Below are 811,510 nucleotides of genomic sequence, written 5' to 3'. Positions count from 1 at the left end.
GCCGAACTCAGCAGTGAAACCGATCAGCGCCGATGGTAGTGTGGGGCCTCCCCATGCGAGAGTAGGTCATCGTCAGGCACCTATTCCGAGAAAACCCCGAGCTCAACGAGCTCGGGGTTTTTTCATGCGCGCTCGCTTGATGATCGAGCCGGCTCGCCCGGCCGCCTGATCTGGCCCCCAACGCAAAACGCCCCCGTCTCGATTGAGGCGGGGGCGTTTTTATTGGCAGGAAGGGCTGTGGTGTCAACTTGGCGCTAGCGGCACAGGCTCTCCAGGGCCTCGATGAGGCTGTCCATCTCGTCATCGGTGCCGATGGAGATGCGCAGGTGATCACGCAGCGCGTCGGTGTTGAAGTGGCGCACCAGCACGCCGCGCTCGCGCAGGCCCACGAAGAGCTGGGCGGCGTCGAAGTCGGGGTGGCTGACCAGCAGGAAGTTGGTCTGCGAGGGCAGTACCCGAAAGCCCAGGGTCTCGAGGCGTACCCGGGTCCGCTCGCGGGTGGTGATCACCGCCTCGCGGCAGGCATCGAAATGCTCGTGATCGCCAAGCGAGGCGATGCCCAGCGCGCTGGCCAGGCTGTCGACGGGGTAGGAGTTGAAGGAGTCCTTGACCCGCTCCAGGCCCTCGATCAGCTCCCGAGAGCCCACGGCATAGCCCAGGCGCAGGCCGGCGAGGCTGCGCGACTTGGAGAAGGTGCCGGTGACCAGCAGGTTGGGAAAGCGCTCGACCAGGGGAGCCGCGCTCTCGCCGCCGAAATCCACGTACGCCTCATCGACCAGCACCACCGACTCGGTGATCCGCTCGAGCAGCCCGGCCACGGCGTCCCGCCCGTGGCCATGGCCGGTGGGTGCGTTGGGATTGGCGAAGATCACGCCGCCGGCCTCCTCGGGGAAGGCGTCGAGGTCGACGCGCCACTGGTCATCCAGCGGGTGGGCGCGGCGCTCGACCCCGTAGAGTCGGCAGTAGACCGGATAGAAGCTGTAGGAGATGGTCGGCATCGACAGCGGCCGCGCCTGGCGGAAGAAGGCCTGGAAGGCCAGGGCCAGCACCTCGTCGGAGCCGTTGCCGACGAAGACCTGGGCGGTGTCCACCCCGAGCTCTTCGGCCAGAGCCTCACGCAGGGCGAAGGAGGTCGGGTCCGGATAGCGACGCAGGTGGTCGGCGGAGAAATCGCGCAGGACCGCCTCGACGGCGGGGGCCGGCGGATAGGGGTTCTCGTTGGTGTTCAGCTTGATCAGCCGCTCGCGGGGCTGCTCTCCCGGCACATAGGGAGTCAGCTCGCGAACCTCAGGGCTCCAGAACTTGCTCATGATCACTCGCTCGAGGGGTGGGGACTGAACTCATGGTGACCCGAGCGACCCGACCGCGCAAGCCGTGCCCATGCTAGTCTCGGGGCTCGCCTTCTATCATTCGCCGCCTACGGATTCCTGCAATGACCGCCCAGATCATCGCCACGCTGTTGCCCGTCTTCCTGATCGCGGGCTGCGGTACCCTCTACGGCCGCTTTCGCACGCCGGACATCCGTGGCCTGAATACCCTCAACATGGAGCTCTTCGTGCCCCTGCTGGTGTTCGCCGTCCTGGCCGACCGCCAGGCACCGCTGGCCGACTATGCCAAGCTGGCCCTGGCGGCGACCGTGGTGGTACTGGGCTCGGGGCTGGTGCTCTGGCCGGTGGCGAGGTGGCTGAAGCTCGAGGTGAAGACGTTCCTGCCGCCGATGATGTTCAACAACTCCGGCAACATGGGCATTCCGCTGCTGGTGCTGGCCTTCGGCGAGCAGGCCCTGCCGGCGGCGGTGGTGCTGTTCATCGTCGAGATGCTGCTGCACTTCTCGGTGGGGCTCTACATGCTCAGCCCGCACACCCCGCTGTGGCGGCTGCTGCGCATGCCCATCGTGCTGGCGAGCCTGGCCGGCCTCGCCGTCAACCTGGGCGGCGTGCCGCTGCCGGGCTGGGGGCTGGAGGCGATGCACATGCTGGGAGGCGTCTCGATCCCGCTGATGCTCTTCGCCCTGGGGGTGCGCATGCTGGACATCGACTTCGGCGACTGGCGGACGGGCCTGCTCGGGGCCGTGCTCTGCCCGCTCTCGGGGCTGGTGCTCGCCGTGCCGCTGATCGTCTGGCTCAAGCTGTCGGGGCTGCAGGCGGCGGCCCTGTGGGTGTTCGCGGCCCTGCCACCGGCGGTATTGAATTACCTGGTGGCCGAGCAGTATCGCCAGGAGCCCCACAAGGTGGCCTCCCTGGTGCTGATCGGCAATCTGGGCAGCCTGGTGGTCATGCCCGTGGTGCTGATACTGGTGTTTACCCATGTCTATCCGCCGGGTTGAGGCACGCGGCGCCGGGCGAGGCTGTCCGCTGAGCACACGAGAGGTTATGCTGTGATGCAGGTTGCCGTGCCTCACGGCGTCATGCCCATTGGTTAGGAGGACATATATGCAAATCAGGACCTTGCTGGTCGGCTCTGCCCTGGCCGCGCTGTTGGCCGGCTGTGCGACCGGCCCCACCGATCAGGCGGCCACCGAGACGGAAGCGACCACGGTGACCTATCAGGGCACCCTGCCGTGCCGCAACTGCGAGGGCATCGACCTCAACGTGACCCTGAACGGCGAGCCCCAGGGGATGGCCGCGGAGCGGACCTTCGACCTGGAGGCCTCCTATCGGGCCCACCCGCAGAATCCGCCGGACGAGAACTACGCCGGTAACTGGGAGGTCCTCCAGGGGACGGAGCAGGACCCCTCCGCCACCGTCTACGAGCTGGTGCCCAACGGTGAGGGACAGACCTACTACTTCCTGCGCGTCGATCCCCAGACGCTGGAGCTGATCGATCCCAACCTGCGCCGTTTCCAGAACAGCGAGATGCTGCAGCTCAAGCGTCTCTGATCCAGGCAACGAGCATCACCGGGGCGGCCTCAGGGCCGCCCCGTGTCGTTGCGGACTCGCCATCCGCGCGGGGCGCCGCAGCCGGCGGTCCGCGACTGCTAGAATGGCCCGACGAATATCCGGGGTGACGTCGAGAGGCCCCGTCAGCGAGCGAGAGAGTGCCCCATGGCCAAAGTGAAGAGCGCCTTCGTCTGCACCGAGTGCGGTGCCGAATACCGCAAGTGGCAGGGGCAGTGCACCAGCTGTCAGGAGTGGAACACCCTGAGTGAGGTGCGCCTGGCGCCCGCGCGTCCCGGGGCCGCGGCGGGCGGCGCGGCAAGCGGCGGCCCCGGGCACGGCGGCTACGCCGGCAGCCTCTCCCGCGAGGTGGTCGACCTGGGCAGCGTCGATCTGAGCGAGGTGCCGAGGCTCTCCTCGACCTTCGAGGAGTTCGACCGGGTGCTGGGCGGCGGGCTGGTGCCCGGTTCCGCGGTGCTGCTCGGCGGCCACCCCGGCGCGGGCAAGTCGACCCTGCTGCTGCAGACCGCCTGCAAGCTTGCCCAGGAGCGCTCCTCGATCTACGTCACCGGCGAGGAGTCGCTCTCCCAGGTGGCGATGCGCGCCCATCGACTGCAGCTGCCCACCCAGGGGCTGAAGATGCTCGCCGAGACCAGCGTCGAGACGATCCTCGCCGTGGCCGAGCGCGAGCGTCCCGAGGTGCTGATCATCGACTCCATCCAGACCATGCACCTGGAGGACATCGCCTCGGCGCCGGGGGGCGTGGCCCAGGTGCGCGAGTCCGCCGCCGCACTGACCCGCTTCGCCAAGCAGTCCAATACCGTGCTGCTGCTGGTCGGCCACGTCACCAAGGACGGCAGCCTGGCCGGTCCCAAGGTGCTCGAGCACATGATCGACGCCTCGCTGCTGCTCGAGGGCGGCGCCGACTCGCGCTTTCGTACCCTGCGCGGCCAGAAGAACCGCTTCGGCGCGGTCAACGAGCTGGGCGTGTTCGCCATGCTCGAGCACGGCATGAAAGAGGTGAAGAACCCCAGCGCCATCTTCCTCTCGCGCAACGAGGAGCAGAGCGCCGGGAGCCTGGTGATGGTGGTCTGGGAGGGCACCCGGCCGATTCTCGTCGAGGTGCAGGCGCTGCTCGACGAGTCGGCGCTGGGCAATCCGCGCCGCGTCGCCGTGGGGCTCGACCAGAATCGCCTGGCCATGCTGCTGGCGGTACTGCACCGTCACGGCGGGCTCTTCACTGGCGACCAGGACGTCTTCCTCAACGTGGTCGGCGGGGTCAAGGTGCTGGAGACCAGTGCCGACCTGGCGGTGCTGGTCGCGGTGGTCTCCAGCCTGCAGAACCGGCCGCTGCCCCGCGAGCTGGTGGTATTCGGCGAGGTGGGCCTCTCCGGCGAGATCCGCCCGGTACCCAGCGGCCAGGAGCGCATCGTCGAGGCGGCCAAGCACGGCTTCACCCGCGCCATCGTGCCGCGGGGCAACGCCCCCAAGCGCAGCCCCGAGGGCATGGAGGTGGTCGCCGTCGACAAGCTCGCCGAGGCCCTCGACGCCCTCTAGGCCCGATACACTTGAGGTAGAATGCGATGACACACGCCAAGGAGAACGAGATGAGCGCCATCCGCCTGACCCAGTACAGCCACGGCGCCGGCTGCGGGTGCAAGATCGCCCCCGACGTGCTCGACGGGATCCTCGCCAAGGCCGGCCCGGGAGCCAGCCACTCACGGCTGATCGTCGGCAACCAGGGCCGCGAGGATGCGGCCGTCTACGACCTGGGCGACGGGCGCGGCATGATCGCCACCACCGACTTCTTCATGCCCATCGTCGACGACCCCTTCGACTTCGGCCGCATCGCCGCCACCAATGCCATCAGCGACGTCTACGCCATGGGCGGCAAGCCGGTGATGGCGCTGGGCATCCTCGGCTGGCCGCTGGACAAGCTCGGCGCCGAGGTCGCCGGCGACGTGGTGGGCGGTGCCCAGGCGGTGTGTCGCGAGCTGGGGCTGGCGCTGGCCGGCGGGCACTCCATCGAGTCCCCCGAGCCGATCTTCGGCCTGTCGGTCAACGGGCTGGTCGATCTCGAGCACCTCAAGCTCAATAAGGGCGCCCAGCCCGGCGACCTGCTGTTCCTCACCAAGCCGCTGGGGGTGGGCCTGCTCACCACCGCCGAGAAGCGCGGCCTGCTGCAGGCCGGCCACCAGGAGCTGGCCCGCTCGACCATGCTCAGGTCCAACGCCATCGGGATGGCGCTGGCCAAGGTCAAGGGCGTGCACGCCATGACCGATGTCACCGGCTTCGGCCTGGCCGGCCATCTCGCCGAGGTCTGCACGGCCAGCGGCGTCGCCGCCCGGGTCGACTTCCGGCGCCTGCCGCGGCTCGCCGAGGCCGAGGCCTATCGCCGCCAGGGCGCGGTGCCCGGCGGCACCCGGCGCAATCGCGATGCGCTGGGCGCGAGCCTGCCCGCCATGGACGAGGCGCACTGGCAGTGGCTCTGCGACCCGCAGACCTCCGGCGGCCTGCTGCTCTCGGTGCACCCCTCCTGGGAGGATGACGTGCAGCGCATCGGCCGTGACCACGGCATCGAGCTCACGCCCTTCGGCGAGGTGGTCAAGGCCAGCGGGCCGGCGCGGATCGAGGTGCGCGGATGAGCCTGCCGCTGGTCGAGCCGGAGCTCGAGCTCCTCGGGCAAGGGCGCGTACTGATCGACGTGCGGGCGCCCGTGGAGTTCGCCCAGGGCGCGCTGCCCGGCGCCGTCAACCTGCCGCTGATGGACGACGAGGAGCGCCACCTCGTCGGCATCGAGTACAAGGAGCGCGGCCAGGACGCGGCCATCGCCCTGGGCGAGCGGCTGGTGCGTGGCGGCCTCAAGGCGGCGCGCGTCGCCGCCTGGCGGCGGCTCGTCGAGGCTCATCCCGACGCCATCATCTACTGCTTCCGTGGCGGATTGCGCTCGCGTACCGCCCAGCAGTGGCTGGCCGACGCCGGCATCACGCGTCCGCGCATCCGCGGGGGCTGGAAGGCGATGCGCCAGGCGCTCTGCGCACGCATCGACGCCGCCGCCGAGCAGCCGCAGCTGGTGGTGGGCGGGCTCACCGGCTGCGCCAAGACGTCGCTCATCCTGGCGCTGGAGGAGGGCCTGGACCTCGAGGGGTGCGCCCGCCACAAGGGCTCGGCCTTCGGCCGCCACCCGCTGCCGGCCCCCAGCCAGATCGACTTCGAGCACGCCATGGGCCTGCGCCTGCTGGACCTCCCCGGGCCGCTGGTGCTGGAGGACGAGTCGCGGCGCATCGGCACGGCCAACATCCCGCTGACCTTCTGGGAGGGGATGGTCCAGGCGCCGCGCATCCGCATCGAGATGCCGCTGGACTGGCGCCTGGAGCAGATCCGCAAGGACTACATCGACGATCTCTGGGAGGTCCATCGCCGGCAGTTCGGCGACTGGCTGGGCTGGGCGCTGATGCGCAAACAGCTCGCCGCGGCCCTGGGGCGGTTGAGAAAGCGCCTGGGCCAGGCGCGCCTGGCACGCCTTCAGCGCCTCCAGGCGCTGGCCTTCCGCGAGCACGAGCGCGGCAACACCAGCGCCCACGAGGCCTGGCTGGCGCCGCTGCTCACCGAGTACTACGACCCGCTCTACCGCCACCAGCTGGAGAAGCATCCCGAGCGCCACTTCCTCCACGTGGGCGATTGGGAGAGCTGCCTGGCGTTCGCCCGGGAATGGACGGCCGAAGCGCGCAAGGCAGGCCGGCGGGCGCACGAGCCGGCCTGAGCCTCAGGCGGCGGCGTGTCGCAGCCACTGGGACAGCAGCCGGTCGAGCAGCGGGGCGAGCCGGTCGAAGCGCCTCGGGTCGTCGAGCATCGCCCCGCGCTCCTGGGCGTGTGGGCTCGTCTCGCTGCCCTCGGGCGGCGCCTGGTGATCGAGCAGGGCGGTGACGCTCTCCGCGGTCGCCTCCAGGTGGCAGAGCAGGGCCACCACCCGGCCGTCGTCCCAGGTGAAGCCCTGCAGCGGGCTCGCCGTGCTGCGGCCCAGTGCCAGGGCGTAGTCGGGCAGGGCGAAGACCTCGCGGTGCCACATGAAGGCCTCGAAGGTCTCGGGCAGGTCGACGGGGCTGAGCGGGGCGAGGGTCACCCGGTGCCACCCGGTCTCGGCCACCGTTCCCCGGTCCACGATCGCTCCCAGCGCCTCGGCGATCCGCCGGGCGCCGTAGCCGATCCCCAGCAGCGGCTTGCGGCCGTCCAGCGCCTGGGCGATGAGCTTGCGCTCCGCCTTGAGCCAGGGGCGCTCCCCCTCGTCGGCGAGGCCCTCGGGGCCGTCGAGCACGATCAGGGCATCGCCGTCGGCGAGCCGCGGTGGCAGCTCGCCCGCGTCGAGATGGAAGACGGTGAAGCTGTGCCCCATGCTGGTCAGCCAGTCGGCGATCCGGGCCGGTCCCTGGTGGGGGCTGTGCTGGAGGAGATGGACATGCATGCGAGCCTCACCATATTAGCAATGCGCGGAAGATAGACGGAGCGTCAGGGTACATGAAGCCCGAGCTGAGAGAACAGATCCTGACCATCCTGGCCGAGGTCCCCGCGGGTCGTGTGACGACCTACGGGCGCATCGCCGCGATGACCGATGGGGGCACGCCGCGCCTGGTGGCCCGTGCGCTGCGCGAGCTGCCCGCCGGCCACGACCTGCCCTGGTTCCGGGTGATCACCGCGTCGCGCAAGCTTGCCGATCACGGCGGTGCCGACGAGCAGCGTCGACGCCTGGTGGCCGAAGGCGTGCTGTTCGACGCGCGGGGCAGGGTCTCGCCAGAGCGCATGTGGCCTTGAACTGCGATATGCCAGCTGATTCGGCGACAGGCCCCGAAGTGTCGGACCAGCGGGGAGGCGCCGTGAACCCCTCCCTGGGCGCTACCGACGCCATCCTTGGCGTAGGACCTCCCCTCTGGCCTGTCCCCGACGCGCCGTCCCATTCATTCAATACTCGGACAACGTAACCTCAAGGAGACTCCATGAGCGGCTTCTTTCAGCGCCTCCAGCAGCTCGATCCGCGTCGCCAGCAGGCCTTCATGGCGGCGCTGTGCGAGCGGCTGCTGCCCAACTACGGCCTCTATGCCGCCACCACCGGCCAGGGCGATCCCCACGGCCTGCGGGTGATCCTGGATCTCGTCTGGGAGCAGCTGGCGGTGAAGGAGGCGCGCATCGACTTCGACCGCCAGGCCGAGAAGCTCGCCGAGCTGGAGCCTCCCGCCGAGGACGACAGCTTCGGCGCCCGGCGGGCGCTGGAGACGGTGGTCGCGCTCTCGGCGATCCTCGACACCCTGCGCGGCGAGGCCTCGGAGGCGGTACTCGAGGTCAGTCGCGCCTCGCGCAGCGGGGTGCGCGCCTTCATCGAGCTCACCGAGGGCGAGGAGGATGGCGAGCGTCTCGCCGCGCTGCTGCGCGGCCATCCGCTGATGGCGGACGAGAACGACTTCCAGGATGCGGTGCTCGAGGCCGTGGAGGCCGGGCCGCTGGATCGCGAGGCGCTCAAGGCGCTGCGCCGCCTGGGCCGCAACGACGGCGTCAGCAACCTGGGGCTCTCCGTCGAGGAGTAGCCAGCCGCCCGCACGCCAACCAGAACGACAAAGGGCCCGCCGATTGGCGGGCCCTTTGTCGTCTCGAATCGACCAGAAGCGAGAGATGATGAGCTTATCCGGCGTCAAGCCTTCGCGAGGGCGCTGTGAACCCCTCCTTGGGCGCTACTTTTGACGTCCCTGGTCAAAAGACCCTCGCGCCGCCTTGCCCCCGGCGCTCATCTTGAGCGACCGCTACAGCCGCATCTCGATCCCTCGCTCGGCCATATAGCGCTTGGCCTCGGGGATGGTGTACTCGCCGAAGTGGAAGATGCTGGCCGCCAGCACCGCGTCGGCGCCGCCTTCGATGACACCATCCACCAGGTGATCGAGGTTGCCCACACCACCGGAGGCGATCACCGGTACGCTCACGGCATCGGCGATGGCGCGGGTCACGCCCAGGTCGAAGCCGACCTTGGTGCCGTCGCGGTCCATGCTGGTCAGCAGCAGCTCACCGGCTCCGTATTCCACCATCTTCCTGGCCCACTCCACGGCGTCCAGGCCGGTGGGGCGGCGCCCGCCGTGGGTGAAGATCTCCCAGCGCTCGGGCTCGCCCTCGGCGGAGACCTTCTTGGCGTCGATGGCCACCACGATGCACTGGCTGCCGAAACGCTCGGCGGCCTCGTGCACGAAGTCCGGGTTGGTCACCGCTGCGGTGTTGATCGAGACCTTGTCGGCGCCGGCGTTGAGCATGGTGCGGATGTCGTCGCAGCTGCGGATGCCGCCACCCACCGTGAGCGGGATGAACACCTCGCCGGCGATGCGCTCGACCATCTCCACCGTGGTGTCGCGGTCCTCGTGGCTGGCCGTGATGTCGAGGAAGGTGATCTCGTCGGCGCCCTGCTGGTTGTAGCGCTGGGCGATCTCCACCGGGTCACCGGCGTCGCGGATGCCGATGAAGTTGACGCCCTTGACCACGCGGCCGGCGTCGACGTCCAGGCACGGGATGATGCGCTTGGCGAGTCCCATGATCAGCTCCCCTTGTGGCTGAGTGCGTCGCACAGCCTCTGGGCCTCGGCCACGTCGAGGCTGCCCTCGTAGATGGCCCGGCCGGTGATGGCGCCGAGGATGCCGTCGTCGGCGACCTTGGCCAGCGCGCGCAGATCCTCGAGGTCGGTGACCCCGCCCGAGGCGATCACCGGCAGGCCGCCCTCGCGGGCGAGCTCGGCGGTGGCCTCGACGTTGACGCCCTGCATCATGCCGTCGCGGGCGATGTCGGTATAGACGATCGAGGAGACGCCGTCGTCGGCGAAGCGCTTGGCGAGCTCGGTGGCCTTGACCGTGGAGACCTCGGCCCAGCCGTCGGTGGCGACGAAGCCGTCCCGGGCGTCCAGGCCGACGATCACGTGGCCGGGAAAGGCGCGGCACATCTCGCCGACGAAGGCCGGTTCCTTGACCGCCTTGGTGCCGATGATCACGTAGGAGACCCCGGCCTCGAGGTAGTGCTCGATGGTCGCGGCGGAGCGGATGCCGCCGCCGATCTGGATCGGCAGGTCCGGGTAGGCGCGGGCGATGGCGGTGACCGCCTCGCCGTTGACCGGCTCGCCCTCGAAGGCGCCGTTGAGGTCGACCAGGTGCAGGCGACGGGCGCCGGCCTCGACCCAGCGGGCGGCCATGGCCACCGGGTCATCGCCGTAGGTGGTGGCGTCGTCCATGCGCCCCTGCTTGAGGCGTACGCACTGGCCGTCCTTGAGGTCGATGGCGGGAATTACCAGCATGTCGGGTCTCCATTCGGCGCGCTCTCGGGCGCCCTTGTTGTCATGAGTACAGCGGTCATGAGTGCGGCGATCATGGGCGCGTCGTCGCCGCCCGGGGCATCGCGGCGCCGCTCAGGGCGTCCACTGCACGAAGTTTTCCAGCAGCTGGAGGCCGGCCCGGGAGCTCTTCTCCGGGTGGAACTGCACGGCGAAGGTGGCGTCGCGGCCGATGGCCACGTGGGCACTCACCCGGCCGTAGTCGGTGGTGCCGAACACCGTGGCATCGTCGGCGGCCTCGACGTAGTAGCTGTGCACGAAATAGAAGTGCTCGTCCTGGTCGATGCCCGCCCACAGGGGGTGATCGTGGTGCTGGTGCACCAGGTTCCAGCCCATGTGCGGCACCTTCAGGCGGTTATCGCGGTCATCGCGCATGTCGGCGGGAAACTTCTTCACCTCGCCGCGCAGGAAGCCCAGGCAGCCGATGCCGCCGTTCTCCTCGCTGTGGTCGAGTAGCATCTGCTGGCCGACGCAGATGCCCAGCAGCGGCTTGTCCTGGGAGGCGAGCAGCTCCTCGACCAGGCCGCGCAGCTCGGTCTTCTCGAGCTCGCCCATGCAGTCGCGGATGGCGCCCTGGCCGGGCAGTACCAGGCGGGTGGCGCCGCGGATGCGGCGGGCATCCCGCGTCACGACCACGTTCTCGTGAGTGACGTGCTCCAGTGCCTTGGCGACGGAATGCAGGTTACCCATTCCGTAGTCGATGACGGCAATGGTCATGGGGCGCTCCTCGTGTGATCGTGCGGCGGCCTCAGAGGCTGCCCTTGGTGGACGGCATCTGACCCGCCATGCGCGGGTCCTGCTCCACGGCCATGCGCAGCGCACGGCCGAAGGCCTTGAAGATGGTTTCCGCCTGATGGTGGGCGTTGAAGCCCTTCAGGTTGTCGATGTGCAGCGTCACCCGGGCATGGTTGACGAAGCCCTGGAAGAACTCCCAGAACAGCTGGGTGTCCAGACGACCGATGCTGGCGCGGGTGAATTCCACGTCCATGCTGAGTCCCGGGCGGCCGGAGAAGTCTACCACCACGCGCGACAGCGCCTCGTCCAGGGGCACGTAGGCGTGGCCGTAACGGTAGATGCCGCGCTTGTCGCCGATCGCCTGGTCGAAGGCCTGGCCCAGGGTGATGCCCAGGTCCTCGACGGTGTGGTGATCATCGATATGCAGGTCGCCCACCGCCTCGATGTCCAGGTCGATCAGGCCGTGGCGGGCCACCTGGTCGAGCATGTGATCGAGGAAGGGCACGCCGGTCTCGCAGGCCAGGCGCCCCTCGCCGTCGAGGTTGATGGTCACCGTGATCTGGGTTTCCCGGGTGTTCCGGGTGACCGTGGCGATACGCTCGGACATGTCGGATCTCCAGCGCCTGGGCGCGTGTCGAGAGGGGCCGATGAGGCTCACCGGCCGGCAATACGAAGGGGCGTCGGGTGCTGTGCCTGACGCCGAGAGCCTGCCATTATAGTGAATCGCTCACCCCATCCGCTACAATGCGGCCCATGACAGTGGTGGCACGCCTGCCGCCCCGGCCTCAAGGAGATCCACGCATGCCGGTGACCCTTCAACAGGTCGACCAGGACGCCTGGGAAGCGGATGCCCAGATACGTCTCGACCTCGTACGCATCTTCACGGACGCGCCCCCCGAGCGCCTCCCTCTCCCCGTGGACGACTTCATCCGTGAGCACCTGGCCGGCGGCCACCTGTTCAGCTGCGCCCGCTTCAACGACCGGCTGCTGGGCGCCGTGGCGGTGAAGCTCGACCAGAACGCCTGGTGGCTGTCGAACCTCTGCGTGCGCAAGACCACGCGCCGCCGCGGCGTCGGCTCGCGCCTGCTGGCGCTGGTCAGCGAGGCCGCCTATGCCGAGGGGCGTCGCCTCTATGCCGCCTCCTCCCAGCTGCCCGTGGCCGATCAGCTGCTGCTCTCGCGGCTCGGCTATCGGCTGACCCAGGACGGCGACTACTTCGAGCTCAATCTCCTGCCACAGCGAGGTCATCAATGAAGCGCCTGTTGCGCACCCTGCTCGCCGCGATCGGTGTCCTCGGCCTGGTGATGGTCGGCGCCGTGGTGTACGTGACGACCTTCTTCGACCCCAACGATCTCAAGCCGCGCCTGATCGAGGTCGTGCGCGAGCACAGCGGGCTCGAGCTGACCCTGGACGGCCCGCTCTCCTGGTCCTTCTATCCCCGGCTGGGCGTCGGCGTGCAGCAGGCCGAGGCCCGCCTGCCCGATCAGACCGACGACTCGGCGCCCTTCGCCGCGCTATCCCACGCCGAGGTCAGCCTCGCCTTCACGCCGCTGCTGCGCGGAGAGATCGCCATCGACGGCCTGACCCTCGACGACCTCTACCTCGACCTCGAGCGCGACGAGCAGGGCAAGGGCAACTGGGAGGTGCTGAGCGAGCGGCTGGGCGAGCGTGGCGAACAGGCCGAGGCCGCCCTGGCGCCGGCCAGCGCCGGCCCCTCACCGAACGGGAGCAATGGCCTCTCGGTGGCCCTCAACATCGCCAGCGTGCAGGTGCGCCGCGGTGAGGTGCACTTCCGCGATGCCCTGGCGGATCGCGAGCTGCGTCTCGAGGAGCTCGAGGTCAGCGGCAGCAACGTCAATCCCGGCAGCGCCTTTCCGCTCACCTCGTCCTTCCGCCTGCGGCTTCATGAGGGCCTCGACTGGCGGGAGACGTCGAGCGAGCCGCGACTGCTCAGCGATGTCTCCCTCGACACCCAGGTCGATCTGGGGCTGGCCGAGGGGCGCCACGTGCTGGAGGGCCTGACCCTCAAGACGGTCAACCGACTCGCCGGGCTGGAGAACGAGCAGAAGCTCAACCTGCAGGGCGAGCGGCTGGTGGTGAACGCCGGCGAGGGCAGCCTGCAACTGGACGCGGGCACCCTCGACGCCAGCCTCAACCACCCGCGCCTGGGCGAGAAGCCCCTGCCCCTCTCGCTCGCCTTCTCCCTGGACGCCGACCTCGACGAGCAAAGTGCCCGCCTGCGCGACATGGCGCTGACCGGCCCCGACGCCCTGAAGCTCAACGGCAACCTCAACCTCAGCGACCTCGGCGAGGCGCCGGCCTATACCGGCCAGCTGCGGCTGACGCCGCTGTCGCTTCGCCCCTGGCTGACGCGCTTCGAGGCGATGCCGACCATGGCCGATGGCCAGGCGCTCACCGAGGTGGCGCTGACCAGCCCGGTCAGCGGCGACCTCTCGCGCTTCGAACTCGCCGGCCTGACCCTGGTGCTGGACGACGCGACCTTCACCGGCCGCCTGGCGGGGCGCTTCGACGGCAGCCTGCTCGCCGCCGACCTGCAGGGGGATCGCCTGGCTCTGGATGGCTACCTGCCGCCGCCAGGCGTCGCTGACGATGCCGCCTCGCGCTGGCGCCTGCCGGGCATTCGCCGCGCCCACGCCGAGGAGGCGGGCGGGCTGGTCCCCGCCGAGTGGCTCTCCGAGCTCGAGCTCGACGCGCATCTCGCGCTGGGGCAGCTGCGCCTCGCGGGGCTCGACTTCCAAGACGTCGACCTGACCCTTGAGGGGCGCGACGGGCGCCATCGTCTGGTCGACTTCACCTCCGGCTTCTACGAGGGCAACCTCTCCGCCGACGGCGCGATCGACCTGCGCGAGGAACCGATCCGCTGGCAGCTGGCCCCGAGGGCCGAGCGGGTGCGCCTCGAATCGCTGCTCGAGGCGCGCGGCGAGGAGCCCTCTCCGCTGAGCGGGCGCTTCAGTGGCGAGGGCGAGCTGACCAGTCGCGGCAACTCTCCGATGGAGCTCAGGCGCCACCTGAGCGGCCGTCTCGAGGCACGCATCGACGAGGGCGCCTTCAAGGAGCTCAATGTCGGCGAGGAGCTGTGCACCACGGCCGCCACCCTGCAGGGCAAGACGCTCGATCGCGAGTGGGCCGAGGAGACGCGCTTCGAGCGGGTCAGTGCCCACCTGACGCTGGATGAGGGCGAGGTGAAGAGCGACGACCTGCTGGTCACGCTGCCCGGCATGCGGGTGGACGGCCAAGGCCGCATCGATCTCGTCAGCGAACAGTTCGACCTGCGGGCCGCGGTGCGCCTGGTGGAGGCCGACGATGCGCCCTGCGAGGTCAATCCCCGGCTGGCGCGGGTGCCCCTGCCGGTGCGCTGCGACGGCACCCTCGGAGGCGAGAGCGCGGAGTGGTGCCGCTTCGACCGCGAGGCTTTCCAGGGCACCCTCGCCGGGCTGGTGCGCGACGAGGCCACCCGGCGAGCCGGTGAAAAGGTCGAGGAGCGCCTCGACGGTGCCGTCGAGAAGATCGACGAGCGCCTGGGCGAGCAGGCCGGCCGGGAACTTCGCGACGCCCTGGAAGGTCTCTTCAATTGAGCAACATGCATGACCAGTCCCTGCGCCGACTTCCCCAGTCGGCGCTTTTTTTCGTGCCGTGAAATTTTCGTGTCGAGATAGCCCCATGACGGAGATGCCGCCCGCCATCCTGCCCCCCGAACGCTTCCAGCAGCGCCTGCTCGAGTGGTTCGACGAGCACGGTCGCCACGACCTGCCCTGGCAGCATGATCGCAGCCCCTACCGGGTGTGGGTCTCGGAGATCATGCTGCAGCAGACCCAGGTCACCACGGTGATCCCCTACTTCGAACGCTTCATGGCGCGCTTTCCCGACGTGGCCTCCCTGGCGGCGGCCGAACAGGACGAGGTGCTGCACCTGTGGACCGGGCTTGGCTACTACGCCCGGGGCCGCAACCTGCACAAGGCCGCGCGGGTCGTCGTCGAGGAGCACGGCGGGGCGTTTCCCGTGGAGAGCCTCGAGGCGATGGCGGCGCTGCCCGGCATCGGTCGCTCCACGGCCGGGGCGATCATCGCCCAGAGCACCGGGCGGCGGGCGGTGATCCTCGACGGCAACGTCAAGCGGGTACTGACGCGCCTGCACGCCGTGGAGGGCTGGCCAGGCCGGCCGGCGGTGGAGCGCCGCCTCTGGGCGCTGGCCGAGCACTACACCCCCGAGGCGCGGGTGGTCGACTTCACCCAGGCGATGATGGATCTCGGGGCGACCCTCTGCCGTCGCGGACAGCCGGCCTGCGAGCGCTGTCCCTTCGAGGCGGCCTGCGTGGCCCATGCCCGCGGCGAGGAGAAGCGCTTCCCCGAGTCGAAGCCGAAGAAGGCCGTGCCGACCCGCACCACCATCATGCTGCTGCTGCAGGATCGCGAGGGGCGCGTGCTGCTCGAGCAGCGCCCCGCCAGCGGCCTGTGGGGCGGGCTCTGGAGCCTGCCCCAGTTCGACGATCGCGAGGCGCTGATGGCGTGGCTGGACGTCCACGCGCCGGGCAGCGAGCTCGACGCCGCCTGGACGCCCTTCACCCACGTCTTCAGCCACTTCCGCCTCGAGATCACCCCGCAACCGGCGCGCCTCGCCCGGCTGGATTCGGTGGGCGAGGCGAGGCGCTGGTACGATCCCGCCGCACCCGCCAGCATCGGCCTGGCGGCGCCGGTCAAGGCGCTGCTGGCCTCGCTTGCGCCCTTTGCACTGACCACCACCGCCGGGCGATGAGCCCGCACGAGGAGAGACCCCGATGAGCCAGACCGTGTTCTGCCGCAAGTATCAGAAGGAGATGGAGGCCCTGCCGTTCCCGCCGCTGCCGGGCAAGAAGGGCCAGGAGATCCAGGCCAGCGTCTCCAAGCAGGCTTGGGAGGAGTGGCAGGCGCTGCAGACCCGCCTGATCAACGAGAAGCACCTGAACATGCTCGACGCCGCTTCCCGGGAATACCTGATGGAGCAGATGGAGCGCTTCCTCGACAACCAGGAAACCGACCAGGCCGAGGGCTATGTGCCCCGTGGCGACTAGCCGCTTCGGGCACCGGTGAACCCTCGCCATCTTTTTGAAACGGAAAGGGTTGACGCAAACGGCCCGCTGGGGTTTAATACGCACCGTTGGCGAGGGGCCAGATAGCTCAGTTGGTAGAGCAGGGGATTGAAAATCCCCGTGTCGGCGGTTCGATTCCGTCTCTGGCCACCACAATGCTGGGGTATAGCCAAGCGGTAAGGCACCGGTTTTTGGTATCGGCATGCGCAGGTTCGAATCCTGCTACCCCAGCCACGTCAACCCTGTTTCCGATTCTGTGACTCGAGTCGGTTCCCGCGCCGGCATAGCTCAGTTGGTAGAGCAACTGACTTGTAATCAGTAGGTCCCGGGTTCGACTCCTGGTGCCGGCACCATCGAAGCATCGGGAAGAATGAGTCGCAGCATATAAGAAGGCCGCCCATCGAGGCGGCTTTTTTGTGCGTGTCCCTTTTGTGTCCGCACCGCTCCCTTCCTGCCTGTCTCCGGCCAAAAAAGAGCCCGCCAGTAGGCGAGCTAATCATGCAGTTGGTCCACCAGATCCAGGGCTCACGACTCGATTCGTGATGGGTCTACCGTAGCCTCGAATTCTTTCAGCCGTGTGACGGCGGGGGCCCGGCGTCTCGCTCACGACGCCCGGGCTCGCTCGGCCGTGGTGGCGCTGGACCGCGAGGCCGGCTTCGGTAGACTGAAATGCCGGTCGCCCAACCGCGACGCTACCCACGTGAAGGAGAAGACCCGACATGCGCTTCGTGCCCCGTTTCACCGATGGCCGGCCGTTCGCCGAGCCGCTCGGCAAGATCGTCTGCGTCGGCCGCAACTACGCCGAGCACGCCCGGGAGCTGGATAACCCTGTGCCCAGCGAGCCGCTGCTATTTATCAAGCCGGCAACCGCCGCCGTGGCGCTGGAGCAGCCGATCGCGGCGCCCTTCGCGCGAGGCGAGGTGCACTACGAGACGGAGCTGGCGCTGCTGATCGGCGAGGAGCTCTCAAACGCCACGGCGGAGCAGGCCGAGCGGGGCGTGGCCGGCATCGGGCTGGCGCTGGACCTGACCCTGCGCGACGTGCAGGCGCGCCTGAAGGCGAAGGGGCATCCCTGGGAGGTCGCCAAGGCCTTCGACGGCGCCTGCCCGCTCTCGGCCTTCCTGCCGCTTACCGAGGTGCCGGACTGGGCGGCGCTCGCCTTCACCCTCGAGGTCGACGGCGAACGTCGCCAGCACGGCCGGGGCTCGGACATGCTCTTCCCGGTGCCGGCGCTGCTGGCGGAGATGAGCCGCCACTTCACCCTGCAGCCCGGCGACGTGGTGCTCACCGGCACCCCGGCCGGCGTCGGCCCGCTGCCCCGCGGCGCCACGCTCGCCTTCACCCTCACCGGCGGCCTGGAGGTCACCACCCGCGTGACGGCGTGAGCGCGCCCGACGTCACCACCAACGACAACGCCCCGCGGCCTCGGCCGCGGGGCGTTGTCGTTTCCAGGCGATCGGCGCCGCGCCTCGCTACTCCAGGTAGGTGTAGCCCTCGAGCCCGTCGGAGAGGTCGTCGAGGAAGGCCTGCTGCTGGGCGGTGTCGAGGCCGCTGCGGGCGAGCTGCTCGGCGAGGTGCTCGCGCAGGGCGGAGACGTCGAAGTTGACGTAGCCCAGCACGTCGGCCACTCGGTCGCCCTGCTGGACCTGGCTGATCGACCAGTCGCCCTCGGCGGTCAGGGCGGCGTCCGCGGAGTCGGTGTCGCCGAACAGGTTGTGCAGGTCGCCGAGGATCTCCTGGTAGGCGCCCACCAGGAAGAAGCCCAGCAGCTTCTCCTCGCCCTCGCGCCACTCGGGCAGCGGCAGGGTGGTCTCGACCCCCTGGCCGTCGACGTAGCCGTCGATGCGCCCGTCGGAGTCGCAGGTGATGTCCTGGATCACGCCGCGCCGCTCGGGGCCGCGGTGCAGGCCCTCCAACGGCAGCACCGGGAAGATCTGCTGGATGCCCCAGACGTCGGGCACCGACTGGAACAGCGAGAAGTTGACGAACAGCTTGTCGGCGAGCTTCTCGGCCAGTTCGTCGCTGATCTCGCGGTGGGCCCGGTTGCGGTTGTCGAGCAGGCCGCGCAGCCGCGCGCAGGCGGCGAAGTAGACGCTCTCGCCCTCGGCGCGGGCGTCGATGTCGTTCATGCCGATCACGAAGCGCTCGTGGAGCTCGCCCATGGCGTGCACCAGGTCGTGCCAGGCCTCCACCAGGCCGCGGGGTTCGGCGCGCTCGTGGAGCAGGTCGTGGACCCGCCACAGCTCGTCGACCTGGGGGTCGTCCTTCACTCGGCGCTCGGGCGAGAGGTGGCTGACCCGCTCCTCGCCGATCACGTTGGAGATCAGCACCGCGTGGTGGGCGGTCAGGGCGCGCCCGGACTCGCTGATGATGTGCGGCTGGGGCAGCTCCTGCTCGGCGCAGGCCTGGGCGAAGGCCGCCACCACGTTGCGGGCGTACTCGAGCATCGAGTAGTTGGCCGAGCAGAAGCTCCGTGAGCGGGTGCCCTCGTAGTCGATGCCCAGGCCCCCGCCGACGTCCACGGTGTCCACCGGGGCGCCCAGCGCCACCAGGCTCTGGTAGAAGCGGGCGCACTCGCGCAGGCCGCGCTGGATGTCGCGGATGTTGGCGATCTGCGAGCCGAGGTGGAAGTGCACCAGCTGCAGGCTCTCCAGGGCCTCGGCCTCGCGCAGCTGCTCCACCACGGAGAGGATCTGGCTGGCGGTGAGGCCGAACTTGGACTTCTCGCCGCCGGTGTCCTGCCAGCGGCCGCGGCCCACCGAGGAGAGCCGGGCGCGCAGGCCGATGCGCGGGGTGACGCCGAGGCGGCGCGCCTCCTCGAGGATCAGCGGCAGCTCCGAGAGCTTCTCCACCACCAGGTAGACGCGATGGCCGATCTTCTCGCCCATCAGCGCCAGGCGGATGTACTCGCGATCCTTGTAGCCGTTGCAGACGATCAGCGAGGAGCCGTCGGCCGAGAGCGCGAGCACCGCCAGCAGCTCCGGCTTGCTGCCGGCTTCGAGGCCCACGCGGCCGCGGCCGCGCTCATAGGTGCCGAGGATCGACTCGACCACCCGGCGCTGCTGGTTGACCTTGATCGGGTAGACGGCGGTATAGCCGCCCGCGAAGGCCTCCTCCTGCATGGCGGTGTCGAAGGCGGCGCAGAGCTGCTCGACCCGGTCGTGCAGGATGTCGGTGAAGCGCACCAGCACCGGCAGGCGCAGGCCGGCCTCGCGCAGCTTGTGGACCAGCGGCTGCAGGGGCAGGGCGGGGCCGTCGTCGTCACTGCCCAGCGGACGCACCAGGGCCTGGCCGTCGTCGTTGACGTCGAAGTAGCCGCTGCCCCACTGGTCGATGTTCCAGGTGCGTCGCGCCTGCTGGGCCGGTCCGGCCTTGCTCTTGGACTGACTCATGCGTCTCCTTCCGGTAGCGGCAGGGCACCGTGGGCCAGGCGCGCCTTGAGCACGGTGCGGAACTGGTCGGGATCGTGGGGCGTGAGATCGTGGGCCGGCGGATCGACGTAGACCACCAGCAGCCGGGAGAGCCAGTAGCGCAGGGCGGTCAGGCGCAGCATCATCGGCCAGGCATCGCGCTCGGGGGCGCTGAGCGGCCGGCGCGTCTGGTAGGCGCTGATCAGGGCGTCGTGGCGCGCCGCATCCAGGCGGCCGTCGGGCCCGGTGGCCCAGTCGTTGATGACGATGGCCAGGTCGAACAGCAGGTCGCCGGTGCAGCCGTTGTAGAAGTCGATCAGCCCGCCGAGGCGATCGCCGTCGAACAGGGTGTTGTCGCGAAACAGGTCGCCGTGCAGCGCGCCCTGGGGCAGGTCCGGCGCGTCGCCGAAGAAGCCCTGGTAGGTCTCGACCTCGTCCTTCATCAGCGCCTGATCCTCAGGCGACAGATAGACCAGCACCTTGTGGTGCATGGGCAGCAGCCAGTGCAGGTCCCGCGGGTTGGGGCGGTGGCCGGGGAAGTGTCGGGAGACCGCGTGCATGCGCCCCAGGGCGTCGCCCAGCTCGTGGCACTGGGCGAGGTTCGGCGCCTTGGGATGCTTGCCGGGCAGCCGGGGAAACAGCAGCGCCGGCTTGCCGGCCAGGGTGTGCAGGGCCACGCCGTCGCGATCGTGGAGGGGGCCCGGGACCGGCAGGCGGTGCTCGTCCAGGTAGTCGAGCAGGTCGACGAAGAACGGCAGCTCCTCGTGCTCGCCCTGCTCGAACAGGGTCAGCACCAGCTCGCGGCGATCGGTGGTGACGAAGAAGGTGCTGTTCTCGGTGCCGGCGGGCACGCCCTCGACGGAGACCAGCGAGCCGGCGTCGAAGCGGCTGAGGAACTCGGCGACCTGAGGGTCGGTAAGCGGTGTGAATACGGCCATGTGTCTCTCGCCCGGGAAATGCCAAGCCGCCTATTGTAGCGACTTGGCCCTTCGATGCACGCGCCCCGGCCGCGGCGTCGACGATGGCAAGAGCCGAATCCGGCGGCGGGGCGGCCGGCGGATCAGAAGGTCTTCAGCACCCACTGGGGCACGGCGATGCGATCGCCCTCGCGGCGCTCGAAGTCACCGTCCCCGTCGTGGTCGACCAGATAGTAGGAGGGGCCGGCGAAGGGGCGGATCTCGATGGCGTAGAGCTCGCCGTTGACCCGGTACTCGCGGATGGTGCGATCCTCTTCCTCGCGGATGGTGATGTCCGGCTCGAGGTTGCCGGACGACTGGGCAAGCGCGCCGGCGCTGACCGAGAGGGCCAGGACCAGGACCAAGCCGAGCCCCAGGGCGGGCGCGTCGCTGCGCAGGATCTTCTTCATGATGGCCTCCAGTGCCGCAGGGACGGGACGGCCTGCACGATGAACCCTCCTCGGCCGCCCCGGTGGTATCTCCAGTGTAAGGGCTCGTGGCCGTCCGGCCTACCACCCGCGGCAAAACGCGGCGGCAATGCGTATCATGGATGACCAGCAACTCATCACGCCACGCCTCAATGGATGCCGATACATGGCCGACACGCCCATCGTTCTCGTCGACGGTTCTTCCTATCTCTACCGCGCCTTTCACGCCCTGCCGCCGCTGACCACCTCCGAGGGACAGCCCACCGGGGCGATCAAGGGGGTGCTCAACATGCTCAAGCGGCTGATCAAGGACTATCCCGACAGCCCCATGGCGGTGGTCTTCGATGCCCCCGGCAAGACCTTCCGCGACACGCTGTTCGAGGAGTACAAGGCCCATCGCCCGCCGATGCCCGACGACCTGCGCTCCCAGGTGAAGCCGCTGCACGACTGCGTGCGCGCGCTGGGCCTGCCGCTGTTGTGCATCGAGGGCGTGGAGGCCGACGACGTCATCGGCACCCTGGCCCGCCAGGCCACCGAGGCCGGCCGCGACGCGGTGATCTCCACCGGCGACAAGGACATGGCACAGCTGGTCAATGCCCATATCACGCTGGTCAACACCATGAAGGACGAGACCCTGGACGTCGAAGGCGTCAAGGAGAAGTTCGGCCTGCCCCCGGAGCTGATCATCGACTTCCTGGCGCTGATGGGCGACAAGGTCGACAACATCCCCGGCGTGCCGGGCGTCGGCGAGAAGACCGCGCTGGGGCTGCTGCAGGGCATGCAGGGCGGGCTCGAGACCCTCTATGCGGATCCCGAGAAGATCAAGACGCTGGGCTTTCGCGGCGCCAAGACGCTGCCCAAGAAGCTCGAGGAGCATCGCGATCAGGCCTTCCTCTCCTACCAGCTGGCGACCATCAAGACCGACTGCGAGCTGCCGGTGGGCCTCGACGACCTGGACATCGCCCATCCCGACCGCGAGGCGCTGGTCGAGCTCTATCGCCGCCTGGAGTTCCAGGCCTGGCTCTCCGAGCTCCTCGAGGGCAAGCACGAGGGCGTCGACGATGTCGCCGGCGGCACGCCGGCGCCGGCCGGGGACGATGACGGCGGTGCGGCGGGCGAGGGCGCCGGGCGCGAGGATCACGTCATCCTCGAGCAGGCCGAGCTCGACGCCTGGCTCGAGCGCCTGGCGGCCAGCGAGGCCTTCTGCTTCGACCTGGAGACCACCAGCCTCAACTACATGGAGGCCCAGGTGGTCGGCGTGGGGCTCGCCCTCGAGCCGGGCGAGGCGGCCTACATCCCGCTGGCGCACGACTACCTCGATGCCCCGGCGCAGCTCGACCGCGACGCCGTGCTCGAGGCCCTGCGCCCGCTCTGGGAAGACGATCGCCGCGCCAAGATCGGCCAGAACCTCAAGTACGACATCTCGGTGCTGGCCAATCACGGCATCACCGTGGCCGGGTCGCTGGAGGACACCATGCTGGCCTCCTACGTGCTCGACTCCACGGCCACCCGCCACGACATGGACTCGCTGGCGCTGAAGTACCTGGGCGAGAAGACGATCTCCTTCGAGGAGATCGCCGGCAAGGGGGCCAAGCAGCTCACCTTCAACCAGATCGCCCTGGAGCAGGCCGTCCCCTACGCCTGCGAGGACGTCGACATCACGCTGCGCCTGCATCGACTGCTGCGGCCCCGGGTCGAGGCCGAGGGGCGCCTGGCCGAGGTCCTCGACACCCTCGAGCGGCCGCTGATCCCGGTGCTCTCGCGCATGGAGCGCACCGGCGTGGCGCTCGATCCCGAGCGGCTGCGCGCCCAGAGCCAGGAGCTCGAGACCCGCATCCGCGAACTGGAGGGCCGCGCCCATGAGCTCGCCGGCCGCGAGTTCAACCTCGGCTCGCCCAAGCAGCTCGGCCAGATCCTGTTCGAGGAGCAGAAGATCCCGGTGATCAAGAAGACGCCCAAGGGGGCGCCTTCCACCGCCGAGGCGGTGCTCGAGGAGCTGGCGCTGGACTACCCGCTGCCCAAGGTGATCATCGAGCACCGCGGGCTCGCCAAGCTGAAGTCCACCTACACCGACAAGCTGCCGCGGCTGGTCAACAAGGCCACCGGGCGCCTGCACACCAGCTACCACCAGGCGGTCACGGCCACCGGCCGGCTCTCCTCGTCGGATCCCAACCTGCAGAACATCCCCATCCGCACCGAGGAGGGGCGGCGCATTCGCCAGGCCTTCGTGGCCCGTCCCGGCTATCGCATCGTCGCCGCCGACTACTCGCAGATCGAGCTGCGCATCATGGCGCACCTCTCCGGCGACAAGGGGCTGCTCGAGGCCTTCGCCGAGGGCCGCGACATCCACGCCGCCACCGCCGCCGAGGTGTTCGGCGTGACGCTCGACAAGGTCACCGGCGACCAGCGCCGCAGCGCCAAGGCGATCAACTTCGGGCTGATCTATGGCATGAGCGCCTGGGGGCTCGGCCGCCAGCTCAACATCGAGCAGAGCCAGGCCAAGACCTACATCGACCGCTACTTCGACCGCTACCCCGGCGTGGCCCGCTACATGGAGCGCATTCGCGCCCAGGCCGCCGAGGACGGCTTCGTCGAGACGGTGTTCGGCCGGCGCCTCTACCTGCCGGAGATCCACTCCCAGAACCGTGCGCGCCGCCAGGGCGCCGAGCGCACCGCCATCAACGCGCCCATGCAGGGCACCGCGGCGGACATCATCAAGCGCGCCATGATCGACGTGGACGCCTGGCTCGCCGACGAGGCCTTCGATGCGGTGATGGTGATGCAGGTCCACGACGAGCTGGTCTTCGAGGTGGCCGAGGCGCAGGTCGACGCCTTCATCGCCGAGGTGAAGGCGCGCATGCAGGGCGCCGCCGAGCTCGACGTGGCGTTGACCGTCGAGGCCGAGAGCGGCATCAACTGGGACGAGGCGCACTGAGCTCGGTCTGGCCGAGCCCGGGCCTGCCGAATCGGCGCGCGCCGCGCCGCTGAGATGGCGCGGCCGCGGAGTGCTATGGTGCCTATATCCGGGTCGGCACGGCCCGAGTCCATCAAGGAGACGAGGATGCGAAGGACGATGAGGACATGGCTGGCGGGCGCGGGGGTGATCCTGCTCTCGGGATGCGCGAGCCAGGCGACGCCGACCGCGGCGGAGCTGTTCGACTGCCAGGCCCTGAACCGCGCGGTGGCGAGCGCCGATGCCGGCTTCGACGCGATCAAGGGCCGCCTGGAGACCACCCGCGTGACGCGCACCTGGCAGACCGATACTCAGGCCTTCCACGACGCCTGCGTGATCACCTCGGCCCGGCGGCCCGATCATTACCTGTGCTTCGGCCCCCTGGCGAGCGACGACCCGCGCGGCGCCCTGGTCAAGGGCGGCGAGGCGATCGCCCAGTGCCTCGGCGAGGGCTGGCAGTCGCAGCGCACCTCGGCCGATCGCATCGCGTTCACTCGCGAGGGCCAGGCCCCGGTGGTGACCCTGGAGACCTTCCTCAACGACCGCGGTCGGCGCATGGGCACGCTCGGTGTCTTCCAGAACGCCGCGGATGCCGCGCCGCGGCCCGGCGACACCTGAGCGCGCGTTTTCCCGGCGCAACAGAAAGGCCCGCGGCGCTGCCGCGGGCCTTTCGTCTTTCCGTGCTCGTCATGCCGCTGTCATGGCGGCGTGACGATGAGGCTTAGCGCCAGCCGGCGCGGTCGAAGATACGCACCGCTTCCGGGTTGTTCTCGCCCAGCACGCTGACGTTCAGGTCGTCCTTCTTGAAGTCGCCCCAGGAGGCGATGACGCCGTCGATCTCCACGCTCTCGACGGCGGGGAACTCGTAGTTGCCGGACGCGAACAGGGCCTGGGCCTCGTCGGAGGCGAGGAACTCGAGGAAGCGTACGGCGTTCTCCTCGTTGGGCGCGCCCTTCACCATGCCGGCGCCGCCCACGTTGATGTGCGCGCCGCGATCGTCCTGGTTGGGGAAGACGATCTGGACCTTCTCGGCGACCTCGCGGTCGGCCTCGTTGTCGGAGTTGGCCAGACGCACGTAGTAGTAGTGGTTGGCCACGGCGATGTTGCACTCGCCGCTGGCGACGCCGCGGATCTGGTCGGTGTCGCCGCCCTCGGGATCGCGCGCGAAGTTCTCGACCACGCCCTCGGCCCACGCCTCGGCCTCTTCCTCACCGTGATGGGCGATCATCGAGGCCAGCAGCGACTGGTTGTAGATGTTGTTGGAGGAGCGGATGCAGACCTCGCCCGCGAAGGCCGGGTCGGCCAGGTCCTCGTAGCGGCTGATGGCCTCGGCATCCACCTCGGTGGGGTCGATGAAGAGCGCCCGCACGCGCTGGCTGAAGCCGAACCACTTGCCCTCGGGATGGCGCATGTGGGCCGGCAGGCGCTCGTTGAGCACCTCGGAGTCGACGCTGGCGAAGACGTCCTCCTGCTCGCCGCGCCACAGGCGGCCGGCGTCCACGGTGATCAGCACGTCGGCCGGGCCCGCCTCGCCCTCGAGCTTGAGGCGCTGGATCAGCTGGTCGGAGTCGCCCTCGAGGATGTTGACCTCGATGCCAGTCTCTTCGGTGAAGGCCGCGTAGAGCGCCGCGTCGGAATCATAGTGGCGGGCCGAATAGACGTTGAGCTCCTCGGCGGCGGAGGCCTGGGAGGCCATGGCGGTGCCGGCGACCAGGGCGGCGAGGGGCAGGGCGGTACGACGATGCAGCGACATGGAAAATCCTCGTGGATAGCGGTGGTTTGAAATGATAATGCTTAGCATTAAACTTTCGCTATTGAAGCCCCTTGCGTATTCGCCGTCAAGTCCGTTGCGCGATGGATCTGATCCAGATCAGGTGGCGGCAGGCCTTCCCGGCGGCAAAGCTGGAATGCGAGCGATAGTACAACGCATTCGGGAGGCTTTCGCGTTACCATGTTGTCCAGACACTCTCAACCGGCAGTCGAGACCTCATGACCAGCCAATCGACCCTCACGCCAGACGCGCCGGCCAGCACCGCCCCGGTGCTCGCCATGCACCAGATCCGCCACGCCTACCAGCAGCACCTGGCCGTCGAGAACGTCTCCCTCGACGTCAAGCCCGGGGAGATCGTCTGCCTGCTGGGGCCCTCGGGCTGTGGAAAGTCCACCCTGCTGCGGATCGCCGCCGGACTCGAGCGGGTGCAGCAGGGGCGCGTGGCGCTGGGCGGCGAATCGATGGGCGAGGGGCGCAGTCACGTGCCGCCGGAGAAGCGCAACGTCGGCCTGGCCTTCCAGGACTCGGCGCTGTTCCCGCATCTATCGGTGCTCGACAACGTGGCCTTCGGCCTCGAGTCACTGCCCGCCCAGCAGCGCCGGCGGCGGGCCTACGAGCTGCTCGAGCTGCTCGGCATGGAGCGCTATGCGCGGGTCTTCCCGCACATGCTTTCGGGGGGCCAGCAGCAGCGCATCGCCCTGGCCCGGGCCCTGGCGCCCGCGCCGCAGCTGATGCTGCTCGACGAGCCCTTCTCGAGCCTCGATGCCCGCCTGCGCGACCGCATCCGCGACGATACGCTGCACGTGCTGAAGAAGGTGGGCACCGGCGTGCTGCTGGTCACCCACGACCCCGAAGAGGCCATGTTCATGGCCGATCGCATCGTGCTGATGCGTGAGGGGAGGGTGGTGCAGGCCGGCACTCCGCTGGAGCTCTACTGCACCCCGGCCGATCCCTTCGTGGTCACCTTCTTCGGCGAGGTCAACGAGCTCGAGGGGCGGGTGCAGGACGGCCAGGTGGCGACCCCGGTGGGCGAGGTCTCGGCGGGCGGGCTGCCCGAGGGCAGCCTGGTGAAGGTGATGATCCGGCCCGAGGCGCTCAGGGTCGTGCCGCTCAACGAGCCGCCCGAGTATCACCACAGCCACATCATCATGGCCAAGCTGCTGGGCCGCACCAGCCTGCTGCACATCTGTGCCCACACCCCCGACGGCGAGGAGTCCCACCTGCACGCCCGGGCCCCGGGAGTCTTCCTGCCCCGGGAGGGCCAGCCGATCCTGATCGGCCTGGACGACTCCCAGGTGTTCGTCTTCCCCCTCGAGGAGGCCTCAGCTGCCGGGGCGGGAGCGGCGCATGGCGACGCTGAGCAGGATCACCGGGATGATGCCTACTGCCACGATGGCCAGTGACGAGGTCGAGGCCTCGGCCAGGCGCTCGTCGGCGGCCAGGCTGTGGGCGCGGATGGCCAGGGTGTCGAAGTTGAAGGGGCGCAGGATCACCGTGGCCGGCAGCTCCTTCATCACGTCGACGAAGACCAGGATGCCGGCGGCGATCAGGCTGCCGCGCATGATCGGCGTATGCACCTTGCGCAGGGTGCCGCCCGCCGTCTGACCCAGGGTCCGCGAGGCCGCGTCCATGCTCGGCGTCACCTTGCCGAGGCTCGCCTCGATGGCGTTGAAGGAGACCGCCAGGAAGCGCACCAGGTAGGCGTAGATCAGGATGAACGCCGAGCCGCTGAGCAGCAGCCCCACCACGATGCCGAACTGCCCCTTCATGAAGTCGTTGATCTGGTGATCCAGCCACACGAAGGGGATCAGGATGCCCACCGCCACCACCGAGCCCGGCACCGCATAGCCCATGGCGGCCACTCGCGTGGCCACTCGGGTGATGCGGCCGGGATTGAGCCGTGCCCCGTAGCTCAGCAGCAGCGCCAGGCTCACGGCCACGATTGAGGCGATCGCCGCCAGCAGCAGGCTGTTGCCGGCGAACTCCAGGAAGGCGGCGCCGAACAGCGCGTCGCCGCCCTGAATCGACAGGTAGCCCAGCAGGCCGCTGGGGATCAGGAAACCGAGCAGCACCGGGGTGAGGCAGGCCAGGGTCGCGGCCCAGGCCCGCCCCCCGTGGAGCGCGAACTCGGGCATCTGCTGGTAGCGGCCGGTGGTGTGGAAGTAGCGCCGCTTGCCCCGGGACCAGCGCTCGAGCAGCACCAGGGCGATCACGAAGGCCAGCAGGCAGGCGGCGAGCTGGGCCGCGGCCACCTGCTCGCCCATGCCGAACCAGGTGCGATAGATGCCGGTGGTGAAGGTGTCGACGCCGAAGTACTGCACCGCCCCGAACTCGTTGAGGGTCTCCATCAGCGCCAGGGACACCCCGCCGACGATCGCCGGGCGCGCCAGCGGCAGGGCCACGCTTGAGAACAGCCGCCAGGGCCCGCGGCCCAGGGTGCGCCCCACGTCCAGCACGCACACCGACTGCTCCAGGAAGGCCGCCCGCGCCAGCATGTAGACGTAGGGGTAGAGCACCAGGGTGATCAGTGTCGCGGCGCCCCACAGCGAACGGATGTCCGGGAAGAAGTAGTCGCCCGCCGACCAGCCGAAGGTCTCGCGCAGCCAGGTCTGGATGGGGCCGGCGTACTGCAGGAAGTCGGTATAGGCGTAGGCGATCACGTAGGTCGGCACCGCCAGCGGCAGCAGCAGCCCCCACTCGAAGAGCCGGCGCCCCGGAAAGCGGCACATCACCACCAGCCAGGCGGTGCCGGTGCCGATGACGAAGGTGCCGAGCCCCACGGTCACCACCAGGAAGAGGGTGTTGCCCAGGTAGCGGGGCAGCACGGTGCTGCCCAGGTGCTGCCAGATGCCGTCGGTGGGCATGAACAGGTGCGTCAGCACCACGATGACCGGCAACGCCACGATCAGGGCGATGCCGATGGTCAGGGCGTTCCAGAGATTGAGGGGCAGCGACAGGCGGGAAGGCGTGCGGGCGCGGGAACTGGCCGGACTGGTCAACGGAGTCTCCTTCCGTGCCGGGATGGCTACAGGGATGCGAGAAACTTGCGGCTGAGAATTGTATCAGTCGGCCGGGGCGACTGCAGCCACGGTCGCCGTGAACGCGGTCGCCGTGAATACGGTCGCCGTGACCTCCGTCAAGCAAGACGCCCGCCGCTCGAGGAGCGGCGGGCGTCGAGGGTCGAGCTCGGCAGGCTCAGTAGCCGATCAGCAGCGACGGCAGACCGGTGACCAGGACCGGGAAGAAGGCCATCAGCAGGCAGGCCAGCACGATCAGCGCGACGAAGGGGATGACCGCCTTGTAGAGGTCGAGGGTCTCGACCCCGGGCGGCGCCACCCCCTTGAGGTAGAAGAGCGCGTAGCCGAAGGGCGGCGTGAGGAAGGAGGTCTGCAGCACCACCGCGACCATCACCACGAACCACAGCACGTCGATGCCCATGCTCTCGACGATCGGCAGCATGATCGGGAAGCTCAGCAGCACGATGCCGGTCCAGTCCAGGAACATGCCCAGGATGAAGACCAGGAAGAGCATCAGGATCAACGCCCCGGTGGTGCCGCCGGGCATCGCCATCACCACCTCGTGGATCACCTCCATGCCGCCGCCGATGGAGAACACCCCGGTGAAGGCGGTGGCCCCCACCAGCACCAGCATCACCATGGTGGTGGTCTTGCTGGCCTCGATCAGGGTGTGGTAGCAGGTGGAGGCCTTGCGATCGCCGAAGATCAGGAACAGCAGGAAGGCGATGAAGACGCCGATGGCCGAGGCCTCGGTGGCGGTGGCGATGCCGGTGAACAGCGAGCCCAGCACGCCGAGGATCAGCGCCATCGGGGGCAGCACGTACTTGCCCAGCATCTTCAAGAGCTCGCCGGTGGAGACCTCGGCGCGCTCCTCGGCGGGCACCAGGGGGCCATATTCCGGCTTGAGGTGGCAGATCACCAGCACGTAGAGGGCGTACATCGCGCCGAGCAGCAGGCCCGGCACCAGGGCGCCGGCGAACAGCGCGCCCACCGAGACCGGCGAGTAGCTGGCCATCAGGATCAGCATGATGCTGGGCGGGATCAGGATGCCCAGGCAGCCGCTGGCCATGATCACGCCGGTGCTGAGCTGCTTGTTGTAGCCGTAGTTCAGCATCGGCACCAGCGCGATCATGCCCATCACCGCGATGGAGGCGCCGACGATGCCGGTGGTGGCGGCCAGCAGCACCGAGACCACGACGACCGTCAGGGCCAGGCCGCCGCGCAGGTTGGCCAGCAGCAGGCGCATCGATTCGAACATCTTCTCGGTGACGCCGGAGTCGTTGAGGAAACGCGCCATCAGGATGAACAGCGGGATGGCCACCAGGACGTAGTTGTCCATGGCGTTGCCGTAGATGTTGTTGATCAGGATGCCCAGCGTATTGGCGCCGGGCCCGAACCAGGCGCCGAGCACGGCGACGCCGCCGAGCACGAAGGCCAGCGGATGACCCATGAACAGGCCGACCAGCAGGCCGCCGAACATGAACAGGGTAAGCATCTCGGCGCTCATGCGGGGGTCTCCTTGCCCAGCGCCTGCACGGCGCGGATGACGATGGCGATGGCCTGCAGCAGCAGCAGCCCGGCGGCGACCACGATCACGCCCTTCACCGGGTAGACCGGGATGGCCATCATGCCGTAGGTGGTCTCGCCGCGACTGAAGGAGCGTTCGAAGAATGCCCAGCCGAAGGTCAGCAGCATCCAGATGAAGGGAACGAAGAAGATCAGGTAGCCGAGGAGCTCGAGCGCCGCCTGCTTGCGGCGAGAGAGCAGCCGCTTGAGCACGTCGACCTCGACATGGGCGTGATGGCGCAGCCCGTAGGCGGCCATCAGCATGAAATGGGCGCCGAACAGCATCTTCGTCACGTCGAAGGCCCAGTCGCTGGGGCGTCCGATGAAGAAGCGCATGGCGATGTCATAGATCACGATCAGCGTGATCACGGCGAGCAGCGGAGCGATCAGGCGTCCGAATCCCTCGTTGAGGGCGTCGATGGCCCTGGCAATGGCATTCATGGTGGGAGCTCTCGGAATCGGGCGAATCGTGCGTGAGGGGAGCGACGGAACCGTCGGCGTCGAGCCGGCCCCGTCGGGGGCCGGCCCTGGCCGGTTACTGGTTCATGCAGGCCTCGATCTCCTCGAGGGACGGCAGCTCATCGGTGACGCGGCTCATGTTGTAGGGCACCGAGATATCGCGCCAGTTGGAGTAGTGCTGCAGGTAGCTGATCATGGAGTGGTAGACCTTGGCGTGCATCGGGTCCTCGCAGGCCCCCTGCACGATCACCTCGTTGGTGATGCGCTGGATCTCGGCGAGATCCTCCTCGGAGAGCTGATTGATCTCGGTGCCGTCCTCGATGAACTTCACCGTGCCCTCGGTGGATTCGCGCTCGGACCAGGCCAGCGACCAGGCCATGGTCGCCTGGGCGGCGATCTTCAGCTTCTCCTGGGTCTCCTCGGAGAGGGCGTCCCAGGCGTCCTGGTTGATCATCACGCCGAACACGCTGGCGGACTGGTGCCAGCCCGGCACGGACCAGTAGTCGGCGACCTCGGAGAAGCCGGCCTTGTAGTCCACCCCCGGGGTCGAGAACTCGGCGCCGTCGACCACGCCGCGCTCGATGGCCTGGTAGATCTCGCCGCCGGCCAGGGTGACCTGGGAGCCGCCGAGCTGCTCGAGCACCCGGCCCTGATCGCGACCGGAGAGGCGCAGGCGCTTGCCCTCCAGGTCGGCGATGCTCTCGATGGGCGTGCCGCCGCGGAAGCCCGACTCGTTGTTGGTGATGCCGTAGGGCAGGTAGACCATGTTGTAGTCGCCGTAGACCTCCTGGTAGAGCTCGAAGCCGCCCCACTGGTTGATCCAGTTCAGGTAGTCCACGCCGTTGAACAGGCTGGTGGTGGTGGCCAGCGGCGAGAAGGCCGGGCTCAGGCCGGCCCAGTAGCCGGGCCAGTCGCCGGCGGCCTGGATGGCGCCGGTCTGGGTGGCGTCGAACACCTCGGTGCCGGGCATCAGGGTGCCGCCGGCGCGGAAGTTGATGGTCAGCTCGTCGCCGGCCAGGGTGTTGACCAGCTCCGCCCAGTGGCGGTCGATCTGGATCAGGTCCAGGTTGTCCGGCCAGGTGGTGGTCATGGTCCAGGTTTCCTGGGCCTGGGCGGTCGTGCTCAGGGCGGCGAGGGCGACGCCGGCCGCGATCCCGGTGAGGGTGAAGGTGCGCAGTGCTGTCATTTTTTGTCCCTTTTGTTGGTTCGAGCTGCGATGCCGGGAGGCACCGCCTTGGCCAAGCCGGTCCACCAGCCACGCTGCCGTCGCTTGGACGGCGACGCGGCGCTCGCCTCAAGCTAGCACGTCATCCATGTAGGGTTCGATCGCGCCGATGCGAGGATGACGGGGCTCGATGGCGGCGATATCGCTCGCGATCGGCGGCTTGGGTGCACGCGTCGGCAGCGAGATATGGCATGATAATCAATGAGTTGCCTTTTGTTTACGTTAACGTAAACGTATGACTCGGGAGATCATGCAGCGTTGAACGTTGCACTTATATAAGACCAAAGTGTTAATGGGGGTGCCGGTAACGGCGCTTCAGGAAGGGCAGCGGCGACAGGAGGCGGCGCCATGAGCGACAGAGGGCAAGACGGCGGGGACAGAGGCGACCGCGAGGCGAGGGCGGTGAGTGCCCTGCTGGCGCAGGCGCGACGCCTCGCCCGGCGCCGCTGGCGCGGCCTGGTGTGGCTGACCGGCGAGGCCGAGGCCTGTCGGCGCGAGGCGCAGAGCCTGTGGCAGGCAGGAGAGGAGCAGGGAGCGTGGCGGGCGCCCCTGTGGATCGCCGCCGAGCGCCCCGAGGGCCTGGCGGCATCGGCCTGGCTGCCGTCGGCCAAGGCCCGCACGCGGCTGGGCGGCGAGCAGGACCTGGTGGTGATCGATGCCGTCTCGGCCGGGAGCGGCTTCGATCCCGAGGCCTTCGGGGCGCTGGCCGGCACGCTCACCGCCGGCGGCCTGTTGGTGCTGATGACCCCGCCCGACTGGGGGCGGCGCCCCGACGCCGACTACGCCCGCCTGGCCGAGCACCCCTGGCGGGCGGAGCAGCTCACCGCCCGCTACCTGGCCCGCCTCGCCCGCCTGCTGGCCGATGATGCACGGGTGATCCGCTGGACGGCAGGGGCGGCGCCGAGGCTGCCGGACGTCCCCGAGGCCACGACCGGGGCGAAGGGCGAAGCGCCGGGAGAGCCCCCGTCGCTGTCGGCCGGCGACGAGGCCTGCCTGACCGAGGACCAGGCCGAGGCGGTAGCCCGGCTGACCCGGCTGCGTCGCCGTCGCCCCCTGGTGCTGACCGCCGATCGTGGCCGCGGGAAGACGGCGGCGCTCGGCATCGCCTGTGCGCGGTTGCTGGCGCAAGGCACGGGGGCTGGGGCAGGAACCACCGAGATCCTGGTCACCGCGCCGCGCCCGGCGGCGGTGGCCGGGCTCTTCGAGCGCCTGGCCGCGCTCTGCCCCGAGGGGCAGCGGCACGGCCAGGCCTTCGAGGCGCCCGGGGGGCGGGTGCGCTTCCTGGCCCCCGATGAGCTGGCCCGCCTGGCCGAGCAGGGCGAGGTCGGTGGCCCCGGTCGACTGCTGCTGGTGGACGAGGCGGCGGCGATTCCCGCTCCTTTGCTGGGGCGCTGGCTCGAGGCCTTCCCGCGCATCGCCTTCGCCACCACGGTGCACGGCTACGAGGGCTCGGGGCGCGGCTTCGCGCTGCGCTTTCGCGAGCGGCTCGAGCGCCAGGCGCCCGACTTCCGCGAGTGTCACCTGGCCGAGCCGATCCGCTGGGCCGCCGGCGATCCCCTGGAGGCGCTCACCGCCCACCTGCTGCTGCTGGACGCCGAGCCGGACACGGCACCGACCGGCGACGGCGCACCCATCGCCCGGCGCCTGGACCGCGACGTCCTGGCCCATGATGAGCCGCGGCTGCGGGCGGTGTTCGGCCTGCTGGTGCAGGCTCACTATCGCACCACCCCCGCCGACCTGCGCCGGCTGCTGGACGGGCCGGGGGTGACCATCACCGCCCTCGAGGCGGGCTCGGCCCTCGAGGGCGTGGCGGTATGCGGCGACGAGGGCGGCTTCCCGGCCGTGCTCGCCGAGAGGGTGGCGCGGGGCGAGCGGCGCCCGCGCGGACACCTGCTGGCCCAGTCGCTGGCCGCCCATGCCGGCGAGCGCGAGGCGCTGACCGCGCGCCTGCGACGGGTGCTGCGCATCGCCGTGCCCGCCGGCCGTCGCCGCCTGGGCGGCGGCCGGCACCTGCTCGATGACGAGCTCGCGCGGGCCCGCGAGGAGGGCATCGATCTGCTGGGCGCGAGCTTTGGCGCCGAGCCCGGGCTCCAGGCGTTCTGGCAGTCGGCGGGCTTTCGTGCCGTGCGCCTGGGGCTGACCCGCGAGACCGCCACCGGCGAGCATGCGCTGATGGTGGTGCGACCCACCAGCGCGGCCGGCGAGGCGCTGGCCGCGCGGCTCCAGGCGCGCCTCCACCGCCAGCTGCCGGGCCTGCTGGCCTTCGAACTGGCCGAGCTCGAGCCCGCGGTGGCCCTCGCCCTGCTCGCCGAGGGGCCGGCACCCGCCCTCGAGGCCGCGGACCGGCGCGACCTGGATGATGTGGCCTTCGGCCATCGCGAGCCGGCCCTCACGCGCCCGGCGATCCAGGCGCTGGTGAGGCACCGCGCCCGGGCTGGTATGCGCGAAGAGGCCCGAGGCGCCGAGCCCGACGAGGCGCTGGCGCCGCTCGCGGCCTGGGCCTTCCAGGGCCGCGATGCGAGCTGGCTGGCGCAGCGGCTGGGCGTCGCGGGCAAGAAGGGCGTCCAGGCCTGGCTGCGTGAGGCCGTGGCGCGCCTTCACGATCGCGACGGCGGACTTTCCCCCGATGTGGCCGGGCGGTAGAGTGCCCGCATTCACCGTCGGACAGATGCCCCATGAACGCACATCTCGAGCAGCTCTCCCCCCGGCCCCTGTGGCGCCACTTTCGCACCCTGTGCAACACGCCGCGCCCCTCCGGCCACGAGGCCGCCTTGGTCGCGCTCCTCGAGCGCTGGGCCGACGGCCTGGGCCTGGCCCACGACCGTGACGCCTTCGGTAACCTGCGCATCCGCAAGCCCGCCACCCCCGGCCACGAGCAGGCGCCCGGCGTGATCCTGCAGGGGCATCTGGACATGGTGGCCCAGGCCAACGCCGACCATGCCCATGACTTCACCCGCGATCCTATCGAGACCCGAGTGGGGGACGATGGCTGGCTGCACGCCCGCCACACCACCCTCGGCGCCGATAACGGCCTCGGCGTGGCCGCGGCGCTGGCGATCCTCGAGGACGACGCCCTGGTCCACGGCCCGCTGGAGGCGCTCTTCACCCTGGAGGAGGAGTCCTCCATGGGCGGCGCCCTGAACCTGGCCGAGGAGTGGCTCGAGGGGTGTCTGTTGCTCAACCTGGACTCCGAGGATCGCGGCCAGGTCTATATCGGCTGTGCCGGCGGGGCCGACGTCCTCGTCGACGCCCAGCTGCCCACCGCACCGCCGTCGCCCGGCGAGGCGCCGCTCTCGCTCTCGCTCACCGGGCTCTCGGGCGGCCACTCCGGCATCGATATCCACAAGGGGCGCGGCAACGCCAACCGGCTGCTGGTCAGGGCGCTGCGCGCCCTTGAGCCTCTCGGGGCGCGGCTGGTCGACTATCATGGCGGCACCCTGCGCAACGCCCTGCCGCGGGAGGCCTTCGCCACCCTGCTGCTGCCGGAGGAGGAGCACGCCGATGCCCGGGCGCGGGTGGCGGCGCTTGCCGCCGAGCTGCGCGCGGAGCTCGCCGGGGTCGACGAGGGGCTCTCGCTCTCCCTGACGCCCACGGCGGCGCCGGCAGACGAGGCCCTGACGGCCGAGGCCAGCCGACTGCTGGTGCGCGCCCTGCACGTGGCGCCCTGCGGCGTCGAGCGGATGAGCGTCGAGCTGCCCGGGGTGGTGGAGACCTCCAACAACCTCGGGGTGGTCAGCCTGTCGGCCGGGCGCTTCCACCTCTGTGCCCTGGTGCGCTCACTGCGCGACAGCGCCACGGCGGATATCGCCGATCGGTTCCGCGCGCTGTTCGAGCTGATCGGCGCCCGCACCCGGGTCGAGAACGCCTACCCGGGCTGGACACCCGATCCGGCGAGCCCGCTGCTGGCGCGCTTCCGCCGCCTTCACCAGGAGCGGCTGGGCCAGGATCCCGAGGTCAAGGTGATCCACGCCGGCCTGGAGTGCGGCATCCTCGGCGGCAAGTACCCACGGCTCGACATGATCTCTTTTGGCCCGCTGATCCGCGGCGCCCACTCCCCGGACGAGCGGGTGGAGCTCTCCTCGGTGGAGGAATTCTGGACGCTGCTGCGTGCCCTGGTGGAGGAGCTGGCCACCCTGGGGGCGGAAGACGCCGACCACGCCGCTCACGGGGCGGGGCGGTGATGAACGCCTGGTGGCAGGCGGCCGGACCGGCCGACTGGGTCGCGGTGGCGCTGGCGGGGCTGCTGGCGGTGACCGCCGCGCTGGCCCTGGGCTGGCGGCGCCGCCTGTCGGCCGCCGAGGCGGCCCTCGCCGACCGCGAGCGGTTGACCCAGGAGCGTGAGGCCGGCGTGCGGCGCCTCGAGCAGGAGCTGGCCCAGAGCGATGCCCAGCTGGATGCCAGCCGCGAGCGTCTGGCGGCCCTCGAGGCCGAGCTCACCGGCACTCGCGACCGGCTCGCGGAGCAGCGCGAGCGGGCCACCCGCCTGGAGACCGAGCGCGAGCAGATGGCGCTGCGTCATCGCGAGCAGCTGGCTCTGCTCGAGGAGGCCCGCGAGCGGCTCAAGGAGGAGTTTCGTCAGCTGGCCGGGCGCATCTTCGAGGAGCGCCAGCAGGCCTTCACGGCCCAGAGTCGCGACGGCCTCGAGGCGACGCTCAAGCCCTTCCGCGAGCAGGTCGACCAGTTCCGCCGCCGGGTCGAGGAGCTCCACGGCCAGCAGAGCCGCGACAGCGGCTCCCTCAAGGCCCAGCTCGAGCAGCTCGCCGGGCTCAATGCCCGTCTCGGCGAGGAGGCCGCGGGACTCGCCCGGGCGCTCAAGGGCGACCAGAAGGCCCAGGGGAACTGGGGCGAGCTGATGCTCGAGACCGTGCTCGAGCGCAGCGGCCTGCGCCGCGACATCGAGTACCGCCGCGAGGTCTCGCTGCAGGGCGAGCAGGGGCGCCAGCGTCCCGACGCGGTGATCTACCTGCCCGACGACCGTCACCTGATCGTCGATGCCAAGGTATCGCTGGTCGCCTGGACCCGGGTGGTCAACGCCGAGCAGGAGGCCGAGCGCGAGGCGGCCATGAAGGCGCACCTGCAGTCGCTGCGCAGCCACGTGGCGGGCCTCGCGGCCAAGGACTACCCGGCCCTGCCGGGACTCCACTCGCCGGACTTCGTGTTCCTCTTCGTGCCGGTGGAGCCGGCCTTCGCCGCGGCCTTCGAGCGCGACCCCTCGCTCTTCCAGGAGGCCTTCGACCGCCAGGTGGTAGTGGTCACGCCGACCACCCTGCTGGCGAGCCTGCGCACCGTGGCGGGCCTGTGGAGCCTGGAGCGCCAGAACGAGAACGCGCGCCTGATCGGCGAGCGGGCCGAGAAGCTGCTGGCCAAGTTCTCCGGCTTCGTCGAGAGCCTGGAGGAGGTGGGGCGCCACCTGGAGCGGGCGAGCGACAGCCAGCGTCGGGCCATGGGGCGACTCTCCAGCGGCCAGGGCAGCCTGGTGGCCCAGGCCACCGAGCTCGAGCGCCTGGGCGTGCGCATGAGAAAGCCGCTGCCCGCGGCGCTGGTACGCGCCGCCGCCGGTGACCCTGGCGGAGAGGGTGAGGCAGGCGAGGACGAGGCGTCAGGCGGGGAAGGCGAGCCGGGTGACGACGTGGCGTCGACGCATAACCGCGCCTGAGCCCCGCCTGAGCCCCGCCTGAGCCCCCTACGCGACCGCCAGACGCCAAGACGCCGCCCGAGGGCGGCGTCTTGCATCCATCATGCCGGATGGACTCGCGGTGTCGGGCAGGGGCCGCTTAGCCGAGGTAGGCGCCCAGCATCCACACGGTCTTCTCCTGCTCGCGGATGTAGTCGCCGGCCTGGGCGGCGGTGCCCTCGTCATCGGCGTCGGAGGCCAGCGAGAGCAGCTCGCGCTGCAGCTCGATCAGCGTCTGGTACCCCTGGAGCACGCCGCGCACGCAAGCTTCTCCGTCGTGGACGTTCTTGTCCTCCTGGATCCGGGAGATCTTCACGTAGTCGCTGTAGGCATGGACCGGGGTGTGACCCAGGGTCAGGATGCGTTCGGCGACCTCGTCGACCTTGACCAGCAGATCGGTGTAGAACTCCTCGAACTTCTCGTGGAGCTGGAAGAACTGCCGCCCCTTCACGTTCCAGTGATAGCCGCGCACGTTCATGTAGAAGATCTGGTAGTTCGCGAGCAGCTCGTTGAGCTTCTCGGCGAGCTGGCTGGCGCTGGATTCGTGCAGGCCGATGGTGTTGGTCTCGCTCATGCAATGCCTCCTTGATCGCTTGACGGCTAGGGTACGGTGGTCCGGTGGTCGCGAGTAAGTCGATTCTCTGCATGGCCACCATAGCCGATGTCGATGACCTGCGGGCGGCGGCGGCGAGATTCAAGGCCGGGCGTATCGTCGCCGCGGCGTCCGGCCTAGACTGAAGGCCACCGTTTCAGGAGACGATTCCATGCGCAGATGGCTGCTGTGGCTGCTGCCGGGCGTGCTGGCCGGGTGTCAGATGACGCCGACGACCCTGCCGGTGGCCGAGCCCGCCCCTTCCGCCGAGTGCCGCTGGCCCGCAGGGCCCGGCGATGACCTGCCCCGGGTGATCACCGCCCTTGAGGCGGAGGGCTTCGTGGTGCGCCACACCGATGCGTCGCTGGGGCTGGTCAGCGCCGATCGGGCCCGCACCACCATCTATCACGACAACGGCATCGAACGCCTGCCGCGCATCGGCGGCTTCGTGAGCGGGGGCAGCGGAGGCCACGTGGGCACGGGCGTGGTGCTCGGCGTCGGCGGAGGGTTCGGGCCGGGCATCGACGAGGCGACCCGCGCGGAGCGGGTCTCGGTGGTGGTCGATGAGCGTCGGCTTCGCGTGACCCGCGACATTCGCCTGATCGACTGGCGGGGCGACCTGCGCGAATCGCGCAGCGCCAGCGACGCCGACTTCTGCCGCGACCTGCGCCGTGCCATCCAGGCCGTTCCGGCCGGGGGGGCGTCATGACCCGTGCACTGCTCATCCTGCTGCTGACGGCGTGGCTCGCCGGCTGTGCCTCGCCGGCGACTGTCGCGCCGCGCGAGCTGCGCCTGGCGGCAGCGCCCGAGACGACCCTGCGCGCGGCGATACAGCTGCTGATGGAACGGGGCTACGTGATTCGCCATGCCGACGACGACCTGGGGCGACTGGACGCCGTGCTGGCCCGCATGCCGGGCTATGGCGTCTCGCTGCGCCTCTCGCCGGGCGAAGAGGGCGGCAGCCGGGTCGAGGCCATCGCCACCCGGGGCGGCCGGGCGCTGCCGCCGGGCCTGCTGGATCCGTTTCTCACCGACCTCCAGGCGCGGCTGGGGCTGCTCCCCTGAAGACGGCGCCCCCCGCGTCCCGGTCGCCTCAGTTCTGATCGCCAGCGTCCAGGTCCAGCCGTTCCAGCTCGGCCAGGATGCGGGCGCGCATGTCGGCCAGGGCGTCCGGGTCGTAGGGCTCGGCCCGGCCATGGCCCCAGACCGGCGCCGGCCAGGCGGCATCCTCGCGGCGACGCACCACCGCATGCACGTGCAGCTGGGCGACCACGTTGCCGAGGCTGGCGATATTGAGCTTGTCACCCTCGAGGGCCTCGAGCAGGGCCCGGCCGACCGCCGTGGCCTCCCGCCACAACTGCCGCTGGGCCCGGTCGTCGAGTTCGAACACCTCGCTGACCTCGTGGCGGCGCGGCACCAGCACCAGCCAGGGGAAGCGCGCGTCGTCCATCAGCCGCAGCTGGCACAGCGGCAGCTCGGTGATCGGGTAGGTATCCGCCACCAGGCGGGCATCGGGCTCGAAATCCGGCATCGCTCTTCTCCTTTCGCTGGGCCATCCCTCTCGCGCCCATGATGGCACAGCGGGGCTGTGCGGTCAGATTCCCCCGGACGCGCCGGGCCGGTATGCTGGGCGGCCTTCGACTCGCTACGCACGGACGCCATCATGACGCTGCTCGAGGCCCTCGCCCTGCTGACCATCGGCACCCTGGCCGGTTTCATCAACGTGCTCGCCGCCGGGGGCTCGATGCTCACCCTGCCGCTGCTGATGTTCCTGGGGCTGCCGCCCCAGGCGGCCAACGGCACCAATCGGGTCTCCGTGGCCCTGCAGAGCGTCTCGGCGGTGGCCAGCTTCCTGCGCGCGGGCGCCTCGCACCTGGGGCTCTCCCTGCGGCTGTCGGTGCCGGCGGTCGCCGGCTCGCTGGTCGGCGCCTGGTTGGCCCTGCAGACCGACGATGCCCTGTTCGAGGCGATCCTGATCGCGGTGATGGCGGGCTCGGCGGTGCTGATGCTGCTGCCCCAGCCGCGGGTGGAGACCCGCCCGCTCACCGCCGAGCGCCTCACGCCCGCGGTCTATCTGGCGATGTTCGCCATCGGCCTCTATGGAGGCTTCATCCAGATCGGCGTGGGGATCCTCTTCATCGTGGTGCTCTATCGCATGCTGAAGATCGACCTGGCCCAGGTGAACGTCTTCAAGGTGCTGATCGTGCTGGTCTATACCCTGCCGGCCCTGGCGATCTTCCTGATCAACGACCAGGTGCGCTGGAGCTACGGCCTAGTGCTGGCGGCGGGCAGCATGCTGGGCGCCTGGCTGGCGGTGAAGGTCAACATGAGCCCGCGCGGGGCCCTCATCGTCAAGTGGCTGACCCTTGCGGTCATCTTGGCGATCATCCTGCGGCTGCTGCTGGGGTAGCCCCCTCGGTGACGACGGCGGTCGCGTGCTAGATTGAAGGAGCATCACTCCCTCACCGCACATCGAGAAGCTCGAGGAGGCAAGCATGAAACGGACACTCGCACTGGTACTCGTCGCGCTGTTCACCGCGTCGCTGCTCGGCGGCTGCAACACCATCCGTGGCGCCGGCCAGGACATCGAGGAGGGCGGCGAGGCCATCCAGAAATCCAGCTACTGAGTCAGCGTATGGGGCCGCTACCCGCCAGAACGGCGACTGACCGTTCCGGTGGGGCCCGCCATCATGGACGAGGAGAAAGCATGTCACCCAAGGCACTCGCGCCGATCGCCGCCGCCCTGCTGCTGGCCGGCTGCGCCGGCGGATCGAACCCGCCAGCCCCGGCGCCCGCGCCGCCTCCGCCCAGCGTGACCGCCGGTAATACCTGCGATGTCGCAGCCTTGCAGGGCCGGGTCGGGCAGCGCTTCAGCGCCACGCTCGGCGAGACGCTGCAGGCCGAGAGCGGCGCGACCACCCTGCGGGTGCTGCACCCCGGCACGGCCGCCACCCTCGACTATCGCCAGGACCGCCTCAACGTGCGGCTGGACGAGCGCGACATCATCACCGCCATCGACTGCGGCTGAGCGCCGCCGCCGGCAGGCCTTCGAGGCCTTTCCGGCTAGAGTTCGCCGTGCTCCTCCTGGGTGCGGCGCTCCTCCTCCTCGGCCTGCTTGCGCAGCTTCTTGCGCAGGGCCGCCTTCTCGAAGCGCAGTTTCTGCAGACGGGTCTCCAGCCGTAGCGGCGGCACCCGCGCCGGCTTGCCGTGGTCGTCCACGGCGACCATGGTCAGGTAGCAGCTGTTGGTGTGGCGGATCATCTTGTGGCGGATGTCCTCGGCCACCACCTTGATGCCGATCTCCATGGAGGAGCTGCCCACGTGGTTGACGCAGGCCAGGAAGGTGACCAGCTCGCCGACGTGGATCGGCTGCTTGAACAGCACCTGATCGACGGACAGCGTCACCACGTAGTGGCCGGCGTAGCGGCTGGCGCAGGCGTAGGCCACCTCGTCGAGCTTCTTCAAGATGGCCCCGCCGTGCACCTTGCCGCTGAAGTTGGCCATGTCCGGGGTCATCAGCACGGTCATCGAGAGCTCGTGCTGGCCGGGGAGGGTTTGATCGTCCATCGCAGGGTTTCCGTCAAGGTTTCATGAAGCATAACGCCTCGCCCCCCGGAAGGGGGAGCGAGGCGTCGTCGTGGCGCGTTCGGCTCGGTTCAGAACCAGGTCAGGCCGACGGCGATGATGATACCGGTGATCAGCAGCTGGATCAGGCAGAAGCCCATGATGTCCTTGGCCTTGAGGCCGGCGATCCCGAGCACCGGCAGGGCCCAGAAGGGCTGCAGCAGGTTGGTCCAGGCGTCGCCCCAGGCCACGGCCATGGCCACCCGGGGGATGTCCACGCCAAGGGCCTGGGCGGCCGGCAGCATCACCGGGGCCTGCACGGCCCACTGGCCGCCGCCGGAAGGCACGAAGATGTTGACGATGCCGGCGCTGATGAAGGACCAGAAGGGCAGGGTCGCCTCGGTGGCGAAGGAGATCAGCGCGCCGGACAGCGTCTCGGCGAGCCCGGACTGCACCATGATCGCCATGATCCCGGCGTAGAAGGGGAACTGGATGACGATCCCGGCGCCGCCCTTGATCGCCTCGTGCAGGCTGTTCAGCAGGCTCTGGGGCGTGCGGTGGAGCACGATGGCCAGGAACAGGAACAGGAAGTTCACTACGTTCAGGTTGAGGCCGCCGCCTTGTAGGACGAAGTGGTCGAACAGGAACAGCAGGCCGGGGATGCCGACCAGCCAGGCGAGCGTGGTGCTGTTCTCGAGGCGCTCCGCCGGGCGCGTGATGCGCGGCCGCTTCGTCTCGGTCTCACCCAGCAGCGCGGGGTCGATGTAGACGCTGTCCTTCTCGTCCGGAAGCATCATCCGGTTGACCAGCGGCACCGCCACGAACAGGCAGAGCACGATGGCGATGTTGAACAGCGAGAAGATGGTCTCGCCGGTGCCGATCACGCCGATCTGCTCGACGGCGAAGTGCCCCTCGGTGGCGACCACCAGCGGCACGGAGCCGGCCAGCCCGCCGTGCCAGACGACGAAGCCGGAGTAGGCACTGGCCACCAGCAGCCGATAGTCGACGCGGATCTGGCGAGCCAGCTCCTTGGCGAACAGCGCGCCGACCACCAGGCCGAAGCCCCAGTTGATCCAGCTGGCGGCCAGCGAGACCAGGGTCACCAGCAGGATGGCGGCGCCGGCGTTGTTGGCCAGGCCGGCGAGCTTCTGCAGCAGGCGGCTGACGGGGGGGGAGCTGGCCAGCATGAAGCCGGTGACCAGCACCAGCAGCATCTGCATCGAGAAGGTCAGCAGGTTCCAGAAGCCATCGCCCCAGAAACGCAGTACCGCCAGTGGCGTCTGGCGCTCCACGGCGATGGCCGCGGCGGCGGCGATGACCGTCAGCAGCAGCACGAAGATGTAGGGGTCGGGCAAGTACCTCTCGACCAGCTTGACGGCCGGCCGTGATAGAGCCTTGAGCATGAGAGTTCCCTTGTTCTGTTGTCTTGTGTGGCGTACCCGACAGAAAGTAGCGCAGTCTCAGAGGCTTGTGCTACCCGGGGCGGGGCACGTCGTCAACGCGGGCGGCCGTCGCGTCATGGCGCCAGCGGGTGCGGCGATGGTGCCGGTAGTAGGCCGCGAGCACCCCCGAGCGCACCGTGGCGAAGGCCAGGAAGGCGAGCCATAGCCCGTGGTTGCCCAGTCCCTGGGTGAGCCACCAGAGCGGCAGGTAGACGGCGAGGCCGGCGAAGATGCTGTTGCGCATCTCGCGGATCGCGGTCGCCCCGATGAAGACGCCGTCCAGCAGGTAGCTCCACACCGCGACCAGCGGCATGACGACCATCCAGGGCAGGTAGGCCCCGGCCGTCTCCCGCACCTCCGGCAGGCCGGTGAGCAGCGCGATCAGCCCCTCGCCGCCCAGGGCGAAGGCCAGGGCGGCCGCGCCGGCGGTGAGCAGCGAGAAGCGCGCGGCGCTCTTGACCACCTCGCCGAACTCGTCGAAGCGTCGGCGCCCCACGGCGCGCCCGGCCAGCGCCTCGGCGGCATGGGCGAAGCCGTCCAGGGCGTAGCTGGTCAGCATGATGAACTGCAGCAGCACGGCGTTGGCGGCCAGCACGGTGTCGCCCTGGGCGGCGCCGCGGGAGGTGAAGAAGGCCATGGCGAAGAGCAGGCCCAGGGTGCGTACGAAGAGGTTGGCGTTGACCCGGAAGAGTTCGCCGTAGGCGCTCAGGCGCAGGATCTGGCTGCGCAGGAAGCGCCCCGAGAGCCACTGGAGCTGGCGCGAGACCAGCCACAGGCCGAAGGCCAGCGCTGTGTAGTCGGCGATCACCGTGGCCCAGGCCACGCCGTCGCTGGTCATGCCCAGCCCCACCACGAACAGCAGGTCCAGCGCGATGTTGACGCCGTTGGTCAGCACCAGGATCGCCAGGGTGACCCGTGAATTCTGCTGGCCGAGGAACCAGCCGAGGATGGCGTAGTTGGCCAGTACCGCCGGCGCCGAGAGCAGGCGGATGCGGGCGTACTCCGCGGCGAGCTCGGTGGCCGCCGCGCTGCCGTCGAGCAGCCACAGCCCCAGCGCCACCAGCGGGTCGCCGGCGAGTATCAGCGCGAGGCCGATCACCAGCGCGAGCAGCAGCGACTGGCCGAGCAGGTTGCGCACTTCGCCGTCCGCCTCGCGCCCCACCGCCTGGGAGGTGAGGCCGGTGGTACCCATGCGCAGGAAGCCGAAGCCCCAGTAGAGGAAGCTGAAGAGCGTGGCGCCGAGGGTCACCCCGGCGAGATAGCGCGAGTCGGGCAGGTGGCCGACCACCGCGGTATCCACCAGCCCGAGCAGCGGCACGGTGATGTTGGAGAGGATGATCGGCCAGGCCAGCGCCCAGATACGCTGAGGAGCGGGCGGGGTGGTGGTAGAGGAAGAGGTCACGATGGCTCCGGTCGAGACGCGAAGGCGGCAGGATGGGCGGAGTGGCGCGAAGGTGCAACCGCTTGATCGCCCTGAAATCCAGCTACGCTTGAACGAGATGGCGAGGGCGTCAACGCGCCCCGAGTGGAACGCGTGCGAAAGGGAGCGACACGATGAAGCGAATGAACGGTATGGGGATGGGGCTTGTGCTGGTGCTGGCCATGTCGGTGGCGGGGCAGCCGGCCATGGCCGTCGGCAACGACGAGAGGATCGAGCCGAGCGGCGGGGCGATGATCCTCGATGCGGTCGTCGCCCGTCCGCTGCTGGCGGCCGCGACGCTGGGCGGCACGGCGATCTTCCTGATGTCGCTGCCGTTTTCGGCCCTGGGCGGCAACGTCGATACGGCCGCCGAGACCCTGATCAAGACCCCCGCCGAGGCGACCTTCCGGCGCTGCCTGGGCTGCAGCGTGAGCCGGCGCGCCGACGAGCGCTAGGGCAGGGTGGACTGGCGGGGCGCACCGGCGGTCGGGCGGCCCCGCCGGTGCGTCAGGCAGCGGTGATGCGGTGGTACTTCTCCATCAGCTCGTCGCGGTTCTCCGGGCGTTCCGGGTCGAGCGGGATGCAGTCCACCGGGCAGACCTGCTGGCACTGCGGCTCATCGTAGTGGCCGACGCACTCGGTGCAGAGGTTCGGGTCGATGATGTAGATCTCTTCCCCCGGCGAGATGGCGCCGTTGGGGCATTCGGGTTCGCAGACGTCGCAGTTGATGCACTCGTCGGTGATCATCAGGGCCATGGGGTACCTCACGGAAGTCGCTGGCCGGCAAGCGAGCTCGGGGATAATCCCGAGCGTCAGAGTCAGGTATTGTAATGGCTGTTCAGCGTCTCGGCGACCCTGGGGTGCACGTGCTTCGAGACGTCGCCGCCGAGGCGGGCGATCTCGCGGACCAGCGTGGAGGAGATGTAGGAGTTCTCGACCTCCGGCGTCAGGAAGACCGTCTCGAGCTCCGGCATCTGGGCACGGTTCATGTTGGCCAGCTGCAGCTCGTACTCGAAGTCGGAGACCGCGCGCAGGCCGCGCAGCAGCACGCGGGCCTGCTGCTGCTTCATGAACTCGGTCATCAGCCCCGAGAAGCCGACCACCTCGACGTTGCCGAGCGCGGCGACGACCTCCCGGGCGAGAGCGATGCGGGTGTCGAGGTCCAGCGCCGGCCCCTTGCCGGGGCTGGTGGCGATGGCCACCACCACCTTGTCGAACAGGCGCGAGGCGCGCTCGATCAGGTCGAAGTGGCCGTTGGTGATGGGGTCGAAGGTCCCCGGGTAGACGGCGGTAGTCATGAGTCGCCCTCGTCCTCCAGGCGTCCGAAGGGGTTGTCGACGGCCAGCGAGACCGGCTGGGCATAGCCGGGGATGTGGATCCGGTCACGGCCGACCTCGAGCTCCGGGCCCTCCAGCACGCCCTCGCCGAAGCGATAGCGGGCCTGGAAGTGGCCACGGTCGGCGCTCTGGTGATAGGCCGCGGCGACCTCGCGGGTGGCCTCGCGGCGTGCCCGCCAGTCGCTCATCGCGGCCTCGCCGTGGCGCTTGGTCAGCAGCCGCTCGGTGACCGCGGGAGAGAGCACCACGCCGGTGGCGTTGTTGCCGCCGAAGCCCTTGGCGTTGATGAAGGCGGCGTCCGCGGTGAAGGGCAGCGGATCGCGAAACAGGCGCAGGTGCTCGGCATGGACGTCGTCGGCCACGGCGTCGAGGGTGAAGATGCCGGGCAGCAGGCCGTGGGCGAAGCTGCCCAGGGCGCTGGTCAGCTGGTCGCCGGCGGCGCTGCCCTGGGAGTGACCGACGAAGGCCTTCACCGCCACCACCGGCCAGTCGGTGATGCCGTGGGCGCGGGCCACCCGGTCGAAGACGTGGGACTCGGTGGTGCGGTTCTTGGGCGTGCTGGTGCCGTGGGCATGCAGGAAGGTGCGCTCGCGAAGCGCGGTCTCGCCGAGCATGTCGCGCACCAGCGCGGCCGACTTGGCCAGCGAGATGTAGTTGCCGATGCCCGGCGCCGAGATCGAGCGCTTCCAGCCGTCGGCATTGACGAACACCGCCGGCACGCTGCCGAGGATGTCGGCGCCGGTCTCCAGCGCCAGGGCGTCGTCCATCAGCATCACGAACTGGCTGGACTCCCCCATGGTGAAGCCGCAGTTGCGGGCGAAGGGGCGGCAGGCGCGCTGATAGTCCGCATCGGTCAGCAGCTCGAGGGCGTCGAGGGCCTTGAGGCCGTCGTCGTCGGCGAGCGCCCCCATGCTGCGAAAGCCCTCGATGATCTCGGGGGTGATCGGGGCGTCGGCGGTGCCGACCATCACGACCCGACGGCGGCCGGCGCGGATGTCGTCCACGCCCAGGCGCAGGTTGTAGAGGAAGCTGGCGCAGGCGCCCAGCGCCGCCCCGGTGCCGCCCACGCTGCCGAGCACATAGGCGTTGAGGAAGTCGGCGGGCATCTGGCCGTAGCCCAGCGGCATCTGCTTGGAGGTGGCGCGCTTGCCGGAGCTGAAGCTCTTGAGCAGGCCGCCCCAGCCCTCGTCGTCGAGCTGGCCGATGGAGTTGCCGGCATAGACGGCAATCTGGTCGGGGTCCAGGCGGTCGCGCAGGTTGTCCCACTCCAGGCCGCTGTCGCCCAGGCAGTCGCTGGCGGCGAAGATCGTCATCGCCAGGCCGCGGGGGTGGTGCACGCTGCGATAGAGACGGCTCGGTTCGAACCCGGTCGGCAGCTGGCCGGCGGCGCGCACCTGGGCCTGGCGCGTCTCGGGCAGCATCACGTCCATGCTGCCGGCGGGCACGGTGACTTCCAGGTTCTGGCGGTCGAGCTCGCGCACCTGCCAGGTAGCTGGCAGGTCGTCAGGCAGCTGGCGGCGGCGGATGCGGAAGGTCAGCGGCGCGTCGAGGGCGAGGCTCGCCTTGCGGTTGGCCGGCAGGCCCTCCTCGTTGAAGCGCCCATCCTCGATGCGCCGGATCAGGGTATGGTCGAGCACCTGCTGGCGGGTCTGCTCGACGATCCCGGCGGCATCCAGGGCATGGCCCTGGGCGTCATGCCAGGCGCCATCGGCCTGGCCGTCGGCCAGGCGCATCATGGCCGCGAGGCCGAGCAGGGTGCGGGCCTGAACGTCGTCGGGCAGGGCATCGAGCACGGTACGGCGAAATGCCTGGTGGCCCGAGGTTCGGCCGGCGGGATTCACGCCGCCCATGCCGACGATCACCGGTAAGTGTGGCAAGCCGGATTCCTCGTTGTGCGGTTGATGTCGTGGCTGCAATCTTAGACCGTCGATCATAGCACCCGGCCCGCGTTGGCGTCATGCCGGGGCCCCGGCACCCGGCGCGGCGGTTCATGGATCTATCACACGCGGCTGGTAGAATACGTCGCCCCTTTCCCGCCCCCGAGCCCGCTGCCATGACTGCCCGTTCGCGATCCATCGAAAGCCCCCAGGCCGGCCCCCATGAGGACCTCTCCCGCCGCGTGGCCCGCGCCCTGGCGCATCCCCTGCGCAAGCCGTTCGCCACGCACACCCGCGAGGCCTTCGCCGCGGCGCAGGCGTGGCTCGGCGAGCGCGGCGAGGCGCCGCTGATCCTCGATGCGGGCTGCGGGGTGGGGCTCTCGACCCGACGGCTGGCCGCGCGTTTCCCCGACTGCTCGGTGATCGGCGTGGATCGCAGCGCCGATCGCCTCTCCCGGGATCACGGCCGGCTGCCGGACAACGCCCTGCTGGTGCGCGCCGACCTGGTGGATTTCTGGCGCCTGGCCCTGGACGCCGGCTGGCGCCCTCAGCGTCACTTCCTGCTCTACCCCAACCCCTACCCCAAGGCCGCGCACCTCAAGATGCGCTGGCAGGGGCACCCGGTGCTGCCGGCAGTCCTGGCGCTGGGCGGTCGGCTGGAGCTGCGTTCCAACTGGCGCACCTACGTCGAGGAGTTCGCCCTGGCGGTGACCCAGGCCACCGGGGTGACGGCCGCGGCCGAGCCCTTCACGCCGGCATCCGAGTGCCTGACGCCCTTCGAGCAGAAGTACCATGCCAGCGGCCAGGCGCTGTGGCGGCTGGTGGTCGAGCTGCCCCATGCTCCGGAGCTCGTGCCCCCCGGCTGAGGGGCGTCAGCGCCCCCGGCGATCGCGGAAGCGCTCGCCGAGGGTGTGGCGCAGCCAGCGGGCGATGGGGCCATCGGCGCCGTCGCGCCGCGAGACCGTCTCCACCTCGATCACCGGCGCCATGCCGAGCCCTTCGCCCGTGAGCTCCACCAGGTCGTCGCGAAAGGGCGGGTAGCGGGCGATGTGGCGCGGCACCAGCGCCCAGCCGAGCCCCCGGGTGGCCAGCTCGGCCATGGAGTAGAAGCTGTTGAGTCGCCAGAACTGCGTCGCGACCGGTGCCTGGCTGTCGCGCTCGCCGCGGGAGGCGATCAGCAGCTGGCGATGGGCGGCGAGGTCGCCGACGGTCGGCGCCGGGAGCGCGGCCAGCGGATGGTGGCGGGCCACCACCAGCGCCTGCTGCAGATGCGCGATGCGGATGCCCTCCAGTATCGGGCCCTGGCCCTGCTGGCGCAGCAGGATGCCGAGATCGGCGGTGCGATCCTCCACCCAGCCGGCGATGTCGCCCTGGGCGCCGTAGAGCAGGGTCAGCTGCAGGGCAGGGTAGTGGCGCGCCAGCGCCTCCAGGGTCTCGTCCACCGGCGGCATCTCCACCAGGGCCTCGTCGATGGCCAGCACCAACCGGGCCTCCTCGCCCTGGGCGATCGCTTGGGCGCGGGCGTCCAGCCGCTGGCACTGGCGGATCACCGCCCGGGCCTCGTGGAGCAGCGCCTCGCCGGCGCGGGTCAGGCGGGGCAGTCGGGCGCTGCGGTCGAACAGCGGACAGTCGAGGTCGGCCTCGAGGTGGGCGATGGCGGTGCTGATCGCGGACTGGGCGCGACCCAGGTGGCGCGCGGCCGAGGAGAAGGAGCCCCGCTCGGCGCAGGTGATGAGGATCTCCAGCTGATCGAGGCTCCAGCGCATGGTCGTGACCTATCTGTTTTTCTGATGGTTTCCAACTCGCATCCATCGTCATCATGGCTAGAATGCGGACCATCGTCGAGGCCACGCGCCTCGGCCGTTCACGGGTGAGGAGGTGCATGATGCGTTCCTGGAAAGAGCGCGTGACCCACATGGTGCTGTTCGAGGCGCTTGGCCTGGCCATCGTGATTCCGCTGAGCAGCGTGCTCAGCGGCCACGATACCGGGGCCATCGGCGTCATGGCGGTGGGGCTCGCCAGCGCCGCGATGCTCTGGAACCTGGTATGGAATAGGCTGTTCGATATCTGGGTGCCGACCCGGCGGCGCAGCCTGGCCCAGCGCATCGCCCAGGCGCTGGGCTTCGAGCTGGGCCTGCTGATCGCCACCCTGCCGGTGGTGGCCTGGTGGCTCGAGATCGGCCTGGTCGAGGCCTTCTGGCTGGACCTCGGCTTCATGCTGTTCTTCCTGGTCTACGCCCTGGTCTTCAACACCGCCTTCGATCGCGTGATGCGCCGCCGGCTGGCGCGCCAGGAGGCCGCATGACCTATCTCTATCTGGCGCTCGCCATCATCGCCGAGGTGGTCGCCACCAGCGCGCTGAAGTCCTCGGCGGGCTTCACGCGCCTGTGGCCCAGCGTGCTGGTGCTGGTCGGCTACGGGCTCGCCTTCTACCTGCTGGCCCTGGTGCTGAAATTCCTGCCGGTGGGCATCGCCTACGCCTTCTGGGCGGGGCTCGGCATCGTGCTGGTGACCCTGGTGGGCATCCTGGTCTACGGCGAGAAGCCGGACCTGCCGGCGCTGCTGGGCCTGGCGATGATCGTGGGCGGCGTGGTGGTGATTCAGGTGTTCTCTTCGGTCGCGTCCCATTAAGCTTGGGCCCCTGGTCATGCCTGGAGGTCCCATGTTTCGTCGACCACTTTTCTGCACGCTGCTGGCGCTGCTGCCCCTGCTCGCCGAGGCGCACGTCGCCGAGTCGCAGGGTTTCGAACGCCTGAGTGAGCTTACCGACAAGGGCTTTCTGATCGGCGCCGAGGCGCGGCTGCTCGGCGATGGCGAGCGCCTGGGAGCCATCGAGCCCGAGCGTCAGCTCTCACCGGCCTCGGTCTCCAAGGTCTACGTGGCGGCGGCGGCGCTGGAGCGCTTCGGCCCCCAGCACCGCTTCACCAGCCGGCTGGTGAGCACGGTCGAGCCCGATGCCGAGGGCGTGCTGGCGGGCGATCTGGTCTTCGACGGCGGCGGCGATCCCGCCCTGACCAGCGAGGACCTGTGGCGCCTGGTGCAGCGCCTGCATCAGGCCGGCGTGCGGCGTGTCGAGGGTCGGCTGGTGATCAGCCAGTGGCGCTACGGGCCGGTCGAGTGCCTGACCACCGATCGCTGCGAGGCGCGGGAACGGGTCGACAACGCCTACAGCGCGCTGCTCTCCTCGGCCGGGGTCAACTTCGGCAGCTGGTGTGTCTCCGTGGCGCCCGCCGCCACGGCCGGCCAGTCGGCGCGCATCGACAGCTGCGACAGCCAGGCGCCGATCGTCGAGATCGACAACCACGTCGAGACCAAACCGGACGACAGCGGCACCGAACTCAACGCCGAGCGGGTACAGCGCGACGGCGAGGACATCATGGTGCTGCGCGGGCAGATCTCCACCAATGCCCGGCCGCGCCAAGTCTACCGGGCGAGCTCCGATCCGGCGTGGCAGACCGCACACACCCTGCGAGCGATGCTCGAGCAGGCCGGCATCACGCTCGGCGACGGCGTCGCGGTGGCGGCTACCGAGCCGCCGGCCTCGGCCCGTCGGCTGGCCGCGGTGGACGGTGAGCCGCTGCAGGAGCTGCTGCTGCGCACCCTCAACTACTCCAACAACTTCATGGCCGATGTGCTGACCCTGAGCCTGGTCGAGACGCCGCGGGCCAGCCTTGCGCAGGGCGGGGCGGCGCTGGAGGCCTTCGTGGCCGGTATCCCCGATCACGGCCCCGTCACCCTGCGCAGCGGCAGCGGCCTGACCCCCGAGAACCGCACCTCGGCGGCCGGGGTGACGGCCCTGCTGGATTACATGTACCACCGCCCGTCGCTGTTCCCGAGCTTCGTCGCCGCCCTGCAGTCGCCGGGCAACGGCGTGATGCGCTTCCACCGGCGCGGCTCGGCCACCTTCCAGCATCACGTCATGCTCAAGACCGGCACCCTCAACCAGCCGGTGGCGGTGCGCGCCGTGGGCGGCTACTTCCGCACCCGCTCCGGGCAGTGGGGGGTGTTCAGCGCCCTGGTCAACGGCACCGCGACCACGCCGTGGCTCGGCTGGCGCCAGGTACTCGACCCGCTGGCCGCCGACCTGGAAGAGATGATCGATGCCCACTGAGCCCACCGGAGCGACCGACATGAAGCCTGGCTACACCGGCTGGCGCCACCTGATTCACTCGACCCGCTACTCGCTCAAGGGGCTCCGCGCGGCCTTTCTCCACGAGGCGGCGTTTCGCCAGGAGGTCGTGGCCTGCCTGCTGCTGCTCCCGCTGGCGGTGTGGATCGGCGAGGGGCCGGTGGAGTGGATCCTGCTGGCCGGCAGCTGCCTGCTGGTGCTGATCGTCGAGCTGCTCAACAGCGCCGTGGAGTGCGCGGTGGATCGTATCGGCCCCGAGCGTCACGAGCTCGCCGGCCGGGCCAAGGACATCGGCTCGGCGGCGGTGATGCTGGCGCTCGCCCTCGCTGGGCTGACCTGGGGCCTTTTGGCCTGGCAGAAATTCCTCGCCTGAGGCGCCCGGCCGGGTTATGGGGCGGGGCCGGCTTCGCTTATGCTGAAGGCATTCGAGAACCGGATGCGAGACGCCCATGGCCCTGCCCGACGACTTCCTGCCGCTGGATGACATTCCCGAGCCGCTGAAGGCTCCCCTGGCGCACACCCGAGACCGGCTGGCGAGCTCGCTGGAGCAGGCCGAGAACCTGGCCGAGATGACCGGGGGCGACTCGCCGCTGGAAGACTGGCTGTCGCTGTCGGACGAGCGCCGCCGGCAACTCGCCCGGGTGCTCGCCATCTCCTCGTTCGTCGCCGAGACCCTGGTGCGCGATCCCGAGTGGCTGCTGCACCTGGATGCCAGCGGCGAGCTCGACGAGCCTCCCACGGCGGAGGCGCTGCGCCAGTGGCTCGACGAACGGCTCGAGGCCGCCGAGGACGAGGCGGCCCTGCACGCCGCCATCCGCCGCTTTCGCCGCGCGCGCATGCTGGGCATCGTCTGGCGCGACCTGACCCGCCCGCCTGGCCTCGACATGTGGGGCACCGCGGCCACCGTATCGCGGCTCGCCGAGACCTGCCTGGAGGGCGCGCTTGGCTGGCTGGAGCTGCATTTCGCGCCGCGCTGGGGGAGGCCCGCCCCACGCCGCGACGGCAGCGAGCAGCGCCTGGTGGTGCTGGGCATGGGCAAGCTCGGCGCTGGCGAGCTCAACCTCTCCTCCGACATCGACCTGATCTTCGCCTTCCCCGAGAAGGGCGAGACCGAGGGCGGACGCAAGTCCCTGGAACACCAGGAGTACTTCACCAAGCTCGGCCAGAAGCTGATCGCCGCCCTCGATGCCGTGACCGCCGACGGCTTCGCCTTCCGGGTCGACATGCGCCTGCGCCCGCTGGGCGACGGCGGGCCGCTGGTGGGCGGCTTCGCTTCGCTTGCCGGCTACTACCAGGACCAGGGCCGCGAGTGGGAGCGCTACGCGATGCTCAAGGCGCGCCCGGTGGCCGGCGACCTGGAGGCCGGCGCCGAGCTGCTGGCGAGCCTGCGCCCCTTCGTCTATCGCAAGTACCTCGACTTCGGCGCCATCGAATCGCTGCGCGAGCTCAAGGCGATGATCAACCGCGAGGTGCGCCGCCGCAGCATGCAGGGCAACATCAAGCTCGGCCCCGGCGGCATCCGCGAGGTGGAGTTCGTGGTCCAGGCCTTCCAGCTGATCCGCGGCGGGCGCGACACCGAGCTGCAGGTCACTTCGCTCAAGACCGCCCTGGCGCGCCTGCCCGAGCTCGGCCTGCTGCCCCGCGAGGTGGTCGATGAGCTCACCCCGGACTACGTCTTCCTGCGCGACCTGGAGCATGGGCTGCAGGCCCTGGAGGATCGCCAGACCCAGACCCTGCCCGACGGCGACATCGACCGCGAGCGGGTGGCCCTGGCGCTGGACATGGAGGACTGGCCGGCGGTGATGGCGCGGCTCGACGAGGTGCGCGAGCGGGTGCGGCGGCACTTCGACGCCGTCATCGCCGAGCCCGAGGAGGAGGTCGAGGAGGCCGCTGAGCCCGAGGACACCGACGTGGCGAGCCTCGAGGAGTGGCGCGCGCTGTGGCGCGGCGAGCTGGAGGACGACGAGGCCCGCTCGCTGCTCGAGGAGGCCGGGCTGGCCGAGCCCGAGGTCGCCGTGCGCCGGCTGCGCACGCTGCGCCACGCCCGCCCGGTGAAGGCCATGCAGCGCATCGGCTTCGAGCGGCTCGATGCCCTGATGCCGCTTCTGCTCGACGCCGTGGCCGTCAGCGAGACGCCGGACCTCGCCCTGGAGCGGGTGCTGCCGCTGATCGAGGCGGTGCTGCGCCGCACCGCCTACCTGGCGCTGCTGCGCGAGAACCCGGAGGCCCTGGGGCACCTGATGAAGCTGTGCAGCGCCAGCCCCTGGATAGCCACCCAGCTCGCGCGCCACCCCATCCTGCTCGACGAGCTGCTGACCCCGGAGACCCTCTACACCCCCGCCGACAAGGCGCGCCTGGCCGACGAGCTGCGCCAGGCCCTGGGGCGGATCCCCGAGGATGACGAGGAGGCCCAGCTCGAGGCGCTGCGGGTCTTCAAGCACGCCCAGGTGCTGCACGTGGCGGCCTCCGACATCGCCGGCACCCGCCACCTGATGAAGGTCAGCGACTACCTCACCTACATCGCCGAAGTGGTGCTGGAGGCGGTGCTGGCCATGGCCTGGCAGCACATGACCCGCAAGCACGGCTTTCCGGAGCGTCGAGGCGAAGGGCGCTGCGGCAGCGCGCCGGAGTTCCTGGTCGTCGGCTACGGCAAGCTCGGCGGCATCGAGCTCGGTTACGGCTCCGATCTGGACCTGGTGTTCCTCCACGACGGCGCCACCCAGGGCAGCACCGACGGCGCGCGGCCCATCGACAACGCCGTCTTCTTCACCCGGCTGGGTCAGCGCATCATCCACCTGCTCACCGCCGTGACCCCGGCGGGCAGCCTCTATGAGGTCGACATGCGCCTGCGGCCCTCGGGCAACTCGGGCCTTCTGGTCTCGACGCTGGACGCCTTCGCCGACTACCAGCGCGAGCAGGCCTGGACCTGGGAGCACCAGGCGCTGGTGCGGGCCCGGGTGGTGGCCGGCGACCGGACGCTGGCCGAGCGCTTCGATGCGCTGCGTGGCGAGATCCTCGGCCGCGAGCGCGACCTCGCGGCGCTGCGCGAGGAGGTGGTGAAGATGCGCCACAAGATGCGCGACCACCTCGGCAGCAAGGGCCAGGGCGATGACTTCGACCTCAAGCACGATGCCGGCGGCATGGTGGATATCGAGTTCCTCTGCCAGTTCGCGGTGCTCTCCATGGGCCACGAGACTCCCGATCTGCTGGCCTACAGCGACAACATGCGCATCCTCGAGACCCTCGAGGCAACCGAGCGGCTGCCCGCCGACGAGTGCCGGCGCCTGCGCGAGGCCTACCTGGCCTGTCGCACCGCCGCCCATCGCGCGGCGCTGACCGGCGAGCCCGCGCGCGGGCGCAACGCCGATTTCCGGGAACATCGCGACGCCGTCATCACGCTCTGGCGGCGCCTGCTCGAGCCGGCGTCCTGATCGATACCCGAAGACCGATTTCACTCTCAAGCCGACATCACCCTCAAGGAAGGCGACGACATGCACAAGGTACTGGTCCTGCACGGCCCCAACCTCAACCTGCTCGGCACTCGGCAGCCTGAGGTATACGGCCACGAGACCCTGGAGGACATCGACAACGCCCTCTATGAGCAGGCGGCGCTGGGGGGCTGGGAGATCGCCTGCCGGCAGAGCAACCACGAGGGCGCGCTGATCGATCTCATCCAGGCCGCGCGCCTGGACGGCACCGCGGCGATCATCATCAACCCCGCCGCCTACACTCACACCTCGGTGGCGATCCTCGACGCCCTGAACGCCTTCGACGGTCGGGTGATCGAGGTGCACCTCTCCAACGTGCACAAGCGCGAGGCCTTCCGCCATCACTCCTACGTTTCGCTGCGCGCCGACGGGGTGATCGCGGGGCTCGGCAGTCAGGGCTATCGCGCCGCCCTGGACGCGGTGATGGCGGGGTAGGCGCGATGCGGCGAACGAGCAGACGCTTTGGCCTCGCCGCCCTGGTGACCCTGCTGGCGCTGGCCGGCTGCGGCGAGACGCCGACCGGTCGATCACAGCTGGCGCTGGTGCCGGAGGGGCTGATGGCCGAGATGGGCGACGACGCCTTCGCCGCGATGCGCCGGACGCGCCCCATCGCCCGCGACCCTGCCGCCAATCGGCTCGTGCAGTGCGTGACGCGTGAGGTGGTCGCGGCGGCCGCGACCCGCTATCCCGAGGCGGGCATGCCCGAGGCCTGGGAGGTGGTGGTGTTCGATGATCCCAGCCCCAACGCCTTCGCCCTGCCGGGCGGGCGCATCGGCGTGCATGCCGGGCTCTTGCGGGTCGCCGAGACCCCCGACCAGCTGGCCGCGGTGATCGGCCACGAGGTCGCTCACGTCCTGGCCGACCACGGTAACGAGCGCTTCACCCAGCAGCTCGGCATCAAGGCCGTTCTGCTGGTGGTGGGGCTCGTCGGCGAGGGGGAGCTGGCCGGGGAGGGGCTTCGGCAGGCGCTGGGGATCGGGGCGCGCCTCGGCATCGCCCTGCCGTTCAGTCGTGCCCATGAGGAGGAGGCCGACCAGATGGGGCTCGCCCTCATGGCGACGGCCGGCTTCGATCCGCGCCACAGCGTCGCCCTGTGGCGCAACATGGCCGAGGCGGGCGGCGGCCAGCCGCCGGAGTTCCTCTCCACGCACCCGGCCCACGGATCCCGCATCGAGGCCCTGGAGCGCGACATGAGTGATGCCATGGCGTCCTTCCGCAACGCCTCCAGGGCACGCTGCGCCGGCTAGTCGGCGCCGCATGCCGCGATCCTAGTCGCGGGGGCGATCCGCGCGCTCGTCCTCTCTGACCTCGTAATCGCCCTCGAGCACCTGCTGCTCGTGGGTGTGGCTACCGCCGCGACGGCTCTCGCGATAGTAGGTCTCGCGGTAGTGAACGCCGCCGCCCACGTCCTCCGCCTGGTCGGCGCGCATCTGCTCCATGCGCTTCTTCATGCGGTGGCGCAGGAAGGGCATCATCGCCCAGCCGACGAGCAGGAAGAACAGTCCCAGCACCATGGCGACGATCATCATGGCGCCGAACAGCAGCCAGGTGAAGAGCAGTTTCAGGCCGCCCAGGGGGCCGCCCGGGCGAGTCTGACGGGCACGTTCCTGCCACTGCTGGGCGGCGCGCCAGGCGGCGTTGTGGCGGGGGTCACGAGAATCGGGCATGCAGGGCTCCGAGGTATGAGAGTCGTGTCGGCGACGCCGGCACGGCATGGATGGCTGCCCTTTGGAGGCCGGGGCGGGGCATTCGTTCCCGGGGTTCACCCCCGGCGTCGGGCCGAAGCAGCCACTCGAGCGGGGCGGCAGGCCGGGTCATGCGCGCCATGCCTCGGCGACCAGCTCGTAGCTGCGCAGGCGATTCTCGGCGGCGTAGACGTCGGTGTGCAGCATCAGTTCGTCGGCGCCGGTCTCTGCCAGGACGCGTTCCAGGCCCTCGCGCACCGTCTCGGGGCCGCCGATCACCGCGGCCCCCAGGAACTGCTCCACCTGGGCCTGCTCCCTGGGTGACCAATCGAGCGTCTCGACGGGCGGCAGGGCGCGGGTGGGCGCGCCGCGAATCAGTCCCAGGAACTTGCGGCGTGCCGTGGAGGCGAGGTACTCGGCATGCAGGTCGTTGTCGGCGGCGATCACCGGCAGGCCGACCATGGCGTGGGGCCGGTCCAGCACCGCCGAGGGCCGGAAGTTGTCGCGATAGACCCTGAGCGCCTCCAGCAGCCGGGCCGGGGCGAACTGGGCGGCGAAGGCGAAGGGGAGCCCCTCGCGGGCCGCCAGCCGGGCGCTGAAGTCGCTGGAGCCGAGCAGCCAGCGCGGCACGCGAGTGCCCTGGCCGGGCACGGCGCGCACGCGCTGGCCCGGCCGCGCCTCGTCGAGGAAGCCCTCGAGTTCGGCCAGCCGCTGGGGGAAGTCGTCGACCCCCGCGTGGGGATCGCGACGCAGCGCGGCCATGGTGGGACCGTCGGAGCCCGGCGCGCGCCCCAGTCCCAGGTCGATGCGGCCGGGATAGAGGGTCTCCAGGGTGCCGAACTGTTCGGCGATGACCAGCGGCGGATGGTTGGGCAGCATGATGCCGCCGCTGCCTACCCGGATGCGCTCGGTGGCGCCGGCGACATGGCCGATCAGCACCGCGGTGGCCGCGCTGGCGATGCCCTCGATGCCGTGGTGTTCGGCGAGCCAGTAGCGGGTGTAGCCGAGCCCCTCGACGTGCTGGGCCAGCGCCACGCTCTCGCGGAAGGTGTCGGCGATGGCGCCGCCCTCGCGGATCGGGGCCAGGTCGAGCACGGAGAGGGGAGTCTCGTTGAGGCGGGGCATAGGGGCTCCAGTCGTTAGCTTGCTCAACGTTATATGGGGACGATCGCCGCGCGACACAATGGCGGCAGCCGCTGGCTTCGCCTCGAGGCTCCCCTTAAGCTCAAGGGACCGGAAGCACAAGGAAGCTTGCTCATGTCGCCCAGGTCCTCGGGCTCCCCGTCACGCCGGCGCGGAGCCACTCCGCATCGCCGTTCGCGCCGCATCGACTGGGCGGTGTTCGATCGCTGGCTGGATCGCCTGGTCATCCTGGCCGTGTTCACCGCCCTGGTGGTGGGGGGCTCGGCGCTGATCATCAGCCTGATACTCTGAGCGCGAGCGCCGGCCATGGAGGCGACGCGACGGGAGAGAGCGGCATGCGCGGACGGACCCTGATCCTGCTGCTGGGGATGGTCGCTGTTGGCGTCGGCATCGCCTTCGACAAGGGCGCGTTGACGCTTCCCGCCGGCTGGAACCCCTGGGGGCCGCTGTCCGTGTCGGACCCGCCGACGCCGGTGACCCGCTGGAAGCTCGGCCGTCTTCAGGGCGATCCCGAGGCGTGCCGGGCGGTGCTGGAGCGCAGCGCCGAGCCGGCGCTGGCCTTCACGCCGCTGGCCGATCATGAGCCGGTGGCGGGCTGCCCGCTCGAGAACGTGGTGCGGCTCGAGCGCTCGGGCGTGACGTTCAGCTCGAGCTTCGTGGCCACCTGCCCACTGACGGTGGCCTGGCTACGCTACGAGCGCCATCGCCTGCAGCCCGCCGCCCGCGCGCTGTTCGGCGAGCCCGTCGCCGCGGTGGAGCACTATGGCAGCTTCGCCTGCCGTAACGTCTACGGCCGCGAGGACGCGCGCCGCAGCCAGCATGCCACGGCGGAGGCGCTGGACGTGGCCGCCTATCGGCTCGCCAACGGCCGGCGCATCGCGCTGCCCGGCGACTGGGGCGACGACGATGTCGAGGGCGAATTTCTGAAACGGGCCCAGCAGGGCGCCTGTGATGTCTTCGGCACCGTGCTGGGTCCGGACTACAACGCCGCCCACGCCGATCACTTCCATCTCGGCATGCGCGGCTATGGGGTCTGCCGCTGAACGCGTTCAGCGTGCGACGTTGATGACGTCCTCGTCGATGGCCGTCGCCCCGCTTGCGCGGGATGACGCCGTCGCTGTCGAGGGTCGGTCCATCCCACGACCAGCACGCCATGAGCCGCCGGAAGGGCCCACACGCCTCGTCGCCAGCGAGGCGTGTGGGCTCGCTTCAGGGGCGGGGCTGCTGCTGGGTGATGCAGTGGATGTTGCCGCCCCCGAGCAGGATCTCACGGGCCGGCACGCCGACCACCCGGCGGCTGGGGAAGAGGTCCTGGATGATGACCCTGGCCTCGTCGTCACGGGCCGGGTCGAGCAGCGGCATCACCACCACCTCGTTGCCGATGTAGAAGTTGACGTAGGAGCCAGCCATCCGGTCGCCGGGGCGCCGCGGGTGCGAATGGCGCAGGCGGTCGATGCCGTTGGCCTCGTCCTCGGCGATGTAGAGCGGTCCCGGCTGGGGCAGCCGGTGCACCTTGAGCGTCCGCCCCCGGGCATCCACCGACGCCTCCAGCAGCGCCTGCGCCTCCCGGGAGATGGCGTGCTGGAGGTCGTCCGGGTCATCGCACCAGGTCAGGGCGACCTCGCCGGGGGCGACGAAACAGCACAGGTTGTCGACGTGGCCGTCGGTCTCGTCCCGGTAGCAGCCGCGCGGGAGCCACAGGATGGTCTCCACCCCCAGGGTATCGCGCAGCAATCGCTCCATCTGGGCCTTGGTCAGATCCGGGTTGCGGTTGGCGTTGAGCAGGCACTCCTCCGTAGCGATCAGCGTGCCTTCTCCGTCCACGTGGATGGCGCCACCCTCGAGCATCACCGGTACCGTGAAGCGCGCCACCCCGAGCATCTCGGCGATCTTGGTGCGGATGCGCCGGTCCTTGTCCCAGGGGAAGTAGAGGCCGCCGTCGAGGCCTCCCCAGGCGTTGAACTCCCAGTCCACCATGGCCAGTCGTCCGTCCGGGTGCGTCAGGAAGGTGGGCCCCACGTCGCGCATCCAGGCATCGTTGCTGGAGAGTTCCACCACCCGCACGTGGTCGGGCAGCTGGAAGCGGGCGTTCTCGTACTGGTCGTCGTTGACGCCGATGAACACCGTCTCGCTCTCGGCGATGGCCGTGGCCACCTCGACGAAGGCCTGCTGGGCGGGCTTGGCGCCGTAGCGCCAGGTGTCGGGACGCTGGGGCCACAGCATCCAGCAGGCGTCGTGGGGGGCGAACTCGGCCGGCATGGAGAAGCCCTGGGCGGCCGGGGTCCCGTGGGGGGCGCCCGCCGGGGCGCCGGGGTGATCGTGTGTCGTCATGTCAATTCTCACAGGTGGCCGACCGTCAGGAATACAACAGTGGCGATGGCGGCGGCAATCAGCACGTAGGGCAGCTGGGTCAGGGCGTGTGCCATGGGGGTGCAGCCGCTGCCCTGGGCGGAGAGCACCGTGGAGTCGCCATAGAAGCAGGCGTGACTGCCGAAGGCGCTGGCCGAGATCAGCGAGCCCACCACCAGCGGCATGTTGGCGTCGACGCTTGCGGCCAGCGGCAGCACGATGGGCATGGCCACGGCGAAGAGTCCCCAGAAGGAGCCGGTGGCGAAGGCCAGGAAGGCCATGGTCACGAAGACCACGGCCGGCAGCATGCCGGGCGTCATCAGCGGTTGCACCGTGGCGATGACGAAGTCGGTCAGGCCGAGCACATCATTGACTTCCTTGAGGGTGAAACCGGCCACCAGGGTGCCGAGTGGCATGATCATGGCCTTGAAGCCGTCCAGGGCGGTATCGAAGGTGTCATGGAAGCTCAGCAGCCGCTGGGCGCCGATCAGTACCAGCATCACCGCCAGTGCCACGATCACGCCGCGCAGGATGTCGATGTCGAAGTACCAGGTGAAGAAGATCAGGGTGACGATGGGCAGCAGGAAGTTGAGCAGGTGCGGACGGGGCTGGTTGTCGTCGATCTCCAAGGTGGTGTCTTCCACGCCATCCGGAATGATCTGGCCACCTGCGGCCCTCGCCTCGGCGGCCTTCATCGGGCCGATATCGGGTATCCAGCCCAGCGCCACCAGTGGCACGATGGCGGCGGCGATCCAGGCATAGAACATGTAGGGAATGGCTTCGATATAGAGGGCCATGCCGTTGCCGCTGACATCGTTCTCCTCCAGCAGGCCGGCGAAGAACACCGCCCAGGTGGAGAAGGGCACCAGGATGCAGATCGGTGCCGCCGTGGAGTCGACGATGTAGGCGAGCTTCTCCCGGGAGATGTTGAAGCGGTCGGTGATCTTCTTCATCGAGGCGCTGATGGTCAGGGCATTCAGGTAGTCGTCGACGAAGATGATCAGACCCAGCAGCCAGGTGGTCAGCAGGCTCTGTTGCTTGGTGTGGATGCGTTTGGCCATGGTGTCACCGAAGCTGAGCACGCCGCCGGTCTTGACCAGCAGGGCGATCAGGCTGCCGAACAGCCCGCAGACCAGGATGATCCAGGTGACGGTGTCGTTGCCGAGCACGCCCAGCAGGATGTCCGAGCCCTGGGTGACCACGGTGGTCGGGTCGACCATCAACAGGCCGACCAGGGTGCCGGCCAGCAGCGATTCGATGGTGCGTCGGGTGATGATGGCCATGCCCAGCACCACTGCGGTTGGGAGCAGGCTGTAGAGGCCATAGTCGTCGCCGTCGACAAGAGCGAAGCTGCTGAGGCTTGCCATCAGCACGACAGCGAGAAATATCAGGCCACCCTTGGTGGCGCTGCCGAATCCTTGTGGGTGGGCCTTCGAGCTCGAAGGAGAGTGTGACATGGTCATTAACCTTTGTTGTTGAATTGTTGTGGTTGCTCATTGCGCCGTGGCTCGACCCGCCGGGAAATGCCGAGTGATACAGGCGGCATTTCCCGGCGGGTTAGCGTTAACCGTCTACAGGTAACCGTCCTTGCGTAGCGATGCCGTGGTGGCGGTGAAGGCCTCGTCGAGGATGGCGACCACCCGGTCGACGGTCTCGCGGGTCCAGATCAGCGGTGGCGAGACGATGTTCAGATGCCCCACCGGACGAATGATCAAGCCTCTCTTCTGGGCCTCGGCGGCCACCCGGTCGCCGACCCTTGCCTCCACCGGCAGCAGCGCCTTGGTGTCCTTGTCGGCCACGTTCTCCAGGCACATCATGAAGTGGCTACCGCGCACGTCACCGACGGTTTCATGGCGGGACAGGGTCTTGAGCTGTTGCTCCAGATAGGGGCCCACCTCGCGGACGTTCTCGCAGATGCCCTCGCGCTCGATGATCTCGATGTTCTTGAGCGCCGCCGCGCAGCTCACCGGATGACCGGAGTAGGTGAAGCCGGTGCTCAACACGCCGCCCTTGCGCTGGGGCGTGCCCAGCACCTCGTAGATCGCGTCGGAGATCAGGGTGGCGCCCAGCGGCGCATAGCCCGACGACAGCCCCTTGGCGCAGTTGATGATGTCCGGCTGGGTGTCGAACACCGCCTCGGAGGCGAAGACGTGCCCCAGGCGGCCGAAGGCGGTGACCACCTCGTCGGCGATGAGCAGGATATCGTGGGCCCGACATACCGCCTGCATGCGCTTGTGGTAGCCCTCGGGGGCCACCAGCACGCCGCCGGCGCCCATGATCGGCTCGGCGATGAAGGCGGCAATATTGTCGGCGCCGATCTCGGCGATGGTGTCCTCGAACTCCTCGACCAGGTGATCGCAGTACTCGGCCTCGCTCATGCCCTCGGGGCGGCGATAGCAGTTGGCCTCGCTGAGGTGGGTGACCAGGTGGTCGAGGGTGTCGAACTCCCAGTTGTTGCTCTCGATGCCGGTCAGGCTGGCGGCCAGGTAGGTGGTGCCGTGATAGGCGTTATTGCGCGAGAGGATGCGCTTCTTGTTCGGCTTGCCCAGTCGATTGAAGTAGTAGTGCACCAGGCGGATGGTGGCGTCGTTGGCCGTCGAACCGCCGCAGGTGTAGAAGACGTGATTGAGGTGCGCGGGCGCCAGCTCGGCGAGCTTGGCGGCGAGCTCCGCGGCCGGTGCGTTGGAGAGGTTGTTGAAGGTCGAGAAGTAGGCCATGCGGGTGGCCTGGTCGGCCATGGCCTGGCCGATCTCGGCGCGACCGTGACCGACGTTCACGCACCACAGGCCGGCGATGCCGTCGATGAAACGGTTGCCCTTGGCGTCCTGGACGTAGATGCCGTCGCTGTCGGTGATCAGGTCACAGCCTTCCTCGTGGAAGACGCTGAAGTCGGTGAAGGGGTGAATGAAGTGATCCCTGTCCTTCTGCCAGAGGGCCCTGGCATCGAGGGCGGGCGTCTTGGCGGCGGGGCGGGTGATGGTGGTCGTTGTGGTCATGGCAATCCCTCCTGTCGAGTGGAGGTCAGCCTAGCCAGGCCCGATAGGCCGGCGACATATCCTGATTGGGGTATATCGGTGGCTCGCGCCGCCCTCGTAAGGTGATCTCACGGCACGAGCTGGCCCGCTCAACAGGGGCCACCGTTGGGATCGTTGCCCGGGGCTGATCCGTGGACGGGGCTGCGAGGAGGCGCTGTGAACCCTTCCATGGGCGCTACTTTTGCCATCCATGGCAAAAGACCTCCTCTTCGCCCCGTCCCCGGCGCCCCGGCATCTACAGCGGTGATGGCCCTGCCCGAATAACGGCCAACAACTAACGAACAACGACCAACGAGGCGCACCATGACGACTTCCATCGACGGCCAGCGGCTGTGGGACACGCTGATGGCCATGGCCGAGATCGGCCCCACCGACAACGGCGGCAGCTGCCGCCTGGCCCTGACCCCCGAGGACGCCGCCGGCCGACGCCTGCTGCTCGACTGGTGCGAGACGATCGGTTGCACCTGGCGCGTCGACCGGGTCGGCAACCTCTTCATCCGCCGGGAGGGGCGGCGTGAGGATCTCGATCCGGTGGCCACCGGCAGCCATCTCGACACCCAGCCCAAGGGCGGCCGCTTCGACGGCATCCTCGGCGTGCTGGCCGGGCTCGAGGTGTTTCGCACCCTCAACGATCGGGGGCTCGTCACCGAGCGCCCCCTCGAGCTGGTGGTGTGGACCAACGAGGAGGGTAGCCGCTTCGCCCCGGCGATGGTCGCCTCGGGCACCTATGCCGGCGCGTTCGCGGTCGAAGAGACCCTGAGCCGCCGCGATGCCGATGGGGTGACGCTCGGCGAGGCCCTCTCGGCCTGCGGCTTCGTCGGCGACCTGCCGGTGGGCGAGCCGCGGTTGGACAGCTACCTGGAGCTGCATATCGAGCAGGGGCCGGTCCTCGAGGAAGAGGGTGAGGCCATCGGCGTGGTCACCGGCGTCCAGGGCATGCGCTGGTTCGATGTCAGCTTCGTCGGCCAGTCGGCCCATGCCGGCCCCACCCCGATGCGGCTGCGCCACGATGCCCTGGCCGCGGCGGCGCGCCTGGTCGATCGCCTCCAGGCCCACGCCCTGGCCGACGCCAGCGGCGACACCCGCGTCACCTGCGGCTCTCTGGAGATTGAGGCGGCCTCGCGCAACGTGATTCCCGGCGAGGTGCGTCTCACCGTCGACCTGCGCCACGTGGCGGAGGCCGAGCTGGATGCCCTCCAGGCGCGCTACGAGCACGAGCTGGCCGCCGCTGGCGAGGCCTTCGGGGTGGCGGTCTCCCAAGAGCGGATCTGGGTCTCGCCGGTGGTGGCGTTCGCCCCCGACTGCATCGCGGCCGTGGAGGCCGCTACCCGGGCCCAGGGCGTTCGCTATCGGCGCATGATGAGCGGCGCCGGCCATGACGCCGTCTATGTCTCCCGGGTGGCGCCCACCGCGATGATCTTCGTCCCCTGCCGCGACGGCATCAGCCACAACGAGGCCGAATACGCCACCCCCGAGCACTGCAGCCTGGGCGCCCAGGTGCTCTGCGACGCCCTGCTCACCCGCGCCGACCGTCCGGCCTGATCACGGAGCCCCCCGATGACCGAACACCGCCGCATTCCCCAGACCCGCGACGACTGGCAGGCGCTGGCCGCCGAGCTGACCGCCGCGCCAGGCCTCGAGACCCGCGCCTTCATCGACGACGCCTTCGTCGAGGCCGCCGACGGCGCGACCCTGACCACCGTGAACCCGGCCACCGGCGCGGCGCTCGCCGAGGTGGCGAGCTGCGACGCCGCCGATGCCGAGGTCGCCGTGGCGGCCGCCCGGGCCGCCGTCGATGGCGGCGCCTGGTCGCGCCTCGCCCCGGGCAGGCGCAAGGCCGTGCTGCTCAAGCTGGCCGACCTGATGGCGGCGCACAAGCACGAGCTGGCGCTGCTCGACACCCTGGACATGGGCAAGCCGGTCTCGAGCGCGCTGGGCGACCTGGCCGGCGCCATCGGCTGCCTGCGCTACCAGGCCGAGTGCATCGACAAGCTCTACGGCGAGGTCGCGCCCACCGGTGACAACGCCCTGGGCCTGGTGCTGCGCGAGCCGCTGGGCGTGGTGGCCTGCATCGTGCCCTGGAACTTCCCGCTGATGATGACCGCCTGGAAGATCGCCCCGGCGCTGGCCGCCGGCAACAGCGTCATCTTGAAGCCCTCGGAGAAGTCGCCGCTCTCGGCGCTGCGCCTGGCGAGCCTGGCCCGGGAGGCCGGCCTGCCGCGGGGCATCTTCCAGGTGCTGCCGGGCTTCGGCCACAGCGTGGGCAAGGCGCTGGCGCTCTCCATGGAGGTCGACTGCCTGGCCTTCACCGGCTCCACCGGGGTCGGCAAGCAGCTGATGCAGTACGCCGGCCAGTCGAACCTCAAGAAGGTGTTCCTGGAGTGCGGCGGCAAGAGCCCGAACCTGGTCTTCGCCGACTGCAAGGACCTGGATCGGGTGGCCCAGCACGCCGCCGCGGCGATCTTCCACAACCAGGGCGAGGTGTGCATCGCCGGCTCCCGGCTGCTGGTCGAGAACGCGATCCGCGAGGCCTTCGTGGAGAAGGTGCTGGCCGCCGCCGAGGCCATGCAGCCCGGCGACCCACTGGACCCGGCGAGCTTCATGGGCGCCATGGTCGATCGCGCCCAGTACGAGCGGGTGCTCGACTACATCCGCCGCGGCGTCGAGGAGGGCGCCCAGCTGAGAACGGGCGGCGCCGCTCTCGAAGGTCCCGGGCTCTTCATCCCGCCGACGGTGTTCGACGGCGTCACCGAGACCATGGCCATCGGCCGCGAGGAGATCTTCGGCCCGGTGCTCGCGGTGTTCGGCTTCGACAGCGAGGAGGAGGCGATACGGCTCGCCAACGACAGCGACTACGGCCTGGCCGCGGGGCTGTGGAGCCAGGACATCGATCGCATCATGCGCGTCACCCGCCGGCTGCGCTCGGGGCAGGTGTTCGTCAACAACTGGGCAGACATGGACCAGACGGTGCCCTTCGGCGGGGTCAAGCAGTCGGGCAACGGCCGCGACAAGTCCCACCATTCGCTGGAGGAGTACTCCGACCTGAAGAGCGTGTGGATGACGCTCGCGACCTGAAGCGCAGACGCGTATCGGGCAGCGGGCTCGCCGGCCGCGGTTCGCCGTGGCCGGCTTTCCTGTATCTCAGCCGCCCTGCTGGCGGGAGACCAGCGCCACGTGGTCGAGGAACAGCCGGAACAGCTGCGACTGGCTCGAGACCTCGAGGCGCTGGTAGATGTGCTTGCGGTGTACCTTGACGGTGCCGTCGCTGATGTCGAGCTCCCGGGCCGCCGACTTGGTGGAGTGGCCCGCCAGCAGCAGCCTGACGATATCGCGCTCCCGGGCGGTGAGGGCCTCCTGGCCGAAGCTGTCGAAGGCGGCCTCCACCGGCTCGTGCTCTGCCAGTCGCGCCTGGAAGCGCTGGCCCTGCCACTTCCAGTACTCCCCGAGCAGCACCTCCAGGACCGGGGCGACATGGCGCAGCGCCTGCAGGCCGCGGCGCGTCAGGCGGGGCGCATCCTCACGAAAGCCCAGTGACACCACCATCACCACGTCGGCATCGACTCGGGCGAACAGGCCGACCTCGTCGGTCAGGCCCAGGGCGCGATAGTAGTGGTGGTAGTAGTCGCTTGACTCGAAGCGGTCCGGGGCCAGCTCGCGCAGGCGATGGATGCCGCTCGCCAGGCCGTCGTGAACGGCCTTGAAGAAGGGGTCGAGCAGGTAGGCCTCGCTGAGGTAGCGCTCGATGCCCTGCTCGCGACGCCCTGGCGGGTAGTTGTCGTGGATCAGCAGCGGCCGATGCTGTGCCTTATAGGTATTGATCAGGATGGTGTCGAAGCCGACCAGCTCGTGGAGGGTCTTCTCGAGCAGGGCGGGGAAGCCGACGCCGCCGGCCGCCAGGATCAGCTGGGCGAGACGCTGGTGCCAGGCCTGGCTGTCGGCGGTGGCGAGGGTGTCGGTGGAGAGCACGGCGGGGCGTTCCTGACGGCGTGGTGGGTTCCTTGGCCGATCGAGCATAGCATGGCGAGGGGCGCGGTCCGGCGGCGGGGGTAGCGGGATCGACGTACTGGCCTCATCATGGCGCCAGTCACTATCGTCATGATATCGCCACTATCATCCATCGCGATCGATCGCAGGGAGGTCACGTCGACGCCATGCTGGGATTCCTCCAGGGCTTTTCCTACGGCCTGTTCCTGACCTGCCTGCCCTGGCTGCTGGTGGGCCTGATCAATCCGCGCCTGGCCGTGCCGATCGAGCCGCCCGGCCGGCTGCAGGTGATCCTGCGCTACTGCCTGGTGGTGCCCTTCATCAGCCTGCTGCTATGGCTGACCTCGCTGTGGGGCGGCTTCGGGCCGACCCTCGCGGGCTGGCTGGCGGGGCTGGTGGCGATTCCCGTGGCCCTGCCGCTGGAGCGGCGCCTGCGCCGCTTCCTGGAGCGGCGGCGGGTGCGACGCTTCCGGGAGCGCCTCGCCGCCGAGGCCGCCCGGCGCCGGGCCGAGGAGGAGCGCGAGGCCCACGAGGCGGGGCTCTTAGTGCTCGATCCCGCCCGGCCCCCGGCCGAGGCCGACGACCTGGTGCTGGCACTGTGCCGGGCCAAACAGGCGCTGCTCGACGTGCACCGCCCCGACCTGGCCGTCCAGGCCGATCGCCTCTACAGCCGCTATCGCCACCTGCTGGGCGTGCTCGAGGGGCGCTTCGATCGCGGCGAGCTGGCCTTCGCCCGGGCCCAGGAGCTGGTCTCCCAGGTCGGCCTCGGCGCGGTGGATACGCTGCACTCCATGGCCTCCCAGGCCAGCGGCGTGGTCAACGTGGACGGCGACTACGTGCGCCGGCGCCTCAGTCGCGAGGGGCACCGGCTCGGCACCCAGGAGCGCGAGGCCCTGCGGCGGCGCCTCGAGCTGCTCGAGGAGACCGAGCGACGGCTGCGCGAGCTGGCCGCGCGCAACGAGGCGGCGCTGACCGTGCTCGACGATACCGCCGTCTCCCTGGCGCGCATCGAGACCGGTCGCCCCCAGGCCTCGGTCACCGCCGAGCGGGCGCTGGCGGAGCTGAGCCGCTTCGTCTCTCGCGCCGAGCGCTACGGGCGCAGCGGCTCGTGACGCCGCCAGGTCCCCGGGCCCGCGACACCGCCTGATCCCACCCCCGACCGTTTCCCTGGAGAGGTGACCATGACCCAGCAATCCCCAGATGGCTCCCGCCTGGCGCTGCCGCCGGTGGAGGAGATCGCCCGCGACCTGGACGGCGGGGAAGCCTCCGCTCGCGCCGATGACGACGCGACCCTGGAAGCCCAGGCCGATGCCTTCGTCGAGACGCTGCTGGACGGCGGCGACGCCGAGGCCCAGGCGCGCCAGCGCCGCGCCGTCGACGAGCTGGGCCTGGAGCTTCAGCAGCAGGCCGCCCACCAGAGCGCCATGCTGCAGACTCCGCTGCGCCAGCTGGCCCACCACGGCGACGAGGGCGGCCCGGTGGCCAAGGCGCTGGTCGACCTGCGCGGGCGCATGCAGTCGCTGGACCCCGCCCGGCACAACCTCGCCTCGGGTCCCCTGGATCGGGTGATGGCGCTGATCCCGGGGGCCGGCAGCCGGCTGCAGCGCTATTTTCGCAAGTTCGAGACGGCCCAGCAGGCGCTGGACGCGATCATCGCCGACCTGGAGGGCGGGCGCGACATGCTGCGTCGCGACAACCTGACCCTCGACGATGACCAGCAGGCGCTGCGCGAGACCCTCGCCAAGCTCACGCGCCAGATCGCCCTGGGGCGGCGCATCGACGACCGCCTGCAGGTCGCCATCGACCGCCGCGAGGAGCAGGACCCGCAGCGACGCTTCCTCGAGGAGGAGCTGCTCTTCCCGCTGCGCCAGCGCATCGTCGACCTGCAGCAGCAGCTGGCGGTCAGCCAGCAGGGTGTGCTGGCCCTCGAGGTGATCATCCGCAACAACCGTGAGCTGATGCGCGGCGTCGACCGCGCCATCAACGTCACCGTCTCGGCGCTGACCGTGGCGGTGACCGTGGCCCTGGCGCTGGCCAACCAGCGCCTGGTGCTCGACCGCGTCGAGTCGCTCAACGCCACCACCTCGGAGATGATCGGCGGCACCGCTCGGGCGCTGCGACAGCAGGGCGTGGATATCCAGCAGCGGGCCTCGTCGGCGATGCTCGACATGCAGGCCCTGGAGGAGGCCTTCGGCGAGGTGATCGGGGCCATCGACGACCTCTCGCGCTATCGCCAGGAGGCCCTGCCGCGCCTGGACGACCAGATCGACCGGCTGGCGACCCTGGCCGGCCAGGGCGGCGAGGCCATCGATCGCCTGGGCCGCGGCCGCGACGCCGATCAGGACGAGGGCTCGCGCTCCCCCTGACGCCGGCCGAGCGCCTCGACAGGCGCCTCCCGTTGTCCGTGCTCTGGACTATGCTGCTCGAAGCGGCCCCGTCGGGCACGCAGCGAGAGGGTCGGAGAGATGGCGGGTGCAAAGAATATCTTCGTGGTGGGGCTCAACGACTTCAATCGCCAGCGGCTCGAGACGCTGCGCGGCGCCGAGCACTGGCGCTTCCATGGCATCATCGCGCCCGAGGCGGTCTACGACACCGAGGAGTTCGACATCGCCGCCATGCTGGCCGAGGCGACGGCCCAGCTCGAGGCCTTCGAGGGCACCATCGATGCCATCGTCGGCTACATGGACTTCCCCGTCTCGACCATGCTGCCGATCCTCTGCGAGCGCTTCGGCACTCCCTCGACGACCCTCGCGAGCCTGCTCAAGTGCGAGCACAAGTACTGGAGCCGCCGGGCGCAGAAGGAGGTCATCCCCGACTTCATCCCGGGCTTCACGGCCTTCGATCCCTTCGACGACGAGGCGCTGGTCCGGATCGGCGAGGCGGGGCTCTACTTCCCCTTCTTCGTCAAGCCGATCAAGTCCTCGGGATCGCGGCTGGGCTTTCGCATCGATACCCCGGAGGATTTCTACCATGCCATCGAGAAGCTGCGCGAGGACATCGGCCTGATCGCCGATCCCTTCAACACGGTGCTGGAGCAGGCGCGGCTGCCCGACGAGATCGCCGCGGTGGACGGCCACTTCTGCATGGCCGAGGAGATCATCGGCGGCTGGCAGTGCACCGTGGAGGGATACGTCTTCGCGGGGGAGGTGGTCAGCTACGGGATTGTCGACTCGCTGCGCTACCCCCAGGTGCTGAGCTTCTTCCACTACCGCTATCCCTCGGGGCTGCCCGAGCCGATCCAGGCCAAGATGCGCGAGCTGACCGAGACGGTGATGACCCATATCGGCTACGACAACGCCGCCTTCAACGTCGAGTACTTCTGGGACGAGGTGCAGGACCGCATCTGGCTGCTCGAGATCAACACGCGCATCTCCCAGTCCCACTGCGACCTGTTCGAGAAGGTCGACGGCATCAGCAACCAGCAGGTCACCCTCGACCTGGGGCTGGGGCAGCGGCCCGACATGCCGCATCGTCAGGGCGACTATGCCATCGCCGCCAAGTTCTTCTATCGGGTGTTCTTCGTCGATGCGGTGGTGACCCGGGGGCCCACCGAAGACGAGATCGCCGCCCTCGAGGCGGACTTCCCCGGCGCGATGATCGATATCCAGGTGGCGGAGGGGCAGTGGCTCTCCTCGCTGCCCGAGCAGGACAGCTACAGCTTCGCCCTGGCTCTCGTGTGGATGGGCGCCGAGTCGGCGGAGCAGTTGCTCGAGCGCTACGACCAGCTGGCGACGCGCCTGGCCTTCGAGTTCGATCAGATCCAGGGCTGAACCCCGGCCCGAGAAAGCCCCACGGGACAAGGAGAGCAGGATCATGCGCATCGTCAACGACTTTCCGCGCCGGGTCATGGAGGAGGAGACCTGGATCCCGCTGCCCGACGGCAGTCGCCTGGCGGCGAGGATCTGGCGACCGGTGGACGCCGAGGACCATCCGGTGCCGGCGATACTGGAGTACCTGCCCTACCGCAAGCGCGACCTCACCGCCGAGCGCGACGTGCAGAGCCACCCCTACTGGGCGGGCCATGGCTACGCCGGGGTGCGGGTCGACATCCGCGGCACCGGCGAGTCCGACGGCGTGCTCACCGACGAGTACCTGCCCAGTGAGCTGGACGACGGCCTGGTGATCCTCGAATGGCTCCAGGCCCAGCCCTGGTGCACCGGTGACGTCGGCATGATCGGCATCTCCTGGGGGGGCTTCAACGGCCTGCAGATCGCGGCCCTGCGCCCGCACCAGCTCAAGGCGGTGATCACGATCTGCTTCACCGACGACCGCTATGCCGACGACATCCACCACATGGGCGGCTGCCTGCTGGGCGACAACCTCTCCTGGGCATCGACCATGTTCGACGGCAACGCCTGCCCGCCCGACCCGGACCTGGTGGGCGAGCGCTGGCGCGACATGTGGCTCGAGCGCCTGGACGGCAGCGGCATGTGGCTCGCCCAGTGGCTCGAGCACCAGCGGCGTGATGAGTACTGGAAGCACGGCTCGGTGTGCGAGGACTACACGGCGATCCAGTGCCCGGTCTATGCCGTCAGCGGCTGGGCCGACGGCTACTGCAACGCCGTCTTCCGCCTGCTGGCGGGGCTCGACGTGCCGCGCAAGGGGCTGGTCGGTCCCTGGGCCCACAAGTACCCGCATCTCGGCGTGCCGGGACCGGCCATCGGCTTCCTGCAGGAGTCGCTGCGCTGGTGGGACCAGTGGCTGAAGGGCGAGGACACCGGGATCATGGACGAGCCCATGCTGCGGGTCTGGATGCAGGAGTCGATGCCGCCGTCGGCGCGCTACGACGAGCGCCCCGGACGCTGGGTCGCCGAGCCCGACTGGCCGTCGCCGAACATCACCCCCGAGGCCTTCCGGCTCACTCCGGGCCACGACCTGTTGCCCGAGGACGAATCGCGAGACGACTCGCCCGAGACCACCCTGGACGTCCGCTCGCCGCTCTCGGTGGGGCTCTATGCGGGCAAGTGGTGCTCCTACAACGCCCCCCCGGACCTGCCCCACGACCAGCGCGAGGAGGATGGCGGCTGCCTGATCTTCCAGACGCCGCGTCTCGAGGCGGAGCTGGAGATCTGCGGCTCGCCGCTGGTTGAGCTCGAGCTCAGCGCCGATAAGCCGGTGGCCATGGTGGCGCTGCGCCTCTCCGATATCGGCGAAGACGACAAGGCCACCCGCGTCTCCTACGGCCTGCTCAACCTCACCCATCGCGACAGCAACGAGCATCCCGAGCCGCTGGTGCCGGGCCAGCGCTATCGGGTGTCCATCCCGCTCAAGCACATCGCTCAGCAGTTCCCGGCGGGCCACGCCATTCGCCTGTCGCTCTCCACCAGCTACTGGCCGCTCGCCTGGCCGGCGCCTGAGCCGGTGCGGATCACCCTCTGGCCCGGCGCCAGTCGGCTGGTGCTGCCGCGCCGCGAGCCACGCCCCGCGGAGGAGACGGCGCTGCCCGCCTTCGCCGAGCCCGAGGGCGCGCCGGCGCTTCCCAAGACGCTGATCCAGCCCAGCCAGGAGAGCTGGCGGGTGATCCGCGACCTGGCCCAGGACCGCACCACCCTGGAGGTGGTCCACGACGAGGGGCGCTACCGGATCGACGACATCGACCTGGAGATCGCCGCCCGGGTCACCGAGCGCTACGCCTACGCCTTCGGCAGCTACGACAGCGTCAGCGGCTGGACCGAGTGGCAGCGCAGCTTCCGACGCGGCGACTGGGAGGTCCGCACCCTGACCCGGACCCTGCTGACCTCTGATGCCGACAACTTCCGTATCCGCGCCACCCTCGACGCCTGGGAGGGCGAGACCCGCATCTTTGCCCGGACCTGGGACGAGACGATCCCCCGGGACCTCGTCTAGGGCAGGGGAGGCTGCTATCGTGACGGCCTGATTCCTACCGGGACCCGCCGATGAGCCTCACCCCCGCCGCCGTGGCCGCGACGCCGCGTGCCTCGCGCAAGGAGATCCTGGGCTGGGCGATGTTCGACTTCGCCGGCCAGGCCTACACCCTGCTGATCATCACCGTGGTGTTCGGCGAACTCTTCACCACGGTGATCGTCGGCGATCGCGGTGACGGCTATCGCCTGGCCAACTTCCTGTGGAGCCTGGCGCTGGCCATGAGCTACCTGCTGGTGGTGCTCACCGGCCCCCTGTGCGGGGCGGTGATGGACTACCAGGCGGAAAAGAAGCGCTTCCTGTTCGTCAGCTACCTGGCCACCGTGGCCGCCTCGGCGATGCTCTACTTCGTGGTGCCGGGGGCGGTGCTGCTGGGCGTGGTGCTGATCGTGATCGCCAACTACGCCTTCTCCATGGGCGAGTCGTTCATCGCCGCCTTCCTGCCCGACCTCGGCCCGCCGGAGGACCTGGGCAAGATCTCCGGCTTCGGCTGGGCGCTGGGCTACGTCGGGGGGCTGCTGGCCGCGGGTTTCTCGCTGTTCATGCTGGGCGAGGCCACGGCCGAGAACTTCGAGCGCGTCCGCTGGGTGGGGCCCTTCGCCGCGGGCTTCTTCCTGATCGCCGCGGTGCCCACCTTCCTGTGGGTCCGCGAGCGCGGTACCCCCCAGCCGCCGGGCAAGACCTACCGCGAGATCGCCGTGGCCCGGGTTGCGACGACCCTGCACGAGCTGAAACGCTTCCGCGACCTCGGCATCTTCCTGGTCTCGCTGCTCTTCTCCATGGCCGGCGTCTACATCGTCATCGCCTTCGCCTTCATCTATGGCGCCCAGGTGATCGGCTGGGACGAGGCGATCCGCAACCTGATGTTCATCATCGTGCAGATCACCGCCGCGGTGGGGGCGCTCGGCTTCGGGTTCATCCAGGATCGCATCGGCACGCGTATCACCTATCTCTTCACCCTGGGGCTCTGGGTGGCGGCGATACTGGCCATCTGGGCGACGCCGGAAGTCACCGCCTTCCTGAACGCTCACTTCGGCCTTGCCTGGGAGGCGCAGCACCTCTTCCTGGTGGTGGGCTGCCTGGCGGGGCTCTCCCTGGGCTCCAGCCAGTCGGCCAGCCGCGCCCTGGTGGGACTCTTCTCGCCGCAGCGCAAGGCCGCCGAGTTCTTCGGCTTCTGGGGGCTGGCCAACAAGCTCGCCGGGGTGATCGGCATCATCGGGCTGGGCCTGCTGCAGTCGCTGGTGGGGCTCAAGGCCTCGATCCTGCTCTGCGCGGCGCTGTTCATCGTCGCCATCCTGGTCTGCCTGTTCGTGAATCAGGCCCGCGGCCAGCAGGCGGCCCGCGACTGGGAGGCCCGCAACGGCCGCTAGAATGAGGGGTGAGCTCGCGTGACAGGGGGGCGGTTGCCACCATGGCATGATGGCGCACAGGGTCATCGTCAGGAGGAGCGCACATGAGTGACGAGCGAGCCACACGCCGCACCGGGCTCGGCATGATGCTGCTGTTCTGGGTGCTCTTCCTGGCGGGGGGCGCCTGGTGGTTCCAGGGCTACCTCGACGCGCAGCGCAACCCCAACGCCCACCTCGCCGAGGTCTCGGTGGTCAACGGCGAGCCGGTGGTGCTGGAGCGCAATCGCGCCGGTCATTTCGTGGCCACCGGACGCATCAACGGCGAGCCGGTGGAGTTCCTGCTCGATACCGGCGCCACCTACGTGGCGGTGCCGGAGGCGCTGGCCGAGCGGCTGGAGCTCGAACGCACCGGTAGCGCCTGGTTCAACACCGCCAACGGGCGCGTGCGTGGCGACCTGGCCACCCTCGAGACGGTGAGCCTGGGGGGCTACGTGGCCCACGACGTGCGCGGCTCGGTCAGCCCCGGGCTCGGCGGCGAAGCGGCGCTGCTCGGCATGAGCTTCCTGGGACGCTTCGACATCGAGATCCGCGGCGAGAAGATGGTGCTGCGCTCGGCCACGCGCTGAGGATGGGCGCCGAGGCTGGCAGGCGGCCGTCGAGACGCTATGCTGGGGGCCCATTCCCAGCCTGGAGGCCGTGTCATGGCCGTGATCCTGCAGATCCACTTCCCCTTCCCCGGCCCCTTCGGCGAGGCGATGGTCGAGGCCCTGACGCCGCTCGCCCAAGGCATCAACGACGAGCCCGGCCTGCGCTGGAAGGTCTGGACCGAGTCGCCGGAGCGCCACCTCGCCGGGGGCGTCTACCTGTTCGATGATGCCGAAAGCGCGGAGGCCTACCTCGACAAGCACAGCGCGCGGCTCGCCGACATGGGTGTCGAGGGCATCCAGGCCCAGATCCTCGAGGTTAACGAGGGCCTCTCCGCGATCAACCACGGTCCACTCGGCGGCTGAGCGACCGATCCCGCCTAGATCAGGAGACCCCCCTATGTCATGGACGACCACCCTCGGCCTGCGCTGGCCGATCCTCCAGGCCCCGATGGCGGGCGCCCAGGACAGCGCCCTGGCCATCGCCGTCTCCCGGGCCGGCGGCCTCGGGGCGCTGCCCGGCGCCATGCTCTCCCCCGAGGGCCTGGCGGCGGAGCTCGAGGCCATCCGGGCGGCGGGGGCGGGGCCGATCAACGTCAACGCCTTCTGCCATACCGAGCCCGCCCCGGACCCCGAGCGCCAGGCGCGCTGGCACGCGGCGCTGGCCCCCTGGTATGACGAGTTCGGCCTCGACCCCGAGGCGCTGCCGGAGGGCGCCGGGCGGCGCCCCTTCGATCATGTGGCCTGCGATGCCCTCGAGCCCTATCGCCCGGAGGTGGTCAGCTTCCATTTCGGGCTGCCGGCGCCCGACCTGCTGGCGCGGGTCAAGGCCTGGGGCGCGACGGTGCTCTCGTCCGCCACCACGGTGGCGGAAGCGCGCTGGCTCGAGGAAAGGGGCGCGGATGCGGTGATCGCCCAGGGGCTCGAGGCCGGCGGCCATCGGGGCCACTTCCTGAGCGATGACCTGTCGCGCCAGATGGGCACCCTGGCGCTGCTGCCCCAGGTCCGGCAGGCCGTGAACGTGCCGGTGATCGCCGCCGGCGGCATCGCCGATGCCCAGGGCGTGGCGGCGGCGCTGGCCCTGGGGGCCGACGCCGTCCAGGTCGGCACCGCCTTCCTCTGCTGCCCGGAATCCCGCGCCTCGGCCATCCATCGTGAGGCGCTGATGAGCGAGGCGGGGCGCCACACGGCGCTGACCAACCTCTACAGCGGCCGTCCGGCCCGGGGCATCGTCACCCGGCTGATGCGCGAGCTGGGGCCGATCAGCGAGGCGGTACCGGCCTTCCCGCTGGCCGCTGCGGCCATCGCCCCGCTGCGCGCCGCCGCCGAGGCGCGGGGGCTGGGTGACGCCTCGCCGCTGTGGGCCGGGCAGAACGCCAGCCGCTGCCGCGTGGTGCCGGCGGCCGAGGTGGTGCGCGAGCTGGCCCGGGGCGTAGCGCGCTGACGCCGCCCGATGGGCCCTGATACCATGGATGCATGAACAGTATCCCTGCCGCCTCGGCGGTCACCGCCTCCCTGGACGACCCGCGCTACTACCTGGCGAACTTCCGCTTCGTGCTGGACTGGGTGGTCGAGCGCCACGGCGACCTCTTGAGCGACGCCGAGCACGCGCTGGTGTCGCGCATCGCCTCCCTGCCCGAGGCCGCCCAGGCTCTGCTGGTGCGCATGGTGATGCGCAAGGGGGAGCACTTTCGCACCGCGCGCCTCGACTATCCCGAGATCGGTGACACCGAGGCCGCCCTTGCCCCGCTGGTCGAGGCTGGCCTCGTCGAGGCCGACCCGACGCTCGACCTCGAGACCCTCTTCCAGCAGCTGCGCCTGCCCGAGCTGCGCCGCGCCCTGGCCGCCGAGATCGCCTCGGCGGGGTTGCCCGCCACCACCGGCAAGGCCGCGCTCCATGAGGCGCTGGCGCCGCGGCTCACTGCGCCCCGCCGGCTCGCCGACTGGTGGCCCGAGGCGCCGGATCGCCTCGTGCGCCTCACCGTAATGGCGCTCTGCGATCGGCTGCGGCTGATGTTCTTCGGCAACCTGCGCCAGGACTGGTCGGCGTTCGTGCTCGCCGAGCTCGGCCTGCGCCACTACGAGCGGGTGGCGATCACCGCCGACTCCCGCGCCTTCGGCTGCCGCGACGAGCTCGACACCTACCTTGCGCTGCACCGGCTGCGCGAGCGCCTGGCGGCCGGCGAGCCGGTCGAGGCGCTGCATGCCGAGCTGCCCGCGCCGCTCTCCGGCAACGCCTGGCTGGCCTCGCGGCATCGACGGCTCTGCGTAGCGCTGGGGCGCCAGGCGGAGCGCGAGGGGCAGGGGGCGCTGGCCCTTGAACTCTATGGCCTGGCCGGCTGGCCGGAGAGGGCGCCAGAAACGGCGCCGGCATCAGGGCATAAAACAGGGCTGGATACTGCGCCGGCCGGCAGCGTCGAGGCGCGCATCCGCCACCTGCGCCTCCAGGAGCGTCGGGGCGAGCACGCCGCAGCCCTGGCGCTGGCCGAGCCCCTGGCCCAAGTGCCGGGCAGCGAGGAGGAGGCCCAGGCGCTGGCGCGGCTCGTGCCGCGGCTACGCCGTCGGCTGGGGCTCGCCCCGCCGACGCCCCGGCGGGAGCCCGCCCACGAGCGCTGGTCGCTGACCCTGCCGCCCGGCCCGGTGGAGGCGGCGGTGCGCGATCACCTCCATGCGGAAGCGGCCCCGGTGCACTACGTGGAGAATGCCCTGCTCACCGGGCTCTTCGGCCTGCTCTGCTGGGAGGCGCTCTTCGCGCCGCTGCCCGGCGCCTTCTTCCATCCCTTCCATGAGGGCCCAGCGGATCTCTACCGCGAGGACTTCGTGGCCCGCCGCCGGGCGCATTTCGACGCCTGCCTGGCCCAGCTCGACGACGGCACCCATCGCGAGGTGATCCTTTCCACCTGGCGCGAGAAGCAGGGACTGGCCTCGCCCTTCGTGCACTGGGGGGCGCTGGACGAGGTGCTGCTCGAACGGGCCCTGGCCTGCCTGCCGCCGGAAGACCTGCGCGCCTGCTTCGAGCGCCTGTTGGGCGACCTGAAGGCCAACCGGGCCGGCCTGCCGGACCTGATCCAGTTTCGCCCCGAGGCCCCGGCGGGCGAGCCGCGTTACCGGCTGATCGAGGTGAAGGGCCCGGGCGATCGGCTGCAGGACAACCAGCGGCGCTGGCTCGCCTTCTTCCACGCCCAGGGCATGCCCGCGGTGGTCTGCCACGTCGCCTGGCAACAGGACGCGGAGGCGCTCGAGGATGGGTGAGGCCGCGCCTCGGCGGGTGGCGGTGCGCGCGCTGTGCGACTTTACCGCCCGGGAGGGCGATCTCGATCACCGCTTCACGCCGGCCCCGAGCGCCCGGGAGGGCATGGCCGGCCACGCCATGGTGGCGAGCCGGCGCGGCGAGGGCTTTGAAGTCGAGCTGCCGCTTGCCGGCACCGTCGAAGGGCTGACGGTGAGCGGGCGCGCCGACGGCTATGATCCCGCGGCCAACCGCCTGGAGGAGATCAAGACCCACCGCGGGCGGCTCGATCGCATGGCCGACAACCAGCGCGCCCTGCACTGGGCCCAGGCCTCGGTCTACGGCGCGCTGCTCTGCGCCGAGCGCGGTCTCGCCTCGCTGACCCTGGCGCTGGTCTACCTGGACGTCGCCAGCGGCCGCGAGACCGTGCTGACCCGGGAGGCGAGCGCCGCGGAACTCGATGCCTTCCTCGCGACCCAGTGCCGGCGCTTCCTCGCCTGGGCCGAGCAGGAAGCAGAACACCGCGCCCGCCGCGACGCGGCCCTGGAGGCGCTCGCCTTTCCCCATCCGGACTTTCGCCCCGGCCAGCGCGACCTGGCGGAGAGCGCCTACAAGGCCGCGAGCACCGGGCGCTGCCTGCTCGCCCAGGCGCCCACCGGCATCGGCAAGACGCTGGGCACCCTCTTCCCACTGCTCAAGGCGATGCCGCGCCAGGGGCTCGACCGCCTGGCCTTCCTGACCATGAAGACCCCGGGGCGTCGGCTGGCGCTGGACGCCCTGGCCGCGCTGGGCACCGACGCTCCGAGAGACGACGCGCCCCGGCCGCTGCGGGTGCTGGAGCTCACCGCCCGGGAGAAGGCCTGCGAATACCCCGGCCGGGCCTGCCACGGCGAGGCCTGTCCGCTGGCGGCGGGCTTCTACGACCGGCTGCCGGCGGCGCGGCGCGCCGGCGTGACGCGCGGCTGGCTGGATCGCGAAGCGCTGCGCGCAGTGGCCGGCGAGCACGGCGTCTGCCCCTACTACCTGGGCCAGGAGCTGGCACGCTGGTGCGACGTCATCGTCGGCGACGTCAACCACTGGTTCGACGCCAACGCCCTGCTGCATGGCCTGGCCCGGGCCGACGGCTGGCGCACGGGGCTGCTGGTCGACGAGGCCCACAACCTGGTGGAGCGGGCCCGGGGCATGTACAGCGCCGAGCTCGACCAGCGCCGCCTGTCACGGCTGCGTCGCGAGGCGCCCGGGGCGCTGAAGAGCCCGCTGGGCCGGCTGAGCCGCCAGTGGCAGGCGCTGGTCAAGGAGGCGGGGCTGGAGGAGGCCGGCGAGCCGGGCCGGCCGGCCTATCGGGTGCTCGCCGGGCTGCCCGACGGCATGGTCGCGGCCCTTTCGGGCGTGGCCAGTGCCATCACCGAGCACCTCGGCGAGCACCCCGAGCAGGCCTCCCTGGCGCTCCAGGAGCTGCTCTTCGAGGCGCTGGCCTTCACCCGGCTGGCCGAGTCCTTCGGCGAGCACTCGCTGTGCGACCTCGCTCGCCACGGGCGGGGGCGGGCCGTGCTGGGGCTGCGCAACCTGGTGCCGGCGGACTTCCTCGCCCCGCGCTTCGCCGCCGCCCATGCGGCCGTGCTCTTCTCGGCGACCCTGAGCCCGGCCCCCTACCATCGCGACCTGCTGGGCCTGCCCCAGGCCACCGTCTGGCGCGAGGTGGCCTCGCCCTTCGCCGCCGAGCAGCTCGAGGTGCGCATCCGCGCCGATATCTCCACCCGGCTGCGCGACCGGGAGGCCTCTCTCGCGCCCCTCGTCGCCGAGCTGGCCGGCCAGTTCCGTCGCCGGCCGGGCCACTACCTGGCCTTCTTCAGCAGCTTCGCTTACCTGGAGGCGAGCCTGGCTCGTTTTCGAGAGGCGCATCCCGAGATCCCCGTGCGCGCCCAGACCCGCGGCATGCGGGAGGAGGCGCGGGACGCCTTCCTGGCCGGCTTCGCGCCGGGCGGGGCGAGCATCGGCTTCGCGGTGCTGGGCGGCGCCTTCGCCGAGGGGATCGACCTGCCCGGCGACCGGCTGGTCGGCGCCTTCATCGCCACCCTGGGGTTGCCGCCCGCCGACGCCTTCAACGAGGCGCTCAAGGCGCGGCTGGCCGCGCGCTTCGGGCGCGGCGACGACTACGCCTATCGCATCCCCGGGCTGATCAAGGTGGTGCAGGCGGCAGGCAGGGTGATCCGCGGGCCCGACGACCGCGGCACGGTGGTGCTGATGGACGACCGCTTCGCCCGGCGCGAGGTGCGAGAGCGTCTGCCGGCCTGGTGGGGGCCACCCGTCACGGTTCGCGACGGGGCGTCTCTCCCAGCGAGGTGGTGACGTCCTCGTCGGCCTCGTAGAGGGCCTCGAGCTCCCGGGCCGCCTCCTGGACCGTCTGGATCTGCTTCTTCTCGTTGCCGAACACCTCCAGCTGGCGCCGCAGGGTCTGCTCGTCGTGGGGCCGGAAGGTGTCGATGGTGTGCTGGGCCTGGTCGCGGGGAATCCCCAGGCCAATCAGCACGTCGCGGGTCAGCTCCAGGCTCGCCGGCAGCAGTTCGCGGACCAGGTCGTTCACGCCGGCCCGCATCAGCAGGTGGGCGTGGTAGCGGTTGCGGGCCCGGGCGTAGAGGCGCAGGTGGGGGAAGCGTTGCCGTACGCTCGCGACGATGCGCATCGAGGCCTCGGGGTCGCCCACCGCCACCACCAGCACCCTTGCCTGGTCGGCGCCAGCGGCCTCGAGGAGGTCGATGCGGGAGGCGTCGCCGAAATAGACCTTGTTGCCATAGCGGCGGACGAAGGCCACCTGATCGGCGTTGATGTCGAGCACCGTGTAGGGAATCTTCAGGCCTTGCAGGGCACGGCCCATGATCTGGCCGAAGCGCCCGAAGCCGGCGAGGATGATCTGCGGCGACTCGTCCGGCAGGGTGTCGAAGTCGGGTCGCGGCTTTCGCGGCTTGAAGAGCGGGCGCACCAGGCGGGCGTGGGCCAGGAACATCACCGGGGTGGCGGCCATCGACAGCGACACCACCAGCACCAGCTGGTCGACCAGCGAGGCGGGCAGCAGCGCCGCGGCGGCGGCGGCGGTGAGCAGCACGAAGCCGAACTCACCGCCCTGGGAGAGCAGCACGCCGAGGTTGAGAGCCTCGCGCCAGCCGGTGCCGAACGCCTTGGCCGCCACCACCACGCTCAGGGCCTTGGCCACCAGCAGGGCCCCGGTGAGGCCGAGGATCAGCCCGGGGTGCTCGGCCAGCAGGCCGATCTGGGCGGTCATGCCCACGGCCATGAAGAACAGGCCCAGCAGCAGGCCGCGGAAGGGTTCGATGTCCGCCTCGATGCCGTGGCGGTACTCCGAGTCGGCCAGCAGCACCCCGGCGATGAAGGCGCCCAGCGCCATGGAGAGGCCGGCGAGCTCCATCAACAGGGCGGCGCCGATCACCACCAGTAGTGCGGTACCGGCGAACACCTCGCGGCTGCGGGTGCCGGCGGCGAAGCGGAACAGCGGGCGCAGCAGCAGCCGGCCGCCGACGATCAGGCCGGCGAAGGCGCCGATGGCCACCAGGACCTCCTGGAGCAGCGGCGCGAGCCCCGCCGCCAGCAGGTCCTCGACGGCCAGCATGGGGATGAGGGCCAGCACCGGGATCGCGGCCAGGTCCTGGAAGAGCAGCAGGGCGAAGGCATTGCGGCCGTGGCGGCTCTGCATCTCGTGGCGCTCGCCCAGCAGCTGCAGCACCAGGGGCGTGGAGCAGAGCCCCAGGCTGAAGCCCGTCACCGCCGCGGCCACCGGCGACAGGCCCAGCGACCAGCCGCAGGCCGTGAGCAGCAGGCTGGTCACGCCGACCTGCAGGCTGCCGAAGCCGAAGACCGCCTTGTGCATCAGCTTGAGGCGCGAGGGCTTGAGCTCCAGGCCGATCACGAACAGCAGGAAGATGATGCCCACCTGGGAGAACTGCAGGACGGCCTCGGCATCGGCCACCAGGCCAAGAGCCGAGGGGCCGATGGCCACCCCCGCGGCCAGGTAGCCCAGCACCTCGCCGAGCCCCAGGCGCTTGAAGACCGGCACGATCAGCACCGCCGCGGCGAGAAAGATCAGGGCGTTGAGCAGCAGGTCGGTGGCCAAGGGCGGCTCCTTGCGAACGGGGTGGGCGACCCCCATGTTACTCGATGGGTTCGCCGCGGCGTCAGGCGGGCGCCACGCCCGACGGGGCCGGTGCCCTTCGTCATCACCCCCAGTCGACATCGACGGCCCGCCATTGACCGACAGGAGAGACTGCCATGCGACTCAACGCCGACTTCGACCGCCGGGCGGTGATCACCCCCGACGACTACCGCTGGGTGGGCTCGCCCATGCCCGGCGTGGAGCGGATGATGCTCGATCGCGTCGGCGACGAGGTGGCCCGCGCCACCTCTCTGGTGCGCTATGCGCCGAACAGCACCTTCCCGACCCACGAGCACGGCGGGGGCGAGGAGATCCTGGTGCTGGAGGGCGAGTTCGCCGACGAGCATGGCCGCTACCCGGCGGGTTACTACCTGCGCAATCCCATCGGCACCGCTCACGCGCCCCGGGTGGGCGAGCAGGGCGCGCTGATCTTCGTCAAGCTGCACCAGTTCTCGCCGGACGACACCGCGCAGAAGGCGATCGACACCCGGGCCGGCGACTGGCGACCGGGCCTGGTCGAGGGGCTCTCGGTGCTGCCGCTACATGATGTCGAGGGCGAGCACGTGGCACTGGTGCGCTGGGCGCCGAACACCCGTTTCCAGCCCCATGCCCACTGGGGCGGCGAGGAGATCCTGGTGCTCGAGGGCACCTTCCACGACGAGCACGGCGCCTATCCCGCCGGTAGCTGGCTGAGAAGCCCCCATCGCAGCCAGCACACCCCCTTCACCGGCGACGACGGTGCGCTGATCTACGTCAAGGTGGGTCACCTGCTGCCCGACTGAGGCTTACGCGGGCTGACACCTCGTTACCGCTCGCGCCTGTGCACCGCCCCTTGGACTGTGCTACCCATATAGGTGATTCTCACGAGTTGGCCCTTCGCCGAAGGGCCACGGACAAGGAGACGTCATCATATGGGTATCGAAGTCGGCGGCTTGCTGGGCCTCATCTGGCTGATCATCGTGATCTGGGCCATCGTCAAGGTGGCCAAGAGTGCGGCCGGGGGGCTCGCCAAGCTGCTCTGGATCCTGGTGCTGCTGTTCTTTCCGCTGATCGGGTTGATCGTCTGGCTGCTGTTCGGCCCCAAGGGGTAGCGACGCCTCTTGTCGAATTAGCTTCGCACCAGCCGTGTATCGATGCGGGCCGCCTTCGGGCGGCCCGCCTTCATGTGGGCTGGCCCTCACGACGGAAGAGCGGCCGCGACGGCGTCGGCGCCAGGCTCACGCCTCCGGCAGCGTATCCCGGGGCTCGCCCCGGTCGCACTTCACGCACCCAAGCGCCAGGCCGAGCCGCGAGCGACGGCCCGCCTCGGTGAGCACCCAGGGGCGCTCGACCCAGGGCGGCTGATGGCGGACGTGCTGGTGATGGCCGCAGGCGAGTTCCGCCACCCAGTGGCCCTCCTCGTCGCGGTGGTAGCCGACGATCGGCTGTTGCAAGGCGCTCTCCGTATCGGGGCAGGGGGTGCGGTGTGTCGCGGCGCGTGCGTGGGCGAGAGACGGCGCGGTGAGCGAGAGAGACCGCTCGGCGGTCGAGACATCGCTCAGTGATCGAGATACAGGTAATGCTGCCAGCTCAGCATGCGCAGCAGTACCCGACGCATGATCGCTACGTGGTGGAAGTGGTCGGAGTAGATGGCCACCTGGGCGCTCACCCCCAGGGGCAGCGGCGGCAGCCCCTGGTCGGGCACCAGCTCCAGGGTGACCAGGGCGCGACTTTGCATGTTGGTGAAGGCCTCGGTACCGATCAGCTGGCCGTTGGCAGCAAGCTGCGACTCGGCGATCGCCGGCAGCACTTCCTTGACCGTGGCGGCGTAGACTTGGCCGGGCAGCGAGTCGAAGACCAGCTCCGCCTCGAAGCCAGGCTCGATACGCAATAGCGCCTGCTGGCGAACGGCGGCGGTGAAGACGCCCTGCTGATCGTGGAGGAAGACGCCCAGCGGTCGCAGGGGCAGGGGGACGGCCATCATCCCCGGGCGCACGGCGAGCTGGGTGAGATAGCCGTCGGTGGGCGCGCGTATCACCGTGTTCTCTAGATCGAGCTGGGCCTCGCGCAGCTCGGCCTGCTTGGCCACCACCAGCGGGTCGATCCCGCTGGCGTCGGTCTGCTCCTGGGCGCGAGCCCGCTCCAGGGCCGCTCGGGCCTGCTCGACGATGGCCTGGGCACTGGCCAGCTGCTGGCGAGCGACGTCGATGTCCTGGCGGCTGAAGGCTGAGGCCGCGCTCTGGTAGCGGTCGAGGGGCTCGTTGGGTTCGGCGTTGACGGCGATCACCCGCGCGCGGACCTCGGAGACGATAGGCGTGACTACATAGGCCTGTCGCACCTGGCGGGTGAAGGGGTGGTTGTAGTTCATCAGCAGAATCAGGGTGCCGACCAACACGATGCCGCCGAGCACTGCAGTGGGCAGGGTCCACTTGTTGACCGGGATGCGAAAGAGCTTGAAGACGGCCACGCAGAGGGCGGCATAGGTGAGAATGATCAGCAGGTCCATGCTCGAAGGGTTTCCTTGCTAATGGGATGTCACGGTGATCAGGCGTCCGTACGCGGCGGTCTGGTCTCCAGGGCCTGCAGCCGATGCTGAAGCTCCTCGAGCTGTTGCTGCAGGCGCTCGATATCGTGGCGTTCGTGGGCCTGCTCTTCCTTGAGCGCCTGGAAGCCCCAGCCGCGCTCCGGGCGATAGAGGGTGGCCCAGATCCACAGGAAGGGCCAGATCACGTGCAGCGTGAACAGGCTCACCCAGCCGGCGACATGGATGGCGTCCTGATGGGGATGCTCGCGCTGCTTGGCGATCAGGTAGGGGATGTCGTGAATGGCAATGATCCCGTAGAACAGCACCAGGGCCACGAAGACGAGCAGGCCGAGCGCGAAATAGGAAAGCATGAGGACTCCCTGGCATCACGAAAGCGAGCCGCCGAGGCCCCAGGCCGCGCGGCGTTTTCTCGAGTCTAGCAGCCCCTCGGAGAACCGGCCTCTCAGGGGCTGGCGTGCGGCGTTGGCGGCCGGCGATAGCGCGTAAGGTGCGAGGTTATCACCGACTCGATGTCGGCCAGGATCGCCTCGTCGAAGGCGTTGAGGCCGAGGCGGCGCAGCAGCGGTTCGCGGCCGATCAGGAAGAAGACGATCTGGCCGATCAGGGTGTGGGTTTCCAGTATCACCCGTCGATCGTCGACAGAGCGGTCGGTGAGCCGCGCGATCAGGCCGCCGAGCGTTTCCTGGACCAGGCCGAAGGCCTCGGCCTGGAGAATCTCGAAGGCCTCGCCCGGCTGCACCTGCTCGCGCATCACCAGCAGCAGCCACTGGCGGCACTCCTCGTCCTCGGTGAAGGTGCGCACCATCCGCCGGGCGAGGGTGCGCAGCGCTTTCAGGGCGGCGTCGCGACCCTCGGCGGGCGCCGGCGTGGCCGCCGCACCAAGGAAGAGCCGCGCCCTCAGCTGCTCGGCGATATGGCGCGCCGCGGCGAGATAGAGGCCGCGCTTGTTGCCGAAGTGGTAGGCGATGGAGCCGATGTTGGCCCCCGCGGCCTCGGCCAGGGCGCGGGTGGTGGTGGCCTCGAAGCCGTGCTCGCCGAACAGCCGGATGCCGGCCTGGATCAGCCGGTCGCGGGTGTCGGAGGACGCGGGACGGAGTGTCATGGCGTCATGCCTCCCCGGCCGGTGCGCGGGTGTCGATGCCGAAGAAGACGGTGTAGAGCACCGGCACCACCCCCAGGCTCATCACGGTGCCGATGCCCAGGCCGAAGGCCATGGCCGCGGCCATGCCGTAGAACAGCGGGTCTCGGCCCAGGATCAGCGGCAGGAAGCCGAGGATGGTGGTGATCGCCGACATCAGGATCGGCCGCAGGCGCCGGGCCGAGGCCTTGATCACGGCATCGCGCCCTGAGAGCTCGGGGTCGGCGCGCTCGATGTCGATGCGGTCGATCAGCACGATGGCGTTGTTGATGATGATGCCGGCCAGGCTGTAGATGCCGAGCAGCACCATGAAGCCGAAGTCGGCGCGGGTGGCCAGCAGGCCCAGCGCCACGCCGACGATCACCAGCGGGATGGTGGCGATGATCACCAGCGGACGCTTGAAGGAGTTGAACTGCCCCACCAGCAGGATGAAGATCAGCCCGATGCACAGCGGCAGGTTGGCCTGCAGGGCGGCCTGGCCCTCCCGGGACTCCGCCACCACGCCGTCGAACTCGATCCAGTGTCCCGGGGCCAGCGTGGCCTCCAGGTCGCGCAGCGCCGGTTCCACCCGCGGCACCATGTCCTCGGCGGTGTAGTGGCGGTTGCGCCCCTCGACGGTGATGGTGCGCACCAGGTTCTCGCGGTCGATGCGGTAGTAGCCGCTCTCGAGGCGCACCTCGGCTACCTGGTTCAGGGGCACACCCGCCCCGGGGGTGCCCAACGGATAGACGATCAGCGACTTCAGGCGCTCGACGCTCCCGCGCTGGGCGTCGGCGTAGCGCATCATCACCGGGATGATGTCGTCGCCCTCACGGTAGTGGCTCAGGTGGTAGCCGTCGATGGCGCCGGTGAGCGAGCGGGCGATGTCCTCGGAGGTGATGCCGGCGCTGCGCGCCCGCGCCTGGTCGACCTCGATGGCAAGCGACGGAATCCGCGCCTCCCAGCTCTGGCGCACGTCCCGGGCGCCGTCCAGGTCGCGCAGGATCGCTTCGATCCGCTCGGCGGTGGCGAACAGCACCTCCCGATCCGGTCCCTTGACCTGCACCTGCAGCAGGGTGCTGTCGGAGGGGCCGAGGAACATCCGCGTGACCTGGGGCGAGAGATCCGGGTGGCGGGTGGCGAGGAAGTGGCGGGTCGCCTGGATCACCGCCTCGACCCGCTCGCGGTCGGCGACGTTGAGCACCATGAAGCCCTTGTTGGGCGCCGGGTCCAGCGGCGTCAGCGAGAGCACGAAACGGGGACCGCCGAAGCCGGCATAGGCGGCCACGCCGGTGACGTCCTCGGCGAGTGCCGGGGCGTCGAGCAGCTCGTCGCTCAGCGCCTGGACACGCTGGCCGGTCAGGGTCTCGGCGATGTCCGAGGGGAAGTCGATGGTCACCAGCACCTGGTTGCGGTCCGAGTCGGGGAAGAACTTCTTGGGCACCAGCTGCATCATCGCCACCCCGGCGATCAGGGTCAGCGCCATGGCGGCCAGGAACAGCCCGCGATGGTGGAGCAGTGCGGTGAGCCCGCGGCCATAGTGCCGGGAGACCCAGCCGAAGGCGCGGTCGGCGAGTCGGGGAGTGTCGTGGGTCCCGTGCGTGCCCGGCGGCTCCCCCGATGGCGCCTTCAGGAAGCGGTAGCAGAGCGCCGGGGTAACGGTCAGCGACAGGAACCAGGAGGCGAGCAGGGTGATGGCGATGACGATCGAGATCGAGCGGGTGTACTCGCCGGAGGCGTGCTCGGCGAGCATCAGCGGCAGGAACACCAGGATGGTGGTCAGGCTCGAGGAGAGCAGCGGCAGGGCGAGCTCCGCGCCGGTCTCGCGGATCGCCGCGTCGCGGTCGCTGCCGGCCTCCAGTCGGGTCTTGAAATCCTCGGCGACGACGATGGCGTTGTCGACCAGCAGGCCCAGGGCGATCACCAGGGTGGCGAGGCTCGCGCGCTGCAGGGTGATCTCCGCGAGGCCCATCACGGCCAGCGTCACCAGCATCACCGCGGGGATGATCGATCCGACGATCAGCCCGGTGCGCAGGCCCAGGAAGAGGATCACCACCCCCAGCACGATGGCCAGCGTCTGCATGACGCTGGCGGTCACCCCGTAGACGGCGTTGGCCACCTGCTCGGGCTGGAAGGTCATGATGTCGAGGCGGTAGCCGGCCGGCAGGGTGGGGCGGATCTCGTCCAGGCGCGCCCGGACGGCGCGGCCGACGTCCAGCACGCTCTCGCCCTCCTGCATCGAGACGGCGAAGACGATCGCCGGCCGGCCGTTGAAGTAGGCGGGACGGTCCGGCGGATCCTCGACCCCGCGGCGGATCTCGCCGAGGTCGCGCAGGCGCAGGGTGCCGCCATCGGGCAGGCGCAGCTCGGTGTCGCCCAGCGCCTCGAGGCTCGCGAACTCGCCGCTGACCTCCAGCGCCAGGCGCTGCTCGCCGGCCTCGAGGATGCCGCCGGGCGGGAAGATGTTGCGGCGCTGGATCTGGCCGGCCAGCTCGGTCGGTGAGAGGCCGAGCTCGGCGAGGCGCGCCTCGGCGATGTCGATGAAGATGCGCTGCGCCTGCACGCCCAGCAGCTCGACCCGCTTGATGCCGGCGACGCCGTAGAGCCGGGTGCGGATGTGCTCGGCGATCTCCTGCTGCTCGGCCTGGGGGAAGTCGGCGGCGGTGAGCGCCGCGGTGACCACGGCCACGTCGCCGAAGTCATCGTTGAGCACCGGGTCCTGGGTGCCGGCCGGCAGGTACGGGCGCGCCGCCTCGACCTTCTGGCGCACCTCGTCCCAGATCTGCTCCAGGTCGAAGTAGCGGTCCTGGATCTCCACGTGGAGGATCGAGCGGCCGCGCATCGAGGTCGAGCTGATCCGTTCCACCTCGCCGATGGCGCGGATGCTCTCCTCCAGGGGCTTGGTGATGTTCTCCTCCACCTGGGCGGCCGGCAGGCCGGGGAAGGCGGTGGTCACCACCGCCTCGCGCACGGTGATCTCGGGATCCTCCCGGGCCGGCAGGGTGGCGTAGCTGTAGAGGCCGAAGAGCATGGCCACCAGGGTGGCCAGGTAGAAGACCGGACGGCGCTTGAGGGCGAGTTCGCTCAGGTTCATGGCGGCCTCAGTGGTAGCGCTCGGGGCCGTGGCCGAGCAGGCTCACGGTCTGGCCGGGGCGCACGAACTCCACGCCGCGCGCCACGATACGCTCCCCCGGGGCCAGCGCGCCGCGCACCGAGGCCCGGCCCTCGCCCATGCTCACCACCTCCACCGGGACGCGCTCGAGGGCCAGCTCCTCGGTGATGCGCAGCACGTGGGCGCGGCGCCGGTCGTCGCCATCGTCATCGCCCTCGCGGCTGTGATCGAACACCAGGGCGGTCATCGGCACCGGCAGCAGCGGCGCGCCGTCGCTTGCGGTCTCGCGCGCATCCAGCGACAGCTCGACCCGGGCGGTCATGCCCGAGCGCAGGCCGGGGGGCGGCGCGTCGACGCCGAGGATCACCGGATAGTCGTTGGAGGAGCGGGGTTGGGTGCCCAGGTGGCGCAGGGTGGCCGCGCTCTCGGCGTCGCCCAGGGCGGGCAGAATGACGCGGTGGGTCGAGCCCGGCGCCAGGGCGTCGACCAGCGTCTCGGGCACGCTGGTCTCGACCTCGAAGCCCTCCCGGTCGGAGATCACCTCGAGCACCGGCTGGCTGGCCGCGACCCGCTCGGCGGGCTCGGCCCGGCGCCGGCTCACCGAGCCGTCGAAGGGGGCCGCGAGACGGGTCAGCGTCAGGTCGCGTTCGGCGAGCGCGAGGGTGGCCCGGGCAGAGGCCAGGTGGGACTCGGCGGTGCCCAGGGCGGCCCGGGCGGCATCCAGGCGCGTCTCGCTCACGTAGTTCTGCTCGGCGAGGCGGGCGTGGCGGCGGTAGTCCTGGCGCTTCTCGCGCAGGACCGCCTCGGCCTCCTGCCGCTCGGCGCGGCGCTGGTCGGCCACCAGGCGATAGCGGGCGTCGTCGAGTTCGGCCAGCACGTCGCCGGCGGCGAAGCGCTCGCCGACGTCGACCCGGAGCCGGCGCAGCTCGCCGGGGATCTCGAAGCTCAGGGACGTGCGTTCGGCGGCCTTTATCCGGCCCGAGAGGCGGGTGATGGCGGCGCCGTTGCCCGCCTGGATGACGTGGCTGTCGACCACCGTCGGCGGCGGATCGGCGGGCGCGCCCGCCTCCGGCGAGCAGCCGGCGACCAGCCACGAGAGGCCGGCCAGCAGGAGCCAGAGGGCCGGAAGACGACGGCGGAGCGGCATGGGAGCAATCCTCGACGGCGAGAGACGGGCGTCGGGTGCGCCCGAGGCCAGACCGGCAGTGTATTAATCAGCTGATTAAACCACAAGGCGTCACCCGCCTCGGCTGGCCAGGGCCGCCGGCGTCGGCTGGCCGCCGAAGGTCTTCACCAGGGTGTCGAGCACGTAGCGGACCCGCCGTGACGGTGTACGCCCCGAGGGATAGACCACCTGCAGGGCCCCCGGCGCGCTCTCGTATTCGCGCAGCAGCGGTACCAGTCGCCCGGCGGCGAGATCATCGGCGATGTCCCACTCCGACTTGCGGGCGATGCCCAGGCCGCGCACGGCCCAGTCCCTCACCAGGCCGCCGTCGTTGGCGATGCGCCGCCCCCGGACGGCCAGGTGGCGGGTCCTGCCGTCGATCACGAAGGGCCAGCTGGCCTCGATGGCGTCGCCGAATCGCATGCACAGGCAGTCATGGTGGCGAAGTGCCTCGGGGTGCCCGGGGACGCCATGACGTGCCAGGTAGTCCGGCGCGGCGCACAGGATCCGCGCGTTGTCGGCCAGCCGGCGAGCCTTCAGGGAACTGTCGGTGAGGGTGCCGAGGCGGACCGCCAGGTCGATGCCCTGGGCGGCCAGGTCGACATAACCGTCGCTCAGGGTCAGCTCGACGCTGATCTCCGGGTGCGCGTCCATCACCTCGTCGAGCAGCCGCGAGAGCCGCTGGCGTCCCAGGTCCAGCGGCGCGCTCAGACGGATCGGGCCGGCCAGGCGTTCGACCCCCAGGCGGATCCGCGTCTCCAGCTCCTCGGCCTCGGCCAGCAGCCGGCGTCCGCCCTCCACCAGGTCGCGACCCTCCTCGGTGAGGCTGATCGCGCGGGTGGTGCGGTGGAGCAGGCGGGCGCCGAAGTGTCGCTCCAGGGCGGCCAGGCGCTCCGAGACGGTGGCCGGGGAGAGCCCCAGTTCGCGACCGGCGGCCGCCAGGCCGCCGCACTCGACGATGCGCAGGAAGACCTGCAGGTGTTCCAGCATCATTATTCGGATTTTCCAAATAGTGTTTTTGGGGAAGGATAGATTATCCGGAAAGCCTGGGGGTGTAAAAAGGCGGTCGGGTCGGCCGGAAAGCCGGTCGACGAATCCCCCGACTGCCAGGAGACCGCGATGACGGACCTCTTCACTCCCTTCGACCTCGGTACGCTGCGGCTGCCCAGCCGCCTGGTGATGGCGCCCATGACCCGGGCCAGGAGCCGCCAGCCGGGCAACGTGCCCACGGCCCTGATGGCCGAGTATTACGCCCAGCGGGCCAGCGCAGGCCTGATGATCAGCGAGGCGACCCAGATATCGCCCCAGGGACAGGGATACTCCTTCACCCCGGGCATCCACAGCGCGGAACAGGTCGCCGGCTGGCGCCGGGTGACCGATGCCGTGCATGCCCAGGGCGGGCGCATCGTCCTGCAGCTCTGGCACGTGGGGCGCATGAGCCACGAGAGCTTCCATGCCGATGGCCGGCCGGTGGCGCCCTCGGCGCTGGCACCGGACGCCAGCGTCTGGGTGGCCGACCCGGAAACCGGGGAGGGGGGCATGCGGCCCTGCCCGGTGCCGCGGGCGCTGGCCAGCGAGGAGATACCGGGCCTGGTTGACGACTATCGGCGGGCCGCCGCCAACGCCCGCGAGGCCGGCTTCGATGGCGTCGAGATTCACGCCGCCAACGGCTACCTGATCGATCAGTTCCTGCGTCGCTCGGCCAACCGGCGCCACGACCGCTATGGGGGCAGCCGCGACAATCGCCTGCGCTTTCTGCTCGAGACCGTCGAGGCCGTGGCCGGCGAGATAGGGGCCGAGCGGACCGGCGTGCGGCTCTCGCCCTTCATCACCCAGCGCAACATGCACGACGACGAGGTCATTCCGACGATCCTGGCGGCCGCCGAGGCCTTCCAGCGGCAGGGGCTGGCCTATCTGCACATGGCGGAAGCCGACTGGGAGGACGCCCCCGAGATTCCCGACGACTTCCGGGTCGCCCTGCGTCGCGTCTACTCGGGCGCCATCATGGTGGCCGGCAAGTATGACCAGGCCCGGGCCGAGGCGTTGCTGCGCACGGGGCTGGTGGACCTGGTGGCCTTCGGGCGCCCCTTCATCGCCAATCCCGACCTGCCGCGCCGCCTGGCGACCCGGCGCCCCTTGAGCCCCTTCGACTCGGCGACCCTGTTCGGGGGCGGTGCCGAGGGCTACATCGACTATCCCGAAGCGTCGACCGGTGCCTGAACGCCCCGCTTGCCTCATGCGCCCCGCTCCCGCCGATCGCCCTTACCCCAGGAGTCTTCCATGAAAGCCGTTGCCCTGACCGAGTACCTGCCCATCGAACATCCCCACGCCCTGCAGGACATGGAGCTGGAACGCCCCGTGCCCCGAGGCCATGACCTGCTGGTGGAGGTCCACGCCGTGGCCGTCAATCCCGTGGACGCCAAGGTCCGCGCCCCCAAGGAGCGCGTCGAGCCCCATCCCCGGGTACTGGGCTGGGACGCCAGCGGGGTGGTGGTCGCCGTCGGCGAGGACGTCAGCCTGTTCCGGCCGGGGGACGAGGTCTACTACGCCGGCGACATCACGCGCCCCGGCAGCAATCAGCAGTACCAGCGAGTCGACGAGCGCATCGTCGGGCGCAAGCCGGCCCGGCTCGACCATGCCGAGGCCGCGGCCTTGCCGTTGACCGCCATCACCGCCCATGAGGCGCTGTTCGACCGCCTCGGCATCGATCCCGACGGCGCCGATGCCGGGCGCAGCATCCTGATGATCGGCGCCGGTGGCGGCGTCGGCTCCATCGCCATCCAGCTGGCCCGGCGGGCCGGCCTGACGGTCATCGCCACGGCATCGCGGACCGAAACCATCGACTGGGTACTGTCGCTGGGTGCCCAGCACAGCGTCGACCATCACGGCGACCTGGAGGATCAGGTCCAGGGCCTGGGCTTCTCGAACGTCGATCACGTGGCCATCTTCAACGACATGCGCCACTGGGCGGCGGCGGTCGCCCTGGTGCGTCCCCAGGGCAGCATCGTCGCCATCGACGACACCGACCTGCCGATGCCCATGGCGGGCCTCAAGACCAAGGCCGCCAGCCTGCACTGGGAGTTCATGTTCGCCCGGCCGATGCACCAGACCCCGGACATGATCGAGCAGCATCGGCTGCTGAACCGGGTGGCCGACGAGATCGACGCGGGACGGCTGCGCACCACCCTTGCCCGGACCCTGTCGCCGATCAATGCCGATAACCTGCGCCGTGCTCATCGATGGATCGAGAGCGGCCAAGGGCGGGGCAAGCTCGTCGTCGCGGGCTGGGAGGGCAACGCCTGAGCTCTGAAAGAGCCGATTCATCGGGGACTGCCGCGTTGCCCTTGGGCGATAAATAAACGAAGCGCGTCGACCCTCTTCCTTCCGTCACCGGGCCGTGTCCCGGTGACTCAGGAGATGTCAGCCAAGTATCGACAATGTGTGATGACATCCGGCCGCTGCGCCCATGAGCCGGGCTGCCGTCGAAGTGGAAAGCTCGCGTACCCTTCATGGAAACCCTGTTTTTCGTTATGAGGGCTATGGGAAAATAGCACCAATGTTCTTCTGTGCCGGGAGTCGGAGATGTCGCTACGCCGCTGGTTTGCATTGCTCCTCGCCCTTCTCGCCGTCGCCGGCCTGTTGGTGGTCGCCGCCGGGATCTATCGTTTCAACTTCACCCAGGACGACCTCTATTACCGCACGCCTTCAGGGGAGGTCGTGTCGCTGGAAGAGTGGGAGACGCGCCAGGCGGCCGGGGACGATGTCATGCGACGGTTGTTCTCGATCGCGGATGGGGGGCCCCTGGCCCTGAGGTTGCCGGAGCTGGATCAGGCCGTGCCCCTGACCCGCTTCGAGCCGGAGGGGGAGTTCACCCGCGCGGTGGGCGAGTACAGCCTGGGCCCGGAGCGGGGGCGCATCGTGATGGACGTCACGAAGATGCGTGCCCTCTCTCTGGAACGCGGCGGTCGGCGCTATCTGGCGGTGCCGTTCAGCGTCTCCAACCAGGGCTCCGGGGTCTTTCATTACCTGGCCCTGCTGGAGCACGACGCCGACCGCCAGCGGGTGAGACATGTCGACAGCGTGCTGCTCGGCGACCGGGTGGTCATCGAGTCCCTTGTGCCCGCCCCCGACGGACGGCGCCTCGTGGTGAGTGTCGTCTCGCGATTCCCGGGCGCCGGCGATGCCGGGACGCCCGATACCCGAGAGATCGCCGTCGAGACCGGCCCGGTGCGCTTCGCCGTTCCCTCCTCATGACGAGGTTCCTTCGAGAGCGTCTCGCCGGCCTCAGCGCTCCGAGGAAGCCGCCCAGATGTTGACGCCGCCCTCCACCGCATGGCGGTCGATCTCGGCGAGCTCCTCGTCGGTGAAGGCCGGACCGCTGAGGGCGCCCACGCTGTCGATGACCTGCTCGGGCCGGCTGGCGCCGATCAGCGCCGAGGTCACCCGGCCGCCGCGCAGCGTCCAGGCGATGGCCATCTGGGCGAGGGTCTGGCCGCGGCGCCGGGCGATCTCGTTCAGCGCCCGCACCCGCGCGAGGTTCTCCGGCGAGAGGTGGTTATCGTTGAGCGCCTTGCCCCGCACCCGCCGGCTGTCCTCGGGGATGCCGTCCAGGTACTTGTCGGTCAGCAGGCCCTGGGCCAGCGGTGAGAAGACGATCGAGCCCATGCCCAGGTCGTCGAGGGTGTCGAGCAGACCGTCGTCCTCGATCCAGCGGTTGACCAGCGAGTAGCTGGGCTGGTGGATCAGGCAGGGGGTGCCCAGCGAGCGCAGGATCTCCACCGCCTCGCGGGTGCGCTGGGCGTTGTAGGAGGAGATGCCGGCATACAGCGCCTTGCCCTGGCGCACCGCCTGGTCCAGGGCGCCCATGGTCTCCTCGAGCGGGGTCTCGGGGTCGAAGCGGTGGGAGTAGAAGATATCGACGAAGTCGATCCCCAGCCGCTCCAGGCTGCGATCCAGGCTCGAGAGCAGGTATTTGCGGCTGCCCCACTCGCCATAGGGCCCCGGGTGCATGCGGTAGCCGGCCTTGGTGGAGATCACCAGCTCGTCGCGGTAGCCGGCGAAGTCGCTCGCGAGGATGCGCCCGAACAGCGTCTCGGCGCTGCCGGGGGGCGGGCCGTAGTTGTTGGCCAGATCGAAGTGGGTGATGCCGTGATCGAAGGCGGTGCGGCAGATCGCCCGGGCGTTGTCGACGCTTCTGGTCTCGCCGAAGTTCTGCCACAGCCCCAGCGACAGGGCCGGCAGCTTCAGGCCGCTGCGTCCGCAGCGGTGGTAGGGCATGCGCTCGTAGCGATCGTCCGCGGGGGAGTAGGGCATGGGGATCTCCTGGTGATTGCTGCGCCCGCTCGGGGGGAGCGGGCGTCATGCCGGGCAGGCGGCGAGGTGCGTGCGGTCGCGTCCGGCGCGCTTGGCGGCATAGAGGGCGGCGTCGGCACGCCGGAAGAGGCCGGGGTAGGGCTCCCCCGGCTGGTGCTCGCCGATGCCGCCGCTGACGGTCACGCCGAGCGTCTGCCCGTCGTCGAGAGACACTCGCCCCTGGCGCACGTGGGTCCGTATGCGCTCGACGATCTCCCGGGCCGCCCGCTGACTGGCGCCGGGCATCACGATGACGAACTCCTCGCCGCCGGTACGGGCCACGAGATCGCCCTCGCGCAGGCACTGGGCCATGCGCTCGCCGAGCCAGCGCAGCACGCGGTCGCCGACATCGTGGCCGTGGGTGTCGTTGATCACCTTGAAGTGGTCGATGTCCAGCACCGCCAGGGAGAAGGGCGGTTCACCGGCGTTGCGCGCCTGCATCAGCCCCTCGATCCGATGTTCCAGGGCGGAGCGGTTGGGCAGGCCGGTGAGGTGGTCGCGCATGGCCCGGTCGGCCAGGTGGTCGCGCTCGCGACGCACCCGATCGAACTCCACCTCGTGGGTGATCACGCGCTCCGCGGCGTTGGCGATCAGCCGCAGCAGCTCCTCCTCGATCTCGCTGAAGGGGCGCCCGCGCGGAGCGGCGCTGGAGAAGTTGAGGGTGCCCCAGACCCGGCCGTTCACGCACAGCGGGATGCCGATGTAGCTCTCCAGGCCGAAGGCCTGGTAGCAGGGGTGGCCGCTGATGCGCGGATCCTCGCCCGCCCGCACGGTGTGGAAGACGTCCGCCTCGTCGAGCATCAGCCGGCAGTAGGTGTCGCCCAGCGGAAAGGTGGTGCCCGGTGCGATCTCGGGGCCCCGGGAGGCGGCCCACCAGACGGTGTAGCGCTCGTCCTCGATGCGGCTGATCAGGCCGATCTCCAGGGAGAGGTAGGCGAGGGCGTCGTCCAGCAGCTGCTCGACGATCTCCCGGGTGCCGATATCGGTGCGGTTGATGCCGGTGTGCACGTCACGCAGCAGCTGGATCATCGTCCCGTACTCGGAGATGTCCTGGATGATGGCGTAGAACCCCGCGACCTCGCCGTCGATATAGTCGGGTACGTAGTGGACCTTGAAGTAGTGGGTGCGGCCATCGGCTAGCGTCAGCCGGTCCTCGTAGCTCACCTCCTCGCCGGCCAGGGCGCGGCGAAACCGCGGCGCCACCTTGGCGTAGGAGGCCTCGTCGAGCACCGACGACACCGGCCGGCCGTAGAGGGCCTCGCGGCTGAGGCCGATGAAGTCCAGGTAGGCCTGGTTGTTGAGGCGAAAGCGGCCGTCCGGGTCGACGTAGGCGACCATCATCGGCAGGCGGTCGACGAGGCGCTGGATCACGCCGTCGCCCTCCGAGGCCTCGGACGTCAGCCGCAGGGCGACGCTGCCGTCGGAGAGCGCGTAGACGCTGCAGGCGTCGGTCTCCACGGCCCGGGTCTGGCCGGTCTCGGACGCCAGGGTGCTGAACTGCTCGATCAGCGTGGCGGCCAGGCGCACGCGTGGATCGGTCAGCTCGTGAAGGGGGCGATCGATGAGCTCCTCCCGGGGCGCGTCGAGCAGCGTGTCGGTGTCGCCGATGGCATCCAGGATTCGTCCGTCGCGGTCGACCTGCAGGTGGACGGTGCGCGCAAGCGTCAGGACCTCCTCGCGCCATGAGGGTGAAATCATGTAGTGAATCGCCTCTCGCTCATGTGATTCTGACGATTCACGCTGCCGCAAGCCGGGGAGGATGTCCACGAAAAAGCGCCGCCGGGGGAGCCGATGGACGAGCGATCCTGCACCAGCTCCAGCAGGATGCCGACTTCGGCGCGGGCGTGCGGCCCGCGCCGAAGGCGGTGTGGGGGGAAGGCTCCAGCGGGGTCAGTGCGAGTGCCGAGCGGTACCGGTCGGCCGGCGGGTGAAGCGCACCGGCGGGTTGTGCCGGTCCTCCCCGGTGGCCCGCTCCGGTGCCGGGCGCACCTGCCAGCCCCGACGAGTCGCCCAGGCCTTGAGCTCCCGGTAGTCGAGCAGGGGATGTTGTCGGGTGGAGGGGGTGGGGGCGGGAAAGGCGTTGGCGAGGTGGGGGTAGCGGGCCAGGGCATCGGCGTCGCCGTGAGCGCTCAGGGCGCGATCCAGGGCGGTCTGCCACGCCCTGGCGTCGTGACGTGCGGTGGAGTGAGTGACCTGCATGGGGTGTACCTCCATTGATGTGCCAGTTTCCGGGCCATGAAAAACGCCCTGCCCGGCGTGGCCGGACAGGGCGTCATCATCTGGGGTGGCGGCAGGCCGTTGGACGCGTCGCGTCGTGCGGGTCGCGATGGGCATCTCCATCATGACGAGGCCTCCCTCCAGCATGCCGGGGCGAAATGCCCCGGCCGTCTATGGGATCGATCTACGGCTCAATCCCAGCTCAGCGCGCCGCCCACCTGGTACTCGGTGACGCGGGTCTCGAAGAAGTTCTTCTCCTTGCGCAGGTCGATGATCTCGCTCATCCACGGGAAGGGGTTCTTGGCGCCCGGGAACTGCTCCTTCAAGCCGATCTGGGCCAGGCGACGGTTGCAGATGAAGTGGAGGTACTCCTCCATGATCGCCGCGTTCATGCCCAGCACGCCGCGGGGCATGGTGTCACGCGCGTAGGCGATCTCGAGCTCGGTGCCCTCGAGGATCATCTGGGTCACCTCGTCCTGGAACTCGGGCGTCCACAGGTGCGGGTTCTCGATCTTGATCTGGTTGATCATGTCCACGCCGAAGTTCAGGTGCATGGACTCGTCGCGCAGGATGTACTGGAACTGCTCGGCGACGCCGGTCATCTTGTTGCGGCGACCCATGGAGAGGATCTGGCTGAAGCCGCAGTAGAAGAAGATGCCTTCGGTCACGCAGTAGAAGGCGATCAGGTTGCGCAAGAGCTCCTGGTCGGTCTCCGGGGTGCCGGTGGTGAAGTCCGGGCGGGAGAGCGACTGGGTGTGCTTGAGGCTCCAGGCCGACTTGGCGGCGACGGAGGGCACCTCGCGGTACATGTTGAAGACTTCGCCTTCGTCCATGCCCAGCGACTCCACGCAGTATTGGTAGGCGTGGGTGTGGATCGCCTCCTCGAAGGCCTGGCGCAGCAGGTACTGGCGGCACTCGGGGTTGGTGATCAGGCGGTAGAGGGCCAGCACCAGGTTGTTGGCAACCAGCGAATCCGCGGTGGAGAAGTAGCCCAGGCTGCGCTCGACGATGCGCCGCTCGTCCGCGGTGAGGCCTTCGGCGCTCTTCCACAGGGCGATGTCGGCGTTCATGTTCACTTCCTGGGGCATCCAGTGGTTGGCGCTGCCGTCCAGGTACTTCTGCCAGGCCCACTCGTACTTGAAGGGCACCAGCTGGTTGAGGTCGGCGCGCGCGTTGATCATCTGCTTGTCATCGACCTCGATGCGCGCCGCGCCCATCTCGAGCTCCTCGAGGCCGGCGGCCACGTCGAGCTCTTCCAGCGAGCGCTTGGCGCGGGCCATGCGGTCCTCGTCGGCCACCTGGTAGGCGCCGGCGCTCTCTGCCACCGCGTCCGGTGCGGGCGCGGGCTCGGGCGCCGCCGCCGGGGCGGGCTGGGCCGCGGCCGGCTGCTCGGCGACCGCGCTATTGTCGTCAATCGTGTCTTCGTGAAATTCGTCCCAGTTCAGCATGTCGTGTTCCTCGATGTGTCGTGGGGCCGGAAGGCCTCGGGAGCCTTCCGGGCTTGTCAGGGGGGATCGGCGTGGGCGCCGCGGCGTTACTGGCAGGCCTCGCAGCCCAGCTCGTCGAGGTCGCCCGCGGAGGGCGCCCGGGAGCCGCTGCCGCTCTTGCCGGACAGGAAGTCCTCGACGCCGCGCGCCTCGGGCTTGGCCTCGGGGCTCGGCGCCGGTGCCGGGGCGGCATCCGGGGCGGCGTTGCTGACCGCGTTGAGGGTGCCGCGCTCCACGGTGGACTTCTCCACCGAGGTGGCGCCCAGGGCGCGCAGGTAGTAGGTGGTCTTCAGGCCGCGGTACCAGGCCATCCGGTAGGTCACGTCGAGCTTCTTGCCCGAGACGCCCTGGATGTAGAGGTTCAGCGACTGCGCCTGGTCGATCCACTTCTGGCGACGCGAGGCGGCCTCAACCAGCCACTTGGGCTCTACCTCGAAGGCGGTGGCGTAGCGGGCCTTGAGATCGGCCGGCACGCGGTCGATCGGCTGCACGCTGCCGTCGTAGTACTTGAGGTCGTTGATCATCACCTCGTCCCACAGGCCGCGCGCCTTGAGGTCGTTGACCATGTAGGAGTTGACCACCGTGAACTCGCCGGACAGGTTCGATTTCACGAACAGGTTCTGGTAGGTCGGCTCGATCGACTGCGACACGCCGCAGATGTTGGAGATGGTCGCGGTCGGGGCGATGGCCATGACGTTGGAGTTGCGCATGCCCTGCTCGGCCAGCTTCTCGCGGATGCGCCCCCAGTCCTGGGTCTGGGAGGTATCGACCTCGATGTACTGCTCGCCACGCTCCTGCTTCAGTTTCTCGATGGAGTCGATGGGCAGCACGCCCTGGCTCCACAGCGAGCCCTCATAGCTCTGGTACTGGCCGCGCTCGGCGGCGAGGTCGGAGGAGGCCTCGATGGCGTGGTAGCTGACCAGCTCCATGGAACGGTCGGCGAAGGCGACGGCGTCCTCGGAGGCATAGGCGATGCCGTGGGCGTAGAGGGCGTCCTGGAAGCCCATGATGCCGAGCCCCACCGGGCGGTGCTTGAGGTTCGAGTTCTTCGCCTGGGGCACCGCGTAGTAGTTGATGTCGATGACGTTATCGAGCATCCGCACCGCGGTGCGCACGGTCTTTTTGAGCTTGTCGCCGTCGAGTTCGCCGTCGGTCATGTGCTGGGCGAGGTTGACCGAGCCCAGGTTGCACACCGCGATCTCGTCGACCGAGGTGTTCAGGGTGATCTCGGTGCACAGGTTGGAGCTGTGCACCACGCCGGCGTGCTGCTGGGGGCTACGCAGGTTGCACGGATCCTTGAAGGTGATCCAGGGGTGGCCCGTCTCGAACAGCATCGAGAGCATCTTGCGCCACAGGTCCTTGGCCTTGACCCGCTTGAAGAGCTTGAGCTGACCGTTGCGGGTCATCTCCTCGTACTGCTGGTAGCGCTGCTCGAAGGCGGCGCCGTACAGGTCGTGAAGGTCCGGGCAGGTGGCCGGCGAGAACAGCGTCCACTCCTCGTCGTCGAAGACGCGCTTCATGAACAGGTCCGGCACCCAGTTGGCGGTGTTCATGTCGTGGGTGCGGCGGCGGTCGTCGCCGGTGTTCTTGCGCAGCTCCAGGAACTCCTCGACGTCGAGGTGCCAGGACTCGAGGTAGGCGCAGACGGCGCCCTTGCGCTTGCCACCCTGGTTGACGGCCACGGCGGTGTCGTTGACCACCTTGAGGAAGGGCACGACGCCCTGGGACTTGCCGTTGGTGCCCTTGATGTAGGAGCCCAGGGCGCGCACCGGCGTCCAGTCATTGCCGAGGCCGCCGGCCCACTTGGAGAGCATGGCGTTGTCGCGGATCGCGCTGTAGATGCCGTCCAGGTGGTCGGGCACGGTGGTCAGGTAGCAGCTGGAGAGCTGGCTGCGCTGGGTGCCGGCGTTGAACAGGGTCGGCGTGGAGGCCATGTAGTCGAAGCTGGAGAGCAGCTCGTAGAACTCGATGGCCCGCGCCTCGCGGTCGTCCTCGTTGAGCGCCAGGCCCATGGCGACGCGCATGAACATCACCTGGGGCAGCTCGTAGCGCACGTCATCGCGGTGGATGAAGTAGCGGTCGTAGAGGGTCTGCAGGCCCAGGTAGGTGAAGGCGTTGTCGCGGGTGTGGTCGAGCGCCGCGGCCAGGCGCTCGAGGTCGAACTCGGCCAGCGCCTCGTCGAGCTGCTCGAACTCGATGCCCTTCTCGATGTAGGCCTTGAAGGCCGGCGCGTAGAGCTCGGCCATGTCGCTGTAGGTGGCCTCCTCGGCCACCCCCAGGAAGGAGAGCGCCTCGCGACGGATGTTGTCCTGCAGCAGGCGGGCGGTGACGTAGGTGTAGCTCGGGTCCTTCTCGACCAGGGTGCGCGCGGTCATGGTCAGCGCCTGGGAGACGCCGTCGGCGCTCACGCCGTCGTAGAGGTTGCGCACCGAGTCGTCGACGATCTTCTGCGGCTCGGTGTTGGGCAGGTCCGAGCAGGCCTCGAAGACCAGGGTCTCGATGCGGCCGAGATCCAGCGGACGGGTGCTGCCGTCGGGCAGGGTCACGTTGAGGCTCGGGTGGGGCTTCTGGATAGCGTCACCGGCGGCGGCGCGGGCCCGGGCGTGCTCCTCCCGGTAGAGCACGTAGGCGCGGGCGACCTTCTGCTCACCGCCGCGCATCAGCGCCAGCTCGACCTGGTCCTGGATGTCCTCGATGTGCAGGGTGCCGCCGTCGGGCATGCGGCGCACGAAGGCGTGCTCGATCGCCTCGGTGGACTGGCGGACGAAGTCGCGGACCCGGGAGGAGGCCGCGGCGTTGTCGCCCTCCACGGCGATGAAGGCCTTGCTCATGGCCACGGCGATCTTGTCGGCATCGAAGGGCATGACGTCGCCGTTGCGCTTGATGACGCGCAGGGCCTTGGGTGCGGTGACGGAAACGGACGACTCGTCCGGTGTGACATTGGTATCCATGGCGCCGGGTCCCTGACTCGGTGAAACGTGTGGTGAAGGCCGCCGCTCGGGCGACGGTTGACAGCTGTGGGTGTGGTTGCTAGTGGCACATGATGTAGTGTTCGTGCCGGATCGAGGCACAAGATAGTGTGCTTTCTCGGCTTCATCAAGTGGATAACCTGTGGATGGGCTGTGACCTTCCGTGGGGTAGAATCGGGCGTCTCGCCAGGCCCCGTGGTTGGGCCTGGCGACGCCCCCTGTCTCCGTATGGCGACGGGAAGGCGAGACCCCGGTTTTCGGGTATCCTTCTAGGCAAAGGCGTCGGCTCCGCTCCCGGGAGCCCGCTCCGCTCACCTGCTCGCCAGGATGGAACAGAGGATGGACGACAGCTTGCAAGCCCAGGAACTGGATCACGTGCTGATCATCGAGGATGACGAGCGATTGGCCGGGCTGACCCGCGACTACCTGGAGGCCAACGGCTTTCAGGTCACGGTCGAGGCCGACGGCGCCCGCGGCGTCGAGCGGATCCTCTCCCTGCAGCCGGATCTGGTGATCCTCGACCTGATGCTGCCCGGCGAGGACGGCCTGTCGATCTGCCGCCGGGTGCGCGGTGACTTCTCCGGCCCGATCATGATGCTGACCGCCCGCACCGACGACATGGATCAGGTGCTGGGGCTCGAGATGGGCGCCGACGACTACGTGCCCAAGCCGGTGCAGCCGCGGGTACTGCTGGCGCGCATGCGCGCCCTGCTGCGTCGTGCCGAGCCGGGGGCCGCCGGCGAGGAGACGCGCCTGACCTTCAGTGACCTGGTGATCGACAACGCGACCCGCGAGGCGTGGCTCGACGGCGAGCGCATCGACCTGACCAGCGCCGAGTTCGATCTCCTGTGGCTGCTGGCCAGCAATGCCGGCCGGGTACTGACGCGCGAGGAGATCTTCGATCGCCTGCGCGGCATCCGCTACGACGGCCAGGATCGCTCCATCGACGTGCGCGTCTCGCGCATTCGCCCCAAGATCGGCGACGATCCCAACCAGCCGCACCGCATCAAGACGGTGCGCAGCAAGGGCTACCTCTTCGTCAGGGATGGCTGACCCATGCGTCGGATGCTGGCCGACAGCACCTTCCTGCGCGTCTATGTGCTGCTGGCCCTGGCGCTGCTGCTGACCTTCGGCCTGGCCCTGCTGGGCCTCGCCCTGGTCGATCAGGTGCGCCGCGAGCACTATCGCGAGCAGCTCGTCGAGCCGCCCATGCGCGTGCTGACCCGCTGGGTCGAGTCGGTGGCCGAGGCCGAGCGTGAGGCGTGGCTGCTGGAGCGCTCCGAACAGCTCGACATGACCCTGCGGGTGGTGCCGGTCGAGGCGCGCTCGTTGAACTACTTCTCGCGCACGCGCCTGCGGGAGGGGCGCGTGCTGGTGCTGCCCCGCGAGGATCAAGGCTGGCGGCTCTGGCACCTGCTCGCCGATCGGCAACAGCTGCTCGAGGTGGACGTGGCGACCATCAGCGAGCAGCAGCTGCGCGGACTCACCGAACTCTTCGCCGAGTGGCTCGCTCGCGTGCCCGCCGATGAGCGCCAGGCCCAGCTCGAGAGCATGGCCGGCGACGCCGTGCCCCTCGAGCTTCTCGTCACGGCCCCCGAGGGGCTGGATACCCGTCAGCTGGTGCGCCTGGCGGATGGCGAGGTGGTCATTCGCCTGATCCCGGGACGCCTCTCCATGGCGATGTATCGCCTGCTGCCGAGCGACGGCCCCCGGGCAAGCTGGCTGTCCATCGGCCCGGTGAAGGCCTTCGAGCCGCTGCCCCTCCCCCTGCAGCTGACGCTGCTGATGCTGCTGCTCAGCGTGCTGGCGGCGATCATCTACCTGATCGTGCGCGGCGTCGAGGCCCGCATGGCGCGCCTCGAACTCGCCGCCACCCGCATCGCCGGCGGCCGCCTCGACACCCGGGTCAAGGTCGAGAGCGGCGACTTCCTGGGGCGGCTCGGCATGGCCTTCAACGGCATGGCGGCCCAGGTGCAGTCGCTGCTGCGTGCCCAGCAGGACATGATCCGCGCCGTCTCCCACGAGCTGCGCACCCCGGTGGCGCGCATCCGCTTCGCGGTGCAGATGGTCGAGGACATGACCGATGACCCGGCGATCCGCCGCCAGCTCGAGGGCGTCGACGGCGACATCGCCGAGCTCGACGAGCTGATCGACGAGATCCTCACCTACGCCCGGCTGGGCAGCGAGACCGCCAACGGCGGCGAGCTCGAGACCTCGCTGGTCGACTGTCGCGCCATGGCACTGCGGGTCATCGAGGCCCTGCGTCCGCTGCATGGCGATATCCGCATCGAGCTGGTCGAGGGGCCGGAGGTGGAGATCCAGGCCGAGGCCCGCTACCTGCAGCGCGCCCTGCAGAACCTGGTGGCCAACGCCTGCCGCCATGCCCGCAGCCGGGTGGTGATCCGCCTGCAGGGCGAGCCGCGGCTGGTGCGCCTGGACGTGGAGGACGACGGCCCCGGCATCCCCGCCGCGTCGCGCTCCGAGGTCTTCAAGCCCTTCGCGCGCCTCGACGACAGCCGCACGCGGCGCTCCGGCGGCTACGGCCTCGGGCTCTCCATCGTGCAGAAGGTCATGGCCTGGCACGGCGGCAGCGTGGTGCTGGATGCCAGCGCCATGCTGGGCGGCGCCCGCTTCACCCTGCTGCTGCCGCGCCGCGTCCCTACGCCGGCCTGATTCCCTCCAGCACCGCGAAGGAGGTCTCCCGGGCGGTGCGCAGGAAGTCCTCCATCCAGGGCGCGCCGCGAGTCTCCTCGCGGATCGCCGCGAACAGCGTGCACCACACCCCCTTCTCGCCCAGTGCCACCGCCTTGACGTAGTCGCGCTCCAGGTACTCGGTCAGCGCCCAGTTGGGCAGCGCGCAGACGCCGCGGCCGCTGGCGACCAGCTGCATCATCATGATCGTCAGTTCGGCGGTGCGCACCTCCTTGGGGCGCACGCCGGCGGGGTCGAGGAACTGGGTGAAGACGTCCAGCCGCGAGTGCTCCACCGGGTAGGTGATCAGCGTCTCCTCGCCGAGCTCCTCGGGGGTGACGAAGGGCTTGCCCGCCAGCGGGTGCTGGCGCGCCACCGCCAACAGGCCCTCGTAGCGGAACAGCGGCTCGTAGTGCACCCCCGGCAGCGGCTGGGGGTCGGCGGTGATCACCAGGTCGAGCTGTTCGCGGGCCAGCGCCGGCAGCGGGTCGAAGTGGTGGCCACCGGGGATGTCGATCTCCACCTCCGGCCAGTGATCGCGGAAGTGGTCGACGGTGGGCATCAGCCACTGGAAGCAGCTGTGGCACTCGATGGCCATGTGCAGCCGGCCCTGCTCGTTGCCGGCCAGCCGAGCCAGGTCGCGCTCGGCCATGCGCACCAGCGGCAGCACCTGCTCGGCCAGGGTCAGCAGCCGCAGGCCGGCGCGGGTGAACTCCACCGGCCGGGTCTTGCGCAGGAACAGCGGGCTGCCCAGGCGCTCCTCCAGGTCCTTGATCTGGTGGGAGAGGGCCGACTGGGTCAGGTGCACGCGTTCGGCCGCCTCCACCAGTGAGCCGGCATCGCGCAGGGCGACCAGGGTGCGCAGATGGCGAAGTTCGAGCATGGGGTGAGCCTGATTCATTTTGAAGATTAGAAAGTTTAGTTTGATTCACTTCCCATGGCCAGCGAGACTCTCCCGCATCATTCATGAACAAAGGATGTCATCATGACGATGGCTCATGTTACCGGCTACCCGCGCATCGGCGCGGACCGCGAACTGAAGCGCGCCACCGAGGCCTACTGGCAGGGCACCCTCGACCGCGAGGCCCTGGAGGCCACCGGGCGCGAGCTGCGCCTGGCGAACTGGGCGGCCCAGCGCGAGGCCGGCCTCGACCTGGTGACCGTGGGCGACTTCGCCTTCTATGACCAGGTGCTCGACGTCTCGGTGATGGTCGGGGCGGTGCCGGCGCGTTTCGCCGCCGAGGACGAGGTGGTGCGCGGCGAGGTGGACCTCGACACCGCCTTTCGCATGGCCCGGGGGCGCGCCCCGAGCGGCGCGCCGGCCGCGGCCTGCGAGATGACCAAGTACTTCGATACCAACTACCACTACCTGGTGCCGGAGCTGCATCCCGGCCAGCGCTTCCGGCTCTCCAGCACGCGGCTGTTCGATCAGGTGGAGGAGGCCAGGGCCGCCGGCCATGCGGTCAAGGTGGCGCTGACCGGCCCGTTGACCTGGCTGTGGCTCGGCAAGGGGCGTGGCGACATGCCCGCGGACTTCGATCGCCTGGCGCTGCTCGACGGCCTGCTCGATGTCTATGCCGAGATCCTGGAGCGGCTGGGCGGGCAGGGCGTCGAGTGGGTGCAGCTCGACGAGTCGGCGCTGGTGCAGGATCTGCCGCTCGCCTGGCGGCAGGCCTACGAGCGCGCCTATCACCGCCTGCAGGGCGCCCCGGTCAAGCTGCTGCTGGCCAGCGCCTTCGGCGGCCTCGGCGACAACCTCTCCCTGGCGGTGAGTCTGCCGGTGGCCGGCCTGCACATCGACGCGGTGCGCGCGCCGGACGAGCTGGACACGGTGCTCGACCGCCTGCTGCCCCACAAGGTGCTCTCGGTGGGGGCGATCGACGGGCGTAACGTCTGGCGCGCCGATCTGGCCCTGTGGCGCGAGCGCCTGGCCGTGGCGCGCATGCGCCTGGGCGAGCGGCTGTGGATCGCGACCAGCTGCTCGCTGCTGCACGTGCCGGTGGACCTCGAGGCGGAGACCGATCTTTCGCTCGAGCTGAAAAGCTGGCTGGCCTTCGCCCGCCAGAAGCTGGATGAGGTCGCCACCCTGGCGCGCCTGCTCGACGGCCGCGCCGACGCCGCCGACCGCGATCGCGTGGAGGCCGCCAGCCGCGCCCTGCAGGCCCGCCGCGAGGCCGAGCGGCTGCATCGTCCCGCGGTGGCCGAGCGGCTGGCCGGCGTCAGCGACGACGACGCCCGGCGCCGGCGGCCCTTCGCCGAGCGCGCCGTGGCCCAGCAGCGTCATCTCGCCCTGCCGTTGTTCCCCACCACCACCATCGGCTCCTTCCCCCAGACCGGCGAGATCCGCGCCGCGCGGCGTGCCTTCAAGGCCGGCGACCTCTCCCGCGAGGCCTACGAGGCGCAGATGCGCGAGGAGATCGCCGGCGCCGTGGCGCGCCAGGAGGCGCTGGGCATCGACATGCCGGTGCACGGCGAGCCGGAGCGCAACGACATGGTCGAGTACTTCGGCGAGCGGCTCGACGGTTTCGCCTTCACCCGCTTCGGCTGGGTGCAGAGCTACGGCACGCGCTGCGTCAAGCCACCGATCCTGTTCGGCGACGTGGTGCGCCCGGCGGCCATGACGGTGCGCTGGAGCGAGTACGCCCAGTCGCTCACCGAGCGGCCGATGAAGGGCATGCTCACCGGGCCCGTCACCGTACTGCAGTGGTCCTTCGTGCGCGACGACCAGCCCCGCGAGACCACCTGCCGGCAGATCGCCCTGGCGCTGCGCGACGAGGTGCTCGACCTCGAGGCGGCGGGCATCCGCGCCATCCAGATCGACGAGCCGGCGCTGCGCGAGGGACTGCCGCTGCGCCAGGCCGAGTGGCAGGGCTACCTCGACTGGGCCGTGGAATGTTTCCGGCTGGCCTCGGCGGGGGTGCGCGACGAGACGCAGATCCATACCCACATGTGTTACGCGGAGTTCAATGACATCATCGCCGCCATCGCGGCCCTGGATGCCGACGTCATCACCATCGAGACCTCGCGCTCAGACATGGAGCTGCTCGACGCCTTCCAGGACTTCGCCTATCCCAATGCCATCGGGCCCGGCGTCTATGACATCCACTCGCCGAACATTCCCGAGGTGGACTGGATGGTGGCGTTGATGGAGCAGGCCGCCGAGCGCATCCCGGTCGAGCGGCTCTGGGTGAACCCGGACTGCGGCCTCAAGACCCGCGGCTGGGCCGAGGTGGAACCGGCGCTCGCCAACATGGTGGAGGCGGCGCGGGTACTGCGTCAGCGCCACGGCTGATGCATCTCTTGCCGGGCGGCGCCAAGCCGCCCGGCGGCTGGTATCCTGGCGGTAACGCAAGCGCACGCCACGTAAGCGAACGTCAAGGAATCGTCTGCCAAGGAGCCCTGCCATGTCCCGTCATGCCCCCCTTCGTCTTGCCCTGCCGCTGCTGCTGGCCCTGGGGCTGTCCGGCTGCGTTACCTACGTGAGCGCGCCGGCGCCCGAGGCCACGTCGTCCGCCCCGGAGGCGGCCGATCCCGCGCAGGACGCGGCCTCGGCCAAGGCCAAGGCGCCGCTGCTGCCCTCGATGCTGTTTCCCGGCGAGGCCGACGAGCTGGTCGGCTGGCGCTGCACGCCGGCCCAGGACCTGGTCACCGCCGCCACCGAGGAGGAGCTGCGGCTGTGGTCGGCCCAGGGAGGCACGCGTCTCGCCCCCGCCGTGGTGGCCAGCGGCGCCCGCTACCAGCAGGGTGACCTGAGCTTATGGAACAAGGGGCGGGAGGCGCTGGTCGAGAGCCAGCGCGGCCGGCTCGATTGCCGGGTCGACGTCACCCGGGATGCCCTGACCCGCGCGGAGCACCCCGGGGTGATGTTCCGCGGCCAGGGCAACGAGCCGGGCTGGCACGTGGCGCTCGCCAACGACGTTCCCGAGCTGACCATGACGCTGGACTATGGCCGCCGGGAGGTGACCCTGCCCTACCGGGTGACGACCCTGGACAACGACGCCGGGCGGGTGATCCTGGCCAGCGGCCAGGCGGCGCGGCCCTTCAGCCTGCGCATCGAGGCGAAGGCCTGCTTCGATGACATGAGCGGCCAGCCCTGGCCGGCCCGGGTGACGCTTTCCCTCAACGACAGGGTCTATCGAGGCTGCGGTCAGGGCATCGCGCCCTGAGGCGGCGCGGGCGTTTCTTTCGTTTTTATCGAAAGTATCCGGCGGTTATTTGCGCTTTTCGTTGCATTTAGTGCACGTAGAATGGCGTTCATTATCCGCTGATGTCTCAAGGAGACCGCCATGACCACCCGCGCCCTCATCCTCACCTCGTCGATCCTCGGCGAGAACGGCCAGTCCATCGCCCTGGCCGAGCACTTCCGCAGCCAGGCCGCCGAGCACGACGGCCTCGAGATCAGCACCCGCGACCTGGTGGCCGACGATCTTCCGCACCTGACCCAGCCGGAGCTTGCCAGCTGGCAGGTGCCGGCCGACGAGCGCTCCGACGAGCAGCGTGCGCTGGCGTCACGCTCCGACGACCTGATCGCCGAGCTCCTCGAGCACGACGTCGTGGTGCTGGCGGTGCCGATGTACAACCTGGGCGTGCCCAGCCAGCTCAAGGCGTGGTTCGACCGCGTGCTGCGGGCCGGCGAGACCTTCCGCTACACCGAGAATGGCCCCCAGGGCCTGGTCGAGGGCAAGCGCGCGGTGATCCTGGCGGCCCGCGGCGGCCAGTATGCCGGCACCGAGATGGACAGCCAGACGCCGCACCTCAAGAGCATGCTCGGGCTGATCGGCATCGCCGAGGTGGATGTGGTCTACGCCGAGGGACTCGCTATGGGCGAGGCCCATCGCGAGGCGGCGCTCGAGGAGGCGAAACAGGCCATCGAGGGCCTGGTGAAGCGCCTCTGATCGCCGCGACGCGGCGCTGATCACAAACCCGCGAACGGGGTGGCAGTGGCCACCCCGTTCGCGTGTCGAGCCTCAGCAGGGGCCGGTGGGGGCGATGAGCCAGCGTCGGGAGACGAAGTCGCTGGTGCAGAGCCGCGGCTCCGGGCTCAAGAGGCGCGCGCCGAGCCGAGTCAGCGCCTCGCGGCGGTCCCGCCCGGGGGAGGCGAGCTGCTCGGAGAGCGCCACCGGCCGCCAGTCGCTGCCCTCACGGGTCGCCAGGGTGAAGGCGAAGGGGTGAAAGCCCGGGAAGCCGAGGCGCAGGTCGGTGGCCACCAGGGTGTCGCGGCCGCCGCGTTCGCGCACCTCATAGCGCAGGAAGAGCCCGGCGAACCAGTCGAGCCGCCGGCCGCGCCGGCTATCGAGCGCCTCGGCCTCCAGCTCGGCGCCCCGGATGTAGGTCTCAAGCAAAGGGGCGCTGTCGCCGTCGAACACGCCCACCAGGGCCTCGTGGTAGCGCGGGCCGTCGACCACGGTGATGCGCCACAGCAGGATGTTGAAGGGCGTGGGCTGGACCAGCCGCGGGGCCTCCTCCAGGCCCCGCTCGGCCAGCACCGGTTCGATGCGCGCCTCGACCAGCTGCCGGGCACCCATGGAAAGCACCAGATAGGCACAGGCGAGGGCGAGTCCCCAGGTCGCGGGGCGCGCCACGCGGCCGCTGATCAGCGCCACGGCGATCCCGCCCAGCAGCGGCAGGGTGTAGAGCGGGTCGATGATGAAGACATGGGGCCAGGCCGCGGGCCGCACGTCCAGCGGCCACCAGAGTTGGGTGCCGTAGGTGGTCAGGGCATCGAGCAGCGGGTGGGTCAGCAGGATGAGCCCGAAGAAGGCGCCCCAGCGGGCCGGCGAGATCTCCCGGGTGCGCGAGAGGCGCGCCGACAGCAGCGCCAGGACGGCGGCGAGCCCCGCCAGCACGAACAGCGAGTGGGAGAAGCCGCGATGCCGGGTCACGTTGGCCACGGCGTCGCCGTAGTCGATGATCACGTCCAGGTCGGGCAGGGTGCCCAGCACCGCACCGATCAGCACCGCCTTGCGGCCCAGCCGCCGGCCGAGCACCGCGCCGCCGATCGCCGCGCCCAGCGCGGCCTGGGTCATCGAATCCATCGAGAAGGCTCCTTCGTCGGCGACGGGTCATGGCTGTGACGGCGCGACGGGGCGCCGGTTCCCCGCGTAGGAGTCAGTCGGGCTGCGCTCACTCGGGCTGGGCCCAGGCGGGGCGAGCCTCGAGGATGCGTGCCTGCACCGGGCAATCGTCGCGGTGGGCGCCGGGCAGGTAGCCGCTGCTCATCAGGAACTCGCCGACGATCTCCGGCCCGGTGAAGCGGAAGGTGCGCTTGAACAGGTGCACCCAGTCGCCGTGTTCCAGCGGATGCTGGTGATCCAGCCACGCCTTGAAGCTGCCGTGCTCGGCGCACAGCGCCTGGATCACCCCGGCGTTGTGGATCGCCGCATCGACCTTCAGGCGGTTGCGGATGATCCCGGCATCCGCCAGCAGCCGGGCCCGCTCGGCCTCGTCGTAGGCGGCGACTCGATCGACGTCGAAGCCCTCGAAGGCCGCCTGGAAGGCCGCGCGCTTCTTCAGCACGGTGAGCCAGGAGAGCCCCGCCTGGTTGATCTCCAGCACCAGGCGCTCGAAGAGGGTGGCGTCGTCGTCCACCGGGAAGCCGTATTCGTGGTCGTGGTAGGGGCCGTGGAACGGATGGCCGGGGGCCAGGTCGCAGTAGTGGCTCATGCTGTCGCTCCGGGGTGGCAGAAGAGCCGGGAGATACCCGACAATCGTCGTTACCTTATCGCGAAGAGTGCCCATCATGACATCACTGCAACGCCTGACCCTCGCCGGTGCCCTGCTGGCCGCCGCCGCCAGTCCCGCCTGGGCCGAGGCGCCCCTGGTGGAGATGCACAAGGACCCCAACTGCGGCTGCTGCACGGCCTGGGCCGAGCACATGGAGGAAGCGGGATTCGAGGTGCGACAGCACGAGACTCGCGACATGCGCGGGGTGAAGATCGAGCACGGCGTGACGCCGGGGCTCGCCTCCTGTCACACGGCGGTGGTCGACGGCTACGTGATCGAGGGCCACGTGCCGGCGTCGGACGTTCGCCGCCTGCTGGACGAGCGCCCCGACCTGGCGGGCCTGGCCGTGCCGGGGATGCCCCACGGCTCCCCCGGCATGGAGACCGGGCGCCACGACGACTATGCCGTGCTGGGCTGGCGCCATGACGACCGCACGCCCGCGGTCTTTTCCGAATATACCCACGACTGAAGCGACAGGAGTCCCCCATGCAGTACCTGCACACCATGGTTCGCGTCAGCGACCTCGACGCGTCGCTGCACTTCTACTGCGACCTACTGGGCCTCAAGGAGGTGCGCCGCAAGGAGAACGAGAAGGGGCGCTTCACCCTGGTCTTCTTGGCCGCGCCCCAGGACGAGGCGCGCTCGGCCGAGCTCCAGGCGCCCGAGGTCGAGCTGACCTGGAACTGGGACCCGGAGGAGTACACCGGCGGGCGCAACTTCGGCCACCTGGCCTATCGGGTGGACGACATCTACGCCCTCTGCGAGCACCTCCAGGCGAACGGCGTGACCATCAACCGTCCGCCCCGGGACGGCCACATGGCCTTCGTCAAAAGCCCCGACGGCATCTCGGTGGAGCTGCTGCAGGCCGGCGATGCGCAGCCGCCCCGGGAGCCCTGGGCCTCGATGGAGAACACCGGCAGCTGGTAGGTATCGTGGCGGCCGGACGCGCGACTCAGTCCGGCCGCCAGGCCATGCGCCCGCTGCCCAGGAAGACCAGCGCCAGGGCCGAGAGGAAGAACATGCCCTGTAGTTCCAGCTGCCAGCCGCCGTTGTCGTTGAGCATGAACACCTCGCCGGTGTGCACCAGCAGGAAGGCCACCAGCATGTTGCCGGCCATCAGCAGCCCGGCGAGGCGGCTCTGCCAGCCCACTATGGCCATGATCGGCGCGAGCACCTCGCCGATCAGCACCCCGTAGGCCAGGAAGGAGGGCAGGCCGTAGCCCTGGAGCATCCCCCCGATCCAGTCGAGGCTGCCCGGATTGAGCAGCTTGGCCACGCCGTGGAAGAGCATCAGGCCGCCCACAGCGAGGCGCAGGATCAGCTTGCCGAAGGCGTCGTTGTGAAGTGCTTTGAGCATGAGGGGCGTCCTTGTCGGTGGCGATAGTCTCAGCATTGTCCGGAAGGCCGGTTTGGGGCAAGCTTGGCCCGGGCCACCGTCCTGCGCCTCAAGGAAGATACCATGATGATCAAAACGTTACGCAATACCGCCCTGCTGGCCGCCGGCGCCCTGCTGCTCGCTGCCTGCAGCGGCGGGCCGGCGCCCCGCGTCGTCGACGAGCCCTCGGCCCGCCTCGAGGGGCCGGTGGTCGACCAGCGCTGGAACCTGCTGCTGGTGGGCACCAGCGAGCGCCTCGACATGCCCACGCGCCCCTACTTCGTGATCGACGGCGAGGGACGCGTGAGCGGCAGCGACGGCTGCAACCAGCTGACCGGACAGGCGGCGCTGGGCGATAACCAGCGGATCGCCTTCACCGAGCTTGCCACCACGCGGCGCGCCTGCCCCCGGGCCGAGGATGCCGCCCGGGTGACCGGCATGCTGGAGAACGCCTACCGCTACCTGATCGACCACGACCGGCTGGTGTTCTTCGGTCCCGACCAGCGGGTGCTGGGGGGCTTCCGGCGCGTCGACTGATCTCCTGGCGCGCCCGGCGCCTGCCACGGACCGGGCGCCTCGTTATATTAGCCAAATGTCAGATTGTGGCTCGGGTCGGGCCTCCCTAGAGTGGGCGAGCTTTTTTCGCCCCCTCCATGCCCTGTCCCACAAGTGAGCCCATGACCGACTCCCACGACGACTACCGACAGCGCCGCAAGCCACGCTCGGCCTTCGCCTCCCGGGCGGAGTACCTGGAGCACGAGCTGCAGAGCATGGCGCCCCGTCGCTGGCGCCCCAACCTGCCCGGCCGGGACTACCGCTTCGAACTCGAGGACTGGGTGCCGGCCATGGCGGCCACCATCGGCAAGATCGTGATGGTCGCCGCCATCGTCGCCGCCTTTGCCGGGCAGCTGGGTCTCTCCGACGACTTCGTCATCGAGAACGTCCGCTACGAGATGCTGATCGCCGCGGTGCTGTTCGTGGTGCTGGTCTCGGGCTTCCTCAATCCGACCAGCAACCTGGCCGGTACCCACGGCCCGCTGATTCCGCTGGTACCGCTGATCGTCGCCTCGGGCGGCCATCCCATGGCGCTGGGGCTGATGATCGGTGGGCTGGGTTTCCTGCTGGGTATCAGCAAGGGCGGCAGCCTGCTGGCCCGGCTGACCGGCAACGGGGTCTGCGGCGGCCTGCTGCTCTACCTTGGCTTCATCGGCATCAGCGGCCAGATCGAGAGCCTGTTCGCCTGGGCCGAGGGCTTCGACATGGCCTACCTGGCGTTCGTGGTGATCATCGCCACGATCCTCATGTACGCCTACCTGGAGCACATCCAGATGCGCTGGCTGGCGATCCCGCTGGGCGCCCTGCTGGCCGGCGTGCTGTCGTTTGCGATGGGCGCGCCCTTCGAGTTCACCACCGAGCCGGGCATCCCCACCCTCAATCCACTTTACTGGTGGGGCGACGACACCGGCTGGCAGCTGGGGCTGCCGTCTTTCCAGCACTTTGTCGCCGTGGCGCCCTTCGCGGTGCTGGCGGTGGCCATGTGGTCGCCGGACTTCGTCGGCCATCGGGTCTTCCAGCAGCTCAACTACCCGCCGAAGACCGACCGGGTGGTGATGAACATGGACGACACCATGGTCACCGCCTCGGCCCGCCAGGTGGCCGGCAGCCTGCTGGGCGGCGGTAACATCAGCTCCTCCTGGGGTACCTACATCGTGCCGGCGGCGATCGCCCGGCGCCCGATCCCTGCCGGGGCGGTGCTGACCGGCCTGCTGTGCGTCGTGGCCGCCCTCTGGGGCTACCCGATGGACCTGGCGGTGTGGCAGCCGGTGCTCAGCGTGGCGCTGATGGTCGGCGTCTACGTGCCGCTGCTGGAGGCGGGCATGCAGATGACCCGCAAGGGCAAGACCACCCAGTCCGCGGCGGTGGTGATCTTCTCCTCGGCGCTGGTCAATCCGGTGTTCGGCTGGTCGCTGACGGTGCTGCTCGACAATCTCGGGCTGATCGGCTGCAAGGAGCGTGGCCGCGAACTCGGCCACATGGGGCGCTGGATCATCCCCGGCGTGGTGTTCGTGGTTCTCTGCACGGTGATGGCGGGCATCGGGATGTTCCCAGGCGTGCCGGCGCTGTGGGCGAGCTTCCGCGGGCTCTAGGCCCTCGCGACACGCAGCAAAAAGAGGCCGGGCGCCAAGCGCCCGGCCTCTTTGCCGTCTGGGGTCGCGATCCGTGAGATCACGACCCGCTGGGTCAGAGCGCTTCGATCTTCTCGCGCTGTTCGACCAGCAGCCGGCGCGCGGCCTCGAAGTCGGCCAGCTTGGCGCGCTCCTTCTCGACCACCGCGGCAGGGGCCTTGGCGACGAAGCTCTCGTTGCCGAGCTTCTTCTCGATGCCGCCGATCAGCTTCTCCTGCTTGTCGATCTCCTTGGCCAGGCGCGCGAGCTCGGCGTCCTTGTCGATCAGGTCGGCCATGGGCACCAGCACCTCCATCTCGCCGACCAGCTGGGTCGCCGAGAGCGGCGCCTGCTCGGGGTCGTCGAGCCACTCGACGCGCTCGAGCTTGGCCAGTTTGGAGAGGAACAGGCGGTTGGCTGCCAGGCGCTCGGCGTCCTCCGGCCCGCCCTTGGTGAGCAGCGCCTCCAGCGGCTTGCCCGGGGCGATGTTCATCTCGGCGCGGATGTTGCGTACCGCCACGATCACGCCCTTGAGCCACTCGATGTCGCGGGTCGCGCGCTCATCGACCAGGGCCTCGTCGGCCAGCGGCCAGGGCTGGTTCATGATCGAGCCGCCCTCGTCGGTCGCGAGGGTGCCGGCGAGCGGCGCGACGCGCTGCCAGATCTCCTCGGAGATGAAGGGCATCATCGGGTGGGCCAGGCGCAGGATCGTCTCGAGTACCCGCACCAGGGTCCGGCGGGTGCCGCGCTTGGCGGCCTCACTAGCGCCCTCGTCCCAGAGCACCGGCTTGGAGAGCTCCAGGTACCAGTCGCAGTACTCGTTCCACACGAAGTCATAGAGCGCCTGGGAGGCGTGGTCGAAGCGGAACTCCTCCATCGCCTTGGTCACCTGGGCCTGGGTCTGCTGCAGGCGCGAGACGATCCAGCGGTCGGCCAGCGACAGCTCGACCTCGCCGTCATCCAGGCCGGTGTCCTGGCCCTCGGCGTTCATCAGCACGTAGCGCGAGGCGTTCCACAGCTTGTTGCAGAAGTTGCGATAGCCGTCCAGGCGGCCCATGTCGAACTTGATGTCGCGCCCGGTGGTGGCCTGGGAGAGAAAGGTGTAGCGCAGGGCGTCGGTGCCGTGGGGCTCGATGCCCTCGGGGAACTCGGCGCGGGTCGCCTTGGCGATCGCCTTGGCCTTCTGCGGCTGCATCATGTTGCCGGTGCGCTTCTCGACCAGGGTCTCCAGCGAGATACCGTCGATCAGGTCGATGGGATCGAGCACGTTGCCCTTGGACTTGGACATCTTCTGGCCCTGGCCGTCGCGGACCAGGCCGTGCACGTACACCTGCTTGAAGGGCACCTCGCCGGTGAACTTGAGCGTCATCATGATCATCCGGGCGACCCAGAAGAAGATGATGTCGAAGCCGGTGACCAGCACGCTCGAGGGGTGGAAGGTGGCCAGTTCCGGCGTCTGTTCGGGCCAGCCCAGGGTGCCGAAGGTCCAGAGCCCGGAGCTGAACCAGGTATCGAGCACGTCCTCGTCCTGGGTCAGTTCGAGGTCGGCGGGCAGGCCGTGCTTCTCGCGGGCCTCGGCCTCGCTTCTCGCCACGTAGACGTTGCCCTCGGTGTCGTACCAGGCGGGGATGCGGTGGCCCCACCACAGCTGGCGCGAGATGCACCAGTCCTGGAGGTCGCGCATCCAGGCGAAGTACATGTTCTCGTAGTTCTTGGGCACGAACTCGATGTCGCCGTTCTCCACCGCGGCGATGGCGGGCCTGGCGAGCTCCTCCACGGCGACGAACCACTGATCGGTGAGCAGCGGCTCGATGACATCGCCTGAGCGGTCCCCGTAGGGCAGGGTGTTGCTGACCGTCTCCACCTGCTCGAGCAGGCCGGCGGCGTCCATGTCGGCGACGATGCGCTCGCGGGCCTCGAAGCGGCCGAGGCCGGCGTAGGCGGCGGGCAGGCTCGGGTCGATCTCCGCAAGCGGCCGTCCCTGGAGGTCGAACGCCTCGGCGGTCTCGCGCACCGCGGCGTCCTGGGTGAAGACGTTGATCAGCGGAAGGCCCTGACGCTTGCCGACCTCGTAGTCGTTGAAGTCGTGGGCCGGGGTGATCTTCACGCAGCCCGAGCCCTTCTCCATGTCGGCGTGCTCGTCGGCCACCACCGGGATGCGCCGGCCCACCAGCGGCAGCTCGACGAACTTGCCGACCAGCGAGGCGTAGCGCGGATCCTCCGGGTTGACCGCCACGGCGCTGTCGCCGAGCAGGGTCTCGGGGCGGGTGGTGGCGACCACCAGGTAGCCCTTGCCGTCGTCGGTAGTGACGCCGTCGGCGAGCGGATAGCGGAAGTGCCAGAAGCTGCCCTGCTGGTCCTTGTTCTCGACCTCGAGATCCGAGATCGCGGTGTGCAGGGTCGGGTCCCAGTTGACCAGCCGCTTGCCGCGGTAGATGAGGTTCTCTTCATGCAGGCGCACGAAGACCTCCTGCACGGCCTTGTAGAAGCCGTCATCCATGGTGAAGCGCTCGCGGCTCCAGTCGACGCTGGCCCCCATGCGGCGCAGCTGGCGGGTGATCTCGCCGCCGGACTCGTGCTTCCACTCCCAGATCTTGTCGGTGAAGGCCTCGCGCCCGAGATCGTGGCGGCTCTTGCCCTCTTCCGCGGCGACCTTGCGCTCCACCAGCATCTGGGTGGCGATGCCGGCGTGGTCGGTGCCGACCTGCCACAGGGTGTTGCGCCCCTGCATCCGCCGCCAGCGGGTCAGGGTGTCCATGATGGTGTCCTGGAAGGCGTGGCCCATGTGCAGGCTGCCGGTGACGTTGGGCGGCGGGATCATGATGGAGAAGGGCTCGCCCTCGCCGGAGGGGGCGAAGCGGTTGTCGGCCTCCCAGCGCTCGTACCAGCGGGTTTCGATCTGCTCGGGTTGGTAGGTCTTGTCCATGGGGGCTTCCGGGTATTCAGGGTGGCGTCGAGGCACGGCAGGCCGCGTCATGGCGGCGCCGCAGGGCGCGAAAAATGGGCTCGATTATAGCCTGCCCGGCGGGCCGGCGTCATGGGCGAGGGCGGATCAGCCCTGGCCGCGCAGCTGGTGCGGGGTGACCGGGTAGCCGCGCTTCTTGTAGGTCTGCCAGCACTCGCGCTTGGCGATCAGCACGTCCTGATGCTGGTTGATGATCTCGGCGACCCGCTCGAAGCGCGAGAACCACTCGGGAATGCCCGGGTGCAGGTTGAGCAGCGCCTGGGCGCCCGGCTCCGGCGGGCCCTCCCAGCCGATGGTCACCGGCACCGTCGGCTCCTGGTCGCTGCCGAGCAGGGCGTGGGGCAGATAGGCGTCGGGGCGGAAGGTCCAGAGCCGCTCGTCGAGCTCGCGGGCCATGGCCTCGTCCTCGGCGTGCAGGTGCAGCCGGTAGCCCTTGCGGTAGATCGTCTCGGCCAGCCGGCAGGCGAAGCCGAAGCGGGCCTCCAGGGTGGTATCGGGCAGGATGTAGAAGTCGATGCGGGTCATGGGATCTCGAAGGGGACTGGTGCTCGCTTGCCCGTGCCGGGAAAGTGTCCTCAGCCTCAGGGTGCCGGACTCGCCGGCGGCAGGACCCCGCGAGGGCGCTGTGAACCCATCCCTGGGCGCTACCTTTGCCATCCATGGCAAAGGACTCTCGCTATGTCCTGCCCCCGGCGGTCAGCGCACGGTTGTCGGGGCTCAGGCGAGTCGGGTCAGCCAGCCGCGGGTGTCTTCGCTGCGGCCGTACTGCAGGTCGAGCAGGCGGGTGCGCAGGCGCTTGGCCACCTCGTTGTCGCCCTCGGCGGCGAGCCGGATGCTGCCCTCCTCGGTGACCAGCTCGCCCACCGGGGTGATCACCGCGGCGGTGCCGCAGGCGAAGACCTCGGTGATCTCGCCGGAGGCCGCGCCCTCGCGCCACTCGTCGATGCTGATCGGGCGTTCCTCCGGGGTCAGCCCCTCGTCGCCGGCCAGGGTCAGCACCGAGTCGCGGGTCACGCCCTCGAGGATGGTGTCGGTGAGGCGCGGGGTGACGATGCGGCCATCCTTGAACACGAAGAACAGGTTCATGCCGCCGAGCTCCTCGATCCACTTGTTCTCGGCGGCGTCGAGGAAGGCGACCTGGCTGCAGTCGTGGGCCGCGGCCTCCTTCTGGGCGGCCAGCGAGGCGGCGTAGTTGCCGCCACACTTGGCGAAGCCGGTGCCGCCCGCAGCGGCGCGCTTGTAGTGCGAGGAGAGCCAGATCGAGACCGGCTTCACGCCGCCCTGGAAGTAGGCCGCCGCCGGCGAGGCGATGACGTAGTAGTCGACCTCATGGGAGGGGCGAACGCCGAGGAAGGTCTCGCTGGCGATCATGAAGGGCCGCAGGTAGAGGCTCGACTCGTCGCTCTCGTCGGCCGGGGTGGGCACCCACGCCTGGTCACTGGCCAGCAGCGCCTTCAGCGAATCGATGAAGTCCTCGTCGGAGAGCTCCGGCAGTGCCAGGCGACGCGCGCTGCGACGGAAGCGCTCGGCGTTCTTCTCGGGGCGGAAGGTCCAGACCGAACCGTCGGCATGGCGGTAGGCCTTCACCCCCTCGAAGATCTCCTGGCCGTAGTGCAGCACGGCGGCGGCGGGGTCCAGGGTCAGCGGGCCGTAGGGACGCACCTCGTGGCCATGCCAGCCGCCGTCGAGGGTCCAGCGCACGTGGGCCATGTGATCGGTGAAGTAGCGACCGAAGCCGGGGTTGGTGAGGATCTGCTCACGGATCTGCGGCGCGGTCGGCTGGGTCGTGGCGAGTACGGAAAAACGTTCGATGGACACGGCAAGGGGTCTCCACTTGTGGCGGGGCGCCGTCGGGCGCCCTCGGCACGAAAAAAGGAACCGGGCCGGCGAGGGCCCGGTGCATGAGAGTCGTCACCCCACATGAAAAGGTCACCGCGGGGAAAAGGCAACCCTGCCGCGGGCGAATCAGTCGTCGGCGACCTCGACTTCGCTGTCGGTCTCGCGGTCCAGCAGGTACTGGGTCAGTAGACCCACCGGGCGTCCGCTGGCGCCCTTCTGCTTGCCCGAGGTCCAGGCGGTGCCGGCGATGTCCAGGTGCGCCCAGGGGAACTTGTCGGCGAAGCGCGAGAGGAAGCAGGCGGCGGTGATGGTGCCGGCCGGACGGCCGCCGATGTTCGCCAGGTCGGCGAAGTTGGAGGAGAGCTGCTCCTGGTACTCGTCCCACAGCGGCAGGTGCCAGGCGCGGTCCCAGGCGGTCTCGCCGGCATCCAGGATATCCAGCGCCAGGTCGTCGTCGTTGGAGAGCAGGCCGGTGGCGTGATGGCCCAGGGCGATGATGGCGGCCCCGGTCAGGGTGGCGATGTCGACGACGCTGGCCGGCTCGAAGCGCTCGGCGTAGGTCAGGGCGTCGCACAGCACCAGGCGACCCTCGGCATCGGTGTTGAGCACCTCCACGGAGAGGCCCTTGAGGGTCTGGATGATGTCGCCGGGCTTGGTGGCGCGGCCGTCGGGCATGTTCTCGGCGGCGGCCACGATGGCCACCAGGTTGATCCTGGGCTTGATGGCGAGCACCGAGGTGACGGTGCCGAACACGCTGGCGGCGCCGCACATGTCGAACTTCATCTCGTCCATGGCCTCGCCGGGCTTGAGCGAGATGCCGCCGGTATCGAAGGTGATGCCCTTGCCGACCAGTACGTGAGGCGCCTCGTCGGCCTCCTCGGCACCCTGGTACTTCATCACGATCAGTCGCGAGGGCTCGGCGCTGCCGCGACCCACGGAGAGCAGGCTGTGGGCGCCGAGCTCCTCCAGCGCCGCCTCGTCGAGGATCTCGGCGGTCAGCGCGCCGTCGGATTCGGCGGCCAGCTGCTCGGCGCGCTCGGCCAGGAAGCTCGGTGTGCAGACGTTGCCGGGCAGGTTGCCCAGCGTGCGGGTGGTCGCCACGCCCTGGCCGATGGCGTCGCCCACGCGCGCGCCCTGGCGGGCCGCGTCGGCGTCGCCCTGCTCGCTGATCAGCAGGGTGACCTTCTCCAGGCGCGGCGCAGGCGCCTTCTCAGCCTTGAAGTCGTCGAAGCGGTAGATGGCGCGATGGGCGGCCTCGGCCACCATGCGGGCCTTCCAGTCGCAGCCCCGGTCGGCTACCGGGACGTCGGTGAAGGCCACCGCGACATCCTCGGCGGGCAGCGGCGCGATCGCGGTGAAGGCGGCGTCCACGGCCTTGCGGAAGGCGCCTTCCTGGCACTTGGCGCGCTCGCCCAGCCCCACCAGCATCAGTCGGTCCGTGTTGAGCCCCGGCGCGAAGGGCACCATCAGGACGTTGCCCAGCGTGGCCTCGAAATCGCCGCGATCGATCAGCTGGCCGATCAGCCGCTCGCTGGCGTTGTCGAGCTTGGCGGCGGCGGGCAGCAGCTCACCGTCCTTGAATACCGGGACCACGAGACAGGCCGTCTCGACCTTGGCGGGGTTGGCCGTCTGAACGGGGAATTCCATGGAGTCTCCACAAGACAAGCTTTGGGGTTACAAGCGAAGGGTGATTCTGGATAATGCCGGCACGTTGCCGAGTCATCCCAGTGTACCCAAGGCAAGGCGTCATTGCATGGAAGATGGCGGGCACCGGGGGGTGTCCAGCCGGGAGACAACGTTGATCATATTTCGTTACCTGACCCGTGAAATCCTGCTGACCATGTCCGCCGTGGCCGGCATCCTGTTGCTGGTGATCATGGGCAGTCGTTTCATCCGCTACTTCTCCAACGCGGCGGAAGGGGAGATCCCGGTGAGCATCCTCGGCACCCTGATGCTCTTTCACTTGCCGGGCTTTCTCGAGCTGATCCTGCCGCTGGCCTTCTTCCTGGGGATCCTGCTGGCCTACGGGCAGCTCTACCTTAACAGCGAGATCACCGTGCTGGTGGCCTGTGGCACGAGCCCCCATCGCCTGCTGCAGGTCAGCCTGGTGCCGGCGACCCTGGTGGCGCTGCTGGCCGGTCTCTGCAGCCTGTGGCTGACCCCGGCCGGGGCGCTGCACAACGAGGTGCTTCTCGAGGAGCAGCGCAGCCGGCTCGACTTCACGGCGCTGGCGCCGGGACGCTTCCAGGACTTCGGCGGCGGGCGCACGGCCTATACCGAGGGCTTCAACGACGACGGCACGCGGATGCAGGAGGTCTTCATCAGCGAGCGCCAGTCGCGCAGCGACACGACCCCGGAAAGCGTGGTGACCCGGGCGCGGAGCGGCTACCAGACCGTCGATGACGAGACCGGCAGCCGCTTTCTGGTGCTGGAAGAGGGCGAGCGCTACAGCGTCGACCCCGGCCGCGCCGAGGCCGAGCGCCTCGAGTTCGGCACCTACGCCGTGCGCCTCTCCGGGGCCGCCCAGGGCGCGGAACTCGACGCCCCCGAGTACGCCACCACCGCCGCGCTGTTCAGCGCCGAGGCCCTGCCGGCCCGGGCCCAGCTGCAGTGGCGCCTCGGCCTGCCGCTGATGGTCTTCATCCTGACCCTGCTGGCCATGCCGCTCTCGCGGGTCAACCCGCGCCAGGGACGCTTCTCCAAGCTGCTGCCGGCGATCTTTCTCTACGTGGCCTACCTCAGCCTGCTGCTGGCGGCGATGGACGCCATCGGTCGCGGCAGCTGGCCGGTGGTGATCGGCATGTGGCCGATCCACGGCGGCTTCCTGGCCATCGGCCTGGCCATGATGGCCAGGGCCCAGCACAAGGGAATGAGCGGATGATCACCGACCGTCTCGATCGCTATATCGCCCGCAACGTGCTGGGCGCCATCCTCGTCGTGCAGGTCGTGCTGCTGGGGCTGGACCTGGTGATCACCTACATCAACGACCTCGGCGACGTCGAGGGCGACTACGGCGCCTTCGAGGTGCTGCTCTATCTGCTGATGCGCCTGCCCTGGCGTTTCTATCAATATGCGCCGGTGGGGGTGCTGATCGGCGCGCTGATCGGCCTGGGCAGCATGGCCTCGAGCAACGAGCTCACCGTGATGCGCGCCGCCGGCCGCTCCCTGGTGCGCATCCTCTGGGGAGTGATGAAGCCGATCATCCTGGTGATCCTGGTGGTGCTGACCATCGCCGAGTTCGTCAGCCCCCGCACCGAACAGTTCGCCAGCGCCTGGCGCCTCGAGCAGATGCAGGGCGAAGGGGCGCTGCTCACCGAGCGGGGCGGCTGGCAGCGTGAGGGGGACGACGTCTATCGCTTCGGCGCCATCCGCGCCGACGACACCGTGCTCGACCTGACCCGCTATCGCTTCGCGGGCCACCGGCTCACCGAGGCGCTGAGCGCGCGCCAGGCGGTCTGGCAGGATGATCACTGGCAGCTCAGGCAGGTCGCCGTGACCCGCTTCGACGGGGGGCGAACCGAGGTTCAACACCACGACACCCTGCCCTGGGAGACCGCCATGACCCCCGCGCAGCTCGACCGGCTGCTGCGCGACGTCGAGACCCAGGCCCCCAGCGAGCTGTGGACCTATGCCCGTTACCTGCGCGAGCAGGGACAGCAGGCGACCCAGCCGCTGCTCTATTTCTGGCAGAAGATGCTGATGCCGCTGACCATGGCCTCGCTGGTGCTGGTGGCGGCCTCCTTCGTGTTCGGCCCCCTGCGGACCGTGGCGGCCGGCACTCGGGTCTTCTACGGCGTGGTCACCGGCCTCATCTTCAAGTACCTCCAGGACCTGCTGGGGCCCGCATCGACGGTGTTCGGCTTCTCGCCGGCCTGGGCGGTGCTGGCGCCGATCCTGCTGTGTGCCGGGCTGGGCCTGTACCTATTGCGCCGTACCGGCTGAGACGAGGATCCCATGCAGCGACGTTTCGATCGACTCGACGAAGTCTGGCCGGCCGGCCTCGGCCGGCGGCTGGGCGCCATGCTCTACGACGGCCTGCTGGTGCTGGCGATCTGGATCGTCATCGCCGCGCTTCACCTGGCGGTGGTGCGGCTGGTGCTCGGGGTGCCGGCCGAGCAGGTCGGCGTGGGGCCCGTCCAGGTGCTCTCGCTGCGCCTGCTGATGGCGCTCGGCGCCTTCGTGTTCTTCGCTTTCTTCTGGACCCGGGGCGGCATGACGCTGGGCATGCAGGCCTGGCGGCTCAGGGTGCAGACCCTCGATGGCGCCTCGATCACCGCCTTCCAGGCGCTGCAGCGCTTCCTGGTGGCGACCATCTCGCTGGCCGCCTTCGGCCTCGGCTATCTATGGATCCTCTTCGACGGCGAGCGGCGCAGCTGGCCGGACATCGTCTCCAATACCCGGGTGGTGGTGCTGCCCAAGCGTCGCTGAGTCGCGCCGGCGGCGGGAGAGAAAACCTGATATCGATCAGATTTTCACCACTCGGCGCTTGCGGTTACCCATGCGAATCATTTACATTCACCTCATGACCAGCGTGAGGTGATGACATGTACGTGTGTCTCTGCAAGAACGTGACCGACCATCGTATCCGCGGCGCCGTCGAGGAGGGGGCGCGCAGCTGGCGCGAGGTCCAGCAGCAGACGGGCTGCGCGACCCAGTGTGGCAAGTGTGCCGGCACGGGCAAGGACATCACCCGCGAGGCCATCAAGGCCGAGATGAATGCCGCCGCCGAGGGGCTCGCCTACGCCGTGTGACGGCAATCGTTATCGTTCGCCTTGAGTTTTCCAACTCTATGATTTGATTGAGTTATCTCTGACGATGTCTACACTGGGGTGCCATGAGCTGGCCAGGCCGACGCGCCCATGCCAAGCTGGAATCGTGTACTGACAACCGTGATCGAGGTAATGAGATGAAAGGCGACAGCAAGGTCATCGAGCACCTGAATACCGCGCTTGGCAACGAGCTGGTGGCGATCAATCAGTACTTCCTGCATGCGAAGATGTACAAGGACTGGGGCCTGAAGGCGCTGGCCAAATGGGAGTACGACGAGTCCATCGAGGAGATGAACCACGCCGACAAGCTGATAGAGCGTATCCTGTTCCTCGAGGGCATCCCCAACCTGCAGGATCTGGGCAAGCTCAACATCGGCGAGAACGTTCGCGAGATGCTCGAGTGCGACCTCAAGATCGAGCACGAGGGCCGCCAGGACTACATCGACGCGATCACCTACTGCGAGCAGGTAAAGGACTACGTCAGCCGCGATCTCTTCCGTGACATCCTCGCCGACGAAGAGGATCACATCGATCACATCGAGACCGAGCTTGGCCTGATCGACAAGGTCGGGATCGAGAACTACCTGATGAAGCAGATGCAGGAAGCCGGCGACGAGTAACGCCCCACTCGATCACAGGATCGTTTATCCGAATACCAAGCGCCCCGTGGCCAGCCGGCCACGGGGCGCTTCGTCGTCTGAGGGCCTGGCTTACGGGAAGGCTTTCTCCAGGGCGAAGCGCGGCACCGGCTCGCCCTGCACCTCGACGGTCTCGAGGAACATGTCCAGCGGTCGCGTCCAGAGCCCGTAGTCGCCGTACAGCGCGCGGTAGACCACCAGCGGCTCCTCGGTCTCGCTGTGCCGGGCGACGCCGAGCACCTCGTAGAGCGGACCCTTGTAGTGGCGGTAGATGCCGCGGGGGGCCTTGTTGTCCATGGCAGCGGTTCCTCTGCTGAAGATGGGGATCGTGAGCGTCAGGGGGCGGCGGCCTGTTTCGCCAGCCGCGCCAGCACCCGGGAAGCGGCGGTGAAGCCGAAGCTGCCGGTGACGAAGGTGGCCGCGCCGAAGCCCGAGGCGCAGTCGAGCCGGGTCGCCTCGCCGTCGCCGGGCTTCTGCAGGCAGACCTCGCCGTCGCTGCTCGGGTAGACGAGCTGCTCGTCGGAGTAGACGCACTCCACCGAGAAGCGCCGCTTGGGGTTGCGCGAGAAGCCGAAGTCGCGGCGCAGGCGGGCGCGCACCTTGGCCAGCAGCGGGTCGTGCTCGGTACGGGTCAGGTCGGCCACGCGGATGCGGGTGGGGTCGGTCTGGCCGCCGGCGGCACCGGTCACCACGATCGGCAGCTTGCGGCGCTTGCACCAGGCGATCAGCGCCGCCTTGGCGACCACGCTGTCGATGGCGTCCACCAGCTGGTCGGCATCCTTCGGGATGCGCTGGGCGAGGTTCGCGGGGGTGACGAAGGCGGCGTCGGCGACCACCTCGATGCCCGGCTGGATGGCGCGGCAGCGCTCGGCCAGCACCTCCACCTTGGGGCGGCCGATGGTGCCGTCCAGGGCGTGCAGCTGGCGATTGACGTTGGAGACGCAGACGTCGTCCAGGTCGATCAGCGTCAGCTTGCCGATCCCGGAGCGCGCCAGCGCCTCCACCGTCCAGCTGCCCACGCCGCCCACGCCCACCACCACCACGTGGGCGGTGCGGAAGCGCTCGGCGGCGCGCCGGCCGTAGAGCCGGCGAATGCCGCCGAAGCGGGCCTCGACGTCGTCGGGCGCGGAGGAGGGCGGGGGGAGCGGGGCGGTATCGGTCATGGCATCACGCTTGAGAGGGAGAGCGGGTCGGCGTCGGCAGGTGGCCCGTCCAGCCGAAGCGTTCGAAGAGGGCCGTCATGGTGGCGTCCAGCGGGCAGTGGAGATCGAGGCGCTCACCGCTCACCGGATGATCGAGGGCCAGGCCCACCGCGGCCAGCAGCAGGCGGGGGCAGGCCAGCTGCTCGGCGAAGAAGCGGTTGTGGTTGCCCTTGCCGTGCTTGGCGTCGCCGATGATCGGGTAGCCGCGCCGCGAGAGATGCCGGCGGATCTGGTGGCGACGGCCGGTGAGGGGGCGCGCCTCCATCAGCGAGTAGCGGCTCTGGGGGTAGCGATCCACGCGCACCGGCAGCTCCACGCTGTCGAGCCGGCGGACGTCGGTCGTCGCCTCCATGGCGGGCATCTCCGCCTTGGGGCGGCGGCCATCCTCCTCGCGCAGCGGGTAGTCCAGGCGCTCCTGCGCCGGACCGATGCCGCGCACCACCGCCAGGTAGCGCTTGGTCACCCGGCGCTCGGTGAAGGCCGCCTGGAGCGACGCCGCGATCTCGGGATCCAGGGCGAAGACGATCACCCCGGAGGTGGGGCGATCCAGGCGGTGCACCGGATAGACCCGCCGCCCCAGCTGGTTGCGCAGGCGTTGCAGCAGGAACTCGCGCTCGCCGCGGGCAAGCGCGCTGCGATGCACCAGCAGGCCGGCCGGCTTGTGCACGGCGACCAGGTGGTCATCCTGATGGAGAAGGCTGAGCGGTGGCGTCATCGGAGCATCGGGGCCGGGACAAGGGGGCGCCATTGTCGCCCCCCGGCGCCGCGCTGTCATCCCGGCCGTGCCGGCTCACGGCGCGCACTCGGGTCTCCCGCCCGTTCCGGGCTCAGGGGCCGCCCGGGCGAGGATCCCGCCTAGAGGTGGGCCAGCACCGTCTCGGCGCTGCTCGCCTCGACGCCCTTGGCGTCGATGCCGAGATACTCCACCACGCCGTCGTTGGCGATCAGGGCGAAGCGCTTGCAGCGAAGGCCCATGCCGCCGCTGGAGGCGTCCAGCTCCATGCCCAAGGCACGGGTGAACTCGGCGTTGCCGTCGGCCAGCATGGTCATGGCCTGGGCGTTCTGATCCTTCTGCCAGGCATCCATCACGAAGGCATCGTTCACCGCCAGGCAGGCGATGGCGTCTACGCCCTTGGCGGAGAGCTTGTCGGCATTGACCACGAAGCCCGGCATGTGGGTGTTGGAGCAGCCCGGCGTGAAGGCGCCGGGCACGGCGAAGAGCACCACCCGCCGGCCGGCGAAGAAGTCGCCGGTGGAGAGGTCTTCGGGGCCGTCGGGGCCGTTGGTCTTGAGGGTGATGTCGGGAATCTTGTCGCCCTTGGCAATCGTCATGGGGTGCTTCCTTGTCGTTAAGAACGGTCGTGAAGGTCGCGCGCGCGTCGCGCGCCGCGCGCCGCGGGTCTGCTCCGACAGTGTGGGGGGCCGGCCGGTGGTTCGCCAAGGGGAAGGCCCCCTTTCGTCATGCGCCCCTGCCTTGGGCACCCGGCAGTGCGAGCGGCACGTCCCGTCATCCGGGGCAGGCACCACCATGGTCGGCTCGCCTCGGGCGGCCCGATTCGTCATGCTGGAGGCGATCGCCGCCCGGAGTTCGACCATGTCGCATTCGCCCGCCTATCGCCTTGCCGCCACGGTGCTGCACGGCTTCGACGAATATCGCTCGCGCTTCAAGCAGATCACCGACGATGCCAGTCGGCGCTTTCGCGACGCGGCCTGGCGCGAGGCGCAGCAGGCCTCCGCGGAGCGCATCGATCTCTACGACGAGAAGGTCCAGGACACCCTGGTGCGCCTCAAGCGCACCCTCGACGACGAACAGTTGACCAACTGCGAGTGCTGGCAGGAGGCGCGCGGGCACTATGCCTCGCTGATCGATCAGCGGCTCGACTACGAGCTCGCCGAGACCTACTTCAACTCGATGTTCTGCTCGCTGTTCCACCATCGCCACATCCGCAACGACTGGATGTTCGTCTACAGCTCCCGGGAGCGGGCGGCGCACCACTCCGGCCTCGAACTGTGTCGCGTGCGGCGGGTGGGCGGCGACTGGGCGGCGGGCCTTCGCTGGGCGCTCGGCGAGGCGCGCTTCGAGACGCCCTTCGTCGACCTCTCCCGCGACGTCGAGCTCGGCAGCGAGGTGCTGCGGCGGCTGCTGCCGGCGGCCATCCTCGAGGACCCCGAGGCCGAGATCGAGCTGATCAAGAGCGTTTTTTATCGCAACAAGGGCGCCTACCTGGTCGGGCGGGTGCTGGGCGGCGGCGAGCAGGTGCCGCTGGTGCTGCCGGTGCTCCACCGCGAGGGCGTGGGGCTGCACCTGGATACGCTGCTGATCGAGCCCGAGGAGGTCTCGATCATCTTCTCCTTCACCCGCGCCTACTTCCAGGTCAAGGTGGTGGTGCCCAGCGAGTTCGTGCACTACCTCCAGGAGCTGATGCCCGACAAGCCCCAAGGCGAGCTGTATGCCGCCATCGGCTTCTACAAGCACGGCAAGACCGAGTTCTTCCGCGCCCTGAACCGCCAGGTGGCCCGGCGGGAGGATCAGTTCGTCATCGCCCCGGGAGTGCGGGGCATGGTCATGGCGGTGTTCGTGCTGCCCTCCTTTCGCACCGTGTTCAAGATCATCAAGGACCGTTTCGATCCGAGCAAGGAGATGACCGCCGAGAACGTCCGCGACAAGTATCGCCTGGTCAAGCGCCACGACCGGGTGGGACGCATGGCCGATACCCAGGAGTTCTCCAACTTCATCGCCCGCCAGGACCATTTCGATCCCGAGTGCCTGGCGCACCTGCTGGAGGTGGCCCCCTCCACGGTCTACCTGCGCGGCGACAAGGTGATCATCAAGCACTGCTATACCGAGCGCATGATGACCCCGCTCAACCTCTACCTGGAGGCCTGCGACGAGGCGGAGACCCGCGCGGTGCTCAAGGATTACGGCAACGCCATCAAGCAGATGGCCGCCGCCAACATCTTTCCCGGCGACATGCTGCTGAAGAACTTCGGGGTGACCCGCCACGGGCGCGTGATCTTCTACGACTACGATGAGATCAGCTACCTCACCGAGTGCCACTTCCGGCACATTCCCGAGCCTCTCTACCCCGAGCAGGAGCTGGCCGACGAGCCTTGGTACTCGGTGGGGCCCAATGATATTTTCCCCGAGGAGTTCGGCCCCTTCCTGTTCGCCGACGTGCGCCGGCGCAAGCTCTTCTACCAGCTGCACCCGGAGCTGTTCGACGCCGACTACTGGAAGGGGCTGCAGCAGGCGATCCTCGACGGCCGCGTGATCGACGTCTATCCCTATCGCAACAAGCGGCGCTTCGCCGGCGACGACGGCAACGGCCTGGTCTACTAGCCGGATCACCTGGCCAGCTCCAGGCCGGGTCGAGGCACGCTATGCTGAAGGCAACCGAGCCTGCCTCGCCACGCTATCAACTCCAAGGAGAGCGCCCATGCTGGACCTGATTTCCCACCCTGCGGAGCATGTCGTGGCGATGAAGGCGAGTGGCGTCGTCAAGGCCCAGGAGTTGCAGCACGCCATCGATGCTATCGAGGCTGCCAAGCGGGCCCATCCCCGGGTCAGCCTGGTGGTCGAGATCGACGGCCTTCGCTGGATGACCCTGACCGCCCTGCTGAAGGATGTCGGCTACGGCCTGACCCAGCTCGGCGACCTCGAGCACTACCACCGGGCCGCCGTCGTCACCGACCAGGAGTGGGTCAAGCACCTCGCCCATCTGGAGGAACGGCTGTTCAAGGCCGTGGAGATCCGCACCTTCTCCCAGCGCGAGCACGCCGAGGCCATGACCTGGGCCGCTGAACTGCCCAAGGGGGACCACGAGGACCCCGAGGAAGATGGCTATCACGGCGCCTGATCGTGCCTGACCTCCTGCCGAGCGCATGTCGCCTGAGTGATGGAGCCGCCGCCGGGGCACTGCCTGGTCGCACCGGGGGCCGGAGTGGTAGCGTCAGAAAGCGATTACGTTTGGAAAGCGGGTAGCTGGCGCCCGCACGGCGAGAGGTGGTGAATGGTCGAACAGCGACGCCCGCACCTGGTGGTGTTCACCGGGGCGGGGATCAGTGCCGAGAGCGGCATCCAGACCTTTCGCGCCAGCGATGGCCTGTGGGCCGACCATCCGATCGAGGAGGTCGCCACCCCCGAAGGCTGGCGGCGCGACCCCGCGCGGGTACTGCGCTTCTACGACCAGCGCCGCGACCAGGTGCGCCGGGCCCGCCCCAACGCCGCCCACAAGGCGCTGGCGAGCCTCGAGAAGCAGGGCTTCGCGGTCAGCATCATCACCCAGAACATCGACGACCTGCACGAGCGCGCCGGCTCGCGCCGAGTGCTGCACCTGCACGGCGAGATCCTCAAGGCGCGCTCCACGGTGGATGCGCGCATGCACTATCCGCTGCCCCGCGGTGGGATTCGCCTCGGCGACCTCTGCGACAAGGGCAGCCAGCTGCGCCCCGACGTGGTGTGGTTCGGCGAGAGCGTGCCGCACTTCATGGAGGCCTGCGAGACCGTGGCCCGGGCCGATCTGCTGCTGGTGGTGGGCACCTCGCTCGCGGTGATGCCGGCCGCGGCGCTGCTCGAGCACACGCCCCTGGATGTGCCCTGTGTGCTGGTCGACCCCGAGGCACGTGCCCTGGCGCCACCGGGCACGGCCGGAATCGAGCAGCCGGCCGGCAAGGGCGTGCCGGCTCTGGTGCGCCACTGGAAGCGTGAGCGGCGCCTGTGGCTGCCGGAGACCCTGCTGGGCGAGGCATGAGGCGGGCGGCATGCTAGAATGCCGCCCCCTTCGCCGTCGGGATCAGGCCAGCATGCAGGACGACACCCTCCAGGACACCGTCATCGAGCGCGACCCCGCCACCGGTCTCTCTTGTGACCCCGAGGCCGGTCTGTCCAGTGACCCCGAAGCCGGTCTCTCCAGTGACCCCGCTACCGGTCATCCGCGGCCGCCGCGGCGCGAGTTCAAGGCGCGCGGGAGCTTCGTGACGCGCTGCGAGGGCTGCAACCTGCCGGCGCTCAACTGCCTGTGTCCCTATCGGGTCGGCGCCCGGAGCGAGGCGAAGGTATGGCTGCTGACCCATCCGCTGGAGCACCACAAGCCCACCAACACCGGCCGGCTGATCGGCGACGTGCTGAGCGATACCGAGGTCTTCACCTGGTATCGCACGGCACCGGATGCGCGGCTGCTGGCGCTGCTCGACGACGAGCGCTTCGATCCCTTCGTGATCTTCCCCGACGACCAGCCCGACTATGCCGACCGCGTGGTGGGCATGGAGCGCGTCGCGGCCGGCAAGCGCACGGGTCGGGTGCCGGTCTTCATCATCCTCGACGGCACCTGGCGCCAGGCACGACGCATCTTCCGCAAGAGCCCCTACCTCGCGCGGCTGCCGGTGCTGCCGCTGGCCACCGAGCGGTTGACACGCTATCGGCTGCGCAAGCCGGCCTCGGCCGCCCACCTGTGCACCGCTGAGGTGGCCATCGAGCTACTGCGCCAGGCCGGCGACCGCGAGGCCGCAGAGGTGCTCGACGACACCTTCGACGCCTTCAACGACAGCTACGCCGCCAGCCGGCGCCACCACAAGCTCGAGGCGCCCACGCCGGCGATGCGGCGGCTGCTGGAGCGAGCCGGCCGCTAGGCGGGCCTCCCGCGCGCTGGTCCGGCGCCGGCCTCACTCCTGATGCTTGCTGAGGATCCAGTCGACCAGCTGTTTGGCCTCCTCCTCGCTCACCTCGGGGCGCTCCCCGGGCTCCGGCATGGTCGCCGACCCCCAGTGCTTCTCGCCACCCGTCATCACGACCTCGACCAGGTAGTCGTGCATCTCGCCATCCGCGTACTTGGCGGCGATGCTGTTGAAGCCCGGCGCCCGCGGGGTGTCGTCGTCCCGGGCGTGGCAGCTCAGGCACTGTTTCTCCTCGGCCAGCGCCATCGTATCGGCATGCATGTCCGCCGCCGCGGAGGCGGCGCCCAGCAGCAGGCCGCCAAGCGTCATGAATAGCACGGTCGTCTTCATCGTCTCGCCCCCCTGGATCGATCCTGATGCACCCGGGAGGGTGCATCGCGCAAGGCGACCTCGGAGCCGAGGGGCTTCGTGGCCGCTGCCTTGAACATAGGTCAGGGAGCCGGAGGGCGGTTTCTGCTTTTTCTCATGCACGGGCGGCCGACGCTCATGCCGGCTTGAGGTCTATGGCATGCGGGACCGCCGCCTCTCTCCTGCAGCCCGCCGCCGCGCCTTTCATACGGGCCCGCCGCCGCCCGATGGGGCGACGACGAGGGCGGGCGGTTCGGGCGGGGCGCAGAAGCGGATCAGCCGCCGAACAGCTTGCCGGCGATGCGAAAGCCGGCGATCCAGGTCCCGGCAGCGGAGCCGAGCGTGGCGGTGAGGAATACCAGCAGGGTGCGCGAGACCCGGTTGCGCCACCAGCCCTTGAGCTCGGTGACGTCGTGACGCAGGGTCGAGAAGTCCCGGACCTTGGGCTTGCGCAGCCACAGCTCGACGCCCGCGGCCACGAAGCCGGCGCCGATGGTGGGGTTGAGCGAGGTGAGCGGGGCGGCGACGAAGGTGGCCGCGACCGTGAGAGGATGCGCCAGGGCGACCAGGGTGGCGGCGCCGGAGAGCACGCCGTTGATCAGGAACCACTCCACGACCAGCTGCCAGCCGAGCTCGGTGTTGCGCGAGAAGCCGATGGCGAAGCCGGTCAGCACCAGCGCGGTGATCGCCCAGGGCAGCGCCTTCCACACCTTCGACGGCGGCGGCGTGGCCTCCAGGGCCTCGCGCTCCGGACGCGGCGCCTCGGGCAGCGGCTGCTCCAGCCGTTCGGCCATGCCCTTCATGTGGCCGGCGCCGATCACCACCAGCACGCGACGATAACGGCCGGGGGCGGCGTCTTCCGCCAGGCGTAGCACCATGTAGCGGTCGCGCTCGCTGATCAGCGGCTCGTAGAGCGAGGCCGATTCGGCGGCGAACTCGCTGAAGGTGGACTCCAGGACGTCGCCCTCCTTGAGCCGCTCGATCTCCTCGGCGGAGACCTGCTGGCGCGAGAGCACGCTGCCGAGCAGCCCCGAGAACAGCGAGAAGCGCTGCCACCAGGGCACGTTGTGGTAGATGCGCTTGAGGGTGATGCCCACGTCGCGATCGATCAGCAGCAGCGGCAGGTCGGCGTCGCGGCTCTCTTCGAGGGCGGCGCGCATCTCCGCGCCCGGCTCGATCCCCGACTGCTCGGCGACGCGCTGCTGGAAGGCGCCCAGCGCCAGGCTGGCGGCGACCATGCCGGCCTTGCCCTGGCGAAAGATCTGGAACAGGTCCTGCTCGCCCAGGGCATCGGGGTTGGTCAGGCTGTGGTGGCGCGAGTCGCACAGCTCGATGGCCACGGCATCGAACTCGCCGGAGCGGATCAGCGCGCGCACGTCCGCGGCGCTCTCGGCGGAGACGTGGGCGGTGCCCAGCAGGGTGTAGCGGGTCTCGCCCACCACGAGCTCCTGGCGCGGGCCGCTGGTGGTCGCGTCCTGCGGGGGAGTGATCACGGAGTCCTGGGAGTCGGTCATGGACGCTCGGGCTGTGGGAGTGGAGGCTCGATTATCCACGAAGCGCCGGGGCAGGCCAAACCCGCCGTGCTGCTTGCATGAGGTTTGCGACAAGCTCTTTCGCATTCCACGTCTGCAACATTGGGAAATGCTGATTTATGCCGCGAGCGATGAGAGGCTGGTCGCTGCCGGAGCGCAGCCACCGGAGTGTAGCTCGCTACATGAGGATGGCGAGCACCGCCGGCGGCCAGGATATCGAGCGCAGCAATAAATCAGGGCTTTCCCTACTTGCGCCAGAAAGCCGGGGTGAAGAGCACCAGCACGGTGAAGATCTCCAAGCGGCCGAGCAGCATCGCCACCACCAGGATCCACTTGGCCAGGCTCGGCAGGTCGCCGTAATGCGCGCTGGCCTCGCCCAGCGCCGGGCCGAGGTTGTTGAGCGCCGAGCCCACGGTGGACCAGGCGGTGACCTGGTCGACGCCGGTGGCCATCACGCCCACCAGCATCAGGAAGAACAGCATCACGTAGGCGGAGAAGAAGCCCCACACCGCCTGGGCGATGCCGTCGGGCACGCTGACCTTGCCGATCTTCACCGTGATCACCGCATTGGGGTGGATCAGGCGCATCACCTCGCGCATGCCCTGCTTGAGGATCAGGATGATGCGGATCACCTTCATGCCGCCGCCGGTGGAGCCGGAGCAGCCGCCGACGAAGGCCGCGACGAACAGCAGGAAGGGCAGGGCGCCCGGCCAGGTGGAGAAGTCCGCGACCGCGAAGCCGGCCGTGGTGGCCACCGAGACCACCTCGAACACCGCATGGCGAAGCCCCTGGGCGGTCGAGTAGATGTCGGTCAGCCACAGCGAGACCGCGGTGATCACCGTCAGGCCGCTCAGGAAGAGCATCAAGAAACGCGCCTCGGGATCCTGGAAGTAGTGGGTCAGGCTGCGCTGGCGCCAGGCCAGGAAATGCAGGCTGTAGCTGAAGGCCGAGATCAGCAGGAAGCCGGTGCAGATCATCTCGATGGCGGCGCTGTCGAAGTAGCCGATGCTGGCGTCGTAGGTCGAGAAGCCGCCGATCGCCACGGTGGAGAAGCTGTGCCCCAGGGCGTCGAACCAGTCCATGCCGGCGGCCATGTAGGCGAGCATGCAGGCGATGGTCAGGGAGGCGTAGATGTACCACAGCGCCTTGGCGGTCTCGGTGATGCGCGGGGTGAGCTTGGAGTCCTTGAGCGGCCCCGGGATCTCGGAGCGGTAGAGCGCCATGCCGCCGACCCCCAGGGTCGGCAGGATGGCCACGGCCAGCACCACGATCCCCATGCCGCCCAGCCACTGCAGCTGCTGGCGATAGTAGAGCAGCGCCTTGGGCAGGAACTCGATGCCGGTGATCACCGTGGCACCGGTGGTGGTCAGCCCCGAGAAGGACTCGAACACCGCATCGGTGGGCGACAGGGCCGTGTCGCCGGTGAGCATCAGCGGCAGCGAGCCGAACAGCCCCAGCACGCTCCAGAACAGCGCCGCGATCAAGAAGCCGTCGCGGGTGCGCAGTTCCTTGAGGGCACGGCGGTTGGGCAGGTACATCATCGCCCCGGTGGCCACGGTGATGCCGATGGCCACCGCGAAGGCCTCCCACATGCCGTCCTGGTACAGCAGCGAGATCAGGATGGGCGGCACCATGGTCAGGCTGAACATCATCAGCAGCAGGCCCAGGATGCGCAGGATCATGCGCAGGCTCATCGGGCGGCTCTCCTCGGGTCGCCAGGGGGTATGAGACAGGCCATCAGAAGAACGTCAGCCCGACCTGGAAGAGCCGCTCGACGTCGCGCAGCCGGCGCTTGTCGATCACGAACAGGATGACGTGGTCGCCGGACTCGACCACCACGTCGTCATGGGCGATCAGGACTTCCTTGCCGCGCACCACGGCGCCGATGGTGGTGCCCTGGGGCAGATCGATCTCGCCGATGGCGCGGCCCACCACCTTCGATGACTGGGTGTCGCCGTGGGCGATGGCCTCGATGGCCTCGGCGGCGCCGCGACGCAGCGAGTGGACGTTGACGATGTCGCCGCGGCGCACGTGGGTCAGCAGGCTGCCGATGGTCGCCTGCTGGGGGGAGATGGCGATGTCGATCTCGCCGCCCTGCACCAGGTCCACGTAGGCGGCGTTGTTGATCAGCGTCAGCACCTTCTTGGCGCCCATGCGCTTGGCCAGCATCGACGACATGATGTTGACCTCGTCGTCGTTGGTCAGGGCGCAGAAGATGTCGCAGTCCTCGATGTTCTCCTCCTCGAGCAGCCGCTTGGCGGTGGCGCTGCCGTGCAGCACCACGGTGCGGTCGAGGCGCTCGGAGAGCTGGGTGCAGCGATTGAGGTCGTGCTCGATGATCTTGACCTGGTGGCTGTGCTCCAGGTGTTCGGCGAGGCGTTCGCCGATGTTGCCGCCGCCGGCGATCATCACCCGGCGGAAGTCGCGGTCGAGGCGGCGCAGCTCGCTCATCACCGCACGGATGTCGCGGCGGGCGGCGATGAAGAAGACTTCGTCGTCGGCCTCGATCACGGTGTCGCCGCGGGGGATGATCGGCCGGTTGCGGCGGTAGATGGCCGCCACCCGGGTATCGACGCTGGGCATGTGGCGGCGCAGGAAGCCGAGCTCCTGGCCGACCAGCGGGCCGCCGTAGAAGGCCTTGACCGCCACCAGCTGCACCAGGCCGCTGGCGAACTCCAGCACCTGCAGGGCGCCGGGATGCTCGATCAGGCGGCGGATATGGTCGGTGACCACCTGCTCGGGACTGATCAGCACGTCGATCGGCACCGCGTCGTGGGCGAACAGCCCCTTGCGGGTGAGGTAGGCGGTGGCGCGCACCCGGGCGATCTTGGTCGGAGTGCGAAACAGCGTGTGCGCCACCTGACAGGCGATCATGTTGACCTCGTCGGAGTTGGTCACCGCGATCAGCATGTCGGCGTCCTCGCCACCGGCCTGGCGCAGCACCATCGGGTAGGAGCCGGCGCCGGAGACGGTGCGGATATCGAGGCGCGTGTGCAGTTCACGCAGGCGCTCGCCGTCGGTGTCCACCACCGTGATGTCGTTCTCTTCCCGGGCCAGGTGTTCGGCCAGGGTGCCGCCGACCTGGCCGGCGCCCAGAATGATGATCTTCATCGATGTGCTATCCGCTCTGGTCAGACCCGGGGGATCGAAAGCGGCGCACCGTGTGCGCCGCAGCATACCGAGGCAAGCCTAAATCAGCCGTCGGCAGAAGAACAGGTCGCGCCCCGCTTCAATCCAGGGTGAAACCGACCTTGATGGTGACCTGCCAGTGGACGACCCGCGCATGCTCGATGTGCCCGCGGGTCTCCATGACCTCGAACCAGCGCATGCCGTGCAGGCTCTCCGAGGCCTTGGTCAGGGCGTTCTGGATGGCGCTTTCGATGTCCTTCTCCGAGGACCCCGTCAGCTCGATATGCTTGTAGATATGATGGCTCATGCGGCCTCCTGTCTGGCGTATCGGGCGCCCCGCCGGTCAGCCGGGACGCTTCCCCAGTCTGGCATAGAAGAAGCCGTCATGGCTGTCGGGCTCGGGCAGCAGCTGGCGGCCGGCGCCCGAGGCGCGGCCCCAGCCCAGGTCGCTCGGCATGGTGACCTCGGCGTCGGGGGTGCGCGCCAGGAAGGCGTCGATCTGCTCGGCGTTCTCCGCCGGCAGCACCGAGCAGGTGGCGTAGAGCAGGGTGCCGCCCGGGGCCAGCAGCGGCCAGAGGTTGTCGAGCAGGCGGGCCTGCAGCTCGGCCAGCTTGGTGATGTCCGAGGGGCGACGCAGCCGCTTGATGTCCGGGTGGCGGCGGATCACGCCGCTGCCGGAGCAGGGCGCGTCGAGCAGGATGGCGTCGAAGGGCGTGCCGTCCCACCAGTCGCGCGCGGTGGCATCGCCCGCCGCCAGGGTCGCCTCGAGGCCCAGCCGGGAGAGGGTGTCCTCGACCCGGGCCAGGCGCACGTCGTCGCTGTCGATGGCCTGCAGGTCGAGGTCGTAGAGCTCCAGCAGGTGGGCGGTCTTGCCGCCCGGGGCGCAGCAGGCATCCAGCACCCGGGCGCCGGGGCGCGGGGCGAGCGACGGGCCGAGCAGTACGGCGGCCAGCTGGGCCGCCTCGTCCTGGACGCTGACGTGGCCCTCGGCGAAGCCGGGCAGCGTCTCGACGTCGCGCGGCGTCTCGAGGATCAGGCCATCCGGGGCATGCAGGCAGAGGCGCGCCTGGATGCCGGCGCCGTCGAGGCGGTCCAGGTACATCTCCCGATCGCCGTGGCGACGGTTGACCCGCAGCGTCATGGGGCCGGCCAGGTTGTTGGCCTCGCAGATCGCCTGCCAGTCGTTCGGCCAGGCCTGGCGCAGGGTCTTGAGCCACCACTTGGGGTGCAGCAGGGCCACGGCCGGGTCGCGGTCCACCTCGGCCTGGAGCTCGGCGCTCTCGCGCTGCAGGCGTCGCAGGCAGCCGTTCAGCACCCGGGTGGCCCACTCCTTGCCGAGCAGGCGCGCGGCGCCGGCGGTCTCGCCCACGGCGGCATGCACCGGGATGCGCAGGTAGAGCTGCTGGTAGATGCCGAGCAGCAGCAGCGCCTGGACATCGGCGTCACGGGCCTTGAACGGCTTGGCCAGCAGCGTGTTGGCCAGCGCCTCGAGCCTCGGCAGGGTGCGGCAGGTGCCGTAGCAGAGTGCCTTGAACAGGGCGCGGTCCCGGGCGACCACCTGGTGGTCGTCGAGGCCGGTGAGCGAGCCCTTGCTGGTGATCACCGGGGCGAGGGCGCGGGCGGCGGCGGCGCGGACGGCCAGGCCGTTGTCGCGGCGGCTCTCCCGGCCGTGGGGGGCGTGCGTCTGCTGGCTCATGCCGGGCTCTCCTCGTCGTGGTGGCCCAGTCGGGTGCCGGGGGGGAATCGCTCGGCGCGGGCCTTGAGCAGCTCGCGCACCGCCATGGCCTTGCCACCGGGGAGCTGGGCGCGGCTCACCGCCAGCACCTGATCGCCATCCTCGCCGCAGGCGATGCGCAGTTCGTCGGCCGAGGGCGCGAGCAGGGTGCCGGGGCGGGCCGGAGTGGCGTCCGGCGCCGGGGGCTCGCCGTGGGCCATCAGCAGGCGCAGGCGGTCGTCGTCCAGCGCGCACCAGGCCACCGGCCAGGGATTGAAGGCGCGGATCCGTGCGGCCAGCTCCTCGGCCGGGCGGCAAAAGTCGAGCTCCGCCTCGGCCTTGGAGAGCTTGGCGGCGTAGGTGACGCCCTCCTCGGGCTGGGGCGTGGCGGCGAGTCCCTCGCCGGCCAGCGCCTCCAGGGCCTCGACCAGTGCCTCGCCGCCGAGGCTCGCCAGGGTGTCGTGGAGCTCGCCGCCGGTGGTGGTGGCGGTGATCGGCGTGCGCTTGATCAGCAGCATGTCGCCGGTATCCAGGCCGGCGTCCATCTGCATGATGGTCACGCCGCTCTCGTCATCGCCGGCCTCGATGGCCCGCTGGATGGGCGCGGCCCCGCGCCAGCGGGGCAGCAGCGAGGCGTGCACGTTGAGACAGCCCTGCGGGGGGATGTCGAGCACGGCCTGGGGCAGGATGAGGCCGTAGGCCACCACCACCACGATGTCGGCCTCGAGGGCCGCCAGTTCGGCCTGCGCCTCGGGAGCCTTGAGGGTCGCGGGCTGATGGACCGGCAGGTCGTGATGCAGCGCCAGCGCCTTGACCGGGCTCGGGGTCAGCTTGCGGCCGCGGCCCGCGGGACGGTCAGGCTGGGTATAGACGGCGACGACGTCATGACGGCTCGCCAGCAGCGCCGACAGGCTCTCGGCGGCGAAGTCGGGGGTGCCGGCGAAGATGACGCGCAGGGGTCGGGACATGTTGAGGGCCTTGCCAGTGGGCGATGGTCCTCATGATAACGGAGGCGACCGGAAACGACGAAGGCCGACGTGCAAACGTCGGCCTTCGAGGGCGTCTGGACAGTGCCGGGCGGCCCCGGGGTCAGGCGGGTTGCAGCTGCTTGTGGCGCTTCTGCATCTTCTTCATCACCCGGTCGCGCTTGAGCGGCGAGAGGTAGTCGACGAAGAGCACCCCCTCCAGGTGATCGTACTCGTGCTGGATGCAGTGGGCGAGCAGCCCCTCGGCCTCGAGCTCGTAGGGCTGGCCGTCACGGTCCAGGGCCTTCAGGTGCACCTTCAGGGCGCGCGGGACCTCGGCGTAGTACTCGGGGATCGACAGGCACCCCTCCTGCATCGGGTCGCGCTCGTCGCCGATGGGCGTGTACTCGGGGTTGATGAGCACCAGCGGGCTCGAGCGGTCGTCGCTGACGTCCATGACGATGACCCGGCGGTGGACGTCCACCTGGGTCGCGGCGAGTCCGATGCCGCTGGCGTCGTACATGGTCTCGAGCATGTCGTCGACCAGGCGGCGCACCTCGTCGTCGACCGTCTCGACCGGCGTGGCCACGGTGCGCAGCCGCTCGTCGGGAAATTCGAGGATGGGTAATTTGGCCATGGCGTTGGAATCACCGTTATGCTGTCATTTACAAGATGACACTATTCTAGAAGGGCGCGATCAGCGGCGACACCGTCGAACGTGCATCACATCGAAAGCCTATGACTATAACACGTCGCCATCGTTCCATGGGCGACAGGCGTGGGGCCAGCAACCCGGGGAGAGCAGGGATGAAACAGACAGGATGCGCAGTGCGCTGGTGTCGGCGCCTGAAGGTGGGGTTCGGCGTCGTGCTGGTGGGCGGAATGCTCGGGCTGCCCCTGGTCCAGGCGCAGGGGCTCTCCTGGGACGACGGCCTGAGGGGCGATGCCCCGGATCGCTACACCGTGGTGAAGGGCGACACCCTGTGGGACATCTCCGGTCGCTTCCTGCGCCACCCCTGGCAGTGGCCCGAGGTCTGGCAGGTCAACCCGCAGATCGAGAACCCCCACCTGATCTATCCCGGCGACATCGTCTACCTCTATGACTGCAACGGCCGGCCCTGCCTCGGCCTGGAGCGCGGCCAGGGCGTGGTGCGGCTGTCGCCGAAGGTGCGCACCTCGTCGCACCGCGAGGCCATCGAGCCGATCCCGCTGGACGCCGTGCGCCACTTCCTGCGCGATCATCGCGTGATCGAGGACCCGGAGGCGCTGGACGAGCTGGCCTACGTGGTCGCCGGGGACGACGGCCGGCTGGTCAGCGGCCGCGGCGATCGCCTCTACGCCCGCGGTCGCGTCGAGGGCGGCGGGCGCGTCGGCCTCTACCGGGTCGGCGAGCAGTACGTCGACAGCGCCACCGGCGAGTCGCTGGGCCTCGAGCTCGAGAGCGTCGGCGAGGCGCGCCGGCTGCGCCAGGAGGACGACATCGTGGTGATGGAGGTGACCGCCTCCCGCCAGGAGGTCCGCGACGACGACATCGCGCTGCCCCTCGAGGATCGCCGCCTGGTGACCGAGTTCTTCCCCCGGGCGCCGGACCACGAGATCGATGGCCGTATCCTGGCGGTGCCGGGCGGCGTGCGCTTCATCGGGCCGCTGCAGGTGGTGGCACTCGATCGCGGTCGCCGCGACGGCCTGGAAACCGGGCACGTGCTGAGGGTCGAGCGGCAGGGCGAGCTGGTCGATGACCCGCGCACCGGCGAGCCGCTGCGCCTGCCCGGCGAGGATGCCGGCCTGGTGATGGTCTTCCGGCCCTACGAGAAGATGAGCTATGGGCTGGTGATGGAGGCCAACCGCACGCTCTCGGTGGGCGATCGCATCCACAGCCCCGAGCGCCGGCTGGACACGGCGCGGCGCTAGGGGCGGCGGCCGCGTTGCGGCCCTGACGCACCGTGCAGGCTCACGAGATGCAGTCGCGCGAGTGGCGCGCCCTGGCCCGGCTGCCCGGCATCGGGTCGCGGCGGCTCGGCGAGCTGCTGGCGGCGCGTCCCGACTGGCCGGCGGGCGTGCTGGCCGCGCTGCCGCGGGAGGCCGCCACGGCCCTGCGGCTGTGGCTCGATCATCCCGCGCGCAGTCCCCTCACCGCCGAACTCGACGCCGACGAGGCCTGGCTCGCCGCCGGGCCCGCCCGGCACCTGCTCCATCCGGGCCACCCTCGCTGGCCGAGACTGCTCGACCAGATCGCCGATCCGCCGCCGGTGCTCTGGGCGATGGGCGATCTCGCCGCGCTCACGCCGCCGCGACTCGCCGTGGTCGGCTCGCGGCGTTCCACCCGCGAGGGGCTCACCAACGCCGCCGGCTTCGCCAGGGAACTCGCCGGACGCGGCTGGTGCGTGGTCAGCGGCATGGCACTGGGCATCGATGCCGCCGCCCAGCAGGCCGCCCTGGAGGCCGGCGGCACCAGCATCGCGGTGCTCGGCTGCGGCGTCGACGTGGTCTACCCGCCGCGTCATCACCGCCTGCATCGGCGGCTGCAGGAGACCGGCGGGCTGCTGCTCTCCGAGCATCCCCCCGGTACCCGGGCGCGGGCCGGCTTCTTCCCGCGGCGCAATCGCATCGTCACCGGGCTCTCGCTCGGGGTGCTGGTGGTCGAGGCCGCCGAGAAGAGCGGCTCGCTGGTCAGCGCCCGCCTGGCCCTGGAGCAGAACCGCGAGGTCTTCGCCCTGCCCGGCTCCATCCACAACCCCATGGCGCGGGGCTGCCTGCAGCTGATCCGCGACGGCGCCGTGCTGGTGCGCCAGGTCGATGACATCCTCGCCGAGCTGACTCATTGGGCCATGGAGAATGCCATCGAGGGTGCCACGGGGAATGCCATGGAGGGCGCCGCCGACCCCGCCGCATCGTCCGACCCGCTCGAATCCGGGGAGGACTCGCTGCTGCGCTGGCTGAGCGATACCCCTACCCCCGTGGATGCTCTGGTCTCGCTGACCGGCCGCGGCGTCGCCGACTGCCAGCGCGGCCTGCTGGAACTCGAGCTCGAGGGCGTCGCGACCCAGGCCGCGGGCGGCTGGGTGCGCCTGCCGACCCGCTCGGGAGCGTGATAGCATACGCCTTCCCGGATGCCGCCTCGCGGCATCGAACGCCGAGCCGAGGAGACCGATGAACGACGCCAGCGCGCTTGCCGATGCCGTCGCCGCCCTGAAGGCCGGCGGCGTGATCGCCTACCCCACCGAGGCCGTCTGGGGCCTTGGCTGTGATCCCGACGACGCGGCGGCGCTTGAGCGCCTGCTGCGCCTCAAGGCGCGCGAACCGGCCAAGGGCGTGATCCTGGTGGCCGCGAGCATCGCGCAGTTCGCCCCTTGGCTCGAGGGACTGGCGGCGGCGCAGCGCGCGACGCTTGCGGCGAGCTGGCCGGGGCCCACGACCTGGCTGGTGCCCGACAACGGCCGGGCCCACGCCCTGGTGCGCGGCGACCATGATCGCGTGGCGCTGCGCGTCAGCGACCATCCGGGGGTCATCGCCCTGTGCGAGGCCGTCGGCGGCCCGGTGGTCTCGACCTCGGCCAACCGCGCCGGTGAGGCGCCGGCGATGAGCGCCGACGAGATCCGCCGTGTCTTCGGCGACGAGCTCGATGCCGTCCTCGAGGGTGCGCTCGGCGGTCTCGAGCGTCCCAGCACCATCCGCGACCTGGTGACCGGCCGGGTCCTGCGTTCCTGAACCATCCCCGATTTACCCCCTGGAGGCACCGTTGGCCCACGCCCATCTCGATGACGTCAAGACCTACCTGCTCGACCTGCAGGATCGCCTCTGCACGGCCCTGGCCGCCGAGGATGGCGGCAGCTTCCGCGAGGATAGCTGGCAGCGCGAGGAGGGCGGCGGCGGCCGCTCCCGGGTGATCGAGCAGGGCCGACTCTTCGAGAAGGGCGGCGTCAACTTTTCCCACGTGTTCGGCACGCGCCTGCCGCCCTCGGCCACCGCGGCGCGCCCGGAGCTCGTCGGGCGCAGCTTCCACGCGGTAGGGGTCTCCTGGGTGCTGCACCCGGAGAACCCCCACGTGCCGACCAGCCACGGCAACGTGCGCTTCTTCATCGCCGAGAAGGAGGGCGAGGCGCCGGTGTGGTGGTTCGGCGGCGGCTACGACCTGACCCCCTACTACCCGGTGTTCGAGGACGTGGTGCACTGGCACCGCGTGGCTCGCGACGCCTGTGCGCCCTTCGGCGAGGCGGTCTATCCGCGCTACAAGGCGTGGTGCGACGACTACTTCACCCTGAAGCATCGCGACGAGACGCGCGGGGTCGGCGGGCTCTTCTTCGACGACCTCAACGAGGAGGGCTTCGAGGCGAGCTTCGCCTTTCAGCGCGCCGTCGGCGACAGCTTCCTCGACGCCTACCTGCCCATCGTTCGGCGGCGTCGCGACACGCCCTTCGGCGAGCGCGAGCGCGACTTCCAGCTCTATCGCCGCGGCCGCTACGTGGAGTTCAACCTGGTGTGGGACCGCGGCACGCTGTTCGGCCTGCAGAGCGGCGGTCGCACCGAGTCGATCCTGATGTCGATGCCGCCGCTGGCGCGCTGGATCTACGACTGGCGCCCGGAGCCGGACAGTCCCGAGGCGGCGCTCGACGATTATCTACAGCCCCGTGACTGGCTGGGCGAGGCCGCCCGCGAGGAGACCCCATGATCGATCGCTACTGCGTCTTCGGCCACCCGGTCGGCCATTCGAAGTCGCCGGCCATCCACCAGGCCTTCGCCGAGCAGACCGGCGAGCGCCTGGCGTACACCGCCATCGAGGCGCCCCTGGACGACTTCGCCGGCGCCTGGCGCGCCTTTGTCGCCGAGGGCGGGCGCGGGGCCAACGTCACCGTGCCCTTCAAGGAGGAGGCCTTCACGCTCTGCGACACCCTGAGCGAGCGCGCCCGACGCGCGGGCGCGGTCAACACCCTGATCCTCGGCGGCAATGGGCTGACGTATGGTGACACCACCGACGGCGTCGGCCTGGTGCGCGACCTCAAGCGTCACGGGGTGCGTCTCGCCGGGGCGCGGATCCTGGTGCTGGGCGCCGGCGGCGCGGTGCGCGGGGTGCTGGAGCCGCTGCTGGCCGAGGCGCCGGCAAGCGTGCGGATCGCCAACCGCACCGCGGTCAAGGCCGCGGCCCTGGCGGAGGACTTCGGCGACCTGGGGCCGATCGTCGGCGGCGGCTTTGACGCGGTGGAAGGTCCCTTCGATCTGGTGATCAACGGCACCAGTGCGAGCCTCGGCGGCGACCTGCCGCCGCTGCCCGATGCCGTCTTCGCCGCCGGGGCGACGGCTCACGACATGATGTATGGCGCCGCGCCCACGGTATTCCTGCGCTGGGCCAGCGAGCGCGGGGCGCGCCCCGTCGACGGCCTGGGCATGCTGGTGGAGCAGGCCGCCGAGTCGTTCTTCCAGTGGCGCGGCAAGCGCCCCGACACCGCTCCGGTGCTCGAGGCGCTGCGCCGGGCGCTCTGAGCGCCGGGCGGCGCCCTTGGCGGCGTTTCACGTAGAGCCCTCAGCGGCTTTTATGAAGCGCCCTCAGCGCTTCTTGACGTACAGCCCCACCATGCACATCGCCATGCCGGCCACCGAGAGCAGCATGCCGCCATTGACCAGCCAGGGATGGCGGTCGACCCAGGGTACGAAGGGCTGGGCGGTCTCGCGGCAGACGCCAGCGCGGTAGTCCCAGTGCCCCTCCTGGAGCAGCAGGCAGTCCCGAACGTCCCCCAGTTCGAGGAAGTAGACGCCCATCAACACCAGGATGGGCAGTATCAGCAACAGCAGTCCGATCTTCAGCATGGGGGTCGCGCGTTCCTTCAGGGTCGTGGGCAGTTGGGGGTGCGGCCGGCCTGGCGGGCCTGCTCGTAGCGTGACATGGCCTCGCCCAGGCCCGCTTCCAGGCCGCCGATGCGCTGGCCGTGGCTCGGGTGGGTGGAGAGCCAGGTCGGCGGGCTGGCGCCGCCGGCCTGGCTCATGTTGTTCCACAGCGCGACGCTCTCCCGCGGGTCGAAGCCGGCATCGGCCATCAGCGTCAGGCCTAGGGTATCGGCCTCGCTTTCATGACGCCGCGAGAAGGGCAGCAGGATGCCGTACTGGGCGCCCATGCCCAGCGCCGCCATCATGGTCTCGCCGCCGGCGCCCTGCAGGCCGGCTGCCGACGAGATCGCCGACAGGCCGATCTGGGTGGCGGTCTCGGTGGAGGCGCGCTCGTTGGCGTGGCGGGCCAGCACGTGGGCGATCTCGTGGCCGATGACCGTGGCCAGCTGGTCCTGGTTGCGGGCCACGTCGAGCAGGCCGGTATTGATGCCCACGTAGCCGCCGGGCAGCGCGAAGGCGTTGGCCTGCTCGGAGGCGAAGACCTTGACCTGCCAGTTCTGGTTGCGCTCCCGCTCGGGCAAGGCGCGGACCACGGCCTCGGTGACGCACTGCACGTAGCGCAGTGGGGCGCCGCCCACCGTCGGCAGCTCCTGCTGGTACTGGGCGAAGGCCTGGGCGCCCATCTGATCGAGCTGCTCGTCGGAGAGCAGCGTGAGCTGCGAGCGGCCGGTGGGCGAGGTGGTGCAGGCGGCGAGGCTGACGCTCAGGGCGCCAACGGCAAGCAAATGGGTCCAGCGCATGATGGGCTCCTGTGGTGTCCAGCTCACTGTGACGCTGGACGAGGCGTCGAAGTTCGCCACAAGATACCCCGACCATCGGTCAGGTCAACCGGAACGGAACACACCGCGCCTTGCACAGAGGGAGGAACCATCATGGACGCCGAGCTCTCGCGTCGCCTGCTCACGCTGCTCGACCACCTAGAGCCCTGGCTGCCACCGCCGCCCCAGGAGGTCGACTGGGCGCGTGACGTCGCCGCGCTCTGGCAGCGCCATGCCCTCGGCGGCCGGCTGCTGCCGGTGCCGCCACGGGACGCCCTGGGGCTCGACGACCTGCTGGGCATCGAGCGCCAGAAGCTCGCGCTGGTCGACAACACCCGCGCCTTCCTGCAGGGGTTGCCGGCCAACCACGCCCTGCTGTGGGGCTCGCGGGGCAGCGGCAAGTCGTCGCTGATCCGCGCCCTGCTGAACGGCCTTGCCGACGAGGGGCTGCGCCTGGTGCAGGTCGATCGTCACGACCTCGCGGCGCTGCCGACCTTGGTGGAGCAGTTGCGCCGCGAGCCCCAGCGCTTCGTGGTCTACTGCGACGACCTCTCCTTCGAGGGTCACGACGACGCCTACAAGGCGCTGAAGAGCGTGCTCGACGGCGCCCTGACCGGGCCGCCGCCCAACGTGCTGCTCTATGCCACCTCCAACCGTCGCCACCTGCTGCCGGAGTCGATGGGCGACAACGACGCCTCGCGCCTGGTGGGCGACGAGCTGCATCACGGCGATGCCGTCGAGGAGAAGATCTCGCTCTCCGACCGCTTCGGGCTGTGGCTGGGCTTTCACCCCTTCAATCAGGATGTCTACCTGGAGGCCTGCTGTCACTGGGTCACCCAGCTGGGCGGCCGCGAGGACTGGAACGCCGACGCCCGGGCCGAGGCGATCCGCTTCGCCACCCTGCGTGGCGGGCGCAGTGGCCGGGGCGCCTGGCAGTTCGCCACCCAGTGGGTGGGGCGCCGGCGTCTGCACGGGGCGTAGCACTGCCGCAAGGGAGCTGTGCCGCAGACAGGACTCCGAGGGGGCGCTGTGAACCCCTCCCTGGGCGCTACCGACGCCATCCCTGGCGTAGGACCCCCTCTGCGACCTGTCTCCGGCGCTCCACTCCGGCGTCGATGAAGGATTAGCCCTGGGGTATCAGGCTGCCGTCCTCGCCCACGCCGAGGCGGACGGTGGGGGTGAGCAGCCCGGCGGGCAGGGTCATGCCGAGCCCGCTCAGATCCCCGGGGGTGATGGAAAGCTCGCTGCCGGCGGGCAGCTCGCCCTGGCGCGCCAGCTGTTGGGCCAGCTCCACCATCGGGGCCAGGCGCTCGCGGTCGCCGCCCAGCAGGTCGAAGGCCACCGGAAGGCGCAGCTTGGCATCATCGTCCGAGGTGAGGGTGACCTGCTCCTCGTAGTCGCCGCTCACCGGCTCCACGCCGGGCATGTCCAGGCTCCAGCGGAAGCCGGACATCTCCACCGGCGGCATGCCGACCGGCAGGCCCAGGCCCATGGCCAGGGTCGCCTGCACCGGCAGGCTGCCGGCGCCGAGGCCGGAGGCGATCAGCGAGGTCAGGTCGCTGGTATCGAGGCGCGCATCCACGGCGAGCGGGCCGATGCGCACCTCCTCAACGCCCAGCGAGGTCACCGCCAGGCGGAAGGCGAACAGGCCGGTCTGAGGGAGCGCCAGGCAGCCGCCGAGCAGGGCGGCCAGGCAGAGCGGGGCGAGCAGGCGCCAGCGGCGCACGAGGGGGCGAAAACGCATCGGGGGTCCTCCGGAAGAGCGGTGCTGCAGTGCAGCGCGGAGGCGTATTTCAGGGCCAGCGGCGCGCCGCGTCAAGGCATCGGCGCCCCTCTCTGCGCGTCTCGGAAGCGGACCTGTCGGCCCCAACCGACACCGCCCGGCCCGTCGGCGATGACGGACCGGGCGGCGGCAGGATCGGAGAACGGCGCCAGGGCTCAGCGGCGGCTCTTGCGTGCCTCCTTGGTGCGGCCCAGCTCACGCTTCTTGGCCTTCTCCCGGTCGCTGGCCCCCGCCATGTTGTCGTAGGGGTTGTCACCGGAGCGGAACTCGAAACGCATCGGCGTGCCGCGCACCTTGAGCACCTTGCGGAAGGTGTTGGTCAGGTAGCGCTTGTAGGCCTCGGGCAGCGAGCTCGTCTGGTTGCCGTGGACCACGATGATCGGCGGGTTGCTGCCGCCCTGGTGGGCCATGCGCAGCTTGATGCGCCGGCCGTGGACCATGGGCGGCTGGTGCTGCTCCACCGCGTCCTGCAGGATCGAGGTCAGGCGGTTGGTCGACCAGTGGCAGTTGGCCGAGGCGAAGGCACGCTCGATGGAGGGGTAGAGGTCGCCCACCCCGGTGCCGTGCAGCGCCGAGATGAAGTGCAGGTCGGCATAGTCGGCGAAGCCCAGGCGGCGCTTGATCTCGGCGCGCATCTTCTCCTTGGCCTCGCTCTCCAGGCCGTCCCACTTGTTGACCGCGAGCACCAGGGCACGGCCGCTGGTCAGCACGTAGTCGAGCAGGTGCAGGTCCTGCTCGACCAGCCCCGTGCGGGCATCCAGCACCATGATGGCGACATGGCACTCCTTGATCGCCTCCAGGGTCTTGATGATCGAGAACTTCTCGTAGCTCTCTCGCACGCTCCTGCGGCGCCGCACCCCGGCGGTATCCACCAGCACGTAGGGCTTGCCGCGGCGCTCGAAGGGGATCTCGATGGCGTCGCGGGTGGTGCCGGCCTCGTCGAAGACCACCACCCGCTCCTCGCCGAGCAGGCGGTTGACCAGGGTCGACTTGCCCACGTTGGGGCGACCGATGACGCCGATGCGGATGCCCTTGGTGCCGGTGTCGGCGGGGATGCTCTCGTCGCGGGCCGGGAAGGGCGTGAGCACCTCCTCGATCAGCGTGGTGACGTTGCGTCCGTGGGCGGCGGCGATGGCGTGGGGGTCGCCCAGCCCCAGCTGCCAGAAGTCGGCCATGGCGCTGTGCTCTTCCAGGCCGTCGACCTTGTTGACCACCAGCCAGGTCTTCTTCTGGTTGACCCGCAGGTGGTTGGCGATGGCCTCGTCGGCGACGTTCAACCCGGCCCGGGCGTCGACCAGGAACAGCACGATGTCGGCCTCGTCGATGGCGGCCAGCGACTGCTCGGCCATGGCCGCGTCGATGCCCTCCTCGTCGCCGCTGATGCCACCGGTGTCGATCACCGTGTAGGCCTTGTCGCCGAGCATGCCGTTGCCGTACTTGCGGTCACGGGTCAGGCCCGGGAAGTCGGCCACCAGGGCGTCCCGCGAGCGGGTCAGGCGGTTGAAGAGGGTCGATTTGCCGACGTTGGGACGGCCGACCAGGGCGATCACCGGGGTCATGGGCGAAGCTCCAGGGCGTCCAGGGTGCCGTCGTCGGCCAGCGCGTAGACGCGGCGACGATCGGTGAGCGGGCGCACGCTGAGGCCCGAACCGTCGATGCGGGTGCGGCCGACGATCTCGCCCTCACGTGCATCGAGCAGGTGCAGGTAGCCCTCGCCGTCGCCGACCACCAGGTGGTCGGTGGCGAAGGCCGGGGCGGTCAGCGAGCGCCCCTCGAGGGCCTCGTTGCGCCACAGCTCGTCGCCGGTGCCGGCGTCCACGGCGATGACGTGGCTGGCCTCGTCGACCACGAACAGGAAGTCGCCCACGAGGATCGGGGTCAGGTAGCTGGAGAGCTCCCGGGCCCAGAGCACCTCGCCGGAAGTGGCCTGCAGCGCGGCCAGGCGGCCGTTGTAGCTGGTGACGAACAGGCGGCCATCCTGGGTCAGGACCGGCTGACCGGCGAGGTCGACCAGGCGGTCGATCTCGCTTTGCCCCTGGGGCACGGCGATGCGGCGATCCCACAGCGGCTGGCCGCTGCGGTTGTCCAGGGTCACCAGGCGGCCGTTGGCGAAGCCGGCGAAGGTCACCTGATCGATCACCGTGGGCGTGCCGGTGCCGCGCAGGCTCAGCGAGGCGCGCGGGCCGCTGTAGACCCAGCGCTCGTCGCCGCTCTCGCGATCCAGCGCCGTGACGCGTCCGTCGACGGCCTGCACCACGAGCAGTTCGCGGCTGGCCTGGGGCGCGGCGAGCACCTCGCTGGTGACCCGGGCGCGCCACTGGATGCGGCCGTCGGCCTGGTCGAGGGAGAGCACCTCGCCGTTGCGGGTGGCCAGGAAGAGGCTGTCGGCCACCGCGGTCAGGCCGCTGGAGACCGCGCTATCGAGCACGACCTCCCAGCGGGTCTCGCCGGTGTTGGCGTCCAGGGCCTCGATCAGCCCGCGACCGTCGGCGGCGAACAGGGTGTCGCCGTCCTGGGCGGGCGCCACGGGGTAGCCGGCATCGCCGAGCCCCTTGCCGACGCGCTCGCTCCACAGGGTGTCCAGCTCGGTGGTGGCCGCGATGTCGGTGAGCTCGCGCGGGGCGTACTCGGGCTCGGGGGTCCCGGCGCAGCCGGCCAGCACGGCCAGGGCCGCGCCGGCGGCGATCAGCAGGGTGGGTCTCATAGGATGGCCTCCTCGGTGCCGAGGTCATCCAGCTTGAGCTGGACGCCGTAGAGCGGTTGATTGTGCTGCTCGGCGAGGGAGAGGGCCTCCTGCCAGGCCTGACGCGCCTGGTCGACGCGTCCCAGGGCATGCTGGGCATCGCCGACGACCTCGGCGCGCTGCGCCGCCAGGGCCTCGGGCACGCCCTCCAGGGTGGTCAGGGCGGTCTCGGCCTCGCCCTCGACGAGCTGCAGGCGGGCCAGGCGCAGGCGCGCGAGGCCCTCGAGATAGCCGCGCTCGCTCTCCTCGATCACCGCCTCCAGGGCGGCGCGGGCGCGCGACCGGTCGTCCGCCTCGACGGCCAGGCGGGCGTCGAGCAGGCGGGCCAGGTCGGCGTAGAGGGTCGTGCCGTGCTCGTCGGTGATCTCGGTCACCAGCTCCTCGGCGCGACGCCGGGCGTCGTCGCCCAGCTCGTCCTGGCCGGTGAGCTCGACCAGCTGCTGGTAGCGCAGCGAGGCGGCCTCGCCCTGGCCGGCCTGGTAGTCCTGCCAGGCGTTCCAGCCGAACACGCCGGCCGCCGCGATGGCGGCGCCGGCGATCAGCGAGGTGCCGTTCTCCTTCCACCAGCGCTTGATGGCCTCAAGCTGTTCTTCCTCGGTTCTCAGCTCCGCCACGGGCGGTCTCCTTTGATGCGGGTGTCCGTCAGGCGAGCGTTTCGCCGTTCAGCAGGGATGTCAGGGTGTCGACGAGTTCGGCCCGGGGCAGGCGCTGCTGTTCGCGCTCCTCGCGAAGGAACTTCAGGGTCACGCTGCCCTCGGCCAGCTCGTCCTCGCCGAGCAGCAGGGCCAGGCGGGCGCCGCTCTTGTCGGCCTTCTTCATGCGGCTCTTGAAGCTGCCGCCGCCGCAGTGCAGCTGGGCGCGCAGCTCGGGCAGCGCCTCGCGCAGGCGCTCGCCGAGCAGCAGGGCCGGGCCGGTGGCGGCCTCGTCCATGGGCAGCAGGTAGACGTCCAGCGCGCCGCGGGCCTCGGCGGGCACGAGCTCGAGGGTCTCGAGCAGCAGGATCAGCCGCTCGATGCCCATGGCGAAGCCCACCGCCGGGGTCGGCTTGCCGCCGAGCTGCTCGACCAGGCCGTCGTAGCGGCCGCCGGCACAGACCGTGCCCTGGCTGCCCAGCGCGGTGGTGGTCCACTCGAAGACGGTGCGGCCGTAGTAGTCCAGGCCGCGTACCAGCCGCGGGTTGATCACGTAGGCGATGCCGGCGGCGTCGAGCATCGCGCAGAGTCGCTCGAAGTGCTCGCGGGATGCCTCGTCGAGGTGATCCATCAGCTTGGGCGCGCCCTCGATCACCTCGGCCATCGCCGGGTTCTTGGAATCGAGGATGCGCATCGGGTTGCTGCCCAGGCGACGCTGCGAGTCCTCGTCCAGCGCCTCGGCGTGCTGCTCGAAGTAGGCCACCAGCAGGTCGCGATAGGCGGCGCGGGCCTCGGAAGAGCCCAGCGAGTTGAGCTCCAGGGTGACGTGCTGGTCGAGGCCGAGCTGCTGCCACAGGCGCGCCGAGAGCAGGATCACCTCGGCGTCGATGTCCGGCCCCTCGAGGCCGAAGGTCTCCACGCCGATCTGGTGGAACTGGCGATAGCGGCCCTTCTGGGGACGCTCGTGGCGGAACATCGGCCCCTGGTACCACAGCCGCTGGGTCTGGTTGTGCAGCAGGCCATGCTCCATGGCGGCACGCACGCAGCTCGCCGTGCCCTCGGGGCGCAGCGTCAGGCTGTCGCCGTTGCGGTCGTTGAAGGTGTACATCTCCTTCTCGACGATGTCGGTGACCTCGCCGATGGAGCGCTTGAACAGCGCGGTCTGCTCGACGACCGGGGTGCGGATCTCGTCATAGCCGTAGCGGCCCATCAGCGCGCGCACCTGGCCCTCGAAGTACTGCCAGAGCGGGGACTGCTCGGGCAGCAGGTCGTTCATGCCACGAATGGCCTGGATCTTCTTCTGATTCGTGTCGGACTTGCTCACTGCTTGCTCCTTGTGGGGGCGCCGGCTCAGGCGTCCCGGGCGATCACGTCCTGCTCGGCCTGCTGCTTCTCGCGAACCTTGTCGCGGATCAGCCGCTCCAGGTCATCGACCAGGTGGTCGTTGCGCAGCTTGCTGGCCGGCTTGCCGTCGAGGTAGACGAGGTTGGCCGGGGAGCCGCCGGTCAGGCCGACGTCGGTCTCCTTGGCTTCACCGGGGCCGTTGACCACGCAGCCGATCACCGAGACGTCCAGCGGCGTCATGACGTCCTCGAGGCGCTCCTCGAGGGCGTTCATGGTGCCGATGACGTCGAAGTTCTGGCGCGAGCAGCTGGGGCAGGCGATGAAGTTGATGCCCTTGGCCCGCAGCTTGAGGCTCTTGAGCATGTCGAAGCCGACCTTGATCTCCTCGACCGGATCGGCGGCCAGCGACACGCGAATGGTGTCGCCGATGCCGTCCATCAGCAGCATGCCCAGGCCAATCGAGGACTTGACGGTGCCCGAGCGCAGCCCGCCCGCCTCGGTGATGCCGAGGTGCAGCGGCTGCTCGATGCGGGTGGCGAGGTCGCGATAGGCGGCCACGGCCATGAAGACGTCGGAGGCCTTGACGCTGACCTTGAAGTCCGGGAAATCCAGGCGGTCGAGGTGGTCGATGTGGCGCATCGCCGACTCGACCAGCGCCGCGGGGGTCGGCTCGCCGTACTTCTTCTGCAGGTCCTTCTCCAGGGAGCCGGCGTTGACGCCGATGCGGATCGGGATGCCGTTGTCACGCGCGGCGGACACTACCGCCTGGACGCGCTCCTCGCGGCCGATGTTGCCGGGGTTGATGCGCAGGCAGTCGACGCCGAGCTCGGCGACGCGCAGGGCGATCTTGTAGTCGAAGTGGATGTCGGCGACCAGCGGCACCTCGACCTCGCGCTTGATGCGCCCGAAGGCCTCGGCGGCGTCCATGTCGGGCACGCTGACGCGCACGATGTCGGCGCCGGCGGCCTCCAGCTGGCGGATCTGGGCCACGGTGGCCGCCACGTCCAGGGTGTCGGTGTTGGTCATGCTCTGGACGGAGATGGGAGCGTCGCCCCCGACCGGCACCTTGCCGACGTGGATCTGGCGCGACTTGCGACGAACGATGGGGGATTGTGCGTGCATGATGACGGAATCATTCTCCCAGGGTGAAGCGGGCGACGTTGTTGGCGCCGGCTCGGGCCGTGAGGTCGACGGTCTCGCCGCCCCAGCTCAGTTCGACGCCGGTGGCGTTGCCCACGGTCAGGCGAAACGGCGGCGTGCCCTCGACCCGGGCCGAGGTGCCGGGCTGCTGGAGGCCGACGAAGATACGCTGGTTGTCGGCATCGAAGATCTCGGTCCAGGACTGCTCGTTGAAGGTCAGCTCCAGCACGGTGTTATCGACGGCCTCGCTCGAGGAGGCGACATCGCTTGCCGGGGCATCGCCGTCGCCGGTGGCCTGCCCCGCGCCCTCGTCGGCGGGTGCGTCGCCGTCGGTAGCGGTCGACTCGGCGGGCGCCTGGGTCGCGTCGCCGGCCGGGGCAGAGGCCTGCGCCGGGGCGTCGTCGGAGGCGGTCTCATCGACCAGGCCGAGGTCGCTCTCCTGCTCGGGCAGCGGCGGCAAGTCGTCGGCCTCGGCGGCGGGGTCCTCGGTGATGGTGGTGCTGCCGTCGAGGCTGTCCACCGCCACCGGCCCGCTGTCGCCGGGGGTGGGCGGCTGGCTGCCGCCGCGGCTCTGCCACCACATCAGCGTCAGGCCGATCATGCCGGCGATCACCAGCAGGGTGACCAGGCGGAAGAGCCAGGCGCCGAGCCGCGAGGGCGGCCGGTTGATCTGCACGGGGGTGACCCGCTGCTCGGCGTCCGCGCTGCCGAAGTGCGCCTTGTAGGCGTCGAGCACCTGGCGGTCGTCGATGCCCAGCAGCTGGGCGTAGCTGCGCAGGTAGCCGCGGCGATAGGCGGGAACGGGCACTTCCTCGTAGTGGTCGTTCTCCAGCCCCTGGATCACCGCCGGGCGCAGGTTGAGGGCGTCGGCCACCTCGTCGCGATCGAGGCCCTGGGACTCGCGCTCGCGACGCAGCAGTTCGCCGGGCGAGGCCAGGCGGGGCGTGGTCTCGGCGGCGGCGTCGTTATGAATGTCGCTCATGTCTGAGCATCCTTCGTCAGAAAACGGTGGTCAGGGCCCGGCACGGGTGCCCTCCAGCTGATCGGCATAGAAGTCGGCGGTCGCCGCATCGCCGCGGCGGCGGGCCACGTCGCGGGCCAGTCGCAGGGCCTCGACCCGGGGGCCGGCCAGGCGCATGTAGCGCTCCAGCTGACGTTCGGCGCGCTCGAGGTTGCCCTCGGCGGCCTCGAGTTCGGCCAGCAGCAGGTAGCTGCGCGCGGCGCGCGGATCGATGGCCTGGGCGCGGGCGAGGCTCTGACGCGCGGCGGTGACGTCGCCCATCTCGAGGCGGCACTGGCCGAGGTTGGCGAACAGCTGGCCGCGATTGGCGTACTGGGTGTCCTCGGAGGCGCGTTCGAGCTGCTCGCAGGCCTCATTGATGCGGCCCCGATCATACAGGAAGGCGGCGTAGTTGTTGCGGGTGCGGGTCAACGTCGGGTCGGCCTCGATGGCGCGGCGGAACATCTCGCCGGCCAGGGCGCCCTCGCCCTGGCGCTGGTGGACCATGGCCATGGCCTGCAGCGCCTCGGCATCGTCGGGATCGATCTCCAGGGCGCGGTCCAGGGCGTTCATGGCGCGGGGCAGGTTGTCGCGCTCCAGGTAGGCCACGCCGAGGCGGGTATAGGCCTCGGCGGCGTCGCCGCCGTCGTTCGCGGGCGAGTTGGCCTGGGTGGCGCAGCCGGACAGCCATAGCGTGCCCAGCAGCATGAGGGCGGCGGGTAACTGCCGAAGGCCGGTCATGCACGGGCAAGGGGTCATGGCATCCTCTCCAGATAGACACGCAACCGAGGGCCGCGGGAGGCGTTCGACACGCGGCCGATGGTGAAAAAAAGCCCGTCCATCAAAGCGCCGAGACCGGTTGAAGTCAAGGCGCCCCCGCTCAGTCGGCGTCGATCTGGATCGACTGGATGTAGCGTGCGTGGCGCTTGGTGCGATCCTTGACGCGACCCACCAGCTGGCCGCAGGCGGCATCGATATCGTCGCCGCGGGTGGAGCGGATCATCGCCGTGTAGCCCAACTCATAGAGCCACTGCTGGAAGCGCATCACCTGGTTGCGCGACGGCTTCTCGTAGCCCGAGTGCGGGAAGGGATTGAACGGGATCAGGTTGATCTTGCACGGCAGCTCCTCAAGCAGGGCGGCGAGCTGCTCGGCATGCACCTGCTGATCGTTGACGTCCTTGATCACCGTGTACTCGATGGTCACCTGGCGCGTGTCGTGGCACTTGGCCAGATACCGATGGCAGGCGTCCAGCAAGCTGCGGATGTTGTACTTGCGGTTGAGCGGCACCAGCTCGTTGCGCAGCTCGTCGTTGGCGGCGTGCAGCGAGACGGCGAGGCTCACGTCGAGCTCGTCGCCGAGCTTGTCGAGCATCGGCACCACCCCGGAGGTGGAGAGCGTGACGCGGCGCTTGGAGAGGCCGTAACCGTCGTCGTCGAGCATCAGCTTCATCGCCGGCACGACGTTGTCGTAATTCAGCAGCGGCTCGCCCATGCCCATCATCACCACGTTGGTGACGGGGCGGTTGGCGGTGTCGCGGCGCGGCCCCACGCTGCGCTGGGCGACCCACACCTGGCCGATGATCTCGGCGGCGGTGAGGTTGCGCTGGAAGCCCTGCTTGCCGGTGGAGCAGAAACTGCAGTCCAGCGAGCAGCCGACCTGGGAAGAGACGCACAGGGTGCGGCGCTTGCCGTTGTCGGCGGGGATCAGCACCGTCTCCACGTAGCTGCCGTCTTCCACTTCGAGCACCCACTTGCGGGTGCCGTCGCTCGACGAGCCCTCGTAGACCACGCCCGGGCCGCGAATCTCGGCGACCTCGGCCAGGCGAGTCCGCAGCGCCTTGGAGAGGTTGGTCATGGCCGCGAAGTCGTCGCAGCCCTCGATGTGGATCCACTTCAACATCTGGGCGGCACGAAACTTCTTCTCGCCGATGGAGAGGAAGAAGTCTTCCATCTCCTCGCGCGTCATGCCGAGCAGATTGGTGAGTCGGGGAGCAGTGGTGGCGGTCATGGTGGTCAGCGCTTCGGTGGGGCAGGGCGGGGGTGAGCACACCCCCGCGGGAGAGGCGGGATCAGCGTGCGCAGATCTCGTCGGCCTCGAAGAAGTAGGCGATCTCGCGCTCGGCGGATTCCGGGGAGTCGGAACCGTGCACGGCGTTGGCGTCGATGGTCTCGGCGAAGTCGGCGCGGATGGTACCGGCGGCCGCTTCCTTCGGGTTGGTGGCACCCATCAGGTCGCGGTTCTTGGCGATGGCGTCCTCACCCTCGAGCACCTGCACGATCACCGGGCCGGAGGTCATGAAGCCGACCAGATCCTTGAAGAAGGGGCGCTCCTTGTGCTCGGCGTAGAAGCCGCCGGCCTTCTCTTCGGAGAGCTGCATCATCTTGGCGGCCACGATCTTCAGGCCGCCCTTCTCGAAACGGCTCTCGATCTCGCCGATCACGTTCTTGGCAACGGCGTCGGGCTTGATGATGGACAGGGTGCGCTGGTTAGCCATGGGGCATGTCTCCGGTTGGGTGCTGGCTAGCCGCGGATGGGGCTAGCGTAGGATGGAAGCTGTGGTCGTCTGCGACGCGACATCGGCGTCTTGCGACGAGGGATAGCGCCGCGCCGTCCGCGGCTCCGCTGTCGGGAGCGTGGGACGGCGCGGCGAATCGGATAAAGCGGCCGGCGATCCGGCGGTTCGGCGCGGTTCGCCGACGGGGCGGGGATTATAACGCCCCGAGTCGACGTTGAACAATCGTTCAGATCCCGACGCCGATCACACGCTGAAGCTCTCGCCGCAGCCGCACTCGTCCTTGACGTTGGGGTTGTTGAAGCGGAAGAAGCGGTTGAGCCCCTCGGTGACGTAGTCGACCTCGCTGCCGTCGAGCATCTCCAGCGCCTCGGGGGCGACGAAGACGGTCACGCCGTGCTCCTCGAAGCTCACGTCGTCGTTGGCGGCCTCGTCGGCGAAGTCGAGCACGTAGCTGTAGCCGGAGCAGCCGCTGGGCTTGACCGAGACCCGCAGGCCCAGGCCGTGGCCGCGCTCGTCGAGCACCCGGTGGATCTGCTCGGCGGCGGACGTGGTGATCGAAAGGTGCGCCATGGTCTCTCTCCTGGTCGGGATAGGGTCAGACCGCCCGGCGACGAAGGCCCGTGAGGGCATGTCGCAGGGCGTCCAGAGTGCGGTCGATGTCGGCCTCGGTGGTGAAGCGGCCGAAGCTGAAGCGCAGCGAGGCCAGCGCCAGCGGCCGCGGCACACCGATACCCTTCAGTACATAGGATGGCTCGACGCTGGCCGAGTTGCAGGCCGAGCCGGTCGAGAGCGCGATGTCGCGCAGCGTCATCAGCAGCGACTCGCCGTCCACGCCCTCGAAGGCCAGGTTGAGAATGTTGGGGACCGAGGCCTCGATGGCGGTGTTGCGGTGGATGCCATCGAGGTCGCCGAGGCCGGCCAGCAGGCGGTCGCGCAGTGCAGTAATCCGGGCCTGGTCGGCTTCGCCCTCGGCGGCGGCCAGGGCGAAGGCCTCGCCCATGCCGGCGATCTGGTGGGTCGGCAGGGTGCCCGAGCGCATGCCGCGTTCGTGGCCGCCGCCGTGGATCAGTGCCTCGAGGCGCAGGTCCGGGTCGCGCTTCACGTAGAGCGCGCCGATGCCCTTGGGGCCATAGGCCTTGTGCCCGGAGAGCGACATCAGATCGATGCCGAGGCGCGCCACGTCCAGCGGGAGTCGCCCCACCGCCTGGGCGGCGTCGACGTGGAACCGCGCGCCGCCGGCGTGGGCCACCTCGGCCAGGGCGGCCAGGTCGTGGATGACGCCGAGCTCGTTGTTCACCGCCATCAGCGAGACCAGCACGGTGTCCTCGCGCATCGCCTCGCCGAGCTGTTCCGGCGTGATGCGACCGTCGCGGCCCGGGGCGAGCCAGGTCACCTCGAAGCCCTCGTCCTCCAGCGCCTTGGCGGTATCGACCACCGCCTTGTGCTCGATGGTCGAGGTCACCAGGTGGCGGCCCCGGGCACGGTTGGCGCGCATGAAGCCGGTCAGCGCCAGGTTGTCGGCCTCGGTGGCGCCGCTGGTCCAGACGATCTCGCGGGGATCGGCGCCGATCAGGTCGGCGACCTGGCGGCGTGCGCTCTCCACCGCCTGCTCCGCCTGCCAGCCCAGCATGTGGCTGCGCGAGGCGGGGTTGGCGAAGATGCCGTCCATGGTGAGGTAGCGGCTCATGACCTCCGCGACCCGCGGATCGACCGGGGTGGTGGCGGCATAATCGAGGTAGACGTGTGCGCTCATGGGCTCGCAGTCGATTCCGGGGTTGGGTGACAGGGGCGGCGGCTCAGAGGGTCGAGGCCAGGATGCCGTCGTCGCGGCCGCCGCGCTGGCGGCTGGCGATCTCGAGGATCTCCTCGCGTCCGGCCAGCTGTCCCAGGGTGACCTTCTCGAGGAAGTCGTGGATATGCTCGGACAGCTCACACCACAGGTGGTGGGTCAGGCAGGTGTCGCCCTGCTGACAGTCCGAGAGGCCGCCGCAGCGGGTGGAATCCACCGATTCGTTCACGGCCTGGATGACCCGGGCCACGGTGATCTCCTCCGGCGCCATGGCCAGCAGGTAGCCGCCGCCCGGACCGCGCACGCTGCCGACCAGCCCGGCGCGACGCAGCCGCGCGAACAGCTGCTCCAGGTAGGAGAGCGAGATCTCCTGGCGCCTGGAGATGTCGGCGAGGCTGATGGGGCCGGACTCGGCGTTCATGGCGAGGTCGAGCATGGCGGTGACGGCGTAGCGTCCCTTGGTGGTCAGGCGCATGAGGAACTCACCTCGGCACCGACGCGCGGGTCGGCAGTCAATGTACGTGATCGGCCATTATGATAAAGGCCGAGTATCATGGTCAACCATTGCGCCGACGAGGGGGCGTCTCCGGCTCCTGCGTCTGCTGGTCCGGCTCCTGAGTTGTGCGTGGGCCCGGCGCGGCGTCCGATCCCTGGATCGGCGGGCAGCCGTCGTCGAGAATGTCGGCGAAGTCCTCGTCGCGCAGCTCCGGCAGGCGACCGTCGCGGTAGCTGGCGTCGACCTTGCGCAGGGTGGTGCACATGCGCTCGATGCGCTCGTCCACGGCGTGCATGTGGTCGAGCATCGCCTGGATCGAGCGGGCCACCGGGTCGGGCATGTCCTGGCTCACCCCGTAGGCGTCGAAGCCGAACTTGCGACGCATCGCCTCGCGGCGCTCGGGGTCCACCGCGATCGCCTCGGGGTCGTCGGGCTCGCTGCGCTGGACCACCTTGCCCGGGATCCCGACCACGGTGGCGCCGGCCGGCACCTCCTTGGTGACCACGGCATTGGAGCCGATCTTGGCACCGGTGCCGACGCTGAAGGGGCCGAGGATCTTGGCCCCGGCGCCGACGATCACGCCATCCTCCAGGGTCGGGTGGCGCTTGCCCTTGTTCCAGCTGGTGCCGCCCAGGGTCACGCCCTGGTAGAGGGTGACGTCGTCGCCCACCTCGGCGGTCTCGCCGATCACCACGCCCATCCCGTGGTCGATGAAGAAGCGCCGGCCGATCGTCGCGCCGGGATGGATCTCGATGCCGGTCAGCAGGCGCGCCAGCTGTGACAGGGTGCGCGCCAGCCACTTGAGGTTCTTGCACCACAGCCAGTGACTCAGCCGATGCGCCAGCAAGGCGTGCAGCCCCGGGTAGTTGGTCAGCACTTCCAGGAAGTTACGGGCCGCCGGGTCGCGGGCGAATACGCTGTTGATGTCCTCGCGCAGACGTTGAAGCATGCAGCGGTCCTTGAGTGGCGTGGCGAACGGGGAGAGGCTTTCATAGTGGGGGCGCGCCGCGCCGGCTTCAAGCCGCGCGGCTCATTGCCCCCGGGCGTCGTCGCCCGGCGGGCGCTCGGCCTGCTGCTCGGTGGCGGTGAGGATGCCGCGCAGGATGTTGAGCTCCATGCGCTCGGGGCGTGCCCGCAGGGTGAAGCGGCGCAGCCGGGCCATCAGCTGGCGCGGCATGGCTGGGTCGTGGAAGCCGATGCCGATCAGGGTGCGCTCGAGGTGCTCGAAGTAGCGTTCGAGCTCCTCGTGGCTGGCCAGCGGCTGGGCCGTTGCCGCCTCGGTCGGCTCGCCCGCCTCCTGCTGGCCGAGCCAGGCCTGGCGACACTCGTAGGCCAGTACCTGCACCGCGGCGGCCAGGTTCAGGGAGCTGAAGTCGGGGTTGGTGGGGATGTGCACGTGGGCATGACAGCGCTGCAGCTCGGCGTTGGTGAGCCCGCTGTCCTCGCGTCCGAAGACCAGCGCCACCCGGGCCGCCGGGTCGGCGAGTTCCGTCGGCAGCCGCTCGCCCAGCGCCCGGGGGGTGATCATCGGCCAGGGCAGGGTGCGCGAGCGGGCGCTGGCGCCGACCACCAGGGTGCAATCGCCCACCGCCTGCTCGAGGGTCTCGACCGTGCGCGCGCCGTGGACGATATGGTCGGCCCCGGAGGCCCGCGAGACGGTGTCGGCGGTGAGCGGCTCGCAGCGCGGCGCCACCAGGGCCAGCTCGGCCAGCCCCATGTTGTGCATGGCGCGGGCGGTGCCGCCGATGTTGCCGGGGTGGCTGGTGCCGATCAGGACGATGCGGATGCGCTCGAGCATGGTGGGGGCCTGTGGATCCTGGAGAAACGGGAAGCGGCGATTCTAGCATGGCGGCCGGTCGCCACGAATGGCGCATCCGATGCGCTTCTGCTAGGATTCGCGCCGTTCCGTTCTTTAACACCACCGACTCCCCAAGGCCCGATCATGCATCCGATGGTCCAATTCGCCCTGCGTGCCGCACGCAGTGCCGGCGAACAATTCCTGCGCATCCGCGAGCGAATCGAGAACTCCCACCAGGAGCCCAGCCTCGACCGCCTGCTCGAGGACGCCGCCCGCAACGCCGAGACGCTGATCGTTCGTCAGCTCGCCCGCGGCTACCCCCAGCACGGCGTCCAGGGGCGCTTCACGCCCCATCGCCCCGGCGAGGGCGAGGGCGCCGACACCCTGTGGAAGATCGAACCCTTCCACGGCTACTCCGATCTCACCGTCGCCGCCCCCGGCTTCGCCATGTCGGTGGTGTGTCTCGTCAAGGGCCGCCCGGAGCATGCGGTGGTGATCTGCCCCTTCAGCGACGACGAATACCTGGTCAGCCGCGGTCGCGGTGCCCAGCTCAACGGCAAGCGCATCCGCGTGACCAAGCGCACCGCCGTGAGCGGTACCCGCGTCGCCATGGGCCTGCCCGAGACCTGGCTGCGCCCGCGCCTGCTGCCCTCCTACCTGACCCTGGTCCAGCAGCTCGGTCCGCAGATCGAGCAGCAGCGCGCCTCCGGCAGCGGCCTGCTCGACATGGCCGACCTGGCCGCCGGGCGCGCGGATGCCGCCTTCGTGCTGGGCCTCGAGGAGCAGGACCTGCACGTCGGCTCGCTGCTGCTCAAGGAGAGCGGCGCGCTGATGGGCACCCCCGACGGGCAGCCCAGCGTCGAGGTCGAAGGGCGCCTGATGGCCGCCGGCCCACGCCTCTACAAGGCCCTGGTGCAGCAGCTCAAGCCGCACTTCTGATCCCGGCCGGCCAGTCCCGGAACACGAGGTTGCAGGCACAGCGCCTGCCCAAAGAGAACGCCCCCGCAGCCTTGGCTGCGGGGGCGTTCTCGTTTCCGGGGGAGGGGGCCGCCCTCAGGGCAGCTCCTCGGCCTCCGGGTCCTCCTTCTTGGCGGGGATCAGGTCCTCGCGCGCGAGCTTCAGCGGCAGCAGCAGGGCCGCGGAGACGTAGATGGAGGAGAAGGTGCCGACCACCACGCCGAGGATCAGCGCCACCGCGAAGTAGTGGATCATGTCGCCGCCGAGGATCACCAGCGCCAGCAGCACCAGCAGGGTGGTGCCGGAGGTCGCCAGGGTGCGCGACAGGGTCTGGTTGATGGACTCGTTGAAGATCGTCGGCATGTCATCGATCCGCGACTTGCGGATGTTCTCGCGGATGCGGTCGTAGACCACGATGGTGTCGTTGAGCGAGTAGCCGATCACCGCCAGCACCGCCGCCAGCACCGTGAGGTCGAACTCGAAGCCGAACAGCGCGAAGGCGCCGACCACGATGATCACGTCGTGCAGCAGGGCCAGCAGGGCGCCCACGGCGAACTTGTACTGGAAGCGCGCCGCGACGTAGAGCATCACGATGCCCAGCGCCACCAGCATGCCCATGCCGCTCTGGTCGCGCAGCTGGTCGCCCACCTGGGCGCCGACGAACTCGGCGCGCACCAGCGAGACGTCATGGCCGGCGTCCTGCAGGAGGGTGACGACCTGGTCGCCGACGCCGGCCTCGAAGGCCTGCTGCAGGCGGATCAGCACCTCGGTGGAGGCGCCGAAGGTCTGCACCGAGACGTCCTGGAAGCCGGTGGCCTCCAATGTCTGGCGCACCGTCTCCAGCGCCGGGGCGGTGGCGAAGCGCACCTCGACCAGGGTGCCGCCGGTGAAGTCGAGGCCCAGGTTGAGGCCCAGCGCCAGCATCGCGACCACCGAGGCCAGCAGCATCGCCACCGAGACCCCGAAGGCGATCCGGCGCTTGCCCATGAAGTCGAACTGTCGTTGTGTCAGGGATTTCATAGGCACCTCTTAAATCCAGAGCTTCTTGATGGGCTTGCCGCCGTAGCACAGGTTGACCATCGCGCGGGTCACCATCAGGGCGGTGAACAGCGAGGTCAGGATGCCCAGCGAGAGCGTCACGGCGAAGCCCTTGACCGGCCCGGTGCCGATCGAGAACAGGATCAGCGCCACCAGCAGGGTGGTGATGTTGGCATCGACGATCGAGGTGAAGGCGCGCTGGTAGCCGGCGTGGATCGCCTGCTGCACCGAGAGCCCCGTGCGCAGCTCCTCGCGGATGCGCTCGAAGATCAGCACGTTGGCGTCCACCGCCATGCCCAGCGTCAGCACGATGCCGGCGATGCCGGGCAGCGTCAGGGTGGCCCCGAGCAGCGACATGGCGGCCACCAGCAGGGTCAGGTTGAGCGCCAGGGCGACGTTGGCGAACACCCCGAAGACCTTGTAGCGCGCCAGCATGAACAGCACCACCAGCAGCAGGCCGATCTGCACCGAGAGCACGCCGCGCTCGATGTTCTCGGCGCCGAGGCTCGGCCCGATGGTGCGCTCCTGGGCGAAATAGATCGGCGCGGCCAGCGAACCGGAACGCAGCAGCAGGGCGAGCTCCGCCGCCTCGGTGGGCGAGTCGAGCCCGGTGATGCGGAAGCTGTTGCCCAGCGCGCTCTGGATGGTGGCCAGGCTGATGATGCCGCGCTCGGTGTAGGGGATGCGCTCGACCACCTCCTCGCCGTCGACCATGCGGGTGGTCTCGCGGGTCTTGTGCTCGATGAACAGCACCGCCATGTTACGGCCGATGTTGGTGCGGGTGGCGCGGTTCATCAGCGTGCCGCCGGTGCCGTCGAGGTCGATGTTGACCTGCGGGCGGCCGTTCTCGTCGAAGCTGTGGTTGGCGTTGGAGACGCTGTCGCCGGTGATGATCACGTCGCGCATCAGGTCGGCGCGGCGCCCCTCGCCGTTGCGGAAGTCGAAGGACTCGGTCTCGTTCTCCGGGGTATCCGGACGCGCCTCGAGGCGAAACTCGAGGTTGGCGGTGGCGCCGACGATGCGCTTGGCGGCCACGGTATCCTGCACGCCCGGCAGCTCCACCACGATGCGATCCGGCCCCTGGCGCTGCACCAGCGGCTCGGCCACGCCCAGCTCGTTCACCCGGTTGCGCAGGGTGGTGAGGTTCTGGTTGATGGCGTAGTCCTGGAGCTCGTCGACGGCCTGGTCGTTCATGGTCATCACCAGCCGTGCGCCGCGATCGTCGCCCTCGCTCTGGAAGGTGAACTCGGGGAATTCCCGGCTGATCAGGCGGCGGGCCTCGTCACGATCCTCCGCGTTGGCGAAGGCCATGGAGACGGTGCGGCCGTCGATCTGGGTGTCGCGGTAGCGGATCCGCTCCTCGCGCAGCTGCTCGCGCATGGCGCTGGCGTTGACCTCGAGGCGCTGCTCCAGGGCGGCGTCCATGTCGACTTCCAGCAGGAAGTGCACGCCGCCGCGCAGGTCCAGGCCCAGGGTCATGGGCGAGGCGGAGAGCGACTGCAGCCATTCGGGGGTCGATTCGGCCAGGTTCAAGGCGACCACGTAGTCGCTGCCGAGCATCTCGGCGATGCGGTCGCGGGCCTTGATCTGGTCGTCGGCGTTGTCGAGGCGGATCAGCACGCGGTTGGCGTCGCGCTCGGCCTCGGTGATCTCGATGCCGGCCTCGTCGAGGTCGTCGCGGATGCGCTCGAGCTGGCGCTCATCGATGGTGGCGTCGCCCCGCTCGCTGCTGATCTGGACTGCCGGATCCTCGGGGAAGAGGTTGGGGAGGGAGTAGACCAGGCCGGCGAGGAGGACGATGAGTATCAGCAGATACTTCCACAGGGGGTAACGGTTGAGCATGGGGCCCTGTCCTCAGGTTGCGGACGTTGGAGGCTGACAAGGCGGACCAGGCGGGCAATGAAGGAGGGAGCCGGTCGCGCGGCTCCTGCCGCACCGGCCGCAGGGCGGCCCCCGCCGCGGCCGAGGAGGGCCGGCGACGGGGGCGAAGGGCGCCCGGGTCAGATGGACTTGATGGTGCCCTTGGGCAGGACGGCGGCCACGGCATTCTTCTGCACGTTGACCTCGGTGCCGTCGGCGATTTCCATGCTCAGGAACTCGCTGTCGTCGCTCACCTTGGTGATGCGGCCCAGCATGCCGCCGCCGATGACGATCTCGTCACCCTTGGCGAGGTTGCCGATCAGCTGCTTGTGCTGCTTGGCGCGCTTGGCCTGCGGGCGCCACAGCAGGAAGTAGAAGATGGCCACGAAGCCGACCAGCATGACGATCTGGGCGATGCCGCCACCGGCCGCGCCGGCATCCTGGGCCATGGCCGGTGAAATGAAGAAGTCCAGCATGTATGACGATCTCCTGGGTGATGAACAGAGGCATGGATGGCCGGCCCGGCGGGCCGGCCATGGGTCAATTCGGTGCGGGAGGAACCGGCAGGCCGCGCTGCTTATAGAAGCCTTCCACGAAGTTCGCCAATGTACCCGCTTCGATGGCACCGCGCAAACCGGCCATCAGGCGCTGATAGTGGCGCAGGTTGTGGATGGTATTGAGCATCGAACCGAGCATCTCGCCGCAGCGATCGAGGTGGTGAAGGTAGCTGCGCGAGAAGTGCTGACAGGTGTAGCAGTCGCAGCCTTCTTCCAGCGGTCCGGTGTCGTGGCGGTGCTTGGCGTTGCGGATCTTGACCGTGCCCTCGGCGGTGAAAAGGTGGCCGTTGCGCGCGTTGCGGGTGGGCATCACGCAGTCGAACATGTCGACGCCGCGGCGCACACCCTCCACCAGGTCCTCGGGCTTGCCGACGCCCATCAGGTAGCGCGGGGTGTCCTCGGGCATCCAGGTCGGCAGGTAGTCGAGCACCTTGATCATCTCCTCCTTGGGCTCGCCCACCGAGAGGCCGCCGATGGCCAGGCCGTCGAAGCCGATCTCCAGGAGGCCCTTGAGCGAGGCCTCGCGAAGCTCGGGGTACATGCCACCCTGGATGATGCCGAACAGTGCCGAGGGCGAGTCGCCGTGGGCCTCGCGGGAGCGCTTGGCCCAGCGCAGCGAGCGCTGCATGGAGAGCTCGGCCTCCTTCTCGGTGGCCGGGTAGGGCGTGCACTCGTCGAAGATCATCACCACGTCGGAGCCCAGCGAGCGCTGCACGGCCATCGACTCCTCGGGGCCCATGAACACCTTGGCGCCGTCCACCGGCGAGCGGAAGTGCACGCCCTGCTCGGTGATCTTGCGCATGGCGCCCAGCGAGAAGACCTGGAAGCCGCCGGAGTCGGTGAGGATGGGCTTGTCCCACTGGGCGAAGTCATGCAGGTCGCCGTGGGCCTCGATCACCTCGGTACCGGGGCGCAGCCAGAGGTGGAAGGTGTTGCCGAGGATGATCTCGGCGCCGATCTCCTTGACCGACTCGGGCGTCATGCCCTTGACGGTGCCGTAGGTGCCCACCGGCATGAAGGCCGGGGTCTCCACGGTGCCCCGGGGGAAGGTCAGGCGGCCGCGCCGGGCCCGACCGTCGCTGGCCAGGCGCTCGAAGGACATGAAGCTTTCTTTACGCATGGGGAGTCTCGTTGCGCATCGGGGAGGCCCCGCGCCGGCGGCGCCTCGGGGTCCGGATGTCGTGGCTGTCGGGGGAGAGCGGGCGGCTCAGCGCGCGCGCTCCAGGAACATGGCGTCGCCGTAGCTGAAGAAGGCGTAGCCCTCGGCCACCGCCTCCCGGTAGGCCGCCATCGTCGTATCAAAGCCGGCGAAGGACGACACCAGCATCAGCAGGGTCGACTCCGGCAGGTGGAAGTTGGTCACCAGGGCATCGACCACCCGCCATTCATAGCCCGGGTAGATGAAGATGTCGGTCTCGCCGCGGTAGGGGGCGATCTCGCCCCCTTGTTGACGATCAGCGCCGCTCTTCAGGCAGGCCGATTCGAGGCAGCGCACGCTGGTGGTGCCCACCGCGATCACCCGGCGACCCGCGGCGCGGGCGCGACGCACCTGCTCGCAGGCGGTCTCGTCCACCTCGATCCACTCGCTGTGCATGTGGTGCTCGCGGATGTCGTCGGCGCGCACTGGCTGGAAGGTGCCGGCGCCGACGTGCAGGGTGACGTAGGCGCTCTCCACGCCCTTCTCGGCCAGGGCCGCCAGCAGCGGCTCGTCGAAGTGCAGCCCGGCGGTGGGCGCGGCCACCGCGCCGTCGCGCCGCGCGTAGACGGTCTGGTAGCGCTCGCGGTCGGCCAGCTCGTCCTCGCGGGTGATGTAGGGCGGCAGCGGCATGTGGCCGTGGGCCTCGAGCAGCGCGATCAGCGGCGTCTCGCCCAGGAAACGCAGCTCGAACAGGGCGTCCTGGCGGCCCTCCACCACGGCGCGGATGTCGCCCTCGAAGAGGATCTCGGTGCCCGGCTTCGGCGACTTGCTCGAGCGCAGGTGCGCGAGGCCGCGATGGGCGTCCAGCGGGCGCTCGAGCAGCATCTCCACCTTGCCGCCGCTGGCCTTGTGGCCGTGCAGGCGGGCGGGAATCACCCGGGTGTCGTTGAACACCAGCAGGTCGCCGGGCTCGAGCAGCTCGATCAGGTCGGGGAAGCGGCGGTGCGCAAGCTGGCCGCTCGCGCCATCGACGCACAGCAGGCGGCAGTCGCTGCGCTGTTCGGAGGGGTAGCGCGCGATCAGCGCCTCGGGGAGCTCGTAGTGGAAGTCGGCACGCTGCATGAGACGTTTCGGTCCGGAAGAGGGGCGTCGTGGGCGGCTCGCGGTGAGCCGCGCAAAGCCCGCTAGGATACCGTCTCGACGCGGCGAAGTCAGCCGGCCGATTGACCTGCCCCGGCGCCCACGTATAATGCCCCTCGCGTTGCCGGCGTGGCGGAATTGGTAGACGCAGCGGATTCAAAATCCGCCGGGGGCAACCTCTTGTCGGTTCGAGTCCGACCGCCGGTACCAGCACCACCACGCCCTCAGCGGCGCCTCCCCAGCATCACCCTCATCTCGATACTTCGATTCCCGCGCCTTCCCTCAAGCGCGGCGTCTTCGCGTGCCCGCTCAGTCGACGCTGGTATCGCGAAAGCCGGCGTTGATCAGGCAGTAGAGCCCGTAGCCGAAGAGCCCGAGGGCCACCGCGCCGAGCAGCCAGGGGCCGAAGGGCTGGGCGGCGAGCACGGTCAGGGCGCCGCCGAGGCCCTGGGCCTGGCTGGGGTCGGTTCGCCAGGCGGCGATGCAGAGGAACAGGCCGATGATCAGGAAGACCACCCCGCGCGCCGAGAGCCCCCAGCGGGTGATGCCCTCGAAGAGGCGGCGCTGGCCGGAGCTCATCTGTCGGTGATGCCAGTTGTCGAGGTAGGTGCGGGCGAAAGCGCGCCATAACTGGCGCAGGCCGATCCCCAGGAACACCAGGCCGACGGCGAAGACCAGGATGACGCCTCCCTGGTGGCTCATCAGCAGGGCGGTACGGTCCTGCGTCTCGGCCTCGCCCGACGACATCGCCGCATTGCGCAGCAGGTCGAGGCAGTAGACCCCGAGACTGGCGTGGATGAGGCTGCTGATCGTGAAGCCCAGGCGCGTGACGAGCCCCTTGGGTCCGCGGCCGACCTCCTCGGTATCCAGCAGTGCCTGCAGCAGCCGCCAGAGGGCGTAGGCGAAGAGCCCGGCCCCGAGCAGCCCCAGCATGGTGTCGCCGAAGGGCTGATGCACCAGCTGGTTGAGGGCCTCCTTGGTACCGGCATGGCCCCCGCCCAGGCCGGTCGCGGCCAGCACGGCCAAGCCCCCGACCAGCAGGTAGACGATGCCCTTGGCGACATAGCCGACGCGCGCCGCGAGGGCGAGGCCCTGCTTGAGGCGTCTCTTCGGATAAGGGGGTGGGGCTGCCATGGGAGCTCCGAGGCGCCGAGGGCGCCGTTGGGAAGGGGGATCAGGCCAGGCCGACGATGACCAGGGCCAGGGTGCCGAAGGTCAGCAAGTAGCCTAGCAGGGCCATCAGGCCGTCGTGGGCGAGCAGCGCCAGGGCGAACAGCGTCAGGGCGAGCCCGGCGCCGTTGGCGGTGAAGGGCACCACCTCCATGGGCGGCATGGCCAGGGCGATCAGCAGGCTGGTCAGGGCCACGGCGATGTGCGCCGGGGGGCGGGTGAGCAGCGTCAGGCGCGGCTTGAGCAGGCGGTCGATCCAGTGCGCCGGTCGCTGCATCCAGCGCACCACCGCGACGAAGCGCGCCCGGGAGACCCGGCGGCGCAGCAGCCAGCCCGGCAGCCAGATGTGCTCCCGGCCGGCCAGCAGCTGCACGCCGGCGAGCACCACCAGCATCGCCATCAGGGTGGGCACGCCGGGAATGTCGCCGATCAGCGGCGCCAGGGTGACGAGTCCCGCCACCAGCAGGAAGGGGGCGAAGGAGCGCCGCCCGAGGCTATCGAGGATCGCCTCGAGGCTGACGCTGTCGGCATGGCGCCCGGCCCGCTGGACCCGCGCCAGCAGCCGGCTCAGGTCGCCCGGGGCGCTCTGCGACTCGGGGTCGGTGGCCTCACCGGCCATGGCGCTTGCGCGTCCACAGCAGCAGGGCACCGAGCAGCAGGAGCGCGGGGCCGACGAAACCGACCGGGCTCTGGGTCTGCCAGCCGATGAGGGGCAGCAGGGCGCCGAGTATCAGCAGGGCGATGGCCAGGGTGCGAACCGACATGGTGGGCTCTCCGTACGGGTGTCCGGCCAGTGTAACTGCCTGATCGCCCGGGCTGCAGCTTCCCGATGACCGGCTCGTGGAGGGACTGTCGCCGCCTGACGGGATGGCGTAGAGTAACCGATTCACAGTCCTTCGCCCTTTCGTCGGTGGAGGGCTGTTTTCGTTGGCAACCCCGCAAGCGTGCACTCAACGTTGACGGTGTCCTGGAGGCCTTATGACGACGCGTCCCCCCCTTATCATCAACCGGCTCGATGCCGAGCGGCTGCAGCGACTCATCGACGATGCCGACGACGACACCCTGGCGGTGGCCGAGGCCCTCGAGGAGGAGCTGGCGCGTGGCGAGGTCGTCGACCCGGAGCAGGTCCCCGAGGACGTGGTCAGCATGTGCAGCCAGGTGCAGTTCACCGACCTGGAGCGTGACCGCCAGATCATCCGTACCCTGGTCTATCCCCATGCGCTGGGCACCACCGAGGACGGCATCTCGGTGATGGCGCCGGTGGGCGCGGCGCTGCTGGGTCTGCGCATCGGCGATACCATCGCCTGGCCGCTGCCGGGGGGGCGCGAGTCGCGGCTGCGCATCGATGCCATCCTCTGGCAGCCCGAGCGGGAAGGCCAGTTTCACCGGTAGGCGCCTGTCATGCCTCTCCCGCCGCTGTTCAAGTCCGGTCGATCACTCGGGCCGGCGACCTCACCTTGCAGAGCATCACGGCGTTGTGTATCGGGGTTCCGGAGGCCTCGAGGCGATCGCCATGGCCTCGTCCAGGCTGGTGGCCACCGCATCCCAGGGCAGCGTCGAGCCGGCGTGGTGGCAGTGGTAGAGTGCGTCGCCATCGATCTCGACACGATGGATGTCGTTGCCTTGAGCGTCCTGCCACCAGTCGGCATGGACGTGCTGCCAGCTGGATGCGAGTGGGGTGGCAATGGCGATTGTCATGGCGGCGGTCTCTCTTCGAGTATCTTGTAGGGGCGCTGGCTCAGGATGCTTGTCAGTATGTGCAGGTGAGAGTCTTGCCGGCCGTGCCAGCGGGAGCGGGAATCGAGTCTGGGGTTACACGATTCCCTAGTCTCTCAGGCTAGTATAAAAACAGTGTTTGTAAACACTGTTCCCTAACTATTGACGCTAGTGTTCTGCGGCTCGGTGATCAGCGAGAATAGCCGTGAATCACAGCAATGCCCGAGATTCAGGAGGCGGTACATGCCCTTTTCGTTATGGCTCTCGCTGGCTGCGGTCTGCGCCATGGGTGCCATGTCGCCCGGCCCGAGCCTGGCGATGGTGCTGCGCCACACCCTGGGCGGCGGGCGGATGCCGGGCGTCTCGGCGGCGCTCGCCCATGCCCTGGGGGTGGGCCTCTATGCCCTGTTGACGGTCTGGGGGCTGGGCGCGGTGATCGTGCGCCTGCCGGCGCTGTTCCAGGTGATCACCTGGGCGGGGGCCGCCTACCTGGCGTGGCTCGGCATCAAGGCCCTGATGGCCGGCCGGGCGGGGGCCCTGAACGCCACGGGCAGCGCCACCAGTCGCCGCCAGGCCGCCCGCGAGGGCATGCTGGTGGCCCTGGCCAACCCCAAGCTGATCCTCTTCTTCGTCGCGCTGCTCAGCCAGTTCGTCACGCCGGAGATGAGCCTGGCCGCCAAGGCGCTCGTGGTCGGCACGGCGATGGTCATCGATGCCGGCTGGTACGTGCTGGTGGCGGTGGGCCTGTCGCACTCGCGGGTGCTGCCGTGGCTGCAGGCGCGAGCCCACTGGCTCAATCGCCTCACCGGCCTGCTGCTGCTGGCGCTGGCAGCGCGGGTGGTGGCGGGGCCGCTCGGCTGAAGCCGTCGACCGATCCCGTCGACTGATAGTTTCGAGTGAACCACTTGGCTAATTCTCTCGACGGAATCCCAACGTTGATTGGCATGATGCACCTTGAACCGGTGAGTCAGGCGTTTTGCTGATAGGCTGAAAGCGAGTCTACTGGCTGGAATCATCCTGGATGAACGATCTGACAATGCAGGCCTCGCGGCTGGCCGTGGTGCTCGAGGAGGACCCCGATGCCGCCGCCACGCTCTCCTTGCAGCTGCGTACTCTGGGAATGGAATCTCGCTACTGCCGTCAGGGCCAGCACCTGATCGGCGAAGTCGTCGCGCGCCGCCCCCATCTGGTCATCATGGCCCTGGAGTTCGGCCAGCACGATGGCTTCGCCATGCTGCGCCGGCTCGCCGAGAGCGGCTACCGCGGCCGGGTGCTGCTGCTCAGCGGGGTCGAGCGCAAGATCGTGCGTATCGCCGAGCGGCTGGGGCAGGCCCTGGGGCTGACGATGCTGCCCTCGCTGGACAAGCCGATGCGGCTCTCCGACCTGCGCCGGCGGCTCGAGTCCCAGGCCGCGGACGGGGAGCCCGATGCGCTCCATCCGTGTCGCCTCGAGGAGCTGGATCGGGCCTTCGCCCGCCAGGAGATCACCCTCCACTATCAGCCCCAGTTCGAGCTCACCACCGGTCGCCTGAGCGGCGTCGAGGCGCTGGTGCGCTGGGCCCATCCCGACGCGGGCCTGCTGGTGCCCGGCCGCTTCCTGCCGTTGCTGACCCCCGACCAGAACCGCCACCTGACGCGCCGCGTGCTGCAACTGGCCCTCGAGGATGCCCATCGCTGGCGTCGGTCGGGGCTCTCCCTGTCGCTATCGGTCAACGTCACCGCCGACGACCTGATGTGCCCGGAGCTGCTGTCGCTGGTCAGCGAGGGGCGCCGCTCCCTGGGGGATGCGCCGGTGGTGCTGGAGATCACCGAGACGGCGGCCATGGAGGACGAGCTGCTCGGCGGCGAGGTCGCGGCCCGGCTGCACCTGAGCGGCCTGGAGGTCTCGGTGGATGACTTCGGGGTGGGCTTCTCGTCATTGGCGCGGCTGCAGCTGCTGCCGATCAGCGAGCTCAAGGTCGACCGCAGCTTCGTCAGTCGCCTGCTCGAGGACCCTCAGGACGCCGCCATCGTCGAGGCGGTGGCGCTGCTCGGTCGCCGGCTGGGCATCCGGGTGGTGGCCGAGGGGATCGAGGACCTCGCCTGCCTGCCGACCCTGGAGCGCTTCGGCTGCACCCACGTTCAGGGCTTCGGCCTGGGGCGGCCGATGCCGGCCGCCGAGATCCTGGCGCTGGCCGGCGCTCAGTCGCCGATTCGTGCCAGCAGCGCCGCCAGCGGGGCGTCGCCTGGCAGCACGCCGTAGGCCGGGCCGGCCTCGCCGCCCAGCCGCGAGCGACAGAAGGTCTCGGCCACCGCCGGCGGGCCGTGGCACAGCAGCAGCGCCCCCTGCAGGCACTGGGCGAGGCGCTGGGCCAGCCAGCGGGCGCGGGGCTCCAGCCTCTCCGGCGCCGCGCCAAGCTCGACTTCCAGCTGGGCCCAGGCACGGTCGAGATCGGCCTGGCGGCCGCGCGCTGCGACTATCTCCTCCCGCACCGCCTCAAGTGACGCCGGATGACGCGCCAGCACCCGCAGCAGGTCCAGGCAGATCACGTTCCCCGAGCCCTCCCAGATCGAATTGACCGGCGCCTCGCGGTAGAGCCGGGCGAGCGGCGTCTCCTCGACGTAGCCGATGCCGCCCAGGCACTCCATGGCCTCGGCCATGAAGGCGGGGGTGCGCTTGTTGTGCCAGTACTTGGCCAGGGTGGGCAGCAGCCGCGCCAGGGCGGCCTCGCTCGCCTCGCCGCGGGCCGCACCGTCGAAGGCCCGGGCGGCGCGCAGCGAGAGCGCCAGACCGGCCTCCACCTCCATGGCCATGTCGGCCAGCAGCACCCGCATCAGCGGCTGGTCGGCCAGGGCGCGGCCGAAGGCGTGACGCTCGCTCACGTGCCGCCAGGCCTCGACCAGGGCCTGGCGCATCATGCCCACCGGGGCGGTGGCGGCATCGAGCCGGGTCTGCTGGACCATCGCCAGAATGGTGGCGATGCCGCGTCCGGGTTCGCCGATCGCCTCGGCCCAGGCGCCGCGGTACTCGATCTCCGCCGAGGCGTTGGCGTGGTTGCCGCACTTCTCCTTGAGGCGCTGCAGCTCGATGGCGTTGCGCCCGCCCTCGGGGGTGAAGCGCGGCACCAGAAAGCACGACAGACCCTCGTCGGTCTGGGCCAGCGTCAGGAAGGCATCGGACATCGGGGCGCTGCAGAACCACTTGTGGCCGGTCAGCCGCCAGCCGTCACTCCCCGAGGGGGAGTCGGGCTCGGCTCGTGTGGCCGCGAGGGGGTCGGCTCGCGTTGAGTTGCTCCGCACATCGCTGCCGCCCTGCTTCTCGGTCATCGCCATGCCGACGGTAAGCCCGCTCTTCTCGGTGGCCGGCCGCGCGCGCGGGTCGTAGTCCCAGGCCAGCAGGCCCGGGGCCCAGCGAGCCTCGACGGCGGGCGACTGGCGCAGCGCCGGCAGGGCGGCGTGGGTCATGGTGATCGGGCAGCAGAACCCGGGCTCGGCCTGGGTCAGCAGGTAGAGGGCGGCGACGTGAGCCTGATGGCCGCCGCGCCCCTCCTCCTGCCAGGCCACGGCGTGCCAGCCGTGGTCGATGGCGAGATGCATCAGGGCGTGATAGGCCGGGTGATAGCGCACCTCGTCGAGCCGCCGGCCATGGCGGTCGAACAGGCGCAGCTCCGGCGGGTGGCGGTTGGCGGCCTCGCCCAGCGCCTGGACCTCCTCGCTGCCGGCCTCGCGCCCCAGGGGCGCCAGGCGCCTGGCCACCCACGCCGGCGCCTCCCGGGCCAGCGCCTCGCCGAGCGGGGTGTCCTCGGTGAGCAGGTCGCGGGCGCCCGGCGGGGCGGGCTGGTTGGTCACCCGATGGGTCGCGAGGCGGGTGCGGGCGGCGGCGTCGGACATGGTCGAGCTCCGCGTGTGGGGGCTCACCTGAGCATGGTCGGCGCCCCGCGGGCGGTCAACGGCCGGCGTGACGCTTCGGCCGCGACTGGTTAGGCTGAAGGCAATTTCACTGGAGTCCCCCATGACCGTCCAACCCTCCGAGGCCGATGCGCCGCCTGAGCCCATCATCGCCGATGAGCAGATCCAGCTGGTGGATACCCGCAATCGTCCCTGCGGCAGCGCGCCGCGGGCCGCCATGCGGCGCTTTCGTTTCTGGCACCGGGCCACCTACATCGTGGTGCGCAATGCCCGCGGCGAGCTCTGTGTGCAGCGTCGCACCCTGACCAAGGAGGTCTTCCCGGGCGGCCTGGACCTGGCCGCCGGCGGGGTGGTGGGGGCCGGCGAGGCGGTGCACGTGGCGGCGCGCCGCGAGCTTTCCGAGGAACTCGGCATCCGCGGCGTGCCGCTACGCCACGCCCTGGAGTTCGTGCATGCCGAGCGCGGCAACCACATCTTCGGCAGCGTCTTCCTGGTTGATCACGACGGGCCGCTGACCCTGCAGGCCGAGGAGGTGGCCGACGCCTTCTGGCTGGCGCCCGACGAGGCCCTGGCCCTGGAGGGCATCACCCCGGACACCCGCCAGGCGGTCGAGGCGCTGCGCGCCGCCGGTGAGTTAGCACTCAAGCCCAAGGCCAGGCCATGAACCGACCCGCACAGCTCGATGACCTGGATGCCCTGCTCGCCGCCCTAGAGGGGGTGGTGCTCGGCAAGCCTCGGGAGGTGCGCCTGGCCCTCTGCTGCCTGCTGGCCCGTGGCCACCTGCTGATCGAGGACCTGCCGGGCCTGGGCAAGACCACGCTGGCCCAGGCGCTGGCGCGGGTCACCGGGCTCGACATGCAGCGCCTGCAGTTCACCAGCGACCTGCTGCCCGCCGACGTGCTCGGCGTCTCGGTCTTCGACCCGCGCGAGGGCAGCTTCCGCTTCCACCCGGGACCGATCTTCCACGGCCTGGTGCTCGCCGACGAGATCAACCGCGCCACCCCCAAGGCCCAGAGCGCGCTGCTCGAGGCCATGGAGGAGGGGCGGGTGAGCGTGGAGGGCGAGACCCGCGCGCTGCCGGATCCCTTCTTCGTCATCGCGACCCAGAACCCCCAGGAGCAGGCCGGCACCTTCGCCCTGCCGGAGTCTCAGCTCGACCGCTTCTTGATGCGCCTGTCGCTGGGCTACCCGGACCCGCGCGCCGAGCGCGAGATCCTGCGCGGCCAGGCCGGGCGGGCCCGGCTCGCCTCGCTGCCGGTGCTGCTCGACGGCGAGCGGCTGCGCGCCTGGCAGGCGCGGCTCGACCGCATCCACGTGGCTGACGCGCTGCTCGACTACGTGCAGGCGCTGGCCGCGGCCAGCCGGGAGCATCCGGAGCTCGCCTGGGGGCTCTCCACCCGGGGCGTGCTGGCCCTCCTGCAGGCGGCGCGGGGCTGGGCGCTGCTCGAGGGGCGCGACCACGTGCTGCCCGATGATATCCAGGCGGTGTGGGGCCCGGTGACGGGACACCGCCTCAGCAACGGGCCGCGCGAGGAGGGCGAGGCCCTGGCGCGCCACCTGCTGACCCGCGTGTCGGTGATGGGGTGAGCGTGGCGGCCGGGGTGGCGCCTCATGCGCCCCGCCGCGAGCGGCTGCGTCGCTGGTGGCGGGGGCGCCTGGCCACCCCGCTCGACGCGCCGCTGCCCCAGCGGCGGCTGTTCCTGATTCCCACCCGCTTCGGCCTGGGCTGGGCGACCCTCGTGGTCGTGCTGCTGCTGTTCGGCATCAACTACCAGAACAACCTGGCCTACGTGCTGGCCTTCTGGCTGTTCGGCATCGGGGTGGTGGCGCTGCTGCGCGGCTGGCTCAACCTGCTGGGCGTCACGCCCGCGCTGCGCCTGCCCCGGGAGGCCTTCGCCGGCGGCGAGGCACGCCTTCGCGTGGTGCTGCGGGCCCGCCGCCCGCGCACGGCCCTTGAGCTGCACTGCGATGGCGCCGACGCCTGGCTGGACATCGACGAGCGCGTCGGCGAGGCCGAGCTGGCCCTGCCCACGCCCCGCCGCGGCCGCCTGGCGCTACCCTGGCTGCGCATCGAGACCCGCTGGCCGCTGGGCCTGGTGCGCGTGGTGGCCTGGGTGAGCCACGACGCCGAGCTGCTGGTCTGGCCCCGCCCGCTCGAGGAGGAGGCGCCGACGGCGCGCCAGGGCGGCGCGGACGAGGACGCCGGCGACTTCGCCGGGCTGCGCCGCTTCCAGCCCGGCGACAGCCCTGGCCAGGTGGCCTGGAAGCAGTGGAGCCGCAGCGGGGTGCTCGCCACCAAGCAGTTCAGCGCACCGCCCCGCCGCGAGCGCTGGCTCGACTATGACGCCTGCCGCGGCGATCCCGAGCGGCGACTGTCGCTGCTCTGCGCCCGGGTGCTCGCCCACCATCGCGCCGGGGAGCGCTACGGGCTGCGCCTGCCAGGCCTGACCCTGGCCCAGGGCGAGGGCGATGGCCAGCGCCGCCGGGCGCTGGATGCCCTGGCGCGCTTCGGTCCGGCGGGGGAGGGTGCGCGGTGAGCGCGTCTCGCTCGGCCCTGAGTGAGCACCGGGCGCGGCTCGCCGAGGAGCGGCGCCTGGACGGCGGCCTGCTGCGCGAGCTCTTCATCGGCCAGTGCCTGGTGCTGGCGCTGCACCTGGCCTGGATGCCCGCCTGGCTGGTGGCGCTGGCCCTGGCGGTGGGCGGCTATCGGTGGCTGCAGTGGCGTCGCGGCTGGCCTCGCGTCGGCGTGCTGACGAGGATCGCCGCCGTGGGGGGGCTGGTGCTGGCGCTGCGCGCCGAGTACGGCACCCTGGGCAGCATGGACGGCCTGATCGGCCTGCTGCTCGGCGTCTACCTGCTCAAGCTGCTCGAGACCCAGGATCGCCGCGATGCCCGGGTCGTGGTGATGATCGGCCTGATCGCCACGGCCGTCGCCTTCCTCCACGATCAGGGCATCCCCATGGCCGCCGCGGCGCTGCTGGCGTTCGCCTGGCTGCTGCAGTCGCTGGTGCGGCTCGCCGGTAGCCGCGACCGTCGCCAGGCGTGGCGCGAGGCGGCCTGGCTGCTGGCGCTCTCGGCGCCGCTGATGGCGCTGCTGTTCGTCACCTTCCCGCGCCTGGGGCCGCTGTGGAGTATGCCGCGGCTGGACCGGGCCTCCACCGGGCTCTCCGACCAGATCGCCCCGGGCGACATCGCCGAGCTTTCGCGCAGCGCCGGGCGTGCCTTCCGGGCGCGCTTCGAGGGCCCCGAGCCCGCACCGGAAGAGCGCTACTGGCGGGTCTACACGCTGTCGCACTTCGACGGTATCCGCTGGTCGCGGGCCTCGCCCGAACAGCTGGCCGCGACCCTGGAGCGCCCCGTCGAGGCCTTCGTCGGCGTGGGTGCGCGCTCCCCCTGGCAGGCGCCGGCGAGGGCGCGCTTTCGCGCCGAGCTGCTGCTGGAGCCCGACAGCCGCCCCTGGCGGCCCTCCCTGGGCGCGCCGCTCGCCACCGGCGAGCCCCAGCGCTACCTGGCCGACGGCACCCTGGAGGGACTCGCCGCACTGAGTTCGCGCGGCCTGCTGCGCCTCGACAGCAGCGGCGCGGCGCCGGCCTATCCCGATCCCGCCGGGTCGCGCTGGCACCGCCTGCTGCCGGTGGAGTCCAACCCGCGCACCCGGGCGCTGGTCGGGCGACTCTGGCGCGCGAGCGGCGGCGACCCGGACGCCTATCTCGTGGCGATGATGGCGCGCTTCGGTGAGGCGCCCTATCGCTACACGCTCTCGCCGCCGCGGCTCGCCGGCGAGGATCGTGTCGACGACTTCCTGTTCGACAGCCGGGCCGGCTACTGCAGCCACTACGCCTCGGCGGCCGCGGTGATGGCGCGCATGGCGGGCATTCCGGCGCGGGTGGTGGCGGGCTTCCTGGGCGGCGAGCGCCATCCCGACGGCTACTACACGGTGCGCGACTACGATGCCCACGCCTGGGTGGAGGTCTGGCGGCAGGGCGGCTGGCAGCGCCTGGATCCCACGGCGGTGATCGCCCCGGAGCGCATCGAGCAGGGGCCCCAGGCGATCGAGGAGGGGGCCGAGGCCTTCATGGCCGATGCCCGCTTCTCGGCGCTGCGCCTGCGCGAGGTGGGCTGGGCGAATCGCCTGCGCCTGGGCTGGGAGCGGCTGGAGTATCGCTGGCAGCTCGGCGTGATCGGCTTTCAGCGCGAGTCGCGCCGCTCGCTGCTGGCGCGCCTCGCGGATGGCTGGCGGGCGGCCTGGGCGCGTCTCGAGGCCTGGTTGCCGGGACACGGCCTGCTTGCCACGACCCTGGGTCTCGCGGCCGTGCTGCTGATGGCGGCGGGCGTGGCGCTGCTGGCGTGTCTGGGCGTTCGTCGGTGGCGGCTCCAGCGGGACGAGCGGCGCCTGGTCGGCGCCCTGCAGGCCTGGCTGGCCGGCCGCGGGCTGGCGGCGCTGCCCGGGGAGTCGCCCGCCGCCCACCTGAGGCGCATCGCGCCCCTCGCCGGGCCGGCGGGCCGGGCCCTTGCCGACTGCGCCCATGATCTCGAGCGGCTCGCCTATGCGCCGCTCGAGGCGCCCGAGCGGGCAGTGCGTCGGCGGCGGCTGGCGCGGCGGGTGGCCGAGGTGCGCCGCCGCCTGCCGAAGCCGCGGCGAGGCGGGAGCGGGGCTGGCGCCCGGGAAACCGGCGTGTCATCGTAGGGATACCGAGAGCGAGCCTGATCCATGACCATTCATGACCACGAATGCCGCACCCAGAGCGGCCAGCCCTTCAACCTCCGCGCCCTGCGGGGTCAGGTGCTGTTGATCGTCAACGTGGCCAGCCAGTGCGGCTTCACGCCTCAGCTGCGCGACCTCGAGCATCTCTACGTTCGCTATCGCGACCGCGGCTTTACCGTGCTGGGCTTTCCCTGCAACCAGTTCGCTCGCCAGTCGCCGGAATCGGCGCTGGATTTCAGCCGCTTCGCCGAGCACGAGTTCGGCGTCTCCTTCCCGCTGATGGAGAAGGTGCGGGTCAACGGCAGCGACGCCCATCCGCTCTTCGTTGACCTCAAGCGCCAGGCCCCGGGGGTGCTGGGCACCGGCATGATCAAGTGGAACTTCACCAAGTTCCTGGTCGGCCGCGACGGCCGGGTGATCCGGCGCTTCTCTCCTCGCGACGGCGAGGCGGAGCTGCGCGAGGCGCTCGAGAAGGCCCTGGACGAGTCCTGAACGCGGGCGTTAGCAGCGCCAGGATCAGGGGGTCTCGCCGCGCTCGACCATCAGCCGCCCGATCAGCTCGTTCCAGCGATGGCGGGTCATCATGGTGGTCAGTCCCGAGAACAGCGCCCAGCTCTTGCGCCGCCAGCCCTTGAGCCGCAGGTTGTGGGAGACCAGCTGCTGCATCAGCTTGTAGTCATCGAAGGAGCGCCACTCGCCGGCCACCGACAGCTGGTGGCGGGCCATCACCGGGGCGAGCTCCAGGCGGAAGATCCACTCCAGGTCGCGCAGGCTCAGCTCGTGGCGCTCGATCTCGGCGATCATGCGCGCGTAGTCGGTCTCGCGGGGCTCGCGCTCCAGCCACAGCGGGGCCAGCGCGAGCCACAGCTCGCCGCGCTCATCGACCAGGGTCTGCGCATCCATCCACTCTCTCCTGCAGGGTTTGCCGCTCGGGCGTCGCTTGGCATCCTGCACCAGCCGGGCAGTGGCCTCAAGGGCGGACAGCCGGCGCCCTTGCCGCTAGAATGTGGCCCACTCCGGCACGGCTCATGCGTTCGTGCCACTCATTCGAGGCCGACGGCCATGCCCGGCCGTCGTGTCCGCCAGCAAAAACGAGGTCTGTCGTGATCATCAAGCCCAAGGTTCGCGGTTTCATCTGCACCACCACCCATCCCGTCGGCTGCGAGCAGAACGTGCTCGAGCAGATCGAGGCGACCCGCGCCCGCGGCCTGGACAAGGCCAACGGCCCGAAGAAGGTGCTGGTGATCGGTGCCTCCAGCGGCTATGGCCTGGCGGCGCGGGTCACCGCCGCCTTCGGCTACGGCGCCGACACCCTGGGCGTGTTCTTCGAGAAGCCGGGCACCGAGAAGAAGCCCGGCACCGCCGGCTGGTACAACAGCGCCGCCTTCGACAAGTTCGCCAAGCAGGAAGGGCTCTACAGCAAGTCGATCAACGGCGATGCCTTCAGCCATGAGGCGCGCGAGAAGGCCATCGAGCTGATCCAGCAGGACATGGGCCAGGTCGACCTGGTGGTCTACTCGCTGGCCTCGCCGGTGCGCAAGCTGCCCGATAGCGGCGAGCTCAAGCGCTCCAGCCTCAAGCCGATCGGCGAGACCTACCGCGCCACCGCCATCGACACCAACAAGGACGCCATCATCGAGGCCGAGGTCGAGCCCGCCACCGAGCAGGAGATCGAAGACACCAAGGCGGTGATGGGCGGCGAGGACTGGGAGCTGTGGATCGAGGCCCTGGATCGCGCCGGCGTGCTGGCCCCGGGCGCGCGCAGCGTGGCCTTCAGCTACATCGGCACCGAGATCACCTGGCCGATCTACTGGCACGGCGCCCTGGGCAAGGCCAAGGAGGACCTGGATCGCGCCGCCAGCGAGATCGACCAGCGCCTCTCCGCTAGCGGCGGTGGCGCTAACGTCGCGGTGCTCAAGTCGGTGGTCACCCAGGCCAGCGCCGCCATCCCGGTCATGCCGCTCTACATCGCCATGGTCTACCGGGTGATGAAGGAGCAGGGCCTGCACGAGGGCACCATCGACCAGCTCAATCGCCTGTTCGGCGAGCGTCTCTATGGCGGTAGCGCCGAGACCGACGAGGCCGGCCGCCTGCGCCTGGACGACTGGGAGCTGCGCGACGACGTCCAGCAGGCCTGCAAGGACCTGTGGCCCCAGGTGACCACCGAGAACCTCTTCGAGATCACCGACTACGCCGGCTACAAGCGCGACTTCCTGAAGCTGTTCGGCTTCGAGCGCGACGACGTGGATTACGATGCCGAGGTGAACCCGGTAGCGGACTTCGATGTCGTGAACCTGTAGGGCCCCGCGTTTTCGACCGGTGTGCAGACGCGGGATCGGTTCTCCAGCGAAGGAGGCGTGCCATGGATACCCGCGACAGCAAGACGCCGGAAGAGGAACTGCAGCACCTCAAGGAAGTGAGCCAGCCCGAGGACTACGACCAGCCGGAGCCGGATGTGGAGCAGTCCGAGGCCAAGAGCCCGCCCGGCGGTCTGCACCGCGTGCTGCCCATCGTCATCGTGGTGATCGGGCTCGCGGTGGCGGCCATGCTGCTGCTGAGTGGCAAAGGCCCCTAGGGCGTGTCGTCGCCCCGCTCGTGCGGCGGGGCTGTGGATCCCGCCCGGCCTTGGGTAAGATAGGGAGCTTTTCCCGTGCCTGCCGGCGCCGACCCAAGGCCAGATCCGCATGCTCGACTCCGTTTCTTCCCCCCGCCCGACGTCGCTCACGCGCCACGTCGGCGTGGTGGTGCTGCCCGGCTTCTCCCTGCTGGCCGAGGCCTGCGCCACCGAGCCGCTGTTCGTGGCCAATCGGCTGGAAGGGCGGTCGCTCTATCGGCTCACTACCTTCGCGACCGCGTCAGGCCCCGTGGTGAGCGCCTCACAGCAGGCGTTGATGCCCCAGGCCGGCATCGGCGAGGTGGATGACCCGCTCGACCTGCTGCTGGTATGCGCCCCCGGGCCGCTCGCCGGTCGCATCCCCCAGGCCCTGGTCGACTGGCTGCGCCGGCTCGCCGGTGCCGGCGTGCTGCTGGGCGGCATCGGCGGCGGCACCGAGGTGCTGGCCCGGGCCGGGGTGCTCGACGGCTACCGGGCCACGCTGCCCTGGCAGCGTTTCGACGCCGTCGCCGACGACTTCCCCCAGGTGCGCCTCTCGCGCCAGCTGTTCGAGATCGACCGCGATCGCCTGACCTGTGGCGGCGGCACCGCCGCCATGGACATGATGATGACCCTGGTGGGCAGCCAGCACGGTCCCCGGCTCGCCGAGCGCATCTCCGAGCACTTCGTGCTGGAGCGCATCCGCATGGGCGACGAGCCCCAGCAGATGCCGCTGCGTTCGCGGCTCGGCCATGCGCCCGAGAGCCTCTCCGAGGCGGTCGCGCTGATGGAGGCCAACATCGAGGAGCCGCTGACGACCCACGAGCTGGCCGAGCACCTGGGCATCTCGCGGCGCCAGCTGGAGCGGCTCTTCAAGAAGTACCTTCAGGCGGTGCCCAGCCGCTACTACCTGGACCTGCGCCTGCAGCGGGCGCGTCGGCTGCTGCGCGAGAGCGACCACCCCGCCGGCGAGATCGCCCTGCTGACCGGCTTCTCCTCGGCGGCGCACTTCTCCACCGCCTACCGCAACCACTTCGGCATGACGCCCCGGGAGGAACGCCTGGCCTGAGTCCGCCAGGGCGCGCGGTCGCGTCTGGTACTCCCTGGCGGGCCTGCGCGCCCGGCGGACCGTCCCGATCAGGCGGGGCGCGCCAGCAGGGCGCGGAACAGCCCGCCCATCATCACCGGCGCGTCCTGCTCGATCGTGAAGCCGGCGCCTTCCAGCAGCGGCCGGGCCTGACGGGTGATGTCGGTGGCGATGGCCGAGGTGAGGGCGTTGAGGCCGCGGCGCGGCAGGCTCGCCGGGCGCGCGTCGGCCTGGAACTTGTCCATCACGCAGAGCTGGCCGTCCGCCTTCAGCACCCGGCGGGCCTCGGCCAGGCCCCGCGCCGGGTCGGGCATCACCGCCAGGATCAGGTGCATCACCACCACGTCGAAGTGAGCGTCGGGATAGTCGAGCCGCTCGGCATCCATCACCTCGGCCTGGACGTCGCGACCGAGCCCCTCGGCGCGGCGCGCCAGGCGCCGCACCATGGCCGGCGACAGGTCGCCGGCATGCAGCTCGATGTCGCGGGGCAGCCAGGGCAGGTCGAGCCCGGTGCCGGCACCGACCAGCAGCACCCGCATGCCGGGGCGCCAGGTCACCTGCTCCACGGCCCGACGGCGCGCCTCGCGAAAGGCCCGCTCGGCCACCAGGTCGTAGACGGGGGCGTAGAGTCCATAGCGGACCCGGTTCCAGGCCGTGGTGTTGAACATGAGGGACTCCTGGTGGATGGGTTGCTTCAGCCTACCCCATCCTTTTACACAACTCCCCGTCCCATTGCTGAAAGCCTCCCGTGCCGGCGCTCCCTATACTCGAGGTATTCCACGATCCCTCATTCCGAGTATGGAGAGCGACATGAGCCAGACCCCGACCCGCGCCGATTTCGACCAGTACATGGTGCCCAACTACGCCCCCCAGAAGGCGATCCCGGTGCGTGGCGAGGGGAGCCGCCTGTGGGACCAGGAGGGCAAGGAGTACATCGACTTCGCCGGCGGCATCGCCGTCAACGCCCTCGGTCACTGCCACCCGGTGCTGGTCGAGGCCCTCACCGAGCAGGCCAACAAGCTCTGGCACCTGGCCAACGTCTACACCAACGAGCCGGCCCTGAAGCTCGCCCAGGCTCTGGTCGAGCGCACCTTCGCCGACAAGGTGTTCCTCTGCTCCTCCGGCGGCGAGGCCAACGAGGCGGCGCTGAAGCTGGCGCGCCGCTGGGCCTACAATGAGCACGGCGAGCACAAGGACAAGATCATCTCCTTCCGCCAGTCGTTCCATGGCCGCACCTTCTTCACCGTCAGCGTCGGCGGCCAGCCCAAGTACTCCCAGGGCTTCGGGCCGATCCCCGGCGGCATCCTGCACGCCGAGTTCAACGACCTCGAGGCGGTGCGCGAGCTGATGGGCGATGACACCTGCGCGGTGATGGTCGAGCCGATGCAGGGCGAGGGCGGCATCCTGCCGGCCTCCCAGGAATTCCTCGAGGGGCTGCGCGCGCTGTGCGACGAGCACCAGGCGCTGCTGATCTTCGATGAGGTGCAGACCGGCGTCGGCCGCAGCGGCTCGCTCTACGCCTACATGGAATACGGCGTGACCCCGGACATCCTGACCAGCGCCAAGTCGCTGGGCGGCGGCTTCCCGGTGGGCGCCATGCTGACCACCGACGCCATCGCCCCGGCCATGGCCATCGGCACCCACGGCTCCACCTACGGCGGCAACGCCCTGGCCTCCGCCGTGGCGCTGGCCGCCGTCGAGTACATCGACACCCCCGAGGTGCTCGAGGGCGTCAAGCACCGCCATGACCTCTTCCGCGAGCACCTCGAGGCGATCAATCGCCAGTACGGCGTGTTCAAGGAGATCCGCGGCATGGGCATGCTGATGGGCGCCCAGATGTCCGACGAGTACGAGGGGCGGGCCAAGGAGATCCTGCCGCTGGCCATCGAGGAGGGCCTGATGGCGCTGATCGCCGGGCCCAACGTGCTGCGCATGGCGCCGTCGCTGGTGATTCCCGAGGAGGACATCCGCGAGGGCATGGCACGTCTGGAGCGGGCGGTGGCGCGTCTGGTGGCGGGACAGTGAGCCGCGGCTCCCCGATGCGCGACGACTCATCCCCCTACGGAGATCCTGCCATGCTGGTCATTCGTCCCGTTCGCCCGGCGGACCTGCCGTCCCTGGAGCGGCTGGCCGGCAGCGCCACGCCGCGCCTGACCAACCTGCCGGCCCATCGTGATCGCCTCGAGGAGCGCATCGCGCGCTCCCAACGCGCCTTCGCCGGCGACATCGAGGCGCCCGGCGACGAGCACTACATCTTCGTGCTCGAGGACCTGGAGCGCGGCGAGGTGGCCGGGACCGCCACCATCCGCGCCCAGGCCGGCGCCCGCGAGGCCTACTACACCTATCGCCAGGAGACGCTGATCCACGCCTCCCAGCAGCTCGACGTGCGTCGCGAGGTGCCGACCCTGGCGCTCTCCCACGAGGTCTCCGAGGCGACCCTGCTCTGCGCGCTGTCGCTGGATGCCCGCTACAAGGGCACCAGCGCCGAGAGCCTGCTGCGCCGCGCGCGGCTGATGTTCATCAGCCAGTACCCCGAGCGCTTCGCCGACCTGCTCGCCATGGCCTTCCCGGGCTACCTGGACGATCAGGGCGAGTCGCCGTTCTGGAACAGCGTGGGCCGCCACTTCTTCGTGCGCGACTACCAGGAGATCAACTACTTCGCCGGGGTGCGCTCGAAGAGCTTCGTCGCCGAGGTGATGCCGCAGTTCCCGCTCTACCTGGCGCTGCTCACGCCCCAGGCCCGGGCCGCCATCGGTCGCGAGCATCCCGACCACGAGTCGGCGATGAACGAGATGCTGGCCGAGGGCTTCCTGCGCAGCCGCCACGTCGACATCTTCGATGCCGGCCCGGTGATCAAGGGCGAACGCGAGCGTCTGGCGAGCTTTCGCCGCGCCGCCTGGCACCCGGTGCGTATCCGCCCGGCCCATGCCCTGCCCGACGCCGAGCCGGCCATGATCGCCAACCAGCGGCTGGCGGACTTCCGCTGCGTGGTGGCGCGCTATGCGCTGTCGCCCACCGGGCAGCTGATGCTCTCGCCCGAGCATGCCGAGCTGCTGGGCGTGGAGGAGGGCCGCGCCGTGCTGGCCGCCCCGCTGGCGCTGCCGGACGCGGACGAATCGGGCTACGACGAGGGAGAGCTGTAATGCGCATGAGACCGATCGTCGAAACCGACATCGACGAACTCCAGGCCCTGGCCCGGGAGACCGGGGTGGGCTTCACCTCGCTGCCCGACAACCGCGAGTTCCTGGCCGCCCGGATCGCCTCGACGGTGAGCGCCTTCGAGGAGCGTACCCCGGTCGACCAGCGGCTCTACTTCTTCGTGCTGGAGGACGAGGAGACCGGCCGGCTGGCCGGCTGCTGCGCCATCGAGGGCCAGGTGGGGCGCGAGACGCCGTTCTACCACTATCGCCTGGGCACCCTGGCGCACTCCTCGGTGCAGCTCGACCTGCACCGCACCATCGATACCCTCTTCCTGAGCTCCGACCACACCGGCGACGCCGAGGTGGCCTCGCTGTTCCTGAGGCCCGAGTACCGCGGCGGCGATCCCCGTCATCAGCGCAACGGCGCGCTGCTGTCGATGATGCGCTGGCTGTTCATGGCCGAGTTCCGCGACCGCTTCCCCGAGAAGGTGCTGGCGGAGATGCGCGGCGTCTTCGACGAGCGCGGCCGCAGTCCCTTCTGGGAGTGCCTGGGCAGCAACTTCTTCCCGCTCGACTTCGACGAGGCGGACAAGCTCACCGGGCTCGGTCAAAAGAGCTTCATCGGCGAGCTGATGCCCAAGTTCCCGATCTATACCCCGTTCCTCTCCGAGGAGGCGCGGGCCTGCATCGGCCAGGTCCACGAACACACCCGTCCGGCGCTGGCCATGCTCAAGAAGCAGGGGCTGCGCTGGGAGGGCTACATCGACATCTTCGACGGTGGCCCCACCGTCGAGGCCTACATCGACGACGTGCGTGGCGTGCGGCTGTCGCGGCGCTGCCGGGTGGAGGTGAAGGCCGGCGCGCTCGAGACGACACCGCGTCCGCGCTGGCTGGCGGCCACCACCGGCATGGCCGGCTTCCGCGCCGCCTGGCTGGGCCGAGGCCCGGACGAGCAGGGCGTGGTGACCCTCGACGAGGCCGAGGCGCGCCGGCTGGAGGTCGCCTCCGGCGACACCCTGCGCATACTGGATACCGAGGAGGAGGCGTGATGAAGGCAATGGAACAGCTGTTGATCGGCGGCACCTGGCAGGCGGGACGAGGCGAGGCCTTCGCCAAGCGCGACCCGGTCTCCGATGAGCGTCTCTGGGAAGGCCAGGCGGCCGACGAGGCCCAGGTGGACGCCGCCGTGACCGCCGCTCGCGAGGCCTTCCCGGCCTGGGCCCGCACCCCCTTCGCCGAGCGGCAGGCGCTGGTGGAGCGCTTCCGCGAGGTGCTCGAGCGCCACCGCGAGACTCTCGCCGCGACCATCGCCCACGAGACCGGCAAGCCCCTCTGGGAGGCGCGTACCGAGATCGGCGCGATGATCGGCAAGGTGGCGATCTCCCTGCGCGCCTACCAGGAGCGCACCGGCGAGCGCAGCCGCGACCTGGGCGACGCCACCGCCGTGCTGCGTCATCGGCCCCACGGGGTGATGGCGGTGTTCGGCCCCTACAACTTCCCCGGCCATCTGCCCAACGGCCACATGGTCCCGGCGCTGCTGGCCGGCAACAGCGTGGTCTTCAAGCCCAGCGAGCAGACGCCGCTGACCGCCGACCTCACCCTGCAGTGCTGGCAGGAGGCGGGGCTGCCCGACGGGGTGATCAACCTCGTCCAGGGCGCGGCCGCCACGGGCCAGGCGCTCTCCGCGCACCCCGGCATCGACGGTCTGCTGTTCACCGGCAGCGCCCGGGTGGGCGGCCTGCTGCATCGCCAGTTCGCCGACCAGTTCGACAAGATCCTGGCCCTGGAGCTCGGCGGCAACAATCCGCTGGTGGTCAAGGACGTGCCCGACCAGGAGGCCGCCGTGCTGACCATCCTGCAGTCGGCCTTCCTCTCCGGCGGCCAGCGCTGCACCTGCGCCCGGCGGCTGATCGTGCCTGAGGGCCAGGTGGGCGATCACCTGCTGGACGCCCTCAGTGACGCCATCTCGCGGCTGCGGGTGGCCGGCCAGTTCAGCGAGCCGGCCCCCTTCTACGCGGGCCTGGCCAACGTGGCGGCGGCCGACGGCCTGCTCGCGGCCCAGGACGACCTGGAGGCACGCGGCGGCACGGTGCTCTCGCGCATGGAGCGCCTGGAGCCCGGCACCAGCCTGCTCAGCCCCGCGCTGATCGACGTCACCGGCCTCGAGGTACCCGACGAGGAGCACTTCGGCCCGCTGCTCAAGGTCTACCGCTACCGCAGCTGGGACGACGCCCTGGCACTGGCCAACGATACCCGCTACGGCCTCTCGGCCGGGCTGATCGGGGGCGAGCGCGGCGACTGGGACGACTTCCTGCTGCGCATCCGCGCCGGCATCGTCAACTGGAACCGCCAGACCACCGGCGCCTCCGGCGACGCGCCCTTCGGCGGCGTGGGCGCGAGTGGCAACCACCGCCCCAGCGCCTACTACGCGGCCGACTACTGCGCCTACCCGGTGGCCTCCATGGAGAGCGAGGCGCTGGCCCTGCCCGACACGCTGCCGCCGGGGGTGACACTATGAGCGAAGAAAGGAACGATAACGGGCAACAGCCGATCGCGGACGTGCGCGAGGTCAACTTCGATGGCCTGGTCGGCCCGACCCACAACTACTCCGGCCTGGCGCTGGGCAACCTGGCCTCCATGACCCACCAGGGCCTGGTGGCCAACCCGAAGGAGGCCGCCCTGCAGGGCCTCGGGAAGATGAAGGCGCTGATGGACGCCGGCTACGCCCAGGGCGTGCTGCCGCCCCAGCAGCGCCCCGACCTGGGGGCGCTGCGCCGCCTGGGGTTCCAGGGCAGCGATGCCCAGGTGCTGGCCCGGGCGGCCGGCGAGGCTCCACAGCTGCTGCGGGCGGTCTGCTCGGCCTCGAGCATGTGGACCGCCAACGCCGCGACCGTGACGCCCTCGGCCGACGCCCCGGACGGCCGGGTGCACTTCACGCCGGCCAACCTGCAGTCGAGCTTCCATCGCTACCTGGAGCCGGACACCACCGGCCGGGTGCTGGCCTCGATCTTCCGCGACGCGCGCCACTTCGCCCATCACCCGGCGCTGCCGGGCACGCCGGCCTTCTCCGACGAGGGCGCGGCCAACCACACCCGGCTGTGTGGCGAGTACGGCGAGGCCGGCGTGCACCTGTTCGTCTACGGCCGGGCGGCCTTCGGCTGGGGCGCGGAGGAGGGCGTGGCACCGCGGCGCTATCCGGCGCGCCAGACCCTGGAGGCGAGCCAGGCGATCGCCCGCCAGCACGGCCTGTCGGAGTCCCAGGTGGTGTTCGCCCAGCAGCATCCCGAGGCGATCGACGCCGGCGTCTTCCACAACGACGTGATCGCGGTGGGCAACGGCCCGGTGCTGCTCTATCACGAGCGCGCCTTCCTCGATGAACAGGGCACCCTGGACGCGCTGCGCGCGAAGATGCCCACGCCGCTGATCCCGGTGCGGGTGCCGGAGGAGGCGGTGAGCCTCGAGGACGCCGTGGCCTCCTATCTGTTCAACTCGCAGCTGCTCACCAACCCCGACGGCACCATGACGCTGGTGGTGCCCGGCGAGTGCCAGGAGCGCGAGAGCGTCTGGCGCGCCATTCAGGATCACCTGCTGGCCGGCCACAACCCGATCGGCGAGGTGGTGGTCAAGGACGTCAAGCAGAGCATGCGCAACGGCGGCGGGCCCGCCTGCCTGCGCCTGCGGGTCGTGCTCTCGGCCGCCGAACGGGCCGCGCTCGCAGGAAGGGTGCTGCTGGACGACGGCCTGCATGGTGATCTCACCGCCTGGGTCGAGCGCCACTACCGGGATCGCCTGGCCCCGGAGGACCTGGCCGACCCACAGCTCGCCGACGAGACCCTCACCGCCCTGGACGAGCTGACGCGGCTGCTCTCGCTCGGTGCCGTCTATCCCTTCCAGCGGGGCTGAGGCCATTGCGGGAAGCCGTCGAGAGGGCCCGCCCCGGGACGGGGCGGGCCCTCTGCTGTAGCATCCGTCTGCACATCAGGGAGGCGGATCCGCAGAGGGCTGGATGAGCAGTGACGGCATGACCAGTGACGGCATGATCAGGGACGAGACGGTGTGGCCGGCGGCGTCGCCGCAGGCGGCCTATCGGCAGGCGATCGCGCGGGCCGGTTTCGTCGACGACGCGGCCCAGGGCCAGGCGGTGGCGCACCTCGAGGCCTGCTTCCACGCCTTGCACGAGGGGCCGGGTGGCGTGCCGGGGGTCTACCTCTGGGGGCCGGTCGGGCGCGGCAAGACCTGGCTGATGGATCTCTTCCAGCGCCACCTCGACGTGCCCTCGCGGCGCCAGCACTTTCACCACTTCATGCGCTGGGTGCATCACCGTCTCTTCCTGCTCTCCGGCACCGCCGATCCGCTGACGGCGCTGGCCCGGGAGCTGGCCGCCGAGGTGCGGGTACTATGCCTCGACGAGCTGTTCGTCAGCGATATCGCCGACGCGATGATCCTTGGTGGGCTCTTCGGCGCGATGTTCGACCAGGGGGTCACGCTGGTCTGCACCTCGAACCAGGCCCCGCAGCAGCTCTACGCCGAGGGCTTCAACCGCGAGCGTTTTCTCCCCGCCATCGCTGCCATCGAGCGGCACAGCCGGGTGGTCGCGCTCGACGGCGGACAGGACCATCGCCTGCACCCCGGCCGGGCCCACCCCCGCTACTGGGTCTCACGTCCCGGGCAGCCGAGCGCCCTGCCCGACGTCTTCGAGCGGCTGCGTGGGGAGCGGCCCGTGAGCCATGCCCCCATCGAATTGGGGCACCGACCCATTGCCGTGGTCCGGCGCAGCGAGCGGGTGCTCTGGTGTCGCTATGGCGATCTGTGCGAGGCGCCGCTGGCGGCGCTGGACTTCATCGCCCTCGGCGACCGCTTCGATCACGTGCTGCTCGGCGAGGTCCCCCGGCTGAGCCGTCACGCGCCGGCAGAGCCCATCGCCCGGGGCACCGAGGACGGTGCGGCACGGATCGCGGCGGGCGATCGCGACTTCCCCGAGCTCTCCCGCCACGACGACGGCGTGCGGCGCTTCATTGCCCTAGTCGACGAGTGCTATGACCGTCGCATCCCGCTCTATCTGGAGGCCGAGGTGGCGATGGACGCGCTCTATCCCCACGGCTACCTGGCCTTCCCGTTTCGGCGCGTGCTCAGCCGCCTTCGCGAGATGCAGCTGGAGCGCTTCGGGTGCTACCTGCCGTGAACGGCTGGCGATGAGCCCAAACCGCGCCGGGGATGCGCTATGCTGCGGGCCTGGGGGCACGGGAGAGATGATGTGACAGGGTTGGTCTACTGGCTGGACATGGCGGGGGTGATCGTCTTCGCCCTCTCGGGGGTGGTGCTGGCGTGCCGCTCGCGGATGGATCCCTTCGGCATGCTGGTGCTGGCGGCGGTGACAGGGATCGGTGGCGGCACCCTGCGCGACCTGGTGCTCGGCGTGCGACCGGTGTTCTGGGTCACCGATCCGACCTACCTCTGGGTGATCCTCGCCACCGTGGGCCTGTCGGTCCTCGGCTTTCACTATATCCACCGGCTCTCGCGAGGCTTCCTGCCGGTGGCCGATGCCTTCGGCCTGGCCCTGTTCACCGTGATCGGTGCCCACAAGGCCCTGTTGCTCGACACGCCTGGCGTGGTGGCGGTGCTCATGGGCATGCTCACCGGGGTGGCCGGCGGGATGACGCGCGACGTGCTGGCCAGCCGAGTGCCCATGGTGTTGCGCCGCGAGATCTATGCCATCGCCTCCATCGCCGGTGGCGTGGCCTTCGTCGGCCTCGAGGCCTTGTCCGCCCCGTTAGGCATCTCCATCGCCACCGGGCTTGGCGTCACCCTGGGCCTGCGCCTCTCGGCCATCTACTGGCAGCTCTCCCTGCCGGTGTTCGCCTGGGTGGTGGTGCAGCCGCCCCAGGCCCCGGAGGTCCAGCCGCCAGAGAGCCATGACGGGGAGATAGCGCCGCCGACTACCCCGCCGACACAGCGGCGCGCCAAGGCGCGGGTGAGGATGATCACGCCTGGCCGTGCCCGGCGGGGAGGCAAGTCGAAATGAGACTGGCCCTGCCCGGTTTGAAAGCGAGAATGCAGCCGAGAGCACGACCAGGGCCGCACGCGAGCCGTTTGCCCCTGCGGCTCACGAGCTGGCTGCTGGTGGCGCTGCTGGCGCTGAGTGGCTGTGCGCTCCCGTCACGCGACGCGACGCTCGCCGACGAAGCGGTGGCGCGGTCTATCCAGGGGCGCTATGAGCAGGCGCTGCCCGATCTTCCCTCGAGCAAGCAGCGCCACTATGCACAGCGGCTCTATCGCATGACCGGTGATGATCGCTACCTGCCCCTCAATCGCGCCTATGGCCGGCGTCTGGTGAGCGCGCTGCGCGAGGAGATCGACGGCCTGGCCGATCCCGGCCATGTAGCTCGGCGCGGCCGCGAGGCGGTGGCCGTCTACCCGGTCGCCAGCGAGAAGCAGCGTCGTCGTAAGCGCATGCTCGCCGAGTGGGAAGAGATCGCCTACGCGAAGGGGCTGGCCTTCAAGTTGACCCAGGCCCGCTATCATGGCCTTCTGAACGACGACGTGCTTCCCGGCCACCGGCGGGCGCTGGACTACCTGGCGAGCGTCGATTTCCGTGCCTTCCTGCTCGATCCAGATGTGATGGCGGTCTATGCCGCCCAGGTCGCCAACCTGGTGTATTACCTCGAGGATCTGGGGGTGATCGATCTGCGATGCGAGGTCACCACGGCCTTTCGCCGCCAGTATCCACCGGCCCGAGATGCGCGGCTCTCGACGGCCGAATACCGCAACAAGATCTACGGCATGACGCACTTCGTGATCGCCGCCAGCGACTATTACCAGCAACCCGTGGACGCCGAGGAGTTCGACTGGGTGCTGGACGAGTTCGCCGCCGGACTGGATCGCATCCTCCTCGACACCAAGGAGGACATCTACGCGGAGGTGGGCATCAGCTTCCTGCTGGCCGGGCAGGAGGAGCATCCGGCCGTGAGACGCCTGCGCAATGCCCTTCTCGACGCCTACGATCCAGTGGCGCGGATGGTGCCGTCAGAGCGGGGAGGCACCGACCTGGCCCGCGGCGAGCACCGTAACGTGCTGGCCATCATGCTGCTGGACTGGCCAACAGACTTACATGGTGGACCTATGCTTCATGGTATAAGTCATGCGGAAGTCTTTCGTTGATTCTTTTCTTTTTTATTTGTTGTTGTAGATCTTTTTTTATCCTTTGGTAAAGTGGGTTTGTTTTCTCAGGAAGGTTTTCTTCTGCTTTCTTTTGGTCAATGTAGTGAGCCGCTCTTAGTCCGCAGTGATCAATGGTTTCTCCCGCTTTATGAAAATGAAGCCCTGATGCCTTTAGTAGTCTATTGAGTTTTGGCTCTATCATCGCAAAGACATGCCTTCGCTGGGAAGCTCCAACGATGGCGGTAGCAGCAAGAAATAAGCATAAGCCGATGAGTGCTGGTTGTTGCTTTTCATTCACTGAGTCTATCTTGCTAATGTCTTCGTCTTTAATTCCAGTTGGTGGTTTCTCTCTTTTTCTGAAGGATGGGTGGACAGCGAGACGCGAAACCTCACAGATAGTGTTTTTAGGAAACATGTCAGGGTGAAATCCTGAACCCATCAAGCTATTGCCGCAATACTCCTCGAAAGGTAGGAGTTTTTCTGAGTTTTCATTTTTATCATCAATAATGACAACCCTGAGACAGCCAGCGTCTATACCAGTGCTCTTGTGTTGAAGTAGGCATAGGATGGAATCATTGTCATATGAATCCTTTTCCAGTGGCTTGTTTGTTTTATCCCCGATGTCGTAATGAAGCTCCTCGTGGAAAACCGCATGCCTGAGAGAAAAGGCGCGCTGCTTTTCCTCTGGGGTGTGTGCAATTATTAATCTGAATCTATCAAAGAAGTAATCCGGGTCTATGCCCGGGTGAGAGGTTTTTTCCCTGTTTTTATTTTGCGTTTCGGTTCTGGGGTTTTCCACTAGCCACCTCCTTTTAGCTTGCGTCGCGGGGTGCCTCGTCCACGAATTTTATGTGACTCTATAAGAGTCTCTTTTAGAGCTTTTGGTCTTCCTAAGTGAAAGCCTTGTCCGTAAGTTATTCCATAGTCCTGAAGAATCGGTACGAGGTCTTCTTGATCAACGAATTCCGCAATAGCCTGTTTGCCGAAGCCTTTTGCTATATCGGCGATGGCCTGGACGATCACTCGGCTCTCCGGGCTGATCAGCAGGCTGCGAATGAAGGAACCGTCGATCTTGATGTAGTCCACCGGCAGCTGCCCCAGGTAGTGGAAGCTGCTGAACCCTACCCCGAAGTCGTCCAGGGCGGTTCGACAGCCGAGGTCGCGCAGTGCCTGGAGCACGCCGCGCGCCGTGGAGAAATCGGTCACGGCGGCGGTCTCGGTGACCTCGAGGATGAGGTGGTGGGGATCGGCTCCACTGGCGGCCAGTTCTTCGGCCAGGTACTGCTTCAGGCCTTCATCATGCAGGGACTGGCCGGACAGGTTGACCGCCAGGCAGATGCCGCGATCCTGGACTTGACTGAGCATTCGTAGGCTGTGGCGCAGGACCCAACGATCGACCTGCACGATCTGGCCGCTGCGCTCCGCTACCGGGATGAACGCGGCGGGGGAGACCAGGCTGCCGTCGGCATCGCGCATGCGTAGCAGCACCTCGTAGTGCTTCACGTCACGATCCTCCAGCCGCATTATGGGCTGCACCATCAGCTCGAAGCCGTCCTCTGCCAGGGCACTGCGCACGCGCTCGACCCAGTAGACACGCTCCTGCAGCTCGTCCTTGGCATTCTCGGATCTCGAGAGCAGGTGCCAGTGCTGGATGCCGCTCTCCTTGGCCTTGTACATGGCCACGTCGGCGCTGGCCATCATGTCGGCCGGTGTCGTGCCGTGAGAGGGGAACAGGGCTATGCCGATGCTCGCGGTGACCCTGTGGCGTCGTCCAGCGGCGGTGAAACCTAGGCTCTCTAGCAGCTGATCGATGTGCTGGGCAACCTGAATGGCCTGGTCAGCATCGGCATGTTCCAGCAGCAGTGAGAATTCGTCGCCTCCCAGGCGGGCAGTGACCCCGCGGTGGCCCAGGTTCAGCAACAGGGTCTCGGCCACCTCGCGCAGCAGTCGGTCGCCGACATGGTGACCGCTCAGCTCGTTGACCTCCTTGAACTGGTCCAGGTCCAGCAACAGCACGGCCCCGTGCGAGTCACGCCAGAGTGCCTGCTGCAAGGCGTCCTGGAAGTAGCGTCGGTTATAGAGTTCGGTCAGGGGATCGCGTTCGGCCAGCCAGGTCAGACGAGCCTCGGCGGCCTTGCGTTCGGTGATGTCGAGCCCCACCGAGATCCTTGACTTGCTGTCGTCGCCTCCCGAAGGCAACGGGGCGTGATACCAGGCGATGGTGTGGAGGCGCTGGTCCGGGGTATGTAACGTCCGTTCTTCCTGCTGCGGGATGCCGAAGGTGCTGACCGGCGAAGGGAGGCCTGCCTCGAATACATCGACGAAATGGCGACCCAGCAGGGAGGGGTCATCGAGGTCCAGCATCGCGCGAGTGTAGTCGTTGACCAGGCTGATTCGTCCACTGTTGTCCTGGGCGATGATGAAGACTCGAGCGGTATCCAGCAGGCTGTTGACGAAGTCCCGTTCCTTGGCCAGTTCGTTGACGCGCTCCGCCAGCTGGTCACCGCGCTCCTGTACTTCCTCTTCAAGCATCTCGAGCTGGCGAGAGAGTGACAGGGTCGTGTTTTCCAGTACGTCGATCTCATCTGGCAGTCGATGACAAGTTGCAGGAATCGCGGCTCTGACATCGTCGAATCCGCCGCTGGCAAGCGTCGGCAGCACGCCGGCGATCCGGCGCAGGCGAGCCATGGGGCGCAGCAGGATCAGCAGCAGCAACAGCTCAGCGGCCAGCCAGCCGACCAGGCCAACCCCCATCAGGGTCTGCGTGTCCTCGTTGATGGCCTGTATCTGGGACGAGATATCGGAGATCAGCAGGAAATAGCCGTTGCCGCGACCGTCCGAATCTTCATCCATGCGAACCGCGCTGAGCTCGATGTGTTGCCCCCGATCCTGTAACTGAACAGGGCTTTGCAGCAAAGCGCTGATGGAACTGAGATGCGAGGCTTGCTGCAGCAGGGGGAGGCTCTCCTCTTGGCGCGTCAGTGCCAGCAGGTAGCCGTTCCAGGGTTCTAGCTTGCGCTCCTCGAGCAGGCTCTGGCTCTCCAACGGACCGGTGACCAGTAGGGCAACTTCGGCGTTGGACACCTCCCTGGCTTGACGGGTTACATCGGCTAGCGAGCGGGTAAGCACGACCAGTCCGACGCTTTCGCCATCCACCAGCACCGGGACGGCGGCCACCTGCTGACAGTTCGTCGTACAGCGTAATGTCATGATGGGTGTCTCGGTGTTCATGACCCGCTGCACCCAGGAATGAATCGGCAGATTGCCCTCAGACTGGCCCGAGCCCCAGCGTCCAATGGTCCGCCCTTCAGTATCCGCAACCAGTATCTCGTCGATGCCGGCCTCGAGTTGCAGGGTCGGCCATTGGGAGGCCAGCGCCTTCTCGACTTCGTCCGCGTTGCCGGCCTTGAGAGGAGGTCCGAGGCGCGGTGAGGCCGCAGCCAGCCCCGCTAACTGGCGAAGGTTTTCCGCCGAGCGTTGAAGTGCCAGGCGGATCTCGCGCTGCTGGCGCTCATGATGCTCGTGACGGCTATCCTGGAACTGGCGCGTCAGGTTTTTGTGACCCAGCCAGGTGAACAACACCACGAGCCCGACCAGCAACAGGCTGTTCAGGGCGATGACGCGCCATGTCAGGCTGAGTCGATGACGGGGCCGAAGGGACGAGGGAAGGGTCATCTCTACGGGTTCCAAGTTTGAGGCATGGTGTCGTCAGAAACGCAGCGAGAGCTGGAACAGCAGCATGTTCCAATACCGCTCTGTTTCTGAGGGATCAGGGTTATCCTGAAGCGGCAACCAGCCGGTACCATCAATATGATGATATTCAGCCGCGAGAAGGACGCGTGGATTTAAGTTCCACTGCAAACCCATTGTGAGGTCTTTGGCAAATCGCGAGTGAGCGGGGCCGAGTCCTTGGCTCTCGTATTCACTACCTGATCGGTCGTCTTTGTCGCTGATCAAGCTGTCGTAACGAAGCAGCCACTGCCAATTTTCATGAAAGCGATTCGTATATTGGATGTACCAGCTTTCGCCCGTAATGTCTGACTCGCGTATTGCGTCGGAGCCTGTTATGGCGAGATTGCGAATGGCGTATTCACTAGTGAGTGCCCAGCTTCCCATGTCGTATTGCAGGGACAGTATCCAAGGCTGGAAGTTGATTTCACCACTGCTGGGCCCTAGGTTGATGTCAAGGTTGACATCGGCGGTGCTTATGGCCGCAGTGAAGCGGCCGTTGTTGTGTTCGTAAATCAGTTGTGCAATCGATGATGTGTCACCGTTTACTTCAGAGTCGATATTTGGCGGGAAAAGCTGAGTGGCCAAGTCTCGGGTTGTTGGTGTGCCCATGCCACCTTTGAAACGCACTATTCCGCTTTCAAAGCGCTCTTCGGCATACAGGCTCGCTCCATCTGCCGAAAGGCCTAATGAGCGAGTGCGATCAAAGTAAATGGACTGTGGCAGCAGAATGCTGGGTCGAGTAAAGGCCACGTCACGAGTCTGGTTGTAGAAGCCGAAAGGGTTCTTGAACCGCCCTAACTGGATGCCGAAGGTGCGCTGCTGATTCGAGAGCATCTGGTAATCGATGATGCCATAATCCAGAACTGGGCGAGCATCGCTGCCATCGCCTCCGGCGCGTCGACTCAGTGCCTGGGCGGCCAGTAGTATGTCTTCATGGGGCCTGAGCGATACGTTGGCACCGATCTCCGTGAACTCGAAGCTACCCTCGTCTTCGCTGCTGGGGCCGAAGAAGTTGTTGTCGTCGGTGATGATCAGCGCCTGGCTCATGAAACCGTGCATCTGGAGGGTGTCCAGCACGCGCTCTTCGCTTCGGGCCTCTGCCGAAAAGACAAGAGCCAACGCGGCGATGGTGGCGGTTACGGAGCACGCATCACTCCATTGAAATGACTTGGACACGATCATCCAGGTACTCCCTTTCAAGATATCCCAGGGCGCCGGGCGTGGTGGCGATGTGCTCGCGCATCTCACGCTGGTTACGTACCCGATTAGGGGCCTGCCCGGTTCCCGAGAACACCATGCGGTCCCACGCCAGCTGCAGCTGGTGCGGATAGACGGCCAGCTGCTCCTTGGCAAAGCGCGCATGCACGGGGTGGTTGTTGTCTAGCACGAAGACCCGCACGGCCTGACCGTCCGGCCAGGTACGCTGACGCATGGCGAAGATGGCGCGGGTGGTGTCGCGCGTCAGTTGTTGGGTCGTCACGTCCGGATGAGCCACGACCGCCAGAGACACTTCCTGGGCACTGGTCATGGTGCTGGCCAGCAGCATCACGGCGCTCAGCGCGAGAGCGGTCAGGCGTACCATGGTGAGCGCCTCCCTGCTCTGCGCCCATCAGCGGCCATCGCTGCCGCATCGGGGGAGTGGATCAGGACGTAAGCCGGCATCGGGGGGGGTGTTCCCGTTGTCTCATTAACGACAGGCTCATGCGCCATTCAGGCGCAGCCCACACGTTGTGTGTGTATGAGTCGATGACGCCGTCTCCCTGCAGATCATGAGGTCTGTATGTTTTTTATCCTAGCGCGTATCAGCAGTGAGGCCCGATCGGCACTAGAAAGGCCACCCTGCCATGCCGGCACTGGTCATTCTTATACGCTACATCACTTTAACGAGATTTACAGGCAGGAGTATCAACGTCTAATGAAAATTCCGGCGGCTCGCAGGCCGCCGGAAAGCAAGGGCAGGGCAGTAGCGCTCAACGGGCGGTCACAGCACGTTGAAGCTTTCCGCGTTGAGCCACAGGTGGGCCATGACGCTGGCGATGTAGCCCAGCGCGATCACCGGCGTCCAGCGCAGGTGGCCCATGAAGGTGTAGTTGCCGCGGGCCTGACCCATCAGGGCGACGCCGGCCGCCGAGCCGATCGACAGCAGGCTGCCGCCGACGCCGGCCGTGAGGGTGATCAGCAGCCACTGGCCATGGGACATGTCGGGCTCCATGGTCAGCACGGCGAACATCACCGGGATGTTGTCGACCACCGCCGAGAGCACGCCCAGGGTGACGTTGGCTCCGGTGGCGTTCCAGCCGGTGTAGAGGGCATCCGAGAGCATGCCGAGGTAGCCCATGAAGCCCAGGCCGCCGACGCACATGACGACCCCGTAGAAGAACAGCAGGGTGTCCCACTCGGCCCGCGCCACGCGGTTGAAGACGTCGAATGGCACCACGCTGCCCAGGCTCTCGAGCTTCTTCCAGTCGCCACGCTGGCTGTAGCGGGTGCGCTTGCGCTCCAGGGAGCGGGGCAGGGTGCGGCGCAGGAAGTACCCGAAGAACTGGAGGTAGCCAAGGCCCGTCATCATGCCCAGTACCGGCGGCAGGTGCAGCAGGGTGTGGCAGGCCACCGCGGTAGCCACGGTGAGCAGGAACAGGGCGATGATGCGCCGCGCACCGCGCTTGAGCCAGACGTCCTCTTCCAGGCTGTCGGGTTTGCGGTTCTGGATGAAGCAGCTCATCACCACGGCCGGAATCAGGAAGTTGATCAGCGAGGGAATCAGCAGCTCGAAGAACTCGTAGAACTCGACGAGACCGGCCTGCCAGACCATCAGGGTAGTGATGTCGCCGAAGGGGCTGAAGGCGCCGCCGGCATTGGCGGCCACCACGATATTGATGCAGGCCAGGTTGATGAAGCGCTTGTCGCCCTCAGCCACCTTGGTGACCACGGCGCACATCAGCAGGGCGGTGGTCAGGTTGTCGGCAATCGGCGAGATGACGAAGGCCAGCACGCCGGTGATCCAGAACAGCGAGCGGTAGCTGAAGCCCTTGCGGACCATCCATGAGCGCAGGGCGTCGAAGGCGCGGCGCTCTTCCAGGGCGTTGATGTAGGTCATCGCCACTAGCAGGAACAGCATCAGCTCGGTGAACTCGAGCAGGGTCATGCGAAAGGCGTGTTCGGACTCGGCGGGCATGCCCGCCTTGACGTAGACCCAGCCGATCAGCGCCCAGATGATGCCGGCGGCGACCAGCACCGGCTTCGACTTGCGCATGTGGATCTTCTCTTCGGCCATGACCAGGGCGTAGGCCAGCACGAAGATGGCAACGGCGAGCAGGCCGACGAAGGAGCTGGTCAGGTCGAGTTCGCCTGTCACGGCGAACACCGGTCCGCTGACAAGAGAGGCGAGGAGGGCAAGCATCAGCATGCCCGGCCAGCGGGCGAATTGCCGCGGCCAGTGGGGGGTACGACAGGTGTTCAGCATGGCTGCAATCATCCTGAGGCAGAAGGTGGCGGGAAGGGTGTAAAAGTGAATCGATATTATCACAGCGTGCTGCAGCGCAGTGTGCTCCTTCTTTATTACCCTGTGCATCTTTGGTATGAGTCAAGGACCCGCTGGAAGGCACAGATTTACCCTGGCTGCGGGCCGCGCAGGCCGTCATTTTGTGGCATCATCTGCCCTTTCCGGCCGCTGCCGGAGACCATGGATTGCCAATGACTCGGGGCAGGCTCACGACACATGTTTCTTGACGACTTCCACACGCGCACGGATGGCTGGATCCGGATCTCCGCCGAGCAGGCCAGCCGCTTCGCCAAGCGCGTCGCCGGCGATTTCAATCCCATCCACAACGTCGATGCCCGACGTTTCTGCGTGCCCGGCGACCTGCTGTTTGCGCTGGTGCTGTCGCGCTATGGGCTCTCCCAGACCATGAGCTTTCGCTTCCTGAGCATGGTCGGCGATGGCGTGCCGCTGTGCTTCCACGAAGACGACGACGGCCTGATCCGCGTCTGCGACGAGCAGGGGAAGGGCTACCTGGAGGTAACCCGTAGTGGCGAGACGACCCATGACGAGGCCGTGGTCGAGGCCTTCACCCGCTGCTACGTGGCCTTCTCGGGCAAGAACTTCCCCCACTACCTCAAGCCGTTGATGGAAGAGCAGGGGGTCATGTTCAACCCGCGTCGCCCGCTGGTGATCTATGACAGCATGGGCTTCTCGCTGGAGCGGCTGAACGGTCGCCTGCCCGGCCTCGAGCTCCTCGACTCCTCGCTGTCTGTGGCGGGCAAGCGTGGCGATGCGTTGCTGGAATTCCGCATCACCGCCGGGGGCGAGGAGGTCGGCAGCGGCTCCAAGAAGCTGGTGGTCAGCGGCCTGTGCGACTATGACGCCGCCGCCATGGAGGAGGTCGTCGCCGAGTTCTACCGCCTCAAGGCCGCCGACGAGCGCCTGGCCTGATTCGCCGGACTCCCTTCGCCATTGACGTCGGGGACGGCCGAGCCACGCCCCATGACGCCTTTCGCGCGTCGGCGCAGCTCCTTCAAGGTCGTTCGTCGCCGGCATGGTCGCGTCAGAGGAGGACGCCACGATGATGCGAGCGCTGTTGCTGGAAGCCGATGGTCAGGTGACGAGAGGCGGGGAGGAACTGATCGCTCGCTGGCGCGAGAATCCCCAGAGCCGCATCTGGGTCGACGTGCAGGGCGAATCCCGGGAGCGAGCACGTGAGCTGCTCGAGGACTTCGGCTGTCATCCGTTGGCCATCGACGATGCCGAGCGTGAGCGACATCCGCCCAAGGTCGAGGAGTTCGAGACGCACACCCTGATCCTCTATCGCGGCATCTCCTCCTTCGACGCCGAGCTCAACTTCCAGCCCCAGCAGGTCGCCTTCTTCCTCGGCGAGCGCTACCTGATCAGCCTGCACCCCGGCAAGGCACTGAGCATCGATCGCCTGATGGCCCACGAGGGCGAGGTGCTGCTGCGTCGCTCGCCGGAGCACGTGGCGCTGAGGGTCATGTACGTCTCCGCGGGCTTCTACCTCGACAGCCTGCTCCAGTTCGAGAATGCCCTCAGCGATCTGGAGGATGCGCTGCTCGACGACGGCAGCGACGCCCTGATGCGCCGGGTCATCGCCTATCGTTCGCGGCTGGTGAAGATGCGCCGGGTGTTCAATTACCACGTTGGCATCACCCAGGAGCTGACCGCCTACGACTACTCGCACCTGCCCCGCGATAACGAAGACACCCTGCATGCCATCAATGACGTCCATGAGCGGTTCGAGCGCCTGCATAGCCTGACGCAGATGTACTACGACATCTGCGGTGATCTGGTCGACGGCTATATCTCGCTCTCCTCGCACCAGCTCAACATCACCATGCGGGTGCTCACGGTGATCACCGCCATCTTCGTGCCGCTGACCTTCCTCGCCGGCATCTACGGCATGAACTTCGCCAACATGCCGGAGCTCGCCTATCGCTTTGGCTATTTCGTGGTGCTGGGCGTGATGCTGGCCATCGGCCTCGCCCTGCTGTGGATGTTTCGGCGCAAGAAATGGCTGTGAGGCCAGGCCATCGGTCGGCACGTTGATGCATCGCGCTTGGCCTGGCTCCCGCCAGGCTCTAGTCTCGGGGACTCTTTTCTCTCCAGGCTTCGACATGCACCCACAACGCGCACGCTTGCACAACGAGCTCCATGCCCGGCCCTCGATCTATTTCGATGAGCCGGCCCACCTCCACCACTACGCCTTTCTTGACGAGGGCGAGATCGCCGCAGACATCCTCGACCGGATCGCCGAAGTCACCGGTCGGACGCCCGACCGCGAAGCGGCGCAGGAGATCATCGATCTCGGCGACCAGATCCTCAAGTGGGAGCGCCACACCGAGTTCTTCACCCTGACCCTGCTGGTGCCGAGGCCCGTCGGCCAGAGCGAGCCCTGGCCGGCACCGCCCGCGCCGCTGGCGAGGATCGTCGCCGCGCATCACAAGGCCCTGATCAATGCCAGCCTGATCCTCGCCGAGTCCGAGGCGAGCTGGCAGGGCGATGCCGAACACTATGGCTTTCGCGACCCCGCCGGCTCCAGCGTCGGCGGCGGCGATGCCACCGTGTGGAGCGATTTTCGGCTCACCGCGTCGGGCCTCAATCGCCTGCTGCTGGTCAACCGGGGGCTCAACGCCTTCCGCCTGGGACGCATGGCACGACGGCTGCTGGAGATCGAGACCTACCGCATGATGGCCTCGCTGGCGCTGCCGGTGGCCAAGGAGCTGAGCCTCGAGCTGCGCGACTATGAGCTCGAGCTCGGCGAGCTGTCGGAGCGTAATACCCACGGCAAGGAGGAGAGTCCGCGCCCGCTGCTGGCGGCCATCTCCGCGCTCTCGGCGCGGCTCGAACGCAGCGGAGCACGTACGCGGCAGCGCTTCAGCGCCACCGAGGCCTACGCACGGATCGTCTTCACCCGCATCGAGGAGCTGCGCGAGGAGCACCTTGGCGACCGCCCCCGCTTGGGCACCTTCATGCTGCGCCGCTTCCGGCCGACGGTGCACTACTGCGCCGCCATCAACCAGCGCCAGGAGAGCCTGGCGGAGAGCGTGGCGCGGCTCAACGACCTGCTGCGGACCCGCGCTCAGGTGGAGATCGAGGAGCAGAACTCCGAGATCCTCCATAGCCTCAACGAGCGCACCAGCAGTCAGCTGAAGATCCAGAAGGCGGTCGAGGGGCTCTCGATCATCGTCATGAGCTACTACCTCATCAGCCTGGGCAAGCTGGGGCTGGAGGGTCTCGATGCCCTGGGCATGGCCATCGAGCCGAGCGTCGCCGCCGCGGTGCTGGGGCCCCTGGGGCTCGGGATCATCGGCGTGCTGGCCTGGCGTATCCAGCGCGTTAAGAACCACTGACGGCCGCCTGCAGGGGGGGGCGGAGGGCACTATGCTGATCAGTGGGCGGGCCGTCGGCCCCGTGGCTTGTGCCCTCGGCACGAGCCCACCAGCGGCTCGTCACGAGCCCATCGCTCGTCTACTGACTGACAGGTCGCCAAGCGCCTGCGGGTGGCTAATCGATAGACGGCTTGTCGAACGATAAAGAGGTGCATCATGACCACGCCCATCGTCAACGACGTCCTCACTCCCCGGGGGCTGCTGCTCGGCCTGTTCCTCATTGCCCCGCTGACTCTGGCCAGTGAAGGGTACGACCTGACCTTCCAGGGCGATGCCAGCTTCGCCGGCGCCCATGGCGGACAGTCCGTGCAGGCGGCCCTGGTCGATGCCGATTCCGGTGAGGTGCTCGAGACGGCCTCCGGCACGGTCTCCGCCGATGATGATCCGACCTTCTCCTTCGATTTCCCCGGCGCCCTGAGCGACGGTGGCCGCTACGAGGTGCACTACTGGATCGACTCCAACTTCGGCGGTGGCAGCGAAGGCAGCTGCGATCCCATGGGAACCGATCACCAGTGGAGCGTGGCGCTGGAGGCGTCCGGCGAGGCCATCAACCACGTGGAGAGCCACGATCCCGGCGCTCAGTCGGAGGTCTGCGCCACCTTCGAGTGACACCATTCCCGCCGGGCCCTCGCGGCTCGAGGGCAGGGAGATGACCATGCGACTGCGTGATGCCACCCGGGCCGATGCCCGGGACCTGGCCTACCTGATCAACCTGGCGGGGGAGGGGCTGCCCGAGTTCCTGTGGGGGCAGATGGCCGAGGGCGGTGCCTCGCCCCTGGAGGTCGGCGCACAGCGCGCCGGCCGCGAGGAGGGCGGTTTCAGCTACCGTCATGCTCGGGTGTGTATCGAGCGCGGGCGAATCGTCGGGATGATCATCGCCTACCGGCTGCCCGACCCCTACGACCTGGAGGACCTGGACGAGGCCCCCGCCCCCGTCCAGCCTCTGTTGCGTCTCGAGGCCCAGGTGCCGGGCAGCTGGTACATCAACGGCATCGCGACGGTGCCGGCGGCGCGCCGCAAGGGCGTCGGCCGGCTGCTGATGGCCCAGGCCGAGGCCTCGGCGATCGGCGCCGGCTGTCACGAGCTGAGCCTGATCGTGGCCGAGGAGAACCACACGGCCTGCGCGATCTATCATCGGCTGGGCTTTCGGGAGATCGCTTCCCTGCCGCTGGTGTCCTGGCCTGGCTGCTCGCACGGTGGTCGTTGGCTGCTGATGACCCGTGATCTGGAGGCTCGCTAGCGTCACTGCCGATCTACCGAGCGAGGTGGGCGCCACCCTGGCCCGCAGGGAGAGCAGCGCCAGGGCCAGCAGGCCTGCGGAGTTGGATGCTGACTGACGAGTATGAAACCACTACGACCGGGGCTGCCCAGACGCCCATTGCCGCGCGGTAGGTGAGGTGCCATGGCTGCAAAGCTGCTTCTCTGGACCATCCGGGTGCTGGCGCTGCTGATGGTGATGGTAAGCATACTGCCGATGATCCCCAGCGGTCAGTGGTGGGTTCGGATATGGGAGTTTCCACGGCTCCAGTTGACCTGGGCATTGATCCTGCCCCTGGTGCTGCTGGTCGTGCACGGGCTTTGGAAGCGGTGGAGGATAGAGCATGCGGTATGGATGGCGCTGATCCTCGCGGTAGGGGGGTGGCAGCTGTCGCATATCCTGCCGTTCACGTCCCTCTGGTCGACCGAGGTCCCTACCGCCGAGGTGCCGCCCGGCGAAGCCCAGGCGACCCTCAAGGTGCTGAGCGCGAACGTCGACTACACCAATGACCGCTATGACGAGGTGCTGTCGATGGTTCGGCGTGAGGATCCCGATCTGCTCTTGTTGATCGAGGTCGATCACGCATGGGCGGAGGCCCTGACGTCACTGGATCAGCACTACCCGTCTCGCATCGGGGAAGTGCGCAGCGAAGGGCTGGGCATGGTGCTCTGGTCGCGATTCCCGTTCCAGGAACAGGAGGTCAAGCACCTGGTGTCCGAGCGACGGCCATCGGTCTTCGTCACCCTGGATGCTCCGGGCACAGGGCCGGTACGGTACGTTGGCACTCACCCCGTCCCGCCGGGCCTGAGGGACCGGGTCGCCAGTAACGACGAGACGGACGAGCGGCGGGACAGTCGAGTCCGCGACGCGGAGCTGATCCTGGTGGCTCGCCGCGTTCAGCAGGACGCGGATAATCGTTGGATCGTCACCGGGGACTTCAATGACGTCGCCTGGTCTGATGGCACCCGGCTCTTCGCCGATCTGAGCGACCTCAAGGACCCCCGCCGAGGTCGACGGCTGCTGAGCTCCTACCACGCGGAGCGGCCGTTGTGGCGTTACCCGATTGACCACCTGTTCGTTTCCGACGGATTCCACCTGGTCGACCTCGAGCGGGTAAGAGTACCCGGCTCCGACCATTTCGCCGTCACGGCGACGCTAGCCATGGCCCAGAAGGACCGTGCGAAGCCGAAGGCCTCGGCGGAGGAGCAGCAGAAGGCCGAAGAAATGGTGGAAGAGGGGGCCGAAGACGCCGCGGAGCACGGCGTGAGTTCGACGCCGTCGGGATAAGCGGAGCTTGATGCCAAAGCGTCAAGGATGGAGCCCCTTGCCCCGGTAGAGTGAGACGGAACCCGAATGGTGCGGCTAAGACGCCACCTGCTCTCGCCGCTGCATCCAGCGCATGGCAAGCCAGCAGAGCGCCGCCCAGGCCGCGCCCGCCGTCCAGCCGGCCAGAACATCGGTCGGCCAATGGACCCCGAGATAGACCCTGCTGATGCCCACCAGCAGCGTGAGCAGCAGCGCCACTCCCAGGATGTATGCCTTGAGCTTCAACTCTGGCTGCACGCGGATCAGCAGTGCGGCAAGGGTGAGGTAGGTCACGGCGGACATCATCGCATGGCCGCTGGGGAAGCTGGCGGTATAGACGATGGAGTCATGAGGCACCAGATCGGGACGGGGTCGATCGAAGCCCGCTTTCATTATCGTGCTGAGCAGTATGCCGCCGGGCACCGCGACCGCGGCCAGGAGCGCTGCGCGGTAGCGTCGCGCGAGTAGCAGGTAACCCAGCGCGACCAGCACGACCAGCACCAATACGCCGACACCGCCGAGCGCGGTAAAGTCCCGCCCGAGCTCCTCGACCCACCCCGGGCCAAGCGGGTCGGTATGGTCGACGGGGTTGCGCAGGGAGAGCAGCAGGGTCTCATCGAGGCTCTGGGTGTCGCCCTCGGAGACGTCATCGGCCAGTTCGATGAACCCCCAGATCCCGCCGGAGAGCACCAGGATGCACAGCAGGGCCCCTAACTCATAGCGGGCGAGGCGAGCCAGCAGGGAGAGGCCTCGACGTCCCACGCGTTCGGTCTTTGCGATGTGCTTCATGGCAACTCCACTGCACGGGAAAGGCCCCTTGCCTGCGTGACGCTCTGCCACGGACTCGATCTCTTCGGTACCCGTCGGCAGGGCCATACATCCCACGATGCAGGACCGGCCTGACAGGGCTCAGGATGGACGCTCGGCACCGAACGGTCGAGGGGAAACGGCTCTCGTGCACTTGGCGTGCCAGCCGACTCGGCGTCTCCCCCCGTCCGGGGTGCGCAGCGGGTCGAGCAGCCCGCTCAGCCCGTTGTGATCGATCTCGTGCATCAGGTGCAGCAGACGGCCGATCTGGCCGTCGGGAAAGCCCTCGCGGGCGAACCAGTTGAGGTAGGGGCCGGGCAGGTCGGCGATCAGCCAGCCCGCGTGCTTGCCGAAGGGCATGCGCAGGGTGACCAGTTTCTCGAGGTCTTCGGGGTTCACGAGACGGGCTCCATCGGGCAAAGGGGCGAGCCTATCACGCTGGCCTCGTCCCAGGTGGGCGGGGACAGCCGCGATGCTCAACGCGCGGGGAAGGTGGCAGCTTCCAGGCGCTGCCACACCGCCTCTCGCTCCTGCTCGCTCATGCCGCCCCAGCGGGCGATCTCGTCGAGGGTGCGGCCGCATCCCCGGCAGCGATCGGTGTGCTCGTCGATTCGACACACCTTGGTGCAGGGCGAGGTCGGACGCGAGGCGGTGGTCCCCTGCACCCGGTTGCGCCCCTCATGCTTGGCGCCGTAGAGGGCGCGGTCGGCCCGCTCCAGCAGCGCATCGGCTTGCTCGTCGTTCTCGAGCTGTGCGATGCCGGCCGAGAGCGTCAGGTGTATTCGCGCGTCGGTGATCGGCGTCGTGGCGAGCCGCTCGCGCAGCCGCTCCACGGCCTGGCTGGACTCGTGCTGCCTCACGCCCGGCAGCAGGAGCAGGAACTCCTCGCCGCCGAGACGGATGACGTGGTCATGCCGGCGCATCGTCTCCTTCATCAGTTCGGCTGACTCGCTCAGCACCTGGTCGCCGACCGCGTGACCATGCTGGTCGTTGATGCGCTTGAAGTGATCCAGGTCGCAGCTCGCTACGCACAGCGGCGCGTCATAGCGGCGGCTGCGCTGGATCTCTTCCTCGAGTAGGCCCAGTCCGGCACGGCGGTTGAGCAGGCCGGTCAGTTCGTCATGGTGGGCCAGATACTCCAGGCGTTGCTCCATGGCCTTGCGCTCGGAGATGTCGACCATGAAGGTGACCTTCTTCGTCTCGCCGTGGCCGTCCTGGATGCACGCGGCCTTGGCGAGGATACTCCTTGGCTGGCCCTCCTTGCCCAGTACCTCGCACTCTTGGGTGTCCTCCATGTCGTCATCGCCGGCGATGAAGCGTTCATGAAGGGCGTTCATCTGCGCTCGATCGGCCTTGGGCACCACCAGGGTGAAGTGCTGGCCGAGCAGCTCCTCCTCGCGATAGCCGTAGAAGTCGCAGCAGGCGGGGTTGACCATCTCGAAATACCCCCCGGCATCGGTGATGCAGATGCCTATCGGGGCGGCACGGAGCACCGTCTCCGTGGTGTCGAACGGCGCGCTGTGCAGCATCATGAAACGTCCCCTTCGTCCCTGCCGGACAACGCCTGCACCCCGTGACCGCAGTGTCCGTTCCGTCGTGCGCAAAGCCCCATGGGTCACCTCCTTGTGATCGTTGGCCTTGGCGATTCGCCGTGATGACGGGCCGACATGGTAATCGTACATGCTAGCTCTATGTTTGTATCGTTCTTGTACAGGTGTTTTGGCGGTCGTCGAGCCGCGGCCTGCACGAGCGAACACGCCTCGAAAGATAGTAAGCTGGCTAGCTAAGCTCACCCATCGCCGGTTCCGTTCGTGCCGGCCCCAGGCTCACCGCTTCACCCTGCCCACTTCTCAGGAGACGCCATGAATCCCACCATCGAACTGCTCAAGTCCCACCGCTCGATCCGCAAGTTCACCGATCAACCGGTCTCCCGTGAGCTGCTCAAGGAGCTGATTCGCGCTGGCCAGGCCGCAGCCACCTCCAGCCATGTCCAGGCCTACAGCGTCATCCATGTGACCAATCCCACCAACCGCGAGACGATCGCCGAGCTGGCCGGCGGCCAGGCCTACGTGGCGACCTGCGGCGCCTTCCTGGTGTTCTGCGCCGACATGAAGCGTCCCACCGAGGCCGCCGAGCGCACCGATGCCCGCGTGGTACGCGGCATGACCGAGCAGCTGCTGGTGGCGAGCGTGGACACCGCGCTGATGGCCCAGAACGTCGCGGTTGCCGCCGAATCGGAGGGGCTCGGCATCTGCTACATCGGCGGCATTCGCAACAACCCGCAGCAGGTCAGTGATCTGCTCGGCCTGCCGGATCACGTTTTCCCGGTGTTCGGCATGTGCCTGGGCTACCCCGCCCACCAACCGGACGTGAAGCCGCGCCTGCCGGTGGAGGCGATCCTCAAACAGGACACCTACACCGACGACCGCGAGCAGGTGGCGGCCTTCGACGAGACCATGCACGCCTACTACCAGTCGCGGAAAGGCGGCACGAAGCAGAGCGACTGGTCGCATAACCTCACCCCGCTGTTCGACACCAAGCTGCGCCCCCACATGCGCGAATTCCTGGTCGAGCGCGGCTTCGAGATGAAGTGAGCGGGATGACGGCGAAGTCAAAGAAAGGCGAGCCAAAGAGAGGCTAGCCGCAGCAAAGAAAGACGAGCCACAGAAAGACGAGCGGCGGCCCTTGGGCCGCCGCTCGCGCCTGCTCCTCGTGGAGGATCGACATTCCGGCTTAGCCGCCCACGCGCGACTCCAGAGCCGCGAGGGTGGATCGGATGCGCGCCGCATTGGTGCCCACGTCGCTGGTGCCGAGGCGCGAGGCGGAGCGCATGTCCACCCGCACGCCGTCGTCGGTCTCGCTCAGGCGGATCACCACGTCGTCCTTGAAGCCGAACCAGAAGGTCGTGTCGGTGGCCTCGAGCCCATCGTCTCGCACCGCGGCGATCTCCCAGCCGGCCTCCCGGGCCACGGCCTCGGCGGCCGCTTGCGCCTCCGAGAGCGACGCTTCGAGCGTCAGCGGGCCGAGCGCCGGGTAGCCTTCTCGCTGCTGTTTCGCGGTCGTCTCGCCGGGATAGGCCACGGCGTTGGGCGCGGCCTGGCGCGCCTCGGCCAGGGCCTCGAAGGCGGGCGGATCCTCGAGGTCGGTGGTGATGTCGTGGATGGGCGGTACCGTGCGCGCCTGCTGCAGCTGCTGCCAGGGCACCGCGACCAGCGCCAGGCCGGCCAGGATCACCAGCGCGGCCAGAAGCGCCGGCAGGCCGCGGCGGGTGAAAGCGGCGATCAGCAGGCCCACCGCGCCCAGTCCGGCCGCGCCCAGGGCGACGAGGGCCCCGTAGCGCAGCAGGCCGAAGGCCTCGCCCAGCGAGAGCATCTCCAGGCGATAGGCCGGCCCGGCTCCTGCCATGGAGAGGGCCGCCAGGGCGGCCAGGATGCCCCCAGCGATGGCCACCTTGAAGGCCACTCCCTGGCCCTTGCGGGTGCGGTATGACGTCATCTCGATCCTCGTCTGGCGTCAGGAAGTAGGCTCGGGATTGAGGCAGTTGTCGTAGAGGGTCACGGTCGCCGGCCAATCCGAGAAGAGGCCCATGATGCCCACATCCTTGGCCAGCACGTCCAGCACCAGCAGCTTGTCGCCCTCGTTGTCGATCACCGCATCGATGCTGCGGTGGTACCACTCCCCGTCCTCGGTGAGCGGGCCGGAGCGCTCGAAGCTCCAGGCGATCAGCTCAAGCCCCGCCGCCTTGGCACGCTCGGCATAGGCCGAGGGCACGATGCGGTCCTCGTTCTCGCCGGCTTCGGGGCGCGCCTCGAGCAGCATCCACATCGGCGGCGCCAGGATCTTCACGCCCTGCTCGGCGAGCTCCTCCATGCTCGGCGACCAGCTCGCCGGATCGCGGTGGTCGAAGGTCTCGACGTCGTAACGGTCGTCGAGGTAGACCGCCTGGTCGGCGAACTCGGGGGCGTTGTCGATCCAGTAGCGCACGTCGTCCAGGTTGAACGACTGCGGGAAGACGTCCTCGGCTGCCACCCCGGCGCCCCGGTACTCGTCGAGCAGCTTCTGGGCGTAGTCGGCCTGGCTCATGCCATCGAAGGGCATCGCCACGCTTGGTGCCTTGAGCTCCGGCGTCATGCGCACGCCGAGCGACTGGAACAGCGCGATGCTCTCGGCGTGGGTCATCAGGGTGCCGCCGGTGGCGTAGAGGTCGGTGCGCCAGTCGGGCGTGCCATCGAGATAGCCCGCCAGCGTGTCGGCCTCGGTGTTCACGCCGTCCATGCGGCCCTCGAGGCGCTTGAACTCGGCCAGGGTGATGTCGCTGGTGCAGCACTGGACCGCCTCGGCGTTGGTCAGCGCGCCGGTCTCGGAATCGAAGGCCGGCGGCACGCTGCACTGATCGGCCAGCTCGGTTTCGAGGATGTTGGTCGTGGAGTGCAGGTCGCACTGGGAGTGGCGGCAGACCAGCGCCTTGTCCTCGGTGAAGGTGACGTCGCATTCCACGATGCCGGCGCCCATCTGGGCCGCCGCGAGGTAGGATTCCCTGGTGTGTTCGGGGAACTGCATGGCCGCGCCGCGATGGCCGATCGAGAAGTCCCGGCGCTGCCACTGCTCGGTGCCGGCGGCGCAGCGCATCAGGGTCTCCTTGAGCTGGTGCTCGCGCTGGGTGCCCTCGTCCATGTCCTGAATCAGGAACAGCGGGCGCGGGCCCAGGGTAATGTTCTGGGCCGCCTCGATGGCGCCGACCTTGGCCGGGCTGGTGGCCAGCGCGGCGGTCGCCGTCAGGCCGGCGACGATGCCCAGGGCAAGCACTGCGACGAACCTCGACCTTTTGCTGCTCCGTGTCATGGGGTAAGTCCCTTTCATGATGCGCCTCGCGTGTCGTGTGGGAGGGGGGGACTCGCTCAGCGTAGCAGAGCCTCCATGAGCCGCTGATGACAGCGCGTCGACGCCCCGGTTACGCTGCCGCTTCTGCCATTTTCCTCCTTCTCCTTCTCCTTTTCCTTCTTCCGCCACCGACCAGTGAGTCGACGCCCATGCCTTCGACGACAGTATCCTCGACGATGTACGACCCCGATTTGCCTCCGCGCCTGCGTGCCCTGCTCGAGCGCCTGCCCGATGGGCAGCTGCCGATCACCTACCAGCAGGCCGCCGAGTCGCTGGGCCTGTCGCCGCCGCGGACCATCCAGCGCGTCGCCCTGGCCCTCGAGGCGCTGATGCGCGAGGACGTGGCTGCCGGCCGTCCGATGATCGCCGCCTTGGTGGTCAGCCGCCGCGGCGAGCTGCCCCGGGCGGGTTTCTTCGAACGGGCCGTCGAGCTCGGCCGCCTGCCCGTCGACCCGGCCCAACATGCCGAGGCCTATCGCCGGGAGCTCAGGCAGGTGCTGGCGGCGCGATCAGGATGAAGCGAAGAGGGTGAGACTGGCTCACGGGGCGCTCCGGTTCGGCCGAGCAGTGTCCAAGGCAGTTCACTCGTTGGCGGATCTCCCGCTACCTGAACGTGAGGTACGGTTCGGTAGCCGGCCGGTTGCCTAGAGAGGTGCGTGCTGGATCACACACGATCCCCGTGATGTGACCAAGCGCCGAATCAAGCGCTGTCCGGTTTAGTTTCTGGGGTCAGTCATCAGGTTGGTAAGATTGGGTTGAGCAGACTTGATCTCTCGGGTCGTGATGTACGTCATGTAGCGATCGATCCCTAAATCCGCAGAAAGCAGTTCTTCCATCACGCCCTGGAAAGCGGGAAGACTGAGCGTCACGACCTTCAAGATGTAATCCATTCCTCCACCCGTCGCTGTGCATTCGACGATCTCATCGATTTGATTGATGTGATGCTCAAAACGGTGAAAGTCCGCTGACCGATGCCCCTTGAGCGATACCGTAACGACGACCCTGATGACATCTGTGAGCTTGTCGAGCGCGATGTCCGCATGGTAGCCGCGTATCAGGCCGGCTTCCCTTAATCGGTTGAAACGAATCCAGCATGGTGTCGGGGAGAGATTGACAAGCTCGGAAAGTCTGATCTTGCTGAGATGGCCGTGATGTTGCACTGCGCAAAGAATGCGGATGTCTGCAGCATCGATGGCGATTCTTCTCATTTTCTCTCATCCTCCATGGCGATCCCCAACGTAGAGCTGGTTCAGGAGTAAGGCGAAGGTGGGTTCCGATGCTGGATACGGCGCCTTGAGATCGAGATCAATCTAAAGGGAAGGTTGAGCTGGAGGAAAAGTGCGGCACGCCAGGATAGATAAGTAATTCATTTACAGTAGTTTTCAAGACTCCCGCACACAAGGGAAGTTGTCCCGTTCGAGCACTATCATATTAGACGTGACCAGCAGCTGAATCAATGTGAACGATATCATCCCCGATGCATGAGGTCAGTGCCTTGTGGTGCTGGTAAGGCGCTGATTTAAATGCTGATATGGCAAGAGCTTTCGGGCCAGGAGGAGTGGTTGGCACCTTGCGGATCGCGTGAATCGGCGAGGTGCTCATCAAACGCGCCGCTCATGGCGAATGGCTCTCTGGAATCGCGCTGTGCATGGAACTTGCCGGTTTCCAGAGAGGATGCCATCCACTATTTGTCTTTCAGGACTTGTTCATGAATATGCCGGAACCGTGTTGGAATGAATCATGGTTTCAGCCGCATAGACCCGACGCTTTTCCCGGGCGTCGATCAAGACATCCCTTAACAGCTCTTCGGCACTGGGGTGATAGACCGGCATCATCAGTACCTGCTCAGCCGTCATGCTGTGTGTGATGGCCAGGGCAAGCAGGTGCGCCAGGTGTTCGGCCTGGTAACCAAGCAGCTCGGCGCCTAGAATGACGCCGGTTCGCGCGTCCAGGTAGACTTGAATACGTCCTTCGACCTTGTTCCAGACCACATGACGTGGGCTGGCAAACGGCAGCTCTCCAATGACGATTTCCAGGCCTTGAAGCTCCCGAAAACTCTGTCCGATGATGGCGATCTGAGGGTCGGTGAAGAACACCATTAATGGCGGTCTACGATCTACTGGCACCGGGTCCGGGTAGTTCAAGGCGTTATCGGCGGCGATACGCCCCTCATCAAAGGCTTCGTGCCACACCGGCAGGTATTCGGACGCATCGCCGGCAATGAAAATGGGGGAGTCGGAGCAGAGCATCGTCTGAGGATCGAAGGCCACCTTGCCCGCTTCGGTGAACTCCGCTCCTGTATGCTCCATGCCCAACTGGTCGACATTGGAGATCCTCCCGGTGGCGACCAGTACCTTCTCGAACACCTTGGTGACCCGCTGGCCGTTCGCCTGTTCAAAGTCGATCCAGGCTCCTTCGGCATCTTCCCAAGTGCCTACCACCTGGCCGCTGGGATAGATATCCAGTTCGGAGCTGAGGATATCGAGTGCTTCCTGCTGCATGTCCGGGTGGGTGAGGGCATTGATCTTTCCGGAGCGGCCGTAGATGGTCGTGTCGACACCCAGTCGATGTAGTGCCTGCCCCAGCTCCAGGGCGATGACCCCCATACCGATCACGGCGATCGAACGGGGCAGGTCCTCCAGTTCGAAGACCGTATCACTGGTGAGAACGCGGGCCATGACTGGCTCGAATACCTCGCTGACCGCAGGCCGGGAGCCGCAGGCGAGGATGAACTTTTCCGCCTTGACCTCGACGGATTCGCCCACCCTGAGGAGGCCTGGGGCGATGAACCGGGCGCGCCCCTCGAGCTTGTGGTGGGGCGGGATCTTGCCGACGTAGCGGAGATTGTTGGCGACAAAGCGCTGATCGCGCTCTCGGCGCAACCGCTCGAGAACTTTGCGTCCATCCACGTGCCCCTCGGAGGTAACGCCAAAAAACTCGCTGGTGGTCAAGTGATGCGCGTAATCGGAAGCGGTGATCAGCAACTTGCTGGGCATGCAGCCGACCCGTGCGCATGTGGTCCCATAGGGACCGTCCTGGATCATCAACACGCTGTCAGTCTTCCGACTGATCTTCGAGTAGGCGCCAAGTCCAGAGGTGCCGGCACCGATGATCGCGTATTCAACATTAATGGTTTTCATCGTGGATTCGCTCATGGGGCGCCTCATGTTTCAGGTGCTTGGTTTTTCAAGGCGTGCCGTGATGGGTGACGTCGTCGCGCTTGGCTGTGGTCGCTGTCCAGGTCGTTAGCGCCTGTCGAGCTAGGTGTAAAAGTTTTCATTGTTTGCAGTGTGATGGCCTGGAGGCCATTTACCAGTTGCAAGCTACTCGTGGGGCGATCCAGCGGTAAAGCGATAGTTTCTAAGTGTTTGGCTTATTTTTCGTAATCCATGGGGTGTGGGTCGTCGGCCCAGGTATGCCCCTGATGGAGCTGGACGGTGCATCGAGGCGACCGTTATGGCGGCTCACGAGACTTTGCGTTAGCCAGGCTAATCTAGCTGCTTAGAAATCGTCGCTTTCCCGGTGTTTCCGGAATCACTTACTCTGCGGATACTCTGAGGCGGGAAGCCTTTCCATGTCGGCCGACCAGTCCGCCAGCCATTGGCGAAGGCCGTCCAGTCGGACATCTGGAGCGAAACGACAAAAATGGGGCGGGGGGAGGAGGCATGTTGTGCTGTCTCAGTACATCTATCAGCTTCGACGAAGACAGGGTTTCGGAGAAATGATGTTCAGCATTGATGCTGGCGCCAATATCAATGGTCTATGCCGTCACTCGATCACCGCCGAGGTGACGATAAATAAAAGTTAATCAGCCATCTCTGGCGGGAGTCGTTTATGAATAACGGTCAGTCTTCAGAAAGTGTGGTTCTCAGGGAAGATAAGGCAGGCGCTGTCTATCTCACGTTGAACCGTCCGGATAAGTTCAACACGCTCTCCGAAGAAGTGCTTGCCTCACTGCAGCAAGAGCTGGATGCGATCGCCGCCGATCCCGCTGTCCGCTGTGTGGTGATCAAAGGCTCGGGGCGTGGATTTTGCGCTGGCCATGACCTGCGTGAAATGCGCTCACACCCCGACCACTCCTACTACCAGGAACTGTTTCGCAACTGCAGCCGGGTGATGAAGAGTGTTGTCGGGCTGCCGGTGCCGGTGATCGCCCAGGTCCATGGCATGGCCGTGGCGGCGGGGTGCCAGTTGGCGGCCAGCTGCGATCTGGTGATCGCCGCCCAGTCGGCCAGCTTCGGGGTGTCCGGCATCAACGTGGGCCTGTTCTGCTCGACCCCCGCCGTGGCGCTGTCACGCAGCATTTCCCCCAAGCGGGCGTTCGACATGCTGGTGACCGGCGAATTTATCGATGCGGATACGGCCTTGGAGTGGGGGCTGGTGAGTACCGTCGTCGCGGATGCCGACCTCGATGCCGCCGTGGCCAACAAGGTGGAAACGATCCTGAGCAAGAGCCCGGCGGCCGTGCGCTTTGGAAAGGCCATGTTCCATCCCCAGCGTCAGATGGCCTTGGCCGACGCCTATGACTTTGCCGGCAACGTGATGGCCGACAACATGATGAGCCCTGACGCAAGCGAGGGAATCGATGCCTTTCTTGCCAAGCGCAAACCCGTCTGGGAGCAACCCGGCCGCTAGCGCCATAGCCGTCGTCTCGGTCAGGTCCGCGACTCCTGTGGCGGCATGGCCATGGATAGGGGGCTGACAACTGAACCGTCAATGTCCTGGTAAGGCCGTCGCGCCGATTGAAAGGCTGGATGACGTACCCTTCCCTAAAAAAACAACAGGGGTAAGACCATGAGTGAAGCCTGCCATTACAATGATACGCTCGAGAAAACGGCGGCGAACTACGTCGCGCTGTCACCCTTGAGTTTCATCCGACGGGCAGCCGCCGTCTATCCGGACAGGACGGCGCTGATCTACAACGAGACGCGGTACAGCTGGCAGCAGACCTATGCGCGCTGTTGTCGACTCGCTTCCCTGTTGAGGCAGTTCGACATCGGCAGAGGCGATACGGTGGCCGTCATGCTCCCGAATGTCCCCGCCATGTACGAAGCCCACTTCGGCGTGCCCATGGTGGGCGCCGTGTTGAATGCCATCAACATCCGCCTGGATCCGGAGGCGGTGGCCTTTATTCTCGAGCACAGCCGCTCGCGCCTGCTGCTGGTCGACCCCGAGTACGTCGACGTGGTCGAAAAGGCCCTGGCCCGGCTGGAAGGGCCGGCGCCCATGGTGATCAACGTGCCCGATCCGAGCCAGGGCGTGGAGCGCGCCATCGGTGAGCTCGAGTACGAGACGCTGCTGGCCGATCAGCCCGTGTGGGAGGAGTGGCAGTTGCCCGCCGACGAGTGGGACGCGATCGCACTGGGGTACACCTCAGGCACGACCGGCAACCCCAAGGGAGTGGTCACCCACCATCGCGGCGCCTACCTGAACGCGACCAGCAACGTGCTGGCCTGGAGCCTTCCCTCCTCCGTGGTCTACCTCTGGACCCTGCCGATGTTTCACTGCAACGGCTGGTGCTTCCCGTGGACGCTGGCGGCCATCGGCGGTACCAACGTCTGCCTGCGGCGCGTGGACCCCGAGCTGATCCTCAAGCTGATCGGGCAGCACGGGGTGAGCCATTTCTGTGGTGCCCCCATCGTTCACGCCATGATCGCCGATGCGGCCGATGCCGCGCAGGCGTTGGTCGAGCACAGGGTCTGCGGGCTGATCGCCGGGGCGGCGCCGCCGGCGTCCGTGTTCAAGCGGATGGAAAAGATCGGCATCGAACTCACTCACGTCTACGGGCTGACGGAGACCTATGGCCCGGCCTCGATTTGCGTCAAACAGGAGGGCTGGGATCAGCTTCCCCTGGAGGAGCGGGTTAGGCTCAATGGACGCCAGGGCGTGACGTATCCCCTGCAGGAAAGCATCGCGGTACTCGACTCGGTCACGATGGAGCCCGTCCCCGCCGACGGCCAGACGGTCGGCGAGATCATGTTCCGTGGCAATATCGTCATGAAGGGCTATCTGCGCAACGAAACCGCGACCCGTGAAGCCTTTGCCGGCGGCTGGTTTCACTCCGGTGACCTGGCGGTGATGGAACCGGACGGCTATGTCAAGATCCGCGATCGGCTGAAGGATGTGATCATCTCGGGCGGGGAGAACATCTCCTCACTGGAGGTCGAAGAAATCATTCAGCGCCACGCCGATGTCGAATACGTGGCGGTCGTGGCGATGGCGGATGCCAAGTGGGGCGAAGTGCCCGCCGCCTTCGTCCAGCTGCGCCCTGGCAGCGAGCTGAGCGAAGCCGAGTTGATCAGTTTCTGCCGGGAGAATATCAGCCGCTTCAAGGTGCCCAAGAAGGTCATCTTTGGCCCGCTGCCCACCTCCTCGACGGGGAAAATCCAGAAGTTCCAGCTGCGCCAGCAGCTCGAGGCCGGCCCGGCAGCCTGAGTGGTTCAGGAACGATGCGTTGAACAGTCGATCGCCCGGCCCAGCGCCGGTGCGATCCCGCCAGGTAGGCAAATGCCCACCGAGAACAGCGAGCCCGCCATGACCGTCGAGACCCTCACTCCCCAGCGCCGTTTCCGTGGCAAACCTCGTGGCCGGGACCTGTCCCCCGTTGCCCTGGCCGCGCTGCGTCAGTTGCTAGGTGACGAGCGCAGCGACCCGGACCGCCAGCGCCGAGACCTGCTGATCGAGCACCTGCACGCCATCCAGGATGCCCATGGTCATCTGTCGTTGGTGAACCTTCGGGCCCTGGCCGCCTACATGAACGTGCCGATGGCGGCGGTCTACGAGACGGCGACCTTCTATGCCCACTTCGATGTGGTGCACGATGACCAGGCGCTACCCCCGGAGGTGACGGTGAGGGTCTGCGACTCGCTCTCCTGCCAGCTGGCCGGTGCCGCGACGCTCAGGGCGGAACTGGAAGCCGGTGTCGATCCTCGGGCGGTGCGAGTGGTCAGGGCGCCCTGCATGGGCCGCTGCGATACCGCACCGGTCGTGGAAGTGGGGCATCACCATGTGCTGTACGCCACCCGCGAGGGGGTCGAATCGGTGGTCGATACGGGCCACTTTCACCCCGAGGCGATTCAATGGCAACGCCTCGATGATTATCGGAAGCAGGGCGGTTATCGCCTGCTGGCCGACTGCCACGAGGGGCGTGTGACGGTCGAGGCAGTGATGGCAGAGCTCGAGCGTGCCAACCTGCGCGGCCTGGGCGGTGCCGGCTTTCCCACCTTCAAGAAATGGACCTTCGTGCGCCAGGAGCCGGGGCCGCGCTATTGCGCCATCAACGCCGACGAGGGCGAGCCCGGCACCTTCAAGGATCGTCATTATCTGGAGCGCGCACCGCATCGCTTCCTCGAGGGCGCCCTGGTCAGTGCCTGGGCGGTGGAGGCCTGCGCGCTCTATATCTACCTGCGTGACGAATACCCCGGCCTGTATCGGGTGCTCGGCGAGGCGGTCGGCGAGCTCGAGCTGGCCGGCCTCGCGCCGCCGGGCTATATCGTGCTGCGCCGCGGCGCCGGGGCCTACATCTGTGGCGAGGAGTCGGCGATGATCGAGTCCCTGGAGGGCAAGCCAGGCAAGCCGCGCCATCGCCCGCCCTTCGTCGCCCAGCAGGGGCTCTTCGGCCGCCCGACCCTGGTCAACAACGTCGAGACCGTCTACTGGATCCCGCTGATCCACGAGAAGGGTGCCGACTGGTTTGCCGGCCACGGCCGCCATGGGCGGAGCGGTCTGAGAAGCTTCTCCCTCTCGGGGCGGGTCAAGCGCCCCGGCGTGCACCTGGCACCGGCGGGCATCACCCTGAACGAGCTGGTCGAGGAGTACGGCGGCGGCATGACCGACGGCCACCGCCTGGCCGGCTACCTGCCCGGCGGCGCTTCAGGCGGCATCCTGCCGGCCTCCAAGGCGGATATTCCCCTCGACTTCGATACCCTGCAGGCCGAGGGCTGTTTCATCGGCTCGGCCGCGGTCATCGTGATCTCCGACCAGGACGACTTGCGCGCGGTGGCCAGCAATCTGCTGGCCTTCTTCGCCGATGAATCCTGCGGTCAGTGCACGCCCTGCCGGGTCGGCACCGAGAAGATGCTGAGCCTGGTCGAGCGCCCCGAATGGGATGTCGAACAGCTCCAGCGACTCTCGCAGGTGATGATGGACGCCTCGATCTGCGGCCTCGGCCAGGCGGCGCCCAACCCGGTACTGGGGCTGCTCAAGGACTTTCGCGACGAGCTCGCCGGCCAGCACGTGATCGTCAGGGGGTAGGGGAGATGAGCATGACAGAACCGAGCGTGAACGAGCGCTTCACCCTGACCCTGGATGGCACCGAGGTCGACGCCCATCCCGGTGAGACCCTCTGGCAGGTGGCCAAGCGCGCCGGCGAGACCATTCCGCACCTGTGCTTCACGGACGTCCCCGGTTACCGGGCCGACGGCAACTGTCGCGCCTGCATGGTGGAAGTGGAAGGCGAACGTGTGCTGGCGGCGAGCTGCCTGCGCGAGGCGGCGCCCGGCATGGTGGTCAGGAGTGCCACCTCCGAGCGGGCACGCGTGTCCCGGGAAGGGGTGATGGAGCTGCTGGTCGCCGACCAGCCCGAGCGTGAGGCCGGCCCCGACCGCTCCAGCCACTTCTGGGCGATGGCCGATCGGCTGGCCATCGACGCCGGCGCAGTGCGTGAGCGGCTGCCGGCGCGGGCCGAGCGAGAGGCGCCCACGGTCCACCATGTCGCCGAGCGGGCGGAGTCCCTGCCCCATGCCGGAGGCCACGACACCTCCCACTCTGCCATGAACGTCAATCTCGATGCCTGCATCGAGTGCAACCTCTGCGTGCGTGCCTGTCGCGAGGTGCAGGGCAATGACGTCATCGGCCTGGCCCACCGCGGCGCGGCCTCGAAGGTCGTCTTCGACTTCGACGACCCCATGGGCGAGAGCACCTGCGTGGCCTGCGGCGAGTGCGTCCAGGCCTGCCCGACCGGGGCGCTGATGCCGGCGACCCTGATCGACGCCGCGGGGCGCGGCGACTCGAAGGCCGCCGATCGCACCGTCGACTCGGTCTGCCCCTATTGCGGCGTGGGCTGCCAGCTCACCTATCACATCCAGGAAGGCCCCGTTGCCCCCGAGGGGCGCCGGGGACAGGGCGAAGGGGAGGTCCGAGGACCAGGGATGGCCGAGGTAGCTTCCAGGGAGGGACTCGACGCGCCTCCCCGCAGCGCTGTCGCCGGGTCAGCCCCGGGTGAAGGCCGTATTCTCTTCGTCGAGGGACGTGATGGTCCTTCCAACCAGAACCGCCTGTGCGTCAAGGGCCGCTTCGGCTTCGACTATCCCCGCCACCCCTCACGGCTGACCACCCCGCTGATCCGCCGTCCCGGCGTGCCCAAGGGGCTCGATCCCGCCTTCGACCCGGCACGACCGCTGACCCACTTCGTGGAAGCGAGCTGGGAGGAGGCGCTGGATGTCGCCGCCCGAGGGCTGGTGGACCTGAAGGCGGCGCATGGCCCGGATGCCCTGGCCGGCTTCGGCAGCGCCAAGTGCTCCAACGAGGAGGCCTGGCTGTTCCAGAAGCTGGTGCGTACCGGCTTCGGCTCCAACCACGTCGACCACTGCACCCGGCTCTGTCATGCGAGCTCAGTGGCGGCGCTGATGGAGTGCATCGGCTCGGGAGCCGTGACGGCCTCCTTCATGCAGGCCCTCGAGGCCGATGTGGTGATCCTCACCGGGTGCAATCCGACCATCAATCATCCGGTGGCGGCCACCTACTTCAAGCAGGCGGCCAGAAACGGCACCAGGCTGATCATCCTCGATCCCCGCGGTCAGGCACTGGATGCCTATGCCCACCGCAGCGTGCGCTTCACCCCGGGCGGCGACGTCTCGCTCTATAACGCCATGCTCAACGTGATCGTCAGCGAAGGCCTGTACGACGAGGCCTACATCGCCGCGCACACCGAGGGCTTCGCGGCCCTCAAGGCGAGCGTCGCGGAGATGACCCCCGAGGCGATGAGCGCGCTGTGCGGCGTGGCGCCGGAGACGATCCGCGAGATCGCCCGGCTCTATGCCACCGCCGACAAGGCGATGATCTTCTGGGGCATGGGCATCTCCCAGCACGTGCACGGCACCGACAACGCCCGCTGCCTGATCTCGCTGGCGCTGGCCTGCGGCCAGACCGGCCGCCCCGGCACCGGCCTGCACCCGTTGCGCGGCCAGAACAACGTCCAGGGCGCCTCGGATGCCGGCCTGATTCCCATGGTGCTGCCGGACTACCAGCCGGTGGGAGACGCCCAGTTGCGAGCCGCCTTCGAGGAGCTGTGGAACACGACGCTCGAGGAACGCCCCGGGCTCACCGTGGTGGAGATCATGGACGCGATTCATGCCGGCCAGATCAAGGGCATGTACATCCAGGGCGAGAACCCGGCGATGTCCGACCCCGACCTCCACCATGCCCGCGGGGCGCTGGCCAGGCTCGAGCATTTGGTGGTGCAGGACCTGTTCGTCACCGAGACCGCCCAGTTCGCCGACGTCATCCTGCCAGCCTCCGCCTGGTCGGAGAAGGACGGCACGGTGACCAACACCAATCGCCAGGTGCAGCTTGGCCGCGCCGCCGTGGGTCTGCCTGGCGATGCCAGGCCCGACTGGTGGATCCTCCAGGAGATCGCCCGGCGCTTCGGATTGGGCTGGGACTACGGCCACCCCCGCGAGGTGTTCGCCGAGATGAAGCGGGGCATGGCGTCACTGGACAACATCACCTGGGAGCGACTCGAGCGTGAGCACTCGGTGACCTACCCCTGCCCGGCAGAGGATGCCCCCGGGGCCGACGTGGTCTTCTCCGAGCGCTTCCCTCGGACGGGTGGCAAGGCGACGTTCGCCCCCACCCTGCCGCTGCCGCCGGATGAGCCCGTGGATGCTGCCTTCCCCACGGTGCTGATCACTGGGCGGCAGCTCGAGCACTGGCATACCGGTTCCATGACCCGACGCAGCCAGGTACTCGACGCCCTGGAGCCCGAAGCGGTGGCCAGCGTATCGCCGAGTGAGCTGCTGCGACTGGGGCTGCATCCCGGGGACGCGCTGACCATCACCACCCGGCGCGGGGCGATCACGCTCAAGGCGCGGGTCGATCCGCTGATGAGGGAGGGCATGGTGTTCGTGCCGTTCTGCTACGTGGAGGCCGCGGCCAACCTGCTGACCAACCCGGCGCTGGACCCCGACGGCAAGATTCCCGAGTTCAAGTATGCGGCCTGTCGACTGGGACCCGCCACGACGGCTCTGGCAGAGTGATGACATCGCCTCTCAACGAAAAAGGACAAGGTCATGTACAGGATGCGTCGCTGGGTGGTTCGCCACTCCCGAGCCTTCGAGACGATCTACCGGTGCTTCGAGCCGTTGCTGGTCAGGCTCGATCCCGTGTGGAGGCGATTGGGGCACGAGCGCATCGAGACGCCGGTGAAGGTCGTGGAAAAGGCCGTCAAGGGAGCGCTGTTCGACTGCCAGATGTGCGGTCAGTGCATTCTCTCCGACACCGGCATGTCCTGTCCCATGAACTGCCCCAAGTCACTGCGCAACGGGCCCTGCGGCGGGGTGCGTGCCAACGGGCACTGCGAGGTGAAGCCCGACATGATGTGCGTCTGGGTCGATGCCTGGGAAGGAAGTCGTCGCATGAAGGATGGCGATCGCATCCACGCTGTCCAGTTGCCGGTCGACCATCGCCTCAAGGGAACGTCAGCCTGGCTGCGCCAGGTTCGCCAGAAGAACGGTAGTGCCTCTTCCACCGCCAAGAGCGAGACAACAAGATGAAATTCGATGACGAGCCCGTACCGGGCTACTCCCTGCCGATCCTGCCCGGCCATGTTTCTCCCGGGCGGCTGGAGCGGGTGCTGCGGGCGGGCAAGTTCGCCATTACCAGCGAGATCGACCCGCCGGACTCTGCCGATCCGGCTGAGGTGCTCAAGCGGGCGGCCATCTTCGATGGCTACGTCGATGCCATCAACGCCACGGATGGCTCCGGCGCCAACTGCCACATGTCCAGCGTCGGCGTCTGCTCGCTGCTGACCCGGGTCGGCTATGCCACCATCCTGCAGATCTCGTGCCGTGACCGAAACCGCATCGCCATCCAGGGCGAGATCCTCGGTGGGGCGGCCATGGGCGCCTGCAACCTGCTGTGTCTGACCGGTGACGGCGTGCAGGCCGGTGACCATCCCCAGGCCAAGCCGGTGTTCGACCTCGACTCCATGTCGCTGCTCGAGCTCGCCCGAACGATGCGCGACGAGCAGCGCTTCCAGAGCGGTCGGCGCATCGAGACGCCGCCGCGGATCTTCCTCGGTGCCGCCGAGAACCCCTTCGTGCCGCCGCTGGACTGGCGTCCCCATCGCCTGGCCAAGAAGGTGGCGGCCGGGGCTCAGTTCATCCAGACCCAGTACTGCTTCGATATCGAGCGGCTGCGCGAATTCATGCTCAAGGTGAACGACCTCGGTCTGCTGGAAGGCCCCGACCGCGTCTTCATCCTGCCCGGGATCGGGCCGCTGGCCTCGGCACGCAGCGCGCGCTGGATCCGCGACAACGTGCCCGGCGTGCACATCCCCGACGCGGTGATCGCGCGTCTCGAGGGGGCCCAGAACCAGAAGGAGGAGGGCAAGCAGCTGTGCATGGACCTGCTTAACGAGATCCGCGAGATTCCCGGCGTCAGCGGTGCCCACATCATGGCCTACCGCCAGGAACACACCGTGGCCGAGATCATCGAGGCCACCGGCGTGCTCGAGGGCCGCGTGCCCTGGTACCCGGGACGCGACAATCCGAAAGAGCTCAACCCCGAATCCTCCGAGGCGCTGCCGAGCTAGGGGGGGCAGCGCGGGCTGGTCAAGGAAACGCTGGCGACCTGCCAGCGTTTTCGTTTCGGCGGGTACTGATCGCTGACGCTTTCCCCCCTTCCACCCGGCACATACGCCGGTCGGCGATAGCCAGGGGGAGATGCTCCCGGGCCGGCCTGCCCCGGGGTGCCCGATCCGCCCGAGCGCTTCACCACAGCTGGCGCCACGTCGGGGAGGGCACTTCAGCAGAGCCAGCAGAGCAAGCAGAGCGGAAACGACGACGCCCCCATCCGGGGGCGTCGTCGTCGGGCGGAAGGCCTCGTGTCAGGCCGCGCTCGCGAGCCTCAGGGCGCGATGCTCCTCGCACAGGCCCTTGACCATGCCATAGCACGCCACCAGCAAGACGAAGGTGAAGGGCAGGGCGGTAACGATCACCGCCGTCGCCAGCGCATTCAAGCCGCCACCCAACAGCAGGGCGATGGCGATGGCACCTTCGATGAGGGCCCAGAAGACACGCTGTGGCTTGGGCGCATCGATCTTGCCGCCGGCCGTGATGGAGTCGATCACCAGCGAGCCGGAGTCGGAGGACGTGACGAAGAACACGATCACCAGCACGATGCCGATGAAGGAGGTGATCTGGGATAGAGGCAACTGGCTGAACACCTCGAACATCTGCAGTTCAAGGGCCGCGTCCATGGCGCCCTGGTAGTTGTCGGTGATCACCTGGTCGATGGCTGTGCCACCCAAGGCGCTCATCCACAGCACCGTGATAATCGACGGCACCAGCAGCACGGCGATCAGGAATTCACGGACAGTGCGGCCTCGGCTGACCCGGGCGATGAACATGCTGACAAACGGTGCCCAGGAGACCCACCAGGCCCAGTAAAAGGTAGTCCAGCCCTGGCTGAAGTTGGCGTCCTCACGGCCGAAGGGCATGGAAAGCGCCGGCAGGTTGACCAGGTAGTTGCCCAGGTTCTCGAAGAAGCCGGTGGCGATCAGCAGGGTCGGGCCCACGGCGATCACGAAGGCCAGCAGCAGGAAGGCCAACACCATATTGAGCTGGGAGAGTCGCTGCACCCCCTTCTCGACGCCGGCGACGACCGATATCAACGCTACCAGGGAGATGCCGATGATCAGCACCACCATGGTGACATTGGTGTTGGGGATGCCGAACAGGAACTCCAAGCCCGCGGCGGCCTGAGTGGCGCCGAGGCCGAGCGACGTGGCCAGGCCGAAGAGGGTGGCGAATACTGCCAGAATGTCGATAGCGTGGCCTGGCCAGCCCCAGATGCGCTCCCCAAGGACCGGGTAGAAAACCGAGCGCATGGTCAGCGGCAGGCCCTTGTTAAAAGCGAACAGCGCCAGGGCCAGGGCCACCACGGCATAGACTCCCCAGGCATGCAGGCCCCAGTGGAAGATAGAGGCGGACAGACTCAGCGAGGCGGCGGCGGCCGGGTCACCCGCAGCGGCGCCCAGTGGTGCCCAGTCGGTGCGCACCCCGTTTTCCACGCTGATGCCGCCCATGGCGCTGCCGTAGTGGGTCAGCGGCTCGGAGATCCCGTAGAACATCAGGCCGATGCCCATGCCCGCGGCGAACAGCATGGAAAACCAGCCGATATAACTGAATTCCGGCTTGGCATGGGCACCGCCTAACCTGACCCGACCCATGGGCGTGAAGATCAGCACGAACGCGAGCAGCAAGAAGATGTTAGCCGCCAGCAAAAAGAACCAGGACAGGTTCACGGTCAGTAAGGTGAAGCCGGCATTGAAGATCGGTTCCACGTAGTCCTGCAGCGCCAGCGTGATGATCACGAAAGCCAGGACTGTCAGCGAGGAGATGGAGAAGACCTTGCCATGTATGTCGACGCTGATACCGAACTTGGTGGTCGCGAAGTTGTCTTGTCCTATTACGTGAGCGGTTTTGATGAGGTTCGCCGGCCCATCTGGTGCCTGGATGCCCCGGGAGCCGCCGGCTTCCGGTTGCTGGCTACTGTCTTCGTTGGGATTATTATTCACTTTATATTTCCCTTTCAGTTTGTCGGTAGTTGAGCGGGCGTGCGTGCGTTAGTTAGCACCGGTGGGCCTGACCAGAAAGATCGAGGCCTTGGTGCGGGTCGCCACCTTCTTGATGAGAGCGACGGCAGGTCTAACGGTCAGGCCAACTGATGTCTTGCTGCACGTGTCGTGTTCAACAGGAGGCAGGCGATCGTCATAGGGCCCACGCCACCGGGCACCGGTGTAATGGCGCCGGCGACCTTAGCGACCGATTCGAACGCCACATCACCTACGAGCTTTCTCTTGCCATCGACGTCCCTGGCATTGATACCGACATCAATAACCGTGGCACCGGGCTTGACCCAGTCCGCATTGATGAACTCTGGCTTGCCGATGGCGGCGACCAGAATATCAGCCTGGCGGCACAGTGATTCGATGTGTTGCGTGCGTGAATGCACGATCGTGACAGTACAGTTGGCCTGCAAGAGCAGTGCCGCCATCGGTTTGCCCACGATATTGGAACGTCCGACCACCACCGCATGCTTGCCGCTAAGATCCGGATGGACCTGACGCAGCATGATCATGCAACCCTGTGGCGTGCAGGGGACTAGCGATGGACGCCCTGACGCCAGTGCCCCGACATTGAGTGGATGAAACCCATCGACATCTTTCGCCGGATGGATGGACGATATCACCTCATCCTCGTTGAGGTGCGAGGGTAGTGGCAGCTGTACCAGAATGCCGTGTACCTCAGGATCATTGTTCAGCGAATCGATCAGTTCATTGAGGTCACGCTGGGTGGTTTCGGCATCGAGGCGGTGCTCGATAGAGCCCATCCCCGCCTCCTTCGCCCGCATCACCTTGTTTCTCACATACACCTGGCTGGCGGGGTCCTCTCCCACCAGCACGACAGCCAGAGTCGGCTTGATGCCATGCTCGGCCCGGATTGACTCGACTTCAGAGGCCACTTCTTGCAGCACCTGAGCCGAAATCTGCTTTCCGTCTATTAAATGAGCCATGATGACCTCTGTTGCTATTTGAAGATAATGGTCTTGTTGCCCGAAATTAACACACGGCTTTCTACATGCAGTTTAACGGCGGATGCCAGTGCCTTCGTTTCGGTATCCCGGCCAAGGGAAACCAGCTCATCGGGGTAGTAGGCGTGACTGACCGGCAAGACGGACTGCTCGATGATCGGGCCTTCGTCAAGATCGCCGGTCACGTAGTGCGCCGTGGCGCCGATCAGCTTGACACCACGCTCATATGCCTGGTGATAAGGCTTGGCCCCTTTGAAGCCGGGCAGGAAGGAGTGATGGATATTGATGGCCCGGCCGTGCAGATGCTTACAGAGATCATCAGACAGGATCTGCATATAACGAGCCAGCACCACCAGGTCGGTTCCGGTCTCGTTGATGATGTCGAGCAGCTCGGCTTCCTTCTCCGCCTTGGTTTCTGGCGTCACCGGCAGATAAATGAAGCGAAAGCCTTCGCGTTCGACGATCGATTGAAGATCCTGGTGGTTGGATACGATCGCGGTAATGTCGATGTTCAGCTCGCCCTTGTTATACCGGTAAAGAAGATCGACCAGGCAGTGGTCGAACTTGGATACCATGATCAGGACTCTTGTCGGGGTGCTGACTTCATGCATGGTCCACTTGATGCCATGCTTTTCGGCCAGGACATTGAAGCCGCTGCGTATGTCTTCGAAGGTATGCTTGGATTCCGTGGTGATGTTGAACAAGGTTCTTAAGAAGAACTGATCGGTGATCTTGTCATCGAATTGGGAGAGCTCAGCAATATAGCCGCCACGCTCTGTCAGGTAGGATGCGATTCCAGCCACGATGCCAGATGCAGTCTTGCAGTTGACGGTGAGCACATACTGGTTGGAGTAGTCCACGATTTTTCTCATGCCAGAAAGCCTTTTATGTGTTGATGCTTGTTTGTTGACTCGCCAGATGACAGGTTTCAATCTTTCATCTTGTTCGATGTTGTAGAGTGGACGGCCTGGCGGATTACCCACCATGGCGATCTCGATCCACGGAATTGAAGCTTACTTATGTTCTTGTTTTAGCTCCGTCGCGGCCCGTGCCACACGCAGCCAGGACGAGCTTCCCTTCAGGCTGTGATCCACCGGCAGTTGCACCGCATGGATCTGTCCGCCGCCTTTCATTTTCTGACTACCATCCCAGGCTTCGACCCAGACACAACGCATCTCGGGTTGAACTTCACAATTTCCATTCTGGCGTACACCACCACAAGGGCCATTGCGCAGAGACTTGGGGCAGTTCATGGGACAAGACATCCCGGTGGAGCTGAGGATGCACTGACCACACATCTTGCAATCAAACAGCAGCCCCTTGCTGAACTTTTCCACCATGCCTACCGGCTTTTCTGCGCGCTGGTAACCAATCGACTTCCAAATAGGCTGCAACTTGACGATCACCGGTTCGAACGTTCGATAGATGCGCTCGAAGATTCTCGCGTGCCGCACGGCCCAATGACGAATGGGGTACATATGCCTCTCCTTTCACGGCACCACCACTGTGGCGACAGTTATTGATCCCTGATCCGTGAGTTGCTTTTAAACTTTTCAGCATCAACAATAAAAACTTATTCTTGCCCGGGTGGTGCGTTTGTATTCGGGCAGTATGTTGATGAAGTTTGTCTGGACCTCTCACGGATGCAGGTGCGTTTCAATACAATCGTTATCCCTGGGTCGCCACGATACTTTCTGGCAGTGATCGAGAAATGATCCTTACTTCAAGAAGCAATGGCTTTTTGCTTTTTGGGGTCGAAGAATGGCTTTTCGACAACAATGGCCTGCACGGAGCCGGATTCGGTAGGGATTTCTAGTGTGGTGCCAATTTCTGAAAGTTCAGTAGCCACCATGGCCAGGGCAATGTTCTGCTCAAGACGCGGCGAGTAGACCGCAGACGTCACCTTTCCGACGGTCTTGCCATCTTTTGTCAGCGGCCAGAACCTGGTGTTCGGCTTCTTGAGGGGGGCCATGTCAATACGCAGGCCGACTTCCTTGCGGCTCACGCCATTTTCACGAATGCGCTTTAATGCGGCTTTACCGATAAAGTCAGCATCCATGTCCAGGTTTACCAGACGGTCCATTCCAATTTCGTAAGGGTTGGTGTTGATGTCCGCATCAGCGTGATAGGAGAGCATCCCACCTTCAATGCGGCGAATCGTAGAGGTGTGACCAGGCTTTAGCCCGAAGGGCTCACCTGCCGCCATGATCTTTTCCCAGAGTTCATCCCCTCGCGTGCCATCTTGCAGATAAAGTTCATAGCCAAGCTCGCTCGACCAACCGGTACGCGAGACAATCAGCGGAATGCCGTCAAGTTCAAGCTCGCGCAACCAGTAGTAGCGAAGATCCATGATGCTCTCGCCGAAGAGCTTCTTCATCACTTCGCCAGATTTCGGGCCCTGGAGTTGCAACGGGGAAACATCGGGTTCGCCAATGCTGACATCCATCCCGGCATGAACCGCAACGCCTTGCGCCCACAGCAGGATGTCGGTATCAGCCAGCGAGATCCAGAAATGATTTTCTGCCAGCCGCAACAGGATCGGGTCGTTGAGAATGCCACCGTCCTGGTTGGTGATCAGGATGTACTTGCACTGTCCGACCGCCATTTCCGACAAGTCACGCGGGGTCAGGCTCTGCATGAACTTTGCGGCATCCGGCCCCGTGATTTCGACCTGACGTTCGGCGGCGACATCGCAAAGGATCGCATCATTCACGAGATTCCAGAAGTTCTGTACGGGATCGCCGAAGTCACGTGGGATATACATGTGGTTGTATACCGAAAACCCTTTCGCGCCCCACCGGACGGTGGCGTCAAAGTAGGGAGACTTTCGGATCTGGGTCCCGAATCCAAACTCATCATCTTTTTCAATGTTGATGGGGGCATTGGTTGTCATTCTTATGTACCTTTGAATAGGAAGTTGAACAGGGTGCTTTAACTCACTGACTCGGCACGCTCAATATAGACGCGCATGGCATCACAAAGCGGCCTAAAGCATCGGTTGCAGCAGACGAAACGGACCAACTTTTCACCGGAGACGGACCTTTTGGTTCTTCGCCCCTCCGCAGAGGGAGTGTGACCCCGTATCCGGCCCGCAGAGTGGAGCAGCACGCGTCTTGGCAGCGAGCCGTGCGGAGCGTGTCGATCAGCCGCTGCCGGGGGAATGCCGGTCGCTTTGAGCCTTCGAGGCAGCTCCTCTTCGGCCGGCCAACAACTCCCCGAGCAGGAGAGCCCGGAGATTTTCGCTGCTGAAGCAGTCAGAACCAGGCTTTTCGCCTGACTGGGTAGGTGATGAGGGGGTGGGGCAGCCGTTTGGTCGCGGTCTGGTGTTTATAACGGCAGTGTTTATAGTGACCGTTACGCGCGTCACTCGGAAGTGCCAGTGGCCCACCGCCAACTTGCGAGCACTGTTCATGTTACGACTCCCGTCCCTGATCTCACTGTCCTATTTCGAGGTCGCCGCGCGAACCAAGAGCTTCGCTGCGGCTGCCAAGGAACTCAACGTCACTCCGGCGGCGATCAGCCACCAGATCAAGGCACTCGAGGAGTATCTCGGGGTGCCGCTCTTCGTCCGCCATCACCGGCGCGTCAGCCTGACCCCGGCCGCGCGTGCGGCCCTGCCGGAACTGCATGAGGGATTTCAGACCCTGAGTAGCGCGGTAGACAAGATTCGCTCCTACGGCGAAGAGCGCCTGATCGTCACCGTATGCTCCGAACCCCTATTCGCGACGAAGTGGATCGTACCGCGGTTGCACCGCTTCTACGCCATTTGCCCGGAGGCTGAAGTGCGCTTGCAGGCCAGCCTGCACACGGTGGACCGAGCCCGTGATAGCGTCTTCGGGGTGAGCGAGCTCAAGCGCTCCGGGATCGACGTCTCCGTTCGCCTCGGCTATGGAAACTACGCGGAGATCACGCCGCAACGGCTGATGGGACTAGAACTGGTGCCCATGTGCGCCCCCGATTTGGCCACCACCGTGACCGACATCGACACCCTTCGCCAACAGCCGTTGCTGTGTGACAGCACCCTGACCCGCTTCGACGAGCCCTGCGGTTGGAAAGAGTGGTTCAAGCAACAGGCTTGTGAGGTCGGAGTCTTCCGGGAACTGCGCTTCGGGAACGGCCTGCTGGCCCAGGAGGCCGCCGTAGCCGGCCAGGGCATTCTGCTTGGCAGTCGGGACCTCCACCAGGCGGAGCTGAATGCCGGCAAGCTGAAGGTGGTGTGTGATAGGCCACTGAACTGTGAACAGGCGTACTACGTGGTGAGTACGGGCACAGGCCAAGAGCGATCGATCGCCGCACAGTTTCGTGAATGGTTGCTGGATGAGGCGAACAAGCCGGCGTGAGTGCCATCGCGACGTGCTCTTCTCGACGTTAGCCACAGGCCCCAGTTGAGGCTTCCAGGCACCGGAAGTATCGATATGGTTCACAGAAAAGTGCCCCGGCCATGGGCCGGGGCAAAGATCGAGTGTTGAAGCGTCGTCTTGTCGGTAGTGCCGCAATGAGGGGGAAAGCGAGTCGCGATCCCCTTTCCAGCCTTAGAAGGTGTACTGGGCGCTGACCTGCAGGCGGTTGGCATCGCCGTCGTCGCCGTTGTACTCGTCTACCTTGGCGTGCTGGTACTCCACGCCGTACATGATCCGCTCCGAGGCCTGATAGCGCAGGTTGGCATGCACGCTCATGGTGCTGTCCCGGAAGCCCGCGTCCTGAGCGGCCACCTCGTCATCGGCGTCGCCGCTGCTGTAGCCCACGGCGAGCAGACCATTGAGCTTGCCGGAGAGCGGCACGTCGACGAAGCCCATGGCGTCCATCTGGGCGACGGTCTCGATGTTGCCGTTGGCGTCGACATAGCCGTTCTGGAAGGGCGATGCCGAGTTGAAGAGGTAGCGGTTGGCGCCTTCGGTGTAGCCGAGGTTGCCACCGACCCTGGCGCTGCCGAGCTGGGTAGAGGCCGCGAGCATGACGCCATAGCCGGTCTCGGAGTCGTCGCTGATGCCGTCGTCGGTCTCGAGCTGGGTGACGACGCCCGACAGGGAGTAGGACAGTGGGCCGGCACTGCCCTTGTACTTGGCCGTCAGGTCGGGCAGCGGATCGTTGTCATCGGTGGTGCCGGCAATCGAGGATTCCGGGTTCTCCAGGGCCACGGAGAAACCGCCGGTGGTGTAACGCAGCTGCGCCTGGCGGTTGAAGATGTAGCCGGCCGGTCCATTGAAGTCCAGAGTCGGCGGCAGGGCGACCAGCGGCATGAAGTTCGACCAGGTCTGGCCGGCCAGGATGCCGTTCCAGGAGCCATAGGCGTGACGCAGGCGCAGCTGGGTGGAGTTGCTGACGGTCTCGGTGAAGCCGGAGTCGGGGTTGCCGGAGAAGAAGTCGGCTTCGACGCGGGTCTTGAGCTCGCTGCCCTGGACCTCGCTGGAGGTATTCAGCCAGAAGCGGGTCTGGCGGGCATGAAAGCGGGTGCTGCCTTCGACTTCATCGTCTTCGTCGGCGCCGGTATTCACCGCGCCGACGTTCATGGCATCGCCGAGGTCTTCGTTGACGTTGTAGATCATGTCCAGCTTGGTGTAACCACCCAGCGAGACGGTGACGCCTTCGATCGGCGTCAAATCGACGGCGTGGGAGGCACTGGCCACGGCCAGGGCCAGGACGCCGGTGGTGGAGAGAGCGAACCGCTTGATCTGATTGTACTGGGTCACTTGGGATTCCTTGTTTGCTTGGTCCGTTCCCTGCGGGTGCGGACCGGATGTTGTTATTGTTTCGCTGACGCGCGACTGATTGACGCTTACGTCAACGTAAGAATCTAGAGAAGCCGACATAGTATGACAATCCTAATGTCTGCATTTGCGACAAAAGGTGGAGTCGCCGGCTGGAACCCAGGCATTGGCACGGTGTCCTCGAGCGCGGGCCGACCGGCCAGCGATCCTTCTCGCCACGCTTAACCCGCTGATCTGCCTTCTGACCCCCCCCCCGCTCGATGTCTCCCTCGAGGGTATTTGCGTGGCCGAGCCGCCGCGGGCCTACAACCAAAGTATAGGGTGTGCCATTATCATTAATTGATAACCGTTTTTTGGAATGCCGGTTTTTTTGCGTATCGTTTATCAAAATATGAGGTGAGAGCCATGGGTCCTTCCGATCGAATGCTGGCGCTGCTGTGCTGTCTGGCCAACCAGGGCACGCCGATGACGGTGAAGTCGCTGGCCGAACTGACCAGCCAGCCGGTCTCGACCGCCTATCGGCACCTTCGCCAGCTGTTGGCCTGGGGCATGGTCAGCGAGCGCGAGGGCGGGACCTACGCGCCGGGCCCCCAGGCGGTGCGCCTGCAGCAGGGCTTCGAGCAGCGCAACGACCTGCTGCAGTGGGCGCGGCCGGTGCTCACGGAGCTGACCGACATCACCCAGGAGAGCTCGGCGCTGCTGATGGCGGTGCGCGATCACGCCCTCTGCGTGGAGATGATCGACAGCCCCCAGCCGCTGCGCTGCTGCTATCACCGCGGCCAGGTGCAGCCGCTGCTCAGGGGCGCCAGCGCCCGGGCGCTGCTTGCCTTCATGAGCGACGAGGAGCGTGAGATGGCCCTGACGCTGCGCACCGAGGCCGAGCGCGACGAGGCCCTGGCCGGGCTCGAGACGATCCGCGCCGAGGGCGTCGCGGTCAGCCTGGGCGAGATCGATCAGGGGGTCTGGGGGGCGAGCGCCCCGGTCTTCAGCGCCCGAGGCCGTCTCAAGGCGGTGATCAGCGTCATGGCGCCGGAGTCCCGCACCCGGCAGCGAACCGCGTGGCTCGCCGAACAGACCCGCAACAGTGCACAGCGATTGGGAGAACTCCTGGAGTGATGGAACAGAGTGGAAACGAGGCGAGCCTCGCGCCGTGGCAGGGCCGCGTCGACAGCGAAGAGAGCGGCAACTCGCGGCGCTGGCACCAGGTCGTGAGGCCCGTGACCGAGGCCGAGCGCCCCGGGCGGGCGCTGGTCGGCTTCTGTTCCGACACTGGCGTGGCGCGCAACAAGGGCCGCGTGGGCGCCAGCGAAGGCCCCCTGGCGCTGCGTCGCCAGCTCGCCAACCTCGCCTACCACCTCGAGGCGCCGCTCTATGACGCCGGCGACGTGGTCTGCCAGGGCGATGCCCTGGAAGCGGCCCAGCAGGCCTTCGCCGAGCGGGTGACCGGCCTGCTCGACCAGGGCCATCGGGTGATCGGCCTGGGCGGCGGCCACGAGATCGCCTTCGCCAGCTTCTCGGGGCTCTTCGAGCACGCCCGCCGGCAGGCGCGCCCGCCGCGTATCGGCATCCTCAACCTGGACGCGCACCTCGACCTGCGCCAGGCCGAGCGGGCCAGCTCTGGCACCCCGTTTCGCCAGTGCGCCGAGCTCTGCGAGCGCGAGGGCATCGAGTTCCGCTACACCTGCCTGGGCGTCAGCCAGACCGGCAATACCGAAGCGCTGTTCCAGCGTGCCGAGGCGCTGGGTGTCGAGTGGGTGCTGGACGACGCCTGCCGCTCCATCGCGAGCCCCGAGGTCAAGGGCGCGCTGGACCGCCTGCTGGCCCGGGTCGACATGGTCTACCTGACGATCTGCCTGGACACCCTGCCCGGCTGGATCGCCCCCGGCGTCAGCGCCCCCGCGGCCCGGGGCATCGAACTCGCCTTCGTCGAGGACGTCATCGACTACCTGGCGGCACGCACCGAGCTTCCGATGGTCGACGTGGCCGAACTCAATCCGCGCCTGGACACCGAGTCGCGCACCGCCCGCGTCGCGGCGCGCCTGGTGGAGCGGCTCGCCCGCTGATGGCTCTTTCCTGATCCAAACCGCTGCACTGCGGCAACAACCAACCGGACCGCCACCTGGCGGCAGTAAGAACGGAGCATCGCCATGCACTTCTCCCTGGATGCCGTGACCACCACGGCACTGGCCCTGCTATTGCTCGCGCTCGGGGCCGGCCTCAAGCGCCGGCTCAAGTGGCTGGAACATTTCTGCGTCCCCACACCGGTGGTTGGCGGCTTCGGCTTCGCCCTGCTGGCCTGGCTGCTGCGCGACCTGGGACTCGTGACCTTCGAGCTCGACACCGCGATGCAGAGCCCGCTGATGATCGCCTTCTTCACCACCGTGGGCCTCGGCGGCAGCCTGGCGCTGCTCAAGAAGGGCGGCAAGGCGCTCGGCGTCTACCTGGTGGCCTGCTGGCTGCTTGCGCTGATGCAGAACGGCGTGGGCATCGGTATGGCGAGCCTCTTGGGCCTCGACCCGCTGATCGGCCTGATGGCCGGCGCTACCTCGCTGGAGGGCGGCTTCGGCGCCGCGGCGGCCTTCGGCCCCGAGGCGGAAGCGCTGGGCGTGCAGGGCGCCACCACCGCGGCCATCGCCTCGGCCACCTTCGGCATGATCATCGGCGGCGTGATCGGCGCGCCCATCGCCCGCTGGATCATCGATCGTCGCCAGATCCCGGTGGTCGCCGAGGACGTGCATGACCTCGAGAAGCTCACCGCCGAGGAGCGCCCGACCGTGGCGAGCATCGACGGCCGGGTGCTGCTGCGGGTGCTGGCGATCGTCGTGCCGATCATGGTGCTTGGCCTGTGGTTCAAGGCGAGCCTGGCGACCCATCTCGGCATCATCCTGCCGAGCTACGTGGGCGCCATGTTCGTGGCCATCCTGCTGCGCAACCTCAACGACCGCTTCGAGTGGGTCAGCATGCCCGACAACGCGCTCTCAAGCGTCGGCGACGTGGCGCTGGGCGTCTTCCTGACCATGGCCATGATGAACCTCAAGATCTGGCAGCTGCAGGAGATGGGCGGCTCACTACTGTTGATCCTGCTGGTGCAGACGCTGGCGATCGTGGTGCTCGGCGTGTTCGTGCTGTTCCGCCTGCTCGGCCGCAACTACGACGCCGCCGTGCTCACCGCGGGCTTCATCGGTCATGGCCTCGGTGCCACGCCGAACGCCGTGGCCAACATGAGCGCCGTGTGCGAGCACTACCGCGTGGTCTCCCACAAGGCCTTCATCATCGTGCCGCTGTGTGGTGCCGTGCTGATCGACATCGTCGCCATTCCGGCCATCACCTGGTGCCTCAACGCCTTCGCCTGAGTGATGCCTGGGTAGATGCCTCGGTCACATCCGAGGCATCGCGACGGAGGCTTCTCGACGCCAGCCTGGTCCTGCCAGGCTGGCGTCTTGCCTTGCTCGGCACCGCATCGGCCTGCGAATTCGCTCTGCCGTGAAGCGGGTTTTTCGCGCCTTTTACGCGTTTTTTCGCTCCCGTCGTCGACAGGCTCGCCGCGCCGATTATGCTTTTGATAGGGCTCTCTTTCCGGCGTGTCGCCCCCAGCCGACCTTGCCATGCCGGCGACTGAGGCAGGGCATTAGCCCGGCACCGAGTGGCGTCATGATCGTGCTTTAAAGGGGCGACAATGTAGGGCGCAACGAGGCTGAGAGAGGCCCTGACCGGGAGATAAAGGGGCTGATCTATCTAGGGCACTGGGGACTATCGAGGGAGCTGACCCGTCGATAACCGAGTGGAGGATGAGGCCATGAACGCAGCAGAACATCTTAACGCCTACGCCGAAGGCTGGACCCACGGCGATGCCGACATGATCCTGAAGGCCACCGCGAAGGATTTCACCTTCGATGACCCAAACGTCGGCGTCGTGACCAGAGAGGCGCTGTCGGACTATCTCGTCGGTCTCAAGGAGACCATCGCCTCGCAGCACGAGGGGCGAGTGCCGGAACCCATGCTATCGCTGACCGAGCTGCTCACCCGCGAGGAAGAAGGTCGGCTCACCGCGTCATGCTGGTGGACCGTGCCGGGCACGGCCATCGAAGGCGCCGGGCTGATCAAGGTGGACGCCGACGGCGTGCACTCCGAGGTGATCACCTATCACGCCAAGCCCGGCGGTTGAGGGGCACGCCGCACCGGGGCAAACGACGCGCCCGGCTCGGATCGAGTGATCCAAGCCGGGCGTCATTGGTTGGGATCCGGGTCGATGACCGATTGCCGATTACTTGAAGCGCGAACGCGCCTTCTCGATGGCGTCGCTCAGCGATTCCCAGGCGCGCTCCGCGCCGGCGCGAATGTCGTCCCAGGCCTCGTCGCCGGAGTGGCGCAGCTCCTCGAGCTTCTTGCGCATCTCCTCGCGGCGGGCCTCGAGCCGGTCGATCTCTTCCTCCCGGTCGATGCGCGCATCGGCATCGGCGCTCCGGGCGCGGGCCTTCAGCTTCTCCACTTCGGCCTGCAGTTCGTCCAGCTTGGCGCGCAGCTTCTGCTCGTAGGCGTCTCGATTGCTCATCAGGTGCTCCTTCCGATGTGAGGGCGGGTCCCCCCTGAGGATAGCCCGCTGTCGGGGTGTCACCCCATGAACTGCGAGCGACGTCGTGGCATATCAAGGGCCCCGGTGGCTTTCCTCTTGGCCGCGCGCCCGCCCGGGACTGACGATGTTACGCTGCCGATAGACGAGACACCGCCACAGGGAGCGCGCATGAACGATACGTCAGAGCCCCGCATCACGCTGCACCCTCACGCCCGCCGGGTACGGGTCGTCATCGACGATACCCTGCTGGCCGATACCACCCGCGCCATCGAGCTGCGCGAAACCGGCTACCCGCCGCGCCAGTACCTGCCCCGGGACGACGTGCGCATGGACCTGCTGACGCCCACCGAAACCATGACCCACTGCCCGTTCAAGGGTGACGCCAGCTACTTCTCCTTAGGCGAGCACGAGGACGTGGCCTGGAGCTACGAGAACCCGCTCGCGAGCATTCGGGAGATCGAGGGCAGGGTGGTGTTCTACCGGGGCGTCTATGTCGATGAGTGATCAGCCGCCCGTGGATCGGCCCATGGCCGATGAACTGGTCGCGATGATGGCCGACGACCAGTATTTGTTGCAGCGGCTCTTCGAGGCCGGCGAGCTGCCCTCGGCGTCGTACCATCCCCGCATGAAGGCCCTGCACGAGCGCAACGCCGCACGCCTGAAGGCGATCATTGGTCGCCACGGCTGGCCCGGCCGCTCGCTCGTCGGTGAGGAGGCGGCCAAGGCGGCCTGGCTCATCGCCCAGCATGCCGTCTCGGATCTTCCTTTCATGACCGAGTGCATCGGCCATCTGGAAGCCGCCGTCGCCCGGGGAGAGGCCCCGGGGTGGCAGCTGGCCTTCCTGCAGGACCGGGTGCGCACGCTTTCCAGCGAGCCGCAGGTCTACGGCACCCAGTTCGACGTCGATGACGGCGGCTGGCCGACGCCGTTTCCCGTCGAGGCGCCCGAGACGGTCAATGCGCGACGGGCCGCCCTGGGCATGAACTTCCTTGAGGAGCGCCTCGCGCAGATGATCGAGCGGGAGCGCCGTCGCCGCGCGCCTCGCGACCAGGCCCCTCAGGCCTCATCGGACCCCGACGAGAAGCGGTAGCCGAGCAGGCGCATGGCATTCAGCGTCACCAGCAAAGTGACGCCGGTGGCCGCCATCATCCCGCTCGCCGACACTACCCGCGCCATCGAACTGCGCGAACCGGCTACCCGCCGCGCCAGTACCTGCCCCGGGACGACGTGCGCATGGAGCTGCTGACGCCCACCGAGACCATGACCCACAGCCCGTTCAAGGGCGATGCCGGCTACTTCTCCTTCGGCGAGCACAATGATGTAGCTGGAGTTATGAGCAGTCATTGGAAGGCATGGAGCAGATTGAAAGAAATCTGGCTTTTTATGTTGTTGGTTGACTTTTATGAGAGGTTTTGATTAATTTTAGTTTTTGGTTGCCTTGAGTTTTTGTTATGAGCTTCTTTCTTAGTGTTTTTTTTGCTGTTTCTGCTGCATGCTTTGCAGCATGGTTTCAAAATAGATCTTGGAAGAAAAGGGAAGATGTAAGGTTCGAGGAGAGAGAGCGGGATTCTGCTCTAAAAATAGTCTCTGAGTTCTCAGAGCTTTCTTCGAAAAGGCTTTATAGGCAAAAAAGATATTTGTGGGCAGTTTCTGGGGGGGATGAGGATGTTGAGTGTAAGGACAAGGCTGAGTATAGGAAAGTCCTTCTTGAATGGAATGATCGATTGAGAAGCATACTTGTTAGCTTGGGGTATTCTTTTGGTGATGATGAGGTTGCTTATGTTGAGAGAACGATTCAAGCAAAGTTTGTGGATGCTAATAGATTGATTAATCTACTGTATGAGGGTGGTGGGGAAGTTTCAAAAACTGAGATTGATAGGCGGTTAGATGTTTTAGGGGCCGATCTGGTTGCTTTCAACAAAAAGCTGCTTAGGAGGGTTAGGGAAGATAATTTCTCCTCCCTTCCATTGAAAACAAAGGTTTGTTTTTCTAACAGAAAAAATCTTTCCTTTTCCTATTTGTTTTTTAGGCTTTTTGGTCTTTGATAAGGCTTTCTGAGTATGCTTTTCGTAACAGTACTCTACGGCTCCAATGTGGCGCGTGCTTAGCCTGCTGGGCGATAAATTCATCAACGTCATCTATTGGAAAATAATGGTTTGCATGAGAGTTTTTGATAACTTTTTTCGGTAGCGGGTAAACAAGAAGGCTAGCTATTAATGCCGATTGTGAGTTGTTGCATGATGCTGCGTCAACGTTGAAAAGCAGCTTTGCTGCAACGTCGCAATTGTTAAGATTGTATCCGAAGTATGCAGATCCTAAGTATGCCCTTAGGATGTCGTTCTTAGTGGATCTTTTTGAAAGAAGCCAAGATAAAATTATCTCATGTGACTTTCTTTCAAGTGTCCTTTCTCGCCTGTTTAGTACGGTTCTAACGTACTGCTGCTCTATTGTGCTCACTCCTCCTAGTCTTTTCCTTTTTAAAAATTGCTTTCCTATCCTAAGTAAGGATATGTAATCGATACCGTTGTGTTTATAAAACTTCCTGTCCTCAAGAGCTAAAACATGTCTTTCGAAATTTGTTGTTTCATCTGCCAGCTCTAGGCTGGTTGAGAATTTTTTTGATTTCATGTCATGTATGATGATGTCTAAGGCTAGATTGAAGTGTATCAGCCATCCCTTAAGATCTAATTTCGATGCTGGTCGTCCATTGAGGTCAATGGTTATGGTTTTTTTTGGATGTATCACTTTCTGGCCTTATATTTTTTTCTATTTTCCATGGTTTAATTTTGCATTATTGTTTTAGCATCTTTTAATCCAGTCATGCAATTAACATTCGGATTCTCGTTTTCATCGCCTCTAGCTGTTGGGCTTGCCCAGTCTCAATCAGGGTCAACGTGCCACGGGCGCGGTCGAGGTTGGCGTAGACCATCTTCCTCGCCAAAATCAGACCTTGATCAGTTCTGCATCGGCACGCCATCTGCCCACCGGAAGCCGATGCCGCCGCCCTTCCAGACGCCTTCGCCGAGCGGGTTAGGTCCCTGGATATCGACGTGCTGCGGCAGGCCGAAGCCGGGGGCGAGGTCCTGCACGCCGCGCACGGTGCTGCGGTGCATGATGCGCAGGCCCTGCTCCTCGGCGGGCAGGTGCGCCTCGGGGGCGGCGCGATGGGCCACGGCGAGGTTGTCGATGAAGACGCAGTCGTTCTCCTGGTACTCGAAGGCGGTGGCGTAGCCGTTGTCGAGCCCCGCATTCAACAGGTCGTTGTACTCGTGGCAGAGCCGCGTCAGCTCGTCCTCGTGCAGCAGCCGAAAGGCCTCCTCGTCGGGGAGCTTCTCGATCACCGCACCCGTCATGCCGAGGTGCAGCCACACGCACTCTCGCCCGGTGATGGGGTGCGCGTGCACCACCGGGTGCACCACGCCCGAGGCGGAGTTCACCGAGGCGAGACGGCGACAATACTCCTTGCGATCCTCGGGCAGGGCGTCGAAGGCCGCGCCCTGATGGGCGAAGTAGGTGCCGCCGCCTTTCTCGGCCGGGCGGATGATGTGGTAGCCCGAGTGCGAGAAGGTGTCCGCATTGAAGCTGCCGTCGTTGTGCCACTGCGGCCCCACGTCCTGGATGCCGTGGCGTCCGTCGTTCGAGAGGCGAAAGATATGCGGGTTGCCACCAGGGGTGGCCGGGTGCACGCCATGGGTGCTGTGCAGCTCGCGGCCGCCCCACCAGCAGCTCGCCCGCAGGAAGTCATCGGCGGCCAGCGGCGTGTCGTTCTTGAAGACGAGAAAGCCGCGACTCGCCATCTCCTGCTCCAGGGCGTCGCGCACCTCGGGCGGCGGCGCCTCCTCGGCGGAGAGGTCGATGCCCCGCACCTCGGCGCCCAGCGGCTCGAGCGGCGTGATGGTGGCGCCGAAGGCCTCGATGGCGGCGACGCGGGCGGGATCCAGGGGCGGAATCGTCGGGGAGCGGTGGGTCATGCGGGCCTCCCAGGGGCTGTGGCGATGGCATAGGCGATGCCAACGGAGGAGGGCGCCACCGGCCTCTAATGGGAGAGGGCAGCGCCGTCATCCGAGCACAGGATGAGTGTGCGGATCATGCTGACAGACACCCTACGGTATGCCAAACGCGCCCGGCGTGGGCCGGGCACGCGGCCGTCACGACGCGGTTGCGGCGGGCCGGGCCTCCGCCGGCGCGGGCCCCGGCGAGAAGCGATAGCCGAGCAGGCGCATGGCGTTGAGCGTCACCAGCACCGTGGCGCCGGTATCCGCCATCACCGCGATCCACATGCCGGTGATGCCGAGCGCCGTGGTGACCAGGAACACCGCCTTAAGGCCCAGCGCCAGGGCGACGTTGGTCTTGATGTTGCGCAGCGTGGCCCGGGAGAGGTCGATCAGCTCGGCGATGCCGCTCACGCGATCCTTGAGCAGCGCCGCATCCGCCGTCTCCAGCGCCACGTCGGTGCCGCCGCCCATGGCGATGCCCACCTCGGCGGTCGCCAGCGCCGGGGCGTCGTTGATGCCGTCGCCCACCTTGCCGATCGGCCCCTCGCCGGCGGCCTGCCACGCCCGCACGCGCTGGGCCTTCTCCTCGGGCATCAGCTCGCCGTGGGCCTCGATGCCCAGCTGCTCGCCGATGGCGGTGGCGGTGCGGGCGTTGTCGCCGCTGAGCATCACCGCCCGCACGCCGAGGCGCTCAAGCGCCGCCAGGCCGTGGCGGGCATCCTCGCGCGGCTCGTCGCGCACGGCGATCAGCCCCAGCGCCCGCTCGTCCTCGACCAGCACCGCCAGGCTCTTGCCGGCCTGCTCCAGATCGGCGATCCGCGCCTTGAGCTCGTCGGACAGAGTGACCCGTTCCGCCAAGTGGCGCGGGGTGATCAGCGACAGCGCTCGCTCTTCGACAAGCCCGGAGACCCCGCGACCGGCCTGGGCGCGGCTCTCGCTCGCCCGAGGCACCGCCAGCCCCTGCCGTTCGGCGTGGGCCAGGATGGCCACGGCGATGGGGTGGCTGGCTTCGCGCTCCAGGGCGGCGGCGAGGCGCAGGATCTCGCCCTCGTCGTGCCCGTCGGCCAGGGCCTCCACGTCGGTGACCTTGGGCGCGCCCGCGGTGAGCGTGCCGGTCTTGTCCAGTGCCACCAGCTTGAGCTTGCCGAGCTGCTCCAGCACCGCCCCGCCCTTGATCAGCAGGCCGCGCCGGGCGCCGGCCGAGAGCCCGGCGGCGATCGCCGCCGGGGTCGAGATCACCAGGGCGCAGGGGCAGGCGATCAGCAGCAGCGCCAGGGCGCGGTAGATTGCTTCCGACCACGCCATGCCCGCGACCAGCGGCGGCGCCACGGCCATCAGCAGGGCGAGCCCGATCACCGTCGGCATGTAGTAGCGCGCGAAGCGGTCGATGAAGCGGGCGACCGGCGCCTTGGCGGCCTGGGCCTCCTCGACCAGGCGGATGACCCGGGCGATGGTGTTGTCCTCGGCGCGCCGCGTCACCTCCACCTCCAGGGCGGCCTCCAGGTTCACGGTGCCGGCGAAGACGTCGTCGCCGGGCTCCCGCGCACGGGGCACCGACTCGCCGTTGATCGGCGACTCGTCCAGCTCGGACGCCCCGGCGAGGATGCGCCCGTCGCAGGGCACCCGGTCGCCGGGGCGGATCAGCACTCGCTGGCCTGGCGCGAGGGTGGCGGCCGGCACCTCGCGGGTGTCGTCGCCGTCCAGCAGTCGCGCCGTCGAGGGCGTGAGGTCCGCCAGCGCCGAGATGCTGCGCCGCGCTCGGGACGCGGCCACGCCCTCCAGCAGCTCGCCCACGGCGAACAGGAAGACCACCACCGCGGCCTCGGCGGCAGCATCGATGGCCAGCGCCCCCAGGGCGGCGACGCTCATCAGCATCTCGATGGTGAAGGGATTGCGCTGCTTCAGCGCGCCCCAGGCGCCCTGCACGATGGGCACCAGCCCCACCGCGGTGGCGGCGACGAAGGGCCACTGGCCGAGCGCCGGCCAGGCCAGGTGCAGCGCGAAGGCCAGGACGAGCAGGCCGCCGGTGACCAGCACCAGCCGCCCCTTGGCGGTGCGCCACCAGGGCGCCGGGGCGTCCGGCGCGGCCGCCTCCTCCTCGCTGACCAGGCGGTAACCGAGCTCATGAATCGTGCGCTCGATGGCGGCGCGGGAGGGCGCGGTGTGCTCGGGATGATGCAGCTTGACCGAGCCGGTGACCGAGCTGGCCGAGACCTCCGCGATGCCCTCCAGGCGACCCAGCGCCGACTCGACCTTGCGCTCGCAGCCGCCGCAGTCCATGCCCTCGACGCGCAGCGTCAGGGTCGCGGCGGTGGACGTGGATGCCGATGTGGCCATGGCGGGGCTCCTGTCGGTGGGGTAATGTCTGAAGCATAAACCCTGTAGCAACTACAGGTTCAAGTGACGGTCTGAGGTGGAAGCCCCCCATAAACAGGACCGAGTAAAAAAAGCCTACCCCTGCAGCAAGGAGCCCCCATGACGGAGACGCCCACCCTCGGCATCGGCGCGCTGGCCCGGCGGGCCGGCTGCCAGCCGGAAACCGTGCGCTACTACGAACAGATCGGGCTGTTGCACGCAGCCACGCGCACCGAGGGCGGCCAGCGCCGCTACGGCGAGGAGGCCGTGCGGCGGCTGACCTTCATCCGCCACGCCCGGGACTTCGGCTTCTCGGTGGAGGCGGTGCGCGAGCTGCTGGCGATGTCGGACCGCCCCGACATGTGCTGCGACGAGGTCGACGCCCTCGCCAAGCACCACCTGGAGGAGGTGGAGTCGCGGCTGCAGCGGCTCGCCGCGCTGCGCGACGAGCTCAAGCGGATGATCGGCCAGTGTGCCGGCGGCAAGGTGGAGAGCTGCCGGATCATCGAGGTGCTCAGCGACCACCGGCTGTGCGACAGCGATACCGCCCACGGCGGCGCCCACGACCTCGGAGAGCCGCCCGCCGCCCGGCGCAGCTGAGGGCGCCTGTTGATCTATTGGTAGCGGTGCTGCCAGCCCTTCACCGCGATCTGCTCCTTGAGCAGCTCCAGCATGTCCACCAGCACCTGCTCGGTGATCTGTTCGGTCTCGGGGTCGGTGCGCAGCCAGGCATCGAAGCCGCTCTCGGCCAGGTGCTCCACCAGGGCGGAGAACTCCCTCGACTTGAGGCCCGCCAGGGCCTCGTCGACCAGGCGGCAGGCGAGGTCGGAGAGCGAGGCCTCGAGCCCCCGGGTCAGCTGGCCGCCCAGCGGCAGGCGCGAGAGCCGGCGGACTTCCGGGCTCTCGGCCAGGGTGCGGCCGACCAGCCCGCGCACGTAGCGCAGGGTGTCGGCGCGGTTGTGGTCGTAGGCGTCGCCCGCCATGGCCTCCAGCCGCTGGCTGATCTCGCGGATCAGGGCCTGCTTGCGGGGCCGTACCACCCGCTCCATCAGCGGGGCGGAGAGGCCCTCGCTTGAGCGGATCTCCTGCTGCACGTTGTCGAGCATGCGGATGGCGATGCGGTCGGTGAGCTCCTCCAGCAGGATGTCGTAGTACTTGGCGACCACGCTGAAGAGGTACCAGCGGCGCACGTCGATCAGCCCCATGCGCTGCAGGCGGTGCAGCAGTGAGATGACGCGCAGGATGCGCAGCAGCCGAAAGCCACCCAGCGGGATGCAGCCGAGCACGTCGTACCAGTGCACGAAGGGATAGAAGAACCAGCGGTGGTAGTGGCGCTCGGCGATGGCCACGGCCCAGCCCAGCAGCACGTCGAGCAGGAAGATCGACACGAACGCCAGGTCGATGGCGAGGAAGTTGGCATGGATGTGCCGCTCGTAGGCGGCGTAGAGGCCGGGCGCCACGGCCTCGAAGGCGGCGTTGAGCGGCGGCAGCAGGTAGAGGCTGTCGAACAGCAGCAGGGCCAGGTTCGCGATCACCAGCACGATGATGAGCAGGTCCCACACCAGGTGGATGCGCTCCAGGGCGGGAGAGGTCGTTCGGGTGGCGGGCATGATGGCTCCTCGAACGGTGGACGGTATGTCCTTTCCCCACTCAGCCTAGAGCGTCGAGGCGTTGGTGGCATGACAAGCGCGCTCAGCCTCCTCGCCGCGACGTGGCGGCGTGCCTTGTCAGGGCAGCTGGCATCCTGCGCGAAGCGGCCGGGTTTCAAGGCCCGGCCGCAGGATGTCATGCCTTGTGGTGGCGGCAGGTCACCCCCGGGTTGAACGGCTTGAGGTTGCCGTTGGGGTTGGCGCGAAACCACAGGTGCTGATCGTAGTGGGCCTCGAAGTGGTGGGCCTCCTCGGTGGGCGTGGCCGGGTCATCGACCATATGGTCCCAGCTGCGCCCGGCCAGGACCGGCGGCCCACCGTTGCCCGCGGTTTCCCAGGCCTTACGGAACACCAGGTTCTCGACCCCGACCAGTGCCAGGGAGCCGTCTTCCTGGGGTTCATAGAGCAGGATGGCGGGGTTCATGAAGTCGGTATGGGTGCCGGTGCCGTCGACCCGCGGCGCGGTGACCGTGAGGCCGAGCAGGTCGGGCCGCAAGTAGTGGATGCCCATGGCACCCAGTCCGGCGGGCAAGCCATGGGCCTTCGCCGTCACGCACTCCCCGGAGGGATCCGGCACGTAGCCCTCCGCCAGGGCCGCGTTAACGTCCTCGAAGCGCAGCGTGGCCGCACGCACCGATTCGATCAGTGCTGTTGCCTCGTCGCTTTGGATCGCGTCCTGATCCGGCAGCGAGTGTGCTGCTATCAATGGCGCCGCCGTCAGCCCCGCCACGATCATCCCACCCCACAGGATGGCACGCATGTGATTCTCCTCCCGGCGTTGCCGGGCCAGCCGCATCGGGCAGGGGCCCGCGAGCGTTACCAACCGAGCTCCCATGCGGCCAAGATGAGGTGGCTCGAAACGCGTCGACCAACCTCATCATTATAGTGGAGCCGGCCCCTTGGCGTGCCCTTCGCGGTGCCGCGAAGCGAGGTGGAAGATGTCATACGGGTGCCTGTTGCGAGGGGCATCAGCCTAGGCTGAATCGGACCAGGCAGCGGACCCTTGGGCCTCCCGTCAGCGCTTCACCAGCCCTTGGCCGAGCATTGCATCGAGATGATCGACGGCGGCGGCCAGCTTCTCGTCGATGACGTGCAGGTACTCCGTCCAGTCGTCGATATGGTTCAGCTCCGCCTTGCCGTCGGAGATGCCGCGCAGCACCACCAGCGGCACCGCGAAGCGGGTGCAGGCACGCAGGCCGGCGTAGCTCTCCATGTCCACCATGTCCGCGGCGATGGCGTCATAGGCTGCGCCCGAGACGATATCGGCGCCGGTCGAGAGCGTCGCCTCGCGAATCCCGGGAATGCGCAGCGGCAGGGGCAGGGTGGCCGGCAGGTCGAGGAAGGGCGTGACGCCCGTCGCGAAGCCGAGCGGCGTGGCGTCCATGTCGCGGTAGGCCACCGAGGTCGCCTGGTAGACCTCAGTCTGCTCCAGCGCCCGGCTGCCCGCCGAACCCAGCGACACCACCAGGTCCGGCAGCCGCCCGCACGCCTCGAGCCTCGCCAGCGCCGCGGTGAGCTCCACCGCCGCCTCGACCGGCCCCACGCCGGTCATGAAGGGCGTGAAACGCTGCCTCAATTGCGGGCCGTACTCAGGCTCGGCCGCCATCACGAAGAGGATCGACTGGCCGCCCAACTTCGTCAGCGGCGCCGGTGCGCGTGGTGTCTGGTTCATTTCTATGGTCTTCGGCAGCTTGTGATCGCCACCATCATGGCGGGCATGGGCGCAGGCGCCAAGCTCGCGGAGCCCGATGGAGCCGAGCGCGGCGTGGTCAGGCGAGGTCGGACCTAGACCAATTGACCTAAGAAAAATTGTCCTCAAGCGCTGACAATCTGCCTTTATCGCCCTAAGCTGATGAATCAGCCAATAGCAATGGAACTGCCTATGGCCGATCACACTTCCGAATCCTGCATTCCCCGGCACCCGCATTCCCGGCGGGCGTGTATCCTTGCTGGTGACACCTTGATCGCCGATACCCGCAACGCCATCGAATTGCGCGAGCGTGGTTATTCATCGAGAAAATGTCTCACTCAAGCGGATATGAAATTTTCGAAACTCTCGGTGTTAGCCACTGAGGCCTATTATGCCTTCAAGACCAAAATGCCCCTGCTTATTTTTCTTTATTGTCGAGAACTGTCTACTAGTAAGCGTTGATAATTACGTCAACCTGGAAGGAGTAGTAGAAGAGTTTGGCCAATTTTATAGTAATACTTGAATGAAAGAGGAGTGTGACCTGAGGTGTGAAGTGGCTGCATGTGAGAGAGAGTGAGCTGCAAGTGCAGTGGTAGAAAGATGTTTTACATTGTCGGCTTGGCATGGGTGCCTAGATTGTTAACTAAAGTTAGAGTGGTTTTGCTTATGAAAGAAGAAATATCAAGTCTCTTGGAGAGAGAAGAGTCACCGGTCTTGGAATTTAAAAGGCAGTGGTATTGGGACGATGACACTCCCAGAGAAGATATGGCAGACAAGTGGGGTGAGTTGACCAAAGATTTAATATCTTTAGCTAATGGATATATAAACAATGTTGGGGCTTGTCGTTATTTGATTTTTGGTTTTTCAGAAACCGAGAAAAAGACATACAATGTTGATTTGAGCAGTATAAAGCAGTTAAGAAACTTGTCTAAGTTCAAAAAAGATCTCGTGGAGAGGATGGAGAAGTATACTAGGCCATCATTTTTGGATTTTGAAATTGAAAGTGTTTTTGTTGGCGGTGACTCTTTGCTGGTTTTTGAAATCCCTTGCCCTATTCACCTAATAGAGCTGAGGCGTGAGCTAAAGACGAAGACTCGCCCCCTTGATGAAGGTGCTGTTTTAGTTAGAAAAGGGCAAAGATCAGATGAGGTTAGAACAGCTACTCCCGATGAAATTGAAAAACTCAAGCTAGAGTTTTCTAGTTATGGAGAATCTTCTCTATACAAGAAAATGAATGAAAGTTATGAGCCGCCAGCATCTGAAAAAACAATCGAAAAGACAGTTCAATTGTTTATGGATAAAAATTCCAGTTTCTCTCTGGCAGAAAACTATCCAGTTAAAGAGAAAAACTGGAAAGAAAGTGTTGTCTTTGAAGTTTATCGTTTGGAAGACGGGTTTTCTGGGATGAGAGAATTTATTTATGTTCATGACTACTCTAATCAAGGGAGGACACTGGTTGAAATAAAAAGAAGAAGGTTGGTGTGTGATCTAAGTGCTTCAATTATTTTGATAGACCGACCAAAGTTGAAAGATGTAGAGCGTCGAAAGGCCAATATTAAAAGAGTATTTGGTTCCAATTATGTGTTCTTCATAGACGAGTTTGGCTATGAGCACCTATATAAAGACTGCATTCTTCCATACGAGAAGTTTAACCTTCCAGTGTATGTTGATGGTTTGTATGATGAAAAAGACTCTATCGACTTGCCTGCAATTGAAAAGTTGAAAGAGTGGTTTGGTTCCGAGAATGAACCTCTGTTTGTCGTGAGTGGGCATGGTGGCATAGGGAAAACAACTTTAGCAAAGCAATTTTTGGATTTTGTTAATGATGAGAATGGTGATTCTGGGATACTGTTTATAGATTCAAAAGAGATAATTAACGAGCTGTCTAGAAGTTTTAGTATTGAGAATAAAGTTTCAGACGTTTTTGATTTCTATAAGGCGTTAGTGGATGTCGATGAGATAGAGGGTGCAAAATTTGATAAAGAGCTTCTAAAGCTCTCGATAGATAATGGTAGTTTGATTGTTGTGCTCGATGGTATAGATGAGGTCATTGCAAAGTTAGGTGATAAGTTTGACGTTGAAAAGTTCATAACATCCATATTTGATGAATATAATTCCGGTCTGCACAAGACTAAGGTTTTGATCACTTGCCGCGACCATTTTTGGAATGAAGTTGGAAAAAAGGTGCTGTTGCCAGAGATTGTGCTAAAAGCATTTAATAGGAATTTGGCAAATGATTTTTTTGAGCAAAAGCTGAAAGGTGATAAGAAGAAACTGTCTAAAGCGATGGACATGGCTGAGCACCTTGCTATAGAAAGCGATAGCTATGAGACGGCAGAAGATAAAAAGACTTACATCCCATTCCTCTTAGATATGATTGGGTACTTGATCAATTCACAGGGCGCTGAAGCGAGTCTTAGAGAAACTTTTGAAAGTCGGTACCTCATCCCTGATAATCATACAGATCAGTTAGTGGCTCAAGTTTGTCGGCGAGAAATAGTTAAGTTGGATGGGCTGTCTATTGATCAACAAGTTGGTTTGTTTATTAGAATGGCTTCACGGAAGCAAAACGGGATCAGCCTTTATGACATAAAAAGTGAGCTACAAGAAATAGTTTCAGGTTCGGATTTTGATGACTCGCTAATAGAAAAAGTAAAGGGGCATCCTTTGGTTCAGTGCGAAAATAATATGATTTATTTTCGCTATGATGTCTTTGATACTTACTTTAAATCGCTTTTGGTTTATTACTTCTTTAAGCAGCAAGAGGTGAGCTCAATAACTGGTGAGTTGGCTAGAATTGTCAGTGGTTATCTTAAGTACGACACTAGCTTCACAGCTTCTGTGGCAGAAAAGTTGGTGTTAGATGATGAGCTTGTGATTTTCTGTATAGATGCGATAGAGTCAATAAATAGCATTCGTGGCGTTAATCGTGAAATGTTTGTTTCTGCCATCGTTTCGCTGCTATTAACACTTTTGCAGAAAGGTAGTGAAAAGCAATCAAATATTCAGTCTAGAACGGAGTTGCTAGAAAAGCTATTTGGAGAAAATGAAAGTTTAGTGGGCGTTTGCTTGGTGGATATCTTCGGGGATACGGCTTCTAAGCCAACGTTTGATCTCAGAGGTAGAGTTTTAAAAAAATGTGTTTTTAATAATTACGAATATTTCTGGGAGTGCAGTTTTGATGAGAATACAATATTTCATGCTTCCTTGTTTAAAGATATAGATCCGAGATCTGGGGTGAATTATAAGATTCCGGAAAATCTTTTCTCTAGCAGTTGTGATGTTACCTTGATACAGCACCTTCTCACTGAAAAGCAAGAGGAGTTTGAAAGTGCAAGAGATGTGGTGAAGGCAGACTTGGAAAGGGTTTTTAAGCTTTTTTATCAGAGAGGTAATTTTTACCCGAGGAAGCAAGAGGAGGTCAGGAAAAAGCTTTCAGCAGTTAAGCTTTTGCAAAAGCTTTTGGATAAAGGAGTGGTGAGGAACTATAAGGATCCAAAAAAGCCTAAAATGAAGCAATACAGAATCAGTGAGGAGTACAAGTCTGTGGTGGATTATATAGAGCAAGGTAGTCCATCAAGTGAGTTTCAGAGTTTGATTGAGGAGTTGACGTAAGCGTGGGGAAGATTCAGTGAAGCTTCTTCGATTTTGAAGGCGTGCGGCAGGCTAGATTTTAGCTGCGGGCAGCCTCCTAAGATATTGGTGTTAATAAGAAGCATTTTTTATTTCAGCTCCCCAGTCCACTCACCCGCATCACTCGTCTCTGCGCTGCGTCCATCAGGTGGCCGCGGCCGGTTTCCACCAGCGTCAGCCAGTGGCGTGCGCGGTTGATGCCGGTGTAGACCAGCTCCTAGGTTAGGATGGGGTTCGGCGCGTCGGGCAGCACCAGGGTGGCGTGGGTGAACTCCGAGGCCTGTCATTGTGTGAGGCAGGCGAGGGTGCTCCCCGAGGTGGGGTCTAAGCTATCAGGGCGTCTTCATGACTGGCAGAGCCGCCAATGAACAGTAATTGCTACAGGATCAGGGTAATGAGTCGCGAAGAGGTGGATCTCGCGATCGAATGGGCCGCGAAGGAAGGCTGGAACCCGGGGCTCCACGATGCCGACTGCTATTTTGCCGCCGACCCAAAGGGTTTCCTCATCGGCCTGCTGGGCGACGAGCCCATCGCCACCATCTCGGTGATCAAATACGACGACGCCTTCGGGTTTCTCGGCTTCTATATCGTCAAGCCGGAATACCGGGGACAAGGCTATGGGCTTCAACTATGGAAGGCCGGGATTGACTATCTTCACGGCCTCAATATCGGGCTCGATGGTGTCGTCGACCAGCAGGAAAACTACCGGAAGTCCGGTTTCACGCTGGCCTATCGAAACATCCGCTACGAGGGAAGGGGGGGCGGCAAGGCTCCCCAGCAGGCGGGGATCGTCGATCTATCGACACTGTCTTTCGAGACCCTTGCCGCCTATGACCGGCCCTTTTTCCCTGCCGACAGGGCAGCATTCACCCGCGCCTGGATCAGCCAGCCCGATGGTCATGCGCTTGGCGTGATGCAGGATGACAGGCTGGCTGGCTATGGGGTCATCCGGCCATGCCGCAACGGGTACAAGGTCGGCCCGCTGTTGGCGGACAGCCCGGCATTGGCCGAGTCGCTTCTGCTCGCCTTGAAGGCCCACACGACGCCATCGGACCCGGTTTTCCTCGATGTGCCAGCCATCAACCCGGCGGCGGTGGCATTGGCCGAGCAGCATGGCATGAGGGTGTCGTTCGAAACCGCCCGAATGTACCGGGGGGAGAGGCCCGACCTGCCGTTGGCTCGCCTCTTTGGTGTGGCGTCTTTTGAAATCGGATGAGCGCCTTGGCGCGGCTCGCCACCTTCCTTGAGTAAGAAGGACTTTCAGTCCCCCAAGCCACTCACTCGCATCACTCTTCTCTGCGCCGCGTCCATCAACTGGCCGCGGCCGGTTTCCACCAGCGTCAGCCAGTGGCGGGCGCGGGTGATGCCGGTGTAGACCAGCTCCCGGGTGAGGATGGGGTTCGGCGCGTCGGGCAGCACCAGGGCGGCGTGGGTGAACTCCGAGCCCTGGGACTTGTGCACCGTCATCGCGAACACCGTCTCCACCGCCTGCAGGCGCGAGGGCAGCACCCACTTGATGCGATCGGTGCCGTCGCCGGCGGGGAAGGCCACCCGCAGCAGCCGCCGGCTGCCGTCGCCAAGAGCATTGTTCGGGCGCTGTGAAGAGAGTGCAGAGCCTGGGCGCGGCATGTCCAGGGTGATGCCGATATCGCCGTTCATCAGCCCCAGGCCGTAGTCGTTCTTCGTCACCAGCACCGGGCGGCCGGGGTACCAGCGCTGGCGGCCGTCCTGGCTGTCGATCAGCCTTTCCCGTTCCAGCGCCTGGCGCACCCGCTCGTTCAGGCCCTCCACGCCCCAGGGGCCGCGGCGCAGCGCGCACAGCAGCTGGAAGTGGCCGTGGGCCGCCAGCACCTCTCTTGCCCAGTCATCGAAGGCCTCCTGATCCGCCTCGTCGGCCGGGCGCTGCTCGGCCATCACGCTGAGGAAGTGGCGATAGCCCACCGGCGGCGCGTCGGCCGTTTTGGCACTGGGAAAGCGCTCGGGGCAGCCGGTCACGGCCAGGCGGGCCAGGCCGCGCTCGTCGTCGGCGGATAGCTTGTGGTGCGAGAGGTCCGCGAAGCCTGCGGTGAGCGCCGTGGTAATGGCGCGGCGCTTGGCGGCGGGCTCGGCCTCCAGGTTGATCGCCGCGGCCAGCTGGCCGATGCCGCTGTCGGCGGTGAAGCGGTGGCTGACGCGCAGCATGGCGATGGCCTGGTCGAGGGGCTGGCCGTCGGCGTCCAGCGTCTCCGCGGGCAGCGGCTGACCGGTGGCCTCACCCAGCCACTCGGCGGTGGCCGGGGTGTAGTGGCCGCCCTCGGCCCGGGCGCACAGGTCGCCGAGCACCGAGCCCGCCTCCACCGAGGCGAGCTGGTCCTTGTCGCCGAGCAGCACCAGCCGCGCCCGGGGCGGCAGCGCCTCGAGCATCGCGGCCATCATGCCCACGTCCACCATCGAGGCCTCGTCCACCACCAGCACGTCCAGCGGCAGCGGGTTGTGGCGGTCGTGGCGAAAGCGGCGGGTCTCGGGCCGCGAGCCGAGCAGCCGGTGCAGCGTCGAGACCTCCTTGGGGATCACCCCGCGCAGCCGCTCGGGATCGTCGGCCAGGCCGTCGAGATCGAGCTTCGCCACCTGGCCGGCGATGGATTCGTTGAGCCGGGCGGCGGCCTTGCCGGTGGGGGCGGCGAGGCGGATGCGCAGGGCGTGCTCTCCTTCACTCTCGCCTTCCCCCTGGCCTCCACCAAGAGCCAGCGCCTGGAGCAGGGCGAGCAGGCGCACCACGGTGGTGGTCTTGCCGGTGCCGGGGCCGCCGGTGATCACCGCGAAGCGCGAGCGGCCGGCCAGGGCGCAGGCGGCCTTCTGCCAGTCGATGGCCGCGGTCCGGGGGGCGCCATTCTGAGCTGCGGTCGCCTTCGGTTTGGGAAAAAGCGCGTCGAGGATCGGGCGCAGGCGGGCCGCGTCCGGGGTCTCGTCGTCGCGCTTGGTATCGCCGAGCCGCTCATTGATCCGGCTGTGGATATCCTGCTCGTGCTGCCAGTAGCGGCGCAGGTAGAGCCGGGGGCGGGCGGCGGTGCCGGCGAGCACCAGCGGGGTGCTGCCGGGCCCATCGGCGACGAGCTCGGGCTGGGCCAGCGCCGCGCGCCAGGTGTCGAGATCGAGCGCGGCCATCACCCGGCTGGGCAGCGGCGGCGGGTCCTCCAGGCTGTCGCCCTCCGGCGGCAGCGAGAGCGCGAGGTCCGGGGTGGCGAGCGTCTGGGCCAGGTCCAGGCAGACGTGGCCGCGGCCGAGCTGGTGGCTGGCCAGGGCGGCCGCCAGCAGCAGCAGGGGTGAGGCCTCACTTACCCCGTTTACCGCCTCTGCCTCGCGATGCAGGAAGGCGGCGAAGGCGCGGTCCAGCGAGCGCAGCCAGCCGCGCGCTACCCAGCGATCGAGCAGCGCGAACAGCGCCGCGTGATCGGCCAGCGCCCGTTCGGGGGCGAAGTCCTGGGTATCCGGGGTCATGGGCTGGCCTCCTCGGCGGCGCGGAACAGGGCATCGAGCTCGCGGATCAACTCGCTCGGCGGGCGTTCGGCGTGCACGCCGCGGGAGGGCGCGCGGGTGCCGCGCAGGAAGACGTAGAGGGCCCCGCCCAGGTGGCGCTCGATGTCGTAGTCCGGCAGCCGGGCCTCGAGCAGCCGGTGCAGGGCCAGCAGGTAGAGGCAGTACTGCACGTCGTAGCGCTTCTCGAGCACGGCCTCACCCATCGCCGCCTCGGTGTAGGCGGCATCGTCCGCGCCCAGGTGGTTGGACTTCCAGTCGAGCACGTAGAAGCGCCCCTCATGCTCCACCACCAGGTCGATGAAGCCCTTGAGCATGCCGTTGAGGGTATCGGGCTCGAGTGCCGGCCGCGGCCGCCCGCCGAGTGTGTGAGCGCTTACAAGGGCGTCCAGCCGGCGGGTGTTCACCTTGTGGGCGGCGAACCAGAACTCCAGCTCCACGCGATAGCCTTCCAGGGCGTCGAGGCGCAGCGGCGCGGCCTCGCCATCGCCCGTATCCGGTACCGGCAGCGGCGTGGTCAGCAGCTCCGGCAGCCACTGTTCGAGGGCGGCGATCTGGCCCTCCCAGCCGCGGCGGTTGGCGCGCCGGGCCAGGGTATCGGCGCGCAGGTCGGCATCGCCGGCCACCCGGGCGAAGCCCTCCTCGCCGGCCCACTCCAGCAGGCCGTGCAGGAAGGTGCCCGCCGAGGGGCCGCGGGGGAAGCGGTGAAGCGAGCCCTCGCTCACCGTGGCGGCCGCCGCGTCGAAGGGCTCGTCGATCACCTCCATCGCCGTGGCTTCATCGGCGGTGGTGGGCTCGGGCTGGACGGCGGATTCGGCTTCCTCCTCCGGGGTGGCGCCGGTGCGCAGCGCCGAGTAGCTGGCGATCCACCAGTGCTCGCGGATCGTCCGGCTGGGCTCGCGGGCATGGCCGAGCGGCGTGTCGTCGCTGGCGAGTTCGACCGGCGTGGCCTCGGCCTCGGGGGCGTCGATCACCGCCACCCGACCTCTCTCCTGCCCCTCCGCGTCTGCCAGCGCCTCGAGGGCCGGGCGCAGGGTCTCGGGCGAAAGTTCCTCGCCGCCCTTGAGCAGGTGGCCGACGGCGCTGCGCTCCATCGAATCCAGCGGCGCCAGGCCGAGCCAGGTGGCGTGGCGGGCGCGGGTCAGGGCGACGTAGAGCTTGCGCAGGTCTTCCCCCAGGCGCTCGCGGTCGGCGCGGGCGAGGATGGCCTCGTCGGCGGACAGCGTCAGGCGAAGGTGGCCGTCGTCGTCGTGCCAGCGCAGCGACAGGTCGCCCTGCTTCACCGGGCGGAAGGCGGCGATAAAGGGCAGGAACACCAGCGGGTACTCCAGGCCCTTGGACTTGTGGATGGTCACCACCTGCACCAGGTCGGCGTCGCTCTCCAGGCGCAGCCGGTGGGTGTCGGACTGCGCCTGGGGATGCGCGCGGGACTCGGCGAGAAAGCGCAGCAGGGCGTGCTCGCCGTCGATCTCGGCGCTGGCCTCCTGCAGCAGCTCGCCGAGGTGCAGGAGGTCGGTGAGCCGTCGCTCGCCCTCGGGCACGGCCAAGAGCCGCCCGGGCACCGCGAAGTCGGCCAGCAGCCGGTGCAGCATGGGCAGCACGCCGCGGCGCTGCCACTGGCGGTGGTAGTCGCGGAACTGCATCACCCGCGCCTCCCAGGCCAGCTCGTCCTGCTGGGGGCCGCCGTTCAGGGCGTCGAGTTCGGAAAGCGAGAGCCCCAGGCTCGGCGTGGCGAGCGCGGCGCGCAGGCAGCGCTCGTCGTCCGGCGCGGCGCAGGCGGCGAGCCACCCCTCCAGCTCGGCGGCGGCCTCGGTCTCGAACACGCCCTCCTTGTCGGAGAGGTAGACGCTGCGGATGCCGCGGGCGAGCAGGGCGGCTCTAATGGCGCGGGCCTCGCCGGCGTTGTTGACCAGCACGGCGAGATCCGACGGCGCCAGGGGGCGCAGTTCGCCATCCTTGGTAAAGCCCGTCTGCCCGGCCTGACCCTCGCGCAGGAGTGCGGCCATCTCGGTGGCGCAGCGTCCGGCGAGCTCAGCCAGGTAGGCGCCCTTGGCGAGCGTCTCGTCGGCGGCCAGGTGCCAGAGGGTCAGCGCCGGCTGGGCGGCGCCGTGGCGGGTGAGGGCGTCCTTGCGGCCGTTGGCGTCGACGGGGGCAAACGGCACCGGATTGTCGTCCCCGCGGCGGAACAGGAAGGCGCCGGACTCGCTCCGTTCGGCGTGTTCGAACACGCGGTTGACCGCCTCGACCATGGGTTCGGCGGAGCGGAAGTTGGTGCCGAGCGTGACGTGGCGGCCGGCCGTATCGCGCCGGGCCTGGAGGTAGGTGTGGATATCGGCGCCGCGGAAGGCGTAGATCGCCTGCTTGGGGTCGCCGATCAGCATTACCGCGCTGTCGTCGCGGTTCTTTTCCAGCTCGTAGACCCGGTCGAAGAGCCGGTACTGCACCGGGTCGGTGTCCTGGAACTCGTCGACCAGCGCCACCGGGAACTGCTCGCGGATGCGTGCGGCGAGCGTCTCGCCGGCCTCGCCCGCGAAGGCGGCGTCGAGCCGGTGCAGCAGGTCGTCGGGACCGAGCTCGGCGCGGCGGCGCTGCACGGTCTCGCGGCGTGAGGCCATCCAGTGCACGGCGTGGGCCAGCAGGTCGGCGAACGGGTCGGGCAGCGCGGCGAGCCGCTCCGGCAACTCTTCCAGCGCCTCCAACGCCGGCAGGTTCGGCACGGGGTCTTCCTTCCAGATCTCGGCGAGGCCCTCGGGCGTCAGGCGCTTCCAGGCGGCGGGGGTGAGATCGGGGCTCGCGAGCTCGGCGTCATGGGCCCAGTCGCGCAGGGCGGCGAGCCAGTTGGCGCGGCTTTTGGCGTTGAGCTTCTGGCCGTTGAACGCCTTGCGCAGGGCGGCGGCCTCGAGCAATGCCTCCAACTCGTCGAGCCAGGCCGGCCAGGGCGCCTTGAGCTCCGCGAGCGCCGCGGCGCGCTGCTCGCGGTAGTTCGCCAGTGCCTCGGCGGGCGGCGGGGCCACGGGCAGGGCGGCGGCGTGGGTGCGCAGTCGGGCGGCGGTGTCGTTCAAGGCGTCCGGCGTGGTCCAGTAGCGGGCGACGATCGCCAGCGCCTCGGGGGCGAGGTCGTAGTAGAAGCTGCGCCAGTAGTCCCGGGCGATCTCCAGATCCATCTCCGACTGGTCCAGCGACATCTCCAGGGCAAACAGGCTGCCGCTGTCGAAGGCGTGCTCGCGCAGCATACGGTGGCACCAGGAGTGGATGGTGGAGACCGCGGCCTCGTCCATCCATTCGGCGGCCAGCCGCAGGCGGCGGGCGCAGGTCGGCCAGCTCTCGCGGGGGTAGCTGTCGCGAAGGGCGAGCAGCGGGTCGGCTCTGGGCGTCTTGTCTTCGGGCGCTGAGTTATCCACTGGTGGTTCGTCGAAGAGGTCCCCAGTCATGGACGGGGCTTTCCTTGGGGCAGACCTTTGCGGAGGCGCTGTGAACCCATCCCTGGGCGCTACCGATGCCGTCCCTGGCATAGGACCTCCGCTACGGTCTGCCCCAGGCGCCCCTTCGAGGCTATCGCCGGGTTCTGTACCCGATTGAAACGCCTCGGCGGCCTCCACCAGCCGGGCGCGGATACGGTCGCGCAGCTCCTGGGTGGCGGCGTTGGTGAAGGTGACTACCAGGATCTCCGGCGGCGTCAGCGGCCGTGGGAAGCTGGCCGCGTCCTCCTTGTTCCGGGGGCCGAGCACCAGGCGCAGGTAGAGCAGGGCGATGGTGAAGGTCTTGCCGGTGCCGGCGCTGGCCTCGATCAGCCGGCTCCCGGTGAGCGGCAGCGCCACCGGGTCGAGGCGCGGCGTCTCGGCTGCGTGCAGGTTTTCCGTCATCGTCATGCCTTGCCTCCCTGGCCCTTGCCGCCTGCCTTTTTATCGCCGCCGCCCTTGGCCTTCACCGCGTCGTGAAGGGGCGCGTAGAGCGCGTTCGTGAGCTCGGTGAAGCGCCGCCCGGCGGCCTCATGGCGAACGAGGCTCTCGAGATCGCGCCACTGGCGGGCGAGGTAGGGATCGCGGTCGCGCTCGCCGGCGGTGTAGTCGTCGCCCTCGAAGACGCGCGCGGCGGCCTTCCAGGCCTTGAGGTCGGCCTCTTCCGCCTTCTCGTCGCTGCCGAAGACCCGGGCCAGGGCGTTCGCGTCGCCGCCCTTCTCGTGCCAGGCGAAGGCGGTGTCCGGGGCCAGCGGCAGCGGGGCGGTCATGCCGGCGCGCCAGGCGCGGGCGATGGCCTCCAGGTGCTTGCGTGCGTCGGCCGCGTCCAGCGGCGCCAGGGTGCCGCCGCCGGCGCGGGAGAGCAGCACCGTGGTCATGGGGCCGAGGGCGAGCTGGCCGGCGAGATGGCCGACCCAGGGGGCGAGCCAGTGCTTCCAGTTATATTTGCCCTTGTTGACCAGGCTGCTGGTCATCAGCACCAGCCGGCAGCGCTCGCCTTCGGCGTTCTCGCGCAGGCCGTCCAGCCAGTCTTCGATCTGCAGCGGGCCGTCTGGGGTGGCGAGCTCGAGCGACACGGAAGCCGGCGTCTCCCAGGCGTGGGGCCAGGCCTGGAGCTTCTCGGCATAGGCCTCGAAGAGGTCGTCCAGGGGCTCGACGAGATGCGCGCGCATCAGCTCGGCGAAGCCGCCCATGGCGAGGCGCCCCTCACGCTCCAGGCGCGCCAGGGTGTCGTGGACGGCGGGGGTGGGCGATGCGCCCTCGTCCACGGCGCGGCGCCCGGCCTCGATCAGCGCCTGCTGGAGCTGCCAGTGGTCGAGGCCGTCCAGGGCGAAGGGCTCGTGGTCGGGGCTCTCCAGCGCCTCGCGCTCGAGGTAGACGCCGAGCCGCGTGGTGAAGAATGCCTTCACCGGGTCCTTGAGGAAGCCGCTGAGCCGCGCCAGCGTCAGCGCCGTGTCGAGCTCGATGGGCGGCAGCTCGCCGTCTTTTACGGCGTCCGGCACGGCCTGGTGTACCGCCCGCCACTCCCGGGCGTAGGTAAACAATCGCTCGTCTTCCGCAAAGCTCTCTACCGCGCCCGACCCCGTGCGGTTTTCTACCGTGCCCGACCCCGCACGGAAGTATTTCCGACTGAACGGCTGCAGCGGATGTTCGGTGGTCAGGGCATCGAGCAACGCCTGGTCGTCGTCTTCGTCTCCTTCCAGGCGCCATCCGGCGGCGAGGTGATCGCGCAGCTGGCCGAGCAGCACCGAGGGCGGGCGCGGCTCGTTGTCGTGGATGCTGCGGCCGACCCAGCTGATCATCAGGCTGTCGCGGGCCGAGAGCATCGCCTCCAGGAACAGGTAGCGGTCGTCCTCGCGGCGCGAGCGGTCGCCGGGGCGGTAGTCGTGGCCCATCAGGTCGATGTCCAGCGGGCGCTGCACCCGGGGGTACTCGCCGTCGTTCATGCCCAAGAGGCAGACGTGACGGAAGGGGATGGCGCGCATCGGCATCAGGGTGGCGACGTTCACCGCGCCGGCCAGGAAGCGCTGGGAGAGGTTGGCCTCGTCGAGCTGGCCGAGCCAGTGCTCGCGCACCACCGAGAGCGGCAGCGCCTCCGTGAGAGCGGCGTCCTCGCTGGTCTCCTGCCACTCCTCCAGCAGCTCCTCCAGGCGGCTCAGGGTGGCGAGGTCGGCCTCGTCCTCGGCGGCGAAGCACGCGGCCATGAGGGCGCGCAGCCGCCGACACCAGGTCGGCACGTCGGCGGGCTCCGAGAGCGCGCGCCACTGGGCCTCGAGCACGTCGAGCAGGTCCATCAGCGGGCCGGCCAGGGCCGCCTCCAGGCCGCCGATATCGCCATAGGGCTCGATGTCGTGCCAGGGGCCGTCGGCGGTGTCGCCGACGGCGTAGCCCAGCAGCAGCCGGCGCAGGCCGAAGGCCCAGGTGTTGGCGGTGAGCCCGCCGGGCAGGTCGAGCCGGGCGCGTTGCTCGGCATCGAGCCCCCAGCGGATGCCGGCGCCCTCGATCCAGCGCCGCAGCACCGGCAGCGCCTCGGCATCGAGGCCGAAGCGCCCCCGCAGGGCCGGGACCTCCAGCAGGTCCAAGAGGTCGCTCACCGTGAGCCGTGACTCCGGCAGATGCAGCAGCGCCTCCAGCGCCACCAGCAGCGGCTGGCGGTGGCGGCTGGTCTGGTCGGAGAGCGTGAAGGGGATGTGGCGCGGGTCGTCCGGCGCCAGGCGGCCGAACACCGCCTGCACGGCGGCCGCGTAGGTGTCGATGTCCGGCACCATCACCAGCACGTCCCGCGGGCGCAGCGTGGGGTCGGCGTCGAAGGCGGCCAGCAGCTGGTCGTGGAGGATCTCCACCTCGCGCAGGGGGCTGTGGGCGACGTGGAAGCGCAGGCTGCGATCGTGTGCCGGGTCGACGGCCGGCCAGGCCTCGCGGGTCTCCTGGGGCGGGCGCAGCTCGAGGATGTCGTCCTGCAATTGTTGCAGCAGCCCCGGGACCTCGGCCTGCTCGAGAGGCGAATCGAAGAGGTCGATACGCATCGCCTCGGCGTCGAACAGCGCCCGGTAGGCGTCCTGGTCGTCGAACTCGTCGAGCAAGCGCAGGTAGTCGCGGCCCTGCTTGCCCCAGGCGGCGAGCAGCGGCTGGGCGTGGAGGTGCAGCTGGGTGTCGTCGAGCTCGAGCGGCATGCCGGGGCGATGGCGCTGGCGCCGGCGGGCGGCCCGCAGCAGATCCTTGTGCTCGATGATGTCAGCCCAGTAGTGGCGGCAGGGGTTGTGCACGCAGAGCAGCACCTGGGTGACCCGGGACACCGCGGCCAGCGCCTCCAGCGTCTGGCGGGGCAGCGAGGAGATGCCGAACACCACCACCCGGCGCGGCAGCCCTGGAGGCCTCGTTTCGGGGGTGAGCTCGCGGCACGCCTCGAGGAAGCGGGTATGCACCCAGGCGCGGCTGGTGGCCAGTCCTTCTTCGCCGATGTCGTCGCGCAGCCGCCGCCACAGCGCCGGCTGCCAGCGCTGGTCCTCGGCGAGCGGCCGTGCCTGGCCACGGGCGTCGATCAGCTCGTCGCGGCCCTCGGCCCAGGCGGCCAGCCAGTCGGCGCGGTAGACCTGGTACTGGTCGAACAGATCCGCCAGGCGCTCGGCCAATTGGTGGCGCTTGCGGCGGTCCTCGTCGTCGGCCAAAAAGCGCGCCAGGGGCGCGAAGATGGCGTCATCCGTGAGCTCCGGCAGCAGGCGCATCAGCCGCCAGACGAGGCGCGGCTTGTCGAGCGGCGAGGCCGGCGGCACGGCGTCGGGGCCGTCCTGCTGGGTGAGCACCGCGCGGTAGGCCTGCCACAGGTAGCGTGCCGGCAGGGTGACGTCCATCGCCGCGGCGATGCCGGCGCCCTGGGGCGGGTCGGCGGCCAGGGCCAGCTTCAGCCACTGGCTGATGCCGTTGCTCTGCACCAGGATCACCTCGTCCTCCAGTGGCCCCAGCGGGTGGTTTCGCAGCCACTCGACCGCCAGGTCGCGCAGCGCCTCCAGGCGGTTGCCGTGGATCACCATGAAGCCGGGGGCGAGCTCGGTTCCCTGGGAGAGACTGAGGGGCATGGCGAATCCTTCGCGGTGGGCGGGCAGGCTGTCATGGTGCCGCAAAACCCCGCCCGTAGAAACGTGGCCGGTGCTGGCCGACCCGCTCGATCGGCGTCACCATGGGGCTGAATCGCATGAGAGGGAGCCTGGGCATGGAGACCGAGCGTTTCGACCTCGACGCCCCGATCGGGGTGATCGCCGATACCCACGGCACCCTGCGCGACGAGGCGCTGGCGCTGCTCGAGGGCTGCGGCGTGATCCTGCACCTCGGCGACGTGGGCAGCCGGGCGCAGGACGAAGCGATTCTCGAGCGGCTCGCCGAGCTGGCGCCGGTGCACGCCGTGCGCGGCAACGTCGACACCGCGGCCTGGGCCGAGCGGCTGCCCTGGAAGCTGGACCTCACGGTCAACGGCTGGCGCCTGCACCTGGTGCATGACATCGCCGATTTCGATGCCGCCACGCCCTGCGACGCCGTGCTCCACGGCCACTCCCACAAGGCGCGCCACGAGTGGCGCGACGGCCGGTTGCTGTTCAATCCCGGCGGCGCCGGTCGGCGCCGCTTCTCGCTGCCGCTGACCCTGGGCCAGCTGTGGGCCGACGAGAGGGCCCTGCGCGGCGCCATCCTGCATCTGCCGCTCTGAGACGGCATGACAGGCGGTATGCCAACGGCAATCGTTGGTGGAGCGGGGCAACGCGCCGCGGGGGACTTGTCGCTGGCGGCGCCGCCTGCTTGACTGGCGGGGGCCGCGGGATCGCGGTCCTCGTCTGCCATCAGGAGCCCCTGCATGTCGCCACCCCTGACGCGCCACAACCGTCCCCGCCAGGTCCTCGACGCCATCCAGGCGGCCAACGCCGGCCTGGACGAGGGCGATCGCCACGCCAAGTACGCCAAGCTGGCCGAGTCGCCCTATCGCTTCTTTCGCGGGACCAACCATCTCTACTGGCGGGACGTCTGGCATGACTGGCGCTTCGCGCTGTTCGGCGGCCTGCCGGAGACCCAGACCTGGCTGCAGGGCGATGCCCATGCCTACAACTTCGGCGCCTACGGTCATCACGACGACGCCGTGCGCTACGGCATGGACGATTTCGACGACGCCATGGTCGGCGACTATCAGTATGACCTCTGGCGCCTGGCCATCAGCCTGGTGCTGGATGCCCGGGAGAATACCGACCTGTCCGGCAAGGCGATTCGCAAGGCGCTCAAGGCACTGGTCACCAGCTATCACGACGAGCTGGCCGGCCACGTCGAGGGCGAGGTGCCCGGTGCGGTAACCCTGGCCACCGCCAGGGGGCCGCTCGAGCCCTTCATGAAGAAGGTCGGCAGGAAGAAGAGCCGGGCGAAGATGCTCGCCAAGTGGACCGTCATGGCCGACGACGGCCGGCGCTTCGCCGAGCGCCCCGACAAGCTGGCGGCCCTGCCGGCGCATTTGGCCAGCCAGCTGCGCAAGGCCATCGAGGAGGAGTATCGCCAGACCCTGGGCGGTGTCCGGCACGAGGTCGAGGAGGACCACTTCCGCGTCAAGGACATGGCCCGGCGGCTCGATGCCGGCACGGGCTCGCTGGGCCTCGAGCGCTTCTACGTGCTGATCGAGGGCGGGCAGGACCACGAGCACGACGACGTCATCCTCGACGTCAAGCAGCAGACGCCTCCGGAGGGCTGGGGGCTGATGGACGGCGCCGAGAAGCGTGCCTGGCGCCGCGCCTTTCCCCACGAAGGGGTACGCCACGCGGCGGCCTTCAAGGCCATCGCCGAGCACCCCGACCCCTACCTGGGCTGGCTGCATCTGGGCGACACGGTGTTCTCGGTGCGCGAGCGCTCGCCCTACAAGGAGGACTTCCCGACCCACAAACTCGACGGCGCCAAGCCTTACCGCCAGCTGGTCAAGCAGTGGGGGCGCATCCTCGCCCGGGAACACCTGCGCGGCTCCCATGCCCTGAACCATGACGATCCCGGGCGCTTCGCCCGTGCCGTCGGTAGCTGCGTCGAGGGGCGGCTCGAGCGCTGCGTGGACATGGTGACCACCCTGGCGGTCAGCTATGCCGACACCGTGCGCCAGGACTATCGCACCTTCCTGGCATGGCACGACGAGCCTCCCTCATGAGCGGTCGGTGGCACCCGCCGTGGCCAGTGAGTGCCATGACTTGCCGCGGCGCCATCCTGCACCTGCCGTTGTAATCCGCCTTCGGCGTCACATCCCCGGCGCCTTTACCTAGACTGAGGACAACGTCGGCCGCACCGGGGAGTGGATGCCATGGGCGCGATCATCGACCGCGACGCCTTCGCGGCGTCGGACTACCAGCGCTTCGGCAAGCGCCTGCGGGACAGCGTCGGTGTGCTGCGCGAGCTGCTCGCCCAGCCGGGCTTCGGGGCGGGGCCACCCAGCATCGGCGCCGAGCTGGAGGCCTACATCGTCGACGACCGGGGCCGGGTCGCGCTGCTCAACCAGACCCTGGTCGACGCCCTGCAAGACCCCCAGCTGCAGCTGGAGCTCAACCGCTTCAACATCGAGTACAACCTGGCGCCGCTGCCGCTCTCGGGCGGCCCGCTGCATGCCCTGGAACGCCAACTGTTGCAGGCCTTGGCCCGGCTCGAGGCGGCCGCGATGCCTCATCGCGCCCACGTGGTGCCGATCGGCATTCTCCCCACCCTGCGCAGGACGGACCTGGGGGAGCATGCCATGAGCGACCTGCCGCGCTATCGCGCCCTGGAGCAGGGTCTCAAGCGGCTGCGCGGCGAGCCCTTCGATGTCGAGATCCGTGGCGAGGACAACGTGCGGGTCAGCAGCGACCATGTGGTCCTGGAGGGGGCCAACACCTCCTTCCAGCTCCACCTGCGGGTTCCCCCCGAACGCTTCGCCGCGACCTTCAACACCGCCCAGATCGTCACCCCGCTGGTGCTGGCGCTGTCCGCCAATTCACCGCTCTTCCTGCAGCGCCGACTGTGGGACGAGACCCGTGTCGCCCTGTTCAAGCAGGCGGTGGACTGCCGGATGCGCGGCGCCGATCGCTGGCAGCAGCCGGCGCGGGTGACCTTCGGCCAGGGCTGGGTGCGCGAGGGCGCCTTCGAGCTGTTCGCCGAGGCGGTGGCCCTCTACCCGCCGATCCTGCCGCTCACGTCAGAACACCGCCCCGAGGACCCGCCGCCCGGCACCACGGCGCCAGGGCTTTCCGAGTTGCGTCTGCACATGGGCACCATCTGGCCCTGGAACCGGGCGGTCTACGACCCCGCCGACGGCGGCCATCTGCGGGTGGAGATGCGCGCCCTGCCGTCGGGGCCGACCGCCGTGGACATGGTGGCCAACGTGGCGCTGCTGCTGGGGCTGGTGGCCGCCCTGCGCGACGACATCACCGAGTGGCTGAGCGCCATGCCGTTCCGCTATGCCGACTACAACTTCTATCGCGCCGCCCAGTCGGGGCTGGACGCCCGGCTGATGTGGCCGCATCGCAAGCACCACCGCCTGGAGGAGACGCCGGTGGTGACGCTGCTCGAGCGGCTGCTGCCCGAGGTCCCGCGGGGGCTGCGTGCCCTGGGCGTGGCGGATGCCGACAGCCATCGCTACCTCGGGGTGATCGCCGAGCGCCTCCAGGCGCGGACCAGCCCTGCCCGCTGGCAGCGTCGGATGCTGGCGCAGCTCGAAGGGCAGGGCCTGTCCCGCGGCAAGGCCTGTCATCGACTGCTCGACGCCTACCGTGCGGCGGCGGCCACCAACCGGCCGGTGGCGCGCTGGCCGCAGGAGGAATGACTAATGGAGGGACTGTCGCTGCCGGTCATCACCGACCCACCGGACGACCATCGCGAGGTCGAGGCCTGGCTCCAGACCCTCGGCGGGCCCGTCTGGCTCATGCTCGAGGGGGAGGATGACCGGCGCTGCCGGGTGGTCACCACCTTGCTGCACGGTAACGAACCCTCCGGCACCCTGGCGCTGCACCGCTGGCTGGTGGAACGCCCGCGGCCCCGTACCCGGCTGGCGGTGTTGCTGGCCAACGTCCGGGGGGCGCTGTCGCATCCCGCCTTTACCCATCGCCATACCCCGGACGACCGGGACCTCAATCGCTGTTTCCGGCCCCCCTTCGAGGGGCCGGGCGGGGAGCTCGCCCGGGCCATCATCCAGGACCTGGAGGCCTGGGCGCCGGAATGCGTCATCGACCTCCACAACACCTCCGGCAACGGGCCCGCTTTCGCGGTGACCACCCGTCGCCACCCTGTCGTCGAGGCCCTGGCCGGTCGTTTCTGCGAGCAGTTGATCGTCACCGACCTGCGGCTGGGAAGCCTCATGGAGTTGCCGCTCCTGAGGCCGCGACTGGCGGACTGTCCCGTGTTCACCCTCGAGTGCGGCGGCGCCCTGCAACCCGCCGCCCGTGACGTGGCCGACGGCCTGTATCGACTGCTCGCCGAGTGTCCGGACCTGACGGCCCTGCCTTTCGCCGCGGGGCTCGAGGTGCTGGTGCATCCGTTGCGGGTGGAGCTGCGACCCGGCGCCAGCGTCGCCTACGACCGCGCAGCCCGCCCCGGCGTGGACGTGACGCTTTGGGCGCGGATCGACGAGCACAACCGGGGCGTGACCTCTCCGGCCGCCCCGCTCGGCTGGCTGGGACACCAGGGCCTTGCCTGCCTGCAGGCACGGGACGGGGATGGCCGGGAGCATGTCGGGGAGCTGTTCTGCGTGCGGGAGGGACGGCTCCATGCTCGCCGCCCGCTGCGCCTGTTCATGGCCACCACCAACAGCGAGATCGCCCGCAGCGATTGCCTCTTCTATGCGGTCCCCCTGGGGTAGGCGAGGCAGCCTCCGCAGGCCCTTGGCCTTCGCTCAGCCCAGCGCGAAGGGCACCTCGCCGGCCTCGTGGGCCAGCAGCCACTGCTTGCGGCCGATGCCGCCGGCGTAGCCGGTCAAGCGGCCGTCACTGCCGATCACCCGATGGCAGGGCACCACGATGGCCAGCGGATTGCGGCCGTTGGCGGCGCCCACGGCGCGTTGGCCGCCGCGGCAGTGCAGCTGTTCGGCGATCTCGGCGTAGCAGCGGGTCTCGCCGAAGGGGATATCGGCCAGGGCCTGCCAGACCCGCTGCTGGAAGTCGGTGCCCTGGGGCGCCAGGGGCAGGTCGAAGTCGTGGCGGGCGCCGGCGAAGTACTCGTCGAGCTGGGCGCGGGCCTGCTCGGTGGCGGCGCTGGGACGGGCCGGCTCCTCGGCCTCCATCACGAAGGCGATCTCGGTGAGGCCGTCGTTGCTGGCGCGCAGGCGGATCAGGCCGAGGGCGTCGGATTCCGGTGGACGATAGTAGTCCAGGGCGTGGTCCGTCATCGTCTTGGCTCCCTGTTGGGGCGACCTGGGTCGCGGGGCATGCCCTATCAGTCTAGCCGCTTCGCCGCGTCGAATTGAACGAAAAAGGGCCCCACGGCGGCCGTCGCCACGGCGGCCGTCGCAACGGTGCGTGACAGGTCGGGACGGCGCCTGGGAAGGGGCTCGGCGATGGCCGGCCGAGCGGTTACCATCGAGTGACCTTCCATCAGCGACCGGAGAGAAGTCCATGAGCGACTACCTGCTGGACGAGCACGGCCTGAGCCCCGGCAAGATCTACCGTCTCTTCTCGGGCAGCATCTGCCCGCGGCCCATCGCCTGGGTCTCGACCCGGGATGCCCAGGGCAACGACAACCTGGCGCCGTTCTCCTTCTTCAACGTGGTGAGTGTCAATCCTCCGGTGCTGGGCTTCTCGCCGCTGCTCGACGGCGACGGCAACGCCAAGGACACCATCCGCAACCTGGACGAGGTGGCGGAGTGCGTGGTGCACATCAGCGGCGAGGGACTGGTCGAGGAAATGAACGCCACCAGTGCTAGCCTCGGGCCCCATGAGGACGAATTCTCCCATGCGAGGCTCGAGAAGCACCCGATGCCGGGGCTGTCGGTGTCTCGGGTGGCGGGCGCGCCGGTGGCCTTCGGCTGCCGCCTGCGCGAGATCATCCGCTTCGGCGACCAGCCCCTGGCCGGCAACCTGGTGCTCGCCGAGGTGGTGTCGATCCACGTCGACGACGCCATCTGGGATGGGCGCCACGTCGACCGCGAGAGCCTGAAACCCATCGGGCGCATGGCCGGTAGCGACTACGCCCGCACCACCGACCTCTTCGTGGTGGAGCGCCCGGCCTAGGGCGGCGCCATGAGCCAGCAGGAGGGCGGGGATTGAGTCCCCGCCCGGAAACGTGACGGCGGGTCAGCCGGCCTCGGCGAGGTCGGTGACCGCGATCTTCATGGGCGTGGCCCCACGGGGAGGCCTAGCTGGTCGGCCAGGTCGTGGAAGTCATCGGCCACCCGGTCGAAGCAGGGATCGACGGACAGGTCCGGCTTGGCCTCGGGGCCATGCTCCAGGGGGCGCTTCACGAAGGCGGTACGGAAGCCCTCGCGGTGGGCCGCCTGCAGGTCGTCCTGGTGGGCGGCGACCAGCATGATGTGCTCGGGCGGCAGGTCGAGCAAGCGCGAGACCATGCGGTAGGCCTCGGGGTCGCGCTTGTAGTGGCCTGCGAGCTCGGCGGAGAGCACGCAGTCCCAGGGCAGGCCTGCGCGTTTCGCCATGTTCACCAGCAGCGAGACGTTGCCGTTGGAGAGGGTGGTGAGCAGGTAGCCCCGGCGCAGCCGGGTCAGGCCGGTCACGCTGTCCGGCCAGGGATCGAGGCGGTGCCAGACGCGGTTGAAGTGCGCCCGGTCGGCCTCGTCCAGGGCCCCGGCGATGCCGAAGCGCACCAGCAGCTCGTCCAGGGTCATGCGGTGCAGGTCATCGAGGCGGGTCCAGGGCAGCTCGCCGTGGCGCACTCGATCCATGGCCGGGGCGTAGCCGGCCCGCCAGGCATCGGCGAAGGCGGCCCAATCCACCTCGAGGCCCCGAGCGGCGCCCAGCGCCTCGCCCTCTCGGATCACACTGCTGCGCCAGTCGACCACGGTGCCGAAGACATCGAAGGCCAGGGCGCGGACCTCGGCCAGGTCGGAAGGGGGATGGGGCATCGGGGATCTTCCTGTGGTGAACGGAGGGACGAACCGGTATCGAGGAGGGTCCCGGGCCGGCGCCGCCGGCCCGGGACCGTGTCCCTCAGTCTCGTCGACCGACGGCGGCCTCGACCAGCTCCAGGCGATCCTGCCCCCAGAACGGCTCGTCGTCGACCAGGTACCAGGGCGCCCCGAAGCAGCCGTCGGCCAGGGCCGCCTGGCCGGCCTGCTCGAGGCGCTGCCGCCCGGCATCGCTCTGCGCGTCGTCGAGCAGCACCCGACCCTCCAGTCCGCAGGCATCGGCGATCTCGCGCAGCGTCTCGAGGTCGGCGATGTCGCGCTCCTCCACCCAGCAGGCCCGCATCAGGGCGAGGGACAGTGCGGCGATGTCGTGGCCCCGGGCCTTGGCCGCCAGCGCCAGCCGGGCCGACGGGCGATCATCGGTTGGGAAGTGCGCCGGCTCCACGTTGAGCGGGATGCCGAGCCGCTGCGGCCAGCGCCTGAGCTCCACCAGGCGGTAGGCCTGGCGCTCGGGCGCGCGCTTGGCAAGCGGTAGGCCTCCGGTCTTGGGGAAGATCGCGCCCATGCTCACGGGCACGGGGTCGATGATGGCGCCATGGCGGGCGGCGATGTCGCCGAGGCGCTCATGGCCGAGGTAGCTCCATGGCGAGACATGGGTGTAGTAGTAGCGGATCGTCTTCGTCATGGGGGCTCTCAGTGGTAGGTGTCCCGGTACTGCTCGCGCAGCTGGTTCTTCTGCACCTTGCCCATGGTGTTGCGCGGCAGGCTGTCGGCGAAGAAGACCCGCTTGGGCTGCTTGTACTTGGCCAGCTGCCCCTGCAGGAAGTCGAGCACCTGCTGCTCGCTCAGCGTCGCCCCCGGCTGCGGGACCACCACGGCCGTCACGCCCTCGCCGAAGTCCGGGTGCGGCAGGCCGATCACCGCGGACTCGTCGACGCCCTCGAGCTCGTCGATCACCTGCTCGACCTCCTTGGGGTAGACGTTGTAGCCCCCCGAGATCACCAGGTCCTTGTCGCGGCCGACGATGTGGAGATAGCCGTGCTCGTCGACCATCGCCAGGTCGCCGGTGATGAAGAAGCCATCCTCCAGCAACTCCTCGCGAGTCTTCTCGGGCATGCGCCAGTAGCCGACGAAGACGTTGGGCCCGCGGATCTGCAAGATGCCGATCTCGCCCTCGGGCACCGGCTCGCCGGTCTCGCGGTCGGTGATGCGGTACTCCACGCCGGACAGCGGCATGCCCACGGTGCCGGCGCGACGCGCGCCGTCGTAGGGGTTGGAGAGGTTCATGTTGGTCTCGGTCATGCCGTAGCGCTCGAGGATGGCATGGCCGGTCTTCGCCTCGAAGTCCTGGTGGGTCTCGGCCGTCAGCGGGGCCGAGCCGGAGACGAACAGGCGCATGTTGGCGGTCACCTCCGGGGACAGGCGCGGGTCCTGAACGAGCCGGGTAAAGAAGGTCGGCACGCCCATCAGCACCGTGCCGCGGGGCATCTCCTCGAAGATCACGTCGGCATCGAACTTCGGCAGGAAGAGCATGCTGGAGCCGGCCATCAGGGTGACGTTGCAGGCCACGAAGAGCCCATGGGTGTGGAAGATCGGCAGGGCATGGATCAGCCGGTCCTGCTCGTTGAAGTGCCAGGCCTCGACCAGGGTGGCGGCGTTGGAGCCCAGGTTGCGATGGGTGAGCATGGCCCCCTTGGAGCGTCCGGTGGTGCCCGAGGTGTAGAGGATCGCCGCCAGGTCGTTGGCGTCGCGCTCGACGATGTCATCGCAGGGCGTGGCGCGCTCGGCCTGCTCCATCAGGCTGCCGTCGCCCTGGGTGCCGAGGGTCGCCACCTGCGGGCAGCCCGTGTCGGCGGCGATGCCGCGGGCCGCGTCGAGATTCTCCGGGCGGCAGACGAACAGCGCCGGTTCGGCATCGGCCAGGAAGTAGTGGATCTCGTCGCCCGTGTAGCCGGTGTTGAGCGGCAGGTAGACCCCGCCGATCCGCAGGGTGGCCAGGTAGAGCAGGATCGTCTCGGGGCTCTTGTCGACCTGCACGGCGACCCGGTCGCCCGGCGTCACGCCAAGCGCCGTCAGGGCGCCGGCCAGGCGCTCGGTGGCGGCGAGGGCCTCGGCATGACGGTAGCCCGTGCCCTGGCGGGTGGTGATGAAGTCGGCGTCGCCGCGCTCGCGCATGCGTCGGGCGAAGGTGTGAAAGAGGTTCTGGTTCATCTGGCGGGTTCTCCCTTGAGCAGCTTGCGGGCACGGCGGTTCAGGTCACGCACGGCCGAGGAGTGGGCGATCGTGCCGCTGGTGGTGTATTGCTCGTGGTTGCGTTCGATGTCGTCGAGGACGTAGAGGTAGTTGACCATCAGGCCGGCAGACTGCTGCATGCCCTTCTGCGAGACGTCGCCCAGCCAGTTGAGGCGATGCAGCTCGGCGCCGTTGCCGAGGTGGAAGCGGGCCACCGGGTTGAGCGGCAGTCCCTTGGCGTTCTTCTCCTCGAGCAGGTAGCGCGCGGCGAGTGGCCGGATCAGGTCACGAAGCTGCTCCGAGCGCGCCTTGTCCTGGGGCCATTCCGGGTCGTCGAGGGATTCGAGCAGGGCCCGCGACTCGGCGTCCAGGGCGCCCGCCTTGTCGTCATCGGCCGTGAGATAGGTCGCCTCCAGCCACGCCCGGAAGCCGGGCACCGGCGACAGCGTCACGAAGTGCTTCAGGTCGGGCAGCTCCTGCTTCAGCTCCTGGACGACCTGCTTGATCAGGAAGTTGCCGAAGGAGATGCCGCGCAGGCCGGTCTGGCAGTTGCTGATGCCGAAGAAGGCGGCGGTGTCGGCGGCCTCCGGGTCCTCGATGTCGTAGGTCTCGGGGTCGAGGATCGCCTGGATCTGGTCCGGCAATCCCTTGTGCAGCGCCACCTCCACGAAGATCAGCGGCTCGTCGCCGATGGCCGGATGGAAGAAGGCGAAGCAGCGACGGTCGCGATCATCCAGCCGACGGCGCAGGTCATTCCAGTCATGGATCTCGTGGACCGCCTCGTAGCGGATGAGCTTCTCGAGGATCGCCGCGGGGGTGTTCCAGTCCATGCGCTTGAGCACCAGGAAGCCGCGGTTGAACCAGGAGCCGAAGAGGTGCGCGAAGTCGGCATCCAGCGCGCGCAGCTCCGGGGTCTCGCGCAGCAGGCCGAGCAGGTCCTCGCGCATGTGCACCAGCTCATGGGTGCCGTCGCTGGTCAGGTTGAGCCGACGCAGCAGTTCCTGGCGGCTGGGTTCGCAGGTGTCGAAGAGCACCTGAAGGTCGCGGTTGTCACGGCTCTCGCGATAGGCGGCGTAGGCTTCGTCGACCGCCGCCGGGTCGGCGGAGAACTCCGCGGTCAGGCACTCGAAGAAGCGCTGCTTCTCGGCGGGGTCGAGCCCGGCATAGATGTCCAGGGCGCGGCTCGCCAAGGCGATGCTGGAGGCCTCGCCGTCGCTGTTCAGCAGGGCCCGGCAGGCTTTGAGCAGGTCAGTGTGGACGAAGTGGTGGCGGCCCTTCCTTCGATGCCGAAGCAAGGAGTCACGCCGGGTGATGCTGCTGAAGAGCTCCTGCAGGAAGCTGATGTTCATGTCGTCTTGCTCCGTGTCGAGCGCCCGTCAGTTCATGATCAGGTCGGGCAGCCAGGTGGCGATGCCGGGGAAGAAGCACAGCAGGACGATGCCGAGCACCATGCACAGCGCATAGGGCAGGCTGCCCAGCAGGATGTCTTTCAGGGCGATGTCCGGCGCGATCCCCTTGATGATGAACAGGTTCAGGCCCACCGGCGGCGTGATCAGGCCGATCTCCAGGTTGATGGTCAGCACCACCGCGAACCAGTAGGGGTCGAAGTTGGCCGCCAGGATGATCGGCAGCAGGATCGGGGCGGTCATCACGATCACCGCCACCGGAGGCAGGAAGAAGCCGGCCACCAGCAGGAAGAGGTTGATGATGCCCATCAGCACCCAGCGGTTGACCTCGAGGTCGGCGATGGCACCGGCCACGGTCTGGGTGATGAACAGCGAGGAGAGCGCGTAGGCGAAGATTTCCGCACAGGCGATGATCAGCATGATCATCACGCTCTCGCGCAGGGCGTCGCGGAAGACCACCTTGAGCGGCTTCACCTGCCACATGCGGTAGACCACGATGGCCAGCGCCAGGCACAGGAAGGCGCCGGCGCCCGCCGCCTCGGAGGGGGTAGCGACGCCGCCGTAGAGGGCGAAGAGGATGCCGGTGACCACCACCAGGAAGGGCAGCACCCGCACCAGGGCCTTCAGGTTGCCCTCGACGTTCTCCTTGATCTGGTTCGCCGCCGCGGCCACCGGGTTCGGGGTGTCGTAGCCGCCGGCCAGCTTGCAGGCGATCAGCGTCCAGGCCATGAACAGCAGGGCCAGCATCAGCCCCGGCACGGCGCCGGCGATGAACAGTCGGCCGATGGAGGTCTCGGTGGAGATGCCATAGACGATCATGGTGACCGAGGGCGGGATGAGGATGCCCAGGGTGCCGCCCGCGGCGATGCAGCCGGCGGCCACGCCGTCGGGATAGCCGCGCTTGCGCATCTCGGGGATGCCGAGCTTGCCGATCGCCGCACTGGTGGCGGGCGAGGAGCCCGAGAGGGCGGCGAAGATCGAGCAGGCGCCGATGTTGGAGATGGCCAGCCCGCCGGGCACCTTGCCGAGCCACAGGTCCAGCGAGCGATAGAGGTCGCGGCCGGTCGGCGAGGAGGCCACGGCGGCGCCCATCAGGATGAACATGGGGATGGCGACGAAGCCGAAGGAGGCGAGGCTGCCGAAGAAGGTCTCGCCGAAGTAGGTCAGCTCGCTCATGCCCTGATTGAGGATGAGCGCGGCCAGGGAGACGCCGCCCAGGGCGAAGGCGATCGGGGTGCCGATGGCCATCAGCCCGAACAGCGCCACGACGATGAGGATTCCGCTGGTTACCGGGTCCATTCAGGTGTCTCCGCGTAGGATTTCTGCGACGTATTGCAGGGACAGCAGGCTGATGCCGACGGCCATGGGCAGCAGGGCCGGCCAGAGGGGCGGGTTCCACACCGTTCCGGTGGTCCAGCCGCCGTGCAGGGCCTCCAGCACATAGAGCCAGGCGGCATAGGCCAGGGCGATACAGAACGCCAGGCCCACCAGCGAGGCGACGAGGTTCATCAGTCGCCGGGCCAGGCCGCCCAGGGCGTCGGGCAGCACCGTCACGGCCACGTGACCCCCGGTCAGCAGCACATAGGGGGCGCCGAGCAGCATGGCCCCGGTGATGGAGAAGACGGCGAACTCGGTCTGCCAGATGGTGCTCTGGCCCAGCATGTAGCGCACGAAGATCATGTGGCAGACGACCAGCACGCCCCCCAGCAGCAGGGCGCCGGCGAGGATGGCGGTGGCGCACGAGAGGCCGTCCATCAGGCGTATGTAGAGGCCGATCACACCCCGCCTGGGCGCGATCGCGTGGGGTTGTGTGTCCATCAAGCGTGTCCCGGTATCGAGGAGGGAAGGGCCGCCCCAGCCGGGGCGGCCATGTCAGGAAGGGCCGGTTGACGCATCCGGCCCGCGGGCCCGCTCACTCGACGGCCAGGGCCGCGTCGATCAGTGCCTGCCCGTTGGGCACGTTCTCGGCGAAGTTCTTGTAGGAACTCTCCTTGGCGATGTCCAGCCAGGCCTGGTAGTCCTCCGGCGACATCTGCACCACCTCGACGCCGTTCTCCTCGAACACGTCGGCCATCTTCTGGTCCAGCGCCGCGGCCTCCTCGGCGAAGTAGGCCTCGGCCTTCTCGCCGGCTTCGGTCAGGGCCTGCTGCTGCGCCTCGCTGAGGCCTTCCCAGCTCTGCTCGGAGATCAGGATGGGCTCATACATGAACCACAGGGCGTTCTCGCCCGGCGCGGTCAGGCAACTGACCTGCTCATAGATGCGGTAGGAGACGAAGGAGCCGGAGGAGGTGTTGGCCCCGTCGAGCACGCCGGTCTGCATCGCGGTGTAGATCTCCGAGGAGGGCATTGAGGTGACCGAGGCACCGGCGGTGGCCAGCATCTCATCGAAGGCCGGCCCGGCGGCGCGCATGGTCTGGCCCTCGACGGTCTCCGGCGAGGTGATGCAGCGGATGTCGGAAGCGAAGCCGCCGGCCAGCCAGGCATCGGCCAGCACGCGGGCACCGGCCTCGTTGATGACCTCCTTGATCATGCCCATGAACTCGGAGTCATTGAGGCGCTGGGCGCGCTCGTGGTTGCGCACCAGCCCGGGCATCAGGGTGGCCGAGAATTCCGGGTGGCGACCGCTGGCGTAGTCGAGCGGCAGGGAGGTCATGTCGAGGCGGCCTCGCACCAGGGCGCCCCACTGCTCCTTGGCCTTGAACAGCGACTGGCCGGGATAGACCTGGATCTTCAGGTCGACGTCGGCGGCCTCGACCTCATCGGCCATCATCTGGACCATCTCGTCACGCACGTCACCCTGGCCACCCGGAAACTGGTGGGAGGCGCGCAGCACGGTCTCGGCGCTGGCAGAGGAAGCGAAGGCGAGGGTCAGCGCGGCGGCCGCCACGGGGGTGAACTTGGCATTCATGGTTGGCATCTCCTGGGACTCTTCTTGTTGTGAGTTGTTATGAAGCGCTCGTCGTGAGACGTCGCCGTAGAAGCTCTGGTCCTGAAGCAATCTTGTTATGAAACATCCATCAGCTAAGCTGATGTATACTTCAATAGCCTTGATGTCATATTACTGTCAATTTTCAGGGCTTAGACAAAAGTGGGGCAGGGAGCCCGATGGCCATCGTCGAGGCGTCAGATCGGTAGGGGAGAGAGTCCGTGAACAGCAAGCGATCCAATGCCCAGCGACTCCGGGACGCGCTGGAAGATGACATCATCAACGGGCGACGCACGCCCGGCGAGCGCCTCGATGCCGAGGCCCTGTGTCGGGAGTTCGATGTGTCGCGGACCCCGGTGCGGGAGGCCATCCAGCAGCTGGTGGCGAGCGGCCTGGTGACGGTGGTGCCGAAGAAGGGCACCTTCGTGTCCAAGGTGGGTCTGGATCAGTTGATCGAGATGTTCGAGGTGATGGCCGAGCTCGAGGGCATGTGTGGACGCCTCGCCGCCCGGCGCATCTCCGAGGATGAGCTCGTCGCCCTGCGCGAGGCGATGGAGCGCTGCGAGGCGGCGGCGAAGGTCGGCGACACCGACGAGTACTACTACGAGAACGAGGGCTTCCACCACGCCATCTATGCGGCCAGCCACAATGGCTTCCTGGCCGATGAGGCCCGTCAGCTCAAGCAGCGCCTGAAACCCTATCGTCGCCTGCAGTTGCAGGTCCGCCAGCGCATGGGGCGATCCCTGGCCGAGCACCGAGAGATCCTCGACGCCATCGAGGGCGGCGATGCCGGGTCGGCGGAGCGACTGATGCGCGATCACGTGCTGATCCAGGGAGAGCGCTTCAGCGACTTCGTCGCCAGTGTGCGTCGCTTCGAGGCCTGCCCGGAAGACACCGCCTGAGCCGCCCGCCCGGGCGGACGTCTCAGGGCGTGTCGGGCGGGCCAGTCCCCGTCAGGTGAGCGCCAGCGGGACATTGCCCGCCTCGAAGGCGAGCCGCCACTGCTGGCAGCCGGCGGGGCCCTTCGCGTGACGGGTCACACCAGTTCGCGGTGCTCGCGCCTGGCGTCACGCCGGTCGCGCAGCACGGCGCGGCAGATCAGCACCAGCACGCCCAGGGTCAGGGCGGGCCAGACAAGCACGTAGAAGCCGTAGAGCAGGGTCATGGTCATTCTCCTCATGGCGGCGCCGGTGGCCGGCGCCGCGGTGGATGGTCGTCTGGCTCAGCGCTGGCCGGCCAGGGTGGCGGAGGCCGGCACGGGGCCCGAGGCGACGCGCGGGGCCGCGGCCGGCGCCTCGTCGTAGTTGCCGACCCGCTCGCCGATGGTGGCGAAGTCGAAGCGCTCCTGGCGGCTCGCCAGGCTCATCACCACGCAGACCAGGGTGCTGGTGCCGTAGGCGGTCAGCGAGGCCAGCAGCACGGTGTACTCACGCAGGAAGCCGGTGGCGAAGACCAGCATCGCCGCGAGTGCCAGGCCGCCGGCGAGAAAGCCCATCGCACTGCCGAGGAAGCCGAAGGCCATCAGGCCGATGATCACGCCACCGCCGATGCTCGCCAGGAGCTCGAAGAGCAGGCCGGTGGCGCCATCGAGCGGCAGCCACTCGAAGCGCGCCAGGCAGAACATCACCATGGCCACCAGCACCGAGGTGGTGAAGGCGGCGTTGGTGATGCGGTCCCAGAAGCAGCTGGCGATCACCGGGAAGACGATGGCGCCCCACAGCGCGCCGACGAACACCAGCATCACCAGGATATCCAGCGAGAAGCTGGCGAAGACGATGCCCACCGCGGTGGCGATGATCATGGTCAGGCGGCCCACCAGCAGCATGCGCTGGGGGTCGGCCTTGCCCCGGGCGAGGTTCTTGCCGTAGACGTCGGCCATCATGATCGCCGACAGCGCCGAGAGGTCGGAATCGGCGGTGGAGGAGAGCGAGCCGATCACCAGGATGAAGAACAGCGCGATGAACACCGGCGGCAGGTAGCCCGAGACCATCTGCGGGATCAGGTTGTTCATGTCGCCGTTCAGGGGCTCGATGCCGAGCGTCAGGGCCATCAGCCCGATCATGCCGAGGCCGATGACGATGGCGCCGTAGCCTACCGTGGCGGTGAGGAAGGTCGGCTTGATGTGCTCCTCGTTCACCGCGAACAGGCGCTGGGAGATGGTCTGGTTGCCGATGGCGTAGGCCAGCACGGCGACGAAGAAGGGCGCGCCCTGATGGAGGATGGCATCCATCGAGAAGAAGTCGGCCTGCTCGACGGTCAGGTTGTCGAGGCCGGCCACCAGCTCGCTGGGGCCGCCCATGGCGAAGAACACCGCGGGAATGATCACCACGGCGATGGCCATCAGCGCCACCAGCTGGGCGAAGTCGGTCATCACCGAGGCGCGAAAGCCCGACCACAGGGTGTAGAGCAGCACGCCGACGCCGGCGATGATCACCCCGGACTGGAAGGAGAGCGGCGAGAGCACCGAGACCAGGGCACCGGCGGCGGTGAAGTTGACCATCAGGCTGATCACGCTGCCGAGCACGTTGGAGAGCGCCAGGATCAGCTGGCTGGAGCTGCCGTGGCGGGCGTGGATCAGCTCGCCCAGGGTATGGGCGTTGGGGGCGAGCTTGCGAAAGCGCCGGCCGAACGGATAGATGAAGAGGATCATCAGCGCCCCCCAGAGCCCGTAGTGGATGGGGCCCGAGACGCCGTAGGTGTAGCCGGAGGTGGCGGCGGCGTAGAAGGAGGCGGCCCAGATCCAGGTGGCGGTCATGCTGGCCGCGCCGATGCCGAAGCCGATGCGGTGGTTGGAGACCATGAAGGCGTCGGCGTCCTCCTTCTTCTTGCGGATGCCGAGCGTGAGCAGATAGGTGCCGCCATAGAAGGCGAGCATCAGCAGGAGGACGGTCAGGGTCGAGAATTGATGGAGCGATGCGCTGTTCAAAAGCAGTCCCTCGGTGAGTGGAAAGGGCGCGTCATGGGCGGCCGCGCAGGGGCGGCTGCCCGACGCGAGGGTCGGTCAGGGAAGGGGGTGATCGCGCACGCGGCGTCGGTATCGGGCCTGGGGCCGATAGGGGCTAGATCAGCGCTGATGGGAAGCGCGATGCGATCCGCTCGACGAGACCAACGCGGCTGGTCGGCACGACGGTGCAGAAGCGCACGGGCCGTCGGTGGCGGCGTGGCGTTACCCGGGGAAGGAGCGGGCTGGCGGCGGGCGGCGCGGCATGCAGCGGCCCTGTTCGGCGTAGTGGGGCGACATGGATTCCTTCTCTATCGATGACGTCGGCGACGGACAGTCGAAAGTGCCGGTGATCCAGTCTGCGGTGAAGCGAGACCAGTCGGTCACGGGGGTGACCGCCTCGGAGCGTTGTCGATATTTACGTCCGAGGCGCCATTACCCTACTGGCCCAAAGGCAAGATGTCCAATCGTCGGTGAGATGGCGGTGAAATGCCTTCAGCGTCTCGAAAAATGAGGAATCGCCAGTTCTCGGCCCTCCCGGCACTCAGCGCGTCGAGGCCGTATAGCTGCCCCACAGCACCAGCCCGGCGGCCAGCGGCAGTCGCCAGTCCGGCGAGGTCACGCCGGCGATCACCAGGAAGAGGGTGGCCAGCACCGGCACGGCGTGGGCCAGGTTGCCCAGCCGATGCGCCTGCGGGTCGCCGAGGGCGCGGTTCCAGGCGAGCATGGCGATGCCGTAGGGGCCCAGTCCCAGGGCGGCGGTGGCCAGCAGCTCCCGCGACGAGGGCAGCTCGCTCACCCCTTCCAGCGCCAGGCTGGCGATGCCGGTCATGACGCTGGCGATCAGCAGCAGGTGCGGCATGCGCTCGCCGAAGCGGAAGCTCGGCACCTGGCTCGCCAGCGAGAAGAGGGCCCAGCAGAGCGCCGTGCCGAAGGCCAGCAGGTAGCCGCCCCAGGCGCCGGACACGCCGCTGCTCAGGGCCTGGGGCACCACCAGCAGGGCGGCGCCCGAGAAGGCCAGCAGCGCGCCACCGAGGGTGGCCAGCGGCAGGCGCCGCAGCACCAGCCAGCGGCTCGCCAGCAGGAAGATGACCGGCCAGGTGTAGGTGATCAGCGCGGCCTCGGCGGGCGGCGCCAGGGAGAAGGCGGCGAAGCAGGCGCCCACGGCCCCGGCCATCAGCAGCGCGCCGAGGAGGTTGATCGCCACGCCCTGGAGCCGCGACGGCAGTGCCGCGCGCCGCCGCCGGCTGCGCGCCATGGGCAGGGTGCCCAGCGCGCCGGCCAGCAGCGCCATGGCCGAGAGGCGCAGCGGCGGGAGGTCGCCGGCGGCAATCATCAGCAGCGGCACCAGCGCCCAGAGGATGATGGCCAGGCCGGCGGCGCCGGCACCAGGCCAGGGAAAACGGGAAACGCCTAACGTATGGCCCAGCATGATCGCTACCTCCTTGCCCAGTGAGTGACGAGGGCATGCTATCCGGTCCATACTCATCACAAAATCGATCCTTATTGATGTGATCCATCAAGGTTGGTGATGTATATGCGCGCCCCGACCCTCGACCTCGGCCTGTTGCGAACCCTGGTGGCGGTGGCCGATACCGGCAGCGTGACCGCCGCCGCGAGACGCCTGGCCTACACCCAATCCACCGTCAGCATGCAGCTGCAGCGCCTGGAGAGCGCGCTGGACGTGACCCTGCACGAGCGCGAGGGACGCCGTCTGCGCTTCACCGCCGAGGGCGAGCGGCTGCTCGGCCATGCCAGGAAACTGCTGCTGCTCAACGACGAGGCGCTCGCCGACATGCGCACGCGCCGGGTCACCGGCGATCTCAACCTGGGCATCCCCGAGGACTACGCCAGCCTGCTCACCTCGGTGTTCTCCTGGTTTCACCAGCTCTACCCCGAAGTGCGCCTGCAGGTGACCTGCGGCACCAGCGCCCACCTGATGGAGCAGGTGCGGGCCGACGAGCTGGATCTGGCACTGGTGACCCGCCAGCGCCGCTCGCCGGGCGGCGAGTTCATCCGCCGCGAGCCGCTCGCCTGGGCGGTGGGCCTGCAGTACCAGCCCTCGCTGACCGACCCCCTGCCGCTGGGGCTCTACTCCCAGGGCGCCGACCTGTTCCGTGACGTGGCCGAGCAATCGCTGGCCGCCGCCGGCCGCGACTGGCGAGTGGCCTACACCAGCCAGTCGATGGTCGGCCTGGGCCCGGTGGTGCAGGCGGGGCTCGCCATCGTGGTGGTGACCCGCAGCATGCTGACGCCCCAGCTGCGCGCCCTGGACGAGTCGAGCGGCCTGCCGGCGCTGCCGGCCGTGGAGCTGGCGCTGCACCGCGCCGCCCGGCGCCCCACCGAGCCCGCCCGGCGCCTGGCCGAGCTGATCCGCGAGGAGCTCTCCCTGGGAGAGGGGTGAGTCAGGTGGTGGGTCGATAAGCGCAATTCCGAGCGATATACTCGGGTATTCATCATCCCGCTGTCGCGCCGCAGCCGCCGATCGGAGTCGCCATGTTTCCCGAGTTCACCCTGCGCTACGCCCGCCTGCCGGACCGCTTCTTCCTGCGCTTCGATCCCGTGCCGGTGAAGGCGCCGCGGCTGTTGGCCTTCAACCGGCCGCTGGCCGAGGAGCTCGGCTTCGATCTCGAGGCCTTCGATGAGCAGAGGGCCGCCGAGGCGCTGGCCGGCAATGTCGTGCCGCCAGGTGCCGAGCCGCTGGCCCAGGCCTATGCCGGCCACCAGTTCGGCCACTTCAACCCTCGCCTGGGCGACGGCCGCGCCGTGCTGCTGGGCGAGGTGACCGACCGCGCCGGGCGACTGCGTGATCTCCAGCTCAAGGGGGCGGGCTGCACGCCCTTCTCCCGCGGGGCCGACGGGCGCGCACCGCTCGGCCCGGTGCTGCGCGAGCACCTGGTCAGCGAGGCGATGCACGTGCTGGGCATTCCCACCACCCGCGCGCTGGCCGCGGTGAGCACCGGCGAGCGGGTCTTTCGCCGGGTGCCCGAGCCCGGCGCCGTGCTGACCCGGGTGGCCTCGAGCCACCTGCGCGTGGGTACCTTCCAGTACTTCGCCGCGCGTGGCGACGAGGAGGCCATTCGCCTGCTCGCGGATCTCGCCATCGAGCGGCACTATCCCGACCTCGCCGCGCTGCCCCCGGAGACGCGCTACCTCTCGCTGGTGGAGGCCGTGCAGGCACGCCAGGCCCGGCTGGTCGCCGGCTGGATGGGGCTCGGGTTCATCCACGGCGTGATGAATACCGACAATACCTCGATCGCCGGCGAGACCATCGACTACGGCCCCTGCGCCTTCATGGAGGCCTATGATCCCGAGCAGGTGTTCAGCTCCATCGACGAGGGCGGCCGCTACGCCTATCGCAACCAGCCGTGGATCGCCCAGTGGAACCTGGCGCGCTTCGCCGAGACCCTGATCCCGCTGATCGATGATGACGCCGACCGCGCCGTGGAGCGCGCCACCGCGGTGATCCAGGCCTACCCGGCGCAGTACGAGGCCGAGTGGTTGGCGGTGATGCGCAAGAAATTGGGACTGGCAGGCGAGGAGGAGGGGGACCGCGAGCTTGCCGAGGCCTTCCTCGAGGCCCTGAAGGCCGGCCGCGCCGACTTCACCCTGGCCTTCCGCGCCCTGAGCGAGGCGGTGGAGGAGGACGCCCCCGGGCTGCTCGAGCGGTTCGAGCACCGCGAGGCCCTTGGCGAATGGCTGCCGCGCTGGCGTGCGCGGCTGGCCCGGGAAGAGGCGTCACCGGCGACGATCGCCGCCCGGCTGCGCGCGACCAACCCGCTCTATATTCCCCGCAACCAGCGGGTGGAAGAGGCGCTGACCGCGGCCGCCGAGGGCGACCTGGCGCCCTTCGAGACACTGCGCGAGGTGCTGGCGACCCCCTTCGAGGCCCAGCCCGGCCGCGAGGCCTATGCCCGGCCGTCGCCGGCCGGCGAGGCCGTGTTCCGCACCTTCTGCGGGACCTGACGGCCACGCCTCGACGAGACGACGGCCGACCGGGTAGGCCGGTCGGCCGTCGTGGGTGAGCGGCGGCGGTCTCACATGACGCGGCGTCACTCGGGCTGAGACACCATGATGGGTTCGCCGGTCGGTCCGATCTGGAAGACCGTGAACTTGGCGCCCTCGGCGCTGGCACTGCGCCCGACCATCGGCTGGTCGGGTTGCTCGTAGAAGACTTCGCCTGCCGAGATGGTGCGTGGCTCCTCTCCCTCGACCGCGACCTCCAGCGTGCCCTCGGTCACGTAGACGAACAGGTGTCCCGGGTGGACGTGGCGATCGGTGACCCAGTCGCCGTCAACCTCGAAGTTGACGACGTTGACCTCCATGCCGTCGACGCCCTGGAGCTCGGTCTTGATCAGCGAGGTCGACTCTCCGGCCGCCAGCCCCGGAGCGCCCAGCGCCACGACGAGGGTCGCGGCGGCACAGGCGGTGGAGAACTGCAGGTTCATGATGGCCTCCCTCCGTCCTTGCGACGGTAGGGTGAGGTGGATGGGCGGAATGCATCCAGGCCATGAAGCGAGGCGGGCCGGCACGGGAGGACGGGAGGTCCGTCCGGCCATGTCGTGGACCCATCCCGGGCCCGGCCTGCATTTCGGGGCGACAGCCGTCTGTCGCCCTTCTTTGGCTTAGACCGGTGGAGGGGCGTGGTCAAGGCCCTTCGACCGGCGGCGAGTGCGTTCATGAAGGCGCCCCGGAAGAGGACCGCGACCGCGCTCATGAACCCGCCCACAAGAAAGCCGCGCCGCCCGGAGGGGCTGGCGCGGCTTGAGCTTCTCGGGCCTCGATGTAGCCGGGCCGGGGCCGCCCGAGTGAGCGGCGACCCCAGGCGAGGCCTCAGTCGAGGTCGAAGCGGTCGGCGTGCATCACCTTAGTCCAGGCGGCGACGAAGTCCATCACGAACTTCGCCTCGTTGTCGTCCTGGGCGTAGAGCTCGGCGTAGGCGCGGAGGATGGAGTTGGAGCCGAACACCAGGTCGACGCGGGTCGCGGTGAACTTGGTGTTGCCGCTCTGGCGATCGACGATGGCGTATTCGTTCTTGCCGGTGGGCTCCCAGCGGTTGCCCATGTCGGTCAGGTTGACGAAGAAGTCGTTGGTCAGCTGGCCGACGCGGTCGGTGAACACGCCGTGGGCGGTGTCGCCGTGGTTGGTGCCGAGCACCCGCATGCCGCCCAGCAGCACGGTCATCTCCGGCGCGGTCAGGCCCATCAGCTGGGCACGGTCCAGCAGCATCTCCTCAGGCTTGACCACGTACTCCTTCTTCTGCCAGTTGCGGAAGGCATCGGCCAACGGCTCCAGGGGCTCGAAGGATTCGGCGTCGGTCATCGCCTCGCTGGCGTCGCCGCGTCCCTTGGCGAAGGGCACGTGGATGTCGTGGCCGGCCGCCTCCGCTGCCATCTCGACGCCAAGGTTACCGCCCAGCACGATGACGTCGGCGATGCTGGCGCCGGTATCGGCGGAGATCTGCTCGTAGACCTTCAGCACCTTGGCCAGGCGCTCCGGCTCGTTGCCTTCCCAGTGCTTCTGGGGGGCCAGGCGGATGCGCGCCCCGTTGGCGCCGCCGCGCATGTCGGAGCCGCGGAAGGTGCGGGCGCTATCCCAGGCGGTGCAGATTAGCTCGTTCAGGGAGAGGCCGGCCTCGGCGATCTTCTCCTTGACGACCTCCTCGATGTAGTTGGTCTCGCCCTGGGGCACCGGGTCCTGCCAGATCAGGTCCTCGGCCGGCACGTCCGGGCCGATGTAGCGGGACTTCGGCCCCATGTCGCGGTGCGTCAGCTTGAACCAGGCGCGGGCGAAGGCATCCTTGAAGTACTCGGGATCGGCCATGAACTTCTCGCAGATCGCCCGGTACGTGGGATCCATCTTCATCGCCATGTCGGCGTCGGTCATCATCGGGTTATGGCGCTTGGAGGGGTCGGTCGCATCGACCGGCTTGTCCTCCTCCTTGATGTCGACGGGCTCCCACTGGTTGGCGCCGGCGGGGCTCTTCTTGAGCTCCCACTCGTAGCCGAACAGCATGTCGAAGTAGCCCATGTCGAACTGGGTCGGGTTGGTGGTCCAGGCGCCCTCGAGGCCCGAGGTGATGGCGTTGGCGGCCTTGCCGCCCATGTTCGGGTTCATCCAGCCGAAGCCCTGGTTCTCGACGTCGGCGCCTTCCGGCTCGGCGCCTAGCGCCTCGGCATCGCCGTTGCCGTGGGTCTTGCCCACGGTGTGGCCACCGGCGGTCAGGGCGGCGGTCTCCTCGTCGTTCATCGCCATGCGCGCGAAGGTGACGCGCACCTGCTCGGCGGTCTTCAGCGGGTCCGGGTTACCGTTCACCCCTTCCGGGTTCACGTAGATCAGGCCCATCTGCACGGCGGCCAGCGGGTTCTCCATGGTGTCCGGCTGGTCGACGTCGTCATAGCGGCTGTCGGACGGCGCCAGCCACTCCTTCTCGGCCCCCCAGTAGATGTCCTTCTCGGGATGCCAGATGTCCTCGCGGCCGTAGGAGAAGCCGAAGGTCTTGAAGCCCATGGATTCGTAGGCCACGTTGCCGGCCAGGATGAACAGGTCGGCCCAGCTGACCTGGTTGCCGTACTTCTTCTTGATCGGCCACAGCAGGCGGCGTGCCTTGTCCAGGTTGCCATTGTCGGGCCAGCTGTTGAGCGGAGCGAAGCGCTGGTTGCCGGTGCCGCCGCCGCCGCGGCCGTCGGCCAGGCGATAGGTGCCCGCCGCGTGCCAGGCCATGCGGATCATCAGGCCGCCGTAGTGTCCCCAGTCGGACGGCCACCACTCCTGGCTGTCGGTCATCAGCGCATGCATGTCCTTCTCGAGGGCGGCGTAGTCGAGGCTCTTGACCGCTTCGCGGTAGTCGAAGTCCTCGCCCATCGGGTTGGTCTTGCGATCGTGCTGGTGGAGGATGTCCAGGTTCAGCGATTCCGGCCACCAGGCGGTGACGTCCGCATTCTCCTGGGTGTTGGAACCGTGCATCACCGGGCACTTGCCTGCTTGTTGATCACCCATGTCGCTCTCCGATCGTTGCTGCATTGATGGATCCGTCTGGTAGTCATAGACGACGCTTGCCACTCAGGACAATGTCTTATGTCTGTCTGACCGCGTCATGACGAAGGCGGCCGACGACGTCGCTACCTTTCCTCACACCCTACGCCGCGGCGATTCATCGGCCCAAGTGCCTTTTCCGACCATCCCGATAGTTATTTCATATCGGCAATCGTGCATGCAGGGGCGCTGGCTATTGGGAGGCGGCCGGGGAGGGCAACACCAGCTCTCGACTCTCGCCCATCAGGAAGGCGCGGTTGGCCTCCAGGGCCTCGCGCAGGAAGTCCCACAGCAGGCGGACCCGGGCCAGCCGGCGCTGCTCCTGGCGGGCGGTGATCCAGAAGTGGCGTACGATCTCCACGTCGTCATCCAGCACGTTCGAAAGGGCATCCGAGGTGCTCGCCATGAAGCAGGGCAGCACGGCGAGCCCGGCGCCCTGCAGGCAGGCGGCGTGCTGGGTGGTCACGCTGGTGCTGCGCAGGGCGAAGTGCGGGCCGGGATGGCCGACCACCGCCGGGTCGAGCAGCGGCTCGAGGTAGCTGAGCTGCTCGCTGAAGATCAGGTCGTCGACGTAGCCGATCAGCCGGTGATCGCCCAGCGCGGAGAGTCGCGCCGGGGTGCCGTGGCGGGTGAGGTAGCCCTGGCTGCCGTAGAGGCGCAGCCGGTAGTCGCAGAGCCGCGAGATGACGAGCCCCGGGCTCACCGGGCGCTCCACGGTGATGGCGAGGTCGGCCTCGTGGCGGCTCAGGTTGACCACCCGGGGCAGGGCGAGCAGGTCGAGGGTCACGCCGGGGTGGCGCTCGCAGAAGGCCGAGAGCAGCGGGGCGATCACCCAGGTACCGAAGCCCTCGGTCACGCCCAGGCGGATCTGGCCGCTGATCTGGTGGTTCTTGTCGGTGAGGCTCTCGCCCGCCTCGAAGGCGTGGCGCGCCATCTCCTCGGCGTGGGCGAGCAGCTGCTGGCCGGCCTCGGTGAGGTGGTAGCCGTGGGTGCTACGCTCGAAGAGCTGGGTGTTGAGTGCCTGCTCGAAACGCCTCGTGCGCCGCGACAGGGTGGAGTGATCCAGCCCCAGGCGCCGGGCGGCGTCGGTGAGCCGCTCGCTGCGGGCCACCTCGAGGAAGATCTGGATATCCTGCCAGTCCAGCATGGGGCCGTCTCCTGCCGTCTTGGTTGTGCATGGATGCACAAGCAATGTGCCTGAGTGCGCGTTGTCAGGCCATCCGACCTCTGTATAGACTCGAGAAACTCAGGCTTCGTGCCAGCATGCACACAGTGTCGAATACCATCGTATAGATACTTCCAACACGATCTCCCACAATCACAACACGCCAGGAGCACGATCATGTCCGTTCGCGAAACGCCGATGTACATCGACGGCCAGCCCGTCCAGTCCCAGAGCCAGGAGTGGCGCGACGTGGTCAATCCGGCCACCCAGGAAGTGGTCGCCCGGGTGCCGTTCTGCACCGCCGAGGAGGTCGAGCAGGCCGTGGCCAGCGCCAAGGAGGCCTTCAAGACCTGGCGCAAGGTGCCGCTCGGCAAGCGCATGCGCATCATGCTCAAGCTCCAGGCGCTGATTCGCGAGAACACCGATGAGCTGGCCGCGCTGATCAGCGAGGAGCACGGCAAGACCCTGCCCGACGCGGTCGGCGAGGTGGGTCGCGGCCTGGAGGTGGTGGAGCACGCCTGCTCGATCACCTCCCTGCAGCTCGGCGAACTGGCCGAGAACGCCGCCAACGAGGTGGACGTCTACAGCCTCAACCAGCCGCTGGGCGTGGGCGCCGGCATCACCGCCTTCAACTTCCCGATCATGCTGCCCTGCTTCATGTTCCCGCTGGCCATCGCCACCGGCAACACCTTCGTGCTCAAACCCTCCGAGCAGGACCCGACCTCCACCATGCGCCTGGTCGAGCTGGCCCACGAGGCGGGCGTACCGGCCGGCGTGCTCAACGTGGTGCACGGCGGCCCGGACGTGGCCAACCAGATCGCCGACCACGCCGACATCAAGGCGCTCTCCTTCATCGGCTCCACCCATGTCGGTTCGCTGCTCTACGATCGCGCCGCCGCCGCCGGCAAGCGCATGCAGGCGATGATGGGGGCCAAGAACCACTGCGTGGTGATGCCGGACGCCAACCGCAGCCAGGCCATCAACAACCTGCTGGGGTCCGCCTTCGGCGCCGCCGGGCAGCGCTGCATGGCCAACTCCGTGGTGGTGCTGGTGGGCGAGGCCCGCGAGTGGCTGGACGACATCGTCGAGGGCGCCCGCAACATGAAGGTCGGCCCCGGCACCCAGCAGGACGCCGACCTCGGCCCGCTGGTGTCGCCCCAGGCCAAGGAGCGCGTGGAGCGCCTGATCGCCACCGGCGAGCAGGAAGGCGCCAAGCTGCTGGTCGACGGCCGCGGCTGCCAGGTCGAGGGCTACCCGAACGGCAATTTCGTCGGCCCGACCCTGTTCAGCGACGTGACCCCGGAGATGACCATCTACCGCGAGGAGATCTTCGGGCCGGTGCTCTGCGTGCTCAGCGTCGACACCCTCGACGAGGCGATCGCGTTCATCAACGCCAACCCCAACGGCAACGGCACCTCGATCTTCACCAACTCCGGCTGGGTGGCGCGTCGCTTCGAGACCGACATCGACGTCGGCCAGGTGGGTATCAACGTGCCGATCCCGGTGCCGGTCGCCTACTTCAGCTTCACCGGTTCGCGCGGCTCCAAGCTCGGTGACCTGGGCCCCAACGGCAAGCAGGCGATCAACTTCTGGACCCAGACCAAGACCGTCACCGCGCGCTGGTTCGAGCCGGAGAACGTCTCCAGCGGCATCAACAGCACCATCTCGCTGGGCTGATCACCCCTCCCCAGTGGTCATCGGCGGCCCCGTCTCGAGAGAGGCGGGGCCGCCGTCGTTGTGGCCCGGCATCTTCCCTGGAGCACTTCGTCATCGGCGCCGACGTGACGGCCATGCCCGGTGAAGCGGCCTACCGAAACGCTGCTATGTTGGTTAATTACCGGTTTCGTCTCCGACCGCCGAGAACGTTCAGACAGGGCTCATGGAGCGCGCCGACACCTCTTCGCGTGGGCCACACCATGGGCGCGAGCCGGAAGAGGTAACGCCTCGGGGGAAGGCGCTGACGGGGCCCCCCTGACCCTGTTCAAGGAGACCTCCATGCGCTCGACGATGCTCCTCTCGACCTCGCTGGCCGCGCTGCTGTCCCTGGCGGCTATCCCCGCGACCGCCCAGGTCACGACGGACGCCGGCACCATCGACCCCGAACGCACCGCGCGATTCTTCGACCAGCCGGGCTACTCGCCCTATGCCGGTCGTCAGTATCCGCTGCGCCCGCTGTGGGGCGAGCAGCACCTGCACACGTCCTGGTCGCCCGATGCCATCGCCGCGGGCACGCGGGTCGGCCCCGATGAGGCGTTGCAGTACGCCAAGGGCGCCGAGATCACCTCGAGCACCGGCCAGCCGGTGCGGTTGTCCCGCCCCTATGACTGGATGGTCGTGGCCGATCATTCCGATGCGCTCGGCGTCATGGCGAGCGTGCTCGAAGGGGATCCGGCGCTGATGGCCGACCCTACGCTCAAGGCATGGCACCAGGGCATGAATGCCGGCGGCGAGGCCGCCAGCGCGGTGGTCATCGAGATGATCACGCTGCAGGGGGAGGGCACCCTGCCCGGGCCCGTCACCGACCCGGAGGTCCAGTTCGACATGTGGCGCAAGATGACCGAGATCGTCGAGGGCCATGACGAGCCCGGCACCTTCTCGGCCCTGATCGGCTATGAGTGGACCTCGAACTACGGCGGCGGCAACAACCTGCACCGCAACGTCATCTACCGCGATGGCAAGGCGCTCGCCGACCGGGTCCGGCCGCTGACCACCTTCGACACCGAGATTCCCCACGAGCTCTGGGACTGGATGGCGATGTACGAGGAGGAGACCGGCGGCCGGCTGCTGGCGATCCCGCACAACGGCAACCTGTCGAATGGACTGATGTTCGCCACCGAGACGCCGGACGGCGAGCCCATCGATGCCGACTGGGCAGCGTCCCGCCAGCGCTGGGAGCCGCTCTACGAGGTCACGCAGAGCAAGGGCACGTCCGAGCAGCACCCGAGCCTGGCGCCGGCGGACGAGTTCGCCGACTTCGAGATCTGGGACAAGGGCAATCTCAACGTGAAGCCCAAGGAGCCCGGCATGATCGCCTACGAGTATGCCCGCGAGGCCCTCAAGCGGGGTCTCGCCCTCGAGGAGGAGTTCGGCACCAACCCGTTCAAGTTTGGGCTGGTCGGCAGCACCGATGACCACACCGGCATCTCCTCGGCCGAGGAGAACAACTTCTTCGGCAAGTTCCCGGCCAGCGAGCCCGGGGCGGAACGCTCGACGGCCAACGCCTTCGACTTCGACTTCGAGGGGCGCACCATCAAGGACTGGCAGCTCGGCGCCTCGGGGCTGACCGCCGTCTGGGCGGCGGAGAACACCCGCGCCGCGATCTGGGACGCCATGAAGCGCAAGGAGGTCTACGGCACCACGGGCTCCCGCATCGGCGTGCGCTTCTTCGGCGGCTGGGGCTTCGAGGCCGAGGACGCCCAGGGGCGCAGCCCCGCGGCGGTCGGCTACGGCAAGGGCGTGCCGATGGGCGGCGACCTGCCCCCGGCAGCCGATGGCGCCGAGGCGCCGAGCTTTCTCGTCGCGGCCCTCAAGGATCCGCTCTCGGGGAACCTCGACCGCATCCAGATCGTCAAGGGCTGGCTGGACGCCGAGGGCGAGACGCAGGAACAGGTCCACGACGTCGTCTGGGCCGGTGATCGCGCGCCGGGCGAGGACGGCAAGCTGCCCGCGATCGGCAGCACGGTCGACGTCGACAACGCCACCTGGACCAATACGCTCGGCGCCTCCGAACTGATCACCGTGTGGCAGGACCCCGACTTCGATCCGGCGCAGAAGGCCTTCTACTACGCCCGGGTCATCGAGATCCCGACGCCGCGTTGGACCGCCTACGACGCCGCCTACTTCGAGGAGGCCGACTTCGCCGACGAGGTGCCGATGACGGTGACCGAGCGGGCCTACACCTCGCCGATCTGGTACACGCCCCAGGGCATAAAGGAGTAACGATGAGCATGAGCAACGGAATCCAGTCAGGAATCGGCGGCTGGGTCGTCGGCGTTTGCGCCCTGTTGCTGGCGGGGTGCAGCGCCCAGATGGAGACCGGGGAGGAGGCGATGCAGAGGCCGGACAACGCCCTGATGCAGGTCATCACCGGCGAGGTGTGGTACCGGGAGCGCATCGCGCTGCCGCCGGGCGCCGAGGTCGTCGTGACGCTCGAGGACCAGTCTCGCGCGGACGCCCCCGCCACCGTCATCACCGATTACACCCATGTCGTCGACGATGGCCAGCCACCGTATTCGTTCCGGCTGGTCTATGATCCCTCGGTCATCGAGGAGCGCATGAGATACGGACTGCGGGCCCGGATCGAGAAGGACGGCGAGTTGCTGTTTACCAGCACGGAACATATCGATCCCTTTGCCGGCGCGCCCGGTGAACCCGTGCGCATCATGGTATCGCGGCAATGACCGGTGTTCTGCAAACGCCAGACTCGCCCGGCGTGGGCGATCACGCCGGGGGATGACGATGCGGGACGAAGACGTGTGCATGGCCCGGATCGGGTCATGCATATGACGAGCAGCGAGGTTCCAGCAGGGGGCACGCACATGGTGATACCAAAGGGAGTGGCGGTCGCCGCCGTCTTGGCGTGGACCGCCACGGGGACGGCCATGGCACAGCAGGACGATCTGGGCACGGCGGCCAATGACCCCACGGCCTCGGTCACGGCCTTCCAGCTGCAGGATTTCTACACCTATCGCTACCACAACCTCTCCGATGAGGAGGGCAACCGCCTGCAGTTTCGTGCCGCGATCCCGTTCACCGCGGGGGGCATGAACCACATCTTCCGGGTGACGCTGCCCTACGTGACCGATGCCCCCGGCGGATCGAGTGGCTGGTCCGACATCACGCTGTTCAACCTGGCCACCTTCGACAGGTCATGGGGGCGATTCGGCGCGGGTGCCGTGGCGTTGCTGCCGACCGGCGAAGACGGCCTGAGTGCCGAGAAGTGGGGGCTCGGACCCGCGGTGGGCTTCGTGGCCGGCCAGCCCTGGGGGATCTGGGGGCTGTTCAACCAGAACATGTTCACGGTGGACGGGGATGACGACTACCGCGACGTGAACATCTCGATCATCCAGCCGATCGTGAACTATAACCTAGGAGACGGCTGGTCGGCGGGTGCCTCCGACATGTCGGTGACCTATGACTGGGAGCGTGATAAATGGGTCAGTCTCCCCCTGGGTGTGGCCCTCAACAAGCTCGTCACCCTCGGCGGCCTGCCGGTGCAGTTCACGACCAGCTACGAGCACAATTTCTTCGATGAGGGCGTCAGCCCATCGGACACCGTCAATCTCACCGCCAAGCTGCTGCTGCCGAGGTAGTCAACGGCCGAAAGGGCGGAGTGAGCTATGCTCGGCGACAGGCCGACGTCTCACGAGTGCCCAGCGGCGGGTAACCAGCGGAAGGAATCGGCCCGTGGGGCTCGACCACGGTTGCCAGATACGATCCATTAAGGAAAGGCCCCATGACCCTCCCCAAGATGCTCCTGTCTCCGCTCGTTCACTTCTTCCTGCTCGGCGCCTTGATCTTCGGCGGGTACGCGCTCCTCGAGGAGGACACCGCCGCGCCCGCTCCGCCCCCCGATGCGATCACCCTGACCCCGGAGCGGGCCGCGCGTCTGGCCGAGCAGTTCGCGGCCACCTGGAACCGGCCGCCGACCCCGCAGGAACTGGAGGGACTGATGCGCTCCTGGGTGCTGGAGGAGGCCCACGTGCGCGAAGCCCTGGCGCTCGGTCTCGATCGGGGCGATGCGGTGATCCGGCAGCGATTGAACCTGAAGATGCGCTTCCTGGCGGAATCCGGGGCCGCCGCGCTGGAGCCGGACGACGCCACGCTGCAGGCCTACCTCGACGACCATCCGGACGACTTCCTGAGGCCGGCGCGCCTGGCCTTCGAACAGGTCCAGCTGCCGCCGGGGCAGGCCGACGAGGCGCGCGCGATCCGGGCCGCCCTGGAACGCGAGGCGGCCCCCGCGACGCTCGGCGCGGCGAGTCTAATGCCGGCAATGGTGCCGATGACGGCGGCTCCCGCGGTCGATCGCGTGTTCGGCACCGGGTTTCATGCCGCCCTGGCAGATGTGCCCCTGGGGCGCTGGCACGGCCCGATCGACAGTGCCTACGGCCAGCATCTGGTCCGGGTGACCGACCGCGCCGAGGCCGTGTTGCCGCCCCTGGCCGATATCCGGGATCGCGTCGAGGCCGAATGGCGGGCAGCGCAGACGAAGGCCATGCGCGAGCGCTTCGCCGAGGCACTGCTCGAGCGCTACTCCGTCACCACCCCCGACGCGGCAGAGGTGCTGGGACAATGAGAAGGATCCTGATGGCGCTTCTGGTGCTCCTGGCGACGTCGCTGCCTGCCACGGTCTCCGCCCATGCCCTCGACCCGGGCTATCTGAACCTTGCATCCCTCGATCAGGACCGCTGGCGGGTGACCTGGCGAGTGCCGAACGTGAGCGGCCGCCCGATGCCCCTCGAGGTGCGACTCCCGGGCGACTGTTCCCACGCATCGCCTCCGCCATTGGCCTTCGACGGACGTGCCTGGACGACCGGCTGGTTGGCCACCTGTCCTGAGGGGTTGGCGGGCGGCGTGATCGAGATTGGGGGACTGGATCGAACGCGCACCGACGTGCTGGTCCGTTACGAGCTGGCGCCGGGAGAGACGCAGGTCCAGCGCCTGACCGCGTCCGAGACTGCCTTCATCGTGCCCGCCCAGGCCGGGCGATTGGAGATCCTCGGCAGCTATATCGGCCTCGGGGTGACCCATATTCTCGAGGGCATCGATCACCTGCTGTTCGTCTTCGTGCTGCTGCTGCTGATTCGCGATCGGGCGCGCTTGCTGTGGGCGATCACGGCCTTCACCGCCGCTCACAGCATCACCCTGGTCGCCGCCACGCTCGGCTGGCTGAGCCTGCCATCCCCCCCGGTCGAGGCGCTGATCGCGCTGTCCATCGTGTTTCTGGCCTATGAGCTGACCCTGCCGCCCGAGGCGCGCGACCCGCTGGCCCAGCGCTTTCCCTGGATCGTGGCCTTCGCCTTCGGCCTCATCCACGGGCTCGGCTTCGCCGGGGCGCTGCGCGACATCGGCCTGCCGGAAGGCGATATTCCGCTGGCGCTCTTCGCCTTCAACGTCGGGGTCGAGATGGGGCAGATCCTGTTCATCGCCGTCATCCTGGTGATTGGCGCCGCGGTGCGACGCCTCTATCCGGCCATCCGGCAACAGTCGGCATGGCTGACGCGCGGCTCGAGCTACGCCATCGGCAGCCTGGCCGCGTTCTGGGTCATCGAGCGCATTGCCTCCTTCTAATCGGCCACCAAAGGCGAGTGGACACTCTGTTGACGTTGACGTTAACTGGCATGGAAGAACAACAATCACCGTGCCAGGAGTCAACATGTCAGACCCGATCAGCCGTTTCCCCATTCCCGAATCAATCCACGACCTGCCCGACGACATCCGTGACGCCATGCTGGCGGTGCAGGAGAAGGCCGGCTTCGTGCCCAACGTCTTTTTGATGCTGGCGCACCGGCCGGCCGAGTTCCGAGCCTTCTTCGCCTACCACGACGCCCTGATGGAGCGGGAGTCCGACACGCTGACCAAGGCCGAGAAGGAGATGATCGTGGTGGCCACCAGCGCCCGCAACCGCTGCCTCTACTGCGTGGTGGCCCACGGCGCCCTGGTGCGGATCTACGGCAAGGACCCGCTGCTCGCCGACCAGGTGGCCATCAATCACCGCACCGCGCCGATCAGCGAGCGCCACCGCGTGATGCTCGACTTCGCGCTCTACTGTGGCCTGGAAGTGGGGGAGCTCACTGACGAGTGGGAGGCGCGCCTGAAAACCGCCGGCTTCACCCACGACGACATCTGGGACATCGGCGCCATCACCGCCTTCTTCGGGCTTTCCAATCGCTTGGTCACCCTGACGGGCACGCCGCCCAACGAGGAGTTCTACCTGATGGGGCGGGTGCCGAGGGGGAAGTGAGCGACGTGGTCTCCGTGAAAGCCCTGGCATAGGCTGGCGGTATCCAGAGTGCGGAGGTTGCATGGCAGCGGAACGAAAGGCATGGACGGATCATGAGCGTTTGCTGGCGCTATCGCTCTACTGTCGGCTGACGTTTGGACAGCTTCACAGCGGACGCCCCGAAGTCGTTGGGCTGGCCGAACGCCTGGAGCGCTCGGCCAGTTCCGTGGCCATGAAGCTCACCAATTACGCGAGTCTCGATCCCGAAGTCTTGGCGCTGGGCAAGAAGGGGCTCCCCGGTGCTTCGCAGAAGGATCGGTTGCTGTGGCAGCGCTTCATCGCCGAGCCGCATGCCGTTTCGCACGAATGCGAGCAGGCCTGGGCGGGGCTCGTCGAAGCGGCCGATGCAGCCGAGAGTGCGTCCTCTGAGACAAGTGACGACACTTTTGGGTGGGACGTGATGAGTCTGCAGAAACGTCGGGTGGGGCAGGCGCTATTCCGCAAGGCCGTGATGATTCGTTACGACACTCGCTGCGTCATCACGGGGCTTCGTCATGAAGATTTGCTGATCGCCAGCCATATCGTCCCCTGGCATGCGCTTCCCGACTCACGTTTGGATCCTGCCAACGGCCTGTGTCTAAATGCCTTGCATGATCGCGCCTTTGACAAGGGATTGTTGGCCATCGATGGGCAGGATCGCATCCGCATCGCCCCGGAGCTGGGCGATGCCGACGCTAGTGGGCGGCTCCAGCATCAGCTGTGCGACCTCGATGGCCGGCCGTTGAACCCTCCGGGATCGGCGTTTCCCAACCGTGATTATCTCGCCTGGCACTACCGCGAGTGCTTCCGGCGTTAAACGCCGTGCCCCGCCTCCAATAGCTGCATCACCGGCGACAGCTGGCTCTCATGCAGCAGCAGCACGCTGTCGCTACCTTCGTCTTCGCGAGGCACCACCACGGCGAACTCGCCCTCTTCGAGGTGGAACTCGTGGATTTCGCGGGGCCCCTCGGGCGTCTGGCAGAGGATCGAGCGGTAGGCGTCGTCTTCGCTGTAGGTCAGGCGGTGGTAGACCTTGAAGAAGGTGTAGAGGGTCAGGCCTAGGGGGAAGGCGGGCCAGCGCGCGGGGATGCTGCGGGTCTCCTCGTCGAGCGCCTGGTCTTCCTCGGCGGCGGCGATGGCTCGGGCCAGGGGCTCGGCGAGCAGCCCGCTGCCGTCGCACGGCAGCGGCTGTCCGAGCTCGAAGGCCCGGCGATAGTCGTCGGCCACTCGGCGCAGTGCCGCTAAAGAGTCCAGACGATGGTCGCTGTGCCTCAGGTCGGCGGGCTCGAAGCTGCCGTTTTGCCAGCCGTGGAGGACGCGCAGCACCAGACGGCCTTCGCGCATCGGCGAAAGGATCAGCGACTCGCAGGCCACCCGCAGGTGCAGCAGGCGCTCGGTGGCGGCGTTGTCGAAGGCGCTGTAGGGATCGACGAAGATCCCATGCAGGCGTCCGGGGGCGTGTTCCTTGGCTTCGGTGTAGGGCATCTCGGGGCTCCGGCACGGGGCTACATGGCGGGGCGACGCAGTGATGCCCCTCGATCCCGTCTCTATCGGCCAATTCGGCGCCGGCTTGAGGTGCGCTCCCAGGATCCAGTCGCTGTCGCCGAGGGCGCCCCGCCGTCGCACGCATTGCCGGAGAGGGCGCGTCCGTCCGATGCGTTTGCCACTTCGGGGGTGGGCGCCCACCCTGAGAGGGTCGATCCGCGTTGTCGAGGAACCGCCCCATGCCCGTCTGGTCACCGGTGCGCCTAGGAGGGCTCGTCCTGTGCGGGCTGCTGGCGGGCTGCGCCACCGGGGCCGACTGGCAATCGGAGGTTGCCGACCGCGATCCGCGGGACGCCCGCTGCCAGGCGCGGCTGAGCGCCTACGATGCGGCAGTGGCTGAGGCCGGGGTGGCCGATGCCGGTGCGGCGCGGGTCGCGGGCTTTCCCTACCTGCGTGTCGACCGCCTGCTGGCGAGCTTCGATGATGAGCTCGACAGCCCCGCGGCCTTCGCCGACTGGGTGACCCGGATGCGCGAGTTGGACGGCGAGGCCCGTGCCATCGAGGCGGCCAACCTGCCGGTATCCGAACGGGACGCGCTCCCGACGCCTTCCGGCGTCGACCCGGCCGCGGCCGTCAATGCCTGCGCCACGCGCCTGATGCAGCGTGAGCTGCTGGCCGAGCAGGGCACGGGACCGGCCCGCGAGCAGCTGCGCTCGGCGGTCGATCCCCCCGATCACTACCTGAGCTGGCGCCGGGCGCTGGGACTCTATCCCCTGACGCGCCTCGGCCTGGCGGTCGGTTACAACCGCTGGAAGGCGGGCTACCTGGACACCTTCGAGGCACCGTTCGCGACGATGCCGGCCGAGGCGCCCCTGGTCCGCTATGTGCCGCCCGGCAGGCCTCGGGAGGCCGCCGTCGCCGCACGGTGGTGGCGCGAGGCGCCTCGCAGCCCGCTCGGCTTCGTTGAGCTCGAGCGCGAGGAGCTGCTGCGCCTGGCGGCCCACCACGCCCCGGTGTTTCTCGTCGAGACCCGGGGGCACGACGACCGGTTCGGCGCGCCCTACTGGTTTGCCGGCCCCGAGGGCCCCCTGCCGTTGGTGGACACCAGCCGCCCCGTGGCCGATGTGCGGTTGAGCCACACCCGCTTCGAGGGCGAGCTGTTGGCCCAGCTGGTCTATACCCTGTGGTTCCCGGCACGTACCCGGCAGGGCGCGCTGGACCTGCTCGGCGGCCGCCTCGACGGCCTGGTGTGGCGCGTCACCCTCGACGAGGATGGGCGGCCGCTGATCCACGACAGCATCCATCCCTGTGGCTGCTACCACCTCTTCTTTCCCGTGCCGCCCCTCGAGCGCGTCGCGGTGGCCGCGGACGCTGACCTGCGCGAGGCGCCGCTGACGCCCCTCTCGGCCCCCCGCCTGGCGGCGGGAGAGCGGGTCGCGGTGCGCGTCGCCGCCGTCAGCCACTACGTGGAGCACCTCGGCGTGGCCGACTCGCGTCGCGAGGTGGCCGAAACGCGCCGCTACGCCCTCGAGGCGGTGTCGACGCCACCCGACTTCGGCCGACGCTCCCTGGCGCTGCCCGGTGGCGGACGGCTCAGCCTCTATGGTCCCGAGGGTCTGGTGTCGCATACTGGGCGCCTCGAGCGCTTCCTGCTGTGGCCATCGGGCATCCTGAGCCCTGGTGCCATGCGCCAGTGGGGAACCCATGCCACCGTTTTCGTTGGCCGACGCCATTTCGATGACCCCCGGCTGTTCGAGGCGGCCTTCGAACGGCCGGCCTCGTCCTTCGCCGCGACGAGCGACGTTGCCGCATCCGACGACCATTCCCGGGGCCAACCCCCGACACTGCAAGAGGAACCCCGACCATGAGTGACACACCGGACGATCCCCGCCGCCGCCATTCCGCCCCGGTCGTGGATGGCGTCGGCAAGTCCGCCAGCCGCGCCATGCTCAGGGCGGTGGGCTTTCGTGATGAGGACTTCGCCAAGCCCCAGGTGGGCATCGCCTCGACCTGGAGCAACCTCACCCCCTGCAACAGCCACATCGACGAGCTGGCTCGCCGGGCCAGCGACGGCGCCGATGCGGCCGGCGGCAAGGGCGTGATCTTCAACACCATCACCATCTCCGACGGCATCGCCAACGGCACCGAGGGCATGAAGTACTCGCTGGTGTCCCGGGAGGTGATCGCCGACTCCATCGAGACGGTGGCCGGCTGCGAGGGCTTCGACGGCCTGGTGGCCATCGGCGGCTGCGACAAGAACATGCCGGGCTGCCTGATGGGGCTGGCGCGACTCGATCGCCCCAGCGTCTTCGTCTACGGCGGCACCATCCTGCCGGGCGAGGGCCACACCGACATCGTCTCGGTGTTCGAGGCCATGGGCGCCCACTCCCGCGGCGACATGGACCTGATCGAGGTGAAGCAGATCGAGGAGACGGCGATTCCCGGCCCCGGCTCCTGCGGCGGCATGTACACCGCCAACACCATGGCCTCGGCCATCGAGGCGCTGGGCATGAGCCTGCCGGGCAGCTCGGCGCAGAATGCCGTCTCCCAGGCGAAGCGCGACGACTGCCATGCCGCCGGCGAGGCGGTGCTCGCGCTGCTCGAGCGCGACATCAAGCCCTCCGACATCATGACGCGCCAGGCCTTCGAGAACGCCATCACCGTGGTGATCGCCCTGGGCGGCTCCACCAATGCGGTGCTGCACCTGATCGGCATGGCCAGCACCATCGGCGTCGAGCTCTCCCTCGAGGACTTCACCACCATGGGCAAGCGCGTGCCGGTGGTCGCCGACCTGCGCCCCAGCGGCCACTACATGATGAGCGAGCTGGTGGCGATCGGCGGCATCCAGCCGCTGATGAAGACCCTGCTCGAGGCCGGCCTCTTGCACGGCGACTGCCTGACCGTCACCGGCCAGACGCTTGCCGAGAACCTGGCCGACGTCGCGCCGTACCCCGATGACCAGAAGATCATCGCCCCGCTGGATCGGCCGGTGAAGGCCGAGAGCCACCTGCGCATCCTCTTCGGCAACCTGGCCCCGGAAGGGGCGGTGGCCAAGATCACCGGCAAGGAGGGCACGCGCTTCTCCGGCACCGCCCGGGTGTTCGGCTCCGAGGAGGAGGCCCAGGCGCGCATCAACGATGGCACCGTGGTGGCCGGCGACGTGGTGGTGATCCGCTACGAGGGGCCCAAGGGCGGCCCCGGCATGCGCGAGATGCTCACGCCCACCTCGGCGATCATGGGGCGCGGGCTCGGCAGCGAGGTGGCGCTGATCACCGACGGGCGTTTCTCCGGCGGCAGCCACGGCTTCGTGGTGGGGCACGTGACCCCCGAGGCCTTTGACGGCGGCCCCCTGGCGCTGGTCGAGGACGGCGATGTGATCACCATCGATGCCGAGGCCGATACCATCGACGTCGCACTCTCCGACGAGGAGCTGATGCGTCGCCGCGCCGCCTGGTGCCAGCCTGAACCGCGCTACGGCCGCGGCGTGCTGGCCAAGTACGCCCGCACGGTGAGCTCGGCCTCCACCGGGGCGGTGACCGACCTGCCGGAGTGATCTTCCCCGACCTCCGCTGCCTCCCCACCCGCGGCCTGCGACCTTTGGCCGCGGGGTCCCTCCAGGCACCGCGCGGCCCCGGCAGCGTCGCGCGGTGCTCTCCCGTCCAGTGCTCTCCCGTCGTCGGTTGACCCGCGTTACCGCCGGGCACCGGGTCCGGCGGCATGAACTATCCTTCGTCAAGGCAGGCTCGCGTAGCGTAGCGACGGTGCCTGCCCAGGTCGTCGAGGGCCTGGCATGGCCTCGAACGTGCGGTTGATGACACGAAAGTGATGACCGGGAGACGCGCTATGACCCAGGACGACCAGCCACCCCCCGACGCGGAACGTGACCTCGCCTCGCGATTCCCCACCGCCTATACCATCCTCTTCGGCCTGATCATCGTCATCGCCGCGCTGACCTGGATCATCCCGGCCGGACAGTACGACCGGGTCATGAACGAGGAGGTCGGCCGCGAGGTGGCCGTGCCCGGCACCTACCAGACGGTGGAGTCCAACCCGCAGGGATTCGTCGAGGTCATGCTGGCGCCTACCGCCGGCTTCTACGACCCGGACAGCTATGCCGCCAACGCCATCGATGTGGCGCTGTTCATCCTGTTCCTAGGCGGGTTCCTGGGGGTGATGAACGCCACCGGGGCCATCGACACCGGCATACGAAGCGCCATGCGCCACCTGGAAGGCCATGAGATCTGGATGATCCCGATCCTGATGACGCTGTTTGCCCTGGGGGGAACGACCTATGGCATGGCGGAGGAGACCCTCGCCTTCTACGCCATCCTGATCCCGGTGATCCTGGCGGCCGGCTACGACGCCGTCACCGGCGTGGCCATCATCCTGATCGGCGCCGGTATCGGGGTGCTCGGCTCCACCATCAACCCGTTCGCCACCGTCATCGCGGCCAACGCGGCCGACATCCCGTTCACCGATGGCATCGTGCTGCGGTTCATCCTGCTGATCGGCGGCCTGCTGATCTGCATCGCCTACGTCATGCGCTATGCCGCCCGCGTCAAGGCCGAGCCCTCGCGTTCCGTGGTGGCCAAGCAGTGGGACGCCCACCGGCGCGTGTTCCTGAAAGGGCAGGAGGGCGACGACATCGAGAACGCCACCCTCAACACCACCCAGATCATCGCGCTGACGATCTTCGGCCTGACCTTCGCGGTCATGATCTGGGGCGTCTCCTCCCAGGGCTGGTGGATGGCGCGCATGGGGGCCCTGTTCTTCGGCGCCGCTATCCTGATCGGCCTCGTCGCCCGGCTGGGCGAAAAAAAGTTGACCAGCAGCTTCGTCGACGGGGCCCGGGAGCTGCTGGGCGTGGCCCTGGTCGTCGGGCTGGCGCGTGGCATCGTGGTGATCATGGAGCAGGGCATGATCGCCGACACCATCCTGCACAGTGCCGAGGCGTCGCTCGGCGGGCTGCCGGAACTCGCCTTCATCAACCTGATGTTCTGGATCGAGGTGGGCATGAGCTTCTTCGTGCCCTCGTCGTCCGGGCTCGCGGTGCTGTCCATGCCGATCCTCGCCCCGCTGGCGGACTTCGCGAACGTCGGGCGGGACCTGGTGGTGACCGCCTACCAGTCCGCCAATGGCCTGGTGAACCTGATCAATCCCACCTTCGCGGTGGTGATCGGCGGTCTGACCATCGGGCGCGTCTCCTACGACCGCTGGCTGGTCTTCATCTGGCCGCTGCTGCTGATACTGACTGTGTTCATCAGCCTGGTCATCAGTGTCGGGGCCTTTCTGTGATGAAGCGTTTTGAAGAACGGCCGTGACGCCCGACGGAAAGGAGTGTTGCCATGTCTGATTCTGCCCATGACGTGCCACCCGAACTCGGCGTGCATTCCGAGACCGGCACCCTGCGCCAGGTGATCGTCTGTCGCCCGGGCCTGGCCCATCGGCGGCTGACCCCTTCCAACTGTGATGCGCTGCTCTTCGACGACGTCTTCTGGGTCAAGCAGGCCCAGAAGGATCATGACGTCTTCGCCGGCGTGATGCGGGGCAGGGGGGTGGAGGTCCTCGACGTCAACGAGCTGCTGGCCGATACCCTCGATATCCCCGATGCCCGCGCCTGGATACTGGACCACCGCATCACCTGGAACCACATCGGGGTGGGCATGGTGTCGGACCTGCGCGCCTGGATGGATGAACTGCCGAGCAGGACCCTGGCCGAGTTCCTGATCGGCGGCCTGGAAGTGGGCGACCTGCCCTTCGACCCGGTGGGGCTCTTCGGCAACCATCTCGGCCACTTCGGCTTCGTGCTGCCGCCCCTGCCCAACTTCCTGTTCACCCGCGACAACAGCGCCTGGATCCACGGTGGCGTCACCCTCAACCCGATGTTCTGGAGCGCACGCAGGCCGGAGACCCTGCTGATGGCCGCCATCTATGCCTTCCATCCGGCCTTCGCGGGCCGGGTGAAGGTGCACTGGGGGGACCCCCTGGCGGACTACGGCCTCGCCACCCTCGAGGGCGGGGATGTCATGCCGGTGGGGCACGGCACGGTGCTGGTGGGCATGGGCGAGCGCTCCTCGCCCCAGGCCATCGGCCAGCTGGCGAAGGCGCTGTTCGAGGAGGGCAGCGTGCACCGGGTAATCGCCTGCCAGCTGCCCAAGACCCGGTCGGCCATGCACCTGGACACGGTCTTCACCTTCTGTGGGGGCAACGTGGTGACCGCCTTCAAGGAGGTCGCGGATGCGGTGGTCTGCTACGACCTGCGTCCCGGCGAGGGGGGCAAGACGCTGGCCTTCCGTCAGGACCCGCGCCACCTCTTCGACCTGGTCGCGGAAACCCTCGGTTACCCGACGCTCGAGGTGGTGCCCACCGGCGGCGACACCCCGGAGGAACGCGAGCGCGAGCAGTGGAACGACGGCAACAACGTGCTGGCGCTGAGCCCCGGTGTCGTCGTGGGCTATGACCGCAACGATGACACCAATGGGGCACTGGAGGCGGCGGGCATCGAGGTGCTGGCCATTCCCGGTGCCGAGCTGGGCCGGGGGCGCGGCGGCGGGCGCTGCATGAGCTGCCCCACCCGCCGTGATCCGATCTGACAAGGAAGGAGGCGCACCATGGCATTCAATCTCAAGAACCGGCACTTCCTGACGCTGCGTGAGTTCACCCCGCAGGAGATCGGCTTCCTGCTGAAGCTGTCCGCGGACCTGAAGGCCGCCAAGTACGCCGGCACCGAGGTGCCGACCCTCGAGGGCAAGGACATCGCGCTGATCTTCGAGAAGGACTCCACCCGCACCCGGGTCGGCTTCGAGGTGGCGGCCTACGACCAGGGCGCCCGCGTCACCTACCTCGGCCCCACCGGCAACCACCTCGGCCACAAGGAGTCGGTGAAGGACACCGCCCGGGTCCTGGGCCGGGTCTACGATGCCATCGAGTACCGCGGCTTCGGGCAGGCCATCGTGGAGGAGTTGGCCGCCCATGCCGGGGTGCCGGTCTACAACGGCCTGACCAACGAGTTTCACCCCACCCAGATCCTCGCGGACCTGCTGACCATGCAGGAGCACGTGGAGAAGCCGCTGCGCGAGGTGTCCTTCGTGTTCGTCGGCGATGCCGCCAACAACATGGGCGACAGCCTGCTGATCGGCGGGGCCAAGATGGGCATGGACGTGCGGCTCTATGCGCCCAGGGCCTGCTGGACATCGCAGGCCGTGCAGGAGGAGGCCAGGGCGCTCGCGGCAGAGACCGGGGCCAGGATCATGATCACCGACAACCTCGACGAGGCCGTGGCCGGGGTCGATGTCGTTTACACCGATGTCTGGGTCTCCATGGGCGAGCCCAAGGAGAAGTGGGCCGAGCGCATCAAGCTGCTGATGCCCTACCAGGTGAACGCCGACCTGATGGCCAGGACCGGCAATCCCCGGGTACGCTTCATGCACTGCCTGCCGGCGTTTCACAACACCGAGACCACGGTGGGCAAGGAGATGCAGGAGACCTTCGGGCTCGATGCCATGGAGGTGACCGAGGAGGTGTTCGAGAGCCCCGCCTCCATCGTCTTCGACCAGGCCGAGAACCGGCTCCATACCATCAAGGCGGTGCTCGTCGCGACCCTGGGAGGCTGACATGCTGGTGGTGGCGGCACTGGGCGGCAACGCCCTCCTCAAGCGCGGCGAGCCCCTGACGGCCGCGGCGCAACGCGGTAACGTGCAGGTGGCGGTCCGCGCGCTGGCCGACATCGTGCGCGCTGGGCACCAACTGGTGATCACCCATGGCAACGGCCCCCAGGTGGGCCTGTTGGCGCTGCAGGGCGCGGCCTATCGGCCGGACGAGGCCTATCCGCTGGACGTGCTGGGGGCCGAGACCGAGGGCATGATCGGCTACATGATCGAACAGGAGCTGGAGAACGCGCTCGACCACGATCGCCCGGTGGCCACCCTGCTGACCCAGGTGGTGGTGGATCCCGAGGACCCGGCCTTCGGCCATCCCACCAAGTTCGTCGGGCCGGTCTACGAGCGGGACGAGGCCGAGCGTCGCGCGTCGGCGGCCGGCTGGCACATCGCCCGCGACGGCGACAGGTGGCGTCGGGTGGTGCCCTCGCCGACGCCGCTGGAGATCCCGGACCTGCGGGTATTGCAGCTGCTGCTCGCCCAGGGGGTGGTGGTGGTCTGCACCGGGGGCGGCGGGATACCGGTCCTGCGCCGGGAGGATGGCAGCATGATCGGCGTGGAGGCGGTGATCGACAAGGATGCCGCCAGCGCGCTGCTGGCGCGCCAGCTGGGCGCCGACGCCCTGCTGCTGCTGACCGATGTGGAGGCGGTGTACCGGGATTACGGCACGGATACCGCGACCCCGGTTCATGCCCTGACGGTGGCCGAGGCCCGGGAGATGGCCCTGCCGGCCGGTTCCATGGGGCCCAAGCTGGTGGCCGCCTGTGAGTTTGCCGAGAATGGGGGCATCAGCGGCATTGGCCGGCTGGTCGATGCCCTCGCCATACTGGAGGGAACGGCGGGCACGCGGGTGTCGGCCGACGCATAGGATGCGCTGATGACGCAGCATGAAGCACAGCTCCCACCCGAGGACGATACCGGTTCCATCGTCGCCATTCGCGGTGGCGTCGTGGATGTCAGGTTTGCCGGGCGGGTCCCCGGCATTCGCGAACTGCTCTACGCCGGCAAGATCGGCCTGGAGGTGGCCGGCCTGGAGGACAATGGGGTGGTGCGCTGCATGGCGCTGGGGCCGGTCAGGGGGCTGGGGCTCGGCATGCCGGTGCGGGCCACCGGCGCGCCGATCACCGTGCCGGTCGGCGACGCCGTCCTGGGGCGCATGCTCAACGTGTTCGGCGTGCCGATCGACCGAAAGGCCGCCCCGGTGAGCGCGGACCGGCGGTCCATCCACCAGCCATCGCCGCGGCTCGAGGATCGGGTCGTGCGCAGCAGGATCCTGGAGACAGGCATCAAGGCCATCGACCTGCTGTCGCCCATCGAGCGGGGCGGCAAGACCGGCCTGTTCGGTGGCGCTGGGGTGGGCAAGACCGTGCTGATCACCGAGCTGATAAACAATACGGTGCAGCAGCACAAGGGCGTGAGCCTCTTCTGCGGCATCGGCGAGCGCTCCCGCGAGGCGGAAGAGCTCTACCGCGAGATGGGCGAGGCCGGTGTGCGCGACAATACCGTGATGCTGTTCGGCCAGATGAACGAGGTGCCCGGGGTGCGCTTCCTGGTCGGCAAGACCGCCCTGACCATGGCCGAGTACTTCCGCGACGAGCAGCAGCGGGACGTGCTGCTGCTGATCGACAACATCTTCCGCTTCGTGCAGGCGGGCTCCGAGGTCTCGGGGCTGATGGGCCGCATGCCCTCGCGGGTGGGCTACCAGCCGACGCTTGCCACCGAACTGGCGGAGCTGGAGGAGCGCATCACCTCCACCCGCAAGGCCGCCATCACCTCGGTCCAGGCCGTCTACGTGCCGGCCGACGACTTCACCGATCCCGCGGCCGCCCATATTTTCTCCCACCTGTCGGGCTCGGTGGTGCTGTCGCGCAAGCGGGCCAGCGAGGGCCTCTACCCGGCCATCGATCCCCTGGCCTCCTCCTCGGTCATGCTCACCCCGTCGGTGGTGGGGCAGCGTCACTACGACATCGCACGCAAGGTGCGCCGCACCCTCGCCGAGTACGAGGAGCTTCGGGACATCATCGCCATGCTGGGCATCGAGGAGCTCTCGGCCGCCGACCGGGCCACCGTCGCCCGTGCCCGCCGCCTGGAGCGCTTCCTGACCCAGCCCTTCTTCACCACGGGCTCGTTCACCGGGACCGAGGGCAAGCGCGTGTCCATCGACGATACCCTCGAGGGGTGCGACACCCTCCTGAACCAGACCCGTTTCGAGCATGACGAGGGCGACTACTACATGATCGGGGCCCTCTCCGACCTGGAGGTGGAGGCATGAGCCTGTCAGCCGAGATGCAGGTGACCCTGCGGCTGCCGACCCGGACCCTGTTCGAGGGACCGGCGACTCGGCTGTTTGCGGAGGCGGAAAACGGGGCCTTCGGGATGCTGCCGAACCATATCGACTTCGTCACCGCGCTGGTGCCCTCCGTGCTGATCCTGACCCTGGCGGATGGCGAGGAACGGATCTTCGGCATCGACGAGGGGATCCTGGTGAAGAAGGGGCATGGCGTGGATATCGCCATCCGGCGGGGCGTCCTGGGCACTGACCTGGCCTCGCTGAGGGAGACCGTGCAGGAGAGCTTCATCGAGATGGATGAAGACGAGCGGGTGGCCCGCTCCGCCCTGTCTCGCCTGGAGGCGGGCATCGTGCGGCGGTTTGCCGACCTGCAGCGGCCCAAGACGCCATGACCTCGAAGCGTAAGTCTCCGGTGGAGGACATCGGCCGTCGCGCCCGGCGCCGGGAGAAGGCGCGGGACGACCCGGGCGCGAGCCCGCTGCGCGGGCTCGGGGTCTTCGGCATGATCGGGTGGTCGGTCGCGGTGCCCACTGTGGGCGGCGCCTTTCTCGGGCTGTGGTTCGATCGTCACATGCCGCAGGCGTTCAATTGGACCATTGCATTGATCCTGGGGGGCGTGGCGCTGGGCAGCTTCATTGCCTGGGCCTGGGTCAGCAAGGAAGCCAACGACAACGGGAGCGAGCATGATGACGATTGACTGGCCTGCCGTGATCACCGGCGTCGGCGCCGGTATCGCCGTCAGTATCCTGTACTTCCTGGGCCTGGCCCTGAGTGTCCGGCTGGCGCTGCGACGATCCCGGCCCGTCGCCGTCCTGCTGCCCAGTGCCGTGGTGCGGATCGCGCTGCTGCTGGCGGTCGGCTGGTGGGTGACCGAGGAGGGCACGCGGGGAGGCGCCTTCGTCGGCTATGCGCTCGCGTTCTTCCTGGTGCGCTTCATCGCCACCCTGATGGCCCGCACGCCCGGAGCGAAGGAGGCAGGATGCAACTGACACCCGACCAGACGACCGTCTTCACCCTCTGGGGCCTCGGGATCAACGAGACCGTGGTCAACACCTGGGTCGTCATGGCCCTGCTGACCATCGCCTCGATGCTGGTGACCCGGAAGCTGCGGCCGGACGTGCCGCCTAATCGCTGGCGAACGACCCTGGAGGTGATCGTCACCGGGATCCAGCGGCAGGTGGAGGACATCTCGCCGCAGTCCTCGAGCCACGTCCTCTACTTCTCGGGCACGCTGTTCCTGTTCATCGCGCTGTCCAACCTGCTGCTGGTCGTGCCGGGCTTCACGCCGCCCACGGCGTCGCTGTCGACCACGGCGGCCCTGGCCCTGTCGGTGCTGATCGCCGTCCCGCTGTTCGGCATCACCCGCCAGGGCATCGGCGGCTACCTGAAGACCTACATCCAGCCCTCCATCGTCATGCTGCCCTTCAACATCATCAGCCAGTTCTCCCGGGGGATCTCGCTGGCCATCCGCCTCTACGGCAACGTGATGAGCGGTGCGGTCATTGCCGGCATCCTGCTCGGCGTGGCGCCGTTCTTCTTTCCCGTGGTGATGGACGTGTTGGGCCTGCTGACCGGCCTGATCCAGGCCTACATCTTCGCCATCCTGGCGACCGTCTATATCTCGTCGGCCACGGCCATCGTGAAGAAGCCCGACCACGATCTCGACCGCGAACGCGACCATAAGGAGCAAGATCGATGACTGATGCAGCCCTGATTGCGGCCATTTCCATCTTCACCGCGGGACTGACGGTGTCGTTCGGCGCCCTCGGCCCGGCGCTGGGGGAGGGGCGGGCCGCATCCGCCGCCCTGACCGCCATCGCCCAGCAGCCGGACTCGGCCTCCACCCTGTCACGCACCCTGTTCGTGAGCCTGGCGATGATCGAGTCCACGGCGATCTACTGTTTCGTGGTGGCGATGATCGTGCTGTTTGCCAATCCGTTCATGGACACCTTCCTGCAAGCCACCCCACCGGCGGCGGGCTGAACCATGTCGATTGACTGGGTTACGGTCATCGCCCAGATCGCCAACTTCCTGGTGCTGGTCTGGCTGCTGAAGCGCTTCCTCTACAAGCCGATCCTGAAGGGCATCGATTCCCGCGAGGCCGAGATTGCCGAACGGATGGGGGAGGCTAAGCGCGCCCAGGAGAAGGCCGCCGCCGCCGAGGCGGACTTCGTGGCACAGCAGCAGAAGCTGCAGGCCGACCAGGACGCCCTGGCCCAGCGGGTTCGCGAGCAGGCGAAGCAGCAGCGGGATGCCCTGCTGGCCGAGGCCCACGAGACCATGGAGCAGGAGCGCCAGGACACCCTGGCGCACCTGGCCCGCGAACGGGAACGCTTCACGTCGGAGCTCTACAAGGCGAGTGCGGAAACGCTCTACCAGCTGGCCGGCCGCGCCCTTCACGACCTGGCCGACGAGCGCCTGGAGGAACATATCGCCCTGCACGTGATCGGCAAGCTGGAGCCGTTGTCGGAGGAGCTTGCCTCGGCGGCCGAGCATGCCGAGGAAGCGGTGGCCACCACCCATGCCCCGCTGCCGGAGGAGGCGAGCCACGAGGTCGAGGCCGCCCTGGCGGCCCGGTTGCCCGGCCTTCCCCTGCGCTTTGCCACCGATGAGGGCCAGTCCCCCGGCCTGGTCCTGCGCATCGGCAGCCTCCAGCTCGCCTGGACGGTCGACAGCTACACCGACGAGCTGGTCGAGCTGCTGGAAGAGCGCCTGGCCAGCGGCGAGTCGGGCAGGGTGAACGCTCATGGCGGATGAGTCGCATCGTCCCGACGTGCAGGACTTCATCGACGTCCTGCTGGACAGCCCCGCCCCCTCGCCGGTGCTGGCGGAGGTGGGCACGGTCGCCACGGTGGGCGACGGCATCGCCGTGGTCTCGGGCCTCGGGCGGGCCCTGTCGGATGAGCTGCTGGTCTTCGCCTCGGGGGTTCGCGGGGTGGTGCTGGACCTCGAGCCGGACCGGCTGGGGGTCGTGCTGCTGGGCCCTTCGGAGCGGGTGCGCGCCGGTGAGGATGTCTGGCGCACCCATAAGGTGATCAGTGTCCCCGTGGGGCCGGGCCTGGTCGGCCGGGTGGTCGACGCCACCGGCCAGCCCCGGGACGGCAAGGGCAGGGTGACCGCCGTGGCCGAACGGCCGGTGGAGGCCCGGGCGCCGGACATCCTCAGCCGCGGGGCCGTCACGCGTCCCCTGGCGACCGGCCTCAAGGCGGTCGATGCCGCGGTGCCGGTCGGCCTGGGGCAGCGGGAGCTGATCATCGGCGACCGTCAGACCGGCAAGACCTCCATCGCCCTGGATACCATCCTCAACCAGGCCCGCTCGGAGGTCCTGAGCATCTATTGCGCCATCGGCCAGCGCGGGGACGCGGTGGCCAGGGTCATCGAGGCGCTCCGGGAAAGCGGGCAGCTGGCCAACACCATCGTGGTCGTCGCCGGCGACGAGGACGCGCCGGGCCTGGCCTATATCGTGCCCTATGCGGCGATGACGATGGCGGAATACTTCGCCGACCAGGCCCGGGACGTGCTGGTCGTCTTCGATGACCTCACCCACCACGCCCGCTCCTATCGGGAGCTCTCGCTGCTGCTGAGGCGTCCGCCGGGGCGCGAGGCGTTCCCCGGGGACATCTTCTACGTGCATGCCAGGCTGCTCGAGCGGGCCGGTCAGTTCACCGAGGAGGCCGGGGGCGGTTCCATCACCGCCCTGCCCGTGGTGGAGACCCAGGCGGAAAACCTCTCGGCCTATATCCCGACCAACCTCATCTCGATCACCGACGGCCAGATCTACCTGTCGCCGCGGCTGGTGCGCAAGAACCAGTTCCCGGCGGTGGACCTCGGGGTGTCGGTGTCGCGGGTGGGCGGCAAGGCCCAGCATCGCGCGTTCCGGGATGTCGCCGGCAACCTGCGCGTCACCCTCTCCCAGTTCGAGGAGCTGGAGGACTTCGCCCGCTTCGGCACCCGGCTGGATGACGCCACCCGGGCTCGCCTGACCCGGGGCGCGGCGGTCCGGGCGGCACTGCGCCAGCCCGAGCGGGATCCGGTACCGGCCGTGGAGCAGCTGCTGGTCCTGCTGGCGGCGATGGAGGGCCTGTTCGATGGGCTCTCGGAGACCGAGGTGGTGGCCGCCATGGAGACCATCCGGGCATCGGTGGGCGACGCCCTGACGGGCGTCGCCACGCGCATCGCTCGCAACGAGCCCCTGAATGATGCGGACCGCGCCGACATCCTCACGGTGGCGCGGACCGCCCTCGGGAAGCCGGAGGACGACCGTGACGCAGACGCTTGAAGCCCTGTCCCGCCGCTTTGATACGCTGACCAGCATCCGCGGGATCGTGCACACCATGAAGACGATCTCGGCCATCAATGCCGTGCCCTTTGATCGTGCCGCCCGCTCCATCGAGGCCTATCACCGCACGGTGCGCAGCGGACTCCAGGCCTTCGTCGCCCGAACCGGCCCCATCGCCCTGCCGGCCGTGGAGCCGGCCGAGAGCATCGTGGTGGTGTTCGGCTCCGACCATGGCCTGTGCGGCAACTACAACGAGCTGCTCGCCGAGAAGGTGCAGGCGGAGCTCGGGCCGGCGACGGCCGGACGCGTCGCCCTGCGGGTGCTGTGCGTCGGCGCCCAAATGAATGACGCCCTGGCGGGGCAGGGTCTCAGCCCCGAGGACGTGCTGCTGCCGCCGGCCTCGGCGGATGGCATCGGGCGCCTGGCGGGCGGCATCGTCACCCGGCTGGACGAGATCGGCGGCGGCGAGCCTCTCCATCGGAAGGTCACGCTGGCCTTCACCCAGCGCGCCGGGCGCGGGCAGCACGAGCCGGTGCTGATGCCGCTGCTGCCCCTCGGGCCGGCGCTCCTCTCGGAACTCACCGACCGGCCGTGGCAATCCCGCTCCCTGCCCGACTACTCGATGCCCAGCGCCGAGTTGTTTGCCGCTCTGCTGCGCAGCCATCTCTTCGCCAGCGTCTTCCGGGCATCGGCGGAGGCCATGGTCACCGAGAATGCCGCGCGGCTGGCCCTGATGCAGCAGGCCGAACAGTCCGTGGATGACCGCCTGGACGAGGTGAAGGGCCAGCTGCGAACGGTGCGCCAGGACGAGATCACCACCGAGCTGCTGGACGTCATCATCGGCTTCGAGGCGCTGCGCCACTCTCCACGAAACTCTCCTCACAAGACGTCCCTCAACTCACCTCGCAACACCCCCCACCGGACCTGAGGGTCCGAGCCCGGGGACGGCGTCAAGGCGCCGCGGCGCTCAACGGGCGCAGGTGCGAAAGCCGGCCAGCACGTCGTGGCGATCCGGGGTGAAGAAGTTGCGGTAGGCGTTGTGGATCAGCCGCGAGCGGGTGGCCCAGGCGCCGCCGCGCAGCACGTAGCGCCCCTCCTGGAACCAGGGGGCCGAGTAGTCGCGGTAGAGCTCGGGCGCGAAGCCCGGGAAGGGGGCGAAGGGAGAGGCCGTCCACTCCCAGACGTTGCCCAGTAGCTGGCGACAGCCGAAGGCGCTGTCGCCCGCGGGCAGCGCCGCCACGTCCAGCGGGCCGAGCCGCCAGCCGTCCAGGTTGGCGAGGCCGGCATCCGGGGTCGCGCCGCCCCAGGGGAAGCGTCGCTTGCCGGGTGCGAGAGCGCGCCCGTCGGCCGACGGCTCACGGCTGGCGGCCACCTCCCACTCCGCCTCGCTCGGCAGGCGTCGCCCGGCCCAGCGGCACCAGGCCTTGGCCTCGTGCCAGCTGACGTGCACCACCGGCTGGTGGGGAGGCAGCGGCTGCCAGCGGTCGAAGTGGCGTGCCTCCCAACGGCCGTCGGCGCCCCGGCGCCAGTAGGTCGGGGCCTCGAGCGCCTGGGCCTCGCGCCACCGCCATCCGGCCTCGCTCCACAGCTCGCGCCGCTCGTAGCCGCCGTCGTCGACGAAGGCGGCGAACTCGGCGTTGGTGACCGGGGCCCGCGCGATCGAGAAGGGTGCCACCTCGACCTCCATGGGCGGCTTCTCGTTGTCGAACCGGAAGGGCAGGGGCTCATCGGAGCCCAGCCGGTGGCGCCCGCCGGGAATGGTGACGTCGCCCGGCAGGGCGCCGCTTCCGGCCTCTTCCGCGGCCTGGCTCGGCGGCGGCGTACCGAGTGCCGGGGCGGGATCGCCCAGCGTCTGGCGGGTGTAGAGGAAGGCCTCGCCGTGCATGTCCTCGTGCAGGGTGGTGAGCTGGTAGACGTAGCTCTGGGCGGCGCTGGCCTCGCCTTCGGGCAGGCGCGCGAGCATCGCCTCCTGCACCCGGGAGAGGTAGTCCAGGGTCTCGTCGCGGGAGGGCAGCGGTAGCGCCCAACGCTCGTCATGGGCGATGCTGCCGGAGTCGAAGAGCCGCTCGGCGCCGGCGAGCCGGTAGTCGGGCAGCCCAAAGAGGCCGCGGAGCGCGAAGTGGTCGTGGAAGAAGCCCAGGTGGCCGAGCTCCCACAGCGGCGGGTTGACGATCGAAAGCCGCGGGCCGAGCTCGCGGATCTCGAGGGTGTCGTGCATCAGCGCCAGGCTTCGCGAGCGGGCATCGATGAGCATCCCCGCCAGCGCATCAGCGGTGCGAGGGGGCGTGGGCGGGGTGGCGATCATCGGGACCTCCTCGACGGCCGGGGAAGGGTGGAGCGCGATATGGGAGACGATGAATAGTGTTGAAGGTAGCCCTGATCACCCCGGCGGGTCGAGGCTCCCACGCCGGTAACCGCGCCACGGCGACCCGCTGGGCCGGCCGGCTGGGCGAGCTGGGCTGCCGCGTGCGGATCGCCGGCTCCGAGGATGCCCTTGGGGAATGGCGCGTCGACGGCCAGGCCCCAGATCTCGTGATGGCGCTGCACGCCTGGCGCAGCCACGGGGCCATCCTCGCCTGCCGCCAGGCCTTCCCGGCGGCCGCCCTGGCCGTGGTGCTGACCGGCACCGACGTCTATCGCTTCCAGCACAGCCACCCCGAGGCGTTTCGGGAGAGCGTCGCGGCGGCGGATGTCCTGGTCGGCCTGCATGACGCCCTGGACGAGGATCTGCCCGGGTCCGTGCTGCCGCGCCTGCACATCGTCCACCAGTCGGCGCTGCCCCTGCCACCGGGTGCCCCGCGGCCGAGCCGGCGGTATCTGAACGTGCTGGTGGCGGGCCACCTGCGCGAGGAGAAGGATCCGCTGCGCGCGGCGCTCGCGGTGCGCGCGCTGCCGTCGGGCTCGCGGCTGCGGGTCATCCAGCTGGGCGGCGCCGTCGAGACGACCTGGGCCCAGGCCGCCTTCGAGGAGATGGCGGTCAATCCGCGCTATCGCTGGCTCGGCGACCTGCCGCGCTGGCGGGTGCGCCGCTGGATGGCGCGCGCCCGGCTGATGGTGATCAGCTCGCGCATGGAGGGCGGGGCCAACGTGGTCAGCGAGGCCTGCGTGGCGGGGCTGCCGGTGCTGGCCTCCGATATCCCGGGCAACCGCGGCCTGCTGGGCGGCGACTATGGTGGCTATTTCCCGGTCGCCGATACCGCCGCGCTTCGTGAGCTGCTGCGTCGCGCCGAGGCGGAGCCGGCCTTCGTCGAGGCGCTGCGCCGCCAGGTGACGGCACGTGCCGCGCTGTTCACCCCCGAGGCCGAGCGCGAGGCGTTGGCCAGGGTGATCACCGCCTGCGGCCTGACGCCCTGACGCCTGGAGGTGCGCGACGTCACGATCGCCCGTCAGGCGCGCCCTCGGGGCCGGCCAGCGAGACGCGCTCGTCCCGCGTCGTCGCCTTGACGGGGGCGCTGATGCACACCAGGCAGGCCAGGATCAGCACGATGCCGCTCCAGCCCATCGCGGGCAGGCGTTCGCCGACGATGACCACGGCCAGTCCCGCCGCCACCACCGGTTCGAAGAGCGTGATCGTCGTGGCGGTGCTGGCGGGAATGCGTGCCAGGCCGTGCCCGAAGCAGAGATAGCCCAGGAACATCGGCACCAGGGCCATGTACAGTCCTACCGCCGTATTACCCCATGAGGCCAGCAGTGGTGCACCGGTCATGAACAGCACCGGCATCAGCAGCAGGCCGCCGATCCCGAAGGTGGCGCCCATGGCGGCTCGGGGCGCACAGCCGCCTTGCATCAGGCGACGCGCCGTCCACGAATAGAGGGCATAGCTGAGACCGGCGAGCAGGGCCAGCAGCACGCCCGGGATGACAGCCGAGCCGATCCCGGTCGGCCCATCACCGCTCCCCTCGGCCAGGCACAGCAGCAGCATGCCGGCAAGCCCGAGCCCGGCCCCCATCATCCAGCGCCCGGTGAGTCGCAGCCCATCCAGGCGAGCTTCGATCAGCGCCGAGAGCAGCGGCGCCGAGCCGATGGAGACCACCGTGCCGATGGTGACGCCGGCCAGGCGCATGGAGGCATAGAACGCCAGCGGGTAGATCGCCACGGCGACGGCGCCCGGCAGCAGGTATCGCCACCGCGCTCGCAGCAGGCCGGCATGGCGGCGGATCCGTCGGGCAGAGAGGGCGGCCTGCATCAGTCCACCGCCGCCCATGGCCACGGCACCGATCGCCACGGCGCTGACGTCGGGAGCGAAGGTCGCCGCGGTGCCGGTGGTCCCCCAGAGCGTGGCGGCAACGAGGACCGTCGTGATGCCCAGCAGACGCTCCCGGGCCGCCGGGGTCATGTCGCCTCCGGCATGGCGGTCGTGAGCGTGATGGGCGCGAGCGCCTCGCCGGCGGGGGTGATGCGACCGATGATGGCGGCGTGGGCGTAGCCCAGGGCGTGCAGGGCCGCGAGGCAGGCCTCGGCGCGCTCGGGGGGTACGCCGGCGAGCAGGCCCCCGGCGGTCTGGGGGTCGAAGAGCAGCGGGTAGCGCGGATGCTCGACCCAGGCCGCCTGGTCGCGGATGGCCCGGCGCAGGCGCACGTTGGCGGGCTGCAGGGAGCTCAGGATGCCGGCGGCGACGGTCTCCTCGGCGCCCGCGAGCAAGGGCAGGGCGGCGAGGTCGAGCTCGGCATCCACCCCCGAGGGGCGGGTCATCTCCACCAGGTGGCCGAGCAGGCCGAAGCCGGTGAGATCGGTGCAGGCGGTGGCGCCGTGTTCATGCAGGCAGGCCGCCCCCACGCGGTTGGACTGGACCATGCTGGCGAGCGCCGCATCGATCCAGCGCCCCCGGGCGGCGAGCCGCGCGTGGGCGGCGAACAGCGTGCCGGTGCCGATTGGCTTGGTGAGGATCAGCACCTGGCCGGGGCGCAGGCCGCCCTTGGTCATCAGGGCTGTGCTGTCGCTGTCGATCAGGCCGTTGACGGCGAAGCCCAGGGCCAGCTCGCTGCCCTCGCCGGTGTGCCCGCCCACCAGGGCGCAGTCGGCGTCGTTGAGCACCTCCACCGCGCCGCTCATCATCTGGAAGACGGTGTCCTCGACCTTGGCCTCGAGCCCTTGGGGCACCGTGGCCACGGCGGTGGCGGTCTGCGCCTCGGCGCCCATGGCGAAGATATCGCCCAGCGCGTGGTTGGCGGCGATCTTGCCGAACACGTAGGGGTCGTCGATGAAGGCGCGGAAGAAATCCACGGTGTGCACCATGTCCTTGCCCGGCGGCACCCGCACCACGGCGGCGTCGTCCGGGGCGTGCAGGCCGACCAGTACCTCCTCGCGCGCCACCGGCTCGAGCGTCGAGAGCGCCCGGGAGAGGGTGGTGGCCCCCACCTTGGCCCCGCAGCCGCCGCAGCGCATGGCGAGCGCCGAGATCGCCTGGGCGCTCTCGTCCTCGTCCAGCGCCACTCGGCTGCGTGCCGGGGCCTTCATGGCGTCCTGGGTCATCGGCGGCAGGTCGTTGAAGCGAGCCATGAAGCGCCGGTCGATCCAGTCCTTCCAGCGCCAGGCCCAGTCGCCGGCCAGATAGAGCCCGCCCCGGGAGGCGACGGCGTGGCGGTCGCCGGTGCTGATCAGCGCCAGCCAGTCGCGCTGCGGGCGATAGGGTGAGAGCGGTCGGCCGGTCACGGCGGCGCGCAGGTTGTCGGCCAGCGGACGGCCCTGGCGCACGGCGAAGACCCCGGCCTTCTCGCGAGGATGGTCGACCTGGTGGGCGATGTCGCCGGCGGCGAAGATCCGCGGGTCCGCGAGCGACTGCAGGGTCTCGCCGACCTTGATGAAGCCGTCGTCGTCCAGCTCGAGCCGGGTGTCCTGGAGCCAGTCGGCGCCGCCGGCATTGGTCACCCAGACGATCTCGTCGGCGTCGTGCCAGCGGCCGTCATCCGCCTGGAGCCGGTCCTTGTCGACGGCGACCACCTCGGTGCCGGCATGCACCGCGACGCCCCGGCGGCGCAGCGTGGCCTCGAAGTGCCGGCGCACCCGGGCGTTGTGGGTCGGCAGGATCCGCTCGCCGCGGGTGAAGAGGGCGAAGTGAAGCTCCGCCGGGTCGCGTCCCCGGGCGGCCAGCTCGCGGCCCAGCCGGTACTGCATGGCCAGCAGCAGCTCGACCCCGCCGGCGCCGCCGCCGACCACTGCCACCCGGGTGGAGCCGGGGTGCGCCTCGATGCGCGCGAGCAGCGTCAGCCAGCGGTCGTTGAAGCGGTGGATCGGCTTGACCGGCACGGCGTGGGCGTCGGCGCCCTGGACCGTTCCCACCCGGGGCGTCGAGCCGATGTTGATCGACAGCCAGTCGTAGGGCACCGGGGGACGCGAACGGCAGAGCACCCGGCGCGCGTCGTGATCGATGCCGACGGCCTCGTCGGCGAAGAAGCGCGCCCCGGCGTACTCGGCCAGCCGGCGCAGGTCGATGTGTACGTCGTCGTAGCCGTAGTGCCCGGCGACGTAGCCCGGCAGCATGCCCGAGTAGGGGGTGTGGGTGTCGCGGCAGATCAGGGTGAGCCGCACGCCCGGTTCGGGACGCATGGCGAAGCGCTTCAGCACGCCGACGTGGGTGTGGCCGCCGCCGACCAGCACGATATCGCGTAACGCCTGTAACCCCGCGGGCTGCTGCGGTTGCTGCATGAGGGGGCTCGCTCTAGATTGGTGAGAGGGTGGCGCGAGGGATCCAGGGCTCGCGCCGCGCCCAGTCTAGCCGGATTTCGGCGCGGGAATCTCCCCGGCGTCGCCACCCGCCGCTTGCGAGGGACTCGATGACCATCGCCGTGCATGTCCACGATCAGCATGTCGGGGGGGCGCAGGACACCTTTCGCGACGACGTCATCCATGGCCTCGCCGCCGCGCCGAAGGCGCTCTCGCCCAAGCACTTCTACGATGCGCGCGGCTCGCGCCTCTTCGAGGCCATCTGCGCGCAGCCCGAGTACTACCTGACCCGCACCGAGGAGGGCATCCTCGCCGCGGCCGTTGACGAGATCGCGGCGCTGGTGGGGCCCGATACCCTGCTGGTCGAGCTCGGCAGCGGCGCCAGCCGCAAGGTGCGGCGACTGCTCGAGGCGCTGCGCCCCAGCCGCTATCTGGGCGTCGACATCTCCCGGGACTTCCTGCTGCAGAGCACGCGCCGCCTGGCCGCCGACTACCCCTGGCTCGAGGTGCACGCCGCCTGGGGCGACTACTCGGCCGGGGTGCGGATGCCGCCGAGCCTCGCCGGGCGCCGGGCGATGGCCTTCTTCCCGGGCTCGAGCATCGGCAACTTCACGCCCGCCGAGGCCGAGGCCTTCCTCTCCCGCCTGCGCCGGGCGCTGCCGCCGGGCAGCGGAGTGCTGATCGGCGTCGACCTGGTCAAGGCGCGCGACCGGCTGGAGGCGGCCTACAACGACGCCGCCGGCATCACCGCGGCCTTCAACCTCAACCTGCTCGAACGCATGCGCCACGAGCTGGGCGCCGAGGTCGAACTCGCGGCCTTCGCCCACCGCGCCGTCTTCAACGAGGCGGCCTCGTGCATCGAGATGCACCTGGTCAGCCGGCGGCGCCAGGCCATCGTGGTCGACGGGCGCCGCTTCGCCTTCGCGGCGGGCGAGACGCTGCATACCGAGAACTCCTGCAAGTACCGCCTGGAGGACTTCCAGGCGCTGGCCGCGCGGGCCGGCTACCGGTCCGGCGCCGTCTGGCTCGATGATCAGGCACTGTTCAGCGTGCACTATCTGGTCGATCACTGACGCGGGCGCGTCGATCACCGACGTCGGATCACCGTTATCGTCACCGCACAAAAAACGCCCCGCCGGACAGGCGGGGCGTTGGCGTCGAGCGAGCCGGCGGCTCAGCCCTCGACGCGGGTGACCCGGATCGGCAGCCCCTGGCGCACGGCGGCGCCGCTGATCGGCTCGAGCCAGGTGCCGGCCACCCGGCGGGTCGGGTCGGCGAAGCCCAGGTCGTTGATGTTGATGCCGGCGCGCAGCCACTCGAGGTCGGGCTGGGACTCGCCGTCGATCACGTGGGGCGTGGCGCCGAGATCGCGGTGGCCGTAGCCGTGCTCGATGGCCAGCGCCCCCGGCGCGACCCCCTCGCCGACCAGCGCCAGGGCGGTCACGCTGCCCCCGGGGCTCTCGATGCGGATCACGTCGCCGTGGGCGATGCCGAAGCGCTTGGCATCCTCACGGTGCAGCATCACCGGGTTGTACGGCTTGATCATGCGCAGCCGTTCGAGGCCGATGGCGTAGGAGTTCATCAGGTTCGACTTGAACGAGAACGCCAGCAGCGGCCACTCCTCTTCGGTGAACACCTCGCGCATGGCTCGCCCGTCGGCCAGGGAGGGCAGGCCGTGACAGGGCACGCCGCGGTTGGGCACGCCGGTCTGGGTGTTGATGCTGGTACCGACCCGCTCGTTGTAGACGCACAGGGTGCGCGTCCAGGCGCTGGTGAGGTTCTCGCCCTTGAAGTGATCCGAGAAGTCCTCGAAGCGCCCGCCGCGGGCGTAGAGGTAGGCCACCGGGCCGCGCTCATCGGAGGGCAGGGTGCGCTCGAGCTTCGGCATCAGCGGCGCCAGGCCGGCGTGGTCGATGTCGCCCTGCTCGGCGGCCGGCAGCGGCTCGCCCTGGAAGGCGACGTTGGCCGCGGCGCGCAGGAAGAAGTCCTCGGCGCGGTTCAGCGGGTGCAGGGTGCCGTCGGCGGCGGGGATCGCCCCCTCGCCGAAGCCGGGCAGGCCCAGGCGCTTGGCCACGGCGATGAAGAAGCTCTCCATGGAGACCGGCTCGCCCTCCGCGGTCTTCTCCTGGCGCGGCTCCACCACTGGCCAGCAGGCGGTGGTCATCTTGCCCAAGGTGCCGCGCCAGGCGCCGGTGAAGCCCCACACCTCGTACATCACCGAGTCCGGCACGATGTAGTCGGCGTAGCGGTTGGTCTCGTTGATGAAACCGTCGACCGCCACGTAGAGCCCCAGGCGCTTGGGGTCCTTGAGCTTGTCGGCGATCAGCCCCTCGAGGCCGGCCTGGCCGTAGATGGGGTTGGCCATGCAGCCGATCACCGCCTTGATGGGGTAGGGGTAGCCGTCCAGCGCCGAGGGCAGGTGCTCGGTGAGGGTGGGCGGCGCCAGGGAGCGCCACGGCGCCCGGGCCGGGTAGGGGGCCTCGCCGGCGGCGACCTTGCGCCGGTATTCGGAGGACTTCTCGTAGGGGAAGCGCGAACGGGAGAGGAAGAGGCCCTGCGGACCGCGCTTGCCGGGGAAGTTGGCCAGATCGTAGCGGGGACCGGTGCCCACGCCGTTGAACTGGCCGCCGCCCGGGGCACTGCCGCCCTTGCGGTTGTGGTTGCCGGCCAGCAGGTTGAGCATCTGCACGGCGAAGGCGGCGTAGAAGCCGTTGCCGGACATCATGCCGCCGTGGCAGTTGACCACCGCGCGGCGGCCGTGGCGGGCGTAGCGCCGGGCCAGCTCGACGATGGTCGCCTCGGGGATGCCACAGTGCGCGGCGTAGTCGGCGAGGCTGTGCTCCTGGGCCGCCTCGCGTAGCAGGGTCAGGCTGCTCTTGACGCGAACGCGCTCGCCGCTGCCGTCCTGGGCGGCGCCGAGCTCCACCTCGCGATCGACGAAGAGCTCGGCGGCCATCACCGACTCGCCGTCGACCAGCTCGCCGTCGGCGATCACCAGCGGTGCGTCGTCCTCGGCCCCCGCCTCGGCGCGGCCCAGGTCGCTGGCGCGCAGGAAGCGGCCGCGGCGCGGGTGGCCGGCGCTGTCGATCACCAGGTGGGTGGCGTTGGAGTGGGTGGCCTCCCCGGCGGCGTCGGCGGCGGCCTGGCCGGGTAGCGCGAGGAAGTCGGCGGCGTAGCCCTCGTGGTCGAGCAGCCAGCGGATCAGCGCCATGGCGAAGGCGCTGTCGGTGCCCGGGCGGATCGGCACCCAGCGGTTATGGTCGGCGGCATGGGAGGCCGAGGCGTTGAGTGCCGGGTCGACCACCACGTACTCCAGGGTGCCGGCGGCGCGGGCCTGGGCGATCAGCCGGCCCTGGCGCTTGAAGGGGTTGCCGGCCTGGCTGGGCGCGCAGCCGATGTACATGATGAAGCGCGCGTTCTGGATGTCCGGTTTGACGTGGGCGAACTTCTTCATGTCGTTCATCACGGCGCCGGAGCCCATGCGGAAGGCGAGCCCGCAGTAGGAGCCGTGATGGCCGTAGTTGCGGGTGCCGAAGGCGTTGAAGGCGAAGCGCTTGAGGATCGCGGAGCGGCCGTAGTCGGTGGCCTCCATCACCATCAGCTGGTTGGCCTTGGGGCCGTACTCGGGGTTCGCCGGGTCGATCGGGGTCTGGACATCGTGGATGGCGCGCAGGCCGTCGACGTGGCCCTCTCCGAACAGGTCGCCGCCCTCGCAGATCTCCTCGATCACCTGCTCGAAGGGCACCTTCTGCCACTCCCGGCTGCCGCGCTCGCCGACCCGCTTCAGGCAGTGGGTGACCCGGAAGGGGCTGTCGATCTGGCTCATCATGGCGTTGCCGCGGGCGCAGGCGGTGGAGCGGTTCTGCTGGCCCTGATCGCCGTAGGCGCTGAGGCCGCGCAGGGCATCGACCACCGGGGTGCGCATCGGCAGGTGCTCGTCGGCGGAGAGCGGATGATAGGGGTTGCCGGCGACGCGCAGCACCCGGTCGCTTGCGTTGTCGACGCGCACCCGCACGCCGCACTTGGTGGTGCAGCCGTAACAGACGGTGAAGGCCAGGCGCTGGTCGGGGTTCAGGGTCAGCTCGCCGCTGGCCGGGTCGACGGTGTATTCCGGCACCAGGGAGTTGCCGTGGATGCGGTGCTCGGGCGTCTCGCCGGCGCTGCCGGTGAGGCCCTTGCCCATCTTCAGCAGCGGGTCGGCGTAGCCGGCGGCGAAGGTGGCGGCGCCGCCGGCGGCGACGGCGCCCTTGATGAAGCGGCGGCGTGACGGGTCTGCGGACGACTTAGCCATGATGGGGCGCTCCTTCGGGGGCATGGTCGGGAGAGGAGTCGAGAGAGGAGTCGCGGTCGTGCTCGCGGGAGGCATCGGCGGCGCTGCCTCCCCGGCGCGCCTGGCGCCACGGCACGCAGAGGTCGATCACCAGCAGGGCGGCGAGCCACAGGCCGAAGGTGCCGACGATGCCGAGCACGCCGGAGGAGCCGGCGGGGATGCCGTAGTGGTGGAAGCCGGCGCTGTGGCGGGCCACGGTCTGCACGTCCATCAGCACCACCCAGCGGAACATCCAGCCGACGTGCAGGGCGACCAGGCCCAGCAGCCAGGCCCAGGCGAAGAGCGCCGGGCGACGCGCGGCGGGGCGGCTGAGCAGGAAGAGCACGGCGCCGAACAGCGCCACGCCGGTGAGGCCGCCCCACAGGGCGGTGCTGCGCCACTCGGCGCTGCCGCGCACCGACTCCAGGGCCGCGGCCACCGAGCCGACGTGGGCGTTGATGCCGTCGAGGAACCAGCTGCCGGCGATCAGGCCCGCCGCCAGGCAGGCGCCCAGCATCACCCGGAGCATCTGGCCGACGACGCTGGCGTCGCGCAGGCCGCTCGCGCGGTTGAGCACCAGGATCAGTCCCGCCGCACCGATGACGCCGGTGGCCACGAACATCGGCGGCAGCCAGACGGTGTGCCACAGCGGGCGGGCCTTGACGATGGCCACCTCGGCGCCGGTGTAGAGCATGATGCCGGTGGAGAGCGCCAGGGTAGCGAGCCCCACCAGCACCACCAGGGCGCGCGGGGTCGGCGCCTCGCCGAGCGACGCCCAGCGGGCGACGAAGCCCTTGAGCCCGGGCGCCTGACGATTCGCCTGCAGTGCCGGCCGCCAGGCGAGCCAGGCGAGCACGATCACCCCCACCACGTAGAGCGGCAGGATCAGGCTGCCCACCGACATCCAGGAGTGGCCGTTGGCGTAGGCGTAGAAGTGCCAGAAGCGCAGCGGCTGGTGGAGGTCGGCGAGCAGCGCCACCGGGGCCACCAGGGTGGTGGTCAGGCAGGCCAGCAGCGCCAGGCGCGCGGTGGGCTGCCAGCGCGACTTGCCGAACACCAGGGCCGGGGCGGCCAGCCACAGGCTGGCGTAGGAGAGGGCGATCATGAAGAAGTACTGCACCGCCCAGGGGTACCAGGCGATGTCGTAGCGCGGGGCGAGCAGCTCAATGGCCGAATTCATAGCCCATCTCCTTGCCGTGGGGGTCGAGGACGTCCAGGGCCACCGGCTCGGCCTCGGGACGCGTGACGAAGCGTTCGTCCATGCCGAGATAGAAGACCTGGGGGAGGGTGTTCTTCTCGGGCTGCAGCACCATCAGCGCATCGTGATGTTCATCGATCATGCGGCTGATCTGGCTGTCCGGGTCGCGCATGTCGCCGATGATCCGCGCGCCGCCCACGCAGCTCTCCACGCAGGCCGGCAGCAGCCCGGCCTCCAGGCGGTGGGCGCAGAAGGTGCACTTGTCGGCGGTCTGGGTGCGCTCGTTGATGAAGCGGGCGTCGTAGGGACAGGCGTTGACGCAGTAGGCGCAGCCCACGCAGCGGTCGCTGTCCACCACCACGATGCCGTCCTGGCGCTGATAGGTGGCCTCCACCGGGCAGACCGGCACGCAGGCCGGGTTCTCGCAGTGGTTGCAGAGCCTGGGCAGCATGAAGGTGGCGACCTCGCCGGTCTCCTGGTGCGCCACCTCGTACTGGGAAACGGTGGTGCGGAAGCTGCCCAGCGGGGCGGCGTTCTCGATGTGGCACGACACCGTGCAGGCCTGGCAGCCGATGCACTGGCGCAGGTCGATGAGCATGCCGTAGCGCTTGCGGGGGTCGCCTTCGCGACGGGGCGGCTGCTGGTTAATGCCGGCGCGGGCGACGCTCGAGAGCGGCACCATCGCGGCGCCCGCGCTGAGGCGGGCCAGCTGGCCGAGAAGGGAGCGGCGAATGGGGTCCATGGCGCCTCCGGTGGCCTGGATGGGGCGGGATCTTCCGCACGCTGGCGGAAGGAGCTTTCCGGAAGGCTACCCGTGACCGGGGAGGCGCCACTTGACGCCGATCAAGTATTAATTAGCAGGCTCTTAATGTTGGCGTAATGTTGGTGCAACCTGCTGAAATAAAAAACTTAAAGGGCGAAGTCACGACAAGAAAAAAACGCCCCGCCGGTGGGCGGAGCGTTCGCTGTTCGGTGCCGGGGCGGTCGCCCGTGGCGGTCATCGATCAGGGCGGCGTGGGTGTCCCGCTCGTGTCGATGCTGTGATAGACCAGGCGCAGCTCATCGATGGAGAGATGCTCCAGCTTCCCCGAGAGGAGGTCGCTGATCTTCTGCATCGGCAGGCCGGCGCGGCGCGCGATCTCGCGGCTGCCCAGGTCAGATACGGCGATCAGCCGTGTGATGATGCGCATGAGGCGCGTACGTTTTTCCAGATCCCTGACGTCGAGGCCAGGGTTAGTTCGCGGAGGGTCGGTGGGTTCCGCGGGGGCGGGGTGACGTGCCGTGCTCATGATGCTCCAGTTGGCAATTGCGACAAGCACACTATGGCGGCTGAAGAACGTTTTTGCCAGTGTCCATTGGGGGAATTTTCAGGGAAAAATCGTCGCGGCGGCGGGAGGCGGCACGGGGGCGCCTCGTGTGGAATATCGAACACCCCTGGCAAGCAGGACACTCGGCCCCCCGCGCGGCATCTCATGCTTCGTGTTGTTTTTATATGTCTGTTTTAAATAAATTTATAAGGCTTTGGTTCGTTCCGTTGCCGAGGGATGGGGCCACCGGTCGCGACGAATGTCTACGCTGTCGGCGTTTCATTTCTCTTGAACGTTTTTCTATCGTTTACTACTTTGTAGACGTTTTGAGGAAAAATCTTAAATCACCATAACGACAAACGACGACGAGGCTGACATGAACAACGAGACGTCGCATGAGACGCATCTGAAGCGAGTGCTGGCGCGCAAGGACGTGCTGGCTCTGGCCTTCGGTGCGATGATCGGCTGGGGCTGGATCGTGCTGACCGGCAGCTGGATCCAGTCGGCCGGCAGCCTGGGCGCGATCACCGCCTTCCTGATCGGCGGGCTGATCATCGTGCTGGTCGGGCTGACCTACGCGGAGCTCGCCTCGGCGATGCCCCAGGTCGGCGGCGAGCACGTCTACAGCTACCGCGCCATGGGCCACTTCGCCTCCTTCCTCTGCACCTGGGCGATCACCCTGGGCTACGTGAGCGTGGTCGCCTTCGAGGCCGTGGCGCTGCCCACCGTGGTGGAACACCTCTTCCCGGATTACGCGGTGGGTCAGCTCTGGACCATCGCCGGCTGGGACGTGAAGGCGACCTGGGTCGCCGTCGGCGTGGCCGGCTCGCTTGCCATGATGGCGATCAACTACATCGGCGTGCGCACCGCCGCCCTGGTGCAGAAGGTCGTGACCCTGCTGATCCTGGCGGTGGGCGTGATGTTCATCACCGGGGCCCTCTTCCAGGGCAGCACCGAGACCATGCAGCCGCTGTTCAGCGTCGAAGAGGGCGTGATGGGTGGCATCATGATGGTGATCATCATGGTGCCCTTCATGTTCGTCGGCTTCGACGTGATCCCCCAGGCCGCCGAGGAGATCGACTTGCCGTTCAAGGAGATCGGCCGCGTGCTGATGATCTCGGTGATCCTGGCGGTGTTCTGGTACTCCTTCATCATCCTGGGCACCGCGCTGATGCTCGATCCCGAGGCGCTGGGCGCGAGCTCGCTGGCGGTGCCGGATGCCATGCAGGCCGCCTTCCAGGCGCCCTGGGCCGGCAACCTGATGATCCTGGCCGGCATCGCCGGCATCATCACCAGCTGGAACGCCTTCTACATCGGCGGCTCGCGGGCCATCTATGCCCTCGCTCACTCCGGCATGCTGCCGGCCTTCCTGGCCAAGCTGCACCCCAAGTATCGCACCCCGACCAACGCCATCCTGCTGATGGGCCTGCTCTCCTCCCTCGCGCCCTTCTTCGGCCGGCAGGCGCTGGTGTGGCTGGTGGTCGCCGGGGGCCTGGGCATCGTCATCGCCTACCTGTTCGTGGCGCTCTCCTTCGTGGCCCTGCGTCGCAACGAGCCCGACATGGCACGGCCGTTCCGGGTCCGCCGCGGCAAGACCGTGGGGGCGCTGTCGGTGATCCTCTCGGTGGCACTGATCGGCATGTACCTGCCGGGCAGCCCCTCGGCGCTCTCCACCATCGAGTGGGTCATCTTCGCCGGCTGGATGCTGATTGGCCTGTCCCTCTATGCCTGGTCGCGTAACCGCTATGGCGTCGCCTACAGCGACACCATGATGAAGCGCGAGCTGGCCGGCGCGGACCCCTATCCCGGTCGCTGATACCGGCCCTGTAGGCGGCCGTCCCGGGAGCCCCGGGGCGGCCATCGACGACAGAGCGAAAGGATGGCCGAAGGCTGTCCTTTATTTTTGACAAAATAAAAAAATGTAGATATTTTTTGTTTGTGTCCACGTAACGCCATGGAGCCCCTGACATGACCGTACTGACCCAGCTGCCCGAGACCGCCATGCCCCTGCCCGCCGATCTTCACGGCTTCACCCTCACGCCCTCTACCCATTCGCCGCGCCTGCTGCAGCTGATCGTCAGCCGCGCGGTGGTCGAGGCCTTCCTCGAGGCCGTCGCCGAGTGGCCGGTGCAGGCGCTCGAGTACAAGTCCATGCTGCGCTTCCGCGTGGCGAAGATCCTCGACGACCTGTGCGACAACACCCTGCAGCCGGTGCTGATCAACACCCTGGTGGACCGCGCCACCGGCGGCCTGCAGGTCACCCCGGAGGGGCTCGACGACGTCGCGCAGGCCGAGGAGATGGTCAAGTTCGCCACCGCCGTGGCGCACCTGATGGGGCGCTCCAACTTCGATGCCATGAGCGGCCAGTACTACGCGCGCTTCGTGGTGAAGAACGTCGACGAGTCCGACAGCTACCTGCGCCAGCCGCACCGGGTGATGGAGCTGCACAACGACGGCACCTTCGTCGAGCAGGACACCGACTATGTGCTGATGATGAAGATCGACGAGCAGCACATGCAGGGCGGCAACTCCCTGCTGCTGCACCTGGACGACTGGGAGGGGCTGGAGCACTTCTACCACCATCCGCTGGCACGCCGGGCGATGCGCTGGACCGCGCCGCCCAGCAAGAACGTCGCCCGGGATGTCTACCATGCGGTCTTCGACGTGGACGCCGAGGGCCTGCCGATCATGTCCTACATCGACCAGTTCGTGCAGCCCAAGGACTTCGAGGAAGGCAACTGGCTGACCGACCTCTCGGACTCGCTCGAGAACAGCCCGGCGATCCTCTCGGTGCCCAACCCGGTGGGCAGCTTCCTGCTGATCAACAACCACTTCTGGCTGCATGGCCGGGATCGTTTCACGCCGCACCCGGACCTGCGCCGCGAGCTGATGCGCCAGCGTGGCTACTTCACCCACGCCAAGACCCTGCGCGACCCGCGCCAGGTCTGAGGCGCATCGCCGCGATCGACGCGTTACCCTGACGAGGCCACGCCGGCATGACGGCGTGGTCGTCGCATTATTAGAAGAACGAGGACGGCATGTACGATTTCATCATCATCGGCGGCGGCATCCTGGGGATGTCCACCGCCATGCAGCTCCAGCAGGCCTGGCCCGATCGCCGCATGCTGTTGGTGGAGAAGGAGCGCGAGGCGGCGTGCCACCAGACCGGCCACAACAGCGGTGTCATCCACGCCGGGGTCTACTACACCCCGGGCAGCCTCAAGGCGCGCTTCTGCCTGGAGGGCAACCGCGCCACCAAGGCCTTCTGCGAGGCCCACGACATCGCCTACGACACCTGCGGCAAGCTGCTGGTGGCCACCAACGAGCAGGAGAACCAGCGCATGGAGGCGCTGTGGGAGCGCACCGCGGCCAACGGCCTGGAGCGCGAGTGGCTCTCCCGTGAGGCCCTCGGCGAGCGCGAGCCGAACATCACCGGCATCGGCGGCATCTTCGTGCCCTCCAGCGGCATCGTCGACTACGCCGAGGTCACCCGGGCGATGGCCGCCGAGTTCGAGCGCCTGGGCGGCGAGATCCGCTACGGCGCCGAGGTCACCGCCCTGGAGGAGCGCCGCCAGGAGGTGGTGGTCACCACCGGCGCGGGCGAGTTCACCGGGCGCTACCTGGTGTCGTGCTCCGGCCTGATGGCCGACCGCGTGGTGCGCCTGCTCGGCCGCGACCCCGGCTTCAGCATCTGCCCGTTCCGCGGCGAGTACTACCTGCTGCCCGCCGAGCACAACGCCATCGTCAACCACCTGATCTACCCCATCCCCGACCCGTCCATGCCGTTTCTGGGCGTGCACCTGACGCGGATGATCGACGGCAGCGTGACCGTGGGGCCCAACGCCGTGCTGGCGCTGGCTCGCGAGGGCTATCGCAAGCGCGACGTCTCGCTTGTCGACATGGCGCGGATGTTCAGCGACCCGGGCATTCTCAGGGTGCTGGGCAAGAACCTGCGGCCGGGGCTGGCCGAGATGAAGAACTCGCTGCACAAGCGCGGCTACCTGGAACTGGTGCGCAAGTACTGTCCGAGCCTGACCCTCGAGGACCTCACCCCCTATCCGGCCGGGGTGCGCGCCCAGGCGGTGACCCGCGACGGCAAGCTCGTCGACGACTTCCTGTTCGTCAACACGCGGCGCACCGTCAACGTTGGCAACGCCCCGTCTCCGGCGGCCACCTCGGCGCTGCCCATCGGCGCGCACATCGTCGGCAAGGTGAAGGAGCTGGTCGAGGCGTGATCCGTCATCGACCTAAGGGGGATTGCCGAAAATATCAGAGAACGTAGAAATAGTGGCATGGTGACACACGCTCGCCCCATGCTAGCGTTGCCGGAGGCGTCGCGACCCGGCGCCGACACAACTCACAACAACCTGGTTCCAGGACCGGAGGAATGCCATGCGAATCCTGAAGTACGCCGCCGCCGCGACACTGCTGGCCACGGCCCCGCTGGCCGCCGCCCAGCAGCTCTCCATCGCCACCGGCGGGACCGGCGGCACCTACTACCCCTACGGGGGCGGTCTCGCCGAACTGATCGGCAACCACATCGAGGGGGCCGAGGCCGTCGCCGAGGTGACCGGGGCCTCGGTGGAGAACATGGGGCTGGTGTGGCGCGGCGACTCCGACCTGGCCCTGGCGCTGGCCGACACCGTCTATCAGGCCTATAACGGCACCGGCGACTTCGAGGGCCGCCAGCTCGAGAACATCCGCGCGCTGGCCTCGATCTACCCCAATGCCGTGCAGATCGTCACCCTGGCCGATTCCGGGATCGAGTCGCTCTCCGACCTCGAGGGCAAGACGGTCTCCGTGGGCGCGCCGGGCAGCGGCACCGAGGTCAATGCCGAGGCCCTGCTCGAGGCCAACGGCATCACCTATGACGACATCGACGCGCGCCGCCTGAACTTCAACGAGACCGCCGATGCCATCCGCGACGGCGACATCGACGCCGGCTTCTGGAGCGTGGGTCCGCCCACCAGCTCGATCATGAACCTGGCCACCACCCGCGACATCCGCCTGGTCGGGCTGACCGACGAGGAGATCGCCAAGGCCAAGGAAGCCGAGCCCGTGTTCGCCGCCTACACCCTCAAGACCGGCCTCTACGAGGGCATGGAAGAGCCGGTGCAGAGCATCGGCATCCCCAACGTGCTCGCCGTGAGCAGCGAGATGGACGAGGAGCTGGCCTATCAGATCACCAAGGTGCTCTTCGAGTACACCGACGAGCTGATTGCCATCCATCCGGCGGCCAACGACACCACCGTGGAGTTCAGCGTGGAGTCCACGCCGATCGGCTTCCATCCGGGCGCGCTGCGCTACTACGAGGAAGTGGGTGCCGAAATCAGCGACCATCAGCGTCCCTGACGTTCGATGCACGCATCACGCCTGATCGCGGGGCGGGCCTGGCTGCCCGCCCTGCTGCTGTGTGTGTGCCTGGCCGCCGGCGCCCCGGCGGCCGGCGCCCCGGCGGCCGGCGCTCCGGCGGCCGGCACTCCGGTGGCCGGCACTCCGGCGACCGCGGGCGATACGCCCCTGACCGAGCCCAGGCTGGAGGTGCGAGACGCCGACGGCGAGCCCCTGGTCAGCCTGCTCATGCCCGAAGGCGAGGGCTGGTGCCTGGAGTGGAACCACTCGGTCGAGGGCTTCGCGGTGCTCGACTGCTACCGTCATCGCGACGGGCGCATGGTGCTGACCCGCAGCCACCTGCCCGACTTCGCCGCGGGGCTCGACCATATCCCCGGGCGCGGCCGTCAGGTCTCGGACGGCGAGGGCGGCTACTGGATCGAGGCGATCGACGAGCCCGTGCCGGGCAACGCCTATCGGCTGCGGGTCGGAGCGATGCGCGTCGATCATCGCCTGGTGGTCGACGGCGTGCGCACGAGCCTCAGCCGCCTGGCGGCCAACGAACGGGTGACGATCCGGCTGGCGCTGCCGGCCGCCACCCCCGACTGAACCACAACCCTGCGGACACTCCCGCGAGAGGATCACGATGAGCGATTCGGGCACCTCCCCCGTCATCCCCGGCAGCCAGGCGAACCATTCGCGCCAGGTGCTGTGGCTGATCACCCTGGTGGCAGTGGGGCTGTCGCTGTTCCAGCTCTACTCCGCCGGCATCCAGCCGCTGGGGCTCTTCTACCAGCGCAGCATCCACCTGATGCTGATCATGATGCTGGCCTTCCTGATGTTTCCCCTGCTGGGGCCGAAGCATGATCGCGGGCTCGCCAGCGGGCTGGTCGATGCGGTCTTTCTCGGCGGGGCGCTGATCACCGGCGGCTACCTGGTGCTCTACCTCGACGACATCATCAATCGCGCCGGCTTCTGGAGCCAGACCGACATCGTGGTCGGCTGCATCGCCACCGTCACGGTGCTGGAAGCGGCGCGCCGGGCGGTGGGGCTCGGCATGACGATCATCGGCGTGATCGCCATCCTCTATGCCTTCGCCGGTCCGCGCGGCGAGCTGCCCTGGCTCGGCCAGTTCCTGCCGGGCATCCTCGAACACCGCGGCTACAACCTGGACCGCCTGGTCGGCCAGCTCTACCTGGGGCAGGAGGGCATCTTCGGCCTGCCGATGGGCGTGGCGGCCACCTACATCTTCATCTTCGTGCTGTTCGGCGCCTTCCTCGAGATCACCGGCGCCGGCAAGTTCTTCATCGACCTGGCCTATGCCGCCACCGGCCGCCAGCGCGGCGGGCCGGCCAAGGCGGCGGTGATCGCCTCCGCCGGCATGGGCTCGATCTCCGGCAGCGCCATCGCCAACGTGGTGACCACCGGCGCCTTCACCATTCCGCTGATGAAGCGCCTGGGCTACAAGCCTCACCAGGCCGGCGGCATCGAGGCGGCGGCCTCCACCGGCGGGCAGATCATGCCGCCGCTGATGGGCGCCGGGGCCTTCCTGATCGCCGAGTACACCCGGATGCCCTACCTGGATGTCGTCAAGGTGAGCATCCTGCCGGCGATCATGTACTTCGGCACGGTCTACCTCTTCGTGCACATCATTGCGCTGAAGCAGGGCATGCAGGGCATGGCGCGCAGCGAGTTGCCGCAGATGCGCGACGTGATGGGGGCCGGCTGGCACTTCCTGCTGCCGCTGGCGGTGCTGGTGTGGCTGCTGGTGATGAACATGTCGCCGATGCGGGTGGGCTACTACGCCATCCTCACCATGCTGGCGGTGGCGGTGGCGCGCTTCGCGGTGTGGTTCCTGTTCATCGCCCCGCGGGAGGGCGACCGCGTGACCGCCGCCACCCTCAAGGAGGCGGTGATGCGCGGGCTGCTCAAGCTGGTCGGCGGCCTCGAACTGGGCGCCCGCAACGCCGTGGCGGTCTCCATGGCGTGCGCCGTGGCCGGGATCATCGTCGGCGTGGTGGGGCTGACGGGCCTGGGCCTGAAGTTCTCCTCGATGATGATGGCCTTCTCCGGCGGCAACCTGCTGCTGGCGCTGGTCATGGTGCTGCTGGCGAGCCTGGTGCTGGGCATGGGCCTGCCGGTCACCGCCAGCTACATCGTGCTGATCGTGCTGGTGGGCCCGGCGCTGACCGCCGAGTTCGGCGTGCCGCTGCTGATCGCCCACCTGGTGGTGTTCTGGTACTCCCAGGACTCCAACGTGACGCCGCCGATCGCCCTGGCCGGCTTCGCCGGGGCGGCGATCGCCGGGGCCAAGCCCATGGACACCGGCTTCCAGGCGTGGAAGTTCGCCAAGGGGCTCTACTTGATCCCGCTGTTCATGGTCTACAACCCGGAGATCATCATGGGGGGACCGTTGCCGCTGCTGGTGTGGACCGCCTTCACCGGCCTGCTGGCGCTGGGGGCCTTCGCCGCGGCCCTGGAGGGGTACCTGTTCACGCGCATGGGCTGGCCCGCGCGCGCCCTGCTGCTGCCGGGGATCGTCGCGGTCTTCTATCCGAGCCTGGCGGTGGAGGTCGCCGGGGCGGCGCTCATGGTGCTTGTGCTGGTCGGCAACTGGCTGGCCAGCCGGCGCTCGAGCGTGCCGGCCTGACGCAAGAAGCCCCGCCCGAGGCGACTCGGGCGGGGCCTTGAGCGTAAAGCGCTGCGATCAGTAGGTGGTGTCGCCGTCGACGGCTTCCTCGGTCTCGTTCATCGCCTCATCGGCCGCCTCTTCGGTGGCTTCCGCGGCGTCCTCGGCCTCATCCATCGCCTCGTTGGCGGCATCCTCGGTGGCCTCACCGGTGGCCTCCATGGCGTCCCCGGCCTCGTCCATCGCCTCGTCGGTTGCCGCTTCGGTGGTGTCCATGGCTTCTTCGGTCGCGCTAGCGGCCTCGTCGGCGGCGGCGTCCACGGTGTCAGCCGTTTCCTCGGCGGCCTGCTCGGCCTCCGCGGCGGCATCGTCCATGGCTTCGCCCGTCTCCTCGGCGGCCTCGTCCAGGGCCTCGCTCGTTTCGTCGGCGGACTCCTGCATCTCCTGCTCGATCTGTGCCTCGGTCTCGGCGGCCTCTTCGGCGGCGGTGTCGCTGCCGTCATCGCAGCCGGCGAGCATCAGGGTACCGGCCAGGGCCGCGATCAGGATCAGTGGCTGTTTCATGGGTCTCTCCGTCGTTGGGTGAATCCGCTGGAACGTGGTCCTTTCGCTCCTCACACATTGACCCTAGCAGCCAATCTGGCACTCAGGGTGAAAGTGTTGTCGCGCTGCGGCGACGACCGCGCCTCGGGTGAGGAAGCGACCGCCGTGCTCTGCTAGAATAGCTGCCTTCCATTACTGACCGCGCTGCGTGGTGCCTGCCCCGTGGCCCTTTCGTCGTTCGTTTTTGCCAGGAGTCGCAGATGTCGTCATCGAAGCAGTCGCCGAGGGTCGGCGTGATCATGGGGTCGAAGTCGGACTGGCCCGTCATGGAGCATGCCGTGGCGATGCTCGAGCGCCTGGGCGTGCCCTGCGAGACTCGGGTGGTCTCCGCCCACCGCACGCCGGACCTGCTCTTCGACTACGCCAAGTCCGCCGCCGAACGCGGCCTCTCGGTGATCATCGCCGGCGCGGGCGGCGCCGCCCATCTGCCCGGCATGGTGGCCTCCCAGACGGCGCTGCCGGTGTTCGGCGTGCCGGTAGAGTCCAAGGCCCTGAAGGGGCTGGATTCGCTGCTCTCCATCGTGCAGATGCCCGGTGGCGTCGCCGTGGGCACCCTGGCCATCGGCAAGGCCGGCGCGACCAATGCCGGGCTGCTGGCCGCCCAGGTGGTCGGCCTGCAGGATGAGGAGGTGCGCCGCGCCGTGGAGGCCTTCCGCGCCGAGCAGACCGAGACCGTGCTCGACAACCCCGACCCGCGCCCCGCGGCCGAGTGAGAGGAGAGACCCCATGAACATCGGCGTACTGGGAGCCGGCCAGCTGGGACGCATGCTCGCCCTGGCGGGCTATCCGCTGGCCAACCGCTTCACCTTCCTCGACACCACCGGCCACCCGAGCGCCGGTATCGGTGACGTCATGATCGACACCGACCAGAAGCACCTGGCGAGCTTCCTCGAGCAGGTCGACCTGGTCACCTACGAGTTCGAGCACCTGCCGGTGTCGCTGGTTCAGGCCATCGAGGAGCACAAGCCGGTGTATCCCTCCAGCGAGGCGATCCGCATCTGCCAGAACCGCGCCGAGGAGAAGGCGCTGTTCGACCGCCTGGCGATCCCCACGCCGGCCTACCGCCTGGTGGAGAGCGCCGAGGCGCTCGAGGCGGCGGCCCGGGAGCTGGGCACGCCGGTGGTCGCCAAGTCGGTCACCGAGGGCTACGACGGCAAGGGCCAGGCGGTGTTGAAGGACCCGGCCGACGCGGCCGAGGCGTGGCGCTCGATCAACCACCCGCGGCTGATCGTCGAGGCCTTCGTCGACTTCGTGCGCGAGGTGTCGATCATCGCCGTGCGCGGCCGCGACGGCGAGGTGGTCTTCTACCCGATGGCCGAGAACCAGCACGTGGACGGCATCCTGCGCTATTCGATCGCGCCGATGCCGGACCTCGACGACAGCGTTCAGCAGATCGCCGACGGCTACATCCGCGCGCTGCTCGACGAGCTCGACTACGTGGGCGTGCTGACCCTGGAACTCTTCCAGACCCGCGACGGCGCGCTGCTGGCCAACGAGATGGCGCCCCGGGTGCACAACTCCGGCCACTGGACCATGGACGGCGCGGTGACGAGCCAGTTCGAGAACCACCTGCGCGCCATCCAGGGGCTGCCGCTGGGCGACACCGCGGCACGCATGCCCACCTGCATGGTCAACGTGATCGGCCGCGAAGGGGAGGCGGCCGAGCTCCTCGCCCTGCCGGAGGCCCACCTGCACCGCTACGACAAGGCCGAGCGTCCCGGCCGCAAGCTGGCCCACGTCAACCTGCTGGCACCGACCCATGAGGCGCTGCTCGAGCGGGTGCGCGCCTGCGCGGCCCTGCTGCCGGACGCGCCCGCACCTCGCTTCAGCTTCGAATAGGCGGGGCGGTCCCGTCGGCCACGAGAAGGCCCCGCGCATGCGGGGCCTTCTGCCGTCAGGCGTCAGGCTCCGGCCTGTGGCATGGTAGGCGTATCCGGCCGTCGATGAAGGCCAGCGGAACCGGCGCTCGACACAGGGGCACCACAGGGAGGACGAATCGGTGACGGAGACCGCAGTTCATGCACAGGCCTGGCTGCCGGTGGCGCTGTCGCCCAGCGCGACGGCGCTGATGCTGCTGGGGGTGATCCTCTCCTCCAGCATCTTCGCCGATGCCGTGGCGCGGCGCACTCGGCTGCCGCGCATCTCGCTGCTGGTGATGGTCGGCGTGGGCGTGGCCGTCGTCCAGCAGTGGGTCCTCGGGGCGCCGGAGCCGCGTCCCCTGGATGGCCTCGGTGAGCCGCTGATCCAGGTGGCGCTGGTGATGGTGGCCTTCCTGCTCGGCGGCGAGCTCACGCGCTCGCGGTTGAAGAGCATCGGCCCGCTGCTGCTGATCCTGTCGCTGTCGGTGATCGGGGTGGGCGCCCTGGCCGTCGGCCTCGGCCTGCTGGCGCTGGGCTTCCCGCTGGTGGTGGCGGTGTCGCTGGCGGCGATCTCGGTGGCCACCGACCCGGCCGCCGTCCAGGAGACGGTACACGCCAGCGGCGACAGCCGGCTGCGCGCGCGGCTGCTGCTGGGGATCGTGGCCATCGACGACGGCTGGGGCATCGTGGTCTTCGGCCTGGCCATGGCGGGGCTGGGCTGGATGCTCTCCGGCGCCGGCGGCGGCGAGCGAGCCCTGCTGGAGGCCGGCTGGGAGCTGGGCGGCGCTCTGCTGCTGGGTGCCGCGGTGGGGCTGCCCGCCGCCTGGCTGACCGGCCGGCTGCGGCCCGGCGAGCCGACCCAGGTCGAGGCCCTGGCGCTGATCCTGCTGCTGGCCGGGCTCTCGCAGTGGCTCGGGGTCTCATCGCTGCTGGCGGCGATGATCACCGGGGCGCTGGTCGCCAACCTCTCCACCCATCACACGCGCTCCTTCAACGAGATCGAGCACATCGAGTGGCCCTTCCTGGTGTTCTTCTTCGTGCTGTCCGGGGCCAGCGTCGATCTCTACCACCTGGACGACGCCCTCGGCCTGACCCTGGCCTATATCCTGCTGCGCCTGCTGGGACGCTACCTGGGCGGCAGGCTGGGGGTACGCCTGGCCCGCGAGCGCCAGGCCGAGCTGCCGCGCAATATCGGCCTGGCCCTGACGCCCCAGGCCGGGGTGGCGATGGGCATGGCGCTGCTAGCCGCCGAGCAGTTCCCCGCCTACGGCCCCCTGCTGCTCTCCGCGGTGGTGGGCTCGACGGTGGTCTTCGAGATCCTCGGGCCCGTGCTGGTCCGGCGAGTGCTCACATGACGGATACGCCAACGGCCGACACGAGGGTCGGCCGTTTCGGGTGTCGACCGCCCAGGTCCGCGGCCGAGTCGCTCAGCCCATCAGCAGGCGGCTGGCCAGGAAGCCGCCGGTGAGCAGCATCACGAACAGCGTCAGGGCCAGGATGAAGGGGCGCAGGCCGAGGCTGCGCAGCTTCTCCAGGCGCGTCTCGTAGCCCAGCGCCGCCATGGCCATGGTCAGCGCCACCTGGCCGGCCAGCACCAGGCCGTCGTGCAGCGGAGCGGGCAGCCGAACCAGGCTGTTGAAGACCACCATGGCCATGAAGCCGAAGGCGAACCAGGGGATCACCAGGCCGCCGCCGGCCGCCTGCGCCCCATCCCCCTCGCGGCGGCGCATCCACCACTGGCCGACGATCAGCAGGAAGGGCACCAGCAGCATCACCCGTACCAGCTTGACGATCACCGCGTTGGCCAGCGCCTCGGGACCCACCGCCTCGCCGGCGGCCACCACCTGGGCGACCTCGTGAACGGTCGCGCCGATATAGATGCCGTAGAGGCCCTCGTCCATGCCCAGCAGCGGATAGAGCAGCGGGTAGAGCAGCATCGCCAGCGAGCCGAACAGCACCACCGTGGCCACCGCCATGGAGGTGGCCGCCGGACGTGAGCGGATGGTCGACTCGGTGGCCAGCACCGCGGCCGCGCCGCAGATGGCGCTGCCGGCGCTGGTCAGCAGGGTGGTCTCGCGGTCCATGCCCAGCACCCGGGTGCCGATGAGATAGCCGACGATCAGCACGCTCGAGATGACCAGCACGTCGAGCAGCAGCACCCGGGGGCCCAGCGCGGCGACCTGCTGCAGGGTCAGCGAGAGGCCGAACAGCACGATGCCGCCGCGCAGCAGCCAGCGGGTGGCGAACTTGAGCCCCGAGGCGGTATGGCGCAGGCGGCCGGCCAGCGGGGTGTTGCCGACCACGATGCCCAGCAGCAGCGCCACCACCAGGGGGCTGATGCCGGCACCGGCCAGCGGGGGGAGTTGCGCCAGCCCGAAGCCGGCGGCGGTCAGGGCGATGCAGACCACCAGGCCTTGCCACATGATGATGTCCTCTCCGGGGATGTTCGGGACTATCCTAGGCGCGGCTCAGCTCGTATGGTTATCAGTTAATAACGAACTGGCTATTCGGAAAAACCGATATGACACCCACGGTGAGTTTTCGACAGCTGCAGGTCTTCGCCGCGGTGGCACGCCTCGGCACGGTGAGCGCGGCCGCCGCCGAGCTCAGCCTCTCCCAGTCGGCGACCAGCCAGGCGCTCTCGGACCTCGAGCGACACCTGGGGATCGCGCTCTTCGAACGGCTGGGGCGCCGCCTGCACCTCAACGACCTGGGCCGCCGGCTGCTGCCCCGGGCCGAGGAGCTGCTGGACGGCGTCGCCGGCTTCGTGGCCGAGGCCACCGAGCCCGAGGGGCGTCTGCAGGGGGTGCTCAGCGTGTCGGCCAGCGCCACCGTGGGCACCTACCTGCTGCCGGCCCTGGCCGGCCGCTTCAGCGAGGCGCACCCGGCGGCGGACCTGCGGCTCAGGCTGCGTAACACCTTCGAGGTGATCACCGACGTGCTGCGCCTGGAGGCGGACCTGGGGCTGATCGAGGGGGAGTGTCGCGAGCCGGCACTGGCCAGCGAGGCCTGGTGCGAGGATCGCATGGTGGTGGTGGCCGCGCCGGGCCACGGGCTGGCCCGGCGCGGGCGGCTCGACGAGGCGGCGCTGGCCGAGGCCGACTGGATCCTGCGCGAGACCGGCTCGGGCACCCGCAGCGTCTTCGAGCAGGCCATGCGCGCCCGTGGCGCGCCGCCCAAGGTGCGCATGGAGCTCGGCCAGCACGAAGCGATCAAGCAGGCGGTGCGGGCCGGCCTGGGGCTCGGCTGCCTGTCGCGGCTGAGCGTGGCCGGCGAGCTCGAGCGCGGCGAGCTGATCGCGCTGGACACGCCGCTGCGGCTGCGCCGTACCTTCTCCCTGGTCTGGCACCCGCAGCGCTATCGCAGCCCGCTATGGCAGGCCTTCAAGGTGTTCCTGGTCGAGGCGCGCCACTCAGCCCAGCCCGCCGGCGAGCCATAGCCACAGGGCGATGGCGGCGAAGTGCCCGGGATACCAGCCGAGCCACAGCCGTCGCGGCATGCCAAGCGGCACCCTCGGGATCAGGCGATGGGCGCCGGCGGCCAGCAGCAGGATCGCCAGGCAGGTGGCGACGGTGAAGGACTTGGCCATGTCGGAGCTGTTCATCAGGCCGGCCACCGCCAGCACCGGCAGGGCCATGGCGGTGGCGACGAGGCGCTCGGCGAGTGCCTCGCCGCCCTCGTGCAGGGCCCGCATGGCGATCATGTAGAGCGGGATCATCAGCAGGCCCAGGTGGCTATACTCGACCCAGAGGCCGGCCGTGGCCCAGGCGGCGACGGCGAGGCCGGCCTCGGCGATCAGCCGTGGAGGACCGAGCGTGCCGCGCTCGAGGCGCCCCCCCAGGGCCTGCAGCCAGGCGCCGCCGGTCAGGCCGAGGGAGAGCGTGAAGCAGATGTTGAGGATCAGGCCATCCGCCGAGCGGGGCATCAGCATATAGGGCAGCTGGGCCACCAGGCCGATCACCAGGATGCGCCGGGCATAGCGCAGCGGGTTACGGGTGTTGAAGAGCCCGTGCCAGGCCACCATGGCGGCGAACAGGGGAAAGGCGATGCGGCCGATGGAGGAATCGGCCCAGCCCAGCCCCCAGCTGTCCGGCACCGCGTAGCGTGCCAGGTGATCCACCGTCATGGTGATCAGGGCCAGCCACTGGCCCCAGCCGGTCCAGGTCGACGAAGGACGATGCGTGGCGGCGGCGGCCCGGGATGCGGCACTTGCCTGTTGAGTCATCGGAACCTCGCGCAATGGATGTGAACCGCATGGACTCGGGGCGCGCGAGGGAGTTCCGGGTCGCGATTCGGCGACGGGCGCGGGGCGGAAGCGTCGCCAAAGACGCACGGTGTAGGAGGAAGGCAGGAGATGGTGATCGGACTGCTGCAGTGCGACGACGTGGCGCCTGAACTGCGCGCGGCCCACGGCAACTATCCCGAGATGTTCGCGGCGCTGTTCCATCGCGTCGACCCGACCCTCGAGTTTCGCGTCTGGCGCTGCCTCGATGGCGAGATCCCCGAGGATGTCGAGGCGGTGGACGCCTGGCTGACCACGGGTTCGAAGTTCGGGGTCAACGACGCGCTGCCCTGGATCGCCGCGCTGGAGGCCTTCGTGCGCGACCTGTGGACGGCGGGCAAGCCGCTGGTCGGCATCTGCTTCGGCCACCAGCTGATGGCGAAGGCCCTGGGCGGCGAGGTGGTGAAGAGCGACCGGGGCTGGGGCGTGGGCCTCTCGTTCAACCGGGTGACCGAGCGCGCTGACTGGATGGTGCCCTGGCAGCCCGGTCTCGACCTGCTGGTCAGCCATCAGGATCAGGTGGCGCGACTGCCCTCGGGGGCGCGGGTCCTCGGCGGCAGTGACTTCTGCCCCTGCTACCTGATGCAGCTGGGCGAGCACTTTCTCGGCGTGCAGGGCCACCCCGAGTTCACCAAGGCCTACTCCCGGGACCTGATGGCCCTGCGTGGCGAGCTGATCGGCCCCCATCGGGTGCGCCAGGGTGAGGCGTCACTCTCGGCCGCGGTGGACGATACGCTGATGGTGCGCTGGATCCTGGCCTTCGTACGCCGGGCGATCGCGCTGCGGCGGTGACGCCAGGGCAAGGTCCTGGTGACCCCTAACGCACGACCGGGGCCCTGAGGGCCCCGGTCGCTTGCTGACGATCGATCCTGGCGAGTCTTTCTAGAGCGCGGGCGCCGAGCCTTTGCGATCGGCACCGGCCGGATCACTCCTCGCCGAAGTAGGTCGCGTGGATCTCGTCGTAGGTGCCGTTGGACTTGAGCGTGGCCAGCGCCTCGTTGAAGGCGGCGGCCAGTTCCTTGTCACGCTGGCGGAAGGCGATGCCGAAGCCCTCGCCGAAGTACTCCTTGGGCTCGGTGATTTTCTCGCCGACCACCTTGTAGTCGCCGGCGCCGCTCTCGAGCAGGGTGGACTTGCCGATCGGGAAGTCGAGGAAGGCGGCGTCGAGGCGGCCGGAGTCCATGTCCAGCACCATGTCGTCGGCGGTGGCGTAGCGGTTCACGTCGGCCACGTCGCCGTACATGTCGGTGACGTAGTTGTCCTGCAGGGTGCCGCGCTGCACGCCGAGGGTCAGGCCCTCGAGGGTGTCGTCGGACGGGGTGCCGATCTCGACGTCGCCGGGGGCGAACCAGGCCGAGGGCGGCGTGATGTAGGGATCGGAGAACAGCACCTGCTCGCGACGCTGCTCGTTGATGGTCATGGAGGACATGATGGCGTCGTACTTGCGCGCCTGCAGGCCGGGGATGATGCCGTCCCAGCCCTGCACGACCCACTCGCACTGGATGCCGATCTCGGCACACAGGGCGTTGCCCAGGTCGATGTCGAAGCCGGTCAGCTCGCCCTCGGGGGTGCGGAATTCCATGGGCTCGTAGGGCACGTCGACGCCGATGCGGATGTCGCGGACCTCGGCGCTGGCACTGCCGGCGACCAGGGTGGCGCCGATGACGCCGAGACTCAGGATCTTCTGGAACTTCATGGGTGTTTCCCCTTGTTGTTGATGGTTTCACCTTGTGGGTGATGACCCGCCCACGATAGCCGATGCCAGGGCGGGTCGGAAGGGCCGGTTCGAACGGTAGTTCCCAACGCTTGTTTTACGTTGTCTCAGCCGCTCGACGGCTTGAGGTGCGCCAGCAGGCGCTTCTCCAGATAGCGGAACAGGTAGAGGATCGCGAAGGTGAGGCAGAGGTAGATCGCGGCCACGAACAGGAAGGCATCGAAGGGCGCGTAGAAGCGCGCATAGACGAAGCGTGCCGCGCCGGTGAGGTCCATGATGGTGACCACGCTGGCGATGGCGCTGGCGTGGAGCATGAAGATCACCTCGTTGCCGTAGGCCGGCAGGGCCCGACGGAAGGCGCTGGGCAGCACGATGCGCCGGATCATCAGCCCCTTGGACATGCCGTAGGCTCGCGCCGCCTCGATCTCGCCGCGGTCAGTGGACTTGATGGCGCCGCGGAAGATCTCGGTGGTGTAGGCCGCGGTGTTGAGCGTGAAGGCGATCAGCGCCGGCACGAAGGGCTCCTCGAGGATCACCCACAGCCAGGTCTCCTGGATGCCCTCGACGAAGACCACGCCGTAGTAGATCAGGTAGAGCTGCACCAGCAGCGGCGTGCCGCGGAACACGTAGCAGTAGAGGAAGATCGGCAGGCTCACCCAGCGATGCTTCGAGCCGCGGCCGATGGCCAGCGGCACCGCGAGCACCAGGCCGATGATCAGCGACAGGAACACCAGCTGCACGGTGGTGACCAGGCCCTCGCCGTAGTAGCCGAGGGTCTGCAGGGTGAAGATGCTGTTGTCGGCCAGCCGGGCCTCCAGCCAGGTTATCAGGGCGTCCATCAGTCTGCCTCCCGGTAGCCGACGTTATAGCGTTTCTGCAGCCGCGCGAAGCCCCACTCGGAGACGCTGGCGATCAACAGGTAGATGGCGGCCACGATGATCATGAAGGTGAACGGCTCGCGGGTCGCCTTGGAGGCCTCGGCGGCCACGCGGACCATGTCCGAGAGGCCGATCACCGAGACCAGGGCGGTGGTCTTGAGCAGCACCATCCAGTTGTTGGAGAGCCCGGGGATCGCATGGCGCATCATCTGCGGGAAGCGGATGCGCCGGAACACCAGCCACTGGGTCATGCCGTAGGCGCGCCCCGCCTCTATCTGGCCGCTGTTGACCGCCAGGAAGGCGCCTCGGAAGGTCTCGCCCATGTAGGCGCCGAAGATCAGGCCGATGGTGATCACCCCCGCCACGAACTCGTTGACGTTGATGAAGATGTCGATCCCGAAGTGGTTGTAGAGGGCATCGGTGATCTGGTTGATGCCGATCTGGCCGCCGAAGAACAGCAGCATCATCAGCACCAGGTCCGGCACGCCGCGGATGATGGTGGTGTAGAGGGTGCCGATGCGGTGGGCCACCCAGCTGCGCGACATCTTGGCGCTGGCGGTGAGAAGCCCCAGCACGATGGCCAGCGCCAGGGAGAGCACCCCCAGCTGAATGGTGATCATGGCGCCCTCGAAGAGGCGCGGGCCGTAGCCATGCAGGTCGATCATGTCTCTCTCCTTGTCCCGGGCCGGCCCATCAGTGCTTGGGGGCCAGGAACTGCTTGAGGCGCTCGGAACGGGGATTGCCGAGCACCTCGTCGGGCGGCCCGGCCTCCTCGACCTGCCCCTGGTGCAGGTAGATCACCTGGGTGGAGACGTCGCGGGCGAAGGCCATCTCGTGGGTCACCACGATCATGGTGCGCCCCTCCTTGGCGAGGTCGCGCATCACCTTGAGGACATCGCCCACGAGCTCCGGGTCCAGCGCCGAGGTGGGCTCGTCGAACAGCATCACCTCCGGGTCCATGGCGAGTGCCCGGGCGATGGCGCCGCGCTGCTGCTGGCCGCCGGACATCTGGGCCGGATAGTAGTTGGCGCGCTCGGCCAGGCCGACCCGCTCGAGCAGATCGCGGGCGTGGGCGATCGCCTCCTGCTTGGGCTTGCCGAGCACGTGGACCGGGGCTTCGATGATGTTCTCGAGCAGCGTCATGTGGGCCCAGAGGTTGAAGCCCTGGAAGACCATGGAGAGCTTGGCGCGCATGCGCACCACCTGCTTCCAGTCGGCCGGCTCGCGGCCGTGCTTGGTCTCCTTGAAGCGGATCTGTTCGCCGTGGACGATCAGGTCGCCCTCGTTGGGCTGCTCGAGCAGGTTCATGCAGCGCAGGAAGGTACTCTTGCCGGAGCCGGAGGCTCCGATCAGGGTGATCACATCGCCCTTGTGGGCCTTCAGGGAGAGGCCCTTGAGGACTTCGGTATCGCCGAAGCGCTTGGTGATATTGCGCACTTCCAGCGGAATCGGGGTATCGGCCATGAAACGGGCTCCAGATCGTGGGTGGTCCGCCGCATCGAGGGTCGGCCGGCGCGGGGCTGCGATCAACGCAGGTCTAAGACCAGCATACTTCCGTGATCGACGTAGGTCCTTGATCGACGCAGGCCCGTGATCAACGGCTCGGCGATCAAAAAGGTGGCGATTCTAACAGGCCGGAGCCATTCCGGCAGGGGGCCATGACGTTTCGGTGGGCCGAGCGTGCTCCGGGGCGTTCTGGGCATGGGTCATGGGGTGTCTCCTGGCTGTTGTTATTGTCCGTGATGAGAGGCGGGCATGGCCCCGAGCGGGGCCGTGCCCTCAGGCCGGTGGCGGGCTCGGGACCACCAGCAGCGCCGCCCGGGCGCCGATCTCGACCCTGGCATTGGGGAAGACCACCGACAGCGGCGTCGCGCCGACGTCGAAGGCGCCGGCGCTGGCATCCTCGGCGAGCCGGGTGCCCGGCGGGAATTCCGTGAAGTTCGGCGTGTCGTCGGGGAAGCAGAGCCGGAAGTCCGTGTCGTAGCGCAGCAGCTCGTGCTCGGCACGGAAGAAGCGCATCTCGGCCGGGTCGGCGCACTCGGGCGTACGGCCCTCGACCAGCGCCTCGAGCAGCCGGCCCATGGGGGCCAGGGGCGCGAGGTCGTTGGCACCGAAGGGCAGGGCGCGCCCCAGCTCCAGGGTGAAGGCCGCCGCGCCGTGGTAGTGCTTCGAATAGTGCGAGAAGGTCCAGCTGTGCCGGTGCTGGTGGAGCACCGCCTGGATGTCGGCACCGGCCAGCCAGCGCCACTGCGTCGGTGGCGTCGGCGTCTCGCCGAAGGGCTCGACCACGAAGCGCGGGAAGCGACTGTCGCGAATCGCCGTGTGCAGGTCGTAGTGCAGCGGGGCAAGCGAGGCATGACGGCCATAGAAGGCGTCCACCTCGGCCATCAGCGTCCGGGCCCGGTCGGGCTCGTCACCCGCCTCGTCGAGGTCGCGCCGGAACAGCCGGTTGAGGTTGGTCGTGACGAAGCGCTCGCCGCGCCGGATCGCCTCGGGGTGGCCGAGCATCACCAGCAGCGGCGCGCCAAGCCGCAGCAGGCCCGCCTCGAGCCGCGCGAGGAGCGCGCCCACGAGCTCGATGGGGGCGGTCTCGTTGCCGTGGATGCCCACCGAGAGCACGCCCGCTCGGGCCTCGGCGGCGCAGGCATCCGGCGAGAGCTCGACGACGCCGGGGGCGAGCAGCCGGTAACGCCCGCCGGGCAGTCGCCCCTCGCGCGTCGTGGGCTCGCGCCCCTCCAGCGCCTGGTCCAGCCACTCAGAGAGCATGTTCGCGGCGCACGTCGGTGGATTCGAAGATCCGGTCGGCGCTGGCGGCGACGAAGCCCTGGTAGAGGCGGCCCTCGGCGTCGGCATAGCGGCGGGCGAACTCGTAGTAGCAGGTGGGGATCTCCTCGACCCGGCCGCCGGCGAAGGTGAAGGGCATGCGATCGGCCAGCGTCGAGGCCTGTTCCAGCAGCACCTCCGGCGAGCCCTTGATGCGCCCGCCGGAGGTGTTGATGGCAAGCCCCAGGGACTCGACCTTCTCCAGCAGCGACGCCAGGGTGGGGGTGTGGCGCAGCTGGTTGACGCTGATGGTGAAGTGGTTGGCGCGCAGCCCGATGATCGACAGCCAGGCGGCGTACTCGCTCTCCTCGGCCAGGGTGTTGTAGGCCTCCCAGCTCGGCGCCTCCCAGAGACGGCCGGCCCACATCACCTCGGGCGAGGCGATCCGGGCAGGGGCGATCTGGGCCACCAGGTCATCGATGATCGCCTGGGCGGGGGCGGAGAGCTCGTCGCACTTCAGCTCCGAGAGGAAGACCCGCGGCTGGTCGTCGCGGGGCGGCAGGTAGCCCCAGGCGCGCAGCTTCTTGGCCTCGAAGTCGTAGGGCTCCAGGCGCGTGTAGCCCAGCGCCAGCAGGTGGGGCTCCAGGTCGGCCAGGCGGATCGGGCCGCGATCGAAGGTGCGAAAGGCCACGTGGTCGTTGACGATGGTCTCGCCGTCGGCGACCAGGGCATCGTGGATGCGGCTCGCCTGGGGCGTCATGGCGGTATAGTCGTCCCAGAGGCGGGCGAAGAACTGCTCGAGGCTCATCTCGGAGGGCATGCTGGCACCTGTTGTTGGCGTGATGGTGGTTGGCGACACCTTCCCGTCACTGCCCGGTGGACTCAAGGCCCTGCGTCGGTCGGATGAAAGTGGCGGGGCCCAGAGTGAAACTTCCCTCAGCGCCAGGCGGCGCAGGCCTCGCCCTGTTCCACCTCGATCAGCCCCTCCACCGGGAAGTCGAGCGCCCGCGCGCGCTCGACCAGCGAGCGGTAGGTGGCCGGCTCCATGTCCGGCGTGCGCGAGAGGATCCACAGGTAATCGCGGTCGGGGCCGGCCACCAGGGCCCAGTCGTACGCCTCGTCCAGCGCGAGCACGTTGTAGCCGGCATAGAAGGGGCCGAAGAAGCTCACCTTCAGCCGCCCCTGCCCCGGCTCGCCGATCGGGTAGGCCTTGCCCTCGGCGACGCTCTCCTCCCCGGCGGCGAGGTCCACGCCGCGATTGATCACCCGCACGCCGCCCTCCTCGCGCCGCCTGTAGTCGGCGGTGACGCAGTCCAGCCCCTCCTCGAAGGAGTGGTCCAGGCGGGCGATCTCGTACCACTGGCCGAGGTAGCGGTCGAGCTCGAAGCCGGTGACGGCGCGGGTGCCCTCGGGCAGGCCGGTGCAGCCGGCGAGGCCGAGCCCCAGCAGGGCCGTGGTGAGCAGCGGTCGGGACATCGCGGGTGACTCCTTGTCGAGAAACAGGCTGAAGACGGTCGAGAAACGCAGGCCACGGCCGACGGCTGTGACCTTTGCACGATGGGGGACCGGGCCCGCGGCGGATAGACTGGTGGCGCCCCTCGTTTCTCATCACGCCGTCAGGATGCCGTCAGGACACCGCCATGACCGACCCCGTGGATCGCTTCGCCGCCCGCCCCCTCGTTGCCCATTATGATGCGCCCCACGCCGCCGGCGGGCAAAGCCTGCCGGCCCGGCTGCGCGACGCCTTTCGCGCGGCGGGGTGCGACCCGGACCGGCTGACCCTCGACGAGATCGCCGGCATCGACCAGCTGCACCTGGGTGGGCGACAGGCCAGCCGGTCGCTGGCGGCCCTGGGCGAGCTGGCGCCCGGCCGGAGGGTGCTCGACGTGGGCTGCGGCACCGGCGGGGCGAGCCGCCTGCTGGCCGCGGAGTTCGGCTGTGAGGTGACGGGGCTCGACCTCACCCCCGCCTTCGTCGAGGTGGCCGCCTGGCTGAGCCGTGCCACCGGGCTCGATGAGCGCACGCGCTTCCTGTGCGCCGATGCCGCGCGGGTGCCGCTGCCGGATGCCGGCATGGATCTCGTCTGGTGCCAGCATGCGCTGATGAACATGCCCGACGCGGCGGCGGTGCTGGCGGAGTGGCGGCGCCTGCTGGTGCCGGGCGGGCGGGTGCTGCTTCACGAGCTGGTGGCCGGCGACAACGCCGAGCCTCTGGCGCTGCCTGTACCCTGGGCACGCGACGCCGCGACCAGCCACCTGCGCTCCCGCGAGGCCCTCGAAGCCCTGCTCTCTGCGGGCGGCTTCATCCCCGAGACGGTGCATGACGTCACCGAAACGGCGCTCGACTGGCGGCGCAAGCACAGCCGCCGGGAGGCCGGCGCGCCGCCACGCGAGACGCCTGCCCTGCCGGGGCCGTCGCTGATCTTCGGCGAGGCCTTCGTCGAGATGGGGCGCAACCTGCGCGACAACCTGGCCGCGGACCGCGTCAGGATCATCGAAGGGGTCTTCCGGTAGTTCCGTCCCCCGCCTTGCTCTCAGGCATCCCGCCGCTGTCTCGCCATTTCCCGCCGATAGGCCTCGGCAAGCTCGGCCTTCTGGTCTTCCTCCAGCCCTCTGCCGGCGAGCTGAAAGACTTCGTGCTCCTCCTCATCGAGATGATGAATCACCAGGTCACTCAGCTTCCGGGCATGGGTCAGCCACGCAGGCGAGGCAAGATCGATGGCATCCAGGGCCTCGATCTGCTCGTCGATCTCATGGTGCTCCGCCACGCTGTGGCGTGCCTTTTCCTGGGTCAGGTCGATCTCCATCATCGGGATATAGAGGGCGCGCTCCTCGGCCGCCGCATGGTGCCGAAGTTCGCCGCGCAGCCGGCGGTAGAGTCGCTCCCGCTCATTGCTGTCCCCGGATGTCTGCATGAGCTGTTCCAGCAGATCGCGCTGGACGCCGTGGTCCTCGCGCAAGGCTTCGAAGATCGTCATGGTAGAACTCCTTGATCTCGGGTTGTCAGGCCGTGGCCAGGCGGATGCCGAATGGGCGTGAGGCATCGTAGTCCCGCACCAGCATAGGCCAGGACCTGTGTCAGGAATATTCGGGCAGAGATCGATGGCACCGCGTGGGCGGACGACGCCGGCTGCTCCGGGGCCAGGTCATCCTGCCGCCCGGGGCGCGCCGGCCGGGAGGGCGGTAGCCACCACGCTGGCCACCGTCCGGGCGGCGGCCAGCGTGGTTCGGGAGAGGGCGATCAGCCGGCGATGCGCGCGGCGATGGCACAGCCGAGGGTCTCGGTGGTGCCGTGGCCGCCCACGTCGGGGGTGAGCACGCCGGCATCCCCCTCGGCGAGCACCGCCTCGAAGGCATCGACGATGGCCGCGCCGGCCTCCTGGTGGCCGAGGTGCTCGAGCATCATGGCGGCCGACCAGATCTGGCCGATGGGGTTGGCGATGCCCTGCCCGGCGATGTCCGGGGCGCTGCCGTGCACCGGCTCGAAGAGGCTCGGGAAGCGGCCATCCGGGTTGATGTTGGCCGAGGGCGCCACGCCGATGGTGCCGGTGCAGGCCGGGCCGAGGTCGGAGAGGATGTCGCCGAACAGGTTGCTGGCCACCACCACGTCGAACCAGTCGGGGTGCATCACGAAGTTGGCCGTCAGGATGTCGATGTGGAACTGATCCACCGTGACGTCGGGATAGTGCGCGCCCATCGCCTTCACGCGTTCGTCCCACCACGGCATGGTGATGGCGATGCCGTTGGACTTGGTGGCCGAGGTGAGCTTCTTCCGTGGCCGGGACTGGGCCAGCTCATAGGCATACTTCAGCACCCGGTCGACCCCGGTGCGGGTCATCACCGTCTCCTGGATCACCACCTCGCGCTCGGTGCCCTCGAACATCTTGCCGCCGACGCTGGAGTACTCGCCCTCGGTGTTCTCGCGCACCACATAGAAGTCGATGTCGCCGGGGGCGCGGCCCGCCAACGGGCTCTTCACCCCCGGCAGCAGCTTGCAGGGGCGCAGGTTGACGTACTGGTCGAAGCGGCGACGGAACTGCAGCAACGAGCCCCACAGCGAGACGTGATCGGGCACCGTGTCGGGCCAGCCCACGGCACCGTAGAAGATGGCATCGAAGTCCTCGAGCCGCTCGAACCAGTCGTCGGGCAGCATCTGGCCGTGCTCGAGGTAGTAGTCGCAGCTGGCGAAGTCGAAGGGCTCGAGGGCGAGGTCGAGGTGATAGCGCTCGGCGGCGGCCTCGAGGGCGCGCAGCCCCTCGGGCATCACCTCCTTGCCGATGCCGTCGCCGGGAATGACCGCGATGCGGTGGGTCATGTGTCGTCTCCTGGGGTCGTGGGCCGTGCCTGCCAGTCTATTCCTCCACAAGGGAAAGATAATCGCGGTATGCTTCAACGTATTGTTGAATACAAGTGGAGAGTGGCATGTCCCCCCTCGACGACCTGGCCTTCTTCCGGCGACTGGCCCATGCCGGCAGCCTCACGGCCACGGCCCGGGAGCTTGGGCTCTCGCTGTCGGCGGTGAGCAAGCGCCTGAAGCAGCTGGAGGCGCGACTGGGCGTGGAGCTCGCCAGCCGCACCACCCGCCGCCTGGCGCTGACCGCCGAAGGCGAGCGCTACCTCGCCCGCGGGGGGATGATCCTCGAGGAGCTGCGGGAGCTCGAGGAGTCCCTGGGCGAGCATCGCGCCGAGCTCACCGGCCCGCTGCGGGTCAACGCCACCTTCGGCTTCGGCCGCCGTCACGTGGCGCCGCTGCTCTCGGCCTTCTGCCGCGACCATCCCGGCATCGAGGCGACGCTGGAGCTCTCCGGCTTCCCGCTGAGCCTCGGCGACCAGGCCTTCGACATCGGCATCCGGGTGGGCGAGCCGCCGGACTCCCGCCTGGTGGCCCGCCGGATCCTGGCCAACCGGCGGGTGCTCTGCGCCGCGCCGTCCCTCGTGGCGACCCTGCCGCCCCTGGACTCGCCGGCCGACCTGGCGACACGGCCCTGCCTGCTGCTGCGCGAGAACGACAGCGACTTCGCCGTCTGGCGCTTCCAGCGGCGCGACGATCTCGCGGTGGAGCAGGCGGTGAAGGTCGGAGGGGCGCTGGCCAGCAACGATGGGGAGGTGGTGATGCGACTCGCCCTGGACGGTCACGGTATCGCCCTGCGCTCCTGGTGGGACGTGCACGAGCACCTGCAGCGGGGAGACCTGGTCGAGCTGCTGCCCGACTGGCAGGGGGTGCGCGCCGACTTCCATGCGGTCTATCGGCACCGGCGCCATGTGCCGGCCCGCCTCCGCGCCTTCGTCGCCTATCTTGAACAGGAGATGGCCAGTCGCGTGCCTGGCCTTCAGAATGTCGCCACGGTCAGTCGAGGAGCCAAGTCCCCGTGAATGTGCTGATGTTCACCAACACCTACCTGCCCATCGTCGGCGGGGTCAGCGAGTCGGTCCAGCGGCTCAAGCGCCAGCTGCAGGCCGCCGGCCACCGGGTGCTGGTGGTGGCGCCGCGCCTGGAGGGGCAGCCGGCCGAGGAGGACGACGTGGTACGGGTGGTGGCCATGCAGCACTTCAACGGCAGCGACTTCTCGCTGCCGGTGCCGATTCCCGGCCAGCTCCACGAGGCGATCGAGGCCTTCGAGCCCGACATCGTTCACGCCCACCACCCCTTCCTGCTCGGCGATACCGCCGCCCGGGCGGCCGAGACCTACGGCCTGCCGCTGATCTTCACCCATCACACCCTCTACGAGCACTACACCCACTACGTGCCCGGCGACTCGCCGCGCATGCAGCGCTTCGCCGTGGCGCTCGCCACCCAGTACACCTGGCTGTGCGACGAGGTGATCGCCCCCAGCGAGAGCATCCGCGACCTGCTGCGCCGGCGCGAGGCCAACCCCGCCATCAGCGTGGTGCCGAGCGGCGTGGACACCGCACGCTTCGCCCTGGGCGATGGCCGCGCCTGGCGCTCGCGCCTCGGCATTCCCGACGAGGCCTACGTGATGGGGCACCTGGGGCGGCTGGCCCGGGAGAAGAACCTGGTGTTTCTGGCCGAGGCGCTGGCCGAGGCGCTGGTGGCGCGGCCCGAGGCGCATGCCCTGGTGGTGGGCGAGGGCGAGGCGCGCCACGACATCGAGGTGGTGATGGTGGCACATGGCGTGGCGGACCGGCTGCACTTCACCGGCCGCCTCCAGGGCCAGGCGCTGATCGACGCCTACCACGCCATGGACGTCTTCGCCTTCGCCTCCCACAGCGAGACCCAGGGCATGGTGGTGGCCGAGGCCATGGCGGCCGGCTTGCCGGTGGTGGCCCTCGACGCCCCCGGGGTGCGCGAGGTGGTGGTCGAGGGCCGCAACGGCCGGCTGATCGCCGGTGACGACCTCGTCGCCATGGCCGAGGCGCTGGCGGCGCTGGCCGCGCCCGAGACGCGCTCGCCCCTGGCCGAGGCGGCGCTGGCGACGGCCGCCGACTACGACGAGGCGCGCTGCGCCGCACGCTGCCTGGCCGTCTATCGCCAGGCCATCGCCCGGGGTGGGCCCTTCACCCACGCCGACGAGGGAGGCTGGGAGCGGATTCGCCATCGGCTGGGCGCCGAGTGGCAGATACTGCGCCATCGCGGCCGTCTGCTGCGCCACCTGGTGCAGGAGGAATGGGAGCAGGAGCGTCCCGCCTGGTGGCCCGGCCACCGCGAGGAGGACGAGACCGAGGCGCCCCGGGAGTAGCGCGCCTCAGCGGGCGCGGCGGCGCCGGTCCGACCAGCGCTTCAGCCCGACCAGCAGGGCCACCCCCACCAGCAGGCCGCCGGCCGCCCAGTACAGCTCTCCGCGGCTCTCGGCGGTGGCCAGCTGCCCCAGCTGGCTGCCCAGCAGGGTGACGCCGGCGAGCCCCGGGGCGATGCCCAGCAGCGAGCCGATCATGTAGTCGCGAAAGCGCAGGCGGAAGGCGCCGGCCATCATGTTGGTCAGGGTGAAGGGCGCCAGCGGCAGCAGGTTGACCAGCGTCATGGTGCGGATGCCGCGCCCCGAGAGGTAGCGCGAGAGGCCCTTGAGGCGCCGGCCGCCGTGGCGCATCAGCGCCTCGCGGCCCAGCCGGCGCCCGACCCACCAGGTCAGCATCGAGGCGGCCAGGGTGCCGGCCAGGGCGTAGGCGAAGCCCCACCAGGGCCCGAACATCAGGCCGGTCAGCGCCACCAGCAGGCTGAGCGGGAACATCACCAGCGAGGCGCCGGCGTAGATCGCCATCACCACCGCGACCGCCCAGGGGGCGTCCCGCCAGGCCACCGCCCCCTTCACCAGCGTCATCAGGGTCTCCACCGTCAGCAGGTCGCGCATGGCGAGCCACTGCCAGAGCAGCCCCAGGGCCAGGAGGGCGGCCAGCAGGCCGGTGACGAGGACGAGACGGTGGCTCATGTCGCGCGGTTCCATGGGGGCAAGGGCCCCCAAGCATACGGCAGCGTGGGCGAGCGCCAAAGCGGGCCTCGCCATCGCCGCCCGCCTCCCGACGAATCGTCAGCCTCGGCGGGCCAGCACTCGCAGGCGGGACTCGCACATGTCGAGATCGAGGTAGGTGCCCTGCAGGTGGCGCCGGCCGGTGCTCGGGTCGAAGGCGTTGCGACCGTGCATGACCCGGCGATTGTCGAAGGCGACCATCTCGCCTGGGGCGAGGGAGAACTCGAGCCGGTTCCGGGGATCCTGCGCCAGCGCCCAGAACGCGCGATAGGCCTCGTACCAGTCGTCGATCTCCTCGAGGGGCAGGCGCAGGGTGTCGCGAATCCAGTTGTTGAGCCGGACCTCGATGACCCGGCCCTGCTCGTCGAGGGAGAGCAGCGGCGCGGTCCACACCAGGTCGTGCTCCTCGTCCTGGAAGCGGAAGTCGATCTCGGTCTCGCTGAGCCGGCGGAACGCCTCCGGGTCCTGGTGACGCAGGGCCTCGGCCGCGGCGAAGCCGTCGAAGAAGGTCGACTCGCCGCCCTCGGCGTCGTTCTCCAGGCAATAGAGCAGCTGGATATCCGGCGGATGGCGCCAGTTGGGCAGGTCGGTGTGCAGCGCCAGGCCGATGGCGGTATAGGCGGCATTATTGGGGTTGGGCTTGGATTTCACGTCGAAGCGGGCACCGAAGTTGGTGGCGCGCAGCGGTCCGATGCGCCCCGCCAGGCGGCTGACCTCCTCGTCGGCCAGCGGGCCATTCTCGAGCAGCACCAGGCCATCCCGTAGCAGGGCGGTGAGCCAGGCTTTCTCGCCTTCGGCGCCGGCCACGAAGTCGGCGTGGGCGACGCGGGTCGGGCGGTAGTCCTGCGCCCAGGGACGGCGAGCCGGCACGGCATCTTCCCGGGGCTGGCCCGGGCGTCGCTGATGCAGCCAGACGGCGTCGAAAGCGCTGACGTGGCCGTCGGCCCAGATCAGGATCAGGTGGCCGTCCTCGAGCCGCGTGGCCGGTGCCTGCTGGGGCACCTCGAGGGCCATGTAGAGGCGTTCCCGGGTCAACGGGTGGCGGCACTCGGCGCAGGCGCAGTGGTCGCGCAGCCAGGTCAGCGGAAACCGGGCCCGGTCGCCGTTGCCCCAGCGCAGGGCCAGCTGTCGTCCGGCATCCGTGGCCTCGATGAGCGCAGGCCCTGCGGTGTGCGGGGCAAGTTCGCCCATAGGCAGCTCGGTGCGAGCGTCGGCGATCGGCGTATCGGTCATGGTCGGCTCCTCCCTTAAGTTGGCGCTCATGGTGGAGCCTGGCCGGGGGGCCGACAAACGATTAATCTGGCCCCTATGACCCCATTCAGCTTATGCGTAGGTTATCCATGAGTCGCCTTCCTCCCCTGCTGTGGCTGCAGGCCTTCGAAACGGCGGCGCGTACCCTGAGCTTCACCGCCGCCGGCCAGGAGCTGGGCGTGACCCAGGCGGCGATCAGCCAGCGCGTGCGCCTGCTCGAGGATCGCCTGGGCCAGAAGCTCTTCGTGCGTCATCCGCGAAGCCTCGGCCTGACTCCGGCGGGACAGGCCTGGCTGCCATGCCTGCAGGATGCCTTCACGCGCCTGGCCGAGGGCACCGACGAGGTCTTCGGCGGCGGGGAGGCCCCGGTGACGCTGCGCACCACGCCGGTGGTGCAGCAGAACTGGCTGGCGCCGCGGCTGTGCGCCTTTCGCCGCGCGCATCCCGAGGTGGCGCTGAGGCTCGTCAGTGCGATCTGGCCGGACGATTTCGGCCCCGAGGGCGCGGACCTCGAGATTCGCTACGGCCTCGGCGACTGGCCGGAGGTGGAGGCGGTCTCGCTGGGGGATGAGGCCATGCTGCCGGTCTGCTCGCCCTCACTGGCCCAGTCGATCCGCGCGCCGGCGGACCTGGCCAGCCATACCCTGCTGCACGCCGTGGGGTTCGCGGCGGGCTGGCCGAGCTGGCTGGAACGGTTCGGCCCGGCGGGCCTGGAGTCGCACTGTGCGGCGCTGACCTGCGACAGCCAGGTGATGACCCTCGCCCTGGCCGCCGAGGGCGCCGGGGTGGCGCTGACGCACCGGCGCCTCGCCGAGGAGCGCGATGACCTGGTGGCGCCGCTGTCGCTGCCGCTGCCCACCGCGGAGTGCTTCTGGCTGGTCAGGCCGATGCGGGGCGAGGCACGCGCCGACGCCGGACGGCTGTGGGAGTGGCTGGTGGCAAGCCTCGCCGACGAGGCCGACTAGGGTCGGCTCAGCTGTCGTGGGGCCCGGCGAGGGTCGTCGGGGCGATATAGAGCGGGGCGGCCTCACGGTCCCCCCGGCAGGCGTCGAAGGCGCTGCCCGGGACCAGCCACCAGGCCTCGCTGTTCTGCACGCCGAGATCCCGGACCAGGCTCAGGTCGGCGCAGCCGATCTGGTCATCGCGATGCTGGGGCACCAGCATCCAGCGCTCGCCGGGTGCCTCCTGCAGCCAGGCGAAGGCGCGACGGAACTGGTCATCGTCCGGCGTGTGGTAGCCGAAATGGATCATCGGCTGGCGGGCCTGGAGCACGAACTCCTCGTCGAAGTCTGGCATGGCCAGCCAGGCCTTCGGGCCGGTCTGGGCCACGATCTCGGCCATCAGGTCGCGGGGAGAGCGCGCCGGGTCCATCAGCTGATACCCCCAGGTCGACCAGCTCAGCCAGAACACCGCGAGCCAGCCGGCCAGGGCCGGCAGGCCACGCCGCGGCCCACCCCAGGCCAGCAGTCCGAAGGCGACGAGACCGAGCAGGCTCCACCAGGTCCAGGGCGTCACTCCATGATGCTCGGCCAATTGAGTCAGGGCCGGCAGCCCCAGGGCGCCGAGCACGCCGGCGGCGAGGAACACGACGCCGAACAGGGCCAGCACGCCGGAGCCCAGCCAGTGAAGCCGCGGGCGGCTCAGCAGGCCCGCCAGCATCGGCGCCGAGGCCAGCACCAGCAGCGGCAGGGTCGGCAGCAGGTAGACGCCGCGCTTGCCGGGGGAGAACGAGAAGAAGACGATCACCAGCACCAGGCCGCCGAGCGGCAGCAGGACCCGCGCATCGAGGCGCCGGGCGCGATGCCACCAGGCGGGCAACAGCCAGGGCAGCGCCAGCACCAGGGGCAGCCAGGCCCAGGGGATCACCTCGAGGAGGTAGTAGTACCAGGGCTTCACATGGTGCCAGGCGTCGGCGTAGCGCTCGCCGGTCTGCTTGAAGAGGATGTTGTCGCGGTAGGCCGCCAGGGCGGGGTCGTCGGAGAAGGTGGTGTAGAGGGCCATGGGCACCACCCAGAGGGCGACGACGCCGAGGATCACCGCGATGCCGAGCCCCAGGTCGCGCCAGGCCAGGGGCACCGCCTGCCGCCGCCAGGCCAGCAGGGCCCAGAGGGGCAGCATCAGCAGCGGCAGGAAGCCCACCCCCTTGGTGAGGATGCCGAGTCCCATGCCGGCGCAGCCGATGAACCACCAGCGACGGGCGGGCCCCAGCAGCGCATGGCGCAGCATGCCGTAGGCGCCCAGCATGATGAAGACGGTGACCAGCATGTCGATCTGGGCGGTGCGCGCCTGCAGCCCGAACTGGACGCTCGACAGCAGGGCCAGCCCGGCGAGCAGTGCCACCCGGCGGCCGTGGAGGCGATCGGTCAGGTCCATCACCAGCGCCAGGGTACCTAGGGCGCCGATCAGTGACGGCAGCAGGAAGCCCAGGCGGACCGAGCCGGTCAGATGGATCGAGGCGGCCATGGCCCACATGAAGATCGGCGGCTTGTCGGGGTAGGGTTCCCCGGCCCGGTGGGGGATCCAGAACTGACCCGTCTTCAGCATCTCCAGGGCGTTCAAGGCGAAGCGCGGCTCGTCGGCGGGCCAGGGGTCGCGAAGGCCCAGCCCCACGCCCAGGAACAGTGCGGCCAGCGCCAGCAGCCAGAGCCAGTGCAGCGCGGGCAGGCGGTGGAGACAGGCGGGACGATCCATGCCAACGATCCGGTCGATGTGGTGGGAGATCACTGGCGGGCCCGGCTCTGCTGGACCTCGCGGCGGATCAGCATCAGGTTGCGGCCGTAGATGAACAACCCCGCCCCCTGGCCGGCGATGAACACCGGGTCACGTCGGTAGAGGGCGTAGGTCAGCAGGGTGACACCCCCGGCCAGGCTGAAGAACCAGAAGGCACGGGGCACGATGCTGCGCCGTGCGCGTTCGCTGGCCAACCACTGGACCAGGAAGCGGGCGGAGAACAGCACCTGACCCAGAAAGCCGACACCCAGCCAGAGCCACTCGGCCTTCATGCCTCGCTCCTCGTTGGCTCGGTGTGCTCGATGAATTCGGTTGGCTTGGCGCGCCTCGCCGGCGAATGGGCGTACAGGGCGACGGGAAGCCGTGATCGACGGCGCAGCCAGATCACTCCCATCATGTCGACGATACCCGCCCACAGCCGGTTGTTGAGGCCGTAGTGTGAGCGGCCGCGACGTCGCGGGCGGTGATTGACCGACAGCGAGACGCAGCGACCGCCCTGGGCCTGGATCAGCGCCGGCAGGAAGCGGTGCATGTGATCGAAGTAGGGCAGGCGCAGGAAGGCCTCGCGGTGGATGACCTTCAGCCCGCAGCCGGTATCCGGCGTCTGGTCCCCCAGCAGTCGGGCGCGCACGCCGTTGGCGATCCGCGAGGAGAGGCGCTTGAGCCAGTCGTCATGGCGGCGAGTGCGGTGGCCGGCCACCAGCCTGACGTCGCCCCGACGGGCCCGCTCGATCAGGCGCGGGAGATCCGCGGGGTCGTTCTGGCCATCGCCGTCCAGGGTGGCCAGCCATTCGCCTCGCGCCTCGTATCCGGCCTGCCACACCGAGGTGCTCTGGCCGGCACTCTGGGCGTGGCGCAGGGGGCGAAGCCTGGCATTTTCTGCCGCCCGTCCCTCGAGCGTCGCCCAGGTGTCGTCCCGGGAGCCGTCGTCCACCACCAGCACCTCGTGGTCGATGGCGGCCAGGGCGGCGTCGATTTCATTCAGCAGATCGGGGAGGTTGCCCGCTTCATCACGGGCGGGAACGATCACGGATACGAGCGGGGAGGTCACGGCGGTTTCTTCTCCACTGACAGGGCTTGCCGGTTCAGCACTCTGTCACCCCAGTCTTACCACAGGCTTATGGGAGCGGAGGGGAGCCTGCGTCGCGCATGCGGCCCCGGGGGAAGTGGTGAGAAAGTCGCCTGGGGGCTCCAAGGGGAGTACGCGGTCGCCAGGGGCGGGGCGCTAGCCCGCCAGATAGCCCCTGAAGGCCGCCAGCGTGGCGTCGATGGCGGCATCATCCAGGTCGCGGTGCACCACCAGGCGCGTGTCATACAGCACCTCGATCAGGATCTCGCGCTCGGCCAGCCAGGCACGCAGCGGGGCGATGTGCGGCTCCGACACCCGCAGGAACACCATGTTGGTGGCCTGGGAGATCACCTCGATGTGCGGCAGCGTCCGCAGGCCCTTGGCCAGCTGCTCGGCGCGGCGATGGTCGTGGGCGAGATCCGCTACCTGGTGGTCCAGCGCGTGGTGACAGGCGGCGGCGATGATGCCGGACTGGCGCATGCCGCCCCCCAGCATCTTGCGCCAGCGGCGCGCCGTGTCGATCAGCGCCTGCGAGCCCACCAGGGCAGAGCCCATCGGCGCGCCCAGCCCCTTGGAGAAGCATAGGGAGACCGTATCGAAGGGCGCACAGAGCGTGGCCAGCGAGGTGTCGGTGGCCACCGCGGCGTTGAACAGCCGGGCGCCGTCCAGGTGGGTCGCCAGGCCGTGCTCCCGGGCCAGGTCGGTGGCCTGGAGGAGGTAGTCGGCGTCGATCACGCGTCCGCCGAGGGTGTTCTCCAGCGCCAGCAGCCGGGTGCGGGCGAAGTGGAAATCATCGGGCTTGATGGCGGCACGAATGCGCTCCAGCGGCAGCGAGCCATCGGCGGCGTGCTCCACCGGCTGTGGCTGGATACCGCCCAGTACCGCCGCGCCGCCGCCCTCGTACTTGTAGGTGTGGGCCTGTTGGCCGGCGATGTACTCGTCGCCACGCTGGCAGTGGGCGAGCAGGGCCGTCAGGTTGCTCTGGGTGCCGCTGGGGAAGAGCAGGGCGGCGGCCTTGCCGGCGCGCTCGGCCACGGCGGCCTCGAAGCGGGCCACGCTGGGGTCGTCGCCCCAGACGTCGTCGCCCACCGGGGCGGCGTGCATGGCGTCGCGCATGGCGGCGCTGGGTCGGGTGACGGTATCGCTGCGCAGGTCGATCATGAGGGCTTCCTGGCGGTCATGGGCGTTGGGATCGGTGGTGCTCGGCCTCGGGATGCCTGTCCTGCGGGCTGGCGCGGGCCTACCAGGGACGGAGGGAGCCGGCGTCCGCCGGGAGGCGCGCCAGCGGGTCCTGGTGGAAATAGCGCGACAGCAGGCCGTAGAGCGCCGGATAGGCCCGGTGGAGGCGGTCGGGATCGCTGAAGAAGTGTTCGCAACAGACCGCGAAGCACTCGCCGGGGTGGCTGGCGGCGTAGTCGTCGATGGGCGTCGCCTCGCCCCGGGCCAGGCGCGCCTGGAGATCCTCCCAGACCCCCATGAAGATGCGGTACCACTCCCGCGGGTCGATCTCCCGGGGCAGCGGGGGGAAGCCGTCGACGTCCAGGGAGTTGCCGAGGTCGAGCTTGTGGGCCAGCTCGTGGATCAGCACGTTGAAGCCGTCGAGCCCGCCGCTCGCCATGAGGTCAGGCCAGGCGACCACCACCGGGCCCTGCAGGGAGGTCTCGCCGGCGCGCTCGTCGTCGTATTCGTGGACCACGCCGAACTCGTCCATCTCCTCCACCCGCCGCTGGAAGGCGTCGGGCAGGATCAGGATCTCGTGGACGTTGGCGAAGGCATCAAGGTGCTCGCTCTCGCACCAGCCCAGCGTCAGCAGGCAGGCCTGGCCCGCCAGGGCGAGCCGGGCCGGGGCGTCGAAGGTGACCGTCTCGGCGAGCTCCGGGTGCAGGCTCAACCGCTTGGCATGCACGAATGCCCAGGCCCGCTGGCCGAGCCGTTCGGCCTCGTCGTCGGGCAGGGCGGCGAGCAGCGCCACTCGGTCCCGGGCCTCGGCCCACTCGGCGTCGGGGAAGGGGTGGCGCTGCTCGAAGCGCCGCCCTCCCAGGCGCAGCAGCCGGCCGAGCATGGCGTCAGCTCTCCTCCAGGTTGGCGCCGGACTTCCAGGACCAGTCGCGCCAGCGCAGGTCGAACAGGTCCTTGCGCCGGTCCTTGAGGTTCGTCACCGAGCCCTCGGCGCGCACCACGGTGAGCCGGGTCAGGTCGAGGTCCGAGAACATGATCATCTCGGTGTTGGGCGTGGTCTCGGAGAGCACGGCGTCGTGGGGGAAGGCGAAGTCCGAGGGCGAGAAGACCGACGACTGGGCGTACTGGATCTCCATGTTCTCGATGGAGGGCACGTTGCCGACGCTGCCGCACAGCACCACGTAGCACTCGTTCTCGATGGCCCGGGCCTGGGCGCAGTGGCGCACCCGCAGGTAGCCGTTCTTGGTGTCGGTCCAGAAGGGCACGAAGAGGATGTCCATGTCCTGGTCGGCGAGCAGGCGCGAGAGCTCGGGGAACTCGACGTCGTAGCAGATCAGGATGCCCACGCGGCCGGCATCGGTGTCGAAGACCTTGAGCTCGTCGCCGCCCTCGATCACCCAGTCGCGGCGCTCCTGGGGGGTGATGTGCAGCTTGGACTGGGCCTCGAGGCTACCGTCGCGATGGAAGAGGTAGCAGACGTTGAAGAGCCGGCCATCCTCTCGCTCCTCGATCATCGAGCCGGCCACGATGTTGATGTTGCAGGAGACCGCCATGCGCGAGAGCTCGGTCTTGAACTGCTCGGTGAAGCCGGCCAGGAAGCGGATGGCGGCCATCTGGTCCTGCTGGGCGGCGCGGTCCTGCAGGCCCATCAGCGGGGCGTTGAAGAGCTCGGGGAAGACGGCGAAGTCGCTCTGGTAGTCGGAGAGCGCGTCGACGAAGTACTCGACCTGCTGCAGCACCGACTCCACCGAGGAGAACTCGCGCATCTGCCACTGCACGGCGCCGACCCGCACCTGGGTCGGACGATTCTCCAGTACCCGCTCGGCCGGCTCGAAGAGGATGTTGTTCCACTCCAGCAGCGTCGCGAAGCCCTGGGACTTCTCGTCCTCCGGCAGGTACTTGCGCAGCAGGCGCTTGACCTGGAAGTCGTTGGCCAGCTGGAAGGAGAGGATGGGGTCATGGATCTCCTTGCGGGCCACCTTGTCGAGGTACTCGGCCGGGGAGAGCTCGTGGGCGTGCTGGTGGTAGTGGGGGATGCGCCCGCCGGCCAGTATCGAGCGCAGGTTCATGGAGCGACACAGCTCCTTGCGCGCCTCGTACAGCCGCCGACCCAGGCGGTAGCCGCGATAGTCCGGGTGGATCAGCACGTCGAGGCCGTACATGGCGTCGCCATCCGGATCGTTGAGGATGGTCTCGCGCTTGCCGATCAGGTCGTCGTAGCGGTGCGGGTTGGAGAAGGTGTCGTAGTCGACCAGCACGGTCAGGGCCACGCCGACGATGGTCTCGTCGTCCTCGATGAGGATCTGGCCGTCGGGGAACTCCGCGATCAGCTTGTCGATGGTCGCCTCGGGCCAGGCGCCGCCGATGTCGTGATAGACCCGGTCCATCAGGGCCTTGAGCTGCGGGTAGTCGTCCGGGGTCAGGTTGCGCAGGTTGAGATGCAGGTCGTCGAGGGACATGTGTGCCGGGGCTCCCGCCTAGGAAATGGTTGCAGTCTACCATGGGGTCGAGCGGCGCATGATGCAACGCCGCGGCGGCTCGCGTCCCGCCAGGAGGGGCGTGGTTGCCCCGGTTCGCCGGCGTGCTTCGACGCAACGAAGGAGCCGCTCTCGAGGCTTCACGGTTGGCGTGTGCTACTCCTGTAGCACGTAGTGACCGGGGGCATCGGCCAGCGGCGGATAGTCGGAGGAGCCCATCGACGGCGGCGGCTGTCGGACGCTGGAGCGTGCGGCCAGCCAGTCCTGCCAGGCGGGCCACCAGGAGCCCGCGGTCTCCGGCGTGCGGGCGAGCCAGGTCTCCGGGTCGATATAGGCCTCGCCCTCTGCGGCAGTGGCCATGCGGTAGTGGCGGTGGCTATCGGTGGGCGGGCAGACGATGCCCACGTTGTGGCCGCCACTGGTCAGCAGGAAGGTGAGCTCGGGTGTGTCGGCGAGCAGGTGGATCTTGTAGGTCGAGCGCCAGGGCGCGACGTGGTCCCACTCGGTGCCCACCGCGAAGATCGGCAACCGGATATCGCTGACCGCCACCGGTCGACCCCCGACGGTGAAGCGCCCCTCGGCGAGGTCGTTGTCGAGGAACAACCGGCGCAGGTACTCGCTGTGCATGCGGTACGGCATGCGGGTGGCGTCGGCGTTCCAAGCCATCAGGTCGTTCAAGGGGCGATGCTCGCCCAGCAGGTACTCGCTGATCAGCCGCGACCAGATTAGGTCGTTGGAGCGCAGCAGCTGGAAGGCCCCGGCCATCTGCTTGGTGTCGAGCACTCCCTGGGCCCACATGGTGTCCTCGAGGAAGGAGAGCTGCTTGTCGTCGATGAACAGCATCAGTTCGCCGGCCTCGCGGAAGTCGGTCTGGGCGGCCAGCAGCGTCATCGACGCCAGGCGTTGGTCGCCATCGCGTGCCATGGTGGCGCCGGCGATGGCCAGCAGGGTGCCGCCGAGGCAGTAGCCGACGCCGTGCACCGGCGATCCGGGGCAGATCGAGCCGATGACCGCGAGGCTTTCCATGATGCCCAGGCGCCGATAGTCGTCGAGCCCGATCTCCCGATCCTCCCCGGTGGGGTTGCGCCAGGAGATCATGAACACCGTGTGGCCCTGGCCGACCAGGTAGCGCACCAGCGAGTTGTCCGGCGAGAGATCGAGGATGTAGTACTTCATGATCCAGGCCGGCACGATCAGCACTGGCTCGGCGTAGACCTCGTCGGTAGCGGGGGCGTACTGGATCAGCTCGATCAGGTGGTTGCGGTAGACCACCCGGCCGGGCGTCACGGCGACTGCCTCGCCGGGCTTGAACTGCTCCGCCCCGGCCGGCTTATCGCCCCGCAGCTGGCGCTGCCAGTCATCGAGGAATTGCTCCGCCCCCTTCCTCAGGTTGGCGCCCCCGGTCGCCAGCGTCTTGTCCAGCACCCGGGGGTTGGTGAGCAGGAAGTTGGCGGGAGAGATGGTGTCGAGCAGCTGGCGCGCGCCGAACTCCAGCGCCTGTTCGTGATGCGGCGACAGGCCGGCGAGCCCTGTGGTGGCGTTGCACCACCACTGCTGCTGTAGCAGGAACGACTGGTAGATCAGGTTGTAGGGAAAGCGGCGCCAGGCCGGATCGCGGAAGCGTCGATCCTGGGGCAGCGGCTCGATGCAGGGGGTGGCCTCGGGATCGAGCGCTGAATGGCTGGCCCAGGCCGCGAGGCGCAGCTGCTTCTTCACCGCCTTGTGGACCAGCACCGCCTGCTTGCCGGGCGACACGGCCACGCTGGTCAGCCAGTCGACGTAGCTGAGGATCATCGCCGCCGGGGAGAGGCCGAATGTCAGCCTTGACAGCGACGCCCGCATGAGTCGATCGGCGCTCTCGGCCAGGCCGGTCTCCTCGAGGCTCGGGCCCGAATGGCCTCTGTTGCCTTGGTGGCCGGGTTCGGTCATTGCGATTACCTCAGGCGGGCAGGGGATCTCGGTCGATGCCCTTCAGTGTAGCCAGCACATCGCAAAGGACAGCGACACGGCTCGCGATCAGCAGGTGGACGGCACGTTTGCCCTTGCGATTCCTCGGGATTGCCGCTTGGCTCAATGAGGGCAACACATCCCGTGCTATCCACAAGGAGGCGGCACATGAACAAGGTACTGGCCATCCTGGCCCTATGCCTGCTGGCGACGACGGCCATCGCCGAGGAATCATCTGGATCCTCCGGGGGCCAGGGTGCCTCGAACGAGGCCACCGAGCGGATGGAGGAGCATCTCGAGTCGTCCGAGTCGGAATCGCAGGGCTCCGAGGAAGCCCCGGGGGGCGGGGCCGAGCCGACGGAGAACTGGTTCGGTTGTCCTCCCGGTCAGGAGGGGGAGCAGGAGGAAGAGTGCGAAAAGTCGCGCAATGAGGCCGGTGAGGTGGAAGGGGCGTCCTGAGTGGCGTCTCAGCGAAGCTGACTGTCCTTGCTGCCCCGCCGGTTGTGTCCAGCGGCGGGGCCCCGACGCTTGTCGAGTTCGGCCTGGCAATCGATGCAGAGGCGTACCCCGGGGACGGCCTGCCGTCGTGCTTCGGGAATCGGCTCGTCGCACTCGTGACAGAAGCGGGCGCTCTCGCCTTGAGGCAGCGCCCGTCTGGCGCGCTCGAGCTCGTCGCGCACGCTGTCGTCGATCTGCTGCTGGACATCGCCGTCTTTCGACCAGCCTCCGGCCATGAGCTCCTCCCCTACGCCGTCGATCCGCGCGGACACGGTGTCAGTCTGGACCACGCCCGGGGGGAGTTCCATGCCCTGTCGGTCCAGGGCGGCCGCATCAAGAAGGCCCCGCCATGGCGGGGCCTCGAGAAGGGCGGGGCGGGCGACGGTCAGCCGAGGGCAGCGACCGCGGCCTTGGCCACCTGCACGTCCTGGGGCGGGGTGACGCCGGAGATGCCGACGCTGCCGGCCACCTGGCCCTCGACTATCACCGGCACGCCGCCGGCCAGCAGCGCCTGCATCGGCGCGGTGACGAAGGCGGTACGGCCGTTGTTGATCATGTCCTCGAAGACCTGGGTCTCCTTGCGGCCGATGGCGGCGTTGCGCGCCTTCTCGGTGGCCACGTCGGCGCTGAAGGGCGGCGCGCCGTCGAGGCGACGCAGGCCGAGCAGGTGGCCGCCGTCGTCGGCCACGGCGATGGTCACGGCCCAGCCGTTGGCCTCGGCTTCCTTCTGGCCGGCGTCGAGCAGGGCGTTGACGTCGTCCAGGGTCAGCACGGGTTTGGTTTTCATCGGAGGAACTCCTTGGGTTGATGGAAAGCGACTACGAGTTGCAGGTGTCTCGGGGCTGCTTCGGCGGCAAGCCAGCGGGGAGGCGCTATGAATACATCCTTGTACGCTACCGACGCCATCCCTGGCGTAGGACCTCCCCGTCTGCTTGCCACCGACGCCCCTCGTTATGAATGTGAGGCGAGCATCATGCCAGTGCCTCGTCGACGATCTCGATCCAGTGGCGCACCGGCGTACGGTTGGCGCCGGCCAGGTGGGTCTGGCAGCCGATGTTGGCCGTGACGATCACCTCTGGATTGCCGGCCTCCAGCGCATCGAGCTTGTTGTCGCGCAGCTCGGTGGCGAGCGCCGGCTGGGTGACCGAGTAGGTGCCGGCCGAGCCGCAGCAGAGGTGGGCGTCCTGGACCGGGGTGAGGGTGAAGCCGAGCCCGCGTAGCACCTGCTCCACGGCGCCGTTGAGCTTCTGGGCGTGCTGCAGGGTGCAGGGGCAGTGGAAGGCGAGCCGCCGGCCCTCCTTCACCTCCAGGCTCGCGAGGTCCTCGTCGCGCAGCACCTCCACGAGGTCCTTGGCCAGGGCGCTGATGCGGGTCGCCTTCTCGGCGTAGTCGGGGTCGTCGGCGAGCACCTCGGCGTACTCCTTGACCATCGCCCCGCAGCCGCTGGCCGTCTGGACGATGGCCTCGCAGCCCGCCTCCACGTGGGGCCACCAGGCGTCGATGTTGGCGCGCATGCGCGCTCGCCCGGCTTCCTGGGCGTTGAGGTGGTAGTCGATGGCGCCGCAGCAGCCGGCCTCCGGCGCCGGCGTCAGGCCGATGCCGAGGCGGTCGAGCACCCGGGCGGTGGCGGCGTTGGTATTGGGCGAGAGCCCGGGCTGCACGCAGCCCTCGAGGATCAGCATCTGTCGCGCGTGGCGGTTGCCCTCGGGGCGCACGCCGGCATCCACCGGGGCTGGCGGCATCTTGTCGGCGAGCGTGCCGGGCACCAGCGGTCGGAAGGTCTGGCCCAGCTTGAGCAGCGCCTTGAAGCGCGCGGGCTCGACCAGCGCCTTGCGCAGCCCGAGACGCAGGGCGCGTTCGGCGGGCCGGCGCGGCACCCGCCGCTCGATCTCGGCGCGGCCGATGTCGAGCAGCTTGTGATACTCCACCCCGGAGGGGCAGGTGGTCTCGCAGTTGCGGCAGGTGAGGCAGCGGTCGAGGTGCAGCCGCGTCTCCTCGGTGACCCGATGGTCGTCGTCGCGGCTCTCGAGCATCTCCTTCATCAGGTAGATGCGCCCGCGGGGGCCGTCGCGCTCGTCGCCCAGCAGCTGATAGGTGGGGCAGGTGGCATTGCAGAAGCCGCAGTGCACGCAGCTGCGCAGGACCCGGTCGGCCTCGCGGATGTGCGGCTTCTGGAGGTCTTCCTCGGTAAAGTGCGTCTGCATCTCGGGCGTTCCCTTCAGGTCTCAGAGTGCCGCGTAGAGTCGGCCAGGATTGAAGATGCCCTTCGGGTCCAGCTGGGCCTTCAGGGCGCGGTGGTACTTCTCCACCACGGGTTCCAGCGGCATGAAGGGGTCGGCCTGGCCAGCTCCCTCGCGGTTGCCCAGGCAGGTCGCGTGGCCGCCGGCGCGGGCGCAGGCCTCGCGCAGGGTGTCCGCGTCGAGGTCGCTGCGCAGCCAGCGCTGGGTGCCGCCCCAGTCGTAGAGCAGGTCCGCCTCCTCGACGCCGGGCAGGTCCAGCGACGGGGTGTTGTGGGGCAGCGAGAGGCGCCACAGGGGGCGCGCGTCCTCGCGGGAGAAGAAGCCCAGGCGCTGCTCGCGCAGCGCTTCCCAGAAGTCGTCGTCCAGGTCGTCGCCGCCCAGCCGCTCGCGGGTGGCGGCCACCGAGCTCGGCCCACCCTCCAGGCGCAGGTGCAGGGCACCCTCGAGCCAGGCGGCGGCGGTGAGGGGCAGCGGCGAGCGGCCCCACTCGGCGAGCCTCGCCATGGCCTCGGCCCGGGGCATCTCCAGGCGCAGGCTGTGGCGGGCGCCGGGGCGCGGCAGCACCTTGAGCGACACCTCGGTGACCAGTCCCAGGGTGCCCTGGGCGCCGACCATCAGCCGCGACAGGTCGTAGCCGGCGACGTTCTTCATCACCTCGCCGCCGAAGCGCTGCTGCTGCCCGTCCTGGGTGATCAGGCGGATGCCCAGCACGAAGTCGCGCACGCTGCCGGCCCAGGGGCGGCGTGGGCCAGAGAGGCCGGTGGCGACCATGCCGCCCACGGTGGCGTTTGCGCCAAAGTGGGGCGGCTCGCAGCCGAGCATCTGGCCCTGCTTGGCCAGGGCGGCCTCGAGCTCGGCCAGGGGCGTGCCGGCGCGCACCGAGACGATCAGCTCTACCGGGTCGTAGGAGGTGATGCCGCGGTGCTCACGGGTCGAGAGCGTCTCGCCCTCGACGGGGCGACCGTAGAAGGCCTTGGTGTCACCGCCGACGATGCGCAGCGGGGTGCCCGCCTCGGCGGCCCGGCGCACGCGCTCGCCGAGCGCCTCGCTGATGTCCTGGTCGGTCGATGTGGAACGTGTCTCGGCCATGGAAATTCCTCAGAATCGGGGCAGCTCGGGGTGCGGGAGCTCGTTGTTGTGGACGTGCATGGCGCCGAACTCGGCGCAGCGGGCGAGCGTCGGGATGTTCTTGCCCGGGTTGAGCAGGCGGTCGGGGTCGAAGGCCGCCTTCACCGCATGGAAGACGCTCAGCTCGTTCGGCGCGAACTGGGCGCACATCTGGTTGATCTTCTCGCGGCCCACCCCGTGCTCGCCGGTGATCGAACCGCCCGCCTCGACGCACAGCTCGAGGATCTTGCCGCCGAAGGCCTCGGCCTGCTCCAGCTCGCCTTCGCGGTTGGCATCGAAGAGGATCAGCGGGTGCATGTTGCCGTCGCCGGCGTGGAAGACGTTGGCGACGCGCAGGCCATACGCCTCGGAGAGCTCGGCGATGCCCTTGAGCACCCGCGGCAGCTCCCGGCGGGGGATGGTGCCGTCCATGCAGTAGTAGTCCGGCGACATGCGCCCCACCGCCGGGAAGGCATTCTTGCGCCCGGCCCAGAACAGTGCGCGCTCGGCCTCGTCGCGGGCCTGCTGGATATCGGTGGCGCCGGCCTTCTCGAGCACCGCGCGCACGGTGGCGCAGTCGTCGTCGACGTCGGCCTCCACGCCGTCGAGCTCGCAGAGCAGGATGGCCTCGGCCTCGACGGGGTAGCCGGCCTTGACGAAATCCTCGGCGGCGCGGATGGCGAGCTTGTCCATCATCTCGAGCCCGCCGGGGATGATGCCCGCCGCGATGATGTCGCCGACCGCCTGGCCGGCCTTCTCGACGTCGTCGAAGCTTGCCATCAGCACCTTGGCGGTCTCGGGCTTGGGCAGCAGCTTGACGGTGATCTCGGTGACCACGCCGAGCATGCCCTCGGAGCCGGTGAACAGCGCCAGCAGGTCGAGGCCCGCGGCGTCCAGCGCCTCGCTGCCGAGCGTCATGCGCTCGCCCTCGATGGTGATCACCTCCACCTTCATGACGTTGTGCACGGTCAGCCCGTACTTCAGGCAGTGCACGCCGCCGGCGTTCTCGGCGACGTTGCCGCCGATAGAGCAGGCGATCTGCGACGAGGGGTCGGGGGCGTAGTAGAGCCCATAGGGCGCCGCCGCCTCGGAGATGGCCAGGTTGCGCACGCCGGGCTGGAGGCGGGCGATGCGGGCATCCGGGTCGACGTCGAGGATGCGATTGAAGCGCGACATCACCAGCAGCACGCCCTGCTCCAGCGGCAGCGCGCCGCCTGAGAGGCCGGTGCCGGCGCCGCGGGTCACCACCGGCACGCCGAGTGCTCGGCAGCGCTTCATCAGCGTCTCGACCTGCTCGAGGGTCTCGGGCAGCGCCACCAGCATCGGCAGCACGCGATAGGCCGAGAGGCCGTCGCACTCGAAGGGGCGCAGGTCCTCCTCGCGGTGCAGCAGCGTGAGACCCGGCGCCGAGCGCTCAAGGTCGGCCAGGACCTCGGCCTTGTCGGTGGGGACCAGCTCGCCGTCGAGCCGTTCGTCGTAGAGGATGTTCATGGGGCTTCCTCGCTAGCGTGCCCATTGCCCACCCGGGCCGGGCACATGACCTGTGTCGCACCAATCTGTGCCTTAATGGGGGGCGTGTCCAGTCTCTGGTTCGCTGGTCAGACCAGTCGTTGGTAGTATTGTGGAAAGTTTTTCCACAATACACCCTTGAGGCTTGCCCTGGCATCCCCGGAGAGCACGATCATGCCCCGTTACCATGAAGAGCTGCGGATCACCTCGCGCACGCCCGACGCCATCGCGGCCCGGCTCGAGGAGCTGATCCTCGACGGCGTGTTTCGCCCGGGCCAGCTGCTGCCCTCGGAGCGGCGGCTCAGCGAGCGCCTGCAGGTGTCGCGTGCTTCCCTGCGCGAGGCGTTACGAACGCTGCGCAGCAAGGGCGTCATCGATACCCGCCAGGGGCGGGGCTCGGTGGTCGCCCCGCTGGTGGCGACGCCGCTGGATTCCCCGCTGATGCACCTCTTTCGCGACCACCCGCGGACCCTGTTCGACCTGCTGGAGGTGCGGGCGCTGCTCGAGGGCGAGTCGGCGAGCCTGGCGGCCAGTCGCGGCACGGCCTCGGACCGGGTGCTGATCACCCGCCGCTACCGGGAGATGGTCGACTACGTGGAGAGCGCCGAGACGATCGAGGCCGAGCGCCTGGCGCGCTTCGATCACGGCTTCCACCTGGCCATCTGCCAGGCCTCCCACAACCCGGTGCTGGTCCACACCCTGCAGAGCCTGACGGACCTGCTGCTGAGCTCGGTGTTCGCCTCGGTGAAGAACCTCTATCACCGTCCCCGCTGTCGCGAGATGATCAACCGCCAGCACGCGCGGCTCTATCACGCGGTGATCGAGGGCAAGCCCGAGCTCGCCCGGCGCGCCGCCCTGGAGCACCTCTCGAGCATCGGCGAGCAGCTGGGCGAGATCGAGGCGGAGGAGCAGCGCCTGGAGCGCTCGGCCATGCGCCTGGAAGGGTGGGAGTAGCGACGCCAAGCCAAGCGCACGACGCGCTCACGAAAACGCACCGCCCCCACGGCCAGGCCGTGGGGGCGGTGCGTCGTTGTGGGCTCGCCTGGCCTCGGGCCAGGCTCACTTCAGGTCAGGGCCGATCAGCCCAGGCCCAGCAGCGGGTCGCCGATGCCCAGCACGTAGAAGGCCACCAGGCCGAGCGCGCCGGCGGCCAGGATGTAGTAGAGCGTCGGCAGGATGGTCTTGCGGATAGTCTCGCCCTCGCGGCCCAGCAGGCCCACGGTGGCGGAGGCCGCGACCACGTTGTGGATGGCGATCATGTTGCCTGCCGCGGCGCCCACGGCCTGCAGGGCGACCATCATGGTGGTGGAGACGCCGAGCTGCTGGGCGACGTTGAACTGGAAGTCGGAGAGCATCAGGTTCGAGACGGTGTTCGAGCCGGCGATGAAGGCCCCCAGGGCGCCCACGGCCGGCGCGAAGAGCGGGTAGATGCCGCCCACCCCGTCGGCGACGAGCTGCGCCATGGCCACCGGCATGGAGACCAGGTCGGCGGCGTTGACGCCCGAGTTGATCAGGATCCGCACCATGGGGATGGTGAAGATCAGCACGAAGCCCGCGCCCAGCAGGGTACGACTGGACTCGCTGAAGGCCGCCTTGAGCTCGCCCAGGCGCATGCGGTGCAGCACGGCGGTGACCAGCACCACCGCCAGCAGGATGCCGCCGGGCAGGTAGAGCGGCTGGATGCTGCCGGAGACGCCGGCCTCGCCCAGGATGTCGCTCCAGCCGAAGGCGAACGAGGTCAGGGCACTCTTGAGCGGCTCGATGGTGCGCGAGGCCACCAGGAAGACGGCCAGCAGCACGTAGGGCACCCAGCCCATGACGGTGGTGATCGGCGTCTTGCCCACCACGTCCTCGGTCTTGATCACCAGCTTGCCGATCCACTGGTCCGGCCAGGCGGAGGAGGGCGGGAAGTCCCAGGTGTCCTTGGGCAGCAGGAAGCCGCGACGGGCCGCCGGCACGACGATGGCGAGGCCGACCATGGCGCCGATCATCGACGGGAATTCCGGCCCCAGCAGCACGCCGGCCAGGGCGTAGGGCACCACGAAGGAAATGCCGGCGAAGAGCGCGAAGGGCGTGATGGAGAGCCCCTCCTTCCAGGAGCGGTTGGCGCCGAAGAAGCGCACCATGATCACCACCATGATCAGCGGCATCAGCACGCCGACGATGGCATGGATCACCGCGACCTCGCCGGCGATCAGGTGGTAGTACGCAAGCCAGCTCTGGCCGCCGGCGTCCAGGGCCTCGGTGATGCCGGCGCGGTCCAGGCCACCGGTGACCCCGACCACGATCGGCGTGCCCACCGCGCCGAAGGAGACCGGCGTGGACTGGATCATCATGCCCACCACCACGGCGGCCAGCGCTGGGAAGCCGAGCGCCACCATCAGCGGCGCGGCCACGGCGGCAGGAGTGCCGAAGCCCGAGGCGCCCTCGATGAAGCAGCCGAAGAGCCAGGCGACGATGATTGCCTGCACGCGGCGGTCCGGGCTGATGCCCGAGAAGCCGTTGCGGATGGCGGTGATGCCCCCGGAGTGCTTGAGGGTGTTGAGCAGCAGGATGGCTCCGAAGATGATCCACAGGATCGCCACGGTCAGCATCAGGCCCTGCAGGGTCGAGGCCAGGACTCGGGTAAAGCTCATCTGCCAGGCGAGCAGGCCGATGAGCGCGGTGACCACGAAGACGATCGGCATGGCGACCCGAGCGGCCATGCGCAGGCCGATCAGCAGCACCCCGGCCAGCACCAGGGGCACGAAGGCGAGCAGCGCGAGTATGGTTTCGTTCATGAAGGAGTTCCTTTCGCGTGGGAACGGTGGAGCGTTGGCGTTGCCCGCTCAGGGCATGGTGAGCGGGCGACCTTAAGCGCAAGCTGCGGCCCTGACTACTGCTGGAACATTGGTCTGACCAAAGTGGTGAGTCCCGATTGCTTCGTCGGCGGAGCGTTAAATAGCCATTCATTCAATGGCTTGTAAGCATCATTCGGCCCTTTTCCACCTCGGCAGGAGCGGGTGGTGATTAGACTAATGGGCAAGCCGCTGTCGCCGGATTACCGGGCGAGCGCGGCGTTGGCGGCGGCCGGCAAAGGCTGGCACTATCGAGGGCCCTGAACCCGACACGAGGAGGCGGCATGACACGGGTGCTCTATGATCTCTGTGGCATCGACGAGGGGCTGCGTTTCTCGCCCTTCTGCTGGCGAGTGCGCTACGCCCTGGCCCACAAGGGCCTCGAGGTGCAGACGCGCCCCTGGCGCTTCAACGACACCGAGGCCCTGGCCTTCGCCGATCACGACCGGGTGCCGGTGCTGGTCGACGGCGAGGAGGTGATCACCGACAGCTACGAGATCCTGCGCTACCTGGATCGCGCCTATCCCGAGGCGCCGCTGCTCGGCGAGGGACTGGCCCAGGCGCGGGGACGCTTCTTCAAGCACTACGCCGAGCGGGTGATGGCCCCGGCCATGCTGCGCACCATCATCATGGACCTGCTCAACGCCATTCATCCCGACGACCGAGCCTACTTCCGCGAGACCCGCGAGAAGCGCTTCGGTCGCACCCTCGAGGAGTTCCACTCCCCGGCCAAGGGGCTCGCCCAGCTGGATGCCGCCCTGGAGCCGCTGCGCGCCCAGCTCGGTGACGGTGACTTCCTCGACGGCGACGCCCCGGCCGGCGCCGACTACCTGGTCTTCGGCAACTTCATGTGGGCGCGCTGCGTCTCCAGTGCCGACCTGGTCTCCAACGCCGATCCGGTGCACGGCTGGCTCGAGCGCATGCTCGACCAGCACGACGGCCTGGGGCGCCGGGCCCTGCGCGTCACCGACATCGAAGGCGCCTATCGCTGAGCAGGCTTGTCGCGCCACGGATGTCTCTCGCCACGCCCGGCCTCGGCCGGGCGTTGTCGTTGGGGGCCTCTCGGCGTGGCGGCATCCTCCATCGGAGAGATGTTGCGCTGCACAAAACAGGCTGCTATGTTGCAATGCAGCACGGGGACACATCCCCCCGCTGTCCACTACCGATGGAGGTGTTACATGAGCAAGGCAACCACACAGCAAGCGACCGAACAGCTCGAGTCCACGTTCGTGGCACCCGCCCGCCGTCTCGGCGCCCTCAACCTCGACTACACCGAGAAGCTGGTCGCCGCCCAGTTCGACGCCGTGCGAGCGCTGACCGACCTGGGCCTCTCCCAGGCCCGCGGCTGGCTCGACGTGCGTGACGCCGAGGGCCTGAAGAAGGCCGTGGACGCCCAGCAGAAGGCCAGCCAGGACATGGGCGAGCGCCTGCGTGGCGACGCCGAGAAGATCATGAGCCTGAGCCAGGAGTACGTTCGCGAGAGCCAGAAGCTCGCCGAGGACGGCATCAAGGCCGCCACCCCGGCCACCAAGTAAGGCTCGGCCGGGCCCGCCGGATGCCTCGGTAAAGACCGGGCGAGCGGGAGCCACGCCAACGCAAACGGGCGCCACCTTCGGGTGGCGCCCGTTTGCGTGACGGGGCCGCGCTTGGCGCCTGCCGTTGCGGGGCCTCGCCCGCCCCGTCGAGGCTCAGCCGCGCTCGCGTCCCAGCAGGGCGATCACCTCCTCGTCCTCTACCTGGCCGAAGTCGGCGAAGAACTGCCCCACGGCCTGGAAGTGGGGGGAGGCCTCCAGGCAGACCACCTCGTCGGCCAGCGACTCGAGTCGTGCCACGGTATCGGGCGGCGCCGCCCCCAGGGCGGCGATCAGCCGTCGCGGGCCCCGGGCCCGCAGGGCGGTGAGGGCCGCCGCCATGGTCGCACCCGTGGCGCTGCCGTCGTCCACCACCACCACGATGCGTCCCTGGGGATCGATGGCCGAGCGCACCGGGGTATAGCGCCGGCGGCGCTCCTCGATCAGGGCGCGCTGGTGTTCCACCTCTCGATTCACCGCATCCTCGCGGTAGTAGGCGGCGGCGGGCTCCAGGGCCACGCGGCCGTTTTCGTCGACCGCGCCAATCGCATACTCGGGGTTGCCCGGCGCGCCCACCTTGCGCACCAGCACCACGTCCAGCTCGCCGTTCAAGGCATCGGCCATCCGTCGTCCCATGGGCACCGCGCCGCGGGGGATGGCCAGGATCAGCGGGTTCTCGGTCTTGAGGTGGGCGAGGCGGTCGATGAGGTGCTCGGCCGCTTCGCGGCGATCACGAAACATGGCGGGCTCCCGGCTGGCAGGTGTCCTCTCAGTGTAGGTCCTCGCCGCCGCTTCTTGCCGGGTGTCTCGTCCCGCCGGTCGGCTGCCTGGCGGGCTCCGGGCGACCACCTGACCGGGAAGTGTGTCCCGTTTATGTATTTATCGGAAATTATTTCCAGTATACAAAATTGTTAGGTAGTGTTGGACATGTTGTCCGTCGGATGGCGACACCCCATGGGTGCCGCGTCGCTACGGAATGGTCTCGGTATAACACCAACAACCGGAGATGCTCGTCATGTTCCAACGCTCCTCCCAGCCGCTGGTCGCGGGCGCGGCCCTGTGCCTCGCCCTCGCCTCCGTCTCGGCCCAGGCCGCCACCTGGAGCGATACCGCCATCGGCTATCGCTACGGCACCCAGTTCCAGGAACCCGGCAATGACGAGGACGTGGCCAAGCACGTCCTGCAGTTCACCCACGCGAGCGGCTACTCGCTGGGCCAGAACTTCTTCAACCTCGAGCTGCTGCAGTCCGACAGCGCCGACCCCGCCCGCAACAGCGAGGAGGGCGCCACCGAGGCCTATCTGGTCTATCGCCACCAGCTGCACGCCGGCAAGGTGTTCGACGCGCCGCTGGCCTTCGGGCCGGTGAAGGACGTGGCGCTGAGCGGCGGCTTCGATCTCAATACCAAGAACACCGCCTTCGCCCCGCGCAAGCGCCAGCTGCTGCTGGGGCCAACCCTGAAGTTCGACGTGCCCCGCGGTTTCCTCGACCTGAGCCTCTTCACCTCCTACGAGTGGAACCACTGCGGCCTCGATTTCCCGGGCTCCTGCACGTCACCGGGCAACGAGACCGATATCAGCTTCGATCCCTACTACCAGCTCAACCTGGCCTGGGGCCTGCCGTTCGAGGCGGGGGAACTGCCGATGAAGTTTCAGGGCTTCTTCAACCTCAACGGCGCGAAGGGCGAGGACTACGTCGGTGACGAGACCGCGACCGAGCAGCTGATGCGCACCTCGCTGATGCTCGATGCGGGGCAGCTGGCCGGCATGGGGGAGAACACCCTGTGGGTCGGCGCCGGCTACGAGTACTGGCGCAACAAGTTCGGCAATCAGGACAAGCCGGGCGTGGATACCGATGCCCTGATGCTCCAGCTGGAGTGGCACCTCTAACCGGGGTGGGTGAGGTCGCCGGCCTCACACCCCGCTGCTGGTGGCAAATGTATACGTTTGCTGGTGCCCGTTGTGTACGACTTTGTATCTAGTTGCATTTCAAATCGTATGACAATGTGGCAGCTTGACTGGCATACAACAATTGCCGCTCCCTCCCCTCATAACAACAGCTGTGGTCCAAGCATGCCAACCAATCCCAGGAACACCTCGATCTTCGATTTCCACGGCAGGCCACCTCTCGGGAAGGCCCTGCCGCTCTCCCTGCAGCACGTGCTGGCGATGATCGCCGGCGTCATCACCCCGCCGATCATCATCGCCGGCGTGGTCGGCGCCACCCCGGGTGAGAAGCTGCTGCTGATCCAGATCGCCGTGCTGGCCTCGGGGATCTGCACCCTGTTCCACCTCTATGGCGTCTGGAAGTTCGGCGCCCGCCTGCCGGCCATCTTCGGCGTGGGCTTCGCCTACGTGCCGACCCTGATCGCGGTGGGCGGCCAGTTCGGCATCGAGGGCATCCTCGGCGCCCAGCTGGTGGGCGGCATCACCATGATGGTGGTGGGCTACTTCATCCAGTACATCCGCCATCTCTTTCCGCCGGTCGTCGCGGGCACCGTGGTGCTGGTCATCGGCCTGTCGCTCTACGACATCTCGATTCGCTACATGGCCGGCAGCGGCAACGTCAACGCGCCGAACTTCGGCGAGCCGCTCAACTGGATGGTGGGGATCGTCACGCTGCTGACGGTGCTGGCGGCCTCCCAGTTCGGGCGCGGCGTGGTCAAGCTCTCGGCGATCATCGTCGGCATCGTGGTCGGCTACCTGCTGTCGCTGTCGCTCGGCATGGTCAGCTTCGAGGCCGTGGCCAACGCCCGCTGGATCGCCGTGCCGGAGGTGATGCCCTTCGAGATGGAGTTCCACACCGCCGCCATCGTCTCCATGGTGGTGATCTGCGTGATCAACTCGGTGCAGACCATCGGCGATCTCTCGGCCACCAGCGTGGCGGGCATGAACCGCGAGCTGAAGACCAAGGAGCTGACCGGTGGCCTGCTGGGCAATGGCCTGACCACCGCGGCGAGCGCCTTCTTCGGCGCTCTGCCGACCTCCACCTTCAGCCAGAACGTCGGCATCGTGGCCATGACCAAGGTGATCAGCCGCTCGGTGCTGGCCATCGCCGGCGTGTTCATGCTCGCGGCCGGCCTCAGCCCCAAGTTCGGCGCCATCATGACCACCATCCCCTACCCGGTGCTGGGCGGGGCCACCATCACGGTGTTCGGCATGATCACCATGACCGGCATCCAGCTGCTGATCAAAGACGAGCTCTCCGCCCGCAACATGACCATCGTCGGGCTGGCGCTGGCGCTGAGCCTGGGCATCTCCTCGGTGCCGTCGGCCATCGAGCAGTTCCCGGCGATGCTGCAGAACGTGATCGGCGGCGCGCCCATCGTGGTGGCGGCGATCACCGCCTTCGTGCTCAACATCGTGCTGCCGAAGAAGTCGCTGTCGGATGAGGCGCGGGAGCGTGAGGAGATCGCCAAGGCGGATGCCGAGGCGGCCGACGCCAACGCCGAAGCGTCGGATGGTGGCGATGACCCGGGCCGTGCCGCCCGGGTGGCGAGCGCCACCAAGTAGCACGACCGGTAAGCAGGCGAGCGCGGATGCCCGGCTGATGAGCGGCCGGCCATCCGCGTCGGCGTGTCCGAGGGAATGATGGCGCCGCGCCCCCGGCACATCACGGCGGGGCATAAAAAAACGAGCCGCCGGCAGGCCGGCGGCTCGTCGATGCGGGGGCGGTCTCGGCGTGTGCCCAAACGCCGACCGCCTGGGCTCAGCCCAGGCGGGCCTGCAGGCGGAAGCGGGCGATGCGGTTGATCTGCTCGACCGCGGTGCGGCGCTCCTCGGCCGGGTCGTTCTCCAGGCGCGTCTCGAAGGCGGCCAGGATGTCATGACGGTCGTTGCCCTTGACGGCCATCACGAAGGGGAAGCCGAACTTCTTTTTGTAGGCGGCGTTGAGGCGCTCGAACCGCGCCATCTCCTCGGGGGTGCACTGGTCCAGGCCGGCGCCGGCCTGCTCGCGGGTGGAGTCATCGGTGAGCTCCCCGGCGATGGCCGCCTTGCCGGCCAGGTCCGGGTGCGCGCGGATCACCTCGAGCTGACGCTCGGGGCTGGCGCCGGCGAGCACCCGACCCATGGCCTCGGCCAGGCCCTCGGGCGTGTCCTGTTCGCTGCCCAGGCCCTGCTGCCAGGCCAGCTCGGCGACCCAGGGGGAGTGCTCGTAGATCTCGCCGTACTGCTCGACGAAGCGCGCCTGATCGAGCTCGCTGGGGCGAGGGGAAAGGGTGTTGTCGCTCATGCCGTGACCTCCATTGCGGGTGGTGATGCGTGTCTCGCAAGACAGATTTAGACTGTATACAAAAAATGCTTTGAAATGTACTCCCTTTCGAGCTAAAAATGTGTGTATAGACATCCGGGAGGACGCTCCGGCCGTCGCCATACACTTGCCCGCCGGTCACCCGCGCCACGGGAGCCGGCTACCGCGTAGAGGAGAGACTCATGGGACGCTTGACCACACATGTGCTGGATACGGCGCAGGGCCGCCCGGGGCAGGGCATTCGCATCGAGGTCTATCGCCTCGAGGGCGAGAGCCGCAGCCGGATCGGTGAGGTCGTGACCAACGATGACGGCCGCTGCGACGCGCCGATCCTGGAGGGCGAGGCCTTCACCGCGGGCGAGTACGAGCTGGTCTTCCATGCCGGCGAGTACCTCGATCGCCAGGGCCTGGCCGGCGACACCCCGCGCTTTCTCGACGTGATCCCGCTGCGCTTCGGCGTCGCCGACGCCTCGCAGCACTATCACGTGCCGCTGCTGGTATCGCCCTACAGCTACTCCACCTATCGCGGCAGCTGATCCCCTCGGCGCCGCTGGCCCGGGTCCCCCTGCCCGGGCGATGACTAACAACGCACAAGACGAGAGCTGACTCATGCAAGCGTATCTACTGGACTTTGCCAACCTCCTGCTGCGGTGGTTGCACGTGATCGCCGCCGTGGCCTGGATCGGTGAGTCCATCTACTTCGTGATGCTGGATAACGGCCTGCGTCCGCCCAAGGCCGACGAGGACAAGAAGAAGGGCGTGTTCGGCGAGATGTGGGCCGTGCACGGCGGTGGCTTCTACCACAACCAGAAGTACGCCAGCGCCCCGGCGAAGCTGCCCGCGGACCTGCACTGGTCGTTCTGGAAGGCCTACACCACCTGGCTCTCCGGCTTCGGCCTCTTCGTGCTGCTCTACATGACCAATCCCGGCTTCTACCTGGTCAACCCGGGCAGCGACTGGGCCTGGGCCGCCGAGATGACCGGCTGGCAGGCCAATGCCGTGGCGCTGCTCTTCCTGCTGTCGGGCTGGGTGATCTACAACGAGCTGTGCAAGCGCATCAGCCCCAACATGGAACGCGACGGTATCCTGAGCCTGGCCGTGGCGGTGATGATGGTGGTGGTCGCCTACCTGAGCACCCAGATCTTCGCCGGCCGCGCCGCCTTCCTGCTCACCGGTGCGGTGATGGCGACGGCCATGTCGGCCAACGTCTTCTTCTGGATCATTCCGGGTCAGCGCCGCATGGTGAAGGCGATGAAAGCCGGCGAGACCCCGAACCCCATCGACGGCAAGCGCGGCAAGCAGCGTTCGGTTCACAACACCTACTTCACGCTGCCGGTGGTGCTGCTGATGCTCAGCAACCACTACTCCTTCACCTACACCCATGAGCTCTCCTGGGTGATCATGGCGCTGTTCATCTTCGCCGGCGCGCTGATTCGCCAGTTCTTCGTGCTGATGCACGCGGGCTCCATCCAGCCGGCCTACCCGGCCGCGGGTGTGGCGCTGATCCTGGTGGCGATCTGGGTCGGTGCGCCGAGCGGCAACGACGGCGTGGCCACCGCCTCTACCGGAGCGCCCGCGGTCAGCGGCGAGGAGCGGGTGCTCGCCGCCTCGGGCTCGCTCGGCGAGGTGCATGCGATCATCGAGCAGCGCTGCGTGAGCTGCCACGCCCAGTCGCCCGAGCATGCCGGCTTCGCGGCGGCGCCGGCGGGGGTGATCCTCGAGACCGAGGATCAGCTGCTGCGCCAGATCGACCAGGTCAAGCAGGTGGTGGCGAGCGGCTACATGCCGCTGGGCAACATCACCCAGATGACCGACGAGGAGCGCGCGGCGGTGGCCGACTGGACCCCGTAAGTCGAGGTCCTGGCCCTGCGTCGCCGTCAGCCGCCCGCCTTTTTGGCGGGCGGCTGTCGTGTTGGGGGCCGAAAAGCGTATACAATGATCGACAAATCGGGTTTTCCACGGAGGCGTAGCGTCCATGAACCAGCGTCAGTTCGTTGCCGGGGGCAAGTCCAGCGACGGCGGCGGTCGCCCCGGCAAGAACGGCGACGGCCCCAAGCGTCACGAGGCGATCTACCAGTCGATCAGCGATGCGATCATCGAGCACCGCCTCAAGCCCGGGGCGCGCCTGCGCGAGGATGCCCTGGCCGAGGTGTTCGGCGTCAGCCGCACCGGGATCCGCAAGATCCTGCAGCGCCTGGCCCTTGAGCAGCTGGTGACCCTGACGCCGCGCCGCGGGGCCAGCGTGACGCGGCCCACCGCCGACGAGGCCAAGGACGTCTTCGATGCGCGGCTGATGGTCGAGTGCGGCCTGATGCCCGAGATCGCCCGGCGCATCACCGCCGAGGACCTGGCCGCGCTGCGCGACATGGCACAGCGCGAACGCCAGGCCCTGAAATCCGGCGAGCAGAGCACGGCGATCCGGCTCTCGGCGGATTTCCACACGCGCCTGGCGAGCATCTCCGGCAACGCCACCCTGGCCGACTTCGTCGAGCGGCTCTGCTCGCGCTCCTCGCTGATCCTCGCGGTCTACGGCAACGCCGGCCACTTGGGCTGCGAGTCCCACGACCACGACGACCTGATCGGCTACCTGGAGGCCGGCAACGGCGAGCGGGCCGAGGCCTTCATGGGCCGCCACCTGAAGGCGATCGAGGCCTCGCTGTCGATCCACGTCGAGGAGGACGAGGCGCCTGACCTGTTCGAGATCTTCTCCGGCTAGTGCCGCCCCCGCCGCGCGAACGACGACGCGCCCCGTGCCATCGGCACGGGGCGCGTCGCGTTTGGGGGGCGCTACAGGGAGGTGCGGCGCACCGGGAAGGCGCCGGGGAAGATCTCGTGTGCCGGCGGGTGGAGGTGGGTGCGCTCCGGGTAGGAGGCGCGCAGGCGATCGAACTGGCGCTGGGCCTGGTCGGCCAGGCGAGGCAGATCGAGGCCGCGGATCCGGCGGTCCTGCATGACCGTGCGGCCGTTGACGATGACCCGCGTGAAGTCCCGCCCGGAGCCGCTCATGATCATGGTCTGGATGGGGTCGATGAGCTGGCCGAGGTGGAAGCCGCCGAGGTCGAAGACCGTGATGTCGGCCCTGGCGCCCGGCGCGAGCCGGCCCAGATCGGGGCGGTTCAGCGCCTTCGCCCCGGCCAGGGTGGCGGCGGTGTAGTAGTCGGCCGCCGAGCAGGCCGACTCGTCGCCCTCCACCAGCCGGGTGGCCATGATGCCGGTGTGCAGGTTGGTGATGACGTCGGGGGGGAAGGTGTCCGTGCCCAGGCCGACGTTGATGCCGCGGCGCCGCATCCTGGCAAACGAATCCATGAAGTGGCCCATGCGCGCGCTCACCAGCGGGCACTGCACCAGGGTGGCCTGTGACGCCGCCAGGGCGTCGAGGTCCCGCTCGACGCTCGCCGGCGTCGGCCGGTGGCCGCCGAGGCGGATGCCGTGGGGCAGCAGGGCGCGGCGGTCCAGGAAGCCGAGTTCGTCCAGCACGCCGATCGAGGAGCGGCCGAAGCGCGCCTGCATCGTCTCGACCTCCAGCGGCGACTGGCAGCAGTGCAGGCGCACGGGACAGTCCAGCGAGCGGGCGGCCTCGGCCGTGCGCTCTAAAAGCTCCCGGGTGCAGCACTCGATGCGGTCGGGGGCCAGCATGCCGCGCACCAGGCCGTCGGCGTAGCCCTCGTAGTCCTTGACGAAGGCGATGGCGGCCTCGAGGCCGTGCCTGCCCCGCGCCTCGTCCCAGTGGATGTCGAAGCGCCCGTCGGGATGGACCACCGAGGCGCCGGTGCGGTAGGCCGGCCCCAGGTAGAGGCGGATGCCGAGCTCGGCGCCGATCGCCGCGGCGCGGGCGAACTCGGTGTAGGTCTCGTCCCACTCCCGGTAGAGCAGCGAGGTGATGGGCAGCGCCGTGGTCACGCCGTTGAGCAGCAGCTGGGCGAAGGCGTACTCCTTCTTGGCGTCCTCCTCCTCCGCGGTGTAGGCCTCCCGCGGGCCGCGCTCGACGTAGCTGCTGGCCCAGACCCGGCCGTGGCGCCAGCCCGGCGCGTTGTCGAAGCCGAGCACCGTGGAGTCGAGGTCCGCCAGGGCGTCCAGGTCGATGAAGCCGGGGCCGATTAGGGCGTTGCCGGCGTCGATGCGCTCGTCTACCGGCCCGTCGTAGCCGAAGCCGACGTGCACGATGGTGTCGCCCTCATAGACGACCTCCCCGCCGGGGAGGATGACATGCCCCTCGCCGTCGTAGCCGACGACGTAGCGGCCGGTGATCAGTGTCCTCGTCATCGAGGCCTCCTGTGGGGTATCGGTCATTCTCGGACCAGGCAGTCGCCGTCGGCGGCCACCAGCCGGCCGCCCTTGATCACGGCGATGCGCGGGGCGCGGTTCATCATCGCCTCGACGCGGGTCTCGCCTTCCACCACGACGAGGTCGGCCCGGCAGCCCGGTGTGACCCCGTAGGCCTCGGCCTCCATGACCGTCGCCCCGCCGTGGGTGACGATGCCGAGGGTGTCCTCGAGATCCTCGTCGCGTCGGAAGCCGCTGCGAAAGCCGACCAGCATGGCGCGCTCCAGCATGTCGGCGTTGCCGTAGGGCCCCCAGGAGTCGCGGATGCCGTCGGAGCCGCAGCACAGCGTGACGCCGGCATCGAGCAGGCGGCGAACGGGCGGGAATTCGATGTGGCCCGGGCCGTGGGTCATGATGGCGATGCGGTTGTCGAGCAGCAGACCGGTGAGCTGCTCGAGGTAGGCGTCGTCGACCATGCCCAGGCAGAAGGCGTGGCTCACCGTCACCCGCCCCTGCATCCCCAGCGCCGCGGTGCGCTCGGCGATCAGCTCCAGGGCGAAGGCGCCCAGCATGCCGGGTTCGTGCAGGTGGATGTCCACGCCGCGGCCCTGCTGCTCGGCGAGGGCGAAGATGCGGTCGAGATGCCCGACGGGGTCGCGGTCCATGCTCGAGGGATCGATGCCGCCTACCAGGTCGGCGCCGACGCGCAGCGCCTCGGCCATCAGCTCCCGGGTGCCGGGGCGCACCAGCAGCCCGCTCTGGGGAAAGGCGACGATCTGCAGGGTCAGGGCGTCGCGGAAGCGCTCCCGGGTCGCCAGCACCCCCTCGAGGTGGGCCAGGCCGACGTCGGTATCGATGTCGACGTGGGTGCGGATATGGGTGGTGCCCATGGCGATGGCCTGGCGCACCTGGTTGGCCGACTGCTCGGCCGGCGAGTAGCCGAGCCGGTGGCGGACCTCGCGCTCGTTGGCGATGCGCTCGGCGATGGTGGGACCGGCGCTGTGGCGGTGCCACGGCTGGCCCCAGTGGGTCTTGTCGAGGTGGGTGTGGGCATCCACCAGGCCGGGGAGCAGGAGGCCGCCCCGGCCGTCCACGACGCGCGCCTCGGGCGCCTCGAGGGCGGGGCCGACGCGGCTGATGTGGCCGTCACGGATCAGCACGTCCTGGGCCTCGCCCTCGAGGGGGCGGACGTTGCGCAGTAGCAGGGTGGTCGACATGTACGTCTCCTTGTCGTGTCGAGGGCTAGTCGATGTCGTGGCTCATGACGGGGGTGGCGCAGGCCGCGGCGGCGCCGTGCTCGGCCACGCTCACCTGGGCGGTGCGCCACTGCTCCAGGCTCGGCCGGGGCAGCTCGAACTGCGTCTCGGCGTAGAGGTAGGCGTCGGCGTGCAGGCGCGCCAGGGGATGGTAGGCCTCGGGGCGGACCCGCAGCGTGGCCGGGTCGATGTACTCGTCCTGCACATGCATGTGCAGCACCTCGCCGACGATCACCGAGCGGTTGGGGTACTCCAGCGACTCGGTCTTGCGACACTCCAGGGCCACCGGCGCCTCGAGGATGCGCCCGGCGCGCAGGTGACGGCTGGGCGCCAGGGTCAGCCCCGCGGCCGAGACCTCGTCCTCCTCGGGGGCGAAGTCCAGGGAGGTGGTGATCATGTGCGGTGCGATCCGCTCGTTGACCAGGTTCACCACGAACTCCCCGCTGTCGTGGATGTTGCGGGTGGTGTCCTTGAAGCGCCCGTCCGGGCGGTGCTGGATGCCCAGGATCAGGATCGGCGGCTCGTCGCCGAACACGTTGAAGAAGCTCATCGGCCCGGCGTTGGACACCCCCTCGGCATCGACGGTGGTGACGAGGGCGATGGGGCGCGGCACGATGAAGCTGACCAGCAGCTTGTAGCGCTCCTGCTTGTTCAGTTGGCTGAAATCGAAGTCCATAATCTCTTCCTTCTGGAGTCTCTCGAGCAGGGCTCAGTCGGTGGCGATGAGTCGCCCTTCCTCGACGGCATGGCAGGCGACGAAGCCGCGCTCGACGTTGTGGATCGGCAGGGGCACCTCCTGCTGGCAGCGCGGTGTGGCGTGCGGGCAGCGCGGATGGAAGGCGCAGCCGCTGGGCGGATCCAGCGGGCTCGGGACCTCGCCGCCCACCGGGGTGCGTGCCCGGCCGGTCATCTCCAGGTCGGGGATGGAGTCGAGCAGCATGCGGGTGTAGGGGTGCTGGGGCCGGCGGAACAGCTCGTGCTTCTCGCCGACCTCGACGAGCCGCCCCAGGTACATGACGCCCACCCGGTCGGAGATGTGGTAGACCACCGAGAGGTCGTGGCTGATGAACAGGTAGGTGAGCTCGTGCTGCTGCTGCAGCTCCTTCATCAGGTTGAGGATCTGCGCCTGCACCGAGACGTCCAGGGCCGAGGTCGGCTCGTCGCAGACGATGAACTCGGGATTGCTGGCCAGCGCCCGGGCGATGGAGATGCGCTGGCGCTGGCCGCCCGAGAACTCGTGGGGGTACTTCTCGCTGTCCTGGGCGTTGAGGCCGACCCCCTCGAGCAGCTCCCTGACCCGCCGGTTGATCGCGGCCTTGTCGTCGAGCAGGCCGAAGGTGCGGACCGGCTCGGCGATGATCTCGCCCACCCGCCAGCGCGGATTGAGGCTGGCATAGGGGTCCTGGAAGATCATCTGCAGCCGGTGGCGCACGGCGTCCATGTCCCGCCGGCTGTGGCGGGCGATGTCCTGGCCCTCGAACTCGATGCTGCCCTCGGTGGTGCCGTTGAGTCCCACGACCAGCTTGGCGATGGTCGACTTCCCGCAACCGGACTCGCCGACCAGGCTGAAGGTCTCGCCGCGATAGATCTCGAAGTCGACGCCGTCCACGGCCTTGACGATCTGCCGGCCCTTGCGCTCCAGCAGGCGGTTGAGCAGCGGCGGCGAGACGTCGAAGTGGCGCTTCAGGTTTGTGATGCGAAACACCGGCTCGACCGCGGCGGCGCGGTCTCGTGCGCCCGGTGCGGATGACGACGTGGCGGCCTCGCGCCGGGTCGGTGTCATGGTTTCGGTCATGTTCATGGTCCCTGCCTCCTCAGTCTTGGTGCTCGACGAGCGTGTCGGCGGTGGCGCGCGCGGGCGAGGCCTGGGCGGCGCCCTCCTCGACGAGCCAGCAGGCGGCCGTACCCTCGCCGGCCGCCATCAGGTCCGGGCGTTCGACGCGGCAACGCGAGACGGCGTGCGGACAGCGCGGGTTGAAGGCGCAGCCCGGGGGGATCGCCGTCAGCCGCGGCATGGAGCCCTCGATCTGCTCCAGGCGCTCCACGTCGTGGAGCACGGTGGGAATGGAGTTCATCAGCCCCTGGGTGTAGGGGTGCTTGGCGGATTTCACGACCTCGGCGACGGGACCGACCTCGACCAGGCGGCCGGCGTACATGACCGCCACGCGGTCGGCGGCCTCGGCGATCACCCCCATGTCGTGGGTCACCAGCATCACGGCGGTGCCATGCTCGCGACACAGGCGCTTGAGCATGGTGATGATCTGCGCCTGCACCGAGACATCCAGGGCGGTGGTCGGCTCGTCGGCGATCACGAGCTTGGGGTCGGCGCACAGCGCCAGGGCGATGACCACGCGCTGGCGCATGCCCCCCGAGAACTGGTGCGGGTACTGGTCGATGCGCGTCTCCGGCGCCGGCAGGCCGACCTCGGCGAGCAGCTCGATGGCGCGCTTTCGCGCCTGGGCCTTGCTCATCGGCAGGTGGGTGCGGATGGTCTCGATGAGCTGGCGGCCGACCGTGTAGAGCGGGTTCAGGCTGGTCAGCGGGTCCTGGAAGATGGCGCCGATGCGCCGGCCGCGCAGGCGGCGCATCTCGTCCTGGGAGAGGGTGTCGATGCGCTGGCCCTCGAGGCGGATCTCACCGCCCGAGATGCGCCCGGGGCGCTCCAGCAGGCCGGTGATCGCGGTGCCGGTGAGCGACTTGCCGGCGCCGGACTCACCGACCACGCCGAGGATCTCGCCCGGGGCGATCTGCAGCGAGACGCCGTCGATCGCCTTCAGGGCGCCGTGGCGAGTGTCGAACTCGATGTGCAGATCCTTCACGTCGAGCACGGGGGAGGTGTTGTTGTGGTCTGTCATGATCGCCTCGCTCAGCGCAGTTTGGGGTTGAGGGCGTCGCGGAGCCAGTCGCCCAGCAGGTTCACCGACAGCACCAGCAGCACCAGCACGGCGGAGGGGAAGATCACGACCCACCAGACCCCGGAGAACAGGAACTCGTTGCCGATGCGGATCAGTGTGCCGAGCGAGGGTTCGGTGGGCGGCATGCCCACGCCCAGGAAGGAGAGGGCGGCCTCGATCAGGATGGCGATCGCCAGGTTCACCGTGGCCACCACCAGGATCGGGCCGATCACGTTGGGCAGGATGTGCTTGGCCATGATCGCGCGGGAGCGCAGGCCGATGACCCGGGCGGCCAGCACGTATTCGCGGTTCTTCTCGACCAGGGTGGAGCCGCGCACGGTGCGCGCGTACTGCACCCAGGTGGTCAGGCCGATGGCGAGTATCAGCACGAAGATCACCGCGTCGTGCTGCATCTCCGGGGGCAGCACGCCGCGGGCCACGCCGTTGATCAGCAGCGCCACGAGGATCGGCGGGAAGCTGATCATGACGTCGGCGATGCGCATGATCAGTGCATCGACGGTGCCGCCCACGTAGGCGGCCAGCAGGCCCAGGCAGACTCCCAGGGTCATGGCGAAGGCCACGCTCGCCAGGCCCACCAGGATCGAGATGCGGGCGCCGTAGAGCAGCGCCGAGAGCACGTCGCGCCCCTGGCCGTCGGTGCCCAGCAGGAAGGCCGGGTCGCCGCCCGCCACCCAGGCGGGGGGCAGCTCGCTGTTGAGCAGGCTCAGGGTGCTGACGTCGAAGGGATCGTGGGGCGCGATCCAGGGGGCGAAGATCGCCGCCAGGATCAGGGTGACCACCACCACGAAGGCGACGATGGTGATCGGTGAGCGACGGAAGCTGTAGAACAGGTCACTGTCGATGAACCTGCGCCAGTCGTCGTTGAGGCGTTGGGTTACGGTACTCATGGTGGGACTCCTCAGGCGCCGGTGGTGTTCTTGCCCGCATCGACGCGCAGGCGCGGATCGACCACGAAATAGAGCATGTCGACGATGGTGTTAATGACCACGAAGATCAGCGACACCATGACCAGGTAGGCGGACATCACCGGGATATCCACGAAGCTCACCGCCTGCATGAACAGCAGCCCCATGCCCGGCCACTGGAAGACGGTCTCGGTGATGATGGCGAAGGCGATCAGGGCGCCGATCTGCAGGCCGGTGATGGTGATCACCGGCATCAGGGTGTTGCGCAGGGCATGGCCGAAATGCACGGCCCGGTTGGTCAGCCCGCGCGCCCGGGCGAAGCGGATGTAGTCGGTCTTCAGGACCTCCAGCATCTCGGCCCGGACCAGGCGCATGATCAGGGTGATCTGGAACAGCGACAGGGTGATCACCGGCATGATCAGGGCCTTGATGCCGCTGACGGTCAGCAGCCCGGTGCTCCAGCCGCCGATCTCCACGACCTCGCCGCGCCCGAAGGAGGGCAGCCAGTTGAGCCACACCGAGAAGACCAGGATCAGCAGGATGCCGGTGACGAAGGTCGGCACCGAGATGCCGGTCAGCGAGACGCCCTGGAACAGGTGGCTCAGCCAGCTGTCGCGCCGCAGGGCGGTGTAGACGCCCATGGGAATGCCGATCACCAGCGACAGCACCACCGCGGCGAAGACCATCTCCATGGTGGCGGGTAGCCGCTCGGCGATCAGGTCCGAGACCGGCCGCTGGTTGCGATAGGAGATGCCGAAGTCACCCTGCACCGCATTGGTGACGAAGTGGCCGAACTGCAGCGGCAGCGGCTCGTTGAGGCCGAGCCGCTCCTGCAGTTCGGTGCGCTGCTCGAGCGTCGCGTCCTGGGGCAGCATGTTGGTGACCGGATCACCGACGAAGCGGAACATGCTGAAGGCGATGAAGGCGACCGTGAGCATGACCAGCGCGCCCTGCAGCAGCCTGCGAATCAGGAATGCAATCATGATATTGCCCTATCCCGTTGGATGGTGAGGGGGAGCGACGGCCCGATGCGGGCCGTCGCCTGCCAGCGAGGCTCAGTCGACGGTGGCGTACCACAGGCGCACCTTGTTATCGGGCGTCTGCGGCAGCTGGATGTTGTCGTTGGCGGCCCAGATCAGCGGCTGCTGGTGGAGGGGGATCAGCGGGACCTCGGCCTTGGTGAGCGCGAAGGCCTCGCCGATCATCGCCAGGCGCTCCTGCTCGTCCTGGGCGACGGAGATCTTCTCGACCAGGGTGTCGACCTCGGCGTTTTCATAGCCGCCGGGGTTCCAGGCGCCGTACTTGTCGTGGGGGCTGGTCAGTACCTGGGAGAGGATGCTGAAGGAGTCGAGCATCGGCAGGGTGGCCCAGCCGAACATCCAGACGTCGGAGCCGCCGTTCAGGGCCGTCTGCCAGTGGTTGCTGGCATTGCGCGCATTGACCCGGGTCTCGACGCCGACCCGCGCCCACATGGCGGCGATCGCCTGGCAGATCTCCTCATCACGCACGTAGCGATCGTTGGGGCAGTCCAGGCCGATGCTGAAGCCGTCGGGGTAGCCGGCCTCGGCGAGCAGCTGCCGCGCGGCCTCGGGATCATAGGGGAAGCGCTCGTCGAGCTCGGCGACGTGGCCGGGCACGGCCGGGGCCACCGGCAGGGCCGCGTTGCGCGACTTGCCGCGCATCAGCTTGTCGCGGATCAGCTCCATGTTGATGGCCTGGTAGAGCGCCTTGCGCACCCCGACGTCGCGCAGCGGATTGTCGCCGGCCCCGCCGTCCGCCAGGGTCTCCGGGGTCTGGTTGAGCGCCAGCATGATGGTGCGCAGCCCCGGGGTCTCGAGGATCTGGAAGCCCGCGGCATTCTGCAGGCGGGAGATGTCCTGCAGCGGCACGCTCAGCATCATGTCGATCTGCCCGGAGAGCAGGGCCGAGACCCGCGTCGCGTCCGAGGCGATGGGGGTGAACTCGATGCGCGTCAGGTTGTGCTCCGCCTCGTCCCACCACTGTTCATTGACGGTCAGCACCGTCTCGGCATCGGGACGGCGGGTGTCCAGCACGAAGGGGCCGGTGCCGTTGGTGTGCGTGGTGGCATAGCTCTGCTCTCCCTTGCTGGGGTCGACGGGATTGAGCGCGCCGTGCTCGTCCATCCACGTCTTGTCGAGGACATAGACGTTGGTGAGGTCGTTGAGCAGCAGGGGGTAGTTGCCGTTCAGGTGGATGTCGACGGTGTACTCGTCGACCTGCTCGACCTTCGCCACGGCGGGCAGGTTGCCGCGGATCGGCGAGTCCGGGTGGGTCGCCCGCGTGAGCGAGGCCACCACGTCCTCGGCGGTGAAGGCGCTGCCGTCGTGGAACGTCACCCCCTCGCGCAGGGTGAAGCGCCAGCGGTCGGGTTCCACCGCTTCCCAGCCGGTGGCCAGCGCCGGCTCGATCTCCAGCGCCTTGTTGTAGCGCACCAGCGGCTCGTAGATATGGTGCAGGAAGGCCAGCGTCGGGCTGATGGCCTGTCCGTGGGGGTCCATCGAGTAGACGTCGGAGGTGTCTGCCCAGGTGATGGTCTTCGCGTGAGCCGCGCCGGTCGCCATGCAGGTGGCGAGCAGCGTCATGGCCAGGGTCTTTTCAATGGGTTTCATGGTTGACTCCCAGGAGTTGTTGTTGTCGATTCCACCGTTGCTCTCGATTCCTGTCGATTGGGGTGGCTCCTCAGGTGGTGGGATGGTGGGTGGGGTTTTTGCCTCTTTTTTACGATGTTTGACGGATCCCCTATGGGATCGTTATGACAGTTAACACCCGTGAATTAATGGCTAATAGGTCCAGTTTTTTGTCCCGATTGGTGCCAGATATTTTCTGCCTTATGTCGTGTCATATATCGTAATGTCGATCAAAAAATCGAAGAAAGATTATTTCGAGAAAACCAGAAGATTGTCCGCCGCTATCATGTCGATGATGGCCAGGAAGTCGTTGCCAGTTGTATACAGTGATGGTCGCTCAGTGAAGGGCGGTTATGTCGCTATATTACCATTTTAAAAGAGTTTTTCTTGAGATGAGGGTGGGCATGGGCCGGCAGGCGACATGCGGCCATGTTGCCGAAGGGGGCGATGAAGTCGGGGGAGGATGGCTGGAGGGGGTCGGGAGGTGATTGGCTCGGAAAGGCGAGCGTTTTATTCGGAATTTATCGCGAGAAAGCGGCTAGGTATAAGAAGAGTAGGCGCCGGAAGATATCTCGTTAAGGAAGGCGGGGTTTTCGGTAAGAGAGGCGGGCGAATAGAGGCGTGGGGAGTGAAAGCCTTCTGGAAGGCCGAGAGCCAATAGCGGCGCCCCGGGTCGTGAGTCCGGGGCGCCGATCATGGCGAGTGATGTCGTCAAGCGTGGCCCTGGGGCGTCGCCTCAGGAGTGCACGGGAATCGACTCGCGCTGGGAGCGCATCAGCAGGTAGTAGAAGGCGCCACCCAGCGCGGCCCCGATCAGCCAGGCATAGCCGCCCAGCGCCTCGAGGGCCGGCACCCAGACCGAGGAGACCGAGAACAGCGCGGCCAGGCCGAAGGCGGCGAGCGCCCGCTTGTTCCAGCCCTTGACGTAGTGGTAGGCGCCGTCGGGGTCGCTCGAGAACATGTCCTGGATGTTCAGGCGCTGGCGCTTCACCAGGTAGTAGTCGACCACGATGATGCCGTAGAAGGGAGCCACGATGGCACCCAGGGCGTTGACGAAGCCGGCGATGCCGATCTGGCTGATCAGCGAGACCCACAGTGCCCCGACGAAGAAGGCCACCCCGGCGGTGATCAGGCCGCCGATGCGAAAGCTGATCTTGCGCGGGAAGAGGTTGGCCAGGTCGTAGGCCGGCGGAATGAAGTTGGCCACCAGGTTGATGCCCACGGTGGCGGCGAAGAAGGTGATCGCGGCGATGATGGTCAGCGGCAGCGAGTCGACCCGCTCGATGATGTCCGAGGGGTTGGTCAGGGTCTCGCCGAACAGCGCCAGGGTGCCGGCGGTGATGATCAGCGCGATGAACGAGAAGAAGGCGACGTTGAGCGGCAGGCCCAGCAGGTTACCGAGCTTCATCTCGCGCTCGCTCCTGACGAAGCGGGTGAAGTCGCCGAAGTTGATCACCACCGCGGCGAAGTAGGCGATCATGGTGCCGGTGATGGCCAGGAAGGCACCGATGGCGCTGCCCTGGTACTCGCTCTCGCCGCCGAAGATGGTGCCCACCGCGGGCAGCAGGTCGCTGCCGGCCTGGAACCAGACGATGATCATCAGCGCCACCATCACCACGTAGACCAGCGGCCCCGCCCAGTTGAGGAAGTGCTTGATCTTCTCGATGCCCTGCCAGAAGAGCGCGATCTGGAAGACCCAGACGATCACGAAGGAGAGCCAGCCGATGGGCGACATGCCGAGGAACTCGCCGCCGGGGTCGCCGAACAGTGCGGTGAGCAGCAGCGCCATCGCGGTGGAGGCGAAGTAGGTCTGCACCCCGTACCAGAAGATGCCGATGATGGCGCGCAGCATCGCCGGGAAGTTGGCGCCGCGCACCCCCATGCTGGCGCGGATCATCACCGGGAAGGGCACGCCGTACTTGACGCTCGGCTTGCCGGTCAGGTTGACCAGCCACATCACCACGACGCCGGCCAGGATGATCGCCGCCATCACCGCCCAGCCGTTGAGGCCGTAGGAGATGAACAGCGAGGCCGCCAGGGTGTAGCCGAACAGGCTCTGGATGTCGTTCGACCAGACGTTGAAGATCTCGAACCAGCCCCAGTTGCGGTCGCGTTTCTTGATCGGGGCCAGGTCCTCGTTGTAGAGGCTCGGGTCGCGATGCTGGATCTCCAGCTGTTGGTCCGTCATGTCCGTCATGGAAAGAGGCCTTGTGTTCTTGTGGTGATCCCGGCCCCTTCCATCGGGAAGGGACCGGGTGCTGGGGAGGCTATCCCCGATGCCGGGGCGTTACTGGCAGAAGCGCTGGCAGGGGGCCCAGTGCTTCATCAGCAGGTAGTAGGTGACACCGGCCGGAATCAGGCTGGCGTACCAGGAGACGGAGGAGAAGGAGAGGGCGGCGGCGATGCCCACGGCGGTGGCGATCAGCGCCGCCGGGTTGACGCCGCGGTAGGGCCCCTGCTCGTCGTAGAGCTTGCCGAGGTCCAGGGTGCGGCGGCGCACCAGGTAGTAGTCGACCACCAGGATGGCGAAGATCGGACCGAGGAAGGCGGAGTAGGTCTGCACGAAGAGCTGCAGGCCGTCGGCGGAGTCCGGCTGCACCAGCTCCCAGGGGAAGGTCGCGAAGGCCAGCAGGCCGACGATCACGGTGGCGGTGCGGAACTTCAGCTTGAAGGCGTCCATCAGCACGTAGGTCGGCGGCACCACGTTGTTGAGCACGTTGGTGGTCACCTGGGCGAAGGCGATGAACAGCAGGGTGGTCATCAGCAGCGGGGTGTTGTCCACGGCGTTGGCGAACACCTGGACGGGGTCGGCGACGCCGGTGGCCTCGGAGACCATGTAGCCGATCAGGCCCATGAACAGGGTGCAGGGCAGGATCGACATGGCGTAGAGGGTGGTCAGAAGGCCCGGGCCGCTACCCTCCTTGTGCTCGCGGGAGTAGTCGCTGACGTTGAGCATCATGGTGCTGTAGATGCCCAGGAACAGCATGGTGGCGCCCCAGAACGGCATGCCCCAGGAGCCTTCCATGGTCAGCATGCTGGCCGAGAGCTCGTCGCCGTAGCGCTGCACGGTGCTGTAGAACATGTAGACCAGCGAGGCCAGGATGAAGGCGCTGCCGATGTTCTCCAGCCACTTGATGCCCTGGAAGCCGAGCACCGACAGGGCGATCTGCAGGAACTGGAAGGTGATGAAGAAGAAGATCAGGTTGTCGAAGCCGAACAGGGTCGCCGAGACCATGTTCAGCGCGCCGGCGCCGATCCAGCTCTGGAAGCCGTACCAGACGATGGCGGGTACGGCGCGCACCAGCCCCGGCAGGCGGGTGCCGGCGAAGCCGAAGGCGCTGCGCGCCTGGACCATGAAGGGAATGCCGTACTTGTAGCCGGCGGCGCCGTTCAGGGCCAGGGCGATGCCGATCACGAAGCAGCCGATGGCGATCGCCAGGGTCGCCTGCAGCAGGTTCAGCGTGCCGACCACGCTGGAGCCCATGGTGAAGGTGCCGATCGAGACGCAGCCGCCGAACCAGGCCAACAGGTAGGAGGTGCGCCCCATGATGCGGGTCTTCTGGGGGGCCAGCGATTCGCTGCCGGCGGCCTTGGTGTCGTGGGAGGCGTCGTGGGTCACCCGGATATCATCGCCGGGAGCGGCGCGGGAAGTCGAGAGGGTCATGGTGCTCTCCTCGCAAGGGGGTGCAGTCGTTGTGGTTGTTGTCCGACCCGTTCAGGGGCCGGGATCGCTTGCGATGCGCGGCGCAAGCCTCGGCGTCAGCGCAGGCCGGCGCCGTGGGACAGGTGCTCGAAGCGTCCGCTGAAGGCCTTGGCGCGCGGGAAGGCGAGATCGCCCACCTTGCTGGTGCCGAGCCCCAGGCCGACCAGCGCCTCGGTCAGCTTGACGGCGGCGGTCACGCCCTCGACCACCGGCAGGCCGACGGCCGCGCTGATCTCGTCGGTGAGGTCGGCCATGCCGCCGCAGCCCAGCACGATGGCGCCGATGCCATCCTCTTCGCGGGCGCGGCGGCCCTCCTCGATGATGCGGGTGAGCGCGGCGTCGCCGTCGTCCTCCAGGTCGAGCACCGGGATCTCGGCGGCGCGGACCCGCCGGCAGTGATGGCCGAAGCCGTACTGGTCGAGCAGGTGTTCGGCGATGATGCCGGTGCGGCCGAGGGTGGTGACCACCGAGAAGCGGGTGCTGATCAGCGTGGCCATGTGGAAGGCCGCCTCGGCGATACCGATCACCGGGGCCCGGGTCAGCTCGCGGGCCGCCAGCAGGCCCGGGTCGCCGAAGCAGGCGATGATGTAGGCATCCACGCCGTCGCGCTCGCCGGCCATCACCTCCTCGAGCACGCCCACGGCGCTGATGGCTTCGTCGAAGTGGCTCTCGATGGAGACCGGCCCGTGGGCCGGCTGGGTGGCGGTGATGACGGTGCCGGGGGCGGCGATGCCCTGGGCGGCGGTGCCGATGGTGTCGGTCATCCCGCGGGTGGTGTTGGGATTGATGACGCGAATCTGCATGGGGGCTCTCGCTGTGTCGTTATTTTTGTGAACAAGGAATTTGCTTCTTGTACACAAAGTAGGATGCCGGGATCGGCAAATCAAGCCCGAATTCGCCGCCGGGAGCTGTCATTAAATCCTTTAAAATCATAAATATAAATAATAATTAGAGAAATTATCGTGCCGTCATTCAGTGTATACAACTAAATGTTGCTATTTTTTGGGGTGAAATGCATACATTTTTTATTGTCTAGTGAATACAATGGCGGCGGTGACGGTTTATCCCTCATCGCCCCGGCACCCTGACGGAGACGGACGCCCCCCCGGGAGGGCGGAGAAACGGGCGAATCCGGCGCGAGATGACGAGGCGGCCCCTTTCCCTTGGCGTGGGGGTTGATTTCTTGTATACAAAAATGGAGTCTGAGGGACGTCCCCGGCTCGATCGAAGGAAACGCGATGCGTCTGCTGATGCTCAACGGCAATACCAACGCCGCCATGACCGACGCCATGGCCGCCCGGGCCAGGGCCTTTCTCGGCGCGGCGGTCGAGGTGGACGCCGAGACGGCCGAGCAGGGCGTGGCCTACATCGGCTCGCGGCGCGACTGCGCCCTGGCCGGTGCCGCCGTGGTGGAGAGTCTCGAGGCGCGAGGCGCGCAGGACCACGCGGCCGTGCTGCTGGCCTGCTTCGGCGAACCGGGGCTGGCGGCGGCGCGCGAGATCAGCCCGGTGCCGGTGATCGGCCTGCTCGAGGCCTCGCTGCTCTCGGCGCTGCAGCTCGGCGCGCGTTTCTCGATCGTGACCCCCGGGCGTCGCTGGCCGCGGATGATCGAGGACGTGCTCCACGACCTCGGTGCCGCGCGTCATTGCCTCGGCATCACGCCGGTCGAGATCGGCGACCTGGCGCTGCCGGCCGAGCGCGAGGCCGCCCGCGAGCGGGTGCAGGCGGCCATCGACGACCAGCAGGCGCGGTTTTCGCCCGAGGCGATCATCGTCGGTGGGGCCGCCTTCGCCGGCCTGGCCGCGGAGCTCGCCGCGCCCTCCGGGACGCGGCTGATCGACTCCCTGGACGCCGGCCTGGCCCAGAGCCTGGCGCTGATGCGGCTGACCGCCGACTGAGGGTAGGGGATCTTGCAACTGCAATGGGCACACCCTATCCTTTAATTGTATACATTTAGTGTTGCTCAAAATGGCTGCTACGTGCCATCGAGCCAGGCCCTAACCATCGGCCCCTAACAAGAAGGAAGCTACGCCATGACGTCACCGACCCGAGGGGACTATCCGCGCGACCTGATCGGCTACGGCCGCACGCCGCCCGAGGCCAAGTGGCCCGGCAAGGCGCGGATCGCCGTGCAGTTCGTGCTCAACTACGAGGAGGGCGGCGAGAACTGCGTGCTCCACGGTGACGAGGGCTCCGAGCAATTCCTCTCCGAGATCATCGGCGCCCCCGCTTTCCCCGATCGCCACCTGAGCATGGAGTCGATCTACGAGTACGGCTCCCGGGTCGGCGTGTGGCGGATCCTGCGCGAGTTCGAGCGTCGCGGCCTGCCGCTGACGGTGTTCGGCGTGGCCATGGCGCTGGAGCGCCACCCCGAGGTGGCCCACGCCTTCAAGGAGCTGGGTCACGAGATCGCCTGCCACGGCTATCGCTGGATCCACTACCAGGACGTCCCGGAAGAGCTCGAGCGCGAGCACATGCGCCGCGCCATCGAGATATTCCAGTCGCTCTATGGCGAGAAGCCGCTGGGCTGGTACACCGGTCGCGACAGCCCCAATACCCGCCGGCTGGTGCTCGACGAGGGCAACTTCCTCTACGACAGCGACTACTACGGCGATGACCTGCCGTTCTGGACCCGCGAGGCGGACAGCCAGGGCCAGGAGCGTAGCCACCTGGTGGTGCCCTATACCCTGGACACCAACGACATGCGCTTCGCCGCCCCCCAGGGCTTCAACACCGCGGATCACTTCTTCACCTACCTGCGGGATGCCTTCGACGTGCTCTACGCGGAAGGCGAGGACACTCCGAAGATGCTCTCCGTGGGCATGCACTGCCGGCTGCTCGGCCGCCCCGGTCGCTTCCGCGCCCTGCAGCGCTTCCTCGACCACATCGAGGCCCATGATCGCGTCTGGGTCACCCGCCGCGTGGACATCGCCCGCCACTGGGCCGATCACCACCCGGCGCCCTGATCCGGCGTCATCCCCGAGCCCGGGGCGGTCGGTGTGCCGTCCGCCCCGCCCTGCATTCTTCAGGAGCCGTCATGCTTGAACTCGAGGCCCAGCCCCTCACCCCGGAGGCCTTCGCGCCCTTCGGTGACGTGATCGATACCCGCACCTCCGACTATTTCCCCATCAACGCCGGCCGCACCCGCCGCTACCACGACCTGGCCCGGGTCGAGACCCTCGGCGAGCAGGCCCGCGCGCTGATCAGCATCTTCGTCAGCCAGCCGGTCGAGGTGCCCCTCGAGCTACCGTTCCTCGAGCGCCATCCCCAGGGCAGCCAAGCCTTCGTGCCGATGCACGAGGAGCGCTTCATCGTGGTGGTGGCGCCACCCGGCGAGGCCATCGAGCCGAGTGACGTGCGCGCCTTTCTCACCGATGGCCGCCAGGGCGTCAACTACCGCGCCGGCACCTGGCACGCCATCCAGTCGGTGCTCGAGCGCGAGGGCGAGTTCCTGGTGGTCGACCGCGGCGGCGAGGGCAACAACTGCGACGAGTACCCCATCGACATCCGCGTGACCCTGCCGCAAGGCGAGGCCGTCGCGCCAGCCCACAGCGAACAGGAGTCCGCTTCATGAATCAGCCGCGTCAGGCCTCTCACCAGTACTATGCCCCCCAGGGCGGCCACCCGAGCCAGAAGGTAATGACCACCGATCGCGCCATGTTCACCGAGGCCTTTGCGGTGATCCCCAAGGGCGTGTATCGCGACATCGTCACCAGCAAGCTGCCGCACTGGGAGAAAACCCGGCTGTGGGTGCTCTCGCGGCCGCTCTCCGGCTTCGCCGAGACCTTCTCCCAGTACATCATGGAGGTCTCCCCGGGCGGCGGCAGTGAGCGCCCCGAGACCGACGCCGGCGCCGAGGGCGTGCTGTTCGTGGTCGAGGGCGAGATGACGCTTGCCATCGACGGCGAGAAGCACCGCATGGTGCCCGGCGGCTACGCCTTCCTGCCGCCTGGCTGCGACTGGCAGCTGCGCAACGAGGCCGACGCCCCGGTGCGCTTCCACTGGATCCGCAAGGCCTACGAGTATGTCGACGGCATCGACGTGCCGGAGGCCTTCGTGGTCAACGAGAACGACATCGCGCCGACGGTGATGCCGGACTGCAACGAGGTGTGGGCGACCACCCGCTTCGTCGACCCGGACGACCTGCGCCACGACATGCACGTGACCATCGTCACCTTCCAGCCCGGCGGCGTGATCCCCTTCGACGAGACCCACGTCATGGAGCACGGCCTCTACGTGCTCGAGGGCAAGGCGGTCTACCACCTCAACCAGCAGTGGGTCGAGGTCGAGGCCGGCGACTACATGTGGCTGCGCGCCTTCTGCCCGCAGGCCTGCTACGCGGGCGGCCCGGGGCCCTTCCGCTACCTGCTCTACAAGGACGTCAACCGGCATATGGCGCTGCCCTACAGCCAGCGCCGCTGAGGCGGGCCACGGCCACGTCGAACGACGACACCCGCCAGCCGGCGGGTGTCGTCGTTGTGGGGGCGCCTGGGAAGGGGGAGGCGTCAGTCGCGATTGATCTGGGTGATCGACTCGCCGGTGTGCTGGACGTGGTCGGCCAGCAGGCGGCTTGCCCGCTCGCCGTCGCGAGCCTTGAGGGCCTCGAGAATGGCGCGGTGCTCGTCGGTGGACTCCTGCCAGCGGCCGAGGCGGTCCAGCGCCAGGTAGCGGGCGCGCTCCAGGCGACCGAGCAGCCGCCGGTGGGTCTCCTCCAGCACCGGGTTCTTGGCGCCGGCCACCAGCAGCGCGTGGATCCGCTGGTTGAGCGCGAAGTAGCCGTCGCGGTCGCCCTTCGCATGGAGCTTCTCCAGGCGCTCCTGCAGGGTATCCAGCTGCTTGAGTTCGGTGTTGGTCATGCGCCGGGCGGCCAGGCTCACGGCGAGGCTCTCGATGCCGGCCTCGACCTCGAACAGGTGCTCGAGCTCCTGGGGATCGATCCGCGTGACCACCGCGTTGCGGTTGCGTCGCGTGGCGATCAGGCCGTCGCTTGCCAGCATGCGCAGCGCCTCGCGCAGCGGCGTGCGGGAGATGCCCAGCTGCTCGCAGAGCGCCGGCTCGGCGATGCGCTCGCCGGGCGCCAGCTCGCCGCGCACGATCATCCGCTGCAGCACCGCGTAGGCCTCCTGGGCCAGCGAGGTGGTCTGGATGCGGCGCCGGCCGGGCGGCGAGTCGGCGATGTCGGGTGCGGCATCGCTGTCCAGGGTCATGGGGAGGGCCTCCTTGGGTGGGCAGCGGCGGTGAGCCGGACGATGCCCGTCGGCGAATGGGCTCAGTATAGGGCGCGTCGCGGCGGGGCGGGAAGGCCGCCGGGGGATCCCGGCGGCGGCTCGGTCTCCGCTCAGGCCCGCGTGGTGGCCAGCGGCTGGCGGCCGACCAGCCGCGAGAGCGCCTCGCCCAGGCCCTGGCAGTCCTTGCTGGGCGGCGCGGCGAAGCTGCCGCCGCGGGGCGTGGTCGGGGCCAGGTCGACCATCGCCTGGGCCTGGTGCAGGGCGCAGGTCACCCCGTCCAGGGCCGGCACCGGTAGGCGATGCGCCACCGTGCGGGCGAGCCCGGCCAGCGGCGCGCCGGCCAGTATCAGCACGTCGGCGCCATCGTCGGCGACCGCCCGCTCGGCCAGCGCCACCAGGCGATCCCCCTGGTCCTCCTGGACGCGACCGATATGCGCAAGCGGCTCGTCCAGGGCGCGGATGCTGGCCAGGCGATCGGCGAAGCCGTAGCCCGCGATGGTCTCGCGGTACCAGGCCTGGATGCGCTGGGAGATGGCGATCACCGAGAAGCGGCTGCCCTGCTGGCAGGCGGTGACCAGGGCGGCCTCGGTCATGCCCACCACCGGGATGGGCAGGATCTCGCGCAGCGCGGCGAGCCCGGGGTCGCCGAAGGCGGCGACCACCACGGCGTCGTGGTCGGCGTGGGCCTCGGCGGCGACCTGCATGGCCGCATAGCCGCCGACCTGGGACTCGGCCCGGGTCTCGATGTAGGCCACGCCGAAGGGGGCGGTGGCCATGGTCAGGGCGGTGTCGGGGCGGATGCTGCGCCGCGCCTCGTTCTCGATCAGGCGGGTCACGTCGGTCGAGATGTTGGGATTGATGACCAGCAGTTTCATGGCGTGCTCTCGTGTTCGGGTTGTCAATGCCGCGCGCAGGGCGCAGGGGCCCCCGTGACGCGCCCGTGAGGGCGGGGGCGCGCGGGGATCTTGTCAGGGTCGGGTGGTGGTCAGTAGCCCAGGGTGCGGGGCAGCCAGGTGACGATGCCGGGGAAGGCGATGCAGGCGATCAGCACGGCGTACTGGAAGAGGATGAACGGCCAGGCGCTCTTCATCAGCTCGTTGAGGCTGAGGTTGGAGATGCCGCACATCACGAACAGCAGCACGCCCACCGGCGGCGTCATCATGCCGACCACCAGGTTCATCACGAACAGGAAGCCGAACAGCAGCGGGTCGACGCCGTAGGCCAGTGCGATGGGGGCCAGCAGCGGGACCAGCATGATGTAGGCGGCGTTGGACTCGATGAACATGCCCACGCCGATCAGCAGCGCCATGACCAGCAGCAGGAACATCAGCGGGTCGTCGGTGAGCCCCTGGATCCAGTTGGTGAGCTGCATCGGGATCAGGTCGATGGTGAAGGCGAAGGTCATGGTCGAGGCGAAGGCGATCAGCGCGCCCACCATGGCGGCGGTCACCGCGGCGTTGAACATCGCCTTGGGCAGGTCCGAGAGGCGCAGCTGACGGGTCACGAAGAAGCCAATCAGCAGCGCGTAGACCACGGCGATGGCCGCCCCCTCGGTGGGGGTGAAGGCCCCGGCGACGATGCCGCCGACCACCACGATGGGCATCAGCAGGATCGGCAGGGCGCGCCAGGTCTGCACCAGCACGTGGCGCAGCCCCACCACGCCGCCGACCAGCGGATAGCCGCGGCGCATCGACAGGAAGCTGGCCAGGCCCATGAAGCCCACAGCAAGAATCACACCGGGTATGACTCCTGCCATGAAGAGCCCGCCCACCGAGACCGAGGAGCCGGCCATCAGGGCGTAGATGATCATGGCGTTACTGGGCGGAATGATGGCGCCCAGGTTGGCGGCCGAGGCGACCACGGCGCTGCTGTAGCCGGTGTCGTACTGCTGGCGCATGGAGGGCACCAGCGAGCTGCCCAGGGCGCTGGCGCTGGCCACCGCGGCGCCGCTCACCGCGGCAAGCACCATGCCGGCGACGATGGCGACGTGGGCCAGGCCGCCATGCACGCGACCGATCAGCGAATTGGCGAAGTCGACCAGGCGCTGCAGGATGCCGGCGGCGACCATCAGCTCGCCGGCCAGCATGAACAGCGGGATGGCCATCAGCGGGAAGCTGTTGACCGAGTGCATCATGCGCTGGGGCATCACCGAGAAGTCCATGCCGCCGACGTAGAGGCCGACCAGCGAGGCCAGGCCCAGAGCGAAGGCCAGCGGCATGCGCAGCAGGGCGAAGCCCAGGAAGGTGAAGATGATGGCGGGGGTCATGAGGCGCTCCCTCCTTGACGCTCCGGCGGGGCGCTTTGCAGCGGCTCCAGCCGGCAGGCCTGGGCGATCAGGTGCAGGCAGCAGTGGACGGCACAGACCAGCACGGCGATGTAGAAGACGGCGGCGGTGATCGGCAGGGTCGGCATCATCTCCTGCCACTTGTCGGCCACCGCGCCGAGGCTGATCCAGGCCAGCACCGCCATCAGCACGGCGCCGACCAGCGCCATCAGGCGCGCCAGCGAGTCCCGCACGCTCTTCGGCAGCAGGCTCACCAGGGCGTCGATGCCGACGTGGATGCCGACCTTGATGCCGTGGGGAATGGCCAGGAAGATCGCCCACACGAAGCACAGGCGCGACAGCTCATCGGCGGAGTCGATGGAGGTGCCGAGCACGTAGCGGGCGAACACCTGGGCCGACACCAGCAGCGTCATCAGCGTCATGGCCAGCAGGATGGCGAAGTAGGAGGTGCGATCCAGCAGCGCCAGGCCGTGCAGGAAATGGCGGGTGAACGGGCTGGAGGCGTGCGCCTCCAGCCGGTGCCAGGCGGGTGTCATGACCCCAGCTCCTCGAGCACCCGGTCGACGATCTCCGCGCCGACCTTCTCGCGCAGGTCGTCGACCACGCCCTGGCTGGCGTCTCGCAGCGCGCTGCGGGTCTCGTCGCTGATCGGGGTGAACTGCATGCCGCGCTCGATCAGCGTCTCGCGGGCCGCGGTGTCCTCCTCGGCCGCGGTCTCGCGCTGCCAGGCCACCGCCTCGGCCATGGCGGCGTGCACCGCCTGCTGCTCGTCCTCGTCGAGCCCCTCGAACTTGTCGCGATTGGCGACCACCACGATGTAGTCGTAGAAGTGGCCGGTATCGGAGAGGTACTGCTGCACCTCGTCGAGGCGCTTGGTGCTGATGATGCTGTAGGGGTTCTCCTGGCCGTCGAGCACGCCCTGCTGCAGCGCCCCGTAGACCTCGTTGATGTCCATGGAGACCGGGTTGGCGCCGATGGCGCGGAAGGTGTCCAAGTGGGTCTGGTTGGGCTGCAGGCGGATCTTGAGGTCCTGGAAGTCCGCTACGGTCTCGAGGGGGCGGACGCTGTTGGTGACATGGCGGAAACCGAGCTCCATGTAGCCCAGCGCCGTGAAGCCGGCCTCGGCGAGCTTCTCGTCGAGCAGCTCGCCGACCTCGCCGTCGATCAGCGAGAAGGCGTCCTCGCGGCTGTCGAAGGCGAAGGGCAGGCTCAGCGCCTCGAGCTCGGGCACGGTGCGCGACAGGTAGGAGATGCCGATCCAGGTGCCCATGATGGCGCCCGAGTTCACCTGGTCGACGTTCTCGCCGGCGCCGCCGAGCTGCATGTTGGGGAACAGCTGGGCGGTCAGGTCGCCGTCGGTGCGCTCGGCGAGCCGCTCCTGGAAGATCTCCATGGCGCGGCTGCTGGAGTGATCATCGGTGAAGTTGCCGCCGAAGCGCAGGGTGTCGGCGCCGGCCAGCAGCGGCGCGCCGAGGCCCAGGGCCAGCAGCAGGGGGGTAGCGTATCGAGTGGTTCGGGTTGTTGTTGTCATCCGAGGGTCCTTCGCGGCAATGGAGGGGAAGCGGGGGCGTGCCGAAGCGCGCCGACGACTCAGGGAAACCATAGGGCAGGGCGTTTGGAAATTCAAAATACAGAATACGTTTTTTTTATTTACCAAATAAAATCAATAATTTGAATTTTTGTAAAAGGTGAGGTCAGCGGCTTTCGTCCCGAATCGGCGGCCGAGGGGCGTGCATGCTCCCCCGCACGGAAGGAGGCACCAGGTCAGGGCGAGAGAGCGCCAAGAGAGCGCCAAGAGAGCGGCGAGAGAGCGAAGCCAGGCGGGAGGGCGCAAGGGGGCGATGGCCCGAGGCCCAAGGCGGCCGGCGAGAGCCGGCCGGGTTCAGCGCGCCGCCAGGCCCTCGAGCACCGCGTCGCCCGTCTTGCGCATGTGGTCGCGCATGGCGTCGGCCAGGGCCTCGCCGTCGCGGCGCTCCAGGGCCTCGAGGATGCGCTCGTGCTCGCGGGCCGACTCATCCCAGCGGCCGAGCTTCATGTTGGCCGCGTAGCGGGCGCGGGTGATCTTGAGGTTGAGCGCGGTCTCGAGCTCGAGCAGCACGCCATTGCCCGAGATCTCGGCCAATCGGCGGTGGATCCGCTGGTTGAGGCGGAAATACTCGGGCCGTTCCTGGCGCCGGTAGTGATCCAGCATCTGCTGGTGCAGCGCGCGCAGCTCGGCGATCTCGGCCTCTCCGGCGCGCCGCGCGAGCAGGTGCCCGGAGAGCGCTTCCAGCTCCACCATCACCTCGAACAGGTCGGCGACCTCCCGCGGGTCCACCTCGGTCACCTTGGCGCCGCGATTGGGCAGCAGCTCCACCAGCCCCTCGTTGGCGAGCACCTTGAGGGCCTCGCGCAGCGGGGTGCGCGAGACCTCGAAGGACTCGCAGAGGCGCTTCTCGGAGATCCGGCTGCCCGGCAACAGCTCGCCCTCGAGCACCATCTCGCGAAGCTGCTCCGCCACCACCTCGTAGAGTGACAGGCGGCGAAGCGGCGCCGAGCCGGCGAGGGCCTCGGGGGCCTTCACATCTGCGGTGTCGTCCATGGTCATCTCCTGTTGGAAGGCGACGCGAACCCCCGCGTCGCCGGTTGCCGAAAAGTGTACTTGCAAAATCTGGATCTTGTGCGACTCTTTGCATACTGTATTTTGAATTCAAAATTCAAAGCACGCCAAAGGCCCGATAACAGGCCCGAACAAGAAGGGTGATACAACGCCCGACAAGACAGCCGACAAGAACAAGGATCCTGCCATGCAACGCACCCTGATCGGGATGCTCACGCCCTCCTCCAATACCGTGCTGGAGCCCTATACCGCGGCCCTGCTCGGCGAGCTGATGCCCGAGGTGACCGCCCACTTCCAGCGCTTCACGGTCAGGGAGATCTCCCTGAGCGAGACGGCGCTGGCGCAGTTCGACCCGGCCCCGCTGCTCGAGGCCGCCGGCCTGCTCAACGACGCCCGCATGGACGTCATCGCCTGGAACGGCACCTCGGCGAGCTGGCTGGGCTTCGAGGCCGACCGCCGGCTGTGTGCCGCCATCACCGAGGTGACCGGCGCGCCGACGACCACCAGCGTGCTGGCCCTCAACGAGGCCCTCGAGCGCACCGGCGTGACCCGGCTCGGGCTGGTGACCCCCTACCTCGACGACATCCAGGCGGCGATCATCGACAACTACCGGGCCGAGGGGATCGAGGTGGTCGCCGAGCGCCACCTCAACGACCGCGGCAACTTCTCCTTCTCCGAGTACGACGAGGCGACCCTGGCCGAGATGGTGCGCGAGGTGGCCAAGGCAAAGCCCCAGGCCATCACCATCCTCTGCACCAACCTGCGTGGCGCGGGCATCGTGCCGGCGCTGGAGCGCGAGCTCGGCATTCCCATCTACGACTCGGTCAGCGTCACGGTGTGGAAGACCCTGGCCCTGGCCGGCGTCGATCCCGCCCGCATCACCGGCTGGGGAGGGCTGTTCCAGGACCCGCGCCTGACGGCGTGAGCCGGGCAGCGCTCCCCGACCTCCACGGCAAGACCACCACCAACAATCCCAATCACGAGGTGACCCGATGCCAACCATGACCCCCAAACAGATCGCGCTCGGCGGTACGCTGGCCACCGGCCTGCTGCTCGGCGGCCTGGCCCAGGCCGAGACCATGCTGCGCACCGTCGGCAACTTCTCCGGCAACAAGCTGCACGTCGAGGAGGTCGAGCGGCCGTTCTTCAACGAGCTGAACGCCCGGGACGACCTGGCGGTCGTCTACAACCCCATGGACGCCATCGGCGTCGAGGCGGCCGACGCCCTGCGCCTGATCCGCTCCGGCGCCTTCGACGTGATGTCGGTGCAGATCGGCATGGCCTCCCGGGACGAGCCCTTCTTCGAGGGCATCGACCTGGCCGGCGTGTCGCCGAGCCTGGATGCCCAGCGCGAGGCGGTGGATGCGGTGCGCGAGGCGTTCGATGCGCGTCTGCAGGAGCGCTTCAATGCCAAGCTGATGACGCTCTGGCCCTTCGGCCCGCAGATGATGTTCTGCAATGGCGACATCGACGGCGTCCAGGACCTCGCCGGCAAGAAGGTGCGCGTCTTCACCCCCTCCATGTCGCGCCTGGTGGAAGGCCTCGGCGCCACCCCGGTGACCCTGCAGTTCAGCGAGGTCTACCTGGCCCTGCAGCGCGGCGTGGCCGACTGCGGCGTGACCGCGCCCTCCGCCGGTAACAACGGCAAGTGGCCGGAGGTCACCGACACCTTCGTGCCGCTGCCGCTGGCCTACTCGGTGCAGGGCCACTTCATGAACCTCGACACCTGGAACGGTTTCAGCGAGGCCCAGCAGCAGGAGTTGACCGAGGCCTTCGCCCGCCTGGAAGCACAGATGTGGGGACTGGCCTCCGAGGTCAACGACGACGCCATCGCCTGCAACACCGGCCAGGAGAGCTGCACCAATCACGAGGCCTACGACATGGACCTGGTGGAGATCGACCCAAGCTCCCGCGAGCTCGTCGAGTCGATCACCAGCGAGGCAGTACTGCCGGTGTGGGCCGAGACCTGCAGTCAGCAGTACGACGACTGCGCCGCGGTCTGGAATCGCACCGTGGGCGAGTCCGCCGGCCTGAGCATCCAGTAAGCGTCGTCAATTCGCGCCCCGGCCGCGGCCGGGGCGCCCCTGGAGGTGCCCGATGCTACCCCGGAATCCCTACTGGCTCGCCCGCAGCCTGGCCCACGGCGCCGCCGTGGCCGCCGGCTACGCCGCGCTGGGCCTGTCGCTGCTGATCACCTTCGAGGTGATCGCGCGCAAGCTGTTCAACTTCTCCCTGCAGGGCGTCGACGAGATCGGCGGCTACGTGCTGGCGATCGGCGTCTCGTTCAGCTTCGCCTACGCCCTGCTGCACCGCGCCCACACCCGGGTCGACGTGCTGATGGCGCGGCTGCCGGCGCTGCTGCAGGCGCCGCTCAACGCCGCGGCGATGCTGATGCTCGCCGCCTTCTCGCTGTTCATGCTGTGGCGGGCGATCGAGACGCTCCACGAGACCCTGGAGTTCGGCAGCCTGGCCAGCACCCCGCTGCAGACCCCGCTGTGGATCCCCCAGAGCCTGTGGGTGATCGGCCTCGCCGTGTTTGCCCTGCTCACCAGCCTGCTGGCCCTTCATGCCCTGGCGCAGCTGGTCACCGGCCGCGTGCGCGCGCTCAACCGGGACTATGGCCCGCGCAGCGCCCAGGACGAGCTGGACGAGGCCCAGCAGGACTACGGCGGCAGCGTCTCCCCGACCGCTCCCGCCGCTACCCCCGCCACCCAGGGAGGTGACGCGACATGATCGGCGCACTCGAGGTCCTGATCGGCTTTTGCATCATGCTCGGCATGATGGCTGCCGGCATCCACGTGGCGGTGGCGATCTTCTCGGTCGCCGCCCTGGGCACCCTGATGTACCTGGGCACGCCGCTGCTCTACTCCTTCGGCGACACCCTGTGGGGCACCCTCAACGACTTCATCCTCACCGCCATCCCGCTGTTTATCCTGTTGGGGGAATTACTCCTTCGTAGCGGCATCACCGAGCGGATGTACAGTGCGCTCTCGGTGTGGCTCAACCGCATGCCCGGGGGGCTCTTGCACACCAACATCGGCGCCTCCTCGGTGTTCGCCGCCATGTCCGGCTCGTCGGTCGCCACCGCCGCCACCATCGGCACCGTGGCGCTGCCGGCCTTCGCCGAGCGCGGCTACAGCGAGCGTCTGGCGCTGGGCACCCTGGCCGCCGGGGCGACGCTCGGCATCCTGATCCCGCCCAGCATCAACATGATCATCTACGGCGCGATCACCAACACCTCCATCGGCAAGCTGTTCATCGCCGGCATCCTGCCGGGGCTGGCGCTGGCCGGGGCCTTCATGCTGGCGATCATGGCGTTCAGCCTGCTGCGCCCGGAGGTCGCCGGCGAGCGCGAGCCCAGGGTGGCGCTGCGCGCACGGCTCGCCTCGCTGGTGGACCTGCTGCCGCCGGCCTTCGTCTTCGCCATCGTCATCGGCAGCATCTACAGCGGCTGGGCCACGCCCACCGAGGCCGCGGCGCTGGGCGTGGTGGCGGCGCTGCTGCTGGCGGCGATCAACCGCAAGCTGACGCTCACCATGCTGCACGAGTGCTTCCTGTCGATGGCGCGGACCACGGCGATGATCATGCTGATCATCGTGGCGGCCTTCTTCCTCAACTACATCGTCGGCATCCTCGGCATCCCCCACACCCTGACCCAGTGGGTCGCCGACCTGGGGCTCTCGCCGCTGGGGCTGATCCTCGCGCTGGTGATCTTCTACCTGGTGCTGGGCTGCTTCCTCGAGACGCTGTCGATGATGATCGCCACCGTGCCCATCGTGGTGCCGATGGTGGTGCAGTTCGGCTTCGACCCGGTGTGGTTCGGCATCTTCCTGGTGATCATGATGGAGATCTCGCTGATCACCCCGCCGATCGGCATGAACCTCTACGTGGTGCAGGGCGTGCGCGGACGTGGCTCGATCTCCGACGTGATGCTCGGCAGCCTGCCGTTCCTCGCCATCATGCTGGCCTTCGTGGCGCTGATCATCCTCTGGCCGGGCCTGGTGCTGTGGCTCCCCGAGGCCATGGGCTAGGGCCCTGACGCTCTCACGGCCGGCAACTCGCCGGCCCATTCCGACACCCCTGACGAGGCACGCGACATGTCACGCTTCGACACCATCATCAAGAACGGCCAGTTGATCACCGCGGCCGACCGCTACACGGCCGACATTGGCATCAAGGGCGGGCGCATCGTCGCCCTAGGCCAGGCGCTGGGCGAGGCCGACGAGGTCATCGACGCCCAGGGGCTCTGGGTGATGCCCGGCGGCATCGACGCCCACTGCCATCTCGACCAGCCGCTCGGCGACGGCGCGGTGATGGCCGACGACTTCTACACCGGCACCCGCTCGGCGGCCTGTGGCGGCACCACCACGGTGATCCCCTTCGCCGCCCAGCAGAAGGGCCAGAGCCTGCGCGCCGCCGTGGACGACTACCACCGGCGCAGCGACGGCAAGGCCTTCATCGACTACGCCTTCCACATGATCGTCACCGACCCCACCGAGACGGTGCTCAAGGAGGAGCTGCCGGCGCTGATCAACGAGGGCTACAGCTCCTTCAAGATCTACCTGACCTATGACGACCTGAAGCTCAACGACCGCGAGGTGCTCAACGTGCTGGCCATGGCCCGGCGCGAGGGCGGCATGGTCATGGTCCACGCCGAGAACGCCGACTGCATCGCCTACCTGACCGAGCTGCTCGAGGCCCAGGGCCAGACCTCGCCTTACTACCATGGCGTGGCGCACTCGGCGATCGCCGAGCGCGAGGCCACCCACCGGGCCATCTCGCTGGCCGAGCTGATCGACGTGCCGCTGCTGATCGTGCACGTCTCCGGCCCCGAGGCGATCGAGCAGATCCGCTGGGCCCAGGGCCGCGGGCTGCGCGTCTACGGCGAGACCTGTCCCCAGTACCTGATGCTGACCGCCGCCGATCTGGACCAGGAGGGCTTCGAGGGCGCCAAGTGCGTGTGCAGCCCGCCGCCCCGCGACGCGGCGGCCCAGGAGGCGGTGTGGCAGGCCCTGGAGAGCGGCGTCTTCCAGGTGTTCTCCTCGGACCACGCCCCCTTCCGCTTCGACGACCCTCAGGGCAAGAAGCTGCACGGCGAGTCGGCGAGCTTCGAGCACATCCCCAACGGCATCCCGGGGCTCGAGACCCGGCTCTCGATACTGTTCTCCGAGGGGGTGGTCAAGGAGCGCATCGACCCGACGCGCTTCGTGGCCCTGACCGCCACTAATCCGGCCAAGATCTACGGCCTCTATCCGCAGAAGGGCACCATCGCCATCGGCAGCGACGCCGACCTGACGCTCTGGGATCCCGCCGCGCGCACCACCATCCGCAACGCCGACCTGCACCACGCCGTCGACTACACCCCCTACGAGGGCGTGGAACTCACCGGCAAGCCGGTGCTGACGCTGTGCCGCGGCCGGACGGTATCCCGCGACGGCGTTTTCACCGCGCCGGCCGGCCACGGTCGCTTCCTGACCTGCGACAAGCCCACGCCCGCCCGGCCGCGCGGCCAGGCGAAGGGGTTCTGAGCATGGCCCAGGAAGAGCGAATCGACGAGCGAACCGACGAGCGGATCGACCGCGCCGCCAAGCGCCTGCTGGCGGCCTATCCTCCCGCGGCGATGATCCCGGTGCCGACGGACCTGGCGCTCGAGGGCGAACGCGAGGCCTATGCCGTGCAGGCGCGGGTCTCCGCCGCGCTGGGCACGCCCAGCGGCTGGAAGCTCGGCGGCATCGTGCCGGGCGAGACGCCGCGCTACTCGCGGCTGCTCGCCGAGGGCAGCCAGGCCTCGCCGGGGCGCTTCGCCCGCGACGCCTTCCATCGTGTCTTCCTCGAGCCGGAGCTCGCGGTGGTGATGGGCGAGGCCTTGCCCTGCCGGGAGACGCCTTATCGGCTCGACGAGGTCGCCGCCCGGGTCGAGAGCCTGCACGCGGCCATCGAACTGGTCGACAGCCGCTTCGTCGAGTGGCCGGCGGTGCCGGCGCTCTGGCAGCTCGCCGACGGGCTCAGCCACGGCGCCTTCGTGCTGGGCGAGGCGGCGCCGGCGGGGGACCTTCGCCAGATGCGCGACGCCGCCTACCGCCTCGAGCTCGATGGCGAGGCGGTGCTCGAGGGCCGGGGCGGCCACCCGGGGGGCGACCCGGCACGGCTGCTGGTGGCGATGATCAACGATCACATGGCGGCCACGGGGCAGGGCATCGCGGCCGGCGAGGTGATCACCACCGGTACCTTCAACGGCGTGGTGGAGATGCGTGCCGGTCAGCGGGCAAGGCTCGCCTTCGCCGGCCTCGGCGAGGCAACGCTGGACCTGGCGTAGCCGGCCCGCGACCCGATCCTCTCCACGTGCACGACGCACAACACCGCGGCGCCCTCGGGCGCCGTGGCGCCTGGTGCCGTCCTCATCACCGTTTCATCCCCCTTTCACCGCTTTACTTCCCCTCCCTGCGCCTCGCTCTCGCGACGGGGCTGCGCGGCACCATGCCGCCCGACGACCCGTTCTGTCGCACACTGCTCGCAAGGATTGCATACACTTGTTCGATAAGATGTTGGCCATGCCGGAGTGCACCTCGGTCGACGGCTAGGCGGTGCGGTGATTTTTGGGAATTTTTTCCATTAATATATCTTTTTGATATTAATGGATTTTTTTTGGATTAAAAATAAGCTGGAAATGTTTTCCAGAAAATCTTGACGGACCCTGGGAATGGCGCCTAGTCTCTGTATACAGAAATATTTTCCAAAGAATAAAACCCGCCACTGGAGGATTCGTCATGGCTCGCATGACCGCCGCGGAAGCTGCCGTTCACGTGCTGCGCAAGGAGGGCGTCGATGTCGCCTTCGGCTTGCCCGGCGCCGCCATCAACCCCTTCTACGCCGCGATGCGTAAGGTTGGGGGCGTCGACCACGTGCTGGCGCGCCATGTCGAGGGGGCCTCCCACATGGCCGAGGGCTACACCCGTACCCAGCCGGGCAACATCGGCGTGTGCATCGGTACCTCCGGACCGGCCGGCACCGACATGATCACCGGCCTCTACTCCGCCTCGGCGGACTCCATTCCGATCCTCTGCATCACCGGCCAGGCACCGACCGGCAAGCTGCACAAGGAGGACTTCCAGGCGGTCGATATCCAGGCGATCGCCGGCCCGGTCACCAAGTGGGCCATCACCGTGCTGGAGGCGGCCCAGGTGCCGCGCGCCTTCCAGCAGGCCTTCCACCTGATGCGCAGCGCGCGCCCGGGCCCGGTGCTGCTCGACCTGCCCATCGACGTGCAGATGACCGAGATCGAGTTCGATCCGGATACCTATGAGCCGCTGCCGGTCTACAAGCCGGCCGCCAGCCGCGCCCAGGTGGAGAAGGCGCTGGGCATGCTCAACGAGGCCGACAAGCCGCTGCTGGTGGCCGGGGGCGGCATCATCAACGCCGATGCCGGCGACCTGCTGACCGAGTTCGCCGAGTTGACCGGCGTGCCGGTGATCCCGACCCTGATGGGTTGGGGCACCATTCCGGACGATCACCGCCTGATGGCGGGCATGGTCGGCCTGCAGACCTCGCACCGCTACGGCAACGCGACCATGCTCGAGTCCGACTTCGTGATGGGCATCGGCAACCGCTGGGCGAACCGCCACACCGGCACGCTCGAGACCTACACCAAGGATCGCAAGTTCGTTCACGTCGACATCGAGCCGACCCAGATCGGGCGCATCTTCGGCCCCGATTTCGGCATCGTCTCCGACGCCAAGGCGGCGCTCGAGCTGTTCATCGAGGTGGCCCGCGAGTGGCAGGCCGAGGGCAAGCTCAAGGATCGCAGCGCCTGGGCCGAGGAGTGCCAGGAGCGCAAGCGCACCCTGCTGCGCAAGACCCACTTCGACGACGTGCCGGTCAAGCCGCAGCGCGTCTACGAGGAGATGAACAAGGCGTTCGGCAAGAACACCCGCTACGTCAGCACCATCGGCCTCTCGCAGATCGCCGGCGCGCAGTTCCTGCACGTCTACAAGCCGCGCCACTGGATCAACTGTGGCCAGGCGGGGCCGCTGGGCTGGACCATCCCGGCCGCGCTGGGCGTGCGTCGTGCCGATCCGGACACCGACATCGTCGCGCTCTCCGGCGACTATGATTTCCAGTTCATGATCGAGGAGCTGGCGGTCGGGGCGCAGTTCAACCTGCCCTACCTCCACGTGGTGGTGAACAATTCCTACCTGGGGCTGATCCGCCAGGCCCAGCGCGGCTTCGAGATGGACTACCAGGTGCAGCTCGCCTTCGAGAACATCAACTGCCCGGAGATCAACGGCTACGGGGTGGATCACGTCTCCGTGGTCGAGGGCCTGGGCTGCAAGGCGATCCGCGTCACCGAGCCCGACCAGATCGCGCCGGCCTTCGCCGAGGCCCGCGAGCTGATGAAGGAGCATCGCGTGCCGGTGGTGGTCGAGGTCATCCTCGAGAAGGTGACCAACATCGCCATGGGGACCGACCTGGGCGGCATCAACGAGTTCGAGGCGCTGGCCGAGAACGTCGCCGACGCCCCGAGCTCCATCGCCGCCCTGCGCTGAATTGCCCTTCGTTGAGAGGGACAGGAGGCGCGCCGCCGGTGGGGACCGGCGGCGAGCCCCGAGACTACGCTGAAACACACGAAAAGAGACAGGGAGATGCACATGGCCAAGTTTGCCGCCAATCTCAGCATGCTGTTCACCGAGGTCGACTTCCTCGACCGCTTCGAGGCCGCCGCCAAGGCCGGCTTCAAGGGCGTGGAGTACCTCTTCCCGTACGATTTCGAGGCCGCCGAGATCAGAAAGCGCCTCGACGACAACGGCCTGGCGCAGGTGCTGTTCAACCTGCCGGCCGGCGACTGGGGCGCGGGCGAGCGCGGCATCGCCTGCCATCCGGACCGCGTCGAGGAGTTCCGCGCCGGCGTCGATCGCGCGATCGCCTACGCCAAGGTGCTGGGCAACACCCAGGTCAACTGCCTGGCCGGCATCAAGCCCGAGGGCGTCAGCGACGACCAGGCGCGCCAGACGCTGGTCGAGAACCTGCGCTTCGCCGCCGAGAAGCTCGCGGCCGAGGGCATCCTGCTGATCGCCGAGCCGATCAACACCCGCGACATCCCGGGCTTCTTCCTCAACCGCACCGCCCAGGCGCTGGCGCTCTTCGACGAGGTGGGCTCGAACAACCTGAAGCTGCAGTACGACATCTACCACATGCAGATCATGGAAGGGGATCTGGCCCCGACAATCGAGGCGAACCTCGCGCGCATCGCCCACGTGCAGCTGGCCGACAACCCGGGCCGCCACGAGCCGGGCACCGGCGAGATCAACTATCCCTTCCTGTTCGCGCACCTCGATCGTCTCGGCTATGACGGCTGGATCGGTTGCGAGTACAAGCCCAAGGCGGGCACCCAGGAAGGCTTGGGCTGGCTGGACGGCGTTCGCTGAAACGCTACTGCGCTCGGCATCTCGATCGCCGGCGGTGCTCGGAGTCCTCATGTACTGAAGTACACTCCGGCTCCTCCGCTCCGGCGGCGACCGACCTGCCATCGCTCGTAACGCGTTTAGCACCAGGAAAGATCGAGAAACGTTGCGACGCATCACGCAAGTGACAGGAGAGATATCATGAGCAAGATCGGTTTTATCGGACTGGGCATCATGGGTCGTCCCATGGCGGGGCACCTGCTGGACGCCGGCCACGAGCTGACCACCGTCAAGCGCGGCACCCTGGACGAGACCCTGGCCTCCAAGGGCCTGCAGGCGCTGGCCGACCCCAAGGCGGTCGCCGAGGCCTCCGAGGTGGTCATCACCATGGTCCCGGACACCCCCGACGTCGAGGAGGTGCTGTTCGGCGAGGGCGGGGTGATCGAGGGCCTCAAGCCCGGTACCCTGGTGATCGACATGAGCTCCATCGCGCCGATCCCCACCCAGGAGTTCGCCAAGCGCGTTCATGAGGCGGGTGGCGAGTACGTCGACGCCCCGGTGTCCGGCGGCGAGGGCGGTGCCATCAACGCCGCGCTGACCATCATGGTCGGTGCCACCGAGGAGGGCTTCCAGCGCGCCGAGCCGATCCTCGAGGTGATGGGCAAGACCATCACCCACATCGGTGGACACGGTGCCGGCCAGACCTGCAAGGTGGCCAACCAGATCGTCGTCGCCCTGACCATCGAGGCGGTTTCCGAGGGGCTGCTGTTCGCCTCCAGGGCCGGTGCCGACGTGGCCAAGGTCCGCGAGTCGCTGCTCGGCGGCCTGGCCCAGTCGAAGATCCTCGACGTGCACGGCGAGCGCATGATCCAGCGCACCTTCGATCCGGGCTTCAAGGTCAAGCTGCACCAGAAGGACCTCAACCTGGCACTGGAAGGCGCGCGCACCCTGAACCTCTCGCTGCCCGGTACCGCCAACGCCCAGCAGCTGTTCCAGTCCTGCGTCGCCCACGGCGGTGCCGACTGGGATCACGCCGGCATGGTGCGTGCCCTGGAGTCTCTGGCCAACCACGAGATCGGCCAGGACTGAGTGACGACACGTCCAATGACAGGTCGTGAACTCTACCCGTTGGCTGTCATTGTGGGCCGACGGGTGACAGGGAGGTGACTGCTCCCTGACGGCAGGCGTCGGGTCGTCGCCTGCCGGGTCGCCGCTGGCGATCGTTGCCCGGTGGTGGGTTCCCCCTGAAGTACCCTCCCGTCACCGGGCCTTTTTCGTGAAGGAGACTCCCATGAACACACTCAGCCCCCAGGTCTCTCACGGCGTACTCGCGGCGCCGAGCGACTGGCTTCGGCAGCTGGCGAACACCGCGATCGCGGCCGTGCATCCCGATACCCTGCTGCCCGACCGGCTCCCCGAGCCGCCCCGCGGTCGCACCGTGGTGGTCGGCGCGGGCAAGGCCGCCGCCGCCATGGCCGCGGCCCTGGAGCGCAGCTGGCAGGCCCATCAGCCCGAGGCGCCGCTCGAGGGCCTGGTGGTGACCCGCTATGGCCATGGTCCTCAAGGGCAGGGCCCCCAGGGGCCGGAGAGTGAGTGCCGGCGCATCGAGGTCCTCGAGGCGTCGCATCCGATGCCCGACGACCTCAGCGAGCGGGCGGCGCGCCGCATGCTCGAGGCCGTGCAGGACCTGGGGGAAGATGACCTGGTGATCGCGCTGGTCTCCGGCGGCGGCTCGTCGCTGATGACCCTGCCGGCACCCGGCGTGAGCCTGGCCGAGAAGCAGGCGATCAACAAGGCGCTGCTGCGCTCCGGTGCGCCGATTCGCGAGATCAACACCGTGCGTCGGCACCTCTCCGCCATCAAGGGCGGACGCCTGGCGGCCGCCGCGCACCCGGCCCGGGTGCTGACCTGGCTGATCTCCGACGTGCCCGGCGACGAGGCCTCGCTGATCGCCTCCGGGCCGACCCTGCCCGACGCCAGCCGTCCGGCCGAGGCCCTGGCGATCCTCGAGCGCCACGCCATCGAGGTCTCCGACGGCGTGCGCCGCTGCCTGACGGGGCAGGCCACGCCGCCCCGGCCCGAGGATGCCGGCTTCGCCCGGGACGAGAGCGAGATCCTCGCCCGCGCCCGGGACGCCCTGGCGGCCGGGCAGGCCGCCGCCGAGCACGACGGCATCGAGGTGCGCCTGCTCGGCGACGACCTGGAAGGGGAGGCGCGCGCGCTGGGCCACGCCCAGGGCCGCATGGCGCTCTGTGCCCAGGACGGCCTCGAGCGGCCGCTGCTGATCCTCTCCGGCGGCGAGACCAGCGTGACCGTCCAGGGCGATGGCCGCGGCGGGCGCAACGTCGAGTACCTGCTGGGCCTGTTCGCGACCCTCAAGGGCGCCCCCGGCATCCACGCCGTGGCCGTGGATACCGACGGCATCGACGGCTCCGAGGACAACGCCGGCGCGCACTGCTCCCCCGAGGACTGGGGGCGGGCGCAGGCGGCGGGACTCGATCCCGACGACTACCTGTCACGCAATGACGCGTATACTTTCTTCGAGGCCCTGGACGACCTGATCGTCACCGGGCCGACGCGCACCAATGTCAACGATTTTCGTGCCATCCTGGTACTGCCGAGGACCTCATGACGCTGCCGACTCACGCCCCGATTCACGCCCCCATTCGCCGCACCAAGATCGTCGCCACCCTGGGCCCGGCCAGCGACCGGGAGGGCGTGCTGGAAGAGATGCTGTCCGCCGGCGTCGACGTGGTGCGTCTCAACTTCTCCCACGGCACGCCCGACGATCACCGCCAGCGCCTGGCGCGGGTGCGTGAGATCGCCGCGCGCCTGGGCCGCAGCGTCGCCGCGCTGGGCGACCTGCAGGGCCCCAAGATCCGCATCGCCCGCTTCAAGGAGGGCGCCGTGACCCTGGAGGAGGGCCAGTCCTTCATCCTCGACATGGGCCTGGACGGTGACCAGGGCGACGCCACCCGGGTCGGCTGTGACTACAAGACCCTGGCCGACGACGTCGCCCCGGGTGACCGCCTGCTGCTCGACGACGGCCGGCTGGTACTCGACGTCAATCGCGTCGTCGACCACCTGATTCACACCAGCGTGGTGGTGGGCGGCAAGCTCTCCAACAACAAGGGCATCAACAAGCAGGGCGGCGGCCTCTCCGCCCCGGCGCTGACCGACAAGGACCGCGCCGACCTCGCGACCGCCGTCGATATCGGCGTCGACTACCTGGCGATCTCCTTCCCGCGCAGCGCCGCCGACATGCTCGAGGCCCGCGAGCTGCTCGGCGAGGCCGGCAAGGAGATCGGCCTGGTGGCCAAGCTCGAGCGCGCCGAGGCGGTGGCCGATGACGAGACCCTGGACGGCATCATCCGCGCCAGCGAGGCGGTGATGGTGGCCCGCGGCGATCTCGGCGTGGAGATCGGCGATGCCAAGCTGATCGGCACCCAGAAGCGCATCATCAAGCACGCCCGCACCCTGAACCGCGCGGTGATCACCGCCACCCAGATGATGGAGTCGATGATCGAGTCGCCGCTGCCCACCCGGGCCGAGGTGTTCGACGTGGCCAACGCGGTGCTCGACGGCACCGACGCGGTGATGCTCTCCGCCGAGACCGCCGCCGGCGACTTCCCGGTGGAGACCATCGAGGCGATGGACCGGGTGTGCCTGGGGGCCGAGCGCGAACGGCGCGCCCAGGAGTCCGGCCACCGCATCCACGAGGGCTTCAGCCGCATCGACGAGACCATCGCGCTCTCGGCGATGTACGCCGCCAACCACCTGGCCGGCGTGGCCGCCATCGCCTGCATGACCGCGTCGGGCTACACGCCGCTGATCGCCTCGCGCATCAGCTCGGGGCTGCCGATCATCGGCCTGGCCCACAACCCGGTCGCCCAGCGGCGCATGGCGCTCTATCGCGGGGTGGTCTCGCTGCCCTTCGACACCAGCGAGATGACGGCCGCCGAGCTCAACGACCGGGCCCTGGCGCTGCTGGTTCGCCAGGGCATCGCCGAGCCGGGCGACCACGTGATCCTCACCCGGGGCGATCACATGAACGCCCACGGCGGCACCAACACCCTGAAGATCCTCGACGTGGGGACGGAACATCAGGCCGAGGCGTGATTCTTGTATACGATAGGTCTGTCTGCTGTGGCCATTCCGGTGACGGGATGAGAAGCTGTCGGCAAACAACCTAGAGGAATGATCATGCACGAGGAGTGGCAGGAGGAGGTGCTGGCGGAGGTCAGGGCCGGGCGTCGCATCAGCGACCGGGATATCGTCGACCAGGTGCGGCGCGCCGTGCTGATGCAGCGCCTGCCGCCGGGCACGCGCCTGCCGGAGGTGACGCTGGGCGAGGTGTTCGGGGTCAGCCGGTCGGTGGTGCGCAAGGCCCTCACCCGGCTCGCCTCCGAGCACGTGGTGGACCAGCGCCCCAACCAGGTGGCGCGGGTCCGCGCGCCGAGCGTCGAGGAGACCCGCGAAACCTTCGCCGCCCGGCGCCTGGTCGAGGGCGAGGTCGCCGCGCTGCTGGCCGGCGGCCTCGACGCCGCCTCGGTGGCGCGGCTCGAGCTGGAGGTCGAACGCGAGATCGCGGCCCACGGACGCGGCGACGAGCCGGCGCGCATCGAGCACTCCCTGGCCATCCACCACCTGCTGGCCGAGCAGTCGCCGAATCGCGTGCTGGGGGCGATGCTCACCGATCTGATCCTGCGCACCTCCATCGTGATCGCCCTCTACAAGCGCCCGAGCCTCGGCTCCTGTTACCTGGAGGGGGACCACACCGTGCTGCTTGACGCCCTCAAGCAGGGCGAGGGCGAGGCGGCCCGGAGTGCCATCCTGGCGCACCTGGAGAGCCTCGAGGCGCTGCTGGACCTGAGCGCCCGGGAGACCCGCATCGACCTGATGGCGATCCTCGGCCAGGCCGGCGAGGTCGAGGCCTGACCCGGCCTTGATGCGCATCAAGGCGGGTGGCGCCCCGGCGTCACCCGCCTTGTTCCCTCCGCGGAGCTGGCCGACAATGCTGGCTCATTGACTCGGGTTCGGGATCCCTTCATGTCCGCAGTGTTTCGCCTCGCCCTGGCCGCCTGGCTGTTGGCGATCGCCTCTCCGGCGTTCGCCGGCCAGGCCACCGTGGCCGTCGCCTCGTCGCTGCAGTTCGCCTTCCCCGCGCTGGTCGAGCGCTTTCGCGCCCAGGGCGGCGCGCCGCTGCGCATCAACTACGGCGCCTCCGGTACCTTTCGTCGACAGATCGCCCAGGGCGCGCCCTTCGAGCTCTTCCTCTCGGCGGACGAGCAGAGCGTGCTGGCCCTGCACGAGGCGGGCTTCACGGAGGATGCCGGCCGGGTCTATGCGGTCGGTCGTCTGGCCTGGATCCAGCCGGCCGGGCGCGGTGCGCTGCCGAGCGAGGAAGAGGCGCTCTCCGGTGTCGAGGCGGCCATCGCCGCCCATCGGGCGGGGCATGGGCGCCCGCGGGTGGCGCTGGCCAACCCGGAACACGCCCCCTACGGGATCGCCGCGCGCCAGGCGCTCGAGCAGGCCGGTCTCTGGGAGGCGTCGGCGCCGCTTCGCGTGATGGGCGAGAACGTCTCCCAGGCGGCGCGCTTCGCCCTGGCCGACGAGGCCCGGGGGGGCCTGGTGGCCTACTCGCTGGCCCTGGCCCCGACGCTCGCCGAGCGGGCCGAGCACGTGCTGATCCCCGCCGACCGACACGCACCGCTGCGCCAGCGCATGGCGCTGATGCCCGGCGCGAGCGAGTCGGCCCGCGCCCTTTACGCCTGGCTGCAGGGCGAGGAGGCACGCGAGATCCTGGCACGCTTCGGCTTCCAGCCGCCGACGGCGGACGGCGCCTGATGGACTGGACGGCGCTCTCGGTCTCGCTGCGCCTGGCGGGGCTGACCTGCCTGCTGCTGCTGCCGCTGGGGCTGTGGCTGGGACGCGCCCTGGCGCTGTCGCGCTTTCGCGGCCGCGCGCTCTGTGAAGCGCTGGTGGCGCTGCCGCTGGTGATGCCGCCCACAGTGCTGGGCTTCTACCTGATGCAGGCCTTCGGGGCGCAGGCGCCGTTCGGCGCCTTCTGGCAATCGCTGACCGGCGGCGGGCTCAACTTCACCTTCACCGGCATCCTGCTCGCCTCGCTGATCGCCAACCTGCCCTTCGCCGTTCAGCCGATCCAGCGCGCCTTCGAGACGATTCCCCCCAACCTGCGCGAGGCGGCCTGGTGCAGCGGCCTCTCGCCGTTCCAGACGCTGTGGCGCATCGAGCTGCCGCTGGTGTGGCCGGGGCTGGTCTCGGCCCTGGCGCTGACCTTCGCCCATACCCTCGGCGAGTTCGGGGTGATCCTGATGGTCGGCGGCGCCATCGACGGCGAGACCCGCACCCTGGCCATCGCCATCTACGATCGGGTCCAGGCCTTCGACGAGTCTGGCGCCGCGGTGATGTCGGCCATGCTGCTGCTGGTCTCCTTCCTGACCATCGGCGTGGTCTACGGGCTCGCCGGGCGACGCAGGTGGCGCCGTGGCTGAGTCGAATCGCACCTCGTCGCCGGAGGCGAACGGCGAGCGGCTGGCGGTCAGCCTGCACCAGCCGGGGCCGATTCCGCTGGCCGCCGACTTCCACTGCGAGGCCGGCGAGCTGCTGGCGCTGGTGGGCCCCTCGGGCAGCGGCAAGACCACCCTGCTGCGCGCCATCGCCGGGCTCTACCGGCCGGCGGGCGGCATCATTCGCTGTGCCGGGGAGACCTGGTTCGAGGCGGCGGCGGGTCGCTCGCTGCCCCCCCAGCAGCGCCGGGTGGGGCTGGTGTTCCAGGACTATGCGCTCTTCCCGCACCTGACGGCGCGGGGCAACGTGATGGTCGCGCTCGATCACCTGCCCGCCGCGGAGCGACGCCTGGCCGCCGAGCGGTGGCTCGCCCGGGTGCGCCTCGACGGGCTCGCCGAGCGCTATCCCGCGGCGCTCTCCGGCGGCCAGCGGCAGCGCGTCGCCCTGGCCCGGGCGCTGGCGCGCAACCCCCGGGTGCTGCTGCTCGACGAACCCTTCTCGGCGGTGGATCAGGTCACCCGGCGGCGCCTGCAGAGGGAGCTGGCACTGCTGCGCGAGAAGATCCGCATCCCCATCGTGCTGGTCACCCACGACCTGGACGAGGCCGCCGCCCTGGCCGATCGGCTCTGCGTGCTGCATGCGGGGCAGAGCCTTCAGCAGGCCCCGGCCGAGGCGCTCTTCCGCCGCCCCGCGAGCCCGGCGGTGGCGCGGCTGCTCGATCGCCACAACGTCTTCGTGGGCCGCGTGACGGACGACGCGGCGGGGCGGAGGCTGCAGTGGGGGCCCTGGCGACTGGAGGTGGCGAACGGCCTCGAGCGCCTGTCGCCGGGACAGCGGGTCAGCTGGTACCTGCCGCCGTCGGACGTGGTGCTGCACCGTCGAGGCCGCCCCTCCCGAGGGGAGCGCGAGAACCCCGTCGAGGGCCGGGTGGTGGAGATGGCGGTGCTCGGCGGCATCAGCTTCGTGGCGCTGGGCTTCGATCACTGCGACGATACCCTGCGCTTCGAGTTGCCCACCCATGCGGCGCGCCGTAATGGCCTGGCCCGGGGCGAACGGGTCGGCGTCTCGCTGCTCGCCGCCGGGATTCACCTGATGCCCGAGGCTGATGCCCGCTCCGGCGCCCTTGCCCCCGCCCCCGCCGAGGGGGCGCCGGCCGATATCCACCCTGACGATCTTTCCGACCGCTGAGGAGACCCCCATGAATGCGACCCGTCGCCAGCTGCTGCTGGGCCTGGCCCTGTTGCCCGCGGCCGGCCTGCTGCCGCGCCCGCTGATCGCCGCCGACCCCGAGGAGGCCGAGGCCCTGGCGACCATGCCGCTGGTCATCCACGGTGCCCAGGGGCCGCAGCGCCTGCAGGTGGAAGTGGCGCGGAGCATCCGCGAGCGCAGCCGCGGCCTGATGGAGCGTGACCACCTCGACGAGGGAGCCGGCATGCTCTTCCTGTATCGCCATCCCCAGCCCTCGCGCAACGGCTTCTGGATGTATCGCACGCGGATCCCGCTGGATATCGCCTTCATCGATGAGGCCGGGCGTATCGCCGAGATCCACCAGATGACGCCCTGCACGGCCGACTCACCTGGCGACTGCCCGGTGACCCGCCCCGGCGTGTCCTACCGCGCGGCCCTGGAGGTGAACGCCGGCGCCTTCGAGGCGATGGGGGTGAAGGCCGGGGACTGCATCAGCTGGCCGGGCGGCGGCGGGCTCTGCGCGGGCCAGGCCGCCGAGTCGTCGACGCCCTGATCAGGCCTCGCCTCGATCAAGATGCCGGGCGGCGCGGGCCGAGGCGCAGCGTGATCAGTGCCAGTCCCGATAGCACCAGGCCGCCCCCGGCCAGCTTGTTGATGCCCAGGCTATCGCCCAGCAGCCAGGCCCCCAGCAGCACCGCCCCCACCGGCATCAGCAGCGTCAGCGGCGTGACCCGGCTCACCGGATGGCGGCGCAACAGCCCGTACCAGAGGCCGTAGGCCACGATGGAGGACATCACCGCGGTGTAGAACACCGCGCCCCAGCCGGCCCATCCGGCCGCCTGGATGGCCTGCCACTGGCCCTGCTCGAACCACCAGGACCCCAGCGCCACCTGAGGCGTGGCGAACAGCGCCACCCAGCCGGCCAGCGCCATGGGCGAGACGCTGGGGCCCTGCTTGATCAGCAGCTGCGAGATGGCCCAGCCCAGGGCGCTGGTCAGCAGCAGGGCGGTGGGCAGCGGCGACGGCAGGGTGGGGCCACCGGCCAGTACCGCGACCCCGGCGAAAGAGAGCGCCAGGCCGGCCAGTCGACGCGGCCCCAGGCGCTCCTTGAGGAACACCACGGCGAGCAGGGTCGCGAAGGGCGTACCCATCTGCACCAGCAGGGCACCGGTGCCCGCCTCGGCCTGACCGAGCCCGATGAACAGCAGGGCGAAGTGCAGCGAGCCGAAGGTCACCGAGAGCAGCGCCAGGAAGGGCAGCTGGTGACGCGCCACCGGGTGGAACGGCACCAGCAGGACCGCCACCAGGGCGAAGCGCAGCGTGGTCAGCAGCAAGGGGGGGAGTTCGGCCACGCCCAGCTTGATGACGATGATGTTCAGCGCCCAGATGGCGATGACGGCGAGGCCCAGGGCCAGGTCACGAAGCGGCACGGTGTCTCCTCGGGGGGCAGGGAAAAGCGTCACAGCATAGCAAGCCCGTTGAATGCGGGGACAGGGCGGGCCGCAGGCGTGTCTTGCATGACCCTCGGATGACAGGGCATCTTGAGGCTCGCGGCGTCGATGACGCCCTGACAACAACGACGCCGGGGAGGCCGCCGATGGGCTCCCCGCGCCCAACACCGCAAGGACACGCCATGCCTTCATCACGCCCCGCTCGCAGAGTCGCCGCCGCCCTGGCCGGCGTCCTGCTCGTCAGCGTTTCCCTCTCCTCGTCCGTCCAGGCCCGCGAGCTCTCCGTCTCCACCGTGCTCTCCGATGCCTTCCCCTGGGGGCAGGCCGCGGAGAAGTGGGCCGAGCTGGTGGCAGAGCGCTCCGATGGCGAGTTGACCCTGCGGGTCTACCCGAACTCTCAGCTGGTCAACGGCGACCAGACCCGCGAGTTCTCGGCCATGCGCTCGGGCCTGATCGATGCGGCCGTCGGCTCGACCATCAACTGGTCGCCCCAGGTGCCGGAGCTCAACCTCTTCTCGCTGCCTTTCTTCATGCCCGACGTGGGGGCGGTCGATGCCGTGACCGGCGGTGCGGCCGGCGAACTCGTCTTCGAGGCCATCGCGTCGCGGGGCGTGGTGCCGCTGGCCTGGGGCGAGAACGGCTTTCGCCAGCTCTCCAACTCCCAGGGCCCCATCGACGAGCCCGCCGACCTCGAGGGTCTGAAGATCCGCGTGGTGGGCTCGCCGCTGTTCCAGGACACCTTCACGGCCCTGGGTGCCAACCCGACCCAGATGAGCTGGGCCGATGCCAAGCCGGCGCTGACCACCGGCGCGGTCGACGGCCAGGAGAATCCGCTGTCGGTGTTCGACGTGGCGCGCATCGACCAGGTGGGGCAGGAGCACCTGACCCTCTGGAACTACATGAACGATCCGCTGGTGTTCGCGGTGAACCGTCAGGTGTGGGAGTCGCTCAGCGATCAGGAGCGCACCATCCTGCGCGACGCCGCCGAGGAGGCCGGTGCCTGGGAGATCGCCATGACCCGCGAGGAGGAGCCGGCGCGACTGGCGGCGATCCAGGAGCGCGGCGTCACGGTCACCGAGCTCGACGAGGCCCAGCACCAGGCCTTCGTCGAGGCGACCGAGGCGGTCCACGACGAGTGGGTGCCGCGCATCGGCGAGGCGATCGTCGAGGCCGCCCGTTCCGACATGCAGCCGGACTGATCCCCGGCGCCTAGGCCGCTCGGCGGCTTGTCCTGATCGGACTCTCACCATCGGCCCTCATTATCGGCCCCTTGCGGGGCCGATCTCGTCTCCACGCCTCGGACACCCGACGCCCATGAAACACCCCGACGCAAGACTCGAACGCCTGCTGGCGACCCTGGCGATCCTGATCATCGGCCTGATCAGCCTCGCCAACGTGGTGGTGCGCTATCTCACCGGCGGCTCCTTCGCCTTCACCGAGGAGTTCTCGGTGTTCCTGCTGGTGGTGCTGACCTTCGCCGGCGCCGCCGTGGCCCTGCGCCGCGATCGCCATATCCGCATCGGCCTGCTGGAACGGGCCCTGCCGGCGGCGCCGCGCCGCGCCCTGATCCTCTTCCAGGGCGCCTGCGGCCTGACGGTGCTGGGGCTGATCACCTGGTTTGGCGCCCGGATGACCTGGCAGGAGATCCAGTGGGGCTCTCTCTCCCCGGGCCTCGGCCTGCCGCAGTGGTGGTACCTGGCCTGGCTGCCGCTGCTCTCGGCGCTGATGATGCTGCGCCAGGGGCAGCAGACCCTGGATCGCCTGCGCGGGAGGCTCGAGGATGACGCCTGACCTGTGGATGCTGCTGGCCTTCGCGGGCCTGCTGATCAGCGGGGTCCCGGTGGCCTTCGCGCTGGGCCTGGGGGGCGCCGTCGGCATCCTGGCCGGGCTGTCGCCCGCCATGCTGGCGACGTTGGGCACCAACACCTACAACGGCGTGGCCAAGTACCCGCTGATCGCCATCCCGCTGTTCATCCTCACCGGGCTGATCTTCGAGCGGGCCGGGGTGGCGGCGCGGCTGGTGCGCTTCGCCCAGGCGCTGATCGGCCCGCGCCACGGCGGCCTGGCCGTGGTGGCGGTGCTGGTCTGCATGATCATGGGCGGGATGAGCGGCTCGGGCCCCGCCGATGCCGCGGCGGTGGCCATGGTGATGCTGCCGAGCATGACCAGGGCCGGCTACCCCAAGCCCTTCTCGGCCACGCTGATCGCCGCCTCGGCCTCCACGGCGATCCTGATCCCGCCCTCGGTGGCGCTGATCCTCTACTCCATCGTGGTGCCGGGAGTCGACCTGCGGGCGCTGTTCGCGGCGGGACTCTTCCCGGGACTGCTGGCCGGGGCGGCGCTGCTGGTGCCGGCGCTGCTGCTCTCCCGGCGCCATCGCTGGGAGGCCCCGGGCGGGGTCGAGCGACCGGCGCTGGGCGAGAGCTTCCGGCAGGCACTGCCGGCGCTGTTCGCCCCGGTGATCATTCTCGGCGGGCTGCGCAGCGGGCTCTTCACGCCCACCGAGGCGGCCGTGGTGGCGGTGGCCTACGGTGCCCTGGTCGGCCTCGTGCTGACCCGGGAGATGCGCTGGCGGGATCTCTGGGAGCTGCTGGGCGAAGCGGCGGTGATCTCCGGCGTGGTGCTGCTGATCATCGCCCTGGCCGGCATCTTCGCCTGGGCCGGCACCATGCTCGGCACCTTCCGTCATCTGGCGGAGTGGATCGTCGGGCTCACCGACAACGGCACGCTGCTGCTGGTGCTGATCATGCTGGCGGTCCTGCTGGCCGGCATGCTGCTCGACGCCATCTCGATCTATTTGATCATGATGCCGATCCTGATTCCGGTGATGCAGCACTTCGACTGGAACCCGGTGTGGTTCGGCATCCTGCTGGCGATGAACATCGCCATCGGCCAGTTCACGCCGCCGGTGGCGGTGAACCTGATGGTGACCACCGAGGTGGCGAAGATCCGCCTGGAGCAGACCGTGGGCTGGGCGCTGCTGTTCGTGGTGGCCATGGCGGCCGCCCTGGCGCTGGTGGCGCTGTTCCCCGCCATCGCCCTGTGGCTGCCCGGGGTGCTGGGCTACAACGTCTAGGCCAGGGTCGCGTAGCTGGGGCCGCGACGGGCTCAGTCGTCACCTCGGGCCTGGCCGTCCTGCAGGGTGGCCAGGGTGCGGCGATGCAGGTCCCGGCTGGTGGCATCGAAGAGCACGAAGCGCACGCGCTCGATGGCGGGGCAGTGGGGCAGGGTGGTGAGCACCGTCGAGATCGCGACGCGCGCCGCCTCGGCCGGCGGATAGCCGAAGGCGCCCGCGGAGAGGGCCGGGAAGGCGATCGAGGGAATGCCGTGGCGCTCGGCCAGCTCCAGGGCGCGGCGGTAGCAGGCCGCGAGCAGCTCGTCGGCCGGCTCGTCGACGCCGTACACCGGCCCCAGGCAGTGGATCACGTGGCGGTTGGGCAGCGCGAAGGCCTCGGTGATCACCGCCTGGCCGGGGCGGATCGGTGCCAGCGGCCGGCACGCCTCGGCGAGTTCGGGGCCGGCGGCCCGGTGCAGGGCGCCGGCCACGCCGCCGCCGCTTCTCAGCTGGGCGTTGGCGGCATTGACCACGGTATCGATATCGGCCTGGTGGGCGATATCGCCCTGGACGCACTCGATGCGCTCGGTCATGACGCGACTCCTTGGTGGCCTGGCCTGCCCTCAGTCTGGTGCCCAGAGCGGCAGGGCATCAAGGTCTGCCCGACGGTCCGGTCCGAGCGGCAGTCGCCGGCGCGCCTCGTCGAGCGTCGCCTTGTCCAGGGTCAGCCGATGCCACTCCTCGCCGGTGCCGAAGGCGAGGGCAGGGTGCTCGTCGTCGACCAGCGGCGGGCAGAACAGCGACCGGCCCCACTCGGCGCCGGCACGGTTCAGGCTCAACCAATAGAGCTGATTCTCCATGGCGCGGGTGGTGACGAAGGCGTGCCAGCTGGCGAAGCTGAAGTCGCGGGTGAAAGCCACCGGGTGCAGGATCAGTTCGACCCCATCGGCGGCGAGGCGCCGCGCCAGTGCCGGGAAGCGCAGGTCGTAGCAGATGACCACGCCGACCCGCCAGCCGGCGATCTCGGTGACCAGCAGGTGCTCGCCGGGCGAGAAGTGGGCCGCCTCGCCGGAGGCCCCGAACTGGGCGCAGTGGAGCTTGTCGTAGACGCCGGCCAGGCGGCCGTCGGGGCCGACCAGCACCTGGCTGATATGGCGGCGGCCGCCCGCGCGGCGCGCCATGCCGAAGGCGATGGCGGTGCCGAGTTCGCGCGCCAGCCCGGCGAAGGCCTCGACCACCGGGCCGCCGAGATCGTCGTCCAGCGCCTCCAGGCAGTCGAAGGCGTCGTCGCTATATTCCTGGGCGGCGAGCTCGGGCAGCACGATCAGATCCGGCACGCCATCGTCACAGGCCGCGCGCATACGCTCCGCCAACCGGCTCAGGTGGCTGAGCTGGTCGGCGCGACAACGCGTCGTCGGAATGGTGATCTGGCCGGCGAGTATCTGCATGGTCTCTCCTGTAGTGACGCCCGGGCACGTGATCCAGGCCGCTGCGCTTGCGCGCATCTCTTCAGTCTATTCCCGCGGTTACCGGGTCGTCCCTACGTGGACAGAGGCGCTGAAAATTAACGCTCGCGTCATCTACGCTGGGTCTAGACTCCTTCATAAGCAAAAAGGCCTCATCATACGACCGCTTTTTTCGCTAAAGTAGGAGGGAGCGGCTCAGAGCCGTCGGCGGTTCAGGATCGAGACCGCCACCACGGAACCCGTTTTCACAACACAAGAGGTGTGTTCATGACACGTCATGCTTTCTCTGCCGCTGCCTTTTCCGGCGCGCTGCTGGGAGCCGCGATGTTTGCATCGCCGGCCATGGCCCAGGACGAGAAGTTCATCACCATCGGTACCGGTGGCCAGACCGGCGTCTACTACGTGGTCGGCCAGTCCGTCTGCCGCCTGGTGAACCGTCTGGAAGACGCCAACATCAAGTGCAACGCCCCCTCCACCGGCGGGTCGGTGGCCAACGTCAACGGCATCAAGTCCGGTGAGCTGGACATGGGCGTGGTGCAGTCCGACGTGCAGTATCAGGCCTACAACGGCACCGGCAACTTCGAAGGCGATGCCTACGAGGACCTTCGCGCCGTCTTCCGTGTTCATGGCGAGCCTCTGACCATGCTGGCCCGCGCCGATGCCGGCATCGAGGGCCTCGACGACCTGGAAGGCAAGCGCGTCAACATCGGCAACCCGGGCTCCGGCCAGCGCAACACCATGGAAGTGGTCATGGATGCCAAGGGCTGGACCATGGATACCTTCTCCCTGGCCTCCCAGCTGGATGCCGCCGAGCAGGCCGCGGCCCTGTCCGACAACAACATCGACGCCATGGTCTATGTGGTCGGTCACCCCAACGGTTCCCTGCAGGAAGCCACCACCACCGTCGACGCGCGTCTCGTCCCGCTGGATGGCCCGGTCATCGAGCAGATCGTCGAGGAGCACCCCTACTACTCCATGTCGACCATCCCCGGTGGCCTCTACAAGGGCAACCCGGACGACGTGCCCACCTTCGGCGTGGCGGCCACCTTCGTGACCGACAGCAACACCGACGACGAAGTGGTCTACCAGACGGTCAAGGCGATCTTCGACAACTTCGATCGCTTCAAGCGTCTGCACCCTGCCTTCGAGAATCTCGATCCGCAGGAGATGGTCAGCTCCGGTCTGTCGGCGCCGCTGCACGAAGGTGCCGCACGCTACTATCGCGAGCAGGGTTGGATCGAGTGATCTCCGGTATCTGAGATCACCTCATCCAGGTGTTGAGTGCGCGGTCATCCGGATAGGTGGCCGCGCACTCTGGTTCTGACGAATGATTACCAGTGTCAATCGATAACTTAGAGCAGGGCTCGCTTATGACCGAGGACAAGATGAGGTCTCCGGGTGATGAGGTCGACCTGGAGGATATGGTCGCCTCTACCGACTCGGGGGCGCGCAAGCCGGCCGGAATGCCGGGCAAGCTGCTGGTCAGCATCGCCGCGGTATGGTCGCTCTTCCAGCTGTGGATCGCCTCGCCGATCCCCTTCATGCTGGGCTTCGGGGTCTTCAATGCCACCGAGGCCCGATCGATTCATCTGGCATTCGCCCTCTTCCTGGCCTATATGGCCTACCCGGCGCTGCAGCGCTCGCCGCGTGACCGCATTCCCTTTCAGGACTGGGTACTGGCGGCGGCGGCCGCCTTCTGCGGCGCCTACATGTTCATGTTCTACGAACAGCTGGCCCAGCGTCCCGGCGCCCCCATCCTGCAGGATGTGATCATCGGGGTGATCGGCATCCTGCTGCTCCTCGAGGCGACGCGTCGTGCCCTCGGGCCGCCGCTGATGATCGTGGCCACGGTGTTTCTCGTCTACAGCCTGGCCGGCCCCTGGATGCCCGGCATCCTGGCGCACGGCGGGGTGAGCCTGTTCGGCCTGGTCAACCACCAGTGGCTGACGACCCAGGGGGTCTTCGGCATCGCCCTGGGGGTCTCGACCAGTTTCGTCTTCCTGTTCGTACTCTTCGGCGCCCTGCTCGACAAGGCGGGCGCGGGTAACTACTTCATCAAGGTCGCCTTCTCGCTGCTCGGCCACTACAAGGGCGGGCCGGCCAAGGCCGCCGTGGTGGCCTCCGGCATGACCGGCCTGATCTCCGGCTCCTCGATCGCCAACGTGGTGACCACGGGGACCTTTACCGTGCCGATGATGAAGCGCGTCGGCTTCCCCGCCGAGAAGGCCGGGGCGGTGGAAGTGGCCTCCTCGGTCAACGGCCAGATCATGCCGCCGGTCATGGGGGCCGCGGCCTTCCTGATGGTGGAGTATGTCGGCATCTCCTACGTCGACGTGATCAAGCACGCCTTCCTGCCGGCGCTGATCTCCTATATCGCGCTGATCTATATCGTCCACCTCGAGGCCCTGAAGGCCAACATGCAGGGGCTTCAGAGCAGCAACCCGCCCAAGCCCCTGGTGCGCAAGGTGATCGGTTTCCTCGGCGGCCTGCTGTTGATGATGATCACGGCCATGGTGGTCTATTACGGCCTGGGCTGGATCAAGCCGCTGATGGGCGACGCCACCCCCTGGCTGGTGGCCCTGGTCCTGGCCGTCGTCTACGTGGGACTCTTGAAGCTGGCCGCGGGCTATCCCGAGCTCGAGCTCGACGATCCCGATGAGCCGGTCTACACCCTGCCGCAGACGCGTCCCACGGTGATGGTCGGCCTGCAGTACATCCTGCCGGTCGTGGTGCTGATCTGGTGCCTGATGGTCGAGCGCCTGTCGCCGGGGCTGTCGGCCTTCTGGGCCACGGTGCTGATGGTCTTCATCATGATCACCCAGCGCCCCATCACCTCGATCTTCCGGGGGCGCAGCGACATGGCGGCGGACATCCGCGAGGGGCTGCTGGACCTGTGGAGCGGGCTGGTGACCGGCGCGCGCAACATGATCGGCATCGGCATCGCCACGGCCACCGCCGGCATCATCGTCGGCGCGGTGTCCCAGACCGGCGTGGGCCTGGTGCTGGCCGACGTGGTCGAGGTGCTCTCCATGGGCAACCTGATGCTGATCCTGCTGCTCACCGCGGTGCTCAGCCTGATCCTCGGTATGGGCCTGCCCACCACGGCCAACTATATCGTGGTCTCGGCGCTGCTGGCCCCGGTGATCGTCCAGCTGGGCGAGCAGAACGGCCTGCTGGTGCCGCTGATCGCGGTGCACCTCTTCGTGTTCTACTTCGGCATCATGGCGGACGTGACCCCGCCGGTGGGCCTGGCCTCCTTCGCCGCGGCGGCGGTGTCGGGCGGTGATCCCATCCGTACCGGCTTCCAGGCCTTCTACTACAGCCTGCGGACCGCGGCGCTGCCGTTCCTGTTCATCTTCAACACCGACCTGCTGCTGATCGACGTCTCCTGGTTGCAGGGGATCCTGATCTTCGTGGTGGCCACGGTGGCGATGCTGATCTTCGCGGCGGCCACCCAGGGCTTCATGGTGACGCGCAGCCGCTGGTACGAGTCCGTGCTGCTGCTGCTGGTGGCCTTCACGCTGTTCCGCCCCGGGTTCTGGATGGACATGATCCACGATCCCTATCGCGAGGTGCCGCCGGCGCAGTTCGTCGAGGCGCTGGGCAGCGTCAGTGACGAGACGACCCTGCGGTTGCAGGTGGCGGGCCTGGACGCCTATGGCGATCCCATGACCACCTACATGACGCTGCCGGTGCCCGAAGGGGAGACCGGCGAGGAGCGCCTGGAGAACCTTGGGCTGGAACTGTTCATCGAAGAGGAGAAGGCGGTGGTCGATATGGTCGCCTACGGCAGCCAGGCCGCCGACATGGGCTTCGACTTCGACCAGGAGATCATCCAGGTCCTGGCTCCGGTGGATCGCTGGACCAAGGAGTGGATGTGGATTCCCGCCTTCCTGGTGTTCGGCCTGGTCCTGATGCTGCAACGGCGGCGGCGTGATCGCGATGCCGCCCTGGCTCAAGCCTGAAGGAGGCGCAACCATGTACCAGAAGATCATGTTGCCGGTGGATCTCAACGAGGAGGCGTCGTGGGAGAAGGCGCTGCCCACGGCCCTGTCGCTGTGCCAGAGCTTCGGTGCCTCGCTGCACGTGGTGACGGTGCTGCCCGACTACCGCATGCCGCTGGTGGGCTCCTACTTCCCCAAGGACTTCGCCCAGAAGGCACATCAGGCGGTCTCCGATGCCCAGCACGAGTTCATCCGTGAGCACGTGCCGGAGGACATCACCGTCCAGAGCGTGATCGTCGATGGCTCACCGTGGGAGGCGATCATCAAGGCGGCGAAGCAGCTCGAGATCGATCTGATCGTCATGGCCTCCCACAACAAGCGCAAGTTCGTCGACTACGTGCTCGGGCCCAATGCCGAGCACGTCGTGCACCACTCGAAGGTGTCGGTGATGATCGTGCGCTGAGTCGGCCTGGCCATGGTCGGCCATCGAGGCCGATGGCCATCGGCCAGCCCCCTGCGAACGCCTCCCCTCAAGGGAGGCGTTCGCGTATGAGGGGCGCCGACGACATGCGGGGGATGACGCCAGGCACGACCTCCGGCGGTTTCGCGTCCTGAGGACACTGTGCGTTGAGGGCCTCACCCCCTGGCCCTCTGCGTTAACGGCGGACGTCGTCTACATTAATCAGACATTAAGAGATGACGGGCGCTCTTTCGGCCATGCGGCGAAGGCGCCCCGAACCGGCCCGGCGGAACCGGGACACCAAAGGCGGAAACAGGGGTGTGACCATGAATGCGGCAACCAGAGAGCAGGACAAGACTGCTGCACCCAGTGTCAGGATCAACATCCGATCAGTGGGTATGGACAAGCCACGAGCCTGGCTGGCGGCAGGCTTCGAGGATTTTCGCCAGGCCACCGCGGTCAGTCTCGCCTATGGGATGTTCTGGGTGGGGCTGAGTATCGCCATCACCGCCGGTGCCTTCACGCTGGGGCTCTGGCACTGGTTGTTGCCGCTGATCGCCGGTTTCATGTTCCTCGGGCCGCTGGTGGCGGTGGGGTCCTACGGCATCAGCCGGGCGATCGAGGCCGGGCGCGTCCCCAATCTCGGTGATGCCTTCGGCGGCTGGAAGGGGCACGCCGGCCAGCTGGCGATGATGGGCGTGATGATGATGATCTTCTTCCTCGCCTGGATTCGCCTGGCCACGCTGCTCTTCGCGCTGTTTTTCGGCCTCGAGGCGCCCAACCCCGAGACGCTCTATGCCTCGCTGTTGACCACCGCCGACGGCCTGATCATGCTGGCGGTCGGCACCGCGATCGGCGCCGTGCTGGCCTTTGGCGCCTTCACCATCAGCGTGGTGGCCATCCCCACCCTGATGGATCAGGATCTCACCTTCATGGAGGGCATCGAGGCCAGCATCCGCTCGGTGGCCAAGAACTTCCGCCCGATGCTGCTGTGGGCGGCCATCCTCACCGGCTGCGTGCTGGTCGGGGTGATGACCTTCTATATCGGCCTGGCCCTGATCCTGCCGGTGCTCGGACATGCCAGCTGGCACGCCTACGAGGACCTGGTGCGCATCGAGCCGGTCGAGAAGCTGGAAAGCTGAGACCACGCCTGCCGACGGCGGCCGTACCAGCAGTGACACGAGGGGCGCCCTGGCGCCCCTCTCGCTTTTTGGCGGCCCCGCGCCTGACCCAGGGCGCCGAGTGACGTACTCTGTGCCGGTCTTTCTCGTCTCGGGAATCCCGCTCATGTCGACCGGATTCATCGTGCGTCTGCTGGCCCCGCTGCTGTGCCTGCTGATCGCGCTGTCCCACGCCCAGGCGCATTCTCACGCCCCGGCCCATCCTCAAGAGCAGCCGATGCCCCTGCCCGGGCCCACCGACAGGGTGATCCTCACCCTCAGCGGGGATATCGCCTATCCCAACGTGGGTGACGAGGCGCACTTCGATCGCGCCATGCTGGAGGCCCTGCCGTCGCGGGTCATCGAGACCCACACCCCCTGGCATAGCGACAAGGGGCGCTTCGAGGGGCCCCTGGTCCGGGCCCTGCTCGACACCGTCGGGGCCGACGGCGACAGCCTGCGCATCCGGGCCCTCAACGACTTCGAGGCGCAGGCCCCGCGGTCCGACTTCTACGACCACGACGTGATCCTCGCCATGTCACGGGACGGCGAGCCCCTGGGCATTCGCGACTTCGGTCCGCTGTTCGTCGTCTATCCCTTCGATGCGCATCCCGAGCTCTTGACCGAGGCGGTGCGCTTCCGCTCGGTCTGGCACGTCGAACGGATCATCGTACCCTGAGAGGTTCCGGGCGAGGAGGCCTGATGCCGCACTACCCCCTGCGTCTGAAGCTGGGCGCCATCGCCGCCCTGCTGTTCTTCGCCTCCGCCCTGGTGGTGGTCGGCCTGGTCGCCTGGCGCCAGCACGCGCTCTCCGAGAGCGTGGGCGGCAATGCCGTCTGGCACGCCTACAAGCTCGATCGTGACACCGTGGAGCTGCGAAGCTTCCTGGCCCGTCCCGACCCGGCGGCCACTCGGCCGCTGCTGGCCATGCGCATCCGCCTGGAACTGCTCTATAGCCGCTTGAACCTGCTCCAGGAGGGCGACATCACCCGGCTGCTCGCCGAGATCGATGTCGCCGAGGAGCTCGTTGGGCAGGTCGAGTCGCATCTGGATGCCATGGAGGCACAGCTGAGCGGAATGGAGCGCCTCGATGCCGATGCCCGGAGCCAGCTGATCTCGCGCCTGGGTATCCTGGGAGGCGTCACCGAGCGATTGATCATCGCCATCAATGGCCACCTGGCCGAGGCCACCACCCGGGAGCGGCACGCCCTGCAGACGCTCTACGTCGTCCTGCTGCTGCTGATCCTGGCGATGAGCCTGACGGCCCTGCTGGTGGTGGTCTTCCTGTTTCGCGAGTCCCGCGACAACGCCGCCGCCCGACGAGAGCTGGAGACCCTGAGCCGCGAGCTCGAGGTCACCGCACAGCGCGCCGAGTCGTCGAGCCGCGCCAAGTCGGACTTCCTGGCGACCGTCAGCCACGAGATCCGGACGCCGCTCAACGGCGTGATCGGCATGAGCGACCTGCTGCAGGATCAGCCGCTGCCCGTGAAGGCGCGCCACTTCGCCGACACCATTCATGACAGTGCCCAGCGGCTGCTCGAGCTGATCAACGACATCCTGGATTTCTCCAAGATCGAGGCCCAGCGCCTGGAGTTCGAGGAGCGACCCTTCGAGCTGGCCGAGCTGGTCGAGGGGGCGGTGGCGCTGTTTGCGCCGCGGGCCCAGGCCCGAGGCCTGCGCCTGACGTGCGACATCGATCCGCGGCTGCCGATGCGGGTCGTCGGCGATGCCGGCCGTCTGCGGCAGGTGCTGCTCAACCTGCTCTCCAACGCCATCAAGTTCACCGAGCGGGGGGAGGTGCGACTGGGCGTGCGCGCCCTGAACGATGGCACGGTGCGCTTCGAGGTCGTCGACACCGGGATCGGCATTGCCCCCGAGAGCCAGCGTCAGCTGTTCGAACCCTTCCAGCAGGGCGACCCTTCCACCGCGCGCCGCTTCGGCGGCACCGGGCTCGGGCTCGTGATCAGCCAGCGCCTGGTCGAGGCGCAGGGCGGGCGGCTCGCATTCGAGAGCGAGCCGGGCCGGGGCAGCCGTTTCTGGTTCGTGTTGACGCTGCCGGAGGCCACGGCCCACGAGGTGGCGGCCGATGCGTCGGCGGTCGCCCCGGCGGGGGGGCTGGCCGGCGCCCGGTTGCTGGTGGTCGAGGATGACCCGGTCAACCAGCAGGTGGCGCGGGCCATGCTCGAACGCCTGGGCTGTCGTGTCAGTGTCGCCGAGGCCGCGGACGTGGCGCTCTCCTGGACGGCGCGTGAACACTTCGACCTGATCTTCATGGACGTGCAGCTACCCGGCATGGACGGGCTAGAGGCGACGCGACGGCTGCGCACCCGTGGCGGCTGGTCCGCCGAGGTGCCGGTCGTGGCCATGACCGCCGGAGGGCCGAGCGGAGATCAGGCGCGCTGCCTGGCCGCCGGCATGAGCGGCTATCTGGCCAAGCCGCTCTTCCAGCAGGCCCTGGTGGCGCTGCTGAACCGGCATCTGCCGCGCGGCGAGACGCTCCCCCCCGTCGATTCGCCGCTCGAGGAGGCGACGCTGTCGTCGCTGGAAGAGAGCCTGGGTCGACAGGGGCTGACGGCGCTGATCACCCTCTACCGGCACCAGGCGGCGGAGCACCTGGCGGGGCTCGAGCGGGCCCTCGACGACGGGGCGGCCCGCCAGGTCGAATACCTCGCCCATCGGCTCAAGGGGGAATCCTCGAGCCTGGGGGCGGTGCGGGTCGCTGGCCTGGCCAGTCAGCTGGAGCGACTCTGCGCGCAGGAGCGGCTGGACGAAGTCGCCGTCATCCTCAGCGCGCTGCATCGCGGCCTGGCCGAGACGCTGGTGGCGCTGGAGGCCTGGTCATCACCCGACTGAGCCCGCGGCTCGGCTTCCGGCGAACGCACGATGGATCTGGTCCCGCATCTCCTCGAGGAGCCGGCACTCGTGTCGCTTGCTGTCGACGAACCGGTCGAGCAGGGTATCGAGCCTGGCGAGCTCGCAGTGCCGGGCCATCAGTTTGCTGAACTGCAGCGAGTGCTGAGCGAAGGCCAGGGCGTAGTTCAGGGTCTGGGCCGCCATGGCGTCGTCGCTGATGAACAGGTGCAGCCGGTACTGCTCCGCGATGGCCCGGCGCCGGGCCAGGGTCGCCGGCAGGCAGTGACGCCGCTGCAGCTGCTCGGCGAGGGTCTCCAGGGCGCCCAGGCGCCGCTCGCACTCGATGCCCAGCGTGGCCATCAGGCGGCTGACCTCGGGGCGGGTGGGCAGGAAGCTCAGGGCCAGGCCGCGGTAGCGCTCCATCTCGTGCGACTCGTGATCGTAGGTGAGCGACAGCGGCTGATCGGCGGGGCTGGGGTGGGTGTGCATCTCGGGCGGGCAGGCAGGCATGGGCATCTCCGTTCTTGTCATCCGGGCCTCTTCCGGGCACCGTCCAGATAAGGTAGACGCAGGGGGGCAGCTCCCTCCTTGATATTGGTCAATTTCGTTCGCGGATCAGCAGAAAGTACCAGGCTCCCTGAGCGCCGTGCAGCGTGATCAAGCCGCGCCCTGGGCCGGCGTTGTCGCTCCCGGCCCCGGGGCATACACTGCCCGAAACCCGACAGGCAGGCCGACATGCGTGATCCTTTCCCCGCCAGCCCCGGGCTCGCTGGCACGTCAGAGCAGGGCACGGCAGACGAGGCGTTGCCGCTGCGCACCGCCGTGAGCCGCCGAAGCGACCCCCGGGCCGCGGCGCAGGAGCTCGCCGGCGAGCTTGGCCATCCTGAACTCGGCTTCGTGCTGTTCTTCTGCAGCGCCGAGTATCCCCTGGCGGCGCTCTCCGAGTCCCTGGATGCGGCCTTTCACGGCGTGCCGGTGGCGGGCTGCACCACCGCCGGGGAGATCACCCCGCAGGGCTACGAGCGTGGCGGTATCGTCGCCATCGGCCTCGACCGGCGCCACTTCGCCGTCTCCTTCGCGCTCATCGAGGATCTGTCGGGCTTCGACCTGATGCGCGCCCAGCGGCTGGTCGACGGCCTGCTCGATGACTGTCGCCATCGCGCCCTGGCGCCCCTGGCCGAGCACAGCTTCGCCCTGACGCTGCTCGACGGGCTCTCCAGCTGCGAGGAGCAGGTGCTGGCGACCCTGGATGCCGCCCTGGGGCGCATTCCCAGCTTCGGCGGCTCCGCCGGTGACGACAATCGCCTGGCCCATACCCACGTGCACGCCGAGGGGCGCTTCCACGGCCAGGCCGCGGTGGTGGTGCTGATCAACACCCGGCTGCCCTTCGAGGTCTTCACCACCCACCACCTGCGACCGCGCACCGAGAAGCTGGTGGTCACCCGCGCCGATCGCGAGCGCCGCCGGGTGCTGGAGCTCAACGCCCTGCCGGCCGCCGAGGAGTATGCCCGGCTGGTGGGCCTGCCGGTCGCGTCGCTGGATGCCGCGGTCTTCGCCCGCCACCCCCTGGCGGTGCGGCTGGGCGAGGCGCACTTCGTGCGCGCCATCCAGCGGGTCAACGACGACGGCAGCCTGAGTTTCTACTGCGCCGTGGAGAACGGCATCGTGCTCACCGCCATGCGCCCGGCGCCCCTGCTCGAGGATCTCGAGGCGGTCTTCGCCGGGCTGACCGAGCGCCTCGGCGACCCGGCGCTGATCATCGCCTGCGACTGCTTCCTGCGTCGGCTGGAGCTGGAAACGCTGGAGCGCGTGGAGGCGGGTTCACGGCTGCTGGCCCGTTCGCGGGTGATCGGTTTCAACTCCTATGGGGAGCAGCATCATGGCATGCACATCAACCAGACCTTCACCGGGGTCGCCATTGGCTCTCGACCGTCCACGGACGATGCCTGAGGACGCCACCGCCCGGGAGCGGGAGCTTTTGGAGGAGAACGCGCGCCTGCGCCGGATCGCCACCGCGCTGATGGAGCGGGTGGAATCCGCGGGGGTGGCGGGGGCGGCGCCCTATGCGGCCTTCGAGCATGCCGTGCTGCTCGCCGAGCAGGTGCGCGAGCGCACTGAGGCCCTGCAGCAGACCCTGGCCGAGCTGCATGCCGCCAAGGCCGAGGCCGAGGCGGCCAACCTCTCCAAGACCCGCTTCCTGGCCGCGGTCAGCCACGACCTGATGCAGCCGCTGAATGCCGCCCGCTTGTTCACCAGCGCCCTCGAGGAGCACGAGCTTCCCGCCCAGTCGACGCGGCTGGTGGGGCACGTCGGGCGCTCCCTCCAGGACGTGGAGGCGCTGCTCGGCACCCTGGTGGATATCTCGCGGCTCGATGCCGGCGTGCTCGAACCGGACATCGCGCCGTTCCCCGTCGCGCGGCTGCTCGACGTGCTGGCCGAGGAGTTCCGCCAGATGGCCGCGGCGCGCGGGCTTGCGCTGCACTACGTGGCAAGCGACGCGGTCGTCGCCTCGGACCTGGCGCTGCTGGCGCGGGTGGTGCGCAACTTCCTGACCAATGCCATTCGCTACACCGAGCAGGGGCGGATCCTGCTGGGCTGCCGTCGGCGCCCCGGGGGACTCGAGATCCTGGTGGGCGATACCGGGCCCGGCATCCCCGAGGCGCAGCGCGAGGCGATCTTCCAGGAGTTCCAGCGCCTGGGCGAGCGCCGCGACGCCGAGGATCGCGGCCTGGGGCTGGGGCTGGCGATCGTCGATCGCATCGCCGGGATCCTCGATCATCCCCTGCGGCTCGCCTCGGTGCCGGGGCGCGGCTCGCTGTTCGCGGTGCGCGTGCCCGCCGGCCGGCTGCCGGCGGCGCCAGCGAGCGCGCCGGCACCTGCCTGGGAGGGCGATGTGCTGGCGGGCACGCGGGTCTGGGTCATCGACGACGATCCGGGGATCTGCGAGGGCATGGCGGCGCTGCTCGACGGCTGGGGGTGCGAGGTGCGCACCGCCACCTCCCTGGCCGCCCTGGAGGCCGACCTGAACGCTCACGCGCCCGGTGAGGCCGCCGACGTGCTGCTGGTCGACTATCACCTGGGGGAGGGCGACCCCGATGGCCTGGCGGTGACGGCGCGGCTGCGCGAGCGCCGGCCGGGGCTCGCGGTGGTGGTGATCACCGCCAATCACGACGCCTCGATCAAGAGCCTGACGCGCCAGCGGGGCTACGGCTGCCTGCTCAAGCCCGTCAAGCCGCTGCGGCTGCGCATGCAGCTGGTCGGCCTGCGAGGCGTCGGCTCAGGGTGAGGGGGCGTGGCGCTCGGCCAGCAGGGCCTCGAGGTCGAGCGCACCGGCGGCCAGTATCGCCTGGACGCGGCCCGAGACGTGAAGCTTGCGCAGGATCGCCGAGACGTGAGTCTTCACCGTGGTCTCGGCGATCTCCAGCTCGCGGGCGATCACCTTGTTGGAGGCGCCGCGGGAGAGGCGGATCAGCACCTCGAGCTGCTTGTCGGTGAGCTCGGCCAGGCGCTGGCGCTGCGCGTCCTGCTGGCCCGCCTCATCCGGCGGCGAAGGCGCTGAGGCCGGGGGGCGGCGCATGATGTCCGCCGGCAGGTAGAGCTGGCCCTCCAGCAGGCGGGTCAGGGCCGCCTGGAGTTCCGGGCGCGGCGTCGACTTGGGGATGTAGCCCACCGCGCCGAGGTCGATGGCCTCGAGGATGGTGCGCCGCTCCTGGTCGGCGGAGAGGATCGCCACCGGCAGCGCGGGATACGCCTCGCGCAGCGCCCGGAGCCCCTCCAGTCCGCTGGCATCGGGCAGGCCGAGATCCAGTAGCACCAGATCGACGTCCGGGTGCTGTTCGGCATGCTCCAGGGCGTGCGCCAGGCTCTCGGCCTCCAGCAGTCGACTGTCGGGCAGCCCGGCGGCGATCACCGCGCCGATGGCCTCGCGAAACAGCGGATGGTCATCGGCGACCATCAGGGTGTGCATGGCAATCCTCCTGGCATCGTCTCACCTCCTACCGAAGGGGGAGGCGCTCTCCTGCCAACGCAGTATGTCCCACAAGATCCCGCTGACCAAGACTGGGGTAAGGCCGCGAGACCACCCTTGGCGCGGCCCGCGAACCCGCAATGGAAAAGGAGATTCGAGATGGATGCAACGATGAAGGCTGCCGTGGTGCGCAAGTTCGGCGAACCGCTGACCATCGAGGAGGTGCCGACGCCGCGGCCGAAGCGTGGGGAGATCCTGGTCAAGGTCGCGGCGTCGGGGGTCTGCCACACCGACCTGCACGCCGCGCACGGCGACTGGCCGGTCAAGCCCGAGCCTCCGTTCATTCCCGGCCATGAGGGCGTGGGGCACATCGTGGCCGTGGGCGAGGGGGTCAGCCACGTCAAGGAGGGCGATCGCGTCGGAGTGCCCTGGCTCTACTCGGCCTGCGGCTACTGCGAGCACTGCCTGGGCGGCTGGGAGACGCTCTGCGAGTCGCAGCAGAACACCGGCTACTCGGTCAATGGCGGCTTCGCCGACTACACCCTGGCGGATGCCGGCTACGTGGGACGCCTGCCCGACAACGTCGACTTCCTCGAGATCGCTCCGGTGCTGTGTGCCGGCGTCACGGTCTACAAGGGGCTGAAGATGACCGATACCCGCCCCGGCCAGTGGGTGGTGATCTCCGGCATCGGCGGCCTTGGCCACATGGCCGTGCAGTACGCCCGGGCCATGGGGCTCAACGTGGCGGCCGTCGATATCGACGACGGCAAGCTGGCGCTCGCAGCGCGGCTGGGTGCCGCGGTGACGGTCAACGCCATGAAGACCGACCCGGCGGCCTACATCAAGCAGGAGATCGGCGGGGCCCACGGGGCGCTGGTCACGGCGGTCTCGCCCAAGGCCTTCGATCAGGCCCAGGGCATGCTGCGCCGTGGCGGCACCCTGGTGCTCAACGGCCTGCCGCCGGGGGACTTCCCGCTGCCGATCTTCGGCACCGTGCTCAACGGCCTGACCATCCGCGGCTCCATCGTCGGCAGCCGCCAGGACCTGCAGGAGTCGCTGGACTTCGCCGGCGAGGGCAGGGTCAAGGCCACGGTGGCCACCGACCGGCTCGAGAACATCAACGATGTCTTCCAGCGCATGATCGAGGGCCGCATCGAAGGCCGCGTGGTGCTCGACATGATGTCGTGAGACTCCCCCGGTCACGCTCAACGAGGCGCGAGGTCCGTCGCGGCCTCGGGGCGGCGCACCGCGCGCGACATTCGGGCCTCCTCCCGAAGGAGGAGCCCGGCTCCTGCCATCGGAGTATGTCGCGAACGGCCGCGCTCACCAACACTGAGAGATGAACTTCCATAACGACAATATTCAGGAGTCACGCCATGATCTACGCCAACCCCGGCCAGGCCGGTTCGGTCGTCAGCTTCGAGCAGCGCTACGGCAACTACATCGGCGGCGAGTTCGTGCCCCCGGTGAAGGGCCAGTACTTCGACAACGTCAGCCCGGTCAACGGCGAGGTGTTCTGCGAGATTCCCCGCTCCACCGCCGAGGACATCGACAAGGCGCTGGACGCCGCCCACCAGGCCGCTCCGGCCTGGGGCAAGACCTCGGCCGCCGAGCGTTCCAACGTGCTGCTCCGGATCGCCGACCGCATGGAGCAGAACCTCGAGATGCTCGCCGTGGCCGATACCTGGGACAACGGCAAGGCGGTGCGTGAGACGCTCAACGCCGACCTGCCGCTGGCCATCGACCACTTCCGCTACTTCGCCGGCTGCATCCGCGCCCAGGAGGGCTCCGCCGCGGACATCGACGCCAACACCGTGGCCTATCACTTCCACGAGCCGCTGGGGGTGGTGGGGCAGATCATCCCCTGGAACTTCCCGCTGCTGATGGCCGTGTGGAAACTGGCGCCGGCGCTGGCGGCGGGCAACTGCGTGGTGCTCAAGCCCGCCGAGCAGACCCCGGCCTCCATCCTCAAGCTGATGGAGCTGGTCGGCGACCTGCTGCCGCCCGGCGTGCTCAACGTCGTCAACGGCTACGGCGCCGAGGCCGGCCAGGCGCTGGCCACCAGCAAGCGCATCGCCAAGATCGCCTTCACCGGCTCTACCCCGGTGGGCGCGCACATCCTCAAGTGCGCCGCCGAGAACATCATCCCCTCCACGGTGGAGCTGGGCGGCAAGTCGCCGAACATCTACTTCGCCGACATCATGAACGCCGAGCCGGAGTTCATCGACAAGGCCGTGGAGGGCCTGGTGCTGGCCTTCTTCAACCAGGGCGAGGTGTGCACCTGTCCCTCGCGCGCCCTGATCCAGGAGAGCATGTACGACGACTTCATGGCCCGGGTCGTGGACCGCACCCTGTCGATCAAGCGCGGCAACCCGCTGGATACCGACGTCCAGGTCGGCGCCCAGGCCTCCCAGGAGCAGTTCGACAAGATCATGTCCTACATGGACATCGCCCGTGAGGAGGGCGCCGAGTTCCTGGCCGGTGGCCAGCGGGAAACCCTGGACCCGGCCATCAACAACGGCTATTACATCCAGCCGACCCTGCTCAAGGGCAACAACAGCATGCGCGTCTTCCAGGAGGAGATCTTCGGCCCGGTGGTGGCGGTGACCACCTTCAAGGACGAGGAGGAGGCCCTCGCCATCGCCAACGACACCGAGTTCGGCCTCGGCGCGGGCGTCTGGAGCCGCGACATGAACGTCGCCTTCCGCATCGGCCGCGGCATCCAGGCCGGCCGCGTCTGGACCAACTGCTATCACCAGTATCCGGCCCACGCCGCCTTCGGCGGTTACAAGAAGTCCGGGGTCGGCCGCGAGACCCACAAGGTGGCCCTCGAGCACTACCAGCAGACCAAGAACCTGCTGGTGAGCTACGACATCAATCCGCTGGGCTTCTTCTGACCGGAAGACGCCTCGGCGAGCATCGAGCAGGCAGTTGGGCGCGACGCGAGTCGCGCCTTTTTTTCGTGGCTCGCTACACCCCCCGCTGGCGTTGCGTCATCATCATTCGTCCCGCCTCCGATTGGACGACACGGCGATGACCGAGCACGAAGACCCCGACCTCCATCAGGCGCGCCTCAAGCGGGCGGCGTCGCTGATCCGCCGCAGCGGGGCGCGGCGGGTTCTCGATCTCGGCTGCGGTTCCGGGGGCCTGCTGCAGTACCTGCTGCGCGACGCACAGTTCGAGCGGGTAGTCGGCCTGGAGCTCAGTGGCGAGCTGCTCGCCCAGGCCAAGCTGCGGCTTTCGGCCCTGCCGGCCGCCCGGGCGGGGCGCCTCGAGCTGATCTGCGGCTCCTATGCCGAGGCCCACCCGGCGCTGGTCGGCTTCGAGGCCGCGGCCATGGTCGAGACCATCGAGCACGTGCCTCCCGAGGCGCTCTCCCGGGTCGAGCGGGCGGTCTTCGCCGGCCTGCGTCCGCGGCTTTTGGTGATGACCACCCCCAACGGCGAGTACAACCCGCTCTACGGCCTCGCCCGCGGCGAGTTTCGCGATCCCGATCACAAGTTCGAGTGGGGCCGTGCGCGCTTTCGCGACTGGGGGCAGGGGGTCGCCCGTCGCAACGGCTATCGCGTGCGCTTCTCGGGCATCGGTGAACTCGACCCCCACCTCGGCCAGCCGACCCAGGTGGCGCTGTTCACGCGGGACTCGCCCGAGGCCGAGTGAGCGCGGCCTCAGTCGTCAGAGAAGGAGACGGGGGGGAGCGGGGCACGGTTCACCGACAGCGAGAAGAGGTCGGGGCGGGCATAGTGGCCGCAGACATCCAGCGAGCGGCGCGCCCGTCGCGCGCTCTCGACCTCGATCTCGGCATGCAGGATGCCCTTCTCGCGATTGAGCGGCCCCGCCACCACCTCGCCCGACGGCGCGACGACCACCGCATTGCCCACGTTGATCCACTCCTCCGGGGTGAAGAGTCGGTCGCGTTCCGGGAAGGACGCGGGGATGTCGCTGCCCTGAATCGCGGTGGCCGTGCCGATCACCCAGCAGCCGCCCTCCCGGGCGATGTGGCGCAGGCTGGCGAGGCAGGCATCGCTCGAATCCCAGGTCGGGTTGATGAAGATCTCCAGGTCCTGGGCATAGAGGGCGTAGCGCGCCAGCGGCATGTAGCTCTCCCAGCAGATCAAACAGCCGATGCGCCCGGCGGGGGTGTCGACGACCCTCAGCCCGCTGGCATCGCCCATGCCCCAGACCATGCGCTCGGGGTTGGTCGGCATCAGCTTGCGGTGGCGGTTCAGCAGGCGGCCATCCGGCCCGATCACCACCACGCTGTTGTACAGGGTGGTGCCGCTGTAGCGACGGTCGATCTCGTTAAGGCCCGTCACCAGGGTCACGCCATGGCGCGCGGCGGCGTCCTTAAGGGGCGCGAGGTCGTCGCCATCGAGGTCGACGGCATTCTCGCGCAGCCGGGCGTGCAGCTCGCTCGAGAGCGCCATGTCGCTACCCGGCGCGAGTCGCCAGACCCAGGTGGGATAGCCCGGAAGGTAGGCCTCCGGGAAGACCAGCAGGGTCGCCCCGGCGCCGACCGCCGCGTCGATGGAGGCCAGCATCTGGTGCAGCGTCTCGTCTCGCTGCAGCAGGACCGGGGGCGACTGGATCACCGCGACGTTCGTGGTCATGGCAGAGTCCTCGTGCGCGGGGCAGCCGCCGGGGGGCGTCACTCACGAGCACTAGCCTGAACTCACTATAGCGGCGAGGGGCGGGGCGCGCCCTGACCAGGGAGAGAGCAGAGGCCGGGTGACCGGCGGGCATCAGGGACAGGTGTCGCCCAGGATCAGCTCGGTGCTGAGCAGGCGATCCTCGTGGGGGGCGAGGCCGAGGATCATGCGGGCGGCGATGCGCCCCTTCTCGACGCTGTCCTGACGCACCGTGGTCAGGCGCGGGGCGCGATACTGGCCCTCGGCGATGCCGTCGAAGCCGGTCAGGCGCAGGTCCTCGGGAATGCGCAGGCCGCGCTGCTCGGCCAGGGTGAGCACGGTCAGGGCGATGCGGTCGGACATGCACAGCAAGAGGTCCGGGCGCTGGTCATCCGGCAGATCGAGAATCGCCTCGATCACCGGGGCGCAGACCTCGAAGGTATTTTCCTCGACATTCCACATCGGCACCTCGGCGGGGTCGATGCCCTGCTCCGCCAGCGCGCGATGAAAGCCGGCCAGCCGCGAGCGGGTGATGGTCTGATCGGCCGCCAGCAGTGTATGCGCCTCGGTGATCCTGCCGTTGCAGGGCATCTCGGTGAGGCGCAGGTTGATGATGCCGGGGCGCTTGGGAGGCGCTGTCAGGGCATGGCGAGCAATGGCGTAGCTGGCCGGTTCGTTTTCGACATGCACGCAGGGGCGCCCGGCGATGTCGAAGTCCACCGCGATCATCGGCCGCTGGGCCGGCAGGTCGGCCAGTATCTTCATGCTGGGCATCAGGCCGTAGACGATGAAGCCGTCGGCCATGCTGGCCGAGCCGGGGGCCTGAGAGATGTGCTGACGACCGGAGAGCAGCAGCAGGGTATGGCCATGCGCATCCAGTACCTCGGCGACCCCCGACAGCAGCTCGCTGGCCACGGCGTCGTTGAGGCTGTAGGTCAGGGTCTCGGCGAGCACCACCGCGATGATCCGCGAGCGGCCGGTACGCAGGCTGCGTGCCTTGGCATCGGGGCCCGAATAGCCCAGTCGGCTGGCCTCGCTGAGGATGCGTTCCCGCAGTCGCGGCGATAGCTGGTCGGGGCGGTTGAAGGCATTGGAGACGCTGGCCGTGGACACGCCGAGCTCGGCGGCCAATTCCTTCAAGGTGATATGGCGTGACGAAGACACGGGAAGGCTCGCTTGTTGGACAACGAAATGGCGATCGCTTCTGAATCGATTTAGTTAGGATCCTATCATAGCCGTGAATGTCGAAGATGAATAGGCATCGACAGGCACGCCCTGTCGTGCGAACAGTCGCGTGCATGAGCGAAGGGCCCGCCAGCGCCGTGGCGATGGCGGGCCCTTATGGTCGTGTCGCGCTGCCTCAGGGCTGCGTCAGCCAGGTGGCGGTGCCGGGCATCAACCTCAGCGTGCCGTCTAGCCGCCGTGTAGACGGCATGCCCGGCGAGGCGAGCTGGTGCCAATCCTTCATGTCGGCCTTGGGGTGTCGTGGCTCTGGCGGCTTTCCTGGAGCCAGGCATGTTGATCGGAGGAGTGCGAGAGTACCTGGTCGATGGCGACCCTGAGGCCGCGGGCATGGGCGGCCTCGACCAGGCGGTCGAAGTCCTCGAGGGTGCCGAACATGGGATCGACGCCGCGGTAGTCACTGACGTCGAAGCCGAAGTCCTTCATCGGCGAGGTGAAGAAGGGCGACAGCCAGATGGCGTCCACATTCAGCGAGGCGATGTAGTCGAGTCGGTCGATCACGCCCTGCAGATCGCCGATGCCATCACCATCGGTGTACTGGTGGCGTGGCGCGGGTAGACCTGGTAGATCACCGCGCCACGCCACCAGTCGTGATCGTCACCCTGTGGGGGGCGAGAGAAGGTCATGGGGATCTCCTGGCGACGGAAGCCGGGGCTTCCGTCGCGAGTACAGGGAGTGAACGGGATGACGCTCAGGCCACCTGACGCCGCGTGGTGAGGCCCAGGGCCTGGTCCTCTGCGTCGAACAGGTGCACGTGCTCGGTCTCGGGCACCAGCGCGACCCGCTGACCGATCTGCCACTGGCTCGGTGCCTCGCTGCGATGGATCAGCAGGGTGTCGCCGGCGTGGGGCTCGAGATAGACATAGACCTCATTGCCCAGGTACTCGACATTGACGATCTCGAAGGCGTTGTCGCCGTGGGCCTCGGCCAGGCGCAGGTGCTCGGGGCGCACGCCCAGGGTCAGGGCGGCGCCATGGCGTTCGCCGCTGGCACCCTGGGGCAGGGCCAGTTCGCCGAGCCCGGGGGTCTTGATCCGGCAGCCGTCGGCGCTGCCCGCGAGCAGCTCGGCCGGCATGAAGTTCATGGTCGGCGAGCCGATGAAGCCGGCCACGAACCTGGTGGCCGGCTGCTGGTAGAGGGTCTGGGGGCTGCCGACCTGCTCGATGCGGCCATCGCGCAGCACCACGATCTTGTCGGCGAGCGTCATGGCTTCCACCTGATCGTGGGTGACGTAGATCATGGTGGAGCCCAGACGGTGGTGCAGGCGGGCGATCTCGTTGCGCATCTGCACACGCAGCGAGGCATCCAGGTTGGAGAGCGGCTCGTCGAACAGCAGGATGCGCGGCTCGCGCGCCATCGCCCGGCCCATGGCCACGCGCTGGCGCTGGCCGCCGGAGAGCTCCTTGGGTTTCCTGTGCAACAGCTCCTCGAGCTGCAGGATGCGGGCGGTCTCCATCACCCGCTGCTCGATGTTCTGCTTGTCGGTCTTGGCCAGCTTGAGGCCGAAGGCCATGTTCTCGTACACCGTCATGTGCGGGTAGAGGGCATAGGACTGGAAGACCATGCCGACGCCGCGTTCGCGGGGCGGCAGGTCGTTGACCCGGTCCGTGGCGATATGCATGTCGCCATCGCTGATCGACTCGAGCCCGGCGATCAGGCGCAGCAGGGTGGACTTGCCGCAGCCGGAGGGGCCGACGAAGACCACGAACTCCCCGTTGCCGACCTCGAGATCGAGATCCTTGATGATATGGGTGTGGCCGAAGACCTTGTTGATCTTTTGAAGGGTTACGCTTGCCATCTTGCGACTCCCTGCCGGCGCCTTGGCGCCGGCATCTGGAAAGGGGTTAATCGAGCGCCAGGAAGGCGGCCTGATAGGCCGGAAGAGCCAGCCGCGATGCCTCGAGATGGGCCTCGAAGCCGGGACCCTCGAGTGGCCGGGCGGTCTCGGCGAGGGACGCCGGCAGCGCGGTTTCCTGAGGCTCGCCGGTCAGGTTGAAGACGCACAGCAGGAGTTCGCCGCCTGCCCGCTCGTCGGCCTCGCGGATGAAGCCGAGCAGGTCCTCGCCGACCTCGACCAGGGTGATCTCGCCCTCGATCAGGGCCGGATGCTGGCGCCGGAAGGCCAGCAGGGCGCGGGTCGCGTTGAGCACCGAGTCGGCGTCGTCCTGCTGGTTGGCGACGGCCAGCGGCAGATGCCGCTCGTCGACCGGCAGCCAGGGCTCGGCGGACGAGAAGCCGCCCTGGGGTCCCTGTGTCCAGGGCATCGGCGTGCGGCAGCCGTCGCGGCCCTTGAATTCCGGCCACAGCACCTTGCCGTAGGGGTCCTGGATGCGCTCGAAGGGCACCTCGGCCTCGGGCAGGCCGAGCTCCTCGCCTTGGTAGAGGCAGACGCTGCCACGCAGCGACAGCACCATGGCCAGCGCCACCTTGGGATAGGCGACGGGATCCTCGTCCTGGCCCCAGCGGGTCGCGCTGCGCACCACGTCGTGGTTGGACAGCGCCCAGCACGGCCAGGCGTCGCCCGCCAGGCGCTGGAAGCGTTCGATCACCTCGCGGATATAGGCCGGCGAGTGCGGCTCGTTGAGCAGATCGAAGCCGTAGGCCATGTGCAGCTTGTCGCCACCGGCGGTGTACTCGGCCATGCGCTCCAGCGGGTTGTCGTCGCCGATTTCGCCGACCGTGGTGGTGCCGGGGAACTCGTCCATCAGGGCGCGCAGTTCCTTGAGGAAATCGAGGTTCTCCGGGCGGCTCAGGTCATAGACGTGACGCTGCCAGGTATAGGGGTTGGTGTCCGGCGCCCCCAGGGTCTTGGCCTCGCCCGCCGGCACCGGCGGATTGTCGCGCAACTCAGTATCGTGGAAGTAGAAGTTGACGGTGTCGAGGCGGAAGCCATCGACGCCCAGCTCGAGCCAGAAGCGCAGGTTGTCGAGCTGGGCCTGACGCGCCTCGGGGTGATGGAAGTTCACGTCCGGCTGACTGGCCAGGAAGTTGTGCAGGTAGTACTGCCGACGGCGCGAATCGAAGGTCCAGGCCGAGCCGCCGAAGATCGACAGCCAGTTGTTGGGCGGCGTGCCGTCGGGCTTGGGGTCGGCCCATACGAACCAGTCGGCCTTGTCGTTGGTGCGGTCCTGGCGGCTCTCCTGGAACCAGGGGTGCTGATCCGAGGTATGGCTGATCACCTGGTCGATCATCACCTTCAGGCCCAGCGCGTGGGCACGATCCAGCAGCGCCTTGAAGTCGTCGAGGGTGCCGAACATCGGGTCGACGTCGCGGTAGTCGCTGATGTCGTAGCCGAAGTCGAGCATCGGCGAGGTGAAGAAGGGCGACAGCCAGATGCCATCGACATTGAGGCTCGCCACGTAGTCGAGCTTCTCGGTGATGCCCGGCAGGTCGCCAATGCCATCGCCATTGCTGTCCAGGAAGCTGCGCGGGTAGATCTGGTAGATGACGCCACCGCGCCACCAGAAAGTAGAGTCTTGCATCTTGGAGTCCATCGATGACATGAGTGTTATCCCTTGACGGCGCCGGCGGTGAGACCGGAGACGATGCGGCGCTGGAAGATCATCACCAGGATGACCAGCGGCACGGTGACGGTGACCGAGGCGGCCATGATCGGGCCCCAGGGCAGCTCGTGCTGGCTACCGCCGGAGATCAGCGCGATGGCCACCGGCACGGTGCGCTGGTCGTCGGTCAGGGTGAAGGTCAGGGCGAACAGGAACTCGTTCCAGGCGGCGATGAACGCCAGCAGGCCGGTGGTCGCCATGGCCGGCCACATCAGCGGCAGGAACACCTTGGTGATGGTCACCCAGGGCGTGGCGCCGTCCATGATGGCGGCTTCCTCGAGCTCCATCGGCAGCTGACGCATGAAGGTGGTCAGTACCCAGACGGTGAACGGCAGGGTGAAGATGGTGTAGCTCAGGATCAGGCCGCCGGGGTTGTTGTAGAGGTTCAGGCTGCGAACGACCTCGAACAAGCCCGAGAGCACCGCGACCTGGGGGAACATGGAGACGCCGAGGATGGTGAGCATCACCGTGGTGCGGCCGCGAAAGCGTACCCGGCCCAGCGCGTAGGAGGCGGTGATGCCGAGCAGCAGGGCGATGGCCACCACGCTGACGGCGACCAGGATCGAGTTGCCGATGGCCTGGATGAAGCTCTTCTGGGAGAAGATCTGCGCGTAGTTGCTAAAGTCGACCGAGGACAGCCAGTAGTCGACCTGGAACAGCTCGCTGGACGGCTTCAGCGAGGTGATCACGGCGTAGTAGAAGGGGAAGATGGCGTAGACCATGATCACCGCGATCAGGGCCCACTTGCCGATCTGCTTGGCGAGCTTGATCTGCTGATAGCGGTTCATTCGTCGACTCCCAGTTGGCGGCGGCCAAGGTAGAGATAGATCACCACGGCCAGGGCGATGATCAGGAACAGCATCGTCGAGGCGGCGCTGCCATAGCCCACGTCCTGGAACTCGACCAGCTGCTGACGGGCGTAGATCGACATGGTCATGGTGTTGGTGGAGTTCGAGGTCAGCACGTAGATGACATCGAACACGCGTAGGGCATCGAGGAGGCGGAAGATCACGGCGACCAGCAGGGCCGGGGTGATCAGCGGCAGGGTGACGCGGAAGAACACCTTGACCGGGTGGATGCCGTCGACCTCGGCGGCCTCATAGCAGTCCTTGGGCAGCATCTGCAGGGCGGCCAGCACCAGCAGGGCGACGAAGGGGATCGTCTTCCAGACATCGACCATGATCACCGCCCACATCGACAGGTCGGCGTCGGCGGTCCAGGCCAGGGGGGCGTCGATCAGGCCCAGCGTCATCAGCAGGTGGTTGATGATCCCGAACTGGTCATTGAGCATCCAGGCCCACATCTTGGCCGAGACGATAGTGGGGATCGCCCAGGGAATCAGCACCGCGGCGCGCACCAGCATGCGTCCCTTGAACTCGGCGTTGAGCAGCAGGGCGACGATGATGCCGAATACCACCTCCAGCGACACCGACACCACGCTGAAATAGATGGTGTTCCAGACCGAATTCCACCACACCGGATCGGTGAGCAGGCCATACCAGGCGCCATCGGCGTAGACCAGGTAGTTCTCGATGCCGATGAAGGCGGCCCCAGCGGTATCCGACAGCGAGGCATCGGTGAAACTCAGGTAGAAGGTGCGCAGCAGCGGCCATCCGGCCACCATCGCCAAGGTGATCAGCATCGGGGCCAGGAACAGCCAGGCGGCGCGGACGCGCTGGCGGCGCACCTTGGTGCCCCGGTAGCCCGCCTTAGAAGTGCGCCCCACCTGGGGGGCGCTGTCGGTTGCAGGGGTGGACATGTCGACCTCCGGTTACCAGCGACGACGCTTGATGCGCGACAGTTCGCTATCCAGCTGCGAGACCGCCTCGGCGCCGGTCATGTCGCCGGACAGCACGCTGTGGGTGGCATTGAAGAAGCTGTTGCTGACGCGGCCGTAGTTGTCGCCGGTGGGGGCGGAGGGCCGCGCCACGGCATTGGTGAAGGTGTTGTAGAGGGTGCCGAAGAAGGGTACGGCGGCCAGCACTTCCTCGTCTTCATAGAGGCTGGCGAGGGTCGGGTTGTAGGCGCCTTCGATGGCGCGGCGCTTCTGCTCGGCCTCGCCGGTCAGGAAGGCCAACAGGTCGGCGGCAACCTCGGGGGACTCGGTGTACTTGGAGACCGCCAGGTTCCAGCCGCCAAGGGTCGCGGCGCTCTCGCCATCGGCGCCATGGGGCAGCTTGACCACGCCGACCTTGCCGGCCACGTCGCTGTCCTCGCTCTGGGCCAGCGACCAGGCGTAGGGCCAGTTGCGCATGAAGACCGCATTGCCGGACTGGAAGACGCCGCGCGCCTCTTCCTCGGTGTAGTTGAGCGCACCGGCCGGGGAGATGTCGCCGATCCAGCTCGCGGCCAGATCCAGCGCCTCGGCGGCCTGGGCGTTGTCGATGGTGATCTCGCCCTTCGCATCGACGAGGGTGCCGCCGCCGTGGCTCGCCACCCACTCGAGCGCGTTGCAGGTCAGGCCCTCATAGGCGCGGCCCTGGAAGACGTAGCCCCACATCTTGTCGTTGCCGTCGGCGCGTTCGGCGTCCTGGATCTCCTCGGCGATGGCGGTCATCTCCTCCCAGGTCTCGGGCGCCTCAAAGCCGTGCTGGGCGAGCAGGTCCTTGCGGTAGTAGAGCACGCCGGCATCGGTGAACCAGGGCATGGCCACCAGGCGCTCATCGATGGTGTTGTTGGCCACGATGGTGTCGAAGTGGCCGGCGGCGGCGTCCTCGCCGATGACCGTGTTGAGGTCGAGCAGGTGGTTGGCGAGCAGGCCCGGCCAGACCACGTCGATCTGCATCACGTCGATGTCGCTGGACTGGGCGGAGAGGATCTGCTGGTAGAGCGACAGGCGCTCGGTGGAGGAGTTGGGAGTCGAGACGATGTTGACGCTATGGCCGGTCTCGTCTTCCCAGGCCTTCACGCCTTCCTCGCACAGGGCCAGTTCGGCGCCGACGGCACCGCAGGATATGGTCAGTTCCGCGGCCTGGGCCTGGCTGCCGCTTGCGGCAGCGCCGACCAGGGCGATGGCGGAGATCAGAGTCTTCTTGAGCATGCTGGCTTCCTCGTCGCTTGTTGTTGTCGATGTGACGAACCGAGGGTCGGTCCCGCCGGCACCCCGGGCACCGGAGAGTCGCTCGCCCCCTTCTTCTTGTCTTAAACGTTTAAGTTCGACGGCAAAGGTAGACCTCGCCCCTGTAGGACATCAACCTAGACGTTGGTCGCAGGCGGTTTCGGCCGGGGGGTGTGGGCGCGGGGCCCGTCATGCCACCTCATGCCCCCGGGTAGCTTCCAGCAGTGCGTACCATTCGCGTCGGGAGAGCTTCAGCCCGGCCTCGCCTCCGAGAGTCTCGATGCGGGCAGGCGTCAAGGTGCCGATCACCGGCACCGGCGCACCCGGCAGGCAACGCAGCCAGGCCAGGGCCACCCCGGCCGGGCTGACCTCATGGTGGGCGGCGACGTTCTCCAGGGCCCTTCCGGCCTGCCCCTCGAACAGCGCGCCTCCTCCCAGCGGCGACCAGGCCATGGGGGCCAGGCCGTCCTGGCGCAGCGCATCGAATTGGCCATCGAACAGCGGACTGGCGTGGTTCAGCGAGAGTTGCAGTTGGTGGTGCCTCAGCGGCGAGGAGAGCGCCGACTGGAGGCGACGCCACTGGTCGGGCAGGAAGTTGGAGATCCCCAGGGCCGCCACCTTGCCGTCGCGCACGGCATCGTCCAGCACCCGGGCGGTGGTCTCGGCCTCCATCAGCGGGTCGGGTCGGTGGATCAGGAAGGCGTCGAGACGCTCGACGCCCAGCCGAGACAGGGCGCGGTCGATGGCACCGGCCAGCCAGTCCGGCGAGCTGTCATAGTGCTTGGTATCGCCCCGGTCCATCCGGATGCCCGCCTTGGTGATCACCCGGACACGCCGGACCAGGCCAGGGCGGCAGCGTAGCGCCTGGCCGAACAGGCGCTCGTTGAGCCCGTCGCCGCCATAGATGTCGGCGTGGTCGAACCAGTCGAGTCCCTGGTCCAGGCGAGCCTCGATCCAGTCGGCCAGGCGTTCCGGGGCGTGCAGGCCGGGTGTCTCGTGCAGGCGCATCATGCCCAGCATGAACGGCAGGCTGTCGGTGGTCATCGTGTGTCCTCGTGGTCGGTGACACGAGGCAGGGTATGTCAGGATGGTGCACGATTTGTAGTTTTGTTACATGGAATTCTCGGGTTTCGTGAGCCGGCGGTAGACATAAGTCGTAATATTACAGAGTACCATTGGTGTTCGAGTTCTGAATCGATTAAGTTCCCGGTGGGCTTCCGCGTCGGACCGGGTCCGGCACCAGGGCAGCCTGCCCCCGTGATGCCCGCAGCCTCGACAACAACAAAGGACGAGAACGACCATGAACTCTGTCACGCTCAAGACGCCGCTCGCCATTGCCATTGCCGCGGCCGGCTTCTCCCTGGCCGGCAGCGCCAACGCCCAGTCCAGTGACCTCGAGCAACGCCTGGCCGAGCTGGAAGCCCGCATTGCCGCCGCCGAGCAGCGCGCCGATGCGGCCGAACAGCGCGCCGAACTCGCCGAACAGCAGGCCGAGGAGGGTCTCTCGCAGGAGGAGGTCGAGGAACGCCTGGCCAAGGTCGAGCGCCAGGCCAGCGGGGAGGAGGGCTTCTCCTTCAACGTCTACGCCCGCTCTGGCCTGCTGATCGGCGAGGATGGCAAGAGTGCCGAGGGCGGCCCCTACCTGACCCCGGCCGGCTCCCAGGGCGGGGCCGTGGGACGCCTGGGCAACGAGCCGGACACCTACGCCGAGGCGATCTTCAACTACCGGATGCGCTTCGATAACGGGGCCAAGGCGCGCTACACCACCATGATCGCCGACGGTACCACCACCAGCAACGACTGGACCGCCGACGAATCCAACCTCAACGTGCGCCAGGTCTACGCCGAGTTCAGCGACCTGCCGAGCTTCACCGGCGCCTTCGAGAACGCCTCCATCTGGGCCGGAAAGCGCTTCGACCGTGACAACTTCGATATCCACTGGCTCGACAGCGACATCGTCTTCCTGTCCGGTACCGGCGCGGGTATCTACGACATGCAGCTGGCCGACAGTTGGAAATCCAACCTCTCGCTCTACGGTCGCAGTTTCAGTGACTTCCCCGTGACACGCGAGTCGCCAGGCGATGACAGCGGCGATACCGACAACCTGATCCTCACCTCCAACAACTACTTCGGCAACTGGCAGTGGATGCTCAACGGCATGTCCGCCGCCGACCTAGATGAGCGCGATATCGGCGAAGGCCAGAAGGCCGCCGAGAACGGCTTCCATACCATGGTGGCCTACCATGGCGATAGCTTCTTCGGGATCAACGAGGGCAATTTCAAAGCCGCCGTGCTATACGGCCAGGGCCTGGGCGCCGAGACCAAGAGCCTCGGTTCCGACGGCAAGCTGACCGACGACGCCGCCTCGACCCGCCTGGCCCTCTATGGCACCACCTATGTGGCCCCCAAGTGGCGAGTGGCCCCGGCGCTACTCGCCGAGACCAGCGATGATCGCTACGTCGACGGCGACCAGTATGATTGGGCGACCCTCAACGTGCGCCTGGCCAACGAGCTGACCCAGAACTTCGAGATGCAGTATGAGGCCAGCTACCAGTGGATGGACCTCGACCCCCAGGGCTTCGACGGTCGCACCGCCGTCGAGGGCGACTACACCAGATTCACCATCGCCCCGACCTTCAAGCCCCAGGTGGGCGGCTTCTGGCAGCGGCCCGAGATCCGCGCCTTCGCCTCCTGGAGCGACTGGGACGACGAGTTGAACGCCTACGCGGACGACGACTCACTGGGCAGCGACGGCTTCACCGGCAGCCAGTGGACCTTCGGCGTGCAGACCGAGGTCTGGTTCTGATGAACGGGCCCGGCGCCTGACGGGCCCGTCTCGACTGCTGTACCGATCCTTTCCCGCGGCCATGAAGGCCGCGGGCTTTTTCTCGCCCGTCCCATGCCGCCCCTGGGCGGGGCCATGGGCCTCTCCAGGCGAGTCGGAAACGACAACGGCGACGCCAGGGGCGTCGCCGTTGCGGGGGGAGCCGACGCGATCAGGCCGGCGAGGTGCTGGCGGGAGGCTCGCCCGGCATGGCCTGCACGCTGCCGTCGGCACCGGACAGGGCCAGGAAGTGCAGTCGACGCAGCGCGCGCTCTAGTCGACGCGGTAGCCGTCCCGATGCCTCTGGCCATCGGGACGTCGGCCATGCCGCTCCAGGCCCCCTATGGCGCCGCCATGCGGGGGGCTTCGTGATCCGCCCAGGCGTCGTCGATCCCCGTCGTCGCCTCGGCGGTGGAAAGCGCCTCGCCCTCGAGATCGAGCACCAGCTGCTCGGCTTCGTTGGCGGCTTCCTCGGCCCAGGTGCTGCCCAGCGCCGCGCTGCCGGCCGGCATGGCGACATAGTGGCCGTGGGTCTGTGAGGCGCCGCTCGGGAAGTGCACCAGGCAGTAGAGGCCGACGGCGACGAGCAGGGCGTGGATCGCCGCCATGTCCCACATGAAGCCGCCGGGGCCGAGCCACTCCATCAGCAGGCCGGTGCTGACCGGGCCGAGGGTGGCGCCGATGCCCAGCGCCAGCACCAGGCTGCTGCTGGCCGCGATCACCTGGCTCGAGGTCAGGTCGTCGTTGGCAGTCGCCAGGCACAGCGAGTAGAGGGTCAGGCTGGTGCCGCCCAGTGCCGCTCCCAGCGCGATCCGCAGCAGCGGCGCGTCGGCGCCGACCGTCAGGCCGGCCAGTGCCAGCAGGGTGGCGAGGCCGGCCACCACCACGATCACCTTCTGGCGGTCGGTCTTGTCCGACAGCTTGCCCAGCGGCCACTGCAGGAGCGCCCCGCCGAGGATGAAGGCGCCCATGAAGGCGGCGACCTCGTCCACCGCCATGCCCGAGCGGGTGGCGTAGACCGCCCCCATGCCGAACACGGTGCCGTTGGCGATGCCGGTGAGCAGGCAGCCGATGGTGCCCAGCGGCGAGAGGCGGCACAGCCGGCGCAGGCTCATGGACTCGGGCTGGCTGGTGTCCGGCTGCGGGGTGTGGCTCAAGAGGATCGGCACCAGCGCCAGGGACACCAGGATCGAGACCAGCAGGAAGAGGATCACGCCGCTGGGGTCGGCCAGGTTGAGCATCAGCTGCCCGCCGCCCATGCCGAGATAGCTGATCACCATGTAGAACGCCAGCAGGCGGCCGCGCAGCTGGTTGGAGGCGTAGCCGTTGAGCCAGCTCTCGGTCACCACGTAGAGCCCGGCGTAGGCGAAGCCGGTGACCAGGCGCATGCCGGCCCAGATCCAGGGATCGATGACCATCACGTGCACCAGGATGGCGATCGAGGTGATCGAGGCCAGCGCCGCGAAGACCCGGATGTGGCCCACTTCGCGCAGCTTGCGGGGCGTCAGGGTCGAGCCGGCCAGGAAGCCCACGAAGTACGAGGACATGATGAAGCCGGTGGCGGTATTGCCGAAGGCCTCCTCGGCGGCGCGCATGCCCAGCAGGCTGCCCATCAGGCCATTGCCGAGCATCAGCAGACCGACACCCAGCAGCAGCGCCCAGAGGCTCCAGGCGGCGGAGACGGTGGTGGTACCGGGGCGGGGGGCCGTGATCGCCATGGGCGGCTCCTGACGAAAGAAAAAGTGGGGCTTGTCGGTTGGGCGCCGAAGACGACGCAGGCAGGTAAAATAGGGCCCCGGTGCTATGCTGACAAACGCGATTTGCTACATCGATGCACAAGAAAAACTAAGGGTCACCCATGCGCCGACTGCCCCCCCTCAACGGCCTGCGCGCCTTCGAGGCCGCCGCCCGCCACGAGAGCTTCGCCGCCGCCGGCACGGAGCTTCATGTCACCGCCTCGGCGGTCAGCCAGCAGGTGCGTGCCCTGGAGGCCTGGCTGGAGGTGGCGCTGTTCGCCCGACATGCCCGCGGCCTCGAGCTGACCGAGGCGGGGGAGCGCTACCTGCCGGAGCTCAGCGAGGCCTTCGACCGGCTGGAGCAGGCCACGCGCGTGCTGCAGAGCCGCGAGGCCGGCCAGGTACTGACCCTGAACGTGACCCCGTCGCTGGGTGCGCAATGGCTGGTGCCGCGGCTCTGGGAGTTCAATGCGCGCCACCCGGAAGTCGACGTGCGCATCGGCGCCACCGAGCGCAACGTCGACCTGCGCCGGGAGGACGTCGATCTGGCGGTGCGCCTGGGGCCGTCGCGGGAGGCGGGCGTGGTCTCCGAGCTGCTGCTGCGCGAGACCCTGGCGCCGGTGTGCGCGCCGGCGCTGCTCGAGGGCGAAGGGGCGCTGGCCGAACCTGCCGACCTCGGCCGCCAGCGGCTGCTGCACATCTTCGACCCGCACCCCGGCCCCCCGGTGACCGGCTGGCGCGAGTGGCTGGCGATGGCCGACGCGCCCCAGGTGGACGCCCGCTCGGGGCCGCGCTTCAGCGTCTGGTATCTGGCGATCATGGAGGCGGTAGCCGGGCGGGGCGTGGCGCTGGGGCCCTTCAGCCTGGTCCGCGAGGAACTCCGGGCGGGGCGGCTGGTGGCCCCCTTCGAGCCCTGGCTGCCGGCCGGTGTCGACTACTACCTGGCCTACCGGGCCGATGCCCTGGGCAACCCCGCCCTCGCGGCCTGCCGCGACTGGCTGCACGAGCTCTGCGCTCGGGAGTGAGGTGAGCCTCACTCCCGAGCGCCTCCCTCAACGGAACCCATCCAGCCAGCCCAGCCCTCTTGAGCGTCGTCGGCGCTTCGTTCGATTTCCCCACCAAAGCCCCCGCGGGTCGTGTTGCTTTCCCTGCCAGCCGGGGGAGGCGATCGACGACGGTGGATAAGCCCCCGACCCGCGAACCGATGCGAAGAGGCGGGGGAATGGCACACGCACCACGGAAAATTCTCGGCATTACCCTCACCAATGGGCCGATTTGCACTAGTCATTGGTATTGCCTCGCGCCGCTGGCCATATTCTTCGATACCGGCAGGAGGTCACGTCATGAAACATTGGAGATTGGTCTTGCGCATGGCGACCGCTTGCGAAGCGCCACAAGACATCAGGATGTTGAAGCGCGATATCGAAACCTTCATGCGAGTGGCGGAGATCTATGAGGTGACTTGTCTCGGGATTCGTATGTTGGGCGTCGATTTTCTCGCCGACGATCACGAATTCGGTCACATCATGAGGCTGGTGAAAATTCTCGAGGCCAGATATCGACTCTCCATCTTGCAGTTCAGCGAACTGAAGGATGAGAGTGGGCCTGGAATGACAATAAAGATCGGTTACAAACCCGCGGCAATTGTCGCTTGAAAGACGAAGGAGATAACAAGATGCAACTTCCATCGCTGATCGAGATTCCCAACGGTGACAAGGTCGTACCCACCTTCTCTGACGCCGAGATGCAGAGTCGTTTGGATCGTTTACGCCAGTATATGGCGGCCGAAGGTGTCGAGGCCGTGGTATTGACCTCGTATCACAACATCAACTACTTCAGCGACTTCGTCTACTGCAAGTTTGGCCGCGACTACGGCCTGGTGGTGACCCAGGATCGCTTTACCACCGTGACCGCCAACATCGACGGCGGGCAGCCGTATCGCCGCAATCGTCTGGGCGACAATATCGTCTACACCGACTGGCAGAAGGACAACTTCTTCAAGGCCGTCAAGCAGCTCTGCGAAGGCAAGCGTCGCGTCGGCATCGAGTTCGACCACATGACGCTGCAGAACAAGCAGAAACTCCTCGATGCGCTGGGTGACGTTGAGCTGGTCGACGCAGGGGTGCCCACCATGCAGATGCGCATGGTCAAGTCGGCCGAGGAGATCGCGCTGATTCGCCAGGGCGCCCGCATCGCCGACGTGGGCGGCGTGGCCGTGCGCGATGCCATCTACGCCGGTGTGCCGGAGTACGAAGTGTCGCTGGCCGGTCAGGCCGCCATGGTGCGCGAGATCGCCAAGACCTACCCCAACAGCGAGCTGATGGATACCTGGGTCTGGTTCCAGTCCGGTATCAACACCGACGGCGCCCATAACCCGGTGACCAGTCGTCGCGTGCAGCCGGGCGATATCCTGAGCCTGAACACCTTTCCGATGATCTCGGGCTACTACACCGCGCTGGAGCGCACCCTGTTCCTCGGCCATGCCTCCGACGAACACCTGCGGCTGTGGGAGGTGAATTGCGAGGTTCATCGCCGCGGCCAGGAGCTCATCAAGCCTGGCGTGCGTTGCTGTGACATCGCCCACGAGCTCAACGAGATCTTCGCCAAGCATGACCTGCTCAAGTACCGCACCTTCGGTTACGGCCACTCCTTCGGCACCCTGAGCCACTACTACGGCCGCGAGGCGGGTCTGGAGCTGCGCGAGGACATCGAGACCGTGATCGAGCCCAACATGGTGGTCTCGATGGAGCCGATGATCACCGTGCCGGAAGGGCAGCCCGGTGCCGGCGGCTATCGCGAGCACGATATCCTGGTGGTCAACGAGCATGGGGCCGAGAATATCACCGGCTTCCCGTATGGCCCGGAGCACAATATCATCAAGTAATATATTGACTACAAAGGGGGAGCTCTGCTCCCCCTTCTTGACGATAACGTGCGGGGAGAACCGAGATGAGCAGTGTCAAGATAGAGAACCTTGACTGGGTAACCTACCAATCGCTGACGGAAAGTGGTCAGTGCAGAATCATCCTCCCGGTGGGGGCTATCGAGCAGCATGGGCCCCATATGTCGCTTAACCCCGATGTGCTTATTCCCGGCCATATTGGCGAGAAAGTGGCGGAAAGAAGCAGCAAAATGCTGGTCGCACCCGCCATAAGCTATGGATACAAGTCACAGGTGAAGTCCGGAGGAGGGAACTTCTTTCCCGGCACGACCTGCGTATCAGGCGCCTCGCTGGAAAACTATGTGTTCGATGTGCTGCAGGCCTATGTCAACCATGGGAATCGAGAATTCATCCTGATCAATGGCCACTTCGAGAACTCCATGCACCTCTGTGAGGCCGCCGATAGGCTGGTCAACAAATGCAAGGGGGAGGGCATTTCGATCAAGATCTACCTGCTCTCCTACTGGGACTTCATCAGCGAGGAGACCATCGAGCAGGTGTTCCCCGACGGTTTCACAGGCTGGGCCGTTGAGCATGGCGGCGTGCTGGAAACGTCGATCATGCTCAAGCTTCACCCTGAGCTCGTCGATATGTCGAAGGCTGTCGACGTGAAGCCGGCCACCTTCCCTCCCTACGATGTCTTTCCCCCCGATCCTTCCTGGGTAGCACCATCCGGGACCCTGTCGTCTCCGCTCAAGTCGACGCCGGAGAAGGGAGAAATGATTCTTGAGGAGTGTATATCGGGAATCGTGTCGCACTTGAACTGATTCACTGTCATGGGCCCCGAACCACCCTCGGGGCCCGAGATGTCAGGGATGATGCCAAGTACAATAATAGCGAGGTATCAAGATGTCAGATAAAGAACCGGTAACGGTCCCACGATTCACGGGACGAGACCTGCCCCCCCTCGGCCGACTGGTCATCCAGTTTGCCCCTCCCATCGCCATCATTGCGCTGATCCTGATGGTACTTCGTAACCCCGATGGCGTTGCCTCGGTCATCTTCGACATGAGGACCTATGTCACGGGTGGCTTCACCTGGCTGTTTATCCTCTATTCGCTCTTTGCCGTCGCGGTATGCGGCTGGCTGGTGTTCAGCAAGGTCGGAAGCCGGGTCAGGCTGGGCGGCCCCAAGGCGAAGCCCGAATACAGCAACTTCGCCTGGTACTCGATGCTGTTCGCCTGTGGTCAGGGGATCGGCCTGATCTTCTGGTCAGTGGCCGAGCCCATCATGCTGCGTGACTCCAGCCCGGTCTTCGAGGCAATGGAAGGCAATGTGGCGGGCGGTGGTATCGTCTGGGCATACTTCCACTGGGGCTTCACCGCCTGGGCCATGTACTGCGTCGTCGCGGTGTGTCTCGCTTATTCGCACCACAATCTGGGCAAGACCCTTACCTTCCGCGAGGCGACGGTGGATCTGCTGCCGCGTTGGGCGCGTGGTGGTGCGGGTGTGGTTGTCGAATTGCTTGCTATCATGGCAACCATCCTGGGGCTTTCTACCTCCTTTGCCTTTGCGGCTATGCAGTTCACTGCGGGTCTCACCTCATTCACCGGCGTGACCTCCGGGCCCACCATCTGGCTGTTTGTCATCGTGGGTCTCGGTACCGCCGCGGCCATATCGGCCTTCTTCGGTATCAGCAAGGGAATGCGCCTGATCAGTGAGACGAACTCGATCCTGAGTGTCGTGCTGGTGGTGGCCGCCTTCATCTTCGGCCCGACGCTGTTCATCATCTCCAATATCACCCAGACCTTCGGCTCCTACTTCACGAACTTTGTTCCCATGAGTTTCTGGACCGATGCCCCGAGCACGGCCGAGCCTCTGACCTCCTGGCAGCAAAGCTGGAATGGCTGGTGGACCGTGTTCATCTGGTGCTGGGTCATTGCCTTCTCCCCCTTCGTGGCCGGCTTCATCGCCAGGATCTCGCGTGGTCGCACGCTGCGTGAATTCGTTATCGGTGTCACCATCATTCCCTCATTCATCGTCATGCTCTGGATCGGCGTTCTCGGTTCCGCAGCCATCTATTATGACGACAAGAGCGGCCGTGGTATCTCCGATGCGGTGAATGCGGATGTCGCCAGCGGGCTCTTTGCGATGCTGGAATCCATACCGGTGGTGGGTAGCCTGCTGCTTGTCGTGGCAACGGTTCTGGTGGCTACCTATTACGTGACATCGCTGGATGCCGGCACCTATGCCCTGGCGGACTTTGTTTCCGCACCGAAGCGCGCAGGCGCCTGGTTCCGCGTGGTCCTGGTGCTCAGCATCGGCGCGGTGGCGACGGTACTGCTCACCCTGGGCGGCAGTGGGGTGGTCGATACGGTTCAGACCGGTACCATCATCGGAGCCTTCCCCTTTTCCATCGTGATTCTGCTGATGATCGTGAACACCATACGGCGCCTTAGTAGTCGAGACAGGGCGACCAGGGAGCTGGAAATGGTGGTCAACGATCCCGATCCCGATGTAGAACTCAAGGTTAACGAGGAGGGGGATATCCGAACGGTATCCGCCAGCGAAATGAAGCCGGGGGCGTTGAGCTCCTGATGCCAGACTGTCCATCACTCCTGTCGATAAGCTCGCTTGGCGATGGGATGGTGGGTAGCCGTTAGCAGAAGGCAGGTGGCCCGACAGCCGATTGTTATCGCTGTCGGGCCACCTGCCTTCGACGGTTCTGGAGTGGGCTAGATATTGGCGATTCCCGTCCTCAGGAAATCGAGCACATGGCGGGACGCGACATTTAATTCGGGCTCCTTGTAGTAAAGGCCGATGCAGACACGCTCCAGGCCAGGCAGCGAATCCGTGTTTACGGCATGCTTGAGGTGGACAGGAATTACGGAACTGGCCATGGCGGTGATGCCAAGTCCCTCCTCCACGGCAGAGAAGATGCCTAGCAGGCTGGTGCTGGTATACATGAACTGATAGGGGTGCTCCTGGCTCTGCAGGGCCTCCTCCATCATCGAGCGATAGATACAGCCATGAGGGTAGGCAATCAGGGGAAGCGGACTATCTGTTTCGCGGACCAGATGGTCTTCCTTGAACACCCACTCAAGTTTTTCCAGGCGATAGTCGCGAGAGTCTCTATCTTCATGCTCCTTCTCGCGCTCCATGGCCATGGCAATATCGTAGTGTCCCTTCTGGTAGCGCTGGAGAATGACCTTGCTGATCTCGCAGTCGACCTCGACGATGATGTTGGGATAAACACGCGAAAGTTTTCTTAATGCCTTGGGAAGAAAAGCTAGTTCGAAGTCGTTGGGAATGCCAAGTCGAACTTTTCCTGAGATATTTTCGCCTCTTACCTTGGCGATGATCTGATCATTGATTTCCAGTATTTTTCTGGCCGAATTATATAGATATTCTCCGTCTTCTGTGAGCTCAAGGCTGGCGCCTCTAAGGAAGATCTTGGTGCCAAGGATCTCTTCCAGTTTCTTTATTTGCAGGCTGATAGCGGGTTGTGATCGGCCCAGTAGCTCGCCAGCGCTGGTGAATCCGCCGAGGTCATTGATAGTCACAAAGGTTCTTAGAAGATCAGTAGGAATGTTGGTCATCTTGGCAAAATCTCATGTTCTATCAAGCTATCGGCCCTTCGAGAAGTGCCGACTTCAGTAAGTGGCGAGACACTAGCAGGTAATCTGAGCATCTGAATGCATCATGACACCATTATCGTGGCAGTAAAACGGGAGGCTGGGTACGCCTTGTGCCAGAGAGACATGCTGTGTGGCGGTTATCCACGCATAAGGATTTCAAATTTTTCCTTCTTGTGGGTTGGCGATAGATTCGAGCTACACCTCGCCCGACATCGATAACAACAGGAGTCAGTCATGAACCAGGTAGGTCTCGCCAACTTCGATTCCCAGATCGCCGCCGCTATCGCCGACGAGGTGATCCGCCAGGAGGCTCATGTCGAACTGATCGCCTCCGAGAATTATGCCAGCCGTGCGGTGATGGAGGCCCAGGGCACCCAGCTGACCAACAAGTACGCCGAAGGCTATCCCGGCAAGCGTTACTACGGTGGCTGTGAGCACGTCGACGTGGTGGAACAGCTGGCCATCGATCGCGCCTGTGATCTGTTCGGTGCCGACTACGCCAACGTTCAGCCGCACTCCGGCGCCCAGGCCAATGCCGCGGCGTTCATGGCGATGGTCAAGCCCGGCGACACCATCCTCGGCATGAGCCTGGCTCACGGTGGCCACCTGACTCACGGGGCCGCGCCGAACTTCTCGGGCAAGCACTATCATGCCGTTCAGTATGGCCTGAACCCGGAGACCGGTGAGATCGACTATGAGGAGGTCGAGCGCCTGGCGAAGAGCCACAAGCCCAAGCTGATCATCGCCGGCTTCTCCGCCTATGCGCGGGTCGTCGACTGGCGTCGTTTCCGCGCCATCGCCGACGAGGTCGGCGCCTGGTTCATGGTCGACATGGCCCACGTGGCCGGGCTCGTTGCCGCCGGTCACTACCCGAGCCCGGTTCCCCATGCCCATGTGGTCACCACCACCACCCACAAGACGCTGCGCGGCCCGCGCGGTGGCCTGATCCTCTCCGCCAGCGGCGACGAGGCGCTCTACAAGAAACTCAACGGCGCGGTCTTCCCGGGCCAGCAGGGCGGTCCGCTGATGCACGTGATCGCCGCCAAGGCGGTGGCCTTCAAGGAAGCCATGAGCCAGGAGTTCGTGCGCTACCAGCAGCGCGTCATCGACAACGCCCGCGCCATGGCCGGCGTGTTCCTGGAGCGCGGCTATGACGTCGTCTCCGGCGGCACCGACGACCACCTCTTCCTGGTCTCGCTGATCAAGCAGGGCGTCACCGGCAAGGACGCCGACGCGGCACTCGGCCGTGCCCATATCACCGTCAACAAGAACGCCGTGCCCAACGACCCGCAGAGCCCCTTCGTGACCTCCGGCCTGCGCATCGGCACCCCGGCGGTGACCAGCCGCGGCTTCGATGCGACCGAGTGCAGCGATCTGGCCGGCTGGATCTGCGACATCCTCGATGTCCTGGCCGAGCGCGGTAATACCAGTGCCGTGGAGGACGAGGTGCGCGAGAAGGTGGCCGCGCTCTGCGGACGCCACCCGGTCTATGGCGAATCTGCCGCCACGAATCGCCAGACCCCTGCCCAGGCCGATGCCGCGTCAGCGGTCTGATCGCCTTAACGATTCCGCAGCGGCTTCAGGAGAGAGACATGCAACGCTATTCAGGCTTCGGGCTGGCCAAGCACGCACTCAGCCACCATGAGAACTGGCAGCGCCAGTGGCGCAATCCCACCCCCAAGAAACAGTACGACGTCATCGTCGTCGGCGGCGGCGGCCATGGCCTGGCCACCGCCTACTACCTGGCCAAGAACCACGGCATCACCAACGTGGCGGTGCTGGAGAAGGGCTGGCTGGGGGGCGGCAATACCGCGCGTAACACCACCATCGTGCGCTCCAACTACCTGTGGGACGAGGCGGCACGCCTCTATGACCATTCGCTGGATCTGTGGAAGGGGCTGTCCCAGGACCTCAACTACAACGTGATGTTTTCCCAGCGTGGCGTGATGAACCTGGGCCACACCCTGCAGGACATGCGCGATATCCAGCGCCGGGTGCATGCCAACCGGCTGAACGGCGTCGACAGTGAGGTGATCACCCCCGACCAGATCAAGGAGATCGTGCCGGTCATCGACACCTCCAAGCGTGCCCGCTATCCGATCCTCGGCGCCTCCTGGCAGAAGAGCGCCGGCGTCGCGCGTCACGATGCGGTGGCCTGGGGCTACGCCCGGGCGGCGGATGCCCTGGGGGTGGATATCCTGCAGAACACCGAGGTCACCGGCTTCAAGATTCACGATGGCCAGGTGTATGGCGTGCACACCAATCGCGGCGATATCGAATCCAAGACCATCGGCTGTGTCACGGCAGGCAACTCCGGCGTGGTGGCCAAGATGGCCGGTCTCACGCTGCCGCTGGAGTCGCATCCGCTGCAGGCGCTGGTCTCCGAGCCGCTCAAGCCGGTGCTCGACACCGTGGTGATGTCCAATCACGTGCACGGTTACATCAGCCAGACCGACAAGGGCGACCTGGTCATCGGCGCCGGCATCGACGGCTACAACGGGTACGGTCAGCGCGGCAGTTACTCCACCGTGGAGCACACCCTGCAGGCCATCGTCGAGATGTTCCCGATCTTCTCGCGGGTGCGCATGAACCGCCAGTGGGGCGGCATCGTCGACACCTGTGCGGATGCCTGCCCGATCCTCTCCAAGACCAGGGTCAAGGGGCTGTTCTTCAACTGCGGCTGGGGCACCGGTGGGTTCAAGGCCACCCCGGGCTCCGGGCACATATTCGCCGCCAGTCTCGCCAAGGGCGAGATGCATCCCATCGCCGCGCCGTTCTCCATCGACCGCTTCAATACCGGTGCCCTGATCGACGAACATGGCGCCGCCGGCGTCGCGCACTAAGGAGAAACACGATGTTCCATATCCATTGCCCTTATTGCGACGAGTACCGCGATGAAGAGGAGTTCCATCCCAAGGGACAGGCGCATATCGCGCGCCCCGAGGACCCCGATTCCTGCACCGACGAGCAGTGGGGCGACTACCTGTTCTTCCGTGACAACCCGCGGGGCATCCACCACGAGCTGTGGGTGCACGCGATCGGCTGCCGCAAGTTCTTCAACATCACCCGTCACACGGTGAGCTACGAGATCCTCGAGACCTATCGAATGGGGGAGCAGCCTCGCTTCAGCGCCGAGCACCCCGAGGGTAAGTCCGCCGAGCAAGGGGCTGCCGTGAGCGTCGCCGAAGAGGTGGCAATGGTCGCAGGTCAGGAAGGAGTCAAGGCATGAGTCAGTCGAATCAGCCGAATCGTCTTCGCCAGGGTGGGCGCATCGATCGCGCTCGCACCCTGAGCTTCACCTTCAACGGCAAGCGCTATCAGGGCCATGCCGGTGACACCCTGGCCTCGGCACTGCTGGCCAACGGGGTGGATCTCGTCAACCGCAGCTTCAAGTATTCGCGTCCGCGCGGCATCGTCGCCGCCGGTGCCGAGGAGCCCAATGCGCTGGTCCAGCTGGGCAGCACCGAGGCGGCCCAGGTGCCCAACGTGCGTGCCACCCAGCAGGCGCTGTTCGAGGGCCTCACGGCGCAGAGCACCAACGGCTGGCCGAACGTGCAGCGCGATGTCATGAGCCTGGTCGGGAAGCTGGGCGGGCGCTTCATGCCGCCGGGCTTCTACTACAAGACCTTCATGGCCCCGGCCTCCATGTGGATGACCTACGAGAAAGTCATCCGCAAGGGAGCGGGCCTGGGTCGCAGTCCGATGGAGAACGACCCGGATAGCTATGATCACCTCCACCAGCATTGCGATCTGCTGGTGGTCGGTGCCGGCCCGGCGGGCCTCGCCGCGGCGCTTACCGCCGCCCGGGCCGGTGCGCGCGTGATCCTCTGCGATGAGCAGGAGGAGATGGGCGGTTCGCTGCTGGACAGCCGCGAGCTGCTCGACGACCGGCCGGCCGCCCAGTGGGCCGAGCAGGTGATCGGCGAGCTGGTCGAGAACGACAACGTCACCCTGCTGCCGCGCACCACGGCCAATGGCTATCATGACCATCACTTCGTGACCCTGCACGAGCGGTGCACCGAGCATCTCGGTGAGACCGCGCCGACGGTCGACGGTTACCGGCCCCCGCGCTCCCGCATGCATCGGGTGCGCGCGGGACAGGTGCTGCTGGCCACGGGGGCCCATGAGCGTCCGCTGGTCTATGGCAACAACGATGTGCCGGGGAACCTGGTGGCCGGTGCGGTCTCCACCTACATCCGCCGTTACGGCGTGGTGCCCGGTAACAGGCTGGTGCTCTCCGTCAGCAATGACCACGCCTATGGCGCCGCCCTGGACTGGATCGATGCCGGCCGCGAGGTGGTGGCCATCGTCGATGCCCGCAAGGCGCCGGACGGTGAGCTGGTCGAGCAGGCCCGGGCCAGCGGCATCCGCATCATCGAAGGTTCGGCCGTGCTCGAGGCCAAAGCAGGGAACGGAAAGCGCGGCAGTCGCGTCAGCGGCGCCCGGGTCGCTACCATCGACGCCGAGGCCTTCACGGTCACCGGTCAGGCCGAGGTCCTGGAGTGCGACACCATCGCCAGCTCCGGCGGCTATAGCCCGGTGATCCACCTGGCCTCCCACACCGGTGCGCGGCCGACCTGGGACGACGAGATCCTCGGTTTCGTGCCCAGCCTGGTGAAGGGCGTGCATGCCGCCGGCAGCGCCCGTGGTGTGCATGACCTGGCCGCGGCCCTGGCAGACGGTGCGGCCAAGGCGCGTGAGGCCCTGGCCGCGCTGGGCAGGTCCGCGAGCGCCATCGAGCCGCCCCGGGCCGCCGCCATCCGCGAAGGCAAGGCCTGTGCCCTCTATCAGGTGCCCCACGAGAAGCCGACCCTGCGGGCGCCCAAGCAGTTCGTCGATATGCAGAACGACGTCACCGCGGCGGCCATCGAGCTGGCCACCCGAGAAGGCTTCGAGTCCATCGAGCACGTCAAGCGCTACACCGCCATGGGCTTCGGCACCGACCAGGGCAAGCTCGGCAACATCAACGGCATGGCCATCGCGGCGCGCTGCCTGGGCAAGTCGATTCCCGAGGTGGGCACCACGGTATTCCGGCCCAACTTCACGCCGGTCACCTTCGGCGCCATCGTCGGGCGCCACTGCCGCGAGCTGTTCGACCCCGAGCGCTACACCGCCCTGCACCAGTGGCACGTGGAGCAGGGGGCCGAGTTCGAGGACGTCGGCCAGTGGAAGCGCCCCTGGTACTTCCCGCGCAAGGTCAACGGCAAGCTGGAGACCATGGGCGAAGCCGTGGCCCGCGAGAGCCTTGCGGTGCGGACCGGCGTCGGCATCCTCGATGCCTCCACCCTGGGCAAGATCGATATCCAGGGGCCGGATGCCCGGGAGTTCCTCGGACGCGTCTACACCAACAAGTGGGCCAAGCTGGCACCGGGACGGGTGCGCTACGGCCTGATGTGCAAGGACGACGGCATGCTGATGGACGACGGCACCACCAGCTGCCTGGGCGAGAACCACTTCCTGATGACCACCACCACCGGCGGGGCCGCCGGCGTGATGGAGTGGCTGGAGCTGTGGCACCAGACCGAGTGGCCCGAGCTTGATGTGTACTTCACCTCGGTCACCGACCACTGGGCGACCATGACCGTGACCGGCCCGGATGCGCGCAAGCTGCTGTGCGAGATCACCGATATCGATCTCGACAGGGATCAGTTCAAGTTCATGGACTGGCGCAACGGCAAGGTGGCCGACGTCCCGGCGCGGGTGTTCCGCATCTCCTTCACCGGGGAGCTGGCCTACGAGATCAACGTCCAGGCCCACTACGCCATGCACGTCTGGAAGACCCTGTTCGAGCACGGCAAGAAGTATGACCTGACGCCCTACGGCACCGAGACCATGCACGTGCTGCGTGCCGAGAAGGGGCTGATCATCGCCGGTCAGGATACCGACGGCTCGGTCACCCCCGAGGACCTGGGCATGTTCTGGGCGATCGGCTACGACAAGCCGTTCGCCTGGATCGGCAAGCGCGCCCTGACGCGTCCGGACACGGCGCGCAAGGACCGCAAGCAGTTCGTGGGGCTCAAGCCCGTCGACCCGAAGGTGGTGCTGGAAGAGGGCGCCCATATCGTCGTCGACAAGGACCAGCCCATCCCCATGGACATGCTGGGCCACGTGACCTCGAGCTATTACAGCCCGAACCTGGAGAGCGGCTTTGCCCTGGCAGTGATCAAGGGCGGCCGCGACCGCATGGGCGAGACGCTCTATGTGCCGATGCCGGACGGTCAGGCCCATGAGGTCGAGGTCGTCAGCCCCGTCTTCATCGATCCCAAGGGAGAGCGTCAGCATGTCTGATATCACTTACGGCAAGGTTGCGACCTTCAACACCCATCCGGACGCCTCGATTCCCATGGAGTCACCGCTGTCCGTGGCGTTCAACACGGGCAGCGTGCCGGCCGCGACACCCGGCAGCCGGGTCCTGCTCAAGGAGCAGGCCTTCCTGGGCCATCTGATCCTGCGCGGTGGTGCGATCGTCCTCGATGAAGCCGTTCGCAAGGTGCTGGGCATCGGCCTGCCCGGCCAGCCCCTGGGGCTGGCGCTGGATGCCAGCGGCGAGCGCAGCGTTCAGTGGCTGTCGCCGGATGAGTGGCTGGTGATCGTGCCGGGTGGCGAGGAGTTCGAGCTCGAGCAGCGGCTGCGCGACGCCCTGGGCGATGCCCATTATGCCATCGTCGATGTCAGTGGCGGCCAGACCCTGGTCTCCCTGGAGGGGGAAAAGGCCCGCGAGCTGCTGATGAAGTCGACCCCCTACGACGTCCATCCGAGCCGCTTCCCGGTGGGCAAGGCGGTCAGCGTGGTGTTCGGCAAGTCCAGCCTGATCCTGCGTCGTTCCAGCGAGGAGCGCTATGAGCTGGTGCTGCGCAGAAGCTTCGCCGACTACCTCTATCGCTGGATCCGGGATGCCGGCGCCGAGTATGGCATTGGCGTGGCAAGGTGACAGCTGAGGTCTAATAGTGAAGAGAGGGCCGGCGTAAGCCGGCCCTTTTCGGGAGAGACGAGATGCAAGATAACAAGAACCGCTGGATCCTCGCGGCCCAGTGCCCGAGCCGGCTCGGCACCGTGGACGTGGTCACGCGCTTCCTCAGGGAGAGCCGCTGCTATATCACCGAGCAGCACTCCTTCGACGACCGGCAGAGTGGGGGCTTCTTCATCCGCACGGAGTTCCGGCCCGAGGCCGAGGGCTTCGATGCCGAGGCCTTTGAGGCCGGCTTCGCCGAGCGCGCCGCCGAGTTCGAGATGATCTTCGAGCTGACCCCGCCGGGACGCCGCATGCCGGTGGTGATCATGGTCTCCAAGGCCGACCATTGCCTCAACGACCTGCTCTATCGCTACCGCATCGGCCAGCTGCCCATCGAGATCCGCGCCATCGTCTCCAACCATCCGGACCTGGCGACCCTGGCGGAGTGGCACGCCATTCCCTATCACCACTTCCCGATCACGGCCGAGACCAAGGCGCAGCAGGAAGCCCAGGTGTGGCAGGTGGTCGAGCAGAATGGCGCCGAGCTGGTGATCCTGGCGCGCTACATGCAGGTGCTCTCGAGCGACATGTGCGAGAAGCTCAACGGCCGCGCGATCAATATCCACCATTCGCTGCTGCCGGGCTTCAAGGGCGCCCGGCCCTACCACCAGGCCTACGAGAAGGGCGTCAAGCTGGTCGGCGCCACCGCCCATTACATCAACGATGACCTCGACGAGGGCCCGATCATCACCCAGGGCGTGGAGCCGGTAAGCCACACCGACTACCCGGAAGACCTGGTCGCCAAGGGGCGCGATGTCGAGTGCCTGACGCTGTCCCGGGCCGTCGCCTTGCATGTCGAGCGTCGCGTCTTCCTGGATGCCGGTCGCACGGTGGTGTTCGACCGATAGTCATACGGCCGACGGGTCTCGCAACGACAGCGCCCGGCACGTGGCCGGGCGCTGGGTTGGGTTGAGGCGGGCAGACGTGCAGGGCTCAGTCGTCGAGAGTCTCTCCCTTGCCGCTGTCCTTGCCGCCGTCGTGGCCTTGGTTCTCCAGGCCAGGGCGAGGGCGCGGTTCGAGCGCCTCGCGCATCTCGGCGAGCTGCTCGTCGCTGAGGATTCGACCGAGCGCCTCCTGATGGCTTTCGCGCAGTTCCCGCATCGCCTCGCGCCGCGCCTGGGGTGAATCGAACTCGCGGCCGCGCAGATCCTGCATGTCGGTGTAGATCGCCTCGCGGGCCTCGCGAAGCGATTCGCGCTCGGCATCGGAGAGCTCCCAGGTGTCGACCAGCGCGCTCAGGCGCTGCTGCATGGCTTCGCGGTGCTCGGCGCGCCGCGCTTCGCGATGCTCGTCGCGGAGTTCCCGGCGCGCCGTGGTCAAGGCCTCGCGCTGCTCGTCGTCGAGGATCTCGTCCATGCGCTGGCGGTGCGATTCACGGAGTTCCTGAAGGGCCTCGCGGTATTCCCGGCGGGCCTTTTCCAGCGCCTGGCGCGTCTCTTCGTCGATGCCGGCACGTTCGAAGAGGGCCTGGCGGCGTTGCTCGTGCTGCTGACGATGATCCTCGCTACCGCCGTGCTGCCAGCCTTCCTGGGGCGCGGCGCTGGCGGACAGCGCTAGAGGCGCGATGGCGACGGCGAGCAGGGCGGGAGCCAGTAGGGTACGGGTGAAAGAGCGTTTCATGGCAGTTCTCCTTGGTTGACGCTGCCAGTCTCGTCGCCCAGGGTGCAGCCGGCATGTAGCGACGGTGCAAAAGCCATGAATCCGCCGGCTTTCCCATTCTAGCCCTTCGGCGCCTACTCCTCCGGCTGGTACTTGTAGCCGACCCCGTAGACCGAGCGGATCACCTCGCGTTCCGGCCAGGTCTCGGCGATCTTGCGGCGCAGCTTCTTGATGTGGCTGTCCACGGTGCGCTCGGAGACGATGCGATGGTCGCGGTACATGTGATCCATCAGCTGCTCGCGGGCGAAGATGCGCCCGGGCGACTGCATCATCACCTTCAACAGCTGGAACTCCACCGCGGTCAGCCCCAGGTCACGCCCGTCGGCCAGTGCCCGCCAGCCCTCCTCGTCGAGGACCAGGTCGCTGCCGCCGCCGGGGGCGGGATCATGGGCCGCCCGGCTGCGCCGCAGCACGGCCTTGATCCGTGCCACCACCTCCCGGGGGCTGAAGGGCTTGCAGATGTAGTCGTCGGCACCCAGCTCCAGGCCGAGCAGGCGATCGACCTCCTCGACCCGGGCGGTGAGCATGACGATGGCGATGTCCGGCCAGCGTTGGCGCACCTCCCGGCACAGCGTCAGGCCGTCGGTGCCCGGCAGCATCAGGTCGAGCAGGATCAGCTCGGGGCGTGTCGCGCGGCCCTCGAGCCAGGGCAGCACGGCATCGCCGTGGGCCAGGTGGTGGCTGGTGAAGCCGCTGCCCTGCAGGTAGTCGGCGACCAGACGCGCGATCTTGGGTTCGTCCTCGACGATCAGGATCGGGGTCGTATCGGCCTCGTGAGTATTCATGCGGCGTCCTCCCTGGACGAATGGTCCTGGATGGCGGTGAAGGTCAGGGTCCAGCATAGCCCGCCGAGCGCGGAGGGCGAGGCTACCATCTGGGCGCCGTGGGCGCGCGCCAGGGCGGTGGCGATCGAGAGCCCCAGGCCGCTGCCGCCGCTGGCGCGACTGCGCGACCCTTCGACCCGATAGAGTCGCTCGGTGAGCCGCGGCAGGTCGGCCTCGGGCACCCCGGGGGCGCTGTCCTCCCAGGTCACCCGCACCTCGCCGGCGCGGCAGATGAGGCGCACGCGCAGTCGCCCCGGCGAGCGGGTGTAGGCGCAGGTGTTGTCGATCAGGTTGTTCCACAGCTGTCGCAGGCGCTGGACGTCGCCGCGGATCCAGGCCGGCCCCTCTATCTCGCGCTCCAGGCGGATGCCGCTGTCGTCGAGCCAGCCGACGGCCTCGTCGAGCCGTGTCGCGAGGCTCTCGGCCAGGTCCAGCGGGGCCAGCTGAACCTCCAGGGCGCCGGCATCGCTCTGCGAGAGCAGCCGCAGGTCGGCGACCAGGCGCTCCAGTTGGCCGACCTCCTGGGCCAACGAGTGCAGGTTGTCCGCGTCCAGCGCGCGAATGCCGTCCTGCATCGCCTCGATCTCGCCGCGCAGCACGGCGAGCGGCGTGCGCAGCTCGTGGGCGATGTCCGAGACCCAGCGGCTACGCGCCTCGCGGCTGGCCTCCAGGGTCGCGGCCAGCACGTTGAAGTCGTGGGCCAGGCTCGACAGCTCGTCGCGGCCGTGTTCGGCCAGGCGGGTGCTGTAGTCGCCCTCGATCAGGCGCCGGGTGGCCTGGGCCATGCCGCGGGTGCGCCGCCCCAGCCACCAGGAGAGGCCGCCGGCCAGCAGCAGCGAGGCGAGGCCCAGGGCGGCGACGATGATCCCGAGGTTGCGCTGCTGGCGGGAGAGGAAGATGCGATCCATGCGTGCCATCAGCTGCTGGGGCGGCCGATAGCCGAGCATGCCGACCTCCTCGCCGTCGCTCTCGATGGGTAGCCAGCGCAGCTCCGCCGCCTCCTGGTCGCCGTCCGGGGGCAGGCCGATCACCGGCAGGCCGCCGGCATCGTGAAGCACGAAGTCCTTGGGATCGCCCAGACGACGCTCGATGCCCTCCGGCGGCGGGGCATCGCCGGGCCACAGCTGGCGGCGCACCAGGCGATGCCAGGCGCGCGGCGACTGGCGCAGCCACTGCCAGTCGCCGCGGCGCGACCACTCCTCGGCGAGCCCCGTGGCCAGGGTCTCGGCTCGCCGGGTCTGGGTCTGGTCGAGGTAGTCGATGAAGCCCCGGTCGAGGCTGCGCGAGACCGCCAGGAACACCAGCCCCGAGATGGCCACGTTGACCACCAGGATGATCGCGAACAGCTTGATGCCGAGCCGGGACACGGCCGGGGTGAAAACGCGCCGTAGACGCATGCAGGGCTCCGCTGGCGGGATGAAGGCAAGATGCCGCATCCTATCATCGGCGACCGCGATGGAGGCACCGGGCAAGAAGTGTGCAGAGAGTGTGCACTCTCGTCGGCCGCGGTGAGCGGCGTCAGCCGTCGGCCGATCCGGCCTGGCGGGGGGGCTCGGCGCCGCTCTGCTCGCCGTGCCGGCCCGCGAGCGCGGCCAGCAGCGGCTCGAGCCCCTGGAGATGGACGTCGCGCTGGGGGAACGGGATGCCGATGCCGGCCTCCTCCAGCGCGCCATAGACGGCGAACAGCAGGTCCGACCGGACGCTGAGCAGGTCGCCGATGTCCTTCAGGAAGCAGCGCAGCTCGAAATCGAGCGAGTTCTCGCCGAGCCCCATGAACAGCACGGCGGGGGCCGGGGTGGCCAGCACCGACGGCTGGGTCTGGGCGGCCTCCAGCAGAATGGTACGGGTGCGCTCGAGGTCGCTGCCGTAGGCGACGCCGACCGGCAGCACGAGACGACCGACCTGGGAGGTCAGGGTCATGTTCTTGACGGTCTCGGCGATCAGCGCCGAGTTCGGCACGATCACATCGTGGCGATCGAAGGTCTCGATGCGGGTGGAGCGGACGGCGATCTTGCGAACGTGGCCGGAATGGCCCGCGACTTCGATCCAGTCGCCCTCCTTGATGGGGCGCTCGATCAGCAGGATGATCCCCGAGACGAAGTTCGAGACGATGGCCTGCAGGCCGAAGCCGATCCCCACCGACAGCGCGCCGGCCACCACGGCCAGGCTGGCGAGGTTCAGCCCCGCCGTGGACACCGCCGTGAGGGCGGCGATGGTCAGGCCGAGGTAGCCGACGCCGGTGACCAGGGCGATCTGGGCGCCCGGGTCCATGCGCGTGCGCGGCAGCACCGTGACCCTCAGCAGGCGCTGCAGCCACCGCGTGGCCAGCAGCCCCAGGAAGAACACCAGCACCAGGGTGATCAGCACCTCCAGCGAGAGTCGCGTGTCGCCGAGCTGTACGCCTTCCGTCAGCAGCCGCCAGATCTCGGCGATATCCGAGGGGCGGGCGCCCCAGGTCAGCGCCAGCAGGGGTGCCAGGGCCAGGCCGAGCAGGAAGACGGTGCCGATGGGAATGAGCCCGAAGCCGCTCGACTGGGACAGGGTATCCGGCTCCAGGGTGTCCTCGAGGGTGCGAATCACGAGGAAATAGACGCCCAGCGCGATGCCGATCAGCCCCATCGACACGGCCATCGGCACCATGGCCAGGCGCGCCAGGTTGTCATAGCCGCTGATCACGAAGAGCACGCCCAGCACGGCCGCGATCCTCAGCAGGCGCCCGAGCAGGCCGAGCAGCCCCTTGCCGGACGGCGGGGCTTGTTGGGACGGGTCTTCCGCCTGCTCGGGGTCGGCGGCGTCCGGGGCCGGCTGGCGGAGCCGTCCGAGACGCCAGAACAGCAGGCCGCCCATCAGGATGAGTGGCGTGGAGAGCACGCCGACGGTGGCCGGCGTCAGGGGATAGGCCTGCTCGAGGGTGGTCAGCGCGATCTCCAGCGCGACGAAGACGCCGAGGCCTTGGCTGATCCGGAGTCCGGCCATCGCCTGGGCGTCATCCAGGGGCAGCGGCCTCTGGAGGGCCAGGTTGGGGCGGAAGATGAGATGCCCCAGGACATGGCCCAGCACGATGCAGATGGCCAAGGCCGGCAGGGCTTCGGCCAATGGACGGATGGCGTCCGTCGTGACGTCAGCGATGCGCACCACGCCGATCAGGGCGGCGGCCGCGGCGGAGGGGATGAGCAACCGCGCCAGGCTGTTCAGCGACGAGAGGGCCCAGCGCTTCGGGCGAGAGTCCGTCAGCGGGATGCGTGTCTCGAGACGACGGGTCACCAGCGGCTGGAGCCAGAACAGCAGTGCCAGGGCCAGCCCGGGTAGTACCAGGGCCGCCGGCAGGATGCGCCTCAGGTGCTCCCGGACGCCGGGCTCCTCGAGTCGATCCTTAAGTTCGCTGTCGATTTGGGCACCATAGTCGCCGAGCTCTTCCAGCGCCTGCAGCCAGTGGCCGGGGACCAGCGGTGAGGGGTTGCGGACCAGCAGCTCCTGGGTGATCTGCTCTCGGATCAGATCGTCGGTCTCTTCGATCAGCAGGTTGGCGCGTTCGTAGGACTCCTCCGCCGCGACGATCGGCGCCTTGGCCCTGGCCAGGGCCTTGCTCAACTCGGCTCGGCGGCTGGCCAACTCCTCGGATTCCGTCACGCCCTCCTCCGGCGGTGGGCCCAGGGAGTTCAGCTGGGCCTCCAGGGCGCGGATCCCGATCCCGGGCTCCTGCATCATGCGAAAGGCCTCGTCGCGCTGCTTGGCCAGGCGGGCGCGGACGTTCTCCAGCAGCGACGTGGAAGCGTTGCGCTCGTCGAGGAGCTCCTCCGCCAGGGCGGCGGTACGCTCCCAGGTCGTGAAGGGTTCGTCGGGAAGCTCGGGCTCCTGGGCCGTCGCCGACAGGGCCGTCGTCAAAAGGATCAGGGCGACCGTCAGCCACAGGGCGGCCAGCAGCCGGAGTGGGGCCATCCGGGGGCGTCGCCCACGGCGCAGGAGTGAGAGCGTCGTCATCGCGTGAGGTTGCGGCATCCCGTCGCCTCGTGAGGGGGTAGGCAGGCGCGCACCGGTGGCCGCGACTCGCGAGCGGGTCTCGGGGCGTCCCCGATAGCGTAGGCGACGGTCCGGCCGGCGGCGAGGGCGCGGGCCAACGGCCGGGCGCCGGCCGTCGGGGGCTAGAGCGTCAGCAGGAAGAGGATCAGCGGGGGCGAGAGCAGCGAGAGGATGAAGCCCGAGACCACGGCGACCGGCACGCAGGCGACACCGCCGTGCTGCTGGATCACCGGCAGGGTGAAGTCCATGGAGGTGGCGCCGCCGTAGCCGATGGCGAGCGCCGCATGGCGGCGGATCACCAGCGGTATCAGCACGAAGGCGGCGAGCTCCCGGGCCAGGTCGTTGAAGAAGGCCACGCCGCCCAGCAGCGGACCGAGCTGATCGCCGATCAGGATGCCGGAGAGCGAATACCAGCCGAAGCCGGCCGCCATGGCGAGTCCCTCGTTCCAGGCGAGGTCCAGCAGCGGGGCGGCGAGCAGGCCGCCGATCAGCGAGCTTCCGGCCAGCGTCAGGGCGATGGCCAGCCCGAAGCGGTTGAGCAGGATCTGGCGCAGCGGCATGCCGGAGTTGCGCAGCTGACAGCCGATCAGCGCCAGCAGCGCGTAGAGCACCCACTCCGCCAGGCGCTCGGCGAGGGCGAACAGGCCGCTGCCGGTCAGCCACTCCAGCAGCAGGCCGATCACCACGCCGGCCACCACCACGGCCACCAGGGTCAGCGAGCCGAGCATGGCGGCGAACTTGCTGGTGGGCGCCCCGGCCACCACCGCCGAGGTGCCGGCGGTGAGGCCCAGCCGTCGTGACAGCCACCACAGCGCCGTCAGGTTGCAGGTCGAGATCACCGCGAACAGCAGCAGCGCCTGGCTGCCCAGGCGCGAGAGCTGGCCGCCGAGATCGTCCAGGCCAGCGAGGCTCACGCCCATCAGCAGCAGGATCACGTAGATCGCGGCGTTGACGCCGTGGTTGATGGGGGCCATCCAGCGGGGATCGCGGACCCGGACCAGGTAGCCCAGGACCAGGGGCAACAGCACGATCAGCAGGCCACTCAGCATCGAGATTCCCTTCTCGTCGGGGCCGCCGGCGGCGACCAAAAGCCGCCCACTCTAGTCAATTTCCCTGCGGGGAGGAAGCGCGTTCAGCGCGGGGGGAGGTCGAGCTCGGTCAGCGACAGGCGGCTGCGCCGCTCGCCGTCGCGGTGGTACTCCATGGCGAGCAGCAGGCCGGGCACACCGGGATGGAAGCTGAAGCGCAGCCGGCGATCCGGTTCGTCGGGTTCGACGACCTCCACGCGTACCGCCTCGAACTCCCCGGCCGGCAGCGAGAGGGCGGTGCGCGGCAGCAGTCGGTACTCGACCAGCGTCTCGCGACCGCGATGGTCGAGGTAGCGCAGCCGGCAGGGGGCGGCGCACCGCGCGGCCGTGGCGCGACGCGACAGTTCGAACAGCGCGGCCTGGCGGTCGGGCAGCCGGGCCAGGGCCTCACGGTCGAGGGCGTAGCGCTTGCCGACCCCCAGCAGGGAGTAGCCGCTGGCGTAGTGCAGCGAGCGCACGGCCCCGTCGGCGAGGAAGCGGCTGCGCTCGCGGCCCTGGGCCAGCGTGATGTCGGCGCGCATGTCGCTCAGCCACTGGGTCCCATCGCGGGAGAGGCGATGCTCGATGGTGGCGTTCGGCCAGCCGTCGACCTCGAGGTGATAGCGGGCATCGAAGGGGCGCGGCTCGGCGGCGAACACGCCGCTGCCGGCCAGCAACAGAAAGGGCAGCAGCACAAGCAGCTGGGCGCGGCGACATCGCGGCAGTGAGGGCATGTTGACGCTCCAGGGCGTTCGGTCGGCAGGGATGAGAGTCCAGGCGAGCCGCGGGGTTCCCGAGGCGAGCGCCAATGCGCCTCGGCGGTGCCCGGCGGGGCTGCTAGGCTTGCCGTGAAGGCGGCGTCTGCCGCATCACTGACCGCGAGCTTACGTCCGCGGGCTCACGCTAACGAGGAGACTCCCATGGCCAGACTCTTGCTGATCGCCGGCGATTACGTCGAGGACTACGAGATCATGGTGCCCTTCCAGGCCCTGCAGGCCATGGGGCACACGGTCGATGCCGTCTGTCCCGACAAGCGCGAGGGCGACAAGGTGCGCACCGCCATTCACGACTTCGAGGGGGATCAGACCTATTCTGAGAAGCCGGGCCACGACTTCGTCCTCAATGCCACCTTCGCCGAGGTGAGTGCCGATGACTACGACGGCCTGGTGGTGCCCGGCGGCCGCGCCCCGGAGTACCTGCGCCTCGATGAACGCGTGCTGGAGCTGGTGCGTCACTTCTTCGAATACGACAAGCCGACGGCGGCCATCTGCCACGGCGCCCAGCTGCTGGCGGCGGCGGTGCCCCTCGAGGGCTTTCGCGTCTCGGCCTATCCCGCCTGCGCGCCGGAGGTGCGCCTGGCCGGCGGCGACTTCGCCGAGATCGCGGTCGATCAGGCCGTCACCAGTGGTATGCTGGTCTCCGCTCCGGCCTGGCCCGCCCACCCGGCCTGGTTGAAGCAGTTCGCTGCCCTGCTGGACTGATAGAGCCCGGTGGGGTTTGACGCCACTAGACGACTGGTCTATTCTCCTCCGCATGAAGACGCAAGCCACCCGTGACAAGCTGATCCAGATCGGCGCCGAACTGATCGCCGAGCAGGGCTTCAACGCCACCGGCATCAACGCGGTGCTGAGCCGTGCGGGGGTCCCCAAGGGCTCCTTCTATCACTACTTCTCGAGCAAGGAAGATTTCGGCCTGGCCGTGATCGATGCCTTCGCCGAGCAGTACGACGACCGCCTGGTGGCGATCCTCCAGGCGCCGGATCAGCCGCCACTGGAGCGCCTGCGCCGCTACTTCGACGCCGGCCGGGCCGACATGCACTCCTGCGATCACGCACGGGGCTGTCTGATCGGCAACCTTGGCCAAGAGCTCTCCTCGCGCAGCGAGGCGTTTCGCGCGCGGCTCGATCAGGTGTTTCGCCAGTGGGAGCGGCACCTGGTGGCGTGCCTCGAGGAGGCCCGGGCGGCGGGCGAGGTGGCCGAGGACCTCGACGTCGAGCGCCTCGCCGGCTTCATCCTGGCCGGCTGGCAGGGCGCCATGCTGCGCGCCAAGACCACCAAGTCCCTGGCGCCCATGGAGGCCTTCGAGCAGGTACTGTTCCACGAGCTGCTGGGCCGTGAGGTGGAATCTCGGGAGATGGCCGCCGGCGCGGCGCCCGAGACGCCCTAGCCCAGCGAGGCCCTCATCCTGGCGCGCGCCAGGATGACGGCCTCACGATTCAAACATTTACCCCGCTTCTAGTAGACTGGTCTATCGAGACCTATTTCGCAGAACGAGTGCACAGGAGTTGCATCGATGTCCGAGATTCAAGGCAAGGTCGTGATCATTACCGGGGCCAGCAGCGGCCTCGGCGAAGCCACCGCCCACCGCCTGGCCAAGGCCGGCGCCAAGCTGGTGCTCGGCGCCCGCCGCGAGGAGCGCCTGCAGGAGCTGCGTGACGCCATCGTCGAGCAGGGCGGCGAGGCGATCTATCGCGTCACCGACGTCACCGAGCGCGACCAGGTCGAGGCCCTGGCCGAGGCCGCGAAGGAGGCCTATGGCCGCATCGACGTGCTGGTCAACAACGCCGGCCTGATGCCGCTGTCGCCGCTCGACCAGCTCAAGGTCGACGAGTGGGAGCAGATGGTCGACGTCAACATCAAGGGGGTGCTCTACGGCGTCGCCGCGGTGCTGCCGACCATGCGCGAGCAGCATGCCGGGCATATCATCAACCTCTCCTCGGTGGCCGGCCACGTGGTCTTCCCCTCCGCCGCCGTCTACTGCGCCACCAAGTACGCGGTCAAGGCGCTCTCCGAGGGCATCCGTCAGGAGGGCGGCGAGGAGATCCGCTCCACCAACATCTCGCCGGGGGCGGTGGCCACCGAGCTCACCTCCACCATCAGCGATGAGGAGACCGCCAAGGGCGTCAACGAGCTCTACGAGATGGCCATCGACGCCGACGCCATCGCCCGGGCGGTCGTCTACGCCATCGAGCAGCCGGCCGATGTCGATGTCAACGAGCTGATCATCCGGCCGACCAAGCAGCCGCTCTGAGCGGTGCGCCCGGCGGGCTCAGCGCCGCCGGGCGATCGGCCATCATGAGCGATCCCCACGAATCAGGGCACGGCGCGAGGCGCCGTGCCCTGGTTTTTTGCGTGAGTGCTTTGCGTAAGTGCTTTGTGTAAGTACTTGCGTAAGCGCCTTGCTTAGGTGCCTGGCGTGGGCTCGTCGATCAGGCGCGTGGCGTGGGGAGCGCCGTGATCCGACCGCCCCTCAGGAGCGCGACTGCAGGCGCTCCAGGCCCGGGCTCAGGGTGACCGGGTAGTCGCTCTTGCCCGTCTCGAGGTGCCTGACGTCCGCCGGGAAGCGGGGCAGGGCGTCGGCGACCCGTTCCCGGGCCGCATCGGCGCGGGCCATCTCGGCCTCGACCAGACGGCCGGCCTTCACCAGCGGGCACAGTAGCGGCTCACCGACCGCGACCGGCTCATCGCGCAGGGCGATCATGTCGCCGAGGTAGCGGCCCTGCTCGTCCCGGCGGCGATACACCTGCTTGGGGCAGGGCAGGTTGATCTTGCCCGGCGAGTGCTTGACGCGCGGCTCGCCGGCGTAGGCCACCAGCTTGTAGGAGAGATCGATCACCGGGGCATCCGCCGAGACCCCCATCTGGGTGCCCACGCCGAAGGCGTCGATGGGCGCCCCGGCCTCGAGCAGCGCCTCGATCTGACTCTCGTCCAGGCCGCTGCTGGCGACGATCTGCACCTCCTCGAAGCCGGCGTCGTCGAGCAGGCGGCGTGAGCCCCGGGCCAGCTCGCCCAGGTCGCCGGAGTCGAGCCGGATGGCCTTCACCGCGAGCGCCGGCTCCTCGCGCATCAGCTCGATCACCTTCTGCACCCCTTCCAGGGTGTCGTGGGTGTCGACCAGCAGGGTGGTGCCAGGATAGTGGCGGGCGAAGGCGCGAAAGGCCTCCCGCTCGCTGTCGTGGGCCAGCACGTAGCTGTGGGCCATGGTGCCGTTGAGGGCCAGGTCGTGGCGCAGGCCGCCGAGCACGTTGCTGGTGCCGGCAAGCCCCGCGGTGCGGTAGGCTCGGACCCCGCGCACCGCGGCATCGATGCCGTGCATGCGGCGCATGCCGAAATCCACCACCGGCCGGCCCCGTGCCGCCATCACGATGCGCACCGCCTTGGACGCCAGCACCGTCTCCAGCTGCACCAGGTTCATCGCCAGGCTCTCGAGGAGCTGGGCCTGGGCGATGGGGGCCTCCACCTCCATCAGCGGTTCGTTGGCGAACACCGGCGTGCCCTCGGGCAGGGTCCAGATATCTCCCTCGAAGCGCCAGTTGGCCAGCCAGTCGAGAAACCCCGCCTCGAAGAGGCCGGTGTCGGCCAGGCGCGAGAGGGCGGTGTCACCGAAGCGAAGCCGGCTGAGTCGCGCGGCGGCGTGCTGCTGACCACAGGCGAGCATGAAGCGACGCTCGGGCGGCAGCCGGCGGAAGAACAGGCTGAAGGTGGCGACCCCGTCCATGGCCTCCTTCCAGTAGGCCTGGGTCATGGTCAGCTGGTAGAGGTCGGTGAGCAGGGCCAGCTCGTCCTCGTCTACCGTCAGCGGGAGCCGTTCGCTCATGGGTGCACCTCGACGCCGGCATCGAGCAGCGCGTTGCGGACGTCGTCAATGGCGTCGGGGTCGACCGCGGCGCTGAGGGCTTCGAGCAGGCGCACCTCGAAACCCTCCCGGCGGGCATCCAGCGCCGTGGCCCTGACGCAGACATCCAGCGCCAGGCCGCACACGGTCACCCGCTCGATGCCCTTTTCGCGCAGATAGCCGGCTAGCCCCGTGCCGTCGAAGGCGGAGTAGGCGTCGGCATCGAAGGCCGTGGCCTTGCTGACCCGCACCGTGTCGGCGGGCAGGGTGAGGTCGGGATGGAAGGCCGCGCCCGGGGTGTCCTGCACGCAGTGCACCGGCCAGGGGCCGCCGCGATGCTCGAAGCTGACATGGTCGACGGGATGCCAGTCCCGCGAGGCGACGACCAGCGCCCCCGCCGCCCGGGCCGCCTCGATCTCGGTGTTGATGGCGGGCACCAGTGCCGCGCCGCCGCTCACGGCGAGGGTGCCGCCCTCGCAGAAGTCGTTCTGCATGTCCACGACGAGCAGCGCGTCGCGGGGCTCATAGTGTTCGTTAACGCTCATCACGCACCTCCAGGGAGGTCGTCGGGTGTCCCTCCACAGGGTAGGGGCTGTGTCGCCGTTGGTGTAGGGCCGGTCGGCCCCGGCCCCGTCAGCCGCTCAATAGCCGGCCTGGGGATCGACGGTATCGATCGGCGCCCCGGCCTCGAAGGCACGCAGCGCCTCGGCCACCTGGTCGAGCGCCTCCGCGAGCGGCGTGGGGCCGGCCATGTGGGGGGTGATCCAGACGCGCGGGTGCGACCAGAGCGGGCTCGCCTCGGGCAGCGGTTCCTCGGGGAAGGCGTCGAGCAGCGCGCCGCGCAGTCGGCCCGTCGCCTCGCCCTCGCCGTCGTCTTCACCCAGGGCGTCGAGCAGCGCGGCCTCGTCGATCAGGCTGCCGCGGCCCGGGTTGATCAGACTCGCCCCCTCGGGCAGCCGCGCCAGGGCGGTCGCATCGATGAGGTGGTGGGTCGAGGGGGTGTCGGGCAGCAGCAGCACCAGGCTCTTCACCCGCTCGAGCAGCGCCTCGAGGCCGGCGTCGTCGTGGTGGCAGGTGATGCCGGGCAGCGACTTGGGCGAGCGGCTCCAGCCATGCACCGGGAAGCCGTCGGCGGCCACCATGGCCGCCACCTTGGCGCCGATGGCGCCCAGCCCCAGCACGCCCACCGGCCAGTCGGCCTTGTCGACCACCGCATGTTCCCGCCACTGGTGGCGCGCCTGCTGGCGACGATAGCGGTCGAAGTCGCGCTGGAAGTGCAGCACGCCGTAGCGCACGTAGTCGCCGATCAGCTCGGCCATGCCGGCATCGCGCAGCTTGACGATCGGCACCCCCTCGGGCAGCCCCGGATTGTTCAGCAGGGCATCGACCCCGGCGCCGAGATTGACGATGCCCTTGAGCGATTCGGGCTCGCCGAGCAGCTCGGCGGAGGGCTTCCACACGGCCAGATAGTCCGCGCGGCGACGCTGCTCGGCCGGCGCCGCGCTGGTGATCACCTCGGCCTCGGGCAGCCGCCGGGCCAGGGCCTCTCGCCACTGATCGGCGTCGTCGATATGGACCAGCACTCGCATGGGACCTCCAGGAGGAAGATGGACGTTGGCCTCCATCTTCCGGGTTTCGCCGACGCGGGAAAAGCCCCGCTCAGGCCGAATGCTCCGAGCCGCGTTCCGTCGCCGTGACCCCTTCGATGATCGCGGTCTCTGGCCGCCGGCCTCTGAGCCATTTGCCATCGATAGGCGGTGCTCCGAGCGAGCATATCCGGTCTGCTGATCCCTTTTGTCCCGGGCGGCGTCACCATGGCCTTCGGGGCGCTCGTGACGCGGGGTCTGCGCCCCCCAAGAAATGCTTGACCGCCTACCATGGGTTGGCAGTAACCTGCTCTTAGATAAGCGATCGACTGCGTGACGCGACCCCGGCCCGTGACCGGGATGTCACTCGGCAGTAACGCGGCACCAGGCCCGGCCTTCTCGACGCAGAGAGGGCCGATTTGTTGATGATGCGATGGCGAGTGGCTTCATGATTCAGGTTTCTCTGCCCTTCACTCGTGAAGAATATGCGACCCGCCTGTGGAAGGTGCGCGCCGAGATGGCCAGCCGCGGTATCGACGTGCTGATCGTCAGCGACCCCTCCAACATGGCCTGGTTGACCGGCTACGACGGCTGGTCCTTCTATGTGCATCAGTGTGTGCTGGTCGGCCTGGAAGGGGAGCCGGTGTGGTATGGCCGGCGGATGGATGCCAATGGGGCCCTGCGTACCTGCTGGATCGACCCGGACAACATCACCTACTACCCGGATTACTACGTCCAGAATCCGGACATGCACCCCATGGACTATCTCGCCCAGACCATCCTGCCTGACCGGGGCTGGCATGAGGGCGTGGTGGGCATGGAGATGGACAACTACTACTTCTCGGCCAAGGCCTACCAGAGCCTGCTGCGAGAGCTGCCTCATGCGCGCTTCATGGACGCCAACTCGCTGGTCAACTGGTGCCGGGCGATCAAGTCGCCCCAGGAGATCGAGTACATGCGGGTGGCGGCGAAGATCGTCGAGGGCATGCACACGCGCATCCTCGAGGTGATCGAGCCGGGCCTGCCCAAGAGCCAGCTGGTCTCGGAGATCTACCGAGTGGCCATCGAGGGCTGGCGCGACGACCAGGGCAAGATCTACGGCGGCGACTACCCCGCCATCGTGCCGATGCTGCCCACCGGCTCGGATGCTGCCGCCCCGCACCTGACCTGGGACGACACGCCGTTCCGCGAGGGCGAGGGCACCTTCTTCGAGATCGCCGGGGTCTTCAAGCGCTATCACGCCCCGATGTCGCGCACCGTCTTCCTGGGCAAGCCGCCCCAGGAGTTCGTGCGCGCCGAATCGGCGCTGCTCGAGGGCATCGAGAACGGCCTGGCGGTGGCCAAGCCCGGCAATCGCACCGCAGACATCGCTATGGCGCTGGGTTCGGCCATGGACAAGTACGGCTTCGACCGCGGCGGCGCCCGCTGCGGCTATCCCATCGGCATCAGCTACCCGCCGGACTGGGGCGAGCGAACCATGAGCCTGCGCCCCTCGGACGAGACCATCCTGCAGCCGGGCATGACCTTCCACTTCATGCCGGGCCTGTGGGAGGACGACTGGGGCCTGGAGATCACCGAGAGCATCCTGATCACCGAGACCGGCTGCGAGACCCTGGCCGACTTTCCTCGTCAATTATTTGTACGCTGATTGCCAGCGGGCATCATCGCAGCGAGTGGCGCCGGGGATAGGCCGTAAGGGAGGTTCGAGGACCAGGGACGGCCGAGGTAGCCCCTAGGGAGGGGTTCATGGCGCCTCCCGAAAGGCCAATCGCCGGATCAGCCGCGAGCGTCTGCTCGCTACTGCCTAACAAGGAGTTTCACCATGACCAAGCGGCCCAGCCCGATTTCCGCCACCGTCGACTTCGATGCCGACGGCGTGCAGCACGGCTTCCTGAAGCTGCCGATCTCCAACGACGAGTCGGCCTGGGGAGCGGTAATGATCCCGATCACCGTGGTCAAGAACGGCGACGGCCCCACGGCGCTGCTGACCGGCGGCAACCACGGCGACGAGTACGAGGGCATCACCGCGCTTATGAAGCTCGCAAGCGCCCTCGAGGCGGACGACGTCCAGGGTCGGGTGATCATAGTGCCGATGATGAACACCCCGGCGGCGATGGCCGGCAAGCGCACCTCAGGGCTCGACGGCGGCAACCTCAACCGCAGCTTCCCGGGCGACCCGGACGGCAGCGTGACCGAGAAGATCGCCGACTACTTCACCCGCGTGATGGTGCCGATGAGCGACGTGGTGCTCGACCTGCACTCCGGCGGTCGCACCCTGGACATCATCCCGTTCGGCGCCTCCCACGTGCTCGAGAACGCCGACCAGCAGCGCCGGGCGCTGGAGGGGGCCAAGGCCTTCGGGGCGCCCTACGCCATGATGATGTTCGAACTCGACGCCGAGGCGCTGTTCGATACCGCGGTGGAGCGTCAAGGCAAGATCTTCGTGGCCACCGAGCTCGGCGGCGGCGGCACCTCCACCCCGGAGAGCCTGGCGATCACCGAGCGGGGCGTGCGTAACTTCCTGATCCAGTACGGGCTGATCGAGGGCCAGGTGGAGATGCCCGCCGAGCCCCAGGTCTACCTCGATATGCCCGATGCCAGCTGCTACGTGCAGAGCGAGCATTCCGGCCTGCTGGAGCTGACCCTGGCGCTGGGCGAGGCGGTGGAGCAGGGCCAGGTGATCGCCCGCGTCTACGACATGACCCGCAGCGGCACGCCGCCGGTGGAGTACCGCGCCGAGCGCAGCGGCATCCTCGCGGCGCGGCGCTTCCCTGCGCAGGTCAACATGGGCGATACCATTGCGGTGATCGCCGAGGTGGTCGAGTCGCTGGCATGAAGCTCGATCGCTACGATCTGAAGATCCTCGAGATCCTCTCTCGCGATGGTCGCATCACCAAGTCGAAGCTGGCCGAGGCGATCAACCTCTCGGTCAGTCCCTGCTGGGAACGGGTGCGACGGCTCGAGAAGGCCGGCATCATCGAGGGCTACGCGGCGCGCATCAACCCCGACGCGCTGGTCAAGCGCACCCCCGTGTGGGTGCAGATCGAGCTCAAGGCCCACAATGCCGAGAGTTTCGCCCGCTTCGAGGCCCTGGTCCACGCCACCCCCGAGGTCACCGAGTGCGTGGCCGTCGGCGGTGGCGTCGACTACCTGATCAAGTTCGAGACCGATTCCATCGATGCCTATCAGCGCCTCATGGATGCCTGGCTGACCGGTGAGGCCGGCATCGAGCGCTACTTCACCTACATCGTCACCAAGGCGGTGAAGCGTCCCTCCCCGGGGTTTCGCCCCGACGATCTCGCCTGAATGGATTCACGCCGACCGCGAAGTCAGCGTTGATGTGATGGCGGTACATGTGTCATAAGCTGGTACTGGAGGGTGGGCGTGTGCCCACCCGGCCGGGCGATCCTGCCGGCATGCATCCGCTGGTGCCGGTTCGTGTTCGATAGTGCCCCGGAAGTGTTCAAGATCGCCTGACGCAGAGAGCTCCTATGTCCTATTTCACGATTGCAGGGGTGCAGATGCACGCCCTGCACCACGGTGACAACACCGAGGCCATGCGCCACCGCATCGACGTGTTGATGAGCCGCTTTCCTCAGGTACAGATGGTGCTGTTCAGCGAGCTGATGCCGATGGGGGCCTCGCCGCACCATGCGCAACCGCTGCCCAACGACGCCGAGGCGCTGTTCTGCCAGATCGCCGAGCAGCATCGCATCTGGCTGATTCCCGGCTCGATGTTCGAGCAGACCCCGGATGGCATCTACAACACCCTGTCGGTGATCAACCCCCACGGCCAGGTGGTGTCCCGCTTTCGCAAGATGTTCCCCTTCCGCCCCTACGAGGCGGGCGTCGAGAGCGGCAGTGAATTCGTCGTCTTCGACGTGCCCAACGTGGCGCGCTTCGGGGTCTCGATCTGCTACGACATGTGGTTCCCCGAGACCACCCGCACCCTGGCCGCCATGGGCGCCGAGGTGATCCTGCACCCGACCATGACCGACACCATCGACCGTGACATCGAGCTGTCCATCGCGCGTACCAATGCGGCGGTCAATCAGTGCTACTTCTTCGATATCAACGGCGCCGGCGCCATCGGCAACGGCCGTTCCATCGTGGTGGGGCCCTCCGGCGACGTCATTCACCAGGCCGGCACCGGCGAGGAGGTCATGCCGATCGAGGTCGACCTCAACCGCGTGCGCCGCGAGCGCGAGACCGGCCTGCGCGGCCTGGGCCAGCCGCTGAAGAGCTTCCGCGATCGCAAGGTCGACTTCTCGCTGTATCGCAGCGAGACCGGCTCGAGCCCGTTCCTCGATACCCTCGGGCCGCTGGCCAAGCCGGTTCGAGCCGACATCGAAGAGTACTGATCCCTCGCCTTCGGGCGGTGCAGTGACAAGGAGATTCCATGCTGGAGCCACTGCTTCGATTGCTGCGCCGCCTGTTTGGCAACCCCCCGGCGGCCCCTGCCGCGCACCAGGCGCCCGGCGCCACCCCCGTCCCCGATGGAGCGACCTCGATGAGCAAAATAACAACCATTGCCGACGTACGCCGCCACTTCCTCAATAACAAGGAGCCGATTTACTTCATCTCGGCCACCAACTTCAACCTGCTGGGTATCGGCGACTGGGTCGGCAACTTTCGCCACATCAACTACATCGACTGCTTCGAGGGCCAGCAGCGCAACGTCTTCGTGCCCAAGGAGAAGTTTCCCCGCGACTTCGAGAGCATCGAGGACATCAACAACTACCTCCTCGAGCACAAGGAGGTCATCGACTTCATCCAGTCCCGCGCCCAGGGCGAGAACGCCGGCGTGGCGGCCTTCCTGATGTTCGACGAGCACACCGAGGAGGTCTGCGAGCAGCTCGGCCTCAAGGTGGCGTTCCCGCCGGCCAAGCTGCGCTCGCGGATGGACAACAAGATCGAGACGGTGCGCATCGGCAACAAGGCCGGCGTGCCCAGCGTGCCCAACGTGCTGGCCAAGGTGGGCAGCTACCAGGAGCTGTGCGAGGTCAGCCGGGAGCTCGGCGACGACCTGGTGGTGCAGACCGCCTTCGGCGACTCTGGCCACACCACCTTCTTCATTTCCAGCGAGGATGACTACTACAAGCACGCCGAGGAGATCGAGGCCGAGGCCGAGGTCAAGATCATGAAGCGCATCAACTGCCGCGGCTCGGCCATCGAGGCCTGCGCCACGCGCTGCGGCACGGTGGTCGGCCCGCTGATGACCGAGCTGGTTGGCTTCAAGACGCTGACCCCCTACAAGGGCGGCTGGTGCGGCAACGAGATGTTCGCCGGCGCCTTCGACCAGTCGGTCCGCGACAAGGCCCGTGAGTACACCTTCCAGTTCGGCGAGGCGCTGCGCGAGGAGGGCTATCGCGGCTACTTCGAGCTCGACTTCCTGATCGACATGGACAATGGTGAGGTCTATCTCGGCGAGCTCAATCCGCGGGTCACCGGGGCCAGTTCGCTGACCAACGTGGCGGCCTTCGCCCACTCCGACATCCCGCTGTTCCTGTTCCACCTGCTGGAGTTCTCCGACGTCGACTTCGACCTCGACATCAACGAGATCAACGAGCGCTGGGCGCATCCGGAGAGCGTCGACAGCTGGAGCCAGCTGGTCATCAAGCACACCGACGAGAGCGTCGATCTGCTGACCCAGGCGCCGCGCACCGGGGTCTGGAAGATGGCCGCCGACGCCAGCATCGGCTATCACCACTACAACTATCACCCCCACGCCGCCGAGGACGAAAGCGAAGGCTTCTTCCTGCGCATCAGCGGGGCGGGCGACTTCCGCTACGAGGGCGCCGATCTCGGCATCCTGATCACCCGCGGGCGCCTGATGGACGACGACTTCCAGCTCAACGAGCGCGCCAAGGCGTGGATCGACGGCATCCGCGGCCAGTACGCGGGACAGTCGCTCCAGGATCCGGTGGTGGAGGAGGTGGCCGTCAGCCACGCCGTCGGCGGCGGCAACTTCAAGATCCTGTGAACACCGGGATCGGTTCCCCTTCGTCGCGGGAGGTACCGCCGGGCGACATGGACAAGATGCTCGATTTTCGCACCGTGCACGAGGCGACGGCGGGGCCGCGCTGGCAGGCGCTGTTCGAGTACCACTGGCCGGCCTACGAGCAGTGGTACCTGAGCGAGGGGGAGCGAGAGCGGCCGGGATATCTCGCCTGCTACAACGCCCTGCGCCGGCACATGCCGGAACTGCTCGATACCTACCGGTCGCTCTGCGAGCTGGCCGGCGGGGGTGACCTCGCCGCGCGCTTCCTGAGCCTCTACCAGCCGCCGCCCTACATCACCGGCTGCTCCCAGGCGGTGCTGGCCAGTCCCTCCTCCACGGTGCTGGCGCGTAACTACGACTACCCGCCGGAGCTCTGCGAGGGGACCATTCTCTACACCCACTGGAACGAGCGGCGGGTGATCGCCATGACCGACTGCCTGTGGGGCGTGCTCGACGGCATGAACGACCGCGGGCTCGCCGTTTCGCTGGCCTTCGGCGGGCGCAAGACGGTGGGCCAGGGCTTCGGCGCGCCGATCATCCTGCGCTACCTGCTGGAGTTCTGCGACAGCGTGCCCGAGGCGGCCGAGGTGCTGGCGCGGATCCCCACCCACATGGCCTATAACATCACCGTGGCCGACGCCGCCGGCCGCTACGTCACGGCGATGATCGGCCCGGATCGTCGCGCCAGCATCCGGCGGGTGCCGGTGGCGACCAATCACCAGAAGAAGATCGAGTGGTACGCCCACGCCCTGGCCTCGGAGACGCTGATCCGCGAGCGCCAGCTGTCGATCCTGGTAGACGACGAGGCCACCACCGACGAGCGGCTGATCGCCGCCTTCTCGTCGCCGCCGCTGTTCCGCCACGACTATCGCCGCGGCCTGGGGACGGTCTATACCGCGGTCTATCGTCCCGCGACGGGGCGCGCGGAGTTTCACTGGCCCGGCCTGACCCTCGACTTGAGCTTCGATCACTTTCCCGAGGAGCGAGTCACCGTGCGCTATGGGGCGCGCGGCCTGCCTGCCGGCTGATCCCGGCTCGCTCGCCGTCGCGCTGCGTTTTCACAACAACGAACATGGATGGGTGTTGACATGCCAGAGACGAGTCCCACCGAGACGCCCTACACGGCCCTGGGCTTCTACCACAAGATCTCCCAGCTGCGTGCCGACACCTGGAATGCGCTCAAGCGCGACCTCGGGCAGCTGGTGCGCCTGGAGGACGAGGGCCGGGCCAAGAACCTGGTCAAGGCGGTCGACGTCAAGCTGACGCGGCTCGAGATCATCGAGGACTATCACGCCTTCCCCTCCAAGGAGGATTTTCGCCACCTCTGGGCGCTCTTCGACCGCGAGGAGTATGGGTTGCTGGAGAAGGTGGTCAAGCGCCTGGTGCGGGCGCTGATCAGCGAGTCCTACCGGCGCCGCCACGTCGATCTCTCCGAGACCGATGCCGACGCCGAGGATCTCGAGACCCTCGATGCCCTGGCGCAGCTGCGTCGCGGCCACCCGGCCTCCAACAGCTCGGCCCAGCCCTACTTCGAGCTGCTGATCGTCGACAACCTCTCGGCGCCGGAGGAGGAGGTGGTCCGCGAGGCCTTCCACAACATGCGTCGCCCGGAAGATCGCTTCGTCTATGATGTGGTCACGGTGCGCAGCTTCGAGGACGCGCTGATCGCGGTGCTGGTCAACCCCAACATCCAGGCCTGCCTGATCCGCTACGAGTTTCCCTACAAGTCGAAGTACAACCTCAGCGCCCTGCGCAGCTACCTCGAGGGCATCTCGGAAAAGTCGCTCGAGAACCAGACCGAGGCCGAACGCAGCATCCTGCTCAGCTCGATGATCCACGAGCTGCGTCCCGAGATCGATCAGTTCCTGGTCACCAGCGGCGACGTGGAGGCCACGGCCAGCCGCGACATCCGTCACTTCAATCGCATCTTCTACCGCGAGACGGACTACATCGAGCAGCACCACACCATCCTGCGGGCCATCGACAATCGCTACCGCACGCCCTTCTTCGATGCCCTGCGCGAGTACAGCAAGAAGCCGACCGGGGTCTTCCACGCCATGCCCATCTCGCGGGGCAAGTCGATCACCCGCTCCCACTGGGCCGGGCAGATGATCGACTTCTACGGCATCAACATCTTCCTCGCCGAGACCTCGGCCACCTCCGGCGGGCTCGACTCCCTGCTCCAGCCCTACGGGCCGATCAAGAAGGCCCAGGAGTACGCCGCCCGGGCCTTCGGCGCGCGCCAGACCTTCTTCGTCACCAACGGCACCTCCACGGCCAACAAGATCGTGGTGCAGGCGCTGGTCAAGCCCCGGGACATCGTGCTGATCGACCGCGACTGCCACAAGTCGCACCACTACGGCATGGTGCTGGCCGGTGCCCACGTCAGCTATCTCGACTCCTACCCCCTCGACGACTACTCGATGTACGGCGCCGTGCCGCTGCACGAGATCAAGAAGACGCTGCTCGGCTACAAGCGCTCGGGCCAGCTCCACAAGGTCAAGATGCTGCTGCTGACCAACTGCACCTTCGACGGCGTGGTCTACAACGTGCGGCGGGTGATGGAGGAGTGCCTGGCGATCAAGCCCGACCTGGTCTTCCTGTGGGACGAGGCCTGGTTCGCCTTCGCCGGCTTCAACCCGACCTATCGGCCGCGCACCGCCATGCACGCCGCCCGCACCCTGCGGGACCGCTACCGCAGCGAGTCCTACCGCGAGGAGTACGAGGCCTGGAAGGCCGAGTTCGACGCCCTCGATCCCGACGACGATGCCACCTGGCTCGAGCGTCGCCTGATGCCCGACCCCGACACGGTGCGCATCCGCGCCTATGCCACCCACTCCACCCACAAGACCCTGACCTCGCTGCGCCAGGGCTCGATGATCCATATCTGGGATCAGGACTATCGCCAGAAGGTCGAGGCGCCGTTCCACGAGGCCTACATGACCCATACCTCGACCTCGCCGAACTACCAGATCATCGCCTCGCTGGACGTGGGACGCATGCAGGCGGAGATGGAGGGCTTCGAGCTGGTGCACGCCCAGGTCGAGGCGGCGCTGTCGCTGCGCGAGCAGCTCTACACCCACCCGCTGCTGCAGAAGTACTTCCGGGTGCTGATCAACAAGGACATGGTGCCGCTGGAGTATCGCGAATCGGGGGTCGAGACCTTCTACGACCCGGTCACCGGCTGGAACAAGATGGAGGAGGCCTGGGCCAACGACGAGTTCGTCGTCGACCCCAGCCGCATCACCATCGCCATCGGCGCCACGGGTATCGACGGCGATACCTTCAAGAACGAATACCTGATGAACAAGTACGGCATCCAGATCAACAAGACCTCGCGCAACACCGTGCTGTTCATGACCAACATCGGCACCTCCCGGGGCGCCATCGCCTACCTGCTCGACGTGCTGATCAAGCTGGCCAAGGAGTTCGAGTACCGCTGGGAGGAGAGCAGCCGCCCCGAGCGCAAGATCATCGAGAACCGTGTCCACTCGCTGACCTGTGAGCTGCCGCCGCTGCCGGACTTCAGCCGCTTCCACGACGCCTTCCGCCCGGTGGCCGACAGCCAGACCCCGGAGGGGGACATCCGCCGCGCCTACTTCCTGAGCTACGACGAGGAGCACACCGAGTACCTGCGATTCGACAACGGCGAGCTTCAGGCCCAGATGCGCGATGGCCGCGACGTGGTCTCGGCGAGCTTCGTGATTCCCTATCCGCCGGGCTTCCCGGTGCTGGTGCCCGGGCAGGTGGTCAGCGAGGAGATCCTGCATTTCCTGCAGGCCCTGGATGTCACCGAGATCCACGGCTACCGGCCCGAGCTCGGGCTACTGGTGTTCACCGAGGAGGCGCTGGCCGATCCGCCGCTTGGCTGAGAGCCGGGGCCAACGGAAAAAGGAACCTACAGAAAAAACCGCAGCGTCACGGCGCAGGACAAAAAATCCTGCGCCTTATTCATTGGTTAACGAAAAGTCTCGTCCCGCCATCGCCCTTACCCTGTACCCATCGAGCCGTCCTGCGACCTAGCGACAGGCGGCTCGTCCGTTTCTTCGTTTTCTCGGCGCCCAGAGCCGCGCCGGAATATCGCCGGCGCTGACACACGCCGGCGCGTCAGGGGAGGTAGCGCATGACTCTGTCCAACAAGCTCAGCGATCCGCGTCTGTTCCGTCAGTACGCCTACGTGGATGGCAAGTGGACCCATGGCGACGGCAACCGCGAGGAGGCCGTGTTCGATCCGGCCACCGGCGAGGCGCTGGGCCACATCCCCTGGCTGGAGCCCCACCAGATCACCGGCGCCGTGGATGCCGCCGAGGCCGCCTTCGTGCACTGGCGCGCCCTGCGCGCCGACGAGCGCTGCGAGCGCCTGCTCGCCTGGTACGACCTGCTGCAGGCCAACCGCGAGGACCTCGCGCTGCTGATGACCCTCGAGCAGGGCAAGCCGCTGCCCGATGCCCGGGGCGAGGTGGAGTACGGGGCCAGCTTCGTGCGCTGGTTCGCCGAGGAGGGCAAGCGCACCTTCGGCGAGACCATCCCCAGCCACATCCCCAACGCCGCACTGGGCACCCTCAAGGAGCCCGTCGGGATCGCCGCGCTGATCACGCCCTGGAACTTCCCGCTGGCGATGATCACCCGCAAGGCCGCCGCCGCCATGGCCGCCGGCTGCACGGTGATCGTCAAGCCCGCCGGCGAGACCCCGTTCTCGGCGCTGGCGCTCGCCGAGCTGGCCGAGCGCGCCGGCATCCCGGCCGGCGTGTTCAACGTGGTGCTGGGCGACCCGCCCGAGGTGTCGCGGATCCTGTGCGGCGAGGATCGCGTCAAGGCGCTCTCCTTCACCGGGTCCACCCGGGTCGGCCGGCTGCTGCTGGAGCAGTGCGCGAACACGGTGAAGCGTGTTTCCCTCGAATTGGGTGGCAACGCCCCCTTCATCGTCGGGCCGGACATGGATCCCAAGGAGGCGGCCTTCGCCGCGGTGGCGGCCAAGTTCCAGACCGCCGGGCAGGACTGCCTGGCCGCGGATCGCATCCTGGTCCACGAGTCGATCCATGACGAGTTCGTCGCGCACTTCGCCGAACGCATGGCGGCGCTGACCGTGGGCAACGGCCTGGAGGGCGAGATCGACCTGGGCCCGCTGATCCATCGCCAGGCGGTGGAGAAGGCCGCGGCCATCGTCGACGATGCCATCTCCAAGGGCGCGACCCTGGTGGCCGGCGACCAGAGCCAGGCGCCCGGCGAGAACTTCTTCATGCCGACGCTGCTCTCGGGCGTCACCCACGACATGAAGCTCTGGCACGAGGAGAGCTTCGCGCCGGTGGCCGGGATCACCGCCTACGCCGACGACGACCAGGTCATCGAGATGGCCAACGACACCGAGTATGGCCTCGCGGCCTACCTCTACACCCATGATATTCGCCGCATCTGGAAGATCCTGCGGGCTCTGGAGTTCGGCATGGTGTCGGTGAACTCGGTGAAGATGACCGGCCCCCCGGTGCCCTTCGGCGGCGTCAAGCACTCCGGCCTCGGCCGCGAGGGCGGCGTGACCGGCATCGACGAGTACCTGGAGACCAAGTACTACTGCCTCGGCGCCCTGGGCTCCGTGTCTGGTAGTTGAGCTCGCTGCGCTCGGCCATAGGGCGTTGGATCCTGGTTCGAACATGCTCATTTACGGAACGTAAACTCCGCTGTTCTCTCCAGGATCCGCTTTCTCTGGCCTTCGCTCGCAGAGCTCTCCAGATGAGTGATCTTGCGACAACCATTTAAACCTTCTCCCCGCAGGATGCCGGGGAGTCTGACATGAGAAGAGAGAACGAGATGAGCCAGCAGCACCGGGACCTGATCGAGCGCGACCGCAAGGTGACCTTCCACGCCTCCACCCACCTGCGCGACTTCGCCCACGGCGATGCGCCGGGCCGGGTGATCACCGGCGGCCAGGGCATCCACATCGTCGACAAGGATGGCCGCGAGTTCATCGACGGCTTCGCCGGCCTGTACTGCGTCAACATCGGCTATGGCCGCACCGAGGTGGCCGAGGCCATCTATCGCCAGGCCCTCGAGCTCTCCTACTACCACACCTACGTGGGGCACTCCAACGAGCCGCAGATCGCGCTGTCCGAGAAGATCCTCGAGCTCGCCGGCCCCGGCATGTCCAAGGTCTACTACGGCATGTCGGGCAGTGATGCCAACGAGACCCAGCTCAAGATCGTGCGCTACTACAACAACGTGCGTGGCCTGCCGCAGAAGAAGAAGGTCATCTCGCGGATGCGCGGCTACCACGGCTCCGGCATCGCCTCGGGCTCGTTGACCGGCCTCAAGGCGTTCCACGACCACTTCGACCTGCCCATCGACACCATCCGCCACACCGAGGCGCCGTTCTATTACCAGCGGGCCGCGGAGCTCGAGGGCATGACCGAGCGCGAGTTCTCGAAGCACTGCGCGACCAAGCTCGAGGAGATGATCCTCGCCGAGGGCCCGGAGACCGTGGCCGCCTTCATCGGCGAGCCGGTGCTCGGCACCGGCGGCATCGTGCCGCCGCCGGAGGGCTACTGGAGCGAGATCCAGGCGGTGCTGGCCAAGTACGACGTGCTGCTGATCGCCGACGAGGTGGTCTGCGGCTTCGGGCGCATCGGTACCGACTTCGGCAGCCACTTCTACGGCATCAAGCCCGACCTGATCACCGTGGCCAAGGGCCTGACTAGCGCCTACCAGCCGCTCTCCGGGGTGATCGTCGGCGATCGCGTGTGGAAGGTCCTGGAGCAGGGCACCGGCGAGTACGGCCCGATCGGCCACGGCTGGACCTACTCCGGCCACGCCCTGGGCTGCGCCGCGGGCCTGGCCAACCTCGAGATCATCGAGCGCGAGGGGCTGACCCACAACGCCGCCGAGACCGGCGCCTACCTGCAGCAGCAGATGCAGGCCGCCTTCGGCGACCATCCCATCGTCGGCAACGTGCGCGGCGTGGGCATGCTGGCGGCGCTGCAGTTCGCCGCGGACCCGGCTCGTCGCCAGGACTTCGATCCGGCGCTCAAGGTCGGTCCGCGCATCGCCGCCGCGGCGCTCGAGGAGAACCTGATCGCCCGCGCCATGCCACAGGGCGACATCCTGGGCTTCGCGCCGCCGCTGACCACCAGCCGCGAGGAGGTCGACGAGATCGTCGCCCGGGCCCGTCGCGCCGTGGACGCGGTGCTCGACGAGCTGGTTCGCGAGGGCGCCGTCAAGGGCCTGGCTGCCACCGTCGCCTGACGGTTCAGTCGTCGTCGGTCCCGCCCGGGGCCGGCGGCCCTCAGCATTGCTCATCGTCGCCGCGGGCTCGCCCGCGGCGACGCCGTTGGCAGGGAGGAAAGATGCCCCATCACGCTGTCACCCTGGAGAGCCTCTATCAGGCGCGTCGGCGCCTCGCCGGCGAGGCGGTGCGCACGCCGCTGGTGCGCTCGGCGGCGCTCTCGGCCCGCTTCGACGCCGAGATCCTGCTCAAGCTCGAGACCCACCAGCCCACCGGCGCCTTCAAGCTGCGCGGGGCCACCAACATGATCGCCGCGCTGATCGAGCGCCACGGCCGCGAGGCCCTGGCGGCCGGCGTGGTGACCGCCTCCACCGGCAATCACGGTCGGGCGGTGGCCCACGCCGCCGCGCGGCTGGGGCTGCCGGCGGTGATCTGCCTGTCGCAGCTGGTGCCGCCCGACAAGGTCGCCGCCGTCGAGGCGCTGGGCGCCGAGGTGAGGCGCGTCGGGGCCAGCCAGGACGAGGCCTTCGAGGAGGTCGAGCGACTCGTGCACGAGCGCGGCATGACCCTGATCCCGCCCTTCGACGATCCCCTCGTCGCGGCGGGGCAGGGCACCATCGGCCTGGAGCTGATGGAGGATTGTCCGGCGCTCGATCGCGTCATCGTCGGGCTCTCCGGCGGCGGCCTGCTGGGTGGCATCGGCGCCGCGATCAAGGCGATCCGGCCCGCCTGCCGGGTCACCGGGGTGAGCCTGTCGCAGGGGGCGGCCATGTGGGCAAGTCTCCAGGCCGGGCGACCCGTGGCCGTCGAGGAGGTCGAGAGCCTGGGCGATTCGCTGGGCGGCGGCATCGGGGCGGATAACCGCTGCACCCTGGCGCTGGTGCGCGAGGTGATGGACGACCACTTCCAGGTCTCGGAGCGCGCCATCGCCGGCGCCATGGTGGCGCTCCTCGAGCACGAGAAGGTGCTGGTGGAGGGCGCCGCCGCGGTGGGGCTCGCGGCCCTCGAGGCGCATGCACTCGAGCCCCCGGCCTTCGACGTGCGCGGCCAGCGCGTGGCGCTGATCCTCTCCGGCAACGCCGTGTCGCTTGCGACCCTTGACCGGGCCCGGGCCCTGGCGGGACGCTGAGCCCTCAGCTTTTCTGGAGTGAGCCCTCAGCTTGTCCTGGAGTGAGCCCTCAGCTTGTCCTGGAGTGAGCCCTCAGTGTTTCATGGAGATTGCCATGCAGCTCTATCAGCGCGAGGCCATCGAGGCCGCCGTCGGCATCGACCAGGCGGCACTTGCCGCCGTGGAGGCGGGGTTCGCGGCGCTGGGTCGCGGCGAGGTGGTGCAGCCGCCGATCCTCTCCATGGCCATCGAGGAGGCCAACGGCGAGGTCGACGTCAAGACCGCCCATATCCGCGGCGCCGAGTGCTTCGCCATCAAGGTCAGCCCCGGCTTCTTCGACAACCCGCGGCTGGGGCTGCCGAGCCTCAACGGCCTGATGATGGTGTTCTCCGCCCGCACCGGCCAGGTGGAGGCGGTGCTCTTCGACGAGGGCTACCTCACCCGGGTGCGCACGGCACTCGCCGGCGCCATCGCGGCGAAGCACCTGTCGAGGCCGAACAGCCGCCGGGTCGCGGTGCTGGGCGCGGGAGAGCAGGCCGAGCAGCAGGTCCAGGCGCTGCGGCTGGTGCGCGACATCGATACCCTCGACGTCTGGGCGCGCCGCCGCGAGGGCGCCGAGGCCTACGCCGAGCGGATGCGGGCCGCGGGGCTCGCGGTGACCGTGCACGACGAGGTGGCGAGCGCCTGCGCGGCGGCCGACATCATCGTCACCGCCACCCCGTCGCGCACGCCGCTGCTCCACGCCCGGGACCTGCCCGAGGGCGTGCACGTCACCGCCATGGGCTCGGACAGCCCGGAGAAGCGCGAACTCGACGCCTCGGTGCTGACCCGCGCCGATGCCTTCGTCTGTGACACTCGCGCCCAGAGTGAGAGCAACGGCGAGCTCAAGGCCTTCGCCGGCGGCGAGGTGCCCTTCAAGGTCCATGAGCTTGGTCGGGTCATCGCCGAGGGGCAGCGCCTGCGCCTGTCCGATGCCACCCTGACGGTATGCGATCTCACCGGCACCGGCGTGCAGGACACCGCCATCGCGGGCTTCGCCCTGTCGCGGCTCAAGGCCGGCTGAGGCCGCCCGCGCCGACTTGTCGCGGCGGGCGTCCTGGCGCACGCTGGGAGCCTTCACCGATGGAAGGAGCAAGGAGATGGCCACGATACTCGCCTTCGACGTCTACGGGACCCTGATCGACACCCACGGCGTGGTCGCCGAACTCGAGCAGCGTCTCGCCGGGCAGGACCGCTCGGACCTGGCGCCCGAGTTCTCGCGGCGCTGGCGCGACAAGCAGCTGGAGTACAGCTTCCGCCGCGGCCTGATGGGCGCCTACGTCGACTTCGCCCGCTGCACCCGCGAGGCACTGGAGTTCACCGACCGGGCCCTGCAGACGCACTTCTCGGAGACCGACAAGGAGCACCTGATGGGCGTCTATGCGCGCCTGCCGGCCTTCCCGGAGGCCTCGGCGGCGCTGGAGCGATTCGTCGCGGGGGGGATGAGCTGCGTGGCCTTCTCCAACGGCAGCCGCCAGGCGGTCGAGGGGTTGCTGGACCAGGCCGGCATTCGCGAGCACTTCGACGACGTGGTCAGCGCCGACGAGATCAAGCGCTTCAAGCCCGACCCGGCGGTCTACGCCCACTTGCGCTATCGGCTGGAGAGCGAGCCAGGCGATACCTGGCTGATCTCCAGCAACGCCTTCGACGTGATCGGCGCCCGCCATGCCGGCCTGCACGCCGCCTGGGTGCGGCGCAGCCCGGATGCGCCCTTCGATCCCTGGGGCATCGATCCGGACCTCACGGTGGCCGATCTCGACGCCCTGGCCGAGCGGCTGGCCTGAGCCGCCTGGCCCCGCACCGATACGCCCCACACGACGACGCCCTGGCCGGATCATCCGGCCAGGGCGTCGTCGTGTGGGGCAGCAGGCCTCAGCCCTGCCAGGCGTAGTCGGCGAAGGCCTCGTCGACGGGCGGGTGATTGACGTGGTTGGCGTAGTTGGAGAGCGTCTTGACGGCCAGCGCCAGGACAATCTGCAGCACATGCTGTTCCTCGAAGCCCGCCGCCAGGAAGGCCTCGACGTCCGCCTCGCCGGGCATGCCCCGGGTCTCGAACATCACCCGGGTGAACGTGCTCAGTGCCGCGAGGCGCTCGTCGGGAATCGGCCGGTCGTGACGGATCGCCTCCAGCACCTCGGCCGGCACCTGGGACATCTTGTCGGCCAGCATGCTGTGGGCGGACATGCAGTAGCCGCAGCCGTTGAGCCGGCTGATGGTCAGAAAGACTACTTCCTGCTCGGGCGGCGCGAAGCCGGAGTCCTCGCGGAACAGCGCATAGCCGTGCAGGTAGGTGTCCAGCACGCCGGGCGCCTTCGCCATGCCCTCGTACATGTTGGGCACGAAGCCCAGGGTCTCGTTGGCCTGCTCGAGCAGCGGCTTCGCCTTGGCGTCGGCGGTCTCGAGGGTCTGGGGAGGGAGTTGCATCTGATAGCTGGCTGACATGTGGCGTACCTCCTGCGTCGTCATGGATGCTGAGTGTCGTGCTATTTCTGGATCGATCGTTCCTTAAATGGCAAATAGGGACCTTCTGCTGGGCGATCATCGGCGTCGCAGGCCGTCCAGCAGCAGCTCCACCGCCTGGCGGGCCTGCTCGCCGTCCGCTCCGCTCTTCAACAGGGTCCTGAGGCCGGCCATGCCCATCGTCAGGTAGCCGGCCAGGGCATCGGCATCTCGCTCGGGGTCAACGTCGCCCTCGGCCTGGGCCCGTTCCACGGCATGCTGAAACAGCGCCGTGATGGCGGCCACGCTCTGCTGGGCGTGCTGCGACGGCGCATCGCCTCGCTGGCCGAGCTCGCTTGCCGAGTTGAAGATCAGGCAGCCCAGGGCGGCGCGCTCGTCGCCGGCCTCGCCGGCCGTCTCGCGAAACAGCGCCTCCAGAAAGCCCATGGCCGAGGGCGCCGCCGCCAGCCGGCGTTCGAGCCGGCCGAGCAGCGACGCGCGATAGCGCCGCAGGGCCTCGAGGAACAGCTGCTCCTTGTTGCCGAAGGCCTGGTAGAGGCTGCTGCGCGAGAGGCGCATGGCCTCCAGCAGGTCGCGGGTCGAGGCGCTGTCGTAGCCTCGTGCCCAGAAGACCTGCATGGCGGCGCTGGCGGCCTCGTCGGGGCTGAAAGCGATGGGGCGTCCTCGTGTCATGGGGGATGAATTTAGTACCGATCGTTCCATAAATCAAGGCGCGACAGATCGCCCGACGGTTGCTATCGCTGTAAGGAGCGCCTGGCCGCGACGACAGAGCGTCCAGAGTTCACCGCCACGGCATCACCAACGCGATGGCCGCACAGGAGAATCCGAGCATGACGGAGCAGCATTCGCCGAGACGTTTCTGGCTGGGCGGCCAGCGGGCCGCGGAGCAGGACCGCTTCTTCCGCGAGGCCCTGGAACCCCTGGGCTGGCGGGTCGGGGACTCGCAGGACTGGGACGCCGCCTGGATCACCGGCATGCCGGAGGCCGGAGAGTTCCGGCGGGTCTCGCCGAGACGCATCATGAACCATTTCCCGGGCAACGCCGCGCTCACCGTCAAGAGTCGCCTGCACGAGAGCCTCGCCGCCCTGCGCGAGCGCATCATCGAGAGCCACGGACCCGACCATGAGCTTGCCAAGCGCCTGGGCTTCTTTCCCCGCGCCTACGTGATGCCCGACGACTACCACGCGCTGCAGCAGGCGGCCCGGGAGCATCCCGAGCAGCGCTGGATCCTGAAGCCCACCAACGCCTCCAAGGGCAAGGGCGTACGCGTGCTCTCTGATGTCGCCGAGGCGCCCCTCGCCCGGGACTGGCTGGTGCAGGAGTACCTGGCCAACCCCCACACCATCCGCGGCCACAAGTACGTGCTGCGCCTCTATGTGCTGATCAGCTCGCTTGCGCCGCTGCGCGTCTATCTCTACCGCCAGGGCTTCGCCAAGCTGGCCTCGGAGCCCTGGGACCCCGACGATGCCGACAACCCTTACAGCCAGCTGACCAATCCGGACATCAATGCCCTGAACGACCGCGCCGAGGTGCCGGTGGAGTTCATCGATCTGGATCGCTACCGCCAGTGGCTCAAGGACCAAGGGCACGACGACGAGGCCCTCTTCGCTCGCATCGAGGACCTGGTGGCGCTCACCGCAATCTCCGCCGTGGACGCCATGCGCGCGCGCACCGCCGAGGCCGGCGCCGATCCCCGCGGCTGCTACGAGCTGCTGGGGCTCGACTGCCTGGTGGACGACACCCTCACGCCGTGGATCCTCGAGTGCAACTTGAGCCCCTCGCTTGGCATCTGCGCCGCCCCGGAGTCGGGCGGGCGCGTCGAGGAGGCGGTCAAGGGCGGGCTGGTCCGCGACCTGGTGACGCTGCTCGATATCCCCGGCCGGACGGCGAGAAAGGGGGCGAGAAAGGGGGCGAGAGAGCTGGCGAGCGGAGAGGCGGACCAGGCGCCGGGGCGGGACACCGCCGCAGCGCTGGTCGCCGAGGCCGAGGCGGAGCGGGCGCGTGCCGGCGGCTTCCTGCGGCTGCTCCCCGCCGCCGAGCCGGAGCGCTACCTGCCCTGTTTCACGCTGCCGAGCCTGGCCGATTGGCGGCTGGCCGAGGGGCTCGCCGGGCGGGCGTTGCCGGCTCCGCGTCTGGCGCGCCGCCGCGTCGCGGAGATCGTCGACGAGGAGCGTCTCGCCCTCTACCACACCGGTCGCGGCGATCTCTACCGACCCAACGACACGGCCGCGCTGATCTGGCTGCTGGCGACCGAGGGGCTGGATCTGGATGCCATCGTCGAGGCGCTGGCCAACGCCACGGACCTGATCACGGACGAGCGGGGGACCGATCACGAGCGCCTGCGCCGGGAGGTCTGGGCCACCCTGCACGACTGGTGTCGTGCCGGCCTGCTCTGTCAGCGGGGCACCCCCCCGACTGCGCCGCCGGAAGCGTGCGATATCCCTGACGAGGCCACGCCGGTGTCGTCGTCGGGGCGGGCCATGAGGCTCCAGCTGGACGGCCGTGACTGGGCCCTTCACGCGGGAAGCGGCGCCGCCATGGCGCGGTTGGTGACATGGTTCGGCGAACGGCTCTCGCCGCTTGACGCCGAGGCATCAAGCCGGCTGCCGCGGCTCTCGGTGCTGCGCGCGTCCGTGGGCTATGCCCTGGCCACCGACGACCGCCTGCTGGCCTCGCGGCTGACCCTGGCGCAGCTGGGCCCGGTAGTGACGTCGCACCTGATGCGGCAGGCCGCGAGGCCTGGCCGCCCGGTCGTCGACGCGACCCTGCTGGTCACCCCCCAGGGCCGCGGGGTGCTCTGCCTGCTCCCCGACGAGGAGGAGAGCCGCGCCCTGCTGCAGCGGCTGCGGGAGGCCGCGAATGGCGTGCTGACCCGCGGCGTACGGCTGGACCTCTCGGATCCGAGCATCGCCGAACCCCTGGACTTTCCCCTGCCAGGCATCGCCGGCGTGGCCCCGTACGGGTTGCCCGCCACCGTTTCGCTTGGCGGCATGCTGCTTCCGGCCGAAGCGTCCGCCGACCAGGCCCTCGTCCCGGTGGCCATGCTGGAGGCGCTTGGCGAGCTGCTGCCGCACTGCTTGACCGTCGATGACCAGGCGCTGGATGCCCAGAGTGTCGCGGCCCTGGGCGACTGGCTCTCTACCCTGGCCTTGAGCGCGGTGAGGGCGGGCCCGGGGGCGTCGGATGCCGCGTCCCTGACCGAATGGCTGGTCGCGCGGGTAGACCCCGCCCCCACGGATCATTCTCCCGCCATGGCGAGAGGATGACAGGGGCACGAGCATACGGTGATGCCCCCGGCATCGCCGATGAAGACGTCGGTCACCGGACCGGCGTCACGGCAACACGACACGCGCGACGTGTCGCCCACCCGGTATCAAGGAGGTCATGATCATGACACTGCAAGACGAGAAGCGTCGTAGCCTGCTGAGTCGCCTCAGCCGTCAGCTGGGCTACACGGCACCGGCCCTCGCCCTGGTCGCCAGCGGGGCGGCGTTCCAGGCCGTGGCCGGCGAGACGTCCCCCGAGCTGAGCTATACCAATGGCCAGGAGGCGCCCCTGATGCTGGCCGAGGCCCACGCCGAGGGTGGCGCCGAGGCCGAAGGTGAGGCGGAAGGTGAAGCCGAGGGCGAGGGTGAAGCAGAAGCGGAAGGCGAGGGCGAAGGGGAGGGATGAGCCCTTCCTTCCCCACCGGCGAGAGATCAGGTCCGTCACCACGGTGGCGGCCTGACTTCCCCCGCGGCCGCCTCAGGGCGATTTCCCTGACGTAACCCCAGTGGACCTCACAGGATACCCGTCATGACATCACGTCCCTCTCCGCCCTCTCCCGACACCGCGCGTCTCGTCGAGGAGAACCTGCTGACCCTTGCCCAGCTGAGGAGCTTCGTCACCGGCCTCGCCCCCGAGCACTATCGACAGGCATTCGGTGAGCATGGGCGCCACACCCTGGGCAAGCATGTGCGCCACATCATCGATCATTATGACGCTCTCCTCGACGGCCTCGAGCGAGGCGGGGAGGTCATCGACTACGAACAGCGCCGACGCGATGAGACCCTCGAGCAGTGGCCGCAGCAGGCTGCGAGCCATCTGGCCGACATCGAGTCAAGGCTGTCGGCGCTTTGCAGCGAGCCGTCGCCGGCCGTGCCGACCCTGGCCTATCCCCTGGACGACGGGGCGCTTTCCCTGGCGTCGAGCCTGAACCGCGAGCTTGCCTTCCTGACCAGTCACAGCATTCATCACATGGCGATCATTGCCCTGCTGGCCGAGCAGTCGGGTAGCCATCTGCCCGAGACCTTCGGGGTACATCCCTCCACGCTTCGCCACTGGCAGCGGGTGCCCGCGGAGTCGACGTCCCTCACGCGAAGGAGTGCCTGATGATGCGCATGAGACTGGTGATCTGGCTGCTGTTACTGGTCGTGGCGCTGCCCGTGAGCGCCGAACCTCGTTGGCCCGACGAGGGCTGGCAGGTCACGCCCACCTCGCTTGCCTACGACGACCTGCTGTCGGCCCTGCGGGAGGCGGTCGAGGCCGAGGGCATGTTCGTGGTCACCGAGGCGGGCCCCACCGAGGCGGCCGCCAACCGCGGGATCACCCTCCCCGGCAACCGGGTCGTCGGCGTGTTTCGCAATGACTATGCCGTCCGGATCCTGCGGCTCAGCGTCCCGGCGATGATCGAGGCCCCCATGCGCTTCTATGTCACCGAACACGAGGACGGCGGCGCCACGCTCTCCTGGAAGACCCCGACCCATCTGCTCGCCCCCTACGTGGACGCGGCCGGAGAGGAGCTGGCAACGGTGGGCCGCGAGCTCGATACCCTCTTCGCGGACATTGCAAAGCGTGCCACCGAGGAATCGGAGTAGCCCCGGAGATCCCGACCCCGTGCCTGCGTAGATCGACATGCCCCGCGAGCCCTCACCGCCGTCGCTGCTTGCCCGGGCGGCGACCCTGATCTGGCGCTACGGCGACCTGCGGTACGTCGCCGCCGACCGAGGGCGTCAGGGACAGGCGGGCGGCGCCGGTGAGGCGGAGAAGGCGAGGTGGGTGAACCAGGCCGTGGCATCCACGCCGGCGTTATCGCCGTCGCTCATCAGGGCCAGGCCATCGAGGCGGGTCGCGCGCTCGCCGAAGAGGCGCCGGTAGTCGGCGCCGACGTCGCGCACCTCCGCCACCCATTCGCCGACGCGCGCGTCGCCGCTCTGCAGGGCCAGCAGCCGGGCGCGGTCGGTGAAGGCGTTGGGCCAGGCGCTGCCGGCCGGCTGATGCGAGGCCCAGACGTAGTTCACCGACTCCACCTGCCAGGGCAGCAGCCCCGTCTTGCGGGCCACGTAGACCCGGGCGGGATAGTCGTCCCCGGACTTGCGCGTCTCGTCGAGCCCCTCGTGAATCCCCGAGACCCGCCAGCACCACTGCAGGTAGGGCGTCTCGCCAAGATCGATCTCGCGCTCCAGGTACTTCGCCGAGGCCCGCCGGCGGGCGCGGGCCTGGAGCGCCAGGGTGCCCTCCAGGTCGACGACGCGGTATTCGGTCTCGCCGGCGAAGACGCGGGTCGACCAGTCCCGGATCTCCTCCGGCGAGAAATGCAGGTCATCGGCCGCCATGGCCAGTCCGCCACCGAGCAGGGGCGGCCCGGCACAGAGCGCGGCCAGCAGCAGGCGGCAAGACAGGGAACCAAGCTGAAAGCCGGACAGGCGGGAAAAGCGCAGCGATCGGATCATCACGCGGGTCACTCCAGGCATCGGGGAGCCATGTTCGGTCGAGGCCGCCGCGCCATCCTTACGCCGTCGTCGGCCGGGAAAGGCATTGGCGAGCCTATCCTCATGCTACCCCCTCTCTCGGCCGTATCGAAGCGGCACCGCTCGTCCTCATGAGGAGGACGCCATGGCCTGGCGCTCCGGCGGGTTGCCTTGCCAGGGGCCCGGACGTTGGCCACGCTGAGCGGGCCACCACACGAAGGGAGAAACCTCATGAACAGAGCGGTGATCGGGGCGGCCCTGGGCCTGCTCCTGGCCACGGCGCCGGTCGCGCAGGCGGAGTCGCACGGCATCCGGCAGTTCGACTCGAACGATGCGTTCGCACGCGTCGATCAGCGGCTGCGCACGGCGATCGAGGAGCGGGGGCTGACCCTGATGAGCGTGATCGACCACGCCGCCAATGCCCGGCGAGTGGATCTCTCGTTGCCTCCGACCCGGACCTTCGTGTTCGGCAATCCGGCGGTGGGCACGCCGATGATGCAGTGCCAGGGCAGCATGGCGCTGGACCTGCCGCAGAAGATGGTGGTGAGGGAGACCGACGAGGGCGTCCGGCTGGAGTGGAACTCGCCCCACTACCTGGCCGAGCGCCATGGCCTGGAGGAGTGCGAGCTGCCCCTGGAGAAGGTCGCCGGCCTGCTCGAGGGCCTGGCCAGCGCCGCCGCGGGCCGCTGACTCATGCCGGCGGCTCGTCCTCCTCCTCGGGGCCGAGGTGCCGGCCAGCCTCATGCAGTAGCGTGAATTGCCGGTCGCACTCCCGGCACGCGCCGCACATGGCGAGATGCAGCCGCAGCGAGAGCCTTTCCTGGAAGGTGAGGGGCCGGTCCTGGCGGAGCGACATCAGGCGGGTCGCCTCCTTGCACATCATCATGAGGCGTCTCCCTCGAGCCAGCCCTGCTCGATGCAGGCGCGCAGCCTCAGCCGGGCGCGATGCAGCATCACCCAGCAGTTGTTCTCCTTGATGCCGAGTTCCTGGCAGATCTCCCCGGTGGAGAGCCCCATCAGCTCGCGCAGGGAGAAGATCCGCACGGCGCTGTCCGGCAGGGCGATCATGCAGGCGTCGAAGACCTGCCAGAAGCGCTCGTTCTCGAAGGCGGCCTCGGGCTCTCCCCAGCTCTGCGGACGGGCCTCCTGCTGCCAGCGGCCGTTCTGCTGGAACAGCCGGTCGATCGTCTCGTCATCGTTCTCGTCCGCCAGGGGCTGCCAGCGGCCTTGGCGCTTCTGCTGACGCATGGCGTCGAGGATCTTGTACTTGAGGATACCGAAGACCCAGGTCTCGTAGCCGGAGCGTCCGGCGAAACTGTCGTTCTTCTCGATGGCGGACATCATGGCCTCCTGAACGGCATCCTCTGCCTGGCTTCGATCCCGCAGGTGCATGAGGGCGAAGGAGACCAGGCGCGGTCTCACCGCCGTCAGCCGCTCCAGCCTGTGTGCCTTTTCGTCCATCGATGAGCCCCCGTTCCCGCTGTCGTTGTTATCTGCGCTGCGGGAAAGAGTCTAGCAGCTGAGGTTGGCCGCCGGGATGGGCGCATTCAGGGGGGAGGGACTCTTCGCTGAGTCGCGGCCCGCGGGCGTTCCTTACGGGGCGCGCGATGGTGAGGCCTCACTCCTGGCCCTCGAGACGGTCGTCGGGCCGAGGGTCAAGAAAGCCGACGCCGAGCGCGTCGTCCAGGCGGGCCAGTCTCGCGAGATCCTCTGGGCGGTCGACGTCCCAGAGCCGCGCCGGGCAGGCCAGCCGCCAGTCAAGCGCCTCGGCGCGCTCACGGGTCTGGGCCATGACGCGCTCCGTGCCCCAGTCGATGCCGGAAAACAGCCGGCGCTCGGCGCGCCGGACGCCGACCAGCGCATAGCCGCCATCCTCGACCGGCACGAAGACGCCATCGGCATCACTCAGCGCCGCCGCGCAGCGTCGCAGCAGCGCCGGGGTCAGCGCCGGGCAGTCGCTGCCGATCAAGAGCCCCGGCGCGTCCATGGCCGCGAGGGCCTGGTGCATGCGCGCGCCGAGATCGCCCTCGGGCTGGGCGCGCAGCGCGATGCCGTGGCGAGCGGCCAGTTCCCGGAACAGCGGGTGAGCGTGCTCGAGTGCCGTCCACAGGGTGATTCGCTCGGGCGAGGTCGCCGCCAGGGCGGTGGCCAGCGCGTGGCGCAGCAGCCGCGCGTGGAGCCGGCTGGCGCCCTCGGCGCCGAGGGCCGGAATCAGCCGCGTCTTGGCGCGACCGGGAATCGGCGCCTTGGCGAGTATCGCCAGGGGAACGTCGCCGCGAGCGTCAGCGCACATGGCGATACGCCCGGGCCAGGTCGTCGGGGGAGGCGCCGCGCCAGTAGCGCCAGCGCAGCCGCCACATCAGCAGGATGGTGCGCCAGGCGCCGCCCTGCTCCCAGCGCCGCCCCGAGGTCGTCACCCGCTCGCGCAGGCAGGCCGGCCTGGAGCGCCGCTTGAGCCGTCGTGACATCTCGATGTCCTCCATCAGCGGCTGATCGGGAAAGCCGCCCGCGGCCGCGAAGGCCTCACGGGTCATGAACAGGCCCTGGTCGCCGGTGGCGATGCCCGTCCAGCGCGAGCGCCGGTTCATGGCGAAGGCGATGACGGGCAGCAGCGGATGGCGCCCGGTCAGCCGCACGTCGAAGCGCCCCCAGTCGCGCCCCTCGGCCAGCGCCGCGGCGATCGCGGCCTCGGCCCCCGGCGGCAGGCGCGTGTCGGCATGCAGGAACAAGAGCTGCCGGCCGCGGGCCGCGTGGGCCCCGGCATTCATCTGTCGGGCGCGGCCGGGCTCGCTCTCGATCACCCGGGAGGCCAGCGGGGTGGCCCGGGCCCGCGTATCGTCCTGGCTGCCGCCGTCGACGACCAGGAGCTCCGCGCCGGCCGCCCTTGCCGCCTGCAGGTGGGTCAGGGTCGCCTCGATGATGGCGGCCTCATTCAGGGTCGGGATGATGATGCTCAGTCGTGGTGGGGTCGGCATCCTGTCTCTCCAGCGGGGGCTCGGTGAGGCATCATGACGAGAGCTCGATCACCCGCCCGCCGGCTGCCTCGGCGTCCTCGCGGTCGTGGGTCACCAGCAGGCTCGGCAGGCCGGCCTCGCGCAGGCGCTCGAACACCAGCCGGCGCATCGCCTGGCGCAGGTGGGTGTCGAGCTTGGAGAAGGGCTCGTCGAGCAGCACCGCGCAGGGCGCCGAGAGCAGCAGGCGCATCAGCGCCACTCGCGCCTTCTGGCCGCCGGAGAGCGTCGCCGGGTCGCGCTCGCCGAAGCCGGCCAGCCCGATGCGCGCGAGCGCCTGCTCGATCCGGGCGGCCTTGTCGGCGCCGGCGCGGGGCAGGCCGAAGCGCAGGTTGCCGGCCACCGAGAGATGGGGGAAGAGCAGCGGGTCCTGGAACAGCAGGCCGATGCCGCGGCGCTCGGCGGGCACGGCGGTGATGTCGCGGCCGTCCAGCAGCACCCGGCCGGAGGCCTCGAACTCGGGCGCCAGGAAGCCGGCCAGGTAGGCGAGCAGGGTCGACTTGCCGGAGCCGGAGGGGCCCATCACGGTGAGCACTTCGCCCGGGGCGATCTCGGTGTCGAGGGCGACCAGGGGCGTGTCGCCCAGGCGAATGTGGACGTCGCGAAGCTCGAGTCGATGGGGCGTGTTCATGGGGCTCCCTGCATGCCGCGGCGGTTGGACCATAGCAGCTTCGGCAGGCCGATGGCGATCGCGAAGCCCACTAGCGGCAGGCAGGCCTGGACCAGTGCCCAGACCCCGATCACCCGGCGGTTGCCGCCGGCGGCCAGCGAGACCGCCTCGGTGGTGACGGTGCTCACCCGGCCCGCACCGAGCAACTGGGTGGGCAGGTACTGGCCGATGCTCACTGCCAGGCCCACCGCACAGGCGGTGAGCAGCGGGGCCAGCAGCATCGGCAGCCGGACCCGCCAGAAGACGGCGTTGCGCGAGGCCCCGAGCGTCAGGGCGAGCCGCGTCCAGCGCGGGTCGATCCGCCGGTAGGCCTCCGAGAGCGACAGGAAGACGTAGGGCAGCACGAACAGCAGGTGGCCGAAGATGATCAGGCCGTGGGTCGGGCGGGTGCCGAGCTGCTCCATCACCACCACCAGGCCGAACAGGAAGGCGATCTGCGGCACGATCAGCGGCAGGTAGAGCAGCCACAGCGCTTTCGAGGCGGTGCGACCGGTGCGCTGCTCGTTCTCCAGGGCCGCCAGCACCAGGACCGCGGCGAGCAGGGTTGCGCCCAGCGCGATCAGCGCCGTCGAGGCGAGCGGCCCGCCGAGGGCGGGCAGCGCCTGGGCCCAGTGATCCGGCGTCATGCTCCGGGGCAGGGCCCCGGGAAACCGCCAGAACCCCGCCACGGAGTAGATCGCCAGGCCGCCGAGCCCGGCGAAGGCGATGCCCGTGGCGAGCAGGATCGGCAGCCTGCCGGCGAGGCGCAGGCCGGTCTCGCCGTGGCGCCTGCCGCCGCGGGCGATCCAGGCCTTCATCAGCCTGGCCACGAGCCGCTCCAGTCCCCACCAGGCCATTAGCGCCGTGGCAGTGACGCCGAGCTGCAGGATCGCCCCGGCCGAGGCGAGGAAGCGCTGGTCGAGGTCGGGGTCGCTGAACCAGGTGAGGATCGAGACGGCGAGCGTCGGCGGCAGGGTCGGGCCGAGGATCATCGCCACGTCCACCACCGAGGAGGCGTAGGCGATCACCGCGAACACCGGCAGGCGGATCAGCGGGTAGAGGGCCGGCGCCACCACCTTGAGCCAGGCGATGGCGGGGCGGTAGCCCAGCGAGCGGGCCATGGCCACGCGGCGCTCGGCATCGAGCTGGGGCAGCGCCGCCAGGCTCATCAGCAGCAGGAAGGGCACCTCCTTGATCACCAGCCCCGCGATCAGTGAGAGCCCCCAGGGATCCTGGACGATCAGCAGGTCCGGCGGGCGCTCCCAGCCGGTCAGCGACGGCGAGGCTAGTCGCGCGAGCAGCCCCGAGGGAGCGATCAGGAAGGCCAGCCCGAAGGCCGCCGCGGCGTGGGGAATGGAGAGCAGCGGCGAGACCAGCCGCCGGATCCAGCGATCCAGCCGGCTGCCGGTCGCCGCGGCCAGGTAGAGCAGCACCACGGCGAGCGAGATGGCGGTGGCGACGAGCCCGCCGGCGAGGCTGATGGCGACCGAGCGCTCGATGCCCGGCTGGGCGGCCAGCGCCCGCCAGGGGGCCAGCGAGAACGCCTCGCCGCCCAGCGCCGGCAGGTAGCCGAAGGCCGGCAGCAGGGCCATGGCGAGGCCCGCCAGGATCGGCGCGACCAGCAGGGTGGCGATCAGCACGGGGGCGAGGCGCAGCATCATCGGGCCGACCCCGCCTCGCCCGCCCGTGGGGCGCTAGCGCTGGCCATCATTGTCCGACGTAGCGCGCCTGCCAGGCGTCCTGAAGCGCTGTCATCCAGCTGGGATGCGGCTCGGGCAGGGTGCGCTCGAGGGCGCCCGCCGGCAGCATCGCCGGGTTCTCCTGGTCCAGCGCGAACAGCGCCCGGTCGTCCGTCGGCAGCTGGGCGACGTCGAGCACGGTGCGATCGCCCCAGACGTCGAGGTCCTGCTTGGTCGCCTGGGCCTCCGGGGAGAGCAGGTAGTCGGCGACGACCATGGCGCCCGCCTGGTGGGGCGAGTTGTAGGGGATGGCGACGAAGTGCACGTTGCCGAGGGTCCCGCTTGCCGGCACGTAGCTGCGGGTGCTTTCCGGCAGCTCGTAGTCGGCCACCGCCGCGGCCGGCTCCGAGGGGATGAAGGTGAAGGCCAGCGTGAGCGCGCCGTCGCCCATCAGGCTGCGCATCTCGGGGCCGCTGGCGGGGAACTGGCGGCCGCTGCGCCACAGGTGGGGGTGCAGGGCATCCAGGTACTCCCACAGCGGGGCGGTGACGGCGACGAAGTCGCTCTCCTCGACCGGGGCGTAGAGCGCTTCGTCCCGGTCGGTGAGCTCGATCAGGGCCTGCTTGAGGAAGGTGCTGCCGGTGAAGTCGGGGATCCGCGGGTAGGTGAAGCGCCCCGGGTTCGCCTCTGCCCAGGCCAGCAGCGCCTCGATGTCCTGGGGGGGCGTGTCGAGGGCGTCGCTGTCCGCGCGGAACGCGTCACTGTCATAGTAGTAGGTGATTTGCGCCCGGCCCCAGGGGGACTCGTAGCCATCGGTGGGCAGGGTGAAGTCGGTGACCACCTCGGGATTGTGCTCGGGACGGGTCAGGGCGAAGTTCGGCAGCGCGCGGGCGAAGGGGCCGAACAGCAGGTCGTTGTCCTTCATGGCGGCGAAGTTCTCGCCGTTGATCCAGAGCAGGTCGACGTTGCCGTCGTCGTCGTTGCCGGCCTGCTTCTCCGCCAGCACCCGGGAGACCGCCTCGGCGGTATTGCCGATCTTGACGTGCTCGAGGTCGATGTCGAAGCGCTCGCCGACGCGCCCGGCCACCCAGTCGATGTAGTCGTTGGTGCGCTGATCGCCGGCCCAGGCGTACCAGTAGACGGTCTGGCCGCGGGCCTCCTCGAGCACGGCCTCCCAGTCGGCCGGGTCGGGGGTGGCCGCGAGGCCCGGCGTCGACAGCAGCAGGGCCGGCAGCAGGACGGCGAGCCGGGATAGCCGAGGGGAGAGTGCGCGCATCGTGGGGTTCCTCTTGGTGAGTGTGGACAAGGGCGTGATCAAGGGCCCTGGGCGTTTTGCGGCGCGTCAGGGCGAGAGCAGGCGTTGCAGTTCGCGATGCTCGCGGCGCACGTGCTCGATGGCGGCCACCGAGAGGTAGTGGTCGACGCGCTCGCGCACGTGGGCGATCAGGGCATCGTCGCTCAGCGCCTCGGACCAGTCCTCGCCGCGATCCTCGGTGTCTCGGGCGCGCCGGTGGCTGGCCCGCCACTTGGCGCACCAGGTCAGCGACCAGAGCCACATGGCACGCCGGCACGCCAGCAGGGTCTCGACCTCGCCCTCGTAGCTCGTGGCCGCGATCCAGTGGCGATAGAAGGCGGCCACCTCGGCGGGCGTCAGCTCGGCGCGGCTGGTCAGGTCCCAGGTGGTGGAGGTATAGAGGCTGGCGTGGGCCAGGTCGAAGCCGACCAGGCCGTAGCGGCACTTCTCCAGGTCCACCAGTACCGCGCGACCGTCCTCGGTGACCAGGAAGTTCCCGGGGTGGGCATCGAAGCTGATCAGCCGGGGCTCGGCGCTGGGTCCCGGCGGCAGACGGCGGGGCAGGGCGGCCAGCTCGGCCTCGATCAGGCGGCGCGCCTCGTCCGAGAGCTCGGCCTGGTCGAGGAAGTGGGCCTGCTCGCCCACCTCCTCGCGCATCGCGGCCCAGGGATCGGCGGGGGAGAGCAGCGGCGCGCGCTCCGGGGCCTCTGGCACCGCCAGCGTATGGAGGCTGGCCAGCGCCTCGGCGAGGCGGGGTAGGTCCTCGGGCAAGCGCGCCGGTCGGCCGCGGATGGCGTCGACCAGCAGTCCACCGCGGGGCAGCTCCGGGCCGGGCGGCAGCAGGCCGTGCAGCGCGGGCGCGTGGCCGCCCCGGCTGGCGCGGGTGAAGCAGGCCGCCTGGTAGGCGAGGTTCGCCGCGGGGTCGAGGCGCATCTGGCTCTGCTTCGGCAGTCGCGCCACCCAGTCGTCATCTTCCCGGTCGAGCCACAGGTGATGATGGGCGAGGCCCGTGTCGGCCATCGGGTGCATGCCCGCGATACCCGCCCCGAGGCCGGCGCGGGCGAGGGCCGTGGCCAGTGGCCGGCAGAGGGCCGACGGGGCTTGCGGTGTATCGGGGCGTGAGGCGGTGTCCGGCATGACGTTCCTTGATCGGGGACGATGGTCATCGATGGTCGCACGGGGGCGAGCTTCCTTACACGGCCCTCCGGTGTGCGGCGGCTGTAAGCCCGCGCCGCCCGAGGCGACACAACGGTAGCGCGGATGCCCCGTTGGCGTCTGCGCCGCGTCTCGAACACGCACCGCGGAGGGTGAGATCATGTCACAGCACGACGAACAACGCCGCAGGCTGCTGGGCCGCCTGAGTCGACAACTGGCCTACACGGCACCGCTGCTGGCGCTGGTGGCCGGCGGCGCCGCGCTGCAGGCCGCGCCGGGCGGCGATCCGTCGGGCGGCGGTCCGACAGTCGACGATCCGGGCAAGTCGGGGTTCTCCGCCTCGCGCTTCTCAACGTCGGATCGGGCCCCCCTGCTGCTGGCCAGCTATCACACCGAGGCAGAGGGCGAAGCCGAGGGTGAAGCCGAAGCCGAGGGTGAAGCCGAAGCCGAGGGTGAAGCCGAAGCAGAAGGTGAGGCCGAAGGGGGCGACACCGCCGGAGTGGCCAGGCCCGACGACTATGTTCCGGCCTACCACGAGAGCGGCGACAATCCCGGGGAGATGCTGGCCCGCGGCGAATCGCTCTACTACGACACCTCCTTGAGCAGCAACGGCCTGGCCTGTGCGAGCTGTCACGGCAGCGATGGGCAGGATACCGGCTACCAGGCGACCTTCCAGCAGCCCTTCCCCCACCGGGTGGCGATGGCCGCCAACCGGTTCGGCATGGAAGAGGTCCACGCCGACGAGATGGTGCAGATCTGCATGGTCGCCCCGATGGCCGCCGAGCCGCTTGAGTGGGGCAGCGAGGAGCTGACCTCGCTGGCGGCCTACGTGGTGGAGGTGCAGAAGCGCGTGGCCGGCGAGCCCCACGACCTCTGAGCACTCCTCCGAGCATCGGGACCCTCGCGCCCCGCCCATCCTCCAGGCCACCCTCCCCGTCGGTTTACCGGTCCAGGGGCTCCGGGGCGGTGCGACGAAAAAGGGCGCCACCGTTGCCGGTGGCGCCAAACGAGTCAGCATGAAGGACATGCTCGGGGAGTCGGCGGCTTCTCGCCGCCGCCAATCGCATCGGCCTCAGGCCAGGCGCTGGCCGGAGACGCTCGGGTGGTAGAGCGGCTGGACGCTGTTGCCGTCCGGGTCCTTGCAGTAGAGGCTGCGCCCGCCGTCGCCATGATCGTGGGCGCCGCGCGTCACCTCGACGCCTTGGTGGCGCAGGAACGCCTCCCAGGCGTCCACGTCCTCGCGGGCGTCGACCACGAAACCGAAGTGGTCGAGGCGCTGGGGATCGTCGCCGGTGGGCGCCTTGGCGCGGGAGAGCGAGACGTTGTCGTTGCCAAGCGTCAGGTAGACCAGGCTCTCGTGGGCCCGGCGCAGCACCGCCAGGCCCAGGATGTCCACGTAGAAGCGTTCGCAGGCTTCGAGGTCCTGGACCTGCAGGGCGATATGGCGCATGCCGTTGAACGGGGCGGGGCGTTGCATGGGACCTCCTCGACGGGGCGGGGCTTAATGAATATTATTGGAAAATGTTTCCATAAATACGTTCATTCCACAACCCATCGCCACCACCTATCTCCACCACCCAAGAGAGCCTGCCATGTACTGCATCATCGTCCAGACCCGCCTCAAGCCCGGCACCCGGGAGCGTTTCCTCGAGGCCATGCTGCCCAACGCCGAGGCCTCGGTGCGCGACGAGCCGGGCTGTCTGGTCTTCGATGTGATCGAGGATCGTGACACCCCGGACCTCATCCATCTCTATGAGATCTACGCCGACCCGCAGGCCCTGGCGGCCCACAAGGAGACCGCGCACTACCAGGCCAGCCGAGCGGTGGTCAACGAGCTGATCGCCGAGCAGTCGGTGATTCGCGCCGATGTGCTGGCGACCCATCCCGGGGCGCGCGGCGAGGCCTGAACGAATCCCCTCGTCCGACATCATAGGGATAATCTGATATGCCGAGGCGAGGGGGCGTGATGCCGAATCGACCAGATGCCAAGCGTCGCGTCCTGCTCTGGCTGAGCGTGCTGTGCCTGGCGCTGGGCGCCCTGCTCGCCTGGCAGGCCCAGGCCCAGAAGGCCCAGTCGGACACGGGGCTGGCCATGGTGATGACCATCGACGACGCCATCGGGCCGGCCATCGACGACTACTTCCGGCGCGGCCTGGAGCTGGCCGAGGCGCGCGAGGCCGAGCTCGTCGTGGTGGCGATGGATACCCCCGGCGGGCTCGACGCCTCGATGCGCGCGATGATCCGCGCCATGCTCACCTCCCCCGTGCCGGTCGCCCTCTACGTCTCGCCGGCGGGGGCGCGGGCCGCCAGTGCCGGCACTTACCTGCTCTACGCCAGCCACGTGGCGGCCATGGCGCCGGCCACCCACCTCGGCTCGGCCACCCCCGTGCAGCTCGGCGGGGGCGGCGGGCTACCGGGTATCGGCGAGCCCGAACCCGAGTCCGAGCCTGAATCAGCACCGGAGTCGCAGCCGGATGAGGCCGCGCAGGAGTCCGCCGACGGCGCGGCGAGCGAGGGAGAGACGGCCGAGGGTGAGGCGGCCGAGACGGCGCCGGCCAAGCGTCGCGGCGAGACGGCCATGGAGCGCAAGGTGCTGGAGGATGCCGTCGCCTACATCCGCTCGCTGGCCGAGCGCCATGGGCGCAACGCCGACTGGGCCGAGGCGGCGGTGCGCGAGGCGGTCAACCTCACCGCCCGGGAGGCGCTCGAGCAGAACGTCATCGAGGTGGTGGCGAGCGACCTGGACGACCTGCTCGCCCAGCTCGACGGGCGCAGCGTGGTCATGGACGACGGCGCGCGCACCCTGGCCACCGCCGACCTCGCCGTCGAGCGCTTCGATCCGGACTGGCGCACCGAGCTGCTGGCGGTGATCACCAACCCCAACGTCGCCTACTTCCTGATGATCATCGGCTTCTACGGGCTGATCTTCGAACTCTCCAACCCGGGCAGCCTGGTGCCAGGCACCATCGGCATCATCTCGCTCTTGCTGGCGCTATTCGCCTTCCAGGTGCTGCCGGTCAACTACGCCGGACTGGCGCTGATCCTGGTGGGCCTGGGGCTGATCGTGGGCGAGGCGCTGATGCCCAGTTTCGGCATTCTCGGCATCGGCGGCATCGTCGCCTTCGTGATCGGATCGGTGATACTGATGGACGCGGACACCCTGAACATCTCGCTGCCGATGATCGGCGGCATTGCCCTGCTCGCGGCGGGCCTGATGCTGTGGGTCATGACCCGCTTCATCGGCCTGCGGCGTCGCCCGCCGCGCACCGGCCAGGAGGAGCTGGTCGGCAGCGAGGCGCTGGTCCTCGAGGACTTCTCCGGCCAGGGCCACGTGCGCCTGATGGGCGAGCGCTGGCGGGCACGCAGCCCCGCGCCGCTCGCCCGGGGGCAGTCGGTCCGCGTCACCGCGGTCGACGGCCTGACCCTGGAGGTCGAACCGCTGGCCTCGTCGTCCTGAGGCCCGCCCGGCACGGTCGATGATCCGCATCGTCCGGCCCAACCAAGGAGCCGACACCATGCTGCTATCCTACCTCGTCCCGGTCGTCCTGCTGATCATGCTGCTGGCGGCCTCGATCCGCATCCTGCCCGAGTACAAGCGCGGGGTGGTGTTCTTCCTCGGCCGCTTCCAGGCGGTGAAGGGGCCGGGCCTTTTGATCATCATCCCCGGCATCCAGAAGATGGAGGTGGTCGACCTGCGAGTGATCACCATGGACGTGCCGGAGCAGGACGTCATCTCCCAGGACAACGTCACCGTCAAGGTCAACGCGGTGCTCTACTTCCGGGTGGTGGACCCGGAGAAGGCGATCATCCAGGTAGAGAACTTCGTCAACGCCACCAGCCAGCTGGCCCAGACCACCCTGCGCTCGGTGCTCGGCAAGCACGACCTGGACGAGATGCTCTCCGAGCGCGACAAGCTCAACGACGACATCCAGGAGATCATCGACAGCTCCGCCGAGAGCTGGGGCATCAAGGTGGCCAACGTGGAAATCAAGCACGTCGACCTCGACGAGAGCATGATCCGCGCCATCGCCCGTCAGGCCGAGGCGGAGCGCGAGCGTCGCGCCAAGGTGATCCACGCCGAGGGCGAGCTGCAGGCCTCCAAGAAGCTGGTCGAGGCGGCCAACGTCATGTCCGAGAACTCCGCCGCGCTGCAGCTGCGCTACCTGCAGACCATGAGCGACATGAGCAACAAGAACGCCTCCACCGTGGTCTTCCCGCTGCCCATGGACATCATGGAGGCCTTCAAGCACATGAAGGCCTCGCCCGCCGCCCAGGCGCGCACCGGTGGTGCCACGCCAGACGACGCTTCCTGAGACCCTGCCGGCGCCCCCGCGATGAGTCGCGGGGCGCGCCGATACGTCCCGCGCCTCGGCTGCATCCCCGCGCCATCTCTGCTAGACTCCGGCGCTTTCGTCGGGTGCCGTCAGCCACGTTCGCTGCACGCCGCCCCGCTGATGCAGAGCAAGGGAGTCGGCAGACCGTGATGACATCCCCGGCAGGGCCGGCCACGCCGCCCTAGCGCCTCTCTCCCCTCCATCGGCGTTGCCCGCCGTCATCGCCCCGGGCAGCGTGCGGCGCCGCGCCGATGCCCGTGCGCCTTTTCTTGCGATATTCGTCCCGCTTCGCCCATGGCGTTTCGCCGCCCGGGTGGGGGAGAGGACGCCTGCACCCGACACGCCGACTGCCATAAGGCCCTTCCACCACCCCTGACTGGACCGCAGCATGTACGAGACACTGAAACGGAGCTGGTTCTCCAACCTCAAGGGCGACACCCTGGCGGGGATCGTCGTGGCCCTGGCCCTGATCCCCGAGGCCATCGCCTTCTCCATCATCGCCGGCGTCGATCCCAAGGTGGGCCTCTACGCCTCCTTCTCCATGGCGGTGATCATTGCCTTCGCCGGCGGCCGGGCGGGCATGATCTCGGCGGCCACCGGCGCCATGGCGCTGCTGATGGTCACCCTGGTCAAGGAGCACGGCCTGCAGTACCTGCTGGCCGCCACCCTGCTCACCGGTGTCTTCCAGATCATCGCCGGCTACCTGCGCCTCGCCGACCTGATGCGCTTCGTCTCGCGCTCGGTGGTGACCGGCTTCGTCAACGCCCTGGCGATCCTGATCTTCATGGCCCAGCTGCCGGAGCTGACCGACGTCACCTGGCACGTCTACGCCATGACGGCGGCGGGCCTGGCGATCATCTACGGCTTCCCCTACCTGCCGAAGGTCGGCAAGCTGCTCCCCTCGCCGCTGGTCTGCATCCTGGTGCTGACCGCGGTCTACCTGCTCACCGGCATGGAAATCCGTACCGTCGGCGACATGGGCGAGCTGCCCGACACCCTGCCGGTGTTCCTGTGGCCCGAGGTGCCGCTGACCCTCGAGACCCTGATGATCATCCTGCCCTACTCGGTGATGCTCACCGTGGTGGGCCTGCTGGAGTCGATGATGACCGCCACCATCGTCGACGACCTGACCGACACCGAGAGCGACAAGAACCGCGAGTGCAAGGGCCAGGGCCTGGCCAACCTCGGCACCGGCCTGATCGGCGGCATGGCGGGCTGCGCGATGATTGGTCAGTCGGTCATCAACATCAAGTCCGGGGGCCGCACGCGCCTCTCGACCCTGATCGCCGGCGTGGTGCTGCTGCTGATGGTGGTCTTCCTCGCCGACTGGGTCTCGCAGATCCCCATGGCGGCCCTGGTGGCGGTGATGATCATGGTCTCCATCGGCACCTTCAGCTGGAGCTCCATCAAGGATCTCAAGAAGCACCCGATGAGCACCAACATGGTGATGCTGGCCACCGTGGCGGTCACCGTCGGCACCCACAACCTGGCCATCGGCGTCTTCGTCGGCGTGCTGCTCGCCGCCATGAACTTCGCCAACAAGGTCGGCAACATCCTCTACGTCGGCGCCGAGACCCCCGAGGAGGGCCACCGCGTCTACAAGGTGGTGGGCCAGGTGTTCTTCGCCTCTTCCGAGCGCTTCGGGAACGCCTTCGACTTCAAGGAGACCGTGGAGAAGGTCACCATCGACCTGTCCCGCGCCCACTTCTGGGACATCACCGCCGTCCAGACCCTGGACCGGGTGGTGATCAAGTTCCGCCGCGAGGGCACCGAGGTCGAGCTGATCGGTCTCAACGAGGCGAGCGCCACCATCGTCGACCGCTATGCGGTGCATGACGACCCGGAAGCCGTCGAGAAGCTGATGGGCGGCCATTGACCCGCCGGACGGATCCGGTAGAACGTGGAAGCGACGACAACACACGCCAGTTTCAGGACTAGACGATGACAGAACAGGTGATGGCCGCCATCGACGGCTCGCAGTTTTCCGCAGGGGTGTGCGACTACGCGGCCTGGGCGAGCCTCGCGCTCGAGGCGCCGCTGACCTTCCTGCACGTGGTCGACAACCATCCGCAGACCGCCGAGGCCGACCTCTCCGGCAACCTCGGGCTCGGCGCCCGGGAGCACCTGCTCGAGGAGCTGGCCCACCTGGACGAGCAGCGCGCCAAGGTGGCCCAGGAGCAGGGCCGGCTGATGCTCAAGGCGGCCAAGGAGCGGGCTGTCGAGGACGGCGTGGCCCAGCCCGCCACCCGCCAGCGCAACGGCACCCTGGTGGAGACACTGGCCGAGCTCGAGGCCGACATGCGCCTGCTGGTGATCGGCAAGCGTGGCGAGGGGGCCCACCAGGCCAGCGACCACCTCGGCTCCAACCTGGAGCGGGTGGTGCGTACCCTGCACCGGCCGATCCTGATGGCGCCGGAGACCTTCACGCGCCCCGAGCGGGTGATGATCGCCTTCGACGGCAGCAAGACCACCCGCAAGGGCGTCGAGATGCTGGCCAAGAGCCCGCTGTTCAACGGCATTCCGGTGCACGTGGTCATCGTCGGCGCCGAGACCGGCGACCACCGCTCGCAGCTCGAGTGGGCACTCTCGACCCTGCGCGAGGCCGGCCACGAGGCCGAGGGGGCGATCCGCGCCGGCGACGTCGAGGAGACCCTGCGCGGCTACCAGCAGGAGCACGGCATCGACCTGCTGGTGATGGGCGCCTATGGCCACTCGCGGGTGCGCCACCTGCTGGTCGGCAGCACCACCACCACCATGCTGCGCCGCGCGAGCCTGCCGGTGCTGCTGCTGCGCTGATCGCGCGCCTCCCCGACACGACGACGCCGGCCTTCGGGCCGGCGTCGTCGTGTCGGGACGGGTATTACCCCGGGATCGTGTCGGTGCCCCGGGCCTCGGGGCTCGCCAGCACCCCCTGGGCCAGCAGCCAACCGATGACCAGGAAGGCCAGCATGCCGACCAGCACCAGGGTGAAGGAGGCGCCGAGGTCGAGTGCCACGCCCAGCAGCGCCGGGGCGATGCCGGTGGAGAAGACCATGGCGGCGCTCAGGGTGGCGCGCACCGTGCCCAGGTGCTCGGCCCCCCACAGGCGCACCAGCAGGCTGGTGGCGATGGACTCCTGGGCCCCCATGGCGAGCCCGCCGCCGACCATCAGCGCCCAGATGCCGAGGTGGCCGCCGAGGGTGATGGCCACCCCCAGGGCGAGGGCGAAGGGCAGCAGGTAGAGCCGGGCCAGGCGCACCGGCCCCAGGCGATCGACCCAGCGTCCGCCCAGCAGGGCGCCGGGCAGCTTGGCGATGCCCATGCCGGTCAGGGCCAGGGCATAGACGGGGAGCGAGCTGCCCAGGTCCTCGGTCATGCGCGCCTGGTAGATGAAGAGCCCGGTCAGGGTCACCGGCAGGATCATCAGCAGCGGCAGCAGCTGCCAGAAGCGCGCCTCGCGAAAGGGCCGTGGCCCGTGGCGGCGCTCACCATGCACCGGGCGCTTGCCGGGGGCCACCGGCCAGGGACCGCGCAGCAGCAGCGGCACCCAGAGCGCGGCCAGGAGCAGCGCGAACAGCCACCACAGCTGCTGCCAGCCCAGCCACACCAGCAGGGCCGCCATCAGCGGGGGCAGCAGCGTCTCGCCCAGCATGATGCCCATGCCGGCAAGGCCCAGGGCGCGGCCGCGCAGGCGCTCGAACTCGCGGCCGGCCAGGGTGTTGCCCAGATGGGACATCATGCCCTGGCCGCACAGTCGCACCAGCCCGAGCCCCAGCACCCCCACCACCCACCAGGGCGAGAGCGTGAGCAGCATGACCCCGGCGAGCAGGCCGCCGAGCACCGCCAGGGCGAAGCGTCGCGGCGCCACCCAGTCGATCAGCGGGCCGGCGCGCAGCATGGCGAAGCCGGCCGCCAGGGTGACCAGGGCGTAGGCGGTGCCGAACTGGCCCGCGCTGAGTCCAAGGCGCGCCGAGATCGGCGCCTGGAAGAGCCCGATGAAGAAGCTCTGCCCCAGGCTCGAGGAGAACATCGCCAGAAAGGCGATGCTCAGCAGTCCGCGATGATCCCGCAGCAGGATGCGATAGCCCATGATGACCTCCGGGGTGGCATGGCTAGGGTGGCAGGAGTGAGATGGCGTGCCCGAGGTGGCGTGACGGGCACGACGGGAGTGCGATGACCCGGCCACGGTGGCAAGATGGGCCGTCGCGGCCGCGTCGCCCGAAGCGCCACAGGATAGCAGCCGGGCGTTTCGGGCGTGCCGGCGAGGCGACCCGTGCCCTTTGGTGGAGGCGGCGATGAATCACCCGGAACTGGACATGGCGGCCCTGGTGGCGCGGCTCGAGGCGCTGCGCGCCGAGCTGCAGGCGCAGAGCGAGGCGGGCCGCGAGGCCCGCGAGACCGTGATGCTGGACCAGACCTCGGTGGGGCGCCTGTCGCGCATGGATGCCCTGCAGGGGCAGGCCATGGCCAAGGCCGAGGAGCAGCGTCGCCAGCTGGCGCAGCAGCGCATCACCGGCGCCCTGGCGCGCATCGACCGGAGCGAGTACGGCGAATGCATCGCCTGCGGTGACTGGATCGACGCTCGGCGTCTGGAGCGCGATCCCCTGGTGCTGAAGTGCATCGACTGTGCCGAGTGACGCCACGGCGGCGTGACTCGGCGACACCCTTTATTCGACGGAGAGCATCACGATGAGCATCGAACGACACGACACCAAGGCGCGCATGAGTCGCGCGGTGATCCACAACGGCGTGGCCTGGCTGTGCGGCCAGGTGGCCGGCCCCGAGGCGCGCCATGGCGACATCACCGAGCAGACCCAGAGCATGCTGGCGCGCGTCGATGCGCTGCTCGCCGAGATCGGCTCCGACCGCGAGCACCTGCTCTCGGCGACGATCTACCTCAAGGACGGCAACGACGTGGCCGCCATGAACGCCGTCTGGGACGACTGGGTGCCCACCGGCCACGCCCCGGCCCGCACCTGCGTCTGCGCGCCGCTGCCCGCCGACGAGCTGAAGGTGGAGATCACCGTCACCGCGCTGGTGCCGACCAGCTGATGGCCGCGGCCGGGACGCGGCGCGTCCCGGCCCGCCCGGCTAGCGCTGGCAGGGGTCGTCGATGACGGCGGCCTCGCGCGGGCGCAGCCGCCGCGAGAGGGCGTCCACGGCGATGTTGAGCAGCGCGGTGACCAGCAGCAGGAAGAAGGCGACGTCGAACAGCAGGTACTCGAAGTTGGCGTCGATGTAGTAGCCCAGGGTCGCCACGCCCAGCATGCCGAGGATCGCCGTCTCGCGCAGGATCACCTCGGCACGGTAGTAGAGCAGCGCCAGCATCCCCGGATAGACCCGCGGCAGCAGCTCATAGGCGAAACGCCCCACGCCCCGGGCGTCCGGCATGCCCGGGGTGATCGCATCGGCGTGGCGCGCCACCAGGAAGGCGATCAGCGCGCCGTTGTGCAGCGACAGCGCCAGCCAGGCGGGCAGCAGCGACGGGCCCAGCAGCAGCAGGAACAGAAAGGCCAGCATCAGCTCCGGGGTCGAGCGCAGGAACAGCAGCAGCCCCCGGCCGGCCAGTCGGGTCGCCGGGTTGCCGAAGTGGCGGCAGGCGAGCGGCCAGAGCGCCAGGGCCACCAACAGCGCCCCGACGCTGCCCAGCAGGCCGAGCAGCAGGGTGTTGCCGATGGCGGGGCCGAGCTCCGGCACCCGCGCCAGCCAGTCGATGAGTCCCTCCCAGTCCCCCGCCATCAGCGCCGGCGGCCAGATGTCCTGGCTGACGAAGCGCCACAGCAGGCTTGTGCTCACCTCCGGCCAGGGGGCCAGCAGGAAGGCGCCACCGATCACCAGCAGCGGGAGCAGCCGGCGGTGTCCCCACCAGGGCAGGCTTGCGATCAGCAGGTAGAAGAGCCACAGCAGCGCGCCGGCCTCGTGGTAGCGTCCCTCGCGAAAGGCGGTCTCCAGCTGGAAGCCCAGCGTCGGCAGGCCGACGAAGCCCAGCAGCACGCTGGCCCGCAGGGCGCACTCGAAGCGGTAGCGGGTGTAGGCGGCGAGCCGCGTCCAGGCCAGCGGCAGCTCCGCATAGACGAAGCGCGAGAGGCGCGAGACGCCGGGCGGCAGCGCGTCACGCGGCGCGCCGGGGATCTGCTCGAGGATCTCCGCGAAGACCTTGGCGAAGATGCCGGCATAGGGGATGGCCAGGGCCATCAGCGCGGTGGCGGCGGAGAGGCCGAACACCTGCAGGAAGAGCAGCGCCCAGAAGAGCTCATGGATCGCCCGCACGAAGGCGCAGCCGGCGCGCACCAGCCGCGAGCGGGCGAACAGCAGCGCCAGGGGAAAGCCCAGCAGCAGCCCGCCCAGCGTCCCCCAGAGGGCCGCCGCCACGGTCAGGCCCAGGGCCTCGAGGGGCGACTCCACCGCGCCCCAGGCCGGCCAGGCCAGGCCCTGGGCCATGCGCGCGAGCTCCCCCCAGGGATCTCGGGTCACGACCGCGAGGTCGGCGAAGGGCGTGAGCAGCACCGCCAGGGCCACCAGCGTCAGGGTGTGGCGAGTCAGCCGCAGCCCCGTGCTCTGGCCACTGAGCCAGCCGGGGCGGGCCGCGTCGCGCGTCGGGGCGGGCGGGATCAAGGCCTCGGCTCCGCGTTGCCGTCGCGCTCGCCCCCGGCCGAGGCGCCGCCGGCATCCGGGTAGAGGGCGTCCAGGTCGGCCAGGCACAGCGTGTGTGCCGGGGCGTCGATCACCAGCCGGCCATCGCGCAGTCCCCAGACCCGGTCGAAGTGGGTGAGCGCCAGCTCACGCTGGTGGAGGGCGATCACCGAGGTGGCGTGGCGCGTGTCGATCAGCTCGAGCAGGCGCAGCGCCTGGTGAGGGTCGACGCTGGCCACCGGCTCGTCGCCGAGGAACAGGGTGCGCTGCTGGTAGAGCGCCCGGGCGATGGCCACCCGCTGGCGCTGGCCGCCGGAGAGCTGGCCCACCGGCCGGCGCATCAGTCCCGCCAGGCCCAGGGCGTCGCAGAGCTCGGCGACCTGACCCCAGGGCCCGGCCAACGGGCGGACCAGGTTCCACAGGTTGGCCAGCGCCGAGTGCTCGGCGAGGCGCCCCATGTAGACGTTGTGGTAGACCGCGAGCCCCGGCACCAGGCCATGCTGCTGGGGGCACCAGGCGGCCGCCTCGCCCAGCCGCTGTCGCAGCTCGTGAAGCAGGGTCGACTTGCCGGCGCCGCTCTGGCCGAGCAGGGCCACGCGCTCGCCGTGGTGCAGGCCGAGGCGCAGCCCCGGCAGCACCACCTGGTCGCCGTGACCCAGGTCGACGCCCTCCAGGGCGAGCAGCGACGCGCCCATCAGCGCAGCAGGCCGAGCTCTTCGGCGACGTCTTCGATGGGCGCGTAGAGGGCATTATCGGCGGGAATGAAGCCCTCGCGCGGGAAGCTCGCCAGCAGGTCGGGGTCGTCCATCTCGAGCAGGGCCGCGCGCACCCGGTCGGTGAAGCCCTCGCCGAACCGCTCGTCGACGTCGCCGCGCACCGTCCAGTTGTAGTCGGGGTAGGGGGGCGTTTCCCAGATCACCTCGACCTTGTCGGTATCGACCCGGCCGTCGGCGACCGCGGCGTCCCAGACGCTGAAGTTGACCGCGCCGAGCTCCCAGGTGCCGGCCTCGACCAGGGCGATGGTGCGCGAATGGTCGCCGGAGAAGCCGACCCGGGAGAAGAGCTCGTCGGGGGCGGCGTCGAAACGCTCACGCAGGAAGTGCTCGGGCATCAGGCGCCCGGAGGTGGAGGTGCGCGAGCCGAAGGTCAGGCTCATGCCCTCGATCGCCTCGGGGAGGGTCTCGGCGGGCTCCAGGCCGGTGGAGCGGTGAGCGATGAGGTAGCTCTTGAACTCGGCGTCCTCGCTGCCCTGGGCCAGGGCCTCGGAGCCCGGCACCAGGCGGCGCGCCTGCACCCCGGAGAGGCCGCCGAACCAGGCCAGCTGGACCTGGTCGTTGCGAAAGGCGCTGACCGAGGCGCCGTAGGACTTCACCGGCACGTACTCCACGTCGACGTCCAGCCGCGTCTCGAGGTAGTCGGCGACCTTGGAGAAGCGCTCGATCAGCCGCGACTGGTTCTCGTCGGGAATGGCGGTGAAGCGGAAGGTGTCGGCGGCGGCGCCCTGTGCAAACAGGGCGAGGGCGGCGGCGGGTACGGCAAGCCAGCGCATGGCGATCTCCGGTGTGGTGAAGGGCCCGCCATTGTTGTGCCTCCCCGCCGGCCTGGCAAGTCGGGCCGGCCCCGCTTCAGAGCAATTGCAGTTGGATCTTACGAGGGGCGCCGGGGATAGGTCGAAGAGTGGGTCCTACGCCAGGGGTGAGAAGCATCGCTTCGAACGGGCTGGCCAAGGATGGCCAGCACCGGCCCTGCAAGCGGAGCGGGACGCGAAAGCGAAGCAGGGCGTAGGTAGCGCCCACGGAGGGGTTCACAGCGCCCCCTCGATGGTCCGACACTTCGGGACCTGTCGGCGGATCAGCCCCGAGTAATCACGCTAACTGTAATAGCCCTGAGCCACGATACCGCTCTGCGTATCAGGCCGGGTCGCGACCGTCGACGGGGTAGCGGGTCGGCTTGAGGCTGTCCTTGATCTTCTTCAAGTGGGGCAGGAAGTCCTCGCCGCGGCGCAGGGTCATGCCGGTGGCCAGCACGTCGATCAGCGTCAGCTGGATCATCCGCGAGGTCATGGGCATGTAATAGTCGGTATCCTCGGGCGTCGAGACCTCCAGGGTCTCGGTGCACTCGGCGGCGAGCGGCGAGTCGGGGGCGGTGATGCCGAGCACCACGGCCCCGTTCTCCCGGGCCAGCCGGGCGATGTCGACCAGGTCCCGGGTGCGTCCGGTCCAGGAGAGCACCACGACCACATCGCCGGTGTGGCAGGCGGCGGCTACCATGCGCTGCATCAGCACGTCGATATAGGCGGTGACCGGCAGGTTGAAGCGGAAGAACTTGTGCTGGGCATCCTGGGCCACGGCGCCCGAGGCGCCCAGGCCGAAGAAGTGCAGCTGCCGCGCCTGGATCAGGTAGTCGACGACACGCTCGATGCGCTCCGGGGCGACCTCGCGGCGGGCCAGATCCAGCGCGGCGATGGTCGCGCCGAAGATCTTGCCGGTGTAGTCCGCGGCGGCGTCGTCCGGCTCCACCGCCTGGCTCACGTAGGGCGTGCCGCCGGCCAGGCTCTGGGCCAGCTTGATCTTGAAGTCGGGATAGCCCTTGGCGTCGAAGCTGCGGCAGAAGCGGTTGACCGTGGGCTCGCTGACCGAGGCGAGCTGGGCCAGGGTGGCGATGCTCATGCTGGTGGCCGACGCCGGGTCGGTCAGGATGACGTCGGCTACCTTGCGTTCGGATCGGTTGAGCTCGTCGAGCTGGCGGCGGATGCGGTCGAGCAGATCGTGTCTGACCATGGGCGATGCAGTCTCCGGCGAGGCGCCCTCGGCGGCGCAGGATGAAACATGGGTGATGTGGTGATTTAACTACATTATGCTGGCTATCCTGAGGGAAGCGCAAAGGGGCGGGCGGCGGCGTTTATCGATCCCTTTATTTTGTAGTAAACTTACATAAATAGTTTGCAGCAGGCATGCTGCTTACGCTATTTTTTGGGTAAGTTAACCAGACGGGGCGGACATGACACAACGCAAGCGACCCGGCGATGCCCGGGCCACCGGTGCCGGCAGCACGGAAATCGACCTGGCGCTGTTCGGTGCGCTCGGGGACCTGGCCCAGCGCAAGCTCTTTCCGGCGCTCTATCATCTCGACCGCGAGGGGCTCCTCGACGACGGCACCCGCCTGCTGGGGCTGGCGCGCCAGGAGCTCGACCGGGAAGGCTTCCGGAGCCGGGTCGAGGCGTCGCTCAAGACCCACGTCAAGGCCGGGGAGCTCGATCGGGCGGTGCTGAAGCGCTTCCTCGCCCGCCTGGACTTCCTGCAGCTCGACTTCCTCGAGCCCGAGGGCTATGGCGCCGTGCGCGAGTGGCGCCAGGACGGGTTGCAGCGCCCCATGGTCGTCTACCTCTCGGTGGGGGCGAAGATCTACGGCGACATCTGCCGCCACCTCGAGGCGAGTGGCAGCCTGGATGACCAGAGCCGCGTGGTGGTCGAGAAGCCCATCGGCCACGACCTCGACTCCTCCGCCGAGGTCAACGACGCCATCGGCGCGGTCTTCCCTGAGTCCCGGGTCTACCGCATCGATCATTACCTGGGTAAGGAGACGGTGCAGAACCTGATCGCGCTGCGCTTCGCCAACCCGCTGTTCGGCACCCAGTGGAACCAGAACCATATCTCCCACGTCGAGATCACCGTGGCCGAGAAGGTGGGCATCGAGGGGCGCTGGGGCTACTTCGACGAGGCCGGCCAGCTGCGCGACATGGTGCAGAACCACCTGCTGCAGCTGGTCTGCCTGATCGCCATGGACCCGCCAGCCAACCTGGATGCCGATGCCATCCGCGACGAGAAAGTCAAGGTATTGAAGGCGCTCAAGCCCTTCACCGACGACATGCTGGGGCGCGACGTGGTGCGTGGCCAGTACATGGCCGGTACCCACGACGGCCAGGCCGTGCCCGGCTACCTCGAGGAGGAGGGGGCCAACACCGACAGCCACACCGAGACCTTCGTGGCCATGAAGACCGGCGTGGCCAACTGGCGTTGGGCCGGGGTGCCCTTCTACCTGCGCACCGGCAAGCGCATGCCGGAGAAGCTCTCCCAGATCATCATCCATTTCCGCCAGCAGCCGCACTACATCTTCGATCCCGACCAGCGCGGGCTCGCCGCCAACAAGCTGGTGATCCGCCTGCAGCCGGAGGAGGGCATCGCCCTGGAGGTGCTGACCAAGGACAGCGGCCTGGACAAGGGCATGCGCCTGCGCCGTGGCCCGCTGCACCTGGACTTCAGCAGCGCCTTTCCCAAGACGCGGATCCCGGACGCCTATGAGCGCCTGCTGCTGGAAGTGATGAAGGGCCAGCAGTACCTCTTCGTGCGTCGCGACGAGGTCGAGCACGCCTGGCAGTGGTGCGATAGCCTGGTCGCCGCCTGGACCGACCGCGACGAGCCGCCTCGGCGCTATCCGGCCGGTTCCTGGGGGCCGGTGGCCTCGATCGCGATGATTACCCAGGATGGCCGCAGCTGGTATGAGGATTACTGACATGAGCGAGACGACACTTGCCCCCCGCGAGGCCCTGGCCCGGCAGCTCGCCGAGGCCGTGGCCGAGGCGCTGCGCCTCGACCTGGCTGAGCGTGAGCGTGCCCTGCTGGTGGTCTCCGGCGGCTCGACTCCGGTGCCCTTCTTCGAGGCCCTGGCTGCCATGGACCTGCCCTGGGCGCGCATCGAGGTGACGCTGGCCGACGAGCGCTGGGTGGCCGAGGAGTCCGCCGACAGCAATGCCCGCCTGGTGCGCGAGCACCTGCTGCAGGGGCCGGCCGCCGAGGCTGCCTTCGTTCCCCTGACCAGTGGCGCCGAGACGCCCGAGCAGGGGGTCGATGAGGTGGCGGCACGCCTCGCGGACCTGGCCTGGCCGGCCAGCGCCGTGGTGCTGGGCATGGGCGGCGACGGCCATACCGCTTCGCTGTTTCCCGACAGCCGTGAGCTGGGCCTGGCGCTGACCACGGAAGCACCGCTGGTGGCGGTGCGCACGCCGAGCCAGCCCCAGCCGCGCATCACCCTGAGCGCCGAATGGCTGCATCGGGCCCGGCGCCACTTCCTGCACATCACCGGGGATGACAAGCGTGACGTCCTGGCCCGGGCTCTGTCCGGCGACGATGCCCGTGACTTGCCCATCCGCGCCTTCCTGGCCTGCCCGGCAGCCATCTACTGGGCCCCCTGACCCCGCGTCCGACTTTCTGGAGCAATGACATGACGATCGACAAGCAGCTGCCCTCCACTCGCACTACCGAGCTCGACAGCATCTGCCTCAAGGCCGAGGTGATCCCGGTACTGGCCATCCAGCGCGTGGAGGATGCCGTGCCGCTGGCCACGGCGCTGGTCGAGGGCGGCATCACCGTCCTCGAGATCACCCTGCGCACCGACTGCGCCCTGGAGGCCATCCGGCGCATCAAGGCGGCGCTGCCCCATGTCAGCATCGGCGTGGGGACCGTGCTGACGCCGTCCCAATATCGCCAGGCGGAGCAGGTGGGCGCCGACTTCGTGGTAACCCCGGGCACCACCGAGGCGCTCTATCGCTACGGCGTGTCGAGCCCGGTACCGATGCTGCCGGGCATCGCCACCGTCTCCGAGCTGATGATCGGCTGGCAGTTCGGCTATCGCCGCTTCAAGTTCTTCCCCGCCGAGGCGAGCGGCGGGACCAAGGCGCTCAAGGCCTTCGCCGGGCCGATCGCCGAGGCCCGCTTCTGTCCTACCGGGGGGATCAACCCGGACAATGCCGGGGACTACCTGGCGCTGCCCAACGTGATGTGCGTGGGCGGCACCTGGTTGACCCCGAAATCGCTGGTCGACGCCGGCGACTGGAGCGCCATCCGCCGGCTCGCGCGGGAGGTGGCCGACCGCTTCCACCACTGAAAGCTCGCTGCGGCCTCTCCCTTGCTGCTTTCTCGATAGCCACGCTGTCCTGTTGCCCCGGCCTCCTGCCGGGGCTTTTTTTCTTCTTCCGGTGCCCGGCGCCACAAGCGTCCGCCGGGCATCGAATCACGATGCCCGGCGGGCGATAAAGGCGGCGTGGATCAGGCGTTGCGGCGCTTCTTGCTTCGGCGCGTGGGTGGGGCCGATGGGCTGTCGCGCGTGTGCAGCTGTTCCCGGACCAGCCGCAGCAGCCCCTGGGTGGAGGCGTCGAAGTCCTGACTGTGGGCGTCGAGGCGTTCGCTGATCTCGCCGGCGATGCGCTTGCCGAGCTGCACGCCCCACTGGTCGAAGGAGTTGATGTTCCAGATGACTCCCTGGACGAACACCTTGTGCTCGTAGAGGGCGATCAGCGCGCCGAGATTCTTCGGCGTCAGCTCGTCGAGCAGCAGGGTGCTGGAGGGACGGTTGCCCGGGCAGCTGTAGGGGTCGAGTTCACCGCCCGTGGCGCTGCCCTCCATGAAGGCATTGGCCTGGGCCAGCATGTTGGTGAGCAGGGCGAAATGGTGGTCTTCCATGCCGGACTCGGGCTTGAGCGACGCAATGAAGTCGATGGGTACGTAGCGGGTGCCCTGGTGGAGCAGCTGGAAGAAGGCATGCTGGCCGTTGGAGCCGGTCTGGCCCCAGACGATGGGCCCGGTCTTGTAGTCCACCGGCCGGCCGAAGATATCCACCGACTTGCCGTTGGACTCCATGTCGAGCTGCTGCAGGAAGGCCGGCAGCTGATGCAGCGCCTGGTCGTAGGGCACGATGGCCTGAGTCTCGGCCCCCTGGAAGTTGATATACCAGATGCCGATCAGTGCCATCAGCACCGGCATGTTGGCGGCCGTGGGAGCGGTCAGGAAATGCTGGTCCATCGCGTAGGCGCCCTCGAGCATTTCCATGAAGCCTTCGAAGCCGATGGCCAGGGCGATGGGCAGGCCGATCGATGACCACATGGAGTAGCGCCCGCCGACCCAGGCCCAGAACTCGAAGACATTCTCCTCGCGGATGCCGAATTCCATGGCCGCCGCCTTGTTGGTGGAGGCGGCGATGAAATGGGCGCCGACGTCGCCCTCCGGGCCGGCATTGTCCAGGAACCAGCGGCGCGCGGTATGGGCGTTGAGCAGCGTCTCCTGGGTGGAGAAGGTCTTGGTGGAGACGATGAACAGGGTGGTGGCCGGATCGAGGCGGTTGAGCACCTTCTGGATATGGGCGCCGTCGACGTTGGAGACGAAATGGAAGTTCAGTTCCGGGTGGCGATGCTTGAGCAGCGCCCGGCAGGCCATGTTGGGCCCCAGGTCCGAACCGCCGATGCCGATGTTGACCACATCGCGAATGCGCTGGCCATCGAAGCCCGTCCACTCACCGTTGCGCACCGCCTCGGAGAAAGTGCGGATCTGCTCGCGGGTGCGCTGAATCTCCGGCATCACGTCCTGGCCGTCGACCATCAGCGGTCCCTCGCCGAGATTGCGCAGGGCGGTATGGAGGACAGGCCGGTTCTCGGTGACGTTGATGATGTCGCCGGAGAACATCTGGGCACGGCGCTGCACCAGTGCCGAATGATCGGCGAGCTCGATCAGCTTGTCGAGCACCTCGTCGGAGATCTGGTGCTTGGAGTAATCGAGAAACAGGCCGCCCACGCGCAGGCTCATCTTCTCGAAGCGCTGGGGGTCGGCGGTGAAGTAGTCACGGATGCGGTCGTGGCGGGTCTGGGCATGCAGGCGGGTGAGGGCCTGCCAGGTGACGCTGCGGGTAAGCTGGAACATCGTGGACCTCGTCGGTTGTGTTTGGCGGTATGGTCAGTCGGTGGCCCGGCCGGAGATCCAGCGCCCGGCCCTCTCGAGCATCTCGTTCCTCTTCCCGTCGTGGGCGATCAGGGCAATGCGCTTTGGGGCCGGCAGGGTGCGGCGGACCTCACTCATGCTGTGTCCCCACGTCGAGGATTCTCAGGGTGTTGGTGCCGCCGTGGGCGTTCATGTGATCGCCCCGGGTGAGGATCACGTGGTCGCCCGGCTCGGCGATGCCCTGGCGAACCAGCAGCGCCAGGGCCCGGTCGTTGAGCTCGGCGGCCGTCATCTCGCTGGTGTCGAAGGGCAGCGAGACCACCCCGCGATAGAGCGCCATGCGCCGCTGGGCGACCGGGTTGTGGGCCAGGCCGATGATCGGCAGCCCCGAGCTGATGCGCGAGGCGATCAGCGGCGTGTAACCCGACGCGGTCATGCAGGCGATGGCGGCCACCCCGGCCAGGTGGTTGGCGGCGTACATCGCCGAGAGCGCGATGGTCTCGTCGATGCGGCTGAAGCCCTCGTGGATGCGGTGGCCGGACTCCTGGGCGCGCCGCTCGCGCTCGGCACCGAGGCAGACCCGGTCCATCGCCTCGATGGTCTCCACCGGGAAGTCGCCGGCGGCGGTCTCGGCGGAGAGCATCACCGCGTCGGTGCCGTCGAGCACCGCGTTGGCCACGTCGAACACCTCGGCCCGGGTGGGCAGCGGCGACTCGATCATCGACTCCATCATCTGGGTGGCGGTGATCACCGCGCGGTTCAGGGTGCGGGCATGCTTGATGATGCGCTTCTGGGTGCCGATCAGCTTGGCATCGCCGATCTCCACGCCGAGATCGCCGCGGGCCACCATCACCGCCTCGCTGGCGCGGATGATGCCGTCCAGGGTGGCGTCGTCGGCCACCGCCTCGGCGCGCTCGAGCTTGGCCACCAGGCCGATCTCCTTGCCGGCCTCGCCGAGCAGCTCGCGGGCCTCGAGCATGTCGGCGGCGCTGCGCGGGAAGGAGATCGCCAGGTAGTCGACGCCGATGTCGACGGCGGTCGCGAGGTCGGCGCGGTCCTTGTCGGTCAGCGCCGGGGCGGAGAGGCCGCCGCCCTGCTTGTTGATGCCCTTGTTGTTGGAGAGCTTGCCGCCTACCACCACGCTGGTGTGGATCAGGTGGTCGACGACGCGATTGACGTCGAGCACCAGCCGACCGTCGTCGAGCAGCAGGCGGTCGCCCGGGGCGACGTCGTCGGCCAGGGTCTTGTAGTCACAGCCGACCCGGGTGGCGTCGCCCTGATCGCCGTCCAGGCCCATGTCGAGGATGAAGGACTGGCCCTCCTCCAGGGTCACGGCGCCCTCCTTGAAGCGGGCGATGCGGATCTTGGGGCCCTGCAGGTCGCCCAGCGCGGCGACGCTGCGGCCCAGGCGCGCGGCGATCTCACGCACCCGCGCCAGGCGCTGGCGGTGATCGTCGGGCGTGCCGTGGGAGAAGTTGAGACGCACCACGTCGACGCCGGCGGACAGCATCTCTTCCAGCACGCCCTCCCGGTCGCTGGCCGGGCCCAGGGTGGCGACGATCTTGGTGCGGCGAAGGGGGGTGGGGCGGTGCGTCATGCCGGGCTCTCCTGTGGAAACGATAGCGTGCCGGCGGCGGAACGTCGCCGATCGCGAGGTTGTCGGACACGATACTGTAAGTGTGGTTATTTTACTAAATATTGCGCCTTAGACGAAGGTCTATGTGCTGCTGCCTTGGTGCGATATGGCGGCGATCTTCCCCTGGTCGTCAATGGGTTGAATCGTATCTCGGAGTCTTTCTCTTCGATGCAAGTGGTAAGTTTACGAAAAAAACTTGTCTCCCGGACCGGCGTGCGCGACGATTGTTGGCAGATGAGTCGTCGCCCTGCCCGGCAGGCAGGGCGTAACGCGGCATGCCCCGTCGCTCCACGGCTCAGCCCAACCCACAAGACGGCAAAGTCTGGATCGAGAGGAAGACATCATGACGCTCAAGATCGCCATCAACGGTTTCGGTCGCATCGGCCGCAACGTGTTTCGCGCTCTCTACGAAGGTGGCTACCGCGACCGCGTCCAGGTGGTGGCCATCAACGACCTCGGTGATCCGGCGCTCAATGCTCACTTGCTGCGCCACGACACCGTCCACGGCCACTTCCCTTTCAAGGTGGACCACGATGAGCGCAGTCTGACCGTCGATGGTGACCGCATCGAGATCCTCTCCGAGCGCGACCCGACGAAGCTGCCCTGGGAGGCCCTGGGGGTGGATCTGGTGATGGAGTGCACCGGACTGTTCACCAAGCGGGCAGATGCCGCCAGGCATCTCGCCGCCGGCGCCGACCGGGTACTGGTCTCGGCGCCCAGCCCCGACGCCGATGCCACCGTGGTATACGGCGTCAACGAGGACATGCTCAAGGCCGAGCACCGGGTGGTGTCCAACGCCTCCTGTACCACCAACTGCCTGGCGCCGGTGGCCCAGGCGCTGCACGAGACGGTGGGCATCGAGAATGGCCTGATGACCACGGTGCACGCCTACACCAACGACCAGAATCTCTCCGACGTCTACCACTCCGACCCCTACCGGGCGCGCAGCGCCACCCACTCGATGATTCCCACCAAGACCGGTGCCGCGGCCGCGGTGGGGCTGGTGCTGCCGGAACTCGATGGCCGGCTGGACGGCCTGGCGGTGCGGGTGCCGCTGATCAACGTCTCGCTGGTGGACCTGACCTTCACTGCGAGTCGTGATACCTCTCGGGACGAGATCAACGCCATCGTCGCCCGGGCGGCCGAAGGGGCTCCGGTGCTCTCGGTGAACGCCCAACCGCTGGTGTCGATCGACTTCAACCATGACGCCAACTCCTCCACCTTCGATGCCAACCACACGCGAGTGAACGGTCGGCTGGTGAAGGTCATGGCCTGGTACGACAACGAGTGGGGCTTCTCCAACCGCATGCTGGATACCGCCCTGGCCATACAGGCCGTGAGCAACGGTCGGCGCCAGGCCGCCTGATCGGGACGGCCACATCGCCACCGGCATCGCCTCGTCTCGCCGGTGGGGACCCCGGCCGATGACGGTGCTGCCGGTCGCCATGATGGCTCGCCGCTTCGGCTGGGCCAGCTCACACGCCGCTTTTATTCCGGGCGCGTAGACGCCCCGCCGATGACCGGTGAGGCGTCCGGGGATGGCGTGGCCGAGGTCAGCCAATGGCCTCGACCGCTACTGCCTGGCCGCCGCGCTTGAGCGCCGCGTAGCCCAGGCCGGTGATCAGCGAGCCTGCAACGATCGCCGCCAGGTACAGCAGCACCGGGGTGATGGCGTTGGGGATCAGCAGCACGAAGATGCCGCCGTGGGGGGCCATCAGCTTGGCGCCGAACAGCATCGACAGCGCGCCGGTTATCGCGCCGCCGATCATGCTGACCGGGATCACCCGCAGCGGGTCCTTGGCGGCGAAGGGAATCGCACCCTCGCTGATGAAGCAGAAGCCCAGCACGAAGGAGGCCTTGCCGGCCTCGCGCTCCGGCTCCGAGAACTTCGACTTGGCGACGAAGCTCGAGATACCCATGCCGATCGCTGGCACCATGCCCGCGGCCATGATCGCCGCCATGGGCGCGTAGGTCTCGGAGGCCAGCAGGCCGACGCCGAAGGTGTAGGCGGCCTTGTTCACCGGCCCGCCCATGTCGAAGCACATCATGGCACCCAGCAGCCCGCCCAGCAGCAGGGCGTTGGTGGACCCCATGTTCTCGAGGAAGGTGGTCAGCCCGGAGAGGATCGCCGCCACCGGCTCGCCGACCACGTAGATCATGGTCAGGCCGGTGACGAGGCTCGCCACCAGCGGGATGATCAGGATCGGCTTGAGCGACTCGACGCTGGCCGGCAGCTTGACGTGGCGGGTCACCGCCTTGGCCACGTAGCCGGCGAGGAAGCCGGCCAGGATGCCGCCGATGAAGCCGGCGCCGATCTCGGAGGCCAGCATGCCACCGATCATGCCCGGCGCGATGCCGGGGCGGTCGGCGATGGAGTAGGCGATGTAGCCGGCCAGCACCGGCACCATCAGCGCGAAGGCCGTGCCGCCGCCGATCTGCATCAGCGCGGCGGGCAGGGTGCCTTCCTCCTGGAAGGCCTCGATGCCGAACACGAACGACAGCGCGATCAAGAGGCCGCCGGCCACCACCATCGGCAGCATGAAGGACACCCCAGTCAGCAGGTGCTTGTAGACGCCCTTCTCCTTGAGGCTCTTCCTGGCCTCGCCGCTGCCCGCAGGCGCGGCGCTGCCGTCTTCCACCGCGGCCTCGGCCAGCGCCGCCTCGATGGTCGGCCTGGGCCGCTTCAGGGCGCTGCCGGTGGAGGTGCGATAGATCCGCTTGCCGGCGAAGCGAGTGGGATCGACCTCGATGTCGCAGGCCAGGATCACCACCTCGGCGTCACGGATCTCCTCGTCGGTCAGCTGGTCCTGGGCGCCCACCGAGCCCTGGGTCTCGACGCGCATGGGATGGCCCAGGGATTTCCCGGCTTCACTGAGGGCTTCCGCGGCCATGAAGGTGTGCGCCACGCCGGTGGGGCAGGCGGTGACGGCGACGATGGGCCGGCCGCCGGCCGCACCGGAGCTGGATACCGGTGTGGCGTGGGTCTCGCCGCCGGGCACGAAGGCCTCGGCCTCGCGCCGGGCGCGTTCGAGGAAGCCGCCCGGGTCGGGCAGCGCCTGGTCGATGGGCGCGCGGTAGAGCCGCTTGTCCTTGAAGCGCTGCGGGTCCGGCACGTGGTCGGCGGCGACGATGACGAGATCGGCGGCCGCGATGGCCTCGGCGGAGACCGGCTGCACCGGCGCAAGCTCGCCGTGCATCTCCACGTGAGTCTTCCAGCCGAGCCGCTCGGCGGCCTGCTCGAGGCGCCGGGCGGCGAGGAAGGTGGTGGCCATGCCGCTGGGGCAGGCGGTGATGAGGATGGCATTCATGCGGGGACTCCCTCGGCGTCGTCGCCGCCAAGGCGGTGGACGCGCGTCTGTTGTTGGAGTGATGGGAAATCGGCGGCGTGGGCGTCGCCCACGCCGAGGTGGCGGACCGCCTCGGCGGACAGCGCGGTGGCCTGGCGCAGCGCCTCGTCGGGCGCGTGGCCCTCGAGCACGCCGTGCAGCAGCGACGCCAGCAGGGTGTCGCCGGCGCCCACGGTGCTGGCCACCGTCATGGGCGGCGGCAGCGCCTGCCAGGCACCGCGACGGCTGACCCACAGCACGCCCTCGGCGCCGGCGGAGAGCACCGCCTCCTCGATGCCGGCATCATGCAGGCGGTGGGCGGCCGCCAGGCGCGCGGTCTCGTCGTCGAGGGGCGTGCCGGCCCAGGCGGCCAGCTCGTGCTCGTTGGGCTTGACCGCGGTGGGGCCGGCGGCGATGGCGGCCTCGAGGGCCGGCCCGCTGGTGTCGACCCATACCGGCAGGTCGGCGCCGCGCAGCCGTGCGATCAGCTCGGCCAGCGCGTCGGGCGTGACGCCGGGCGGCAGGCTGCCGGCGATCACCACCGCCTCGGGGCGGCGGGTGTCGTCGGCGGCCAGCGCCGCGAGCCTGTCGAGCAGCGTCTGCCAGGCGGCAGTGTCGATGGTCGGCCCGGGGCCGTTGACGTCGGTGACCCGGCCGTCGGCCTCGGCGAGCTTGGCGTTGATGCGGGTCTCGCCGGGCACGCGCAGGAAGGCATCCTCGAGCCCTTCGGCCTCGAAGGCGCGCAGGAAGGGGCCGTCGTTGTCGGCGCCGAGGAAGCCCGAGACGCAGACGTCGTGGCCGAGGGCGGCGAGCACCCGGGCCACGTTGACGCCCTTGCCGGCGGCCGCGAGGTGGGTGGCACGGGTACGGTTGACCTCGCCGAGCGCCAGGCGCTCGAGCGACACCGAGAGGTCCAGGGCGGGATTTAGGGTCAGGGTCAGCAGGCGCGCCATCAGCGGGCCTCCAGGGCGTCGCGGACCGCCTCGCCGGTGGCCTGGGAAAGCGCCAGCTCGGCCTGGGCGCGGGCCTCATCGAGGTCGAACTCGCGCAGCCGCGCCTTGACCAGCGGCACCTGGCGGGCGCTGACCGAGAGCTCGTCGACGCCGAGGCCGACCAGCACCGGCACCGCGGTGGCGTCACTGGCCAGCTCGCCGCAGACCCCGACCCACTTGCCCTCGGCGTGGGCCGCGGCCACGGTCATCTCGATCAGCTTGAGCACCGCCGGGTGCAGGCCGTCGGCCTGGGCGGAGAGCTCGGGGTGGTCGCGGTCGATGGCCAGGGTGTACTGGGTCAGGTCGTTGGTGCCCACCGAGAAGAAGTCGACCTCGGCGGCCAGGGTCGGCGCGAGCAGGGCGCTGGAGGGCACCTCGATCATCACCCCGAGCTGGACGTCGTCGCTGCGCTCGCCGACCGGCAGTTCCTCGAGCAGCCGGTCGAGGATGGCCCGGGCGGCACGGAACTCGGCCACGTCCTTGACCATCGGCAGCATGATGCGCAGCGGCTTGGCCTCGCGTTGCGGCTCGTCCGTCGGCCCCGCGGCGATCAGCAGCGCACGGAGCTGGGTCTCGAGCACCTCGGGCCGGGTCAGCGCCAGGCGGATGCCACGCAGGCCGAGGAAAGGGTTGCTCTCCTGGGGCAGCGGCCAGTAGGGCAGCGGCTTGTCGCCGCCCACGTCCAGGGTGCGGGCCACCAGCGGGCGGCCGTCCAGGGCGTCCAGGGCCTCGCGGTACTCGCCGATCTGGGTCTCCAGGCCGGGCAGTTCGGCGTGGGCCATGAACACGAACTCGGTGCGCAGCAGGCCGACGCCCTCGGCGCCGCGCTCCACGGCGTCGGCGGCGTGGGCGGTGTTGCCGAGGTTCGAGGCCACCTCGACGCGATGGCCGTCGCGGGTCCGGGCCGGCTCGAAGCGTGCCTCCCAGGCCTCGGCCTCGCGGCGGCGGCGCTCGGCCAGGCGCTGCTCGGCGGCCAGGCGGCGCTCGGCGGCAGGGGCCGGGGTCACCCGGCCGCGCTCGCCGTCGAGGATCAGCTCGGTGCCGCTGGCGAGCGTCAGGATGCGCTCGCCGGCGCCGACCACGGCGGGAATGCCCAGCGCCCGGGCCAGGATGGCGCTATGGGCGGTGGCGCCGCCACGGGCGGTCAGCAGGCCGCGCACGCGGCTGGTGTCGAGGCGCGCCACGTCGGAGGGGCCGATGTCGTCGGTGACCAGGATGTAGGGATGATCCGGCGGCTCGGGCAGCGCGACCCGGCACAGGATGCCCAGTACGCGGCGGCCGACGTCACGCAGGTCGGCGGCGCGCTCGGCGAGCAGCTTGTCGGCGAGGCGCTCCTGGGCCTGGGCGGCGGTGTCGATCGCCTCCCACCAGGCGGCCTCGGCAGAGGCGCCCTCGTCGATGCCCTCGCGGGCGGCCTGGTGGAGCTCGGGGTCGCCGAGCATCTCCTCGTGCATCGACAGGATCTGCGAGACCTCGCCGCCGCGGGCGTGATGGATCAGCGCCTCGAGCTGCTCGCCGCCCTCGCGGATGGCGTCATCGAGACGGCGGCGCTCGGCGGCCGGGTCGGCGGCGCGGGCCGGGTAGTCGAAGCTCGGCGTGGTCAGCACGAAGGCCGGTGCGATGGCCAGGCCCGGCGAGGCGGCCACCGCGGGGTGGGCGACGTCGTCGGCCAGCGGCTCCAGCGCCGGGGAGTGCTCCGGTGTCGTCGCCAGCGGCTCGCGGTAGGCATCGAAGGGCTCGACGTGCTCGCCGAGGCCCTCCTCCACGGCGCGGCATACCGCCGCCAGGGCGGCCTCGGCGCCGTCGCCCTCGGCGGTGAAGGTCAGCTGCTGGCCGCGGCGGGCGCCGAGGTTGATGACCTTGGTCAGGCTGGCGGCCGAGACGGCATCGAAGCCGCCCTCGGCCAGGCGCACGCGGACCGCCACGCCCTGGGCGCGGGCCACCTGGACCAGCTGCTTGGCCGGGCGGGCATGCAGGCCGTGGGCGTTGAGCACCGTGGCCAGGCGCTGGCTGGCCGCAGCGGATTCGCCGGCCAGTCGCGCCAGCAGGGCGTCGGCATCGAGGCGCTGCAGGGAGTCGGGGGCGTCGCTATCGAGCAGTGCCAGGATGCGCTCGAGCAGGCCACGATGGTCCTGGCCCTGGGCGGCCAGGCAGAACACGCCCTGCACCGGGGCGCCGTCGGCCTGCAGCGGCTCGGCCGGGGTGGCCAGCGCCAGCGCCGGCACGCCCACGCCGCGGTCGCTGGCCACCAGCCACAGGCCGCGGCCCAGGGCGCGCGGGGCGGCCTCGGCGACGGCGGCGACGAAGGCGGCATCGACGCACTCGGCCTGGCGCAGCCGGGCGGCGCCGGCCAGTGCCAGCTCGCGGTGGTCGCGGGCGGGGAAACCCAGGCACAGGGTGTCGGCGTCGAGCCTGGCCTCGACCACCGCCTTCGACAGCAGCTCGGCGATCTCGGCCGCCCGCTCGGCGCCGGCCAGGCGTTCGGCGATGCCCTCCTGGTCCAGCACGTGGGTCAGCTGGCGCAGGATGTCGAGGTGCTCGTCGCTCCGGGCGGCGATGGTCACCAGCACGTGGACCCGCTGCCCGTCGTGCCACTCGACGCCCTCGGGGAACTGCAGCACCCGCACCCCGGTGGCGCGCACGTGCTCCCGGCTCTCCGGCGTGCCGTGGGGAATGGCGATGGCGTTGCCGAGGAAGGTCGATGACTGGGCCTCCCGCGCATGCAGGCCGTCGCGGTATTCCGGGGCGACCAGGCCGGCGGCGCGCAGTGATTCGGCGGCCTGGTCCAGCGCGGCGCGCCAGTGCTCGGCCTGGCAGCCGAGCAGGACGTCATCCTGGCGTAGGGTTAACATCGATGTCTCCGGTTCGTCGGGGGCGACGCCGGGCCATTCCGTGGTACCCGGGGCGTTGCGGTGGCTTGTGCGAGTTAGGTGAATCGTGTCACCTTTGACATGACGAATGCTGGATCGGTTCAGCCGGCTTGGCAAGGCTTCGAGTCTACGACTTTGGCAGGGGGTGGCGGCGTGGCAGTCACGCGTAGAATGCCCCCGTCAGTCTAGGGGGAATCCATGACGCTCGCGGAAATTGCTCGACTGGCCGGGGTCTCGCGCACCACGGCCAGCTATGTCATCAACGGCCAGGCCGAGACACGGCGCATCAGCCAGGACACCGTCGACCGGGTGATGGCGGTGGTCGAACGCCACCGCTATCGGGTCGACCCCCAGGCGGCCGCCTTGCGTCGCGGCTCCAGCCGTACCCTGGGGCTGATCGTGCCGGACCTGGAGAACGTGACCTACGCGCGGCTGGCCAAGCGGCTGGAGCGCGGCGCCCGGGAGGCGGGCTACCAGCTGCTGATCGCCGGCTCCGACGACCGACCCGAGGTCGAGCGCGACCTGGCCCTGGCGCTGCGGGCGAGGCGCTGCGAGGTACTGATCACCGCCAGCAGCCTGCCGATGGACGATCCCTTCTACGCCGAGCTGCAGGCCGAGGGCCTGCCGGTGGTGGCCGTCGATCGCGGCTTCGACGCCGCGCGCTTCGCCAGCGTGGTCTCTAACGACGCCGAGGCTGCCCAGCGGCTCGCCGCCTCGGTGCTGTCGCCCGAGACCTCGCGGGTGGTGTGGCTGGACGCGGTGCCTGGGCTCTCGATCACCCAGGAGCGGAGAAGCGGCTTCCAGCGGGCCCTGGCAGGGGGCGAGGCCGAGGCCATCATGCGCTCCGGCGAGCGCTACGATCGCGCTGAGGGCGCCCGGCTGATGCGTCGGGTCATCGACGAGCACGGCCTGCCGGATGCGCTGGCCACGGCGTCCTATTCGCTGTTCGACGGCGTGCTCGACACCCTGCTCGAGGCCGGCGGGCTGCCGGCCTCGCTGCGCCTGGCGACCTTCGGCGATAGCCGCCTGCTGGAGTTTCTGCCGGTGGCGGTCAATTCCGCCGAGCAGGATCACGACCGCATGGCCGAGGCGACGCTGGAGAGTGCGCTGGCTGCCGCCCGGGGCGAGGGCGCCGCCGGGCAGCGCACGGTGCCGCGGCGGATGCGCTGGCGTGCCGGCGCGGAGGAGGGCGCGGCCCCCTCCGCGCCGATCAGTCCGAGGTGAGATCGGCCCGGGTGGGGAGGGCGACGTAGCTGCCCGGGCGGGTGACGGCGTGGGCGCCGCAGCGGCAGGCGAAGGCCAGCGTCGCCTCCAGGCGCGCCGTGTCGCGGTGCCAGCCTTCCTCGAAGCCATGCTCGGCGAGGGCGGCCAGCAGCCCACCGATGAAGGCGTCGCCCCCGGCGGTGGTATCCACGGCTTGTACCTTCGGCGGGGTGACGGCCAGCGACAGCCCGGCGCCCAGGGCGCACACGTCGTCGCCGCCGTCGGTGATCACCGCCAGCCTGACCCCGGCGGCCAGGCGTTCGGCCAGCCAGGCGTCCTCGGGATGACTGCCGCGCAGGTCGTCGACCTCCTCGCGGGATAGCTTGAGCAGGTCGGCACTGTCGAGCAGGCGGGTGACCAGGGCCGTATCGGCGCGACCCTCTGGCCAGAGATTGTGGCGCAGGTTGGCGTCGACACTGACCACGCAGCCGGCCCGGGCGGCCATCTCGGCCATGGCCAGGGTGGTCTCGGCGATCTCGGGGTCGGTCAGACTGTTGCTGCACAGGTGCAGGATCGCGGGCTCGGCGAAGACGCCGGCCGGCAGGTGCTCGAGGCGATAGAGCAGGTCGGCGGCGGGCGGCCGGTAGAAGTCGAAGGTACGCTCGCCGTCGGCATCGCGAGAGACGAAGGCCAGCGCGGTGCGCGCCTCGCGGGTGCGGCAGACCCCGGAGAGCTCGACGCCCTGGGCGGCCAGTGCCTCGGCGAGGAAGTCGCCAAAGTGGTCGTCGCCGAGCATGCCTAGGAAGCGGCTGGGGACGCCGAGCCGGGCGCAGGCCACGGCGACGTTGGCGGGGGCGCCGCCGGCGTAAGGCGTGAAGGTCTCCTGGGCGTCGTCGGCGGCGCCCCCCAGTCGGCTGGAGAGCATGTCGACGAGGGCTTCACCGAAGGCGATGACAGGCAGCATGGTCGAGGATCCTCGTGGTGGGTGGGGCAGCGCTCAGGCGTCGTCCGCCCGGGACAGGGTAGTGCCCAGCAGGTGTTGGGCGCCGGGGACCAGCCACACCGGGTCGAGCCGGGTGTTCGCCGACTCGACGCACAGGAAGTGGCGGGCGGCCTCGACCGAGGTATCGGCGGGCGGGGTGTCGCCAGGGTGCCAGATCACCGCCGAGTCGCTGCTCTGACGGGCGATGCGCAGCCGGCGGCTGCCATCGTCGAGGACCAGCTCGGCATTGCTGCGATAGATGCGGTCCAGGCCGCCGCGCACGCCGAGCTCGCCCTGCTGGTCGCGCTCGGCGAAGTCGGCGAGTTTGTCCAGGTAGCTGGCGCCGGCTAGCCCTTCCACGCGGCAGGCGAAGGCGTCCTCGACGGCCAGGTAGCTGTGCAGGGCGCCGGTGATCTTCACCGGGGTCTCGCCGACGTGCTCGGTGATCAGCTCCACGTGCAGGCGCCGGGCGTTGGCCTGGATCACCGCGCGGGGGATCAGTTGCCCGTGCAGCCGCTCGACCGGGGAGAGGTGCAGCTCCAGGCCCTCCTCGTGCTCGTCCACGGCATCGAGGCGCCAGTCGGCCTTGCGGGCCGGGCCGTGCATGGGGCCGGAGCGGTCCGGCGACTCGTCGGCGGTGTTCTCGTCGGCGAACCACGGCCAGCAGAGCGGGATGCCGCCGCGGATCGCGCCGGGCAGCGCCTGGGGCGTCGGGGTGACCCAGAGCCATCCGCCGGGCACCAGGGCTTCTTCGCTCGGGTCCGGGCTAGAGGTGGCAGGATGCGGTCGCGTGGCGTCGGGACCGTTCGGGGCACTGGCGCAGGGCAAGAAGTGAAGCACCTGGGCGCCTTGCAACGATACGGCCAGCTCGCCCCAGGCTTCGCGCGCCAGCCAGACCTCGCGGCCGGCCCAGTCGACGCGGCGCTGACCGTCGGTGGCGTCCAGCAGGGCGCGCAGGGATGCGGGAATCATGCGATCTCCTTTGTCGATTCACTCGACTTCGATGTTGTGCAGGGCCTCGGCGGCTCCCAGTAGTCCCGGCCAGGGGGCGGTCACCACCCGGATCGGGAGGCCGGCGGTGTAGGCGCTCATGCGCCCCTTGTCGGCGAACGCCTCGCGGAAGCGACTCTGCGGCAGCCAGTCGAGCAGCCGCGGCAGGATGCCGCCACACAGGTAGACGCCGCCTCGGGCGCCCAGGGTGAGCGCGGCATCGCCGCTGACGTCGCCGAGGATCTTCAGAAAACGCAGCAGGGTATCACGGGCCACGGCGTCACCGCCGCCGGCTGCCTCGGTGACCTCGGCAGGCGTCGCGTAGCGCGGGTTAACGCCCTTGAGCGAGCAGTGAGCGAGATAGAGGTCCAGCAGACCCTGGCCGCACAGCAGCCGCTCCACCGAGACGCGACCGTAGCGCTGGCGGAAATGGCGCAACAGGTTCTGCTCGCGCTCGTCGGCGGGGGCGAAAGTGACGTGACCGCCCTCGGTCGGAAGGGGCACCCAGGCGTGGCGGCCGGGAAAGACCCCGGCCACGCCCAGCCCGGTGCCGGGGCCGATCACCAGCTTTGCGGCATGGGGCGCGCCTTCGCCGGGCTGCACGGTCACCAGGTCGGCCTCGGCGACGTGGGGCACGCCCAGCGCCTGGGCCATGAAGTCGTTGATCACCTTGAACAGTGTCAGTCCCAGGGCCTCGCGCACCTCGGTCTTGGTGAAGTCCCAGGGATTGTTGGTCATGGTCACCCGCTCGCCGTGGACCGGGCAGGCGAAGGCCAGGCAGGCCTCGCGGGGGGCATCGTCGCCGACGGCGCCGACGCTGGCCAGGTAGTCGCGTATCGCCGCCACCGGGCCGTCGTAGTCGGCGCAGGGCAGGCTCCGGATGTCATGGGGGGCGACGGCGCCCGGCGTCACCAGTGCGAGGCGCGCGTTGGTGCCACCGATATCACCGATCAGGGCGTGTCGTGTCATCGTCAACTCGTCTTGTCTGGCCGCCAGGGCTTTGGCAGATGGCCGAATTGCTTGAAGCTGTACCCGGCGACAGGTCCCGAAGCGCCGGACCGACGAGGGGCGCTGTGACCCCTTCCCTGGGCACTACCGACGCCATCCATGGCGTAGGATCCCCTCTTCGATCCGTCGCTGGCGCTTCTCGCTATGTGCAACGGCGATATCCCTGTCCTGGCCGTGGCTCAGGCATCCTCATCGTGGATCTGGCCGGCCTGGCGGGCCAGGTCGTCGGCCTCGAAGCCGCCGAAGACGCCGGCACCCTCCTCGCCGCGCATGGCCAGGTGTCGGAAGCCGGCGAACAGCTCGCGGCCGAGGCCCACGTGGTAGTGCTCCAGGTTCCCGACCCGCAGCGGACGCTCGGCCCACTCATGGGCGTCGACCTTGACCTCGAGGCTGCCGGTGTCGGCATCGAGGCGCACCACATCGCCATCCCTGAGCTTCGCCAGGGGCCCGCCGTCCAGGGCCTCCGGGCTCATGTGGATGGCCGCCGGCACCTTGCCGGAGGCGCCCGACATGCGCCCGTCGGTGACCAGCGCCACCCGGTAGCCGCGATCCTGCAGCACGCCGAGGTAGGGGGTCAGCTTGTGCAGCTCGGGCATGCCGTTGGCCTTGGGGCCCTGGAAGCGCACCACGGCGATCACGTCCCGGTCCAGGTCGCCGGCCTCGAAGGCCGCCTTGAGGTCGTTCTGGTCCTCGAAGATCTGGATCGGCGCCTCGACCACGCGGTGCTCGGCTCGGACCGCCGAGACCTTGATCACCCCTCGGCCCAGGTTGCCGTCGAGCACGGTAAGGCCGCCGGTAGGGGCGAAGGGCGCGGCGACCGGGCGCAGCACCTCGGTGTCGAGGCTCTGCTCCGGCCCCTCGCGCCAGACCAGCTTGCCGTCCTCGAGGAAGGGCTCCCGGGTGTAGGCGGTCAGGTCGGTGCCGAACACCGTGGGGATGTCGCCGTGGATCAGCCCGGCCTGGATCAGCTCGCGGAACAGCAGGCTCATGCCGCCGGCGGCCTGGAAATGGTTGATGTCCGCCTGGCCGTTGGGGTAGACCTGCATCAGGCTCGGCGTCACCGCGGAGAGGTCGGTGAAGTCCTCCCAGGTGACGGTCAGGCCGGCGGCGGCGGCCATGGCGATCAGGTGCAGGGTGTGATTGGTGGAGCCGCCCGAGGCGAGCAGGCCGACGATGGCGTTGACGATGGCCCGCTCGTCGATCTGTTTGTAGAAGGGGCGATACTCGCCGCCCGGCTCGGTGTTGCGGACCGCCTGCTCGGTGGCGAAGCGGGTCAGCGCTTCGCGCATCTCGGTACCCGGATTGACGAAGGAGGTGCCGGGCAGGTGGAGCCCCATCATCTCCATCATCAGCTGGTTGGAGTTGGCGGTGCCGTAGAAGGTACAGGTGCCGGGGCTGTGGTAGGACTCGGACTCCGCTTCCAGCAGGTCCTCGCGACTGGCCTTGCCCTCGGCGAAGAGCTGGCGGATGCGAGCCTTCTCCTTGTTGGGCAGTCCGCTGGGCATGGGGCCGGCCGGCACGAACATGGCTGGCAGGTGGCCGAAGCGGGCCGCGGCGATGAACAGCCCCGGGACGATCTTGTCGCAGACTCCGAGGTAGAGCGCGGCGTCGAACATGTTGTGGGAGAGCCCCACGGCGGTCGCCATGGCGATCACGTCCCGGGAGAACAGCGAGAGCTCCATGCCTGGCTGGCCCTGGGTGACGCCGTCGCACATGGCCGGCACGCCGCCGGCGAACTGGGCGGTGGACCCTATGGCGCGCGCCGCGGCCTTGATGGTCTCGGGGAAGGTCGCCAGCGGCTGGTGGGCCGAGAGCATGTCGTTGTAGGCCGAGATGATGCCCAGGTTGGCCGAGTTCATCAGCTTCAGCGCGTCCTTGTCCGCCGCGCCGCAGGCCGCGAAGCCGTGGGCGAGGTTGCCGCAGGAGAGCTCGCCGCGATGCACCCCGCGGCGGTGCTGGTCGGCCATGCGGCGCTCGTAGAGGGCGCGGCGTTCGGCGGAGCGTTCCCGGATGCGGCGAGTGACGTCGGCGACGGTGGCGTTGAGGGCGGGGGTCGGGCTGGCCATGATACACCTCGGCTCTGTTTGGTTTGGTAAGTTTACCAATATAATTCGCGATATTTCGCCCATGCTAGCCGCATTTTTGTCATATTTGTAGTTTTATTACCTTATAGTCCGAGCAGCTTGAGCAGCCATCGCCGGTAGGGCGGGTTCAGCAGCCCGACGGGGCTGCGTCGAGACTGGACGAAGACGCTGCGCTGGTGGCTGAAGCGCAGGAAGCCGGCTTCACCGTGGTAGGCGCCCATGCCGCTCTCGCCCACGCCGCCGAAGGGCAGGCCGGGCACGGCGACGTGCCACAGGGTGTCGTTGAAGACCACGCCGCCGGAGCGAGTCTCCTCCATCAGCCGTCGGCGCCGGGCCGGGTCGTCGGTGAAGGCGTAGAGGGCCAGCGGCCGTGGACCCTCGGCGACCCGGGCCAGGGCGGCATCGAAGTCGTGCAGGCCGATCACCGGCAGCCAGGGACCGAAGATCTCCTCGTGCATGATCGCAAGGCGCGCGGTGGGGTCGATCACCAGCGTCGGCGGCAGCTTGCTGCCCCGGCTGAGCTCGATGCGTTCGCCGAGCTCGATCACCCGGCAGCCGTGATCGCGGGCCTCGGCGAGCATCGCCTCGAGCCGGGTACGCGTCGCCTTGCCATGCACCGCCGAATAGTCGTCGCTCGCCGTGCCGCGGGGGTAGAAGGCCGCGACCGCCTCGCGGAGCGCCTCGACGAAGGCCGGCAGTCGCGCGGCATCGATCAGCACGTGGTCCGGGGCGATGCAGGTCTGGCCGGCGTTGAGCCACTTGCCGAAGGCGATGCGCCGGGCGGCATGGGTCAGGTCGGCGTCATCGGCGACGATGGCCGGCGTCTTGCCACCGAGCTCGAGGGTGACCGGCGTCAGCCCCTCGGCGGCGACGCCGGCGACCTCTCGTCCGATCGACGCGGGGCCGGTGAAGAGCAGGTGGTCGAAGGGCAGGGCGGCGAAGGCGCGCCCGACCCCGGCGTCGCCCTCGACCACGTCGAGCTCGGCGGGATCGAAGTAGCGCGCCGCCAGCCGCGCCATCAGCGCGGCGGTGGTGGGGGCGTGCTCGCTGGGCTTGAGCATCACCCGGTTGCCGGCGGCCAGGGCGTCCACTGCCGGCAGCAGCGCCAGCTGCCAGGGGTAGTTGGCCGGGGCAATGATGCCCACCACCCCCAGCGGCTGGCGATGCACGCGGGCCCGGGCGGGCGCCAGCCGCCAGGGCACGGCCGCCTTGCGCGGCGTCATCCAGCGCTTGAGGCGGCGGCGGGCATGGCGCACGGCCTCCAGCAGGGTGGCGATCTCCGCCAGGCGCGTCTCGGCCTCGGCGCGATGGCCAAAGTCCTGGCGGATCGCGCGAACGATCTCGTCACGATGGTGGCGAGTCATGGTCGAAAGCCGCGCGAGGCGGTCACGTCGAACCGTCGCCGAGGGGTAGGGCTCGGCGGTGAAGGCGTGGCGCTGCTGCGCCAGGCGCGCCGGCAGTGCGCGGGCGTCGGCCATGCGCGTCTCCCTGTCAGTGATGGCGGTGAGTGGTGGCATCGGGGGAACGGTCTGCGCACAATGTAGGCGCAATGCCGGTGGCTTGTCAGCCGCCGGCGCCGCTTTCCCCGGAGGCCCCATGCCGGAACTGGTCCTGAGCGAGCTGTCCGCCATCGAGGCGGTGCCGGCGGCGCGCTGGAACGCCCTGGTCGGCGACGACCACCCCTTCCTGCGCCACGAGTTCCTGCACGCCCTCGAGGCCAGCGGCGCGGCGAGCCCGGCCACCGGCTGGGTGCCGCGCCACCTGACCCTCTGGGAGGGAGAGACGCTGGTCGGGATCCTGCCCCACTATCACAAGCACCACTCCTACGGAGAGTACGTCTTCGACTGGAGCTGGGCCGAGGCCTGGGAGCGCGTCGGCGGCGACTACTATCCCAAGGGGCTCTCGGCGATTCCCTTCACCCCGGCGCCGGGGCCGCGCCTGGCGCTCGCGCCCCATGTCGATCCGTTGGCCGCGCGGCGGCGCTTGGCCCGGGCCTGGGAGGCGGGCGAGCTGTCGAGCTGGCACCTGCTGTTTGCCGAGGAGGACGAGGTGTCGGCCTGGCGCGAGGCGCGGCCCCAATTGCTGGCGCGCCAGGGCGTGCAGTTCCAGTGGCAGGATCGCGGCTATGGCGATTTCGCGGGCTTTCTCGCCGCGCTGACCGCCAAGCGGCGCAAGGCGATCCGCCGCGAGCGGCGCCTGGTGGCCGAGCAGGGGCTGACCCTGCACCGCCTGGAGGGGGAGGCCATCGACGCGGCGGCCATGGCGCACTTCTTTCGCTGCTACGAGATCACCTACCTGGAGCGCGGCCGCCACGGCTATCTCGGCCTCGACTTCTTCGAGCGCCTGCGCCGCACCCTGCCCGAGTCGCTGCTGCTGATCCAGGCGCGCCTCGCGGGCCAGCCGGTGGCCGCCGCGCTCTGCCTGCAGGGCGCGCGCACCCTCTACGGGCGCTACTGGGGTAGCGAGGTGACCGCCGACTGCCTGCACTTCGAGGCCTGCTACTACCAGGGCATCGAGCACTGCCTGGGGCGGGGGCTCGCCCGCTTCGATCCCGGCACCCAGGGGGAGCACAAGCTCGCCCGGGGCTTCGCGCCGTGTCGCCTCACCTCGCTGCACCATATCGCCGACGCGCGGCTGCGCGACGGTGTCGCGCGCTTCTGTGCCGAGGAGCGGCGCCACGTCGAGGCCTACGTCGCCGCGGCCGAGGCGGCGCTACCGTTTCGACGCGACTGATCCCGGGCATCGTCGTCCGGGCCCTGCCGATCGGGCGCGAAACTGGCATAATGCCGCCATCGAATGCCTCGTGACGGACTCTCCTGCATGTTGAAGTGGCTGGCCATCGTGCTCACCCTGCTCATTGCCCTGCTGCAGTTTCGTCTGTGGCTCGGCGAGGGCGGCCTCCGCGAGCTCGCCGAGGTACGCCAGCGCGTCGAGGCCCTGGAGGCCGAGAACAAGCCGCTGCGCGATCGCAATGCTCGCCTCGCCGCCGAGGTCGTGGACCTCAAGACCGGGCTGGACGCCATCGAGGAGCGGGCTCGCAGCGATATCGGCATGGTGAGAAGCGACGAACAGTTCTTCTGGGTGCCCGGCGTGGCGGTGGATGCCGATGGCCTGTCGGTCAACGCCGGGCTCGTCGGCATGCCGGCCCCCGGCGCGGAGGCGCGCCCGTGAGCGATCGGCTCTGGCTGGTGGTACCCGCGGCGGGGCAGGGGCGCCGGATGGGCGCCGATCGCCCCAAGCAGTATCTGCCGCTGGCCGGCCGCCCCGTGCTGGCCTGCACCCTGGAGCGGCTCCACGCGGCGCTGCCCGAGGCGCGGCTCTGCCTCTGCCTCGATCCGGACGACGTCCACTTCGATCCCGCCTGGGTGCCCTTCGCCGACTGGCGGCGGGCCCCCGGCGGCGCCGAGCGGGTCGATTCGGTGATCGCGGCCCTGACGGCCATCGCCCCGGACGCGGCCGACGACGACCTGGTGCTGGTCCACGACGTGGCCCGGCCCTGCGTCACCGTCGAGGACCTCGCGCGGCTGGTGGCGACCCTGGCCGATGAGCCGGTGGGCGGGCTGCTGGCCGCGCCGGTCGCCGACACCATGAAGCGCGACGACGGCGCCGGGCGGGTGGCCGCCACCGAGCCTCGCGAGGGGCTCTGGCACGCCCTCACCCCCCAGGGCTTCCGCTTCGGCCTGCTGCGCCGGGCCCTTCACGAGGCCCTCGCGCGAGGCGTGAGCGTGACCGACGAGGCCTCGGCGGTGGAGGCCGTCGGGGGTGCGCCGCGGCTGGTCGCCGGGCGGCGCGACAATCTCAAGATCACTCATCCCGAGGACCTGGCCCTGGCCGAGCTGGTGCTGTCCGCCCAGCGACAGGCCGCCCAGGCTGCCTCATCGACACCCGAGGCGCCCCCGGCGGGGGCGAACAGCGCATGATGCGAATCGGCCATGGCTTCGACGTCCACCGCTTCGGCGAGGGCGATCACCTGATGATCGGCGGCGTCGCCGTGCCCTTCGACCACGGCTTCGTGGCCCACTCCGACGGCGACGTGCTGCTGCACGCGGTGTGCGACGCCCTGCTGGGCGCCTGCGGGCTCGGCGACATCGGGCGCCACTTCCCCGACACCGATCCGACCTGGGCCGGGGCCGACAGCCGGGCGCTGCTTCGCCATGTCGCGGGCCTCGCCCGCCAGGCCGGCTACCGGGTCGGCAACCTGGATGCCACGGTGCTCGCCCAGGCGCCGAAACTCGCGCCCCACGTCGCCACCATGGCCGCGCGCATCGCCGAGGACCTGGGCGTCGCCGCCCCCACGGTCAACGTCAAGGCCACCACCACCGAGCGGCTCGGCTTCACCGGCCGCGGCGAGGGCATCGCCGCCGAGGCGGTGGTGCTGCTGATGCGCGAGGGGGCGGCGCAGGATGCGTGAGGCCGCCGCGACGCACGCCCAGGATGCCATCGACTGGCCGCCGGCCTGGCCACGGGTGCTGGACGACGCCTTCGGCCCGCCGCCGGCCGGCGACTATCGTGCCGCGCCCGAGGACTTCCGGGTCGAGGAGCTCCTCGACTTCGCCCCCGAGGGGCAGGGCGAGCACCTGTGGCTCTTCATCGAGAAGCGCGACCTGACCACCGCCATGGCGGTGCGCGAGCTGGCGAGGTGCTGCGAGGTCTCCCCCAGGGTGGTCGGCTATGCCGGGATGAAGGATCGCGTGGCCGTGACGCGCCAGTGGCTCTCGGTGCAGCTGCCGGGCCGCGAGGCCCCCGAGGGGCTCATCGAGCGGCTCGCCGAGCGCGGCCTCCGGGTGCTCGATCAGGCCCGCCATCCCCGCAAGCTCAAGCGCGGCGTGCATCGCGCCAACCGCTTTGCGCTGCGCCTCACCGGCGCGGTGGTGACGGATGCCGGCGTCGAGGCGCGCTGGCAGCGGCTGTGCCGCGAGGGCGTCGCCAACTACTTCGGTCCCCAGCGCTTCGGCCCCCACGGACGCAACCTGCAGCGCGCCCGCGCCGTGCTGGCGCGCGGCTGGCGCAAGCGCGACGACCGCGACGGCATGCTGCTCTCGGCGGCGCGCAGTTTTTTGTTCAACGAGCTCCTCGCCGAGCGCATCCGCGACGGCAGCTGGGCGACGCCGCTGCCCGGTGAGGTGGTAATGCTCGACGGCAGCGCCAGCCAGTTCGGCGTCGCGCCGGACGATGCCGAGGCGCTCATCGAGCTGCGTGAGCGGGCCGCGCGCCTCGACCTGCATCCGGCCGGGGTGCTGTGGGGCGTCGGCGACTCGCGTGCCGCCGGCGAGGCGGGCGCCCGCGAGGCCGCCGTGATGGCGCGCTACCCGGCCCTCTGCGACGGGCTCGAGAAGGCCGGCGTTCGCCTGGCCCGCCGCGCGCTGCGGCTGCGCCTCGGCGAGCCGACGCTGACCCGCGATGACGACGCCCTGTGTCTCTCGTTCAGCCTGCCCCGGGGCGCCTTCGCCACCGCCGTGCTGCGCGAGCTGATCGCCCATCCCACCCTCGACCCCGCGTCCCCCGACAGGAGCTCCTGATGCGCCGACTGCTGCTTTCCAACGACGACGGCGTTCACGCGCCGGGACTGCGGGCCCTCTACGACGCCCTGCTGGCCCACGCCAAGCTGCGGGTGGTGGCGCCCGACCGCGACAAGAGCGGGGCGAGCAACTCGCTCACCCTGAGCCGGCCGCTGGCGCTGTCATCCCTCGACAACGGCTTCTACAGCGTCGATGGCACCCCGGCGGACTGCGTCTACCTGGGCGTCAACGGCGTCTGGGACGAACGGCCGGACCTCGTGATCTCGGGGATCAATCACGGTGGCAACCTGGGGGACGACGTGCTCTACTCCGGCACCGTGGCGGCCGCCATGGAGGGTCGCAACCTGGGCATGGCGGCCATCGCCATGTCGCTGGTCGGCAGTCGCCATTTCGAGACCGCCGGGCGGGTGGCGGCGAGCCTGGTGGGTGCGGCGGATCGGCTCTCGCTGCCGCCGCGCAGCCTGCTCAACGTCAATGTGCCGGACCTGCCCTGGGACGAGCTGCGCGGCTTTCGGGTCACCCGCATGGGCTATCGCGGCCCGGCGGCCCGCCCCCTGGAGGTGCGGGATCCGCGCGGCCGGCTGCGCTACTGGATCGCCGCCGCGGGCGAGAACGCCGATGACGGCCCGGACACCGACTTCGCCGCCGTCGAGGCGGGCTATGTTTCCATCACGCCGCTGCAGACCGATCTGACCCGGCAGGCAGCGCGCGACGACGTGCAGGATTGGCTGGATGCCCTCATCTGAACTGTTGCGCGGTGTCGGTATGACATCGCAGCGCACCCGGGACCGCATGGTGCGCCGCCTGGCCGATCAGGGTGTAAGCGATCGCCGGGTGCTGGAGGTCATGGCCCGCGAGCCACGCCATCTGTTTCTCGACGAGGCGCTCTCGCATCGCGCCTATGAAGACACCTCGCTGCCCATCGGCCACGGCCAGACCCTCTCCCAGCCCTGGATGGTGGGGCGGATGACGGAGCTGGTGATCCAGGAGGCGCCGTCCCGGGTGCTGGAGGTCGGCACCGGCTCCGGCTACCAGACCCTGGTGCTGTCGCGGCTGGTCGCGGAACTCTGGTCGGTGGAACGGATCAATGCCCTGCACCGGCGAGCGGCCGAGCGACTGCGCGGGCTCGAGGCGACCAACGTCCGGCTGCGCCTGGCCGATGGGGGGCACGGCTGGTCCGAGGAGGCGCCCTTCGATGTCATTCTGCTGACCGCCTGCGCCCGCGAGCTGCCCGCACCGCTGCTCGACCAGCTCGGCGAGGAGGGCGTGCTGATCACGCCGCTGGCCCAGCCGGACGGCCGGCAATGGCTGACTCGCGTGCGCCGGCGCGGCGATGGCTTCGCCAGCGAGCGGCTGGAGCCGGTACGCTTCGTGCCTCTGCTGGAAGGCGTCATCCGGTGAACAAGGCGTCATTCGTTGAAAGGAGTCGGCTGTGAAGCGTCATCTCGGTATCTTTTTCAGGGGCGCCGGCATGGGGGCCGCCGATGCCGTTCCAGGCGTCTCCGGCGGCACCATCGCCTTCGTCACCGGCATCTACGAGGAGCTGATCCACACCATCAAGCAGTTCGGCCCCGGGGCCTTCGTGGCGTGGCGCCAGGGGGGGCTTGCGCAGCTGGCGCTGCACCTCAACCTGGCCTTCATGCTGCCGCTGCTGGCCGGCATCTTCCTGAGCCTGTTCAGCGTGGCGCACCTGGTCGTGTGGCTGATCGACGACTACCCCCTGCTGCTCAACGGCTTCTTCTTCGGCCTGGTGGCCGCTTCCGCGGTAGTGGTCAGCCGCCATCCGGAGGACTGGCGCTGGTGGCACCTGGTGCCGCTGGCCGTCGGTCTGCTGCTGGCCCACGGCCTGCCGTCACTGATGCCGCTGGTCGCCCAGCTCGGCCACCCTGACCTGGTGCTGGTGGTGGGCGGCGCCATTGCCATCAGCGCGCTGCTGCTGCCCGGCGTGTCGGGCAGCTTCCTGCTGTTGACGATGGGGCTCTACGGCACGGTGATGGAGGGCATCCGCGGCTTCGACCTGGGGCTGATGGCGCTGTTCGGCGTGGGCTGCCTGGTCGGCCTGTTCGGCTTCTCGCGGCTGCTCTCCTGGCTGCTGCGCCATCACCATACCGCCACCCTGCAGCTGCTGGTCGGCTTCATCATCGGCTCGCTGCCGGTACTCTGGCCATGGCGTGAGCTGGTACGCTACCAGCTGGGCGCCGAGGGCCAGATGATTCCCCTCGACTATCGCTATCTGACCCCGGCCGACTTTGCCGAGTTGACCGGCGACCCCGCCCGACTGCTGGCGGTGGTCGCGCTGATGCTGGCCGGTGCCGCCTTGGTGCTGCTGCTCGGCTGGGCCAATCGCTCCGCCGGCGCCGAGGCCGCGCGCCCGGCAGACCGCCGCGCCGCGGCCGCCGGACCCCGACAAGGTGCTGACAAGGAGGAAGGCTCCGATGCATAAGGTATTTCTGATTTCTGGCCTGGCGCTGGCGCTGGCCGGCTGTGCCGCCCAGCAGGGCGAGAGCGGGCCGGTCCAGGTCCGCGACCTCTCCGCCACCCGGGCGGACTCGCGCCCCGCGCAGTACACCGTCGAGGCGGGCGACACCCTCTACGGCATCGCCTGGCGCCACGACATGGACTATCGCGACCTGGCGCGGCTCAATCGCATCGGCCCGCCCTACCGCATCGAGCCCGGCCAGACGCTGGCGCTCGGCGGCGACGGGGCGGGCGCCGAGGCGTCCGGCCAGGCGGCCGCGCAGGGCAACGCTGCCGGCGCGGGCGTGGTGGCGACCGGCCTCGGCGAGGCGTCGGGCAGCGGTGAGGACCTCGACTGGCTGATGCCCGACGAGAGCGCCATCGAGCGCAATCGTCGCCTCTCGGCCGAGCGCCAACAGGACGATTCGTCCCAGGGGCCCAGCCAGACGGCCATGGAGAGCGCCGATGCCGTATCGGGTGCCGATCAGGGCCCGGGCCCGGTCTACAGCTACGACAGCCCCGGGGCGGATGGCGAGCTGAGCGAGCGCGACCTGGCCGAACGGCGTGAGAGAGACGCCGCCGCGCAGGAGGAGGCCGCCGCAGATACCGAGTCGTCGGAGACCGCTCAGCCGGTCGACGAGCAGGCCGCCCAGGCCTCGTCCGACCCGGGCGGTGAGGCCCCGGCGGCCGCCGACGAGGGGGCCTCGGTGGCCGGTGAGCCCGACGCTCAGGCGAGCGACGAGCGTCGCTACACTCCGGTGGAGGAGGTGCCCTGGCAGTGGCCCGCGCCCGGTGAGGTGGTCGGTCGTTTCGGCGAGGGCAGCAGCATCACCGCCGGCATTGATATCGCTGGTCAAAAGGGGCAGTCTGTCAAGGCAGCCGGGCCGGGGATCGTGGTCTACGCGGGCAGCGGCGTCAGGGGCTACGGCAACCTGATCCTGCTCAAGCACAACGACCAGTTCCTCAGCGCCTACGCCCATAATCAATCGCTCAACGTCGAGGAGAACGATGTGGTCGAGGCCGGCGACGTCATCGCCACCATGGGTGACAGCGATGCCGAGAACGTCAGGCTGCACTTCGAGGTGCGCAAGGACGGCCAGCCTCAGGATCCTCTGGAGTATCTGCCGACGCGCTGACCCCCGATGGTCGGCGGCGGCCACCCGAGGCAGGGGCCTCGGGGCATTCAACAATAATAATCTCGTGCGTCGATCGTCCGGCCATGGACCTACGACGCCCGGTCGCAACCATGGGGTAGGAATCGATGAGCATGCTTGAACGGGACCTTCAGGATGTGAATCTGGCCTCCGCCGAAGAGGCGGACGACGATACGGTCGAGGCCGAGGACGAACGCGAGGAGGTCGACGAGGAAGAGGAGACGCTGAGTGGCGACGAGGATGCCTTCGAGAAGGCCCTGAGTCGCGAGGATCGTCACCACCGGCACAGCCTCGATGCCACTCAGATATATCTCAACGAGATCGGCTTCTCGCCGCTGCTGACGCCCGAGGAGGAGGTCTTCTTCGGGCGACTGGCGCGCAAGGGCGATCCGCTGGGCCGCTCGCGGATGATCGAATCCAACCTGCGCCTGGTGGTGAAGATCGCCCGCCGCTACCTCAATCGCGGCCTCACCCTGCTCGACCTCATCGAGGAGGGTAACCTCGGCCTGATCCGCGCCGTCGAGAAGTTCGACCCCGAGCGCGGCTTTCGCTTCTCGACCTACGCGACCTGGTGGATCCGCCAGACCATCGAGCGGGCGCTGATGAACCAGACCCGCACCATCCGGCTGCCGATCCACGTGGTCAAGGAGCTCAACATCTACCTGCGGGCGGCCCGCGAGCTGACCCAGAAGCTCGACCACGAGGCCACCGCCGAGGAGGTCGCCGAGCACCTCGACAAGCCGGTGGAGACCGTCAAGAAGATGATGGGCCTCAACGAGCGCGTCTCCTCCGTCGACTACCCGATGGGCAGCGAGAGCGACAAGCCGCTGATCGAGACCCTGGCCGACGACAACGACCAGGGCCCCGAGTCGACCCTGGTCGACGGCGACGTTCGCCAGCATGTCGACGAGTGGCTGGCCGAGCTCACCGAGAAGCAGATGGAGGTGGTGGTGCGCCGCTTCGGCCTGCGCGGCCACGAGGCCGCGACCCTCGAGCAGGTCGGCGAGGAGATCGGCCTGACTCGCGAGCGGGTGCGCCAGATCCAGGTGGAGGCCCTGAAGAAGCTGCGTCGCATGCTCGACAAGCAGGGCCTCTCGCTGGATGCCATCTTCGAGTGATCCGAAGGCGGCCCGCGCGATGCGGGTCGCCTTTCGTCTGCGTATGGTCTTCCCACCGGGCGAGCGGCTCTGAAGTAGTCGATTCGACTGCTGATCAGTCGTAAGGCGTGATCAACGCCTGGCTTTTCGGCCTGATGCAGCGTCTTCTGCCATGAACTCCCCCGACGATTGAGGGATAATCATCGCTTTCCCTTCGACGCGACAGGATTCCGATCATGGCCCGGCCGCTGATAGCCGACATCGACCTCGACGCCCTGCGTCACAACTACCGCCTGGCACGTGACCAGGCCCCCCACAGCCGCTCCGTGGCCGTGATCAAGGCAGATGCCTATGGTCATGGCGCGCTCCGCTGTGCCCGCGCCCTCGAGGATCTGGCGCCGGCCTTCGCCGTGGCCTGTCTCGAGGAGGCCGAGACGCTGCGCGAGGGCGGCATCACCGCACCCATCGTGCTGCTCGAGGGCATCTTTGAGGCCGCCGAGCTCGAGCGGGTCGAGGCGCTGGGGCTGTGGATGGCGGTGCACGCCGACTGGCAGCTCGAGGCGCTGCTCGCCTACCGGCCCGCCCGCCCCATTCCGGTGTGGGTCAAGGTCGACTCGGGCATGCATCGCCTGGGCTTTCCGCCGGAGCGGGCCGAGGCGGTCTGGGCGCGTCTCGCCGCGGCGCCGGAGCACGCCTGCGACCTGCACCTGATGAGCCACTTCGCCACCGCCGATGCACGGGAGAGCGGCTACTTCGAGCGGCAGCTCGCGCTGCTGGAGGCCCTGGCGACGCGGCTCGGCGCCCCCACCTGCCTGGCGAATTCGCCCGCGACCCTGGCCTGGCCCGCCGCCCACGGCGCCTGGAATCGCCCCGGCGTGATGCTCTATGGCAGCGATCCCCTGGAGGCCGCCAACGCGGCGAGCCGGCGTCTCGCCCCGGTGATGACCCTGCGCTCGGCGATCATCGCCGTGCGTGAGCTCACCGAGGGCGAGCCGGTGGGCTACGGCGGGCGCTGGCGGGCGCCGCGCCCGGCGCGGATCGGCGTGGTGGCCTGTGGCTACGGCGACGGCTACGACCGCCATGCGGTCGACGGCACCCCGGTGCTGGTCAACGGCCGGCGCACCGCGATCGCCGGCAAGGTCTCCATGGACATGTTGACGGTGGATCTCACCGATCTGCCCGAGGCCGATATCGGCAGCGAGGTGGTGCTCTGGGGACGGGCGGCGAACGGCGAGGTGCTGTCGGTGGACGAGGTGGCCCGCCACTGCGATACCATCAGCTATACCCTGCTCACCGGGGTGCTGCCGAGGGTGCCCAGGCGCTATCATGGGGCGGACTGATCGCCGCACCACGGGAAGCCGCATGTCCATGGACGACACCACCCAGACCTCCTTCGCCCATCCGCGCTATTGGCCCGCCTGGCTCGGTATCGGGGCCATGTACGCCGTGGCCTGGCTGCCCTGGCGTGTGAAGCTCGCGGTGGGCCGTGCCATCGGCCTGGCCGCCTGGCGCTTCGCCGGGCGCCGCCGGCACATCACCGAGACCAATATCCGGCTCTGCTTTCCGGAGCGCGATGCCGAGCAGCAGGCCGCGCTCGTCCGCGAGAGTTTCATCGCCAACGGCATCGGCCTGGTCGAGACGGCCACCGGCTGGTGCCGGGATCATGAGCACCTTCGCCACCGGGTGGTCTTCCGCGGCCAGGAGCACATGGCGCGGCTGAAGGCCCAGGGCCGGGGCGCCCTGATCCTGGGGGTGCACTTCTCGACCCTCGACCTGGGGGCCGCCCTGCATGCGCTCTACTTTCGCGCCGACGCCGTGCAGCGTCCCCACGACAACCCGCTCTTCGATCGCTTCATGGCGCGCGCCCGGGCCCCCTATTTCGATGCGATCCTCGATCGCCACGACCTGCGCAGCGTGGTGCGCCGGATCAAGGCCGGCCACGCGGTTTGGTACTCGCCGGACCAGGACTTCGGCCGCGATGCCAGCGTCTTCGCTCCCTTCTTCGGCATCGAGGCGGCCACGGTGCGCATGACCGCGCGCATCGCGCGCATGACCGGGGCGCCGGTGATCCCGCTGATCTTCCATCGCAACCCGGACGATCGCACCTACACCCTGGAGTACCTGCCGCCCCTCGAGGACTTCCCCAGCGGCGACGAGGTGGCCGATGCCGCCCGGGTCAACGCGGTGATCGAGGCGGCGATCCGTCGTCACCCCGAGCAGTACCTGTGGCTGCACCGGCGCTTCAAGACCCGCCCGCGCGGGGAGGCGAAGCTCTACTGAGGTGACGTGCTGCGGGTCAGCCGCCTTGCCGGCCGGGCAGGGCCGCCGGCAGCCTGAGGCGATGCAGGCCGTCGTCCAGGCGCGCCGCGACGAAGCGGCGATCCAGCGGGTGGCGCGCCGCCTGGGAGAGGGTCTCCACCACCCGGTCGGCATGGGCCTGAAGGATCTCGAGCTCCCGCGGCTCGGCGAACAGCGACAGGGCCTTCAAGGCCTTGAGCACGCCCAGGCCGATGCTCAGCTCCTGCCGGCCGTGCTGCAGGATGGGCTGGAAGAGCCGGTAGAGCAGGCTCTCGAAGTTCTCCACCCGCCAGGTCACCCGACAGTGGCCGTCGCGGTCGAAGAGCGCATCGCAGGGTTGCCACTCGAGCCGCCGGCGCAGCAGGTCGGTCAGGCGGTGCAGGCACAGCCGGGCGGTGCCGGGGTCGTTGATGCCCGGTGAGAGCGCCTTCAGGGCGACCTCCATCAGCTGCGTCATGCCGAACACGTGGTGCTCGGTGATCGCCTCGCCCTCCATGTAGACCAGGGCGGCGCGGACCTCGTCGCACCAGGCCGCCTCCGGGGCCGTCGCGGCCTCCAGCGAGAGGATCGGCAGTCCCTCCATCACGTAGTCCCCGAAGCGGAAGTGCAGGTGCAGCACGCCGTCGACGCGGCGCGCCAGCTCGGCCAGCGCCGGGAGGTCGGCATTCTGCAGGTAGCCGGCGCGGCGGGCGGCCACGGGATGGCGATCCTGTCCGGTGGACGGGGCGACGGCGAGGAGGCGCCACTCCGGCCCCTGCTGGCGGCGCTGCAGGGCATGCATGGAGGCTAGCGTGGTGCGGTGCAGGTCGGTCGCCACGGCGTCGATCTGGATCGACTGCGAGGCGTTGTGGATGAAGTAGACGAACAGCGCCAGGCAGTGGATGACCATGGCGCAGGCCAGATAGATCGCCAGCGAGCGCCAGGTCGTCTGGCCCTCGGCGACGTCCGGAACCATCAGCAGCATCAGGATGAAGAGGATGGTGCCCAGGTAGTGGCCCAGTACCCACTGGTGGGGCCGCTCTGAGATCAGCCCGAAGACCAGCTTGTGGGAAAACTGCCCGCCGGCCTGGGAGAGCACCGACATGACCATGGAGAAGCTGAAGACCATCAGCGAGATCATGCCGCCGAGCAGGGCGGCGAGCAGGGCGCGCGTGTTCTCCGGCGCCTGGAGGCCGAGCATCGTCAGCTGGGTCGGCAGCCGGTCGTCGGAGATCGGCAGCAGCAGGGCGGCGAGGCTCGCGAGGGCGTAGGCCATGGCCAGCAGGGTGGGCAGGTAGGCGATGCTCTGGCTGAAGGCCTTGAGCAGGCGCACGGGCCAGGACAGTAGGCGGATCATGGGCGGCTCTCCGTGAGAAGAGTCCCCTTATGGCTCGCCAGGGCGCCTGCGGCAACCCCCCCGACGCAAACCGCCCCCTGGCGGTGGGCGAGGGGGCGGTCGGTGCGGCGGCGCGCGTCGATCAGGCGTCGATGCGCTTGTACTTCATGCGGTGCGGCGTGTCGTTGCCGACGCGCTTCTTGTGGTCCGCCTCGTACTCGGTGTAGTTGCCGGCGAAGAACTCCACGTGGGAGTCGCCCTCGAAGGCGAGGATGTGGGTGGCGATGCGGTCGAGGAACCAGCGATCGTGGGAGATCACCAGGGCGCAGCCGGGGAAGGCCAGCAGGGCCTCCTCGAGGGCGCGCAGGGTCTCGATGTCCAGGTCGTTGGACGGCTCGTCGAGCAGCAGCACGTTGGCGCCCTGCTTGAGGGTCTGGGCCAGCTGCAGGCGTCCGCGCTCACCGCCGGAGAGCTCGTTCAGGCGCTTCTGCTGATCGTTGCCCTTGAAGTTGAAGCGTCCCACGTAGGCCCGCGAGGAGACCTCGTAACCGTTGATGTTGAGGATGTCCTGGCCGTCGGAGACCGACTCCCACACCGTCTGCTGGTCGTCGAGGGCGTCGCGCAGCTGCTCGACGTAGGCGATGTCGACGGTCTCGCCGATCACCACCTCGCCGCGATCGGGCTGTTCCTGGCCGGTGATCAGCTTGAACAGCGTCGACTTGCCGGCGCCGTTGCCGCCGACGATACCGACGATCGCCCCCTTGGGAATGCTGAACGAGAGATCCTCGTAGAGCAGCTTGCCGTCGAAGGCCTTGGCCACGTCGTGGAACTCGATGACCTTGTCGCCCAGGCGCGGTCCGGGCGGAATGTAGATCTCGTTGGTCTCGTTGCGCTTCTGGAAGTCGCCGGACTGCATCTCCTCGAAGCGGTTGAGGCGCGCCTTGCTCTTGGCCTGGCGGCCCTTGGCGTTGCTGCGCACCCACTCGAGCTCGTGCTTGATGGCCTTGTTCTTGGAGGCCTCCTGCTTGGCTTCCTGCTCGAGGCGTTTCTCCTTGGCCTCCAGCCAGCCGGAGTAGTTGCCCTCGAAGGGAATGCCCTGGCCGCGGTCGAGCTCGAGGATCCAGCCCGCCACGTTGTCGAGGAAGTAACGGTCGTGGGTGATGGCGACCACGGTGCCGCTGTAGTCGTGCAGGAAGCGCTCCAGCCAGGCCACGGACTCGGCGTCCAGGTGGTTGGTCGGCTCGTCGAGCAGCAGCATGTCGGGGCCGGAGAGCAGCAGGCGGCACAGTGCGACGCGGCGACGCTCGCCCCCGGAGAGGTGACCGACCCGGGCGTCCCAGGCGGGCAGGCGGAGGGCCTCGGCCGCGACCTCGAGCTTGCGGTCGAGGTTGTGGGCGTCGGACGCCTCGATGATGTTCTCCAGGCGCGCCTGCTCGGCGGCCAGGGCGTCGAAGTCGGCGTCGGGCTCGGCATAGGCGGCATAGACGGCGTCGAGCTGCTCCTGGGCAGCCTTGATCTCGCCCAGCGCCTCCTCCACGGTCTCGCGAACGGTCTTGTCGTCGTCGAGCTGGGGTTCCTGGGGCAGGTAGCCGACGTTGATGCCCGGCATGGGGCGCGCCTCACCCTCGAACTCGGTGTCGACGCCGGCCATGATGCGCAGCAGCGTCGACTTGCCGGCGCCGTTGAGGCCCAGCACGCCGATCTTGGCGCCCGGGAAGAACGACAGCGAGATATCCTTGAGGATCTGCTTCTTGGGGGGCACGACCTTGCCCACCCGGTTCATGGTGTAGACGTATTGCGCCATGTAGAGCCACTTGGTTGGGGGATTTCGGTGGCCACGATGATAGAGCCCGGGGGCGGCAAAGGCCAGCCTCCGCCGGGCCCGGGAGAGGGGCTACTCCTCCTCTTCTTCCTCTTCCTCGTAGGCGTCGTCGAGGGACCAGTCGTCGGCGATGGCGCGGCGCAGCCGGCGCTCCTCGATCAGCGCCTCCACGCGGCGGCGTGCCCGCAGGGTGTCGGCGCGACTCGCCGGGCGAGCCTGGACGGGTTCGTCGTTGTCGGCGCTCAGGTAGTCCTGATCGTCGTCGAAGGGGGTGTCGAGAAGGGGTTCATGGCTCATGCGAAGTCCTCCCATGGCCCGGGCCGAGGCTCAGCGCCGTCGGCATGGCGATCGATCGCTTCGCGTCCCCGGTATGGAGCCAGAAGCGCCAGCGGCAATGCGTGTTGCCTGCTGGCTATATATCGTCACGGCGGGAGGAGGACAAGGCCCTTGGCGGGATTTTTTCGCCGGCGCGCTCCGGTCCCGGGGAGGGAGGCCGGCGGGCGGCTCAGGAGAGGCCGTGTTCGGCCTTGATCCGCTCGAGCTCCAGCTGCGCCTCGACGCGCTCGGTGACGTCCTTCTGCACGCCGATGTAGTAGTTGAGGTTGTCGTCCTCGTCGTGCACCGGCGTGATGGAGAGCTCGTTGTAGAACAGAGTGCCGTCCTTCCTGTAGTTGCGCAGCACCTCGCGGCAGGGGCGTCCTTCCTTGAGGGCGCGGCGGATGGCATCGAGCCCGGGCTGGTCGCGGTCCTCGTTCTGGAGGAAGCGGCAGTCCTGGTAGAGAATCTCGTCGGCACTGTAGCCGGTGAGGCGCTCGAAGCCCTGGTTGACGTAGATCAGGATGTTCTCGTCGCCCTCCTGCTCGGCGACCACGATGCCATCCTCAGAGGCATCGACGATGCGTTCCAGCAGTTCCGGGCTGATCAGCGGGGATCGTTTCATGCAGGGGCTTCCTGTCGCGGTGCCCCGGCGCGCATCCAGGCGTCGGCGGGGGCGGGGATATTAGCAGTATCATGGCCAGCCGGCGGCGGGATTTCAACGCGCCTGGCGGCGCGCCGATCACTCCACCTCGGGCAGGCGCTGCGCACTGGCGGCGGCGGCCAGGCCCATCAGGGCCAGCACGGCCAGCAGTCCGGCGCTGCCGAGCCACTGGGCCAGCAGGCCCACGAGGCCACCCACGGCCAGCATCAGCACGCCGGTGAGCGTATTGGAGAGTGCCACATAGAGGGCCCGGTTGTCGGCCCCGGCCATGTCGACGACGTAGGTCTTGCGCCCCAGCCGCACGCCGGCATGAACGATCACCAGCAGCGCATAGACCAGCGCGTAGGGCCAGACGGTCTCGCTCCAGGCCGCCGGCCACCAGGCGAAGGCCGCGCCGAGCAGGCAGCCGGTGGCGGTGCCGAGGCCGCCGTCGCGCATCACCCGACGGCTCGAGGCATCGGCGCGCTTGCCCCACACGGGGCTCGCCAGCATGCCGGCCACCCCCGAGACGACGATCAGGATACCCAGCCCGCCGAGCTCGGCGCCGCTCTGCTCCTGGCCAAGCAGCGCCACGTAGGGCAGCGCCAGGGCGCTGGCCAGCAGCAGGGCGCGGGCGACGTTGAAGTGCAGGAAGTCCCGATCGTCGCGCAGCAGGGTGAGACCGGTCTTGACGCTGTCCCAGGCGTTCTCGCCGCCCTCCACGGCGCCGGGCACCTCCTCGATGCGCGCCGCGCAGAGCGCATTGACGGCCCAGCCCAGCGCGGCGACGCCGAGCAGGACGGCCAGCGCCAGCTCCCCCGGGCGGTCGCCGAGCAGCACCAGCACGCCGCCGGCGGCCAGGGTGACGCCCCCCGCCACGCTGCCGCTCCAGCCCATCAGGGTGCCGCGGCGCTGCTTGGCGATGGTCTTGCCGAGCACGTCCTTGGTGGCGATCGACGACAGGCCCCGCGCCAGCGACAGCACCACCAGCACGCCGAGCACCAGCGCCCCGCCGAGGCCGCCGTGGCCGAACAGGGCCAGCAGGGCGAGCAGGCCCGCGGCGATCGCCTGGAGGGTGCCGCCGAGCACCCAGACCCACTTGCGCTCGGGCTTCAGGCGGATGAAGCCCGCGATGAACACCTGGGGCAGCAGGGCGCCGGCCTCACGGATCGGCACCAGCAGGCCGACCATCCACAGCGGCGCGCCGATCATCCCCAGCAGCCACGGCAGCACCAGCCGGGCGCTGGAGAGCTCGTCGGCCAGCTTGTTGCCCAGCGAGGCGACGAGATGCAGGAAGAAGTTGCGCGGTTGCTCCTGGCAGGCCTCGTCGGGGATGTCCCGGCACATCCGGCTGTCGTCGTCGCCGGTGAGCCACTCGTAGAGGCGGGTCTGGCTGATCTCGGGGGCGGCCATGCGCACTCCTTTCGCCGTCGGTAATGGGCGACATTGTTGCGGCAGCGCCGGCGCTTGTCACCCCGATGATGCCTGCCGCCGAGGGTCTCGGCCGCCGGCAGGCCGCGTCGAGCCACTTGTCGGGAAGGGGCCAGGGGGATTTGACGGCAGACAGGGGCCGGGGGAGGGGCGGCGCAGACAGTGCCGCACGCTTGGCTTAGGATGGGGTGTCCACATTCAGCGTTGCGACAGGGATGGATCGTGTCACGTATCAGAATTCACTACTGTACTCAGTGCCAGTGGCTGCTGCGCAGCGCCTGGTACGCCCAGGAGCTGCTGTCGACCTTCGGTGAGGACCTCGACGGCGTCGAGCTGGTGCCTTCTCACGGCGGCTATTTCGAGATCTTCCTGGACGAGGCCTCCCTGTGGGAGCGCAAGCGCGACGGCGGCTTCCCCGACGTCAAGGCGCTCAAGCAGGCGGTGCGCGACCGCCTCGATCCCGATCGCGATCTCGGGCACATCGACCGATGAGTACGGCGACCGCTCACTCGGATCGTCAGGCGATGCTCTTCGGCCTGGGCGCGGTGGCGCTCTGGTCCACCGTGGCCACCGCCTTCAAGGTAGCGCTCGCCTACATGTCGCCGCTGGAGCTGATGTGGCTCGCCTCGCTGGTCTCCTGGGCACTGATGGGCGTGCTGGTGGCGCGCCAGGGCCTGCTCGGCCAGGCGCTCAAGCGCGGCTGGAGCACCGCCGCCTGGGCGGGGCTGATGAATCCGGTGGCCTACTACCTGGTGCTCTTTGCCGCCTATGACCGCCTGCCGGGCCAGGAGGCGATGGCGCTCAACTACACCTGGGCACTGGCGATGGCCTTCCTGGCCGTGCCGCTGCTGGGCCAGCGCCTCACCCGCATGGACGTGATCGCCGGGCTGATCGCCTATGCGGGGGTGTGGGTCATCGCCACCCGGGGCGCGGTCTTCGACGTCGCCTTCGCCGACCCGCTGGGAGTCGGCCTGGCCCTCGCCTCGACGCTGCTCTGGGCGCTCTACTGGCTGCTCAACGCCCGCGATCACCGCCCGGCGCTGGTCGGCCAGTGGCAGAACTTCAGCGTCGGGGTGCCGGTGCTGACGCTGCTGCTGCTGTTTGGCCCCGGCCTCGAGTGGCACGGCTGGGCGGGGCTCGGCGCCGGCGTCTACGTGGGGCTCTTCGAGATGGGCATCGCCTTCGTGCTCTGGCAACTGGCCGTGCACAAGGTGTCGCGCACGGCGAAGGTTTCGAACCTGATCTTCCTCTCGCCGCCGGTCTCGCTGCTGCTGCTCTACCTGGTGGTCGGCGAGCCGATCCTGCCCTCCACCCTGGTGGGCCTGGTCTTGATCCTGGGCGGCCTGGGGCTGCAGCAGTGGCAGAAGAGCCCCGTGCCGGCGCCTCAGTCCTGAGCGATCGCGGCCAGCGCCACGCCGCTCTGTTCGAGCAGCGGCGCGAGCTCGGGCCAGACGTTCTCGAGGATCCGCGGCTGGGCGGCGGCGGTGGGGTGGATGCCGTCGTCCTGCATCAGCTCGTCGTCGAGTGCCACGCCCTCGAGCAGGAAGGGCACCAGCGGCAGGTCGTGCTCGTCGGCGAGCCGTGTGAAGACGCCGGTGAAGGCGTCGCGGTAGGCCTGGCCATAGTTGGGCGGGATATCGATGCCGAGCAGCAGTACCTCGGCGTCCGCCGCCTGGCTGGCCTCGACCATCGCCGCCAGGTTGGCGCGCATCTGCCCCGGCGGCAGGCCGCGCAGGCCGTCGTTGCCGCCGAGCTCCAGCACAACGATCTCCGGGCGATGCTGTCCGAGAAGGTCGGGAAGCCGGGCGGCGGCGCCGCTCGAGGTCTCGCCGCTGATGCTGGCGTTGACGACGCGCGCCTTCCCGTCCAGGCGGGCCTGCAGCAGACTGACCCAGCCGGCGCGCTGCTCGATGCCGTAGGCCGCGCTCAGGCTGTCGCCCATGACCAGTACCACCGGGGACGACGCCGCCAGCGCCGTGGCGTGTGCCAGCATCAGCACCAGTGCCAGCCATAGTGCGGAGAGTGTCAGCGCCGCCTGCCGGCCCAACGCATTCACAGGGAAGCCCTTCGCCATGTCCATCTCCTCTCGCCCGGGTATCGATCCGATTCTACACGCCGACGCGCTCTCCAAGCAGGTCGAGAGCGGCGAGCGGCGACTGACCATTCTGAGTGGTCTGTCGCTCTCGGTGTTCCCCGGCGAAAGCGTGGCGATCCTCGGCCAGAGCGGCGCCGGCAAGTCGACCCTGCTGGGGCTGCTGGCGGGGCTGGACACGCCGAGCGGCGGCGAGCTGGCGCTGTTCGGCCGGTCGCTGGGCGAGCTCGACGAGGATGGCCGGGCCTCGCTGCGCGCCGGGCGGGTGGGCTTCGTGTTCCAGAACTTCCAGCTGCTGCCGACCCTGACGGCGCTGGAGAACGTGCTGCTGCCGCTGGAGCTCTCGCCGAGCCCGGGTGCCGAGGCGCGGGCCCGGGAGTGGCTCGACCGCGTCGGCCTCGGCGAGCGCCTGGATCACCTCCCGAAGCAGCTCTCCGGCGGCGAGCAGCAGCGGGTGGCCCTGGCCCGGGCCTTCGTCACCGGGGCCGAGCTGGTGTTCGCCGACGAGCCCACCGGCAACCTGGATCCGGTCACCGGCGAGCGCATCATCGAGGCGCTCTTCTCCCTCAACCGCGAGGCCGGCACCACCCTGGTGCTGGTGACCCACGATCACGCCCTGGCGCGGCGCTGCGATCGCTGCCTGCGCCTGGAGGGCGGCCGGCTGGTCGAGATGGCCCCCGAGGAGGTGATGGCATGAGCCGCACCGCCTGGCCGACCCTGCTGCGGCTCTCGGCCCGCGGCCTGATTCGCGACCTGCGCGCCTCTGATGTGCGCGCCCTGGCGCTGGCGCTGGCGCTGGCCGTGGCGGCCTCCACCATGATCGGCTTCTTCCTCGATCGCCTCGACCGCGGCCTGACCCGTCAGGCCGGCCAGCTCTCCGGTGGCGACGTGGTGCTGGAGCAGGGGCGCCCCTTCGGCACCGAGGTTCGCGAGGCCCTGGAGGAGGCGGGCCTCGTGCTCTCCGACCAGATCGACATGGTCTCCATGGTCAGCCGCGGCGACGCCTTCCAGCCGGCGAGCCTCAAGGTCGTCGACAGCGTCTATCCCCACTACGGCACGGCCCGGGTCGATCGCGGCGACGGCATCGAGGCGCTGCCCCGTGGCCCGGCCCCGGGGGAGGTCTGGGTGGCGCCGCGCCTGGCGCTGCTGATGGAACTCGAGGTGGGCGATCGGATCCGCCTGGGCCAGACCGAGCTTGCGGTCGGCGGGATCATCGAGCGCGAGCCCGATCAGTCGGCCGGCTTCGGCAATTTCAATCCGCGGTTGATGATGCACGTCGACGACATGGACGCTACCGGCCTCGTCCAGGAGGGCTCCAGGGTGGAGTTCGAGCTGCTGGCCGCCGGCAGCGCCGAGGCGGTGGCCCGGGTCGAGCCGCTGCTCCAGCGGCTGCGCCGCGGGGGCGTGGAGGTGCGCGACGTGCGCCGCGACCGTCCTTCATTGGGCAACGCCCTGGCGCGGGCCGAGAAGTACCTGGGCCTGGCGGGGCTCGCCGCCGTGCTGCTGGCCGGGGTGGCCGTGGCCATGTCGACCCGCCGCTACGTGGATCGCCACCTCGATACCGCGGCGCTCTTGCGCTGCTTCGGCGCCACCCAGCGCGAGCTGCTGCGGCTGTTCGTGCTGCAGCTGGCGTGGCTGGCGCTGGCCGCCTCGGCGCTCGGCGCGCTGCTCGGGCTGGCGGGGCAGGCGCTGCTGGTGCGCCTGCTCGCGGCCTTCCTGCCGTTCAGCCTGCCCGCCCCGGGGCTGCTGCCGCTGTGGCTCGGGGTCTTCACCGCCCTGGCGGTGCTGGTCGGCTTCGCCGGGCCGACCCTGCTGCGCCTGAAGCGGGTCAGCGCCCTCAAGGTGCTGCGCCGCGAGCTCGACCCGCTGCCGCCCTCGGCCTGGCTGGTGGTGGGCGTGGCGGCGCTGGTCTTCGGCGGCCTGCTGTGGCTCTACTCCGGCGATCTTGGTCTTGCGGCCGGCCTGCTGCTCGGCGGCCTGGTGATGCTGGCGGCGCTCTGGGGGCTCGGCGGAATGCTGCTGGCCCTGGTGCTGCGCGCCACGGCACGGCTGCCCCGGGAGGGCGGCAAGGCGGAGGGGCTGATCACGGCCGTGCGCCTGGGCGGCCAGCAGCTGGCGCGGCGGCGCCGGGCGAGCCTCGGCCAGCTGCTGGCCTTCTCGGTGACCTTCTTCGCCGTGGCCATGATCGCCCTGGTGCGCGGCGACCTGCTCACCACCTGGCAGGCCCAGCTGCCGGCCGATACCCCGAACCACTTCGCCATCAACATCCAGCCCCAGGAGCGGGACGCCTTCGAGGCGGCGCTGGCCGGAGCGGCGGACGCGCGCAGCGCCCTCTACCCCATGGTCCGCGGGCGCATCAGCGCCATCGACGGCGAGCTCCCCCAGGAGGCGGTGCCGGCGGAGTCCCGCGGCGACAACGCCCTGCGCCGCGAGCTCAACCTGACCTGGCGCGAGACCCTGCCCGAGGGCAACCGGGTGGTGGCCGGCGAGTGGTTCGCGGCCAGCGCGTCGGCGGGCTGGCTCGACGAGGTCGCCGCCGAGCCGCGCCCGGCGGCCGACGCCTCGACGGTCGACTCGGCGGTGCCGATCTCCGTGGAGGATGGCCTGGCCGAACGGCTCGGCCTCGATCTCGGGGATCGCCTGACCTTCACCATCGGCAGCGACGAGGTGGTCGGTGAGGTGACGAGCCTGCGCAGCCTCGACTGGGAGAGCTTCCGGCCCAACTTCTTCGTGATCTTCCCGCCCGGGGTACTGGAGCGTTTCGGCCACAGCTTCATCACCGCCTTCCACCTGGGCGATGACGATCGCGACCTGCTGCGCGAGCTGGTGCGGGAGTTCCCGGGGGTCACCCTGCTCGACGTGGAGGCCATCCTCGGCCAGGTGCGCGAGGTGCTGACCCAGGTCACCCGGGCGGTGGAGCTGGTGCTCGCCTTCGTGCTGCTGGCCGGCATCAGCGTGCTCTACGCCTCGCTGACCGCGAGCCTGCCGGTGCGCGCCCATGAGAGCGGCCTGCTGCGGGTATTCGGCGCCGGCAATCGGCTGCTGTCGCGGATGCAGGCGGCCGAGTTCGCCGTGCTCGGCTTCGCCAGCGGCCTGATGGGCGCGCTGCTGGCGGAGCTCGCCGCCGCCGGGATCTATCTCGCCTGGTTCGACCTGGCGCCGCGCGTCCACGGGGGGCTGTGGTTGACCCTGCCGGTGGCGGGGGCCGTGCTGATCGGCGTCATCGGCCACCTGCTCTCCCGGGGCCTGCGTCGCCAGGCGCCGGCGGCGAGCCTCGGCCTGCTCGGCGAGGCCTGAGGTGACCATGACGACCCGCACCCTGCGCGCCCGCCTGCTCGAGGCGCAGCTCGACCTCGCCGACCGCCGCGAGCGGGCGGTGGTCGTGCTGCTGACCGGCCACGCCGTCACCCACAAGGGGCGGCTCGTCAACGAGCTCGATCACTGGCTGGATAACCGCCACACCGAGGTACATGCCCTCGCGCCCAGCAGCGAGGAGCAGGCGCGCCCGTACTGGTGGCGCTTCTGGCGCCGCCTGCCCGCTCGGGGGCGCATCGGCATCTTCATCCACGGCTGGTACGGCGATGCGCTCTTCGCCCGGGCCGAGCGGCGCCTCTCGCCGGGGGCCTTCCGGGACCGGCTGGCGGAGATCCGCGCCTTCGAGGCCGAGCTCGCCGCCGAGGGCGTGGTGCTGCTCAAGCTGTGGATGGACATCGAGCGCCCCGTCCAGCGCCGGCGGCTCCAGGCCCTGCAGGCCGATCCGGCCCGTGCCTGGCAGCTCGGAGCCAGCGACTGGCAGCGCCATCAGCAGCATGGCGTCATCGACGCCCTGGGGCGCGAGATGCGCGAGGCCACCGCCGCCGAGCATGCGCCCTGGCGCCGGCTCGCCTTCCGCGACCCGGCGGCGCAGCTCGAGCAGCTGGCGGGCCGGCTGCACGAGACCCTGGTCGAACCAATGAGCCCGCCCCGCCCCTTGGCGGAGACGACGATCGACGAGGCCCCGGCGCCTCCCTCGATCCGCTGCGCCGAGCCTCGAGTGTCGGCGCCCATGAAGAAGGCGAGCTACGCCGCGGCGCTTGCCGAGGCCCAGGGTCGGCTGGCCCGTAATGCCCGGGAGCTGGCGCGCCGGCGTATCCCGGTGGTGCTCGCCTTCGAGGGCCTCGACGCGGCGGGGAAGGGCGGGGGCATCCACCGCGTCACCGCGGCGCTGGACGCCCGCCAGTACCGGGTCCACCGCATCGCCGCCCCTAGCGACGAGGAACTCGCGAAGCCCTGGGCCTGGCGTTTCTGGCGTCGCCTGCCGGCCGATGGGCGCATCGCGCTCTTCGATCGCAGCTGGTACGGCCGGGTGCTGGTGGAGCGGGTCGAGGGGCTGGCCCCAGAGACGGCATGGCGGCGCGCCTATGAGGAGATCCGTGAGTTCGAGCGCCAGCTGCTGGCTCACGGGGCCGTGCTCGGCAAGCTGTTCCTCTCCATCAGCCAGGAGGAGCAGCTGCGCCGCTTCGAGGCCCGGGCCGCCACGCCCCACAAGCGCCACAAGCTCACCGACGAGGACTGGCGTAACCGCGAGCGCTGGGAGGACTACCGGGTGGCGATCGACGAGATGTTCGCCCGCACCCAGGCGCCGGGCGCCGAGTGGTCGCTGATCGCCTGTGACGACAAGCGCGCCTCGCGCCTCGCCGTGCTCGAGGCGATCAATCGGCGGCTGGAAGTGCGCCTGGCCGCGCCGTGCTGAGCCTGGCCCGGGCCCAGGTGAGGCGACTAGACTGCCAGTTCACGGCACTCCCCGCCCAGCGTTCCACACTCCCTGTTTCCCCATTCCATTTTCCCCGGTTCGAGAGGTGTTCCCATGCGTTCGATGTCCCGTCAGGCCCTGCTGGCCGCGCTGTCGCTGTCGATCTTCCTGCCGGCGTCGGCCGATGAGCGCGACCCGTCCGAGCGCCTGGAGGCCGATCTTCGGGCGCTCTTCGCCGATGAGGGCACGCTTTCGATCGGCGAGGTCGAGGAGGCGCTGATTCGCGATCGGGTCACCGCCCACGACCTGCATTTCGCCGGCCCCGAGGGCCAGCAGCTGTGGCTCGATCGCTATGTGGTCAGCGGCGACTACGACCGCCCCGACGAGGTGCGCATCGAGGGGATTCGTCTGGAAACGCCCGGTCGCGAGCAGTCGCGGCTCGTCGCCGAGACGCTGCTGCTCGACACCCCGTCCCGCGCGGTCCTGCCCCTGCACGAGGAGACCTGGCCGGCGGAAGTCACCGTCGACGGGCTCACCGTCGAGGCGCTTTCCGCCGAGTTCGACGCTCAGGCGTCGGGGCAGGGCGCAGGAAAGGGCCGCGGGCGGATCGCCGTCGAGCGCCTGCAGGCCGCGGGGGTGAATCGCGACGCCCTCGACGCCCTGGAGGTCAGCGGGGTGAAGGGCAAGGCCGCGGGCGATGACGAGTTCGGCAGCGGCACCTTCTCCCTGGCCTTCGCCCGGGTGGAGGGGCTGCGCGGCCTCGAGGGCGCGGAAGAGGAGCGTGAATTGGATCGCCTCGAGGTGCGCGATCTGAGCCTCGATTTCGATCGGCTCGTGGCGTCCCTGTCCTCCCTGGAGGCCGATGGCGACATGACCGACGGCGAGGGGGGCTTCCGGCTCGAGGCGCTGGAGCTCGACCTGGCGCGCATGATCGCCCTGGCCCCGGAGGCGGAGCGCACCCGGCTGCGCATGCTCAGCAACGTTCTCACCGACGGCAGCGGACGGCTGCGCCTCGACGCCGACTCCTCCGGGCGCTGGGAGTCGGGCGAGGACGCCAGCCGGCTGCTGGGCGAGCTGACGTTGACCGCGGACGAGGCTTTCGGCTGGGCGCTGGACGCCGACCTGCCGGTGCGCCTGCCCGAGGGCGTGGCGCCGGCGGACTACCTGGCCCGCATGGATAGCCTGGAGGGGGTGACCCTGCTCGGCGGTCGGATCGACGCCACGCTCACCGATCTGGGACTCTTCGGACGCTTGCCGACGATCATGGCGGCCAGCCAGGGCGTCAGCGAGGCGGCGTTCCTGGAGCAGGCGCGCACCCAGGCCCAGGGCTTCGGCATGATGCTCGGCCCGGAGATCGAGGCGCTCTTCTCAGGCCTGGTGGCGATGATGGCGGGCGAGGCCAGCGAGCTTGCCATCGCGCTGACCCTGCCCGCCGAGAGCGAGCTCGAGGCGCTCTCCGCCGATCCCCTGGCGCTGCCGGAGCGCCTGGAGATGCGCGTGGAGAGCCGCTGAGCCGCGGCCGCTGTTCGGGTGCCGTGCGCCGGTCGCCGGTCGCTTGAACGATCCGGGGGCGGCCCATGATCGCCTTTCATGTGAAAGCCACCGGGGCCTGGGGTATCATGGTCGCCCCCGATTCTCCCGTGATGCGAGGTTTCCCGCCGATGTTCAGCCGTGACATGCAGATTGCCGGTTTCGATGACGCCCTGTTCGATGCGATGCAGAAGGAAGTCGCACGACAGGAGGCGCACATCGAACTGATCGCCTCCGAGAACTACGCGAGCCCGCGGGTGATGGAGGCCCAGGGGAGTCAGCTGACCAACAAGTACGCGGAAGGCTACCCGGGCAAGCGCTACTACGGAGGCTGCGAGTACGTGGACATCGTCGAGCAGCTGGCCATCGACTACGCCAAGGAGCTGTTCGGGGCGAGCTACGCCAACGTCCAGCCCCACTCCGGCTCCCAGGCCAACGGCGCCGTCTTCCAGGCGCTGGTCAAGCCGGGCGACACCATCCTCGGCATGAGCCTCGACGCCGGCGGTCACCTGACCCACGGCGCCCGGCCCAACTTCTCCGGCAAGCACTACGAGGCGATCCAGTACGGCCTCGACGACAGCGGCCTGATCGATTACGAGGAGGTGGCGCGCCTGGCCCGCGAGCACCGGCCGAAGATGATCATCGCCGGCTTCTCCGCCTACTCCCAGATCATCGACTGGGCCAAGTTCCGCGAGATCGCCGACGAGGTGGGTGCCTACCTGCTGGTCGACATGGCGCACGTCGCCGGCCTGGTGGCCGCCGGGGTCTACCCGACGCCGCTGCCCCACGCCCACGTGGTCACCACCACCACCCACAAGACCCTGCGCGGCCCGCGCGGCGGCCTGATCCTCTCCGCCGAGGGCGACGAGGCGATCGAGAAGAAGCTGCAGTCCGCGGTCTTCCCGGGCGGCCAGGGTGGTCCGCTGGAGCACGTCATCTCCGCCAAGGCGATCTGCTTCAAGGAGGCCATGGCGCCCGAGTTCAAGGCCTACCAGCAGCAGGTGGTCAAGAACGCCCAGGCCATGGCCGGGGTGTTCATCGAGCGCGGCTTCGACATCGTCTCCGGCGGCACCGAGGATCACCTCTTCCTGCTCTCGCTGATCAAGCAGGGCCTGACCGGCAAGGACGCGGACGCCGCCCTGGGCCGCGCCCACATCACCGTCAACAAGAACGCCGTGCCCGGCGATCCGCAGAGCCCCTTCGTCACTTCGGGCCTGCGCATCGGCACCCCGGCGGTGACCACCCGCGGCTTCGGTGAGACCGAGTGTAAGGATCTCGCCGGCTGGATCTGCGACATCCTCGACGTCATGGCCGCAGGTGACGACACCGCCGCCATCGAGGCCGAGGTGAAGGCCAAGGTCGAGGCGGTCTGCGCCCGCCTGCCGGTCTATCGCTAAGGATCTGCCGGCGCTGACCGGCTGAGGTAGACTTCGACGCCCCTACCCGCAGTAGGGGCGTTTCTGCTATTCTCTCGCGGCTTTTTTCCCTTCTTTAGTCATACTCCCCTCAACGGTGGATCGTCCCATGGCCAAGCAACAGGACGCTACGGACCTGCAGCTCGCGTTGCGAGCCTGCAAGGGGTCGTTTCTCTCGGTGGGCTTTTTCAGCATGTTCGTCAACCTGCTGATGCTGGTGCCTCCCATGTACATGCTGCAGGTCTACGATCGCGTGCTGACCACGCAGAGCGAGGCCACCCTGCTGATGCTGACGATGGTGGTGGTGTTCCTTTTCATGGTGATGGGGGGGCTCGAGCTGATTCGTTCGCGGATCCTGGTGCGAGTCGGCAACAAGCTCGATACCGGCATCAATGCCCGCCTCTACAGCGCCATGTTCCGGCGCAGCGTGGCCTCTCAGGGGCGTCAGTCCGCCCAGCCGCTCAGCGATCTGACCAGCCTGCGCCAGTTCCTGACCGGCAACGGGCTGTTTGCCTTCTTCGATGCTCCCTGGGTGCCGGTGTATCTCGGTGTTCTGTTCCTGTTCAATGTCTGGCTGGGCGTGTTTGCCACCTTTGCCGGCATCGTGCTGCTGATTCTCGCCATCACCAATGAGAAGGCCACCAAGGGCTTGCTGGCCGAGGCCAACAGCGAGCACATCAAGGCGCAGGATCTGGCCAACGCCAATCTGCGCAACGCCGAGGTGCTTCACGCGATGGGCATGCTGCCCGGCATCATGGGGCGCTGGGCCGAGAAGCATCATCAGTTTCTGGCCAAGCAGTCAAAGGCCAGCGATCGCGCCGGCACGCTCACCAACGCCTCCAAGGTACTGCGGATGCTCTTCCAGTCCATGATTCTTGGGCTGGGGGCCTTACTGGTGATCGAAGGGGAGATGACCGCCGGCATGATGATAGCGGGCTCAATCATCATGGGGCGGGCGCTGGCACCCATCGATCAGATGATAGGCAGCTGGAAGGGGTTCGTGAACGCGCGTGGCGCCTATGACCGCCTCAACGAGCTGCTGACCCAAATTCCCGATGATCAGCGCCGTATGTCGCTGCCGGCGCCCGAAGGGCATTTCTCCATCGAGACCGTCGCGGCCGCGCCGCCCGGCGTACGCATGGCCACCATCCGGGGCATCAATTTCGAGGTCGCAAAAGGCGAACATATCGGCATCATCGGGCCGAGTGCCGCCGGCAAGTCGACGCTTGCAAGGGTCATTCTCGGCATCTGGCCCGCACAGGTCGGTAGCGTTCGCCTTGATGGCGCCGAAATACAGCATTTCAATCGCGACGAACTCGGTCCCCACATCGGCTACTTGCCACAGGATATCGAGCTGTTCGACGGCACCGTTAGCGAGAATATCGCCCGCTTCGGCGACGTGGAGGCCGAACAGGTGGTGGCCGCGGCCCGCAAGGCCGGGGTGCACGAGATGATTCTCCAGCTGCCCAACGGCTACGATACCTATATCTCCGCGAGCAGCGGCGCGCTCTCCGGCGGTCAGCGCCAGCGGATCGGCTTGGCCAGAGCACTCTATGGTTCGCCCGTGCTGGTGGTGCTAGACGAGCCCAACTCCAACCTCGACGATGCTGGCGAGCAGGCCCTGTCCCACGCCATCGCTCAGCTTAAGCAAGAGAGGACCTCGCTGTTCGTGATCAGCCATCGAACCAGTGTGCTGAAGCATATGGACAAGCTGCTGGTCATGAAGGAGGGGCAGGTCAGCATGTTTGGTCCCCGCGATCAGGTGCTTGCTCAGTTCGCCAAGAAGAGCCCCCAGCAGCGGGTCGCCCAGGAGGCTGGAAGCCGACTGGCGGCCGTGCGCGGACGCGATACGGGACAGGCGAGCAGCAAGACTGAGGAGCAGAAGTGATGGATGAGAAACAGGACGCGCAGCGGGCGCCGGCCCGTCCCAGCATTGATGTCACTCCCGGTCCCCAGGTGCTAGAGGGAGAGTACAGCGAACAGCTGCCGACCAGCGACAAGGGGTTCCGTCGCCTGGGGATGGCTATCCTGCTGGTGGCCTTCGGCGGATTTGGGACCTGGGCGGTCACGGCCAAGCTCGCGGTAGCCGTCGTGGCACCGGGCAGCGTCTCCATCGAGTCCTTCAAGCGCACCATCCAGCATCTGGAGGGCGGCATCGTGCGTGAGATCTTGGTTGAGGACGGGGATCGCGTCGAGACCGGTGACCCCTTGATCGTGCTCAGCGACACCCAGGCCAGAGCGCAGCTGGACATCGCGCGTTCGCAATATCTTATCAATCGGGCCATGGAAATACGCCTGCTGGCGGAGCAGAAGGGGGCCGATGCGCTCTCTTTCCCCGAGGAGCTTACCGAGAGTGATCGGGATCGCGTCCTGGAGGTGTTGGCCGTCCAGCGTAGCCTGTTCGCGTCGCGCCGCCAGTCGCTCAATGGAACGCTGGAATCTCTGGACGAGCAGGCCAATCAGATGCGAGAGCAGATTGCCGGGCTCGAGGCTCAGGTTGACGTCAACCTGCGCCGCATCCGCTCGCTGCGCGGAGAGGCCGAGGACTTTCGTTCGCTGTTTCGTGAAGGGCTGGGGGACAATCAGCGCCTTCGTGAACTCGAGCGCCAGATCCTGCAATACGAAGGACAGGTGGCGCAGAACCGTTCCGAGATCGCCAGCCTGAAGTCACGCATCAGCGAAAACCAGCTCAAGAAGGAGCTGCAGCGCCAGGAGTTCCAATCTGAGGTGGGCGAGCAGTTGCGCAACGCCCAGTCGAAGATCGCGGAGGCCGAGGAGCGGATCACGTCGCTGACGGATCAAGTGAAGCGCACCACCATCACCGCCCCGACTTCGGGTACCGTGGTGGGGCTGAAGGTGCACACCCAGGGGGCCGTGATCCGCTCCGGCGACCCGGTCATGGATATCGTGCCCAGCGGCGATGGCTTCGTTGTCGAGGCTCGCGTGCCTAATCGCGATATCGATCATATCTTTATTGGCCAGCCGGCCAATATTCGCTTCTCCGCCTTCAACCAGCGTTTGACCAACGAGATCGATGGCGAGGTCATCCACGTCAGCGCTGACAGCTTCGAGGATGAGGCCACCGGCCAGATGTACTATAAGGCGCGGGTGCGGGTGACCGAGGAAGGCCGGAAGGACATGAACGAGCGCATGCAGCTGCTTTCCGGCATGCCGGCCGAGGTGATGATCCGCACCGGCGAGCGCACCTTTGCCAGCTATATCGCCAAGCCCATCAGCGACATGCTGGCCCGCGCGATGCAGGAGGAGTGATGACGACCTTGCGAATGCATGGATGCCGCCACTGGCATCGCACCGCGGGGGGGGTGACCCTGGCCGGTGCGGTGTTGCTGCTTCCTCTTTCGGCGATGCCAGTGGGGGCCGCCGATACGTCCGACGCCACTGTTCTTGAGACCTTGCCGGTACCCGAGTCGCCGACGCAGAACGGCAACTCGCCCGGTGAACCGATGCGTTCCGAGCGGCTGCCCTCCCTGCCGGCGCTCTATCGACAGGCGCTCTCCAACGATAGCGAGCTGTCGCGCCAGCGCTATCAGCTGCAGTCCACCCGCCAGGAGGCGCCTCTAGCGCGCTCGCAGCTGCTGCCGCAGGTGACGGCCAGCGGCGGCTACCTCTATCAGGATTCCACAAACATTCAGACCGAACCCGATGAGTTCGGGCTCGATCAGCCCGGGCAGAGGCCCGGCGAGATCACGGACGATTACTGGCAGCTGCAGATTCAGCAGTCGTTGTTCAGTTTGGAGCGCTGGCGCGGCATGGCACGTGCCGATGCCGAAATTGGCGCGGCGGAGCTCGACTTGGCGCTGGTCGAGCGCGACCTTGCACTAACCTTGAGCGAAGCCTATGTGAATGCCTTCACAGCCTCACAGAAACAAGCGCTGCTCGAGGCGCAACAAGCGTCGCTGGAGCTTCAGGTGCAGCAGGCCGAGCGCGCCTATGACCTCGGTGTTGGCGATCGCATCAACGTGCTGGAAGCGCATTCACGCCTTGATCAGGCCATCGCCGATGCGGTTCAGGCCGAGAACGAGCTTAACGATGCCTTGAGCGAGCTGGAGCGCCTGACCGGGCAGATTCCCCAGTTCGGCGAGCCGTCTCTTGGCAATCTTCCTTCGCTCAACCTGGAGAACGACTGGGCTGCAGAAGAGGCGCTGCTGGCAAAAATAGACGCCAACCTCGACGTTCGCCGGGCCAAGGCCGAACAGCGCCTGAACCAGCGGGAGACGGCGGTGCGGCGCAGTGGCTACTACCCCGAGCTGAGCCTCAATCTGAGCTATTCCGACCGACAGAGTGAAGACGAGTTGCGGACAAGCGAGGACTATCGCGCTGGCGTCGAGGTCAGCATGCCGCTCTATCGGGGGGGGCGTACCCTGGCCGGAGTGCGTCAGGGGGAGCTTCGGGTCAAGGCCAGTCGAGAGGCCGTGGCCCATCAGCGCAACCTGGCGACCCAGGAGGTCCGAACGCGTCTGCGCTCGCTGCAGGGCAACCAGCGTCGACTCGCTGCCCTCGGTCGGGCCATCGAGTCCAGCAAGCTCTTCCTTGAGGCGGCCGAGAGAGGCGAAACGCTGGGACTCCGCGATCTGGTGGACGTTCTGGATGCCAAGGCCAGCCTCTTCGATCAGCGCATCAAGTTCGTCGAGACTCTGGCTCAGCAGGTGCTGGATCGTCTGGCACTCGCCAAGGCGGTAGGCGAACTGGGCACCGAGCAGCTCGCGAGAGCGATGCAGCGACTCGCGAGGCTGAGCGGGGCCTGATGAGAGCCACGGCTAGCGACTGGCTGCGGCGACTGATGCGCTGCTTCGATGCGTGCACCGCACTGCTGACCTCGTTGGGTGTGCTGGCCCTGATGCCGTCCCTGGACCATACCCAGGGCATTGATTATCCATTGCTGATCCTTGTCGGCAGTCTACTGCTACCGGCATGCGGTGAGCTGCTTGGCCTTTATGAACCCTGGCGGGGGCGCAGCCTCTTTACCATGATGGGTATTTACACCCTGAGCTGGCTGCTGACCATCGTATTGCTCAGTCTCTTCCTGGTCGTGACCCAGAGCGCCATTCTCTATTCCCGGGCCTGGATGCTGGTCTCGTCGCTGGCCGTGCTGGGACTGGGTTTCGGTCTGCGGGCGGCGCTATACAGCTTCCTGCGTCTCCTGCGTGCCCGCGGTCGCAATATCAAGCGAGTGCTGGTGATCGGGCGCGAGCACAATATCGCTCGTGTCGAGCGGCACTTGGAGCGACTGCCCTATATCGGCTATCGCATCAGCCATCGCCTGGTTGACTCGTCCATGGACGCTCTCCTGCCTCGCGTCGAAGCGCTGGTCGCCGGCAGCGTCTTTCGCCGTGACTATGACGAGGTCTGGTTGAGCTACCCCCTCAGCGAGGGCGATACTGTCAAGCGCATTGCGGAGGAGCTGCTCTCGGTGCCGGTGAACCTGCGCTACTTCCCCGATCTGTCCGACGTGCGCCTGCTCAATCATCGCGTCGCCAAGGTGGCGGACATGTACTCGCTGGATCTCAACGTCAGTCCACTCAATGGTCCGATGCGCCTGATCAAAGCCTTGGAGGATCGCCTGCTGGGATTGATCTTGTTCATATTCTTCCTGCCACTGATGATTGTAGTGGCCGGGTTGGTGCGCTGGCGGATGGGAGCTCCGGTGCTTTTCAAGCAGTACCGACACGGCCTGGACGGCAAGCGCTTTCGCATCTACAAATTCCGCACGATGAGGCCTCATGACGAAGGCGGTGCGACCTGCCAGGCCATTGGGGGCGATCCGCGCATTACCAGGCTGGGTAGTTTCCTGCGCCATACGAGCCTCGACGAGCTGCCCCAGCTCTACAACGTGCTTCAGGGGCGCATGTCGCTGGTCGGTCCCAGGCCTCACGCTATGGACCACAATGACCACTACAAGGACGTCATCGAGGCTTACATGCAGCGCCACCGGGTCAAGCCCGGCATGACCGGATGGGCCCAGGTCAATGGCCTGCGGGGAAACACCCAGACGCTTGGCGCCATGAACAAGCGTGTCGAGCTGGATCTTTACTATATCGACAATTGGTCGCTGGGCCTGGACGTCAAGATATTGGTCATGACGCTGACTCGCGGCTTCATAAACCGCCAGCCGTAGTTTTCGGTCGAGGTGTCGACGCGCTTACTTTCCAATGCTATCAGCGGGTGGGGCTTCCCAGAACCGGCGGTGCATAGACAGGCGTCGCTTCCAAAACAGCGGCAGTTTTCTTTCATGCTTGCCGAGCCGGTATCCCGCGTATTTGAACAACGTTCGTAATGCGGCCTCCGGCAGGCAGGCCGGTGCGTGTTCCCACAGGTAGGCAGCCTCCGAGCGAAGAAAACGCATGCCTTCCCCCTCGGCGCGTCCCAGCATTTCATGCAGCCAGTGCTCTCGACCGTGCAGTACGCCTATATCAAAGTAGCGGCGAAATTCCTCGGGGAGTGAATAATTGTGCGAATGCTGCACGCAGGCGTCGGCCCGATACGCCAGTTTCCAGCCGGCCTGAAGCAGGCGGGCACCCGCGATCATGTCTTCGGAAAGAATAACTCCTGATGGAAAGCCACCTACCTCAAGCAGTGCTTCTCGACGATAGGCGGCGAAGGAGTTGGACAGGAAGGCCGTCTTTATACCCAGGCGGGGAATATCTTCTTGGCTAGCCGTGTACGACTTCGCCGGGTAGTTGAACCGTCGGGCATGGCTGGCAATCGCCGTAGCATCGTCATGAGGAAGTTGACGTCCGAAGGCTGCGCCAACGGTCGGGTTCTCGAAGGCTGTAATCAGGTGTTTGATGGACTGCGTGTCTGTGACCAAGGCATCCTGGGTAAGAAAAATCACTACCTCGGTGTCACAGAGAGTTTTGAGGGCTCGATTGCGTGTGCCGCCATGGTTGAATTCAGCTCGCGAGATCACACTCACTTCGGCCCTCGCCTCTCGTGCCAATCGTAACGTAGCATCGTCAGAGCTGGAGTCGATGACCAGCAGGCGCCCGGCTTCAGGCAATGCCGCCTTTGTCCTCGAAAGCCACTCGGCAAACCCTGCCCCTGCGTTCAGCGTCGGCACGCAGACAGCCACTCTCATGACGATTCCCCTTGGGCTTCCCTCTCCAGCACCTGGTGTTATCCTCTAAGCTCAGCTGCACGAGACATACAATTCCATGTTGGATTACTGTCCATATTCGGATTCAGCCGCCACGCCTGCTGCACACGTTGCCATTCTGCTTTGCACTTACCAGGGCGAAGTCTACCTCGCGGAGCAGTTAGACTCCATCGCGGCGCAGTCCCACCCGCACTGGACCCTGTGGGTATCGGATGACGGCTCTCGCGATGGGACCCGAGATATCCTCGAGGCCTACCAGCGCCGCTGGGGTCAACATCGCCTCCGGTTGCGACAAGGACCTCTTCAAGGCTTTGCCGCCAACTTCAATAGCCTGCTTGCCGATACCAACATCCAGGCCGACGCCTTCGCGCTGGCCGATCAGGACGATATCTGGCACTCCGACAAGTTGGCGCGTGCGGTCGCCTGGCTGGATGCTGGCGACCCAAAGGAGCCTCGCCTCTATTCGGCCAGGACTCGCCTGGTCGATGCCCAAGGTGGATTCATCGGTCTTTCACCAGGCTGCCGGGCACCAGGATTTGCCAATGCCTTGGTGCAGAACATTGCCAGTGGCAATTCCATGGTACTAAATGCTGTTGCCCGGCAGAGTCTTATCGAGGCCGGCCTGCCAAGAGCAGGGCTGCATGACTGGTGGTGCTATCAGTGGATCAGTGGGATTGGTGGCGAGCTGCTCTTCGATTCCCAGCCCTGCCTGGATTATCGCCAGCATGGTGGCAACCAGATCGGCATGCAGACTGGGCTGATCAGCCTGTGGCCGCGAATGAAACGACTCTGGCAGGGCCAGCATCGCCTGCATCTCGACGCCCAATTGAAGGCTCTGGAAGAGCGTCAGGCGTGGCTGATGCCTATCCACCGTCAACGGCTCCAGGCGCTGCAGGCGGCTCGCCGGCGGCGGGCACTGGCCTGCTTGTATGGCGTCTGGCAGTCCGGGGTGTATCGACAGTCGTGGCTGGGCCAGTGGGCCATGTATCTGGCCGCAATTCTCAACAAATTCTGACTGCTGTAGAATGCTTTCCCTCGATAGCTTCATGGCTGCGTGCCAGGCTGCGTCGTCATCCGTCTCGATACGCCCTGCGACTCCTCGGTTTGCCGCGATGCCGGCAGGGCGCGTAGCGGGCACCTAACTTCAAGGAAATCATGAACCCACACATTCCACACAGCATCGCGCCCCCTGCCATGCTCGGCCACCTGTGGAGCCACCGTGACCTGCTGGTCCGCATGATCAAGCGTGATGTGGCCGGTCGCTACAAGGGGTCGATGCTTGGTATCGCCTGGTCCTTTTTCAACCCCTTGATCATGCTTGCCGTTTATACATTCGTCTTCACTGTGGTATTCAATGCACGCTGGGGGATGGAGACAGAAGGGGGACGTGCTGCGTTCGCCTTGCAGCTATTCGCCGGAATGATCGTGCATGGCATTTTTGCCGAGGTCCTCACGCGAAGTCCCTCTCTCATCCTAGGGAACGTTAACTACGTCAAGAAGGTGGTCTTTCCCTTATCCATCCTGCCGCTAGTGACCCTCGGTTCGGCACTGTTCCATGCCGTCGTCAGCTTGGTGGTGTTGCTGCTTGCTCAGTTGCTACTTTCGGCAGCCTTGCCGGCGACTTTCTGGCTGGCTCCAGTCGTTATCTTCCCATTGATTGTCTTAGCAGCCGGTGTCAGCTGGCTCTTGGCGTCGCTGGGTGTCTACCTGCGTGACATCGCTCAGACGATGGGACTGTTGGCCACCATTCTGCTTTTTCTTTCACCCATCTTTTACCCGCTTGAGGCGTTGCCTGAACGATTCCATCCCTTCATTTTGCTCAATCCGCTGACGTTCATCATTGAGCAGCTTCGCTTGGTTGTGATCACCGGTCAACAGCCCGACTGGCTTGGCCTGCTACAGTATTTGGCACTGGCGGCTCTGGTGGCTTGGTTGGGTTACGGTTGGTTCCAGAAAACGCGCAAGGGGTTTGCTGATGTCCTCTGAACAGGCGTCCCGGATCGCAGCTTCGCAACAGGCCGAGCCGGTAATTCGTCTCAGCCATGTGGCCAAGTACTACCGGATCTATGCTGAACCGCGAGACCGTCTCAAGCAGTTTATTGTACCTCATCTGCAATCCCTGGCGGGGCGAGAGCCTAAGCAATACGGTCACGAGTTTCGTGCCCTCGATGGGGTTTCCTTCGAGGTCGCCCGTGGAGAAACCCTGGGCATCATCGGACGTAACGGTTCGGGAAAATCGACCCTTCTCCAGATGATCTGCGGGACTCTCACACCCACCCATGGCGAGATTCATACCCAGGGGCGTATCGCGGCGCTACTGGAGTTGGGGGCCGGCTTCGACCCCGAGTTTACGGGGCGTGAAAACGTCTACATGAATGCCGCCGTGCTCGGCCTCAAGAAGATCGAAGTGGATGCTCGCATCGACGATATTCTAGCCTTTGCAGATATCGGCGATTTTATCGACCAGCCGGTGAAGACCTACTCCAGCGGCATGTACGTGCGCCTGGCGTTTGCTGTGATTGCTCATGTTGACGCCGATATTCTGGTCATCGATGAAGCTCTGGCCGTAGGCGATGCCTTCTTCGTCCAGAAGTGCATGCGTTTTCTGCGACGCTTCATGCAACACGGAACCGTATTGTTTGTCAGCCACGATACCTCTGCTGTGCTCAATCTATGTCAGCGCGCCATTTGGCTGGAAGACGGCAAGATCGCCGACCAAGGCTCGCCCAAGAAAGTGGCTAGCGCATATCTCAAGGCTTTTTTCGAGGGAATCCAAGGGGCCAGTGCCGAGACAGCCGGTAATGATGATCAGGCTCAGACAGAGCAGTCGCAGGATACCAATCCGGCCAGAGAAGAGCCGGTAATTCAGCATGTGGCTCGTGACATGCGCCAGGATGTGCTCAACGCCAGCCCTTACCGTAATGACCTCGAGATTTTCCAGTTCGACCCTTCGGCCGAAGGGTTCGGCAAGGGAGGGGCGCTGATCGAAGAGGTCAGTCTCCGCGACGCCGAAGACCATCCCCTTACATGGGTGGTGGGCGGTGAGGAGGTGACATTCTCCATAGCTGCCAGGGTCCAGAGTGAACAGCCGCTGATGCAACCCATCATCGGCTTCTATATCAAGGATCGCCTGGGTCAGACCCTGTTCGGCGACAACACTTTTCTTAGTTACCAGGACGATCCTGTCGTCTCACCGTCAGGCGGTGTCTTGGAGGCCCGCTTCACGTTTCGGATGCCAGTCTTGCCGCGAGGGGACTATACCATCAGCGCGGCAATTGCCGACGGTGTCCAGCATGATCATATTCAGCACCACTGGCTGCATGATGCGCTTTTTTTCAAGTCCCATGCCAGCAGTCAGAGCCACGGCCTCGTCGGCATCCCCATGCACCACATCAGCCTTCAGGTAAAGCCTTCATAATGAACGAACACAATAGAATTGAGCTCCCGGAGACGGGCGAGCGCTTCCTTCCAAAGTTCGAGGGTGACATCGTAGCTGAGCATTATCACCGCTACCTGTTCGCACGGCAGCATGTGGAGGGCAAGCGCGTATTGGACATTGCCTGTGGCGAAGGGTACGGCAGTCACTTGCTGGCCGGCGCGGCTCAGCAAGTCATCGGTGTCGACATCTCCGAAGATGCCGTGGCCCATGCCACCGAGCATTATCGTCGCGATAACCTGGAATATCGCCAGGGAGACTGTGCCGCCATTCCCCTGGCCGATGCTAGCGTCGACGTGGTCGTGAGTTTCGAGACCATCGAGCATCACGACCAGCACGAAACCATGCTGAGCGAGATCAAGCGAGTGCTGGTGCCTGGCGGCTTGCTGGTGATCTCCAGCCCGGACAAGCGTGAATATAGCGACCGCCCCGGCTATGCCAATCCCTATCACGTCAAGGAACTCTACCGCGACGAGTTCGAGGCGCTTTTGACGCATCACTTCGCCCATCATGAACTGCTGGGACAAAAGCTGCTGTACGCTTCGGCGATCATGGAGGGGGACGTACGCAACCTGACTACCTATGGGTCTGGCGATGGGGAAAGCAAGCCCGGCCTGCCAAATCCCGTCTACCTTCTGGCAATGGCCAGCGACAGCCCCTTGCCATCAGGCAGTAGTAGCCTATTCCTGCACGATGTGGAAAAAAGCAATGCGGCCCTGAACCGAGATGTCATCATTGAGGCCCGGGAGATGGAGCTTGACCAGCGTGGCGCCGCCGTGGCCGATCGTGAGGCCAGCATTTCTGAGCACCAGGCCACCATCACCACCCTCGAGCGGCAACTGAAGGAGCGCATGCGCGACCATGCCGTTTCTAACAGCTACGCCCATACACCTTCCTGGCTGCTCAAGCAGTTGCTTCGGCGGCTGAAGCACTGGCCCGCTGAACGGCGCCTCGCCTCTGATGAGCGTTACCGGATCGCCGCCAGTGGGTTGTTCGATGCGGCGTGGTATCTCAACCAGAATCCAGATGTTCAGAGCCAACAGCTCGATCCCCTCGACCACTTTCTTAAGCGTGGTGGTTTCGAGGGTCGAGATCCTTCCCCGCATTTCGATACCCTGGAGTGGCTGACCCGACACCCCTGGCTGATCGAGCAGCACCAGCATCCGCTACTGCACTATCTTGACCACCAGTCCGACCACCGGGGTGATATCGGAGCCGTCGAGGGCATCGACCCGAACCGTCAGGGGGCAAACGAGGGGGCGCTGTTCGAGCAGCTGTTCCAGGATGCCTCCCAGGTAGGTTCCTTCTATGTGCCGCTGGACGATGATAGCCTCTCCGAGACGCCCCAGGTGCGGGCCATTGCCCTCTACCTGCCGCAGTTCCATCCCATAGCGGAAAATGATCGCTGGTGGGGCAAGGGCTTTACCGAGTGGACGAACGTCAGCAAGGCCGTCCCACAGTTCGTTGGGCACTATCAGCCCCGGCAGCCCGGCGAGCTCGGTTTCTACGACCTGCGCTTGCCTCAGGTGCAGGAGCGCCAGGCGGAGCTCGCCCGCCAGCATGGACTTGCCGCCTTCTGCTTTCACTATTACTGGTTCAGCGGACGTCGGCGCCTGCTCGAAACGCCCATCGACCAGTACGTGGCCAACCCCAACATCGACTTTCCGTTCTGTCTGTGCTGGGCCAATGAGAACTGGACCCGGCGCTGGGATGGCAAGGAAAGCGACATTCTCATGGAGCAGCGCCACGAGCCCCAGGACGACCTGGAGTTCATCGAGGACGTGGCACCGATGCTGGAAGACCCGCGTTACCTCCGCGTGGATGGCAAACCCCTGCTGATCGTCTATCGGGTAGACATCCTGCCGGATGCCCGCAAGACCGCCGACACCTGGCGTCGCTACTGCCGGGAGCGGGGCATCGGCGAACTGCATCTGGTGGTGGCACAAAGCTTCGGTATCGGCGATCCCCGGCCTTATGGCTTCGACGCCGCCATGGAGTTTCCTCCCCACGACACCCATGCACGTCGCATCGAAAGGCATCTCGAGTTCATCAACCCTGCGCACCAGGGGCAGGTGTACGACTACCAGCATCTGGTCGATACCCAGCTGGCCAAGCCGCCGGTCGACTATGTGCGCTATCGAACCGTTTCGCCCTCCTGGGACAACGAGGCACGCAAGCCAGGCCGTGGCCACATCTTCGCCGGCGCCACGCCGGGTCGCTATCAGCAGTGGCTGGCCGGCGCCTGCCGCGAGGCCGAGACCCTGCCGGCAGACCAGAAGCTGGTATTCGTGAACGCCTGGAACGAGTGGGCAGAAGGTGCCTACCTGGAGCCGGATCGCCGCTACGGCTATGCGTACCTGGCCGCGACCCGCGAGGTGATGCGCCGGCATGGCGCCAGCGCTCGTTCAGCCCTGCCGGCGCCAGGGCTTCCGGTGCCCCGGGAGCTGGAGAACCTCCAGGCCGTCCAACCTACCGCGGTCGTGCTTCATCTCTATTACACCGAATTGTGGGACGAGATGGTCGGTTATCTCGCGCACCTGGATGGCGAATTCGACCTCTACGTCACCCTGCCGCCGGACGTGGGGGACGCGGCCTGCGAAGCCATTCGTGCCTGGAAGCCGGATGCGCATCTGGTGCCCTTGCCCAACCATGGGCGAGACATCCTGCCTTTCCTGCGAGTCATGAATGCCATTGCGCCGCTGGGCTACCAGCAGGTCTGCAAGATCCATGCGAAGCGTTCGCTGCACCGGGGCGACGGGGATCGCTGGCGTCAGGAGTTTTTCGGCCAGCTGCTGGGCTCGCGGGAGCAGGTCGCCGAGGTGCTCGATGCCTTCCGAAAGCAGCCCGAGCTGGGCATGGTGGGGCCTCATGGCCACTGGATCGAGTACCGCCGCTACTGGGGCGACCCGCAGGGACCCGAGCGTATCCGCGAGCTGCTGCGCTCGCTGGGCGTGTGCCTGTCGCTCGAGGAGGTGCGCTTCTTTGCGGGCAGCATGTTCTGGTGTCGTCCACAGGCCATTGCACCGCTGCTGGAACAGCTCTCGCTTGACGACTTCGAACACGAGGCCGGGCAGACCGATGGCACCCTGGCGCATGCACTGGAGCGAGTGATGGCCGCCGCCTGTCAGGGTGCCGGCCTGCGTGTCACGGATACCGGGGCACCGGGCGCGAGCGAAGAGCCGCGGCCCGTTCACCCCTATCCCTTTGCTCAGCCCAGCCCGCTGCTGGGTGATCCCCGGGGTGTGATCGAACCCTCCAGCGGATCAACGTTTCCCCACTGGAAGGGGGGGCTGCGCCACTGGGCCAGGCGGATACCCCTGGCGCGGCGGCTCTATCGCGCCTGGCGAGACCGTGGCGCCTAGCCTGATGGCGCAGGCCTGGAGGGGGGTGTCGGACTGAACCGCGCTCCAGGCGGTTGACGGCGGCCCCGGGTGGCGCGCCGCATCCGGCAAACGGGCTCCTGCTCTTCGCATGGCGAAGAGCAGGAGCCCGTTTTCCTTTGTGCGTATCGGTTCATTGGGTAAACATGCTAATGTGCGAATAATATGGTAGTAGTATGCGCCCTAACCGAATAGCATGTTAGTCGAATAGTCGAATACCCTTGGTTTAGAGCCTCTAATGAAGCTTGCAATGCATTAGGTGAGTCTCTAGCATCCGTGTGAGGCAGGGGTTCAGGCTCTTCCTAGGCCATTTGTTTGAAAGGGATGGCAGGGAAAGCAGCCGGTTCTTCTCCCCGTCGCGGCCATGCTGTCGTCCGCGACAGGCGGTCGCACGGTGCGATCAGCGCTGATCGCCGACACCCTTCTCAGGTGTCGAAAAACCTGGATCCATTGGCGGCGCGATTAGCCGTCGTACTGCAACAGTTGCACAAGCAAGGAGACTGCCAACATGGCAATTAGCTTCAACCAGAATTTCTATCTGAACCAGAAACTCGAACAGCTGCAGGAAGCCGGCGAAACGGGTTTCGAGACCGTGGCTGACGTTCTGGTCGCCATCCAGGCTGCCGGTCTGACCGCCGAAGCGCACTTCGCTCAGTACGGCGCCGCCGAAGGCCTGAGCCCCTCCGCCGAGTTCGACACCAACGCCTACCTGTCCGCCAAGCTGGCCGACCTGCAGGCCAACGGTGAGACGCAGTTCGAGACCACCGCCGACGTGCTGGAAGCCTTCCAGGCCGCCGGTCTCTCCCCGCTGGAGCACTTCAACCAGTACGGCGAAGCCGAAGGTCTCGAGGCTACTCCGGTTGCCGCTTCAGAGCTCACTGAAGCTCTGGAAACCTACAAGACCGCTCTTGACGAGAAAGAAGCGTTCCTGGAGGAAGGCGAGTTTGCTGACGATGCTGCAGTGCGTCAGGAACTGACCGATGCGAAGGCGGCTGTTACTGGTGACACACAAAATGTGATCAGTGCCAAGATCCTGGACGCACAGGAAGCTAAGGCCGATGCCGAAGCGGCTATCGCCGAGGTGGATGGTCTGAAGGCGGTCGTTGATGCCTACCTGGCGTCCGAGACCAACCTCGAAAATGCTACTAAAGCTGCTGATGACGCAGCTGCCGAGCTGGCTGGTCAAGAAACGACCTTCGAAGCGCTGGGTAAGGCTAATAACACCCTTACAGTCACCGATGCTGTTGGCCCGACTCCTGGTCCGGCAGCGGCCGGCACTATCGAGCTGGATCTGCAGGGAGACGCTACCGCTTCCTCAAACTTTGTTATTTATAACAAAGCAGATGTCAACTCCGATTGGGTCCTAGACGAGACCAAGCTCGAGGAAGCTCAGACTTTCGCTGCCAATAACGGGGTTGAGGGGCTCGACGCTCTGATCGCCGATCTCCAGGCTTCCCTCGCTGCCGATGAAGCCGAAGTGACTGCTCAGGCCGCTCGCAACGATGCCCTGACCGAGTTGCTGGAAGCTGAAGATGCAGCAGATTCAAGTGTTGACAACTCCAGCGTAACTGTCGACGCAAACACCAATGTTGATGGTACCAACGCTCCGCTGACCAACGCCCTGCAAGACGCCGAAGATACTATTGAAGGCCTGCAGCAGGACCTCGAGACTCGTGCCGAGCTCGATGCAGACGTTGTTGCAGCCGAAGCTGATGTTGCCGAGATGGAAGCTCTGAACCAAGCCATCACGGACGCCAAGGCAACTCTGGAAGACTCCGAGGAAGACGGTGGCTTCGACGTCACTCTGACCGAGTTCTCCTCCGGCACCGCAACCGCCGAGAATGATCTGTTCGTGTTCAGCACCGACGCAGATGGTTCTTCCGTGGCTCAGTTCGGTGCAGCCGGCGAAGACAAGATCTACGTGGGCGACAGCTTTACTCGCGTCGATCTGGAGTCCGATGCCGTCTTCACCGACGAGCAGGGCGATGTGTCTACCATGGAAGTCTTCTTCCAGCAGAACGGCAGCGATGTCGTGATGACCTTTGAAGACAAGGCCTTCGCCGGTAGCGGTTCTTCCGCGACCGAAGACCTGACCGAGGTCACCCTGACCGGTGTCAACGTCGAGGACCTGAGCCTCGAGAACGGTTACATCACCGTCGCCTGAGGTCTTCTGACCTGCACCCCTTGAGGGGGCTTCGGCGCCCTCATCGAGTGAAAACCCCCGGCTTCGGTCGGGGGTTTTTTATTGAAGATGGCTGAGAACATGTCTTGATATGCTGTCAGCGATTTCTTCAGTTCTTGTACGCTATTTCCTACAAATCCGTTTCCTGACCGGGAGGTGTTATGTCCCAATCGCTCGTGCTGAGCCCGAGGGAATGCCAGGGCAAGAGCTGGCTTCCGCCCAAGGATCTCCGCTTCGCTCAGCATCGGTCATTGATCCTGCTCCACGCCGGAGAGCTGGCCAAGGCCGCGGCCGCGATGCCGCTGGCCGTGGTCAAGGAAGGTCGCGAGTGGCGGCTGGTGGGCGTGTGTGGCCTGGATCTCGGCCATAACCTCTTTATCCGCCAGGGCCAGTGGTTGGGCCACTATCGGCCGGAGTGGCTTTCCAGCTGGCCGTTCGAGATCATCAGCGTGGGCGAGAAGGGCCTGGTGGCCTTTGACCGCGACTCCGGTCTGCTGGGTGAGGAAGGGCAAACAGGTCAGGAGAGCGCGGAGCCATTCTTCGATGCCGAAGGCCAGATGCTTGAGGCCGTGGCCACTCGCGTCGAGGCACTCAAGGCCGCCCACCGTAAGCAGCAGGCCACCCAGAAGGCGTTGCAGGCGCTGGCGAGTGCCGGGGTGCTGACCCCCTGGCCCGAGACGCTGCAAAGCCAGCTGGGCCTCTCCATCAACGGCCTGCATATGGTCGATGAGAAGGCGCTGGCCCAGCTCGACGACGAGGCTTTTTTGGCATTGAGGAAGACCCAGGCGCTGCCCATCGCCTATGCGCTCAACCTCTCCATCCCCCAGACTCACCTGCTGGCCCGCCTGGCGAGGATGAACCCGGCCCAGGCCGAGGCGCCGGAGACCCTGGACAGCTTCTTCGAGGACGACGAAGAGCTGAGCTTCGATTTCGATAGCTGAGGGGCAGGGGATGAGGCTGATGAGAATGGGGCTTGTCGTGTCGACCCTGGCCCTGAGCGGCTGCGTGCCCTTCGTGCCGATTATCTGAGTCTTGCCGGTAACTGATCGGACGCGCCGAGGGAAGTGGCAGCCGGAGCTGACGCTGGACAGAGCCTCGATGACGATCCTTGATGCCGCCGCGCATCACCGGCGCGCGGTTGTCGTCGGGCTTCGGGGAGGCCATGTCAGGCGAGGCGGGGTGCAGGACGGGAACGTTGACGGATCGAATAGCGAGTATGAAATACTCACACCGAAATGGATTAAATTTTCCATACTTAAGCATTAAGATGAGTTCATCAGCGCGCGATACACAATAATGATCGAGTCGGCGATTCGCCGACCCATGGCAACGCAGGAACGCGTCATGACCAGGGACGTCAAGCATGTCTGGAGGACCCGGCATCGCTATCTGTCGGTTAGCCGACGCTATGCGGCCACCCCAGGGGTGGCTGAATGAGTTTCCACGTCTTTACCGGCCTGCCTCGGTCCGCTTCCTCCCTGTTGCGCGATGACACCCGATGGGCTGGGCCTACCCCTGGCGGAAGGAATCTTGCGACGGCGTTCCGGCGCCTCCTTCTGCCGCCCGACCTAATCCAGTATGTCCAGTGCGTGGCGTTCTGGCGCGATATCCATGTCAGCCAGGCCCATTTCATCCTCCGATAGTCACCAACCTCATGAACACGCCCCCATCATCTGACTTACAGGTAGCCGTATGAACGATAAAGTCCTCCCCACAGCGGGCACCTTAGCTTCGGTGTCGGCTTCTGGTCATCAGGTCGTGTTTATCGATACTGGCCTACCCGACTATCAAACCCTGATAGAGGGGTTACCAGAGGGTGTCGAGGTACAGCTGGTGGCACCGGACCAGGACGGCATTAAGGTGATGGCCGACTGGGCGCAAAATCATTCCGGTTATGGCGCCATTCATATTCTGGGACATGGCTCATCCGCGGCCCAACAACTAGGAAGTGCGACGCTTTCCACCGACTCCCTGCAAGCTTACCAAGGTGAGCTCAGCCAAGTTGGTAATGCCCTGGTCGAAGACGGAGACATGTTGCTGTATGGCTGCAATGTGGCGGCTGATCAAAGCGGTGTGAATTTTATCGATAAATTGGCGCGAATGACGAGGGCGGATATTGCGGCTTCCGATGATATGACCGGCGCGGAAGTGCTTGATGGGAACTGGGCATTAGAGTTTTCGGAAGGAATCATTAACTCAAAACTTTTTTTTGGCGAACCAGCAATGGAGGGTTTTTCTTCTCTACTTGCGGCAACTAATGGTACCAAAAATTTCACTGGTTGGTCTGACGTTGGTAATATTGTATCCAGCACAAATTTCACGTTGACTGGGTATAATGGTGAATATTTTCGAAATGTAGACTTGGCTGGAGCTCTTGCATATATCAATGATACGACTACGAATTTAACGAATGCGTATTTTCATTTGGAGGCTGATGGTACGAATACTGGGTCATTTGAGCTGGCTGGTTTACAACTCTCAGAATATAGTTCCAACGTAAATGTGACAGATCTTTATGTTGTTGGTAGTCGCTTGAGTGGCGGCTCGGTTACCTCATCAACTCTCAGTGGCCAAAATGGCTATCAGGATATTTTTACATTTGGTAGTGGCGATTTAACCGCTTTTAATGGTGTTAAGATTACCGATTTTAAGGTGTATTTTGACACGGGTGGGTCGGCAGTTGAATTTTCTTTCGATAACTTCACAATCTCAAGTAGCCAAGCGCCATCTCTCAATAATGCGCCCGAGCTAGGCGGCACGCCTGCCGACGACAGTGCCACCGAAGATGTCGCCACTACGATTGATTTGTCCGCTTATAACGTCAGCGACGATGATGGCGATACCATCACCCTGACTCTGGCTGTCGATCGTGGCAGCATCGCCGCCACAGACGGCAATGGCACTACCGCTGGCGTCACGGTTGCCACCTCCGGCACCGCCAGCATGACCCTGCAAGGCTCGGCCGCAGATCTGAACACCTACCTCAACGACACCAGCAAACTTGAATACACCACCGCGGCCAACGATACGACGGCCGCCACGTTGACCGTCACCCCCAATGACGGAACTACGAATGGCACAGCCGACACGGTCACCATCAACATCACACCAGTGAACGACAACCCGACCGTCGCTGGCGCACCGTCAGACGTGACGGTGACCGAGGATACGCAAAGCAATGTTGATCTCTCGGCGTTGAGCTTCGCGGATGTCGATGGCGACAACTTGACGGTGACGCTCACGGCCTCGGCCGGGACTTTCGCAACGCCAGTGGACGGCTCGGGTGTCGGCGCTGGCGTGACCGCAACGCAGGTCAACGCGACCACGATCACACTGTCCGGCGCAGCGGCCGATATCTCGACGTATCTGGATACCGCGTCGAATATCCAGTACACACCGTCGCCAAACGTCAGCGGTCAAGACCAGGCGACCATCACCATCTCAGCCAGCGACGGCAATGGTGGCAACCTGGCGGCGAATCCGAGCATCAATCTCGATGTCACACAGGTGAACGATGCGCCGGTGTTTACTGGTCTAGACGGCACGCCCAGTTACACCGAAGGCGGTGCAGTCGTTCAGTTGGATGCCGATGCCACTATCAGTGACCTGGAGCTGGATGCGCTCAATGGCGGTAACGGCGACTATTCCGGGGCTTCCCTGACGCTGGCTCGCAACGGCGGCGCCGATACCTCGGACCTGTTCAACCTCGCCTCCGGTGGCAACCTGACCGTGACGGGCGGGCCAGCGGGTGGTGGCACCATTACCGCCGCTGGCAATGTGATCGCCACCATTGCCAATACCGGCCCTGGCCAACTGCAGCTCAGCTTTGCCGATAATGGCACCGTGCCGACCACGGCGCTGGTCGACGAAATGCTCCAGGCCATTCGCTACAGCAACGGCAGCGATGACCCGGGCGCCAGCGTTCAGCTGGACTACACCTTCAGCGATGGCGGGGCCAGCGATAGTGGCAGCGTGACGGTGGCCGTGACGGAGGTGAACGACGCGCCCACCCTGATCGCGACGGGGCAGGATCCGGGCTATATCGAAGAGGCGGCTGCATCCGACCTATTCAGTGGCGTCACGGCCAGCACGATGGAAAGTGGGCAGACCCTAACCGGCCTGACCCTGACGGTGACAAATGTCTCGGACGGCGCCAATGAGATCCTGGGCATCGATGGCTCCGATCTGGCTCTGACCGATGGCAACAGCATCACCTCGGCCACCAGTGGCTTGACCATCAACTGCTCCGTCTCCGGCTCCACCGCCACGGTATCGTTCAGCGGTGCGGCGTTAAGCGAAGCCGCCCTGCAAACCCTGGTGGATGGCTTGTCTTATCTCAATGGGTCGGACACTCCCACCACCGGCAACAATCGCGTGGTGACGATCACCGCCCTGACCGACTCGGGTGCCAACGGCGGCAGTGATGACAACGGGGCAGCCCTGTCCCTGTCATCCACCGTTTCCCTGACCGCCGTCAATGATGCCCCGGTCGTGGCCAATGCCTTCACCGAAACCAGCCAGATCGTGGCGGGGAGCGGGGTGCAAAACGTCGATCTGTTCGATGACGCCACCGTCAGCAATGCCGACAGTGCCGATTACAACGGCGGTTTCCTGACCCTGGCGCAGACCGCCGGTACCACTAATGGCAGCTGGTCGCTGGATGGCACTAACGCCACCTCCGGCGGCGATGCCGCCGTCAGCGCCGGCGAGACGGTGCAGGTGGGGGGCAGCAGCATCGGTACGGTGGATGTCACTGACGATGGCCAGGGCGGCAACACGCTGACGATCAACTTCAGCGCGGCCGATGCCACCAGCGCTAACCTGCAGACGCTGCTGCAAAACCTGAACTACAGCGCTCCCTCCGGCGTGGGCGACCGCACCTTCGAGGTGACGCTAAGCGATGCCGACGGTACCGCCAACGGGGGCGATCAGGATGTCGTCGGCAATGTCACCCTGAGCGTCACGCCCAACCCGCCTGTCATCGGCAGCCTGGAAGGCGACAGTTCCGCGGCCACTGAAGAGGGTGGGGCGGTCGCACTGGATATCGGCGGCAATGCCACCGTCACCGATGCCGATTCGGCGAATTTCGACGGCGGCTCCGTCACCGTCAGTGTTATAGCCAATGCCGATGCCAGCAGCGATCAGCTGTCGGTGGATACCAGCGGTACCATCCGCCTGGCTGGCACGACCGCCGGCTCGAATGTGGCCGTTTCCGACACGGTGATCGGCACCCTGGGCAACGACATTGCCGCTGGCAATGACTTCGTCGTCAATCTTAACGCCGAGGCCACACCCACGCGCGTCCAAGTGCTGCTGCAGGCGCTGACCTTCGAAGCCACGGGGGATAATCCTACCGAGTCCACCCGCACCCTCGGTATTGCCGTGTCTGACGGTATCGCCAGTGACACCGTCAGCGTGTCCATCGCAGTCTCCGCCCAGAACGATGCCCCGCAGCTGGTGGGGCTGCCGACGGATCTTTCCTTTACCGAGGACACTCAGGCCAATCTCGACCTGTCGGCCGCGACGCTCTCGGATGTCGATACCACCGGCAGCGTCACCCTGACGCTTGCCGCCAGTGCCGGAACCCTGTCGGCCAATAGCGCCGGCGGCTTAACCGCCGATGGCAGCGGTACGGCCAGCCTTACGCTGACCGGCAGCATCGCTGACCTCGACACCTTCCTCGATGGCGCCAACATCACCCACACGCCCGCTGCGGACCTGAGCGGTAACGATGCTGGCACCATCGGCGTCAGCGTAAACGATGGCGGCACTGACACCAGCCTCGGCAGCATCAACATCGACATCACCGCCGTCAATGACGCCCCCGTGATCGCCACCAATGCCGGCCCCTCGGTACAGGCCGGCCGCACAGTGACGCTGACCAGTGCCCACCTCGACGAAGGGGATCTCGACGACGAGGGCGCCGGGCTCACCTACACCCTGGATAGCCTGCCGGCTGAGGGCGAGCTCCAGTTGTCCGGCACGCCGCTGGCCGTGAACGATACCTTCACCCAGCAGGACATCGATGACGGCAAGGTGAGCTTTACCGCTGGCAGCACTACCGGCAATGTGAGCTTCGACATCACCCTGGCCGACGGCGGGGAAGATGGTGCCGGGACCGTCAGCGATACTGTCACCCTGAGCGTGACGGCACCGCCCCCCTCCTCGGGAGACGGATCGAGCTCATCCGACACCACCGATACCATCGATGGGGTCGAGGTGACGACCACTACCGACAGCGACGGCACGGTGACCACCACCATCCCGGTGGTGACGGAAGATCGCGATGAGGACCCTGGCACCACCACCGGCGACGCGGATATCCCGCTGATCAATGGTGATACCAACAACAACGGCAATGTGGTGACTGCAACCCTACCGGTCGGTGTAGGCCTGAGCGCCTCGGGGCAGGCGACCGCGCAAACCGCCACCGAGGCCTTGGCGTCCCTGGTGCGTGCGATCGACGAGCGCGACAGCGCGGAGGAATCCAGCCTGATCGGTGGCGCCCAGTCCTTCCTGACTAACCTCGCGGCGACTACCACGCTGGATGTGCGCACCATCATTCCGACCACCACATCGACATCGCTCAGCTCGCCGATCGTGATCACCGGTAGTGCGTCATCGAAGGAGACGACTCAGTCCGAGGCATTTGTCATCGATACGCGCAGCCTGCCGAAGGCCAGTGCGCTGCAGTTGGACAATATCGAGTTCGTCTCGATCGTCGGCAGCGCGGTCGTCAGCGGTGGCGCGGGCCGCAACTATGTGGTGGCCGATGACCAGTCGCAAACGATCGTGTTGGGCGAAGACGACGACGAACTGCACGGCGGCGGCGGTGACGACATCGTGGGCTCCAAGAGCGGCGACGACTTGCTGTTCGGCGGTAGCGGTAATGACACCGTCTCGGGGGGCGCCGACAATGATCGTTTGGTAGGCGGTTCGGGGAACGACACGCTCCTGGGCGGCAGTGGTGTCGACGTGGCGCGCTTCAACGTGGCTGCCGCCGAGGTGGTGATCCTCCAGGACGACGATGGTCGCCTGGTGGTCGAGGCCGGTGAGTGGGGGAGCGATACCCTATCGGAGGTCGAATTGCTGCGCTTCGATGACCAGGTCGTGCTGGTCGATACACTGGATTCGTTGTCCGTCAGGGGCTTCGATGAGGCGGGCTATCTCGCACGTAACCCGGATGTGGCCGAGGCCGTCGCGCGGGGCGACTTCGCCAAGGGACTTGCGCACTACCAAGAGTTCGGGGCGAGCGAGGGTCGCGGTGCCGATGGGCTCGCCGGCTTCGACGAGGCGTTCTATCTCGCGCTCAACCCCGACGTGGCCGCGGTGGTCGCGCGCGGCGACTTCGCCAGCGGCTTTGCCCACTATCGCCAATACGGCGAGGCCGAGGGACGCGATCCCAACGTGCTGTTCGATGAAGCGTGGTATCGCGAGCATAATACCGATGTCGATCAGGCGGTTGAGCGGGGAGAGTTCGACTCCGCCTATCAGCATTTCCTGGCCTTTGGGGGCAACGAGCAGCGTGACGCCTCCGCCTGGGCCGATATGAGCGATTACCTGTCCCGTAATCCCGATGTGGCCGCGGCGGATATCAATCCTCTCGTCCACTATCTGCAATATGGCCTTCAGGAGGGACGCATGATGACCGCCGCGGACGAGGGGCTCTGGTAGCCGCTCTTCGATACCCTGCTCCCCTCTGCTGGATAGCCGCTGAGCGGTGGGAGTCATGGTCGACGCTGAGGCATAATGACCCGTGGTTCAAAGCGGCCCGCTACTCGGCGGACCACTTGCGGGCGTATGTGTGCGTGGAGTGAGTGTTAAAGCGCGGCAGTCTATCTGTCCGCTGCTTAGGGTGAGTCTTGGTGGCTGCGTTCCTTCGTGAAGGTTATCTGATCGAAAGAGGGAAAGGCTCTTAAGCCCTCCCGATCGCCAGGCGTTGGATGACACCCTGGCTCTCGCGATATCTCTCTGTTTTATCGCTTTTTGATGACCTATAGGAGCTAGTCGCTCCCAAGTGACCAATCTGAGCATTACCGATCAAACTATCTAGCGACTTCAGCAGCAACTGGCGATTTACCAGATCGCGCGCGAAGTCTATGCTGGGGTCCTCCAGCAGGAATTGCTCCAGGTAACGCACTGACCGGTGGGGTTCGCCTGGCCTTTGCCCGTGCCGTGCCCATTGGCCCGGTGCGGGCGTTTTCGTCCAGTCCCTCATGCTGTACCGGCCTAGCGGCGTTTCGTATCAATTTAGTGCGGTTGCCCGCCGGTGCCGGGCAGCGGATCGGCAGGGAGAGGGGCTGAAGTGGCCGGCTCGTAGATTAGTGATACAGGAAACACGACATGCAGAATGAATGGTGGGGGCGTGGCATCGGTAGTTTGTTACTGCTGGTCTTCGGGATAGGCCTGTGCCTGCAACATTGGCAGGTCTTTCCGTATCACGATGACTGGGGCTATGCGGTATTGAGCTATGTGACCGATCAGACGGGTTTTGTCGGTCAGCATTTCAGTCAGTGGCAACTGCTCAGCTTTCTCTACGACGAATATCTGCACTGGTCGCCGCGTTTTCTTGCGTTCTTCGTGCAGATCAACCTGTTCAAGCTGGGACTGGATGCCGTGCGGTTGACACAGGTAGCCATGCTGTTGGCTTGGCTGGCGCTATCTGTACGGTTGGTCTCCGGGCGATCTCGTCATCCATTGGTGGCCGTGGGCGTGGTGGTTTTTCTGGCCTGGCCCGATTTCATCACGGTGGGGGGGCTTTATTGGTTCTCTGCGTCGATTGCTTACATGTGGGGGGTGGTTCCTCTGCTGCTTGGCGCCTGGTGGCTGCGCTGCGATGCCTCGCTATCATGGCGGGCTGTTGTCATGCTGGCACTGGCGGCGCTCTTCCAGGAGCAGATGGCCGTCGCGGTACTGGGCATGATGATGAGCTTCGCGCTAATCCGTCGGCTTGACGGCGATCCATTGCCGCTGAGTCGGCTGGCGCTGCGATTCGTACCGGTTCTGATGGCCTTTGGCCTCGTCATCTTCGCGCCCGGCAATTTCGCTCGTCAGTCCGGTTCGTCCCCTGAGGGGGCGTTGGTCGAACAGGCCGCGGCCAATCTTGGCCGGCTAGGAGAGCTGATTGCCGGCTCATCCAGTGGTGTGCTGTTCTGGATAATGGTGTTGACCTGCGTGATGCTGCTGGCCTGGGAAACCCTGGCACATTCGGAGCGTCGCGGCTGGCGTCTGATGCTGCTGGCCGGCATGGTTGTCGCTATCCTTCTATCGATTGTGCTGCCCGCTCTGGCGCTGCTGGGCGCAGGAGTCGTGTGGGCCGTGTTGCTGGTGCACCGCTGTTGGGGCGCTCCCGAGGTGGCTGTTGTGGCCGCATTGTTAGCGGGAGCCTTTGCCTCGTTGGCCCTGCTGCTGGTAGCGCCGGGAGTGTCCGGGCGCTCGCTGCTGATTTTCTATGCTCTGGTGCTGACGCCCGTCCTGTACTCCCTGTATAGCGTGTCAGGAAGCTTGTGGCGTCGTCGGGCGGGCGTGGCCATCATTATCCTCATTCTGCCTGTTGCGGCCATGGATACGTTCGAGGTGTTCGAAGGCTACGCAAGCAATGCGCCCATTCACCGTCTCAATCAGGCTCGACTGCTTGTACTGTCGCATGAGGTGAGAGCCGGTAAAGCGGTGCCCGAAAGTGTGACGCTGACCAGGCTCCCTGATGATCGCTACGCCGAGACGATGCCCTATCAGCGGCCGCTGATCGAGACATGGATGAAAAAGTATTACGCGCTGCCTCCGTCGCTTGAGTTGCGATGGCAGTGAGGCAGACGCTACCGATACATAATCGACGTTTCGTTTTTCATATCGCACCCATGACCCCGGTGACAAAGTACCCCAGACTCTTGGCTATTGGTGTCATGCATCAGCAGATGGAGTTGAGATGAGTGACTGACGAACTGGGTGCGACTAGGATGTCTTTGAGCCTTTTTCCTGACACTGATGATAAGGGCCGTATTGTTTCCTGTTCGCAATCTCACTGTGGGAGGGTAAGAATCTTGGGCTGGGTGAGCATTCCGAAGTATTATTTTCTGTGTGCATAACGTTCACCTTTTCTTCGATGGTATATGACTCAGGCCCCATGCTTTGTATATACCGGATGTATTTATGGCAGGCTTATGCCTGCTTGCTTCTGGAACGCCTCTTAAGGCGTTCCCCCGCTCAGTGTCAGGCTCCCACTATTAAGAGGAGGCACCATGCCACGAGGGTCACCCAGGCATATATTTACGTCGACATTCAGCGTTCTTCAGGCATCGTCGTCAGCTTTCGAGGGCTTGACTGTAGATTGTCGCGTGCTGGTCGGTGGCTTGATGATGTACCGCGGACGCTGCTTGCTCTCCATGTAGATGCGTCCGATGTATTCGCCCAATACGCCGATGCCCATGAGCTGGACGCCTCCCAGAAAGAGAATCGCCGTCATCAGGGAAGGGTAGCCGGGAACGGCATTGCCCCAGACGAGCTTGTCGATGATCAGCCAGGCGGCATAGAGGAAGGAAAAAGCCGCTACGCCGAATCCGATATAGGTCCAGATCCTCAGCGGTACGGTGGAGAAAGACGTGATGCCCTCGAGCGCGAGGTTCCACAATTTCCAGCCGTTGAACTTGCTCTTTCCGGCCGAGCGCTCGACGCGGGTGTACTCAATCACGGCGGTGTTGAAACCGACCCAGCTGAGAATGCCCTTCATGAACAGCTGGCGCTCCGGCATGCGAACGATGGCATCTACCACGCGACGCGACATCAGACGAAAGTCACCGACATTTTCCTCGATGGCCGTTTCGCTGATCCAATTGTTGAGCCTATAGAACCATTCGGCGCTGCGTCGCTTGAGGTAGCCGTCGCTTCCTCGGTCGGCACGCTTGGCCAGTACCACGTCAAAGCCTTCCTGCCATTTCTCGATCAGCCGGGGAATCACCTCGATCGGATCCTGCAAGTCGACGTCGATCGGAATCACGGCGTCGCCCTGGGAATGTTCCAGCCCGGCGAACAAGGCTGGTTCCTTGCCAAAGTTGCGCGAGAAGTCGATGTTGGTAACCATCGGGTCTGACTTGGCCAGTGCGGCGATGATGTCGGCTGTTCGGTCGTGGCTGCCGTCGTTGACAAACAAGATCTCTATCGCGTGTTCGTCAAGCCCTGGATGTTCACGGACGGTTCTGTAGAACTGTTCGATCGTGTCTTCTTCGTTGAAGACCGGTACGACGAGTGAAAGGTTCACGGTTCACTCCTGAATACGCAGTAACGGGAATAGACGAAGCCCAGCATCAGGCTCATTGCCGAGAAGCCGACGAGCATCAGTAGGGGGGGAAGGGCCATATTCTCTGCCAGCTTGCCGACGAGCCAACTCAGCAGGCCCATGAAGGCGACGAACGCAGCGTAGCGCCTGGCGGTGGCTTCCGAGCGAAAGGTCCAGCGAGCGTTGGTAAAGAAGGAAAACGTCACCGCAACGCAGAAGGCGATCAGGTTGCTGAGCGATTGACTATCCAGCCAGTGGTAGGCGAGAGCGAAAATCGACCAGTGCAGCAAGGTATTGATCACTCCGACCGATGCGTATCGGGAAAAGAGCTTGAGCATGGTAGGTAAGCTGACCGTATGGTGACAGAAATTGGCATCGCATGCTGCCGACACAGCCGGGAGAGTGTACAGCCCAGGCCCTGAGATATAAACGTCGAGGCCGCGGTGCAGGAGTTCTTCCATCAGGCGATGCGTCGCTTGGGGGCTAGCTCAATGAAAAAACAGCATTTTCCCTCTAGAGGGCATGACCAGCGTCGATAGCTGATAACCAATCCGGATGTCGCTCCAGCTGGCGGGCGGCACATGGTGGTGCACAAGCTTGGTTAAGGCGACTACGAAGCTTGTGGGAGGATGTCGGCCGATGAAGGTCTCTACGACGGGCTAACCTTTTTCCTTCGCATGCCGCTTTATCGCTATTGTCTTATTAGCGCTCAGAGGACGTTCTGGGTACCGTCCTTGCAGAAAGAGTCGCCACGTGGTGCATCAGCTGCAAATCGTCTTCGTGAGCCATAAGGTGACTTTGCCTTCCCTGGAGGTGGGGGCAGGCTCGATGATGAGCAACGGAGCTTTTCCCAATGTGGGCTAACCCTTAGACTAAACCCGTTTTTTCAACGGACACGGCAATGAAAATATTGATAACCGGTGGCGCCGGCTTCATCGGCTCGGCGGTGATTCGCCACCTGCTGCGAGACACCGATCATTCGGTGGTTAACGTGGACGCCCTGACCTATGCCGGTAATCTGGCCTCGCTAGGCGAGGTCAGCGGCGATGCTCGCTATGCCTTCGAGCATGAGGACATTTGCAACGCCGAGGCCATGGCGCGAGTGTTCGCCACTCACCGCCCGGATGCAGTGATGCACCTCGCAGCTGAGTCCCACGTCGATCGATCCATACATGGTCCGGCTGACTTTCTGGCGACCAATCTGGTCGGCACCGGGGTGCTGCTGGAGGCGGCCCGTGCTTATTGGGAGGGGGCAGACGAGTCCTGTCGGAAGTCGTTTCGTTTCCATCACGTCTCTACCGATGAGGTCTACGGCGACCTGGAGGGGCCGGAGGGTCTGTTCACCGAGAGCACGCCCTATGCGCCGAGTTCGCCGTATTCCGCTACCAAGGCGGGCTCCGATCATCTGGTGCGAGCCTGGCACCGCACCTTCGGCCTTCCGGTGTTGGTCACTAACTGCTCGAACAACTACGGGCCTTACCACTTCCCCGAGAAGTTGATTCCGCTAATGATTCTCAATGCGCGTGCTGGTAAGCCGCTGCCCGTCTACGGAGATGGCCAGCAGGTGCGCGACTGGCTGTATGTGGAGGATCATGCCCGGGCCCTGGTGCGGGTGCTGGAGGCCGGGCGGGTCGGTGAGACCTATAATATCGGCGGGCATAACGAGTGCACCAATCTGGCCGTGGTCGAGACGATCTGTGACCTGCTCGAAGAGTTGACATACGAGCGGCCGGAGTCAGTGGCCCGTTACCGTGACCTGATCACTTATGTACAGGACCGGCCGGGCCACGATCTGCGCTATGCCATCGATGCCGGCAAGATCGAGCAGGAATTGGGCTGGCGCCCGGTCGAGACCTTCGAGAGCGGTCTGCGAAAGACGGTGCAGTGGTATCTCGATAACGACGATTGGGTCGAGGGAGTGACCAGCGGGGCCTATCGGGAATGGACTGCCCGCCACTACGGGGACGCCTGACGGCCACCGCCTAGACAAGGAGAGAATATGAGTAAAGCACGCAAGGGCATTATCCTCGCCGGGGGCTCAGGCACTCGGCTGCACCCAGTGACGTTGGCCATGTCCAAGCAAATGCTGCCGGTGCACGATAAGCCGATGATCTACTATCCGCTGGCGACTCTGATGCTGGCCGGGTTGCGCGAGATCCTGATCATTTCCACCCCGCAGGATACCCCCCGCTTCCAGCAGCTGCTGGGCGATGGTAGTCAGTGGGGGATCCGCCTGGAATACGCGGTACAGCCCTCGCCGGACGGGCTGGCACAGGCCTTCACCATCGGCGAGGAGTTCCTGGATGGTGCTCCGAGCGCCCTCATTCTGGGTGACAATATCTTCCATGGCCACGATCTGCAGCCCCTGCTCGACAGCGCCATGTCGCGCGATAGCGGGGCCAGTGTCTTCGCCTATCACGTGCATGACCCCGAGCGTTACGGGGTGGTGGCCTTCGATGAAGCAGGGCGAGCGACCTCCCTGGAAGAGAAGCCGACCCGGCCTCGCTCCAACTTCGCCGTGACCGGCCTTTATTTCTATGATGCCGACGTGGTGCAGATGGCTAAGGAACTCACTCCATCGGCGCGCGGGGAGCTTGAGATCACCGACATCAATCGGCTGTACCTTGAGCGTGGTGACCTTGGGGTCGAGATGATGGGCCGAGGCTTCGCCTGGCTGGATACCGGCACCCATGAGTCGCTGATGGAGGCATCCAACTTCATCGCCACCATCGAGCACCGCCAGGGGCTCAAGGTCTGTTGTCCCGAGGAGATCGCCTGGCGAAACGGCTGGCTCGACGACGAAGGACTGCTCGCCCTGGCCGCGCCGCTGGCCAAGAGCGGCTATGGCCAGTACCTGCAGCGCCTGGTGACACGCGGGGAGGTCAAGGCATGAAGGTTACTCCCACGGCACTGCCGGAAGTGCTCATCCTGGAACCCAAGGTCTTCGGCGATGCACGGGGTTTCTTCATGGAAAGCTTCAACCAGCGCGCCTTCGAGGATGCGACCGGTCTGCAGCGTGACTTCGTCCAGGACAACCACTCTCGTTCCCGTCAAGGCGTGCTGCGGGGCATCCATTATCAGCTGGAGCAGCCCCAGGGCAAGCTGGTGCGGGTGACCCAGGGCCGAGTCTTCGATGTCGCGGTGGACCTGCGTCGCCACTCCCCGCGCTTCGGCCAGTGGGCCGGGGTGGAGCTCTCCGGCGATAACCAGCGACAGCTGTGGGTGCCGGAAGGTTTTGGCCATGGCTTCCTGGTGCTTTCCGAAAGCGCCGACTTCCTCTACAAGACCACCGACTACTATCATCCGGCCTCGGAGCGCTGCATCCGCTTCGACGATCCTGATATCGCCATCGAATGGCCCGAGGTGGCCGAGCCGGCGCTCTCCGAGAAGGATCGGGCCGGTGACGCCTTGAAGGATGCCGAGGTGTTCGAATGAGTGTGAACTGGCTGGTACTGGGCGCCAATGGCCAGGTTGGGCGCCAGTTGACGCGCAGCCTGCAGCCGCTCGGACCGGGCATGGCGCTTTCGCGTACTGACTGCGATCTCGCCGAGCCGGGACGGGTGGCTGAGGTGGTGCGCGAGCGAGCGCCAGCCGTCGTGGTGAACGCGGCGGCCTACACGGCAGTGGATCGTGCCGAAGAGGAGCCGGAATTGGCGCGGCGGCTCAATGCCGAGGCCGTTGCCGAACTGGCCGATGCCTGCCGTGAGGTAGGTGCCGTCCTGGTGCACTATTCGACCGACTATGTCTTCGCCGGCGACGGCGATCGGCCCTTTAGCCCAGACGATACGCCCGCGCCGATGTCCATATATGGACGTACCAAGTGGGAAGGCGAGCAGGCGATCGAAGCCTCGGGCGTCCGGCATCTGATCCTGCGCACGAGTTGGGTCTATGACGCCCGGGGACACAACTTCGTCAATACCATGCTGCGTCTGGCGGGAGAGCGAGATCGACTCCAGGTGGTGAACGATCAGGTCGGTGCACCGACCTGGGCGGCGACAATCGCCGATGTCACAGCGCTGGTGGTGCACGACTGGGCCCGAGGTGGCTTCGATGAGGGCCGGGGTGGCACCCATCACCTCTGCGCTCGGGGCGAGACCAGCTGGTACGGCTTCGCCGAGGCGATCTTCACGGCGGCAGTCGAATCTGGGCGAATCGAGGCGACGGCGCGGCCCGAGGTCTTGCCTATAACCAGTGCCGAATTTCCCCAGAAGGCGCCGCGACCGGCGAACTCAAGGCTGGAGTCGAGCAGCCTGGAAGCGGCCTTCTCACTGCGCCTGCCACACTGGCGTGATGCACTGGACGCCTGTCTCGCCAGTTGAGCATTGTACGGCGCCGGCAAGCCGCGACGCCCCACGCCCCGCCAGGATGCACCCTGGCGGGGCGTTTTCATGTTCACTCCTGGTGCATCGGCGCCGCCGTGTCCCGCTCTAAAGGGGGCTCCCTAGGTGACAGAACGTTTTTGCCGTGCCCTGGCACGCCCCCTGCATGGAGCATGACGCGTCCACCACTCCGGAGCCGGATCCGCCATGCCCTCGACATCAGCCTCGCCATACGACCCCACCCGGCGAGCGCGCCTGGTCTTCACCGACCTGGATGGCTCGCTGCTCGACCACCATACCTACGACTGGTCGGCCGCCAGGCCCTGGCTCGCCCGGCTGAAGGCCGAGGGCGTACCGGTGATCCCGGTGACCAGCAAGACCCGCAGCGAGATCCTGCCGCTGCGCCGTGAGCTCGGCCTCGAGGACGCCCCCTTCATCGCCGAGAACGGCGCCCTGGCCGGCCTGCCGCTCGCCTGGTGTCATGCCCGGCTGGACCGGGGGCCGGGCCCCGATGGCGTGGCGATCCGCACCCTGGGGGTCGATATCGGCTTCATCCGCCAGCGGCTTTCGGTGTGGCGGGAGCGGCTGGGGCTTGGCTTCACCACCATGAGCGAGATGCCACTGGAGGAGCTGGTCGCCGTCACCGGGCTGGCGGAGCCTGAGGCCCGCCTGGCGCGGCTGCGCGAGGGCAGCGAGCCGCTGGTCTGGGAGGAGGGGGATGAGCGCCTCGCGGCCTTCCGCAAGGGCCTCGAGGGCGACGGCCTGCGCCTGGTGCGGGGTGGGCGCTTCTGGCACGTCACCGGCGACTGCGACAAGGGCAGCGCCGTCGCCTGGCTGACCGAGCGCTTCGCGTCGCTGCGTGGCAGCCGGCCCCGGACCCTGGCGCTGGGCGACGGCCCCAATGACATCGCCATGCTCGAGGGGGTCGACCAGGCGGTGGTGATCCGTGGCTGTCACGACTTGACGGTCGCGCCGACCCAGGCGTCGCTCTATCGCAGCGTGACCACCGGCCCCGCCGGCTGGGCCGAGGGGATGGAGCACTGGTGGGGGCGAGACGAGCGTCGAGTGGGCTCGGCGGAGGAGGGCGAGCCGCCGGCCGAGCCCGGGTCGTTCGACGACGGGGTGACGGCATGAGCGACTTCCACCAGAACGGCATCATCACCGATTTCCACAACCTGACCCGTCGGCCGCTGGCGGCCCTGGAAGCGGAGCTGTGCGACTTCTCCGCCCGGCGCCCGATGAGCCTGATCCTGCCGTCGCTGTTCTCCGAGCTGGAGGGGCCGGCGCTCGACCACATCGTCGAGGAGATCGCCCGGGTGCCCTACCTCGCGGAGGTGGTGATCGGCCTGGATCGTGCCGATCGGGAGCAGTTCCTGCGCGCCAGGGAGTTCTTCGCCCGGCTCCCCCAGCACCACCGCATCCTCTGGCACGACGGCCCGCGGCTCCAGGCGCTGGACGCCGAACTCGAGGCCCAGGGCCTGGCCCCCCAGCAGCCCGGCAAGGGGCGTAACGTCTGGTACTGCGGGGGCTATGTGCAGGCCTCGAACCGCGGGCGGGTGGTGGCCCTGCACGACTGCGACATCCTCACCTACGACCGGGGGCTTCTGGCGAGGCTCTTCTATCCGGTGGTCCACCCGCGCTTCAACTACGAGTTCTGCAAGGGCTACTACCCGCGCATCGCCGAGGGGCGGCTCAACGGCCGGGTCTCGCGGCTGATGGTCACCCCGCTGCTGAGGGCGCTCAAGACGATCCACGGCCCCTTGCCCTATCTCGAGTACCTGGACAGCTTCCGCTACGCGCTCTCCGGCGAGTTCGCCATGCGCACCGAGGTGCTCGACGGCATCCGCATCCCCGCCGACTGGGGGCTGGAGATCGGCGTGCTCTCCGAGGTGCACCGCAACTACTCCACCAAGCGGCTCTGCCAGGTCGACCTGGCCGACGCCTACGACCACAAGCACCAGCCGGTCTCCGCCGAGGACGCCACGGGCGGGCTCAACCGCATGAGCCTCGATATCGCCAAGTCGCTCTACCGCAAGCTGGCGACCCAGGGCGTGACCTTCAGCGCCGAGGGCTTTCGCACGCTGAAGGCGACCTACTACCGTCTGGCGCTGGACCTGATCGAAGCCTACGACCACGACGCCGTGATGAACGGCCTGAGCCTGGATCGCCACGCCGAGGAGCAGGCCGTGGAGCTGTTCGCCGCCAACCTGCTAGAGGCCGGCAGCGACTTCCTGGACTACCCCCGCGAACGCCCCTTCATCCCCAGCTGGAATCGCGTCAAGGCGGCCATTCCCGACCTGCCGGAGCGCCTGAGCCAGGCGGTGGAGCGTGACCACGCCGGGGAGGTCTAGCCGGGCCGGCACCGACATATCGCGAATCCGTTATGCTGAGGGCAGAGGGGCGACCGTGCCCCGCCACGCCAGCCACCGGGAGCGAGACCATGTCGACACTGACCTTTCAGGGTGCGGTCAAGGAAGTCACCGGTTCCCGCTACCTCCTCGAGGTAGACGGCGATCATTGCACGCATCGGCTGCTGCTGGAGTGCGGCCTGCACCAGGGCGGCGGGGATGCCGACGAGGCCAACGCCCGCGGCTTCGGCCGTCTGCCCGGCGAGCTCGAGGCGGTGGTGCTCTCCCACGGCCACCTCGACCACTCGGGACTACTGCCGAAGCTCGTTCGCGAGGGGTACGACGGGCCGATCCACTGCACCCGTGGCACCCGCGACCTGCTGGAGATCATGCTGCAGGACGCCGCCTTCATCATGGCCAAGGACGTCGAGTGGGAGAACAAGTGGCGCAGGCGACACGGCAAGCCGCTGATCGAGCCGCTCTACGAGCTGAAGGACGTGGAGCGCACCCTGGCGCTCTGCACCTCCCATGGCTATGGCCAGCCCGTTTCGCTTCCTGGCGGTGTCACCCTGGTGTTCCACGACGCTGGACACATCCTGGGCTCGGCCATCGTCGAGCTGGCCGTGCCCTCCGGTGGCCAGACGCGGCGCCTGGTCTTCTCGGGGGATCTGGGCAACCCCAGCTCGGTGCTGATGAAGGATCCCGAGAAGCTCCATGAGGCGGACCTGGTGCTGATGGAGAGCACCTACGGCGATCGCGACCACCGCCCCCTGGACGAGACCCTGGAGGAGTTCGCCCAGGTGCTGGAGGAGGCTCATGCGGCGGGCGGCAACGTGCTGATTCCCGCCTTCGCCGTGGGTCGCACCCAGGAGATCCTCTACCACCTGAGCGTGCTCTATCACGAGGGGCGGCTGCGCCAGCAGCTGGTCTTTCTCGACAGCCCCATGGCGATCAAGGTCACCGAGCTCTACCACCGCGCTCGCAAGTCCCTGGATCCCGACGATCTCAAGGTGCTCAACGTCGCCGCCAGCGGCGATACCAGCCGCTATCTGCCGATTCTCCGCATGACGCGCACGGTGGAGGAGTCGATGGCCATCAACCGCATCCACGGCGGGGCGATCATCATTGCCGGCGCCGGGATGTGCAACGGCGGTCGCATCCTGCACCACTTCCGCTACAACCTCGAGAAGCCCAGCACCCGGCTGGTGATCGTCGGCTTCCAGGCCGGGGGCACGCTGGGCCGCCAGATCGTCGACGGAGCCGAGCGGGTGCGCGTGATGGGCCAGGACCTGGCGGTCAAGGCCCGGGTGCACACCATCGGCGGCTTCTCGGCCCATGCCGGCCAGACCCAGCTGCTCGGCTGGGTCGGCGCCTTCCGCCATCGCCCCCGCGTCTACCTGGTGCATGGCGAGCCCGGCGCCCAGCGGGCGCTCCAGGCGCTGCTCGAGCAAAGCGGCATCGACGCCGAGATTCCCGCTTTTGGTGATCGCCTCGAGCTCTAGGGCGGGCTCCTCGCTCAACTCGCCTTTCGTCTCGCCTATCGCGGCGATGCACGGCGTCAATCGGTTGTTAGAGTTATAGGTGATAAGGTAATTCCACATTTCTCGATGGACGCCCGGCCTGATCCGGGCGCCAACGGAGGTGACCGATGCAGACCTTCGCCCTCTCCCCGAGCACGGGGGCCGGCAACCCCGAGGTGGCCGGTTTCTTCGACCCGCGCACCTTCTCCGTGCAGTACGTGGTCAGCGACCCGGCCACCGGCAAGTGCGCCATCATCGACCCGGTCCACGACTTCGACGAGAAGTCCGGTGCCACCGCCACCCACCGTGCCGACGAACTGCTCGCCTACGTGGAGAAGCAGGGTTTCGAGGTGCAGTGGATCCTCGACACCCATCCCCATGCCGATCACTTCTCCGCGGCGCAGTACCTGAAGGAGAAGACCGGCGCCCCCACCTCCATCGGCGAGAAGGTGGTCGAGGTCCAGGCGCTCTGGAAGGAGCTCTACCACTGGCCCGACTTCCCGGCCGACGGTTCCCAGTGGGATCGGCTCTTCGCCGAGGGGGACACCTTCCGCCTCGGCGAGCTGGAGGCGCGGGTGATGTTCTCGCCGGGCCATACCCTGGCCTCGATCACCTACGTGATCGGCGATGCCGCCTTCGTTCATGACACGCTCTTCCAGCCCGATTTCGGCACCGCCCGGGCCGACTTCCCCGGCGGCGACGCCCACCAGCTGTGGCGCTCCATCCAGGCGATCCTGGCGTTGCCCGACGCGACACGGCTGTTCACCGGCCATGACTACATGCCCGATGGCCGCGAGCCCCAGTGGGAGAGCACGGTGCGCGAGCAGCGCGAGACCAACAAGCACCTGGCGGGGGACGTCAGCGAGGCCGACTACGCGGCCATGCGCGACGAGCGCGATGCCGAGCTGCCCATGCCCAAGCTGATCCTGCACGCCCTGCAGGTGAACATCCTGGGCGGGCGCCTGCCGGCGCCCGAGCCCAACGGCAAGCGCTACCTGAAGATTCCGCTGGACGCCCTGGACGGCGCCGACTGGTAGTGATGTCCGTGTGGCGCGAGACCCATCGCCTCGGCGATGGGTCCTCTGGATGAGGGGGTGTCATTCATTCTCGGTCTTTTATTCTTAAATAGTCTAATCTTAGAATCTATATTGCGTTAAGCTGACGCCATCACCCGTACAGTGACATTCGACGGAGGGCGTTTGTGATGTCCCAGCAGTCCAGCGTGGCCCGGCCAGGCGTATCACGACCCAACGTGGCTCGACCCATCGTGACCCACTTCTTCGACGAGCCGACCAACACCTTCAGCTATGTGGTGCAGGATCCCGAGAGTCGTGCCTGCGCGATTCTCGATTCGGTGCTCGACTTCGACTACGCCGCCGGTCGCACCGACGTGCGCTCCGCCGACGCCATCATCGCCTTCGTGCGCGAGCACGACCTCGAGGTCGAGTGGATCCTCGAGACCCACGTCCACGCCGACCACCTCTCCGCGGCGCCCTACCTGCACGAGGCGCTGGGGGGCAAGACCGGCATCGGCGCCCGTATCACCGTGGTGCAGGAGGTCTTCGGCAAGGCCTTCAATGCCGGCACCGAGTTCGCCCGCGACGGCAGCCAGTTCGACCGTCTCTTCGAGGAGGGCGATACCTTCGCCATCGGCGATCTGGAAGGGCGGGTGCTGCACACCCCGGGCCACACTCCGGCCTGCCTGACCTACGTGATCGGCGATGCCGCCTTCGTCGGCGATACCCTCTTCATGCCGGACTACGGCACCGCGCGCTGCGACTTCCCGGGCGGCGATGCGCGCACCCTCTATCGCTCCATCCAGAAGGTGCTGGCCCTGCCGGACGAGACACGGCTGTTCCTGTGCCATGACTACAAGGCCCCGGAGCGCGAGGCGTACCAGCACGAGACCAGCGTGGCGGAGCAGCGAGCCCATAACGTGCACGTCCACGAGGGCGTCAGCGAGGAGGCGTTCGTCAAGATGCGCACCGAGCGCGACGCCACCCTCGGCATGCCCCGGCTGATCCTGCCGTCGGTGCAGGTCAACATGCGTGCCGGGCACCTGCCGCCGGCCGAGGAGAACGGCCAGGTCTACCTCAAGGTACCGATCAACAGGTTCTGATCCCCAGGTCTGATCGTTAGAGGAGTGTTTCCATGCAGATCCAATCCCTCGAAACCGGCTTCGCCATCGCCGATGCCGTGACCCCCGCCGATCTCGACGAGGTCGCCCGTCGCGGCTTCCGCGCGGTGATCTGCAACCGCCGTCCCGGCGAGGCCGAGGACCACCCCGACGACCGGCGCCTGCGAGACCGGGCCGCCGAGCTCGGCCTGGCGTGGCGCACTATCCCGGTGACGCCGGGCGACTACGGCGAGGCGGACATCGCGGCCTTCAGCGAGGCGCTGGACGAGCTGCCCACGCCGATCCTGGCCTTCTGCAAGACCGGCAAGCGCGCCGTGCATCTCTGGGCCCAGGCCCGCAGCCGCGAGGCCGGCTGTGACATTCCGGCGCTGCTGGCCGCGGCTCACGCGGCCGGCCACGATCCGCAGCCGATCCGCGAGATGCTCAAGGTCTGACAGGCACACGCCCCGCGCGCCGCGACGGAACCGGGTTCACGACCGATGACGAGACGCCCATGACCCTTTCCCGCTGGATTCCCCTGCTCGGCTGGCTGCACGGCTATCGGCGCGACGTCCTGGCCCGTGACCTGCTGGCGGCGGTGATCGTGACGCTGATGCTGGTGCCCCAGGCGCTGGCCTACGCCCTGCTGGCGGGGCTGCCTCCGGAGGTGGGGCTCTACGCCAGCATGCTGCCGCTGGTGCTCTATGCCCTCTTCGGCACCAGCGCCACCCTGGCGGTGGGGCCGGTGGCGGTGGCCTCGCTGATGACCGCCTCGGCGCTCTCCGGCATCGCGGCGCCCGGCAGCGCCGAGTACGTGGCGGCCGCCCTGGTGCTGGCCGCGCTCTCCGGGCTGGTGCTGGTGGGCATGGGCCTGCTGCGCCTGGGATTTCTGGCCAACTTCCTGAGCCACCCGGTGATCTCGGGCTTCGTCACCGCCTCGGGGATCCTGATCGCCGCCAGCCAGCTACGCCACGTGCTCGGCGTGGAGGCGTCCGGCCACAACCTGGTGGAGATGGGCGCGGCGCTGATCGCGGGGATCACAGCGACCAACCCCATCACCCTGGCGATCGGCCTGGGCGTCTGGGCGTACCTGTTGATCTGCCGGCGCAGGCTCAAGGGCTGGCTCACCCGCCTGGGCCTCGCGACGACCTCGGCGGACCTGGTGGCCAAGGCGGCACCGGTGTCGGCGGTGATCGTCACCACCCTGCTGGCCTGGGGGCTGGGGCTCGGCGCCCAGGGCGTGGCCCTGGTCGGCCAGGTGCCGAGCGGCCTGCCGACGCTGGCGCTGCCGAGCCTCGAGCCCGAGCTCTGGTCGACGCTGCTGCCGGCGGCGGTGCTGATCAGCCTGGTGGGCTTCGTGGAGTCGGTCTCGGTCGCCCAGACCCTGGCCGCCAAGCGCCGCCAGCGCATCGAGCCCAACCGGGAGCTGATCGCGCTGGGGCTGGCCAATCTCGGCGCCGGGACGAGCGGCGGCTCGCCGGTCTCCGGGGGCTTCTCGCGCTCGGTGGTCAACTTCGAGGCCGGCGCCGCCACGCCGCTCGCCGGCGCCTTCACGGCCGTGGGCATCGCCCTGGCGACCCTCACCCTGACCACCCCGCTGGCCTTCCTGCCCAAGGCGACGCTCGCCGCCACCATCATCGTCGCGGTGGGCACCCTGATCGACCTGCCCGCCATCAAGCGCACCTGGGACTACTCCCGGGCCGACGGCGTGGCCATGCTGGCCACCCTGGTGCTGACCCTGGTCCACGGGGTGGAGAGCGGCATCCTGGTGGGAGTGGGGCTCTCGCTGGGCCTGCATCTCTACCGCACCAGCCGCCCGCACAGCGCCGTGGTGGGCCGGGTGCCGGGAAGCGAGCACTTTCGTAATGTGCGGCGCCACGCGGTGGAGACCGACGAGCGGCTGGCGATCCTGCGGGTCGACGAGAGCCTCTACTTCGCCAATGCCCGCTACCTGGAGGACACCGTGATGGCCCTCGCGGCTCGCCAGCCGGGCCTTGCCCATATCGTGCTGGCCTGCCAGGCGGTCAACGTCATCGACGCCTCGGCGCTGGAAAGCCTCGAGGCGATCAACGCCCGCCTGAGGGACGCCGCCGTCACCCTGCACCTGGCCGAGGTCAAGGGACCGGTGATGGATCGCCTGGAGCATACCGACTTCTGCCGGGCGCTGACCGGCCGCGTCTTCCTGAGCACCTATGACGCCTGGCGAACGCTCCATGAGCATCGTGAGGTCGAGACGTCCCCGGCGGCCTGCGGCGGTGCCGGCCTCGCCACGGAGGCGCCGTCACCCTCCACCGATTCGGGGCACAGCCCCATCACCGGAAATGCCCCCGTTCGAGAGCGTTTTCGCCTACACCGAGGAGACTCACCATGACCCACAATGTCGGCGGTATCGACAAGCTCGCCCGCATCATCATCGGCGCCGTGCTGATCGGCCTTTCCATCACCGGCCAGATCGGCGCCTGGGGCTGGATCGGCCTGCTGCCGCTGGTCACCGGCCTGCTCGGCACCTGTCCCGCCTATCGCCTGCTGGGCATCAGCACCTGCCAGCGGCAGAAGTGAACGATCGACACACACCCAAGGGAGGATCTCTCACGTGGATGGGATGACTAGCCTGCAGGGGCTGATCGGGGGGATCCTGATCGGCCTGTCGGCCACCTGGCTGATGGCGACCCTGGGTCGCATCGCCGGCATCAGCGGTATCCTCGGCACCCTGATCACCCAGCGGCCCCGGGGCGACAGCGCCTGGCGACTGGCCTTCCTGCTGGGGCTGATCAGCGGCCCGATCGTACTGATCCTCGCCGGCGGCGGGGCCGGCAACGTGGCGGGCGCGCCGGGCGAGGTGGTCGGCGCGCCCGCCGGTGGCGTGCCGCTGATGCTCGCCGCCGGGCTGCTGGTGGGGTTTGGCACCGGGATCGGCAGCGGCTGCACCAGCGGTCACGGCGTCTGCGGCCTGGCGCGGCTGTCGACGCGCTCGCTGGTCGCCACCCTGACCTTCCTGGTCGCCGCCATCGTGACCGTCTTCGTGGTGCGTCATGGCATCGGAGGTGGGGCATGAGGCGCGAGACGCAAAAGACGCTCATGGGCTACGTCGCCGGGCTGCTCTTCGGCCTCGGCCTCGCGGTCTCCGGCATGACCGATCCGGCCCGGGTGCTCGGCTTCCTGGATCTCGCCGGCGCCTGGGATCCGACCCTGATGGTCGTGCTGGGCGGGGCGGTGGTCACCAACTTCATCGGCTACCGACTGGTGCTGCGCCGTCCCCACCCGCTGATCGGCGAGCGCTTCCAGCTGCCCACGCGTACCGACCTGGATGGCCGGCTGATCGGCGGTGCCGCCCTGTTCGGCATCGGCTGGGGGCTCTCCGGCTACTGCCCCGGGCCGGCCTTCGCTTCCATCGCCGGGCTCTCCGCGCCGTTGGCCGCCATGCTGGTGGCGATGGTGCTCGGCTGGTTCCTGGCGCGGGCGATCCCCGCCCGGGGCTGAGCGCCTCGCCCTCCCTCTCGTGCCTCCCCCTGCATGGGGGAGGCACCCTATCGACCAAAGGACGGCCTGTCGGGCGCCGCGGGTTAATGCCGGCTTAATGGCCCGGTGACAACATGTCGCAGTTCACGAGGATTTCCTGTCATGCACGTACTGCTCATCGAGGATGATGCCCTGGTGGCGTCGGGCATCCAGGCCGGGCTCGGCGTCTACGACTTCGTCGTCGACACCGTGGGCACCATGGCCGAGGCGCGCTCGGCCATGGAAACGGTCTCAAGCGACGTGGTGATCCTCGATCGCGGCCTGCCCGACGGCGACGGCATGACGCTGCTCGAGGAGTGGCGGGCGGCCGGCATCGATACCCCGGTGCTGATCCTCACCGCGCGTGACGCGGTGAGCGATCGCATCGAGGGGCTGCACGTCGGCGCCGATGATTACCTGGTCAAGCCCTTCGATCTCGACGAACTGGTGGCGCGCCTGCTGGCGCTGCTGCGACGGGCCGCCGGACGTTCCCGGGCACTGGTCGAGCACGGCGCGCTGTGTCTCGATCCCGTCTCCCGGGAGGTGACGGTGGCGGGGCGGCCGGTGGCGCTGTCGCGCCGCGAGCTGGTGCTGCTGGAGGCCTTCCTCCAGGCGCCGCGCAGCGTGCTCAGCGCCGAGCAGCTCAAGGACAGCCTCTACGGCATGAACGAGGAGGTGGAGAGCAACGCGCTCAACGTGCACATCCACCACCTGCGCCGCAAGCTCGGCAACCGGGTGATCGAGACGGTGCGCGGGCTGGGCTACCGGCTGGGTCCGCCCGAGGCGGTCGAGGCGACGCGTCGCCCCGGGGCCGGTCGCCGATGAGCCTGCGCACGCGCCTGGTGCTGACCCTCGGGGCGACGCTGCTGCTGCTGTGGGGGCTCGCCGCCGCCTGGCTGATGCGCGATCTCTACCAGCAGGTCGAGGCGACACTCGACCAGCGCCTGGCCCAGTCGGCGCGCATGGTCTCGGGGCTGATGGCGCAGCTGCCGGTCGAGGTGTGGGAACAGGCCGATCGGCGGGCGCTCTCGATCCCGCCCATCGAGGGGTTGGCCTGCCAGGTGCACTCGCCGCGGGGCGAGATCCTGGCGCGCACCCATAGCGACATGCAGGAGGTGTTGAAGGCCAGCGCGCCGGGGCATGCCTATCGGGAGGAGGGCGGCGTGACCTGGCGGGTGTTCACCTACCAGCGCAACGGGCTGACCATCACCACCGCGGATCGCATGGACGAGCGCGACCTGCTGATGCGCAACGTGCTGGAGGTGGCGGTGGTGCCCTTCGTGGTGGCCCTGGCGGGCAGCCTGCTGGCGCTGTGGATCGGCGTGGTGAGAGGGCTCGCGCCGCTGGAACGGCTGCGCGATGCCCTGGCGCGACGTCATCCCGACGCCCTGGCGCCGGTGGCGACCCACGGCGTGCCGCATGAGATCCGCCCGCTGGTGGATACGCTCAATGCCCTGCTGGCGCGGATCCAGCAGGCCATCGTCCGCGAACAGCGCTTCACCAACGACGCGGCCCATGAGCTTCGCACGCCGCTCACGGCCATCAAGACCCATCTGCAGGTGGCGCGGCGCGTGGAGGGCGAGGCGGCGCGCCGGGCGCTGGATCACGCCGAGGAGGGCGTGGCGCGACTATCCTGCACCTTGGACCAGCTGCTGATGCTGGCCCGGGTCGAGGGGCGGGTGCACTTCGAGGACGGCGAGGTCAGCCGCGCCGCCGACGTGGTGGAGCTGGCCCTGCGCGACGCCTCGGCGAGCGAGCGCGCGCGGTTCGCGCTGCCCGAGGCCTGGCCCGACGGCGAGCTCGCGGTGCCCCGGGAGCTCGCCATCACGGCGCTGCGCAACCTGGTGGACAACGCCCTGCGCCACGGGCCCGAGGGGAGCCCGGTGGCGGTGACGAGCCGGCTCGACGCGGCGAACGGGATGCTGACCTTCTGCGTCAGGGATCACGGCCCCGGGGTCGAGGAGGCCGAGCTCGAGCAGCTGTCCCGACGCTTCTGGCGCGCGAGCTCCCGGCAGGGCAGCGGTCTGGGGCTGGCGATCGTGGCGGCCATCGCCGAGCGCTTCGGTGGCCGACTGGCATTTTGCCGCCCCGAGGGGGGCGGGCTCGAGGCGCGGCTGACGCTGCCGCTGACGACGGGGCCGGTTCGTCCGGCCCGACAGGAGTCCCTGCAGGGGATCAACGACAATGACGAGGGGGAACCCTAGATGACGATCATACGGATCGCGAGTGGCGTCGGGCTGTTGCTGGGCCTGGCCTCCGTACAGGCGGCAGCACAGCCCCAGGACCTGGAGGGGGATGCCGAGCGTGGCCAGCAAGCGGCCGGCGTCTGCGTGGCCTGCCACCAGGCCGACGGCATGGGCATGGACAACCCGGGTGGTGAGTCCTGGCCGCGCCTGGCCGGCCTGCCGGCGGCCTACATCGAGAAGCAGCTGCACGACATCAAGGCGGGGGAGCGTGAGAGCGCCACCATGATGCCGTTCGCCAACATGCTCGATGACCAGCAGATCGCCGACGTCTCGGCCTACTACGCCGAGATGGCGGCCTGGCCGAGCCTGCCCACCGCGTATCAACCCGCCGAGCCCGAGGACGCCGCCGTGTGGCTGGCCAATCGCGGCGACTGGGCCCAGGACAGCATGATCCCGGCCTGCAACCAGTGCCACGGGCCCAACGGCCAGGGCGTAGGGGAGAGTTTCCCGCCGCTGGCCGGCCAGCATGCCGGCTACCTCGCGACCCAGCTCCAGGCCTGGCGCGACGGCTCGCGCCACAACGATCCCAACCAGCTGATGGCGGGCGTCGCCGAGCGCCTCGACGAGGCGCAGATCACGATGATCGCCGACTACTACGCCAGCCTTCCCACCACGCTCGCCGAGCGCGACGCCCCGTCATCCGAGGAGGACGCCCAATGAGCCTGCGCAGATCCCAGCCGCTGATGGCGGCGACCCTGGTCGCGACCCTGGCCCTCTCGCCGGCCGCCCTGGCCCAGGACGAGGGCGTCGAGCGGGACTACCAGATTCCGCTGCCAGAGGCCCCCGAGGGCGAGGTGACCTTCCAGCCTCCCCACGAGCGCGACCTGCCCGACAACCAGTACGGCGACATGGTGCGCAAGGGGCGCGATCTCTTCGTCGACACCCAGTCGCTGCGCGGCGAGTACGTCTTCAACGACCAGAACTGCGCCAACTGCCACCTCGACGCCGGCCGCCTGGCCAACTCCGCGCCGATGTGGGCCTCCTTCGGCGTCTACCCGGCCTACCGCGGCAAGAACGACAAGGTGAACACCATGGCCGAGCGGATCCAGGGCTGCTTCACCTACTCCATGAACGGCAAGCCCCCGGAGTATGGCAGCGAGCCGCTGGTGGCCATGCAGACCTACCTGCACTGGATGTCGACGGGGGCGCCGATCAACGAGTCGCTGCCCGGTCGCGGCTACCCCAAGCTCGAGGACGCCGAGCAGGCGCCCGATCGTGCCCGCGGCGCCGAGGTCTACGCCGCCCAGTGCGCGGTCTGCCACGGCGACGAGGGGCAGGGCCAGAAGGTCGGCGAGCGGCAGGTGTTCCCGCCGCTGTGGGGCGATGGCGCCTATAACTGGGGCGCCGGCATGCACCGGGTGAACACGGCGGCCAACTTCATCAAGGCCAACATGCCCCTGGGCAAGCCCTACTCCCTCAGCGACCAGCAGGCCTGGGACGTGGCGGCGTTCATCAATAGCCACGAGCGCCCCCAGGATCCGCGTCGCCGGACCCTGGAGACCCTGGAGGAGACCGACGCGACCTTCCACAACCACCACGGCTTCTACGGGGACGAGATCGACGGACGACGCCTGGGCGATCACGCCGATTTCGGCGAGAATCCGCGGCCCCTCGACGGCTGAGCGTTTCTCCCGGGCGAACGCAACGGGCCCCGCTGCCATTCGGCAGCGGGGCCCGTCGTGTTCAGAGACCGTGTTCGAGAGCGTCGGCTCAGGGACGCGGTGAGCCCATCATCTCGATCAGGCGCGCCTCCTGGGGGGCACCCTGGACCTGTTCCAGGCGACCGTCGTCGCCGCGATAGTAGGTGGTGGGGGTGGCCATCAGTCCCAGGCTCTCGAAGAGCTGGTTGTTGGCGCGGACCCGCTCCTCGATCTCGCGCGGCTGCGCCCTGGCCTCGGCGACGCGCTCCTCGGTCTGGTGGGCCTGCAGCGCGCTGCTCGGGTCGTCGGCGCCGAGCAGCGCGGCGGCCTTGGCCGGGCTGTCGCTCTTCAGGATGCCGACCATGATATGGCGCAGCTGGACCCGGCCGGCGTCGACCCAGGGGCGGCTCTGCTCGTGGAAGCGCGCGCAGTAGGGGCAGTTGGGATCGGTGAAGGTGTAGAGGATGCGCTCGGCGTCCGGGTCGCCATCGGCGATCCAGTGGCTCTGCTCGAGCTCCTGCCACACCTCGGCCTCCTGGGCGCTGCGGACGTGCTCGTCCAGCGGCGCGGCGGACAGGTCGTTGCCCTCGGCGTCGAGGAGGGTGCCGACCAGGGCATGTTCGCCATCCTGGGTGAGGTAGACCGCCATCGCTCGGCCCTGATGGCTGGCGGCGAAGCCGGCAAGCCCGCTCGGCGCCTCGAAGCGGGCGTGGATCTCCAGCCCCTCCTCCACCAGGGCCTGGATCGGGGCCGGCCAGGACGTGTCGGCGGAGAGCGTCGTGGCGGCGGTCAGGGAAAGCAGGCCGATCGTCAGGGTGAGGGGTCGCATCGCGAAGTCCTGTCGTTGAGAGCTGTCGTTGAGAGCTGTCGTTAAGAGCTGTCATCAAGAGATGTCGCACGGAGACGCCGTGGGGCGATGTCGTGGAGGCGAGTTGGGACCCACGCCGTCTCCCCGAAGTTCCCATCCTGACACGCCGACATTAGCCGTGAATTAATCGCGGGATCGTCAGGCGGGGCGAGATGTCGCATCCCGCTTGGCGGCGTCGCCGTGGCAGGATAGGGGCTGCCTCTCTCATGACTGCTGGAGTCCATCGCCATGCGCCGCGCCACCCGTCCGCTGTTCCTGCTCTCACTGCTCTGCATGCCGCTGCTGGGCGCCGTCGCCCAGGCCGACTCCCTCACCGTCGAGGGGGCGCACGTGCGCGCCGTGCCCCCCGGGTCGCCCACCACCGCCGCCTTCATGACCCTGAGCAACCCGGGCGAGACAGACCTGGCACTGGTCGGGGGGAGTTCGCCGCTGGCCGGCCGCCTGGAGCTTCACAACCACGTGATGGTCGACGGCGTGATGCAGATGCGCCGGGTCGAGGCGATCCCGCTGCCGGCCGGCGAGACCGTGCGGCTGGCGCCGGGGGGCTGGCACCTGATGATGTTCGAGCTGGCCGCGAGCCCGGCCGAGGGCGAGCGCGTCGAGCTCACCCTGACCCTCGACAGCGGTGAGGCGATCACCCTCGAGGCGCCGGTCCAGCGCGTACAGCCGATGGAGATGTCGGACCCGGAAGCGATGGGTAAGGAAGAGACGGAACCGCACTCGGCGCACTGATCACCCCCATCGGTCATCCCCATCGATCACCCGGGATGCACCAGCCACAGGCTGCGGTAGGGCGCGAGGCTCCCTTCCGCGCTCTTGTCACCGGCCCAGGGCGCGTCTTCCAGCAGGTCGTGCCAGCCGGGGGCGGCCAGGGCGTCGAGATCGAGCGGCTGGCGGCGGTCGGTGACGTTATGGATCGCCAGCAGGCGCCGGCCGTCGTCGAGCGGTCCCCGCTCCAGCACCAGCAGCGCCGGTGAGGAGGGGATCACGCGCTGGGGCGCATCCGGATGGAAGCAGGGCTCTTGGCGGCGCACCTCCAGGCGCCGCTTCAGGGCCAGGAACACCTCCCGGGTCGGGGTGTTGCGGCTCTCCAGCAGCTCCTCGAGGGACGGGGCGTGCCAGCGGTGGCGGTTGATCGCCCGCAGGCGTCCGGTGCGCTCGACGCCCTCCAGGTCGTTGAGGGTGGCGGTCAGCGAGTGGACGTAGAGCGCCGGGATGCCCTGCAGGGCCAGCATCAGGTGCTGGCTGCACAGGAAACGTTCCACCTGCCAGGGATCGGCGCCGCGGCGGGTCCCCTTCATGGCCTCGAACCAGGTGATGTTGATCTCGTAGGGGACGTCGTGCCCCTCGGCATCGGTGCGCATGCTGACGAAGCCGCCGAAGCGGTGCATCAGCTCCAGCAGGGCCTCGACCTCGTGGTGCGGCAACCAGCCCTCCAGCGGCCGCACCCCGATGCCGTCGTGGCTGGCGGTGAAGTTGACGTAGCTGCAGCCCGGCGGCAGCTCGGCCAGGCTCTCGATCCAGCCGGCCAGGGTCGACGCCTCGCCGCTGGTCAGCGTATGCAGCAGCAGCGGCGGCAGCGGGAACTGGTAGACCAGGTGGGCCTCGTCCGGCGCCGCCGAGCCTTCGTCAGAGTGTCCATCGATTCCCTCGCCGGAAAGACGCGCCAGACCGAAGTAGCTGAGGTTCTCCCGGTGGGGCACGTTGGTCTCGGTGAGCAGCAGCGTGCCCGGCGCCATGTGGTCGACCACGGCGCGCAGCAGCCGCACCACCTCATGGGTCTCGGGCAGGTGGATGCAGGGGGTGCCCGGTCTCTTCCACAGGAAGGCGATGGCGTCCAGGCGGATGACCCGCGCGCCCTGCTCCAGGTAGAAGAGCAGGATACCGACGAACTCCAGCAGCACGTCGGGGTTGGCGAAGTTCAGGTCGATCTGATCCTCGGAGAAGGTCGCCCAGAGGTGGCGGGTGCCGCGTCGGGTGGGCACCGGCACCAGCAGCGGGCTGCTGCGCGGGCGGACGACGGCGGAGAGATCGGTGGCCGGGTCCATCTCGATGAAGTAGTCGCGCCCCGGCAGACTGCCGCTCAGGTAGTCGACGAACCACAGCGACTCCCGGGAGACATGGTTGAGCACCAGGTCGACGATCAGGTCCCCCCGGTCGGCCAGCCGTCGCAGGTCGGCCCAGTCGCCGAGGGCCGGGTCGACCTCGCGATAGTGGATCACCGAGAAGCCGTCATCGCTGCTCCAGGGGAAGAAGGGCAGCACGTGCACGCCGCTGAAGGTCTCGGGCAGGCGCGCCTCGAGGAAGGCCAGCAGCACCGCGAGCGGCGGGGTGTCGCTGTCGAGCAGGCTGTCGCCGTAGCCGATCAGCCACTGGTCGCGCTCGCTCCATAAGGGCGCGGCGGCCTCGGACCGCCGAGGGGGCAGGGCACCGCGATGGTGCGAGAGCAGCGTCTGCAGGCGGCGCAGCACCTCCTCCCGGCGCGGCCCGTAGAGCACGTCGAGATGGTCACGGGCGCGGGCCGTGAAGCCCGCCGCGTCCAGGGGGCGGGCGAGCGAGCGGGGCGTGGGCATGGCGACCTCCATCGGCCTGGGGATGCCAGGGACTTGCAGGAGTCGTGCCAGGCATGCCGCTGGGCGCTCTGCCCCTGAACCGTTACAATGCCGCGACAGCCTCTTATCGACGTCGGGTTACCTCCTATGCATTGCCCCTTCTGTGGCGCCAACGACACGCGCGTGACCGATTCCCGCCTGGTGGCCGAGGGTGATCAGGTTCGGCGGCGTCGGCAGTGCGCGGCCTGCGGCGAGCGCTTCACCACCTACGAGACCGCCGAACTCGTGATGCCGCGGGTGATCAAGTCCGACGGCACCCGCGAGGTGTTCGACGAGGGCAAGCTGCGCGCCGGCATGCTGCGCGCGCTCGAGAAGCGTCCGGTCAGCGCCGAGTCGATCGAGGCGGCGGTGGAGCGTATCCGCCAGCACCTGCGGGCCCGCGGCGAGCGCGAGATTCACGCCCGGGACATCGGCGAGGAGGTCATGCAGGCCCTCAAGCGCCTCGATCAGGTCGCCTACATCCGCTTCGCCTCGGTCTACCGCCGCTTCCAGGACATCGACGAGTTCCGCGCCGAGATCGATCGTCTGGCCCAGGAGCCCGGCTTCCCCGACGACCCCGCCGGGGGGCGCGGATGACCGCCTCGACCCTGCCCGAGACCTGGATGGCTCGCGCCCTCAAGCTGGCCGAGCGCGGCCGCTACACCACCGACCCCAACCCCCGGGTGGGTTGCGTGCTGGTCAAGGGCGAGCGGGTCGTCGGCGAGGGCTGGCACGAGCGGGCCGGCGAGCCCCACGCCGAGGTCCACGCCCTGCGGGCGGCGGGGGAAGCCGCCCGCGGCGCCACCGCCTACGTGACCCTGGAACCCTGCTCCCATCAGGGGCGCACCGGCCCCTGCGCCCGGGCGCTGGTCGAGGCCGGGGTGGCCAGCGTCGTCGTCGCCATGCAGGACCCCAATCCCCAGGTGGCCGGCCGCGGCATCGCCCTGCTGCGCGAGGCCGGCATCGCGGTGACGGTGGGCGTGCTGGAGGACGAGGCGCTGGCGCTCAACCCCGGCTTCGTGATGCGCATGTCCCACGGCCGGCCCTTCGTGCGCCTGAAGATGGCCATGAGCCTCGATGGCCGCACCGCCATGCGCTCCGGTGAGTCCCAGTGGATCACCGGTCCCCAGGCGCGCCGCGAGGTGCAACGCCTGCGCGCCCGCTCTAGCGCCATCCTCACCGGGGTGGAGTCGATCATCTTCGACAACGCCCGGCTCACCGTGCGTGCCGAACAGCTGGCGCTGCCCGACGGCGAGACGATCGCCGCCCGCCAGCCGCTGCGTGTGGTGGTGGATTCGCGCCTGCGCCTGCCCCTGGCGGCGGCCTGCCTGCGCGAGCCCGGCCGCACCCTGGTGGCGACCCTCTCCGAGCACGACGCCGAACGGCGCGAGCGGCTCGAGGAAGCCGGCGCCGAGGTGGTGGCGATGCCGGCGGGCCATGACGGCCGGGTCGACCTCGACGCCCTGCTGCATCACCTGGCCGAGGCGGAGCAGGCCAATGAGGTGCTGCTCGAGACCGGGGCGACGCTGGCCGGCGCCATGCTCGAGGCGAACCTGATCGACGAGATGCAGCTGTTCGTGGCGCCGACCCTGCTCGGTGGCGAGGCGCGCCCGCTCTTCGCGCTGCCCGGCCTCTCGCTGATGGCCCAGCAGAAAGGGCTCGAGATCCTCGACATCCGTGCCGTGGGCCAGGACTGGCGCATCACCGCAAGGCCCACTCGCCGCACCTAGCGCCGCGTCACGGCGGCTATCTACTGGTACCCGCCGACGCGTCACGGCCGCTATCTACTGGCGCCCACCGACGCGCCACGGTACCCTGACGCGGTTTCGAGGTGGCGACGCCGGAGGGCGACCCGATCGTCGCGGGACCGCGACGGCCACCACGCTGAATCAATGGAGACTCCATGGTGCACTCCTCATCCGGGGGCCTGGCCCCTATCGAAGAACTGGTCGAGGACATTCGTCAGGGCAAGATGGTGATCCTGATGGATGACGAGGATCGCGAGAACGAAGGCGACATCATCATGGCCGCCGAGAAGGTCGAGGCCGAGCACATCAACTTCATGGCGCGCCACGCCAGGGGGCTGATCTGCCTGCCGATGACCCGCGAGCGCTGCGAGCGTCTCCAGCTGCCGCTGATGGTGCGCGACAACGGCTCCGGCTTCGGGACCAAGTTCACCCTCTCTATTGAGGCCGCCGAGGGGGTGACCACCGGCATCTCCGCCGCCGATCGCGCGCGCACCGTGCGCGCGGCGGTCGCCCGCGACGCCAAGGCCGGCGACATCGTGCAGCCCGGCCACATCTTCCCGCTGATGGCCGAGCCTGGCGGCGTGCTGCGTCGCGCCGGCCATACCGAGGCGGCCTGCGACCTCTCGGCGCTGGCCGGGCTCGACCCCAGCGGCGTGATCTGCGAGGTGATGAACGAGGACGGCAGCATGGCACGCCGCGCCGAGCTCGAGCGCTTCGCCGTCGAGCACGGCCTCAAGATGGGCACCATCGCCGACCTGATCCACTACCGCATCCACAACGAGCAGACCGTGCAGCCGGTGGAGTCGAGCCCGGTGGAGACCGCCTTCGGCGAGCTCACCCTGCAGGTCTTCCGCGACAGCATCCAGGGCGCCCATCACCTGGCGCTGGTCAAGGGGCATCCGCATCCCGAGGCCCTGACCACGGTGCGCGTTCACCTGGCCAACGTGATGCGTGACCTGCTCGCCCTGCAGAAGGGCGATCGGCCGAGCTGGACCGCCCAGCAGGCGCTGGCCGAGGTGGCCGGCGCCGAGCACGGCGTCTTCGTGCTGCTCGACGACGGCCGTCCGCACCAGGACCTGCTCGACATGCTCGAGGTGTTCCTCGAGCGCCGTCGCCCGCCACGCACCAGCGATTCCGACGGTGCCGGCAACTACCTGACCATCGGCACCGGCTCGCAGATCCTGCGTCATCTGGGCGTCGGCAAGATGCGCCTTTTGAGCTCGCCCTGGAAGTTCTCCGCCCTCTCCGGCTTCGACCTCGAGGTGGTAGAGCGACTGGAGCCCGGCGAAACCGCGCCCGGCGAGCCTTGCGACGACTGACGCCGCGCTCGCCTTTTCCATGATGGCATGGCCGATGGCCATGCCCCGGACCCTTCAGCACCGGATCTTTCAGGACACAGAACCATGCAACCGATTTCCCAAGTCGAAGGCAGCTTCGTCGACGTCGATGGCCGCTACGTGATCGTGGTCGGCCGCTTCAACCATCACGTGGTGGACAGCCTGGTCGAAGGCGCCGTGGACAGCCTGGTACGCCACGGCGTGGACGCCGAGAACATCGATATCGTCCACGTGCCCGGCGCCTGGGAGCTGCCGCTGGCCATCAAGCGCGTGCTGCAGGTGGCGCGCCCCGACGCGGTGCTCGCCCTGGGCGCGGTGATTCGCGGCGGTACGCCCCACTTCGAGTACGTGGCCGGGGGGTGCAACACCGCCATGGGCAACCTGCAGCTCGAGTTCGACACCCCCGTGGCCAACGGCGTGCTGACCGTTGAATCCATCGAGCAGGCTATCGAGCGCGCCGGCACCAAGGCCGGTAACAAGGGCGCCGAGGCGGCCATGGCGGCCATGGAGATGGTCTCGCTGCTGCGCTGCTTCGGCGATGACGCCGGGGGTGAGGCATGAGCGGCGAGCGGACACGGGCGCCCTCGAAGGCGCAGCAGTCGCGCCATGCGGCCCGTGAGCTGGCCGTCCAGGGCCTCTACCAGTGGCAGATGACCGGCAAGTCGATCACCGCCGTAGAGGCCGAGTTCCGCAGCCAGGTGGCCGACGACGACCTCGAGGATCACGAGAACTGGCACAAGGTCATGGAGATCGCCGACCTGGCGCTGTTCCATGAACTGCTGCACAACGTGGCCCGCGAGCGCCAGGCCCTCGATGCCTCCATCGCGCCACTGCTCGATCGCCGCCTCGAGGATCTCGATCCCATCGAGCTCGCGATCCTGCGCCTGGGTGCCTACGAGCTCGCCAAGCGCCTCGAGGTGCCGTACCGCGCGGTGATCACCGAGGGCGTCGAGCTCGCCAAGTCCTTCGGGGCCACGGACGGACACAAGTACGTCAACGGCATCCTCGACAAGCTTGCCGGGCGGCTGCGGTCCGCCGAGGTCACTGCTCGCCGCCGCTGAAGGCCCGCCCCGATGCACAGCGAATTCGAACTCATCACCCGCTACTTCACGCCCGACCCGCCCGGCCTGGATGCCGGCGTGAGCCTGGGCGTGGGCGACGACTGCACCCTGCTGGCGCCGACGGCGGGGCAGCGGCTGGCGGTCAGCGTCGATACCTCGGTCGCCGGGATTCACTTCCCCGAGGCGGCGCCGGCCGCGGCGATCGGCCACCGGGCGCTGGCGGTCAGCCTGAGCGACCTGGCGGCCATGGGCGCCCGGGCCCGTTGGTGCCTGATGTCGTTGACCCTGCCGGCGGCGGATGACGGCCCCTGGCTCGAGGAGTTCGCCCGGGGCTTCCATGCGCTCTGCGATGCCACCGGCACCGCTCTGGTGGGCGGCGACGTCACCCGCGGCGAGCTTGCCATCGGGGTCACGGTGATGGGGGAGGTGCCCCCGGAGCAGGCGCTGACCCGCCAGGGCGCGCGGCCGGGCGACGTGTTGGCCGTTACCGGGGCGCTGGGCGGCGGGGCCGGGGGCTTGGCCCTCTGGCAGCGGGGCGAGCGGGATCTCGCCCATCCGCTGCTCGCGCGCTACCTGCATCCGCAGCCCCGCCTCGAGGCGGGCCTGGCCCTGCGCGACCTGGCGAGCGCCGCCATCGACGTCTCCGACGGCCTGCTGGCCGACCTGGGCCACGTGCTCGAGGCCTCCAGCGTGGGGGCCGAGCTGACCCCAGAGGCGCTGCCGCTGGCCGAGGGGCTCTGCGCGGCGCTCGGTGAAGCGGGCGCGCGGGAGGCGGCGCTGCACGGCGGCGACGACTACGAGCTGCTGGTCGCCTTGCCGCCACAGCATCTGGCCACGGCGCGGGGCCGTCTGGCCGAGCAGGGCCTGGCGCTCACCGAGATCGGCCGGCTGGTCGAGGCGCCCGGCATCCGCGGCGTGGCGCTCGGCGGCGAGCGCGGCTGGCAGCACTTTTCGACGGGCGGTGCCTCATGAACCAGGCTCCTGCCAGCGTCTGGCGACGCCCGGTGCACTTCCTGGCCTTCGGGCTGGGCAGCGGGACCGTGCCCTTCGCGCCCGGCACCTTCGGCACCCTGGCCGCCATTCCCTTCTACTGGCTGATGTCCGAGCTGCCGCTGGGCTGGTACCTGGGCCTCGTGGCGGTGACCTTCCTGTGGGGCATCTGGCTCTGCGACAAGACCTCCCACGACCTGGGCGTGCATGATCACTCCGGCATCGTCTGGGACGAGTTCGTCGGCTACTGGCTGACCATGGCCGCCGTGCCCTTCTCCTGGGAGGCGGCGCTGTGGGGGTTCGCGGTGTTCCGCGTCTTCGACGTCTTCAAGCCCTGGCCGATCCGCTGGGCGGATCGTCGGGTCGCCGGCGGCTTCGGCATCATGATCGACGATGTGCTCGCCGCGGCCTACGCCTGGAGTACCATGCACCTGTGGTTCTGGCTCCACTGAGTCGCCGCGCCGCAGGCTCTCTCCCTCGCGGCGCGCCGCGGTGGCCTGGATGTGGCGCGGACAAGGAAGGTCATGATGCGCAAGGAACGACTGATCGTCCCGGTGGTGGTAGGGCTGGCGCTGGCCTGGGCCGTCGCCCAGGCGATCGCCAGCCTGCTCTTCGAACGTGAACTGGCCCGGGCCCTCGAGGACCTCGCCGCCCGCGGCGACCTGCTGGTCGAGCGCAGCGACGTCGAGCGGGGCTGGCTCGAATCCAGCGGTACCCTCCACCTGACCCCCCGCTTCGGTCGGGCCTGGCACCTGGCGCTGCCCTACGAGGCGCGTCACGGCGTGATCAACACTCGCATCGACGGCACCCTCAAGCCGTACCTCGGCCCCGCCGATCGTCGGCTGTTCGGCGATCTGCTGTCCTCCTCGCCGCCCCGCTGGCAGGCCCGCTACCATACCCTCGGCGCGACCCTGCGGGGACGCCTGACGCTCTCGCCGTTCCTCATCCGCCAGCAGGAGCGCGCGCTCGAGTTTCGCGGCGGCGAGGTCACCTTCAGCGGCGTCTACGGGGACTGGCGGCTGCAGGCGGACCTGGCGCCCTGGCGGCTCAGCGATGGCGCGACCACGCTCGAAACCGGCCAGGTCACCCTGGAGAGCCGCTACGCCTACACCGCGGACGCCTACCACTTCACCCAGCAGGACCTGCTCAAGGTGGAGGGGCTCGCCTGGCGCCAGCCGGATCTCGCGCTGGATGCCAGCGGCCTCGTGTTGCACAGCCGCACCACCCTCGACGAGGCGGAGCTGCGCATCGAGAGCGAGCTGACCCTCGATCGGCTGATGGCCGCCGACGAGGTGCTGCTCACCGGTCGCCTCGCCGTGGAACTCTCGCGGATCAACGCCGATGCGCTGCGCGGCGTGCTTGCCGTGCTGCGCGACGAGGCGGCCCGGGGCGAGACCGACCGCCAGGGCAGCGCGCTGCTGGCGCGTCTGGAGCCCGACCTGCTGGGCATGCTCGAGGATTCGCCGCGGCTGGACATCCACGCCGTCGACCTCGACAGCCCGATGCTGGGGCTGGACGCCCGCGGCGACGGTGCCCTGTTCTTCGATGCGGACGAGCTCGAGGCGCTGGACCTGGCCGCGCTGGACGAGCCCGAGGAGCAGGCCCGCTGGCGCTCGCGGCTCTATGGCGACGTGACCTGGGATCAGGTGCCTCCCGTGGTGGCGCTGTGGCTCGGCCTGCCGCTGGGTACCGAGGACCTGGCGATCGACGTGGTGCGCGGGCGGGTCAGGATCAACGGTCGGCCGCTGGCACCGATCCTCGAACGGCGTCAATGACTTGAAGTCGGGCTCCGCTGCCCGCATTCCTCAAGGCAGCCCCGGGAAGCCTCCCGACGATTCAGGACGAGGACCGCATGAGCGACGATCACGAGATGCAGGATGGCCTGGACTGGATCCATGCCAGCGACGATGACGCCTTCGAGGATGAGATGACCGGCGCCGAGGGGCACCACGCGGTGGTACCCGCCAGCGACTCCCTGCCCGAGCGCATCTACCTGCTGCCGATCCACAACCGACCCTTCTTCCCCGCCCAGGTCCAGCCGCTGGTGATCAACCGCGAGCGCTGGGAGGAGACCATCCGCCGGGTCGGCGATACCCCGCATCGCACCGTCGGCCTGGCCTTCGTCGGCGAGACCGGCGTCGAGGAGCTGGGCGGCGAGGACTTCCCCGAGATCGGCACCGCGGTGCGGGTCCACAAGCTGCAGGGCGAGGATCAGCAGATCCAGTTCATCGCCCAGGGCATGCGCCGCTTTCGCATCCAGCGCTGGCTCTCCAAGGAGCCGCCCTATCTGGTCGAGGTGAGCTATCCGCGCGAGCCGGTGGATGCCGAGGAGGACGAGACCCGCGCCTACGCCATGGCGCTGATCAACGGCATCAAGGAGCTGCTGCCGATCAATCCGCTCTACGGCGAGGAGCTCAAGCACTACCTCAACCGCTTCAGCCCCCATGAGCCGGGGCCGCTGACCGACTTCGCCGCGGCCATCACCTCGGCCAAGGGGCCGGAGCTGCAGGACGTGCTGGCGACCCTGCCGGTGATGGATCGCATGCAGAAGGTGCTGCCGCTGCTGCGCAAGGAGATCGATGTCGCCCAGCTGCAGAGCGAGATCAGCGAGCAGGTCAACGCTCAGATGCAGGAGCGTCAGCGGGAGTTCTTCCTGCGCGAGCAGCTCAAGGTGATCCAGCGCGAGCTGGGCATCTCCAAGGACGACCGCGAGAACGACGTCGACACCTTCCGGGCGCGTCTCGAGGGTCGCGTGGTCCCCGAGCGGGTCATGGAGCGCATCGACGACGAGCTCGACAAGCTCTCGGTGCTGGAGACCGGCTCGCCGGAGTACGGCACCACGCGCAACTACCTCGACTGGCTCACCGCCATGCCCTGGGGCGTGAACAGCCAGGATCAGCTCGATCTGAGTCATGCCCGCACCGTGCTCGACCGCGACCATGACGGCCTCAACGACGTCAAGGAGCGCATCGTCGAGTTCCTCGCCGAGGGCACCTTCAAGGGCGGCGTGGGCGGCTCGATCCTGCTGCTGGTCGGCCCGCCGGGCGTCGGCAAGACCTCGGTGGGGCGCTCCATCGCCGACGCGTTGGGCCGCGAGTTCTACCGCTTCTCGGTGGGCGGCATGCGCGACGAGGCCGAGATCAAGGGCCACCGGCGCACCTACATCGGCGCCATGCCCGGCAAGCTGGTCCAGGCCCTCAAGGAGGTCGAGGTCGAGAATCCGGTGATCATGCTCGACGAGATCGACAAGATGGGCCAGTCCTTCCAGGGCGACCCGGCCTCGGCGCTGCTCGAGGTGCTCGACCCGGAGCAGAACGTCGACTTCCTCGACCACTACCTCGACGTGCGCCTGGACCTCTCCAAGGTGCTCTTCGTCTGCACCGCCAATACCCTGGACTCGATTCCCCCGGCGCTGCTCGATCGCATGGAGCAGATCCGCCTCTCGGGTTACATCGCCGAGGAGAAGGTGGCCATCGCCAAGCACTTCCTGTGGCCCAAGCTGCTCAAGCGCGACCGCATTCCCAAGAAGCGTATCAACCTCACCGATGCGGCGCTGCGCCAGGTGATCGAGGGCTATGCCCGGGAGGCCGGGGTGCGCCAGCTCGAGAAGCAGCTGCACCGCATCGTGCGCAAGGCGGCGGTCAAGCTGCTCGAGGCCGAGCAGCAGTCGGTGCGGGTCTCGGTCAACAACCTCGAGACCTACCTCGGCCCGCCGATCTTCCGCAAGGAGCAGGTGATGAAGGGCGAGGGCGTGATCACCGGGCTCGCCTGGACCTCCATGGGCGGCGCCACGCTCTCCGTGGAGGCCGGCAAGGTGCATGCCCTGGATCGCGGCTTCAAGCTCACCGGCCAGCTCGGCGACGTCATGAAGGAGTCGGCCAACATCGCCTACAGCTACGTGCTCGGCCATCTCGGCGACTACGGCGCCGATACGGACTTCTTCGATTCGGCCTTCGTGCACCTGCACGTGCCGGAGGGAGCGACGCCCAAGGACGGCCCCTCGGCCGGGGTGACCATGGCCACGGCGCTGCTCTCGCTGGCCCGCCATCACGCGCTGGATCGGCCGCTGGCGATGACCGGCGAGCTGACCCTGACCGGTCAGGTGCTGCCGGTGGGCGGCATCCGCGAGAAGGTCATCGCCGCTAGGCGCAGCGACATCTTCGAGCTGATCCTGCCCGAGGCCAATCGCCGCGACTACGACGAGCTGCCCGACTACCTCAAGGAGGGGCTGACGGTGCACTTCGCCGGCCGCTATCGCGACGTGGCCAAGGTGGTCTTCGACTGACGCCAGAGCCCGGTTCGGCTCTCCCGCGCGCACCCGCCATGGCATAATGGCGGGTGCGTCTTTATTTGCGAACCACAAGGAACGCCCATGCCCTCCAAGGTTCATGCCGCCGGCGCGTCGCTCGCCGCACTGCTGGCCGCCGGCCCGCTCCAGGCCGACCAGACCCTGACGGTCTACACCTACGACTCCTTCGTCTCGGAGTGGGGCCCGGGGCCGGGTATCGAGGAGGCCTTCGAGGCGCGCTGCGGCGACTGCGACCTGGAGTTCGTGGCCCTGCCCGGCGGTGTCGACATCCTCCAGCGCCTGCGCCTGGAGGGGGAGGGCACCCGGGCGGATGTGGTGCTGGGCCTGGACATGAACCTGATGGCCGAGGCGCGGGCGCTGGACCTGCTGGCGCCCCACGGGGCCGATACCGGCGCGCTCGACCTGCCCATCGACTGGGACGACGACACCTTCCTGCCCTACGACTGGGGGCACTTCGCCTTCGTCTACGACACCGAGCAGCTCGCCAAGCCGCCGGGCAGCTTCGCCGAGCTGCTCGAGGCCCCCGAGACGGTCAAGGTGATCCTTCAGGACCCGCGCACCAGCGTCACCGGCCAGGGGCTGATGCTGTGGATCAAGAAGCTCTACGGCGATCGGGCGCCCGAGGTCTGGGCGCGGCTCAACGAGCGGGTGCTCGCCGTGACCAACGGCTGGAGCCAGGCCTACTTCTCGCTGTTCATGAACGGCGAGGCGCCCATGGTGCTCTCCTATGCCACCTCGCCGGCCTATCACATGGCGGTGGAGGAGACCGAGCGCTACCAGGCCGCCGAATTCGCGGAGGGGCACTACCTGCAGGTCGAGACCGCGGCGATGCTGCGCACCACCGAGCGGCCCGAGCTGGCCCGGGACTTCCTCGCCTTCATCCTGACTCCGGAGTTCCAGCGCCATATCCCGCTGGGCAACGTCATGAACCCGGCCATGGACCTGGGCGACGAGCTGCCCGACGTCTTCGACCGGCTGATCGCTCCCGAGAGCCTCTCCTTCACGCCGGAGGAGGTGCGCGCGCACCGCCGGGAGTGGATCCGCGAGTGGCTCAACGCCAGCGTCCGGTGAGCGGCGCCTCCGCCTCCCTGCGCTGGGAGAGCCGCTCGCGCTGGGCGCCGGGGCTCGGGCTCGCTGCCCTCGCGGCGGTGGCGGGGCTGGGGCTCGGCAGCCTCGGCGCGCTGCTGTGGCAGGCTCGCGGCGTGCAGCCGGCGGCGCTCTGGCAGGAGCCGTGGCTCGCGGCGGTGCTGCGCTTCACCCTCTGGCAGGCGACCCTCTCGACTCTGCTCGCGGTGGGGCTCGCCGTGCCGGTGGCGCTGGCCCTGGCGCGACGCCCGCGCTTCCCGGGGCGGGGCCTGCTGCTGCGGGCCATGGAGCTCTCGCTGGTGCTGCCCACGCTGATCGGCCTGTTCGGCCTGGTGGCCGTGCACGGCCGGCGCGGCTGGGCGGCGCCGCTCTGGGAGGGGGTCGTCGGGTCGGAGTCTGGCTACCTCTATGGCCTCTCGGGCATCGTGCTGGCCCACGTCTTCTACAACCTGCCGCTCGCCGCCCGGCTGATGCTGCAGGTGCTGGAGACGGCGCCCGCGGCCCACTGGCGGCTCGCCTCCCAGCTGGGCCTGACCCGCACGGCGCTCTGGCGCACCCTGGAGTGGCCGCGCCTGAAACCCCTGTTGCCGCGGTTGGCGGCGCTGGTGTTCACGCTCTGCTTCACCAGCTTCGCCATCGTCATGACCCTGGGTGGGGGGCCGCGTTCCTCGACCCTGGAGGTGGCGCTCTACCAGGCGCTGAAGTTCGATCACGACCTGGCGCTGGCGGCCCTGCTGGCGCTGACCCAGCTGACCATCTGCCTGTCGCTGTGGCTGCTCGCCCTTTCCCGGGGCGGGGCGTCCTCGCTGGTGGTGGCAAGCGTCGCGCTGCCGAGCGGCGGGCGCTGGCGCCGCCGCGACGCCCTGGGCCTCTCGCGACTCACCGATGCCGCCTGGCTCACCGCCCTGGCGGCGCTGCTGCTGCCACCGCTCGCCGCCGTGGTACTGGCGGGGCTGGCCGGGCTGCCGGAGCTGCCTCGCCAGGCGAGCCTGTGGCCCGCGGCGGCGCGCAGCCTGGTCATGGCCCTCGGCGCGGCGGGTGGGGCGCTGGCGCTGGCCCTGTCGCTGCTCGTCGGCAGCCGCTGGCTCAAGGCCCGGCGGCACGGGGCGGCGGCGCTCTTGATGGAGGGCGGCGGCCAGCTGATCCTGGTGATCCCCGCCCTGGTGCTCGGCACCGGGCTCTTCCTGCTGCTTCGACCGACGCTGGGGAGCGGCTGGCAGGGCTATGGCCTGGTGGTGCTGGTCAACGCCTTCATGGCGCTGCCCTTCGCCATGCAGGTGATCCGCGGGGCGCTGCCCGGGCTCTCGACCCCCGAGGTGCGCCTGGCCGACCAGTTCGGCATCCGCGGACGCGTGCGGCTGCGCTGGCTGGTCTGGCCGCGGCTGCGCCGGCCCCTGGCCCTGGCGCTGGCCTACGCCATGACCCTGTCGCTGGGCGACTTCAGCGTGATCGCGCTGTTCGGCAGCCCCTCGGCGCCGACCCTGCCGATGCTGCTCTTCCAGCAGCTCGGCGGCTACCGCTGGCAGGGCGCCGCCGCCACGGCGCTGCTGCTGCTGGCACTGGTGGTGCTGGTGTTCGCGCTGCTGGGATTCGTGACTCGCCGCCCGCCCCGCTATCCCTGGAACCGTTTCGCCCGCGAGGAGCGTCATGCTCGAGTGTCGTGACCTGATCTTCCACTACGATCGCTTCGAGCCCGGCGAGACCCCGGACTTCTGCTTCGACTTCCGGCTCGCCCCCGGCGAGTGCCTGTCGGTGGCGGGGCCGTCGGGCGCCGGCAAGAGCACCCTGCTCGGGCTGCTGGCGGGCTTTCTCGAGCCGGCCAGCGGCCGCCTCGCCTGGCAGGGCGAGGACCTTTTGGCGCGCCCGCCCTGGGAGCGCGGCATCACCACCGTCTTCCAGGAGCACAACCTCTTCGATCAGCTGCCGGTGTGGCTCAACGTGGGGCTGGGGCTGGCACCGGACATGCGCCTCACCCCGGCGCAGCAGGCCCGGGTCCGGGAGGGACTCGCCGAGGTGGGGCTCGCGGGACTTCACGACCGGCTGCCCGCGGAGCTCTCCGGCGGCCAGCGCCAGCGTGTGGCGCTGCTGCGGGCGCTGCTGCGCGGATCAAGGATCCTGCTGCTCGACGAGCCCTTCTCCGGGCTCGATGAGGCGACCCGCGCGGGGCTCTGGGAGCTGGTGCGCCGTCAGAAGGCCGCGGGCACCGCGGTGCTGCTGGTCAGCCACGACCGCGACGACCTCGAGGCGCTGGCCGACCGCCGCGCCCGGCTCGAGGGCGGCCGGCTCGCGAGCGACGTCTGACGGGCCCGGAGCTATCGCCGTTGGATCTGGCGAGGGGCGCCGGGGATAAGGTCGAAGAGGGGGAGCTACGCCAGGGGTGAGGAGCATTGCTCCGAACGGGCTGGCCATGGATGGCCAGCACCGGACCTGCAAGCGGAGCGGGACGCGAGAGCGCTGCAGGGCGTCGGTAGCGCCCAGGGAGGGGTTCACAGCGCCCCCGGAGGGCCGGCCCCGCTCGCAGGCCTGTCGCCGGATCAGCCCCGAGCGATAACGCTAATAGCGATCGCCCTGCTGACGCCGCTCGAGGCGCTGGCCTGAGCGCCGGGCGCGTGACAGAATCTTTTTTCCTGGACACGAGAACCGCCCCGGGCTCTTCGCACGCCGAGGAGGCGAGGGCGGCATGCACGAGAGAAGAAGAGGACACCATGCCCGAGTACCGCTCCCGCACCACCACCGCCGGTCGCAACATGGCCGGCGCCCGCGCCCTGTGGCGCGCCACCGGCATGAAGGACGAGGACTTCCACAAGCCGATCATCGCCGTGGCCAACTCCTTCACCCAGTTCGTGCCCGGCCACGTGCACCTGAAGGACATGGGCCAGCTGGTGGCCCGGGAGATCGAGAAGGCCGGCGGGGTGGCCAAGGAGTTCAACACCATCGCCGTGGACGACGGCATCGCCATGGGCCACGACGGCATGCTCTACTCGCTGCCGAGCCGCGACCTGATCGCCGACAGCGTCGAGTACATGGTCAACGCCCACTGCGCCGACGCCCTGGTGTGCATCTCCAACTGTGACAAGATCACCCCCGGGATGCTGATGGCCGCCATGCGCCTCAACGTGCCGGTGATCTTCGTCTCCGGCGGGCCCATGGAGGCGGGCAAGACCAAGCTGCTGGATCATGGCCTCGACCTGGTCGATGCCATGGTGATGGCCGCCGACGACAGCGTGGATGAGGCGACCCTCAACGAGGTCGAGCGCAGCGCCTGCCCGACCTGCGGCAGCTGTTCGGGCATGTTCACCGCCAACTCCATGAACTGCCTCACCGAGGCGCTGGGCCTGGCGCTGCCCGGCAACGGCACGGTGCTCGCTACCCACGCCGATCGCCGCCGGCTGTTCGAGACCGCCGGGCATCGCATCGTCGAGCTGGCCAAGCGCTATTACGAGAATGAGGAGGCGCACCTGCTGCCCCGCGCCATCGGCTCCAAGGCGGCGTTTCGCAACGCCATGACCCTGGACATCGCCATGGGCGGCTCCACCAACACCATCCTGCACCTGCTGGCCGCGGCCCAGGAGGCCGAGGTCGACTTCACCATGACCGACATCGATCGGCTGTCGCGGGAAGTGCCGCAGCTGTGCAAGGTGGCGCCCAACACCCAGAAGTACCACATCGAGGACGTGCACCGCGCCGGCGGCATCATGGCGATCCTCGGCGAGCTCGACCGCGCCGGCGTGCTCGATACCCGGGTGCCCACCGTCTACGGCGACAGCCTGGCCGCGGCGCTCGAGGAGTGGGACATCATGCGCTCGCCGAGTCCCGAGGTGGTGGAGTTCTTCCGCGCCGGCCCCGGCGGCATCCCGACCCAGACCGCCTTCTCCCAGAGCGCGCGCTGGCCAAGCCTCGATGGCGATCGCGCCACAGGCTGCATCCGCGATCTCGAGCATGCCTTCTCCCGCGAGGGCGGCCTCGCCGTGCTCAAGGGCAACATCGCCGTCGACGGCTGCGTGGTGAAGACCGCCGGCGTCGACGATGCCATCCTGATCTTCGAGGGGCGCGCCCACGTGGTGGAGTCCCAGGACCAGGCGGTAGCGGACATCCTCGCCGACAGGGTCAGCGAGGGCGACGTGGTGGTGATTCGCTACGAGGGCCCCAAGGGCGGACCGGGCATGCAGGAGATGCTCTACCCGACCAGCTACCTCAAGTCCAAGGGGCTCGGCAAGGCGTGCGCGCTGCTCACCGATGGGCGCTTCTCCGGCGGCACCTCGGGGCTCTCCATCGGTCACGTCTCGCCGGAGGCGGCCGCGGGCGGCGCCATCGGCCTGGTCGAGAGCGGCGATCGCATCCGCATCGACATCCCCCATCGCACCATCGACGTGCTGCTCTCCGACGAGGAGCTCGGGCGGCGTCGCGAGGCCGAAGAGGCGCGCGGCCGTGAGGCCTGGAAGCCGAGCCTCCAGCGCGATCGCAAGGTGTCGGCCGCCCTCAAGGCCTATGCGCTGCTGGCGACCTCCGCCGACAAGGGGGCGGTGCGCGATCTGACGAAGCTGGACTAAGCTGGAAGAACTAGGCTGGAAACAGCATAACCAGCACGCGCCCCCCGGCCGGCGCCGGGGGCGCGTCACCAGCAGGGAAGCCAGCAGATGAAGACACAGACGCTAAGCGTCGGTCTGGTGGGTTACGGCACGGCCGGGCGCACCTTCCACGCGCCGCTCATCCAGGCGGCGCCGGGCCTGGAGCTCAGCTGCGTGGTCAGCGCGCATCCCGAGCGGGTCCAGGCCGATCATCCGACGGTCGAGGTGCTGCCCAAGCTCGCCCCGCTGCTGGCGCGGCGCGACATCGACCTGGTGGTGATCGCCACCCCCAACGAGACCCACTTCCCGCTGGCCAAGGCGGCCCTCAACGCCGGCAAGCACGTGGTGATCGATCAGCCCTTCTGCGTCACCGCCTCTGAGGCGCGCCTGCTCAAGGCCCAGGCCGACGGGGCGGATCTGCTGCTCAGCGTCTTCCACAATCGCCGCTGGGACAGCGACTTCCTGACCCTCAGGGCGCTGATCGATGAGGGCACCCTGGGGCGGGTGGTGGACCTGGAGTCCCGCGCCGATCGCTTCCGGCCCCGGGTCACCGATCGCTGGCGCGACTGCCACAAGCCCGGCGGCGGCATCTGGTACGACCTGGGACCGCACCTGCTCGACCAGGTCCACGAGCTCTTCGGCATGCCCCGGGCGATCCTGCTGGAGCTCGCCACCGCTCGCGAGGGCGCCGAGGTGGACGACGACTTCCTGGCCCTTCTGGAGTACGACCACCTGCGGGTGACCCTGCGGGCCAGCTCCCTGGTGGCGGAGCCGACGCCGCGGTTCCGGGTGCACGGCACTCGCGGCAGCTTCGTCAAGTACGGTCGGGATCCTCAGCAGGCGTGGCTCAAGGCGGGGCAGTCGCCGACGCCTGGCTGGGGCGTGGACCCCTCGCCCGGCACCCTCACCCTGGACGAGGCGGGGGAGGAGGGCGGCGGCGAGCGCGAGGCGGTCGCCCTGGTGAGTCGCGAGGCGCCGGTCGTGCCGGGCGACTACTGCACCTACTACGCCGGCATCGCCCGCACGCTGCTCGACGGCACGCCGCCGCCGGTGACCGGCGAATCGGCCCTGGAAGTGATGACCCTGCTGGAGACCGGCCTCGACAGCTACCGTCAGGGCCGCTGGTTGAAGCTCAAGGAGAGCGGCAGCAAGCTGCGCCGATTGCACAGCCGCTAGCGAGGAAGGTCCGGAACCACCCGGTCGTCTCGGCCGGGCGGTCTTGCTCGAGGGCCTTCCGGTCTCACCAGAGTCCGGTGTCGTCCGGGGCATCGCTGCGCAGCTTGTCCCTGGCGATGTAGAGCGCCGCGATGGCGCGCGCCTCGTGGAAATCCTCCCGTGCCAGCAGTCCCGAGAGTTCGTCGATGGCGTGGGTCTCGACGATCAGCGGCTCCGGCTCGTCGCCCGGCAGGCGCTTCGGATAGAGGTCGGTGGCCAGCAGCACCTGCATGCGATGGCGCATGTAGTTGGGTGCCAGCGACAGTTCGATCAGCGGCTCGATGCGATGGGCGCCGAAGCCGCACTCCTCCATCAGCTCACGGTTGGCTGCGGTGACGAGATCCTCGCCGGGATCGACGAGCCCCTTGGGCAGCGTCAGCACGTAGTCCTCGAAGCCGGCGGCGTACTCGCGAATCAGCAGCACGTGCTCCGGGTCCGGCATGGCCACGATCATCACGGCGCCGACGCCCTGGCCGGTCCCGACCAGCCGCTCGAAGGTGCGCTCGGCGCCGTTGGCGAAGCGCAGGTCGAGCTCCTCCACGTGGAACAGGCGACTGCGCGCCACGCTGCGTCGGTCGAGGATGTGCGGCCGGGTCGGCCAGGGCCGGGAGGTATCGTGCGGGTCTGACATGGCAAGACTCCGTGTGGCGGGAGCGTGTGGCAGCGGCGATGACGCGGGCTATCACTGGCCCGATAGCCGGGGGCGATATGCGTCAGGCCTGGCGATTCGATACAATACTACGTCTCAACCGCCCCCGACTCACTCCCGGAGTAGCGATGATCGACTGGCGCGCCATCGATACCGTCCTGCTGGACATGGACGGCACCCTGCTGGACCTGCACTTCGACAGCCACTTCTGGCTCGAGCACCTGCCGCGGCGCTACGTCGAGCTGCACCGCCTGGATGAATCGACCCAGGAGGAGATCCGCGCGCGAATCATCCGCGAACAGGGCACCCTCAACTGGTACAGCCTGGCCTACTGGAGCCGCGAGCTGGGGGTCGACGTGGTCGCCCTCAAGCGCGAGGTGCAGCACCTGATCGGCCTGCGCAGCGACGCCCTGGACTTCCTGCAGTGGTTGAAGGCGGCTCACCCCCGCGTCGTGCTGGCCACCAACGCCGACCGCGAGAGCCTGGCGCTCAAGCTGCCGCTGACGGGGCTCGAGGAGTACCTCGATGCCATCGTCTCCTCGGCGGACCTGGGCGTGCCCAAGGAGGAGCAGGCCTTCTGGTTCGCCCTCCAGGAGGTCGAGCCCTTCGATCCCGAGCGGACCCTCTTCATCGACGACAACGCCTCGGTGCTCGAGAGCGCCCGTGAATTCGGCATCCGCCACCTGCTGGGCATCAAGCAGCCCGACAGCCGCCGGCCCGAGAAGGAGCTCGAGGAGTTCATCGCCCTGGATCGCTTCGCCAGCCTGCTGCCCGAGGAGCGCCCGCCGGTCCTGGGAGATCGCCATGGATAGCGTGCGGTTCGACAAGTGGCTCTGGGCGGCGCGCTTCTTCAAGACTCGGGCGCTCGCCAAGAAGGCCATCGAAGGCGGCAAGGTGCAGTACAACGGCGCGCGGGCCAAGACCAGCAAGGGCGTCGAGGTCGGCGCGCTGATTCGCGTCCCTCAGGGCTGGGACACCCTGGAGGTCGAGGTGATCGATCTCTCCGGTCAGCGGCGCGGGGCCCCCGAGGCGCGCGCGCTCTATCGCGAGACCGACGACAGCGTCGCCCGGCGCGAACGCGAGGCCGAGGCCCGACGCCTGACCAACCAGGCCATGCAGCACCCCCTCAAGCGACCCGACAAGAAGCAGCGCCGCGAGATAAAGCGCTTCCAGGAGCGCTCCGGGGAGTGAGTTGCTGCGCCGGGGGCCGCGGTCGCCATGCGCGTGGCGCCATTTGACCCGGCCACCCCGGTCTCTCCTCCCTTCGCCCTTGCTATTCACCCTTCAGGTTTCAGACGACATGAACGACCAGATCCAGCGTTTTCTCTTCGAGCGCACCAACGTGCGCGGCGAGATCGTCACCCTCGAGCGCGCCTACGCCGACGTGCTCGAACGCCACGACTATCCCGGCGCGGTGAATCAGCTGCTGGGCGAGCTGCTCTGTGCGGTGGCGCTGCTCACCGACACGGTCAAGCTCGATGGCACGCTGAGCATCGAAGTGCGCGGCCAGGGCGCGCTCTCCCTGCTGATGGCCGAATCCAATCCCGGCGGCGAGCTGCGCGCCATCGCCCGCCTGGACGAGGACGCCGCGATTCCCGGCGACGCCGCCGGCTTCCGCGAGCTGGTCGGCGAGGGGCAGATCGTGATCACCCTGGACCCGACCGACGGCCAGCGCTATCAGGGCATCGTGGCCCTGGAGCATGACAGCCTGGCGGGTTGCCTGGGCGCCTACTTCGCCCAGTCCGAGCAGCTGCCCACGCGGCTGTGGCTCTGCGCCGACGGCCAGCGTGCCGGCGGGCTCCTGCTGCAGCGCCTGCCCGACGAGTCGCTCAACCAGGACGACGACGCCTGGGAGCGCACCGTGTACCTGGCCGAGACCCTCAAGGACGAGGAGCTGCTGAGCCTCGAGCCGCTGGAGGTGCTGCGTCGGCTCTATCATGAGGAGGAGGTGAGGGTCTTCGATCCCAAGGCGCTCTACTTTGGCTGCACCTGCTCCCGCGAGCGCATCGCCGGCGCCCTGCTGGGCCTGGGGGCGCAGGAGCTGCGCGAGGTACTGGCCGAGCAGGGCGGCATCGAGACCCAGTGCCACTTCTGCCACACCCGCTACGCGTTCAGCGCCGTCGAGATCGAGGCGATGCTGGACGATCCCCAGGGGGAGGCGCCCACGCTTCACTGAGCGGACGCCGCGTCGGCGCCTGCGTTGCTGCAGAGCAGCATGGGCGGTTGGAGTGAGTGGTAGTGAACGGCGCCGATGTAGTAGTAAAACTACAAGAACTCCGCCAAAGAACGGCGTTTCCTGGCGGCCGGCTTTTTGCCATAATGGCGCCGATTTTCTGGTTCGATCGCTAGCGAACAGACGGGAACACCCCGCACGCGGCGATCTGGCACGACCCACGTTGCGTCATCGACGCCCGGCACACGAGAGAGAAGCGGCCGCAAGGCCCAGGAAACGACATGACCACGACTCAAGCCGCCCCCCAGCAAGCCACGTCCCACGTCAACCTCTGCAGCGCCGAGCTGATCGAGCGGGCGGTGGCCAGCGGGGAAGGTCGCCTGGCCGCCAACGGCGCCCTGGTGGTGAATACCGGCGCGCGCACCGGTCGCTCCCCCAAGGACCGTTACATCGTCGATGAGCCGAGCACCAGCGGCCAGATCGACTGGGGCAGCGTCAACCGTCCCTTCCCGGCGGACCGCTTCGATGCGCTCTGGACCCGCGTCGAGGAGTACCTGGCCAGCGGCGAGTCCTATGTCTCCGAACTGCACGTGGGCAGCGATCCCGTCCACCACCTGCCGGTGCGCGTCACCACCGAGACCGCCTGGCACAACCTGTTCGGTCGCACCATGTTCGTGCGTCCCGAGGCCTTCAATCCCTCGGCCAAGGACGAGTGGACCATCCTCAACGCGCCCTTCTTCGAGTGCGACCCGGCAAGGGACGGCACCAACTCCGAGGGCTGCGTGATCCTCAACTTCGCCCAGAAGAAGGTGCTGATCGCCGGCATGCGCTACGCCGGCGAGATGAAGAAGGCGATGTTCTCGGTGCTGAACTTCCTGCTGCCGGCCGCCGACGTGCTGCCGATGCACTGCTCCGCCAACGTGGGCGAGGACGGCAACACCACGCTGTTCTTCGGTCTCTCCGGTACCGGCAAGACCACCCTGTCCGCCGACCCGGCGCGCTTTTTGATCGGCGATGACGAGCACGGCTGGGGCCCCGGTACCGTCTTCAACTTCGAGGGCGGCTGCTACGCCAAGTGCATCGACCTCTCCGAGAAGAACGAGCCGATCATCTGGAACGCCATCAAGTTCGGCACCGTGCTGGAGAACGTGGTCCTCGACGACCGTCGCCAGCCGGACTTCGCCGACGACAGCCTGACCCAGAACTCCCGCGCCGCCTACCCGCTGGAGCACGTCGAGAAGCGCGTGGCCGAGAACCGGGCCGACGAGCCCAACGCCATCGTCTTCCTGACCTGCGACATGAGCGGCGTGCTGCCGCCGGTCTCCGTGCTCTCCAAGGAAGCCGCGGCCTATCACTTCCTCTCCGGCTACACCGCCAAGGTCGGCTCCACCGAGGTGGGCTCCTCGGCCGGCCTCGAGGCGACCTTCTCCACCTGCTTCGGCGCGCCGTTCTTCCCGCGTCCGGCCCGCGAGTACGCCGACCTGCTGATCCGCCGCGTGGCCGAGCAGGACGCCCAGGTCTACCTCGTCAACACCGGCTGGACCGGCGGCGCCTACGGCGAGGGCGGTGCGCGCTTCTCCATCCCGACCACCCGCGCCATCATCAGCGCCATCCAGTCCGGCGTGCTGCGCGACGTCGAGACGCGCATGGTCGAGGGCCTGAACCTGGCCGTGCCGACCGCCGTGCCGGGCGTCGACTCCAGCCTGCTCGACCCGCGCGAGACCTGGGAAGACAAGGCCGCCTACGACCGCCACCTGGGCGAACTGGTCGCCAAGTTCGTCGACAACTTCAAGAAATTCGACGGCGTCAACGAGGCCATCGTCAAGGCCGGCCCCAGCCTGATCTGAGGCGGGTCGGGGAGAACCCGATCGCTCTGGCCCTGTCCGAGAGGGGGAAGCCGAGGCTTCCCCCTCTTTTTTGGTGTAAGGAAATCGGGGGGAGCACGACACAGATCACACCCCGTTGATGGGAGAGCAATCATGAAGCGACGTCAATTCCTCGGGCTGGTCGGTGCCGGCGGCATCGCGAGCCTGTTGCCTGGCCTGGCCATGGCGCGTCCCAAGCCCGATCTCACCCGCGCCGACGACATCGAGGTCCTGGAACTCTCCGAGGCCGAGTGGCGCGAGCGGCTCGACGACGCCCGCTTCGAGATCCTCCGCGAGGAGGGCACCGAGCCGGCGTTCTCGAGCCCGCTGGACAAGGAGACCCGCCCGGGCGAGTACCGCTGCGCGGGCTGTGAGCTGCTGCTTTTTACCAGCGACATGAAGTACGACTCCGGCACCGGCTGGCCGAGTTTCTTCGAGCACGTCGAGGGCCACCTGCTGACCAGCGTCGACTACTTCCTGGTCTTTCCGCGCACCGAATACCACTGCGCCCGCTGCGGCGGCCACCAGGGTCACGTCTTCGAGGACGGCCCCGAGCCCACCGGGCTGCGCTGGTGCAACAATGGCCTGGCGCTGCGATTCGTCCCCGCCTGAATCCCGAGTGTGATACCTTGTCGTGATCGTCTGGACGTTTGATTGCCAAGGATTTCATGGACGCACACGACAAGATCATCGCCCGCCTCGCCGAGGAACTCGCCGTTCGTCCGCCGCAGGTCTCGGCCACGGTGGAGCTGCTGGATGGCGGGGCCACCGTGCCCTTCATCGCCCGCTACCGCAAGGAAGTCACCGGCGGACTGGATGACATCCAGCTGCGCCAGCTCTATGAGCGACTCGCCTACCTGCGCGAACTCGAGGAGCGCCGCGGGGCGGTGCTCGCCGCCATCGACGAGCAGGGCAAGCTCACCGACGCGCTGGCCGCCAGCATCCGCGCCGCCGACACCAAGCAGCGCCTGGAAGACCTCTATCTTCCCTACAAGAAGAAGCGGCGCACCAAGGCGCAGATCGCCCGCGAGGCGGGGCTCGAGCCGCTGGCCGAGGCGCTGCTGGCCGACCCGGGGCTCACCCCCGAGACCGAGGCGGCCCGCTATCTTCGCCCGGCGGATGGCGACATCCCCGCCGTCGAGGACGCCAAGGCGGCCCTGGATGGCGCCAAGCAGATTCTCATGGAACGCTTCGCCGAGGACCCCGAGCTGGTGGGACGCCTGCGCGAGCGGCTGTGGAGCGAGGGCGAGCTCTCCGCCCGGCTGATCGCCGGCAAGGAGCAGGAGGGCGCCAAGTTCTCCGACTACTTCGAGCACGACGAGACGCTGGCCAAGGTGCCGTCGCACCGCGCGCTGGCGATGTTCCGCGGCCGCAACGAGGGCGTGCTGGCGCTGACCCTGCGCCTGCCCGGCGAGGACGAGGCGCCGATCCATCCGGCCCAGGTGGCCATCGCCAGGCACTTCTCGATCAACGATCAGGGACGCCCCGCCGACCGCTGGCTCGCCGAGGTCGTGCGCTGGACCTGGCGCGTCAAGCTCTACACCCACCTCGAGACCGAGCTGATGGGGCGGCTGCGCGAGCGCGCCGAGCTGGAGGCCATCGAGGTCTTCGCCGCCAACCTCAAGGACCTGCTGCTGGCCGCTCCGGCGGGCCAGAAGGCGACGCTGGCCATCGACCCGGGCCTGCGCACCGGCTGCAAGGTGGCGGTGGTCGATGCCACCGGCCAGTTCCTCGAACACGCCACCATCTATCCCCATGCGCCCCGCAACGCCTGGGCGGCCTCGCTGGCCGAGCTGGCGAAGCTCGTGAAGAAGCATGACGTGGCGCTGATCGCCGTGGGCAACGGCACCGCCAGCCGCGAGACCGACCGCCTGGCCGGCGAGCTGGTCAAGGCCATGGCCGAGACCCACCGGCTCGCCAAGGTGATGGTCAGCGAGGCCGGCGCCTCGGTCTACTCCGCCTCGGAATATGCCTCCCGGGAGTTCCCGGACCTCGACGTCAGCATCCGCGGCGCGGTCTCCATCGCCCGGCGCCTGCAGGACCCGCTGGCCGAGCTGGTCAAGATCGAGCCCAAGTCCATCGGCGTGGGGCAGTACCAGCACGACGTCTCCCAGCTGCAGCTCTCCAGGAGCCTGGAGGCGGTGATCGAGGACTGCGTCAACGCCGTGGGGGTGGACCTCAATACCGCGTCAAGCGCGCTGCTCTCCCGGGTCGCCGGCCTCAACGCAGCGCTGGCCGACAACATCGTCGCCCGGCGCAACGCCGAGGGCGCCTTCACCAGCCGTCGGGCGCTGCTCGACGTCAGTCGCCTGGGGCCCAAGACCTTCGAGCAGTGCGCGGGCTTCTTGCGCATCATGAACGGCGACAACCCGCTGGACGCCAGCGCCGTTCACCCCGAGGCCTATCCGCTGGTGGAGCGCATCGCGCAGCGCAGCGGTCGCGAGCTGGCCGGGCTGATCGGCGACAGCGCCACCCTCAAGTCGCTCAAGCCGGCCGAGTTCGCCGACGAGCGCTTCGGCGTGCCCACCGTCAGCGACATCCTCACCGAGCTCGACAAGCCGGGCCGCGACCCGCGCCCCGAGTTCAAGGCGGCCGAGTTCCGCGAGGGCGTCGAGACGCTCAAGGACCTCGAGCCGGGCATGATCCTCGAGGGCAGCGTGACCAACGTCACTCACTTCGGCGCCTTCGTCGACATCGGCGTGCACCAGGATGGCCTGGTGCACATCTCGGCGCTCTCCGAGAGCTTCGTCGAGGACCCGCGCAGCGTGGTCAAGGCCGGCGATATCGTCCGGGTCAAGGTGATGAGCGTGGACCTGCCGCGCTCACGTATCGGCCTGACCATGCGGCTGAGCGATCAGCCGGAAGAGGCCCAGGGCGACGACCGACCCGCCACCAAGGCCCGCCGCAGCGGCGGCGAAGCGCGCGGCAAGGGGGGGCGCGACAAGGCGCCGGAGCAGGGCGGCCAGATGGGGGCCCTGGGCGCGGCGCTGTTGAAGGCCAAGAAGGGTCGCTGAGCGTGACGCGCCGCTGCCCTTGAAGCGACATGCGGCGGCGCCCTAATCTGATGCTTGTCGGGCGCCCAGGCGCCCGCCTTTTTCCATATGGTGACCAACTTGTCCGAATCGCTTATCGCCCGCGTCGATCGACTCAAGGGGCTGGCCGACCAGGGGCGCGTCGGCCGACTGCGTCGCGGCATCGAAAAGGAAGGGCTGCGCGTCGACGGCGAGGGGCGCATCGCCGCCACGCCGCATCCAGCCGCCCTGGGGTCCAAGCTGACCCATCCGCACATCACCACCGACTACTCCGAGGCGCTGCTGGAGTACATCACGCCGGTCTACTGTCGGCCGGGCGATGCCATGGCCTTCCTCGCCGACCTGCACCGCTTCAGCTACCGCCACCTTGGCGGTGAGCTGATCTGGCCGGCCAGCATGCCGGCGCGGCTCGACGGTAACGACAGCGTGCCCATCGCCGACTACGGCGACTCCAACATCGGCGTGATGAAGACCGTCTATCGCAAGGGGCTGGACCTGCGCTACGGGCGGATCATGCAGTCCATCGCCGGGGTGCACTACAACGTCTCGCTGCCCGACGATCTCTGGCAGCTGCTGCGCGAGCTCGAGGGCGACACCGACACGCCGCTCGAGGACTACCGCTCGGCGCGCTACTTCGGCCTGATCCGCAACTTCCGTCGTCACAGCTGGCTGCTGCTCTACCTGTTCGGCGCCTCGCCGGCACTCGACCGCAGCTTCCTTTCCGACGGCCGGGTGCCCGAGAAGCTCAAGCCCCATGGCGACAGCACCCTGGTGTCGCGCCATGCCACCAGCCTGCGCATGTCGGATCTGGGCTACCAGAACAAGGTCCAGGAGCAGCTCAAGATCTGCTTCAACTCGCTCTCCAACTACGTCAACACCCTGCGTCACGCCATCGCCACCCCGTGGCAGGATTACCGGCGGCTGGGCGTGAACGAGGGCGGCGAGTGGCGACAGCTCAATGCCAACATCCTGCAGATCGAGAACGAGTACTACAGCGATATCCGCCCCAAGCGGGTGGCGCGTCACGATGAGACCCCCAGCCAGGCGCTGGAGGCCCGCGGGGTCGAGTACATCGAGGTGCGCTGTCTGGACCTCAACCCCTTCCTGCCGCTGGGCGTCGACGAGACCCAGATCCGCTTCCTCGACACCTTCCTGATGTGGTGCCTGCTCAGCGAGAGCCCGTGGATCCCCGACGACGAGTGCGACCGGCTGGACGACAACCGTCGCCTGGTGGTCGAGCGCGGCCGGGACCCGGCGCTGCGCCTGCTGCAGGATGGCCGGCACCGCTCCATCGCCGACTGGGGCGGAGAGATACTCGCCGAGATGGCCCCGGTGGCCGAACTGCTCGACCGGCTGGAGGAGGGCGAGCCCCACGGTGAGGCCCTGGCCGCGCTGACGCCGCTCCTGGAGGATCCGGCCCTGACGCCCTCCGGGCGGCTGCTGGCTCGGCTCGAGTCGACCGGCGAGTCCTTCCTCGAGGCCATGCTCGGCCTCGCCCGTGAACAGGCCGAGGGCTTTCGCGACACCCCCATGGACCCGGCCCGGGAGGCCCTGTTCGACGACCTGGTGGCGAGTTCCCGCGACCAGCAGGCGGACCTCGAGGCCACCGACGAGGAGACCTTCGATACCTTCCTGGCCCGCTACTTCGAGCGCGCTCGCGAGGTCCGGAGCATCACCCCGCTGCAGACGGGGGAGCACTCATGATCGACGATCTCCGACGCCTGGACGTGCGCGCCTGGAGCCTCGCCGGGCTCGCCTTCTGCGTGCTGATGATGGGCGTGGCCCTGGTGCTCGAGCATGTCGTTGGGCTCGAGCCCTGCCCGCTGTGCATCCTCCAGCGGGTGGCGGTGCTGGCCGCCGCCGCGGTGTTCCTGGTGGCCGCGATTCACGACCCCGCCGGGCGGCTGGGGGCCGTGGTCTACGGCCTGCTGTCGCTGGCCGCCGTGGGCGGCGGCATCGCCGTGGCAGGGCGTCACCTGTGGCTGCAGTCGCTGCCGGCCGATCAGGTGCCGAGCTGTGGCCCGGGGCTCGACTACATGATGGAGATCCTGCCCTGGCAGCAGGTGCTGTCCCAGGTGCTCTCCGGCTCCGGGGAGTGCGCCGAGGTCGGCGTCCGGGTGCTGGGTCTCTCGCTGCCCGGCTGGACCCTGGTTGGCTTTCTGATCCTCGCGCTCGTCCCGCTGGGCCTGCTGCTCGCGGCCAACCGGCCGCATCGCGGCTACCACTGGCCGGGCTAGGCGAGCACCGTGCGCTATCGCCACCCGGCCACCCAGGAGGAGATCGACCGGGTCTATGACCCCATGCGGGGCCGCGATGGCGAGGCCCTGATCGCCGACTGGCGGGCGCGCAGCGCCCGGTCGCGCGAACGCCAGCGCCTGATTCCCGACGTGGCCTACGGGCCGACGCTGGCCGAGCGCATGGACGTCTTTCCCGGCAGTGAGGCGGGCGGCCCGGTGCACCTCTTCTTCCATGGCGGCTACTGGCGAGCGCTGAGCCACGCCGAGTTCGGCTTCGTCGCCGACGGCCTGGTGGCCGCGGGCATCACCGTGGCGGTGGTCAACTACGCGCTCTGCCCCGAGGTGCGCTTCGGCGAAATCGTCCGCCAGAGCCGCGCGGCGGTGGCCTGGATGCATCGCCACGGCGCCTCGCTCGGCGTGGACCCGAACCGGCTCAGCGTCTCCGGCCACTCCGCGGGCGGACACCTCTGCGCCATGCTGCTCGCCACCCGCTGGCGGGAGGCGTATGGCCTGCCCGATGAGCTGATCCGCGGGGCGCTCTCGATCAGCGGCCTCTACGACCTGGCGCCCTTTCCCTGGTCGTGGCTGCAGCCCAAGCTCCAGCTCACCGACCGCGATGTAATCGACTACAGCCCCGTGCGTCAGCCCTGCCGGGTGCCGGCCCGAGTGCGACTGGTCGCCGGGGGCGAGGAGTCCGAGGCGTTTGCCGGCCAGATGCAGGCCCAGGCCAAGCACCTGAGGCAGCAGGGGCGTCACGTGACCAGTGAGCTGCTTCCCGGCGACGATCACTTCTCGCTGCTCGACCACTATCGTCCCGGCGGGCGCTTCGTCGACGAGATCGTCGCCTTCCACCGCTGAGGGCCTCGCCCGATGCTCGGCCGGATCGCCGGCTCGATCCCTGGCTAGCCCTCCGGTGAGATCCCTCACTAGACCTTCAGCCAGACCTTCAACTAGTCCTTCAACTAAACCCCCAGGTAGCGCGCGCGCAGCGCCTCGTCCAGCGCCGCGGGTCGGCCCGTCCAGGCCGTGCGGCCCTTCTCCAGGATGGTGCAGCGATCGGCCACCGGCAGCAGCTCGCCGAGCGACTTGTCGACGATCAGGATCGACTGGCCCTCGGCCTTGAGCCGGCGCAGCGCCGACCAGATCTCCTGGCGGATCACCGGGGCCAGGCCCTCGGTCGCCTCGTCGAGCACCAGCAGGCGCGGGTGGGTCATCAGTGCCCGGCCGATGGCGAGCATCTGCTGCTCGCCGCCCGACAGGGTGTCGGCCATCTGCGCGCGCCGCTCGGCCAGGCGCGGGAAGAGCGCCTCGACGCGTGCCTGGTTCCAGGGTCCGGGCCGGGCGGTGGCGATCAGGTTCTCGCGCACCGAGAGGTTGGGAAAGCAGCGACGCCCCTCGGGCACCAGCCCCAGGCCGCGCCGGGCGATGCGAAAGGGCGACAGCCGTCGCAGGTCCTGCCCGTCGAACTCGATGCGTCCCCGCCGCGCCGGGGTCAGGCCGAACAACGAGCGCAGCGTGGTGGTCTTGCCCATGCCGTTGCGACCCATCAGCGCCACCATCTCACCGGCCTCGACATGCAGGCTGACGCCGAACAGCGCCTGGGAGGGGCCGTAGAAGGTCTCGAGGTCGGTGATCGTGAGCATCTCAGTCTCCCAGGTAGGCCGCCTGCACGCGCGGGTCGCGACGGATGGCCTCGACGTCGCCGTGGGCGATGACGCGGCCGTCGACCAGCACGGAGAGTCGGTCCGCCAGCCGGAAGACCGCGTCCATGTCGTGCTCGATCAGCAGGATGGGCACCTCCTGCTTGAGGGTCTCGAGCAGCTGGGTGAGCCGCGCCGAGCCCTCCGGCCCGAGTCCGGCCATGGGCTCGTCGAGCAGCAGGGCGCGGGGCTCGAGCACCAGCGCACAGGCCACCTCCACCTGCCGGCGCTCGCCGTGGGAGAGTGCCGCGACCGGGGTGTCGGCGCGGTGGCCGAGGTGCACCCGCTCGAGCGCCTCGCGGGCGGGGGCCAGCAGGCGGGCATCGCGGGCCACCGGCCGCCAGAAGCGAAAGCTGTGTCCCGCCCGCGCCTGGGCGCCGATCATCACGTTGCCCAGCGCGCTGAGCGGCTCGGCCAGCGACGAGACCTGGAAGCTGCGACCGAGGCCCCGGCGGGCCCGCGCGGCGACGCCGAGGCCGGTGATGTCGCGCCCCGCGAGCCGGATGCGTCCCGTGTCGGGCCTGAGGCTGCCGGCGATCTGGGCGATCAGCGTCGACTTGCCGGCCCCGTTGGGGCCGATCAGGGCGTGGATCTCGCCGGCGCGCAGCGTCAGCGAGACGTCGTGGGTGGCCTGAAGGGCACCGAAGCGCTTGTGCAGGCCCTCGACCGCGAGCACCGCCTCAGCCATGGCTTGTCCCCCCGGCCAGCCAGCCGATCACGCCCTGCCGGGCGAACAGCACCACGCCGAGCAGCACCAGGCCGAGGAAGAAGAGCCAGTACTCGGTCAGCCCGCCGAGCAGCGTCTCCATCAGCACGTAGACGATGGCGCCGGCCAGCGGCCCGAAGAGGCGACCGACCCCGCCGAGGATGACGATCACCATCAGCTCGCCCGAGAAATGCCAGCTGAGCATGGCGGGGCTGACGAAGCCGTTGAGGTCGGCGTAGAGGGCGCCGGCGAGCCCGGTGATCATGGCCGAGATGACGAAGGCCGTCAGGCGGATGGGGTAGGGCGAGATGCCGGCGGTAGCGAGGCGAGTCTCGTTGAGGCGCGCCATGGTCAGGGCGGCGCCGAAGCGCGACCCCATCAGCCGCGCGGTGATCGCCATGGCGGCGAGCAGCAGGGCGAAGCAGACCAGGAAGAAGCTCAGCGGATCCTGGCTGTCGATCAGCGGCAGGCCGTTGCGCAGGTAGATCGGCAGGCCGTCCTGGCCGCCGTAGCTCGGCCAGGAGTTGGCGAAGTAGTAGACCATCTGGGCGAAGGCCAGGGTGATCATGATGAAGTAGACCCCGGAGGTGCGCAGCGAGACGGCGCCGATGGCGAGGGCCAGCAGGCCGCAGGCGAGAAGTGCCACCGCCCAGATCACCAGCATGTCATCGCTGCCGGGCAGGCCCATCAGCAGGCTGCCGTCGAAGGCGTGATAGGCGCTGATACCCGCCACGTAGCCGCCCATGCCGAAGTAGGCGGCATGCCCGAAGCTGATCATGCCGCCATGGCCCAGCGCCAGGTTGAGCCCCACGCCGGCCATCGCCACCAGCACGATGCGGGTGGCCAGGTTGACGTAGTAGGCCTCGCCCAGCAGGTGGGCCACCAGCGGGGCCAGCAGGGTCAGTGCCAGCAGAGCGACGTTGACCAGCCCCTGGCGGCCGAGGCGGGGGGCGCCCATGGGGGCGGCGGTGGTGTCGTGGGGACGCTCGGTCGAGTGCTCAGTCATGGGCGGCGAAGAGTCCCTGCGGCTTGAAGGCGAGGATGACGGCCATGAGGATGTAGATCAGCATGGCGGCGAGGGCGGTGCCCACCCCGGCGGCCTGTGAGGGGCTCATGAAGAGGCCGAACAGCGCCGGCAGGAAGATGCGTCCCAGGGTATCCACCACGCCGACCAGGATCGCCCCCAGCAGGGCGCCCTTGATCGAGCCGATGCCGCCGATGACGATCACCACGAAGGCGAGGATCAGCACCGGCTCGCCCATGCCCACCTGAACCGACTGCAGCGCGCCCACCAGGGAGCCGGCGAGCCCCGCCAGGGCGGCGCCCAGGGCGAAGACCAGGGTGTAGAGCCGCCGGATATCGATGCCCAGGGCGCCGATCATCTCGCGATCGCTCTCGCCGGCGCGGATGCGCATGCCCAGGCGCGTGTGCGAGATCAAGAGGTAGAGGCCGGCGGCGATGAGCACGCCCACGGCGATTATCATCAGCCGGTAGACGGGGTAGCGGGCGCCGCCGGGCAGGGCCACCGAGCCCGCGAGCCAGTCGGGCGGGCTGAGCCAGAGCGGCGAGGAGCCGAACAGCCAGCGCGTGCCCTCGGAGAAGATCAGGATCAGCGCGAAGGTGGCGAGCACCTGGTCCAGGTGCGAACGGTGGTAGAGGCGTCGTATCACCAGTACCTCCACCATGGCCCCCGCCGCGGCGGCCGCGAGGCTGCCGGCGGCCAGGCCCAGCAGGAAGGAGCCGGTCGAGGCGGTGGTGAGGGCGGTCACGTAGGCGCCGACCATGTAGAAGGAGCCGTGGGCCAGGTTGATCAGCCCCATGACGCCGAACACCAGCGTCAGGCCGCTGGCCATCAGGAACAGCATGGTGCCGAGCTGCAGGCCGTTGATGAGTTGCTCGATCAGCAGGGTCGCGCTCACGTCAGGAGATCCGGGGTCGGGAAGCGGTAAAGCCGGGCCGCGGGCGGCCCGGGGAGGGGATCACATCCGGCACTGCTCGGCGTAGACGTCCTGGATGTCCTCGATGGCGAGGCCGACCAGGCGGTTGGTGGGCTCGCCGTCTGCGCCCTCGACCACCTCGCGGACGTAGATGTCCTGGATCGGGTGCTGGTTAGAGCCGAAGCGGAAGTCGCCCCGCACCGAGGCGAAGTCGGCCGCGCGCAGGGCCTCGCGGAAGGCGTTCTGATCGTCGGGGTGTGCCTCCTCCAGGGCGCTCAGGATCAGGCGCGCGGTGTCGTAGCCCTGGGCCGCGTAGAGGGTCGGGGTGCGCTCGTGGGCCGCCCGGAAGGCCTCGACGAACGCCTTGTTGGCCGCGTTGTCCAGGTCATGGGCCCACTCCGAGGTGTTGATGGCGCCGATTGCCGCTTCGCCGACCGCCTTGATGATGGTCTCGTCGAAGGAGAAGGCCGCGCCGAACACCGGCATCTCGACGCCCGAGTTCTGCCACTGCTTCATGAAGGAGATACCCATGCCGCCGGGCAGGAAGAAGAACAGGCTGTCGGCATCGCTGGCGCGGACCTGGGCGATCTCGGCGGCGTAGTCGGTCTGGCCGAGCTGGGTGTAGAGCTCGTCGACCACCTCGCCGTCGTAGAGGTGCTTGAAGCCGGCCAGGGCATCGGTGCCGGCGGGGTAGTTGGGCGCCATCAGGAAGGGGCGCTCGAAGCCCTGCTCGCGCATGTAAGCCCCCATGGCGCCGTGCAGGTTGTCGTTCTGGTAGGCCACGTTGAAGTAGTTCTCGTGGCACAGGCGACCGGCCAGCGCCGAGGGGCCGGCGTTGGGCGAGAGGTAGAAGGTGCCCTGTCGGACCACCGAGGGCACCACGGCCATGGCCAGGTTGGACCAGATGATGCCGGTCATGATGTCGACCTCATCGCGCTGCATGAACTCGTTGGAGAGCGTCTTGGCGAGGTCCGGTCGACGGGCGTCGTCCTGGATCAGGACCTCGATGTCGTCGCGCCCCGCCTGCTCGATGGCGAGCATGAAGCCGTCGCGCACGTCGACGCCGAGATGCGAGCCGCCGCCGGACAGCGTGGTGATCATGCCGATCCGGACCTCCTCGGCCTGGGCCGTGGCCACGGCGGTCGTCATCAGCAGGCCGAGGCCGGCGCGGGTCAGCTTGTTCATGGAAATGCCCTCTGGTGTCCTGATGGTGAATGCCGGAAGCGGCCGCGTCGCGACGATGCCACGCCGGTGCCGGCTATATCCGATCGGGATGTCGTTCGTGTCGATACGCTGTCGCCTGTCGCGATACCGTACTACGAATGAGCCGGTGGCCTCTCCACGCTGTGCTATCGCTCTGCCACGGTTCTGCTTGCGCGGCTGTTTCGCCGCAGGGGCCGCCGGGCCGCCGGGGAGCGCCGCAAGGATCGCCTTGAGTGGCGTGGCAGGATTGACACCGTCATCGGCAGGCGCGAGTCTGTGATCTCGCGGGTCGCGCATGCCGTCGCTGCCGGCCGTCGAGCAAGGGAGGTGTCCATGCTGGAAGATTGCACGAATGCCCAGGAACGCTGGGGTGGTGTCCATCAGCTGATCGATCGTTGGCTCGAGGCGCGCCGTGCGCTGCTGGTGCACTTCGTCGACCTCAAGGCGTCCTGCGATGCCGAGCTGGAGGCCGTGTCCAAGGCCTATATCGATGCCTTCAGCGAGCTGCTGATGGACTACATCAGCGCCGGCCACTTCGAGATCTACCCGCAGCTGCGCGAGGAGGCCCGGGCCTTCGACGACGAGCCGGCCCTGGCGCTGGCCGACCGGCTGATGGAGCGGCTCGAGATGTCCACCGAGCTGGTGCTCGCCTTCGACGAGGACTACGCCTCCTCGGCAAGCTGCGAGCAACATCTCGCCCGGCTGCCGGCCTGGATCGACCGCCTCAACAAGGGGCTCGGCGAGCGCTTCGAGCTCGAGGACCAGTTGATCGCCCGACTGCACGCGGCCCACTCGCCGGATGCCACCCGCGCCGAGGCCGACTCCCGGGCCTGAGCGCGCGACGGCACTGCCAATGCGTGGCGGCACATACCTCTCGATGACCCCATGGGAACCTCCTCCCATGGGGTCATGTCGTGTCGCGGCGGGAGGGCCTGGCCGGCGGGCCTAGCCGCAGGTCGAATTGAGTTTTGTGCAGTGCAGGCATAACATCTTGGCGGTTCGCATTCCGGCCAGGGTGGGCAGCCGGTCCACCGGGCTTATCCTCACGGCGACAACCCGCGCGTTGACAACCCAAGGAGCCACCATGAAAGACCCCGTCCGTATTGCCATCACCGGTGCTGCCGGCCAGATCAGCTACTCCCTCGCCTTTCGCATCGCTTCCGGCGACATGCTCGGCAAGGACCAGCCGGTCATCCTGCAGCTGCTGGAGATCACCCCGGCCATGGACGCCCTCAACGGCGTGGTGATGGAGCTCAACGACTGCGCCTTCCCGCTGGTGCAGGAGATCGTGGCCACCGATGACGCCAACGTCGCCTTCAAGGATGCCGATTTCGCCCTGCTGGTCGGCGCGCGTCCGCGCGGCCCGGGCATGGAGCGCAAGGATCTGCTCGAGGCCAACGCCGCGATCTTCTCCGTGCAGGGCAAGGCGCTGAACGACCACGCCAGCCGCGACGTGCGCGTGCTGGTGGTCGGCAACCCGGCCAACACCAACGCCCTGATCGCCTCCTGCAATGCGCCGGACCTGGATGCGGGCCAGTTCACCGCGATGATGCGTCTGGATCACAACCGCGCCAAGACCCAGCTGGCCCAGAAGGCCGGCAAGCACGTCACCGACGTCGAGTCCATGGTGGTGTGGGGCAACCACAGCGCGACCCAGTACCCGGACCTGGCCCACTGCAAGGTCGACGGCACCCCGGCCCTCGAGCTGGTCGATCGCGAGTGGTACGAGAACGACTTCATCCCCACCGTGCAGCAGCGTGGCGCCGCCATCATCAAGGCGCGCGGGGCTTCTTCCGCGGCGTCCGCCGCCTCCGCCGCCATCGATCACATGCGTGACTGGGCGCTGGGCACCGACGAGGTCGTCAGCATGGGCATCCCCGCCGACGGCAGCTACGGCGTCGAGCCGGGCATCATGTACTCCTACCCGGTGGTCTGCCAGAACGGCCAGTACGAGATCGTTCAGGGCCTTTCGATCGACGAGTTCAGCCGCGGCCGCATGCAGGCGACCGAGAACGAGCTGCGCGAAGAGCGCGCCGCCGTCGAGCACCTGCTCGGCTAAGTATCGCCTCTGTCGCGACACGAAAAACCCCGCCGGCCGGCGGGGTTTTTTGCGTCTGGGCCTTGCTCCGGTTGTCGAGGCGAGCGGCTCAGTCGCGCAGGCTGATGATGCGCCAGCCGCGGGCCTCGGCCACCTCGCGAAGGCTCGGGTCGGGGTCCACCGCCACCGGGTGCTCGACCTCCTCGAGCAGTGCCAGGTCGTTATGGGAATCGCTGTAGAACCAGCTGCCGTCGAGGGTCAGGTCGCGGTCGGCGAGCCAGGCCTCGAGGCGCTTCACCTTGCCCTCCCGGTAGCTTGGGATGCCGAGGGCGCGACCGGTATAGCGGCCGTCGACCTTCTCGGGCTCCACGGCGATCAGCTCGTCGATGCCCAGGCGCTCGGCGATGGGGCCGGTGATGAAGCGATTGGTGGCGGTGATGATCATCAGGGTGTCGCCGCGCGAGCGGTGGCGTGCCACCAGCTCCTCGCCCCGGGCCAGGATATGCGGCTCGATCTTGCTGGCCATGAACTGCTGGTGCCAGGCGGCGAGCTGCTCCGGCGTATGCGCTGCCAGCGGCTGCAGGGCCACCTCGAGGAAGGCCTGCATGTCCAGGGTGCCCGCCTCGTAGTCGGCCATGAAGCGGTCGTTGGCCTCGCGGTAGGCGACCGGGTCGACGGCCCCCTGTTCCAGCAGGAACTCGCCCCAGGCATGATCGCTGTCGATCGACAGCAGCGTGTTGTCCAGGTCGAAGATGGCCAGGCTCACTGCATTCCCCTCGGGTGTTGTTGATATGGATGGACGCGCGCGCGGCGGTCACGGCAAGGCCATCGATTATGGCAGAAGCGATGACGCGCTTCGAGCGCCTGAGCCGGGCGGGAGGGCCGCGCATTGGCCTCTTGCCGACGCCTTGTATTGATGCGCTTTGTGGCCTTGTGGAAGAATGGCTCCAATACTGAAACTATAAGGTGAAGTCCGTGATCGACGCTGACGGCTTTCGCCCCAATGTTGGCATCATCATCGCCAACGAAATGGGGCAGCTGCTTTGGGCGCGTCGGGTAGGGCAAAACGCGTGGCAGTTTCCCCAGGGAGGCATCAAGGCTAACGAGACTCCGCAACAGGCACTTTTTCGTGAGCTCCACGAGGAGATCGGCCTCACCGCCGAGGACGTCGAGATCCTTGCCTGCACCCGGGGCTGGCTACGCTATCGCCTGCCGCGACGCATGGTGCGTACCCACTCCAGGCCGGTGTGCATCGGCCAGAAACAGAAGTGGTTCTTGCTTCGGATTCGCTGTCAGGAGAGCCGGATCTGCATGGACCTGTCCGGCAAGCCGGAGTTCGATGGCTGGCGCTGGGTCAGCTACTGGTACCCCCTGGGACAGGTGGTGCCGTTCAAGCGTGAGGTCTATCGCCGCGCCCTGCGCGAGCTGTCCCCCCGGGCACAGCGGCTGGCCCTCGGTCATGGATGATCCGATGGCCTGACGGCCATCCCCTCAGCGAGGCGAGAGACAACCACAATGGAAAAAAAGACGCCAATGCTCGAGGTATTGCGACGCATCATTCAGGAGGTCAACGGGGCTCGCAACCTGGACGCGGCGCTGGCGACCATGGTGCGACGCATTCGCAAGGCGATGCGCACCGACGTGTGCTCCTTCTACCTCTTCGACCCCGCCATCGATCGCCTGGTGCTGATGGAAACCATCGGCCTGCGCGCCCAGGCCGTGGGGCGCGTGAGCCTGGAGGTGGGGGAGGGCCTGGTAGGCCTGGTGGCCAAACGCGAGGAGCCGCTCAACCTGGAGGATGCCCAGGCCCATCCGCAGTTCCGCTACTTCGAGGCCACTGGCGAGGAGCGCTACTCGAGCTTTCTCGGCGTGCCGATCATCCACCAGCGGCGCATGCTCGGCGTGCTGGTGGTGCAGCAGTCCGAAAAGCGTCGCTTCGACGAGGAAGACGAGGCCTTCCTGGTCACCATGGCCGCCCAGCTGGCCGGCGTGCTGGCCCATGCCCTGGCGACCGGTGGGCTCAATCGGCCGAGTATCCCGGGCGGGCAGGCTCGCTTCACCGGCGTGGCGGCCTCGCCCGGCATGGCCATCGGCGAGGCGGTGGTCATCGCCGCGCCGGCCGATCTCAACAGCGTGCCGGACCTGATTCCCACCGATGTCGAGTACGAGATCGCCCGCCTCAAGGAGGCCATCGGTCGGGTCCGCGATGAGATTCGCGCCGCCGGCGAGCGCCTGGCGAGCCGCATCTCCGCCCAGGAGCTCGCGCTGTTCGACGTCTACCAGCAGATGCTCGGCGAGGCGGCACTCTCCCAGGAGGTCGAGAAGCGCATTCGCGAGGGGCAGTGGGCGCCCGGGGCGCTGGCCGACGTGGTGCGTCGTCATGTGCAGTACCTGGAGCGGGTCGACGACAACTATCTCCGCGAGCGGGCGGCGGACGTGCGCGACCTGGGTCGCCGCGTGCTGGCCCACCTGCAGGAGGAGACGCCTCAGACCCCGGAGGTCTACCCCGAGAGCACCATCCTGGTGGGCGACGAGATCAGCGTGGCGATGCTCGGCGAGGTGCCACGCGACAAGCTCGCCGGGCTCATCTCGGTGCGCGGCTCCAGTACCTCCCACGTGGCCATCGTCGCTCGGGCCATGGGCATACCCACCGTCTCCGGCATGGTCGACCTGCCGCTGCCGCGACTCGGCGGCAACCGGGTGGTGCTGGATGGCCATCGCGGGCGCCTCTTCGTGCGCCCCTCGCCGGAGCTCGAGAGCCACTACCAGAGCCTGATCGACGAGGAACGGGCGCTGATGGCGGTGCTGGAGCACGAACAGGACCTGCCCAGCCGCACCCCGGACGGCCACGACATGCCGCTGATGGTCAATACCGGCCTGGCGGTGGATGCCGTGGCGTCGCTCAAGTCGCGGATCGGCGGGGTGGGGCTCTATCGCACCGAAGTACCCTTCATGATCACCGAGCGCTTTCCCGGCGAGCAGGAGCAGACACGCCTCTATCGCGACCAGCTCGAGAGCTTCGCCCCGCTGCCGGTGGTGATGCGCACCCTCGACATCGGTGGCGACAAGGACCTGCCCTACTTCCCCATCGAGGAGGCCAACCCTTTCCTCGGCTGGCGCGGCATCCGCGTCACCCTCGATCATCCCGAGGTGCTGATGGTGCAGCTGCGCGCCATGCTGCGGGCCTCCCAGGGGCTCGACAACCTGCAGGTGCTGCTGCCCATGGTCACCAACGTCGACGAGGTCGACGATGCGCTGCGCCTGCTCGATCGTGCCATCCTCGAACTCGGCGAGGAGGGCGTGGTCGTGAAGCGACCCAAGGTAGGCGTGATGCTGGAGGTGCCGGCCACCCTCTATCAGCTCGATGCCCTGGCCCGTCGCGTCGACTTCTTCTCGGTGGGCAGCAACGATCTGACCCAGTACCTGCTGGCCGTGGATCGCAACAATCCGCGGGTCGCCGACCTCTACGATGCCTGCCATCCCGCCGTGCTCGCGGCCATGGCGCGGCTGGGCGAGGAGACCCGGCGCCTGGCCATGCCGACCTCGGTGTGTGGCGAGATGGCCGGCGATCCCGCCGGAGCGCTCCTGCTGATGGGCATGGGCTTCGATGCGCTGTCGATGAACGCGCCCAGCCTGCCCCGAGTGAGGGCGGCGATTCGCCGGGTGAGCCTCGCGAGCGCCCGGGAGCTGGTCGAGGACACCCTGCGTCTCGATTCGCCCCATGCCGTTCGCCAGCATCTGGAGGCTCGCCTGGGCGAGTGGCAGCTGGCGCACCTCCTGCCGCCCAAGGACTGAGCGCGACGGAGTGCCCCTGCCGCGGCTCCCCTGGAGGAGCCGTGGCAGGCAGTAGTGGCGGAGTTACGGCGGGTTCAGCGTCAGTCGCGCCACCTTCTCGCCCAGTCGGACCCCCTCCGACCCGAAGCGCCGTTCACCGATCTCGATGACGCCGTCGGCGTGCCAGCTGAGCCAGGTGGTGGCTCGCGTGCCGTAGTCGCGGCCGACGATGAAACACGACGACAGCTGGCGCTCGCGCTCGAGTCCCACGCCGGTCTCCGGCAGGGCCTCGTCATCGGCGGGCCGGGCGTCGCCGAGCACGGGCAGGGCATCCTCGGGAAAGCGGCCGTGGCGCAGGCCGCGGCCGAGCCCCTGGCGGGCGGCGATCAGCTTGGGCCAGGGGGTATCGAGGCTGGCGTTGGAGAGGCCGTGCAGGCCGGGCGGCACGCGCCGGAGGCAGAGGGCGTCGAATCCGCGGTGCAGGTGCCACAGCGTCTCCCCGTCGCCCACCAGCAGATTGAAGCCGGCATAGTCGCGGGCCGCCCCGCCCGCCAGGCGATCGAGCCAGGTCGTCAGGTCGTCGCGCTCCAGGGCCTCGCGCACCAGCCCACCCCGGCTGGGCGCATCCGGCGGCATCGTGAGTCGCGGATCGCGGACGTTGGTCACGGCGGCGAAGCGACCGCGGCGGTGAACGGCCAGCCAGCTGCCGCCGGCCTCCAGGTCGCGGCCCCCGACGATCGCGGGGGCCTCCTCCCAGGCGCCGAGCGGCGCCGTCGGACGCGCATGGAACTCGTCACGGTTGGCGATCAGGCGCAGCGGGCAGGCGCTGCCGGGACGGTGGTCGAAGGCAATCAGGCACATCGGGCCAGCTTAGCCGGCCGCCGGGCCGGGGGGAAGGTGCCGTCATGACAGGTCGGGTCGGGCCGCGTACACTCTTTCGCTCATCGTGCGTGCACAGGGATGAGAATGCAGGACGATATCCGCTTGGATCGCTTATGGTCGCGCCTGGTGTGGCCGATCTTCTGGCCGCTGCTGCTGGTCCAGGTGGCCCTGGTGGTGCTCTGCCTGCTGGTCGGCCTCCTGCTGTGGGGGATGATGCCTGCCCACGCCTCCTGGAACACCGCCTTCTGGCTGCCGGTGGCGCTGCTGCTGGGCAGCTGCCTCAACGTGGCGGTCTTCCTGACGCTGCTGCGCCAACGCATGCGCGCCATTCAGCGCGAGGTGAATGAGGCCCTGGCCGGCGTCGAGGCGTATCTGGCGCGACACCACCGGCCTCAGCGCCAGGACCTGCCGCTCTCGCAGCGTCTCAGGGCCCTGGCGAGCGCCTGCGAGGATCTGGTGGAAGGCTGGCGGCGCGACCTCGGCCAGAGCCATGCGACCGAGCGTCGGCTGGTCGACGACCTCGAGACCGTCAAGGACCAGGTCGAGCGCCTGGAGGCCGGACGCGTCCGCGCCCGGGAAGAGTCACGCCTCAAGTCCGGCTATCTCTGCCACCTACGCCAGTCGCTGGGCCCCCTGATGACCTCGCTCACCGAGGTGCTGGAGAGTGAGACCCTGCGCCCAAGCGGCGGCGAGCATGATCGGGATGCGCTGCTGGCGCTTCGTGAGCGGCTCGCCGATGCCATGCTGCTGCTCGAGAACCTCGGCGAGCCCGCCGACACGGCGGCACTGCCCTCCACCCCCGTGCTCTCCGGTCAGGGACGGGTGCTGATCGTCGATGACGGCCCGGTGAATCTCACTCTGGCTCGCCAGGTGCTGGAGCGTCAGGGACTCGAGGTCGCCACGGCCACCAGCGGTGAGCAGGCCCTGGCGCGGCTCGAGGAGGATGCCTTCGACCTGGTGTTGATGGATATCTTCATGCCGGGGATGGATGGCGTGGAAGCTAGCCGACGCTGGCGCCGGCGAGAAGCCGAGATGGCCTCTCACCGGCGCAGCGTGCTGGTGGCGCTGACCGCCAACGCGAGCGACGAGGATCGTCGCCGTTTCCGCGAGGCCGGCATGGACGACTTCCTGGCCAAGCCCTACCGCCCCCAGGCGCTGGTCGGCATGGTGCGCCAGTGGCTGATCGTGCCGGAACCCGACCCCTCATGAGCCTCATCGCGACCCTCCTGGCCTATCTGGCGCTGGGCGCCGCGGCAGGGACGCTGGCCGGCCTCTACGGCGTGGGCGGCGGACTGATCATCGTGCCGGCCCTGATCGTGGCCTTCGAGCTTCAGGGGGTGGCCCCCGAGGTGGCCATGCACCTGGCGGTGGGCACCTCGCTCGCCACCATCGTGGTGACCGGCGCCTCCTCGGCCTGGGGACACCATCGGCGCGGCAGCATCCGCTTTGACTGGTTCCTGACACTGCTGCCGGGGCTCGTACTGGGGGCCATCGCCGGCGTCTTCGTCGCCGGCAGCCTCTCCGGCGGGCGTCTGGGCACCCTGTTCGGCGTCTTCGTGATCCTGGTCGCCCTGAAGATGGCGCTGGGGCGCGGGCCAAAGGCCGGCCATGCCCCGCCGAGTCGGGTCGCCATGGGCGTGGCGGGCGCGGTGATCGGTGGCGTCTCGGCGCTGTTCGGTATCGGCGGGGGAACCCTTAGCGTGCCCTGGCTGTCTCGGTGCGGTGCCACCATGACCCAGGCCGTGGGCACCTCGTCGGCCTGTGGGCTGCCCATCGCGCTGTTTGGCGCGGCCACATTCGTGGTGGTCGGGTGGGGCAACCCGCTGCTCCCCGGGGGAGCAGCCGGCTTCGTGATGCTGCCCGCGCTGCTTGGCATCGTGCTGACCAGCGTGCCCTTCGCGCGCCTCGGGGTATGGCTGGCTCATCGGCTCTCCGCCCGGCTGCTGCGCCTCTCCTTCGCCGCCTTGCTGGCGGTGGTGGGGCTCAAGTTTCTCCTCTAACGCTTCACGCCTCGTTTCAAGGACATCCCATGTTGCGCTATCCCGAGATCGATCCCGTGGCCATCTCCCTCGGGCCCTTCCAGGTCCACTGGTACGGCCTGATGTATGTGGTCGGATTCGTGGCCGCCTGGTTCCTCGGGCGTCTCCGTGCCGAGCGCATCGGCCTGAGCCGGGATGACGTGGGCGATCTCCTGTTCTACGCCGCCATCGGCGTGGTGGTGGGGGGCCGCCTGGGCTATGCGCTCTTCTACGGCCTGCCTCAGTGGTTGGCGGACCCGCTGTGGATCTTCCGCGTCTGGGACGGCGGGATGAGTTTTCACGGCGGCCTGATCGGCGTGCTGGTCGCCGCCCTCTGGTTCGCCCGCAAGAAGCATCTCGCGTTCTTCACCCTGACCGACTTCGTGGCGCCCCTGGTGCCGATCGGCCTGGGCGCCGGGCGAATCGGCAACTTCATCAACCATGAGCTGCCCGGCCGCCTCACCGAGCTGCCCTGGGGCATGCCCTTTCCCGGCATGGGGCCCGAGCCGCGCCACCCCTCGTCGCTCTACGAGGCGCTGCTCGAAGGGGTGGTGCTCTTTGCGGTGCTGTGGTGGGTCTCGGCGGTGCCGCGTCGCCGCGGGCTGGTCTCCGGCCTCTTCCTGCTGCTCTACGGGGTGTTCCGCTTCCTGGTCGAGTTCGTGCGCCTGCCCGACCCCCACCTCGGTTTCATCGCTCTGGGTTGGGTGACCATGGGCATGCTGCTGACGTTGCCGATGATCGCCGCGGGCCTTGCACTGATCGCCTGGTCGCGTCGTCAGCCGGTGGATGCGACGCCCTGAACACAGGGGAGGGCGCCCGTCGGGATGGGCGCCCTCGGTCCCGGCATGTAGAATATGGGGTCCATTTCCCAGCCGTCGACCATGCCCGTGACCGCCAACGCTCCTCCCGCCCTCGAACAGCCCTACCTCGACCTGATGCGCCAGGTGCTCGATCACGGCACGGAGCGTGACGATCGCACCGGCGTCGGCACCCGATCCGTGTTCGGCCACCAGATGCGCTTCGATCTCGCGCGGGGTTTCCCGCTTGTCACCACCAAGAAGCTGCACCTGCGCTCGATCATCCACGAGTTGCTGTGGTTCCTGGCCGGCGACACCAACATCGCCTACCTCAGGGAGAACGGGGTGCGCATCTGGGATGAGTGGGCCGACGAGAACGGCGATCTGGGCCCGGTCTACGGTTACCAGTGGCGCAGCTGGCCCGATCCGCGTGGCGGCCACGTCGACCAGATCGCGAATCTGCTCGAGCAGATTCGCGTCAATCCGCGCTCCCGCCGGCTGATCGTATCGGCCTGGAACCCGGCGCTGGTCGACGAGATGGCGCTGCCGCCGTGCCACTGCCTGTTCCAGTTCTACGTAGCCGACGGGCGGCTCTCCTGCCAGCTCTACCAGCGCAGCGCCGATATCTTCCTCGGCGTGCCGTTCAATATCGCCAGCTATGCGCTGCTGACCCGGATGATCGCCCAGGTCTCGGGGCTCGAGCCCGGCGACTTCGTGCATACTCTCGGCGATGCGCACCTCTACCTGAACCATCTCGAGCAGGCCGAGGAGCAGCTCTCGCGCACCCCGCGCACAGCGCCGCGCCTGGTGCTCGACCCCGTGGTGGACGATCTCTTCGCGTTTCGTTTCGAGCACATCGCCATCGAGGGCTACGACCCCCATCCGCACATCAAGGCCCAGGTGGCCGTATGAGCGAGGCCCGCGCCATGACCGACGAGACCCTGATCCCCATCGCGATGATCGCCGCCATGGACCGCCATCGCGTGATCGGCGTGGACAACCAGTTGCCCTGGTACCTGCCGGAGGATCTCAAGTTCTTCAAGCGCATGACCCAGGCCAAGCCGCTGGTGATGGGGCGCAAGACCTACCAGTCCATCGGCCGGCCACTGCCCGGCCGCCTCAATATCGTGGTGACCCGCGACCCCGACTTCCACGCCGAGGGCGTGCGGGTCTGCCACGACCTCGCCGCCGCGCTCACGCTGGCCGATCAGCAGGCCACCATCGACGGCGTCGAGGAGATCATGGTGATGGGCGGTGCCGAGATCTACGCCCAGGCGCTGCCCTTCGCCAGCCGGCTCTACCTTACCGAAGTAGACATCGAGGTCGAGGGTGACGCCCGCTTCCCCGCGCTGGACATGCGCGAGTGGGAGCAGGTGCAGCGTGTGCCCGGCACGCCCGCCGAGGGCCAGCCGGGCTACCATTTCGTGCAGTACCGTCGTCGTTAAGAGCACCGACGTTGAGGACGTCGCCTGTCGGCGACATTTGTCACCGCGCCATGGCTGGCACAGACTGGGCAGCAAGGGCCGTCGCCGGGTAACGCCGGCGACGGCTGGACGAGTCAGGGGCAAGGCGCACTGGAGGGACAGGACGTGATCGAGGAAGGCTCAACCCGCCTGCTGGAACGGCTGGAGCAGCGCGCTTCGGCATTGCTTGCGCTGCTGCGGGAGTCGCGCGTGCAGCAGGATGCCCTGCAGTCGCGGCTCGCCGAGCTCGAGCGTCGTCGTGTCGAGCTGGAAGCGAGCCAGGCCGAACGGGCCGCCGAGGTCCGCGAGGAGCAGGCCGCGCGCCAGGTCCTGGCAGAGCGCTGCAGCGAACTCGAGTCGCGCATCAAGGACCTGGAAGCCACGCACCTGGAACTCGCAGAGGAGAATCGTGAGCTCGACGAACAGAATCGTGAGCTCGAGGCGCACAACCGTCGCCTGCTGGCGCACGCGCCCGCCGAGGTCGAGACGGGAACGGTGCTCTTCCATCGTCAGGCGCGACGGGCCCAGGGGCTTTCCGCACTGATCGGCGATCGCTCGCGCCGGCATCCGGCCGACGAGGCCGTTGTCGCGTCGCCCGCAGGCGACCACGCGCCCGACGTCGAGGCCTCCGGGGCGGCCGCCGCTTCCCCCGCTGAAGCGCCAGCTGAGACGCCAGAGGCGAATCCTCCCCAAGACGATGAGACGCCGTCCCCCCAGGCGCTGCTGGATCAGTGGTATCGACGCTACTCGTCCACCTTCTTCAAGGGCCATACCCGGCCGCTCAAGATCGGTATCCATGAGGAGCTGACCGCGCGCGAGCCCTGGCCGGAGAAGCTCGTGCGCCGGGCGCTGGCCTGCTACGTCAACCTGCCGCGCTACCTCAAGTCGGTGCGCGAGGGCGCCTCGCGTCTCGATCTCGCCGGCGAACCGGCGGGGCAGGTAGATGCCGCCGCCGCCGAGCATGCCCACAAGAAGCTCGAGCGACTGCAGGCCGATCGTCGAGAGCGGAAGCGCACGGGTCCCGCCCGCGACAATTCGCGAGGGGGCGCCAAGCGTCACGGCGCCCCCGACGGCAAGGCCCGGCAGGGCGGCGCCGGGGGGAAAGGAGCGTCTGCCGGCGGAAAAGGCGCCGGCGAGCCCCGCCCCAACCAGGCGTCGCCCCCGGCCGCCAACCGCTCGACGGATGCGCCCGCCGCCACCCTGGACGAGAAGCTCTCCGCACTGCTGGCCAAGCACAATCAGCGTTGATATTCCCCCGACTTGTCTTCGTCATATTCGCAGGGCATGATGGATCCGCTCATCGCGCCAGGCGCTCGATTCGGCGGCCGTCACGCCGGCTCGAGCATTGGGCTCGCCGGGACGGAGCCCGACTCGCCAGGTAGGAGGATGCACGGACGAACGGTGTTCGCGACGAATGAAAACAGTGTTTTTTTCTTGTTGCGTTCCCCCAAATCCCGGTATAGAGTTCCTCTTGCGAGCATTGGACTATAACTAAGGCTTCGCCGCGGTCTGGCTCGCGACCTGTCCTCCCGGGAGGGAGTTGCAGGCACGAGAACCGGCACCAAGACCGGCCAAGCCCGCTGACCCGCTCACCAAGAACGGGCAGCCACGATCGAAACAGCAAGCTAGTCAATAAGGAACTATCGCAATGAAAAAGACACTGTTAGCGACTGCTATCGCCGGTGCCCTGGCCGCTTCTGGCGCCCAGGCCGCGACCGTCTACAACCAGGACGGCACCAAGCTGGACCTGTACGGCAACCTGCAGTTCGCCTACGCGAACACTAACAATGCCGACGGCGAGAGCACCGACGAGTTCGCCGATAACGGTTCCACCTTGGGTGTGGCCGGCGAGCACGTGATCTACGACGGTCTGACCGGCTACTTCAAGTACGAGTTCGAAGGCGACGCCGACGAGATCAAGGGTGCCGGCGGTCTGGACACCGGCGACCAGGCCTACTTCGGCCTGAAGGGCAACTTCGGTGACGCGCGCCTCGGCTCCTGGGATCCGCTGATCGACGACTGGATCCAGGACCCGATCACCAACAATGAGTACTTCGACGTCTCCGACTCCAACCAGAACATTGCTGGTGTGTCCGACTCGCGCGAAGGCAACAAGCTGCAGTACATGTCTCCGTCCTTCAGCGGCTTCCAGTTCGCCCTGGGTACCCAGTTCGAAGGCGATGCCGAAGACGACAATCCCGTTGCCACCTTCGATGCTGGCGCGGGCCCGAGCGCTGGTCAGACCTTCATCGTCGAGAAGGACGGTGACAGCAACGCCTCCTTCTTCGGTGGTCTGAAGTACACCGCCGGCGCCTTCTCCATCGCCGCGGTCTACGACAACCTGGCCAACAACGACGGCGACTACGCTGCCAACCAGCTCGACGCTAACGGCGACGTCGTCGATGGTGAGTTCGACGCTGGCGACCAGTACGGCATCACCGCCCAGTACACCGTCGACACCCTGCGCGTCTCCGCCAAGATCGAGCGTTTCCAGTCCGACAACGACTTTGTCGAAGACGTCAACTACTACGGCGTGGGCGCCCGCTACGGCTACGGCATGGGCGACATCTACGGCGCCTACCAGTACGTCGACGTGGGCGGCGGTGACCTGACCGATACCGCCGACGACGCCTTCACCAGCGGCGACTGGCCGAACGAGGAAGGCGAGAGCTACAACGAGGTGATGGTCGGTGCTACCTACAACATCTCCGACGCCATGTACACCTTCGTCGAGGCCGCCTGGTACGATCGCGAAGAAGATGCTGGCGACGGCGTGGCCGTGGGTGCCGTCTACCTGTTCTAATCCCCTCGCAGGATCCTCCTGCCCGTAGGGTGGAACACCGAAAGCCGATCCTCCGGGGTCGGCTTTTTTCATTCAGGACGTATCAGGACACATGCGAGGGTTCATGAAACAGCCGATCATCACCGCAAGCCTGCTGGCCCTGGGGCTGGGGCTCGCCAGTGCTCCGGCGCTTGCCAGCGAGATGGAAGAGCGCTTCCGCAGCCAGGGCAAGCAGCTCGATCTGACCGGCTTCCTGCAGGCCGAGAACGATGCCCGCAGCCGCAGCTTCCTCTACGGCAGCCCTCATGAGCATGATTTCACCGTCAAGAAGGATGGCGAGTACCTCTTCGAGAGCGAGGTGCCGGGCGGCGAATCCGAGGACTACCGCGTGGCGGCGGTGTTGCTGGACGACCAGGGCCAGGTGATCGCCCGGGGCGAGGCGCTGGGCCAGAACGGCGGCCTGGCCCTGCGACAGCGCCTGGCGCCGGGTGACTATGTGCTGCGCGTCGAGGGGCGCAAGTTTGGCACCCGCAGCACGACCGGCAACAGCTTCTATATCACTGTCGCCGGCCTGGATGAGAACGGTCGTCGCCTGGAAGAGGGTGTCAGCGACGGCCAGGGGCTGGTGTTCAGCGGCAGCGCCCGAGAGGGCAACCGCAGCGTCTTCGTGCGCGGCCGTGACGACGTGGCGACCATCGCCGCGCCGGCGCCAGAGACGAGTGCCGATCGGGCGGTCGGTGCGACGGCCGAGGCGTCTTCCAGCACGGCAGCCAGTGCTGCCTCGCAGGCCGAGTCCCAGGCGTCTTCCGCCGAGCAAGCCCCGGCCCAGGCCTCGAATGGCGTGGAAACCATCGTCACCGACGTGAAGATTCGCGCTCGCGGTGAGGTGCTGACCTTCGACATGGCCGAGCGCGGCACCGTGGCCATCACCACCTCGACCTACCCGACCGGCTACGAGGATACCTACCGCATCGAGCTCGAGGTGCTGGACGCCAACGGCCGGGTGGTGGCCGAGGGCGCCGGCGAAGGCTTCGACGGCGACGTGGAGATGCAGACCGAGCTGTCACCGGGCCGCTATCGCATTCGCGTGCAGGGCCAGAAGTTCGGCTCGGCGATGTCCGGCGTCAACAACTATGAGCTCAAGGTACAGAAGCGGGATCGCCTCTAGCTCTGCCATGACTGCCGTGACGGGTCGCCGTTCCGGCAGATGAAAACGCCCCCGGCGCGCAGGCGTCGGGGGCGTTTTGTCAGGCGTTGAGTCATGGACTGCCGAGCCTTGTCGCGACAAGGATCCGAGAGTTGACGCGGATACACGCCGCGTCAGGAATCCTGGTCGTCGAGCATCATCTGAATCATCTCCTCCAGCGCCTCGACCTTCTGCTCGAGCGCCTCGACCTTGCCTTCCTCCTCGGACGTCTGGACGTATTGCTCGTTGATCTTGGCCATGTGCTCTTCGATGGCCGCGGAGTCCATGGCGTAGGCGGCCCCCCCCATCAGCAGCAGGGTCAGGAGGCCGGCGGTCAGCGTCTTGATGTTCATGGGACACCTCTTCGTGTAAGGGAGTCGAACAGGACCTGTGGTCAGGTCCTGTTCCCTTGGTGTCTTCCCGTTCGCCTTCCTTACGGCGAACCGTCAATCCGTGTCCCACGATGGCAGCCGGTCCCTCGAGCGACGCTTCCTTTTGGTCCTCTCGCGTCGCCCTGGCCTTGCGAGGCGACGTCTTCTCGGCGTTAGAAGCGGTACTTCACCATACCCTGCAGGCGCAGGGCGTCGCCGTCGCGGCCATCGACCACCTCGCGAGTATGGTAGCCCGCCTCCACGCCGTAGCTGACGCGCTCGATGGGTGACCAGATGTAGTTCAGGTGCAGTGCCTCGAACTGCTCGTTGGCGCCCTCTACCCCGGCGATGCCGGCCTCGCGGGCATCGTTCAGGTCGGCCTTGGAGATGCCGTAGCCCAGATTAACGGCGCCCGGCCCGGCCCTGAGGCTCATGCCGACGTTGGCACCCCAGGCCGTGATGGTCTCGACCTCGCTATCGGCCAGGTAGCCCGGGGCCGAGGGGTTGTTCTGCAGGTATTCGCCGATGCCGTCGCCATAGGTGAGCGCACCCCGCAAGGTCAGGCGCTCGCTGGCCCGGTAGCGCGCCGCCAGGTTCAGGCCCCAGCCGGTGACGCTGTCGTCGACGCCTGACAGGCCGCTCTCGCTTTCGACCTCCAGCTGACGCAGCATGGCGGAGGCCGAGTAGTCGACGCCCGCGGCCCGGCTCTGGTGGCGCAGTGTCAGGTCGGGCAGCCCGGTCTTGGCGTCATCGGCCTCTCGATAGATCCCGCGCTTGGGATTGAAGCTCGCCGCCACGCCGTCTCGGTAATCCTCGGGGTCCGGGTTCTCCAGGGCGAGATGCCACTGGCCCCATGAGTAGCGCAGCTGCGCCTTGCGGCCGATCTTGCTCTGGCCCGGTTGAGGCGCGAGGTCGATGGTCGGCGTCTTGCCCAGCCGGCTGCCGAAGTTGGTCCAGGTCTTGCCGGCCAGCACGCCGTTCCAGCTGCCATAGGCATGACGAAGTCGCAGGTCGCCGCCCTCGGGCGCGTTCTCGAACCAATCGACCTCGATACGGGTGGTGAGCTGGCTGCCGCCGGCCGGGGTGGCCGTCTTGAAGCCGAGGCGTGACTGGTAGGCGTGCAGGGAGGTGTGGCCGTCGCTGCCTTGTTGGCCATCGATCAGGATCCGCGGGCGCGCCGCCAGGTCGCCCAGCTCATTGTCCACGTCATAGATCATGTCCAGCTTGGCGAAGCCATAGAGGCTGGCGGTGGTGTCGCCGAGCTCGATGTCCACGGCATGGGCGGTGCCGGCGATGGCCAGGGCGAGGGCGCCGGCCGAGAGATAGGCGGCGCGCTTGAGGGAGGCGTGCGATGTCATCGGGTCGTTTCCTTCTACGGGTTCACCGCCGAAGCGGAGGGAGTCGGCGACGCCCGTGGTTCCCCTATGATCCCGGTGCCGCCGATGGTTGACATGCTAACCATCCCTCGACGGGCTTCCCATATAAGCAAGGTCTTAAAACTTGATGTGGCTCAATGCATGGCAAAAAGCGCATTTTTCAAGAAATTGGGTGCAAATTTAGGTCATTTATCAGTGTTAACGGCATATTATGGTCTTGCGCTGAATCACCCCGTCGGCGGTTTTCCGAGCGAATAGAAGCCCTTCGATCCAAGTCCACCATGGCCTGATGACGCCGCGCATCGACCTTCATCACGACGCCGATGGCCCTCAACGGATGAAGCCAGTAGGTCGTGGCCGTGATGCGGCAACCTGACCCATTCCGAGCCATTTCCCGGCGCTTTATTATTCTTTTCTCTCATAACTTAATTCCAAAGAGACGGGAAATGATCACGCCAACGCTTCGTCGCCTGCCGCTGGTGGCCTGCATCGCCGCTGCCTGTGCCGGTTCTGCCCAGGCTGAAACCGACACCCTCGCCACCATGATCATCGAAGGGCGGGCCGGCATGCCCGGGGAGCTGTGGATCACGCCCCGGCAGTCGCCGGCGCCGGCGTCCGATGCGGGGGAGTGGCTGAGGCGGATCAACGGTATCGAGGCGATCCGGATGGGTGGCCACGGTCTCGATCCGGTGATTCGTGGCCAGCAGGGCAACGCGCTGAACATTCTGGTGGACGGCGGCTATGTCTTCGGCGGCTGTCCCAATCGCATGGACCCGCCCACCGCCTATGCGCCGCTGCACAGCTTCGATCGAGTTAAGGTGAGCAAGGGTGTGACCACGCTGCAACACGGTGCCGGCGGCAGCGGTGGCACCGTGCTCTTCGAGCGCATACCGCCGGACTTCGCGGGCCGTGACGTCCAGCAGCAGGGCAGCGTCGGGGCGAGCTATGACGACAACGGCGAGCGCTCCGGCGTTTATGCCACTCTGGTGGCCGGCAACGAAAGCGGCTACTGGCGGCTTTTTGGCGAGCACCAGCAGGCCAATGACTACGAGGATGGCGACGGCCGTCGCATCCACAGCGGCTTCGAGACCACCAGCGGCGGCGTTACCCTGGGGTTCACGCCCACGGCCGACACCGAGGTGGCGGTCGGCTACGAGGGCGTGCGCGAGCGCGACGTCGCGTTTGCCGGCGCCGGTATGGATTCCCCTGAGAGCGACAACGACACCCTGCGGGCCCGTCTCGATCACGACTTCTCCGACACCCTGCGGATGGAGAATCGCCTTCAGTTCACGACCATCGATCACGTGATGGACAACTACACGCTGCGCGACGCGCCGATGATGAGGATGCGCTCGCCTAGCGAATCGGACACCCTCACGTGGAAGAGCATGGTCGTGCAGCAGCGGGCGAACAGCGACCTGCGATTCGGGGTCAATGTGCTGCAGAACCAGCGCGATGCGCGGATCATCAACGACTCGAAGGAGCGGGTGGAATTTCTCACCTGGCCCGACGTGACCACGCGACAATCCGGCGTCTTCGCCGAGCTGGATCACTACCTGGGCGATCATACGACGCTAAGCGGTGGCCTGCGCCTGGATTACTCCGAGGCCAGCGCCGATGCCGCCGATCAGGCCAGTGATAGGGGCGTGGTGGCGGCCGATCTTTATCGGCGCGAGTACGGGGCAACGGGTGACCTGGATCATGCCGCCTGGCTGGTGGGCGGCTTCCTGCGCGGCGAGCGGCGCCTGAACAACACCGACACCCTTTATGCTAGCCTCAGCCGTGCCGAGCGCGATGCTGACGCCACTGAGCGCTATTTCGCCAAGGGCGACTGGGTGGGCAATCCCGGCCTCGACCCCGAGGTGCATCACCAGCTCGACGTGGGCTTCGAGCGTCGCCTGGCGCACGCCGGGATAGAACTGACGGCCTTCGCCGACCGCGTCGACGACTATATCTATCGCGCCGATACGGCAGGCGGGGTGAGCACGTACCGCAATATCGACGCGACGCTCTATGGCGTGGAGCTTTCCGGCGATCTGCGCTGGGCCCGGCATTGGGAGACGCGCGGACAGCTGAGCTGGGTACGCGGCGACAACCTGGACGACGGCGGCGCCCTCGCCGACATTGCGCCGCTGCGCGGACGGTTGTCGCAGTTCCACGTGCGCGATGCCTGGGCAGCCGGCCTGACGGCTCGCTTCTCCGATGCCCAGGACCGCCTGGGACCGGGTGAGATCGCCACGGCGGGCTACGTCGTGCTGGATGCCGAGGCCACTTGGCGCTGGCAGGCCACGACCCTGCGCGCCGGCGTCAGCAACCTGCTCGACAAGAGCTACAGCGACTTCCTCAATCGCAACCGCAGCGTCAGCGATCCCTTCCTAGCCGAGGATCCGGAGAGCCAAGACCTGCCACTGAACGAACCGGGCCGCAGCCTCTGGGTGGGCGTCGATTATCGCTTCTAGGCAATCAACAGGGAGGCCGGGCGAGACGGTCGCAAGGGTTCAGCGCTTAAGCGCTGTGCCGTGGGCGCCTGCCAGGGGCGCCAGCGCCATGATCTTCTCTCGCAGGGCCCGCTTCTTTTCCTCCAGGGCCGCTTGCCAGGTGTCGCATTCGCGCCTGCGCCTGGGGGCGTGGCGGGCGCTGGCGGCAAAGGCTTCGATCCAGGCCTGACGAGTGCATAGATCCTGAAAGTCACCGAGCAAGCGCTGGCGATGCTTCAACCCCGCCAGGAACTCGCGGTGGCGTTTCGGGGCCAGCTCGGCCAGGTAGCGGATGCGTTTCACTGCCTTGCGAAGGTCGTGAAATGCCCCGTCATCGCTCTGCGAGGTAAGCCCGGCAAGCGCCTGGTCGTGGCGGACGAGGCGCTCGATCAGCACCGACGCGATGCGCTTGTTGGAGACCCCGGCCAGCGCCTGCCTGAACGCCCGGGAGTGGATTAAGTTCCACCAGTCCCGCATCGCTTCAGCATAGTCGGGCTGGGCGAGCTGTTGGCACAGCGCGGCGTGCGCCTCCTTACGGCGGGCCTGCAGCCAGCGCGTCAGCGCCTGACGGGAGCGAGATGCCAGCGGCGGCGAGCTCTCGGTCAGGCTCTCCAGGAAGACGTCCAGGTCGCGCAGATCGCTGGTTGCCTGGGCACGGCGCTTGAGCCGCTTCAGCCGCTTCTTCAGGCCGGGTACCTTGATCGTGGTGAGCACGGATTCGCCGATCGCTCGGCTGCGGCGCAGGTTGACGCGATACTGGTGCAGAAATTCCACATCGACCCCGGCCACCATGCCCGGTTCCAGGGCTCGTACGCATCGATACTGATGCGCCAACAGCTCCAGGATGCGCCGCTTGAGTCCCGCCTTGTCCAGCTTGGGCGGCTCGGGCCCGCGGCGCTTGAAGAGCGCGTGGCTGGCCTGTTCCGGCGTCAGGCTCTCCATGCCCTCGGCGCTATCTCTTTCCAGCGACCGCCAGGCGGTGTCTGGCAGAGCAAGCCGCAGCAAGCTGCCGGTCGGCAGTCCATCCGGCGCCGCGGGGCAGAGCCAACGGGCCAGCTCCAGCAGGGCTGGGTTGTGGCCGATCACCAGCACATTCGCATTGGCATCGGGCAGTCTTCGCAGCCAGGCAAGCAGGGCGTTGGCGTCGAAGGTGTACAGAGTCTCGTCGACGTCGGCTCGCTCGCTCAAGGCCAGCTCGGGCCGACGCTTCGCCATCTCATCAAGCGTCTCGCGTGTGCGCGTCGCACCGCTCACATGAAGCTTAAGCTCGCCCTCAAGGTCCTTCCTGTACTGCATGGCCTCGGCCATGGCAGCCGCCTGGCGCCTGCCTCGTTTGCTGAGGGGTCTGTCGTGATCGGCCATCTTCTGGCTGCCACGCTTCGCCTTGGCATGGCGCATCAAGACGAGTTGCCGCATGAATTTCCGCCTGATCGTTGTCTCTGCGCTCAGGATAGGTCAATCGGCCCTGACGGCGGCGGCTCTCTCTTGACCGCTGACCGGCCGGGGCGCTGAGCGTGTTTCGGCGTCGGAGAAGGGCAGGCATCACGGCGGTCTCGAGGCGCGCCTGTACCCGCCTGAGCGCCTCGGTGTTGCTGATCAGGTCGTGAAGCGCCGCTTTCGGAAGGCAGCCAAGAAGCCCGGCGGGTACCGGAGGCGGTATCGGGAGATGTTCGAGGAGGGCGTGCGGGCCGAGCGCATCATGGGGTTGGCGCCCCCATCAGGATTCGAACCTGAGACCTTCCCCTTAGGAGGGGGACGCTCTATCCAGCTGAGCTATGGGGGCGCAACGCAGCGCATTATAAGCGCCTGACCCGCCGAGATAAACCCGCGTTAGCCCGGGCCAGTACCGCGGGCCATGAGTCCGGCGCGATTCCCGGGTAGAATGCGCCCATCTTCGCTTCCGGTGGCCGGCATGACCGAACCCGTTTCTCCTCTCTCGCCGGCAGGCGATCGCCACTTCGACGGCCTGGCCGACAAGTTCGCCGCGAGCCTCTACGGCGGCGCCCGCGGCGAGCTGCGCCTGGCGCTGCTCGACCGCCTGCTGCCCGAGATGTTCGACCTTCGGCAACAGCCGCTGCTCGACGTCGGCGGCGGCCTCGGCCAGCTCGCCGACTGGTTCGCCCGGCGCGGTCACCCGGTGACCCTGTCCGAGCCCTCCGCCGAGATGCTCGCGCGGGCCCGGGCGCACCTGGCGGGTCAGGACGTGCGTTTTCTTCAGGCACCGCTGCAGGTGCTGCCCCAGCAGGCGCCGGGCCCCTGGACGCTGATCGCCTGCCATGCGGTGCTGGAGTGGCTGGCCGACCCGCGCGCTGCCCTGGCCATCCTGGCCGGCCTGCTCGCGCCGGGCGGGCAGCTCTCGCTGATGGTGTTCAATCGCGACGCGCTCAGGCTCTCCAATGTGGTCAAGGGCAACCTGGAGAAGGCCCTGGCGGACCGGCTCGAGGGCAAGGGGCTTCGCAAGCGGCTGACGCCGATCTCGCCGCTGACCCACGGGCAGATCGAGGCCTGGAGTGCCGAGCACGATCTCGTGATCCGCGAGGTGGCGGGCATCCGGGTGTTCGCCGACTACCTGCGCCACCCGCCGGAGAGCGAGGTCGACCGCGAGCGCCTGCTGGCGCTCGAGCACCGCTACTGCCGGGTCGATCCCCACTGGCGGCTCGGCCGCTACCTGCTCTACACCCTGGAGCGCCCGATGCACCCCCCACAGGAGGCCACCCCATGAGTGCCGAGACTCCCGTCTGCCAGTTGCTGGAACGACAGGCGTTCGACTACCGCGGCTGGCTCTGGGTGGCCCCCCCAAGAGACGCCTGGCTGGAGGCGGGGCAGGGCAGCCTGCTCAGCGCCGACGTGGCGCTGCGCACGGCCTGGCAGGCCCGGGGGCTCCCGACGGCCTCGCCCTTCGAGGCCGTCGACGCGGCGCCCCCCGGGGCGGTGCTGTTCTGGCCCAAGAGCCATGCCCTGGGCGAATGGTGGCTGCTGTGGCTCTGTGTCCATCTGCCGCCGGGGACTCCGCTGCAGCTGGTCGGCGAGAATCAGGGCGGCATCAAGCGCGTCCTCAAGGTGCTGGCGGCGCTGGGGCTTGGCTGCCGCAAGCTCGACAGCGCCCGGCGCTGCGGGCTCTACGCGACGCGTCTGGGCCGCGTGGGCATCGACCCCGACGCGGCCTGGACGAGCTTCGAGGCCGAGGGCCTGCGGCTCGCCAGCCATCCTGGGGTCTTCGGCCATGGCAAGCTCGACGACGGCACCCGGCTGCTGCTGGGCGAGCTGCCTGGGGCGCTGGGGGAGGGGGCCGGCGATGTGCTCGGCGATGTTCTCGATATGGGCTGCGGCGACGGCATCCTCGCCGCCTGGCTGGCGCGCCGCGGCGCCCGGGTCACCGCGACGGACGTCAACGGCTTCGCGGTGGAGGCGACCCGGCGCACGCTCGCGGCCAACGGCCTGGCCGGCGAGGCACTGGCCAGCGACGTCTATGCGGCGCTCGGCGAGCGGCGCTTCGACGCCATCGTCAGCAACCCCCCCTTCCACCAGGAGCGGGCCATCGACTACGGCCCGGCGGGGCGGCTGATCCGCGAGGCGCCGAAGCACCTGAAGGCGGGTGGCCAGCTGCTGCTGGTGGCGAACGCCTTCCTGCCCTACCCGGACCTGCTGGAGGCCGCCTTCGGTGGCTTCGAGATCCTCGCCGACGATCGCCGTTTCCGGGTCTATGCCGCGACACGCGCCTGAAAGTCGCAAACGCGCCCGCGCCCGCCGGGTATTCCCGGCAGGCGCGGGGCAGCCGGTCATGCCGGCTGCCGTGGGGAGAGATCACTCGTAGGTGGTGCTTTTTTCCTGACTCGTTCCGCCCATGGTCGAGCTATCCATGGTCGATGAGCCCTCCATATTGGCTGAGCCTTCCATGCTCGATGCGCTTTCGACGCCTCCCGGCGTTCCGGTGCTGGCGGCCTCGAACTCCTCACGACTGAGGGCGCTGTCGCCGTCGGTATCCGTGGTCTCGAGGTTCAGGCCCTCCACGGCGACGGCTTCCTCGGCGCTCAGCATGCCATCGCCATTGATGTCCAGGTCATCGAAGGCGGGGGTGTCGGCGGCCACGGCGCCAGCGCCGAACAGCATGGCAAGGGGAAGCAGGGTGGTCTTCAGCAGTACCTTCCGCATGATATTCCTCCTGTGCTATCGCACTTTGCAGGCCACGAGCCGGATGGCTCGCTTGCCATGAGCATTGCTAACGTCATGCCGTGATCTGTGTTTTCTATTTATTAACAGTGGCTTGAAGCCTGGTGTCGGGAAGTGATGTTCCGGGGATGTGTCGTGCATGCGGCCAATACCGTCGGCGTCAGGCAACGCTTCGGGGTGCCCGAGACCGAATCGCCCGGCTGGCGCGCCTCTCCGCTGTCGCCGGCGGGCATCGGCGATAGCAGGTTGGTTGCGCGACGGCGGATGCGCGGCGCGCCGCCGAGCAGTTCGCTGAGGACTCCGGCAGCGAGGTGGGAGCCATCCCGCGGGCCAACCAGGGGAATTTCTCGATCGAGGATCTCGACAGCTACACCCCGGATACCAGGCGCGTGCGGGTGGTGATCACCATCGCCTACGCCCTGGAGGGGTAATCACGGGCCCCGCGGGCATCTGCTACGGCTGCCGATAGGCGATGTCGGTGATCAGGTAGGTGGTCTCGCCGCCCGGCGCGGCCACCGTGGCCTCGTCATCGAGGCCCTTGCCCAGCAGGGCCTTCGCCAGGGGGGCATCCACGCTGATCCAGCGCTTCGTGGTGTCGGTCTCGTCGTGGCCGACGATGCGGATGGCGAGCTCCTCGCCGTCCTCGTCTTCGAGGGTGACGAAGGCACCGAAGAAGACCTTGCCGGTATCCGCGGGGAGCCGGTCCACCACCGTGAGCTCGTCGAGGCGCTTGGTGAGATAGCGGATGCGCGCGATGACCCGGTTGAGCTCCTTCTTGTTGTAGGTGTAGTCGGCGTTCTCGCTGCGATCGCCCAGCGCCGCCGCCTCGCCCACCTTGGTGGAGAGGGCCGGGCGCTTGACCCGCGAGAGGTGGTCGAGGATGCCGCGCAGCCGCTCGGCCCCCTCGGCGGTGATCAGGTTGCTCTTGGGTTCCTGACGTGGGTCCTTGGCGGGATCGCGCCAGCGCGTCATGTTGCGGCCCTTCATCGCTCGCCTCCTCCGTCTGTCGAGAAGGGGCAAGATACGCCATCGCCTCGGTGCACGCCACGTTGCTCGACGCCCGCCTGGTAGTTCATTCGAACGTTCGTTACATTGCCGATGACACGATCACAACAACAACCCGGGAGACTCGCCATGTTTCATCGTCCGCTTTTCGCCACCGTTCTCGCCACCATGATCGGCATGGGATGGGGCGCCACCTCGCTGGCACAGACCCCGACCGAGCCCCAGGCCTGGGAAGGTGACGTCGCCGAGGTGCGCCAGCGCTGGGAACGGATCACCACCGCGATGCCCGAGGAGCGCCGCGAGGCCGCACTCGAGGAGCTGGCCGAGCGAAGCGCCGGGCTGCTCGACGCCTATCCACGGCAGAGTCCGGTGCTGGTCTGGCGGGGCATCGTGCTGGCCTCTCACGCTCGAGCGGCCGGTGGGCTCAGCGCCCTGGGCTCGGCCAAGCAGGCGCGCGAGGTGCTGGAGCGGGCCGTCGAGCTCGACCCCGAGGGCCACCACGGCTCGGCCTGGGTGACCCTGGGGGCGCTCTACGACCGGGCTCCCGGCTGGCCGGTGGCCTTCGGTGACGCCGAGACCGCGGAACGGATGTTCCGGCGTGCCCTGTCGATCCGCCCCGCGGGGATCGACGTTCACTACTACTACGCGGCCTTCCTCGAGGAGGAGGGTCGAGACGGCGAGGCCCGGGAGCACGCCCGTCGCGCCGTCGCGGGCACGGCCCGCGCGACTCGCCCGCTCTCCGACGAGGCGCTGCGCGACGCCGCCCGGGGGATGCTCGCGCGCCTCTGAGGGCGCGCGGCGGGGCCGGGTGGTTGGCATTCTCGTCCGCGGTCCCGATAATGGGCCCTTTGCACGATCGGGAGACCGGCATGAGCGACACGCGCCCGCCCGCGGACGATCACGACCTCACCCGCGAGCCGTCCTTCACGGCGGCCGACGTGGCGCTGGAGGAGCGGCGCTGCCTGCACGACGGCTTCTTCCGTCTGGAGGCGCTGCACCTGCGCCACCGCCTCTTCGAGGGCGGCTGGAGCGGTCGCATGGTACGCGAGGTGCACCATCGCCACGACGCGGTGGGCGTGCTGCTCTACGACGTGGAGCGCGACGCCGTGGTGCTGATCGAGCAGTTCCGCGCCGGGGCCCTCGACGATCCCGCCTCCCCCTGGAAGCTCGAGGTGGTGGCCGGGCTGGTCGAGCGCGGCGAGAGCGCCGCCGAGGTGGCCCGCCGCGAAGCCATGGAGGAGGCCGGCTGCGAGGTGGGCGAGCTGATCGAGCTGCACGCCTACTACCCCAGCCCCGGCGCCTGCGACGAGCGCGTCACGCTGTTCTGTGGACTGGTCGACAGCCGCGGCCTCGGCGGGGTCCACGGACTGGACGAGGAACACGAGGATATCCGCGTGCATGTGCTACCGTTCCTTCGTGCCTGGGAACTCCTGCAGACCGGACGACTCGACAATGCCATGTGCCTGATCGCCTTCCATTGGCTGGTCGGTGAGCGTGCATCGTTGCGAGCAAGGAGGTAGCGTGCCGAGAAACGCCTATGTCACCGACCTGAAGACCCTGCAGGGCGAATGTGCGGCCAACTTCATCCGCTTGAGCCGCCTGCTGGGCGACCTGGAGGCCGGAGAGACCCGTGAGGTGGCGCTGGTCAACCGGGGGCGCCGCCTGGGGGCGCTGTGTCTCGAGCTCCAGGAGCGTGCCCCCTATACCAGCATCGTGCGCGTCTCCCAGCGTGGGGTGCTCGATGCGGTGATCGATACGCCGCGCATGCGCGTGCACCTCTACCACGACGTGCGCATGGCCGAGGTCACCGACTTCCAGCGCCAGCGCCACTTCCACGGCCGCTACCGCTACCCCAATGCCCGCATGCACCAGCCCGACGAGAAGCTGCAGCTCAACCGCTTCCTCGGCGAGTGGCTGGAACACGGGCTGGCCCACGGCCACTCCGATCTGCCGGAGCTGCCCTGACGATCGCGTCGTCGGACCGACTCCGGCCCGTGTCACGCTGAACCTCCTCCCTTAGCCTGCCGGTACGAGAGCCCTGCGATGCGCCTGATCCAGATCACCGACTGCCACCTGCATGCCGACCCCGCGGCGCGCGGCCGGATCGGCGTGCCGCTGCGCCAGCTCGAGGCCGTGGTCGAGGCGGTCAACCGCGAGCGCCCGGACCGAGTCGTCGTCAGCGGCGACATCAGCCAGGACGAGTCGGCGGCCTCCTATGGGCTGGCCGAGCGCACCCTGTCGCGGCTCGACGCCCCCTGGTGCTGGCTGCCGGGCAACCATGACCGCCCCGATCTGATGGCCGAGCATCAACCGCTGCCCGCCGAGCTCGACCTGGGCGACTGGCGTGCGCTGCTGCTGGATACCCGGGTCCGCGGTCGCGAGGGCGGTGAGCTGGGCGCCGAGCGGCGGGCGGCCCTGGACGCGCGCCTCGCCCGTGACGATCGCCCGACGCTGGTGTTCATGCACCATCCGCCGCTCGCCATCGACACGGCCTGGCTCGACGCGATCGGCCTGGCCGATGCCGAGGCCTTCTGGCGCCTCATCGCCCCGCATCGCCAGGTGCGGGCGGTGTGCTTCGGCCACGTCCACCAGGCCTTCGAGGGCATCCAGCCCGTGGCCGGCCGGCAGGTGGCGGTCTACGGCTGTCCCGCCGCCAGCGACCAGTTCCTGCCCGGCGCCACCAGCTTCGCCCTCGACGAGGCCGCTCGCCCGGGCTATCGCCTCCTCGACCTCGGCGCCGGCGCACTCGAGACTCGGGTGGTGCGCGTCGCGCCCTGAGGGCTCACGGCGTCATGCAGGCGCGAGTCGTGAAGACCGAATAGTCATAATGGGCATAAAAAGATAGTTATTGATTCTTTTGGGTTATTATCGACCCGGCGTTACCCTGTCTCGCATGATCTCACCCGCCCAACGTCATGCGAGGTAGCCGGGCCATGAGCCATCTTTCCGCACCGTCACGCGAGAGCGCCGTCGAGACCGCCGTCGGCGACCCGACGCCGTCGCGCGAGCGCCTCACCCACCTGCAGCAGCTCGAGGCCGAGTCGATCCACATCATCCGCGAGGTGGTGGCGGAGTTTGCCAACCCGGTGATGCTCTACTCCATCGGCAAGGACTCCTCGGTGATGCTGCACCTGGCGCGCAAGGCCTTCTATCCCGGCCCGCCGCCGTTCCCGCTGATGCACGTCAACACCACCTGGAAGTTCCGCGAGATGATCGAGTTCCGCGATCGCATGGCCGCGGAATCCGGCATGGAGCTGATCGAGCATATCAACGAGGAGGGGCGCGCCGCCGGCATCAATCCCTTCGACCACGGCTCCAGCGGCTACACCGACGTGATGAAGACCGCGGCCCTCAAGCAGGCGCTGGACAAGTACGGCTTCGATGCCGCCTTCGGCGGGGCGCGCCGCGACGAGGAGGCCAGCCGCGCCAAGGAGCGGGTGTTCTCCTTTCGCGACAAGCACCATCGCTGGGACCCCAAGAACCAGCGCCCGGAACTGTGGAACCTCTACAACGCCCGGGTCAACAAGGGCGAGTCGATCCGCGCCTTCCCGCTCTCCAACTGGACCGAGCTGGATATCTGGCAGTACATCCATCTCGAGGGCATCCCCATCGTGCCGCTCTACTTCTCCGCGCCGCGTCCGGTGGTGGAGCGTGACGGCATGCAGATCATGGTCGATGACGAGCGCCTGCCGCTCGCCGAGGGCGAGGTGCCCGAGGAGAAGTGGGTGCGCTTTCGCACCCTCGGCTGCTATCCGCTGACCGGCGCCGTGGAGTCCCGGGCGGCCACGCTGCCCGAGATCATCCAGGAGATGCTGCTGACCCGCACCAGCGAGCGCAGCGGCCGCGCCATCGACCACGACCAGGCCGGCTCCATGGAGAAGAAGAAGCGCGAGGGGTATTTCTGATGTCACACCAGTCCAACCTGATCGCCGACAACATCGATCAGTACCTGCACGAGCACGAGAACAAGGACCTGCTGCGCTTCATCACCTGCGGCAGCGTCGACGACGGCAAGTCGACCCTGATCGGGCGGCTGCTGCACGACTCCAAGATGATCTTCGACGACCAGCTGGCGGCGATCACCCAGGCCTCTAAGAAGAGCGGCACCACCGGCGAGGCGGTGGACCTGGCGCTGCTGGTCGATGGCCTGCAGTCGGAGCGTGAGCAGGGCATCACCATCGACGTGGCCTACCGCTTCTTCTCCACCGACAAGCGCAAGTTCATCATCGCCGACACCCCGGGCCACGAGCAGTACACCCGCAACATGGCGACCGGCGCCTCCACGGCGAGCCTGGCGATCATCCTGATCGATGCCCGCTACGGCGTGCAGACCCAGACCCGCCGGCACAGCTTCATCGCCGACCTGCTGGGCATCCAGCACCTGGTGATCGCGGTCAACAAGATGGATCTGGTCGGCTTCGACGAGGCGCGCTTCGAGGAGATCGTCGCCGAGTATCGCGCCTTCGCCGAGCAGCTCTCGGCTCGCGATATCCGCTTCGTGCCGCTCTCGGCGCTGGAGGGCGACAACGTCGTCAATCCGAGCGAGAAGACGCCCTGGTACGCCGGTCCGCCGCTGCTCGAGCTGCTGGAGAGCGTCGAGGTGAGCCGCGATCGCAACCTGACCGACCTGCGCCTGCCAGTGCAGTACGTCAATCGCCCCGACCTCGATTTTCGCGGCTACGCCGGCACCCTGGAGGCGGGCATCCTGCGCCCGGGGCAGGCGATCCAGGTGCTGCCCTCCGGGCGGACCTCGACGGTGGAGCGGATCGTCACCTTCGATGGCGACCTGGATATCGCCTGGCCGGGCCAGGCGATCACCGTCACCCTGGCGGATGAGCTCGATATCTCCCGGGGCGACTGGATCGTCGCCGAGGATGCCGAGGTCGCCCTGGCCGACGCCTTCGAGGCCGACATCGTGTGGATGCACGACGAGCCCCTCGCTCCCGGGCGGCCGGTCGACATCCGCCTGGCTGGGCGCTCCGTGGCGGGCCGGGTCGGCGAGATCCTCCACCAGGTCGACGTCAACAGCCAGGCGCGTCATCCCGCCGAGCGGCTCGAGCTCAACGCCATCGCCCGCTGCCGGGTCGAGCTGACCGCCGAGGTGGCGCTGGACGACTACGGTCGCAGCCCGGGCACCGGCAGCTTCATCGTCATCGATCGGCTCACCAACGTCACGGTGGGCGCGGGGATGATCCGCGGGGTCGCCCAGTCGGGCAGCCGCCCGACCGGCGAGGTCGACTGGGCCGGCTTCGAGCTGGAGCTCAACGCCCTGGTGCGCAAGTACTTCCCGCACTGGGAAGCCAAGGACCTGCGCGAGCTGATGGGTCGCTGACGCCCGGTCATCGCGTTTCTAGTGAGCCTCGTCACCCTGTCGGGTGACGGGGCTCTTGCGTGTCGATACGCACTCTCGGCGCGCTGACGTGGTCTTGAGGGTGCACTGGGACGGGCCTCACCGGATCGTCATCCTAATGTCGAATCGGTATAGTGCTCGCTCACTAGCACGATGGGATGACAGGGGATGAACGCTGAGGTGACCGTCTCTCGCTGGAGCCACTGGTGGGAGATCAATCGCCAGCTGTGGCGTCTGGGCCTGGCCGGGGTGGCGACGCTTGCCGTTATGCGTGGCCTGTTGCTGTGGGCCAACGCACCCGTGCCGCTGACGGTGCCCTTCGTGGACCTGCTGCAGGCGTTCTGGATGGGGCTGCGCTTCGATGCCAAGATCATGACGGTATTGCTGGGGCCCTGGCTGCTGGTGGCGACGCTGCTGCTGGCGTTTCCCCGGCCGCTGATCGCCGCTTGGCGTCGCCTGTGGCTGCCCTGGGCGCTGGTGTGCATGGTGCTGGTCAATCTACTGGCGCTGATCAACCACTTCTTCTTCAGCTTCTACCAGGGGCCGATCAACGCCCTGGTCTTCGGCTTCTTCGAGGATGACACCCGGGCGGTGCTCGACACGGTCTGGAACGACTATCCGCTGCTGCCGCTGCTGCTGGCGCTCGCCGGCATGACCGGCGCTCAGCTCGTCTGGATGCGTCGCGGTAACTCTCGGGCGCAGGACGACGCCCTGCGTCCCCGGGGCTTGCCGCGGGCCATCGCGCTGGTGGGCGTTGTCCTGATCACGCTGATCGGCCTGGGGCGCGGCAGCCTGGGGACTTTCCCGCTGCGCGAGATGCACATGTCCGTCTCGGCCAATGCCTTCGTCAACGATCTGGTGCCCAGCGGGCCTCAGGCGATCTATCTGGCCTGGAAGGAGCGCGAGCTTTCAAGCATCGGCGATGATCCCCTGGCGGGCCTCGCACACTATGGCTTCGCCTCGCCCATGGAGGCGGCCCATGCCCTTGGCTGGTCGGAGGTCGACAGCCCCGACGAGGTGCTGGCGCGCATGACCATGACCACGCCCGGTCGGCCCGCGGCCGAGGAGACGCCGCCCCATGTGGTCGTCAGCCTGATGGAGAGCTGGGGGCGTCGCCCGCTCGACTTCGACGCCCCCGAGCGCAATGACCTGCTCGGTCGACTGCGGCCCTGGCTCAAGGAGAAGGCCGACTACTTCCCCCGTGCCCTGTCGGCCGAGCACGGCACGCACCCGAGTCTCGAGGGGCTGCTGCTCGATACGCCGATCAGCCCCCTGACCCAGAGTCGCTACGGCTACCGCACTTTCTCGACGTCGGCGGCACTGCCCTACCGGCGTGCCGGCTATCGCACGGTGTTCCTGACCGCCGGCTCGGTTCAGTGGCGGGATCTCGATGATTCCCTGGCACGCCAGGGTTTCGATGAGGTGCTGGGCGACAGTGCGATTCGCGAGCGCTTCCCCGAGGCCACCGGGGGCACCTGGGGGCTGGACGACGAGTGGATGTTCCGCGCCGGCGCCGAGCTTCTGGAGGAAGCGGACGCCCGTGGCGAGAAGGTAATGCTGGTGATGCTATCGATCTCCAATCATCCCCCCTATCGCATCCCCGAGCACTACACGCCGGGCCCGCTGGACGCCACGCGACTGGGGGAGGCGCTGGCGGTGTCGCCCGAGTTCGGCACTTCGATCCTCGAGACCTACCAGTACGCCAACGATGCCATGGGCGGCTTCTTGGATCGTCTCGAGGGGCAGGGGTTGCTCGAGCGGACGCTGTTTGCCGCGACCGGGGATCACAATACCCGCTCGCTCATCCAGTATCCCCAGGCGCATGACCTCTTCGATCAGTTCGGGGTGCCGATCCTGATGTGGCTGCCGTCGCGCTACCGAGACGCTGCCGAGGCTCAGCGCGAGGACTGGACCAGCCACCGCGACATCTTTGCCACCCTCTGGGCCCACTCGCTCTCCGAGGCCGAGGCGCCCTGGGGCGGTCGCGATCTCTATGCGCCGGTCGAGGCACCGATGGCGCTGTCGTTCAATCGCCAGGATGGTGGCGCCGGACTGCTGGTGAGCGAGCAGGGGGCCGTCACGAACCTGGCGCAGCCGACCTTCTATGCCTGGCAGTTGGACGGCACCCTGGCCGCCACCGAGTCGCCCGAGCAGGCGCTGCGCGAGCAGGCCACCGAGGCCCGGGCGCGCCTGGCGCTGGAGGACTGGCGCATTCGTCGCGAGGCCCTCGGCGGCTGAGCCTGGCGGCCCTCACGCTATGGTCGGTGTTAGGATCGGAGTCGTGAAACCGGCTCTGGTAGGCTGGGTCCAATGATCTGACCCTGCGTGGAGCCTCTTCGATGATCGTCCTGGCAATCGCCCTGCTGCTGGCCCTCTTCCTGCTACCCAACCTCTGGGCGAAGTGGGTGCTGGCGCGTCATGCCCGCGGGCGTGAGGAGTACCCCGGCACCGGCGGTGAGCTCGCCGAGCATCTGATCCGGCGGCTGGGGCTCGAGGGCGTTCGGGTGGAGGTGACCGACCAGGGCGATCACTACGATCCCGAGGCGCGCCGGGTGCGGCTCTCCCAGGAACACTATGCGGGGCGCTCGCTCACGGCAGTGACGGTGGCGGCCCACGAGGTGGGCCATGCCATCCAGCACCGGGAGGGCTACGCGCCGCTGCTGGCCCGCTCGCGCCTGGTGGCCGTGGCGCAGAAGGCCGAGAAGGTCGGGGCGCTCTTGATGATGGCCGCGCCTTTCCTCTTCGTGCTGACGCGCCTGCCCGGCGGCTTGGTCGTCGTGGTGGCCCTGGCGGTGATCAGCTTCGGCACCGCGGCGCTGGTGCACCTGGTGACCCTGCCGGTGGAATTCGATGCCAGCTTCGGGCGGGCCCTGCCGCTGCTCGCCGAGTACATTCCGGCCCGCGACATGCCCGGCGCCCGCCACGTGCTCACCGCCTGCGCCTTCACCTATGTGGCGGCGTCGCTCGCCAGCGTCCTCAACCTGGGGCGCTGGCTGGTGATCCTCCGGCGATAGGCTCCCGTGGGTAAGACTCGAGGCGTCGGCGTCTCTGCTTGCCGTTGAGGGCGCGGAGGTGCGAAAACCGCCGGCCCGGGAGTAGGCTGGGGGCATCGACACGATCCGGAGCACCCGACCATGAGCGGCAGGACCCGACGCAATCACGTTACGGGTAGGCGGAAATGACGCCGACGCTTCGACGCGCCGCCCTGTTCGTGAAGCGGCTGGTGGGCGTCGTGGCCAGCCCGATGAAGCTCGGTCATGCGCATGGCGGCCTGACCGTCACGCCCTATCGGGGCTATGGCTCGCGGCGAGAAGCCTTCCTCACGGGCCGTGTGTTTCGTCAGGCGCCGCTGAGCCGAGGCGTGCCGCGCCGCGGTTTCCTGCGAGACCTGGCCGATGTGGCGCGGCGGATCGCCCGACGGGGCGTGGCCGAGGCCAGCGTCGACATCCGCTTGGGCGACAATCACCTGACCGTGACCACCGACCGCGATGGCTACTTCGATGCCTGTCTGCCGCTCGTCTCGCCACTGCCCCGCGAGCGTGCCTGGCACCGCGCCGAGCTGTGGGTCACGGCGGCCGAGGAGGGGCCGGTGCGTGCCAGCGTGGAGGTCTTCACCCCCGCCCCCGATACCGACCTGCTGGTGATCAGCGACATCGACGACACCGTGATGTACACCGGCGTGGCCGACAAGCTGCGCATGCTCTATCGACTGTTTCTCGAGCAGCCGGACCAGCGCACTGCCTTTCCCGGCGTGGCGGCGCTCTACCAGGCCCTGCACCGCGGCGCCGATGACCAGGGCGAACGCCCCATCCTCTACGTATCACGGGGCCCCTGGGTGATCTACGAGATGCTGGAGACCTTCTTTCAGCTCAATCGTATTCCGGTCGGACCGATCCTGTTCCTGCGCGAGTGGGGCATCTCCCTGCGCCATCCCTGGCCGCGTCGGGCCGAGGACCACAAACGGCAGCTGATCAGCCGCATGCTGGCGACCTTCGAGGGGGTGCCCTGCCTGCTGATCGGCGACAGCGGGCAGCACGATCCCGAGGTCTACACCCGCATCGTCGAGGCGCACCCCGGGCGGGTGGCCGCCATCTACATCCGGCGGGTGGAGCAGCGGGAGGATCGCCAGCGTGCCATCCAGCGGCTCCGCGACGAGCTGCGCCACACCCCCTGCGACCTGGTGCTGGCCGCCGACAGCGTGCTGATCGCCGAACATGCCCGGGCCCACGGGTTCATCTCGGAGCATGGGCTGGCGGCCGTGCGTCATGAGGTGGCCGCGCTGTCCGAGGACGAGGGGGCCGGCGACGCTGCCGCCTGAGGCTCCGCCCCGGGTAACGCGATCAGGCCGCGGGCATCAGCCCGGCCGGTTGGCGATGACCACCGCGCGACGCGGGGCGGGATAGCCCTCCCGGGTGCGGGTCGGGTCGTCGGGATCGAGGAAGTCGGCCAGCGACTGGAAGGTCATCCAATCGGTGGCGCGCTGCTCGTCGGTGGTGGTCACAGCCTCGTCCACTGTCCGCACGTTCTCGAACCCGCAGCGTTCGAGCCACTGGCAGAGCGCGGCGGAGGAGGGCAGGAAGTAGACGTTGGGCATGGCGGCGTAGCGCTCCCCAGGCAGCAGTACCGTGGTGGCTTCGCCCTCGACCACCAGGGTCTCCAGCACCAGCTCGCCGCCCGGTCGCAGGGCCTCCTTGAGCTGCACGAGGTGCTCCAGCGGCGAGGGGCGGTGGTAGAGCACGCCCATGGAGAACACCGTGTCGAAGAAGGCGAGCCGTTCGGGGACGTCCTCGATGCCCACCGGCAGGAAGTGGGTGCGGTGGCCGTCGGCGTCGCCGACGAAGTGACGCACCGCCCGAAACTGCCAGAAGAAGCGCGGCGAGGGGTCGATCACCAGCACGAAGGCGGCGCCGGCCCCGGCCATGCGCCAGGCGTGATAGCCGCTGCCGCCCCCCACGTCGAGCACCCGGCGGCCAGCGAGCGGCGCCAGATTCGGGGCGACGCGCTGCCACTTCCAGTCCGAGCGCCACTCGGTGTCGATGGGCACGCCGCCGAGGCAGTAGGGCCCCTTGCGCCAGGGCATGAGCTTACGCAGCAGGTTCTCGGCCTGGCGGCGCTGGCTCTCGCTCAGCTCGGCCTCGACGCTCACCGTGTCACGATCCAGCTCGACGCGGCGCGTCGCGGGCAACGCGGGGAGCTTGGCCACGGCCTTCTCCCAGGCCGGCAGGTCGCCGAAGCGCTGGCGGTCGAGTCCCCGGGCCAGCTGGTCGGGCAGGCGGGCCAGCCAGGCATCCAGGCCCTGGTCGAGGAAGGCGCGGTAGAGGTCGCGGTGTTCCGGCGCGATTGGCACGGGGGGGGCTCCTTTTAGCGGCAGTCCTTGAAGGCGATCAGCGAGGCGAAGTTGAGGAACTGGAACCAGGTCTGGCTGCGCGGGAAGCCGGCCCGGGCCAGGCGGGCGTGGTGGCCCTCCAGGGTGTCGGGTACCAGCACGTTCTCCAGCGCCGTGCGCTTCTGGCTGATCTCCATCTCGCTGTAGCCGTTGGCACGCTTGAAGTCGTGGTAGCGCTCCACCAGCCAGGCGTTCTCCTGCTCGTCGGCGGCCTGGATCTTCTCCGAGAGCACCAGCACCCCGCCGGGCTCCAGGGCCTCATAGAGCCTGGCGATCACCGCGTCGCGATCCTCCGGGGCGAGGAACTGCAGGGTGAAGTTGAGCACGATCATGCCGGCGGGGGCGTACTCCAGCCGGCGGATATCGCCTTCGAGCACCTCCATGGCGTGGTCGGGGCACTCCTCGGCGAGCGTCTCCCGGGCCCGTGTGACCATGGCCGGGGAGAGGTCCACGCCGGTGTAGCGGAAGGCCTCCGGTGGCAGGGCCCCGGCCAGGGCGAGGCCGGCGGCGCCCAGCGAGCAGCCGAGGTCATAGACCTGGGCGCCGTGGCGCAGGTGGCGACCGGCGATCAGGCCCAGCATGCCGAGAATCTGGCCGTAGCCCGGCACCGAGCGGCGAATCATGTCGGGAAAGCAGGCGACGACCTGCTCGTCGAACGAAAAGCGCGCCACCCGGTCCAGGGGTGTCGAATAGATCGCGTCACGGTAAGATGCGTCACTCATGGAACAGGCCGGATATCGTGGGGTAAGGGGCGCTATTCTACGCTTCGCCCGCATCGGCTGCACGACAGGACGTCAAGGAGACTCCCATGACCCACACCACTATCGATCAACAGGGTGCCTGGCAGGCCCTGGCCGACCATGCCGAGGGCATGCGCGCCGCGCACCTGAGCGAGCTCTTCGCCGTCGAGTCGGGGCGCCATGCCGCCTTCACCCGTCAGGCAGCGGGCCTGACCCTGGACCTCTCCAAGCAGCGCTGGGACGCCGAGACCCTGTCGAAGCTGCTCGACCTGGCCCGGGAGGCCAAGGTCCCCGAGGCGATCCGCGCCCTGCTCGCCGGCGAGCGGGTCAACCGCAGCGAGGATCGTCCGGCACTGCATACCGCCCTGCGACTGCCGGCCGAGGCGAGCCTGGTGGTAGAGGGCGATGACCTGGTGCCCTCGGTGCACGCCACCCTGGATCGCATGGAGACCATGGTCGAGCGCTTCCACGCCGGGCAGTGGCGGGGCGCCACCGGCAAGGCGATCCGCGACGTGGTCAATCTGGGCGTCGGCGGCTCCGACCTGGGGCCGCTGATGGTGACCCACGCCCTGGCCGACTATCGGCCCCGGGGCGTGCACGAGGTCGACGTCCACTTCGCCTCCACCATGGACGGCTCCCAGCTGGCCGACTACCTGGCGCGGTTCAATCCCGAGACCACGCTCTTCGTCCTCTCGTCGAAGTCCTTCACCACCATCGATACCCTCTCCAACGCGCGCACCGCCCGCGACTGGCTGATGGCGCGACTGTTGGACGAGGCCGGCGTCGACGCCGACCTCGTCATGCAGCAGCACTTCATCGGCATCTCGGCGAGCCCCGAGAAGATGAACGAGTGGGGCATCGCCGAGGCGCACCAGCTCGAGTTCTGGGAGTGGGTCGGGGGGCGCTACTCGCTGTGGGGCGGCATCGGCCTGCCCATCGCCCTGGCGGTGGGCATGGAAAACTTCCGCGAGCTGCTCGCTGGCGCCCACGCCCTGGATACCCACTTCCGCGAGGCGCCCCTCGAAGACAACCTGCCGGTGCTGCTGGCCCTGGCGGGCATCTGGAACGTCAACTTCCTCGACGTCCGCGCCCACTCGATCCTGCCCTACGATGGCCGCCTGGAGTACTTCGCCGCCTATCTCGAGCAGCTGGAGATGGAGTCCAACGGCAAGTCGGTGACCCATGACGGCCAGGCCGTCGGCTACTCCACCTGTCCGGTGCTGTGGGGCCAGCTCGGCCCCAACGCCCAGCACGCCTTCTACCAGCTGCTCCACCAGGGCACCCAGGCCGTGGAGTGCGACTTCATCGCCCCGCTGGTGCGCTACGAGGAGGTCGAGGACCCGGCCACCCGGGACCACCTGATGGGCCAGCATCGGCTGACGCTCGCCAACTGCTTCGCCCAGTCGCGTGCGCTGATGCTCGGCGACGAGGCCATCGAGGAGGACGGGCCGCGCCCGGTGCACAAGCGCTATCGCGGCAACCAGCCCTCCAGCACCCTGCTGCTGGAGCGGCTGACCCCGGCGACCCTGGGGGCGCTGATCGCCCTGTACGAGCACAAGGTGTTCGTCCAGGCGACCATCTGGGACATCAACCCCTTCGATCAGTGGGGCGTGGAGCTCGGCAAGCAGATCGCCGGCGAGACGCAGCGGATCCTCGAGCACCACGCCGACCTCGCGTCCATGGACGACTCCACCCGGGGCCTGATCGAGGCCGCCTGGGCAGCGGAACGCGGCTCCCTATGACACTGGCTGCATGTACAGGGTTTGCGGTATGCTGAGGGCCGCCTCGAGGAGGCCGGCGGCCAGCGGGGTGCTCTACCTGCACGGGTTCAACAGCGGCAGCGGCTCGCCCAAGGCGGGCCTGATGCGCGAGGCCTGCGCGCGGCTCGGGCTGCCCTGCGCCGCGCCGCAGCTGCCGCACCGGCCGCGGGCCGCCCTGGCCTTGGCCGAGGCGCGGCTCGCCGAGCTGGGGTCGGCCCCGCTGGTGGTGGGCAGCTCCATGGGGGGCTTTTTGGCCACGTTGATCGCCGAGCGTCACGACCTTCCCGGGGCGCTGATCAATCCGGCGGTGGCGCCGGCGACGCTGGTGGCGGACTGGGTCGGCCAGCGCTTCGACAACGCCTACACCGGCGAGCGCTTCGCCATCGAGCCTGAGCATCTCGAGGAGCTTGAGGCGTTGACGCCCGTGCGGGTCACGGCCGAGCGCTACCTGCTGCTGCTGGGCACGGCCGACGAGACCCTGGATCCTCGGCGGGCCTTCGCCCTCTACCGGGGGGCGCGAGCCATCCTGCACCCCCGGGGGGATCACGGCTTCGCGGCCCTGGCGGACTATCTGCCGGCGATTCTGGCCCACGGTGGCCACGCCCTGGCGTCGGCGCGGCTCGCCGGTCGCGAGTCGGTCGGCGTCCCGGGCGACACGAACGATCGTAACCACTTTGGGTGATGCATGACGCAATACAGTGCCAGCTCCATCGAGGTCCTCTCCGGCCTCGAGCCGGTGCGCAAGCGCCCCGGCATGTATACCGATACCTCGCGGCCCAATCACCTCGTCCAGGAGGTCATCGACAACAGCGTCGATGAGGCGCTGGCCGGTCATGCCGGGGCGATCACCGTCCGTCTGTTCGAGGATGGCGGCGTCGAGGTCTCCGACGATGGACGCGGCATGCCCATCGACATCCATCCCGAGCACGGCGTCTCCGGGGTCGAGCTGATCATGACCCGGCTGCACGCCGGCGGGAAGTTCTCCCAGTCGAGCTATCGCTTCTCCGGTGGCCTGCACGGCGTCGGGGTCTCGGTGGTCAATGCGCTCTCCAAGCGCCTGGAGATCGAGGTGCTGCGCGACGGCAGCCGCCACGGCATGGCCTTCGAGCACGGCGAGAAGGCCTCCCCCCTGCAGGTGATCGGCAGCGCCCCTAAGCGCGCCCGCGGCACCCTGGTGCGCTTCTGGCCCGAGGAGGGCTACTTCGACAGCCCGAAGCTCTCCCTGTCGCGCCTCAAGCACCTGCTGCGCGCCAAGGCGGTGCTCTGCTCGGGCCTCGAGGTCACCCTGATTGAGCCCGACGGCAACCAGAGCGTCTGGCAGTACGCCGACGGCCTGCGCGACTACCTGGCCCAGGCCACCGACGGTTATGAGGTGCTGCCGGCCTCGCCCTTCGTCGGCCACTTCGCCGACGACGAGCACGGCGTCGACTGGGCGATCCAGTGGCTGCCCGAGGGCGGTGAGGCGCTGCTCGAGAGCTACGTCAACCTGATCCCCACCCCCCAGGGCGGCACCCACGTCAACGGCCTGCGGGCCGGGCTGCTCGAGGCGCTGCGCGAATTCTGCGAGTACCGCAGCCTGCTGCCGCGGGGCGTCAAGCTCACCGCCGAGGACCTCTGGGAGCGCGTCTCCTACGTGCTCTCGGTGAAGATGCTCGACCCCCAGTTCGCCGGCCAGACCAAGGAGCGGCTGTCGTCGCGCACCGTGGCGGGCTTCGTCTCCGGGGTGGTCAAGGACGCCTTCTCGCTGTGGCTCAACCACCACGTCGACCAGGCCGAGGCGCTGGCCGAGCTCGTGATAAGCGCCGCCCAGCGCCGCCAGAAGAGCTCTAAGAAGGTGGCGCGCAAGAAGGTCACCTCCGGGCCCGCGCTGCCCGGCAAGCTCGCCGACTGCTCGGGGCAGGACCCGGCCGGCAGCGAGCTCTTCCTGGTCGAGGGCGACTCGGCCGGGGGCAGCGCCAAGCAGGCGCGCAACCGCGAGAGCCAGGCGATCCTGCCGCTGCGCGGCAAGATCCTGAATACCTGGGAGGTGGAGTCGCACGACATCTACGGCTCCCAGGAGGTGCACGACATCGCCGTGGCCGTGGGCATGGACCCGGGCAGCGACGATCTCTCCAAGCTGCGCTATCACAAGATCTGCATCCTCGCCGACGCCGACTCCGACGGCCTGCACATCGCCACGCTGCTCTGTGCGCTCTTCGTGCGCCACTTCCCGGCGCTGGTCGATGCCGGCCACGTCTTCGTGGCCATGCCGCCGCTCTACCGCATCGACCTGGGCAAGGAGGTGCACTACGCCCTGGACGAGAGCGAGAAGGCCGCCATCCTGCGCAGGCTCGAGGGCAAGCGCGGCACGGTGAACGTGCAGCGCTTCAAGGGCCTGGGCGAGATGAGCCCGCTGCAGCTGCGCGAGACCACCATGGCGGTCGAGACCCGCCGTCTGGTGCAGCTGACCCGCGAGGTCGGCGACGGCACCATGGAGATGATGGACATGCTGCTGGCCAAGAAGCGTGCCTCCGACCGCAAGAGCTGGCTCGAGGACTACGGCAACCTGGCGGATATCGAGGTATAGCGCCAAGCGCCACGCTACAAGCAGCGAGCACAAGCACCGAGCACAAGCACCAAGGCGAGCGGCACCGGTAGCCGAACAAGCGCTGTGATACAGAGCGAGAGGCGTCGGGAACGGGTTGAGAGAGGAGGTCCTACGCCAGGGACGGCGTCGGTAGCGCCCAGGGACGGGTTTACAGCGCCTCCTTGCCAACCTGTTGCCGAAATAGCCTCGAGCGAAGTCGCCATCTGAAAAAGCGTTTGCACCTGACCGTTCGCGAGGTAATGCAGCCAATGATTTCTGGACACCCTGACCAAGGGCACACCGTATGACCATGGATATCCAGGTGGCGGAGGGCGACGTCGAGCGCCTCTCGCTGCGCGAATACACCGAGAAGGCGTACCTCGACTACTCGATGTACGTCATCCTCGACCGGGCCCTGCCCCATATCGGCGACGGCATGAAGCCGGTGCAGCGGCGCATCGTCTACGCCATGCGCGAGCTGGCGCTGTCGGCCAGCGCCAAGTACAAGAAGTCGGCGCGCACCGTTGGCGACGTGCTGGGCAAGTTCCATCCCCACGGCGACAGCGCCTGCTACGAGGCGATGGTGCTGATGGCCCAGCCGTTCAGCTACCGCTATCCGCTGGTCGATGGCCAGGGCAACTGGGGCAGCCCCGACGATCCCAAGTCCTTCGCCGCCATGCGCTACACCGAGGCGCGGCTGTCGAAGTTCGCCGAGGTGCTGCTCGCCGAGCTCGGCCAGGGCACCGTCGACTGGACCCCCAACTTCGACGGCACCATGAACGAGCCGGTGGTGCTGCCGGCGCGCCTGCCCCACGTGCTGCTCAACGGCGGCACCGGCATCGCCGTGGGCATGGCCACCGACATCCCGCCCCACAACGTGGGCGAGGTGGTCGAGGCCACCTGCCATCTGCTGCGCCACCCCGAGGCGACCACCGTCGACCTGCTCGAGCACCTGCCGGCCCCGGATTTTCCCACCGAGGCGGAGATCATCACGCCGCGCAGCGACCTGCGAAAGCTCTACGAGGGTGGGCGCGGCTCGGTGAAGCTGCGCGGCCGCTACGTGCGCGAGGAGGGCAACGTGGTGGTCACCGCGCTGCCCTACCAGGTCAGCGGCGCCAAGGTGCTCGAGCAGATCGCCGCCCAGATGCAGGCCAAGAAGCTGCCCATGGTGGCCGACCTGCGCGACGAGTCGACCCACGAGGAGCCGACCCGGCTGGTGATCGAGCCGCGCTCCAACCGCGTCGACATCGAGGCGCTGATGGCGCACCTGTTCGCCACCACAGACCTCGAGAAGAACATCCGCGTCAACATGAACGTGATCGGCCTGGACGGCCGGCCCCGGGTCATGCCGCTGCCCGACCTGCTCGGCGAGTGGCTGCGCTTCAGGCGCGCCACGGTGCGCCGGCGACTCGAGCACCGCCTGGGCAAGGTCGAGGACCGCCTGCACATCCTCGAGGGCCTGCTGGCCGCCTACCTCAACCTCGACGAGGTGATCCGCATCATCCGCGAGGAGGACGAGCCCAAGGCCGCGCTGATCGAGGCCTTCGGGCTCAGCGACCGCCAGGCCGAGGCGATCCTCGAGCTGCGCCTGCGCCACCTCGCCAAGCTCGAGGAGATGAAGATCCGCGGCGAGCAGGATGACCTAGAGGCCGAGCGCAAGCACCTGCAGGAGCTGCTCGGCAACGAGGCCAAGCTCACCGATCTGATCGAGACCGAGCTGCGCGAGGCCGGCGAGGCGCACGGCGACGCGCGCCGCTCCCCGCTGGTCGAGCGCCAGGAGGCGAAGGCGCTCTCCGAGGTCGAGCTGGTCGGCGCCGATCCGGTCACCGTGGTGCTCTCCGAGAAGGGCTGGATCCGCAGCGCCAAGGGCCACGAGATCGATCCCGCCGGTCTCTCCTACAAGGCCGGCGACCGCTTCCACCTCGCCGTCCGGGGCAAGACCAACCAGCCGCTGGTGCTGCTCGACGACACCGGCCGCGCCTACACCCTGTCGGCCCACAACCTGCCCAGCGCCCGCGGCCAGGGCGAGCCGGTCACCGGCCGGGTCAACGTGGTGGCCGGGGCGCACATGGCGGGCCTGATGCTGGCGCCGCCCGAGACCCGCTACCTGCTCGCCTCGGACGGGGGCTACGGCTTCGTCGCCCGGCTCGAGGAGCTCACCGGCAAGAACAAGTCCGGCAAGGCGATCCTCAGCGTGCCCAAGGGCTGCAACGTGCTGCCGCCGCTGGAGGTGTCGTCGCCGGAGGAGGCCAGCGTGGCGGCGGTCTCCAACGAGGGGCGTCTGCTGGTCTTCCCCCTCGCCCAACTTCCCGAGATGGCCAAGGGCAAGGGCAACAAGATGATCGACATCCCCGGCGCCCGGGCCGCGCGTCGCGAGGAGTTCCTGCGCGACCTGGTGGTGCTGCCGGCCGGCGCCGCCCTGGTGGTGCATGCCGGCAAGCGCAAGCTGACTCTCAAGGCCGCCGACCTGGACTATTATCGCGGTGAGCGTGGCCGGCGGGGCAGCAAGCTGCCTCGCGGGCTGCAGAAGGTCGACCGCCTCTACGTGGAAGAGTGACATGACGAGACGACTGTTGATCCGCGCCACCGGCACGGCGCGCCCCGGCCAGCTGGCCGGGCTGGGCAAGGCGCTGGCAGGCAGCGGCGCCCGCCTGCTGGACATCAACCAGAGCGTGACCTTCGGCATCCTATCGCTGGAGGCGCTGGTGGGGCTCGCCCACGAGAGCGACCTGGAGGGGGCGCTGGCCACGGCCGGCGATGCCCTGGGGCTCGATATCCAGGCGATCCAGGTCAGCGCCGAGGACTACCAGCGCTGGAGTGCGGCGGCCAGTCAGCCGCGGCTGATCCTGACCCTGCTGGCGCCGCACCTGCCCGCCGGGATTCTCGCCGAGGTGGGCGCGCTCACCGCCGAGCACGGCCTGACCGTGGAGCTGATCCACCGCCTCTCCGGCCGCGAGCCGCTGGACGGCGGCGTGCCCGAGCATGGAGCCTGCGTGGAGTGCTGGCTGCGCGGCGAGGAGGTCGACCTCGACGCCCTGCGCGAGAAGGCCCTGGCGCTGGGCGCCATGCACGGGGTGGACATCGCCCTGCAGGAGGACTCCATCTGGCGTCGCCACCGCCGCCTGGTCTGCTTCGACATGGATTCGACCCTGATCCAGACCGAGGTGATCGACGAGCTGGCGCGTCGCCACGGCGTGGGCGACGAGGTGGCGGCGGTCACCGAGCGGGCCATGCGTGGCGAGCTGGACTTCCAGCAGAGCTTCCGCGAGCGCATGGCCAAGCTCAAGGGGCTCGACGAGGCGGTGCTCGCCGAGATCGCCGGGGAGCTCCCGCTGATGGACGGCCTCGAGCGGCTGATGCGCCATCTCAAGCGCCTGGGCTATCGCACCGCGATCCTCTCCGGCGGCTTCACCTACTTCGCCCGCCATCTGCAGGAGACCCTCGGCTTCGACGAGGTGCATGCCAACGAGCTGCTGATCGAGGACGGCAAGGTCACCGGTGAGGTGCGCGAGCCGATCCTCGACGCCGACCGCAAGGCCGAGCTGCTGCGCGAGATCGCCGCCCGCGAGGGCCTCGCCATGGAGCAGACCATCGCCGTGGGTGATGGCGCCAACGACCTGAAGATGCTTGCCGCCGCCGGGCTCGGCATCGCCTTTCGCGCCAAGCCGCTGGTCAGGGCCCAGGCGCGCCAGTCGATCTCCACCCTGGGGCTCGATGCGGTCCTCTACCTGATCGGCTATCGCCAGGGCGACCTGGAGGAGACGACGCGGTGAGCACGACCTTCCAGGCCTGGCAGGCGAGCTTCGAGCGCCTGCGCGCCCACAAGGCCTTCGAGCTGACGGTCATCGCCATCATCATCCTCTCGGCGCTGCTGATCGGCGCCAAGACCTACGAGGAGACCAGCCGCTTCCAGCAGTGGCTGCTGGCGATGGACGTGGCGGTGACGGTGTTCTTCCTGGTGGAGATCCTGATCCGCATGGCCGCCGAGAAGCGCCTGCGCGACTTCTTCCGCCAGGGCTGGAACGTCTTCGACTTCCTGATCGTGACCGCGAGCCTCATTCCTCTGGACGATTCGGAAGTGGTGCTGCTGGCGCGGCTGCTGCGCATCTTCCGGGTGCTGCGTCTGGTCTCGATGATTCCCGAACTGCGCGTGCTGATGGCGGCGCTGGTCAAGTCGATCCCGCGCATGGGCTACGTGGCGCTGCTGATGTTCATCATCTTCTACATCTACGCGGCGCTCGGCAGCTTCCTGTTTCATGAGGTCGACGAGGGCCTGTGGGGCAACATCGCCATCTCCATGCTGACCCTGTTCCGGATCGCGACCTTCGAGGACTGGACGGACGTGATGTACGCCACCCAGGAGCTGCATGGCTGGAGCTGGGTCTACTACCTGACCTTCATCTTCCTGACCGCCTTCATCTTCCTCAACATGATGATCGGCATCGTGCTCGACGTGATGCAGAAGGAGAGCGTGCAGATGGAGATCGAGAGCGGTGAGGGCGAGGCCGCGGAGCTGCACGGGTTGCGCCGCGACGTGCGCGGGCTGCGCGACCAGCTCGACCGCATGGAGGCGGCGCTGGGCGCTCGACAGGAGGGGAGTGGAGTTGACAGGCGCGGCGAAGACTGATCTTCTAGAGGCATGAACACGACATCGCGCCACCTCGTTCTCGACCTACGACTACCCCTAGCCCGCCGCTGAGCGCGACGGGCGGTGCAGTCTGCATCGCCGTCGCCTCGCCCGCCGCTAGCGAGCACGTCCCGGTCGAAACGAGGTTGTAGCATGTCCACCACCCGCAGTATCCGCGCCATGAACATTGCCGTTGTTGCCATCGCCCTCGAGTGCCGCCAGGCAGCTCGTATGGTTGTGAGCGACCACGCCGAATCCACGACGCCCCGTCCGCCCCTGGCCGACGGGGCGTCGCTGTTTCTGACGAATCGTTTCTGAACGCCGCCGCTTACCTGGGAGAACGCCACCATGATGCTCGATAACCCCGCTACCAAGTACCGCCCCTTCGTGGCCGTCGACCTGCCCGACCGCCAGTGGCCGAGCCGGCGCATCGAGACGCCGCCCCAGTGGTGCGCCGTCGACCTGCGCGACGGCAACCAGGCGCTGATCGATCCCATGGACCAGGAGCGCAAGCAGCGCCTCTTCGACCTGCTGGTCAAGATCGGCTTCAAGCAGATCGAGGTCGGCTTCCCCTCGGCCTCCCAGACCGACTTCGACTTCGTGCGCGCCCTGATCGAGGAGGACAAGGTGCCGGACGACGTCCAGATCCAGGTGCTCACCCAGGCCCGCCCGCACCTGATCGATCGCACCTTCGAGTCGCTGAAGGGCGCGAAGAACGCCATCGTCCACGTCTACAACGCCACCGACCCGGTGTTCCGCCGCGTGGTGTTCAACGTCGACAAGCCCGAGTGCATCCAGATCGCCGTGGACGCCACCACCCGGATCCGCGAGCACATGGCGGCGGCGCCGGAGACGCACTGGACCTTCCAGTACTCCCCGGAGCTCTTCTCCACCACCGAGATGGACTTCGCCGTGGAGATCGTCGATGCCGTGGAGGCGACCTTCGGCGCCAGCGTCGAGGCGCCGATGATCGTCAACCTGCCGGCCACCGTGGAGTGCGCGACGCCCAACAACTACGCCGACCAGGTGGAGTGGTTCTGCCGACACGTCGCCAAGCGCGACCACCTGATCGTCAGCGTGCACCCGCACAACGACCGCGGCACCGGCGTGGCCGCCGCCGAGCTCGCGGTGATGGGCGGCGCCGACCGGGTCGAGGGCTGCCTGTTCGGCAACGGCGAGCGCACCGGCAACGTCGACCTCGTCACCCTGGCCATGAACCTCTACACCCAGGGTGTGCACCCGGGGCTCGACTTCTCGAACATCACGCCGATCATGCGCGAGGTCGAGTACTGCAACCAGCTGCCGGTGCACCCGCGCCACCCCTATGTGGGCGACCTGGTGTTCACCGCCTTCTCCGGCTCCCACCAGGACGCCATCAAGAAGGGCATGGCCGCGCGCCGCGAGGCCCCGCACGACCTCTGGGAGGTGCCCTACCTGCCCATCGACCCCCTGGACGTCGGTCGCAGCTACGAGGCGGTGATCCGCGTCAACAGCCAGTCCGGCAAGGGCGGGATCTCCTACCTGCTCGAGCAGGAGCACGGCATCGAGCTGCCGCGCCGGCTCTCCATCGAGTTCAGCCAGGTGGTACAGGAGGTCGCCGACCGGCTGGGCAAGGAGATCACCTCGCAGATGATCTACCAGGCCTTCCTCGACGAGTACCTGGAGCAGCGCGAGCCCTTCGCCCTGATCAGCCACCGCATGTCCTCTGAGCCGGACAGCCCGACCGTGAGCCTCGAGGCGACCATCGAGGAGTACGGCGAGCGCCGCATCATCCAGGGGCAGGGCAATGGCCCGCTGGCCGCCTTCGTCAAGGCGCTGGCCGCCGAGGGTCACGACGTTGAGATCATCGACTACCACGAGCACTCCCGCGGCCAGGGCGCCGACGCCGAGGCGATCGCCTACGTCGAGGTGCGCGTCGGCGGTGAGGCGGTGTTCGGCGTCGGCACCGACGAGAGCATCACCAGCGCCTCCATCAAGGGCGTGATGAGTGCGATCAACCGCAAGCTCTCCACCGAGGCGCCGGCCCCCAACGTCACTGCCGAGACGCTGGCCTGATACCGGCAGGGTGAGTCACCCAAACCAAGCGCGGCCCCGCCAGAGACTGGCGGGGCCGCGCTTTTTAGTTGTGTCTCCTACTTGGCGTTTACAGCGGCGTCTTGCTGGCCTCGCCGGGTATCTCCCGGACCAGCCGCGGCATCAGGAAGCCCGGCAGCGTGTCGCGCAGTTCTACAACAAGGGCGCGGGCCGCGTCGTCGCTCACGTCGAAGTGCGCGGCGCCGGCCACCGGATCGAGCACGTGCAGGTAGTAGGGCAGGATGCCCGCCTCGAAGAGCCGCTCGGAGAGCGCGGCCAGCGACTCGACGTCGTCGTTCACGCCGCGCAGCAGCACGCTCTGGTTGAGCAGGGTGACGCCGGCGTCGCGCAGGCGCCGGCAGGCCGCCACCACCGCCTCGTCGATCTCGTGCGCGTGATTGATGTGCAGCACCATCACCGTCTGCAGCCGCGTGCCGCCGAGCCAGTCGAGCAGGGCGTCGTCGATGCGGTCGGGAATCACCACCGGCAGGCGCGTGTGGAGGCGCAGCCGCTTGAGGTGGGGAATGGCCTCGAGGCGCTCGACCAGCCAGGCGAGCCTTCGATCGCTCGCCGCCAGGGGGTCGCCGCCGGAGAGGATCGCCTCGCGGATCGTCGTGTCTTCCCGGAGGTAGTCGAGGCTCGCCTCCCACTGCGCCCGGGAGGGGGCGTTCTCCTCGTAGGGGAAGTGGCGGCGAAAGCAGTAGCGGCAGTTCACCGCGCAGGCGGGGCTCGCGATCAGTAGCACCCGGCCGGCGTACTTGTGGATCAGTCCCTTGGCCGGGGTGTGCTCGGCCTCGGCCAGGGGGTCGGCCACGTAGCCGGCCACCGGCCGGTCCTCCTCCATGAGCGGCAGCACCTGGCGCAGCAAGGGGTCCAACGGATCGCCGGGGCGGATGCGGGCGAGGTAGGCCTCGGGCACCCGCACCTTGAAGAGCGCGTGGCCGCGCTCGGCGCCACTGTGCCAGCGCTCGTCGAGGCCCAGGCGGCGGCACAGCTCGCGGGGATCGCGAATCGCCCCGGCCAGCTGGGTCTGCCAGCGAGCCTGCACGGTGAGGGGTTGGGTCTCCGGGGCGGGGCGCTGCAAAAGGGCGCTGCTTCGGGTTATCATGCGGCACACCAGTCAATGCGTACGGGGGCGAGGCCCCCGTGACACTTCATCTGCTTGCGCGTGCCGCCGGCCTCGGCCGGTGGCACGCTCGAATATGGATAAGCGATCATGGCCAACTATTCTACCAACGAATTCAAGGGCGGTCTGAAGGTGATGCTCGACGGCGATCCGTGCAGCATCGTCGAGAACGAGCTCGTCAAGCCGGGCAAGGGTCAGGCCTTCAACCGCGTCAAGCTGCGCAACCTGATGACCGGTCGCGTCCTGGAGCACACCTTCAAGTCCGGCGACTCCCTGGAGGCCGCCGACGTGATGGAGCTGGAGATGGAGTATCTCTACACCGACGGCGACATGTGGTACTTCATGAAGACCGACGGCTCCTTCGAGCAGTACGCGGTCGAGAAGCGTGCCCTGGGCGACACCGAGAAGTGGCTCAAGGAGCAGGTGCCCTACACCGTGACGCTGTGGAACGACAACGCCATCAGCGTGACCGCGCCGAACTTCATCGAGCTCGAGGTCACCGAGACCGATCCGGGCCTCAAGGGCGACACCGCCCAGGGCGGCTCCAAGCCGGCGACCCTCTCCTCCGGTGCCGTGGTCCGCGTGCCGCTGTTCATCAACGAGGGCGAGGTGCTGAAGGTGGATACGCGCAGCGGCGAGTACGTCTCCCGCGCCTGAGCAGAGGCCCTTCCTGCGCTCGCTCATACGTCGTTGAATCCCGAGTCGGCGTGCTCATTTAGCGCTGCTAAACTCCGCCGCCTTACTCGGGATTTGCCTAGTCTGAGCCTCGCTCGGAGAGGGCTTTAGCTGAGTTGACACCCTTTCAAGGCCACGCCAGCGGCGTGGCCTTGTCGGTTCTGGAGGTCGGGACATGACAGACGACTGGCGCCCCAGCGCCGAGATCGCGACCCTGCGCGAACGCGCGCGGCTGATCGCCGAGGTGCGGGCCTTCTTCGCCGAGCGCGACGTGTGGGAGGTGGAGACCCCGGTGCTCGGCCACGGCGGCAGCACCGAGGTGCATCTGGCCTCCCTCTCGGCCGAGGCGACCACCCCGGCCGGGCGCGAACGGCTGTGGCTGCAGACCTCGCCGGAATTTCACATGAAGCGCCTGCTGGCCGCAGGCTCGGGGCCGATCTTCCAGCTGGCGCGCAGCTTCCGCGACGGCGAGGTGGGGCGGCGCCACAACCTCGAGTTCACCATGCTGGAGTGGTACCGCCCGGGGCTCGGCCTCGAGGCGCTGATCGAGGAGACCGCCGCGCTGGTGGGGCGGGTGCTCGGGCGAGGGGCGGGGGATAAGCCGGGCCCGCTGCGCCAGCGCCGCTACCGCGAGCTCTTTCGCGAGGCGCTGGGCATCGACCCCTTCACGGAGTCCCTGGAGTCGCTGCGCCGGCTGGCCGGCGAGCGGGGTGGGCTGTCGATGGCCGACAGCGGTCGTGACGGCTGCCTGGATCTGCTGATGAGCTTCGTCATCGAGCCGGGCCTGGGGCGCGACGGGCTCGACGCGGTGGTCGACTATCCCGCCAGCCAGGCCGCCCTGGCGCGCCACCATCGCGACCCGGAGGACGGTGCGAGGGTCGCCTCGCGCTTCGAGCTCTACCTCGGCGGGCTTGAGCTCGCCAACGGCTACGACGAGCTCACCGACGCCGCGGAGCAGCGCACGCGCTTCACCGAGGACAACGCCGCCCGGCGCGCCCTCGGGCTTGACGAGGTGGCGGTGGACGAGCGCCTGCTGGCGGCCCTGGAGAGTGGCCTGCCGGCCGGCAGCGGTGTGGCGCTGGGGCTCGACCGGCTGATTCAGCTGGCGCTGGGCAAGGCGAGCGTCGCCGAGGTGATGGCCTTCGCCACGCCCCGCTGCTGAGTCTGAAAGGCCAGGGCGCTCGGAGGGAAGTCGAAGCGAAGGTCCTATGCCATGGATGGCATCGGTAGCGCCCAAGGATGGGGTTACAGCGCCTTCGCAATGGTCCGGCACCCCGGGACTTTCCGCCGATAAAGCCCTGATCCTAGTGAGGCAGTTGCCCCAGCGACTGCCCCATGCGCACCATCTGCTCGGGCGCGAGGTCGTCGACGTTCAGCTGCTCGGCGAAGCCCATCACCACGGTGGAGCCGAGCTTGAAGCGCCCCATCTCCTCGCCCTTCTCCAGGCGCACCGGGCTGTCGAAGCGGATGCGCTGCACCTCGCCGCGGGGCAGGGGGGTGATCTGGCCCGCCCACACCGTCTCGATGGCGGCGACGATCATCGCCCCCACCAGCACCATCACCATGGGGCCGTGCTCGGTGTCGAAGTGACACACCAGCCGCTCGTTGCGGGCGAAGAGGTTGGGCACGTGGTGGGTGGTGGCGGCGTTCACCGAGAAGAGGCGCCCCGGCACGTAGACCATCTCGGTCAGGGTGCCGCCGACGGGCATGTGCACCCGGTGGTAGTCGCTCGGCGAGAGGTAGACGGTGGCGAAGCTGCCGCCCAGGTAGCGCCGGGCCGCCTCGCCGTCGCCGCCGAGCAGTTCCATGGCCGAGAAGCGGTGGCCCTTGGCCTGGATCAGCTGGCCGGCCTCGATGGGACCGAACTGCGAGAGGGTGCCGTCGGCGGGGGAGACCACGCCTTCGCCGATGGGGCGAGCATCGTCCTCGAGGGCGCGGGTGAAGAAGTCGTTGAAGGTCGCGTAGGCCGTCGGGTCCGGCTCGGCGGCCTCGTCCATGTCGACCTTGAACCGGCGGATGAAGGCCTGGATCAGGGCATTCTTCAGCCAGGGTTGCTGGCAGTCGGCGAGCCGGCCCACCAGCCGCGAGAGCAGATGATGGGGCAGGGGATACTGGATCAGGGCGAAGAGTCGAGCGAGTGACACGGGCAGTCGTCCATCAGGGAGTCGGGTAGGGAAGGCCACGCGCAGGCGTGGCCGGAATCTTGGCCATCAGGTCTCGATGGGCGTGTCGTCGCGGTTGCCCCACTCCTGCCAGGAGCCGGCGTAGCCGCGGATCTTCTCGAAGCCCAGCGCGCGGCCCACGAGCCAGGTGAAGCCGCTGCGGTGGTGGCTCTGGCAGTGGGTGACCACCTCCATGTCCGGGGTCAGTCCCAGGGTCTCGAGTTCGGTGACGAGTTCGGCATAGTCGCGGATGCGCAGCCCGCGCTCGCGGTCCATGGCGTCGGTCCACTCCATGTTGACCGCGCCGGGCATATGGCCCAGGCGACGGTTGTTGCCCTTCTCGCCGTCGTACTCGGCCCGTGAGCGGGCATCCCAGATCGCCAGGTTCTTCTCGCCGAGGCGCTCCTGCAGCTCGAGTCGATCGATGGCGACCTCGGGATGGAGGATCTCGGCCTGGTAGTCGCTGGGCTCCGGGGTGTGCGTCTCGGTGGAGAGGGGCTGGCCGGCCTCGCGCCAGGCATGCAGGCCGCCGTTGAGGTAGGAGTAGCGGGTATGGCCGATCAGCTCCAGGGTCCACAGCAGGCGCCCGGCCCAGCCGCCGCCCTCGTCGTCGTAGGCCACCACGTGGGTGTCGCGGGTCAGGCCGAGCGACGAGAACAGCCGCGAGAGCGCCTCGACCGAGGGCACCCCGTTGGGCACCTCGCCCTCGCCGGCCAGCAGCCGCCGGTGATCCAGGAAGAGGGCGCCGGGCACGTGGCCCTCGCCATGGCTCTCGGCCCGCACGGGCACGTCGATGATCAGAAGCGACGGCTCGTCGAGCCGGGCGGCCAGCTGGTCGGGCTCGACGATCAGCGGGAGCAGGTTGTCTTCGGAACTCATGGCACACTCTCCTTAAATTCGGCTCCTTGAGGTAGGCTCCGCGATGCGGGCACCTGCGCCTCAGGTTAGTCGCCCGGGCTGGCGTCTGGCGTCAGCTCGTCTCGAGGCTCTCGACGATGCGTCGGAAGCTGGCGAAGCGCTCGGGGTGGATCTCGCCCCGCTCCACGGCGGCGAGCAGGGCGCAGCCCGGCTCCTGGCGGTGGCGGCAGTCGCGAAAGCGGCAGCGCCCCAGCACGTCGCGGAACTCGATGAAGCCCTCGGTGACCTGCTGTTCGTCCAGGTGGGTCAGGCCGAACTCGCGGATCCCCGGCGAATCGATCAGCTCGCCGCGACCGGCCTCGGCAGACGTCCCGTCATCCGGGGCGGGCAGGGCGTAGAGCCGGGCGGTGGTGGTGGTATGGCGGCCCTTGCGGGAGTCTTCGGACAGCGCGCCGATGCGCAGTTCCTCATCCGGCAGGAGGCGGTCGATCAGCGACGACTTGCCCACGCCGCTCTGGCCGACGAACACCGAGGTGCGGCCGGCGAGCCGCGTGTAGAGATCCGAGAGGCCGCCCTCGCGCTCGGTGGTGGTGGTGACCACGGGGTAGCCCAGCGCCTCGTAGCGCGCCAGCAGCGAGCGCAGCTCGCCGCCCTGTGCCGGCAGCAGGTCGATCTTGTTGAGCACCAGCACCGGCGCGATGCCGGTGGCCTCGGCGGCCACCAGGTAGCGATCGATCAGGTTGGCATGGGGCGCCGGTTCCACCGCGAAGACGATCAGGATCTGATCGATGTTGGCGGCCACCGGCTTCAACTGGCCGCGGGGGTCGGGGCGCTCCAGCACGCTCGAACGCTCGCCGCGAGCCACGACCACGCCGTCGCGGGCGTCGTGGGCGGCGCGCCAGATCACCCGGTCGCCGGTGACCAGCCCCTCGAGGTTGGCGCGCAGGTGGCAGCGCACGGCCTCGCCGCCCTCGTCGGGGCGCACGTCCAGGGTGCGACCGAAGTGGGCAATCACCCGGCCGTTCTGTTCCGCTCCGTACTCGCCGGCGGCCAGCTTGTCGCTGTCCTGGGCGTCGCGCCGATCGGCGCGACGGGCGCGCTCGGCCTGGACCTTCTCGATGCGCCAGCGCTGCTGGCGGCTCAACTTGCGTTTGCTCATGGGGGCCCGAAGCTCGCTACAATAGGGCGCATTGTACTCACCCAAGGCGCCCGCTGTCGTCAGCCGACGCCCCGCAAGGATTTCCCATGACCGAGCACGCCACGTCCGCCACCGCCGATGCGCGCCGCCAGCGCCTGATCTGGATCGACCTGGAGATGACCGGGCTCGACCCGAACCGCGAGCGCATCATCGAGATTGCCACCCTGGTCACCGACGCGGACCTCAACACGGTCGCCGAGGGCCCGGTGATCGCGGTCCACCAGCCCGATGCGCTGCTGGACGCCATGGACGACTGGAATACCCGCACCCACGGCGCCTCGGGGCTGGTGCAGCGGGTCAAGGAGAGCCGGGTCGATACCGCCGAGGCCGAACGACGCACCCTCGAATTCCTCGCCGCCCATGTCGAGGCCGGCGCCTCGCCGATGTGCGGCAACAGCATCCACCAGGATCGCCGCTTCCTGGAGCGGGAAATGCCCGAACTGCTGGCCTTCTTCCACTACCGCAACCTGGACGTCTCCACCCTCAAGGAGATCGCCAAGCGCTGGAACCCGGGCGCCCTGGCGGGCTTCCAGAAGCGCAACGTGCACCTCGCCATGGACGATATCCGCGAGTCCATCGCCGAGCTCGCCCACTACCGCACGACCTTCCTCAAGACGGCCGATCAGCGCGGCGACGAGGAAGAATAGCCGGTCGGGCCGGCGCCGGGCGCTGAGAGGCAGCGTCCGAGCAGGTAGGCTGAGGGTGGCGATGGGCAGCACCGGCGACAGGCCTGCGAGAGGGCGCTGTGAATACGTCCCTGTACGCTTCCGGCGCCATCCATGGCGCAGGACCCTCTCTACGGGCTGTCGCCGGTATCGCCGCGATCTCACTCACTGGCGATAAGCTGGCGGCGCTTTTGCCGTTGGCGATCTAGCGCCCAACGCACGTGCTCGCGGACCAGGTCGGAGGGGTAGGCCAGCCGCGCCATCAGCGCCGCCTCCACGGCCCGGCTCCAGGGCGCGTTGCCGAGCCCCACGGCGAGGTTGCGCAGCCAGCGTTCGTAGCCGATGCGCCGGATCGGGCTGCCGGCGGTCTTCTCCAGGAACTCCTCCTCGCCCCAGGCGAACAGCGAGACGAGGCTCGCCCGGTCCAGGTCGTGACGGGGCGCGAAGTCCGGCTCCTGGCTGACCCGGGCGAAGCGGGTGAAGGGGCAGACCAGCTGGCAGTCGTCGCAGCCGAATACCCGATTGCCCATGGCCTCGCGGTAGCGCTCCGGAATGGCGCCGAAGAGCTCGATGGTGAGATAGGAGATGCAGGCCCGGGCGTCGACGACCTTGTCCTCGACGATGGCCCCGGTGGGGCAGGCGGTGCGACAGGCGCTGCAGCTGCCGCAGTGATCGGTCTCGAAGGGCGCATCCACCGGCAGCGGCAGGTCGGTGTAGAGCTCGCCGAGGAAGAACAGCGAGCCGGCCTTCGGGTTGAGCAGCATGGCGTTCTTGCCGAACCAGCCGAGGCCCGCCTTGCGCGCCAGGCCGCGCTCCATGACCGGGGCAGAGTCGACGAAGGCGCGATAGCCGAAGGTGCCGACCTCGGCCTCGATCCACTTGGCAAGCGTGGCCAGCCGCTTGCGCATCAGCTTGTGATAGTCGCGTCCGGTGGCGTAGCGAGAGACGTAGGCCAGCGACGGTCGACCCAGCACCTTGGTGGTCTCCACCTCGGCGGGCAGGTAGTCCAGGCGCACGCTGATCACCCGCCGGGTGCCGGGCACCAGCTCCTCCGGGCGGGTGCGCTTGGTGCCGTGCTTGGCCATGAAGCCCATCTCGCCGTGATAGCCGGCGTCCAGCCAGGCCTCGAGGTGGGCCTCGTCCTCGGCCAGGTCGACGTCGGTGATGCCCAGCTGCTGGAAGCCGAGCTCGCGGCCCCAGGTCTTGATCCGCTCGGCGAGGGCGGCCATGTCGGGGTCGTCACTCGTGGGGGACACTGGGCTCATGATCGAGAAAACATCCTGCAGATCGGCCCCGCGACTTGGCGTGGGGCGCAGAGAATTTACACTCGGTATGGTAAAGCATCCCGAACGAGGAGACACCGCATGACCCGGCCAGCCGACTCCCCCATGCCGACGTTGCGCCCGCTCTATCGCGCCGACCAGGTCCGCGAGCTCGATCGGCGCACCATCGAGGGGGGCATCGCGAGCTTCGCCCTGATGCAGCGCGCGGCCGCGGCCGCCTGGCAGGAGCTCCGGGCGCGCTGGCCACAGGCGCGCTCGCTCACCGTGCTGTGCGGCGGCGGCAACAACGGCGGCGACGGCCACGTGCTGGCGGCGCTGGCCGCCGCCGAGGGGCTCGCCGTGCAGCGCCTGCTGCTCAAGCCGGTGGAGACGCTGACCGGCGACGCCCGGCGCGCCGCCGACATGGCCACGGGGGCCGGGGTGCCGGCCGAGGCCTGGCAGGCGGAGCGTCAGCTCGACGGCGAGGTGGTGGTGGATGCCCTGCTCGGCACCGGGCTCGGCGGTGAGGTGCGCGGGGCGGCTCGCCAGGCGATCGAGGCCGTCAACGAAAGCGGCCTGCCGGTGCTGGCCATCGACATCCCCTCGGGCCTCGACGCCGACACCGGGGCGAGGCTCGGGGTCGCGATCCGGGCGACGCGCACCGTGACTTTCATCGCCGACAAGCTCGGCCTCTATACCGGCGCGGCACCGGCGCATGTCGGCGAGCCGGTGCTCTGCGCCCTCGGCGTGGACGCCGAGGGCGAGGCCGATCTCGTCCCCGCCGCCCGCCGGCTGGAGGCCGGGCTGCTTGCGGCCTGGCTGCCGCCCCGGCCCCGCGACGCTCACAAGGGCGACTGCGGCCATGCCCTGGTACTCGGCGGGGCGCCGGGCTTCGGCGGGGCGGCGCTGCTCGCCGCCGAGGCCTGCGCACGGCTGGGCGCCGGCAAGGTGAGCCTTGCCACCGCGCCCGAGCACGTCACTGCGAGCCTGGTGCGTCGCCCCGAGGTGATGGTCCACGGCGTGCGCGGCGCCGGCGATCTCGCCACGCTGCCCCAGGGCGCCGACGTGCTGGTGGTCGGGCCGGGCCTGGGGCAGGGCAGCTGGGGACAGGGCATGCTGCAGGCCGCTCTCGAAGCGTCGCGCCCGCTGGTGGTGGATGCCGACGGCCTCAATCTGTTGGCCACGCGCCTCCAGGGGCGGCAGCGCGACGACTGGATCCTCACCCCGCACCCCGGAGAGGCGGCGCGCCTGCTCGGCTGCTCCGCCGGCGAGGTGGAGGCCGACCGGCCCGCCGCGGCTCGGGCGCTGCAGCGCCGCTACGGCGGCGTGGTGGTGCTCAAGGGCGCCGGCACCCTGGTCGCGGGCCCGGCGGGGCTCGCCGTCTGCCCCCATGGCAACCCGGGCATGGCCAGCGGCGGCATGGGCGATGCGCTCTCCGGCATCCTCGGCGCGCTGCTGGCCCAGGGACTCGAGCTCGAGACGGCGGCACGGCTCGGGGTGCTGGTGCACGCCCTGGCCGCCGACCGGGCGGCTCGTGAGGGCGGCGAGCGTGGCCTGCTGGCCGGCGATCTGGCATCCTGTGCGCGAATTCTGGTCAACCCGACCGTGTGTGATAGCAAGGGCGAGGACGATGCTGCTGCGACTCGATGACGAAGACCGCCAGGTCGCCTTCGGCGCCTGCCTGGGGCGAGCCCTCGAGGGCCACGGTCGCGTGCACCTGACCGGCGAACTGGGCGCCGGCAAGACGACCCTGACCCGCGGCATCCTGCGCGCCTATGGACACGTCGGTGCGGTCAAGAGCCCGACCTATACCCTGGTGGAGCCCTATGCGCTCGACGGCGTGCTCGTGCACCACTTCGACCTCTATCGCCTCGGCGACCCCGAGGAGCTGGAGTTCATCGGCGGCCGCGATCTGCTCGCCGAGGATGCGCTCTGCGTGATCGAGTGGCCGGAGCGCGGCGAGGGCTGGCTGCCCGCGCCGGACCTGGAGGTGCGCCTGCGCCTGGCCGAGGAGGGACGCGAGGCGACCCTCGCGGCGCGCAGCGCCCATGGCCGGGCGGTCCTCGAACGGCTGATGGCCATGCCTGAACTGGCGGGCCGTCTCACTGACAGCGAAGGCGACGCGGCACGATGACAGCCACGATACCGACTCGCCGGCTGCTGGTCGGCCTCGGCATGCTGGGGCTTGGCCTCTCCAGCATCCTGGCCCAGGCCGCCAGCGTCGATAACCTGCGCCTCTGGGCGGCGCCCGACCATGCGCGCCTGGTCTTCGATCTCTCCTCCCCGGCCGAGGCCAACGTCTTCAGCCTCGACAACCCGCGGCGCCTGGTGATCGACCTGGACGACAGCCGGCTCAATACCCGCGTCGACGCCCTGGATCTCGAGGGAAGCGCCATCAGCACCCTGCGCACCGGCGTGCGCGATGGCAACGGCCTGCGGGTGGTGCTGGAGCTCGAGCGGGAGATCGAACCCCGTCACTTCACCCTGGCGCCCAACGAGCAGTACGGCCACCGCCTGGTGGTCGACCTGGAGTATCCCGGCGAGAGCGCCGTGGAGGACCCCATCGATCCCATCGAGGCGATGATCCGCGAGCAGGAGATCGCCGCCCAGCGCGCGCGCAGCGAGGCGGTGGTCGAGGGCAAGAATCCCGCCGAGGTGGCCGCGCCCGACGTGATGGAGCCCGCCGCGCCGCATCCCCGGCGCGACATCATCATCGCCGTCGATGCCGGTCACGGCGGCGAAGACCCCGGGGCGATCGGCCCCTCGGGCACCCGCGAGAAGGACATCGTGCTGGAGATGGCCCAGCGCCTGGCCCGCAAGGTCAACGCCACCGAGGGCTTCCGCGCGGTGCTGATCCGCGACGGCGATTACTACGTCGGCCTGCGCCAGCGCACCCATATCGCCCGGGAGCAGAAGGCCGACTTCTTCGTCTCGATCCACGCCGACGCCTTCAACAGCCCGCGGCCCCACGGCAGCTCCGTCTATGCGCTCTCCCAGCGCGGCGCTACCTCGGAGACCGCCCAGTGGCTGGCCGCCAGCGAGAACGAGGCCGATCTGATCGGCGGCGTCGACGGCAACCTGTCGCTGGACGACAAGGACGAGGTGCTGCGCGGCGTGCTGCTCGACCTGACCATGACCGCGACCCTCAATGACTCCCTGACCATCGGCGGCCAGGTGCTGGATCGCATGGGCCGGGTCAACCGGCTGCACAAGTCGCGGGTGGAGCAGGCCGGCTTCGTGGTGCTCAAGTCGCCGGACATTCCCTCGCTGCTGGTCGAGACCGGCTTCATCTCCAACCCGGACGAGGAGCGCCGGCTGCGCGACGGCGGCTATCAGCAGCGAATGGTCGATGCCATCTTCGGCGGCATCCGCAACCACTTCCAGCGCAACCCGCCGCCGGCCAGCCTGCTGGCCTGGCAGCGCGACAACGGCCGCAGCACCGCGAGCAACGAGTACCGCATCCAGCCCGGCGATACCCTCTCGGAGATCGCCGCGCGCCACGGCGTGCCGGTGGCCCAGATCCGCCAGGTCAACGAGCTCAACGGCGACGTGATCCGGGTCGGACAGGTGCTGCGCATCCCCCGTTCCTGATCCCGATCCACCTTTCCACGCCCCGGAGCGACATGCCTGAGCAACGACACATCCAGATCCTCGACCCCCGCCTGGCGAACCAGATCGCCGCCGGCGAGGTGGTCGAGCGCCCCGCATCGGTGGTCAAGGAGCTGGTCGAGAACGCCATCGATGCCGGCAGCCGTCGCGTCGAGGTCGAGCTCGAGAGCGGCGGCGCCCGGCTGATCCGGGTGCGCGACGACGGCAGTGGCATCGGCGAGGACGACCTGCCGCTGGCGCTGTCGCGGCACGCCACCAGCAAGATCCTCTCCCTCGAGGAGCTCGAGGGGGTGGCGAGCCTGGGCTTTCGCGGCGAGGCGCTGGCCTCCATCAGCTCGGTCTCGCGCCTGGAGCTCACCTCCAACGTCGACGAGGATCCCCGCGGCGGCTGGCGCGTGGTCGCCGAGGGGCGCCGCATGGAGCCCCGCGTCACCCCGGCCCCACATCCCCGCGGCACCTCGGTGACGGTGCGCGATCTCTTCTTCAACACTCCGGCGCGGCGCAAGTTCCTGCGCACCGAGAAGACCGAGTTCGGCCACGTCGAGGAGGCCTTCCGGCGCCAGGCGCTGTCGCGCTTCGACATCGGCTGGACGCTGCGCCACAACCAGAAGACCCTCCACCAGCTGCCGCCGGGCGACGACCCGGTCACCCGGGAGCGGCGCCTCGGCGCCCTGCTCGGCAAGGGCTTCCTCGAGAACGCCCTGCACCTGGACCTCGAGGTCGGCGGCCTGCGCCTCTGGGGCTGGGTCGGCCTGCCCACCCACTCGCGGGCGCAGGCCGACCAGCAGTACTTCTTCGTCAACGGCCGCGTGGTGCGCGACCGCCTGGTGGCCCACGCCATCCGTCAGGCCTACCGCGACGTGCTCTTCCACGGCCGCCATCCGGTGTTCGTGCTCTACCTGGAGGTCGACCCGCGGGTGGTGGACGTCAATGTCCATCCGACCAAGCACGAGGTGCGCTTCCGCGACGGTCGCATGGTGCACGACTTCCTGTTCTCGAGCCTGCATCGGGCGCTGGCCGAGGCGCGGCCCGGCGAGCGCGACGAGGCCCGGGAAGGGCAGGAAGGACAGGAAGCGGCGCACGATCCTGGCGTGCGCGAGGCCGCACCGGCCTGGCAGCAGCAGCCCATGGCGCTGCCTGGCCACGCTGCCGGGAGTGGTGACAGAAGCGGTGAGGGGCGCGAGGGCGTGACCCCCGACCGGGTCCGGGCCTTCATGGAGGGCTACCGGGCGCTGCATCCCGAGCACGAGGAGACCCTGCTGACCCCGCAGCCCGCCGCGCCGGCGCCGGGCGGCCGCGCCGCCGGGGTAGCCCTCGACGAGCGACGCGCCGCGCAGGCGGAGCGCGCCCCGCGGCCGGCGATGCCGGAGGAGGACGCCACCCGGGCGCCGCCGCTGGGCTACGCCGTGGCCCAGCTGCACGGCGTCTACATCCTCTCCCAGACCGAGCGCGGCCTGGTGGTGGTGGACATGCACGCCGCCCACGAGCGCATCGTCTACGAGCGCATGAAGGCCCAGGTGCACGGCGAGGCCGGGGACGGCGCCGGGCTGCAGGCGCAGCCGCTGCTGGTGCCGGTGTCGCTCGCCGCGACCCCGGCCGAGGTGGCGACCGCCGAGGCCGAGCGGGATGCCTTCTCGCGCCTCGGCGTGGAGCTCGATGCGGCCGGCCCCGAGACCCTGCTGGTGCGTCAGGTCCCGGTGCTGCTGGCCGATGCCGACGTGGAGCCGCTGGTGCGCGACATGCTCGCCGACCTGGAGCGCTACGGGCGCTCCGACCGGGTCGAGGCGCGCATCAACGAGCTGCTGGCGACCATGGCCTGCCACGGCAGCGTGCGCGCCAATCGCCAGCTCGGCCTCGAGGAGATGAACGCCCTGCTGCGCGACATGGAGCGCACCGAGCGCAGCGGCCAGTGCAATCACGGCCGCCCCACCTGGACCGAGATGAGCATGAAGGAACTCGATCGCCTCTTCCTGAGGGGGCAGTAGAATCCGCCACACGTCCACCAGCCTGGCGAGAAGCGCCGAGGGCAGGCCGAAGAGGAGGTCCTACGCCAGGGATGGCGTCGGTAGCGCCCAGGGATGGGTTCACAGCGCCTCCTCGAAGGCATGCCGTCGGGCAATCATCCCAGCGCCGAGCCTGAGAGAGTCCTAGAACTTCATGTCCGATTCGCGTCCCCCCGCCATCCTGCTGATGGGACCCACCGCCGCCGGCAAGACCGACCTCGCCATCGCGCTCCACGAGCGGCTCGGCTGTGAGCTGATCAGCGTCGACTCGGCGATGGTCTACCGTGACCTCGACATCGGCAGCGCCAAGCCCGAGCCCGAGGAGCTTGCCCGCGCGCCGCACCGGCTGATCGACATCCGCGATCCGGCCGAGCCCTACTCGGCGGCCGATTTCCGCGAGGACGCCCTGCGCGAGATGCACGCCATCACCGCCGCCGGCCGGGTGCCGCTGCTGGTCGGTGGCACCATGATGTACTTCAAGCGCCTGCTTGAGGGCGTGGCCAACCTGCCGGCCGCCGATCCGGCGGTACGCGCCGAACTCGAGCGCCAGGTGGCCGAGCATGGCCTGGCCTCCCTGCACGAGGAGCTTGCCCGGGTCGATCCGGTCTCGGCGGCGCGCATCCACCCCAACGACCCCCAGCGCCTGACGCGCGCGCTGGAGGTCCATCGACTCGCGGGGCGCTCGCTCAGCGCGCTGTGGGATGAGCAGCGCCAGGAAACCTTTCCCTTTCGCACGTTGTCGATAGGCCTCGCGCCGGCCGATCGCGGCGTGCTGCACGAGCGGATCGCCAAGCGTTTCAGGGCCATGCTCGACGCCGGGCTGATCGACGAGGTCGCCGCGCTGAAGGGGCGCGGCGATCTCTCGCCCTCGCTGCCGTCGATGAAGAGCGTGGGCTATCGTCAGGTGTGGTCCTACCTCGAGGGCGAGATCGACCGCGACGAGCTCGAGCGGCTCGGCATCATCGCGACCCGCCAGCTGGCCAAGCGCCAACTAACCTGGATGCGCAGCTGGCCGGGGCTCGAGTGGGTCGACAGCCTGGGCCCCGACCCGCTGGGCGAGGTGCTGAAACTGGTGCGCGAATTCGGCACTTAGCGTAAGATGGCGCTCTCGGTGGCCGGGTAAACAGGCCCCTTAGGGTATTCAGCGTTGCCCCCTGGCGGGAGCGACCGCGTTCGACATAACATCAACCCCCAGAGACACTTCAGGGAGAGCAACATGTCCAAAGGGCAGTCCCTTCAAGACCCGTACCTGAACATCCTGCGCAAGGAGCGCATTCCGGTATCGATTTTCCTGGTCAACGGCATCAAGCTGCAGGGCCAGATCGAATCCTTCGATCAGTTCGTCATCCTGCTGCGCAACACGGTCAGCCAGATGGTCTACAAGCATGCCATTTCCACCGTGGTGCCGTCGCGCAACGTGCGCCTGCCGGCCCCGGACGCCGGCGCACCGTCGGACACTGATGCGTGAGGTACTGATTGTTTTTTGAACGCCCCGACGCCGGTGAGACGGCGGTTCTCGTCCATGTGGATTTCCAGGATGAGCAGGAGCGCGAGGACGCGGGAGAGTTCCTCGAGCTGGTGCGCTCGGCCGGCGCCGAGCCGGCCACGCTGCTTACCGGCAGCCGCAAGCGTCCCGACTCGCGCACCTTCGTAGGGTCGGGCAAGCTCGAGGAGCTGCGCGAGGCGAAGGCCGTGCACCAGGCCGAACTGGTGATCTTCAACCACGCGCTCAGCCCCTCCCAGGAACGCAACCTCGAGCGCGAGCTCAAGTGCCGGGTGATCGACCGTACCGGCCTGATTCTCGATATCTTCGCCCAGCGCGCCCGCACCCATGAGGGTAAGCTGCAGGTGGAGCTGGCACAGCTCGAGTACATGTCGACCCGCCTGGTGCGCGGCTGGACTCACCTCGAGCGCCAGAAGGGCGGCATCGGCCTGCGCGGGCCGGGTGAGACCCAGCTCGAGACCGACCGCCGCCTGCTGCGGGCACGCATCAAGGCGATCCACAAGCGGCTCGACAAGGTGCGCAGCCAGCGCAGCCAGAATCGTCGGGCCCGCTCCCGGGCCGAGATCCCCAGCGTGTCGCTGGTCGGCTATACCAACGCCGGCAAGTCCACGCTCTTCAACGCCCTGACCACCGCCGAGGTCTATGCGGCCGACCAGCTCTTCGCTACCCTCGACCCGACGCTTCGGCGTGTGGAGATCGAGGACGTCGGCCCGGTGGTGCTCGCCGATACCGTGGGCTTCATTCGTCACCTGCCTCACAAGCTGGTCGAGGCCTTCCGCGCGACCCTGCAGGAGGCCGCGGAGGCGAGCCTGCTGGTTCACGTGATCGATGCCGCCGACCCCGACCGCGAGCTCAACGTCGATCAGGTCGAGGGCGTGCTCGAAGAGATCGGGGCTCGCGACCTGCCGACGCTCAAGGTGATGAACAAGATCGACCTGCTCGACAGCGCCCCGCGCATCGAGCGTGACGGCGAGGGTCGCCCCGAGGTGGTGTGGGTCTCGGCGCAGCAGGGCAAGGGGCTCGAGCTCCTGGCTCAGGCGCTCTCCGAGTGCCTGGCCGATGACATCATCGACCTCGAACTCGCCCTGGCCCCGGAGCAGGGCAAGCTGCGCGCCGGCCTGCACGAGCTGAACGCGGTGCGCGAGGAGCGCTTCGACGAGGCGGGCCACAGCCTGCTGACAGTGCGCCTGCCGCGGCGCGACTTCCTGCAGCTGATGGCGCGCCTGGGCGAGCGGGCCGACGACTACCTGCCGACGACCCTGCAGGAGAAGCCGGTCTGGGAGGCGTAAGAGGCGTAAGACGAGCGGGGCAGGACGCCTCGCCGCGACCACAACATCACAACAGGGACGCCGGGCACGGCCGGGCGGCACCCGAAGGATCGCAACGGACGCCCGTCGCCGGCTGTCTTGTCGACGGGACGCAACGCAGAGTGGAGACGACGAATGGCCTGGAATGAGCCTGGTGGTGGCAACCAGCACGACCCCTGGAGCGGCGGCGGTCGTGGTGGCAACGGCGGCGGCAAGGGCGGTGGCAATCAGGGGCCGCCCGACCTCGACGAGGCCCTGAAGAAGTTTCAGGACAAGCTCAACAACATGCTCGGTGGACGCGGCGGCAAGCGCGGCGGCTCCGGGGGCAAGGGCGGCGGTGGCAAGCCGCGCAACGCCTTCACCCTGCCTGGCCTGCTGATCGTGGTGGCACTGGCCATCTGGGCGGCCTCCGGGTTCTACCTGGTCGATCAGTCCGAGCGCGGCGTGGTGCTGCGCTTCGGCAAGTTCCAGGAGGTGGTCACCCCGGGCCTGCAGTGGAACCCGCCGCTGATCGATGACGTGCGCATGGTCAACGTGACCCGCGTGCGCTCGCTGACCCAGACCCAGTCGATGCTGACCCAGGACGAGAACATCGTCTCGGTCGAGATCTCGGCCCAGTACCAGGTCGCCGATCCCCGTTCCTACGTGCTCAACGTGCGCAATCCCGAGCTCAGCCTCGAGAACGCCCTGGACAGCGCGCTGCGCCACGTGGTCGGCGGTACCGACATGATCGATATCCTGACCTCCGGGCGTGAGATCCTCGGCAGCTCCGTGGCGAGTCGCCTGCAGTCCTACCTGGACAACTACGGCACGGGCATCCTGCTGCAGACCCTCAACGTGGAGTCCACCTCGCCGCCCGATGCGGTGCAGGACGCCTTCGATGACGTCATCCGCGCCCGCGAGGACCGTCAGCGCACCATCAACCAGGCGCTGGCCTACGCCAATGCCGTGATCCCGGCGGCCCAGGGTCAGGCGCAGCGCCTGGTCGAGCAGGGCCAGGGCTATCGCGAGTCGGTGGTCGCCGAGGCCGAGGGTCAGGCCAGCCGCTTCAACGCCATCCTGACCGAGTATCGCGACGCCCCCGACATCATGCGCGAGCGTCTCTACCTCGACGCCATGTCCGAGGTGTATGGCGAGACCAACAAGGTGATGGTCGACGTGACCGAGAACAGCCCGCTGATGGTGCTGCCCCTAGAGCGCCTCTCCGGTGCCGGCAGCTCGGGCGCCAGCGCCCAGGGCAGCGAGGAGGGCCTGGATCCGCGGGTCCTCGAGCGCCTGGGTAACAGCCAGTCGTCGAGCAGCAACAGCAGTAACAGCAGCAACAGCAATGGCATTCGCAGGGAGGGGCGTTAATGATGATCAATAATCGATCCCTGCTCGTCGTGGGCGGCCTGGCCGCCATCGCCTGGCTGGCCAGCAACAGCCTCTACGTGGTGGACGAGACCGAGCGTGCGGTGAAGCTGCGCTTCGGCGAGATCATCGAGGAGGACATCCAGCCCGGGCTGCACGTCAAGGTGCCGATCACCCAGACCGTGCGCACCTTCGATACCCGGGTGCTGACCCTGGATACCGATCCGAGCCGCTACCTGACCCTCGAGCAGAAGGCGGTGATCGTCGACTCCTACGTCCAATGGCAGGTGATCAACCCGACGCGCTACTACGAGGCGACCTCTGGCGACGAGCTGCAGGCGGTACGCCTGATCCAGCCGCGTGTCGACGAGAGCCTGCGTAACGAGTTCGGCCGCCTGAACCTGCAGCAGATCATCTCCGAGAAGCGCGATGACCTGATGAGCGGGCCCACCAACGACCTCAACGCGCTGATGCGCGACGAGCTCGGCGTGGCGATCCTCGACATCCGCGTCAAGCGCATCGACCTGCCGCCGGACGTCTCCTCGGCGGTCTATGACCGCATGCGCTCCGAGCGTGAGCGCCAGGCCCGCGAGTGGCGTGCCCAGGGTCAGGAGGAGTCGGAGCGGATCCGTGCCAACGCCGATCGCCGGCGCCAGGTGCTGCTCGCCCAGGCCCGCGCTCGCTCCGAGACGCTGCGCGGTGAGGGCGATGCCGAGGCCGCGGCCATCTTCTCCGAGGCCTACGGTCAGGACGAGGAGTTCTTCAGCTTCTGGCGCAGCCTCGATGCCTATCGCCAGAGCTTCGAGGGCGACGGCAACATGCTGGTGCTAGATCCCTCCAGCGACTTCTTCCAGTACCTCAAGAGTCCGGCCGCGACGGACCAGTGAGCCAGGCGGCGGGCGGTGCGCCGCCCGCCGGTCGGGGTTCAACCGGCCTGCAAACGTGATAGAATCCTCCAACCGGGCGCGGCCCGGTTTTTTTGTGGCCTCTCCCCGGCGCCCACTCGCCGATCCGCCTCGCGCGACCCGGGAATCGCCGAAGGCCCACCATCGTCTAGCAGGATGAACGACATGACCATCGCTGACCGCTGGCTGCTCCCCGACGGCATGGACGAGGTACTGCCGCCCCAGGCCAGTCGCATGGAGGAGCTGCGCCGAGCGCTGCTCGACCTCTATCACCGCTGGGGCTACGATCAGGTGATGCCCCCCCCCGTGGAATTCCTGGATTCCCTGCTGACCGGCACCGGGACCGACCTCGATCTGCAGACCTTCAAGCTCACCGATCAGATGACCGGCCGCATGATGGGCGTCAGCGCCGATGTCACGCCCCAGGTCGCGCGCATGGACGCCCACTCCCTGCGTCGCCAGGGGCCGGTGCGGCTCTGCTACTGCACCAACGTGCTGCGCGCCAAGGCCGACCAGTACCAGGGCGGCCGCAGCCCGGTGCAGGTCGGCGTGGAGCTGTTCGGTCATGCGGGCCTGGAGGCCGACCTGGAGATCCTGCGCCTGGCGCTGGCGAGCCTCGAGACGGCCGGCGCCCAGGAGATCCACCTGGCCTTGGGTCACATCGGGATCTATCGCAGCCTGGTCGAGGCCGCCGGCCTCGATGCCGATCAGGAGCGTGCGCTGTTCGATGCCCTGGCGCTGAAGTCGCCGGGCGAGCTCGCAGCAAGGGTCGAGGAGAGCGTGCGTGACCCGGGGCTGGCGGCGATGTTCCTCGCCCTGGGCGATCTGCATGGCGGACGCGAGGTGCTGGATGCGGCCCTCGAGGCCTTCCAGGAGGCGCCCCAGCCCGTGGGCGCGGCCCTGGATCAGCTGCGGGCCCTGGTCGACGGCGTACTCGCCGAGTACCCCGGGGTCGAGCCCTACTTCGACCTGGCCGAGCTGCGCGGCTATCAGTATCACACCGGCATGATGTTCGCCGCCTACGTGCCGCACTACGGCCAGGCGCTGGCCAAGGGAGGGCGCTACGACGATACCGGCCGGGCCTTCGGCCGCGCCCGGCCGGCCACCGGCTTCTCGATGGACCTGAAGCTGCTGGCCACCCTGGCCCCCGGCGAACCCGAGCCCGACGGCATCTGGGCCCCGGCCGAAGGGGAGGGGCTCGCCGACGCCCTGCAGGCGCTGCGCCAGCAGGGCGAACGGGTCGTCCAGGCGCTGCCCGGGCAGCGCACCGGTCCGGCGGAACACCGCTGCGATCGCCGGCTGGAGCGTATCGACGGTCGCTGGGAGCCACGCTTCCTCGAGACCCCACAGGACCGCGCCTGACGGCCAGCGGTCAATGACCTCGGCCCTGGGCCTTTTCAAGGGCGCGGTGCCGCAACGAGAGACGAGAGCACAATGGGCAAGAATGTAGTCGTACTGGGCACCCAGTGGGGTGACGAAGGCAAGGGCAAGGTGGTCGACCTGCTCACCGAATCCGCGTCCGCCGTGGTGCGCTTCCAGGGCGGTCACAACGCCGGGCACACCCTGGTGATCGACGGCGAGAAGACGGTGCTGCACCTGATCCCCTCCGGGATCCTGCGCCAGGACAAGCTCTGCGTGATCGGCAACGGCGTGGTGCTGTCGCCCGAGGCGCTGATGAAGGAGATCCGCGAGCTCGAGGACAAGGGCGTGCCGGTGCGCGAGCGCCTGCGCCTGTCGCCCTCCTGCCCGCTGATCCTGCCCTACCACGTGCGCCTGGACCAGGCCCGCGAGAAGGATCGCGGCATCGCCAAGATCGGCACCACCGGTCGCGGCATCGGCCCGGCCTACGAGGACAAGGTCGCGCGTCGCGGCCTGCGCCTGGGCGACATGCTGCACCGCGAGCGCTTCGCCTCCAAGCTGGGCGAGGTGCTGCAGTACCATAACTTCGTGCTCAAGGAGTACCACCGCGAGGAGCCGGTGGACTTCCAGCAGGTCTTCGACGAGGCCATGGCCATGGCCGAGGAGCTGCGCCCGATGGTCTGCGACGCCGTCTCGCTGGTCCACGACATGCGCCGCGCCGGCGAGAACATCCTCTTCGAGGGCGCCCAGGGTTCGCTGCTCGACATCGACCACGGCACCTACCCCTACGTGACCAGCTCCAACACCACCGCCGGCGGCACCGCCACCGGTTCCGGCGTGGGGCCGCTGTATCTCGACTACGTGCTGGGCATCACCAAGGCCTACACCACCCGCGTCGGCTCCGGTCCCTTCCCGACCGAGCTGTTCGACGACCACGGCCGCCACCTGGCCGAGAAGGGCCACGAGTTCGGTGCCACCACCGGGCGCGCGCGCCGCTGTGGCTGGTTCGATGCCGTGGCCCTGCGTCACGCGGTGCAGATCAACTCGGTCTCCGGCATCTGCCTGACCAAGCTCGACGTGCTCGACGGCCTGGAGAACATCCGCGTCTGCGTGGGCTATCGCAGCAAGGACGGCGAGGTGCTCGACACCCCCGTGGATTCCGAGGGTTACGAAGCCATCGAGCCGGTCTACGAGGACCTGCCGGGCTGGAGCGAGTCGACCCTGGGCGTCAAGCGCGTCGAGGACCTGCCGGCCAACGCCCGTGCCTACATCAGCTTCCTGGAGGAGAAGGTCGGGACCTCCATCGACATCATCTCCACCGGTCCGGACCGCAACGAGACCATCGTACTCCGCAACCCGTTCGGCGGCTGATCGCCGCGACGTCGCCAGCGCAAGACGCAGAAGGCCGGCCCCGAGGGGCCGGCCTTCTGCGTTGCGGGGTCGGGGAGGGTCAGCCGGAGGCGGCTTGTCCCTCCGCCTGCAGGGCCTGGATGGCCTCGTCGTCGGAGAGCAGCTCGTGCAGGGTCTGGGAGGCCATGGCGCTGTCACCCTGCATCACGCCATCGAGCCACAGAAGGGCCTGTTCCCGGCTGGCATTCTTGAGCCCGTTGGCCGCCAGGTAGGCCTTGGCCAGTGCCAGCCGGGCGCTGGCGTGGCCCTGCTCGGCGGCCTGCAGCAGGTAGTCGGCGCCGCGGCGGACATCCTGTGACAGGAAATCACCGCGAATGTACTCACGCCCCAGGGTCGCCATGGCGCCGGCATGCCCCTGGTCGACGGCCTGTTCGAGCAGCCGGCGGCCGCGCTCGCCGTCGCGGGGCACCCCGCCCTCGCCGCGTAGCAGCACCCGCCCGAGGTTGGCGCGCGCCGAGACGTCGCCGCTCTCCACGGCCTGGGTCAGCCACTGCTCGGCCTGCTCGGGGTCGGCCTCGACACCCTGGCCGGCGAGATAGGCCTGGCCGAGCAGCAGCGCGGCGTAGGGGTTGCCGGCTTCGGCCGCGGGACGCAGGTAGGCCACGCCCTGCTCGGGGTCGGCCGCGACCGGCCCGCCTTCCAGGTAGGCGCGTCCCAGGGTGAGACGGGCCCCCTGATGGCCGCGGTCGGCGGCGCTGCGAAGCAGCGTCACGGCGCGCTCGGGATCGCTGTCGAGCAGCATCTCGCCGAGGTCCGCCCGGGCCCCGTCGTGCCCCGCCTTGGCGGCACGGCCCAGCCAGGTCCGGGCATGGGCCGCGTTCTGCTGCACGCCCTTGCCCTCGAGGAAGGCGCGACCGAGGTCGGCCATGGCCCCGGGATCTCCGGCCTCGGCGGCCTTGACCAGGGCCTCGATGTTGCCCTGGGCGCCGAGGTCGCGGTTGACCCGGGTCATCGCCGCATCGGCCGACTCATGGCCGGCGTCGCGGGCGCGGCTCAGCCACCGGGAGGCCTTGTCCAGGTCCCGGGGCAGGCCGCCTTCGCCCTTGCGATAGGCCCGGCCGAGCACGACCATGGCATAGCCGTCGCCCTGCTCGGCGGCCTGGCGCAGCAGGGACAGGCCGCGCTCCGGGCGCGCCTCGAGGGGCCCCGCCAGGTAGGCCTCGCCCAGGGTGGTCATGGCCGAGGTCTCGCCGGCTTCCGCCGCCGCCTGGAGCAGTTCCTCGCCACGGCTGGGATGGAGGGGGAGGGTCTCGCCCTCGAGATAGGCCTGGCCCAGCAGGCCCAGGGCGGCACTCTGTCCCTGATCGGCCGCGTCACGCAGCAGCGCCTCGGCGCGCTGCGGATCGGCGGACACCCCGCGTCCCTCGAGATAGGCCGTGCCCAGCAGCTGAGTGGCCCAGGGGTGACCCAGCTCATGGCTGCGCTTCAGGTAGTCGACGGCGATATAGGGTTGCGTGGCACTCACATCGCCGTTCATGTAGTGATCGCCCAGGGCCGCCAGGGCCAGGGGATCGTCCTTTTGCGCCGCTTCCTCGAGCAGCTCGATGCCACGGCGGGGATCGGTCGCGCCCGATTCTGCGTCGAGCAGCAGGCGTCCCAGGGAGACACGGGCGTCGAGGGAACCCTGGCGCGTCGCCTCCTCGAGCCAGCGCCGCGCCTCGCCGGGGCGGCGTTCGCTCAGCGCCCGACCCAGTTGCGTCATGGCGTCGACGTCACCATTCTTGGCGGCCTCCTCCAGCATGGCCAGGCCCTGGCGGGTCTTGCCGGCCTCGAGGAGGGCATTGCCGGCGTCGCTCAGGGCGTCCTCGTCGCCGGCCTCGGCCGCCTGGCGCAGCCAGTGCAGGCGACGCTCGGGCTGGTCGCCCAGCACGCCGTCCGGGGCATGCAGCTCGGCCAGTTCGATCATCGCCTCGCTCTCGCCGGCCGAGGCGCGTTGCCTCAGGGTCTCGGCGTAGCGCTGCGCATAGTCCATGGCACGCGCGGGGTCCTCCTCGAGCCAGCCGCCGGGACCATGGGCCTCGGCCAGGGCCAGCAGGGCCTCCTCATGGCCTTCCTCCGCCGCCTTGGCATAGAGCGCCGCGGCCCGCTCGGGGTTGGCCTTCACGCCTTCGCCGCCCTCGACCAGCAGGTCGGCCAGCATCAGCCGGGCGTCGCGGCCGACCTCCTCGCGGATGGCCTGGCGCAGCAGGTGATAGGCCAGCAGGTCGTTGCGCTCGACGCCGTCGCCGGCGCGATAGAGTTTGGCCAGGTTGAGCGAGGCGTGGCCGAGGATGTAGGAGGGGGTGCGCACGGCCTCGGCGTAGTGCCGGGCCGCCTTGGCCGGATCGCGCTCCAGGCCCTTGCCCTGGTCATAGAGCTTGCCGAGCTCGTAGTGCGCCTGGGGGAAGTCCTTGTCCGTCAGCAGGCCCAGCAGCCGGATCGCCTCGCGCGGGTTGCCGGCGGCGATCGCCTTGTCGGCCTTCTTCACCGTCTGCTTGTGCATCCACTCGAGGTTGTGGGCCCGGCCGCCGTCGAACCAGTCCTGATACTGCTCGGGCACGGACGCGGTGGCCTGGGGGGCCGAGTCGGTGTGGGAGGTGGCACAGCCGGCCAGCAGGGCCAGCAGGCCGGCCGAAGCCGCCAGGCGCAGGCCACGGGTCCGGAGGGCCGGGGGCGTGTTGTCGGGAATCATGTTCATGCGGTTCGGGCCTCGCGGTGGGTGGAAGGGGAGGGTGACAGCGCGACGATCACGGCTGCTCCAGCCCCTTGAAAGCTGTGGTTTCCTGCTTCTCCTCGTCGAGCACGACGTGGGTCTGTGCCGCAGGATCCATGAAGTAGAGGGTCATGTAGCCGCCGGCGCTGCGGTTGTAGAGGGGGCGCATTTGACGCACGAAGTTCTCCACCCGGGGCGCGTTGAAGCGCTTCAGGTAGATCTCCATCCAGGTGAAGTACTGAGGGTCCTTGAGAAACCCGGTGTACTGCTCGCGCGGCGCCAGGTCGCCCAGGGCGGCCGGGTCGTCGAGGATCGTGAAGAGGAAGTCCACGGCGTCATGGATGGTGTGGCCCTCGATCTCCAGATCGAAGATGTCATAGCCCTGACGGGAGATGACCTGCATGTTGGTGATCAGGTAGAGCAGGCCGTAGTTCTGGTAGTGGGTGGCGCGGCGGCCCCGGGAGACCTCGAGGGGGAAGGCACCCCGCTCGGTCATGTCGTGGAGGGCGGCGTGGATCGCGCTGACGCCGAAGCGGAACAGTTCATCGTCCTCGGTGAGCACGCCGACCATGCTGGCGTAGAGCGCCCGGCGGTAGAAGTGGTTGTTGCAACAGCTGTTGCCCTTGCCACCGGGAATGCCGGCGTGCTGGTGCGCCAGGCCGTTGAGCCAGCGCTCGACGTTCTGACGCTCCTCCTCCAGGCCCTCGACGAAGGGCCGCACGTTGGCGTAAGCCATGGCGGCGGCGAAGATCATCGATTCGGTGGCGAACCACGCCTGGGGCTCCTTGGAGTCGTAAAAGAAGTCGGTCAGGGCATCCTGCTCCGCCCAGTGGTCCAGGAAGCGCACCAGGCAGTCGGCGTAGTAGTCGTCGCCACTGGCGATGAAGGCACCGGCCAGCCTCGAGACGTTGTCCTCGAACTGGAACAGCGGTTCCGAGGCCAGCTCCCACTCCTGCGGGTTGGGGTAGTAGCCCGGGACCCTGAGCTGAGTGGTGATCGGCTCAAAGGCCATCATCTGCTGGCAGCTCGGCCCCTGGGAGAGGGTGTCGAGCTCCTGAAGCAGGATCGCATTGTCGGTGGAGGCGAGGGTCTCCATGCGTGCCGCGACGTCGAAGTAGCCCGCGTCCGGATCGGTGACGCGATAGGCCGAGAGGTCGAGTGCCTCGCGCTCCTCGATGGTGAGGATCTCGGCGGCGCCCGAGGTGCTCGCCAGCCCCGCCAGCAGCAGGGTCAGGGCTGCCCGCAGCGGGCGGCGCGTCAGTGGGAGAAGGACGTGGGGCATGGCAGGCGTGGCTCCTTGTCGATACGCAGGCGTCCCCGATCAGGACGCGGGGACATAGAAACGGAAGGCGGCGAAGTCGGCATGCTGGTCGCGGGGGGTACGCCACTCCTTGCCGTGGCCGCCGAAGAAGGTGGAGAACATCAGGCCGTCGATGGTCACCTCATTGGTGGTGCGATAGACGATGTTGCCCTGCTCGAGGACCGGCACGCCGTTGATCCACACCCGGGCGAGGCCGTTCTCCTCCCCGGGGGTGTTGAGCACGAGCTCCTGCTCGACGGTGACCCACTCGCCGGTGGGGAAGCTCCACAGGCCGCGGCCCACCGAGGCGCCGTACTCCTCGTCCTTGCTGGCCACGTACTCGTAGAGTTCGCCCTGACCGGCCTGGCGCCACATGAAGCGCATCGAGAAGCCGGTCTCGCCGTTGACCTCTTCGCCGCCGCTGGGCGCCTCGCCGCCGAACAGGCCCGGCAGCTTGCCGCCCTTGACGAAGTCGAAGCCGGGCTCGAAGCGCACCCGGTAGGTGAGGCAGGCGCGCTCGGCGCCTGCGACACCGGCCGGTGCGCTGTAGAAGCCGGCGCCTCCCTGCTGCGTATCGCCGGGGGATGAGGTGCCCGCCGGGTAGTGCACCCGCAGGCCGGACTCGCCCAGGCCGGTGGCCTCGGCGTCGAGCAGCTCGACGTTGGTGTCGACACCCCAGGAGCGCGTGGTGGCGAAGCCCTGGCGGACGCCCTGCCGGGCATCCTCGGCCGAGGGGTCGGGGCGCGGGGTCGCCACCTGTCGATAGCGCTCGGAACAGGCCTCGACCTTCGGATAGGAGAGGTCATTGCTCGCCTCCTCGGCCCAGGCGCCTGTCGGGGAAAGGCTCGCCAGCAGGGCCGCAAGGGCCAGGGCGGGGTGGCGGACGGGGCGATGTTCGATGCTCATGGTGTCTCCTTGGCGATGGGCCGCGACGGCGGCCGTCGCGGCACGGGGCCTCGCGGTAGCGGGGCGGGCCTCAGCCCGCGCCCTGCGTCGGCTCCTCCTGGATGGCGGCACGATAGATGCGGTCGCCGAGCTGGATCACGGCGCGCACGCCCTGCCAGACCCACTCGGCGGTGGCGCCGAGCATGGGGGCCTCGGTGAAGCGAACGTCCACCGGCTTGCCGACGCTTTCCGCCGGCAGCGTCTCCTCGGGCACCAGCAGCACGCTGGCCACGTTCTGCTGCTGACGCACCCAGCTGGGGAAGCCGGCGCGCGGCTGGCGCTCGATGTCCAGCGCCACGTTGCGCACCCGGGCACGGATCGGCGTCGAGGCGTTGGGCAGGGCGACATAGGCCGTCTGGTTCGGCTCGATGCGTTCGATGTCGTCCATGTGCACCAGGGCCTCGACCATGACGTCGTCCTCACCGGTGCGAATCAGCGTCATGATCCGCTCGCTCTCGTTGACGTAGGTGCCGTCGGCGCTGCTCAGGGCCCAGGCCACCAGGCAGTTGCACGGGCTGAAGATGTCGTTGCTGGACTGGCGCGCCTCGAGGGCCGTGATGCGGGAGCTCTCCAGGTCGCGGGCCGTCTTGAACTGCTCGATGCGGGCACGCGCGATCTCCGGCGAGACCGTCTCGAAGTTCATGGCCTGGCCGCTCTCGGGGCGGGCGGAGCTGGCGATGCTGACCTGGCCGCCGCCTGCCGACTCGAGATGCTCCTGCAGGTTCGCGATGAGCTGGTCGTTGTAGCGCAGCGCGGCCTGGGAGAGGATCAGCTCCGATTCCAGGTCGCTGTTCGCGATGCTGGTCAGCTCCTGGTCGCGTTCCACCCGCTCGCCGGCCTGCAGGTCGTGCGCCTCGAGGATGCCGGGCCCGGGCGCGCGGATGTCGATCCGCGGCGCCGTCACGGCGGCGAAGCTCGGCTCGATCAGCATGAAGTTGCGGTAGGCGGTGGCGGCGGCCACCACGGCGAGGATCGCGATGGCGGTGAACAGCAGCATGTAGCGTCCGCGCGGCTTGGGCGGACGAGACGGTGGCTGGGGCGTGGACGACCCTGCCTTGCGCTTGCGCGGGGTCTGCGCGTCCTCGCCCTCCATCAGCGATTCGATGTTGGCCTGGCGCCCGGTCAGGCAGCTGCGGACGACCTGGCGCAGGAGTTCGCGATGGGGCGGATCGATATCCGTGATCTCGAAACCGTTGACGTGCTGGCGACCCTCGGCGGTGGCATGACGGCACTCGGCCCGCACGGGAACGATCAGCTCGGTGGCCCCGACGGTCAGCAGCAGCGAGGCCGAGCAGTGCTCTCCCGGGCGCATCGGGCGCGAGGTGCGAACGGCGAAGCCACTCACCGAGACATCGGCCCCGGTGAGTTCCTGGCCGTCCTCGAAGCGGACCCGGAAGGGCGGGGTCACGCGGATGAAACGGCGCTCGTCGCGGCGCTCGTGGCGGATCTGTTCCCCGGGCGCATCATGGTGCCCCGACGGGCTGTCGGAGCGGCCCGCGCCACGCGGGCTGCCAGGGCCCAGGGTCGGCTCGTTGCGGTCGATGTCGTGCATGTCGGAATGATGATCAGACATCCTGTGCCTTCTCCTTGCTCTGTAATTTGACCGATGCCACGGCGTCGCCGGACCGAGCGGTATCCACCTGGATCGTCAGGTCCGTGAAGGTCATCGAGTGGTGTTCCATTTCCAGGGTGCAGCCAGCGGGCGCGGGGCAGGTCGAGGCCTCGGCGACGGGGCGACCGCTGGAATCGCTCAGGTGACTGGCCAGCTCGGGCGTGACGATCAGGCGAGTGGTGTCATCCTCGGCGCCCAGCACGTGGCGGGCGCGGGGCCGGTCGGCCCCGCCGTTGCCGACCAGCCGGTCCGCGTCGAGGCGAAATTCTCCTGCCGGGAGCTGCACGCTGCCTCCTTCCGGGGCGTCGGCGAGGGCCAGCGACAGCCAGCGCTCGTCCATGCGTGCCGGTGACTCGCGGTGGCCACCGCCGGTCAGCAGGGAGAGCGAGGTCCGGTCCGGCGGCTGCAGGACCCCGGTGGAGATGACCAGCACGAAGAGCAGCAGGCCGTAGGCGAAGCCGTGCAGCACATGGCCCATGCGCCGCTGGCGCTTGACCGCTTCCGGGTCACCCGGTTCGCCGGCGGAGATGCCCTGGCGCGACCAGGCCTGGCGGTTGAAGCGAAAGCTCACGTAGGTCTTGAGCAGCGCGCCCCACACCTGGTTGTAATAGATCAGCGGTATCCACAGCAGGCTGAAGCGGCCGTGCTGCCAGGCGAGGATCAGCGTCACCAGTCCGCGGGTGAAGAGGATCCACAGCGCATAGGCGAAGATGAAGGAGGGGCGGATGAACAGGGTCACCAGCACGGCCACGGTGGGACCGATCAGGGTCGTCCACATGGAGAGCCGCTGGTCGACCAGGCTCCACCAGGTGAACAGGCCCATCGGCCGTGGTCCCAGGGCGATGGCGCGGTTGCTGGTGCGCAGCATGTTGCCGTACCAGCGGCGCATCAGGTCGGTGGTCGAATGGAAGAAGCGCTTGCGGTCGGGCAGCTCCTCGAACCCCGAGACGTGCACGTCCGGGATGTAGAGCATCCGCCAGCCGTTCTTCAGCAACCAGTACCAGGTCGACTTGTCGTCGCCGGAGAGGAACTTGAAGGTGCCGAAACGCCAGTGGTCGACGTGGTCGTTCTCCACCAGGTCGATGAAATCGGGCTGGGTGGCGAGGTCGGCGCGAAAGGCGCTGTAGCGACCGGTCAACACCAGCAGGCGCCGAGACACGGACATCGAACTCATCACCAGATGCCGCTGGGCGTAGCGGATGTCGTACCACTCCTTGGTGGCGTCGCCGCCGGTCACGATGGCGCTGTTGTTGGTGGTCAGGGCACCGAGGTCCTCCTGGACGCTGAAGAACGACAGCGAGCGTGACAGGGTGCCCGGTTCCAGGCGGATGTCGCCGTCCATGGAGACCAGCAAGGCGCCGGGCGCGGGCATGCGCCGGGAGATCGCGCGCAGCACCTCGGCCATCGCCGAGCGCTTGCCGTCCCCCTTCTGGAACATGTAGCGCAGCTCGATGTTCTCGGGCCAGCCGTTGTCGTCCATGACGTGGGTGATGACGTCCACGTCGGTGCGGTCGGAGATCGAGGCAAAGATGGTGGTGGGCACGCCGTAGTCGGCGACCTCGCGGACCAGGGCCTCGTAGACTTGGAAGCTGACCTCCGGCTCGATGCGAAACGAGGTGCAGAGCACATAGAGCTCGGGGGGGAGCGCCTGCTCCCCCGCGGCATCGGCCTGGGCGCGCAGGCGCGGGAAGATCCGGCGGTTGTACCAGACCGAGCGCACGGCCTGGATCAGCCACCAGCTGTAGCGCCAGATGCCCACGGCCCCGACCGCGAAGAAGAAGCTCTTCGACTCGGTCGAGAAGACGTCCAGCGGCAGGCCGTCGACCACCACGATCAGCAGGGCGATCCCGAGGATGAAGGTCGCGACCTCCGTCGCCTTGCTGGCGACGGAGCGATCGTCAGGGCTATTCGACATCTCGACTCCCCTCAGGCGAGCACGGGACGCACGGAGTCACCCCGGCCGATGGCGTAGTAGGCGAGGCCCGCCGCCTTCACCGACTCGGGGGGGAAGAGGTTGCGACCGTCGACCAGCACCGGCGAGGCGAGCGACTCACGCAGCCCGGCGAAATCCACGGTGCGAAAGGCCTTCCACTCGGTGCAGATCACCAGCGCATCGGCCCCCTCGAGCGCCTGGTCGCGCTGGCCGGTCAGCACCAGGTCGTCGCGCTCGCCGTACAGGCGGCGGCACTCCTCGCTGGCTTCCGGATCATAGGCCTGGACCCGCGCACCGGCGTCCCACAGGGCCTCCATCAGGGCGCGACTGGGGGCCTCGCGCATGTCGTCGGTGTTGGGCTTGAAGGCCAGCCCCCACAGGGCGATGGTCTTGCCGGCGAGCTCGCCGTTGAAGGCCTGGCAGAGCATCTCGAACAGCCGGGACTTCTGGCGGGCGTTGACGCTCTCGACGGCGGCGATCATCTCGGCCGGGTGGCCGACCTGCTCGGCGGTGCGCGCCAGCGCCTTGACGTCCTTGGGGAAGCAGGAGCCGCCGTAGCCGCAGCCCGGGTAGATGAAGCTGTAGCCGATGCGCGGGTCGCTGCCGATGCCGTGGCGCACCTCCTCGATATCGGCGCCGAGGCGCTCGGAGAGGTTGGCGATCTCGTTGATGAAGCTGATCTTGGTGGCGAGCATGGCGTTGGCCGCGTACTTGGTCAGCTCGGCGCTGCGCACGCCCATGAACATCAACTTGTCCTTCTGGCGGTTGTAGGGGCCGTAGCACTCGCGCATGGCGCTCTCGACCCGCGGTGAGTCGGTGCCCACCACGATGCGCGAGCCGCGGGAGAAGTCCTCGATGGCCGCGCCTTCCTTGAGGAATTCCGGATTGGAGCAGACATCGAAGTCCAGCGAGACGCCGCGGCGGTCGAGTTCGTCGGCGATGGTCCGCGCCACCCGGCTGGCGGTACCCACCGGGACCGTCGACTTGTCGACGACGATGCGGTAGCCGTCCATGTGCTGGGCGATGGTCTCGGCGACCTTCAGCACATGGCGCAGGTCGGCGCTGCCGTCCTCGTCCGAGGGCGTGCCCACGGCGATGAACTGCAGCAAGCCGAAGGCCACCGCCTGCTCGGCATCGGTGGTGAAGTGCAGCCGCCCGGCCGCGCGGTTCTGGCGGATCAGGCTCTCGAGCCCCGGCTCGTAGATCGGCACCTCGCCGGCGTTGAGCCGGGCTACCTTGTCCTCGTCCACATCGACACACATCACGTCGTGGCCGACGTCGGCCAGGCAGGCACCGGTGACCAGGCCCACGTAACCGGAACCGAAGATGGTGATTTTCATGATCGCTTGCTCCTTGCTCGATGATCGTGACGGCCCCGTGCTCGGCGGAGACACGGAACGTCGCCTTGATGATCATCGGTGCCAGCAAGATGCGTGCCAGTCTTCTGGGAGGCGGCATGGTCAGCCGGTTGGCGCGGGACCGGGGCGGATGGGCAGGAGGGGATGCCCCGCAAAGAGCGCGGAGACCGTCGCGGCGACGCGACGGTTATAGCGAGGGAAGGGTGAGTTCAATAAAATCAGTAGGTTACATGTTGCCCCGTGACGACGGGGTGGCTGGGTTTTGTGCTAAGTTATTGAAAATAAAGGGGTCAGTAGTCGATGCCGCGGCGCGCCTGGAGGCCGCTGTTGAAGGCGTGTCGCACCTCGTTCATCTCGGTGACGGTATCGGCCATGGCGACGAGCTCGCGGTGGGCGTTGCGCCCGGTCACGATCACCGTCTGCTCGGCAGGGCGGTTGGCCAGCGCCGCCTTGACGGTGGCGATGTCCAGGTAGCCGAACTTGAGCATGTAGGTGATCTCGTCGAGCACCACCAGGTAGACCTCGGGGTCGGCGAGCATCCGCTCGGCCTCGGCCCACACCTCCCGGCAGGCGCGGGTGTCGGCGTCGCGGTCCTGGGTGTCCCAGGTGAAGCCGGTGGCCATGATCGCGACCTCGAGATTCTCGTCCTCGGCCAGCCGTTCGCGCTCGCCACACTCCCAGAGCCCCTTGATGAACTGCACCACCCCGACCCGGTAGCCGTAGCCCAGGGCGCGGGTCACGGTGCCCCAGGCGGCGGTTGTCTTGCCCTTGCCGTTGCCGGTGAAGACCAGCAGCAGCCCGCGCTGCTCGGTCGCCTCGGCGACCTTCTCGTCGACCCGGGTCTTGAGTTTCTGCATCGCCTGCTGGTGGCGTGTATCGCGATCGTTCATCGAAGCTCCGTGCTACGTACAAGGCTTGTCGAAGAGTGGCAGCATACGCCAGAACCCGTCGTGCGTCAGCCGCCGGCGTTGGTTGCAGCGAGGCTCAGGGGCTACTCGCTGGCGAACCCATGGCCTCCATGCGCGCCAGGAAGACAGCCATGATCCGCTCATGGAGGGCGCGGCCGAGCACGGCATCCTCGATGCCGGCATCCACGTTGGGGTTGTCGTTGACCTCGATCACCACCACCCGCTCGCCCGCCTGCTCGATATCCACCCCATAGAAGCCGTTGCCGATCAGCCGGATGGCCTTGAGCGCCGCCTTGATCACCGTCGGCAGCGCGCGTTGGCCTCGCGCCTGGGCCAGCAGCGACACGTAGTAGCCGGTGCCGAGGTAGCCGAGTTCGCTGCACAGGTTGATCACCTGGGGGGGTGTGGCCTGGTCCATCGACGAGGCGGTGCTGTCGGTCCTGGGCGAGAAAGTCGTCGGCGGCGATCAGATCCAGGGAGGGCGGATAGGGCCGCCAGTCTTCGAGGCGGTCGACGACGATGCGCAGCGGACAGATGTCAGGCTTCCAGGCGGGGCGGCGGGGTGCCGCCGGAAGGCGGCCCGCATGCGCCCGGGGTAGGGCGCGAACAAGCGCCGGTAAATATGAAAAGATTTCATGAACAGCGGCGATGACATCCACATGGGCCATGATCACAATCGTCGTCAATATCTCCGGAGACACGAGATGACCGTCACCCTGCGCCAGGCCAGCGGCTACGACCTGGACGCCCTCTATCGCCTCGAACAGGTGGCCTTCAGCGGCGATCGCTTCAGCCGTCGCCAGCTCTGGCACCTGCTCAACCGGGCCCATGCCCTGACCCTGGTGGCCCAGCGCGGCCATCGCGACGAGCGCCCCGTGGCCCTGCTCGGCTACGGCACCCTGCTGTTTCGGCGCGGCAGCCGGCGCGCTCGGCTCTATTCGTTCTGCGTGCATCCCGAGGGGCGCGGCAGCGGCCTGGGCCGGCAGCTGCTGGAGGCGCTGGAGGACGAGGCGCGCGCGCGGGAGACCGAGGTGCTGGGCCTGGAGGTGCGGGTCGACAACGCCGTGGCGCTTGGGCTCTATCGGCGCATGGGCTTCTGCCCGGAGCGCTGGCTGAGCGACTACTACGAGGATGGCTGTGCCGGCTGGCAGATGGCCAAGCCGCTGGTCGCCTTCGAGGAGGCCGCGTCCCGGGGTGAGGGCTGATAGAATCGTCGCCACTTTCGCCTACGTTCATGACCATCAGGACATCGCCATGCCCTCCTTCGATATCGTCTCCGAGTTCGACAAGCACGAAGCCAGCAACGCCGTGGATCAGGCCAATCGCGAGATCCAGTCCCGCTTCGACTTCAAGGGCGTCACCGCGAGCTTCGAGCTCAGCGGCGACACCGTGACCCTCGAGGCCGAGGTCGACTTCCAGCTCAAGCAGATGCTCGACGTGCTGCGCAACAAGCTGATCGCGCGCGGGATCGATGCCCGCTGCATGGACGTCCAGGAGCCGGTGCTCTCCGGGGTGCGCGCCCGTCAGGAGGTGGCCCTCAAGCAGGGCCTCGACCAGAAGGAGGCCAAGGACATCGTCAAGCGGATCAAGGAGAGCAAGCTCAAGGTACAGGCCCAGATCCAGGGCGAGAAGGTGCGTGTCACCGGCAAGAAGCGCGACGATCTCCAGGCCGTCATGGCGCTGCTGCGTGCAGAGGGCGGCCCCGACCTGCCGCTGCAGTTCGACAACTTTCGTGACTGACCGTCGTGACCGATCGTCGCGACGAATCGGGCGACTGACCGGGCGGCATGATCCCGGTCATCCCGATGGCACCCATAGGCGTTCGCGATTGGCACCGGGCGGCGAAATGCTCTTCAATGAGGGGCATGCCGAACAACGGGAGTGAGCGCCAGATGCCGACCCTGCAACGCCTCGCCTTCCTGAGCCTCGCCTGGATCAGCTTCGGGGTGGGCGTGGTCGGTGCCTTCCTGCCCCTGCTGCCGACCACCTGCTTCATGCTGCTGGCGGTCTGGGCGGCCTCCAAGGGCTCGCCGCGCTTCGCCGCCTGGATTCGCGAACACCCCCGCTTCGGTCCCGCCATCACCGCCTGGGAGGCCGAGCGGGCGATTCCCCGCCATGCCAAGCGACTCGCTGCGACGATGCTCGCCGTGTCGATGCTGGTGCTGGCCCTCACCGTCAGTTTGCTGTGGCTGAAGCTCGCGCTCATCGCGGGGCTGGCGCTGGTCACCGCCTGGGTCCTGTCGCGTCCCGAACCCATGGCGGCCCGCTGAGCGCCCGGCTTTGAGCTTCGGGCACGGCGGGCCGTACAATGGATCGCAAATACCGACAGGAGCCCTTCCTAGATGTCAGAACCGCAGCCGATCTACCTGAGTGACTATCGTCCGCCCGCCTACCGCGTGACCCACACCGAGCTGACCTTCGACCTCGACCCCGCCGCCACCCGGGTCAAGGCGCGCCTGCACGTCGAGCGCCACCCCGAGCAGGAGGCCGGCGCCCCTCTCGAGCTCGACGGCGAGCAGCTCGACCTCAAGGCCATCGCCATCGACGGCCAGGCGCTAGGCGAGGACGAGTACGCGGTCGGCGAAGCGGGGCTGGTCGTGCACCGGGTGCCCCAGGCCTTCCTGCTCGATACCGAGGTGGAGGTCGCGCCCGATGCCAACACGGCGCTGTCGGGGCTCTATCGCTCCAGCGGCATGTACTGCACCCAGTGCGAGGCCGAGGGCTTTCGGCGCATCACCTTCTATCCGGACCGCCCGGACGTCATGGCGACCTTCTCCACCACGGTGATCGGCGATGCCGCGACCCTGCCGGTGCTGCTCTCCAATGGCAATCCGGTGGAGCGCGGGGAGCTGCCCGGCAATCGCCACTTCGTCACCTGGGAGGACCCGCATCCCAAGCCCAGCTACCTGTTCGCGCTGGTGGCCGGCGACCTCGAGAAGGTCGAGGATCGCTTCACCACCCTGAGCGGGCGCGAGGTGACCCTGCAGATCTGGGTCGAGGAGGAGAACCTCGACAAGACCGATCACGCCATGGCCTCGCTGAAGCGCGCCATGGCCTGGGACGAGCAGGCCTATGGCCGCGAGTACGACCTCGACCTGTTCATGATCGTCGCGGTCAACGACTTCAACATGGGCGCGATGGAGAACAAGGGGCTCAACATCTTCAACTCGGCGGCGGTGCTGACCCATCCCCAGACCGCCACCGATGCCGCCTTCCAGCGCGTCGAGGGCATCGTCGCCCACGAGTACTTCCACAACTGGTCCGGCAACCGCGTCACCTGCCGCGACTGGTTCCAGCTCTCCCTCAAGGAGGGCTTCACGGTCTTCCGCGATCAGTGCTTCTCGGCCGATACCAACTCGGCGCCGGTCAAGCGCATCGAGGACGTCTCCTTCTTCCGCACCGCCCAGTTCGCCGAGGATGCCGGCCCCACCGCCCACCCGGTGCGCCCGGACCACTACATCGAGATCGGCAACTTCTACACCCTGACCATCTACGAGAAGGGCGCCGAGATCGTGCGCATGCTCTCGAACCTGGTGGGGCAGGAGGCCTTCCGCCGCGGCAGCGATCTCTACTTCTCGCGCTTCGACGGCCAGGCGGTGACCATCGAGGACTTCGTCGACTGCATGGCCGAGGCCTCGGGCGAGGACCTCGGCCAGTTCCTGCGCTGGTACTCCCAGGCGGGCACCCCCGAGATCGACGCCCACGGCGAGTACGACTACGCCAATGCCGAGTACCGGCTGGTGCTGCGCCAGCGCACCCCGGCCACCCCCGGCCAGGCCGAGAAGCAGGCCCTGCACATCCCGGTGCGCCTGGGGCTGGTCGGCACCAAGTCCGGCCGCGACCTGCCGCTGACCCTGGACGGCGAGGCGCTCGGCACCGACGCGGTGATCCACCTGCGCGAAGACGAGCAGGAGTTCATCTTCACCGAGGTCAGCGAGGCCCCGGTGCCGTCGCTGGCGCGCGGCTTCTCGGCGCCGGTCAAGCTGCACTTCCCCTATGGTCGCGAGGACCTGGCGTTCCTGCAGGCCCATGACTCCGACGGCTTCAATCGCTGGGACGCCGGCCAGCGCCTGGCGCTGCTGGCCCTGGACGACCTGATCGCCGCCCACCGCAACGGGGTCGAGAAGGTGATGGACCCGCGGGTGGTCGAGGCCTTCCGCGCGGTGCTGGCGGCCCGTATCGACGACAAGGCGGTGCTGGCCCAGATGCTGACGCTGCCCTCGGAGGCCTACATCGCCGAGCAGCAGCCGCTGGTCGACGTCGACGCCATCCACGCCGCCCGCACCTTCGTCAAGCAGTCCCTGGCCACGGCCCTGCGCGACGACTTCCTGCGGCTCTACGAGGAGAACTGCTCCGAGGCGCCCTACGCGCCGGAGCCCGAGCAGATCGCCGCGCGCAGCCTCAAGAACGTGGCGCTTTCGTATCTCATGGCCATCGAGGACGAGACGGGGCTCGAGCTCGCCCAGGCGCAGTTCGCGGCCGACCACAACATGACCGACGTGCGCCACGCCCTGACGCTGCTGGTGCACGGCTCGCGCGGCGACCTCGCCGACCCGGCGCTGAAGGCCTTCGGCGAGAAGTGGGCCCATGACCCGCTGGTGATGGACCAGTGGTTCAGCCTCCAGGTGACGCGCCCCCAGGCGGACGTGCTGGATCGCGTGAAGTTCCTGATGGCGCATCCGGCCTTCTCGCTGAAGAACCCCAACCGGGTGCGCGCGCTGATCGGTGCCTTCGCCAACCAGAACCCGGTCAACTTCCACCGGGCCGACGGTGCGGGCTACCGGCTGCTGGCCGACACCGTGATCGAACTCAACCGACTCAATCCGGAGATCGCCGCGCGGCTGATCACGCCGCTGACCCGCTGGGCCCGCTTCGACGAGGCGCGCCAGGAGCAGATGAAGGCCGAGCTCGAGCGCATCCGCGCCGAGGAGCTCTCGCCCAACGTCTATGAGGTGGTGGAGAAGGCGCTCGCCTGAGGGAGCACCCTGCCTGGAAATGATGCGTTGAAACCGACAGCGCCGCCCGAGAGGGCGGCGCTGTCGTCGTGAGTGGGGCAGGTCAGGGCGTCAGTGGATCAGCCAGCTCAGCACCGTCACCCCCAGCAGCCACCAGATCAGCATGACGATGAAGGCGCCGCGTAGCAGGGCGGCAACCCCCTTCCACAGCAGCCACAGGCCAAACGCCAGCACCAGCAGGCTGATCAGGGTGATCGGGATGCCCAGCGAGTCGGACAGCCCCTGCATGAAGCTGCCGGCCGCCTCGTCGAGGCCGGAGAAGAAGCCGGTCAGGCCCGCGACGATGAAGCGGATGAATTCGCCGAAGGCGTTACCGATGAAGCTGAAGACGTCGTCCATGGGGGTGTGTTCCGGTGTGGGGGGCCTCGGCGCGCCGGCCGGGCCCTGACATCAAGCGATGGAGAAAGTATCGCGACAAGCGGCCCGCCCTGACAAGCCGGGCGCGTCGCTCATCCCAGCTGGCTCGCCCGGGAGGCCACGCCGGCCTCCTCGGCGGCGCTGTCGGCCAGCGCTCGGCCGGCCTCGTCGTAGACGTGGAAGACCGCATTGGCCCCCAGTTCGCGGATCGGCTCGATCTCCTCGGGGTATTCGACCACGGCGGTGATGCGCCCCGGAAATTCGCGGGAGCGCAGCTGCTTGAGGGCGAAGAGGTTACCCGCATGGTGCGGCATCGCCAGCACCACCATCTGCACGTCGCGAGACATCAACAGCTTGTCCCAGAAGTCGGAATCCACGGCATCGCCCTCGAGGATATTGAAGCCGCGGCCGCTCAGGGTCTTGACGCTCTGGGGGTTGCTGTCGATCCCCAGCACGCGCAGGCCGTACTCCTTCTGCAGGCGGCGATAGACGCTGCGGCCGATGCGCCCCATGCCCAGCACCACCGCCTCGGCGTCGCCGACCTCGATGGGGCGGTCGCTGGGCGAGAGCTCGTCGACGCTGATCCGCGGCAACCGCGGTTCCAGCCAGCGATAGACGCGCTCGCTGACGCCGTTGAGCACGGCCGAGAGCCCGAAGCTGAGCGCCACGGCCAGGGAGATCACCACCAGCCAGTCCCCCGAGAGCCAGCCACTGGAGACCGCGATGGCGCCGACGATCAGGCCGAACTCCGAGTAGTTGCTCAGGCTGAGCGTGGCCAGCACCGAGGTGCGGTGGCGCATCTTGAAGCGCATGAAGACCGCCTGATAGATCACGCTCTTCAATGGCAGGATCAGCACCAGCAGCAGGGCGGCACCGAGCATCTCGGCACTCGGCATGGCCGTCAGGCCGATGCTCAGGAAGAAGCCCACCAGCAACAGCTCCTTGAGGCTGAACATCGAACGCGCCAGGGTCTGGGCGGCGGGGTGGGGGGCCAGCAGCAGGCCGATGATCAGCGCGCCGAGATCGCCCTTCACGCCGACGGACTCGAACAGCGCGTAGCCCAGCACCAGTGCCAGCAGCATGCCGAACAGCATCTGCATCTCGCCGTGGCCCAGCCGGTCCAGCAGGGCGCGCAGGGCGGGGGCCAGCGGGATCAGTAGCACCAGGCCCAGGGCCCAGGGGCTCGGCAGCTCGCCGCTGGAGGCGGTGATGAAGAGCACCGCGAAGATGTCCTGCATGATCAGCACGCCGATGGCCAGGCGGCCATAGGCCGTCTGCGTCTCGCTGCGCTTCTCCAGCACCTTGACCACGAAGACCGTGCTCGAGAAGGAGAGCGCGAAGCCGAGCAGGGCCAGGGTGGACCAGCCGGTATCGGCCAGCAGCGAGAGGCCCAGCCACTTGATCAGGGCGAGCAGCATCACCATGACGAGGGTCGAGGCCAGCATGTGCAGGGTGGCGCCACCCCAGACGTCGCGGCGCAGCAGGGTGCGCACGTCCAGCTTCAGGCCGATACTGAACAGCAGCAGCACGACCCCGATGTCGGCCAGGGTCTCGAGCAGCGGGGTCTTGTCGAAGCCCAGCGCGTTGAGCGCGAAGCCGCCGGCGAGAAAGCCCACCATGGGCGGCAGTCGCAGCAGCATCGCGGACATGCCGCCGAGGAAGGCCGCGAGAAGAAAGGCCGGTTCGATCATGCACACTCCCTGTTCTGCAATCTTCGGCAAGACGGATAGTGTAGGGAAGTCGTAAGGTGAATGGCATTCATGATTTGGTGTATGCCCGTCGGCGATGACGCGGTCGTGACAGGGTGGCGGCGCTCGTCGAGGGCAAACCGGGCAGAGGAGGGCGCATGGCCAGACTGATCCTCAACGGCAAGTCGGCGCAGCTGCCGGAGGTGCGTGAGGCGGTCTTCGCTCGGCGGGCGGCGGGCGATGCCCTCGAGGTACGCGCCACCTGGGAGGCCGGTGACGCCGAGCGCATGGCGGAGCAGGCCGCCCGCGACGGCGTCGATCGAGTGATCGCCGGCGGCGGCGACGGCACGGTCAACGAGGTGCTCAACGGCCTGATGCGCGTGCCCCGCGAACGTCGCCCGGTGCTCGGCATCCTGCCCCTGGGCAGTGCCAATGACCTCGCCACCTCACTGGGCCTGCCGCTGGCCTGCGAGCCGGCCCTCGAGGCGGCCCTGAGCCTGCCAGCGCACCGAATCGACGTGCCCCGCCTGGACGACTGGCACTTCCTGAACATGGCCACCGCCGGCTTCGGGGCCGAGATCACCTCGTCCACGCCCAAGGGCTTGAAGCGACTGCTCGGCGGCGGCGCCTACTCGCTGATCGGGGCCGTCAAGGCCTGGCACATCAACCACTATGCGGGGCGGATTCGCTGGCCGGAGGGCGAACGCCGGGTCGAGGTCTGCCTGCTGGCCGTCGGCAACGGTCGCCAGTCGGGCGGGGGGCATCTGCTGACCCCGCAGGCGACGCTGGACGACGGTCGCCTCGACGTGCTGATCCTGCACGACATCGGTTCGCTGACCCAGCTGCGCGCCATGCGCCACGAGCTCGAGACGCGCCCTGCCCGCGGCACCCACGTCGACACCCTGCGGGTCGACTGGCTCGCCTTCGAGGCCGACGAGCCCGTGCCGCTCACCCTGGACGGCGAGCCCGCCCGGCGGCAGGGCTTCACGGTGACGATCGATCCCGCAGCACTGTGGCTGGCGGTGTCGACGGACTGCCCACTGCTCTCCCGGCCGGCATGAGGCTACTATGAACGCTCGCACATGAGATACGTGGCAACCGCCCTCGGGCGGACCGATTCGGGTCGACAAGGGAAGACGACATCATGAGCCTCTCGCTGATCATCCCCGTGGTACTGCTGGGCCTCCTGCTGGTCTACGGGGTGGCCATCTACAATCGCCTGGTGGCGCTGAAGAACCGCTACCAGAACGCCTTCGCCCAGATCGAGGTGCAGCTCAAGCGCCGTCACGACCTGATTCCCAACCTGGTCGAGACCGCGAAGGCCTACATGAGCCATGAGCGGGAAACCCTGCAGGCGGTGACCGAGGCGCGCAATGCCGCCGAGGTGGGGCTCCAGCACGCCGCGGCCCGGCCCGGTGAGCCCGGTCCGATGGCCGAGCTCGCTGGCGCCGAGGGCGCGCTGGGCGCCGCGCTCGGGCGCCTCAACGTGGTGATGGAGGCCTACCCGGAACTCAAGGCCTCGGAGAACATGCGTCAGCTCAGCGAGACGCTCACCACGACCGAGAACCGGGTGGCCTTCGCCCGGCAGGCCTACAACGATGCGGTGATGCAGTACAACACCTATCGGCAGAGCTTTCCCCCGGTGCTGCTGGCCGGCTCCTTCGGCCACAAGGGCGAGGCGGCCCAGCTGGAGTTCGATGACAGTGCCGAGATCCAGGCGGCGCCTCGTGTGACGTTCTGAGGCGTCGCCCATGGACTTCTTTACGGCACAGGATCGTGCCCGTCGCATGACCGGCCGGCTGGTCATGCTGCTGGTGCTGGCGGTGGCCGCCCTGATCGTCGCGGCGTCCCTGGCGGTGGCGTTGGCGGTGACCCTGCTCGATGTCGGTCCGCTCGCCGCCGATCCCCTGGCACGGGCCCTGGAGCCGCGCCTGCTGGGCGGAGTGGCGACGGCGGTGATCCTGGTGGTCGGCCTGGGAAGCCTGGTGCGCCACCTCCAGCTGCGCGCCGGCGGCAGCGTGGTGGCGGCGGCCCTGGGCGGGCGACCGCTCAACCTGGAAACCCGCAACGAGGAGGAGCGCCGGCTGCTCAACGTGGTGGAGGAGATGGCCATCGCCTCCGGCATGCCGGTGCCGGAGGTCTTCGTGCTTGAGGATCAGGCGATCAATGCCTTCGCGGCGGGCCATGACCTCGACGATGCGGCCATCGGCGTCACCCGGGGTGCCCTCGCGGCACTGGATCGGGATCAGCTGCAGGGGGTGATCGCCCACGAGTTCAGCCATATCCTCCACGGCGACATGCGCCTGAACCTGCGGCTGGTGGCGCTGCTGCACGGCGTGCTGGTGATCGGCCTGGCCGGTCGTCTGCTGCTGCACTCCTCCGGCGGCCGTCGGACGCGCTCCCGGCGGGGCGGGGGGCATGTCGCGGTGCTGGGCCTCGGCGCGGCGCTGATGGTGGTGGGCTATGCCGGCACCCTGTGCGGCAACCTGATCAAGGCGGCGGTGAGCCGCCAGCGGGAGTTCCTGGCCGATGCCAGCGCCGTCCAGTACACCCGCCACCCCGAGGGGATCGCGGGCGCCCTGAAGGTATTGGCCGCCCATCGCCTGGGCTCGCGGCTGCTCGCCACCCATGCCCAGGAGTTCAGCCATCTGTTTTTCGGCAGCGGCGTGCATTCCCTCTCCCGCCTGACCGCCACGCATCCGCCGCTGGAGGCGCGCATCCGTCGCCTAGAGCCCCACTGGGACGGTAGCCTGCCCCCTGCACCGGCCATCCGCTCGGCGCCGCCCCGTGCGGCGACCGGGCCGCGGGCGGGCGCCGCCACCCTGGCGGCGGGGTCGTCGGCCCGCCAGGCGACGGCCGATGCCCGAGGGGCCGACGCCCCGGTAAAGCAGGAAGCGAATGTTGCCGATGCCATCGTGGCGAGTGTAGGCCGACCGAGCGCCGAGGACATCGATCGCGCTCGTCGGCGGCTCGGCGAGATCGACGAGCGCCTGATCGCGGCGGCCCACGAGCCCTCTGCCGCCCGGGCGCTGGTCTACGGCATCCTGATGGGCGCCGATCCCGCCAGTCGCGAGGCGCAGCGTGAGGCCCTGGTCGGTCAGGCCCAGCCCGATGTGCTCGTCGAGCTCGAGTCGCTCGAGGGGCCGCTGTCACGGCTGGCGCCGGGCCAGCGCCTGCCACTGCTGGAGCTTGCGCTGCCCGTGCTGCGCCGGCTATCGGTGGCGCAGTCGATGCGGTTTCAGGCCTGCCTGCGCCGCTTGATGGCCCTGGAGTCGCATCCGGGGGCCCTGCAGTGGGCGCTGCACCGGCTCGTGCTCCAGGGGCTTGCCGGCGAGCGCCGGGCTCGGCGCGACCGCCACCTGGCCGACCTGTCCGGCCCGCTCTCCCTGCTGCTCTCGACGCTGGCGCGGGCCGGCCGGCAGGATGCACTCCCGACGCACGAGGCCGTCGAGCGGCTCTCGGCCGCGCTGGGCGTGCCCCTGGATGTCGTCCCCGAGTCGGCCCGGGCCACGGATCTCGACTGGGCCATGGCACGGCTGGTGCGCCTGGCCACGTCCGAGCGGGCCCCGCTGCTGGCGGCCATGAGCTGCTGCGTGGCCCACGATGGCCGGATCGAGCCCGAGGAGGCGGAGCTGCTGTGTGCGGTGGCCTGGAGCCTGGGGTGTCCACTGCCGAGTCCGGCGCGCCCGCCCGAGGAGCGGCAAGGCGGGGCGGCTGGCGAGTCGGTCGCGGAGACGGCATGATGAATGATCGTACCCCCATCACTGATCAGCGGAGGACGTCGCGATGCTCACCCCCTTCCACCTGGCCGTTCAGGTCCGAGACCTCGACGAGGCCCGCCGTTTCTACGGTGATCTGCTGGGCTGCCCGAAGGGTCGCTCCAGCGATACCTGGATCGACTTCAACCTCTATGGCCACCAGTTCGTCTGCCACCTGAACCCGGCGCTGGGCGAGCAGGGCCTCGATGATCATCGCAATCCGGTCGACGGTCACGGCGTGCCGGTCCCGCACTTCGGCGTGGTGCTGGAGATGGCCGACTGGGAAGCCCTGGTCGACCGGCTCACCGCGGCGGGCGTGCGTTTCGAGATCGAACCCTACCTGCGCTTTCGCGGAGAGCCCGGCGAGCAGGCCACCATGTTCTTCCGTGACCCAAGCGGCAATGCCATCGAGTTCAAGGCCTTTCGCGATATCGCCGGCCAGCTGTTCGCTACCTGAGGCGGGCCGTCACCTTGCGGCCGCGAGGGGGCTCTGGTGCAATGGCGCCCTTTTTCGGCAGGAACAGGAGAATGACCATGAAACCCTGGATGCCGCTGGTCTCGGCTCTGGCGCTGGTGGTGGGGCTGACCGGGTGCGATAACGGCGACGACACGCCGACACCCGCCGAGAGCGATGGGGCCCAGCAGGCGGCGAGCCAGCCGGCCGAGCAGACGCCCTCGACCCCCGAGACACAAAGCGCGTCATCCGCCGAGGCCTCGTCCACGGGCGAGGAGAGGGCCGCGGGCGAGACGACGACCGAGCAGCCCGAGGCGGCGCCTGCCGAACCGGGCACCGAGACGGTCGAGAGCGACCCCGAGGCACCCGGCGAGGCCGATCCCGTGATGAGCGACGAGGCGTTGCCCGGCGAGACGAGCCGTACCGACGTCGATGCCATCCTCGAGGAGACCGAGCGGCGCTTCGAGGAGGCCAGCCGGCGCATCGACGAGCAGTTCGAGCAGGCGGAGCGGCAGCGGCCCGAGGGCGAGGCGATCCCCGAGCCTGACGCCTCGGCCGATCTGGAGTCGGTGCTGGAGGAGTCCTCCCCGCTGCCGGATGAGGTCTCGGCGGTGCCGGACGAACTCGGTGAGGATGAGGTCGATGCCATCATCAAGGAGACCGAGAAGCGCTTCGAGGAGGCGAGTCGCCAGATCGAGGAGCAGTTCCAGGAGGCCGAACGCCAGGCCCCGGGCAGCTCTTCCGAGCTCGATATCGAGGCGAGCCCAGGCGAGGAGGACTGAATCACGCTCGCCTGCCGGACACCGCAAACGAAAAAGACCCACCTTACGGTGGGCCTTTCTCTATGACGCTCGGACGGCGCTGCCGGCCGGTCGTCTCCGGGTCAACCGAGGATCAGTCGGCGGCGCGGATGTTGGAGGCCTGAAGGCCTTTCTTGCCCTGGGTCACTTCGAAGGTGACTTTCTGGCCGTCCTGCAGGGACTTGAAGCCTTCAGCCTGAATCTCGGAGAAGTGAGCGAACAGGTCATCACCGCCGTCGTCCGGAGAGATGAAGCCGTAGCCCTTGGTGTCGTTGAACCACTTGACAGTGCCAGTTGCCATTGTCGATTTCCTTAACTAACTAAATAATGGTGCTGGGCCAGGGAGGGTCGACCTCGCCATGGACCCGTAATACGTGGGCAGGACAAGAAGCAAGTGCGCACCGGGTATATCGAAGGAATCGAAGTACAACTGACGACTTTTCTGCTTGCTGACCAACGCAGCGGATAGTGCTACAGCGCCAGGGTTGCGTCAACACGGTGTCGCAGGGAGACTGGCGCTGCCGCCCGCAAAAATACTGTAGATGGAAAGCCCGTGAGCGTCCAGCCTCCATCTCGCCCCCTTCATCACCGAAAGAGAGCCTCCATGTCCCAACCGCATCTCGCCTCCAGCGACACCCACAGCAAGGTGGTCGGCTACCTGCTGTGGCTGTTCGGCTTCCTCGGCGCCCACCGCTTCTACTATGGCAAGCCGGTCACCGGCACGATCTGGTTCTTCACCCTGGGGCTGCTCGGCATCGGCTGGCTGATCGACCTGTTCCTGATTCCGTCCATGGATCGCCAGGCGGACCTGCGCTTCCAGGCCGGCCCGACCAACTACACTCTGGCCTGGCTGCTGCTGACCTTCCTCGGGGTCTTCGGCATCCATCGCTTCTACCTCGGCAAGTGGCTGACCGGCATCCTCTACCTGCTGACCTTCGGCCTCTTCGGCCTCGGCGTGCTCTACGATTTCTGGACCCTCAACGACCAGATCTCCATGCGCCATGCGCGCCGCGGCATCTTCAACGGCTGACCGCCGGATGCCCTTCTGCCGTGACAGGCGAGGGTGCCTTCTGGATTCCCGCTCGGAGGACGCATGTTGATCGACGCACAGTTCTGGCCGTTCCTGGTGGCCATCACCCTGCTCAGCATGAGCCCCGGGGTGGATACCCTGCTGGTGATCCGCAACACCGCGCGGGGCGGCTGGCGCGACGGCGTGGCCACCAGCCTGGCCATCTGCTGCGGCCTCTTCGTGCACGCCACGGTCTCGGCGCTCGGCATTTCGCTCATCCTGCTGCAATCGGCCTGGGCCTTCGGCGTGCTAAAGCTGGCGGGGGCCGCCTATCTGGTGTGGCTGGGCGTGGCGAGCCTGCTGGCCGCCCGGCGGGGGAAGGGTCTTCCCGTGGCCGGCGTCGCGACGGAGCGTCGGCCCGTGCCGCTGTGGCGGCCGGTGCGCGAGGGACTGCTCTCCAACGTGTTGAACCCCAAGACGGTGGTCTTCTACATGGCCTTCCTGCCGCAGTTCATCGCCCCGGGGGATCCGGCGCTCGCCAAGTCGCTGTGGCTGGCCGGCGTGCACTTCGTGGTGGCCAACCTGTGGCAGATCGGCATCGTGGCGATGGTCGGCAGCGCCGGCCAGTGGCTGGCCAGCGCGGCGTTCACGCGCTGGCTCAACGGCCTGACCGGAGCCGTGCTGGTCGGCTTCGGCATCAAGCTGGCGCTGACCCGCCCGCCGGGCTGAAGCGGATGCCGAAACGAAAGCGGCCCCGGGAACTCCCGGGGCCGCTTTCGTCTGGGGGGCGGTGAGAGGGGCGCTGCCGAGGCTCAGTTGCTGGCCAGCAGCGAGCGGTCGTAGCGCACCGAGGTCTCCGCCGGGGTCAGCAGCGACACGCCGGCGCTGTCGCCGCCCTTGGCCAGGCTCTCGAAGATCACGCGATAGGCGAGCACGGCCTGCACGTAGTCGCGGGTCTCGCGGAAGGGGATGCTCTCGACGAAGAGGTCGAACTCCCGCGGGGCGTCGCGCAGCCAGCGGTCGACCCGGTGGGGGCCGGCATTGTAGGCCGCGGTGGCCGCCAGGCGGTTGCCCCGGTAGCGGTCGAGCATGTCGCGGATATAGGTGCTGCCGAGACGGATATTGACGGCGGGGTCGAGCACGCCGTAGGGCCCCGGGTCGCTCATGCCGAGCTGCCGGCTGACCTGGGTGGCGGTGCCCGGCATCAGCTGCATCAGGCCGCGGGCCCCGGCCGGCGACAGCGCATCGGGATTGTAGGCGCTCTCGCGCCGGGCGATGCCCATCAGCAGGTAGGGATCGACGCGGGTCTGCCGGCCCCAGTGCAGGAAGTGATCGCGATAGGCCTCGGGGAAACGCCACGCCAGGTCATCCCACAGCTTGCCGGCGATGGTGGTCTGCACCAGCCGGGCCTGCCAGCCGCGCCGCTGGGCATAGTCGGCGAGCAGGCGGGCCTGCTCTTCGGTGCCGCGCGCGGCGGCGGCATACCACTCGCTGGCGGCGAGCCCCGGCTCGCCGATGCGCAGCAGGGCCTCGGTGCGGCGCACGGCCGGCCACTCTGCCACCGCCCGGCGAGTCGCCTCGTCGATCCGGTGGCGCGCCTGGTTGAGGGCGTAGGGACGATCGAGGCGATCGGCGGCGGCGAAGCCGAAGAAATTGCGCTCATCGGCGGCCCGGGCGTAGGCCTCGCGGGCCTGGTCGTCGTCGCCCCGCTGCTCCAGGGCCCGTGCCCGCCAGTACTGCCAGCGACTCTCGCCGCGCTGCGCCTCGCCCATCCGGTCGGTCCAGGCGATGACCCCGGCCCAGTCGCGATCACCCAGCGCCGTCCTGACCCGCAGCTCGAGCAGGTCGTCGTCATCGCGTCGCGTCAGCAGGTCGTCGACCCAGCCGAGGTTCTGGTCGATGTCGCGGACCAGGGAGTAGAAGGCCAGGTCGTGCTCGATCGCGCGGCGGTGGCGCTCCTGGAGGGAGAGGTGAGGGGCGAGCTTGCGCCACGCCTCCAGGGCGGCCTCGGTATCCGCCCGGGTGAAGCCGTGCATGGCGGCGGCATACAGCGCGCTGGTGCCGCGGCACTCCGGCCCGAGGCAGGCAGGCGTGCGGGTGACGGCGGAGAAGTCCTGCTTCAGCACGGCCATGGCCGTGCGGCCATTCTGCCACTCCCGACCGAGCATGCGGCCGAGGTAGGCGGCGAGCCCCGTCTCCCCGGCTTGCCAGGCCAGGGTCATGCGCTCCCAGATCGCTTCCTGATCGATCTCCCCCTGGGCTCGCAGGGTGTTGAAGAGGGTGTCGCAGGCGTCCGGCTGCGAACGGCCCACCAGCCACAGCTCGCGGCCCCCCTCGGCGGCCGCCTGCGGGTCGGCGCCGAGCTGGGCGGTGTAGTAGTGGCACTGACGTTCGGTGCCTGAGGGCACGCCGTCGGCCACCGCCCTGAGGCTTGCGTAGCGCCCCGCCTCGCCATAGTGCTCGATGGCCTGGCCGCGCAACCACTCCGCCAGCGGGGTATCGTCGTGGCGCTCGATGAAGTCCAGCACCGCCTCGGGCTCGGCGCCGGGCAGGCGGGCCTTGAGTCGGTGGTAGTCGACATAGCCGGCCAGCACGTGATCCTCGATGGCGCGCTGATCGATCTTCTGCCACTGCTGGCTGCGCGCGGCCTGCAGGGCATCCTGCATGGCGCGGTCATTGCCTTGGGCGAGCAGAGGCAGGCAGCAGAGGGTGGCGACGATCAGGGACTTGCAGTGACCGAATGACGGGGGCATGGGAGGACCTCTTGCGGTTCGCGATCGGCGGTCGGCCATGGTGGCCGATGGCGGCGGGCTTGAGTAGTGTCGCCGTGGCCCGACAGGCGCCGGCTATCCGGCGTCGCGGGGATATTCTATCGTGTAGCGGGATTCGTGCGTGGCGGCAAGGAGAGAAAGATGGCCAGATTCAGCGGTGGCGGGCCGATGGAGCGCCTGCGGCGGCGCTCCCGGGTGTTCGGGCAGATGGCGCGCGCCCTGCGACTCTTCCTGCCCATGACCCGCGACGTGCTGCTGGGGCGTTACCGGCCGGTGCCTTGGGGCGCCCTGCTGTGGATGCTGGTGGCGCTTGGGTACCTGATCTCGCCGCTTGATCTGATTCCCGATGTCCTGCTGCTGATCGGCCTGGTCGACGACGCGGTGATCGTCGGCTGGTTGCTGACCCGCGTCGATCGTCACCTGGCGGGGTATCGCGCCTGGCGGGAGGGCCCGGGGGACAAGCCCCCCGGCGAAGGTCGACGCGACGACGAACGCCTGTCCTGATACGATCGTTTGAATCTTTCTCGACAGGCGTCCCCACGAGGTCCGCATGACCCCCGATCATTCCCCCAGCGCCGCCGACTGGCGACGCGCCCTGGCGCGTTTCGTCGCGGTCATCCCCCATACGCGCGCGCTCGGGCTCGAGGTGCTCGAGGCCGGCCCCGAGGGCGTGCGCCTGCGCCTGCCCTGGCACGATGACCTGCTGGGTGACGCCACCCGGGGGCTGGTGCACGGCGGGGTGCTGACCATGCTGCTCGATACCGCCTGCGGCTCGGCGGTGCTGCCGGCGCTGCCGGCGCCGGAGGTCTGTCCGACCCTCGATCTGCGCGTCGACCACTACCGGCCGGGCGTGGCCGGGCAGGCGATCATCGCCGAGGCGCGGGTGGTGCGGGTCACCGCCTCGGTGGTCTTCACCGAGGGCACGCTTCGCCAGCAGGCGGGACCGTTGGCGCGAGGCATCGGCAACTTCGTGCGCCTGGGCCCGCGCAATACGCCGCCGGGCTTCGCCGAGGCGCTGTTCGCCGAGGCCCCTGTCGAGGAGAGCGACCATGCGTGATGGCTTCCACGACGTCGAATGGCTGGCGCGCACCCGCGCCGAGGGCGACGTCCAGGCGTGGCTGGCGCTGATCCCCTATGCCCGACGCATCGGCGTCACGGCCGAGGCGGATCCGGACGGCGAGGGTCTGCTGTTTCGCCTCGATCCCCGCGAGGAGAACGTCGGCAACGTCCTGCTGCCGGCGCTGCATGGCGGGGTGGTGGCCGCCTTCATGGAGACCGCGGCGACCCTGGACCTGATGCTGGCCGCGCGGGAGCCGCGCCTGCCGCGCATCGTCGATCTCTCCATTGACTACCTGCGCACCGCCCGGGTGGTGCCGACCCTGGCCCGCTGCACCCTGCTGCGCGAGGGGCGGCGCCTGGGCAACGTCCAGGTCACGGCCTGGCAGGAACGCGAGGCGCTGCCGGTGGCCACCGCGCGCCTGCACTTCGTGCTCGGTGACCCCTCCGCCAGTTAAGCGCGACGGGGTGCTTGAAAAGCCCACGACGGGCCCCATATCGACGACAGTTCCACATCGGTGGCCTCGCCACCATTGTCATGTCGAAAAAGGGGTCCGAGCCACATGACCACTGCCACCCATGAAGAAACCCTCGGCTTCCAGACCGAGGTAAAGCAGCTGCTGCACCTGATGATCCACTCCCTGTATTCCAACCGGGAGATCTTCCTGCGTGAGCTGATTTCCAACGCCGCCGACGCCTGCGACAAGCTGCGCTATCAGGCGCTGGACAACGATGCGCTCTATGAGGGCGACAGCGAGCTGCGCATCGAGATCGAGCACGACGCCGAGGCGGGCACCGTCACCGTGCGCGACAACGGCATCGGCATGAACCGCGACGAGGTGATCGAGAACCTCGGCACCATCGCGCGCTCGGGGACCGCCGAGTTCCTCAAGCAGCTCTCCGGCGAGCAGCAGAAGGATGCCCGGCTGATCGGCCAGTTCGGCGTCGGCTTCTACTCTGGCTTCATCGTCGCCGACGACATCACCGTGCGCACCCGCAAGGCGGGTACCGCGCAGGGCGACGGCGTCGAGTGGCACTCCAAGGGCGAGGGCGAGTTCACCGTCGCCGATATCGAGCGCGAGACCCACGGCACCGAGATCGTCCTGCACCTCAAGGAGGACGCCCGCGAGTTCGCCGACGATTTCCGCCTGCAGAGCCTGGTGCGCAAGTACTCCGACCACATCGAGGTGCCGGTGCGCATGCCCAAGGTCGAGACCGCCCGTGACGAGGACGGCAACGAGATCGAGGGCAGCGAGACCACCACCTGGGAGACCGTCAACGAGGCCACCGCGCTGTGGGTGCGCCCCAAGAGCGAGCTCACCGATGACGAGTACAAGGCCTTCTACAAGCACGTGGCCCACGACTTCAGCGATCCGCTGACCTGGAGCCACAACAAGGTCGAGGGCAAGCTCGAATACACTAGCCTGCTCTACGTGCCGGGCCGCGCGCCGTTCGACCTCTACGAGCGCGACGGCGCCCGCGGCGTGAAGCTCTACGTGCAGCGCGTCTTCATCATGGATGACGCCGAGCAGTTCCTGCCGCTCTACCTGCGCTTCATCAAGGGCGTGCTGGACACTCGCGACCTGTCGCTGAACGTCTCCCGCGAGCTGCTGCAGCAGGATCCGCAGGTCGAGAAGATCAAGAGCGCCCTGACCAAACGCTCGCTGGACATGCTCAAGAAGCTGGCCAAGGATCCCGAGGCCTATCAGACCTTCTGGAACACCTTCGGCAGCGTGCTCAAGGAAGGCCCGGCGGAGGATCACGCCAATCGCGAGAAGATCGCCGGCCTGCTGCGCTTCTCCAGCACCCATACTGACAGCGCCACCCAGGACCAGTCGCTGGCCGACTATGTCGCGCGCATGAAGGAGGGCCAGGAGAAGGTCTACTACATCGTTGCCGATAGCTTCAATGCGGCCAAGAACAGCCCCCATCTGGAGGTCTTCCGCAAGAAGGGCATCGAGGTGCTGCTGCTCCACGACCGCATCGACGAGTGGCTGATGAGCCACCTCACCGATTTCGAGGGCAAGAACCTGGTCGATGTCGCCAAGGGCGAGCTCGACCTCGGCGAGATCGAGGACGAGGAGGAGAAGAAGGCGCAGGAGGAGACCGCCAAGGCCAAGGAGGACCTGGTCAAGCGCGTCAAGGAGGCGCTGGGCGACGAGGTCCAGGAGGTCAAGGTGACCCATCGCCTGACCGACTCGCCGGCCTGCGTGGTGCTGCCCGAGCACGAGATGGGCTTCCAGATGCGTCGCATCATGGAGGCCGCCGGCCAGGCGATGCCCGAGGTCAAGCCGATCCTCGAGCTCAATCCCGAGCATGCCCTGGTGGCGCGCCTCGAGGGCGTCGAGGGTGACGGCTTCGAGGATCTGGCGCGCATCCTGCTCGATCAGGCGATCATCGCCGAGGGCGGTCATCTCGATGACCCTGCCGCTTACGTCAAGCGTCTCAATGCCCTGTTGAGCGCCTGATCGCCAGCCTGACCGCGACATCGCCCGCGATGTCACCATCAGAAAAGGCCGCCTTCGGGCGGCCTTTTCGTGTCGCTCTCATCCGCCGGTTGCCGTTTGCGTCAAGCAGCTTGCCGGGCCCGGACGGCGTTTTTCGTCGGCGGTAAGACGCGATTCTGTCTCCCTCCTCGACCTTCGCCTGGCTGTTGTGCATCGCGGCATGCTCAGGTATGAATATCCGGTCTGACCTATGCAAGATTCCAATAACTAGCGGGAGATCCAACGTGAAGATTGGTGCACCCAAGGAGCTCGCCAAGGGTGAGGCGCGTGTCGCGCTGACCCCCGACAGCGCGAAGTTCATCCAGAAACTCGGACACGACTGCCTCATCGAGACCGGGGCCGGCGCGGCCGCCGGCTTCGACGACGCCGCCTATCGCGATGCCGGCGTCACCGTGGTCGACGGCGCCGAGGCGCTGTGGACCGAGGCCGAGGTGGTGATCAAGGTCCGCGAGCCCCTCGAGGAGGAGGCCGAGCGCCTGCGCGAGGGCCAGACCCTGATCAGCTTCTTCTGGCCGGCCCAGAACGAGGCGATGCTCGAGGCATGCCGCGCCAAGGGCGCCACCGTGGTGGCGATGGACATGGTCCCGCGCATCTCGCGGGCCCAGAAGATGGACGCGTTGTCGTCCATGGCCAACATCGCCGGCTACCGCGCGGTGATCGAGGCCGGCAACCACTTCGGGCGTTTCTTCACCGGCCAGGTGACCGCCGCCGGCAAGGTGCCCCCGGCCAAGGTGCTGGTGATCGGTGCCGGCGTGGCGGGGCTTGCCGCCATCGGCACGGCCACCAGCCTCGGCGCCGTGGTGCGCGCCTTCGACGTGCGGCCCGAGGTCGCCGAGCAGATCGAATCGATGGGCGCCGAGTTCCTGTTCCTCGACTTCGAGGACAGCCAGGACGGCTCGGAGAGCGGTGGCTACGCGGCCCCCTCCAGCCCCGAATTCCGCGAGAAGCAGCTCGAGTGCTTCCGCGAGCAGGCGCCGGACGTCGATATCGTCATCACCACGGCGCTGATTCCCGGCAAGCCGGCGCCCAAGCTGTGGCTGGAGGACATGGTCGCGGCCATGAAGCCCGGCTCGGTGATCGTCGACCTGGCGGCCGAGAAGGGCGGCAACTGCGATCTGACCCGGGCGGACGAGAAGGTGGTCTCCGACAACGGCGTGACGGTGGTCGGCTACACCGACTTCCCCTCGCGCATGGCCACCCAGTCCTCGCTGCTCTACGCCACCAACGTGCGCCACATGCTGACCGATCTGACCCCCGAGAAGGAGGGCGTGATCGAGCACGACATGGAGGATGACGTCATCCGCGGCGCCACGGTGACCCATCAGGGCGAAGTCACCTTCCCGCCGCCGCCGCCCAAGGTGAAGGCCATCGGCGCCTCCAAGCCCAAGCCCAAGGAGAAGGAGCCGACGCCGGAGGAGAAGAAGGCCGCCGAACACGCCGCCTTCAAGGCGCAGACCAAGCGCCAGGTGACCCTGCTGGCGGTCGGTGGCGCGCTGATGCTGCTGCTCGGCCAGGTGGCCCCGGCCTCCTTCATGCAGCATTTCATCGTCTTCGTGCTGGCCTGCTTCGTCGGTTTCCAGGTGATCTGGGGCGTCAGCCACTCGCTGCACACGCCGCTGATGGCGGTGACCAATGCCATCTCCGGCATCATCATCCTGGGGGCGGTCCTGCAGATCGGCTCGGGCAGCGTCGTGGTCGGCGTACTGGCGGCGATCTCGGTGCTGATCGCGTCCATCAATATCGTGGGTGGCTTCCTGGTGACACGCCGGATGCTCGCCATGTTCCAGAAATCCTGAGCGGCGGAGAGACGACATGTTGGGTCAAGGATTCGTTTCTGCCGCGGCAATCGCGGCAAGTGTACTGTTCATCCTCTCGCTGGGGGGACTGAGTAACCAGGAGAAGGCCAAGCGCGCCGTCTGGTACGGCATCGTCGGCATGGCCGTGGCGGTCTTCTTCACCGCCTTCGGGCCGGGCATCGGCGGCTACTGGTGGATGATCCCGATGATGGCCATCGGGGCGGGCATCGGCGTCTACGTGGCCGGCAAGGTCGACATGACCGAGATGCCGCAGCTGGTGGCGGCGCTGCACAGCTTCGTCGGCCTGGCCGCGGTGTTCGTGGCCTGGAACGCCGACCTGGAGCGGCGCCGGGTGATGGCGGCCCGCGCCATCGAGGCCACGTACCAGGAGTTCTCGGCGTTCGCCGCCCTGGTGGCCGAGAAGACCCCGGCCGAGCTCACCTTCCTGCAGGTCGAGGTGGTGCTGGGCATCTTCATCGGCGCGGTGACCTTCACCGGCTCCGTGATCGCCTTCGGCAAGCTCGCCGGCAAGGTCGACGGCAAGCCCAAGCAGCTGCCCGGCGGGCACCTGCTCAACGCCGGTGCGGCGGCGCTCTCGCTGCTGCTGGCCATCCTCTACCTCAACGGCGCCGGCTTCTGGACCCTGCTGGTGCTGGCGGCGCTGGCGTTCTTCATCGGCTACCACCTGATCATGGGCATCGGCGGCGCCGACATGCCGGTGGTGGTGTCGATGCTCAACAGCTACTCCGGCTGGGCCGCGGCGGCCATCGGCTTCACGCTCTCCAACGACCTGCTGATCGTCACCGGCGCCCTGGTGGGTTCCTCGGGTGCGATCCTGTCGTACATCATGTGCAAGGCGATGAACCGCAACTTCGTCAACGTCATCCTGGGCGGCTTCGGTGGCACTCAGGGCCCCGCAGCGGAGATCGAGGGCGAGCAGGTGGCCATCGACGCCGGCGGCGTCTCCAGTGCGCTGAACGATGCCGACAGCGTGATCATCGTGCCGGGCTACGGCATGGCGGTGGCCCAGGCGCAGAACGCGGTCAGCGAGCTGACCCGCAAGCTGCGTGCCGCCGGCAAGGAGGTGCGCTTCGGCATCCACCCGGTCGCCGGCCGCCTGCCGGGCCACATGAACGTGCTGCTGGCCGAGGCCAAGGTGCCCTACGACATCGTGCTGGAGATGGACGAGATCAACGATGACTTCGCCTCCACCGACGTGGTGATCGTCATCGGCTCCAACGACATCGTCAATCCCGCGGCCCAGGAAGACCCCAACAGCCCGATCGCCGGCATGCCGGTACTCAAGGTGTGGGAGGCCAAGCAGGTGTTCGTCTGCAAGCGCGGCCAGGGGACCGGCTACTCCGGTATCGAGAACCCGCTGTTCTTCAAGGAGAACACCCGGATGTTCTACGGTGATGCCAGATCGAGCATCGACTCGCTGCTGCATCTGATCGACTGACCCCGGCACCCCCGGGCCGCTGGTCGGCCCGGGGGTGGCTTCCCATCGACCGGCCCGTCGCGTCAACGGGCCACTCCAGACGCCCCTTCACGGGGCGTTTTTTCGTTACAATCCCTCATCCATTCAGTTTTCCGGGGCGATCATGTCAGACCAACCCATGCGCGTGGCGGTGCTCGGCGGCGGCAGCTTCGGCACGGCGCTTGCGAGCATCGCCGCCGACAACGGGGCCGAGGTGCGCCAGTGGCTGCGCGACCCCGAGCTGGCGGCGCAGATCAACCGCGAACACCGCAACGGCCGCTACCTGCCCGATTACGCCATCAACCCCGCGGTGGTGGCCTCCACCGCCATGGACGAGGTGCTCGAGGGGGCCGGCCTGGTGCTGGTGTCGATTCCCTCCAAGGCCTTCCGCGAGGTGGTGCGCCAGGCGCGCCCCTTCCTTGATGAGCGCCAGATACTGGTCAGCACGACCAAGGGGATCCAGGAGGAGGGCTTCAAGCTGATGAGCGAGCTCCTCGAGGAGGAGACCGGCTTTCCCCACATCGGGGTGATCTCGGGCCCGAACCTCGCCTCGGAGGTCGCCCAGAAGCAGCTCACGGCCACGGTGATCGCCAGCGACGACGCCGAGACCCGCACCCGGGTGCAGACGGCGCTGGGCTGCGAGTACTTCCGGGTCTATGCCAGCAACGACCGCTTCGGCGTGGAGCTCGGTGGCGCGCTGAAGAACATCTACGCCATCGCCGCGGGCATGGCGGCGGCGCTGGGCATGGGCGAGAACACCCGCAGCATGCTGATGACCCGGGCGCTGGCCGAGATGAGCCGCTTCGCGGTGAACCAGGGCGCCAACCCCATGACCTTCCTGGGGCTCGCCGGCGTCGGCGACCTGATCGTCACCTGCTCCTCGGCGCTCTCCCGCAACTATCGCGTGGGTCAGGCCCTGGGCGAGGGGCGCACCCTCGAGGAGGCCGTCGAGGCCCTGGGCCAGGTCGCCGAGGGCGTCAACACCGTGCGCCTGGTGCGCGACAAGGCCCGCGAGGATGGCGTCTACATGCCGCTGGCCGAGGGGCTCTACCAGGTGCTCTTCGCCGGCGTGCCGGCCCGGGAGATGGCGCGGCTGCTGATGCAGGGCGAGCAGAGCAGCGACGTGGAGTTCGTGCTGCCCCGCGCCGATGTCCGCCAGGATCGCCGCGATGGCGGGGGGGCGGCATGACGGCACCAGGCGCCAATCGACTGCTGATCATGCGCCACGGCGAGGCCGCGCCCGGCGCGCCGGACGCCGAGCGCGCCCTCACCGCACGCGGCGAGCGCGAGGCCGAGCGCATGGGGTGCTGGCTCGCGTCGCGCACCGATCTCGACACGACGCGCCTGCGCCTGTTGGCGAGTCCCTACCGGCGGGCCCGGCAGACGGCGGCACGCATCGCCGCGCCGCTGGGGCTCGAGGTGGAGACCCTGGCGCTGATCACCCCCGACGACCCGCCCGGCGCGGTGATCGACTGGCTGCTCGACGAGCCCGACGATCGTCCGCTGATGCTGGTCAGCCACATGCCGCTGGTCGCCGCCCTCACCGGCCTGCTGGTGGAAGGGCGCGCCGAGCGCGGCCCCGGCTTCGTCACGGCGGCCATGGCCGAGCTCACGGCCGAGGTGCGCGCCGCCGGCTGCGCCCGCCTGGCGCACTTCACCACGCCCGCCGACCTTATTGACTGAGCTTTCGGCAGTACGAGTACCAGGGACAAGGCGTAGCGAGGGTCTTTTGCCAAGGATGGCAAAAGTAGCGCCCAAGGATAGGTTCACAGCGTCCTTGTGGAGGCTTGTCCCTGGGAGGCGCACCTTTCGGCTGGCAAGAGAGCATTGAGGAACCGAGATGAGCTATATCGTCACGAATCGCATCCATGTGAACCCGGGCTTCGAGGAGGAGTTCGAGGCGCGCTTCCGCGCCCGGGCCGGGGAGATCGACACCCAGCCCGGGTTCAAAGCCATGCGCGTGCTGCGCCCCCAGGGCAACCAGGCGCCCTACGTGGTGGAGACGGAGTGGGAGAGTCAGGAAGCCTTCCGCGCCTGGGTCGGCAGTGACGACTTCAAGCGCGCCCATGCCGATCCGCTGCCGGCCGAGGCCACCGCCGAGGGCGGCGGCATCGAGCAGTTCGAGGTGGTGGAGGGCACCCAGGCGCGCGGCATCGGCGCCTGAGCGACGCCCTCATCGTCGTCAGATCACCCCGGCGGCGGTCAGGCCGAAGGCACCCAGGGTGATCGTCAGGCTCGCCATCAGGGTGGTCAGGGCGACGATGTTGGCGGTGAGGGCGGCGTTGGCGCCCATCGCCTTGGCCATCACGAAGGCGGCGGCGGCGGTGGGGCTTGAGAAGAACAGGAACATCACCCCGAGCGCCGGCCCCTCGAAGCCGACCAGCCAGGCGGCGCCGGTGGTGAGCGCGGGCAGGGTGACCATCTTCAGCAGGCTGGCGCCGAGTGCCAGGCGACCGGAGTGGCGCACCTCGCCAAACGAGAGCGTGGCGCCGATGCAGATCAGCGCCAGCGGCAGGGTCAGCGAGGCGAAGTAGTCACCGGAGGTGGCCAGCCAGCCGGGCAGCGTCCAGCCCGACACGGCCACCGGCACGGCCGCGGCCACCGCGAGGATCAGCGGGTTGGTGGCGATATGGCGTAGCATGCCGCGCCAGTCGGCGCGTTGCTCTTGCTGCCGATCTTGCTGATAGGCGACCAGCACGATCACCGAGCAGGCGTTGTAGGTCAGTATCACCACCCCCAGCAGCAGGCTGCCGGTGGAGAGACCGACGTCGCCGTACATCCCCGCGGCGAGCGCCAGGCCGACGATGCCGCAGTTGCCGCGAAAGGCCCCCTGGATATAGACCCCGCGCTCTCGATAGGGCACCCGCAGGCTCGCCCATCCCCAGCACAGCAGCACGCTGGCGAGGGTTGCCAGGGCGTAGAAGCCGAGCAGCGCCGGGTCGAGGCTGGCCTCCAGGTCGGCGCGAATGATGCTGAGAAAGACCAGCGTCGGCAGGGTCGCCTTGAACACCAGCTGAGAGGCGGTGGAGACGAAGGCGGGGTCGATCCAGCGGGCGCGCTTCAGCCCCAGGCCGATGAACACCATGGCGAAGACCGGCAGGGTGATCTCGAGGGTCTGAAGGAAGAGCGCCGTGAGCCCCATGGCCTAGCGCGCCAGCCAGAGGCCGACGGCCACGGCGGTGATCACGGTGATGAAGAACACCCGGTTGCGGGCGCGGGTATCGCGGGTGGGCTTGCGGGGATCGGCCAAGGTAAGCTCCTCTCGGTGGGGTTGCCGCCAAAGGACGACTTGGCGAACCATGGTAATCCCGTTAGCCTGCTATCGCCAGAAGGGCACCGGCCGGCTGCCCCCAGAAGGAGCCTCCATGCGCCGATCCGATCATACCTCGCGCCGTCCTCTCGTCTTCGCCCATGCCAACGGCTTCCCGGGGCAGAGCTATCGCAGCTTCCTGGCACCGCTGGCCGAACGCTTCGACGTGCATCCGCTGGATCGCCTCGGCCATCACCCCGACTTCCCGGTGGGGCACAACTGGCTGGCGCTGCGCGATGAGCTCCTCGAGCACCTCGCCGAGCGTCCCGGGCCGATCATCGGCGTCGGCCACTCCATGGGCGGGGTGCTGATGGCGATGGCCGCCGAGCACGCGCCCGAGCGCTTCCACGGCGTGGTGATGCTCGACCCGCCGCTGATGCTCGGCCTGGACGCCCTGGTCATGAAGGCCGCCAAGCGGTTGAAGCTGGCCGATCGCGTCACCCCGGCCGGCCGTACCCTGGGGCGCCGCGACAGCTGGCCCAGCCGGGAGGCGATGGTCCAGTACCTGCGCCGCCGAGGGCTGTTTCGCGGCTTCACCGACCGGGCCCTGCACGACTACGTGGACGGTGGCACCCGGGAACTCGACGATGGCCGCGTGGTGCTGATCTACGATCCCGACATCGAGGTGCAGATCTTTCGCCACCTGCCCGATCACCTGGATGACCTGCCCGCCCGGGTCCAGGTCCCCCTCGGCGTGATCGCGGGCCGTGAGTCCCGGGTGCTCACCGCCCATCGCCGGCGCCGGCTGCGCCGCCGCGGGGTGCGCGTCGCCGAGGTCTCGGGGGGGCACATGTTTCCCATGGAGGTCCCCGAGGAGACCCGCACGGCCCTGGTGGCGATGATCGACGAGCTGCTCGGGCGGCCGTCATGAGCGATTCCCAGCCTCAGCCCCTGAGCCTTGCCGGTGGGCGCCTGGCCGCCCTGGCCTGGGGCGATCCCGCGGCCCCCACCTGGCTCGCCCTGCACGGCTGGCTGGACAATGCCGCGAGCTTCTCGCGCCTGGCCCCGCGCCTGGTCGAGCGCCTCGGGATCCGCGTGGTGGCCCTGGACTTCGCCGGCCACGGCCTCTCGGCGCACCGCCACGGCGGCTATGCGCTGTGGGATTATATCCACGACCTGCTCGATGCCGGCGACGAGCTCGGTCTCTCGCGGATGACCCTGCTGGCCCACTCCATGGGCGCCGGGGTGGCCTGCCTGGCTGCGGCCGCGCTGCCCGAGCGGGTCGAGACGCTGGTGCTGATCGATGGACTGGGCGCGCTGACCACCCCGGCCGACGATGCCCCCGCCCAGCTGCGCAAGGGGCTGCTCGCTGTTCGGCGTGCTCGCTCCCGGCCACCGAGCGTCTCTGACACACGGACACCCAGCCCTCCTGGCTCCCGGGCACCGAGCTATCCTGATAGTGAGGCCGCCGTGGCGGCGCGGGTCGCCGGCGGGGCGACGCCCATCGATGCCGAGACGGCGCGCCCGCTGATGCTGCGAAACCTCGAGGAGCTGCCCGGCGGGCGGGTCCGGCTGCGCACCGATGCGCGCCTGCTGCGCCCCTCGCCGGTGCGGCTCTGCCCCGAGCAGCTCTCCGCCATGCTGCGCGCGCTGCGCGCGCCGGTGCTGCTGGTGGAGGGGGACTCCGGCATCCTGGGCGATCGTCCCCGGGCACGCCGGGCGCGGGCCGAGGTGGCGGACCTCACGCGCCGCGTGCTGCCGGGTGGCCACCACCTGCACCTGGAGCCGGTCGCGACGGGGGAGGTGGCGAGGGTCATCGCCGACTGGCATGCCCGCGAGAGAGCGCCTGAGCGCACGCACGAGAGGGAGGGCGGATCATGAATCGACAGCAGCAGATGGCAAGCCCTCGAGACAAGACGGTGGCCCTGGTGCTCGGCAGCGGCGGGGCGCGCGGCTACGCGCACATCGGGGTGATCGAGGAGCTCGAGGCCCGCGGCTATCGCGTGGTGGCGATCTCGGGCTGTTCCATGGGCGCCCTGGTCGGCGGGGTCTATGCGGCGGGCAAGCTCGACGCCTACCGCGACTGGGTCTGCCAACTCGACTACTTCGACGTGCTGCGGCTGGTCGACGTCACCTGGAGCCCGATGGGCGCCATGCGCGCCAATAAGGTGATGGGCAAGCTCGAGAGCCTGATCGACGATATCCGCATCGAGGACCTGGATGTTGCCGTGACCACGGTCGCCACCGACCTGACCCGCCAGCGCGAGGTGTGGTTCCAGAGTGGCTCGCTGCTCGAGGCGATCCGCGCCTCCATCGCGGTACCCGGGGTGATCACCCCGGTGCATCGCGGTGATCAGGTGCTGGTCGACGGCGGGCTGCTCAACCCGCTGCCGATCATCCCCACGGTGTCGGCCCAGGCGGATTTCGTGATGGCGGTCAACGTCACCGCCCACAGCCCCCGGCCGGTGAGCCTCGAGGAGCTGCTGCCCCCGGAAGAGGCCGCCCAGGAGCAGGCCCGGGAGGAGGCCCGCGACGCTGGCGGCGTCGACTTCGCCAGCTGGATCGACGGGGTACGCGGCGCCGCTCGGCGGCTGTTCGACGGCCTCGGCAATACCAACGGCCACTCCAACGGTAACGGCAGCGCCGGCAGGAAGAGCCAGGCGGACGAGACCCTGGAGCGCGATCGTCGGGAGTGGGGGCGCCTGGACATGGTGCTGGCCTCCTTCGACATCACCCAGGCGGCGCTGGCCAAGTACAAGGTGGCGGGCTACCCCCCGGACGTGCTGATCGAGGTGCCCAAGACGGTGTGCGGCGCCTACGAGTTTCACCGCGCCGAGGCCCTGATCAGCCTCGGCCGCCACCTGGCGGTGGACGCCCTGGATCGCTTCGAGGGGCTGACCCATCCGGGCTGGGGCGATCAGGCGATCGTCGTCGAGCCGACGGGAGAAGAAACGGGAGAAGAAACGGGCGAGGAGAAGGCTCCGTCCTGAGGCGTCATGCCGGCATCACGGGACGGCGGTGGGCCGCTCAGGCGTCGGCGCCGCGACGGCGCAGCAGCACGTAGACCGCCCCGGTGCCGCCGTCGATCGTGGTGGCCGAGCAGAAGGCCAGCACGCTGGGCCACTCCCGCAGCCAGGCGTTCACATGGCTCTTGATCACCGGGTAGTCGCGGGTGCTGCCCCAGGCCTTGCCGTGGACCACCAGCACGCAGCGTCGCCGGCGGTCGCAGGCGTCGCGCAGGAAGGCCTCGAGCTCTTCCCGCGCCTCCTCCAGGGTGTGGCCGTGCAGGTCGAGCCCCGCCTCCCAGGCGAGGCGCCCGCGCTTGAGCTGCTGGCGCGTGCGCCAGGGCAGGTCGGGGAGGGCGAAGTCGAGGAATTCCGAGGGCCGTACCGGCTCCACCCGGCCATCCGAGGTGCGCCCGCCGCCGGCGAGATCATCGGCGACCGTGGTGGCGGCCGCGCGCCGTTCGGCCGCGGCGACGTCGCCCCGGCGCCGGCGACCGGGATCGGCCCGGTTGCTGGCAAGGGGGCGCACTCCGGCCTCTTGCAGGGCCTGGCGGAAGGCGGTGATCTCGTCGTCGTCCGGGACGTGGCGATCTCGACTCATGGGACCATCGGGTAGAGGAGCGAGACGCCAGTATACCGCCCCAGCCGTGGCTGTGAACCGCGCGCCCGGTTACAATCTGGCGTCGTCATTCCCGAACACCCGACTCCAGGAAGCCCCGTGGCCGAATCTCTCTCCGACGCGTCTACGTCCACCCTCGTGCTGACCGACGAGGCCTTGAGCGAAGGCCTGATTACCCTGCGCGACTGCCTGCGCTGGGCCGCCAGCGAGTTCCACCTGGCCGGCCTGCACTACGGCCACGGCACCGCCTCCGCCTGGGACGAGGCCGTGGCGCTGACCCTGGGCGCCCTGCACCTGCCCTGGAACGTCGACCCGGCGGTGCTCGAGGCGCGGCTGCTGCCCATGGAGCGCGCGCGCATCGTGGCGCTGGTGCGGGCGCGCATCGAGACGCGCCGGCCGCTGCCCTACCTGCTGGGCGAGGCCTTCTTCGCCGGCCTGCCGTTCAGCGTCGACGAGCGGGTGCTGATCCCGCGTTCGCCCATCGCCGAGCTCATCGAGCACGGCTTCGCCGCCTGGTTCCCCGACGAGCCGCCCGCCCGGGTGCTGGACCTGTGCACCGGCTCGGGCTGCATCGGCATCGCCACGGCGCTGCACCTGCCGACCTGCGAGGTCGACCTGGCCGACATCAGCCCCGAGGCCCTGGCGGTGGCGCGCCGCAACATCACCCGCCACGACGTGGGGGAGCGGGTGCGCGCCGTGGAGTCCGACCTCTTCGCGGGCCTCAAAGGCCGTCGCTTTGAGCTGATCGTCTCCAATCCGCCCTACGTGGACAGTCGCGACCTCACCACCATGCCCGCCGAGTTCCGCCACGAGCCGGCGCTGGCGCTGGGCGCGGGCCAGGACGGGCTGGACATCGTCCGGCGCATCCTGCGCGAGGCCCGCGACCACCTCACCGACGACGGCGTGCTGATCGTCGAGGTCGGCAACTCCGATCACCACCTGGAAGCGGCCTTCCCCGAGGTGCCCTTCCTGTGGCTGGAATTCGAGCGCGGCGGCCAGGGAATCTTCGCCCTGAGCGCCGCCGAACTCGATGCCCATGCGGCGTCCTTCGCCTGATTCCCCCTTCTTCCCTATCGCCCGACCCCAGGAGGCGCGTCCATGTCCGGTAACACCTTCGGCAAGCTCTTCACCGTCACCACCTTCGGCGAGAGCCACGGCCCCGCGCTGGGGGCCATCGTCGATGGCTGCCCGCCGGGCCTGCTGCTCTGTGAGGAGGACCTGCAGCATGACCTGGACCGCCGCCGCCCCGGCAGCTCCCGCCACACCACCCAGCGTCGCGAGGCCGACCGGGTGCGCATCCTCTCCGGGGTCTTCGAGGGCGTGACCACCGGCACCGCCATCGGCCTTCTGATCGAGAACACCGACCAGCGCTCCACCGACTACTCGAAGATCAAGGACCAGTTCCGGCCGGCCCACGCCGACTACAGCTATCACCACAAGTACGGCATCCGCGACTACCGCGGCGGCGGGCGCTCCAGCGCCCGGGAGACCGCCATGCGGGTGGCGGCCGGGGCCATCGCCAAGAAGTACCTGGCCGCCCAGGGCATCACCGTGCGCGGCTACATGAGCCAGCTCGGCCCCATCGCCATCGACTTCAAGCAGTGGGAGGCGGTGGACGAGAACCCCTTCTTCTGTCCCGACCCCGAGCGGGTGCCGGAGCTCGAGGCCTACATGGATCAGCTGCGCCGCGACCAGGATTCGGTGGGGGCGAAGATCAGCGTGGTGGCCGAGGGCGTGCCCCCGGGCCTGGGGGAGCCGGTCTTCGACCGCCTGGACGCGGAGCTGGCCCACGGCCTGATGAGCATCAACGCGGTGAAGGGCGTGGAGATCGGCGACGGCTTCGCCTCGGTGGCCCAGCGGGGCAGCGAGCACCGCGACGAGATGACCCCCGAGGGCTTCCTCTCCAACCATGCCGGCGGCGTGCTGGGCGGCATCTCCAGCGGCCAGGCGATCATCGCCCACCTGGCCCTCAAGCCCACCTCCAGCATCACCACGCCCGGGCGCTCCATCGACGTCCACGGCCAGCCGGTGGAGATCGTCACCAAGGGCCGCCACGACCCCTGCGTGGGCATTCGCGCCACGCCCATCGCCGAGGCGATGATGGCGCTGACCCTGATGGATCACCTGCTGCGCCAGCGCGGCCAGAACGCCGAGGTGAAGGTCTCGACCCCCCGCTTGCGTTGAGCCGTTCCGGGCGGCATGGCTGCTACACTTCAGGCGACCACCCACACGAGTGACGCCATGAAGATCAACGTCGAATTCGACCTGACCCCCGAGGAGTTTCGTCAGGCGCTGGGCCTGCCCGACGTGGAGGCCTTCCAGAAGGATCTGCTCGACCGGATCCAGAAGCAGATGGAGTCGGGCGTCGAGGGGTACGATCCGATGAGCCTGATGCAGCCCTTCCTGCAGCAGCAGGGGTTGTCGCAGAACCTGACGCAGGGGCTCTCGCAGGGCCTCTCCAGCTTCGGCAACTACCAGCAGATGATGCTCGACATGCTCTCCAAGGCCGCGGCCAGCTCCGGCCGCGGCGACGCCTCCGGTGAGGCCTCCTCGAGCGAGTCGTCGTCCTCCACCAAGAAGACCCAGGCTTCCGGCAAGTCGTCCGGCAGCGGTTCCCGTGCCTCGACGGCCAGCGCTCGCTCGCGCGGCAAGCGCGAGAGCTGAGGGCCGGCGTCGCGCCACTCTTCGACCTTCGCCGGGGGCGGCCGCAATACGGTTGCAAGCCTCGGCGTCGCGGACTAGTCTTTGTGCAGTGCAACAAGTCGTTCGTTACCGAGCCGCCAGGAGGGATTCGACATGCAGGACAAGATGATCGATGCATTCAACGAGCAGACCCGTCAGTTCTTCGAGCCGATGCGCAAGCTCAATTCGCTGATGCTGAACAACATGGAGAAGATGACTCAGTATCAGATGGAGTCGATGAAGCGCTACAGCCAGATGGGCACGGAGCGCATGCGTGATGCCGGCGAGCTCACCGATGCCGAGAGCATGCGCGACTTCGGCGCCCGTCAGGCCGAGATGATGAACGAGCTCTCCAAGCAGATGCTCGAGGACGCCAAGGCCATGAGCGAGATGAGCCTGGAGTTCAAGGCCGAGCTCGAGAAGCTCTACGCCGAGTCCGGCAAGCAGCTCGCCGAACAGGCCGAGAAGGCCGGTCAGGCGGCCAAGCCGGAGACCGCTCCGGCTGAGCAGCCCGCCAAGGCGACCAGCCAGTCCTCGTCGCGCAAGCGCTGATTCCTCGTCCGTCATCACGACGCTCCGATACCCGCCCCGCGGGTATCGGCGTCAGTCGTTTTGGCCATCTATTCTGGCCATGCCTAGTGCGTCGCGAGGCGATGCGGCCAAGGCCGCGTCGAACCCTAGGCCGGCATGGCGTGCGGCCAACACGAGAATAGGTCGTTACCGACGGTCGATAAGAACGGTCGATAGGAACAACAGGAGGGGTCAATGCAGTCAGGGGTGCAAGCACCGACACCGGCCGAGCTGGAGGCGTGGAACGCCCAGCTCTCGGCGATCGGCGAGGAATATCGGGCCTTGATGCAGGATCTGCTGGCGCGCATGGTGCCCAGCGACGCCGCACAATCGGTCCATGACGACATGCGGCGCAGCTTCCAGGCCGGCGCCGAATCGCTGATGCGAAATCCGCCCCTGCTGTGGCAGACCCAGACGCGGCTGCTCCAGGACCAGGCCCAGCTGTGGCAGCAGTCGCTGCGTCGGCTGGCCGGCGAGGACGTCGAGCCGCTGGTCACCCCGGCCAAGGGAGATCGCCGCTTCAAGGACGACGCCTGGCGGGAGGACCCCTACTATCTGGCGATCATGCAGCAGTACCTGCTGTTCTCGCGCCTGGTGGAGGAGCTGATCGAGAGCCTGGAGGGCCTCTCGGAGGACCAGAAGCGCAACCTCGGCTTCTACGCGCGCCAGCTGGTCAATGCCATGGCGCCGACCAACTTCGTGACCACCAACCCCGAGGTGATGCGCAAGACCCAGGAGACCCGCGGCCAGAACCTGGTCGAGGGGCTCGCCCGCCTGCGCGAGGACCTGGCCAACTCCGCCGAGGGGCTCAACGTCACCATGACCGATCGCAGCGCCTTCGCCATCGGCGAGAACATCGCCGTCACGCCGGGCTCGGTGGTCTTCGAGAACGAGCTGATCCAGCTGATCCAGTACGCGCCGGCCACCGAGCAGGCCTACAAGACGCCGCTGCTAGTGGTGCCGCCCTGGATCAACAAGTACTACATCCTCGATCTGCGCCAGGACAACTCCCTGGTGCGCTGGCTGGTGGAGCAGGGCCACACCGTGTTCCTGATCTCCTGGCGCAACCCGGGGCCCGAGCAGCGCGACCTGACCTGGGCCGACTACATGCAGCTGGGTCCCATCGACGCCATGGGCGCCATCGAGCAGGCCACCGGCGAGAAGTCGGTCAACCTCCTGAGCTACTGCATCGGCGGCACCCTGACCGCCTCCACGGTGGCCTACCTGACCAGCACGCGGCGCGGCCGCAAGGTCAAGTCGGTGACCTACATGGCCACCCTGCAGGACTTCCGCGACCCCGGCGAGATCGGCGTCTTCCTCTCCGAGCCGGTGCTCGAGGGCATCGAGGCCAAGCTCGAGCGCGACGGCTACCTCGACGGCCGCGTCATGGCCTACTCCTTCAACCTGCTGCGTGAGAACGACCTCTTCTGGTCCTTCTACATCAACAACTACCTGAAGGGGGACGCCCCGGCGCCCTTCGACCTGCTCTACTGGAACACCGACGGCACCAACCTGCCGGCGGGCACCCACGCCTGGTACCTGCGCCACATGTACATGGAGAACCGCCTGGTGCAGCCCGGCGGGATCGAGCTCGACGGGGTCAAGATCGACCTGCGCAAGATCTCCACGCCGAGCTACTTCATCTCCACCCGCGAGGATCACATCGCCAAGTGGAACAGCACCTACTACGGCGCGCTGCTGCCCAAGGGGCCGGTGACCTTCGTGCTGGGCGGTTCCGGCCACATCGCCGGGATCGTCAATCCGCCGAGCAAGAACAAGTACGGCTACTGGACCAACGACGAGCTGCCGGACACCGCCGAGGCGTGGCTCGAGGGCGCCGAGCAGCACGAGGGCTCCTGGTGGCCGCACTGGCAAGCGTGGATGACCGAGAACGGCTATGTCGATGCCGATAAGATGGTGGCGGCGCGGACACCGGGCGACGGCGAGCTCGATATCCTCGAGCCGGCCCCGGGGCGCTACGTGCGCATGACCATTCCCGAGGTGCTGGGCGACGCCGAGTCGTAGGGCGCAAGCGACACCCCTGAAGCGAAGAACCCCGCCATGGCGGGGTTCTTCGCTTCAGGGCGCGCTTCACCGCGATCCCGGTCAGCGGCGCCGGCGCAGTCCCGGCAGCACCAGCAGGGCCGCGAGCAGCCAGGCGGGCCAGCTGCCGGTGCGGGTGAAGGGCGTGAGCCCCTCGGTGGCCGTGACCTCGCCCTCGAGCACGGTGGTCTCGAACTGGGGGGCCTGGGCGGTGACTCGGCCCCGGGCGTCGATGATCGCGGTCACGCCGTTGCTGGTGGTGCGGATCACCGGGCGGCCGTTCTCCAGGGCACGCAGGCGGGCCATCTGCAGATGCTGCAGCGGCCCGATCGAGGCGCCGAACCAGGTGTCATTGGAGACCGTCAGCAGCACGCCGGCCTCCCGGGCCTGCTCGGCCACCAGGTCGGCGTAGATGATCTCGTAGCAGATGGCGTTGCCGATGACCAGATCGCCGACCCGCATCGGTGCCTGCCCCTCAGCGCCCGGCGTCATGGCCGGGGCGGGCAGATCGAAGAAGGCGATGGCGCCGCGCAGCAGGCTCTCCAGCGGCAGGTACTCGCCGAAGGGCACCAGGTGCGCCTTGCGATAGGCGCCCTCCACGTCCCCGCGGCCGACGACGCTGTTGTAGTAGAGGCCGCGCTCGTCGCGCTGCAGGATACCGGTCACAAGCTCGGTGCCCGCCGGCAGCGAGGCGTGGGCGCGCTCGAGAATCGGCGCGGCCTGATCCTCGAACATCGGCAGTGCGGCCTCGGGCCAGATCACCAGGTCGACGTCGTCGTCGAGCCCGCGGGTCAGGTCGAGGTAGGTGTCGATGGCACGACGCTGCCCCTCGGGGCGCCACTTGATCAGCTGGGGCAGGTTGCCTTGGAGCAGCGCGACGCGCACCGGGTCGCCCTGGGGCGTCGTCCACTGGGCCGGCAGGGCCAGGGGCACCAGCCAGAGCGCGGCGAGCGGAGCGGCGGCCCACCAGTGGCGGCGCAGCAGCTCGACGCCGAGGCTGCCGGTCAGGGCGGTGATCAGCGACAGCAGGTAGACGCCGCCCACCGGGGCCCAGGGGGCCAGCGGCGAGTCGACCTGGGCGCTGCCCAGCAGCAGCCAGGGGAAGCCGGTGAAGAGCCAGGTGCGCAGCCACTCACCGAGCACCCAGATGCCGGCGAAGGTCAGCGCGGCGAGCCGCGGCCCGCACAGGCGGCGATAGCCCCACAGGGTGACCGCGAAGAACAGCGCCAGGCCGACGACGAACAGCGCCGTCAGCAGCAGCGCCAGGGGCACCCCGGTGTAGCCGTAATCGTGGATCGAGACATAGACCCAGGAGGCCCCGGAACCGAACAGGCCGATGCCGTAGCAGAGGCCGCGCAGCGCGGCCTGGCGAGGCGTCAGGGCGGTCAGGCCGAGATAGACCAGGCCGGCGGCGACCGGGCCCAGCCACCAGAGCGAGAAGGGGGCGGTGCTGAGGGTGGTAAGTCCCCCGGCCACCAGGGCCAGCAGGCAGCCCAGGGCCGGGGGCAGGCGAACGTCAGCCATCGGATCCATCCATGGAAGAGGGGAGGGCGGGTTACTCCTCGTCGCCGTCGTCGCAGGGCGCAGCCTCGAGCAGGCGGATGCGCCGGTTGTCGGCGTTGAGGACGGTGAAGCGCCAGCCGCTGAGCTCGGTGTGCTCGCCGCGACCCGGCAGGTGACCGAAGCGCTGCATCACGAGGCCCCCGAGGGTATCGAACTCGTCGTCGGAGAACTGCGTGCCGAAGCGCTCGTTGAAGTCCTCGATGGGGGTCAGGGCGCGGATCGCATAGCGTTCCTCGCCCAGCTCGCGGATATCGATCTCCTCGTCGATATCGTGCTCGTCCTCAATCTCGCCGACGATCTCCTCGAGGATGTCCTCGATGGTGACGATGCCCGCCGTGCCGCCGTACTCGTCCACCACCACGGCCATGTGGTTGCGGGTGTCCTGGAACTCCTTGAGCAGGCTGTTGAGCCGCTTGGACTCGGGCACGAACATCGCCGGGCGCAGCACCTCGTCGAGCTGGAAGGGGCGGCCGTTCTCCTGGCCGCTGCGCAGCAGCGGCAGCAGGTCCTTGGCCAGCAGGATGCCCTTGACCTCGTCGAGGTTCTCGCCGATCACCGGGTAGCGGGAGTGGCCGGTCTCCAGTATCACCGGCAGGTACTCGTCGAGGGGCTGGTCGAGGGCGATCGCGGTGATCTGCGAGCGGGGAATCAGCACCTCGCGCACCTGCTGGTCGCTGATGCTCAGGGCGCCTTCGATGATCATCATGGCGTCCTGGTCGAGCTTCAGGCGGGACCCCGCCTGGCGGAGGAACTCCAGCAACTCGCCGCGGGAGCTGGGTTCATCGCTGTCGTTGGACAGGGCACTGAACAACTTATCGAGCCAGGACCTGTTGCCCTGGCCACTCGATCGGTCTTCGCTCATGCGTCGGCTCTCTCGTCCTCGTTGTCGGTATCGCGGTGCGGAGGGCTGGGGGTGAGATACGGATCGGCGATCCCCAGCGATGCCAGGATCTCGCGCTCGAGGGCCTCCATGATCTCGGCCTCGTCGTCGTCGATGTGATCGTGGCCCAGCAGGTGCAGGGTGCCGTGGATCACCATGTGAGCGTAGTGAGCGGGCGTCGACTTGTCCTGCTCGCGGGCCTCCCGGACCACCACCGGATGGCAGATCACCAGGTCGCCGAGCAGCGGCAGCTCGATCCCGGGCGGGCCCTCGAAGGGGAAGGAGAGCACGTTGGTGGACTTGTCGCGGCCGCGGTAGTCGCGGTTCAGGGCCTGGCTCTCCTCGGCGTCGACGAAGCGGATGGTCAGCTCATGGCGCGTCTCGTCGGGCTGCCGGGCGAGCACGGCCTCGACCCACGCCTCGAGGTCGGCCTGGGCGGGCAGGGCCTCGGCCGCGAGGGCCACCTGGCGATCGACGACGACCTCGCTCACGCGTCGCCTCGCTCGTCCTGGCGTTCGCGGCGCTCCAGCCCCGCCTGACGCTCCTGGCGGATGGCCTCACGCTCCTGCTCGCGGGCCTCACGCTTGGCGCGCGCCTGGTCTTCCTGCTCGGCCTCGAAGTGGTCGTAGGCCTCGATGATGCGCTGGACCAGGGGGTGGCGTACCACGTCCTTGGCGGCGAAGTGGGTGACGCCGATCCCCGGCGTGTCCTTGAGCACGTCGAGCACCTGGATCAGCCCCGAGGTCTGGCCGCGGGGCAGGTCCACCTGGGTCACGTCGCCGGTGATCACCGCCGTGGAGCCGAAGCCGATGCGCGTCAGGAACATCTTCATCTGCTCGCGCGTGGTGTTCTGGCTCTCGTCGAGGATGATGAAGGCGTTGTTCAGGGTGCGCCCGCGCATGTAGGCCAGCGGGGCGATCTCGATCACCTGGCGCTCGATCAGCTTGGCCACCTGCTCGAAGCCGATCATCTCGTAGAGGGCGTCGTAGAGCGGGCGCAGGTAGGGGTCGATCTTCTGGGCCAGGTCGCCGGGCAAGAAGCCGAGCTTCTCGCCGGCCTCCACGGCCGGGCGCACCAGCAGGATGCGACGCACCTCCTGCTGGTTGAGCGCCTCGACCGCGGCGGCCACGGCCAGGTAGGTCTTGCCGGTGCCGGCCGGCCCGATGCCGAAGTTGATGTCGTGGGCACGGATGCTCGAGACGTAACTCTGCTGGTTGAGGCCGCGGGGCTTGATCAGCGTGCGCGGGGTGCGCAGCAGCACCTCGTCGTCGGCCTCATCGCCCTCCTCCTCGTCCAGCGCCTCGAGGCCGGACTCCTGCAGGAAGAGGTGCACCGTATCGGGCTCGAGGTCGCTGGCCTCGGTCTCCCGATAGAGATGCTCCAGCACGTTGGCGGCGGCCTTGACGCGATGCGCCGGCCCGGCGAGCTGGAAGATGTTGCCGCGGTTGCGCAGGGTGATGCCGAGCCGTGCCTCGACCAGCTTTAGGTGCTCGTCGCGCTGGCCGCAGAGGTTGGCCAGGCGGCGAGGATCGTTGGGTTCCAGGTTCAGGGTGACGATGCGATTGGCCTGAGAAGATGGCTGGCTCAAGACTGGGTGATCCGTGCGTTGTGGATGTGGCTCCCAGCTTACTGCCCCGGCGCCAGCCGGGGCAATCGCTGACTCAGAAGCGCTCGGGAGAGGCGAGCTCGCCGCGCAGGGAGTTGGGCAGCGCCTCGTTGATCTCGACGTCGACGAAGTAGCCGATCAGCTCGAAGGGATTGGCGGCGCGGAAGTTGACCACGCGGTTGTTCTCGGTGCGGCCCGAGAGCTGGCCGGGGTCGCGGGGCGAGAAGCCGGTGACCAGGATGCGCTGGGTGGTGCCTACCATGCGCCGGCTGATCTGCATCGCCTGCTGGTTGATGCGCTCCTGGAGGATCGCCAGGCGCTGCTTCTTCACGCTCTCCGGGGTGTCGTCCTCGAGTCCCGCCGCCGGGGTGCCCGGGCGCGCCGAGTAGACGAAGCTGAAGGAGTGATCGAAGCCGATGCGGTGGATCAGGTCCATGGTCGACTCGAAGTCCTCGGCGGTCTCGCCGGGGAAGCCGATGATGAAGTCCGAGGAGAAGCTGATGTCGGGGCGCAGCGCGCGGATGCGCTCCATCTTCTCGACGTACTCCTCCACCGTGTGGCCGCGCTTCATGGCGGCCAGCACCCGGTCCGAGCCGGCCTGCACCGGCAGGTGAAGGTGGCTGACCAGCTCGGGGATCTCGGCGTAGGCCTCGATCAGGCTGTCGGAGAACTCCACCGGATGCGAGGTGGTGAAGCGGATGCGATCGATGCCCTCGACGGCGGCCACGCAGGCGATCAGCTCGGCCAGGTCGATCTCGTCGCCGAGCCGGTTCTCGCCGCGGTAGGCGTTGACGTTCTGCCCGAGCAGATTGATCTCGCGCACCCCCTGGTCGGCCAGGTGGATGACCTCGTCCATCACCGCCTCGAAGGGGCGCGAGACCTCCTCGCCGCGGGTGTAGGGCACCACGCAGAAGGTGCAGTACTTCGAGCAGCCCTCCATGATGGAGACGAAGGCGGTGGCGCCGTCGGAGCTCGGCTTGGGCAGGTGATCGAACTTCTCGACCTCGGGGAAGGTGACGTCGACCACCGAGATCTGATTGTCGGCGCGCGCGTCGAGCATGCCCGGCACCCGGTGCAGGGTCTGGGGGCCGAACACCATGTCGACGTGGGGCGCGCGCTTGCGCAGGGCCTCGCCTTCCTGGCTTGCCACGCAGCCGCCCACGCCGATCACCAGTTCCGGGTTGGCCTCCTTGAGCTTCTTCCAGCGACCGAGCTGGTGGAAGACCTTCTCCTGGGCCTTCTCGCGGATGGAGCAGGTGTTGAGCAGGATGACGTCGGCATCGCGCTCGTCGTCGGTGAGCTCGAGCTGATGGGATTCGCCGAGCAGATCCGCCATGCGCGCGGAATCGTACTCGTTCATCTGGCAGCCGTGCGTCTTGATGAAGAGTTTCTTCGCCATAAGAGTAGGTCGCGGCAGCTGGCGCGACGGGACACCGTTGGATGGACGTGGGGAAGTGGCCGGATGGCCACCCGAGACAAGACCCTGCATTATACGCAGCGCCCGGCATCGGGGCCAGCATGGCCCCCGGTCGGCCGTGCCGACTGTGGTACCCTGTGGCCCTTTCGAGGACGGGCCCAGGCGTCGGCCGGTGAGCATGCGCTGGTCAGAAAATGACCGGACTGTGACCGAGACGATGGTCGCGCCGGCTTGCGACGGGTTTCCAGCGGTTTTCCCGATGGTTGTCCACAGCAGCTGTGGGTAACCCGTCCGCGCGATTCACGCATCGCCGCCGTGCCCGGCAAGGACGGCCGGGCGCGGCGAACGCGTCACGATAGAGCAACGACACGCGAGCCTTGGACAGCCAGGACGATGGCATGACGATACACAGACTCAAGATTCTGACACTCGGCGTCGCGCTCGCGACGCTGCCCCCCGTGCTCCACGCCCAGGACGCCGCCGATGCCGACGCTGGCGCCTGGGTGTCGGACGAACTCACCACCTTCGTGCGCAGCGGCCCGACCGACGGCTACCGGATCATCGGTACCCTGACCGCCGGCGAGCCGGTGACCGTGCTCGAGACCAGCGGCGACTACAGCCGGGTCGAGGACGCCGAGGGCGATGTCGTCTGGGTGCTCAGCAGCGAGCTCCAGGCCGACCCCAGTGCCCAGCAGCGGTTGCCGGCCCTGGAAGCCAGGGTCGAGTCGTTGACCGAGGAGCTCGCCGGCATCAACGAGACCTGGGAGAAGCGCACGGCGACCATGACCGACACCCTGGAGATGCGCCAGGCGCGCATCGACGAGCTCGAGGCACGCAACCAGGCCCTCGAGGCGGAGACCGAGCAGTCGCGGGCGACCATTCGGGAGTTCCAGGCGCGCCTGGACACCCAGGAAGAGGACCTGCTGATGCGCTACTTCATGTACGGGGGCGGCGTGGCCGGGGCCGGCCTGCTGGTCGGCCTGATCGTGCCCCACCTGCCGCGCCGTCGCCGCAAGCGCGACCGCTGGTTCTAAGCATGGCGGACGATTGGCTCAAGCGCTGGCACGAGGGGCGCATCGGCTTCCACCGCGACGCTCCCCATCCGGCCCTGGTCCGTCACTGGCCCGCCCTGAAGGTGCGGGCCGGTACCAAGGTGCTGGTGCCGCTGTGCGGCAAGAGCCTGGACATGCGCTGGCTGGCAAACCGCGACCATCCGGTGCTGGGCATCGAGCTCGCCGAGACGGCCATCGAGCAGTTCGTCGCCGAGGGCAGGGGAGACATCACCCGCTATCACCAGGACGGCTTCGACGTCTGCCGACAGGGCAACGTGGAGCTGTGGTGCGGGGACTTCTTCCACTTCCATATCGATCAGGCGGCCGAGATCGGCGCCTTCTACGATCGCGCCGCGCTGATCGCGCTGCCCGAGGCCACCCGCCAGCGCTACGCCTTCCACCTGGCGCAGCTGCTGCCGCCGGGGAGTCGGGGGCTTTTGATCAGCCTGACCCGGGACCCCGGCGGTCCGCCCTACAGCGTCGATGCCGAGGAGGTGCGGGCGCTCTTCGCTCCCAACTTCCGGGTCACCCACCTGGAAGACGGCGAGCCAGAGCCGGGCAGCGGCTTTCGCGAGTGCTTCTGGGCGCTGGAGCGTCGCGGGCCGCTGACCTGATAAGGTGAACCGGTGTGGGGCGGCCCGCGGCGTTGGGTCAGCGCGCCAGCAGGCGACCGAGCTCTGGATCGCGGAAGGCGCGATCCAGGCCGTCGGAGAGCAGCTCGTTGACCATCCGGGTGTTGGCCTCCTTGTCGGGGCGCAGGGCGTAGCCCTGGGTGCGGCGCGAGGTATAGGTGCCGGTGTAGGTGGTGCCGGCATTGATCGCCTCGGCGACGAGCACCGCCTCGAGCCGTGCCTCGTCGATGAAGGGGCGACTCTCGCCGCGCTCGTAGCCGAGGTGATCGAGGGTCAGCGTCAGGCTGGGCCGTCCCTCGGCGCGCTCGGTGGTCGGGGTGAAGCCCATCTCCCGGATCGCCCGCTCGGCCTCGGCCTGCAGCTCGGGCACCAGCTCGTGGGCGTTGACGGTGATCACCGCGGTGGACATGGCGCTGCCGGTGCGCGTGCCGAGCACCTTGCTGTCGCGGCCGTCCACGGCCGTGACCGTCACGGCCTGGCCGCTGCCCGTCTGGGGCACGCCGGCCGTGCGACGCGGATCGAGCTGCAGGTAGTGGGGGCTGGCGCAGCCGGCCAGCCAGCCGGCGGTGAGTAGCAGGGCGCAGGCCCGAAGGACGCGTCGACGCTGCATGGAAAGGCTCCTGATTGTGGATCGGGGGCCGAGTATATCGCCCGGGGGGCGATCCATCAGCCCGCGGTGGCAAGCCTCGGTTGCGCGGCCGGGCGGGCGCCGTGGTCGTCGAAGCGGTGCCAGCGGCGCGGCAGCGCATAGAGGCGCCTGCCGCGGGCGAGCGCCAGGTGCTCGAAGTCGGCGTGGCGCACCGTGGCGAGCCACGGCTCGGCCAGCCAGTCGGCGGCGAGCTCTACGCGCACCTCGGCGCCCACCGGCGAGACGGCGGTGACGGTCATCGGCAGGTGCGCCTCGGCGCTCGGCGCCTCGGCCAGCGCGAGCTCGTGGGGACGCATCAGCAGCTCCGCCGCGCCGTCGGGCAGGTCCACCGCCAGGCGCGCCTCGCCGCAGGTGAGCACGCCCTGCCTGACCTCGCCCTCCAGGTGGTTCACGTCGCCCAGGAACTCGAAGACGAAGCGGTTGGCCGGCGCGCGGTAGAGCGCCTCGGGGGTGTCGATCTGCTCGATGCGACCGCTGCTCATCACCGCCACGCGGTCCGAGAGCTCCAGCGCCTCCTCCTGGTCGTGGGTGACGAAGACGCTGGTGAAGCCCAGCTCGTCATGCAGATGGCGCAGCCAGCGCCTGAGCTCCTGGCGCACCTTGGCGTCCAGCGCCCCGAAGGGCTCATCGAGCAGCAGCACCTCCGGGCGCAGGGCCAGGGCGCGGGCCAGCGAGACCCGCTGCTGCTGGCCGCCGGAGAGCTGGGCGGGGTAGCGCGTCGCCAGCTGCTCGAGCTGGACCATCTCCAGCAGGCGGTGCACCCGGGCGCGAATCTCGCCGGACGAGGGGCGCTCGCGACGCGGCAGCACCGTCAGGCCGAAGGCCACGTTGTCGAAGACGCTCATGTGGCGGAACAGCGCATAGTGCTGGAAGACGAAGCCGATCCGCCGGTCGCGCACGTGCACCCGGGTCACGTCACGCTCGCCGAACTGGATGCGCCCGGCGGGGTCGCGGTCGGGCGACTCCAGGCCGGCCATGATGCGCAGCAGGGTGGTCTTGCCCGACCCCGAGGGGCCGAGCAGGCCGATCAGCTCGCCGTCACCGATCTCCAGGTCGATCGGTTCCAGGGCGCGGGCGCGGGGCCCGTAGTGCTTGGCGATGTTCTCGAGACGAATGCTCATACGAGGGCCTCCCGGCGCGCGGCGCGCCACTCCAGGCCGGCCTTGGCGGCCAGGGTGAACAGGGCGATCAGGGCCAGCAGGGCGGCGCTGGCGAAGGCGCCCACGGTGTTGTAGTCCTGATACAGCAGCTCGACGTGCAGCGGCAGGGTGTTGGTCTCGCCGCGGATCGCCCCGGAGACCACCGAGACCGCGCCGAACTCGCCCACCGCCCGGGCATTGGTCAGGATCACCCCGTAGAGCAGCGCCCAGCGGATGTTGGGCAGGGTGACCCGGCGAAACAGCGTGAAGCCCGAGGCGCCCAGCGTCACCGCCGCCTCCTCCTCGCGGGAGCCCTGCGCCTGCATCAGCGGGATCAGCTCCCGGGCGACGAAGGGGCAGGTGACGAAGACGGTGACCATCAGGATGCCCGGCCAGGCGAACATCAGCTGGAGGTCGTGGGCGTCCAGCCAGCCGCCGAGCCAGCCGTTACGTCCGTAGAGCAGCAGGTAGATCAGGCCCGCCACCACCGGCGAGATGGCGAAGGGGATGTCGATCAGGGTCTGCAGCAGGCGTCGACCGGGGAAGGTGAAGCGCGTCACCAGCCAGGCCAGCATCACCCCGAACACCAGGTTGATGGGGATGGTCAGCGCGGTGACGAACAGCGTCAGGCCGATGGCGGCCAGGGTGTAGGTGTCGCTCACGTTGCCCCAGAAGGTGCCGAGGCCCTGGGCGAAGGCCTGGGCGAAGATCGCCACCAGCGGCAGCAGCAGGAACAGCGCCGACAGCGCCACCGCGGCGCCGATCAGCAGGCGGCGCAGGGCTGGCGCATCACCGATGCGTTGCATGTCAGTTGCCTCCGTGCAGGCGGCGGATGAAGCGCCCCTGCCACAGGTTGATGGCCAGCAGCAGCGCCAGCGAGGTGGCGAGCACCACCGAGGCGATGGCCGAGGCGCCCACGTAGTCATACTCCTGCAGCTTGACGAAGATCATCAGCGAGGTGATCTCGGTCTCGTAGGGCATGTTGCCGGCGATGAAGATCACCGCGCCGAACTCGCCCAGCGAGCGCACGAAGGCGAGCCCGGTGCCGGTGACCAGCGCCGGCCACAGGTGCGGCAGGATCACCCGCCGGAAGGCGACGCCGTCCCGGGCCCCCAGGGTCATGGCCGCCTCGTCGATCTCGTGGGGCAGGTCCTCGAGGATCGGCTGCACCGTGCGCACCACGAAGGGGATGCTGGTGAAGGCCATGGCCAGGGCGATGCCGACCCAGGTGTAGGCCACCTCCAGGCCCAGCGGGGCGAGCGCCTGGCCCATCCAGCCGTTGCTGGAGTAGAGGGTCGCCAGGGTGATGCCGGCCACCGCGGTGGGCAGGGCGAAGGGCAGGTCCATCAGCGCATCCAGGGCGCGCTTGCCGGGGAAGTCGTAGCGCACCAGCACCCAGGCCAGCAGCAGGCCGAAGGCGGCGTTGACCAGCGCCGCCACCGCGGCCGCGCCGAGGGTGATCAGGTAGCTGGCGACCACCCGGGCCTCGCTGACGATGGCCCAGTACTCGCCGAGCGACAGGCCGGCCAGCTGGCCCACCAGGCCGGTCAGCGGCAGCAGCAGCATCAGCGAGACGAAGGTCAGGCTGATGCCGAGCGAGAGCCCGAAGCCCGGCAGCACCCGCTGGGTGCGGCCGGGGAAGGGCAGGGCCAGGCGCGCGGCGCGTCGACTCATGGCGAGGGCTCCGCGCGCTTAGCGGCGCTGCAGCTGGTCGAGCCGGCCGCCGCTTGCGAAGTGGGTCTCCATGGCCGCGTCCCAGCCGCCGAAGACCTCCTCCACCTTCAGTAGCTCGGTCTCGGGGAACCGGTCGGCGAACTCCGCCACCACGGTCTCGTCATGCACCCGGTAGTTGAAGCCGGCCAGCAGCCGCTGGGTATCCTCGGTGTAGAGGAACTCGAGGTAGTCGCGGGCGAGCTCCAGGGTGCCGTTGCGTTCGGCGTTCTCCTCGACCACGGCCACCGGGAACTCGGCCAGGATGCTGACCGGCGGCACGATCACCTCGTAGTCGTCGCTGCCGTACTCCTGGCGGATGTTGTTGACCTCGGACTCGAAGCTGATCAGCACGTCACCGATGCCGCGCTCGATGAAGCTGGTGGTGGCGCCGCGGCCGCCGGTGTCGAAGACCTTGACGTTGCCGAGGAAGTCGCGCATGAACGCCGTGACCCGCTCCTCGTCGCCGTCGAAGGCGCGCTCGGCGGCGCCCCAGGCGGCGAGGTAGGTGTAGCGGCCGTTGCCGGAGGTCTTGGGATTGGGGAACACCAGCTCGACGCCCTCGGCGGCGAGGTCGTCCCAGCTCTCGATGCCTTGGGGGTTGCCCTTGCGCACCAGGAAGGCGGTGGTGGAGTAGTAGGGCGAGGCGTTGTTGGGCAGCTGCTGCTGCCAGTCCTCGGCGACCAGGCCGGCATCGGCCAGCACCTGGACGTCGGTGACCTGGTTGTAGGTGACCACGTCGGCGCGCAGGCCCTGGAGGATCGCGCGGGCCTGGGCGGAGGAGCCGCCGTGGGACTGCTTGATGGTCAGGGTATCGTCGTGCGCCTTTTCCCAGTGTGCCTGGAAGGCCGGGTTGACGGTCGCGAACAGCTCGCGGGCGATGTCGTAGGAGGAGTTGAGCAGCTCGCGCTCCTCGGCCATGGCCGGGCCGACCAGGCCCAGGGCGATGGCGGAGACGACGAGGGTGCGGCGGAAGAGGGGCAGCGGCGACATGGTGACTCCTTGGGCGACGGTTTCCTTAGAGGGCTAAGGTAAACAGCGCCAAGTGGAATTACAATGCCGTCTTTTATTCCTTTTTAGAATTTGTGTATCCGTCGACGCTAAACCACCGACGCCCTCGGCGTGGCCGAGGGCGTCGGGATGGTGCGGGGTCGCACGCGGGCGTGCGGGGCGATCGAGCGCTAGAGCCCCATGGCCGAGGAAGTGGAGCGCCGCGGGTCCGCACCGCCGTAGAAGCGTCCGTCCTCGATCACGATCGACTGGGCGGCGCCCATCGCCGCCTCCTGGCTGATGGTGTGGCCCTTGCCCTCGAGCAGCCCCAGGGTGTCGGGGCTGAAGCCGGCCTCGATGCGCAGCTCGTCGGGCAGCCACTGGTGATGGAGGCGCGGGGCGCTGACCGCGGACTGGATGTTCATGTCGTGGTCGATCACGTTCATCAGCACCTGCAGGGTGGTGGTGATGATCCGCGAGCCCCCCGGGCTGCCGGTGATCAGGAAGTTCTTGCCGTCCTGCTTGACGATGGTCGGCGTCATCGACGACAGCATGCGTTTGCCGGGCTCGATCTTGTTGGCCGCGCCGCCGATCAGGCCGTAGGCGTTGGGCACGCCGGGCTTGGCGGAGAAGTCGTCCATCTCGTTGTTGAGCAGGAAGCCCGCGCCGTCCACGGCGATCCCCGAGCCGTAGCTGAAGTTGATGGTGTAGGTGTTGGAGACCGCGAGGCCGTTGTCGTCGGCGATGGAGAAGTGGGTGGTCTCGTTGGATTCATAGGGCAGCGGGTCGCCCGGGGCGATCTCCTCGCTCGGCGTGACGCGATCCATGGCGATCCCGGCGCGCAGTTCGTCGGCGTAGCCCTCGGAGGTGATGCCCTCGAGCGGCACGTCGACGAAGTCGGTGTCGCCCAGGTACTCCGAGCGGTCGGCGTAGGCACGCTTCATCGCCTCGGCCATCAGGTGCATGGTGTTGGCCGCGCCGAAGCCCATGTCGCCGATGTCGTAGGCCTCGAGGATGTTGAGCATCTGCACGATGTGCGCCCCGCCGGAGGAGGGCGGGCTCATGGCATAGACGTCGTAGCCGCGGTAGTTGCCATGGCTCGGTTCGCGGATCACCGGCTGGTAGGCGGCCAGGTCCTCGCGGGTGATCAGGCCGTCGTGGCGCTCCATCTCGGCGACGATCAGCTCGGCGGTCTCGCCTTCATAGAACTCGCGGGCGCCCTGCTCGGCGATGCGCGTGAGGGTCGCCGCCAGGTCCGGCTGGCGGAAGGTGTCGCCGACCTCGTAAGGGCTGCCGTCCTCCTTGAAGAACATCGCCTCGGTCGAGTCCCACTTCGTCAGGCGCTCGCGGGTCGCGCTCACCCCGTCGACGAAGCGCTGAGGCACCTCGAAGCCCTCCTCGGCGAGGCGGATCGCCGGCGCCAGGGCCTCGGCGAGGCTCAGGGTGCCGTACTTCTCGAGCGCCAGGGCGAGGCCCGCCACGGTGCCGGGCACGCCGGCGGCGCGATGGGTGAAGCGCGACCATTCGGAGACGGCGTTGCCGTCCTCGTCCTGGAACATGGTCTCGGTGGCCGCCGAGGGCGCCTCCTCCCGGTAGTCGATGGCGATCACCTCGTCGCTGCCCTCATCGGAGATCAGCATGAAGCCGCCACCACCGATGTTGCCGGAGCGGGGCTGGGTGACGGCCAGGGCGAAACCCGCGGTGACGGCGGCGTCGACGGCGTTGCCCCCGGCGGCGAGGACGTCGTGGGCGACCTGTGAGGCCAGGAAGTGGCTGGTGGCCACCATGCCCTCGGCGCCCTCCTGGGGGTGGAAGCGCTCGCCTTCGAGGATGGCCGGCTGGGCAAGCAGCGGCGGGGCGATGAGCAGCGTGCCGGCCAGCAGGCCGGCACTCAGGGGACGCGACAGGCAGCGGGTCATCATCGGGTGTCTCCATTGGGGTGGCGTGCCCTGATCACTATCGGCTGCGTGCGGCGAACCTGCAAGCCATACGGCGGGGCGCGAGATGCTGCTAGAATGCCGCCCATCGTGCCCCCTCGACTCTCACAGGAACCGATCGTCGCCATGACCGACTCCCGACTCGATTTCCAGCTTGCGCCCTCGATTCTCTCCGCCGATTTTGCCCGCCTGGGCGAGGAGGTCGACGACGTGCTGGCGTCCGGCGCGGACATCGTCCACTTCGACGTGATGGACAATCACTTCGTCCCCAACCTGACCATCGGCCCGATGGTCTGCGAGGCCCTCCGGCAGCACGGGGTGACCGCGCCCATCGACGCCCACCTGATGGTCAGGCCGGTGGACCGGCTGGTCGGCGACTTCATCGATGCCGGCGCCAGCTACATCACCTTCCACCCCGAGGCCTCCGACCACATCGATCGCTCCCTGCAGCTGATCCGCGACGGCGGCTGCAAGGCGGGCCTGGTGTTCAACCCCGCCACGCCGCTCTCCTTCCTGGACTACGTGATGGACAAGGTCGACATGATCCTGCTGATGAGTGTCAATCCGGGCTTCGGCGGCCAGTCGTTCATTCCCGCCACGCTGGACAAGCTGCGCGAGGCCCGTCGCCGCATCGATGCCTCGGGGCGCCCGATCCGCCTGGAGGTCGACGGCGGGGTCAAGGTCGACAACATCGCCGAGATCGCCCGCGCCGGCGCGGACACCTTCGTCGCCGGCTCGGCGGTCTTCAAGGCGCGCAATGCGGCCGACCCGCACCGCTACGACGGGGTGATCGGCGACTTCCGCCGGGCCCTGGCCGGCGCCTGAGGCGGTCTGGTGAACGCCGCCGATGCGCCGAGCTCGGCCGCCGAGCGCCGCTGGTACCTCTACCTGATCGAGACCGCGGCGGGCGCCCTCTATACCGGGATCACCACCGACGTCGACCGCCGCCTGGCCGAGCATTGTGCCGGCCGCGGCGCCAAGGCACTGCGCGGCAAGGGGCCGCTCAAGCTGGTGCATCGCGAGTGTGTCGGCAGCCACGGCGAGGCACTGCGTCGCGAGGCGGCCATCAAGCGTCTGCCCGCCAGGGAGAAGCGTCGCTGGCTTGCGCACGTGAGCGATTGACGCCATAAAGAACGAACCGTGCGACATGGGGCGGCGGCCGGACGCTCGCCCTTCACACCCCGAGGAGATTTCCCATGGACGGCATCAACGGCATCGATCCCAGTGAGCTGCTGGCCTACCTGCAGAGCACCGGCCTGACCTTCGCCACCAACCTGGTGGCGGCGGCCGCCATCTTCGTGATCGGCCGCTGGGTCGCCAAGGGGCTGCACCGGCTGATGGTGAAGGGCATGCAGCGGGCGAAGGTCGAGCCGCTGCTGGTCAAGTTCCTGGGCAACATCGCCTATGCCCTGCTGCTGGCCTTCGTGGTGCTGGCGGCGATCAGCCGCATCGGCATCCAGACCGCCTCGCTGATTGCGTTGATCGGTGCCGCGGGCCTGGCCGTGGGCCTGGCCATGCAGGGGTCGCTGGCCAACTTCGCCGCCGGGGTGATGGTCATCATCTTCCGGCCCTACAAGATCGGCGACTACGTCGAGGCCGGTGGCGTGGCCGGGGTGATCGAGGACGTGCAGATCTTCACCACCGAACTTCGGACCGGCGACAACCGCAAGATCCTCGTGCCCAACGGCCAGATGATGAGCGGCGCCATCACCAATGTCTCGGCCCACGAGACGCGCCGGGTCGACCTGGCGGTCGGGGTCGGCTACGAGGCCGAGATCGACACCGTGCGCCGTGTGCTCGAGGACGTGGTGGCCGACGATCCGCGCGTGCTGGCTGATCCCGCCCCCAACATCCGCATGAGCGCCATGGGCGACTCCAGCGTCACCTGGATCGTGCGGCCCTGGGTGAAGGCCGGCGACTACTGGGACGTCTACTGGGAGATGACCGAGGCGATCAAGCGCCGCTTCGACGCCGAAAGCATCAGCATTCCCTTTCCCCAGCGCGACGTGCATGTCTATCACCACGGCGAGGCCGCGGGGGGCCTCGACGAGCGCTGAGCGCCGCGCAGGCTCCATTGACGAGGGCCGCCGGGTCTCCCCGGCGGCCCTCGTCACGTTTCATCACGGCGTCAGTGCAGTTTCAGGCGCGGTTTCAGGAAGCGGTTGAGCCCGTCCACGACGACCATCAGCCCGGTCTTCAGGGTGCCGTGGATGGCGCGCTGGTGCATGCGATAGAGCGAGGCGTAGAAGAACTTCGCCAGGTGTCCCTCGATGAACAGGCTGCGTGCCGAGGCGCCGCGCATCAGGCTGCCGATGGCGTCGAAGTGCGCCAGCGAGATCAGCGAGCCGCGGTCCCGGTAGACGAAGGCCTTGAGCGGCTTGCCGGCGAGCTGGGCCTGCAGGTTGCGGTAGAGCGTGGCGACCTGCTGATGGGCGGCCTGGGCGCGTGGCGGCACCGTGCTGCCGTCCGGCTGGGGACAGCTGGCACAGTCGCCCATGGCGAACACCCGCGGATCCTCCGTGCTCTGCAGGGTGTCGTGGACCTGGAGGCGGTGGTTCTTCTCCGTCGGCAGGCCCAGTTCCGAGAGCAGCGCCGGGGCCTTGATGCCCGCCGCCCAGACGCCGAGATCGATCTCGATGCGCTCGCCGTCGGCGGTATGGATCGCGGTGGCCTCCACCCGGGTCACTCGCGTCTCGGTATGGATCTTCACGCCCAGGCGCTCCAGCTCCTTGTGCACCGCCTCGCTGATGCGTTCCGGCAGCGCCGGCAGCACCCGCGGGGCGGCCTCGATCAGGTGCACCTCGAGCCGGTCGCTGTCCAGGGAGGTGACGCCGTAGCTGTGCAGCATCCGCGTGGCCTCGTGGAGCTCCGCCGAGAGCTCGACCCCCGTGGCACCGGCGCCGACGATGCCCACCGCCATGCGCGCCGGCCGCTCGCGGCGCGGGTCGTTGTGGCGCAGGAAGGTGTTGAGCATCTCCTGACGGAAGGCCTCGGCCTGGTGCGGACTGTCGAGGAAGTGGCAGTGCTCGCCGACGCCGGGGGTGTCGAAGTCGTTGCTAACGCTGCCCAGCGCCAGTACCAGCTGGTCGTAGGCCAGCTCACGGTCGGGCAGCACCTCGTCGCCGGCATCGTCGAGCACGGGGGCGAGCGTCAGGGTGCGGGCCTCGCGGTCGATGCCGCTCAGGGTGCCGCGCTGGAACCGGTAGCCGTGCAGGCTCGAGTGCGCCTGGTAGGAGATCTCGTCCAGCCCCGAGTCCAGCGCGCCGGTCGCGACCTCGTGCAGCAGCGGCTTCCAGATGTGGGTGGCGTTGCGGTCGACCAGCACAATCTCCGCGCGGTGGTGCCGGCCGAGCTTGCGGCCCAGCCGGGTGACCAGCTCGAGGCCGCCGGCCCCCCCGCCGACCACGACGATTCTTGGCAGGTTCATGTCACTCTCCCGAAAGATTGGAGGCTCCAGCATAAGCCTTCGCCGATTTCCTGCCCATCGCCGCTCCGGCATAATGGGCCTTCGACCCATCCGACGAGAGGCGTCATGCACCCCATCCTTCACGACATCCGGCTGGTTGCCTTCGACCTGGACGGCACCCTGATCGACTCGGTGCCGGACCTCGCCGTGGCCGCCGATGCCGCCCTGGCGGATCTCGGCCTGGTGCCCCAGGGCGAGACGCGGGTGCGCGACTGGGTCGGAAACGGTTCGCTCACGCTGATGGCGCGCGCGCTCGAGGGCGCGCTGGGCGAGGCGCCGGACGAGGCGCTGCTGGCCCGCGCCCACCGCGGTTTTCTCGAGCACTATGGCCGTGCGCCCAGCGCGCACACCCGGCTCTACCCCGGGGTGCGCGAGGCGCTCGCGGCGCTCACCGCACGCGGACTGCCGCTGGCGCTGGTGACCAACAAGCCGAGCGCCTTCATCGCGCCGCTCCTCGAGGCCTTCGACCTGGCGCGCCACTTCGCGCTCTGCCTGGGGGGCGACAGCCTGGCGGCGAAGAAGCCAGACCCGGCGCCGCTGCTGCACGTGGCGGCCCATTTCGACGTGTCGCCATCGGCCTGCCTGATGGTCGGCGACTCGCGCCACGACATCGAGGCCGGCCGCGCCGCGGGCTTTCGCACCCTGGCGGTGCCCTACGGCTACAACCACGGCGAGCCGGTGGCGCTGAGCCGCCCGGATGGCACGGTTGAATCGCTCGCGGAACTCGTTTAGGGTGATTTTGTCTGGGCTATAATGAGCCTGATAACGATAGTTTTTTGTTATAACGGATCTCGCGATCTCCTCCGATGGACACCCCATGACGCTGGATGCCCCCGCCCACCGTGCTACTGACCGCCTCCTCTCGCGCCCCGGCATGATCGGCGGCTGGCGATGGTGACGCTCGCCTGACCGGGCGCCCCAGGCGGCGTCCCACTCCCCGAATACCAGTGTCTTTCTCTCCACCGCGAGGACCCGGGCATGATGACTCCCGAGCGCTTCCATGAGCTGGCCGACGCCGGCTATAACCGTATTCCGGTCACCCGCGAGGTGCTGGCCGATCTGGATACCCCGCTCTCCACCTACCTGAAGCTGGCCGACGCGCCCTGGACCTTCCTGCTCGAGTCCGTGCAGGGCGGTGAGAAGTGGGGGCGCTACTCGATCATCGGCCTGCCGTGCCGCGAGCGCATCGAGGTGCGCGGCTTCACCGTCCGCCATATCGTCGACGACGAGCAGCGGGGCGCCGTGGAGGTCGAGGATCCCCTGGCGTGGATCGAGCAGTTCCAGGCCCGCTTCAAGGTGCCGCGCCTGGACGACCAGCCGCGTTTCGACGGTGGCCTGGTGGGCTACTTCGGCTACGAGACCATCCGCTACATCGAGCCGCGCCTGCGTGGCCCCCAGGTCGACGCCAAGCCCGACCCGCTCGGCGTGCCGGACATCCTGCTGATGGTCTGCGACGACCTGGTGGTGTTCGACAACCTCTCCGGCCGGCTGACCCTCTGGACCCACGCCGACCCGGCCGAGGACGCCGCCTACGCGCGGGCCGTGGAGCGCCTGAAGCGCCTCGAGATGCGCTTGCGCAGCGCCACCCACAACACCGTCAGCCCCGGCACCGGCCGCGCGGCGGTGGAGGAGGGCGACTTCACCTCGGGCTTCACCGAGGAGGGCTTCAAGGCGGCGGTGGAGCAGATCAAGGAGTACGTGCTGGCCGGCGACGTCATGCAGTGCGTGCCCTCCCAGCGCATGTCGATCCCCTACCGGGCCGCACCGCTGGACCTCTATCGCGCCCTGCGCAGCCTCAATCCCTCGCCCTACATGTTCTATCTGAACCTGGGCGATCATCAGGTGGCCGGCTCCTCGCCGGAGATCCTCACCCGCCTGGAAGATGGCGAGGTGACCGTGCGGCCCATCGCCGGGACCCGCAAGCGTGGCCGCGACGAGGCCGAGGACCGGGCGCTGGAGGCCGAGCTGCTGGCCGACCCCAAGGAGCTCGCCGAGCACCTGATGCTGATCGACCTGGGGCGCAACGACGTCGGACGGATCAGCGAGACCGGCTCGGTCACCGTGACCGACAGGATGGTGGTGGAGCGCTACTCCCACGTGATGCACATCGTCTCCAACGTGGTGGGTCGCCTGAAGCCCGGCCTCTCGGCCATGGACGTGCTGCGCGCCACCTTCCCGGCGGGCACCGTCTCCGGCGCCCCCAAGATCCGCGCGCTGGAGATCATCGACGAGCTGGAACCGGTCAAGCGCGGCGTCTACTCCGGCGCCGTGGGCTACCTCTCCTGGCACGGCAACATGGACACCGCCATCGCCATTCGCACCGCCGTGATCAAGGATGGCCAGCTGCACGTCCAGGCCGGCGCGGGCATCGTTGCCGATTCGGTGCCGGAGATGGAGTGGCAGGAGACCCTCAACAAGGGCCGCGCCCTGTTCCGCGCCGTGGCCATGGCCGAACGCGGCCTGGATAACCTCGAGTGACCCCTGATTCCTGTCGCCCGGCGCTGGCCGGGCGAGTGCCGGAGAGCGCACCATGTCCGTGCTGATGATCGACAACTACGACAGCTTCACCTTCAACGTGGTCCAGTACCTCGGGGAGCTGGGCGCCGAGGTGGCTACCCACCGCAACGACGCCATCACCCTCGACGAGATCGAGGCCCTTTCGCCGAGCCACCTGGTGATCTCGCCGGGGCCCTGTACCCCGGACCAGGCGGGCATCTCGCTGGCGGCCATTCGCCGCTTCGCCGGGCGCATCCCGGTGCTCGGCATCTGCCTGGGACATCAGGCCATCGGCCAGGTCTATGGCGGGCGGGTCGTGCGCGCCCCCCAGGTGATGCACGGCAAGACCTCGCGGATCCGCCACCTCGGCCAGGGCGTGTTCGAGGGCCTCGAGGAGCCGCTGGAGGTGACCCGCTACCATTCACTGGTGGTCGAGCGCGAGGGCCTGCCCGACTGCCTGGAGGTCACCGCCTGGTGCGACGAGGACGACGTCACCCCCGGGCTGATCATGGGACTTCGCCACCGCGAGCTCGACGTGGAGGGCGTGCAGTTCCACCCCGAATCGATCCTCACCCGCCAGGGCCATGAGCTCCTGGCCAACTTCCTGAAGCGTCGCTGAGCCGTGCCCCAGTCAGAGGAGAAGAATCCCATGCAGATGCGAGAGGCCCTCGGCGCGGTGATGCGCCGCGAGAACCTGAGCTTCGGCGAGACCCACGCCGTGATGCGCCAGATCATGACCGGCGAGGCCAGCGAGCCGCAGATCGCCGCCTTCCTGATGGGCATGGCGATGAAGGGCGAGACCGCCGAGGAGATCAGCGCCGCCGCCCAGGTGATGCGCGAGCTGATGACCCCGGTGCGGCTCACCGCCGAGAACGTGGTCGACATCGTCGGCACCGGCGGCGACGGGGCGAACCTGTTCAACGTCTCCACGGCGGCGAGCTTCGTGGTGGCCGCCGGCGGCGCCCACGTCGCCAAGCACGGCAACCGCGGCGTCTCCTCCTCCTCGGGCAGCGCCGACCTGTTCGCCGTGGCGGGGATCCACCTGGACCTCGATGCCGAGCAGGTCGGGCGTTGCATCGAGCAGGTGGGCGTCGGCTTCATGTTCGCCCCCAACCACCACCCCGCGATGCGCTACGCCGTGGCGCCGCGGCGCGAGATGGGCGTGCGTACCCTGTTCAACATCCTCGGGCCGCTGACCAACCCCGCCGGTGCGCCTAATCAAGTGCTCGGCGTCTACGCCCCGGAGCTGGTGCCGTTGATGGCCGACGTGCTCAAGCGCCTCGGCAGCGAGCACGTGCTGGTGGTCCACGCCGAGGACGGCCTGGACGAGATCTCGCTGGCCCAGCCGACCCTGGTCGCCGAGCTCAAGGACGGCGAGATCCACGAGTACACCATCACCCCCGAGCAATTCGGCATCGAGCGCCAGTCGCTGGACCCGCTGCGCGTCAAGACCGCCGAGGATAGCCTGCGGCTGGTCGAGCAGGCGCTGGTGGGCGAGGGGCCGGCCGCCGACATCGTCGCGCTCAACGCCGGCGCCGCGCTCTATGCCGCCGGGGTCGCCGATACCCTCAAGGAAGGGGTGGCCATGGCCCAGGATGCCCAGGCCTCTAAGCTGCCGCTGGAGAAGCTCAAGGAGCTTGCCAACTTCACCCGCGTGTTCAACCAGTGAGGCCCGACATGACCGACGCTTCCGCCCTGCCGACCATCCTCGAGCGCATCCTGTCCCGCAAGGCGGAGGAGGTCGCCGAGCGCTCCCGGGCCGTCTCCGAGCAGGAACTCCTGCGCCTGGCCGCCGAGCAGGACGCCCCCCGTGGCTTCGTCGCCGCCCTGGCTGGCACCATCGAAGGCGGTGATCCGGCGGTGATCGCCGAGATCAAGAAGGCCTCGCCCTCCAAGGGCGTGATGCGCGAGGACTTCCGGCCCGGCGAGATCGCCGCGAGCTACGCCGAGGGCGGGGCCGCCTGCCTCTCGGTGCTGACCGACGCCGACTTCTTCCAGGGCCACGAGGACGACCTGATCGAGGCCCGCGCGGCCTGCGGCCTGCCGGTGATCCGCAAGGACTTCATCACCCACGGCTACCAGGTGAGCGAGGCGCGCGCCATCGGCGCGGACTGCATCCTGCTGATCGCCGCCGCCCTGGACGACGACCGGATGGCGGATCTGCACCGTCAGGCCGTTGAGCTCGGCATGGACGTGCTGGTGGAGGTCCACGACGCCCTGGAGCTCGAGCGGGCGCTGGCGCTCGACCTCGCCCTGGTCGGCATCAACAATCGCGACCTGCACACCTTCGACACCCGGCTCGAGACCACCCTGGAGCTGCTGCCCCGCATCCCCGCCGGCGTCACCGCGGTCACCGAGTCCGGCATCCACACCCGCGATGACGTGCTGCGCATGCGCGAGCACGACGTCAACGCCTTCCTGGTGGGCGAGGCCTTCGTGCGCGAGGCCGAGCCCGGTCAGGCGCTGCGCCGGCTGTTCTTCTGATCCCTCGCCTCAAGGCACGAAGGACAACGGGCAGCCCTTGGGCTGCCCGTTGTCTTGTCCGGCTATCGGTCGGAAAGGATCGCAGCGGCCGTCAGCGCTGCTTGAGCCAGCCCAGCAGGGCCTGAAGCGGGTGGGGCAGGGTCTGATCGGAGAAGCGCTTCGCCTGGCTGCGGCAGGAATAGCCGGTGGCGAGCAGCCGGCCGGCGTTGGCCTCATCTTCCACCTGGGGCTGCCAGGACTGGGCGTAGATGGTCCGCGAGGTGTCGAGGTTGCGGGCCTCATGGCCGTAGGTGCCGGACATGCCGCAGCAGCCGGTACTGACCAGCTCGAGCTCCAGGCCGAAGGCGGCGAACAGCTGCTGCCAGGCCTTGGGGCTGCCCGGGGCGTTGGTCTTCTCGGTGCAGTGGGAGAGCAGCCGGAAGCCGGGATCGCGGCCCGCGTCCGGGGCGGCGACGCGCGCCAGGCTCGGCGTCTGCGTGACCAGCCACTCCTGGAGCATCAGCACCTCGGGCACCGCGTCCGGGCCCAGGGCCTTCACGTACTCCTGGCGGTAGCTGAGGGTCATGGCGGGGTCGATGCCGACCAGCGGCACGCCGAACTCGGCGAGCGTCGCCAGGCGCCGGGCCTGCTTCTCGGCGGTGCGCGCGAAGGCACCCTGGAAGCCCTGGACGTCCAGCGGCTTGCCGTTGGGCGAGAAGGGCGCCACGAAGACCCGCACGTCGAGCCGCGAGAGCAGCTCGACGATGTCCATGACCAGCCGCGCCTCGAAGTGGCTGGTGAAGGCGTCCTGCACGAGCACCACGCTGCGGGCCTTCTGGGCCTCGGTGAGCAGGCCCAGCGAGGTGGGCGTGGCCTGGGCCACGCCCCAGGCGGCGAGCTGCTTTCTGAGGCTCGCGCGGGAGAGCCGGGGGCTGTCGACCAGGCCGATGGGGCCGGCCAGCAGGCGGTCGACCAGGCGGTTGCACAGGGCGGCGTTGTAGATCGGGGCGACCCGGGAGAGTGCGGGCAGCAGGAACTCCATGCCGCCGACCAGGTAGTCCCGCACCGGGCGCAGGTAGCGGCCGTGGTAGGCCGCCAGGAAGCGCGAGCGGGAGTCCGGCACGTTGACCTTCACCGGGCACTGGCCGGCGCAGGACTTGCAGGCCAGGCACCCGGCCATGGCGTCGTAGACCTGGTGGGAGAAGTCCGCCTCGCGGTCGCGACGCCAGGTGTTGAGGGCGCGGCGGGGCAGGCGCTTGACGAAGCCCCAGGCGCCCTCGGCGCGCTGGCGGCGAGACTCCTCGATGAGGTCGACGCCGGCCTCGCCCTGCAGGCGCAGCCATTCACGGATCAGGCTGGCGCGTCCCTTGGGCGAGTGGACCCGGTCCCGGGTGGCCTTCCAGGAGGGACACATGGCGTCGTCGGGGTCGTAGTTGTAGCAGGCGCCGTTGCCGTTGCAGTAGACGGTGGCGGCGTGGGCCTGCCAGACCCGCTCGTCGATGGTGCGATCGAGCTGGCCGCGGGTGGGCACGCCGTCGACGGCCAGCAGGCCGGGATCGACCCACTTGACGGTTTGCTCGTCTTCGCTCCCTTCCGGGCTGGACTGGTCGGCCTGCGCGTCATTTTCGGCCGAGGGAGCCCTATCCGCGTTTTCGGGCGGAATAGAGAGCGGCGTCGCGATCTTGCCGGGATTGAGCTGGTTATGGGGGTCGAAGGCCGCCTTGACCCGCTGCAGGCTGGGGTAGAGCTCGCCGAAGAAGGCCGGGGAGTACTCCGAGCGCACGCCCTTGCCGTGCTCGCCCCACAGCAGGCCGCCGTACTTCCGGGTCAGCGCGGCCACCTCGTCGGAGACCTCGCGGATCAGCCGCTCCTGTTCGGGGTCCTTCATGTCGATCGCCGGGCGCACGTGGAGCACCCCGGCATCCACGTGGCCGAACATGCCATAGGCCAGCCCGCGGGCGTCGAGGGCGGCGCGGAACTCACCGATGAAGTCCGCCAGGTGCTCCGGTGGCACCGCGGTGTCCTCGACGAAGGGGATCGGGCGCTTCTCGCCCTTGGCATCGACCCGGGCGTTGCCGAGCAGGCCCACGGCGCGCTTGCGCATGGCGTAGACCCGCTGGATCTGTGGGCGGCCCTCGGCCAGGGTGAAGCCGAGGCGATTAACGCTCGCGTCCGTCTCCAGGTGGCGGCAGAAGGCCTCGACCCGCCGGGCCAGCCGCTCGGGGTCGTCGTCGTTGAACTCGACGAGGTTGATGCCGCGCACCGGCGTCTCCCCGGCAGGGAAGAACTCCGCCACGCTGTCCCAGACGAAGTCCTCCATGGCCAGCAGCAGCACGGTGTCGTCCACCGTCTCGATGGAGGTGGGCGCCGCCTCCCCGCCCATCAGCGCCTTGGCATCGCGCAGCGCGTCCATGAAGCCGGCGTAGCGCACGTTGACCAGGGTCGAGTGCTTCGGGATCGGCAGCACGTTGAGCACCGCCTCGTCGAGCAGGCCGAGCGAGCCCTCCGAGCCGCACAGCAGGCTGTTGAGGTCGAGCTTGCCTTCCGCCGTCCTCAAGTGCGCCAGGTCGTAGCCGGTCAGGCAGCGGTTGAGCGGCGGGAAGGTGGACTCGATCAGCTCGCGCTGGGTGTCGATGATCTCCCGGGCGGTGCGGTAGGCCGTGCCGGTGACGTCGTCGCGCTCGCAGAGCGGCGCGAGCGCTTCGTCGGCCAGCGGGCGGCTGACGAGGCGTTCGCCGCCGAGCAGCACGGTCGTAAGCTCGAGCACGTGATCGCGGGTCTTGCCGTACTCGCAGCTGCCCTGGCCGCTGGCGTCGGTCGAGATCATGCCGCCGATGGTGGCGCGATTGGAGGTGGACAGGTCCGGCGCGAAGAAGAGCCCGTGGGGCTTGAGCGCGGCGTTGAGCTGGTCCTTGACCACCCCCGCCTGGACGCGCACCCGGCGGGCCTCGACGTCGATGTCGAGGATGGCGTTCATGTGCCGCGAGACGTCGACCACCAGGCCGTCGGTGAGCGACTGGCCGTTGGTGCCGGTGCCGCCGCCGCGGGGCGTGAGCACAACGTCGCGATGCGCCTCGCGCCCGGCCAGGCGGGCGATGCGCTGAAGGTCCTCGCCGTGCTTCGGGCTCAGCACGGCCTGGGGCAGGCGCTGGTAGATGGAGTTGTCGGTGGCGAGCACCGTGCGGGTGGCGTAGTCCGGGGTGATCTCGCCCTCGAAGCCCTCGGCTTTCAGCGCCTCGAGAAAGCGCAGGTAGCGGGCGTCGAGGCCCGGCAGGGTGCTGGCGTCAGCGGTGTCCAAGCGTGCGATCATGGCGTCGTGTTCAGTGGTGGCGCCGCCCAGGCGAGGCAGGGCGGGGGGAAGGAGTGCGCCTACTCTACCGCGAGAGGGCGGGGGTGCGCATCCCGCGGGCCCGCGCCGCGTAGCGCCCCTGCCCCCTTTTGCCTACAATGGGCGCCTGATTTTCACCACCGCCTGACCTTCCTTCACCGACTGCAACGGACTGGATGCCATGCTCGATCCCAAACTGCTGCGCAGCGACCTCGATGCGGTCGCCCAACGACTGGCCACGCGGGGTTATGACCTCGACACCGAGCGCCTCGAGGCGCTGGAGTCCCGGCGGCGCGAACTGCAGGCCGAGACCGAGTCCCTGCAGAACGAGCGCAATACCCGCTCCAAGTCCATCGGCAAGGCCAAGGCCCAGGGCGAGGACATCCAGCCCCTGCTGGCCGAGGTGAGCGACCTGGGCGACCGGCTCGATGCCGCCAAGGCCCGCCTCGCCGAGGTGCAGGCCGAGTGGGACGCCCTGGTCAGCGGCATTCCCAACCTGCCCCACGAGAGCGTGCCGGAAGGCCAGAGCGAGGAGGAGAACGTCGAGCTGCACCGCTGGGGCACGCCGCCGGACTTCGACTTCGAGGTGCGCGATCACGTCGACCTGGGGGCGCTGCAGGGTGATCTCGACTTCGAGCTGGCGGCCAAGCTCACCGGCTCGCGCTTCGCCGTGATGCGCGGGCCCATCGCGCGGCTGCACCGCGCGCTGACCCAGTTCATGCTCGACAAGCAGACCCTCGAGCACGGCTACGAGGAGTGCTATGTCCCCTACATGGTCAACGAGGCCTCGCTACACGGCACTGGCCAGCTGCCCAAGTTCGGCGAGGACCTCTTCCGCCTGGATGACGAGCGCGGCTTCCACCTGATCCCCACCGCCGAGGTGCCGCTGACCAACTTCGCCCGGGACGAGATCCTCGAGCACAAGATGTTGCCGGTGCGGCTCACCGCCCACACGCCGTGCTTTCGCAGCGAGGCGGGCTCCCACGGCCGCGACACCCGCGGCATGATCCGCCAGCACCAGTTCGACAAGGTCGAGATGGTGCAGATGGTCGAGCCGGAGCAGAGCTACGCGGCCCTGGAGGAGATGCGCGGCCACGCCGAGGCGATCCTCCAGGCGCTGGGCCTGGCCTATCGGGTGGTGACCCTGTGCACCGGTGACATGGGCTTCGGTGCCGCCAAGACCTACGACCTGGAAGTCTGGATGCCGAGCCAGCAGACCTTCCGCGAGATCTCTTCGGTCTCCAACTGCGAGGAGTTCCAGGCGCGGCGCATGCAGGCGCGTTTCCGCCGCCCGGAACAGAAGAAGCCGCAGCTGCTGCACACCCTCAACGGCTCCGGCCTGGCGGTGGGGCGCTGCCTGATCGCGGTGATGGAGAACCACCAGAACGCCGACGGCTCGATCACCGTGCCCGAGGTGCTGCGCCCGTACATGGGCGGCGTCGAGACGATCAACGGCTGATACCCTCGCGCTTTGCTGAAGACCGAAAACCCCACCTGGGCGCCGCCCGGGTGGGGTTTTTCGTTGAGCCGGGGCAAGAGGACGCCGCCTTGGCGCGCCGCTCAGGGCGCGTCGTCGAGTGCCCAGCTGACGTTGACGCCGGCCTCGATGGTGATGGTGCCCGGGCGATACTCCGTGGGGGCGGCGCCCTCGGCGCGCGCATCGCTCATCGCCATCATCCGCGGCTGGAACACCGGCGCGCGCGTCTCGCTGGCGGCAATCACCTCGCCCAGTTCGATGCCCAGGGTCTCGGCCATCAGCTTGGCCTTGTGACGCGCCTTCTCCAGCGCCTTGACCAGCGCCTCGTCGGTGGCGGCCTCGCGGTCGGAGAGATCGTAGCGTACGCCGTCCAGGGCGTTGACGCCGGCCTCGGTCAGGGCGTCGAGCAGGCCCGGCAGCTGGGCGAGATCCTCGACCTCGATGCTCACGGGGCGCAGGAGGCGAGTGCGCACCTGGGGGACACCCTCGTCGTCATCGTGCCGCGCCATCGGCAGGTGCTGCGGCTGGACCTGGAGCGAACCGGCGGTGATCGCCTCGCTGGCCAGCCCCTCGGCCTCCAGGCGCTGGATCAGCGCCGCGGCGCGCTCCTCCAGGCGCTGGCGCGCCTGGCGCAGGGCCTCGGCGTCGGCCTCGCGCTCGGCTCCCTGGGGCACGGCCGGCGTGTGCTCCCAGAGGCGGGCCTCGAGGGTGGCGCGATCCGGCACGACCGAGAGCTCGGCCTGGGCCTGGATGTCCAGGCGGCTGGGCGGCTCCGCCGCCAGGGCGCTGGCCGTCAGCGGCGGCGCGAGCGACAGCAGGGCGGCCAGCGCCGGAAGGCACAGCGCGCGGGCAGGGCGGGGGAAGGTCATGACTCGCTCCTTGTCGTCAGTGGGACACCGGGCTTCGAGCCCGCGGGGCGAGGATGGTTCCGCTCCTTGCAATTGCATCGTGCCCCGTCATCATGAGCAGACCATCGACGACCGTGAGACCGGGCATGCCCCCACCCCCCCAGAACGAGCAGCCGCAGAGTATCCCCCTCAACCTGACCCTGGCGCTGGCCGCGCTGGTGGTGATCGTGGCCGGCATGCGAGCGGGGTCCAGCCTGCTGGTCCCGCTGCTGCTGTCGCTGTTCATCGCCGTGGTCTGTACGGCCCCGGTGCAGTGGCTCAACCGCCTCGGCCTGAGCCTGCGCCTGTCGGTCTGGCTGACCCTGGTGGTGATCGGCGGCTTCCTCTCGCTGCTCGGCGTGCTGCTGGTCAACAGCTTCGGCACCTTCGTCGAGGCGCTGCCGGGGATCGAGCAGAAGCTCTACCAGTACTATCTGGGGCTGCTCGATGGGCTGGCCGGCATGGGCCTGGCCATCGACACCGACCGCCTGGCGGAGCTGCTGGACGCCGAGCAGTTCGGCGGCTGGATCCCGGCGCTGCTCGGCGAGGTGGGCAACCTGATGATGCAGAGCATCGTCGTGTCTCTGCTGGTGATCTTCCTGCTCTTCGAGACCCTCAACTTCCGCGACAAGATCTCCCGGGCCCTGGTCAACCCGGCGCCGAGCCTGCGGCGCTTCAGCGAGTTCAGCCACACCCTCAAGCGCTACCTGGCCGTGAAGACGCTGATCAGCCTGGCGACCGGCGCGCTGATCTGGCTGGCCTGCAAGCTGCTGGGCGTGGAGTTCCCCCTGCTGTGGGCGGTGCTGGCCTTCGCCCTGAATTACATTCCCAACATCGGCTCGGCCATCGCCGCGGTGCCGCCGGTGCTGCTGCTGCTGGTCTCGCCCCAGGGCGGGCTGGTGGATGCCATGCTGCTCTCGGCGGCTTACCTGGGGGTGAACTTCGTGATGGGCAACATCATCGAACCGCGGGTGATGGGGCGCGCGCTGGGGCTCTCCACCTCGGTGGCCTTCCTGTCGCTGGTGGTCTGGGGATGGATCTTCGGTGCGGTGGGCATGCTGCTCTCGGTGGTGCTGACCATGACCCTGAAGATCGCCCTGGACAGCCATCCGCAGACGCGCTGGATCGCCCACCTGCTGGGGCCGGCGGTCGGCTCGCCCCTCGACCAGGCCGACCGGCCGATCTCCAAGCGCAACGAGGAGTAGCTCCTCGCGGCGTCGCCCCGAACGACATCGCCCCGGCCGTGGCCGGGGCGATGTCGTGCGGGGAACGCGCGATCAGGCGTTCTGGTCGATGAACTGGCTCAGCTGAGACTTGGACTGAGCGCCGACCAGCGACGCGACCTTGGTGCCGGACTTGAACAGCATCACGGTGGGCACGCCGCGCACGCCCTGCTCGGCGGCGATCTCCGGAGCGTCGTCCACGTTGATGCTGACGACCTTGAGGTTGCCATCGCGCTCTTCGGCCACCTCATCGACCACCGGCGCCATCACCTTGCAGGGACCACACCAGGGGGCCCAGAACTTCAGCAGGACCGGTGCGTCGGCCTTGAGGACTTCCTGCTCGAAGTTGGCATTGGTGACATCGACGTTGTTGGCCATGTGATTCTCCAGTTTCGTTGCGCTGCATCGAGCGGGTATGGGGGCATGCGGGACATGCCCGGTCGGACGATGTTAGCGATCGTCCGGGGTGCTGGCAAATCCCCGCTGCCGTTGCGAACGCCGGTCGGCGGTTGCATCGAGCCCGCCAGGTTATGCTATAAAGTGATTGTGGGTTATTTTTTTATGTCCTTAAGGTATTTTAAGGGCGCCATGGCAGGCCGGTATCCGCGGCATGCCGGGTCGGTACGCACCGTCAGCACGCATAGACAGCACTCACAGCATAGACAGCACGCATAGGAGAGGGCGGCCATGAAGCTTCAGCAGCTGCGTTACATCTGGGAGGTGTCACGCCACAACCTCAACGTCTCGGCCACCGCTCAGAGCCTCTTCACCTCCCAGCCCGGCATCTCCAAGCAGATCCGCCTGCTCGAGGACGAGCTCGGCGTCGAGATCTTCGCCCGCAGCGGCAAGCACCTGACCCGTGTCACGCCGGCCGGGCAGGCGATCATCGAGCTGGCCGGGCAGGTGCTGAGGCTGGCCGAGAACATCAAGGACGTCGCCCAGGAGCACAGCGACGAGCGTCGCGGCAGCCTCTCCATCGCCACCACCCACACCCAGGCGCGCTATGCGCTGCCGCCGGTGATCCGCGACTTCACCCAGAAGTATCCCGACGTCGCACTGCACATGCAGCAGGGCACGCCCAAGCAGATCGCCCAGATGGTCAGCGACGGTCAGGCCGACTTCGCCATCGCCACCGAGTCCCTGGACCTCTTCAACGATCTGGTGCTGCTGCCCTGCTACCGCTGGAACCGCTGTGTGCTGGTGCCCACGGGCCATCCGCTGGCCGAGCTCGAGACCCTGACGCTGGAGGCGCTGGCCGACTATCCGCTGGTCACCTACGTGTTCGGCTTCACCGGTCGCTCCCAGCTCGACGATGCCTTCCGGGCGCGCGGCCTGTCGCCCAACGTGGTGCTGACCGCCGCCGATGCCGACGTGATCAAGACCTACGTGCGCCTCGGCATGGGGGTGGGGATCGTCGCGCACATGGCGGTGGATGCCGAGCACGACACCGACCTGGTGGCGCTGGAGGCGGATCACCTGTTCGAGAGCTCCACCACCAAGATCGGCATTCGTCGCGGCACCTTCATGCGCGGCTACATGTACGACTTCCTGGAAGGCTTCGCCGGCCACCTCGACCGGGACCTGGTGGACGCGGCGCTGGCCGCCGGCCCCCGTCATGAGCAGGGGCTGTTCGAGGACATCGAGCTGCCGATCCGCTGAGGCTTGCCTGGCCGTCTCGACGTCTTGTCGAAGCGAGCACACAGCGAAAGGGCGCCCCGCGGGGCGCCCTTTGTGGTGTCGTGGAATGGCGGCTCAGGCGCTCGACGAGGCCGGCGGCACCAGGTTCACGGCGTGCAGCCCACACTCCTTGCCGCCCTGATCCTCCCACCACCAGCGCCCCTCGCGCTCGTGCTGGCCCGGCAGGGTGGGGCGCGTGCAGGGCTCGCAGCCGATGCTCACATAGCCGCGCTCATGCAGGGCGTTGTAGGGCACGTCGAACATGCGGATGTAGGTCCAGACGTCGTCGCTGGTCCAGCGGGCCAGCGGGTTGATCTTGAAGAGCGGCGCCTGCTCGCTGCCGAAGGCGCTGTCGCGCTCGGCGATCTGCAGGCTGGAGCGGGTGCCGGGGCTCTGGTCGCGGCGCTGGCCGGAGACCCACACCGGCAGGCCCGCCAGGCGCCGGCGCAGGGGCGCCACCTTGCGGATGCCGCAGCACTCCTGATGACCGTCGCGGTAGAAGCTGAAGAGTCCCTTCTCGTGCACCAGGGCCTGGACGTCCTCGGTGTCGGGCACGCGCACGTCGATGGGGATGGCGTAGTGATCGCGCACCCGCTCGATGAAGGCGTAGGTCTCGGCATGCAGGCGGCCGGTGTCCAGCGAGAAGACCGTCACGTCCTCCTTCGGCGCCACCTTCAGGGCCAGGTCGATCAGCACCACGTCCTCGGCGCCGGAGAAGGAGATCGTCAACTCGCCGAAGGCTCGGTAGGCGGCGCGCAGGATCTCCTTGGGCGTCTCCTGATCGTGCTCGAGGACGAAACGGTTGGGGTCGAAGGCAGTCATGGCACTCTCTGCTGATGGTATTGCCGCCACCCTAGCAGAGCCGTTGCGCCCCTCCCCAATACCGAATCATTGGATATCTATGTCCGGATCGACTAAGTGGGGATCTTTTTTATTCCATTTAGCCTCAGCGGTCGGCGTCGCCAGGGCCCGCATCAGGTGGCGGATCTTGTCCAGGGTCTCGGCATACTCGTCGTCGCCATTCGAGTCGGCGACCAGGCCGCCACCGCCCCACAGGTGCAGCCGGCCCGCCTCGGCCACCACGCTGCGAATGGCGATGGAGGTGTCCATCCGACCGCGCACGTCGACGTAGCCCAGGCTGCCGCAGTAGGCGCTGCGCCGGCTGGGTTCCAGCTCGTCGATGATCTGCATGGCACGCACCTTGGGGGCGCCGGTGATGGAGCCGCCGGGGAAGGCCGCCGCCAGCAGGTCCATGGGACGCCGGTCGGCCGCCAGCTCGCCGGTGATCACGCTGACCAGATGGTGGACGTTGGCATAGCTCTCCAGGCCGCAGAGCGTGGGCACCCGCACGCTGCCGGGCCGGCAGACGCGGCCCAGATCGTTGCGCAGCAGATCGGTGATCATCACGTTCTCGGCGCGATCCTTGAGGCTCGCCTCGAGCTCGGCGGCCAGCCGCCGGTCCTCGGCGGGGCTGGCGCCGCGCGGCCGGGTGCCCTTGATCGGTCGGGTCTCGACGCGCCCGTCCCGGCACTCGAGGAAGCGCTCCGGTGACAGCGAGAGGATCGCCTGCTCCCCCCGGGGGCCGGGCCAGGCCTGGTAGCCGGCATAGGGCGTCGGGGTGGCCTCGCGCAGGCGACGATAGGCGGCCCACAGGTCGCCCGCGTAGGGGGCGCTGAAACGCTGGGCCAGGTTGATCTGGTAGCAGTCGCCGGCGCGGATGTAGGCCTGCACGGCGTGAAAGCGCGCCAGGTACGCCTCGCGGCTGAGCTCGGCGGCGAAGGGGGCGGTGAGGCGAAAGGCCTGTGCCGGACGCGCCGCGGCCGCCAGCCACTCGAGCACCTCCGCGCGGCGCGCGGCGCTGGCCACCAGCCAGCTCTCCCGGCACTCGTGATCCTGAATCAGCGCCCAGTCATAGAGGCCGACCCGGCTGGCCGGCAGCGAGACGGCCGGGCGGGCCTGCCCCGCCACCGGTTCGAGTCGCTGCCCCAGGTCGTAGCTCCAGTAGCCGATCAGGCCGCCGAGAAACGGCAGGTCGCTCTCCGGCACCTCCCGGGACAGCCGGTCGAGCAGCGCCTGCTGGGCGGCAAAGGGAGCAAGCCCCGCCAGCGCCGGGTCGCCATGAACGCGACCGGACTCGTCGACTTCCAGCAGGGTCAGCGGGTCGCAGCTGAGGATGTCGTAGCGCCCCCCGGGCGCCGTCGGCCGACCGCTGTCGAGCAATACCGCGCCGGGCCTGTCGCGCAGCACCGCGAAATAGCCGAGCGGGTCCTCGTGGTAGGGCAGTGGAGTGATCTCGAGCGGTGGTGTCATCAGGTGTCTTCCCCTAGCAGGGCGTTCATTCTAGGCATCGCGAACCGACTTGTCCCTTCCCGCGATCGCGCATTGTCGACACGCACGTCGCCATCGGCCGTTTTGTCTACAACCAAAGGTGAAGGCTTTCTCTCGAGTGGCCGGTTGACCGCGAGAAAGCCAGTGGCTAAAGTTCTTCCATCATTTAATTGTCGACAATTGCCATGACCTCAGTCGCAACGGAACAGGCCGCCACCCCCGAAGTCCGCACCCTGGCGGAGCGGGTCTTCAACCAGCTGCAGGACGCCATCGTCCGTGGCGAGCTGGCGCCCGGCAGCAAGATCACCGAGCCCGGTCTCTCGCGCGCCTACGGCATCTCGCGCGGGCCGCTGCGCGAGGCGATGCGCCGACTGGAGTCGCACCGCCTGATCCAGCGGGTGCCCCACGTGGGGGCCCGGGTGGTCCAGCTCTCCATGAAGGAGCTGCTCGAGCTGTTCGACCTGCGCGAGGCCCTGGAAAGCATGGCCGCTCGGCTGGCCGCCGAGCACATGACGCCCGAGGAGATCGCCGGGCTGCGCGAAGTGCTCTCGGTCCACGAGCGCCAGGCCGACCTGCGCCGCGGCGAGGCCTACTACCAGCGCGAAGGCGACCTGGATTTCCACTACCAGATCGTGCTGGGCAGCCACAACAAGATGCTGATGGGCCTGCTCTGCGACGACCTCTACTACCTGGTGCGACTCTATCGTACCCAGTTCAGTGCCAGCGGCACGCGCCCGCAGCGTGCCTTCGTCGAACACCACCGCATCGTCGACGCCATCGAGGCGGGCGACGCCGAACTGGCGGAGCTGCTGATGCGCCGCCACGTCAGCGCCTCGCGAGCCAACGTCGTCGAGCGCTATGCGGCCACCCTCGAACCGCAGGATAGCGAGACCTCCTCCTGAGGCGCTCGACACAATAACGGAGACCATCCATGACTCAATCGACGCCCGGCGCCCGCTTCCGCGCCGCCCTCGAGGCCAACCGTCCGCTGCCCATCGTCGGCACCATCAATGCCTATACCGCCATGATGGCAAAGCGTGTCGGCCACCAGGCGATCTACCTCTCCGGCGGCGGGGTGGCCAACGCCTCCTATGGCCTGCCGGATCTCGGCATGACCACCATGAACGACGTGGTCGAGGACGCCCACCGCATCTGCGGGGCCACCGACCTGCCGCTGCTGGTGGACATCGATACCGGCTGGGGCGGCGCCTTCAACATCGCCCGCACCGTCAAGGAGATGCAGCGCGCCGGCGTGGCCGCCGTGCATCTCGAGGACCAGGTGGCGCAGAAGCGCTGCGGCCATCGCCCCAACAAGGCGATCGTCTCCCAGCAGGAGATGGTCGACCGCGTGAAGGCCGCCGCGGACGCGCGCCTCGATCCGGACTTCTACCTGATCGCGCGCACCGATGCCTTCCAGAAGGACGGCCTGGACGCGGCCATCGAGCGGGCCAACGCCTGCATCGAGGCGGGCGCCGACGCCATCTTCGCCGAGGCGGTGCACACCCTGGACGACTACAAGGCCTTCTGCGAGCGCGTCGATGCGCCGATTCTCGCCAACATCACCGAATTCGGCGCCACGCCGCTGTTCTCCCAGCAGGAGCTCGGCGAGGTGGGCTGTCGCATGGTGCTCTACCCGCTGTCGGCCTTCCGCGCCATGAACGCCGCGGCCCTCAAGGTCTACCAGAGCATCCACGACACCGGACACCAGCGCGACGTGGTGGAGCTGATGCAGACCCGCGACGAGCTCTACGACTTCCTCAACTATCACGACTTCGAGCAGAAGCTCGACGCCTTGTTTGCAGAGAACAGTAACGCGGAGCAGGGCAGCGACGCCTGACACGCCACGATACCGACAATAAACGACTCACGAGGAGACACGACATGGCAGATAAACCCATCGGTGGCGCCGGCCTGCGCGGCCAGAGCGCCGGCACCACGGCCCTGTGCACCGTCGGCCAGACCGGTTCCGGCCTGACCTATCGCGGCTTCGACATCAAGGAGCTGGCCGAGAAGGCGAAGTTCGAGGAAGTCGCCTACCTGCTGCTTAAGGGCAAGCTGCCCAACCAGGCCGAGCTCGATGCCTACATCACCAAGCTCAAGGGCCTGCGTGGACTGCCCCAGGCACTGAAGACCGTGCTCGAGCAGATCCCGGCCGATGCCCATCCCATGGACGTGATGCGCACCGGCGCCTCGATGCTCGGCAACCTCGAGACCGAGCAGAGCTTCGATGAGCAGCAGGACGTCTCCGACCGCCTGCTCGCCGCGCTGCCGTCGATCATCTGCTACTGGTACCGCTTCTCCCACGATGGCGTGCGCATCGAGACCGAGACCGACGACGCCTCGGTGGGCGGGCACTTCCTGCACCTGCTGCGCGATGAACCGGCCTCCGAGCTGCACGCCCGGGTGATGAACGTCTCGCTGATCCTCTACGCCGAGCACGAGTTCAACGCCTCGACCTTCACCGCCCGCGTCTGCGCCTCGACGCTCTCCGACATGCACTCCTGTGTGACCGGCGCCATCGGCTCGCTGCGCGGCCCGCTGCACGGCGGCGCCAACGAGGCGGCCATGGCGATGATCGAGGACTGGCAGTCGCCGGACGAGGCCGAGCGCGAGATCATGGGCATGCTCGAGCGTAAGGACAAGATCATGGGCTTCGGCCATGCCATCTACCGCGAGTCCGATCCGCGCAACGCCATCATCAAGCACTGGTCCCAGAAGCTGGCCGAGGACGTGGGCGACAGCGTCCTCTACCCGGTCTCCGAGCGCGTCGAGGCGGTGATGTGGCGCGAGAAGAAACTGTTCTGCAACGCCGACTTCTTCCACGCCAGCGCCTACCACTTCATGGACATCCCGACCAAGCTGTTCACGCCGATCTTCGTCTGCTCGCGCGTCACCGGCTGGTGTGCCCATGTCTTCGAGCAGCGCGCGAACAACCGCATCATCCGCCCGAGCGCCGACTACGTCGGCCCCGAGAAGAGCGAATGGGTGCCCATCGAGGAGCGCGACTGACGCCTCTGCCTGATCCCCTGTCGCGACAGGGGCGGGGACAAGGCGAAGCGAGGGTCCTACGCCAGGGATGGCGTCGGTAGCGCCCAGGGATGGGTTCATAGCGCCCTCGCGCAGGCTTGTTCCCGGCTGGATAGCCACTGCAAGCGTCTTTTCTTCTGTCCATGAACCGATGGTGCACGCCATGAATACCGACTACCGCAAGCCTCTACCCGGCACCGAGCTGGACTATTTCGACACCCGTGCGGCCGTCGACGACATCCAGCCCGGTGCCTACGATACCCTTCCCTACACCTCGCGGGTGCTGGCCGAGCAGCTGGTGCGCCGCTGCGAGCCGGAGCTGTTGACCGATGCGCTCACCCAGCTGATCGAGCGCCGGCGCGACCTGGACTTCCCCTGGTACCCGGCCCGCGTGGTGTGTCACGACATCCTCGGCCAGACGGCGCTCGTCGACCTCGCCGGCCTGCGCGACGCCATCGCCGAGCGGGGCGGTGACCCGGCCAAGGTCAACCCGGTGGTGCCGACCCAGCTGATCGTCGATCACTCCCTGGCCGTCGAGCATGCCGGCTTCGAGCAGGACGCCTTCGACAAGAATCGCGCCATCGAGGATCGCCGCAACGAGGATCGCTTCCACTTCATCGAGTGGACCAAGACGGCCTTCGAGAACGTCGACGTGATCCCCGCCGGCAACGGCATCATGCACCAGATCAACCTCGAGAAGATGTCGCCGGTGGTGCAGGCTCGCGACGGCGTCGCCTTCCCCGATACCTGCGTGGGGACCGACAGCCATACCCCGCACATCGACTGCCTGGGCGTGATCGCCCTCGGCGTGGGCGGCCTCGAGGCCGAGACCGTGATGCTGGGCCGTCCCTCCATGATGCGCCTGCCGGACATCGTCGGCGTGGAGCTGACCGGCAAGCGTCAGCCCGGCATCACCGCCACCGATATCGTGCTGGCCATCACCGAGTTCCTGCGCCAGGAGCGGGTGGTCGGTGCCTACCTGGAGTTCTTCGGCGAGGGCGCCAAGAGCCTGACCATCGGCGACCGGGCCACCATCTCCAACATGACGCCGGAGTACGGGGCCTCCGCGGCGATGTTCTACATCGACGACCAGACCCTGGACTATCTCAAGATCACCGGTCGCGAGCCGGAGCAGGTCGAGCTGGTCGAGACCTACGCCAAGCAGACCGGCCTGTGGGCCGACAGCCTGAGCGAGGCGCAGTACGAGCGGGTGCTGACCTTCGATCTCTCCACCGTGGAGCGCAACCTGGCGGGGCCCTCCAACCCGCACCGTCGCCTGCCCACCAGTGCCCTCGCCGAGCGTGGCATCGCCGTGAGCTCTTACATGGACAGCGACGAGGCCCAGGCGGAGGAGAAGGCGGGCAAGATGCCCGATGGCGCGGTGATCATCGCCGCCATCACCAGCTGCACCAATACCTCCAATCCGCGCAACGTCGTGGCCGCGGGCCTGCTGGCCAAGAAGGCCAACGATCTGGGCCTGGTGCGCAAGCCCTGGGTGAAGTCCTCCTTCGCGCCAGGCTCGAAGGTCGCGCGCCTCTACCTGGAGGAGGCCGGCCTGCTGCCGGAGCTCGAGAAACTCGGCTTCGGCATCGTCGCCTACGCCTGCACCACCTGTAACGGCATGTCCGGCGCCCTGGACCCCGAGATCCAGCAGGAGATCATCGACCGCGATCTCTACTCCACCGCGGTGCTCTCCGGTAACCGCAACTTCGACGGCCGCATCCACCCCTACGCCAAGCAGGCCTTCCTGGCCTCGCCACCGCTGGTGGTGGCCTACGCCATCGCCGGGTCCGTGCGCTTCGACATCGAGCAGGACGTGCTGGGCACCGACCAGCATGGCAACCCGGTCACCCTCAAGGACCTCTGGCCCTCCGACGAGGAGATCGACGCCATCGTCGCCGAGTTCGTCAAGCCGGAGCAGTTCAAGCAGGTCTACATCCCGATGTTCGACCTGGACGCCGCCGATAAGGCCGAGAGCCCGCTCTACGACTGGCGAGAGCAGAGCACCTACATCCGCCGTCCGCCCTACTGGGAAGGCAACATGGCGGCCGTGCGGGCCCTCAAGGGGATGCGGCCGCTGGCGATCCTGCCGGACAACATCACCACCGACCACCTGTCGCCCTCCAATGCCATCATGATGGACAGTGCGGCCGGCGAGTACCTGCACAAGATGGGCCTGCCGGAGGAGGACTTCAATTCCTACGCGACCCACCGGGGCGATCACCTCACCGCCCTGCGGGCGACCCTGGCCAACCCCAAGCTCTTCAACGAGATGGTGCGGGACGAGAACGGCGAGGTGCGCCAGGGTTCGCTGGCGCGTGTCGAGCCGGAGGGCGAGGTGACCCGCATGTGGGAGGCCATCGAGACCTACATGGACCGCGACCAGCCGCTGATCGTCATCGCCGGTGCCGACTACGGCCAGGGCTCGTCCCGCGACTGGGCCGCCAAGGGCGTGGCGCTGGCGGGCGTGGAGGCGATCGTCGCCGAGGGCTTCGAGCGCATCCACCGCACCAACCTGATCGGCATGGGCGTGATGCCCCTGCAGTTCGAGGAGGGCACCACCCGCCATACGCTGCAGCTCGACGGCACCGAGACCTACGACGTCGAGGGCGCCCCGGCGCCGCGTGCCACCCTCGAGCTGGTGATCCACCGCCGGACCGGCGAGGTCGACCGGGTGCCGGTGATCTGTCGCCTGGATACCGCCGAGGAGGTGACCGTCTACTCCGCCGGCGGCGTGCTGCAGCGTTTCGCCCAGGACTTCCTGGAGTCCGAGGTCGAGGCGGTCGGCTGAACCGGGCGATGAACGTCACCCCCTGATCCATCCATCGACCCGGCGCCGCCACGGCCCCGGGTCGATCTTTCTCGAGAAGGACGTGAATTCCATGGCACAGGTTCCACAGATCAGGGTGCCCGCCACCTACATGCGCGGCGGCACCAGCAAGGGCGTCTTCTTCCGCCTCGACGACCTGCCCGAGGCCGCCCGGGTGCCGGGTGAGGCCCGTGACCGCCTGCTGATGCGGGTGATCGGCAGCCCCGATCCCTACCAGAAGCAGATCGACGGCATGGGCGGGGCCACCTCCAGCACCAGCAAGACCGTCATCCTCTCCAAGAGCGAGAGCCCCGACCACGACGTCGACTACCTCTTCGGCCAGGTCGCCATCGACAAGGCCTTCGTCGACTGGAGCGGCAACTGCGGCAACCTCTCCGCCGCGGTGGGGCCCTTCGCCATCAGCAACGGCCTGGTGGACCCAGGCCGCATCCCCGAGAACGGCGAGGTCGAGGTGCGTATCTGGCAGGCCAACATCGGCAAGACCATCGTCTCGCGGGTGCCGATCACCGACGGCCAGGTGCAGGAGACCGGCGACTTCGAACTCGACGGCGTGACCTTCCCGGCCGCCGAGGTGCCGGTGGCCTTCAAGGATCCCGCCGACGGCGAGGGGGCGATCTTCCCCACCGGCCGGCTGGTCGATGACCTGGAGGTGCCGGCCGACGTGGTGGAGGGGGGAATCCTCAAGGCGACCATGATCAATGCCGGCATTCCCACCGTGTTCGTCAACGCCGACGAGCTCGGCTACTCCGGCAGCGAGCTGCAGGAGCCGATCAACGGCGATTCCCGGGCGCTCGAACGCTTCGAGACCATCCGCGCCCACGCCGCCCTGCGCATGGGGCTGATCAACGAGCTGAGTGAGGCCGCCAATCGCCAGCACACGCCCAAGGTCGCCTTCGTGGCGCCGCCGGCGAGCTACACGGCTTCCAGCGGCAAGGCAGTCGAGGCCGACGAGATCGATCTGCGGGTGCGGGCGCTCTCCATGGGCAAGCTGCACCACGCCATGATGGGCACCGCCGCGGTCGCCATCGCCTCGGCGGCGGCCATCGAGGGCACGCTGGTCAACCTGGCCGCCGGCGGCGGCAAGCGCAACGCCGTGACCTTCGGTCACCCCTCCGGCACCCTGCGGGTCGGCGCCGAGGCGAGCCTGGTCGACGGTCGCTGGGTGATCGACGAGGCGGTGATGAGCCGCAGCGCTCGCGTGCTGATGGAAGGCTGGGTGCGCGTGCCCGGTGACAGCCTCTGAGTCGCCATCGTCCGCCGCAATACACGCCCCGTGTCGGTGACACGGGGCGTTTTCTATAGTGAAGAGAGTGGTAGAGAGACACCGACCGACTCGCGACAGCAGGAGGCACCCGATGAGCACCGTGGAAACCAACGTGCGCCCGGAGTACGACGTCGAGCTGCAGACCCTCGCCGACTATGTCCTCGGGTTCACCATCGACAGCGACGAGGCGCTGCAGACGGCGCGCCACTGCCTGATGGACACACTGGGCTGCGGCCTGCTGGCGCTGCGCTTTCCCGAGTGCACCAAGCACCTGGGGCCGCTCGTCGAGGGTACCGTGGTGCCTCACGGGGCGCGCGTGCCCGGCACCTCCTTCCGGCTGGATCCGGTCAAGGCGGCCTGGGACATCGGGGCCATCATTCGCTGGCTCGACTACAACGATACCTGGCTGGCCGCCGAGTGGGGCCACCCCTCCGATAACCTGGGCGGCATCCTGGCCGTGGCCGATCACCTCTCCCAGCGGCGTGTCGCCGATGGGGGCGCGCCGCTGACCATGCGCCAGGTGCTCGAGGCGATGATCATGGCCCACGAGATCCAGGGCGTGTTGGCGCTGGACAACTCCTTCAATCGGGTTGGACTCGATCACGTGGTGCTGGTCAAGGTGGCCTCCACCGCGGTGGTGGCGAAGCTGATGGGGGCCGATCGCGAGCGGCTGCTCGCGGCGCTCTCCCACGCCTTCGTCGACGGACAGAGCCTGCGCACCTATCGGCATGCGCCGAACGCGGGGTCGCGCAAGAGCTGGGCCGCCGGGGATGCCACCTCCCGCGCCGTGCGCCTGGCCGATATCGCCATGCGCGGCGAGATGGGCATCCCGGGCGTGCTGACCGCACCGCAGTGGGGTTTCTACGATGTGCTCTTCAGCCACACCAACCGGGATCTCGCCACCAAGCCGGAGGAGCAGCGCCGGTTCAGCTTCCAGCGCGAGCTCGGCAGCCACGTGATGGAGAACATCCTGTTCAAGATCTCTTTCCCGGCCGAGTTCCATGCCCAGACCGCCTGCGAGGCGGCAGTGACCCTGCATCCTCAGGTGAAGGATCGCCTGGACGAGATCGAGCGCATCGTGTTGACCACCCACGACTCGGCGATTCGCATCATCTCCAAGGAGGGCGACCTGGCCAATCCCGCCGACCGTGATCACTGTCTGCAGTACATGACCGCCGTGCCGCTGATCTTCGGCGGCCTCACCGCCGAGCACTATGAGGACGCCTTCCACGAGGCCCATCCGCGGATCGACGAGCTGCGTAGGAAGATGGAGGTGGTCGAGGACGAGCGCTATTCCCGGGACTACTACGACCCGCAGAAGCGCGCCATCGCCAATGCCGTTCAGGTCTTCTTCAGCGACGGCACTACCACGGAGCAGGTCGCGGTCGACTACCCCATCGGCCATCGCCGCCGGCGGGCGGAGGGCATCCCGCTGCTGGAAGAGAAGTTCGAACACAACCTGGCCACGCGCTTCCCGGCGGGTCGCTGCGCCGAGATCGTCGGGCTCTGCGGTGACCAGGCCCGCCTGGAGCAGACCGCGGTGCACCGCTTCGTCGATCTGTTCGTGATCTGAGTCGGCGCGATCTCGTTTGATGCGCGAAGGCGCGGCATCGGGTGTCGAGGTGCGTCATGGCAGGGCGTTTCACGGCGGTCATGAAGAAAGGCGTGATGGTCCATGGCGCGCCCGCCCGGAGTGGGCTATATTTTTTCTTTGCCGAGGCCTTGCACGGTCCCCGGGAAATCCGTAAAGTACGCATCCGCTGCCGGCGACGGGCAAACGTTGCAGGCGGTGATAGTGGCAGAAGTGCTTGTTTCCACTTGGGTTTTTCGAAGACGCTTTGAAAATTCCCGCTTGACGAACTCGCCGCATTCGGTAGAATGCACGCCACTCGATCG

Annotated in this window: 726 protein-coding genes, 5 tRNA genes, 1 rRNA gene and 5 pseudogenes; 430 read left to right on the top strand and 307 right to left on the bottom strand. The window is 68.5% G+C overall.

Going from position 1 to position 811,510, the window contains the following annotated elements:
- Positions 1-78 (top strand): 5S ribosomal RNA (gene rrf / locus ACGTNG_RS18115); the annotation flags it as partial.
- Between the two features lie 176 nt (positions 79-254).
- On the opposite strand, the gene hisC is transcribed toward rrf, so the two are convergent.
- On the bottom strand, positions 255-1,310 hold the full coding sequence (hisC, locus tag ACGTNG_RS03680) for a histidinol-phosphate transaminase (protein WP_394575536.1): 1,056 nt from the start codon (positions 1,308-1,310) through the stop codon (positions 255-257).
- Between the two features lie 122 nt (positions 1,311-1,432).
- Here hisC and ACGTNG_RS03675 point away from each other — a divergent pair, with 122 nt between their 5' ends.
- From ACGTNG_RS03675 to mnmH, 5 genes are all read left to right on the top strand, one after another.
- Complete coding sequence (locus ACGTNG_RS03675) at positions 1,433-2,326, top strand: AEC family transporter (protein WP_394575535.1); 894 nt, start codon at positions 1,433-1,435, stop codon at positions 2,324-2,326.
- A 106-nt stretch (positions 2,327-2,432) separates the two neighbouring features.
- The gene (locus tag ACGTNG_RS03670) at positions 2,433-2,879 is read left to right on the top strand and encodes a copper resistance protein NlpE N-terminal domain-containing protein (RefSeq protein WP_394575533.1); all 447 of its coding nucleotides are present in this window, start codon (positions 2,433-2,435) and stop codon (positions 2,877-2,879) included.
- Positions 2,880-3,044: 165 nt separating this feature from the next.
- Complete coding sequence (radA, locus tag ACGTNG_RS03665; protein ID WP_394575532.1) at positions 3,045-4,433, top strand: DNA repair protein RadA; 1,389 nt, start codon at positions 3,045-3,047, stop codon at positions 4,431-4,433.
- Positions 4,434-4,483: 50 nt separating this feature from the next.
- Positions 4,484-5,521 carry a selenide, water dikinase SelD gene (selD, locus tag ACGTNG_RS03660; RefSeq protein WP_394575562.1) on the top strand — a complete coding sequence of 346 codons (1,038 nt, stop codon included), beginning with the start codon at positions 4,484-4,486 and terminating at the stop codon, positions 5,519-5,521.
- Complete coding sequence (gene mnmH, locus ACGTNG_RS03655) at positions 5,518-6,639, top strand: tRNA 2-selenouridine(34) synthase MnmH (protein ID WP_394575531.1); 1,122 nt, start codon at positions 5,518-5,520, stop codon at positions 6,637-6,639. Before selD ends, mnmH begins: the two co-directional genes overlap by 4 nt.
- A 3-nt stretch (positions 6,640-6,642) precedes the next feature.
- On the opposite strand, the gene ACGTNG_RS03650 is transcribed toward mnmH, so the two are convergent.
- Positions 6,643-7,338: a type 1 glutamine amidotransferase gene (locus tag ACGTNG_RS03650; RefSeq protein WP_394575529.1), complete on the bottom strand. Its 696-nt coding sequence runs from the start codon at positions 7,336-7,338 to the stop codon at positions 6,643-6,645.
- A gap of 53 nt (positions 7,339-7,391) precedes the next feature.
- On the opposite strand from ACGTNG_RS03650, the gene ACGTNG_RS03645 reads away from it, so the two are divergent.
- Both ACGTNG_RS03645 and ACGTNG_RS03640 read left to right on the top strand, forming a co-directional pair.
- On the top strand, positions 7,392-7,685 hold the full coding sequence (locus ACGTNG_RS03645; RefSeq protein ID WP_394575528.1) for an MGMT family protein: 294 nt from the start codon (positions 7,392-7,394) through the stop codon (positions 7,683-7,685).
- 182 nt (positions 7,686-7,867) lie between these two features.
- Positions 7,868-8,452, top strand: a complete 585-nt coding sequence (locus ACGTNG_RS03640; RefSeq protein WP_394575527.1) for a YjaG family protein — start codon at positions 7,868-7,870, stop codon at positions 8,450-8,452.
- A gap of 213 nt (positions 8,453-8,665) precedes the next feature.
- On the opposite strand, the gene hisF is transcribed toward ACGTNG_RS03640, so the two are convergent.
- The 4 genes from hisF to hisB all read right to left on the bottom strand — a co-directional run bounded on the left by hisF (position 8,666) and on the right by hisB (position 11,566).
- Positions 8,666-9,439: an imidazole glycerol phosphate synthase subunit HisF gene (gene hisF, locus ACGTNG_RS03635; RefSeq protein WP_394575525.1), complete on the bottom strand. Its 774-nt coding sequence runs from the start codon at positions 9,437-9,439 to the stop codon at positions 8,666-8,668.
- 2 nt (positions 9,440-9,441) lie between these two features.
- The gene (gene hisA / locus ACGTNG_RS03630) at positions 9,442-10,188 is read right to left on the bottom strand and encodes a 1-(5-phosphoribosyl)-5-[(5-phosphoribosylamino)methylideneamino]imidazole-4-carboxamide isomerase (protein ID WP_394575523.1); all 747 of its coding nucleotides are present in this window, start codon (positions 10,186-10,188) and stop codon (positions 9,442-9,444) included.
- 111 nt (positions 10,189-10,299) lie between these two features.
- Entirely contained in the window at positions 10,300-10,941 is a 642-nt protein-coding gene (gene hisH, locus ACGTNG_RS03625) for an imidazole glycerol phosphate synthase subunit HisH (protein WP_394575522.1), read from the bottom strand.
- A gap of 31 nt (positions 10,942-10,972) precedes the next feature.
- Positions 10,973-11,566 carry an imidazoleglycerol-phosphate dehydratase HisB gene (hisB, locus tag ACGTNG_RS03620; protein ID WP_394575520.1) on the bottom strand — a complete coding sequence of 198 codons (594 nt, stop codon included), beginning with the start codon at positions 11,564-11,566 and terminating at the stop codon, positions 10,973-10,975.
- A 194-nt stretch (positions 11,567-11,760) separates the two neighbouring features.
- On the opposite strand from hisB, the gene ACGTNG_RS03615 reads away from it, so the two are divergent.
- The 8 genes from ACGTNG_RS03615 to ACGTNG_RS03580 all read left to right on the top strand — a co-directional run bounded on the left by ACGTNG_RS03615 (position 11,761) and on the right by ACGTNG_RS03580 (position 17,430).
- On the top strand, positions 11,761-12,213 hold the full coding sequence (locus tag ACGTNG_RS03615; RefSeq protein ID WP_394575519.1) for an acetyl-CoA sensor PanZ family protein: 453 nt from the start codon (positions 11,761-11,763) through the stop codon (positions 12,211-12,213).
- The gene (locus ACGTNG_RS03610) at positions 12,210-14,555 is read left to right on the top strand and encodes an AsmA family protein (RefSeq protein WP_394575517.1); all 2,346 of its coding nucleotides are present in this window, start codon (positions 12,210-12,212) and stop codon (positions 14,553-14,555) included. The genes ACGTNG_RS03615 and ACGTNG_RS03610 overlap by 4 nt, the downstream gene beginning before the upstream one ends.
- Before the next feature lie 85 nt (positions 14,556-14,640).
- Positions 14,641-15,732: an A/G-specific adenine glycosylase gene (mutY, locus tag ACGTNG_RS03605; RefSeq protein ID WP_394575516.1), complete on the top strand. Its 1,092-nt coding sequence runs from the start codon at positions 14,641-14,643 to the stop codon at positions 15,730-15,732.
- Between the two features lie 22 nt (positions 15,733-15,754).
- Complete coding sequence (locus tag ACGTNG_RS03600; RefSeq protein WP_394575515.1) at positions 15,755-16,027, top strand: oxidative damage protection protein; 273 nt, start codon at positions 15,755-15,757, stop codon at positions 16,025-16,027.
- Between the two features lie 95 nt (positions 16,028-16,122).
- Positions 16,123-16,198: transfer RNA gene (locus tag ACGTNG_RS03595), tRNA-Phe, on the top strand.
- Positions 16,199-16,204: 6 nt separating this feature from the next.
- Positions 16,205-16,279, top strand: a tRNA-Gln gene (locus tag ACGTNG_RS03590).
- 43 nt (positions 16,280-16,322) lie between these two features.
- Positions 16,323-16,398, top strand: a tRNA-Thr gene (locus ACGTNG_RS03585).
- Between the two features lie 366 nt (positions 16,399-16,764).
- Positions 16,765-17,430, top strand: a complete 666-nt coding sequence (locus tag ACGTNG_RS03580; RefSeq protein WP_394575514.1) for a fumarylacetoacetate hydrolase family protein — start codon at positions 16,765-16,767, stop codon at positions 17,428-17,430.
- A gap of 87 nt (positions 17,431-17,517) precedes the next feature.
- On the opposite strand, the gene speA is transcribed toward ACGTNG_RS03580, so the two are convergent.
- From speA to ACGTNG_RS03565, 3 genes are all read right to left on the bottom strand, one after another.
- Positions 17,518-19,437, bottom strand: a complete 1,920-nt coding sequence (gene speA / locus ACGTNG_RS03575; RefSeq protein ID WP_394575513.1) for a biosynthetic arginine decarboxylase — start codon at positions 19,435-19,437, stop codon at positions 17,518-17,520.
- Entirely contained in the window at positions 19,434-20,393 is a 960-nt protein-coding gene (locus tag ACGTNG_RS03570) for a homoserine kinase (protein ID WP_394575512.1), read from the bottom strand. Before ACGTNG_RS03570 ends, speA begins: the two co-directional genes overlap by 4 nt.
- Before the next feature lie 122 nt (positions 20,394-20,515).
- Positions 20,516-20,821 carry a DUF2782 domain-containing protein gene (locus ACGTNG_RS03565; RefSeq protein ID WP_394575511.1) on the bottom strand — a complete coding sequence of 102 codons (306 nt, stop codon included), beginning with the start codon at positions 20,819-20,821 and terminating at the stop codon, positions 20,516-20,518.
- Between the two features lie 184 nt (positions 20,822-21,005).
- On the opposite strand from ACGTNG_RS03565, the gene polA reads away from it, so the two are divergent.
- Positions 21,006-23,774, top strand: a complete 2,769-nt coding sequence (gene polA / locus ACGTNG_RS03560) for a DNA polymerase I (protein ID WP_394575510.1) — start codon at positions 21,006-21,008, stop codon at positions 23,772-23,774.
- 126 nt (positions 23,775-23,900) lie between these two features.
- Positions 23,901-24,410, top strand: coding sequence for a hypothetical protein (locus ACGTNG_RS03555; protein WP_394575508.1), 510 nt, complete (start codon positions 23,901-23,903; stop codon positions 24,408-24,410).
- Positions 24,411-24,513: 103 nt separating this feature from the next.
- Here ACGTNG_RS03555 and ACGTNG_RS03550 read toward each other — a convergent pair whose 3' ends face one another.
- Positions 24,514-25,545 carry a Fe(3+) ABC transporter substrate-binding protein gene (locus tag ACGTNG_RS03550; protein ID WP_394575507.1) on the bottom strand — a complete coding sequence of 344 codons (1,032 nt, stop codon included), beginning with the start codon at positions 25,543-25,545 and terminating at the stop codon, positions 24,514-24,516.
- A gap of 236 nt (positions 25,546-25,781) precedes the next feature.
- Here ACGTNG_RS03550 and ACGTNG_RS03545 point away from each other — a divergent pair, with 236 nt between their 5' ends.
- Entirely contained in the window at positions 25,782-26,966 is a 1,185-nt protein-coding gene (locus ACGTNG_RS03545) for an ABC transporter ATP-binding protein (RefSeq protein ID WP_394575506.1), read from the top strand.
- Here ACGTNG_RS03545 and ACGTNG_RS03540 read toward each other — a convergent pair.
- The 4 genes from ACGTNG_RS03540 to dctP (ACGTNG_RS03525) form a co-directional block, all read right to left on the bottom strand.
- Positions 26,886-28,490, bottom strand: coding sequence for an ABC transporter permease (locus ACGTNG_RS03540; protein WP_394575561.1), 1,605 nt, complete (start codon positions 28,488-28,490; stop codon positions 26,886-26,888). The genes ACGTNG_RS03545 and ACGTNG_RS03540 overlap by 81 nt on opposite strands.
- Before the next feature lie 268 nt (positions 28,491-28,758).
- On the bottom strand, positions 28,759-30,087 hold the full coding sequence (locus tag ACGTNG_RS03535) for a TRAP transporter large permease (protein WP_394575505.1): 1,329 nt from the start codon (positions 30,085-30,087) through the stop codon (positions 28,759-28,761).
- Positions 30,084-30,587, bottom strand: coding sequence for a TRAP transporter small permease subunit (locus tag ACGTNG_RS03530; protein WP_394575504.1), 504 nt, complete (start codon positions 30,585-30,587; stop codon positions 30,084-30,086). Before ACGTNG_RS03530 ends, ACGTNG_RS03535 begins: the two co-directional genes overlap by 4 nt.
- A 94-nt stretch (positions 30,588-30,681) precedes the next feature.
- A complete protein-coding gene (gene dctP, locus ACGTNG_RS03525) occupies positions 30,682-31,791 on the bottom strand; it encodes a TRAP transporter substrate-binding protein DctP (RefSeq protein WP_394575503.1) in 1,110 nt (369 codons plus the stop codon).
- Positions 31,792-32,178: 387 nt separating this feature from the next.
- Between dctP (ACGTNG_RS03525) and ACGTNG_RS03520 the strand changes: the two genes are divergently transcribed.
- Genes ACGTNG_RS03520 through ACGTNG_RS03510 form a run of 3 tightly spaced genes read left to right on the top strand, consistent with a single transcriptional unit; the run spans position 32,179 to position 37,486 of the window.
- Positions 32,179-34,473, top strand: coding sequence for a tRNA(Met) cytidine acetyltransferase TmcA (locus tag ACGTNG_RS03520; RefSeq protein ID WP_394575502.1), 2,295 nt, complete (start codon positions 32,179-32,181; stop codon positions 34,471-34,473).
- A 32-nt stretch (positions 34,474-34,505) separates the two neighbouring features.
- On the top strand, positions 34,506-36,011 hold the full coding sequence (locus tag ACGTNG_RS03515; protein ID WP_394575500.1) for an aminoacyl-histidine dipeptidase: 1,506 nt from the start codon (positions 34,506-34,508) through the stop codon (positions 36,009-36,011).
- Entirely contained in the window at positions 36,011-37,486 is a 1,476-nt protein-coding gene (locus tag ACGTNG_RS03510; protein ID WP_394575499.1) for a DNA recombination protein RmuC, read from the top strand. The genes ACGTNG_RS03515 and ACGTNG_RS03510 overlap by 1 nt, the downstream gene beginning before the upstream one ends.
- 118 nt (positions 37,487-37,604) lie before the next feature.
- On the opposite strand, the gene ACGTNG_RS03505 is transcribed toward ACGTNG_RS03510, so the two are convergent.
- Positions 37,605-38,078 (bottom strand): Dps family protein, encoded by a 474-nt coding sequence (locus tag ACGTNG_RS03505; RefSeq protein WP_394575498.1) that lies wholly within the window; start codon positions 38,076-38,078, stop codon positions 37,605-37,607.
- Between the two features lie 190 nt (positions 38,079-38,268).
- Here ACGTNG_RS03505 and ACGTNG_RS03500 point away from each other — a divergent pair, with 190 nt between their 5' ends.
- Both ACGTNG_RS03500 and ACGTNG_RS03495 read left to right on the top strand, forming a co-directional pair.
- Entirely contained in the window at positions 38,269-38,805 is a 537-nt protein-coding gene (locus tag ACGTNG_RS03500; protein ID WP_394575497.1) for a hypothetical protein, read from the top strand.
- Positions 38,802-39,161 (top strand): hypothetical protein, encoded by a 360-nt coding sequence (locus tag ACGTNG_RS03495; RefSeq protein ID WP_394575495.1) that lies wholly within the window; start codon positions 38,802-38,804, stop codon positions 39,159-39,161. The genes ACGTNG_RS03500 and ACGTNG_RS03495 overlap by 4 nt, the downstream gene beginning before the upstream one ends.
- A gap of 28 nt (positions 39,162-39,189) precedes the next feature.
- On the opposite strand, the gene ACGTNG_RS03490 is transcribed toward ACGTNG_RS03495, so the two are convergent.
- Positions 39,190-39,627 carry an HIT domain-containing protein gene (locus ACGTNG_RS03490; protein WP_394575494.1) on the bottom strand — a complete coding sequence of 146 codons (438 nt, stop codon included), beginning with the start codon at positions 39,625-39,627 and terminating at the stop codon, positions 39,190-39,192.
- 132 nt (positions 39,628-39,759) lie between these two features.
- Here ACGTNG_RS03490 and ACGTNG_RS03485 point away from each other — a divergent pair, with 132 nt between their 5' ends.
- The 3 genes from ACGTNG_RS03485 to ACGTNG_RS03475 all read left to right on the top strand — a co-directional run bounded on the left by ACGTNG_RS03485 (position 39,760) and on the right by ACGTNG_RS03475 (position 41,124).
- On the top strand, positions 39,760-40,506 hold the full coding sequence (locus ACGTNG_RS03485; RefSeq protein ID WP_394575493.1) for a sulfite exporter TauE/SafE family protein: 747 nt from the start codon (positions 39,760-39,762) through the stop codon (positions 40,504-40,506).
- Positions 40,507-40,591: 85 nt separating this feature from the next.
- Positions 40,592-40,723 carry an entericidin A/B family lipoprotein gene (locus ACGTNG_RS03480; RefSeq protein WP_394575492.1) on the top strand — a complete coding sequence of 44 codons (132 nt, stop codon included), beginning with the start codon at positions 40,592-40,594 and terminating at the stop codon, positions 40,721-40,723.
- 80 nt (positions 40,724-40,803) lie between these two features.
- Positions 40,804-41,124 carry an I78 family peptidase inhibitor gene (locus ACGTNG_RS03475; protein ID WP_394575491.1) on the top strand — a complete coding sequence of 107 codons (321 nt, stop codon included), beginning with the start codon at positions 40,804-40,806 and terminating at the stop codon, positions 41,122-41,124.
- Between the two features lie 35 nt (positions 41,125-41,159).
- On the opposite strand, the gene ACGTNG_RS03470 is transcribed toward ACGTNG_RS03475, so the two are convergent.
- The 3 genes from ACGTNG_RS03470 to ACGTNG_RS03460 form a co-directional block, all read right to left on the bottom strand.
- Positions 41,160-41,663, bottom strand: a complete 504-nt coding sequence (locus ACGTNG_RS03470) for an acyl-CoA thioesterase (RefSeq protein WP_394575490.1) — start codon at positions 41,661-41,663, stop codon at positions 41,160-41,162.
- Between the two features lie 89 nt (positions 41,664-41,752).
- Positions 41,753-43,063 carry a short-chain fatty acid transporter gene (locus ACGTNG_RS03465; protein WP_394575489.1) on the bottom strand — a complete coding sequence of 437 codons (1,311 nt, stop codon included), beginning with the start codon at positions 43,061-43,063 and terminating at the stop codon, positions 41,753-41,755.
- Between the two features lie 70 nt (positions 43,064-43,133).
- On the bottom strand, positions 43,134-44,504 hold the full coding sequence (locus ACGTNG_RS03460) for an MATE family efflux transporter (RefSeq protein ID WP_394575487.1): 1,371 nt from the start codon (positions 44,502-44,504) through the stop codon (positions 43,134-43,136).
- Between the two features lie 152 nt (positions 44,505-44,656).
- Here ACGTNG_RS03460 and ACGTNG_RS03455 point away from each other — a divergent pair, with 152 nt between their 5' ends.
- Positions 44,657-44,977: a hypothetical protein gene (locus tag ACGTNG_RS03455; RefSeq protein WP_394575486.1), complete on the top strand. Its 321-nt coding sequence runs from the start codon at positions 44,657-44,659 to the stop codon at positions 44,975-44,977.
- 52 nt (positions 44,978-45,029) lie between these two features.
- On the opposite strand, the gene ACGTNG_RS03450 is transcribed toward ACGTNG_RS03455, so the two are convergent.
- From ACGTNG_RS03450 to ACGTNG_RS03440, 3 genes are all read right to left on the bottom strand, one after another.
- A complete protein-coding gene (locus ACGTNG_RS03450) occupies positions 45,030-45,278 on the bottom strand; it encodes a YfhL family 4Fe-4S dicluster ferredoxin (protein ID WP_394575485.1) in 249 nt (82 codons plus the stop codon).
- A gap of 62 nt (positions 45,279-45,340) precedes the next feature.
- Positions 45,341-45,820: a pantetheine-phosphate adenylyltransferase gene (gene coaD, locus ACGTNG_RS03445; protein ID WP_394575484.1), complete on the bottom strand. Its 480-nt coding sequence runs from the start codon at positions 45,818-45,820 to the stop codon at positions 45,341-45,343.
- Positions 45,817-47,709, bottom strand: coding sequence for a beta-ketoacyl synthase (locus ACGTNG_RS03440; protein WP_394575560.1), 1,893 nt, complete (start codon positions 47,707-47,709; stop codon positions 45,817-45,819). Before ACGTNG_RS03440 ends, coaD begins: the two co-directional genes overlap by 4 nt.
- A 203-nt stretch (positions 47,710-47,912) precedes the next feature.
- Between ACGTNG_RS03440 and trmB the strand changes: the two genes are divergently transcribed.
- Positions 47,913-48,602, top strand: a complete 690-nt coding sequence (trmB, locus tag ACGTNG_RS03435; protein ID WP_394575483.1) for a tRNA (guanine(46)-N(7))-methyltransferase TrmB — start codon at positions 47,913-47,915, stop codon at positions 48,600-48,602.
- 6 nt (positions 48,603-48,608) lie between these two features.
- On the opposite strand, the gene ACGTNG_RS03430 is transcribed toward trmB, so the two are convergent.
- On the bottom strand, positions 48,609-49,502 hold the full coding sequence (locus tag ACGTNG_RS03430; protein WP_394575481.1) for a LysR family transcriptional regulator: 894 nt from the start codon (positions 49,500-49,502) through the stop codon (positions 48,609-48,611).
- A 119-nt stretch (positions 49,503-49,621) separates the two neighbouring features.
- Here ACGTNG_RS03430 and ACGTNG_RS03425 point away from each other — a divergent pair, with 119 nt between their 5' ends.
- The 7 genes from ACGTNG_RS03425 to ACGTNG_RS03395 all read left to right on the top strand — a co-directional run bounded on the left by ACGTNG_RS03425 (position 49,622) and on the right by ACGTNG_RS03395 (position 56,600).
- On the top strand, positions 49,622-50,041 hold the full coding sequence (locus tag ACGTNG_RS03425) for a PACE efflux transporter (protein ID WP_394575480.1): 420 nt from the start codon (positions 49,622-49,624) through the stop codon (positions 50,039-50,041).
- Positions 50,038-50,367 carry a DMT family transporter gene (locus tag ACGTNG_RS03420; protein ID WP_394575479.1) on the top strand — a complete coding sequence of 110 codons (330 nt, stop codon included), beginning with the start codon at positions 50,038-50,040 and terminating at the stop codon, positions 50,365-50,367. The genes ACGTNG_RS03425 and ACGTNG_RS03420 overlap by 4 nt, the downstream gene beginning before the upstream one ends.
- Positions 50,368-50,398: 31 nt before the next feature.
- Positions 50,399-51,847, top strand: coding sequence for a D-alanyl-D-alanine carboxypeptidase/D-alanyl-D-alanine endopeptidase (gene dacB, locus ACGTNG_RS03415; RefSeq protein WP_394575478.1), 1,449 nt, complete (start codon positions 50,399-50,401; stop codon positions 51,845-51,847).
- 19 nt (positions 51,848-51,866) lie between these two features.
- Entirely contained in the window at positions 51,867-52,238 is a 372-nt protein-coding gene (locus ACGTNG_RS03410; protein ID WP_394575559.1) for a diacylglycerol kinase, read from the top strand.
- A gap of 76 nt (positions 52,239-52,314) precedes the next feature.
- On the top strand, positions 52,315-55,296 hold the full coding sequence (gene glnE, locus ACGTNG_RS03405; RefSeq protein ID WP_394575477.1) for a bifunctional [glutamate--ammonia ligase]-adenylyl-L-tyrosine phosphorylase/[glutamate--ammonia-ligase] adenylyltransferase: 2,982 nt from the start codon (positions 52,315-52,317) through the stop codon (positions 55,294-55,296).
- Positions 55,297-55,356: 60 nt separating this feature from the next.
- Positions 55,357-55,788, top strand: coding sequence for a type II 3-dehydroquinate dehydratase (aroQ, locus tag ACGTNG_RS03400; protein ID WP_394575476.1), 432 nt, complete (start codon positions 55,357-55,359; stop codon positions 55,786-55,788).
- A 5-nt stretch (positions 55,789-55,793) separates the two neighbouring features.
- On the top strand, positions 55,794-56,600 hold the full coding sequence (locus ACGTNG_RS03395) for a M48 family metallopeptidase (protein WP_394575475.1): 807 nt from the start codon (positions 55,794-55,796) through the stop codon (positions 56,598-56,600).
- 21 nt (positions 56,601-56,621) lie between these two features.
- Here ACGTNG_RS03395 and ACGTNG_RS03390 read toward each other — a convergent pair whose 3' ends face one another.
- Both ACGTNG_RS03390 and ACGTNG_RS03385 read right to left on the bottom strand, forming a co-directional pair.
- Positions 56,622-57,020: a hypothetical protein gene (locus tag ACGTNG_RS03390; protein ID WP_394575474.1), complete on the bottom strand. Its 399-nt coding sequence runs from the start codon at positions 57,018-57,020 to the stop codon at positions 56,622-56,624.
- Between the two features lie 147 nt (positions 57,021-57,167).
- Complete coding sequence (locus ACGTNG_RS03385) at positions 57,168-58,163, bottom strand: LLM class flavin-dependent oxidoreductase (RefSeq protein WP_394575473.1); 996 nt, start codon at positions 58,161-58,163, stop codon at positions 57,168-57,170.
- A gap of 132 nt (positions 58,164-58,295) precedes the next feature.
- On the opposite strand from ACGTNG_RS03385, the gene ACGTNG_RS03380 reads away from it, so the two are divergent.
- A complete protein-coding gene (locus ACGTNG_RS03380; protein WP_394575472.1) occupies positions 58,296-58,472 on the top strand; it encodes a hypothetical protein in 177 nt (58 codons plus the stop codon).
- 44 nt (positions 58,473-58,516) lie between these two features.
- The gene (locus tag ACGTNG_RS03375; RefSeq protein WP_394575471.1) at positions 58,517-59,224 is read left to right on the top strand and encodes an extensin-like domain-containing protein; all 708 of its coding nucleotides are present in this window, start codon (positions 58,517-58,519) and stop codon (positions 59,222-59,224) included.
- Between the two features lie 166 nt (positions 59,225-59,390).
- Here ACGTNG_RS03375 and aguA read toward each other — a convergent pair whose 3' ends face one another.
- The 3 genes from aguA to ACGTNG_RS03360 all read right to left on the bottom strand — a co-directional run bounded on the left by aguA (position 59,391) and on the right by ACGTNG_RS03360 (position 63,526).
- Complete coding sequence (gene aguA / locus ACGTNG_RS03370; protein WP_394575470.1) at positions 59,391-60,512, bottom strand: agmatine deiminase; 1,122 nt, start codon at positions 60,510-60,512, stop codon at positions 59,391-59,393.
- 8 nt (positions 60,513-60,520) lie between these two features.
- Positions 60,521-61,987 (bottom strand): Na+/H+ antiporter NhaC family protein, encoded by a 1,467-nt coding sequence (locus ACGTNG_RS03365; protein ID WP_444875017.1) that lies wholly within the window; start codon positions 61,985-61,987, stop codon positions 60,521-60,523.
- A gap of 114 nt (positions 61,988-62,101) precedes the next feature.
- Positions 62,102-63,526, bottom strand: a complete 1,425-nt coding sequence (locus ACGTNG_RS03360; RefSeq protein ID WP_394575469.1) for an aminotransferase — start codon at positions 63,524-63,526, stop codon at positions 62,102-62,104.
- Between the two features lie 342 nt (positions 63,527-63,868).
- Between ACGTNG_RS03360 and ACGTNG_RS03355 the strand changes: the two genes are divergently transcribed.
- Together ACGTNG_RS03355 and ACGTNG_RS03350 are read left to right on the top strand one after the other, a co-directional pair.
- Complete coding sequence (locus ACGTNG_RS03355) at positions 63,869-65,107, top strand: M20 family metallo-hydrolase (RefSeq protein WP_394575468.1); 1,239 nt, start codon at positions 63,869-63,871, stop codon at positions 65,105-65,107.
- Positions 65,108-65,122: 15 nt separating this feature from the next.
- Positions 65,123-66,640, top strand: coding sequence for an aldehyde dehydrogenase (locus ACGTNG_RS03350; RefSeq protein WP_394575467.1), 1,518 nt, complete (start codon positions 65,123-65,125; stop codon positions 66,638-66,640).
- Positions 66,641-66,706: 66 nt separating this feature from the next.
- On the opposite strand, the gene ACGTNG_RS03345 is transcribed toward ACGTNG_RS03350, so the two are convergent.
- Positions 66,707-67,531 carry a LuxR C-terminal-related transcriptional regulator gene (locus ACGTNG_RS03345; RefSeq protein ID WP_394575466.1) on the bottom strand — a complete coding sequence of 275 codons (825 nt, stop codon included), beginning with the start codon at positions 67,529-67,531 and terminating at the stop codon, positions 66,707-66,709.
- Positions 67,532-67,716: 185 nt separating this feature from the next.
- Between ACGTNG_RS03345 and ACGTNG_RS03340 the strand changes: the two genes are divergently transcribed.
- The 10 genes from ACGTNG_RS03340 (at position 67,717) to ACGTNG_RS03295 (ending at position 81,003) form a co-directional block, all read left to right on the top strand.
- A complete protein-coding gene (locus ACGTNG_RS03340) occupies positions 67,717-68,661 on the top strand; it encodes a cobyrinic acid a,c-diamide synthase (RefSeq protein ID WP_394575465.1) in 945 nt (314 codons plus the stop codon).
- A gap of 69 nt (positions 68,662-68,730) precedes the next feature.
- Positions 68,731-69,915: a toxic anion resistance protein gene (locus ACGTNG_RS03335; protein WP_394575464.1), complete on the top strand. Its 1,185-nt coding sequence runs from the start codon at positions 68,731-68,733 to the stop codon at positions 69,913-69,915.
- A gap of 99 nt (positions 69,916-70,014) precedes the next feature.
- A complete protein-coding gene (locus tag ACGTNG_RS03330) occupies positions 70,015-71,319 on the top strand; it encodes an ATP-grasp domain-containing protein (protein ID WP_394575463.1) in 1,305 nt (434 codons plus the stop codon).
- Positions 71,320-71,362: 43 nt separating this feature from the next.
- Positions 71,363-73,396 carry a CocE/NonD family hydrolase gene (locus tag ACGTNG_RS03325; protein WP_394575462.1) on the top strand — a complete coding sequence of 678 codons (2,034 nt, stop codon included), beginning with the start codon at positions 71,363-71,365 and terminating at the stop codon, positions 73,394-73,396.
- A gap of 50 nt (positions 73,397-73,446) precedes the next feature.
- The gene (locus ACGTNG_RS03320; RefSeq protein WP_394575461.1) at positions 73,447-74,802 is read left to right on the top strand and encodes an MFS transporter; all 1,356 of its coding nucleotides are present in this window, start codon (positions 73,447-73,449) and stop codon (positions 74,800-74,802) included.
- An 83-nt stretch (positions 74,803-74,885) separates the two neighbouring features.
- On the top strand, positions 74,886-75,407 hold the full coding sequence (locus tag ACGTNG_RS03315; RefSeq protein WP_394575460.1) for a retropepsin-like aspartic protease family protein: 522 nt from the start codon (positions 74,886-74,888) through the stop codon (positions 75,405-75,407).
- A gap of 75 nt (positions 75,408-75,482) precedes the next feature.
- Positions 75,483-75,791: a monooxygenase gene (locus tag ACGTNG_RS03310; protein ID WP_394575459.1), complete on the top strand. Its 309-nt coding sequence runs from the start codon at positions 75,483-75,485 to the stop codon at positions 75,789-75,791.
- A gap of 34 nt (positions 75,792-75,825) precedes the next feature.
- A complete protein-coding gene (locus ACGTNG_RS03305; protein WP_394575458.1) occupies positions 75,826-76,869 on the top strand; it encodes an NAD(P)H-dependent flavin oxidoreductase in 1,044 nt (347 codons plus the stop codon).
- Positions 76,870-76,901: 32 nt separating this feature from the next.
- A complete protein-coding gene (locus ACGTNG_RS03300) occupies positions 76,902-78,677 on the top strand; it encodes a VRR-NUC domain-containing protein (protein WP_394575457.1) in 1,776 nt (591 codons plus the stop codon).
- Positions 78,670-81,003 carry an ATP-dependent DNA helicase gene (locus tag ACGTNG_RS03295; protein WP_394575455.1) on the top strand — a complete coding sequence of 778 codons (2,334 nt, stop codon included), beginning with the start codon at positions 78,670-78,672 and terminating at the stop codon, positions 81,001-81,003. The genes ACGTNG_RS03300 and ACGTNG_RS03295 overlap by 8 nt, the downstream gene beginning before the upstream one ends.
- Here ACGTNG_RS03295 and ACGTNG_RS03290 read toward each other — a convergent pair.
- Positions 80,963-82,780: a monovalent cation:proton antiporter-2 (CPA2) family protein gene (locus ACGTNG_RS03290; protein WP_394575454.1), complete on the bottom strand. Its 1,818-nt coding sequence runs from the start codon at positions 82,778-82,780 to the stop codon at positions 80,963-80,965. The two genes, ACGTNG_RS03295 and ACGTNG_RS03290, sit on opposite strands and share 41 nt — an antisense overlap.
- Before the next feature lie 155 nt (positions 82,781-82,935).
- On the opposite strand from ACGTNG_RS03290, the gene ACGTNG_RS03285 reads away from it, so the two are divergent.
- Both ACGTNG_RS03285 and ACGTNG_RS03280 read left to right on the top strand, forming a co-directional pair.
- A complete protein-coding gene (locus tag ACGTNG_RS03285) occupies positions 82,936-83,601 on the top strand; it encodes a cupin domain-containing protein (protein ID WP_394575453.1) in 666 nt (221 codons plus the stop codon).
- 129 nt (positions 83,602-83,730) lie between these two features.
- Entirely contained in the window at positions 83,731-83,910 is a 180-nt protein-coding gene (locus tag ACGTNG_RS03280; RefSeq protein ID WP_394575452.1) for a PLDc N-terminal domain-containing protein, read from the top strand.
- A 126-nt stretch (positions 83,911-84,036) separates the two neighbouring features.
- Here the strand turns inward: ACGTNG_RS03280 and ACGTNG_RS03275 are convergent, their stop codons facing one another.
- The 7 genes from ACGTNG_RS03275 to ACGTNG_RS03245 all read right to left on the bottom strand — a co-directional run bounded on the left by ACGTNG_RS03275 (position 84,037) and on the right by ACGTNG_RS03245 (position 91,730).
- Positions 84,037-84,252: a DUF3565 domain-containing protein gene (locus ACGTNG_RS03275; RefSeq protein ID WP_394575451.1), complete on the bottom strand. Its 216-nt coding sequence runs from the start codon at positions 84,250-84,252 to the stop codon at positions 84,037-84,039.
- 104 nt (positions 84,253-84,356) lie between these two features.
- Positions 84,357-85,304: an HlyD family secretion protein gene (locus ACGTNG_RS03270; RefSeq protein WP_394575449.1), complete on the bottom strand. Its 948-nt coding sequence runs from the start codon at positions 85,302-85,304 to the stop codon at positions 84,357-84,359.
- Positions 85,305-85,342: 38 nt separating this feature from the next.
- Positions 85,343-85,693, bottom strand: coding sequence for a DUF3302 domain-containing protein (locus tag ACGTNG_RS03265; protein ID WP_394575447.1), 351 nt, complete (start codon positions 85,691-85,693; stop codon positions 85,343-85,345).
- Between the two features lie 92 nt (positions 85,694-85,785).
- Positions 85,786-86,445, bottom strand: a complete 660-nt coding sequence (locus ACGTNG_RS03260; RefSeq protein WP_394575446.1) for a CerR family C-terminal domain-containing protein — start codon at positions 86,443-86,445, stop codon at positions 85,786-85,788.
- Positions 86,446-86,449: 4 nt separating this feature from the next.
- The gene (locus ACGTNG_RS03255; RefSeq protein ID WP_394575445.1) at positions 86,450-89,554 is read right to left on the bottom strand and encodes an efflux RND transporter permease subunit; all 3,105 of its coding nucleotides are present in this window, start codon (positions 89,552-89,554) and stop codon (positions 86,450-86,452) included.
- A gap of 7 nt (positions 89,555-89,561) precedes the next feature.
- On the bottom strand, positions 89,562-90,719 hold the full coding sequence (locus ACGTNG_RS03250; protein ID WP_394575444.1) for an efflux RND transporter periplasmic adaptor subunit: 1,158 nt from the start codon (positions 90,717-90,719) through the stop codon (positions 89,562-89,564).
- A 90-nt stretch (positions 90,720-90,809) separates the two neighbouring features.
- Entirely contained in the window at positions 90,810-91,730 is a 921-nt protein-coding gene (locus ACGTNG_RS03245; protein WP_394575443.1) for a LysR family transcriptional regulator, read from the bottom strand.
- 126 nt (positions 91,731-91,856) lie between these two features.
- Between ACGTNG_RS03245 and ACGTNG_RS03240 the strand changes: the two genes are divergently transcribed.
- The 3 genes from ACGTNG_RS03240 (at position 91,857) to ACGTNG_RS03230 (ending at position 94,991) form a co-directional block, all read left to right on the top strand.
- Positions 91,857-92,957, top strand: coding sequence for an alkene reductase (locus ACGTNG_RS03240; protein WP_394575442.1), 1,101 nt, complete (start codon positions 91,857-91,859; stop codon positions 92,955-92,957).
- Positions 92,958-93,017: 60 nt separating this feature from the next.
- On the top strand, positions 93,018-94,040 hold the full coding sequence (locus ACGTNG_RS03235) for a zinc-binding alcohol dehydrogenase family protein (protein ID WP_394575441.1): 1,023 nt from the start codon (positions 93,018-93,020) through the stop codon (positions 94,038-94,040).
- Between the two features lie 279 nt (positions 94,041-94,319).
- Positions 94,320-94,991, top strand: a complete 672-nt coding sequence (locus tag ACGTNG_RS03230; protein ID WP_394575440.1) for a hypothetical protein — start codon at positions 94,320-94,322, stop codon at positions 94,989-94,991.
- Positions 94,992-95,021: 30 nt separating this feature from the next.
- Here the strand turns inward: ACGTNG_RS03230 and mgrA are convergent, their stop codons facing one another.
- The 5 genes from mgrA to ACGTNG_RS03205 form a co-directional block, all read right to left on the bottom strand.
- Positions 95,022-96,050 carry an L-glyceraldehyde 3-phosphate reductase gene (mgrA, locus tag ACGTNG_RS03225; protein ID WP_394575439.1) on the bottom strand — a complete coding sequence of 343 codons (1,029 nt, stop codon included), beginning with the start codon at positions 96,048-96,050 and terminating at the stop codon, positions 95,022-95,024.
- Between the two features lie 45 nt (positions 96,051-96,095).
- Positions 96,096-97,787, bottom strand: a complete 1,692-nt coding sequence (locus ACGTNG_RS03220; RefSeq protein WP_394575438.1) for a sensor domain-containing diguanylate cyclase — start codon at positions 97,785-97,787, stop codon at positions 96,096-96,098.
- Between the two features lie 192 nt (positions 97,788-97,979).
- Entirely contained in the window at positions 97,980-98,288 is a 309-nt protein-coding gene (locus ACGTNG_RS03215; RefSeq protein ID WP_394575437.1) for a hypothetical protein, read from the bottom strand.
- A gap of 209 nt (positions 98,289-98,497) precedes the next feature.
- Complete coding sequence (locus tag ACGTNG_RS03210) at positions 98,498-99,754, bottom strand: ribonucleotide-diphosphate reductase subunit beta (protein ID WP_394575436.1); 1,257 nt, start codon at positions 99,752-99,754, stop codon at positions 98,498-98,500.
- A gap of 86 nt (positions 99,755-99,840) precedes the next feature.
- Positions 99,841-102,744: a ribonucleoside-diphosphate reductase subunit alpha gene (locus ACGTNG_RS03205; RefSeq protein WP_394575435.1), complete on the bottom strand. Its 2,904-nt coding sequence runs from the start codon at positions 102,742-102,744 to the stop codon at positions 99,841-99,843.
- 357 nt (positions 102,745-103,101) lie between these two features.
- Here ACGTNG_RS03205 and ACGTNG_RS03200 point away from each other — a divergent pair, with 357 nt between their 5' ends.
- Together ACGTNG_RS03200 and ACGTNG_RS03195 are read left to right on the top strand one after the other, a co-directional pair.
- The gene (locus tag ACGTNG_RS03200; protein ID WP_394575434.1) at positions 103,102-103,815 is read left to right on the top strand and encodes a winged helix-turn-helix domain-containing protein; all 714 of its coding nucleotides are present in this window, start codon (positions 103,102-103,104) and stop codon (positions 103,813-103,815) included.
- 3 nt (positions 103,816-103,818) lie between these two features.
- A complete protein-coding gene (locus ACGTNG_RS03195; RefSeq protein ID WP_394575432.1) occupies positions 103,819-105,435 on the top strand; it encodes an ATP-binding protein in 1,617 nt (538 codons plus the stop codon).
- Here ACGTNG_RS03195 and ACGTNG_RS03190 read toward each other — a convergent pair.
- Positions 105,422-106,336: a LysR family transcriptional regulator gene (locus ACGTNG_RS03190; protein ID WP_394575431.1), complete on the bottom strand. Its 915-nt coding sequence runs from the start codon at positions 106,334-106,336 to the stop codon at positions 105,422-105,424. The genes ACGTNG_RS03195 and ACGTNG_RS03190 overlap by 14 nt on opposite strands.
- Positions 106,337-106,438: 102 nt before the next feature.
- Between ACGTNG_RS03190 and metE the strand changes: the two genes are divergently transcribed.
- The 3 genes from metE to ACGTNG_RS03175 all read left to right on the top strand — a co-directional run bounded on the left by metE (position 106,439) and on the right by ACGTNG_RS03175 (position 110,348).
- Positions 106,439-108,745, top strand: coding sequence for a 5-methyltetrahydropteroyltriglutamate--homocysteine S-methyltransferase (metE, locus tag ACGTNG_RS03185; RefSeq protein ID WP_394575430.1), 2,307 nt, complete (start codon positions 106,439-106,441; stop codon positions 108,743-108,745).
- A gap of 112 nt (positions 108,746-108,857) precedes the next feature.
- On the top strand, positions 108,858-109,619 hold the full coding sequence (locus tag ACGTNG_RS03180) for a COG3650 family protein (protein WP_394575429.1): 762 nt from the start codon (positions 108,858-108,860) through the stop codon (positions 109,617-109,619).
- A gap of 120 nt (positions 109,620-109,739) precedes the next feature.
- Complete coding sequence (locus tag ACGTNG_RS03175) at positions 109,740-110,348, top strand: FMN-dependent NADH-azoreductase (protein WP_394575428.1); 609 nt, start codon at positions 109,740-109,742, stop codon at positions 110,346-110,348.
- Positions 110,349-110,420: 72 nt separating this feature from the next.
- Here the strand turns inward: ACGTNG_RS03175 and ACGTNG_RS03170 are convergent, their stop codons facing one another.
- Both ACGTNG_RS03170 and ACGTNG_RS03165 read right to left on the bottom strand, forming a co-directional pair.
- On the bottom strand, positions 110,421-111,488 hold the full coding sequence (locus ACGTNG_RS03170) for a metal-dependent hydrolase (RefSeq protein ID WP_394575426.1): 1,068 nt from the start codon (positions 111,486-111,488) through the stop codon (positions 110,421-110,423).
- An 88-nt stretch (positions 111,489-111,576) separates the two neighbouring features.
- Entirely contained in the window at positions 111,577-112,116 is a 540-nt protein-coding gene (locus ACGTNG_RS03165; RefSeq protein ID WP_394575425.1) for a DNA-3-methyladenine glycosylase I, read from the bottom strand.
- 76 nt (positions 112,117-112,192) lie between these two features.
- Here ACGTNG_RS03165 and ACGTNG_RS03160 point away from each other — a divergent pair, with 76 nt between their 5' ends.
- Both ACGTNG_RS03160 and ACGTNG_RS03155 read left to right on the top strand, forming a co-directional pair.
- Positions 112,193-112,645, top strand: coding sequence for a DUF411 domain-containing protein (locus ACGTNG_RS03160; RefSeq protein ID WP_394575424.1), 453 nt, complete (start codon positions 112,193-112,195; stop codon positions 112,643-112,645).
- A gap of 17 nt (positions 112,646-112,662) precedes the next feature.
- On the top strand, positions 112,663-113,103 hold the full coding sequence (locus ACGTNG_RS03155; RefSeq protein WP_394575423.1) for a VOC family protein: 441 nt from the start codon (positions 112,663-112,665) through the stop codon (positions 113,101-113,103).
- A gap of 25 nt (positions 113,104-113,128) precedes the next feature.
- Here the strand turns inward: ACGTNG_RS03155 and ACGTNG_RS03150 are convergent, their stop codons facing one another.
- On the bottom strand, positions 113,129-113,533 hold the full coding sequence (locus ACGTNG_RS03150; protein ID WP_394575422.1) for a DoxX family protein: 405 nt from the start codon (positions 113,531-113,533) through the stop codon (positions 113,129-113,131).
- A gap of 105 nt (positions 113,534-113,638) precedes the next feature.
- On the opposite strand from ACGTNG_RS03150, the gene ACGTNG_RS03145 reads away from it, so the two are divergent.
- Positions 113,639-114,088 carry an META domain-containing protein gene (locus ACGTNG_RS03145; protein ID WP_394575557.1) on the top strand — a complete coding sequence of 150 codons (450 nt, stop codon included), beginning with the start codon at positions 113,639-113,641 and terminating at the stop codon, positions 114,086-114,088.
- Positions 114,089-114,228: 140 nt separating this feature from the next.
- On the top strand, positions 114,229-115,698 hold the full coding sequence (locus ACGTNG_RS03140; protein WP_394575420.1) for a DUF3360 family protein: 1,470 nt from the start codon (positions 114,229-114,231) through the stop codon (positions 115,696-115,698).
- Between the two features lie 94 nt (positions 115,699-115,792).
- Here ACGTNG_RS03140 and ACGTNG_RS03135 read toward each other — a convergent pair whose 3' ends face one another.
- The 4 genes from ACGTNG_RS03135 to ACGTNG_RS03120 form a co-directional block, all read right to left on the bottom strand.
- Complete coding sequence (locus ACGTNG_RS03135; RefSeq protein ID WP_394575419.1) at positions 115,793-118,642, bottom strand: valine--tRNA ligase; 2,850 nt, start codon at positions 118,640-118,642, stop codon at positions 115,793-115,795.
- Positions 118,643-118,768: 126 nt separating this feature from the next.
- Positions 118,769-119,206, bottom strand: a complete 438-nt coding sequence (locus ACGTNG_RS03130; protein WP_394575418.1) for a DNA polymerase III subunit chi — start codon at positions 119,204-119,206, stop codon at positions 118,769-118,771.
- Positions 119,207-119,398: 192 nt separating this feature from the next.
- The gene (locus ACGTNG_RS03125; RefSeq protein WP_394575417.1) at positions 119,399-120,499 is read right to left on the bottom strand and encodes a branched-chain amino acid aminotransferase; all 1,101 of its coding nucleotides are present in this window, start codon (positions 120,497-120,499) and stop codon (positions 119,399-119,401) included.
- Positions 120,500-120,646: 147 nt separating this feature from the next.
- Positions 120,647-122,167: a leucyl aminopeptidase gene (locus tag ACGTNG_RS03120; protein WP_394575416.1), complete on the bottom strand. Its 1,521-nt coding sequence runs from the start codon at positions 122,165-122,167 to the stop codon at positions 120,647-120,649.
- 151 nt (positions 122,168-122,318) lie between these two features.
- Between ACGTNG_RS03120 and lptF the strand changes: the two genes are divergently transcribed.
- From lptF to bfr, 5 genes are all read left to right on the top strand, one after another.
- Positions 122,319-123,401 (top strand): LPS export ABC transporter permease LptF, encoded by a 1,083-nt coding sequence (lptF, locus tag ACGTNG_RS03115; RefSeq protein WP_394575414.1) that lies wholly within the window; start codon positions 122,319-122,321, stop codon positions 123,399-123,401.
- Positions 123,398-124,462, top strand: coding sequence for an LPS export ABC transporter permease LptG (lptG, locus tag ACGTNG_RS03110; RefSeq protein WP_394575413.1), 1,065 nt, complete (start codon positions 123,398-123,400; stop codon positions 124,460-124,462). Before lptF ends, lptG begins: the two co-directional genes overlap by 4 nt.
- 12 nt (positions 124,463-124,474) lie before the next feature.
- Positions 124,475-124,948, top strand: a complete 474-nt coding sequence (locus ACGTNG_RS03105) for an RDD family protein (RefSeq protein ID WP_394575412.1) — start codon at positions 124,475-124,477, stop codon at positions 124,946-124,948.
- Between the two features lie 116 nt (positions 124,949-125,064).
- Positions 125,065-125,271, top strand: a complete 207-nt coding sequence (locus tag ACGTNG_RS03100) for a (2Fe-2S)-binding protein (protein WP_394575411.1) — start codon at positions 125,065-125,067, stop codon at positions 125,269-125,271.
- Positions 125,272-125,426: 155 nt separating this feature from the next.
- A complete protein-coding gene (gene bfr, locus ACGTNG_RS03095; RefSeq protein WP_394575410.1) occupies positions 125,427-125,909 on the top strand; it encodes a bacterioferritin in 483 nt (160 codons plus the stop codon).
- A 90-nt stretch (positions 125,910-125,999) separates the two neighbouring features.
- On the opposite strand, the gene ACGTNG_RS03090 is transcribed toward bfr, so the two are convergent.
- From ACGTNG_RS03090 to ACGTNG_RS03075, 4 genes are all read right to left on the bottom strand, one after another.
- Entirely contained in the window at positions 126,000-126,224 is a 225-nt protein-coding gene (locus ACGTNG_RS03090) for a DUF1653 domain-containing protein (RefSeq protein WP_138181735.1), read from the bottom strand.
- 38 nt (positions 126,225-126,262) lie between these two features.
- On the bottom strand, positions 126,263-127,090 hold the full coding sequence (gene tcdA, locus ACGTNG_RS03085) for a tRNA cyclic N6-threonylcarbamoyladenosine(37) synthase TcdA (RefSeq protein ID WP_394575409.1): 828 nt from the start codon (positions 127,088-127,090) through the stop codon (positions 126,263-126,265).
- 4 nt (positions 127,091-127,094) lie between these two features.
- The gene (locus ACGTNG_RS03080) at positions 127,095-127,844 is read right to left on the bottom strand and encodes a pseudouridine synthase (RefSeq protein WP_394575408.1); all 750 of its coding nucleotides are present in this window, start codon (positions 127,842-127,844) and stop codon (positions 127,095-127,097) included.
- 140 nt (positions 127,845-127,984) lie between these two features.
- Positions 127,985-128,461, bottom strand: coding sequence for a peroxiredoxin (locus tag ACGTNG_RS03075; protein ID WP_394575407.1), 477 nt, complete (start codon positions 128,459-128,461; stop codon positions 127,985-127,987).
- A gap of 262 nt (positions 128,462-128,723) precedes the next feature.
- Here ACGTNG_RS03075 and aceK point away from each other — a divergent pair, with 262 nt between their 5' ends.
- The 4 genes from aceK (at position 128,724) to ACGTNG_RS03055 (ending at position 132,757) form a co-directional block, all read left to right on the top strand.
- Positions 128,724-130,469, top strand: coding sequence for a bifunctional isocitrate dehydrogenase kinase/phosphatase (gene aceK / locus ACGTNG_RS03070; protein ID WP_394575406.1), 1,746 nt, complete (start codon positions 128,724-128,726; stop codon positions 130,467-130,469).
- Positions 130,470-130,566: 97 nt separating this feature from the next.
- The gene (locus ACGTNG_RS03065; protein WP_394575405.1) at positions 130,567-130,986 is read left to right on the top strand and encodes a SpoIIAA family protein; all 420 of its coding nucleotides are present in this window, start codon (positions 130,567-130,569) and stop codon (positions 130,984-130,986) included.
- A gap of 153 nt (positions 130,987-131,139) precedes the next feature.
- The gene (locus ACGTNG_RS03060; RefSeq protein ID WP_394575404.1) at positions 131,140-131,880 is read left to right on the top strand and encodes an SIR2 family NAD-dependent protein deacylase; all 741 of its coding nucleotides are present in this window, start codon (positions 131,140-131,142) and stop codon (positions 131,878-131,880) included.
- 52 nt (positions 131,881-131,932) lie between these two features.
- Positions 131,933-132,757 (top strand): DTW domain-containing protein, encoded by an 825-nt coding sequence (locus ACGTNG_RS03055; protein ID WP_394575403.1) that lies wholly within the window; start codon positions 131,933-131,935, stop codon positions 132,755-132,757.
- Positions 132,758-132,790: 33 nt separating this feature from the next.
- Here the strand turns inward: ACGTNG_RS03055 and ACGTNG_RS03050 are convergent, their stop codons facing one another.
- The 8 genes from ACGTNG_RS03050 to def form a co-directional block, all read right to left on the bottom strand.
- Complete coding sequence (locus tag ACGTNG_RS03050) at positions 132,791-133,132, bottom strand: c-type cytochrome (RefSeq protein ID WP_394575402.1); 342 nt, start codon at positions 133,130-133,132, stop codon at positions 132,791-132,793.
- A 293-nt stretch (positions 133,133-133,425) separates the two neighbouring features.
- Entirely contained in the window at positions 133,426-134,664 is a 1,239-nt protein-coding gene (locus tag ACGTNG_RS03045) for a TraB/GumN family protein (protein WP_394575401.1), read from the bottom strand.
- A gap of 263 nt (positions 134,665-134,927) precedes the next feature.
- Positions 134,928-136,376, bottom strand: a complete 1,449-nt coding sequence (locus ACGTNG_RS03040) for a TrkH family potassium uptake protein (protein WP_394575400.1) — start codon at positions 136,374-136,376, stop codon at positions 134,928-134,930.
- A 43-nt stretch (positions 136,377-136,419) separates the two neighbouring features.
- Positions 136,420-137,793: a Trk system potassium transporter TrkA gene (gene trkA / locus ACGTNG_RS03035; RefSeq protein WP_108445421.1), complete on the bottom strand. Its 1,374-nt coding sequence runs from the start codon at positions 137,791-137,793 to the stop codon at positions 136,420-136,422.
- A gap of 118 nt (positions 137,794-137,911) precedes the next feature.
- A complete protein-coding gene (locus ACGTNG_RS03030; RefSeq protein WP_138181745.1) occupies positions 137,912-138,118 on the bottom strand; it encodes a dodecin in 207 nt (68 codons plus the stop codon).
- Positions 138,119-138,154: 36 nt separating this feature from the next.
- On the bottom strand, positions 138,155-139,507 hold the full coding sequence (gene rsmB, locus ACGTNG_RS03025) for a 16S rRNA (cytosine(967)-C(5))-methyltransferase RsmB (protein WP_394575399.1): 1,353 nt from the start codon (positions 139,505-139,507) through the stop codon (positions 138,155-138,157).
- A complete protein-coding gene (fmt, locus tag ACGTNG_RS03020; RefSeq protein ID WP_394575397.1) occupies positions 139,504-140,493 on the bottom strand; it encodes a methionyl-tRNA formyltransferase in 990 nt (329 codons plus the stop codon). Before fmt ends, rsmB begins: the two co-directional genes overlap by 4 nt.
- Positions 140,494-140,614: 121 nt before the next feature.
- Positions 140,615-141,127: a peptide deformylase gene (def, locus tag ACGTNG_RS03015; RefSeq protein WP_394575396.1), complete on the bottom strand. Its 513-nt coding sequence runs from the start codon at positions 141,125-141,127 to the stop codon at positions 140,615-140,617.
- A gap of 170 nt (positions 141,128-141,297) precedes the next feature.
- Here def and ACGTNG_RS03010 point away from each other — a divergent pair, with 170 nt between their 5' ends.
- Genes ACGTNG_RS03010 through aroE form a run of 5 tightly spaced genes read left to right on the top strand, consistent with a single transcriptional unit; the run spans position 141,298 to position 145,968 of the window.
- On the top strand, positions 141,298-142,401 hold the full coding sequence (locus ACGTNG_RS03010) for a LysM peptidoglycan-binding domain-containing protein (RefSeq protein ID WP_394575395.1): 1,104 nt from the start codon (positions 141,298-141,300) through the stop codon (positions 142,399-142,401).
- Between the two features lie 47 nt (positions 142,402-142,448).
- Positions 142,449-143,582, top strand: coding sequence for a DNA-processing protein DprA (gene dprA / locus ACGTNG_RS03005; RefSeq protein WP_394575394.1), 1,134 nt, complete (start codon positions 142,449-142,451; stop codon positions 143,580-143,582).
- A gap of 58 nt (positions 143,583-143,640) precedes the next feature.
- Positions 143,641-144,198 carry an L-threonylcarbamoyladenylate synthase type 1 TsaC gene (gene tsaC, locus ACGTNG_RS03000; RefSeq protein ID WP_394575391.1) on the top strand — a complete coding sequence of 186 codons (558 nt, stop codon included), beginning with the start codon at positions 143,641-143,643 and terminating at the stop codon, positions 144,196-144,198.
- 31 nt (positions 144,199-144,229) lie between these two features.
- The gene (gene hemF / locus ACGTNG_RS02995) at positions 144,230-145,159 is read left to right on the top strand and encodes an oxygen-dependent coproporphyrinogen oxidase (protein ID WP_394575389.1); all 930 of its coding nucleotides are present in this window, start codon (positions 144,230-144,232) and stop codon (positions 145,157-145,159) included.
- Positions 145,156-145,968 carry a shikimate dehydrogenase gene (gene aroE / locus ACGTNG_RS02990; RefSeq protein WP_394575388.1) on the top strand — a complete coding sequence of 271 codons (813 nt, stop codon included), beginning with the start codon at positions 145,156-145,158 and terminating at the stop codon, positions 145,966-145,968. Before hemF ends, aroE begins: the two co-directional genes overlap by 4 nt.
- Before the next feature lie 63 nt (positions 145,969-146,031).
- Here the strand turns inward: aroE and ACGTNG_RS02985 are convergent, their stop codons facing one another.
- Positions 146,032-146,292 carry a hypothetical protein gene (locus tag ACGTNG_RS02985; RefSeq protein ID WP_394575387.1) on the bottom strand — a complete coding sequence of 87 codons (261 nt, stop codon included), beginning with the start codon at positions 146,290-146,292 and terminating at the stop codon, positions 146,032-146,034.
- A 17-nt stretch (positions 146,293-146,309) separates the two neighbouring features.
- Entirely contained in the window at positions 146,310-147,110 is an 801-nt protein-coding gene (locus ACGTNG_RS02980; RefSeq protein ID WP_394575386.1) for a M48 family metallopeptidase, read from the bottom strand.
- Positions 147,111-147,242: 132 nt separating this feature from the next.
- On the opposite strand from ACGTNG_RS02980, the gene ACGTNG_RS02975 reads away from it, so the two are divergent.
- The gene (locus ACGTNG_RS02975) at positions 147,243-148,109 is read left to right on the top strand and encodes an ATP-binding protein (RefSeq protein ID WP_394575385.1); all 867 of its coding nucleotides are present in this window, start codon (positions 147,243-147,245) and stop codon (positions 148,107-148,109) included.
- A gap of 142 nt (positions 148,110-148,251) precedes the next feature.
- Here ACGTNG_RS02975 and ACGTNG_RS02970 read toward each other — a convergent pair whose 3' ends face one another.
- From ACGTNG_RS02970 to trmJ, 15 genes are all read right to left on the bottom strand, one after another.
- On the bottom strand, positions 148,252-148,872 hold the full coding sequence (locus ACGTNG_RS02970; protein WP_394575384.1) for a hypothetical protein: 621 nt from the start codon (positions 148,870-148,872) through the stop codon (positions 148,252-148,254).
- Positions 148,873-149,066: 194 nt separating this feature from the next.
- Positions 149,067-150,470: a ribosome biogenesis GTPase Der gene (gene der, locus ACGTNG_RS02965; protein ID WP_394575383.1), complete on the bottom strand. Its 1,404-nt coding sequence runs from the start codon at positions 150,468-150,470 to the stop codon at positions 149,067-149,069.
- Positions 150,467-151,615 (bottom strand): outer membrane protein assembly factor BamB, encoded by a 1,149-nt coding sequence (gene bamB, locus ACGTNG_RS02960; protein ID WP_394575382.1) that lies wholly within the window; start codon positions 151,613-151,615, stop codon positions 150,467-150,469. Before bamB ends, der begins: the two co-directional genes overlap by 4 nt.
- A complete protein-coding gene (locus tag ACGTNG_RS02955; protein WP_394575381.1) occupies positions 151,612-152,268 on the bottom strand; it encodes a YfgM family protein in 657 nt (218 codons plus the stop codon). The genes bamB and ACGTNG_RS02955 overlap by 4 nt, the downstream gene beginning before the upstream one ends.
- 28 nt (positions 152,269-152,296) lie before the next feature.
- The gene (hisS, locus tag ACGTNG_RS02950; protein ID WP_394575380.1) at positions 152,297-153,610 is read right to left on the bottom strand and encodes a histidine--tRNA ligase; all 1,314 of its coding nucleotides are present in this window, start codon (positions 153,608-153,610) and stop codon (positions 152,297-152,299) included.
- A 26-nt stretch (positions 153,611-153,636) separates the two neighbouring features.
- On the bottom strand, positions 153,637-154,752 hold the full coding sequence (ispG, locus tag ACGTNG_RS02945) for a flavodoxin-dependent (E)-4-hydroxy-3-methylbut-2-enyl-diphosphate synthase (RefSeq protein ID WP_394575379.1): 1,116 nt from the start codon (positions 154,750-154,752) through the stop codon (positions 153,637-153,639).
- Between the two features lie 10 nt (positions 154,753-154,762).
- The gene (locus ACGTNG_RS02940; RefSeq protein ID WP_394575378.1) at positions 154,763-155,752 is read right to left on the bottom strand and encodes a RodZ domain-containing protein; all 990 of its coding nucleotides are present in this window, start codon (positions 155,750-155,752) and stop codon (positions 154,763-154,765) included.
- 30 nt (positions 155,753-155,782) lie between these two features.
- Positions 155,783-156,529: a type IV pilus biogenesis/stability protein PilW gene (gene pilW, locus ACGTNG_RS02935; RefSeq protein ID WP_394575377.1), complete on the bottom strand. Its 747-nt coding sequence runs from the start codon at positions 156,527-156,529 to the stop codon at positions 155,783-155,785.
- Between the two features lie 121 nt (positions 156,530-156,650).
- Positions 156,651-157,778, bottom strand: a complete 1,128-nt coding sequence (gene rlmN / locus ACGTNG_RS02930; protein WP_394575376.1) for a dual-specificity RNA methyltransferase RlmN — start codon at positions 157,776-157,778, stop codon at positions 156,651-156,653.
- Between the two features lie 61 nt (positions 157,779-157,839).
- Positions 157,840-158,265, bottom strand: coding sequence for a nucleoside-diphosphate kinase (ndk, locus tag ACGTNG_RS02925; protein WP_108445441.1), 426 nt, complete (start codon positions 158,263-158,265; stop codon positions 157,840-157,842).
- Positions 158,266-158,529: 264 nt separating this feature from the next.
- On the bottom strand, positions 158,530-158,856 hold the full coding sequence (locus ACGTNG_RS02920) for a HesB/IscA family protein (protein WP_394575375.1): 327 nt from the start codon (positions 158,854-158,856) through the stop codon (positions 158,530-158,532).
- A 25-nt stretch (positions 158,857-158,881) separates the two neighbouring features.
- Positions 158,882-160,039 (bottom strand): aminotransferase class V-fold PLP-dependent enzyme, encoded by a 1,158-nt coding sequence (locus tag ACGTNG_RS02915; protein ID WP_394575374.1) that lies wholly within the window; start codon positions 160,037-160,039, stop codon positions 158,882-158,884.
- A 43-nt stretch (positions 160,040-160,082) separates the two neighbouring features.
- Complete coding sequence (gene iscR / locus ACGTNG_RS02910) at positions 160,083-160,550, bottom strand: Fe-S cluster assembly transcriptional regulator IscR (protein ID WP_394575373.1); 468 nt, start codon at positions 160,548-160,550, stop codon at positions 160,083-160,085.
- An 82-nt stretch (positions 160,551-160,632) separates the two neighbouring features.
- Positions 160,633-161,520, bottom strand: a complete 888-nt coding sequence (cysE, locus tag ACGTNG_RS02905) for a serine O-acetyltransferase (protein WP_394575372.1) — start codon at positions 161,518-161,520, stop codon at positions 160,633-160,635.
- Positions 161,521-161,601: 81 nt separating this feature from the next.
- Positions 161,602-162,369 carry a tRNA (cytosine(32)/uridine(32)-2'-O)-methyltransferase TrmJ gene (trmJ, locus tag ACGTNG_RS02900; RefSeq protein WP_394575371.1) on the bottom strand — a complete coding sequence of 256 codons (768 nt, stop codon included), beginning with the start codon at positions 162,367-162,369 and terminating at the stop codon, positions 161,602-161,604.
- A 144-nt stretch (positions 162,370-162,513) separates the two neighbouring features.
- Here trmJ and ACGTNG_RS02895 point away from each other — a divergent pair, with 144 nt between their 5' ends.
- Positions 162,514-163,308: an inositol monophosphatase family protein gene (locus tag ACGTNG_RS02895; RefSeq protein ID WP_394575370.1), complete on the top strand. Its 795-nt coding sequence runs from the start codon at positions 162,514-162,516 to the stop codon at positions 163,306-163,308.
- A gap of 114 nt (positions 163,309-163,422) precedes the next feature.
- Here the strand turns inward: ACGTNG_RS02895 and secF are convergent, their stop codons facing one another.
- The 5 genes from secF to queA form a co-directional block, all read right to left on the bottom strand.
- Positions 163,423-164,346, bottom strand: coding sequence for a protein translocase subunit SecF (gene secF, locus ACGTNG_RS02890; protein ID WP_394575369.1), 924 nt, complete (start codon positions 164,344-164,346; stop codon positions 163,423-163,425).
- Positions 164,347-164,355: 9 nt separating this feature from the next.
- The gene (gene secD / locus ACGTNG_RS02885) at positions 164,356-166,206 is read right to left on the bottom strand and encodes a protein translocase subunit SecD (RefSeq protein WP_394575368.1); all 1,851 of its coding nucleotides are present in this window, start codon (positions 166,204-166,206) and stop codon (positions 164,356-164,358) included.
- Positions 166,207-166,364: 158 nt separating this feature from the next.
- The gene (gene yajC / locus ACGTNG_RS02880) at positions 166,365-166,700 is read right to left on the bottom strand and encodes a preprotein translocase subunit YajC (RefSeq protein ID WP_394575367.1); all 336 of its coding nucleotides are present in this window, start codon (positions 166,698-166,700) and stop codon (positions 166,365-166,367) included.
- Positions 166,701-166,764: 64 nt separating this feature from the next.
- On the bottom strand, positions 166,765-167,883 hold the full coding sequence (tgt, locus tag ACGTNG_RS02875) for a tRNA guanosine(34) transglycosylase Tgt (RefSeq protein WP_444875018.1): 1,119 nt from the start codon (positions 167,881-167,883) through the stop codon (positions 166,765-166,767).
- 105 nt (positions 167,884-167,988) lie between these two features.
- Positions 167,989-169,041, bottom strand: coding sequence for a tRNA preQ1(34) S-adenosylmethionine ribosyltransferase-isomerase QueA (queA, locus tag ACGTNG_RS02870; protein ID WP_394575365.1), 1,053 nt, complete (start codon positions 169,039-169,041; stop codon positions 167,989-167,991).
- Positions 169,042-169,182: 141 nt separating this feature from the next.
- Between queA and ACGTNG_RS02865 the strand changes: the two genes are divergently transcribed.
- A tRNA-Leu gene (locus ACGTNG_RS02865) sits at positions 169,183-169,269 on the top strand.
- Positions 169,270-169,368: 99 nt separating this feature from the next.
- On the opposite strand, the gene ACGTNG_RS02860 is transcribed toward ACGTNG_RS02865, so the two are convergent.
- The 3 genes from ACGTNG_RS02860 to ACGTNG_RS02850 are packed head-to-tail and all read right to left on the bottom strand — an operon-like array spanning position 169,369 to position 170,993.
- Entirely contained in the window at positions 169,369-170,193 is an 825-nt protein-coding gene (locus ACGTNG_RS02860) for a DUF1206 domain-containing protein (protein WP_394575364.1), read from the bottom strand.
- A gap of 40 nt (positions 170,194-170,233) precedes the next feature.
- Entirely contained in the window at positions 170,234-170,848 is a 615-nt protein-coding gene (locus ACGTNG_RS02855) for an exopolysaccharide biosynthesis protein (RefSeq protein WP_394575363.1), read from the bottom strand.
- Complete coding sequence (locus ACGTNG_RS02850; protein ID WP_394575362.1) at positions 170,838-170,993, bottom strand: hypothetical protein; 156 nt, start codon at positions 170,991-170,993, stop codon at positions 170,838-170,840. The genes ACGTNG_RS02855 and ACGTNG_RS02850 overlap by 11 nt, the downstream gene beginning before the upstream one ends.
- Before the next feature lie 214 nt (positions 170,994-171,207).
- Between ACGTNG_RS02850 and rnk the strand changes: the two genes are divergently transcribed.
- Entirely contained in the window at positions 171,208-171,621 is a 414-nt protein-coding gene (rnk, locus tag ACGTNG_RS02845) for a nucleoside diphosphate kinase regulator (protein WP_394575361.1), read from the top strand.
- Positions 171,622-171,696: 75 nt separating this feature from the next.
- On the opposite strand, the gene ACGTNG_RS02840 is transcribed toward rnk, so the two are convergent.
- A complete protein-coding gene (locus ACGTNG_RS02840) occupies positions 171,697-171,927 on the bottom strand; it encodes a hypothetical protein (protein WP_394575360.1) in 231 nt (76 codons plus the stop codon).
- A gap of 261 nt (positions 171,928-172,188) precedes the next feature.
- Here ACGTNG_RS02840 and ACGTNG_RS02835 point away from each other — a divergent pair, with 261 nt between their 5' ends.
- On the top strand, positions 172,189-172,806 hold the full coding sequence (locus ACGTNG_RS02835) for a LysE family translocator (RefSeq protein WP_394575359.1): 618 nt from the start codon (positions 172,189-172,191) through the stop codon (positions 172,804-172,806).
- A gap of 160 nt (positions 172,807-172,966) precedes the next feature.
- The gene (locus ACGTNG_RS02830; protein ID WP_394575358.1) at positions 172,967-174,187 is read left to right on the top strand and encodes an EAL domain-containing response regulator; all 1,221 of its coding nucleotides are present in this window, start codon (positions 172,967-172,969) and stop codon (positions 174,185-174,187) included.
- On the opposite strand, the gene ACGTNG_RS02825 is transcribed toward ACGTNG_RS02830, so the two are convergent.
- On the bottom strand, positions 174,127-175,815 hold the full coding sequence (locus tag ACGTNG_RS02825) for an acyl-CoA dehydrogenase family protein (RefSeq protein WP_394575357.1): 1,689 nt from the start codon (positions 175,813-175,815) through the stop codon (positions 174,127-174,129). The two genes, ACGTNG_RS02830 and ACGTNG_RS02825, sit on opposite strands and share 61 nt — an antisense overlap.
- Positions 175,816-175,936: 121 nt before the next feature.
- On the opposite strand from ACGTNG_RS02825, the gene ACGTNG_RS02820 reads away from it, so the two are divergent.
- Genes ACGTNG_RS02820 through ACGTNG_RS02800 form a run of 5 tightly spaced genes read left to right on the top strand, consistent with a single transcriptional unit; the run spans position 175,937 to position 181,030 of the window.
- Entirely contained in the window at positions 175,937-176,497 is a 561-nt protein-coding gene (locus ACGTNG_RS02820; RefSeq protein ID WP_394575356.1) for an NUDIX hydrolase, read from the top strand.
- A complete protein-coding gene (locus tag ACGTNG_RS02815; RefSeq protein WP_394575355.1) occupies positions 176,494-177,420 on the top strand; it encodes an AAA family ATPase in 927 nt (308 codons plus the stop codon). Before ACGTNG_RS02820 ends, ACGTNG_RS02815 begins: the two co-directional genes overlap by 4 nt.
- Positions 177,417-178,370, top strand: coding sequence for a DUF58 domain-containing protein (locus ACGTNG_RS02810; protein ID WP_394575354.1), 954 nt, complete (start codon positions 177,417-177,419; stop codon positions 178,368-178,370). Before ACGTNG_RS02815 ends, ACGTNG_RS02810 begins: the two co-directional genes overlap by 4 nt.
- Entirely contained in the window at positions 178,367-180,520 is a 2,154-nt protein-coding gene (locus tag ACGTNG_RS02805) for a transglutaminase TgpA family protein (RefSeq protein ID WP_394575352.1), read from the top strand. Before ACGTNG_RS02810 ends, ACGTNG_RS02805 begins: the two co-directional genes overlap by 4 nt.
- A 24-nt stretch (positions 180,521-180,544) precedes the next feature.
- Positions 180,545-181,030, top strand: coding sequence for a glutathione peroxidase (locus ACGTNG_RS02800; protein ID WP_394575351.1), 486 nt, complete (start codon positions 180,545-180,547; stop codon positions 181,028-181,030).
- A gap of 24 nt (positions 181,031-181,054) precedes the next feature.
- Here ACGTNG_RS02800 and ACGTNG_RS02795 read toward each other — a convergent pair whose 3' ends face one another.
- Entirely contained in the window at positions 181,055-181,441 is a 387-nt protein-coding gene (locus ACGTNG_RS02795; protein WP_394575350.1) for a DUF7079 family protein, read from the bottom strand.
- Between the two features lie 200 nt (positions 181,442-181,641).
- Here ACGTNG_RS02795 and fabV point away from each other — a divergent pair, with 200 nt between their 5' ends.
- The 3 genes from fabV to ACGTNG_RS02780 all read left to right on the top strand — a co-directional run bounded on the left by fabV (position 181,642) and on the right by ACGTNG_RS02780 (position 184,200).
- Positions 181,642-182,838, top strand: a complete 1,197-nt coding sequence (fabV, locus tag ACGTNG_RS02790) for an enoyl-ACP reductase FabV (protein WP_394575349.1) — start codon at positions 181,642-181,644, stop codon at positions 182,836-182,838.
- A gap of 62 nt (positions 182,839-182,900) precedes the next feature.
- Positions 182,901-183,113: a hypothetical protein gene (locus ACGTNG_RS02785; RefSeq protein WP_394575348.1), complete on the top strand. Its 213-nt coding sequence runs from the start codon at positions 182,901-182,903 to the stop codon at positions 183,111-183,113.
- Between the two features lie 109 nt (positions 183,114-183,222).
- Positions 183,223-184,200 carry a GlxA family transcriptional regulator gene (locus ACGTNG_RS02780; protein WP_394575347.1) on the top strand — a complete coding sequence of 326 codons (978 nt, stop codon included), beginning with the start codon at positions 183,223-183,225 and terminating at the stop codon, positions 184,198-184,200.
- 68 nt (positions 184,201-184,268) lie between these two features.
- On the opposite strand, the gene ACGTNG_RS02775 is transcribed toward ACGTNG_RS02780, so the two are convergent.
- A complete protein-coding gene (locus ACGTNG_RS02775; protein ID WP_394575346.1) occupies positions 184,269-184,886 on the bottom strand; it encodes a class I SAM-dependent methyltransferase in 618 nt (205 codons plus the stop codon).
- 142 nt (positions 184,887-185,028) lie between these two features.
- Here ACGTNG_RS02775 and ACGTNG_RS02770 point away from each other — a divergent pair, with 142 nt between their 5' ends.
- The 8 genes from ACGTNG_RS02770 to ACGTNG_RS02735 all read left to right on the top strand — a co-directional run bounded on the left by ACGTNG_RS02770 (position 185,029) and on the right by ACGTNG_RS02735 (position 194,516).
- Positions 185,029-186,243 (top strand): aspartate aminotransferase family protein, encoded by a 1,215-nt coding sequence (locus tag ACGTNG_RS02770; RefSeq protein ID WP_394575345.1) that lies wholly within the window; start codon positions 185,029-185,031, stop codon positions 186,241-186,243.
- 50 nt (positions 186,244-186,293) lie between these two features.
- A complete protein-coding gene (gene astA / locus ACGTNG_RS02765; RefSeq protein WP_394575344.1) occupies positions 186,294-187,361 on the top strand; it encodes an arginine N-succinyltransferase in 1,068 nt (355 codons plus the stop codon).
- Entirely contained in the window at positions 187,361-188,407 is a 1,047-nt protein-coding gene (gene astA, locus ACGTNG_RS02760) for an arginine N-succinyltransferase (protein ID WP_394575343.1), read from the top strand. The genes astA (ACGTNG_RS02765) and astA (ACGTNG_RS02760) overlap by 1 nt, the downstream gene beginning before the upstream one ends.
- Positions 188,407-189,876 carry a succinylglutamate-semialdehyde dehydrogenase gene (gene astD / locus ACGTNG_RS02755; RefSeq protein ID WP_394575342.1) on the top strand — a complete coding sequence of 490 codons (1,470 nt, stop codon included), beginning with the start codon at positions 188,407-188,409 and terminating at the stop codon, positions 189,874-189,876. Before astA (ACGTNG_RS02760) ends, astD begins: the two co-directional genes overlap by 1 nt.
- Positions 189,873-191,261 carry an N-succinylarginine dihydrolase gene (gene astB / locus ACGTNG_RS02750; RefSeq protein ID WP_394575341.1) on the top strand — a complete coding sequence of 463 codons (1,389 nt, stop codon included), beginning with the start codon at positions 189,873-189,875 and terminating at the stop codon, positions 191,259-191,261. The genes astD and astB overlap by 4 nt, the downstream gene beginning before the upstream one ends.
- Before the next feature lie 103 nt (positions 191,262-191,364).
- The gene (gene zapE / locus ACGTNG_RS02745) at positions 191,365-192,540 is read left to right on the top strand and encodes a cell division protein ZapE (RefSeq protein WP_394575339.1); all 1,176 of its coding nucleotides are present in this window, start codon (positions 191,365-191,367) and stop codon (positions 192,538-192,540) included.
- 72 nt (positions 192,541-192,612) lie between these two features.
- Positions 192,613-193,380 carry a trimeric intracellular cation channel family protein gene (locus ACGTNG_RS02740; RefSeq protein ID WP_394575337.1) on the top strand — a complete coding sequence of 256 codons (768 nt, stop codon included), beginning with the start codon at positions 192,613-192,615 and terminating at the stop codon, positions 193,378-193,380.
- Positions 193,381-193,448: 68 nt separating this feature from the next.
- Entirely contained in the window at positions 193,449-194,516 is a 1,068-nt protein-coding gene (locus ACGTNG_RS02735) for a DUF3541 domain-containing protein (protein WP_394575336.1), read from the top strand.
- On the opposite strand, the gene ACGTNG_RS02730 is transcribed toward ACGTNG_RS02735, so the two are convergent.
- From ACGTNG_RS02730 to nhaD, 5 genes are all read right to left on the bottom strand, one after another.
- Positions 194,476-195,315, bottom strand: a complete 840-nt coding sequence (locus tag ACGTNG_RS02730) for a PEP-CTERM/exosortase system-associated acyltransferase (RefSeq protein WP_394575335.1) — start codon at positions 195,313-195,315, stop codon at positions 194,476-194,478. The genes ACGTNG_RS02735 and ACGTNG_RS02730 overlap by 41 nt on opposite strands.
- Positions 195,315-198,191 carry a bifunctional diguanylate cyclase/phosphodiesterase gene (locus ACGTNG_RS02725; protein WP_394575334.1) on the bottom strand — a complete coding sequence of 959 codons (2,877 nt, stop codon included), beginning with the start codon at positions 198,189-198,191 and terminating at the stop codon, positions 195,315-195,317. Before ACGTNG_RS02725 ends, ACGTNG_RS02730 begins: the two co-directional genes overlap by 1 nt.
- A 33-nt stretch (positions 198,192-198,224) precedes the next feature.
- Positions 198,225-199,430 carry a porin family protein gene (locus tag ACGTNG_RS02720; protein WP_394575332.1) on the bottom strand — a complete coding sequence of 402 codons (1,206 nt, stop codon included), beginning with the start codon at positions 199,428-199,430 and terminating at the stop codon, positions 198,225-198,227.
- On the bottom strand, positions 199,399-199,794 hold the full coding sequence (locus ACGTNG_RS02715) for a hypothetical protein (RefSeq protein WP_394575556.1): 396 nt from the start codon (positions 199,792-199,794) through the stop codon (positions 199,399-199,401). Before ACGTNG_RS02715 ends, ACGTNG_RS02720 begins: the two co-directional genes overlap by 32 nt.
- Positions 199,795-200,229: 435 nt before the next feature.
- Positions 200,230-201,711 carry a sodium:proton antiporter NhaD gene (gene nhaD, locus ACGTNG_RS02710; RefSeq protein ID WP_394575331.1) on the bottom strand — a complete coding sequence of 494 codons (1,482 nt, stop codon included), beginning with the start codon at positions 201,709-201,711 and terminating at the stop codon, positions 200,230-200,232.
- 255 nt (positions 201,712-201,966) lie between these two features.
- Here nhaD and ACGTNG_RS02705 point away from each other — a divergent pair, with 255 nt between their 5' ends.
- From ACGTNG_RS02705 to ACGTNG_RS02680, 6 genes are all read left to right on the top strand, one after another.
- Entirely contained in the window at positions 201,967-202,680 is a 714-nt protein-coding gene (locus ACGTNG_RS02705; protein ID WP_394575330.1) for a DUF3581 domain-containing protein, read from the top strand.
- Positions 202,681-202,810: 130 nt separating this feature from the next.
- On the top strand, positions 202,811-203,779 hold the full coding sequence (locus ACGTNG_RS02700; RefSeq protein ID WP_394575328.1) for a magnesium transporter CorA family protein: 969 nt from the start codon (positions 202,811-202,813) through the stop codon (positions 203,777-203,779).
- Positions 203,780-203,873: 94 nt separating this feature from the next.
- Positions 203,874-205,109, top strand: a complete 1,236-nt coding sequence (locus ACGTNG_RS02695) for a DUF3422 domain-containing protein (RefSeq protein ID WP_394575327.1) — start codon at positions 203,874-203,876, stop codon at positions 205,107-205,109.
- A gap of 195 nt (positions 205,110-205,304) precedes the next feature.
- Positions 205,305-205,757 carry a hypothetical protein gene (locus ACGTNG_RS02690; protein WP_394575326.1) on the top strand — a complete coding sequence of 151 codons (453 nt, stop codon included), beginning with the start codon at positions 205,305-205,307 and terminating at the stop codon, positions 205,755-205,757.
- Between the two features lie 46 nt (positions 205,758-205,803).
- Positions 205,804-206,388 carry a GNAT family N-acetyltransferase gene (locus ACGTNG_RS02685; protein WP_394575325.1) on the top strand — a complete coding sequence of 195 codons (585 nt, stop codon included), beginning with the start codon at positions 205,804-205,806 and terminating at the stop codon, positions 206,386-206,388.
- 162 nt (positions 206,389-206,550) lie between these two features.
- A complete protein-coding gene (locus ACGTNG_RS02680; protein WP_394575323.1) occupies positions 206,551-207,693 on the top strand; it encodes an endonuclease/exonuclease/phosphatase family protein in 1,143 nt (380 codons plus the stop codon).
- Positions 207,694-207,768: 75 nt separating this feature from the next.
- Here ACGTNG_RS02680 and ACGTNG_RS02675 read toward each other — a convergent pair whose 3' ends face one another.
- The 3 genes and pseudogenes from ACGTNG_RS02675 to ACGTNG_RS02665 all read right to left on the bottom strand — a co-directional run bounded on the left by ACGTNG_RS02675 (position 207,769) and on the right by ACGTNG_RS02665 (position 210,050).
- Complete coding sequence (locus ACGTNG_RS02675; RefSeq protein WP_394575322.1) at positions 207,769-208,500, bottom strand: phosphatase PAP2 family protein; 732 nt, start codon at positions 208,498-208,500, stop codon at positions 207,769-207,771.
- 213 nt (positions 208,501-208,713) lie between these two features.
- Positions 208,714-208,917 (bottom strand): annotated as a pseudogene (locus tag ACGTNG_RS02670) (DUF3820 family protein); the annotation flags it as partial.
- 77 nt (positions 208,918-208,994) lie between these two features.
- Complete coding sequence (locus ACGTNG_RS02665) at positions 208,995-210,050, bottom strand: diguanylate cyclase (protein ID WP_394575321.1); 1,056 nt, start codon at positions 210,048-210,050, stop codon at positions 208,995-208,997.
- 330 nt (positions 210,051-210,380) lie between these two features.
- On the opposite strand from ACGTNG_RS02665, the gene nfsA reads away from it, so the two are divergent.
- The gene (gene nfsA, locus ACGTNG_RS02660) at positions 210,381-211,112 is read left to right on the top strand and encodes an oxygen-insensitive NADPH nitroreductase (RefSeq protein WP_394575320.1); all 732 of its coding nucleotides are present in this window, start codon (positions 210,381-210,383) and stop codon (positions 211,110-211,112) included.
- A gap of 139 nt (positions 211,113-211,251) precedes the next feature.
- Here the strand turns inward: nfsA and ACGTNG_RS02655 are convergent, their stop codons facing one another.
- Complete coding sequence (locus ACGTNG_RS02655; RefSeq protein ID WP_394575319.1) at positions 211,252-212,013, bottom strand: DUF1499 domain-containing protein; 762 nt, start codon at positions 212,011-212,013, stop codon at positions 211,252-211,254.
- Between the two features lie 18 nt (positions 212,014-212,031).
- Entirely contained in the window at positions 212,032-213,324 is a 1,293-nt protein-coding gene (locus tag ACGTNG_RS02650; protein ID WP_394575318.1) for a glycerophosphodiester phosphodiesterase family protein, read from the bottom strand.
- A gap of 251 nt (positions 213,325-213,575) precedes the next feature.
- On the opposite strand from ACGTNG_RS02650, the gene ACGTNG_RS02645 reads away from it, so the two are divergent.
- Entirely contained in the window at positions 213,576-213,917 is a 342-nt protein-coding gene (locus ACGTNG_RS02645) for a hypothetical protein (protein ID WP_394575317.1), read from the top strand.
- 198 nt (positions 213,918-214,115) lie between these two features.
- On the opposite strand, the gene ACGTNG_RS02640 is transcribed toward ACGTNG_RS02645, so the two are convergent.
- Positions 214,116-214,607, bottom strand: coding sequence for an Lrp/AsnC family transcriptional regulator (locus tag ACGTNG_RS02640; RefSeq protein ID WP_394575316.1), 492 nt, complete (start codon positions 214,605-214,607; stop codon positions 214,116-214,118).
- A gap of 498 nt (positions 214,608-215,105) precedes the next feature.
- Positions 215,106-216,554 carry a dihydrolipoyl dehydrogenase gene (locus ACGTNG_RS02635; RefSeq protein WP_394575314.1) on the bottom strand — a complete coding sequence of 483 codons (1,449 nt, stop codon included), beginning with the start codon at positions 216,552-216,554 and terminating at the stop codon, positions 215,106-215,108.
- Between the two features lie 679 nt (positions 216,555-217,233).
- On the opposite strand from ACGTNG_RS02635, the gene ACGTNG_RS02630 reads away from it, so the two are divergent.
- The 6 genes from ACGTNG_RS02630 (at position 217,234) to ACGTNG_RS02605 (ending at position 226,210) form a co-directional block, all read left to right on the top strand.
- Positions 217,234-218,034, top strand: coding sequence for an enoyl-CoA hydratase (locus ACGTNG_RS02630; protein ID WP_394575312.1), 801 nt, complete (start codon positions 217,234-217,236; stop codon positions 218,032-218,034).
- Positions 218,035-218,193: 159 nt separating this feature from the next.
- Positions 218,194-219,834, top strand: a complete 1,641-nt coding sequence (locus ACGTNG_RS02625; RefSeq protein ID WP_394575311.1) for an acyl-CoA synthetase — start codon at positions 218,194-218,196, stop codon at positions 219,832-219,834.
- Positions 219,835-219,906: 72 nt separating this feature from the next.
- Positions 219,907-221,652, top strand: a complete 1,746-nt coding sequence (locus tag ACGTNG_RS02620; RefSeq protein ID WP_394575310.1) for an NADH-ubiquinone oxidoreductase-F iron-sulfur binding region domain-containing protein — start codon at positions 219,907-219,909, stop codon at positions 221,650-221,652.
- A gap of 11 nt (positions 221,653-221,663) precedes the next feature.
- Entirely contained in the window at positions 221,664-224,654 is a 2,991-nt protein-coding gene (locus ACGTNG_RS02615; RefSeq protein ID WP_394575309.1) for a molybdopterin-dependent oxidoreductase, read from the top strand.
- 33 nt (positions 224,655-224,687) lie between these two features.
- Entirely contained in the window at positions 224,688-225,170 is a 483-nt protein-coding gene (locus ACGTNG_RS02610) for a methylenetetrahydrofolate reductase C-terminal domain-containing protein (protein WP_394575307.1), read from the top strand.
- Positions 225,167-226,210 (top strand): methylenetetrahydrofolate reductase, encoded by a 1,044-nt coding sequence (locus ACGTNG_RS02605; RefSeq protein WP_394575305.1) that lies wholly within the window; start codon positions 225,167-225,169, stop codon positions 226,208-226,210. Before ACGTNG_RS02610 ends, ACGTNG_RS02605 begins: the two co-directional genes overlap by 4 nt.
- 294 nt (positions 226,211-226,504) lie before the next feature.
- On the opposite strand, the gene ACGTNG_RS02600 is transcribed toward ACGTNG_RS02605, so the two are convergent.
- From ACGTNG_RS02600 to ACGTNG_RS02580, 5 genes are all read right to left on the bottom strand, one after another.
- Positions 226,505-228,196: a BCCT family transporter gene (locus ACGTNG_RS02600; RefSeq protein ID WP_394575304.1), complete on the bottom strand. Its 1,692-nt coding sequence runs from the start codon at positions 228,194-228,196 to the stop codon at positions 226,505-226,507.
- A gap of 137 nt (positions 228,197-228,333) precedes the next feature.
- Positions 228,334-229,194, bottom strand: a complete 861-nt coding sequence (folD, locus tag ACGTNG_RS02595) for a bifunctional methylenetetrahydrofolate dehydrogenase/methenyltetrahydrofolate cyclohydrolase FolD (RefSeq protein ID WP_394575303.1) — start codon at positions 229,192-229,194, stop codon at positions 228,334-228,336.
- Positions 229,195-229,208: 14 nt separating this feature from the next.
- On the bottom strand, positions 229,209-230,198 hold the full coding sequence (gene purU / locus ACGTNG_RS02590) for a formyltetrahydrofolate deformylase (protein ID WP_444875016.1): 990 nt from the start codon (positions 230,196-230,198) through the stop codon (positions 229,209-229,211).
- 27 nt (positions 230,199-230,225) lie between these two features.
- Entirely contained in the window at positions 230,226-230,690 is a 465-nt protein-coding gene (locus ACGTNG_RS02585; RefSeq protein ID WP_394575301.1) for a methylenetetrahydrofolate reductase C-terminal domain-containing protein, read from the bottom strand.
- Between the two features lie 245 nt (positions 230,691-230,935).
- Complete coding sequence (locus ACGTNG_RS02580) at positions 230,936-232,105, bottom strand: glycine cleavage T C-terminal barrel domain-containing protein (protein ID WP_394575300.1); 1,170 nt, start codon at positions 232,103-232,105, stop codon at positions 230,936-230,938.
- 517 nt (positions 232,106-232,622) lie between these two features.
- Between ACGTNG_RS02580 and ACGTNG_RS02575 the strand changes: the two genes are divergently transcribed.
- Entirely contained in the window at positions 232,623-233,552 is a 930-nt protein-coding gene (locus tag ACGTNG_RS02575; RefSeq protein ID WP_394575299.1) for a LysR family transcriptional regulator, read from the top strand.
- A 192-nt stretch (positions 233,553-233,744) separates the two neighbouring features.
- On the opposite strand, the gene ACGTNG_RS02570 is transcribed toward ACGTNG_RS02575, so the two are convergent.
- The gene (locus ACGTNG_RS02570) at positions 233,745-234,902 is read right to left on the bottom strand and encodes a DcaP family trimeric outer membrane transporter (RefSeq protein ID WP_394575298.1); all 1,158 of its coding nucleotides are present in this window, start codon (positions 234,900-234,902) and stop codon (positions 233,745-233,747) included.
- A gap of 423 nt (positions 234,903-235,325) precedes the next feature.
- On the opposite strand from ACGTNG_RS02570, the gene ACGTNG_RS02565 reads away from it, so the two are divergent.
- From ACGTNG_RS02565 to ACGTNG_RS02550, 4 genes are all read left to right on the top strand, one after another.
- A complete protein-coding gene (locus ACGTNG_RS02565; protein WP_394575296.1) occupies positions 235,326-236,036 on the top strand; it encodes an IclR family transcriptional regulator in 711 nt (236 codons plus the stop codon).
- Positions 236,036-236,983 carry a formimidoylglutamase gene (gene hutG, locus ACGTNG_RS02560; protein ID WP_394575295.1) on the top strand — a complete coding sequence of 316 codons (948 nt, stop codon included), beginning with the start codon at positions 236,036-236,038 and terminating at the stop codon, positions 236,981-236,983. Before ACGTNG_RS02565 ends, hutG begins: the two co-directional genes overlap by 1 nt.
- Positions 236,984-237,067: 84 nt before the next feature.
- The gene (gene gltS, locus ACGTNG_RS02555; protein ID WP_394575294.1) at positions 237,068-238,273 is read left to right on the top strand and encodes a sodium/glutamate symporter; all 1,206 of its coding nucleotides are present in this window, start codon (positions 237,068-237,070) and stop codon (positions 238,271-238,273) included.
- Between the two features lie 443 nt (positions 238,274-238,716).
- Complete coding sequence (locus tag ACGTNG_RS02550) at positions 238,717-239,085, top strand: hypothetical protein (RefSeq protein ID WP_394575293.1); 369 nt, start codon at positions 238,717-238,719, stop codon at positions 239,083-239,085.
- A gap of 99 nt (positions 239,086-239,184) precedes the next feature.
- On the opposite strand, the gene ACGTNG_RS02545 is transcribed toward ACGTNG_RS02550, so the two are convergent.
- Positions 239,185-239,472, bottom strand: coding sequence for a sll1863 family stress response protein (locus ACGTNG_RS02545; protein ID WP_089851317.1), 288 nt, complete (start codon positions 239,470-239,472; stop codon positions 239,185-239,187).
- 189 nt (positions 239,473-239,661) lie between these two features.
- Here ACGTNG_RS02545 and ACGTNG_RS02540 point away from each other — a divergent pair, with 189 nt between their 5' ends.
- From ACGTNG_RS02540 to ACGTNG_RS02520, 5 genes are read left to right on the top strand one after another with little or no spacing between them, the layout of a single operon-like run.
- Positions 239,662-239,997 (top strand): DUF427 domain-containing protein, encoded by a 336-nt coding sequence (locus ACGTNG_RS02540; protein ID WP_394575292.1) that lies wholly within the window; start codon positions 239,662-239,664, stop codon positions 239,995-239,997.
- 22 nt (positions 239,998-240,019) lie between these two features.
- Positions 240,020-240,583: a DUF6624 domain-containing protein gene (locus ACGTNG_RS02535; protein WP_394575291.1), complete on the top strand. Its 564-nt coding sequence runs from the start codon at positions 240,020-240,022 to the stop codon at positions 240,581-240,583.
- A 12-nt stretch (positions 240,584-240,595) separates the two neighbouring features.
- Positions 240,596-240,739: a hypothetical protein gene (locus ACGTNG_RS02530; RefSeq protein ID WP_394575290.1), complete on the top strand. Its 144-nt coding sequence runs from the start codon at positions 240,596-240,598 to the stop codon at positions 240,737-240,739.
- Positions 240,727-240,909 carry a DUF427 domain-containing protein gene (locus ACGTNG_RS02525; RefSeq protein ID WP_394575289.1) on the top strand — a complete coding sequence of 61 codons (183 nt, stop codon included), beginning with the start codon at positions 240,727-240,729 and terminating at the stop codon, positions 240,907-240,909. The genes ACGTNG_RS02530 and ACGTNG_RS02525 overlap by 13 nt, the downstream gene beginning before the upstream one ends.
- A 35-nt stretch (positions 240,910-240,944) precedes the next feature.
- Positions 240,945-241,538, top strand: coding sequence for a hypothetical protein (locus tag ACGTNG_RS02520; RefSeq protein WP_394575288.1), 594 nt, complete (start codon positions 240,945-240,947; stop codon positions 241,536-241,538).
- Here ACGTNG_RS02520 and ACGTNG_RS02515 read toward each other — a convergent pair.
- The 3 genes from ACGTNG_RS02515 to ACGTNG_RS02505 form a co-directional block, all read right to left on the bottom strand.
- Positions 241,519-242,238, bottom strand: a complete 720-nt coding sequence (locus tag ACGTNG_RS02515; protein WP_394575287.1) for a biosynthetic peptidoglycan transglycosylase — start codon at positions 242,236-242,238, stop codon at positions 241,519-241,521. The genes ACGTNG_RS02520 and ACGTNG_RS02515 overlap by 20 nt on opposite strands.
- Positions 242,239-242,447: 209 nt before the next feature.
- The gene (locus ACGTNG_RS02510; protein WP_394575286.1) at positions 242,448-243,464 is read right to left on the bottom strand and encodes a TauD/TfdA dioxygenase family protein; all 1,017 of its coding nucleotides are present in this window, start codon (positions 243,462-243,464) and stop codon (positions 242,448-242,450) included.
- Positions 243,465-243,641: 177 nt separating this feature from the next.
- On the bottom strand, positions 243,642-245,825 hold the full coding sequence (locus ACGTNG_RS02505; protein WP_394575285.1) for a heavy metal translocating P-type ATPase: 2,184 nt from the start codon (positions 245,823-245,825) through the stop codon (positions 243,642-243,644).
- 138 nt (positions 245,826-245,963) lie between these two features.
- Between ACGTNG_RS02505 and ACGTNG_RS02500 the strand changes: the two genes are divergently transcribed.
- Positions 245,964-246,443, top strand: coding sequence for a MerR family transcriptional regulator (locus ACGTNG_RS02500; RefSeq protein ID WP_394575284.1), 480 nt, complete (start codon positions 245,964-245,966; stop codon positions 246,441-246,443).
- 14 nt (positions 246,444-246,457) lie between these two features.
- Here the strand turns inward: ACGTNG_RS02500 and ACGTNG_RS02495 are convergent, their stop codons facing one another.
- From ACGTNG_RS02495 to ACGTNG_RS02485, 3 genes are all read right to left on the bottom strand, one after another.
- A complete protein-coding gene (locus ACGTNG_RS02495) occupies positions 246,458-247,453 on the bottom strand; it encodes an ion transporter (protein ID WP_394575283.1) in 996 nt (331 codons plus the stop codon).
- 175 nt (positions 247,454-247,628) lie between these two features.
- Positions 247,629-248,252 (bottom strand): hypothetical protein, encoded by a 624-nt coding sequence (locus ACGTNG_RS02490; protein WP_394575282.1) that lies wholly within the window; start codon positions 248,250-248,252, stop codon positions 247,629-247,631.
- Between the two features lie 255 nt (positions 248,253-248,507).
- The gene (locus ACGTNG_RS02485; protein WP_394575281.1) at positions 248,508-249,164 is read right to left on the bottom strand and encodes a 5'-methylthioadenosine/S-adenosylhomocysteine nucleosidase; all 657 of its coding nucleotides are present in this window, start codon (positions 249,162-249,164) and stop codon (positions 248,508-248,510) included.
- A 210-nt stretch (positions 249,165-249,374) separates the two neighbouring features.
- On the opposite strand from ACGTNG_RS02485, the gene ACGTNG_RS02480 reads away from it, so the two are divergent.
- The gene (locus tag ACGTNG_RS02480) at positions 249,375-249,644 is read left to right on the top strand and encodes a hypothetical protein (protein ID WP_394575280.1); all 270 of its coding nucleotides are present in this window, start codon (positions 249,375-249,377) and stop codon (positions 249,642-249,644) included.
- 138 nt (positions 249,645-249,782) lie between these two features.
- On the top strand, positions 249,783-252,797 hold the full coding sequence (locus ACGTNG_RS02475; protein ID WP_394575279.1) for a P-loop domain-containing protein: 3,015 nt from the start codon (positions 249,783-249,785) through the stop codon (positions 252,795-252,797).
- A gap of 112 nt (positions 252,798-252,909) precedes the next feature.
- Here the strand turns inward: ACGTNG_RS02475 and ACGTNG_RS02470 are convergent.
- Positions 252,910-253,098, bottom strand: a pseudogene (locus tag ACGTNG_RS02470) (hypothetical protein); the annotation flags it as partial.
- Positions 253,099-253,209: 111 nt separating this feature from the next.
- On the opposite strand from ACGTNG_RS02470, the gene ACGTNG_RS02465 reads away from it, so the two are divergent.
- Positions 253,210-254,031, top strand: a complete 822-nt coding sequence (locus ACGTNG_RS02465; RefSeq protein ID WP_394575278.1) for a GNAT family N-acetyltransferase — start codon at positions 253,210-253,212, stop codon at positions 254,029-254,031.
- Positions 254,032-254,075: 44 nt separating this feature from the next.
- Here the strand turns inward: ACGTNG_RS02465 and recD are convergent, their stop codons facing one another.
- The 3 genes from recD to recC are packed head-to-tail and all read right to left on the bottom strand — an operon-like array spanning position 254,076 to position 263,862.
- Positions 254,076-256,292 (bottom strand): exodeoxyribonuclease V subunit alpha, encoded by a 2,217-nt coding sequence (gene recD, locus ACGTNG_RS02460; protein ID WP_394575277.1) that lies wholly within the window; start codon positions 256,290-256,292, stop codon positions 254,076-254,078.
- On the bottom strand, positions 256,289-260,197 hold the full coding sequence (gene recB / locus ACGTNG_RS02455; RefSeq protein WP_394575276.1) for an exodeoxyribonuclease V subunit beta: 3,909 nt from the start codon (positions 260,195-260,197) through the stop codon (positions 256,289-256,291). Before recB ends, recD begins: the two co-directional genes overlap by 4 nt.
- Positions 260,194-263,862, bottom strand: a complete 3,669-nt coding sequence (gene recC / locus ACGTNG_RS02450; protein ID WP_394575275.1) for an exodeoxyribonuclease V subunit gamma — start codon at positions 263,860-263,862, stop codon at positions 260,194-260,196. The genes recB and recC overlap by 4 nt, the downstream gene beginning before the upstream one ends.
- Positions 263,863-263,996: 134 nt before the next feature.
- On the opposite strand from recC, the gene ACGTNG_RS02445 reads away from it, so the two are divergent.
- From ACGTNG_RS02445 to ACGTNG_RS02430, 4 genes are all read left to right on the top strand, one after another.
- A complete protein-coding gene (locus ACGTNG_RS02445; protein WP_394575274.1) occupies positions 263,997-264,485 on the top strand; it encodes a metallophosphoesterase family protein in 489 nt (162 codons plus the stop codon).
- A 144-nt stretch (positions 264,486-264,629) separates the two neighbouring features.
- Positions 264,630-265,946: a DUF2252 domain-containing protein gene (locus tag ACGTNG_RS02440; RefSeq protein WP_394575272.1), complete on the top strand. Its 1,317-nt coding sequence runs from the start codon at positions 264,630-264,632 to the stop codon at positions 265,944-265,946.
- Positions 265,947-266,096: 150 nt separating this feature from the next.
- Positions 266,097-267,587, top strand: a complete 1,491-nt coding sequence (locus ACGTNG_RS02435) for a glutamate-cysteine ligase family protein (protein ID WP_394575271.1) — start codon at positions 266,097-266,099, stop codon at positions 267,585-267,587.
- A 3-nt stretch (positions 267,588-267,590) separates the two neighbouring features.
- Entirely contained in the window at positions 267,591-268,619 is a 1,029-nt protein-coding gene (locus ACGTNG_RS02430) for a M14 family metallopeptidase (protein ID WP_394575270.1), read from the top strand.
- A 33-nt stretch (positions 268,620-268,652) separates the two neighbouring features.
- On the opposite strand, the gene ACGTNG_RS02425 is transcribed toward ACGTNG_RS02430, so the two are convergent.
- Complete coding sequence (locus tag ACGTNG_RS02425; RefSeq protein WP_394575269.1) at positions 268,653-269,144, bottom strand: methylated-DNA--[protein]-cysteine S-methyltransferase; 492 nt, start codon at positions 269,142-269,144, stop codon at positions 268,653-268,655.
- Between the two features lie 226 nt (positions 269,145-269,370).
- On the opposite strand from ACGTNG_RS02425, the gene ACGTNG_RS02420 reads away from it, so the two are divergent.
- Positions 269,371-269,985, top strand: coding sequence for a flavin reductase family protein (locus ACGTNG_RS02420; RefSeq protein WP_394575268.1), 615 nt, complete (start codon positions 269,371-269,373; stop codon positions 269,983-269,985).
- 98 nt (positions 269,986-270,083) lie between these two features.
- Here ACGTNG_RS02420 and ACGTNG_RS02415 read toward each other — a convergent pair whose 3' ends face one another.
- The 7 genes from ACGTNG_RS02415 to dctP (ACGTNG_RS02385) form a co-directional block, all read right to left on the bottom strand.
- The gene (locus tag ACGTNG_RS02415) at positions 270,084-270,833 is read right to left on the bottom strand and encodes a haloacid dehalogenase type II (RefSeq protein WP_394575267.1); all 750 of its coding nucleotides are present in this window, start codon (positions 270,831-270,833) and stop codon (positions 270,084-270,086) included.
- An 85-nt stretch (positions 270,834-270,918) separates the two neighbouring features.
- The gene (locus ACGTNG_RS02410; RefSeq protein WP_394575266.1) at positions 270,919-271,521 is read right to left on the bottom strand and encodes a 2-hydroxychromene-2-carboxylate isomerase; all 603 of its coding nucleotides are present in this window, start codon (positions 271,519-271,521) and stop codon (positions 270,919-270,921) included.
- A gap of 8 nt (positions 271,522-271,529) precedes the next feature.
- Positions 271,530-273,047: a malonate--CoA ligase gene (locus tag ACGTNG_RS02405; RefSeq protein WP_394575265.1), complete on the bottom strand. Its 1,518-nt coding sequence runs from the start codon at positions 273,045-273,047 to the stop codon at positions 271,530-271,532.
- Positions 273,044-274,417, bottom strand: coding sequence for a malonyl-CoA decarboxylase (locus ACGTNG_RS02400; protein ID WP_394575264.1), 1,374 nt, complete (start codon positions 274,415-274,417; stop codon positions 273,044-273,046). Before ACGTNG_RS02400 ends, ACGTNG_RS02405 begins: the two co-directional genes overlap by 4 nt.
- Positions 274,418-274,444: 27 nt before the next feature.
- Positions 274,445-275,773 carry a TRAP transporter large permease gene (locus tag ACGTNG_RS02395; RefSeq protein WP_394575263.1) on the bottom strand — a complete coding sequence of 443 codons (1,329 nt, stop codon included), beginning with the start codon at positions 275,771-275,773 and terminating at the stop codon, positions 274,445-274,447.
- The gene (locus ACGTNG_RS02390) at positions 275,774-276,292 is read right to left on the bottom strand and encodes a TRAP transporter small permease subunit (protein WP_394575262.1); all 519 of its coding nucleotides are present in this window, start codon (positions 276,290-276,292) and stop codon (positions 275,774-275,776) included.
- A gap of 94 nt (positions 276,293-276,386) precedes the next feature.
- The gene (gene dctP, locus ACGTNG_RS02385; protein WP_394575261.1) at positions 276,387-277,382 is read right to left on the bottom strand and encodes a TRAP transporter substrate-binding protein DctP; all 996 of its coding nucleotides are present in this window, start codon (positions 277,380-277,382) and stop codon (positions 276,387-276,389) included.
- Positions 277,383-277,621: 239 nt separating this feature from the next.
- Between dctP (ACGTNG_RS02385) and ACGTNG_RS02380 the strand changes: the two genes are divergently transcribed.
- The gene (locus tag ACGTNG_RS02380) at positions 277,622-278,302 is read left to right on the top strand and encodes a GntR family transcriptional regulator (protein ID WP_394575259.1); all 681 of its coding nucleotides are present in this window, start codon (positions 277,622-277,624) and stop codon (positions 278,300-278,302) included.
- Between the two features lie 134 nt (positions 278,303-278,436).
- Here the strand turns inward: ACGTNG_RS02380 and ACGTNG_RS02375 are convergent, their stop codons facing one another.
- From ACGTNG_RS02375 to ACGTNG_RS02365, 3 genes are all read right to left on the bottom strand, one after another.
- Complete coding sequence (locus ACGTNG_RS02375) at positions 278,437-278,565, bottom strand: putative transporter small subunit (protein WP_394575258.1); 129 nt, start codon at positions 278,563-278,565, stop codon at positions 278,437-278,439.
- Between the two features lie 57 nt (positions 278,566-278,622).
- Entirely contained in the window at positions 278,623-280,275 is a 1,653-nt protein-coding gene (locus ACGTNG_RS02370) for a sodium:solute symporter family protein (RefSeq protein WP_394575554.1), read from the bottom strand.
- A gap of 610 nt (positions 280,276-280,885) precedes the next feature.
- Complete coding sequence (locus ACGTNG_RS02365; RefSeq protein ID WP_394575257.1) at positions 280,886-281,773, bottom strand: DMT family transporter; 888 nt, start codon at positions 281,771-281,773, stop codon at positions 280,886-280,888.
- 105 nt (positions 281,774-281,878) lie between these two features.
- Here ACGTNG_RS02365 and ACGTNG_RS02360 point away from each other — a divergent pair, with 105 nt between their 5' ends.
- Positions 281,879-282,745, top strand: a complete 867-nt coding sequence (locus tag ACGTNG_RS02360) for a LysR substrate-binding domain-containing protein (RefSeq protein WP_394575255.1) — start codon at positions 281,879-281,881, stop codon at positions 282,743-282,745.
- A 92-nt stretch (positions 282,746-282,837) separates the two neighbouring features.
- Positions 282,838-284,307 (top strand): protein adenylyltransferase SelO, encoded by a 1,470-nt coding sequence (locus ACGTNG_RS02355; protein ID WP_394575254.1) that lies wholly within the window; start codon positions 282,838-282,840, stop codon positions 284,305-284,307.
- Positions 284,308-284,393: 86 nt separating this feature from the next.
- Here ACGTNG_RS02355 and ACGTNG_RS02350 read toward each other — a convergent pair whose 3' ends face one another.
- The 3 genes from ACGTNG_RS02350 to ACGTNG_RS02340 all read right to left on the bottom strand — a co-directional run bounded on the left by ACGTNG_RS02350 (position 284,394) and on the right by ACGTNG_RS02340 (position 288,523).
- A complete protein-coding gene (locus tag ACGTNG_RS02350) occupies positions 284,394-284,789 on the bottom strand; it encodes a cupin domain-containing protein (protein ID WP_394575253.1) in 396 nt (131 codons plus the stop codon).
- A 385-nt stretch (positions 284,790-285,174) separates the two neighbouring features.
- Complete coding sequence (gene katG / locus ACGTNG_RS02345) at positions 285,175-287,340, bottom strand: catalase/peroxidase HPI (protein WP_394575252.1); 2,166 nt, start codon at positions 287,338-287,340, stop codon at positions 285,175-285,177.
- Between the two features lie 229 nt (positions 287,341-287,569).
- Positions 287,570-288,523 carry a LysR family transcriptional regulator gene (locus ACGTNG_RS02340; RefSeq protein ID WP_394575250.1) on the bottom strand — a complete coding sequence of 318 codons (954 nt, stop codon included), beginning with the start codon at positions 288,521-288,523 and terminating at the stop codon, positions 287,570-287,572.
- A 195-nt stretch (positions 288,524-288,718) separates the two neighbouring features.
- Between ACGTNG_RS02340 and ACGTNG_RS02335 the strand changes: the two genes are divergently transcribed.
- The 8 genes from ACGTNG_RS02335 (at position 288,719) to ACGTNG_RS02300 (ending at position 297,342) form a co-directional block, all read left to right on the top strand.
- Positions 288,719-290,218 carry a CoA-acylating methylmalonate-semialdehyde dehydrogenase gene (locus ACGTNG_RS02335; RefSeq protein ID WP_394575249.1) on the top strand — a complete coding sequence of 500 codons (1,500 nt, stop codon included), beginning with the start codon at positions 288,719-288,721 and terminating at the stop codon, positions 290,216-290,218.
- A gap of 318 nt (positions 290,219-290,536) precedes the next feature.
- Entirely contained in the window at positions 290,537-292,480 is a 1,944-nt protein-coding gene (locus tag ACGTNG_RS02330) for a DUF3604 domain-containing protein (protein ID WP_394575248.1), read from the top strand.
- A 2-nt stretch (positions 292,481-292,482) separates the two neighbouring features.
- Positions 292,483-292,941 (top strand): YbaY family lipoprotein, encoded by a 459-nt coding sequence (locus tag ACGTNG_RS02325; protein ID WP_394575247.1) that lies wholly within the window; start codon positions 292,483-292,485, stop codon positions 292,939-292,941.
- Positions 292,942-293,142: 201 nt separating this feature from the next.
- Positions 293,143-293,853 (top strand): hypothetical protein, encoded by a 711-nt coding sequence (locus ACGTNG_RS02320; protein WP_394575246.1) that lies wholly within the window; start codon positions 293,143-293,145, stop codon positions 293,851-293,853.
- Positions 293,854-293,996: 143 nt separating this feature from the next.
- The gene (locus ACGTNG_RS02315; protein WP_394575245.1) at positions 293,997-294,839 is read left to right on the top strand and encodes a peptidylprolyl isomerase; all 843 of its coding nucleotides are present in this window, start codon (positions 293,997-293,999) and stop codon (positions 294,837-294,839) included.
- Entirely contained in the window at positions 294,836-295,834 is a 999-nt protein-coding gene (locus tag ACGTNG_RS02310; RefSeq protein ID WP_394575244.1) for a HupE/UreJ family protein, read from the top strand. The genes ACGTNG_RS02315 and ACGTNG_RS02310 overlap by 4 nt, the downstream gene beginning before the upstream one ends.
- Before the next feature lie 85 nt (positions 295,835-295,919).
- Entirely contained in the window at positions 295,920-296,507 is a 588-nt protein-coding gene (locus ACGTNG_RS02305; RefSeq protein WP_394575243.1) for a peroxidase-related enzyme, read from the top strand.
- 61 nt (positions 296,508-296,568) lie between these two features.
- Positions 296,569-297,342 (top strand): HNH endonuclease, encoded by a 774-nt coding sequence (locus tag ACGTNG_RS02300; RefSeq protein WP_394575242.1) that lies wholly within the window; start codon positions 296,569-296,571, stop codon positions 297,340-297,342.
- Here ACGTNG_RS02300 and ACGTNG_RS02295 read toward each other — a convergent pair.
- A complete protein-coding gene (locus ACGTNG_RS02295) occupies positions 297,339-298,010 on the bottom strand; it encodes a hypothetical protein (protein WP_394575241.1) in 672 nt (223 codons plus the stop codon). The two genes, ACGTNG_RS02300 and ACGTNG_RS02295, sit on opposite strands and share 4 nt — an antisense overlap.
- 239 nt (positions 298,011-298,249) lie before the next feature.
- Between ACGTNG_RS02295 and ACGTNG_RS02290 the strand changes: the two genes are divergently transcribed.
- From ACGTNG_RS02290 to ACGTNG_RS02220, 15 genes are all read left to right on the top strand, one after another.
- Positions 298,250-299,878 carry a hypothetical protein gene (locus tag ACGTNG_RS02290; protein ID WP_394575239.1) on the top strand — a complete coding sequence of 543 codons (1,629 nt, stop codon included), beginning with the start codon at positions 298,250-298,252 and terminating at the stop codon, positions 299,876-299,878.
- Positions 299,875-301,563, top strand: coding sequence for a dihydroxy-acid dehydratase (ilvD, locus tag ACGTNG_RS02285; protein ID WP_394575238.1), 1,689 nt, complete (start codon positions 299,875-299,877; stop codon positions 301,561-301,563). Before ACGTNG_RS02290 ends, ilvD (ACGTNG_RS02285) begins: the two co-directional genes overlap by 4 nt.
- 290 nt (positions 301,564-301,853) lie before the next feature.
- Positions 301,854-303,305 (top strand): YfcC family protein, encoded by a 1,452-nt coding sequence (locus tag ACGTNG_RS02280; RefSeq protein WP_394575237.1) that lies wholly within the window; start codon positions 301,854-301,856, stop codon positions 303,303-303,305.
- Positions 303,306-303,355: 50 nt separating this feature from the next.
- Positions 303,356-304,603, top strand: a complete 1,248-nt coding sequence (locus ACGTNG_RS02275; protein WP_394575235.1) for an arginine deiminase — start codon at positions 303,356-303,358, stop codon at positions 304,601-304,603.
- Positions 304,604-304,621: 18 nt separating this feature from the next.
- Positions 304,622-305,623, top strand: a complete 1,002-nt coding sequence (gene argF / locus ACGTNG_RS02270) for an ornithine carbamoyltransferase (protein ID WP_394575233.1) — start codon at positions 304,622-304,624, stop codon at positions 305,621-305,623.
- 1 nt (position 305,624) lies between these two features.
- Positions 305,625-306,536, top strand: coding sequence for a carbamate kinase (gene arcC, locus ACGTNG_RS02265; RefSeq protein WP_394575232.1), 912 nt, complete (start codon positions 305,625-305,627; stop codon positions 306,534-306,536).
- 9 nt (positions 306,537-306,545) lie between these two features.
- Positions 306,546-307,940, top strand: coding sequence for a F0F1 ATP synthase subunit beta (atpD, locus tag ACGTNG_RS02260; protein WP_394575231.1), 1,395 nt, complete (start codon positions 306,546-306,548; stop codon positions 307,938-307,940).
- On the top strand, positions 307,937-308,350 hold the full coding sequence (locus ACGTNG_RS02255) for a F0F1 ATP synthase subunit epsilon (protein WP_394575230.1): 414 nt from the start codon (positions 307,937-307,939) through the stop codon (positions 308,348-308,350). Before atpD ends, ACGTNG_RS02255 begins: the two co-directional genes overlap by 4 nt.
- Positions 308,347-308,655: an AtpZ/AtpI family protein gene (locus ACGTNG_RS02250; RefSeq protein WP_394575229.1), complete on the top strand. Its 309-nt coding sequence runs from the start codon at positions 308,347-308,349 to the stop codon at positions 308,653-308,655. Before ACGTNG_RS02255 ends, ACGTNG_RS02250 begins: the two co-directional genes overlap by 4 nt.
- Positions 308,642-308,947, top strand: a complete 306-nt coding sequence (locus ACGTNG_RS02245) for an N-ATPase subunit AtpR (protein WP_394575227.1) — start codon at positions 308,642-308,644, stop codon at positions 308,945-308,947. Before ACGTNG_RS02250 ends, ACGTNG_RS02245 begins: the two co-directional genes overlap by 14 nt.
- Entirely contained in the window at positions 308,938-309,657 is a 720-nt protein-coding gene (locus ACGTNG_RS02240; RefSeq protein ID WP_394575226.1) for a F0F1 ATP synthase subunit A, read from the top strand. Before ACGTNG_RS02245 ends, ACGTNG_RS02240 begins: the two co-directional genes overlap by 10 nt.
- Entirely contained in the window at positions 309,654-309,941 is a 288-nt protein-coding gene (locus ACGTNG_RS02235; protein ID WP_394575225.1) for a F0F1 ATP synthase subunit C, read from the top strand. Before ACGTNG_RS02240 ends, ACGTNG_RS02235 begins: the two co-directional genes overlap by 4 nt.
- Positions 309,942-309,944: 3 nt before the next feature.
- The gene (locus ACGTNG_RS02230) at positions 309,945-310,715 is read left to right on the top strand and encodes a F0F1 ATP synthase subunit B family protein (RefSeq protein ID WP_394575224.1); all 771 of its coding nucleotides are present in this window, start codon (positions 309,945-309,947) and stop codon (positions 310,713-310,715) included.
- A complete protein-coding gene (locus ACGTNG_RS02225) occupies positions 310,705-312,237 on the top strand; it encodes a F0F1 ATP synthase subunit alpha (RefSeq protein ID WP_394575222.1) in 1,533 nt (510 codons plus the stop codon). The genes ACGTNG_RS02230 and ACGTNG_RS02225 overlap by 11 nt, the downstream gene beginning before the upstream one ends.
- Complete coding sequence (locus ACGTNG_RS02220; protein WP_394575221.1) at positions 312,221-313,165, top strand: F0F1 ATP synthase subunit gamma; 945 nt, start codon at positions 312,221-312,223, stop codon at positions 313,163-313,165. The genes ACGTNG_RS02225 and ACGTNG_RS02220 overlap by 17 nt, the downstream gene beginning before the upstream one ends.
- 39 nt (positions 313,166-313,204) lie before the next feature.
- Here ACGTNG_RS02220 and senA read toward each other — a convergent pair whose 3' ends face one another.
- Complete coding sequence (senA, locus tag ACGTNG_RS02215) at positions 313,205-314,542, bottom strand: selenoneine synthase SenA (RefSeq protein WP_394575220.1); 1,338 nt, start codon at positions 314,540-314,542, stop codon at positions 313,205-313,207.
- Between the two features lie 56 nt (positions 314,543-314,598).
- Here senA and senB point away from each other — a divergent pair, with 56 nt between their 5' ends.
- Positions 314,599-315,591, top strand: a complete 993-nt coding sequence (gene senB / locus ACGTNG_RS02210) for a selenoneine biosynthesis selenosugar synthase SenB (protein ID WP_394575219.1) — start codon at positions 314,599-314,601, stop codon at positions 315,589-315,591.
- Positions 315,592-315,610: 19 nt separating this feature from the next.
- Here the strand turns inward: senB and ACGTNG_RS02205 are convergent, their stop codons facing one another.
- Positions 315,611-316,573, bottom strand: a complete 963-nt coding sequence (locus ACGTNG_RS02205) for a DMT family transporter (RefSeq protein ID WP_394575218.1) — start codon at positions 316,571-316,573, stop codon at positions 315,611-315,613.
- A complete protein-coding gene (locus tag ACGTNG_RS02200; protein ID WP_394575217.1) occupies positions 316,570-318,882 on the bottom strand; it encodes a selenide, water dikinase SelD in 2,313 nt (770 codons plus the stop codon). Before ACGTNG_RS02200 ends, ACGTNG_RS02205 begins: the two co-directional genes overlap by 4 nt.
- Positions 318,883-319,010: 128 nt before the next feature.
- Between ACGTNG_RS02200 and egtD the strand changes: the two genes are divergently transcribed.
- A complete protein-coding gene (gene egtD / locus ACGTNG_RS02195; RefSeq protein WP_394575216.1) occupies positions 319,011-319,973 on the top strand; it encodes an L-histidine N(alpha)-methyltransferase in 963 nt (320 codons plus the stop codon).
- 101 nt (positions 319,974-320,074) lie between these two features.
- Here egtD and ACGTNG_RS02190 read toward each other — a convergent pair whose 3' ends face one another.
- From ACGTNG_RS02190 to ACGTNG_RS02175, 4 genes are all read right to left on the bottom strand, one after another.
- A complete protein-coding gene (locus ACGTNG_RS02190; protein ID WP_394575215.1) occupies positions 320,075-323,191 on the bottom strand; it encodes a molybdopterin dinucleotide binding domain-containing protein in 3,117 nt (1,038 codons plus the stop codon).
- Positions 323,184-324,389 (bottom strand): NrfD/PsrC family molybdoenzyme membrane anchor subunit, encoded by a 1,206-nt coding sequence (nrfD, locus tag ACGTNG_RS02185; RefSeq protein WP_394575214.1) that lies wholly within the window; start codon positions 324,387-324,389, stop codon positions 323,184-323,186. Before nrfD ends, ACGTNG_RS02190 begins: the two co-directional genes overlap by 8 nt.
- Positions 324,373-325,149: a sulfate reduction electron transfer complex DsrMKJOP subunit DsrO gene (gene dsrO, locus ACGTNG_RS02180; protein ID WP_394575213.1), complete on the bottom strand. Its 777-nt coding sequence runs from the start codon at positions 325,147-325,149 to the stop codon at positions 324,373-324,375. Before dsrO ends, nrfD begins: the two co-directional genes overlap by 17 nt.
- A gap of 262 nt (positions 325,150-325,411) precedes the next feature.
- Positions 325,412-325,696: an XRE family transcriptional regulator gene (locus ACGTNG_RS02175; protein ID WP_394575212.1), complete on the bottom strand. Its 285-nt coding sequence runs from the start codon at positions 325,694-325,696 to the stop codon at positions 325,412-325,414.
- A 394-nt stretch (positions 325,697-326,090) separates the two neighbouring features.
- Between ACGTNG_RS02175 and ACGTNG_RS02170 the strand changes: the two genes are divergently transcribed.
- The 6 genes from ACGTNG_RS02170 (at position 326,091) to ACGTNG_RS02145 (ending at position 333,695) form a co-directional block, all read left to right on the top strand.
- Positions 326,091-327,530, top strand: a complete 1,440-nt coding sequence (locus ACGTNG_RS02170) for an APC family permease (protein ID WP_394575211.1) — start codon at positions 326,091-326,093, stop codon at positions 327,528-327,530.
- Between the two features lie 152 nt (positions 327,531-327,682).
- Positions 327,683-328,663 (top strand): glutarate dioxygenase GlaH, encoded by a 981-nt coding sequence (gene glaH / locus ACGTNG_RS02165; protein ID WP_394575210.1) that lies wholly within the window; start codon positions 327,683-327,685, stop codon positions 328,661-328,663.
- Between the two features lie 89 nt (positions 328,664-328,752).
- On the top strand, positions 328,753-329,949 hold the full coding sequence (gene lhgD, locus ACGTNG_RS02160; protein WP_394575209.1) for an L-2-hydroxyglutarate dehydrogenase: 1,197 nt from the start codon (positions 328,753-328,755) through the stop codon (positions 329,947-329,949).
- Positions 329,950-330,106: 157 nt separating this feature from the next.
- The gene (locus tag ACGTNG_RS02155) at positions 330,107-331,066 is read left to right on the top strand and encodes a TAXI family TRAP transporter solute-binding subunit (RefSeq protein ID WP_394575208.1); all 960 of its coding nucleotides are present in this window, start codon (positions 330,107-330,109) and stop codon (positions 331,064-331,066) included.
- Between the two features lie 6 nt (positions 331,067-331,072).
- Positions 331,073-331,654, top strand: a complete 582-nt coding sequence (locus tag ACGTNG_RS02150; protein WP_394575207.1) for a DUF1850 domain-containing protein — start codon at positions 331,073-331,075, stop codon at positions 331,652-331,654.
- 37 nt (positions 331,655-331,691) lie between these two features.
- A complete protein-coding gene (locus ACGTNG_RS02145) occupies positions 331,692-333,695 on the top strand; it encodes a TRAP transporter permease (protein WP_394575206.1) in 2,004 nt (667 codons plus the stop codon).
- A 57-nt stretch (positions 333,696-333,752) separates the two neighbouring features.
- Here the strand turns inward: ACGTNG_RS02145 and ACGTNG_RS02140 are convergent, their stop codons facing one another.
- On the bottom strand, positions 333,753-334,238 hold the full coding sequence (locus ACGTNG_RS02140) for a hypothetical protein (protein WP_394575205.1): 486 nt from the start codon (positions 334,236-334,238) through the stop codon (positions 333,753-333,755).
- Positions 334,239-334,477: 239 nt separating this feature from the next.
- Here ACGTNG_RS02140 and purE point away from each other — a divergent pair, with 239 nt between their 5' ends.
- The 3 genes from purE (at position 334,478) to ACGTNG_RS02125 (ending at position 337,491) form a co-directional block, all read left to right on the top strand.
- On the top strand, positions 334,478-334,990 hold the full coding sequence (purE, locus tag ACGTNG_RS02135; protein ID WP_394575204.1) for a 5-(carboxyamino)imidazole ribonucleotide mutase: 513 nt from the start codon (positions 334,478-334,480) through the stop codon (positions 334,988-334,990).
- Positions 334,991-335,003: 13 nt separating this feature from the next.
- Positions 335,004-336,116, top strand: coding sequence for a 5-(carboxyamino)imidazole ribonucleotide synthase (locus ACGTNG_RS02130; protein ID WP_394575203.1), 1,113 nt, complete (start codon positions 335,004-335,006; stop codon positions 336,114-336,116).
- Between the two features lie 160 nt (positions 336,117-336,276).
- Positions 336,277-337,491, top strand: a complete 1,215-nt coding sequence (locus tag ACGTNG_RS02125) for a cation:proton antiporter (RefSeq protein WP_394575202.1) — start codon at positions 336,277-336,279, stop codon at positions 337,489-337,491.
- 72 nt (positions 337,492-337,563) lie between these two features.
- Here the strand turns inward: ACGTNG_RS02125 and ACGTNG_RS02120 are convergent, their stop codons facing one another.
- The gene (locus ACGTNG_RS02120) at positions 337,564-338,559 is read right to left on the bottom strand and encodes a YeiH family protein (RefSeq protein WP_394575200.1); all 996 of its coding nucleotides are present in this window, start codon (positions 338,557-338,559) and stop codon (positions 337,564-337,566) included.
- A gap of 98 nt (positions 338,560-338,657) precedes the next feature.
- On the opposite strand from ACGTNG_RS02120, the gene ACGTNG_RS02115 reads away from it, so the two are divergent.
- Complete coding sequence (locus tag ACGTNG_RS02115) at positions 338,658-339,575, top strand: LysR substrate-binding domain-containing protein (protein WP_394575199.1); 918 nt, start codon at positions 338,658-338,660, stop codon at positions 339,573-339,575.
- On the opposite strand, the gene ACGTNG_RS02110 is transcribed toward ACGTNG_RS02115, so the two are convergent.
- Entirely contained in the window at positions 339,549-340,361 is an 813-nt protein-coding gene (locus ACGTNG_RS02110) for a TraX family protein (protein ID WP_394575197.1), read from the bottom strand. The genes ACGTNG_RS02115 and ACGTNG_RS02110 overlap by 27 nt on opposite strands.
- 129 nt (positions 340,362-340,490) lie before the next feature.
- Here ACGTNG_RS02110 and ACGTNG_RS02105 point away from each other — a divergent pair, with 129 nt between their 5' ends.
- Complete coding sequence (locus ACGTNG_RS02105) at positions 340,491-341,210, top strand: glutamine amidotransferase-related protein (protein WP_394575196.1); 720 nt, start codon at positions 340,491-340,493, stop codon at positions 341,208-341,210.
- A gap of 133 nt (positions 341,211-341,343) precedes the next feature.
- On the opposite strand, the gene ACGTNG_RS02100 is transcribed toward ACGTNG_RS02105, so the two are convergent.
- The 7 genes from ACGTNG_RS02100 to ACGTNG_RS02070 form a co-directional block, all read right to left on the bottom strand.
- Positions 341,344-342,114: a transporter substrate-binding domain-containing protein gene (locus ACGTNG_RS02100; RefSeq protein ID WP_394575195.1), complete on the bottom strand. Its 771-nt coding sequence runs from the start codon at positions 342,112-342,114 to the stop codon at positions 341,344-341,346.
- A 125-nt stretch (positions 342,115-342,239) separates the two neighbouring features.
- The gene (locus tag ACGTNG_RS02095; protein ID WP_394575194.1) at positions 342,240-342,971 is read right to left on the bottom strand and encodes an ABC transporter permease; all 732 of its coding nucleotides are present in this window, start codon (positions 342,969-342,971) and stop codon (positions 342,240-342,242) included.
- Positions 342,971-343,675, bottom strand: a complete 705-nt coding sequence (locus ACGTNG_RS02090; RefSeq protein WP_394575193.1) for an ABC transporter permease — start codon at positions 343,673-343,675, stop codon at positions 342,971-342,973. Before ACGTNG_RS02090 ends, ACGTNG_RS02095 begins: the two co-directional genes overlap by 1 nt.
- A 28-nt stretch (positions 343,676-343,703) precedes the next feature.
- Positions 343,704-344,474: an ABC transporter ATP-binding protein gene (locus ACGTNG_RS02085; RefSeq protein WP_394575192.1), complete on the bottom strand. Its 771-nt coding sequence runs from the start codon at positions 344,472-344,474 to the stop codon at positions 343,704-343,706.
- A 315-nt stretch (positions 344,475-344,789) separates the two neighbouring features.
- Positions 344,790-345,776, bottom strand: a complete 987-nt coding sequence (locus tag ACGTNG_RS02080) for a succinylglutamate desuccinylase (RefSeq protein WP_394575191.1) — start codon at positions 345,774-345,776, stop codon at positions 344,790-344,792.
- Positions 345,766-346,593, bottom strand: a complete 828-nt coding sequence (locus ACGTNG_RS02075; protein WP_394575190.1) for a DUF1338 domain-containing protein — start codon at positions 346,591-346,593, stop codon at positions 345,766-345,768. The genes ACGTNG_RS02080 and ACGTNG_RS02075 overlap by 11 nt, the downstream gene beginning before the upstream one ends.
- A gap of 116 nt (positions 346,594-346,709) precedes the next feature.
- On the bottom strand, positions 346,710-347,249 hold the full coding sequence (locus ACGTNG_RS02070) for a lipocalin family protein (protein WP_394575189.1): 540 nt from the start codon (positions 347,247-347,249) through the stop codon (positions 346,710-346,712).
- Positions 347,250-347,413: 164 nt separating this feature from the next.
- Between ACGTNG_RS02070 and ACGTNG_RS02065 the strand changes: the two genes are divergently transcribed.
- The gene (locus tag ACGTNG_RS02065) at positions 347,414-348,286 is read left to right on the top strand and encodes a class I SAM-dependent methyltransferase (RefSeq protein WP_394575188.1); all 873 of its coding nucleotides are present in this window, start codon (positions 347,414-347,416) and stop codon (positions 348,284-348,286) included.
- Positions 348,287-348,306: 20 nt separating this feature from the next.
- Here ACGTNG_RS02065 and ACGTNG_RS02060 read toward each other — a convergent pair whose 3' ends face one another.
- Positions 348,307-348,750, bottom strand: coding sequence for a hemerythrin domain-containing protein (locus ACGTNG_RS02060; protein ID WP_394575187.1), 444 nt, complete (start codon positions 348,748-348,750; stop codon positions 348,307-348,309).
- Between the two features lie 263 nt (positions 348,751-349,013).
- Complete coding sequence (locus ACGTNG_RS02055) at positions 349,014-350,087, bottom strand: tartrate dehydrogenase (RefSeq protein WP_394575186.1); 1,074 nt, start codon at positions 350,085-350,087, stop codon at positions 349,014-349,016.
- A 107-nt stretch (positions 350,088-350,194) separates the two neighbouring features.
- Here ACGTNG_RS02055 and ACGTNG_RS02050 point away from each other — a divergent pair, with 107 nt between their 5' ends.
- Both ACGTNG_RS02050 and ACGTNG_RS02045 read left to right on the top strand, forming a co-directional pair.
- A complete protein-coding gene (locus ACGTNG_RS02050; RefSeq protein WP_394575185.1) occupies positions 350,195-351,145 on the top strand; it encodes a LysR family transcriptional regulator in 951 nt (316 codons plus the stop codon).
- Positions 351,142-352,470: a glycosyltransferase gene (locus ACGTNG_RS02045; protein WP_394575184.1), complete on the top strand. Its 1,329-nt coding sequence runs from the start codon at positions 351,142-351,144 to the stop codon at positions 352,468-352,470. Before ACGTNG_RS02050 ends, ACGTNG_RS02045 begins: the two co-directional genes overlap by 4 nt.
- A 6-nt stretch (positions 352,471-352,476) precedes the next feature.
- Here the strand turns inward: ACGTNG_RS02045 and ACGTNG_RS02040 are convergent, their stop codons facing one another.
- Together ACGTNG_RS02040 and ACGTNG_RS02035 are read right to left on the bottom strand one after the other, a co-directional pair.
- Positions 352,477-353,157, bottom strand: a complete 681-nt coding sequence (locus ACGTNG_RS02040; protein ID WP_394575182.1) for a TVP38/TMEM64 family protein — start codon at positions 353,155-353,157, stop codon at positions 352,477-352,479.
- A gap of 99 nt (positions 353,158-353,256) precedes the next feature.
- Positions 353,257-354,429: a TauD/TfdA family dioxygenase gene (locus ACGTNG_RS02035; RefSeq protein ID WP_394575181.1), complete on the bottom strand. Its 1,173-nt coding sequence runs from the start codon at positions 354,427-354,429 to the stop codon at positions 353,257-353,259.
- Positions 354,430-354,536: 107 nt separating this feature from the next.
- Here ACGTNG_RS02035 and ACGTNG_RS02030 point away from each other — a divergent pair, with 107 nt between their 5' ends.
- Complete coding sequence (locus tag ACGTNG_RS02030) at positions 354,537-355,412, top strand: LysR substrate-binding domain-containing protein (protein WP_394575180.1); 876 nt, start codon at positions 354,537-354,539, stop codon at positions 355,410-355,412.
- A gap of 7 nt (positions 355,413-355,419) precedes the next feature.
- Here ACGTNG_RS02030 and ACGTNG_RS02025 read toward each other — a convergent pair whose 3' ends face one another.
- The 7 genes from ACGTNG_RS02025 to ACGTNG_RS01995 all read right to left on the bottom strand — a co-directional run bounded on the left by ACGTNG_RS02025 (position 355,420) and on the right by ACGTNG_RS01995 (position 363,831).
- Positions 355,420-357,138, bottom strand: coding sequence for an ArnT family glycosyltransferase (locus ACGTNG_RS02025; RefSeq protein ID WP_394575179.1), 1,719 nt, complete (start codon positions 357,136-357,138; stop codon positions 355,420-355,422).
- A gap of 29 nt (positions 357,139-357,167) precedes the next feature.
- Entirely contained in the window at positions 357,168-357,449 is a 282-nt protein-coding gene (locus ACGTNG_RS02020; protein ID WP_394575178.1) for a lipid-A-disaccharide synthase N-terminal domain-containing protein, read from the bottom strand.
- Positions 357,446-358,228, bottom strand: coding sequence for a glycosyltransferase family 2 protein (locus ACGTNG_RS02015; RefSeq protein ID WP_394575177.1), 783 nt, complete (start codon positions 358,226-358,228; stop codon positions 357,446-357,448). The genes ACGTNG_RS02020 and ACGTNG_RS02015 overlap by 4 nt, the downstream gene beginning before the upstream one ends.
- 174 nt (positions 358,229-358,402) lie before the next feature.
- Positions 358,403-359,407: a low-specificity L-threonine aldolase gene (gene ltaE, locus ACGTNG_RS02010; protein WP_394575176.1), complete on the bottom strand. Its 1,005-nt coding sequence runs from the start codon at positions 359,405-359,407 to the stop codon at positions 358,403-358,405.
- Positions 359,408-359,486: 79 nt separating this feature from the next.
- Complete coding sequence (locus ACGTNG_RS02005) at positions 359,487-360,308, bottom strand: M90 family metallopeptidase (RefSeq protein ID WP_394575174.1); 822 nt, start codon at positions 360,306-360,308, stop codon at positions 359,487-359,489.
- Positions 360,309-360,312: 4 nt separating this feature from the next.
- Positions 360,313-361,884, bottom strand: coding sequence for a GNAT family N-acetyltransferase (locus ACGTNG_RS02000; protein WP_394575173.1), 1,572 nt, complete (start codon positions 361,882-361,884; stop codon positions 360,313-360,315).
- A 174-nt stretch (positions 361,885-362,058) separates the two neighbouring features.
- Positions 362,059-363,831, bottom strand: a complete 1,773-nt coding sequence (locus ACGTNG_RS01995; RefSeq protein WP_394575171.1) for a PHA/PHB synthase family protein — start codon at positions 363,829-363,831, stop codon at positions 362,059-362,061.
- A gap of 186 nt (positions 363,832-364,017) precedes the next feature.
- Between ACGTNG_RS01995 and ACGTNG_RS01990 the strand changes: the two genes are divergently transcribed.
- Complete coding sequence (locus ACGTNG_RS01990) at positions 364,018-364,308, top strand: hypothetical protein (RefSeq protein ID WP_394575170.1); 291 nt, start codon at positions 364,018-364,020, stop codon at positions 364,306-364,308.
- Between the two features lie 8 nt (positions 364,309-364,316).
- Here ACGTNG_RS01990 and ACGTNG_RS01985 read toward each other — a convergent pair whose 3' ends face one another.
- The 5 genes from ACGTNG_RS01985 to glcD all read right to left on the bottom strand — a co-directional run bounded on the left by ACGTNG_RS01985 (position 364,317) and on the right by glcD (position 369,185).
- A complete protein-coding gene (locus tag ACGTNG_RS01985) occupies positions 364,317-364,583 on the bottom strand; it encodes a DksA/TraR family C4-type zinc finger protein (protein WP_394575553.1) in 267 nt (88 codons plus the stop codon).
- 149 nt (positions 364,584-364,732) lie between these two features.
- Entirely contained in the window at positions 364,733-365,134 is a 402-nt protein-coding gene (locus ACGTNG_RS01980; RefSeq protein WP_108445623.1) for a heme-binding protein, read from the bottom strand.
- Between the two features lie 184 nt (positions 365,135-365,318).
- The gene (gene glcF / locus ACGTNG_RS01975; RefSeq protein ID WP_394575168.1) at positions 365,319-366,551 is read right to left on the bottom strand and encodes a glycolate oxidase subunit GlcF; all 1,233 of its coding nucleotides are present in this window, start codon (positions 366,549-366,551) and stop codon (positions 365,319-365,321) included.
- A gap of 21 nt (positions 366,552-366,572) precedes the next feature.
- Positions 366,573-367,676 carry a glycolate oxidase subunit GlcE gene (glcE, locus tag ACGTNG_RS01970; protein ID WP_394575166.1) on the bottom strand — a complete coding sequence of 368 codons (1,104 nt, stop codon included), beginning with the start codon at positions 367,674-367,676 and terminating at the stop codon, positions 366,573-366,575.
- Between the two features lie 9 nt (positions 367,677-367,685).
- Positions 367,686-369,185 carry a glycolate oxidase subunit GlcD gene (glcD, locus tag ACGTNG_RS01965; RefSeq protein ID WP_394575165.1) on the bottom strand — a complete coding sequence of 500 codons (1,500 nt, stop codon included), beginning with the start codon at positions 369,183-369,185 and terminating at the stop codon, positions 367,686-367,688.
- Positions 369,186-369,377: 192 nt separating this feature from the next.
- Between glcD and glcC the strand changes: the two genes are divergently transcribed.
- Positions 369,378-370,157 carry a transcriptional regulator GlcC gene (gene glcC, locus ACGTNG_RS01960; RefSeq protein ID WP_394575164.1) on the top strand — a complete coding sequence of 260 codons (780 nt, stop codon included), beginning with the start codon at positions 369,378-369,380 and terminating at the stop codon, positions 370,155-370,157.
- Between the two features lie 125 nt (positions 370,158-370,282).
- Here glcC and ACGTNG_RS01955 read toward each other — a convergent pair whose 3' ends face one another.
- On the bottom strand, positions 370,283-371,983 hold the full coding sequence (locus ACGTNG_RS01955) for an L-lactate permease (protein WP_394575163.1): 1,701 nt from the start codon (positions 371,981-371,983) through the stop codon (positions 370,283-370,285).
- A gap of 341 nt (positions 371,984-372,324) precedes the next feature.
- On the opposite strand from ACGTNG_RS01955, the gene ACGTNG_RS01950 reads away from it, so the two are divergent.
- Both ACGTNG_RS01950 and ACGTNG_RS01945 read left to right on the top strand, forming a co-directional pair.
- Entirely contained in the window at positions 372,325-373,032 is a 708-nt protein-coding gene (locus tag ACGTNG_RS01950; protein WP_394575162.1) for a glutathione S-transferase family protein, read from the top strand.
- A gap of 186 nt (positions 373,033-373,218) precedes the next feature.
- Positions 373,219-373,575 carry a phasin family protein gene (locus ACGTNG_RS01945; RefSeq protein WP_394575161.1) on the top strand — a complete coding sequence of 119 codons (357 nt, stop codon included), beginning with the start codon at positions 373,219-373,221 and terminating at the stop codon, positions 373,573-373,575.
- Between the two features lie 153 nt (positions 373,576-373,728).
- Here ACGTNG_RS01945 and ACGTNG_RS01940 read toward each other — a convergent pair whose 3' ends face one another.
- A complete protein-coding gene (locus ACGTNG_RS01940) occupies positions 373,729-374,352 on the bottom strand; it encodes a phosphoribosyltransferase (RefSeq protein ID WP_394575160.1) in 624 nt (207 codons plus the stop codon).
- A 274-nt stretch (positions 374,353-374,626) separates the two neighbouring features.
- On the opposite strand from ACGTNG_RS01940, the gene ACGTNG_RS01935 reads away from it, so the two are divergent.
- Positions 374,627-375,499, top strand: a complete 873-nt coding sequence (locus ACGTNG_RS01935; RefSeq protein WP_394575159.1) for a hypothetical protein — start codon at positions 374,627-374,629, stop codon at positions 375,497-375,499.
- Positions 375,500-375,682: 183 nt separating this feature from the next.
- Entirely contained in the window at positions 375,683-377,122 is a 1,440-nt protein-coding gene (locus tag ACGTNG_RS01930) for a uracil-xanthine permease family protein (RefSeq protein WP_394575158.1), read from the top strand.
- A gap of 196 nt (positions 377,123-377,318) precedes the next feature.
- On the opposite strand, the gene uraD is transcribed toward ACGTNG_RS01930, so the two are convergent.
- The gene (gene uraD, locus ACGTNG_RS01925; RefSeq protein WP_394575157.1) at positions 377,319-377,843 is read right to left on the bottom strand and encodes a 2-oxo-4-hydroxy-4-carboxy-5-ureidoimidazoline decarboxylase; all 525 of its coding nucleotides are present in this window, start codon (positions 377,841-377,843) and stop codon (positions 377,319-377,321) included.
- A 200-nt stretch (positions 377,844-378,043) separates the two neighbouring features.
- Between uraD and uraH the strand changes: the two genes are divergently transcribed.
- The 3 genes from uraH to ACGTNG_RS01910 all read left to right on the top strand — a co-directional run bounded on the left by uraH (position 378,044) and on the right by ACGTNG_RS01910 (position 380,577).
- Positions 378,044-378,397: a hydroxyisourate hydrolase gene (uraH, locus tag ACGTNG_RS01920; protein ID WP_394575156.1), complete on the top strand. Its 354-nt coding sequence runs from the start codon at positions 378,044-378,046 to the stop codon at positions 378,395-378,397.
- A 73-nt stretch (positions 378,398-378,470) separates the two neighbouring features.
- Entirely contained in the window at positions 378,471-379,712 is a 1,242-nt protein-coding gene (locus ACGTNG_RS01915) for a urate hydroxylase PuuD (RefSeq protein ID WP_394575155.1), read from the top strand.
- A 124-nt stretch (positions 379,713-379,836) separates the two neighbouring features.
- The gene (locus tag ACGTNG_RS01910) at positions 379,837-380,577 is read left to right on the top strand and encodes a GntR family transcriptional regulator (protein ID WP_394575154.1); all 741 of its coding nucleotides are present in this window, start codon (positions 379,837-379,839) and stop codon (positions 380,575-380,577) included.
- Positions 380,578-380,648: 71 nt separating this feature from the next.
- Here the strand turns inward: ACGTNG_RS01910 and ACGTNG_RS01905 are convergent, their stop codons facing one another.
- The 11 genes from ACGTNG_RS01905 to ACGTNG_RS01855 form a co-directional block, all read right to left on the bottom strand.
- Positions 380,649-382,124: an amidohydrolase family protein gene (locus ACGTNG_RS01905; RefSeq protein WP_394575153.1), complete on the bottom strand. Its 1,476-nt coding sequence runs from the start codon at positions 382,122-382,124 to the stop codon at positions 380,649-380,651.
- Between the two features lie 23 nt (positions 382,125-382,147).
- Positions 382,148-383,341, bottom strand: coding sequence for an amidohydrolase family protein (locus ACGTNG_RS01900; protein ID WP_394575152.1), 1,194 nt, complete (start codon positions 383,339-383,341; stop codon positions 382,148-382,150).
- 25 nt (positions 383,342-383,366) lie between these two features.
- Positions 383,367-384,056, bottom strand: a complete 690-nt coding sequence (locus tag ACGTNG_RS01895) for a flavin reductase family protein (RefSeq protein ID WP_394575151.1) — start codon at positions 384,054-384,056, stop codon at positions 383,367-383,369.
- Between the two features lie 33 nt (positions 384,057-384,089).
- On the bottom strand, positions 384,090-385,181 hold the full coding sequence (locus tag ACGTNG_RS01890; RefSeq protein ID WP_394575149.1) for an ABC transporter ATP-binding protein: 1,092 nt from the start codon (positions 385,179-385,181) through the stop codon (positions 384,090-384,092).
- Between the two features lie 13 nt (positions 385,182-385,194).
- Positions 385,195-386,235 (bottom strand): ABC transporter ATP-binding protein, encoded by a 1,041-nt coding sequence (locus tag ACGTNG_RS01885; protein ID WP_394575148.1) that lies wholly within the window; start codon positions 386,233-386,235, stop codon positions 385,195-385,197.
- Between the two features lie 11 nt (positions 386,236-386,246).
- A complete protein-coding gene (locus ACGTNG_RS01880; RefSeq protein WP_394575147.1) occupies positions 386,247-387,182 on the bottom strand; it encodes an ABC transporter permease in 936 nt (311 codons plus the stop codon).
- Positions 387,183-387,193: 11 nt separating this feature from the next.
- Positions 387,194-388,183, bottom strand: coding sequence for an ABC transporter permease (locus tag ACGTNG_RS01875; protein WP_394575146.1), 990 nt, complete (start codon positions 388,181-388,183; stop codon positions 387,194-387,196).
- 72 nt (positions 388,184-388,255) lie between these two features.
- Entirely contained in the window at positions 388,256-389,830 is a 1,575-nt protein-coding gene (locus ACGTNG_RS01870; protein WP_394575145.1) for an ABC transporter substrate-binding protein, read from the bottom strand.
- 754 nt (positions 389,831-390,584) lie between these two features.
- Positions 390,585-392,036 carry an NCS1 family nucleobase:cation symporter-1 gene (locus ACGTNG_RS01865; RefSeq protein ID WP_394575144.1) on the bottom strand — a complete coding sequence of 484 codons (1,452 nt, stop codon included), beginning with the start codon at positions 392,034-392,036 and terminating at the stop codon, positions 390,585-390,587.
- 99 nt (positions 392,037-392,135) lie between these two features.
- A complete protein-coding gene (locus ACGTNG_RS01860; protein ID WP_394575143.1) occupies positions 392,136-393,512 on the bottom strand; it encodes an NCS1 family transporter in 1,377 nt (458 codons plus the stop codon).
- A gap of 95 nt (positions 393,513-393,607) precedes the next feature.
- On the bottom strand, positions 393,608-394,354 hold the full coding sequence (locus ACGTNG_RS01855) for an aspartate/glutamate racemase family protein (protein WP_394575142.1): 747 nt from the start codon (positions 394,352-394,354) through the stop codon (positions 393,608-393,610).
- Positions 394,355-394,789: 435 nt separating this feature from the next.
- On the opposite strand from ACGTNG_RS01855, the gene ACGTNG_RS01850 reads away from it, so the two are divergent.
- From ACGTNG_RS01850 to ACGTNG_RS01835, 4 genes are all read left to right on the top strand, one after another.
- Positions 394,790-395,449, top strand: a complete 660-nt coding sequence (locus ACGTNG_RS01850; protein ID WP_394575141.1) for an aspartate/glutamate racemase family protein — start codon at positions 394,790-394,792, stop codon at positions 395,447-395,449.
- A gap of 135 nt (positions 395,450-395,584) precedes the next feature.
- A complete protein-coding gene (puuE, locus tag ACGTNG_RS01845; protein ID WP_394575140.1) occupies positions 395,585-396,517 on the top strand; it encodes an allantoinase PuuE in 933 nt (310 codons plus the stop codon).
- A gap of 71 nt (positions 396,518-396,588) precedes the next feature.
- Complete coding sequence (locus ACGTNG_RS01840; protein WP_394575139.1) at positions 396,589-397,125, top strand: ureidoglycolate lyase; 537 nt, start codon at positions 396,589-396,591, stop codon at positions 397,123-397,125.
- Positions 397,122-397,973 carry a bifunctional allantoicase/(S)-ureidoglycine aminohydrolase gene (locus ACGTNG_RS01835; RefSeq protein ID WP_394575137.1) on the top strand — a complete coding sequence of 284 codons (852 nt, stop codon included), beginning with the start codon at positions 397,122-397,124 and terminating at the stop codon, positions 397,971-397,973. The genes ACGTNG_RS01840 and ACGTNG_RS01835 overlap by 4 nt, the downstream gene beginning before the upstream one ends.
- Before the next feature lie 83 nt (positions 397,974-398,056).
- Here the strand turns inward: ACGTNG_RS01835 and ACGTNG_RS01830 are convergent, their stop codons facing one another.
- From ACGTNG_RS01830 to ACGTNG_RS01805, 6 genes are all read right to left on the bottom strand, one after another.
- Positions 398,057-398,758 (bottom strand): GntR family transcriptional regulator, encoded by a 702-nt coding sequence (locus ACGTNG_RS01830; RefSeq protein WP_394575136.1) that lies wholly within the window; start codon positions 398,756-398,758, stop codon positions 398,057-398,059.
- 131 nt (positions 398,759-398,889) lie between these two features.
- Complete coding sequence (locus tag ACGTNG_RS01825) at positions 398,890-399,654, bottom strand: aspartate/glutamate racemase family protein (protein ID WP_394575135.1); 765 nt, start codon at positions 399,652-399,654, stop codon at positions 398,890-398,892.
- A 110-nt stretch (positions 399,655-399,764) separates the two neighbouring features.
- On the bottom strand, positions 399,765-401,045 hold the full coding sequence (locus tag ACGTNG_RS01820; RefSeq protein WP_089846870.1) for a TRAP transporter large permease: 1,281 nt from the start codon (positions 401,043-401,045) through the stop codon (positions 399,765-399,767).
- Positions 401,042-401,599, bottom strand: coding sequence for a TRAP transporter small permease (locus ACGTNG_RS01815; protein ID WP_394575134.1), 558 nt, complete (start codon positions 401,597-401,599; stop codon positions 401,042-401,044). The genes ACGTNG_RS01820 and ACGTNG_RS01815 overlap by 4 nt, the downstream gene beginning before the upstream one ends.
- Positions 401,596-402,594, bottom strand: a complete 999-nt coding sequence (locus ACGTNG_RS01810) for a TRAP transporter substrate-binding protein (RefSeq protein ID WP_394575133.1) — start codon at positions 402,592-402,594, stop codon at positions 401,596-401,598. Before ACGTNG_RS01810 ends, ACGTNG_RS01815 begins: the two co-directional genes overlap by 4 nt.
- Before the next feature lie 351 nt (positions 402,595-402,945).
- Complete coding sequence (locus tag ACGTNG_RS01805; protein WP_394575131.1) at positions 402,946-403,644, bottom strand: GntR family transcriptional regulator; 699 nt, start codon at positions 403,642-403,644, stop codon at positions 402,946-402,948.
- Between the two features lie 205 nt (positions 403,645-403,849).
- Here ACGTNG_RS01805 and ACGTNG_RS01800 point away from each other — a divergent pair, with 205 nt between their 5' ends.
- The 16 genes from ACGTNG_RS01800 (at position 403,850) to ACGTNG_RS01725 (ending at position 421,332) form a co-directional block, all read left to right on the top strand.
- The gene (locus tag ACGTNG_RS01800; RefSeq protein ID WP_394575130.1) at positions 403,850-404,587 is read left to right on the top strand and encodes a maleate cis-trans isomerase family protein; all 738 of its coding nucleotides are present in this window, start codon (positions 403,850-403,852) and stop codon (positions 404,585-404,587) included.
- 76 nt (positions 404,588-404,663) lie between these two features.
- Entirely contained in the window at positions 404,664-405,707 is a 1,044-nt protein-coding gene (locus ACGTNG_RS01795; protein ID WP_394575129.1) for a TRAP transporter substrate-binding protein, read from the top strand.
- Positions 405,708-405,759: 52 nt separating this feature from the next.
- Positions 405,760-406,395, top strand: a complete 636-nt coding sequence (locus ACGTNG_RS01790) for a TRAP transporter small permease subunit (RefSeq protein ID WP_394575128.1) — start codon at positions 405,760-405,762, stop codon at positions 406,393-406,395.
- Entirely contained in the window at positions 406,392-407,693 is a 1,302-nt protein-coding gene (locus tag ACGTNG_RS01785) for a TRAP transporter large permease (protein WP_394575127.1), read from the top strand. Before ACGTNG_RS01790 ends, ACGTNG_RS01785 begins: the two co-directional genes overlap by 4 nt.
- A 66-nt stretch (positions 407,694-407,759) precedes the next feature.
- Entirely contained in the window at positions 407,760-409,190 is a 1,431-nt protein-coding gene (hydA, locus tag ACGTNG_RS01780) for a dihydropyrimidinase (protein WP_394575126.1), read from the top strand.
- A 2-nt stretch (positions 409,191-409,192) separates the two neighbouring features.
- Positions 409,193-409,978, top strand: coding sequence for a 2-keto-4-pentenoate hydratase (locus ACGTNG_RS01775; protein WP_394575125.1), 786 nt, complete (start codon positions 409,193-409,195; stop codon positions 409,976-409,978).
- A 451-nt stretch (positions 409,979-410,429) separates the two neighbouring features.
- Entirely contained in the window at positions 410,430-412,205 is a 1,776-nt protein-coding gene (gene gcl, locus ACGTNG_RS01770; RefSeq protein WP_394575123.1) for a glyoxylate carboligase, read from the top strand.
- A gap of 102 nt (positions 412,206-412,307) precedes the next feature.
- On the top strand, positions 412,308-413,084 hold the full coding sequence (hyi, locus tag ACGTNG_RS01765) for a hydroxypyruvate isomerase (protein WP_394575121.1): 777 nt from the start codon (positions 412,308-412,310) through the stop codon (positions 413,082-413,084).
- Between the two features lie 177 nt (positions 413,085-413,261).
- Positions 413,262-414,149, top strand: coding sequence for a 2-hydroxy-3-oxopropionate reductase (locus ACGTNG_RS01760; RefSeq protein ID WP_394575120.1), 888 nt, complete (start codon positions 413,262-413,264; stop codon positions 414,147-414,149).
- Between the two features lie 202 nt (positions 414,150-414,351).
- The gene (locus tag ACGTNG_RS01755; RefSeq protein ID WP_394575118.1) at positions 414,352-415,692 is read left to right on the top strand and encodes a glycerate kinase type-2 family protein; all 1,341 of its coding nucleotides are present in this window, start codon (positions 414,352-414,354) and stop codon (positions 415,690-415,692) included.
- Entirely contained in the window at positions 415,689-417,179 is a 1,491-nt protein-coding gene (gene pyk / locus ACGTNG_RS01750; RefSeq protein WP_394575117.1) for a pyruvate kinase, read from the top strand. The genes ACGTNG_RS01755 and pyk (ACGTNG_RS01750) overlap by 4 nt, the downstream gene beginning before the upstream one ends.
- A gap of 84 nt (positions 417,180-417,263) precedes the next feature.
- Entirely contained in the window at positions 417,264-417,998 is a 735-nt protein-coding gene (locus tag ACGTNG_RS01745) for a GntR family transcriptional regulator (RefSeq protein ID WP_394575116.1), read from the top strand.
- Positions 417,999-418,109: 111 nt separating this feature from the next.
- A complete protein-coding gene (modA, locus tag ACGTNG_RS01740) occupies positions 418,110-418,907 on the top strand; it encodes a molybdate ABC transporter substrate-binding protein (protein ID WP_394575115.1) in 798 nt (265 codons plus the stop codon).
- Positions 418,907-419,575: a molybdate ABC transporter permease subunit gene (gene modB, locus ACGTNG_RS01735; RefSeq protein WP_394575114.1), complete on the top strand. Its 669-nt coding sequence runs from the start codon at positions 418,907-418,909 to the stop codon at positions 419,573-419,575. Before modA ends, modB begins: the two co-directional genes overlap by 1 nt.
- Positions 419,568-420,779 carry an ABC transporter ATP-binding protein gene (locus tag ACGTNG_RS01730; RefSeq protein WP_394575112.1) on the top strand — a complete coding sequence of 404 codons (1,212 nt, stop codon included), beginning with the start codon at positions 419,568-419,570 and terminating at the stop codon, positions 420,777-420,779. Before modB ends, ACGTNG_RS01730 begins: the two co-directional genes overlap by 8 nt.
- Before the next feature lie 10 nt (positions 420,780-420,789).
- Positions 420,790-421,332, top strand: a complete 543-nt coding sequence (locus ACGTNG_RS01725) for a DUF192 domain-containing protein (RefSeq protein WP_394575111.1) — start codon at positions 420,790-420,792, stop codon at positions 421,330-421,332.
- A 16-nt stretch (positions 421,333-421,348) separates the two neighbouring features.
- Here ACGTNG_RS01725 and ACGTNG_RS01720 read toward each other — a convergent pair whose 3' ends face one another.
- Positions 421,349-422,209 (bottom strand): DMT family transporter, encoded by an 861-nt coding sequence (locus ACGTNG_RS01720; RefSeq protein ID WP_394575110.1) that lies wholly within the window; start codon positions 422,207-422,209, stop codon positions 421,349-421,351.
- 203 nt (positions 422,210-422,412) lie between these two features.
- On the opposite strand from ACGTNG_RS01720, the gene ACGTNG_RS01715 reads away from it, so the two are divergent.
- The 3 genes from ACGTNG_RS01715 (at position 422,413) to ACGTNG_RS01705 (ending at position 425,306) form a co-directional block, all read left to right on the top strand.
- Complete coding sequence (locus tag ACGTNG_RS01715; RefSeq protein ID WP_394575109.1) at positions 422,413-423,429, top strand: DctP family TRAP transporter solute-binding subunit; 1,017 nt, start codon at positions 422,413-422,415, stop codon at positions 423,427-423,429.
- Between the two features lie 115 nt (positions 423,430-423,544).
- Complete coding sequence (locus ACGTNG_RS01710; protein WP_394575107.1) at positions 423,545-424,021, top strand: TRAP transporter small permease; 477 nt, start codon at positions 423,545-423,547, stop codon at positions 424,019-424,021.
- Complete coding sequence (locus ACGTNG_RS01705; protein ID WP_394575106.1) at positions 424,011-425,306, top strand: TRAP transporter large permease; 1,296 nt, start codon at positions 424,011-424,013, stop codon at positions 425,304-425,306. The genes ACGTNG_RS01710 and ACGTNG_RS01705 overlap by 11 nt, the downstream gene beginning before the upstream one ends.
- Before the next feature lie 32 nt (positions 425,307-425,338).
- Here ACGTNG_RS01705 and ACGTNG_RS01700 read toward each other — a convergent pair whose 3' ends face one another.
- Positions 425,339-425,878, bottom strand: a complete 540-nt coding sequence (locus tag ACGTNG_RS01700) for a macro domain-containing protein (RefSeq protein ID WP_394575105.1) — start codon at positions 425,876-425,878, stop codon at positions 425,339-425,341.
- A gap of 30 nt (positions 425,879-425,908) precedes the next feature.
- Positions 425,909-426,733, bottom strand: a complete 825-nt coding sequence (locus ACGTNG_RS01695; RefSeq protein ID WP_394575104.1) for a carbon-nitrogen hydrolase family protein — start codon at positions 426,731-426,733, stop codon at positions 425,909-425,911.
- A 285-nt stretch (positions 426,734-427,018) separates the two neighbouring features.
- Between ACGTNG_RS01695 and ACGTNG_RS01690 the strand changes: the two genes are divergently transcribed.
- The 6 genes from ACGTNG_RS01690 (at position 427,019) to ACGTNG_RS01665 (ending at position 435,168) form a co-directional block, all read left to right on the top strand.
- Positions 427,019-427,996 carry a TAXI family TRAP transporter solute-binding subunit gene (locus ACGTNG_RS01690; RefSeq protein WP_394575103.1) on the top strand — a complete coding sequence of 326 codons (978 nt, stop codon included), beginning with the start codon at positions 427,019-427,021 and terminating at the stop codon, positions 427,994-427,996.
- A 125-nt stretch (positions 427,997-428,121) separates the two neighbouring features.
- On the top strand, positions 428,122-430,716 hold the full coding sequence (locus ACGTNG_RS01685; RefSeq protein ID WP_394575102.1) for a TRAP transporter permease: 2,595 nt from the start codon (positions 428,122-428,124) through the stop codon (positions 430,714-430,716).
- A 13-nt stretch (positions 430,717-430,729) separates the two neighbouring features.
- Complete coding sequence (locus ACGTNG_RS01680; RefSeq protein WP_394575100.1) at positions 430,730-431,158, top strand: universal stress protein; 429 nt, start codon at positions 430,730-430,732, stop codon at positions 431,156-431,158.
- A gap of 323 nt (positions 431,159-431,481) precedes the next feature.
- Complete coding sequence (locus ACGTNG_RS01675; RefSeq protein ID WP_394575098.1) at positions 431,482-432,297, top strand: DUF2189 domain-containing protein; 816 nt, start codon at positions 431,482-431,484, stop codon at positions 432,295-432,297.
- Between the two features lie 145 nt (positions 432,298-432,442).
- A complete protein-coding gene (locus ACGTNG_RS01670) occupies positions 432,443-432,994 on the top strand; it encodes a putative pterin-binding protein (RefSeq protein WP_394575097.1) in 552 nt (183 codons plus the stop codon).
- Between the two features lie 23 nt (positions 432,995-433,017).
- Complete coding sequence (locus tag ACGTNG_RS01665) at positions 433,018-435,168, top strand: ATP-binding protein (protein ID WP_394575095.1); 2,151 nt, start codon at positions 433,018-433,020, stop codon at positions 435,166-435,168.
- On the opposite strand, the gene ACGTNG_RS01660 is transcribed toward ACGTNG_RS01665, so the two are convergent.
- Positions 435,157-435,678: a hypothetical protein gene (locus tag ACGTNG_RS01660; RefSeq protein ID WP_394575094.1), complete on the bottom strand. Its 522-nt coding sequence runs from the start codon at positions 435,676-435,678 to the stop codon at positions 435,157-435,159. The genes ACGTNG_RS01665 and ACGTNG_RS01660 overlap by 12 nt on opposite strands.
- Before the next feature lie 225 nt (positions 435,679-435,903).
- Here ACGTNG_RS01660 and nosP point away from each other — a divergent pair, with 225 nt between their 5' ends.
- Complete coding sequence (gene nosP, locus ACGTNG_RS01655) at positions 435,904-437,118, top strand: nitric oxide-sensing protein NosP (protein WP_394575093.1); 1,215 nt, start codon at positions 435,904-435,906, stop codon at positions 437,116-437,118.
- Entirely contained in the window at positions 437,111-438,454 is a 1,344-nt protein-coding gene (locus ACGTNG_RS01650; protein WP_394575092.1) for an ATP-binding response regulator, read from the top strand. Before nosP ends, ACGTNG_RS01650 begins: the two co-directional genes overlap by 8 nt.
- On the opposite strand, the gene ACGTNG_RS01645 is transcribed toward ACGTNG_RS01650, so the two are convergent.
- Positions 438,446-439,135, bottom strand: coding sequence for a response regulator (locus tag ACGTNG_RS01645; protein ID WP_394575091.1), 690 nt, complete (start codon positions 439,133-439,135; stop codon positions 438,446-438,448). The two genes, ACGTNG_RS01650 and ACGTNG_RS01645, sit on opposite strands and share 9 nt — an antisense overlap.
- A gap of 159 nt (positions 439,136-439,294) precedes the next feature.
- Between ACGTNG_RS01645 and adhP the strand changes: the two genes are divergently transcribed.
- The 3 genes from adhP to ACGTNG_RS01630 all read left to right on the top strand — a co-directional run bounded on the left by adhP (position 439,295) and on the right by ACGTNG_RS01630 (position 442,795).
- Complete coding sequence (gene adhP, locus ACGTNG_RS01640; RefSeq protein WP_394575090.1) at positions 439,295-440,323, top strand: alcohol dehydrogenase AdhP; 1,029 nt, start codon at positions 439,295-439,297, stop codon at positions 440,321-440,323.
- A gap of 188 nt (positions 440,324-440,511) precedes the next feature.
- The gene (exaC, locus tag ACGTNG_RS01635) at positions 440,512-442,032 is read left to right on the top strand and encodes an acetaldehyde dehydrogenase ExaC (protein ID WP_394575089.1); all 1,521 of its coding nucleotides are present in this window, start codon (positions 440,512-440,514) and stop codon (positions 442,030-442,032) included.
- A gap of 136 nt (positions 442,033-442,168) precedes the next feature.
- Positions 442,169-442,795 carry a methyltransferase domain-containing protein gene (locus tag ACGTNG_RS01630; protein ID WP_394575088.1) on the top strand — a complete coding sequence of 209 codons (627 nt, stop codon included), beginning with the start codon at positions 442,169-442,171 and terminating at the stop codon, positions 442,793-442,795.
- A gap of 8 nt (positions 442,796-442,803) precedes the next feature.
- On the opposite strand, the gene ACGTNG_RS01625 is transcribed toward ACGTNG_RS01630, so the two are convergent.
- The 10 genes from ACGTNG_RS01625 to ACGTNG_RS01580 all read right to left on the bottom strand — a co-directional run bounded on the left by ACGTNG_RS01625 (position 442,804) and on the right by ACGTNG_RS01580 (position 452,670).
- Complete coding sequence (locus tag ACGTNG_RS01625) at positions 442,804-443,745, bottom strand: carbon-nitrogen hydrolase family protein (protein ID WP_394575086.1); 942 nt, start codon at positions 443,743-443,745, stop codon at positions 442,804-442,806.
- Between the two features lie 132 nt (positions 443,746-443,877).
- Positions 443,878-444,927, bottom strand: a complete 1,050-nt coding sequence (locus ACGTNG_RS01620; protein ID WP_394575085.1) for a LacI family DNA-binding transcriptional regulator — start codon at positions 444,925-444,927, stop codon at positions 443,878-443,880.
- A 300-nt stretch (positions 444,928-445,227) separates the two neighbouring features.
- Positions 445,228-445,506, bottom strand: a complete 279-nt coding sequence (locus tag ACGTNG_RS01615; RefSeq protein ID WP_394575084.1) for an alpha-amylase family glycosyl hydrolase — start codon at positions 445,504-445,506, stop codon at positions 445,228-445,230.
- Entirely contained in the window at positions 445,503-445,631 is a 129-nt protein-coding gene (locus tag ACGTNG_RS01610; protein WP_394575083.1) for a hypothetical protein, read from the bottom strand. Before ACGTNG_RS01610 ends, ACGTNG_RS01615 begins: the two co-directional genes overlap by 4 nt.
- 65 nt (positions 445,632-445,696) lie before the next feature.
- The gene (locus tag ACGTNG_RS01605) at positions 445,697-446,803 is read right to left on the bottom strand and encodes an ABC transporter ATP-binding protein (protein WP_394575082.1); all 1,107 of its coding nucleotides are present in this window, start codon (positions 446,801-446,803) and stop codon (positions 445,697-445,699) included.
- 46 nt (positions 446,804-446,849) lie between these two features.
- Complete coding sequence (locus ACGTNG_RS01600; RefSeq protein ID WP_394575081.1) at positions 446,850-448,487, bottom strand: alpha-glucosidase; 1,638 nt, start codon at positions 448,485-448,487, stop codon at positions 446,850-446,852.
- Positions 448,488-448,513: 26 nt separating this feature from the next.
- A complete protein-coding gene (locus ACGTNG_RS01595) occupies positions 448,514-449,356 on the bottom strand; it encodes a carbohydrate ABC transporter permease (RefSeq protein ID WP_394575080.1) in 843 nt (280 codons plus the stop codon).
- Entirely contained in the window at positions 449,353-450,327 is a 975-nt protein-coding gene (locus ACGTNG_RS01590) for a carbohydrate ABC transporter permease (protein ID WP_394575079.1), read from the bottom strand. The genes ACGTNG_RS01595 and ACGTNG_RS01590 overlap by 4 nt, the downstream gene beginning before the upstream one ends.
- 12 nt (positions 450,328-450,339) lie before the next feature.
- Positions 450,340-451,608 carry an ABC transporter substrate-binding protein gene (locus ACGTNG_RS01585; protein WP_394575078.1) on the bottom strand — a complete coding sequence of 423 codons (1,269 nt, stop codon included), beginning with the start codon at positions 451,606-451,608 and terminating at the stop codon, positions 450,340-450,342.
- Between the two features lie 207 nt (positions 451,609-451,815).
- Entirely contained in the window at positions 451,816-452,670 is an 855-nt protein-coding gene (locus tag ACGTNG_RS01580; RefSeq protein ID WP_394575076.1) for an aldo/keto reductase, read from the bottom strand.
- Positions 452,671-452,926: 256 nt separating this feature from the next.
- Here ACGTNG_RS01580 and ACGTNG_RS01575 point away from each other — a divergent pair, with 256 nt between their 5' ends.
- Positions 452,927-454,432, top strand: coding sequence for a carbohydrate porin (locus ACGTNG_RS01575; RefSeq protein WP_394575075.1), 1,506 nt, complete (start codon positions 452,927-452,929; stop codon positions 454,430-454,432).
- A 359-nt stretch (positions 454,433-454,791) separates the two neighbouring features.
- Here the strand turns inward: ACGTNG_RS01575 and ACGTNG_RS01570 are convergent, their stop codons facing one another.
- On the bottom strand, positions 454,792-456,168 hold the full coding sequence (locus tag ACGTNG_RS01570; protein ID WP_394575074.1) for an MFS transporter: 1,377 nt from the start codon (positions 456,166-456,168) through the stop codon (positions 454,792-454,794).
- 140 nt (positions 456,169-456,308) lie between these two features.
- On the opposite strand from ACGTNG_RS01570, the gene gcvA reads away from it, so the two are divergent.
- From gcvA to ACGTNG_RS01545, 5 genes are all read left to right on the top strand, one after another.
- Complete coding sequence (gene gcvA / locus ACGTNG_RS01565; protein WP_394575072.1) at positions 456,309-457,211, top strand: transcriptional regulator GcvA; 903 nt, start codon at positions 456,309-456,311, stop codon at positions 457,209-457,211.
- A gap of 318 nt (positions 457,212-457,529) precedes the next feature.
- A complete protein-coding gene (locus ACGTNG_RS01560; protein WP_394575070.1) occupies positions 457,530-457,841 on the top strand; it encodes a hypothetical protein in 312 nt (103 codons plus the stop codon).
- 20 nt (positions 457,842-457,861) lie between these two features.
- A complete protein-coding gene (locus ACGTNG_RS01555; protein ID WP_394575069.1) occupies positions 457,862-459,070 on the top strand; it encodes a M24 family metallopeptidase in 1,209 nt (402 codons plus the stop codon).
- A gap of 65 nt (positions 459,071-459,135) precedes the next feature.
- Positions 459,136-459,894 (top strand): creatininase, encoded by a 759-nt coding sequence (locus ACGTNG_RS01550; RefSeq protein WP_394575068.1) that lies wholly within the window; start codon positions 459,136-459,138, stop codon positions 459,892-459,894.
- 82 nt (positions 459,895-459,976) lie between these two features.
- Complete coding sequence (locus tag ACGTNG_RS01545; protein ID WP_394575067.1) at positions 459,977-461,665, top strand: BCCT family transporter; 1,689 nt, start codon at positions 459,977-459,979, stop codon at positions 461,663-461,665.
- A 137-nt stretch (positions 461,666-461,802) separates the two neighbouring features.
- On the opposite strand, the gene ACGTNG_RS01540 is transcribed toward ACGTNG_RS01545, so the two are convergent.
- A complete protein-coding gene (locus ACGTNG_RS01540; protein ID WP_394575066.1) occupies positions 461,803-462,666 on the bottom strand; it encodes a LysR family transcriptional regulator in 864 nt (287 codons plus the stop codon).
- 273 nt (positions 462,667-462,939) lie between these two features.
- Between ACGTNG_RS01540 and glyA (ACGTNG_RS01535) the strand changes: the two genes are divergently transcribed.
- The 6 genes from glyA (ACGTNG_RS01535) (at position 462,940) to purU (ACGTNG_RS01510) (ending at position 470,565) form a co-directional block, all read left to right on the top strand.
- Complete coding sequence (gene glyA, locus ACGTNG_RS01535; protein WP_394575065.1) at positions 462,940-464,259, top strand: serine hydroxymethyltransferase; 1,320 nt, start codon at positions 462,940-462,942, stop codon at positions 464,257-464,259.
- Positions 464,260-464,297: 38 nt separating this feature from the next.
- A complete protein-coding gene (locus ACGTNG_RS01530; protein ID WP_394575064.1) occupies positions 464,298-465,548 on the top strand; it encodes a sarcosine oxidase subunit beta family protein in 1,251 nt (416 codons plus the stop codon).
- 11 nt (positions 465,549-465,559) lie between these two features.
- Positions 465,560-465,934, top strand: coding sequence for a sarcosine oxidase subunit delta (locus ACGTNG_RS01525; RefSeq protein WP_394575063.1), 375 nt, complete (start codon positions 465,560-465,562; stop codon positions 465,932-465,934).
- Positions 465,931-468,993 (top strand): sarcosine oxidase subunit alpha family protein, encoded by a 3,063-nt coding sequence (locus ACGTNG_RS01520; protein WP_394575062.1) that lies wholly within the window; start codon positions 465,931-465,933, stop codon positions 468,991-468,993. The genes ACGTNG_RS01525 and ACGTNG_RS01520 overlap by 4 nt, the downstream gene beginning before the upstream one ends.
- Positions 468,986-469,636: a sarcosine oxidase subunit gamma gene (locus ACGTNG_RS01515; protein WP_394575061.1), complete on the top strand. Its 651-nt coding sequence runs from the start codon at positions 468,986-468,988 to the stop codon at positions 469,634-469,636. The genes ACGTNG_RS01520 and ACGTNG_RS01515 overlap by 8 nt, the downstream gene beginning before the upstream one ends.
- Positions 469,637-469,698: 62 nt before the next feature.
- Entirely contained in the window at positions 469,699-470,565 is an 867-nt protein-coding gene (gene purU / locus ACGTNG_RS01510; RefSeq protein WP_394575060.1) for a formyltetrahydrofolate deformylase, read from the top strand.
- Positions 470,566-470,650: 85 nt separating this feature from the next.
- On the opposite strand, the gene ACGTNG_RS01505 is transcribed toward purU (ACGTNG_RS01510), so the two are convergent.
- From ACGTNG_RS01505 to ACGTNG_RS01480, 6 genes are all read right to left on the bottom strand, one after another.
- Positions 470,651-471,337, bottom strand: coding sequence for a hypothetical protein (locus ACGTNG_RS01505; protein WP_394575059.1), 687 nt, complete (start codon positions 471,335-471,337; stop codon positions 470,651-470,653).
- A 113-nt stretch (positions 471,338-471,450) separates the two neighbouring features.
- Entirely contained in the window at positions 471,451-472,161 is a 711-nt protein-coding gene (locus tag ACGTNG_RS01500) for a response regulator (protein WP_394575058.1), read from the bottom strand.
- Positions 472,158-473,597, bottom strand: a complete 1,440-nt coding sequence (locus ACGTNG_RS01495; RefSeq protein WP_394575057.1) for an ATP-binding protein — start codon at positions 473,595-473,597, stop codon at positions 472,158-472,160. The genes ACGTNG_RS01500 and ACGTNG_RS01495 overlap by 4 nt, the downstream gene beginning before the upstream one ends.
- Positions 473,598-473,718: 121 nt before the next feature.
- On the bottom strand, positions 473,719-476,139 hold the full coding sequence (locus ACGTNG_RS01490; protein ID WP_394575056.1) for a DUF3772 domain-containing protein: 2,421 nt from the start codon (positions 476,137-476,139) through the stop codon (positions 473,719-473,721).
- A 203-nt stretch (positions 476,140-476,342) separates the two neighbouring features.
- Positions 476,343-477,269: a LysO family transporter gene (locus ACGTNG_RS01485; protein ID WP_394575055.1), complete on the bottom strand. Its 927-nt coding sequence runs from the start codon at positions 477,267-477,269 to the stop codon at positions 476,343-476,345.
- Positions 477,270-477,352: 83 nt separating this feature from the next.
- Positions 477,353-478,021, bottom strand: a complete 669-nt coding sequence (locus ACGTNG_RS01480) for a hypothetical protein (protein ID WP_394575054.1) — start codon at positions 478,019-478,021, stop codon at positions 477,353-477,355.
- 186 nt (positions 478,022-478,207) lie between these two features.
- On the opposite strand from ACGTNG_RS01480, the gene ACGTNG_RS01475 reads away from it, so the two are divergent.
- The 3 genes from ACGTNG_RS01475 (at position 478,208) to ACGTNG_RS01465 (ending at position 480,317) form a co-directional block, all read left to right on the top strand.
- Positions 478,208-478,768: a DJ-1/PfpI family protein gene (locus ACGTNG_RS01475; RefSeq protein ID WP_394575053.1), complete on the top strand. Its 561-nt coding sequence runs from the start codon at positions 478,208-478,210 to the stop codon at positions 478,766-478,768.
- A gap of 52 nt (positions 478,769-478,820) precedes the next feature.
- Entirely contained in the window at positions 478,821-479,453 is a 633-nt protein-coding gene (locus ACGTNG_RS01470) for a TetR/AcrR family transcriptional regulator (RefSeq protein ID WP_394575052.1), read from the top strand.
- A 126-nt stretch (positions 479,454-479,579) separates the two neighbouring features.
- Positions 479,580-480,317, top strand: coding sequence for an SDR family oxidoreductase (locus tag ACGTNG_RS01465; RefSeq protein WP_394575051.1), 738 nt, complete (start codon positions 479,580-479,582; stop codon positions 480,315-480,317).
- A 219-nt stretch (positions 480,318-480,536) separates the two neighbouring features.
- Here the strand turns inward: ACGTNG_RS01465 and ACGTNG_RS01460 are convergent, their stop codons facing one another.
- The 3 genes from ACGTNG_RS01460 to ACGTNG_RS01450 form a co-directional block, all read right to left on the bottom strand.
- Positions 480,537-481,883 carry a nicotinate phosphoribosyltransferase gene (locus ACGTNG_RS01460; RefSeq protein WP_394575050.1) on the bottom strand — a complete coding sequence of 449 codons (1,347 nt, stop codon included), beginning with the start codon at positions 481,881-481,883 and terminating at the stop codon, positions 480,537-480,539.
- Positions 481,880-482,446 carry a nicotinamidase gene (locus tag ACGTNG_RS01455; protein ID WP_394575049.1) on the bottom strand — a complete coding sequence of 189 codons (567 nt, stop codon included), beginning with the start codon at positions 482,444-482,446 and terminating at the stop codon, positions 481,880-481,882. The genes ACGTNG_RS01460 and ACGTNG_RS01455 overlap by 4 nt, the downstream gene beginning before the upstream one ends.
- 96 nt (positions 482,447-482,542) lie before the next feature.
- On the bottom strand, positions 482,543-483,490 hold the full coding sequence (locus ACGTNG_RS01450) for a 2-hydroxyacid dehydrogenase (RefSeq protein WP_394575048.1): 948 nt from the start codon (positions 483,488-483,490) through the stop codon (positions 482,543-482,545).
- A 445-nt stretch (positions 483,491-483,935) separates the two neighbouring features.
- Between ACGTNG_RS01450 and doeA the strand changes: the two genes are divergently transcribed.
- The 12 genes from doeA (at position 483,936) to ACGTNG_RS01390 (ending at position 499,632) form a co-directional block, all read left to right on the top strand.
- Complete coding sequence (gene doeA / locus ACGTNG_RS01445; RefSeq protein ID WP_394575047.1) at positions 483,936-485,135, top strand: ectoine hydrolase DoeA; 1,200 nt, start codon at positions 483,936-483,938, stop codon at positions 485,133-485,135.
- Between the two features lie 174 nt (positions 485,136-485,309).
- Positions 485,310-486,323, top strand: coding sequence for a N(2)-acetyl-L-2,4-diaminobutanoate deacetylase DoeB (doeB, locus tag ACGTNG_RS01440; protein ID WP_394575046.1), 1,014 nt, complete (start codon positions 485,310-485,312; stop codon positions 486,321-486,323).
- Positions 486,320-486,793 carry an Lrp/AsnC family transcriptional regulator gene (locus ACGTNG_RS01435; protein ID WP_394575045.1) on the top strand — a complete coding sequence of 158 codons (474 nt, stop codon included), beginning with the start codon at positions 486,320-486,322 and terminating at the stop codon, positions 486,791-486,793. Before doeB ends, ACGTNG_RS01435 begins: the two co-directional genes overlap by 4 nt.
- A gap of 185 nt (positions 486,794-486,978) precedes the next feature.
- Positions 486,979-487,848 (top strand): carbon-nitrogen hydrolase family protein, encoded by an 870-nt coding sequence (locus tag ACGTNG_RS01430; protein WP_394575044.1) that lies wholly within the window; start codon positions 486,979-486,981, stop codon positions 487,846-487,848.
- A 149-nt stretch (positions 487,849-487,997) separates the two neighbouring features.
- Positions 487,998-489,470, top strand: coding sequence for a biotin carboxylase (locus tag ACGTNG_RS01425; protein ID WP_394575043.1), 1,473 nt, complete (start codon positions 487,998-488,000; stop codon positions 489,468-489,470).
- 47 nt (positions 489,471-489,517) lie between these two features.
- Complete coding sequence (locus ACGTNG_RS01420) at positions 489,518-490,516, top strand: C45 family autoproteolytic acyltransferase/hydrolase (protein ID WP_394575042.1); 999 nt, start codon at positions 489,518-489,520, stop codon at positions 490,514-490,516.
- A 60-nt stretch (positions 490,517-490,576) separates the two neighbouring features.
- A complete protein-coding gene (locus tag ACGTNG_RS01415) occupies positions 490,577-493,360 on the top strand; it encodes an aminotransferase class I/II-fold pyridoxal phosphate-dependent enzyme (protein ID WP_394575041.1) in 2,784 nt (927 codons plus the stop codon).
- Between the two features lie 251 nt (positions 493,361-493,611).
- Positions 493,612-495,093 carry an NAD-dependent succinate-semialdehyde dehydrogenase gene (locus ACGTNG_RS01410; protein WP_394575040.1) on the top strand — a complete coding sequence of 494 codons (1,482 nt, stop codon included), beginning with the start codon at positions 493,612-493,614 and terminating at the stop codon, positions 495,091-495,093.
- A 182-nt stretch (positions 495,094-495,275) separates the two neighbouring features.
- Positions 495,276-496,721, top strand: coding sequence for an aspartate aminotransferase family protein (locus ACGTNG_RS01405; protein ID WP_394575039.1), 1,446 nt, complete (start codon positions 495,276-495,278; stop codon positions 496,719-496,721).
- Between the two features lie 101 nt (positions 496,722-496,822).
- The gene (gene eutB, locus ACGTNG_RS01400) at positions 496,823-497,830 is read left to right on the top strand and encodes a hydroxyectoine utilization dehydratase EutB (protein ID WP_394575038.1); all 1,008 of its coding nucleotides are present in this window, start codon (positions 496,823-496,825) and stop codon (positions 497,828-497,830) included.
- Between the two features lie 94 nt (positions 497,831-497,924).
- A complete protein-coding gene (locus ACGTNG_RS01395) occupies positions 497,925-498,872 on the top strand; it encodes a cyclodeaminase (protein WP_394575037.1) in 948 nt (315 codons plus the stop codon).
- Positions 498,873-498,948: 76 nt separating this feature from the next.
- A complete protein-coding gene (locus tag ACGTNG_RS01390; RefSeq protein WP_394575036.1) occupies positions 498,949-499,632 on the top strand; it encodes a haloacid dehalogenase type II in 684 nt (227 codons plus the stop codon).
- Positions 499,633-499,720: 88 nt separating this feature from the next.
- Here the strand turns inward: ACGTNG_RS01390 and ACGTNG_RS01385 are convergent, their stop codons facing one another.
- On the bottom strand, positions 499,721-500,290 hold the full coding sequence (locus tag ACGTNG_RS01385) for a carboxymuconolactone decarboxylase family protein (RefSeq protein ID WP_394575035.1): 570 nt from the start codon (positions 500,288-500,290) through the stop codon (positions 499,721-499,723).
- Between the two features lie 96 nt (positions 500,291-500,386).
- Positions 500,387-500,980 (bottom strand): TetR/AcrR family transcriptional regulator, encoded by a 594-nt coding sequence (locus ACGTNG_RS01380; RefSeq protein ID WP_394575034.1) that lies wholly within the window; start codon positions 500,978-500,980, stop codon positions 500,387-500,389.
- Positions 500,981-501,138: 158 nt separating this feature from the next.
- On the opposite strand from ACGTNG_RS01380, the gene ACGTNG_RS01375 reads away from it, so the two are divergent.
- The 4 genes from ACGTNG_RS01375 (at position 501,139) to ACGTNG_RS01360 (ending at position 505,164) form a co-directional block, all read left to right on the top strand.
- The gene (locus tag ACGTNG_RS01375; protein ID WP_394575033.1) at positions 501,139-503,574 is read left to right on the top strand and encodes a PqqD family peptide modification chaperone; all 2,436 of its coding nucleotides are present in this window, start codon (positions 501,139-501,141) and stop codon (positions 503,572-503,574) included.
- Positions 503,575-503,698: 124 nt separating this feature from the next.
- Complete coding sequence (locus tag ACGTNG_RS01370; protein WP_394575032.1) at positions 503,699-503,980, top strand: hypothetical protein; 282 nt, start codon at positions 503,699-503,701, stop codon at positions 503,978-503,980.
- 123 nt (positions 503,981-504,103) lie between these two features.
- On the top strand, positions 504,104-504,679 hold the full coding sequence (locus ACGTNG_RS01365; RefSeq protein ID WP_394575031.1) for a DinB family protein: 576 nt from the start codon (positions 504,104-504,106) through the stop codon (positions 504,677-504,679).
- Complete coding sequence (locus ACGTNG_RS01360; protein ID WP_394575030.1) at positions 504,679-505,164, top strand: DUF302 domain-containing protein; 486 nt, start codon at positions 504,679-504,681, stop codon at positions 505,162-505,164. Before ACGTNG_RS01365 ends, ACGTNG_RS01360 begins: the two co-directional genes overlap by 1 nt.
- A 135-nt stretch (positions 505,165-505,299) precedes the next feature.
- Here the strand turns inward: ACGTNG_RS01360 and ACGTNG_RS01355 are convergent, their stop codons facing one another.
- Positions 505,300-506,019: a DUF3047 domain-containing protein gene (locus ACGTNG_RS01355; RefSeq protein ID WP_394575552.1), complete on the bottom strand. Its 720-nt coding sequence runs from the start codon at positions 506,017-506,019 to the stop codon at positions 505,300-505,302.
- Between the two features lie 249 nt (positions 506,020-506,268).
- On the opposite strand from ACGTNG_RS01355, the gene ACGTNG_RS01350 reads away from it, so the two are divergent.
- The gene (locus ACGTNG_RS01350) at positions 506,269-506,727 is read left to right on the top strand and encodes a DUF302 domain-containing protein (protein ID WP_394575029.1); all 459 of its coding nucleotides are present in this window, start codon (positions 506,269-506,271) and stop codon (positions 506,725-506,727) included.
- Between the two features lies 1 nt (position 506,728).
- Here the strand turns inward: ACGTNG_RS01350 and ACGTNG_RS01345 are convergent, their stop codons facing one another.
- The 8 genes from ACGTNG_RS01345 to ACGTNG_RS01310 form a co-directional block, all read right to left on the bottom strand.
- Positions 506,729-506,923: a zf-HC2 domain-containing protein gene (locus tag ACGTNG_RS01345; RefSeq protein WP_394575028.1), complete on the bottom strand. Its 195-nt coding sequence runs from the start codon at positions 506,921-506,923 to the stop codon at positions 506,729-506,731.
- Positions 506,920-507,498, bottom strand: coding sequence for a sigma-70 family RNA polymerase sigma factor (locus ACGTNG_RS01340; RefSeq protein WP_394575027.1), 579 nt, complete (start codon positions 507,496-507,498; stop codon positions 506,920-506,922). Before ACGTNG_RS01340 ends, ACGTNG_RS01345 begins: the two co-directional genes overlap by 4 nt.
- Before the next feature lie 157 nt (positions 507,499-507,655).
- Positions 507,656-508,330 carry a TIGR04282 family arsenosugar biosynthesis glycosyltransferase gene (locus ACGTNG_RS01335; RefSeq protein ID WP_394575026.1) on the bottom strand — a complete coding sequence of 225 codons (675 nt, stop codon included), beginning with the start codon at positions 508,328-508,330 and terminating at the stop codon, positions 507,656-507,658.
- Complete coding sequence (locus ACGTNG_RS01330) at positions 508,320-509,012, bottom strand: TIGR04283 family arsenosugar biosynthesis glycosyltransferase (RefSeq protein WP_394575025.1); 693 nt, start codon at positions 509,010-509,012, stop codon at positions 508,320-508,322. The genes ACGTNG_RS01335 and ACGTNG_RS01330 overlap by 11 nt, the downstream gene beginning before the upstream one ends.
- A gap of 31 nt (positions 509,013-509,043) precedes the next feature.
- On the bottom strand, positions 509,044-509,679 hold the full coding sequence (locus ACGTNG_RS01325; protein ID WP_394575024.1) for an ATP-binding cassette domain-containing protein: 636 nt from the start codon (positions 509,677-509,679) through the stop codon (positions 509,044-509,046).
- On the bottom strand, positions 509,676-511,355 hold the full coding sequence (locus ACGTNG_RS01320) for an ABC transporter permease (RefSeq protein ID WP_394575551.1): 1,680 nt from the start codon (positions 511,353-511,355) through the stop codon (positions 509,676-509,678). The genes ACGTNG_RS01325 and ACGTNG_RS01320 overlap by 4 nt, the downstream gene beginning before the upstream one ends.
- 49 nt (positions 511,356-511,404) lie before the next feature.
- Entirely contained in the window at positions 511,405-512,652 is a 1,248-nt protein-coding gene (locus ACGTNG_RS01315) for an ABC transporter substrate-binding protein (protein ID WP_394575023.1), read from the bottom strand.
- 66 nt (positions 512,653-512,718) lie between these two features.
- Positions 512,719-513,807 carry a phosphotransferase gene (locus tag ACGTNG_RS01310; RefSeq protein ID WP_394575022.1) on the bottom strand — a complete coding sequence of 363 codons (1,089 nt, stop codon included), beginning with the start codon at positions 513,805-513,807 and terminating at the stop codon, positions 512,719-512,721.
- 178 nt (positions 513,808-513,985) lie between these two features.
- Here ACGTNG_RS01310 and ACGTNG_RS01305 point away from each other — a divergent pair, with 178 nt between their 5' ends.
- Positions 513,986-514,702 (top strand): hypothetical protein, encoded by a 717-nt coding sequence (locus ACGTNG_RS01305; protein WP_394575021.1) that lies wholly within the window; start codon positions 513,986-513,988, stop codon positions 514,700-514,702.
- Between the two features lie 195 nt (positions 514,703-514,897).
- Here ACGTNG_RS01305 and ACGTNG_RS01300 read toward each other — a convergent pair whose 3' ends face one another.
- Positions 514,898-515,302, bottom strand: coding sequence for a VOC family protein (locus tag ACGTNG_RS01300; protein WP_394575020.1), 405 nt, complete (start codon positions 515,300-515,302; stop codon positions 514,898-514,900).
- 115 nt (positions 515,303-515,417) lie between these two features.
- Here ACGTNG_RS01300 and ACGTNG_RS01295 point away from each other — a divergent pair, with 115 nt between their 5' ends.
- From ACGTNG_RS01295 to ACGTNG_RS01275, 5 genes are all read left to right on the top strand, one after another.
- The gene (locus ACGTNG_RS01295) at positions 515,418-515,732 is read left to right on the top strand and encodes a putative quinol monooxygenase (RefSeq protein ID WP_394575019.1); all 315 of its coding nucleotides are present in this window, start codon (positions 515,418-515,420) and stop codon (positions 515,730-515,732) included.
- A 59-nt stretch (positions 515,733-515,791) separates the two neighbouring features.
- Positions 515,792-517,282 (top strand): NfeD family protein, encoded by a 1,491-nt coding sequence (locus tag ACGTNG_RS01290; protein ID WP_394575018.1) that lies wholly within the window; start codon positions 515,792-515,794, stop codon positions 517,280-517,282.
- A gap of 58 nt (positions 517,283-517,340) precedes the next feature.
- A complete protein-coding gene (locus ACGTNG_RS01285; protein WP_394575017.1) occupies positions 517,341-518,138 on the top strand; it encodes a slipin family protein in 798 nt (265 codons plus the stop codon).
- 409 nt (positions 518,139-518,547) lie between these two features.
- On the top strand, positions 518,548-520,035 hold the full coding sequence (locus tag ACGTNG_RS01280) for a SulP family inorganic anion transporter (protein ID WP_394575016.1): 1,488 nt from the start codon (positions 518,548-518,550) through the stop codon (positions 520,033-520,035).
- A gap of 65 nt (positions 520,036-520,100) precedes the next feature.
- Entirely contained in the window at positions 520,101-520,955 is an 855-nt protein-coding gene (locus ACGTNG_RS01275) for a universal stress protein (RefSeq protein WP_394575015.1), read from the top strand.
- Positions 520,956-521,019: 64 nt separating this feature from the next.
- On the opposite strand, the gene ACGTNG_RS01270 is transcribed toward ACGTNG_RS01275, so the two are convergent.
- Positions 521,020-522,228, bottom strand: a complete 1,209-nt coding sequence (locus ACGTNG_RS01270) for an MFS transporter (RefSeq protein ID WP_394575014.1) — start codon at positions 522,226-522,228, stop codon at positions 521,020-521,022.
- A gap of 205 nt (positions 522,229-522,433) precedes the next feature.
- Here ACGTNG_RS01270 and ACGTNG_RS01265 point away from each other — a divergent pair, with 205 nt between their 5' ends.
- Both ACGTNG_RS01265 and ACGTNG_RS01260 read left to right on the top strand, forming a co-directional pair.
- Positions 522,434-522,775 carry a TraR/DksA family transcriptional regulator gene (locus ACGTNG_RS01265; RefSeq protein WP_394575013.1) on the top strand — a complete coding sequence of 114 codons (342 nt, stop codon included), beginning with the start codon at positions 522,434-522,436 and terminating at the stop codon, positions 522,773-522,775.
- Positions 522,776-522,827: 52 nt separating this feature from the next.
- Complete coding sequence (locus ACGTNG_RS01260; protein WP_394575012.1) at positions 522,828-523,190, top strand: RidA family protein; 363 nt, start codon at positions 522,828-522,830, stop codon at positions 523,188-523,190.
- 39 nt (positions 523,191-523,229) lie between these two features.
- Here ACGTNG_RS01260 and ACGTNG_RS01255 read toward each other — a convergent pair whose 3' ends face one another.
- The 4 genes from ACGTNG_RS01255 to ACGTNG_RS01240 form a co-directional block, all read right to left on the bottom strand.
- Entirely contained in the window at positions 523,230-524,753 is a 1,524-nt protein-coding gene (locus ACGTNG_RS01255) for a PhnE/PtxC family ABC transporter permease (RefSeq protein WP_394575011.1), read from the bottom strand.
- Complete coding sequence (locus ACGTNG_RS01250; RefSeq protein WP_394575010.1) at positions 524,750-525,466, bottom strand: ATP-binding cassette domain-containing protein; 717 nt, start codon at positions 525,464-525,466, stop codon at positions 524,750-524,752. Before ACGTNG_RS01250 ends, ACGTNG_RS01255 begins: the two co-directional genes overlap by 4 nt.
- Complete coding sequence (locus tag ACGTNG_RS01245; RefSeq protein ID WP_394575009.1) at positions 525,466-526,320, bottom strand: putative selenate ABC transporter substrate-binding protein; 855 nt, start codon at positions 526,318-526,320, stop codon at positions 525,466-525,468. The genes ACGTNG_RS01250 and ACGTNG_RS01245 overlap by 1 nt, the downstream gene beginning before the upstream one ends.
- Before the next feature lie 361 nt (positions 526,321-526,681).
- A complete protein-coding gene (locus ACGTNG_RS01240) occupies positions 526,682-527,551 on the bottom strand; it encodes a MurR/RpiR family transcriptional regulator (RefSeq protein WP_394575008.1) in 870 nt (289 codons plus the stop codon).
- 220 nt (positions 527,552-527,771) lie between these two features.
- On the opposite strand from ACGTNG_RS01240, the gene zwf reads away from it, so the two are divergent.
- From zwf to ACGTNG_RS01225, 3 genes are read left to right on the top strand one after another with little or no spacing between them, the layout of a single operon-like run.
- Positions 527,772-529,283 (top strand): glucose-6-phosphate dehydrogenase, encoded by a 1,512-nt coding sequence (gene zwf, locus ACGTNG_RS01235; RefSeq protein WP_394575007.1) that lies wholly within the window; start codon positions 527,772-527,774, stop codon positions 529,281-529,283.
- A gap of 1 nt (position 529,284) precedes the next feature.
- Complete coding sequence (gene pgl / locus ACGTNG_RS01230; RefSeq protein ID WP_394575006.1) at positions 529,285-529,962, top strand: 6-phosphogluconolactonase; 678 nt, start codon at positions 529,285-529,287, stop codon at positions 529,960-529,962.
- A 29-nt stretch (positions 529,963-529,991) separates the two neighbouring features.
- On the top strand, positions 529,992-530,654 hold the full coding sequence (locus tag ACGTNG_RS01225; RefSeq protein WP_394575005.1) for a bifunctional 4-hydroxy-2-oxoglutarate aldolase/2-dehydro-3-deoxy-phosphogluconate aldolase: 663 nt from the start codon (positions 529,992-529,994) through the stop codon (positions 530,652-530,654).
- Positions 530,655-530,815: 161 nt separating this feature from the next.
- Here ACGTNG_RS01225 and pgi (ACGTNG_RS01220) read toward each other — a convergent pair whose 3' ends face one another.
- The 3 genes and pseudogenes from pgi (ACGTNG_RS01220) to pyk (ACGTNG_RS01210) all read right to left on the bottom strand — a co-directional run bounded on the left by pgi (ACGTNG_RS01220) (position 530,816) and on the right by pyk (ACGTNG_RS01210) (position 534,074).
- Positions 530,816-532,459, bottom strand: a complete 1,644-nt coding sequence (pgi, locus tag ACGTNG_RS01220; RefSeq protein WP_394575004.1) for a glucose-6-phosphate isomerase — start codon at positions 532,457-532,459, stop codon at positions 530,816-530,818.
- 57 nt (positions 532,460-532,516) lie between these two features.
- Positions 532,517-532,615 (bottom strand): annotated as a pseudogene (locus ACGTNG_RS01215) (methylglyoxal synthase); the annotation flags it as partial.
- Positions 532,608-534,074, bottom strand: coding sequence for a pyruvate kinase (gene pyk, locus ACGTNG_RS01210; RefSeq protein WP_394575003.1), 1,467 nt, complete (start codon positions 534,072-534,074; stop codon positions 532,608-532,610). The pseudogene ACGTNG_RS01215 and the gene pyk (ACGTNG_RS01210), both read right to left, overlap by 8 nt.
- A 382-nt stretch (positions 534,075-534,456) precedes the next feature.
- Here pyk (ACGTNG_RS01210) and gap point away from each other — a divergent pair, with 382 nt between their 5' ends.
- Complete coding sequence (gene gap, locus ACGTNG_RS01205; RefSeq protein ID WP_394575002.1) at positions 534,457-535,479, top strand: type I glyceraldehyde-3-phosphate dehydrogenase; 1,023 nt, start codon at positions 534,457-534,459, stop codon at positions 535,477-535,479.
- 187 nt (positions 535,480-535,666) lie between these two features.
- On the opposite strand, the gene ACGTNG_RS01200 is transcribed toward gap, so the two are convergent.
- From ACGTNG_RS01200 to ptsP (ACGTNG_RS01190), 3 genes are read right to left on the bottom strand one after another with little or no spacing between them, the layout of a single operon-like run.
- The gene (locus tag ACGTNG_RS01200; protein ID WP_394575001.1) at positions 535,667-537,421 is read right to left on the bottom strand and encodes a PTS fructose-like transporter subunit IIB; all 1,755 of its coding nucleotides are present in this window, start codon (positions 537,419-537,421) and stop codon (positions 535,667-535,669) included.
- Positions 537,418-538,392, bottom strand: coding sequence for a 1-phosphofructokinase (pfkB, locus tag ACGTNG_RS01195; RefSeq protein WP_394575000.1), 975 nt, complete (start codon positions 538,390-538,392; stop codon positions 537,418-537,420). The genes ACGTNG_RS01200 and pfkB overlap by 4 nt, the downstream gene beginning before the upstream one ends.
- Positions 538,392-541,283, bottom strand: coding sequence for a phosphoenolpyruvate--protein phosphotransferase (gene ptsP / locus ACGTNG_RS01190; protein WP_394574999.1), 2,892 nt, complete (start codon positions 541,281-541,283; stop codon positions 538,392-538,394). Before ptsP (ACGTNG_RS01190) ends, pfkB begins: the two co-directional genes overlap by 1 nt.
- A gap of 216 nt (positions 541,284-541,499) precedes the next feature.
- On the opposite strand from ptsP (ACGTNG_RS01190), the gene cra reads away from it, so the two are divergent.
- Positions 541,500-542,525, top strand: a complete 1,026-nt coding sequence (gene cra / locus ACGTNG_RS01185; RefSeq protein ID WP_394574998.1) for a catabolite repressor/activator — start codon at positions 541,500-541,502, stop codon at positions 542,523-542,525.
- Here cra and ACGTNG_RS01180 read toward each other — a convergent pair.
- From ACGTNG_RS01180 to ACGTNG_RS01160, 5 genes are all read right to left on the bottom strand, one after another.
- Positions 542,512-543,468, bottom strand: coding sequence for a carbohydrate kinase family protein (locus tag ACGTNG_RS01180; RefSeq protein ID WP_394574997.1), 957 nt, complete (start codon positions 543,466-543,468; stop codon positions 542,512-542,514). The two genes, cra and ACGTNG_RS01180, sit on opposite strands and share 14 nt — an antisense overlap.
- Before the next feature lie 33 nt (positions 543,469-543,501).
- Complete coding sequence (locus ACGTNG_RS01175; protein WP_394574996.1) at positions 543,502-544,458, bottom strand: aldose epimerase family protein; 957 nt, start codon at positions 544,456-544,458, stop codon at positions 543,502-543,504.
- An 18-nt stretch (positions 544,459-544,476) separates the two neighbouring features.
- Positions 544,477-545,445, bottom strand: coding sequence for a glucokinase (gene glk / locus ACGTNG_RS01170; protein WP_394574995.1), 969 nt, complete (start codon positions 545,443-545,445; stop codon positions 544,477-544,479).
- Positions 545,446-545,663: 218 nt separating this feature from the next.
- Positions 545,664-547,550, bottom strand: a complete 1,887-nt coding sequence (gene edd / locus ACGTNG_RS01165; protein ID WP_394574994.1) for a phosphogluconate dehydratase — start codon at positions 547,548-547,550, stop codon at positions 545,664-545,666.
- A 101-nt stretch (positions 547,551-547,651) separates the two neighbouring features.
- The gene (locus ACGTNG_RS01160; RefSeq protein ID WP_394574993.1) at positions 547,652-549,046 is read right to left on the bottom strand and encodes a coniferyl aldehyde dehydrogenase; all 1,395 of its coding nucleotides are present in this window, start codon (positions 549,044-549,046) and stop codon (positions 547,652-547,654) included.
- Positions 549,047-549,164: 118 nt separating this feature from the next.
- Here ACGTNG_RS01160 and ACGTNG_RS01155 point away from each other — a divergent pair, with 118 nt between their 5' ends.
- The 12 genes from ACGTNG_RS01155 to lpxL all read left to right on the top strand — a co-directional run bounded on the left by ACGTNG_RS01155 (position 549,165) and on the right by lpxL (position 560,075).
- Positions 549,165-550,301, top strand: a complete 1,137-nt coding sequence (locus ACGTNG_RS01155; protein WP_394574992.1) for a GNAT family N-acetyltransferase — start codon at positions 549,165-549,167, stop codon at positions 550,299-550,301.
- A gap of 87 nt (positions 550,302-550,388) precedes the next feature.
- Positions 550,389-550,739 (top strand): cell division protein FtsB, encoded by a 351-nt coding sequence (ftsB, locus tag ACGTNG_RS01150; protein ID WP_394574991.1) that lies wholly within the window; start codon positions 550,389-550,391, stop codon positions 550,737-550,739.
- Positions 550,736-551,488, top strand: a complete 753-nt coding sequence (gene ispD, locus ACGTNG_RS01145) for a 2-C-methyl-D-erythritol 4-phosphate cytidylyltransferase (protein WP_394574990.1) — start codon at positions 550,736-550,738, stop codon at positions 551,486-551,488. The genes ftsB and ispD overlap by 4 nt, the downstream gene beginning before the upstream one ends.
- Entirely contained in the window at positions 551,488-551,979 is a 492-nt protein-coding gene (gene ispF / locus ACGTNG_RS01140; RefSeq protein ID WP_394575549.1) for a 2-C-methyl-D-erythritol 2,4-cyclodiphosphate synthase, read from the top strand. The genes ispD and ispF overlap by 1 nt, the downstream gene beginning before the upstream one ends.
- Complete coding sequence (gene truD / locus ACGTNG_RS01135; protein ID WP_394574989.1) at positions 551,972-553,087, top strand: tRNA pseudouridine(13) synthase TruD; 1,116 nt, start codon at positions 551,972-551,974, stop codon at positions 553,085-553,087. Before ispF ends, truD begins: the two co-directional genes overlap by 8 nt.
- Positions 553,087-553,833, top strand: coding sequence for a 5'/3'-nucleotidase SurE (gene surE, locus ACGTNG_RS01130; protein WP_394574988.1), 747 nt, complete (start codon positions 553,087-553,089; stop codon positions 553,831-553,833). The genes truD and surE overlap by 1 nt, the downstream gene beginning before the upstream one ends.
- Before the next feature lie 19 nt (positions 553,834-553,852).
- Entirely contained in the window at positions 553,853-554,488 is a 636-nt protein-coding gene (locus ACGTNG_RS01125) for a protein-L-isoaspartate(D-aspartate) O-methyltransferase (protein ID WP_394574987.1), read from the top strand.
- 31 nt (positions 554,489-554,519) lie between these two features.
- On the top strand, positions 554,520-555,530 hold the full coding sequence (locus tag ACGTNG_RS01120) for a DUF368 domain-containing protein (RefSeq protein WP_394574986.1): 1,011 nt from the start codon (positions 554,520-554,522) through the stop codon (positions 555,528-555,530).
- Positions 555,523-556,680 carry a peptidoglycan DD-metalloendopeptidase family protein gene (locus ACGTNG_RS01115; RefSeq protein WP_394574985.1) on the top strand — a complete coding sequence of 386 codons (1,158 nt, stop codon included), beginning with the start codon at positions 555,523-555,525 and terminating at the stop codon, positions 556,678-556,680. Before ACGTNG_RS01120 ends, ACGTNG_RS01115 begins: the two co-directional genes overlap by 8 nt.
- A 131-nt stretch (positions 556,681-556,811) precedes the next feature.
- Positions 556,812-557,816 (top strand): RNA polymerase sigma factor RpoS, encoded by a 1,005-nt coding sequence (rpoS, locus tag ACGTNG_RS01110; protein ID WP_394574984.1) that lies wholly within the window; start codon positions 556,812-556,814, stop codon positions 557,814-557,816.
- Positions 557,817-558,031: 215 nt separating this feature from the next.
- Entirely contained in the window at positions 558,032-559,135 is a 1,104-nt protein-coding gene (gene alr, locus ACGTNG_RS01105; protein WP_394574983.1) for an alanine racemase, read from the top strand.
- A 22-nt stretch (positions 559,136-559,157) separates the two neighbouring features.
- On the top strand, positions 559,158-560,075 hold the full coding sequence (gene lpxL / locus ACGTNG_RS01100) for an LpxL/LpxP family Kdo(2)-lipid IV(A) lauroyl/palmitoleoyl acyltransferase (protein ID WP_394574982.1): 918 nt from the start codon (positions 559,158-559,160) through the stop codon (positions 560,073-560,075).
- Positions 560,076-560,091: 16 nt separating this feature from the next.
- Here the strand turns inward: lpxL and ACGTNG_RS01095 are convergent, their stop codons facing one another.
- The 5 genes from ACGTNG_RS01095 to ACGTNG_RS01075 form a co-directional block, all read right to left on the bottom strand.
- On the bottom strand, positions 560,092-561,429 hold the full coding sequence (locus ACGTNG_RS01095) for a DUF2254 domain-containing protein (RefSeq protein ID WP_394574981.1): 1,338 nt from the start codon (positions 561,427-561,429) through the stop codon (positions 560,092-560,094).
- Between the two features lie 121 nt (positions 561,430-561,550).
- Positions 561,551-563,212: an energy-dependent translational throttle protein EttA gene (gene ettA / locus ACGTNG_RS01090; RefSeq protein ID WP_394574980.1), complete on the bottom strand. Its 1,662-nt coding sequence runs from the start codon at positions 563,210-563,212 to the stop codon at positions 561,551-561,553.
- A gap of 90 nt (positions 563,213-563,302) precedes the next feature.
- Positions 563,303-563,527: a PA3496 family putative envelope integrity protein gene (locus ACGTNG_RS01085; RefSeq protein ID WP_394574979.1), complete on the bottom strand. Its 225-nt coding sequence runs from the start codon at positions 563,525-563,527 to the stop codon at positions 563,303-563,305.
- 208 nt (positions 563,528-563,735) lie between these two features.
- Positions 563,736-564,170 (bottom strand): PAS domain-containing protein, encoded by a 435-nt coding sequence (locus tag ACGTNG_RS01080; RefSeq protein ID WP_394574978.1) that lies wholly within the window; start codon positions 564,168-564,170, stop codon positions 563,736-563,738.
- A 117-nt stretch (positions 564,171-564,287) separates the two neighbouring features.
- Positions 564,288-565,601 carry an MFS transporter gene (locus ACGTNG_RS01075; RefSeq protein ID WP_394574977.1) on the bottom strand — a complete coding sequence of 438 codons (1,314 nt, stop codon included), beginning with the start codon at positions 565,599-565,601 and terminating at the stop codon, positions 564,288-564,290.
- A 240-nt stretch (positions 565,602-565,841) separates the two neighbouring features.
- Here ACGTNG_RS01075 and ACGTNG_RS01070 point away from each other — a divergent pair, with 240 nt between their 5' ends.
- Positions 565,842-566,111, top strand: coding sequence for an Rdx family protein (locus tag ACGTNG_RS01070; RefSeq protein WP_108445781.1), 270 nt, complete (start codon positions 565,842-565,844; stop codon positions 566,109-566,111).
- On the top strand, positions 566,108-567,013 hold the full coding sequence (locus tag ACGTNG_RS01065) for a DMT family transporter (RefSeq protein ID WP_394574976.1): 906 nt from the start codon (positions 566,108-566,110) through the stop codon (positions 567,011-567,013). The genes ACGTNG_RS01070 and ACGTNG_RS01065 overlap by 4 nt, the downstream gene beginning before the upstream one ends.
- Here the strand turns inward: ACGTNG_RS01065 and ACGTNG_RS01060 are convergent.
- Positions 567,004-567,693, bottom strand: a complete 690-nt coding sequence (locus ACGTNG_RS01060) for an arylesterase (RefSeq protein ID WP_394574975.1) — start codon at positions 567,691-567,693, stop codon at positions 567,004-567,006. The two genes, ACGTNG_RS01065 and ACGTNG_RS01060, sit on opposite strands and share 10 nt — an antisense overlap.
- Between ACGTNG_RS01060 and ACGTNG_RS01055 the strand changes: the two genes are divergently transcribed.
- From ACGTNG_RS01055 to ACGTNG_RS01015, 9 genes are all read left to right on the top strand, one after another.
- Positions 567,692-568,408 (top strand): ABC transporter ATP-binding protein, encoded by a 717-nt coding sequence (locus ACGTNG_RS01055; protein ID WP_394574974.1) that lies wholly within the window; start codon positions 567,692-567,694, stop codon positions 568,406-568,408. The genes ACGTNG_RS01060 and ACGTNG_RS01055 overlap by 2 nt on opposite strands.
- Positions 568,405-571,008 carry an ABC transporter permease gene (locus tag ACGTNG_RS01050; protein ID WP_394574973.1) on the top strand — a complete coding sequence of 868 codons (2,604 nt, stop codon included), beginning with the start codon at positions 568,405-568,407 and terminating at the stop codon, positions 571,006-571,008. Before ACGTNG_RS01055 ends, ACGTNG_RS01050 begins: the two co-directional genes overlap by 4 nt.
- Positions 571,009-571,015: 7 nt before the next feature.
- Positions 571,016-572,443 carry a polyphosphate kinase gene (locus ACGTNG_RS01045; protein WP_394574972.1) on the top strand — a complete coding sequence of 476 codons (1,428 nt, stop codon included), beginning with the start codon at positions 571,016-571,018 and terminating at the stop codon, positions 572,441-572,443.
- Between the two features lie 114 nt (positions 572,444-572,557).
- Positions 572,558-573,955, top strand: coding sequence for a hypothetical protein (locus tag ACGTNG_RS01040; RefSeq protein ID WP_394574971.1), 1,398 nt, complete (start codon positions 572,558-572,560; stop codon positions 573,953-573,955).
- Between the two features lie 149 nt (positions 573,956-574,104).
- Positions 574,105-575,370, top strand: a complete 1,266-nt coding sequence (gene glyA / locus ACGTNG_RS01035; protein WP_394575547.1) for a serine hydroxymethyltransferase — start codon at positions 574,105-574,107, stop codon at positions 575,368-575,370.
- Between the two features lie 127 nt (positions 575,371-575,497).
- Positions 575,498-577,276, top strand: coding sequence for a type I secretion system permease/ATPase (locus tag ACGTNG_RS01030; protein ID WP_394574970.1), 1,779 nt, complete (start codon positions 575,498-575,500; stop codon positions 577,274-577,276).
- Positions 577,276-578,658 (top strand): HlyD family type I secretion periplasmic adaptor subunit, encoded by a 1,383-nt coding sequence (locus tag ACGTNG_RS01025; RefSeq protein ID WP_394574969.1) that lies wholly within the window; start codon positions 577,276-577,278, stop codon positions 578,656-578,658. The genes ACGTNG_RS01030 and ACGTNG_RS01025 overlap by 1 nt, the downstream gene beginning before the upstream one ends.
- Entirely contained in the window at positions 578,658-580,154 is a 1,497-nt protein-coding gene (locus tag ACGTNG_RS01020) for a TolC family protein (protein ID WP_394574968.1), read from the top strand. Before ACGTNG_RS01025 ends, ACGTNG_RS01020 begins: the two co-directional genes overlap by 1 nt.
- Positions 580,155-580,189: 35 nt before the next feature.
- The gene (locus ACGTNG_RS01015; RefSeq protein WP_394574967.1) at positions 580,190-581,524 is read left to right on the top strand and encodes an undecaprenyl-phosphate glucose phosphotransferase; all 1,335 of its coding nucleotides are present in this window, start codon (positions 580,190-580,192) and stop codon (positions 581,522-581,524) included.
- A 24-nt stretch (positions 581,525-581,548) separates the two neighbouring features.
- On the opposite strand, the gene ACGTNG_RS01010 is transcribed toward ACGTNG_RS01015, so the two are convergent.
- A complete protein-coding gene (locus ACGTNG_RS01010) occupies positions 581,549-582,466 on the bottom strand; it encodes a glycosyltransferase family 2 protein (RefSeq protein ID WP_394574966.1) in 918 nt (305 codons plus the stop codon).
- A 94-nt stretch (positions 582,467-582,560) separates the two neighbouring features.
- Between ACGTNG_RS01010 and ACGTNG_RS01005 the strand changes: the two genes are divergently transcribed.
- From ACGTNG_RS01005 to ACGTNG_RS00970, 8 genes are all read left to right on the top strand, one after another.
- Complete coding sequence (locus ACGTNG_RS01005) at positions 582,561-583,517, top strand: glycosyltransferase family 2 protein (RefSeq protein WP_394574965.1); 957 nt, start codon at positions 582,561-582,563, stop codon at positions 583,515-583,517.
- Positions 583,518-583,657: 140 nt separating this feature from the next.
- On the top strand, positions 583,658-584,488 hold the full coding sequence (locus ACGTNG_RS01000; protein ID WP_394574964.1) for an ABC transporter permease: 831 nt from the start codon (positions 583,658-583,660) through the stop codon (positions 584,486-584,488).
- Positions 584,478-585,920 (top strand): ABC transporter ATP-binding protein, encoded by a 1,443-nt coding sequence (locus ACGTNG_RS00995; RefSeq protein WP_394574963.1) that lies wholly within the window; start codon positions 584,478-584,480, stop codon positions 585,918-585,920. Before ACGTNG_RS01000 ends, ACGTNG_RS00995 begins: the two co-directional genes overlap by 11 nt.
- Positions 585,920-589,300 carry a glycoside hydrolase family 99-like domain-containing protein gene (locus ACGTNG_RS00990; protein ID WP_394574962.1) on the top strand — a complete coding sequence of 1,127 codons (3,381 nt, stop codon included), beginning with the start codon at positions 585,920-585,922 and terminating at the stop codon, positions 589,298-589,300. The genes ACGTNG_RS00995 and ACGTNG_RS00990 overlap by 1 nt, the downstream gene beginning before the upstream one ends.
- A gap of 526 nt (positions 589,301-589,826) precedes the next feature.
- The gene (locus tag ACGTNG_RS00985; RefSeq protein ID WP_394574961.1) at positions 589,827-591,482 is read left to right on the top strand and encodes a hypothetical protein; all 1,656 of its coding nucleotides are present in this window, start codon (positions 589,827-589,829) and stop codon (positions 591,480-591,482) included.
- Between the two features lie 179 nt (positions 591,483-591,661).
- Positions 591,662-592,441 carry a SapC family protein gene (locus ACGTNG_RS00980; RefSeq protein WP_394574960.1) on the top strand — a complete coding sequence of 260 codons (780 nt, stop codon included), beginning with the start codon at positions 591,662-591,664 and terminating at the stop codon, positions 592,439-592,441.
- A gap of 751 nt (positions 592,442-593,192) precedes the next feature.
- Entirely contained in the window at positions 593,193-599,174 is a 5,982-nt protein-coding gene (locus tag ACGTNG_RS00975) for a DUF4347 domain-containing protein (protein ID WP_394574959.1), read from the top strand.
- Between the two features lie 669 nt (positions 599,175-599,843).
- Entirely contained in the window at positions 599,844-601,307 is a 1,464-nt protein-coding gene (locus ACGTNG_RS00970) for a DUF6056 family protein (RefSeq protein ID WP_394574958.1), read from the top strand.
- A gap of 481 nt (positions 601,308-601,788) precedes the next feature.
- Here ACGTNG_RS00970 and ACGTNG_RS00965 read toward each other — a convergent pair whose 3' ends face one another.
- Positions 601,789-602,754, bottom strand: a complete 966-nt coding sequence (locus tag ACGTNG_RS00965; protein ID WP_394574957.1) for a glycosyltransferase family 2 protein — start codon at positions 602,752-602,754, stop codon at positions 601,789-601,791.
- Complete coding sequence (locus ACGTNG_RS00960) at positions 602,751-603,233, bottom strand: GtrA family protein (RefSeq protein ID WP_394574956.1); 483 nt, start codon at positions 603,231-603,233, stop codon at positions 602,751-602,753. Before ACGTNG_RS00960 ends, ACGTNG_RS00965 begins: the two co-directional genes overlap by 4 nt.
- Before the next feature lie 440 nt (positions 603,234-603,673).
- Between ACGTNG_RS00960 and rfbB the strand changes: the two genes are divergently transcribed.
- From rfbB to ACGTNG_RS00870, 18 genes are all read left to right on the top strand, one after another.
- Positions 603,674-604,744 carry a dTDP-glucose 4,6-dehydratase gene (rfbB, locus tag ACGTNG_RS00955; protein ID WP_394574955.1) on the top strand — a complete coding sequence of 357 codons (1,071 nt, stop codon included), beginning with the start codon at positions 603,674-603,676 and terminating at the stop codon, positions 604,742-604,744.
- A gap of 27 nt (positions 604,745-604,771) precedes the next feature.
- Positions 604,772-605,665: a glucose-1-phosphate thymidylyltransferase RfbA gene (rfbA, locus tag ACGTNG_RS00950; RefSeq protein WP_394574954.1), complete on the top strand. Its 894-nt coding sequence runs from the start codon at positions 604,772-604,774 to the stop codon at positions 605,663-605,665.
- Complete coding sequence (rfbC, locus tag ACGTNG_RS00945) at positions 605,662-606,207, top strand: dTDP-4-dehydrorhamnose 3,5-epimerase (RefSeq protein WP_394574953.1); 546 nt, start codon at positions 605,662-605,664, stop codon at positions 606,205-606,207. The genes rfbA and rfbC overlap by 4 nt, the downstream gene beginning before the upstream one ends.
- Positions 606,204-607,091, top strand: coding sequence for a dTDP-4-dehydrorhamnose reductase (rfbD, locus tag ACGTNG_RS00940; protein ID WP_394574952.1), 888 nt, complete (start codon positions 606,204-606,206; stop codon positions 607,089-607,091). The genes rfbC and rfbD overlap by 4 nt, the downstream gene beginning before the upstream one ends.
- Before the next feature lie 207 nt (positions 607,092-607,298).
- Positions 607,299-608,225, top strand: a complete 927-nt coding sequence (locus ACGTNG_RS00935; protein ID WP_394574951.1) for an HAD-IIB family hydrolase — start codon at positions 607,299-607,301, stop codon at positions 608,223-608,225.
- A complete protein-coding gene (locus ACGTNG_RS00930; RefSeq protein ID WP_394574950.1) occupies positions 608,222-609,442 on the top strand; it encodes a glycosyltransferase family protein in 1,221 nt (406 codons plus the stop codon). The genes ACGTNG_RS00935 and ACGTNG_RS00930 overlap by 4 nt, the downstream gene beginning before the upstream one ends.
- An 89-nt stretch (positions 609,443-609,531) precedes the next feature.
- Positions 609,532-610,941, top strand: a complete 1,410-nt coding sequence (locus ACGTNG_RS00925; RefSeq protein WP_394574949.1) for an MBL fold metallo-hydrolase RNA specificity domain-containing protein — start codon at positions 609,532-609,534, stop codon at positions 610,939-610,941.
- A gap of 146 nt (positions 610,942-611,087) precedes the next feature.
- Positions 611,088-611,996 (top strand): MBL fold metallo-hydrolase, encoded by a 909-nt coding sequence (locus ACGTNG_RS00920; protein WP_394574948.1) that lies wholly within the window; start codon positions 611,088-611,090, stop codon positions 611,994-611,996.
- A gap of 215 nt (positions 611,997-612,211) precedes the next feature.
- Entirely contained in the window at positions 612,212-613,078 is an 867-nt protein-coding gene (locus tag ACGTNG_RS00915) for an MBL fold metallo-hydrolase (RefSeq protein WP_394574947.1), read from the top strand.
- Between the two features lie 32 nt (positions 613,079-613,110).
- Positions 613,111-613,530 (top strand): protein tyrosine phosphatase family protein, encoded by a 420-nt coding sequence (locus tag ACGTNG_RS00910; RefSeq protein WP_394574946.1) that lies wholly within the window; start codon positions 613,111-613,113, stop codon positions 613,528-613,530.
- 59 nt (positions 613,531-613,589) lie between these two features.
- Positions 613,590-615,446 carry a SulP family inorganic anion transporter gene (locus ACGTNG_RS00905; RefSeq protein ID WP_394574945.1) on the top strand — a complete coding sequence of 619 codons (1,857 nt, stop codon included), beginning with the start codon at positions 613,590-613,592 and terminating at the stop codon, positions 615,444-615,446.
- The gene (locus ACGTNG_RS00900) at positions 615,443-615,634 is read left to right on the top strand and encodes a YgaP family membrane protein (RefSeq protein ID WP_394574944.1); all 192 of its coding nucleotides are present in this window, start codon (positions 615,443-615,445) and stop codon (positions 615,632-615,634) included. The genes ACGTNG_RS00905 and ACGTNG_RS00900 overlap by 4 nt, the downstream gene beginning before the upstream one ends.
- Before the next feature lie 43 nt (positions 615,635-615,677).
- A complete protein-coding gene (locus ACGTNG_RS00895; RefSeq protein ID WP_394575545.1) occupies positions 615,678-616,130 on the top strand; it encodes a YeeE/YedE family protein in 453 nt (150 codons plus the stop codon).
- Positions 616,127-616,555, top strand: coding sequence for a DUF6691 family protein (locus ACGTNG_RS00890; protein WP_394574943.1), 429 nt, complete (start codon positions 616,127-616,129; stop codon positions 616,553-616,555). The genes ACGTNG_RS00895 and ACGTNG_RS00890 overlap by 4 nt, the downstream gene beginning before the upstream one ends.
- 141 nt (positions 616,556-616,696) lie before the next feature.
- Entirely contained in the window at positions 616,697-617,398 is a 702-nt protein-coding gene (locus ACGTNG_RS00885; RefSeq protein ID WP_394574942.1) for a response regulator, read from the top strand.
- Positions 617,395-618,777 carry an ATP-binding protein gene (locus ACGTNG_RS00880; RefSeq protein WP_394574941.1) on the top strand — a complete coding sequence of 461 codons (1,383 nt, stop codon included), beginning with the start codon at positions 617,395-617,397 and terminating at the stop codon, positions 618,775-618,777. Before ACGTNG_RS00885 ends, ACGTNG_RS00880 begins: the two co-directional genes overlap by 4 nt.
- Positions 618,778-619,479: a c-type cytochrome gene (locus ACGTNG_RS00875; RefSeq protein WP_394574940.1), complete on the top strand. Its 702-nt coding sequence runs from the start codon at positions 618,778-618,780 to the stop codon at positions 619,477-619,479.
- Positions 619,476-620,441 (top strand): c-type cytochrome, encoded by a 966-nt coding sequence (locus tag ACGTNG_RS00870; protein ID WP_394574939.1) that lies wholly within the window; start codon positions 619,476-619,478, stop codon positions 620,439-620,441. Before ACGTNG_RS00875 ends, ACGTNG_RS00870 begins: the two co-directional genes overlap by 4 nt.
- Before the next feature lie 88 nt (positions 620,442-620,529).
- On the opposite strand, the gene dsbG is transcribed toward ACGTNG_RS00870, so the two are convergent.
- Complete coding sequence (gene dsbG, locus ACGTNG_RS00865; protein WP_394574938.1) at positions 620,530-621,288, bottom strand: thiol:disulfide interchange protein DsbG; 759 nt, start codon at positions 621,286-621,288, stop codon at positions 620,530-620,532.
- Between the two features lie 267 nt (positions 621,289-621,555).
- Here dsbG and ACGTNG_RS00860 point away from each other — a divergent pair, with 267 nt between their 5' ends.
- Entirely contained in the window at positions 621,556-622,059 is a 504-nt protein-coding gene (locus tag ACGTNG_RS00860; RefSeq protein ID WP_394574937.1) for a copper chaperone PCu(A)C, read from the top strand.
- A gap of 26 nt (positions 622,060-622,085) precedes the next feature.
- Here ACGTNG_RS00860 and ACGTNG_RS00855 read toward each other — a convergent pair whose 3' ends face one another.
- On the bottom strand, positions 622,086-623,900 hold the full coding sequence (locus ACGTNG_RS00855) for a sugar phosphorylase (RefSeq protein ID WP_394574936.1): 1,815 nt from the start codon (positions 623,898-623,900) through the stop codon (positions 622,086-622,088).
- Positions 623,901-624,026: 126 nt separating this feature from the next.
- Here ACGTNG_RS00855 and nrdR point away from each other — a divergent pair, with 126 nt between their 5' ends.
- The 14 genes from nrdR to ACGTNG_RS00785 all read left to right on the top strand — a co-directional run bounded on the left by nrdR (position 624,027) and on the right by ACGTNG_RS00785 (position 640,193).
- A complete protein-coding gene (gene nrdR / locus ACGTNG_RS00850) occupies positions 624,027-624,515 on the top strand; it encodes a transcriptional regulator NrdR (protein ID WP_394574935.1) in 489 nt (162 codons plus the stop codon).
- Positions 624,512-625,648: a bifunctional diaminohydroxyphosphoribosylaminopyrimidine deaminase/5-amino-6-(5-phosphoribosylamino)uracil reductase RibD gene (gene ribD / locus ACGTNG_RS00845; RefSeq protein WP_394574934.1), complete on the top strand. Its 1,137-nt coding sequence runs from the start codon at positions 624,512-624,514 to the stop codon at positions 625,646-625,648. The genes nrdR and ribD overlap by 4 nt, the downstream gene beginning before the upstream one ends.
- A 173-nt stretch (positions 625,649-625,821) precedes the next feature.
- The gene (gene ribBA / locus ACGTNG_RS00840; RefSeq protein WP_394574933.1) at positions 625,822-626,985 is read left to right on the top strand and encodes a bifunctional 3,4-dihydroxy-2-butanone-4-phosphate synthase/GTP cyclohydrolase II; all 1,164 of its coding nucleotides are present in this window, start codon (positions 625,822-625,824) and stop codon (positions 626,983-626,985) included.
- Positions 626,986-627,069: 84 nt separating this feature from the next.
- On the top strand, positions 627,070-627,564 hold the full coding sequence (gene ribH, locus ACGTNG_RS00835; RefSeq protein WP_394574932.1) for a 6,7-dimethyl-8-ribityllumazine synthase: 495 nt from the start codon (positions 627,070-627,072) through the stop codon (positions 627,562-627,564).
- Positions 627,561-628,064 carry a transcription antitermination factor NusB gene (nusB, locus tag ACGTNG_RS00830; protein WP_394574931.1) on the top strand — a complete coding sequence of 168 codons (504 nt, stop codon included), beginning with the start codon at positions 627,561-627,563 and terminating at the stop codon, positions 628,062-628,064. The genes ribH and nusB overlap by 4 nt, the downstream gene beginning before the upstream one ends.
- 12 nt (positions 628,065-628,076) lie before the next feature.
- Positions 628,077-629,036, top strand: coding sequence for a thiamine-phosphate kinase (gene thiL, locus ACGTNG_RS00825; RefSeq protein ID WP_394574930.1), 960 nt, complete (start codon positions 628,077-628,079; stop codon positions 629,034-629,036).
- On the top strand, positions 629,033-629,506 hold the full coding sequence (locus tag ACGTNG_RS00820) for a phosphatidylglycerophosphatase A family protein (RefSeq protein WP_089848422.1): 474 nt from the start codon (positions 629,033-629,035) through the stop codon (positions 629,504-629,506). The genes thiL and ACGTNG_RS00820 overlap by 4 nt, the downstream gene beginning before the upstream one ends.
- 75 nt (positions 629,507-629,581) lie before the next feature.
- Positions 629,582-630,829, top strand: a complete 1,248-nt coding sequence (locus ACGTNG_RS00815; RefSeq protein WP_394574929.1) for a DUF945 family protein — start codon at positions 629,582-629,584, stop codon at positions 630,827-630,829.
- Positions 630,830-630,906: 77 nt separating this feature from the next.
- A complete protein-coding gene (gene lon / locus ACGTNG_RS00810; RefSeq protein WP_394574928.1) occupies positions 630,907-633,339 on the top strand; it encodes an endopeptidase La in 2,433 nt (810 codons plus the stop codon).
- Positions 633,340-633,426: 87 nt separating this feature from the next.
- Positions 633,427-634,434, top strand: coding sequence for a thiamine ABC transporter substrate binding subunit (gene thiB, locus ACGTNG_RS00805; RefSeq protein WP_394574927.1), 1,008 nt, complete (start codon positions 633,427-633,429; stop codon positions 634,432-634,434).
- The gene (gene thiP, locus ACGTNG_RS00800; RefSeq protein ID WP_394574926.1) at positions 634,410-636,113 is read left to right on the top strand and encodes a thiamine/thiamine pyrophosphate ABC transporter permease; all 1,704 of its coding nucleotides are present in this window, start codon (positions 634,410-634,412) and stop codon (positions 636,111-636,113) included. Before thiB ends, thiP begins: the two co-directional genes overlap by 25 nt.
- Entirely contained in the window at positions 636,097-636,750 is a 654-nt protein-coding gene (locus ACGTNG_RS00795; RefSeq protein ID WP_394574925.1) for a thiamine ABC transporter ATP-binding protein, read from the top strand. The genes thiP and ACGTNG_RS00795 overlap by 17 nt, the downstream gene beginning before the upstream one ends.
- A 404-nt stretch (positions 636,751-637,154) precedes the next feature.
- On the top strand, positions 637,155-638,999 hold the full coding sequence (gene ilvD / locus ACGTNG_RS00790; protein ID WP_394574924.1) for a dihydroxy-acid dehydratase: 1,845 nt from the start codon (positions 637,155-637,157) through the stop codon (positions 638,997-638,999).
- 87 nt (positions 639,000-639,086) lie between these two features.
- Positions 639,087-640,193 carry an oxidoreductase gene (locus ACGTNG_RS00785; RefSeq protein ID WP_394574923.1) on the top strand — a complete coding sequence of 369 codons (1,107 nt, stop codon included), beginning with the start codon at positions 639,087-639,089 and terminating at the stop codon, positions 640,191-640,193.
- A 64-nt stretch (positions 640,194-640,257) separates the two neighbouring features.
- Here ACGTNG_RS00785 and nudE read toward each other — a convergent pair whose 3' ends face one another.
- Entirely contained in the window at positions 640,258-640,863 is a 606-nt protein-coding gene (gene nudE / locus ACGTNG_RS00780) for an ADP compounds hydrolase NudE (protein WP_394574922.1), read from the bottom strand.
- A gap of 146 nt (positions 640,864-641,009) precedes the next feature.
- Between nudE and yrfG the strand changes: the two genes are divergently transcribed.
- The 9 genes from yrfG to ACGTNG_RS00735 all read left to right on the top strand — a co-directional run bounded on the left by yrfG (position 641,010) and on the right by ACGTNG_RS00735 (position 651,046).
- Complete coding sequence (yrfG, locus tag ACGTNG_RS00775) at positions 641,010-641,693, top strand: GMP/IMP nucleotidase (protein ID WP_394574921.1); 684 nt, start codon at positions 641,010-641,012, stop codon at positions 641,691-641,693.
- On the top strand, positions 641,686-642,072 hold the full coding sequence (locus ACGTNG_RS00770; protein WP_394574920.1) for an RNA-binding S4 domain-containing protein: 387 nt from the start codon (positions 641,686-641,688) through the stop codon (positions 642,070-642,072). The genes yrfG and ACGTNG_RS00770 overlap by 8 nt, the downstream gene beginning before the upstream one ends.
- A gap of 109 nt (positions 642,073-642,181) precedes the next feature.
- Entirely contained in the window at positions 642,182-643,057 is an 876-nt protein-coding gene (hslO, locus tag ACGTNG_RS00765; RefSeq protein WP_394574919.1) for an Hsp33 family molecular chaperone HslO, read from the top strand.
- A 278-nt stretch (positions 643,058-643,335) separates the two neighbouring features.
- On the top strand, positions 643,336-644,901 hold the full coding sequence (locus tag ACGTNG_RS00760) for a phosphoenolpyruvate carboxykinase (protein ID WP_394574918.1): 1,566 nt from the start codon (positions 643,336-643,338) through the stop codon (positions 644,899-644,901).
- A gap of 132 nt (positions 644,902-645,033) precedes the next feature.
- On the top strand, positions 645,034-645,531 hold the full coding sequence (gene msrB / locus ACGTNG_RS00755) for a peptide-methionine (R)-S-oxide reductase MsrB (protein WP_394574917.1): 498 nt from the start codon (positions 645,034-645,036) through the stop codon (positions 645,529-645,531).
- Positions 645,532-645,587: 56 nt separating this feature from the next.
- Complete coding sequence (locus ACGTNG_RS00750; protein ID WP_394574916.1) at positions 645,588-647,933, top strand: Tex family protein; 2,346 nt, start codon at positions 645,588-645,590, stop codon at positions 647,931-647,933.
- An 87-nt stretch (positions 647,934-648,020) separates the two neighbouring features.
- Positions 648,021-649,655, top strand: coding sequence for a glutamate--cysteine ligase (gene gshA, locus ACGTNG_RS00745; RefSeq protein ID WP_394574915.1), 1,635 nt, complete (start codon positions 648,021-648,023; stop codon positions 649,653-649,655).
- The gene (locus tag ACGTNG_RS00740; protein WP_394574914.1) at positions 649,652-650,188 is read left to right on the top strand and encodes a disulfide bond formation protein B; all 537 of its coding nucleotides are present in this window, start codon (positions 649,652-649,654) and stop codon (positions 650,186-650,188) included. Before gshA ends, ACGTNG_RS00740 begins: the two co-directional genes overlap by 4 nt.
- A 9-nt stretch (positions 650,189-650,197) precedes the next feature.
- Entirely contained in the window at positions 650,198-651,046 is an 849-nt protein-coding gene (locus tag ACGTNG_RS00735; RefSeq protein ID WP_394574913.1) for an alpha/beta hydrolase, read from the top strand.
- 104 nt (positions 651,047-651,150) lie between these two features.
- Here the strand turns inward: ACGTNG_RS00735 and ACGTNG_RS00730 are convergent, their stop codons facing one another.
- From ACGTNG_RS00730 to ACGTNG_RS00710, 5 genes are read right to left on the bottom strand one after another with little or no spacing between them, the layout of a single operon-like run.
- On the bottom strand, positions 651,151-651,831 hold the full coding sequence (locus tag ACGTNG_RS00730; RefSeq protein ID WP_394574912.1) for an ABC transporter ATP-binding protein: 681 nt from the start codon (positions 651,829-651,831) through the stop codon (positions 651,151-651,153).
- Between the two features lies 1 nt (position 651,832).
- Positions 651,833-652,576, bottom strand: coding sequence for an ABC transporter ATP-binding protein (locus tag ACGTNG_RS00725; protein WP_394574911.1), 744 nt, complete (start codon positions 652,574-652,576; stop codon positions 651,833-651,835).
- Positions 652,569-653,552 carry a branched-chain amino acid ABC transporter permease gene (locus ACGTNG_RS00720; RefSeq protein ID WP_394575544.1) on the bottom strand — a complete coding sequence of 328 codons (984 nt, stop codon included), beginning with the start codon at positions 653,550-653,552 and terminating at the stop codon, positions 652,569-652,571. The genes ACGTNG_RS00725 and ACGTNG_RS00720 overlap by 8 nt, the downstream gene beginning before the upstream one ends.
- Before the next feature lie 40 nt (positions 653,553-653,592).
- Positions 653,593-654,513: a branched-chain amino acid ABC transporter permease gene (locus ACGTNG_RS00715; protein WP_394574910.1), complete on the bottom strand. Its 921-nt coding sequence runs from the start codon at positions 654,511-654,513 to the stop codon at positions 653,593-653,595.
- Between the two features lie 60 nt (positions 654,514-654,573).
- Positions 654,574-655,716, bottom strand: a complete 1,143-nt coding sequence (locus tag ACGTNG_RS00710) for an ABC transporter substrate-binding protein (protein ID WP_394574909.1) — start codon at positions 655,714-655,716, stop codon at positions 654,574-654,576.
- Positions 655,717-656,067: 351 nt separating this feature from the next.
- On the opposite strand from ACGTNG_RS00710, the gene rsd reads away from it, so the two are divergent.
- Both rsd and ACGTNG_RS00700 read left to right on the top strand, forming a co-directional pair.
- Complete coding sequence (rsd, locus tag ACGTNG_RS00705; RefSeq protein ID WP_394574908.1) at positions 656,068-656,568, top strand: sigma D regulator; 501 nt, start codon at positions 656,068-656,070, stop codon at positions 656,566-656,568.
- Positions 656,569-656,818: 250 nt separating this feature from the next.
- Positions 656,819-657,793: a malate dehydrogenase gene (locus tag ACGTNG_RS00700; RefSeq protein ID WP_394574907.1), complete on the top strand. Its 975-nt coding sequence runs from the start codon at positions 656,819-656,821 to the stop codon at positions 657,791-657,793.
- Between the two features lie 88 nt (positions 657,794-657,881).
- On the opposite strand, the gene ACGTNG_RS00695 is transcribed toward ACGTNG_RS00700, so the two are convergent.
- Positions 657,882-658,538, bottom strand: coding sequence for a histidinol-phosphatase (locus ACGTNG_RS00695; protein ID WP_394574906.1), 657 nt, complete (start codon positions 658,536-658,538; stop codon positions 657,882-657,884).
- 209 nt (positions 658,539-658,747) lie between these two features.
- On the opposite strand from ACGTNG_RS00695, the gene ACGTNG_RS00690 reads away from it, so the two are divergent.
- Positions 658,748-659,239 (top strand): RNA pyrophosphohydrolase, encoded by a 492-nt coding sequence (locus ACGTNG_RS00690; RefSeq protein WP_108445830.1) that lies wholly within the window; start codon positions 658,748-658,750, stop codon positions 659,237-659,239.
- 66 nt (positions 659,240-659,305) lie between these two features.
- A complete protein-coding gene (ptsP, locus tag ACGTNG_RS00685; RefSeq protein WP_394575543.1) occupies positions 659,306-661,567 on the top strand; it encodes a phosphoenolpyruvate--protein phosphotransferase in 2,262 nt (753 codons plus the stop codon).
- A gap of 63 nt (positions 661,568-661,630) precedes the next feature.
- On the opposite strand, the gene ACGTNG_RS00680 is transcribed toward ptsP (ACGTNG_RS00685), so the two are convergent.
- On the bottom strand, positions 661,631-662,407 hold the full coding sequence (locus ACGTNG_RS00680; protein ID WP_394574905.1) for an NRDE family protein: 777 nt from the start codon (positions 662,405-662,407) through the stop codon (positions 661,631-661,633).
- A 123-nt stretch (positions 662,408-662,530) separates the two neighbouring features.
- On the opposite strand from ACGTNG_RS00680, the gene ACGTNG_RS00675 reads away from it, so the two are divergent.
- From ACGTNG_RS00675 to ACGTNG_RS00640, 8 genes are all read left to right on the top strand, one after another.
- A complete protein-coding gene (locus ACGTNG_RS00675; RefSeq protein WP_394574904.1) occupies positions 662,531-663,637 on the top strand; it encodes a response regulator in 1,107 nt (368 codons plus the stop codon).
- A complete protein-coding gene (locus ACGTNG_RS00670; protein ID WP_394574903.1) occupies positions 663,634-664,428 on the top strand; it encodes a sulfite exporter TauE/SafE family protein in 795 nt (264 codons plus the stop codon). The genes ACGTNG_RS00675 and ACGTNG_RS00670 overlap by 4 nt, the downstream gene beginning before the upstream one ends.
- 29 nt (positions 664,429-664,457) lie before the next feature.
- Positions 664,458-665,246 carry a prolipoprotein diacylglyceryl transferase gene (gene lgt / locus ACGTNG_RS00665; RefSeq protein ID WP_394574902.1) on the top strand — a complete coding sequence of 263 codons (789 nt, stop codon included), beginning with the start codon at positions 664,458-664,460 and terminating at the stop codon, positions 665,244-665,246.
- Positions 665,247-665,327: 81 nt separating this feature from the next.
- A complete protein-coding gene (locus ACGTNG_RS00660) occupies positions 665,328-666,155 on the top strand; it encodes a thymidylate synthase (RefSeq protein WP_394575542.1) in 828 nt (275 codons plus the stop codon).
- Positions 666,156-666,169: 14 nt separating this feature from the next.
- Positions 666,170-666,688 carry a dihydrofolate reductase gene (locus tag ACGTNG_RS00655; protein WP_394575541.1) on the top strand — a complete coding sequence of 173 codons (519 nt, stop codon included), beginning with the start codon at positions 666,170-666,172 and terminating at the stop codon, positions 666,686-666,688.
- Between the two features lie 144 nt (positions 666,689-666,832).
- Positions 666,833-667,954: a ProQ/FINO family protein gene (locus ACGTNG_RS00650; protein WP_394574901.1), complete on the top strand. Its 1,122-nt coding sequence runs from the start codon at positions 666,833-666,835 to the stop codon at positions 667,952-667,954.
- Between the two features lie 400 nt (positions 667,955-668,354).
- On the top strand, positions 668,355-669,509 hold the full coding sequence (locus ACGTNG_RS00645; RefSeq protein WP_394574900.1) for a porin: 1,155 nt from the start codon (positions 668,355-668,357) through the stop codon (positions 669,507-669,509).
- A gap of 103 nt (positions 669,510-669,612) precedes the next feature.
- Entirely contained in the window at positions 669,613-670,656 is a 1,044-nt protein-coding gene (locus tag ACGTNG_RS00640; RefSeq protein WP_394574899.1) for a hypothetical protein, read from the top strand.
- A gap of 152 nt (positions 670,657-670,808) precedes the next feature.
- Here ACGTNG_RS00640 and ACGTNG_RS00635 read toward each other — a convergent pair whose 3' ends face one another.
- Together ACGTNG_RS00635 and ACGTNG_RS00630 are read right to left on the bottom strand one after the other, a co-directional pair.
- A complete protein-coding gene (locus tag ACGTNG_RS00635; RefSeq protein ID WP_394574898.1) occupies positions 670,809-671,027 on the bottom strand; it encodes a hypothetical protein in 219 nt (72 codons plus the stop codon).
- Positions 671,028-671,218: 191 nt separating this feature from the next.
- Positions 671,219-672,403, bottom strand: a complete 1,185-nt coding sequence (locus ACGTNG_RS00630) for a DcaP family trimeric outer membrane transporter (RefSeq protein ID WP_394574897.1) — start codon at positions 672,401-672,403, stop codon at positions 671,219-671,221.
- A gap of 380 nt (positions 672,404-672,783) precedes the next feature.
- Here ACGTNG_RS00630 and ACGTNG_RS00625 point away from each other — a divergent pair, with 380 nt between their 5' ends.
- The gene (locus tag ACGTNG_RS00625; RefSeq protein WP_394575540.1) at positions 672,784-674,880 is read left to right on the top strand and encodes a TonB-dependent receptor domain-containing protein; all 2,097 of its coding nucleotides are present in this window, start codon (positions 672,784-672,786) and stop codon (positions 674,878-674,880) included.
- 39 nt (positions 674,881-674,919) lie between these two features.
- Here the strand turns inward: ACGTNG_RS00625 and ACGTNG_RS00620 are convergent, their stop codons facing one another.
- Both ACGTNG_RS00620 and ACGTNG_RS00615 read right to left on the bottom strand, forming a co-directional pair.
- Positions 674,920-676,314, bottom strand: a complete 1,395-nt coding sequence (locus ACGTNG_RS00620) for a CHAD domain-containing protein (RefSeq protein WP_394574896.1) — start codon at positions 676,312-676,314, stop codon at positions 674,920-674,922.
- Positions 676,315-676,604: 290 nt separating this feature from the next.
- Positions 676,605-676,681, bottom strand: a tRNA-Arg gene (locus tag ACGTNG_RS00615).
- A gap of 129 nt (positions 676,682-676,810) precedes the next feature.
- Between ACGTNG_RS00615 and ACGTNG_RS00610 the strand changes: the two genes are divergently transcribed.
- Complete coding sequence (locus tag ACGTNG_RS00610) at positions 676,811-677,620, top strand: methyltransferase domain-containing protein (RefSeq protein ID WP_394574895.1); 810 nt, start codon at positions 676,811-676,813, stop codon at positions 677,618-677,620.
- Positions 677,617-678,621, top strand: a complete 1,005-nt coding sequence (locus tag ACGTNG_RS00605; RefSeq protein ID WP_394574894.1) for a methyltransferase — start codon at positions 677,617-677,619, stop codon at positions 678,619-678,621. Before ACGTNG_RS00610 ends, ACGTNG_RS00605 begins: the two co-directional genes overlap by 4 nt.
- A gap of 81 nt (positions 678,622-678,702) precedes the next feature.
- Here ACGTNG_RS00605 and ACGTNG_RS00600 read toward each other — a convergent pair whose 3' ends face one another.
- Positions 678,703-679,050 (bottom strand): EF-hand domain-containing protein, encoded by a 348-nt coding sequence (locus tag ACGTNG_RS00600; RefSeq protein WP_394574893.1) that lies wholly within the window; start codon positions 679,048-679,050, stop codon positions 678,703-678,705.
- A gap of 471 nt (positions 679,051-679,521) precedes the next feature.
- Positions 679,522-680,055 carry a transcription elongation factor GreB gene (gene greB, locus ACGTNG_RS00595; RefSeq protein WP_394574892.1) on the bottom strand — a complete coding sequence of 178 codons (534 nt, stop codon included), beginning with the start codon at positions 680,053-680,055 and terminating at the stop codon, positions 679,522-679,524.
- A 147-nt stretch (positions 680,056-680,202) separates the two neighbouring features.
- Between greB and ACGTNG_RS00590 the strand changes: the two genes are divergently transcribed.
- The 9 genes from ACGTNG_RS00590 (at position 680,203) to ACGTNG_RS00550 (ending at position 689,741) form a co-directional block, all read left to right on the top strand.
- The gene (locus ACGTNG_RS00590) at positions 680,203-680,862 is read left to right on the top strand and encodes a TRAP transporter TatT component family protein (RefSeq protein WP_394574891.1); all 660 of its coding nucleotides are present in this window, start codon (positions 680,203-680,205) and stop codon (positions 680,860-680,862) included.
- Positions 680,863-680,942: 80 nt separating this feature from the next.
- A complete protein-coding gene (locus ACGTNG_RS00585) occupies positions 680,943-681,593 on the top strand; it encodes an NUDIX domain-containing protein (protein WP_394574890.1) in 651 nt (216 codons plus the stop codon).
- Position 681,594: 1 nt separating this feature from the next.
- Positions 681,595-682,038: a DUF1249 domain-containing protein gene (locus ACGTNG_RS00580; RefSeq protein ID WP_394574889.1), complete on the top strand. Its 444-nt coding sequence runs from the start codon at positions 681,595-681,597 to the stop codon at positions 682,036-682,038.
- 78 nt (positions 682,039-682,116) lie between these two features.
- Complete coding sequence (locus tag ACGTNG_RS00575; RefSeq protein WP_394574888.1) at positions 682,117-682,851, top strand: metallophosphoesterase; 735 nt, start codon at positions 682,117-682,119, stop codon at positions 682,849-682,851.
- Between the two features lie 155 nt (positions 682,852-683,006).
- Positions 683,007-683,978: a sulfate adenylyltransferase subunit CysD gene (cysD, locus tag ACGTNG_RS00570; protein WP_394574887.1), complete on the top strand. Its 972-nt coding sequence runs from the start codon at positions 683,007-683,009 to the stop codon at positions 683,976-683,978.
- Complete coding sequence (gene cysN / locus ACGTNG_RS00565) at positions 683,978-685,405, top strand: sulfate adenylyltransferase subunit CysN (protein WP_394574886.1); 1,428 nt, start codon at positions 683,978-683,980, stop codon at positions 685,403-685,405. Before cysD ends, cysN begins: the two co-directional genes overlap by 1 nt.
- Positions 685,406-685,591: 186 nt before the next feature.
- Complete coding sequence (locus ACGTNG_RS00560) at positions 685,592-687,661, top strand: LTA synthase family protein (protein WP_394574885.1); 2,070 nt, start codon at positions 685,592-685,594, stop codon at positions 687,659-687,661.
- Positions 687,662-687,762: 101 nt separating this feature from the next.
- The gene (locus ACGTNG_RS00555; protein ID WP_394574884.1) at positions 687,763-688,437 is read left to right on the top strand and encodes a zinc metallopeptidase; all 675 of its coding nucleotides are present in this window, start codon (positions 687,763-687,765) and stop codon (positions 688,435-688,437) included.
- A gap of 164 nt (positions 688,438-688,601) precedes the next feature.
- Positions 688,602-689,741 carry an App1 family protein phosphatidate phosphatase gene (locus ACGTNG_RS00550; protein ID WP_394574883.1) on the top strand — a complete coding sequence of 380 codons (1,140 nt, stop codon included), beginning with the start codon at positions 688,602-688,604 and terminating at the stop codon, positions 689,739-689,741.
- 36 nt (positions 689,742-689,777) lie between these two features.
- On the opposite strand, the gene cmoB is transcribed toward ACGTNG_RS00550, so the two are convergent.
- The gene (gene cmoB, locus ACGTNG_RS00545; RefSeq protein ID WP_394574882.1) at positions 689,778-690,770 is read right to left on the bottom strand and encodes a tRNA 5-methoxyuridine(34)/uridine 5-oxyacetic acid(34) synthase CmoB; all 993 of its coding nucleotides are present in this window, start codon (positions 690,768-690,770) and stop codon (positions 689,778-689,780) included.
- A 14-nt stretch (positions 690,771-690,784) separates the two neighbouring features.
- Complete coding sequence (cmoA, locus tag ACGTNG_RS00540; protein WP_394574881.1) at positions 690,785-691,531, bottom strand: carboxy-S-adenosyl-L-methionine synthase CmoA; 747 nt, start codon at positions 691,529-691,531, stop codon at positions 690,785-690,787.
- 86 nt (positions 691,532-691,617) lie between these two features.
- On the opposite strand from cmoA, the gene pgi (ACGTNG_RS00535) reads away from it, so the two are divergent.
- From pgi (ACGTNG_RS00535) to leuA, 8 genes are all read left to right on the top strand, one after another.
- The gene (gene pgi / locus ACGTNG_RS00535) at positions 691,618-693,291 is read left to right on the top strand and encodes a glucose-6-phosphate isomerase (protein WP_394574880.1); all 1,674 of its coding nucleotides are present in this window, start codon (positions 691,618-691,620) and stop codon (positions 693,289-693,291) included.
- Between the two features lie 28 nt (positions 693,292-693,319).
- A complete protein-coding gene (locus ACGTNG_RS00530; protein WP_394574879.1) occupies positions 693,320-693,991 on the top strand; it encodes a YqiA/YcfP family alpha/beta fold hydrolase in 672 nt (223 codons plus the stop codon).
- Between the two features lie 3 nt (positions 693,992-693,994).
- Positions 693,995-695,875 carry a DNA topoisomerase IV subunit B gene (gene parE, locus ACGTNG_RS00525; RefSeq protein WP_394574878.1) on the top strand — a complete coding sequence of 627 codons (1,881 nt, stop codon included), beginning with the start codon at positions 693,995-693,997 and terminating at the stop codon, positions 695,873-695,875.
- Between the two features lie 304 nt (positions 695,876-696,179).
- Positions 696,180-698,432 carry a DNA topoisomerase IV subunit A gene (parC, locus tag ACGTNG_RS00520; protein ID WP_394574877.1) on the top strand — a complete coding sequence of 751 codons (2,253 nt, stop codon included), beginning with the start codon at positions 696,180-696,182 and terminating at the stop codon, positions 698,430-698,432.
- Position 698,433: 1 nt separating this feature from the next.
- On the top strand, positions 698,434-699,648 hold the full coding sequence (serB, locus tag ACGTNG_RS00515; RefSeq protein WP_394574876.1) for a phosphoserine phosphatase SerB: 1,215 nt from the start codon (positions 698,434-698,436) through the stop codon (positions 699,646-699,648).
- Positions 699,645-700,502, top strand: coding sequence for an ion transporter (locus tag ACGTNG_RS00510; RefSeq protein ID WP_394574875.1), 858 nt, complete (start codon positions 699,645-699,647; stop codon positions 700,500-700,502). The genes serB and ACGTNG_RS00510 overlap by 4 nt, the downstream gene beginning before the upstream one ends.
- A gap of 153 nt (positions 700,503-700,655) precedes the next feature.
- Positions 700,656-700,820 carry a hypothetical protein gene (locus tag ACGTNG_RS00505; protein ID WP_394574874.1) on the top strand — a complete coding sequence of 55 codons (165 nt, stop codon included), beginning with the start codon at positions 700,656-700,658 and terminating at the stop codon, positions 700,818-700,820.
- A gap of 30 nt (positions 700,821-700,850) precedes the next feature.
- Complete coding sequence (gene leuA, locus ACGTNG_RS00500; protein ID WP_394574873.1) at positions 700,851-702,557, top strand: 2-isopropylmalate synthase; 1,707 nt, start codon at positions 700,851-700,853, stop codon at positions 702,555-702,557.
- An 88-nt stretch (positions 702,558-702,645) separates the two neighbouring features.
- On the opposite strand, the gene epmB is transcribed toward leuA, so the two are convergent.
- Complete coding sequence (epmB, locus tag ACGTNG_RS00495) at positions 702,646-703,683, bottom strand: EF-P beta-lysylation protein EpmB (RefSeq protein ID WP_394574872.1); 1,038 nt, start codon at positions 703,681-703,683, stop codon at positions 702,646-702,648.
- Between the two features lie 108 nt (positions 703,684-703,791).
- Between epmB and efp the strand changes: the two genes are divergently transcribed.
- Together efp and epmA are read left to right on the top strand one after the other, a co-directional pair.
- Entirely contained in the window at positions 703,792-704,358 is a 567-nt protein-coding gene (gene efp / locus ACGTNG_RS00490; RefSeq protein ID WP_394574871.1) for an elongation factor P, read from the top strand.
- A 193-nt stretch (positions 704,359-704,551) separates the two neighbouring features.
- Positions 704,552-705,538, top strand: a complete 987-nt coding sequence (gene epmA / locus ACGTNG_RS00485) for an EF-P lysine aminoacylase EpmA (RefSeq protein ID WP_394574870.1) — start codon at positions 704,552-704,554, stop codon at positions 705,536-705,538.
- A gap of 142 nt (positions 705,539-705,680) precedes the next feature.
- On the opposite strand, the gene asd is transcribed toward epmA, so the two are convergent.
- The 3 genes from asd to rsgA form a co-directional block, all read right to left on the bottom strand.
- Complete coding sequence (asd, locus tag ACGTNG_RS00480) at positions 705,681-706,520, bottom strand: archaetidylserine decarboxylase (protein ID WP_394574869.1); 840 nt, start codon at positions 706,518-706,520, stop codon at positions 705,681-705,683.
- Between the two features lie 66 nt (positions 706,521-706,586).
- A complete protein-coding gene (locus tag ACGTNG_RS00475; protein WP_394574868.1) occupies positions 706,587-707,417 on the bottom strand; it encodes a sulfurtransferase in 831 nt (276 codons plus the stop codon).
- Between the two features lie 91 nt (positions 707,418-707,508).
- Positions 707,509-708,555, bottom strand: a complete 1,047-nt coding sequence (rsgA, locus tag ACGTNG_RS00470) for a small ribosomal subunit biogenesis GTPase RsgA (protein ID WP_394574867.1) — start codon at positions 708,553-708,555, stop codon at positions 707,509-707,511.
- A gap of 86 nt (positions 708,556-708,641) precedes the next feature.
- On the opposite strand from rsgA, the gene orn reads away from it, so the two are divergent.
- Positions 708,642-709,241: an oligoribonuclease gene (orn, locus tag ACGTNG_RS00465; protein WP_394574866.1), complete on the top strand. Its 600-nt coding sequence runs from the start codon at positions 708,642-708,644 to the stop codon at positions 709,239-709,241.
- 179 nt (positions 709,242-709,420) lie between these two features.
- Here the strand turns inward: orn and queG are convergent, their stop codons facing one another.
- The gene (queG, locus tag ACGTNG_RS00460) at positions 709,421-710,524 is read right to left on the bottom strand and encodes a tRNA epoxyqueuosine(34) reductase QueG (RefSeq protein ID WP_394574865.1); all 1,104 of its coding nucleotides are present in this window, start codon (positions 710,522-710,524) and stop codon (positions 709,421-709,423) included.
- Between the two features lie 99 nt (positions 710,525-710,623).
- On the opposite strand from queG, the gene ACGTNG_RS00455 reads away from it, so the two are divergent.
- The 11 genes from ACGTNG_RS00455 (at position 710,624) to ACGTNG_RS00405 (ending at position 723,929) form a co-directional block, all read left to right on the top strand.
- Positions 710,624-712,171 carry an NAD(P)H-hydrate dehydratase gene (locus ACGTNG_RS00455; protein WP_394574864.1) on the top strand — a complete coding sequence of 516 codons (1,548 nt, stop codon included), beginning with the start codon at positions 710,624-710,626 and terminating at the stop codon, positions 712,169-712,171.
- The gene (gene tsaE, locus ACGTNG_RS00450) at positions 712,152-712,655 is read left to right on the top strand and encodes a tRNA (adenosine(37)-N6)-threonylcarbamoyltransferase complex ATPase subunit type 1 TsaE (RefSeq protein ID WP_394574863.1); all 504 of its coding nucleotides are present in this window, start codon (positions 712,152-712,154) and stop codon (positions 712,653-712,655) included. The genes ACGTNG_RS00455 and tsaE overlap by 20 nt, the downstream gene beginning before the upstream one ends.
- Positions 712,656-712,696: 41 nt before the next feature.
- Complete coding sequence (locus tag ACGTNG_RS00445; protein WP_394575539.1) at positions 712,697-714,112, top strand: N-acetylmuramoyl-L-alanine amidase; 1,416 nt, start codon at positions 712,697-712,699, stop codon at positions 714,110-714,112.
- Between the two features lie 32 nt (positions 714,113-714,144).
- Complete coding sequence (gene mutL / locus ACGTNG_RS00440) at positions 714,145-716,115, top strand: DNA mismatch repair endonuclease MutL (RefSeq protein ID WP_394574862.1); 1,971 nt, start codon at positions 714,145-714,147, stop codon at positions 716,113-716,115.
- Between the two features lie 172 nt (positions 716,116-716,287).
- The gene (miaA, locus tag ACGTNG_RS00435) at positions 716,288-717,226 is read left to right on the top strand and encodes a tRNA (adenosine(37)-N6)-dimethylallyltransferase MiaA (RefSeq protein ID WP_394574861.1); all 939 of its coding nucleotides are present in this window, start codon (positions 716,288-716,290) and stop codon (positions 717,224-717,226) included.
- Positions 717,227-717,349: 123 nt separating this feature from the next.
- Positions 717,350-717,601 carry an RNA chaperone Hfq gene (hfq, locus tag ACGTNG_RS00430; RefSeq protein WP_089847152.1) on the top strand — a complete coding sequence of 84 codons (252 nt, stop codon included), beginning with the start codon at positions 717,350-717,352 and terminating at the stop codon, positions 717,599-717,601.
- A gap of 8 nt (positions 717,602-717,609) precedes the next feature.
- The gene (hflX, locus tag ACGTNG_RS00425) at positions 717,610-718,926 is read left to right on the top strand and encodes a ribosome rescue GTPase HflX (protein WP_394574860.1); all 1,317 of its coding nucleotides are present in this window, start codon (positions 717,610-717,612) and stop codon (positions 718,924-718,926) included.
- A gap of 153 nt (positions 718,927-719,079) precedes the next feature.
- On the top strand, positions 719,080-720,297 hold the full coding sequence (gene hflK, locus ACGTNG_RS00420) for an FtsH protease activity modulator HflK (RefSeq protein WP_394574859.1): 1,218 nt from the start codon (positions 719,080-719,082) through the stop codon (positions 720,295-720,297).
- Positions 720,298-720,299: 2 nt separating this feature from the next.
- Positions 720,300-721,181 carry a protease modulator HflC gene (gene hflC / locus ACGTNG_RS00415; RefSeq protein WP_394575538.1) on the top strand — a complete coding sequence of 294 codons (882 nt, stop codon included), beginning with the start codon at positions 720,300-720,302 and terminating at the stop codon, positions 721,179-721,181.
- Positions 721,182-721,364: 183 nt separating this feature from the next.
- A complete protein-coding gene (locus tag ACGTNG_RS00410) occupies positions 721,365-722,561 on the top strand; it encodes an ATP phosphoribosyltransferase regulatory subunit (RefSeq protein ID WP_394574858.1) in 1,197 nt (398 codons plus the stop codon).
- Positions 722,562-722,633: 72 nt separating this feature from the next.
- Positions 722,634-723,929, top strand: a complete 1,296-nt coding sequence (locus tag ACGTNG_RS00405; RefSeq protein ID WP_394574857.1) for an adenylosuccinate synthase — start codon at positions 722,634-722,636, stop codon at positions 723,927-723,929.
- A gap of 79 nt (positions 723,930-724,008) precedes the next feature.
- Here the strand turns inward: ACGTNG_RS00405 and ACGTNG_RS00400 are convergent, their stop codons facing one another.
- From ACGTNG_RS00400 to ACGTNG_RS00360, 9 genes and pseudogenes are all read right to left on the bottom strand, one after another.
- A complete protein-coding gene (locus ACGTNG_RS00400; protein ID WP_394574856.1) occupies positions 724,009-726,645 on the bottom strand; it encodes a tetratricopeptide repeat protein in 2,637 nt (878 codons plus the stop codon).
- A gap of 49 nt (positions 726,646-726,694) precedes the next feature.
- The gene (locus ACGTNG_RS00395; protein ID WP_394574855.1) at positions 726,695-727,942 is read right to left on the bottom strand and encodes an alginate lyase family protein; all 1,248 of its coding nucleotides are present in this window, start codon (positions 727,940-727,942) and stop codon (positions 726,695-726,697) included.
- Between the two features lie 39 nt (positions 727,943-727,981).
- Positions 727,982-728,866 (bottom strand): polysaccharide lyase, encoded by an 885-nt coding sequence (locus tag ACGTNG_RS00390; RefSeq protein ID WP_394574854.1) that lies wholly within the window; start codon positions 728,864-728,866, stop codon positions 727,982-727,984.
- A 70-nt stretch (positions 728,867-728,936) separates the two neighbouring features.
- Positions 728,937-730,478: a PilZ domain-containing protein gene (locus ACGTNG_RS00385; RefSeq protein ID WP_394574853.1), complete on the bottom strand. Its 1,542-nt coding sequence runs from the start codon at positions 730,476-730,478 to the stop codon at positions 728,937-728,939.
- Entirely contained in the window at positions 730,471-732,432 is a 1,962-nt protein-coding gene (locus tag ACGTNG_RS00380; RefSeq protein WP_394574852.1) for a glycosyltransferase, read from the bottom strand. The genes ACGTNG_RS00385 and ACGTNG_RS00380 overlap by 8 nt, the downstream gene beginning before the upstream one ends.
- 11 nt (positions 732,433-732,443) lie before the next feature.
- Positions 732,444-733,790, bottom strand: a complete 1,347-nt coding sequence (locus ACGTNG_RS00375) for a UDP-glucose dehydrogenase family protein (protein ID WP_394574851.1) — start codon at positions 733,788-733,790, stop codon at positions 732,444-732,446.
- A 308-nt stretch (positions 733,791-734,098) separates the two neighbouring features.
- Complete coding sequence (cobO, locus tag ACGTNG_RS00370) at positions 734,099-734,698, bottom strand: cob(I)yrinic acid a,c-diamide adenosyltransferase (protein ID WP_394574850.1); 600 nt, start codon at positions 734,696-734,698, stop codon at positions 734,099-734,101.
- Positions 734,699-734,792: 94 nt separating this feature from the next.
- Positions 734,793-735,017 (bottom strand): annotated as a pseudogene (locus ACGTNG_RS00365) (RimK family alpha-L-glutamate ligase); the annotation flags it as partial.
- 51 nt (positions 735,018-735,068) lie between these two features.
- A pseudogene (locus tag ACGTNG_RS00360) lies at positions 735,069-735,134 on the bottom strand (hypothetical protein); the annotation flags it as partial.
- Between the two features lie 286 nt (positions 735,135-735,420).
- Between ACGTNG_RS00360 and ACGTNG_RS00355 the strand changes: the two are divergent.
- From ACGTNG_RS00355 to pepN, 4 genes are all read left to right on the top strand, one after another.
- A complete protein-coding gene (locus ACGTNG_RS00355; RefSeq protein ID WP_394574849.1) occupies positions 735,421-735,921 on the top strand; it encodes a GNAT family N-acetyltransferase in 501 nt (166 codons plus the stop codon).
- A 49-nt stretch (positions 735,922-735,970) separates the two neighbouring features.
- Positions 735,971-736,456: a YajQ family cyclic di-GMP-binding protein gene (locus ACGTNG_RS00350; protein ID WP_394574848.1), complete on the top strand. Its 486-nt coding sequence runs from the start codon at positions 735,971-735,973 to the stop codon at positions 736,454-736,456.
- Positions 736,457-736,608: 152 nt separating this feature from the next.
- Positions 736,609-736,986: a YbaN family protein gene (locus ACGTNG_RS00345; RefSeq protein WP_394574847.1), complete on the top strand. Its 378-nt coding sequence runs from the start codon at positions 736,609-736,611 to the stop codon at positions 736,984-736,986.
- Positions 736,987-737,058: 72 nt separating this feature from the next.
- A complete protein-coding gene (gene pepN, locus ACGTNG_RS00340; protein WP_394574846.1) occupies positions 737,059-739,692 on the top strand; it encodes an aminopeptidase N in 2,634 nt (877 codons plus the stop codon).
- Positions 739,693-739,782: 90 nt separating this feature from the next.
- On the opposite strand, the gene ACGTNG_RS00335 is transcribed toward pepN, so the two are convergent.
- Positions 739,783-740,070, bottom strand: a complete 288-nt coding sequence (locus ACGTNG_RS00335; protein WP_394574845.1) for a hypothetical protein — start codon at positions 740,068-740,070, stop codon at positions 739,783-739,785.
- Positions 740,071-740,180: 110 nt separating this feature from the next.
- On the bottom strand, positions 740,181-741,779 hold the full coding sequence (locus tag ACGTNG_RS00330) for a cation:proton antiporter domain-containing protein (RefSeq protein WP_394574844.1): 1,599 nt from the start codon (positions 741,777-741,779) through the stop codon (positions 740,181-740,183).
- 155 nt (positions 741,780-741,934) lie between these two features.
- Here ACGTNG_RS00330 and yegS point away from each other — a divergent pair, with 155 nt between their 5' ends.
- The 5 genes from yegS (at position 741,935) to ACGTNG_RS00305 (ending at position 746,770) form a co-directional block, all read left to right on the top strand.
- Entirely contained in the window at positions 741,935-742,837 is a 903-nt protein-coding gene (gene yegS / locus ACGTNG_RS00325) for a lipid kinase YegS (RefSeq protein ID WP_394574843.1), read from the top strand.
- 83 nt (positions 742,838-742,920) lie between these two features.
- The gene (locus tag ACGTNG_RS00320) at positions 742,921-743,517 is read left to right on the top strand and encodes a LemA family protein (RefSeq protein WP_394574842.1); all 597 of its coding nucleotides are present in this window, start codon (positions 742,921-742,923) and stop codon (positions 743,515-743,517) included.
- 10 nt (positions 743,518-743,527) lie between these two features.
- Positions 743,528-745,519 (top strand): M48 family metallopeptidase, encoded by a 1,992-nt coding sequence (locus tag ACGTNG_RS00315; RefSeq protein ID WP_394574841.1) that lies wholly within the window; start codon positions 743,528-743,530, stop codon positions 745,517-745,519.
- Positions 745,520-745,562: 43 nt separating this feature from the next.
- Positions 745,563-745,991, top strand: coding sequence for a VOC family protein (locus ACGTNG_RS00310; RefSeq protein ID WP_394574840.1), 429 nt, complete (start codon positions 745,563-745,565; stop codon positions 745,989-745,991).
- Between the two features lie 77 nt (positions 745,992-746,068).
- On the top strand, positions 746,069-746,770 hold the full coding sequence (locus tag ACGTNG_RS00305) for a prolipoprotein diacylglyceryl transferase (RefSeq protein ID WP_394574839.1): 702 nt from the start codon (positions 746,069-746,071) through the stop codon (positions 746,768-746,770).
- 112 nt (positions 746,771-746,882) lie between these two features.
- Here ACGTNG_RS00305 and ACGTNG_RS00300 read toward each other — a convergent pair whose 3' ends face one another.
- The gene (locus ACGTNG_RS00300) at positions 746,883-747,089 is read right to left on the bottom strand and encodes a cold-shock protein (RefSeq protein WP_040187864.1); all 207 of its coding nucleotides are present in this window, start codon (positions 747,087-747,089) and stop codon (positions 746,883-746,885) included.
- A gap of 303 nt (positions 747,090-747,392) precedes the next feature.
- Here ACGTNG_RS00300 and ACGTNG_RS00295 point away from each other — a divergent pair, with 303 nt between their 5' ends.
- Both ACGTNG_RS00295 and ACGTNG_RS00290 read left to right on the top strand, forming a co-directional pair.
- Entirely contained in the window at positions 747,393-747,818 is a 426-nt protein-coding gene (locus ACGTNG_RS00295; protein WP_394574838.1) for an NINE protein, read from the top strand.
- Positions 747,819-747,881: 63 nt separating this feature from the next.
- Positions 747,882-748,526, top strand: a complete 645-nt coding sequence (locus ACGTNG_RS00290) for a LysE family translocator (protein ID WP_394574837.1) — start codon at positions 747,882-747,884, stop codon at positions 748,524-748,526.
- 83 nt (positions 748,527-748,609) lie between these two features.
- Here ACGTNG_RS00290 and ACGTNG_RS00285 read toward each other — a convergent pair whose 3' ends face one another.
- Positions 748,610-750,550 (bottom strand): transglycosylase SLT domain-containing protein, encoded by a 1,941-nt coding sequence (locus tag ACGTNG_RS00285; RefSeq protein ID WP_394574836.1) that lies wholly within the window; start codon positions 750,548-750,550, stop codon positions 748,610-748,612.
- A gap of 159 nt (positions 750,551-750,709) precedes the next feature.
- Here ACGTNG_RS00285 and ACGTNG_RS00280 point away from each other — a divergent pair, with 159 nt between their 5' ends.
- The 9 genes from ACGTNG_RS00280 to ACGTNG_RS00240 all read left to right on the top strand — a co-directional run bounded on the left by ACGTNG_RS00280 (position 750,710) and on the right by ACGTNG_RS00240 (position 759,568).
- Positions 750,710-751,072, top strand: a complete 363-nt coding sequence (locus ACGTNG_RS00280; protein ID WP_394574835.1) for a YkvA family protein — start codon at positions 750,710-750,712, stop codon at positions 751,070-751,072.
- Positions 751,073-751,118: 46 nt separating this feature from the next.
- Positions 751,119-751,625 (top strand): PaaI family thioesterase, encoded by a 507-nt coding sequence (locus ACGTNG_RS00275; RefSeq protein WP_394574834.1) that lies wholly within the window; start codon positions 751,119-751,121, stop codon positions 751,623-751,625.
- Positions 751,618-752,082 carry a PaaI family thioesterase gene (locus ACGTNG_RS00270; protein WP_394574833.1) on the top strand — a complete coding sequence of 155 codons (465 nt, stop codon included), beginning with the start codon at positions 751,618-751,620 and terminating at the stop codon, positions 752,080-752,082. The genes ACGTNG_RS00275 and ACGTNG_RS00270 overlap by 8 nt, the downstream gene beginning before the upstream one ends.
- Positions 752,083-752,187: 105 nt before the next feature.
- Positions 752,188-754,092, top strand: coding sequence for a molecular chaperone HtpG (gene htpG / locus ACGTNG_RS00265; protein WP_394574832.1), 1,905 nt, complete (start codon positions 752,188-752,190; stop codon positions 754,090-754,092).
- A 263-nt stretch (positions 754,093-754,355) separates the two neighbouring features.
- On the top strand, positions 754,356-755,927 hold the full coding sequence (locus tag ACGTNG_RS00260; protein ID WP_394574831.1) for a Re/Si-specific NAD(P)(+) transhydrogenase subunit alpha: 1,572 nt from the start codon (positions 754,356-754,358) through the stop codon (positions 755,925-755,927).
- 16 nt (positions 755,928-755,943) lie between these two features.
- Positions 755,944-757,386, top strand: coding sequence for an NAD(P)(+) transhydrogenase (Re/Si-specific) subunit beta (locus tag ACGTNG_RS00255; protein WP_394574830.1), 1,443 nt, complete (start codon positions 755,944-755,946; stop codon positions 757,384-757,386).
- A 142-nt stretch (positions 757,387-757,528) separates the two neighbouring features.
- Entirely contained in the window at positions 757,529-758,593 is a 1,065-nt protein-coding gene (locus ACGTNG_RS00250; RefSeq protein ID WP_394574829.1) for an NAD(P)H-dependent glycerol-3-phosphate dehydrogenase, read from the top strand.
- Complete coding sequence (gene sixA, locus ACGTNG_RS00245; protein WP_394574828.1) at positions 758,590-759,087, top strand: phosphohistidine phosphatase SixA; 498 nt, start codon at positions 758,590-758,592, stop codon at positions 759,085-759,087. Before ACGTNG_RS00250 ends, sixA begins: the two co-directional genes overlap by 4 nt.
- 157 nt (positions 759,088-759,244) lie before the next feature.
- Positions 759,245-759,568 carry an antibiotic biosynthesis monooxygenase family protein gene (locus ACGTNG_RS00240; protein ID WP_394574827.1) on the top strand — a complete coding sequence of 108 codons (324 nt, stop codon included), beginning with the start codon at positions 759,245-759,247 and terminating at the stop codon, positions 759,566-759,568.
- Positions 759,569-759,586: 18 nt separating this feature from the next.
- On the opposite strand, the gene ACGTNG_RS00235 is transcribed toward ACGTNG_RS00240, so the two are convergent.
- The gene (locus ACGTNG_RS00235) at positions 759,587-760,546 is read right to left on the bottom strand and encodes an AEC family transporter (RefSeq protein WP_394574826.1); all 960 of its coding nucleotides are present in this window, start codon (positions 760,544-760,546) and stop codon (positions 759,587-759,589) included.
- 223 nt (positions 760,547-760,769) lie between these two features.
- Here ACGTNG_RS00235 and ACGTNG_RS00230 point away from each other — a divergent pair, with 223 nt between their 5' ends.
- The 3 genes from ACGTNG_RS00230 to ACGTNG_RS00220 are packed head-to-tail and all read left to right on the top strand — an operon-like array spanning position 760,770 to position 763,644.
- Positions 760,770-761,585 (top strand): alpha/beta fold hydrolase, encoded by an 816-nt coding sequence (locus tag ACGTNG_RS00230; RefSeq protein ID WP_394574825.1) that lies wholly within the window; start codon positions 760,770-760,772, stop codon positions 761,583-761,585.
- Entirely contained in the window at positions 761,582-762,535 is a 954-nt protein-coding gene (locus tag ACGTNG_RS00225; RefSeq protein WP_394574824.1) for an alpha/beta fold hydrolase, read from the top strand. The genes ACGTNG_RS00230 and ACGTNG_RS00225 overlap by 4 nt, the downstream gene beginning before the upstream one ends.
- A complete protein-coding gene (locus ACGTNG_RS00220) occupies positions 762,532-763,644 on the top strand; it encodes a patatin-like phospholipase family protein (RefSeq protein WP_394574823.1) in 1,113 nt (370 codons plus the stop codon). The genes ACGTNG_RS00225 and ACGTNG_RS00220 overlap by 4 nt, the downstream gene beginning before the upstream one ends.
- A 37-nt stretch (positions 763,645-763,681) precedes the next feature.
- On the opposite strand, the gene ACGTNG_RS00215 is transcribed toward ACGTNG_RS00220, so the two are convergent.
- Entirely contained in the window at positions 763,682-764,260 is a 579-nt protein-coding gene (locus tag ACGTNG_RS00215; RefSeq protein WP_394574822.1) for a Smr/MutS family protein, read from the bottom strand.
- A 117-nt stretch (positions 764,261-764,377) separates the two neighbouring features.
- Between ACGTNG_RS00215 and prmB the strand changes: the two genes are divergently transcribed.
- The 5 genes from prmB (at position 764,378) to phaC (ending at position 769,555) form a co-directional block, all read left to right on the top strand.
- The gene (gene prmB, locus ACGTNG_RS00210) at positions 764,378-765,334 is read left to right on the top strand and encodes a 50S ribosomal protein L3 N(5)-glutamine methyltransferase (protein WP_394574821.1); all 957 of its coding nucleotides are present in this window, start codon (positions 764,378-764,380) and stop codon (positions 765,332-765,334) included.
- Positions 765,335-765,376: 42 nt separating this feature from the next.
- Positions 765,377-766,462 carry a chorismate synthase gene (aroC, locus tag ACGTNG_RS00205; protein ID WP_394574820.1) on the top strand — a complete coding sequence of 362 codons (1,086 nt, stop codon included), beginning with the start codon at positions 765,377-765,379 and terminating at the stop codon, positions 766,460-766,462.
- A gap of 57 nt (positions 766,463-766,519) precedes the next feature.
- A complete protein-coding gene (locus ACGTNG_RS00200; RefSeq protein WP_394574819.1) occupies positions 766,520-766,942 on the top strand; it encodes a hypothetical protein in 423 nt (140 codons plus the stop codon).
- A 132-nt stretch (positions 766,943-767,074) separates the two neighbouring features.
- The gene (locus ACGTNG_RS00195; RefSeq protein ID WP_394574818.1) at positions 767,075-767,512 is read left to right on the top strand and encodes a phasin family protein; all 438 of its coding nucleotides are present in this window, start codon (positions 767,075-767,077) and stop codon (positions 767,510-767,512) included.
- A gap of 213 nt (positions 767,513-767,725) precedes the next feature.
- Positions 767,726-769,555 (top strand): class I poly(R)-hydroxyalkanoic acid synthase, encoded by a 1,830-nt coding sequence (gene phaC / locus ACGTNG_RS00190; protein WP_394574817.1) that lies wholly within the window; start codon positions 767,726-767,728, stop codon positions 769,553-769,555.
- Positions 769,556-769,636: 81 nt separating this feature from the next.
- On the opposite strand, the gene lnt is transcribed toward phaC, so the two are convergent.
- The 5 genes from lnt to miaB all read right to left on the bottom strand — a co-directional run bounded on the left by lnt (position 769,637) and on the right by miaB (position 775,021).
- Positions 769,637-771,097 (bottom strand): apolipoprotein N-acyltransferase, encoded by a 1,461-nt coding sequence (gene lnt, locus ACGTNG_RS00185; protein WP_394574816.1) that lies wholly within the window; start codon positions 771,095-771,097, stop codon positions 769,637-769,639.
- Between the two features lie 31 nt (positions 771,098-771,128).
- On the bottom strand, positions 771,129-771,998 hold the full coding sequence (locus tag ACGTNG_RS00180; RefSeq protein ID WP_394574815.1) for a CorC family transporter: 870 nt from the start codon (positions 771,996-771,998) through the stop codon (positions 771,129-771,131).
- Positions 771,995-772,507 (bottom strand): rRNA maturation RNase YbeY, encoded by a 513-nt coding sequence (gene ybeY / locus ACGTNG_RS00175; RefSeq protein ID WP_394574814.1) that lies wholly within the window; start codon positions 772,505-772,507, stop codon positions 771,995-771,997. Before ybeY ends, ACGTNG_RS00180 begins: the two co-directional genes overlap by 4 nt.
- Entirely contained in the window at positions 772,504-773,604 is a 1,101-nt protein-coding gene (locus tag ACGTNG_RS00170) for a PhoH family protein (RefSeq protein WP_394574813.1), read from the bottom strand. The genes ybeY and ACGTNG_RS00170 overlap by 4 nt, the downstream gene beginning before the upstream one ends.
- Before the next feature lie 73 nt (positions 773,605-773,677).
- The gene (miaB, locus tag ACGTNG_RS00165) at positions 773,678-775,021 is read right to left on the bottom strand and encodes a tRNA (N6-isopentenyl adenosine(37)-C2)-methylthiotransferase MiaB (protein ID WP_394574812.1); all 1,344 of its coding nucleotides are present in this window, start codon (positions 775,019-775,021) and stop codon (positions 773,678-773,680) included.
- Between the two features lie 416 nt (positions 775,022-775,437).
- Here miaB and ACGTNG_RS00160 point away from each other — a divergent pair, with 416 nt between their 5' ends.
- Both ACGTNG_RS00160 and ACGTNG_RS00155 read left to right on the top strand, forming a co-directional pair.
- The gene (locus ACGTNG_RS00160) at positions 775,438-776,073 is read left to right on the top strand and encodes a TIGR04211 family SH3 domain-containing protein (RefSeq protein ID WP_394574811.1); all 636 of its coding nucleotides are present in this window, start codon (positions 775,438-775,440) and stop codon (positions 776,071-776,073) included.
- Between the two features lie 2 nt (positions 776,074-776,075).
- Positions 776,076-776,705 carry a thiopurine S-methyltransferase gene (locus tag ACGTNG_RS00155; RefSeq protein ID WP_394574810.1) on the top strand — a complete coding sequence of 210 codons (630 nt, stop codon included), beginning with the start codon at positions 776,076-776,078 and terminating at the stop codon, positions 776,703-776,705.
- A 37-nt stretch (positions 776,706-776,742) separates the two neighbouring features.
- Here the strand turns inward: ACGTNG_RS00155 and ACGTNG_RS00150 are convergent, their stop codons facing one another.
- The 6 genes from ACGTNG_RS00150 to ggt form a co-directional block, all read right to left on the bottom strand.
- Positions 776,743-777,333, bottom strand: coding sequence for a YajG family lipoprotein (locus ACGTNG_RS00150; protein ID WP_394574809.1), 591 nt, complete (start codon positions 777,331-777,333; stop codon positions 776,743-776,745).
- 56 nt (positions 777,334-777,389) lie between these two features.
- Complete coding sequence (locus ACGTNG_RS00145) at positions 777,390-778,493, bottom strand: sulfate/molybdate ABC transporter ATP-binding protein (protein WP_394574808.1); 1,104 nt, start codon at positions 778,491-778,493, stop codon at positions 777,390-777,392.
- Positions 778,490-779,317, bottom strand: a complete 828-nt coding sequence (cysW, locus tag ACGTNG_RS00140) for a sulfate ABC transporter permease subunit CysW (RefSeq protein ID WP_394574807.1) — start codon at positions 779,315-779,317, stop codon at positions 778,490-778,492. The genes ACGTNG_RS00145 and cysW overlap by 4 nt, the downstream gene beginning before the upstream one ends.
- Position 779,318: 1 nt before the next feature.
- Positions 779,319-780,185 (bottom strand): sulfate ABC transporter permease subunit CysT, encoded by an 867-nt coding sequence (gene cysT, locus ACGTNG_RS00135; RefSeq protein ID WP_394574806.1) that lies wholly within the window; start codon positions 780,183-780,185, stop codon positions 779,319-779,321.
- An 18-nt stretch (positions 780,186-780,203) separates the two neighbouring features.
- Positions 780,204-781,214 carry a thiosulfate ABC transporter substrate-binding protein CysP gene (gene cysP / locus ACGTNG_RS00130; protein WP_394574805.1) on the bottom strand — a complete coding sequence of 337 codons (1,011 nt, stop codon included), beginning with the start codon at positions 781,212-781,214 and terminating at the stop codon, positions 780,204-780,206.
- A 188-nt stretch (positions 781,215-781,402) separates the two neighbouring features.
- On the bottom strand, positions 781,403-783,133 hold the full coding sequence (gene ggt, locus ACGTNG_RS00125; RefSeq protein ID WP_394574804.1) for a gamma-glutamyltransferase: 1,731 nt from the start codon (positions 783,131-783,133) through the stop codon (positions 781,403-781,405).
- Between the two features lie 141 nt (positions 783,134-783,274).
- Between ggt and rpe the strand changes: the two genes are divergently transcribed.
- The 3 genes from rpe to ACGTNG_RS00110 all read left to right on the top strand — a co-directional run bounded on the left by rpe (position 783,275) and on the right by ACGTNG_RS00110 (position 785,205).
- The gene (gene rpe, locus ACGTNG_RS00120) at positions 783,275-783,973 is read left to right on the top strand and encodes a ribulose-phosphate 3-epimerase (RefSeq protein WP_394574803.1); all 699 of its coding nucleotides are present in this window, start codon (positions 783,275-783,277) and stop codon (positions 783,971-783,973) included.
- Between the two features lie 9 nt (positions 783,974-783,982).
- Positions 783,983-784,270, top strand: coding sequence for a GIY-YIG nuclease family protein (locus ACGTNG_RS00115; protein ID WP_394574802.1), 288 nt, complete (start codon positions 783,983-783,985; stop codon positions 784,268-784,270).
- A 74-nt stretch (positions 784,271-784,344) separates the two neighbouring features.
- Positions 784,345-785,205 (top strand): mechanosensitive ion channel family protein, encoded by an 861-nt coding sequence (locus ACGTNG_RS00110; RefSeq protein WP_394574801.1) that lies wholly within the window; start codon positions 784,345-784,347, stop codon positions 785,203-785,205.
- Between the two features lie 71 nt (positions 785,206-785,276).
- Here the strand turns inward: ACGTNG_RS00110 and ACGTNG_RS00105 are convergent, their stop codons facing one another.
- Positions 785,277-786,575, bottom strand: coding sequence for an NAD(P)/FAD-dependent oxidoreductase (locus ACGTNG_RS00105; protein ID WP_394574800.1), 1,299 nt, complete (start codon positions 786,573-786,575; stop codon positions 785,277-785,279).
- Positions 786,576-786,680: 105 nt separating this feature from the next.
- Between ACGTNG_RS00105 and ACGTNG_RS00100 the strand changes: the two genes are divergently transcribed.
- The 5 genes from ACGTNG_RS00100 (at position 786,681) to trpC (ending at position 791,594) form a co-directional block, all read left to right on the top strand.
- Complete coding sequence (locus tag ACGTNG_RS00100) at positions 786,681-787,346, top strand: phosphoglycolate phosphatase (RefSeq protein ID WP_394574799.1); 666 nt, start codon at positions 786,681-786,683, stop codon at positions 787,344-787,346.
- Between the two features lie 249 nt (positions 787,347-787,595).
- Positions 787,596-789,092: an anthranilate synthase component I gene (gene trpE / locus ACGTNG_RS00095; protein WP_394575537.1), complete on the top strand. Its 1,497-nt coding sequence runs from the start codon at positions 787,596-787,598 to the stop codon at positions 789,090-789,092.
- A gap of 52 nt (positions 789,093-789,144) precedes the next feature.
- Complete coding sequence (locus ACGTNG_RS00090; RefSeq protein WP_394574798.1) at positions 789,145-789,729, top strand: anthranilate synthase component II; 585 nt, start codon at positions 789,145-789,147, stop codon at positions 789,727-789,729.
- A 30-nt stretch (positions 789,730-789,759) separates the two neighbouring features.
- Positions 789,760-790,779: an anthranilate phosphoribosyltransferase gene (gene trpD, locus ACGTNG_RS00085; RefSeq protein ID WP_394574797.1), complete on the top strand. Its 1,020-nt coding sequence runs from the start codon at positions 789,760-789,762 to the stop codon at positions 790,777-790,779.
- Positions 790,780-790,787: 8 nt separating this feature from the next.
- A complete protein-coding gene (trpC, locus tag ACGTNG_RS00080) occupies positions 790,788-791,594 on the top strand; it encodes an indole-3-glycerol phosphate synthase TrpC (RefSeq protein WP_394574796.1) in 807 nt (268 codons plus the stop codon).
- A gap of 91 nt (positions 791,595-791,685) precedes the next feature.
- On the opposite strand, the gene ACGTNG_RS00075 is transcribed toward trpC, so the two are convergent.
- The gene (locus ACGTNG_RS00075; protein ID WP_394574795.1) at positions 791,686-794,883 is read right to left on the bottom strand and encodes an FAD-binding and (Fe-S)-binding domain-containing protein; all 3,198 of its coding nucleotides are present in this window, start codon (positions 794,881-794,883) and stop codon (positions 791,686-791,688) included.
- Positions 794,884-795,082: 199 nt separating this feature from the next.
- Here ACGTNG_RS00075 and serS point away from each other — a divergent pair, with 199 nt between their 5' ends.
- Complete coding sequence (gene serS / locus ACGTNG_RS00070) at positions 795,083-796,360, top strand: serine--tRNA ligase (RefSeq protein WP_394574794.1); 1,278 nt, start codon at positions 795,083-795,085, stop codon at positions 796,358-796,360.
- Between the two features lie 101 nt (positions 796,361-796,461).
- On the opposite strand, the gene ACGTNG_RS00065 is transcribed toward serS, so the two are convergent.
- Entirely contained in the window at positions 796,462-797,247 is a 786-nt protein-coding gene (locus tag ACGTNG_RS00065; RefSeq protein WP_394574793.1) for an SIMPL domain-containing protein, read from the bottom strand.
- Positions 797,248-797,372: 125 nt separating this feature from the next.
- Here ACGTNG_RS00065 and ACGTNG_RS00060 point away from each other — a divergent pair, with 125 nt between their 5' ends.
- Positions 797,373-798,470, top strand: a complete 1,098-nt coding sequence (locus ACGTNG_RS00060; RefSeq protein WP_394574792.1) for an AI-2E family transporter — start codon at positions 797,373-797,375, stop codon at positions 798,468-798,470.
- A gap of 72 nt (positions 798,471-798,542) precedes the next feature.
- Here ACGTNG_RS00060 and trxA read toward each other — a convergent pair whose 3' ends face one another.
- Entirely contained in the window at positions 798,543-798,866 is a 324-nt protein-coding gene (gene trxA, locus ACGTNG_RS00055; RefSeq protein ID WP_089847268.1) for a thioredoxin, read from the bottom strand.
- A gap of 309 nt (positions 798,867-799,175) precedes the next feature.
- Here trxA and cysB point away from each other — a divergent pair, with 309 nt between their 5' ends.
- Positions 799,176-800,147, top strand: a complete 972-nt coding sequence (gene cysB / locus ACGTNG_RS00050; RefSeq protein ID WP_394574791.1) for an HTH-type transcriptional regulator CysB — start codon at positions 799,176-799,178, stop codon at positions 800,145-800,147.
- 93 nt (positions 800,148-800,240) lie between these two features.
- Here cysB and ACGTNG_RS00045 read toward each other — a convergent pair whose 3' ends face one another.
- Positions 800,241-800,987 (bottom strand): phosphoadenylyl-sulfate reductase, encoded by a 747-nt coding sequence (locus ACGTNG_RS00045; protein WP_394574790.1) that lies wholly within the window; start codon positions 800,985-800,987, stop codon positions 800,241-800,243.
- 66 nt (positions 800,988-801,053) lie between these two features.
- Positions 801,054-802,475 (bottom strand): aminodeoxychorismate synthase component I, encoded by a 1,422-nt coding sequence (gene pabB / locus ACGTNG_RS00040; RefSeq protein WP_394574789.1) that lies wholly within the window; start codon positions 802,473-802,475, stop codon positions 801,054-801,056.
- Positions 802,476-802,678: 203 nt separating this feature from the next.
- Here pabB and ACGTNG_RS00035 point away from each other — a divergent pair, with 203 nt between their 5' ends.
- From ACGTNG_RS00035 to prpD, 6 genes are all read left to right on the top strand, one after another.
- Positions 802,679-803,395, top strand: coding sequence for a GntR family transcriptional regulator (locus ACGTNG_RS00035; RefSeq protein ID WP_394574788.1), 717 nt, complete (start codon positions 802,679-802,681; stop codon positions 803,393-803,395).
- 29 nt (positions 803,396-803,424) lie between these two features.
- Entirely contained in the window at positions 803,425-804,330 is a 906-nt protein-coding gene (prpB, locus tag ACGTNG_RS00030) for a methylisocitrate lyase (RefSeq protein WP_394574787.1), read from the top strand.
- Between the two features lie 44 nt (positions 804,331-804,374).
- Positions 804,375-805,502, top strand: a complete 1,128-nt coding sequence (gene prpC, locus ACGTNG_RS00025) for a bifunctional 2-methylcitrate synthase/citrate synthase (RefSeq protein WP_394574786.1) — start codon at positions 804,375-804,377, stop codon at positions 805,500-805,502.
- A gap of 181 nt (positions 805,503-805,683) precedes the next feature.
- Positions 805,684-808,311, top strand: coding sequence for a Fe/S-dependent 2-methylisocitrate dehydratase AcnD (gene acnD / locus ACGTNG_RS00020; protein WP_394574785.1), 2,628 nt, complete (start codon positions 805,684-805,686; stop codon positions 808,309-808,311).
- A 91-nt stretch (positions 808,312-808,402) separates the two neighbouring features.
- On the top strand, positions 808,403-809,593 hold the full coding sequence (gene prpF / locus ACGTNG_RS00015; RefSeq protein WP_394574784.1) for a 2-methylaconitate cis-trans isomerase PrpF: 1,191 nt from the start codon (positions 808,403-808,405) through the stop codon (positions 809,591-809,593).
- Positions 809,594-809,705: 112 nt separating this feature from the next.
- Positions 809,706-811,187, top strand: a complete 1,482-nt coding sequence (gene prpD, locus ACGTNG_RS00010; RefSeq protein WP_394574783.1) for a 2-methylcitrate dehydratase — start codon at positions 809,706-809,708, stop codon at positions 811,185-811,187.
- Between the two features lie 125 nt (positions 811,188-811,312).
- Here the strand turns inward: prpD and ACGTNG_RS00005 are convergent.
- Positions 811,313-811,510 (bottom strand): hypothetical protein (locus tag ACGTNG_RS00005; RefSeq protein ID WP_394574782.1); only part of this gene is annotated, 198 nt, incomplete at its 5' end.

It is taken from the genome of Halomonas sp. B23F22_3 (assembly GCF_043496965.1).
Lineage (GTDB): Bacteria > Pseudomonadota > Gammaproteobacteria > Pseudomonadales > Halomonadaceae > Halomonas.
This window is presented reverse-complemented; position numbering and strand designations above follow the sequence as displayed.

Bases quoted from the DNA above. Each gene is read 5' to 3' on its own strand.
- hisC (WP_394575536.1), bottom strand. From the start codon at position 1,310: ATGAGCAAGTTCTGGAGCCCTGAGGTTCGCGAGCTGACTCCCTATGTG.
- ACGTNG_RS03675 (WP_394575535.1), top strand. From the start codon at position 1,433: ATGACCGCCCAGATCATCGCCACGCTGTTGCCCGTCTTCCTGATCGCG.
- ACGTNG_RS03670 (WP_394575533.1), top strand. From the start codon at position 2,433: ATGCAAATCAGGACCTTGCTGGTCGGCTCTGCCCTGGCCGCGCTGTTG.
- radA (WP_394575532.1), top strand. From the start codon at position 3,045: ATGGCCAAAGTGAAGAGCGCCTTCGTCTGCACCGAGTGCGGTGCCGAA.
- selD (WP_394575562.1), top strand. From the start codon at position 4,484: ATGAGCGCCATCCGCCTGACCCAGTACAGCCACGGCGCCGGCTGCGGG.
- mnmH (WP_394575531.1), top strand. From the start codon at position 5,518: ATGAGCCTGCCGCTGGTCGAGCCGGAGCTCGAGCTCCTCGGGCAAGGG.
- ACGTNG_RS03650 (WP_394575529.1), bottom strand. From the start codon at position 7,338: ATGCATGTCCATCTCCTCCAGCACAGCCCCCACCAGGGACCGGCCCGG.
- ACGTNG_RS03645 (WP_394575528.1), top strand. From the start codon at position 7,392: ATGAAGCCCGAGCTGAGAGAACAGATCCTGACCATCCTGGCCGAGGTC.
- ACGTNG_RS03640 (WP_394575527.1), top strand. From the start codon at position 7,868: ATGAGCGGCTTCTTTCAGCGCCTCCAGCAGCTCGATCCGCGTCGCCAG.
- hisF (WP_394575525.1), bottom strand. From the start codon at position 9,439: ATGGGACTCGCCAAGCGCATCATCCCGTGCCTGGACGTCGACGCCGGC.
- hisA (WP_394575523.1), bottom strand. From the start codon at position 10,188: ATGCTGGTAATTCCCGCCATCGACCTCAAGGACGGCCAGTGCGTACGC.
- hisH (WP_394575522.1), bottom strand. From the start codon at position 10,941: ATGACCATTGCCGTCATCGACTACGGAATGGGTAACCTGCATTCCGTC.
- hisB (WP_394575520.1), bottom strand. From the start codon at position 11,566: ATGTCCGAGCGTATCGCCACGGTCACCCGGAACACCCGGGAAACCCAG.
- ACGTNG_RS03615 (WP_394575519.1), top strand. From the start codon at position 11,761: ATGCCGGTGACCCTTCAACAGGTCGACCAGGACGCCTGGGAAGCGGAT.
- ACGTNG_RS03610 (WP_394575517.1), top strand. From the start codon at position 12,210: ATGAAGCGCCTGTTGCGCACCCTGCTCGCCGCGATCGGTGTCCTCGGC.
- mutY (WP_394575516.1), top strand. From the start codon at position 14,641: ATGACGGAGATGCCGCCCGCCATCCTGCCCCCCGAACGCTTCCAGCAG.
- ACGTNG_RS03600 (WP_394575515.1), top strand. From the start codon at position 15,755: ATGAGCCAGACCGTGTTCTGCCGCAAGTATCAGAAGGAGATGGAGGCC.
- ACGTNG_RS03580 (WP_394575514.1), top strand. From the start codon at position 16,765: ATGCGCTTCGTGCCCCGTTTCACCGATGGCCGGCCGTTCGCCGAGCCG.
- speA (WP_394575513.1), bottom strand. From the start codon at position 19,437: ATGAGTCAGTCCAAGAGCAAGGCCGGACCGGCCCAGCAGGCGCGACGC.
- ACGTNG_RS03570 (WP_394575512.1), bottom strand. From the start codon at position 20,393: ATGGCCGTATTCACACCGCTTACCGACCCTCAGGTCGCCGAGTTCCTC.
- ACGTNG_RS03565 (WP_394575511.1), bottom strand. From the start codon at position 20,821: ATGAAGAAGATCCTGCGCAGCGACGCGCCCGCCCTGGGGCTCGGCTTG.
- polA (WP_394575510.1), top strand. From the start codon at position 21,006: ATGGCCGACACGCCCATCGTTCTCGTCGACGGTTCTTCCTATCTCTAC.
- ACGTNG_RS03555 (WP_394575508.1), top strand. From the start codon at position 23,901: ATGCGAAGGACGATGAGGACATGGCTGGCGGGCGCGGGGGTGATCCTG.
- ACGTNG_RS03550 (WP_394575507.1), bottom strand. From the start codon at position 25,545: ATGTCGCTGCATCGTCGTACCGCCCTGCCCCTCGCCGCCCTGGTCGCC.
- ACGTNG_RS03545 (WP_394575506.1), top strand. From the start codon at position 25,782: ATGACCAGCCAATCGACCCTCACGCCAGACGCGCCGGCCAGCACCGCC.
- ACGTNG_RS03535 (WP_394575505.1), bottom strand. From the start codon at position 30,087: ATGAGCGCCGAGATGCTTACCCTGTTCATGTTCGGCGGCCTGCTGGTC.
- ACGTNG_RS03530 (WP_394575504.1), bottom strand. From the start codon at position 30,587: ATGAATGCCATTGCCAGGGCCATCGACGCCCTCAACGAGGGATTCGGA.
- dctP (WP_394575503.1), bottom strand. From the start codon at position 31,791: ATGACAGCACTGCGCACCTTCACCCTCACCGGGATCGCGGCCGGCGTC.
- ACGTNG_RS03520 (WP_394575502.1), top strand. From the start codon at position 32,179: ATGAGCGACAGAGGGCAAGACGGCGGGGACAGAGGCGACCGCGAGGCG.
- ACGTNG_RS03515 (WP_394575500.1), top strand. From the start codon at position 34,506: ATGAACGCACATCTCGAGCAGCTCTCCCCCCGGCCCCTGTGGCGCCAC.
- ACGTNG_RS03510 (WP_394575499.1), top strand. From the start codon at position 36,011: ATGAACGCCTGGTGGCAGGCGGCCGGACCGGCCGACTGGGTCGCGGTG.
- ACGTNG_RS03505 (WP_394575498.1), bottom strand. From the start codon at position 38,078: ATGAGCGAGACCAACACCATCGGCCTGCACGAATCCAGCGCCAGCCAG.
- ACGTNG_RS03500 (WP_394575497.1), top strand. From the start codon at position 38,269: ATGCGCAGATGGCTGCTGTGGCTGCTGCCGGGCGTGCTGGCCGGGTGT.
- ACGTNG_RS03495 (WP_394575495.1), top strand. From the start codon at position 38,802: ATGACCCGTGCACTGCTCATCCTGCTGCTGACGGCGTGGCTCGCCGGC.
- ACGTNG_RS03490 (WP_394575494.1), bottom strand. From the start codon at position 39,627: ATGCCGGATTTCGAGCCCGATGCCCGCCTGGTGGCGGATACCTACCCG.
- ACGTNG_RS03485 (WP_394575493.1), top strand. From the start codon at position 39,760: ATGACGCTGCTCGAGGCCCTCGCCCTGCTGACCATCGGCACCCTGGCC.
- ACGTNG_RS03480 (WP_394575492.1), top strand. From the start codon at position 40,592: ATGAAACGGACACTCGCACTGGTACTCGTCGCGCTGTTCACCGCGTCG.
- ACGTNG_RS03475 (WP_394575491.1), top strand. From the start codon at position 40,804: ATGTCACCCAAGGCACTCGCGCCGATCGCCGCCGCCCTGCTGCTGGCC.
- ACGTNG_RS03470 (WP_394575490.1), bottom strand. From the start codon at position 41,663: ATGGACGATCAAACCCTCCCCGGCCAGCACGAGCTCTCGATGACCGTG.
- ACGTNG_RS03465 (WP_394575489.1), bottom strand. From the start codon at position 43,063: ATGCTCAAGGCTCTATCACGGCCGGCCGTCAAGCTGGTCGAGAGGTAC.
- ACGTNG_RS03455 (WP_394575486.1), top strand. From the start codon at position 44,657: ATGAAGCGAATGAACGGTATGGGGATGGGGCTTGTGCTGGTGCTGGCC.
- ACGTNG_RS03450 (WP_394575485.1), bottom strand. From the start codon at position 45,278: ATGGCCCTGATGATCACCGACGAGTGCATCAACTGCGACGTCTGCGAA.
- coaD (WP_394575484.1), bottom strand. From the start codon at position 45,820: ATGACTACCGCCGTCTACCCGGGGACCTTCGACCCCATCACCAACGGC.
- ACGTNG_RS03440 (WP_394575560.1), bottom strand. From the start codon at position 47,709: ATGGGCGGCGTGAATCCCGCCGGCCGAACCTCGGGCCACCAGGCATTT.
- trmB (WP_394575483.1), top strand. From the start codon at position 47,913: ATGACTGCCCGTTCGCGATCCATCGAAAGCCCCCAGGCCGGCCCCCAT.
- ACGTNG_RS03430 (WP_394575481.1), bottom strand. From the start codon at position 49,502: ATGCGCTGGAGCCTCGATCAGCTGGAGATCCTCATCACCTGCGCCGAG.
- ACGTNG_RS03425 (WP_394575480.1), top strand. From the start codon at position 49,622: ATGCGTTCCTGGAAAGAGCGCGTGACCCACATGGTGCTGTTCGAGGCG.
- ACGTNG_RS03420 (WP_394575479.1), top strand. From the start codon at position 50,038: ATGACCTATCTCTATCTGGCGCTCGCCATCATCGCCGAGGTGGTCGCC.
- dacB (WP_394575478.1), top strand. From the start codon at position 50,399: ATGTTTCGTCGACCACTTTTCTGCACGCTGCTGGCGCTGCTGCCCCTG.
- ACGTNG_RS03410 (WP_394575559.1), top strand. From the start codon at position 51,867: ATGAAGCCTGGCTACACCGGCTGGCGCCACCTGATTCACTCGACCCGC.
- glnE (WP_394575477.1), top strand. From the start codon at position 52,315: ATGGCCCTGCCCGACGACTTCCTGCCGCTGGATGACATTCCCGAGCCG.
- aroQ (WP_394575476.1), top strand. From the start codon at position 55,357: ATGCACAAGGTACTGGTCCTGCACGGCCCCAACCTCAACCTGCTCGGC.
- ACGTNG_RS03395 (WP_394575475.1), top strand. From the start codon at position 55,794: ATGCGGCGAACGAGCAGACGCTTTGGCCTCGCCGCCCTGGTGACCCTG.
- ACGTNG_RS03390 (WP_394575474.1), bottom strand. From the start codon at position 57,020: ATGCCCGATTCTCGTGACCCCCGCCACAACGCCGCCTGGCGCGCCGCC.
- ACGTNG_RS03385 (WP_394575473.1), bottom strand. From the start codon at position 58,163: ATGCCCCGCCTCAACGAGACTCCCCTCTCCGTGCTCGACCTGGCCCCG.
- ACGTNG_RS03380 (WP_394575472.1), top strand. From the start codon at position 58,296: ATGTCGCCCAGGTCCTCGGGCTCCCCGTCACGCCGGCGCGGAGCCACT.
- ACGTNG_RS03375 (WP_394575471.1), top strand. From the start codon at position 58,517: ATGCGCGGACGGACCCTGATCCTGCTGCTGGGGATGGTCGCTGTTGGC.
- aguA (WP_394575470.1), bottom strand. From the start codon at position 60,512: ATGACGACACACGATCACCCCGGCGCCCCGGCGGGCGCCCCCCACGGG.
- ACGTNG_RS03365 (WP_444875017.1), bottom strand. From the start codon at position 61,987: ATGTCACACTCTCCTTCGAGCTCGAAGGCCCACCCACAAGGATTCGGC.
- ACGTNG_RS03360 (WP_394575469.1), bottom strand. From the start codon at position 63,526: ATGACCACAACGACCACCATCACCCGCCCCGCCGCCAAGACGCCCGCC.
- ACGTNG_RS03355 (WP_394575468.1), top strand. From the start codon at position 63,869: ATGACGACTTCCATCGACGGCCAGCGGCTGTGGGACACGCTGATGGCC.
- ACGTNG_RS03350 (WP_394575467.1), top strand. From the start codon at position 65,123: ATGACCGAACACCGCCGCATTCCCCAGACCCGCGACGACTGGCAGGCG.
- ACGTNG_RS03340 (WP_394575465.1), top strand. From the start codon at position 67,717: ATGCTGGGATTCCTCCAGGGCTTTTCCTACGGCCTGTTCCTGACCTGC.
- ACGTNG_RS03335 (WP_394575464.1), top strand. From the start codon at position 68,731: ATGACCCAGCAATCCCCAGATGGCTCCCGCCTGGCGCTGCCGCCGGTG.
- ACGTNG_RS03330 (WP_394575463.1), top strand. From the start codon at position 70,015: ATGGCGGGTGCAAAGAATATCTTCGTGGTGGGGCTCAACGACTTCAAT.
- ACGTNG_RS03325 (WP_394575462.1), top strand. From the start codon at position 71,363: ATGCGCATCGTCAACGACTTTCCGCGCCGGGTCATGGAGGAGGAGACC.
- ACGTNG_RS03320 (WP_394575461.1), top strand. From the start codon at position 73,447: ATGAGCCTCACCCCCGCCGCCGTGGCCGCGACGCCGCGTGCCTCGCGC.
- ACGTNG_RS03315 (WP_394575460.1), top strand. From the start codon at position 74,886: ATGAGTGACGAGCGAGCCACACGCCGCACCGGGCTCGGCATGATGCTG.
- ACGTNG_RS03310 (WP_394575459.1), top strand. From the start codon at position 75,483: ATGGCCGTGATCCTGCAGATCCACTTCCCCTTCCCCGGCCCCTTCGGC.
- ACGTNG_RS03305 (WP_394575458.1), top strand. From the start codon at position 75,826: ATGTCATGGACGACCACCCTCGGCCTGCGCTGGCCGATCCTCCAGGCC.
- ACGTNG_RS03300 (WP_394575457.1), top strand. From the start codon at position 76,902: ATGAACAGTATCCCTGCCGCCTCGGCGGTCACCGCCTCCCTGGACGAC.
- ACGTNG_RS03295 (WP_394575455.1), top strand. From the start codon at position 78,670: ATGGGTGAGGCCGCGCCTCGGCGGGTGGCGGTGCGCGCGCTGTGCGAC.
- ACGTNG_RS03285 (WP_394575453.1), top strand. From the start codon at position 82,936: ATGCGACTCAACGCCGACTTCGACCGCCGGGCGGTGATCACCCCCGAC.
- ACGTNG_RS03280 (WP_394575452.1), top strand. From the start codon at position 83,731: ATGGGTATCGAAGTCGGCGGCTTGCTGGGCCTCATCTGGCTGATCATC.
- ACGTNG_RS03270 (WP_394575449.1), bottom strand. From the start codon at position 85,304: ATGGACCTGCTGATCATTCTCACCTATGCCGCCCTCTGCGTGGCCGTC.
- ACGTNG_RS03265 (WP_394575447.1), bottom strand. From the start codon at position 85,693: ATGCTTTCCTATTTCGCGCTCGGCCTGCTCGTCTTCGTGGCCCTGGTG.
- ACGTNG_RS03260 (WP_394575446.1), bottom strand. From the start codon at position 86,445: ATGACACTCCGTCCCGCGTCCTCCGACACCCGCGACCGGCTGATCCAG.
- ACGTNG_RS03255 (WP_394575445.1), bottom strand. From the start codon at position 89,554: ATGAACCTGAGCGAACTCGCCCTCAAGCGCCGTCCGGTCTTCTACCTG.
- ACGTNG_RS03250 (WP_394575444.1), bottom strand. From the start codon at position 90,719: ATGCCGCTCCGCCGTCGTCTTCCGGCCCTCTGGCTCCTGCTGGCCGGC.
- ACGTNG_RS03245 (WP_394575443.1), bottom strand. From the start codon at position 91,730: ATGATGCTGGAACACCTGCAGGTCTTCCTGCGCATCGTCGAGTGCGGC.
- ACGTNG_RS03240 (WP_394575442.1), top strand. From the start codon at position 91,857: ATGACGGACCTCTTCACTCCCTTCGACCTCGGTACGCTGCGGCTGCCC.
- ACGTNG_RS03235 (WP_394575441.1), top strand. From the start codon at position 93,018: ATGAAAGCCGTTGCCCTGACCGAGTACCTGCCCATCGAACATCCCCAC.
- ACGTNG_RS03230 (WP_394575440.1), top strand. From the start codon at position 94,320: ATGTCGCTACGCCGCTGGTTTGCATTGCTCCTCGCCCTTCTCGCCGTC.
- mgrA (WP_394575439.1), bottom strand. From the start codon at position 96,050: ATGCCCTACTCCCCCGCGGACGATCGCTACGAGCGCATGCCCTACCAC.
- ACGTNG_RS03220 (WP_394575438.1), bottom strand. From the start codon at position 97,787: ATGATTTCACCCTCATGGCGCGAGGAGGTCCTGACGCTTGCGCGCACC.
- ACGTNG_RS03215 (WP_394575437.1), bottom strand. From the start codon at position 98,288: ATGCAGGTCACTCACTCCACCGCACGTCACGACGCCAGGGCGTGGCAG.
- ACGTNG_RS03210 (WP_394575436.1), bottom strand. From the start codon at position 99,754: ATGCTGAACTGGGACGAATTTCACGAAGACACGATTGACGACAATAGC.
- ACGTNG_RS03205 (WP_394575435.1), bottom strand. From the start codon at position 102,744: ATGGATACCAATGTCACACCGGACGAGTCGTCCGTTTCCGTCACCGCA.
- ACGTNG_RS03200 (WP_394575434.1), top strand. From the start codon at position 103,102: ATGGACGACAGCTTGCAAGCCCAGGAACTGGATCACGTGCTGATCATC.
- ACGTNG_RS03195 (WP_394575432.1), top strand. From the start codon at position 103,819: ATGCGTCGGATGCTGGCCGACAGCACCTTCCTGCGCGTCTATGTGCTG.
- ACGTNG_RS03190 (WP_394575431.1), bottom strand. From the start codon at position 106,336: ATGCTCGAACTTCGCCATCTGCGCACCCTGGTCGCCCTGCGCGATGCC.
- metE (WP_394575430.1), top strand. From the start codon at position 106,439: ATGACGATGGCTCATGTTACCGGCTACCCGCGCATCGGCGCGGACCGC.
- ACGTNG_RS03180 (WP_394575429.1), top strand. From the start codon at position 108,858: ATGTCCCGTCATGCCCCCCTTCGTCTTGCCCTGCCGCTGCTGCTGGCC.
- ACGTNG_RS03175 (WP_394575428.1), top strand. From the start codon at position 109,740: ATGACCACCCGCGCCCTCATCCTCACCTCGTCGATCCTCGGCGAGAAC.
- ACGTNG_RS03170 (WP_394575426.1), bottom strand. From the start codon at position 111,488: ATGGATTCGATGACCCAGGCCGCGCTGGGCGCGGCGATCGGCGGCGCG.
- ACGTNG_RS03165 (WP_394575425.1), bottom strand. From the start codon at position 112,116: ATGAGCCACTACTGCGACCTGGCCCCCGGCCATCCGTTCCACGGCCCC.
- ACGTNG_RS03160 (WP_394575424.1), top strand. From the start codon at position 112,193: ATGACATCACTGCAACGCCTGACCCTCGCCGGTGCCCTGCTGGCCGCC.
- ACGTNG_RS03155 (WP_394575423.1), top strand. From the start codon at position 112,663: ATGCAGTACCTGCACACCATGGTTCGCGTCAGCGACCTCGACGCGTCG.
- ACGTNG_RS03150 (WP_394575422.1), bottom strand. From the start codon at position 113,533: ATGCTCAAAGCACTTCACAACGACGCCTTCGGCAAGCTGATCCTGCGC.
- ACGTNG_RS03145 (WP_394575557.1), top strand. From the start codon at position 113,639: ATGATCAAAACGTTACGCAATACCGCCCTGCTGGCCGCCGGCGCCCTG.
- ACGTNG_RS03140 (WP_394575420.1), top strand. From the start codon at position 114,229: ATGACCGACTCCCACGACGACTACCGACAGCGCCGCAAGCCACGCTCG.
- ACGTNG_RS03135 (WP_394575419.1), bottom strand. From the start codon at position 118,642: ATGGACAAGACCTACCAACCCGAGCAGATCGAAACCCGCTGGTACGAG.
- ACGTNG_RS03130 (WP_394575418.1), bottom strand. From the start codon at position 119,206: ATGACCCGCATCGACTTCTACATCCTGCCCGATACCACCCTGGAGGCC.
- ACGTNG_RS03120 (WP_394575416.1), bottom strand. From the start codon at position 122,167: ATGGAATTCCCCGTTCAGACGGCCAACCCCGCCAAGGTCGAGACGGCC.
- lptG (WP_394575413.1), top strand. From the start codon at position 123,398: ATGATCACCGACCGTCTCGATCGCTATATCGCCCGCAACGTGCTGGGC.
- ACGTNG_RS03105 (WP_394575412.1), top strand. From the start codon at position 124,475: ATGCAGCGACGTTTCGATCGACTCGACGAAGTCTGGCCGGCCGGCCTC.
- ACGTNG_RS03100 (WP_394575411.1), top strand. From the start codon at position 125,065: ATGTACGTGTGTCTCTGCAAGAACGTGACCGACCATCGTATCCGCGGC.
- bfr (WP_394575410.1), top strand. From the start codon at position 125,427: ATGAAAGGCGACAGCAAGGTCATCGAGCACCTGAATACCGCGCTTGGC.
- ACGTNG_RS03090 (WP_138181735.1), bottom strand. From the start codon at position 126,224: ATGGACAACAAGGCCCCCCGCGGCATCTACCGCCACTACAAGGGTCCG.
- tcdA (WP_394575409.1), bottom strand. From the start codon at position 127,090: ATGACCGATACCGCCCCGCTCCCCCCGCCCTCCTCCGCGCCCGACGAC.
- ACGTNG_RS03080 (WP_394575408.1), bottom strand. From the start codon at position 127,844: ATGACGCCACCGCTCAGCCTTCTCCATCAGGATGACCACCTGGTCGCC.
- ACGTNG_RS03075 (WP_394575407.1), bottom strand. From the start codon at position 128,461: ATGACGATTGCCAAGGGCGACAAGATTCCCGACATCACCCTCAAGACC.
- aceK (WP_394575406.1), top strand. From the start codon at position 128,724: ATGTCGCATTCGCCCGCCTATCGCCTTGCCGCCACGGTGCTGCACGGC.
- ACGTNG_RS03065 (WP_394575405.1), top strand. From the start codon at position 130,567: ATGCTGGACCTGATTTCCCACCCTGCGGAGCATGTCGTGGCGATGAAG.
- ACGTNG_RS03060 (WP_394575404.1), top strand. From the start codon at position 131,140: ATGGTCGAACAGCGACGCCCGCACCTGGTGGTGTTCACCGGGGCGGGG.
- ACGTNG_RS03055 (WP_394575403.1), top strand. From the start codon at position 131,933: ATGCAGGACGACACCCTCCAGGACACCGTCATCGAGCGCGACCCCGCC.
- ACGTNG_RS03050 (WP_394575402.1), bottom strand. From the start codon at position 133,132: ATGAAGACGACCGTGCTATTCATGACGCTTGGCGGCCTGCTGCTGGGC.
- ACGTNG_RS03045 (WP_394575401.1), bottom strand. From the start codon at position 134,664: ATGACCGACTCCCAGGACTCCGTGATCACTCCCCCGCAGGACGCGACC.
- ACGTNG_RS03040 (WP_394575400.1), bottom strand. From the start codon at position 136,376: ATGAGCCTGCGCATGATCCTGCGCATCCTGGGCCTGCTGCTGATGATG.
- trkA (WP_108445421.1), bottom strand. From the start codon at position 137,793: ATGAAGATCATCATTCTGGGCGCCGGCCAGGTCGGCGGCACCCTGGCC.
- ACGTNG_RS03030 (WP_138181745.1), bottom strand. From the start codon at position 138,118: ATGAGCCATCATATCTACAAGCATATCGAGCTGACGGGGTCCTCGGAG.
- rsmB (WP_394575399.1), bottom strand. From the start codon at position 139,507: ATGAGCCAGCAGACGCACGCCCCCCACGGCCGGGAGAGCCGCCGCGAC.
- fmt (WP_394575397.1), bottom strand. From the start codon at position 140,493: ATGTCCCGACCCCTGCGCGTCATCTTCGCCGGCACCCCCGACTTCGCC.
- def (WP_394575396.1), bottom strand. From the start codon at position 141,127: ATGGCCAAATTACCCATCCTCGAATTTCCCGACGAGCGGCTGCGCACC.
- ACGTNG_RS03010 (WP_394575395.1), top strand. From the start codon at position 141,298: ATGAAACAGACAGGATGCGCAGTGCGCTGGTGTCGGCGCCTGAAGGTG.
- dprA (WP_394575394.1), top strand. From the start codon at position 142,449: ATGCAGTCGCGCGAGTGGCGCGCCCTGGCCCGGCTGCCCGGCATCGGG.
- tsaC (WP_394575391.1), top strand. From the start codon at position 143,641: ATGAACGACGCCAGCGCGCTTGCCGATGCCGTCGCCGCCCTGAAGGCC.
- aroE (WP_394575388.1), top strand. From the start codon at position 145,156: ATGATCGATCGCTACTGCGTCTTCGGCCACCCGGTCGGCCATTCGAAG.
- ACGTNG_RS02985 (WP_394575387.1), bottom strand. From the start codon at position 146,292: ATGCTGAAGATCGGACTGCTGTTGCTGATACTGCCCATCCTGGTGTTG.
- ACGTNG_RS02980 (WP_394575386.1), bottom strand. From the start codon at position 147,110: ATGCGCTGGACCCATTTGCTTGCCGTTGGCGCCCTGAGCGTCAGCCTC.
- ACGTNG_RS02975 (WP_394575385.1), top strand. From the start codon at position 147,243: ATGGACGCCGAGCTCTCGCGTCGCCTGCTCACGCTGCTCGACCACCTA.
- ACGTNG_RS02970 (WP_394575384.1), bottom strand. From the start codon at position 148,872: ATGCGTTTTCGCCCCCTCGTGCGCCGCTGGCGCCTGCTCGCCCCGCTC.
- der (WP_394575383.1), bottom strand. From the start codon at position 150,470: ATGACCCCGGTGATCGCCCTGGTCGGCCGTCCCAACGTCGGCAAATCG.
- bamB (WP_394575382.1), bottom strand. From the start codon at position 151,615: ATGAGACCCACCCTGCTGATCGCCGCCGGCGCGGCCCTGGCCGTGCTG.
- ispG (WP_394575379.1), bottom strand. From the start codon at position 154,752: ATGCACGCACAATCCCCCATCGTTCGTCGCAAGTCGCGCCAGATCCAC.
- ACGTNG_RS02940 (WP_394575378.1), bottom strand. From the start codon at position 155,752: ATGAGCGACATTCATAACGACGCCGCCGCCGAGACCACGCCCCGCCTG.
- pilW (WP_394575377.1), bottom strand. From the start codon at position 156,529: ATGACCCCTTGCCCGTGCATGACCGGCCTTCGGCAGTTACCCGCCGCC.
- rlmN (WP_394575376.1), bottom strand. From the start codon at position 157,778: ATGACCGCCACCACTGCTCCCCGACTCACCAATCTGCTCGGCATGACG.
- ndk (WP_108445441.1), bottom strand. From the start codon at position 158,265: ATGGCTAACCAGCGCACCCTGTCCATCATCAAGCCCGACGCCGTTGCC.
- ACGTNG_RS02920 (WP_394575375.1), bottom strand. From the start codon at position 158,856: ATGGCGCACCTTTCGATCACCACGTCCGCCGCCGAGCAGATCCACCGG.
- ACGTNG_RS02915 (WP_394575374.1), bottom strand. From the start codon at position 160,039: ATGAGCGCACACGTCTACCTCGATTATGCCGCCACCACCCCGGTCGAT.
- iscR (WP_394575373.1), bottom strand. From the start codon at position 160,550: ATGCGCCTGACCACCAAGGGACGCTACGCCGTCACCGCCATGCTCGAC.
- cysE (WP_394575372.1), bottom strand. From the start codon at position 161,520: ATGCTTCAACGTCTGCGCGAGGACATCAACAGCGTATTCGCCCGCGAC.
- trmJ (WP_394575371.1), bottom strand. From the start codon at position 162,369: ATGCTCGAGCGCATCCGCATCGTCCTGATCGGCACCAGCCACCCCGGC.
- ACGTNG_RS02895 (WP_394575370.1), top strand. From the start codon at position 162,514: ATGCATCCGATGGTCCAATTCGCCCTGCGTGCCGCACGCAGTGCCGGC.
- secF (WP_394575369.1), bottom strand. From the start codon at position 164,346: ATGAAATCCCTGACACAACGACAGTTCGACTTCATGGGCAAGCGCCGG.
- secD (WP_394575368.1), bottom strand. From the start codon at position 166,206: ATGCTCAACCGTTACCCCCTGTGGAAGTATCTGCTGATACTCATCGTC.
- yajC (WP_394575367.1), bottom strand. From the start codon at position 166,700: ATGCTGGACTTCTTCATTTCACCGGCCATGGCCCAGGATGCCGGCGCG.
- tgt (WP_444875018.1), bottom strand. From the start codon at position 167,883: ATGTCCTTCGAGCGCCTGGCCAGCGACGGTCGGGCCCGGCGCGGCCGC.
- queA (WP_394575365.1), bottom strand. From the start codon at position 169,041: ATGCAGCGTGCCGACTTCCACTACGAGCTCCCCGAGGCGCTGATCGCG.
- ACGTNG_RS02860 (WP_394575364.1), bottom strand. From the start codon at position 170,193: ATGGCAGCCCCACCCCCTTATCCGAAGAGACGCCTCAAGCAGGGCCTC.
- ACGTNG_RS02855 (WP_394575363.1), bottom strand. From the start codon at position 170,848: ATGGCCGGTGAGGCCACCGACCCCGAGTCGCAGAGCGCCCCGGGCGAC.
- ACGTNG_RS02850 (WP_394575362.1), bottom strand. From the start codon at position 170,993: ATGTCGGTTCGCACCCTGGCCATCGCCCTGCTGATACTCGGCGCCCTG.
- rnk (WP_394575361.1), top strand. From the start codon at position 171,208: ATGACGACGCGTCCCCCCCTTATCATCAACCGGCTCGATGCCGAGCGG.
- ACGTNG_RS02840 (WP_394575360.1), bottom strand. From the start codon at position 171,927: ATGACAATCGCCATTGCCACCCCACTCGCATCCAGCTGGCAGCACGTC.
- ACGTNG_RS02835 (WP_394575359.1), top strand. From the start codon at position 172,189: ATGCCCTTTTCGTTATGGCTCTCGCTGGCTGCGGTCTGCGCCATGGGT.
- ACGTNG_RS02830 (WP_394575358.1), top strand. From the start codon at position 172,967: ATGAACGATCTGACAATGCAGGCCTCGCGGCTGGCCGTGGTGCTCGAG.
- ACGTNG_RS02825 (WP_394575357.1), bottom strand. From the start codon at position 175,815: ATGTCCGACGCCGCCGCCCGCACCCGCCTCGCGACCCATCGGGTGACC.
- ACGTNG_RS02820 (WP_394575356.1), top strand. From the start codon at position 175,937: ATGACCGTCCAACCCTCCGAGGCCGATGCGCCGCCTGAGCCCATCATC.
- ACGTNG_RS02815 (WP_394575355.1), top strand. From the start codon at position 176,494: ATGAACCGACCCGCACAGCTCGATGACCTGGATGCCCTGCTCGCCGCC.
- ACGTNG_RS02800 (WP_394575351.1), top strand. From the start codon at position 180,545: ATGACCATTCATGACCACGAATGCCGCACCCAGAGCGGCCAGCCCTTC.
- ACGTNG_RS02795 (WP_394575350.1), bottom strand. From the start codon at position 181,441: ATGGATGCGCAGACCCTGGTCGATGAGCGCGGCGAGCTGTGGCTCGCG.
- ACGTNG_RS02785 (WP_394575348.1), top strand. From the start codon at position 182,901: ATGGATACCCGCGACAGCAAGACGCCGGAAGAGGAACTGCAGCACCTC.
- ACGTNG_RS02780 (WP_394575347.1), top strand. From the start codon at position 183,223: ATGCTCGACTCCGTTTCTTCCCCCCGCCCGACGTCGCTCACGCGCCAC.
- ACGTNG_RS02775 (WP_394575346.1), bottom strand. From the start codon at position 184,886: ATGTTCAACACCACGGCCTGGAACCGGGTCCGCTATGGACTCTACGCC.
- ACGTNG_RS02770 (WP_394575345.1), top strand. From the start codon at position 185,029: ATGAGCCAGACCCCGACCCGCGCCGATTTCGACCAGTACATGGTGCCC.
- astA (WP_394575344.1), top strand. From the start codon at position 186,294: ATGCTGGTCATTCGTCCCGTTCGCCCGGCGGACCTGCCGTCCCTGGAG.
- astA (WP_394575343.1), top strand. From the start codon at position 187,361: ATGCGCATGAGACCGATCGTCGAAACCGACATCGACGAACTCCAGGCC.
- astD (WP_394575342.1), top strand. From the start codon at position 188,407: ATGAAGGCAATGGAACAGCTGTTGATCGGCGGCACCTGGCAGGCGGGA.
- astB (WP_394575341.1), top strand. From the start codon at position 189,873: ATGAGCGAAGAAAGGAACGATAACGGGCAACAGCCGATCGCGGACGTG.
- zapE (WP_394575339.1), top strand. From the start codon at position 191,365: ATGAGCAGTGACGGCATGACCAGTGACGGCATGATCAGGGACGAGACG.
- ACGTNG_RS02725 (WP_394575334.1), bottom strand. From the start codon at position 198,191: ATGACCCTTCCCTCGTCCCTTCGGCCCCGTCATCGACTCAGCCTGACA.
- ACGTNG_RS02720 (WP_394575332.1), bottom strand. From the start codon at position 199,430: ATGATCGTGTCCAAGTCATTTCAATGGAGTGATGCGTGCTCCGTAACC.
- ACGTNG_RS02715 (WP_394575556.1), bottom strand. From the start codon at position 199,794: ATGCTGCTGGCCAGCACCATGACCAGTGCCCAGGAAGTGTCTCTGGCG.
- nhaD (WP_394575331.1), bottom strand. From the start codon at position 201,711: ATGCTGAACACCTGTCGTACCCCCCACTGGCCGCGGCAATTCGCCCGC.
- ACGTNG_RS02705 (WP_394575330.1), top strand. From the start codon at position 201,967: ATGTTTCTTGACGACTTCCACACGCGCACGGATGGCTGGATCCGGATC.
- ACGTNG_RS02700 (WP_394575328.1), top strand. From the start codon at position 202,811: ATGATGCGAGCGCTGTTGCTGGAAGCCGATGGTCAGGTGACGAGAGGC.
- ACGTNG_RS02695 (WP_394575327.1), top strand. From the start codon at position 203,874: ATGCACCCACAACGCGCACGCTTGCACAACGAGCTCCATGCCCGGCCC.
- ACGTNG_RS02690 (WP_394575326.1), top strand. From the start codon at position 205,305: ATGACCACGCCCATCGTCAACGACGTCCTCACTCCCCGGGGGCTGCTG.
- ACGTNG_RS02685 (WP_394575325.1), top strand. From the start codon at position 205,804: ATGCGACTGCGTGATGCCACCCGGGCCGATGCCCGGGACCTGGCCTAC.
- ACGTNG_RS02680 (WP_394575323.1), top strand. From the start codon at position 206,551: ATGGCTGCAAAGCTGCTTCTCTGGACCATCCGGGTGCTGGCGCTGCTG.
- ACGTNG_RS02675 (WP_394575322.1), bottom strand. From the start codon at position 208,500: ATGAAGCACATCGCAAAGACCGAACGCGTGGGACGTCGAGGCCTCTCC.
- ACGTNG_RS02665 (WP_394575321.1), bottom strand. From the start codon at position 210,050: ATGATGCTGCACAGCGCGCCGTTCGACACCACGGAGACGGTGCTCCGT.
- nfsA (WP_394575320.1), top strand. From the start codon at position 210,381: ATGAATCCCACCATCGAACTGCTCAAGTCCCACCGCTCGATCCGCAAG.
- ACGTNG_RS02655 (WP_394575319.1), bottom strand. From the start codon at position 212,013: ATGACGTCATACCGCACCCGCAAGGGCCAGGGAGTGGCCTTCAAGGTG.
- ACGTNG_RS02645 (WP_394575317.1), top strand. From the start codon at position 213,576: ATGTACGACCCCGATTTGCCTCCGCGCCTGCGTGCCCTGCTCGAGCGC.
- ACGTNG_RS02640 (WP_394575316.1), bottom strand. From the start codon at position 214,607: ATGAGAAGAATCGCCATCGATGCTGCAGACATCCGCATTCTTTGCGCA.
- ACGTNG_RS02635 (WP_394575314.1), bottom strand. From the start codon at position 216,554: ATGAGCGAATCCACGATGAAAACCATTAATGTTGAATACGCGATCATC.
- ACGTNG_RS02630 (WP_394575312.1), top strand. From the start codon at position 217,234: ATGAATAACGGTCAGTCTTCAGAAAGTGTGGTTCTCAGGGAAGATAAG.
- ACGTNG_RS02625 (WP_394575311.1), top strand. From the start codon at position 218,194: ATGAGTGAAGCCTGCCATTACAATGATACGCTCGAGAAAACGGCGGCG.
- ACGTNG_RS02620 (WP_394575310.1), top strand. From the start codon at position 219,907: ATGCCCACCGAGAACAGCGAGCCCGCCATGACCGTCGAGACCCTCACT.
- ACGTNG_RS02615 (WP_394575309.1), top strand. From the start codon at position 221,664: ATGACAGAACCGAGCGTGAACGAGCGCTTCACCCTGACCCTGGATGGC.
- ACGTNG_RS02610 (WP_394575307.1), top strand. From the start codon at position 224,688: ATGTACAGGATGCGTCGCTGGGTGGTTCGCCACTCCCGAGCCTTCGAG.
- ACGTNG_RS02605 (WP_394575305.1), top strand. From the start codon at position 225,167: ATGAAATTCGATGACGAGCCCGTACCGGGCTACTCCCTGCCGATCCTG.
- folD (WP_394575303.1), bottom strand. From the start codon at position 229,194: ATGGCTCATTTAATAGACGGAAAGCAGATTTCGGCTCAGGTGCTGCAA.
- purU (WP_444875016.1), bottom strand. From the start codon at position 230,198: ATGGTGGGTAATCCGCCAGGCCGTCCACTCTACAACATCGAACAAGAT.
- ACGTNG_RS02585 (WP_394575301.1), bottom strand. From the start codon at position 230,690: ATGTACCCCATTCGTCATTGGGCCGTGCGGCACGCGAGAATCTTCGAG.
- ACGTNG_RS02580 (WP_394575300.1), bottom strand. From the start codon at position 232,105: ATGACAACCAATGCCCCCATCAACATTGAAAAAGATGATGAGTTTGGA.
- ACGTNG_RS02575 (WP_394575299.1), top strand. From the start codon at position 232,623: ATGTTACGACTCCCGTCCCTGATCTCACTGTCCTATTTCGAGGTCGCC.
- ACGTNG_RS02565 (WP_394575296.1), top strand. From the start codon at position 235,326: ATGGGTCCTTCCGATCGAATGCTGGCGCTGCTGTGCTGTCTGGCCAAC.
- hutG (WP_394575295.1), top strand. From the start codon at position 236,036: ATGGAACAGAGTGGAAACGAGGCGAGCCTCGCGCCGTGGCAGGGCCGC.
- gltS (WP_394575294.1), top strand. From the start codon at position 237,068: ATGCACTTCTCCCTGGATGCCGTGACCACCACGGCACTGGCCCTGCTA.
- ACGTNG_RS02550 (WP_394575293.1), top strand. From the start codon at position 238,717: ATGAACGCAGCAGAACATCTTAACGCCTACGCCGAAGGCTGGACCCAC.
- ACGTNG_RS02545 (WP_089851317.1), bottom strand. From the start codon at position 239,472: ATGAGCAATCGAGACGCCTACGAGCAGAAGCTGCGCGCCAAGCTGGAC.
- ACGTNG_RS02540 (WP_394575292.1), top strand. From the start codon at position 239,662: ATGAACGATACGTCAGAGCCCCGCATCACGCTGCACCCTCACGCCCGC.
- ACGTNG_RS02535 (WP_394575291.1), top strand. From the start codon at position 240,020: ATGGCCGATGAACTGGTCGCGATGATGGCCGACGACCAGTATTTGTTG.
- ACGTNG_RS02530 (WP_394575290.1), top strand. From the start codon at position 240,596: ATGGCATTCAGCGTCACCAGCAAAGTGACGCCGGTGGCCGCCATCATC.
- ACGTNG_RS02525 (WP_394575289.1), top strand. From the start codon at position 240,727: ATGGAGCTGCTGACGCCCACCGAGACCATGACCCACAGCCCGTTCAAG.
- ACGTNG_RS02520 (WP_394575288.1), top strand. From the start codon at position 240,945: ATGAGCTTCTTTCTTAGTGTTTTTTTTGCTGTTTCTGCTGCATGCTTT.
- ACGTNG_RS02510 (WP_394575286.1), bottom strand. From the start codon at position 243,464: ATGACCCACCGCTCCCCGACGATTCCGCCCCTGGATCCCGCCCGCGTC.
- ACGTNG_RS02505 (WP_394575285.1), bottom strand. From the start codon at position 245,825: ATGGCCACATCGGCATCCACGTCCACCGCCGCGACCCTGACGCTGCGC.
- ACGTNG_RS02500 (WP_394575284.1), top strand. From the start codon at position 245,964: ATGACGGAGACGCCCACCCTCGGCATCGGCGCGCTGGCCCGGCGGGCC.
- ACGTNG_RS02495 (WP_394575283.1), bottom strand. From the start codon at position 247,453: ATGCCCGCCACCCGAACGACCTCTCCCGCCCTGGAGCGCATCCACCTG.
- ACGTNG_RS02490 (WP_394575282.1), bottom strand. From the start codon at position 248,252: ATGCGTGCCATCCTGTGGGGTGGGATGATCGTGGCGGGGCTGACGGCG.
- ACGTNG_RS02485 (WP_394575281.1), bottom strand. From the start codon at position 249,164: ATGAACCAGACACCACGCGCACCGGCGCCGCTGACGAAGTTGGGCGGC.
- ACGTNG_RS02480 (WP_394575280.1), top strand. From the start codon at position 249,375: ATGGCCGATCACACTTCCGAATCCTGCATTCCCCGGCACCCGCATTCC.
- ACGTNG_RS02475 (WP_394575279.1), top strand. From the start codon at position 249,783: ATGTTTTACATTGTCGGCTTGGCATGGGTGCCTAGATTGTTAACTAAA.
- ACGTNG_RS02465 (WP_394575278.1), top strand. From the start codon at position 253,210: ATGAGTCGCGAAGAGGTGGATCTCGCGATCGAATGGGCCGCGAAGGAA.
- recD (WP_394575277.1), bottom strand. From the start codon at position 256,292: ATGACCCCGGATACCCAGGACTTCGCCCCCGAACGGGCGCTGGCCGAT.
- recB (WP_394575276.1), bottom strand. From the start codon at position 260,197: ATGACGATGACGGAAAACCTGCACGCAGCCGAGACGCCGCGCCTCGAC.
- recC (WP_394575275.1), bottom strand. From the start codon at position 263,862: ATGCCCCTCAGTCTCTCCCAGGGAACCGAGCTCGCCCCCGGCTTCATG.
- ACGTNG_RS02445 (WP_394575274.1), top strand. From the start codon at position 263,997: ATGGAGACCGAGCGTTTCGACCTCGACGCCCCGATCGGGGTGATCGCC.
- ACGTNG_RS02440 (WP_394575272.1), top strand. From the start codon at position 264,630: ATGTCGCCACCCCTGACGCGCCACAACCGTCCCCGCCAGGTCCTCGAC.
- ACGTNG_RS02435 (WP_394575271.1), top strand. From the start codon at position 266,097: ATGGGCGCGATCATCGACCGCGACGCCTTCGCGGCGTCGGACTACCAG.
- ACGTNG_RS02430 (WP_394575270.1), top strand. From the start codon at position 267,591: ATGGAGGGACTGTCGCTGCCGGTCATCACCGACCCACCGGACGACCAT.
- ACGTNG_RS02425 (WP_394575269.1), bottom strand. From the start codon at position 269,144: ATGACGGACCACGCCCTGGACTACTATCGTCCACCGGAATCCGACGCC.
- ACGTNG_RS02420 (WP_394575268.1), top strand. From the start codon at position 269,371: ATGAGCGACTACCTGCTGGACGAGCACGGCCTGAGCCCCGGCAAGATC.
- ACGTNG_RS02415 (WP_394575267.1), bottom strand. From the start codon at position 270,833: ATGCCCCATCCCCCTTCCGACCTGGCCGAGGTCCGCGCCCTGGCCTTC.
- ACGTNG_RS02410 (WP_394575266.1), bottom strand. From the start codon at position 271,521: ATGACGAAGACGATCCGCTACTACTACACCCATGTCTCGCCATGGAGC.
- ACGTNG_RS02405 (WP_394575265.1), bottom strand. From the start codon at position 273,047: ATGAACCAGAACCTCTTTCACACCTTCGCCCGACGCATGCGCGAGCGC.
- ACGTNG_RS02400 (WP_394575264.1), bottom strand. From the start codon at position 274,417: ATGAACATCAGCTTCCTGCAGGAGCTCTTCAGCAGCATCACCCGGCGT.
- ACGTNG_RS02395 (WP_394575263.1), bottom strand. From the start codon at position 275,773: ATGGACCCGGTAACCAGCGGAATCCTCATCGTCGTGGCGCTGTTCGGG.
- ACGTNG_RS02390 (WP_394575262.1), bottom strand. From the start codon at position 276,292: ATGGACACACAACCCCACGCGATCGCGCCCAGGCGGGGTGTGATCGGC.
- dctP (WP_394575261.1), bottom strand. From the start codon at position 277,382: ATGAATGCCAAGTTCACCCCCGTGGCGGCCGCCGCGCTGACCCTCGCC.
- ACGTNG_RS02375 (WP_394575258.1), bottom strand. From the start codon at position 278,565: ATGACCCTGCTCTACGGCTTCTACGTGCTTGTCTGGCCCGCCCTGACC.
- ACGTNG_RS02370 (WP_394575554.1), bottom strand. From the start codon at position 280,275: ATGCTCGCCTTCTATGGCGGCACCTATCTGCTCACGCTCGGCATCCGC.
- ACGTNG_RS02365 (WP_394575257.1), bottom strand. From the start codon at position 281,773: ATGCTGGGCCATACGTTAGGCGTTTCCCGTTTTCCCTGGCCTGGTGCC.
- ACGTNG_RS02360 (WP_394575255.1), top strand. From the start codon at position 281,879: ATGCGCGCCCCGACCCTCGACCTCGGCCTGTTGCGAACCCTGGTGGCG.
- ACGTNG_RS02355 (WP_394575254.1), top strand. From the start codon at position 282,838: ATGTTTCCCGAGTTCACCCTGCGCTACGCCCGCCTGCCGGACCGCTTC.
- ACGTNG_RS02350 (WP_394575253.1), bottom strand. From the start codon at position 284,789: ATGAACCTGCAGTTCTCCACCGCCTGTGCCGCCGCGACCCTCGTCGTG.
- katG (WP_394575252.1), bottom strand. From the start codon at position 287,340: ATGGGTGATCAACAAGCAGGCAAGTGCCCGGTGATGCACGGTTCCAAC.
- ACGTNG_RS02340 (WP_394575250.1), bottom strand. From the start codon at position 288,523: ATGCTGGACTGGCAGGATATCCAGATCTTCCTCGAGGTGGCCCGCAGC.
- ACGTNG_RS02335 (WP_394575249.1), top strand. From the start codon at position 288,719: ATGTCCGTTCGCGAAACGCCGATGTACATCGACGGCCAGCCCGTCCAG.
- ACGTNG_RS02330 (WP_394575248.1), top strand. From the start codon at position 290,537: ATGCGCTCGACGATGCTCCTCTCGACCTCGCTGGCCGCGCTGCTGTCC.
- ACGTNG_RS02325 (WP_394575247.1), top strand. From the start codon at position 292,483: ATGAGCATGAGCAACGGAATCCAGTCAGGAATCGGCGGCTGGGTCGTC.
- ACGTNG_RS02320 (WP_394575246.1), top strand. From the start codon at position 293,143: ATGGCACAGCAGGACGATCTGGGCACGGCGGCCAATGACCCCACGGCC.
- ACGTNG_RS02315 (WP_394575245.1), top strand. From the start codon at position 293,997: ATGACCCTCCCCAAGATGCTCCTGTCTCCGCTCGTTCACTTCTTCCTG.
- ACGTNG_RS02310 (WP_394575244.1), top strand. From the start codon at position 294,836: ATGAGAAGGATCCTGATGGCGCTTCTGGTGCTCCTGGCGACGTCGCTG.
- ACGTNG_RS02305 (WP_394575243.1), top strand. From the start codon at position 295,920: ATGTCAGACCCGATCAGCCGTTTCCCCATTCCCGAATCAATCCACGAC.
- ACGTNG_RS02300 (WP_394575242.1), top strand. From the start codon at position 296,569: ATGGCAGCGGAACGAAAGGCATGGACGGATCATGAGCGTTTGCTGGCG.
- ACGTNG_RS02295 (WP_394575241.1), bottom strand. From the start codon at position 298,010: ATGCCCTACACCGAAGCCAAGGAACACGCCCCCGGACGCCTGCATGGG.
- ACGTNG_RS02290 (WP_394575239.1), top strand. From the start codon at position 298,250: ATGCCCGTCTGGTCACCGGTGCGCCTAGGAGGGCTCGTCCTGTGCGGG.
- ilvD (WP_394575238.1), top strand. From the start codon at position 299,875: ATGAGTGACACACCGGACGATCCCCGCCGCCGCCATTCCGCCCCGGTC.
- ACGTNG_RS02280 (WP_394575237.1), top strand. From the start codon at position 301,854: ATGACCCAGGACGACCAGCCACCCCCCGACGCGGAACGTGACCTCGCC.
- ACGTNG_RS02275 (WP_394575235.1), top strand. From the start codon at position 303,356: ATGTCTGATTCTGCCCATGACGTGCCACCCGAACTCGGCGTGCATTCC.
- argF (WP_394575233.1), top strand. From the start codon at position 304,622: ATGGCATTCAATCTCAAGAACCGGCACTTCCTGACGCTGCGTGAGTTC.
- arcC (WP_394575232.1), top strand. From the start codon at position 305,625: ATGCTGGTGGTGGCGGCACTGGGCGGCAACGCCCTCCTCAAGCGCGGC.
- atpD (WP_394575231.1), top strand. From the start codon at position 306,546: ATGACGCAGCATGAAGCACAGCTCCCACCCGAGGACGATACCGGTTCC.
- ACGTNG_RS02255 (WP_394575230.1), top strand. From the start codon at position 307,937: ATGAGCCTGTCAGCCGAGATGCAGGTGACCCTGCGGCTGCCGACCCGG.
- ACGTNG_RS02250 (WP_394575229.1), top strand. From the start codon at position 308,347: ATGACCTCGAAGCGTAAGTCTCCGGTGGAGGACATCGGCCGTCGCGCC.
- ACGTNG_RS02245 (WP_394575227.1), top strand. From the start codon at position 308,642: ATGATGACGATTGACTGGCCTGCCGTGATCACCGGCGTCGGCGCCGGT.
- ACGTNG_RS02240 (WP_394575226.1), top strand. From the start codon at position 308,938: ATGCAACTGACACCCGACCAGACGACCGTCTTCACCCTCTGGGGCCTC.
- ACGTNG_RS02235 (WP_394575225.1), top strand. From the start codon at position 309,654: ATGACTGATGCAGCCCTGATTGCGGCCATTTCCATCTTCACCGCGGGA.
- ACGTNG_RS02230 (WP_394575224.1), top strand. From the start codon at position 309,945: ATGTCGATTGACTGGGTTACGGTCATCGCCCAGATCGCCAACTTCCTG.
- ACGTNG_RS02225 (WP_394575222.1), top strand. From the start codon at position 310,705: ATGGCGGATGAGTCGCATCGTCCCGACGTGCAGGACTTCATCGACGTC.
- senA (WP_394575220.1), bottom strand. From the start codon at position 314,542: ATGATCGCCACCCCGCCCACGCCCCCTCGCACCGCTGATGCGCTGGCG.
- ACGTNG_RS02205 (WP_394575218.1), bottom strand. From the start codon at position 316,573: ATGACCCCGGCGGCCCGGGAGCGTCTGCTGGGCATCACGACGGTCCTC.
- ACGTNG_RS02200 (WP_394575217.1), bottom strand. From the start codon at position 318,882: ATGCAGCAACCGCAGCAGCCCGCGGGGTTACAGGCGTTACGCGATATC.
- egtD (WP_394575216.1), top strand. From the start codon at position 319,011: ATGACCATCGCCGTGCATGTCCACGATCAGCATGTCGGGGGGGCGCAG.
- ACGTNG_RS02190 (WP_394575215.1), bottom strand. From the start codon at position 323,191: ATGGCTAAGTCGTCCGCAGACCCGTCACGCCGCCGCTTCATCAAGGGC.
- nrfD (WP_394575214.1), bottom strand. From the start codon at position 324,389: ATGAATTCGGCCATTGAGCTGCTCGCCCCGCGCTACGACATCGCCTGG.
- dsrO (WP_394575213.1), bottom strand. From the start codon at position 325,149: ATGGACCCCATTCGCCGCTCCCTTCTCGGCCAGCTGGCCCGCCTCAGC.
- ACGTNG_RS02175 (WP_394575212.1), bottom strand. From the start codon at position 325,696: ATGAGCACGGCACGTCACCCCGCCCCCGCGGAACCCACCGACCCTCCG.
- ACGTNG_RS02170 (WP_394575211.1), top strand. From the start codon at position 326,091: ATGAACAACGAGACGTCGCATGAGACGCATCTGAAGCGAGTGCTGGCG.
- glaH (WP_394575210.1), top strand. From the start codon at position 327,683: ATGACCGTACTGACCCAGCTGCCCGAGACCGCCATGCCCCTGCCCGCC.
- lhgD (WP_394575209.1), top strand. From the start codon at position 328,753: ATGTACGATTTCATCATCATCGGCGGCGGCATCCTGGGGATGTCCACC.
- ACGTNG_RS02155 (WP_394575208.1), top strand. From the start codon at position 330,107: ATGCGAATCCTGAAGTACGCCGCCGCCGCGACACTGCTGGCCACGGCC.
- ACGTNG_RS02150 (WP_394575207.1), top strand. From the start codon at position 331,073: ATGCACGCATCACGCCTGATCGCGGGGCGGGCCTGGCTGCCCGCCCTG.
- ACGTNG_RS02145 (WP_394575206.1), top strand. From the start codon at position 331,692: ATGAGCGATTCGGGCACCTCCCCCGTCATCCCCGGCAGCCAGGCGAAC.
- ACGTNG_RS02140 (WP_394575205.1), bottom strand. From the start codon at position 334,238: ATGAAACAGCCACTGATCCTGATCGCGGCCCTGGCCGGTACCCTGATG.
- purE (WP_394575204.1), top strand. From the start codon at position 334,478: ATGTCGTCATCGAAGCAGTCGCCGAGGGTCGGCGTGATCATGGGGTCG.
- ACGTNG_RS02130 (WP_394575203.1), top strand. From the start codon at position 335,004: ATGAACATCGGCGTACTGGGAGCCGGCCAGCTGGGACGCATGCTCGCC.
- ACGTNG_RS02120 (WP_394575200.1), bottom strand. From the start codon at position 338,559: ATGTGGCAAGGCCTGGTGGTCTGCATCGCCCTGACCGCCGCCGGCTTC.
- ACGTNG_RS02115 (WP_394575199.1), top strand. From the start codon at position 338,658: ATGACACCCACGGTGAGTTTTCGACAGCTGCAGGTCTTCGCCGCGGTG.
- ACGTNG_RS02110 (WP_394575197.1), bottom strand. From the start codon at position 340,361: ATGACTCAACAGGCAAGTGCCGCATCCCGGGCCGCCGCCGCCACGCAT.
- ACGTNG_RS02105 (WP_394575196.1), top strand. From the start codon at position 340,491: ATGGTGATCGGACTGCTGCAGTGCGACGACGTGGCGCCTGAACTGCGC.
- ACGTNG_RS02100 (WP_394575195.1), bottom strand. From the start codon at position 342,114: ATGAAGTTCCAGAAGATCCTGAGTCTCGGCGTCATCGGCGCCACCCTG.
- ACGTNG_RS02095 (WP_394575194.1), bottom strand. From the start codon at position 342,971: ATGGACGCCCTGATAACCTGGCTGGAGGCCCGGCTGGCCGACAACAGC.
- ACGTNG_RS02090 (WP_394575193.1), bottom strand. From the start codon at position 343,675: ATGATCGACCTGCATGGCTACGGCCCGCGCCTCTTCGAGGGCGCCATG.
- ACGTNG_RS02085 (WP_394575192.1), bottom strand. From the start codon at position 344,474: ATGGCCGATACCCCGATTCCGCTGGAAGTGCGCAATATCACCAAGCGC.
- ACGTNG_RS02080 (WP_394575191.1), bottom strand. From the start codon at position 345,776: ATGCTCTCTGAGTGGCTGGACCAGGCGCTGGAGGGGCGCGAGCCCACG.
- ACGTNG_RS02075 (WP_394575190.1), bottom strand. From the start codon at position 346,593: ATGCCCTCCGAGATGAGCCTCGAGCAGTTCTTCGCCCGCCTCTGGGAC.
- ACGTNG_RS02070 (WP_394575189.1), bottom strand. From the start codon at position 347,249: ATGTCCCGACCGCTGCTCACCACGGCCCTGCTGGGGCTCGGCCTCGCC.
- ACGTNG_RS02065 (WP_394575188.1), top strand. From the start codon at position 347,414: ATGACCGACCCCGTGGATCGCTTCGCCGCCCGCCCCCTCGTTGCCCAT.
- ACGTNG_RS02060 (WP_394575187.1), bottom strand. From the start codon at position 348,750: ATGACGATCTTCGAAGCCTTGCGCGAGGACCACGGCGTCCAGCGCGAT.
- ACGTNG_RS02055 (WP_394575186.1), bottom strand. From the start codon at position 350,087: ATGACCCACCGCATCGCGGTCATTCCCGGCGACGGCATCGGCAAGGAG.
- ACGTNG_RS02050 (WP_394575185.1), top strand. From the start codon at position 350,195: ATGTCCCCCCTCGACGACCTGGCCTTCTTCCGGCGACTGGCCCATGCC.
- ACGTNG_RS02040 (WP_394575182.1), bottom strand. From the start codon at position 353,157: ATGAGCCACCGTCTCGTCCTCGTCACCGGCCTGCTGGCCGCCCTCCTG.
- ACGTNG_RS02035 (WP_394575181.1), bottom strand. From the start codon at position 354,429: ATGACCGATACGCCGATCGCCGACGCTCGCACCGAGCTGCCTATGGGC.
- ACGTNG_RS02030 (WP_394575180.1), top strand. From the start codon at position 354,537: ATGAGTCGCCTTCCTCCCCTGCTGTGGCTGCAGGCCTTCGAAACGGCG.
- ACGTNG_RS02025 (WP_394575179.1), bottom strand. From the start codon at position 357,138: ATGGATCGTCCCGCCTGTCTCCACCGCCTGCCCGCGCTGCACTGGCTC.
- ACGTNG_RS02020 (WP_394575178.1), bottom strand. From the start codon at position 357,449: ATGAAGGCCGAGTGGCTCTGGCTGGGTGTCGGCTTTCTGGGTCAGGTG.
- ltaE (WP_394575176.1), bottom strand. From the start codon at position 359,407: ATGATCGACCTGCGCAGCGATACCGTCACCCGACCCAGCGCCGCCATG.
- ACGTNG_RS02005 (WP_394575174.1), bottom strand. From the start codon at position 360,308: ATGCTCGGCCGGCTGCTGCGCCTGGGAGGGCGGCGCTTCGAGCAGCGC.
- ACGTNG_RS02000 (WP_394575173.1), bottom strand. From the start codon at position 361,884: ATGTCCCTCGACGACCTGCATCTCAACCTGCGCAACCTGACCCCGGAC.
- ACGTNG_RS01995 (WP_394575171.1), bottom strand. From the start codon at position 363,831: ATGACCGAACCCGGCCACCAAGGCAACAGAGGCCATTCGGGCCCGAGC.
- ACGTNG_RS01990 (WP_394575170.1), top strand. From the start codon at position 364,018: ATGAACAAGGTACTGGCCATCCTGGCCCTATGCCTGCTGGCGACGACG.
- ACGTNG_RS01985 (WP_394575553.1), bottom strand. From the start codon at position 364,583: ATGGCCGGAGGCTGGTCGAAAGACGGCGATGTCCAGCAGCAGATCGAC.
- ACGTNG_RS01980 (WP_108445623.1), bottom strand. From the start codon at position 365,134: ATGAAAACCAAACCCGTGCTGACCCTGGACGACGTCAACGCCCTGCTC.
- glcF (WP_394575168.1), bottom strand. From the start codon at position 366,551: ATGCAGACGCACTTTACCGAGGAAGACCTCCAGAAGCCGCACATCCGC.
- glcE (WP_394575166.1), bottom strand. From the start codon at position 367,676: ATGGCCGAGACACGTTCCACATCGACCGACCAGGACATCAGCGAGGCG.
- glcD (WP_394575165.1), bottom strand. From the start codon at position 369,185: ATGAACATCCTCTACGACGAACGGCTCGACGGCGAGCTGGTCCCCACC.
- glcC (WP_394575164.1), top strand. From the start codon at position 369,378: ATGCCCCGTTACCATGAAGAGCTGCGGATCACCTCGCGCACGCCCGAC.
- ACGTNG_RS01955 (WP_394575163.1), bottom strand. From the start codon at position 371,983: ATGAACGAAACCATACTCGCGCTGCTCGCCTTCGTGCCCCTGGTGCTG.
- ACGTNG_RS01950 (WP_394575162.1), top strand. From the start codon at position 372,325: ATGACACGGGTGCTCTATGATCTCTGTGGCATCGACGAGGGGCTGCGT.
- ACGTNG_RS01945 (WP_394575161.1), top strand. From the start codon at position 373,219: ATGAGCAAGGCAACCACACAGCAAGCGACCGAACAGCTCGAGTCCACG.
- ACGTNG_RS01940 (WP_394575160.1), bottom strand. From the start codon at position 374,352: ATGTTTCGTGATCGCCGCGAAGCGGCCGAGCACCTCATCGACCGCCTC.
- ACGTNG_RS01935 (WP_394575159.1), top strand. From the start codon at position 374,627: ATGTTCCAACGCTCCTCCCAGCCGCTGGTCGCGGGCGCGGCCCTGTGC.
- ACGTNG_RS01930 (WP_394575158.1), top strand. From the start codon at position 375,683: ATGCCAACCAATCCCAGGAACACCTCGATCTTCGATTTCCACGGCAGG.
- uraD (WP_394575157.1), bottom strand. From the start codon at position 377,843: ATGAGCGACAACACCCTTTCCCCTCGCCCCAGCGAGCTCGATCAGGCG.
- uraH (WP_394575156.1), top strand. From the start codon at position 378,044: ATGGGACGCTTGACCACACATGTGCTGGATACGGCGCAGGGCCGCCCG.
- ACGTNG_RS01915 (WP_394575155.1), top strand. From the start codon at position 378,471: ATGCAAGCGTATCTACTGGACTTTGCCAACCTCCTGCTGCGGTGGTTG.
- ACGTNG_RS01910 (WP_394575154.1), top strand. From the start codon at position 379,837: ATGAACCAGCGTCAGTTCGTTGCCGGGGGCAAGTCCAGCGACGGCGGC.
- ACGTNG_RS01905 (WP_394575153.1), bottom strand. From the start codon at position 382,124: ATGACGAGGACACTGATCACCGGCCGCTACGTCGTCGGCTACGACGGC.
- ACGTNG_RS01900 (WP_394575152.1), bottom strand. From the start codon at position 383,341: ATGTCGACCACCCTGCTACTGCGCAACGTCCGCCCCCTCGAGGGCGAG.
- ACGTNG_RS01895 (WP_394575151.1), bottom strand. From the start codon at position 384,056: ATGGACTTCGATTTCAGCCAACTGAACAAGCAGGAGCGCTACAAGCTG.
- ACGTNG_RS01890 (WP_394575149.1), bottom strand. From the start codon at position 385,181: ATGAACATGACCGAAACCATGACACCGACCCGGCGCGAGGCCGCCACG.
- ACGTNG_RS01885 (WP_394575148.1), bottom strand. From the start codon at position 386,235: ATGACAGACCACAACAACACCTCCCCCGTGCTCGACGTGAAGGATCTG.
- ACGTNG_RS01880 (WP_394575147.1), bottom strand. From the start codon at position 387,182: ATGAGTACCGTAACCCAACGCCTCAACGACGACTGGCGCAGGTTCATC.
- ACGTNG_RS01875 (WP_394575146.1), bottom strand. From the start codon at position 388,183: ATGATTGCATTCCTGATTCGCAGGCTGCTGCAGGGCGCGCTGGTCATG.
- ACGTNG_RS01870 (WP_394575145.1), bottom strand. From the start codon at position 389,830: ATGAAACCCATTGAAAAGACCCTGGCCATGACGCTGCTCGCCACCTGC.
- ACGTNG_RS01865 (WP_394575144.1), bottom strand. From the start codon at position 392,036: ATGACGGACCAACAGCTGGAGATCCAGCATCGCGACCCGAGCCTCTAC.
- ACGTNG_RS01860 (WP_394575143.1), bottom strand. From the start codon at position 393,512: ATGACCCTCTCGACTTCCCGCGCCGCTCCCGGCGATGATATCCGGGTG.
- ACGTNG_RS01855 (WP_394575142.1), bottom strand. From the start codon at position 394,354: ATGCAGATTCGCGTCATCAATCCCAACACCACCCGCGGGATGACCGAC.
- ACGTNG_RS01850 (WP_394575141.1), top strand. From the start codon at position 394,790: ATGCGTCTGCTGATGCTCAACGGCAATACCAACGCCGCCATGACCGAC.
- puuE (WP_394575140.1), top strand. From the start codon at position 395,585: ATGACGTCACCGACCCGAGGGGACTATCCGCGCGACCTGATCGGCTAC.
- ACGTNG_RS01840 (WP_394575139.1), top strand. From the start codon at position 396,589: ATGCTTGAACTCGAGGCCCAGCCCCTCACCCCGGAGGCCTTCGCGCCC.
- ACGTNG_RS01835 (WP_394575137.1), top strand. From the start codon at position 397,122: ATGAATCAGCCGCGTCAGGCCTCTCACCAGTACTATGCCCCCCAGGGC.
- ACGTNG_RS01830 (WP_394575136.1), bottom strand. From the start codon at position 398,758: ATGACCCTGGACAGCGATGCCGCACCCGACATCGCCGACTCGCCGCCC.
- ACGTNG_RS01825 (WP_394575135.1), bottom strand. From the start codon at position 399,654: ATGAAACTGCTGGTCATCAATCCCAACATCTCGACCGACGTGACCCGC.
- ACGTNG_RS01820 (WP_089846870.1), bottom strand. From the start codon at position 401,045: ATGACCCCCGCCATCATCTTCACCTTCCTGGGCTTCGCCCTGCTGCGC.
- ACGTNG_RS01815 (WP_394575134.1), bottom strand. From the start codon at position 401,599: ATGACACCCGCCTGGCACCGGCTGGAGGCGCACGCCTCCAGCCCGTTC.
- ACGTNG_RS01810 (WP_394575133.1), bottom strand. From the start codon at position 402,594: ATGACAACAACAACCCGAACCACTCGATACGCTACCCCCCTGCTGCTG.
- ACGTNG_RS01805 (WP_394575131.1), bottom strand. From the start codon at position 403,644: ATGGACGACACCGCAGATGTGAAGGCCCCCGAGGCCCTCGCCGGCTCG.
- ACGTNG_RS01800 (WP_394575130.1), top strand. From the start codon at position 403,850: ATGCAACGCACCCTGATCGGGATGCTCACGCCCTCCTCCAATACCGTG.
- ACGTNG_RS01795 (WP_394575129.1), top strand. From the start codon at position 404,664: ATGACCCCCAAACAGATCGCGCTCGGCGGTACGCTGGCCACCGGCCTG.
- ACGTNG_RS01790 (WP_394575128.1), top strand. From the start codon at position 405,760: ATGCTACCCCGGAATCCCTACTGGCTCGCCCGCAGCCTGGCCCACGGC.
- ACGTNG_RS01785 (WP_394575127.1), top strand. From the start codon at position 406,392: ATGATCGGCGCACTCGAGGTCCTGATCGGCTTTTGCATCATGCTCGGC.
- hydA (WP_394575126.1), top strand. From the start codon at position 407,760: ATGTCACGCTTCGACACCATCATCAAGAACGGCCAGTTGATCACCGCG.
- ACGTNG_RS01775 (WP_394575125.1), top strand. From the start codon at position 409,193: ATGGCCCAGGAAGAGCGAATCGACGAGCGAACCGACGAGCGGATCGAC.
- gcl (WP_394575123.1), top strand. From the start codon at position 410,430: ATGGCTCGCATGACCGCCGCGGAAGCTGCCGTTCACGTGCTGCGCAAG.
- hyi (WP_394575121.1), top strand. From the start codon at position 412,308: ATGGCCAAGTTTGCCGCCAATCTCAGCATGCTGTTCACCGAGGTCGAC.
- ACGTNG_RS01760 (WP_394575120.1), top strand. From the start codon at position 413,262: ATGAGCAAGATCGGTTTTATCGGACTGGGCATCATGGGTCGTCCCATG.
- ACGTNG_RS01755 (WP_394575118.1), top strand. From the start codon at position 414,352: ATGAACACACTCAGCCCCCAGGTCTCTCACGGCGTACTCGCGGCGCCG.
- pyk (WP_394575117.1), top strand. From the start codon at position 415,689: ATGACGCTGCCGACTCACGCCCCGATTCACGCCCCCATTCGCCGCACC.
- ACGTNG_RS01745 (WP_394575116.1), top strand. From the start codon at position 417,264: ATGCACGAGGAGTGGCAGGAGGAGGTGCTGGCGGAGGTCAGGGCCGGG.
- modA (WP_394575115.1), top strand. From the start codon at position 418,110: ATGTCCGCAGTGTTTCGCCTCGCCCTGGCCGCCTGGCTGTTGGCGATC.
- modB (WP_394575114.1), top strand. From the start codon at position 418,907: ATGGACTGGACGGCGCTCTCGGTCTCGCTGCGCCTGGCGGGGCTGACC.
- ACGTNG_RS01725 (WP_394575111.1), top strand. From the start codon at position 420,790: ATGAATGCGACCCGTCGCCAGCTGCTGCTGGGCCTGGCCCTGTTGCCC.
- ACGTNG_RS01715 (WP_394575109.1), top strand. From the start codon at position 422,413: ATGCCTTCATCACGCCCCGCTCGCAGAGTCGCCGCCGCCCTGGCCGGC.
- ACGTNG_RS01710 (WP_394575107.1), top strand. From the start codon at position 423,545: ATGAAACACCCCGACGCAAGACTCGAACGCCTGCTGGCGACCCTGGCG.
- ACGTNG_RS01705 (WP_394575106.1), top strand. From the start codon at position 424,011: ATGACGCCTGACCTGTGGATGCTGCTGGCCTTCGCGGGCCTGCTGATC.
- ACGTNG_RS01700 (WP_394575105.1), bottom strand. From the start codon at position 425,878: ATGACCGAGCGCATCGAGTGCGTCCAGGGCGATATCGCCCACCAGGCC.
- ACGTNG_RS01695 (WP_394575104.1), bottom strand. From the start codon at position 426,733: ATGCAGATACTCGCCGGCCAGATCACCATTCCGACGACGCGTTGTCGC.
- ACGTNG_RS01690 (WP_394575103.1), top strand. From the start codon at position 427,019: ATGACACGTCATGCTTTCTCTGCCGCTGCCTTTTCCGGCGCGCTGCTG.
- ACGTNG_RS01685 (WP_394575102.1), top strand. From the start codon at position 428,122: ATGACCGAGGACAAGATGAGGTCTCCGGGTGATGAGGTCGACCTGGAG.
- ACGTNG_RS01680 (WP_394575100.1), top strand. From the start codon at position 430,730: ATGTACCAGAAGATCATGTTGCCGGTGGATCTCAACGAGGAGGCGTCG.
- ACGTNG_RS01675 (WP_394575098.1), top strand. From the start codon at position 431,482: ATGAATGCGGCAACCAGAGAGCAGGACAAGACTGCTGCACCCAGTGTC.
- ACGTNG_RS01670 (WP_394575097.1), top strand. From the start codon at position 432,443: ATGTCGACCGGATTCATCGTGCGTCTGCTGGCCCCGCTGCTGTGCCTG.
- ACGTNG_RS01665 (WP_394575095.1), top strand. From the start codon at position 433,018: ATGCCGCACTACCCCCTGCGTCTGAAGCTGGGCGCCATCGCCGCCCTG.
- ACGTNG_RS01660 (WP_394575094.1), bottom strand. From the start codon at position 435,678: ATGCCTGCCTGCCCGCCCGAGATGCACACCCACCCCAGCCCCGCCGAT.
- nosP (WP_394575093.1), top strand. From the start codon at position 435,904: ATGCGTGATCCTTTCCCCGCCAGCCCCGGGCTCGCTGGCACGTCAGAG.
- ACGTNG_RS01650 (WP_394575092.1), top strand. From the start codon at position 437,111: ATGCCTGAGGACGCCACCGCCCGGGAGCGGGAGCTTTTGGAGGAGAAC.
- ACGTNG_RS01645 (WP_394575091.1), bottom strand. From the start codon at position 439,135: ATGCACACCCTGATGGTCGCCGATGACCATCCGCTGTTTCGCGAGGCC.
- adhP (WP_394575090.1), top strand. From the start codon at position 439,295: ATGGATGCAACGATGAAGGCTGCCGTGGTGCGCAAGTTCGGCGAACCG.
- exaC (WP_394575089.1), top strand. From the start codon at position 440,512: ATGATCTACGCCAACCCCGGCCAGGCCGGTTCGGTCGTCAGCTTCGAG.
- ACGTNG_RS01630 (WP_394575088.1), top strand. From the start codon at position 442,169: ATGACCGAGCACGAAGACCCCGACCTCCATCAGGCGCGCCTCAAGCGG.
- ACGTNG_RS01625 (WP_394575086.1), bottom strand. From the start codon at position 443,745: ATGACCACGAACGTCGCGGTGATCCAGTCGCCCCCGGTCCTGCTGCAG.
- ACGTNG_RS01610 (WP_394575083.1), bottom strand. From the start codon at position 445,631: ATGACCTTCTCTCGCCCCCCACAGGGTGACGATCACGACTGGTGGCGT.
- ACGTNG_RS01605 (WP_394575082.1), bottom strand. From the start codon at position 446,803: ATGGCAAGCGTAACCCTTCAAAAGATCAACAAGGTCTTCGGCCACACC.
- ACGTNG_RS01600 (WP_394575081.1), bottom strand. From the start codon at position 448,487: ATGCAAGACTCTACTTTCTGGTGGCGCGGTGGCGTCATCTACCAGATC.
- ACGTNG_RS01595 (WP_394575080.1), bottom strand. From the start codon at position 449,356: ATGAACCGCTATCAGCAGATCAAGCTCGCCAAGCAGATCGGCAAGTGG.
- ACGTNG_RS01590 (WP_394575079.1), bottom strand. From the start codon at position 450,327: ATGTCCACCCCTGCAACCGACAGCGCCCCCCAGGTGGGGCGCACTTCT.
- ACGTNG_RS01585 (WP_394575078.1), bottom strand. From the start codon at position 451,608: ATGCTCAAGAAGACTCTGATCTCCGCCATCGCCCTGGTCGGCGCTGCC.
- ACGTNG_RS01580 (WP_394575076.1), bottom strand. From the start codon at position 452,670: ATGACCACCGACAGCCTGCCGTTCATGCTGGGCATGATGCGCCTGCAC.
- ACGTNG_RS01575 (WP_394575075.1), top strand. From the start codon at position 452,927: ATGAACTCTGTCACGCTCAAGACGCCGCTCGCCATTGCCATTGCCGCG.
- ACGTNG_RS01570 (WP_394575074.1), bottom strand. From the start codon at position 456,168: ATGGCGATCACGGCCCCCCGCCCCGGTACCACCACCGTCTCCGCCGCC.
- gcvA (WP_394575072.1), top strand. From the start codon at position 456,309: ATGCGCCGACTGCCCCCCCTCAACGGCCTGCGCGCCTTCGAGGCCGCC.
- ACGTNG_RS01560 (WP_394575070.1), top strand. From the start codon at position 457,530: ATGAAACATTGGAGATTGGTCTTGCGCATGGCGACCGCTTGCGAAGCG.
- ACGTNG_RS01555 (WP_394575069.1), top strand. From the start codon at position 457,862: ATGCAACTTCCATCGCTGATCGAGATTCCCAACGGTGACAAGGTCGTA.
- ACGTNG_RS01550 (WP_394575068.1), top strand. From the start codon at position 459,136: ATGAGCAGTGTCAAGATAGAGAACCTTGACTGGGTAACCTACCAATCG.
- ACGTNG_RS01545 (WP_394575067.1), top strand. From the start codon at position 459,977: ATGTCAGATAAAGAACCGGTAACGGTCCCACGATTCACGGGACGAGAC.
- ACGTNG_RS01540 (WP_394575066.1), bottom strand. From the start codon at position 462,666: ATGACCAACATTCCTACTGATCTTCTAAGAACCTTTGTGACTATCAAT.
- glyA (WP_394575065.1), top strand. From the start codon at position 462,940: ATGAACCAGGTAGGTCTCGCCAACTTCGATTCCCAGATCGCCGCCGCT.
- ACGTNG_RS01530 (WP_394575064.1), top strand. From the start codon at position 464,298: ATGCAACGCTATTCAGGCTTCGGGCTGGCCAAGCACGCACTCAGCCAC.
- ACGTNG_RS01525 (WP_394575063.1), top strand. From the start codon at position 465,560: ATGTTCCATATCCATTGCCCTTATTGCGACGAGTACCGCGATGAAGAG.
- ACGTNG_RS01520 (WP_394575062.1), top strand. From the start codon at position 465,931: ATGAGTCAGTCGAATCAGCCGAATCGTCTTCGCCAGGGTGGGCGCATC.
- ACGTNG_RS01515 (WP_394575061.1), top strand. From the start codon at position 468,986: ATGTCTGATATCACTTACGGCAAGGTTGCGACCTTCAACACCCATCCG.
- purU (WP_394575060.1), top strand. From the start codon at position 469,699: ATGCAAGATAACAAGAACCGCTGGATCCTCGCGGCCCAGTGCCCGAGC.
- ACGTNG_RS01505 (WP_394575059.1), bottom strand. From the start codon at position 471,337: ATGAAACGCTCTTTCACCCGTACCCTACTGGCTCCCGCCCTGCTCGCC.
- ACGTNG_RS01500 (WP_394575058.1), bottom strand. From the start codon at position 472,161: ATGAATACTCACGAGGCCGATACGACCCCGATCCTGATCGTCGAGGAC.
- ACGTNG_RS01495 (WP_394575057.1), bottom strand. From the start codon at position 473,597: ATGCGTCTACGGCGCGTTTTCACCCCGGCCGTGTCCCGGCTCGGCATC.
- ACGTNG_RS01490 (WP_394575056.1), bottom strand. From the start codon at position 476,139: ATGGCCCCACTCCGGCTGCTGGCCGCCCTGTGGCTGACGGTCGCCCTG.
- ACGTNG_RS01485 (WP_394575055.1), bottom strand. From the start codon at position 477,269: ATGCTGAGTGGCCTGCTGATCGTGCTGTTGCCCCTGGTCCTGGGCTAC.
- ACGTNG_RS01480 (WP_394575054.1), bottom strand. From the start codon at position 478,021: ATGCCCTCACTGCCGCGATGTCGCCGCGCCCAGCTGCTTGTGCTGCTG.
- ACGTNG_RS01475 (WP_394575053.1), top strand. From the start codon at position 478,208: ATGGCCAGACTCTTGCTGATCGCCGGCGATTACGTCGAGGACTACGAG.
- ACGTNG_RS01470 (WP_394575052.1), top strand. From the start codon at position 478,821: ATGAAGACGCAAGCCACCCGTGACAAGCTGATCCAGATCGGCGCCGAA.
- ACGTNG_RS01465 (WP_394575051.1), top strand. From the start codon at position 479,580: ATGTCCGAGATTCAAGGCAAGGTCGTGATCATTACCGGGGCCAGCAGC.
- ACGTNG_RS01460 (WP_394575050.1), bottom strand. From the start codon at position 481,883: ATGAGCGAACGGCTCCCGCTGACGGTAGACGAGGACGAGCTGGCCCTG.
- ACGTNG_RS01455 (WP_394575049.1), bottom strand. From the start codon at position 482,446: ATGAGCGTTAACGAACACTATGAGCCCCGCGACGCGCTGCTCGTCGTG.
- ACGTNG_RS01450 (WP_394575048.1), bottom strand. From the start codon at position 483,490: ATGCGAGTGCTGGTCCATATCGACGACGCCGATCAGTGGCGAGAGGCC.
- doeA (WP_394575047.1), top strand. From the start codon at position 483,936: ATGATTCAGGTTTCTCTGCCCTTCACTCGTGAAGAATATGCGACCCGC.
- doeB (WP_394575046.1), top strand. From the start codon at position 485,310: ATGACCAAGCGGCCCAGCCCGATTTCCGCCACCGTCGACTTCGATGCC.
- ACGTNG_RS01435 (WP_394575045.1), top strand. From the start codon at position 486,320: ATGAAGCTCGATCGCTACGATCTGAAGATCCTCGAGATCCTCTCTCGC.
- ACGTNG_RS01430 (WP_394575044.1), top strand. From the start codon at position 486,979: ATGTCCTATTTCACGATTGCAGGGGTGCAGATGCACGCCCTGCACCAC.
- ACGTNG_RS01425 (WP_394575043.1), top strand. From the start codon at position 487,998: ATGAGCAAAATAACAACCATTGCCGACGTACGCCGCCACTTCCTCAAT.
- ACGTNG_RS01420 (WP_394575042.1), top strand. From the start codon at position 489,518: ATGGACAAGATGCTCGATTTTCGCACCGTGCACGAGGCGACGGCGGGG.
- ACGTNG_RS01415 (WP_394575041.1), top strand. From the start codon at position 490,577: ATGCCAGAGACGAGTCCCACCGAGACGCCCTACACGGCCCTGGGCTTC.
- ACGTNG_RS01410 (WP_394575040.1), top strand. From the start codon at position 493,612: ATGACTCTGTCCAACAAGCTCAGCGATCCGCGTCTGTTCCGTCAGTAC.
- ACGTNG_RS01405 (WP_394575039.1), top strand. From the start codon at position 495,276: ATGAGAAGAGAGAACGAGATGAGCCAGCAGCACCGGGACCTGATCGAG.
- eutB (WP_394575038.1), top strand. From the start codon at position 496,823: ATGCCCCATCACGCTGTCACCCTGGAGAGCCTCTATCAGGCGCGTCGG.
- ACGTNG_RS01395 (WP_394575037.1), top strand. From the start codon at position 497,925: ATGCAGCTCTATCAGCGCGAGGCCATCGAGGCCGCCGTCGGCATCGAC.
- ACGTNG_RS01390 (WP_394575036.1), top strand. From the start codon at position 498,949: ATGGCCACGATACTCGCCTTCGACGTCTACGGGACCCTGATCGACACC.
- ACGTNG_RS01385 (WP_394575035.1), bottom strand. From the start codon at position 500,290: ATGTCAGCCAGCTATCAGATGCAACTCCCTCCCCAGACCCTCGAGACC.
- ACGTNG_RS01380 (WP_394575034.1), bottom strand. From the start codon at position 500,980: ATGACACGAGGACGCCCCATCGCTTTCAGCCCCGACGAGGCCGCCAGC.
- ACGTNG_RS01375 (WP_394575033.1), top strand. From the start codon at position 501,139: ATGACGGAGCAGCATTCGCCGAGACGTTTCTGGCTGGGCGGCCAGCGG.
- ACGTNG_RS01370 (WP_394575032.1), top strand. From the start codon at position 503,699: ATGACACTGCAAGACGAGAAGCGTCGTAGCCTGCTGAGTCGCCTCAGC.
- ACGTNG_RS01365 (WP_394575031.1), top strand. From the start codon at position 504,104: ATGACATCACGTCCCTCTCCGCCCTCTCCCGACACCGCGCGTCTCGTC.
- ACGTNG_RS01360 (WP_394575030.1), top strand. From the start codon at position 504,679: ATGATGCGCATGAGACTGGTGATCTGGCTGCTGTTACTGGTCGTGGCG.
- ACGTNG_RS01355 (WP_394575552.1), bottom strand. From the start codon at position 506,019: ATGATCCGATCGCTGCGCTTTTCCCGCCTGTCCGGCTTTCAGCTTGGT.
- ACGTNG_RS01350 (WP_394575029.1), top strand. From the start codon at position 506,269: ATGAACAGAGCGGTGATCGGGGCGGCCCTGGGCCTGCTCCTGGCCACG.
- ACGTNG_RS01345 (WP_394575028.1), bottom strand. From the start codon at position 506,923: ATGATGATGTGCAAGGAGGCGACCCGCCTGATGTCGCTCCGCCAGGAC.
- ACGTNG_RS01340 (WP_394575027.1), bottom strand. From the start codon at position 507,498: ATGGACGAAAAGGCACACAGGCTGGAGCGGCTGACGGCGGTGAGACCG.
- ACGTNG_RS01335 (WP_394575026.1), bottom strand. From the start codon at position 508,330: ATGTGCGCTGACGCTCGCGGCGACGTTCCCCTGGCGATACTCGCCAAG.
- ACGTNG_RS01330 (WP_394575025.1), bottom strand. From the start codon at position 509,012: ATGCCGACCCCACCACGACTGAGCATCATCATCCCGACCCTGAATGAG.
- ACGTNG_RS01325 (WP_394575024.1), bottom strand. From the start codon at position 509,679: ATGAACACGCCCCATCGACTCGAGCTTCGCGACGTCCACATTCGCCTG.
- ACGTNG_RS01320 (WP_394575551.1), bottom strand. From the start codon at position 511,355: ATGCTGCGCCTCGCCCCCGTGCTGATCGCCACCCTGCTGGTCGCGCCG.
- ACGTNG_RS01315 (WP_394575023.1), bottom strand. From the start codon at position 512,652: ATGCGCGCACTCTCCCCTCGGCTATCCCGGCTCGCCGTCCTGCTGCCG.
- ACGTNG_RS01310 (WP_394575022.1), bottom strand. From the start codon at position 513,807: ATGCCGGACACCGCCTCACGCCCCGATACACCGCAAGCCCCGTCGGCC.
- ACGTNG_RS01305 (WP_394575021.1), top strand. From the start codon at position 513,986: ATGTCACAGCACGACGAACAACGCCGCAGGCTGCTGGGCCGCCTGAGT.
- ACGTNG_RS01300 (WP_394575020.1), bottom strand. From the start codon at position 515,302: ATGCAACGCCCCGCCCCGTTCAACGGCATGCGCCATATCGCCCTGCAG.
- ACGTNG_RS01295 (WP_394575019.1), top strand. From the start codon at position 515,418: ATGTACTGCATCATCGTCCAGACCCGCCTCAAGCCCGGCACCCGGGAG.
- ACGTNG_RS01290 (WP_394575018.1), top strand. From the start codon at position 515,792: ATGCCGAATCGACCAGATGCCAAGCGTCGCGTCCTGCTCTGGCTGAGC.
- ACGTNG_RS01285 (WP_394575017.1), top strand. From the start codon at position 517,341: ATGCTGCTATCCTACCTCGTCCCGGTCGTCCTGCTGATCATGCTGCTG.
- ACGTNG_RS01280 (WP_394575016.1), top strand. From the start codon at position 518,548: ATGTACGAGACACTGAAACGGAGCTGGTTCTCCAACCTCAAGGGCGAC.
- ACGTNG_RS01275 (WP_394575015.1), top strand. From the start codon at position 520,101: ATGACAGAACAGGTGATGGCCGCCATCGACGGCTCGCAGTTTTCCGCA.
- ACGTNG_RS01270 (WP_394575014.1), bottom strand. From the start codon at position 522,228: ATGGGCTATCGCATCCTGCTGCGGGATCATCGCGGACTGCTGAGCATC.
- ACGTNG_RS01265 (WP_394575013.1), top strand. From the start codon at position 522,434: ATGAATCACCCGGAACTGGACATGGCGGCCCTGGTGGCGCGGCTCGAG.
- ACGTNG_RS01260 (WP_394575012.1), top strand. From the start codon at position 522,828: ATGAGCATCGAACGACACGACACCAAGGCGCGCATGAGTCGCGCGGTG.
- ACGTNG_RS01250 (WP_394575010.1), bottom strand. From the start codon at position 525,466: ATGGGCGCGTCGCTGCTCGCCCTGGAGGGCGTCGACCTGGGTCACGGC.
- ACGTNG_RS01245 (WP_394575009.1), bottom strand. From the start codon at position 526,320: ATGCGCTGGCTTGCCGTACCCGCCGCCGCCCTCGCCCTGTTTGCACAG.
- ACGTNG_RS01240 (WP_394575008.1), bottom strand. From the start codon at position 527,551: ATGGTCAGACACGATCTGCTCGACCGCATCCGCCGCCAGCTCGACGAG.
- zwf (WP_394575007.1), top strand. From the start codon at position 527,772: ATGACACAACGCAAGCGACCCGGCGATGCCCGGGCCACCGGTGCCGGC.
- pgl (WP_394575006.1), top strand. From the start codon at position 529,285: ATGAGCGAGACGACACTTGCCCCCCGCGAGGCCCTGGCCCGGCAGCTC.
- ACGTNG_RS01225 (WP_394575005.1), top strand. From the start codon at position 529,992: ATGACGATCGACAAGCAGCTGCCCTCCACTCGCACTACCGAGCTCGAC.
- pgi (WP_394575004.1), bottom strand. From the start codon at position 532,459: ATGTTCCAGCTTACCCGCAGCGTCACCTGGCAGGCCCTCACCCGCCTG.
- pyk (WP_394575003.1), bottom strand. From the start codon at position 534,074: ATGACGCACCGCCCCACCCCCCTTCGCCGCACCAAGATCGTCGCCACC.
- gap (WP_394575002.1), top strand. From the start codon at position 534,457: ATGACGCTCAAGATCGCCATCAACGGTTTCGGTCGCATCGGCCGCAAC.
- ACGTNG_RS01200 (WP_394575001.1), bottom strand. From the start codon at position 537,421: ATGAATGCCATCCTCATCACCGCCTGCCCCAGCGGCATGGCCACCACC.
- pfkB (WP_394575000.1), bottom strand. From the start codon at position 538,392: ATGGCGCGCCTGCTGACCCTGACCCTAAATCCCGCCCTGGACCTCTCG.
- ptsP (WP_394574999.1), bottom strand. From the start codon at position 541,283: ATGTTAACCCTACGCCAGGATGACGTCCTGCTCGGCTGCCAGGCCGAG.
- cra (WP_394574998.1), top strand. From the start codon at position 541,500: ATGACGCTCGCGGAAATTGCTCGACTGGCCGGGGTCTCGCGCACCACG.
- ACGTNG_RS01180 (WP_394574997.1), bottom strand. From the start codon at position 543,468: ATGCTGCCTGTCATCGCCTTCGGTGAAGCCCTCGTCGACATGCTCTCC.
- ACGTNG_RS01175 (WP_394574996.1), bottom strand. From the start codon at position 544,458: ATGATTCCCGCATCCCTGCGCGCCCTGCTGGACGCCACCGACGGTCAG.
- glk (WP_394574995.1), bottom strand. From the start codon at position 545,445: ATGACACGACACGCCCTGATCGGTGATATCGGTGGCACCAACGCGCGC.
- edd (WP_394574994.1), bottom strand. From the start codon at position 547,550: ATGGCCAGCCCGACCCCCGCCCTCAACGCCACCGTCGCCGACGTCACT.
- ACGTNG_RS01160 (WP_394574993.1), bottom strand. From the start codon at position 549,046: ATGGCCGACGCCCGCGCACTGCCGGCGCGCCTGGCGCAGCAGCGCCAC.
- ACGTNG_RS01155 (WP_394574992.1), top strand. From the start codon at position 549,165: ATGCCGGAACTGGTCCTGAGCGAGCTGTCCGCCATCGAGGCGGTGCCG.
- ftsB (WP_394574991.1), top strand. From the start codon at position 550,389: ATGTTGAAGTGGCTGGCCATCGTGCTCACCCTGCTCATTGCCCTGCTG.
- ispF (WP_394575549.1), top strand. From the start codon at position 551,488: ATGCGAATCGGCCATGGCTTCGACGTCCACCGCTTCGGCGAGGGCGAT.
- truD (WP_394574989.1), top strand. From the start codon at position 551,972: ATGCGTGAGGCCGCCGCGACGCACGCCCAGGATGCCATCGACTGGCCG.
- surE (WP_394574988.1), top strand. From the start codon at position 553,087: ATGCGCCGACTGCTGCTTTCCAACGACGACGGCGTTCACGCGCCGGGA.
- ACGTNG_RS01125 (WP_394574987.1), top strand. From the start codon at position 553,853: ATGACATCGCAGCGCACCCGGGACCGCATGGTGCGCCGCCTGGCCGAT.
- ACGTNG_RS01115 (WP_394574985.1), top strand. From the start codon at position 555,523: ATGCATAAGGTATTTCTGATTTCTGGCCTGGCGCTGGCGCTGGCCGGC.
- rpoS (WP_394574984.1), top strand. From the start codon at position 556,812: ATGCTTGAACGGGACCTTCAGGATGTGAATCTGGCCTCCGCCGAAGAG.
- alr (WP_394574983.1), top strand. From the start codon at position 558,032: ATGGCCCGGCCGCTGATAGCCGACATCGACCTCGACGCCCTGCGTCAC.
- lpxL (WP_394574982.1), top strand. From the start codon at position 559,158: ATGTCCATGGACGACACCACCCAGACCTCCTTCGCCCATCCGCGCTAT.
- ACGTNG_RS01095 (WP_394574981.1), bottom strand. From the start codon at position 561,429: ATGATCCGCCTACTGTCCTGGCCCGTGCGCCTGCTCAAGGCCTTCAGC.
- ettA (WP_394574980.1), bottom strand. From the start codon at position 563,212: ATGGCGCAATACGTCTACACCATGAACCGGGTGGGCAAGGTCGTGCCC.
- ACGTNG_RS01085 (WP_394574979.1), bottom strand. From the start codon at position 563,527: ATGAGCCATGAACCCCTTCTCGACACCCCCTTCGACGACGATCAGGAC.
- ACGTNG_RS01080 (WP_394574978.1), bottom strand. From the start codon at position 564,170: ATGAAACGATCCCCGCTGATCAGCCCGGAACTGCTGGAACGCATCGTC.
- ACGTNG_RS01075 (WP_394574977.1), bottom strand. From the start codon at position 565,601: ATGGCCGCCCCCGAGATCAGCCAGACCCGCCTCTACGAGTGGCTCACC.
- ACGTNG_RS01065 (WP_394574976.1), top strand. From the start codon at position 566,108: ATGAGTACGGCGACCGCTCACTCGGATCGTCAGGCGATGCTCTTCGGC.
- ACGTNG_RS01055 (WP_394574974.1), top strand. From the start codon at position 567,692: ATGTCCATCTCCTCTCGCCCGGGTATCGATCCGATTCTACACGCCGAC.
- ACGTNG_RS01060 (WP_394574975.1), bottom strand. From the start codon at position 567,693: ATGGCGAAGGGCTTCCCTGTGAATGCGTTGGGCCGGCAGGCGGCGCTG.
- ACGTNG_RS01050 (WP_394574973.1), top strand. From the start codon at position 568,405: ATGAGCCGCACCGCCTGGCCGACCCTGCTGCGGCTCTCGGCCCGCGGC.
- ACGTNG_RS01045 (WP_394574972.1), top strand. From the start codon at position 571,016: ATGACGACCCGCACCCTGCGCGCCCGCCTGCTCGAGGCGCAGCTCGAC.
- ACGTNG_RS01040 (WP_394574971.1), top strand. From the start codon at position 572,558: ATGCGTTCGATGTCCCGTCAGGCCCTGCTGGCCGCGCTGTCGCTGTCG.
- glyA (WP_394575547.1), top strand. From the start codon at position 574,105: ATGTTCAGCCGTGACATGCAGATTGCCGGTTTCGATGACGCCCTGTTC.
- ACGTNG_RS01030 (WP_394574970.1), top strand. From the start codon at position 575,498: ATGGCCAAGCAACAGGACGCTACGGACCTGCAGCTCGCGTTGCGAGCC.
- ACGTNG_RS01025 (WP_394574969.1), top strand. From the start codon at position 577,276: ATGGATGAGAAACAGGACGCGCAGCGGGCGCCGGCCCGTCCCAGCATT.
- ACGTNG_RS01020 (WP_394574968.1), top strand. From the start codon at position 578,658: ATGACGACCTTGCGAATGCATGGATGCCGCCACTGGCATCGCACCGCG.
- ACGTNG_RS01015 (WP_394574967.1), top strand. From the start codon at position 580,190: ATGCGCTGCTTCGATGCGTGCACCGCACTGCTGACCTCGTTGGGTGTG.
- ACGTNG_RS01005 (WP_394574965.1), top strand. From the start codon at position 582,561: ATGTTGGATTACTGTCCATATTCGGATTCAGCCGCCACGCCTGCTGCA.
- ACGTNG_RS01000 (WP_394574964.1), top strand. From the start codon at position 583,658: ATGAACCCACACATTCCACACAGCATCGCGCCCCCTGCCATGCTCGGC.
- ACGTNG_RS00995 (WP_394574963.1), top strand. From the start codon at position 584,478: ATGTCCTCTGAACAGGCGTCCCGGATCGCAGCTTCGCAACAGGCCGAG.
- ACGTNG_RS00990 (WP_394574962.1), top strand. From the start codon at position 585,920: ATGAACGAACACAATAGAATTGAGCTCCCGGAGACGGGCGAGCGCTTC.
- ACGTNG_RS00985 (WP_394574961.1), top strand. From the start codon at position 589,827: ATGGCAATTAGCTTCAACCAGAATTTCTATCTGAACCAGAAACTCGAA.
- ACGTNG_RS00980 (WP_394574960.1), top strand. From the start codon at position 591,662: ATGTCCCAATCGCTCGTGCTGAGCCCGAGGGAATGCCAGGGCAAGAGC.
- ACGTNG_RS00975 (WP_394574959.1), top strand. From the start codon at position 593,193: ATGAACGATAAAGTCCTCCCCACAGCGGGCACCTTAGCTTCGGTGTCG.
- ACGTNG_RS00970 (WP_394574958.1), top strand. From the start codon at position 599,844: ATGCAGAATGAATGGTGGGGGCGTGGCATCGGTAGTTTGTTACTGCTG.
- ACGTNG_RS00960 (WP_394574956.1), bottom strand. From the start codon at position 603,233: ATGGAAGAACTCCTGCACCGCGGCCTCGACGTTTATATCTCAGGGCCT.
- rfbB (WP_394574955.1), top strand. From the start codon at position 603,674: ATGAAAATATTGATAACCGGTGGCGCCGGCTTCATCGGCTCGGCGGTG.
- rfbA (WP_394574954.1), top strand. From the start codon at position 604,772: ATGAGTAAAGCACGCAAGGGCATTATCCTCGCCGGGGGCTCAGGCACT.
- rfbC (WP_394574953.1), top strand. From the start codon at position 605,662: ATGAAGGTTACTCCCACGGCACTGCCGGAAGTGCTCATCCTGGAACCC.
- rfbD (WP_394574952.1), top strand. From the start codon at position 606,204: ATGAGTGTGAACTGGCTGGTACTGGGCGCCAATGGCCAGGTTGGGCGC.
- ACGTNG_RS00935 (WP_394574951.1), top strand. From the start codon at position 607,299: ATGCCCTCGACATCAGCCTCGCCATACGACCCCACCCGGCGAGCGCGC.
- ACGTNG_RS00930 (WP_394574950.1), top strand. From the start codon at position 608,222: ATGAGCGACTTCCACCAGAACGGCATCATCACCGATTTCCACAACCTG.
- ACGTNG_RS00925 (WP_394574949.1), top strand. From the start codon at position 609,532: ATGTCGACACTGACCTTTCAGGGTGCGGTCAAGGAAGTCACCGGTTCC.
- ACGTNG_RS00920 (WP_394574948.1), top strand. From the start codon at position 611,088: ATGCAGACCTTCGCCCTCTCCCCGAGCACGGGGGCCGGCAACCCCGAG.
- ACGTNG_RS00910 (WP_394574946.1), top strand. From the start codon at position 613,111: ATGCAGATCCAATCCCTCGAAACCGGCTTCGCCATCGCCGATGCCGTG.
- ACGTNG_RS00905 (WP_394574945.1), top strand. From the start codon at position 613,590: ATGACCCTTTCCCGCTGGATTCCCCTGCTCGGCTGGCTGCACGGCTAT.
- ACGTNG_RS00900 (WP_394574944.1), top strand. From the start codon at position 615,443: ATGACCCACAATGTCGGCGGTATCGACAAGCTCGCCCGCATCATCATC.
- ACGTNG_RS00895 (WP_394575545.1), top strand. From the start codon at position 615,678: ATGACTAGCCTGCAGGGGCTGATCGGGGGGATCCTGATCGGCCTGTCG.
- ACGTNG_RS00890 (WP_394574943.1), top strand. From the start codon at position 616,127: ATGAGGCGCGAGACGCAAAAGACGCTCATGGGCTACGTCGCCGGGCTG.
- ACGTNG_RS00885 (WP_394574942.1), top strand. From the start codon at position 616,697: ATGCACGTACTGCTCATCGAGGATGATGCCCTGGTGGCGTCGGGCATC.
- ACGTNG_RS00880 (WP_394574941.1), top strand. From the start codon at position 617,395: ATGAGCCTGCGCACGCGCCTGGTGCTGACCCTCGGGGCGACGCTGCTG.
- ACGTNG_RS00875 (WP_394574940.1), top strand. From the start codon at position 618,778: ATGACGATCATACGGATCGCGAGTGGCGTCGGGCTGTTGCTGGGCCTG.
- ACGTNG_RS00870 (WP_394574939.1), top strand. From the start codon at position 619,476: ATGAGCCTGCGCAGATCCCAGCCGCTGATGGCGGCGACCCTGGTCGCG.
- dsbG (WP_394574938.1), bottom strand. From the start codon at position 621,288: ATGCGACCCCTCACCCTGACGATCGGCCTGCTTTCCCTGACCGCCGCC.
- ACGTNG_RS00860 (WP_394574937.1), top strand. From the start codon at position 621,556: ATGCGCCGCGCCACCCGTCCGCTGTTCCTGCTCTCACTGCTCTGCATG.
- ACGTNG_RS00855 (WP_394574936.1), bottom strand. From the start codon at position 623,900: ATGCCCACGCCCCGCTCGCTCGCCCGCCCCCTGGACGCGGCGGGCTTC.
- nrdR (WP_394574935.1), top strand. From the start codon at position 624,027: ATGCATTGCCCCTTCTGTGGCGCCAACGACACGCGCGTGACCGATTCC.
- ribD (WP_394574934.1), top strand. From the start codon at position 624,512: ATGACCGCCTCGACCCTGCCCGAGACCTGGATGGCTCGCGCCCTCAAG.
- ribBA (WP_394574933.1), top strand. From the start codon at position 625,822: ATGGTGCACTCCTCATCCGGGGGCCTGGCCCCTATCGAAGAACTGGTC.
- ribH (WP_394574932.1), top strand. From the start codon at position 627,070: ATGCAACCGATTTCCCAAGTCGAAGGCAGCTTCGTCGACGTCGATGGC.
- nusB (WP_394574931.1), top strand. From the start codon at position 627,561: ATGAGCGGCGAGCGGACACGGGCGCCCTCGAAGGCGCAGCAGTCGCGC.
- thiL (WP_394574930.1), top strand. From the start codon at position 628,077: ATGCACAGCGAATTCGAACTCATCACCCGCTACTTCACGCCCGACCCG.
- ACGTNG_RS00820 (WP_089848422.1), top strand. From the start codon at position 629,033: ATGAACCAGGCTCCTGCCAGCGTCTGGCGACGCCCGGTGCACTTCCTG.
- ACGTNG_RS00815 (WP_394574929.1), top strand. From the start codon at position 629,582: ATGCGCAAGGAACGACTGATCGTCCCGGTGGTGGTAGGGCTGGCGCTG.
- lon (WP_394574928.1), top strand. From the start codon at position 630,907: ATGAGCGACGATCACGAGATGCAGGATGGCCTGGACTGGATCCATGCC.
- thiB (WP_394574927.1), top strand. From the start codon at position 633,427: ATGCCCTCCAAGGTTCATGCCGCCGGCGCGTCGCTCGCCGCACTGCTG.
- ACGTNG_RS00795 (WP_394574925.1), top strand. From the start codon at position 636,097: ATGCTCGAGTGTCGTGACCTGATCTTCCACTACGATCGCTTCGAGCCC.
- ilvD (WP_394574924.1), top strand. From the start codon at position 637,155: ATGCCCGAGTACCGCTCCCGCACCACCACCGCCGGTCGCAACATGGCC.
- ACGTNG_RS00785 (WP_394574923.1), top strand. From the start codon at position 639,087: ATGAAGACACAGACGCTAAGCGTCGGTCTGGTGGGTTACGGCACGGCC.
- nudE (WP_394574922.1), bottom strand. From the start codon at position 640,863: ATGTCAGACCCGCACGATACCTCCCGGCCCTGGCCGACCCGGCCGCAC.
- yrfG (WP_394574921.1), top strand. From the start codon at position 641,010: ATGATCGACTGGCGCGCCATCGATACCGTCCTGCTGGACATGGACGGC.
- ACGTNG_RS00770 (WP_394574920.1), top strand. From the start codon at position 641,686: ATGGATAGCGTGCGGTTCGACAAGTGGCTCTGGGCGGCGCGCTTCTTC.
- hslO (WP_394574919.1), top strand. From the start codon at position 642,182: ATGAACGACCAGATCCAGCGTTTTCTCTTCGAGCGCACCAACGTGCGC.
- ACGTNG_RS00760 (WP_394574918.1), top strand. From the start codon at position 643,336: ATGACCACGACTCAAGCCGCCCCCCAGCAAGCCACGTCCCACGTCAAC.
- msrB (WP_394574917.1), top strand. From the start codon at position 645,034: ATGAAGCGACGTCAATTCCTCGGGCTGGTCGGTGCCGGCGGCATCGCG.
- ACGTNG_RS00750 (WP_394574916.1), top strand. From the start codon at position 645,588: ATGGACGCACACGACAAGATCATCGCCCGCCTCGCCGAGGAACTCGCC.
- gshA (WP_394574915.1), top strand. From the start codon at position 648,021: ATGGTGACCAACTTGTCCGAATCGCTTATCGCCCGCGTCGATCGACTC.
- ACGTNG_RS00740 (WP_394574914.1), top strand. From the start codon at position 649,652: ATGATCGACGATCTCCGACGCCTGGACGTGCGCGCCTGGAGCCTCGCC.
- ACGTNG_RS00730 (WP_394574912.1), bottom strand. From the start codon at position 651,831: ATGCTCACGATCACCGACCTCGAGACCTTCTACGGCCCCTCCCAGGCG.
- ACGTNG_RS00725 (WP_394574911.1), bottom strand. From the start codon at position 652,576: ATGGCTGAGGCGGTGCTCGCGGTCGAGGGCCTGCACAAGCGCTTCGGT.
- ACGTNG_RS00720 (WP_394575544.1), bottom strand. From the start codon at position 653,552: ATGGGCGCCCCCCGCCTCGGCCGCCAGGGGCTGGTCAACGTCGCTCTG.
- ACGTNG_RS00710 (WP_394574909.1), bottom strand. From the start codon at position 655,716: ATGAACAAGCTGACCCGCGCCGGCCTCGGCCTGCTGATGACGACCGCC.
- rsd (WP_394574908.1), top strand. From the start codon at position 656,068: ATGCTGGAAGATTGCACGAATGCCCAGGAACGCTGGGGTGGTGTCCAT.
- ACGTNG_RS00700 (WP_394574907.1), top strand. From the start codon at position 656,819: ATGAAAGACCCCGTCCGTATTGCCATCACCGGTGCTGCCGGCCAGATC.
- ptsP (WP_394575543.1), top strand. From the start codon at position 659,306: ATGCTCGAGGTATTGCGACGCATCATTCAGGAGGTCAACGGGGCTCGC.
- ACGTNG_RS00680 (WP_394574905.1), bottom strand. From the start codon at position 662,407: ATGTGCCTGATTGCCTTCGACCACCGTCCCGGCAGCGCCTGCCCGCTG.
- ACGTNG_RS00670 (WP_394574903.1), top strand. From the start codon at position 663,634: ATGAGCCTCATCGCGACCCTCCTGGCCTATCTGGCGCTGGGCGCCGCG.
- lgt (WP_394574902.1), top strand. From the start codon at position 664,458: ATGTTGCGCTATCCCGAGATCGATCCCGTGGCCATCTCCCTCGGGCCC.
- ACGTNG_RS00660 (WP_394575542.1), top strand. From the start codon at position 665,328: ATGCCCGTGACCGCCAACGCTCCTCCCGCCCTCGAACAGCCCTACCTC.
- ACGTNG_RS00655 (WP_394575541.1), top strand. From the start codon at position 666,170: ATGACCGACGAGACCCTGATCCCCATCGCGATGATCGCCGCCATGGAC.
- ACGTNG_RS00645 (WP_394574900.1), top strand. From the start codon at position 668,355: ATGAAAAAGACACTGTTAGCGACTGCTATCGCCGGTGCCCTGGCCGCT.
- ACGTNG_RS00640 (WP_394574899.1), top strand. From the start codon at position 669,613: ATGAAACAGCCGATCATCACCGCAAGCCTGCTGGCCCTGGGGCTGGGG.
- ACGTNG_RS00635 (WP_394574898.1), bottom strand. From the start codon at position 671,027: ATGAACATCAAGACGCTGACCGCCGGCCTCCTGACCCTGCTGCTGATG.
- ACGTNG_RS00630 (WP_394574897.1), bottom strand. From the start codon at position 672,403: ATGACATCGCACGCCTCCCTCAAGCGCGCCGCCTATCTCTCGGCCGGC.
- ACGTNG_RS00625 (WP_394575540.1), top strand. From the start codon at position 672,784: ATGCGGCAACCTGACCCATTCCGAGCCATTTCCCGGCGCTTTATTATT.
- ACGTNG_RS00620 (WP_394574896.1), bottom strand. From the start codon at position 676,314: ATGCGGCAACTCGTCTTGATGCGCCATGCCAAGGCGAAGCGTGGCAGC.
- ACGTNG_RS00610 (WP_394574895.1), top strand. From the start codon at position 676,811: ATGACCGAACCCGTTTCTCCTCTCTCGCCGGCAGGCGATCGCCACTTC.
- ACGTNG_RS00605 (WP_394574894.1), top strand. From the start codon at position 677,617: ATGAGTGCCGAGACTCCCGTCTGCCAGTTGCTGGAACGACAGGCGTTC.
- ACGTNG_RS00600 (WP_394574893.1), bottom strand. From the start codon at position 679,050: ATGCGGAAGGTACTGCTGAAGACCACCCTGCTTCCCCTTGCCATGCTG.
- greB (WP_394574892.1), bottom strand. From the start codon at position 680,055: ATGAAGGGCCGCAACATGACGCGCTGGCGCGATCCCGCCAAGGACCCA.
- ACGTNG_RS00590 (WP_394574891.1), top strand. From the start codon at position 680,203: ATGTTTCATCGTCCGCTTTTCGCCACCGTTCTCGCCACCATGATCGGC.
- ACGTNG_RS00585 (WP_394574890.1), top strand. From the start codon at position 680,943: ATGAGCGACACGCGCCCGCCCGCGGACGATCACGACCTCACCCGCGAG.
- ACGTNG_RS00575 (WP_394574888.1), top strand. From the start codon at position 682,117: ATGCGCCTGATCCAGATCACCGACTGCCACCTGCATGCCGACCCCGCG.
- cysD (WP_394574887.1), top strand. From the start codon at position 683,007: ATGAGCCATCTTTCCGCACCGTCACGCGAGAGCGCCGTCGAGACCGCC.
- cysN (WP_394574886.1), top strand. From the start codon at position 683,978: ATGTCACACCAGTCCAACCTGATCGCCGACAACATCGATCAGTACCTG.
- ACGTNG_RS00560 (WP_394574885.1), top strand. From the start codon at position 685,592: ATGAACGCTGAGGTGACCGTCTCTCGCTGGAGCCACTGGTGGGAGATC.
- ACGTNG_RS00555 (WP_394574884.1), top strand. From the start codon at position 687,763: ATGATCGTCCTGGCAATCGCCCTGCTGCTGGCCCTCTTCCTGCTACCC.
- ACGTNG_RS00550 (WP_394574883.1), top strand. From the start codon at position 688,602: ATGACGCCGACGCTTCGACGCGCCGCCCTGTTCGTGAAGCGGCTGGTG.
- cmoA (WP_394574881.1), bottom strand. From the start codon at position 691,531: ATGAGTGACGCATCTTACCGTGACGCGATCTATTCGACACCCCTGGAC.
- pgi (WP_394574880.1), top strand. From the start codon at position 691,618: ATGACCCACACCACTATCGATCAACAGGGTGCCTGGCAGGCCCTGGCC.
- ACGTNG_RS00530 (WP_394574879.1), top strand. From the start codon at position 693,320: ATGCTGAGGGCCGCCTCGAGGAGGCCGGCGGCCAGCGGGGTGCTCTAC.
- parE (WP_394574878.1), top strand. From the start codon at position 693,995: ATGACGCAATACAGTGCCAGCTCCATCGAGGTCCTCTCCGGCCTCGAG.
- parC (WP_394574877.1), top strand. From the start codon at position 696,180: ATGACCATGGATATCCAGGTGGCGGAGGGCGACGTCGAGCGCCTCTCG.
- serB (WP_394574876.1), top strand. From the start codon at position 698,434: ATGACGAGACGACTGTTGATCCGCGCCACCGGCACGGCGCGCCCCGGC.
- ACGTNG_RS00505 (WP_394574874.1), top strand. From the start codon at position 700,656: ATGTCCACCACCCGCAGTATCCGCGCCATGAACATTGCCGTTGTTGCC.
- leuA (WP_394574873.1), top strand. From the start codon at position 700,851: ATGATGCTCGATAACCCCGCTACCAAGTACCGCCCCTTCGTGGCCGTC.
- epmB (WP_394574872.1), bottom strand. From the start codon at position 703,683: ATGATAACCCGAAGCAGCGCCCTTTTGCAGCGCCCCGCCCCGGAGACC.
- efp (WP_394574871.1), top strand. From the start codon at position 703,792: ATGGCCAACTATTCTACCAACGAATTCAAGGGCGGTCTGAAGGTGATG.
- epmA (WP_394574870.1), top strand. From the start codon at position 704,552: ATGACAGACGACTGGCGCCCCAGCGCCGAGATCGCGACCCTGCGCGAA.
- ACGTNG_RS00475 (WP_394574868.1), bottom strand. From the start codon at position 707,417: ATGAGTTCCGAAGACAACCTGCTCCCGCTGATCGTCGAGCCCGACCAG.
- rsgA (WP_394574867.1), bottom strand. From the start codon at position 708,555: ATGAGCAAACGCAAGTTGAGCCGCCAGCAGCGCTGGCGCATCGAGAAG.
- orn (WP_394574866.1), top strand. From the start codon at position 708,642: ATGACCGAGCACGCCACGTCCGCCACCGCCGATGCGCGCCGCCAGCGC.
- queG (WP_394574865.1), bottom strand. From the start codon at position 710,524: ATGAGCCCAGTGTCCCCCACGAGTGACGACCCCGACATGGCCGCCCTC.
- ACGTNG_RS00455 (WP_394574864.1), top strand. From the start codon at position 710,624: ATGACCCGGCCAGCCGACTCCCCCATGCCGACGTTGCGCCCGCTCTAT.
- tsaE (WP_394574863.1), top strand. From the start codon at position 712,152: ATGCTGCTGCGACTCGATGACGAAGACCGCCAGGTCGCCTTCGGCGCC.
- ACGTNG_RS00445 (WP_394575539.1), top strand. From the start codon at position 712,697: ATGCTGGGGCTTGGCCTCTCCAGCATCCTGGCCCAGGCCGCCAGCGTC.
- mutL (WP_394574862.1), top strand. From the start codon at position 714,145: ATGCCTGAGCAACGACACATCCAGATCCTCGACCCCCGCCTGGCGAAC.
- miaA (WP_394574861.1), top strand. From the start codon at position 716,288: ATGTCCGATTCGCGTCCCCCCGCCATCCTGCTGATGGGACCCACCGCC.
- hfq (WP_089847152.1), top strand. From the start codon at position 717,350: ATGTCCAAAGGGCAGTCCCTTCAAGACCCGTACCTGAACATCCTGCGC.
- hflK (WP_394574859.1), top strand. From the start codon at position 719,080: ATGGCCTGGAATGAGCCTGGTGGTGGCAACCAGCACGACCCCTGGAGC.
- hflC (WP_394575538.1), top strand. From the start codon at position 720,300: ATGATCAATAATCGATCCCTGCTCGTCGTGGGCGGCCTGGCCGCCATC.
- ACGTNG_RS00410 (WP_394574858.1), top strand. From the start codon at position 721,365: ATGACCATCGCTGACCGCTGGCTGCTCCCCGACGGCATGGACGAGGTA.
- ACGTNG_RS00405 (WP_394574857.1), top strand. From the start codon at position 722,634: ATGGGCAAGAATGTAGTCGTACTGGGCACCCAGTGGGGTGACGAAGGC.
- ACGTNG_RS00400 (WP_394574856.1), bottom strand. From the start codon at position 726,645: ATGAACATGATTCCCGACAACACGCCCCCGGCCCTCCGGACCCGTGGC.
- ACGTNG_RS00395 (WP_394574855.1), bottom strand. From the start codon at position 727,942: ATGCCCCACGTCCTTCTCCCACTGACGCGCCGCCCGCTGCGGGCAGCC.
- ACGTNG_RS00390 (WP_394574854.1), bottom strand. From the start codon at position 728,866: ATGAGCATCGAACATCGCCCCGTCCGCCACCCCGCCCTGGCCCTTGCG.
- ACGTNG_RS00385 (WP_394574853.1), bottom strand. From the start codon at position 730,478: ATGTCTGATCATCATTCCGACATGCACGACATCGACCGCAACGAGCCG.
- ACGTNG_RS00380 (WP_394574852.1), bottom strand. From the start codon at position 732,432: ATGTCGAATAGCCCTGACGATCGCTCCGTCGCCAGCAAGGCGACGGAG.
- ACGTNG_RS00375 (WP_394574851.1), bottom strand. From the start codon at position 733,790: ATGAAAATCACCATCTTCGGTTCCGGTTACGTGGGCCTGGTCACCGGT.
- cobO (WP_394574850.1), bottom strand. From the start codon at position 734,698: ATGAACGATCGCGATACACGCCACCAGCAGGCGATGCAGAAACTCAAG.
- ACGTNG_RS00355 (WP_394574849.1), top strand. From the start codon at position 735,421: ATGACCGTCACCCTGCGCCAGGCCAGCGGCTACGACCTGGACGCCCTC.
- ACGTNG_RS00350 (WP_394574848.1), top strand. From the start codon at position 735,971: ATGCCCTCCTTCGATATCGTCTCCGAGTTCGACAAGCACGAAGCCAGC.
- ACGTNG_RS00345 (WP_394574847.1), top strand. From the start codon at position 736,609: ATGCCGACCCTGCAACGCCTCGCCTTCCTGAGCCTCGCCTGGATCAGC.
- pepN (WP_394574846.1), top strand. From the start codon at position 737,059: ATGTCAGAACCGCAGCCGATCTACCTGAGTGACTATCGTCCGCCCGCC.
- ACGTNG_RS00335 (WP_394574845.1), bottom strand. From the start codon at position 740,070: ATGGACGACGTCTTCAGCTTCATCGGTAACGCCTTCGGCGAATTCATC.
- ACGTNG_RS00330 (WP_394574844.1), bottom strand. From the start codon at position 741,779: ATGATCGAACCGGCCTTTCTTCTCGCGGCCTTCCTCGGCGGCATGTCC.
- yegS (WP_394574843.1), top strand. From the start codon at position 741,935: ATGGCCAGACTGATCCTCAACGGCAAGTCGGCGCAGCTGCCGGAGGTG.
- ACGTNG_RS00320 (WP_394574842.1), top strand. From the start codon at position 742,921: ATGAGCCTCTCGCTGATCATCCCCGTGGTACTGCTGGGCCTCCTGCTG.
- ACGTNG_RS00315 (WP_394574841.1), top strand. From the start codon at position 743,528: ATGGACTTCTTTACGGCACAGGATCGTGCCCGTCGCATGACCGGCCGG.
- ACGTNG_RS00310 (WP_394574840.1), top strand. From the start codon at position 745,563: ATGCTCACCCCCTTCCACCTGGCCGTTCAGGTCCGAGACCTCGACGAG.
- ACGTNG_RS00305 (WP_394574839.1), top strand. From the start codon at position 746,069: ATGAAACCCTGGATGCCGCTGGTCTCGGCTCTGGCGCTGGTGGTGGGG.
- ACGTNG_RS00300 (WP_040187864.1), bottom strand. From the start codon at position 747,089: ATGGCAACTGGCACTGTCAAGTGGTTCAACGACACCAAGGGCTACGGC.
- ACGTNG_RS00295 (WP_394574838.1), top strand. From the start codon at position 747,393: ATGTCCCAACCGCATCTCGCCTCCAGCGACACCCACAGCAAGGTGGTC.
- ACGTNG_RS00290 (WP_394574837.1), top strand. From the start codon at position 747,882: ATGTTGATCGACGCACAGTTCTGGCCGTTCCTGGTGGCCATCACCCTG.
- ACGTNG_RS00285 (WP_394574836.1), bottom strand. From the start codon at position 750,550: ATGCCCCCGTCATTCGGTCACTGCAAGTCCCTGATCGTCGCCACCCTC.
- ACGTNG_RS00280 (WP_394574835.1), top strand. From the start codon at position 750,710: ATGGCCAGATTCAGCGGTGGCGGGCCGATGGAGCGCCTGCGGCGGCGC.
- ACGTNG_RS00275 (WP_394574834.1), top strand. From the start codon at position 751,119: ATGACCCCCGATCATTCCCCCAGCGCCGCCGACTGGCGACGCGCCCTG.
- ACGTNG_RS00270 (WP_394574833.1), top strand. From the start codon at position 751,618: ATGCGTGATGGCTTCCACGACGTCGAATGGCTGGCGCGCACCCGCGCC.
- htpG (WP_394574832.1), top strand. From the start codon at position 752,188: ATGACCACTGCCACCCATGAAGAAACCCTCGGCTTCCAGACCGAGGTA.
- ACGTNG_RS00255 (WP_394574830.1), top strand. From the start codon at position 755,944: ATGTTGGGTCAAGGATTCGTTTCTGCCGCGGCAATCGCGGCAAGTGTA.
- ACGTNG_RS00250 (WP_394574829.1), top strand. From the start codon at position 757,529: ATGTCAGACCAACCCATGCGCGTGGCGGTGCTCGGCGGCGGCAGCTTC.
- sixA (WP_394574828.1), top strand. From the start codon at position 758,590: ATGACGGCACCAGGCGCCAATCGACTGCTGATCATGCGCCACGGCGAG.
- ACGTNG_RS00240 (WP_394574827.1), top strand. From the start codon at position 759,245: ATGAGCTATATCGTCACGAATCGCATCCATGTGAACCCGGGCTTCGAG.
- ACGTNG_RS00235 (WP_394574826.1), bottom strand. From the start codon at position 760,546: ATGGGGCTCACGGCGCTCTTCCTTCAGACCCTCGAGATCACCCTGCCG.
- ACGTNG_RS00230 (WP_394574825.1), top strand. From the start codon at position 760,770: ATGCGCCGATCCGATCATACCTCGCGCCGTCCTCTCGTCTTCGCCCAT.
- ACGTNG_RS00225 (WP_394574824.1), top strand. From the start codon at position 761,582: ATGAGCGATTCCCAGCCTCAGCCCCTGAGCCTTGCCGGTGGGCGCCTG.
- ACGTNG_RS00220 (WP_394574823.1), top strand. From the start codon at position 762,532: ATGAATCGACAGCAGCAGATGGCAAGCCCTCGAGACAAGACGGTGGCC.
- ACGTNG_RS00215 (WP_394574822.1), bottom strand. From the start codon at position 764,260: ATGAGTCGAGATCGCCACGTCCCGGACGACGACGAGATCACCGCCTTC.
- aroC (WP_394574820.1), top strand. From the start codon at position 765,377: ATGTCCGGTAACACCTTCGGCAAGCTCTTCACCGTCACCACCTTCGGC.
- ACGTNG_RS00200 (WP_394574819.1), top strand. From the start codon at position 766,520: ATGAAGATCAACGTCGAATTCGACCTGACCCCCGAGGAGTTTCGTCAG.
- ACGTNG_RS00195 (WP_394574818.1), top strand. From the start codon at position 767,075: ATGCAGGACAAGATGATCGATGCATTCAACGAGCAGACCCGTCAGTTC.
- phaC (WP_394574817.1), top strand. From the start codon at position 767,726: ATGCAGTCAGGGGTGCAAGCACCGACACCGGCCGAGCTGGAGGCGTGG.
- lnt (WP_394574816.1), bottom strand. From the start codon at position 771,097: ATGGCTGACGTTCGCCTGCCCCCGGCCCTGGGCTGCCTGCTGGCCCTG.
- ACGTNG_RS00180 (WP_394574815.1), bottom strand. From the start codon at position 771,998: ATGAGCGAAGACCGATCGAGTGGCCAGGGCAACAGGTCCTGGCTCGAT.
- miaB (WP_394574812.1), bottom strand. From the start codon at position 775,021: ATGGCGAAGAAACTCTTCATCAAGACGCACGGCTGCCAGATGAACGAG.
- ACGTNG_RS00160 (WP_394574811.1), top strand. From the start codon at position 775,438: ATGACGATACACAGACTCAAGATTCTGACACTCGGCGTCGCGCTCGCG.
- ACGTNG_RS00155 (WP_394574810.1), top strand. From the start codon at position 776,076: ATGGCGGACGATTGGCTCAAGCGCTGGCACGAGGGGCGCATCGGCTTC.
- ACGTNG_RS00150 (WP_394574809.1), bottom strand. From the start codon at position 777,333: ATGCAGCGTCGACGCGTCCTTCGGGCCTGCGCCCTGCTACTCACCGCC.
- ACGTNG_RS00145 (WP_394574808.1), bottom strand. From the start codon at position 778,493: ATGAGCATTCGTCTCGAGAACATCGCCAAGCACTACGGGCCCCGCGCC.
- cysW (WP_394574807.1), bottom strand. From the start codon at position 779,317: ATGCAACGCATCGGTGATGCGCCAGCCCTGCGCCGCCTGCTGATCGGC.
- cysT (WP_394574806.1), bottom strand. From the start codon at position 780,185: ATGAGTCGACGCGCCGCGCGCCTGGCCCTGCCCTTCCCCGGCCGCACC.
- cysP (WP_394574805.1), bottom strand. From the start codon at position 781,214: ATGTCGCCGCTGCCCCTCTTCCGCCGCACCCTCGTCGTCTCCGCCATC.
- ggt (WP_394574804.1), bottom strand. From the start codon at position 783,133: ATGATGACCCGCTGCCTGTCGCGTCCCCTGAGTGCCGGCCTGCTGGCC.
- rpe (WP_394574803.1), top strand. From the start codon at position 783,275: ATGACCGACTCCCGACTCGATTTCCAGCTTGCGCCCTCGATTCTCTCC.
- ACGTNG_RS00110 (WP_394574801.1), top strand. From the start codon at position 784,345: ATGGACGGCATCAACGGCATCGATCCCAGTGAGCTGCTGGCCTACCTG.
- ACGTNG_RS00105 (WP_394574800.1), bottom strand. From the start codon at position 786,575: ATGAACCTGCCAAGAATCGTCGTGGTCGGCGGGGGGGCCGGCGGCCTC.
- ACGTNG_RS00100 (WP_394574799.1), top strand. From the start codon at position 786,681: ATGCACCCCATCCTTCACGACATCCGGCTGGTTGCCTTCGACCTGGAC.
- trpE (WP_394575537.1), top strand. From the start codon at position 787,596: ATGACTCCCGAGCGCTTCCATGAGCTGGCCGACGCCGGCTATAACCGT.
- ACGTNG_RS00090 (WP_394574798.1), top strand. From the start codon at position 789,145: ATGTCCGTGCTGATGATCGACAACTACGACAGCTTCACCTTCAACGTG.
- trpD (WP_394574797.1), top strand. From the start codon at position 789,760: ATGCAGATGCGAGAGGCCCTCGGCGCGGTGATGCGCCGCGAGAACCTG.
- trpC (WP_394574796.1), top strand. From the start codon at position 790,788: ATGACCGACGCTTCCGCCCTGCCGACCATCCTCGAGCGCATCCTGTCC.
- ACGTNG_RS00075 (WP_394574795.1), bottom strand. From the start codon at position 794,883: ATGATCGCACGCTTGGACACCGCTGACGCCAGCACCCTGCCGGGCCTC.
- serS (WP_394574794.1), top strand. From the start codon at position 795,083: ATGCTCGATCCCAAACTGCTGCGCAGCGACCTCGATGCGGTCGCCCAA.
- ACGTNG_RS00065 (WP_394574793.1), bottom strand. From the start codon at position 797,247: ATGACCTTCCCCCGCCCTGCCCGCGCGCTGTGCCTTCCGGCGCTGGCC.
- ACGTNG_RS00060 (WP_394574792.1), top strand. From the start codon at position 797,373: ATGCCCCCACCCCCCCAGAACGAGCAGCCGCAGAGTATCCCCCTCAAC.
- trxA (WP_089847268.1), bottom strand. From the start codon at position 798,866: ATGGCCAACAACGTCGATGTCACCAATGCCAACTTCGAGCAGGAAGTC.
- cysB (WP_394574791.1), top strand. From the start codon at position 799,176: ATGAAGCTTCAGCAGCTGCGTTACATCTGGGAGGTGTCACGCCACAAC.
- ACGTNG_RS00045 (WP_394574790.1), bottom strand. From the start codon at position 800,987: ATGACTGCCTTCGACCCCAACCGTTTCGTCCTCGAGCACGATCAGGAG.
- pabB (WP_394574789.1), bottom strand. From the start codon at position 802,475: ATGACACCACCGCTCGAGATCACTCCACTGCCCTACCACGAGGACCCG.
- ACGTNG_RS00035 (WP_394574788.1), top strand. From the start codon at position 802,679: ATGACCTCAGTCGCAACGGAACAGGCCGCCACCCCCGAAGTCCGCACC.
- prpB (WP_394574787.1), top strand. From the start codon at position 803,425: ATGACTCAATCGACGCCCGGCGCCCGCTTCCGCGCCGCCCTCGAGGCC.
- prpC (WP_394574786.1), top strand. From the start codon at position 804,375: ATGGCAGATAAACCCATCGGTGGCGCCGGCCTGCGCGGCCAGAGCGCC.
- acnD (WP_394574785.1), top strand. From the start codon at position 805,684: ATGAATACCGACTACCGCAAGCCTCTACCCGGCACCGAGCTGGACTAT.
- prpF (WP_394574784.1), top strand. From the start codon at position 808,403: ATGGCACAGGTTCCACAGATCAGGGTGCCCGCCACCTACATGCGCGGC.
- prpD (WP_394574783.1), top strand. From the start codon at position 809,706: ATGAGCACCGTGGAAACCAACGTGCGCCCGGAGTACGACGTCGAGCTG.